The following is a 916,230-nucleotide window of genomic DNA, read 5'->3' as shown; positions in this document are numbered from 1 at the left end:
GTCAGCGGCCCCGCACCAGGCGTTGCGACCGCGGTTTCGAAGATCAGCGCCCGCACGGCCATGAGCTGCGCCCGGACGTGCACCGGCAAGCGGCGCATGGCGGCCGCGACTTCGGCGGGCATGGGGGGCGGGCTCATGTCTCCCTCACCGGTAGATGGATGTCGGTCAGGAGCTCCGGCGGCGGCACGTCGGGGGGCGCGTTGAGGTAGGCTTCGAACGCCGGCGCATCGGCCGCCTCCAGGCCCGATTGCGGCAGCCAGACACCGTACAGCCAGCGATATGCCCCCTTCATGTCGGCGTAGGGGCCCTTGTAGCGCAGCCTGGCGTAGCGTCCGCCGGGCACGACGAAACGCTCGACCGGCGGCGCCAGCGCAACGTCCTCGGCGACCGGCGTGCAGGCCTTGGCGCGCAAGGCGTCGGCCGGGACGAGGTCGGGGTCGTCGAAGAAGACGGCCAGCATCGGCTGGCCCGGCGCCAGCAGGTTCCGCGCGCCGAGCGCTCCGAACAGCTGGCCCATGGCCCGGTCGATCTGCATGTAGGGGCCGGTGTGAGCCACCGCCGCGCAGGTGCGCGGCGGCAACGTGTCCACGGTTACGGCGAAGCCGGCTGCATCATCTGCGAGGCTCGCCGCCTTGAAGGCGGCGTGGCTGCCGTGGGCACGGTAGTCCGCCGGCGGCATCCCGTACGCCTCTCGGAAGGCACGGGCGAAGGCGTCGGGCGAGCCGTAGCGCGCCCGTTCGGCAATCTCCCTGATGGCCATCTGCGAATTGGCCAGGCGATCGGCGGCGCGGGTGAGGCGCAGGCGGCGGACGGTGGCGGCGATCGTCTCGCCGCGCATGGCCGTGTAGATGCGGTGCCAGTGGTAGGCGGACAGGCAGGCGACATCGGCAAGCGTGTCGACGCGGATGTCCTCCTCAAGGTGGGCGTGGATGAAGTCGACCACCCGGTCGATGCGAGCTTCGTAGCTCGCCCGCGTCCGCGATCGTTCCATGGCTCCGGCCCCGTCGATTTGCCAACGGAGCGATCCTGGCACGGGTCGACCCGACAAATCCTGCGCAATGCGGGAGGGCCGGCGCCCGCAGCCTCATGGCCGGGCCAAGATGCTATGGGAGCCCGGCCATGACGACGTGGGGGACGAAAAGAACCTTACAGCGACACAGGCTTGGCGGAGGCCTCCCAGTCCGAGCCGTTGAAGGTGGCGATGAACAGCTCCGCGAAGGTGTTGTAGTCGTCGGGCGTGATCGCGTAGGTCAGGCCCGGCAGCAGGGCCGGCGCCGACATGCCCTTGAGGTTGGTCGCCTGCTTCAGCAGGTTCTCGCGCGTCAGCTCGTCGCCGCACTTCTCCAGGATGCGCCCCATCAGCACGCCCAGCGAGTAGCCCTGAAAGGCGATGTCGTTGTCGGCGTCGACGTTGGGCAGGGATTTTTCGCGCAGCGCCTGGAAGGCCTTCACGTCCGCGTCGTCGGCCCAGTGCGAGCTGCCGACGTGCTTGATGTAGAGCGTGCTGACCACGCCCTTCGCCGTCTCCGGCCCCGCCGCGTTGATGATCGAGCGGCCGGTCGAGGTGCTGACCAGAAGGTGGAGCGGCTGCCAGCCGAGCTCGTGCACCTTCTTGAGCGATTGCGACGTCGCCTTGCCGGTGCTGACGTTGTAGAGCACGTCGGCGCCGGACTGCTTCAGCTTGATGATCTGGGAATCGATGGTCGGATCGGTCAGATCGTAGGGCGCCTCGGCGACGATCATGGTGGCGGCCTTGTCGCCCAGCACCTCGCGGAACGCCTTGATGTACTCGCGGCCGAACTCGTCGTTCTGGTAGAGGATGCCGACCTTGCCGTCAGGCTTGCTCTGCAAGAGCCAGCGGCCGAGGATGCGCCCCTCGGTATTGTAGAGCGGCAGGCTCGACGTCGTCCACGGGAACTCTTTCGGGTTGTTCCAGCGCGGCGCTCCGGTATTGAGCAGGAGCTGCGGCACCTTCTTGCTGTTCAGATACTTCTGCACCGCCGATTGCGGCGCAGTGCCGAGCGAGCCGAACAGGCCCAGAACTTCATCCTGCTCCACCAGGCGGCGCGTCGCCTCGACCGCCTTGGGGGCGCTGTAGGCGTCATCGAGCGAGATGAAGTTGATCTTGCGGCCGTTGATGCCGCCCTTGGCGTTCAGCTGCTCGAAGTAGGCGGTCTGCGCCCGGCCGATGACGCTGTAGGGCGAGCCTGCGCCGCTGTAGGGGATGGTCTGGCCCAGCCGGATCTCGGTGTCGCTGGCGCCCGGATCGTAGCGCTTGCCGGCAGCGCGGGCGCGCGACACGAAGGGGGCGGCGAGCGCCAGGCCTGCGGCGGCCGTGAGGAGGTCACGCCTGTTCATATGTCTCGGTCTCCTTGGAAGTGCTTTGTCGTTGTCGACAGGCTCCTGATCGGCAGGGCTGCGCAACGTGCCGGGGACAAGCGGCGGTTTTGGCGGCAATCGCGCGGCCCGTCAAACGTGGACTGGTCCGCTGATCAGGCCAGCTGCGCCGATGCGCGTCAGGTGATCACGCTTTAGGCGACGCTGGCCTCGAGGATGGAGATCGGCGCCGGGGTCGGGATCACGCGCTCCAGCCGCAGCCCGGCTGCGGCAAGCAGGGCCGCATATTGCTCTTCGGTCCGCTCGAGGCCGCCGGTCACGGCGAGCATGGTGACGTCGATCATCTTGATCTGGGCCGGTTCATTGCCGGCGGGCACGATCGTCTCGGCGAGCAGGACCTTGCCCTCCGGCCGCATCGCCTCGCGGCAGTTGCGCAGGATCGTCATGGCACGCTCGTCATCCCAGTCGTGGATCACCTTCTTCAAGATGCAGACGTCGGCGTCCGGCGGCACGGCATCGAAGAAATCGCCGGCTATCAGTTCGGTGCGTGGCAGGCTGCCGCCGATGCCCGCGCGTGCGGCGGCGATGCCGGCGGGCCGATCGAGCAGCATACCCGACAGATGCGGGTTACGGGCCAGGATGGCCGCGAGCAGCTGGCCGTGGCCGCCGCCGACGTCGACGACGCGCGAGAACGGCCCGAAATCATAGGCGCCGGCGACCGCCTCGTTGGCGCCCTGGCTCAGCGCCACCATGGCGCGCTGGAACAGCTGCGCCTCGTCGGGATGGACGGCCAGCCAGTCGAACCTGGCCTTGCCGAACACCTTGTCGAAGGCGGGCTCGCCCGTGCGAACCGAATGCAGGAGCTGCTCGAAGGCGAGGTAAGGCTCGCTGTTGATCATTCGCACGAAGTCCCGCGGACCCGAGCCCGTCCCGACGCACAGCGCCGCCCCGATGTCGGTCAGAGCGAAGCGACGCGGCGACACCTCCCGAAACACGCCCTCCGCGGCCAGTAGGCGCATCACCCGGTAGAGGGCATCGGCATTGGCGCCGGCCGCATCCGCCAAGTCCTCGACGGAGCGCTCGCCGGACTCGAGGAGATCGGGGATGTCGAGCTCGGCGACGACGCGTAGCGCCTGGGAGACCGCGAAGCCGAAGCCAAGCCGCATGATCTGCTGCGATGGGCTGGGCATTTGAATGACCTCCTCGCCCTGTTGAAGCTAACACGAGCGCAAGCTCGACGCACGTCACGGGCGGGCTCGAGCCTCCACTCTCCCGGAGGCGGCCGGCCCGACGGCGCCACGGGTTTGCCAGCCCACGGCGGTCGCGCCACCATCGGCCCTTTGGAATCTCCTGCGGAGCCGGCGATGACAGGATTGGAGTCTCGTGACGAGGTGCTGCTACGGCGGGCGATCGGACTGGCCGAGGAGGCGGTGCGCCAGGGATGCCGGCCCTTCGGCGCCGTCCTCGCCGACGCCGACGGCCGTATCGTCGCCGAGGGGTATTCCACCCAGCAGCGCGATCGTGACTGGACCGCGCATGCGGAGCTCAAGGTGCTGCGGGCCGCCGGCCGAAGCCTCACCTGGGACGATCTCGGCCGCTCGACACTCTACGCGAGTAGCGATCCGTGCCCCATGTGTGCGGGCGCCCTGCATTGGTCCAACGTGCGGCGCCTGGTGTTCGGCCTGGGCGAGGCGGGCATGCGGCCGCTCAGGGCCGGAAACGCCCAGGGCCGCGGCCTCGCCCTGTCCTGCCGCGAGGTGCTGGCGCGTTCCCCGCAGCCGATCGAGATCATCGGCCCGGTGCTGGAGGAGGAGGCGGCAAGGGCCCATGCCGCCTATTGGTCCGTGCCACGTCCGGCGGAGGAATGGGCTGTCCGGGCCGCGGCCGCGCAAGATCCTGAAGGGGCTCGTCCGGAATAGGGCAGTGAGGGCCGTGTCGACCGTCCTCGACCGGTGTCTTTGTGTTCTCGATGAACCCTGTTAGAGTATCGCTAGATCTCAAACGAAAGCGAGTTTTTTGCCCCGCGTCTCCGAGGGTATTCGTAACCGCTTCCAACTCGTTTTGATCAAGCCGTCGCATTACGATGATGAGGGCTATGTCATTCGTTGGTGGCGGGCGATGATCCCGTCCAATTCGCTTGCAGCGCTCTACGGCATTGCCGCCGATTGTGCGGATCGCAACGTGCTGGGCGCCGGCGTAGCCATCGACATCACCGTTATCGACGAGACGAACACGCGCGTCGATATTCCGGCGCTGCTCGGTCGGCTTCGTCGGTACGGCGATTTCGGCATGATCGCCCTCGTCGGCGTGCAATCCAATCAGTACCCGCGCGCGCTCGACATCGCCCGGCCGTTTCGTGAGGCCGGGCTTCCGGTCGTCATGGGGGGCTTCCACGTCTCGGGCTGCTTGGCGATGCTGGACGGACAGGCCGTCGAGCTCGACGCCTGCCGCGCCATGGGCGTGTCCATGTTCGCCGGCGAAGCGGAAGGACGGCTCGACCGCGTCCTGCGCGACGCTGCCGTCGGCGAGCTGGAGCCGATCTACAACTTCATGGACGACCTGCCCGGCATCGGTGGCACCCCCGTGCCATTCCTGCCGAAGGACAATATCGAGCGGACGCTCGGCCTGTGCGCTAGCTTCGACGCGGGCCGCGGCTGCCCCTACCAGTGCTCGTTCTGCACCATTATCAATGTCCAGGGCCGCAAATCGCGCTTCCGATCCGCCGACGATGTCGAGCAGCTTGTGCGGATGAACTGGGCGCAGGGCATCCACAAATTCTTCATCACCGACGACAACTTCGCCCGCAACCGGGACTGGGAGGCGATTTTCGACCGCTTGATCGAGCTGCGGGAAAACGATGGCATTCCGCTCGGCCTGATGATCCAGGTCGATACGCTATGCCACAAGATCCCGAATTTCATCGAGAAAGCCAGGCGCGCCGGTGTGACCCGCGTCTTCATCGGGCTCGAAAACATCAATCCCGACAACCTTACGGCCGCCAAGAAGAACCAGAACAAGATCACCGAGTATCGCAAGATGCTGCTCGCCTGGAAAGCGCAAGGCATCATGACGCTGGCGGGCTACATCCTTGGCTTTCCCGCCGATACGCCGGCCTCGATCCGGCGCGACATCGCCATCATCCAGGACGAGCTGCCGCTCGATGTGATCGAGTTCTTCGTCCTGACGCCGCTTCCCGGCTCCGAGGATCATCAGACGCTCTGGCGCATGGGCGTCGAGATGGATCCCGACCTCAACATCTATGATGTCGAGCACGTCTGCACATCGCATGCGAAGATGAGCCGACGGGAATGGGAAGGCATCTATCGCGAGGCGTGGTCGCTCTACTACACGCCCAAGCATATGAAGACGCTGCTCAGGCGCGCGGTCGCCACCGGTGTGCCGCTAGCCAGCCTCGTCAAAGTGCTGATTTCGTTTGCAACCACGGTCCCGCTGGACAATGTGCATCCGCTGCAGAGCGGCTTTCTGCGCCTCAAGCACCCGTCGGAGCGGCGGCCAGGGCTGGCGCGCGAAAATGCTCTCAGCTTCTGGCCACGCTTCGCCTGGGCGACGGTCGGCAAGCACGCGGTGCTGGCAGGCGTGACGGCGCGCTTGGCGCTCGCGGCCTTTCTGATCTCGAAGGACAAGGCGTCCGGGACCTATATGGACCGGGCGATTACGCCGGTCGAAGCGGACGAGGACCAGAAGCTGGACCTTTTCACCAAGACGACCGGGGGCCGCGCAGCGGTGAGGCACGTCAAGAAGATCGCCCGGCTCACCGCGTCTTAGGACACTCCGCTGGCATCGGAACTGCGGCTCAATCGCCCAGGCGGGGGGATGAGCCAAGTGGCATCGCCGCGCGCCGAGCGCTGCCATCGACATCGCTTACGGACTTGAGCGCGACGAGCAGCGGGGTGGCGAGACCGGGCGCTGGGCCACGCCGACAATGCAGCCTACTTGTTCGCGGCAGGCTTCGTGTCCGAAGGCTTCGGCCGCTCCGCTCTCATCCGGTTGGTCGCTGCCGAGCGCGTGGCGCCTGCCGCGAGGTCGCCCATCTTGGAGGAGAGGTCCTTGGTCCGCTTATTGAACTCTTCTGCTGAAACAGCTTCCGACCGACCCGTCAGTTGTGGCCTGCTCATGGGAAACTCCATCGCCGTAACGATTCATCTGCACATGGAAAAAAGGTCGGGACTCGCCCGACCTTCCCCTCGTCACCGTCTCGCCATTGCCAGTACATCCGTGGTCAACGACCAGCGGCGACGCATCACGCGGCCTGAAGATTCTCGGCCGCGCTCTTGCCGGAGCGGTTGTCCTTGACGATGTCGAAGCTGAGCTTTTGACCTTCGCGGATCTCCCGCAGGCCCGCCCGCTCCACCGCCGAGATGTGGACGAACACGTCCGAGCCGCCGCCGTCGGGCTGAATAAAGCCGAAGCCTCTGTTGGCGTTGAAGAACTTCACAATTCCAGTGTTCATGACGATTCCCTTCAATCGACACGTGGGTTTGCAGCCGGACAATGCGCCACGCTGCATCTAATCGATTGAGTCAGGAACATCCGCCATAACGTGAAGCACGTCTGGACAAAGCTCTTCACGCAGTCTCGACTATCGACAAATAGGGCTTTATTTTCGTAAATTCAAGGCAGGGCCGCAGGTATTTTTAGCGGATGCCGCGTTTCACTTCCGGCCGGGGACGCCGCGAAGATGGCCCTCCGCCGGCGAGCGTGCTCGGGCTCGCTAACAAGGCCGGAGCATGTCCTAGAGCATTTCTCTGCGATCGGGGCGAGCATCATCCAATTGCGGAGACATGCTCCAACTCTGTGAGCCTGGAGCGCTTCTTTTGCGATTGGGTGAGTCCACCCAATCGCAAACAGCTCTAGTCGGACGACGCCATCCGATGGTTGATGCGGGAGCCATTGTCGGGGTGAGCGGCGGCGCCGGGGCGCGTACCAACCGCACGCGCTCACCCTGCGCCCGCTGCTCAAAGCGCATCGACGTAACCTGCGCGGCGGCTACGATTGGCTCGCGGCGCCGGGACGGAAGGGACGCGGTCCACCTGTCGAGCCAGGCCTGCCACGCGCGTCGTTGGCCGGTCGTTTCGGGCCTGCGATCAACCCTTCGCGGATGGCCTGCTTGCGGGCCAGCTTACGCATGCGGCGCACCGCCTCGGCCTTTTCCCGGACCCTGCGCTCGGACGGCTTCTCGTAGGCCTTGCGCATCTTCATCTCTCGAAAGATGCCTTCGCGCTGCATTTTCTTCTTCAGCACGCGCAGCGCTTGATCGACGTTGTTTTCTCTCACCAAAACTTGCAATGAGTTTCCGATCGATTGGCGGCCGAAGCCGCAGTGCATGCGCCGCCCAGGATGAGCGGCTCGATCCGACGATATTTGATTTCGGCGCTCAGCACAAATTGGCGTCCGGACGGGGCCTCGCAGCCCATGCCGGGCCGTCACGCGGGACGACGCGGCGCATCGCGTCGGTCGTCGTCGATCGCCGGTCCGCGAAGCCCCCTACATATGGCTTTGTTAGGCCAGTTCGCAAGGCGGCTTGGGCCTCGGACGTCGCTGACGAAACCTGCGGCAGGACATCACCCCCACCACACCGTGCGGCGGGCGATGACGGCGAAGGCGCGGTCGGCGAGCGCGGAGATGACGCCGAGCATGATCAGGCCGCCCATCATCTGGCCGATCTGCATGTTCTGATGCGCGATGTCGATGCGGTAGGCGAGCCCGGCGAAGGTACCGGCCAGCTCCGCCGCCACCAGCGTGTAGAACGAGACGCCGATGGCGGTGCGCAGGCCCACCATGATGGTGGGCAGCGCCGCGGGCAGGATCACCGTGGTCATGAGCTTGCGCTCGGGCGCACCGAGCGAGCGCGCCGCCCGCAGCAGCCCGACGTCGACGCGCCGGACCCCCATGTCAGCGGCCACCCAGACGGTGAAGAACACGCCCCAGAACACCAGGAACCACTTGCCGAGCTCGGAGAGCCCGAACCACAGGATGACGATGGGCACGAAGGCGATCGGCGGGATCGGCCGCAGCATCTGGAACACCGGCGCCAGCAGCCGGTCGATGATGCGGATGCGGCCGGTGAGCAGGCCGAGGAGAATGCCGGCCGCGGCACCGGCGGCATAGCCGATGGCGACGCGGCTGGCGCTCATGGCCAGGTCGATGAACAGCGGGCCGGATGTGGCCGACTGCCAGAGGTCCGCCGCCACCCGCGTCGGCGGGGGAAACAGCCGGGCGTTGACGAGGCCGGCCATCGACACGGCGTACCAGAGCCCGAAGAACAGCGGGATCGAGAGATAGCCGATCCAGCGCTCGGCTGCGGCGAGGCGCATCGCGCTCAATAGTCGGCCGAGAGGCTGACCAGGCCGGGCGCCACGGCCTTGAGCGGCCCGGCGACGATGACCTCGCTCCACGTCGGCATGGTGGCGCCGGGTGGATGGTTACCGCTCTCCAGCCGCCACTTGGCGTGGGCGTTCAGGATGTCGAGGGTGCGCTGGTCGAGCGCCACCTGGTAGTGGAAATCGCCCCAGATCGGTTCCAGCTCGGCGCGCGGCATGTTGATGGCCTGGGCGACGACGTCGATGGCCGCGTCGCGGTTGGCCTTCATCCACGCCTCCGCCTCGACGAGGGCGGCGAGAAAGGCATCGATCACCTTGGGCTTCGCCTCGAGGTAGGCGCGCAGGGTCACGATGTTGAACGTTTCGGAATAGATCCCGGTCGTCGGCAGCTGCTTGACGTCGTCGCCCAGCGCCCGCTTGCCGTTGATGATGTGCGGCTCCCACGTGTTGTAGGCGTCGATGCTGCCGCTCGCCATGGCGGCGGCCATGTCCTGCGGACGCAGGTTGACCAGGCTGACGTCGGCCTTGCCGAGGCCGGCCGCCGCGAGCAGCAGGTTGGTGTAGACCTCGCCGCCGGTACCGGCGGTGAAGGCAATGCGCTTGCCCTTGAGGTCGGCGAGGGCGCCGATCTTGGCGGCGGTCGCGGTCAGCGTCTTCAGGTCGGAGTATTCCGTGCGGGCCAGGAAGGCGATCGGCTGCCTGGCCATGGCGGCCGCGGTGGTGGGCGCCTCGGCCGTGGTGGCGATGTCGGCGCCGCCGCCGATCACCGTATCCAGGCACTGCTTGCCGGTGGTGAAGTTCGATACCTGGACGTCGAGGCCGTGCTTGTCGAAGAAGCCCTTGGCCTTGGCGACGATGGTCACGCCCGAGATGGGTGAGAGATTCTGCGCCAGCCGCACGGTCTCGGCGGCTCGCACCTGCGGGGCGACTGCGGCGCCTGCGACCAGCAGGCCGGCCAGCAGCAGCCGGCGCCGCGTCCGATGCAGCATCATGATGGGATCCCTCCGGGCCGCTTGCCGCGGCGATGTGGCAGCGCAACAGAGCTTGGCGGCGGGCAAAAGCAATTAGTTGCCTCGGCGCACGGCCGTCGAAGGCGTGGGCGCGAGCCGCGAGGCGATTATTCTCCTCCGGCGTGGCCGAACGACGTCTCTCGTCTCTGGCGCGGCGGCCGATCCGCGCTAATCTGGCGGCATGCGGCAGACCGGGGGCGCCGACGCGGACGCGGCCATCTTCCTCACCGAAAGCGAGGTGCTGCTGGAGCGCCAGGCGAGCCTGGTCGAGCGGCTGTCGGCCGTGGATCAGGCACGGGTGCGCGGCCACGGCCGGCTCATGCACCTGCGCGCCCACGAGCCGCTGTTTCGCCAGGGCGAGCGCCACGACGGCATCGTCGTCATCGAGAGCGGCCAGATCCGCAGCTTCTATACGGCGCCGTCCGGGCGCGAGATCACGCTGGCGTATTGGTCGAGCGGTCATTTCGTCGGCGGTCCGGATGTGTTCGGCGGCGGCGTCCATATGTGGTCCGCGGTGGCGGCGCGGCCGAGCACGCTGATCTTCCTGCCGGGCGAAGGCCTGCGCGCGCTGGCCCGGCAGGTGCCGGACCTGGCGCTGGGCCTGATCGATGCCCTGGTGTTCAAGGCGCGCTGCTATTCCGCCTTCGCCCAGATGCTCGGCACCCGCTCGATCACCCAGCGCCTGATGCAGCTCCTGCAGCACCTGGGTGCGACCTACGGCGTGCCGGACGACCGCGGCATCCTGGTGGCGGCGGCGTTCACCCACGCTGACCTCGCGGCGCTGATCGGCGCGACGCGGCAGTGGGTGACGGTGCAGCTCGGCCGCCTGCAGGCCGAGGGGGTTCTCACGCATCACCGCGGTCTGATGGTGATCCTGCGCCCGGACGCGCTCGCGGCCCAGGCCGCGGCGGAGAAGGAGGGGTAATTCGCTCGGCCGACGTGACGTGTGGAAGTGACGCGCTTTTGATGAAATGGATGGTCGGGTCAAGCCCGACCATGACGTTGGAATGTCTGCACGTTCATCGCACCCTCGTCATGGTCGGGCTTGACCCGACCATCCATCTACTGAGTAAATACTTGCGTTAGACGTCCGTCTACGCCGCCTCGCCCGTCACCGCCGCTCCGGCAACCCCCGGTGCCACGCCCAGGGCCGCGTGGAAGGCGGCGCCGAGCTCGGCCACCCGGGCGTCCTGCCAGGCCGGGGCGATGAAGGTGACGCCCATGGCCACGCCGCTGTCGGCGAGGAAGCCGTTGGGCACCGCCATGGCGCAGAGGTCGAGCAGGTTGACGAAATAGGAGAAGTGGCCGAAGCGGGCGTTGAGGGGCAGCGGATCGGCTAGCAGGTCGGCGATGCGGCACGGCGCGCCTGCGGTCGGCACCATCAGCGCATCGATGCGCTCCCAGACCGGCTCGGTCTGTCGCCGCAGGGCGGCCAGCCGGTAGATTTGACTGAACGTTTCCGCGGCGCTGATGTCCTTGGCGCCCAACACGATGTCGCGGGTGATCGGCAGCACCTCGTCCTGATGCGCCGCGATGAAGTCGCCGAAGGCGGCAAAGCGCTCGGCCACCCAGGCGCCGCCGAACATGAGCCGGCCGGCCTCGACGAAGGGCGTGAAGTCCACCTCCTCGATCTGCCAGCCCAGGCTCTTGGCCCGCTGCTGCGCCGCCTCGAACAGCGCGAGCCCAGCAAGGCCTGGAAAAGCGTCCAGGTCCTGCTGCCGGGGCACGCCGATGACGTGTGGTCCGGCGCCCCGCTCCGGCGGCGTCGCCGGGGGGCGGCGCGAGAACGGATTGTCCGCGTCGAAGCCCTCCATGGCGGCGAGGGCCGCCCGCGCGTCGGCGACGGTGAGGGCGAACACGGAGACGCAATCGATGGTGCGGCAGTTGGGCACCAGGCCGCGCGTCGACACCAGCCCGATCGTGGGCTTCAGCCCGACGATGTTGTTGAAGCCTGCCGGCACGCGTCCCGAGCCGCCGGTGTCGGTGCCGAGCGCGAACGTCACGAGGCCTTGTGCCACCACCACGGCGGAGCCGGAGCTGGAGCCGCCGGAGGCGTAATCGGCGTTGAACACGCTGACGCAGGCGCCGTGGGGCGAGCGGGTGCCGGAGAGGCCGGTGGCGAACTGGTCGAGGTTGGTCTTGCCGATCATGACGGCGCCGGCCGCGATCAGCCGGTCCACCGCGCGGGCGGAGTCCTCCGGCCGATAGGCGAATGCGGGGCAGGCGGCCGTCGTGGGCAGGCCGGCAAAATCGATATTGTCCTTGGCGGCGAAGGGCACGCCGAAGAGCGGCAGCTCCTCGCCGGCCGCCCGCCGCGCGGCCACCTGGCGGGCAGCCGCGAGGGCCTCCGCGCGCGGCACCACGCTGATCCAGTCCGGCTCGAGGGGGCCGGACTCGATGCGGTCGTAGATGGCCGCGACGACACTCTCGGGGGCCACGCCGGCCGCATAGGCGTCGTGCAGGTCGGCGATGGCGAGGGACTTGGGACTTGGGGATAATTTGGGACTCGGGGACAACTTGGGACTCGGGGACAAGATGTTGCTCCGCTGCGCCGCAGGTGGGTCGCAGCTATCCGACGGGAGCGGGCAGCCGACCGGCAAGCAATTAATGGCGCAATTCCGGCTGATCGTCGCCCGCGGTGTCAGGAGCGGCTGCGGGACCGCAAGCGTTCGGTTGGATGTCCTTGCCGCTCGGCAAGCAATTAATAGCGCTTTTGGATCGACGTCGGCCGTCGCTCAAAATCCCGGCCCCAAGATCACCCAGCAGACCGACGTTGACCGCCTGTTGATCGCTTGCCGCCCAAATGCAATTCCTTTGCAAAGGGAAAAATCTTTTAAATTCAACCATTCTTTTGGAATGGCGCGGGTGGCACCGGCCTTGCAATTTGCCGCGGCGTGGAGCGAGGACCCATGACGCGCGCAGCTGCTTTCAAAACCGATGCCACCCTGAGCGCCCGCGAGCGGGTGCTGGCGCATATCACCGAAGAGGCGTGGCTCACGCTGGCCTGCGAGCTGATACCGGCTGGCCAACCGGAGGCGGAGAACCCGCTCGACCCGGATCTGCCGGGCGGCCGCGAGGAGGGGATTGCCCGGCTCGTCGCCGGGAAGCTCGATGTCCTGGGCTTTGCCGTCGAGCTGGCGGCCAAGGTGCCGGGGCGGCCCAATGTCATCGGCGAGCTCGCCGGCCGCGCCAGCGGCCCGTCCCTCATCCTCAACGATCACCTGGACACCTACCCGGCCGGCGATTGGGCGGCCTGGACCATGACCGGCGGCCATCCGTTCCGGCCGACTCGCCACGGCGACCTGCTGTATGCCCGCGGCACCTCCGACACGCGCGGCAATCTCGCCTGCACGCTGTTGGCCGTGGAGGCGATCCGGGCCGCCGGCGTCGCGCTCAACGGCACGCTGAAGTGCATCTATACGGTGGACGAGGAGAAGAACGGCCCCGACGGCTCGATCTGGCTGCTCGACGAGCATGGCGTGAGCGCCGACTACACCATCGTCTGCGAGCCGACCGCATGGACCGCGCCGGACGGCACCTGGGGCATGGGCATCGCCGTCGCCAATTGCGGCAACTTCCTCGTCGAGGTGGAGACGCGGGGCGTCAAGACGCACCTCTGGCGCCCCGACACCGGCGTCAACGCGGTGAGCGCCATGGCGCGCCTGCTCGCGGCGCTGGAGGGCATGAGCTTCACCCACCAGCCGGCGCCGCGCCCGGGCGGTACGCCCCCCATGGTGACGGTGCTGCGCATCGCCGGCGGCGAGCCGCGCGAGATGCAGTTCACGCCGGATCGGTGCACCGCCGTGCTCGGCGTTGTCGGCATCGTGCCCGGCATGACCCGCGACAGCGTCATGGCCGATATCGCCGCGGCCTTGGCGCGAGCCGCGGCGGTCGACCCGAGCCTTCAGGCGACGGCACGGCCGTTTCCCGGCGCCCTGTTCGTCGACGGCACCGGCGAGCAGGACGGCGACGGTGAGCCGACGGCAGCGCTGCGGCGGGCCTACGGCGAGGTGCTGGGCGGCGAGCCGAAGCTCTACCGCAAGAACGCCTTCAACGACACCATCCGCTTCTCGGAGCGCGGCATGAAGGCCATCACCTTCGGCCCCGGCGAGGACGGCTGGTCGCCCGTCAACGAAAGCATCCACATCGGCAAGGCGGTCGCCGCCACGCGCATCCTGGCGCTCACGGTCATGGACCTGCTCGGGGTCGAGCCATGAGCGCGGTGCAGGGTCTCGAGCCTGCCGCGCCGCGGGCAGCCCCAGTGTGGCGCAGCCTGGCGCCCCGCCGCGACCGGGTGCTGACCGGGCTGACCGCCGCGAGCCTGTTCCTGGTTTGGTTGCTGGTGACGCGCTACGGCCTCGTCAACCCGCTGTTCCTGCCATCGCCGGGCGCGGTGTGGAGCGCTTTCGTCAAGACGGCGATGGAGGGCTACCAGGGCAGCCTGCTGCACGAGCACCTCGCCGCCAGCCTGTGGCGGGTGCTCGCGGGTTACACGCTCGCCTGCCTGATCGGCATTCCGCTCGGCCTCGTCATGGGGCTCAGCCGCGACGCGAAGGCGGTGTTCGATCCGATCATCGAGTTCTATAGGCCGCTGCCGCCGCTGGCGCTCTACACGCTCATCGTCATGTGGCTCGGCATCGGCGATGCCTCGAAGATCGCGCTGCTGTTTCTCGCAGCGCTGCCGCCGCTGACCATCAGCGCCATGCAGGCGGCGGCCGGCGTCGATGCCGGCTACGTCAAGGCGGCCCGCAGCCTGGGCGCCAATCGCCGACAGCTCATCCGCCATGTTGTCCTGCCCGCCTGCCTGCCGGGCATCGTCACCGGCATGCGCATCGCTCTCGGCTTCACCTACACCGTGCTGGTCGCCGCCGAGATCGTCGCCGCCACGGCCGGCGTCGGCTGGATGATCTGGGACGCCAGCAAATTCCTGCTCGGCGACATCGTCATCATGGGGCTGATCGTGCTGGCACTCACCGGCCTCGCCCTCGACTGGGCGATCCGCCGTTTCGAGCGGGCGCTGACGCCCTGGCGGTTCAAATAATGCATGGCCCGAATGCCCTGGAGATCGAGATGACGCCCGCCCGACGCCCGTCCCATCGCCGCATGGCGGCCGCCGCCTTCGGCCTCGCGCTCGCCGCCGTGGCAGGCGCACCCGGCGCCGTGGCGCAGGAGAAGCCTCAGGCCATCACCATCGGCTACCTCAACCTGGTCAACGCCCAGCTCGTCACCAAGGCGCTGGGCCTGCACGAGAAGGAAGCCGGGGGCGTGCCCATCAAATGGGTGAAGTTCGGCTCCGGCGGCGACGTCAACCGGGCCGTCGCAGCGAGCCAGGTCGACTTCGGTGGCGTCGGCAACCCGCCCTTCACCATCGGCGTCACCCGCGACCTGCCGTACAAGGGCATCTTCGTCCTCAACATGCTGGGACCGGTGGAGGCGCTGGTGGTGCGCCAGGACAAGGGCATCAAGAGCCTGAAGGATCTGGTGGGCAGGCAGGCCGCGGCGCCCTTCGGCTCGACCACCCACTACCTCTTCATCGCCGCGCTCAAGGAGGCCGGCGTCAAGCCGACCGACGTCAAGCTTCTCGACCTGGCGCCGTCGGATGCGGTGGCAGCCTGGCTGCGCAAGGACATCGACGCCGCCTGGGTGTGGGAGCCCAACCTCGACAAGATGGCCAAGGCCGGCGGCGAGATCCTGCTCGACAGCGGCGAGATGGCGAAGCGCGGCTTCCCCACCTGGGACGTCGGCGTTGTCATGAACGATTTCGCCAAAAAATATCCGGGCTTCGTGGAGAGCTACGTGCGGGCCGAATGCGCCGGCATCGACTATTGGCTCAAGCATCCCGACGAGACGGTGGAGATCGTCGCCAAGGAGCTGAGCCTGCCCAAGGAGGACGCGGCGCGCATGATCAAGGGCACCCGCGTCGTGCCCTGCGCCGAGCAGGTGACGGCGGGCTACCTCGGCACGGCGGGCAAGCCCGGCGCTTTCGCCGACACCATGCTGGCCACGGCGACCTTCCTCAAGGACCAGGGCCGCTTGCCCGCGGTGAAGGATATCGCCGGATACGCCGCCTTCATCGACCCGAGCTATCTGGAGAAGGCGGTGGGCAAATGAAATGGATGCCGTTCGGCCATGGCGGCGCTGCGGCGCCGCGCTCGGCGGCCCCTGCGACGGTGGCGGCACGCGCGCACCCGGCTCCGGCCCGCGACCGCGGCCATATCGCCATCGACAACCTGTCCGTACGCTACGGCGAGGGCGCCGGCGCCCGCACCGTGGTCGACCGCTTCTCGCTCGACATCGAGCCGGGTGAATTCGTCTGCGTGCTCGGCCCCTCCGGCTGCGGCAAGTCCACGGTGCTCAACGTGGTCGCGGGCTTCGTCGCGCCGGCGAGCGGGCGAGTGACGGTGGACGGCGACGTCATCGGCGCCCCCGGCGCCGACCGCGGCATGGTGTTCCAGCAGGCGACATTGTTTCCCTGGAAGAGCGTGCTCGACAACGTCGCCTTCGGCCCGCTGATGACCACGGGCAGCGCCAGCGTCGCCGAGGAGACGGCGCGCACGTTCCTCTCCCTGGTCGGCCTCGCCGCCTTCGAGAAGAGCTATCCGACGGAGCTCTCCGGCGGCATGCAGCAGCGCGTCGGCATTGCCCGGGCGCTCGCCAACTATCCGCGCGTGCTGCTCATGGACGAGCCGTTCGGCGCGCTCGACGCCCAGACCCGCGCGATGATGCAGGAGGCGCTGCTGAGCATCTGGGCCGAGTTCCGCACCACGGTCATGTTCATCACCCACGACATCGACGAAGCGATCTTCCTCGGCGACCGCGTGGTGGTGATGAGCGCAAGCCCCGGCCGCATCGTCGCCGACATCAAGGTCGACATCCCGCGTCCGCGTACGCCCGAGGACCAGTTCGGCGAGACGTTCGTGGCGGCCAAGCGCCAGTGCTTCGAGCTGATCCGCGCCGAGACGCTCAAGGCATTCGAGCAGCAGGCGGCCGCAGCCCGGGGGTAGGGGGCGCATTGGAACGTGGGCTCAGCGCTCCAGGGAACCAGCTGAGGGCAGGTCTGCGGCGGGGTACTCCGCATGCGCCGTCGATGACATCAAGCTTCAGCTGCTCCATTGGCTCCGTGGGCCCTTGTCAAGCCCGCCTAGATCGGCCCGATTCCTCTTCGTGTCATCACTCCGCTCCAGGCACTTGTATTGAGCGTAGGCGCCCCGAAAAGCGCATGTCTATCTTGGGGAGGGCGGTACTTTAGCCGGGCCCGATCCAGTAAGATCAGGCAAAGGGTCCGGCGGGGGGCGCCGCGCTCGCCGATCATCGAGCACGGGCTGCGCCATCTTAGTCTTTAGTATACATGGTTCGCCGTGCACCTCGATGTGACGCGTGGTCTCAACACAACGGGCTTCATGTTCGGCCGTCGCTTACATCGCTCCGGACCTATGATCGCCATCTCTTCAGGCTAAGTGCCCGCTTGACAAGATGCACATGATCTTCAAGCTCACGATCAATGAGGATCCCGGGGCCACCGCGGTACGAGGTTAGTCAGCAGACGGGCCGGGTCTTTGTGCGCGCGTGTCGAAGCTCGAGACGACGCGGCCGCACCGGCGCGCCCGCATGACCCGGCGACGAGACCAAATTGAAGGTGGCGATGGGCCGGCACGATGTCGGAGCCCGTTCAAATTGAGTTGAACAGGACGGCGGAGCTCGCACGACACGTCCGGCGCATCCGCAGCAAACGGCCGACGAAGCAGGCTGAACAAAAGAATTGGGAGGAGCCGGAATGGCGTCGGTCGGGATCGTCAATGTCCGAAAGTCCTTCGGCGCTCATCCCGTCATCCACGGTGTGAGCGTCGACATCGCGGACGGCGAGTTCGTGGTGCTGGTGGGCCCGTCGGGGTGTGGAAAATCGACACTGCTCCGGATGATCGCCGGCCTTGAAAATATCTCCGGCGGGCAGATCCTAATCGGCAACCGCGTCATCAACGATGTGCCGCCGAAGGAACGGGACATCGCCATGGTGTTCCAGAACTACGCGCTCTACCCTCATATGACGGTCGCGGCGAACATGGGCTTCTCGCTCAAGCTGCGCCATGCGCCGAAGGACGAGATCGAAGCGCGGGTCGAGCGGGCGGCGACGATCCTCGGCCTGTCCCACCTCCTCGACCGATATCCGCGCCAGCTCTCCGGAGGTCAGCGCCAGCGCGTCGCCATGGGCCGCGCCATCGTGCGCGATCCCCAGGTGTTCCTGTTCGACGAGCCGCTCTCCAACCTCGATGCCAAGCTGCGCGTGCAGATGCGCACGGAGATCAAGGAGCTGCATCAGCGGCTGAAGACCACGACGGTCTACGTCACCCATGACCAGATCGAGGCGATGACGATGGCCGACAAGATCGTCGTCATGCACGACGGCCTCGTGGAGCAGATCGGCGCGCCGCTCGACCTCTACGACAGGCCGGCCAACCAGTTCGTCGCAGGCTTCATCGGCTCCCCCGCCATGAACTTCATCAAGGGCACGGTGCGCGTCGACGACAAGCCGCGTGTGGAGACCGATAGCGGCGTGTCGATGCCCCTCCCCGAGACGGCCGGTGTCCAGGACGGCCAGCCGGTCGTCTACGGTCTGCGGCCCGAGCACATCAGGCTCGACGGGGCCGGCGTGCCGGCGCAAGTGGTGGTGACCGAGCCCACGGGCTCGGAGATCCATGTGGTGGCGCGCCTCGGCGAAGCGGCGCAGGGCCGAAACGGGCCGGGGCAGGAGATCAACTGCCTGTTCCGCGAGCGCTTGTCGTTCACCCCGGGCGAAACCATCCGCATCGCAGCACAGCCGGCCCTGGCGCATTTGTTCGAGGAGGCCACCGGACGACGCATCTGAGACATTGCAAGATGAGCTAGACGGTGCCGACGACAGCAAGGCGGCGCCCCGCAGCATCAATAAGCATGGGAGGAAACGATAAATGACCATTTCGAGACGTGATCTGTTGGCGGGCGGCGCCGGCCTCGCGGCTGGAAGCCTGGCCCTGCCGTTCATGGGAGGCGCTCCCGCGCTCGCTCAGGTGCCGAAGTTCGAGCCCGAAGCCGGCGCCAGCCTCCGCCTGCTGCGGTGGGCGCCCTTCGTCAAGGGCGAGGAGGATGCCTGGCTCGCCAACACCAAGAAATTCACCGAGGCCACCGGTATCGACGTGCGCATCGACAAGGAGAGCTGGGAGGACATCCGCCCCAAGGCGGCCGTGGCGTCGAGCGTGGGCTCCGGCCCGGACATCGTCTGGGTGTGGTTCGACGACGCCCAGCAATATCCCGACAAGCTGCTCGACGTGACCGACCTCGCGAAGGGCCTCAGCGCGACCTACGGCGGCTACTATCCGGGCAACGAGGGCTACGCCAAGGTGAAGGACCGCTTCGTCGGCCTGCCGCTTGCCACCATCGGCAATGCCGTGGTCTATCGCGACAGCTGGGTGAAGCAGGCGGGGTTCAGCGAATTCCCCAAGGATGCCAAGGGCCTGCTCGAGCTCGGCAAGGCGCTCAAGGCGATCAACCATCCCATGGGCTTCACGCTCGGCCACGGCGTCGGCGACGGCAACAACTTCTGCCACTGGGTGCTCTGGAGCCACGGCGGCAGGATGGTGGACGAGAACGGAAAGGTCGTCATCAACTCGCCTGAGACCGTCGCGGGCCTGCGCTACGTGGCCGAGCTGTACAAGACCTTCATTCCGGGCACGGAAAGCTGGCTGGACGTGAACAACAACCGCGCTTTTCTCGCCGGCGACCTGTCGGTGACCGCGAACGGCGTCTCCATCTACTACGCCGCGGCGAACGACCCCAAGCTCGCGGACATGGCGGCGGACATGAAGTCTACGAACTTCCCCATCGGCCCGGTCGGCCAATCGGTGGAAATGCATCAGACGACGACGGCGTGCATCTTCAAGTACACGAAGTTTCCGAAGGCGGCGCAGGCGTATCTGTCCTTCATGTTCGACGCGCCGCAGTACAACGCCTGGCTCACCGGCTCCAGCGCCTATTGCTGCCAGACGCTCAAAGCCTTCGCCAACAATCCGGTATGGACGTCGAAGCCCATCCACGCCGCCTATGCCAAGGCCTCCGACACGCTCCGCCCGAACGGCTATGCCGGGCCGCTCGGGCCACAATCGGCCGCGGCCATGGCGGATTGGATCGTGGTGGACATGGCGGCGGAAGCCGCCACCGGCCAACGCACGCCGGAGGAGGCGGCCAAGCGCGCCCAGCTGCGGGCGGAGCGGGTGTACCGCTGAGATGAAGGGTCGGCGGGGGTGCCCCGCCGACCCTGAACCTGTCCTTGCGCCGGGCGTTCGCTCCAAATGGGGCGTGACTGGCCCAGGCGGGCACCGGAGCCGTCGCGCGGGATGGCGAGGCGCGAGCCGGTGCAGCCCGGCCCATGGGCGGCGAGGGCAGCAACGAGCGACTTGCGGAGACCTAGTCCATGGCCAACGTCGCAGTGGTTGAGCCGACCGCACCGCGGTCCTTCTGGGCCGGCATCGGCCAGGGGCGCCATGTGCTCGGCATCGTCTTCATGCTGCCGGCCGCGATCTTTCTTCTCTTCTTCCTCACCTATCCGCTCGGGCTCGGTGTCTGGCTCGGCTTCACCGACACGCGGATCGGGCGGCCGGGCGTCTTCATCGGCCTTGAAAACTACGAGCTTCTCTGGGGCGACAGCCTGTTCTGGCTGGTCGTGTTCAATACGATCCTCTACACCACCGTCGCCTCGGTGCTGAAATTCGGCCTCGGCCTGTGGCTTGCGCTGCTGCTGAACCAGAACCTGCCGTTCAAGTCCTTCTTCCGCGCGATCGTGCTCCTGCCCTGGGTCGTGCCCACCGTGCTCTCCGCCATCGCCTTCTGGTGGATCTTCGACAGCCAGTACTCGATCATCTCCTGGGCGCTGATCAAGCTGGGGCTGATCTCGGCGCCCATCAATTTCCTCGGCGACGTGACCAATGCGCGGGCCTCGGTCATTGCCGCCAACGTATGGCGGGGTATTCCCTTCGTGGCCATCTCGCTGCTGGCCGGCCTGCAGACCATCTCGCCCTCGCTGCACGAGGCGGCGACGCTGGACGGCGCCACCTCCTGGCAGCGCTTCCGCTTCATCACCTTGCCCTTGCTGTCGCCGATCATCGCGGTGGTGATGACCTTCTCGGTGCTGTTCACCTTCACCGACTTCCAGCTCATCTACGTGCTCACCCGCGGCGGGCCGCTCAACTCCACCCACCTCATGGCCACGCTGTCGTTCCAGCGCGCCATTCCCGGCGGCCAGCTGGGGGAGGGCGCGGCCATCGCGGTGGCGATGATCCCGTTCCTGCTCGCGGCGATCCTGTTCAGCTATTTCGGCCTGCAACGCCGCAAGTGGCAGCAGGGCGGCGCAGACTGATGGCCGCGCGCCGTTCCTCCGATGCCAGCCTCATGATGGCGAGGACCCGCTGATGACCCAGGCTTCCGATGAGATGAGCGACCATTCCTCCGGCATGAGCTATCTCGAAAGCCTGCCGAGACGGCTCGTTACCACCATCCTGCCGCTGCTGGTGTTCGTCTTCGTGCTGCTGTTCCCGTTCTACTGGATGGCGATCACCGCGGTTAAACCGAATTTCCAGCTGACGGACTACAACAATTACTCGCCACTGTGGGTGGTGCAGCCGACGCTCGACCACATCAAGTATCTCTTGTTTCAGACGTCGTATCCCAACTGGCTGTGGAACACGATCTACATCTCGGTGGCCGCCACTTTCATCTCGCTCGTCACCTCCGTGCTCGCCGCCTATGCCATCGAGCGCCTGCGCTTTACCGGCTCGCGCTGGGTAGGGCTCGGCATCTTCCTCGCCTATCTGGTGCCGCCGTCGATCCTGTTCATCCCGCTCGCGATCATGGTCTTCGGGCTCGGCGTCTACGACACCAAGCTCGCCCTCATTCTCACCTACCCCACCTTCCTGGTGCCCTTCGCCACCTGGCTGCTGATGGGGTATTTCCGCTCCATCCCCTTCGAGCTCGAGGAATGCGCGCTCGTGGACGGCGCCTCCCGCTGGCAGATCCTCGTCAAGGTGCTGCTGCCGCTCTCGGTGCCGGGGCTGATCTCGGCCGGCATCTTCTGCTTCACCCTGTCCTGGAACGAGTTCATCTACGCGCTGACCTTCATCCAGTCCTCGGAGAACAAGACGGTGCCGGTCGGCGTGCTCACCGAGCTCGTGCGCTCGGACGTTTATGAGTGGGGCGCGCTGATGGCGGGCGCCCTGATCGGTACGCTGCCGGTGGTGATTCTCTATTCGTTCTTCGTGGACTACTACGTCTCGTCCATGACCGGCGCAGTGAAAGAGTGATGGCCGAGAGAGGCGCACCTGGCGGATCAGGTGCGCCCCCCGAATCGAAGCTCGGCTCAGGCCTTGACTGCGAGCCGTCCCAGGTAGTCGCGTTTGCCGATCGGCACGCCACGGTGGCGCAGGATGTCGTAGGCCGTCGTCGAGTGGAAATAGAAGTTGGGCAGCGAGAACGACAGGATGAAATCCCTCGCGACGAAGGGGATCTGGCGGCCGCCGACAGTGAAGACGAGGTCGCCGGTCTCGAGCTTGTCGAGCTCGTCCGGGCTCACCTCGCCCAGGACCTTCCGAGTCTCCGCCACCATCTGCTGCAGGCCGGCGTAATCGTGCGGCGCCGTGTCGGGCGGCGGGGCGAACTCGCCCTTGCGCAGCCCCTGGATGGCGCCGAGCGAGTGGTGCACCACCGAGATGAGCTGGAAGCGCAGCGGCAGCATGTCGTTGCAGAGGCGCGTGGTGACGAACTCCTGCGGGTCGATGCCCTTCTCGGCGCAGTAGGCGGCCCCCTTCGCCAGGCAGGCGTCGACGCTGGCGATGGTCTGCAAATAGCGCCCGACGCTGACGTCGTAGAACGAAATGCTCATGTCCGATCCTCCCGAGGCCTCTCTTGCTGCTGGCCCTGCTCAAGCTTATGCGCGGGCGGCGCGTTCGGCAAAGTCGCGCCTTCAGTCGACCGGGGTGTGACGGAGTCGGCCCGTCGCCGGCGCTGCCGTGGTCGCGCGGCGCTTCGGCTCGGCACTGGCTCGAGCGCGGCCAGCGCAGGCCGTACCATGCCCTCGAGCAACTCGCGCTCCGGCCGCGCCCGCGCCAAGACCCGGATGCCGAGCTGGACACCGAGCAACAGGCGCGCCAGGTCGTTGGCAGTCTGCGCCGTCGAGATGCTGCCGTCCCGCTGGCCTGCGGCGATGCAGCGACGGAAGAACGCCTCGATCTCCGAGAGCACATCGGCGATGAGGCGCTGGAATTCGCCATCGTGCGGCGCGACTTCGAGCGCCGAGTTGATCAGCAGGCAGCCCTTGCGGTCGCGGTCGGCCAGCGACAGGGCGATGATCTCGTCGAAGAAGGCAGTGATGGCGGCCCGCGGCTGCAGGCGGTGCTCGAAGCGCGCTACGCGGTCGCCGAAGCTGCCGGCGACGTAGGTCTCCAGCGCCCGGCGAAACAGCGCGCGCTTGTCGCCGAAGGCATTGTAGAGGCTGGCGCCGGTCAGGCCCATGCGGGCCGCCAGATCGCGCACCGACGTGGCCTCGTAGCCGTGTGACCAGAAGCACTGGATCGCGGCATCGATCGCCGCCGCTTCGTCGAATTCTCTCGGCCGCGCCATCGTCCGTCGTGTCGGGCTTTGCTTCTTGCAAGTTTTATATCGATCGATCTAAAACGCAAGTGGGGAAGCGACCTGGCGGAAGGGATGAGCGAACCATGACCGATCGAGCTGCCGGCGCGCCCGCACCGGCATCCGTCCCGGCGCGAGCCGATGCATCTTCGCGCCGCCGGGGGCTCGCTTGGGCGGCGATCGCCCTGGCGATCTTCTCCGGCTGGTTCGTGGTGACGCGCCTGGGACTGGCCCGGCAGGTGCAGGTCTGGGACGTCATCGCGCTCCGCTTCGGCGGCGGCGCGCTGCTACTGGGTCCGCTGCTGTTCAGGCGCTCTTATCGGCTGCCGCCGCACGCCTGGCGCCAGGGGCTAGTGCTGTCGCTGTTCTGGGGCGTGCCGTTCGCGCTGATGGTCAGCGTCGGGCTGAAGCTCACGTCGGCGGCGACGGCCGCGTCGATCACGCCGACGATGACCGCCTTGTTCACCGGCCTCGTCGCCTGGCTCGTGCTCGGCGAGGTGCCGAGCCGCTGGCGCCTGCTCGGCTACGCCTGCATCGTCGCCGGTGTCGTGGGCCTCGTCGTCAGCGAGGCGCCGGCGGGCGGCCGCATCGATCCACTGGGCGTGGCGGCCCTTGTCGGCGCCTCAGCCCTATGGGCGATCTACACGGCGCGGTTTCGAGCCGGGACGCTCAGCGGCGTGCAGGCCGTGGCCCTCGTCTCGATCATCTCCTGCGCCGCCTTCCTGCCGATCTACATCGGTCTCGGGCTGAGCGGCCTGAGTTCGCTTTCACCCGGCGAACTCGCGATGCACGCGTTCTATCAGGGCGCCCTCATGAGCGTGGTGGCGATGGTGGCCTACAATCGCGCCGTGGCGCTGCTGGGTGCGGGGGGCGCTGCGGCCGTCATGGCCCTGGTGCCGGTCATGGCGACCGCGGCAGCCGTGCCGGTGCTGGGCGAGGTGCCGACCCTTGGCGCAGCGCTGGCGATCTGCGTCATTGCCCCGGGCGTCGTTCTGGCACTCGCCGCTCCGGCCCGGCGCGCTGTCGGCGAGCTGCCGCGCCCGCGCGGGTCCTAGAGCATTTCGCCATTGGATGGTCTCATCCAATGGCGAAATGCTCTGGAGCACAGGCGCCCGTTCGCCAGCAAGCTGGGGCCGGAGCGTCGACAGGACGTCTTCATGTTGACTAGGCCTGAAGTCCTACCTACGGTACTTATCGGGTGAGGGAGGCCGAGGCATGAGGGCAGCAGTTTTCCAGGGGCCGGGCCAGCCATTGGCGATCCAGGATGTCCCCGAGCCCGTTCCCGCTGCCGGCCAGATGGTGCTGAAGGTCCGCCATTGCGGCATCTGCGGCACCGACCTGCATTCGACGGAATCAGGTCCCGAGTGCCTCCCGGCGGGCAAGATCCTCGGCCACGAGTTCTGCGGCGAGGTCGTTCGGCTGGGGACCGGCGCCGAAACCCGGTGGCGGGAGGGCGATCGCGTCGCCTCGCTCCCGACGATCGGCTGCGGAACATGTGCCGCATGCCTTGCGGGCACGCCGATCTGGTGCCGCCAGATGAAGGATCACTTCTTCGGCACGATCAACGGCGGCTTCGCCGAATACGTGCTCGTTGGTGCGAAGGAGAGCGTTCGGCTGCCGGACGCAGTGTCATGGCGCGAGGCGGCGCTCGTCGAGCCGTTGGCCGTCGGTCTTCACGGGGTCCGGCTGGCGAAGCTCGAACCGGGCGCGGATGTCCTTGTCGTGGGCGCCGGGCCGGTCGGCCTGGCCGTCGTCGTCTGGGCCCGGGCGCTCGGCGCGCGCACCATCGTGGTGACCGCCCGCTCCGATCGGCGCGCCGATATGGCGCTGAAGCTCGGCGCGACGGAGTTCGTCGCCGGCGACCAGGACCTGCGTAAGGCCTTTCGCCGGATTGCCGGCGGCCCGCCGGCGGCCGTGTTCGAGTGCGTCGGCGCGCCCGGGATGATCGAATACTGCGCCAGCCTGGCGGCCCCGCGCACCGAGGTGATCGTGCTCGGCTCCTGCACGAAGCCCGATACGATCAACCCGTCGACCGCCATGAACAAGGAGCTGACCTTCCGCTTCGCGCTCGCCTACAGCGTGAAGGAGTTCGAGACGGCGGTCGACATGATCGCCCGAGGGCGGATCGAGCCGGAGATCATGGTCACCGACGTCGTCGGCTTCGATGCGTTCCCGGCGGCCTTCGAGGCACTGCGCGAGCGGACCACCCAGTGCAAAGTGCTGTTCGAGCCGACGTGAGGGAGGCGGTGATGACGCGCGTAGCCATCGCGATCGAAGGCGGCGTCGCCGATGTGCGGCTGAGCCGGCCGGACAAGATGAACGCGCTTGACGAGGCGGCGTTCGAGGAGCTCATCGCGGCTGGGGAGGCGCTGAAGCGCGACACCACCGTGCGCGCCATCGTCCTCTCGGGGGAGGGCCGCGCCTTCTGTGCCGGCCTGGACACCAGCAATTTTGCGGCCATGGCGGGTGCCGAGGGGGTCTCCGGGCCGCCGCCGAACACGCCGCGCACCCATGGCATCTCCAATCGAGGGCAGCACGCCGCCATGATCTGGCGCGAGGTGCCGGCGCCGGTGATCGCGGCCGTGCACGGGACGGCGCTCGGCGCCGGCCTGCAACTGGCGCTGGGCGCGGACATCCGATACGTCGCGCCGGACGCCAGGCTGGGGTTGCTGGAGATCCGCTGGGGCCTGATTCCCGACATGGCCGGCATCCCCCTGTTGCGGGCCCTGGCACGCCAGGACGTGGTGCGGGAACTGGCCTATTCGGGGCGCATCTTCTCCGGCACCGAGGCGCTGGCCTATGGCTTCGCCACCCGTGTGGTCGATGATCCGCGGGCCGAAGCCCTGGCCCTTGCGCGCGAGATCGCCGACAGGAATCCCGACGCGATCCGTGCCGCCAAGCGCGTCTTCAACGAGGCCGAAGACAGCGATGCTGCCAGCCTGCTCCAGCGCGAGAGCATCGAGCAGGATGCATTGGTCGGCACGCCCAACCAGGTGGAGGCGGTCAACGCCGCCATGGAGAAGCGCTCGCCGCGCTTTGCCGATCCCGCCGCGCCGCGGTGAGATCGGCCGTGCCATGATGGCGAGAGCGGCGCCTCAGGCCCACTCGCCCTTGCGGAACACCGGCACGCGGCGGCCGTCGGCATGGACGCCGTCGATGTCGATCTCGCCCGAGCCGATCATCCAGTCGATGTGGATCAGGCTCTTGTTGCCGCCCTGCGCCGCGATCTGATCCGGCGTCAGCTCGGCGCCGCCGACGAAGCACTTGGAGTAGCACTGGCCGAGCGCGATGTGGCAGGCCGCGTTCTCGTCGAACAGCGTGTTGAAGAACAGCAGCCCGCCTTTCGAGATCGGCGAGGAATGGGGCACCAGCGCCACCTCGCCGAGCCGCCGGGCGCCCTCGTCAGTATCGAGCACCTTGTTCAGCACCTCCTCGCCGCGGGCCGCCTTGGCCTCGACGATGCGGCCACCCTCGAAGCGCACGGCGATCTTGTCGATCAGCGTGCCCTGGTACGACAGCGGCTTGGTGCTGGCGACATGGCCCTCGATGCGGTGGGCGTGCGGCGTGGTGAAGACCTCTTCGGTCGGGATGTTGGGGTTGCAGGTGATGCCGTTCTTCGCCGTCGAGGCGCCGCCGTGCCATTCGTGGCCGTCGGCCAGGCCGACGGTCAGCTCGGTGCCCGGTCCGGAGAAGTGCAGGGCGCCGAAGCGCTGGCCGTTGAGCCAGGCGCTGCGCCGGGCGAGCGCGGCATTGTGCTCGGCCCAGGCCGTCACCGGATCGTCGCCGTCGACGCGCGAGGCCGAGAAGATGGCGTCGGCGAGCTTGGCCACCGCGACGTCCTCCGCCTCGCCCGGAAACACCTGCCTGGCCCAGGACGCGCCGGGGAAGGCGACGATGTTCCAGTTGATGTCGAAGCCGGCGATCTTCTCCAGCGCCGGCTGGTAGGCGACCGAATTGGCCTTGTTGGCCCGTGCGACCTTGGCCGGGTCCTCGCCGGCGAGCAGCATCGGGTTGTCGCCGACGACGGCTAGCCGCGCGGTATTGGCCGAGAAGGCCTTGGCGATGCCGTCGTAGAGCCAGCCGGCAGCGCGGTCGAAGCTCAGGTCCGGGGCGGCGCGGTAGCGCGCCAGGGTGACCTCCTCGTCGGAGAGGAGCGGCGTGACCAGGCCGGCGCCGGCCTTATAGGCGTGCGCGGCGATGCGCCGCACCAGGGGCAGCGCCGCCACTGGCGCCGTCAGGAACAGATCCTGGCCGGGCTCGAGCCGAAGGCCGACGCGGATGGCGACCTCGGCCAGCCGGTCGAGCTTCACCGGGTCGATCGCTGCGGGAAGGGGGCGCTGTATGGTCATGGGGCTTCGCCTGAACGCGTTGGAAAAGCGATTCATAACGCGCGGACGCGGCGATCGCCATGGCGCGCCCGATCTCCGTCCATACCAGCCCTGCGCGCCCACTACCGAACGATCAGATCGGAACGCTTCTACAGCAGAACGTAGCTCGGTAACTGGCTGTCCTCAGTATGACACCCAAATCGCTCATTCAGCACTCAACAATTTTCGATAATCTTCAGATCTTGAGCCATCAGAGCTGATCACGCCGACAACCGCTTCTCACGGTTGTCTTATGGATTGCACCTCGTGGGCGCCCCATTGCCGACGGATTAGATCGAGCGAATTGCGGAGTGCCGGCAACTGCGCTGCGTCCGTACCGGTCGCGGTCCAATAGAGCGTATGCGTGAAGAAGCGCGGCGGAAGGACACCCCCGTCTCGCCGGATGTGCACCGGGACGTCGTCGATGCCCGGCCCGAACAAGGGGGCGACCGGACCCGCGATCGGGTCGCCGAAGACGATGCCGAAGGCCGGATCGTAGAGGTTCGTCCAGCGGACGGCGGCGAAGAGCGCGGCATGGTGAGCCCGCCATAGCGCCGGCTCGGTCGTCCGGCGTGGGCGATAGAGGAACCCTCCGCCTACCTCGGTGACGGGTGGGCTGACGGGGAAACGTCGATCGCGGATGCCGTCGTTCAGTTCGGCCTGGTTCGGCGCCAGGAGAAATGCCGCGTCGGTGAGCGGGCTGCCGATCGTCACGAAGTCCGAGATCAGCCAGGGACCTTGCTCTCGGGGTCGGTCTTGCATGGCCGCGAATACCCCCTGTTGGGCCGTGCGAAAGCGGGCCAGCCTTTCGGCCGAGCCGTCCCCTGCTTGCGCGAGCGCGGCGGCGACGTCGGCACAGGCACCATACGCGCGATGGAGCCTATCTCCCTCGACCATCGTGCGTGCGGCTTCGCGCTCGGCCCAGAACAGCTTGAGCAGATCATAGGCTATGATGCTGCCGAGACTATGCCCCACGAGAACCAGGCGATCGTAGTCGTGGCTGTCGCTGAGGGTGCGCAGCAACGCCAGCCCCCGTTCGCGGATAGCCCGCCGTGCCGCGATATTCGGCGGCTTCGCGCGGACGTAGCGCGCCACGTCGCCGAACGTGCGCAGCGCCGCGCCGATCGAGAGGCCGTAGAGCGTCGTGATGAGCGTGAAGGCCGCATTGACCCAGCCGGGCACGGTGACCCGGGAGATGCCAGCCAGGCCGTGCCACAAGGCCAGGCCGGCGAACGCGATCGTCAGCGTCCACAGCACGATCCAGGACGCCACCACCTTGGGCGGGACCTGGTGGGGCCGGCGCCAGAGCAGGGCCATGAACCAGTCTCGCAACTGCTCAATGGTGTTGGCCGCGGTCAGATCCGCCCAATAGAGCTCATAGAAATCGGTGCGGGGACCTTCGTATGGGCCGGCCGCACCGTGTCCCGCACGGGTGGTGATGCGTGCAAGCTCGAAGGATCCGGTTCGAGGGTCGGGCTTCCACCAGATCGGATTTCCGTCTTCCGGCCGGTCATCCCAGCGACGCGCGTCGATATCGGGATTGCGCACCCACATCGTTTCGACGAAGCCGCGCAGAGTTTCCATGGGGGTCTGCTCGCCCATGCCGTGCACAAGCACCACCGCCTGTTTCATGCGTGCAGCTGGCAATGGCGGGGCCGCAGTCATGACGCGACAATAATCCGTCGACCCCAGGTTTCAGGAAGGCCGCGCGCCCGCCTGCGGCCATCAGCGACGATCGCCATTGTCCCCCCTGTCACGCGTCGGCCAGCAGGGCTGCGTCAGCACGGACCGAGGCAGCGGCGCGCGACGGCAGGACGCGTTACGTGCGCGGGAGCTTCGTGGCCTCATGCTCGGCACAGTTCTAATTGTGATTAAAGCTCTGGCGGCCTGCAAGCCTCAACCGCCGTCCGGCAATCCGTCAACTCCCCGCGGGGATGTAGAGGCAGATGGTGCCGGCCGATGGCATGCCGCCGAGGGAGCAGCGGTGGAAGCGTCCGTCGCCGGACGGCTTGATCCGGCGGTCGCTGGCCGGGATGGTTTCGCCCGACGCCTTGATGCGCCAGCCGCCGGGGACGACTTCGATGTCGTCGGAGCTGATCTGATAGCAATCGGTGCCCGAGCAGCACTCGTATCCGTAGGTCCAGCCGGACGGAGCCTCATGGGCTCGGGCTGGCAACACGGCGCTCAGCGCCAAGACCGCCATGATCAGGCGTCGCACCATGACAGTAACGTAGGGAGGAAGACAGCCCGAGCCTAGAGCGGTCGAGTGCAAAATCTGTGCAGCAGCTGTGCGCGCCCGCCCCTTGTCGGGTCAGCAGGGGGATCGGGCGGATCTCGGCGATCAACCGGGTCGCCCGAGTACTGCGATGCAACGGTTGAAATTGACGCTACGTCAGCAGCCGGCTGCGCGCGATGCGAGAGCGATGGCATCGCAACGGACGACGAGACTGCCTAATCAATGGGCAGGGCCCACGTCAAATGTTCGTGCGCGCCGGCGGCGCGCTCCCGGCTGCACCCGCCAAGTAACGTGACGGTCAAGCTTGATCCTGCCGTCCAGCTCACGCCTCACTCTCCTACGCGCGCCTGGTAGATCGCCAGATGCGTGTAAGCAGCGGCAAGCAGCGGCGTGGTAATGCCGGCGCGGCTGCCGCGGGCGAGAAGGTCGCCGACGATCTGGTCGGCCTCGATCGGGCTGCCATTCACGAGGTCGCGGTACATGGAGGAGGTGAGGGGCGAGCCCTTGGCGGTGAGCTGGGTACGCACCTGGGCCAGAAAGGCGTCGCTCGGGGCGACGCCGACGGCGCCGACGATGGCGACCACCTCGTCGATCAGGTGCTCGGCGAAGGCACGGCCGCCGGGCGCGGCCTCCACCTCGCCGACGGTGCCCCGCATCAGGCAGGTGATGGCCCCGAGCGAGGAGAGGAACACCCACTTCTCCCACATCTCGCGCTCGATCGCCGTCGACAGGCGGGCGTCGAAGCCGGCGCCCTGCATGAAGGTGTCGAGCGCCTGGAGGCGCGGCGAGAGGCTGCCGTCCATCTCGCCGTAGCTGACATCGTGAAAAGGTGCGAGGTGCAGGATGCGGCCCTGCGGATCGAGCGTCGAGGCGATGCGGGCGACGCCGCCGACCACCGCTCCGGCGCCGAAACGCTCCCTCAGCAGGTCGACGTGGCGCATGCCGTTCAGCACCGGCACGATCATCGTCTCCGGTCCGACCGCCGGTGCGAAGTCATCCAGAGCCGCTTCGAGCGCATAGGCCTTGACCGTCAGCAGCACCACGTCGAACGGCGCCTCGATCCCGTCGGCGAGCGCCAGCTTCGGCTTGAACGTGAGGTTGCCGCGCGGGCTGACGACCTCCAGCCCCTCCGTGGCGAGCCGCGCCGCCCGCTGCGGGCGGACCAGGAAGGTGACGTCGCGCCCGGCAGCGGCGAGCCGGCCACCAAAGTACCCACCGGTCGATCCGGCACCCACGACCAGCATGCGCATGGCGCTCTCCTTGGCGCGTTTCGTGTATCCACACTCTTACATGGCCGACGCGGGCCTTGAAAGCGCGCGGACGCGTCGTCGTCATTCTCAGACCGCGACCCTGGCTTTCCCTCCGGTCAGGCGTGCGCGCCAGGCCTCCGTCTCGACCATGCCGGCGATGACCTCGGCCATGACCTCGGCGACGGCTGCGGCGCCGCGCGGGTTCAGGGTCCGCTGCGAGACGACCACGGACAGCCGCCACGACGGTGTCGGCTCGACGATGGGGACGGCGACCATCAGCCCCCGTTCCAGTTCCTCGGTGAACGCGAAGTGCGGCATGATCGTCGCTAAGCCCGAACGGCACACCAGCTTGACGATGGCCGGCAGGCTGTCGCAGTCGAGCGCCGCGAGCTCCACGTCGCCACGGCGCACGGCGTACTGCTCGATCACCGTGCGCAGCACGTTGGGCCGTCCCGGCAGGGCCAGCCGCAGCTCGGCGAGACGGGCGAAGCCGATGGCCGGCAGATCGGCCAGAGGATGGGCCGGGGCGACGAACAGCATGAGGTCCTCGACCATCATCTCGGTCCAGGCCACGTGCGCGAACGCCTTGTGGTCGTAGAGCAATGCCACGTCGAGCCGGCCGGCCTGGATGTAATCGTCGAGATAACCGGTCATCGCCTCCACCAGGTGGAGCGTGATGTTGGGCTGGCGCGCGGCCAGCGCCTCGACCAACGGCAGCGACAGGCCTCGGCATGCCGACGTCGGCAGCCCCACCGAGACCCGTCCGGACGGGGTGAGAGACCCCGTGCGGATCAACTCCTTGGCGCGGTCCGCCTCGGCCAGGATGCGGCGGGCGTGGTCGTAGAGCTGCTGGCCGAGCTCGGTCGTGGTGACGCCGCGGGGGTGCCGGCGCAACAGGGCGACGCCAAGCTCCTCCTCCAGGTTCTTCATCTGCTGGCTGAGCGACGGCTGGGCGACGTGCAGCACCTCGGCGGCGTGTGACACGTTTCCGCTTTCGGCGACCTGCACGAAATATTTGAGCTGTCGCAGGTCCATGCCACGAAATCTTACAACGGGCGGCAACGAAGGGCATCGGCCGATGTCCGGCGGCGCTGCCTGGATTGTCGCCATCTGCCCAAGCTATCGCCAGACAAACCTTGAAAATCCTTTGAAAGACAACTGATGAGGCCGCAGCAGAGGCGGGCCACCTGTTGCCGTGCAGATTGGCATAGGATTCCCCTATGGTGCCATTGGAAATCCCTCTTTGCCAGCCGCGGCGATCCGGCCGAGCGTGACGTCGTTCGACGCCAGAACAGGCCTGCGTCGGGCAAGTATCCGCGAGACGACGTCGAGGCGCCGGAGCGTTTGGCCTGACCACCGGAAGGAGCTGCCATGGCGCGCCAAGTGATCGACCTCAGCCTGCTTATCGAGGACAACATGCCGGCCCACAAGCTGTTTCAGCGGCCGGTGATCACCACGCACATGAGCCACCAGAGCACCCAATCGCTCGGGCTCGGCGTGCCCGGCGATGCCATGACCTTCCAGACCAACTTCATCGCCATGCTCGACCACGTCGGCACCCACGTGGACGCCTACCGCCACGTCAATCCGGCGGGCGCGCCCGTGGACGAGATGCCGCTCGAGCTGTTCATGGGCAAGGCCGTGTGCTTCGACCTGCGCCACATCCCCGATCTCGGCGACATCGGCGTCGCCGACATGGAGGCGGCGGAGGACAAGGCCGGGGTCAAGGTCGACGGCCACATCGTGCTGCTGTGCACGGGCTTCCATGAGCGCAACTATCCGAGTCTCGACAGCGTCTGGAAGAACCCGCTGCTCACCGTGGAGGCCACCCGCTGGCTCCACGATCGCGGCTCCCGGATGCACGGTGTCGAAGGTCCCTCCACCGACAAGCCGACCGACAACATCTTTGCCCAGCACCGCCTCTGCCGCGAGCTCAAGATGAGCCATTGGGAATGGCTGGTGAACCTGGAGCAGCTCGTCGGCAAGGGCGAGTTCGAGTTCTTCGGCGTGCCGCTCAAGTTCAAGGGCGGCTCGGGCTCGCCGGTGCGCGCCTTCGCCATCCTCGACGCGTGAAGGGGTTCGCTCTGCGGATGGATGGCCGGGCTTGACTCCACCATCCATCGCCCGAAGAGAAGCTGCCATGTCCGCCGACTTCGATACCATGAGCGCGCACGAGCTGCGCCGGCTGGTTGCCACCAGAGCGGTCTCGCCGGTCGAGCTCACGCGGCGGGCGCTCGACAAGGCCGAGGCGACGCAGGCGAGCCTCAACGCCTTCTTCGTGCTGCTGCCGGACGAGGCCATGGCCGCCGCCCGCGTCGCCGAAGAGGCGGTGATGCGGGACGCGCCGCTCGGCCTGCTGCACGGCCTGCCGTTTTCCGCCAAGGACCTGATGGCGGTGAAGGGCGTGCGCTACGCCTCGGGTTCGCGCGCCATGGCTGACAACGTGGCGGCCGTCGATGCGCCCGCGGTGGAGCGCGCCAAGGCCGCCGGCGCCATCCTCATCGGCAAGACCACCACCAGCGAGTTCGGCTGCAAGCCGGTCGGCGACAGCCCGCTCACCGGCATCACCCGCCACCCCTGGAACCTCGCCAAGACGCCGGGCGGCTCCAGCGCCGGCGCTGCCGCGTCGGTCGCGGCCGGCATCACGCCCTTCGCGCTCGGCACCGACGGTGGCGGCTCGATCCGCATCCCTGCGTCGTTCACCGGCCTGGCGGGCCTCAAGGGCCAGTTCGGCCGCGTGCCGGTGTGGCCTACGTCGGCAACTCCGACGCTCGCCCATGTGGGCCCCATCGCCCGTTCCGTCGCCGACGCGGCTCTCCTGTTTGCGGCTATTGCCGGCCACGATCCGCGTGACCCGGCCGGCGTCGCCGGGCCCGTGCCGGACGTGCTCGGCGCGGCGCAGGCCTCGGCCGTCGGCCTGCGCGTCGCCTACAGCGCGACGCTCGGCTATGCCCGCCCTGATCCCGAGGTGGTGGCCATCACCCGCGCCGCGGCGCGCCGCTTCGAGGAGCTCGGCTGTGCGGTCGAGGAGGTCGAGGCGGTGTTCGACGCCGATCCGGCCGACCTGTGGACGGCGGAGTTCTATGCCGGCGTCGGCACCCGCCTGCGCGGCGTACTGGAGCACGAGCGGCATCTGCTCGATCCGGCCGTGGCCGACGTGCTCGAGCCCGCGCTGTCGCAGGAGATGAAGGGCTACTACGCCAGCGTCTTCGCCCGCTACGCCCTGCGCGACAAGGTGAGGGCCTTCTTCGCGCGCTACGACATCCTGCTTGCGCCGGTGCTGCCGGTGACGTCGCTCGATGTGGGCGTGAACATCCCGCCGCAGCTCGCCGACCGCAATCTGGTGTCCTGGGTGTTCTACACCTATCCGTTCAACCTCACCGGCCAGCCGGCCGCTTCCGTGTGCGCCGGGGTCGCCGCCGACGGCATGCCGGTCGGCTTGCAGATCGTGGGTCGCAGCCACCGCGAGGACGACGTCGTGCGCGCCGCCGCCGCCTTCGAGCGCACCCAGCCGCCGGGCTACAACGTGCGGGTGTTTGCAGTGTAGGAGGCGTCGAGCATCATGCCGCCGCGAGCCAGCCGTTTTTGCGCAGCGTCTCGTAGGCGATGCCGATCTGGCCGGGCGAGAAGCGCTTCTTGCGATCGTTCCAGGCATAGACTTTAGCGGTCGCGGCCTCGGCATCGGCCGCATGCTCGCGTGTGGCGACCCAATGGACGGTCGCGAGCAGCTCGAGTCCAAACGGCGTCTCGAACCCCTCTACCAGCTTGCCGACGCGATCGAAGCGGTCTCTCGCGGCCACATCCTCGGCCAGGAAGGTTTCGGCATCCTTGACGGCGCCAGGCACCAGCTCGAGCCGCTTGTCGGGGGCGTCACCGCCGTCATGATATCCCGACACGAGATGCCCCTCGATCTTCGTCAGGACGTGGCGCAAGTTATCCGCATAGGGGCCGTAGTGATGCCTGACGTAGTTCAAGCTGAGCGGCTCGCCCGCCTCCTGCATGAAGTACATGAGCTTTTGAAGCTCGATCAGGGTCACGAACGGATCCATCAGCCCGCCGAGATAGCGGTTCATCAGTACGACCACCGCAGCGCGGCCCGCTGTCATCCGCGGCACGTCACGCGACTTCGTCGCCATCGGAGCGCCAACGGGCTCGTAGACGACGACGTGGAGGTCGTCGATCCCGCTTAGGGCCGCCTCGATGCGGGGGCGCACGTCGGCCCAGTTCAGGCCGCCCAAGCCGCTGCCGAGCGGAGGGATGGCGATGGAGCGGATGCCACGGGTGCGGATTTCCGCCACCAGCGCCCTCAGGCCGGATTCGATATCCTCCATCCGGCTCTTCCCCTTCCAGTGGCGTTTGGTCGGGAAGTTGATGACGAACTTGGGGTTGATGAGCGTGTGCGTCTCGAACACGAACATCTGGCCCGGACGTACCTCGTCACGCTTGCAAGCCGCCTCGTACGCCTTGAAGTTTCCGGGGAACTCGTTCTTGAACTGAAGGGCGATGCCCCGGCCCATGATGCCGACGCAATTCACCGTGTTGACCAGCGCTTCCGCGTCCGCCTTCAGGATGTCTCCGGTCGCGAATTCGATCACCGCCATTTCCCCTTCAGTAATACCACTCGCGTTTGATCTCGACCTTCGGCCGGTATGCAGCGCCCCGCATGGCGTCTGCCACCTTCGCCGCCGTGCCTCGGGAATACACGCCGACGCCCTCGATCAAGCTCCAAGGCAACGACCGCTGGACGAGAAACTCCGCCTGCTTAGCCTCCTTCACATCCGCTGGACGGAAATCGGTTGCTGCCACGGCATTCCAGTCGATATCGCCCAGTTGATCCAACCGAGCCCGGAACTGGGCATAGGCAGCTCCCGCATTCGACAGCGAGAATGCCCAGCGCCGCTCGTTGACCTCTGCCCATCGGACAACCTGATGCAGGTCGGCCGCCAGATGCACAATCGGTTGCTGACCGCCCCGATAGGCCAGTTCGGCGTGGTCCGCACAATGGATAACATACAGCATGATTGATCGAGAACAAAAATAGAACGGAACGCAGTCGCCCACCATCAGGCCGTCGTGGCAGGAGACGGGCAGGCGAAGCCGCCGCTGCTTGATCTTCGTCATGCCGATGACGATGCCACCCTGGCGTTGAACCATCGCCGCATCGGACCATAGGCAACCCGCCGCAATAATCGAGGCAAGGTTGTCGACGTGGACGATATGGTAGATCTTCGGCGCGGCGGGCACGGTCATACAGCGACTTTCTCATGCCCATCCTGCTGCCGCGACAGGTGCGCTGGCGTTTTGCAGTCGCGAGCCCGAATCGCGTGGCGTTCGACCGTGCCATTAAGTCAAAAAGGTCGGCTTTCAACAACGCTGGAAAGGGGCGGACTGCGAGCATTGGCGCCGGACCCGCACGGCGGCGAGCAGCACTCCGCGCAGAAGCAGTCGTTGGGTGCAGGACCAGGACGCCCTATCGCCTAAGCCGTCGTCGCCCCTCGGATCAGCTGGAGCATGGCCGATCTGAACGCTACCGGATCGCCTCCCGCCTCGATGGCCATGGCGGCGCGATCGAACGCCGCCGACAGCAGCACGGCCAGGGCCTGGAGCGGCAAGGCGGTGGCGCCCGACTCGGCCGCGGCAGCCGCCAGACCCTCGCGCAGGGTCCGCGCGGCGTTGGCGCTGTCCAGATCGTCGATCTCGGCGGCGCCGAGCACCGCCGGGCCGTCGATGAGCAGCAGGCGCGTCCGGCCGGGCACGGTCATGGCGTCGAGGTAGGCCTCGCTGCCGGCCAGCATGGCGGCGCCCGCCGACGAGGCGGCCGCGGCGGCCTCGATGGCGTCGGCGACGGCCTGGGCCTCGTGGTCGACCACGGCGCGGAACAGATCCCGCTTGTCCTGGAAGTGATGGTAGAGCGCGCCGCGCGTGACGCTGGCGGCGGCGGCGATCTCCGGCGTCGACGTCTCGGCATAGCCCTTCTCGACGAAGAGCGAGCGAGCCGCCGTGGTGAGCGCCGCGCGCGTGGCGTCGCTGCGCTCACGGTTGGGCCGCGGTCGTCGGGCTTCTTGCATACATTCAGCCTGTATGTTTGATTGATTCATACATGCAGCCTGTATGCTGAATCGAGGAGGAGCGCCATGAAAATCACCAGCTACTACCCCGTCGTCATGACGAGCGATGTGGCCGGCACGGCCGGCTTCTACGGGGCGCATTTCGGCTTCGTGCCCCTGTTCACCAGCGACTGGTACGTCCATCTCCAGGCGCGGGACGACGCCAGCGTCAATCTTGCCATCCTCGACGGCGCTCACGAGACCGTTCCGGAACAGGCCCGCGGCCGGGTGACAGGGCTCATCCTCAACTTCGAGGTCGAGGATCCGGACGCCGTCTACCACGAGCTGCGGGCGGCGGGGCTTCCCATTCTCGTCCCCCTGCGCGACGAGCCGTTCGGCCAGCGCCACTTCATCACGGCGGATCCGAACGGCGTCCTCATCGACGTGATCAAGCCGATTCCGCCCAGTGCGGAGTTCGCGGCGCAGTACGAGGCGTCCGCCCTGCAGGCGGACGTGGTGGCCGGGTGATGCCGCTGCCGATCGCCCGGCCGAAGCACCTCACGCTGCATCCCGTTGCACGTCCTGCCTTTCGCGCTGGTCGCGCTCGAGGAAGAAGCTCAGGAACGTGCGGATGACGGCGATCGCGGCGAGCTGTCCGATGTCGTCCCAATCCGGCGCTGTGGACGTGGCGATGATATCGGCTGCGAGCTGGAAGGTGAGGCCGGCGACCAGCCAGCGGGAATAGCGCAGCCACACCGCACGCGCCGCGTCCGGCCGCTCGGGCCGGGTGAGCATGACGCGAAGGCCGCTGGCGAAGGCCTCGATCGTTCCGCCGGCGATCACGACCAGAGCCATGAGCTCGATCACCGGCACGACCAGCCCGGCGAGGACTGTCGGCCATTCATGCAGCATCACGGGCGTCCGAGTGCATCGGCCGGCCGCCGGATGCAGCGGAAGCCGAGGTGGGAGATGGAGGTATCGACGGGCTGCGCCATGCGCGCCGCGGGCCGGTAGCGCCGGCAGTAGTTCGGCGCACACAGGTGCGAGCCGCCCTTCGTCACCTTGCGCGGGATCGCCAGCTCGGGCCGCTCCGGATCGGCGCTGGCCTCGCGCGCCGCTCCGCGCGGATTGGCCGCCGTGCAGCACGGGCTGTCGATCTTGCCGTGCTGTTGATACCAGTCGGCCGTCCACTGCCAGACGTTGCCGGCCATGTCGTAGAGGCCATAGCCGTTGGGCGGAAAGGACCCGACGGGTGCGGTGTATTCGTAGCCGTCGTCCATGGTGTTCCTGAGCGGGAACTCCCCTTGCCAGGTGTTGGCCATATGGCGGCCGCCCGGCGTGAGCTCATCGCCCCAGACGTATTCGGCGCCGTCCAGGCCGCCGCGGGCGGCGAACTCCCATTCGGCCTCGGTCGGCAGCTCCTTGCCGGCCCATGTCGCGTAGGCCTCGACATCCTCGTACGCCACATGCACGACCGGATGGTCCATCAGCTTGCGGATCGAGCTGGCCGGCCCGCGCGGATGGCGCCAATTGGCGCCGCGCACATAAACCCACCAATTGTAGTGGTTGCGCATGTCGACCGGCGCCGATGGCTTCCTGAACATGACTGAGGAGGGCGCCAGCATCTCCGGCCGGGCGCCGGGATAGTGCTCGGGATCGGCGGGCCGCTCCGCCAGCGTGAGATAGCCGGTTTCGTCCACGAAGCGCGCGAAGTCCCGGTTGGTGACGACGAAGCTGTCGATCCAGAAGCCGTCGACGCGCACGCGATGGGCGGGCGCCTCCTCGGGATAGTGATGGTCCGACCCCATCAGGAACGTCCCACCGTCGATCCAGACCATCCTGAGCGGGGTCGCGGCGCCGCGCTGCCGTTCGGCGCGGGCAAGAGCGGTGCTGTCGTCAGCGGACATCGTTCTCAGCCGGGGCAAATGCGGCGCGCTCGCGCCGCCAACGTACATAGGGAATGGCCACGAGCGTGCCGACGACAAGATGGTACAGCACGACGGCCGTCGCCGCCCTCTCACCGGGGAAGTTGATGCTGGCGATCGCGATGGCGATGCCTGGATGACGCGTGCCGGTTGCGAGCGCCAGCACGGCGCGATCGCGCGCATCGGGGCCGCCGAGCAGGTGGCCGACAAGGAGGCCGATCAGGGTGAAGGCGACCAGCACGATCGCCACGCCGTTGCCCACCAGCGCCCACACGGCCGGCCAGGCCGTGACGAGCGCCGGTAGGCAACCGGCAACGAGCAGTCCCGTCGCGACGGCGGATACGGGGCGGGCGATCCGCATCGCCGTGCCGGGCGCGAAGCGGCGGACCGCGATGCCGAGCGTGAGCGGCGCAATGATCGACAACAGCACGATCGAGGCGACCTTGCCGGGCGGGATGCTCGCCTGGAGACCGAAGGCTCTGCCGACGACACCGACGGCGAGCGGCGCCAGAACGATCGCGATGACGGAGGCGGCCACGAGCAGGCCGATGGCATAGGACGCCGAGCCGCCCGCCTTCTGCTGCTTGGTGGGCAGGATGGGCGGCACCGGCGAAATGGCGAGCGCCAGCAGCGCGATCTTGACCACGGGGGCAGATCGAAGAGCCCGGCGATCGCTGCGGCGACCGCGACCATGATCACGTTCATGGCGAGGATCGAGCGCAGCAGGACCGCAGGGCGGCGGAAGAGAGAGAGCGCGTCCTGCCGTTCGGCATCGAGACCGAGCGCGAAGACGAGAAGGATGACGCTGACGTTGATCGTCAGCGGGATCAGCTGCGCGAGCGTCATGACTCTCCCGTCGATCGGGTAGATCGGCATGGGCCGACGTGGGCGGTTCCCGCTTCGAGGAGGCCCACGCCGGCCTGGATGGATCGATTGTGGCCGCGAGCGGCGTCGCTGCAAACCTCGCCCCGCCTGGCGCGAACTGAAGCGCCGCGCCAGGCGGGTGAGGGCGGGCGCTCGGGGAGGTGCACGAGGCCCGTCCCCGCGGCCGTTCCCTCACCCCGCCCTCCTCGCGAGCGGGGTGAGAGCGCGCCGCGGCAACGTCGATGCCGACCGATCGAGGTCCCTGTGTAGTGCTGCTAGTTGTTGGAGGTCCGGCTGGTCTCGAGCCGATCCATGGCCGCCTCCAGCGCCTTGTGGAGGCTGAGCGTGTCGGCGCCCTGGCGCGGCGGATAGGCCTGCAGGCTCTGCAAGTGCTCCGCGACGAACGGCGTTGCCGCGGTGGGCGCCCACATCTTCTTGGCGAAGAACTTGCGGCCGATATAGCCCCACTCGTGCGACTCGATATCCATCTTCTCCAGTGGATCCATCAGCAGATTAAAGAGAACGGGTATGCTGGGATAATATTTTTCGTTGACCCAGCTGCCTTCCTTCTTGATGCCGATATGCATCTTCCAGCCGTCGACGCGGACGGCCATCAGATCGGTTTCATCGTAGTAGAAGAACGACCGGCGCGCCGACTTCGCCGATTGCCCGGTCCAGTGGGCCAGATTGTCGTAACCGTCGAGATGGACCCTATAGGTCGTGCCGTTCATTTCGTGGCCCTTGAGGAGATCGGCCTTCAGGCTCGGCAGGCCGGCTGCGGCCGCGAGCGTGACGAACAGGTCCTCGTGGGACTGGATGCCGTTCGACGTCGAGTGGGCGGGGATCCGCGCCGGCCACCGCACCAGGCAGGGAACGCGCAGGCCGCCCTCCCAGCTCGTGCCCTTCTCGCCGCGGAACGGGGCGTAGCCGCCGTCGGGCCAGAACATCAGCTCGTTGCCGTTGTCCGTGGTGTAGACGACGATGGTGTTGTCATCGACGCCAAGCTGCTTGAGCTTGTCGAGCAGGGCGCCGACGTGCTCGTCGTGCTCCAGCATCTTGGCGCGCGCCACGTCCTCCTCGGCGCGCCCTTCGTCGACCGCCATCTGGATGTACTTCTGCGGCGCATGGGACCAGATGTGAATGGCCGTGCTGTTGAACCAGCAGAAGAACGGCTTATCGGTCGTGCCGGCGCGGTCGAGGAAGTCGAGCGTCTTCTCCAGCACCTCGCCGTCGAAGGTCTCCATGCGCTTGCGGGTCAGCTTGCCCGTATTCTCGATCTTCTGCTTGCCGACGCGGCCGAAGGTGGGATCCTCTGTCTGATCGTCGACGTCCGTCGCCCAGGCATGCAGCACGCCGCGCGGGCCGTACTTTTTCAGGTATTCCGGGTTCTTCTGTCCGGGATAGTCGAGCTGCTCGGGCTCCTCTTCCGCATTCAGATGGTAGAGGTTGCCGAACCACTCGTCGAAGCCGTGGACGGTGGGCAGGAATTCGTTGCGGTCTCCGAGGTGGTTCTTGCCGAACTGCCCGGTCGTGTAGCCCTGCGACTTCAGCACCTCGGCAAGCGTCGGATCCTCCTTCTGAATGCCGCGCTTCGAGCCGGGAATGCCGATGGTGGTCATGCCGGTGCGCAGCGGGATCTGGCCGGTGATGAACGCCGCACGGCCCGCCGTGCAGCTGGCCTGGCCATAGTGGTCGGTGAAGAGAATGCCCTCCTGGCCGATGCGGTCGATGTTGGGCGTCCTGCCCATCATGCCATGGGTGTAGACACCGAGATTCCACATGCCGATGTCGTCGCCGAAGATCACCAGGATATTCGGCTTGTCCGTCTTCGCCATCTTCCCCTCCTTGACGTTGTGGGATCGCTGGATGTTGCTGTTGGGCGGCGCGGCTCAGAGCGAGCGCGTGAGCACCGCGAAGAACGCGAACAGGCCGATGAAGATCAGCGCGATCGACACGGCGTAGAGCGGCGTCTGCATGGGCGCGTCGTCCATGCCGGCGAGCGTCGTGAAGCTGCCGCCCCGGAGGTAGTTGATCACCTGACGGTACTGCCAGACCGAGATCAGCAGCGCCGCAACGCCCGCCGCAATCAGCGCGAGCCCCAGATAGCGGGGAGCCTGCGGTCCGAGCGCCGGAGCGACGCCTGCCATGCCGCCGAGCCGCTCGAAAAACTGCACGATGGTGAAGCCGAAGCCGATCAGCGACACGGAGGTGCGCACCCACGACATCAGCGTCCGCTCGAGACTGAGGCGCGTGCGCAGCCACGAGAAATGGCTGTCTGCGGTAGCTTTGACCGCGAATCTGCTGTCGACGCCGTCGATCTGTTCCATTGCCATCGGCGCACCCGTCATTGAGCATCTGGCCAATATTGTCGGGAACGAACTCCCGGCGGATCCTCGGGCCTCTCAGCGGTGGCACGTGGCGGACGCAGCCGACCGGTCGCACGAGCTGTACGTTCAGGTGGCGGCGCCAGCATATCGACACGGCAGATGGCCGCCGCCCGAGGGCAGGAAGGCGTTGGCCGGATTCTGCTAAAATGTGGCGGGCTTGCGAACGTGACTGTAAGGAAGGGACCGACTCGGACTCTGAAGCCTGGGCGCTTGGTACCGCTCCCAAGGTGCTGGCGAAGAGAAGCGGCGGCCAACTTGGAGGAGCGCATTGACAACGACCGCGACCGCGCTGCTTCGCCGCTTTCCGGCCATCCGCACGCGCAGCCCGGAAGAGCTCGGGCAGTGGCTGGCGCCCGTTTTCTCTGTGCGGGGCCTCGATATGCCGGATGGCGGAAGGGCGTTCGACAGCGTGCTGAACCACTGCGAGCTGCCGTCCTTCGGCCTGACCTATGCTCGCTACGGCGCTCCGTTCACGGCCCGCCTGTCGCAGAACGACTACTTTGTTCACGGCTTTCCGTTGTCGGGCTCGGGCGAAATCCGATGGAACGGACGCGCCGCCGTCGTCGACCGGGCGGTGGGCGGCGTCGTGGGGGGGCCCGGTGCAGAGGCGAAGCTCTCCTATGACGAGAGCTTTTCGCATCTGATGGTCAAGTTCTCGCCTGCGGCGCTCACGCGGAAGCTGTCGGCCCTCATCGGCCAGCCCATCGATCCGCCGCTGCGGTTCACCGGCGGCCCGGCCAGCGACCCCACCTATCTCGCCGGCCAATTCCGCTTGATCAGATTTCTGACCGAGGAGCTCGATCAGAGCGATGGCCCGCTGCCGCCGATCGCGCTCGCCGAGATCGAGCAGAGCGTCATCGTCGCCTACCTGATGGCGAACGGGCACAACTACAGTCACTGGCTGTCGGGAACCCCGCGCGCTGCGGCGCCTTGGCAGATACGCCTCGCCGCCGACTACATCGAGCAGCATTGGGATCAGCCGATCACGATCGAGGATCTCACCCGCGTGACAGCGACGAGCGCCAGGAGCTTGTTTCACCTGTTCAGGCGGACCTACAGCGTCTCGCCGATGGTGTTCGTGCGACGGATCCGTCTGCGACGGGCGAGGCTGATGTTGAGCAACCCGACGTCGGAAACGAGCGTGACGACGGTCGGCTTCCTATGCGGCTTCAGCAACATGGGCAACTTTGCCAAGATATATTATGACGCGTTCGGAGAGCGCCCGTCCGAAACCCTCAAGAGCCATCGCTAGAGCATTTCGCCATCGGGTGGACACTACCCAATCGCAAGAGCAGCGCTCCAGATCCAAAGGGATGGAGCATTTCTCCGCCATCGGAGGATGCTCATCCAATTGCGGAAGACTTTAGAGTGGTGGGTCCGAAGTTCCTGCCCGCCCATGACATCGATGTTCAGGATCTTCAGATCGATCGAACCACACTCGAAGCATAGAGTTGCTGGTGTGGCTTGGGTATTCGAAATTCGCTCCTAGAACGTCGAGAGCCCCGACGGCGCGAAGCCGTCGGGGCCGACCTATCGGCGCAATCAGCGCTGGGCTCAGGCGGCTGCCTGTTCGTCAACGAAACCGAGCGCCACCGCCCGCGCGGCCAGACGCGCCCGGAGCGTCTGCGGTAGCTGACGCGCGGACTTGATCCGCGGCACCTCCAGCTCCGCGATATGCGCCTCGCGGTCGCCGAACAGGGCCTCGTATTCGGCGTAGTTGTCGAACCGCCGCCGCGTGACGTTGTCGACGAACGTTTCCGCCGCGGCACCTTCGGCCAGCACCAGCGCGTGGTCTTCGAGCTCGATGTGGTAATAGGTGAAGGCTGCCTCGGGCTTCGCTACCCGCGTGATGCTGGTGCCGTTGACCAGCGCGCTGGCCTGGATCAGCAGGCCGTCGACGACCATGGCGTGGTCCGGCGAAACGTAGAGGTCGCGGGCCGGCGTGGCCTCGCCGAGGGCGCCTGCGCTGATGCGAATGGGGTAGCTGCGCAGCGGCTCGGCGAAGATGGCGGCCATCGTCTGGCGGCCGATCCACAGCACCGGACGGGCTTCGCCGGCGGCGGTCAGCACCTCGTCGCCGGGGACGAGGTCTTCGACCCGGCGGTCGCCCATCGGCGTGGCGATCAGCGTGCCGGCGAGGAAGCAGACGGCGAACGATCCGCCCGGATCGACCACCACGGGGTCCGTCGGCGCGTCGTCGAAGGAGACGTAGTAGTATTGGCCGTCCTGGGCGCCACCCTGGATCTGGATGACGAAGCCTGCTCCCGAGGTGCCGACGAAGATGGAGGAGATGGTCGCCGGGCCGGCGGTTCCCGTAATCGTTTCGCCGAGCGAGAAAGAATCGTCAGACGTCCCGTCGGAGTAGCTGACCGGCGAGGTTGATGGGAAGAAACCTGGAGTAAATGTGCCGTCACCGTTAGGCGTGCATTGCACCTGGTAGTTGGAGACGAAAGTTGCCATTCCTGCTCTCCTGCGATCTAGACTGTCTTCTGTGCCAGAGAAGCCTAGAGCGACGTCGAGCATCCCCCACAACGCCGTCGCCAAGCCCCTAGTGCGAGCGTTACCGCGGCGCAACGAACGGAACTATCCGAATAGCGCAGGATTTGGCTTGATTCTGCTAATTAGTACCTATTTTTTGGTATATCGATCCTTGTGTTGGTGTTGGAAATGTGCTGGCAGGGCGGCTGCCCGTGGCCCTGCCAAAAAGCGTTCCCTGGTGGTGGCTCCGTCACACGCCGAATGGTCGTCAGATTGCCGGCGAGATCGACCGCCTGGGATTGCAGGCTCTCGACCGGGCCGCCCACGCGGCCGTCATTGCCTTGAACCGGCAGCCAAGCCTTCCATCTGCTGGCGTCCAAGCGGCCTGGATTCGAAGACTTTGGAGCACGTGTACGCGATCAGATGAGTCCATCTGATCGGGACATGCTCATAACCTTTTGAATCTGGAGCGCTTCTCTTGCGATTGGGTGAGTCCACCCGATCGCGCAGCGCTCTATCCGATGCCGGCCAGCAACTCCGCGGCCGCCGCGATCGAGGCCTGCTGATGCGGCTGCAGCAACTGCCCGTAGTAATCCTGGAAGATCGGCAGGAACGGGTCGTCGATGGGGCTCTTGATGCCCGACAGCTGCTCCATCACCGCAAGGCCGCAATAGGGGACGTAGGAGGCGGAATAGCCGCCCTCGTGCGACATCATCAGCCGGCCGCCGCAGAGTGCCGTCGCGGCCTCCATCAGCAGCCGGGTCATCTCGCGATAGGTGCCGCTGTGCAGCATCATGCGGCCCAGCGGGTCCGCCACGGACCCGTCGAAGCCGGACGGCACGACGATGAGGTCGGGCTTGTAGCGGGCAAGCGCCGGCAGCACCACCTGCTCGAAGGCGCCGATATAGGCGCAGTGCCCGCTGCCCGCGGGGAGCGGGATATTGATGTTGTAGCCCTCGCCAGCGCCAGCGCCGCGCTCGCCACGGTCGCCGCTGTCGGGTGGATAGAGCCACTCCTGATGCAGCGAGATCGTGAGCACGCCCGGATCGCTCCAGAAAGCCGCCTGGGTACCGTTGCCGTGGTGGACGTCCCAGTCGACCGTGGCGATGCGTCCGACCTGATGCGTCTTGCGGTTCTTGAGGATGGCGACGGGGACGTTGCCGAACAGGCAGAAGCCCAGGCCCTTGTCGCTTTCGGCGTGGTGCCCGGGCGGGCGCACCAGCGCGTAGCCGTTGTCGATCTCGCCGGCGAGCACCTTGTCCATCAGAGTGGCAGTGCCGCCGGCGGCCAGGCAGGCGATCTCGTAGCTGCCGCGCCCGAAGGGCGTGAGGTAGCTCGCGTCGCCGCCGCGCGCATCACTGTCGGCCTTGATGCGCCGGATGTAGTCGCGCGTGTGGAACAGCGCCAGGTCGTCCTCGTCGACCGGCACGGCGTCGACCTTGACGAGCTTGTCGGTCAGGCCGGAGACCTCCATGAGATTCCGGAAGCGCCGCTTGGTGGCGGCGTTCTCTGCATGCTCGCCGGGCTCGATGGTCAGCCCCGCGGGGAAGAACAGCGCGGATGCCCCCGTGTCGTGCCAAAGGTAGAGCTCATGGAAGTTCCAGCCTGTTCTCACCGCGCCAAGCTCCCTGTTCGCCCGTTCAATTGCCGATGGTCATCCACACGCCCTTGCTCTGCGTGTAGGCGAGCAGGGCATCCATGCACTTGTCGCGGCCGTTGCCGGATTCCTTCCAGCCGCCGAAGGGCAGCTGCATGTCGCCGTTCATGTAGCTGTTGACGTAGACCATGCCGGCCTCGACATCGCGGGCGAAGCGGTGGGCCTTGCCCAGGTCGCTGGTCCAGATGCCGGCGGCGAGGCCGAACCTGGTGTCGTTGGCGACCGCCACCGCCTCGTCATAGCCCGACACCGGGATGACGCTGGCCACCGGGCCGAAGATCTCCTCGCGGGCGATGGTCATCGCATTGTCGACACCGGTGAAGATGGTGGGCGCCACATACGCTCCGTGCTCCAGCCCGGCTGGGATGCCGCCGCCGAGCACACATTCGGCTCCTGCCTGCTTGCCGATGTCGATGTAGTTCAGCACCCGCTTCTGCTGCTCGCGGGTGACGAGCGGGCCCATCGTCGTCCTCTCGTCGAGCGGATCGCCGGGGACATAGCCGGTTCTGGCCTGGGCGCTGAAGGCGTCGAGGAAATCGGGCACGATCGACTGCTCGACGATGATGCGGGAGCCGGCGCAGCACACCTCGCCCTGGTTGCCGAAGATGCCCATGGCCGCCCACCAGGCCGCGGTCTCCAGGTTCTCCACGTCGGCCATCACCACATGGGGCGACTTGCCGCCACATTCGGTGGCGACCTTCTTCATGTTCGACTGGCCTGCATAGATCAGCATCAGCTTGCCGACCTCGGCGGAGCCGGTGAAGGCGATCTTGTCGACGTCGTCGTGCAGGGCGAGGGCCTTGCCGGCCTCCGGCCCGAAGCCGTTGACGACGTTCAGCACGCCGGGCGGCCCGCCGGCCTCGGCGAACAGGCGGGCGAGCAGCAGGGCGCTCAGCGGCGACTGCTCGGCGGGCTTCAGCACCACGGAATTGCCGGCGGCCAGCGCCGGGGCGATCTTCCAGGCGGTCATCAGCAGCGGATAGTTCCACGGCACGATGCAGCCGACGACGCCGAGCGGCTGGCGCAGCACGTAGCTCAGCACGTCGCCCGTCGTCGATCCGACGGTGCCCTCGATCTTGTCGATGCATTCGGCGGTGAAGCGCAGGCAGGTGAGCGCCAGCGGGATGTCGACCGTCAGCATCTCCTGGATCGGCTTGCCCATGTCGATGGTGTCGAGCAGCGCGAACTCGTGGGCGTGCGCCTCGATGAGCCCGGCAAACCGCAGCAGCACCTCCATGCGCGCCCGTGGCGCGAGCCGGGACCAGGCGCCCGACTTGAAGGACTTGCGGGCGGCGGCCACGGCGCGGTCGATGTCGGCCGCATCGCCGCGCGAGACCGCGGCGATGACGCTGTCATCGGCCGGGTTGATGCTCTCGAACTTGGCGCCGGAGAGGGCTTCGCGGAACTCGCCGTCGATGAAGAGGCGGCCTTCGAACGCGAGCCTGGTGGCCTTGTCGCGCCATTGGCCCGCGGCGGGGGTGACGTTCATCTCGATATGACCTTAGCTGGCGAGGATCATCTTGGCGGCGCGCTCGGCGACCATGATCGTCGGCGCGTTCAGGTTGCCGGAGACCATCTTGGGGATAACGGACGCGTCGGCGACACGGATGCCCTCGAGCCCACGCACCTTGAGCGTCGCCGGGTCGGTCACCGCCATGGCGTCGGTCCCCATCCGGCAGGTGCTGGACGGATGATAGAGCGTCGTCATGTGGCCGCGCACGTAGTCGGCGATCTCGGCGTCGGTCTTGCACTCGGCGCTGGGGCTCACCTCGTAGTCGACGAGCTCCCTGACGGGCGACTGCTGCATGATCCGCCGGTTGATCTTGATGCCCTCGACCATGGTGGCGAGATCGAGGCCGTCGGGGTCGCTGACGAAGTATTTCGGATCGATGGACGGGTATTCGACCGGATTGGCGGAGCGCAGCTTGATCTCGCCGCGGCTGTTCGGCCGTTGCAGCGTCGCGTGCGCCGTAATGCCCGACTGGCCGCCGAGGAAGCGGGCGTAGTCGCGGTGGGGGCTGATGGCACCGTAGAGCTGGATGTCCGGCTCGACGCCGGGCCGGCTGCACACATGCCCGCCCGAGGCGACCCACGGCGAGGTGCGGATGCCCGTCCGCTGGTCCCGCCACTCGTCGAAGCTCGCCGCCAGGATCTCGTCGGTCCAGGCTCCGATACCCATCGGCTCCTTGGTGTAGAAGGTGATCGGAATGTTGAGGTGGTCCTGCAGATCCTTGCCGACGCCCGGCAGATCGTGCACCGGCGCGACGCCCGCCGCTTCGAGCTCCGCTGCGGGCCCGACGCCGGAGAGCATCAGGAGCTGGCAGGAGCCGACGGCGCCTGACGACAGCACCACCTCGCTCGCCGCGTACGCCGTCTCCGGCACTCCGTCGACGAGGTATTTGACGCCTTTGACGCGGCCCCCTTCGATGATCAGGCCGGTGACCAGCACGCCCGCCTTGAGCGTCAGGTTCGGCCGTTCGAGCGCCGGCCGGAGGTAGGCCTTGCCGGTGCCCCAGCGCTCGCCGTTCCTGATCGTGAACTGGAAGAAGCCGACACCTTCCTGCGTCTCGCCGTTGTAGTCGGGGTTGTAGGCGTAGCCGGCGGCCTGGGCGGCCTCGACCCACAGCTTCTCGTAGTGGTCGACATAGGGCACGTTGCCGATGTGCAGCGGCCCGTCATTGCCGTGGTAGAAGCTGTCCTTGATGTCCGCGTTGCCCTCGGACGCGAGAAAGACGGGAAACACGTCGTTCCAGCCCCAGCCCGGACAGCCCATCGCCTCCCACGCCTCGTAGTCGGACGGCAGGCCGCGGATGTAGATCATGGCGTTGAGGGCGCCGGAGCCGCCGATCATCTTGCCGCGCGGCCAGAAGATGCGGCGGCCGCGGCAACCCGCCTGCGGCTCGGTGTAGTAGCCCCAATCGGCGCCGGTGTTGAACATCGTCACCCAGTCGGACGGGATATCGGACGCCAAGGGGGCGGCGCGACCGGCCTCCAGCACCAGGACCTTGCGGCCCGGGTCGGCGCTCAGCCGGTTGGCGAGCACACAACCCGCGGAGCCGGCGCCGATGATGATGGTGTCGAACATGGGTTCCCCTATTCCCCGGCTTCGGCCGGGCTCTCCAGAAGCTTGGCGCCGCGCGGCGCGGCGCTGCGGCGGCCCAGCCACCGCACGAGGTCGCCCAGGCGCCCGACGAGGCCGCGCGGCATCAGCACGATGGCGAAGGCGATGATCAGGCCGAGACCCAGCGTCCGGAACTCGCCCGCCTCGCGCATCAGCTCGTCGGCCGCGACCAGCACGACGGTTCCCAGCAGCGGGCCCCAAAAGGTGCCGACCCCGCCGACGACGGTGATGGCAATGATGAACATCAGCTGGGACATGGACAGGATGCCGGGGCCGATGGCCTGGAAGTGCCCGGCATAGAGGCCGCCGGCGAGACCGGTGAAGAACGCCGATATGCCGAACACCAGCAACTGCGCCTGGAAGCGGTTGACGCCGCGGGCGACGGCGTAGCCGGGATTGTCGCGCAGCCCGCGGAAGGCGAGCCCGATGGGGCTCTTGATGACCGCGTAGGTGAAGATCATGGTGACGGCGAACAGCACCGCCGCGATGGCGTAGTTGGCGACCAGCCACTGGCCCTTGAACAGCGCCCGCGTGCCGAAGTCGCCGAAGCGGGCGAAGCCGACGGCGCCGCCGGTGAACTGGCGGCAGATCGACCCCACCATCTTGAAGCATTCGGTGTCGGTGACGATCAGCAGATACATGGTCTGCGCGATGGCCAGCGTCAGCAGCGCCACATAGACGCCGGACAGGCGCAGGCAGGCGAGCCCGACGATCAGCGAGAAGCCGACGGCGGCCAGCGCGCCGGGCAGCAGCGCGGCCCAGATGTTCCAGCCGAAGTAGAAGCAGATCATCGCCGTGGCGTAGCCGCCGAAGGCGAAGATCGCCATTTGCGCCAGCGAGAAGATCCCGGCGAAGCCGAACAGCAGGTTCCACTGCGAGGCGATCGTCGCGTAGAACAGCGCCAGCACCACCTGGCCCATGATGTAGCGGCTGTCGACGATGAACGGCAGCGCGACGGCCGCCGCCACCAGGAGCAGGCTGATGGCCAGATCGCCTTTGGCGGCGCGGGAGATGCCGGCGGAGGAGGAGCGGGTGGTCATGGCCATCCTCACATGCGGCGGATCAGGGCGCGCCCGAAGAGGCCCGACGGGCGCCAGATCAGCACGGCCACGACGACGAAGAGCAGCGCGGGAAAGCCCCAGCGGGCGCCGGCGGCGTATTGGACGAAGGCCTCGAACAGGGCGAGGCCGAAGGCGGCGGCAACGGCGCCGGGCAGATTGCCGAGGCCTGCCACCACGCACATGATGAAGGCCTTCAGCATCGGGTCGTTGCCGAGCGGCGGCGACAGCTGCGTCATGGAGCTCACCATGACGCCGCAGGCGCCGGCCAGGCCGCCGGAGAGCACGAGGACCTGGAAGTAGACGCGGTTGACGGGCACCCCCAACAGCTGGGCCGCGTCGCGGTTCTGCGCCGTCGCCCGGATGGCCCGGCCCATGCGGGTGCGGCCGAGCAGCAGGGCGACGAGCGCCATGACCGCGATGACCACGGCGATGATGAGCAGGTTCTGATAGGGCAGGGTCAGCCAGCCGAGATCGAGCGACCCCGTGGCGGAGATGGGCTGCTTCAGGGGCTGGCCGCCATAGGTCAGCAGGATGGCGTTCTCAAGCGCGATGCCGATGCCGACGGTCGCGATCATCACGTTGTACTCGAAGACCGTCTTGTCGCTCTTGAGCAGGTTGCGGACGATGAGGACATAGAGGAGGCCGCCGGCGACGGCGCCGGCGAGGATCGCGGCCAGGAAGCCGATGGCGGGCGGCAGGCCGAGCGCGGTCGTGGCGGTGAAGGCCGCATAGCCGCCCAAGGTCAGCATGGCGGCGTGCGCCATGTTGAGCATCCCCATGGAGCCCCAGACCAGGGAGAGGCCGACGGTCGCCAGCGCATAGAGCGCGCCCGTGGTGAGGCCGGCGACGACGATCGATGTCAGGATGTCAAGCAAGGTCCGTCAGCCTCCGAGATAGGTGGCGAGAAGCTCGTCGCGGGCCAGCAGCTCGGCCGCCGGGCCGGACCAGAAGATCTCGCCGTCGTCGAGCAGGTGGATGCGGTCCGCCAGATCGGCGACGCGGGCGGGGTTCTCCTCCACCAGCAGGATCGTGCGCCCGCTCTTGGAGAGCTCGGCGATGACGCCGTAGATCTGCTCGATGATGAGCGGGGCGAGGCCGAGAGATGGCTCGTCGATGAGCAGGATGCGGCCGCCCATCATCAGCCCGCGACCGATGCCGGCCATGCGCCGCTCGCCGCCCGAGAGGGAGGAGGCGATCTGATGGCGGCGCTCCGACAATTTGGGCAGCAGCCAGTAGACTTCCTCGAGGCGGCGCCCGACCTCGGCCTTGTTGGGCACCAGATAGGCCCCCATCAGCAGGTTATCGAGCACGCTCATCTCGGGAAACAACAGGTCGCCCTGCGGCACGTGCGCGACGCCAAGGGCAGCCACCGCGTGCGGCTTGGCCGGGAGCGTCTGGCCGTCGATGGCGATCGAGCCCTGCTTGAGCGGCACGAGGCCGGAGATCGTCTTCAGCAGCGTCGACTTGCCATGGCCGTTGGGGCCGACCACGGTGACGCACTCGCCGGCGGCTACGTCGAAGGAGACGCCCTTGAGGACATCCAGCTCCTTGTAGCCGGAGACGACGTGGGACAGGCTCAGGACGGGTGGGGGCGCGGAACCGGTCACGCGTGGACCTCGTCTTTGACGGCACCTTCCGCGAAGAAGGTCTTGAGCCGCTTCTGCGTGCCTTCGCCGAGATACGTCTCGACCACGATCGGATCTTCCGCGACCTTGCTCGGCAGCCCTTCGAAAATCTTCTTGCCGTGGTGCATGATCAGCACGCGGCTCGACAGCGCCAGCAGGAAGCGCATGACGTGCTCGATGAGTACGACGGTGAGCCCGTCGTCCTTGAGCCGCGAGACCAGATCCATCACCTGGCCGATCTCGGTGGTGTTGAGGCCGCCGACGGGCTCGTCGAGGAACAGGATCCTGGGCTTGGTGGCGATGGCGCCGGCGATCATCAAGAGTTTTCGATCGAGCACCGGAAGCTGGGCGACGGTCTCATCCGCCTTGTCGGCCAGGCCGACGAAGGCCAGCGCCTCCTCGGTATGCTCGCGGACGGCCTTGCCGAGGCGGAAGCCGGGCAGCGGGCGCCGCTGCCGTCCGAAGTAGGCGGCGATGTCGATGTTCTCGCGAACCGTCAGGCTCTCGAAGGCGGCGTTGAGCTGGAAGGTGCGCGCCATGCCGAGCTGGCAGATGCGGTCGGCGCCGAGCCCGGTGATGTCCTGGCCGTCGAAGCGCATGCGCCCCTCGGTCGTCGGCGTGATGCCGGTCACGACATCGAAGAAGGTGGTCTTGCCGGCGCCGTTGGGACCGCCGATGCCGACGATCTCGCCCGGCCTGACCGTCAGCGACATGCCGTCCACGGCGGCGAGCGAGCCGAACCGCTTCACCACGTTCTCGCAATCGAGCAAGGGGCCCGCGTCCATCATGATCCCGCTCCCTGTTGCCACGGCGCCGGTGGAGGCTGCGGCCGGCGCCGCGGCAGGCATGGCTCGCCCTGCGCGCTCACTTGATCCAGGGCGGCAGCACGAAGGCGTCGGTGGCATAGAGCGCCGGCGCGATCAGCTTGGGATCGGTCTTGTAGTCCTGGTGCTGCAGGAACTGGTGCGGCATGCCGAGCGAGGGATCGGCCACCTGGGTGGGGTAGCAATAGGCCGACTGGCCGGCCGGGTCGGCGCGGTAGGTGCCGTTGACGCCGCGATAGACGTTGCGGCGCATGACGGCGGCGACCTTGCTCACCTGCTCCTTCTTGAAGGGCTCGCCGGGGCCGCCCGCGATCGCGGCCGCGATGGCCCACATCCAGAGGCCATCATAGGTCTGCGAGCCCGTGATATAGGCCGAGGTCGGGCCGAACTTGGCGCGATAGGCCTCCCGGTACGACTTGGAGAACGCATCCGGCAGGCAGCCGATCACCGTCGAGTACAGCACGCCGTTGATGTTGGCGCCGCCGATCTCGCGGAAGGCCGGCAGCGACGGCCCGTACTGCATGTAGACCAGGCTGTTCGTCGGCTTCTGCAGGAATTGCACCATGAACTGGGCAAGGTCCTGGGGCAGGAAGTGCGTCACCAGGATCGCCGCCGGCGGATCCTGGCGCAGCTTGGCCAGCGTCGGTCCCCACTGGTTGGTCGGGAACGGCACCGTCTCGAACAGGCTGACCTCGAAGCCGTAGTCCTTGGCCTTGTCGCGGATGGCGTTGGCGATGACGATCGAATATTCGTTGGCCGATGGGATGATCGCGATCTTCTTGTTGGGCGCCTTCCACTGGCCGCCCTCGGAGAGGTTCTTGAGGAAGTTCAGACAGCCTGGGCCATACCAGTATTCCGGCGGATCGCCCTGGAACGATCCGTAGTAGCGGGCCGGATCGGTCTTGAACTTCTCGTTGTGCGAGATCAGCGTGTTGTAGTGCATCATGATGATGTCGTTGTCGGCTGCGACATCCATCTCGGCCATGTTGGTGCCGAGGTTGTAGCCGTTGATGATCGCCGGCGTGGCGTGGCGGTCGACGAGGCGCTGCATGGACTGGGTGACGAGGTCGGCGCCCATTTCCTTCGTATCTTCGATGTGCAGCTCGATCGGCCGGCCGAGAATGCCGCCGGCCGCGTTGATCTCCTGAGCGGCCAGCTCCAGGCCGTTCTTGAACTCGATGCCGTCGGCGGCGGCGATGCCCGACATCGGCAAGGCGGAGCCGACCGGGATCGGCTTGGCGCTTTGCGCCTGCGCCGTGCTGTTCAGCTCCGCGAGGAGCAGCCCGCCGGCGGCACCGGCTCCCACTGCTCCTTTGAATATGTCTCGTCGGTTCATCATCGTGGTTACCCCTCTTGTCGCCGGTTATACTTGCCGTAGATCGATCTATGCTGAGCTGGCGAGGATGCTTTCGATCGCTGCGGCCGCGGACAGGACGCGGGCGTCCTCGCCACGTGCGCCAACGATCTGGAGGCCGACCGGCAATCCGTCGGCCGTCACGCCGCATGGGATCACACAAGCCGGCTGCTGGCTGAGGTTGATGGGAAAGCTGAAGCCGGCCCATTCCGTCCAGTGCCGGTAGGCGCTGCCCGCCGGCACGTCCAATCCCGCGTCGAAGGCCGGCAGGGCGGTGCCCGGGGATACGATGTAGTCGAACTTGGTCATCAGCCGATCCATGGCCGATCCGAATTCGCCGCGGCGACCCTGTGCCGCCACGAGCTGGGGCGCGGTATAGGCCGCGCCGATCCGGGCGATCTCCAGAAAGCCGGGATCGATGCCGCCGCGCTCGGCCTCCGGGACCACGGCGAGCCGCGCTGCCGCGCCGGAGAACCAGTGGTGGTTGAAGACGTGGAGCAGATCGTCCGCAGGCAGCTCGATGGGCTCGACAACAGCACCGGACGCTTCAAGCTTCGCCGCCGCCGCGCCGACATGCGATGCGACCTCCGGCGCCACCGTCCCGGAGGCGGGCGTCGACCAGTAGCCGATACGCTTGCCGCGCAAGTCTTCCGCATCTCCGCCGAGCGGCGGCAGCACCCCGGGGCCTTGCGCCCAGTCACGCAGGTCGCGGCCCGCCATGGCCGCCAGCATGGCAGCAGCATCCGCGACACAGCGCGTCATGGGGCCGATATGGGCCACGGTCCCGAACGAGCTCGCCGGATGCGCCGCCACGCGGCCGTAGGTCGGCTTGTGGCCGACGATGCCGGTGAAGGAGGCCGGAACGCGGATCGAGCCGCCCCCGTCGGTGCCGAGATGCAGGACGCCTGCGCCGACCGCGGCGGCGACGGCGGCACCGCCGGAGGAGCCGCCCGGCGTCTTGGCAGGGTTCCAGGGGTTGCGGGTGATGCCGAACAGAGCGCTGTCGGTGATGGCTTTCCAGCCGAACTCCGGCGTCGTGGTCTGGCCGATGAAGACGGCGCCCGCCGCGCGCAGCCGCTGGACCGCCGGCGCGTCGTCGCCGTAAGGAGCCGCCGGCGTCGTGGCGCTGCCGTAGCGCACGCTCCAGCCCTTGACCCAGACGATGTCCTTCAGCGTCGTCGGCACGCCGTCGATGGCCGACAGCGGCGTGCCGGCGCGCCAGCGAGCCTCCGAAGCGGCCGCGGCGGCGAGCGCGCCCTCACGATCGACGAACGTAAAGGCGTTGAAGCGAGGGTTGGTCTCCTCGGCGCGGTCCATCGTGGCGGTTGCGATCTCCACCGGCGAGAGCGAGCCCATGCGGTAGGCATCCGTGAGCTCGGCTGCGCCCAAGCGGCACAGCTCAGTGGCCCCTGCAAGGGGCGTGCTGAAGGGCATTTCTGCGCTTTTCCTATTTTTGTTCCCAGCTTCGACTATCGGCAGGGGGCCGGGATCAGTTGCGAGTTTGATGCTTCCGGTCGCGCTTAAAAAATGTATTGTTTCACAGAACTTCATACATCTAATGTAAGAACAGGGTTGCTATGAACCTCACCGTCCGGCAGCTGCGCTATGTGTGTGAGGTCGCCCGGCAGGGCAGCGTGCAGGCGGCATCCAAGACCCTGCACATTTCCCAGTCGTCCATTCTCGCCGCCATCACCCTGGCCGAGGGCGAGATGGGCACGCGGATCTTCGAGCGGCGCCCGGCGCGCGGCGCGCGGATCACGCCTGCGGGCGAGCGCTTCGTCGGCGCGGCCCGGGTCATGTTGTCGGCGGCGACCGAGTTCAACCGGGCGATCGGGGATCTGACGGAGCGTGTGCCGAAGGTGCTGCGGATCGGCTGCTTCGAGCCTTTCGGGGCTCTGTTCATGCCCGAGATGCTGCGCAGGTTCGTCGACGATGTCGGCGATGTCGAGATCGATCTTCTGGAGGGCGACCAGGTTCAATTGCAGGCCTGGCTTGCCGAAGGGAAGATCGACCTCGCCATTCTCTACGATATCGGGCTCACCCACACCGGCAGCATCACGCGGGTCTGCAAGGTGCCCGCCCACGCGCTTCTGCACATGGACGACCCCCTGGCGAAGAAGGACGCCCTATGGCTGTCTGAACTCACCAGCCGCCCCTTCGTCCTGCTCGATATGCCGCGGACGTCGACCTACCTCGTCACCTTGTTCGACGTGGCGGCGGAGAGCCCCGAGGTGCGGTTCCATACCCGCTCCTACGAGACCGTCCGTTCGGCGGTGGCGTCGGGCTTCGGCATGTCCATCCTCAACATGCGGCCGGTCGGACGGGCGACGACGGATGGAGAGGCGATCGTGCGCCGGCCTCTGCTCGATGATCTACAGCCGCCGACGCTGCTGGTCGCCGATCTTTACGGAAACGCCAAGCCGCTGTTCGTGCGTCAGTTCATCGACACCTTCAAACGCTTCTTCAACGACATCGGCCCGTCAGGCTTCGCGGTCAGCGTCAAGGAGCGCGAGCCGACGCTGCTGTGGTCGTGAGCGGAGACCGCGCTTGCGGCTGGTTCAGAGCTTCCATGCGCCGGGTCGCTATCCCGGCCGCCGCGCCACGAGGTCGATCTCGATCCGCGCGTCGTAGGCGAGGCCGGTGACGCCGACGCAGGTGCGCGCGGGCAGGCGGCCATCGGCGAAATAGCTTCGGTAGGTTTCGTTCATGGCGGCATAGTCGTCCTTGAAGCGGGTCAGGTAGATCCGCGCCATCACCACATGCTCGAAGCCGAGGTCGAGGCCGGCGAGCACCAGGCGCAGGTTGGCCATCACCGCGCGGGTCTGGCCGACGATCCCCTCCGGCAGCACGCCCGGCGCGTGCGGAGAGTCGGGCATCTGGCCGGTCACGAAGACGAAGCCGTCGGTCTCGACCGCGTGGCTGAACGGCGCCACCGGCCGGGGCCCGCCGGCGATCATGTGAAACTGCAACAGGTTCTCCTATCTGGCGGCTCAAGCCTTTGTGCTGTTCCAAGTCTTTGTGCGGCTCCAAGTCTTTGTCTCGAGCACGATCTTGCCCAAGAACCGGTGTCCACTCTTGGGGATCATGCGCTAAACAGGCGCTTGCTCAGGATGGCGTGCACGCCCCAATTGCCGTCGACCACCTGGGTGATGCCGAAGTCGACGGCCGCCGACATCAGCGCGATCGCTTCGTCCTCGCTCAGGCCCCGGGTGCTCATCAGGAAGCGGCGCACCTTGCGGAAGGCATCCTTCATGGCGAGATCGAGCGACGACTTGGCGTAGACCTCGCTCTGTCCCTTGGCGCCGAACTCGGCGAGGTAGTTGGGGTGGCTGAATCCGGTCAGCACCCAATCCGTCTCGGTCTCGATCAGCGGATAGGTGAGGTCGGCGAAGGGGCGCCCGGCGAGGTCGGCCTTCTTGTGCAGCGTCACCTGGAACGTGCCGGTCATCGAGCACTCGATCGCCGTGCCGCCGAGCTCGCCGTCGCCCTGGGCGGCGTGCGGATCGCCGACCGAGAGCAGAGCGCCGGGCACCGACACCGGCAGATAGACGGTGGCGCCCTTGCCGAGGCGCCAGTTGTCCAGGTTGCCGCCGAAGTAGGACGGTGGCACCGAGTCGACCAGCTCCGCCTCCCTGGGGGCCACGCCGATAACGCCGAAGTGCAGGCGAAGCGGAATGCGGACGCCCTCGAGCACGGCCTGCCGGCGGGCCACGCTACCAGGCATGACGGGCACGCCGGGATAGTCGTAGGTGGCGTGGACGACACCGAACGGATCGGTCTGCGGCTCCCAGAGGAAGGCGTAGGCGGCGCGGGCGTGCGGCGCGGGGTCGTCGGCGAAGATTTCGTAGACGGTCACCGTCTCGCGCGGCCGGGGCTCGCTCAGCAGTTCGCCATAGTGGTAGCCCCACCAGGCCGCCGCGCTGCTGCCGAAGACGCGCCCCGCGAAGGCCGGGCTGCGGCTCGGGCGGGGCACGATATCGAGGATGCGCACCTCCAGCACGTCGCCGGGCTGCGCGTCCTTGATCGCGATGGGGCCGGTGCAGATGTGCACGCCGAAGCCCTCGCCGGCGCCCCGACCGTAGACCGACGCGTCCATGGGGCCGGCGCCGCGGCGGTCGACGGCCTTGGCCTCGGACGTCCAGCGGAACACGCTCTCGGCGCCGGGGTCGCCGGCGATCATCCGCTCGGGGTCGTCGGAGGCGTGCTGCGTCAACGTCTCGATGGTGACGGTGTCGCCGGAGGCGATCTCCATGAGCGGCTCGAGCGAGCGGCTGAAGAAGCCCCAATGCACGTGGGCGGCGTCGGCCGGCACGTGATGATGGACGGGGGCCGCGCCGGGCACCGGAGCCGGCTGCCGGCGGGCGCCCTCCGCCACGTCGGCGGCGACGCCGATCGGGCCGCGCAGAGCGCGAAGCTGCGTCAGGGCTTCCTGCGGCCAGCCGCGCTGGCCCAGCGGGCCGGAACTCGCGGCGAGCCGTTCGGCCTCCTGCTGGCGAAAGGCGCGCGGCGACAGCCCGAAGCGCTCGCGGAAGGCGCGGCTGAAGTTGGCAGCATCGGTGAAGCCGCAGCGGAAGGCGATCTCCGACACCGAATGATGCGCCTCGGCCGGGTCCGCCAGCTCGGCCCGGGTCCGGGTGAGCCGGCGCTCGCGCAGGTAGCTGGTGAAGTTGTCCCCTGTGCCCTCGAACAGCTTCTGCAGGTAGCGCTCGGAGATGCCCTCCATCTGGGCCACGCGGACCGGCGTCAGATCGGGGTCGTCGAGCCGGCGCTCGATGGTCTGGCAGATGCGGTGCAGCAGGGCCGCCCGGGCGGCGGTGCTCGCCGCGCCGGCGCCGTCCGGCGGCGGCAAGCGATGGGCCAGCGTCAGCAGCAGCTCGGCCAGGCTCTGGTCGACGGCGGCCCAGTCCGCCGGGGGCATCGTCTCCAGGTCCTGTGCGGCGGCTTCCAGCGCTCGGGCCAATACCGCCGCGAGCGCCTCCGCCGCGACGACGCGGGCACCGCCGAGCTGCAGCGGGCCGAGCTTGCGGCCGCGGAAGGCCAAAGCCGTCACCGACAGGGCTGCCACCCGCACGTCCTGGCGAATGACGATCCGCCAGGCCGCGCGGCGCGGCAGCACGACGACATCGCCCGTGGGAATGGCCGCCAGACCGTCGTCCTGCGCCAGGAGCGCGCCGTCGTCGGCGAAGACGAGCACGAGCGGCAGCTCGCCGCGCAGCGGCAGCGGCGACAGCATCTGCGCGCCCGCCGAGAGCCGCGCCACGGCGATGCCGTCGGCCGAGCCGCGCAGCACGGCGGTGGCGTGGGCGCCGTCCTGCGGCGGCGCCGGCGTGGAGCGCAGGCCCAGCGTGGCGAGCACGTCCTGCCAGGCATCGTGGCGCGTCTGCGCTGGATAGGATTCGCTGGTGAACTGGCGAAGGCTCATGCGGCGACCTGCAAAACTCGCCCGACGCGAGGCAATCGCCGTGCCACGCGGTGCCCGTGCAGGCAGGCGCCGCCGCCCGGCAGCCGGCGCGCTCACGCCGGCGTGCAAGTGAAGACGCTCTTGCGGATCGAGCCGTGCACGCCCCAATTGGCGTCGACCACCTGCGTCACGCCGAAATCCGCCGCCACGGACATCAGCGCGATGGCCTCGTCCTCGCTCAGCCCGTGCACCGTCATCAGGAAGCGGCGCAGCTTGCGGAAGGCGTCGCGCATGGCCTTGTCGAGGCTGGCGTGGTTCGCCACCTCCGTCTGTGCCTCGGCGCCGAGCTCGGCCAGGTAGTTGGGGAAGGTGAAGCCGTAGACCGACCATTGCTGGTCCGTCTCCAGCAGCGGATGGGTCAGCCCCTCCAGGATGGTGCCGCCGAGGTCGCGGTGCTTGTGCAGGACGAACGCGAAGTCGCCGGTCAGCGAGGTCTCGATGGCGGTGCCGCCGAGCTCGCTGTCGCCCTGGGCGGCGTGGGGGTCGCCCACCGAGAAGAAGCCGCCGGCCACTGCGACCGGGTAATACATCCGCGCCCCCTTGCCGATGCGCCAGTCGTCGATGTTGCCGCCGGTGTAGCCGGGCGGGATGGAGCTGACGAAGTCGGCCTCCGCCGGTGCCAGGCCCATGGTGCCGAAGTGCAGGCGCGCCGGCACCCTGACGTTGGCCAGGATGTTCTCGCGCTTGCGCACCAGGGCGTGGTTCACCGGCACGCCGGGATAGTCGATGGTGGAATGGACGACGCCGTCCGGGTCGGCCTGCGGCGTCCAGACGTAGTTGTAGACCGCGCGCGCGAAGGGCTCGCCCGAGGCGTCGAGCTCGAAGATGGTGATCACCTCGCGCGGCTTCGGCTCCTCGATCAGATCGTGGTAGTGGAAGCCCCAGTTGGCTGCGGCGTTGGAGCCGAAGCAGCGCCCGGCGTGGCAGGCGTGGCAGCTCGGGCGCGGACGGATGTCGAGGATGCGCACCTCGAGGACGTCGCCCGGCTCGGCGCCTTCGATGGCGACGGGGCCGGTCAGCAGGTGGACGCCGAGGCCCTCGCCGGCGCCGCGCAGGAACGGTCCCTCGGTCGGGCCGGCGCCGCGGCGGGCCACCGCCTTGTGCTCGCGGGTCCAGCGGAACACGCTCTCGGCGCCCGGGTCGCCGGAGACCATGCGCTCGTAGTCGTCGCCGGCGTGATGGGTCAGCGTCTCGATGGTGACGCGGTCGCCCGAGCGCACGGTGAGTGCCGGCGCCACCACCTTGCTGAAATAGCCCCAGTGGACGGTCGCCGGCGACACGGGAAGGGTGTGGTGCCTCATGGAGTGCCTCGTCGGGCGGGCGCGCCGCCTCAAGGAAGGATCGGGAACGACCGGAACGGGCTCAGGCTGACGATTGCAGCGGGCGCTCGGCGGCCATGGTGCTGAGGAAGCGGGCGGTGAGGGGGTGCTTGGGCCGGGTCAGCACCTCGTGCGCGGGCCCTTCCTCGCGGATGACGCCCTCGGCCAGAAAGACGACGCGGTCCGCCACCTCGTCGGCGAAGCGCAACTGGTGGGTGGAGATGATCATGGTGAGCCCGTCCTCGACGGCGAGGCGGCGGATCACCTCGAGCACCTCGCCGACGAGCTCCGGGTCGAGCGCCGAGGTCGGCTCGTCGAGCAGCAGCACGCTCGGGTTCGGGGCCAGCGCCCGGGCGATGGCGACGCGCTGTTGCTGGCCGCCCGACAGGTGGCGCGGCAGCGCGTCGGCCCGGTGGCTCAGGCCGACGCGGTCGATGAGCTCGCGCGCCCGCCGCTCCGCGTCGAGCCGCGACAGGTGATGCACCCAGCGCAGGGGGCCGGCGACGTTCTCGACTGCGGTGAGATGGCCGAACAGGTTGAACTGCTGGAACACCATGCCGACGCCGACGTCGGCGCGCTGCTGCGCCACCGCCCGCGGGCTCAGCAGCCGGCCGTCGTCGCGGTAGCCGAGCCGTTGCCCGCCCACCCGCACCAGCCCCGCATCCGGGGCCTCCAGGTGATTGATGCAGCGCAGCAGCGTGCTCTTGCCGGAGCCGCTGGGGCCGAGCAGCGCCACCACCTCGCCGATGGGCACGGCGAGATCGACGCCGTCGAGCACGGTCTGCTGGCCGTAGGTCTTGCGCAGGCCGGCGACCTCGACCGCCACGTTGTTGCCGGCAAGCATGGCGGCGCGCTTGCCGCGATCGGCGGGGGCCGTCTTGGCGGCTCGTGACGCGGCTGCGTCGTAGGCTACCCGGAGCGGCGCCGGCTCCGGCGCGGGTTGCGGCACCGCTGCCGGCGCGACGGCCTCGCGGTGCCAGGGCAACAGGCGGGCGAGACCGCCGCGCCGCGGCGCGCGGTCGAGATCGAGCAGCCGCTCCGCGATGAGCTGGATGGCGGCGATGCCGCCGGTGAGCACCAGGTACATCAGGCCGGAGGCGAAGAAGATCGAAAAGAAATCGAAGGTGGAGGAGGCGAGCTGGGTGCTGCGCAGCGTCAGTTCCTGCACCGAGATGACCGAGGCGAGCGACGAGTTCTTCAGCGTGCTCACCGCCTCGTTGCCGAACGCCGGCACCATGGCGCGGATGGCCTGCGGGGCGATGATCCGGCGCATCAGCACGCCGGGCGTCATGCCCAGCGCCTGGCCGGCGGCGATCTGGCCGCGGTCGACGCCGAGCACGCCGGAGCGCAGGATCTCGGCGATGAACGGCGCCTCGTTGGCGGCCAGCGCCAGACCCGCCGCGGCCATGGCGCTGAGCTTCAGCCCGATGTGGGGCAGCGCGTCGTAGGCGAAGACGAGCTGGAGGATGAGCGGCGTGCCGCGGAAGATGACCGTATAGGCCCGGGCGAGCGCCGCCAGCGGCCAGAAGCGGCTGAGCTGCATGGCGGCCAGCACGAGCCCCCCGATCAGCCCGCCGGCCAGACCGAGCGCGGTCACGGCGAGCGTGAACCAGATGCCCTGGATCAGGTACGGCAGGCTGAGGTAGTGGACGAACAGATCCATTAGCGCATGATCCCAAAAAGTGGACGCCGGTTTTTGGACAAGATCATGCTCAAGACAAAGACTTAGAGCCGGATGATGATTCGAAGAAAACCATCCAGATCTAGTTCGTGGTGAGGATACGGGGCTCTTCGAGGGTGCCGGCATCGAGCGACCACTTCTTCAGCAGCTCGGTCTCGATGCCCGCCTTCTGGATCTCGATCAGCGCCGCGAGGATGGCATCGCGAAACTCGGTCTTGCCCTTGGGCACGGCGATGCCGACCGAATAGGGCAGGGTGACCGCAACCGCCTTCTCCAGCTTGTCCGGGTAGGCCTTCACCGCCTGGTCGACGGTATTGACGTCGTTGATGTACGTATCGGCACGTCCGGCCAGGATCGCCTGGATGCAATTGGCGTTGTTGTCGTAGAGCTGGATCGTCGGCGCCGGCTTGCCCTCGGCCTTGCACTGCTCGGCCAGGGCCTGGATCAGGGGCACCTCCACATAGCCGGTATTCTCGGCGGCGGCGGTGCCGCACAGGGAGGTATTGATGCCGGTGATCTTCTTGGGGTTGCCCTTGGCCACCAGGACGCCGTCGAACACCTTGGAGTAGGTGATGAAGTCGGCCGCCTTGGCGCGCTCCTCGGTGGCGTAGATGTCGGAGATGACGATGTCGGCCTGGCCGCTGGCCAACGTCGTCAGCAGGGCTGCGAAGGTCACCGGCTTGTAGGTCATGGTGAAGCCCAGGCACTTGCCGATGGTCTCACCCAGGTCGATGTCGAAGCCGATGTATTTGCTGGGATCTTTCGGATCGAGCGCTTCGTAGCCGGGGGTGTGCGGGTTGATGGCGTTGACCAGCGTCTTGCCCTTGAGCGACGGATATTTCGCCTGCAATTGCTGGCATGAGGGCGGCGCCTCGGAGGCCTCCGCCCGGGCCTGCCGGGGCGCCGCCAGCGCCAGCGCGCAGACGGCGCCGAGCATCAGGAGGCCGCGGCCGGCCCAGCCACCGCGCCCGCACCGGACCTTGTCGAGATCGTCCCTCGCCATCGCACTCTCCCTCATGTTTGACCGCCGACGGACGCGCCGCGGGCCGCATCACAGGGGAGGAAGCCTAGGAGGGGAGATTGCGAGGCGACTTGTCGCCAGACGCACTATAACTTGCGACGGCCCCTGTTTGCTCGCACGGAGGCAGCATGCACATAAAATAACTCGATGTGCTTATGGTTTGATCAAGAATCGCCGCAGTTGTCGCAGCAGGTCAGCCGCGGGGTAGAGCCCCGTTCAGGAACAGGCTGACCGCCTTGACGAGGCGCTCGTCCTGGGCTGCGGCCGGCAGCTCCGCGCAATGGCCGTGATGGCGTGTCACCGGACCCAAGACGAGGCTCAGGAACAGGTCGGCGACCATCGCGGGGTCGTCGATGCGGACCAGGCCCCGGGAGGCGACGCTGTCCAGCATCCGCGCTGTCGCCGCCACCGCCTTCTGCCATCCTTCCTCGAAGGCGAGTTGCGCCAGCTCGGGAAAATGCGGCGCCTGGGCCGACAGGATACGGCTGAGCGCGATGGATCCGGGCGTCGAGGACAGCGCCACCATCTGCCGGGCGACATCCACCAGCATGGCTTCCAGGGCCGCTTTGTCGTGCACGTCGACCTGGGTGTGGGCGGCGGCGGACAGGGGCACCAGCCAACGTTCGATCTGCCGCTTGAGCACGGCGGCGAACAGCTCGCGCTTGTCACGGTAGCGCGCGTAGACGGTCGGCTTGCTGACGCGGGCGGCGTCCGCCAGCGCGTCGATCGACGTGGCCTCGAAGCCGCGCTCCATAAACAGGCTCGTGGCGATCTCGATGAGCCGCTCATCGCGCTCGGCCGCCTCGGCGCGGGTCGGCCGTCCGCCCTTGCGACAGGCGGGCTCGGCGGCCGCCGCTGCTTCGCTTCCCGACATCTCCGGCTCCTTGCCAAATCGCGTCGACGCCATTATTAAACCATACCGTATCGTTTAATAAAGCCCGGGACCCATTCCCGGGGCGTTCCCACCGCCGCGGCGGACCCGGGAACGTTGCCCGTTTCTATTTCGCGCTTCGGGGGCCCCGCTTGTCCAGCCGTCTGATCGCCATCCTGTTGATCGCCGCCGCGGGGGCGGGTGCGGGCTATTACTGGCTGCGGGGCGGCGCGCATCCGCCGCCGGCCCAGGCCTCCGTCGCCATGCCGCCGCCGGAGGTGAGCGTGCTGGCGGCGCGCGCCGAGGCCATCCCGCTGATCACCGTCTACGCCGGCCGGGTCGCCGGCTTCCGCGACGTGGAGATCAGGGCGCAGGTCGGCGGCCTGCTGCTCAAGCGCGAGTTCGTCGAGGGCGCGCCCGTCAAGCAGGGGCAGGTGCTCTTCCAGATCGATCCCAAGCCGTACCAGGCCGCGCTCGACCGGGCGAATGCGCAGGTCGCGCAGGCGCAGGCGGCGCTTCGCCAGGCTGCGGACACGCTGCGGCGAAACGAGGAGCTGCTGCGCCGGCAGGTGGCGTCCGACAAGCAGCGCGACGACGCGCTGGCGGCTCGCGATCAGGCGCAGGCCAGCGTGCAGCTGGCCCAGGCCGAGGCCGATACGGCCAGGTTGAACCTGGGCTATACGACCATCCGCTCGCCCGTGTCGGGCAACACGCGGCTGCTGTCGCCGCCCGAGGGCACGCTGGTGCAGGCCCAGCAGACGTTGCTGACCACCGTCACCGTGCTGGATCCGGCCTACGTGAACTTTTCCTTCACCGACGCCGAAAACCAGGCTTTTCAGAAGCTGAACGCGCGCCTGGCCAAGCCGATCACGGTGAACGACGTCACCGTCGAGCTCCGCTTCGGCGACGGCACGGTCTATCCGCGAGCGGGACGGATCGACGTGTCCGCCAGCCTGGTCAGCGAGCAGACCGGTACGATCCAGGTGCGCGCCCTCTTTCCCAATCCCGACGGACGTCTTCTGCCCGGCCAGTTCGTGCGCGTCGCCGTGAAGGGCGTGTCGCTGCCCGATGCCATCGCCATCCCCAAGCAGGCCGTGTCCCAGGGCCCGCAGGGACCGTTCGTCTATGTCGTGAACGACGCCAACAACACGGTGCCGCAGCCCATCCGGCTCGCCAACGATCTCGGCGAGCGCTGGGTGGTCGAGGATGGCCTGAAGCCGGGCGACCGCGTCGTCGTCGACGGGATCATGCGCGTTCGCCCCGGCAAGCCCGTCAATCCCGTCGCGCCGAACGCGCCGCCGCGGCAGGCCGCGTCCGCCGGCCCAGGCGCGGAGCGGGTGGCCGACCGCGGCTCCGACAAGGCACCGGCGACCACGGGCGCGCGCTGATGTTCTCGAAGTTCTTCATCGACCGCCCCATCTTCGCGTCGGTGCTGTCGATCGTCATCGTGCTGGCCGGCCTGGTCGCCATGCGGTCGCTGCCGATCGCGCAGTACCCGGAGATCGTGCCGCCAGAGGTCACCATCTCGGCCACCTATCCGGGCGCCACGGCCCAGACGATCGCGGAGACCGTCGCTGCCCCTATCGAGCAGCAGGTCAACGGCGTCGAGGACATGATCTACATGCGCTCGACGGCGACCGGCACCGGCTCCATGAACATGTCGGTGTATTTTCAGATCGGGACGAATCCGGACCAGGCGACGATCAACGTCAACAACCGGGTGCAGCGCGCCGTGGCGCTGCTGCCGCAGGAGGTGCAGCGGCAGGGCGTGACCGTCACCAAGCGGTCGAGCTCGATCCTCGAAGTGCTGGCGCTCTCGTCGAAGAGCGGGCGCTACGACGCGATCTTCATGTCCAACTACGCCCTCATCAACATCATCGACGACCTGCGCCGCACGCCGGGCGTCGGCGATGCGACGCTGTTCGGCCAGTCGGACTACTCCATGCGGGTCTGGCTACGCCCGGACAAGGTGGCCCAGTACAACCTGACGCCCAGCGACATCTCGGTGGCGATCCGCGAGCAGAACTCCCAGTTCGCTGCCGGCCGCTTCGGCGAAGAGCCGATGAGCGCAGGCCAGCCCTTCACCTATTCCGTGACGACGCCCGGCCGCCTCGCGGACCCGCGCGAATTCGAGAACATCATCATCCGCTCCGACGAGAGCGGCGGGGCGTTGCGGCTGAAGGATGTCGCGCGTATCGAGCTCGGCGCGCTCACCTACGGCCTGAAGGCGACGCTGAACGGCGCGCCCACGGTTCCGATCGCCATCTACCTCCAGCCCGGTGCCAACGCCCTGCAGGTCTCGGCCGCCGTCGAGGCGACCATGGAGCGGCTGGCCAAGCGCTTTCCCGAGGGCCTGGAATACTCGGTGCCGTTCAATCCGACGCGGTTCATCGAGGTCTCGATCGACGAGGTGGTGCACACCTTCATCGAGGCGATCGTGCTGGTCGTCGTGGTGGTGTTCGTGTTCCTGCAGAACTGGCGCGCCACCCTGATCCCGGTCGTGGCGGTGCCGGTGTCGCTGATCGGCACCTTCGCCGGCATGTATCTGCTCGGCTTCTCGATCAACCTGCTGACGCTGTTCGGCATGGTGCTGGCTATCGGCATCGTCGTCGACGACGCCATCGTCGTGCTCGAGAACGTCGAGCGCATCATGTCGAGCGAGCACAAGAGCCCGCGCGAGGCGGCCATCCAGGCGATGGGCGAGGTCAGCGGCCCGGTCGTAGCCATCGTGCTCGTGCTCTGCGCAGTGTTCATTCCGGTGTCGTTCCTGGGCGGGCTGGCCGGCCAGCTCTACCGGCAGTTCGCGGTGACCATCGCCGTCTCCGTGGTGATCTCGGGGCTGGTGGCGCTGACCCTGACGCCCGCTTTGTGCGCGCTGCTCCTCAAGCCCGGCCACAGCGAGCCGTGGCTGCCGTTTCGCTGGTTCAACCGCGGCTTCGACGCGCTGACGCGCGGCTATACGAGCGGCGTGCGCTTCATCCTGAGGAACGTGGCGCTCGCGCTGGTCCTCATCGCGGCGATGCTCGGCGTCACCTGGACGCTGTTCCAGCGCGTGCCCGGCAGCCTCGTGCCAAACGAGGACCAGGGCTACGTCTTCCTGGTCACCATCCTGCCGCCTGCGGCCTCGCTCGACCGCACGGTGGCGACCAACACCGTCATCAGCGACGCGGTCGGCGCCAACCCGGCGGTCAAGGACCTGCTCATGCTGTCGGGCTACGACTTCCTGTCCGGCGCCCTCAAGACCAACGGCGGCGTCGCCTTCTTGAACCTGAAGGACTGGTCCGAGCGCAAGGCCCCCGACCAGGATGCCCGCGTCCTCGCCAACACGCTCGGCGCCGTGAACGGCAAGTTCAAGGACGGCGTCATGCTCGGCTTCAACCCGCCGCCGATCCAGGGCATCAGCACGACGGGCGGCTTCGAGTTCTATCTGCAGGACCGCACCGGCGGCACGCTCGACCAGCTGGCGGCTGCCGCGCAGAAGGTGATCGCCGCGGCGAACGAACGCCCCGAGCTGCGCGGCGTCAGCACCACCTTCAGCACCGCCGTTCCGCAGTACCGGATCGATGTCGACAAGGAGAAGGCGAAGGCGCTCGGCGTCCCGATCTCATCCATATTCGAGACGATGCAGAGCACGTTCGGCAGTCTCTACGTCAACGACTTCACGTTGTTCGGCCGGACCTACCGCGTCAGCCTCTCGTCGGAAGCCAATTTCCGCGAGAAGCCGGACGACCTGCAATACGTCTATGTGCGGTCGTCGGGCGGCGCCATGGTGCCGCTGAGCGCGCTCGTCTCGGTGGTCCGCACGCTCGGCCCCGACGTGGTCGACCGCTTCAATATCTTCCCCTCCGCCAAGATCCTGGGCAATCCGGCTCCTGGCTACTCGTCCGGACAAGCCATCGCCGCCATTCAGGACGTCGTCGCCAAGACGTTGGGCAACGACTACACCATCGGCTGGACCGGCTCCGCCTATCAGGAGCTGGCGACCGCCGGCAGCGGCAACCTGGGCTTCATCTTCGGCCTGGTCATGGTCTTCCTGATCCTGGCCGCCCAATACGAACGCTGGACGCTGCCGCTGGCGGTGGTTCTGGCGGTGCCCTTCGCCCTGTTCGGAGCCATCCTGGCGATCGCCCTGCGCGGCATCGAGAACGACGTCTACTTTCAGATCGGCCTCGTCACGCTGATCGGCCTCGCCGCCAAGAACGCCATCCTGATCGTCGAGTTCGCCTCGGAGCAGCAGCGGGCCGGGCTGTCGGCCTTCGACGCGGCGCTCAAGGCGGCGAGCCTGCGCTTCCGGCCCATCGTCATGACGTCGCTCGCCTTCATCCTTGGCGTCGTGCCGCTGGCCATCAGCAGCGGCGCCGGCTCGGCGAGCCGCCATTCGATCGGCACCGGCGTGATCGGGGGCATGCTGGCGGCGACCTTCATCGCCATCTTCTTCATTCCGTTGTTCTTCCGTCTCCTGTCGAGGCGGCAGGCGGGGGCCGAGGCACCTACGGCCGACTCGTCTCCGTCGGTCGTCGTCGGCGCCGACGGACACGCGGCTCCAAGCCGTTCCTAAGCAGAAATTCGCGGACCAGAACTCCTGCTTCGACGAGCCCGCGATGTCGCTTGAGATCGTCCAGCCTTCGGGCTGGCGATGCGGCCGGTTCGAGGGTTAAACGCCCCCCAACCCTCGGACCGGCCGCTCACTGCGCGGCCGTTCGCCTGACACGGGCCAGGCATGCGCAAGGTGAGGGCCGCGGGGCCAACATGCGGCGGCTTCGGCCGCTATGCTGGCGCAACCGCAGCGATCACCGAAGGAGGCCCCTATGGCCGACCAAAGCAAACCCACGTGGTTCATCACGGGCTGCTCCACCGGCTTCGGGCGTGAGCTCGCCAAGCTGGTGCTGGCCCGCGGCTGGAATGCCGTGGTGACGGCGCGCAGCGTCGACCGCGTCGCCGACATTGCCGCCGGCGCCGGCGACCGGGCGCTGCCGCTCGCGCTCGATGTGACCGTGCCCGATCAGATCGGCGGCGCCGTCGCCGCCGCCGAGGCGCGCTTCGGCGCCATCGACGTGCTCGTCAACAATGCCGGCTACGGCTACCAGGCGGCCGCCGAGGAGGGCGTGGAGGCCGAGATTCGGGCGCTGTTCGAGGCCAACGTCTTCGGCCTGTTCGCCATGACGCGGGCCGTGCTGCCGGGCATGCGCGCCCGGCGCAAGGGCCACATCCTCAACATCAGCTCCATCGGCGGCCTCATCGGCTTCCCGGCCTCCGCCTATTATTCGGCCACGAAGCACGCGGTCGAGGGCTTCTCGGAGGCGCTCGCCGCCGAGGTTGCCCCGCTCGGCATCAAGGTCATCGTCGTCGAGCCCGGTCCGTTCCGTACCGATTGGGCCGGCCGCTCGCTCAAGCAGACGCCGCTCAAAAGCCCCGACTACGCCGAGACGGCGGGTGCGCGCATGCAGCAGATCAGCGGCCGCAGCGGCACCCAGATCGGTGATCCGATCCGCGCCGGGGAGGCCATGATCAAGGCGGTGGAGGCGGAGGTGGCGCCCCGCCACCTGGTGCTCGGCGCCTTCGGCTACGATGTGGTGACCAAGAAGCTCGCCGAGCGCCTCGAGCAGATCGAGGCCTGGCGCGAGGTGGCGCTGTCGGCCGACTTTCCACCCGGGCAAGGGTGAACGTCGCTGCGGGCGGGCGGCTTCCCCGGTCTCGAGAGGCCCGCCCCGCCCGCAAAGTCCTCTTCGCATGCCTATGGCGTGCCCGGCGCTCCGGCGGCGGGCTCTCGGTAGGCAAGCAGCTTGTCGATCCGCCGGCCGTCCATGTCGACGATCTCGAACCGCCACCCCTCGTAGCTGAAATGCTCGCCGACCTCGGGAAGGTACCCGAGTTGCGCCAAGGCGAACCCGGCGATGGTGTGGAAATCGCCGTCTGCCGACCGTAGCCGGAAGCCCAGCCGCGAGAAGGCGTCGTGCGCCGGCATCAAGCCGTCGATCAGCAACGAGCCGTCCTCGCGCTCGACGATGTCGGGATCTTCGCCCTCCGCGTCCGTCAGATCGCCGGCTATGGCTTCGAGCAGGTCGGTCTGGGTGACGATGCCGTCCAGGCTGCCGTATTCGTCGATGACGATCGCCAGACGCACCGGCGCCTTCTTGAAGTGATCGAGCACCCGGAAGATCGGGGTCGCCTCGTGAACGATCAGCGGGTCGCGGATGGCGGCCATCGGGTCGAGGGGCTTCCCGTCGAGAACCTGGTCGAGGAGGTCCTTCTTCAGGATCATGCCGAGCGGCTCGTCGATGCCGCCGCGACCGACGAGAAGCTGTTCGTGGCGGCAGTCGCGCACGGTGCGCAGGATCTCTTCCGGGCTGTCGTCGGCGTCGATCCAGTCGATATCGCGTCGCGGCGTCATGATGTCGGCGATACGCCGGTCGCCGATGTTGAACACGCGCTCCACCACCTCCTGCTGGGCCTGATGCAGGAGGCCCGCCTCCTGGCTCGCCGCAACGAGCAGCTTCAGCTCCTCGGGCGAGTGCAACGATTCCTCGCCGGCGCCCGGCCGCAGCCCGCACAGCCGCAGCACGAGGTTGCCGAGACCGTTGAGCGCGAAGATCGCCGGTCGCAGCAGAAACAGGAAAATCCCGAGTGGCCGCACGACCCAGAGCGCCGTCCCTTCGCTGCGCTGCAAGGCCAGGCTCTTCGGCGCCAGTTCGCCGAGCACGATGTGCAACGCGGTGATGATGACGAAGGAGATCACGACGGCGATCGTGTGCGAGCCGGCGGTCGCGAGCGATCCCGGCAAGCCGCTCAACAGAGGCTCGACCAGGTGCGCCAGCGCCGGTTCGCCGATCCAGCCGAGTGCAAGGGACGAGATGGTGATGCCGAGCTGCGTCGCCGCGAGGTTGGCGTCGAGATTATCGACGGCGCGCTTGAGCACGGAGGCGTTCATCCGGCCTGCTGCGACGAGCTCCGTGACACGGCTGCGGCGGACGGCCACGAGGGAAAACTCAGCCGCAACGAAAAAGCCGTTTGCGGCAACGAGAACTAGAACGGCGAGTATCCCGATCAGATCGGCGATACTACTGCCATCGGTACTAGGCATGGTCTCCTCTCGGGCGACTCCTGTCGCCGCGGCTGTTGATCGGCGATACCCTTCTACCATTGCCGCGTGACGACAGGGCAGGGCGTCGGCGCGAGAAACAGGCCGTGAACGATTTGCCCGATGACATGAGATTGCCGAGGAGACTCGTCCAGGCGGCTGCGCTGCGCGGAACGCCTTCGGCGATCCCGTCCGGCCGCACCGGCGGCGGCGGGCTCGCGACCGGGACGGGCCGCACCCGGCGGGCGCGCGGGCATTGCGGGGCTCGGGCGTAGCGGCCGCTTCCCTCGGATGGCGTCGGCTACCCGGTCCTGGTCGCCGACGATAGCGGTCGGCCGGGTATCGATCTCGTCGCCGACGGCGACCGCGGCCGGTTGCGAGGCTCTGCGCTCGGCTCAGGCCGTGTCGCGCAATGATGCCAAGGCTCGCGCCGTCTCGGTGCGGACGAGATGCTGCCGGTAGCCGGCAGAGGCGTAGTGATCCGCCAGGCATTCGGCCGCGGCAGCGACGAGGGCCGACGCCTGGTCGATGATGTCCGCCGAGAGCGGCTTGCCTGTGAGCCAGTCGGTGGCTGCGTCGGCCGCGAACGCCCGGCTCGCGGCGCCGGTGACGGCGATGGCGGCGCTCGATACCACGCCGTCGGTCATCCGCACCGCGACGGCGACGCCGACCACGGCGTAGCCGCTCGCCGGGTGGCGGATCTTGCGATACCTGAACTGCGTTCCGGATGCCGGATGCGGCACATGGATCGCCACCAGCACCTCATCGACGGCGAGCGCGGTGGTCATGATGTCGATGAAGAAGTCCGCGGCGGCGACGCGCCGACGGCCTCTCGGGCCTGCCAGCTCCAGCTCCGCCTTCAGCGCGACGACGACGGCCGGCCAGTCCGCGGCCGGGTCGGCATTGGCCAGCGAGCCGCCGATGGTGCCGCGATTGCGCACCTGCGGATCGGCGATCTGCTCCGCAGCCTGGCGAAAGATCGGCAGTATCTCGTGCAGGGGCTCGGAGGCGAGAAGCTCGGCATGGGTCGTCATCGCGCCGATCCTGATGCCGTCGCCGAACGCAATCCCCTTCAGCTCGTCGATACGCCCGATATCGACCAGCAGGGCGGGCGAGGCCAGCCGCAGCTTCAACGTCGGGATCAGCGTATGGCCGCCGGCGACAAGCTTGCTGCCGTCTGGATCGTGCGCGATGAGGCCGATGGCCTGCTCGAGCGAATGGGCGCGGACATAGTCGAACGAGGCCGGGATCATCGGCTTGCTCCGGCGCGGGCCTGCTGCACCGCGGCCCAGATGCGCGGCGGCGTCATGGGCATGTCGAGATGCGATATGCCGAACGGCGACAAGGCATCGAGCACGGCGTGCACCATGCAGGGGGGCGCCGCGATCGAGCCGCTCTCGCCGATGCCCTTGACGCCGATCGGATTGGTCGGGGAGGGCGTCTCCTGAAACGATGACCGGATGTTGGGCACGTGCTCGGCGCGCGGCACGGCATAGTCGAGCAGCGACCCGGTCATCATCTGTCCGCTGTCGGAATCGTAGCTGACCTCCTCGTAGAGAGCCTGGGCTATGCCCTGCACGACACCGCCGTGAATCTGGCCCGCGGCCAGGAGCGGGTTGATCAGCGTGCCGACGTCGTCGACGGCGACGTAGTCGAGGATGGCGACGATTCCCGTCTCGATATCGACGTCGACATAGGCCATGTGGACCCCCGACGGCGCGCCCATTCCGGTCGGGTCGTAGAACACCGTCTCGTCGAGGCCGGGCTCGAGGCCCGGCGGCAGCCTGTGCCCGACATAGGCCATGCGCGCCACGGTGGCGAAACTGACGGGCGCGATGTCGGTGCCGACGACGCCGAACCGGCCCGCGCGGTAGGAAACATCCTTGTCGTCGACCTCGAGCAGGCCCGCGGCGATTCTCCTGGCCTTGGCCACGATGCGCTCGGCCGAGACGTGGACGCTCGAGCCGCCGACCGCCATCGACCGCGAATTGAAGGTGCCGTGCCCGGCCTGGACCTGGCGCGTATCGCCCTGCACCACGTCGATGTTCTCGATGGGGATCTGGAGCACGTCGGCGGCGACCTGGGCGAGCGACGTGGCGTGCCCATGGCCCTGGCTCATGGAGCCGGAGTAGAGCGTGACGCGCCCGCTCGAATCGACGCTCACCCGCGCACTTTCCCAGCCGCCGCGGTCGAAACCGCTCGACGAGAGGCGACGCGACGGCGCCATGCCGCACATGTGCGTATAGGCGGCAACGCCGACGCCGCGGTAGCGGCTCTCCCGCCGCAGCGCATCGCGCTCGCCGCAACGGCCGGCATAGTCGAAGGCCGTGAGCGCCTTGTCCATCAAGCCCTGGTAATTGCCGCTGTCGAACATCACGCCCATGCTGCCGTAGGGCCGGTAGGGGAAATCCGCCGGTTGAATGAAGTTCCTGCGGCGCACCTCGACCTGGTCGAGGCCGAGGTGGCGCGCCACGGCGTCGATGGTGCGCTCGGCGATATAGGCGCCTTCCGGCCGCCCGTAGCCGCGGTAGGCGTCGACCGGCACGGTGTTGGTGACGACGACCTTGGAAATCGCTTCGTAGTGATCGATCTTGTAGGTGCCTGTGCCGTAATTCACAGTATTCACGGTCGGGCCGCCGCTCGCCATGTTGGACAGGTAGGCGCCGACGTTGCCTAGGGTCTCGACCTTCATGCCCAGGATGGTGCCGTCGTTGCGGATGGCCGCCTCGATCACCTCGGTGTGGGCGCGGCCGTGGCTCGTGGACTGGTGGCTCTCGGACCGCGATTCCCACCACTTGACCGGCGCGCCGAGCTCGCGGGCCAGATAGGCGCACAGCAGCTCTTCCGGATAGAGGTGCATCTTGGCGCCGAAGCCGCCGCCGATGTCCGGCGCGACGATTCTCAGCTGGTGCTCGGGAATGCCGACCGTCTCGGCGATCCAGCGCCGGTGCATGTGCGGCACCTGGCTCGGCAGGTAGACGGTCATGGCGCCGTCGGCGTCGGGATCGGCGACGATCGCCCGCGTCTCCATGCAGGTCGGGATGAGCCGGTTGTTGACGATGCGCAGGCGGATGACCTGATCGGCGTCGCGCGCCGCCTGGGCGTAGTCGCCGCCTTTGACCTTGTAGAGCGTGGTGACGTTGTTCGGCACGTTGTCGTGCAGTTGCGGCGCGCCATCACGGATCGCGGCGTCCTCGTCGACCACCGCCGGCAGAGGCTCGTACTCGGTCTCGATCAGCCCGACGGCGTCCTGAGCCAGGGCCTGGGTCTCAGCCACCACCAGCGCGACGCACTCGCCGACGAAGCGGGCTCGGTCGACGGCGACGACGGGGCGGTCGGGCACCTTGGTTCCGGGAATGATCCAGTTCGGCACGATCGAGCCGATCCGCCCGACAAGGTCGGCGCCAGCGAGCACCAGGCGTACGCCGGGAGCCGCCCGGGCCGCCGTGAGGTCGACGCCGTGGACGAGGGCATGAGCGTGGGGCGATCGCTGCACCGCCATGTGCAGCATCCCCGGCAGCCTGATGTCGTCGACGTAGCGGCCACGGCCGGTGATGAACTTGATGTCCTCCCGCCGCCGCAGCGGCTGGCCGACGTACCTGACGGTTGGCGCCTCACTCATGGCCGCGGGTCTCCTCCGCGAGGGACTGAACGGCGCGCACGATGTTGTGGTAGCCGGTGCAGCGACAGATGTTGCCGCCGAGGTTGCGGCGGATCTCGCCTTCCGTCGGGCTCGGATGCTGCCGCAGCAGCTGGCGCACGCTCATGATCATGCCCGGCGTGCAGAAGCCGCATTGCAGGGCGTGATGCTCGTGGAACGCCGCTTGGATGGGATGAAGCTCGCCGCGACCGGGGGCCAGGCCCTCGATCGTGGTGATCGACGAGCCGTCCGCCATCACCGCGAGGACGGTGCAGGATTTGACGGCTTGTCCGTCGATCTCGACGGTGCAGGCGCCGCATTGAGAGGTGTCGCAGCCGATATGCGTCCCGGTGAGGCCGAGGTCGTCGCGCAACAGGTGCACGAGGAGCGTCCGCGGCTCGACGGCAACGGTCTGCCGCGTGCCGTTGACCTCCATCGTCACCAGATGGCGGCGGTTGTCGGTGGCGATCATTCGTTTCCTCCGCTCGGCTCGCGCGCCGCGTCATGGCCCGGTTTGGACCCATCCGTCCGCTGGCGAACATCGCGTCCCGCCGGCCGTGCCGGGCTGACGTCGTCTCCGATCGAGGCCCGCGTCCGAGCCCGGCCATGACGCGGGCGACGAGGCGCAGCGTGGCGACGGATTGCGCTCGATCGTCAGTCACTCTAATTATAAGAGTAACTAGGAGGCAAGCGTTTTATGCGATCGAAAGGCTTCGACGGAATGGCGTGCTCGATCGCCGGCGCCCTGGCGGCGATCGGCGACCGGTGGGCGGTGCTGATCTTGAGGGATCTGTCGCTCGGACTTGCCCGCTACGAGGACCTGCGCCGGTCGACAGGCGTGACCCATGCGACGCTGTCCGATCGCCTGAAGCACCTGGAGAGCAGCGGGCTGATCGAGCGGCGGCGCTACCAGGCCAATCCGGAGCGCCATGAGTACCTGCTGACCCGGAGCGGCTGGGACACCGTCCTGCTGACGCAGGCGCTGGCGCAGATCGGCGACAAATGGGCGGTGACCGGCGCCGCCGGACCGCCGCTGCGCTTCGTGGATCGGCGCAACGGGCGGACGGTGAAGCTCGCCCTGGTCGATGCGGAGACGGGCGAGCGCGTCAGCGCCCGGGACGTGCGGCCGCAGGAGGGTCCTGGTGCCGATGACCTCATTCGTTGGCGCCTGAGGCACCTGCCGCCGCACGAGCCGTGACCGTCGCGGCCGCGCGCGTCGACGCTTGATCCGGCGGCACCTGCGCCCCATCTGCGCCGGGCGCAGTCCGGATTCGGGGAGACCAGCAGATGTCGACCATGTACGAACTGTCCGTTCCCGTGCTGATCCGGGGGCTTGCCGTCCTGTCCCGCTATATGGACCGGGCCGTCGCCTTCGCCGAGGCGCGCGGCATCGACCCGGCGGAGCTGGTCGATGCACGTCTGGCGACGGACATGCTGCCGCTGTCCGGGCAGATTCAGCGCGCCAGCGATACCGCCAAGAACGGCGTGGCGCGCCTGACCGGCACCGAGGCGCCGAGCTTTCCGGACACCGAGACGACGCTCGCCGAACTGAAGGCCCGGCTCGGCAAGACCATCGCCTATCTTGAGACGTTGACGCCGGAGCAGTTCAGCGGCGCCGACGAGAGGAGCATCGCGCTGCCGTTCCGCAATGTCAGCGCCGCCATGCCGGGGCGCGCCTATCTCACCCAGTTCATGCTGCCCAACTTCTTCTTCCACGTGGCGACGGCGCACGGCATCCTGCGCCAGCGCGGCCTCGACATCGGCAAGACGGATTATCTGGGCGGGTTCTAAGAACAGGTCGACTCGCCGCAGCGCGTCGGAAGTTGGACGCCGGCCGCCGCTGTCCCGATAATGGTGTCGGACAGGGCGGGTGAGCCGAGGACGAGATGACGTTTGCGCCGCAGGACCCGCCTGACGAAGCCGGCCTCGAGATCCCGCCGGCGGCGGCGATCCGCGGCCAGCTCGAGCGGCTGGCGCGCAGCCGCACCTTCGCCGGGTCGGACCGTCTCCTCGAGCTGCTGCGCTTCATCGTCGAGGAGACCCTGGCGGGCCGCGCCGCGGCCTTGAAGGAAGCCGTCATCGGCAACGCCGTCTACGGCCGCGAGCCGGCCTACGATCCGCGCATCGATTCCACCGTGCGGGTCGAAGCGCGGCGGCTGCGGCGCAAGCTGACCGCCTATTATGCCGACGAGGGCCGGCACGACCCGGTGCATGCGGACATGCCGACCGGAGGTTATGCCATCATGTTCCGCTGGGTCGGCGCCGCGGGCGCTCCGCCGGCGGGTGCTGCTGGCCCCATGTTCCGCAAGGGCGCGGGTGCTGCGCTCGCGGTCCTGCCGTTCCGGGCGCTGTCGCGCGAGCGGCTCGACGAGGACTTTGCCGATGGCCTGACCGACGAGCTGATCTTCGCGCTGGGGCAGGGGCCGGGCCTCCACGTCACCTCGCGCAATGCCGCTTTCCCCTACAAGGACAAGGCGATGCCGCCCGCCGCGCTGGCGGCGGAGCTCGGCGTCGACGCGGTGATGCAGGGCACGATACGGCGCGACGGCAAGCTCCTGCGTGTGACGGTGGAAGTCTCCGATCCGCGGGGCTTCGTCGTCTGGGCGGACCGCTTCGACGCGCCGGACGATGCGCTCATGCAGCTGCAGGAGAAGATCGCCGCGACGATGCTCAGCCGCATGCGGCTGGACAGCTCCAAGATGCGTGCCGACGAGATCGGGCCCGGCCCGGTGGCGCTCGATGCGCTGGCGCGTGTCATCAGGGCGCGGCAACTCGTTGACCGGCAGACGCCGACCGACCTCAGGCAGGCCATGCAGATCTTCGAGCGCGTGGCTCAGTCGGTCCCCGACTACGCCCGCGGTCACGTCGGCATCGCCGACTGCGCCTGTGATCTCCACCGGCTGGGCGTGCTCGCCCATGACGCTGCGTCGGCGCTGGCGCGTGGCGCCGCCCAACGGGCCCTTGATGTCGACCCGTCGTCGGTGGAGGCCCACGCGGCACTGGGCACCGTGGCGGCCTGGCTGGACGTCGACCGGGCCGCCGCCATGGCGGCCTTCGAGACGGCCCTGAGCCTGGGCGAAAGCGCCCGGGCGGCCCGCGTCTATGGCGTGTTCCTGACCATCGTCGAGCGCCACGACGAGGCGGCGAAGCTGTTCCGCGCGGCCCGCGCCATCGAGCCGTTCTCGTCGCAGCAGGACATCGCCGAGGCCATCAGCCACTATCAGTCGCGGCGGTTCCCGCTCGCGGTCCACGCCAGCCTGGAGCGCACCGGCACGACACCCGGCGAAGCGCGCTGTTACGAAGCGTTCGCCGATATCTTCGCCGGCGGCGGTGAACTGGCGCGCACGCTCGCCTTCGAAATCGGCGACGACGTGGCTTCGCTTCCCGATCTCGTCTTCGCGCGGGCGGAGATCGAGGCGCTCCTGGGCGAGCCCGGCCGCGCCGTCCAGCTCATCGGTGTCGCCGGCGGTATCGCCTCGCACTTCGCCAGGGCCACGCTGGCGGCGGCGCTGGGCGAGGACGAAAAGGCGCTGGCGGCGTTGGCGGCGTCGATCGAGCGCCGCGAGCTGTCGCGCTTCTGGATCCGCACGGACGCCCGTTTCGACCGCCTGCGCGGCTCGGCTGCGTTCGAGCGATTGCTCCAGCAGGTGAGCCCGGCGGCGACCGGCTAACTGTGAGTCCGGCATCGCTCACTGCCGCAATCGGCGCCTCGCCTATAAGCAGACTTGCGTCGGCAAGCCAACGCTTCGTCCGCTTAAGTTTTGGGCGTGGCGCAGGTTTATGCCGGAAAACCGCGGGGCACTTTTCCGAAACCTGCTCAGGGTCGGCGCGGTCCGGCAAGCAAGCTCGGCAAGTTCGGCGCAGCGGATGATGATCCCGCGGCGGCGGCTGGTTTCCACGACGCTCCGCACGACGTATGAACGGAGGCCGCAGTGTCGGATACGCGCCGCATGCCGGAGTCACAGGCCGGCTTCGACGTGAGGTCCGGGGCACGCTGGGGCACGGGAGCGAGATCGTGAGCGCTCAGACACCCCACCCGGATGACGACCGTTCGCCGGCGGCGCCTTCGGAGCCGCCGCCGGCGCCCCGCGACACGCTTGGCAAAGACACGCTTGGCAAACCGGCCTCGCCGCCGACGGCGAGGGCGGCCTTGCCGGCGACGCTGGTCGTCGCCGTCGCTGTCGCGGCCATCGTCGGCCTGTCGCTCTGGTATCTGGTGCAGCCCCAGCCGCTGCTGGTGCAGGGCGAGGCGAACGCGACACGCATCGATATCGCGGCGCGCGTGGACGGGCGGGTGAGCCGCAGGCCGGCAGCGCGCGGCGACGACGTCGCGACGGGCCAGGTGCTGGTCGAGATCGACAATCCGGAGCTGCTCACCAAGCTCAAGGAAGCAGAGGCAGCCAAGGCCGTCGCCGCGGCGGACCTGGCCCGTATCGAGGTGGGCACCCGCGCCGAGGTGGTGCGGGCACGACGGGCGGCGGTCGCCTCGGGCGAGGCCAATCTCAAGCTCCAGCAGCAGACCTACGACCGCACCAAGCAGCTGACCGAGCGAGGTTATGCGTCGGTGCAGAAGCTCGACGAGACCACGGCCTCCCTCGACGTCGCACAGCGCAGCCTCGAGCAGGCCAAGCTCGCCCTGCAGGAGGCGGTGGCCGGAGCCACGGCCGAGGAGCGCGGGGTGGCCAAGGCCGCCGTCGCCAAGGCCTCCGCCGCCATCGTCACCCTGCAGGCGCAGGTGGCGGAGTTGACCATCAAGGCCCCGGCTGCGGCCCAGGTCTACCAGGTCGGGGTCGAGCCCGGCGAATACGTCTCGCCGGGCGTGCCGCTGCTGTCGCTGGTCGATTTGGGCGACGTCTGGCTCCGCTTCGATCTGCGTGAGGATCTGGTCAAGGGCCTGAAGGTCGGCGACCGCTTCCAGGTGCGCATCCCGGGCCTCGGCGATCGCCAAATCACCGTCGAGGTCCGCACCATCGCCACCCGCGGCGAGTACGCCGGCTGGCGGGCGACGCGGGCCACCGGCGATTTCGACCTCCGGACGTTCGAGGTCCGGGCCTATCCGGTCGAGGCGATGCCCGCGATCCGGCCAGGCATGAGCGCCTATGCCGAGCTCGCCGGGCGGCGGCCATGACGCGGCCGCTTCGCCCGGGGATTGCGGCGGTCGCCGCCCGGGAGGTGGCGTGGATCCGGCGTGACCGGGTCGCCTTGCTGCTCGTCATCGGCCTGCCGCTCATCGCCTTCGGCCTGCTGGCGGGCACCTTCGCCAATGCCGTCATTCGCGACCTGCGGGTGGATGTGGTCGACCAGGATCGCACGCCCACCTCGCTGACCTTCGTGCAGGCGGTGCACGCGGCGCCCGGCGTCAGCGTGGCCCGACGCTCGTCGGATCTGGCCGGCGCCATGCACGCGGTGCGTTCGGGCGAGGCGATCGCGGCCATCTACCTGCCGCGCGACCTCGAGCGCGATATCGCCGCCGGCCGGCGGCCGCAGATCGTCACGTTCTACAACAAGCAGTTCTTCACGCCGGGCAACGTCGCCTCCAGCGCCATCCAGGCGGCCATCAACGCGGCCGTCGCCGAATTGCCCCGGCCGGCCGACAGCGCCGCCTACAGACCGGGCAGCCTCGTGGTCGAGCAATACGTGCTGACCAATCCGGCGCTCAACTATGCCCAGTTCCTGCTGCGCGCGATCCTGCCGACCGTGCTGCACGTGGTCGTCGCCATCGCCGGCGCCCTTGCGGTCGGCTCGGAGTTCTCGGCCGCACGCGGCGTGGGCGAGTGGCTGGCCACGGCCGGCGGCAGCCCGCTGGCGGCCCTCGTCGGCAAGCTTGCTCCGTACGCCGCCATCTTCGCCGTGATGATGGCGCTCGGGCTCGGCATCATCCATGGCGTCTATCAGGTCCCGTTCCGTGGCGACCCGGTGCTCGTCGGCGCCGCTGCCTGCCAGCTGATCGTCGCCTACCTGTCGATGGGGGCCCTGTTCGTCCTCCTCGCCCGCAACCTCGCCGTGGGCCTGACGTTGACCGGCATCGTCTGTTCGCCCGCCTTCGGCTTTGCGGGCGTCGGCTTTCCCGTGCTTGCGATGGGCAGCTTCGGCAAGGCCTGGGGCTCCCTGCTGCCGCTGCGCTGGTACATCCAGATCCTGTTCGATCAGGCCGCCCGCGGGGTGCCGGTCCAGGATACGCGCGAGCCGTACCTGTGGCTGTCCGGGCTGATGCTCGCGCTGTTCGCCCTGGCCTGGTGGCGGCTGCGCGTCGTCGTTCGCAGCCCGCCGGCACCGCCGGAGCCGGTTGTCCCGTCCGTCGAAGCCGGGCGCATCGGCGTGGGGGGCGCCTTCGCTGCAGAATACGGCCGCGTCCTGCGCGACAAGGGCGCCTTCGGCCTGATCGTCCTGGGGCCGCTCATCTACGCCGCGCTCTACCCGCAGCCCTATGTCGGCCAGCTTATCCGCGGCATCCCCGTCGCCATCGTCGACGACGACAACACGGATCTGAGCCGCGACATCGTCCAGGCCATCGACGCCGATGAGGCTACGCGCGTGGCGCTCAGGCCCGCCAACCTCGCCGACGCCCAGGCCGCCCTGGCGCGGCGCGAGGTGTTCGGCATCCTCAGCATTCCGCAGGGCAGCGAGCGCGATATGCTGAAGGGCCAGCCGGCGCGGCTGCCGGTGTTCGTGGATTCGGCCTATTTCCTGCTCTACAATCGCACATTGCAGGGCTTCCTGGAGGCCGCGGGCGCCGTCAACGTCGACCAGCAGGCCCGCTCGGCGCGCAGCGACGGCAGCCTCTACCGCGCCACGCTCGCGCGCAGCTCACCGGTCGAGCTGCTCAACCAGCCGCTGTTCAATCCCACGGGCGGCTATGCCAGCTACGTGGTGCCGGCGGCGCTATGCCTGATCCTCCAGCAGACGCTGCTGATGGGGGTGGCGACCCTCGGCGGGGTCGCCTTCGAGCAGGGCGGGGCCGCCGGCCGGCGGCGGCGCGGTGCGCCGGCGGCCGTGGCCGGCCAGACGCTGGCGCACCTCGTCCTGGTGCTGCCGGCCTTCATGCTCTACCTCGTCGTGCTGCCGCGGATCTACGGCTTCACCTCCAGCGCGCGCGTGCTCGACCTCCTGGCGCTGGCCATTCCCTTCGTCCTGTCGGTCAGCCTGCTCGGCCAGTTCGCGGGCTCGCTGTTCAAGCGCCGTGAAACCGCGGTGCTGCTGTTCATGGCGCTCGGCCTGCCGCTGTTCTTTCTCGTCGGCGTCGCCTGGCCGCCGGAGGCGATTCCGCCCGTGCTGCGCACCTTGAGCGCCGCCATCCCGTCGACGTTCGGCATCGATGGCCTGGTGCGGATCAACCAGACCGGGGCGTCGCTCGCCGACGTCGCGCACGATTGGTCGTCCCTGTGGCTGCTCACCGCGGTCTATGCCGCGCTGGCACTGCTGACGCCCAGGCTCGCATGGCGGAGGAGCGGCACTGATGGATAAGCTCTGCCGCGTCGCTCTTGCGGCCGCCGCGGCCGTCGTCGGCGGCTTCGCCATTGGTCGGCCCGCAGACGGGGCGCCGGCGCCCGCCGCGCGCCCGGGCATGGTGCGGCAGACCGAGATCCGCGTCGCGCCGGAAATCGGCGGACGCTTGGCGTCGGTTGTGGTCGCGCCCGGCCAGTCGGTGCGCAAGGGCGACCTCCTGGCCGTCGTCGACAATCCGGATCTGGCCGCGGCCCTGGGCGAGGCGCGCGCCGCCGCCGCCAGTGCCCGGGCGGAGCGCGATCACGTCTACGCGGGCGTGCGCGCCGAGGAGGTGGCCATCGCCGCCCGCGAGGTCAGCACCGCGGAGGCCAACCTGGTGCTGGCCCGCCAGCAGTACGAGCGCGCCGCCGCGCTCTCGACCAGGGACTTCGCCAGCCGTGCCGCGCTCGACGAGAGCGTCGCGTCCCTGGCCAAAGCGACGGCTGACGTCGATCTGAAGCGGGCGCAATGGGAGGCCGCGAAGGCCGGGCCCGTCGTGGAGGAGCGCCGCCTCGCCGACGCAAAGGTCGCGCTCGCGGATGCGACGGTCGCCGACGTGGAGGCCAAGGTCGCCAAGGCCCGGCTGACGGCGCCGGTCGACGGCACGATCGGCATCCGCGTCGCCGAGCCCGGCGAGATCATGGCGCCGGGCAAGCCGGTGCTGACCCTGAACGCCGGTGCCGGCCGCTGGTTCGCGTTCACCATTCGCGAGGACGAGCTGCGCGGCCTGGCCGTCGGCGCCAAGGTGACGTTGGTCGGCGACGGCGACCGCCGCGTCGAGACCGTGCTCACGGAGCTGCGGCCGCTCGGCGAGTTCGCGACCTGGCGCGCGGCCCGCGCCGTCGGCGACCACGACCTCAACAGCTTCCGGCTGCGCTTCGACCCGATCGCCCCGGTCGCGGGGCTGGAGCCGGGCATGACCGTCTGGCTGCCGCCGCCGCGCTGACCGGGCTCGTGCGTTTGGCCGCGACTGGCTGCCGTCAGGCCGGCGCGCCCTTCCCGCCGTCGGTGCGGAACTGAGCGGGAGTGGTGCCCGTAGCCTTGCGGAAGGCGCGGGTGAAGTTGGCCTGGGAGGAGAAGCCGACCGCGGCGGCAATCTCGGCGATCTGGCCGTCATCCGCGAGCAGGCGCCGCTTGGCGAGATCGAGGCGCAGGCCGCTCACATATCCGTGCGGCGTGTGGCCCGTCGCGGCCCTGAAGCTCCGCGCGAAATGGGCCACGCTCATGCAGGCGACCGAGGCGAGGTCGGCGATGGTGAAGTCCCGGTCCAGATTGCCGTCGATGTAATCGACGACGCGCGCGAGCCGCCGCCGGTCGAGCGGCTTGTCCATCGCATGGGCGGCCTTGGGACGCAGATCCAGCGCGGAGTATTTGTGGACGAGATGCGCTGACAGGGCGACGCCGAGGGCATCCACGAGCAACCGGCCCGCCGCGCTCTCCTCGCTGATCTCGCGCACGATCTGGGTGGCCACGTGGTCGATGAAGGGATCGTGGGCGATCGCTTCGTAGCGGAGCTCGACCCGGTCGGGATCGACGTCGAGGTCGCGCAGCATGCTCTCGTCGAACGGCCGGCCGGGCAGAAAGATGTGGAGGCAGTCGGCCATCGGGTCGGAGATGCGGATGAACTCCTCCTCGATGCCGGCCGGGCAGAGCCAGACCGTACCCGGCCGGCCGTGGGTCAGCTGCCGCATGCCGGAGCCGATACGGTCGACGACCGAGCGACCGTTGAGGAGGACCGCGATCTCGGTGTCGCGCGGGGTGAGGGAAGGAAGCTCGCCGGGCGCATGGCTCCAACGCTCGGCCAGGATGTTGTGCCAACGCCTGGCGTTCGACGTCTCGAGCATCGTCCCGGTGACGTATTTGTCGACCGAATGTCCAAGCATGGCGCGCATGGCACCTCCCGCCGCGCGGTACGGCAACGGCCGCCCGCTGCGTTGCGCGGAGCCCCAATCTCCTCTTGTTCTAATGTAAGCACGTTCTGTGCCAGGGGGCCAGGCGACGGTCGTTCCCGCCTTCGGCGCCGCGCCTTAGCAGAACAGGAATAGCAATTCGCAGCAATCGATAACGCCAGGCGCCGGGCCGCGCGGCAAGCTGCGCGAGGATTGGATCGCCTCGTTCGCCGGCCGCAGCGCGCCGGCACCCGCGGCGAAAGCCATCACCAGATCCTGCATTGGCCGGTGTGGTCCGGAGGCGAGCGCCAGCGCGCCGTGGCCGCCGGCCCGCCCGATCGAGGAGAGCGCACATGACCCGCACCGTCGTCGTCGGCGCATGCCCCCACGATTGTCCCGACACCTGCTCGATCCTGACCACGGTCGAGGACGGCAAGGTGATCGCCGTGCGCGGCAACCCCGAGCACCCCTTCACCAAGGGGCGGCTCTGCGTGAAGGTGAACAACTACCAGGATCGGGTCTACAGCGAGCAGCGCCTGCTCTATCCCATGCGGCGCGTCGGACCGAAGGGCAGCGGCCAGTTCGTCCGCATCTCCTGGGATGAAGCGATGACCGAGATCGCCGGACGCTGGCGCAACCTCATTGCCGACGAGGGCGCGCAGACGATCCTCCCCTACAGCTATCTCGGCACCCAGGGCATCATCAACGGCCTCAACGTCGGCGATCCGCTGTTCAACAAGCTCGGCGCCACCGTCTGCGAGCGCACCTTCTGCGACTCCGCCTCCTGTACCGCCTACATGATGACGATCGGCCATACGCCCGGTGTCGATCCGGAGGCCTTCGTCCACTCGAAGTACATCATCCTCTGGGCCTGCAACACGCTCAGCACAAATTCGCACCACTGGCCCTTCATCGAGCAGGCGAAGAAGAACGGCGCCAAGCTGGTGGTCATCGACCCAGTGCGGACACGGACGGCCCGCCTGGCCGATTGGCACGTTCCGATCCGGCCCGGCACCGACGGGGCGCTGGCGATGGCGATGATCAACGTCATCATCGGCGAAGGCCTGATCGACCGCGACTACGTCGACAACCACACCATCGGCTTCGACGAGCTGGCGGCACGCGCCGCGTCCTACACGCCCGAGTTTGCCGAAGCCGAGACGGGCATCCCCGCCGACGATATCCGCCGGCTGGCGCGTGAATACGCCACCACGCCGCCGGCCGTCGTACGCATCGGCGTGGCGGTCGAGCGCCATGCCGGCGGCGGCCAGACGGTGCGCGCCGTGGCCTGCCTGCCGGGCCTGATCGGCGCCTGGAAGCATGTGGGCGGCGGGCTGCTGCAGCTGCCGATCTGGGCCTTCCCGGTCAATTGGGAGGGGCTGATGCGCCCGGATCTGCAGCCCCCGGATATGCGCGTCATCAACGCCTGGCGCTTGGGCCCGGCGCTTACCGGCGAGCTCGGGCTCGACCCGCCGATCCGCTCCCTGTTCGTCTACAACGCCAATCCGATGGCCATGGTCTCCGAGCAGGCCAAGCTGGAGCAGGGGCTGGCGCGCGAGGACCTCTTCACCGTCGTCAGCGAGCACTTCATCACCGACACGGCGCGCTATGCCGACATCCTTTTGCCCGCCACGACGCAGCTCGAGCAAAAGGACATCATGTTCTCGTGGGGGCACCTCTATCTGTCGTACAACAACCCGGCGATCGAGCCGCTGGGCGAGGCCGTGCCCAATACCGAGCTGTTCCGCCGCCTTGCCGCCGCGCTCGGGGTCAACGATCCGTTCTTCGTCCGGTCGGACGATGCGATGATCGAGGCGTCGCTGGATTGGACCAACCCGGTGCTGGAGGGGATCTCGCTGGAGGTCCTGAAGCAGACGGGATACGCGCGTCTCAACCTGCCGCAGGCAGCCGATTGGGCGCCCCACCGCGACGGCAACTTCCCGACGCCGTCGGGCAAATGCGAGTTCAAGTCGAGCCTGTCGGAAGGAGGCAATTTCGTCGCGCCGCTGTTCCGGCAGGGCTACGGCGGCGCCCAGGACGGCCAGCCGGTCGATCCGCTGCCCCACTACATCGCCCCCAACGAGAGCCCGCGGACGGCACCGGAGCGCGCTGCCCATTATCCGCTGAGCCTGATCTCCCCCAAGAGCCACGCGTTCCTGAACTCCAACTACGGCAACCTGCCGGCGCAGCTCGCTCAGGCGGGCGAGCAGCAGGCGGTCATCCTGCATCCCGACGATGCGGGCGACCGCGGCATCGTCGCGGGCGCGCCGATCCGGGTGTTCAACGACCGCGGCACGTTCGAGGCCTTCGCCACCCTGTCGGCGGACGTCATGCGCGGCGTCGTCGTGGCGCCCGCCGGCTATTGGCAGCGCTCGAACCGCAAGGGCGCCACCGTCCATGCCGTGACGCCGGCGGCCTTCGCCGATCTCGGCCGCGCGCCGACCTTCTCCGACATCCTGGTGCAGGTCGCGACGGCGTGAGCGCCGTCTGCTGGAATGAAATCATGACCTATGTAGTGACGGATATTTGCTCCGGCTGTCGCTTTACCGAGTGCGCGACGGTCTGTCCTGTCGAATGCTTCCACATCGACGAGCAGATGGCCTACATCGACCCCGACAATTGCATCGACTGCGGCGGCTGCGTGCCGGTCTGCCCGGTGGGCGCGATCGAGGCCGGCTACCTGCTGCCGTCGGACAAGGCGCAGTGGATCGAGATCAATCGCCGGCGCGCGGCGGAGACACCTGTCCTGACCGGACGCCTGCCGCCGTTGCCCGGCGCGGACGAGCGGCGGCAGGCACTGCGGCCGTGAGCGTCGCGCGCGCGCTCGCCCCGGCGTCGGCGCCGGCTATGCCCGCATTCCGCGTCGCCGTGGTCGGCAGCGGCCCCAGCGGCTTCTACGCGGCCGAGGCGCTGCTGCGTTCGCAGCTGCCGGTTGCCGTCGACATGTTAGAGAGGCTGCCGGTGCCGTACGGGCTCGTCCGCTTCGGCGTCGCGCCCGACCATCCGAAGCTCAAGCTGGTGTCGGCCGTCTTCCACCGCATCGCCGGGATGGCGGGCTTCCGCTTCGTCGGAGGCGTCGAGGTCGGCGCCGATCTGCCCGTCGAGGCCCTGCTGCGCTGCTATCACGCCGTCATCCTCGCAACGGGGGCGGCGGTCGAGCGGCGCCTGGACATCCCCGGCGAGGCGCTGGCCGGAAGCCACCGGGCCGGCGACTTTGTCGCCTGGTACAACGGCCATCCGGACGCGCGCGACCATAACTTCGACCTTTCCGGCGAACGCGCGGTCATCGTCGGCCACGGCAACGTGGCGCTCGATGTCGCGAGACTCCTGACCAAGACGGCTGACGAGCTCAGACACACCGACATCGCCGCGCATGCGCTGGAGGTGCTGGCGGCCAGCCGGATCCGGGAGGTCCACGTGGTGGGGCGGCGCGGGCCGGACCGGACGCGCTTTGCCGCCAAGGAACTGCACGAGTTTCGCGAGCTCGAGGATTGTGACCCGGCGCTCGACATGAGTGACCTTGCGGGCGGCGCCGTTGCGGCGGCGGACGATGCCGATCCCGAGACGCGCGCCGCTGTCGCGCTGCTCGACACGTTCAGCCGCCGCGCCGGCGCCAAGCGCCGCCGCTGCGTCTTCCGCTTCAACCTCGAGCCGCTGGCGATCGACGGGGCCGCCCATGTCGAGCGCACGGTCTTTCGCCGAACGGGCGCCGCCGCGCCGCCCGTTGCGATCGATTGCGACCTGGTCTTCACCAGCATCGGCCGCCATGCGGCGCCTATCGCCGGGATCCCCCACGATCCGGCGCGCGGTGTCCATGCCAACGACGCCGGCCGCGTCGTAGCGCAGGGGAGGGTGCTTCCCGGCCTCTACGCCTGCGGGTGGAGCAAGCGCGGCTCGCAGGGCACGATCGGCACGAACCGCGCCTGCAGCGTCGAGACCGCCGACCACGTCATCGCCGACCTCGTCCGTGGCGGGTACGAGCCGCCCGATCATCCGGATGGGCTGATCGCGCGGATCATGCAGCGAGTCGGGCGGAGCATCGACTTTGCCGCCTGGGAGCGGATCGACGCCGCGGAGGTGGAGCGCGGCCGGCTCGCCGGCAAGCCGCGCGAGAAGTTCGTGACGATCGCACAGCTGATGGCCGCCGCCGGCGCGTGATCGCCGGTCACGTGCAGCAGCTTTCTGCCTTGGGAGATGCGGCATCGTCCGCATGAAAGGAGCGCCTCATGCCGTGCGCCTTGACGGATACGTTCGGGCGTCAGGTCCGATACCTGCGCCTGTCGGTGACGGATCGATGCGATCTGCGCTGCGTCTACTGTATGTCGGAGGACATGACCTTCCTGCCCAAGCGCGACGTGCTGTCGCTCGAGGAGCTCGAACGGCTCGCCGGCGCGTTCATCCGCAGCGGCGTCACCAAGATCCGCATCACCGGCGGTGAGCCGCTGGTGCGCAAGGGCGTCCTCGACCTGTTCCGGGCGCTGTCCGTCCATCTCCGCGACGGCTCGCTGCGCGAGCTCACACTGACCACCAACGGGTCGCGCCTGGCCCACTTTGCAGAGGATCTGGCACGGGCCGGCGTGCGGCGCGTCAATGTCTCCCTCGACACTCTCGACCCCGTCCGCTACCGGGCCATCACCCGGGGCGGGTCGCTGGCCCAGGTGCTCGACGGCATCGAGGCCGCTCGGGAGGCGGGCCTCGCGGTGAAGCTCAACGCCGTGGCGCTGCGCGGCGATACCGAGCACGAGATCGACGATCTGATCCGCTTCGCCCACGGCCGCGGCATGACGCTGACGCTGATCGAGACGATGCCGCTCGGCGATGTGGGCGCCGACCGCACCGGCCAGTACCTGCCGCTCGACCGGCTTCGGCGGATCATCGAGCGCCGCTGGACGCTGGCGGATCTGTCCGTGCGGAGCGGCGGACCGGCCCGCTATGCTGCCGTGGCGGAGACGGGCGGCCGCATCGGCTTCATCACGCCGCTGACCCACAATTTCTGTGAGGACTGCAATCGCGTCCGCGTTACCGCGTCCGGCGTGCTGCATACCTGCCTCGGCCAGGAGGATGCGGCCGACCTCAAGGCCGTCATGCGCAGCTCGGAAGGGGATGAGGAACTGCTGCGCGTCATCGACGCGACAGTCCGGCGCAAGCCGCGCGGCCACGACTTCGTCATCGGCCGCGAGGGAGCCCCGGCCGTGATCGCTCGCCACATGTCGGCGACGGGCGGCTGAGGATCACCGTCACGCCCGGAGCAAAGACATTCTGTCTGATCCGCGAGAGATCAAAGACTTGTTTGCATAAGGTCTACAATAGAAATTTTTATTCCGTTGTGCGGAATTGACAGTTCGCGTAGTCAGTATTCACCTCTTTGGTGAAGGTGAAGATGATACTCTCCAGGTTGACTGGCGTCCGTCGGGCGCCCCATTCGGACGTAGCAGCAGCGGGCCGCGCGCGGCCGCCTTTCGCGGCATGGCTGCGGATTGCCGTTGTCGCCTTCGGCAGTGGGCTCGCCACGGCGGCCACGGCTGCGCCGCTGAAGGTCGGCGTCGCCACGATGCCGACCAACGGCGTGCTCGAGACCGTGGTGGCGGAGGCCAAGAGCCAGGGCCTGGAGGTGCAGATCGTCGAGTTCAGCGACTGGAGCACACCCAATATCGCCGTCGCCAACGGCGATCTGGATCTCAACTATTTCCAGCATCTGCCGTTCCTCGAAAATTCCAACAAGAACCTTGGCAATAATCTGGTGCCGGTGGGCCTCGGGTATTCGACGACGAATGGAATCTATTCGAAGAAGATCACGTCGCTCGCCGAATTGAAGGACGGCGCGACGGTGGCCATCGCCAGCGACGCCATCAACACCGGCCGGGCGTTGCTGCTGTTGCAGGAGGCCGGGCTGATCAAGCTCAAGCCGGGCGCGGGCCACCGCGCGACCGTGCTCGACATTGCGGAGAATCCCAGGAGCTTGAAGATCGTCCAGGTGGATGGCCCGCAGATATCCCGCGCCCTCGACGATCTCGATGCCGCCGTGACCTATCCGGCCTTCGCCAAGCTGGGCGGGCTCGACCCGAACAAACCGGTCTTCCTCGAAAAGCCCAACAACCTCTATGCGCTCAGGTTCGTGACCAAGCCTGAGCGCGCCGACGATCCACGCATCAAGCAGTTCATTGCGATCTACCAGAATTCCCCGCAGGTGAAAGCGATCCTCAAAAAGTATTACGGGGACGTCATCTCCTTCCCCTGGGAGAAGGGGGCCGCGCCGGCGTCGGCCAGCAACTGACGGAACCGCCTGTCCCGAACGTGGTCCGGTGGGACAGGTCCTGATCGAAGGCGGCCGCGAATGATCGTCAACCGCCGCGCTGCTGCGCGGCGGTTGATTGCGTGCGTGAGCGATGCAACGTGCGTCTCGATCGGGCGGGCTCGCGGCTGATCCGGCTCAGGCGGAAGCCTCCAGCGAGATCCCCCTTCGCCTAGAGCATTTCGCCATTGGATGGACCCATCCAATGGCAGGAGATACTCCCTAACTTTTTGAATCTGGAACGCTTCGCGATTGGGTGCTTCCACCCAATCGCGAAGCGCTCTAGCGGAGGCCTGATCGGGGTCTTGCGAATCAGATAAGTAAGTGCTTATCTGTTGGCATGATCGAGAACGACGTATTCAGGGCCCTGGCCGATCCGACCCGGCGCGCGATCTTCGAGAAGCTGGCGACCGGCGGCATGAATGCCAGCGCTTTGCGGGATGGCATGGACATCAGCCAGCCGGCCATGTCCCAGCATCTTGCCGTGCTGCGCAATGCGCGACTGGTGCGAGAGGAGCGGCAGGGGCGTTTCGTGAACTACGAGGTCGATCCGGAAGGGCTGGGGCTCATCGGCGGATGGCTCGCGAAGTACCGTGCCTATTGGCCGGCACGGATCGATGCTCTGAAAGCCTTGCTGAAGGACATGGACCAATGAACGACATGGAGGTCGAGGAACAGAGCAAGGATCTGGTGCTCGAATACGACATCGACGCGCCGCCCGAGAAGGTCTGGCGCGCCATCAGCATCCCTGCCTTCCGCGAAAAATGGCTGCCGAACGAGGCGCTGGCTGACGCCGATCCCGTCGCGGCGGCGCCCGGCGAGGAGATCCGCTACAGAATGCGGGACGACGAGCCGCCCTTCCGCGAAAGCGTGGTGACGTTTTGCGTCAGCCCCAACACCCGCGGCGGCACCAGACTTCGCATTATTCACGGGCTCGTCGGCTCGACGCCGGCACAGCTGATGTCGTCGGCAGCGAACAGCAACCGGCCTCGGCTCGTGCGCGCTGCCTGACGCCTCGGTCTGGAGGCTTAAAGAGGGATGATGATCCGAATAAAAATCATCCCGACCTATTAGATTTGCTAAGTCATTTTAGGAAGTCGGTTCGCCGCAAAGCGTCGCGTTTCCACGTCGATGGATGGCGGGGTTCGACCCGGCCATGATGTTGAGAGTAAAGCCCTTTCCATCCCAGCCGCGTCATGGCCGGACTGGACCCGGCCATCCATCCCACTCAAAGAAGCAGGAGTTCGCCCATGCGCGAAGCGATGCAGCTCGTCCCGATGGTCATCGAACAATCCAGCCGGGGAGAACGGTCTTTCGACATCTATTCACGGCTGCTGCGAGAGCGGATCGTGTTCCTCAACGGTGAGGTCAACGACACCGTAGCCGCGTTGGTCTGCGCGCAGCTGCTCTTCCTGGAAGCCGAGAACCCCAAGAGGCCGATCAACCTCTACATCAACTCGCCGGGCGGCGTGGTGACCAGCGGTCTCGCCATGTACGACACCATGCAATTCATCAAGGCGCCGGTGCATACGTTGTGCATGGGGACGGCCCGCTCGATGGGGTCGTTCCTGCTGATGGCGGGGGAGCCGGGCGCGCGCGCAGCGCTCCCCAACGCGAGCCTGCATGTCCACCAGCCGCTCGGCGGCTTCCAGGGGCAGGCGTCGGACATCCTTATCCATGCCGAGGAAACGCAGCGGACCAAGCAGCAGCTCACCCAGCTCTATGCCAAGCACTGCGGACGTACCTATGAGGAGGTGGAGCGCACCCTCGACCGCGACCGCTTCATGACGCCGGAGCAGGCGTTGGAGTGGGGCCTGATCGACCGCATTCTCACCGAGCGCGAAATTCACACCGAGCGCGAGAACGGCGTCTGAGCCAACGCGAGAACGCCTCTGCTATCCTCAACCTGTGAACCGCACCTGCAGCTTGCCGGCGTGGGGCGTGCGGTAGAGGTCGACGATGGCGGCCGGCAACTGGTCGAAGCCCTCGACCACGTGGTTGATCGGCTTCAGCTGGCCGCTGCGCATCAACGCGGCGAGGCCGTCCTCGGCCGTGAGCCGCTCGGCGTAGAAGGCATCGACGATCCACGCCTCGGCGCGGAGCTCTCGGGCGGCGATGGTCGCCTCCACGGTCTCGGAGATGCCGAACATGCGGCGCAGCGACGGCCGCTGCTGCGGGCGATCGAGCCGGTCGGCGTAGTAGCCGCCGGCGCCACCATAGGCGAGCAGGCGGCCGCCTCGGTTCATCTGGGCGGTCACGGTCTCGGTGAGCTGACCGCCGATGCCGTCGGAGAAGACGTCGACGCCGTCGGGAAGCGCTGTTTTCAGCCGCTCGGCGAAGTCATCGCCGCGGTAGTCGATGCAGCCGTCGATGCCGAGGGTCTCGGTCACCCAGCGGCAGCGGTCGGCGCCGCCGGCGAAGCCGATCACCCGACAGCCGGCGATGCGGGCCAACTGGGCGACGATGGAGCCGACCGAGCCGGAGGCGCCGGCCACCGCCACCTGCTCGCCGGGCGTCAGCGGCCCGCATTGGCGCATGCCGAAATAGGCCGTCATGCCCGAGGTGCCGAACATATCCATCAGCACCTCCGGCGGCCATTCCCGCACCATCTCCGGCCTGAAGGCGTAGCACCATTGCGAGTTGGTGCGGTTCAGCGCCTTCACCCCGTCGTTCGGTGTGCCGTAGCCGACCGAGGCGTCGAGGCTGCTGATTACCTGATGGTCCTGCCAGCCGGCCTGGCAGGCGATGGTGTCGCCCTCGCGGAAGGCGGGATCGCGCGAGCGGATCACCTCGGCGCAGCCATAGTTGCTGAGGTCGGTCGCGCCGAGCCTGGTCATGCCGGTCGCCATGCGCGAGCGGGTGGCGGAGTGAATGTTGATCAGCTTGACCCGCACCAGCGCCTGGTTGGGCTCCAGGTCGGGGATCGGCAGCTCGCGCAGCTCGAACTGCTCGGGGCCGAGCACGTCGTTCACCATCGGCTTGGCGAAGATCCACTGGCGATAGGTCTCGGGCATGGCGGGCTCCGCGGGTGAGCGCTTCAGTTAATTTGCTAGTAGCACTGCATCGAGGCTTTGACTCTTTGAGCGGATGGATGGTCGGGTCAAGCCCGACCATGACGGGGTGGAGACGGAAAGCCTTTGTTCTCAACATCATGGTCGGGCTTGGCCCGGCCATCCATCCGCTTGAAAACCCAGGCCGTCGGCGACGGGGACAGGCCCGCTACGCCACCTCTTCGTCCCACGGCGCCGCCGGGCTGTAGAGCGCCTGGAGATGCCGGACGAAGGCGCTGACAGAGGCCGGCACCAGCGGGCCGCGCGGATGGACCGCATAGATGCCGACGTCGGCGGAGCCCTCGAAGGCCGGCAGGATCCGTTCCAGGCGGCCCGCGGCGATGTCCCGGCTCACGTCCCACAGCGAGCGCAGCGCGATCCCCGCGCCGGTCAGCGCCAGCTCGCGTACGACCTCGCTGGAGTTGGTGCGCACACGACTCTCGCCGCCGAGCAGGGCAGGGCCGTCGGGTCCGTCCAGCCGCCACGGCAGCTGTCCGGTGGCGGCCAGCAGGTGGTGGCCGGCGAGATCGGTGAGGCTCGTGGGCACGCCCCGGTCGGCCAGGTAGTCCGGCGCCGCGCAGAGCACGCGCCGGCTGGTGCCCAGTCGGTAGGCGGCGAGGCCGGCGTCGATCGCCGGCGCGATGCGGACCGCGAGATCGAACTTCTCGGCCAGGAGATCGACGAAGCCGTCCGACAGGTCGAGCTCGACATTCACCTTGGGGTGCTGCTCGAGAAAGGTCAGCAAGTACGGCGCCACATGCAGCCGCCCGAACGAGGTGGGAGCGGAGACCCTGAGGCCTCCCGCCAGCGTGCCCTCCTGGCCGGCGATGCGGGCCTCCGCCGCGTGGATGGCCGCCAGGATCGCCACGACGTCGGCGTGAAACACCTGGCCGGCGTCGGTCAACAGCAGCCGGCGCGTGGTGCGGTGCACGAGCCGTGTGGCGAGGCGCTGCTCCAGCCGCGCCAGCCGCTTGGACACCATGGCGGGCGAAATCTTCAGCCGACGGCCGGCGGCGGACAGGCTGCCCGACGCCACCACCTCGGCGAACAGCTCGTAGTCCGGATCCATGGCCTTGCTCTGAACGATCTGTTCTCAGGAGGAACAGGTGCCTTCGATATCGATCGTCTACCGAGGGGAAACCGGATCGTCTACAGTGAGGAGCGAGAGGGATGCGCCATGTCGCTCAAGATGCCGGAACCGGATGCTTCGGTCATCGCCCGCCGCGGCGAGATCGCAGCCGCCCTGCGCGCCATCGTGCCTGGCGAAGGCGTGATCGATGATGCGGCTCTGCTGCGCCCCTACGAGTCGGACGGGCTCACCGCCTATCGTCAGCCGCCAATGCTGGTCGTCCTGCCCGAGACGACGGAGCAGGTTTCCGCCATCTTGCGCTGGTGCCAGGCCGAAGGCGTGAAGGTGGTGCCGCGCGGCTCCGGCACCTCGTTGTCGGGCGGCGCACTGCCGCTGGCTGACGCCGTGCTGCTCGGCATGGCCAAGTTCAACCAGGTGCTCTCGGTCGACTACGAGGACCGGGTCGCGGTGGTGCAGCCCGGCGTCACCAACCTCGCCGTCACCCGCGCCGTGGAGGATGCGGGCTTCTATTACGCGCCCGATCCGTCGAGCCAGATCGCCTGTTCCATCGGCGGCAACGTGGCCGAGAATTCCGGCGGCGTGCACTGCCTCAAGTACGGGCTGACGACCAACAACGTGCTCGGCGTCGAGCTGGTGATGATGGACGGCGAGATCGTCCGCCTCGGCGGCCATGCGCTCGATCCGGCGGGGCTCGACCTGCTCGGCATCATCGTGGGCTCGGAAGGGCTGCTCGGCGTGGTGACCGAAGTCACGGTCCGCATCCTCGTCAGGCCGGAGACGGCACGCGCCGTGCTGATCGGCTTTGCCAGCGTCGAGAGCGCCGGCCAGTGCGTCGCCGACGTCATTGCCGCCGGCATCATCCCGGCCGGCATGGAGATGATGGACCGGCCGGCCATCCACGCCGCCGAGGCGTTCGTCAATGTCGGCTATCCCCTCGACGTCGAGGCGCTGCTGATCGTCGAGCTCGACGGGCCGGCGGCCGAATGCAACCATCTGATCGACGAGGTGGAGCGCATCGCGCGCGCCGACGGTGCCGTCTCCTGCCGTGTCTCGCAGGACGAGGCGGAGCGGCTGGCGTTCTGGGCCGGGCGCAAGGCCGCCTTTCCGGCTGTCGGTCGCATCTCGCCCGACTATTACTGCATGGACGGGACGATCCCGCGTCGCCGGCTGCCGGAGGTGCTGCAGCGGATGGAGCAGCTCTCGGCGCAGCATGGGCTCGGCGTCGCCAACGTCTTCCACGCCGGCGACGGCAATCTGCATCCGCTGATCCTCTACGACGCCAATGTGCCGGGGCAGCTGGAGCGGGCCGAGGCCTTCGGCGCCGACATCCTGCGCCTGTGCGTGGAGGTGGGCGGCGTGCTCACCGGCGAGCACGGCGTCGGTGTCGAGAAGCGCGACCTGATGCCCGAGATGTTCACCGAGGTCGACCTGGCGCACCAGCAGCGGCTCAAGTGCGCCTTCGATCCGGGCCTGCTGCTCAACCCGGGCAAGGTGTTCCCGACCTTGCATCGCTGCGCCGAGCTCGGCCGCATGCACGTGCACGGCGGCCAGGTGGCGTTCCCGGAGCTGCCGCGCTTCTGATGTCGACGCTCGCGCCCACCACGTCGGCGGAGCTCGCCGAGGCGATCGCCGGTGCCGCCGCCGACGGCACCAAGCTCGAGATCCGCGGCGGCGGCAGCAAGGCCGATGTCGGTGTCGGCGGCCGCCAGACGGCGATCCTCGACATGCGCGGCTTCGCCGGCGTCGTCGATTACGATCCGGCCGAGCTGGTGCTCACGGTCGGCGCGGGCACGCTGCTCGCCGAAGTGGAGGTCCTTGTCGCCGCCCAGGGCCAGATGCTCGCTTTCGAGCCGTTCGACCACGGGCCGCTGTTCGGTCGGCCGGCGGGCGCCGCCACCGTCGGTGGCATCGTCGCCGCCGGCGTAGCGGGCTCGCGGCGGCCGGTCATGGGCAGCGCGCGCGATCATCTGCTGCGGTTCGAGGCGGTGTCAGGCCGCGGCGAGCCGTTCATGGCCGGCGCCAAGGTGGTGAAGAACGTCACCGGCTACGACCTGCCGAAGCTGATGTGCGGCAGCTGGGGGCGGCTCGCGGCGCTGACGCAGGTGACGCTCAAGGTGCTGCCGGCGCCGCGCGAGACGGCGCTGCGCATCGTCCGCGGTCTGGGCCCGGCCGAGGCCCAGGCGGCCATGGCGCGGGCCATGGGCTCCCAGGCGGAGCCGTCGGCGGCCTTCCACTTTCCCGGCCCGTGGCGCGACGGACCCGCGCTCACGGCAGTGCGCCTGCAAGGCTTCGGCCCGTCGGTGGCGGCGCGCGCCGCGCTGCTGGAGCGCCTGCTCGGCGAGCATGGGGTGGAGACCCCCGACGCTGCGCTGGCGGAGGCGATCTGGTACGATGTCCGCGCGCTCGCGCCGCTGGCCGACGGCCGGCCGCTCTGGCGGCTCAGCCTGTCGGCCCGGGCCGCGCCTGCCGCGATCGCGAGGCTCGAGCCAGCGGGCGCCCGCTGGCTGATGGACTGGGCCGGCGGCCTGGTCTGGGTGAGCTTCGACGGCGATGCGGCGCTGGTGCGGCGGGTGGCGGCGGAAGCCGGCGGGCACGCCATGCTGGTGCGTGACGAGCGGGGCGTCTACGCGGGCGTGCCCACCTTCCAGCCGCCGGTCCCGGGGCTGGCGGCGCTGGAGGCGCGTGTTCGCCGCGCCTTCGATCCGGCCGGGGTGTTCGAGACCGGGCGGTTCGGGGACCAGACCCATGCAGACTAGCTTCTCGCCCGCGCAGCTGGCCGATCCGGCGATGGCGGCGTCGGAGGCGGTGATCCGCAAGTGCGTGCATTGCGGCTTCTGCACGGCCACCTGCCCGACCTACGTGCTCTTGGGCGACGAGCTCGATTCACCCCGCGGCCGCATCTACCTGATGAAGGAGATGCTGGAGACCGAGGCGCAGCCCACGGCCGAGGTGGTCAAGCACATCGACCGTTGCCTCTCCTGCCTCTCCTGCATGACCACGTGCCCCTCGGGCGTGAACTACATGCACCTGGTCGACCATGCCCGCGCCTATATCGAGGAGCGCTATCGCCGGCCCTGGCGCGAGCGGCTGATGCGCACGCTGCTGGCGGCGGTGCTGCCTTATCCCGGACGCTTCCGGCTGGCGCTGGCGCTGGCGCGGCTCGCCCGGCCGGCGCAGCCGCTCGTCGCCCGGCTGCCGGCCCTGAAGCCGATCGCAGCCATGCTGGCGCTCGCGCCCCCGCGCGCCGCGCCGCGGGCGCCGGCCGCCGCCGCACCCGTGGTCGGGGCCAGGGGCCGGGTCGCCTTGCTGCAGGGATGCGCGGAGCCGGTGCTGCGGCCCGAGATCCGCGCGGCGACGCTGCGCCTGCTCAACCGGGTGGGCTATGAGGCCGTGCTCGCCTCGGGCGAAGCCTGCTGCGGGGCGCTCGTCCACCACATGGGCCGCGAGGCGGCGAGCCTGGAGGCGGCGCGCCGCAACGTCGACGCCTGGACCCGAGAAATCGAGGGCAGGGGGCTCGACGCGATCCTCGTCACCGCCTCCGGCTGCGGCACCACGATCAAGGACTACGGCTTCATGCTGCGCGGCGAGCCCGCTTATGCAGCGAAGGCGGAGCGCGTCTCCGGCCTGGCGAAGGACATCAGCGAGTTCCTGGCCGGCATCGATCTGCCGGCAGCGGCCGGAGCGGCTCCTGGCCTCACGGTCGCCTACCACGCGGCCTGTTCGCTCCAGCACGGCCAGAAGGTGACGGAGGCGCCCAAGCGCCTGCTCAGCGCCGCGGGCTTTACCGTTCGGGCGCCGGCAGAAGCCCACCTCTGCTGCGGCTCGGCGGGCACCTACAACATCCTCCAGCCCGACATCGCCGGCCGGCTCGGCGCCCGCAAGGTCGCCAACCTGGAGCGGCTCGGCGCCGACGTCATCGCCACCGGCAACATCGGCTGTGCCATGCAGATCGGCCAGCGGACGGCGCTGCCGGTCGTCCACACGGTCGAGCTCATCGACTGGGCGACCGGCGGCCCGCCGCCAGTGGCGCTCAGCAACCAAACGACGAGGGCGTATTCATGAGCGAGATGATCGACAAAGCGGGCCTCAAGGTCGCCGCGCCCCTGGTCCGCCTGATCGAGGATCGCGCCCTGCCGGGCACGGGGATTGCGCCGGAGGCGTTCTGGCGCGGCACGGCGGACATCTTCGCCCGCTTCACGCCGGAGAATCGAGCGCTGCTGGCCAAGCGCGACGACCTGCAGGCGCGCATCGACGCCTGGCACGTCGCCCGGCGCGGCCAGCCGCACGACGGGCCCGCCTACCAGGCCTTTCTCCGCGAGATCGGCTATCTCGTGTCCGAGCCCGCGCCCTTCGCCATCGCGACCGAGAACGTCGACGAGGAGGTGGCGCGCCTGGCCGGGCCGCAGCTCGTCGTGCCCGTGCTCAACACCCGCTTCCTGCTCAACGCCGCCAACGCCCGCTGGGGCAGCCTCTACGACGCCCTCTACGGTACCGATGCGCTGCCGGGCGAGCCGGCACCCGGCGGCTACGATCCGGTCCGCGGCGCCCAGGTGATCGCCCGTGCCAAGGCCTTCCTCGACGAGGCCGTGCCGCTGGCCGAAGGCCGCTGGGCCGCGTTCACTGGCGGCACGCCGAAGCTCGCCGACCCGGCCCAGTTCGCCGGCACCCGCGGCGCGTCGCTGCTGCTGCGCAACCATGGCCTGCACATCGAGGTGGTGATCGATCATGCCCACCCGATCGGGCGCGACGATCCGGCCGGCATCGCCGACGTGGTCCTGGAATCGGCGCTCACCACCATCGTCGACTTCGAGGATTCGATTGCCGCCGTCGACGCGGAGGACAAGGTCGCGGCCTACGCCAACTGGCTCGGGCTGACCACGGGCGACCTTGCCGCCAGCTTCGACAAGGGCGGGCGGAGCACGACGCGCACGCTCTCGGCCGACCGCGACTACGTGGCGCCGGATGGCTCGGCCTTCACGCTGCCTGGCCGCACCCTGCTGTTCGTCCGCAACGTCGGGCATCTGATGACGACGCCGGCCGTGCGCCTGGCCGACGGCGGCGAGGCGCCGGAGGGCATTCTGGACGGCATCGTCACCAGCCTCATCGCCCTGCACGATCTCAAAGGCCGCGGCCGCTTCCGCAACAGCCGGGCGGGGTCGATCTATATCGTCAAGCCGAAGATGCACGGCCCGGAGGAGGCCGGCTTCACCAACCGACTGTTCGACGCGATCGAGGACCTGCTGGGGCTCCCCCGTCACACCGTGAAGGTCGGCGTGATGGACGAGGAACGGCGCACCTCGGCCAACCTGGCGGCGTGCATCGCCGCGGTGAAGGATCGCATCGTCTTCATCAACACCGGCTTCCTCGACCGCACCGGCGACGAGATCCACACCTCGATGCAGGCCGGCGCCATGGTGCCCAAGGGCGAGATGAAGGCGAGCGCCTGGATCGCCGCCTACGAAAGCCGCAACGTGCAGATCGGCCTGGCCTGCGGGCTGTCGGGGCACGCCCAGATCGGCAAGGGCATGTGGGCGGCGCCCGACCGCATGGCCGATATGATCGCGCAGAAGATCGGCCACCCCAGGGCCGGCGCCAGCACCGCCTGGGTGCCGAGCCCGACGGCGGCGACCCTGCACGCGCTGCATTACCACCAGGTCGACGTGTTCGCCCGCCAGCGCGAGCTCGCCGGCGAGCCGACGCCCGGGCTCGACGCGCTGCTCACCATCCCGCTCGCCGCCGGCACCAACTGGTCGCCGGAGGCGATCGCCCGCGAGCTCGACAACAATGCCCAGGGCATCCTCGGCTACGTCGTGCGCTGGATCGACCAGGGCATCGGCTGCTCCAAGGTGCCGGACATCAACGACGTCGGCCTCATGGAGGACCGGGCGACCCTGCGCATCTCGTCCCAGCACATGGCCAACTGGCTGCTGCACGGTGTCTGCACGGCGGCCGAGGCCGACGCGGCGCTCCGGCGCATGGCGGCGAAGGTCGATGCGCAGAACGCGGACGATCCGCTCTACCGGCCCATGGCCGGGCACGAGGACGAGAGCCTCGCCTTCCAGGCCGCCCGCGCGCTGGTGTTCGAAGGGGTCGCGCAGCCGAGCGGCTACACCGAGCCGCTGCTGCACGCGCTGCGCCTCAAGGCCAAGGCCCGGGCCTGACCCATCATCATCATCGATCGACGGAGAGCACAGTGAGCCGGATTTCGCTCGAACAGGCCAACACCATCGTCGCGGCGGCCTTGGCCAAGGCCAGGGAGCTGGGGCTGAAGCCGCTGAGCGTCGCCGTGCTCGACGCCGGCAGCCACCTGATCGCCTTCCAGCGCCAGGACGGCTCCTCGACGCTGCGGCCGCAGATCGCCGTGGGCAAGGCCGCGAGCGCGCTGGCGCTCGGCGTGTCGTCGCGCAAGATCGCCGACATGGCGGCGGAGCGGCCGAGCTTCGTCGCCTCGCTCGGGCCCGTCGCCGTGCACGGCATCATTCCGGCCGCGGGCGGCGTGATCGTCGTAGCGGACGGCATGCCGATCGGCGCGGTCGGCATCACCGGCGACACTTCGGACAACGACGAGGCCTGCGCCCTGGCGGGGATCGCGGCGGCCGGGCTCACGGCGCAGGCGTAAGGGGCGGTTCCCTCACCGCCGCAGCAGGAACCGCAGCATCGCGGCCTGCCGTTTGCCGAAGGGCGGACCCATCAGGTCGAGCGGGCTCAGGAACCCGACCTTGTGCACCGCCCGGGCGTGACTGAAGCGCTTGAAGCCGTCGCGGCCGTGGTAGGCGCCGATGCCGCTGGCGCCGACGCCGCCGAAGGGCAGGTCGTCCTGGGCCACGTGCAGCATGGTGCCGTTGAGGGTGACGCCGCCGGAGATGGTCCGGCGTAGCACGTCGGCCTGCTCGGCGCCGTCGTCGGAGAAGCAATAGAGCGCCAGCGGCCGCTCGCCGGCGGCCACGTGGGCGACGGCGTCGTCGAGCGTATCGAAGGGCAGGATCGGCAGCACCGGGCCGAAGATCTCTTCGCGCAGCAGGGCGCTGTCGCGCGGCGGATCGATGACGACGGTCGGGGGGATGATGCGGGCCTGGGTGCCGCCCGCGTCGCCCGCGGCGAGGATGCGGGCGCCGCCCGCCCGGGCCTCCTCGATCATGGCGGTCAGCCTGCCGTAGTGGCGGTCGCTGATGATCGAGCTGTAGTCCGTGTTGCCGGCGATGGTGGGATAGAGCCGCCGCGCCGCGGCGACGACCGCCTCGCCCAGGGTGTCGACTTGGGCGGCCGGGGCGAGCACGTAGTCGGGCGCCACGCAGGTCTGACCGGCGTTGAGAAATTTCCCCACGGCGACGGCGCGGGCGGCCTTGGCCGGGTCATAGCCGGGACAGAGGATCACCGGCGACTTGCCGCCGAGCTCCAGCGTCACCGGTGTCAGGTTCTCCGCCGCGGCCGCCATGACCTTGCGGCCGATGTGGGTGGAGCCGGTGAACAGCAGGTGGTCGAACGGCAGCCGGCTGAAGGCGTCGGCGACCTCGGGCCCGCCGGTCACCACCGCCACCTGGTCGGGGTCGAAGGTGTCCGCCACCATGCGGCGCAGCAGCTCGGAAAAGCCCGGCGTCAGCTCCGACGGCTTGATCATCACGCGGTTGCCGGCCGCCAGGGCATCGACCAGCGGCGAGATGGCCAGGTAGAGCGGGTAGTTCCATGGCGAGATGACGCCGACGACGCCGAGCGGCTGGTACTGCACCCAGGCCCGGGCCGGCTGAAAGGTCAGCGCCACGCGCCGGCGCTCCGGCTTCATCCACCGCTTCAGGTGGCCCCTGGCGTAGCGGATCGCGGCGAGGCTCGGCGCCAGCTCCAGGATCTCCGTCTCCGGCACGGCGCGGTGGCCGAAGTCGTCGGCGATGGCCCGCGCGATGGCGTCGCGGTTGCCGATCAGCATGCCGGCCACGGCATCGAGCGCGACGATGCGGGCCGCATAGCTCGGATAGGGATCACGCTCGGCGGCTTCCCGTTGCCGCGCCAGCATCTACGGCAGGGCCTCGGGGGAGGCGGGCGTGTCCGAGTAGACGAGGGTGGGCGCTATCGTTGCCATGGCACGTGCTCCCCGGGCTTGCAGCCGGTCGCTCAGTTGTGAACAGCAAGATGGCTCGGTAACCTGCCAACATCTTTCAAGTAGATGGATGGTCGGGTCAAGCCCGACCATGACGACTGAAAAAGCTAGGCCTCCAAGCTTGCAACGTCATGGTCGGGCTTGACCCGACCATCCATCCTCCAAAATAAACCTTGCCGCGTCGCGCTCCACTTGCGTTGCTGTGCGTATGGGCGGCTGGATCTACATGATGGCCAATAAGCCGCATGGCACGCTGTATGTCGGCGTGACGAACGGTTTGTGCCGCCGCGCGTTCGAGCATCGAGAAGGCCGATACGACAGCTTCACACGGCGGTATGGCTTGAAGCTCCTCGTCTACTACGAATGTTATCCTGATATCCGCGACGCCATACAGCGCGAGCACAATATCAAGCGCTGGCTTCGAGATTGGAAGATTGATCTGGTGAATAGGTTCAATCCCGATTGGGCCGATCTAGACGAGACACTTGCTCAGTAGATGGATGGTCGGGTCAGCCCGACCATGACGAGGTGGGACCGTCACGGTGGAGCCGACCATCCATCGCACTTGAAGACTCCGCCTACGGCTCGACAATGGCGAAATCGGGCGTGAAGTCGTCGAACAGGCCGTTGAGCTCCGCCAGCTTGGCCAGATTTCCCTCCATCTTGAGGCGGCCGGCCTGGGCTTCGGCGAGGAACGTCGTCTGGCGTGAGATCACCGTGTCGAGGGTGGCGCGGGTCAGCGTCAGCGTTGCGTCCGCATCCGGCCGCGTCCTGCCTTTGATGTAGCTGAGCGCGCTGTTCTCCAGCGTCAGCGCGTAGGCTGCAGCGGGCTCGGTGAACACCCAGTTGATGGTGAAGGCCTTGCCCTGCGCCTTGTCGCCGTTGAGACGCACGCCCAGGAAGTCGAACACCATGTCGATGGTCAGCGCCTTCAGCGGGTCGCCGCCGAGCGTCCGCCTGGCCGTGGTCGGCCCCTGCCTCAGCTCCTGGGCGGCGAACAGATAGGCATTGCGCCAGGTCGCCGCTTCCGCGAGGTAGCCGAGCTGCTCGAAGGCATCGGCGTTGAGCGCGCGGGCCTCCGCGTTGTCGGGCTCGGCGAAGACCACCTGGTTCATCACCTGCGCCACCCAGCGATAGCGGCCCGCGGCGTAGTCTTCGCGCGCCCGGTGGATCACCGCCGCCGCGCCGCCCATGTATTCGATCGTCTTGAGCGCTGTCTCTACGGGCGGCAGAGGATCGAGGTTGGCCGGATTGCCGTCGAACCAGCCCAGGTATTTCTGGTAGATCGCCTTGGCGTTGTGGCGGACGGTGCCGTAATAACCGCGGTTATGCCAGGGGAGGGCGAGTTCCGGCGGCAGGGTCAGCGCCTCGGCGATCTCGGCCGCGGTGAGGCCGTGGTTCATCAGCCGAAGCGTCTGGTCGTGCACGTATTTGTAGAGGTCGCGGGCCTGGCGCAGGAACGTCTCGAGGCGCGCCTGGCCCCACACCGGCCAGTGGTGCTGGCCCATCAGCACGTCGGAGCGTCCCGCGAAGAGCTCGATGGCCTCGTTGATGTACTTGGACCAGGCGAGCGGATCGCGCACCTCCGCGCCGCGGAACGGCAGCAGGTTGTGGAACAGGTGCGTGGCGTTCTCCGCCAGGTTGAGGGCGCGGAACGCCGGAAAGTAGATGTGGAATTCCGCCGGCGCCTCGCTGTTGGGGGCCATCTGGAACACCATCTCGACGCCGTCGACGGTGCGCGTCTCACCCGTTTCGCGCACCAGGTCGGTCGGGGCGATGAGGGTCACGGTGCCGCGCGAGATCGACTTGCCGAGCGCCGCGTCGACCTGACCTTGTGTGCCGACGTCGAGAAACATGCCGAACTGGTAGTGCGCCCGCCGCAGCATGGCGTTGCCGGCGATGACGTTTTCGGAGACCGCGTGCTCCATGAAGCCGTCCGGGGCGATGACGGCGACCGCGCCGCTCGCGACCGCATCCTCGTCGACGACGCCCTTCACCCCGCCCCAGTGGTCGGAATGGGTGTGGGTGTAGATGACCGTCTTTACCGGTCGCCGGCCGCGGTGCGCGCGATAGAGCTCGAGCGCGGCGTGCGCCGTCTCCGCCGTGGTCAGCGTATCGATGACGATGAGGCCGGTGTCGCCCTCGACGATGGTCATGTTGGCGATGTCGAAGCCGCGCACCTGGTAGATGCGCGGCGCCACCTCGAACAGGCCGTGGCGGCAGTTGAGCTGCGCCAGCCGCCACAGGCTCGGATGGACGGTGTCGGGAGCGCTGTCCGCCTCGAGGAAGCGGTAGGGCGCGAGCGACCAGATCACCCGGCCGTCGGCGGCGGTGACGGCAGCGTCGGGGATCGTGCCGACGAAGCCGCGCGCCGCGTCCTCGAAATCCTGCCGGTCGTCGAAGGGGAGCTCGGCGAGCGCAGCCCGGTGGGCGACGGCGATCGGCGGTTCGGCGCCCTTGCGGGCGTAGGCTTCGGCCATGAGTGTCCTCCGTTCAGGCGCGCGCCCGGATCATGTCGGCGGCCTTCTCGGCGATCATGATGGTGGGCGCGTTGGTGTTGGCGCCGACCAGGGTCGGCATGATCGAGGCGTCGACGACGCGCAGGCCCGCGACACCGCGCACCCGCAACTCGGGATCGACCACCGCGGCGGCATCGATGCCCATGCGGCAGGTGCCGACCGGGTGGTAGACCGTGTCGGAACGCCGGCGCAGCTCCGCCCGGATCTCATCGTCGGTCTCGACGTGCGCGGTAAAGACGTCCTCGGTGCGGTGCCGCGCCAGGGCCGGCGCATCCATGATCTGCCGGGTCACCTTGAAGCCTTTCATCATGGTCTCGAGGTCGACCGGATCCCCATAGAAGTGCGGGTCGATCAGCGGCGCGCTGCGCGGATCGGCATCGGCCAGGCGCACGCTGCCGCGGCTCCTGGGCCTGAGCAGGCAGACGTGGCAGGAGAAGCCGTGGCCGCCGAGGCGGTTGCGCGAATGATCGTCGATCATGCCGACGACGAAGTGCAGCTGGATGTCCGGTATCGGCTCGCCCGGATCGCTTTTCAGGAAGCCGCCGCATTCGGCGAAATTGGAGGTGATCATGCCCCGCCGCGAGGCCTTGTAGCGGACGGCTTCCCTGATCAGGCGGACGGCGCCGCCGAGCGTCAGGCCGAAGAGATCGCGCGAGCGGGCCCGGTACACGAAGATGTAGTCGATGTGGTCCTGCAGGTTCGCGCCCACGCCGGGTGCGTGGTGGGCCACCTCGATGCCGTGCTGCCCGAGCGCCGCGCCGTCGCCGATGCCGGACAGCATCAGCAGCTGCGGTGTCTGCAGGGCGCCGCAGCTGACGATGACCTCGGCCGCCGCCGACACCCACTCGTCCTCGCCGCCGCGCTTGAAGGCGACCGCGCGGGCACGCTGCTCCTGCACGATGATCTGGGTGACGAGGGCGTCGGTCACCACATGCAGATTGGGCCGCGACAGGTTGGGCTGGATATAGGCGCGAGCGGCGCTGCAGCGCTCGCCGTTGCGCTGCGTCACCTGGTAGATGCCGACGCCCTCCTGGCGCGCGCCGTTGAAATCCGCGGTCTCGCCGACCTGCACCTCGCGCGCCGCGTCGAGGAAATGGCGCTGGAAGGGGTTGTCGGTGCGCGGCAGCGAGACGGGGAGGGGGCCGTCGGTGCCGTGGAAGCCATCGTGGAAATCGGCGTTGCACTCGGCCTTCTTGAAGAAGGGCAGGACGTCCGCATAGGCCCAGCCGGCGTTGCCCAGCGAGGCCCAGTGGTCATAGTCCCAGGCATGGCCGCGGGTGTAGATCATGGCGTTGATGGCACTCGAGCCGCCGAGCGCGCGCCCGCGTGGCTGGTAGCCTCGCCGGCCGCCGAGGCCGGCCTGGGGCACCGTCTCGAAGCCCCAATTGTTGATCTTGGTCGGCAGCATCAAAGCCGTTGCGGCCGGCGTGTTGACGATCCAGCTGTCGCCGCGTCCGCCCGCTTCGATGAGGCAGACGCTGACCGACGGGTCTTCGCTCAACCGGCTTGCCAGCACGCATCCGGCGGAACCGCCGCCGATCACCACGTAATCGAATTCCGCCATCGGTGGCCGGCCCTCTCGCCGCTGTTGGGTATCGGGGGATGTCATGGCAGCACCTCGCTTGCCGGGGTCGGATCCGCCGCGGGCTCGGCGGCGAGCCGCGCCCGGTCCCGTTCCGGGCGCATGAACAGCGCGCCGACGAGGCCGCCGGCGATCATGACGAGGCCGCAGGTGACGAAGCCGCGGTTGAAGCCGTCGAGCGGGGTCGCCGCCCCTTCGATCATGTTGCCCATGACCACCGGCGCGATGACGCCGGCGGTGGTGCCGACCGCATTGCCGATGGCCAGCATGGCGCCGCGCTGCGAGGTCGGTGTGAGCTCGCTGACGACGGCGTGCGCCACGACGTAGATCACCGCGGGCACGGCGCCGCCGAGCACCGCCGCGGCGACCTTGAGCCCCGCCGTCGGCAGGAACGGCATGGTCACCAGGAAGACGCCGCCCGTGGCGACGGCAACGCCGCCGAGCAGACCGCGGGCGACCCGGCTCGAGACTCCCTTCAGCATCAGCCGCTGCGACAGCCAGCCGAGGAAGATGACGGTGAAGACGCTGAGGCCCCAGGGCAGGGCGGCGATCCAGCCGACCTCGCGCTGCGCGAACCCGAGTCCGTTGATGAGGTAGGGCGTCTGCCAGGCGATGCCGATGGAGAGCGCCCAATAGGCGCCGAAATAGGCGCACCAGCTGGCCAGCACGCTCGGCGTGGCCAGCAGGCGGGCGTAGGGAATGGTGGCGCCGGGCCGGCCGTCGGCGCTCGGCTCGTCGACCAGCGTGCCCTCGCGGCCCCAGATCAGCCACGCCAGCGTCCAGGCCAGGCCGAGGAGGCCGAGGACGCCGAAGGCCCAGCGCCAGGAATGGTTGACGATCACCCAGTTGAGCAGCGGCAGCGCCGCCATGACGCCGATGCTGGCGCCCTGGGCGATGACCGCCGTGGGCAGCACGCGCCGCTCGTTGGGGAACCATTTGTAGGCGGAATGCAGTGCCACCGGATAGGCCGGGCCTTCGCCGGCGCCCAGCACGATGCGGCAGGCGATGAGCGTGGCGAAGCCGATGTTGCCGAGCATCGGAAACTGCGTCAGCGCCCAGACCAGCCCCATGACGAGGAGGGCCCAACGGGTCTGGATCCGGTTCACGAGAAAGCCGGTGACGATGGCCGAGATCGAGAACAGGAAAAAGAAGCTCGAGCCGACCAGGCCGAACTGGCTGGGCGTCAGCCCCAGCTCGCGCATGATCGGCACGCCGGCGAGCCCGATGACCGCCTTGTCGACGAAGTTGATCAGCATGAACAGGAACAGCAGGGCCACGATGCCCCAAGCGCCGGGCTGGGCTGTGCGCGTCGTCATCGATGTCGGCCCTCGCTCGTCTCTGCGGGTCAAAAGCTCGGCCATGACGTCCTGGCTCTACTGTCGCGCCATCTCGGCCTTGCCGACGCCGTCGCCGTCGAGCTGCTGGCCGTCGTGCATCTCGACGACGACGCGGATCAGCTTGCCGGTGAAGGTGAACGGCGCGGCGTAGTCGGCGACCGGGCTGCCGCGGTCGCGGCCGATGTCGAGGCCCGACCACGAGATGAAGTTGACGAAGTTCAGGTTGCTCTCGGCGCTACCGGCGGCCTCGCCGTCGATGGTGAGGGTGCAGATCCTGAGCTGCGGCTGGCGCGGGTTCACCGGCACCGGCCTGGCCACGCGCACGCCCAGCCGGCAGGGGCCGGCCGGCACCGCCCGGTCCGACACCACCGTGCGGTGCTCGCCGCCCACGTTCACGTCGTAGACCAGGCGGCCGTCGCGCACGAACAGACTGTAGCCGGAGGTGGCATCGCCGTGAGCGATGAGCACGCCCTCGGTGCCCGCACGAGAGGTCTCCACCTCCGCCTCGATGCTGTAGTCACGGCTGCGCACGTCGGGTGCTACGTCGGTCGGCACGTGCCCCATCCCGGCATGGAAGACGAAGCGGCGGCGCGGCCCATGGAAGCGGGCGGCGTTCTCGGCGAAGCGGGGTGCGAAGCGGTCGTCGAGCGGCAGCACCTTGTGGCGTTCGGCCTCGTGCCACCACAGGTCGATCAGGGCCGCCAGGCGCTCGGGCTCGCGTGCCGCGAGGTCCTCGGTTTCCGAAAAATCCCGATCGAGGTGAAACAGTTCCCACCTGTCCTTGTCGAACGGGAAGCCGGACGGGTGATAGGCCACCGCCTTCCAGCCGGCCTCCCAGATGCCGCGGTGGCCGAACATCTCGAAGTACTGGGGCTTGGGCCGCTGCGGGGCGTCGGCGTCGGCGAGGCTCGCAGCAAAGCTCACGCCCTCCAGCGGCTGCTGGGCGATGCCGCCGATCTCGGTCGGCGGCTCGACGCCGACGAGCTCGAGCAGGGTCGGCACCAGATCGCAGGCGTGCACGAACGGGTGGCGCAGCTCGCCCCGCGCCTCGATGCGCGCCGGCCAGGAGATGACGAACGGGTCGCGGATGCCGCCGCCGTGGGTGTTCTGCTTGTAGCGGCGCAGCGGCGTATTGGCCGCCATGGCCCAGCCGTGCGGGAAGTTGGAGTGGGTGTCGGGGCCGCCGATGTCGTCGATGCGGGCGAGCTTCTCGGCCATCGGCTCAGGGCGGAAATTGTAGGGGCCCATGGCGTTGACGAAGCCGAGCGGGCCGCCTTCCTGGCTGGCGCCGTTGTCGGAGAGCACGAGGACCAGGGTGTCGTCCCTCAGGCCCGCCCGGTCGAGAAAGGCGAACAGCCGCGCCAGGTGTTGGTCGGCGTGGTCGAGCATGGCGGCGTAGGCGCTCTGCAGGCGTGTGAACAGGCGGCGCTCGTCCGCGCCCTGCTCCGCCCAGGGGCCGACACCGTCGTTGCGCGGTGGCAGGCGCGTGCCCTCGGGCACCACGCCCATGGCGATCTGCCGGGCGAGCCGCTGCTCCCGCTCCACGTCCCAGCCGTGGGCGAACAGGGCGTCATAGCCCTTGATCAGCTCGAACGGCGCCTGGTGCGGGGCGTGGCAGGCGCCGAAGGCGAGCCAGGTCAGCCAGGGCAGGTCCGGTCGGTCGGCCTCGTGGTCGGCGATGAAGCGGATGGCGCGGTCCACCAGGTCGGCGGTGAGGTGGTAGCCGCTGGCGAAGCTGCCGGGAGGATCGACATGGGAATTGTCGAGGATGAGCTCCGGCGCGTACTGGTCGGTCTCGGCGTCGAGGAAGCCGTAGAAGCGGTCGAAGCCGCGGCCGAGCGGCCAGCCGTCGAAGGGACCGGTGGCGCCGCTCTCGGTCAGCGGCGTGACGTGCCATTTACCCACCATGTAGCTGCGGTAGCCGTTGGGCTTCAGCATCTCCGCGATGGTGCCGGCCTCGCGGGCGATCTTGCCGCGGTAGCCGGGATAGCCGCTGTCGAAATTGGCGAGGCAGCCGACGCCGACGGAATGGTGGTTGCGGCCGGTCAGCAGCGCCGCCCGCGTGGTCGAGCACATGGCGGTGGTGTGGAAGCCGGTGTAGCGCAGCCCTGCCGCCGCGAGCCCGTCGATGGTCGGCGTGCGGATCGGCGAGCCGTAGCAGCCGAAGTCGGAGAAGCCGACATCGTCGAAGAGAACGATCAGAATATTGGGCGCGCCCGCAGGCCCCCGTTCGCCTTTGGGCCACCACGGCGTCGATTCGCCGATGGTCCGGCCGATGCGGCCGCCGAAGGGGGGCTGCTCATCCTGTGGCATGCGGTATCCTCCCGGGCGATGACGATGCTCTTTTATAGAATTCGAATTATGATTATCATATCTCGGCGCCCGCGGACAAGAGCCAGGCCATGACCGACGACCTGTTCAGCTTCGACCTGCCGGGGGTGACGCCGTCGCGACAGAGCCGCAGCCGCGAGACGACGGAGGCGCTGCTCAAGGCGGGCGAGCGGCTGCTGCGCACGCGGCACCTGGAGGACCTCTCGATCGCCGACCTGACCGCCGCCGTCGGAGTGACGGTCGGCTCGTTCTACGGCCGCTTCGAGAGCAAGGATGCGTATTTCAATGCGTTGCAGGTGCTCGCCATCCGGCGCGGGCAGGCGCGCTACGCAGCGCTGCGGGCCTCGGGCGCGCTCGAGGGGACGGATCTCACCGAGCTCTGCCGGCTGCTGGCAGACCACGCCGCGGCGTGGTTCCGGGAGCACGAGGGCGTGGCCCGGGCCGCCTTGCGGCACGGCTCGCATCCGGAGGGGTGGAGCGCCTTCAAGGAGCTCGGCCGTGTCTTCGTCGTGGTCAGCACGCCCGACATGCTGGCGCGACTCGGGCCGGGCCGACGGCTCGCCAAGACGCGCACCGTCGCCTTCGCCTTTCAGGCGATGTACGGCATCCTCGTCAACATCGTGCTCAACAATCCCGGCCCATGCGGCCTCGACGATGCCGACCTGGTGCCGCGCCTCGCCGCCCTGGTCGAGGCGGTCGTCCGCGCCGAGGCCGACGGTGGGGCGTCCAAGGGGCAGAGGCGCCCGCCGCGTGTCGGTTCGCCCAAGCCGTGACGGCGGGAGGGGGCTCGCCTGTTGCTAGAGCGGGATGATTTTTCCTTGAATCATCATCCCGCTCTCAGTCTTTGTTTTGAGCACGATCTTGTCGAAGAACCGGCGTCCACTTTTTGGGATCATGCTCTAACGTCTGCGGGGGCTGTTCTGCAGCTCGACCCGCATCGGGCAGAGGTCGCTCTGGGCGCCGGCGTAGACCTGGTGGTAGTTGGTGAGGTGCACGCCGTCCGGCTCGAGCGTGACGGCGGCAGCCGAGCGATCGGCGGCGGCGCCGAACAGGCGGATGAAGCGGCAGCCCGCGACGGTGCAGGCCGTCGCCAGGGCGCGATCGTAGTCCTGGATCGAGGCGTCGGAAACGAGCGGGTCCGTCGGCTTCATCGGCGGCAGATCGGTCACCAGGACGTCGCTCGACAGCGCGCTCAGCCGCTGCACCAGGTCCAGGGCTTGCGTCGCGAAGGGCGTGCCGCCAGCAGGCTGGCCGGCGGTTGCCAGCATGTTGTTGGTGCCGAAGCTGGCGATGACGGCCACCGGGGGCCGGATGTCCGCCAGGGCCGCGGCCAGGGCCGACAGCTCATTGGTGCCCGCGCCGCTGAGGCCGGCGTTCACCACCGGAACCCCGCAGAGCGACGGCAGGAACAGCCGCTCCACATGAGAGTCGCCGATGACCAGAATGTAGTCGCCGAAGATCTGGCCGATCTGGGCCTTGACCGCTGCCGCGCGGATCTTCACCAGGCGCGTGAACGTCCGCTCGGCAGCGGGGCGTGCCAACATCGCCCATCCGGCCAGGCCCGCGCCCGCCAACACCGCCAGCGCCAATGCCAGGCGCGCCAGGGTCCGCGGCACCCGCAGCTGCCGCCATCGCGGGCTCGCCGCCTCCAGGATCGTTTCGGCCATGTGCGGAGCTCACCTGTTCACTGGATGCGCTCGCGCCGCGCCGCGAGCTGCCGAAGCCATGTGTGCTCGCGAAAGAATTCACGGATCGGACGGGCGGGAAGCCCGCCCCAGCGCGCGCCGTCCGGCACGTCATGCATGACGCCGCTGGCGGCGGCGATCTGAGCGCCGGCGCCGAGGCGCAGATGTCCGGCGATGGCGCTCTGGCCGCCGATGGCGACAAAGTCGCCGATCGTGGTGGACCCGGCAATGCCGACCTGGGCCACCACCATGCAGTGCTTGCCGATGACGACGTTGTGGGCGATGTGGACGAGGTTATCGATCTTGGTTCCGTCGCCGACGATCGTGTCGCGGCCGCTGCCCCGGTCGATGCAGGAGTTTGCGCCGACTTCCACGTCGTCGCCCAGGATGACCAGGCCGACCTGGGCGACTTTGGCGTGGCCCCGGCGGGAGCTGGCATAGCCGAAGCCGTCCTGGCCGAGACGAGCGCCCGAGTGGATGATCACCCGCGCTCCGAGAACGGCATGAACGATCGTGGCTCCAGCCGCGATGGCGCAGTCGTCGCCGATGACCACCCCGGGACCGATGATGGCTCCGGCGCCGATGGTGACGCCTGATCCGAGCGACGCGTCGGCGCCGATGATCGCCCCGGATTCCACCGTGCTCCGGGGGCCGATCCTGGCCGTCGGGTGGATGGTGGCGCCGGCCGACAGGCCGCGCTCGCCCAGGATCAGCGAGGGTCGCGATGCTTCCGGATAGAGCCGCGCCAGCACGTCGGCGAATGAGCCGTACGGGTCGTCACAGACGAGAGCGATCGTTGCGCCGGGCACCAGACTGGCGAACCGCGCCGCCACCAGGCAGGCAGAGGCGCGCGTGACCGCCAGCGCCGGCGCATATAAATGGCTGCTGACATAGGCGATGTCGTTGGGCCCGGCGCGCTCCACGGCAGCCGCGCCGGTGATCTCGAGCGCCGCGTCGGCGCCGGCCGGCACCGGCGCGCGGGCGATGCGAGCGACCTCCTGCAGCGACAGGGACATGCCGGGGAAATGGGAGGTTCGCATGGATGGCCTTTTGCCCATGGGCTGGGAGGGCCGGATCAGTCCGGCACACGGTTGAATGCAGGCGTCGAAGGCAGACGTTGGAGCTAACCGACGGAGAGCATCCGGAAGCGCTCCGCCTCCACACCGCTATGACCCGAGCCAGCTAGAGCATTTCGGAATCGGGTGCGTCAACCCGACCGCGGAGCGCTCCAGGGTTGCCGCGAGACGTGGCGTTTGCCGACGGCGATATCGACGCGTGCGAAGCGCCGGCCTTCGACGACCTCGTCGTGAAGCTGTGAACCGCGTAGCCGTGACGCTCTGACGTCCATGTGCAACCTCTCCAGTCGAGATCGCGTTTATCGCCCATCCGCCGAGCCTTAAGATGGCCGGATGTTGTCTGGATGTTGCTGAAGTGCGGATTTTTCCGTGCGGTAGTTTAGAATAAGACAAAGTCCGATTCTTGCGGACGACGGATGTCCTGGGCGGGCCTGGTCGTGGTGTTGTCGATGAAACTATTTTCGCTTTCGCGACAGGATGAATAGACCTCGGCGTGTCTCTCATCAATTCGGGAATAGAGCTTTCGCCAGTCGACTCACCTATGAAAAGTACGTGCTCAGCAGACGGGCTGGCCGCCGACCGCGACCGCATTGACCGCACCGCGTGCGCGTTCAGCATTGCGGAATCATCAAGCGCGCCTCGAGCCCGCGCGGCCGGCGGGCGAGCAGGGTCAGCGTGCCGCCGTGGCTTTCGGCGATCGCTTTGGCGATGGGCAGGCCCAGGCCGAAGCCGGTGGGCTCGTCCTGCGATCTGGCCTCGTCGCCGCGCGCGAACGGCTCCATCAGCCGCTCCACCTCGTCGGCGGCGATGCCCGGCCCGTCGTCGACGACCGCGATGGTGACCCGGGTGCCGTCGGCCACGAGATCCACGCGCGTGTGATCGGCGAAGCGGACGGCATTCTGGACCAGGTTGGTGACGGCCCGGTGCAGCGCGTCCGGATCGGCGACGGCCACGACCTGGCCGGGCCCGCCGAAGCCGACCGTGTAGCCCATATCGGCGAACTGGTCGGTAACGGTTTCGATCAGATTGGAGATGTCGACCCGGGTGCGCGCCGGCGAACGCCCCTCGCGCAGGTAAGACAGCGCCGCGTGGACCATGGCGTCCATCTGCGTCAGGTCGCGCTCCATGGCGTCGCGCACGTCCTGCTCGGCGATGAACTCGAGCCGGAGGCGCAGCCGGGTGATGGGCGTGCGCAGGTCATGGCTCACGGCGGCCAGCATGCGCGTGCGCTCATTCACCATGGTGCGGATGCGATCCTGCATCTTGTTGAGGGCGCGGGCGGCGCTGCGGATCTCCAGGGGGCCGCGTTCGGGCAGCGGCGGCTGATCGCCGTTGATCGAGAAGCTCTCCGCCGCGTCGGCGAAGCGGCGCAGCGGCTGCGCCAGCAGGCGCCAGGCCCAGAGGGACAGAAATGCGAGATTGATCGCCAGGAACATCAGCGTGCCGATGACGGCGCCGGACCACGGCCGGTTGGGCGGCCCGTCGGGAGCGCCGGCAGTCGTGACGGTGATGGCGCTGCCGTCCCGAAGGGTGATGGCGAACTGCGGCGGGCGGGGCGGCCGTTGGCCGGGCGGCGGCGCCATCGCCGTCACCTTGAAGCCGGGGCCGAGCATCTCACGCAGCGCGCGCTGGTGCGGCGGCGCCCCTTCGGCCTCTTGCGCCGGCGGAGCCTCTGGCTTGGTGATGCTGTAGAGGCCGTTCCGAGCGTTGACGGCCGCGATCATGGCCGCGCGCTCCTGCGGCGGGGCCGCATCGATGAGCTGGGCGGCCGTGGCGACGGCCGCGACCTCCGGCGGCATGCGCATCTCCCGGCGCGAGGCCGTGATCCAGAGCAACATCGCGACGGACACGTGGAAAACGATGATGGCGGCCACCAGCAGCAGGGCGATCTGGCCGCCGATGCGCTTGGGCCAGCCGAGCGTGAGCCTCATGGCCGCTCGACGGTCGGCGTGAACAGATAGCCGCCGGACCGAATGGTCTTGATGAAGTCCGGGTCGCGCGGGTTGGCTTCGATCTTGCGGCGCAGCCGGCTGATGAGCACGTCGATGCTACGCTCGTAGGCTTCGATGGCGCGTCCCTGGGTAAGTTCCAGAAGCCGCTCGCGCGACAGCACGCGGCCGGGCTGCTCGCACAGCGCTTGCAGCAGGTCGAACTCGGCCCCGGTCACCGGGGTTCTGACACCCTGCGGGCTGGTGAGATGGCGGGCCGCGAGGTCGAGCCGCCAGCCGGCGAAGATGCGCACGTTGGACACGGGCGTCGCCGGGTGGTCCAGCCGCCGCCGCAGCACGGCGCGGATGCGCGCCAGCAGCTCGCGAGGGTTGAACGGCTTGGTCACATAGTCGTCGGCGCCCATTTCCAGGCCGATGATGCGGTCGATGTCTTCGCCCTTCGCCGTCAGCATGATGATCGGCACGTCGGAATGCGAGCGCAGGCGGCGGCAAATGCTCAGGCCGTCTTCGCCGGGCAGGTTGATGTCCATGATGATCAGGTCCGGCGGGGCGCCGGCCGCGAGCCTGTCGAGGTCCTTGCCGTTGGAGGCGGTCGTCACGTGGTAGTCGTTGTCGCCCAGGTAGCGTGCGACGAGCGTGCGGATCTCGCGGTCGTCCTCCACCACCAGGATATGAGCTGGCTTCAATCGCCGGACCTCTGACCTGTGCAAGGCCTCCCGCAAGAGGAGCTGCTGAATTTGGCCCTGGCACGGCCGCGGAATGACCGATGGCCGGTGGCGGCGCGAACGGAGCGGATCGCAAGCAGGGACAACGAGCAGCCTCCTGATGTGCTGCTGTCCGTATGTCGTTTGGTTTGAGGCGGAAATCTGGCTCAACTTGGGTGTTTTCAGCCGAGTTTGTGAGCGTTTGTGAACGTGTTCGCGCCAGGTGTGCCCGGATAACGGCTGGCTTGCCGGCCGCCATCCAACTGCGACGCCTCCGCTGTTGCCTGGATGGGGTGCCGACGGCATAAGGCCGGCAACGACGAGAGCGAGGACCGATGCCGCACCAAACGCATGCCTCCAACCCGGCCTGGTCTTGGGTTGCGCCGGTTGCTGCAAGCGCTCTCCTCGCCGCGAAATACGCCGGCGTCATCGACGTGACGTCGGGGCTGGCGCTGACCGTCGCCGCCATCTTGCTCGGCGGGGCGGTGTTCGCGGCGGTCCACCATGCCGAGGTGCTGGCGCTGAAGCTCGGTGAGCCGTTCGGCTCGATCCTGCTGGCGATCGCCGTCACCGTCATCGAGGTGGCGCTGATCGTCTCGATCATGGTGTCGGGGGCCGCCGGCTCCGATCAGGTGGCGCGCGATACGGTATTCTCGGCCGTCATGATCGTGCTGAACGGGGTCGTCGGCCTGTGCCTCGTCCTCGGCGCCCGGCGCCATTACGAGCAGTCGTTCCAGCTGCATGGCGCCTCCGCCGCGCTTGGCGTGCTGGGCACGCTGGCGACGATGGTGATGGTGCTGCCGAACTTCACGCTGGCGACGCCCGGCCCCGAGTTCTCCCTGACCCAGCTGCTGTTCGTCGCCGCGGTATCACTCGCCCTCTATGTCGTGTTCGTCTTCGTCCAGACCATCCGGCACCGCGACTACTTCCTCGATGCCGAGTCCGACGCCGTCGACGATCCCGACGTGATCAAGCCGACGGCGGGTGTGACGGCCGTCAGCGCCGCGCTGCTGCTGGTCTCGCTGACCGCCGTGGTGCTGCTGGCCAAGCTGCTGTCGTACCCGCTCGACGCGGCCATCACCTCGGCCGGCCTGCCGCAGGCCTTCGTCGGCGTGGTGATTGCCGCGGTGGTGCTGCTGCCGGAAGGCATCGCCTCGGTCCGGGCGGCGCTGCTCAACCGGCTGCAGAACAGCATCAATCTGGCGCTCGGGTCGGCCATCGCCAGCATCGGGCTGACCATCCCCGCGGTCGCCGTCGTCTCGTGGCTAATGGCGTCGAAGCTCACGCTGGGTCTCATCCCCGAGAACGTCGCCCTGCTGATGCTGACCCTCTTCGTCAGCACGCTGACCCTCGGGACCGGACGCACGACCGTGCTGCAGGGCGCCATCCACCTGGTGATCTTCGCCGTGTTCATCCTGCTGTCGGCCATCCCGTGAGAACCGTGGACGAACGTGCACCACGCGTCTTCACCGCGCAGCGTCATTTCCGCGCGAAAGTGCCGAGACCGTTCTCGTCCAGATAATCGATCGTCAGCGAGCGGAAGCCGGCGCGGCCGCCGTCCTTGAAGGTGGCCAGCGCCACCGAGCCGTCGGGCTGGTTCTCGCTGGACGGCACGAAGGTGAACGCGTTGCCGTCCCAATGGCTCAGCGGGTATTCCGTGCCGGCCGGCCCGAGCTTCAGCACCAGGCCGTCGCCGCGTGCCACGACCTGCGCCGGGCCGTAGTAGCTGCTGGCGTAGGCGCCCACATACCTGGCCGAAGCCGCGGCCAGCGCCGGATTGCCCGGCCGCGGCTTGCCCACGACACTGCCCACGGGGGCATAGAGCGGTTGCATCCGCGGCTGATAGGCGGTGAACCAGTCGCGCTCGATCCGGCCGACCTGCACCAGATCGGCGAAGTCCGCGGCCAGGGCCTCGGCAACGCCGATGGGCTGGGCGTTGGTGAGCACCACGATGCCGACGCCGAGCGAGGGGATCAGCGCAACGTGCGTGCCGGCGCCCATGGCGAAGCCGCCGGAATGGCTGACCACCACGCGTCCGGCCGGCGACGTGCCGACGTTGAAGCCGAAGCCGTAGAGCCCCGGACGGGCGTCGGCGGCCAAGGAATGCGATGAGATCACCTGCGCCGTGACGGCGGGCAGCAGCGCCTTGGTCGGGATGATCTCACGGCCCTCGAAGGTGCCGTTCGCCAGCAGCATCGCCATCCAGCGCGCCAAGTCGTTGACCGAGGAGCTGACGCCGCCGGCGGGCGTCTGCGCGTCCGGGCGGCGCTGGTACTTGGCCTGCCAGCCGTCGCCGACCCGCACATGGCCCATCGCCCGGTTCGGTCGCGTCTCGAAGTCGGCGAAGCGCGAGCTGGTCGAGCTCATGCCGAGCGGCTCGTAGAGGGAGGTTTCGGCGAGCGTCGGCCAGTCGGTCTTGGCGGCGGCAGCCACGGCCTCGGCGCCCGCGGTGAAGCCGAAATTGGTGTAGGCGTAGCTGATGCGGAAGGGCGTCAACGGCAGCAGCCGCAGCCGCTCCAGCACCTGCCGCTGGCCGAAGCCCAGATCCTCCAGCGCATCGCCGGCGTGGTCGGGCAAGCCAGAGCGGTGGCTCAGGAGATCGCCGACGGTGAGGTGGGCGGTGACCCACGGATCCTTCAGGCGGAACCAGGGCAGGTATTGCGTGACCGGCGTGTCCCAGGCCACGCGGCCGGCGCCCGCCTCCCGGGCAACGATGGTGCCGGTGATGGCCTTCGACAGCGACGCGATCTGGAACACCGTATCGGCATCGACCGCCGCCGGCTCACCCGCTTTGCGCACGCCGAAGCCCTTGGCATAGACGGTGCGCCCGTCGCGGACCACGGCCACCGCCAGGCCGGGAATGCCGGTCCTTGCCATCAGCTCGGCAGCCAGCCCATCGAGCTGGCCGATGGCCTTGTCGATCTGCCCGTCCGGCACCGGTACGGCGGACGTCTGTGGCGGCGTCGTCTCCGCCGCGCGGACCGGGGCGGCGAGCGCCAGGACCGCGACGATGGCGAGAGCGGCACCGCGGCGACGGGGGCAGCGCAGGAGGTGACGCATGACGAGGCTGGCTCCGATGGCAGCTGCCATCAAGGCGGTGGCCGCTGCCGCACGTCAAGCGTGCGCCGGCCGACCGATCGACGCCCGCAGAACGCGGGCGCGTGGGCTGCCGGCTTGCGCCCGCACCGGAAAGCGGACATTCAACCTCCGGATGCTGCGCCGACAGAGAGGAAGCACCGATGAAGCCCAGGATGCCCGGCCGGGCCGGACCGATCGCCCTTGCGGCCGTTCTCGGCTGCATCGTTGCCGCCATGCCTGCCCAGGCCGAGGTGCGCTTCGGCCGCAACGTCTACGTCGGCGGCCATGATTTCTCGCACCAGACCTACAACAAGAACCGCCGCGCCGTCATTCACCTCTACGATCGCACGCCGCGCAACGCCGGCTGCACCTGGCGTGCCGACGGCCGCGGCGGGAGGGTGAAGGTGTGCCACCTGCGGCGGCGGTGAACGTTCACCGCAATCGTGTGGACCAGATAGCTGGTTGAGTGAAAGCAACCGCCCGGCGGGCGACAGTGGGACTACGGAAGTCGCTATGAGTAGAATATACCCGTATCCAAGGTGGATGCGTCTCGGCCGCACGTCGATATTCGATCGTCCGCGCATCATGAGAGCGCGCGTCGTTTCGTCGTGGCGGCGATTCAGAGACAGAGTTTGGGATAAGTACTTCTATGTCCATACCCTGCCCGTTGTGCCAATTGGAACCGAGCGTCCTGGACGGTGGGTTCCGACCCCGGAGGGGGACGGCAGACAGCGTTTTGAGGAGCTGCAGGTCTGGCGGACCAAGCACGGGCCAGCGACGCTGATATGGCACTGGTTGGGCAAGTGGGATTTTGGCTCTGCGCGCAATGTGCGGTTGCCTAATGGGCGACGTGGCGAGGTCAAGAATTGTTTTGGGTTCCGGCGGCGCGGCGACGCCCCTCGGCTTTGGACGTATGGCGATCTGGATATTCGAGGCGATGACGTCGTGTTCCATGACAGGACTGAGCAGCCCACATACCGCCCCACCGCGGAAGATGCGTCCGAGCTCGAGCTCTCGCTCGCGGCGGACCAGGAGTTCGTCGCCGCACTTAAGGACGATGTCTTCGCCTATGTGGCGTTCGGATGCCTCGCACGCCTCGATTGGTTCAAAGTTGGCGACCGGGAAGCGACCGCTTTTCACAGCCTTGGCAGCATAGCCGCTATGGTCGCCGGACTTCGAGACAAAGGTGAGATCTACCTCGACTATAAACATGGCCCTGAACGTCCGCGTTCGTTCAGCGCGCGAAGGGCAAATCAATGCCGGTGGCGACTCGAGCAAATTCTCCGTGCGCATGGATGGCGCACCTACACGCCCGACGAGTTGCACGCCATGGCTAAAGCCGACTTCGATGAGCGCGTCGCGGGACGAGTCGCGCTGTTTCGAGATGTCCGCCGGTTGGAGCAACGTCCGGCGGGCCTGCACGTCTCGTCGAAGCTCTTCTTGCAGCGGGGGCCGCGGGCTTTGGATGCCTACGATACAGACGATCCAGCGTGGATGGGAGAGCTCTCCGCTGAGCAGCGCGAGGCCGCAGCGGGCGGGCTGGGTGAGCGCGTGCACGACCTGGCGGAGACCGGTCGCGTTTCGCCGCGGGAGGCCTACGACCTCGAGGGTCGGTTGGCCCCGTGGCTGAAGCTGCGGCCCCCGCCGCCGCAAGACGATTTCGATCGAGAAGAGGCGTGAGCGCTTGTCGCCATCCGGCCCGGCGGCTGGCGACGCCCAGCCATCAGAAATGGCCGCCGATGCGCAGCCGCACCTGGTGGCGATCGAAGCTGGTGAGGTCGAGCCGCTCGGCCGTGCCGGCCTCGCCGCCGGCGACCTGGGCGCTCCAGGCCACCGACACCCATGCGCCCGCGGGGAGGGAGGCGTAGAGCGTCGGCCCGACGTAGAGGGCCTGTCCGGCGAAGCGGTCGAGCCCCAGGCCCTCGTACGCGCGCAGATAGCGCGCTTCCGCCCCGACGAAGACGCCGGGCACCGGCTGGTAGGCCAGCGCGGCCGAGATGTCGGTGCCGGAGCCGCGCGTCGTCGGCTCCAGCGCGTGCAGGCGCGTGCTGCCCATGTCGTAGGTGAGGTTGAGCGCCGCCACCAGCTTGCCGGGGATGATCTCGCGGTCGAGGAACACGCCGAAGTCGGCACCGTAGCTCCTGGCGCGGCGTCCTGATGCGCCGTCGACGCCGCCGAAGCCGGGGGCCAGGCTGAGCGTCAGCCCGAACGGGGCGGTGGCGCGGTCGAGGAGGCGCAAACGCGTTTCCAGCGACGCGCCGTCGATGTGGCCGGCACGGAGGTCCGATAGCCCCGGCACGCCCTGGATATCGTAGCGGGAGAACGACACGGCGGGCGCCACCCGCAACTGGCTGCTCAGCGGCACCTTGAGCGCCAGCCCGCTGTCGATCGCCCGGAACCGGCCGCCGCGTTTGCCGAAGCGCCCGGTGGTCTCCGATTCGACCTCCGTCTCGCCGGGCTCGCCGATATCGGTGCCCTCCGTGAAGCCGAAGATGTGCTCGGTATCGATCGCCTCTGGCGGCGGCTCGGCGTCCGCCACGGCGCCACTGCGGCCCGCGGCCGCGACCTTCGGCTCCGATGCTTCTGCTCCGTCCAGCATCGCGCCGGAAATCAGCGCCGCTCTCAAGAAACCTCGTCCTCGCATCACCCCTCCAGCCGACCAGCACCGCAGCGCGGTCACGGTAATGTAGATGCAACTCATTGTCACTTGCATTTGCAGCTGGGCGGCGTCCGGGCGGGGCGCTGGCGATCATGACCACTGCGGAAGGGTGGAGGTTGGCATCGGCGCCGGTATGGCCGACACTTCGTTCCACGGGAGCCCGCTCCATCCACGAGAGCGGGGACCGACGGGAGGATGCACGTGTCGATGCGAACCGGATTACTGGCCGGGCTGCTGCTGGCTGCCCTGAGCTCGATTGGCCCTGCGCGGGCGCAGGCCACCTACGACACCGGCGCCAGCGCAACAGAGATCAAGCTCGGCAACACCATGGCCTACAGCGGGCCGGCATCGGCCTACGGCACGCTCGGCCGCGCCGATGCGGCGTACTTCGCCATGGTCAACGCCAAGGGTGGCGTCAACGGCCGCAAGATCAGCTTCATCACGCTCGACGACGGCTTCAGCCCGCCCAAGACGGTGGAGCAGACGCGGCGGCTGGTGGAGCAGGACGGCGTGCTGGTGATGTTCAACTCGCTCGGCACCGCCACCAACACGGCGGTGCAGAAGTATCTGAACAACGCCAAGGTGCCGCAGCTCTTCATCGGCGCCGGCGGCCGTAAATTCACCGACCCCAAGACTTTCCCATGGACGATGGCGTTCCAGCCCAACTTCAACATCGAGGCGCGGATCTACGCCAACTACATCCTCAAAAACTATCCAAATGCCAGGATCGCCGTGCTCTACCAGGCCGACGATCTCGGCAAGGACTACGTGGAGGGGCTGAAGGAGGGCCTCGGCGACAAGGCGAAGACAATGATCGTGGGCGAGGCGGCCTATCAGCTCTCCGACCCGACCATCGACTCGCAGATGGTGGCGCTGAAGGCGAGCGGCGCCGACGTGTTCTTCCACGCCTCGACTCCCAAGTTCGCCGCCCAGGCCATCCGCAAGGCCGCCGACATGGGCTGGAAGCCGGTGCACATCCTCAACGTCGGCGTGAGCTCGGTGGGGGCGGTGCTGAAGCCGGCGGGGCTCGACAACGCTGCCGGCGTGGTCAGCGCCACCTACTACAAGGATCCCACGGATCCCAAGTGGGCCGGCGATCCGGGCTACCGCGCCTGGCTCGACTGGATGCAGACCTATTACCCCGAGGGCGACAGGACCGACGTGCTCAATGCGCTCTCCTACAACTTCTCCGAGACGATGGTGCAGGTGTTGAAGCAGGCTGGCGACGACCTGACCCGGGCCAACGTGATGAAGCAGGCGCTGAGCCTGGACTTTCAGCCGTCGATGGTGCTGCCGGGCATCCGCGTCAAGACCGGCCCTGGGCAGTACGCGCCGATCCGGGCCATGCAGATGCAGCGCTTCGACGGCAAGAGCTGGCAGCTGTTCGGGGACATCATCGAGGCGGAGTAGGGGGCGTCAGCCCCCTCAATGCTCCAGCGGTCCGTTCGCCTTCTTCCAGGCGTCGATGCCCCTTGCAGGTGGCAGGACGACACGAGGCCCGCGTCCTGCGCCGCCTGCACCGCCATGGCCGAGCGCTCGCCGAAGGCGCAGTAGAACAGCAGCCGCTTGCCGGTCGAGCGGGCGAGCTCGTGCAGCATGCCGCCGGCGGCGAGGTCTTCCTGCAGCGCCGGGTAGGGCACATGCAGCGCGCCGGGGATGACGCCGTGCCGCTCCCGCTCGGCGCGCTCGCGCAGGTCGATCAGCGCAATGTCGGGCTGTCCTACGAGCGCCTGCGCCTGCTGCGCCATGACCGCCCAGCCGCGCCGCGCCACCTCCTCCTGGTGCAGCCCGACCTTCATGTTGGCCGGCACGGCGACATCCATCATCTTGGGATTGGCGAGCTTGAGGTTGTTCATCAGCTCGACGTATTCGTCGGCGGACTTCACCTGCAGGCGCGGATTGTAGGCCTTTTCCTCGCCGATGGTGGAGACGGTGTCGCCCTTATAGTCGTGCGCGGGAAAGACCAGTGTCTCGTTCGGCAGTTTGAGCAGGCGGCCGAAGATCGACTCGTACTGCTGCCGTGGATCGCCGTTCTGGAAGTCGGTCCGCCCGGTGCCGCGGATGAGCAGCGTGTCCCCGGTGAAGACGCGGTCGGCCATGACGAAGCTGTAGGAATCGTCGGTGTGGCCGGGCGTGTAGATCGCATCGAGGGCCAGCCCTTCGATGGTCAGGCTGTCGCCGTCCGCAAGCCGCATGGAGACCACGTCGGCCTTGGTCTGCTCGCCCATCACGGTGATGCAGTGGGTCCTGTCGCGGAGCGCGCCGAGGCCGGTGATATGATCGGCGTGCAGGTGGGTGTCCACCGCCTTGACCAGCTTGAGGTCGAGCTCGCGTACCAGCTGGAGGTAGCGGTCGACCTTCTCGATGACGGGATCGATGATCAGGGCTTCGCCGCCGCGCCGGCTCGCCAGCAGGTACGAGTAGGTGCCCGACGCCTGATCGAAGAGCTGGCGGAAGATCATGCCTCCACCTCTCGGCCCCGAGTGCCGGCGCGCCGGCCTCCGCCGCCTATCCGCGCGGCTGCGGCACGATCCGGATGTAGGGCTTGGGCGCCTGCCAGCCCTGCGGATACTGCTTCCTGGCGTCCTCGTCCGACACCGAGCCCGCGATGATGACGTCCTCGCCGGCCTTCCAGTTCACCGGTGTCGCCACCTTGTGCTTGGCGGTGAGCTGCAGCGAGTCGATGACGCGCAGCACCTCGTCGAAGTTGCGGCCGGTTGTCATCGGGTACACGAGGATCAGCTTGACCTTCTTGTCCGGCCCGATGACGAACACGTTGCGAACGGTCTGATTGTCGGCCGGGGTGCGCTTGGTGGGGTCGCCCGACACCGGCGCCGGCAGCATGCCGTAGAGCTTGGAGACGTTGTAATCGACGTCGGCGATCATCGGGTAGTTCGGGGCATGGCCCTGCGTCTCCTCGATGTCGCTCACCCAGCCGGCATGGCGGTCGAGCGGATCGACGGAGAGGCCGATGATCTTCACGCCGCGCCGGTCGAACTCCGGCTTGATCTTGGCCATGTAGCCCAGCTCGGTGGTGCACACCGGCGTGAAGTCCTTGGGGTGGGAGAACAGCACGGCCCAGCTGTTGCCGATCCAGTCATGGAAGCGGATCTTGCCCTCGGTGGTCTCCGCCTCGAAATCGGGGGCCGTGTCGTTGAGCGAGAGAGCCATGCGAACCTCCGTATCCTCTGGTCGAAGGGCAGCTTTTGGATACCCCTTATTGCCCGGATTCATGTGGCGCCAATCCGGCCGAATGGCAAGGCGCGCCTCGCGTCGAAGGCCTGGGCAATTGGCCCAGGCTCCTTGGGAGCGGCGTCGGCACATGGCGGCAGGCCGGCTGCCGCCCCGGCCGCAGCGCGGTTCAGGCGGCAGGCAATCCCGGCATGAGGCGGGGCAGGTCCTGCCGCAGGTCCTTGGCCACCGCCTTCTGCCGGTCGAAATCGGCCCGCCGCCGTGCGATCTCCTCCGGCGACAGGCGGGCGGCGTTCTGGTAGTCGCGCTTCCAGTCGATGTTCTGGCTCCACACCTGCGGTGACTGGACCGTGGTGCGCGCGGCCGGCGCCCGCTCCAGCAGGGCGAGCGCGAGGTCGAGCGTGGCCGCCTGGGACGCGGCGTCCTTCGGCCGGCCGGCGGCATTGCCCAGCGGGAAGTCCGAGAACAGCAGGCGCGGCACGCCCACGTATTCCACGATGTCCTTGGCGCAGCCCATCACCACGGTAGCAATGCCGGCGGCCTCCAGCTGGCGCGCGGCGAGGCTGACGCTCTGGTGGCAGACGGGACAGTTGGGCACGAGGATCGCCGCGTCGACCGCATCGGCCAGGCAGCGCGCGACGATGTCCGGACAGTCGACGTCGAGCGTGGTGGCGTGGCTGCGGTTGGTCGGCAGGCCGTGGAAGCGCGGCGCCAGCTCGCCGATCCGCCCGCGCGCGGCCGCCCGGCGCAGGGCCGCCAGCGGGAAGTAGCTGCCGCAGTCCTCCGCCGTCGTGTGGTCGCGGTCGATGGCCACGTGGGAAATGCGCAGATCGTGATCGGCCGAGGCGTCGCCTGAATAGACCGTGTAGAACTTCGCCGCCGCGTTGTAGGGCGCCCCGGGGCCCTGGTCGCCCTTGTCGGGTTGATAGGGCGCCGCGGTGGTGATCAGGGCGACCCGGCAGGCGGCCAGCGGCCTGGCGAGCGGCGTGAATGGCACGTGGGCGTAGTGCGCCCATTGGTACGGAGCGCCGTAGCCGAGCGCCTGGTAATAGTCGCGGGCCCTTTGCAGGTACGGGATGGGTGCGTCGTCAGCCGCCGCGAACCCGAACCGTGCGTCTCGATCGGTCATGGTCCGTCCGCCTCGTCAGGCCGAGTTGCTTAGACCCTCGGGTTCACTGCAGATGCGGCTTCCTGAAGAAAGCCGTCCGGTCGGCCGATTTGACCCGGAGCCAGGTCTCACGGCCCTCGCGCACCACCCGCATGGGGACCTCGGCGCCGGCAGGGCCGATCGCCCACACCTTGCGGTAGAAGTCGGCGAGGCCTTCGACCTCCCGGTCCCGGATGTCCGAGATGACGTCGCCCTCGCGCAGGCCGGCTTCGGCGGCAGGGCCGCCTTCGGTCACGCTCATGACCACGATCTTGCCGTTGCTCTCGGCGGCGAAGGCGCCGAGCCAGGGGCGCGGCGGCTTGTTGACCCGGCCGCGCGTGAGCAGATCGTCCAGGATCGGCGGCAACAGGTCGATCGGCACGGCCATGTTGATATCGACGACCTCGCCATCCTGGCTCATCTGCAGCCGCAGCGAGCCGATGCCCAGCAGCTTGCCGTTGGCGCCGACGAGCGCGGCTCCGCCCCAGGACGGATGGGCGGGCGCCGTGAAGATGGCATCGTCCAGCACGTATTCCCAATAGCCGGCAAACTCCTGCCTGGCCACGATGTTCGCCTGCACGGCCCGGCCCAGCCCGTCGGCAATGACGACGGCGTCGCCCGGCCTGGCGGCTGCGGCGTCGCCGAATGCCAGGCTCGGCAGGCCGAGCGGGCCGAGCGCCTGGACCAGCCCGAAGCCGGTCTCCTGGTCGAAAGCCAGCGCATGCGCCGGCACCACCTTGCCGCCGCTCGTCGTCAGCCAGACCTCCTCGGCCTCGGTGATGAGGTAGCCGATGGTGAGCACCAGCCCATCGTCGCGAATGACGACGCCGCTGCCTTCCCGGCGCGTGCCGAGGGTCTCGGCGGTGAAGGCGTCATCCGGGATCGAGGCTCGTACGGCAACGATGGATCGGAGGAAGGGGTAGGTACTCATATCGTCATCCAGGTCAGGCGATGTCGAGGCGCGACAGGCCGTCGGCGAAGAGGCCGCTGCCTATTGCGGCAGATATTGACGTGGTCGACCGGTCACAAGGCCTTCGGCAGCCACACCACCGTGATCCACCTTTCGTGAGCGCACCGCGTCCGGACGTCGGCGTGCCGACGGACACGCTTCCGCCTCTGCGGCGAGGCCGCGGCCGGCCACCGCACCCATACAATATAGGGAGCGCGGAGGACGAGCGGGATGCGCTACCCTACCGCTTGCTCGGAGGGGGCACCGCCAATGACCCATCATCAGCAGCTCGACAACCCGGTCACGGCGCAGGAGCACGACGCCTTCAACCGCTGGACGTTCAGCAAGCGGTTGGCCGATACAGTGGCCCGGTTCGATGCGCGGGAGGGCAGCCCGGTCATCGGCATCTACGGCAAGTGGGGCTCGGGCCAGAGCTCGGTGCTCAACTTCATCAAGAGCGAGCTCAGGCACTCCTATGCGGACGTGGCCGTGCTCGTCGAGTTCAACCCCTGGCTGTTCAAGGACACCGAGAGCCTGCTGCAGGGGTTCTTCGCCAGCCTGAGCCTGGCGATGACGAAATCGCAGGATGGGCTCGGCCGGAGCATCGGCGATCGGCTCAAGCGGTACAGCGGCGTCTTCGGGCTGATCCCGGTGGTGGGCACCGGGGCCTCCAAGCTGGCGGAGCAGATCGGCAAGGAGCTCACGGAGCAAGGCGTCGACAAGAGCCGCGATGAGGTGCGGGCGATGATGAAGACGGCGCCACGCAAGATCGTCGTGCTCATCGACGACCTCGATCGCCTCGACCGCGACGAGATCCTGCTCATGCTGAAGATCGTCCGGCTCGCTGGCAGCTTCCCCAATGTCATCTACCTGCTGGCCTTCGACGACGAGATGGTCGGCCGCGCCGTCGGCGAAAAATACGGTGGCGGCGACGGAGGCCGACAGTTCCTGGAGAAGATCGTCCAATATCCGTTCACCCTGCCGGCCGTGCCGCGCGAGCGGCTGCTGGCGTTCGTCGAGCAGCAGGCGCGCCTGGCCTGCGCCGAGGCCGGGCTCGACCTCGCCGACGACGGCTGGCAGACGTTCCGCGAGCTGGTGCGCGACTGCCTGGCCCGCCGGCTGGCGACGCCGCGGCAGGCCATTCGCTACGGCAATGCGCTGCGCTTCAGCCTGGCGATGATGCGGGGCGAGGTCGACGTGCTCGATCAGCTCGCGGCGGAGGCTCTGCGTATCCTCTACCCCGATCTTCACGCCATGGTGCGCGACAACAAGGAGCTGTTCACGCTCGGTGATTGGGGCGACCACCCGGTCTTCGACGCGACGGCGGACAGGCTGCGGGCCCACACCCGGATGAAGTCCGTCGACGACCTCGACGCCCGCATCAGGAGCGCCATGGCAGGTGCCAGCGAGGACGAGATCGCCGATGGCCGCCGCCTGCTCGAGCGCCTGTTCTGGCCCCGCAGGCCGCGCCCGCAGGGCATCGGGCTGACGCGCTATTTCGATCGCTACCTGACGCTGGCGGTGCCGGCGAACCAGATCGGCGATGGCGAGGTGGCGCGCCTGCTCGCCGCGGCCACGCCGCGTGCGCCGCGGGACAGGCTGCTGCGGGAGCTGGTGGAGCGCAACCCGCGCGAGCTCATCGACCTGCTGCTGAGGCAGGTGGCGCAGCTCGATCTGCCGCAAACGATCGCACTGGCGACCTTGCTGATCCGCAGCGCCGAGCGTCTTGACGCGGACGGTGCCGTCGAGGGGCCCAGGCTGGCGCACCTCTTGGCCCACCTCGCGCTCCACGCCGCCGACCAGAGCGAAGCCGTCGCCGGCACGGATGCCGAGGACGTGCTGAGGCTCGCCGTCGAACAGCTCGCGCCGGTCGAGCTGGCGCTCGCCTTCGCTGACGAGCTGGATCGGGCCGCCGGCCAGCGCAGGCGCCGTAGCGAAGGGAACCCCGGCCTGCAGGCCGCGCCGCTCGACGAGGCCGACTGGGCCACCATCCGGGACAGCCTGGCCACCCGCCTCGAGGCGGAGGCCGAGCGCGATTGGCGCGCCATGCTCGCCGATCGACCGGGGCGCTTGACCTGGCTGCGCGAATGGCAGCGGCTCGCGCCGGCCGATCAGCGCCGATGGCTGGCCGAGACGCTCGCCGCGCACCCGGAGGCGATCCCGGTGCTGCTGCGCTCCTATGTCAAGGACGTCAGCGAGCTCGGCTTCACGGTCAACCAGGAGGCGATCCGCGACACGACTGATGTGGACGCGCTCGCCAGTGCAGCCCGAGCCGCCGCCGCCGCGACGCCCGAGGACCGGCAGACGATTGCGACGTTCCTGGCCTGGTACGACGGGCTGGCGCGGCAGAGCGCCGCCGAGGCGTAAGCCCGCCGAGACACCCGCCCTCGGCCGCGAGCCGATCCTGCCATTCGCGGGCAGTGCGAGGGTCGATTCCCATCGCCCGAGCGACTGCGATCACCGTCGAGCCGCCGTGAAGGCCCTCAATGATGAGCATGCGACTATGAGGCGTCGTTCGGGCACGCGCGTGAGCGTCCATCCGGGGCTCCGGGAAGGAGGCTACAGGTCTGCCAACCACAGCTTCCCTCCCCAGCCTCGGGCAGACAATCTTCCTTAGCGCCGATATCTAGGGCGGAATGATTTATCTTCGAATCATCGGCCTGCTCTAAGTCTTTGTTTTGAGCATGATCTTATCCAAAAACCGGGTCCACTTTCTGGGATCATGCTCTAGAAGCGCCACGACACGCGGGCCGATCCTCCTTGGGACGTGTAGTCCTTGCCGAGCTGCGACTGGTATTCGGCGGTGAACTCGAAGCCCATTCCCGATGAGATCTGCAGGCCGAGGCTCAGGTCGAGCAGCTTGTCGGGGATGCGCGCAGCGGCGGAGAAGGCGCCCAACGTCGTCGGCGCCCCTGGAACGAGGCCTGGCTGACGAAGGCGTTGTCGGAAAGCCAGGTGAAGCCCGCCGAGCCGTAGGGCCTGAGCCAATAGCCGTTGGCCAGGTTGATACGGCCGCCGATCTCCACGTGCGGGCTCACGGAGAAGACCGTCTGCTTCTCGCCGTAGATGTTCAGGTTGAAGGCTCCGGCCCCGTGCTCGGCCATGAAGGGCGTGCGGACGTGCAGGGCATCGAGATCGACGTAGGGGCGCACGTACCAATCGGCGAATGCCAGTTCATAGGCCGTGCGAAAGCGCGCTCCAGCAGTGAAGACCCGGGCCTTGCTCATCGCCTGGCCGGTGTAGCTGCCGATCGAGAGGGAGCGGACGTTGTTCTCGAAGGCGTTGCCGATCGTTCCGGACAGCGCGAACAGCCAGGGGCCGACCTGGTGCTTGAGGGCGATCGAGCCGTCGTATTGATCGCTGCTGAAGCCGGTGAGGCCGTCATGATCCTTGGTGTTGCCCTGGCCATAGCCAAGCGAGCCACCGATGAACCAGCCGGGCATGAGCTCCTTCTGGCCGCCGACGCGGTAGGTGACGACGTCCTGCCTGAAGCCGCCTTCGTCGGCGGTCGTGCCCATGCGGGTGAGCGCCCCCCCGACGCGGCCCCATACGCACTCGCCCTCCTGAATCAGCATGCTCGCCCCCTCGAACGCCGGGCAGCTGAGAGCCGCCTTGAGGCTGGCGCGACTATTGGCGACTTTGACGGCGGCCGTGTAGCCGACGGACTCGTGGTTGCCTTCGTCGAGGGCCGCGGCATAGGCCATCCCGGAGGCGATGCCGAGGTATTTCTCGAACTGGGTCGCCATGGCTTGCGACCCGGCGTCCCATCCGTTCTGGAGCTGACTTGCCATCGACAGCTGATCGGTCGTCAGCGTGACCCCCGTCGGGTGCGCGAAGTCGGCCTGCGGCTTGACGGACATGGCATTGACCGCACCGGTCGGGCCCGTCGTGATCTGCCAGGAGACCGGTACCGCGACCTGGGGAACGTCGGTTACCGCCGGGGTTCCGCTGATCGAGCCGCTCGCCGTCAGGAACGTGTACGTCCCGGGGTGCAGCCAGACCACCGGGTTGAGATGCAGCTGCGATCCTGCCTTGAAGTCCACATCCCCGGTGACGTAGACCCAGTCCGCGGTCCGGCCTTGCGCATTTGGCAGGGCCGAGACGTCGACGAGCAGGCGGCCGCCGGCCTCGTTGCTCAGGTGGCCGTAGATGTCGGCGGTGCCGACGACCCCGACGCCTCCCGGATCGACGGCGCCGTGGTTGACGAAAGACCCGGCTGCGCCGCCGTGCGCGGCGAGCACGACGGCAGAGCCCCCGGCCCCCGAGCGGAAGGTCCCGGATGGCATGTTCACGAACTGGTTGACCTCGCCCGGGCGCTGTCCCGCGAGGACGTCGCTGCCGAGCTTCACGTCGCCGATGATGGTGCCGTAGTTGTTGACCGTGTCGCTCCCGAAGGTCGCGCTGATCGCCGTCCCCGATCGCGCCGAGATCGTGGAGCTCTCGGCAATCGTGATCGTATTGTTGGCGCCGCCGTCGACGCGAATGGCGGCACCGTTGCCCGACCCGCCGGTGATGGTGCCGGAGTGCTTGATGGTGATATCGCCGCCGATCCGCGCCATGTCGAGCGTTGCGTCGGCCGCCTGCACACCGCTCTGGGCGAAGATGCCGAAGGAGTCCTTGCCCTTGGTGTCGATCGTGCCGGCGGTATCGATGGCAATCGCCCCGCCGCTGCCGACGGCGCGCGTGCGCCCCTCGATGTTCGTCGGATCCGTCACCAGCCCGATACCCTTGTCGTTGAGAACGAGGCCGCCGCCGCCGCCGAGGCTCTGAGCGAAGATGCCGTGCGCGCCGACGCCTCGGGTGGTGATCTTCATCCGCGCGCCCGGATCGTCCGGATCCATCCGGACGGTGACCAGGCTGCCGTTGCCGCTCGAGCCGCCGTCGCGGATCGGCCTGAACAGCGGCCCGGTCATCAGCGCGATCTCGCCCTTGCCGCCATACCCGCCGCCGCCGCCGACCGATTGAGCAAGGATCGCCATGGAGCGATCGCCCTTGGTGTCGATCGATGCCTCGTTGCCGAGGTTGACGGTTACGGTTCCGCCGCCGCCGGCAGAGCCGCCGGCGCCGCCCAGCGCGAAGCCCAGTTGCCCCAGGCCGTTGCCGCCGCTGCTGCCGCCAAGCCCGCCGCCGCCGCCGAGAGACTGGGCGAAGATGCCGAAGGATGCCGCGCCTTCCGTCGTAATGGCCCCCCTGTGAAGAACGTTGACGCTGCCGCCATCGCCACCCGCCCCACCGTCGCCGCCGATGTTGACGTTCAGCGCCGCCTTGGGCAGCAAGGTCGCATCCTTGTTGTAGAACGCGTCCCCGGACGAGATGAGGTCGAGGCCGAGCCGTTTCAGGATCGCCGCCAGTTCGGCCGCGGCCTCCTTGTTCTCCGGCGTCGGCGGCTCGTAGAACTCGGCCTTCTTGTTGGGATCGGCCTGGTGGACGTAGACGACGCCGCCACCGCCGCCGATGCTTTGCGCCACGATGGCGTGCGCCTCTTCGCCCTTGGTGAGAATGGAGTGGGTATTCTCGACGGAGACGATACCGCCCTTCGAACTCGTTCCTGAGCTGCCGCCGATGGTGAGGTTGGCGGAGATCGAGAGGGTGTCACCGTTCGACGACGCGCCGCCGATCCCGCCGCCGCCGCCGACGCTCTGCGCGAGGATGCCGTAGGCCAGCGCGCCGCCGGTCTCGATGCTGCCGTAGTTGATCGCCGTCACATTGCCGCCGACACCGGCGTCGTTGCCGCCGCCCCCGATCGTTATCTTCAGGTTCATGGCGTTGTCGCCGGACGCATAGGCAGCGCCTCCGGCGCCGCCGCCGCCGCCGACCGACTGAACGAACATGCCGAACGAGCTCTCGCCTTTGGTCTTGATCGTGCCGGCGTTCTCGCCCCAGACGTCGCCGCCGCTGCCGCCCTTGCCGCCCTTGCCGCCGATGCTTACGTCGACGGAGGCACTGGGGATCGATACGGGTCGCTTCGTCTCGACGCTCGTCTTCCAGTCGTTGATCTGTTTCTTGTACTTGCCCTGGATCACGGCCAGGCCATAGACGAACGCGGAGCGGGCGAGGCGTTCCTCAATGCTCTTGTCGTCGTCCATCATCGTCTCGAGCAGCTTCGTGCCGGTCTTGATTCCCGACAGGAGCTCTTGAAGCCCGGCGTTTTCGGTGAAGAACACCTTCCGCCACTCTGTGACTTGCTTTTTCTTGGCTTCGTCCTTCAGGTCGGCGGTCGTCTTGTTGACGAACATCTTGTCGACGTCGAGCAATTCCTTCACGATCTGGAAGGCGCTTTTCATATCGTCGCCCGAGAAGCTCTTCTGCTTGCCCGTGAAGCCGCCGCCGACGCCGCCGCCGCCGCCGACGCTCTGGGCGTAGATGCCATGAGAGCCCGCCTGATCCGTCTCGATCAGCGCTCCGGCGAGGTTCTTCACGGTCACGCTGCCGCCGGCGCCCCCGTCGCCGCCGCGCGCGCCGACATTGACCTCTACCTTGGCCGTGACGTCATTGCTGCCGATGAAGCCGCCGCCAAGGCCCCCGCCGCCGCCGATGCTCTGCGCGAAGATGGCGGTCGCGTTGGTAGCCTTGGTGTGGATGGTCTTCTCGTTGACGACCTCGACGGCGCCGCCTTTGCCGCCTTTGCCGCCTTTGCCGCCGACACCGATGGCGGCGGCGACGGAATCCGCCGTCGGCAGGATGCCGATGAGGTCGTTGACGGACTCTCCCACCGACGAATCCCACGACAAGCCCACCTTGGCGGATGTCTGAATGGCGCCACCGGAGCCGCCGCCACCGCCGATGCTCGCCGCCGCGATGCCGAAAGCGAACTGCCCGCCAGTGGTGATGACGGCGCGGTTGGTGACCGAGACATCGCCGCCATTGCCGCCGCCGCCGCCGGTGCCGCCGATGGCGACCGGCACCGCCGTGTTCGACTGCAGGCCGATCATGTCGGAGGTGCTCACCGCGCTGCCGGCGGCACCGCCGCCGCCGCCCACGCTCTGCGCCTGGATGCCGAAGGCGCTCGTGCCCCTCGTCGTGATTGCCGCACCGTTGACCACCGTCACGGCGTCACCGGAGCCGCCGTCGCCGCCGCTGCCGCCGATGGTCGTCGTGACGGAAAAGGCGGGATAGTCGGGCGGCGCGACCGCCAGCGCATAGGCGCTGGAATTGCCGGCCCGGCCGCCGCCGCCGCCGACGCTCTGCGCGAAGATGCCGATCGCGTCGGACCCCTCGGTCGTCAGCACAGACGTGTTGCCGACATCGACCTTGCCGCCGTCGCCCCCCTTGCCGCCGCTGCCGCCGATCGCGACGGACACCGACGCGACCAGGCCTGCGGAATTGGCGGACGCGCTGCCGCCGACGCCGCCCGATCCGCCCACGCTCTGGGCGAAAATGGCGATCGCGTCGCTGCCGAATGTGGTGATGCTGGGAGCCGGCGCGCCGTCGGGCGCCGTGACGGCCCCATTCACCTTGACAGCTCCGCCGTGGCCGCCGCCGCCGCCGCCACCACCGAGAGCGACACTGCCGAAGCTGCCGAAGCTGCGTGCTACGCCCCCGTCACCGCCGCCGCCACCGATGCTCTGCGCCAGGATGCCGTAGGCGAACGGCTGCATCGTCGTGATGGTGCCGCCGTTGCGGACCTCGACGAGCCCGCCGTCGCCACCCCCGCCGCCTTGGCCGCCCGACCCGAAGAACAGGAAGCCGCCGCTGCCCCCGGCTCCCCCTCCGCCTCCGCCGCTTCCGCCCGAGGGCGTCGGCAGTTTGGCGTGGAATGCATCCAGCGCCTTGCCGCCGCCGATGCTCTGGGCCACGATCGCGGTCGATCCCTCCCACTCGGTCTCGATCGTCCCGGTGTTGGTCACCAGGACGCTCCCGCCCTTGCCGGCGCGCCCGCCATCGGCGCCCCAGACGCCGCCATTGCCGCCCCTGCCGCCGCTGCCACCGACCGACTGGGCGACGATGCCGTAGGAATAGTCGTAGAGCGTCGAGATCTTGCCGCGCTGCTCGACGACGACCGCCCCACCATTGCCGCCGTCGCCACCATGACTGGCGGCGCCCGTCGCGCCGGTCGAGTTTCCGGCGCCGCCATCGCCCCCGACCGACTGGGCGAGGACCGCGCTCGCCTGCGATCCGTTGGTCGATATCTCACCGTCGTTGGTCACGCGGACCGAGGGGTTCTGTGGCGTGTCCAGGAAGCCGCCGCCGTCGGTGCCGCGCACGTCGTTGGCGACGCCGGCCTTGCCGCCGCTGCCGCCGCGGGCCTCGGCGACGATGGCCGCGGAGTGGTCGCCGACCGTCGACACTTTCCCCGCCCGCCCGATCGTGACCCCGGCCGTGCCGCCATCGCCGCCGCGCGCGATGGCCCGCCCGCTGCTCCTGTCCGCGCCGTTGGCGCCGGAGGCGCCGCCCGTGGAGCTGACGCGGAGGGCGACGAGGTTCTTGCCCTGCGCGGCGATCGCGGAGTTGACCGTCGCAGACGCATTCCCGCCGGCGCCTCCGGCGCCTGCCGTGGCGACGAGGTACGAATAGGATGTCCCCTCGGTGGCCTGGGTTCGCGTCAGGCCGTCAGCGCCGGCGCCCCCCGCCGACTGGACCCACACGAGGGCGGTTCCCGTCTCCTGCGGAGCGTTCGCCGCGATGGTCCCCGAGCTGTGAACGAACGACGCCGCGCCCGCTGCACCGCCGTCGCCGGCCCGGGACGATCCGCCGTGCACGCCGCCGGAACCGCCGTGCGAGATCAACCAGATCAGTGGCACGCTCGGCAAGGCTCCGGCCGCGATTGTTCCGGCCTGCGTGAACTTGACGTTGCCGCCGTCGCCGCCGTTCGACGGTGGCAAGGTGCCGCGCGCGCCGCTGTCGCCGTCGCCGCCGTGTCCACCGGTCGAGCCGATCTGAACGGCCGAGCCGCCGGTCGCCGCAGACCCGATCGCGCCGCGGTTCGTGTAGTCCCGATCCGGACCAGCCTTGCCCGGGGTCGAGGCGGTGTCGTCTTCCCAGGGCCAGAAGGTCTTGCGCGCGCCCCGGCCGGGATCGCCCACAGGGGTGTCGACGAAACGATCGCGAACGCCAATCAGGTCCTGCGCGACGGCGGCCGGCAGCGCGCCGCCAAGGGCCGCGGTGAGGGTAAGCGTGCTGATGCTGCCCTTGAGAAGGCGCGATCGCTGAAGAAGCTCCCAGGTCCCGGCTGTGCCTACCAGGCGATCGACTGCCATCTCTGCCCCCCTTTGCAGACATACTGCGCGGCGGGGAAAACCGATGATCTTCGATCGAGCTAGATCAGGTATCTCGCCGCGCGAGGCTGCCGTAAAAGAGGCCAGATGCTAAGTAAACGAACATTTCGAAACGAAATGAAACACAATGGAACGTCGCGGGCCCGTGTTCGTTGAATTGCTCCTTCATGCTGTCTTTTGGTAACAGTCCGTCTGCGGCCAGTCATCGCGACGTTGCCGATGCCGGGCGGCGATGTCGTGGTCTGCGCGAGCGGTCGCCGACCTCACCGCGTCGTCGGCGCACACGTGTCGACGCTCCAGCTCCCGGCACGGAGCTTCTGAACCGTTGAGCGGACGAATGGCCGGCCAGCATGGCGCGGCCATCCGTCGGCTTGAAGGCGCCGGACCGTTGCCGTGGTCAACCGCCGTATCCTCCGTACAGCGCTGCTACTCGCCCTCGAACAGCCCCTTGAGCGCCCGCGGCTCGGAGCGCAGGTATTGGCTGGGCGCACGCACCCGGGCGCCGAGAGCCGCGGCGGCGTGCCAGGGCCAGCGCGGGTCGTAGAGCACGGCGCGGGCCAGCGCGATCAGGTCGGCGTCGCCCGTGGCGACGATCGCGTCGGCCTGCTCGAAGCCGGTGATGAGCCCGACGGCGACGACAGGCAGTTGCACAGCGCCCTTGACGGCCCGCGCCAGCGGCACCTGATAGCTCGGCGCCACCGGGATCCGCTGGGCCGGATGCAGGCCGCCGCTGGAGACGTGGATCGCGTCGCAGCCGCGGGCCTCGAGCTCCCGGGCGAAAGCGATGGTCTGCGCGATGTCCCAGCCCCCGTCGACCCAGTCCGTGCCGGAGACCCGCATGGTGACGGCGCGCTCGGCCGGGACAGCGGCGCGCACCGCATCGAACACCTCGAGCGGAAAGCGCATGCGGTTCTCCAGCGAGCCGCCGTAGTCGTCGTCGCGCCGGTTGGAGAGGGGCGACAGGAACTGGTGCAGCAGATAGCCGTGGGCGGCGTGCAGCTGGACCGCGTCGAGGCCGAGCCGGGCGGCGCGCGCCGCGGCCGCGGAGAAGGCATCGCGCACGCGCTTCAGCTCCTCCCGGTCGAGCGCCGTCGGCGCGGCCTGTCCGTCGGCGAACGCCACGGCCGAGGGCGCGTTCGTCTGCCACCCGTGCGGATCGCTCACCGGGATCTGCCCGCCGCCGCGCCACGGCACCTCGGTCGAGGCCTTGCGGCCGGCATGGGAGAGTTGGACGGCGATCGGGATGTCGGACCAGCGCCGGATGGCCGCGAGGGTGCGGCCCATGGCGGCCTCGGTCGCGTCGTCGTACAGCCCGACATCCGCCCAGCTGATGCGGCCCTCCGGCAGCACCGCCGTCGCCTCGATGGTCAGCAGCGCCGCCCCCGAGATGGCGAGCTGGCCGAGGTGGATCAGGTGCCAGTCGTTCATGCACCCGTCCTCGGCCGAGTATTGGCACATGGGCGCGATGACGATGCGGTTGGCGAGATCGAGGTTGCGGACGCGGAACGGCGTGAACAGAGCGGGTTGGGCCACGGGAGCCTCCTCATGCAAGGGACGGCCGGCGGTGAAGCCGGGCTCGGCATCCCGTCAGAGCATGCCTAGCCGATGCGATGGAACCATCCATTGGGATGGTATGCGCCGGCTTGTCGACGACTGATACATGTCGCTCCGCCGAGCGCCTGGGCCTGCCGGGCGCTCGGAGCACGCCGCGAGGCGCCGTGGCTCCGCCATGCAGAGGGCGGCCATGGCGCCCGCGCCGGGCGCCGACCGCCCGGGCTGGCCAAGCCCGCGCCGGGCTCCTACTTCAGCGGGGCGCATGCGCCCCGAGATGACTGGAGCTCTCCGTATGACCGACTCGTCCGCCTACACGCCCCCCAAGGTCTGGCATTGGAACAAGGAGAATGGTGGCCGCTTCGCCAACATCAACCGGCCGATCGCTGGGCCGACGCACGAGAAGGAGCTGCCGGTCGGCCGCCATCCGCTCCAGCTTTACTCGCTCGCCACGCCGAACGGCGTGAAGGCGACGGTGATGCTGGAGGAACTGCTGGCGCTCGGCCACGAAGGGGCCGAGTACGACGCCTGGCTGATCAACATCGGTGAGGGCGACCAGTTCGGCAGCGGCTTCGTGGCGATCAACCCCAATTCCAAGATTCCCGCGCTGCTCGACCGCAGCGAGCCGACCCCGGTGCGGGTGTTCGAGTCCGGCTCGATCCTGGTCTATCTGGCGGAGAAGTTCGGCGCCTTCCTGCCGACCGACCGGGCGAAGCGGGCCGAGTGCCTGTCGTGGCTGTTCTGGCAGATGGGCAGCGCGCCTTATCTCGGTGGCGGCTTCGGCCATTTCTATGCCTACGCGCCGGTCAAGATCGAATACGCCATCGATCGCTTCGCCATGGAGGTGAAGCGGCAGCTCGACGTTCTCGACCGGCAGCTGGCCGAGAGCACCTACATCGCCGGCGACGATTACACCATCGCCGACATGGCGATCTGGCCTTGGTACGGGGGCCTGGCCAAGGGCATCCTCTACGAATCCGGCGAGTTCCTGTCGGTGCAGGATTACAAGCACGTGCAGCGCTGGGCCGATCTCCTCGCCGCCCGCCCGGCGGTGCAGCGCGGCCGTATGGTCAACCGTGTCTTCGGCGACCCCGCAAGCCAGCTGCGCGAGCGCCACGAGGCGAGCGACTTCGAGACCAAGACCGCCGACAAGCTCGCCGCATCGAGCTGACGGCCATGCGGGCGGGCGGCTTGCAGACCGCCCGCCACGGCAGACGCGGCTGAGCGAGAGGCGCCCAGTCGACCTCAGGCTGTCGCGGCCTGCCGCATCCAGCGCAGGAAGGTGACGCTCGCGGCGATCGCCAGCGCCACCCCAGCGAGGGCTGCGTAGATCGCGGCGTGATCCGCGCCGTGGCCGTGGAAGGCGAAGTAGACCGCCCCGATCACCGCCACGCCCGCGGCATTGGCGATCTGTGTCGTGGTGCCGTAGAGGCCCGAGCCCGAGCCGGCGCTGGCCTTTGGCACGGTCGACAGCACCACGCCGGACAGGGGCGCCATGACCAGGCCCTGGCCGTAGCCGAAGACGGCCAGCGGCAGCATGATCAGCCACGGGCTGGGCGTGGCGACGAGGGCGATCGTCGCCGCGACGGCGGCGAGGCCGACGAGCTGGAGGGTGCAGCCTTCGATCAGCACCAGAGTGCCGCGACGCGTGGCACGGGCCGCCGCATGGCGGGAGGCGACGACGAAGGCCAGCGCCAGCGGCAGCACCGCGGCGCCCGACTGCAGCGGCGTGTAGGCGAGGGCCTGCTGCATGAACAAGGTCATCACGAAGTAGAACGACAGATTGGCGCAGAAGAAGCAGAACACCGCGCCGAGCCCGCGCATGAAGGTCTTGTCGTCGAGCAGGGCGAGGTCGACGAGCGGCAGCCCGCCGCGGCCTGCGACCCGGCGCTCGAAGCCGAGGAAGCCGAGCAGGATGGCAATGCCTGCCGCCATGGTGAGCCATACCCAGGCGCTCCAGCCGAGGTCGCGCCCGAACAGCAGCGGGCCGATGATGCAGAGCAGCGCGACGAACAGGATGGCGGCGCCGGGCAGATCGAGCCGCGTTCCCTCCTTGCGGGCGAGGGACGGCACCAGGACGGCTGCGGCGGCGATGATGGCGATGCCGCAGGGCACGTTGACGAAGAACACGGCCCGCCAGCCGAAACCGCCGAGGTCGAGCGTCACCAGCAGGCCGCCGAGCAGGAAGCCGGCGGCGCCGGCGAGCCCCAGTACGACGCCGTAGACGGCGAAGGCGCGCCCGCGAGCTTCGTCTGAGAACAGCACGTGCAGCGTCGCCAAGACCTGCGGCACCATCAGCGCCGCGGTGGCGCCTTGGGCGAGCCGCGCCACGATGAGCTCGGGCCCCGACTGCGCCAGGCCGCACCACAGGGAGGTGAGGGTGAAGCCCACCACACCGGTGATGAAGGTGGCCCTGGTGCCGAAGATGTCGCCGAGGCGGCCGCCGGTCACCACCAGGGTGGCGTAGCCGATCAGGTAGATGGCGACGACGGCCTCGATCTGGGCGGTGCTCGCTTGCAGCTCGGTGGCAATGGTCGGCAGCGCCACGTTGACGATGAAGGCGTCGACGCCGAACATGAACTGCGCGGCGACGACGGTCGCCAGCACCCACCAGCGCCGATCGGTGGTTGCGGCTTGGGCTAGGGCGAGCTGTTGCATGGGTTGGCCTCGGCGAAAGAGAATGCCGAGCCTTTGTCCCAGGTCGACGCGCCAGCGTCGATTACCTCGCAGGTGAACTTAGCCGCAGACCGACGTCACCATAACTGATGTACCAAGGCTGCCTGTGACGCGACCGGAAGGGGCGCCGACGATGGACGAGGCGAGCAGAGTCGAGATCTTCGACGGGCACAACGACGCCGTCCAATTTATGATGGAGTACCGCGACGGCGGGCGCGATTTTCTGGCGCGTTCGGATGCCGGGCACCTCGATCTGCCGCGGGCGCGCGAGGGCGGCCTGGTCGGCGGGCTGTTTGCCATGTTCGCACGAGCGGAGCGCCCGCCGCGGGGCGATTTTGCCAGAACTCAAAGCGGCTATGAGGTGCGCCTGGCGGAGCCGGTCGATTTCGCCCATGCGCGGACGCAGATCGACGCCCAGCTGAATGCGCTGTCCCGTCTGGAAACGCGCGCCGCGGGGCAGCTCCGTCGCGTATCAAGCGCAGATGAGATCGAAACCGCCGTGCGCGACGGTGTCTTTGCCCTTGTCCTGCACATGGAAGGGGCGGAGGCGATTGCTCCCGATCTCGACGGCCTCGAGCGTCTGCATGCATCGGGCCTGCGCTCGCTCGGTCTCGTCTGGAGCCGCCCGAATGCTTTCGGCTGTGGGGTGCCGTTCGCGTACCCGCGCTCGCCGGACATCGGGCCCGGTCTCACGCCGGCCGGACAAGCGCTCGTCGAGGCCTGCAACGGCCTCGGGATCATGATCGATGTCTCGCACCTCAACGAGCGCGGCTTCTGGGATGTGGCAGCGGCGACCACCGCACCGCTTGTGGCGACGCATGCCTGTGCCCACGCAATCTGTCCGTCGACGCGCAATCTGACCGACCGGCAGCTCGACGCGATCCGTGAATCCGATGGGGTGGTCGGCTTCAATCTTTGCGTGAACGACGTGCGTCCCGACGGCCATCGCGACGCGGACACGCCGCTCGACACGGTCGTGCGTCATCTCGACTATCTGGTGAGCCGCATCGGCGAAAGCCGGGTGGCGCTCGGATCTGACTTCGACGGCGCGATGATCCCCCGTCCGATCAAGGACGCAAGCGGCCTCCAACACCTGGTCGCGGCACTCGGTCGCCACGGGTTTGGGCCCGACACGATGCGAAAGATCATGCTCGAGAACTGGCTTCGGGTCTTTCGGCTCACCTGGCGGTAGATCTCCTCGTCAGGCTGCAGCTTCGTCCCGCAGCCGCTCCATTGCCATGTCGCGCAGCTTGGCCTTCTGGATCTTGGTGCCGTTGGCGCTCGGGGTGCTCGGGAATTCCTCGACGAACCACACCCGCGCCGGGACCTTGAAAGCCGCCATCGTGGCCTTGGCCGCGGCGATGATGCCGGCCTCGGTCGGCGCCCGGCCCGGAGCTCCGATGGCGAAGGCGACAGCGCGCATCTGCCCGGCGATCTCGACGGCGACGACCTGCACGTCGGCGACGCCCGGCACCTGCTTCAGCACGTCCTCGATCTCCGTCGGGCTGACGAGGAAACCGCCGAGCCGGATGGCATCGCCGCGCCGCGCCTCGTAGACGAAGGTGCCGTCGGGCCGCAGCCGGCCCACGTCGCCGCTGCGGAAGAAGCCGTCGGGACGTATGGCCTCGGTCGTCGCCTCCGCATTGTTCAGGTAGCCGCTGAAGTTCGTGGGCGCGCGGATCTCGATCTCACCGCTCTCTCCGGGCGGCAGCAACTCGCCGCTGTCGATGTCGCGGATGCGCACTTCGGCGTCGTCCGAGGCCGGCCGGCCGCCGCCCTCGATACGCTCGGCCACGGTCAGGTCGAGCGGCTGCATGGCAAACAGCGCCAGCACCTCGCTCGAGCCGTAGAGCCCCAGCATCGGAATGCGACGCGCCCATGCCGCTGTGGCCAGCTCCGCCGCGCCCGGCCCGAAGGCGGCAAAGCCGAAGATGCGGGCGGAGGGGAATGGATCGTGGCCGGGCACGATCTCACCGATGCGGCGGAACATCTCGTCGCTGCCGAAGGCGTGGGTGATGGCGTGGCGGCGGAGGAGGTCGGCCGCCACGCCGGCGTCGACCGCGTCGAGCAGGACGGAGGGGATGCCGCCGGCGAAGGCGGCCATCAGCGCCGCCATGCCGAAGACGCCGCAGAACGGCATGGCCGCCAGGAGCCTGGCGTCCGGCGCATCGAGCCCGAACGCCGCAGCGCAGCGATAGCCGTGCAGCGTCAGCGTCCGCTGCGGATGCACGACGAGCTTCGGCCCCTTGGTCGTGCCCGAGGTGGTGAACAGGATGAGTGGTGCGTCGGGCGTGGACGCGTCCGCCGGTGCCTCGGCCGGCCTAGCGAAGGCGTCGAAGGCCACCGCCGGCTTGCCGAGGATGGTCTGCGGGGCGCCGTCGGCGGCATCGACCACGGCGATGCGCTCCAGGGCCGGCAGCTTGGCGCTGTCGACCCCCGCGAGCACGGCCGGGAAGTCGATGCTGCGGAAGTTGAGCTGCAGCACGAGGAGGCGCGCACCGCTGAGGCCCAGGATGTGCTCGAGCTCGGCCGCGCGGTAGCGGGTGTTGACCGCGACGAGCGTGGCGCCCAGCCGGCCGAGGGCGAAGAACAGGGCGAGCCACTCGATCCGGTTCACCAGCCAGACGCCGACGCGGTCGCCGGGCCCGATTCCCTGTTGCTCGAGCCACGCCGCCGTGCGGTGAACGAGCTGGTCGAAGGCGGCGAAGCTCGTCGTGCGCTCGCCCTCGATGAAGGCCGGGGCGTCGGGGTGCGCGTCGACATGCTGCGCGAGCAGGGCGGAAAGGGTGAGATCCTGGGTCATCGTGGGTGTCGATCGTTCACCATCAATGCTTGACCAGCGGACATTTGGACTGGTCGAGCGGCAGGAAGGCCTGGTCGGCCGGAATCGTCGCGAGCTGCTTATAATAGTCCCACGCGCCCTTCGACTCGGCCGGCGTCTTGACCTCGAAGAGATACATGTCGTGCACCATGCGGCCGTCGTCGCGGATGCGCCCGTTCTTGGCGAAGACGTCGTTGACCGGCGTCGCCTTCATGATCTTCATGACGGCCGCTGCATCCGTCGTTCCGGCCGCCGCGACGGCCTTGAGGTAGTGCAGGGTCGACGAATAGACGCCCGCATGCGCCATGCCCGGCATCTGCCCGACACGCTTGGAGAAGCGCTGCGCGAAGGCCCGCGTCTCGTCGTTCGTATCCCAGTAGAACGCGTCGGTCAGCAGCATGCCCTGCGCCACCTTGAGACCGAGGCTGTGGACGTCGGAGACGAACACGAGCAGGCCAGCGAGCCGCTGGCCTGACCCCTGAATGCCGAACTCGGCCGCCTGCTTGATGGCGTTGATCATGTCGGCGCCGGCGTTGGCGAGGCCGATGACCTTGGCTTTCGACGCCTGGGCCTGGAGCAGGTAGGAGGAGAAGTCCGCCGTGTTCAGCGGATGGCGGATCTGGCCGACGACCTTGCCGTTCCCGGCCGTGACGACGGCGGCGGTATCCTTCTCCAGATCGTGGCCGAAGGCGTAGTCCGCCGTCAGGAAGAACCAGGTGTCATAGCCCTGCTTGACGGTGGCGAGGCCGGTGCCGTGGGCCAGCGCGTAGGTGTCATAGGCCCAGTGCACGGAATAGGGGCCGCAGGCCTCGTTGGTCAGGCGCAGGGCGCCGGGGCCGTTGAAGATGATGATCTTGCCGCGCGCCTTGGCGATCTCGTTGGCGGCGAGTGCGGTGGCGGAAGCGGCGACGTCCATGATCGCCTCGACGCCCTGGCTGTCGAACCATTCGCGGGCCGTGGCGCCGGCGATGTCCGCCTTGTTCTGATGGTCGGCGCCCAGCACCTCGATCGGTCGCCCCAGGACCTTGCCGCCGAAATCCTCCACCGCCATCTGGACGGCCGCCACGCTGCCCTTGCCGGTGATGTCGGCGTAGGGCCCCGACATGTCGACGATGAGCCCGAGCTTGAGCGGCGCCTGGCCCGTCTGCGCCAGCGCCGGCGCGAATGAGGCCGCCAGACAGAGGGCGGCGGCAATGAGGCGCCTCATCGGGGTTCCTTCCTCGGCGTTGTAGGCCCGGCTGTCGGCGCAGCCGGTGGGACGTGCGATGGTATTGGCCGCGACACGCGGGTGCAATCAGTGCAGCGCGGCGGCCGGGCCGGCGATCCGGCCGTCCTCTCCGGATTGATGCCCCTTTCTCCCCGCCGAGAGAGCGGGGCTGGATGCGTATGTGGGCGGGCCTTCCAGTGATACGTGTGGGTTGCGGAAACGCGATCGTGGGTGCTCGGTTGGGCCGGCCGGCTGACTCCGCGCGATCGTGGAAGCAGGAGGGATACGCCATGCCGAGCCCGACAATTGGCTTCGGCCTGCCGCGCACCTGCGTCGTGACGATCCAGGGCGGTGGGGCGCTCGGCGTGGAATTGATCGGCCAGCTGCAAGGCGTCGTCGGCAAAGCCGAGCTCGGCGACCGGCAAATGGATGTGCAGGGGATTGCCGGCACGTCTGCCGGCGCCATCATCGCCGTGCTCGCCTGGGTCGGCTATTCGCCGTTCCGGATCCTGGAAATCGTCCAGACGACGTTCTCCAAGAGCGAGCGCGACAAGTTCTTCGGCCATTTCGATCCGCGCGAGATCAAGGATTTCTCCGCGCTGCTGCGCTATCTCGCGTGGGCACAGCGGGTTCTCGGCGAGAGTGGGCCGCAGGCCGGGACGAGCTGGCTGTTGCGTCGATGCTGGTGGGTGGGCAAGTGGCTGGAGCGTCTGGGCCTGGCGTGGTCGGTTCTCTTCCGCCACCGTTGGGTCTGGCGCGAGAGGGGCATACTTGCAGCCGATCTCTTCGAGGCAAAGATCGACGATCTGCTGCGCGCCTCGCCGAAGCTCGAGGGTCGATTCCGGCACAACCGGGATCGGCATCTGACCTTCGGCGATCTGCGCGATGCCGGCGATCTCGGGCTGGTGCCGTTCTTTCTGATGGTCACGGATGTCGCCAGCCGTCAGCTCGTGTCCATATCGTCGAGCGATCCCAGCTGTCGCGATTTCGCGATTGCGCGCGCGGTCCGCGCCTCGGCGGGCTTTCCCATCTTCTTCCGGCCGGTTCAGCTCGGCCCTTACGCGGTCTGCATCGACGGCGGCGTGATCTCGAACGCCCCCAGCTGGGTCTTCGCCCGCGCCTTTCGCGCGCAGCTCCGGCGGGCGGGCCGCCAGGGCGACGCCTCGGCGGCGAGGCTTGCGGCCGCGCCTTGGCATCACGTCACCCTGCGCCTGTCGGCGGAGGGCCGGGCCGTCCCGCCGCAGACCGGCCGTGAGTTCCTGATGGCGCTCTGGTCGCTCCTGAGCGGCATCGGGCGGCGGACCTTGGAGGAGACGATATTCAAGCTCGTGGCCAGCAAGGGATTCATCGTCCAGCCACCGCACAGCTCAGATGCGGGGCCGACGGGCGTGCTCGATTTCGACGCCCTGTCCAACGCGGTGGTCGTCGACAAGAGCTTCGATCGTGGTCGGCAGGCGGCGCAGGCGGCGATCGACATCACGCGCTTCGATCCGCCGGACCCTGCTGCGGTCGGCCCGATCCTCGTCGACCTCGTGCTCCTGGCGACCGAGGTGCTCGAGCCCTACCTCAACGAAGGGACGTTGGTGCGGGCCAACATCTTCCTGCCCGTCTCCGCAACCCACATGCGCATCGCCTACGCCGTCAACATGGAGCACCATGCCGATCTCACGCTGGAGGTCGGCGCGCGCCGTTCCGTGACCTCGTTATGTTTCGAGACATGTGAGCCGTTGCTCGCCAATCTCGCTGACAGGCTGCTGGCGCCGCGCAGCGAAATCGAGGGCGCGGATCCTTTTGCGCCGATGCCGGAGCGAGACCGGACGTGGCTCCTCAGTGTTCCGATCCTCGATGCCTTCGACTTGAGCCCCCGGGTGCCGCGCGACGACGACGGCCCCCTTACCCTCGACTTCGAAGGGCCCATATTGGGGGTGCTGAACATCGACGCGAGCGTGGTATACGGTGAGGACGGCTTCGACCGTGATCCACGCCTCCAAACGACACACCCGGCGGTGCGCGCCACGTTCGATGCGGCCAAGGTCGCGACAACGCGTATCGGGATGCTGATGAACAAGGCTTGGTGGGAGACATAGGATGAACCGGACAGCGCGCTCGCGGGCACCGACGCCGACCTTTGGCTATTTCCGCGACGGCCAATACGAGAAGGTCGCGGTGAAGCCGACCGATCCCGCTCCCGATCGCGTCCTCCCCAACCCACCGGCGAAAAGCCCGCTGGAGATCGCGGCCGAATTCAGCGCCCTGCTGCGGGTGGATCCGCCCACCAAGTGAGTGAGCTTGCCGCAGCGGCGCGCGCGGCCGCTCTGCGCGCACACGCGCCATATTCGCGGTTCCGCGTCGGCGCCGCAGTGCGTGCCGGAGGCCAGGTCTACAGCGGCTGCAACGTCGAGAACGCGTCCTACGGCCTGACCATCTGCGCCGAGCGCGTGGCCATCTTCAAGGCGGTCGCGGCAGGCGCGCGTCGGCTCGAGGCGGTTGCGGTGGCCTGTATCGACGCGCCGCCCGACGGGCCGGCATCGACATTGATGCCGTGCGGCGCCTGCCGTCAGGTGATGGCCGAGTTCGCCGATCCAAGCCTGCCGGTCGAGGTCGTCGGGGTCGGAACGTTCGCGCTCGGCGAGCTGTTGCCGCAACCCTTCGCCCTGGGCGATGTCGCCGGCGCCGACAAGGATCCGGATTAGGCCCGCCGGATGCCGCGGGGCCGGGCGCTTCAGTCGATGCCGGGCCGGAATTCGACGCCGCCGCCCTCGCCAGCAGGGTAGGGGCTCCCCAGGGGTGAGATTCCATAGCGGACGAAGCGTTTCGTTGCGGAAGCGGTCTCCACCGGGTCTCCGCTCCGGTGGCCCAGGAGCTTGCCGGAACCGCTGTAAAGAGCTGAGGAGTCGCGGGGTGGGTCGGTGGGGCAGGCGCCGGCGGCACCAGGCAGCAGCAACGCCAGCGGGATTAGGACGCAGATGGTGGATCGGATCATCGCTTCTTGCTCCAGGGAGGCCGGGGCGCGCCACCCCACCCTCCCTCCTTGAAGAACGGTCGGGGCCTTCGCATGGGGGCGCCTACGTCTGCGCGCCGCCGACAAAGGCCGAGACGTCGAGGCTGGCGAGCCCTCGGACGGTCGCACCCGGCGTCTGCTCCACCGTCGTGATCAGCTGCGTGCCGCTGGGAAACCATTTAGCGTGGTTGGCATTCCAGCAGGTGTCCAGCACCTGCATTGCCGGGCAGGCGCCGGCCGAATCCTGGATGTAGATGGCATAGGGCCCTCCGGGATTGGCCCGATCCGATTCGAACGCCACCCATTGCCCGTCCGGCGACCACCACGGGGCACGGCCCTGGAAGGCCGGGTCGAACGGCCCGCTCGGCGGCGCATTCTGGTCGAGGGGGCGGATGGTCACCGGATCGGTCGTGGCGTCGACGAGCCAGATGTAGTTCAGGTCCTGATCGTAGGCGGATTGGCCCTGGATGAGCTGGCCGGCGAACACATAGCGGGCGCCGTTGATGGGATCGACCGCCGGCATGCCGCCCCACAGCGTATCGTTCGCCATCACCGGGGTGATGATGACTCCTGCGGTGGAAATCTGGCTGGTGCAGGGCCGCGGGCTTGCCGTGCTCTGCTCGTTCATCACCAGAAGGGCCGACCCGTCGGCGCACCAGGCGGGGTAGATCATCCCGGCGGTGTCCGGCAGCAGACTGGCGCCGGGGGTGAGCGGGTGGGGATTGATCCAGATCCCCTGCCCATTGTTGAAGGCCACCTCGCCGGTGGGCCAGCACCAGTCGGGCCGGGTCGACTCCTGCAGTTTCGGCGCGAACGGCGAAGGTTGTCCCGAACTGCCCAGCTCGTAGAGCTGCAGGGTGAAGGCCGAGCTGCCGGCCGGGGCACGCTCGAACACCACGTACTGTCCGCTCGCGTCCAAGGCGGAGCGGTAGTCGGTCACCGTACCGTCGTAGCTCATCAGGAATTCGGGGGCGACCAACGGTGGGCTTGCCATGATGCGCGTCTCCCTATGCCGGGCGGGAAAGATAGGGGCGGTTGGAAGCTCGGTCAGGCCGCGCAGCCGTCGTTGTCCGACCCGAGGAGCCTCGGAAGGGCTCCCGGAGCTCGGTGCCGAGCACGGGCCCCGGAAGCCGTCGTCGATCGAGGAGGGCATCCTGCCGGGTTCAAGCGGGCGGAGCCCCCCGATACAGGCCGCTCGGCCGGCTCAGCTGCCCTTCTTCTCGCTGCTCATGATCGGGCCGAACATCTCCCAGTGATCGCCCTTGAAACGCATCATCTGCATCTGCTCCAGCGGATAGAAGTCCGTCGCGCTGGTGTTGATGGTGACCCCCGGCAGCAGCAGGCCCGGGTCGAAATTATTGAGATTGGCCGCCTGACGCATGATATTCGCACGGCTCAGGTCCTCTCCGGCCTGGGACAAGACCTGAACCAGCGTCCGCGCCACGCCGTAGGCGTAGGCGTAACTGTTGTTCGTCTTGTCGACGCCTGGCAGGTACTTGTCGAGAAAGGCCTCCCATTCCTTGACATCAGGGGAATCTTTCCACTGCGGATCGGTTGGATCCTTCCCGTAGATGGCGCTCAGGATGCCTTGCGCGTTGTCGAACCCCGCGGGCTTCATGACGGCACCGACGGACGAGGACACATTGGCCAGAATGTGCACCGGCTTCCAGCCGATCTCGGCCATCTTGCGGATGCTCTGGGCGGCGAACTTCGGCGTGCTGATGTTGAAGAAAACATCGGCGCCGCTCGCCTTGAGCTTGAGGATTTCGTTGTCGATGGTGGGGGAGGCGATCTCGTAGGGCACTTCGGCGACGATCATGCTGGCGGCCTTGTCGCCGAGGCCGTCGCGCATGCCCTGCAGGTAGTCTTTCCCGAAGTCGTCGTTCTGATAGAGGATGGCTATCTTGGCGTCGGGCTTGTTCTTGAGGATGTAGGCTGCGTAGATGCGTGCCTCGCCTTGATAGGTCGTCTGGAAGCCCATAGTCCAAGGATTGTTCTTGGGATCGCCCCACTTGGTGGCGCCGGTGGCGACGAAGAGCTGTGGAATACCTTTGCCGTTCAAATATTTCTGGATCGCGGTGTTGGACGGTGTGCCGAGAGGGTTGAAGACGAGCAGCACGTTGTCGTTCTCGACGAGCTTGCGTACCTGCTCGACGGCCTTGGGCGGGCTGTAGCCGTCGTCATAGCTGATGAATTCGATCTTGCGGCCGTTGATGCCGCCTTCGTCGTTCACCTTCTTGAAGTAGGCCGCCTCGGTGGTGCCGATCACGCCGTAGGCCGAGGCGGGCCCGCTGTAGGGAATGATGTTGCCGATCTTGATCGTCGTGTCGCTGGCGCCGGGATCGTATTTCTTCTGCGCGACCGCCGTCGCGGAGGCGAGACATGGAAGCGAGGCGGCCAGGGCCGCAGTGAGCCATCGGCTGAGCATTTCGGTCTCCCTAGTATATTTTTTGCGGAGACCGGGGCGCGCCTAGCCTCCCACTCCGATCCTCACGCGTCCACCCGCTGGGCGCAAGATCGATTGCGGGTGTAACTAACGGATGTGGGAATGCGCTCGGGCTGCGGGGCGCTCAGCGTCGCGTGTGACCACGCTGCGGCGCCGGCCGGCGACGACGCGCGGGACGCTCCTCGCCGTTCGCAAGCCGGGGATCGTCGATCCATTCGCGATGCGCCCGGCTGAACGGGCGCGGCGCTACCGCACGCCGAGCCCTTCCGACGGGGGAGGGGCGGTGCTGCCGGCGGCGAGCGGCCGCTGGACCATGACGCTGTCGGCCCAGCGGCCGTACTTGTAGCCCACGCCCCTGAGCAGCCCGACGCGGTCGAAGCCGAATTTTTCGTGCAGGCTGAGCGACGCGGTGTTGTCGGCGTCGATGTAGCCGATCATCTGGCGGAAGCCCGCCGCCGCGCAAGCGTCGATCAGCGCCTGCATCAGCAAGCGGCCGACGCCGTGGCCCTGCTCCTCGTGGTGCACGTAGATCGAGTGCTTCACGGTGAAGCGATAGGCCGGCCGCTTGCGGAACAGCACGACATAGGCGTAGCCCACGACACGCTCGCCGCGCGTCGCCACCAGATGCGGGAAGCGGCGGTTGCGCAGGTTCTTGCGCCGGTTGCGCAGATCGTCCGGCTCCGGCGTGCCGCTGTCGTCCACCCCCTCCTCGATGCCCCGGCGAATATGGCGCCGGTAGATCGCCAGCATCGCCTCCACGTCGCCGTCGCGCGACGGCCGGACCACCACCGGCAATTCCTCGTCCATGTTTCTCCTGACCCGCGCGTGAGCGTCGTCCTACTCGGCGACCACGTAAGTATGCAGCCGAACACGCCCCGACGCATCCACCTCCCGGTAGATGCCCTGGACCTCCACCTCGAAGCCCGGGAAGGCGTTGAAGCTCGCCTCGAACATCTTCAGGTAGTCGATCATCGGCTGCGCCCGTTCGGTCAGGCGTTCGCCCGGCACGATCGTGGCGATGCCGGGTGGGTAGACCACGAACGGTGTCGTCGCAATCCGCCCCGCGATGGCGTCGATGGGCAGGTAGTCCACGTCGTTACGCACCAGCGCGCGGGCGGCATCGCGCGGTGTGAGCGCCATCTCCGGCAGATGCTCGGGCGCGAACTGCCTGGCCTGCAGCGCGCTCACGTCGGCGGCCCGGAAGAAGCCGTGCATCTCGGCGCAGAGGTCGCGCAGACGCACGCCGGCGTAGCGGCCGGGGCGACGGCGGACGAACTCGGGGATGGCCTCCTCCAGCAGCACGTTGTCGTCGTGCAGCTTCTTGAAGGCGGTGAGCGCGCTGATCAGGGTGCCGGCCTTGCTCGCCTCGACCCCCGGCGTGAGCAGGAACAGCAGCGAGTTCAGGTCGTTCTTTTCCGCGACGACGCGGTTCTCGCGCAGGTACTGCGCGACGACCGGGGCGGGGATGCCGTGCTCGGCGTAGCCGCCGGTGGCCCGGTTGAAGCCCGGCGTCAGCAGGGTGAGCTTGTTGGGATCGGTCATGGCGAAGCCGGGCGTCAGCTCGGCGAAGCCGTGCCAGGCCGCTCCCGGCCTGAGCTCCCAATAGGACGGGTCGGCGGCGAGCTGGTCGGTGCCGACCGCCTCCCAGGCGACGTCGTGCACCGCGCCGGGCCGCGCCGAGTCGGGGATCTGGACGCGGTCGGGCACGAACGGCTCGAAGAACCAGCGCCGCTCGGGCCTCGTCTCCTTCTCTTCGAACTCGCGGGCAACGGCGCGGAGCTTCTTGCGCAGCTCGATGCCGAGCCGGATGGTGTCGTCCCACAGCACTTCGCCGGAGCGGCCCTTCATCATCTGCGCGCCCACGTCGAGGGAGGCGAACAGCGGATAGAAGGGCGAGGTCGAGGCGTGCTGCATGAAGCTTTCGTTGAAGCGCCGGTGCTCCACGCGGCGCTTCTGGCCGCGGATGTGGCTGTCCTTGATGTGGATCTGCGAGGCCTGCGAGAAGCTGGCCAGCTGCTTGTGGGTGGATTGGGTGGCGATGATGCCGGGGGCGTCGGGGCCGAGCCCGGTGAGCCCCATGGCGAAGCGCCCGGCATAGAGCGGGTGGAACTTCATGAAGCCGGCCCAGGCCTCGTCGAAGACGATGTAGTCGCAGAGGTGGCCGATCTTGGCCAGGATCATCTGCGCGCTGTGGATGGTGCCGTCATACGTGCACTGCTCGACCACGGCCACGCGGAAGGGCCGCTCCCGGCGCCAGGCCTCCGGATCCTTGACCAGGGGGTGGGTGCGGATGCGCTGCCTGAGCGCCTCCTCGTCGAAGGCGTCCCAGCGCATGGGGCCGATCAGGCCCCAGGCGTTGCGCACGGTCGGCAGGTAGACCGGAATGCCACCGCCGAGCAGCAGCGCGCCGTGGTGGGCGGCCTTGTGGTTGTTGCGGTCGAACAGCACCAGGTCGCCATCGGTGACCAGCGCGCCGAGCGCCACCTTGTTGGAGGTGGAGGTGCCGTTGAGCACGAAATAGGTCTTCTCCGCTCCAAAAATCTTGGCGGCTTCCTTCTGGGCCGCGAGGGCCGGGCCCTCGTGGGTCAGGAGGTCGCCGAGGTCGAGCACGGAATTGTCGAGGTCGTCGCGGAACACTGCTTCGCCCAGATGCTCCATGAAGACGCGGCCGATGGGGCTGCGGCTATAGAACATGCCGCCGTTGTGGCCGGGGCAGGTCCACAGCTGGTTGCCCTCCTCGGCGTAGTCGACGAGGGCGCCGAAGAACGGCGTCTTCAGGGTCTCGGCATATTGCTTGAGGCGGCTGATCAGGTTCTTGGCGATGAAGGCCGGCGTCTCCTCGGAGAGGAAGATGTAGCCGTCGATGAAGTCCAGCACCTCGACCGGCACCTCCTCGAAACGCTTGCGCCGGATCAGCAGGATGATGGGGAAGTCGAGGCCGCGCCGGCGCATCAGGTTGATCAGCGCCGCCGTCTTGCCCTCCAGGCCTTTCTTGCCCCAGTCGACCACCATGCAGCCGATCGCGGCATCGGTCTGCACCGCAATCTCGGCATCCTCCAGCTTGCGTGCCTTCACCGTCTCGAAGCCGGAGCGCTCGATCTCGGCGATGATCTGGTTGAAGCGCACGCCCTCGAGATCGTCCTCGTCGAACGAGGGGGTCGAGAACAAGAAGGTGAACCGCCTGAAGTAATCCATGGAATCCCCGCCTTCATGACTGCCGCAAGGCCTCGACGGGTTCCATGACGCTAGCGTGACAAAAGGCCGATCCGCGCGCTGCCGCAGGCGTCCTCATGCGTGCGGACACGGCTTATCACCGCAGGCCCGCTCGGGCATCGCCTTCAGTCGTCGGACGCCTGCGCCGCCCGCACGCGGGCCGCCAGACGCTCGAGCTTGAGGTCTGGAACGCCGTGGCCGCGCAGCCCCTCGCAGGTCTGGAAGAGGTAGTCGGCGGCGCTGCCGAGCGCGCCGGAGGCCGTGGCGAGCCGGCGGACGATGACATCGAGCGCCAGCCCACCGGCATAGTGGTGTCCGCCCTGGTCGATGGTGAAGGCGATGGCGCTGCCGAAGCGCGTGCCATGCCGGTCGTGCACGTCGAGCCAACGGGGGACGTAGGCCCCGGCCAGCATCTCCCGCTTCCACAGCAGGGCGAGCTCGCTCTCCAGCACGTCGTCGGCGATGCGGAAGGCGACGCCGGTGCACTCGCCTCCCTTGTCCAGGCCGAGCACCAGGCCCGGATTGGCCGGCGAGCCCCGGCCGACCATGGTGGACAGGCAGAAGGCGCGGTGCCAGCCGTCGATGCGGGCGGTCCGTCGCTCGACGGTGTGAATCATCGGATTCCAGATCAGCGAGCCATAGCCGAACAGCCAGGCGTCGCCCGGTGGCCGGGCGTCGAGCATGTGGCGCAACGATGCCGCTCGCTCCGCCGCGCTCAGCAGCCGCAGCGCCGGCGCATCGCGGGCGACGATTTCGTCGATGCGGCCGGTCTCGATCAGTTCCCGGGTGAGAGCGTGCTTGTCCATGATGCGCCCCTGCGGCCCCGCATCATTGCATAAGGGGTTTTTCTTGCCATGCCAGCCCGTCCTCAGAGCATATCCATCCCCTCCGGGATGCCTACGCCCGTCCGGCATGGCGCGTGAGCCGTGGGGGAGAGAGACCGAGCGAGGGCTCGACCGCGGATCGCGGGGAGGGTGCTCCGGCCGCAGTCGCAAAGCGCTCGTCGGGCCCGGGTTGACGCCCTCCTCAGGCCCGGCTTTGATCAGGCGGGCAAGGCGTGACCTGGACGCGATACGGCCAGCGACAAAAATCGCCACGATTCATGGGCAGTTAACCGAATTGGGCCCAAATGGAAGCTCGAGCGCGGCTCCAGCCACCGGCGACTGGCATGTGAGACGCTCCGGCTTCGGGCCATGGCCAAAGGGCTATCGCGCGGGGGTCGAGTAGCGGGGATCGTGGGGCAGGAAGCGGGCAGTATGTTTCTTTTCCGAAAGCGCAGCCAATGACTTACGCGATCGGTGCGGATTACGAATACGACTTTATCCCTCTCCGCAGCCGACGCCGGCAGCGGAGTCTTTTCCTTCCGTGTTTCCTCGGCGGCATCGCGCTCGGCTGCGCCGGCCTGTTCGGCGTCTGGCAGTCGGGCCTCCTTCCCGACATGACGCCCAGGGCCATCATCGCCTCGGCGATGACCATGCCACCCCGAATCGGAACGCCGGCGCAGGTTCCGGCGCCGCAGGTCGCAAACGCACCTGCGGCTGCCTCGTCCGTCGACGCGGCGCCCGTCCTGAGGGGGGAAACGCCCCCGGGCCTGACAAGTTCCAATCCCGCGCTGGCAGCGCCCGCCCAGGACCAGCGCGTGCGCGCGTCGCTCGCCCCCCCGTCGAGCGCCCCGGCGTCCAATCGCGTCGCGATGGCCTACGCGGCCACGCCGAGCATCATGGCGCAGGCGGATCCCAACAGCCCGCTGTTCGACTCCGGCTTCTCCCTCGGCGCGGCGCCGACCACGCTCGGCCGGAGCGCGCCGCTGGCGCCGAACTTCAGTCCGGCGGCGCAATCACCTGTGGTGGTTGCAAGCGCGCCTGCCGACGCTCCGCCGGACGTGGCGGAGCTGCGCCCCGGCCTGGCCGACAGCGCGCCGCTGCCGGTGCCGCGCCCGCGCGGGCTTCGGATGCCGGAGGTTGCGGAGACACCCGTCCCGCCGGCGGGACAGCGGACGGTCCATCGCAGGCTGCCGCGGCGCACGCAGGTGGCGGTGGCGCCTCCCAGCCCTGCGCCCGACAACCGCAACTTCTTCCAGCGCCTGTTCGGCGTCGGCGAAGCGCAGCAGCAGCAACAGACGCGTGGGCCGCAACTCGCTTACGCGGCGCCGAACGATGGCGGCCTTGGCGGCTCCAGCACGGTGAGCAAGCTCATCCCGGAAACGCCGCGCTCGGCCGGCGGCGGCACCGCCATCTACGACATCTCGGCCAAGACGGTGTACATGCCCAACGGCGAGCGGCTGGAAGCGCATTCGGGGCTGGGCGACAAGATGGATGACCCCCGTCACGTCCACGTCCGCATGAGCGGCGCCACGCCGCCGCACACCTACGACCTGACCTTGCGCGAGTCGTTGTTCCACGGCGTGCAGGCGATCCGCCTTACGCCGACCGGTGGCTCGGGTGCCATTTACGGTCGCGCCGGCCTGTTGGCGCACAGCTACATGCTGGGGCCGAACGGTCAGTCCAACGGCTGCGTGTCGTTCCGCGACTACAACAAGTTCCTGCAAGCCTACCAGCGCGGCGAGGTCCGGCGGCTGGTGGTGGTGGCCCGTTCCAACTGAGCCTCAGCCGCCGGCTGCGGCGATGCGGAAGGCGCGCATCTCCCGTCCGTGGGCGGCATAGAGCCGCCCACCGCCGCGGCGCCGTCCACAGCTCGACGCCGTCCGGGGGCGAGCGCGTGGACGCTGCCGGAGAAGCTGCACAGATAGCTCCCGATCAACGGAGCCCCGAGCTGGCGGGAATTCCAATCCACCGCGCCTAGCCCGCGTCAGAGATCACCGGGCCGAACAGCTGCCAGCGCTCGCCGTCGAAGCGGATCAGCTGAAGCTGCCGCAGCGGCGAATGGTTGGTCGGCGACGTGTTGATGGTGACGCCCGGCAGGATGAGGGCGGGCGCGTAATTGCTGAGCGTCGTCGCCTGGCGCAGCACGTTCTCGCGCGAGAGGTCGCTGCCGCACCGGCGCAGCACCTCCGCCATGGCCTGGGCGGCGACGTAGCCATACACGGCATTGTTGTTGTTGGCGTCGCCATCGGGGTAGTAGCGGGCCATGAAGGCGCGGAAGGCCGCCACGTCGGCATCATCCTTCCAGGTCGGATCGGTGACGTCCTTCATCGACGTCGACGAGATGACGCCCCTGGCGTTGTCGAGGCCGGCCGGGACCAGCACGGAGGCCATGCTCGACTGCGGGTTGCCGACGAAGAACAGCGGCTTCCAGCCGAGCTCGGCCACCTTGCGGATGGTCTGAGAACCGGCACGCGGCGTGCCCAGCGACACCAGGACGTCAGCCCCTGAGGCCTTCAGCGACAGAATCTGAGAGTCGATCACCGGATCGGTCGGCTCATAGGACGCCTTGGCGACGATCATTGTGGCGGCTCTCGCGCCAAGACCCCGCTCCAGTCCCCTGACCTGGTCGCGGCCGGAATCGTCGTTCTGATAGATGACGGCGATCCTGGCCTGCGGCCGGGCCTCGAGGATGTATTTCCCATAAACTTCGGTTTCGGTCTCGTAGGTCGCATTGAAGCCCACGGTCCACGGAAAATTCTTGGGATCGTTGAAGCGGGAGGCGCCCGAGCCGACGAAGAGCTGCGGCACCTTCCTCACGTTCATGTACTTCTGAATGGCCGCATTGGACGGCGTGCCGATGGACTGGAAGATGGCGAGCACTTCGTCGCTCTCCACCAGCCGGCGTGCCTGCTCGATCGCCTTGGGCGGGCTGTAGCTGTCGTCGTAGGAGATGAACCTGATCTTGCGGCCGTTGATGCCGCCCTGGTCGTTGAGCATGGCGAAATAGGCGGCCTCGGTCCTGCCGATGACGCTGTAGCTGGAGGCGGGGCCGCTGTAGGGCATCAGGTTGCCGAGGCGAATCTCCTGCGCCGCGTCGCCGTCGGCAGCCCGGACGGATAGTGTCGATGCGCCGATCAGGCAGAAGGCCAGGCACAGGCGTCTGAAGGTCGTCGTCACGTTCGCTCTCCCATCGCGGGAATGAAGATGGGCGATGAGGAGCCGATCGACAGCGGTTAGATCAAGCTGGCCGATCAGATATCATATGCTTGATTGCAAGCTCATGCTGAAAAACGAAACGGCACGCGCGATGTTGACCATCGGCGCATGCTATGTATCGCTCTCTCGATTCTAGCTATTCTTGACCTAACCTCCGAGACGCCGAAGAAATTCGCCGACCGCGGCGTTGAAGGCGCACGGCTCCTCGGCATTGATCGAATGGCCGCCCTCGATGTCGACGACCTGGAGCGCGGGCAGAATCTGCACGGCCTCCCGGCGCAGCGGCTGAAAGCCCTTTTCCCAGGTGCCGTTGACGAGCAACGTCGGCACGCGCGTCTCCCCGAGGCGCTGAATGACGGATAGCTCCGCCGTGGTGATGCGGACCGACCGCTCGATGCCGACGGGCGAGATGAGGGCGGCGTCGGCGATCAGCTCGTCACGCACGGCCGGCGCGAAGCGCTTGGCGCGGCTGGGGTGGATCCTCAGTGCCTCGATCGCCGCCATGCCGTTCTGGCGGATCGCCTCGGCACGGAGGCGACGGTCCTCGGCGCGGCCGAGCGCGTCCGGGGCAGAGAGCGCCGACATGGAATTGGTGAAGATCTGGCCATCGAGACGCTGGGGATGGGCGAGCGCATATTGCAGAGTGAGACCAGCCCCGAACGACTGGCCGCCGATCACCCAGCGATCGGCCCCCAGCGTCGATCGCACGATCTCGAAAGCGTCGATATAGCCGCCGACCGTGTAGGCCTCGGGATCGTCGGGCGCGGGCGAGCGGCCGTGCCCCCACAGCTCGAGCAGAACAGGGCGGCAGACCTCGCGGAGCGCGGCGAGGTTGGAGCGCCATTGCGCCCGGCTTGACAGGAACCCGTGCACCAGGAGCAAGTAGGGGCCGCGCCCGTCGTGCACCTCCACGTACGGCATGACGAGACCAGGCCAGCTGAGCGGTTGGGCCGCCTGCGTCCGTGCCGCGCTCTCGTCGCTCGCCGCTGCGTCCATGCGTCCCTCTTAAGCGAGCGCCATCAGCTCGCCGATCCCGTCGTCGCCGCCGAGCGCCGCGATGCGGGCGCGCAGGCGTTCGCTGCGCGCCTGGCCGATCACCGGTGCCGCCAGGCTGCGGAACTTCGCCGTCAGCCGTTCACCTTGCCGCGCCAGGTCCGTGTCGGCAACGCCGACATCGACCTGGCTGACGTGGGCGGCACCGGCGCGCGTGGTGATGTGCGCCTCGGCGACGGCGTGTGCCGGCAGGTCGCCGTGCACGGTGATGCGCTCGCGCAGCGCCACCAGCGCCGGGTCGCGGGCGCACCGGTCGGTGTAGGTGGCGATTGCCGCGGTGTCGCCGCCGCTCGCCGCCAGCGCCGCCGTGTGGCGCAGGCTGAACTTCACCTCCAGGCCGGTTTCGGGGGAGGGGATGTTGCACACGCCCAGGTGCCCCGCCGGCACGTGGAGATCGATGGCGGCGATGTCGTCGGGCGCAAGCCCCTGCGTACGCCGGATGCCGTTGACCGCCTCGATGGTCGAATGAGTGAGGAAGCAGGCCGCGTGGAACTTGAACAGCGTGCCGGTGATCCGGCTGCCCGGCGGCGGAATGTCCACCGGCGCGGGCCCGACGCCGTCGCTCTGGGTGGCGACGAAGCCCTGGCCGACGTCGAGCACGCCGGGATGGGCGGTGAAGCCGCGGGCGGCGAGCCTGGCGGCGAGCACGCCGTTGGCTGCTGCCTTGCCGGCATGCAGCGGCTTGGCCATGGTGCCGAACATGCTCTTCAAGCCCGCCGCCTGGGTGCCGGCGAGGCCGAGCGCGATCGCCATCTGGGCTTCGTCGAGACCGAGCAGCAGACCGGCAGCGGCGGCCGCGCCGAAGGTGCCGACGGTGCCGGTGGAGTGGAAGCCGCGGGCGTAGTGGGAGGGCATGACCAGCGCCCCGACGGCCGCCGCCGCCTCGTAGCCGGCGACGAAGGCGCGCAGCAGCTCGGCCCCCGTCCGGCCTTCGGTCTCGGCGACGGCGAGTGCCGCCGGCAGCACGGCGACCGTGGGATGGCCGACCAGCGGGTGCACGTCGTCGTAGTCGAGCGCGTGCGAGGCCGTGCCGTTGATCAGGGCAGCATCTGCAGGGGCACAGCGGGCCGCGGTGCCGACGATCGTGCTGGTGCCCATGGAGCCTGCCGACACCTCGTCGCGCAGCAGGCACGCCACCGGCTCCTCGAGGCCCGCCAGGATCACGGCGAACCAGTCGAGGATGCACTGGCGGGCGACGGTCAGCGCGGCGGCCGGCAGCTCGGCATCCCGGTAGGACAAGATGTGGCGGGCCAGGCGCTGCGTATGCTGGCTCGGCTGATGTGCCGACATGGTGTGAGCCCTCCCTGTCTCGTTTTGCAGATGCGTGGCCGGGCTCGACCCGGCCTTCAGACATACGCCACGTCAGAACATGAACTCTCCGCCGTTGACGTGAATGACCTGGCCGGTCACGTACTTGCCGCTGTCGCCGGCGAGGTAGAGGCAGGCTTCGGCGATGTCGTCGACGTCGCCTGCGTGCTTGATCGCCAGCCGCGCCATCACCAGCTCGATGTTGACATGCGTGTACTGGCTGCGGTCGCGCACAGTGTCGATGGCGCCGGGCGCCACCGTGTTGCTGGTGACGCCATGGACGCCGTATTCGCGGGCGATGGCCTTGGTCAGGCCGTGCATGCCGGCCTTGGCGGTGACGTTGTGCGCGCGCTGGTCCATGTGGCCGGTGAAGCCGTCGTAGCCGGAGATATTGACGACTCGGCCCCAGCCGCGCTCGCGCATCTTCGGCAGCACATAGTGCGCCATGTAGAAGACCGAGCTCAGGTTATGGTTGATGGTATTGCGCCAGTCGTCGATGGTGATCTCCTCGAAGCTCTGGCGCAGGCGCCGGCCGACGTTGCTCACGGCGATGTCGACGGCGCCGAAGGCGGTCTCCGCCTCGGCCACCAAGCGCTTCACCTGGTCCGGATCGGACACGTCGGCCATGACGCCGATGGCCCGGCCGCCGGCTGCGGTGATCTCGCCGACGACGGCGTCGACCTTGCCCTTGTCCGCGTGGCCGTTGACGACCACTGCGGCGCCTTCGCGGGCGAACAGGTGGGCAATGGCGCGGCCGATGTTCTGGCCGGAGCCGGTGACGATGGCGGTGCAGCCCGCAAGCCGTCCTTCGGACATGATGCCTCTCCCTGCGGTGGTCAGGTGCGCGTGGCGCGGACCGGCTTGCCGAGCAGGCGGTCGGAGATGATGCGCTGCTGGATCTCAGACGTGCCTTCGAAGATCTTGGTGAGACGGGCGTCACGCCAGAAGCGCTCCACCGGATGCAGTGTCGTGTAGCCGGCCCCGCCGAGGATCTGCAGCGCCTCGCTGGTGACGCGCTCGGCCATTTCCGAGGCGAAGTACTTCACCATCGAGGTCTGCACCGTGGCGGGCCGGCCGGCGTCGATCTCGTGGCACGTGTGGTACATGAGCTGGCGCGCCGCCTCGATCTCGGTGGCCATGGTGGCGATCTTGAAGCGAATGGCCTGGAAGTTGGCGATCGGCTCGCCGAACTGCACGCGCTCCTGGGCGTAGCCGATGGCGTGGTCGAGGGCGGCCTGAGCCAGGCCGATGGAGCGGGCGGCGGTGTGGGCGCGAGCCACTTCGAGACTGGCCGCCGTCGCCTGGAAGGCGCGTCCATCGCTCTCGCGCGGGTCGACGGGGGCACGCACGCCGTCGAAGTAGAGCTCCCAGGTCTTCCAGCCGAAATAGCCGATCTTGGGGATGGGCGAGCCGGTGACCCCCTTGGGCAGCTCGCCCCTGGGCTTCTCCACCACGACGCTGACCGTGCGCGGCCGGCCCGAGGCGGGCACCGGCTCGTCGATGCGGCACAGCACCCGGATGAAGTCGGCGCCGTCGGCGAAGGTGCACCAGTACTTGTTGCCGGTAATGACCCATTCGTCGCCGTCGCGGCGCGCCCGGCAGGCGACGCTGGAGAGGTCGGAGCCGGTCTGCGGCTCCGACAAAGCGGCGGCGCCGAGGTAGCGCCCCTTGGCCATGGCCGCGATCTTGGCGCGACGCTCCTGCTCCGGCCCGCCCACCGCATGGTAGAAGCTGTTGCCGCGGGCGATGATGCTCGCCACGCTCATCCAGCCGCGGGCCAGCTCTTCCGCCACCAGGCAATATTCGAAGGCGCCGAGCCCGAGGCCGCCGAGCTCCTCCGGGATGAGGATGCCGAAGAAGCCGAGGTCCCCCATGCGCTCCACCAGTTCGCGCGGGATGTCGCCCTTCTCCGGATCGAGCTTGTTGGCGACGGGCAGCACCTCCTCGCGGGTGAACGTCCGCGCGAGGTCGCGGATCATCACCCGTTCATCGGTGAGGTAGCCGGGATGGCTGCTGCTGGCTGTCTGTTCGGTCATGGGCTTTGTCCTTGGCGCATGGCCGCCGCAGATGGCGGGCCATGGCGGTGATGATGGTGTCGCGGGCGCCGGCGATGCGCTCGGCCGGGCCGCCGACGCCGATGGCCATCGGCGGCCCATCCCCCTCCGTCGGCGCCAGCATGGCGATGACGTTGGCGCCGGGCGTCATTCGGCCCAGGCTTTCGGCATAGCCGCGCGTGCGGACCAGCCGGATCTCGGCCATGAACTCGCTCTCGCGGACCCGCTGGGCTTCGGCCACCTCGGCGTTGTTGCGGCGCGCGATGGCCCGGATCTCGGCGTCCGGCTTGGCGCTCAGCAGCACCTGGCCGATGGCCGACAGCGTCATTGGCCGAACCGTGCCCACGGCGACGGCGAGCTGCACGGCGTAGCTCGCCCCCAGGATGTGGACGTAGCGCATCGAGGCGTCGTGCTGCATGCCCAGCATCACCGTCTCGCCGGTGTCGCGCCGGATCGCCTCCATCAGGTCGGTGATGGCCTGGTGCTCGTCGTCCATCACCTTGATCCAGCTGCCGAGGAGGGTCACCCGGTAGGTCGGCACGAAGCGGCGCGTGGTCGGCCGGTAGTCGAGATAGTTCAGCGACACCAGGCTCCTGAGCAGCATCGACGTGCTCGACTGCGGCAGTCCGAGCGCCGTCGCGATCTCGCCCACAGTGGCGGGCCGCTGCCGGGCGCTGAAGAACTCCAGCACCTCCAGCGTGCGCGCCGCCGACTTGATGGCGGGGCCGGTCAAAGGCTCGTTCGGCCGCGGCATGCTACATCCCGATCAGGTCGGCGCGCCGGATGGTGTTGTTGAGGATGCGGATCGAGGCAGCGTCGACCATGTTGCCGCCGACGTTGACCGAGCCGACGCCCTCCGCGGTGGCCTTGGCGTAGGCGGCCGCCATCTCGCGGGCACGGGCGACGTCTTGAGCCTTGGGCGAGAACGTCTCGATGGCCGGCTCGATCTGGGCCGGATGAATCGCCCACTTGCCGACGAAGCCGAGCGCCAGCGCGCGCTTGCATTCGCGCCGGTAGCCGTCGTCGTCCTTGAAGTTGCCGAACGGCCCGTCGACCGGATCGACCCGCGCTGCCCGCGCCGCCATGCAGATGCGGAAGCGCGGGTAGTGCCAGATGTCGCCCGGATAACCCGCGTCGCCGCCGATCTCGCGCATGTCGATCTGCTGGGAGGCGGAATAGTCGCCCATGCCGAAGATGATGCATTCCACCCGCGGCGATGCCTTGGCGATCTCCTCGACGCAGGCCAGGGCCTCCACCTCCTCGATCAGGATCTCGATGCCGATGCGCTTGTTGAGCTTCAGCTTGGTCTCCAGCTGCGTCAGCAGCAGGTCGACGAAGTGCACGTCGGAGGGCCGCAGGGGCTTCGGCAGCATGATGGTGTCGAGGTTCTCGCGCGCCCCCTCGACCACGGTGATGATGTCCTCGTGGCACCATTCGGTGCCGACGTCGTTGATGCGCACGCAGCGCGTCTTGCGGCCCCAGTCGAGGCCGTTCAGCGCCTCCACGATGGTGTGACGGGCGCCGGGCTTGGCGGACGGCGCCACCGCATCCTCCAGGTCGCAGAAGACGTGGTCTGCGGCTGATTGCGCGGCTTTGGCCAGCATCTTCTCGCTGCTGCCGGGCACGGCGAGCTGGGAACGGCGCAGGCGCATGGGTTGTCTGGTCATGGATTGATCCCGAAGGTTACTTGATGATGCCGGCGTGCCGCCATGCGGCGAGGTCGCCCGGGGCGAAGCCCGCCTGCTGCAGCACGGCGTCGGTGTGCTCGCCCTGGCCCGGGCCGCGGTGTACGACCCGGCCCGGCGTCGCCGTGAGCTTGATGGGAATGCCGGCGATCTGCATCGTCTCGGGGATGCCCGGGCAATCGATGTCTTGCAGCATGCCGCGCACGGCGAAGTGCTGGTCGCCGGCGATCTCGTCCATGTTGTAGACCGGGCCGAACGGCACGCGGCCGCCCAGGCGCTCGGTCAGCTCCGCCTTGGTGAAGCGCGCCGTACGCGTGCCGACGGCGTCGATGACACGGCGCCGGTCGGCCCGGCGCCCGGCCAGGGTGGCGAGCCCGGCATCGTCGAGCAGGTCGGGCGCGTCGAGCTGGCGGCAGAGGTCGTGGAAGAAGTGATCGCTCGGACAGGCGATCGCCACGTGGCCGTCGCGCGCTGGAAAGATGCCGAACGGGGCGATGAACGGATGGTGGTTGCCCTCCGGCTCCGCCACCACCTTGGCGAACGAGCGCTGGTGGACGATGCGCTCGCTGACGCCGAGGATGGCGTCGAGCATGGCGACGTCGACGAACTGACCTTCGCCGGTGGCACGCGCCCGCAGCACCGCCGCGAGGATGCCGACGGCGAGGTAGAGCGCCGGCACCGTGTCGCCGACGCCGGGGCCGACCTTTACCGGGTGGTCGGCGTCGGCGCCGGTCACCCCCATCATGCCGCCCATGGCCTGCGCCACCACGTCGTAGGCGGGCCAGTCGGCGTAGGGGCTCGCGCCGGTGCGCCGGTCGCCGAAGCCGCGGATGACGGCGTAGACCAGGCGCGGGTTGCGCTCGCGCAGCAGCTCGTAGGGGAGGCCGAGCTTGTCCATGACGCCGGCCCGGAAGTTCTCGACCACCACCTCGAAGCCCTGCACCAGATCAAGGAAGATCTCGCGGCCGGCCTCCTGCTTCAGGTCGATGACGATGCTCTTCTTGTTGCGGTTGATGCTGTGGAAATAGCCGGACTGCCGGTGCTCCGTGTCGGCGGCGTGGAACGGCCCGGAGAGCCGTGCCATGTCGCCGGTCTCCGGCGGCTCGAGCTTGATCACCTCGGCGCCGTGATCGGCCAGGATCTGCGTGCAGAACGGGCCGGCGAGCGCCTGGGTGAGGTCGAGCACCCGCAGGCCCTGCAGCGCGCCGAAGGGCTGGTCGAGGCCGCTCACCGCTCGCCCCAGTGGCTGCGCCGCTTCAGCAGCACGCGGCGATCACCCTGAAAGATCTGCTCGTCGCGCTGGTTGACGCCATAGTGACGGAAGGTGACCTCGCCGGCGTCCTCGCGGTCGACGTCCTTCACCTCCAGCACTTCAGAATAGGCGTAGAGCGTGTCGCCATGGAAGACGGGCTGCATCAGCCGGATATTGTCGAGGCCGAGCTCGGCCAGCGCATTCTCGCAGGTGTCCTGGCTGGCCAGGCCCATGACGAGTGAGAAGTTGACGCCGCCGTAGGAGATGCGCTGCTTGAACGGAGACGCCTTCATGGCGTCCTCGTTGAAGTGCCCCTGGGCGGTGTTCATCACCAGATTGGTGATCAGCACGTTCTCCAGCGGCTCCATGGTCTTGCCGCGGGCATGGCGGATCACCAGGCCGACGGTGAAGTCCTCGAAGTAGTTGTTGCGGCCGGTGAGGGCGGACAGCTTCGTCGTCATGCGGATTGACCATCGGGGTGGCGGCGCCGCACCAGGTTGGAGCGCTCGAAATCGATGACGCGGCGGCCATCCTGGTTGAACCCTTCGGTGTGCCAGGTGACGATGCCGCTCGTCGGATTGCTCTGCGACAGGCGGCAGGCCACCGTCGTGCTGCGCGAGGTGAGCGTATCGCCGGGATAGACCGGCTCATGGTAGGTGAGCTTACCGACGCCGACGAACGGGCCGCCGATCTCGCTGCAATCCTCCACGCTCAAGCCCAGGATGGTATTGAAGACGAACAGCGGATTGACCACGATGTCGCGATGGCCGTGCGCTTTCGCGAACTCGCGATTGAAATAGATCGGATTGAAGCTCAGGGTCAGCGTGGTGAAGAGAGCGGTATCGCTCTCCAGGATCGTCCGGCCCCAATGGTGGTTCATCACCTGGCCGACGCTGAAATCCTCGTAAAGATGGCCTTTCGGCCAAAGAACTGCTTTGGATCTGAAGTCGTCTGCCATGCCGTGCTCGCGCGTTTCCTCGGCGCCAAGTTCGATCCGGGCGGCCGCGAGCGCAAGCCCAGGGTGGGCCTAAAGGGCTACAAATCACACATGTGATAACAGAACCGAGCGCCTGCTGGAGAACTAAGACAGTCGCGGCTCCGGGAGGGTCACTGCGCTGCGGCGGCGACAACACCAGCTGCCGCCCCTTTGTCCGTCCATTCGGGCGGTAGTCCAACCGCGCCGCCCACGAGCCCCGCCACCCCGGGTCCTCGCCCGAAGGGCTCGCACGCGGCATGTTTTGGCGCCCCTCCCGCCCAGGACTGGAGCCGCGCCATCGACGGCGGCCCAGGCAACGTCTTGAACGGGCTCTCTCCCGTTACGAGGAGCTTGCTGAAGTCATCGCCGAAGGCGCTCGCAAGCTCATACGCGTCACCGGAGGTCGAGACTCGCGCCGAGCCAAAAAGGGCGTTCGCTCCACGTGCCCAGATCATCGCCGCCTGTTGCTTGCCGTCCGGTCCATGGGCCTCTGCCTCCATCGACAGGCTGCCCAAGCCGATCGGTATGCGCGGCGTGGGAACCGGTATCCCTGGCAGGAGGACGGATTTGGCAACCGACGCAACTTTCGTCACCGCCACCGCCTTTTCGTCTGTCGGGGCCATATGGACGACGACGGCGTGCACCCTGAGATCCGCGGCCTCTGATGGTGAGACTACCCGGAAGCGCTCGCTGAGCCCTGCGCAGAGCGATCTGTCCACAGCGTTGGCAATAAGCTTGCGCTGATCATCTGAAATTGTGTCCTGCCGCGCCGACTGGGCAAAGACTGTGGGCACCAAGCGTACCGTTCTTGCCGCAAGGACGGCATCTTTACTGACGCGCATCTTTGATTTGGCCAGCAGGCCGTCGGCTTGGGCGAGATCATCATATGAGGTGAGAGATCCGGCTTCGTTCAGCGGTGCCGTTGCGCAACCTGCAAGTAGAATCGGCACGACGACAACATGGAGCGCCCCGCCGATTCTCTTCCGCGCCGTCATCACACCGCCCCCGATCGTTTCGCGCGCATTGGCAACCCTGCGGCAAGCGGGCTCAAGGCGGGCGACAGCGGACATGCGCGGCGGAATCGGGCTTATATGTGCAGCAAAGCAGCCATTTGTGCGGATAGAGCCCATGCATTATGTCGATTTGTTTCTGCACGCCACGCTCGGTCCAAGCGGAAGCGGTGCGGAGGTTCGGGGCCAGCACGGAGCCGGTCTCGATCACCGCCATCGCACACCGCGCGCACCAGGCTAAGCGCGGCCGGCGCGCCCATCGTCGATCAGCGCCGGCGCCATGGGCGAGGCGCTGCCTCCTTGTTCGCGGAGCAAAAGGCCTGGTCCGCGGGTTTTAGACGCAAGCTCGGGAGGAGGACGACCATGCCGACATTTCTGTGCAAAGCTTGCGGCGTCCAATACGCCGAGAGCGACGGGCCGCCCGCCCATTGCCTCATCTGCGAGGACGACCGGCAGTTCGTGCCGAGGGCCGGCCAGGCCTGGGTGACGCCGGAGCAACTGGCCGTCGACCACTTCAACGCCTTCCGCAAGGTCGCGCCGGGGCTCTACGGCCTCTGGACCATGCCGCAGGTCGGCATCGGCCAGCGGGCCTTCCTGGTCACCACGCCGGCGGGCAACATGCTGTGGGACTGCATCAGCTTCCTCGACGCCGCCACCTGCGACGTCATCCACGCCCTTGGCGGCATCAAGGCCGTGGCGATCTCGCATCCGCACTTCTACGGCGCCATGGCCAACTGGGGGCGGGCCTTCGATTGCCCGGTGCTGCTGCACGAGGCCGATCGGCGGTGGGTCGTCGATGCCGGCCCCCACCTGCGCTTCTGGGGCGGCGAGGCGCACGAGGTGCTGCCCGGGCTCACGCTGCATCGCATCGGCGGCCATTTCCCCGGCAACACCGTGCTGCACCTGGCCGAACGGCGCACGCTGCTCACCGGTGACACGGTACTCGTCACCTGGGACCGCCGGCACGTCGCCTTCATGTGGTCCTACCCCAACTACGTGCCGCTGCCGGTGGCCGAGGTGGAGCGCATCGGCGCGCGCCTCGCGGCGCTCGACGTCGACGCCCTCTATTCCGCCTTCTGGGACCGCGGCGCCATCGAGAGCGGTGCCCAGGCGGCCATCGAGCGCTCCGTGCGCCGCCACGTCGACGGGCCGGGGGTGGCTATGGATGTCCGGGCGAGCCACTGACGGGCGCGGACACGGCGCGCGCGGTGGGACAGCGGGCCGGGCTGGTGAATCGATGATCGATTATCTGAGCGGGGATGAACTGCGGCCCGGCGCCTCCGCCGAGCGGCTGGCGCAGCTGGAGCAGGACCTGGGCGTCCACTTGCCGGACGACTACCGAGGATTCCTCGGCCTGTCCGACGGGTACAACGGCGACGTCGGCGCCAAGGGATATGCTCAGCTCTGGTCCGCCGACGAACTGATCTCGGCTCACAGGGGTTACGAGGTGACGTCCCTAGTGCCGGACTTGGTGCTCATCGCCTCGAACGGCGGCCCGACGGCCTACGGCATCGACTGGCATCGGGGCGGGCTCGTCTTCGTGGCGATCCCGTTCCTGCCGATGCAACGCGAGGAGGTCAGGGTGTTGGGCGCCACCTTCGCGGCGTTCCTTGCCTCGCTGGCCGCGGGCGAAGGCTGGTGACGAGGGCCAGCCGTCGGGACCGCTTACCTTCAGCACCTCGAGGTGCAGCCGCCTCAGTTCTTGAAGGAGGCGCTCACCGGCGATCTGGGATGCTTGGCTTGCCTGGCCTCGAGGCACTCGGCGAAGAACTGTCGCAAACCGTCCTCCGCGGCCTCGGCGGCCAGCTGCGTCAGGTCGTCGGGAAGCCGGAACGCCTCGGCGCTTTCGCTGATATGCCCGATGACACCTGCTTCGATAGCCGCAATCTCATCGTTGGTAAGAGGTCCTCGCAAGGCCGCGGCAGCAAGCTCGCCATAGGCCTGGAGCAGCCCTGCGTTGACCATGGTGCCGATAGCTTCTGCCAAGCTCTGCTGTCTACTGTCCCGACGCAATATCGTATGCCTCGCTGCCCGCCATCCGTGCGCAGGTCGATTGGCCCGAGCGGAAGCGGGTGGCGATACACCTAAGCAGGCTATCGGCAAAGGGTCTGAGCGCTGCCGGCGTCGCAGATGTGCTCAGCGTCAGCCGCAGCGCTGTCTCTCCAACGACCGGGAGCGCGACCGTGCGCGACCTGTCCGACCATGAGAGGATCGCTGCGCTCACGGCGTTGGTCTCCCTCGTCGGCGAAGGCTGGCGGTGCGGGTCACCCATCGCGATCGCTCCGCCGGCGTCCGACCTCGATCCACCGTTCCACGCCGACCGCGTCCAAAAAATCCTCGTCGTGGCTGACGAGGAGCAGGGCGCCGTCGTAGCCAGCCAGGGCCGCCTCCACGCCTTCGATCGACTCGAGGTCGAGGTGGTTGGTGGGCTCGTCGAGGATGACGAGCTGGGGCGGGGCCGGGCCCATCAGCACGCAAGCGAGAGCCGCACGCAGGCGCTCGCCGCCCGACAGGGCTCCGGCGCGCTTGAGCGCCGCCGTGTTGCGAAACAGGAACCGCGCCAGTGCCGCGTGTGCGGCGTTGTCATCTGCCGCCGGGTTCAGGCGGCGGAAGTTGTCGAGCAGCGTCCGGTCGTCATCGAGGATGGCGGCGTGCTGGTCGAGCAGGGCGGCGCGTACGCCGCGCACGACGCGGCCGCCCGTAGGCTGGAGCTCGCCGGCGGCCAGGCGGATGAGCGTGCTCTTGCCGGCGCCGTTCGGGCCGGTCAGCGCCACACGCTCCGGGCCGAACAGGCTGAACGTGCATCCGGAGTGCAATGTTGGCCCGCCCGGCCAGGCGAAATCCACGGCCTCGAACGTCAGCACCTGCCGACCCGCCGCGAGGCCGGAGGGCGGCAGGCCGAAAGCGAGACGCCGCACCCGCTCCACCCGCGCGCGGGCTTCCTCCAGATCGCGCTGGGCGGCGTCGCGCTGTCGCTCGGCCAGCCGATCCTGCCGGGCGCCGGTCGCCTCCGCCCGGTTGGCCCGGGCGTCGAGCAGGATTTTTGGCGCGCCGCCCTTGGCCCTCGCCCGCCGCCCGGCCGCGTCGCTGCGCTCCTGGCGCTGGCGTGCGGCCTGACTGGCGCGTTCCACCTCGACGGCCTTGCGTTCGGCTGTCGCCAGCCCGCGCGCCGCGGCCGCCTGCTCCTCAGTCCGGCGCTCCACGTAGACGTCCCAGTTGCCGCCGTAGAGCTGTGCGCCGAGCCCCGACAGCTCGACGATCCGATCCATGCTTCGCAGCAGCGTCCGATCGTGACTGACCACCAGCGCGCCCGCGGTCCAGCCGTCCAGGAGCTCGACCACGGCGGCGCGCGCCTCGCGGTCGAGATTGTTTGTGGGCTCGTCCAGGAGGATCAGGTCGGGCTCCGCCACGAGGAGGGCGGCGAGCGAGGCGCGCGTGATCTGCCCGCCGCTCAGCGCCTCGGCTGGCCGGTCCAGCGCCAGGCCCGGCAGGCCGACGCGTGCCAGCGCCATGTCGACGCGCTGAGGCAAGGTCCAGTCCGCTGCGTCGAGGTCGCCGGCGCGCGCGTTGCCTTGCGTGATGCGCTCGAGCCGCTCCAGTTCCGCGGCGGCGCCGATCAGCCCGGCGACGGTGGCGCCCGACGGCGGTTTCGTCGTCTGGCGCAGCATGGCCACGCAGCCCGCCACCTGGACGGATCCGGCCGCGGGCGCGGCCTCGCCCAAAATGACGCGCAGCAGCGTCGACTTGCCGATGCCGTTGCGGCCGACGAGCCCGACCCGCTCGCGGCCGAGCGCCAAGGAGAGGTTGTCGACGAGGGGATGACCGTCAGGCGTGCGGAGGGCGACGGAATCCAGGGTGAGGAGAGCGGACATGAGGCGCCAAAGCTGCGAGGGCGAACGGGGCGACAGGCTGGTCGTTCGCGCGGCGCTTCATGGGAGCCTCCTGAGGGAAACGGCGTTTATAGCCGCCATGGGCGGCTGCGGTCCAGTCAGGGACGCTGTTTGGGCGGCCTGCCCAGCACCTTGCCGAGATACGCGCCCAGGCCCGCGTCCTGCCAGGAGCCGCCGCGCCAGCCGATATGGCCGTCGGGCCGGATCAGGACGGCGGCGGCTTCGCCATAGGCCGCCGCAAATGCACCGGCCGTGTCGTGCAGGATGACCAGGCCGGGGCGCTCTGCCAGTTCGACCGGCGCGATGGCGGCGACGCGCACCGCCGCGCCGCAGCTTGCGCGAAGCTCGCCAGCGAAGGCGGCGAGCGCCGTCGCGGCCGTGTCCGCGTCCTCGGTCGCAAGGCGTACGAGCAGCACGTGCTCGGTGCCCTTGAGCACGTCGAACAGCCGCAGCGGAAAGCCCAGCCCGGTGCGGCGCAGGCCGGGCACGTCGGGCGCGCGATCACCGGCCACGGGGCCTGCGGCGCCGGCGGCATCGTCGCGCACGAAGGGCGTGCCGCGGTAGGAGACGAGGACCTGCGCATCGACGAGGCGGCTGTCGGCGGCGCTGCCATGCTCGCGGCCGTAGCTCATGCTCGCCGCCTGGGTGCGCGCCACCACGTCGGCGCCCACCGGCCGGCGCTCCGCCTCGTAGCTCGCCAGCAGCGCCTCGGGGCGGCGCCGGCTGCGACCAGCGCCAGCTTCCAGGCCAGATTGTAGGCGTCCTGAATGCCCGTGTTCATGCCTTGCCCGCCGGTGGGCGGGTGGATGTGGGCCGCATCGCCGGCAATGAAGACGCGGCCTTCGCGGTAATGGGCCGCAAGCCGCATGCTGATGCGGAAGATCGACGACCAGCGCAGGTCGGTGAGCGTCGGGCGGCTAGGCAGCAGGTCGTTGGCCACCGCTTGCAGATCGGCCAGGCCCGGGCCCTTCAGCTCGGCCTGGATGCCGTGGTCGGTGCCGCCGGGTGGCGCCAGGGCCGCTGGCGCCAGCATGGAGACGCGGTAGCGGCCTGCCTCGGGCAGGGGGATGGCGATGAACATGTCGGGCGGCGCGTCCTCGTGCAGGCGCATCGCCCGCAACGCCATGCCATACGGCAGGTCCCAGCCGATATGCACGTCTCCTAGCATGAACGGCCACGGATAGGCGTCGCCCTCGAAAGCGATGCCGAGGGCCTTGCGCACCGCGCTGTGGGCGCCGTCGCAGCCCACCACGTAGCGGCAGCGGACGTCTTCCGTCGTGCCGTCGGCGCGGGCGAGGCCGACCGTGACGCCCGCTTCGTCCTGGGCCAGCGCCGCCAGCGCGACGCCGCGCTCCACCGCGATGCCGAACCCGGCCAGGTGCCGGGTCAGCACGCGCTCGGTGGTGTATTGCGGCAGGCCGAGCTGCGCATAGGGCAGCCCGAGGGGAGGGGCGGCGGCATCCTGCGGCGGCTGGCCGGCGATGACCGAGCGCAGGCCGGTGAGCCAGAGGCCCGCGTCGATCATAGCGGGGGCGACGCCCATGTCCTCCCAGACCTCGAGGGTCCGGGGCGTCACCCCGATGGCGCGGCAATAGGGCAGGGGTTTTGGCGCCTGGTCGACGATGCGGCAGCGCGCGCCGTGGCGCGCCAGCTCGCCGGCCAGGGTGAGGCCGACGGGCCCCGCTCCGACCACCAGGATGTCAATCATGAGGTATTCTCCCCTCCCGCTCGCGGTGATCTTGGCCGATCCCGTTTGCCGAGTCTCCCGCCTCCTCGCCTCGGCGCACGCAATGTAGCCGCAATGCTGGTGCGTTAGCGGGGCCGTTTATCCTCAGTCGTGCGAAGGACTCGTCCGCTTGCGCATCCTCCTGGTCGAAGACGAGCCCGAGATGGCAGAAGCGCTTCGCGCCGTGCTGCAACGGCACGACATCGTGCTCGACCACGTGGCGACGCTGGCCGAGGCGGAGGAGGCGCTAGCCGATCCGCTGCACGACGCCGTGCTGCTCGACCGGCAGCTGCCTGACGGCGACGGCCTGGCGCTGCTGCCCAAGCTGCGCGGCCAAGGCGGTGTCGGGAGCGCGCCGGTGATCGTGCTGACCGCCCGCGGCGACACGCCGGACCGGGTCGCCGGGCTCGATGCCGGCGCCGACGACTACATCGCCAAGCCGTTCGCGGTGGAGGAGCTGCTGGCCCGGCTGCGCGCGGTGCTGCGCCGGCCGGGCGCCGTCGCGGCGCGCGTTGTCCAGGTCGGGCAGCTGTCGTTCGACCAGGACAGCCGCGAGGCGAGCGTCGACGGGCAGCGCCTGGATCTGCCGCGGCGCGAGCTCCTGGTGCTGGAGACGCTGGTGCGGCGCGCAGGCCGCACGGTCATGCGCTCGGCCCTGGAGGATGGCGTCTACGGCTTCAGCGACGAAGTGCAATCGAACGCGCTCGATGCCCACGTCTCGCGGCTGCGACGCAAGCTGGCGGAGGCCGACGCCGGCGTGGAGATCCACGGCATCCGCGGCGTCGGCTACCTGTTGCGCGCCGCATGAGCCACGAGGCCACCTGCTCGCTCAAGTGGCGCCTCGTGTCGCGCCTGACGGCGCTGCAGGCCGCCATCCTCGTTGCTTTCATGGCGACGATCCTGGCCGCCCTATGGGCCTGCGGCTACCTCGTTCACCTGGAATCGGAGGATGCGGTCATCGCCGCGGTCGGCCGTGCCGTGGCGCGCGGCGACGACGGCGGCCTCGTCCTGCGCCCCACGCCGGAGCTGATGCAGTTGCGGCGCGATGCCCCTGGTCTGTGGTTCGCCGTCCGCGACCACAGCGGCCGATCGATCAGCGAAGGCGCCGTGCCGCCGGAATTCGCCGACGTCGGCGCGGCGCTCGACGGCATCGGCCAGGCGCGGCTCGGCTGGAACCTCGGCGATCCGGCCCGGCCGACCGGGCGACTCAAATGGATCAGGACGGCGGCTGCGGGCGACGTCCAGGTGCTGACCGGTCCAGGCGGGGAGGTCACTCTCAGGCAGATCGCCTGGGCCGCCTTCGTGATCTTCATCACCGTCATCCTGCCGACGCTGGCGCTGATGACGGCGGCGACGGTGATCGCCACGCCCTTCGTGGTGCGACGGGCGTTTGCCGGGCTGGACCAGGTTGCGGCGGGGGCGGCGCGCATCGATGCCGACGAGCGTGGCGCGCGCCTGCCCCTGCGCGACGTGCCGGCCGAGGTGATCACCCTGGTGAATGCGGTCAACGACGCCCTCGGCCGCCTCGACGAAGGCTACGAGCGGCGCCAGCGCTTCCTCGCCGATGCGGCGCACGAGCTGCGCACGCCCATCGCCATCCTGAGCACCCGCCTGGAGGCGCTGCCCGACGGCCCCGAGCGGACGCGGCTGCTCACCGACGTGGCCCGGCTGTCGACGCTGGCCGACCAACTGCTCGACCTCCAGCGGGTCGAGCCGCATCCCTCGCGCTTCGCCGCCGTCGACCTGGTCGAGCTTGGCCGGCAGGTGGCGGCGGACCTGGCGCCGCTCGCCATCGCGGCGGGCTTCGACATGTCCTTCGAGGCCGAGGCGGCGCCAGCCCGGGTGCTCGGCGACCGGCACTCGCTGGAGCGGGTGCTGACCAATCTCGTACAGAACGCCATCGAGCATGCCGGCCGGCGCGGCACCATCACCGTGCGGGTGGCGGGCAACGGCGTCATGGAGGTGGCGGACGAGGGAACCGGCATCCCCGAGCCTGACCGGGCCCGCATCTTCGAGCCGTTCCAGCGGCTCAAGCCGCGCCAGCGCGGCGCCGGCCTGGGGCTGCATCTCGTGCGCGAGATCGTGCGGCTGCATCGCGGCTCGATCGACGTGCTCGACGGGCTGAACGGCGGTGCCCGGTTCAGGATCACGCTGCCGGTGGCCGCCGCATAGACCGACACGGCGGCGCAATGCTCGCGCAATCCGCGCGCCGCAGAGATGGAACAAGCCGCGATCGGCAGCGCGTCATCCTTCCCGTGGGAGAGGGCACGCGATCGCGGCGATGCAAGGAACCTCCCCTCGACATGGCCCACAGCACCACACCCGATTCGTTCAACTTTCTGCGCGCCTGGACCGCCGATCCGCTTCGCATCGGCGCCATCGCGCCCTCCGGCTCCGCACTTGCCGATCTGATCACGCGTGACATAGGCCCCCATTCCGGCCCGGTGCTGGAACTCGGCCCTGGCACCGGCGTGTTCACCCGTGCCATCCTCGCCCGCGGCGTCCGCGAGGACCAGTTGACGCTGGTCGAGTACGGCTCCGACTTCGCGCGCATGCTGGAACAGCGCTTCCCGGCGGCCCGGGTGCTGTGGATGGACGCAGGCCGCCTCGCGCAACCGGCGCTCTATGCCGGTGCCCCCGTGGGCGCCGTCGTCAGCGGCCTGCCGCTGCTCAACCTGGGCCTCCGCAAGATCGTCGCGATCCTCACCGGCGCATTCGGCTATATCAGGCCGCGCGGCGCGTTCTATCAGTTCACCTACGGGCCGCGCTGCCCGGTGCCCCGGCCGGTGCTCGACCGGCTCGGCCTCAAGGCCACCTTCGTCGGCCGGGCCATGCTGAACATGCCGCCGGCAGCGGTCTATCGCATCACCGCCCGCGGCCGCCCGGCCGCCGCCCTTTCGACGGCGCCGGCCGAGCGTGCGCGCGAGGACGATAGCGGGCCGCTCAGTTGACGAGCCGCTCCTGCCCTTCCCAATAGGGCTTGCGCAGCTCGTTCTTCTGGACCTTGCCGGCGCCCGAGAGCGGCAGGGGCTCGGTGCGGATCTCGACCGAGCGTGGGCATTTGTACCCCGCGATGAGCCCGCGGCAGTGCGCGATGAGCTCGTCCTGGTCCGCGGCGGCTCCGTCCTTGAGCACGACGATGGCGTGAACGCGCTCGCCCCACTTGGGATCGGGCACGCCGATCACGGCGCACTGGGACATGGCGGCGTGGGCCGCGAGCGCGTTCTCCACCTCGGCCGAGAAGACGTTCTCGCCGCCCGAGACGATCATGTCCTTCAGTCGATCGACCAGATAGACGAAGCCCTCCTCGTCCATGTAGCCGGCATCGCCGGTGCGGACCCAGCCATCGATCAGGGTCTGGCGCGTGAGCTCCGGCTGGTTCCAATAACCGAGCATGGAGCCCGGGCCGCGCGCGGCGATCTCGCCGACCTCGCCCAGCGGCAGCTCCGCCATGTCGGGGCCGACGATGCGCACGTCGACATCGTAGAGCGCCCGGCCGGCCGAGCGCAGATAGGACTTGCCGTTCTTGGCCGGCCGGTGAAACCGCGGCTCGAGCATGGTCGCGGCGGGCGACAGCTCGGTCTGGCCGTAGCCCTGGTAGAAACTGGCGTTGGGAAACATCTCCATGGCCTGGCGCAGCAGCGTCTCGGAGATCGGCGAGGCGCCGTAGACGACGCGCCGGACCGAGGACAGGTCCGCCGGATGCAGGGCGACATGGTCGCGCAGCATGGCGATCATGGTCGGGACCAGCACGACCGCCGTCACGCGCTCCCTCTCGATCGCCTGCACCACGCTCTCCGGCGTGAAGAAAGGCACGACGGCGTGGGTGCCGCCCGTCATGGTGACGGAGATGATGCAGGCGGCGTCCGCCAGATGGAACATGGGCGGCGAGTGCAGGAAGACGGGATCGTCGTGATAGGGCGCCATGGCGGCGGCGCTGATCGCGTTGGAGATGAGGTTGCGGTGCGACAGCATCACGCCCTTCGGGCGGCCGGTGGTGCCGCCCGTGTAGAACAGGCCTGCAAGCTCGTCGTCCGTGCCGCAGGCGTCGGCCATCGGCGCCGTCCGGGCGATGAGCGCCTCGGCGCCGACGAGACCGTCCGGCACCGGATCATCGTCGAGGAAGAGGGTCGCCGCGAGCGGGCAGGCGGCGGCGAGGGGGGCGGCAAGGTCGGCAAAGGTCCGGTCGACCAGCAACAGGCGGGCGCCGCTGTCCTGCAAGGAATAGATATGTTCCTGCAACGCCCAGCGGGTGTTGCCCGGCACGACGACGCCGCCGGCCCAGGCAACGGCATAGTAGGTCTCGATGTAGCGGTCGCTGTTGAGGGCGATCACCGCCACCCGGTCGCCGCGTCGGAGCCCCAGCGATACGAGGCTGGCGCCAAGGCGCGCCACCCGGTCCTTGAGCTCCCCCCAGCTGCGCCGCCGCTCGCCGAAGACGGTGGCGACGCCATTGCGGTTGACCTGCACCGAGCGGTGCAGCCCCTGCGTCAGATACATGGAAGCGCCCCTCCCCGGGCAGGATGTTGTTTGTATTTGGAAGTTGTACCGACGTACTTGTCCGCGTCTTACGCGCAGGCAAGTAAGCGCCGCGTCCACCGCGCGTCATGGCCGGGTCAAGCCCGGTCATGACGCCGTAGATATTGCGTCAACTAAACGCTGATGCCACCGCCGACGAGCAAGACCTCACCGCTGACGTAGTTGCTCTCGGGAATGCAGAACAGGTACACGGCGCCCGCCGCTTCCTCCGGCGTGCCGGCGCGGCCGAGCGGGACCAGGCGCGGCAACGCCTGCCGCGTCGCCTCGGGCACGCCCACCTGCAGCTTGCGGCCTTCGATGGTGACCCGGGTTCCGTCGTTCTCCATCGCTTGCGTCAGCCGCGTGTCGATGAAGCCGTAGGCCACGCAATTGACGTTGACCTTATAGCGGCCCCATTCCTTGGCGAGCGTCTTGGTGAGGCCCACCAGGGCCGCCTTGGCCGACGAATAGTTGGCCTGGCCGGCGTTGCCGTTGGTGCCGGCCATGGACGAGATGTTCACGACCTTGCGGAACACCTCCTTGCCCTCCTGGGCCTCTTTCTTCGACAGGAGGCGGATCGGCTCGGCCGCAGCGCGCAGGATGCGGAAGGGCGCGGCCAGATGCACGTCGACCATTGCCTGGAATTGTTCGTCGGTCATCTTCTGGATGACGCTGTCCCAAGTATAGCCGGCGTTGTTGACGATGATGTCGAGGCCGCCGAACTTGTCCATCGCCGTCCCCACGAAGGTGTCGGCAAAGCCCGGCGCCACGACGCTGCCGACGCAGGCGACGGCCTCGCCCCCCGCCCGCTTGATGGTGTCGACGACTTCGGCCGCCGGCTCCGCATCGAGATCATTGACGACGACGCTCGCCCCTTCGGAAGCGAGCTTCAGCGCCAGCGCCCGCCCGATGCCGCGGCCGGAGCCGGAGATAATGGCAACCTTGCCTTTGAGCTTGGACATGTTTTCCCCTGTTTCCTTCTATCGAAGTATTTGTCGATCCGACGAGACAGCGCCCACCTCGCCCCGCTACGACGCAAGTCGGATCTATCCGACTTGCGCACTTTGAGGGCTGAAGAATGCGGCAAGCCGCATCCTTCTTGGAGAGGTGGGCTTGCGCGTCAGCGCAAGCCGGGTGAGGGGGCTTCAGGAGAAGACTCGAGGCCGATCGCGCTAGGCGGCGAGGCCCCCTCACCCTGCCCTCTCCCCGCAAGCGGGGCGCGGGTACGCAGCGGCACCGCCGACGCTAACGCCGTTACGGCAGCGCCACGATGGCGTCGCCTGCCAGCGTCTGCTGGCCCTTGTCGGTGACAGCCGAGATCGCGAGGCGGACGCGCTTCTCGCCGTCTTCCTCGAATTTCTCGACGACCTTGCCCGTGCATTGCACCTTGACGTGGATCGGCGTGATCGAGGTGAACCGCACGCCCCAGTGCCGGATCTGCTCCTGGGGCACCCACTTGGTCAGCAACTGCGCCAGGAACGCCATGGAGAGCATGCCGTGGGCGAAGACGTCGGGCATGCCGAACGACTTGGCGAAGTCGCTATCCACATGGATCGGGTTGTGGTCGCCGGAGGCGCCGCCATACAAGGCCAGCGTGTGGCGGGTAATCGGGGCGCTCGTGTGCACGGGCAGTGCGTCGCCGACGTTCACGCTGTCAAACATGATGGTCATGGCGGGCCTCACCCGTTCCTGACGACGATGACGCCGCGCATGCTGCCGACGCTTTCGCCGTTCTGGTTGGTGGCGTCGGTGTCCTGGACGATGAAGTCAAGTGCGCCGCCCTTCTTGTCGTACATGTCGACCACCCGCGTCGTCAGCGTGATGGTGTCGCCCGCATAGATCGCCTTCCCGGGCGTGAACCACTGCTCGCCGTGCAGGATCCGGCCGATGTTGATGCCGAGCTTGCCCAGGATGTTCTCCGTGTCAGGCGCGAGGCTCGCGAGGCAGAACAGGAAGGTGGGCGGCGCCGGCAGCGTCGGGTGGCCGGCGGCCGTGGCCGCCGCCTCGTCGAAGTAGACCGGATTGCTCTCGCCGGTCGCCTTGGCGAAGAACCGGAGCTGGCCCTTCTCCACCTCGACCGAGCGCGGCTTCGTGGTGGTGCCGATGAAGGATGGGTCGAGCATGGCGTCAGGCCCGCCCGTAGAGGGTGACGACGCAGGCGCCGCCGAGGCCGAGGTTGTGCTGCAGGGCGTGCGTCACACCCTCGACCTGGCGCTTGTCGGCCTGTCCGCGGAGTTGCCAGACCAGTTCCGCGCATTGGGCAAGCCCGGTGGCGCCGAGCGGGTGGCCCTTGGAGAGCAGGCCGCCGGACGGATTGGTCACGTACTTGCCGCCGTAGGTGTTGTCACCGTCCCAGATGAACTTTTCCGCCGTGCCTTCCGGCGTCAGACCGAGGGCCTCGTAGGTCAGCAGTTCGTTGGCGGTGAAGCAGTCGTGCAGCTCGACCACCTGCACGTCGTCGGGGCCGACGCCCGCCTTCTCGTAGACGCGGCGGGCCGCCTCCTTAGCCATGTCGTAGCCGATGAGCTTGATCATGGAATGATCGCCGAAGGTGCTCGGGCCGTCGGTGGTCATCGCCTGCCCCTTGATGACGATGCCGGCATCGATGCCGTGCCGCTTGGCGAAGGCGGGCGTGCAGACGATCGCTGCAGCGGCGCCGCAGGTGGGGGGGCAGCACTGGTAGCGCGTCAGCGGGCCAAAGATGTGCGGCGAGCCGAGCACCTCTTCGACCGACAGCGGATCCTTGAAGATGGCGAAGGGATTATGCGCGGCGTGGGCACGTGCCTTGGACGAGATTTTGGCGAAGGTCTCACGCCGTGTGTCATATTTCTTGGCGTATTCCTGGCCGGCGCCGCCGAAGAACTGAGCCGCACCCGGGGCCTGCTTGTCGAAGCCTTGCAGCTCCACCATCTCGCTGGAGAAACGCTCCATCGGGTTCGGCCGGTCGGTGAAGATCGAGCCGAGAGCGCCCGGCCGCATCTCCTCGAAGCCCAACGCCAGCGCGCATTCCACGGCGCCGGTTTCGACCGCCTGGCGGGCGAGGAACAGCGCCGAGGAGCCGGTCGAGCAATTGTTGTTGACGTTGATGATCGGCACGCCCGACAGGCCGAGCCGATAGACGGCGGATTGACCGGCGGTCGAGTCGCCGTAGACGTAGCCGACGTAGACCTGCTCGACCGCGTCATAGGGCAGGCCCGCGTCCTTGAAGGCGGCCGCGGCGGCCTTCTCGCCCATGATGTTGTAGGCCTCGCTGGCACCGGGCTTGGTGAAGGGAATCATCCCGACGCCGGCAACTCTGACTTCGTTCGACATGCTCTGCTCCTGTCTGGTTGAGATGATCGGTTACGCTGCTACAGTGTGCGCGCGATCAGAAGCTTCATCACTTCGTTGGTTCCAGCGTAGATCTTCTGGACGCGGGCATCGGCGTACAGGCGCGCGATCGGATATTCGGTCATGTAGCCGTAGCCGCCGAAGAGCTGCAGGCATTCGTCGACGACACGGCATTGCGTATCCGTGGTCCACCACTTCGCCATGGCCGCCACCGTCGGATCGAGCCCGCCGGCGAGCAGGCGGACCATCAGCTCATCGACGAAGGTTCGCGCGATCACCGCCTGCGTCTTGGCTTCGGCGAGCTTGAGCTGCGTGTTCTGGAAGCTCATCAGTGGCTGGCCGAAGGCCTGGCGCTCCTTCACGTAGGCGGAGGTGAGCTCGACCGCGCGCTCCATGGCGACGACGGCGCCGAAGGCGCAGGACAGCCGCTCCCAGGCGAGCTGCACCATGAGCTGCTTGAAGCCCTCTCCCTCGACCTCGCCGAGCAGGTTGTCCGCCGGCACGCGCACGTCGTCGAAGAACAGCTCGGACGTATCCTGCGCGTGCATGCCGATCTTCTCGAGGTTACGGCCACGACGGAACCCCGGCGCGCGATCCGCTTCGACGGCGACCAGCGATACGCCTCTGGCGCCGGCCGAGGGATCGGTCTTGGCGACGACGAGGATGAGGTCAGCATTCTGCCCGTTGCTGATGAAGGTCTTCTGCCCGTTGACGACATAGGCGTCGCCGTCGCGGCGGGCCGTCGTGCGCACGGCCTGGAGGTCGGAGCCGGTGCCCGGCTCGGTCATGGCGATGGCACCGATGAGCTCGCCCGTCGCCATGCCGGGCAGCCACCGGCACTTCTGCGCCTCGGTGCCGTAGGCAAAGATGTAATGAGCCACGATGTTGGAATGAACGCCATTGCCGGTGCCGAAGCCGCCGGCGAGGCCGGCCCGGCCGAGCTCCTCCAGGATGACGACGTCATGGGCGCGGGTGCCACCGCCGCCGCCGTAGGCTTCCGGGATGCTGGCGCAGAGCACGCCGGCCGCCCCGGCCCGCCGCCAGGCACTGCGGTCGACGACGCCCTCACGCTCCCAGCGCTCGCTGTGCGGCACGAGCTCGCGTTCGACGAACCGCCGCACCTGCTCGCGCAGAATGCGCAGCTCCTCCGTCATCCAAGGTGACTCGGTCTCTGCCACAGGGCGTTTCCCATATTTCTACTTTCTGGTAAGTAGAATAAAATCCCGGTGTGCGCGAGAGTCAAGCGCTTTCGCGGCGGGCTCCGGCCGCACTATGAGGGGCGCGGGCACGCGTGTTGGAGGCGCAATGGCAGGACGACCGAGAGGGAAGGCGGCGGCGAGCCCGCGCTACGAGCAGCGCAAGCTCGAGGTGCTGCGCGCCGCCGCCCGGACCTTCAGCAGGCTCGGCTACCACGCCGCGACGCTCGACCACGTGGCCGAGGAGCTCGGCGTGACCAAGCCGGCGCTCTACTACTACGCCGAGAGCAAGGAGGAGCTGCTGTTCACCTGCGGCCAGATGGCGGCCGATGCCCTGCAGGGCGTGCTCGACGGCGCCGACGATGCAGAGCTCAGCGGTCTCGATCGGCTCGTTCGCTTCTTCCGGATCTACGCCGATGTCATCTGCCAGGACTTCGGTCGGTGCCTGGTGCTGACCGAGCCGCGCGATCTTGCCCCGCCACTGCGCGAGGCGCACCTTTCCGGACGGCGCGCGCTCAATCTCGCGGTGCGCGGGATGATCAGGGACGGTATCGGCGACGGGTCGGTCCGGCCGTGCGATGCGCGCGCCGCGTCGATCGCCATGTTCGACGCGTTCAACGGGCTCGGGCGCTGGTTCGACGCGGAGGGGGCAGCGCCGCTGGCGCAGGTGGTCGATCAGTACCTGGCGATCGTCCTGCGCGGCATCGCTGGAACATCTGCCGATCGGATGTGATCATCGGATCCGATGGCCGCGTGAGCCATGGAGTGGACAATGATCAAGGCCTTCGTCTTCGATGCCTACGGGACGCTCTACGACGTGCAGTCGGTCGCCGCGCTGACCGACGCGGCGTTCCCCGGCCATGGCGACACCATCACCCAGGTCTGGCGCATGAAGCAGCTCGAATACAGCTGGCTGCGCTCGATGATGGGCCGCTACGAGGATTTCTGGACGGTGACGCGTGAGGCACTGTCCTACACCCTTGCCGCCCTCGGGCTCGATCCGCAGGAGCGCCTGCTCGATGACGTCGCCGAGGCCTACAACAACTTGCGTCCCTACGCGGACGCCGAGGCGGCGCTGCTCGGCCTCGCCGGCTATCGCCGCGCCATCCTGTCCAACGGCAGCCCGGCCATGCTGGCGGCGCTGACACGCAACTCCGGCCTCGACCGGCACCTGGACGCGACGTTGAGCGTCGACGCCAAGCGGGTATTCAAGCCGGACCCGCGCGCCTACGAGGTCGTACAGGAGCAACTGGGCGTGCAGCCGGGCGAGGTGGTGTTCGTGTCGTCCAACGGCTTCGACGTCTGCGGCGCCAAGAGCTTCGGCTTCCGCGTGGCGCGCATCGAGCGGGTCAGCCCGGAGGCGCTGCGGCAGGCGCTCGCCGACGATCCCGCTATCGGGCCGGCAACGCTGTTCAAGGCGCTACGCACCCAGGAGGAGGCCTGCGGCGAGGCGGCCGATACCGTTATCGCTTCGCTGGCCGAACTGCCTGCCCTGGCCGCGCGCTGGACCGCGGGCGGCGTTTAAGCTCCGTTCGGATCCGGTGGCCCGATCATGGCCGCCGGCACTGTGCCAATTTCGCATGATAGGCATCATGCGAAATTGACATGATGAGCATCATGCGGCTCAATGGCTGAGCCAATACGTCAGCCTGGGGACCGCGGGGCATGCGCAGACGAGACGCCAAAGCGAGCGCCCACGCCCGCATCCTCGAGGTGGCGGCGGCGCGGCTGCGCGATGACGGCGTCGAAGGCGCGTCCATCGCCGAGATCATGGCGGCTGCCGGGCTCACCCACGGCGCCTTCTACGCGCACTTCGCCAGCAAGCAGGACCTGCTCGTGGCGGCATTTCACGCGGCCCTGACCGAGGGGCGGCCCCTGTGGTTCCGGACGTCGCGCAAAGAGACGTGGCCCGAGCGCATCGAGCGGCTGGCGCGGCGCTATCTCAACCCCACCCATCGCGACGATCGGGCCACGAGCTGCGGTTTTTCGGCGCTCGCCAGCGAGATCCCACGCAGCGAGCAGCCGTTGCGGGCGGCCTACGAGGCCGAGCTGCTCAAGACGCTCGCCAGGCTCGCCGAGCCGTGCGAGCCGCCCGAGGCGGACGGTGCAGCACGCCAGGACGACGCCATCGCCTTCCTGGCGCTGTGCATCGGCGGGCTCACGATGGCGCGGGGCGTGACCGATCCCACTCTCTCGGACGCCATTCTCGGGGCCTGCCGCGCCGCCGCGGCGCGGCTGTCGTCAGGCCCAACACAGGGTGTCGCCTGAACACCTGAACCAAGAGCAGGAGGAGAGCATGCCCATCTCGGCTGAACGCTTCGGCGAGACCAAATACGCGACGGTGCTGGGCCGGCGCATGGCCTATATCGACGAGGGGGAGGGCGATGCCATCGTCTTCCAGCACGGCAATCCCACCTCGTCCTACCTCTGGCGCAACGTCATGCCCCATTGCGCGGGGCTCGGGCGCCTGGTGGCGTGCGACCTGATCGGCATGGGCGGCTCCGACAAGCTGCCGGACTCCGGGCCAGGGCGTTACACCTACGAGGAGCAGCGCGAGCATCTCTTCGCGCTCTGGGACCAGCTCGATCTCGGCGACAAGGTCGTGCTGGTGCTGCACGACTGGGGATCGGCGCTGGGCTTCGACTGGGCCCGGCAGCACCCGGATCGGGTGCGAGGGATCGTCTATATGGAGGCGATCGTGCAGCCGGTCACCTGGGCGGACTGGCCCGAGAACGCCCGCCGCGTCTTCCAGGGCTTCCGCGGCGACGGCGGCGAGGACATGATCCTGCAAAAGAACATCTTCGTCGAACGCGTCCTGCCCGGCTCGGTGCTGCGGCCCTTGAGCGAGGCGGAAATGGCGGTCTATCGCGCCCCGTTCGCGACTGCCGGCGAGGATCGGCGCCCGACGCTGACTTGGCCACGGCAAATTCCGATCGAGGGTGAGCCGGCGGCGGTCGCACAGGTGGTCGAGGCCTACGGCCGCTTCCTCGCGCAAAGCCCGATCCCCAAGCTCTTCATCAACGCCGAGCCGGGCTCGATCCTGGCCGGCCGGCCGCGGGAGTTCTGCCGCACCTGGCGCAATCAGACCGAGGTGACGGTGAAGGGCATCCACTTCATCCAGGAGGACAGCCCGGACGAAATCGGCCAGGCGACGGCGGCGTTCGTGCGCGGGTTGCCCGGCGCCTGAATCCGGGAGCCGCGCCGACAGCGGCCGCGGGGCGCGGCGCTTCACCGCTCCAGGAACAGCGCGAACATGTCTTCGGTGACGCGCTCGACGTGACGCCGGTAGGCGTCGTGACAGGGCGCGTCGGCGGCGACGCGGCCGAAGGCGGGGGTGCCGGTCAGCCGCGCCAGGGGCACCAGGGCGAGCGGCACCGCCACCGGCGTCAACTGCGAGCCGCGGCCGGCCTGCAGCGTCGTCAGGATGCCGTACATGGCGCCCTCGATGGTCGGCCGGCCGAGGATGGCGAGCCGGTGCTGGCCGTGCCGGTTGGTCACCAGGTAGATGTGGCCGGACTGGTGCGGGATCGAGACGAAGCCCACCTGGGTGAAGGCGGAATCGAGCCGCTCCGCCTCGCGGAAGGTGAGGCACGACGATCTGTCGTCCCAGGAGATCTGGGTGAGGTAGGCGTAGATGGCGCCGCGTAGCCCGAACGACGGTCTGAGCGTCAGGTAGCTGCCCTCGATCCACGACACCGCGGCGCGCGCATAGGCGCCGAGTTCATCCGCCGCCAGGCTGATGGTGGCGGGTTTGTCCGGCTGGGTGCGGTCGAGACCGTCGCGCAGGCGCATGCCCAAGGCCTCCTCCAGCCGGATCACCGTGGCGAGCGTGAACGGCCGGCGGCCCGACAGCACCTTCTCCAGGGTGGAGATACTGATCTTGGCCTGGTCGGCCAGGGTCTGGCGGGAGATCCGGCGCCGCGCCAGCGCCTCGCGCACCGCATCCGCCAGGGCGCGCCCCTGTGCTTCCGGATAGTCGCCGTCGGAAGAAGACATGCCCGCCTCGAACCGCACAAAACCTCACATAACCGGACGTAACGTGCACCGACAAGGCTGACTGCGGCGGTGCGCTGCCGAACAAGGCCGAACATGATCGTCGCGCCGATCGGGCTGCGGGCGGACCATTCCGGGAGAGCAGGCCCAGGCCCGCTCATCCTGGAGAAAGACCATGTTCGTCACCCCCACCAGCCCGAAAGCGCGCCCGGAGGCCGCCCGGTCTGTCGTGTATCAGGCCCTCCGCTTTGCAAGCTTCGCCTCCGCCGCCGCGGCCGCCGGTCTTGCCGTCGTCGCCTTCTTCGCCGCAAGCCATGGCGCGCAAGCCGCCAATCCGCCGCCGGCAGCCCCGTCGGCCAGCCCCGACACGGTCGGCAGCGGCTCACTGTTGATCAAGACCAGCAAGGGCTACATTGAGGCCGTCCGCGTCGACACCGACGTGGACATCAGCGTCAGCGGCCCGACGGCACGCGCTCGCGTCACGCAGGTGTTCCGCAATCCGACCGACGGCTGGATCGAAGGCGTCTACGTCTATCCGCTGCCCGAAGGCGGCGCCGTCGATACCATGAAGATGGTCGTCGGCAAGCGCGTCATCGTCGCCGACATCGCCGAGCGCACCAAGGCGCGCGAGGTCTACGAGGCGGCCCGTGCCGCCGGCCGCAAGGCCGCGCTGACCGAGCAGGAGCGGCCCAACATCTTCACCAACTCGGTCGCCAACATCGGCCCGGGCGAGAGCGTCGTCGTGCAGATCGAGTATCAGGAGCCGGTGCGCCAGGCCGACAGCCGCTTCTCGCTGCGGGTGCCTCTCGTCGTTGCGCCGCGTTACAATCCGGCCCCGGTCGCCCAGCAGGTCCGCTTCGACGACGGCGGCAGCGGCTGGGGCGCCGATCCGGTGCCCGACCGCGCCCGCATCGAGCCGCCGGTCGCCGACCCGCGTGACAACCCGCCCGGCAACCCCGTTACCCTGACGGTGCGTCTCGCCGCGGGCTTTCCCCTCGCCGACGTGGCGAGCGCCACGCACCAGGTGAAGGTCGACCAGCCTTCGGCCGACGCGCGCACCATCACCCTGGCGGGCCCGGTGCCGGCCGACCGCGACTTCGAGCTGACCTGGACGCCGGCCGCCAGCAAGGCGCCCTCGGTGGGCCTGTTCCGCGAGCGCGTCGGCGCTGACGACTACCTGCTCGCCTTCGTCACGCCGCCGGCGGTGGCCGCGGCGCCCAAGCCGCGCGACGTCACCTTCGTCATCGACAATTCCGGCTCCATGAGCGGGCCCTCGATGCAGCAGGCCAAGGCCAGCCTGATCTACGCGCTCGACCGCCTGCGGCCGGCCGACCGCTTCAACGTCATCCGCTTCGACGACACCATGACCCGGCTGTTCGACGATACGGTGCCGGCGGACGCCGATCACCTGGATCAGGCCAAGGCGTTCGTTGCGCGCCTGGATGCCGCTGGCGGCACCGAGATGCTGGCGCCGATGAAGGCGGCATTGACCGATACGCGCCCGGGCGAGACCAACTATCTGCGCCAGGTGGTCTTTCTCACCGACGGCGAGATCGGCAACGAGCAGCAGATCTTCGATGCCATCGCCCAGATGCGCGGCCGCTCGCGGCTGTTCATGGTCGGTATCGGCTCGGCCCCGAACGGCTACCTGATGCGGCGCGCCGCCGAGCTCGGCCGCGGCACCTTCACGGCGATCAGCACCGGCGGCCAGGTGCAGGAGCGCATGCAGGCGCTGGTGCAGAAGCTGGAGAACCCGACGGTGACCGACATCGAGGCGCGCGTCTCGACGGCGGGGGCCGACCTCACCCCCGGCGACGTGCCGGACCTCTATCGCGGCGAGCCGCTGGTGCTGGCGGCGAAGCTCGGCAAGGGCGGTGCTGCGGGCACGCTGGCCATCGCCGGCCGCATCGGCGACGCCCCCTGGAGCGTCAGCCTGCCGATCGACAAGGCGGCGGCCGGCCACGGCCTCTCCAAGGTGTGGGCGCGGCGCAAGATCGACGACGCCGAAGTCGCCCGCACCATGAACCGCATGACCAAGGACGAGGCGGACAAGGCGGTGCTGAGGCTGGCGCTCGACCATCACCTGGTGACGCGCCTGACCAGCCTGGTCGCCGTCGACAAGACGCCGAGCCGCGCGCTCGACGTGCCGCTGACCCGCGCCGACGTGCCGCTGGAGCTGCCCGCCGGCTGGGACTTCGACAAGGTGTTCGGAATCGATGGCGAACAACCCGAGCCGGCGCGGAAGCAGCCCGTCGAGCGTCGGGCGGAGCACGGTGATCCGGACGGCATCTTCGATGCACGCCGGCCGGCCCGGCCCAGCAAGGCGCTGCCGCCTCGCGCCACCGTCATGGCAGCCGTGGCCTCACCGTCCCAGGGCGTGGCGCTGCCGACGACGGCCACCGACGCGGAGCGCAAGCTCATTGCCGGCCTTGTTCTGCTGGCCCTGGGTCTTGCGGCTCTGGCCAGCGGCGGCTGGCGGCGGTGGCTGGCGTGACCGCCGTGGCAGCCCTAAAGCGCTTCGCGATTGGGTGGAAACACCCAATCGCGAGAGAAGCGCTTCAGATTCAAAAAGTTGAAGCATTTCTGCGGCATTGGATGATGTTCATCCGAAGGCGGAATGCTCTTGCGTCTCCGCGCCGCATCAGCCTGAGGGTGGCGCTTGCCGCCACCCTCATCCTGGCGGGGCTGGCGCTTGCCGGGCAGGGCCTGTGGATCCACGCCAAGGCGGCGCTGGCCCAGGTGTTGCTCAAGCGGGCCTTCGCTCAATCCCTCGCCAGCGGCCAGCCGGTGAAGCCGTGGCGCTGGATGGACACCTGGCCGGTGGCGCGCATCGAGGTGCCGCGGCTCGGCCAGAGCGCCATCGCGCTGGAGAGCGTCAGCGGCCAGGCGCTCGCCTTCGGCCCGGGCCATGTCAGCGGCACGCCCGCGGCGGGCGAAGCCGGCACTGCCGTCTACGCCGCCCACCGCGACACGCAGTTCGCCTTCCTCGGCCAGCTGGCGGCCGGTGACGAGATCCGCGTGACGCGCCGCGACGGCGCCGTCGTGCGCTTCCGCGTCACCCGCATGCGTGTCGTGATGTGGGACGCCTCCGGCATCGATGCCGCGGCGCCGGGCCACCACCTCGTGCTGTCGACGTGCTGGCCGCTCGACGCCGTCACCCCCGGGCCGCTGCGCTATCTGGTGGAGGCGGAGCGGGTGGGGGAGGCGCAGGGATGAACGATCAATTCCGATACGTCGAGAGGGGCGAATTTGCCTCAATGAGCGAAGCTTTGCGCGTATGGCAACGCGAGCGCAAAGAATATGCGAAGCGCATTGCTTCCATTCGCAGCCGGATCCCCCGTTCCGTCAATGACGGTGGGCCCGTTCTGACGAGCGACGAGGTCAGGAAGCGGCCCGCGGCTCCTCGCTTTTCGGTCCGATGCTCTAACGCGCGTGCGCAGCAGTTGGCATGAGTGCTTTCAAGGCCCTGCGCGCGCAGCGGTCGAGATCGTCCATCAGGGTGAAGACCGCAGGAACGTAGATGAGACTGAGGGCCGTCGAGCTCAGAAGGCCGCCGATCACCGCGATCGCCATCGGCGCCCGGAATTCGGCGTCGGCGCCGATTCCAAACGCCAGGGGCAGCATTCCTGCGCCCATCGCGACCGTGGTCATGACGATAGGCCGAGCTCGCTTGCGCGCCGCATCGAGCAGTGCCGCGTTTCGGTCGAGCTTCTGCGCGCTCCGGGCCGTGATGGCGTATTCGACGAGCAGGATCGAGTTCTTGGCAGCGATCCCCATCAGCATGAGCACGCCGATGAGGGCGGGCATGGACAGCGCTGTGCCGGTTGCGACCATCAGCCCGAATGCACCGCCGAGCGACAACGGCAGCGCGGTCAGAATCGTGACCGGTTGAATGAAGTTGTTGAACAAGAGGGCGATCACGAAGAACAGCAGAACAATGCCGGAGACGATCGCGAGGAAGAAGCCGCTGAACAGCTCCTGCATGTGTTCCGCATCACCCGTGGCCTGGCGCGTCACGCCAGCTGGAAGATTCTTGATCGAGGGCAGATTGGCAACAAGCGTCTCGGCTTGCCCCGTGGTCAGGCCGACGAGCTCCGCCTCGACCGTCGCGCTACGGCTGCGGTCGACGCGGTCGATCTGGTTGGGACCTGCGCCGAGCATGACGTCAGCGACGGAGGACAGCGGCACGGTACCTGTCGATGCCGGCACCTGCAGGCTGAGGATCCGCGAGAGGTCGGACCTTGCCCGCTCGTCGAGCATGACGCGGATGGAGATCTGGCGGTCCTTGAGGTTGAACTTCGGCAGGTTGTGATCGGCCTCGCCGAGGGTCGCGATCTTGACCGTTTGAGCTATGGCCTCGGATGAGATGCCAAGCGTGGCCGCCTTGTCGGCTTTGGGTACGATCTGCATTTCGGGACGTGCAAGACTGGCCGTCGATCCGGCGTTCTGAAAGCCCGGTGTCGCCTGCATCTCGCGCGTGAGAGACGACACCGTCCGCGACAGCAGATCCGCGTCGTCGCTTCTGAGCGTGACCTGAACCTTTGCTCCCGACCGGCCATCGGCGCCGAAACGCAGCCGCGCGCCCGGCACCGCAGCCAGCTGAGCGGCGACCGATGCCTCGAACTCCTGCTGCGTGATCGCCCGTTCGCCGCGCGGCCTCAGGTTCACCGTCAGGGTTGCCTTGCGAACTTCATCGGAGGAGGCCGTGGCGTCCATGGGGCCTGCCGAGGCTTGCGTTCCCAGAGCCGCGTAGACGGACTTGACCTCCGGCCGCGCTCTGAGAATGGCGATGGCCCTTCTTGCGGCAGCATCCGTGTCCGCGAGGCTGGCGCCGGGCGCAAGCTCAAGAGCGAGAACGGAGCGCCCCCGGTCGGTCGCGGGCATGAAGTCGGCCGGCATCAGACGGGTCAGGTTCACGGACCCGACGAAGACGGCGATGCCGGCCAAGACCGTCAGCCATCGCCACCGCAGTGTCCAGCCGAGAAGCCGAAGATAGGCCGGAATCCAGAACGCTTCATCGTCCCCCATCCGGTGCGGTTTCATCAAATATGCGCCCATGAGGGGCGTGAGCATGCGTGCGACGACGAGCGAGAAGAACACGGACACGCAGACCGCAATGGCGAACGCCTTGAAGATCTGACCGGGAATACCTCCCATGAAGCCGACCGGCATGAACACGGCGATGATTGAAAACGTCGTCGCGACAACGGCAAGGCCGATCTCGTCTGCGGCTTCCATCGCGGCCTCGTAGGCATTCTTTCCTGATTGCCGCATGTGGCGAACGATGTTCTCGATCTCGACGATGGCATCGTCGACCAGAATGCCGACCACGAGAGCGATGCCGAGCAGCGTGACGTTGTTCAGCGACTGGTTGAGAACATGCATGACGCCGAACGTGGGCAGCAGGGAGAGCGGCAGAGCCACGCTGGACACGAGGGTGGCGCGCATGTCGCGTAGGAAGAGCCAGATCACGAGGATGGCGAGCGCCGCACCGATCAGGAGGGCCTCGATGGCGGCGGCATATCCCTCGAGGACATCATCGGTCGAAGAGGTCACCTCGCGGATCGCGATGTGGGGGTGCTCGCGCGCGAACGACGCCACCTTCGCTCTTGCGGCTTTGGCTACGGCGACCTCGCCGGTGCCCACCGAGCGGTAGATGCTGAAGCCGATCACCTCCCGCTGGTCGAGACGCGCGCGTTGGCGGGGCTCCGCCCACGACCTCTCTATGACGCCGAGCTCCGACAGCCTCACCGTCTGTCCGCCTCGCAGGATCAGCCGCGTTTGCGCAAGCGTCTTGACATCGTCGGCACTCCCAAGAGTTCTGATCGCCTGCTCGGCGTGGCCGAGCGTCATGCGTCCGCCGAGCCGGTTGACGTTCTGCGTCTTCAGTTGCTCGGAGACGTCGGACGCCGTCACGCCGAGCGCCATCAGCCGATCGGGATCGAGCCGCACGCGGATGTCCTGATCCACGCCGCCCGCCCGCTCGATCTTGGAGACGCCGCCGACCGACAGCACGGCTTTCGCCACATCGTTGTCGATGAACCAGCTCAGGTCATCGGGGGCCATCCGGGGGGCATCGACGATGAAGGTCAGAATCGGCTGGCCGGTGGCGTCGACCCGCTGCACCGTCGGCTCCAGCACGTCCACCGGGAGGTTGGGGCGGATCGATTGTACGGCGTTGCGAACATCACCCGTGGCACGATCGATGTCGGTTCCCACGGCGAATTCGATGCTGGTCGTAGAGATGCCTTCGTTGATCGTGGAGCCGATGTGCAGGACGTTGCCGAGGCCGGAGACGCTGTCCTCGATGAGGCGCGTGATCTGGGTCTCCATCTCGGCGGGCGCGGCGCCCCTCCTGCTGACATTGACGGTCACGATTGGGATGTCGATGTCCGGCATGTCGTTGATACGCAGCTTCGACAGGCTCACAGCTCCCGACAGTGACAGCAGCAGAAACAAGACGATGGTGGGCACCGGATGGCGAATGGCCCAGGCCGACATCTGGTTCACGGCATGGCCCCGAGCGGTCGGGCGGAGGCCACCTCGACGCGGACCCGCTCGCCGTCGTTCAAGAGCCCCGCCCCATCGACGACAATGCGTTCGCCGGCAGCCAAGCCCTGCACGACCTCGACGGCGGAGCTCGTCGTGCGTCCGACGGTGATGGCCTTGAGGACCGCGGCTCCCTCGTTGCTCACGGTGAAGACGGCCGCCCTGCCGCCGCGCCAGACGAGCGCTCTGAACGGAATCGTCAGCGCTGCCGTGCCGCCGTCGTCGATTTCGACGCGGACAAACATCCCGGGCTTCAGTTCCGTGTTCGCGGACAGTGCAACGCGCACCGTCCCCAAGCGGGTCTTGGTGTCGACGACCGGAGCCACGAGCCGCACCGACGCGTGCGACACTCGTCCGATCGGATCGACGATGCGCGCGGACTGCTGCGGCAGGATCTTGAAGAGGTCCGCTTCAGGCACCAGCGCATTCACCTCGATGCGCCCGTCCTGAATGAGACGGAACAACTCGGTTCCCGTTTGCACGACCTGGCCGAGGGTGGCGCTGCGCGTCGCCACAATGGCGTTCGCGGGCGCCACGATCTCGGTCTGGGCCAACTTGGCTTTTGTTTCCTCCAGAATCGCCCGCGCGGACGCGAGCTTCGCCGTAGTGGTCTTGACGAGCGTTTCACGTTGCTCGATCGTTTGGCGGCTGATGACGCCGCTGGCGACGGTATAAGCTCGTCTCTGGTCGGACAGCGCGTTGGTGAGCCCAGCTTCGGCCTCGGCAACGGCTGCTTTATTCTGCTCGATCTGCGCCAGCAGCAGGCTTCGATTGAGGCGCACCAGGACTTGGCCTTTCTGCACCCTGTCGCCTTCCTCGGCGCGGATGTCGACGATCGCGAGCCCGTTCGCCTCGGAGCTGATCGGCATGTCGCGCCATGCGGCGACCGTGCCGGTTCCGACGATCGCGCGATCGATCCGGCTCTCGCGCACGGTGTCGACGGTAACTGTCAGAGCAAGGCGGCGGTCATCTTGGCGATCTGCTGTGAAAGCTGTGGCCAGCCCGGGAACAAGCAACGCAAAGGAAATTGACAGTCGTGCTCCTGCACGTAGCGGTGCTATCATGGTATTACTCTTAGCGGTTCGGTACATCTAGCGCCGGTCGAACCCTGCGATTTCGATGCGACGCCAGTGCATCGTCGGTGAGTTCTAGCGCGCCGCTTGTCGAGCCCCCCTGTCGGTCCATTCAGGTGGCAGTCCGAGCTGGCCTCCGACCATCCCGACAATTCCCGGGGCGCGGCCGTAGCTTTCGCATGCAGCGTGTTTCGGAGGGAGGCCCACGGTCGAGTTGATCTTTTGCAAGGACGGGAGGTCGATGCCCGAGTTGTCGAAAGGGCTGCGACCCTTGACGAGCAGCTGGCCGAAATCCTCACCGGCTGCGTCCGCCAGATCATAGGCGTCGCTCACCTTCGAGATCCTCGGCGAACTGAAGAGCGCGTTCGCTCCCCTGGCCCAAAGCATGGCCGCCTGTTGCTGGCCTGACCGGTCTATTGCCTCGGCTTCGATCGAGAGGTTGCCCAATCCGATCGGAATGCGGGGTGTGGGAATCGGGACGCCCACATCTACGAAATTCATGCCTATCGAAGCGGCGACCGATACCCCTGCCGCAAGCTCGTCGGTCTCTGTCGCCTGGGTGACGGAGGCACGTACCGTCAAATCCGCAGGCTCGTCCGGCGTTACCACCTTGAAGCGGTCGCTGAGGCTGACACACAGCGCGCGACTGACGGCGTTCGCCACAAGCTCGCGCTGTTGGTTCGAGAGCTTCGGCGCGACGGTGGCAGGGAACACGATCGATGCGATCTTGACCGTCTTGGCCGCCAGCACCTGCTCCTTCTTTATATGGATGCGCGACTTGGTGAGCAGCCCGTCGGAGGGAGCCATCGCGCGGTATGACGACAATCCGCCGCCTGGCACGAGCGGGGAGGGGGCGCAGGCGGACAAAAGGCCGGCGGTGGCCAGCACGACGATGGGCGCGGGACTAGACGGGGCTCGCATCGGACGCCTCCCGCTCAGCTGCTTTCACGGAAGCCTCGTCGGGCCTGCAGGCTGGCGCGACATCCGAGGGCGAGCCCTGCGGCGAAGACGTTCTTTCGGCGCCGTACGCGGCTGGCGCGCCAAGGAGCGTCGCCGTGAGGAGCGCTGCCCTCAGGACCAGAGATTGCCAGTGGAAGAACGCGCATCTGGCGTGCCGAGAGAACGCGCCGGGTGAGCTACGTCTGCGCAGACCGCCTTGCCGACTGAATGCAACGCTGTCGCCAGCCGCGAGTCGGCTGGGCCTTGTTGGAACGCGCATCGGAACCCTCGATCATTGACGCTGGGCTACCGATAGGGTGAGCTCGTTGCTCGAAATGCCACCCTGGATGTCCGAGCCTGTCTGACGAGCGGATTTTTATGTCTAAACATGTCTTGTCGGGGTTCAGAAAAACACTGACACAAAAAAGTCGGCCTTCCCCCCTACGGCCGAGCTACATCTATTCCGGTAAACATAGGTCATTCACAGCTGGCCATGACCACGAACGCGCAAGTTCTCGTAGTCGACGACGATGCCGAAATCCGTAAGCTCATCGCCCGCTACATGCGGGAGCAAGGTTTTCGCGTTTTGCTCGCGTCGAAATGCGCGGAGGTGCGCGAGAGGATCATCACAAATCAGATTGATCTCATCATCCTCGACGTGATGTTGCCGGATGGGTCGGGGCTGGACCTTTGCCGCGATCTGCGGGCATCGCGATCGCACATTCCGATCATCCTGCTCACGGCGCTGAAGGAGGACGTCGATCGGATCATCGGTCTCGAGATCGGTGCGGATGACTACCTGGGCAAGCCGTTCAATCCGAGAGAGCTTGTGGCCCGCATCCGCGCGGTTCTCCGCCGCGGCCAGATGGTCGGCTCCGAGGCTCGGACGACGGGAGTCTATCACTTCGAGGGCTTCCTGGCCGATCCGTCCACACGCTCCGTGACGGACCCGAACGGTGCCCATGTTCCGCTCACCGGTGCCGAATTCGACCTTCTTTTGACATTCCTGGACCGACCGGGCCGCGTGCTCAACCGCGATCAGCTCCTTGATCTGACCCGGGGAGGCGACGGCGACATTCTGGATCGCTCGATCGATGTCCTGATCAGCCGACTGCGGCGGAAGCTGTCGGACAGCACATCTCAGATCTTCAAGACCATTCGGAATGGCGGCTACCAGCTCTCCGTCAAAGTCCGCGTGCTGGACGAGTAGACATGAATACGCTTCGGGCGAAAATGGCCCTGCTGCTCGTGCTGTCGATCGTCTCGGTCGTCGCGTTGATCACGCTCACGATGATGTACGCGTTCAAGACGCCGACGGATGTCGTCGTCGACATGTTTGCCAAGCAGCTCATCCTCATGGAGCGGCTTGCAGAGCAAAGCCCCGAGCCGGACGTCCTGTCGCCACACGCCGCCGCGGGCGTGCCGGACCAGGATCAAACGGAGCTGCTTCGCGCTGCCGCAGCGCGGCTTGGAACGCCGCTCGACGTCTCCGTGACCTACAATGCAGCCGACAGCCGTATTCGCACCGTGTCGGTGCGTGTCGGGGCTCACGGCTGGCTGGTGGCGGACTTTGATCCCCCCTCGGATCCGGAATTATGGGGGTGGTTTGCACTCATCACCATCGGTGTCGGATCGATCGCGGTGTTCGTCGCCAATCGCATGAGCAAGCCTCTGGCGCTCCTCGAAAGCGCGGCAGAGTCGGTGAGCCCGGACGGCGTTCTCCCGGCGCTTGCTGAACGTGGGCCGGCGGAGGTACGCGCTACGGCGGCTGCCATCAACTCTCTTTCGGCTCGCCTGAAGCACGCCGTCGAAAGCCGGATGCGGCTCGTCGCGGCTGCCGGTCACGACTTCCGCACCCCGCTCACTCGCATGCGGCTTCGCGCGGAGTTCGTCACCGACGATGAGGACCGGGAGCTGTGGCTCAAGGACATCGACGAGTTGGACCGGATTGCCGACAGTGCCATCCAGCTTGTCCGCGAAGAAACCACGAAGACGTCGCCGGAAGTCATTCGCGTGGATGACCTGGTCAGGCGCGTCGTAGCGGAGCTGCAGGAACAGGATTTTGGGATCGAGGTGACCGATGCCGGCGAAGCGTACGCTAAGGCCAGTCGGCTGGCTCTGAGCCGCGCCTTGCGCAATCTCTTCATCAACGCCGCGACCCACGGCGTGCGTGGCCATGTGAACGTATCTGGTGGCGCGGTGACGCGGATCACCATCTCTGATCAGGGGCCGGGTATCGCGCCGGCCGTACTGGATCAAGTGTTCGAGCCGTTCTTCCGGGCCGACGGGGCACGTGGCCAGAGAGTTCCCGGTGCCGGGCTGGGCCTCACGATCGCCCACGAGATCATTCGGAGGGAGGGCGGTGATATTCGGATCACCAATCGGCCGGGCGGCGGCTTGATTCAGGTCGTCGAGTTGCCCACCGTTCCACTCTGATCCCCGGCGGCCAGGGTCACATGCCGAGATAGGCCCGCTGCACGTCCGCGCTGGCGAGCAGGTCCTGGCCACGGCCGCTCATGGTGATCGAGCCGGTTTCCAGCACATAGCCCCGGTCGGCGATGGCGAGCGCCGCCTGGGCGTTCTGCTCCACCAGCAGGATGCTCATGCCGCCGTCGCGCAAGCCCGCAATGACGCGCAGGATCTCCTCGACGAGGAGCGGCGCGAGCCCCATGGACGGCTCGTCGAGCAGCAGCAGCTCCGGCCGGCCCATCAATGCGCGGCCGATGGCCAGCATCTGCTGCTGGCCGCCGGACAACCCGCCCGCGGGCAGATCACGCTTGTCGCGCAGCACCGGAAAGAGGTCGTAGGCAAGGTCCAGGTCCGCCGGCGCGCGGCTGCCGTAGGCGCCGAGCCGCAGATTGTCGGCGACGCTCATGGGGCCGAACACCTGCCGGCCCTCCGGCACCTGGCAGATGCCGCGGCGCACGCGCTTGTCGGGGGCGAGCCGGCCGATGTCGTCGCCGCGGAAGCGGATGCTGCCGGCGGCGAGCGGCAGCAGGCCCGAGATGGCGCGCAGCAGCGTCGTCTTGCCGGCGCCGTTGGCTCCCACCAGGGCGACGAGCTCGCCCGGTGCCAGCTCCAGATCGACGCCGTGCAGGGCCTCGATGCGGCCGTAGCGGCAGCGCAGGCCGTGCACGGCCAGGATCGGCGTCGTCCGGCCGCAGCTCGCGGATGGCGTGACGAGGGAGGCGACGGCGCTCATCGGGCGTCGCTTCCGGCCAGCTGCGCTCGTGCCGGTTCGGCCGCCTTGCCGAGATAGGCCTCGATGACGGCGCGGTCGGCGCGCACGTCCTCGGGTGTGCCCTCGGCGATCTTCTGGCCGTGGTCGAGCACCACGACGCGGTCGGAGACGCCCATGACCAGCTTCATGTCGTGCTCGACGATGACCACGGTGACGCCACGCTCGGCGACGCGGCGGATCAGCTTGGCCATCTCCGCCTTCTCCGTCGGATTGAGCCCCGCGGCGGGCTCGTCGAGCAGCAGCACCGAGGGCTCCGCCGCGAGCGCACGGGCGATCTCCAGGCGTTTCAGGTCGCCGTAGGCGAGCTGTCCGGCCTCGGCTGCCGGATCGACGGCGAGACCGGCGAAGCGCATGTGCGCCAGCGCCTCCTCGGAACAGGCGCGCTCGCGCCGGCGCAGGGCGGGCAGGCGCAACATGCCGGCGAGGAAGCGCGTATCGAGACGCACGTGGGCGCCCACCATCACGTTCTCGAGCGCGGTCATGTTCATGAACACCTGCAGGTTCTGGAAGGTGCGGCTCAGGCCCAGCCGCGCCAGCTGCTCCGGTGCGAGCCCGGCGATGCGGTGCCCGGCCAGCAGGATCTCGCCGGCGTCGGGCCGGTAGAGCCCGGAGACGAGGTTGAGCACCGTGGTCTTGCCGGCGCCGTTGGGGCCGATCACCGCCTGCACGGTGCCGGCCTCGACGGTGAAGGAGACGTCGCGCACGGCGCTGACGCCGCCAAAGCGCTTGTCGAGTCCGCTGACCACTAGAGCGGGATGATTTTTCCTTGAATCATCATCCCGCTCTAAGTCTTTGTTTTGAGCATGATCTTGTCCAAGAGCCGGTGCCCACTTCTTGGGATCATGCTCTGGCGCCGGGGTCACGGGCGCACCCGCTTGAGCTGCTGCGCCAGGGTCGGCACGATGCCATCCGGCAACAGGATCATGGTGAGGACCAGGATCAGGCCGAACACGGCGGTCTCCCAATCCTCCACGGCCACAAGCAACTGCGGCAACGCCGTGAGCAGCGCCGCGCCGACGATCGAGCCGCCGATCGAGGCCATGCCGCCGACCACGACCATGGCGAGCAGCAGCACCGAGCGGCCGAAGCCGGCGTTGTCGGGGGTGAGGAACTCCAGGTAATGCCCCTCCAGGCTGCCCATCAGGCTCGCCATGACGGCCGACAGCACGAACACCTTCACCTTGAAGGCGATGACGTCGATGCCGGCGACGCGGGCGGCAGTCTCCGAGCCGTGGATTGCCTTGAGCGCCCGGCCGGCGGGCGAGCGCATCAGATTGCCGGCCGCGACGACGGCGAGCACCAGCAGGACGGCGAACACGGAGAACCAGGCGCGGTCGCCGGCGAGCGTGAGGCCGCCCACCGTGAACGGCGGCACCACGAGGCCGTCGGAGCCGCCGGTCCATCGCCGCTCGTTGCCGATCACGATAGTGATGATGATGCCGATGCCGAGCGTCGCCATGGCCAGGTGATGGCCCTTGAGCGACAGCACCGGCCGGGCCAGGGCGAAGGCGACGATCGCGGTGCCCGCCGCGCCGGCGACCAGCGCCGCCAGCGGCGGCCAGCCGAGCTGCGTGGTGAGGATGGCGGAGGCATAGGCGCCGAGGCCGAGGAAGGCGGCGTGGCCGAGGCTGATCTGGCCGGCGTAGCCGAACAGCAGGTTGAGGCCGAGCACGATGACGGCGCTGATCAGCGTGCGGATGGCGACGTCGAAGAGGTAAGGCCCCGGCGAGGCCAATGCGAAGCCGGCGAGCAGCAGCGCCAGCGCGACGGCGAAGCCGTGATTCACAACGACGCCCTTGATCGGATTGAGATCCTTGATCGGGTTCTTGACCATCACACGCGCTCCGTCACGCGGGCGCCGAAGAGGCCGCGCGGCAGCACCAGGAAGACGGCAATGATGACGACGAGGGCGAGCGCATCCTTGTAGGCGGAGGAGACGAAGCCCGCGGTCATCGCTTCCAGCACGCCAAGGATCAGGCCGCCGACGACGGCGCCGGCGCCGCTGCCTAGGCCGCCCAGGGCCGCCGCGGCGAAGCCCTTGAGGCCGAGCATGGTGCCGGTGTCGTAGCTGGCGAAGGTGAGCGGCGCGACGATGACCCCGCCCGCGGCCCCGAGCCCGGCCGACAGGGCGAAGGACAGGGCGAGCACGCGCCGGGTGTCGATACCGACGAGCTGCGCCGCCAGGCGATTGTGCGACGTGGCCAGGAAGGCCTTGCCCTCCAGCGTGCGGCCGAAGAAGACGGCCAATGCCGCGACGATAGCCAGGGTGATGCCGGCGATCCACAGGCTCTGGGGCAGCAGGGTGGCGCCGCCGACGGTGATCGGCGTCGCCCCGGAGAACGGCGGCAGGGCATGGCTCTCCTTGCCCAGCGTCACCTGCACGAGGCCGCGGATCAGCTGGCCGCAGCCCAGGGTGATGATGATCAGGGTGACCAGCGAGGTGCGCCGGGCCGGCTCGATGGCGAGCTTCTCCATGGCGAGGCCGGCGACGACACCCAGGACGACGGCGCCGGGCAGCGCCAGTGGCGGTGGCAGGCCGGCGCCGATGAGGCCGACGGCGGCCATGGCGCCCAGCATGATGAATTCGCCCTGGGCGAAGTTGATGACGCCGCTGGCGCTGTAGACGAGCGTGTAACCGACCGCCGCGAGCGCGTAGATGGCGCCGACCGTGAGCCCGGAGATGAGAAATTGAAGTAAGTCGGACATGGGGCGTGGGCCTCCCGTCGGCTGGTCGTCAGTCGGCGCGCACGAAGCGGCCGTCCTTGACCTGGAACATGTGCAGCGAATCGAGCGGTAGGCCGAGATGATCGGTCGGGCTCAGGGTGAACACGCCGTTCAGCGCCGGCAGCGCCCGCGTCTGCTCGATGGCGTCGCGCAGCCTGGCTTTGTCGGCGGAGCCGGCGCGCTTCAGCGCATCGGCCAGGATGATGGCCGCGTCGTAGGTGTTGGAGGCGAACGGTGGGGCCGGGGCCTTGTAGGCCTCCTGGTAGCCTCCGTAGAAGGCATCGATCACCGGCTTCTGCAGGCTGTCGGCCGGCACGGCGTCGGGCACGACGAAGATCGCCGAGGGCAGCCGCGCGCCTTCGGCGGCCGCGCCGGCGAGGCGGATGAACTCCGGGTTGACGGCGGCATGGGGCAGCCACAGCGGCAGCCCGATGTTCATCTGCGCATAGTTCTTGGCGGCGACGGCGGGGGCTGCTCCGGCGCCGGCGAAGATCAGCACGCCCTGCAGGCCGGCAGCGCCGCGCATCTTGGTGAATTGCGGGGTCATGTCGGTGTCCTTGGGGGCGAACTGCTCGTCGACCACCACGGCGATGCCGTACTTGGGCGCCAGCTCCAGCGTCTCCTTGCGACCGGACTGGCCGAAGCCGGCGCTTTCCGAGATCAGGCCGATGCGGCTGACGCCCCGCTTGTGCATGTCCGCGAGGATGCGCTCCGCGACCATGCGGTCGGTGTGGGGCACCTTGAACACCCATTTCTTCACCGGCTCGATGATCGACAGTCCGCCGGCGGCGGAGACGTAGGGCACGCCGGCCCGCTCCGCGACGGCGACCATGGCCATGCCCTGCGCCGTGGTGGTGCCGCCGACCAGCGCGTCGACCTTGTCGGATTCGATCAGCCGCTTGGTGAAGGTGTTGGTCCGGGCCGGATCGGAGGCGTCGTCGTAGACGACCAGCTCGACCTTGCGCTCGCCGATGCCGCCGGCGGCGTTGAGCTTGCCGATGAACAGCTCGAGCGCCTTCTGCTCGGGATCGCCGAGGAAGCCGAGCGGGCCGCTGGTCGACAGTACGGCGCCGATCTTGATGGCGGGTTCGGCGGCAGGGGCCGGGCCGATGGTCAGCGCCATCAGCGCGGCGACGGCAAGTGCCTTTGAGGTCGTGGTCATGCATGGTCCTCCCGAAGAATGGTCGTTGTCGTCCCCGGTCTGGTGCCGGGGTGCTGCTGCCGTGATCAGGCGGCGACGGCGAACTGCACCTTGACGTGCGCGGCCTCGCCGCGGCCGGCGACCAGGTCGGCGAATGCGGCGGCGCTCTCGCTGAACGGCGTGGTGCGGACCCAGCCGGTGTCGAGCCCGCGCACCAGGCCGATCGCGTCGACGAAGTCCTGCGGGGTGTAGGCGAAGGAGCCGCGGATGCTGCGCTCGCCGGCGACGATGGCGCCGCCCGGCACGACCAGCTCCTCCGCGTGCAGGCCGACGAGCACGGCCGTACCGCCCGGGCGGACGCGCAGGCAGGCGTCGCGCCGCGTCTCGACCGAGCCGACGCTGTCGATCACCGCGGCATAGTCGGCGGACGGCGCCGTTTCGGTGACGTCGGCGCCGAGCGCCGCGGCGATGGCAAGGCGCGCCGGCGCGATGTCGGTCGCGGTGATGCGGCCGATGCCGTGTGCCTTGAGCACGATGACCGTGCACAGGCCGATGGCGCCGGCGCCGAGGACCGCGACGTCGCCGGCCGGCTGCGGCGTGAGGCGCCAGGCGTGCAGCGCGGTCGCCACCGGCTCCGCCAGCGCAGCCTGAGTGAGGTCGAGGTCGGCCACGTCGACGACGTTGGAGGCGGGCACGGCGACGCGTTCGGCGAAGGCTCCGGGCCGGTGTACGCCCAGCACCTGGCGGCGGGCACAGATTTGCGGCCGGCCGGCGGCGCAGGCCGAGCAGGCGCCGCAGCTCAGGATCGGATTGACCACGGCGAGGGCGCCCGTGTCGGCGCGCCGACCAACGAACTCATGGCCGAGGGCGACCCCGGCGGTGAGCTGTGGCCGCCCGTTCCGCACCGCGCCGAGATCGGTGCCGCAGACGCCGACCCGCAGCACGTCGAGCACAATGTCGCCTGGCCCGGCCTGCGGCTCCGGCACCTCGGCCAGACGCACGTCCTGGCCGCCGGCGTAGACCAGGGCTCTCATGGCGCGGTCGCCGCTGGCACAGGGGAGGGTGCACGGGCGGCGAGGCTCGGGTAGCGCTGGGTCAGCGCACCGCCGTCCACGTAGATGGTGTCGCCGTTGATATAGGCGGCGTCGTCCGAGGCGAGGAAGGCGACGACGGCGGCGATGTCTTCCGGCTTCGCCGGCCGGCCCGCCGGGATGTTGGCCAGAAACTCCTGGCGGGCTTCCGGCCGCGCCAGCAGCCGCGCCACCAGCGGCGTCTCGGTGAGGCCGGGGCCGACGCCGACGACGCGGATGCCGTGCGGCGCGAGCTCCATGGCGGCGACGCGGGTGAGCATGGCGACGCCTGCCTTGGAGGCGCAGTAGGCAGCGAGGCCTTCGCCCGGTTGCAGCGCGTTGGTCGACGCGATGTTGACGATGACGCCGCCGCCCTGGCGCAACATCTGCCGCGCCTCATGCTTGCAGCAGACGAAGGCGCCGGTGAGGTTGACGTCCTGCACACGCTGCCAATCGGCCAGCGACTGGTCGACGAGGGCGGCGCTGAAGCCGACACCGGCGGCATTCACGGCGATGTCGAGCCTGCCGCGCACGGCGGCGGCGCGGGCCACGGCGGCTTCGATGGCCGCCTCGTCTGCGACATCGGCGGCGAGCGCCAGGCTCGATGGGCCGAGCTCGGCCACGGTGCGTTCCGCTGCGGCAAGATCGCGGTCGAGCCCGACCACGATCGCGCCCTCGTGCGCCAGGCGGCGGGCTACGGCGGCGCCGATGCCGGAGCCGGCGCCCGTCACCAGGGCGGTGCGTCCGTCGAGAGGCCGTTCGGCCATGGCTCAGACCTCCAGGATGTCGGCGTAGGGCACGCGCGCCTTGCCGCTGGGACCGCGCAGCCCTTCGGCGGCGAGACCCATGAAGCGCTGCGTGATCGGGTTCATCACCGGCCTGGTCATGACGTTGACGCAGGCCGGGCCGCCGGCGGCGAACGCCCGCGCCAGTGCCGGCGCGAGGTCCGCCAGATCCTCCACATGCTCGGCATGGACGCCGAAGCCGGAGGCGGCGATGTCGTAGCGGGTGGCGGCGAGGTCCGTGACGATGCGCCGGCCCGGGCCGTAGACCAGGTCCTGCCCATGCGCCGACATGGCCCATTGCTGGTCGTTGTTGACCACCACAACGACCGGCAGGCGGTGGCGGACCAGGGTGTCGAACTCGGCGAAATTGAAGCCGACGGCGCCGTCGCCGGTGAGGCAGACGACACGGGCCGACGGTGCGGCGAGCTGGGCGCCGACGGCGAGCGGCAACCCCTCGCCCATGATGCCCATGTAGCCGTGGCCGAGCCAGCGGTTGGGGGCGAGGCTCGCCGTGACGCCATCCGCCCACGCCGGCGTCTCGCCGCCGTCGAGCACGAAGATGGCGTCGTGCGGCGCCGCCTCGGCCACCGCCGCCGCCAGGCGGCCCGGCGTCAGCGCCACATCGGCGTCGCTCGCCGCGGCGGCCGGTGCGGGCGGGCCGACGAGGCCGGCGGCCCACGCCTGCCGGTCGGGCCACGGCCCGTTGCCGGCGGCGGTGACGAGGGCCTCGAGCATCTCGCGGCAGTCGGCGGTGATGCCGAGGTCGACGTCGCGCATGCGGCCGATCTCCTCCGGCCGGATGTCCACCTGGATGACCGTGGCACCGTCGGGGATGAACGACTTGCGCCGGCCGCCGGTGTAGAGGCCGAGGCGGGCACCGAGCAGCACCACCACGTCGGGGCTGCCGGCGCCGCGGCCGGCCGCGGCGGCGAGCGTGCCGAAGCCGCGGCCCCACAGCGGATGATCGGTGGGCAGGGTGCCGCGCGACTTGTTGTTGGTCAGCACCGGGATGCCCGAGAGCTCGGCGAAGCGCCGCAGCGGCTCGGCCGCGCCGGCGTAGGCGACGCCGCCTCCGGCCAGGATCACCGGCCGTTCGGCCCGCTGCAGCAGGCGCAGTGCCTCGGCCACCCCTGCCGGCGACGGCGCCGGGCGGGCGAGGGCGAGGGGCCCACGCGGATAGGTGATCTGCTCCTCGTCGAGGAGGGCGTAGAGCACGTCGCTCGGCAGGTCGAGGTAGACCGGGCCGGGGCGGCCCTCGCGGGCGATGTGGAAGGCGCGGCCGACCAGGTCGGGCAGACGCTCCACGTGGGTGATACGGTGCGCCCACTTGGTGATGCCGGCCATGACGGCGAGCTGGTCGTAGCCGCTGTTGACCGGCAGCGCGTCGTAGTCGCGCAGCGGCGGCGCGCCGCCGAAGAAGACGCTGGCGACGCAATCGGCATAGGCGTTGGCGACCGCGGTGACGACGTTGGTGACGCCGCCGCCCGCCGTCACCATGGCGACGCCGACCTCGCCGCTGACGCGAGCATAGCCGGTCGCGGCGATGCCGGCGGCCTGCTCGTGCCGGGTGTCGACGAGGCGGATGCCGGCGTCGACCGCCGCCCGGTAGATGCAGTCGAGATGGCCGCCGTGAAGCGTGAAGATGGTGCTGACGCCGAAGCGCTGCAGCGTCGCCACCAGCGCCTGGCCTCCGTCGATGCGCGCCATGGGTCCTCCCGATCCGCGTCTTGTCCAGTCGGCGCACCAATCGTGCGTCCGTTGTTAGCGACCATAAATGAACGCGTTCAAATAGCAACTGCAAATGAACACGTTCATTAAAATTGCTGGCCGTGAGCGTGGTCGTGCGATAGAGCGGCGCCAACCAGGAGGTGCTGCACGTGCCCAATCGCAGGGCTGATCCGGAGGCGCCGGAGCGTCGGGCGCCGCGCGCCATGCGCGGCCCCAAGACGCGCGCTCATTCAGCCGAGGACAAGGAGCAGGTGCGGGCCGCCTTCATCGCAGTCGGCCGGCAGCTGTTCGCTTCGGAGGATCCGACACGGGTGTCGCTGCGGCGGATCGCGGCCGCCGCCGGCTATTCACCGGGCACGATCTATCAGTATTTCCGCGATCAGCGGGGGCTCTACCTCGCCATCCGCGAGCAGGACATGACCGCTGCCGTGGAGCACTTCGAACGGCTCGCCGACGGCACCGCCGACCCCGAGCAGCGGGTGCGCGACGTCTTCCTCGGCGCCGTCGCCCACTGGCGGCAGCACTTCGACCACTTCCAGACGCTGTTCTCGATGCCGCCGCACCAGCCGCCGATCAGCGACCCGGAGGGGGTGCCGTTCGGCCGTTCGTCGATCGTCGTGCGCTCCTACGGCCTCTACGAGCGCGTGGTCGGCGAGCTCTTCGCCAGCTGGCCGCGCGCGCCGTTGCCGCTCAAGCTGGCGACCGACAGCCTGATCGCCGCCACCCATGGCATCGTGTCGTTCCCCGTCTACACACGGACGATGGACTGGTCCGATACGGGGACCATGGCCGCCTGCGTGCTCGACGCAATGTTGGCCGACTGGCGCCGGCAGGCGTATGCGTGAAGGGCGCGGCGTTTGCCGCTATCCTCCTGAGTCGGATCGGAAAAAGCGTGCCAGCTCGAAGAGATATTGAAGCATTCATCGAAAATTGGACGATCTGCTCTGCTTGGACAGCTCTTCAGCCAAATTGAGTAATTGCTCCGAGTTCTGTGGCGTATTACCCATGCCGTATCTTGGAGAGCTTCTATCCGATCGGATAGAAGCTTTCCAGCCATGCCCTATCCGGAAACGTCATGCCGAACGACGTCTATGCCGGCTATCAGGACTGGAAGGGCTGGTCGGAGGCCGACTTTTTCCGCGTTGGCGACTTCGAGCGGCACTACCTTCAGGGCGATTTCGAGGGAATCGATCTCGCCGGTAAGAACTTTCTCGAGATCGGCTTCGGCAATGGTGCGCTACTGGCCTGGGCGCGGGAGAATGGAGCACATCTATTTGGCGTGGAGATCATCGACGCGCTCGTCGAGCTTGCTCGTCAGAATGGCGTGACGACGATTCCATCGGATCTGAGCAGGAGCGTCGATACGTACGCGGAGTTCTTCGACGTCGCCGCCGCCTACGACGTTCTCGAGCACATGACGTTCGACCAGATCGATCAGACGCTGAACGGCATCGCCGCTATCCTGAAGCCCGGTGGCCACCTCGTCGTCCGCTTTCCCAACGGACGGAGCCCCTTCGGCCGCATCCCCCAGCACAGCGACTATACGCACCTGGTGACGCTGTCGGCGCCGATCATCGCCCAGCTCCTGCGCGGCAAGCCGTTCGCCATCACGAGAATCGGCAGCAGGACGAAGCGCGCCTACGGCCGCTCGTTCCGATGGATCGCCAGCGAGACCAAGCGCGGCGTTCGAGATCTCACCGAGCTCTTCCTGAGCAAGATCTTCGACCTCGACCGCGACTTGAGCGCCAATCTGGTCATGGTGCTGCAGCGGCAGCCGACGACGTCCATGGCGAGGGCCTGAGGGCCTGGAGTATTTCTGCGCCATTGGATGATCCCGTCCAATCGCCGAGAATCGCCCGTGCCCGGGGGGCCCTCGTTGGGAAACAGGGCCATGCGTCCTGCCTGATCGGCCGCGACCATGGACCGGCGCGTTCTCACCGGCGCCGCGCGATCAGCCACATGAAGTACGGGGCGCCGACCAGTGTCGCGACGATGCCGACCGGCAGCTGGTTTGGAAAATGCGCGACGCGCCCGACCCAGTCGGCGACCGCCATCAGGATGGCGCCGACGAGCGCGGATCCGATCAGCTGCGGCGTCGCGCGGGCGAGGCCCATGGTGCGGGCCATGTGCGGCACCATCAGGCCGACGAAGCTCAGCGGCCCCACCAGCAGCGTCCCCATGGCAGCCGCGACGGCGGCGAGAAGCAGGAGCGTGCGCCGGCTGGCGGCAACGTCGAGGCCCAGCCCCCGTGCTGCGGCCTCGCCCAACGGCAGCACGTCGAGCCAGCGCGCGGCGAGCGGGGCAACGGCGATGGCGAGCGCGGCACTGGCGAGCGCGGTCATCGCCTGGCCGGGCGTGGCCAGGAAGGTCGAGCCGGCCATCCAGCGCAGCAGGCCGAACATGCGCGGGTCGCCCATGCCGAGCAGGAGGCTGACGAGCGCGGCGAAGATCGTGTTGAGCGCGACGCCGGCCAGCAGCACCTGCTCCGGCCGGAAGGACGAGCGGCGCGCCACCAGCATGATGAGGCCGAGCGCCAGGACGGCGCCGAGCGCCGCCGACGCCAGCATCGCCGCCGTGCCGGGCGCAGCATCCAGGCAGAGCACGAGCAGCATGATGCCGCAAGCCGCGCCCGAGCTGACGCCGAGCAGCTCCGGCCCCGCCATCGGGTTTGCCGTCATGCGCTGCAGGATCGTGCCGGAGACGGCGAGCAGCACGCCGGCCCCCACGGCCACGCCCAGCCGCGGCCAGCGCCAGATCAGCAGTGGATCGGCCGGGTCGACGACGACGAACCTCCAGCCATGGACACCGGGGCCGACCGCCAGCGACATCCAGCAGAGGGCGACAAGGGCGGCCGCGCCGACGGCCAGCCATGCCAGCGGCCGGCCGAGGCGTCGCTGCGCGGTCGCCGCCGGCCCGGTGTGCGTCGGCCGCAGCCGTCGCAGCAGCACCAGCAGCAGCGGCGCTCCGAGCAGGGCGGTCGCTGCGCCGGTCGGGACCTCGGGCATGATGCGTGCGGCCTGCTGCACCGCCTCGTCGGCGACCAGCAGCAAGGCTGCGCCGATCAGCGCCGCCCATGCCAGGCGCCCGGCGAAGGACCGCGCGCCGGCGAGCCCCGCGAGGGCCGGCGCGGCGAGGCCGATGAAGCCGATGACGCCGACGGCGCTGACCGTGAAGGCCGCCAGCGCCACCGCGGCGCTCACCGCCAGCAGGCGCAGGCGAACCGGCGCCAGGCCGAGCGCACGGGCGCCGTCGTCGCCCAGCCCGAGCAGGGTCAGCGGCCTGATCAGCACGATCGCCAGCAACATGGGCGCCACCAGCCGAGGCAGCAGATAGGTGACCGCGGTCCAATCGTTCTGCACCAAGGAGCCGCTGCCCCAGATGAACAGGTACCGGGCACCGCTGTCGTCGAACAGGCTGATGGCGGCGCCGGCGGCGCTGCACATCAGCGTGACGACGAAGCCGGCGAGAATCAGCGCGAGCGGCGCCAGGCGCTGCGACCAGGCCATGGCGGCGACGAGCCCGGCGGCACCGACGGCGCCGGCGAGGCAGACCACGTCGCGGTGAGCTTCGGCCAGCCCGGGCGCCCACAGCGAGGCGGCGCCCAACGCCAGGAAGGCCCCGGCCGAGACGCCCAGCGTAGCCGGCTCGGCCAGCTCGGTGCGCAGAACCTGCTGGAAGATGGCGCCCGCCATGGCCAAGGCCGCTCCGCACAGCGGCGCGACGACGAGACGGGGCAGCAGGCTTTCATGGACCAGGAGCTGGGGGAAATCGCCGATCGCCGGCGCGGTGGCGGCCTGCCACCATTGCGCCGCGGGCAGCAAGGTCTGAAGGCGCAGCAGCAGCGAGGCGGCGGCGACGGCGACCAGCGCGGCGACAAGGGCCCGCGGGCCGGCCGCGGAGCGAGCCGGATCAACCACGGCGGCTCGGCACAGGGAGGGCATGCAGCGCTTCGCCCATCAGGAACGCGAAGCGCATGGCCGCCGGCAATCCTGCCGAGCCCAATACCGGTGCGATGCAGTGGATCCGCTCTTCGCGGACGAAGGCGAAGGCGCTCCACAGGCGGCTGCTCTGGATCCGCGCGGCCAGGCCTGGAGCTGTCGGCGAGTCGATGAGGAACAGCCGGCAGTCGGAGAACTGACGGAGCGCGTCGATGCCGACGACGATGGATTCGGCGACGGTCGCCGCCGGCAGCGCGCTGGTCAGCCCCAGGCTGAGCAGGACGTCGTGGTAGAGGCTGCCGGCGGTGAACAGCGCCATATGCCTGGTGTCGACGGGGCTGACGACGGCGATCGGCCTGTCGGACAGAAGGGTCAGGGTTGTGCGGGCCGCCGCCAGCGCTGCCGCTGCCTCCGCGACCAGGCGCTCGCCGCGTGCCTCCGCGCCGACGGCAGCAGCCAGCCGGACGGTCCCGCGGTTGGCCCGCGCCAGGGCGTTCGGGCCGGGCTGGAACAGATCGATCTCGACCACGGGCCCGGTGCGCGCCAGCATCGCAGCGGCTCGGTGCAGCCCCGGCGTGATGGCGATGAGGCTCGGCGCGAGCTCGGCGAGCACCTCGATATTGGGCGTGAACAGCAGGCCGACGTTGGCGACGCTCTCCGGCATCGTCGGCTCGACCACGCTGCGCCGATACCAGCGCGGCACCGGTGTGCCGAGCGGCGTCACGCCGAGCGCCAGCAGGGTCGCCGCCAGGCCCCAGTCGAGGGCGACGACGCGGCTGCCGTCCGGCGCCGGCGCCACGGCGCCGGCGGCCGCCCATGCCTGGCCGCCGGCGAGCGGGAACAGGGCGAGGCCGGCGAGGCACTGCCGGCGGGTCGCGCCGGTGCCCGGACCTGGATGATCGTCCTCGAAGCCATCCATCGCGATGTGAACCACGGCGCCGAGCCCGATCTACGCGCCGCCGCGGACCTGCGGTTCCGAGAGCCGCCGCCGATGCCCTGCGATCATGCCGCGCCTCACCATTGGTACTTGAGGCCGGCGACCACGGTGCGGCCGGGACCGTAGAGGCAGTTCAGCCCGTTCGAGCATTCGGAGACGTAGCGCTGGTCGAGCAGGTTGGTTGCGTTCAGCGTGAACGTCAGGCCCTTGAGCTCGGGCACGCGCTCGCCGATGTCATAGCGCACGGCGACGTCGACGAGCGTATTGCTGGGCACGAAGAACGTATTCGCTTGGTCTCCGGGTGTATTTCCGACGTAGCGGATGCCGGCGCCGAGGCCGAGGCCGAGGAACGGCCCGCTCTGCACCGTCTTGAACAGCCACAACGAGGCCATCTGGTTGGGAATGTTGACGGGTCGCTTGCCGAGGTCGGTCGAATTGCTCTTGGTAACCTCGACATGGGCGTAGCTGTAGGTGGCGATCAGATCGAGGCCATCGGCGAGGCTGGCCCGGGCCTCCGCCTCGACGCCGCGTGAGCGGATCTCGCCCGTCTGGATGCGGAAGGCGGTGTTGTTCGGATTGATCGTCAGTACGTTCTGCTGGGTGAGATCGAAGGCGGCGAAGGTGAAGAGGGCATTGACGCCCACCGGCTGGTACTTGATGCCGGCCTCGTACTGCTGCCCCGTCGTCGGCTTGAACGGGTTGCCCGAGACGTCGGTGCCGACGGTCGGCGCGAACGAGGTGGCATAGGCGACGTAGGGGGCGATGCCGTTGTCGAACACGTAGTTGAGCCCGGCGCGCCAGGTGAAGGCATCGTCGTTGGTGGTGACGGTGGTGCCCTTGAGATCGTTGGCGGTGTCGGTGGAGACCCAGTCCTTGCGGCCGCTCAGGGTCAGCACGAAGCGGTCGAACTTGATCTGGTCCTGCACGTAGGCGCCGAGCTGCCACATCGCCTGATTGGTGTTCGAGACGATCGGCGGCATCGGGATGATCTTGCCGTAAGCCGGGGCGAAGACGTCGATCGACGGCGCCACGGCCTGGCCCAGCGTATCGCTTTCGGACAGCCGCTGGAGGTCGAAGCCCAGCAGCAGGGTGTGGCTGAGCGGGCCGGTGGCGAAGACCGCCTGCGCCTGGTTGTCGAGCGTCAGGCCATTGATGTTGTTGGCGTCGTAGAGCGCATAGCGGTTGAGCGTGCGCCCGTTGACCAGCGAGGTCCCCAGCGGCAGCAACTGCTCGGTGATGCCCTCGGTATGCATGAAGCGGAAGTTCTGCTTGATGGTCCAGACGTCGTCGAACCTGTGCTCGAAGGCGTAGGAGATCGACTGCTGGTCGCGCCTGTAGACGTTGTAGTTGGGGTCGCCCAGGTAGCGGCTGACCGGTATGCGGCCGTACGGGTTCGGCAGGACCGTGCCGGAGGCGGGGACGAGGCTGTAGAGACCGACGTGGGGGTCGTGCTGGATGTTCGCCATCACCGTCAGGCTGGTGCTGTCGTCGGGCCGCCAGGTGAGCGCCGGCGCGAAGTAGAAGCGCTGCTCCTTGGTGAAGTCGACCTGCGAGTCCACATCCCGCACGAGGCCGGTGAACCGGTAGAGCAGCGTCTTGCTGGCGTCGGTCGGGCCGCCGATGTCGAAGGCCCCTTGCAGCCGTCCGAAATTGCCGGTCTGCAGCTCGACCTCGCGGAAGGCGGTGTCACGCGGCCGCTTGGTGACCGCATTGACCAGGCCTCCGGGGGAGGACTGTCCATAGAGGACGGAGGCCGGGCCGCGCAGCACCTCCAGGCGTTCGACGCCGTAGGGCTCGATCTGCGGCACCGTGTAGCCGCTGACGCCGCCGAGAAGCTTGGTGCCGTCGACATAGCGGTCGAGGATGAAGCCGCGCGAATACATGATGTCGAAGCCGCTGAAGGCGGTGCGCGTGTTGGAGGCGACGCCGGTCGTGTAGCCGAGCGCCTGCTTCAGGTTCTGCGCGCCTTGCTGGGCGATTTGGTCCTGCGTGATGACGGAGATCGATTGCGGGATCTGGATCAGCGGGGTGTCGCTCTTGGAGCCCGTCACCGTCCTGGTGGCGACGAAGCCGACGCCGGGGCCGTACGGCGACTGGCTTCCACCCTGCACGTCGATGGTATCGAGCACGATATCGCTGCCCGCGGCGGCGCCGGTCACCAGCGGCGGCGCGGCGCCGCCGGCACGCTGGATGGTGACGGTGTTGGCGTTGGTGAAGCGGAAGGTCAGCCCCGAGCCGGCCAGCAGCCGGTCGAGCGCTTCCGTCCGGCTAAGCGCGCCCTGCGCTCCGGGCGACTGGAGGCCGCGCACCAGATCGGCGTTGAAGAAGAGCTGCACGCCGGTGGCGTTGGAGAACTGCATCAGCGCCTGCGCCAGTGGCTGCGGCCGGATGTCGAACGAGGCTGAGGCTGCCAGCACGGGGCTCATCAGGCCGGGGATTGCCACCAGCCCGCTGGTGGCCAGGAGCGCCAGCGCCAGGGCCCGCCCTCGCTGCCGCGCGCTCCCGATGGTCGATCCGGACCTGTCCTGCCCCGCACGCACAACCTGCATCGCTTCAACCCGCTCTCTGGCCCGGCCCCCCGGGGGGTGGGATCGTCGATCCGCGAGGACGTCTGCATGAGGCCCTCAGGAGATCTGACACCGGAGCGGACCGGGCCAATGATCGCCGCGATGATTTTTTTTCGGCGTCGTCAGCCGCGGTAGACGATGGCGACGTAGTTGGTGGCATGGAGCACCCGGATCGCCAGCGTGTCGGCGATGGTCTGCAGCGCGCTCTCCGCTTCCCGGGTGTCGAACACGGCGGTCACCGGGATGTCGCCGATGCTGCGATCCATCAGGATGATGCGGCCGCGCCGATAGCGCTCCAGCTCGGCCAGCACCTGGCGCAACGGCGCGTCCTGGAACACGATGCGATCGCGCCGCCAGGCCTCGACCGCCTCCAGGTTCGCCTTCGAGGGCTCGCCCAGGCCGGCGCGGCCATAGCTGATCTGCCAGCCTTGCTCGAGACGGACCTCCGGGGCGGTGCCGGCGCGGACGCCCACCGCGTGGGCCTCGACGGCGACGGTCACGAGGTCGTCGACGTACTTCACGTCGAAGCGCGTCCCGAGCGCGCGCGTCGTGCCGCCACCAGCGTCGACGCAGAACGGGCGGCTCGCGTCCGCGGCGACGCCGAAGAAGCCTTCGCCGCGATGCAGCTCCACCCGCCGGCGTTCGGCGGTGAATGCCGTCGACAGGGCCGAATAGCTACCGAGCTCCACCATGCTGCCGTCGGCGAGGGTGAAGGTGCGGCGCTCACCCACGGCCGTGACGTAGTCGGCGAACAGATCCGAGCGGGCGATGGCGTAGAGGCCGCTCGCGCCCGCCGTGACCGCCAGGCCGCCGATGACAAGGTTGCGGCGCGTGCGGCCCTTGCCGGGGCGCTGCAGGCGCTCGAGCTCCGGCCGCACGATGTCGAAGCGGTTCCACAGGGCCTCGGCGCGCGCCCACGCGGCGGCGTGGCGAGGATCGTCGGCGAGCCACGCCTGGAACGCCTCGCGGTCCGCCTCGCTCACCTTGTCGTCGCGCATGCGGACGAACCATTCGAGCGCCTTGGCAACGACCGGGTCGGTCGCGTCGTCCGTCATAATCCCCCGCGCCGCACGTGCCTGGAGCATGTCTCCATCGTCTATGACACCCGGCGCGGCGGAGGTAACGATCGGGCTGCGCTATTTCGGCGCCAGCTGCCGGTCAAGGTCGACCAGGGCGCTGACGATCTGCGAGATGACGGTATTGCGCGAAATGCCTTGGCGGGCCGCGATCTCGTCGTAGCTCAGGCCCTCGAACTTGTGCAGCACGAACGCCTCGCGGCGGCGAGGGGGGAGGGCGGCGACCGCTGTAAGGACGCGGCGCAGCTCGCAGCGGTAGATGGCCTCGGTCTCGGGCGAGGGGCGCCCATCGGCGATGGCCTCGAGCTCCCCATCGGGCAGGCCCACTTCGGCCCGCCGCGCCGCATCGCGCAGATGGTTGAGCGCCAAGTTGCGCGCCGTGCGCGTGAGGTAGGCAGGGCAGTTGGCGAGATCGCCGTGGCCGGCGGCCGCCATCAGCTTGACGAATGCCTGCTGGACGAGGTCCTCCGCCGTCGCCCTGTTGCCTACCATGCGCTTGACAAGCCGCTTCAGCCGCCCCTGCTCGGACGAGTACAGGCCTGTCAGATCGATGGCGTGGACACTCATGCGAAGGGCTCGGGCCAGCCCGCGGCTGACAAGAGCGGCCCGCGGCCGCAGGGATAATCGTCGAGCAGCTAGAGGATTGCCGGTCGTCGTGCAAAGCCCATGGTTTAGAGCCCGTCTAAGTTGGCATCTCTCAGCTTAGAGTGCTTCGAGAGCATGGCGCTAAGTAACTGATATCAATTTATTGCTTCGAAATGCTCGAAACGCCGGCGGTCGCTCAATCGGCAGCTCCGTGACATTTTGGCAACTGCCGCGCCCTCCGGCGGAGGCGTCCGGACCGTCGAAGCCGTCGTAGGATGTGTTTCCAGGCGCATGGGAGCGGGTCGAGCCCGCCAGCCTCCGCTCGGGAGCCCGTGACGATCGCGTCCCCAGGCGAGCGGCTCAGGCGCTCTTGCGCGCGGCGACGACCAAGGTGGGCGCCGGCACGGCATAGGCGCCGTCCTGGGCGAACTCGCCGACGCGCCGGCGCAGGTGGTCCTTGATCCGCTCGAGGTTCTCGGGCGTCTGGCGACCGAGCGTCGCCGCCGCGCGGACCGTGCCGCCGACGATGCCGTCGATGAAGGCGTCGGGCGAGCTGGCGCGCCACGCCAACGGCACCTCGCGTATGCTGATCGCGCCGAAGCCGGCCTTGTCGAGCATGGCCCGGGCGTAGGCGGGCCGTCCGCAGTTGAAGAAGTCGGGGCCTGGCGGCAGTCCGACGTCGAGCGACCCGTGGGCACGGATGGCGTCATAGACGATGGAGAAGGCCAGGCACTGCTCCGGCGCGCACCATGACGCATAGGCGAAGCGTCCGCCCGGAGCCAGGACCCGATGGGCCTCCGCTGCGGCCCGGTCGGGATCGGGCACGTGCGGCATGCCGAAGGCATTGACGACGGCGGTGAAGGCGCCCTCGTCGAACGGCAGCGCCTCGGCATCTCCCTCGACGAAGCGGAGGCCCGGATACGTCGCTTCCGCGAGGCGGACCTGGGCGGCGGAAAAATCGAGGCCCACGGCAGCGGCGCCGCGGTCGCGGGCGGCAGCGGCGACGTACCCCGCCCCGCACGCCACATCGAGCACCCGGTCGCCGGGCCCGACGCCGGCAGCGTCCAGCAACGGCGGGATGCAGCCGGTCGTCACGTCGCCGAGATGGCGATGATAGGCCTGGGCGCGGGCTTCGTCGCCCCAGCCGGCCTGCTCGAATTCATGAAAGGTGTCTGCGGTCGCCATGACGCACTCCTTTCCTGAACGACGGAAGATGCCGGCGTTGGAGGCGCGATGCTCAAGCTGGAGAGCATCATAACGTGGCGGGCTTGTCCATCGTCACGTGGGTCAGCCGGGCTCGGCGGCGAAGCGGTCACGTCGCCACGATCGCCTCGGCCCTGGTGAAGAGCTCGGGCGGCACGACGAGGTCCGAGGCGGCGGCGTTCTCGTCGAGCTGCTCGGGGCGGCTGGCGCCGACGATGGCGGAGGCGACATTGGGCTGGCGCAGCACCCAGGCGAGCGCAAACTGGCTCATGGTGCAGCCGGCCTCCGCCGCGAGTGGCCGCAACCGCTGCACCTTCTCCAGGATCTCGGGCTTCAGCCAGGTCTGCATGGCGTTGCCCATGGTCTCGCTGGTCGCCCGTGTCGCCTCGGGCAGCCGCGCGCCGGGCACGTACTTGCCCGACAGCACCCCTTGCGCCAGCGGCGACCAGACGATCTGCGAGACGCCATGGGTGGCCGAGAGCGGGATCACCTCGGCCTCGATGCGGCGATGCAGAAGCGAGTATTGCGGCTGGCTGGAGACGAAGCGCGCGACGCCGGGCAGGGCGAAGGCGGCTGCGATCTGCTCCGGCTTCCACTCGCTGAAGCCGATATAGCGCGCCTTGCCCTGGCGCACGACCTCGGTCAACGCCGCCATGGTCTCCTCCAGCGGCACCTCCGGATCGTAGCGGTGGCATTGATAGAGATCGACGTAGTCCAGCTTGAGGCGCGTCAGAGACGCGTCGATCTGCTTGAGGATCTGCGCCCGCGACAGGCCGCTGTCCGTCTCGCTCATGGGAAAGAAGACCTTGGTGGCGAGCACGTAGGCGTGGCGCGGCCGCCCGGCCAGGATCTCGCCAAGCACCGTCTCGGCGGCGCCGCGGCCATAGACGTTGGCGGTGTCGATGAAGTTGATGCCGAGGTCGAAGGCGCGGTCGACGCAGGCACGCGCCAGATCCCGTTCGACGCCGACACCGTAGGTGAGCCACGAGCCCAGAGAGATCTCCGACACCTCGAGGTCGCTCGAACCGAGCTTGCGGTATTTCACGGTGGGGCTCCTCAGGGACGGGGGGCGGTCAGGCGGACGAGCTCGAAGCTGAGCTCGCGCAGGCGTTTGCGTGCCGTGGCGTCGTAGGCCTGGGCATCGGCCTTGGCCTCGGTGAGGACGTTGAAATAGAGGCCGCTGCGGCCTTCGAGCGCCGACCCGACGGCGAGGTTGAGGATGGCCGCGGCGCCGTCCTCGACCTTGCTCCAGGGCTCGACGCCGGCGAGGCGCACCATGGTGGTGTTCATGTAGCTCGACGGGTGCAACGCGTTGACGGTCACACCGGAGCCGGCGAGCTCGTCGGCCAGGTCGATGGTGGAGAGGATCTGGGCCAGCTTGCTCTGGCAGTAGGCGCGCACGCCGCTATAGCCGCGCGTCAGCATCACATCGTCGAAATCGATGGCCTGCTGGCCGGCGGAGGCCACGTTGACGATGCGCGCCGGCGTGCTCGATTTGAGCAGCGGCAGCAGCAGGCGCGTCAACAGGAAGCCGGCAAGGTAGTTGACGGCGAAGGTGAGCTCATGGCCGTCGGCGCTCAATCGCCGGTCTGGCCGGCCGCCGGTGCCGATGCCGGCATTGCTGACCAGGAGGTCGAGCCGGTCCGTCGCCGCGCCGACCGCGTCGGCGAGGGCACGCACGCCGACCAGCGACGAGAGGTCGGCCGCGAGGAATTCGGCGCTGCCGCCGGCCTGGCGGATCTTGGCGACGACCGCCGCGCCGCGCTCATGGTCGCGTCCGTGCACCAGGACGCGCCAGCCCCCGGCCGCCAATTCCTCTGCCACCAGCCGCCCGACGCCGTCAGTGCTGCCGGTAACGAGCGCGGTCCGCATCGTGTCCGCCATGGCGGCCTCCCTGTCCGTACGGCAGTAGTCTATGCGCTCGTCGCACGTGTGCCAGAGCATTTCGCCATTGGGTGAGCCCAAGCGCTTCAGTCGGGGGGGTCTCGGCGATCCACGCCCACGCGTCGTGTATGACGCTATATAGCGAGTGATGCGCTACAGGGGGCGACAGGACCATGGTCCGTGAAGACGAGATCCGCAGGGCTGAGCGGGCGGTCGAATGGCCGGACGCCACCGACGCCGGGTTGATCTACATCGGCGCTATCCATACGCCATGGACCTCGCGTCTCGATTGCCCGCGCCAGGGCCGGGCCGACGGCCCGCTGTGCCGCATCGAGGTGTTCGAGCCCTGGCGCGAGGCGCTCGCCGGCATCGCCGACTACACGCGGCTGGAGGTGCTCTACTGGCTGCACCGGTCGCGGCGCGATCTTGTGCTGCAGAGCCCGCGCGACGATGGCGCGGTGCGCGGCACCTTCGCGCTGCGCTCGCCGGTGCGGCCCAACCCGATCGGCACCTCGATCGCCACCCTCGTCGGCATCGAGGAGGGTGCGTTGCTCGTGCGCGGGCTCGATTGCCTCGACGGCACGCCGCTCCTCGACCTCAAGCCTGACCGCACGCTGTTCGTGCCGCTGGCGCCGCCGACGCCCGGCGACGGCCAAACCGGCGATCCCGCCGGCGGCCTTTGACGCGCCGCACATCGATTCCGCACCGAACGAGCGCTCCGGTGGCATGCCGCGGACGATCCGTGGCCGGACGGCGCTCGCCTGTCCTGCAATCCACTGGAAACGGACCGGCCTCGCCCCGCGGCGGTGGGCGGGCTTGTGGCCGCGGCGTCTAAGCTATTGATAAGTTGGGTGAAAGGCGAGGATAGGCAACTGCCGTGGCTGGTTCCGCCGGATCCGCACGTAACCAAAAAGTGTAGGGAGCGTTAATGACGAGCATGCGTCATTTGCTCGCTGAGGTAGACTGGTGCGGTAAAAGCGCGCAAGCTCCCTAAGGGAAGGTGTGGCAGAGGGGAGCCGGGGATGCCGATTTCGACCCGCGTGACGGAGCTGTTGCGCATCAAGCACCCGGTGCTGCTCGCCCCCATGGACGTGATCGCCGACGGCAAGCTCGCGGCAGCGGTGAGCAATGCCGGCGGCTTCGGCATCATCGGTGGCGGCTACGGCGACGAGGCCTGGCTCGAGCGGGAGATGGACGCGGCGGGCGACGCTCGCGTCGGTGTCGGCTTCATCACCTGGAGCCTCGCCAAGCAGCCGCATCTGCTCGACCTGGTGCTGAAGCGCCGCCCGCCCGCCATCATGCTGTCCTTCGGCGACGTCGGCCCGCACGCGCCCAAGGTGAAGGCGGCCGGTGCGCTGCTGATCTGCCAGGTGCAGACGCTGGAACAGGCCCTGCACGCTGCGGTGCACGGCGCCGATATCCTGGTGGCGCAAGGGGCGGAGGCCGGCGGCCACGGCATCTCGCGCAGCACCCTGCCGTTCGTGCCCGCCGTCGTCGACACCGTCCCCAGCGTGCCGGTGGTGGCCGCGGGCGGCATCGCCGACGGGCGGGGCCTCGCCGCGGCGCTGATGCTGGGCGCCGACGGCGTGCTGCTCGGCACCCGCTTCTATGCCACCCAGGAGGCGGCGGCGTCGGGCGCCGCCAAGGGCTGCATCGTGGCGGCGAGCGGCGACGACACCACGCGCGGCATCCTGTTCGACATCGTCCGCGACCGGGTGTGGCCGGCGCCCTACACCGGGCGCGTGCTGCGCAACGGCTTCTCCGAGACCTGGCGTGGCCGCGAGGCCGAGCTGATGCAGCGCCGGGAGGAGATCGGCCCCCGCTACGCCCAGGCGCGCGAGCACAGCGATTTCAGCATCGCCGCGTTGATCGTCGGCGAGGCGGTCGACCTGGTCAACGACGTGCCGCCGGCGGCCGAGGTGGTGCGGCGGATGGTGGCCGAAGCGGAGGCGCGGCTCACCAACCGCGCCGAGCGCTTCCGCATCACCCGCGAGCCGCGTCTCCCCATTGCCCACACCCTGGCCGCTGCCGAATGACGGCGCGGTCGGGCTCGACCCGGCGATCCGTCGGGGATGGACGGCCAGGTCAAGCGCTCGCCTGACGGAGATCGACAATTGCGACCAGGCGGGGCCGCGCTGGGCTCGTCGTCGAGCTTGTGATCTGAAGGTCGCAGCGCTCCTCGTCCGAGTGATGATGCGGCCGGTGAGTTGGCGGACGGCGTCCGCTGCTTTTCGCGCGGCATCGGGATCGTCAACGGCCGCAAGCGGGCGCCGAGCGCCCGGCGGCGAGCTCCGGGGCTGCCCGTCAGTTGCGCATCATGGCCTGACAGCGGGATAGGCGCTTCTCAAGCCGAGTAAATTCATCGCCTTGAAGCTCGCAACGGTATCGCCATTCTGATTGATCGCCTCGAGCAGCGAATGCACCATCCCGCGGTCGGGCTTGGACCGCGACGGCGTGGCATCGAGAACGGAAACACGGAGCAGCAGCGCGTCGTCGGGTCGAACGGGCTTGTACCAGCGAACCTCGTCGACACCGGGAGACGCGAGGCTCGCCACAGCGGAGAGATAGTTGTCGACGAAAAGGCGCATCATCAGGCCGATGGTGTGCCACCCGCTCGCGATCAATCCTTTGAACGGTCCATGCTCAGCCGCTTGCGGATCGATGTGCATCGTCTGCGGATCGAACCGCTCCGCAAAGGCAATGATCTCCGCTTCGCTTACGGATATCGGACCGTATTCGAACACTGCGCCTTTGACGTAATCTTCGAAATAGCGCTGCCCTATAGGGCCGGAGAACTCAGACAGACTCATCGACTCGCCTCCTTGCGTTCACGGTTGCCAAACATGAAAGCGCGCTTGGCTCCAAGCCTTGCCGAACCCCAGGTCGCCACGACCGCGCCGATCAGGAAGCCGACGCCGCTGGCAGTGTTCATCGCCCCTGCCTCGGTATAGCTCCAATTTAGCTCGGTCCGCATTTTCAGAAGCGGCCGCGCATACGTGAAACGCCCGAGCGCCATGCTCACGGCCGGCGCCATGGCCGCGCCGGCGGCGACCCATAGGGGCGTAACGGCATTGGCCGGCGCCCTGCCAATTCGGCCACCGTTCACGACGGGCGCCCCCTTCCGCGGTTCAATAGCCGTCCAGCCTTTGGCAAGTCCGCATGCCGAGGGCTGACGGATACGGCCCAGGCATCTTGGGCAGCATTGTCAAACTAGGCATCGCTGTCAAGAATGAACCGACCAGGGCAGGGAGAATGGCCACGCCACGACGCCGGCTATCTGGTCGTGGTCCCTCGGCTTTCGTCGTGGACGAGGACGCGAACGAGGGCTTTGGCGGCCGTTCGCAAGCTCGTCCAGTCCTGGTGAACGCGCTCCATCACCGCGAGCCCCCGCGAAAACGTCACGGCGATGTGGGCCGTCATCGCCGGGTCCAGGACAAGGCGCTCGCGTGCAGGCTTCGACGACAGCGCCGCCGTGGCAATCGCTTCCATCTCGTTCAGAAGCGCCTGCAATCTCTGTTGCACGGCGGAATTGAGCACGTCCGGCTCGGTGGCCGTCTTCGTTGTGAGGCATCCTCTCGGCGGAACGCCGTTGGCCATATTGACGATGCCAACCTCCAGAAAGGCCAGCAGAGAGCGGCGCGGATCACGGTTGGAAAATGCTTTGCGCACGGCCTGAAGCACGCGCTCCGCATAGCTCTCGAAGGCCAGCAGGAAAAGCGCCTCCTTGCTGCCGTAGGCGTTGTAGAGCGAGTTGCGCTGAACCCCGGTTACCTTGGCAAGGTCCAACATGGACGTGCCGCGCAGACCCTTCTGCCAGAAGAGGTCCAGTGCCTGCGTCAAGACCGCCTGTTCATCGAACTGTCGAACCCCGACCATCGTTGTCGTTAGCTCCAGCCTGCATGGGCCGTGCGGCCAAGATTGGCATGGCTGACAACGATAGTCTCCGAACCCGCTTCTGACGAGCCCGGCCGTCGGCTTTCGGAAGCGACGGCCGGATGCGGGACATCATCCTGGGGGCAATGCTCGTCATCGGCAGGCGTCGCCTTGCCCGAAGCCCGCGCGGCCAGGGTCAGGTGGAGGCGTCCGGCATCCAGTTGCCGTGGAAGCCTTGCGGCACGCGGCCGGGTAGCCGGACGCGGGCGACCGGCTTGGCCGCGATGGCCTGGGCGTCGAGGATGAGGAAATCGCTGGCGTTGCGGGCGCGGTCGTAGACGAAGCCCATCAGCCAGCCGTCATCCTCCGCGGCACCGTCGCGCGCGCCGACGTGTACGAATTCGCTCGGCACGCCGCCGGGGAAGACGTGCTGCTGGTAGCCGCCGTTCACCGTGTCGTACTTGCGCAAGCTGTCGAAGGCGCCGGCCACAAGTCCGCCTCCGTCCGCCCGCCCGGCGTCGATCGCGTAGACGTAGCGGTGGGGGGCGCCGGCGATGCGGTCGTCGACGCGCGGAAACTCGACCGCACGGTCGTCGAGGAACTGCTCGCTGGCCCTGGTCGCCCCGGGGGCGATGGTCCAGCGCTTCAGCCTGGCCGGCTCGAAGCTCACGTCCGATGGCCCGCCGCGCCACAGCTCCGCATACCAGGCGACGTCGATGACGATGCTGCCGTCTACCGCTTCGAAGGCATTGGCGACGTGGAAGACGTAGCACGGCTCGATCTCGACCCAGCGCAGGGCCTCGATGCCGGCGCCGCGCGGCAGGATGCCGAGCCGGGCGCCGTAGCTGTCGCTCCAGGCGAACGGCATGGTGCCTCGCATGGCCGAGGCCGGATCGAAGACGACCGGCAGGTCCATGAAGATCAGATGGTCGCGGGTGAGCGCGAAATCATGCACCATGGTCGCGCCCCTGACCGGGATCTCGACGCTGCGGCGCAGGACGCCGTCGGCATCGACCACGTGGTAGGTGAGGAAGGGCGGCCGCAGCGCGTAGCCGAAGAAGTGCATCTCGCCCGTCGCCGGGCAGATCTTCGGATGGGCGGTGAACGAGGTGGCGAGCTTGCCGCCGTAGTCCTCGAAGCCGAGCGTTTCGAGCTCACGGCCCATGAGCATCGGGAGCGCGTTCTCGACCAGCGCCAGGATGCGCCCGGCGTGGGAGATGACGCTGGTGTTGGCGAGGCTGTTGCGGATGTCGAAGGGTGACTCCGTCGTGCGTGGCGCGCCCTCGAAGCGCGGCGTTCGCACCCAGCGGTTGCGGTACCACTCGGCCTTGCCGCCGCGCAGCGAGACGCCATGTAGCATGCCGTCGCCCAGGAACCAGTGACCCGAGTGGCCCTCCCGGGGGTTGGCGCCGTTGCGGGCGTAAAGTCCGGTCAGCTCGTCGGGGATGGTGCCCTCCACCTCCAGGTCGAAGCTGGTGAGCTCCGCCGTCACGGGGCGAGGGTGTCCTTGAGCCAGTATGGCGCCGGTGACGGCGCGGCGGGGGCGGTTGCAGTCTGCATCGTCGGTCCTCCCACGGGGGCGGTGCGGGCGACATTTCGGGACGTGGTCGGCACCGCTACCGATCGGAACGCTAGGCCTGCTAAATCTGTTCGTCAACAAGATTGAATCGTTCTTATTTCACATTCAGTCAGAACGAGTTCGATAAAAAATATGTGTGTCGTGCAGATTTGGTCGAACGGGGGCTCAGGCGTCGCGGCCGCCGATGCCATGCACCAGAAGATCGAAGACGAGGGCGACCACGTCGTCCAGGCTGTCGGGCACCTGTTCGCCTGGGGGAATGCGCGAGCTGGTCAGGATGCCGGACAAGCCGTGCGCCACCGACCACGCGGTGAGCGCACCCAGGCGCACCGGCCGGCCCGTATAGTCGGCGACCGCCCGCCGCAGCAGATCGTAGCAATCCAGGCTGGCATTGGCGGAGGCCGGGTGGCGCTCGTCATCGAGGAAGCGCGCCTCGAACATGAACTGGAATCTGAGCGGCCGATGGCAGGCGAAGCCCACGTAGGCGCCGAGCAGGGCGCGCAGCCGTGCTTCTGCTCCATCGGCGCGGCGCGCCGCCTGCTTGAGCTCGCTCTCGAGCTCGCGGAAGGCGCTGGCGGCGATCGCTGCCAGCATGCCTTCCTTGTCCTTGAACGGATGCTGTACGGCGCTGGCGGTGACGCCGGCCCGCTCGGCCACGCGCTTGAGCGTCAGCGCGCCCGGGCCCTCGGCGTCGATCAGCTCGGTGCCGATGGCGAGGAGGGCCGTCTCCAGGCTGCCGTGATGGTAGGCCGCCTTCTTCAGGCGGGGGCGGGGCTTGCGGGAGGACACCGGCATGGACCGAACGGACTCGCTTCAATCAACGAGCCGTTCTGCCCCGAGCCGGGCCGCGCTCCAACCGGTTTGTGTCCGGCCTCACGCGCCAGCGGCGCGCGCCGGGCAGACTCGGCGCCGTGATGGCGCGAGAGCCTCAGGTGGCCTTGCGATAGCGGGCCGCCGCATGGGGCTGGCCGAGGTTCGGCAGCATGGCCTTGCGGGCGGCGTCGAAGGCCTCGAACTGGCCGGCGTCCGGCAGCGGCGGGATGGTGACGGCCTCGCGCCGGTCGAAGCCGACCAGGGCGGCGTCGACCAGCTCGTTCACATCCATCAGGTTCGCCACGGTGTTGATGTCGCGGCCCGAGCGCTCCCAGATCTCGGTGCGGGTGGCGGCCGGCAGCACCGCCTGCACGTAGACGCCCTTGGGCCCAAGCTCGAGCTGAAGCCCCTGGCTCAGGTAGAGGACGAAGGCCTTGGTGGCGCCATAGACGGTCAGGCCGAGCTCTGGCGCCAGCCCGACGACGGAGCCGATGTTGACGATGGCGCCGGTGCCTGCCGCGGCGAAGCGGGGGGCGACGGCGGCGGCGAGCCGCGTCGGCGCCGTCACGTTCAGGGCGATCAGATCGGCGACGGCGGCAGCGCCCTGGGTGGCAAAGGTGCCGGGAATGCTGGTGCCGGCGTTGTTGAGGAGGATGCCGATACGGGCATCGTCAGCGAGCCGCGCCTCCAGTCCCGCCAAGTCCGCCGTGGCCGTGAGGTCGGCCTTGATCACCTCGACGCCGACGCCCGCCTCACTGCGCAGACGCTCGGCCAGCGCATCCAGGCGCCCCTTGTCGCGTGCCGCCAGCACGAGGTCATGGCCGCGCCTGGCGAAGCGGTCGGCGTAGACGGCGCCGATGCCGGAGGAGGCACCGGTGATCAGCACGGCGGGACGGTCGCTCATGGAAAGCTCCTTGCACCCGGCGGTCGCGCTTATTCATGACCGCCATCATGTTTACCGCGACGATAGATGATGGATGTCAGGATTGGAGTCAAGATTGCACCGTTTGCCGGATCTCAGCGCCTTGAAATGGCGGACGGATCGATAGGGGGCCTGCGCACGGGAGAAGCAAGCGCGACGCCACTGACAGACATACCCTCGCCTGATAGGATTGATACATGCGTCGCGATGAAGCCCTGAAACGTCTGCGTGCACACCGCGAGAACCTTCTCTCGCTCGGGGTGGTGCATGCCTATCTGTTCGGCTCGGTCGCGCGAGATGTGGCCACCCCTGAAAGCGACATCGATGTGATGGTCGATCTCGATGAGGGGCCGACCGGCCGGAAGCCGCTGTTCAGCGCCTTCGACGTGGGCGGAATCCAAAGCGAACTGACCAGCATCCTCGGCCAGCGGGTCGATCTGGTCGTGCGCGCCGACGCACTCAGACCCGGCCGCCGCCTCAAGGCAGCGGCGGAAGACCAATTGGTCGATGCCTTCTGAACGGCGGGAGCGGATCGAGCGCGCCGTCGCCGAGGCGCGCGAGAACGTTCGGCTGATCCGCGAGTGGGCGGAAGGTCGCGACCTCGACGCCATCAGGGCCGATCGGAAGACGCGCTATGCGATCGAGCGTGCCTTCATGGCGATCGATGCCGCCATTCGCGACATTCCTGCCGATATGCTCGATGCCCACGGGATTCCGGCGAAGATGATCGCCGGGTTCCGCAATGTGCTGGCGCATACCTATGACGACGTCCTCGACGAGCGCGTTATGCTCACGATCCGGGACGACCTGCCGGCGCTCGACACGGCGCTCGCTAGGATGATCGCGCCGACATGAACGGTCTCATGAAGCTCTACGTCTGCGACGCGCCGCACCGTCTCGACCCGACGCCCGTTCGACGTCGACGTTTACGCCAATATCCGCAATTGGCCGGACAGGTTCATGGGCGATGCCTCCATGAGACCGCGGAAGCCGAGCTGGTAGGCCTGCGACGGATGCCGGCCGCCGAATGAGCCGTTGCGACGGTCTGGAGCATGGGCCCGACCGAATGCCGTCTTACCCTCTGAAGCAGTTCGCATTGTGCCAGTTAAAGGCTTCGCCGTCGGAACGATATCCCTCTGCCGGGGCGGTGATCACTTGGCCGTGCAGGTTATGACGCTCGCCATCAGGTAAGGATCCGACCGTCCGGCGGCCCATCGGTCTGTCGTCACCATGTCCGCTGAGCGCCGGAGCGCCTCAGAGATTGGCGATGCCCGGGAAGAAAAGATAGCAGGCGACGCTGATCACGATGAGATAGCCCAGCACCACCAGGCACCAGAAGAAGTTGTGCCGGATGACGTCGCCTTCGTTGCGCACGAAGCGCGTCGTCGAGACGCCGACGCTGGCCGTCTGCGGCGCGATCGGCTTTCCGATCTCGGCGCCGACCGAGTTCACGGTCGGCAGCAGCAGCGGTGGAAAGTTGAGGAGCTGCCCGACCAACGCCTGGAACTTGCCGAACATGGCGTTGGTGGACGTGTTGCTGCCCGACAGTGCCACCCCGATGAAGCCGAGCAGCGGCGCGACGACGATGAAGGCGGGACCGAGCGATGCGAACGCCTTCGCCAGCGACGACGCCATGCCGGAAAAGTTGTAAACGAAGGCCAGGCCGAAGATAAACACGCCGACGAGGCAGGCGCCCCACATCTGCGACCAGGTCTTGTTCCAGATGTCGGTCAGTTGCTGCCGGTTCACCCGTAGCAACAGGGCGACGATGATCCATGATGCCAAGATGGCCGAGCCGCCGACAAAGGGGGTCCAGTTGAAGACGGCCGGGATCGTCGCGCCCTCCGCGATCGAGGACGCCGCGGTGACCTGCATATGCAGCAGCACGATGCTGGGCAGCGTGGACCACGGTCCGGTCCAGGCGACGACGACGACGATCAAGATGGCGATCGGCAGCCAAGCCTGGACGATGTCGCGGGTGGACAGGCCATGATCGCTCGCCGTGGCAGGACCGGTCAGCGGCACGCCGCCATAACCGCGCACCTGGCGGGGCTGCCAGACTTTGAGGAGCAGCAGCAGGCAAGCAAAGCACACGATCGAGCCCGCCACATCCGGCAGATAGGGGCCGAGATAGATGCCGACCGGCAGTTGGCCGGCGATATAGGCGAGCGACCCCACCACCGCCAGCGGCCAAGCCTCGCGCATGCCGTCCTTGCCCGAGACGAGATAGAGCAGGATCCACGGCGGCAATAGGGCCAGGATCGCAACGATCTTGCTGATCGAACCCGACAGCGCCAGCAGCGGAAGACCGGTGACGGCGGCGAGCGCGATGATCGGTGCGCCGAGCGCTCCGTAGGAGACCGGCGCGTTGTTGGCGATCGCCGCGACCCGGATGGCGTCGAGGTCCGGAATTCCGATAGCGATCAGAATCGGCGCGACGAAGGCCCACGGGTAGCCGAAGCCGACCAGTCCCTCCAGAAGCGCTCCGAACGCCCAGGCAAAGAGGATGGTCTGGACGCGGACATCCTGCGTCGCCTGCGCCACCAGCCAGCGTCGCAACTTGTCGAATGTGCCGGAGATCACCAGCGTGTTGAACAGCATCACGCCCCAGAACGTGATCCAGTCGACATTCCAGATGCCCGTCGCAGAGCCGTAGAGATAGGCCCGGAGGCCGTCGCCAAGCGGCATGCGCCAGACCCACAGGGCGAGCGCAAGGGTGATCAAAGAGCCGACAAGCGTTGCAACCCAAGCCGACCAGCGCAGCGCAGCGAGCATGAACAGCAATGCCGCAACCGGAATGAGGGCCACGAGCCAGGTGATGAACAGGTTGCCGGTGGGATTGAGAATTTGGCTGAACATGTGAAAGCCGCCCATCTGAACGTCGGCGCAGGCCCGCGCGCAGACATTTCAGGTTCTCGCCAAGGCGAACAATCGACGGGGCCGAGGACCAGGGTGTCCAGTTGTCCCAAGGGGCACTGGTCTCGATCACAGGGCCTTCAGGGGCCTCCTGCACCGCCCACGTTTGTCTCCGGCAGATCAACCGATGCTTCAGGCAGATCAGCCAAGCTCCAAGATTAGCAGATCTTTGCCTGCAACGCTAACACGATACCGTGCGCGACGCTCACGACCTATACATGGGGCCCGGATTTCGCCGCGCCCCTGATGTGTGCTTTTCGCGTGCGCTGGGCGTTGGAGGAGGCGGGGTCTGCCCTACAACGTTCGCACATTGCCGTTGGCGGCCTGAATAAGCGCTAGGCGAGCGCATTCTTGTCGTTTCTTGTTAAAGCGGAAGCCTGCGAAACCAGAGTCTGGTACAGGGATGTCGTTCTCTGCTGGCCGTCCAGCAGCCGCTTCGTTGGTTCGACGTCGGCGACGTAGAGTGCGCGGTGGCCGAGCGTGCGGACCGGCACGGGGACAGTATAGCCGATGAACCGGCAAGACGTCGTCAGCCCACGATGTTGCGCGATTTCTTAGAACGCCGCGAAGAGCTTGCTTGAACGATGCATGCTTGAGGGATGCATGGCCGGGCGGAGCCCGGCCATGCCGGTGGTGAGACGGTGAAGCACTCGTCGGCAACGCCGCAACCGGCTTTGCCGGCCGCGGCGCCGACGGTCGTGCGCCGGCGGCTCAGGCCGCTTCGGCTCGCTCCGGCACGGGCAGGCCCAGCCAGTCCTTGTAGAAGGTGTCGACGTCCGGCTCGAAGTCGCGCAGCACCGGGTACCACGGGGTCGGCGCTTCGACGTCGTGCAGGGTGCCGCAGGCCGGGCAGTAGTATTCGCGCAGCACCTGCCAGGTGGCGGTCGGCGCCATCAGGCGAGGATAGATCTGCTCGAGCTGGTCCTGGGTGTCGCGCACGCGCACACGCGCATGCAGCTTCCAATTGTCCTTCCAGTCGCAGAAGTCGTGGCCGCAGGAGCAGCGGATGGTCCATTGCTTGGTCGCGGCGAGCTGCACGATGTAGAGCTTCGGGCCGAGCGGCAGGACGATGCGGTCGTCCCACGGCACGCGCTGCTGGAGGATGTCCACGTAGATCTGGAAGCGCTCCGGATCCTTGGGCGTCGACAGCATCTGGTGCAGCGTGTCGTGGTCGATCTTGCCGTCGATCAGGTCGGCAATCTTGGTGCGGGTGTAGGCCATGGTCGTGTCCTCGAATGGTGTGTCGTTGCAGGCGGGGAGGGGCGCCGGGCGCGCGCGGCCCGGCGCCCGCCGTCTCATTCCTCGACGAACTGGACGGTCTTGACGTCAGGCAGCTCGGACAGGTCCATGGAGTAGGTCGAGCCGTAGTGGGGGATGTCGAGCTCGTCCTCGGTCAGGATCCAGTCCTGGGGCAGGTCCCAGAACGCCTTGAAGTCGGCCAGGAAGCGCGGGCCGAGCTTGAAGGAGGCGGCGAACATCTGCTTGACGTGATCGCCGGCGCCCTGCTTGGCCAGGATCTTGGCGCGCTCGCCCCGCATCCACTCGCGGGTCGGCACGGAGGAGGCGATGCGCTCGTCGCGGATCGCCTGGCGCCGGGCCTCGGTCGCGGCCGTGTCCACCGTGTAGACCCCGTCCGCCTTGGCGACGACGACGCCGTAGACGCTGAGAGCGAAGCGCTCCAGCAGGTAGCCGCCGTTGAGGTCGTCGGCCACGGCCTGGGGCTCGCGGTCGAGGGGATCACCGAAGCCGGGGCCGCCGCGCATGTAGTTCAAGTAGAGGTCGTAGTCGGAGAACATCTCCTCGGTGGTGATCGCCTGCTTGTCGCGCTTGATCACCGCGCCCTCGATGAGGCTGTCCCAGACCGGGTGCTCGGGATCGGTGTCGCCGCCGAGCGGGATCGGCTTGCCGTCGGCGATGAGCTGCTTCAGCCCGGTGTTGTGGGCAGCGAAGCGGTAGCCGGAGGCGGCCGGATAGCCGCCCATCAGCCCCCAGTCGGAGGAGATGTGGCCGTTGCCCATGAAGAACATGGTCCAGTCCTTGGCGTTCCAGACCAGGCGAAGGCTCTCGAAGCCGCAGCCGCCGCGGTATTTGCCGGCGCCGCCCGAGCTCGCCTTGATCTGGCGGCCCAGGTAGACGAGCGGCTCGGCTAGCTCCCAGATCTCCATGTCGCCCATGTCGCCTTCCGGATTCCAGATGGCGGCGGCATGGCTCAGGCCGTCGCCCACGGCGGTGGCCCCGGTGCCGTTGGCGGCGCATTCGAACGAGTTGACCGCGTGGATCTCGTCGTACTGGTTGAAGCCGCCGCCCTGGAGCCAGTTGGAGGTGTTGGCGTTGCCGGCGTTCACCTCCTCCAGGTAGCCGCGCCCGAAGTAGGAACGCGACAGGCCGCGCCACAGCGCCGTCCAGGCGGAGACCAGGAAGTGCCACGAGTAGGAGAAGGCGACGCGGCGGTCGTCCGGGTTCATCCAGGTGCCCTTGGGCAGGCGGAACTCGGTGCCGTAGGCCGCGCCGTCGTTGATCATCTCGGACGGGATCAGCGTCTGCGTCATCATCACCCAGATGCCCGAGGTGAAGCTCACCTGATGGGCGTTGTAGGTGTGCCAGCCCCAGCGGCTGGAGCCCTCGAAATCCAGCCGCCAGGTGCCGTCGCCGCGGATGGTGATCTCCGAGGGGGCGTGCATGATGGTGTCGACCTTGGCGAAGTCGGAGGGCACGCGGACGTCGTCGTGGTTGTAGGGCACGTCGACGAAGCCCACCTGCCGGTAGGTGCCGGGGATGGTCATCGCCCGGATGCGGTTCTGCAGGCCGAGCCGGCCGTGCTCCACCGCCTCGTAGGCGAAGCGCCAGTAGGCATCGATGCCTTCCTCGGCGATCACCTCCTCCACCAGCTTGCGGATCATGTGGCAGCCGGCGATGCGGGTGCGCTCGTCGAGCATCCAGTAGCGGGTGGTGCGCACCATGCGCTGGCTTTCGTGCAGCCAGTCGCGGAACAGCGTGTCGTTCTGGCCCACCTTGCGGCAGGTGATCGAATAGCCGTCGCCGAAGCGCTGCACCTGGCCCGTCGCCATCGAGCCCGGCCCGACGGCGCCGGTGTCGATGACGTGGGTCACGCCGCCGACCCAGCCGATCAGCTCGCCCTCCCAGAAGATCGGCACGATGGTGTGGATGTCGCAGGGGTGGACGTTGCCGATCAGGGAATCGTTGTTGCAGAAGATGTCCTTGTCGCGCACGCCGGGGTTGGACTCCCAGTCGTTCTCGATCATGTACTTGATCGCCGCGCCCATGGTGCCGACGTGGATGATGATGCCGGTGGAGGTGAGGATGGAGTCACCCGCCGCGTTGTAGAGGGTGAAGCAGAGCTCGCCCTCCTGCTCGACGATCGGTGACGCCGCGATCTTCTTGGCGGTCTCGCGGGCGTCCACCACGCCGGCGCGCAGGCGCGAGAACAGCTTGTTGTAGAGGATCGGCTCCTTGTCGCGCAGCTCCATGCGCGTGAGCCCGGCGTAGTGCTTGGTGCGCTTGGTCGCCTCCATGAGGCGGTCGCGATGCTGCTTCAGCGTCTCGCCGCCACGGACGATGCCGCGCGTCGCCGAGCCCAGCTCTTTCTCTCGAACGTTGATGTTCATAAGTATTCTCCTGATGTTTCGGGTGCCAGCCGCGGCTCAGACTTCCTTGAGGTGGAAGAGCCGGTGGCCGTCGAGGAAGGTCTCGAAGCCGTCGGGGACGACGAAGGTGGTGGCGTCGGATTCGATGATGGCCGGGCCGCTCACGCGGTTGCCCGGGCGCAACGCCTCCATCCGGTAGAGCTGCGCGTCGACCCAGCGCTTCTTGCGGTAGAACTTGCGCGTGCCGAGGAAGGCTGTCTGCGGCGGCGTCTCGCCTTCCAGAGGCTCCTTGGGGATCTTCGGCTTCGGGATCGGCACCGTGCCGCGCATGATCGCCCCGGTGACGGAATAGCCCAGCTCGGGCGAGCGGGCCGACGCGGCGTAGACGCGGCCGTAGGTGGCGTTGAAGGCCTCGACCAACTGCTCCCAATCCTCCGCCGTGGCGGCGGACGGCAGCGGCGAGTCGATCTCCAAGTCATTGAGCTGGCCGCGATACTGCATGCGGTAGCCCGGCTGCAGCTTCACCTGCGCCGCCTCGTAGCCGTTGAGCTTGAACTCCTCCAGCACGTTGTGGGTGAGCTCCGCCCAGGCCGCTTGCAGCGTATTCGCCGCGGCCTCCCGCTGCTCCGCGGGCGCATCGGGGGCGAGGTTGATGTCGAGCGACTTGTCGTAGCGATACTCGAAGTCCGCCGCCGCGCAGCCGAAGGCCGAGAAGCCCGCAGCCCACGCCGGCACGATCACGTCCTCGAAGCCGAGCCCCTCGGTGTAGCCGTAGGTGTGCACCGGCCCGGCGCCGCCGTAGGAGAAGCAGACGAAGCTTTGCGGCGAGTAGCCCTTGCCCGAGATCATCGAGCGCAGGTAGTCGCGCAGATCGGAATCGAGCAGCTCGATCACGCCGGCCGCCGCGTCCTCGACCGAGAGCCCGAGCGGGTCGGCGAGCTGTGTCTTGATGGCATCGACCGACCGCTGCCGGTCGAGCTTCACCGCTCCGCCGAGGAAGTTGTCGGGGTTCAGATAGCCCAGCACCATGTGGCAGTCGGATACGGTGACCGTCTCGATACCGCTCTCCTTCCAGCACACGCCGACGCGGTAGCCGGCCGAGTCCGGTCCGAGCTTGATCGCCTTGGTGTAGGGATCGAGGCGGATGAAGGAGCCGGCGCCGGCGCCGACCGAATCCATCGCCACCAGCGGCAGCGACAGCACCAGCCGGGCCATGTCCGGATCGTTCTTGATGGTGAGCTCGCCCTGGGTGATCAGCGCCACGTCGAAGGAGGTGCCGCCGATGTCGGAGCAGGCGATGTTGCCGTAGCCCAGCACCTCGCCCAGATACTTGGCGCCGATGACGCCACCGATCGGGCCGGAGACGATAGTGCGGGCGAGCTCCTTGGCCTTCCACGAGATGGTGCCGCCGTGGGTCGCCATGACGCGGAAGTCGAACTTGGTGCCGTGCTCCTTGAAGGCGTCGGAGATCTTCTTCAGCGTCTGCCGCGACGGCTCGGCCGCGTAGCCCTCGAGAATAGTGGTGTTGGTGCGGTGGGTTTCCTTGCGCACCGGATAGTAATCGGCGGAGGCGAAGACCGGGATCGTCTTGCCGCTCTTGGCCACCTCGGCGAGCACGATGTCACGCACGCGGCGCTCGTGGTCCGGGTTCCGGTAGGAATGCAGCAGGCTGATGACGATGCCTTCGACGTCGGCGGCGATCAGCTCGCGCGCCGCCTCGCGGGCGCTCTCCTCGCGCAGCGGGATGACCACCTTGCCGGCCATGTCGATGCGCTCGACGACGCCGCGCGTCAGGCTCCGCGGCACCAGCGGCGGGTCGTAGCGGTGGGTGTTGAGGTGGATGCGATCCTCGTAGGCATAGCCGAGGTAGCACTGGATCGCGCGGCCCATGCGGTGGAAGTCTTCCATGCCGCGATTGACGATGAGGCCGCATCTGAGCCCCTTGCGCTGCACGACGCGGTTCAGCATCGCCGTGCCGGAATAGACGCCGGTCTGCAGCTGCTGGAGCGCCTCGTCGAGGCCGATGCCCCAGTTGCCGAGGCCGTCCTGGCTCGAGGCGATCAGCCCCAGCGCTTCGTTCTGCGGGGTCGACTGCGCCTTGCCGACGACGAAGTCGCCGTCGGAATCGACGAAGAACGTGTCGGTCATGGTGCCGCCGGCATCGATGCCGAGCACCTGCACGCTTCTCTGGTTCGGTGCGTGGATGTTCACTAGGCGTCCTCCTGGTGCGTGAGCCGGCTTGAACCAAGCCAGGCGAGCAGAGGAGGGCAGGGGCTATGCCAACGGCAGGGCCGCCAGGCGGATGTAAGTGTTGCCAATGACTTACCGCAGCGGCGAACGGCTACGTTCGCGTCCGCAACCGTCCGGAAACCGGTCGCTTCGACCGCTCGGGGCGTTCGATGGACGGACGGAGCGGCCGCTCAGGCGTCCCCGTCGCTGCGGTACTTGTCGCTGCGGTACTTGGCGAGCTTGAGGTAGAGGGTGGAGCGGGCGATGCCGAGGCGCCGGGCCGCTTCGGTGAGGTTGCCGCCGACGGCGTCGACCTGGGCGAGGATCGCGGCGCGCTCCGCCGCCTGCAGGCCGTCCTTGGAGGCCGGCATGGCCGCGATATCGGCGAGCACGGGCCCGGCGGCGACGGTCGAGGCTGCGTGGCGGATCTCGTCCGGCGCGTCGCCCACGTCGAGCCGATCGGTCTCGGCGAGGGCCACCATGGCCTCGACCACGTTGCGCAACTCGCGCACGTTGCCAGGCCAGCGATAGGCGTGGAAGAGCTCGAGCAGCGCTGACGAGACGGCCGGCGCCGGCCGGCCGTGCCGCTCGGCGGCGTGGGCGATCAGCTGGCGGGCGAGCAGGGCGACGTCGTCGCCGCGCTCGCGCAGGGGCGGCACGCGCAGCCGGACGGCGGCGATGCGGTAGTAGAGATCGCGCCGGAAGCGGCCGGCCTCGACCTCGGCGCCGAGGTCGCGATTGGTCATGGAGACGATGCGGATATCGACGCGCCGCGGCTCGTGTTCGCCGATGCGGTAGACGACGCCGTCCTCCAGCACGCGCAGCAGATACGACTGCAGGTCGAGCGGCATTTCACCGATCTCGTCGAGGCAGAGCACGCCACCGTCGGCCCGCTCGATCCGGCCGGCCCGGCCCTGCTCGTCGGCGCCGGTGAAGGCGCCCTTGGCATAGCCGAACAGCTCGCTGGCGATCAGCTCTCGCGGCATGCCGCCGCAATTGAGCGGCACGAAGGGCCCGTTGGCGCGTGGGCCGGCGCCCTTGATGGCGCGGGCGAACAGCTCCTTGCCGACGCCAGTCTCGCCCTCGATCAGCACGGCGAGGCCGTTGGCGGCGAGCTTGCGCGCCTTCTCGCGCGCCTCGCGCATGCCGGCGCTCTCGCCCACGATCTGGTCGAAGCCGACGGCGGCCTCGGCCGCCGCCGTTGCCGACGAAGGCGCGGCAGGCGCCCGCGACCGGCTCTTGTGCATGACGATGATGCAGCCGACGGCCTCGTCGTCGACCTTCACCACCTCCAGGCTGGCGTTGGGAAAACGCTCGCGGCAGTTCTGTTCCCAGGCGTCCTGGGCGGCATTGCCGATGAGGGCGCGCATGTCGCGCGCCAGCGCCTCCGCCGAGGGCGCGCTGAGCTTCTGGCGCGCGTGCTGGGTGCCATGGACCAGAGCGCCGCGCCGGTCCACGACCAGCATCTCCTCGCTGAGCCAGACCGATCGCTTGGACACGAACCTGCGCAGCAGCTCCTCATGTTCGGCCTTCGCCGCCCGGCCGAGCATGGCCTCGATCTCCTGGCCGATGGTGACGGCGAAGGCGAGGCTCTGCGGGTTGAAGGAGGCGACCGGGCCGGAGACGTCGACGACGCCCAGCAACTCGCCGTCGAGGGGATGGCGGACGGGCGTGGCGGCGCAGGTCCAGCGCTGCACGTCCTCGCAATAGTGTTCGGTGCCGCGGATCTGGATCGGCCGGCCTTCGACCAGCGCGGTGCCGATGGCGTTGGTGCCGATGGCGGCCTCCTCCCATTTGCCGCCGGTCTCCAGATGATTGCGTCGCCCGATGTCGACGATACGCGGATCGCCCGCCGTCTCGACGATGAAGCCGGTGGCGTCGGCCAGGATCATCATCGACGAGGCTTCGGCCAGGAACAGATGCGAGCGCTGGAGCGCCGGCCGGGCCGCGCCGATCAGCGCGCCGTTCTGCAGGCGCCGACGATGGATCTCGGGCTCGCCGGCGAGCGGCGCCTCGGTCTGGAAGCTGCCCACGCCCCACGTGCGCGAACGCTCCCACGACTGCACGAGCGCGGCTGGAATCTCTTGCGGCGGGCGTCCCTCGTTGAGAAACGCTTCCCACGCCATGCGAATTGCGTGCTGGCTCACGGGCGTCCTCCGGCAGGGCCGCCCCGTTCGGAGCCTGCCCTCACGACGGCGAAGGGCTCAGCCCTCGCTTCGGCCGGCGGACTCTTCGGTCCGTCCGGCCCGGCAGATTAGGTCGCCGCGCGCCCATCGGGCAAGCCACCCTGACGACCGTCTACACGCCGAGGTAGATCTGCCGGATGTAGTCGTCGTCGTTGAGAGCGCTCGCGGTCCGCTCACGCACGATGCGGGCTGGCTCCTCGTCGTGGCCCCTCACGTGACTTCGATCAGCGTCTCGCCGCGTTCCAGCGCGGCAAGTACATCCGGCAGGACGGCCTCGAACCAAACCAGCAGATGCCGCCGACGGGAATTCGGCAGCCTGACCCAGACCACGATCGGCCCCCGCTCAGTCAATACCTTCCGCTGCGCGAAGTCCTCGTCCTTGGTGACGATCACGGCCCGCTCCCGTAGCGCGTAGTCCCAGATCGCCGTGTCCGACGACGCCTGCATGCCGATATCGGCGACGTGCTCGGCCATATGCCCCATTGTGGCGAGCCACCGTGCGAGGGCCGGCGGCAGCTGTGCGTCGACCAGGAAGCGCATCAGGCGACGCGCAACACCGTATGGTCGCTTTGCCGCGCCGCGTATTCAAGGGCAGCGGTGATGTCTTCGGTTTCGAGCAGCGGATAATCGTCGAGGATTTCCTCGCGGCTGGCGCCAGCCGCCAGCAGGTCGAGCACATCGCGCACGCGGATGCGGAGCCCTCGCAGGCATGGCCGTCCCCCGCATTGGGCGGGATCCACGGTGATCCGGTGCAGTTCGCTCATTGCTTGTCTCAGGGAGCCTGACTTCGTTCTCGTTTGCTCAGTATAGCAGCTCGGACGCATGTCTGCTCGCAGTCGGCCGTGCCTGGCTGGCCATGCTGCGCCATACTCGCCCCGCCCCTCATACTCCTAGGTAAATCTGCCGGATGTAATCGTCGTCCTTGAGCACGCTCGCAGTTCCCTCGCGCACGATGCGGCCGTGCTCCAGCACGTAGACGCGATCGACGATGCCGAGCGTTGAGACGGCGTCCTGCTCCACCACCAGGACCGCGGTGCCGTCGCGGCGGATCTGCTCGATGGCGCCGAAGATCAGCATCTTGAGCTTGTGGGCGATGCCGACGGACGGCTCGTCGAGCAGCAGCAGGTCCGGCCGGCCCATCAGGGCCCGGCCGATCGCCACCATCTGCTGCTCGCCGCCGGAGAGCGTGCTGGCTTGCTGGCTGCCGCGCTCCCTGAGCACCGGAAACAGGGCGTAGACGCGTTCAAGGTCGGCCGCGATCTCGGCGCGGTCACGGCGCAGGTACGCTCCGAGGTCGAGGTTCTTGCGCACCGTGAGCTCCGGGAAGAGGCGACGGCCTTCCGGACAATGGCAGATGCCGCGCCCCACCAGCTCGTGGGTGGGCACGGCATGGACGTCCTCGCCCTTGAACACCAGGTCGCCGCGCGCGGGGACGGCGCGCGAGATCGCCTTGAGCAGGGTAGTCTTGCCGGCGCCGTTGGGGCCGAGCACGCCGACGATCTCGCCCGCCTCCACCCGGAGCGACACCGCCTCGATGGCCAGCGCCTTGCCGTAGCGCACCTCCAGATCGCGGACCTCAAGCAGCGACACCGTCGGACTCCGTGCGGCCGATATAGGCTTCGATGACGCGGGGATGGCGCACGATCTCGCCGGGCGTGCCCATGGCGATGATCTCGCCGAAATCCATGGCGATGACCCGGGAGACCAGGGCCATGAACTCGCGCAATTTATGCTCGATGATGAGGATGGTGAGGTTCTCCTCGCGGTGCAGGCGCCGGATCAGCTTGGCCAGCGGCTCGATCTCGCTCGAGCCCAGGCCCGCGAAAGGCTCGTCCAGCAGCAGCAGGCGTGGATCGGTGGCCAGCGCCCGGGCGATCTCGAGCCGGCGCAGATCGCCGTAGGGCAGCACCTCGACCGGTGTGCCGGCCTTTTCGCCGAGCCCGACCTGATCGAGGATGCGCCTGGCATGCTCCTCGCTCGCCATGCGATGGCGTACGCGCGGCGCCAGGCAGGCCACCAGCACGTTCTCCAGCACGCTCATGCCGAGGAACGGCCGGGTGAGCTGGAAGGTGCGGGCGAGGCCGCGGTTGACGATGCGATAGGGCGCCAGGCCCCTGAGCTCCTGCCCGTCCAGCCGCACGGATCCCGCGTCGGGCGTGATGAAGCCGGTGAGAAGGTTGAACAGGGTGGTCTTGCCGGCGCCGTTGGGGCCGAGGATGCCGACGATCTCGCCCGGCGCCAGGGTGAAGCTGGCGCTCTTCACCGCCACCAGTCCGCCGAAGCGCTTGCGCACCTCGTTCACCTCGAGCAGGGGGGCGCCAGCCGGGCCGGGCTCGCCTCTCGCCTGTCCCCGTTGCCTCATGGCCTCGCTCCGGTCAGCCGCCGCCAGAGGGGCGCAACCAGCCCGCCGGGCAGGAAGAACAGGATCAGCATCAGCACCAGCGTGTAGATCCAGAGACGGTACTCGCCGAAGCCGCGCAGCATCTCCGTGAGCAGCGTCAACAGGATGGCGCCGAGGGCGGGGCCCCAGATCGAGCCCATGCCGCCCACGTAGACCATGATGATGACGGTGATCGAGGTGATGACGGAGAACAGCGGCGGGCTGACCTGCAGCTGGTAGTGGGCGTAGAGCGCGCCGCCGAGGCCGGCGAAGGCGGCGCTGATCATCAGCGAGGCGATCTTGTAGAACGTCACGTTGATGCCGGCCGCCTGGCAGGTCGCCTCGTCGCCCTTGATGGCGCGCAGGATCAGTCCCCAATGGGAGCGGGCGAGCAGCATCAGCACGCCCGCGGTGACGACCAGCACCGCGAGCGCGAACCAGTAATAGTGCAGCGGCGAGTTGATCAGCGGCTCGAGCCCATAGAGCCCCTCCTCGCCGCCGGTCTGCTCCCAGAAGATCAGCATCAGCCGCTGCATGATGGCGGCGGCCGAGAGCATGGCCAGGGCGAAGTAGGGGCCGCGCAGGCGCAAGGTGGGGAAGCCGACGATGACCGCGAAGGCCACCGCCACCAGCACCGAGGTGGGCAGGCTCCACCACGGGTTGGCAAAATAGACGGTGGCGAGGAAGCCGGCCGTATAGGCGCCCGCGCCGATGAACAGCGAGTGGCCAAAATTCTCCCGGCCGGTCAGGCCGGACATGAAGTCCCAGCTCGCCGCCCAGATGGCGTAGATGACGCAGAGGGTCAGCACGCCGGTGAGGTAGCCGGAGTTGCCGAGCACGGGGGCGAGCGCGAGGAGCGCCACGGCGCCGACGGCGCCGGCGATGTCGATGGCCCGGATCGTCACGTCAGAACGCCGCCCGTCGGCCGAACAGGCCTGCCGGCCGGATGATCAGCGTCACCACGATGGCGACCAGGGAGACGAGCTCCGTCCACGACGTGGAGATGAGATAGGCCACGATGGTCTCCGAATAGCCGAGCATGAGGGAGGCGACGATGCTGCCGGGGATGGAGCCCAATCCGCCGACGATGACGATGGCGAAGGCCTTCACCATGGGCAGCAGGCCCATGCCGGGCTGCACCGTGAGGAAGGGAGCGACGAGCACGCCGGCGAGGGCGGCGGTGCCGGCGGAGATCGCCATCACGGTGGAGAAGATGCGGTCGGTCGGGATGCCCATGTAGCGGGCCGCCTCCGGATCCTGCGAGATGGCGAGGATGGCGGCGCCCAGGCGCGTCCGCTGGATGAACAGCCACAGGCCGAGCAGCACCAGCACGCCGACGACGAGGGCGAGCAGCCGCTGGCCCGAGATGTCGACGCCGGCGATCGTGACCTTGTCGGCGACGAACGAGGGCACGTTGCGGTATTCGGAGCCGAAGGTGATGAGCAGCGCCTGCTCCACGGCCAGCGACACGGCGAGCGTGATCATCAGCACGGCGAGCTGCGAGCTGCGCAGCGGCCGCACCAGATAGCGCTCCATGGCCACGCCGAAGGCAGCGACGAACAGCACGGCGAGGACGGCGGCCGGCAGCAGCGGCAGCCCGACCACGGCGGTCAGGAAAAAGGCGGCGTAGGCGCCCAAGGCGTAGAACGAGCCGTGCGCGAGGTTGAGAATGCGGGCGACGCCGAAGATCAGCGTGAAGCCGACCGACAGCATCGCGTAGATGGCGCTGATGACGGCGCCATAGACGAGGATTTGCAGCATCGAGGACCGGCGTGGCTGGCGGGATGGGGCAGCCCGCCCGCAGGATCAGGCGGGCTGCGGTGTCGGAGCGGGGCGTCGGTCCGGCCTACTGCACCTGCATCCACGGCGGCGGGATCATCTTGCCGGTGGCGATCTGCTTGGGCCACACGACCTCACGCTTGCCGTCGGCCTGCCACTGGGCGAACAGCAGGTTGACGAAGCCCGGCCCTGCCTTGACGTCGTGAGTGTCGTCGAAGACCACCTTGCCGGCGACGCCGGTGTAGTCGGTCTTCTCCAGCTCCTTGATGACCGCGTCGGGCTCAAGGCTTTTGGCCCGCTCCACCGCTTCGGCAAAGATGTGGACCGCGTCGTAGCCGCCGACGCCGGTGTAGACCGGGGCCGTACCGGCCTGCTTCACGAACCCGTCCCAGAACGGGAGGGTCTTGGGCGTCAGCGGCGCGCGCACGGCGAAGTTGCCGACCGTCTCGCTGATCGCCTTGCCGCCGACGCGGCTGAAGAAGTCCTGGTCCTGGCCCTTCACGTCGATGCCGCCGATCGGGATCGGAAAGCGCGCGTCGTACCATTGCTTGACGAAGATGTCGGACGAGGCGTGCGACAGGATGACGATCAGGTATTGCGCGCCGCTTTCCTTCACCTTGGCGAGCAGCGGCGAGAAATCCGACGTGGATGTATCGAAGAATTCGGCCAGCTTGACGTTGGCGCCCGCTTCGGTCGCGCCCTTCTTCAGGATCGGCACGAGATCCTGCACCCATTTGGCGTTCTCGCCGACGATGGCGATGTTCTGGATCTTCATCTCGTCCTTCAGCATGCCGCTGATGAAGTCGACGAGGCCGCGCGCCTGGTGGGCGGCGTTGATCGGAAAATTGCGAAAGATGTACTTGTAGTTGTCGTAATCAGCCTTGACGCGCTGGGTAATGGCGGGCGAGGCAGCGCCGACTTCCATGTAGATCGTCTTGGAGCGGGCGATGTGCGGCAGTTGTGCCAGCGTCACGCCGCTGGTGTAACCGCCGATCATCACGTCCACCTTCTCGTCGGCGGTCAGCTTCTTGATGGCGGCGATGCCCTGTTCCGGGTTCTCGGTCTCGTCGGCGACCACCATCTCCAGTTTGCGGCCGAGCAGGCCGCCCTTGGCATTGATCTCGTCGATGGCCATGCGCACGCCCGTCTGGGTGTCGCGGCCGATCTGCAACTGGATCGCCGTCGGCACGCCGATGCGGATCGGCCCCTTGTCCTGCGCCGATGCCGGCAGGGCGGCGGCCAAGCCCGTCAGCGCGACGGCAGGCACGACGATGCGTTTGATGAAACTCCTCATCATTTCTCTCCCATCTGCTGCCAGCCACAGCTGCGTGTGGTTTGGTATTTGTTATATTAAGTGGGAGAGTGTGCTCTGCGCGGTTGAGCTGTCAAGCGCCTGCCCGCTCCGCTGGCGCCGCCGCCTCGGCCCGGCCGCGCCGCGTTCCGGGAGGCGGCGTTCAGCGGTGTCCATGGGGTCGGCGGCAGCGTTGGCGAGCACGCCACCCCACCGAAAGTCTTAGCCTACGCCGGAAATATCCGACGACGCGTCAAATGGCGGCCGACGTGTCCGCGCCCGACGCAATCCCCACGCGACGGGAGGTCGACGCTGCGCCCTCCCATTTCGGGTAGCTTTGCACACCCCGCGCGCCTTCTAAGCTCAAGGCCATGCACCCGCTTTGCGAGCGGGGCCGCCGGCCTTCGGCCAGAGGGAATGACCATGATCACGAGCCTACACCGGTTGAAACGCGCGGGGGCGGCGCTCGCTTGCGCCCTGGGACTCGTCGGCGGACTGGCGGCCACGCCGGCAGCAGCGGCCAAATCGGACATCGTGGTGTGCACGATCGACGACCTGTCGGGCGACTTCTCGCTGATGTCGACGCCCAAGACCTACGGCTACAAGCTCGCCGTGAAGGAGATCAACGATGCCGGCGGCATCAAGGTCGACGGCGCGGTGAAGAAGATCAAGCTCGTCTCCTACGACGGTCAGTCGGACGTGAAGCGCTACCAGGAGCTGGCCCAGCGCTGCGTCTTCAACGACGAAGCGGACGTGGTGATGGCCGGCTACACCGGCGCCGAGCGTGAGGCCGCCCGCAAGGAGGTGGTGCGCAACAAGGTGATCTACTGGCACAACAACCAGGGCGAGGGCGGCATCGCCGACAAATACTCATTCTTCTCGGGGCCGACGCCAGAGCAGCAGGTGCTGCCGGCGCTCAAGTACATGATCAAGGAGATGGGCCCGCGCATGACCTTCATCGGCGCGGACTACAACTTCTGCCGCGCCATCGGCCAATGGGTGCGTGTCGCCGCCGGCCTCTACGGCGGCAAGATCGAGATGGAGGAATATTTCCCCTTCGGCGTCTCGCAGTGGCAATCGACCATCGACAAGATCAAGCGGGTCAAGCCCGACTTCCAGGTGCACTGCCTGGTCGGCGCCGAGCACGCGCAGTTCTACCCGCAAGCCCAGGCGGCGGGGCTGGTCACGCCCATGTGGTCGAACGTCACCATCTCCGACGGCTACGAGCACAAGCGCTTCGCGCCGCCCTCGCTCGCCAACATGTACGTGCCGCCGGGCTACATCGAGGACGTGCCGGGCGAGGCGAGCAAGGCCTTCGCCGCCAAGATCCGCGCCATGTTCCCCGATGTCGTCTACGTCAACGAGCACGCCGCCTTCGGCTACGTGGCGGTGAAGGCCATGGCCGAGGCCTGGAAGAAGGCCGGCACCACCGCGCCGGACGCCGTCATCAAGGCGCTGGAAAGCGACGTCTCGCTGCCCGACGCGCCCGGCGGCCCCTGGACCCTGCGCGGCTCGCAGCACCACGCGGCCATGCCGACCTACCTGTTCAAGGTCGACGACAAGCATCAGCTGCAGCTGATCACCGCGCTCGGCGTCAACGAGCCGACTTTCCTGACCGACGTCGGGGTCGACATGACCAAGAAGGCGCCGGGCCGGCAGTTCCTGCCCTCCGACAATCCGAAGTGGCAGATCTACTTCAAGGCGCCCTGAGGCCTGGACCGCTCCTTGCTTCCGCTGATGGATGGCCGGGTCGAGCCCGGCCATGACGCGGGGAGGGAGCGGCTCACGCTGCAACGTCATGGCCGGGCTCGTCCGGCCATCCATCAGAGAAACTGAGTACCGGAAACAGGCATGGAAACGGCAGGCCAGATCGTCAGCTGGATCTACCAATACTTCGACAATTTCGGCTTCCTGCTGCTCGCCGGCGTCGGCCTCATCCTGATCTACAGCATGATGGGCGTCATCAACATGGCGCACGGCGAGCTGATGATGATCGGTGCCTATGTCGCCGTCTCGGCTTTTCATGCGGGCGCGCCGGTGCCGGTGGCCGTCGTGCTGGCGGGGCTCGGCGCCGGGCTCGCCGGGGTGATCATCGAACAGCTCGTCATCCGCCATTTCTATAACCAGCTGCTGTCGTCCCTGGTGGTCACCTGGGGGATCAGCCTGATCATCAGCCAGGGCACGCTGCTGCTGCTCGGCCCGTCGGTGATGAACATGCCGACGCCGCTCGGCAGCTTCAGCGTCGGCCCTTTCGCCTTCGGGGTCTATCGCCTGGTCATGTTCGCCACCGCGCTGGCGCTGATCGGCGGCGTCTGGGCCATCTTCCGGTGGACCCGCCTCGGCGAGCGGGCCCAGGCTACGATGGAGAACCCGGCCATGGCGCGGGCGCTCGGCATCGACACCCGCCGCGTCTACATGCTGACCTTCGGCCTCGGCGCCGCGCTCGGCGGCATCGCCGGGGCCATGTTCGCCATGACGGCGACCATCTCGCCCTTCTTCGGCCAGAACTATACGCCGATGGCCTTCATCACCGTCGTGGTCGGCGGCGGCGCCAGCCCGATCCTGGGGCTCGCCTATGCCGGGCTCTACCTCGCCGGCGTGCAGACCATCTCGTCGAACGTCTTCAACGAATACGTGGGCTACGTGTCGGTGATGGCGGCCGCGCTCCTGGCCCTGCTCGTCATGCCCTCGGGCATCTCCGATTTTCTCGAGCGGCGCCGCACGCGCGCGACGCAGAGGTGAGCGATGCCTGAACCCGCCAAGCCGCTCATGCGCGTCCTCGCCCCCTTCAATGGCCAGCAGACGCTCGGCAACAGCCGCTTCTTCTGGGCCTGCTGGCTCATCGTCGTGGTGGCCCTGGTGGTGCTGCCGTTCGTCGGCACGCGCTATCAGGTGATCACGGCGAGCAACTTCATCATCTCCGCCATCCTGGCGCTCAGCCTGTGCCTGATCTGGGGCTTCTGCGGCATTCTCAGTCTGGGCCAGGCCGCATTCTATTGCGTCGGCGGCTACGCCTACGGCATCGTGGCGATGAACCTCATCGAGCGCCACGGCAACACCGACGTCGCCATCCTGGCCGGCATCGCCGCGCCGGCGCTGCTCGCCGCGGTCATCGGCGGATTGATGTTCTTCAGCCGCCTGAAGGGCGTCTACGTCGCCATCCTGATGCTGGTGACGTCGCTGCTGCTCGGCCTGTTCATGCGCCAGACCGCCGATCCCAGCTACACCATCGGCGCCGCCTATCTCGGCGGCATGAACGGCCTGAGCCCGGCGACGGCCAACGATCCCTCGCTGCCCAGCATCATCCTCGGCTTCGGCGAGGCGGTCACCGAGTTCGACGGCCGCGGCGCGAGCTTCTACTGGCTGGTGCTCGGCATCGGCATCGCCGTCTACCTGGCGCTCAGATGGGTCGTGAACTCCAGCTTCGGCTACGTGCTGGTCGCCGTGCGCGAGGATCCGGAGCGGGCCGAGACCTTCGGCTACGACGTGCGCCTGGTGCAGCTCGGCGTGTTCTGCCTGTCGGCGGCGATCGCCGGCCTCGCCGGCACGCTCTACACCGCCTGGGGCACCTACATCCATCCGGACGGCTTCAGCGTCGGCGCCAACATCCTGGTGGTGATCTGGGTCGCCGTCGGCGGCCGCAAGGACCTGACGGCCGTGGTGGTCGCCACCATGGTGCTCAGCTGGCTCTCGATCGAGCTCGCCACCTGGGGCGAGATCTCCCTTCTGGTGCTGGGCTTCGTCCTCGTGGGCGCCATGCTGGCGGCGCCGGAGGGCGTGTTCATCGCGCTCGGCACCGCCATCGGCCGGCTGCGGCTGCGCCTAAGCGGCGCCGTGGGGAAGAGGCCCCCGGTCTATGGCGTGCCGGAGATGAAGCCATGAACGCGATGCCGAAAACTGACAGCCTGGCGGCGGCGCGCCCGTCCGCGGCTGCCCTGCCGATCCTCGACGTGCGCGACGTGCACAAGGTGTTCGGCGGCATCCGCGCCTTGAACGGCCTGTCCATCGCTGTCGCCGATGGCGAGATCCACTGCGTGCTCGGGCCCAACGGCGCCGGCAAGAGCACCTTCTTCAAGATCCTGATGGGCACCGATCGGCCGACGTCGGGCACGATCCACTACCGGGGCAGCGACATCACGCGGCTGCCGGCGTTTCGCCGGGCGCGGCTCGGCCTCTCCGTCAAGTTCCAGAACATCCGCGCCTTCTCCGATCTCACCGTCTACCAGAACCTGTTCGTGCCGCTGCGGCGCCACCACGGGGTCGGCGAGATCCCGGGCCGCGTCGCCGCGCTGCTCGCCCGCATCGGCCTCACCGGCACGGAGGCGCGCCTGGTGCGAGAGCTGTCGCACGGCCAGCAGCAATGGCTCGCCATCGCCATGGCCATGGCCTCGGATCCGACCGTGCTATTGCTCGACGAGCCGACCGCCGGCATGTCGGTGGAGGAGACCGACAAGACCGCGGCCATCATCCGTGATCTCAACGCGCACGGGGTGACCATCGTCGTCATTGAGCACGACATGACGTTCATCCGGGCGCTGGCGGCGCGCACCAGCGTGCTCCACTACGGCCGGCTCTTCGCCCAGGGCAGCTTCGACGAGATCGCCGCCGATGCGGACGTGCGCCGCATCTACCTCGGCAGCCTGTAAGGGGGAGCCCTCGTGGAGCTCAACATCGCATCGCTGACCTCGGGCTACGGCCGCGTGCAGATCGTCAACAACGTCTCGCTGGCCGTGCGCCCGGCGGAGATCACGGCCGTCATCGGCCGCAACGGCGTCGGCAAGACCACGCTGATCAAGACCATCATCGGAGCGCTGCCCGCGGCATCCGGCAGCATCAGCTTCGGCGGCGCCGACGTCACCCGCCTCGGCCCGACCGAGCGCGCCCGCCTCGGCATTGGCTACGTGCCGCAGGGGCGGGGCATCTTCACGCGCATGACGGTCGCCGCCAACCTGGCACTGGGCGCCGGCGTCGGCCGTGCCGCCAGCCCCGACCTGGAGCGGGCGCTGACCTTCTTCCCCATCCTCGGCAAGCGGCTGTCGCAGCTCGCGGGCTCCATGAGCGGCGGCGAGCAGCAGCAGCTCGCCATCGGCCGCATCCTGGCCGGGCGCCCCGGCATCATGCTGCTCGACGAGCCGTCCGAGGGCATCCAGCCGAGCATCGTGCAGGAGATCGGCGTCATCGTCCGCCGCCTGCGCGACGAGGTGGGGCTCGCCATCATGATCGTCGAGCAGAACCTGTCGCTGATCCAGGCTGTCGCCGACACCTGCCTGGTCATGGACAAGGGGGCCATCATCGCGCGCATCGCCCCGGGCGAGCTGTCCGACCCGGAGGTGGCCCAGCGTTACCTGGCGATCTGATCCTCAGATCAGCCCGAGATGCACGGCCTTGGCGATGGCCTGGCTGCGGTTGGTGGCATCGAGCTTGGCGATGGCGTTCTTGATGTGCAGCCGCACCGTCTCGAGCGAGCGGTCGAGGATGATCGAGATGTCGCCGGAGGTCTTGCCGGCCGAGGCCCAGCGCAGGCACTCGATCTCGCGCGGCGTCAGCCTCGTGCAGCGGACGGTCTCGATCTGGTCCTCGAAGTGCATATCGTGGATGACTTTGGTGAACACGTGCATGAGGCGGAACAGCGGCTCGCGCGTGGCGTCGCGGATGTCGTCCCAATTGGCGGTCGAGCGGTCGACGATGGCGCTCATCACCGCGAAGCGTCCGAACGGCAGGTGCACGGGCACGGTGATGCCGCGCGACAGCCCGAAATCGCCGAGATAGCCGCAGGCCTCGCGCTGGGCCGGGCTCAGCCCGTCGCTCGCCTGCACGTCGGCCCAGTCGATCGGCAACGTCCCTTCGAAGCAGGCGCGATAATAGGGGTCGATGGTCATGAACCGGCTCCACCCCTCATCGAAACCGTCCGGAAAATTGCGGACATTGAGTTTCAGGGGCAGCCATTCGCCGTTCGGCAGCCGCGGCCGCAGCGGCAGGTAGGCATAGAGCACCTGGGTGAACCCCAGGTCGCCGGTCAGGTCCCTCAGCGTATCCAGCGCCTCATTGAAACACGTCGACGCGGCGATGCGATCCCTGAGGTTATCCGGCAGGCAGGCTGCATTGATCCTGAGCATGACGGCAGACTCCGGCTCCCTGGAAGCCATTCATCGAGCAAGATCCATCGGCTCGGTGGTGACGGGGGGCTGGATAAGAAGCCAGATCTTGGCACTCATTGCCGTCTTCTATCCGCCCGTCGACATCTACCGGTTGCATGCGGCAAACCGGCTCGCCGTGGACAGCCGTGAACATGCAAATCCGGTGCCATTCACTTGCAAATGAGGCGGTGGACGCCGCTCAACACTTGCGGATGGGGCGGGCCGGTTTGCCGGCCAGGTGCGGGCGCAGCACGCCCCAGCAGCGATAGACCGCCTCGTGGCAAACCCAGGCCTCTGATGCGAGGATGCGGCAGACGATGACGCTGCCCATGCGGCTGGCGCCGGATGTGGCGACGGAGCAGGTCGCGAGCGCCTGATCCAGCGCTCGTTCGATGCCATCCGGCAGGACGGGGCCGACTGCGACCACGGTCGCGAGATGGGAGGCGCCGCCCCACAGGCGCTGCAACGCGTCGACATCCTCGCCGTCCTCGGCGATGAGGCGGTCCAGCACGACGGGTCGACCGGCCACGCGAACCTCGAATTCAGAGCGCAGCGCCCTGAACTTGAACGCCTCGCCCGCGCCGTAGTGGACACGGCCGGCCGCGATCATGTCGGTGGCGAACAGGCGCGAGCTCGGCTCGAGGTCGATGACGGTGCGCCGTTCGACGCGCGAGTCGGCGAACAGGATCGCCTCGTCCGGATGGTACTCGAGCAGAGCCTGCGCGCCGACCTCGAGCCGGATCGTCTCGCGCGAGGTCGCCCCCTGCGGGCACTTGTAGAACTTGCTCGCTGCCGTCGTGGTGATCAGCGCGCGCGTGCCGGCTTCCATCGTGGCGTAGAGATCGGCCGCATCTCCTTCCACGAAACCGCCGCCGCTGTTGATGGTCAGCAGGAACGGCTGGTCGTCGTGATCCTGATAGTGGCAGCCCTGCCACTGATAGGGGATGCGCCAGCTCTTCGGATCGATCTCCGTGCGACCGTTGCGTTGCACGACATGCAGGTTGAGCAGCGCGTGCTTGCCGATGATCCAGTCGCGATCGGGAAGGACGACGTCCATGCCGGCCTCACGCCGCGTCCGACATGAGCACGCTGTGCTCGATCCAGGTGGTGACCGCCTCGAGGCCCGCCCCGGTCTTCATGTTGGTGAAGATATAGGGCTTGCCGGCGCGCATGCGCTTGGCGTCCCGGTCCATGACGGCGAGGTCGGCGCCGACGTGCGGCGCGATGTCCATCTTGTTGATCAGGAGCAGCGGCGAGCGGGTGATGCCGGGCCCGCCCTTGCGCGGGATCTTCTCGCCCTCGCCGACGTCGATGACGTAGATGTGGCTGTCGGCGAGCTCCGGGCTGAACGTCGCAGCCAGATTGTCGCCGCCGCTCTCGATGAGGATCAGGTCGAGGTCGGGGTAGCGCCGCGTCAGCTCATTGACGGCGAAGATGTTCATCGACACGTCCTCGCGGATCGCCGTGTGCGGGCAGCCGCCGGTCTCCACGCCGATGACCCGGTCCGGATCGATGGCACCGCTGCGCACGACGATATCGGCATCCTCCTGGGTGAAGATGTCGTTGGTGATGACGGCGATCGAGCACCGGCTGCCGAATTCGCGGCAGAGCTGGATGAGGAGCGTCGTCTTGCCCGAGCCGACGGGGCCGGCGATGCCGAGGCGGACGGGTTTACGCATGCTCTGCTCCTCTTTCGATTGGCTGCCGGGGACCCGACTCTCCGGTCATGAGATGCACAGCCGGGTCGGCAGCCGCTCGTGCCGCATCGATGCGGCATCCAACGCCGCATAGGCCGCCGCCATGGTGGTGAGGTTGCGCGTGCGGGCGATCTCGGCGCAGCGCTCGATCAGCGGGCCGGCGTCGGCGATGATGCGCTGCGCCTCCGCCTGGCCCAGCGGCAGCAGGCGCTGGACGACGCCCACCAGGCTCGACAGCCCCGACCAGAGATAGCTTACCACAGCCTGGTCCTCGGTCAGCCGCAGCTCGCTGGCGAGCACCCCGTAGACCATGGCGTGATGGCCAGCGCAGGCGCCGTCGGCGATCATACGCTCCACCTCGCTCATCCCTGGCAGCGCGAACACGGCGCGGCCGCCGGCGGCGAGCGCGGCACCGGTCATGGCCGACGCCTGGCGTGCCTCGCGGCTGAGCTTGAGGGCGCCGAGCTGGCTGTCGACGGCGGCGAGGCCTGCCCGGTCGTCCAAGGCGGCGCAACGGTAGGCGAGGGCGGTGCCGGCAGCGTCGCAGGTGGCCAGGTTGAAGCGCAGCCAGTCGCGGCAGCGCACCTCGGCCTCCGCCGCGGAGGCGACGGCACCGTCTTCGATCCAGGTCTCGAAGCCGAGGCTGTGGGTGAAGGCGCCGGTCGGAAATGCGGAGTTGGTGATCTGCAGCAGGGCCAGGAGGCCGTCACCGCCATTGCTGTTGCGGGGCGCGATCACCTGCGCCTCTCAGTCGTGCCGATGGGCGGCGTGGCCATGATCATGGGAATGGCCGTGGCCGTGATCGTGCGGCGCGGCGTCGTCGCCGTGGTGATGATGGGCGCCGGCGGCGCCGAAGCGGCGGCCGACGAAGGGCGCGAGCACGCGTTCGGCGGTGATGCCCAGGCCGCGCAGCATCTGGGCCGCCAGCGGGTCGTCGGGGGTGAGGATGCCGTCCGCCCGGAAGCGCGCCGGCCGGTGGAAGTTGCCGAGCTGATAGCAGGCCGCCCACCACAGGATCGGGTCCGGCCCCGGCCGCACCAGCAGCAGGTGCTCCGCCTTGGCGCGCACCGCGATGGCGGTGTCGCCGTCGAGGGCGAGCACGTCGCCGTCCTGCAGCTCGCTGCCGCGCGGCAGCGACACGCGCAGCGGCCGCCCCGCTTCGGTCTCGGCGACGAAATGGGCGCTGGCGCGCTCCTCGGAGGTGAGCTCGAGCCAGTCGACGCCGGCGCTCCAGTTCATCTCCGACAGACGGCCGACGATGGCGGTGATGATGGCCATGCCGTCACCGGAAGTAGAACAGCTGGGTCAGCGGCAAGGTTTTTGCCGGCTTCACCGTGATGCGCTCGCCGTCGATGTAGACGTTGTAGGTCTCCGGATCGATCTCGATGTTGGGCATGACGTCGTTGTGGACCATGTCGCGCTTGGAGATGGTGCGTGTGCGCTTGACCGGCATCAGCGTCTGGTGGGTGCGCAGCCGGCCGGCGAGCCCGGCGTCGAGCGCCGCCTGGGTGACGAAGGAATAGCTAGTGCGCGACGCGTTGGCGCCGAGCGAGCCGTACTGCGGCCGGTACTTCAGCGGCTGGCAGGTCATCAGCGAGCCCGCCGGATCGCCCATCACCGCATGCGAAATGAAGCCGCCTTTGACCGAGGTCTCCGGCTTGGCGATGAAGAACTTCGGCCGCCACAACACGAGGTCGGCGAGCTTGCCCGGCGCGATCGAGCCGACATAGCTGTCGACACCGAAGGTGATGGCCGGGTTGATCGTCACCTTGGCGAGGTAGCGCTTGATGCGGAAGTTGTCGTTGCCGCTGCCGTCCTGGGCGAGCCGGCCGAAGCGCACCTTATTGACAGCGGCCAGCTGGAAGGCGCGCTGGGCGCTTTCGGCGGCGCGGCCGACGCCCTGGCTGTCGGAGCCGATCATGCTGATCGCGCCGAGATCGTGCAGCACGTCCTCGGCCCGCATGGTCTCCGCCCGCGCCCGGCCCTGGATGAAGGCCATGTCGGTCGGCACCTGCTTGTTCAGGTTGTGGCAGGTGATCAACATGTCGATCTCTTCATCGTACGTGTTGATCGAGAACGGATTGGTCGGGTTGGTCGAGCTCGGCAGGCAGTTCGGCTCCATCACGCAGCGCATGATGTCGGGCGCGTTGCCGCCGCCGGCGCCCTCCGCGTGGTAGATGTGCATGACCCGGCCGTTGATGGCGGCGAGCGTATCCTCGTAATAGCCGGTCTCGTTCAGCGTATCGGCATGCACCTGCACCTGGAAATCGAGCTCGTCGGCCAGATCCATGCAGGTCTCGATGGCGGCGGGCGACGACGACCAGTCCTCGTGGATCTTCAGCCCGGTGGCGCCGCCGATGACGACCTGCTCGATCAGCGAGCCCTTGGTCGCGGCATTGCCCTTGCCGAAATTGCCGAAGTTCAGCGGGATCTCGGACATCGCCTCGAGCATGCGGTGCAGGTTGAAGACGCCGGGGCACTCGATGCCCACGGTCTTCGGTCCCGAGCCGCCGCCGATCACCGTGGTGAAGCCGGCCGACTGGTATTCGTAGAGCTGTTGGACGCTGTCGAAATGGGGATGGATATCGACGAAGCCCGGCGTCACGATCATGCCTTCCACCGACAGAATGTCGGTGTTGGGCGAGACGATGAGGCCCGGCGTGATGTTCATGGTGTCGGGGTTGCCCGACTTGCCGATGCCGACGATCAGGCCGTCCTTGATGCCGATGTCGGCCTTGATGACACCGAGCACGGGATCGATGATGACAGCATTGGTCACGACCAGATCGAGGGCGCCGTCGCTCGCCTTCCACTTGGAGGCTTGGCCCATGCCGTCGCGGATGGTCTTGCCGCCGCCGAACACCAGTTCGTCGCCGTAGGTGGTGTAATCATGCTCGATCTCGGCGACGAGGCCGGTATCGGCCAGATGAATCTTGTCGCCGGTGGTCGGCCCGTATTGCACGGCATATTCGGGCCGCGACAGCTTCATGCTCATGATATCGTCTCCGGGCGGTCCGCTGCGGGCCTCTAGGATTTCGAGGGGTCGGCCTTGGGCGTGCCGTAGCGCGTGTCCGGCGGCGTTCGGACGGGAAAGCGCTCGCCCTCGAAGCAGAAGCCGTTGGCCTTGAGCCGCTGGATCGCCTGCTGCTTGATCAATTCGGAGCGCACGGTGCCGTTGGTCATGTTGTTCATGCCGTAGGCGACCTGCCGGCCGACGTAGGTGGTGAGCTGCACCTTGCGGCTCTGGCCCGGCTCGAAGCGCACGGCCGTGCCGCTGGGGATGTCGAGGTGCATGCCGAAGGCGGCGGCGCGGTCGAAGGCCATGGCCCGGTTGCACTCGGCGATGTGGTAGTGGGCGCCGATCTGGATCGGCCGGTCGCCGGTGTTGACCATCACCAGCTCGAGCGTCGGGCGGCCGGCGTTGATCTCGATCTCGTCCGGGGCGAAATCGATGAAGCCGCACTTGCCGGGCTCGCCGACATCGAAGGCTTCCGCCGCAATCACCGACGTGGGCAGCGGCGGGCGGGTCCACTTGGCGGGCATGTCCGGGCTCCAGGATGCATGAGCGGAGGCTGATCGCGGGGCGCGATCGTCAGCCGCGGATCGGGTTCATGACGGTGACGAGCTTGGTGCCGTCGGGAAACAGCGCCTCGACCTGCAGGATGGTCAGCATGTCGGCCACCCCGTCCATGACGTGCTCGCGCTTGAGCAGGGTGGCGCCGTACTCCATCATGTCGGTCAGCATCGGGATGCTGCCTTCGCGGGCCCGTTCCAGGATCTCGTCGGAGATCAGCGCGACGGTCTCCGGGTAGTTGAGCCGGATGCCGCGGTCCAGGCGGCGGCGTGCCATTTCGGCGGCGGCCCAGATCTGGATCCGTTCCTCTTCGCGGATGGTCAAATGCATGGTCGGTGGTCCCTCGCGACGTCTGGCGGATGCCTGGCCGGCGGTGGCGTCGGGCGATGCTGCGTTGTGCTGCATGATTAAGGCCCTGCCGCCCCGCGCTGTGTACCTACCTGTCCGGGTAGGATGACCCTGCCGACGCCATCTGCTGTGCTCGCGTCGCCGGCTCGGGCTCGTCCCGTGCCCTGCCCACAGCCCTGCCGATTCCGACCCTGGAGAGCCGCCGATGCGCCGCCTCACCCTTCTCGCCCTCTGCGGCGCCCTGGTGCTCGCCCCCGGGGCCGCGTTCGCCCACGTCGGACCACACACGCCGGCGGACTTCATGACCGGGCTGACGCATCCGCTCTCCGGCCTCGATCACGCGCTGGCCATGGTGCTTGTCGGACTATTCGCCTGGCAGCTCGGCGGCCGGGCGCTGTGGCTGGTGCCCGCCAGCTTCGTGCTCGCCATGGCGCTGGGCGGCGCCCTCGGCATCGCCGGCATCGGCCTGCCGTTCATCGAGGTCGGCATTGCGCTGTCCGTCGTCGCGCTCGGTGCCGCGGTCGCCTTCGGGCTCAGGGTATCGGTCTCGCTGGCGATGGCCGTGGTCGGCCTCTTCGCCGTGTTCCATGGTCACGCCCATGGCGCCGAAATGCCGGCCGGCGCCGGTGCGCTCTCCTTCGCCCTCGGCTTCATGGCAGCCACGGCGGCGCTGCATCTCGCCGGTATCGGGCTCGGTTTCGGGCTGGGCCGCGCCGGCGAGGGGCGTGCCTCGGTTGTGACGCGGCTCGCGGGAGGGCTCGGCAGCGTGGCCGGGCTGCTGCTGCTGGCCACCGCATAGAGCGGCTGCGTCGGAGCTGTCGCTCACCGTTTCGCCGCCACATCGGGCTCATCCCCGGATCATCCCGTGCGCCGGCCGCCGCAGCTCTCTTGCTGCGGCGGCCGATGTCCTGGGCGCCCGGCGGGGAATCACGCTACAAGGGAAATCTCTGGACGCCGGTCTTGTTCTTGATATGTTCCAGATGCGGAGTCGCAAGACGCGGCGATCGGAGCAGGGTGGCGGCATGGGGGAACGGGCCAGCGTCGAGCGCGGGGCGGAACAGCGGTCCGTCCATGCCGCGACCATTCCCCGGACGATCGATCACGACATCGCCAGGGCACTGTCCAATCAGATCGCCGAGAGCCACCGTCTTGCCTTTGCCCGCAGCTTCACCTTGGCGGCGATGCGAGCCTGCCACGGGCTCGCCGGGCTGCCGCAGCCGGTGGCCCGCCCCCGAGGCGTCGAACTGCTGACGCTTACGCCGGAGGCCTTGGCCGCAGCCATCGCCTACGGCCACTCGCTGGCCGCGGCGGAGCCGCTTCAGGCCGGCTACCTCGCCGGCATTGTCTACACGACGGCTCTGCCGGCGCCCTACCGCGCCGAGCACGGCATCTTCTACACGCCGCCGCAACTGGTGGACCGTCTGCTGGCCATGGCGGAGGACGCATCGGTCGATTGGGGCTCGTCACGCGTGCTCGACCCGGCGTGCGGCGGCGGCGCCTTTCTGGCGGCAGCCGCCCTGCGCATGGCGGCGGCGCTCAAGGGCTCCGATCCCGCTTTCGTGCTTCAGCAGATCGGCGCGCGCCTGCACGGCTTCGAGCTGGACCCGTTCGGCGCCTGGCTGGCGCAGGCGGCGGTGGAGCTGGCGCTCGGGGATGTGATCCGGTCGGCAGGACGGCCGGCGCCGCAGATCGTCGAGGTCAGGGACAGCCTGGCCATCGCGCAGGCGGACGTCGGCCGCTTCGATCTGGTCATCGGCAACCCGCCCTACGGGCGTGTGACGCCGGCGCCCGAGCGGCGGGCGTTCTTCAGCCGCAGCGTCTACGGCCACGCCAACCTCTACGGCCTGTTCACGGATGCCGCGCTGCACTGGACGAAGCCGGGCGGGGTCGTCGCCTATGTGACGCCGACATCCATGCTGTCCGGCCTCTATTACAAGTCCCTGCGCGGACTGCTGGCCGCGGCGGCGCCGCCAATTGCGGTGGCGTTCGTCCATGAGCGCACCGGCGTGTTCGCGGACGTGCTGCAGGAAACCATCCTCGCCACTTATCGCCGCGGCGGGGCAGGGCGGTCGGGCAAAGTCGGCTTCATCGAGAACGGCGGGACGGCCTTCCACAAGGCCGGACGCTTCACCTTGCCGGCGCAGCCGCAGGCGCCTTGGCTGCTTCCGCGCCGGCCCGACCAGGTCGCGCTGACGCGGCGCCTGCGGGCCATGCGGCACCGGCTCGCCGATTACGGCTACGGCGTGTCGACCGGGCCGCTGGTCTGGAACCGCTTCAAGGATCAGCTCCAGCAATCGCGCAAGGCTGCCTGCCATCCGGTGGTCTGGGCCGAATCGGTGACCAGCGCGGGCCAGTTCGTGTGGCGGAGCGAGAAGCGCAACCATGCGCCCTGGTTCGCCGCACGGCTGCCTAAGGACAAGTGGCTGATCGTGACCCAGCCCTGCGTGCTGCTCCAGCGCACGACGGCCAAGGAGCAGGCGCGCCGCCTGATCGCCGCGGAGATGCCGGAGACGTTCATTCGCCAGCACGGGGGCGTCGTCGTCGAGAACCACTTGAACATGGTGCGGGCGCTCGGGCCGGATCCCCGCGTGCCGGCCGCGGTCATCGCGGCGCTGCTCAACAGCGCCGTGGTCGACGCCGCGTTCCGCTGCATCAACGGCTCGGTCGCGGTCTCGGCCTTCGAGCTGGAGGAGCTGCCGCTGCCGTCGCCCGCCGTGATGACCAGCTTGGCGAAGCTGGTTGCAGCCGGCGCATCGGCGAAGACACTCGACAGCCTGATCGCGGCTGCCTACGCACGGGACGATGCTGCCGTCGCTTCCTGATATCGGCGAGATCCATCGGCGCCTCCTGGCGATCTTCCCGGAGGGGACGCCGCAGCGCGGCTATTGCACCCGCGAGATGGCGGCGCGGACCGTGTTCGTGATGCTGTACGTGGGGGCGGTCGAGGGCGCCGGCCGTTGGATCGGCCCCAAGCACGTCTATCGCATGGGCGACGCGCAGGCGGCCCGGCACGACGGCACCGAGCGGCTGGCTTACATGGTTGCCGTCGAGAAGCCGGGCTTCGTGGCGCCGGCCGACCGCTGGTTCCAGGACAACACGCGCGAGCCCATCCGCGACGAGACGCTGCGCGACGGCCTGGTGCGCATCGGCGCCGTGGTGACCCGCCCGGGCCTCGCCACCACCTCCTCCAAGGGCCGCTACGCCTTGCAGGCCGGCTTCGCCGCGCTCTTGGATCCAGCCCTGGCGGACGAGCCGCTGGCGGTGGCGATCACTGCCTGGCAGGACCGATCTCTCTCCGCGGGCGCGCTGGCGCGCGTGCGCCTTCAGCAGCGCTCGCTCACCGCCGCACAGTCAAGGGTGCTGGTGACGCTGCCCAACGGCGAGTCGCGGCAGATGGAGGCCGGCCCGTCCTCCGTCATCACCAAGGCGGTGGTGGAGGTCTTCGCCCCCCGCTTCCTGCGCGATCCGGCGGTGCTGTGGATCTCGGAGAGCGGCAACAAGGTCATTCAGCGCGACGACGAGCTGGCGCAATCCCTGGGCCTCAACATCCGGACGGACAAGCTGCTGCCCGACACCATCCTGGTGGACCTGGCGCCGGCGGAGCCCCTGCTGACGTTCGTCGAGGCGGTGGCGACCGACGGGCCGATCACCGAGGCGAGGCGCAGCGCCTTCATCGAGCTGATGACGGTGGCAGGCTTCAAGGACCACCAGATCGCCTTCGTCACCGCCTTTCAGGACCGCAACGCGGCGGCGTTCAAGAAGGCCGTTCCGAATTTGGCCTGGGGCTCGTTCGCATGGTTCGTGAGCGAGCCGGAACATCTGATCGCGCTCGACGGCAGGCTGTCGGGCGGCGCCGGGCTGCTGAGCGATTTCGGCGGGGCGGGTTGAAGCAGCGCGAAGGAGGCCTGGCTAGATGGGTTCGTTCGTAGCGCTCCTGCGCGCCGTCAACCTGGGTGGCAGCACCACCCTCGCCATGGCCGATCTAAAGGCGATCTGCGAGGCGGCGGGCTTTGCGCGCGTGCGGACCTATATCGCCAGCGGCAACGTGGTGTTCGCAAGCGCGCTACCGGAGCGGCAGGTGAAGGCCGCCCTCGAAGCGGGCCTGAAAGCGCATGCCGGGAGGGCGATCGGCGTCGCCGTGCGCAGCTCAGCCGAGATGGCGGCGGTCGTCGCCGACAACCCGTTCCCGGACGCGCCGGGCAACCGCGTCGCCACCATCTTCCTCGACGAAGCCGTGACACCGGCGACGCTGGACGGTGTCAGCGGCCGCGCCGAAGACGAGGAGCTGTCGCTCGGCCGCCGCGAGATCTACGTGCGCTACGGCGCCGCCGGCATGGGCCGCTCGAAGCTGAAGATCCCCGCCGCCAAGGGCGGCACGGCGCGCAACATGAACACCGTGGCCAAGCTCGCCGCCATGGCGGCGGAGTAGGCTGGGCCTCACGCGGCCGGCGGCGTGAACCCGTCGACCAGGATGACGCGGTAGTCGGCGCCGCGCTTGCGGTGCTTCACTGCCTCCTGGTAGGCGGGCGAGTGGTACCAGGCCTTCGCCGCCGCCATGTCCGGGAATTCGAGGAGCACGACCCCGTCCGCCGCGAGGCCCTCGAGTGTCTCATGCGGCCCGTAGAAGGCGAGCGGCTTGGGAGGATTATCGCCGCGGGCCTTGCGGGCGAGCCCGGCGTAGGTCGCCATCTCATCCGGGTCGATCATACGGTCGCGGATGAAGATCACATAGGCGGACATGGCTTGCTTCCTCCCTTCATGAGGCGGTCTTGACGTTGGTTGTCTCCTTCATGGCATTCGCGCCCGGGAACTTCAAATCCATCGGGTTCATCCGATAGCCTATGTTGACGCCACGGTTCGGGCTGACGGAGACGTGGTCATGGACGCACGACGCATCTGGACCGCCGCCGTCGCGGCTTTCGCTCTAGGCGCAGCATTCGTCTGGTGGGCGCCGGCCGCCCGGGCCGAGGGCCTGAAGCCGGTGGCGGGGCCGCTCGAGGCCGAAGGCAGCTTCGCCTTCGAGGGGCGGCGGCGGGACGTGCGGGAACGGCGGCTGGCGCTCAGCGGCATCGCCTGCCCGAGGGAGAGGCGCGGCCCGCTGGGCTGCATCGTGGTCTTCGACGAAGGCATCGAAGCGCGCGCCGTCACGCTGAGCGAGCACAGCTACACGGCCGAGCCGACGCCCATCGTGCTGCTCGCCGCCGGTGTGGAGCTCGACGCCGAGGCGGCGGCGAGCGATGGGCGCTACGTCTACGTCACGGGCTCGCATGCGGCGAAGCGCGAGAGCTGTGACCGCAACCCCGACAGCGGCCACGTCATCCGCTTCCGCGTCGACCCCGTGACCTTCCTGCCGCTGCGCAGCCCGGCCGAGGAGAAGCCGACGCGGCGGCTCGGCGAGATCATGGCCGGCCTGCCGGCGCTTGCGCCGCACGTCGGCCAGTGCCTGGGCCGCGGCGGCGTCGACATCGAAGGGCTGGCCGTCAAGGACGGGCGGCTGTTCTTCGGCTTTCGTGGGCCCACGGCCGGTGACGCCGCCTACGTCCTGTCGGTCGACGCGCAGCAGTTCTTCGACGGCGGCGACGTGCGCCCCGCCTTGGCGTCGGTTCGTGTCGGCCAGGGACGCGGCATCCGCGACCTCGTCGCGGTGAAGGACGGCGTCCTCATCCTGGCGGGGCCTGACGACGACAAGGCGAACGAGGACGTCGGCTGGACCATCTCGCTCTGGGACGGCGCGGCGCCCGCCGGCGAAGTGGCAACGTCGAAGCTGCTCGCCGCTCTCGACCTCGACGGGATCGAGCGCCGCCGTTGCGACAAGCGGCCGAAGCCGGAGGCCATGGCCGTGCTCGAGGATGCGCCCGACCGCTACCGCGTCGCCGTCCTGTCCGACGGCCTCTGCGACGGCGGGCCGATGATCTTCGACCTTCCCCGCTGAGGCAGCCGGAGCGACGCCGCTTCCCACCGCTGCATAACGTGTTCTAGAAACGACTCCGACGAGCCGCGCGGAACAGACGGCAGGCGGAGGACCCATGGACACCATCGAGGGCAAGGTTGCGGTCATCACCGGCGGTGCCAGCGGCATCGGCCTGGCGACGGCCCGGTCGCTGGCCAGGGAAGGGGCCAAGCTGGTGCTGGCCGACATCGAGGCGCCGGCGCTGGACAAGGCGGTGGCCGAGCTGAAGGCGGCCGGTGCCGAGGTCGTCGGCGTCATCGCCGACGTCGGTGACCGCGCTTCCGTCGCCGCGCTGGCCGACGCGGCGTGGAGCCGCTTCGGTGCCGTGCACATCGTCTTCAACAACGCCGGCGTCGCCGTCTTCGGCCCCATGCAGGACATGACCCATGCGGACTGGGAATGGACCATGCGGGTCAACGTCTGGGGACCGATCCACGGTGTCGAGGTGTTCGTGCCGCGCATGATCGCGCAGGGGCAGGGCGGCCACGTGCTGTTCACCGCCTCGTTCGCCGGCCTCGTCAGCAATCGCGACCTCGGGCCCTACTCGGTGTCGAAGGCCGCCGTGGTGGCCATGGCCGAGTGCCTGGCCAAGGACGTCAAGCGCCACGACATCGGCGTGTCCGTGCTGTGTCCCATGCGCGTGGAGACCCGCATCGACGAGAGCTTCCGCAACCGGCCTGCCGAGCTCGGCGGTGCCGCGCCGATGGTCTATCCGGACAAGGAGAGCGGTTCCCTCGAAGGCCGGACCTTGCCGGTGGCCGGGGTGGGGGACTTGGTGGTCGACTCGATCAAGCGCAACGACCTCTACATCATCACCCACAAGGAGACGGAAACCTTTCTGGAGCGCCGTTTCGACCGGCTCAAGGCGGCCGTGGCGCACGCCCTGTAGGAGCTGGCCGTGGACGCAGACGAAGTCGCGGCGCTGGTCGACCAGAGCGCGCTGGTCGCCTGGCTCGATGCCGAGGGCCTGGGCGAAGGGCCGCTCACCGACGTGCGCCGCATCGCCGGCGGCACACAGAACCTCCTGCTGTTCTTCCGGCGGAGCGGACGCCCCTATGTGCTGCGGCGGCCGCCGCGTCATTCGGTGATGAACGGCAACGACATCTCGCGCCGCGAGGCACGCGTGCTGGCAGCACTCGCCGCTACCGACGTGCCGCATCCCCGCCTCATTGCCGCCTGTCCCAATGACGACGTGCTGGGCTGCGCCTTCTACGTCATGGAGCCGGTGGACGGCATCAACGCCGCCGGCACGCTGCCGGAGCCGCACGCATCGAACGCGGCCATGCGCCACCGCATGGGGCTGGAACTGGCCGGCGGCATCGCCACGCTCGGCGCGGTCGACCTGTTCGCGGTCGGTCTCGGCGATCTCGGCAAGCTCGACGGCTTCCTCGAGCGGCAGGTCGGCCGTTGGCGCCGGCAGCTGGAGAGCTACGCGAGCTACGAGGGTTGGCCGGGCTACGGCGACATCCCGGGCGTCGACGACGTCGGCCGCTGGCTGGAGGAGCGCCGGCCGGCGTCGTTCGATCCCGGCATCATCCACGGCGACTACCACCTCTCAAACGTCATGTTCCGCCCCGATGGGCCTGAGCTTGCGGCGATCGTCGACTGGGAGCTCGCCACCATCGGCGACCCGCTGACGGACCTGGGCTGGATGCTGGCCACCTGGCCCGACCCTTCAGGGCCGACGGCGGGGACGGTGGGAACCCAGCCATGGGACGGCTTTCCCACGGCCCGTGAGCTGGTGGCCCACTACGCCGCAAGCAGCCGCCGCGACACGTCCGGCATCGTCTGGCACGCGGTGCTCGGCTGCTACAAGCTAGGCATCCTACAGGAAGGCACCCATGCGCGCGCCTTCGCCGGCAAGGCCGGGATGGACGTGGGCTTGCGCCTGCACACGGCCACCATCGGCCTGTTCGAGCGGGCGCTGAGCTTCATCGACGGCGGTCTGAGGCTTTGAGGCAAGCGCGCGTCACGCCGACGAGGTTGCCGATGCTCCCCGTCGTGCCGGTTATGGCGCTTGCGATGGCCGCCCCGACTGCCAATCCTGACTGTGGCGCGGCTTGCCTTTGCTAGTCTAGCGCGCTGAGCGTGCATCAGCCGCGAACAGGTCGGCGGCCCAGTCGACGAACACCCGGAGCTTGTTGGAGAGGTGGCGGTTGGGCGGATAGACCACGTGGATGGGCGTGGGCTCGGTGGTCCAGTCGCTCAGCACGGGCACGAGCTCACCTGCCGCGATCAGCTTCTCGGCCATGAATGCCGGCGCCTGGGCGATGCCGTAGCCATGCACGGCCGCGGCGACGAAGGCGTTGCCGTCGTTAGTGGCGAAACGGTGGCGGCCGTTCACCGTGATGGGTTCACCGTCGCGGACGAACTCCAGGGGGTACGGCCGGCCCGTGCGGGCGCCAAAGTAGTTCACGACGAGGTGGTCGCGCTCGAGATCGAGCGGGTGGGTCGGCTCACCATGGCGGGCGAGATAGGCCGGTGAGGTGCAGGTCAGGAAGCCGAGCTGGCCGATACGGCGCGCGATCAGCGATTGGTCGGTGATCTCGCCGGCGCGCAGCACGCAATCGACGTTCTCGCTGATCAGGTCCACGGCGCGGTCGGTGACACCCAGATCGACCTGGATGTCGGGATAGCGGGCGTGGAAGTCCGGCAGCGCCGGGATGAGGATGTGGACGGCCACCAGAGCGCTGGTGTCGACCCGCAGGCGCCCGCTGGGCTTTGCCTGCTGCGAGGACATGGTGCTGTCGAGCTCATCGAGCTCGGCGAGGAGACGGATCACCCGCTCGTAATAGGCGGCGCCGTCGGGCGTGACCGTCACACGCCGTGTGGTGCGCGCCAGGAGACGTGTGCGCACGTGGGCCTCCAGGCTCTGGACCAGCTTGGTCAGCGTGGCTTTGGGCATCGCGAGCGAGGAAGCGGCCCGCGTGAAGTTGCCCGCTTCGACGACGCGTACGAAGGCGCGAAGCGCCGCCATCTGGTCCATTCAGCTCATCCCACGCACGTGAAGGCGATATTATTCCCGAACAGAAACAGTGTGGTCAAGAAAGGACCCTTTATTCAGCTGTGAGCGCAAATTAGCTCTGGCATCGTTATTCCGCACCGCACAATGGTTGGCGGTGGGCGGCGAGTACCCGGCCATGATCAAGTCCACCGACGAAGAGCTGATTGTCGACGGCATCCCCCTCGGCGCGCGCCTGCACCAGCCCAGCGACAATCGGGGCGCCGCGCCGGTCGTGCTGCACATACACGGCGGCTGCTTCGTCGGCGGATCCGCTGCGCAGGGCGACGGCGTCGCCCGGCTCATCGCCGAAGCCGGTGCCCACGTCCTCTCGGCCGACTATCCGCTGGCGCCGCACCACCCGTTTCCGCAGGCCCTGGAGCAGCTGTTCCTGGTGTTGAAGATGCTCGATCGCCTGCGCGGGCGCTTCGGCCGCCGCTCGTCGCGGCTCGTGGTCGCCGGTGAGGAGGCCGGTGGCAACCTTGCCGCAGCCCTCGCGCTGGTCACGCGCGACCGCCAGGGCCCCAAGCTCGCCGGCCAGATCCTCATCGGGCCCATGCTCGATCCCTGCCTGGGCACGCGCTCCCTGCGTATGGCCGATGCCGGCCCGGTGGGTTGCTGCTGGGCCGACGGCTGGGATGCCTATCTCGGCGCGCCCGAGCGGGCGGCCCACCCTTACGCGGCGCCCGGCAACGCCTCCCGCCTCGGCGGCGTTGCGCCGGCGCTGGTGGTCACCGCGGCCGACGACCCCATGCGGGACGAATGCTTGGCCTATGCCGAGCGCCTCCGCCAGGCCGGCGTCACGGCCGGGCAGGAGGAGATTGCCGGCCCAACCGGCTGGCCCGAATCCCTGCGCGCGCCCTCGCTGGCAGCGGCGCCGTTCGCGGCGCGGCTACGCGACAGTTTCGTTGAGTTCTTCAAGAGCATAGCCCCTGCGCCCGGCCGCTCCGCGGCGGCCGCTGGAGCCTGACCGATCGGAGCACCATCCATGGCCACCAATTCCCGTTTCCGAAGCCGCGCCGCACTCGCCGCCATGGTGGCGGCGAGCTTCGGCGCAGCCCAACTCACCTCTTGGCCGGTGGCGGTCGCGACCGCTGAGGAGCCCGCCAAGACCGAGCCGGCGACGCCGGTGTCGGTCGCAGCCGTCGAGCAGCGCGACGCCGTGACCTGGAGCGAGTTCTCCGGCCGGCTGGAGGCGATCGACCGGGTCGAGATCCGACCGCGCGTCGCCGGCGCCGTGCAATCGGTGCACTTCCGCGAAGGCGCTCTGGTCAAGCAGGGCGACCTGCTGTTCACCATCGATCCCGCCCCCTTCGCCGCCGAGGTCGACCGGGCCGAGGCGCAGCTCGCTGCCGCCAAAGCGCGGGTGACGTTGACCAAGAGCGACCTCGACCGCGGCCAGCAACTGCTCGGCGCCCGCATCGTCACGCAGCGCGAGCTGGACCAGCGCGAGAACGCCGCGCGCGAGGCCACCGCCAACGTGCGGGCTGCGGAGGCCGCTCTGCAGACGACCCGGCTCAACCTGGGCTACACCCAGGTGAGGGCTCCGGTCTCGGGGCGCGTCGGCCGCATCGAGGTGACCGTCGGCAACCTCGTCGACGCGGGCGCCAGCGCGCCGGTGCTGACGACGCTGGTCTCGCTCAACCCGATCTATGCCAGCTTCAGTGCCGATGAGGACGTGGTGGCGCGGGCCCTGAAGACGCTCGGCACGCAGAGCGCCGCGCAACTGGCCGATCCGCACCTGAACGTGGCCCGCATTCCGGTCGAGATGGGCACGGCCGCCACCGACGGCACGCCGTATCGCGGCAAGCTGCAGCTCATCGACAACCAGGTCGACGTCCGCAATGGGACCGTCCGGGTCCGCGCCGTCTTCGACAATGCCGGTGGGCAGCTGATCCCGGGCCAGTTCGCGCGGCTGCGCATGGGCCAGCCCAAGACCGAGCCGATGCTTCTGGTCGACGAGCGCGCGGTCGGCACCGACCAGAACAAGAAGTTCGTGCTCGTCGTCGGCAACGACCACAAGGCGGTCTACCGCGAGGTCTCCCTCGGCGCGTCCATCGACGGGCTGCGCGCGGTGACCGCCGGGCTCAAGGCAGGCGAACGCATCGTCGTCAATGGCCTGCAGCGTATCCGCCCCGGCGCGCTGGTGAACCCGCAGATGGTGGCGATGGACGCTCGCTTCGCAGCAGCGCCCAGGCCCACCACCGTCGCCCAAAGATAGCTTCCTAGAACCGGTCCGGGTCAACCGGACCGCAACAAATCCCCATCCGCGTCGAGCAGCCGCCGACGCGGGCCGGATCACCTCTGGCCCGCGATCGGGGAGGCTCTGCTCCGCGCCACCTTCGGCAGTGTGAGGCCGCGCCATGAACCTCTCGAAGTTCTTCATCGACCGGCCGATCTTCGCCGGTGTCCTCTCCGTTCTCATCTTCCTCGGCGGCCTCCTGGCGCTCCGGGTCATGCCGATCTCGGAGTATCCCGAGGTCGTGCCGCCCCAGGTGGTGGTGCGCGCGCAATATCCCGGCGCCAACCCCAAGGTGATCGCCGAGACGGTGGCGACGCCGATCGAGGAGCAGATCAACGGCGTCGAGGGCATGCTCTACATGTCGAGCCAGGCCACCACCGACGGGCTGATGAGCCTGACGGTGACGTTCAGGCTCGGCACCGACCCGGACAAGGCTCAGCAGCTGGTGCAGAACCGCGTCAGCCAGGCCGAGCCGCGGCTGCCGGCCGTGGTGCGCCAGCTCGGCATCACCACCATCAAGAGCGCGCCGGACCTCACCATGGTCGTGCACCTGCTGTCGCCCAACGACCGCTACGACATGACCTATCTGCGCAACTACGCCGTGCTCAACGTCAAGGACCGGCTGGCGCGCCTCGACGGCGTCGGCCAGGTGCAGCTGTTCGGCTCCGGCGACTATTCCATGCGCGTCTGGCTCGATCCGCAGCGCGTCGCCGAGCACGGGCTGTCGGCCGGCGACATCGTCAAGGAGATCCAGGCCCAGAACGTGGAGGCGGCCGCCGGTGTCGTCGGCGCCTCACCGAGCGTGCCGGGGATCGACCTGCAATTGTCGATCAACGCGCAGGGGCGCCTCGCCAGCGAGGAGGAGTTCGGCGATATCGTCGTCAAGACCGGCGCGGGCGGCGAGATCACCCGCCTGCGCGACGTCGCCCGCATCGAGCTGGGCGCGGCCGAGTACGCGCTGCGCTCGCTGCTCGACAACAAGTCGGCGGTGGCGGTGCCGATCTTCCAGGCGCCCGGCTCCAACGCCATCCAGATCTCCAACGACGTCCGCCGGACCATGGCGGAGCTCAAGAAGAACATGCCGGAGGGCGTCGACTACTCGATCGTCTACGACCCGACCCAGTTCGTGCGGGCGTCGATCGAGGCGGTCATCCACACGCTGCTGGAGGCGGTGGCCCTGGTGGTGCTCGTCGTCATCCTGTTCCTGCAGACGTGGCGCGCCTCCATCATCCCGCTGCTGGCGGTGCCGGTGTCGATCGTCGGCACCTTCGCAGTGATGCACGTCTTCGGTTTCTCCATCAACGCGCTGACCCTGTTCGGCCTGGTGCTCGCCATCGGTATCGTCGTCGACGACGCCATCGTCGTGGTGGAGAACGTCGAGCGCAACATCGAGGCAGGGCTGGCGCCGCGCGAGGCGACCTACCAGGCCATGCGCGAGGTGTCTGGCCCGATCATCGCCATCGCCCTGGTGCTGGTCGCCGTGTTCGTGCCGCTCGCCTTCATCAGCGGCCTGACCGGGCAGTTCTACAAGCAGTTCGCGCTCACCATCGCCATCTCAACGGTGATCTCCGCGATCAACTCGCTCACCCTGTCGCCGGCGCTGGCGGCCCTGCTGCTCAAGGGACATGACGACCCCAAGGACGGGCTGACGCGCCTGCTCGACAGGCTGCTTGGCTGGTTCTTCCGCCGCTTCAACCGGGCCTTCGCCCGCGCTTCGGACGGCTACGGCGCCGGCGTGCGAGGGGCGATCTCCCGCAAGGCCGTGGTCATGGGGATCTACGTCGTGCTCGTCGGGCTCACCGTGGTGTTGTTCAAGCAGGTGCCCGGCGGCTTCGTGCCGGCGCAGGACAAGCAGTACCTCGTCGGCTTCGCGCAACTGCCGGACGGGGCCACCCTCGATCGCACCGAGGAGGTGATCCGCCGCATGAGCGACATCGCGCTCGCCCAGCCCGGCGTCGAGAACGCCATCGCCTTCCCGGGCCTGTCGATCAACGGCTTCACCAACAGTTCCAACTCCGGCATCGTCTTCGCCGGCCTGAAGCCGTTCGCGGAGCGCACGACACCGGAGCTCAGCGGCGGCGCCATCGCCCAGCAGCTGAACCAGAAGTTCGGCGCGATCCAGGAGGCCTTTATCGCCATGTTCCCGCCGCCGCCGGTGCAGGGGCTCGGCACCATCGGCGGCTTCAAGTTGCAGATCGAGGACCGGGCGGGCCTGGGCTACGACGCGCTCGATCAGGCCACCAAGGCGTTCCTGGCCAAGGCGAGCCAGGCGCCGGAGCTCGCCGGCCTGTTCTCCAGCTTCCAGGTGAACGTGCCGCAGCTCACAGCCGACATCGACCGCACCAAGGCGCGCCAGCTCGGCATTCCCGTGACCGACGTGTTCGACACCCTCCAGATCTATCTGGGTTCTTACTACGTCAACGATTTCAACAAGTTCGGCCGCACCTATTCGGTGCGTGTGCAGGCCGACGCCAAGTTCCGGGCGCGTTCCGACGACGTCGGCCAGCTCAAGGTGCGCTCAGCGTCGGGCGAGATGGTGCCGCTCGCGGCGCTGCTGAAGGTGCGCTCCGGCGCCGGGCCCGAGCGCGCCATGCGTTACAACGGCTTCCTCTCGGCCGATATCAACGCCAACGCCGCGCCGGGCTTCTCGTCCGGCCAGGCGCAGGACGCGGCCGCGCGCATCGCCGCCGAGACGCTGCCCAAGGGTTTCGACTTCGAATGGACCGAGCTCACTTACCAGGAGTTCATCGCCGGCAATTCGGCGGTCTGGGTGTTCCCGCTGGCGCTGCTGCTCGTCTTCCTGGTGCTGGCGGCGCAGTACGAAAGCCTGACCCTGCCCATCGCCATCATCCTGATCGTGCCCATGGGCCTGCTCGCGGCCATGACCGGCGTGTGGCTGAGCAAGGGCGACAACAACGTCTTCACCCAGATCGGCCTGATCGTCCTGGTCGGGCTGTCGGCCAAGAACGCTATCCTGATCGTCGAGTTCGCCCGCGAGCTGGAGTTCGCCGGGCGCGCCCCGGTCGCCGCGGCGATCGAGGCTAGCCGCCTGCGGCTGCGGCCGATTCTGATGACGTCGCTCGCCTTCGTCATGGGCGTGCTGCCGCTGGTGCTGTCGACCGGGGCCGGTGCCGAGATGCGCCATGCCATGGGCGTCGCGGTGTTCTTCGGCATGATCGGCGTCACCGCCTTCGGCCTGATCCTGACGCCGGTGTTCTACGTGCTGCTGCGGCGGCTGACCGGCAACCGGCCGCTGACGCAGCACGGTGATGTCAGCCATCCTCCCGTTGTGGCGCCGGTCGTGCCGCACACGGCTGCGCGGGAGCTGGAGCACGCCTGACGCTACAAAAGTTGGGCTCGAGCGGCGATCCGCTCACGGCTGCACCTCGTCGTTGCCTGCGCCGGCGAGTGGCGCTGTCATGGCATCGTAGCCGAAGAACCAGTCGGTGTCGGCGTCACGATGCATCCAGCTGTTTTCCAGCGAGATGCGCTGCACCTCGGCGACGCGCGGGACGCGGGTCGCGGCATAGCAGCGGAATGCGTCGGCCGGCTCGGCGAACGCCGCGAGGCAGCGGCTGAGCACAGCCGCGTCCTCGATGGCCGAGGCGCCGCCCGCGGCCATGTAGGGCCGCACCGGATGGCAGGCATCGCCCATCAGCACGACGCGGCCCTCGCTCCAGCGATCGTTGCGCGGCCGGTCGCAGATCGGCCAGACCATGATGCCGGGTGCCGCCTCCACGGCGCGCCGCAGATCCGGATGGAAGTCGCAGAACGCGTCGAGCAGCGCCTCGCGCGTGCCGGGCACCGACAGCTCGTCGAAATCCCACGACGGCGCGGGGACGGCGCCCATCAGATAGAGCTCGTCGCGCCGGCCGGTCATGAAATAGGCAAGCATGTGCCTGTCCTCGCCCCACCACTTCGTACAGTCGCGCGGAACGGGGCCAGCAATCCGCTCCGGCGCGAAGATGGCGCGCTGGGCGATGCGGCCGGTGTAGCGGGGCGCCTCCACCCCGAACAGGGCTTCGCGCACCTTGGAGTGCAGGCCGTCGGCGCCGACGACGACATCGGCCCGGGCGGTGCGGCCGTCGGCGAAGGCGAGCGCCACACCGTCGCCGACCGGCTCCAGCCCGACCAACTGGTGATCGAAGGCGATGGTGCCCGGCGCCAGGGCCTCCTCCAGCACCGCGTGCAGGTCGGCGCGGTGGACGTTGAGGAAGGGGCCACCGAAGCGTTGCTCCGTCTCGGCATCGAAGGTGAGCTCGTAGAGGGTCTCGCCGGTGTCCCATGCACGGCTGACGAAGGCATCCGGCGCAATGGCCGCCGCGCGCAGTCTGGCCTCGAGGCTCAAATGCCTGTGGACCTTGACCGCATTGGCGCTGAGGATGATGCCGGCGCCGATGCGGGCGAACGCCGGCGCCCGCTCGTAGATGCGGACGGAAAAACCGTCCCGCTGCAAGAGGCCGGCAAGCGTCATGCCGGCAAGGCCGGCTCCGACCACGGCGATCGTCATCGGGCGTTGCTGCATCGTGCGACCGATCCCCCCTGACTATCCTCGTTCTGATGCTCGTGCATCCGCGCTGGGAAGCAAGCCGCGGGCCGAGCCCCCCTGCGCCATGCTCGACGGCGCCGAGCATGGTGGAGCGTGCTGGCGCTTGCTGGGCACGTCAGAGTTGTGTATGTGAACATACAGCGAACGGAAGCCCGCATCACGGCCATAAGATCGCTGACGGTGGGGGCACATGCGAATACATGCATTGCTGTCTATTATTCTGGCGGTCGTAAATTTCAGCAGTCCGGCCAAAGCTGGTCTCGAGTATCGAAATTTGCCGCTGCTCGCCTTCGGCGTGGAGAATTCGACCCTCGATCTGTTCGTCGAGGAGGATATGATCGCGTCATCGTTGGCGCAAAAGCGATTGACCCAGGCCGACGCGTCATCCGTGTTGTTTTACGAGGGCGCCGACCGGGCATCCGAGATTGACGCGGTTCTCAAGGGGCAGCCCGGTCTCAGCCTCGGTCACGCCATGCCGTACGTCTATGTCGCCGTCAATCACGCCGTGGACAGTATGATGCGCAGCGTGATGGCGGTGCCTCACTCGCGGGAGGAGGCACGGGCGGCGAGCTTCGGCGTCGACCCCGACGGGGACGGCTTCAAGAACCTGCGCGATCTGATCCCTGCCAAGGCCATCCGCGGCCAGCGCTTGCGCGTCGAGGCGTACTTCACGCGCAAAGCCTTCGAGGCCGCCGCCGGCGGCGGCCGACGCGACAGCGGCGCTCACGCCTTCTGGGATCCCGGCAGAACGAGGATCGGATTTTTTGTCGACGGCTCTGTGTTTCGCTGGCTTCCGTACAGGGCCGCTCAAGACCAGCAATCGTCAGAACGCGCTGCAATCCAGATCAGGGACTATGTGAACGGCCGCACCATCGAAGCGGCTGGACGCGATCTCTTCGGCTTTGTTCAAAGCATCATCGGCGCTCCCGTCTACGCGCACCCGTTCCTGGCGGCGGCGACGGCGCGCTTTGTTCAGGAGAGCTCGCTATCGCGGGAGGAAATGCGCCAGCTGGAGGAAGCGCAGAGCGTTCGGGGCCTGCCGCGCACGCTGCCCTCTACGTCCCTCTGCGGCACTCTTGTCGAGACAGCGCCGCCGTTGGGGCTGGAGGCCATGTACCGGCTCTCTCGTACTGCGCCGCGCGTGAGTGCCGGGCTCGACATCGAGAGCTTGCTGCTGGCGACCGCCGCTTCCGCCGATCGAGGGCGTGTACCTGGCTCGGACGATGCGGATGCCTTGGGGCCTGCGGTGCTCCTGTTCGTCTCGACTCTGCCGCGCGAGCGCTTTCTGGCGCATTTCGGGCCGCTCGCAACAGGTGCCGGGGCGGACGAGGCCCGTGCTGCCATCCGCGGCGTGAACCAGCTGTTCGGAACCTGGTGGTCAGCTTTCGCCGGACGATGGTGGGGCGATCCGCGCGGCGCGCAGATCTATGAGCTTGTGGCGAACAGCGCCACCAACTGCCTCAACAACAGGTATTACACGGCGGCACTGGCGGGAGCGCGGCTGATGGGCGCCATGCGGCCGGAATCGCCCACGCCCCTCGTCTACGCCGGCGACGCATTCTGGCGCGTACAATATCCGATCTTTGCCCTTGACGATTACACCAGGGCGCTCAGGCGAGCCGAGACGTATGGCTACGCGGACGAGCCGCGGAGCCGTCCGGCGTCTCGGTTGGGGGATGTCTACGAAACCCTTGGGGATCTTCCGGCGGCGATCGAGGTGTTTTCGCGGTTCGATCGCCCTTCCACAGATGAGCAAGATCCCGGAGCGCTGATAATCCTCCTCCGGTCGCGACTGAAGGGCGCGTTCTACAAGCGTTTGCTTCAATTTCATCGTGAGCAGAGCGCGGATGCGCTTTCATTCGTGAACGACTATGTTGCGTTGCTCCAGTTCGGCGGTTGCCCGGACGCTGCCGAGCGAGCGCGCATCGAAGAGCTTCGAGCCCTCGTTCAATCGGATCAACCCGCCTTCCTGATCGCATTTGCGAAGCACTTCGAGGCGCTGAAAACCAGGATGACGGACTTCGATGCGAGCGCTGATTTCGCACTGTTGCTGGAGGCGCGGCGATCCTACTGCAGATAGTCATCTAGACTGGCCGCGCTGCTCCAGCAACTGCCGCAGCGCGGTCTTGAGGATCTTGCCGTTGGCGTTGCGCGGCAGGGGCTCGTCGAGGCTCGTCACGGTGTCGGGAACCTTGTAGTCGGACAGGCGCTCGGCGCAGAAGCGCTTGATGTCGGCAGCGTCGAACGGCCGGCCGTCGGCAAAGACGAAGGCATGTGCGCGCTCGCCCAGCACCGGGTCGGGGGCGCCGACGACGGCGGCTTCGACCACCGACGGGTGGTGCGTCATCACGCTCTCCACCTCGATGCAATAGATCTTGAAGCCGGCGCGGTTGATCATGTCCTTCTTGCGGTCGAAGACGTGCAGGTAGCCGTCGGCGTCGATCGAGCCGATGTCGCCGGAGATCCAGTAGCCGCCGACGAAGCCCGTCCGGTCGCCGTCCGGGTTGTTCCAGTAGCCGGGCACCACCATGGCGCCGCCGATGAGGATCTCGCCGGTCTCGCCCGGCGCCACCTCCCGTCCCTCGTCGTCGACGATGACCACGTCAGCGCAGGGCAGCACCTTGCCGACCGAGGCCGGCTTGCGGGCGATGTCGCCCAGCGGCAGCAGGGTGACCGGCGATGAGGTCTCGGTCGAGCCGTAGATGTTGCTGAGCGCCAGATTGGGCAGCGTCTCGGCCAGCCGTTCGATGGTGGCGCTCGGCATCGGCGCGCCGCCGAAGCCGGCCACGCGCCAGGCCTCGAGGTCGAAGGTGGTGAATTCTGGATCGAGCAGGCAGAGGTTGTACATGGCCGGCACCATGAGCGAGAATGTCATCCGCTCCTTCGCCGCCAGCTCGAGGAAGGTGCGGGCCTTGAACGCCGGCATGATGACGGTCGTGCCGCCGACGGCAAGCAGCGCCAGGAAGACGGCGACAAGGCCGGTGACGTGCGAGACCGGAACCGCCAGCACCGAGACATCCGACGAGGTGAGGCCCAGGCCCTGCTCGAAGTGGATGAGGGAGTGGATGGTGCTGACGTGCGTCAGCATCGCCCCCTTGGGCTTGCCGGTGGTGCCCGACGTATAGAGCAGGCAGAGCGTGTCTTCCTCGACCACCGCCGGAAAGGCCACCCGGGCGCCGGGGGTGAGCAGCCCCGCGAACGGCGTCGCCCTGCCGTCGCCAACCACGTAGGCTTGGCGCAGCGACGGCACGGTGGCGCGCTCGGGCAGGTTGGCCTCGTGCGCCGCGTCATAGATCAGCGCCGCCGCTTCGCACTGGTTGAGCACGAACTCGATCTCAGGCCGCCGCTGGCGGATGTTCATGGGGACCGCGATCAGGCCGGCCCGCGCCGCTGCCAGGAAGGCGTAGAAGAACTCCAGCCCGTTGCCGAGCAGCAGGGCGACGCGCGCGCCGGGCTCGAGCCCTTGACGGACCAGGTTGGCGGCGACGCGCTCCACCGTCTCGTCGAGGGCGCGGTAGGTGACGCGGGTGCCGTCCAGAACGAGGGCGTCGCGATCGCCGAAGCGCGCCACGGCGGCGCGGAACAGGGCGTCGAGCGAGCCGGGGCGATCGGCGAAGCAGCGCACCACGCGGCTGCCGTAGCGGATCTCGTGCCGGATCGCATGACGCATCGTCGTCGGGCCGCTCATCTCAAGGTCTCCCCCGGGCCAGTGTCGGATAGGTCCATAGCCCCTGCCGGGGAGACCGCAAACCCGCTTTGATGCCGGCAACGGATCAGCAGGCCAGGTAGCCGCCGTCGACACTGAGTTCGGCGCCGGTGATGTAGGAGGCTTCGTCCGAGGCCAGGAACAAAGCGGCGGCGGCGACTTCCTCGGCCCGGCCGGGCCGTCCGAGCGGGATGCGCTCGAGCAGCCTGGTGCGGAAAGCTGGGTCCGCTGAGCTGACAGAGGTGCGCATCGGCGGCAGCATGCCGGGGTGAATGGAATTGCAGCGGATATTGTCGGCGCCGAACTCGACCGCCGTGGACTTGGTCAGCAGCCGCACCGCTGCCTTGGAGGCGTTGTAGCCCATGTGGACGCCACGCTGGCCGATGTGCGAGGAGATCGATGAAACATTGACGATGGCGCCGCCGCCTGCAGCCCGCATCACGCGGGTGGCGTGCTTGGTGCCAAGGAAGGCGCCGCGGGCATTGATGTCGATCAGCCGCTGCCAGCCATCCGTGTCGAACACGTCGGTGAACGACGTGCCGCTGATGCCGGCGTTGTTGACGAGGATATGGAGCGCCTCGAAGGCCGCCCGGGTCGCCGCGACGGCCGCCTCCCAGTCGGCCTCGCGGGCCACGTCGAGGTGACAGAAAATCGCCGTGCCGCCACCTGCCGCAATCTCCGCCGCAACCGCTCGGCCGTCGTCGTCGACCACATCGGCGACGACGATCTTGGCGCCTTCCTGGGCAAAGCGCCGGGCGATCGCGGCGCCAACGCCGGACGAGGCGCCGGTGACCAGCGCCACTTTGTTCGCGAGCCGCATCGTGCGTCAGAGCCTCGCCGCAGCCCGATCGTCGGGAGCGTAGGTTGCGTGGAGCACCGCCTCGTTCTCGGCCATGAACGCGTCGAAGTCGGCGATCGGCGACAGCTTGGCGATGGCGCGAACGCCGTAGGTGTCGGCCCGTCGTGTCGCCTCGGGCACGGTGCCCGTCTGCAGGTCGCGCGCCATCTTGATCAGGCGGCGGCGTGCCGCGACCGTGGGGGCGTCCGAAGCCACCAGATGCTCTCCCGACCGGTCGACGATGCCCGGCGGCTCGCCCGGTGCCGCCGGCATCGACTCCTGAAGCCCGCGGTCCTGCTCGTTGATGCCGAAGATGCCGGTGAAGCTGTGCATGCGCTGGATGTCGCGGTCGATCAGGTAGTCGTTGCCCTTGTTGGCGGTGGGCACGAAGGTGTCGATCACGTAGCCATGCGGCAGCTGTACCGCCCCCCGCGTCATGCGCGGCGGGAACGAGACGCCGTCACGGATCTCCGCCATGTCCTCTTCGCCGAGCGGCCGGTCGACCCGGTAGCGGTAGGCGAAGGTGGTCGTCATGTAGTCGTCGATCGGCGTCCAGCCGCGCCCCTGCCCGAAGTAGAACTCCGGTGTCGCAGGAATGGCGCTCCACATGGGCAGCATCCAATGGCTGACGCGCCAGTAATACTGATCCTCAAAGCGGCGGCGGGCGCCGTAATAGAAGCCGTACGGCGTTTCCTTGATATAGATCAGCGGCGCGCCATCGTCGGCGATCGACGCGCCGCGCGCCAGGCTGTCGCTCATGTCCTCGGATTTGTGCAGGAAGCTGATGTGCGAGGTGTCGATCTCGCCTTCCATGCCCTGCACCCAGTTGGAGCGCTGGATCCAGCGCGAGACGTGCACGTACTCCGGCGGCAGGTCCATCCATTCCATATGCGGCAGATCGGGGATGGCGTCCTTCGGCCCCATGTAGATCCAGATGATGCCGCCGGCTTCGCGGGTCTCGTAGGCGGTGATGCGCATGCGGCGCACCAGGCTTTCGAAGTTGTCGGGCGGGATGATGTTGGGAATGTCGACGCAATGGCCGTCGACATCGAATTTCCAGCCGTGATAGACGCAACGCAGTCCGCACTCTTCGTTGCGGCCGAAGAACAGCGGCGCCCGTTTGTGTGGACAATAGGCGTCGACGATGCCGACGCGGCCCTTGCTGTCGCGGAAGGCGACCAGGTCCTCGCCGAGAACGCGTAGACGCACCGGTGGGCTGTCGGGCCTGGCGATTTCCTCCACCAGCAGCGCCGGCAGCCAGAAGCGCCGCAGCGCGGCGCCCATCGCGGTGCCGGGGCCGACCCGCGTCAGGATCTCGTTGTTCTCGCGCGCCAGATCACGCACGCTGTTCGACTGCGATGGCTGCAATCCAACCTCCCATTGTTTGACCGCGCGGCGCCGTCGAGGGCTCCGATTGAAGCTGGAACGAGTGTAGTAAAAAAATATATTACGTCAACGAAAGTAAATCACTTTGACGTGCTGGATGGGCGTTCGCCTCAGGGGCGCCGCACACCCGATCGAGCAGGCCATCCACGTCCGCTGGCAGCCGGTCGCCGCGCCACGCGATATGCTGATCGGGACGCACCAGCACGTGGTCGACGCCATAGAGCGCATGCGCTTCAGGGTGGGCGACCTGCAGGCGGGCGAGGGGGATCCCCTTGCGTTCGGCCGCCACCTGCATCCGGGCCGCCGCTGCGCCACCATCGACGAAGGTCAGCAGCGTGAAGCCGGGACCGAGGCGGTCGAAGAGCGACGAGCTGCGTCCGCGCCCGGAGTCGAGCCAGACATGCGGGGAGCGTCCCCCGGGGATGCTGCTCGGCGTATAGGCGAGCAGATCGTCCGGCGGCGGGGCGGCGTCGCGCACGACGATCGGGGAATCGTCGTAGCGGGCACCGAGCTGCGTGCCCAGCGAGGCGTATTCCTCGCCAAAGCTGTCGAGGAGGGCCCCCAGCTCGCGCCGTGCGTCCGCGCCGTCCGGCGTGTCGTCCTCGACGCCGGCAGGGAGGTCGACTGCGCCGACGCTCTTGGCGAGCTCGCGGGCGGCGTGGGTGTTGCGCAGCGCGACCGGCCGACGCTCCTGCTCATAGGTGGCCAGCAGCCCAGCGCCGCCCCAGCCGTTGACCGCAGCGGCGAGCTTCCACGACAGGTTGGCCGCATCATCGATGCCGGTGTTCATGCCGAAGCCGCCCGTGGGCGTGAACAGGTGCACCGCATCGCCCGCGAGCAAGACGCGGCCGCGCCCAAAACTCTCGGCGACGAGCGCGGCGCCGGCGGTCCATGGCTCCTGGGAGATGATCTCGACCGGCAGGGCCGGGTCCCCGGTCGCCGCCCGGATCTGGGCGATGACCTGCTCGGGGCCGACATCGGCGGGGCTGCCGGTCGCCTTGGTCATCACCAGGAACTCGTCGGCCCCGTTCAGCGCCGTGAGGATGCTGCGCACATCCGGGTTCAGCGCCCAGGAGTGCCACGCCCTCCGTGAGCCGAGATAGTCCCGGTAGAGGGTGGGCGCCCGCACGTAGCTCGACATCATGGCGCCGCCCAGGAAGGCCTGCTCGAGGCGGTCGAAGCCGCCGTAGCGGATGCCGAGCACCTTACGCACGAAGCTGCGGCCGCCGTCGCAGCCGACGGCATACCGGGCCCGATAGGTGACCTCGTCGCCATCGGCGCCCGTGGTTGCGAGGGTAACGTGGCTGCCTTCGTCTGCCATGGCGGTCACCGTGCGTCCGAACGCCAGCGCGATGTGCGGCCGGGTCGCGGCATGATCGAACAGGAAGCGTTCGACATACATCTGGTTGCCGCGGTGGATCGGCTCCGGCACCTGGTCGGTGGCCGCCGATGCGGCCATCGTCCGCAGCTTCTCGGCGCTCGTCGGCATGCGGCAACGCGCCAGCTCGAAGCTGCCGTAGCGGGTAAAGTAGGCGACGTCGGTCGGGTGATCCTGTGGCAGGCCGATCTGCCGGATCGCCTCCGACAGGCCGAGCCGCCGGTAGTGCTCCATGGTGCGAGCGTTGTGGGTGCTGCCCTTCGGGTGCCACCGGGTCGTCGGCGCGGCGTTGAGGACGACGCAGTCGATGCCGTAGAGGTCGAGCAGCAGCGCCAGCACCAGCCCGACCGGGCCGCCGCCGACGATGGCCACCGGGACCTCCCGGACGGGCTGATCAGACATGTCCAAGCTCCGGCCGGCAGCTCATCGGGCGGGAGCCGGGGCGGGGAAGTGGAGCCCGGCTTCGAAGAAGGCAGGAGCGGGCGGACCGCCCCAGAGGTTGATCCAGCGGCCGGACAGCCCCTCGCTGACATCCCAGCTGCGCGGCTCATAGGTGTTGTCGTTCTCGATGCGGTCCATCTCGACCGAGCTTTCGACGACGCAGCCGTTGCGATCGAGAAAATACGTGAAGATGTTGCCGCCGGCGCCGTGGCGTCCGGGCCCCCACAGCAGCGACCGCTCGCTGCCGGCGAGATTGTCGGCGATCGACGAGAGATCGCTCAGGGCGTGCATGTCGAAAGCGTAGTGATGCAGCCGGCCGTCGCCGGGACCGATGGCGACGGTGTGATGATAGCCGTCATGGCCGCGATACCAGCGGAATTGCCCGTCGTTGGTGCGGTCCGACAGCTTCATGCCGAGCACGTCAACGAGGAGCACATGGGTGCCCTCGGGGTCGTCGACGTGGATGTTGATGTGCTCGATCCGCCGCGGCCGTGGCCGCGCTCCGGCCGGAGTCGGCCGGCCGATCCGCGGCACCGCCGTGTGCACCTCGAAGATCGGCCCGCTGGGCAGCCGGAACGTGACCGACCGCTCGATTTCGGGGCAGGACGGCTGGTCGGCGACGATCTCGATTCCCGCATTGGCGAGCCGTCGGGCGGCTTCCGTGACCGCGGCGGCGTCCATGGCCTCGAGGCCGATCGACAGCGCCGCGGGCCGCGGGCCGCGGCGGATACGGACATCGTGGTGCCGGTCCAGGCACGACAGGAAGGTCGTGTCCTGGCGTTGCTCGGTGACACGGAGGCCGACGATATCCGTCAGGTCCCGCGCCAGCGCCTCGGGATCCGGCGACTCGACGGCGACGTAGCCCAATTGGCGAATGAGATGGCTCAACTTTGCTTCCTCCCGACAGGCCGCTCGGCGGCGCGGCCTCACCAAACGCGACGGTCTGCCCTCATGCCCGGCTCAGGCTGCTGCCTTGGGCGTCGCCCGCACCTCGGCGCGGATCGGGTTGCTCAGGACCCCGATGCCGTCGACCTCGACCTCGCAGACGTCGCCATCCTTCATGAACAGCGGCGGCTTGCGGGCGAGCCCGACACCCGCGGGCGTGCCGGTGACGATCAGGTCGCCTGGCTCCAGAGTGACGGCATCGCTGATCTGGGACACCAAAGTGGCGACGTCGAAGATCAGATCGTCGGTCGAGGCGCTCTGCACCACCGCCCCGTTCAGCCGCGTCGTCAGGCGCAGGCCGCGCGCCCCGGCCGGCAGGCTGTCCGCCGTGACGAACACCGGGCCGAAGGCCCCGGTTGCGTCGTAGTTCTTGCCGAGCGTCCACTGCGGCGTCCGCAACTGCACGTCCCGAATCGAGCCGTCGTTGAACAGGGAATAACCGGCCACATGGTCGAGCGCGCGGTCGCGCGAAATGCGCCGGCCGGCCCTGCCGATCACGGCGACCAGCTCGCCTTCATAGTCCAGCTGCTCGGAATCGATCGGCAGGATCATCGGCGCGCCGGCCCCGATCAGGCTGGAGGCAAAGCGGGCGAAGATGGTCGGATGGCTGGGCGGCTGGGTGTTGGTCTCGCTGGCGTGATCGCGATAGTTCAGGCCGACGCAGATGATCTTGCCGGGCCGCGAGATCGGCGGCAGCGTCTCGACCGTCGCTAGATCGATCTCCGGCGCACGCTCTAAGGTGGCGCCCGCGTCGGCGAGCCGGGAGGCACCGGCGGCGATGAGCGCCAGCAGCGAGCCGGGGTAGCCGGGCTCGCCCTCCCGCAGCCCGAAGGCGCGGCCGCCCGATTGCACGATGGCCAGGCCCTGACGTCCGGCGTCGGCGAACTCAAGAAAATGCATGCTGTTTCCTGATGTTGGACGGCGCCTCGACAGCGCGGCAGCCTTGACAGGGCTGGACCTCTACTGCCTTTAAATGTATGATGTCAATTAAAATATATTTATTTGGCCAATGCGCGTGTGATGCTCGCGCCAGACGAGAGACGAGGAATGGTCGGAGACGCCATGACCGGGGATCTGCCGAAGAGCCTGACCGAGCGCACGTATCGGACGCTGCGGTCCGACATCCTATCCTGCAAGTACCCGCCCGGCGCGCGCCTGCGCATCGCCAACCTGTGCGGCGAGCTCGACGCCAGCCTGGGCGCCGTGCGCGAGGCGCTGTCACGGCTGGCGGCCGAGGGCCTCGTCGTCTCCGAGGCACAGAAGGGGTTCAGCGTCAGCGTGGTGTCGCGGAAAGACCTGCTGGACCTGACCGTCGCGCGCTCCACCGTCGAGGGGATCTGCCTCACGCGGGCCATGCTGCACGGCGGCGTGGAGTGGGAGGCCGCGATCGTCGCGGCGCTGCACCGGCTCTCACGCCTTGAGCGAGTGTCGGGAGACCTGGCACCGCGCATGTCCGAGGATTGGGCCGCAGCCCATGCCATCTTCCACGCGGCGCTCGTCTCCGCCTGCGACAGCGAGTGGCTGCTGCGTATTCGCGCCATGCTGTTCGAACAGTCCGATCGCTACCGGCGGCTGACGGCGGCCTTGGTCAAGGAGGAGCGTGACGTCGATGCCGAGCACCAGGCCATCGCCGACGCGGCGCTGGCGCGCGACGCCCAGCGCGCGACGGCTCTGCTGGAAGATCACTTCCGCCGTACCGCCGAGGCCGCCAGCGAAATCGTCGACACCCTCATGGTCAGGCCGGCAGCCCGACGCAAGCCGGCGAGCGCTGATCCAGCCACAGCTCGATCCCGGCTGATCGTCCCCTAACAACAGCGTCAGGCACGTGCGAGTTACAAAGCTGGCCCGTTTGCGTCCCGCCATGATAATACATTTTAATTGACAATATACATTTTATGACTTAATCGTGGGAGAATGATGAGCAGGCTGCGGTCCCGGACTCATCGGCGGCAGGTCGGGAGTGATCTCTGGTGCTAGGGTGCGCGCAGGGCGAGGCGGGATGGGAACCGGAGCACGGTGTGACCGCCGATGTGATGCCGGCTCGGTTGATCGCCGAGCGCTATGCCGCGCGAGACATCAATCTCTACGAGTTCGCCCCCGTCGGCGGCGGGGTTCTGCCGGAGGCAGTGCCGGGCGCGCACATCGACGTGCATCTGCCCGGCGCCGTGGTCCGGCAATTCTCCGTGGTGGTGCCCGAGGCCCGGCCGTTGAGCTACGTGGTCGGCGTCAAGCGCGACCCGGAGGGGCGCGGTGGCTCCCTCTACATGCACGATCAGCTCCGGGTCGGCACGGTGCTCAACATCAGCCCCCCTCGCTGCCATTTCGCCCTCGACGAGGCGGCACCCCATAGCGTGCTCATCGCCGGCGGCATCGGCATCACTCCGATCTGGAGCATGGTGCAGCGGCTGGAGCGCCTCGGGGCCTCCTGGTCCTTGTCCTACGCGAGCCGCTCACGCGCCGATGCGGCATTCCTGGCGGAGCTGGAGCGCCGGTCCGGCGTCGCGTTCCATTTCGACGACGAGGCAGGCGGGCGCGTCCTGGACGTCGCTGCCGTCGTCGCCGCGGCGCCGTCGGGCGCGCACCTCTACTGCTGCGGGCCCAAGCCGATGCTGGGCGCCTTCGAGCGCGCGACCGCCGGCCTGCCGGCCGGCCGCGTCCATGTCGAGTACTTCACGGCCAAGCAGGAGGCCGCGACCGCCGGCGGCTTCCGGCTGAAGCTGGCCCGCAGCGGCCTCGAGCTTGCCGTCGCGCCTGGCCAGTCGATCCTGGAGGCGGTACGTGCCGCCGGCATCGACGTGCCGTCGTCGTGCGAGGAGGGCATCTGCGGCTCGTGCGAGACGCGGATCATAGCCGGGCTGGCCGACCACCGCGACAGCATTCTCAGCGAAGCGGAGCGGGCCGCCGGCGAGACCATGATGATCTGCTGCTCCGGCGCCAAGGGCGACGAGCTCGTCCTCGATCTCTGAGCACGCGTCGCCGTCTACGCGGCGCGGGGGAAGTCCTCGAATCCTGAGGGCAGCAAGACTTCATAATCCAGGGGAGGAACGCCATGCCTTTCGACATTTCTCGCCGTGCGCTGGTCGGCGCTGCCGCAGGCCTCGCCGTCGGCTCGCTGACCGGCGCACGCGCGGCGGACGCGCCGGTGATCCGCATCGGCCTGCTGACCGACATGAGTGGCCCGTCGGCCAACATCACCGGCGCCGGCTCCGCTGCCGCCATCAGGCTGGCTATCGAAGACTTCCACAAGGCGCATCCGAACTTCGGCAGCAAGGTCGAGCTCATCGTCGGCGACTTCCAGTCCAAGCCGGATCTGGCGCTGGGCCTGGCGCGGTCGTGGCTGGAACAGAACGGCGTCGATGTGATCATCGGCCTGCCACTGTCGGCGGCGGCGATCGGCACCATTCCGCTGCTCGAAAAATTCGACAAGGTCGGCTTGCTGACAGAATCGGGCGCGTCCGACCTGACGGGTAAGTATTGCAGCCCCAACCACGTGCAGTGGACTTACGACACTTACGGCATCGTCTCGCCGACTGTGAACGCCCTGGTGCCTGACGGCGGCGACAGCTGGTATTTCATCACGGCGGATTTCAAGCTCGGCCACCAACTGGTCGAAGACACCACCGGCTTCGTCCAGAAGGCAGGCGGCAAGGTCGTCGGCAAAGTGAGCTTTCCTTACGACACCAGCGAGTTCTCGAGCTACCTGCTGCAGGCGCAGACCAGCGGCGCCAAGGTCATCGCCCTGGCCACGCCCGGCAACGCGGCGACCAATTGCATCAAGCAAGTGGCCGAATTCGGCATCGCCAAGGACGGCCGGCGCATCGCGTTGCTGATCTCGCTGATCAACAACATCCATGACGTCGGCCTGCCGGCGGCGCAGGGCCTCTATATTGCCGAAACCTTCTATTGGGACCGGGACGAGGGCACGCGCGCCGTCTCCAAGCGCTTCGGCGCCCAGATGGGCGGGGCGATGCCCAACATGTGCCAGGCGGGCGACTACTCGGCTGTCACCCACTACCTCAAAGTCGCGGCCGCCATGGGCGTTGCCGAGGCCAAGCGCAGCGGCCGCGCCACGATCGCAGCCATGAAGGCGACGCCGACCGACGATCCGCTGTTCGGCAAGGGCTCGATCCGCCGGGATGGGCACAAGATGCACGACGTCTTCCTGTTCAAGGTCAAGTCGCCGCAGGCATCGAGGTATCCTTGGGATTACTACGAGCTGGTCAAGACGTTCTCGGGCGAGCAGGCGTTCCGTCCGCTCGACTCCGGGGGCTGCACCATGTGAGCGGTCGGCTGCTCAGCGCAGAGCGGCGAACTCGGCGAAGCATCGGAACCAAGACATCGCGCCGCGAGCAGATCGCGACGATCACGTAGAGCTGGCGCGAGGCGAAGCTGAACGGTTTCGCTCCAACGCCCTCTTCGGTGGAGACGTTCGTATGGATGGGCCCTATAGTGACGAACTGGAAGCTTTTCGCCGTACCGTGCGGGCTTTCTTTGCCAAGGAGCTCACGCCGCGGCTGCCGGAGTTCGAAGCTCACGGCCTTGACCGGTCGTTCTGGCGGGCCGCAGGCCGGGCCGGCATCCTGGGCACGGTCATCCCCGAGGCGTTCGGCGGCGCCGGGGTGAGCGGCCTGGCCGCGATGATCATCTCGGAGGAGCTCGGCCGTTCGCCCGAAGCTGCCATGACCGGCTCCTCTCTCAACAGCGACGTGCTGACGAGCACCCTGGTCGAGCATGGCACGGCCGAGCAGAAGCGACGCTGGTTCCCGGGGATCCTTTCCGGGGATCTGATCCAGGCGCTGGCTGTGACGGAGCCCCAGGCCGGGAGCGACGTCACCCTGCTGCGCGCGACGGCGGTGCGGGACGGCAGCGCGTACGTCATCAACGGCAGCAAGAGCATGATCACCAACGGCGCCAAGGCCGATCTGATCTATGCCGTCGTGCGGGTTCCCACGGACACCGGTTCGGCGCTGACCATGATCGCGGTTCCGGGCGATGCCGCGGGCGTGACGCGGCGGCGAACCCGCACCGCGGCCTTCAAGGCGTGCGACACCGGCGAGATCTTCTTCGACGATGTGCGGGTGCCGCTGGAGAACCGCATCGGCGCCGAAGGGCAGGCGCTGCGGATCTTTCGCAGCATCATGTCCACCGATCGGCTGCAGATGGCGGCGCGCTCGCTCGGCGCCGCCGAGTCCGCCTTCGACATGACACTCGACTATGCGCGAGCGCGCAAGATCTTCGGGCAGCGTCTGATCGACCTTCAGAATACGCAGTTCGTCCTGGCCGAGGTCGAGACGGAGCTGGCGGTGGGACGGGCTTTCCTGCACGGCATGATCCATCGGCTCGAGCAAGGCACGCTCACCGGTGACGATGGTGCCGCGGCGAAAATCTGGCTGCCGGAGATGGAGAGTCGCGTCGTCGACAAGTGCCTTCAGCTGTGGGGCGGCAGCGGCATGATGGAGGATATGCCGATTGCGCGGCTCTATGCGGCTTCCCGCGTGCAGCGGATCTACGCCGGCGCGACGGAGCTGATGAAGGCGCAGCTGGCGCGAAAGTACCTGTCGGCCTGAGCGCGCGCTGCCGGCGCGGAGGGGGCGTCCGCGGCGGGCGGCAGCTCGGCGTTCCCGGTCCGAGGCCGGTCGCGCCGGGCGCGAGGCTGCATTCCTCCTGGTCTGTTGATCGACGTCCGGGAAGCCATCGCTGGGGAGTATTGACATGAACGCAAAGGCGCGGATGCCCCTGGGCGGGATACGGGTGGTGGATCTCACTCAGGTCGGCCTTGGTCCTTGGGCGACGCAGATCCTCGGTGACTTCGGGGCCGACGTGATCAAGCTGGAAGTGCCCGGCCGCGGCGACCTGAGCCGCACCTTCGATCCCTACTTGACCGAGCCGAACGGCCAGAGCGCCTACTTCATGGCGTCGAACCGCAACAAGCGTAGCGTTACCATCGATCTCGACCGGCCTGAGGGGCGCGATCTCGGCCGACAGCTGGCGCAGCAGGCCGACGTCGTCGTGCACAATTTCCGTCCCGGTGTGGCGGAGCGGCTCGGGCTCGGCTACGAGGCCTTGAAGGACGCCAACCCTCGGCTGATCTACGCCTGGGGCTCCGGTTTCGGCTCGGGAGGGCCGTTGGTCGACAGGCCCGGCCAGGATTTCTTGGCGCAGTCGGTCTCGGGCATCGCCGCGCGCAACAGCGATCTGAACGGAACGCCGAAGATCCTGCCGGCCACGGTGTCCGACTACGCCGGCGCGATGCTGATCGCACAGGGGATCTTCCTTGCCCTCTACGACCGTGAACGTACGGGCGAAGGCCAATGCGTATATGTGTCATTGCTCGACACGCTGCTGTCCATGCAGCAGATGGAGGCGGTGCAGCTGATGCTGCGCGACAAGGACACGGACTGGATCCGGGACACTTTGGTGGGGATCGTCAAGACGCGCGACGGCGCCCTGACGCTCGCCGGCGTGTTCCGCCCCAATCCGCTGGCGGACATCTGTCGCGCGCTGGAGCTAGAGGATCTTTCGCAGCGGCCCGAGTTCGCCAGCCTGGCGCTCCAGCGCAAGAACAAGCCGCTGCTCTGGCCGCTGATCGAGGCGGCGGTGGTGGCTCTCACGACAGAGGAGGCGCTGCGGCGCTTCGAGGCGAACAACGTGCTGTGCTCGCCTGTCTACGACCTGCGACAGGCGCTTCAGCACCCGCAAGTGGCCTACAACAAAACCATCGTCAGCCTGGAGGATGCCGTGCATGGCACGGTGCGGGCGATCGGCTCGCCGCTGACGCTGTCGTCCGTCGCTGAACCACCCTTGCGGACGCCGCCTCGCCTGGGCGAGCACACCGATGACGTGCTTGCCGAGTTTGGCGTCCGGCCCCAGGAGATCGTGGGCTTGCGCAACTCCGGCGTCCTTGGATAGTGGGCACTGCCGATGCCGGGCACGATCGATGGCGGCATCTCATACCACCGGCGCCGACTCTTGATCGACGCCGAGAGGGTTTCGCGAGGCTTATCCAAGGGCGGAACGAGTAAACCCGTCCGCCCTCCTTTCAGATCAGGTAGATCTGGTCCATGACCTGGGCCGCTGTCGCGCCGACGATGATGACCCCGGTCATGTAGCCGGAGTCGATCGTGGTCAGCACAGTGTTGCCGTCCACGTCGACGGCAGCCGGCTTGGCCGGGCTCCAGCCTTGCAGGTAGATCAGATCCTCGCCGTCCTGGAAGTCGGTGATGACGTCGAAGACGCCAGCCGTGTTGTCGGCGACGGCGAAGTAGAAGATGTCCGCACCGGCGCCGCCGACGAGAGTGTCGGCATCGGCCCCGCCGGCCAGCACGTCGTTACCGAGGTCGCCGAGCAGCAGGTCGCTGCCGGCGCCGCCGCTCAGCAGGTCGTTGCCGGCAAGGCCCGCCAGGACATCGTCGCCGTCGCCGCCCAGCAACTGGTTGTCGCCATCGTTGCCGAGCAGCGCATCGGCGAAGCCCGATCCGACCACGCCTTCGATGCCCGTGAAGAGGTCACCGGTGGCGTCGCCGCCGAGGCCGGCACCGATGTCGAGGCGGACGGCGACGCCCGCCGCCGAGGTGTCGTAGAGGACGAAGTCGAGGCCGGCGCCGCCATCGATCCAGTCGCCGTCGCTGCCGCCGCGGAGAAAATCGTCGCCGGCGCCGCCGAGCAGCGTGTCGTTGCCGCTGTCGCCGGAGATGAAATCATTGCCGTCGCCGCCGTCCATGGCGTCGCCGCCGTCGTTGCCCAGGAGGACGTCGTCGCCGGCACCGCCCGCCATCGCATCGGCACCGCCGAGGCCCATGAGCGTGTCGGCCCCGTCATTGCCGATCAGGACATCGTCGCCGTTGCTGCCGATCAGCGTATCGGCGAAGGCCGAGCCGATCAGCCCTTCGATGTTGACGAGGGTGTCGCCGGCGGCATCGGCGCCTGCGCCCGTGCCGAGATCGAGGCGGACGACGACGCCGGCCGGAGAGGTGTCGTAGAGGGCGTAGTCGACGTCGGCGCGGCCATCCAATTCGTCGGGACCGGCTCCGCCCCGCAGCAAATCGCCGCCGGCTCCGCCGAGCAGCGTGTCGCGGCCGTCGTCGCCGCTCAGCAGGTCGTTGCCGGCGCCGCCGCCGAGGGTGTCCGGACCGTCGCCTCCCATCAGGAGGTCGTCTCCGTCCCCGCCCGACAGGCCATCGATGCCGGAGCCGCCGTACAGCGCGTCGTTGCCGCCGCGACCGACGAGTGCATCGTTGCCGTCATTGCCGAACAGCTGATTGCCGGCATCGTCGCCATACAGCTCGTCCGTGAAGCTTGACCCGATAACCCCCTCAATGCTGTCGAGAAAGTCGATGCTGGTCGGCCCGGATATGCCAAAACCCTCAGCGAGGTCGACCACGACGCCCATCTGGGCGAGGTCGTAGGAGACGAGATCGAAGCCACCGCCGCCGGAAAGCGCGCCGCTGGACCCGCCGGGCAGGACGTCGTCCCCGTCGGTACTTGCCGGCGCGTCATCGTTGATGAGCGTGCCAGTGGCCGCGAGCGTGGCGGCTCCGCCGGCGAAGGTGGCTCCCTTCGGCGCGGAAAGGACAAGCGCAAAGGTTTCGTTGGGCTCGGCGACGCCGTCCCCGAAGACGCGGACGGAGATGGTGCCGCTCGTGCTGCCGGCCGGGATGATCAAGGTGCCCGAGGTGGCCTCGTAGTCGGATCCGGCTACGGCGGTGCCGTCAGCCGTTGCGTAACTGATCTTGACCGCCGTCGAGGACGTCGCATTCAGGGTCACCGTGAATCGGGCGTCCGTGACGCCGGCGTCCTGCTCAACGATGTCGACGCCCCCGACGGAGACCACTGGCGCCAGGTGGTCGCTGACCCCCACGACAAAGACGTCCGGCTGGCCGTTGGTGTCGTCCGCAACCAAATTGCTCGCTTCCGACAGGAACGCGACATTGCTTCCGTCAGCTGAGAACGACGGCCGGTAGCTGGCGCCGTTGGCTTGGCCGCCGTCCCCGTCAACGGACAGGCGTGTGATGGCGCCGGTGGTCAGGTCCTTGATGAAGATATCGCCTTTGTTGTTCGTATCATCGGCGACCAGATTGCTCGCTTCCGAGTAGAACGCGATCTTTGTGCCATCTTCCAAGAACACAGGGTCGACACTGAACGAGTTCGCCTGAACTCCCAAGCTGCTCGTCGATACCCGCGTGACCGCGCCAGTAACGAGATCCTTGACGAAGACGTCGGACGCCTTGTTGGTATCGCCGGTGACGAGCGTGCTGTCGATGGCATAGAAGGCGATCTTGGTGCCATCCGGCGAGAAAACTTGCCAACCGCCCACATCCATGGCCGCGGTTCCGGCCGCGTTGGATGACGCGAGCGTGACGACGCCGGTCGTCAAATCCTTGACGAAGATCTGACCTCGGGACGTTGAAATCCCGTCCACGAGATTGGTGGCGACGGACCAGAAGGCGATCTTCGTTCCGTCCGGCGAAAGTACCGGATTGTGGCTCTCTGCGTTCGCCTGCAGCCCCGCTGCACCGGTTGATGCGCGCGTGACTGCCCCCGTGACCAAGTCCTTGACGAACACGTCGGTCCAGCCGTTGGTGTCGCCTGCTACCAGATCCGCGGCGGTGGAGCTGAAAGCGATCTTGGTTCCGTCCGGAGAGAACACCGGTCGGCCGAAGTTGGCCTTGATCTGACCACCGAACTGGTCCGTCGAGACGCGGGTGACGACACCTGAGCTCAGATCCTTGACAAAAATGTCGGTGTCGTCGTTGGTATCGCCGGCCACGAGATTGCTGGCGTCCGATAGGAACGCGATCTTGGTGCCGTCCGGAGAGAACACCGGATTGTAGGCGCCGCCGTTTGCCTGCTCGCCTGTGCTGCTGGTGGAAATCCGCGTGACGGCACCGTTCGCGAGGTCCTTGACGAAGATGTCCGGCCGACCGTTCGTATCGCCGTCCACCAGATTGGTGGCATAAGATAGGAAGGCAACCTTGGACCCGTCCGGCGACAATGTCGGGGCATAGCTGCCGTCGTTCCCCTGGCCGCCGGCGGAATCGGTGGACACGCGCACGATTGTGCCGGGCGCGTTCTCAGGCATTGACATGACATGACCTCCCGCCGTCGCGAGGTCGGCGATGTTGCGAGATGCAGCGAAAGCGGAGAACTGGCGTGATTAGGCCGCTAGGCGGCGAGCATGCGGGCCGTATTGCGCAGGATCAAATTATCTTTCGTCGAACATGATCCGGCGAAGCTCCGCATAAGGTCGTTCGTTCCAATCGCATGCCACCCGACGGTTTCCGGACGGCCTAAGCGAGACAGTAGCGGCCGCCCGATTGCCGTCAAGCCGGAATTCGCGCGCGGATTGTCCTCGCTCTCCTCGTGAGGCGCCGCAGTCACACGTGAGGAACGAGGGGGCCTCCGTGCAGGTGTGTGCCCCGTCGGCCCGTCGGCCAGCCGGATCTCAGACGAGATGGACCTGGTCCATGACCTGGGCAGCCGTCGCGCCGACGATGATGACCCCGGTCATGTAGCCGGAGTCGGTCGTGGTCAGCACGGCGTTGCCGTCCACGTCGACGGCGGCCAGCGTGGCCGGGTTCCAGCCGATCAGGTAGATCTGGTCCTGGCCGTCCTGGAAATCGGCGATGACATCGAAGACGCCCGCGGCGTTGTCGGCTGCGGCGAAGTAGAATTGGTCGGCCCCAGCGTCACCGTAGAGCGTATCGGCTCCTGCGCCTCCGAGCAGCAGGTCGTTGCCGTCGCCGCCGAGCAGCAGATCGTCACCCCCGAGGCCCGAGAGCGCATCGGCGCCGCCGTTCCCGATCAGTTGGTTGCTCGCGTCGTTGCCGAGCAGTGTATCGGCATACCGTGATCCGACGAGGCCTTCGACATTGGTCAGAATGTCGATGCTGTAACCGCCCTCCAACGCTACGCCAATGTCGAGACGGGCAACAACGGCGGAATCGTAAAGGGCGAAGTCAAAGCCCGCTCCTCCGTCGAGCAAATCGCTGCCGAGACCCCCACGTAGAAAATCATCGCCATCGCCGCCGAAAAGAGCATCGCTGCCGGCATCACCGGAGATGTAATCTTGGCCTGCACCGCCATCGATCGCGTCATCACCACCTTGGCCGAAGATCTGATTGTCGAAATTGTCGCCCGCCAGTTGATCGCCGAGGCGCGATCCAACGAGCCCTTCGATACCGGTCAGCACGTCGCCGGTGGCATCGCCGCCGAGCCCGGCGCCGATATCAAGCCTGACGGCGACGGCCGAGTCAGAGCTGGTGTAAGTCGCGAAGTCAAAGCCTGCGCCGCCGTCAATTCTGTCGCCGTCGGCGCCGCCGCTCAGCGTATCGCTGCCATCGCCGCCGTAAAGGATGTCAACTCCAGCGCCTCCGAACAGAATATCGCTGCCCTTGTCGCCAGACATAAAGTCGTTGCCATCGCCTCCATACAACCCGTCGTCGCCGTCATTGCCGAACAGCTGATTGTCGGCTGAATTGCCAATCAGCTCGTCATTGAATTTCGAGCCGACTACACCCTCGATTCCGTCGAGCCTCTGCACGAACGTGAGGCTTGCTCGGTCACCGATTATACCGTAGCGATCAAGTTCAAGTGCGACGCTCGCGGCGGCGAAGTCGTAGGTGACGAAGTCGAACCCGTCTCCGCCGTCGAAGTTACCTTGGGTGCCCCAGAGAACATCGTCGCCAGCGCCGCCGTAGATGCTGTCAATGCCGCCGCTGCCGCCGTAGAGAATGTCATTGCCTCCCCCGCCGGTGATCGTGTCGTCCCAGGCGCTGCCGTAGATCGTGTCATCGCCATCGCCCCCGACAAGTCTGTCGTCGTCGCGGATCGTGACCGTGGCCGTCAGCGTCGTGGCTCCGTCGGGGAACAAGGCGCCGCTCGGGTCCGACAGAATGACCCCGAACGTCTCGTCGTCTTCCTTGAGTTGATCATCGACGATTGGGATGAACACCTCAGCGCTCGTCGTACCCGCGGGAATGGTCAAGATGCCCGATGCTGCCTCGTAGTCCACGCCGGCCTTCGCCGTGCCGTCGACCGTCGTGTAGGCGATGGTCGTTGCAACAGGTGCAACCTTATCCAGCCAGGCGATAAGACGGGCGAAACGGGATATCTCTTGGCCGACCCCGTCAACAGCCGTGACGACCGGTGCGGCGGAGGGGACGCGTTCATCCATCGTGGGCAAATTTCTGACTCCTGGCAGATCAAGCATCTGCCGGCTCTATGCTGGCGAGAGTGCGTGCGAATTTTCAGGTGAGCGTGGCTTCGGCCGACCTCGAGAGGTCGAAGACAACTACGAACGACATCGATGGAAGTTCAAAGCTAAAAGTAGACTATGAATCTTTCCATCTCTCCAGCATTCGCCAGTCTCCAATATAGGTCCGCTCGCTTGTCGCCGTCTGCAGCCGCCATGTTGCATTCCGACAAGGATCAGGACCATACCGGCCCAGCGGTTGCCGTCAAGCCATGGCTCGCGTGGCGATTGTCGTGATCGCCTCTGTGCGGCAGCACAGTCACAGTCGGAGCAATAGGGGGTCCGATGGCCGCGGCGGGATGATCGGCACGCTGTCCGCCACCGCCCTCACGGCGGCGAGCCGCGGCGGACCCAGGCGGCGATGAACAGCGACAGGGCGATGACAGCGCCGGTCTCGGCCCAGAAGAAGACGAGCACGTCGGCGCGGATGCCCAGCGGCGGCGTGCCGGGCAGGGCGTTGCGCAGCGCCGGCAGGGCGAACACGATGGCGCCCATGGCGCCGACCAGGGTGGCCTCGATCTTCCGGACGCCGGCGAAGACCAGGCCGCCGATGGCGAGCGCGCACAGCGTGAGCACCACCATCGCGCCGTAGATGGTGATGCTGAAGAATTTCACCGCTCCGGTGCGGCGGATGCTGAAGCTGAGCTTCCGCTCCCGCGGATCGGCCGGCGCCAGCTCGTGGCCACGAACGGTGAAGCCGAGGATGCCCTCCCACATCCTGACGCGGATCGGCAACGCCGCCTCGTTGCCGTCGGCGGCTTTGCCGACGACGCTCAGATGCACCGACGAGGTGAAGCGGTCGAGGGGGTAATACCGGATGCTGCCGTTACTGAGATCGAAGTTGCGGGTGACCTCGGGGAGGGGCTGGCTGGCTTGGATTGGGATGTGCTCGACGAAGGCGTCGCGGTGGATGCGCAACACCAGGTCGCGTTCGGCAACGGCCGCACGTGGCTGGCCGCCGGCCGGAGCAGGCAGCACGCTGATGCGCAGCTGCATCGTCTCTTGCGGAGAATCGACTGCCACGGCCTGCAGGTAGAGCACGAGCGCGGCCTCGCCGGGCGGCGCGCCGAACTGCGCCTCAACCGGCTCTTCCGAGATGTCGAAGCGCTGCAGCACCACGCCGTAGCCGATGGCGCAGACCACCAGGAGGGCGGCCAGCAGCAGGACGCGCCGCAGCTTCGCCCCCGCCGACCGATCCGTTCCCGGGGGCTGAGCCTCGCGCCCGGCCTCGCCCGAAGCTGCTTCCCTGACGGCCCCGCCCATCGCCTCACGCTCATCGCCGGATCGTTCGGCGCCGCTTACCACGTCCGGCTGGCGTTTGCATGGCGCGCAGGGCCAGCCGCGGGCCACCGCAGGCGCGACGCCACCGCCAGTGCCAGGCTCACTCGCGCGCCTTTCGGCGCCTCGCCGCGCTCGCCCGCGGCGGAGCAATGGCCAGCCGATCGTCGCGGGCCGCATCGCCGTCGGCGACGTGCCGGGCCAGGTAGCTGCCGATGATCTCCCGCCACACCCCGTAGAGATGCGCAAATCGCTCCGGATCGTTGTCGATGAAGGTGCGGACGGCAAAGCCGCGGACGACGCTGAGCGTCAGCGTCAGCACGTCACGGGCGACATCGCGGGGGATGCCGCGCGCCACGAGGGTGTCGAGCCATGCCGCCTCCACGGCAAAGCGGCTGGCGCGCGATGTCTCATAGGCCTCGCGGCGCACATCCTGAACGTCCGCATCGCCCATGGCCACGGCCAGCTCGACGAAAAAGAAGTCGCTGAAGAAGAAGTAATGGGCATCGTCGATGACCCGGGCGATGGGGTCGTCGGAGGCCTCCGCCTGCTTGGCGCGATGCTTGCTGTGGAGCGCGAAATTCTCGTTCAGGTGGCCCAGCGCCGCCACGAACAGGTCCCGCTTGGTCGGGAAATGATGGAGCTGCGCGCCCTCGGACACACCGGCGAGCTCGGCCACCTTGCTCGTGCGCAGCCCGCTGAACCCGCTCTTGCGCAGGATCTGGATCGCGGCGTCGAGCAGCTTCTTCTGCGTGGCCTCGCTCCGCTCGGCCTGCGTGCGGCGGGGGCGGGCGGTCGCGGCGCGCACCGTCGCCGTGTCGGCGCTCTTTACTTTGGATTTGGAAGCGTTCTCGATACGGGTGGCGGCGGCGGCCGATCGTGACTTGGAGGCAGGCTTCGCCGACACGGTATCAGACTTCGACATAGACATTCCCGTTGACCGCTCCGGGTGGCGAGCGGCCAAGCATGATACACCGCGTCGCCGCGGCTCCGGCACGTCATGCCAAATCGCGGGAAGTCCCGCAAACTGCACGTCGGCGTCCGCCCGAGAGCCTCTCGGTCGGCGCAAACGGCGCTTGCGGGCCATCCGAACGAGCGGAAATATCCTAACGGCTGCGGTCGCTTAGCCCTTCTCCGGTGGAAGCGGCCGGACGGGCCCCGCCGCAGCCGGCGGCCGGGCCGGGATCACCGGCGCGGCATATGTCAGATTGTCGCACGAATTTCATGCGCGGTGCACAGGTTTGAGCGATTCTCGAATAGTGGACCTCAAGCCGCCTCGCGCTCGAGCTGCTGGACGATCTCCTCCCGTTGCTGTGCCGGCGGTCCGAGCAACTCCGCGTTGCAACGAGCCCGCTTGTAGTAGAGGTGGTTCTTCATTTCCCAGGTGAAGCCGATCGCCCCGAACACCTGGATGTTCCGGTAGGTCGCGTCGCGATAAGCCTCGCTGGCGTAGCTCTGGGCCATGGCTGCCGCGAGCGGCGCCCGGGGATCGCTTTCGGTCAGCGCCCACGCGGCGTAGTGCACGGCGGCGGCGGCACACTCCGCCTGGCCGGCGATCTCGGCCAATTGATGCTTGATCGCCTGGAAGGCGCCGAGCGGCCGGCCGAAGGCCAAGCGTTCCTTGGCGTAGCCCACCGCGTCGTCCAGAGCCGCCCGCGTGCCGGCCGCGCTCTCCGCCGCGAGCACGAGGTAGAGACGGTCCCGCACCCAGGGCCAGGTGTGATCGTCGCTGCCGGTAAGCAACTCGCCGGGCACGTCGGCGAGGGTCACGGTGCCGACCTGGCGCGTGACGTCGCGCCAGTCGAGCAAGGTGACGGAGACGCCGGCCGCCTTGGCGTCGACGACGAAGAAGCGCGTCGCTCCGCCGACACGGGCCGCGACGATGATCTGGTCGGCGGCGGCGGCATCTACGACGTACCAGGCCGTCCCGGTCAGCCGGTGGCCGCCGCCGGCGGCTGTCGCCGTCACACCGTCGCCGATACCGCCGTCCTGGCCGGCCACCGCCAGGGCGAGCTTGATCTCGCCGCCGGCGACGCGGCCCAGTAGCCGCGAGCGCTGGTCCTCGGAGCCGGCCTTCAGCACCGCCCAGGTACCGGCGAGCGTGCCGAAGAAGGGGGAGGGGGCCAGCGTGCGCCCCATCTCGCCGACGACCATGGCGAGGTCGATATAGCTCATGCCGAGCCCGCCGTAGGCCTCGGGCACGATGAGCGAGGGCCAGCCGAGCTCGGCGATCTTGCGCCAGAGCGGCTCGTAGGCGGCCTGCGCGACCGTCGCCCCCGGAACGAGGAGGGGCTTCAGGTCGACTTCCTTGTCGAGAAACACCTGGGCTGCGTCCCGCAGCGCCAGATGGTCGTCGCTGAGCGTGAAGTTCATGGGCGTCTCCTTGCGATGGCAACGGGGCCGGTCGAGCGGGGTCGCTCGCCGTCCGCTGGAGCATTTCGCCATTGGATGGGATCATCCAATGGCAGAGAAATGCTCATAACCTTTTGAATCTGGAGCGCTTCCTCCGCGATTGGGTGAGCCCACCCAATCGCGAAGCGCTCTAGCGTTCGGCCGCGGCGCGAGGGCCGGTGGCCTGCTGCCTGTTGATCTGGTTGAAGGGGGTGGCGGCGGTGGGATCCAGATCCCGCGGCAAGCCCAGGATCCGTTCGGCGACGGTGTTCTTGAGGATTTCCTGGGTGCCGACGCCGAGCGTCGCCGCCGGGCTGAACCAGTAGGCATAATCCCAGTTGTCGAACAGTCCGTACGGCTTGTCGGGCAGCGGCAGCACGTCCCTGTCCTTGATCATGCCCGCGGTGCCCTGGCTGCGCTTGGCCAGATCGCTCAGGCGCTGGCCGTGCGGCGAGGCGATCATCTTGCCGAGATTGCCCTCGACGCCGGCGGGCTTGCCGTTGATCTTGTTGCTCAGGTGCCGGTAGGTGAGCAGGCGCAACAGCTCGCCCTCGACGAACAGCTTGGCCGCCTCGTCGCGGATCAGCGGGTTCTTGATGCGACCGGTCTTGATCAATCCGTCCATGAGCTCGCGCGCGGTCGGGCCCGACCCCCACACCGCCCCCGGCATGGTCATGCCCTGGCGCTCGGTCTGCAGCTGCTCGACCACGATGCGCCAGCCGTCGCCCTCCTGGCCGAGCCTGTTGGCCGCAGGCACCCGCACGTCCTCGAGAAAGACCTCGTTGTACTCGTTCACCTCGCCGCTCATGTCGACGATCGGACGTACGGTGACGCCGGGGGTCTTCATGTCGATGAGGAAGACGGACAGGCCCTTGTGCTTGGGCACCGAGCTGTCGGTGCGCACGACGATGACACCGATCTGGGACAGATCGGCGTGAGAGTTCCAGATCTTCTGGCCGTTGATGATGTAGTCGTCGCCGACCCGCCGCGCGGTGGTGCGGAGATTGCCGAGATCGGAGCCGCCGGAGGGCTCGCTGAACAGCATGCACCACCGCTCCTCGCAGGCGAGCGCCGGCGGCAGGAAGCGCTGCCGCTGCTCGTCCGTGCCCCAGGTCAGCAGCGACTGGCCGCACTGGTTGAGCCCGATCGGATTGACCCGATGCGGATGGGTGATGCCGGCGCGCTCAAGCTCCTCGTCGAGAATGAGCACCAGCTCCGGCCCCGCCGACAGCCCCCACGGGGGCGGCCAGTTCGCGGCTGTCCAGCCGCGCTCGGCGAGCTGGCGGTAGGTGGGCTTCGGATTGGCCTCGAGCCAGGCGCGGATGTCGATGCGGCGCGGGTCGTCTTCGCCGGGAAGGTTGAAGTCCATGATGGCCTCTCGTTGTTTCAAGCTGACGTTGTTTCAAGTTGACAAGGTCTGCACGCGCTCGAGAGCTACGGCGTAGTCTTCCATGAATTCCTGCACGACACTGCGGGCGGACTTGATGCCGTCGAGCATCCCGACGCCCTGGCCGACGTAGTAGTTGACGAGCTGCCGGGCGCTGTCGTTGCCGGCTTCCGCCGCCTTCGTGGCCCGCTGCATGACGGCCGCCGTCAGCATCGGCTGGAACGGCATCTGCAGGTAGCCGGGGCTGTCCGGCTGCTCCCAGGCCTCCGTCCAGGCCGAGCGGAGCTGCCGTGCCAGTTTGCCGGAGCTCGCGCGCGAGCGCACCGTGTCGCGGGATCTCGCCGCGACGAACTTCTCGCGCATGACTTGGGAAATCTCGGATTCCACCGTCGGCAACCAGACCGAGCCGGTCCAGACACCGTCGGCGCCCATGGTCATGGCCGCCGCCATCTGGCGGCCGGTGACGATGCCGCCCGCCGCCAGCACCGGCGTGTGCTTGCCGCCGACGCCGGCGAGCGCCTGGATGACCTCGGGCACCAGCACCATGGTCGAGACCTCGCCGCAATGGCCGCCCGCTTCGGTGCCCTGCGCGACGATGACGTCGACGCCCATCTCCACCTGGCGCACCGCATGCTCGGCGGAGCCGACCAGCGCCCCGACCGGAACGCCCGCCGCCCGCCCGCGGTCGATCATCGACTGCGGCGGCAGGCCGAGCGCCTGGACGATGAAGCGGATCGGGTGGCGGAACGCCACGTCCATGCATCGCTCGGCGGTATCGTGCATGAGGCCCACGGCGCGGTCCTCGTCCGACGGCACGGTCGAGTGGGGATCTATGCCGTGCTTGACGAGAAGGCTGTCGACGAAGGCGTGATGCTGCGGCGGAATGCGCTGCTTGAGCCTGCCGCTGGTGAGTCCCTGCTCGTGCTTGATGGACATGTTCTCGGGAATGGCGAGATCGACGCCGTAGGGCTGGCCGCCGATCCGGTCGTCGATCCACCGCAGCTCGGCCTCCAGCTCGTCCGGGCTGTAGCCCACGGCGCCGAGCACGCCGAAGCCGCCGGCCTTGCTGACGGCGACGACGACGTCGCGGCAGTGGCTGAAGGCGAAGAGCGGGAAGTCGACGCCCAGCAGGTCGCAGACGGGTGTCTTCATGGTGGTTTCCTCCCTCGATCAGGACCGGCGGCGCGGACCGGGCCGACCGCGCGCGGCGCAACCGTCGCGGCTCAGGCCTGTGTGCGGTTTCTCGTGCTGGCGGCGGCCTTGCCGTGCGCGAAGTGCTGCGGCCCGAGCTGGGCCATGTGCGCCGCGGCGCGGCGGCGTTCGAGGGCCAGCGCATCGGCCAGATCCATGCCGTAGCCCTCGTCGATGAGCTGCTTGTAGGCCAGCATCACCTGCCGATCGGCGTCGGCGAAATCGCGGGCGAGCCCGAGGGCTGCGGGCATCAGCTCGGCGGGCGCCACCACGCGGTTGACCAGGCCGAGCTCGAAGGCGCGCTCCGCCGTGATGAAGTTGCCGGAGAGCGAGATCTCCTTGGCGCGCTGCGGCCCGATCTGCCGCGCCAGGCGCTGCGAGATGCCCCAGCCCGGCAGCAGCCCGACGCGCACGTGCGTGTCGGCGAAGCGTGCCGTGCGCGCAGCGATCACGACGTCGCAGGCGAGCATGATCTCCATGCCGCCTGTAATGCACAGGCCGTTGACCGCGACGATGATCGGCTTGCGGCAGCGCTCGATGGCGACGGCCGGGTTCTCGTCGGCCGCGGCGGGCCCCTCGCTCAGCCGTTCCGCCTCGGTCAGGTCGAGCCCCGCCGTGAAGGCCCGCTCACCGGCGCCGGTGAGCACGATGGCGCCGACGTCGTCGTCAGCGTCCAGCGTCGCGAGAGCCGCGTGCAGCTTGCGGCGAAGCTCGACCGACAGCGCGTTGAGCTTCTCGGGCCGATTGAGCGTGAGCACGGCCACACCGGCGTCGCGCTCGACCAACAGAATCTCGGCCATCGTTCGCTCCTCCTTCCCCGGCTGGCTATGCGCTCGAGCGGGGATCGCGCAGGCGCGCAGCGCCGCAGCTGTGGCCGCCCGCATGGTGGGGCGATCGCTTCCTCCCGCTGCTCGTCGGCAGCATGCGCAACGCTATAAACTTATTTATCGGAAAGCAAGTTAATGATTTGGTGGAGGGCGAGGCGAATGCTACCTTCGCGCCTATGACCAGCATCACTGCGCCGTCCCCCAAGCGCCGTACCCAAGCCGCCCGCCGCGAGCAGTCCGACCGGCGCATGCTGCGGGCGGCCGCCTACCTGATCGGGCGCCGGGGCCTGCATGTGACCACCCTGGCGGAGATCGGTGTGAGAGCCGGCTACAGCAGCGGCCTGCCGGTGGTTCGCTACGGCAGCAAGCTCGGGCTCGTCGACGCGCTGCTGGAAGCGATGGACCGCTGGTGCGAGACGACGGTCGCCTCCATGACGGAGGGGCGGCAGGGGCTCGATTCGCTGAAGGCGCGGGCGGAAGCGTACATCGTGGGCGCGCGCACCATTCCGGACGGTGCCGCTGCCTTGCAGACCATCATCGTCGAGGCGCGCTATGCCTTTCCCGAACTGCAGCCGCGTATCGAGGCGTTCCTGGAGCGCTGGCGCCTCGGCTTCCGCGACGACCTTCTCGATGCCCGGCGCCTCGGCGAGGTTCGCGGCGACCTCGACTGCGAGGCCTACGCCAATCTGATCCTGGGCGCCATGCGCGGCATGACCATCGGCCGGTTCGGCGAAGAGCTGCGGGAGGTGCAGCGCGAGCTGCCGCCGCTGCTGTGCGAGATGGTGCGCCAGCCGGCCGGAGCCGGGCCCGACACGCCGCCGAAGCGGGCCGGTTGAGCCCCACGGCGTCGGCAGGCGGCGATGCGTGGACGGACGCGCGAGAGCCGAGATCATCGTCATGCGTCGAAATCGATGCATATCTTGCCGAAATGGCTGCCCGAGCGCATCGCTGCGAATGCGGCCGGCACGTCGATGAACGGGAACACCTGATCGACAACCGGCCTCATGCCATGGTGCTCGATGGCCCTCACCATGTCGTCGAAATGGCTTCGACTGCCGACCGAGATGCCGAGGAGCCGCAGGTTCTTGCCGAAGATCGCGGGCATCAGGAGCTCCTGTGATCGTCCGCCGAGCACGCCGATAATGAGGATGTTGCCGCCGGTGCTGGCGGCGACCAGCGATTGGTTGATCGTGCCCGCGCCACCGACCTCGACGATATGGTCGACGCCCTTTCCGCCGGTCAGCTCGAGGGCCGCCTTGCCCCACTCCGGCGTCTCCCGGTAGTTGATGGTGTGATCGGCGCCGAGCCGCCTGGCGCGCTCCAGCTTGGTGTCGCTGCTGGACGTCGCAATCACCGTGGCGCCGTGCATCTTGGCGAACTGCAGCGCAAAGATGGAGACGCCACCGGTTCCCTGCACCAGCACGGTGTCGCCGGCCTTGAGCTGGCCTTCCGCCATCAGCGCCCGCCATGCCGTCAGGGCCGCGCACGGCAGCGTGGCTGCTTCCAGCGGCGAGAAGCCGGCGGGAGCGCGGCTGACGGTCTCTTCGCCGGCGACAAGGACCTCCTGCAGCACGCCCGGTGCGGCCGCCGCCCCGCGCGCCCGGATGCGGTTCTCGGCGGTGGGCGGGCCCTCCACCCAGTCGAGGAAGAAGTTCGGGCAAACGCGATCTCCGACCTGGAAGCGCTTCACGCCTTCACCGATCGCGACCACGTCGCCGGCGCCGTCCGACAGGGGGATCTGCGGCAGCCGGCCGAACGGCGTTTGATTGGTGACGATCACGTAGTCGCGGTAATTGATGGCGCCGGCGCGCATGCGTATCGCGATCTCGCCTGCCGCGGGCGGGGCCGGGTCGGGTTGCGCGACCAAGCGCAGGTGATCGATACCCCAGCCATCCTGGACTTGCCAAAGCCTCATGCCGCTCTTCCATTTCGCTGGTGAAAGGCATCCGTCGATGTGGTGCGGATATCAGCTGGACCTGATGAGCCCGTCGGCGCGCAGGCGCTGGAGGTCCTCCTTCGATGTGCCGATCTCGGCCAGGACCTCGTCGGTATGCTCGCCGAGCTTCGGCGCCCGCCGCTGCAAATCGAGCGGCGTGCCGCCGAAGGCGGCGAAGAAGTTCAGTAGCCGGATCGGACCGAACTCGGCATCGTCGATATCGAAGTAGGTCTTGTTGAGCTTGACCTGCGGATCCTCGAAGAACGACGCGAGGTCGTTGACCGGGGCAAAGGGCACCTCGTGTGCCCGGGTTGCCGCGATGAACTCGGCGGTGGTGAGCCGCTCGATATCCTTGGCCAGTTCCCCGTTGAACTCGCCGACGTTCACGACGCGATCGGCCGGCCGCGCGAAGCGCGGATCGTCGAGCAAGTCCGTCCGGCCGAGCGCGCGGCAGATGCCTTTGAACTGGTTGTCGAGCAGCACGATGCCGATCACATGGCCGTCCCGCGTGGCGAAGACGCGGTACATGTCGCGCGGTGGAGTGACGGGCGCGTCGGGGTTCAGGAAGGTATTGTTGTGAATTTGCTCCTGGAGGACGAAAGCAGCCCAGGCATCGAGCATTTTCACGTTGACCCGCTGTCCGACACCGCTGCGTTCTCGCGCCAGGAGGGCGGCGAGCGTCGCCATCGCGGCCGACATCGCGGCGATCTTGTCGACGAGCGGGGCGCGGACTGCGGCCGGAGGCCCGTCGCCGCCCTGGGCCGGCATGAATCCGGTCAGCCCCTGGATCACCATGTCGTAGGCCGGTTGATCCCGATAGGGACCATCGTCGCCGAAGCCGTTGATCGAGACGTAGATCAGCTTGGGGTTCAGCGTCTTCAGGGCCTCGTAGCCGAGGCCCAGCCGATCGGCGACGCCAGGACGGAAGTTCTCGATGAGCACATCGACCTCAGCCGCCACCGCCTTGACCAGGTCGCGGCCCCGTTCGTCCTTCATGTCGACGGCGGCGCTGCGCTTGTTCCGGTTGAAATGCTGAAAATACGCGGCGACGCCTCGGTAGACAGGCGCAACCGTGCGCAGCATGTCGCCGCTCGGCGGCTCCAGCTTGATGACGTCCGCGCCGAGGTCCGCCAGGATCTGCCCGGCCATCGGGCCGGACACCATGGTGGACAGATCGAGCGCTCTGATGCCGACACATGGGCCTGAACGGGCCCGCTCGCGCGTTTCCGTCACGTCGTCCTCCCCGATTAGGCTGTCGTTCTTGGCTCCGGAGCCGGGCCCGGCCGTGGCGGCAATGGCCATGGTCAGGACCTGCCGCCGCCGATGGCGATGGGCGCGCCGAGGGGGCTCCAGCCCGTCCCGTTGAACTGGGCCAGCTGGAGGGCGTGGTAGGCGAGGTAGTCGGTGGGCGAGTTGTAGACGGAGATGCCGTCGAGCACCATGGGCGGCTTCATGATCTTGAGGCTCGTCGCCTGCTTGAGCAGGTTCTCGCGGCTCAGATCGTCGCCGCACTGCTTGAGGACCTGCGTGATCATATAGGCGTTGATGTAGCCCGGCACGGTCGTATTGTCCTCGATATTGTGCTTCGGCAGGTAACGGTCGAGGAAAGCTTTGTAGTCCTTCACATCCGGGTCGTTGGCCGTGATCGGATCGGTGGGGATCTTCTCCCAGCGGCAGGTGATGACGCCCTTGGAGTTCTCGAGGCCGGCCGGAACGAGGGTTGCGCCGATCGCCGAGGCGACGCTTGCCAGCACGTACATCGGCTTCCAGCCGATCTCGCCGGCCTTGCGGATGCCTTGGGCGGCAAACTTCGCGGTGGTGAACTGGCAGAACACGTCGGCGCCGGCGGCGCGAAGCTCGACGATCTGGTGCTCGATCGTCGGCTCGGTCAGCTCATGGCTGATTTCCTTGATGATCATCGTCGCGGCCGAGGCACCGAGGCCCTTCTTCAGGCCGCGCACGAAGTCCCGCCCCAGATCGTCGTTGATGAACTGCACGGCGATCTTGGCGTTGGGCCGGTTTTGCAGGATGTACTTGCCGTAGATCTCGCTCTGGTCCACGTAGGTCGGATAGAAGGGAACGATCCACGGGAAGTTCTTCGGGTCGTTGAAGCGTTCCGCTCCCGACGTGAGGAACAGGCTCGGCACGGCCTTGGAGTTGAGGTATTTCTGCACCGAGGTGTTCGGCGCCGTGCCGAGGAAGCCGGCGATGGCGAAGACGTTGTCGGATTCGACCAGCCGGCGCGTCTGTTCCAGCGCCTTGGGAGGATTGTAGGCGTTGTCGAGCGAGATCAGGTTGATCTTGCGGCCATTGATGCCGCCATTGGCATTGACCATCTCGAAATAGGCGCTCTGGGCCAATCCGTAGACGCCGAAGCCCGACGCCGGCCCGCTGTAGGGCGAAGTGGTGCCGAGCTTGATCTCCGTATCGGTGACCCCGGGGCCGTAGCTCTTCGCCTCCGCCTTGCGCGGGCCGAGTCCGTAGAGCGCCGCAGCGCCGGCGCCGAGAAGAAGCTTACGTCTGTCGAATCTCGCGGTCATCTGGTCTTTCCTCCCTCCGCAGGACGTTTCGTCCTTGTCGAGCCGAGCTCAGTCTTCGATGTCGATAAATCTGATCAGGTTTCCCGCCGGGTCGGCGACCGCGACCTCGTCTCCGTGGGACGAGCGCGCCGGCACTGCCTCGCCGGGCAGGAAGCCGCCTGCGACCAGGTGGGCGAGCAGCGGCCGCAGGCCATGGACGTGGAAGGCGAGGCCGGTCGCCCGCGCGGCGCCGTCGGCGCGCCCCGGCACGATCGCCAGGGTGTGGCCGCCGACGGCGAACACGTCGTCCGCATCCGGGGCCAGCGCCAGGAACTCGCGATAGAAGCGCACCGTGGCGGCGATGCGGTCCGGCGGCGCGAACAGGTGCAGCGCGTCCGCCGTCATGGCTCTGCCCCGGCTGGCGCCTCCGTCTGCCGGGCGAGATCGAGGGCGACGTCGACGATCATGTCCTCCTGGCCGCCGACCATGCGCCGCCGGCCGAGCTCACCCAGGATGGTGCGGGCGTCGATGCCGAAGCGGCTGCTCGCCGTCTCGGCGTGGCGCAGGAACGAGGAGTAGACGCCGGCGTAGCCGAGCGAGAGCGTCTCCCGGTCGACACGCACAGGCCGATCCTGCAAGGGCCGCACGAGATCGTCGGCGGCGTCCATGAGGCGAAACAGGTCGCAGCCGTGGGCGAGGCCGGAGCGGTCGGCGGCGGCGACGAACGCCTCGAGCGGCGTATTGCCGGCGCCGGCCCCCATGCCGGCGAGCGAGCCGTCGACGCGCACTGCGCCCTCGTCGACGGCGACCAGCGAGATGGCGACGGCGAGCGACAGGTTCTGGTGGGCGTGAATGCCCACCTGGGTCTCCGGCCGCAACGCCTGCCGGAGCGCGCGGACCCGCTCGGCGGCACCGGTCAGCGTCAGGGCGCCCGCCGAGTCGGTAACGTACACGCAGTGCGCGCCATAGGCCTCCATCTGCTGCGCCTGGCGGGCCAGCCCGGCCGGATCGTTCATGTGCGCCATCATCAGGAAGCCGGCGACGTCCAGGCCCAGATCGCGCGCTGCCGCGATGTGCTGCCGGGCGATATCGGCTTCCGTGCAATGGGTGGCGATGCGGACGGAGCGAACGCCGGCGGCGGCCGCCTCGCGCAGGTCGTGGATGGTGCCGATGCCCGGCAGCAGCAGCGTGGTGAGCCGGGCCTGGCGGAGCACGGAGGCGGCGGCCTCGATCCATTCGAGGTCGGTGTGGCGCCCGAAGCCGTAGTTGAAGGAGCTGCCCTGGAGCCCGTCACCGTGGGCCACCTCGATCGCATCGACGCCGGCCCGATCGAGCGCCTCGGCGATCCTGCGGACATCGTCGAGGCCGTAACGATGGCGGATGGCGTGCATGCCGTCCCGGAGCGTCACATCCTGGATGTAGAGGCGCGCGCTCATGCGGCCGCTCCCAGCGTAGGAGCCGCGGCGAGGCGCTCGGCGGTCGCGAGCGCGGCCGAGGTCATGATGTCGAGGTTGCCGGCATAGGTCGGCAGGTAGTGCCCGGCACCTTCCACCTCGAGGAAGACACTGACCTTGAGGCCGTCGGAGACGAGCCCGACCCCGGGGATGCGCAGCGGGTCGTTGTGGCCGATGGGCTCGAACTGCACCTCCTGCTTGAGGCGGTAGCCCGGCACATAGCCTTGCACGCGCGCCACCATCTCCGTGATCGACCGGCTGAGCGCTGCCGTGTCCGAGGTGCGGGCCAGGCAGAACACGGTATCGCGCATGATCAGCGGCGGCTCGGCCGGATTGAGCACGATGATGGCCTTGCCGCGGGCGGCGCCGCCGACCGACTCGATGGCCCGCGCCGTGGTTTCGGTGAACTCGTCGATGTTCTCGCGCGTGCCGGGGCCGGCCGATTTCGAGGCGATGGAGGCGACGATCTCCGCATAGGGCACCGGGGCGACGCGGCTGACCGCGGCGACGATGGGAATCGTCGCCTGGCCGCCGCAGGTGACCATGTTGAGGTTCGGCGCGTCCGCCAGCGCATCGAGATTGACCGGCGGCACGACGTAGGGGCCGACGGCGGCCGGCGTGAGGTCGAGCACGCGCTTGCCGTCGGCGGCGAGGATGGGGGCGTGCCGGGCGTGCGCACCGGCCGAGGTGGCGTCGAAGACGAGCGCGATGTCGGCGTAGACCGGCGCGCGCCGCAGGCCCTCCAGGCCCTCGTGCGTGGTGAACACGCCCAGGCGTCGGGCCCGCTGCAGTCCGTCCGAGCCGGGGTCGACCCCCACCATGGCGGCCATCTCGAGGGCCGTGCCGTGGCGCAGGATCTTGATCATCAGGTCGGTCCCGATGTTGCCCGACCCGATGATGGCGACTTTGATCTTGCTCATCCCCGTCCTCGTCAGCTGAAGCGCACGCCGACCGGCCCGAAGCCGGAGATGCGCGCTTCGTAGGTCTCGCCCGCTGCTGCCGGCGCGACGGGGCCCAGCGCTCCGCTCAGCACCACGTCGCCGGCCGCGAGAGGGGCCCCCGCGCTGGCCATGGCGCGGGCGAGCCAGACCGCGGCCAGCAAGGGGTGGCCGAGGCAGGCGGCGCCGGAGCCGATCGAGACCACGGTGCCGTTGCGGGTCATGGCCATGCCGCAGGCTTCCAGGTCGACGTCGGTGATGCGGCGCGGCGTGGTGCCGAGCACGAAGCGGGCGCTGGAGCCGTTGTCGGCGATGGTGTCGAGTATGCTGATCTTCCAATCGGCGATCCGGCTGTCGACGATCTCCAGCGCCGGCAGCGCGAAGGCGACGGCGCGCATCAGCTCCGCCATGGTGGTGTCGGGCCGCGGCAGGTCGCGGTCGAGGACGAGGGCGATCTCGGCCTCGATGCGCGGCTGGATCAGTGTGGCCGCCGGGAGCTCGCCACCGTGCGGGATTTCCATGTCGGCGAACAGCGCCCCATAGTCCGGCTGATCGACGCCGAGCTGCTGCTGCACGGCCTTGGAGGTCAGGCCGATCTTGCGGCCCACCAGCCGGCGCCCCGCGGCGAGGCCGCGGCGCGTGGTCTCCGCCTGCACGGCGTAGGCGGCCGCGAGATCGCCGGCCGGCAATTCCGGCGCGATCGGCGGGATCGGCCGCCGCCCGGCTTCCGCCGCGAGCAGCCGGTCGGCAAGAGCCGGTGCGAGGTGCACGTTCATGCCCGCCCCAGGAAATCGGCGACGAGGGCGTTGAACTCGTCCGCCTTCTCCCATTGCGCCCAGTGCCCGCACTTGGGGAACACGTGCAACTGGGCGTTCGGGATGCTCTTCAGCAGCAGGAAGCTCGAATCCAGGGGCACGACGCGGTCTTCCCGGCCCCAGACGAGCAGGGTCGGATGCTTCAGGCTAGCCAGATCCTCGCGCCACAGGTCGCCCCAGACCGGCCGGTGGAACACGGAGTTCGACTGCAGGTCGGGTCGGCTCGCCGCCTTGAGCCGCTCTTCGAGCAGGGCAGGGGTGATGCTCGAGGGATCGAAGACCAGATGGTCGATGACCGCCTTGAGCTTCTCCATGCTGGGGCCGCTGCCCAGGAAGAAGCTGCGCATGCGTTTCAGCCCCTCGGTCGGCATCGGCGTGAAGACCGCCTGGCTGCCGCCGGTGCCCATCAGGATGAGCTTGCGGGCGCGCTCGGGCGCACGCAGCGCGACGTTGAGAGCGGTGCCGCCGCCCATGGAATTGCCGACGAAATCCGCGCTCTGGACGCCGATCGCGTCCATGAAGCCGCGCACGAACTGGCCCATGGCGTCGAAGACGGCGCCCGGCGCGAGCTTGTTCTCGGTCTCGCCGAAGCCGGGCAGGTCGGGCACGATTGCCCGATACCCCTTGGACAGGGGGCCGACGTTTCTGCGATAGTTGCTCAGGCCGGAGGCGCCGGGGCCGCCGCCATGCAGGAAGATGACCGGGTCGCCTTCGCCGATATCGTAGTAATGGGCCTTGATGCCGTCGAATTCGACGAATTTGCCTTCGTAATCCACCTGAGCTCTCTCCACTGTCAGTCTCCGCTGTGATGTCTCGTGTCGACGCGGCGCTAGCCGGCGGCGGCAATTCTGTTGAGGTAGGCTTCGCGGACTTTCCGCTTGATCAGCTTGCCGCTGACCTCGCGCGGCAGCTCCGCGTAGAACTCGAAGATCCTGGGAAGCTTGTAGCGGGCCAGCCGTTTGCCCATGTGGGCGAGCATGCCGTCGATCGTTGGCGGCGCGCTCGCATCGGGCTCGACCGCAGCGACGAGCGCTTCGCCGAACTCCGCGTCCGGCACGCCGAACACCGCGCAGTCCCGCACGCCCGGGCAGGTCACCAGGACGTTCTCGATCTCGGCGGGGTAGATGTTGACGCCGCCGGAGATCACCATGTCGCGCCTGCGGTCGCAGATGTAGAGAAACCCGTCGTCGTCGACGTAGCCGACGTCCCCGCAGGTGATCAGGCCGTCGCGCTCGACCTGCCGGCGCTGATCCGGCAGGCGATGATAGGTGAAATCGGCGTAGGCCTCGGTGCGCAGATAGATCTCGCCGACCTCGCCCGGCGGCAGACGGCGGCCCTCGTCGTCGTAGATGCGAACGGTCGTCCCGGGCATGGGGCGGCCGACGCAGCCGCGGTGATCGAGCCATTCGGCCGAGTCGCAGCCGACCGCGGGGCCGGTCTCGGTAGCCCCATAGGTCTCGTGGAGGACCGGCCCCCACCAGGCGATCATCGCTTCCTTGACGTCGACGGGGCAGGCGGCACCCGTGTGCGTCACCCAGCGGATCGACGACAGATCGTAGCTGTTGCGGGTGGCCTCGGGCAGCCGCAACAAGCGGACGAACATGGTCGGAACCATGGTGAGATGGCTGATGCGGTGCCGCTCGATCGTCCGGAGAAGGTCTTCGGCGTCGAATTTCGTCTGCAGCACCGTCAGCGCCGCATGCTGAAAGGCCTGGCGGGCGAACGCGCCCGGCGAAGCGTGGTAGAGCGGGCCGCAGACCAGCGCCCGCATGCCCGGCGTCACGCCGTAGATCTCTTGCAGCAGGCGCGCGTTCGCTTGCACCTGCTCAGGTGCCATCGGGCCGCGGCGCACGCCCTTGGGCCGTCCGGTCGTGCCCGAGGTGTAGATCATGGTGCCGCGCGGCGCCCGCGGCGGCGCCGACCACTGAGCATGCCCGTCGCGGAACACGGCCCAGGATGGTGCGGCGCCGTCCTGCGTACCGTGCGTCGCGGGCTCCGCGGGGACGGTGAAGGCGGGCAGGCCGTCGCCGATCGCGGATCGCGCCCGTGCGATGAGGTCATCGTCGCCGACAAGGGCGCGCGGCGCCGCATCTGCTAGAATATAGGCGATCTCGTCCGCAGTATTGTGCCAGTTCAGCGGCACGACGTAGGCGCCGAGCGCGTTCGCCGCCTGGAAGATCTCGAAGTAGACGGGGTCGTTGCGGATGAGCAGCGCGATGCTGTCGCCCTCCCGCACGCCGATGCCGTCGAGCGCCGTCGCGGCGCGCCGGCCCTGCTCCACCAGGGTCTGCCGCGGCACCGTGCGATCACCGGCGATGACGAGCTGAGCAGTGGCATCCATCGGATTGTCCTGCGGTCACCTCCAACGCGTCCCATTCGGGACGCGCTGCGGATACAAGAAAGCGGAGCATGTCTGTCCGATCGGACGAACCCGTCCGATCGGGGCATGGCCCGGTCGTGCTGTCCGACGCCCGGGCCGGACGTCAGTCGAAGGCGATGTGCGATGTCGCCCGCGCTGCGGGCAGCGAGACGCTGTCGATGGCCTCGAAGGCCTCGGCCGAGAGGTCGATCTCGGCCGTGAAAGTCATCGGATCCATGTGGCCGCTGAGGACATCGGGGAACAGCCAGCCGACCTGCGCCAGCACGCGCGGGCCGGCGCGCAACTCGACCAGCAGGGGATCGGCGCCGCACGACCCCCGGCCGCTCTGGTAGCCGTCGCCGATGCAGTAGAGCTCGAGCCGGCTCTGGCCCGACGACGCGCGTTGCACCGCGATCTCGATGTCGAGCAGGCCGAAGGCCGGGTTATCGCGGCCGCCGGTCTCGTAGAAATACACATGCGGGATGCGGCCGTAGCGGCTGCGCCCGGCGTCGAGGTCGATCGGCACCTGAGCATCGGGCCGCCCCGGCGTGCGCGGCGGAATCGGGCCGAGCAGGCACAGCTGAGGATAGGATCGGCACTCAACTATATTCACTGCAACGGCATGCGCGTGCAGATCGAAAGCCGGTCGCAAGGCGCTCTGCAACAGCTTATCCTCCCAAGATATCAGTCGAAATCGACTTCGGCGGCTATCCGTTCGAGCGGGGCTCGAGCACCCCACATCCCGCTTTACAAACAAGGTGCATTGTTTTTAATGTGGCTGTCAAGACGTCAGCGAGCGCGCCGTCGCCGGTCCTCGCCAGTGGGAGAAACGCCGATCTGGTCGCCCGCATGCGCCGTTCGTTTCCGGGCTGGGAGAGCCCGCCCGACGATCCGCGGCCCGGGTTCACGGCCTGAAGAAGCTGAGGGAGGACATCATGGAACGCGGTGAGCAGCCTGCCATCTGGGTCGACGAGCGCCAGCAATTCTTCAAGGTGGCGCGGCGCAACTTCGTCGATCAGGAGATCTGGCAGGCGGAGAAGGAGCGTATCTTCGAGCGCTGTTGGCTCTACCTCGGCCATGAGTCGGAGCTGCCCAAGCCCGGCGATTTCCTGACCCGGGTCGTTGCCGGTCGCAGCATCCTGTTCACCCGCGACAGCAAGGGTGAGCTCCGGGCGCTGCTCAACACCTGTCCGCACCGCGGTGCCCAGGTCTGCCGCGAGCGCAAGGGCAGCGCCAAGTCGTTCCAGTGCTTCTACCATGGCTGGGTGTTCGGCGCCGACGGCAAGCTGCGCAGCCAGCCAGGCGAGGCCTCCTACGCGGAGGGCTTCAAGAACCGCGAATCGTCGAACATGACGCCGGTGCCGCGCTTCGAGAGCTACCGCGGCTTCAACTTCGTCTGCTTCGATCGCAACGTCGCGCCGCTCGACGCGTACCTCGCCGGCGCCAAGGAATATCTGGATATCGTCTGCGACCAATCCGAAGCCGGTATGGTCATCGTTTCGGGAAGCCAGGAATATTCGATCCGGGCGAACTGGAAGCTGCTCACGGAGAACAGCATCGACGGCTACCATGCGTCCACGACGCACGCGACCTACTTCGACTACCTGATGAATTCGACCGGGAGCACGACACAGGTGCCGGTCGCCGGCGTCGGCCGCGATCTCGGCAACGGCCATGCCGTCGTCGAGGGGACGGCGCCGTGGGGCCGTCCGATCGCGCAATGGATTCCGGCCTGGGGCGAGGAGGGGCGCAAGGAGGTCGATGCGGTCTACAGCCGGCTGGTGGCGCTCTACGGCGAAGCGCGCGCCAACCGCATCGCCCGGATGAACCGCAACCTGTTCATCTTTCCCAACCTGGTCATCAACGACATCATGGCGATTACGGTGCGCACCTACTATCCGCAGGCGCCCGATTACATGCTGATCAACGCCTGGGCCCTGGCGCCGAGGGACGAAAGCGCCCGCGCGCGCAAGGACCGGCTGCTCAACTTCCTCGAGTTCCTGGGGCCCGGCGGCTTTGCCACGCCGGATGACGTCGAGGCGCTGGAGCACTGCCAGCGCGGCTTCGCCAACAACAAGGAGGCGGAGTGGAACGACATCTCCAAGGGCATGGGCAAGGATCAGCCCGCCGCCGATGACGAGCTGCAGATGCGGGCGTTCTGGACACAGTGGAACAAGCAGATGTTCCCGGCGCCGGTTCCCGCCAGACGCGTCGCCGCAGCGTAGGCGATGAGCCAAACGCTTACAGAGTGCGCGTTTCAATTATTGACGTAGAGAGGACGGACGATGGAACGAGGCGAACAGCCTGCAATCCTGGTCGACGAACGGCAGCAGACCTTCAAGGTGGCGCGGCGCAACTTCGTCGATCCCGAGATCTGGAGGGCGGAGAAGGAGCGTATCTTCGAACGCTGCTGGCTCTACCTGGGGCATGAGTCGGAATTGCCCAAGCCGGGGGATTTCGTGACCCGTCTCGTCGCCGGCCGCAGCATCCTGTTCACCCGCGACAGCAAGGGCCAGCTGCACGCCCTGCTCAACACCTGCCCGCATCGCGGCGCCCAGGTCTGCCGCGAGCGCAAGGGCAGCGCCAAGTCGTTCCAGTGCTTCTACCACGGCTGGGTGTTCGGCGCCGACGGCAAGCTGCGCAGCCAGCCCGGCGAGGCCTCGTATGCGGAGGGCTTCAAGAACCGCGAATCGTCCAACATGACACCGGTGCCGCGCTTCGAGAGCTACCGCGGCTTCAATTTCGTCTGCTTCGACCGCAACATCGAGCCGCTGGTCGACTATCTGGCCGGCGCCAAGGAGTTCCTCGATCTGGTTTGCGACCAGTCGGAGTCCGGCATGTCGATCGTCGCCGGAACGCAGGAGTATTCGATCCGGGCGAACTGGAAGCTGCTCACCGAGAACAGCATCGACGGCTACCACGCCACCACCACCCACGCGACCTACTTCGATTACCTCATGAACACCACGGACGGCATGAGTGCCGGTGGCCGCGGCGGCGTGGGCCTCGATCTCGGCAACGGCCACGCGGTGCTCGAGTACGGGGCGCCGTGGGGTCGTCCGGTAGCACAGTGGATCCCGGCCTGGGGGGAAGAGGGGCGGGCGGAGATCGACCGGCTCTATGCCCGGCTGGTCGCCGATTTCGGTGAGGAGCGGGCCAAGCGCATCGCGCACAAGAACCGCAATTTGTTCATCTTCCCCAACCTGGTGGTCAACGACATCATGGCCACCACCGTGCGCACCTATTATCCGGTGGCGCCCGACTACATGACGATCAACGCCTGGGCGCTGGCGCCCAACCAGGAGAGCGCCTGGGCCCGCAAGTTCCGCCTCTACAACTTCCTCGAGTTCCTCGGCCCCGGCGGCTTCGCTACGCCCGACGACGCCGAGGCGCTGGAGCATTGCCAGCGCGGCTTCGCCAACAACAGGGAAGCCGCGTGGAACGACATCTCCAAGGGCATGGGCAAGGCGCGACCGTCCCACGACGACGAGCTGCAGATGCGGGCGTTCTGGACGCAGTGGAACAACCGCATGTTCCCGCCGCCGCTCGTGAACAAGACCCAGGCCGCGGCGTGAGGAGGGCGACATGACTGTAACCGCAACCACAACCCGTGTGACCCGGGCCGAGGTCGAGGACTTCCTGTTCGCCGAGGCCGACCTGCTCGACCAGTGGCGGCTGCCCGAGTGGCTCGGCCTGTTCACCGACGACGCCACCTACGAGGTGCCCTGCACCGACCTGCCGGCCGACGCCCGCTCGGACGAGAGCCTGTTCTACATCGCCGACGACCGCTTCCGCCTGGGCGAGCGCGTCAAGCGGCTGATGAAGCGCACGGCTCACGCCGAGTTCCCGCATTCCAAGACGCGGCGCCTGATCGGCAACGTGCGGGTCCTGGCCCAGCAGGGTGAGCAGGTCGACGCCAAGGCGGTGTTCGCCACCTACCGCAGCAAGGACGGCGTCACCGATCTCTATGTCGGCACGGCCTATTACGAACTGGTCGCCACCGACGACGGCCTGCGCATCCGCTCCAGGCGCTGCGTGCTCGACAGCGACAGCCTGCGGCCGAGCGGCCGCATCTCGATCGTGCTGTGAGGCCGGCCATGGCAGACGCACAGCGCAGTGAAGCAGCGCCGGCGCGGGGCCGGCCGCTCGAGGGGCGCATCGCGCTGGTCACCGGCGCGGCCGGCGGCATCGGCGCGGCCATCGCGCGGCGGCTGGCGGCGGACGGGGCGCGGCTGGTGCTGGCCGACGTGCCCGGCTCGGCCGTGACCGATGTGGCGGCGGCCATCGCCGACGCCGGCCACGGCCACGGCCGCCCGGTGGTGGAGACCGGCGACCTGGCGCAGGAGGAGGCGGCGGGCCGCCTCGTCGCCGCCGCGGTCGCGGCGCACGGCGGCCTCGACATCCTGGTGAACAACGCCGGCGGCGGCATCATCAAGCCGTTCCTGAGCCATACGCCGGAGACGCTGCGGACGACCATCGACCGCAATCTGTGGACGACGCTGTGGTGCACCTGGCACGCCATCCCGGTGATGAAGGCCCGGGGCTACGGCCGCATCGTCAACATCGGGGCCGACTCGGTGCGCAACGGGCTGTGGGACCATGCCGCCTACAACGCCGCCAAGGGCGGGGTGCACGCGCTGGCCTCGGGGCTGGCGCGGGAGTTCGCGGCCGACGGCATCACGGTGAACGTGGTGGCGCCGTGCATCGTGGAGACGCCGCAGGTGACGGCGGCGCGCCAGACCGCGCCGGAATTCGTCGACAAGTTCGTGAGCGTGGTGCCGCTGGGGCGGCCCGGGTCGCTGGCGGAGGTGGCGTCGATGGTGGCGTACCTGGCGTCCGAGGAGGCGTCGTTCGTGACCGGGCAGGTGATCAGCGTCAACGGCGGCAGCACGATGCAATGACGATCGCGGCGATGGACAGAGTGCATATCGGCAAGGTGTCGGACTATCCGGCCGGCGAGATCCGTCCGGCGGAGCTGTCCGACGGGACGGCGCTCGCGGTCTACAACGTGGACGGCCGCCTCTACGCGACGGCGGACCTGTGCACGCACGGCGAGGCGTCGCTGTCGGAGGAGGGGATTCTCACCGGGTGCACGGTGGAATGCCCGTGGCACTTCGGCACCTTCGATGTCACCAATGGCCGTGCCACGGCCATGCCGTGTACCATCCCGTTGAAGACCTACGCGGTCGAAATCGTCGACGAGGATGTGTATGTCCAGGCCTAGGGTGCCGCGGCCCGAAGCCTGGCCCATGGCCGAGCCCGTCGTCCCGGCGGCGCGCGCCGTGCTGCCCGCGGGAGCAGACGGCGACCGGGGCGGGCGGCCGCGGCGCACCCAGGCGGAGCGCCGCGAGACGACGCAGAAGAAGGTGCTGGACGCGACCATCCAGCTGCTGCGGCGGCGCGGCTACGGCGGCCTGCGCACCAGCGAGGTGGCGGAGCTGGCCGGCGTCTCGCGCGGCGCCCAGCTGCACCACTTTCCGACCAAGCATGACTTGGTCGTCGCCGCGCTCCGGCACCTGAACGAGACGGCGGCGGCTCGGAGCCGCAAGCGTGCCCGGACGGCGCAGACCGGCGGCGACGTCGTCGGCGCGATCATCGCCGACGCGCACGACTTCTTCTTCAGCGATTCCTTCTTCATCCAGCTTGCCGTCACCTTGGGTGACGAGGCGGAAAGCTTGCGCGAGGAGACGCTGCACCTGTCCCGGGCGAACCGCTTCGCCGTCGAGGTGGCGTGGTGCGAGGCGCTGGTCGCGGCCGGCGTGCCACCCAGGCTCGCCGGCGACGTGGTGGCGCTGACCATCAGTATCGTCAGGGGCTTTGCCATCCGCGCCCTCATCGAGGACGACCCGGAGCGCTTCAGTCACCTCTACGAGGTCTGGCGCAAGATCATCGGTCAGCATCTGGCAGCTTATCTCCGGCCGAAGCCGGCCGCCGACAGACAAGCACAAGACAAGGAGATGAATGTTGGGCACGATCAGGATCGTCCAGCTGTGCTACGTTCGCCTGGGCACCGACGACCTCGAAGCGAGCGCCCGCTTCGCGACTGAGATCCTCGGCCTCGAGCGCGTCGCCGGCCGTGCCGGCGACATCGTCTTCCGCTCCGACCAGCGCGCCCACACGCTGGCCCTCTCCGGCGACGGGGGCTCCGCCATCGGCGTCGAGCTCGACGACGAGGCCGCCCTCGACGCCGCCGCCGCCGCCCTGGAGCGGGCCGGTCATGCCTGCCGCGAGGCCTCGGCGGAGGAGTGCGAGCGCCGTTTCGTGCGCCGCGCCCTGATCTGCGCCACCGGCCAGGGCACCGCCGTGGACCTCGTGCTGCGCCCCGCCGTCAGCGGCCGCCGCTACTTCGGCAGCCGCGACGCCGGCATCACCGGCCTGCAATGCGTCGGCCTGCGCAGCACCGACCTCGCCCGCGATACCGCCTTCTGGACCGCCATCCTCGGCGCCACGGTCAGCGACCGGGCCGGCGACGTCACCTACCTGCAGCTCGACGACGCCCATCACCGCATCGCCCTCTATCCCGCCGCCCGGCCCGGCATCCTCTACGTCACCTACGGCGTCGAGAGCTTCGATGCGGTGATGCAGAGCCACTACTTCCTCCAGGAGCACCAGGTGCGCGTCGTGCACGGCCCGGGGCGCGAGGCCGCCTCGGGCCAGGTGTTCGTGCGCTTCACCGCGCCCGACGGCCAGATGTTCGCCTACGGCTACGGCATGACCGACATCGACCCGCGCCGGCACCGGGCGCGCCAGTTCGCCGCCGAGCCGACCTCGCTCTGCGCCTGGGGCAGCACCAGCGACCTGCCCGAGCTGGCGCTCGCCGGCGCCTGACCCGACACCAAGGAGATCCCCCATGATCGAGCTCAAGGACGTCAGCTACGCCCGCCTGGGCGCGCCGGACCTGGAGCAGGCCGAGGCGTTCGCGACGCGCTGCCTCGGCCTGCAGGTGGCGGAGCGGACGGGCAAGGCGCTCTACCTGCGCTCCGACGACCGCGCCCACACGCTGTGCTACTTCGAGGGCGATCCCCAGGACCAGACCGTGGCCTTCGAGATCGAGGACCAGGGCCAGCTCGACGCGGCCGCCGGCACGCTGGAGGCGCTCGGCCACCCCGTGCACCTGGGCACCGACGGCGAGTGCGCGGCGCGCAAGGTCAAGGCCTTCATCGCCTTCAAGGACCCGACCGGCAACCAGATCGAGCTGGTGGTGCGGCCCGACCGCAGCGGCCGGCGCTACTTCCCGACGCGCGATGCCGGCATCACCGGCTTCAGCCACATCGGGCTGAACACCACCGACCCCAGGCGCGACGAGCGCTTCTGGACCCAGGTGTGCAACGCCCGCGTCAGCGACCGCATCGGCGACATCGCCTTGATGCGGGTGAATGCGATCCACCACACCATGGCGCTGGCGCCGGGGTCCGGCCCCGGCATCCAGCACATCAACCACCAGGTGACCAGCAACGACGACGTGCTGCGCTCGTTCTACCATCTGTCGGAGCAGAACGTGCCGATCGTGTTCGGGCCAGGCCGGCATCCGACCTCGGGCGCCCGCTTCCTCTACTTCCTCGGCCCCAACAACATGGTGTTCGAATACTCCGTCGGCGTCGACGAGATCGAGGACGAGGCCACCCACCGCCCCCGCCAGTTCGGCTTCGAGCCCTCAAGCCTCTGCATGTGGGGCTCCAAATCGAGCATGCCGCGGCGCTGAGCGGCCGGTCGAGCCCGAATTGACAGCGGCGACGGCCGCTCCCTATTGTTTCGGTTAAGTAACGGCCGGGCGCTCCCGCTCCCGAGTCCCGAAACAGGGGGAGCATCATGCCGGCAGCCGGGCTCAGCGGCTCCGTCCTCAGCGCGGGTGTCGACTACCGGGCCGGGGACTGGGCGGCGGTCGCCGCCGGCGGTTCGCTCGACTTCGATCTTTCGGCTGAGCTCAACCGCGGCTTCGACCTGGCGCTCGGCGCCGAGGCTCTGGTCTCGATCGACGCCGCCCTGAGCCGCTTCCTCGCCGCCGACCTGACCGGCGAAGCGCATGCGGCGGCGCGCGTGCGCGCCCAGGTGCAGATGCCGCTCGACCTGTTCGGTGAGTTCGGCCTCGCCGTGCGGCTGCAGGCGATCGCCGAAGCGGCGGCTGCCGTCGATCTCGCCATCGGCCTTTCGGTCCGCGATTTCATCGCCCTCGCCGAGCAGGACCCGCGATTGCAGGGACTGGGCGCCCGCGTGCTGCGGGTACTGCTCGAGGAGGCCGTCGTCCAAGGCGGTGTCAAGGCCAAGGTCGCGGCCTCCGCTATGGCCTACGCGGGGCTGTCGCTCACCGGCACCCTGGTCGCTGCCGGCGGCGCGGCGCCTGGCTTCACCGTCGCGGCGGAGGCCGGTCTGGGGCTCAAAGCCGGGGCGGGCTATCGAGTCTATGCGCAGTTCGCCGTCGCCGAGCCGCGGCGGCTGGTGCGGCGCGCCGTCGACCTGACCGTGGACGAGGCGCTGGACGAGCTGCTGCGGGCTGCCCCGGCAGCCGACCAGGCGCTGCTGCGTAACCTGGGCGTCCCCACCAAGATCGCCTTCCGGGCCTGCCTGGAGACCGGCTTCGCTTTGGCCCAGACCAGCGTCTTCGACGCCGCGTCGGCTGCCATCCTGGCGCAGCGCTGCGTGCAGGTGTCGCTGGAGGAGGCGCAGCGCGGCGTGCTCGCGGCCATCCACGACGCCGCCGACGCAGCCATGCGGGCGAGTTTTGCCGCCGCGGCGCTGCCGCAGCAGGTCTGGCGGGCGCTGCGGCCGCAGCGGCTGGCGCTCGCCGCGCGCCTGCGCGCGCTGCCGGACAACCCCTTCGACGTCGACGCCGCGGGTACCGTCCGCGCCGCCTGGGCCGATGCCTTCGACGCGGGCGCCGCCCTCGTCGCCGCGGCCGCGGCCCGCCACCCGCCGGCAGCGCGGCTGGCGGAGCCGGTGGCCCAGCTCTGGGCCGCGACCGAGCTGCTGCTGGCGCTGGTCGAGCGCATATCGGTGGCTTCGGCGCGCGCCTCGGTCATCGGTCTGGCGCCGACGGCGGTGGCGCAGGCCTTCACCGGCCCGGTGCCGCAGCCGCCGCCCCTCATCGCCGACGCGATCCGCGCCGCGCTCGGCAGCGGCGCGTCCGGGCAGCTGGCGCGGGAGCACCTGGTCGCCTTCCTGCTGCGGCCGGCGATCGTCGATCCGCTGCTCGCGGCTCGGCCCGAGCTGCGCGCCGTCATCGCCCTGTTCCGCGCGGCCGGCGTCGGCGAGGCGCAGACGCTGCAGCTGATCTTCGCCAATGCCAACGCCATCGGCCTGGGCGGCCAGCCCGACCCCGAGGCGGCGCTGGTGGTCATCCTGGACGGCTTGCGCCGGCTGCTCGACCAGACCATCGGCCGCGACCTGCGGCCGGCGCTCGAGCGCGCGCTGGCACGCGCACCGGAGTGGGTGCGGCCGTATGTCGACGAGGTCATGCTGCCCGGCCTGACGTTCGCCGTAAACACCATCCTGGTCGCGGTGGGCGACGGGGTGCGGCGGGGCGCCGTGGCGCCCAAGCCGCTGCGCGAGGCCTGCTCGTGCGTGGTCTTCCAGCTCCTCGGCCGGTCGCTGGTGGTGTCGGCCGATGCGCTCTCCAACTATGCGCTCGATCGGGTCGGCGGGGCGCTCAGGGATCTCGCGGCCCATGCCAACGATGGGGGCGGCCCGGTGCAGGTGCTGGCGCGGCTCACCGGCATCGATCGGGCGGCGCTGGCCGAGCTTGCCGCCGAGATGCTGGACATCGCCGCCGACGTCTTCGCGCCCCTGCCGGGCGATCAGCGCGCGCACCTGCGTGGGCTCTGCTTCGAGGCGCTCGATGTCGCGCCTGGGGCGGCCGGTACGGATCTGCTGGCGTCGCTCGCCAACAGCGCCTTCGTGCCCAACGCCGAAGCGGCGACGGCCCTGGCGCTGGAGTTCGGCGGGTTGGTCGCCGGCCGCGTCGGCCACGCCGTGGCGCTGCTCCTGGAGCGAGCCGCGCGCGCTGCGCTCGACGCGCTGCAGGCGGCCATTGCGGCGGTCGAGGCCGAAGCCCGCGCCTGGCTGGCGGAGCTCGATGGGCTCGTCGATGCGCTGGCGGAGCAACTGCGAGCGCTCGAGCGCGAGCTCGCCCAGCGCCTCGCCGAAGCGGAGGCGGCGTGGAACCGCTGCCTCGACTCTGCGCTCGACCTGCTCGGCCGCCTCGATCGGCGCAGCGGCCGGGACGATCTGCGGGCGGCGCTGGTGAACATGGCCTACGAGGCCGGCAAGCGGGTCCTCAGCGGCATCGGCGTCTATCAGCACCTGCCGAGCGGCGCCCGCCGTGCCGCCCGCGCCGCGCTGAACCAGGCGGTCGAGGCCTTGATCGACAACGCCATCGCCGACGACGTGCTCGACGCGGTCGCCGCCGTCGCCCAGGGCGTGGAAGGGCTGGTCGCCGATCTGCGCGCCATCGACCCGGCGGACGATGTGGCCGAGGCAGTGATGGAGCTGCTGCTCGACCGCCTCGATGACGCGGTGCGCGACCGGCTCGGTCCGCGGCCCGGCCTCGATCTGGAGCTGCGCATCCATGTCGGCGTCGACATTCGCATCCCGCTCGGGCGCATCGATCTGCCCGCCGACGACATCGTCGATGCCCTGCGCGCGGCGGTGCGCAATATCGGCGCCGTCCGTAACGCGGTCGACGGGTTGGCCCACGACGTGGCCGAGCTGCTGGGCCTGGACGCGTTGCTGGACGAGACGGCGGACGAGCGTGACGGCGTCGCAGCCGCCCACGGCCGCGCCAAGGCAACCGCTGGCGAGGCGCGGCTCGTCGCTCCGGCCATCACGATCGTGGCCCCCGGTCCCGGCGCCACGGCGCGCCGCGAAGGCTCTCAGGAACCCGTCGTGGCCGAATTCAGCCTGAGCGGGGTGCCGCGCTCCTATCTCGGCCTCGACGCCGGAGACTTGCCGCGCGTGCTCGTCTTCGTCAACGAGGCGCCGGTCACCATTGCCGCTGCCGCCGTCAGCGAGGCGCCGGTCGGCATCGCCGCGGCCGTCGCCCCGCTCCTAGGCGGGCGAAGCACGGCGGTGCGTGCGGCCACCATCAGCCGCGGCGCCAGTGCGGCGAGCGCCGTCGCCGGTCGCGGCGCCAAAGGCTCGGTCGGCAGCCCTCGCTCCGGTGCGGCAGCCCTGCGCGGCGCCGGCCTCGTCGGAGGGATCGGCGCCCAGCTTGCGACGTTGTCGCACGAGGGCCGCATCGGCCAACTGCCGGGGCTCGTCGGGCGCGAGCCGGCCGCTACGGAGCCCATGGCGGCCTTGCGGGTTCGCCTGGCGCTGCCGCCTGAGGCGCTCCTGACCGGGCCCAATACGCTGACCATCGCTGTCGTCGACGGCGACGCGACGCGGCGCTGCACCGCCTCCGTCTGTTTCCTCGTCCCGGAGGCCGGCAACCTGCGCCAGCGGGCGCCTGGCGGTAACGCCATCGCCGCGCCCGGCCGGCCACGGCCGGATTTCGTCCGCGATTTCAGCGGGCTCGGCCCACTTGCCGCGTCGCCGGTCCGTCCCGCAGCGGCGGCAGGGGGCGCCCCCCTTGGTGCCGACAGGCCGGTCCCGGCGCGATTGCCGCGGCTCGCTCCGGCGATCACGGCAGACATCGTCCGCAAGCCGACCAAGCCGGCCGTCCGACGACCACCGAGCGCTCCCACGCAGGCGATCGCCGGCGTGCGGCTCGAGCGCGAGCGGCTGGCGACGGCGGCCAGAGGGCAGGCGGCGCTCGCCGGGCGGAATGGCGAGGTGCTGCTGCTGTTGCGCCGGGCCCGTGACGATGCGGCGCTGCTCGGCGCCCGCCGCAAGGCGCGCGACGCGCGTGCCGCAGCCTTGCGCCAGGCGGCCGTCGTCCGTGGGGGAGGGGCGTGATGGCGGTTCTGCTGGCCCTGGCGCAGTTCCTGGAAGCGGAGACGCTGGGCGTGCCGTCGCCGGTGCCGGCCGGCATGATGAGCGCGACCGCCCGGAGCCCGCAGGCGGTCGGGCTGCTGCTCATCGCCAACGGCTACCAGAGCTGGAAACTGCCGGCGCTGCTCGGCCTCGGCAACGGCGTCGCCATCCTGCGGCCCGACGGCAGCGTGCGCCATGGCGCCCCTGCCGTCGACACCGGCATCGAGCCCGACGAGCTCCTGGTGTTTCCGCCGCCGGACCGAGCCAATGCGGCAACGCGGCAGGAATGGCAGCGGCTGGCCAACGCGGAGGCGCGCGACTACGTCCTGATCTCGGGCACCGATGCCTTCGGCCGGCGGGCCGCCGGCTTCTACGGCGTCATGCCCGCGACGGTCGCCATCAACGAACCGGCGACGACGGTGCAATGGCTCATCGCCGGGCTCAACGCCCGGGTCGCGACCGCGCAAGCCGCGACCCGGCTCGACGTCGCCGCGCCGGTGCGCAATGTCGTCCTGGTCGCACATGGCAGCTACGGCGGCCGCCTGCAGCTCAGCACGGACGACAGTGTTGTCCTCGACTATGCCCGGCTGAAGCAGCAGCTCGGCTCGCCCGCCGGCGATGCCTGGCGGCTCGACGCCGCGGCCTTCGACCCGCGCCCGGTGGTCGCCGGCGGCCGCGCCCCGGCACGCGTGGTCATCGTCGGCTGCAACATCGGCCGGGCCGATGGCTTCACCGCCGCGCTGCGCCAACTGCTGAACGTCGACGAGCTCGCGGCCATGCGCCATTTCGTGGGGATGTGGCCGGGACCGGACGGCAAGACCTTCACGCTCTTCGTCATGCTCGACCTGCGGGTGGCGCGGCCGCAGCGGCTCGCCAATGCAGCTGCTGTCATTGCCGCCCTCAACGGCGCCGGGCTCCAGGACCTCGACGGCCGGCCCGTCGCGCTGGGCGCAGCCGACCTGACGCTCGCCGATGGGCTGCTGCATCGCAAGGCGCTCCCCGACGGCCGCCCGGCCCCTCGGGAGCCCGGCTTCGACGAGCGGGTCGAGCACGTCGATGCCGGCGCGGTCGCGAGCTATGACGTGCCGCTGGTCGGGGCCGCCGGCTTCGGCAACGCCCCGCTCGGGCCACGCTATCGCTACGTCAAGCAGCGCCTGCTGGCGGCGCCGCGCCGGCTCGGAGGCGATCCCGGCAGCGACGCGGGGCGGTTGGCCGCGGCGCTCGCCGATCTCAAGTCCATGGACCTGCACGACGCGGCGTTCCCGATCTGGACGCGCTGGTCGGAGCCGGACGAGGCGCGCTTCGCCGCGACCTGGGACTGGCAGTTCAAAGCGGTGCGCGGCGGCTTCACCTACCAGCCGATCCGCCACGAATACCGGCTGCTGTACCCGGCGACGTGGCGCCGGCCCGGCGACGGCCATCGCCTGCTGGTGGCGCAAGTGGCGACGTCCAGGCAAGGCCTCGGCCCCGACATGCGCATGACCGAGCTCGGCCAGCTCGCCGCCGACGGTTTCCCGCCGCCCGGCAGCGCCGTCTACGATCGGTTGTTCAGCACCGTGAAGCGGTAGGCCGATGGCTCAGCGCGCCCGCCACAGCGCTGCCACCAGTCCGACATTGGCGAGGGCGAGCACGGCGAGCAGGCCGAACAGGGTGTCGGCGCCGCCGTGCGTGAGAACGAAGGCGCCGAGCAGCGGCGCGAGGGCCGCCGCGACCAGGTTGGGCCGGGCGAGGCGGCCGAGGAGCGGCGCGTAGCGCTCGGGGCCGAACAGCGCCAGCGGCACGGTCCCACGCGCGATCGAATAGATGCCGTTGCCGGCGCCGTAGAGGATCAGCGCCAAGGCGACGGCGGGGAGGCCGAACGCCAGCATCAGCACGCCGATGGCGACCAGCGCCATGGCCGCCGTCAACGTCCACAGCGGATGATGACGCCCGCCGCCGGCCATCTCGATCAGGCGCGCGCCGACCTGCGACGGGCCGATGAGGGCGCCGAAGCTGACCGCCGATGCCAGGGGGACGCCTCGCGCCTGCAGCAGCGTGAGCAGGTGGACGGAGACCAGGGTCATGACGGTGCTGCCCAACGTCAGGACGCCGGCCATCAGCACGAACGCCCGCCGTTCGCCCGGCCGCAGCGCCGTGCTGGCGGCGGCGGCCGCAGACGTTTCGGCCTGACGGGCCGGCTCCGGCGGGATGAGGACGGCGATCAGCGGCAGTGATACGCCGATCTGCAGAGCCGCATAGGCGAGGCACGCCCCGCGCCAGCCCACGTGCTCGACAAGTATGGCCGACAGGGGCCAACTGACCGTGCTGGCGAATCCGCCCCACAGGGTCAGCGTCGTGATCGCCGGCCGCGCCGCCGCGCCGTAGAGCCGGCCGAGGGTGGCGAAGGCCGCGTCATAGAGGCCCGTCCCCATGCCGAGGCCGAGCAGCACCCAGCCCGCCACATAGATCGGGAGCGACGGCGCCGAGCCGAGCACGACGAGGCCGATCGCCAGGAAAATGGCCGACGCGGCCAGCACGGGCCGGCCACCGTAGCGGCCGATGAGAATGCCGACCTTGGGCGACACCACGCCGGCAGCCAGCAGGCCGACCGACAGGCCGCCGACGATCCAGGCAAGCGGCCAGCCGGTGTCCGCCGCGATCGGCTTGGCCAGCACCGCCAGCAGGTAGAATGACGAGCCCCAGGCGAGGATCTGCACCACGCCGAGGGCGCTGACCACAGCGAGGCGATGGTGGCGCGCGATGGCGTCGGCCGGGGACGCGTCAGGCTTCACGCGACGCCGGGCGCGCGCGGCCTTTCGTTCGCATGGCGCCGCGCTCGTACCAGCCGCGGCTGTGATTGACGATCCAGACCACGCTCAGCATCACCGGCACCTCGATCAGCACACCGACGACCGTCGCCAGCGCCGCCCCGAGTTGAAGCCGAACAGGCTGATGGCCGCCGCCACGGCCAGCTCGAAGAAGTTGGAGGCGCCGATCAGGGCCGACGGCCCGGCCACGCAGTGCTCCTCGCCGGCCATGCGGTTCAACAAATAGGCCAACCCCGCGTTGGCATAAACCTGGATCAGGATCGGCACGGCGAGCAGCGCGATCACCAGCGGCTGTGCCAGGATCTGCTCGCCCTGGAAGCCGAACAGCAGCACCAGCGTGGCCAGCAGCGCCACGAGAGATACCGGTCCGAGGGTCTTGAGCAACCGATCGAGGGCCTGCTGGCCGCCCGCGGCCAGCAATTGCCGGCGCAGGAGTTGCGCCACGATGACCGGAATGACGATGTACAGCACCACCGAGAGCACCAGCGTGCCCCAGGGGACCGTGATGGCCGATAGGCCGAGCAGCAGCCCGACGATCGGCGCGAACGCCACCACCATGATGGCATCGTTGAGCGCCACCTGGCTCAGCGTGAAGTGCGGCTCGCCGCGCGTCAGGTTGGACCAGACGAACACCATGGCCGTGCACGGCGCCGCGGCGAGGATGATGAGGCCGGCGATGTAGCTGCCCACCTGATCGGCTGGCAGGTAGGGCCGGAACAGCCAGCCGATGAACAGCCAGCCGAGCAGGGCCATGGAGAACGGCTTCACGGCCCAATTGATCAGCAGCGTCACACCGATGCCGCGCCAGTGGCGGCCGACCTGGCCGAGCGCGGCGAAGTCGATCTTGAGCAGCATCGGGATGACCATCAGCCAGATCAGCACGGCGACGGGCAGATTGACCTTGGCGATCTCGGCCGCGCCGACGGCATGGAAGACACCCGGCATCAGATGGCCGAGCGCCACGCCGGCGACGATGCACAGCGCGACCCACAGGGTCAGGTAGCGTTCGAAGCTGGACATGCGGGCTTATCCGATCGCGACGCGGCGGCCGTGCTCGTCGACCACGCGCTCGCCGTCTTCCTTGACGAGCTCGCCCTGCTGCGGCGGCAGCAGATCGAGCACCAGCTCGGACGGACGGCAGAGCCGCACGCCCATGGGCGTCACCACGAGCGGCCGGTTGACGAGGATCGGGTGCGCCATCATCGCGTCGAGCAATTGATCGTCGCTCAGCGACGGATCGGCGAGGCCAAGCTCGGCAAAGGGCGTGCCCTTTTCGCGCAGCACCTGGCATACGCTCAGGCCGGCGCGCTGGATCAACTGGCGCAGCAGCAGGCGCGTCGGGGGATCCTTGAGGTAGTGGATGATGTGCGGCTCGATGCCGGCATTGCGGATCATCGCCAGCGTGTTGCGCGAGGTGCCGCAGTCTGGGTTGTGATAGATGATGACGTCCACGGCCGGCCTCATGCCACATTGGGCCGCGGGGACGAGGCCCCCGGCAATTGGCCGATTTCGCGAAGCTTGGCGTTCAGGGCCAGGCCGTCGAGTGACCGCAGGGGCAGGTTCGCGAAGGCGTTGATGCGGTTCTTGAGGTAACGAAGCGCCGTGACGAAGGCCGTTTCCCTCTCAAGGTCCGTGCCCTCGACCGCTGCGGGATCTTCGATGCCCCAATGCGCCGTCACCGGCTGACCGGGCCAAAGGGGGCAGGCCTCTCCGGCGGCGTTGTCGCAGACGGTGAAGACGAAATCCATCACCGGGGCGCCGGGCGCGGCGAACACCTCCCAGGACTTCGATGCAAGTCCTTCGGTCGGATACCCGGCCCGTTCGAGCACCTTGAGGGCGAATGGGTTGACCTGTCCCTTCGGCTGGCTGCCGGCCGAATAGACGCGGAAGCGGCCGGCTCCGTCCTTGCTCAGAACGGCCTCGGCAATGATCGATCGGGCCGAATTGCCCGTGCAGAGGAACAGCACGTTGAAGACGTGATCAGGCATGGGTGCGCTCCGGATCGGGGGTGCAGTTGCAGGCCGACAGCGCGGCGACGGCCGGGGCGCAGACCTCCGGGTGGCCCTGGCAGCAATCGCGCATCAGGAACTCCACCAGGCCGGACAGCGCCGTGAACACCACGCTGTAGATGATCGAACGGGATTGCCGGCGCGAGCGGATGAGACCGGCGTGCTCCAGCTCCTTCAGATGAAACGACAGGTTGGAGGTCGACACGCCGAGCGCGTCGGCGATGGCACCGGCCGCCAGACCCTCGGGTCCCGCCATCACCAGGATGCGAACCAGGCGCAGGCGCGTCTCCTGAGAGAGGGCTGCGAAGGCGGCGAGAGCTTGCTGTTCGTCGATCATCGATTTAATATCTCAATTGATTTTGAATCATTAAATGAAAGTATGCCCATGAGCAAGCCCCTTCCGAGCGTGGCCGACGGTCTGCCCAACGTGGTCGACGCCGTGTTCCAGGTGCCGACGCGCGAAGGTGTGCACGCTGCGGTGCCGTTCGCGCATCCGCCGCGGTTCCTGATCCTCTACGGCTCGCTGCGGTCGCGCTCGTTCAGTCGCTTCCTGGCCCACGAGGCGGCGCGGCTGTTGGAGCGCATGGGCGGCGAGGTCCGCATCTACGATGCCCACGGCCTGCCGCTGCCCGACGACAGCACTGCCGATCATCCCAAGGTGCAGGAGCTGCGCACCCTCTCGCTCTGGTCGGAAGGGCAGGTCTGGGTCAGCCCTGAGCGCCACGGCAACCTGACCGGAGTCATGAAAAGCCAGATCGACTGGCTGCCGCTGAGCGAGGGCTCGGTGCGGCCGACCCAGGGGCGCACGCTCGCAGTCATGCAGGTGTCCGGCGGTTCGCAGTCGTTCAACGCGGTGAACTCCCTGCGCGTGCTCGGCCGCTGGATGCGCATGCTCACCATCCCCAACCAATCCTCGGTGCCGATGGCGTTCAAGGAGTTCGACGAGGCCGGACGGATGAAGCTGGGGCCACTCTACGATCGCGTCGTCGATGTCTGCGAGGAACTGATCAAGTTCACGCTGCTGACGCGCGAGCGGGCGGGCTACCTGGTCGACCGCTACAGCGAGCGCAAGGAGCGCGCGCCGGAGGGCTGGAGCTCGATCGGCGCCACCATGGAGATCGTTCCGGCCGAGCCGAAGGATCGGCCGGACAGCTCCGGAGGTTCGGCGCCGGCATCGGGGCCGCGGTGAACCAGTAGATCCGCCGGCGTCCCAGCATCCGGACCTATTCGCCGTCCTCCGCGAAATATGCTAGGCCTTCGGCCGATGGCATTCCACCGGCCTTTCCTGCGGCTCTTGGCGCTGGCAATCGTGATGATTGCCGCGAGCCTTGTGCCGACGCTGGCCGAAGCGCATGCCGGACATGGCGAACCGGGTCACGCAGTCCGCGTGACGCCAGCGTCACCTGTTGCAGCAGTAGCCGGTGATTCGCTGTCCTCAACCGTGCCGCCGGCACAGGTCGAGGGCGTCTTCGTACGGTCGGCCGCCGGCGCCCCGTCCGACGCAACGGGTTGCAGCGGCCTCTGCTGCGGCATCGGCGCGGCCTGCTGTTCGCTCGCCACGCTTCCCGTTGCCACCGGCATGTGGCTGCCGGCGAGCAGAAGGTGCGTCGTCGCTTGGATGGCGGACCCCCCGCACCCCGGCGTCACTCCCGAAGCCCTCCCCGAACCTCCTCGATCCTTCGCCTGACACCGGCGTTCCGAGGGCCCGCACTGGCGGTGTCCTGACGGAACGCCTTTGTTCAACGGCAAGGGATTCCAGACATGCATGCGAGATTTGCCGCGGCGCTGCGCGCCGTGGCGTTGGGCGCCGCCCTGTTCGCGGGGGCGGCGGCGGCCCACGAGGGGCATGATCACGCCGAGACCGCTGCACCCGGCCCGCTCGTCGCAACGCCGCGCGGCGAGGCCGCCAGCGCGACAGCCGAGCTGGTCGCGGCGGTGCGCGACGGTGTGCTGTCGGTCTACCTGGATCGGTTCGCCAGCAACGAGCCGATCGAAGGGGCGAGCGTCACCCTCGAGGCACCCGATGGGCCGGTGACGCTCAAGACCGACGCCGGCGGCAGCTATACAGCTCCGGTCCCCTGGCTCGCAGCGCCCGGCCGGCACGACCTGCTGTTCACCCTTGCCATCGACGGGGCGGCCGACGTGCTGCCGGTCACGATCATCGTTCCGGGGGCGCCCGGCGAGGTGTCGGCGGCGCCAGCGACGGCACCACGTTGGCGCGAGCGTCTCACCCACCCCGACCCGACGCTGCTCGGCGTTGCCGCGCTCGCCTTCGCGTTCGGTGTCGCCGCGACCGTCCTGGCCCGCCGGCGGCGCGCTGCGCCCGCCGTCGCGATGCTGGCGCTGGTCGCCCTGCTCGTGGCGACGACCGCGTTCGCGCACGAGGGAGACGATCACGGCAACGGTCGCAGCGCACCGCCGTCGACGGCGATGGACAGCGATCTACCTCAGCGCCAGCCGGACGGCGGCGTGTTCGTGCCGAAGCCGGTCCAGCGCATTCTCGCCATCCGCACCGTCGTCACCGAGGCGGCGAGCTACGGCCGCATCACCGAGCTGCCAGGACGCATCGTCCCCGACCCTAACGCGAGCGGCGTGGTGCAGTCGTCGGTCGGTGGCCGCCTCTCGGCACCGAGCGGCGGGTTTCCGCGGCTCGGCACGGCGGTCAGGACAGGCGCCGTGCTCGCCTACGTGACGCCGCCGGTGCAGCGGGTCGACGTGTCGGACATGCGCCAGCGTCAGGGTGAGCTGGATCAGCAGATCGCTACGGTGGAGCGGCGGGTCGAGCGCTATCGACGGCTGGTCGGCTCCGGCGCGGTCGCTCAGGTCCAGCTCGACGACGCCATGGACGAGCTGCGGGGCCTGCGCGATCGACGGGCGGCGCTCGACACGGCGCGGCAAGAGCCGGAGCCGCTGGTTGCGCCCGTCGACGGCGTCATCGCGGAGTCGACCGCGGTGGCCGGCCAGATGGCGGCGCCCGGCGCCGTGGTGTTCCAGATCATCGATCCGAAGCGCCTTTGGGTCGAAGCCCTCAGCTTCGACGCAGTGGCCGGCACCGGCGCGGCGACGGCCCGCCTGGCGGATGGCCGTACGCTTCAGCTCGTCTATCAGGGGGCCGGGCTGGCCGACCGCAATCAGGCTGTCCCGATCCAGTTCGCCGTCCGTGGCGAGACGTCCGGGCTGCGCATCGGCCAGTTCGTCACCGTGCAGATCGCCTCGCCCGTGCAGGCGCAGGGGCTGGCGCTGCCCCGCGCCAGCGTCGTCCGCAGCAGCGGCGGCCAGGAGGTCGTCTACGAGCATGTCGCGGCGGAGCGCTTCGCGGCTCGCCCGGTGCGGACGACACCGATCGACGGCAACCGGGTGCTGATCGAGGCCGGGCTGCCGCCCGGCAAGCGGATCGTGACCCAGGGGGCCGAGCTCCTCGACCAGGTGCGCTGAGGAGGGCGGCCATGTTCACGTTTCTGGTCACCCAATCGCTTCGCAACCGGATGCTCGTGCTGGCGGCTGCGGCCGCGCTCGTCGTCTTCGGCGCTTTGACGGCGGCGCGGCTGCCCGTCGACGTCTTTCCCGACCTGAACCGGCCGACGGTCACCATCATGACCGAGGCCGAAGGCTATGCGCCACCGGAGGTGGAGCAATTGGTCACCTTTCCCATCGAGACCCAGATGAACGGCGTTCCGGGCGTGACCCGGGTGAGGTCGGTGTCCGGTGTCGGCCTCTCGGTCATCTACGTCGAGTTCGACTGGGATACCGACATCTACCGCAACCGCCAGCAGGTCGCGGAGCGCCTGGCGCAGGTGCGCAGCCAGTTGCCGCCGAACGCGGTGCCGCAGATGGGGCCGATCAGCTCGATCATGGGCCAGATCGTCATGGTCGCCGTCACCAGCGACCGGGCCTCTCCCATGGAGGTGCGTGAGATCGCCGATTTCGTCATCCGTCCTCGCCTGCTGACGATCCCCGGTGTCGCCCAGGTGATCCCCATGGGGGGCGAGGTGCGCCAGTACCGGGTGAGCCCGGACCCGACGGCGGTGCGCGCGCTGGGGCTGACCTACGACCAGATCGAGAAGGCCCTGGGCCAGTTCGGCGTGAACGCAGGCGGCGGCTTCACCGACCAGAATGCGCGCGAATACCTGATCCGCAACATCGGCCGCACGACGCGCCTCGACGACCTGCGCAACATCGTGGTGGCCGCCACGGCCAAGGGGCCGGTCTACCTGCGCCAGGTGGCCGACGTCGCCTTCGCCGCCAAGAGCAAGCGGGGCGACGCCGGCTACAACGGTGCTCCCGCCGTCATCGTGTCGGTCGAGAAGCAGCCGGACGTCGACACCGTCAAGCTGACGGGCGAGGTCGAACGCGCCCTGCGGGAGATCACCGCCGGAACGCCGGGCCTGGACGCCGATCAGATCGTGTTCAGGCAGGCGGACTTCATCGAGACCTCGATCCGCAACCTGGAACGCGTGCTGGTCGAGGCGGTGCTCGTCGTCGCGGTCGTGCTGTTCGCGTTTCTGCTCAACGTGCGCACCACGGCGATCTCGCTGACGGCAATCCCGGTCTCGGTGCTCGCGACGGCGGTGGTGTTCCACATCGCCGGGCTCTCCATCAACACGATGACGCTCGGCGGCCTCGCCATCGCCATCGGCGAGCTGGTCGACGACGCGGTCGTCGACGTGGAGAACATCTTCCGCCGGCTGCGCGAGAACCGCGAGCAGGGCCATCCGCGCTCCGTCTTCGCCGTGGTGGTCGGCGCCTCGCAGGAGGTGCGCTCCGGCATCGTCTACGCCACCGTCATCATCGTGCTGGTGTTCGTGCCGCTGTTCGCCCTCTCGGGCATTGAGGGCCGCCTCTTCGCCCCCTTGGGCAAGCCTACATCATCTCGATCCTGTGCAGCCTGCTGGTGTCGATCACGCTGACGCCGGTCATGGCCTACTACCTGTTGCCGTCGCTCAAGCGGCTGGACGAGCATGACAGCGGCCTGGTGCGCTGGCTGAAAGCGCGCAACGCGAGCCTGCTCCAGCGCGCCTTTCGACATCAGGGCCTGCTGTTCGGAGCCGTCGGGCTCGCCGTCGCGGCCGCGGCGACGGCAGCGCTCCAGCTGCCGCGCGCGTTCCTGCCCCCTTCAACGAGGGCTCGTTCACCATCAACATGACGTTCAACCCGGGGATCTCGCTCGCCGAGTCGAACCGGGTCGGGCTCATCGCCGAGCGACTGCTCGCCGCCGTCCCCGAAGTGGCGGCCGTCGGGCGCCGCACGGGCAGGGCGGAGCTCGACGAGCACGCCGAGGGCGTCCACTCGTCGGATCTCGAGGTGGCGCTCAAGCCCGGCGGGCGCCCCAAGCCGGAGGTCGTCGCGGACCTGCGCCGCCGCCTGGCCGTGCTGCCCGTGTCGGTGAACGTGGGGCAGCCCATCTCGCACCGACTCGACCACATGCTGTCGGGCGTGCGCGCCGAGATCGCGCTCAAGATCTTCGGCGACGACCTCGACACACTGCGGACGCTCGCCGAAGACCTGCGCGGCCGCCTGGCCCGCATCCCGGGCCTCGTCGACCTTCAGGTCGAAAAGCAGGTCCGCATCCCGCAGCTGGACATCCAGGTGGACTATGGGCGGGCTGCCCTCTACGGCGTCCCGCCCGCGACCATCGTCGAGCAGCTGAGCAGCCTCTCCAACGGCCGCGCCGTCTCCACGGTCGTCGACGGCAACCGCCGCTTCGACGTCACCATCCGCCTGCCCGAACGGCTGCGGACGACGCAAGGCCTCGGCGACCTCCTGATCGAAACCCCGTCCGGATGGGTGCCCGCCCGCCGGCTCGCCGACATCCGCGAGACCAGCGGCCCCAACCAGATCCTGCGGGAGAATGCCCGCCGCCGTCTGGTCGTGCAGGCCAATACCGACGGCCGCAGCGACATGGCGGAGATCGCCGCGCAGATCCGCCGGCAGATCGCCGCCGCGCAACTGCCGCCGGGCTATTCGGCGAGCCTGGAGGGGACCTTCCAGGCGCAGGAGGACGCGAGCCGGACCATCGGCGCGCTCTCGGCGCTGTCGCTCGTGCTCATCTTCGCCATCCTCTACAGCCGCTATCGTTCGGCGGCGCTCGCCCTGATCATCATGGGCAACGTGCCGCTGGCGCTGATCGGCAGCGTCGCCGCCCTCTGGCTGGCGGGGCAGCCGCTGTCGGTAGCCTCGATGATCGGGTTCATCACGCTGACCGGCATCGCCACCCGCAACGGCATCCTCAAGATCAGCCACACGCTCAACCTGGCGCTGCACGAAGGCGTGCCGTTCGGCCGCGACCTCGTCGTGCGCGGCAGCCTCGAACGGCTGACGCCGGTGCTCATGACGGCGCTGTCGGCGGGCGTCGCCTTGGTGCCGCTGCTCGTCGGCGCCGACGCGCCGGGGAAGGAGATCCTGCACCCGGTGGCGGTCACGATCTTCGGCGGCCTGATCTCCGCCACGCTGCTCGACGCGTTCCTGACGCCCGTCCTGTTCTTCCGGTTCGGCCGCAAGCCGCTCGAGCGCCTTCGTTCCACCCAACCCCCAGCCTCGGCCGGAGAGAGCGCCGCGACGGCTCCGGCCGAGGCATTTTGAACAGGAGAAGCCTTCCATGAAGATCGCACCGATCGCGCTTGCCATCATGATCGCCGCGGGCCCGGCGGCCGCCCACGACATCGCCCATGGCCCGAACGGCGGCCGTGTGGCGGAGGCCGGGGCGTATCACGTCGAGCTGGTGGCGAAGGGGCCTTCGCTCGAAGCCTTCGTCACCGACGCTGACGCGAAGCCTGTTGCACCACGGGGATTCAAGGGTGTCGCCCTGCTGGTGGTGGACGGCAAGGCCCAGCGCATTCCGCTCGCGCCGGAGGGGGGGCGGCTTGCGGGGCAGGCGCAAATCCCGCTCCCGCCAGCTCCGAAGGGCGCCGTGCAGCTCATTGCTCCGGACGGACAGACAGCCAGCGCCCGCTACGATTAAGCGCAGCGGGGCGGCCTCTGACGGAACCGGAGCCGTCCTCCCATTTGTCTGGCTGTCGCGAGTCCGCGGGGCTCGCTCTTGCCGGAGAGGTACAGTCATGGGCGCGGTGCTGGTCACTGGAGGCTCCGGGTTCATCGGCAGCCACGCCATCCTGGCGCTGCTCGCCGCCGGACACGAGGTGCGCGCCACGGTCCGCAGCCTTGCCCGCGAGGGCGAGGTGCGGGCCATGATCCGCCAGGGCGGTGCCGATCCGGGCGACCGGCTATCCTTCGTCGCCGCGGACCTGGCGGCGGATGCGGGCTGGCCGCAGGCCGTCGCGGGCTGCGAGTACGTGCTGCACGTGGCGTCCCCCTTTCCGGTGGCAATTCCGGACGACGAAAACGAGCTGATCGGCCCCGCCCGCGACGGCACGCTGCGCGTGCTGAGGGCGGCGCGCGACGCGGGCGTCAAGCGCGTGGTGGTGACGTCCTCGTTCGCGGCGATCGGCTACGGGCATGAGCCGCAGACGGCGCCGTTCGACGAACGCGACTGGACCGATCCGAGCGGCAGCGACGTGCAGCCCTACATGAAATCCAAGACCCTGGCCGAACGCGCCGCCTGGGACTTCGTCGCCAGGGAGGGCGGGGCGCTCGAGCTCGCCGTGATCAACCCGGTCGGCGTGTTCGGTCCGGCGCTGGGGCCGGACCTGTCGACCTCGATCGCCCTGGTCAAGGCGATGATGAACGGCGCCATGCCGGCGACGCCGCGGCTCCACTTCGGTGTCGTCGACGTGCGCGACGTCGCCGACCTGCACGTCGCGGCGATGACGCATCCGGATGCCAGGGGGGAACGGTTCATCGCCACGGCCGGGCCGAGCATGTCGCTGCATGCGGTCGCCCAGGTGCTGCGGGCGAGGCTGGGCGCGCAGGCGCGCCGCGTGCCGCGCCTGGAGCTGCCGGACTGGCTGGTGCGCCTGCTCGCCACCTGGGTGGCCCCGGCGCGTGCCGCGGTGCCCCACCTCGGCTTCATCAGGAGCGCGACGGGCGACAAGGCCAGGCGTATGCTCGGCTGGGCGCCGCGCTCGCGCGAGGAGGCTATCGTCGCCACCGCCGAGAGTCTGATCCGGCTCAAGCTGCTGAAAGGCCAGCCGCCTGCAGCTTGAGCCGATGCCTGCTAAGCCGCCGGAATGACGGGTAGCAGCAGAGAGGGGCGGTGGCCCTCGCCGAAATGCAGGGTCGTGCGGCCGCCGAAGACCGACGGCGGCCGGTCGGCTTCCTCGTCGTGTACGAACGGCCCGCAGCCCTTCATCGGGTTCTTCATGTTCGAGAGCGTGGCGGCGTCGCCCTCATGCTCGTAGTCGCGCCCCAGAACCGTCAGCGCCAGCCGGTGGCCCTTCGGCACGACGATGCATGTCGGCCAGATCTCCACATCGAGCTCGACCGGCACGTTGGGCGTGAGCGGCTGGATCTCGTCGTGGGTGTGATAGGGCCGATAGGGCGTGCTCAAGGCCGGATCGAGCTTGCGGTGCGACGCCCGCAGCCAGCCCTGGGCGATCGGCGTGCGCGGATCGAGCGCTCCGTTGAAGGTCACCTCGGTGCCGTCGGGCGCGAAGACGCGAACGACGAGGAACAGGTCCGCGTCGCTCGTCGACGACGAGACGAACAGCTTGGTCATGCTCGGCCCGGTGATCTCGGTATCGTGCTCGACCGGCGGCGCGGTGAAGGTGAGGCCGCGGCCGAGCGCGTCGAAGGTCAGTTGCGCCGGCTGTTCCGCGGGAGCCGCGGCGCCGAGTGTCAGGTTCGCAGCGTGGAGATAGAGCCGGGTCCACTGCGTGCGGGCGAGCGGCCATTCCGACTCGTCACGCTGCGTGAAGTGCTCGCCCGGGCGCCGGACCTGCAGCTGAACGCGCGGCTGCTGGTCCCAGCCGTTGGCCTCACCCTTGAGGAAATGGCCGAAGAACCGCTTCTGCAGGGCGACGCCACGGTCCGTATAATAGCTCGTCCAATGTTCGCCGCCGTGCATCTCGAGCCACTTCTGCTCGGAACCTGCGCGCACGAAGCCCTCGATGTTGCCGCGAAGATGAAGCCCCTGACCGCCCCAGTTGCCGGCGGACAGCAGCGGCGTCCGGATCCGGGCGAGATCGCCGGTGCGGGCCTGGTAGAACGCGTCCGCGAGCACGCGGCCCGACAGGTCCGTCCACTGCTGAGCCCGGTTTTCGGCGAGCTGTTGGTCGGTCAGCGTCTCCGGTCCGCAGACAAGCTCGCCGTTCATCGAGCTGACCGGGCCGTTGCTGCCGCGCCCGTGCTGGACGGTCATCACCTGGATCTCGCTCCAATGCTTGGCGAAGGTGCACAGGATGCCGCCGTGGTGGAAGGCCTCCCGATAGGAGTCGGAGTACCCTTCCCAGATGCAGAGCGCCGCCAGGTGCGGTGGCTCGAGCGCTGCGACCCGCCATTGGTTCGCGGCGTAGTAGGAGATGCCGCTGAGGCCGACCTTTCCGTTCGACCAGGGCTGGACGGCCGCCCACTCGATGCAGTCGAACAGGTCCTGGGTCTCGCGCGGCGAGCTCATGTCGAGGTAGCCCGGCGAGCGCCCGGCGCCGCGCGAATCCACCCGCACGCAGACGTAGCCGTCCGGCACCCACTTCTCCGGGTCGACCACCTCCCAGTTCTGGTACTTGTTGGAGGTGCCACTGACCGTGTCGGGATATTTGGCGGCCATGATGTCCCACGCGGTTCTGTATCCGGCCTCGAAGGACAGCCACTTGCCGTACGGGCCGTAGCTCAGGAGCACTGGATAGCTGCCGTCGTCCACCGGACAAAACACGTCGGCGCGGAGCACCAGTCCGTCGTCCATGGTGATCGGCACGTCCCAATCAATGCGCATGCCATCGGCGATCTCGGACCGGAGCGCTCCGGTCCCCCGCGCCGGCATTTCGGCTTTCGCTGACATAGTCATGGCTGGCTTCCTCTCGTGATGCGTGACAGAGGGCGGAGACGCCCGCGCCCGGTCAGACCGTTTGCTTGGCCGGCTCGATCGCCGGCGCGCCGGCGGCCGGGTCATCCATGACGAGGTCGAGCGTCCGCCCATGGGTCTCGATCGCGATCAAGGTGAAGACCAGGCCGATCGCCAGCCCGCAGGCGGCGAGAAAGAAGAAGGCGGGGCGAACGGCGCTCGCCGTGGCCTGCGGCGTGACGTAGTTGTCAGTGCCGGCGATCACAGCCAGGATCAGAGGCCCCAGGATCTTGCCCACGCCGTTTGCGGCCTGGGCCAGCCCGACGGCGCGTGCCGCGAGGTTGACCGGAAACAGCTCCGCCGTATAGGGCGTGATATTCGAGTAGATGCCGTCGAAGAAGATGGCGCCGATCACCAGCATGATGATGAAGACGGGCACGCCAGCGTAGACCTGATCGCTCAGCAGGCCGGCGGCCGCCAGGGTGACGGCGATGCCGAAGCCGCCGATCTGCCCCGTGCGGCGACGCCCGAGCCACTGCGGCAGGAACGAGAACAGCACCTTGCCGCTGACACCGGCCAAGGCCACGACGACGAAGGCCTTGGCGGCATCCTTGACCGGCACCTGGAGCAGCACCGCGACGATCGTCGGCCCCCACAGGTAGACCCCGTAGTTCGCGATGCTCGCCGCCAGCATGGTGACCACGGTGATCCAGAAGCGTCTCGGGTCGGCGAGCAGATCGCGAAAGCGGCCGCCGTCGCCAACGCCCGACGTTCCGGCGATGGCGGGCACGGGTCGGCGCAGGATCTCCGATGCCAACACCCGGGCGCGCTCGTGCCGGCCGGACGCCAACAGCCAGCGGATGGACTCCGGCACCGCGAAGGCGGAGACGATGCCGAGCAGGACGGGCGTGAAGCCGATCGCGGCTACACCGCGCCAGCCGAGCGCATTGAGCAGGCCCGCCGCCGACGCGGATGCGACGAGGACGCCGATGGTGGCGAAGACGACGACCAGGCCGGAGATGACGGTGCGATAGCGCAGCGGGCTGTGCTCGACCATGAGCGCGATGGATGGCGTCGCCGCGCCGGCAAGGCCGAAGCCGACGCCGAAGCGCAACAGGGTGAAGGTCAACCAGTCGCCCTCATGAACGAGCGACACGCCGCCGGCGCAGAACCCGCAGACGAGCGCACCGAGCACCAGCGCGACCTTGCGACCATACCTGTCGGAGAGCAGGCCCCACAGCAGTGCGCCGGCGATCGACCCGAGGCCGGCGCTCATCAGCATCAAGGAGGACTGCCCGAACGTCAGCTTCCATTGCGGGCCGAGCACGGCCACCAGGAAGCCGACGATGTAGAAGTCGAAGTAGTCGATCGCGCCCGTCAGGCACAGCAGGGCGATCATGACCCAATACCTGCGCCCCGCAGGGGCATCGTCGAGCAGGCGCGCCAATTGGTTGGGCGAGATGTGATTCATGTTCCGCTCCCTCGATCGCCTCCGGTGCCGCCCCGGGGTCGCTTGTCGAGCGCCGTTCAGCGCGACATTGATTATCGATCGATAAATTAAAAGTCGCGTTCACGCCGGTGTCAACCTTAATTATCGGCCGATCATCGACGTCGAAGGGCTCGGCCGAGCGACAACGGCAGACCGCCTGTGGACGCCGGCCCCTGGTCCCCCGAAACGTCGGCGTTGCCGATTGGAGCGTTGACCGACTGGCGTGAATGGCGATATTTATCGATCGATAATTATTGTCCAGGGACGGACGTACGGGGCAGGGCGTGCGGGCCATCTTCGCCAGCCCGCCTGCCTCTCATCAGGCGTTGAGGGAGACGGACAGCGTGACGGCAGTCATTGAATACGAATGGCCTGCGGCGCCGGCGCACTGGCCCGAGGCGTTGCGCGCGGAGTTTGCGACGAACGCCGGCGACGGCCGGGTCGGCAGCCGCCTCGTGTCACAATCCGACCGGGTGCGCGTGTGGCACCTCCATCTGAAGCCCGGCGAACGCATCGGCTTCCACACGCACGTGCTCGACTATTTCTGGACGGCCCTGACCGACGGGCGCGGACGATCCCATTACGCCGATGGCCGTACCGCGGACGTGACCTATCGGGCGGGCGACACCAGGCACCAAGCCTACGCGCGCGGCGCGTTCATGATCCACGACCTCGAGAACGTGGGCGACACGGAGCTCGTCTTCACCACGGTCGAGTTCCTGGACAGCGCCAATCCGCCGCTGGCGCTGCCGGCCGACGCCGTAGAGGCCGCGCGGGCCTGATGGCCTCTTCGGCCCCGCATCGGCCGTCCTACGGGCGCCCGCTGTCCCCCGTGGGCGTGCTCCGCCGGTCGAGGAGCGCGGCGACGTTGCCGCTTTCGATGGCGGCGAATTGCGTGGCCGCATCACCGCCGTCGAGCGCGAGGTCGGGATCGAGCCCGTCCCCGAGGCGCTGTATCTGGATGTTGCTCCAGGGCAGCACGTGCAGCGGGCTCAGCGACTGCACGATGCCCGGCGCGGCGTCGACTGCTCCCGACAGGAGGCGTTTCGGCAGCTCCGGATCGGCGATCATCGGCCGGCCCAGGCCGACAAGGTCGAGGTCGCCATTGTCGAGCGCCTCGCGCATCGCGGCCATCGTGCGGAAGCCGCCGGTGACCATGACCGGCATGCGGGCCGCTGCGCGCACGGCACCGGCGAGTGCGACGAAATAGGCCTCTCGCTTCGCGGTGCTTTCACGCGGCGCGTCTTCGCCTTCGTCCTTCACCGTGACGCCGACCAGCTTGGGCTGCTCGAGCGACCCGCCGGACAGCTCGATCAGGTCGAGGCTGGTGCCGTTGAGCATCCCGACCAGCTCGACGCACTCGGCGTTGGTGAAGCCACCCTTGAGGAAATCGGACGCGTTGAGCTTGATGCCGATCGGGAACGTAGGCCCCACCGCCTCACGCACCGCGGCGAGCACCTCCAGCAGAAACCGCGCGCGGTGCTCCAGAGAGCCGCCCCAGCGGTCCGTCCGCCGGTTCGTGCGTGGGCTCAGGAACTGGGAGATCAGGTAGCCGTGCGCCCCGTGGAGCTCGATGCCGGTGAAGCCGGCCGTGTGCACGCGGCGGGCGGTGGTGGCGAATTGCGCGATGGCATGCGTGATGTCGGCCTCGGTCATGGCGCGGGGCCGCGCAAAGGTGGCGCCGATGCTACGCATGACCTCCAATCTCGACGATGGAGGGCGCCAGCGGCGCCCCGTTGATGGCCGCGATCACCTGCCGGCCGGTGTGGCTGAGCTGGGCCCAGAAATGGGCACCCTGTGACGTGCCCGCCGCGGCCAGGCGTGAGAGCTCGGCCACGCCGCTGTCGTCGTCGACGACGAGGTTGAGCGGACGCTCCAGATGCCAGCGATCGACCTGGATATTGCCCGACAACAGCAGACCCGCGCCCGAGCCCGCCCAGCGGCGATAGAGCCGCTCGAGCTTCGGGGTTGCATGGTTGGCGGCGTCGGCCAGGCCCTCGCTCATGGCCGCCTTGCACAGGCGATTGGCGAGGACGGCTCCGCACGGGAGCTTCAGCGGCGTCGACAGCGTGATGGTCATCGGCTCACCTTGAATTTGACGCGCGCAAGGGCAGCCTCCGTGCCGGCTTGCGGCCCCGGAGCTCTCAGCTTACGCTGCACACGACAGCGATGACTGTCGTTTGAAATGACAGTGATCGCTGTCGTATTGATTGTCAAGGCGAGGACACGGGGACGCGGGATGATCAGGACGTGGTCCGAGGACGATCCGAAGGCGGGGCTGATGGCGCGCAAGCGCGCCAAGATCGTCGATGCCGCGCTGCAGGCGTTTCTCGACGAGGGGTACGCCGAGAGCTCGGTGAACCGCATCGCCGAGGCGGCCGGCGTCTCGATCAAGACGCTCTATCGACACTTCCAGACCAAGGACGAGCTGTTCAGCGCCGTGATGCAGGCCGCCTGTTCACCTGCCGGAGAGACCGAGGGAGACGGGGAGGCGGCGGCGCAGGATCCGCCCTGGTTTTCCGAGCCCCCTAGCACCGCGTTGGTCTTGGCCGGCGAGGACTATCTGCGACACGTGCTGTCGCCCGAGCAACTGGCGCTCTACCGCGTGGTGACGCGCGACGCAGCGCGCTTTCCGGAGCTCGGGCGTCGCTACCGCGACGAGGTTGTCGGTCGAAGCAAGGCGATCTTTGCCGCATACCTCGACCGGTGGCTGCCACGTACGGGATGGGCGGTGGCCGACAAGCAGGCGGCGGCAGCGGCCTTTGCCGGCTTGCTGAAGGCCGGCCTGTTCGACGAGGCGCTGCACGGCATCCGCCGGCCGGACGATGAGGAGATCTCCTGCCAGGCTCGCCGGGTCGCCGCGCGCACGGTGGCGTTGCTGGAAGCCGGGCTACTTTGACGGCGCCCGCCGTGGGCGAGGCTTGGTCGCCTGGCGCGCCTCGGCGAGCACGAGCTCGATGCCGCCGAGGAAGCCGTCGATCTTGGTGGCGATGGCGTTGCCGAGATCGGACGGCACCGGCAGGTGGTAGATGTGCTCGCGGACCCCGAGGTAGAAAATCGACGCGTGCAGCCCCCACACGATCTCCAGCTCGTCTTCCGTGGCCGGCAGTGTGTCGATCGGCGGGCGGCCGTAGGTGCGCCGCAACTGGTCGATGACGGGCAGGAAGATGCGCTCGCGCAAGACGCCCAGATAGCGGGCATTGAAGTCGAGGCCCTTGAGGCCGGCGAACATGAACAGCCTCACCCACTCGTAGGAGAGGATAATCTTCGCGTAATCCTGGTAGAAGGCAGTCAGTCTCTGCTTCAGGGGCGTCTTCTCATCGTCGATCCACTGTGTCCATTGCGTATTCCAATGGCCAAGGAAGACTTCCTGATAGACCCTTTCGATGAGCGCCTCTTTATTGGGAAAGTAGCGGTACAGGAGCGGCTGCGTGATCCCCATCTGCTTGGCGAGGTCGCGCGTATGCCCCTCGAAGCCGTGCTTGGCGAAGAAGGCGACGGCCTGCGCCACGATCTGCTGCTCGCGCTCGTCCGGCGCCAGCCGCTTGCGTCCCTCGGGGCTCGGCCGCGGCTTGCGCACGCGTTCGGCCGCCTGCCTGGACTGCGCGCGAACCCGCCGCGGCTCGCCGATCTCGCTCATAGGATGCCAGTCTCTCCGCCGGTGCCGGTGCCCATGCGCGATGGCACCGGCTGTCGCCGACATTCATTGATCAGTCGATAAATATCAAGGCGGCCAGCCGTAACGGCAGGGTATCATCCGGCGCCGGCGGGAAGACTATCCCGCGCGAGAGGCATAGAACAGGCTGCCGATTCAAGCCGGGCTAGATCCAGAGGCACGCCATGACCACCGTCGACACGGACCGCTTCATCGCCGATCTGCAGGATCTCCGGCGCATCGGCACCTTCAAGACGGGCGTCGACCGGCCGACCTACGGCGAGGCCGACATGGAGGCGCGCCGGTGGTTGATGGCGCGTCTAACCGAAGTCGGCCTGGCGCCGGAGATCGACGGCATCGGCACGGTGATCGGCCGCAATCCGGCCCCGGGGCCAAAGCTTCTGGTCGGCTCCCATATCGAAAGCCAGACCGAGGCGGGCTGGCTCGACGGCGCCTATGGCGTCGTCGCCGGGCTCGCCTTGGCCCGGGCCGGCCTGCCGGTCGACGTCATCGCCTTTGCCGACGAGGAGGGGCACTACGGCCCGTTCCTGGGCTCGCGCTCGTTCACCGGCCTGCTCGCGGACGAGGAGATCGACCGGCTGGCCAACCGCACCCACGGCAAGCCGCTGCGCCAGGCGCTCGCCGACGCCGGCCTTGCCGGCAAGCCGCGCATTCGTCTCGAGGAGGGACGTTACCGTGCGTTCCTGGAGGCCCACATCGAGCAGGGGACGACGCTCGAGGCGGCCGATCACCAGATCGGCGTCGTCACCGGCATCGTCGCCATCTGGCAGTACCGGATCCGCTTCCAGGGCCAGCAGGATCACGCCGGCGGCACCACCATGGTCGAGCGCCGCGACGCCGGCCTCGCCGCAGTGCGGACGCTCGCCTGGATCGACGCGGAGTTTCCCAAGCAGTGTGGCGAGCGCACGGTGTGGACCTGCGGCCGTATCACGCTGAAGCCGGGCGACCCGCACATCATCCCCGGCGAGGCGGAGGTGATCTTCCAGTTCCGCGACATCTCGGAGGAGGTGCTGGCACGGCTGGACACCTTGCTCAGGCGCGCCGTGCAGGAGAGCAACCGCCGCGACCGCACGGTCGCCGTGCTCGAGGTGGTGGGCCAGTCGAGGCCGGCGCCCTGCGACGTGGAGGTGCAGCGGGCCTTCGCCACCGCGGCCGAGGCGCTGACGCCGGGGCGCTGGATGAGCCTGCCCTCCGGCGCCGGGCACGATGCCCAGTACATGGCGCCGCACCTGCCGACGGGCATGCTGTTCGTGCCGTCGATCGGCGGCATCAGCCACCATTGGAGCGAGGACACCAAGCCGGAGGACCTGGCCATGGGCCTGCGCGTCCTGGCCGGCGCCGCCGCGGATCTGCTGCGCGAGCCGAGCCGCGAGGTGTGAGCAAGGGAGAAGGGGGACAAGAGCTCCCTTCCTGATTCCGCCGATGGATGTAGGTCGTTGTTTTAAATTGATATTTTCCGATAGCGGCGCCCGCGTCCTGATGTTGTGCTTTAAGCGATGCCCTCGATGCGACGCAGCGCCGGGACGGCGAAGTCGATGAAGGCGCGAACGGCCGGGCGCAGGAACTTCGACGACGGATACGTCATGTAGAGCTCGGTCGACGCGATCTCGTAGGCGGGAAGGACGCGGGTGAGCCGGCCGGCCGCCAAATCGTCGGCCACAAGCAAAGCCTGGGTCGTGCCGATGCCCCGTCCGGCCTTCATCGCGTCGACGAGAACCTGGGCGTTATTCGTCGTCAGCACCGGGCGGACCGGGATCTCGACCGGAGCATCTGCTGCGCACAGGAGGAGCGTCTTGCGGTCGGAGAGGACGGCGTTCGTGACGATCAACCGGTGATCGCCGAGGTCGGCGGGGCCGAGCGGCGTGCCGTAACGGCTGAGATAGTCGGACGAGGCGACCAGGATGCGCTCGATCAGGCCGACCTTCCTGGCCACCAGGTCCTGACCGGTAGGCCGGCCCATGCGGACCGCGAGATCGATATTCTCGTCCACCAGATCGACCGGCCGATTGTCGAGGGTCAGGCCGACGGCCACCCCCGGGTGGAGATCCTGAAACGCCATGACGATGCGGTGAAGATGCCGCTCGCCCAGGCACACCGGCGCGTGCAGGCGCAACTCGCCGCCGATCGCACCGGCGGCCCCGCGGATCTGCTCCAACGCCGTGTCGAGGGCGGACAGCGCCTGCTGCGAATCCTCGTAGAGGCGCAGGCCCTCAGCGGTGGTGCGCAGGCCGCGCGAGTTCCGCTCGAGCAGCTTGACGCCGACGTGCGCCTCCAGCTTGCGGACAAGCTTGCTCACGGCCGGCTGCGAGATGCCGAGATCGCGCGCGGCGAGCGTCATCGACCTCCTCTCGACGGTTCGAACGAAGGCCTTCAGCGCTGTCGTGACGTCCATGAATAACCGACGGTTATGAGAACGATGTCGGCACGACCGTAGATGTACGGCGGCCGCTCGACAATGATCCGCTCCGGACAACCCGGTGGGACGAGATGGATATCAGGCGCCGCGCATTGTGTTTCGGGGCCGTTTCGGCGGCGATGGTCGGATCCGCATGGTCCGTGGCGGGCCACGAAGGCGGCACGGTTCGGGCGACGCCCTCGCCGCTGCCGGCCGGGGCGGCGAGCCGTTTCGCGCGGATCAACGGCATGGATGGCCACTACGTGATCGCTGGATCGGGGCCGCTGGTGATCCTGCTCCACGGCTGGCCGCAGACCTGGTTTGCCTGGTCAGACACCATCGTTCGGCTGTCGAAGGCTTACACCGTCGTCGCGCCGGATCTCAGAGGAACGGGCCTCTCCGAACGGACACCCGGAGGGTACGACAAGCGCACGATCGCCGAGGATGTGAGGGCTCTGATGGCGCATCTCGGGGCGGCGCAAGCCCATGTCGTGGCGCATGACATGGGCGGCAAGGCGGCCTACGTGCTGGCTCATGTGGAGCCCGCCTGCGTCGCCAAGCTCGTCCTCGTCGACTGTCTCATTCCCGGGACGGAGAACACCGACTCATTGCGCGGCGGCGCCTGGCACTACGGCTTCCATATGGCGCCCGACGTCCCCGAGATGCTCACGAAGGGTCGGGAGCGCGACTACATCCGCGCCCAGATCCGCAACTGGTCGTACCGGAAGGACGCGATCTCGGAGGACGCAATCACCGAATACGCTCGCTTCTATGCTCTGCCCGGAGGAATGACGGCGGGGTTCAACTACTATCGTGCCTTGCCGCAGGACGCGGCGCTGGTGGCGAGCTTCGGTGACAAGGCGCTGCCGATGCCGGTCCTCACCATCGGCGGGCAATATAGCGCCGGCTCCAGACTGTTTGACGCGCTCGACGGACGGGCTGTGCGGTTGACGGGAGCCATCGCGCCCGACAGCGGGCACTTCGTGGCGGAGGAGGTGCCTGACGTGTTCAACGATCTCGTGCAGCGTTTCCTCGCCGGGTGAACCTCCCGTCCTCCTCGGCGCGAGCGATCGCGCCGGGCCGCCCGTCCCGATCAATCGATGTCGAACGAGACGCCCTGGGCCAGCGGCAGCGCCTTGGAATAATTGATCGTGTTGGTGGCCCGCCGCATGTAGGCCTTCCACGCGTCCGAGCCGGATTCGCGGCCGCCGCCGGTCTCCTTCTCGCCGCCGAACGCTCCCCCGATCTCCGCGCCGGAGGTGCCGATGTTGACGTTGGCGATGCCGCAGTCGGAGCCCTCGCTCGAGAGGAAGCGCTCGGCCTCGGCGAGATCGCGCGTGAAGATCGACGACGACAGGCCTGCGGCCACGGCATTGTGCTTGCGCACGGCGTCGTCGAAATCGGCGTAGGGCATGACGTAGAGGATCGGCGCGAAGGTCTCCTCCGGCACCGGCCCCTGCTGATCCGGCATCTCGACCAGCGCCGGCCTGACGTAATAGGCCTCCGGCCGCCCGAGATCGACGCGTTCGCCGCCGGTGACGGCGCCGCCGGCCGCCCTGGCGGCGGCGAGCGCCGTCTGCATGCCCTCGTACGCCTGCCCGTCGATCAGCGGCCCGACCAGGGCTGACGTCTCCAGCGGGTTGCCGACGGCGACGCTGCCGTAGGCCGCCTTCAGGCGCGGCACGAACTCGCCATAGATGCTCTCGTGCACGAAGAGGCGCCGCAGCGTGGTGCAGCGCTGGCCGGCCGTGCCCATGGCGGCGAAGGCCACTGCCCGCACGGCCATCTCCTGATCGGCGGATGGACAGATGATGGCGCCGTTGTTGCCGCCGAGCTCGAGGATGGCGCGCGCGAAGCGCCTGGCGAGGCGCGGGCCGACGTCGCGGCCCATGCGGGTCGAGCCGGTGGCCGAGACGAGCGGCACCTTGGGATGGTCGACGAGGACTTCGCCGACAGCCCGATCGCCGATGAGCACCTCCGCCAGACCGGCCGGGGCGTCGCCGAACCGCGCCACCGCGCGCGTCAGGATCGCCTGGGTGGCGAGCGCCGTGAGCGGCGCCTTCTCCGAGGGCTTCCACACCACCGTGTTGCCGCAGACGAGCGCCAGCGCCGCGTTCCATGACCAGACGGCCACCGGAAAGTTGAAGGCCGAGATGACGCCGACCACGCCCAGCGGATGCCAAGTTTCCATCATGCGATGGCCAGGCCGTTCGGTCGCGATGGTGAGGCCGTAGAGCTGGCGCGACAGGCCGACGGCGAAGTCGCAGATGTCGATCATCTCCTGGACCTCGCCCAGGCCCTCCGACGGGATCTTGCCGACCTCGATCGAGACCAGGCGCCCGAGATCGGCCTTGGCGGCGCGAAGCTCCTCGCCAAGCAGACGCACGAGCTCGCCGCGCCGTGGGGCGGCCACGGTGCGCCAGACCTGGAACGCCCCGTGCGCCGCCTCGATCTTGCGGGCGGCGTCGATGGCGCTGTCGATACGAACGTCTCCGATGCGGCTGCCGTCGATCGGGCTCACCGCCGCCAGCTCGCCGCCTTCGTAGGCGGCCTCGGGTACGCCTAGCCTGTGCAGGATCTCGCGCGCACGCCCGGCAAGGCTAGCCTGGTCTGTTGCGGCTGGCATCGGCAGCTCCTGGTCATCGACACGGCTGCAGATCGTCCGGCGCAGCCGCTTTGACGATAGCACGTTGCCAGGGCCTGGAGCTGCTTGGTCAGCTAATGGTGGCTCGCCATGTGCTCGCCGATGACGTGGACGTCGGCCTGGGCGATCGGCGTCTCGTAGACGAGGGCGCCGCCGGCCATCACCAGGATGCGGTCCGACAGCTCCAGGAGCTCGTCCAGGTCCTCCGACATCAGCAGCACCGCCGTGCCGCCGTTGCGCGCCTTCATGATGCGGGCGCGGATCTCGGCGACGGCGGCGAAATCGAGCCCGAAGCAGGGGTTCGACACGATCAGCAGGTCGACCTCGCCGGTGAGCTCGCGGGCCAGCACCGCCCGCTGCACGTTGCCGCCCGACAGCGCCTCGATGGGCGAGGCGAGCGAGGCGGTCTTGACCTTGAATTGCTCGACCAGTCTCGCCGCATAAGCCTTGAGCGCGCCGGCATCGATCCAGGCGACCGGCTGGCCTTTGGGCCCGAGGTCGAAGGTGCGCAGCCCGATGTTCTCCGCCACCGTCATGCGGGGCACGCAGGCGTTGCGCAGCGGCTCCTCGGGGATGAAGCGCACGTGGCGCTCGCGCGACTGGGCTCGGGTGGCCGCGTACGGCGCGCCCTTGACCATGACCACACCGGCCTCCCGCGCCCGCTGGCCCGCCAGCACCTCCAGGAACTCCTTCTGGCCGTTGCCGGAAATGCCGGCGATGCCGACGATCTCGCCCGCCCTGACGGTGAGGCCCTCGATGCGGATCGACTTGAGGCCCGACCGGTCCTTGGCCCTGAGCCCGGTCACGGTCAGCACCTCCGCGGCCTCAGCGGCGGTGGGGCGGCGTGTATCGATCGCGGCGATCGGCTGGTCGCCGATCATCATGGCGGCCATGGCCTTGCGGTCGAGATCGGCCACCCGGCCCGAGCCCACGAGCCTGCCCTTGCGCAGCACGCTGACGTCGTCGGCGAACCGGGTGACCTCGTGGAACTTGTGGCTGATCATCAGCACGGTCAGCTCGCCGCGCTCGGTCATGCCGCGCACCAGGCCGAGCAGTTCCTCCGCTTCGCCCGGCGTCAGCACCGACGTGGGCTCGTCGAGCACGAGGAAGCGGCGGCCCAGGTAGAGCTGCTTGACGATCTCGAGCTTCTGCTTCTCGCCGGCGGCGAGCTCGCGCACGGCCGCATCGAGCGGGATCTTGAACGGCATGCGCTCCATGAAGGCCGTGAGCGCCTTGCGCTCCCTGGCCCAGTCGATGATCCGCGGCACGTCGGGCCGGGAGATCACCAGGTTCTCGGCGCCCGTGAGCGAGGGCACCAGGGTGAAATGCTGGTAGACCATGCCGAGCCCGAGGCGGTCGGCATCCCTGGGGCTGGCGATCGTCGCCTCGCGGCCGCCGACCAGCATCTGGCCGTCCGTGGGCTGGTAGAAGCCCATCATGCACTTGACCAGCGTCGACTTGCCCGCGCCGTTCTCGCCGAGCAGCGCATGGAAGGTGCCGGCGGCGACCTTGATCGACACGTCGTCGAGGGCCGTGAAGGCGCCGAAGCGCATGGTCATGCCGACGGTCTCGACGCCGACGGCCGCGGAGGGCTGCATCTCCATAGCCGGTCAGGGCAGCTGCGCGACGAGGGCCTTGGAGCTCGACACCGCGCCGAACACGCCGCCCTGCATCTTGATCATGGCGATCGCAGCAAGGTGGTTGGCGTAGTCGGTGGCGCCGCAGCAATCCTCCAGCATGACGCATTCGAAGCCGCGGTCGTTGGCCTCCCGCATGGTCGTGTGCACGCAGACGTCGGTGGTGATGCCGGTGAGCACGATGTTGTCGATGCGCCGCTGCCGCAGGATCATTTCCAGGTCGGTGGCGCAGAACGAGCCTTTGCCGGGCTTGTCGATGATCGGCTCGCCCTCGTGCGGATAGAGCTCGGGAATGATGTCCCATCCCGGCTCGCCTCGCACCAGGATGCGCCCGCACGGCCCGGCGTCGCCGATGCCCGCGCCGATGCGGCGCGAGCGCCAGCGCTTGTTGTCGGGCAGGTCGGCCAGGTCGGGACGATGGCCCTCGCGCGTGTGCAGGATGTGGTAGCCCTTGGTCCGCATGGCGGCGAGCACCGCCTTGATCGGCTCGATCGGTGCGCGGGTGAGTGACAGGTCGTAGCCCATGCTGTCGACGTAGCCGCCCGGGCCGCAGAAATCGGTCTGCATGTCGATGATGATCAGCGCGGTATTGTCGGGCCTGAGATCGCCGTTGTAGGGCCAAGGGTAGGGATCGGCCTCGATATAGTGCTCGGCGACGCGGGCGGGGCCATTCATGGCGAAGCTCCGGCTTTGCGAAAAATCATCGGGTGATGGAGAGCTCGCCAGGCGCGCCGGCGAGGGAGCGGCCCGGCGAGGAGGTCGCGATCATGATGGCCAGGGTGAGCACGTAGGGCGCGGCGTAGAACAGATAGTAGCCCTGCGTGACGCCCGCCGATTGCAGCGCCGGGCCGAGCGCGCCGGCGCCGCCGAACAGTAACGCGGCGGCCAGGCAACCGAGCGGATTCCAGCGGGCGAAGATCACCAGCGCCACCGCCATCAGGCCCTGGCCGGAGGAGAGCCGCTCGTTCCAGCTGCCGGGGTAGTAGAGCGACAGATAAGCGCCACCGACGGCGGCGAGGGCGCCGCCGGCCGCCGTCGCCAGCAGGCGTATGGTCGTCGGGTTGAGGCCCATGGCGCGGGCGGCATCGGCGCTGTCGCCGACCACTCGTACGATCAGGCCGGCGCGGGTGGTCCTGAAGCCCCACCAGAGGGCGATGGCCAGGGCGACACCGGCCAGGAACAGCACGTTGATGCTGAGGGCCGCCTGCACCTGCGGGATGTCCGACCAGGCCCCGAACGGGATCGACGGCAGGTGCGGGGCGGTGGGCTGGATGTAGGGCTTGCCGAAGAAGAAGGCGAGGCCGATGCCGAACAGCATCAGGGCGATGCCCACGGCGATGTCGTTCACCTTGGGGAATGAACAGATCCAGCCGTGCAGCAGGCCGAAGCCCACCCCTGCCACCATGGCTGCGAGCACGCCGACCCAGGCCGAGCCGGTCTCCACCGCGACGGCATAGGCGGCCATCGCGCCGAACACGAGCGTGCCCTCGAGCCCCAGATTGATGCGGCCGGAGCGCTCGGTGATGGATTCGCCGAGACTGACGAAGATGAAGGGCGTGGAGACGCGGATGGCGCCGCCGAGCATGGCGAGCGGCACGCTCCACAAGCCGATGTCGATCGTGGTCATGGCGTGCGCCTCCAACGGTCGGGATCGAAGACCTTGAAGCGGCCGTAGAGCGTCTCGCTCAGCAGCACGACGATGAACAGCATGCCCTGCAAGACCAGGATGGTGGCGTCGGGCAGGCCCATGCGCCGCTGCACCAGGCCGCCGGCGGCGGCGATGCCGCCGAGCAGCACGGACACCGGGATGACGCCGAGCGGGCTCTGGCGGGCCAGGAAGGCCACGAGAATGCCGGTATAGCCATAGCCGGCTGCGAGCGACGCGTTGGCATTGCCCTGCACTGCCGCGACCTCGATCATGCCGGCAAGCCCCGCCAAGGCGCCGGCCAGGGCACAGAAGCCGACGATCAGCGGCCCGACCGCGAGCCCCTGGATCTGCGCCGCTCGGACATTGCCGCCGGCGACACGGGCGGCAAAGCCCCAGCGCGTTCGCTCGATCAGGAGCCAGCAGGCGAGGCAGGCGACGATGCCGACGACGATGCCCCAGTGCACGTCCGTGCCGGGCACCGGGCCGATACGGTCGGCTGCGGCGAGCGGAAAGGTCGACGGCTTGTTGAGGGAGGCAGGATCGCGCAGCGGCCCCTCGACGAGGTGGTTCATCAACGCGATGGCGATATAGGCCATCAGCAGGCTCGAAATGGTCTCGTTGACGGCGCGATAGTGGCGCAAGGCGCCGATGCTGCCGATCCACAGGCCGCCGACGATGGCGGCAGCGAGCGCCATGGCGGCGATGACGGCGGCGGCCGGCAAGCCCGCGCCCCAGTGCCCGACCGCAGCTGCAGCGACGCCGCCGAGCACGATGGCGCCCTCGCCGCCGATGACGACAAGGCCGAGGCGGGCCGGCAGGACCACGCACAGTGCGGCCAGCAGCAAGGGCGCGGCTCGCAGCAGCGTGTTCTGGATCGAGAACCAGCTGCCGAAGCCGCCGCGCCACATGAGCTCGACGAACTGCGCCGGAGACTTGCCGAGCACCAGTAGGAACAGGCTGAACAGGGCGAGGCCGGCGACGAGCGCGCCCAGGGGGATGAGGAGGCCCTCGGCGCGCCGAGCCAGGGTCTCCAGGGCGCCCCCCGCGGCGGGGGCGGCGAGGGTGGGCGCCGCCGTTGTCGAGGCGTCGGTCATGGCGGCGTCGACTCCGCGCCCGGCCTCAGCCCTGAACGCCTTCGACCAGGTAGTTCATGCTTTCAAGCTCGATGGCGGTTTCCGGGAAGGCCTGTCCGGCGGCCGCGACCTGATCGCCCTTGTTGCTCTTGAGCGGGCCCTTGATGACAGCGAAGCCGCCCTTCTTCATCTCGGCCAGGGTGGCGTCGAACTGCTTGCGGGCGGCGTCGCCGACGGCAGGCCCGAGAGGGCTCATCTTGACGAAGCCTTCGGCGATGCCGCCGCGGACGAAGTTGTCGAGCGGCTCGCCGGCAAGCATTTTCTTGGCGAAGCCGGTATAGACCGTCGACCAGTTCCACTCGGCGCCGGTGAGATATTTATCCGGCGCCAGCGGGCTCTGGTTGGCGTGGTAGCCGCAGACGTAGGCGCCACGCCCGGCCGCGGTCTGCACAACCACCTTCGGCCCGTCTACGTGGCAGGTGACGACATCGACGCCGCCGTCGACGAGGGCGTTGGTAGCCTCCGCCTCCTTGACGGCGAGCGACCACTCGCCGGTGAAGATAACCTGGCAGACGATGGTGGGATCGACGGCGCGGGCGCCGAGCAGGAACGAGTTGATGTTCATCAGCACCTGCGGGATCGGTTTGGCGGCGACGAAGCCGATCTTCTTCGACTTGGTGCTATGGCCGGCCACGATACCGTTCAGGTATTGCCCCATGCCGATGTAGCCGAAGTACGAGCCGGTGTTTGCCGGATGCTTGGCCTTGTCCCACAGGCCGCCGCAATGGCGGAACTGGACGTTGGGGAACTTCTTGGCCATGGCCAGCATGTGCGGGTCGAAATAGCCGAACGACGTCGGGAAGACGAGCGACGCGCCGTCGAGATTGATCATCGATTCCATGGTCTTCTGGACGTCGATGGTCTCCGGCACGTTCTCCTCTTCGACGATCGTCAGCCCCGACAAGCCCTTCAGCGCGGCGGCGCCCTCGGCGTGGGCCTGGTTGTAGCCGTAGTCGTCCTTGGGCCCGACGTAGATGAAGCCGACCGTGGCCGCCGCCGCTCGCGCCGGGCGGGCGCCGAACGGCAGGCCAACGGCCCCGAGCGCGGCACCGGCAGCCGTGCTCTTCAGCAGCGTGCGGCGGGTGATCGTCTGTGGTGCCTTGATCATCGCAAGCCCTCATCGCGTTCAAACGGTGCCGGTCGCCGACCACCGGATCGCCGGCGCGAACGGTCCGCCGCCCGCGCCTGCGCGCCGCGCATTCGCGCCGTTTCGGCACAAGCGCATTCTCGAAGAATTCCGGCCACCTCGTGCGACCAGATCCGCAGCAGCTCTTCGCGCTGCCGCCGCCCGATCGGCCGCATCCAAAGATTTGCATACAATTTAAATGATTTGCATGCTTAAATAGGAGACATGAATGCACAAAGATTGGGAGGCAATCGACCAAGCTTCGGGCGGCCGAGGCAGATGGCACGTCGCGAAGCGGATCATTGCCAACGGCATGAAGGCGAATTTCAGCGCGCTGAACGTCAGGAGCGCGTCGGTCGATTCCAAGTTCAGCACAGTGCCGGAGGAGGCGAGGCTCGCCGAAACCATCGAGCGTGCGCGCGAATGCGGATCCCGGAGCAAGTTGATGGGAACGCAGGAGTTCGACGACGACCGCCGCGACATGTCGACGGCGCTCGTGAGCGAACTTGAAGATCTTTCCAGGTCGCCGTTGCGACAGGAGATTACCTGATCAACGGTGACGTTGCTTCTGTCATCTCCAGGGATCGCAACGCCATTTCACGTTGACCACGAATGCAACTTCGGTTTTTGCACCGGTGCGGCGCTTGCAGTCGCCTCTCGCGCTGGCGATCAGCCCTGTCGTCAGGTGCCGTCCCGGGCAGCCTGGAGCCGCTTGATCAGCGCCAGGACGGCCTGGTGGTCGTAGGGCTTGGTCAGATCGGGGCCATCCCGGCAGAGCTCTCCGGCCTTCTCCGCCGCGCGCGCCGCGCTGCCGGCCATCACGATGTCGAGCCTTGGGAAGCTGCGGCGCGCCCAGCCGGCCAGTTCGAAGCCGGCGCCGCCGAGCTGAGCGAGGTCGAGCAGCACGGCCGAGACCGAACCGCCTCGTTCGGTCAGCAGTTGCCGCGCTTCGTCGGCGTCGGCGGCCTCGAGCACGCGATAGCCGCAGTCGCGCAGGAACTCACCGAGCGGATGGCGCACCAGCACGTCCGTTTCGACGATGACGATCAGCGGTGCGTTCACGGACGGCCTGACCGCAGGGCGAGGGTCCGCCGCGCCAGCGCGACGATTGTGTGGAAGGCATAAGGCTTTGATATGAATGTGAACTCGCCGTCGACGAGGTCGGCACGCATGACCCCCGAGGTGAGGATGATGGGGAGGGTAGGCTGCCCCTGACGCACCTGGCGAGCCAAGTCGATGCCATCCAATCGGCCACCCATGTGCACGTCGGAAATCACCAGGTCCACGGGTGCGACGACCATGAGCAGCGCCAGCGCCTCCTCCGCGGAGGCCGCTTCGACCACGACCAGCTCCGCCGCCCGCAGTTCGTCGGCCAGCGCTGCCCGCACCAGGACGTCGTCCTCGACGACCAGAACCCGCGCGGCGCCGGGCTCGACCGCTACCCGCGCCACAGAAACAAAGCGCACGGCCTCCATACCGAATCCCCAGCTGGCTTGCTTGCTGGCTCGACAACCGGGCGCCTTGGATAAAGTTCCGCGCGAAGCGGGCCGGCCGATGCGGCCCCGATCAGACGCCGTCGGCGTAGAGAGCGCTGGTCACCGCGTAGCGCGCCCAAAAGTCGTCGGGCGTCAGCCCCGCTACGCGCTCGACCAGCATGTCGAGATGGGCATGCCAGCCGCCAGCCACCTCACGCATCGCGGCGGAGTCGACGAGACCGTTGTGGGTCATGAGCAGCCGCGTGCCCCCGTCGACGGCCTCCAGCGTGAAGCACACCTCACCGTGGCCGCCCCAGGTGAACGCAAGCAGCCGGGGCGGATCGTAGGCGGTAACCGTGCCGTTCAGCCGATGCAGGCCGTCACCCTGATAGCGCAGCGCCGCCGCGTCCGGCGGTAGCGACAGCGCTGCATGATCGAAGGCGAGCGCCACCCGGCCGCCGACGCGCGGCTCGATCTCGCCCGCCGCGAGCCAGAGTGCCCGCAGCTCCGGCCGCACCAGGTAGTCCCAGACCCGGTCCGGCGCAGCGGCGAAGCGGCGCTCGGTTCGCACGTCATGGGCGCCGACGCGGATGATGCGGCCGCCGCTCACGCCGGCCGCTCGTAGATCATGATCCAGTTGCCGCAGCCGTCGTCGAAGGTCGCCATTAGCGGCATGGCGGCGTCACCACCGGCCGGCTCACCGCGAAACGTCACGCCGAGGCCCTTGAGGCGCGCGTATTCGGCACGCACATCGGCGGTCGCGAAGGCGGTCAGCGGCACCCCGTTCGCCTTCAACGCCGCCTGATAGGTCGCCACGAAGGGAAAGCCGTTGGGTTCCAGCGAGATCTGCGCGCCGTCGGGGTCCTCGGGCGAGGCGAGGGTGATCCAGCGCGCTCCGCCCGCAGGCATGTCGGTCTTGACCACGAGCCCTAGCGTATCCCGGTAGAACGCGACCGCCTTGGCCTGATCGTCGACGATGATGCTCGACAGCGTGATCCTCATGTCCTCCCCTCCGCTTCGTCGTTCAGCAGCATGTCGAGCCGCTCCAGCCGCCCGTCCCAGAACCGCTGCCACTGGCCGAGCCAGGCCTGGGCTTCGGCGAGGGGCTCAGGCCGTAGGCGGCAGAGCTGCGTGCGGCCCACCTTGCGCCGCGCGACGAGACCCGCGCCCTCGAGCACCTTCACGTGCTTGGCGGCGCCGGCGAAGCTCATGGCGAACGGCCGGGCCAGCTCGCCGATGGAGCGCTCGCCCAGCGCCAAGCTCGCCAGCATCGACCGTCGGGTCGGATCGGCCAGGGCTTGAAACGTAGCGTCGAGTTGCTCAACCATGAGGTTGAATATTGCCCCGAGGCCCAATTGTCAACCGATCGGTTTAATGATCGGGCCTCGCGGTCCGATCCGGCCGACGGCACATGAGCTCAGGCGCCGGCCTCGGCTCCGCTGCGCCATAGCCGTTCCAGCCGGTCCCACTCGCCCAGGACATGGGTGTCGAAGCCGTAGGCCAGGCCCAGGCTGGCATCGGACGACACGGCCTCGGGCGTGACGAGCACATCGAGGAGCACGGGGCCCGCGGTTGCGAACGCGATGTCCAGCGCCTTGTCCAGGTCTGCCGCCCGTTCGACGCGGATGGCGGCGACGCCGAGGGCGCGCGCCATCGTCGCATAGTCGGAATGGGCCAGGCGGGTACCGACGACGCGATGGTAGTTCTCGATCTGGTCGTGCACTTCGATCTGCCAGGCGCCGTTGTTGGCGACGACGAACTTGACCGGCGCGTTGAAGCGGGCAGCGGTATCGAGCTCCATGGCATTGAAGCCGAACGAGCCGTCGCCGGACACCACCACCACCTGCTCGTGGCGGCCGGTCAGCGCCGCGGCGATGCCAAAGGGGACGCCCACGCCGAGGCAGCCGAACGAGCCGGGATCCAGATAGTACCGGCTCGTCAGTGCCACACGGGCGAAGCTCAGGATGTCGCCGCCGTCCGCGATCACCAGCGCGTCGGGCGCCAAGCGCTGCTGGAGGGCGCCGAGCATGCGGTTGGGGTGCATGAGGCCGTCGCTTCCGTCGGCCGCCGTCGCCAATTTCGTCGCCAGCGCTCGGCTGCGCTCCTGATGCTTGCGTCGCAGCCCGGCGACCCACTCCGAGCCTTGGGCCGGTGCGTGGGCCACGCCGAGCATGGCTTCCAGCACGGCTCCGGCATCGGCCAGGATCTCGACCGCGCCGCGCCGGTTGTCGCGCAGCTCGCCGGGGCTGTCGGCAATGCGGATCCATTGCGCCGACGGAAACACCGCCGGCGAGCCGTAGGCCAATTGGAAGTCCAGCTTGCGCCCCAGGGTGACGATCACGTCGGCCTCGCGCATGGCGGTGCTGCGCATGGCGGCCACGACCGCGGGATGGTCGGGCGAGATCAGCCCCTTGCTCTCGCCGGTATCGAGGTAGGCGGCGCCGAAGCGCTCCAGGAACAGCGGCAGTGCGGCGGCCGCCCGCCTGGCGCCCCGGCCGGCGATCACGAGGGGGCGCTCCGCCGAGCGCAAGAGGTCGACGGCGCGCGCCACGTCCGCCGTGGCCGGGTATTGCAGCGGCCGGCTGCGCACGGCCAGCCGCTCCGGCAGCAGCAGGGCGGGGGGCACCTCGGCGCGCAGGGTGTCGAGAGGAAAGTCGAGAAAAGCCGGCCCGGGCTCGTTGCCCTCGCCCAGCGCCCGGCACACGGCCTCGTCGAGCTCCTGCAGCACCAGCGTGGGCTCGCGTACGGTGCGGGCGTAGCGCGTGACCGAGCGCAGCAGGTCGGGATGGTCCAGATCCTGGATACAGCCTCGATTCTCCTGCTGGCGTGGGGCCGTGCCCGAGAGAACGAGCACCGGCGCCCGGCTGACCGAGGCATTGACGATGCCGGTCATGGCGTTGGTCACGCCGGGGCCGGCCGTGACCAGCGCGACGCCGATCTCGCCCGTCAGCTCGGCGTGCGCGTGCGCCATGTGTACCGCCGCCCGCTCGTCGCGCACGTCCACGATCGGGATGCCGGCGAGGTCGCACCGCATCATGATCGGCATGATGTGGCCGCCGCAGAGCGTGAACAGCCGGGTGATCCCTTTTGCCTTCAGATAACGGGCAATGACGGCTGCGACGGACTGGTCCGACAGAGCTTGCGCGGCCATGGCGCTCCTCCGCTCGAATGATTTGCGTTCGAATGATTTCGGCTTCGCCGGCGCGAAGTGGGCAGCGCGGCTCCCGTGGCGCCCTGGGAGCCGCGGACGGTCAGACCAGCGTGCGCTCGCGCCCCTGCCAGAAGCGCGCCCGCACGTCGCGCCGGAGCACCTTGCCGACCGGCGAGCGGGGCAGATCCGGCCAGAACTCGACACTCTTGGGCGTCTGCACCCCGCCCAGCTGATCGCGGCAGATGCGGATGATCTCGTCGGCGCTCGCCTGGCCGCCGGGGCGCAGCATCACCACCGCCTTGACGGCCTCGCCCCATTTCTCGTCCGGCACGCCGACGACGGCGCAATCCTGTACCGCCGGATGGGTGAAGATCGCCTGCTCGATCGGCCCTGGGAAGACATTGAAGCCGCCGGTCACGATCATCTCCCGCTTGCGGTCGACGATGTAGACGAAGCCCTCGTCGTCCTTGCGCCCGATATCGCCGGTCAGGACCCAGCCGTCGCGGCGGGCCTGCACGGTGGCCTCGGCGTTCTCATAGTAGCCGATCATCTGGAAGTCGCCGCCGATGGCGATCTCGCCCGGCTCGTCGGGACCGAGCTCGTTGCCCTCGCCGTCGACGATCTTGAGCGAGGTGAAGGGCGTCGGGCGGCCGCAGCTCGCCAGGCGCTCGGGCCGCTCCCGGAGCGCCCGCGCATGCTCCTGCTTGGAGAAATACGTGCCGATGAAGTGGCCCGCCTCGGCCTGGCCGTAGGTCTGCACCATGACCGGGCCGAACACCTCCATCGCCTGCCTGAGCTTGGTGACCGACATGGGCGCTGCCGCATACACGAAGTATTCCAGAGACGAATAGTCGTGCTCGCGCACGCTGGGCTCCGCCAGCAGCATGTAGACGGCGGTCGGCGGCAGGAAGAGATGGGTGACGCGATGCCGGCCGATCGCCTCCAGCACGGCCCGCGCGTCGAAGCCGTGCATGATGACCTGCGTGGCGCCCACGGCCAGCAGGGGAAACGCGAGCGCCCCTGCCGCGTGCGTCATCGGTGAGACAATGAGGTGGACCGGCGGCGTCGCCGTCGGCATCGACGCCAGCACGTTCGCCGCGCACATGGTCCAGGTCAGGTGCGAATGAACCACGCCCTTGGGCTTGCCTGTGGTGCCGCCCGACCCAAAAATCGCCGCGGCCCCCAGCGGGTCGTGCACCAGGGGCGGAGCCTTCCGCGGCGGCGCGGCGAGCCAGTCCGCGACGGATAGATCCATGCCGGCGTCCGGCTGGCCGTCGATCAAGACGAAGTGGCGCAGCTTCGGGCATTCGCTGCGAATCGCCGCGATGTGGCCGGTTTCGTCCGAGTGATAAAGCAGGACTTCGACATCACTCTGGTTCAGCTGATAGATGATTTCGGCAATGGCGTTGCGTGCATTCATCGGCGCCCAGACGGCGCCGCTGCGCCACACCCCCATGATGACCTCAAACGTCGGCGCGGCGTTCGGGCTGAGGGTGGAGACCTTGGTGTCGGGGCCGACGCCGAGGTCGAGCAGGCCGCAGGCGATCTGATGCGAGGCGGACTGCACCTGGGCGTAGGTGCGGCGCAGCTCGCCATCCAGGAGGCAGGTGCGGCCCGGCCAGAGCGCGGTTCCGCGATCGAGAAAGTCAATCAGGCGCATCGCATCCTCCATCCGATGTGCGCGACAATTGTAGACTAAAATGTCCTACATTTATGCCCTTCATAAATGTCTTTAGGCTTGAGTCAAGGCGGGCTGCCGCCTATGGTCGGGCCAGCTCGACCGACGCCGAGCACGCATCCGCGCAACGAAAATTCGCACAGAGAGGGAGGACGCCAGATGTCCGAGCAGATCAGCCGGCGGCAGTTCGGCCGCACCGCAATCGCCGCCGCGGCCGGCGCGCTCGCCGCCCCTGCGGTCTGGAGCCGGCCGGCTCGAGCCGCCGAGTTCACCATCCGCTACGCCAACAACGCGCCGATCAACTTCCCGACCAATGTTCGGGCTCGCGAGGCGGCAGCCAAGATCAAGGCGGCGACGGACGGACAGGTCAACATTCTGATCTTTCCCAACAACCAGCTCGGCGGCGACCCCGAGATGCTGTCGCAGGTACGCAACGGGGCAATCCAGATGTATGCGGTGCCCGGCCTTCTGGCGCAGAGCATCGTGCCCGATGCCGGCATCCATTGCCTGGCCTTCGCCTTCAGGAGCTACGACGAGCTCTGGCCGGCCATCGACGGCGACCTCGGGAAGTTCATCTGTGCGTCGATGGACAAGATGGGCATCAAGACGATGACCACGGCCATGGACAACGGCTTCCGGCAGGTGACGTCCCGCGACCGCACCATCACCGTTCCCTCCGACCTCGCCGGCTTCAAGATCCGCACCGCCGCCTTTCCCATGATGATTTCGCTGTTCGAGCACCTTGGTGCGGCGACGACGACCGTGAGCATCAAGGAGACCTACGCGGCGCTGCAGACGAAGCTCGTCGACGGCCAGGAAAACCCGCTGCCTGCCATCGACGTGCTCAAGTTCTACGAAGTCCAGAAGCGCTGCGCCCTGACAAATCATACCTGGGACGGCTTCTGGTACGGCATCAACGCCGAGTACTGGGACAAGCTGCCGAGCAACGTTCAGAGTGTCGTCGAGGCGCGGCTGAACGAGGCGGCGAAGCTGCAGCGGCAAGACATCGCCGCGCAGAACGACAAGGTCCGCAAAGATCTCACGGCGCGCGGCATGGTGTTCAACGATGCCAAGGTCGACGATTTCCGCGCCAAGCTGCGCGCCGCGGGTTTCTACGAGAAATGGCGCGGCTCCTACAGCCAGGAGGCCTGGAGCAAGCTCGAGCAGGCTGTCGGCAAGCTGACCTGAGGCGGATGCCATGGACACACGCGTCGACGTGAACGCGGGCCACATCGGCCCGCAGCGGCGGGCCGACGAGCTCGCCGGCGCCGTCGAAACCGGCCTGTTTCGATGCGTCGAAGCCGCTGCCGCAATCCTGCTCGCGTGCGAGGTCGTGCTGCTCTTCGGCGGCGTGCTGGCGCGCTACGTGTTCAAGGCGCCGCTGCTCTGGTCCGACGAACTGGCGGTGCTGCTGCTGCTGTGGATCGGTATGCTCGGCGCAGTGATCGCCGTGCACAGAAACCAGCACATGCGTCTCACAGTGCTGATCGACAAGGCCGGCCCACGCTGGCAACGACGCCTGGAGGCGATCGCGGGCGTCTTCTCCATCGCCCTGCTGGCCATCCTGTTCGTGCCGTCGCTGACGCTGATCCACGAGCATTGGGATGTCATGACGCCGACCTTGCGCATCCGCGACGGCACGCGGCTCGTGGCGCTCACCGTCGGCATTGTGCTGCTCGCCGCGGCGTTCGCGCTGCGGCTGCTGCGCCAGTCGAGCGTACCGGACATCGGCGTGGCGTGCCTGGCCGTCGCCGCCGTCGCCGGCGGCGTCTGGCTGGCGCAGCCGGCGCTGGCGCTCATCGGCAATTGGAACCTCATGGTGTTCTTCGTCGTCGGCGTCTGCGCGCTGATCCTGATCGGGGTGCCGATCGCCTTCGCCTTCGGGCTGGCGACGGTGGCCTATCTGGCGAGCACCAGCGCGGTGCCCCTGACCATCGTTGCCGCCCGCATGGATGCCGGGATTTCGGATCTGCTGCTGCTGGCCATCCCCCTGTTCGTGGTGCTGGGGCTGCTGATCGACCTGACGGGCATGTCGCGGGTGCTGGTCAATCTGCTGGCCAGCGTGCTCGGCCATATCCGCGGGGGCCTTTCGTTCAGCCTGATCGGCGCGGTCTTCCTGGTGTCCGGCATCTCCGGATCGAAAGCCGCCGACATCGCCGCGATCGCGCCGGTGATGGTTCCGGAAATGCGCAAACGCGGCTACCAGCCGGGCGAGTTGATCGCCTTGATGAGCTCGTCGGCGGCGGCGTCGGAGACGATTCCACCGAGCCTGGTGCTGATCGCGCTCGGCGCCGTCGCCGGCGTGTCGATCGCCTCGCTGTTTGCCGCCGGCCTGTTCCCTGCCGCCATCGCCGGCCTGTTCCTGGCGGTGGTCGCCTATCTGCGCGCCCGCCGCATGGATACCGACCTGCCGCAGCGAGCGTCGCTGCGGGCGATCGGCGACGCCTTCCTCAAGGCGCTGCCGGCGCTCATCCTGCCGTTCGTCATCCGCGCCGCCGTCGTGGAGGGGATCGCCACGGCGACGGAGGTGGCCACCGTCGGCATCGTCTACGCACTGGCCGTCGGCTTGCTCGTCTACCGGGTGCGCGAATGGCGCCGCATCGTCGAGCTCCTGGTGCTCAGCGCCAGTCTCAGCGGCTCGATCCTGATCATCCTCGGCATGGCGACGGCGATGGCGTGGGCCCTGACCCAGTCCGGCTTCGGCCAGGAGATGATCGACCTGGTCGCGGCCGTGCCGGGCGGGCGATTCGGCTTCCTGCTCATATCGATCATCATCTTCATGCTGCTCGGCAGCCTGCTGGAGGGCTTGCCGGCGCTCGTCCTGCTCGCCCCCCTGATGTTTCCCGCGGCACAGGCGATGGGCATCGACGACGTCAACTATGCGATGGTGATCATCCTGGCGATGGGATTGGGGCTGTTCGCCCCGCCGTTCGGCGTCGGCTATTACATGACCTGCGCCATCGCGGGCCTGCCGGCCGACGCGGGCGTCAAGGCGGTGTGGCCGTACCTCGGAACCTTGCTGCTTGCGATCGTCGCGGTGGGGCTGCTATGCTAGGGTATCTATCTGATTTACGAGCATTTTCTTGTCCCGGTCCGTTCGTACGATTGCACCTGGAGCCCCATCGCGCGCGCTCCGTTCCGACGCTGCATCGCAATCCGCCAAGCCGCTTCGTAAGAAGACGGACGGTGCGGCCAATGCCGGGCAGAACGGCTCAGGCTCTGAAGGCGAACCGAGCAGTGCGCCGGATATCGTCTACGAGCATATCCTGGAAGGGCTCTATCGCGGCCAGTATGCCCCGGGACAACGGCTGATCGAGGCCGACATTTCGAGGCGCTGCGGGGTCAGCCGGGGGCCCATACGGGAGGCCTTCCGACGCCTGGCCGGAGAGGGGCTGCTGTCGCTCACGCTCAACCGTGGCGCCTATGTGCGATCGCTGACGGTGGCCGAGGCGCTGGACACGCTGATCGTGGTCGAGGCGCTGCTGCGCACCACGGCGCGGCTCGCCGCCGCGCGGATCGATGAAGGCAACAACCGGGAGATCTACACACGATCGGCCCGCGCTTTCCTCAACTTCCAGCGGACCGGGGACCTGAGGGCCTATATCGAGGCGCGCGCGACGTTGACGACGAGCATGCTGGAGGTCGCCGGCAATGCCGAGCTCACGCGCGTCATGTCCGTCATCAACATGACCTTGCTGCGCGTACACTTCATTCCGTTCGGCGGGGAGTTCGAACAGCGGCGCGCCGGACAGTACCAGGCGATCGTCGAGGCCGTGCTGGCCGGCGATCCCGCGGCGGCGGAACGGGCTGTCAGCCGGCACGTGCGAAGCGTATCGGCGGATATCGTCAAGATGTTCGGCTCAGGCACCGGCAACTAGGTTCCGGCCGTCTCGCCGGATGGCCGGGCCAAAGCCCGGCCACCATGGGTGCCAGCGGCTCAGGCGCGCTCGAACACCGCGGCGATGCCCTGGCCGCCGCCGATGCACATGGTCTCGAGGCCGTAACGGCCGTCGCGGCGCTTCAGCTCGCGCAACAGATTGGCCAGGATGCGGCCGCCGGTGGCGCCGATCGGATGACCCAGGGAGATGCCGGAGCCGTTGACGTTCAGCCGCTCGTGCAGGGGCGACTGCTCGGGCCAGTGCCAGCCCTTGAGCACGGCCAGCACCTGCGAGGCGAAGGCCTCGTTCAGCTCCACCAGGTCGATATCGTCCCAGGTCAGGCCCGTGCGCGCGAACAGGCGCTCCACCGCCGGCACCGGGCCGATGCCCATCCGCGAGGGCTCGCAGCCTGCCGCTGCCCAGGCTACGAACCAGCCCATGGGATCGAGGTTCAACTCGGCGAGCTTGTCTTCGGCGACCACCAGGCAGGCGGCCGCCGCGTCGTTCTGCTGACTGGCGTTGCCGGCGGTGACGACGCCGCCCTTCTCGATCGCCTTCAACTGGCCGAGGCTCTCCGGCGTGGCGTCGGCACGGATACCCTCGTCGCGATCGAACACGATCGGGTCGCCGCGGCGCTGCGGCACGCTGACCGGCACCAGCTCGTCATTGAACTTGCCCTCCGTCCAGGCCGCAGCGGCGCGCCTGTGGCTCGCCGCGGCGTAGACATCGCATTCCTCGCGGGAAATGCCGTAGTCCTTGGCTAGGTTCTCGGCCGTCTCGATCATGCCGGTGATGACGCCGAAACGGCTGACCGGCTGGCTCATCACCCGGCCGCGCGTCAACCGGTCATGCAGCGTGACCGATCCCGAACGGGCGCCGCCGCGCATGTCGGTCGAGTAGTACTCGACGTTGCTCATGCTCTCGACGCCGCCGGCGACGACCACGTCGGCGGCGCCGGTCTGCACCATCATGGCGGCGTCGATGATGGCCTGCAGGCCCGAGCCGCAGCGGCGGTCGAGCTGATAACCGGGGACGGAGATCGGCAGGCCCGCGGCCAGCAGCGACCAGCGCGCGATGCAGGGCGCCTCGCCGCTGCCGTAGCCCTGGGCGAAGACGACGTCGTCGATCCGCTCCGGATCGATCTTGGTGCGCTCGACCAGCGCCTTGAGGATCACGGCGCCAAGGTCGCCCGCGGGCATGCTGGCGAGACCGCCTTGAAACTTGCCGACGGCGGTGCGCAGCGGCGTCACGATCGCGGCACGACGAAGACCATTGGGCTGAGGACTCATGATGGCTGTTCCCATGCGGGCTCGCCGGAACGCAGCGCCGGCGGCGAAGGACATGCTGGAATCTGCCCCGTTTCGTCTCGGGGTCAAGGCGACGGCGTCGATCCGGCAGGCTCGGCGCGTACTGCCCGACGGCACCGGGGAGGTCAAGCGGCAGCCCGGCCTGGCAGCGGCCGGGCTGCTGCTGTCGGCGGAAAGTCGCCACCTTCGCGCCGTATCTCCGACGGCAGCCGTCCCTGCCGGAGTGCGACATGAAGAACCCCTGGATGAGTGCGTGGCTGAGCGGCGCCAATGCGATCGCCGGCCGAGCCCGTGGCGTCTGGATGAGAGAGGCACGCAAGCAGCAATCGAAGGCTGCCGCCGACGCTCGCAAGCGCATCGCGGCATTCTGGGGCCTCGCGCCCAAGAAGAGGCGGCGCAGCTGATCGAGCGAATGCGCCCCTCCATCGCACCCGTCGGAGGCGCGCGCAGGGCGTAATTCGGCCGAGGGCCGCCATGTCCGGACGGTCGACGTTGCAGTCCGGAGACCGGTCAGACCGCGGGGCGGCCGCGGCATGACACGCCCTCGATGTTCTGAAAGCCGCTCTGGGCGTTGCGGAAATGCCGCACCGTATCGCCCAAGCTGCACGTCCGGCTCCAACCATGTTGACGACGGTCCTTTGATTGCAACGTAATAACATTGCATTTGGAGGTATCGATGTCGTTCAGCAGGTTTCACCGTCTCGGTCTGGTCGCGTCGCTTGGCGCACCGTTCAGCTGCGCCGCCGGCGTGGCACTGGGCCAGGACGTTTCGCTGCCGGAGATCACGGTGAGCGCCCCGAGCCCGGTCGTGGCGCCGTCTGCAGCGCTGACGTCTCCGGTCGAGGTGCCGGCGGGCCTGCTCGTAGTGCCGAGCCGCACGTTCGCGCCGGTGACGGTGGTTGAGCAGGACGAGATCGCGCGTAACCAGTATTCGACTCTGGGCGACGTGACCTTCAGCAAGCCGGGGACGACGTCGACCACCTTCGCCCCCGGCGCGAGCCGGCCGGTCATCCGCGGCCTCGACAATTTTCGCGTCCGGCTACAGGAGAACGGGCTCAACGCCTTCGACGTGTCGAGCTTCGGCGAGGACCACGGTGTCCCGATCAATCCGCTGACCGCCGACCGGATCGAGATCATCCGCGGGCCGGCGACGCTGCGCTTCGGGTCGCAGGCGATCGGCGGCGTCGTCGACGTCGCCAATAACCGGGTGCCGAGCGCGCTGCCGCCGGGCGGCATCACCGCGCGCGCCACCGGCGGCGTCAACTCGGTCAACCGCGGCTACGATACGGCCGGCACGATCGATGCCGGCGCGGGCAACGTCGCCGTTCACGCCGACTATTTCGCCCAGAAGGGCGGCGACTACCGCATCCCCGGCGGCACCCAGGCGAACTCGGCCTACGACACGCGGGGGGCGGCCATCGGCGGCTCGGTGATCCTCGACAGCGGCTTCGCCGGCGTGGCCTATTCGCACGTGAACAGCATCTACGAGGTCCCGGGCGGTGAAGCGGCGGCCAATCGCACGCGCATCGACATGGTCCAGGACAAGGTGGTGGCGAAGGGCGAGATCCGGCCGCCCAGCGAGTATATCGACGCCATCCGCTTCTGGGCCGGCGCCTCCAACTATAGGCACTACGAGATCGGCGCGGCGCACGGGGGGGAGGGCGGCCACGACCACGATCACGACCACGACCACGAGGAGGGACCGCTGGCGGCCCTCGGCGACCAGATCCACAGCACGTTCAAAAACCAGGAGCAGGAGGCGCGGGTCGAGGTCCAGCATAAGACCTTCACTACGCCGTTGGGCGCACTCAGCGGCTCTGTCGGCGTACAGATGGCGCACCAGAGCCTCGGCACCTCGGGCGAGGCGGGCGGGCTGATCGCGCCGGCCCAGACCAAGACCGGAGCCCTCTACCTGTTCGAGGAGCTGGCGCTGACCGATACCTTGAAGCTGCAGGCAGCCGGCCGCATCGAACGGGCGAGCATCAGCGGCACCGCCGACATCTTCCCCGGCGACTACCTGCCGACGGGCGACGATCCGCTGCCGACGCAGCACCGCAACCGCGAGTTCGCGCCCAAGAGCGTCAGTGCCGGCATCCTCAAGGTGCTGCCGTGGTGGAACATCGTGGCGACGCTGAACGCCCAGTACGTGGAGCGGGCGCCCGCCGCGCCCGAATTGTTCTCCAAGGGGCCGCACGAGGCCTCGGGCACCTTCGAGATCGGCAATCCCAACCTGAATATCGAGCGGGCCCGAACCGTGGAGTTCAGCCTGAAGAAGGGTGACGGCCCGTTCCGTTTCGAGGCGAGCGTTTACTACACGAAATTTTCGGGCTTCATCTACAAGCGCCTGACCGGCATCAGCTGCGGCGAGACCTTTTCGAGCTGCGGCATCGAGGACGAGTTCACCCAGGTCGCCTACTCGCAGCAGAACGCCACCTTCAAGGGCGCCGAATTCATCGGTCAGTACGACGTGATGCCGCTCGGCGCCGGTGTCGTCGGCGTCGAAGGGCAGTACGACATCGTGCACGCCAAGTTCGCCGACGGCACCTATGTGCCGCGGCTGCCGCCGCAGCGGCTGGGCGGGGCGGTCTATTTCCGCAGCGAGGAGTGGTTCGCCAAGGTCGGCCTGCTGCACGCCTACGCCCAGAACGACGTGGCGCCCTACGAGACACGGACGCCGGGCTACAATCTGCTGAAGGCCGAGATCAACTATACGCGCAAGCTCGCCGCCAATCAGCTCGGCCTTACCGAGGTCAGCTTCGGCGTCGTCGGCGACAACCTGCTCAACGACGACATCCGCAACAGCGTCTCCTTCAAGAAGGACGAGGTGCTGCTGCCCGGCCGCGGTGTGAAGGCCTACGCGTCGGTGCGGTTCTAGAGCATTTCGCACTTGGATGAGATCATCCAAGTGCAGAGAAATGCTCATAACTTTTTGAATCTGAAGCGCTTTTCTGCGATCGGGCGGAGCCGCCCGATCGCAAGGCGCTCGCGGGGCCGCTGCGGCCGCCGGCTCAGAGGCGTGCCTCGAGCACCATGTTGAACGGCGTGCTGGCGGCGGTGCGGACCTTGCCGAAGCCGCCGCTCGCCATCACCTGTCCCAGGCGCGCGGGGCCGGCCTGGGCGCCGAGCGCCAGCCCGACCTCCTGGGCCATGGAGGCGGGCGTGCACACCATGGTGGACGCGGCGTAATACACCCGGCCGATGGGGTTGAGGTTATCCTCGACACGGTCGCCGGCCTGGGGCTCGACGATCATCCAGGTTCCGTCGCCCTTCAACTGCGAGCGGACGTGGGAGGCGACGCCCACGGGGTCACCCATGTCGTGCAAGCAGTCGAAGCAGCAGACGAGGTCGTAGCCGCCGCCGTCGAAATCCTTGGCGGACGCTTGCTGGAACTCGACCCGATCGGCGAGGCCAGTCCGCGCGGCGGTTCCCCGCGCGACCTCCACGGAGGGGAGATGGTAGTCGAAGCCGCGGAACCGCGACTTGGGGAAGGCGGCCGCCATGATCATGGTCGACGCCCCGTGACCGCAGCCGACGTCGGCGACGAGCGCGCCGGCCGCAAGCTTGTCCACCACGCCGTCGAGGCTCGGCAGCCACTCCTGGACCAGAAAGGCCCGGTAGGTCGTCTTGAAGAAGCGCTCAGTGCCCCGGAACAGGCATTCGTGGTGCTCGTGCCAGCCAAGGCCGCGGCCCGACCGGAAGGCCTGGGCGACCTTGGGCTGATCGCGATAGGCGGCGGCCACGACATCGTAGGCGGCCGCCAGGAACGCCGGTCCGCCCTCGTCGGCCAGCACCATCGCTTCCTCCGGGCCCAGCAGATAGGTGCCGTCGACCGGATTGAACCCGACGTACCCCGACGCGGCCTGGGCGGCGAGCCACTCCTGCACCATTCTCGCGTTGGTTCCGGTACGGCGGGCGAGCTCGACAGGGCCGATGGGGCCCGACCGGGCCATCTCGCGATAGAGCCCGAGCTCGTCGCCCAGCATCACCAGCGCCCCCGTCATGCTGGCGCCGACGTCACCCAGCATCTTGCCGAGGAAGGCTTGCAGTTTGGCGTCGTCCACCGGTGCCGTTGCCGTGGCGGTCTGTTCCGTTGCCATGGTGTCCTCCCCTTTGTCGGGCCGATCGTGCGGCGACCGGCCTGGATGCGAGAGTGGAACGGGAAAGCGGCGCCCGTCGGGCCGCGGACGGCGGCGGAACGCACCTTCGAGGTTCAGCTCAAGCGGCTGAGTGATGGTTTCGCGCCGAATGCTCCCGGGCGGAATATCGTTGCGGCATTGATCAGCGTGCCGCTTCGATGCAATTCGCAGGAGCAAAGTCGTCATTCACAGTCGGTGCATGTGCCGAAGAGCGAGCGTCCAGCTCGTCATTAGAGGGCATCTGCCCTCCGCTGCGGCGCCTGGTTCACCGCGACGGGCGGACGTCCGAGATGACGACCCCGGCGGTTTGCGCCGTGGCGCGCGGGGCTGGCGTCCAACTGCTGAGCGCCTCGCAAGGCAGGCAGAGCACAGCTGTAACTAAAATGGCTCAGTCGACCAAAACCCCAGGCCGCAAACCGGCCGACAATTCCAAACCCATGCGGCTCATGGCAAATACTTGCATCGGATGATCCTGAAGGCTGCCGCGTCGTGACAAACTCCTGGAACGAGGCCCGTCAGAGGCCGAGCAGACTGCTCAATTTGTCTCGACTGATATGTGCTGTGGTTGCGGGCGTCGTGATGGCGGCCGCCCTGGCGCCGGGCGCCGGGCGTGCGGCCGACCTGCCCGCCGTGCAGGAGCCCGCACCGCTGGCGCCCGCAGCTCTGGGCACGGGCTGGGTGTTCTCCGTATCCGCCTACGGCTGGGCGTCGGGGATCGACGGCCGGATGCGCACGCTGCCGCCGCTGCCGACCGCCAACGTCCATATCACGTTCGATCAGGTGCTGAAGAACTTCGGCGGCGCGCTCATGGGCGTCGCGGAGTTGCGCAACGGCCGGTTCATCCTGTTCACGGACCTGATCTTCGCTCGCATCCATCCTGATGGCAATTTCAGGTTCCGCGGCTTCCCCGGTGAGGCCAAGCTCGACAGCGTCACCTTCTCCGCTCTCGGTGCGGCTGGATATCGGGTGTTTGACGATCCCCGGTTCTTTTTTGATGTTTTTGCCGGTGTCAGGGGATTTTACGCGGACAACGAGCTGAAGCTTCGGGTCGGCCCGTTGCCGAACATCGGCTACGGCAAGGACGAAACCTGGGCGGTGCCTGCGGTGGGCGCCCGGCTGCGCGTCAACTTCGACGAGCACTGGTTCATGAACGCGATCGGCTTCGTGGGCGCGGCCGACGTCAAGTCTAATTACTACTGGGACGCCTACGCCGGGCTTGGCTATGCCTTCAACGAGCGCTATTCGGCGTTTGCCGGCTATCGCGTGATGAAGGTCAACTATGAGCACGGCAACTTCATCTACGACGTCGTGCAGAGCGGCCCGCTCCTGGGTGTCAATATCCGTTTCTAGCACCGCGGCGGGGGGCCTCGTCAGGCGGCCTCTGCCGTCGCGAGCGTTCGCGCCAGCAGGGCAATGCCGCGCTCGATCTCGGCTTCGTCGAGGGCTGCGTAGCCGAGCACGAGCCCGGCCCTGGGCGGCGGCTCGACATAGTAGGATGTGACCGGGTAGACACCGACGTCGCTCGCCTCGGCACGGGCGACCAGAGCCGGCAAGTCGGCGCTGGTGATGCCGTTCAGCCAGAGCACCAGGTGCAGCCCGGCGTTGGCGCCCTGCATCTCGACGCGGTCGCCGAACTCGCGTTGCACCGCGGCGATCAGGGCGGCGCGCCGGCGGCCGTTGCGCGTGCGAGCCCGCCGCAGGTGGCGCTCGAAATGGCCTTCGGCGATGAAGTCGGTGAGCACATCCTGCTGGAGGGTCGAGGTGTGCCGGTCGGCGAGCAGCTTGATCGCGCGCAGCGCCCCCACGAGCGGCGGCGGCACCACGAGATAGCCGAGCCGCAGCGCCGGATACAGCGTCTTCGACAGGGTGCCGAGGTAGATCACCTGGCCCGAGCGGTCGAGCGCCTGGACGGCCTCGATCGGACGGCCGTCGTAGCGGAATTCGCTGTCGTAGTCGTCCTCCACCACGTAGCAGCCCGCCGCCTTCGCCCAGGCGAGCAGCGCCAGCCGGCGCGCCAGCGGCATCACCGCGCCGCTGGGGAACTGGTGCGAGGGCGTGACGTGGACCAGCCGGGCGCGCCTGGCCATGGGCGGCAGCCCGTCGGGCCTCAGGCCATCGGCATCGACGTCGGCGAGAACGAGGCGGGCGCCGGCCGCGCGGAACACCTCCCGCGCCCCGGGGTAGCTCGGCTCCTCGAGCACCACCACGTCGCCAGGGTCGAGCAACGCCCGTGCCACCAAGTCGAGCCCCTGCTGGGAGCCGTTGACGATGATGACCTGCTCGGGGCTGCAGCGCACGCCGCGCGCGCGGCCGAGGTAGTCGGCAATGGCGGACCGCAGCGCGACGCGGCCTTCCGGCGCGCCGTAGGCAAAGGTGTCGGCGGGAGCATCGCGAGCCCGCCGCGTCAGCAGGCGGCGCCAGATCGCGAAGGGGAACTCGTGGATGCCGGGCAGCCCGTAACGGAAATCGTAGCGTAGGGGCCGGGGGCGCGGAACGAGCGGCGATTGCCACATCTGCGCGCGCTGGGCGTAGGCGGAGAGCCCGAAGGCGGTCTGGTCGGCCGGCGCTCCGCCGGCGTCGGGCGTTGGCCCGCGCAGCTCGATCGGCCGATCGGGCAGTTCGTCGGCGACGAAGGTGCCCGCGCCGACATGGCCGACGACGTAGCCTTCCGCCTGCAACTGCTCGTAGGCCTGCAGCACCGTGTTGCGCGCCACGCTGAGCTCGCGCGCCGAGGCGCGCGTGGACGCGAGCCGCATGCCGGCTGGCAGCGTGCCGCTCAGGATCATCTGGCGCACGGCGCGGTAGATCTGCTGATAGGTGGGACCGACCCCGTCGAGCGCCACGAGCACCGGAATGGCTCCATTGTTTGGCCGGTAATCGGCTCTTTCCTGGGGCCGCTCCAGCCGGCACTGTCGCTGCATCGAAAACCGCGCCAACGGCGCGCCTTGATCCGCGAATGGTGAACCATGGACCGCAGCACGTACAAGAGGGATGGCGAGCTGAGGACGGACAGAGTCACCGTTCGACGCAGACCGCAGCGGGGCTTCTACGACTACGAGACGGTGGCGGCGATCCTCGACGAGACCTTCCTCTGCCATCTCGGCTTCGTCGCAGACGGACAGCCCTACGTCATTCCGACGAGCTTCGGACGGGATGGAAAGCGGCTCTACATTCACGGCTCGGCAGCCAGCCGCACGCTGCGCCACCTGAGTCGCGCCGTGCCGGTGTGCGTGACCGTGACCCTGCTCGACGGCCTGGTGCTCGCTCGCTCGGCCTTCAATCATTCCATGAACTACCGGTCGGTCGTCATCCTCGGTCAGGCGGACCTGGTCGAGGGCGAGGAGAAGCTGCGGGCCCTGGAGATCATGTCCGATCACATCATCCCGGGACGCTGGGCAGAGGTGCGCGGGCCGACCGAGCCGGAGATGCGGGCGACGAGCGTCCTCAAGGTCGACGTCGCGGAGGCCTCCGCCAAAGTCCGCAGCGGGCCGCCGCTCGACGACGAGGAGGATCTCGCTTGGCCATGCTGGGCCGGCGAGCTGCCCTTCACGGTCGAAAGCCGTCCGCCGATCCCGGACCCGAAGCTGTCCTCCGCTGTGTCGGCGCCGGCCTACGTGACCCGCTACGCTCGCGTCGCGCGGTCGGATAGTGCCGGGTAGCCGCTGCCCCGCACCGGCGGTCAAGCCGTCGCTTGCCGCCCCGACAGGCTCGGTGACGAGGCGAGCCGACTGCATCCGCAGAGGTAACGGTGCTGTCCCACTACGTCTTTTTGGCGATATTAAATAACTGTTGTGCGGCTATGCCTTATCGAAGGTGCTGAATTATTACTTCACAATGCAGGTTTCGCTGGATCTAATTCCCGCGCAAATTCCACAAACCACGTTTCAGGGGAGGCGGCGATGCGGATGAACGCCGGCGCATCCGGATGACGGTGCGCAGCAATTCAAGAATCGTGCTGAAATGCCCCAGATGCGGGCGTGAAGGCGTCGCGCGTCTCTCTCGCGCGGACGCCTTGGCGTATCTGGAAGGCGACACGGAAGCGAGCATCGGTCACGTGCCGCAGGGTTTCATGATCGTGCTTCGCGAGAGCTGGCACGCCGAGATCGATGTCGTCTGCGCCGCGGACGATGTGTCGGCCATCGTGACGCCGCTCCGGCCGGTCGCTCTCGCCGGCGAGGCGCCGGGCAGCCTGCGGCGCGGCTAGAGCGCTTTGTGATTGGGTGGAATCACCCAATCACAAGAGAAGCGCTCCAGATTCAAAAGTTTAGGGGCATTTCTCTGCCATTGGATGGGCCCGTCTAATGGCAGAGAAATGCTCTAGTGGGGCTCGGGCAATTCGCTTCTGCGGCGCCCCGCGGTGGTACGCATCTCGGGCCGCTCCATGCCCATCCCGGCGGCAACCTGCCGTATGGCTGCGTCGGCGTGGGCGCCCTGTGCGGCGGTGCCGATGAAGACCGCCTCGTCATGAACACGGACATCACCGCCGGCCAGAGCGGCCGCCACGGCTGAGCCGGCCCCGTCACGCCCGCTGATCGGGCGGCCTTGCGACCCTATCTTCGAATTGGGGCATGCCGAAGCCGCGGCGCGGCCGGCCGAGGCGGGCTCCCTCGGACCAGCGCTGCCGCGGGGTTGCGGCCTCGTCGGAACAGCTCAGTCCGGTCATGCCTGGCTTTCGGTAGCGAACGATCGCGATCGGCGATAAGAGCGGGGCATGAAGAAGCCCGATCCTGCCCGCCTCGACCCGGCGATCTACCCCCACGCCGTCGAAATCAGCACGCGTTTCGGCGACATGGACGCCAACCGCCACCTGAACAACGTTGCCTATGCGCGGTTCTTCGAGGAGGCGCGGGTGCGGTTCAACGCCGACCTACTCAACGGCCCGGACGGCGAGCGGCTGCCGGAGCTCGGACAGCAGCGGATCATGGTCGCCGCGGTCCAGATCGCCTATCTGCACGAGGGCCGCTACGGACCGCTGGTGAGGATCGGTATCGGTGTCAGCCGAATCGGCAACAGCTCGTTCGAGATGGGCGCGGCTGCCTTCCAGGACGGGCGATGCATCGCAACCCACGATGTCATTATCGCCGCTAGCGGCCGGGATGGCGGCTTGCCGCAGGTGCTGAAGGCAAGGCTCGAGGAGCGGATGCTGCGGCTCTAGCTGCCGTATCGGCTGCAGGCGCGGGGCGACCGACCTTCGCCCGCACACCGACGTGACCGCGGTTGCCGGCCTATGCGGGCATTGGTGTCCGACGGGGCGACAGCTGTGACGCTGCTTGTGGCGCGCCTGCCGGGCGAGGCGCGGTGCAGGACGAGGGCCGAACGACACGGCCCGCCGGCAGACGCGAGGCGTTCTTCCCGACCGACGGCCGATTGTTGGCGCGGCAAAATAACGCGTGGAAAACTAGGTCCGTCGCCTTATGTCCATTGTTTCGTGTTGAAGGCGGGCGTGCTGCTGCCTACGACCACACCCGTGTTGTCCTCATGGATTGTCGAATCGAGTAACGCAAAATGTGATTTGAGTTGTGATTTTTGTTGAGTATAATATACACTGGGGTGAACTTTTAATCGTTTTGAGTGTTGCTGGATGGCCACTTTTTTCAGAGCGCGCCTCTCGACGCTCGGCTTGACTAACGATGCCAATCCGCCGGGAACGTGCACGGCTCTGATCGAGGATCGGACTTTTTTTCGCGAGTGCGTGCTGGCCTCACTTCGGGCCAATGAACCGGAGCGCGAGTTCGTCGCCTTCGAGAGTGTGGCCGAATGGGTGCGGAGCGCCGACGCCGCGAGGACATCGCTGCTGATCCTGTGGACGTCGGCGCGATCGGCGACCGCGGATGCGGTCTTCAGCGAGCGGCTGCGCCAAGTGGTGGAGCGGCCGGGGTCTCCGCCGGTCGCCGTCATGTCGGATTGCGAAGATGCAGAGCTGATCGCCCACGTCATTAACGGCGGAGCGCGTGCCTTCCTGCCCACGGCCAGCATGGGCCTCGAGATCGCCGCCAAGGTGCTGGAGCTCGTACGCTCAGGCGGAACCTTCATCCCGGCGAGCACGCTCGTCGCGGCGCCGGCGACCGGCAACGGCGACACGGCCGCCAGTTCCTCCGAGGCGACCCAGCTTCTCTCCCCGCGCCAGCTCGCGGTGGCGAAGGCCATGAGCCGAGGGCTCTCGAACAAGCTGATCGCCCATGAGCTGGCCATGTCGGAGGGCACGGTCAAGGTGCACGTCAAGCACATCATGCGGAAGCTCAACGCCAGGAACCGGACGGAAGTCGCCATCCGGATACGTGAGGCGGATGACGGTCTTGCCGAACGGGCCGTGGGCTAACTGCCGGGGGCCAGCGTGCAGAGACGGCCTGAGCTGATCGGGTCCACCCGATCAGGACGCGCTCGAGCCGCAGAAGTGGATCTGGTCGCTCACCCGCGCGGCGCTCACACCGCTGAACCGGATGCGCCAGGAGCTGTTGCGGAAGTCGTAGGCAGCAGGTCGTCGCTGCCGGCATTGCTGCGCGGCGCGTCGGCGCTCTGGGCGCCCTCTTTGATGTAGTCGCTGCCGCAGCCGTTGATCATGTCGTTGCCGACCTCACCGCAGAGGCAGGAAACAGCGACATAGCCGTCGGGCAGGATCCAGTCATCGCCGTCGCCGCCCAAGGCGTCCATGTAGCGGGTATCAGCCTGCTACAGATGTCGTCGCCGCCGCCGTAGGCGACGAAGCCGGCGTTGTTCTTGTCCAGACGGTCGCTGGCCGGACGCTGTACTGGTCGAAGTTGGCATTGCTATGCTGGTCGCCGTTTTCGGCGCCACCATAGCAGGTCATAGGCTCCTGCTCCGCAGAGAGCATCCGGTCGCACGGCTGCATCAGGCGCCGCTAACACTTCTGCCGGCAGATATCGTTAGCCACGCACGGGCGCAATTGATCTGGCGCAATGTCCGGATCGATCGGAAATGTACATGTGCGTACTTGCGTGTGGCCAGGAGGCTTTCGCTGGGACAGCTTGGGCACGCGCCGATCGGAGGCTGCCGTCGCGAGGGTAGGGGTAGTGACTGAAGCTTCGGACGGCGACCATGGCGTGCAAACAGGGCCAGCCGTGGAGAATAGCGGAGCGCGTCCGGCGATTCTCGGACGGCCGTGCACGGTTCTCATCGAAGGCCGGCCCCTCATTCGCGAATGTGTCCTGGCCTCGCTGCGTGCGCTGGAACCGGATCACGACTTTCTGGCCTTCGACGGGGTCGATGCGTGGGCCCGAAGCGCAGATGCGTCCAGGACCTCACTGGTCATTCTATGCATGCTCGCGCCGCCCACCCAGCCGGCCGCGGACGTCGTGCTCAGTGGCTGGCTGCGGCAGGTCCTGGAGCGGCCCAACCATCCGCCGGTCGCGGTCATATCCGACTATGAAAGCGCTGATTTGGCTGCCTTCGCTCTGACGAGCGGGGCATGTGCCTTCCTGTCCGCCGCCATGCTCCCGCAAGTGATGGTCAAGGTCCTGGCCATCCTGCGAGCCGGCGGAACCTTCGTCCCGACCAGCGTGCTCTCGGCTATGGCGCCGGATGGCCGCGGTCGCTCGCGCGCCCAAGACTTGGCCGAGCTGCTGTCTCCGCGAGAGCTCGCCGTCGCGAGCGCCCTCAGCAAGGGACGGCCGAACAAGGCCATCGCTCATGAGCTCGGTCTCACCGAGAGCTCCGTCAGAGGACACGTGAGAACCGTGCTGCGCAAGCTCAAGGCAAGGAACCGCACGGAAGCAGCCTTTCTCCTGCGGGACCAGGCAGGGCGCTCGCGGCCGCACTGACGCTGGCAGCCGCCGGCTGATCTCGCGCAGGAGAAAGCTGACATCATCGCCAGGACGATGCCGGCGCCCCAAACTCGCCGGGTCCACCGGCCGCTTCGGAAGCGGCCGCGCAGGCAATTGACTGCATGTGCGCCGGTGCGTCAGAGGCCCACATTGATCCATTCATTCATCCATACGATATGGTGCAATGTCGTTAGCTTGAATGGAACGTGCGCAAGGTGAGCCTTGCAGGAGGCATCGATGCAGGTGGCAAGATCCGCTTTTCAGGCAGATTGGCCCGTCCTGTCCCCACTCCGGACGGGTTTGCGCGGGCGGTGTCCGCGGTGTGGAGAGGGGCGTCTGTTCCGCGGGTTCCTGAAGCTGCGCGACAAATGTGAGGTCTGCGGCCTGGACTACGGGTTCGCCGACCCGGCCGACGGCCCTGCATTCTTCGTCATGATGTTCGCCTGCATTCCTTCGGTCGTGTTCGCGCTCTGGATCGAGACGCAATACGAGCCACCGCTGTGGGTGCACCTCGTGACCAGCCTGCCCGTGCTGCTACTCACCTGTATCCCGCCGCTGCGGCCATTGAAGGGTTGGCTTGTTGCAAGTCAGTTCTTCTACAAGGCGGAGGAGGGGCGCCTGGCCGTGCCGGTGCGCAAGGCGACGGCAACAGAGTAAGGGGCTCACGACGTCGGCGGTCATGCTGGGCAGCCAGCCGGCGACGGCGCGCCCACGGCCAGCGTCAGCGCGTGATGCTCGAACTCGATGGGGCGACAAGTGAAGCGCAGTTCGGCTAGGCAAGACGGGAGATGGCGGCGCCGTTGACCAGCGCGCCGGCCCGCCCGATCGCGCTTTCGGCCGCCGTGACGTGATGGGGCGAGACGGAGAGATCCTGGGTCTGGCCCCCCGCGACCTGAGCGCTGGCTGGCGTGGCGGCTACTTCCCGCTCATCAGTTCCAGCGCGCCTGACATGCGCGTCGCAAGGTCACCGAACGTCGCCTCAATCGTCTTCCTGGACAGGCCGCCTGCCTCGGCCTCGGCCAGGCACGCGGATACGAGCCGCTGCGTGTCCGGCGTGCCGGGCCGGGGCTCGTGGAACAGTGGGTGAACATTATCGGAGATCCAAGTCTCCACGAATTCGGCTGCCTTGTCGCTCATCGGTTCCCCCGTTGCTTTGCTGGCTCGCCGCCCGGCGTACGAGCCCCCCTCGCAAAGTCTGCTCCCAACCTGGGAGCGGATCGACAGGGTACCCGCGTAACGGACGTTCGCAGGCCCCAAGATCAAGTGTACCGCCAACGCTGCGATGCACAATCGTTTTGATGCGTTGCGAAGCGAATTTCGTGGTCGTCGCCAGCGCCTGGGGTTGTGCAGCCGGGCCCGCCGCCGCGCTCCATAGCTGGGCATGGGCCGCGCGGTAAGGCGCGGAGCGCGATCGGGCGCCGGCGGCCACCTCCAGCTCTGCCGGTCGCGGCTCCCCTGCCGGTCTCGCGATCAGCCGCGCTGCGGAGACTCTCGGCCCACCGTCGCATGCAGCCGGCGGCAGCCGAGCGCCGCGAGCGGCCGAGTACAAGCTAGTCGTTTAACCATCGTCAATAGCCAACGAAGAGTTGCATTCGGCTTGATCGATGCGTTATTGTTACAAATCTCAGCAAGAAGGCCATAGAGAGGAGGTGCAGAATGCAGCGCGTGTCCTATGCGCAGACCGGCCAGGACGTTTTGACCGAATATCTCCTTAGGAAGCATCGCAGGATTCCTCAAGAAAAGGACTATAAGGGTACTTACGTCGATGTCGGCGCTTGTTATCCGGTTCGTGTATCAAATACATATTACTTTTACGAGCGGGGATGGAACGGGGTTTGCGTGGACGCCAATCCGGACGCGGCAGACGAATTCACGGCAAAGCGGCCCCGAGATTACTTCGATACTGTTGCCATCAGCGATCGGGAAGCCGACCTGCCGTTTTATATCTTTCGCAACCCGCAGCTCAATTGCTTCGACGCGAACCGGAAGCGAAGGATGTCCGATCATTTCGTGCGAGAAGTTACTGTCCGATCGCGCCCCTTGTCGGCCGTCATTGCCGATAGCCCTCTGTCTGACAGAGAGATCGATTTCATGTCCATCGATACCGAGGGCCACGAGCTGAACGTGTTGCGGTCGTTGGACTTCGAGCGGCACGCCCCGACCCTCATCCTGCTCGAGTGCATTGCGGACGTGGGACAGGCGCCGTCGTTGCCGCAGATCAAGTATCTTATCGACAAGGGCTACAAGCTGATCGCCCATACGGGGCATGATGCCTTCATGCTGCGCAATCTGGACGGATGATCGGGCAACCGTGCGGCCTTGGATCTTGGGCGGCGCGTGGCCGTTCTGAGGTCGCTCGCGTCGTCAAAGGGCGGTAAGGTCGCTTGTTTGCGAAGAGCCTGGACTCAGTGCCGGCTGGCGTTTCTCGACGGCTGACAGCGCCTGCCGCGCGACCAGCACGGGGTCATAGACCCCGTTGGCAATCTGCATGAGGGCCGCGTGGCAGAGCGCGAGGTTGGCCGCCTGCGGTTCGATGTTGTTTGGTGTGTCGCTTGCTGGCTCGGTCAAGCTTGGGCCGTTGGTGCGGTAGATGGTCATGTTGGGTTCCCCGCGCTCGTGCCGGTGCAACACGGCCATGCGCTTGTCTCAACCCGGCCGTCGTCAGCTTGTTCCTAGGTTTAGAATACGGCTGACGGTTCGACGTAAGCGGACCCCGCGCGGGTGGCTCCGCGCCCGGTTGGTAAAGCACAAGCCCCACCATCGGTGACGAGGCCGGTCGGGCCTCTGCCTCGTCGTTTTTTGCCACAGCTCGGGAGTTGCGCAGCCGGCTCCACCGAAAAGCCGGTCGCCGCCCGCATCGCCCTTCGCTCGCGCGCGACAGCTGGCCGGCCGACTTGGCGCCCGGCGGCTCCAGTTCCCGATGCGGCCGTCGCGCCCTCCGAACAGGGCCTCATCCGCGGCTCAGGTGTCGCAGCGGCTGCGGGTGACATTCGATGGCGGGCGGTCTTGCGAGGCCCTTGACAGTCCGGACCGAATCTGCGTATTCTAACCACGATGAAGATTTGCGCCCGGGACTGAATGTCGCCGGGCGTTTTGATTCTGACGCCTGAGGCGGCGGCGGAGGCAAGCGTGAGCCATGCCGCCGGCGCTCGTGCGGCCATCGTCTCACGCCGAAGCGTGCGCCTCTGGAATATGCTCTTGTCGGCCCCATCTCATGGCATAGAGGAGGAGAGTCCCATGCGCATTTTCGGAACCACGGCCGCTGCTCTGGCCCTTGCCTTGTCCACCTCGGCTGTCATGGCGCAGTCGGTCGCGTGGCGCGCACAGCAGCCGACGTGGTCTTACGACAGCTATCAGCGGGTCTACCCCAACGGCCAAGTTTGCGAGCGGATCTGCCCCGGCGACACCCAGCCGTGCGATCCTATCAACTTCAAGATCGCCGACGGGCGTTGCAACCCCAACATCCCCAGCAGGTAAGCTCGATCGGGTCGCGGGCCCGGCCGCTCGCGACTGTTGAGGTGTTGAACGAAGGGGCTGCCATCTCCCGGTGCCGGCCCCCGTTCATGTGGAGGCCGGGGCTGCACGCAGTCCCTCGGCGCCACGACGATGCCATGACCGCCCGCTGACTGGATCCCGCTGCGCCATCATGCCCCCACTCCCGAATCGCCGTCATGAGGGCTTCGCTCAGGCGCTGGCTCGGGGACGGAACGCCGCCGAGGCTTACTCCGAAGCGGGCTACAAGACTCGTGACGAGACCATGGCGGCCAAGCGCGGCGCATGCCTCGTCGGTGACGCCACCGTCGCGCGGCGCGTCGCCGAGATCAAGGACGGGGCGGCCACCAGCGCGGACACAGCAGCCGCACCCGACATGTCCGCCCCAGTCACCGTCGATACTCTGATTGCAGAGGCCGAACACGTGCGCCGCCTGGCGCTCGAGGCGGGCCGCTTCGCTGATGCGATCGCCGCCATCAAGGAGAAGGGGGTGCTCGCCGGGGTCCGCGTCGAAAAGCGCGACGCCGGGGCTCCGGTCGATCCGAAGTCGCTGAGCGACGAGGAGCTTGCGCTCATCGCCCGTGGCGGCTCCGACAATGCTACTCCGCCTGCGACGGCGAAGGAGATCCCGGACTGACGGGCATACCTGTCGCTTTTGCGACCGCGCAGGCGAGCCGCAGGTCGTCAGGCTCCGTCGTCTGGGCCTCGTCGCTGAACGGCGCGGCGCCTACGCTGCTTGTTCTGCGACGAAGCCCAGAGCGGGATGATTTATCTTCGAATCATCATCCCGCGCTAAGTCTTTATTTTGAGCATGATCTTGTCCAAAAACCGGTGCCCACTTTTTGGTATCATGCTCTAGTGCCGCGGCGCGGACCGCGAGGCGCTCGCGGATGGCGCGGGACAGCTGACGCGCCGATTTCACGCGCGGCAACTCCATCTCGTCGATGTGAGCCTCGTGCTCGCCGAACAAGGCCGCGTACTCGGCATAGTTGTCGAACCTCCGCCGGGTGACGTTGTCGACGAAGGTTTCTGCCACGGCGCCCTCGGCGAGCACCAGGGCATGGTCCTCAAGCTCGATATGGTAGTAGGCGAAGTGGGCGTCGGGCGCGCTCACGCGCGTGATACTGGTGCCGTTGACGAGGGCGGCGGCCTGCACCAGGACGCCGTCGACCAGCAGCGCGTGATCGGGCGAAAGGTAGAGGTCGCGGGTCGGCACGGCTTCGTCCAGCGCGCCGGCGGCGATGCGGACGGGGTAGCTGCGCAGAGGCTCGGCGAACAGCGCGGCGATGGTCTGCCGGCCGATCCAGCGCACCGGCCGGGTCTCGCCGCCTGCGGTCAGCACCAGGTCGCCGGCGACGAGGTCCTCGACTCGCCGATCGCCGATCGGCGTGGCAACCAGAGTGCCCGCCAGGAAGCAGACCACGAACGGATCGCTTTGGACTGGAAAATCCCCCGACGCCTGGCTGTTGGAGAAGTAGAAATACTGGCCGTTGCTCGCGTGGGCAACAAAGCCGTCGGCGGTGTGCCCGACATACGTCATATTGTCGAAGCTCGGGCCCATGCTGAGCGCCGTGGCGTCGATGCTGTCACTCGCCGCGAACGTATTGCTGCTGCTATCGCCGTCGGTCGATGAATAGCCGCGCGCGAAGTTGGCGTTCGTCACGTGAAAGGTGCCGTCACCGTTCAGGGTGACGCGCGCGATATAGTCGCTGCTGAATGTAGCCATCTCGTACCCCCTGAACGTGGTGACAACGCAAGCAGACGAACCCCCTCGCTGCTTGCCGGGTAGACTTGGTTGGAAGATTTCGTGAAAGATTTCGCCCGGGCTGGGTCACGCGACCCTTGCGCACAAGCAACGTGTGTTCGCCGATGACGTATCGTGACCTATCTCAGGTCGCATACGTCCTGCAAAATTCATTCAAGCTCAGGCAGTGTTGCCGGACATCGAGGATTAGAATTCTTCGAAGCAATATAGCTGCCGGATAGGATCTCGCCTTCTCCCGAAATGGGGGTATGACCTGGGCTTTGTTTGGTACCTCGGAGGAGATCATCGGCAGCGGATTGGCTGCCTCGAAGGTGGTAGCCGATGCTGACATGCCGGGCCTCCCACCGGCACCAACCCCAACGTGGCAGGGCTTCGTCGCCCGGGCCATGTCGCGCGAAGCCACGGGCGCAGGTCACGGGACCTGAGGCGGGCGCCGCGCCACAAGAAACGAGCGACGATGAATTCACCCCTGTCGCCCGCGGCGGCGGCAACAGAACTGCTGTCTCGGCGCCGGGCCAGGGGCTCGCTGACCGAGTGGTGCCGCGCCTGCGGCTTCGCACCGGCGCTGCATCACCGGCTGATCATCGGCGAACTGGAGCGGATCGCCCGCGGCGAGATCGATCGGTTGGCGCTGTTCCTGCCGCCCGGATCGGCCAAGAGCACCTACGCCAGCGTGCTATTCCCGCCGTGGTACCTCGCCCACGATCCAGCACGCGCCGTCATCGTCGGCTCGCACACAGCCGAGCTTGCCGAACGCTGGGGGCGCAAGGTGCGCAATCTGGTGGTGCGGCATGCCCCGCTGCTGGGCTATGGCGTGGCGCGCGACAACAAGGCCGCCGGCCGCTGGGAGACCACGGCGGGCGGTGAGTACTATGCAGCCGGCGTCGGCGGCGCCATTACCGGCCGGCGGGCCGACCTCGCCATCATCGACGATCCCATCCGCTCGCATGAGGATGCCGATAGCCGCGCCGTTCGCGACGCCCAGTGGGACTGGTACAGGTTCGACCTGACCACCCGCCTCAAGCCCGGCGCGGCGGTCGTGCTGATACAGACGCGCTGGCACGAGGACGATCTCGCCGGCCGCATCGTGGCGGAGGAGGGCGGCCGCTGGCGGGTGCTCTCGCTGGCCATGGAGGCGCTTGCGGGCGATCCCCTCGGCCGGCCCGTCGGCGCGCCGCTGTGGCCCGAGTGGTTTACCAGCGAGATGCGGACCGATGCCAAGCGCGAGCCGCGGCTGTGGTCGGCGCTCTACCAGCAGCAGCCGACGCCCGACGAGGGCGCCTTCTTCAAGCGCGACATGTTCCGCACCATGGTGCCGCCGTCGAGGGCCGAGATGCGCGTCTACGGCGCATCCGACTACGCCGTGACGGCGGGCGGCGGCGACTACACGGTACACCTGGTCGTCGGGCTCGACGCCGCCGGCCGCATGCATCTGCTCGACGTCTGGCGGCGCCAGGCGGCGTCGGACGAGTGGGTCGAGGCCTGGTGTGATCTCGTGCTCAAGTGGAAGCCCATGGCCTGGGCGGAGGAGACCGGCCAGATCAAGGCCGGCGTCGGGCCATTCCTCGAGCAGCGCGCCCGCGAGCGGAAAGCGTACTGCTACCGCCAGCAGTTCCCGACGCGCGGCGACAAGGCGGTGAGGGCCCAATCGATCCGCGGCCGCATGGCGATGGACGGGCTGTTCATCGATGCAGCGGCGCCCTGGCGGGCGGAGCTGATCGGCGAGTGCCTGCGCTTCCCGGCCGGCGTCAACGACGATCAGGTCGATGCGCTCGGCCTCGTCGGGCAACTGCTCGACCAAATGACGAATGGGCCGCCGGCCAAACGCGACGCGACGAAGCGGTCGGACCCGGGCTACGGGCCGCGGCCGTCCACCGGATCCACCGATATCGGAATTGTCTGATGAACGCAGCAGAGGTTTCCCCCACGGACGCGGCCGGAGCGCCGCGGCCCGATGACCGCGCGCTGCAAGACGATGCCGCGCCGCTGGAGCGCCTGCGCACGCAGTTCCAGGACTACCTTGGGCTGAAGACCGGCGAGACCAAGGAACAACGCCAAGCCCGGCTCTACTACCATGGCTCGCAGTGGAGCGCCGAGCAGCTGAAGGAGCTGAAGAAGCGCAAGCAGCCGCCGACCACGACGCCGGCCTTCGCCCGCAAGATCAATGGCTTCGTCGGCCTGGTCGAGCGCCTGCGCCAGGACCCGAAGGCCTATCCGCGCACGCCCAAGCACGACCAGGGCGCAGAGCTGAGCACGGCGGCGCTGCGCTACGCGCTCGACGAACAGGAATGGCCCGCGCGCTCACCCCTCATCTCCTATAACGGCGCCGTCGACGGCATCGGCGGCCTCGAGCTCAGTCTCGTCGAGGGCGATAGCGGCGTTCCCGGCGATTTCGATATCGAGATCGAGGTGGTCGACCCCGAGACCTTCTTCTACGACCCGCGCTCGTTCCGCCACGATTTCTCCGATGCGCGCTATATGGGCGTGTCGAAATGGATGGACGTGGGGGAGGCGGCCGAGCTGTTTCCCGAGCACGAGGAGGCGCTTCGGGCGCTCTCCGCCGCGTCCGGATCGGAGCTCACCATCGAGTCCGAGCGCGAGACCAAATGGGTGAATACCCGAGAGCGCCAAGTCCGTATCGTCGAGCATTGGTATAGGCGCGGCGGTGGACGCTGGCTCTACTGCTTCTATACCGGCAACCTGAAGCTCTCCGAAGGCCGTTCGTTCCTGCAGGACGAGAAGGGCCGGGACATCTGCCGCTTCATCATGTGGAGCGCCTTCGTCGACCAGGACGGTGACCGCTACGGCTTCTTCCGCCACATGAAGTCGCTGGTGGACGAGATCAACCATCGCAACTCCAAGGCCCTGCACCTGCTCAACATGCGCCGCATCAAGGCGCCGCGCGGGGCCTTCGACGACATCGAGCTGGCCCGCCGCGAGAGCGTGCGGCCGGACGGCGTCATCGAATACAACCCGGGCGTCGGCCCGGTGGAGTTCGACGACGCCAAGACGATGGCGGACATGCGCGGCCAGCTGGAGATGCAGGAGCGCGCCAGGACCGAGCTGGAGAACTTCGGCCCCAACCCGGCGCTGGTGGGGCAGGGGGTGGAGGCGAGATCCGGCCGCGCCATCGCCCTGCTGCAGCAGGCCGGGATGGCCGAGCTCGGGCCGTTCATCATCGCCTACCGCGGCTGGAAGATCCGCGTCTACCGGGCGCTATGGAATGCCATCCGGCAGCACTGGACGGCCGAGCGCTGGATCCGCGTCACCGACGACGACGGCCTGATGCAGCAGGTGCAGATCAACGGCCGGCAGGTCGACCCGCTGACGGGACAGATGCAGATCGTCAACAGCCTCGGCGCCCTCGATGTGGACATCATCATCGACGAGGGCCCCGATGCGGTGAACATGCAGGCCGATGCGCTCGATGTGCTCCAGGCCGCGGCGGCGCAAGGCCAGCAAATCCCGCCGCAGATCATGATCGAGCTGCTGCCGTTGCCCGACAGCTTGAAGAAGAAGCTGCTGGGGCTGCTCCAGCAGGCCCAGCAGCCGGCGCCGGCAGCGGAGCAGGCGCAGCAGATCCAGCTGGCCGGGGCCGCGGCCCAGGTCGAGGAGCGGCGGGCGGGCGCGGAGCTGAAGCGGGCGCAGGCGGCAAAGGCCATGCAGCCCGAGGCGCAGCCGGCACAGGCGGCGCCGCAGGGCCCATCGTGGGTCGACCAAGCGGCGACGATCGCCAAGGCCCGCAGCGATGCCGCCGCCGCGGAGCTGAAGCAAGCGCAGGCGCGGAGGACGATGACAGAGGCCGCGCTCGCGCCGCAGGAGCTACGGCACGAGATGGAGCTGGCCCGCGTCGGAGCGCCGGCGCGGCTGCAAGACACCTACGAATAGAGGGGCCGAGCCCCTGCGTGGACCAGCCCCGGTTGGAAGCGCGTTTGGGGGCCTCATGCGCCTAGGCTGTGGTCTCCGCCCATCCCTGCATACAGCCGATCCAATGACCAGGAATGCGACAGGGCCCGCATCGCCCCAAGCCGCCCTCAAGGACGAGGATGAAAGATCCATGGCCTCGATCAATAATCTCCTGACCACGGCAGGGATGGCACAGCAGCCGCAGACCATCGCGGCATTGGGTCAGTTCGATCCGCGCCGCTTCGACATGGCGCCGGCTGCCAATATGGGCACGGACCGGCTCTATGCGGCATCGCGCGGTTTGCCGCAGGGTGTGAGCATGGGCGGCATCGACGAGATGCGTGCACTCGAAGCAGCCGCTGGCCGTGGGCTGCCCGGCCCCAACGGCCAGATGTGGCCGAGCCCGCTACCCAATCCGGTCGATATGGGGGCTGGAGCGATCAGGCTCGGGATGGAGGCCGCCGCGCCCTCGATCGTCGGGACGGAAGCCGGACAGCGCTACGATCGGACGATTGGCTCGGAGCGCCTGAAGGACGCCATCGCGGCGAGCGACAGCCCGTGGACGTATTACGGCTCGGCAATGGGCGGTGGTGCGGCGGTTCCGATGGGCACGGCCCGGACGGCCGGCCAGGGCCTGCGGCAGGGTGCTATCATCGGGGGGCATCGGCGGTTTTCTGAGCGGGCAGGGCAGCCCCTCTGAGCGCGCCACGAGCGCCGTAATCGGGGCTGGTGTTGGCGGCGCCGTCGGCGGCGGCCTTGGTGCGATGATGCCTTCGGCACCTGCTGCGGGGCCCGCCGCTAACTCTGTTGTTGAGGCGGCAGATCGCCTTGGCGTTGACATCCCGCGCGGTATCGCGAGCGACAATCGAGCCGTCCAGTCGACCACGCAGGCGCTGCGGGCATCTCCGCTCGGCGGCCCGGCGATCGAGAATGCGGCAGATCAGTTTTTCAAGGGTGTCGAAGGGGCAGCCCAGCGCACCGCTACAGAAGCCGCCGGTCGCGCGCCGGGATCAGCCGCACCGGCGCTAAACGAAGCCGGTGCGGTCGTGCGGCAGGGCTTGGACGACGTCGTCAGCGGCAACCAGGCGCTGCGTGACGCCGAGGTGCAGGCTGCGCAGAGCTGGGCAGCCCGCGCCGCGTCGGACGCGGGTGGCGAGCTGAATGCCGCAAGAGGGGGGCTTGACACGCTGGCGCCAGGTGCGCCGACCACGCGCACTGCTGTTGGCGATGATGTGGCTGCGTCTCTGCAAGCGAGGATCGCGCAGAACCGGCAGGCGCAGGAGGCCGGATACACGGATCTGAGGCGCGTGATCAACGCTGATCAGCCTGTTGACGTGTTCGACCAACTGGCGCCGACGCTGTCGCGCATTGTGCAGGAGCGGACGGCGTCGGGATCCGGCGGCTTGCCGAACGATCTGCGTGCCGCGCTCAATCTCGCCACCAACCCGCAGGGCGCGACCTTCAATGGTCTCCAGCGAGCTCGCACCACGCTTGCCGAAAGGATCGATTTCGAGCAGTCACAGGGCTTCGGCGCCCGTGACCTTACGGCGGGCTATGGGGCTCTGACACGGGCCATGCAGCAGGCAGCAGAGCAGTCGTCGCCTAACCCGGCGTCGGCGCGAGCCCTGCTCGATCGGGCCGAGACGCAGTTTGGCCGGCTCGCCGAGACCAACAACATCCTTCGGCAGGCCGGCCAGGGCAGCCGCGAAGGGCTTGTTGACCGCCTCATCGGGGCTGCGAGCGACCGCAGCGGCGGCAACATGCAGCGGTTGTCGCTGTTCCAGCGCGAGTTGCCGCCCGATGTCATGGGACAGGTGGCGCGACAGGCATTCGACCGGTTGGCACAGGGGCCCGATGGCGCGTTCAATGTGAGCTCGCTGGCGCGCAACTGGGGGCAGCTGAGCCCACAGGGCCGAGCCGCTCTATTCGGCGACCGCGTGCCGATGGTCGAAGCCGCGATCCAGCGCGTTATTCGCGCGGATGAGCGCGCCGGGCAGGTGGGACAGATCGGCGATGCAGCCGTCAGGAGCGCGACCGGTGCCGCAGAAAAGCGCCTCGCCGCCGCGAACCGTGAAAGCTTGTCCCTGCTCGGGAAGAGCGATGAGCAGATCGCCGGCACCCTGGCTGCGTGGGCTCAGAACAAGGGCGACCTCGGCAGCCTCGCCCACATGAGCAACATGCTCGGACCCGACGCCATGAAGAACCTTGGCGGCGCCATGCTCCAGAGGATGTGGCAGAATAACAAGGGCGATTTCTCCGCTCCCTATCTGGTCAGCCGGTAGGAGCAGATTCAGCCCGGGGCGAAGCAACTTCTCTTCCCCGATGCGACGGTGCGGCAATCGATCGACGATCTGGTGACGGTGTCGCGCCGCGTCGCAGAGGTGGAGCGGCGCTTCAACAACAGCTCCGGCACCGCACGATCCGGTCGCCTACTGGCGGCGGCCGCCGGCATGATGACTGCTCCCACCACGACGCTGGCGAGCGTCTTCGGAACCTACGGGTTGGCGAAGATTCTGTCGGCGCCGGCTACGGCTTCTAGCGCGGCGAAATGGGCGCGAGCGTATGAGGCCTGGGTCCGTGCACCGACGGCGGCGACGGTTGCATCACTCAGCCGGTCGACGCGCAACCTCTCTGCGACGATCGGCGACAAGCTTGGCGCGGCGATAAGCCCGGAGCAGATCCTTAGCGGCTTGGGCCGTTCCGTCCCAAGTTATGGCGGAGACGATAGCAGGAGCCAGCCATAGCGGGGGAAGAATCGCCCACGCCATACGACGCATCAACGGCCGCCGGCCTCGTTGATGAGCTTTTGCTTGAATCTGATCTTTACGGCTGAGAGATACATGACCGCACTTCGTTGGTCGTCAAGCATGCTCAGCATCAGGGCTTCTTCTGATTGGCATTGGGCATAGGCAATGTTTGCTGACGTGCTCCCGTCAGCGCCTCTGCTGCGTGCCTTAGCTGCCTCGGCCTTTACGCAGTTGATCCAGAGTTGGGTTGCTGTCTCGATCGGCGAGGGACCAGTGCGCGCTGGCTGCGCAGGTGCGGCGGGGGTGGAGGCGGGGGCGGCTCTGCCCGTACACACGCACCCAAGCAGCTTGCCAACGCAACCACGACGTACCGCATCATCAGACCCCCTTGCGGGCGCGGACCATACCACAGCCGGGCCGGATGCCGAGAGGCGGGGCCGAGACAGGAGAGCACCATGGCATTTCCGTTCCCGAAGTCGTCGGCTCGGGTCGAGAGATCCTTCGCTCAAATCGGCAATGGCCCCGACCGCTTTGCTCTAAGCAGAGACCCAGATGGAGTTTATCGCATCGAGGGGCGGGTGATCCCAGTTCGTGACGATGGCGCCAAGCGCTTCCGCGCAGTTGATCACAGCGAGGCGGTCGTTCCGATCGAGCGTCGCTTGAACAAGGTGGAACGCCTCGACTGGGGTATGCTGGGTGTGAACGTAAATAGCGAGTACTGAAACTGGTACCACACACCGAGCGACTTTATGGCGTCTCTGACAGCGTCGTAGTTCTGACCTGGTGACATCAGGTCGTATGCGATGAACAGATTGTAGGCCATCCCCAGCCCTCCCCATGGACGGGCAATCGAAACACGGCCGCAACCGTGAGTCCATGGGCTCGGCGCGGCGCTGACTTATGTCGGGAGTTTCATTCGTGGCAGCGTCCGCCCAGGCTCCGCAAACCATCGCCAACCTGACGGGCTCGACCCTCGATCCGCTTGATGAGATGTTGGCAGCGGCGCGGCGCGCCAACGGCCAGTTGCCAACGCAATACACATCGCCCATCGGCCGATCGGTCGACAACACCAAGCCGGTCAGCAACCGCACGCCCTACATCCTCGAGCCGACGTTGCAGGAGCAGGTGCTCGGCATGCAGCTGCCGGGAGATGTGGTGGTCGACGATGCCGGCTGGCCGCGGTACCGCGACAATGGCGAGAAAGTCCCGGTCGTCGAGCGCCCAAACGTCTTTCCCATCGCGAGAGCGCCGGATGGTGAGAGATTCCTGGCTTGGCCGCACATCCTCGACTACATCCCCAGCGCTGGAGCTATTAATGGGCTGCGCGTGGGCGGCCAGGTGGCGCGGACGGCACAAACGATCGAGGCCCTGGGTGGCGCCGGGCGGGATGCGCGCCCCGTTGCGCAGACGCTGGAGCAACTGGCGAAGGCTGCGCCAAGCAGGCCAGTTGAAATGCCTCAAACCATTGCCGCGCTTGGTGAAACGGCACCGAATGTGCTGGCATCGCGTTCGAGCTCGATTTATAATCCGACACCGAGGCCGGTGCGGGATTTCTCGCAGGATTATAAGGAGGTGGGCACCGATGTCGCCGACGAAACCGGACGTCTCCTGCGAAACATTGACGGCAAGCACTTCGACTTCAGCAAGCCAATCGTTGGAAGGCAGACCGTCGGCGGCGTGGACGTACCGTTCGACCCAGCCGGGTTTGACGCCCTTGCAGAGGCAGCAATTGGCTCAAAACCTCAGGGCGTTGCGAAAAGTAGCGTCCCTGGAAAGGGAGCTGGGGCGTATGTCCACACCCGAGGAAAGGACGGCCCTGTTAGGTCCATATACTACGATAAACAGCTAGCGGGGCAGACCAAGGAAATGGTTGTAGGGCACGAGATTGCCCACATGAGCGACAAGGGCTCGACCGGCCGCGGTATCGGCGCCTGGGATCATCCAAAGAAGGTCGAGGGCCAGCTCAAGGACATCTACCACGAGCTCAACAAGGGCGCGCCTCGCGCTAAGGGCGAGCGGGCGTTTGGCCCAGCGGATGCTGGATACCGGGGTACGGATATCCAGGACGAGTATTGGGCCGAGGCGATCCGCGCCTATAACGCTGACCCCAATTTCATGAAGACGGTCGCCCCGGACGTGGCGAAAATCATCCGTCAGAACGCCAATTACATCCAGTTCAACTCATCTGCGCCACCAGGCTCCATTGCCGGTCTGCTCAGAGATGAGCAGGGGCAGTAGCCGGAGGCGGAGGGGCTCATGTCCCCGGCATCAATGCAACTCGCCCGGGTTCTCCGGCGGCTCGTAGTGCGCCGGCAGATCCAGCTGGCCGGGGCTGCGGCCCAGGTCGAGGAGCGGCGGGCGGGCGCGGAGCTGAAGCGGGCGCAGGCGGCAAAGGCCATGCAGCCCGAGGCGCAGCCGGCACAGGCGGCGCCGCAGGGCCCATCGTGGGTCGACCAAGCGGCGACGATCGCCAAGGCCCGCAGCGATGCCGCCGCCGCGGAGCTGAAGCAAGCGCAGGCGCGGAGGACGATGACAGAGGCCGCGCTCGCGCCGCAGGAGCTACGGCACGAGATGGAGCTGGCCCGCGTCGGAGCGCCGGCGCGGCTGCAAGACACCTACGAATAGAGGGGCCGAGCCCCTGCGTGGACCAGCCCCGGTTGGAAGCGCGTTTGGGGGCCTCATGCGCCTAGGCTGTGGTCTCCGCCCATCCCTGCATACAGCCGATCCAATGACCAGGAATGCGACAGGGCCCGCATCGCCCCAAGCCGCCCTCAAGGACGAGGATGAAAGATCCATGGCCTCGATCAATAATCTCCTGACCACGGCAGGGATGGCACAGCAGCCGCAGACCATCGCGGCATTGGGTCAGTTCGATCCGCGCCGCTTCGACATGGCGCCGGCTGCCAATATGGGCACGGACCGGCTCTATGCGGCATCGCGCGGTTTGCCGCAGGGTGTGAGCATGGGCGGCATCGACGAGATGCGTGCACTCGAAGCAGCCGCTGGCCGTGGGCTGCCCGGCCCCAACGGCCAGATGTGGCCGAGCCCGCTACCCAATCCGGTCGATATGGGGGCTGGAGCGATCAGGCTCGGGATGGAGGCCGCTGCTCCGGGGTTGGTCGGCACCGATGCGGGGCAGCGGTACGACCAGACCATCCAGTCGGAGCGCCTGAAGAACGCCATCGCGGCGAACGATAGCCCATGGACGTATTACGGTACGGCAATGGGCGGCGGTGCCGCGATCCCGATGGGCACGGCGCGCACCGCCGGCGAAGGGCTTCGGCTGGGCGCCATCCTCGGCGGCATCGGCGGCTTTCTGAGCGGCCAAGGAGGTCCTAGCGAGCGCGCCACGAGCGCTGTGATCGGCGCCGGCGTCGGCGGCGCTGTCGGCGGCGGCCTTGGCGCGCTAGCCGGCCTGTCGCGGTCGGCGCGACCGATGTCACAGACAATCGAGGCACTAGACGCGCAGCGGGGTACCCAGCCGGCGGGGCAGCCGCTGGAGGAGCTGGCTCTGGCGGCGCCAACGACGTCCGTCAAGATGCCACAAACCATTGCAAATATTGCTGAAATGTCTAATGTGAGGTCTGCGGGCATGCACGACCCGCTCCCGCGCGACGTCCGCAGTTTCGCGACGGACTACGCGAAGACGGAGCCTCTCGCAGATGAAGCCGGACGCCTCCTCGTCAACATCGATGGAAAGCCCCTTAGGCCAGACCTCCCCATCGTCGGACGGCAAACCGTCAACGGCCCAGATGTCCCGATGGGCGGCCCGGGGCTTGACGCCCTTGCAGAGGCAGCAACAGGCAAGGCAGCTCAAGGCGTTGCGAAAAGTAGTGTGCCTGGAAAGGGAGTTGGGGCGTATGTCAACGAGCGAGGAGAGGGAGGCTCTATTAGGTCCATCTATTATGATCGTAACGTAAGCGAGGCTGATCGTTATCGCATTATTGCCCATGAACTTGGGCATGCCATCGACAAATGGTTCCTCGGAATTCGCGAGTTGTCCGGAACGGACCTGAAGCCCAAGGCGCTCAATCAACTCAAGGACGTTTATCACGAGTTGAACCGCGGGAAGCCGCGAGGGAAGGGCGAGCGTGCCTATGGCCCCGCCGATCGCGGGTACAAAGGTAAGGAAATAGACGAAGAGTATTGGGCGGAGGCTATCCGCGCCTATTTTCAAGATCCAAACTATATTAAGACAGTAGCTCCGGATGCCGCACGCGCCATCCGCGAAGTTTCCCCGCGCTTCGTTCAGTTCAACTCTTTGACGCCAATAGCCATAGGGGGCGGGGCTGCTGGAAGCGCCGCCAGATCTAACGACATCGGAGACGAATAGGGCTCAATGCAACTCGCCCGGGTCCCCCGGCGGCTCGTAGTGCGCCGGCAGATCCAGCTGGCCGGGGCCGCGGCCCAGGTCGAGGAGCGGCGAGCCGGCGCGGAGCTGAAGCGGGCGCAGGCGGCAAAGGCCATGCAGCCCGAGGCGCCGCCGGCACAGGCGGCGCCGCAGGGCCCATCGTGGGTCGACCAGGCGGCGACGATCGCCAAGGCCCGCAGCGATGCCGCCGCCGCGCAGCTGAAGCAAGCGCAGGCGCGGAGGACCTCGGCGGAGGCCGCGCTCGCGCCGCAGGAATTCGGACACGAGATGGAGCCGGCCCGCGCCGGAGCGCCGGCGCGGCCGCAACGCGCGCGCGAATAGAGAGGCCGAGCCCCTGCGGGGACGAGCCCCGGTTGGAGGCGCGTTTGGGGGCCTCATGCGCCTTGGCCTTGGTCTCCGCCCGCCCCTGCATGCAGCCGATCCAATGACCAGGAATGCGACAGGGCACGGCATCGCCCCAAGCCGTCCTCAAGGACGAGGATGAAAGATCCATGGCCTCGATCAATAGTCTCCCGACCACGGCAGGCATGGCACAGCAGCCGCAGACCATCGCGGCATTGGGTCAGTTCGATCCGTGGCGCTTCGCCCCGGACAACGCGGCAAGCCCGCAGACCATCGCCAACTTGGCGCCCGGCATGGAACTCGCGGCGCGCAAGACGCGGACGCCTTACATCGTCGAGCCGACGCTCTCGGACCAGATAGCGTCGTCGATTGCTGCCTCGATCCCAGGTGGCGTGTTCGGGATGGGCATAAGCTTGCCTGACGATGCCGAGTTGAAGATGTACGATTTCGGAAACCAAATCGTGTATAAGGGCACGGACACGCCCGTTCCGATCGCCCCGCGCAACGGCGTGGTTCCGATATCGCGGGCGCCGAACGGAGATCTGGCAGCGACGCTCCCCGCTGGCCTCGACGTCATCGGCAACTTGATGCCAGGCCCGAAGGGGGCCGTTATGGCGGCCAAGACAGCCGGGCCGGCTGTGTCGCAGACGATCAGCACTCTCGGGCGCCTGGCGCAGGACGCGCGCCCAGCTGGCCGGACGCTTGAGGATCTGGCGAGGGCGGCGCCAACGACGGCCGTCAAGATGCCTCAGACCATTGCAAATCTTGCAGAAATGACCCATCCGTCGCAGACGATCGAGGAATTGACACGCGCCAGTCGCTCAATTGGCGGAGTGGGGACAAGCAGCAAAGCATTGCCGCCCAAACCACAAAGGCCCTTCGCGGATGACTACAAAAATGGTACTGTCGGGCTCGCGGACGAAACGGGGAAACTGACGCATGACATCGACGGGAAGCCGCTCGGAGCCGAGTTCGTCGCCGGACGACGCGTCGTCGGCGGGCCCGATGTTTCCGTCAGCCCAGACGCTTTCGACCCTATCACCCGAGGAGCAATCGGCACTCCTCCTCTCCCAGTTGCGAAAGCTGAACTCCCTTCAGGAGCGTCTGGGGCGTACGTTGACAAAGCAGGAGCAGATGGCCGAATTCGGCGCATACTTTACGATCAGAACCTGACCGGCGCGAAGAAGGACAACACGATCTCGCATGAGGTCGCGCACATGGTCGACGAATTGTCGGGGAAGATCCCGACAAAGGGGATCGCGAACGACCTCAAGCAATTGTATTCGACCCGTCTCGACGGGCGAGAGCGGACAAGGCACCTGACCGGGCCGGAAGCTCTGAAATACAAGGGCGACGACATCCCACGTGAGTACATGGCAGAGGCCATACAAACCTACATCGACAACCCGAACTACATCAAGACGATGTATCCAAAGGTTGCCGAGCGGATTCGCGCCTACGCCAACCGCAACCCCAAGATCAATCGATATATCCAGTTCAACGCCAACGTCCCAGCCGGCCCCCTCGCCGGCCTGCTGCGAGACAATCAGAGCCCCTAGTTCAGCTCGCCCTGATCCCCCGGCGGCTCGGGTGCACCAGCAGATCCAGCTGGCCGGGGCCGCGGCCCAGGTCGAGGAGCGGCGGGCCGGCGCGGAGCTGAAGCGAGCGCAAAAAGGCCATGCAGCCTGAAGCGCCGGCCTCCGTCAGCGTCTTGGCTGCGGTCTCCAGCCGTTTCCCCATGCAGCCGATCCAATGACCAGGAATGCGACAGGGCACGGCATCGCCCCAAGCCGCCCTCAAGGACGAGGATGAAAGATCCATGGCCTCGATCAATGATCTTTACTCCATTGCCGGTACGGCGCAGGAGCCGCAGGATACCAGCCGATCGTTCACAGCGTGGCAGCCGTCGCAGTTCGATGTGATGGCCCTTGGCGACAAGAGGCCGCCACCTCAGACGGCCGCGTCCCTTGGCTGGCCGGCATTCGCCGCTTGGCGCTTTGCCCCGGACAATGCCGCGAGTGAGCAGACCATCGCCAATTTGGCGCGTGGCATGGATCTGGCGGCGCGCAAGATGCGGACGCCGTACATCGTCGAGCCGACGCTGTCGGACCGCATTGCGGACTCGATGCCCTATCCCATGTGGCGTATGGGCACGGTGCTGCCGGACGACGTGGTGCAAGATGATGGCGGAGGCATTTTCTACAAGGGAGTTTCCAAGGGGCGGGCAACGTCCGTGCCGGTGCCGATCGCCCGCCGCAATGGTGCCCTGCCGTTCTCGTGGACGCCGGACGGTGGCGCTCCCCCAACCATGCCCGGCCTGCTGGACGCCCCGGGTAACGCGATGCCGGGCGGGAAGGGGCGACCATTGGTCCGGCTGTGGTGCGGACCCTCAGGGCGCCGCAGGTGAGACAGGCCGGCCAGACGCTGGCGGAGCTGGCGAGGGCGGCGCCGACGACAGCCGTCGAAATGCCTCAAACGGTTGAGTTAATTGATAAAAATCGAAATCTGACATATTATACTTCGATCAGGCCGCGGGTTCCTACGCCGGCCAGACACGTGGGGATTGAAGATGGAATGCCACTCCTCAAGACCATCGACGGTGCTCCGCTTAACGATCGGTACGTCGCCGGCCGTATGGTGGCGGGCGCCCAGGACAATACCCTCGGTAAGGACGCGCTCCGATCAGCTATCGAGGCGGTCACAGGTAAGAGAGTGGAGGCTGTTCCGCGTGCGTACGTCAACAACGATCCGCTCAATCTGACTGATCCGTCGGGGCTGGCGCCGGATCGTCCGAGCGGAGGTGGAGCGGGATGGACAGGAGCCTTTCTGGCGTCGGTGCCTTCAGCTTCGGAAATAGGCAGCATTGCCGCCAGCGCTTCGCTAAGGGCTGGAGCCGTGGCCGCGGCCATTCCATCTGCCCTTGCCGCCGGAATTCTTGCGGTTACATCCACGCCGACTGCGGACAGGTCTAAGGACGAAGTTCAGTTTGTTGTAAGGGGTGGAGCTGGCGCGGCACGTTATTTCGAAGAGGGTACGAAACTCTCGCCAAACGGCTATGGCTTCTCGGTGCAAACTGCTCCGGGCGTTCCCATAGATGAGCTGGCTCGAGGTGGGTACTTTCGTAACCCCCAAATTAGCGTGAGTACCGCACAGCGATTGCGAGCGCTTTCCGGCGTGTCAGTCAATTCCCCCACTCCTGGGAGAGGCGACTATCACGGGACTGTAAATGTTCCAAATCCTCCACCACAGGGGTTTTTCGATACTATCAGTCGTTCATTTGCTCCACGGCCGAATCCATTTCCTGTCAGTCGGTAGATAGATACCAATCACAAGGAGGCGATCATGCTTAGAATATTTACCGACTTTAACACTAGAACTCAGGATGATGAGTACGTCGTCTTAATTTATAAAGATAAAGATATAGCAGATATTGCTTCTGATCTCAATCTGGTTAAGGGGCAGCGTGTTATTCTTTATCAGGACGAAGATGATTTTGACGTGACGGCGACCTTGGATTTTCGGTACATCGAATACTTGCAACAGAGCTGCTGGGTTGCAATCCCGGATTGGGATACGCTTGTAAGAAAATAGCCAGGAGGCGAGGATCAGGATTGTCGACAGCCGATCCAACAAGATGTTGGTTTGGAGTACATGCGCCTTGCGATCGACGACGATCCGCTTTTGAGCCTTTGGATTCAGTTCAACGCGGCCGTGCCCCCGGGCGCGGCGGCGCGTGCAATCTTCGGCGATCCGTGGCACTCTTCACGTGAAGAAGCGCGTTGATCCGTTCCCATTGCGCAGGGCCCGCCATGCTTAGAATATTTACCGACTTTAACGCTATGACTCCGGATGATGAGTGTTGGATTTTAGTTTATCAAGGTAAAGATATAGAAGACATTGCTTCTGATCTCAATCTGGCTAAAGGGCAGCGTGTTATTCTTTATCAGGACGATGATTTTGACGTGACGGCGAATTTGGATTTTCGTTACGTCGAATTCTTGCAACGGAACTGCTGGGTTGCAATGCCGGATTGGGATACTATTGTATACAGATAGCCAGGAGGCGAGGACCAGGATTGTTGAGAGCCGATCCAACAAGATTTTGATTTGGAGTACATGCGCCTTGCCGTCAACGACGATCCGCTTTTGAGCCCTTGGATTCAGTTCAACGCGGCTGTGCCCCCGGGGCGCGGCGGCGCATGCAATTCTCGGCGAGCCATGGCACTCTTGGCGTGAAGAAGCGCGTTGATCCGTTCCTATTGGGCAGGGCCGCGCCATCGCACGGCACGTGGACGTGGACCAAGCGAGAGTTCGAAGGGGGCGCCGCCGCCGAGAAGAGGGCTGCATAAGAAAGACCACCGACGGACGGCGAGACCGCCTGTCGTCGTAGCCGCATAGCCTGTCAGCTTGGCGCGGCAGGTATCCCAGGGGGTGCCGCATGCGTCGCGCGAAGAAGCGATTGAAGGTGAGGCGGACGATGCCGTCCGTTCGTACGCCAGCGGAGCAACCGCGCAGGGACGACGAGGCGAGGAGGCTGCGGCACAAGCGGGCGCTGGCCCAGGAGATAAGACGCTCTGGAGGCACCCTTTCAGCCAAGAAAGCCCGCGAGATCAACGAACGATTTGGGTTTATGGCTTTCCGGGATCCGCCACTCAAGGATGACGAATAACGTCCGAGCAATGGCTCGTAGTTTCCGCTGGTGATCCCGCAACGGTATCGAGGGTGAGCCGGGGACCGTTCGCGGATCAACACGCGAGCGGCCGTCGGGACACAGCGCGGTCGACATCTGATCGTCGCGACTCTCTGATGGTCGCGACCCTTGGACGAGGAGGCCGCTATAAGCTTGCGTCCAAACATACGCGCCAAGTGTTGCTGTTCGTATCGGCGCGTCCGTCAACTCCAGTTCGAAGCCGCGAGATACAACCCAGCTCAACGCCGCTGCCCCAGCGTCTTGAACGGCGAGCAATAGCTTTCGTCCGCGCCACGACACGGCGCCACGCGCATCGCCCCGGCGAGACAGGGGCTCACGTCGCCGCACGACACGCGGAAAGGACCCAGCATGAGCATTGAAACCGCCGACGTCGGCATGACCGACGCCGACCTGATGGCGCATGCCATGGCCGACGATCCGGCCACACAGCTCGCCGACGCCACGATGCCCGACACGGGCGCCCCGCTGCGCGAGCCGGGTCAACCGATCGGAGAGCCGTCCGAACCCTTCGCCGCCGAGCCGCGCGAGCCGCCGCCGTATCGGTTCCGCGAGGTCTCGGAGGCCCGCCGCCAGGCGGAGGAGCGAGCCTATCACCTGGAGGTGCAGAACCGCGCCCTCATGGACATGATGCAGCGGCTCCAGCCGCCGGCCGACGCCTCGCAGCGCGATCCTCGAGCCCAGCCCGAGGCGGACGACCCGGTGACGGCCCTGCTGAACGACCCGGAGGCGTTCGTCGGCAGCAAGCTGGGCGGCGTCGTCGAGGCGCTGCTCGAGCAGCGCGAGTTCTACTCGCGCCGCGACGCCGAGCGTGAGCACGGCGGCGAGAAGGTCTCCCAGGCCTACACCGCCTTGCAGCAGATGATCGGCGCCGGCGCCATGGACGGGCCGGCGGTGATCTCCGCGCTCCGCCAATCCATGGATCCGTATACGGAGATCATGGACTGGTACGAGCAGCACCTGGAGCAAAGCAACCCGGACCTGGCCGAGCAGCGGGCCATGGAACGGCTGCTCGCCGACCCGGGCCGGCGCGAGCGCCTGATGGCGATGCTCGCCGGGTCGAACTCCGGGGCGGCGCCGGGCGGCGCCCGCTCGGTCGTCAAACTGCCGCCGTCGCTCAACCGCGCCACCGCCGCCTCGTCCGACCGGGCCGGCGGCGGCGACATGAGCGACGCGGCGCTCTTCGCCTACGCCACCCAGGGCTGACCGCATCACGGCCGGGTTCGCGCTGCGCTAAAGCGCTACAGATTCAAAATGTTATGAGCATTTCTCTGTCATTGGATGATCCCATCCAATGACGAAATGCTCTCGCAACGCCAGCCCGGCCCGGTGGCGGTTCCCACCACCATAGAGGATGAACAGACATGGCCGTCACTGCGGTTCAGGACAACAACAAGCTTATCCAGTATACCAAGCAGATCAATCGCGAATACGTGCGCGAGAACCTGTTCTCGCCCTACATGTCCGCGGACCTCAACGCCATCATCCGGCTGCGCATGGAGCTGAAGAACGGCGGCGAGCAGATGAACATTCCGTTCGTCACCCGCCTCAACGGCAAGGGCCGCGGCACCGGCACCCTCGTCGGCAACGAGGAGAAGATCGATAACTACGGCATGCGCGTCTGGCTCGACTGGGCCCGGCATGCGGTGGTGACCAACAAGGCCGAGAAGCACAAGGACTCGGCCGACATCTTCGGCGAGGCCCGCCCGCTGCTCAGCGACTGGGGCAAGGAGCTGCAGCGCGACGAGCTGATCGAGGCGCTGCTGGCCTTGCCGAACGAGGCCTCGCCCACCAACCTGGGCAGCGACGACGGCGACCGGGTGAACGGCCTGCGCTACGATCTGGCCACGACGACGCAGCGCAATGTCTGGAATGCCGCGAACAGCGACCGCGTGCTCTACGGCAACGCCGTCGGCAATTACAACGCCACGCATGCGACAGCGCTGGGCAACATCACCACATCCACCGGCAAGCTCGGATCAGCATCCCTCTCGCTGATGAAGCGCATCGCCAAGAACGCTTCGCCCAAGATCCGGCCGTACAAGCTGACCGACGGGCGTGAATACTTCGTGGCCTTCGCCGGCTCGTTCACCTTCCGCGATCTCAAGATCAACCTGGACAGCATCAACCGCGATGCCCGGCCGCGCGAGGGCAACGGCATGGAGAAGAACCCGCTCTTCCAGGACGGCGATCTGCTCTACGATGGCGTGATCGTGCGCGAGGTGCCGGAGATCGGGGTGATGGTCACGGACAAGTGGACCTCGCTGCTGACGGCGGGCGGCAGCTCGAGCCGTGTCGAGCCGGTGTTCTTCTGCGGCCAGCAGGCGGCGGTGTTCGCTTGGGGGCAGATGGCCAAGCCGACCTTCCGCAAGGAGGACGATTACGGCTTCATCGACGGCGTCGGCACCGAAATGGCCTACGGCGTGTCGAAGATGTTCAAGAAGCCGCAGGGCGGCAGCAACCTCGTTCAGTGGGGCGTGCTGACCGGCTTCTTCAGCGGCGCCGCCGACGCGTAAGCGCACATCGACCCGGCTGGGCGGCCGCCGGCCGCCCGCTTCCCTGTTCACGAACCCGCCTCTTCACAAACCTGAAAGGATCCTGGCCATGGCCGCAAGGACCGTGCCGGCGCGCGACGTCGGCTACAACGTCAAGCAGTTCCTGACCAAGCGCATCGGTTTCGCCGATGGCGCCTCGGGCAGCGTCACCGTCGGCGTGCTGCCGCCCAAGGCGCTGGTCACCGCCGTCACCGTGGCCGTGACCACGGCGTTCAACGCCGGCACGAGCAACACCGTGAACGTCGGCACCGCGGGTGCCGCGACGGCCTATGGCAGCGCGATCGCAACCGGCACCGCCGGCCTGATCGCGGCCGGCGGCATGGCGACGTCGACGGCGCTGTACTCGCCCGGCGAGGTGACGGTGACGGCGACGCACGCCCAGACCGGCACGGCGGCGACCGCCGGCGCCGGCATCGTCTGCGTCGAATACGTCGTCGTCCCCTAAGGGCTCGGCACGATGTCCTTCACCCTCGCGGACGCCACGACCGTAGCTCTGCGCGAGCTGCGCAAGCTCGGTATCGCGGAGATGCCGACGGCTGCGGATGCAGCCGCCGCCGGCGTGCGCGCGGCGGCCCTCTTCAATGAGCTGAACGCCCGCCGCATCTGGACGGTGGTGGACGGCAATGCGATCCCTGACCAGTATTACGAACCGTTCATTGTGGTGCTTGCCGAGCACCTCAGACCAGGGTTCACGAACGATAGCCAGCCGGCCGATATCCAGCGCCGGCAGGACGCGGAAGGCCGCCTCGCCTCCATACACCGACTGCTCCGGGGCTCTGTCTATACGGCCGTCGTCAAGGAGGTCCTGGAGCGGCTGGAGAGCATCGGCCTCTCCACGGAGGCGATCGACAACGTCGCGGTCACGGATGCCATTCAGAGCGCACTCGACGATCTGGCGCAGCGCCGCATCATCGTGATCGGCGATGAGGGCGATATCCCCACGTGGGCCGTCCCCCATATCGTCACGCTGACCGCCGCGCGTGTCCAGCCGAAGGCCTATGATCAGACGGCCAAGGACAACGCCGAGCGGCAGTTGGCATCAGGTGCCAGGCTCGATCGTACGTCGACGGGCTTGGCGCAAGCCGTTCTCGAGCGGCTGGACGCTCTCGGCGCAACCACAGCCGCGATCGACTTGACGGCTGTCGTCGGCGCCATCCAGGGCGTGCTGGACGACCTGGCGGCGCGCCGTGTCGTCGTGATCGCCAACGAGGCGGCGGTGACCAGCGCGCAGACGCCGGCTCTGGTGACGCTCATCGCCGCGCGCGTGCTTCCCCGGGCCGTCGATTCGACCGCAGTGCAGGCCGCCGAGCAATCGCTCGCAGAGCTCGCCCGGCTCGATCGCGCCGCATCGACTGCGCTCGTGCGGGCGGTGCTCGAGCGGCTCGACGCGCTCGGCGCCACGACTTCCGCCATCGATGCGACGGCCGTCGCGGGCGCGGTGCAATCGCTGCTGGATGATCTGGCGGCCCGGCGCGTGATCAGCATCGCCGATGAGGCCTCGATCACCCAGGCGCAGTTGCCGAGCATCGTCACGCTGCTGGCGGCGCGGGTGCAGCCGAAGGCCGTTCCGCCCGACGCCGCTGCGGCTGCGCAACAGGCCCTGGCGGATATCGCCAGGCTCGACCGCACGGCGTCGACGGCGCTGGTGCGCAGTATCCTTGGGCGGTTGCGGCTGAGCTATCCCCAGGCCGGCACCGTCGCTGACGCGCAATTCGTCGCCGACGAGCTGCCGGGCATCCTGGCCGACCTGAATGCCCGGGTGAACGTCTACATCCCTGATGTGGACAGCGTCGAGGCCGGCATGGTGGCCGAGCTGACGCGGTTCGCGGCGGCCTCGATCGCCGGTGATCGAGACGGGATGGCGGCGAGCGAGCGAGCCTTCAAGGTGATCATCGGCACGCGGCCCTCGTTCCTCACGCTGGCCGATCCCGACGGCACCTGGCCGCACCTGGGCGGCCACTTTCCGGACTACCGCTGATGGTTGCGCTGCCCATTCCCCGCTCGTCGACGCCCGGCAGCCGCGCCGGCGAGGGCGAAGGCCGGCTCGTCAATTGCTACAGCGTGCGCGAGGGCGACCGCGACTATGTGCGCCGCTGCCCGGGGCTCGCCAATGTCTTCACGACACCCGGCAGCGGCTTCCGCGGCATGATCGAGGCGAACTTCGCCTTCTACTTCGTGTTCGCCGACATGGTCGTCTACGTCAGCTACCCCGGGCCGACGGTGACGGTGCTGGCGGGCGCGATCCCGGGCAGCGATCCGGTGACGTTGGCGATCAACAACCGCACCACCGCGGGCGTGCCGACGCCGGATGTCGTCGCGGTGCGGCGCAACGGCGGTGCCTACGTGCTCACCCCCACCGCGGTCGGCGCCTATCCCGACGCGGACCTGCCGGCGAACGTCAATTCCGTGGCCTTCCTGGACGGCTACTTCCTGTTCACCGTGCCGGACGGCCGCATCTTCGCCAGCGAGCTGAACTCGACCGACATCAGCGCGCTGTCGTTTGCGACGGCGGAATCCCGCCCCGACGGCCTGCTGCGCGGCATCGTCTCGGGCGCGCTGTTCTATGCCATGGGCGGCTCGACCATCGAGCCGTGGCAGAACGTCGGCACGAGCCCGTTCCCGTTGCAGCGGGCGCAGACCATCTTGCCAACCGGTGTGCGCGGCACCATGGCCGCCGCCGGCGATGGCGCGGGCTGGGACCACGGGCTCTTCTTCGTCGCCTCCGACGGCAGCGTGCGGGCGCTCGACGGCTACACCGACGCGGTGATCTCCACGCCGGACGTGGAACGGTTCATCGCCGCCTCGGCGCCGAGCGAGCTCGACATGATGGTGCACATCGCGCGCGGCCGGCCGTTCGTGACGGTGTCGAGCTCCGTCGGCAGCTGGTCGTATGATGTCCGTGGCCAGGCCTGGCACGAGCGGCTGAGCGCCGGCCTGACGCGGTGGCGTGCCGGCGGCTCGATGTTCACGGCGTCGGGCGCCTGGCTCTTCGGCGATCGGCTGAGCGGCAACCTGCTGACGCCATCCTCCGACTTCCTCGAGGTCGGCGCCGGCGTGCTGTGGATGGTGGAGAGCGGGGCGCTCAGGCAGTTCCCGGCGGGCACTACGAGCCCGGACCTGTTCGTCGATGTGTCCGAAGTCGATGGCGCCTTCCTCGGCATTTCCTGGAGCATCAACGGCGGCAAGACATGGTCGACGCCGGCCGCGCAATCGATGGCAGAGAGCGACCTCTATCCGGTGCGCGTCAACGGGTTGGGGCAGACCACGCACCACGGCCTGCGGGCGCGCTTCACGTGCACGGATAACGTCGACTTCTCGTTCATGGGCGCATCGGTGCCCGACCCGCAGATCCGAGCGCAGGCAGCAACCTGATGGCCGACCTGACCCCGTACATCGACCCGGCCGCCTCGCCGGTGGTGATGCCCGTGAGCGTGGCCCGGGTGGACCCGGCGACGGGCAAGCCGACGCAGGCGCTGCTGAACTGGGAGCAGGCGCTCCGCAGCTACACGATCAAGACCGTCGTCGACCTTCAGACGAAGATTACGGACGTCAGCTCGGAGAGCGGAGACAGCGCGGCGAAGGTGACCGAGCTGATCAAGGCCGTAACCGGCGTGGACGGCGCCTATTCCGCTTACCTTCTGGATCTGCGCTCGGACACCAACGACAACACGGCGACGGCCAGCACCATCATCGAGTCGATCACGACGCCTGGAGGCGCCTATTCGGGGCGGATCGACAACATCGCCGCGACGGCCAACGGCGGCACAGCCAACGGCGAGGTCTATTTCGTCGCCGCGGCGACGCCGGCGGGCTGGACCTCAGCCTATTCGATCCGGCTCAACGTGCCGGGCTACACCGTCGGCATGACGATGCTGGCCGACACGGCGAGCGGCACGTCGGCCATCGCCTTCGAGGCCAACCGCTTCATGCTGACGGACCCGTCGTACAACGGCGGCGACCCCGGCAACGTGTTCGCCTACACCTCCGGCGCCTTCCAGTTCAACGTGCCGGTGCGGGTGCTGAACCAGGACATCGGCGCCAACGCGGTTACGAATTCAGACAGCAACACGGGCGCGCCGGCGGTCATCAATATTGATCTGCGCGCCAATTCGCGAGTGGCCATCTGGGGCACCTATGATGGCGATCCGCTGCCACGCGCTTCGGTGAGCCTGTTCAACGTGCGGCTCCGCGAGGTGACCTCAGGCACGACGCTGAAGGTCATTCCCATGGTGGTGAGCCCGAATGGAACGGGCACCAGCACGCAGACCACCTACAACGCCACGCCGATCATCACGCAGTACGTGGCCCCGACAGCCGGCACCTACCAGTTCGTGTGCGAGGCCGTGGTGAGCGCCGGCGTCGACCCCGGCATCTCCAAGACGTGCTCGATCATCGTCATCGAGCTCGCGGACAACGCGTAAGGCATTTGCATGGCTCGAATTTTCGGTAGCTCGTCGGCGCGCAACGCCGCCATCGCCAATGCGCAGACGGCGACAATCCAACATGATCGGATTCTGCTCTAGATCACGGCAGCCGATAGCGATCGATGATCTGTCGCGGCATGTCAAAGTATATTTGAAGTAAACGAGCGCGTCCGCATTTTCCGGATCGTCGTCTCGCAATGCCGGCGTCGTCAAATTCCTAGAGCGTCGAACCCGAAAGTGGGGGGGCGGCTCTCTGGCCGATACTCACTGTACAACTACGCTACAGTTATCTTCACATACCTTTTCAGAACTCGGAAATACTTGAATTCGATCGGGCCACTGATGTGGACATATTCGAGGTAGATCATGGCATCTCCATTCTCGGGCTCCGGTAGCCGCAAGGCCGCCGTCTGGGGCGCGCAACAGGCTGTGCAGAATGCGCAGCTGATCCAGAATCTGCTCGGCGATGCAAAGGCCTCCGCGCTCGATACCGTCGCGAGCGCGCAGCCGCAGACCATCGCGGCGCTCGATCAAGGCTACGCTGCGGGCCGCAACGCCTATCAGGGCGCGATCGACCGCTACCAGCCCTGGACCGACGCCGGCACCCGGGCGCTCGGCCTCTACGGCGACAGCCTGGGGCTCAACGGCGCCGGCGGCAATGCCAACGCCGTCTCGGCGTTCCAGGCCTCGCCGGGCTACCGCTACCAGGTGGACCAGGCCACCGACGCCGTGGCGCGCAAGAACAGCGCCCTGGGCATCCTGGGCTCCGGCAACACCCAGCAGGCTATCGGCGACCGCGCCCAACAATTGGCCAACCAGGACTACGGCAGCTGGCAGAGCCAGCTGAACGGCCTGTCCAACGCCGGGTATCAGGCCGCCGGCGCCCAGGCCGGCCTGCAGAAGGGCATCGGCGATCTCGACGTCGGGCGCGGTCGCGACGTCGCCGGCATCTATTCGACGGACGCGGAGCGCCGCGTCAACACCATCAACAACTACGCCAAGCTCGGCGCCGACAACCTGTCGAGCATGGGCCAGACCATCCAGGGACTCGGCACCAAGGCTTTGACCGCAGGCGACGACGCCGCCGCCAACCGCCTCAACTTCGGGCTGAACAGTGCGGGCACGCTGATCAACGCGCTGAAGCTGATCCCCGGTGTCGGCAACCCGGGAGGCAAATGAGCCATGACGGTCTACGATTTCGCGCCGGCGTTCCAAACCCTGAACAAGGGGATCGATTCCCTGGCCACGGCCCTCGAGGAGAGGCGGAAGGCGCAGGCGCGCCCCGCAGCTGCGGCGGTGACGGCCGCGGCGCCCAGGCCCCAGCCGTCTGTGCCGCCTATGGCCGCGTCCGGAACAGGGGCGGCTGCCCCAGGCCCGACGACGCCGTCGTGGCCGCCGGTGACGCCGCGATCGCCGCCGACTCAGGCGACCCCATCCGAGATGGCGGGCCCCCAAGCGCCGGCTCCGCAAGTGGGCTCACCCCGCGCGGTCCCGCGCCAAGATGCGCCGCTCCCCGGGCGCCCAGAGACGCGCGGCCCCGCGGCCGTGCCCCAGGCCGCGCCGGGCGCGCGCGCCGACAGCGCGCCCCCTTACGCTGCCGCCATGCGGAGTATCGAGAGCGGCGGCAATTACGGCGCCGTCGGCCCGACCCACCCACGCTACGGGCGGGCGCTGGGCGCCTACCAGGTGATGGAGGCCAACATCGGCCCCTGGACCCGGGAGGTGCTGGGCCGGCAGCTGACGCCGGAGCAGTTCCTCGCGTCGCCGGAGGCGCAGGACGCGGTGTTCGAGGCCAAGTTCGGGCAGTCGCTGGCGAGGTACGGCAACCCCTATGATGCGGCCTCCATCTGGTTCACGGGCCGACCTGTGGCGCGGGCCGCCAACGCGCGGGATGCGCTCGGCACGACCACCCCAGTCTACCTCCGCCGATTCGGTGCGGCTCTCGCGCGTGCGAGGCGAAGCCCGGTTGCCGCGACGCGGCCGGCGACGCCGCAGGCTCCTCCGCCGCGCCCCGGCGCCGCGGACATCCTCGGGCAGGTGCTCGCCGCCAATCCCTCCATGCCCCCAGCGCTGCGGCAGAACGTGGAGACCTATCTTCAGCAGTTGCAAGATGCGGAAGGCCAGGCGCGGGATGTGGAACGGCTGCAGCGCCAGCTCCCGACCTATGCGGTCGCGCAGCCGCCGGGCCGGCCGATGCAACTCTCCGCGCCCTACGATGATATTCTACCGAACCCCGCTGCTGGGCCGCTCTTCAGCCGTTACATGCCCTTCGCGCCTGACGTTCGGCCTGACGCGTACGAGCTACGGGGCATCGCGCCTGCCGCGCCCTCTCCGGTGAACCCAGGATCGCCCGCGGCTCCGCCGCCGGAGGTGCAGGGCGACGCCGAAGCTCCCCCCATTCCAGGCGCACAGCGCGCCCCCGACGGCCGCTTCTACGTCCTGGATCCATCCCGCCCCGGCAAATACCTGATGGTGCAAGAGCCATGGCCTTCCGCACGCCCTATCTGATCGAGCGCGGCCCGGCCAACCCGGACTTCAGCTACGAGCTCCCCCCGGACGTCCTGCCCGGCGACACCGGCGGTCCGCGTTATCGCGACACCAATGCGCGGACCCGGATGCCGCGATACATGACCGCCGATCGGCAGTACACCGGCGCCATCGACCCGAGGGACCGGCAGTGGCTCGCGGCGCCGCTGGCGCCACCCGTTGCAAGCGACGCCTGGGGCCTCGAACCGGCGCAGCGGGCGGATGTTGCGAGGGGCCACCGCGTCTCGGATCCCTGGGGCATCGAGGCTGCTCGGCACGCAGACGCCACCGCGGGAGACCGTATCATCGGCGCCTGGGACACCGAGACCGCCCGGCAGAGGGAGGCCCAGTGGGCCGCTGAGAGCCGCCTTGCGGACCCCTGGCGCCTCGAGGCCGCCCGCCAGGCGGACGTGGCGCGCCGCCACGTCGCCGATGCCTGGCGCACTGAAGCCGCACGGCGGGCCGCGCTCGTCCCCGTCGATCATGATCCGTTCGAGCCCGTGGATCCCACTGATCGCCGTTGGCTCTCGGTGCCTCGCGATCGGCCGCCGAAGCCGGCGGGTTGGCCGTTGCTGCCGAAGGAGCAGCCGCTCGGCGCGTGGGGCGTGGCGGAGGATCTCGTGCGGTCGGCCGGGGCCGGAGTGCAGAGCGGTCTCGCCGCCCTTCCCGGGTTTCCTGGCGATGCGATCCTCGCCGGTCGCGGCGCCTGGGACTATGGTCAGTCCTGGCTACAAGGGCGCCCGCTGGAGGAGGTTCAGGCCGAACACGAAAAGATCATTTCGACGGCGTGGGCGAAGCGAAATAACTCCGAGGCGTGGGACGAATACCTGCCGCTTCATTATACGCCCAAGACGGCAGCTGGAGACTACGTCAGGCGAGCCACCGAATTTGGCACTGGCGCTGCCATAGGAGGCGCTGGCGGCGCAGCGGGCAAGGCCATCTGGGCGGGCGGGCGGGAGCTGATGAGACAGGGCGGCCGCGGGCTGATGAAACAGGGCGGCCGCAAAGCGTTGCAGCAGGCCGGACGGGCCGGACAGGCCGCGTTGGCCGAGACGCCGCGCCAGGCGTTCTGGCTCGGCGTCATGCCCGGTGTGGCGAGCGAAGCGGCCGGCCAGCTCACCGCCGGAACTCCATGGGAGCCGTACGCTCGCGCCGGCGCTGCGGCCGGCACCGGTCGCTTCGCGGGCGCGAGTCCCCTTGGGGTCGTCTCGTTGGCGAAGAAGGGCTGGGGCGGTGCGGCAGACGACGAGGAGGATCGCGTCCCGCGATGGAGGTCTATCGTCGTGCAGGGTCGCCCGCGGCCGGGCCTCGACGTGGGCTTCGAGCCTTAGCCGAGCGGCCTCTGGAGCGGGCGCCTCCCTGCGGCGGGTCTGGCGGACAAGATCGCGGCTCGACGTTCCTTGTCCGACTGGCTCGGGAGAGCCATGATCGACAGCCCTTGGCTGGTCTTTCACGGCGCCATCCACGGCGAGGCGATCAGCACCGAGATCGGCGGGCCGCCGCGCACGCCCGAGCAGATGCTCGGGCTCGTCGACCGCAAACCCGGCGGCGCGCGCGAGGCACCGGCCCGCATCCGCCGCATCGAGCCGGACGGCCCGGTGCAGACCTGCCACTACTTCGTCGAGACGGCGCTGGAGGAGTTGGCGCTGCCCTCTACGGCATCGTGGTGGTGAGCTTGCCCGCCGGCGAGATCGCCGTGGCTCACGCCAGGGTTATGCGCTGGCCAGCCTGTTCCCGACCAGCGACCACGATTTCGCCTCCCGCTTCAACCGGGAGCGGCGACGCATCGCCGATGCCGAAGCCCTTGTGCTCGCCCGTCGCCAGGTAACTCTCGCGGCCTATGCCAAGCGGGCCATCAAGGGCGAGAGCGACGCGCGAGACCTGGGGATAAAGCCCGTCGGCGAGGAGATCCTCAGGGTGCGCAACGGCCGGCCGCAGGCCCGGCTGAAAGCGCGCCTCGACGAGATGATCGCGGCCCTGGAGCGCTGAGCGCAGGCTCACGGGCGCCGGCGGCCACCGCGCCGGTCGGATGGAACTAACTGCCAGCTCGCGCGGCCGGCATCCCGCCTGCAAGGCCAAACGGCGGATGCCGGACAGCGAGCCTGCGGCCCAGCTTCGGATCAACCAAAGGCGCGCGCCGTGACGGGAGCAGGCCAATGGAACGCCACCAGCTACGCATACTACACTGGAGACAGCCATGAGTGCAGCGCCATTCGGCGCCGATTTCGCCTTCAGCGTCGGCGCCACCGTGCAATTCACCGGCGACTTCGCCCAGGCCGACGGCTCGGCGTGGCCGGCCGGCGACTACGACCACGAATGGGCCGTCTGGGACGCCAACGGCTGCAAGATCTACACGGGCACGCTCGACAACGGCGGCATCATCATCTCGCCAACGGCACCGCCGCCCGAAGACAACTGGATCACCTTCAACATGGGCGATCAGCAGCCCTGCGCCGGCACCTACACGCACGCCTACCGGATGCAGCACCGGGCGACCGGCGAATACGTCGTGTCGCTCGATGGCGTTATCACGATTTCGGGGAACACCTTCTGATGGCCATCACCTCGAGGGCGCCTGCATCCTTCAAAGTGCGGGCTCAGGTAGGCTTGCGCGGGCCTCGCGGGCCGATCGGCGACGTCACGCCCGAAGCACAGGCGGCGGCATCCAAGGCGCAGCAGTGGGCGACGCAGACCAACGCCGAGGTTGAGCCGGGCCAAGGCTACGGCGCTTTGAAATATGCCGATGACGCAGCCCTTGACGCCGACAGCGCCAGAACCGAGCGGCTGGCCGCCGAGGCCGCGCGTGATGCTGCCCTGGCCGGCGGCGAGACCTATCCTAACGTCGCCACCGGCCGGGCGGCTGTGGCGGACGGCGAATACTTCAAGGTCATCGGCTCCGGCGACGTATCGTTCTACCTCTACCGGCGCCTCAGCTCTTCGACCGAGACGCTGATCCTGACGCAGCCGTCGAGCCAGGCCATCAACAAAATCGACCAGAAGGTCAACCTGATCGGCGCTAACTTTCTCTACGCCGATCCGCCCGAGGCGCTGGTGATCGGCGGGTTCGCCGATGCCGCCAACAAGGTGCTGGCCTACATTTTCGCGGACGCCACCTTGGCGTGGCTCCGCGGCATGCGCATCGATCCGAACTTTGACCCGGATCTTGGCTTCGGCGCGCTCGTCCAGTTCAGCAATGGCGGCATCGTCATCGGCGTCGGCAAGGACGGGAAAATCCGGGCCAGGCTCGATCGCGACAGCGCGCAGCGCGCGATGAACATCATCTCCTATACGACCGATCAGGCCCGTGCGCTCCTGCCGGACAATGCCTGGGGCTCGACCGACCTCAGCGGCTTCATGGACATCAGCCCGACGCTTACACGCGGGCAGGTCTACTATCGTGGCCGCACCGTCAATGTTCTGATCAATCGGCTGTATCGCAGCGCCGCGATCGACGAAAGTTGCTTGTTCCTCGAATATGCGCCGAGCGACGGTCAGTCTCTGAACCAAGGCGTAACAGACGGGGTGCAGCTACCGAGCCTCCCGGCCCCGGTCGCCCACCACAATGCCTTCTGCTTCAACACCGGCACTTTGGGATCGTTCGCACTCCCGGGCGACGGATCGTTGCAGGGCGATGAGCTCGACCCGAACTCGATCACGAGCTTCATCCCTTGCCGCGAGCAGATGACCCTGCGCGGCTTGTCTGAAACCATGGGCACGGCCTTCACGGGATCGCTATTCGAACGGGAGGTAGCGGCCGGCGCTCCCCGCGGTGTCCGCTTCTACATCGCTCACGGCAAGGGCGGCCAGTACATCGCGCAGCTGAGCAAAGGAACGGGATGGTGGGACAATGCCCTGATCTACGCCAACAAGTTCAAGGCCATCGCCACTGCCCAGTACCCGAAGGCGGTCGTGCATCGCTCGCTGCATTGGGAGCATGGACAGGCTGATCGCGGCCTCGTGGCCGCGGGAACCCAGACGCGCGCGGGCTATCGAGACGCTCTGCGCCAGCTGCGCGCTGACTACGACATCGACATTCGTGTGGGCGTTTTCAACGGCTCGCGGCCCATCCTGCTCACGATCGGCCAGTTGACGGCGAATGGCAAGATCAGCGGCGATGGCGACAATCTCGGCGCCTCCGATATCTCCCTCGCTCAGCTCGACCTTGTTGAGGAAGACGAGGCAGCAGGACAGACGACGGCAGCGACGCAGCAGGTCTCCATCACGACCGCGGACTACATGCTTAAGGGAGACGGAACCGGCTACCTTCCAGGCGGCGGCCCGCACCTCTTCCCGAAGGCCTACGATACCAAGGCCGAGTACAAGGCCAAGGTGCACGATTGGGTGTTCCGCCAAGGCAAGTGGTGGACCGGCCTGCGCCCATCTGGCGCGCCGACGCTCGCCAGCAACGTGGTCACGCAGCCGTTCCGCGTTCCAGTGGCTCCAATCGTGCTGGATACGACATGGTTGCCGGAGTTCACCGCCTTCAGCGGACGCATGGGGTTCGTCGTGCGCGACAAGGCCACCGGCACCCCGATCGCCATCACCAGCGTCACCATCGCCGACGACGGGACAGGGAGCACACCAGGATCGACCAAGGACATCGGCAAGGTCGACATCACGCTCGCGTCCACGCCGACCGGCCCGATCACCCTTGAGTACGCTTACATCGGCAACACCAACATGACGGGGCAGTTCAGGGCGAGTGCCTGGGGAAACCTGCGCGACAGCGACAACGACCCGTCCAGGTACGTGGCCGGCGTCACGCTCTGGAATTGGTCCGTGATCTTCAAAAAGGAAGTCGTCTAAAATGGTCTCGTTCCTCACTATGTCCGGCGTCAGCACGGACAACACGCTACCGGTGCTCGCCAACTATGATCAGAGCATCGGCGAGGATCCTCGCCTGATAGGCTGGTGGAATTTCGAGCTCGAGCGCACCAGCGTCATCAATGGGCAAGCGAGCGCGGTCATTCAGCGTGCGCCTGTCGGCGTTGCCAATCGACGGCTCGTTCAGGCGACGGCGGCTAAGCAGCCGCAGTACGTCTCGGCGCATGCGAGCTTTAACAGCCGGCCGGCGCTCTATTTCGACCAGCTGGCTTCGGTCGACACGCTCGTGTGCGAGTCCAGCATCATCCCGGTCGATCCGAGCAACGCCCTGCCAGGCGGCATCGGTGGCGTCCCTGTCGCGACCGCCGAGTGGACGAAGGTCATCATCGGGATGGCCAATCTCCAGAGCAACACGGCCTGGATGGCGGGCAGCAACCCGCAGGCAGCGGGCACGCACCAGATGACCGCCGGCATCGCTTCCGGCACGCCAAACCTTGGCATCCGCGTGGGGAGTTCGGGGGCGCAGGCCTCAACTGGCACGCCGTTCCCGGCCGATACGCCGTTCATCGACGTTGCCTGCTGGGAAGGCGACACGGGCACCGTCGCACTCAGCATCAACGGAGGCACTTGGGCCACCGCCACGAACGCCAACGCGGTCTGCATGGAGCCGACATTCGGGCTGATCTTCCCCGGCGGAAGCGGCACGGCGGTCAAGCTGACGGCGGTCGATGTCTTCATCTTCAACGTGTCGCTGCGTCGGGCGCAGCATGCCGACGTGCTCGGCCTGGTCAAGCAGTACGCCCGGGACACGTCTAAGCTGACGGTTATTTAATCGTCCGTGAAGAATCCTGATCAGGGGATCTGAGTGAGGGCGTTGCGCGTGTTGGCTCGGTCAGCGGTTGCTAGCATGAGAGCGCAAAGGCATCGCCGAGGGATCCGGCGAGGCGGTTACGCGTCATGAGGTGCTCGTTCTTGAGATGGCCGATGACGGGCTCGACGGCGACGCGGCGCCCGAGCTGGCGTTTGATGGCTTGGGGGACCCGCCGCTTCTGGCCCTGGATATAGACCTTGAAGCGGCAAGGTTCGGGGGCATTGTGGCCCTTGTAGCCGCGATCGACGAGGATGCGCTGGATCGGCGCGCCGGTGCTCGCCTCGATCGCTGGAATGACGGTGGCGAGCGTGCGGTCGTCGTAAGGGGCTCCCGGCATGGCCTTCACATGGGCGACTAACTGACCGCCCTTGCAGCGCAGGAGCGGTGTCGCCACCGAGACCTTGACGCCGAACTCGTAGGGCTTGTGGGCCTTGCCCCTGTCTCGCGCGCATGCAGCGAGTAGATCTTCTTGCCCCGCTGGCGCCGGTTCTGGGCGTGGACCTGACGGGCGAGCGACAGCGGCAGGGCGAAGGCGTCCGGCCAGCTCCGGCTCGCTGCGGATCTGCCGGCCGATGTCGCGGATGACACGGCCGAGCATGGTGCGGATCGCCTTGAGCGCCCGGTTGGCCCGGTTGAATTGCTTGGCGGGGCGTAGCGCTGCCGGGCGATCAGGGCATGCTTGCCGGCCCGCGCGTAGCTTTGGCGCAGATCGACGCCGACCTTCTTGGCCAGGCGCACCGGCCGCTCGCGCGCCCGGTGCATCGGCCGGGCATCGGTCGGGAAGCTGATCGCCTTCTCCTGCACGGTGGTGTCGATGATGACGCGAGAGAAGTCGGCCGGCTTGGCCGCGCCGGTCTTGACGGCGACCGCCAAGCTCTCCTGGACGAGCGCGGTCAATCGTTCCTCGCCCATGCGTTGGCGCCAGCGCGTCAGCGACGAGCGATCGAAGGTCCGCTCATGACGCAAGAACGCCTCGCCGCAGAAGAACTGGAAATAGGGGTTCTCGACCCAACGCTCGCCCAGCGCCTCGTCCGACAGATTGTGCATGTGCTTGAGGATGGCGAGCCCCTGCCATCAGCCGAGTCGACAGCGGCGGCCGACCGGGGCGTCGGTGTAGACCGTGCCCAAGCTGCGCTCCAGGAAGCCCCCAATCGATCGTCCACGCCAGCCTCACCAGAGCATGATGCAGCGCGACGATCTGGTCCAGCCGCGCCCGGAACAGATCGTTTTGACCATCTTCGGCAGTCTCTCTCGGCCGCATCCAAGCCTCCCCATCGCCCCTTCGACGGCGATAGAATCACGACAACGCGGCAAGCGCGAATTGCAAGAAAGCTGCGGGTCGTCAACACTCCAAAACCGGCAAACTTCATCACCTGCCGGCGCCGCTTCCGACTATTTTGCCGGCGACGCACTCCCTACGGATTAGCATAAAGAGCTCGCTACCCAAGCGGCATTGCGAATTGCTGGCGCAGGACGCTATACGCGCGGTGTCTCGTCGTCTTGGTATAATGGCCGGCGAAAAACGGCCAAGTAATTCCGAAGCGGCTCTTCGGGCCTCACGATGGATGGCGTCTCATCGCTGTCGCAAATATTGCCCCACGCACGGGGGCGACCGGCCCCCGGCGCACCGCCGCCAAATGCATAGTCAAGCGCCGCGTGCCGTTCCGGAACGCGATCTAAACAAATTTCGATGTGCTGCGGGCCGACTACGGCGACGCTCTCGATCTTTTCGCCGCCCACGCGGAATCCCAAGTTCCTAGCTCTCGCTAGCTTCGATAGCTCGGGTGCAATCGGAGGCTCTGGCACGTAAAGTTCAAGTTGTATCGTTCGGCCGATCAAGGTCAAGGACTTCGGACGCAAGCCAGTCCAGGTATGCTTGTCAACGAATAGCGCTTTCCACGCTTTCGCTTGATACTCGCCTAATAGCGCAGTCGCCTTTGGCCGGAGGTGAACGGTGTCCACCAAGCCAAATACATCTCCGGAAAATATATACTTTGGTGTGCTGAGAAAAAAGTGTGCATCATTCTCAATCAAATCTAGTTGCGCAAGCGCAATCTCGGAAGCGTCGTATCTATAACTCGCTGCGAGCTGATCTATCAACAGTGCGACCGGCCGCGCCGATCCAAGCGCACGCTGTATAACCGCCTCGTAGGCCCACCGAAGGCTGCGAAGCGCTTCAGCGTACTCTAGGCGCCCCGTATTGTTACGATCAGCCTCGCCTTGCGTCCATAGAACTGCTGGAATACTGATGTCCTGCGATCTCTCCTTAGCTATCTGTACCGCGGCCTCAACCTCCCTCTCAAAGTTGGCGAAGGGCGGGTTGCCTTGCGATAGTCGCGCTATAGGGCGGCCACCCTTGGCGTGAGTTCTATATAGAGCATTATCCCATGTGTTACCGGCACGCTCGAGCTCGGCAATCAGCCAAGCCATGAGGGCAGTCCCCGGCGTTTCTCCGTTGAACGCCGAATAGCGTTCGTAGGCTGGCTCTATGCTAGACAGCGCCGATTGACTCACAGCTTCGTCTCCCGCGCCACGTGTTCCGCTCACAAACATCAGCCCTCGATTTGTTGGCGGCGACTTCGAATAGATTCGATCTTCCACGGGAAGCCCTTTCGCGCCTGCTCCCGCTGCCAACGATTGACCGCCATGAGGGATAAAGTGGAGTGTGGTGCGCCGAAATTTCTCGGGAACGCTGCGAAACGTCTCTCCGCGGCTCCAAGCGATGTTACTCCGCACTTTGCGTGCCGGAGCTCCTGCATAAATGCTTCGCCCGTGAAGGCGGCCAGAAGCGATAGAATTCTGACCGACAACAGATCCTCCGCCGATTACGCAGCCCTTAGACACGCGAGCCGAATTGCCAAGCCAAACATGCTCATGGATAACGACCGAATCGGGCTTGTTAATTCGCTCTCCAGTTGAGAGATCGAAGATGCCATGCCCATCTGAGGTTCGAATCATAACTTTATCGGCAAACATGCATTCATTTCCAACTAAAACATGAACGTCGTTGCCAGTACAGAAGAGCATGCCGCCGCGCCATGCGAGCTTCTTTCCAAGTACAACTGTGCAGTTGCTATATCTAATACCTAAACGAGCATTTCTAATGGTTGAATCATCGCCGATTATAACGAGACCTGAGTTACCGTCGATTCCGATCTGCGCCTTCTGAAGGAAAACATTCCTGCCAACGACGACAACATTTCCCGTACCTTTGATCGAGATGTGCCCAGGCTCTACGTTCGCTCCTTCTCCGACCAACAGCAGGTTATCGCCGGGAATCTCAACAGCGCTATGGGGAACATCTGGCAGCTCTGCAGCTACGCCGCGCTCGGCGATCAACGACCGAGCCCGGTCAAGCATCCCTAGAACATCTGGAACTGTCATAAACTGCCTCAAAGTTTGCAAGATAATCGGCGTAGCCGAGCGGTAAGCGAATTCATTGGTGCTTTGTCAGTCGTCCCAGAGCGTGGCCGCTAGCCAACGGCCACGTCCGGCCCCGTTGACGACAGCTAGAGCCCATGTTTGGGCCGCCAATTATTTCGGCGGGGTCGTCGACGGCGCTGCATGCCGTCACTCCGCGGCAGCTCTCGGCAGCGCCGAAGGAAGCCCGAGTCCGCGCGCTAATTCGAGGAGATTTTTGAACAGTGCGTGGTAAACGGACCTGTCTAGATGATCGCCGGCCGGCCGAGGCAAGCCTAATTCAAACAGCGATTCAATCTCAACAATAGTTACATTTGGAAAGTCCCTGCAAATCTCCTTGGTCCATTTGTTGTTATGAATCATGCTGTTTCGCGGAGTCGGTTCGCCGGCATTGTTGCGCCCAGACTCGTTGCCGAGGATCACAAACATATGCCCATCTGCTGGGACAGATTCGAATATTTTGCGCCGCACGGCTTTGAAGCGCTCACCGCGTAGGGGGCCCCTAAACTCGAACTCGGCCCGGAGGTGCTGAACGGCTCGCTCGATGGCTTCTACGCGGTCCTGCGATAGACGAAGGGGCGCGACAAGAGTTGCTAGCTTGTCGGCGTCGATGGTTGCGAAATTTGCCGGAATGCCGGGAACGTTGAAGGGAACTTCGATTCCTGTTTCCCTATGGCGGTACACACTTAGCTTCGCATCGCCCCAACCGCTGAAGACCCAGATTGTACCAGGAGGGGCATCTTTGAACATGGCCGTTTTGAAATCCTCGGGTTCGAAGCCAATTGGCTCGACGGCCTTCTGTTGAGCATGCGATGCGCCGCGGAGGGCGTGATAAAAGAGCAACGAGTGATCCAGTCTGACGGACATGCCATTGCGGGCGAACATTAACTCGGAGAGATGCTCGTTCGCGTGAAGCCTGAAGTAGTGGGCAACACTGTCGAGATCACAGCCGCCCCGTAGGCGAACTGAGGGCAGCTTTGTCTGTGGGCCATCAGCGACTCTCCCGGCGTCATTGGCATCCTGAGCTGTGATCCAATCGACGCCGTGTTCGACGGAGAGATCGGTAAGTACTTCGCCGACGACGTTCAGCTCAGGTCGACCTAGCCAGTCATAAACCCAGGATTCGACGTACATGCCAAGCGTGCGGCACGAAAAGCAAAAATGTTCGAGCTTGTTCCGCCTCACTAGGAAGAAGCCGATGAAACCGTAGTCGCCGTAGTTGTCGATGACGCGTATCAGGCCGGCGCGAATGTTGAATTGGTCGAGCTCTGCCACGATGGCGGCTTTAGCTGCCTCGGCATCTTCGGGTAGCCGCCTCTTGGTGTAGTTGAGCTGATTGGTTCGATTGATCAGTTCGATGACACGGTCTAGGTGATTGTGCACGTCGAATTCGAATATGACGCGAATGTTGCTATTCTTTAGAAATTCCCTGTTGTCTCCCGAGGAATTTTTCTGGTCGAGCCACCGTTGCTCCAGGAGCTTGTATTGCTTCAACCGGGTCTGTGCGCGATCGTCTTTTCCCTTGAAGAGTGGGCTGGCAAGTATCTTAGATGGAAAGGTTTCGTCGGCTGTCTGAATACCCGGAACGAGAGCTTCAACCTCTCCGCGATTGCCGGGATTGTCATCGATGAACATGACCGTGGGCGCCCGGAGTTGCGCGGCCTCAACGATTTCGCGCACGCGGTGAGATTTTGGTGTCCAGTCGATGCTGGGGAATATAAAGTAATCCCAAATGCCTTTTTCGACAAGGATAGCCTTTACAGTCTCAAAATCGTTCTTGGAGCAGATGGAGCTCATGATACCGCGTGCTGCGAGCTCCTTGACTATGTCATGATTTTCTTGGATATACTCAAGAATTCCGCCTTCTGTTAGGGTGCCGCGCCAGAAGGTCTCATCCAGATCCCAGATAATCAAACGAACGGCTTCCTGCATGGCGTCGTCTCTCTCTAGCGTCGATCGTGCGACCGTCGGCAGACAATGCCTTCTCGGCTGCCCTTGACGGATCGGATGGCGGTCGTATTCTTACAACGAATTGCTACCCTGGGATAGCCGTGAGACAGACTGCAAGGCACTTTGGGCGCTACGTCGCTGCATTTGTGGGCGCGTTGGCGGCGCTGGCTATCGCGTCGTCCGCGTCGGTGGGCCAGCCCAATACGGCTGCCCGGCCGCAAGTGGCGGCTACTCAGCCGGCAAATCTTGAGTTTGGGATTGCCCTGTTTAATCCCGCGGTCAACGCGGCGCTGGGGCCAACTCCGCGGGTGCCAGATCACTTCACTGGTGCGTTCGCCCTAAACCACGATTTCGAAGAAGGGAAGAGGACTGAACCGCTCTTTTATCAACAGCGCGTAGGCGGTCGATGGGTGCAGATGGGTTTGGTGCGGAACGATCCATCCTTGCGTCATGCCGGCTGGAAAGCCCTGGAATGGGGTTTCAATTTGCAGAGGCCAGACGGCAGCTTTGACGACATTCCCGGCTCGGTTCTCGGGATTGTTGCGATCGTCGAGAACGGCGCATCGGGTTTGCTGGCAGAGCGGCAGCTCGGGCTCAAGAGCGAGGGAGAGGCGCTGCTCGGCAAGATGAGCAAGAGCGCGCAATATGTCGCAGGGCTCGATTTCAGAACGCATAAGGGGGTTCGGGCTTTTGCGCGCTACGTACACCGCTACTGGGTTGCCGCCTCAGCGCTTGGAATGATAGCCGAGCTGACAGGAGACGAGGCGCTACGATCAAAAGCGTATTTTTACGCGCGTGAGGGCTTCTCGAAGCAAACGGCAGAAGGCATTAACCCGGAGGGCGGCGGGTATGATGTTGGCTATCATGCGGCCGGTCTGATAAACGCTGCGCATTTCTATACTGTGTGTCACGATCCAGCGACGCGGGACATGGTCAGCACGATGCTGCTGAAGGGTGCAACGTGGCTAGCGGGCTTCGTTAGAGAAGATGGGTCCATCGATGCCGGGCGCAGCACGCGCGTACTCGTAGAATCGACTCGTAGAGGTGGAATAAAGCGACTGCCGCCGCTTCAGGTGGCGTCGGCATTAGCGTGGTCGGCGCTGATAACTGGCCGGAGCGAGTTTCGCGACGCATCTGAGCGTATTGTAGCGGCGGAAAAGGTCCGCGAAGCCTCAAAAAAGTTGGAGGATGTGCGGCGGCGACCGTAGTATTTTGCAGCGAGCAGTGAATTGGTCGTCGTCATCCATAGTTGACTGGCCCCTTACATATACGAAGAAAATATAAAGCAGTGCGGCCACGAAGAGTGCCGCGCCCATATAATAAAACTTAAGCACTAATTGGCTCCGCTATTTCCTGATGCAGATAGACGGCCGGCGAATAGCACGGATCGGAGTGAATTGCGATCTAGTGCACTGCGGTCAGCGATCCTTATGCTCTCTTGCCGAGGGCGATCGAGGGTGGGCCCGGTTCCGTCGTTCAGTCAGTGCGTCGAGACCGCGCTGGACGTGGCCCATAGCGACCATATGGCAGCTCGACAATCAAATCCGTTGCCAAGTGGTGGACTTCGTCGCCAACGGCGTCGAGGCCTTCAAGTTCAGGGCCCAGCGCCGATCTGATCCCCGCTTCATTCGCGAGCGCCGCGAGAATAAGGTCGCCAGTGGCTATGCTGCCGAGCGGTCCACCTCGATGTTCCGTGACGCGGCAAAGTAGGATCTTCAGGCCCGCCGCTGATTTCGAGCAGTTCGGCTCTGAGCGCATTGAGGAGCTTAGGCGGCGTCGCATTGTAGCGCTCAAACGGACCGAGCTTGCGCCGCGCCGTGAACGGCCAGCCTACTGCTTGGGCCCACCGACGAGCACGGTTAGAAGGATGAGGAAGGCGAAGTACAGGCAGCTTCCAATGATATCGGCGGCGAAATTCAACAGCGTCGTGTCACCGTTGCCGATGTTTCGCCAGATCTCTTGCATCGGACGACCCGCCGCGCTCCGGGCGCGGCTTTGGTGAAGCCGGCCTTTATGAGATCTTTACACCGCGTCGGCCTCGTTGCCAACGTCGGCTGCGGTCCAAGGCGGAGCCTTGGCTCACTCCTTGTGGTTGCTAAATGGCTTGGCTAATCATCCCAGGCCACGAGGGACGCCACGGCGAGATCGGAGTAGATGCCCAGGGCGAGAATGGCGAGCACAGCGACCACCGCAACAGCCAACGCGAACGCTTTCATGACGCTCTCCACGATCTGCGGTGGCTCAGGTTAGCCTATCGGGGCCGCTTCGGCCAACCGGCGCGCTGTGGCAGCTCCGTTGTCGCTCGAGAGAATGCCGGCTTGAAGCGGCGCTTGGATACGAGGTGATCTCTTTGCGCAGCGCTACCGCCCTGTAACGAGGCTTAGGGTTGAACTTTATCAGGCTATCGCAGACAAAGCCAGTTGGGCCGAGCTGCGGCCGCTACGCGGCGGCCGGGCGAGCTGGCTCGGTTCCCAATTGGCGCTCTGGTCATCTTTGCCGACCCGCTTGGTGGCCAACTCTTTCCTGGAGACGGCAAGAGCTGCCGGAGAGAGGCAGCGTATCGGTCAGTCGTCATCATGCATTTGACGGGTGTAGAAGCGGACCAACAGGAAAAGCAAAAGCGCTACCACGGCAACGAAGCCAGGCAATATCAGAGTGTTTACAACCATCTCCCGCTCTCTGAGATCCGCCTGGGCCTCGCACAGGCGACTGTACGCCTAGTTGGTTCTGCTGCTCATCGCAATACCGTCTCTCGGCCGGACGTCGTCGGGCGCATTAGGAGAGCCGTCCGCGCCCGCCTGATGCCCTGGCCTGTCCAGCCCGGCTGTCGCTGCATCTGTTCTCGGCCCAAGCCATGAGGCTTGAGCTTCAAGGAAGGCCTCTCGAGTCATCAATCGCGGGCGTTCGCGGGTGGGCTCGCCAGCTGGCTCTCGGGCGGTGGGGATCGTCGAGGGGGACATCTTTTCGCGCGACCGTCGGCGTAGGCGATGGCGCCCGACCGTTAGTTCGGAAACTTCCGACTGAAGTAGGCGGTCACGCCAAATATCAGGATGACGACGAGCAGGGCGCCGACGCCGAGGCCACCAAAGACGTACATGTAGCCTTCGCCGCGCACGCCAAAGATATGGTTGAAGAAGTCCAACACGCCTTGCCCTTCGGTCGCCGTTGCCGGGCACGGGATAAGCCTGCTGCGCTTTGCTCGCAAGCCCCGTTGGCCGGGGCCGCTGACCGGCGCAGGCTTTGGTCAAAGCGGGCGCCCCAGCGCAGCGAACGCTCCGGTCGAGCCGGAGCCTAACCCGGAGCCACGCGGACGTACGCGGCAGTTCGCCGCGGGGCCCGCGATTGCGCGCTGAGCCGAACGGCAGCGCGCTGAGTAAGGCTAAAGCCCGGCAGCCAGAACCAGTGTGATCGCGATGATCACGAGCCAGACGATGCGATCGTTCATCGCTTTCGTCCTGGTGCCTTCCGGCGACCGGATAAGACCTCCCGATCGGAGCGCTCGCATGGGCGAGCCCTAGCGGGGCCGCAGCATGCGTTCCTCACAAGACTAGCTTCGGCGATGCCCCGCCATCGGCGGGCGCACCCTCATGGAGAACCTGCATGCAAGAGAACCAGGCCAAGGCCCTGGCGCGCGTCCTCGTCTACGAGGGCGGCAAGGTCGACGATCCGCGTGATCCGGGCGGGCGCACCAACCAGGGCGTGACCCAGCGGGTCTACGACGCCTATCGCCGACGCGCGGGGCTAAAGACTCAGGACGTCTACAGGATTACGGCCGGCGAGGTCGCGGCAATCTACGACGGCCAGTACTGGGACAAGATCAGGGGGGACGAACTGCCCGGCGGGATCGATTTCGTCGTCTTCGACGGCGCCGTGAACTCGGGCCCGGTGCAGGCGGTCAAATGGCTCCAGCGCGCGCTCGGCGTCAAGGCCGACGGCATGCCGGGCTCCATCACCTTGCAGGCGACCCGCGACCATCCGGATCACGACCGGCTGGTTGCCGACATCTGCGCCCGCCGCATGGCTTTCCTGAAGGCGCTGAACACATGGCGTACCTTCGGCGCCGGCTGGACGAAGCGCGTCGTCAATGTCAGGGCGGCCGGCCAGGCCATGGCGTCGGGCTCGGTCGGTCCGCAGCCAGTCTATTCCGCGGCAGGCAGCACCAAGGCACCGATCGAGGCGGCGAAGAGCGGGCCGCCCAAGGGCGTCGCCGATGCGCTCTCCGGCGGCGGCATCGTCACCACCACGCTGTCCCAGGTCACCGACGCGGTGACGCCTCTCGCCGACCGGCTGCCGGGGATGGGCGTCATCGTCACCTTGCTGACGGTGCTCGGCACGCTCGCCGTGGTCGGCGGCATCGCCTACCGCCTGTGGGCGACGCGCCGCCAGAACGAGCTCGCCGACGCGCTCGACCTGCCGACGACGGCGGAGGCGCCTGGGCCGGCGGCGGCCCCCGTGTCCGACATCGTGGGAGCACCCGCATGATCGCCTTCCTCATCGACTACTGGCACTGGCTCGCCATCGGTGCGCCGATCGTCGCCGCGCTCGCCATCGTGGCCTGGACGACGCGGGACTGGCGTCTGGCGGCCGCCGCAGGGGCCATCGTAGCGGCGCTGCTGCAGCTGGCCCGGGTGTTCCAGGCCGGCCGCGATGCCCAGCGCCGGGAACTCGAGCAGGCTAACCGCGCCGCGGTGCAGACACGCGACGAGGTGGACCTGACCGCGGCCGGCAAGACGCGGGCGGACATGGAGCGGGACTTCGAGCGCTGGGGCAAGCTCGTGCTGGCCTTCGCCGTGTTGGCGCCGGCCGTCGCGCTGCTCTGCGGCTGCGTCACTGTCTCCGGGGGCGGCGCCGGCGGCGCCTTCTGCGAGACGGCGCGGCCGATCCGGCTCTCGGCTGCGGCGCGTGCGAGCCTGTCCGATGCCGAGCTGCGCCGTGTGTGGGCCCACAACGATTTCGGCGAACGCCAATGTGGGACGCGCTGGACCGGGAGGGCAGGCGAGTGATGGCCGACGACCTGGGAGACCGCGCCACCCGCGAGCGCGTCGCTGTGCTCGAGGTTGAGCTCGATCATCTCGAAAGGAGGCTGGAGTCGATCGACAAGAAGGTGACCGAGATGCACGCGCTATTGCTCCAGGCGCGGGGTATGCGCTGGCTGGTGCTCGGGCTCATCGCCGTCGGCGGGTTCCTCGCCGGCAAGCTCGGTTGGCTGCTATCATTCTTGCCACCGGGAAAGCCATGATGGCTCGCTTGGCCGCGGTCATCCTAATACCAGCCGCCGCACCACGCGAGGTAGAGCGGGCGGTGGAGGGGGCGGCCGGCTGACGCTCCATTCGCGCTGCGCCGACCGGTTCGTGACGTATCCGATTCGGCGCGCCGGGCCGCGACCTCTTCGTTTCGCCGGAGCAAACGATGCTCGTCGATGGGCCTCATCGGGGGGCGCTGCGTGTGACGGCTATGCGTGCCGCCGTCAGCCCGTGCGGAACCAGTCGGTCAACTGCTTGGCCGTCGAGGGGGGGAGCTCGAACGCCATCCAGCCGTAGCCCGGGTGGCGGATGTTGAGCACAATTGCTCCTGTCGGGGTGCGCTGGACTTGGATGGCCGGGTCGTTGACCGGCGCTGGCAACGTGCCCGGCCGGTTCGGAATGGGCTCCAGCAGCTGCGATCGCAGAGCCGCGAAGACCCCGACGAGCTGGGATACCTGGTCGGGCTCAAGCTTCGCCGTGGCCACCGCTCCGTCGTCGACCAGCGTTTCAAGCGAGGCGGAGCGGCGGTCGTCGGCAAGCTTGGCGCGGTATTCGACTTTTGGCATACGCAACCTCCCGTCTCCGGAACCTCAGCATGCCTTGCCGGGTTCAGTCGAGCCTCTTCTTGCATAGCCGGCATCACCACGCCGCTTCACCCGGTGGCATCCAGGTCGCGCGTCAGGAAGGCGAGCTCCGTCCGATTCCTCGCCTTAAGCTTGCGCATGATGGTCTTTACGTTGACCTTCAGGGTGCTTTCGCTCATGGCGAGCTCGTAGGCGATCGCCTTGTTCGACAACCCCCTGCGTATGGCCCTCGCGATGGCGAGCTGCCGAGGCGACAGGAGCCTGGCCAGTTCGGCAGAGCGCTGCATGGCGCTGTTACCGGGCGTAGCCAGTGCCGCGAGCGCGCTCGCCGGGATGAAGCTTCCGCCCGACCGCACGATGGCCAGCACCTTGGCAGCCACGTCCACGCTCATGCTGGTGGGCAGAAAGGCGCGTGCACCGCTGTTGATCGCATGAGCGACACAGTCGGCGCTTTCGAGGTCGGACATCACGGCGACGGGCGGCGGCGCCGGCACCTGCAGCACTTGCGTCAGGCGGTCGGCAAAGACGCCGTCGGGTATCGACGGCGTGGCCGGGGCCGACATCCACAGAATGAGCAGCGAGGTCCTACGGACCTCGGAGCTCTGCGCCCAGGCCGCCACGCTCTCGAAAACCTGGAAGCGATGGCCGGGGTCCATGGCCTGCAGCGAGGCCGCGACGCATTCCCGGTAGAGCGCTCTATCCTCGATCAGGACCGTGCATGGCCCCATCGTGTCGGCGGCGGTCCGCGGCGCATCGAGCACCGTGGATCGCGCCTCGCTCGAAACTGAGGCCTCCGACCTCCTGCGATGATCGCTTACGGACGTTTCGGTATCCATGGTTGTCCTCCCATCGAGCCGTGCGCCGGAGGAACGACGCGATACCGATGCAACAGGAGCTTGCGGCAGGCCGATGTGCGCGGGCGCGCGCTACGCAAAGGGGTTGCCGCGAATCCGACGTCGACGGGAGGCGGGCGAGGGCGGCCGCTCGAGCCAGATGGTGCCCTGGCGGACAGCCTGAGGCCGTCGGCACCGCCCGGTAGCTGCATTCGCCGCCCGGCAGGCCCGAATTGTCGCCCACAGACACCTGCACGCCCGGACGAAACGGCAGCGGCGAACCGGATGTGCTGGTTTGCACATCGCGTCTTTGCATGCCGCGTCACGGCCCCGCCTCCTCATCGGTGGCGGGGCCCTTTGCGTTCCGGCGGCCGCTGTGCGCAGCCAGCGCCGGCAGCAGCTCCGGCCGGTCCGCCGCCACCATCACGCCACCCGGATCTCGGCGGAAGCGCGCATGGCCTCGAGTGAGCGCATGAGCCAGCTGCGGACAAACTCGATCCGTGTCGCGAGCAGGCAGGCCTTGGATGAGGACCAGCCCCAGACGATTCCGGTGACCTTGGCGTCCTCGGGGGTCCAGATCTGCCCCCGCGTGCGCGCCTCGGTGTAGCCGGTGTTCCACACCAGCGAGCCGCTGAAGCCCTTGGGCGCCGGGAGGCCCTGATCCGTGTTCGGCTCCGCATCCAGATCGCCCCAGTACTGAAGCGCAAAGTGAAAGCGCTCGTCGCCATATTCGGGAGGGACGGGGGCTTCCTGCGTGACATGGGCAGCCATCCTGTCGGGCAGCGTGGCGTACGCCAAAACCTGCCCCTCTCCCATGTAGCCCCCGAAGAACAGGAGCTCGTTTTCCACCGGGTCGTGGGCCAAGGCCAGCTTGGCTTCGGCGATCGAGGCATTGGCATGGACATGCCGCCCCGCCTGCGTCCACACGGCCGGCGCGATGCGCGACAGGGCGCAATCGATGGGATAGCCGACCGAGTAGAGGGAGTTGTGGACGTGGTAGAATAACGAGTTGCCGGAGAACATGATGGCCAGGTCTTCCGGAGCGCGCGATTTGCCCTGGAAGTCGAAATTGTGGTCGTTGGTGACGAGCATGGTCTGGCCGAGCGCGGACATGTAGGCCCCCGTGCCGTGCAACGCGCCTTCCGTCTCATTGATGTTGCGGCAGATCGGCGTCACGCAAGCTTTGGTATAGTTGCGCATCTCATCTGTGACGCGCCGGCATTCTTCTTTCCAGTCGACGACGTCCGGCAGCTTCATCATCCAGTCTCCAGCTCTACCATGTTGACGGCTGTCAATGCGGTCAAGACCGCGGTTGGCCGCGGTCCGGCTCCTCGGGGTCGAGGCGACGACGGCTTCGTGTACCACGCGGGTCGTGCATTTTCCGGGGGGAATCGACCGACCTGGACGCATTTCCGATCCAAATCCGGACACCACGCTCAAGCCACGCATTTCGCCGCAGCTTGGGCCTTCGCTCCGGCGGCTCGACGGGCGCGGCTGATCGGAGATGCGCTGCGCGCGAAGTTCCGTGCCAGTAGCATGATGCGTGCCGGAGGCAACTGTCAGATATTGGTTCTGATCCACGCCAGAGTCGCCGTCCAGCGCCCGCCTTCGGCAGCCGCGTCGCGTCCGGCGTCGACATCGGGACGCCTCCCCGTCGGGCGGCCGGGCACCATCGCCGCCGCCGCGTGAAATCGATGCTTCGCCCGATCCAGCGGCAATACGGTGAACGAATTTCAGCCGCCAAGAGCGGTATCTGAGCGGCATATGAGCGATATCCGAGCGGCGCCCACGCGGCGCGCCGGGCCATCGAGAACCAATGCCACGAGCGGAACCTTTGCATCGCAGCGGCGTTCGGCTGCCGCAGGGCCACAGCGGCCCGTCGCCGGCTGCGGCAGCTTCATGGGAGCGCTCCTTGACCCATGCATCGTGGTTCGACGCGACGTTTGCGAAGTTCGCGAGCGTGACGGCCCGGATCGCCGGCAGCCCGGCCACCTTCCTCGTCTGCGTGGTCATCGTCGTCGGTTGGGCCCTATCCGGTCCCTTCTTCGGCTACTCGGAAACCTGGCAGCTGATCATCAACACCGGTACCACGATCGTAACGTTCCTGATGGTGTTCCTCATCCAGAACACCCAGAACAGGGACGGCGCGGCCCTGCAGACCAAGCTCGATGAGCTGATCCGCTCGTCCGAGGCGGAGAACGAGTTCATGGGCATCGAGAAGCTCACCGACGCAGAGCTCGAGGAGCTGCACGCCCGCTGCGAGAGCACGGCAAGGCGGTCGCATGCGGCGCTGGAGCAGACGCGTGCCGAGCGAGAGGCCCGCCGCAGCCGCGGCTGATCGCGCGAGGCATTCGATCCGAAGGAATGACGCCATCACGGTTTCGCCGCGGCGGCCGGCCCACGTCGGCACCACACGTGGTGGGTGTTGCATCCAGGACCTTGCCTGGAGGGCGATGGGTCGAGTCTAATGTCGGCCTATCGGTTCTTCGTCGGGCGGGGGATTGTTTGGCATCGCGCGAGCGCTTTGTGGCTCTGGATGGCCTGCGGGGAGCAGCGGCCGTCTACGTCGTCCTCTTCCACGTCAACTGGCAGACGCATCTCTCCTGGACCGTGTTCATCGGCAACGGCTTTCTGGCCGTCGACCTGTTCTTCGTGCTGTCCGGCTTCGTGATCGCGACGGTCTACGGCAGCCGGGTCGCCAATGGGTTGGACTTCGCGCGGTTCCTACTGCGCCGGTTCTTCCGGCTCTATCCGCTGCATCTGTTCGTCCTGGCCTGCTTCCTGGCGCTGGAAACGGCGCGGGCGGTGTGGGTCGCGATGGGCCACCCCGCCAATGGGCCGCTGCCGTTCGCCGACGAGCGTGGGCTCGACCTCGTCGTGGCGCACCTGTTCCTGGTGCAGGGGCTGGGCTTCAACGGCACCGTCGGTTGGAATGCGCCGAGCTGGAGCATCTCGTGCGAGTTCGCCGCCTACATCGTGTTCGGCCTGCTCATGCTCAGCCCCCTATGGAGCGGCAACGGGCGGGCGGCAACGCCCCAAAGATCCGGGCGCAGTTCATGGCCCACAGCCGGCCGCCGGCCCTCGCATACGGGCTCGGTCGAGGCACGGCGCGGGCCGATGCCGCAACTGGCCGCGCTGGCGGCGGTGACCCTCTATTGGCCGATCGCCGTGGGTGCCTTCGGTACGTTCAGCGGCTCGGCGCGGTGCGCCGCGGGGTTCACGCTCGGCGTCTGCATCGCGAGCTTCATCCGGCAGCCATCGTGGCGCAGGTTTGCGGACGGGATCGGCCGCGGCGGGCTCGCCGCAGCGCAGCTCGCCGTTGCCGCAGCGGTGCTTGCGGTGCTTGCGCTCGTGAGCGGCCCCTGGGCTTTTGCGGTGGTTCCCCTGTTCGGCGTAGCCCTCGCCCTCCTGGTCGGCGACGTCGGCCCGCTGGCTACGCCCTTGACCTCGGCGACGGCACAGTTTCTCGGCCGCATCTCCTACTCCGTTTACATGGTGCACGTATTCCTGATCATCCCGATCACCTTCTCGCTGAAGCGGCTATCCAGCGGAGCGGGCTTCTCGCCGATGCCGGACGGCCGCCTGCTGATGATGTCCGATCCCTACCTCGGCGATGTCCTCGTAGTGGTCTTCGTGGCGCTGGTGCTGCTCGTCGCTACCGTTACCTATCGCTACGTCGAAGCGCCCGGGCGAGAACTGGGGCAGCGGCTCGCTGCCGAGCTGGGCTCGCGGCGGGCCGACGCCACGGCGCGAGATGCAAACGGAGCGATGGCATCGAAACCCTCGCTGTCGCCGTCACGACACGACATGTAGGGCAGGTTTAGTCGACGAGCACCGGCTGCGGTCGGTGGACCATGTCGTCGTCAGCTCTGTCGTCGCGTCCGATATTGTCGTTGCTCGCCTCGGGCGGCGACATGCTCTTGCCGCGCTTCTTGGTGCGGCGCCTGCCGCGCCGCTCGCCCGACTTGGCCTGCTTGCCACCGAGCTGGCGCGCAAAGCTCTCGATCAGGACGGCGAGGCCCGGCTCGTCGACGATCAGCGCTGCGTCGGCCGCCGACAGCCAGCGGGATTGGCGCTGCTGCTTTTCCGGCCAGCTCTTGCGCTGGCGGGTGACGCGCAGGGGGTAAACCGACACGTCGACCAACCGGAAATGATCGTCGAGCCGCTTCCAATATTCGTAGGTGCCGAACGGCCGCTTGTCGATCTTGCCGGTCAGACCGGCTTCCTCCAGTGCCTCCCGGGCGGCCGCGGCGAAGTCTTTCATGCCCTTGATCGGCCAGCCCTTGGGGATCACGGCCCGCCGCGTGCTGCGCGAGGTGAGGATCAGGATCTCGATCCCTTTGCCGGTGCGATAGGGCAGCGCCGCGACCTGCTTACGCTTCAATGCTCACCTCCGGTTCCCGCACCTGAAGTTGACGACGACGCGGATCGGCGGCGCGGCCGCGCCCACGCCCGATCATGTGGCCCACTGCGCACTGCAGCAAATCCGTTTCGGTAACGGGTAAAGGCGTTGATAGGTCCGCCGTCAAGGGCGATCGCTTGAATCATTCGGCTCAGACTCGATGCGTTCCTGCGGTTACCTGCGGGCGCGCATGCGGCCCGCGCGCCTGGCTCGGGCGCTCGACGTCACGGTAAACGGACAACGCTCGGGTTGGTTCGATTCATGTGGCTGCGGCCGCAGCCGCAGGCGGACCAATCGCATCGGATGGTGCCGGCCGGCTGGCGGTGGTAAGCAGGTGCCCATTGCCGCGCACCGGATCCGGGGAGCGCAGGATATGCTCGCAGCACGACATAACTCTCGCCTTTCCAAGGCGGCCGTATTCGGTGTGCTGGTCACATGCATGGCGACGGCGGGGCCGGCTCGGTCCTGCGGCTACGATGGCGCTGCCATGGATGGGCCGGGCGAGCCCTGGCGATCGACGCCGGTGGGCGCCGCGGTGCTGGTGGCGGTGGAGGACGATCTGGTCGACCCGCGCGACGTCGAAGTGCGTCCCGGCGACATGTTCGCCTACCATCGCGTCGTCGCCGAGCTCGGGCACCTGCGCCGGGTCCTGGCCCGCGCCGTCGAGACGGAGCCTGGCCTGCCGCTCACGTTCTCCGTGCTGCTGGTCGAATCGGGACTGCGCAGCCGCTTCGTGATCGATGGCGGCAGCGTCGCCATGACCCCTCACGTCGCTGCCGACCCGGCCGAGGCGCTCGTCAGCACGGCCCACGCGGTGATCGCCGCCATCGCCGCCGGCCGCCTCTCGGCTGACGACGCAATCCGCCAGGGCCTCATCGAGGTGAGCGCCCCCCACGACGTTTCGCCTCGTCTCGGGCGCCTGCTCGATGCGGCGCTCCGCGGCCTCGCGGGCAAGGCTGGCCTGTAGTCGGGGGCAGAAGCGCCTTGCGATCACTCCAGCCGTGCGTTCGCGCGTCGCAGCGGGTCCCCATTGTCAGCGCCGCGAAGCCCTGCGATTTTCAGCGCGGCCGAAGCCGTGGGGCGCCTCAGGGAGACTCTCCACGCTTCGGGTCGATGTGGAGGTGAACGGTCCGCCCGAGAGGGGCGGCACCCGCCGCGACCACGCAGGCGCAAGCGAGCAGGGCAGGCCGTGAACAAATATCTCATAGGCGCGCTGTTCACCGTGCCGTTCGTCGGTGTCATCGTCGTCGCCTACTTCAGTGTCAAATCCACATGTGACAACGTTCCCCAGATCAAGTCGGCGGCTCTGGGGGCCGTCAAGGCGCACGCGATCTTTCCGGAAATGGCCAAGTTCAACGACGATCTGAAAATCACCGGCGTCGGCTCTCTCGACATCGAGGTCACGGGAAGCGTCGACATTCGCGACAAGCCCGGCGCCGTCGTGCAGAAGGATTTCGTCGTCAAGCTCAGGTGCAATCCCGGCGCGCACACGATCGACTTCATCGACGACCTGCTGTCGGATCGCTCGGCCCCGGGGCCGGCACAGAGCAAGGCCGGGCAGGCTGCGACGCCCGATTAGCCGCCAGCTCTTGCCTGCGCGAGGCTTTGCTGCGATCATTTCCCGCCCAAGCAGACGGTGCCATCGTGGATGCATTCATCAAGTCGACGCTGTTCGGCGGCCTTATTCTAGCCATCGCGGCAGTGGTCTACTTCCGGATACCATCCGTTTGCACGAGCTATGACATGGCCCACAGATCGGCGCGCGGGGCCGTCATGGCGTTGCTGCGCTCGCCGGGGCTCGCCAAGTTCCATGAAGGCCCGGACGTGTCCGGGCTCGGCTCCGAGCACGTCCACGTCTCGGGCGTGGTGGACACCAATGAGCCGTCGCGCGCGACCGAGAGAAAGCGCTACTATGTGAAGATGTCCTGCGCCTCTCAGCAGTATATGCACATCCTGGAGGCGCATGTGTCGGATCACCCGCCGGGACCGCGCGAGCTGCCGGTCAGCGACGGCTGAGTGCCGCTATCCGCGGGGACTGGCGCCGCTGCCCCGTTGGGGTGGCGAAATGGGGCTTGCGCTCAGCCGTGCCCGCGGAGCAGCTAGAGCATTTCGCAATTGGATGAGATCATCCAATTGCGAAATGCTCATAACTTTTTGAATCTGGAGCGCTTTTCTACGATTGGGTGGTTCCACCCAATCGCAAAGCGCTCTAGGCGCGGTCGGGTGCGACCGTTATCCAGTGCATTCCCGATCTGCTATGGTCGGTGCGCGTAGGCACCGCGGGTTTCCGCGGCCCGGGCGAGGATCCGGCTACCGATTGATGCGCCTTGTTTTCGCTCTCATTAACCCATGTGAGCGACAAGAAGGCTGGCTAACCGGGGCGCGCACTTGGGGAATCGTCCCCGAGCACGGGCGCCGGTCGAGGCAGGAGAACACGATGCGAGTGCTGAGAGCTTGGGTTGCCGCCGGAGCGCTGGCCGCAGTGGCCGCATCGTCCGGGAGTGGCCTGGCCGCCAAACTGGAGAAGGCCGAGAAGCCGACGCAGGCCGCGGCGGGGCAGGCAGGCGAGCGCGATCTCGAGGCTTTCATCGCTCGCAACAAGTCGCGCCAGGACGTGGAGGAGCGCAACTTCGTCAAGCGGGACGCGGAGCTGAAGCGCAAGGTCAACGGCATCTGCTCGAATTGCTAGAGCAACGGCAGCTCCGATCGAATCGGCGCTGCCACTCCAGCTCTTTATCTTGGCATCGGCCTCGTCCCCGACCGGCCTCATGCCCCTGCTAGGTGGAGCGTGAGGACGGCCCTGGTGCACGCCCCAGTCGGCCCATCGCCTTCACAGCGCGCGAGTTCGGGGCGCTCTTAGCCGAGCCGCCGGACCCGCACGAGACGGCGTCGCGTTGATCAGGGCGGCCGGAGCCGGTTGCGGCGGACAGGGCCCTATGGCTCGCCGGTTGCCGAATCGCGAAAAAGACGCCTTGTCGGAGAGGGCAGCGGCGGACTACCTTGCCGCTGGCTGATCTCAAGTGGCGGGCGTCATGAGTATTGCGACCAGAGTAGCATCGGGCGATCTCTCGCTCTTTTCGGTGGAGACGCAGACCTCACCGAACGACCGGCGGTCCCTGCTGCTGCTGCAGGATATCGTTGCGTCGTACTACGGCGAGCGAGGCTACAAGTACTTCGAAATCGGGTCCTACAGGGGCGGCAGCATCTTGCCCCATCTGCTGGACGAGCGCTGCCGGGGCATCGTGTCCCTCGACTCTCGTACGCCGATGCAGCCGGACGAGCGCGGTGTCGCATTTCGCTACAATGAAAATACCACCGCGGCGATGATGGCCACCCTGGAGAAGGCTGCACCAGGAGCCGCCTTTGCCAAGATGAAGACCATCGACGGCACCTCGGCTCAGCTTACGCCTGCTGCGGTCGGGACGGACATCAGGCTGGCGCTGATCGACGGCGAGCATACGAATCGGGCGGCGTTCACCGATTTCCTCAACGTCCTCAAGCTGGTCGAGAAGGACGCCATCATCGTCTTCCACGACGCGAACCTCCTGGTCGACGCGCTTTGGAATATCCCGCCTTTCCTGTCGTTCATCGGGCGTCCCGGCGAGATCATGCTGCTGCCCGACGTCGTGGGATTGGTTGTGCTCGGGGATCTGATCGCGCCGACGAGGGCTGCGACACGCAACACACGCCTGCATGCGGAGAATTTCTACCAGAATTCCAAGCGCTGGCTGGTGGACTTCCACCAGACTTTGCCGAAGCGCGCTCCGGCGCAGGGGCTCGGCACACCGTTGGTGATGAAGCAGCCAGTCGACAAGCCGGCGCCCGATCGGCCGGCATCGGAGCAGCCTGCGGCTGAGCCAGCCGCGCCGCAGCGGCCGTCAGCGGTTGGGCCGTCGGCCCAATCCGCGCGGGCCGACAGGCCGTTGCTCGACAAGGGCGTGCCGGAGAGTCCGTCCGAACGGCCGCGTCCGGCGCGCCCGGCGGCGCCGGCGAGACCCGGAGCAGCCGCTTCGATGGCGGAGCGCCCAGCGCCCGAGCGACAGCCGGCAGGAGCGCAGACGCCCGACAGGGGCCAGCCCGAGCGACGGCGACCTGCGGGGCCCGCGGCGCCGGCGAGGCCCGCGCCCGCCAAGCCGGTGTCGGCGCAGCCGGTGGCAGAGCGCGCAGCGCCCGAGCCACAGCCGGCGGGCGGCCCCACGCATGATAGGCCGGCGCTCGACAAGGGCACGCCCGAGCGACCGGTGTCAGCTGCGCCGACGGCGGCGCCGAGGCCGAGGCCTGAGCGGCCGGCGGTGGAGCGCGGGGCGCCCGAGCGGCAACCGACCCTTGAGAAGGGCGCGCCCGAGCCGGCGTCGCCGGAGAGACCAAGCCCCGGCAGGCCGGTATCCGACCAGGCGGTTGCTGCGAGGCCGACGCCTGCGCAGCCAAGGCCGGAGCGGCCAGCTGCCGACAGGGCCGCGGTGGCAGGGCCCGCATCTGCGGCGCCAGTCGCCGAGCGTACGACGCCCTCGGCGCCAGAGGTCGAATTGACGAGCCCGGCTCCCTTGGCCGAATCAGCCGCGTCGACACCATAGTTCTCGGGAATCCAGTCAATCTCAGATTGATTGTAAGCCGTCGCCGAAGTTGCTAGGCTTGCCGGCGTGAGGGCGCTTATGGCAAGCATGGCGGACGAAAGCGACGAAGCTGAGCGCCTATGCCGATGGCGCGTCGAGCGTCGTCTGCCGCGCGAGGCCGAGGCTCTGTCGCTCTATCTGATCGACGAGACGGGCAGAGGCCACGCGCTGCAGCTGTCCGGCGAGCAGGCCGAGCAATTGGCCAAGGACCTGATCGCCGGCGTCTACGCGCAACGGGAAGCGTATCGCCGGTCGCGCGCCCATTGACACGTCGCATCGAGCTCGGTGGGACCGGATCGATCCGAGCCTGCGACTATGCCCGTCCCCAATAGTGCGCAAGTGCATCTGGCCGGATGCCAAGGTCAGTAACGGCGGTCTCTCGCCGAGCGCGCTTTAATTCCATGAGCCGCCAGTCGTCGACCCACACTCGACTAAAGAATGGGGGTATATCGCGGCGTTCGAGCATTCTCCCGCCGGATTGGGACGTATAATCTGAGAATCAGTTCGGTATCGGGACGAAGCACCCGGTGCCGGTGCGTACGGGCGGCGAGGGGCGCCCGGAGCGTGAGTCCCGCGGCAGTGACAGCGGGACGGCGTGTGGGCCTGGCGGCCCGCTCCAACTCTTTGGTTGAGCACGATCCATTCGCTTGCGCGGTCGCTCCGCAAGGACGGGCGCTGAGTCGCGCGCGAATCAGCGCGGGCCAAGCCCTCTTCCCCAGCGAGAGCCGATGCTCGCTTGGAGATGACGATGGAAGAACCATCGAACGACCACGTGACGGTCACCATCAAAAGCCTCGTCAACATGATCCGCCTGTTGGCAGCCGAGCTCGTCGTCGGCCGTCACGACGACGATATCGGGCTGCTCGCGCAAGCCATGCGGCTCAAGCTGGGCGCTATCGACCGGACGGACTTTACGCCCGCTGTTTACGACAGGGGGCTTGCGGAGGCGCGCGCCTACATCGAGCAGGTGCTCGTGCATGTGCGGGCGCAGCTGAACGCGAAGCTCCAGGAGATGCAGCCCGAGCCCGTGCAGACCGAGCCGACGCCCAAGCCGCGGAAGACGGTCACGATGCACTGATCGCAGCCACCATAAACCCGGCGATGCCACGATCGTGCCGGTCAAGCCATCCGGCGTCTCGGGACCGGATGCGCTGAGTACTGGTCGGAGTGGCAGGATTTGAACCTGCGACCCCCTCGTCCCGAACGAGGTGCGCTACCAGGCTGCGCTACACTCCGACAGCGCCGGGCGTGGCCCGGCGGAGGCGGACTTATAGCGACGTCGCCTCGGCATCGCAAGCCGCTTTACGGGCAAGCCGAAGCTCCTGTGGATAGGATGGGTTCGGCGGCCCGGTTTGCGACATGCCGGAGGAGCCCCGGGCGCGGGGACGGACGACGATGGGTGGCCGGCGCGAGGCGCTGCAGACGCGGAGACCTCGAGCTTGTCCGTGTGGTCGGAAGACGGCCTCCGACGGACGGTGGTCGTGAGGCGGCCACCCGATCGGACGGGCGCGTCGAACCAAATAAATATATACAGTTCAAATGGTTATGTAGACTTAGCAACTTGCGGATAGCGACCGATCGGCAAGCCATGGTCTAGCCGGCCAGCCCGGCGGCTCTAGATATCTGCGCAGGGACCCGTGCGCCGATTGCGACGGATGCGCGAGGGCCAAGGTAACCGCGGAGGCCGAAAGCTTGACCATCACCGTGCTGACCCATGCGCTCGTGACCATCCTCATCGCTGGCCTGATCATCTGGCTCATCAGCTTCCTGCCTTTCGACGGGCGCATCAGGATGATCCTGCGGGTGGTGGTCATCGTGCTGGCGCTGGTGTCGATCATCCGCTCCCTGGATCTGCTGGCGATCTCGTCGTCGACGCCGCCCGCACCGTCGACGAAGATCACCGAATAGGTCGGGCCGCGCCGTCGCCGCAGCCGGCTTCCCCAGGGATATGCACAGCCTGGTCCCGTTGCTTGCGCCGCGCATTGCATGCGGCCGTCCACGCCATTATGGTCCGCGACGCTTTGGGGCGTCGCCAAGTGGTAAGGCAACGGTTTTTGGTACCGTCATTCCCAGGTTCGAATCCTGGCGCCCCAGCCATTCTTTAGTTATTCAATTGAATCAATAGGTTAAGTGATGGACGAGATCCATCGCCAGAGACCAAATGCAACAGTTTGGCGTGTGCCACGGGTGGGCAGGGCGCTTTTGCGACTGCCCGCGACGGTCTGTCGCAAAGCCTGATTCGAGCCGCGCATCGAAAAAAACATCGCCAGAACGGAAGCTTGATTCTGGCTAAAGACACCCGGCACTCGCCCGCCGCTCTACCCAGACCTCATCTTGATCGCCGATGGCCTGGGCCGCGCCTAGCTTGCGACGGGACGGCGCGCGCGAGATCTTGGCAAGTGGCTAGCGTTAAGGCTAGGCTTTTCCCGTTGGGGGATGCTATGCGAACCACAGCCTCCGCCTGCGTAGCGGCACTTATTTCATTTTTCGTGTTCTAGCGAAACACAGAACCGCTGCCGGGCGGGATCTTGAACTGGTGACATGGCAAGGCGGCGCCGCCCAATGAAGGCCAGTGCTTAGTTTGGGCAATTCTTCTGCTGCCAATCTTCACCATAAGCCCCAGTAATGCAGGGGCCCCAAGGCCCCTTATAGCCGTCCTCACTCGGGGGGCCAGTGTAGATGCCTCCGCCAGGGCCACTGTAGAGACCCCCGCCTGGCCCTGTGTATAGCCCGCCGCCGGGGCCCGAATACATCTCACCTCCCGGGCCACTGTAGAGCCCCCCGCCCGGCCCAGCGTACAGCCCGCCGCCCGGCCCAGTGTACAGCCCCCCGCCTGGCCCGGCGTACAGCCCGCCACCTGGTCCAGTATACAATCCACCACCCGGTCCCGCGTATAACCCACCACCAGGGCCTGAATAACAAGGACCGCCGGGGCCTGAGTAGCCCCGGCATTCTGCAAAAGCAGGCGAAGGGGAAGTCACGATAAACAAAATAACAAGCCATTTCCGAAACATGGCGCCGTCCTCGGTTCGATCATCGTTGACAGCGTCAAGCGCCTGGGGCGGCCGACGGTTGACCATGCGCAGTCTACGGCCGCCGCTTCGATCTACGCCCAACGTAAATCGTCGAGGAGGTCTTGAACAGTCGCGCTCCCGCTCCAACCCGTCGCCCGGGTCGCGCTCGTTGGCGCGCTGCAAGGCCTCGATTTCGGCGCGCATGAAGCCCGAGGCCATAGCCTTGTATGGAGCGCTACCGCGCTCAACCTCACGCCCCTTCGCCTCAGCCGCTCGCATCACCTCGGCACGGGCTGTTGATGTATCGCCGTGGCCAAGATCGAGCTTGAGCTTCTCCAGCCGGGGCGCCCGCTCTTGCCGCTCCATCGCGTGCCGATCGCGGACGTATTCATAGAAGCGATAGGCCTCTAGGTCGTCGTCCCCGAACTCGGCTCACAGCACGGCCCACACGTCGCCGAGGTCATCCTTATCGGGCAAGCCGGCGCGGAACTGCTCACCAGCGCTGGTCAGCTCGACATAGCGGGTCCACAGCGCTTCGCGGATTTCCTGCTCACTTATCTGCCGACGCTGGCGGAACTCGGCGAACTCGTTCTCCCACGACGCCAGGACGGGGCGGGCGCGTGTCTTCTCCTCTCGCGGGTCGCTCGTGCCCAGCGAGCGCCAAAGCTCACGCTTCGGCTTCCCATCGAGGCCTAGATGGTGCTGCCGAACGTCGAGCGGGATGCCGATACGCGCGTAATAGCGGCTGCTCCTGGAGCGCCGTGTGATATTGGTTTGCGAGTGCCATTAGAGACTGTCCGTCGAGACCCAAGGCGTAACAGTTTTCGGTGAAAACAAAGTAATACCAATTATTTACGAGTTTTCACAAGACCCTGGCGCCCCAGCCATAACCTCACCAGCAGCGGCGTCGGAAGCCACGCTCCGTGCCCCATGATCGGCCGGCGGTGGCCGTCATGGTGCGTCGGCGCTGACCAGCGTCATCGAAAATATGGCGCCACCGCCTGGCCGCGGCTCATGGCGCAGTTCCCCGCCCATGGCGGCGGCGAGCTTGCTGGAGATGTACAGCCCCAGGCCTGAGCCGCGCCCGCCCCGCTGCGGTTCGTTCGAGCCGCGGCGGAACTTGCCGAACAGATGCCCTTGCTCGTCCGCCGGCACCCCTGCGCCTGTATCCATCACCGATATGACCGCGTGGTCATCTTCAGTGCCGCACGCAACGACGACGACCGCGTCTGCCGGCGAAAACCGGACGGCGTTAGAGAGCAGGTTGTCGAGGATCTGGGCCAATGCGTCCTGCTCCGCGAGCGCCCAGATGGGGGTGGACGGCAGGTGCGGCTCGATGGTGATGCGAGCGCTTCGGGCGAGCACGGCGTTGCGGCGCGTGGCGGCCAGCGTGGCGCTGCGCAAGTCTTCGGCGCGGACGGCGATGCGAGGCAGACCCTCGACCTCGTGCGCCTTGAGCAGGCGGCCGACCAGCGCCAGCATGGTTTCGATGCTCCGGCTGCCTTCGTCGAGCACGCTCCGGTAGAATTCGGGCGACGCGGCTTCGCGGCTGCGCGCCAGGTCCAGCAGGTTGCGCAGCCCGAACAGCGGGCTGCGCAGGTCGTGCGCGGCGACGGCCATCAACTCGTTGAGCTCGCTGTTGTGCGTGGCAAGGACCGTGTTGGCGCGCAGCAGCGCCTCGTTCTGCTCGGCGATGATGCCCAGCTGCCGTCGCTCCCGCTGTCGGAGCTGGTAGAGGATGATGCGGATCACGACCGCGCCGAAGACAGCGAGCCCGGTATTGAAAGCGGCGACGATGCGCTCGAAGACGTCGTGGTCGAGCGCCAGGAGCAGCGCGAGGTAGAAGACGAAGGTCAGCCCGGCGATGGCTGCGAAGCGCCGCGGCGGCACCATGAAGATGGCGGAGATCGCCAGGATCAGCATGGCGTAGCCGGCGGGCAGCCGACCGCCCAGCGCGATGAAGTAGCCAGCCATCGCCGACATGGGGAGAAGGAACAGGATGTAGGCGGTGGTGAGACGGGGCTCGACGGTCGGCGCGACACCGCCCGTGCGGACAGCGCGGGCGACGGCGATGAAGCCGGCCAGCCCGATCAGGGCGACCGTCCACAGGACGACCAGGGGCGCGCTGGAGCGAACGACGGCGAAGACGAGCTCGACTGTGGCATCGACCAGGCCGATGTACCCGGTCAGCTCGATGCGCACCGGATTGAGACGACCGGCCGTGTCGTCCGCCGGCGCCCCGGCGGAGCTCTCCAGGCCATCCACGAGAGCAGCCCTGGCCCACTGGACCTGCCGGCGGAGCCAGATCATGCGGTGGGATCGGACCGGGCGAAGGTGGTGGCGATCTGCTCCAGCGCTCTGGCCCGGTCCAGACCGAGCTTGACCTTGATGCGCTCCCGGTAGGTGCCGATCGTCTTGATCGACAGGTTGAGCTCCGCTGCGATGTCCTGCGAGGAGAAGCCCGCGCCGATCATCCTGAGCACCTGCAGCTCGCGGTTCGAGAGGGAGTCGTAGGGCGACACGGACGGGGACGCGTTGCGCGCAAAATCATGCAGCAGCATCTGCTGGACGGCGGCGCTGACGAACAGCTCGCCCGCCGCCACCGCATTCACCGCCGTGGCGACCACGGACAAGCTCTCGGACTTGGCGACATAGCCGCGGGCGCCCGCCTGGAGCGCGCGGCGGGCGAAGTGGCGCTCGTCCTGGCTCGAATAGACGATAATGCGGGCCGCGGGGTGGATCTTCAGCAACTCGCTGATCAGTTCGATGCCGTCGCGGCCGCCGAGCACGAGATCCAGGACGATGAAATCGGGCCTATGGACTTCGGTGAGCTGGCGCGCCGCGGCCACGTCCTGCGCTTCGCCTTGGATCTCCACGCCCGGGTTGTCGGAAAACAGCAGCCGCAGGCCGAACAGCACCACCGGATGGTCGTCGATGATCAGGAGGCGGAAGGGTTGGGGCACGGGCGACATCGTCCGGGTTCGGGCAGGCTCGCAGCGATACGCCGATTATGGGCCAGTCCGCCCGCAAATATGTAGGTGCGCGACCTACACGATTATCAGCTTTGCCGCCTGACAAGCCACGCGCCGGCTTCGGCTAAAAATCGCAAGACCGGGGTGATCTCCGTCATATCGTGCCGAGGGGGGCGTCATGATATCCAGCACATCAGGCCGGCGCCGGCCACGCGTGCCGTCGCTGCTGCTCGCGACGACCGCCCTGAGCTCCGTAGTCGTGGCCGCTGCGGCGACACCGAGCCTGGCGCAGGCCGTCGCTCCCTGCGGCACGACGAACGGCCAGAACTGCTTCGTCTATTTCTACCCGGGCGTTGCCGATCATACCACCGGCGCCAGCAATCCCGACATCACCACGCCCTTTCCCGCTAGCGCGAGCTACGTCGGCACGGACGCCAACGGGGCGATCGGGATCACCATGCTCGGCGGCACGGGTGGAGATGCCAGGGGCGACGGCGACGCGGGCAGCCCTGGCGGCTATGCCGGCGGCATCTATGGCATCAACGTCGGTTCCGGCGTGACTGCGACCGGGATCGCCCCTGGCAGCGCGCTGGTCTCGTTCTTCAGCCAGGGCGGCACCGGCGGCTCAGGCTCGCAGAGCTCGTATGGCTCGGACAATACGGGCAATCCCGGGACCGGCGGCAACGCCGGCAATGTCATCGTGCAGAGCTTCAACGGCACGGTGGCAACGGCCCAAGGCGACACGTCCACGGTCGTTGCGCTGCGGCTGTGGAGCTGGGGCGGCACGGGTGGTCCGGGGACCGACGGCGGCTACGGCCACTATGCCTCCAACGGCGGCAACGGCGGCAACGGCGGCAACACCAGCCTGACCCTGGGCGGCAGCGTCACCAGCGCCAGCAACTGGTGGGGCGTGCAGGTATCGAGCTGGGGCGGCCAGGGGAGCAACGGGGCAAACGACATCACCGGCGCGGTCCAGATCATGGGCGGAGATGGTGGTACCGGCGGCAATGCCGGCAATGTCAGCATGACCCTGGCGAGCGGCGCAACGATCACGGCGGGCGCCGGCTACGGCCTGCTGCTGGAATCCTTCGGCGGCAATGGCGGCAACGGCGGCAATGCCTACAAGTGCAGCCCGACCAATCATGACTGCGGCACGGCCGACAGTGGCAGCGGCGGCAACGGCGGCAACGGCGGCACGGCCGGCACGATCACGGCCACGCTCAACGGCGCGATCACCATAGGCGGGGGCCCTGGCGTTATGGCCGTGTCCGCAGGCGGCAGTGGCGGTGCAGGCGGCACGGCCGACGGCTTTACCGGCGGCGGCGGCGGCGGCGGCACGGCAGCTCCCGGCGGTGCCGTCACGATCACCGGCAGCGGTGGGTCGATTTCAACCGCAGGTGCGGATTCGATCGCTGTCCTGGCGCAATCGCTCGGTGGCGGCGGCGGCGGCGGCGGCTCGGACAGCGGTGGCGGCTTCGCCGTGGGCGGCAACGGCAACAGCGGCGCCAGCGGCTCGACGGTGTCGGTCACGTTGGGCAACGCGATCAGGACGCTTGGCGACCGCTCCGCTGGCATCGTCGCGCAATCGATCGGCGGTGGCGGCGGCAACGGCGGCAATGCAACCGGCAGCACTGCGATCGTCAATTATCTGGTCGGCGGCTCCGGCGCCGGCGCCGGCAGCGGCGGTTCGGTGCTCGGCGGCAGTTCAGGCACCATCCAGACCAGCGGCCAGCACTCGTCCGGCATGGTGTACCAGAGCATTGGCGGTGGCGGCGGCGTCGGCGGATCGGCGATCGGCTACACCACGTCGGTCTTGTGGGGATCGGCCGTCACCATCGGCGGTACGGGCGGCGGCGGCGGCGACGGCAGCAATGTCGGCGATACCGCCGCCAACCGGATCGTCAACAGCGGCACGATCTTCACCACGGGCGCTGATTCCCACGGGATCCTGGCCCAGTCGATCGGCGGCGGCGGCGGTGTCGGCGGCGCCTCGGTCGCGCAAGCCTATACGATCGCGGTGAACTCAGACGACGATCCGCCGCTGGTCAACTTCTCGCTCGCCGCCGCTATTGGCGGCGCGGGCGGCACCGGCGGGGCGGGCGGCAACGTGTGGGCCGGCAACAGCGGCCTGATCGCCGTCTCGGGCGCCGGCTCGTCGGGCCTCGTTGCCCAGAGCATCTCCGGCGGCGGCGGCGCCGGCGGCGATTCCAAGGCGAGCTCGACGATCAACGGCCAGGGCTATTCCATCAACACGAGCCTCTCCATCGGCGGCAGTGGTGGCGGCTCGGACGCGGCGCAGACAGCGGACGCGGAGAATTCCGGCGTGATCATCGCTACCGGCGAGAGCGGCAGCGGCATTGTGGCTCAGTCGATCGGCGGCGGCGGCGGCGCCGGCGGCAGCGGCGACGGCAATGCGGTGTCGAAGGGAGGCAGCACCACCGGCAACACCTCCATCGGGCTCGGCGGCACCGGTGGTGGCGGCGGCAACGGTGGCACCGCCAACGCCACGAATACCGGCGGCATCCTGACCCTCGGCGACGCCGGCTACGGCCTGCTGGCGCAGTCGATCGGCGGCGGCGGCGGGGCTGGCGGAGGCGCTGCGGCCACCCAGTCGGGCGGCACCCTGGGCCTCGCCGTCAAGACCGGCGGCAGCGGTGGCAGCGGGGGCGCCGGGGGCAGCGTGACCGCGACCAACAGCGGTTCGATCGTCACCTTCGGCGCCGATGCGACGGCCATCTACGCTCAGTCCATTGGCGGCGGCGGCGGCGCCGGCGGCAAGGCGGGAAGCTCGCTCGGCGGCAAGACAACCGACAACGCCGGCGGCAACGGCAACGCCATCACAGGTCTCCAGAGCGGACTCAACCTCGGCGTCGGCGCCCTCGTGGATCAGAACGGCAACGTCAACTCCAACGCCGCCGCGCAGGTCGCCGGCAAGACCGACATCAACAGCCTGATCAGCATGGCCAATTCGCTCGTCGGCAGCGGTGGCACATCGACCGGCAACGTGGCGAACGACCTGGACAGCCTGTCGGAGGACGGCGGCGGTGCCACCGACGGCAGCGCCATCGGCAGCTTCAAGCTCACGATCGGGGTCGGTGGCAGCGGCGGAAGCGGCGGCAACGGCAACACTGTCACCGTGGCCAACAGCGGCCCGATCGGCACCGTCGGCCAGATGTCGGACGGTATCTGGGCGCAGTCGATCGGCGGCGGGGGCGGTTCTGCGGGCGCTGCCTCGGCCTCCACCGGTGGCCTCGATCCAACGTCGTCCTTCGGCGTCGGCGGAACCGGAGGAAGCGGCGGCAGCGGCGGCGTCGTCGATGTATCCAATACCGGCGGCAGCATCACCACCACCGGCGGGCTCGCCAACGGCATCGTCGCCCAATCGATCGGCGGCGGCGGCGGCAAGGGCGGCCTTTCCGGCGCGAAGACCGGGCTGCTGGGCGTGGCGATCTCGATCGGTGGTGACGGCGGTGCCACCGGCGCCGGTAATACCGTGACGGTCGACAACGGCGGCGGCACCATCCTGACCCAGAGCCATCGTTCGATCGGCATCGTGGCGCAGTCGATCGGTGGCGGCGGCGGCTTCGTCAAGACGCTGTCGACCGACACCAACACCGGCGGCGGCGCAGACCTCACCGGCGACACCTACCAGATCGGGCTCACCTTCGGCGGCTCGGCCGGCACCTGCCAGACGAGCGGCTGCGCCGACGGCGGCATGGTGAACGTGTTCAACGGCAGCACGCAGGGAGCCGCGAGCACGCAACCTGGCACCATCGCCACGGCAGGACGCGACGCCTATGGCATCGTCGCGCAGTCCATCGGCGGCGGCGGCGGCCTGCTCACCGGCGGAACGCCCACGGGAACCTCGTTCTTCGGCTCGGGCACGTTCGTGGGCAATGGCGGATCGGTCAACGTCGAGACGCTGGGCAGCATCACCACCAGTGGCGATGGCGCCATCGGCATCGTGGCGCAGTCGATCGGTGGCGGCGGCGGCTTCGGCGGCGACCCGGCGGCGGCCTCCAACCTCGTCGGCTTTACCGGTGGCGGCACCCGCATCGGCAACGGCGGGCCGGTCACGGTCACGGTGGACCAGGGCGGGTCGGTGGCGACGAGCGGCGTCAATGCTCCGGCGATCCTTGCCCAGAGCGTCGGCGGCGGCGGCGGCCGTGTCACCACGGCAGCGGGCGCCGTCAACGGCTGGTCGGGAGCGGGCGGCAGCGGCACCGGCGGCTTGGTCGACGTCAACGTCGATGGCACGGTGACGGCGACCGGGAGCGGCTCGCACGGAGTCTACGCCCAGAGCACCGGCACCAACGGCGCGGGCTCGGTGATCACGATCAACGTGGGCTCGGCGAACAACACAGCTGCCTCGGTCACGGGCGGCTCGGGCACCGCCGCCGGCATCTTCATCGACAGCGGCGCCGCCGGCACGACCGCCGGCTCCATCAATCTCGTCACCAACTACGGGACGATCTCGGCGGCCAGCGGCATCAGCGTCGCGAACACCGTGGGCAACGTCGACGTGGAGAACTACGGCACGATGGCCGGCGGCACCTCTCTCACCGCAGGCAGCATCGTCCACAACTACCCCCAGGGCACGTTCAACGCCACGAAGGCCGTCCATCTCGGCGGCAGCGGCCAGTTCGTCAACGACGGCAAGCTGATCGTCGGCGGCATCGGCCGGACGGCGACGGTGCAGCTCGACGGCAAGCTCACGCAGACCTCGACCGGCACCCTGGTGCTCGACGTCGATCATGTGGGCCGCACCGCCGACCTGCTGCACGTCACTCAGGCCGCCGTGATCGACGGCACCATCAAGGTCAACCCGCTGAGCCTGAGCAAGACGCCGGCGACGGTGCTGCAGGCGGACGGCGGACTGACGCTGGGTCCGAGCCTTGGCGCCAGCCCGCAGCTCGCCGGCAGCCATCTGTTCAGCTATGCGGCGAGCGTCGTCGGCTCGACCCTCCAGGTGGCGGCAAAGCCGCACCTGCAGGACGACAACGCCGTTCTTGGCGTGTCCCAGCAGGCGGCGGCGAACTATCTGCAGCGGGTTTGGGATACGGACGACGCCGGCCGCATGAGCGGCGCGTTCCTCAAGCTCGCCAATGCGGTGGGCGATACGGCGAGCTACGCCGGCGTGCTCGGTGGGTTGGCCGGCACCGCAGCCACGCGGGTCGGCGCGCTGCAGCCGCAGGCGAGCGTGGACTTCGTCGCCAACATGAACAACTGCCCGACGCTCGAGGGGCAGGGACCGGCCTGGCGCGAGCGCGATTGCGTGTGGGGCCGGGCGGGTGCGAGCCGCGCCAGCGTGGCCTCATCCGGCGGGCTCGCCGGCTTCGGCCAGAACCGTGCGGTGCTTCAGGTCGGCGGCCAGAAGGAGATCGCCGACGGCTGGTTCCTCGGCGGCTCGTTGGCCTACGGGTCGACCACGCAGTCGGCGGGCGGCGCCATCACCGACCTCGACGGCAACACAGGCGCCGCCGGCCTGGTGTTGAAGCGTGAGTGGGATCGCTGGCAGTTCGCGGTAGCGGTGGACGGCGGCTTCGGCCGCTACGACAGCTCGCGCTACCTCGGCGTCAACGGCGCGGCGGACATCACCAGCGCATCGTTCGGCGCGCAGTACGCCGGTCTGCATGGCCGCGTGGCCTATGCACTGCCGTTCGGCGATTGGTACCTCAAGCCCTCCATCGATGCTCACGCCATCTACGGCCATACTGACGGCTACACGGAGGTCGGCACGGCCCTGAACATGCGCGTCAAGGGCGAGGGTGCCGTCCGCTTCATGGTCGCGCCGATGCTGGAGGCCGGCACCCGGATCGCTCTCGGCACGGGCTCGACAGTGCGCCTCTATGCAGCGGCAGGCGCGCTGCTGGCCAGCGACAACGGGTGGACCGCGGATGCGAGCTTCGTCAACGCGCCCATCGGCGCCGGCAGCTTCCGGACGCAGACGGTCCTGCCCAGGCAGATGGCTCTGGTCAATGTCGGCGCCCAGGTGATGGACAGCGGCCCCTGGAGCGCGAAGCTCGAATACACGGGGGCCTACGGCGACGGTTACCAGTCGAACGCCGGCTCGCTGAAGGTCGAATACCGATTCTGAGCGATGCGACGGCCACAAGGCCGCTCGCCGCCCAATGTGGGCGCGTGGCCCCTGGCCCGATCAGCTCACCTCTCAGACGCCATACGATCAATCCATCAAAGGAGCACTCTCGTGAACATCGGTGACACGTCCCGGCGCGACTTCATCCGCCTTGCCGCTGTCGGCGCAGTGGCGACTTCCGCGCTCGCGGCGAGCGCGCCCGAAGCGGTCGCCTACCAAGGCAACATGGAGCGCGCCCTGGCTTCCCTCAGCGATGCGCTTGTCTCACTGCGCGAGGCCACGCCCGACAAGGGGGGACACCGGGTCAACGCCATGCAGCTGATCCAGCAGGCCATGGGCGAGGTTCAAGCCGGCATCGACTATGCCGCCCGGAAATTCGGCGATTGACCTGCGTCAGCCCCAGCAGTGCTGCGACGCAGTCCCCGTCGATCACGGCTTGCGAAGCGTCTAATTCGCCCGGACCGCCGGTTGCGGCTCGGGCGGTGCGGCGAATGCCTCGCTCAGCGCCTCGGTCTCCGACCTGGGCACGGCGAAACAGACGCTGAAGCCGTCCGGCGTGCGCAGTGTGATCATGCAGATGCCGGGGTCGGCCGACTGTTCGAGGTCCCACGAGCCCAAGGGAAATGTGTAGCGCAGGCTGGCATCGCGATAGCGCAGGCGCAGCGCCTTCTCGATCAGGCGGGGCAGCGTCATCGCCAGCGCGCCGATCTGGTCGACCGGCATGCGCAGATGGCTGGCGACGCCGGCACCGTCGATCAGCCCGAGCAGGATGTCGCGGCCGTCGTTGGTGACCTCGCAGGTGGTCAGGGCTCGGCTCTCGATCTCCAACGCACGCCTCACTCGCTATATTCGATCGTATATAACGATAGGACGCTTTCCCGCGCTTGTCACCTGCCGCATGCAATGCAGCCCATCATCCGCCTGCGAGCTGCACACGCGGTTGGGGCCTGCCGCGCACGCCGATGTCGAGGAGGAAGGTCTGGCCGTGATGCGGGTCAGCAGCGCGGGCCTCTTCGTCCATATCCTGCCAGGCGGAGGTGACGAGCACGAGGTCGAAGTCCGGACCGACGAAGATCGGGCAACTCGTCTGCCGGGCCGACGCGCGGACCGAGCGGATGAGCTGCCCTCCGGGCGAATAGGCGTTCAGCCGCGTGCCGCCCCAGACGGCGCACCAGATCACACCTTCGGCGTCGGTCACGGCACCGTCGATGCCGCCCTCGCCCATATGTGTGTGGAGAACGCTGGGCGCTTCGAGCGGCAAGCCCGTGGCGGGATCGAGCCTCACGCGGTTGAGCCGGTTCGTCGGCGTGTCGGCGAAGTAACCCCAGGCGCCGTCGGGGGAGAAGCAGATGGCATTGGGAATGGTGACGCCGGTGAAGAGCGTCGTCACGGTCCCGGCGTGAAAGGCGTAGATCGTTCCCGCACCGGGCTCCGCTCCGCGGCCCATCGTGCTGATCCAGAAGGTCCCGCTCGGATGCACCCGCGCATCGTTGGAGCGCGTTCGTGGATTATCCGCCTCCACGTCCGCGATCGGGTCGAGGTGTCCGGTGACGACGTCGCGGAGCACCAGGCCGCGCTCGGTCCACAGCAGCTGGCGGCGGTCGCCGCACGGCGCGAGCGCGCTCGCCATGACGGGCAGCACATGGACCTCGGGCGTCCCGCTGGCGAGCCGGCACTCGTAGAGCCGGCGCTCGACGATATCGAACCACCAGGCGGTGTCGGTCGCCGGGTCATAGCTCGGACCTTCGCCGAGATGACAACGCTCCTCGCATAGCAACGAGACCGGAACCGTCTCCGGGGTGGGAGACGCCGCGCCGGGAGCGCGACCGCTAGTGGTTGTCACGGGGTATCCCCTTGGTCTCGGCGATGCGCTGATAGCGCACGGCCGGCTCCAGCACCGCGCCCGTCTCGAGCTGACCCACGAGGCCGCGCTGGATCTCCTGCCAGGGCGTCTGGTGCGCCGGGTAGGCGTAGCCGCCCGCCGCCTCGAGGGCGCGCCGGCGCTCGGCCAGCTCGTCCTCGGGCACCAGCATGTCGGCCGTGCCGCGCGCGAGGTCGATGCGCACGCGATCGCCTGTGCGCAGCAGGGCGAGGCCGCCGCCGGCGGCGGCCTCCGGCGAGGCGTTGAGGATCGACGGTGAGCCCGACGTGCCGGACTGACGGCCGTCGCCGATGCAGGGCAGGGCGTGGATACCCGCCTTGATGAGGTGGGCCGGCGCGCGCATGTTCACCACCTCGGCCGCGCCGGGGTAGCCGACCGGCCCGGCGCCGCGCATGAACAGGATGGTGGTTTCGTCGACGGCGAGCGCAGGATCGTCAATGCGGGCGTGATAGTCCTCCGGGCCGTCGAACACCACGGCGCGGCCTTCGAACGCATCGGGATCGTCGGGGTTCGAGAGGTAGCGGGCGCGGAACTCCGGTGAGATCACGCTCGTCTTCATGACGGCGGACGAAAACAGGTTGCCGCGCAGCACACGGAAGCCGGCTTTCTCCTTGAGCGGGCGATCGTAGGGCCGGATGACCGCCTCGTCGGCGATGGCGGCGCCGCGGCAATTGTCGCCGATCGAACGGCCGTTGACGGTGAGGGCGCCCTCGCCGATGAGGCCCGCTCCCATGAGCTGGTTGACGACGGCCGGCACGCCGCCCGCGTGATAATAGTCCTCACCGAGATAGTCTCCGGCCGGCTGCAGGTTGACCAGCAGCGGGACGTCCTCGCCGTAGGTCTGCCAGTCGTCGATGGTGAGCTCGACGTCCATATGCCGGGCGAGCGCATTGAGATGGATCGGCGCATTGGTCGAGCCGCCAATGGCGGAGTTGACCCGGATGGCGTTGAGGAAGGCCTCGCGCGTGAGGATGTCGGAGGGCTTCAGGTCCTCGCGCACCATGTCGACGATGCGCAGCCCGGTGCGGTAGGCGATCTCCTGCCGGTCGCGGTAGGGGGCGGGGATCGCGGCCGACCCCGGGAGCTGCATGCCGAGCGCCTCCGCGAGCGAGTTCATCGTCGTGGCCGTGCCCATGGTGTTGCAGTAGCCGGTCGAGGGCGCCGACGAGGCGACCAGTCTGACGAAGCCCGCATAGTCGATCTCGCCGGTCGCCAGCAGCTCGCGCGCCTTCCACACGATGGTGCCGGATCCCGTCCGCTCGCCTTTGAACCAGCCGTTCAGCATCGGTCCGACCGACAGCGCGATGGCCGGGATGTTCACGGTCGCCGCGGCCATGAGGCAGGCCGGGGTGGTCTTGTCGCAGCCGATGGTGAGCACGACGCCGTCGAGCGGATAGCCGTAGAGCACCTCGACGAGACCGAGATAGGCGAGGTTGCGGTCGAGCCCCGCAGTCGGGCGCTTGCCGGTCTCCTGGATCGGGTGGACCGGGAATTCGATGGCGATGCCTCCGGCCTGACGGATCCCTTCGCGCACCCGCTTCGCCAGCTCGAGATGGTGGCGGTTGCAGGGCGACAGGTCGGACCCCGTCTGCGCGATGCCGATGATGGGCCGGCCGCTCTGCAGCTCCTCCTGGCTGAGCCCGAAATTGAGATAGCGCTCGAGATAGAGCGCCGTCATGTCGGCATTGGTCGGATTGTCGAACCAGGCCTTCGAGCGGAGCTGGCGACCTGTCTTCTGTACATTGTCGGGCATGGCGGCGCTCCCTGCGGTTCAGGCGACGGAGAAGCGATAGATGGAGACGTGCCGGTAAGTCCGACCGGGGTCGAGCCGGGCCGAGGGGAAGTCGGGCCGGTTTGGCGCATCGGGCCACGCCTGCGGTTCGAGGCAGAAGGCGTCCGACTGGCGATACAGCCGGCCGAACTTGCCCGCTGCCGAGCCGTCGAGAAAATTGCCGGAATAGAACTGGATGCCGGGCTGGTTGGTGAACAGCTCCATCACCCGGCCGGACAAGGTGTGCTCGACCCGGGCGGCGACGCGCGGCTTGGCGGTGTCGCCGTCGGCAAGGCAGAAGGTGTGGTCGTAGCCGCGCCCGAGCCGAAGCTGGTCGTGCGCCTCCCGGATGCGGGCCCCGATCAGTTCGCCGCTGCGGAAATCGAACGGCGTGCCGGCGACCGGCGCGGGCGGCCCGAGCGGAATGGCGTCCGCGTCGACCGGCAGGAACCGGTCGGCATGGAGCGTCAGGCGATGGCCGAGCGCGTCCACGTTCGTCTCGACGCCGGCAAGATTGAAGAAGCCGTGATGGGTCAGATTGACGATGGTCGGGCGGTCGGTCGTCGCCTCGAAGGTGATCGACAGCTCGCGCGGGCCGCTGAGCGCGTAGGTCACGCGGTTGTCGAGCGCCCCCGGATAGCCTTGCTCGCCGTCGGGGCTCGCGTAGGCCAGCCTGACCCAGGGCAGCGGGGCCTCGCCCATCGTCTCGATGCTCCACAGCTTCCGGTCGAAGCCTTCAGTCCCGCCGTGGAGGGAGTTCGGCCCGTCGTTGACGGGTACGTTATAGGCATTGCCGTCGAGAGCGAAGGTTCCGCCGGCGATGCGGTTGGCATAGCGCCCGATCGTTGCACCGAAGAAGCGGCGATCGCTGGCATAGGGCGCCAGCGTGTCGTGGCCGAGCACGACGTCCGCCAGCCTCCCGCCCCGGTCGGGCACGTAGAGCGCCTGCACCGCGGCGCCGTAGGTGATCAGCGCGACCTCGAAGCCATCCGCGCCGAGAAGCCGGACACGCTCGACCTGTCGTCCGTCGGGCAGGGTGCCGAAGATCTCGCGCAGAAGGCCGGCCGGCATGGCGGAGCTCATGGCCAGGACTCGAAAGGCTCGACGTCGCGGCGTCGGCCGAGCAGGAACGCGTCGGCCACCAGGGCCAGAGGCGCGAGGTCGACATCCGAGGCGCCGCATCCGATCAGCTCGACGAAGCGCCTGTAGATGCCCTCGTACTCCGTCTCCTTCTCGTCGATGAGCGTCTGGCCGTCGTGAACCAGCTTGGCGCCACCGGAGGAGAGGGTGAGACGTCCGGAGTCCGTCTCGACGTGGATGTCCCACGTCTGCGGGCCGGTTTGCAGGAAGTCGAACTCCGCCCGGATGGGCACGCCCGCCGTGTCGGCGAGGTCGAGCTTGGCGGCGATCGGCGCATCACGGTTCGCAGGGAAGGCGAGGCGCGCCCGGACGACGAAGACCGGGCGGGGAAGGATGCGCGTCAGGATCGACAAGGCGTTGATGCCGGGATCGAAGACGCCGAGCCCGCCCGGCTCCCAGATCCATTGCTGACCGGGATGCCAGACACGCACGTCCTCCTTCCAGGCGATCGTCACCGATCTCGCCGCATGCCGCGCCAGGAAGGCCCGCGCTGGCTCGACGGCCGGTGCGAAGCGCGAATGCCAGGTGGCGAAGAGCGTCTTGCCGTTCGCTTCGGCGGCGGCGACGAGCGGGGCAAGCTCGCTTACGGTCGCGCCGGGCGGCTTCTCCAGCAGCACGTGCAGGCCGGCATCCAGGGCGGCGGCGGCTTGGGCGCGGCGCGCCTGCGGCGGGGTGCAGAGCGCCACCGCGTCGATCTCAGGTTCGCGCGCGATGAGTTCGTCGAGGGTCGCCGCATGCACGATGCCATCGAGGGCCGCGTTGCGGCTGGCGACTGCTGCGAGCACGATGCCAGGCGTTGCTGCGACGGCGGGGATGTGCTGGTCGCGGGCGATCTTGCCGAGGCCGACGATGGCGAGGCGGATCGGGCTCATTCTTACCACCCCCAGTGCAGCACGAGCGGATCGAGACGGCGCGCGATCTCGACCAGCCCGGCGCGTGTGGCGGGATGCAGGGCCGGCAGTGGGGCTCGAAGGGTCTCGTGGGCGATGACCCCGCCCTCCTTCATCAGCGCCTTGCAGGCGGCGAGCCCGCATTGCCGGTTCTCGTAATTGATGAGGGGCAGCCAGCGCTGATAGGCGTCCATCGCGGCCTCGCGCTTCCCGGCGACATACGGGTCGATGATCTGCCGGATGCCGTCAGGATAGCCGCCTCCGGTCATGGCGCCGGTGGCACCCGCGTCGAGGTCGGCCATGAGGGTGATGGCCTCCTCCCCGTCCCACGGCCCTTCGATGGCGCCGCCGCCCTGCTCGATCAGGGCGCGCAGCTTGGCGGCGGCCTGCGGCACCTCGATCTTGAAATAGGCGAGGTTGTCGATCTCCTGCGCCATGCGCGCGAGGAAGGGCACCGAGAGCGGGGTGCCGGCCACCGGCGCGTCCTGCACCATGATCGGGATCGAGATGGCCTCGGAGACGGCCCGGTAGAAATCGTAGATGGCGCTCTCCGGCACCCGGAAGGTGGCGCCGTGGTAGGGCGGCATGACCATGACCATGGCTGCGCCCAGGCCTTGTGCCCGACGCGAGCGCTCCACGCACACATGGGTGGCGAAATGCGTGGTGGTGACGATCACCGGCACCCGCCCGGCGACGTATTCCAGCACGGTGGTCATGACGAGGTCGCGCTCCTCGTCGGTGAGCACGAACTGTTCCGAGAAATTGGCGAGGATGCACAGCCCGTGCGAGCCGGCGTCGATCATGAAGTCGACGGCACGTCTCTGGCCCTCGAGGTCGAGCCGGCCGTCCGCGTCGAATACCGTCGGCACGACCGGAAAGACCCCTCTGTAAGGTCGGGCAGTGAGCGAGCTCGGCATCGGATCTCCCTCCTCAGCCCGCCGCGCCGTGCCGGCGCAGGCCGTTGTGGATCACGTCGATCATCGCCGCGCTCGCGGCCTCGTCGTCTCCGGCGGCGATGGCCTCGACGATGCGGCCATGGGCGTTGACGGTGATGGCATGCTCGCGCGCGTCGGATGGGGCGCTGAGCAGGAACGAGGCGCGCAGCGCGGCCTCGATGACCGCGCCGATCGAGCGCATGAAGGGGTTGCCCGAGGCCGCCGCCACCGCGACGTGCAGGGCGAGATCGGCTGTGGCGAACGCGTCGGAGGCGCCGGGCTCGTCCTTCATGCGAGCGACCGCCTTGCGCATGACCCCGAGGTCGGCCTCGCTCCGCCGTGCGGCCGCGAGCGCGGCGGCCCGCGGCTCCACCGCGAGGCGGATTTCAGCGAGATCGCGCAGGAAGCGCGTGTCGATGCCTGCATCGAGGTGCCAGGCGAGCACGTCCGGATCGAACATGTTCCAGGCGGCGCGCTCGCGCACCACGGTACCGACGCGCGCCTTGGTGCTGAGCAGGCCCTTGGCGACCAGCGTCTTCACGCTCTCGCGCAGCACCGGGCGGGAGACGCCGAAGAGCAGCGTGAGCTCCGCGTCGCCCGGCAGCTTGGCGCCTTCCGGGTAGCGTCCGGCGATGATGTCGATGCCGATGGTGCGCGCCACCTCCGCGTGGTTGGAATGCGCGCGGCGTGCGGGAATGACGATGACCTGCGGTGTCATGGCAGCGCAACTCCTGCGGGACGCAGGCGCGGGCGGCGCGCCACGTGGAGCGTGATCTGCTGGAAGGCGATGAAGGCCAACAGCAGGAGGCCGGTGGCGATCTTGGCCCACCAGCTCGACAGTGAGCCGTCGAAGCTGATGTAGGTCTGGATCAGCCCTTGGATCAGCACGCCGAGGAACGAGCCGATGACGAAGCCGTAGCCGCCCGAGAGCAGCGTGCCGCCGATCACCACCGCCGCGATGGCGTCGAGCTCGACGCCCACGGCCGACAGCGAATAGCCGCTGGACGTGTAGAGCGAGAAGACGATGCCGGAGAGCCCGGCCAGCACGCTGGAGAGCGTGTAGATCAATACGGTGGTCCGCGCGACGTTGATCCCCATGAGCGCCGTCGCGGCGCGGCTGCCGCCGAGCGCGTAGACATTGGCGCCGAAGCGGGTGAGGTGCAGCAGCACCATGCCGGCCGCGACGACGGCCAGCATGATCATCGCCGGCACCGTGAGACGGGCGCCTCCCGCGAGGCGGATCGCATGATCGGAGAGGTGGGCATAGAGATCGGCCGTGATCGGGATCGACTCCGTGGAGAGCAGGAAGCTCGCCCCGCGCGCCAGGAACATGCCGGCCAGCGTAACGATGAAGGGCGGCAGGTCGAAGTACTGGATGACCGCGCCCATCAGCGCGCCGAAGGCGGCGCACAGGGCGAGGATAGCCACGAAGGCGACGAGCGGCGGCACGCCCCAGCGCTCCATGGCCAGGGCGAGAAACACCGTCGTGAAGCCGATCACCGAGCCCACCGACAAGTCGATGCCGCCGGAGATGATGACGAAGGTCATGCCGACCGTGACGATGCCGAGGAAGGCGTTGTCGGTCAGCAGGTTCATCACCACCCTGAGCGAGGCGAAGTTCGGGTAGGCGAGCGTGCAGAACAGAAAGCCGAGGAGGAATACGGCGGCCGTGGCAAAGACCGGCATCAGCCGGCCGGACTGGCGTGTCATGGGCGGCTCCTGCGGAAGAAGATGCCGAGGCCGGACAGACGTGGCGATTGCGCGAGCAGCACGGCGAGCACCACGACGGCCTTGACGACGAGATTGGTCTCGGGGCGGAAGCCGGAGAGCAGGATTCCGGTGTTGACGGCCTGGATGATGAGGGCCCCGACGACGGCCAGAACCACGCTGAAGCGTCCGCCGAACAACGAGGTTCCGCCGATCACCACCGCGAGGATCGCGTCGAGCTCGAGCCACAGGCCGGCGTTGTTGGCGTCCGCGCCGAGAATGTCGGCAGCCGCGACCACGCCGGCCAGCGCAGCGCACAGCCCGCTCCACATGTAGACGGCGACTGTGATGAGCCGCGTGCCGATCCCGGCCAGCGCGCTGGCGCGCGGATTGCCGCCGGTCGCCTCGATCATCAGGCCGAGCGCAGTGCCGCGGACGATGAGAAGCGTGAGCGCCAGCATGGCGAACGTCAGCACGACCGGCGTCGGCAGACCGAGCACCGAGCCCCCGCCGAGGAAGGCGAGGCCGGGGGAGGTGAAGGTGACGATGCGTCCCTCGGTGATGAGCTGGGCGATGCCGCGGCCCGCCACCATGAGAATCAGCGTCGCCACGATCGGCTGGATGCCGAAGGCTGCGACGAGCAGGCCGTTCCACAATCCGCACAGAAGACCCGTGCCGAGCGCCGCGGCGAGCACGACAGGCAAAGCGTGGCCATCGGCCAGGCTGGCTGCGATGGCGCCGCAGATGGCCATGACCGCTCCGACCGACAGGTCGATGCCACGCATGGCGATGACGAGAACCATGCCGATCGACAGCAGCGCCACCGGCGCGCCGCGATTGAGCACGTCGATGAGGCTGCCGAACAGCCGGCCGTCCTGCAGGCGGATGTCGAAGAACTGCGCCGACACCAGCCAGTTGGCGGACAGGATCAGCAGCAGCGCGACGATCTGCGAGGTCCCGGCGCGGGGCAGGCGGAGCAGCATCCCGTTCCCCCTTACGCGTGTCCGGTCGCGGCGGCGCCGGCGAGTGACCCGTCGGCGGCAATGGCGGCGAGGATGGCTTGCACGTTGACCTGCTCGCCCGTCAGGTGAGCCACATGGGCGCGGTCGCGCAGCACCACCACCTCGTCGGCGTAGGCGATGATCTCCTCCAGTTCGGACGAGACGACGAGCAGCGCCATGCCCTCTGCGCACAGGGAGCGGATCAGCGCGATGATCTCGGCGTGCGCGCCGACGTCGATGCCGCGGGTCGGCTCGTCGAGGATGAGCAGGCGCGGCGCCGTGGCGAGCCAGCGGGCGAGCAGGGCTTTCTGCTGGTTGCCGCCGGACATGAGCCTGATCGGCCGTTCCGGGTCCGGCGGGCGGATGTCGAGCAGCCGGATGAAGCGGCGAGCGATCTCGTCCTGCTCGCGGCGCGACATCGGATTGGTCACGCCACGCCTGGCCTGCAGCGCCAGGACGATGTTCTCCCGCACGGTCAAATCGGCGACGATGCCCTCGGTCTTGCGCTCCTCCGGGCAATAGCCGAAGCCGAGCCGCATGGCTTCGCGGGGCGAGCCGATGGCGACCTCCGTCCCGCCCACGGCGGCGGTGCCGCAGTCGGCGCGCTCCGCGCCGAAGACGAGGCGGACCGTCTCGGTGCGGCCGGAGCCGAGCAGGCCGGCGAGGCCGACGACGTGGCCTGGCCGCAGCGCGAGATCGAAGGGCGCGACGAGGCCCGCTTTGCCGTAGCCCTCGAAGGCGGCGATGGGCGCAACCCTGGCCGTCGGGGGCAGCTGTGGTCCCTGTGCGGTCGCCGCGCTCAGTTCGCGCCCGAGCATCAGGCGCACGAGATCGAGGCGGGGCAGGTCGGCAACGCGCGCCGTGCCCGCGAGGCGGCCGTTGCGCAGCACCGTGATGCGGTCGCAGATCGCGTAGACCTGGTCGAGGAAATGGGTGACGAAGACGATACCGATCCGGCGCATAGCGAGCTGGCGCATGACGCTGAAGAGGATCTCGACCTCGTGGGCGTCGAGGCTGGCCGTCGGCTCGTCGAGAATGAGCACACGGGCGGACTGATCGACGGCACGGGCGATGGCGACGATATGCTGGATCGCGACCGAATAGCTCTCGAGCGGTGCCGCGACGTCGATGGACAGGCCGAACTCTGTGAGCAGCACTTCGGCGCGCCGTCGCATCTCGCGCTCGCGCACCAGCCCAAGGCGGGTCGGCTGGCGGCCGAGGAACAGGTTCTGGGCGACCGACAGGTTCGGCGCCAGATTGACCTCCTGATAGACCGTGGCAATGCCGGCCTTCGTCGCCCCCGCGGCCGAACGGGGCGCGATCTCCTCGCCTTCCAGACGCATGGTGCCGGCATCGCGGGTGACGACGCCCGTCATGGCCTTGATGAGGGTGGACTTGCCCGCGCCGTTCTCGCCGAGCAGGGCGTGGATCTCCCCGTGCCACAGCGTGAAATCGACGTGGTCGAGCGCGACGACGCCTGCGAACGACTTGGAGAAGCCGCGCACGTCGAGCAGCGCGGCCGCGTCGGCCGACGAATGGGCCGGTGTCTCAACTGGGCTCATGGCGATCTCGGCGTTGGCATGCGGACCACCGGGGGAGCGGGCGCCGGGGGCGCCCGCAGCTCCGGCCTCAATAACCGAGGTCCTTCTTGCCGTTGTAGATCGCCTGGGGGTTGTCCGCTGCCGTATAGAGCTTGGAGTCCGTCTGGATCCACTTTGGCGGCACCGTGCCCTTCGTCTTGTAGGCGACGATGGCATCGAAGGCGGGGCCGGCCATGTTCGGGGTCAGCTCGACGGTGGCGTTGGCTTCGCCGGCCACCATGGCCTTGAAGATATCCGGCACCGCGTCGATGGAGACGGTGAGGATGTCCGACCCCGGCTTGAGGCCGGCTTCCTTCATCGCCTGGATCGCGCCGACCATCATGTCGTCGTTGTGGGCGTAGACGGCGCAGATGTCCTTGCCGCCGCCTTCGGCCTTGATGAAGCTCTCCATCACCTCCTTGCCCTTGGCGCGGGTGAAGTCGCCGGTCTGGCTGCGCACGATCTTGATGTTCGCGGCGTGGGCGATGCCGTCTTCGAAGCCTTTCTTGCGATTGGTCGCGACGCTGGCGCCGACGGTTCCCTGCAGCTCGACGACCTTGCACGGCTTGGAGCCGACGCTCTTGACCAGCCATTCGCCGGCGACGCGACCTTCTTGGACGCTGTCGGACGTCACCGCCGTCAGATAGAGGTCCTTGCCGGAGGGATCGATGTCGCGATCGAGGAGCACGACCGGGATCTGCGCCTCCTTGGCCTCCTTGAGCACGGCATCCCAGCCGGCGGCGACGACGGGAGCGAGGAAGATCGCGTCCACGCCCTGAGCGATGAAAGAGCGGATCGCCTTGATCTGGTTCTCCTGCTTCTGCTGAGCATCGGCGATCTTGAAGTTGATTTTGCGCTTCCCGGCCTCCGCCTTCGACACGGTGGTCTCCGCCGCGCGCCAGCCCGACTCCGAGCCGATTTGCGAGAAGCCGATGGTGAGGTCGGCCGCCCGTGCGCCAGCCGGGCCGAGCGCGCCCGACAAGGCGATCGCAAGCAACAAGGCCTTGAGATTCATTGGCGTTTCTCCCTTGGGATCCTGCCGCCGCGCCGCTCGCGGGCGCTTGCCGGCAAGCCCTTTATGCCACAGGGAGATGCGGCTTAATAGTCATACTATTTGACTTTTTGTGGAGTCGTATAGCCATCCCGGGAACCTCCATCGGTCCCGGACGACGCGCGTCGGCAGCCCGCAGGGCGCCTCAGCTGCCGAGGCTGCGATAGGTACAGATGGTACCCCGGTCTTCGTAGCCTGCCGGGCACGACTGGACGCATGCGCCAGCCGCGAACTTCAACCCGCGGGGACAGTAGGACGAGATCGGGCTGGCATAGGCCGATCCATCGGCCAGCGCCAATAGCATCAAGGCCGCACCGGAAGCTTTCGCCGAACCGGCGATGCTCCGGCGGAATATCCGTCGCCGCACGAGCGTGTCTCCAAGGTAAACAGTCATGGCGCCAGCCTCATCTATTGGTCGATCGATAGGGTCCGCGATCGGCGCAACATGCGGCCGCTCGATCGACTTGTGATGACATACGTGGGTATTATCCGCGGCCGCGAACGATCGCACACGAGAACGTGTCAGCGTCGGCGCCCATTCCGCGCCCACGATCAGCGATCTGCGCAACCCGCGTACAGCCATTGAGGAGGCCGCATGAGCGCATTCCTGGGTGGGGAGATCGAGCGGCAGATCGCGGATCTGGTGGCCGTGGTGCGCACCGCAGCGCCGGAGGTCGATGCCGAGCGGCTGGCCCGGCGGGTGCGCGACGGATACGACGCCGCCTACCGCGGCAACCTGCATCGGCAGCGGACCGAGCAGGATGCCTTCCTGCTGTCGCTCTGCTCTGCCGTGCTCGCCTGCTGGCGGGCGCTGCGCGAGGACGTGGGCTCGGACGAGCGAGCGCTGGCTATCCTGCGGCAGAGCTTCGTCGAGCCGCGGCGCCCGCACGTGCGGGAGTGGCTGGCCAGCCGCATGAAGATTACCCGCGAGGACGCCGGGCACGCCTTCGAGCGCGCCGCCGAGAATTTCAAGTCCGGCGGCGAAGTCGTGTTTGGCGAGAGCTTCGTCTACACCCAGGAGGTGCAGGACGACGAGCGCAGCTTCATCAATGTGGAGCGCTGCTTCTTCAACGACTTCTTCCGCGGCAATGGCGCGCCGCAGGTGACGCCGGTGTTCTGCGCGCTGGATACGGTGTGGGCCGACGAACTCAACGACGGTCCCTACAACGTCAGCTTCGAGCGGCCGTCGGTGCTCTCCGGCGGTGCCGACAAGTGCCGCTTCCAGTTCCGCCGGAGGGCGTGAGCGGAGGCTAGAGCATCTCCGCGTTTCCCTGAATCGCGGAAATGCTCTAGCTGTTTGTTTTATCGCATTTTCTTCACGCGAACCCGTGTCCACTTCGCTTGAAAATGCTCTAGTCCCCCGCCCAGGTCACCACCTCGGGTAGCTTGGCCCGGGTGGTGCGGAAGCTGTTGGCGGGGTGCTCCTCGTCGGGGTAGCCGAACGAGATGCCGCACACCACCTGGCGATCGTCCGGCAGCGCGAAGTACGACCGGATGAAGGGCGAGTGGGAAGCAAGCGCCGCCTGGGGGATCGTCGCCACGCCGACGCTGGTGGCCGCCAGGCAGAAGTTGCTGACGTAGGCGCCGCAGTCGACCGCGCCGTAGGGGCCGAGCGCCTCGTCGGACGTGACGATGGCCACATGCGGCGCCCCGAACAGGCGAAAGTTCTCCATGGCCTGCGCCGCCGAAGCGACGCGGTCACCGCGGGCGATGCCGACGCTCTCATACAGGGCGAAGCCGCATTCGCGCCGGCGGTCGAGGTAGACGCCGCGATACTCGCGCGGCGCCGGGATGTCCGACCGCGGCGGGTTGGACGAGGCATAGTCGAACAGGGCCGTGCGGAAACGGTCGGTCTCCGCGCCGGAGGTGATGATCAGCTTCCAGGGCTGGGCATTGCACCACGACGCCGTTCGCTGGGACAGGGTGAGGATGCGCTCGATGACCTCGCGCGCCACCGGCTCGGTGCGATAGCCGCGGCAGCTGTACCGGCGGTTGAGCAGGCCCTCGAGGGCTTCCGTCTCGCCGGATCCGGTCCGCGCGTTACCCCAAGCAGCATCCATTCCTCGTCTCCCGTGTCGCCGCTACAAACGCAGCGTTCAGCTGTTGGTGTAAACCGGCTTCCGCTTCTCGATAAAGGCCTTCAGCCCCTCGGCGAAGTCGTTGGAGCGCGCGCACATGACTTGGTTGCGGTTCTCGATCGCCATGGCCGCCTCCAGGCTCGCCGCGTCGACCGCCATGGTGAGGCCTTCCTTGGTCATCCGCAGCCCCATGGGAGACGTGGCCAGCATCTCGTCGAGATAGGGCTGGGCCGCCGCCTCCAGTTGATCGTCGGGGACGACCTCGGACACGAGGCCGGTGGCCAGCGCCCGCTGGGCATTGATGAAGCGGCCGGTCAGCATCAGCTCGGAGGCCACCGACACGCCCACCAGCCGCGGCAGGAAGTAGCTCACGCCCATGTCGCAGGACGACAGGCCGAGCTTGATGAAGGCGGCGTTCATGCGCGCGCTCTCGCCGGCGATGCGGATGTCCGAGGCCAGCACGAAGGCGAAGCCGCCGCCGGAAGCGGGGCCATGGACCAGCGAGACGATCGGCTGCGGGGCGCGGCGCATCTTGATGTAGACGTCGGCGAGAAAGCCCTGGAAGCCGAAGCCGCCCCCGAACGGCACCTCTTCGTTGCCGCGCTGGCTGCGCTCCTTGATATCGAGGCCGGCGCAGAAGGCGCGGCCGGCTCCCTTCAGCACCACGATGCGGGTGTTTGCGTCATCGTAGAGCGCGCCGAAATAGGCGCCGAGCTCGCGCACCATGCCGGTGGTGATGGCGTTGAGCGAATCCGGCCGATTGAGCGTCACCCAGTCAACCTGGCCGCGCTTCTCGACCCGGATCGTCTCGAATTGGGCATGGGCCGTCATGGGCGCGCTCCTCTCGCGTTCGGCTTGAAATTTGTAACGCGTTCATGGCACCGGCGCCCGCGGACTGCAAATGCGAAAACCGCCGCATCGGGCCCGCGCTCCCGAAGGTGCTGCGGCCGCCGCGCGGGGCGCGGGCGACCGTCAGCGTCGCTAATCGCCCATGTTGCGCAGGCGGCAGTAGCTGCCCTGGTCCGAATAGCCGGCCGGGCAGGAGGTGACGCAGGCGCCCGCGGCGAACTTCTGCCCGCGCGGACATGAGCCGGAGTAGTATTGCGCCATGGCCGGCCCCGCGCCCGACAGCGTGAGCAACATCAGGATGATTGCCATGTACGCACAGCCACGCCAGGTCATGCGATACATGACGACTGGCGTGGATGTACGGCCGATCGAAACGGACATGCTTGGAACCTCGTCTGAAGGTTCCGATAGATTGCGCTATCCGAGCCGGAAACGGAACCGGCCCATCGATCAATTTGCGTATGCGGGGAGGGCAGGCGCCATAATCCGTGCCTGCCGCTCCGCTCCATGCGGGTTGAACGACGTCCGGACCGCTCGGAACCTATGCTCCCAGGCCGGTGCCGAGGTTGCGGCGCGAGGCGTCGCCCAGCTGCGAGCCGCCGTCGCAATCGAGGATCGTGCCGCTGATGTAGGAGGCTGAGGGGCTCGACAGGAAGACGGCGCACTCGGCGACCTCCTCGACCTCGCCCCACCGGCCCATGGCGATACGCGCGTAGTGAGCATCGCGCGTCGCCGGGTCGGGCGCCAGCCGGGCCATGCCCTCGGTGTTGGCGATCGGGCCGGGCGAGATGCCGTTCACGCGCACGTCAGGGCCCCATTCCATGGCGAGCACACGGATCACCTGATTGATGCCGGCCTTGGCCGCGCAGGCGTGGATCTGGAGGGGGACGGCATTGACGGCCTGGCCCGCGGTGATGGCGATCAGCGAGGCGCCGGGGCGCCGCAGCAGATCGTAGCTGCCGCGGAAGACGTTGAAGGTGCCGTTCAGGTCGATGTCGACCACAGTGCGGAAGGCGTTGGCCGACATGCCGTTGGCCGGCGCCAGGAAATTGCCCGCAGCGCCGGAGACCACGATGTCGAGCGGTCCGAAGGTCTGGGCGACCTGCTCCATGGCGCCGCGGATGGCGCCGTACTCGCGCACGTCGGCAGACAGGCCGAGCGCACCGCCGCCGATCTCGCGGGCGGCGTTCTGGGCCTTCTCCGGATTGCGGCCGACGACCGCGACCTTGGCGCCGAGTGTGGCGAAACGCTTGGCGATGCCGAGGTTGATGCCGCTGGTGCCGCCGGCGACGAAAGCGGTCTTGCCGGCGAGAAGGTCGTCCTTGAAGGCGCTGGTCATGGGTTCCATCCTGCTGAACACTGTTCAGCACTTGCCTACTGAACACCGTTCGGTATGACAAGGGGGTGCCACCGCTGCTGACAGACGATCAGGTTCGCGATGCCCGCGAGCGCATCCGCGCCGTCGCCGAGCGGCAGTTCGCCGAGCGCGGCTTCGCCAAGACCTCGCTGCGCTCGATTGCCGGCGAGCTCGGCTGGAGCGCCGCCTCGCTCTACCGCTACTTCCGCGACAAGGACGAGTTGCTCGCCGCCACCCGCACCGCGGCGCTCGATCGCTTCTCCGATCGGATCGAGGGAGCCTATGCCGGGCCGGGTGACCTGTGGGAGCGCTCGCGCGCGTTGGGCCAGGCCTACGTGGATTTCGCCTTCGCCGAGCCGGCCGCCTACAAGCTGATGTTTGCGCTCGAGCAGCCGTCCGATGCGACGTTCCCCGATCTGGCGCGGGCGGAGATCCGTTCGCGGCGTACGCTCACCAGCTATGTGGAGGATATGGTCGCCGCCGGCATGCTGGAGGGCGAGCCCGAGGTCCTGAGCCGGGTCTACTGGGCCGCCCTGCACGGGCTGATCGTGCTGCAGATGGCGGGCAAGCTGAAGGGCTCGCCGCCGTTCGACCTGCTGCGCCACGAGGCGGCGCGGCTGATCACCCGCGGCGCCCGGCCCGACGACGGCCCCCGCTGAGCCGCCGCGACGGCCGCCGCGGGCGTGCGGCGTCACGGCGCCGTAAAAGTTGCGCCTCGCTTGCGCCAGATCAAGGGATGATCGCCGCACAGTGACAAGCTCCTCCAAACAGGAGGAACGGTCATGCCGCTGATCAATATCGCCTTTCTCACGATCGTCGTCGGTGCGTTCGTCGTCTTCGGGCTCGCGCTGGGCTGGGGATCGCGGGCGACCGAGCGCTTGGCCGAGACCCGCAAGCCGCTGGCGCATTAGGGCTGCTGGACGTGCGGCCGGGAGGGCGTAGCCTGCCGCGTGTGCGGTCACCGGAGGCCATGCCATGCGTGCGATGATGCTGCGTAGTCCCGGCGAGCGCTTGTCGGAGGTCGAGCTGCCCGATCCTGTCCCAGGACCGGGGGAGATCCGCATTCGTGTCGGCGCCTGTGGCGTCTGCCGCACCGATCTGCACGTGGTCGACGGCGAGCTGCCGGACCCGGTGCTGCCGATCGTGCCCGGCCATGAGATCGTCGGCGTCGTCGACGCCTTGGGCCCCGGCGTCTCGGCGCCGGCGCTCGGGCAGCGGGTCGGCGTCGGCTGGCTCGGCCATGTCTGCGAGCAGTGCAGCTACTGCCGCAGTGGCCATGAGAACCTCTGCGACGCGCCGCTGTTCACCGGCTACACCCGCAACGGGGGCTTCGCCACCCATGTGGTCGCCGAGGCGCGCTTCGCCTATCCGCTCGAGGGCACCGGCGACGATGTGGCGTCGGCCCCGCTGCTGTGCGCCGGGTTGATCGGCTGGCGCTCGCTGGTCATGGCGGGGAGCGGCAGCAGGCTCGGCATCTACGGCTTCGGTGCCGCCGGCCACATCATCCTGCAGGTGGCGCTCTGGCAGCAGCGTGAGGTCTACGTCTTCACGCGTCCCGGCGACATGGCCTCCCAGGACTTCGCGCGGTCGCTCGGGGCCGCCTGGGCGGGCGCTTCGGGCGAGCCGCCCCCCGAACCGCTCGACGCGGCGATCATCTATGCACCGGCGGGCGAGCTGGTGCCGATGGCGCTCAAGGCGGTGCGCAAGGGCGGCCGTGTGGTGTGCGCCGGCATCCACATGACCGACATTCCGTCGTTTCCCTACCGCTGGCTGTGGGAGGAGCGGCAGATCCTGTCGGTCGCCAACCTGACTCGCGCCGATGCCGCGGAGTTCCTGCGGATTGCGCCCCAAGTCGGCATACAGACCCACGTCACGCGCTATCCGCTCGTCCGGGCCAACGAGGCGCTCGACGACCTGAGGGCCGGCCGCCTGCAGGGCGCGGCCGTGCTCTGCCCTTGAGGCGTTCGGCGCGGCACTCATCCAAAACCTGGAGAAGCAACATGAAACTCAGAATTCCGCACGACGCGTGGGTCGTCGTCTGCGACGGCCGCAAGGCGCTGTTCCTGCGCAACGAGGGCGATGCGACCTACCCGAACCTCAAGGTCGAGTGCGTGCGTGCAGCGCCCGAAAGCGAGCGCACCGCCGCGCTGGGCACCGACCGGCCCGGGCGCCTGCAGAACGAGCGCGGCCCGACCAGCGCCATCGAGGGGACGGACTGGCACGCCCTGGCCGAGCAGGCCTTCGCCGAGCAGACGGCGCGCGAGATCGAGGCGCGGCACCTGGCCGACCGCCACCGGGGCTTCATTCTCGCGGCGCCGCCGAAAACCCTGGCCACGCTCCGCGCTGCCATCGGCTCCCGGCTCGGCTCCGCCCTGCTGGCCGAAGTGGACAAGGACCTGACGCGGCATCCGACCCACGAGATCGAGCGGCTGCTGACGGCCGCCTGACCGCGTCGGGCTTGCCGTGGCGGCCCGGGGGCACCCCGGCCGCCACCGTCAGCCCAGTGCCGCGACCGTGCTGCGGAAGCGGGTGAGGGCGATGGCGAAGAGCAAGGCGCCGATCGCAAAGATAGCGAGCAACTGCGGCCAGACCACGTCGATCCCCGCTCCGCGGAACAGGATAGCCTGGGCGAGCGTGACGAAGTGCGTGGTCGGTGCCGCCAGCATGATCGTCTGCACGAAGTCGGGCATGCTCTCGCGCGGCGTCATGCCACCGGACAGCATCTGCAGGGGCAGCAGCACCAGCACCAGCAGCAGCCCGAACTGCGGCATGGACCGCGCCATGGTCGCGAGAAAGATGCCGAGCGACGTGGCAGCGAAGAGGTGCAGTGCGGCGCCGACCAGGAACAAGGCGATCGATCCCTCGATCGGCACGGCGAGCAGGCCTTGCACAACGATGAGCAGGGCGGCCGCGCAGGCGGCCAGCACCACCAGCCCATCGCCCAGATCTTGCTGGTCATGATCTGGAACGGGGTCACGGGCATGACCATCAGGTGCTCCAGCGTGCCGTGCTCGCGCTCGCGGATCAGCGCGGCCCCGGTCAGCACGATCGCGAGCATGGTGACGTTGTTGATCACCTGATTGATGGCGCCGAACCAGGTACGGTTCAGCTCCGGATTGAAGCGCGAGCGCTGGACCAGCCCCACCGGCAGATCCTGGACGGAGCGGTAGCGCTTGGTGAACTCGCGCACCTCGTCGGAAATGATGGTCTGGATGTAGCCGCTGCCGGTGAAGGCCTGCGACATGCGCGTGGCGTCGACGTTGAGCTGCACCGCCGGGCTTCGGCCCGCGAGCACGTCGCGTTGGAAGTCGGGCGGGATCACCACGGCGAAGGTGTCGCTGCCGGCATCCATGCGCTGGTCCATGCCCGCGAAGGTGATCAGCTCAGGCGGCTTGAAGTAGGGCTCGTGAAAGGCGCGCACGATGCGCTCGGACAGCTGCGAGCGGTCCTCGTCGACGATGGCGATGGGCGCGCGGTTGAGCGTCTCCGGCATCGCCTTGGCCCCGGAGTAGACGGCGATGGTGAAGGCATAGGCGATGAGCAGCAGCATGGCCGGATCGCGCCAGAGGCTGCGCAGCTCCTTGATGCCGAGATGGAAGATGTTGGCCATCTCAACGCTCCTGCTTCGGGAGGAGGGCGGCGGCCAGCCCGAGCAGCACGGGAATGGCAATCAGCAGCGGTACGAAGTAGATGGCGAGATCGCCGAGGCCGAGCGCTTTGGAAAAGGTGCCGCGAGCGATGATGAGGAAGTAGGTGGCAGGGTAGAGCTCGCCGACGAGCCGGCCCGCGCCCTCCAGCGACGTCACCGGGTCGATCAGGCCGGAGAAGTTCACCGCCGGCAGGATGGTGAGCACCGCCGTGCCGAAGATGGCGGCGATCTGGCTCTTGAGGAACGTCGACATCAAGAGGCCGACGGCTGTCGCCGCGGTCAGGTAGCACAGCGCCGCGAGCGCCAGCGTGAGAAAGCTGCCTTTGAGCGGCACCTGCAGGACGATCACTGCGAACAGCACCAGGGTGAGAAAGCTCAGGAACGACAGCGCAATGTACGGCAGCTGCTTGCCGAGCAGGAACTCCAACCGCGTCGTCGGGGTGACGTAGAGGTTCACGATCGAGCCCAGCTCTTTCTCGCGCGCCACGCTGAGCGCTGCCAGCATGGCGGGGATCAGCATCAGCAGAACGGGAATGACGCCTGGCACGATGGCCACCAGGCTCTTGACGTCCGGATTGTAGCGGAACCGCGTCTCGATCGTCGCCAGCGGCTGCAGCAGTTTGTCCTGGCCGCGCGCCGTGGCTTGCGCCGAGAGCCATTGCGCATGCATGCCCTGCACGTAGCCGTTGATCGTCTCGGCGCGCGTCGGCATGGCGCCGTCGACCCAGGCACCGATCGACGGCTTGCGGCCATGCGCGGCGTCACGCGCGAAGCCCGGCGGGATCTCGATGGCAAGGCTGATCTCACCCCGCCGCATGCGCCGGTCCATGTCCTGGTAGCTGGTGATCGGCGGCCGCTCGACGAAATAGCGCGAGCCGGCGATGTTGAGCGCGTAGTCGCGGCTGGCCGTGGTCTGGTCCCGGTCGAGCACGGCGAAGGTCAGGTCCTCCACGTCGAGGCTGATGCCGAAGCCCATGACGAACATGAGGATGACGCTGCCGAGCAGGGCGAGGGTGAGCCGCACCGGGTCGCGCCGCAGCTCCAGCCCCTCGCGGTTGGCATAGCTGGCGATCCGGCGCGGATCGAAGCGCCGCCGCATCGCGGCGTGCGCCGGCACGGTGGCCGCCGCCGGCGTGGGCGTCGTGGCAGCCGCTTCACCCGGCGCTTGGGGCGGGTCGCCGGCGCCTGCATCCTCGAGATAGAGAATGAAGGCGTCCTCGAGGGACTTGGCGTCGCGCCGCGCCACCAGCGCATGCGGCTGGTCGGTGACCAGGACGCGGCCGGCGTGCATGAGCGAGATGCGGTCGCAGCGCTCGGCCTCGTTCATGAAGTGGGTGGCGATGAAGATGGTCACCCCGCCGCTGCGCGACAGCTCGATCAGGATGCGCCAGAAGGCATCGCGGGCCACCGGATCGACCCCGGAGGTCGGCTCGTCCAGGATCAGGATCTCCGGGCGGTGCACGAGCGCGACCGCGAGCGACAGGCGCTGGCGGTGGCCGAGGGGAAGAGCTTCGGGAAACTGGTCGGCGAGGGAGGCGAGATCGAAGCGGTCGAGCATCTCCTCGACACGTCCGGGCATCTCGTCGACGGGCAGCTGGAACAGGCGGGCGTGCAGTTCGAGGTTCTGGCGGACGGTCAGCTCGCTGTAGAGCGAGAAGGCCTGCGACATGTAGCCGACCCGGCGCCGGCTGTTCAGGTCGGCGGAATCCACCGGCTGCCCGAAGATCCAGGCCTGGCCTTCGCTCGCCGGCAGCAGGCCCGTCAGCATTTTCATCGTCGTCGACTTGCCGCAGCCGTTGGAGCCGAGAAAGCCGAAGATCTCGCCGCGCGTCACACGGAAGTCGACATGGTCGACGGCCGTGAAATCGCCGAAGCGCATGGTCAGGCCACGGGCTTCGATGGCGGCTTCTTCGTTGCCGTCCGGGGCGAGCGGCGGGATCACCAGCGGCCCGTAGCCGCCGCGCTTCTGCTCCGGCAGGAGGGCGGCAAAGGCCGCCTCCAGCGTGTCGGCGCCGGTGCGCGCAAGCAGATCCTGGGGCGAGCCGCTTGCCAGCGGCCGGCCTGCATCCATGGCCACGAGCCAGTCGAAGCGCGCCGCCTCCTCCATGTAGGCGGTGGCGACGATCACGCTCATGCCGGGCCGCTCCGCCCGGATGGTGTCGACCAGCTCCCAGAATTGGCGGCGCGACAGCGGGTCGACGCCCGTGGTCGGCTCGTCGAGGATCAGCAGGTCCGGGTCGTGAATCAGCGCGCAGCACAGGCCGAGCTTCTGCTTCATGCCGCCGCTGAGCTTGCCGGCGGGGCGATCGCGGAAGGGCGACAGCCGCGTGCTGGCGGTCAGCGCCGCGATGCGCCGCTCGCGCTCGGCCCTGTCGTGGCCGAACAAGCGGCCGAAGAAGTCGATGTTTTCCGCGACCGACAGCACGGGATAGAGGTTCTTGCCGAGGCCTTGAGGCATGTAGGCGATGCGGGGGCAGACGTCGGCGCGGAAGGCGGCGTTCGCCATGTCGCCGCCCAGCACCTCGACGGTGCCCGTCTGGATCATCCGTGCGCCGGCGATCAGCGACAGCAGGCTCGACTTGCCGACGCCGTCCGGACCGATGAGGCCCACGGTGCAGCCCTGCGGCAGCTCCAGGCTGACACGGTCGAGCGCCGTCACCTTGCCGTAGCCCAAGGTGACGTCGACGAAGCGCGCGACCGGGCGCTGCCGCGCCTGGCCCTCGTCGCCGGCCGTGCCGGTCACTTGGGCAGGCTCACGTTCAGCTGCGCCGGCCAAGCGGCCGTCTGGTCCAGGCGCACATAGGCGGTGCCGGGCAGCCCGGTCTTGACGTACTTCATGTATTCCCTGAGCAGCTCGGGCTTGATGCGCGCCTTGATGCGGAACATCAGCTTCTCGCGCTCCTCCTCGGTCTCGACCGTCTTTGGGGTGAACTGGGCGACGTCGGCGACGAAGGAGATCTCGGCCGGGATCACATACTGTGGCACGGCATCGAGGACGATGCGACCGTCGGTCCCGAGCGCGATTCGGCCGGCCTGCCGCGTCGGCAGGAAGAAGGTCATGTAGACGTCGCTCAGGTCCACCAGGTCGAGCACGACACCGCCGGCGCTCACCACCTCGCCGGGATGGGCGACGATGTACTGGACGCGCCCGTCGCGCGGCGCGCGCAGCGTGCTGTCGTCGATGTCGGCCTTGATGCGCTCGATCGTGGCCTTGGATGCCTCGACGGCGGCGCGGGCCGAGACCACTTCTGCGCGCGCGTTGCTGATGGCGGCGTTGGCCGCGGCCACCTGGGCCTGGGCGGCGGCGAGCGCCGCCTTGCCGCCCTGGAACGCCGCCGTGGTGTCGTCCAGGCGCTGAATCGAGCCCGAGCCGCTGCTGGCCAGCTCCTTGGCCCGCGACAGGTTCTTCTCCGCTGAGTCGAGCTCGGCCTGGCGCTGGGCCACGAGCGCCGTGGCCGCCTGCTGCTGCGCCTCCTGCTGCTTGACGGCGAACGTCGCGGTCTCGACGCTGATCTGGGCTCGCTGCCAGTTGGCCGTGGCCTCGGCGAGCTGGGCCGTCAGCACGGCGGTGTCCATCTTGGCCAGCACCTGGCCGGTGGTGACGAACTCGCCCTCGCGGGCCATGAGCTCCGCCACCCGGCCGGCGATCTTGGCGGCAACGTTGATTTCCGTGGCCTCGATGCGCCCGTTGCCGCGGGCAAAGCCATCGGGCAGATCGGCGGGGCGCAACCGATCCCAGAGGCCGTAGCCGATTGCGGCCAGGATGGCGACGATCGCCAGCAGCCGAAGCGCCCTCGATGCAGTCATGGGTTAATCTATCCTCTGCTGGGAGCACCCGGCGGGACGGAGTGCGGCCGACTTCGCGCCGACCGACGCCATAGCTCGCCGATCAGCGTCCGCCAAGGCGGGCGATCAGCCGAGATGAGCAATCAAAAGGCGAGCAATCAAAAGGCGAGCGGTCAACTGCGCCGTCGTGGCGGCGAGACCTGAATCCGCACCGGGACCCGGGCCGCTGCGTTCTCGGCGGTCATCGATCGCGTGAGCGCAGCCAGAAGAAGGACGGCCGGGATGCTCAGGAGCCCCGATATCAGCATGTAGTCCATGGTGTCCTCCGCGTCGCGATCGACGCTCCACTTGGCCGCCCACCGCCGTTGGCGCGTTGAGCTGAATCAAAGGAGCTGCGAGACTGCCGCCGGAGCTTGACCTCGGTCAATGCTCGTCGCAGCCGGACATGCAACCTGCTCCGAGAATGGGAGCGCTCCGATGTCATACCGAAGCGTCATGGTCGCGGTGGACCTGGGCTTGAGCGCGGCGGATCGCGTGCAGCTTGCGGCCGAGCTCGCCGAGCGCTTCGGCGCGGTCCTGATCGGCGTCGCCGGTCGGCAGAGGGATTTCTTCACTGTCGACCCGGAGGGCTGCCGCGAGAATTCGGCCCGCCTGGAAGAGCACAATATCGCCGCCGACCTGGAGAAGGTGGAGCACATCTTTCGCGATCGGGCGGGGCAAGCCAGGAGCGAGTGGCGCGCCGGCGTCGACGTTCCCGTGAGCTTCGTCGCCAGGCAGGCGCGGTGCGCCGATCTGGTCGTGCTCGGTCAGAACGGTATCTACGACGATCCGGGCCGGGCCTTCCGGATCGACCCGGGCGAGGCGGCGCTGACGATCGGCCGGCCGGCGCTCATCGTTCCCGCCAGCACCCGCTACGTCTCCGGCCGGCGCATCGTCGTCGCGTGGAAGGACACCCGCGAGGCGAGGCGGGCGGTCCTCGAGGCCTTGCCGCTGCTGAAGGCGGCCCACGCCGTCTCGGTGCTCTCGGTCGGCGACCCCGGCGATATCGAGAGCGCAAAGGACGTCGCCGCCTACTTGCAGAAGCACGACGCCAAGGCGACGGCCGTGATGCGCCAGGGCAACGACGCGGACGCGGCAGCGCTGATCATCTCGGAGGCCGAGAATTTCGATGCGGACCTGGTGGTCATGGGCGCCTATGGCCACAGCCGTGCGCGCGAGTGGATCTTCGGCGGCGTCACGTGGGACCTGCTGCGCAACGTGCCCTTCTGCTATCTCGTGGCCCATTAGCGCGGCGCGGCCGACGCCCCGCGCTATTTGACGCGCATCAATTCAGCCGGCGCCACAAGGGGGATAATCAGTAGGCAACGAAGGCCCATCAACTCAGGCGGCGAGGGGACGAAAATGTTCAGTCATGTCCTGATCCCGACCGACGGCTCTCCGCTCTCGACTGCCGCATTGGACAAGAGCATGGAGCTCGCCAGAGACGCGGGTGCGAAGGTGACCGTCTTGACGGCCGTGGAACCGTTCTACCTCCTCTCCGCGGACCCCGAACAGCTGCGATGGACGCGCCCCGAGTACGAACGCCATGCCCATGACCAGGCTGCGGCTATTCTCGCGGATGCCGAGCGCAAGGCTAAGGAGCTGGGTCTCGATTGCGAGACGGTGCAGGTCGAGCGGGACGAGCCCTACCGAGCCATCGTCGAGACGGCCGAGCAGCGCGGTTGCGATCTGATCGCCATGGCATCCCATGGGCGGCGGGGCGTGGCCGCTGTCGTCCTCGGCAGCGAGACCACGAAGGTGCTGACGCATTCGAAAATCCCGGTCCTGGTCTATCGTTGAGCCCAGGTAGCTTCATTCCCGTCAAGCGCACTGTCGCCTCGGCCGAACGAACCGACGGTGATACCAAGGAGGCGACACCATGCAGGTGAGCGACGTCATGACCCTGGGGGCGGCGACGGTCCGCTTCGAGGCCACCGTGCTGGAAGCAGCACAGCTCATGCTGCGCAACCGCATCAGCGGGCTACCGGTCCTCGACAAGGACGAGCGGCTCGTCGGCATCGTCACCGAAGGCGATCTGATCCGGCGGGTCGAGCTCGGCACCGAGCGCAAGCGCGCGCGGTGGCTCGAGTTCCTGACCGATCCGGGCCTGCGCGCCGACGAGTACGCGCACGCGCATGGCCGCACGGTCGGGGACGTGATGACGCGCGCGCCCGAAGCCGTCGGCAGCGAAACACCGCTCCACGAGGTCGCGGACCTGATGGAGAGCCGCGGTTTCAAGCGGCTGCCCGTGGTCCGCGACGGCAAGGTCATCGGCATCGTCAGTCGGGCCAATCTGCTGGCGGCGCTGGTGCGGCGGCTCGAAGCCATGCCGACGCCCGTCGAGGACGACGCGGGCATCCGCGGCCGCATCGTCGAGGAGGTCGACCGGAGTGGATGGGCTGCGAGCGATGCGATCGACGTCGTCGTCCGCAACGGCAACGTGGAGCTGACCGGCACCGTCGGCGACGACCGTGTGCGCAGTGCCGTCCAGGTGGTGGCCGAAAACGTGGCGGGGATCGGACGGGTGACGAACCGGATCGAGGTCATTCCCATCGTTTTCGCCTGGGCTTGAGCGCGGTGGGGGCGCCTGCGCGGCGCCGTCGGTTCTTGGTTGGGCTCGCGCGGCGTCCGAGCGACGCCCGCTCGGCGCCGTAGGCATTAGACAGCGGTTTGGCCGGACTGCGCTGCTTCGGCGGCAGGGCTGACCCCGACGTCGTCGCCGGGGACGAAGATCGGCGGCGGCGTGCCGTTCAAATGAAAATCCCCAATGCGCCGAGCCTTGTAGAGATGGGGATTGTGAGACGATACGGCGCGCGCGTTGCGCCAATATCGATCCAGCCCCGCTTTCGCGTCGATGGCCGAAGCACCGAGCGCATCGAAGAGCTGCGACGTCGCGCCGAGGACCAGGGGAATCAGAACCACCTGCGCCGAGGAAATGGCGATATCCGATTTGATGTAGGCCTCGTCCGTCGTGGCGGCGTGTTCACCGTCTTCATTCCACCGATGCCAGGCGTCTTCGAGAGACGCCGCGGCGCCCAGCACTATGGAACGCGCGGCGCCGGCCACGGCGACGATCTTGCCGACTTCGGCCTGAATGATCGGATCATTGCGTGCCAGGTCGCCCGATCCGGTCGAATAGATACGCCGGCGTGCCGCGACCCTTTCTGTAACGTCGCGCGCCGCCGCGGCCGCGATGCCCGCAAGTGTCGCGAGATGGACCAGTTGCGGGAAGTTGCTTCCCGCCCTCGTGATCCCCTTGTCCCGTCTCAAGATTTCGTCGGTGTGAACGACGACGTCCTCGAAGATCGACGTGCCTGTGGCGGTCAGGCGCTGACCAAAGCCACCCCAGTCATCGACGAGCGTGACCCCCGTCCTGTCCGCGGGAACAATCACCGTGACACGCCTGCCATCATGATCGACCGCCGCCACGGGAATCCATTGGGCATATAGACTGCCGGTCCCGTACGCCTTGCGGCCGTTCAGCCGGTAGGTTCCGTCGACATGGGGCACGACCTTCGTCCGGATCTCCCCGATCGGAGCGTCCGGCGGCTCGGTCGTCGCATTGCCGAACAGATCGCCGCGCGACACATGCTCGAGCCAGATCTTCTGCTTCGCCCCCTCCGAATTGAGAACCAGATGCTCGACATGATGAAAATGAAGCCGCAACGACTGCGGCAAGTTGGAATCCGCGGCACCCAGCTCGATCAGCAACTGAAACAGTTGCACGAGCGAGGCACCATAGCCGCCTCGATCTACGGGAATGCGCAGCGCACCAAATCTATGGTCTCGCAACCATCCCATCTGCTCGAAGAGCAGGGTTCGCTCAAGCTCTCGCGAGACCGCCTTCCGCCGTATTTCTTCAAATACCGGCTTGAATTTATCAAGTAGTTCAGCGTCGCTTGGCCGATGATGATTTAATGTCACTCACTGTCTCCACGGTTGGCTCGCAGAGTGCATTCTTGAAGGCCGACCTGTGCTCGAATGGCCGATCTCGCCCAACCGAGCGGGCGCGCCCAACCGACTGTTGCTTCTCACGACAACCCGCTTGCACGGAGACCATCACCCAGCCTGCCGGGAGCAGCCTCCTCGACCGATCGGGGCGAGTAGCGGAACCGCTTGCCATAGTGGCGCGCCGACAGCAGCGGGCCCTGGCCGGCGAACAGCTTGTTCCGGAGGGTGCCTTCGGCATAGTCCTCCTTGTAGACACCGCGCTGCTGCAGCTCGGGAACCACCAGGTCGACGAAATCCTCGTAGCTTTCCGGTGTCACGACCCGCATCAGATTGAAGCCGTCGACGTCGGTCGCGCGCACGAAATCCGTCAGCTGATCGGCAACTTGAGAGGGCGAGCCGACGATGGGCGTATTGCGCGCGCCGAGCTTCATCAGCTCGAGCAGGCGCCGCACCGTCCAGGGCCGGCCTGGATTGTATCGCGTGATGGATTCCAACGCGGCCACCATGGCCTGGGTGCCCTGCATTTCGATGGGCTCATCGAGACCGTAGCGGGACAGGTCGACGCCGATCGAGGCGCAGAAATGCGTCAAGCCGGCCGCTGGGCTTGCATGGCGCTGGTACTCGAGGAATTTCTCCTGCGCGGCCTTTTCGCTCCTGTCGACGATGACGATGGCGCCGGAGAAGATCTTGATGTCGTCCGCGGCCCGGCCGTTGGCCACGGCGCGCTCGCGCAGATCGGCGACGATGGCCTTGGTCAAGTCAACGGTCAGCGAGTTGGTGAAGACGCATTCCGCATGCCGAGCGGCGAATGCCCGGCCGCGCGGCGATCCGCCGGCCTGATACAGGACGGGCGTGCGCTGAGGCGACGGCTCGCTCAGATGGATGGCATCGAGCTGATAGAAGGGGCCATCGTGCCGGATCCGATGCACCTTGGCCGGATCGGTAAAGCGCCTGTCGTTCCTGTCCCTCACGACGGCGTCGTCTTCCCAGCTTCCCTCCCAGAGCTTGTAGGCGAGATCGAGATAGTCATCCGCCATATCGTAGCGGTCGTCATGACGGATCTGCTCCGTCAGTCCCATTGCGCGCGCGGCGCTGTCCAGATAACCGGTCACGACGTTCCATCCGATACGGCCGCCGGTCAGGTGATCCAACGTGGAAAAGCGCCTCGCCAGGAGATACGGGCGCTCATAGGTGAGGTTGGCCGTCACGCCGAAGCCGAGGTGTCGCGTGGCATGGGCCATGGCCGAGATCAGAACGATCGGATCGTTGATCGGCACCTGAACGGAATCGCGCAAGGCCGCGTCCGGCGACGCGCCATAGACATCGTTGGCGCCGATCACGTCCGCCAGGAACAGCCCGTCGAATTTGCCGCGCTCCAGCGTCTGCGCCAGCTTCACCCAGTAATCCAGCCGGGTATAGTCCGGCGACTGGTCTCGCGGATGGGTCCACATGCCGTGGCAGATGTGCCCGACACTGTTCATGTTGAACGCGTTCAGAAGGATTTTCTTGTCGGATCCCATGGGGGCCTTTTGACCGTGTGACGGCGCCGTGCGGCTACCAGGCAAAGCCGATTTGTCCGCTGTAGAGCTTGGTCAGGATGGCCTTCACCTCCGGGTCGCCGTTGTAGATCTTGATGAACTGCGCGACCCGTGGATCGTTGGCATCTTCGGTGCGCGTCACCCAGTGAATCGCATAGGTGTTGCTCGGCTTCTCGAACACCAGCGCGCCGGCCGGATCCTGGCCGGCGAGCTTGACGAAGGACGGAAACGTCAATCCGAGATCGACGTCCGGCAGCGAGCGCACCACCTGCTGAGCCTCGACCTGGACAATCTTGATGTTCTTCGGGTTCTCCACGATGTCGTGCAAGGTCGCGTTGACATCGGCGCCGTTCTTCAGCTTGATGATGCCGAGGGCCTGCAGGAACAGCAGCGCTCGGCCGGTGTTGACCGGATCGTTGGCGATCGAAACCTTGGCTCCGTTCGGCAGATCGTTGAGCGACTTCAGCTTGGTCGAGTAAGCACCGAGCCAGGAGATGTACCCCGGAGCGACGGGAGTAAAGTTCCAATTGTTGGCTTTCTTGGCGTTCTCCAGAAAGGGAATGTGCTGGAAGTAATTCACGTCGGCATCTTTGTTCGCCAGTATCGTATTGGGGGCGACCCAATCCGTCAGTTCGATGATCTTCACGTTCAGCCCCTGCTGCTCCGCCAGTCGCGCGGCGTGGCGGACTGCTTCGTTGGCTGGACTGGAGGCCAGCGCGATGCGCAGCGGCTGGTCGGCTGCGGCCGCACCGGAGGAGAGGCCGAGCAGCAAGGCCAGGCCGAGGGGCAGACCGAGGAAGCGCCGACGAGAATGCATGGTCAGAAGCCCGATTGGTTATAGGCGGTTTACGGGGACGCGACGCCGAGCTGCCTAGCCGGCCGGCCATCGAAACTGGACGGTATCGTCCTGCGGCACGCTGTGACCCAGCCCACGCTCCCACCTGAGATAGTCGCGGAATGGCTGTTCGCGCTGCGCCTTGACGCGCATGGGCGAGCCCCAATCGTCATCGAAGGGCGAGAGCAGCTGCTCAGGCTCGTAACCGGCCTCTACCGGGAGGCCCGCCGCGCGCCATGCCTCCGTTCCGCCTTCCAACGCATAGGCGTCGATGCCGAACAGGCGACGACTCTCGGATGCCGCATAAGCCGCGTTGATTCCGTCGGGCGATGTAAAGAGCGCGGCCTTCGGGGCGGTGTGCGCTTCAAGCCAGGTGGGCAACGCGGATCGCAAGACGAAGCGCGCTCCCGGAACATGTCCCTGCTCGAAGGCCAGGCTCGGTCCCACGTCGAACGCCTGTAAGCCGCTCCCGATACGAGCCGCGGCCTCGGTCGGCGTCAGCCACCGGACGTCGTCGGGGAGGGCGGGCGTCGGCGCGCCGGCCACCGCCGCATCCGCATCCAGGGGCAGGATGTGGACCTCCGCATCGTCGAAATGAGACAGCCAGTATGCCGTTACCGCCGCGCGCTTCAGATGACCGTCATCGACGAGAACGACGCGGGCCTGTCGCACGGCGACCTGCACGTCGTACGTCATCACCAACTGTCCTCCAGGCGCCGACAAGGCGTCCGGAAGATGCCCCTGCACGTACGCGGCTTCCGGCCGCACATCGAAGACGTAGAGCGCGCGCTCCTCTCGTTCGGCCAGGAAGGCGAGGTATTGCGCTTGGCCTATGATGGCCAGCCCATGGCCGCGCACAATGCTTTCAGCTTGCCGTCGGAGCGTATCGTCCGAGGCCAAGGGGGCTAGCGGCTCGTGATGGTCTCCCGGACCGGTCGGCAGTCCATGCAGGACGGCGGCCATGATGCCGTCTTCGAGGAAGGCGACGTTGGCCTGCCCATCCAGACGGGCCAGGGTCGTCGTACCGACGATGCCGCGCGTACGACTGAAGCAGCTCACGACCCAAAGGTGATCGGGGTCGGTGTTGCTGTCCAAGTCGTAGAGCGCGAGCTCCACGCCGGGCGCGTTGCGGGCGCCGGCGAGGGAGAGGTTCCGGTGCTCGTGCGCCGGGCGGCAATCGATGAGCGTGGTCGCCCGGCCATCGTCCAAGCGGGCCTGAAGCTGCTCCGGCGTGATCGTGGGCGTTTCATAGCGCGCGTGCGCCAAGTCGGCGAACGTCTTCACCAGGGTGTTGTATCCCGTGCCGAGCGCATAGCCGCCGGCCGCCCACGCCGCGATCCCGCCGGCAAGGACGCGCACATCGCGATAGCCCAGGTTGATCAACTTGGTTCGCGCCTCATCGGCCAAGTTCTTGCCGTCATCGTCGATGACGACGATCGGCACGGACCTGCGCGGAACGGTCCGCGATATCTGAGCTTCGAGGCTGCTCAACGCCTGATGCGACGAGAGGTTGATGTGGCCTTGCGCAAACGCCTTCGCCTCGCGGACATCAAGAAGCGCGATTTCATGACGCTGAACTAATTCCTGATGGAGGCGAGTTGCGTCGATCTGTATGTTCGAGGCGAAAATAGAAGGCGTGTGCTGCACTCGCTGTATCTCCATGGTATCTTATGCGTACCATTGGAAAAACAGCGCCTTCAATAGAATAGCATTTCATTTTTGCAGCTAGCGGGAACTGCAATTTCTCAAATCGTGTGCCGCGTGCGGGTCATCTGTCGGGAAACATCATCCCCCGTAGCGTAGCCGTCGCGGCAGTAGCGGCCTAGCTCAAGGGCGTGGTCTGGTCGCGCAGCAGCAGGGTGCCCGCTGGGAAGTCGACCCAGTCCGCCTTGCTCTCGCACCACGCGACGACCTGCGGGCGCTGGAACGTCGGATCCGCGAAGGCCCCGACGGGAATGCCGATCATGCCGGGCATCGCTTCCAATTCCGTCGTGATGGTCGAGCCGCATGCCGGACAGAAGGTAAATTTGACGCGTCCTCCTGAGCTGCCCGTTCGGACGAACGTGGCGGACGATCCCTGACGTGCCCTCACCTGATCGTGTGCCCAGCGCGAGGCCACCGCGAAGACGCTGCCGGACCGCCGTTGGCAGCAGGTGCAGTTGCAAGCGGATACCAGAGAGGGTTCTCCCGCCACGGTGACGGTCAGCTCTCCGCACTGACACTTGGCCGTCCGCTCCATGGTCCGCTCCCCGTGTCTTGCGCGCCTGCCATGGTGAAGCCCAGGGGAGATCAGTCAAGCCCCGCCCGCCGACGGCGCAACGGTGGCGACGACCGAGCGGCTCTACGAGACCGGCCCGGCCCGGCGCGCGTCCGGTGCAATCCGCGGCAGCGACAACAGCAACTGCTCCCAGTAGCGCTCTAGCCCCAGGTTGCCGAGGCCGAGCGCAATAAACTGCGCGATGCAGTGGAACCGCCAATCGTAGAGCTCGACCATGTAGGCGGAATGGTCGTCGGCCCCGAAGCGCGTGACCCAGGCCTCTTCGATCTCGCTATGGTCGAAGGACAGGGTGCAGCCGCCGGAGCTCACCAGGATGAGCGCGTCCGAACGCCGAACCGTTTCCAGCGCGGCCTGGTGGATCTGGATGGCGCCCGCGTTGCCGACCGACTGCGCCAGCGGCATCCGGACGTCCGCCGCCAGGGTGAGCATCTCGAAGACCATCTCGGGCGGCACCCGCCAGGCCCAGTTCCGGCCCCAGTCGGGGAGGGCGGCCCGCCGGGCGAGGCCGTGGTCGCCGAACACGCTGTCGATCTGCCGCGCGCAATCGCCGGTCGGCTCCGGGGCCGTCGTGGACAGAAGCCGCGCGTCCGTGATCGGCTGCTCTTCCGCTTCCCATCTGTGGATCAACCGCATGAACGCGAGATCGTCGGGGCATTCCGTCAGGAACGATTTGTGCAGAACCGCGCCCGTATCGCTGAAGAATTGCACCGAACAGGGCAAGCGGTTCGATTTCGTGCGCTCGACCGCGAGCATCGTCTCTACGGCCGGTCCATAGAGCCGAACGCAGGTGGCGCCCTCCTGCGACAGCAGCGGCCCCCCGGCGAATTGCGGCGCGGCATATCGGCCGATGCGCGTCATCACCGCCGCCGTATTCATGGTGACAGCGAGAGCCATGCCGAGCTGCTGGAGATCGTCGGCGATGCGCTCCACCGGCGCGAACAGGCGGGTTCCGCAGAAACCGGGCTCCGTCGTCAGCGCGTCCAGTTCGCTCACGACAGGGCGAAGGCAGCCTCCTCGCCCGCAGGCTGACGGCATGATGTCTCGATCCTCGCGATGGGCCAGGGCGGTCCGCGATTGGGCGGGCTCGCCCGATCGCCGAGAAACGCCCAGATTCAGAGAGTTGGAGCTTCTCGCGATCGGATGGTCACATCCGATTGCGAAAAGCTCCAGGTCAGTAGACGTCCCGTTGGTAGCGCTTCTCGCGCCGCAACGTCGCGACGTAGTCGGCGGCCGCCTCGGCGGACAGGCTGCCATGGGCAGCGACGATCTCGTGGAGCGCGTCATCGACGTCGCGCGCCATACGGCTGGCATCGCCGCAGACATAGAAGTGGCCGCCATCCTCCAGCCAGGCGAAGAGGTCGCGGCCGTTCTCGTGCATGCGTGTCTGCACGTAGATCTTCTCGGCCTGATCGCGGGAGAAGGCGAGGTCGAGGCGGGTCAACAGCCCGTCGCGGCTCATGGTGGCGAGCTCGTCGGCATAGATGAAATCGCTGTCGCGGTGCTGGTCGCCGAAGAACAGCCAGTTGCGCCCGCCGGAGCCCTGGACGCGGCGCTGGTGCAGGAAGGCGCGGAACGGCGCGATGCCGGTGCCCGGCCCGACCATGATCATCGGCGCCTGAGGATCGGACGGCGGACGGAAGGCCTTGTTCGGCGAGACGAAGATGCCGGCGCTGGCGCCTTCGCCCAGCCGATCCGCGAGAAAGGTCGAGCACACCCCGCCATGGGCGCGTCCGTTGTCGTGCCAGCGAACGGCGGCGACGGTCAGATGCACGGCGCCCGGATGGGCGAGCGGGCTCGACGAGATCGAATAGGCCCGGTGCTGCAACGGCTTCAACCAGCCCAGGACCTCGGCGGCATCGAACCGAAGCGCGGGATTGAGATCGAGCAGGTCGAGCACGTCCTTGCCCCAGAGCCAGGCGTCGAGCGCCTCGCGGTCGCCGTGGCGCAGCACGTGGGTCAGGCTTTCGTCGCCGGCGCGAGCCGCGATCGCCGCGATCAGCTCGCGCGACGGCGTCACGATCTCGCGGGCGCCGGTCAACACCTCGCCGAGCAGCGCCTCGGTGCCGGGCGCCGGATCGTCGAAGGCAGCGCCGAGGCGGGCGAGCAGCGCCGCGACGAGGGCGGGATCGTTGCGCGGCACGACGCCGAGCGCATCGCCGGCCTCATAGCTAAGGCCACTGTCGCCAAGGGCGAATTCATAGTGGCGGATGTCCTTGGCCGAATGCTCGCCGGAAAGCCGCCGGTGAGCCGTAAGGGGGGCGGGGTAGGGGGCCTTGCGGGTCCATTCGGACCGGGACGGCGACAAGGGAGCCGGCGTCGGCTGGGTGGCCGTTGCGGTCGCCGCGCCGCTCTCGCCCCTCGGGAACAGCGGCAGGGTGCAGGCGATCCAGTCGGCCGCTGGCTGGTCGTAGTCGACGTCGCAGTCGAGGCGGGCGGCGACGCGCCTGGCGCCGAGCTGCTCGAGGCGGGTATCGATCAGCTTCCCCGCCTGGCAGAAGCCGTCATAGGCGGTGTCGCCCAGCGCCAGCACGGCGTAGCTCGTCGCCTCCAGGCGCGGCGCGTCGCCGGCCGAGAGCGCGGTCCAGAAGAGTTCAGCATTGTCCGGCATCTCGCCGTCGCCATAGGTGGAGGTGACGATGGTGACGCGCTCCATGGCCGCGAGGCGTGCCATGTCGACCTCGTCGAGGCCGAGCACCATCGGCTCCAGTCCCTGGGCGCTGGCAGCGGCGGCGGCCTCCTGCGCGAGAAGCTCGGCATTGCCGGTCTGCGTGCCGTAGAGGATGTGCACGACCGGCCGGGCGGCTTGGTCCGGCGACGCCGCTGTTGCCGCAGCCGCGGCAGGCGCGCCGGCGAGCCGCGAATGCAGGCCGGCGAGAAAGCCCGCGAGCCAAACGCGCTGCTCGCCACTGAACGGCGCATCGTCGGGAATGGCAGGGATCTTCATGGCATGGCTCGGGAGAAGGCGACGAGATCGGGCACGGCGGCCCGCGCGAACAGCTCCTCGTAGCTCGGCACCCGCCCGAGGATGTCCCGGTTCTTGGCGCTCTGGCGGAGGATCCAGCCGTAGGTGCCGGGGCTGTCCATCGACAGCACGTTGCGTTGGCTGAGGGCGCTCTTGTAGTCGCCGAGCCGCTTGTCGGCGACGAGGGCCGCCAAGTCCTCGTCCGGGTAGTGCTGCAACGCCTCGCGTGCGTGACGCTGGATCTTCTGCATCAGCGCGAAATCTTCGGTCATGACGAGCTTGCGCACGCCGCTGACGACGGCCGGGTCGGCCACATCGGTCGTGCCCGGCCGCCGCGCGAGCGCGAGCTGCTGGGCCATAGCCAGCACGGTGTAATTGTTGAGCAGGAGGAGCATGTCGGCGTTGTCCGCCGCGCCGTCGGGCGGGACGGCACCGCCGAGGATCGGGCGGCCGTCACGATAGGCGAGCTTGAACTTGCGGAGCTGGTGACCCGCGACCGCCACCGCCAGCTCCTCCAGCAGATCCTTGCGTGTCTTCGCCGTCAGGATCGCCCCGCTGTCCTGGTACTGCAGCAGCGCCACGGGCAGGCCGTAGACGAAGTTATGGCGCTCGGCCTCCCAGTTCTCCAGCAGCCAGGCCGCCTTGCGCGAGCCGGCCGCGGCGAGGTGCCATTCCAGCAGGAGGCGTATCGCGCCGGCATGGATGGCGGCCTCCTCCGCTTCGCCTTCGCCCTGGCGCTGGCCCGTCACCGGGAAGAGCAGGATGGAATCGTGGCTGGCCTTGGCGGCGAGGTCGCCATAGGGATCGTATTGATAGACGAAGCCCCCGCTCATGCCGTTGCCGAAGCCCTTGCCGAAGGCGCCGAGATTGAGCACCGCGCCGTTCGTCATGTATTCGCAGCAGAAATCGCCGACGCCCTCGACCACGGCCGTGGCGCCTGAGTTGCGCACGGCGAAGCGGTCGCCGGCCTGCCCCTCCACGAACAGCCGTCCACCGGTCGCGCCGAACAGCGCGAAATTGCCGATCAGCACATTGCCGCCGGCCTCGTCGGCGCCGCCGCCGGGCGAGCGCACGGCGATCGAGCCGCCGCACTGGCTCTTGCCGACGCCGTCGTTGCAGGTGCCGATGTGGCGCATGACCATGCCGTCATTGCAGAAGGCGCCGTAGGACTGGCCGGCCGAGCCCGTGGTGGAGACGACGACGCTGTCGGGCCGCAGATAACGTCGGCCGCGATCGTCCTCGCACACCGCGGGCAGGGCGCGTGCCGTCGCCGCCGGCAGCTCGTGGTTCAGCAGCCGCTCGATGTCGATCGCGAGCCGGGCGCCGACGCTCTTGTTGCGGTTGCCGAGCCGCGTGTCGGCGAGCGCGACGCCCTCCTGCGCGCCATCGATCAACGCCGCCCTGACCTGGGCGCCGAAGCCGTCGTCTAGCAGGTAGTCGGCTTCCATGTAGACCGGCTCGTCGACGCGGATCGCGTCGATCACGGCCAGCATGGCGGTCAGATCGAGCTGGCCCACGCTCGCCGGATGGTCGAGCAGGTGCAGGAGGTCGCAGCGCCCCCGTGCCTCCGCCAGCGAGCGCAGGCCGAGCGAAGCCAGAATCTCGCGCGTCTCGTGCGCGATGTTCATCAGGTACTGTGCCAGCGCTCGCGGATCACCGTCGAACAGCTCGGAATTGGTGGTGAGGCCGGCGGGGCACTTGATGTTGCAGTTCTTGGCCATGACGCATTTCAGCATCATCAGCGCCGTGGTGCCGAACTCGAAGGAATCGCCGCCGAGCAGCGCCGATTTGACCACGTCGCTTGCCGTTTGATGCGCACCCGAGCAGCGCAGCGTCACCTTCTGCCTGAGCCCGTTGGCGCAGAGCGCCTGGTGCACCTCGGCGACGCCGATCTCGGCGGCCCGGCCCGTGTACTTCAGGCTGGTGACGGCTGCGGCACCGGTGCCGCCGGTGTTGCCCGCGACATTGACGACATCGGCGCCGGCCTTGGCAACGCCGACCGCGATGGTGCCGATGCCCTCCGACGAGACCAGCTTGACGATGACGCGCACCCGCGCCGCCTTGCAGTCGTGGATGAGCTGGGCGAGATCCTCGATCGAGTAGGTGTCGTGATGCGGCGGCGGCGAGACCAGTTCGACGCCCGGCGTGCCGCCGCGGGCGGCGGCGATCTCGACGGTGACCTTCTGGGCTGGAAGCTGTCCGCCTTCGCCCGGCTTGGCGCCCTGGCCGATCTTGATCTCGATCTCCTCCAGCGCCGGGTCGGCGAGATAGCCGGCCCAGACGCCGAAGCGGCCGGAGGCGAGCTGCTTGATGCGGGAGGCGCGGATGCTGCCGTAGCGCGAGATGTGCTCGCCGCCCTCGCCCGAATTCGACAGGCCGCCGACCATGTTGGTGCCGTGCGCCACCGCCTCGTGCGCCGGAGCGTTGAGCGCGCCGTGGCTCATCGCGCCGGCGGTCAGGAGCCGCGTGATCGCGCTCGCCGGCTGCACCTCCTCGAGCGTGATCGAGTCGGGGGCGCTGCGCAGCAGCGCCAGCCAGTCCTGCGCCTGCCCCGTCACACGCACCGCCAGGCCGCCAGCCTCGAGCCAGTGGCCGAGGATGTCCGCCCTGAAGCGCGTCAGCAGCGATTGGCCGAGCGCGGCGAGCCGGCCGGGATCGCCACCGAGCGGGCCGGTCAGCCCGAGCAGGAACGTGTCCGGCGCCATGCGCTCGCAGGTCAGCCCGCGCACGAGGAAGCCGGTGTTGCCCCGGCGCGAGAACCTGCCCATCTCGCGCCTGAAGTCGTCGGCGTGGCTGACGAAGGTGACGTCAGCCGGCAGCGCCAACACGTCGCGCAGCGCGGCGGGGCGGCGCATGCGCTCCTCCGCCATCAGGCGGCTGAAGGCGCGATAGCCGGGTGTGATCCGGAAGCCATCGATGGCCTCGGCCGTCAGCGCTTCGAAGCTGGTGGCCCGGTAGGCCGTCGCATCGAGCCCGAAGGCATCGGTCAGCCGATTGAGCGGCAGGAGGCGCAGCGGCCCGGCATCGTCCTCCTCACGCCCCGTCGCCACCCCGAAGGCGAGCGTCTCCTCGGTCATGTCGACGAAGCCGCGCACCGCGGCGGTGCCGAAGGAATGGCCGGCGCCTTGGGCCCGCTCCTTGAACAGGCCGAGCAGGGGGATGTCCGCCTCTCCCTGGACCGAGAGGGCCTTGGCGTGCCAGTCGGCGACGGCCTGCGCGATCACGGCGAAGGTCACCCCGCCGACCGGCGTGCGCATGCTCGGGAAATAGCGCTTGAGCACCGGATCGTTGGTGTCGAGGAAGTTGGGCTCGAAGAACTCGCCGCCGATATAGCTTTCCGCCGTGCAGAGCCCGACCTTGCCCATGGTCTTCATGAGCGATTTTTCGGCCGCCTTGGCGAAACGCTTGAACGCCTTGTCGGCGTTCGTGCCGTGCTTTTCCTCGGCGCGGAACTGCACGCAGAGTGGATAGACCGCCGATGCGCCGAAGCCGAGCGCGGTGGCGATATGGTGCGAGGAGGCGATCTGTCCGCTCTCGGCGATGAGCGAGACCCGCAGCCTGAGCCCCTCGGCGATCAGCCGCTGATTGACCGCCGAGATCGCCAGGATCAGCGGCAGAGCCGCCCGCTCTCGCGCCACATGCCGGTCGGTGAGCACGGCGATGCCGCCGTGCTCCCGGGCGAACGCCGCGACGGCATCGCAGAGCGTCTCGATGGCCTCGACGAGCGCCTCGGCGTTGGCCGGGGCGTCGCCGAAGACGGGCTGATAGAGCATGTCGAAGCGTTGAAACGGCGTCGCCCGCTGCTCGCGGATCTTCAGCATCTCCAGGTGCGTGAGGATCGGCGAGCGGACGACGATCTGCGGTGCCGTGGCCGCGCTGGTGTTGGGCTTGGCGCCGAGCGCCACGCGCAAGGTCATGCCGTCGGCCTCGCGCAGCGAGTCCAGCGGCGGATTCGTCACCTGCGCGAAGCGCTGCGAGAAATATTTGGCGACGCCGCCCTCCTGGTCGGAGAGGGCGTTGATGGCGTTGCCGTAACCCATCGCCGAGATCTTCTCGGCGCCGTTCTCCAGCATCGGGTCCATCAGGAACCGGAAGCTTTCCTGATTGTGCGAATAGGCGACATAGCGTTGGTGGCGCTCGAGATCGCCGCTATAGCGCAGCGGCGACCCCTGCGCCTCGGCCGGGATGTCGGGCAGCGCTTCCAGGGTCACGCGCGTGGCTTCGACCAGCGCGGCGTAGTCGCGCTGCGCCGCCAGCATCTCCAGCGCCTCGACGGTGCCGCGAGCGCGCTTGGCACGGTGGTCCCAATAAAGCATGCCACCGGCCTCGATGCGGCCGCGCCGCAGCACGCTCTCGGGCGGGAAGTCGATCTGACCCGCTTCCGACATGACGCACAGGTAGTCGGCGGTCTCGACCGTGCGCAGCGGACGCAGGCCCAGCCGGTCGAGCCGTGCGCCGACGATCTCGCCGTCGCCGAAGATCAGCGCCGCCGGACCATCGTTCTTCTCCTCGTAGAGCGAGAAATATTCGAGCATGGCCCGCACGGGAGGCGACAGGGTCTCGTCGTTCTCCCACGCCGGCGGCATCATCGAGACCACGGCGGTGACGAGGTCGAGGTCGTCCTGCATCATGCGGCTCTGCAGCGTCTGGTCGAGCCGGCAGGAATCGGACTGGCCCCTCGGGGCTACGATGCGCCCGTTGCGGGCCCTGGCGACCGCGGCCTCCGAGAGGCGGTTCTTCTTGTCGGTATTGAGCTCGCCATTGTGGGCCATCAGCCGGAACGGCTGGGCCATGGAGGGGTGCGGGTCGGTGTTGGTCGAGAAGCGGGTGTGGAAGAACAGCGTGTGGACGGCATGGTCGGGATCGGCCAGGTCGCGGAAATAGGGGATGACCTCGTTGGAGTTCAGCCGCCCCTTGAGCACCTGCGTGCGCGCCGAGACCGAGAGCGGATAGAAGCCGTCCAGCGCTGGATCGGTGAACGCTTCCGCCTCGATCACCAAGAGCGCCCGGTGGATCGCTCGGTCGAAGGCGTCGAGCGTCCGGCACGAATCAGGGGCGGTGAAGACCCATTGCCGGATGGCGAGCTGGTACCGGGACGCCGCCGGCCGGAGCGCCGCCAAGTCGACCGGCATCTCGCGCTCGAGCAAGATCGCCAGCCCTTCGTCGGCAAGAGCCGCCATGATGATGCGCCGTGCCGGCTCATGCTGGGCGCCGTCGCGCGGCATGAAGAAATTGCCGACGCCGAAACGGCCGGCCTTCAGCTCAGGGCGCCCCGTCAGCCTGCGGAAGAAGGACAGCGAGAGGTCGATGCAGACGCCGGCACCGTCTCCGACGCCCTCCGACGACATCCCGCCGCGATGCGGCACGGCGCAGAGCGCCTCGTGTGCCTTGCGCAGCACGTCCGCGGTCTGGTTGCCGTCCTTGCGCGTGATGAAGCCCACCCCGCAGCTGCTCTTGTCGAGCTCCGCATCGTAGAGCCCAAGGCTGGTGTCGGGCGTGCTCAAGGACGATGGGCCTCACAAACGCATGACTGCGGGAGCCCGGTTGTTCGCTGGCCACGGCGATGGGCGGCATCAACTATCCGAGCATTCGAAGTCTCTCCATAAGTGGCGATCGCGCACGGCGCAAGTTATTGATCGTAAAGTATAAATAGAACTATTTTAATTCAAGTTCAGCTTGGGATGTTTCGGGCTGGATGCCCCGCCCATAGATTGCGGACGTGGAGCCGTGTTGCTGCGACGGAGCGCGTGCCGATGGCGCGGCGGAGCACCCTCACTGCGGGGGCCGGGGCGGACAGATGCTGGAATGTCGAAGCCGCGACGCGAAGACGCTCCCTGCAAGCGGGTAGGCGAGGCCTTGCTCTGAGCCACGGGCGGCGGGCGATTGCGCCGTCCCGGCTGCCGCGCCTTCCGCTACCGGGGTTCCGTCAGGCGATTGACCAGCCCGTCGCGGGCCGTTTTGCCCTTGCGCACCGCTCCGAGCTTCACGAGCTCGATGGCGTCGGCGTGGAAGGTCCAGTGCGGAATGCGGCGCTGGCGGCAGAATTCGCCCTTGGCGAGACGAATGGCCTCGTCCTCGTCGCCGGCGTCGATGTCGACGTCGCCCTGGTAGGCGACGCAGCCGTGTCCCGTATCGTTGCACACGGCTTTGGTGAAGCGGACGTTGTAGCGCGGCATGATCGGACCTCCGTCGTTCGGTGATCTCCCCAAGCCCCCCGTTTGTGTGCGGCCGCTCAGTCCTCGACGGCCTGCTGCATCAGCGGCCTGTTCAGGACGAGGCGGCGGGCACCGGCAAGCGTCACGGCGCGCCGGCTTTGCAACTGCGACATGGAGCGGGACACGGTCTCGAGCGTGAGGCCGAGGTAGTCGGCGATGTCGCGGCGCGTCATCGGCAGCTCGATGCGGCCGGAGCCGCCGAGCCGAGCGTCCATCTCCAGCAGGAACGCGGCCACCCGCTCGAGCGCCGTCCGCCGTCCGAGCAGCAGCATGTGGTGCTCGGCGTGCTGGAGGTTCTTGGAGGCCGTGGCCCACAGCTGGCAGGCGACGGCGACGTTGTGGGTGGCGATGCGTTCGAGCTGGCGGCGCTTGAACATCAGCACGTGGGTGTCGACGATCGCCTCGGCCGTGAGCCGGTGGGTCTCGCCGGTCTCCAGGCCCAGAAGGTCGCCCGCCACGTGGAAGCCGTTGATCTGCCGGCGTCCGTCGCTCAGGATCTTGCAGGTGCGCACCGCACCGCTGACGATCTTGTAGACGTACTCGGCGTCCTCCAGCTCCCCGTAGATCTCCTCGTCGCGGGCATAGGCGAAAGGCGAGCCGATCAACTCCGGGCACCCCTCGAACAGGCTGGTCTCACCGTGGCCCGGCGCGCGTGCCGGAGCCGCGCGGGACGGGTTGAGGATGATGGCCTGGGTCGTCATCGGTGCTCTCCTCGCATCGCGTTCGATGACCAAGGGATACCGAGCCGCTGCCGCCGCCGAAATTCGGTGGCATCTCTTAAGGGCATTCCCCTAGGGGAAACTACGTAGCCGTCGCTATGCTCGCGCGCCGCGCCGGAGGCTTGACTTCCATCAAGCGCATCCCGCATCGGCCACGCTATCGTGGCGCCAGCCTGGGAGAGCGTAATGATCGCCAATCTGAAGAACGTGCTGATCGGCTTCAGCGCCGACGACAAGAAGCGGAGCTCGGCCGTGCCCTACGGCCTTGGGCTCGCCCAGGAAGCCGGGGCGCATGCCAGCATCCAGGTTCTGTCGTGCGAGCTGCCGGTTCCCCATTCCGTCTTCAGCAGCTTCGGCTCAGGCCTCATCCGCGAGGAGAACACCAACAGGATCAATGCGGCCCAGGCGGCCTGCGAGGCGGCGCGCCAGGACGCCGGGGCGCAAGGCGTTCCGTGCACTGCCCAAGCCGTGCAGCGGCCGTTCCCGGATGCGGTGAGCGCCTTCGGCGCGCAGGCCCGCGTGCATGGGCTCGTCGTCCTCGACAGCCGGCCCGACCCGCTCTCGCTGGAGCGCGCGCTGGCGGAAGAAGTGCTGTTCAACTGCGGGCGTCCAGCCCTCATCGTGCCTGACGGCCGGCAGGCCTTCCGCCTCGACCATGTGATGGTGGCGTGGGACGGCAGCGCCCGCGCGGCGCGGGCGTTGAACGACGCGCTGCCGCTCCTCGCCGCCGCGAAGACGGTCAACGTGGTCAGCATTGCCGAGGACGGCAAGGGCGACGCGCTGCCGGGCGCCGAGATTGCGCTCCACCTGGCTAGGTACGGCATCAAGGCCAAGCTGCTCGCGCTCGAGGCCGGGCCCGACGGTGCGCTCGGCACGCTGCGCGAGCAGTCGCATGCGCATCGGACCGACCTGATCGTGATGGGCGCCTTCGTTCATTCCTGGTGGCGGCAGGTCACGCTGGGCGGCGTCACGCAGTCCTTCCTGGCGGAGCCTCCGGCGCCGCTGTTCCTCGCTCATTGATGCGCACCATGTCAGCAAGAAACGAGCTTCAGGTCGAGCCGTCGGCCGCGCGGGCCCCGGCGTTGCCGCGGACTGCCGAGAACCGCGCTATCGGCGCGGTCGGTACGGCTGTCGTGCCGGCCGCCGCTGGCGGCGACGGCCGCCCATCGGCCAATCCGCCGCCACCGCCCGCCGCGCCCGTTGCCGGCGGCGACGCATCGGAGCGGGAGCTGCCCGGCTTCAGCGAGGCCCTCGACCAGATCGCCCACGCCCTGATGGCGCGAGCCACGGGCGGACTGTCACCGGCCGGATTGGCCGGCGCGTTGTTCGACTGGGCGGCGCACCTGGCCATGTCCCCCGGCAAGCAGGTCGAGCTCGCCACCAAGGCCAACCGCAAATGGGCCAGGCTCGCGACGTACACGCTGGGCCGTCTCGGCGGCCGCGAGCCGGAACCGTGTATTCAGCCGCTGCCGCAGGATCGCCGCTTCGTCGCTCCGGAATGGCACCGCTGGCCCTACGATGTGCTCTACCAGGCGTTCCTGCTGAACCAGCAATGGTGGCACAACGCGACCACGGGCGTGCCGGGCGTCACCAAGGCGCACGAGCGCGCAGTCGAGTTCGCGGCGCGGCAGGTGCTCGACATGGTCTCGCCGGCCAATTTCGCCGCCACCAACCCGGTGGTGCAGGCACGGACGTTCGCGACGGGGGGCGCCAACCTGCTGCAAGGGCTCGATAACCTGCGGGAGGACGCATGGCGCGAGATCGCCAACCTCAAGCCGGTCGGCGCCGAGCGCTTCGAGGTGGGGCGCGACGTCGCCGTCACGCCCGGAAAGGTGGTCTACCGCAACCACCTGATCGAGTTGATCCAGTACGCGCCGGCGACCGCGCAGGTGAGGCCCGAGCCCATCCTCATCGTGCCCGCCTGGATCATGAAGTACTATATCCTTGATGCCCTGCCGTCGAACTCGCTGGTCCGGTATCTGACCGAGCAGGGGTTCACGGTGTTCATGATTTCGTGGCGCAATCCGACTGCCGAGGATCGGGACACAGGGCTGGACGACTACCGCACCCAGGGGCTGGGCGCGGCGCTCGATGCCGTATGCGAGATCACCGGGGCGCAGAAGGTGCACAGCGTCGGCTATTGCCTGGGCGGCACATTGCTCGCCATCGCCGCCGCCACCATGGCGCGTGACGGCGACGACCGCCTCGCCTCCATGAGCCTGTTCGCCGCGCAAACCGACTTCACCGATGCGGGCGAGCTCACCCTGTTCGTCAACGAGAGCGAGGTGAGCTTCCTCGAAAGCCTGATGCGCAGCCAAGGCACGCTCGGCTCCAAGCAGATGGCCGGCGCCTTCCAGCTGCTGCGCTCGAACGACCTGATCTGGTCTCGCGTCGTCAACAGCTACCTGATGGGCGAGCGGCCGCCGATGAACGACCTGATGGCCTGGAACGCCGACGCGACGCGCATGCCCTACCGGATGCACTCGGACTATCTGCGCGGCCTGTTCCTCGACGACGACCTGGCGGAGGGCCACTTCGTCGTCGGCGACCGGCCGATCGCCCTGCGGGATATCCGCGTCCCGATCTTCGCCGTGGCCACCGAGCGGGACCACGTGGCGCCGTGGCGGTCGGTGTTCAAGATCCATCTCTTCGTCAATGCCGACGTGACCTTCCTGCTCACCACGGGGGGCCACAACGCCGGCATCGTATCGCCGCCGAGCCGGACCGACAGACGCTATCGGGTGCGCACGGAAAGCGGGCGCAGCCGGTATATCGATCCGGACGCCTGGCTCGCCGCAGCCTCGGCGAAGCAGGGGTCGTGGTGGCCGGAGTGGACGGCATGGCTCGCCACGCAGTCCGGCCCGCCGATCGCCCCTCCGGCGATGGGGGCGCCGCACCTGCCGCCGCTGACGGACGCGCCGGGAACCTACGTGCGCCAGACCTGAGCCCTGCGGCCGCATGCCGAAGGGCCACCCAAGAGCGTGAGAGGAGTTCAGAATGGACGTGCGGGTCGGCCAGGGGGGAGCGCGTGCCGGAGCCGCGCCTGCCGCGGCGAATGAGACGGGACCGATCGACGGCGCGGCATTCTACGATCGCCTCGTCCATATGGCGCAAGCCCTCGCGCCGGCGCGGACGGCGGTCGTGCATCCCTGTGACGTGCCTTCGTTTCAGGCGGCGCTCGAGGCCCAGGCCTGCGGCCTCATCGAACCCGTGCTGGTCGGGCCGCGGTCGCGGATCGAAGCGGTGGCACGCAGCCTGGGGCACGATCCCGCGGGGCTCGACATCGTCGACGCACCGCACAGCCACGCGGCCGCCGAGACTGCCGTGGCGCTGGCGCGCGCGGGCAAGGTCGCGGCCCTGATGAAAGGTGCCTTGCATACGGACGAGATCATCGAAGCGGCCGTGCGGCGGGATGCGGGCCTGCGCACGGAGCGGCGGATGAGCCATGTCTTCGCGCTCGATGTGCCGCACCACGGCAAGCCGCTGTTCATCACCGATGCGGCGATCAACATCGAGCCGACGCTCGAGGAGAAGCGCGACATCGTACAGAACGCGATCGATCTCTGCCGGGCCCTCGGTATCGCCGAGCCCAAGGTCGCCATCTTGTCCGCCGTCGAGACCGTGTCGTCGAAGCTGGCGTCGACCGTGGAGGCGGCGGCGCTGTGCAAGATGGCGGAGCGCGGCCAGATCGTCGGTGGGCGGCTCGACGGCCCGCTCGCCTTCGACAACGCCGTGTCGAAGGAGGCGGCGGCGACCAAGCACATCGTCTCGCCGGTGGCGGGCGATGCGGACGTGCTCGTCGTGCCCAACCTGGAGGCCGGCAACATGCTGGCCAAGCAGCTCATCTGGCTCGCCGGGGCGGACGCGGCCGGCCTCGTCCTAGGCGCCCGCGTGCCTATCGTGCTGACCAGCCGCTCCGACGATCTGAGGACCAGGCTGGCCTCGTGCGCGCTGGCGCAGATCTTTGCCCACAGCCGTAGCGCGCCGCGCTGACCGGATGGCGGCAAGCCTGACGAGAGCGCTTCGCGATTGAGTGGGCTCACCCGATCGCTGAAGAAGCGCTCCAAATCCGAAAGGTTATGAGCATTTCTCATCCATTGGATGGTAATCATCCAATGGCGAAAGGGTTGGCATCGGCGTAGCTGCCTCACTAATCGTCGTGGCCGAATCAGGCCCGGCCACGGCGTAGAAGATGTGAGGTATTGTGCTAATTCGATTGCCGACAACCTGCCAGGTCGCCGTGAAATACGCCAAAAGCGTCGACAACCTCAGTGCGACATCAGCACCGGCACGGTCATGCTCTCCAGGATGGTGCGGCTGGCGCCACCCAGGAGCGCTTCCATGAAGCGAGAGTGGCCGTAGGCGCCCATGACCAGGAGATCGCTCTCGTGGTCGGAGACGTGTGACAACAAGGCATCGGCCACCGGCATGGGGCTCGGCAGAACGTAGAACGTGGACTCGATGCCATGCCGGCCGAGGTAGCGGATCAGCCGCTTATGCGGCTCGTCGGCGACAGTGTGCTCGGGCGCGACGTGGACGATCTGCACCTGGCTCGCGCGCTGCAGCAGGGGGATGGCGTCCCGCATGGCGCGCGCCGCGGTCGCGCTGCCGTCCCAGGCGACCGTGACTTTGCCGAACGCGACCTCCCTGACGCCGATGTAGGGCACGATGAGCGTGGGGCGGGCCGAGTGGAGCAGGAGCGTTTCCAGGTGCTCGTCGGACGGCTTGATCCGGTCGGGCTGGCGCTGCTCGATGACGACGAGGTCGCAGGCGCGTGTCACCCCGAGCAGGCGCCGGCGCACGAATTCGCTCGAATCGCAGATGACGTGGCTGTCGATCTCCACGTCCGCCCGCGTGGCCTGGTGGGCGAAGGCCGCCACGGTCGCGCGCGCCTCGTCGTTGGCCTTCTCGCGTGCCGCGGCGATCATGTCGTAGCGCACTTCGGCGTTGGCGAATGTCGCGAACGGGGTGTCGGGCGCCACGCATACGGCGGTCAGATAGGATCTGAGCTCCTTCGCCAGCGTCAACGCGTACGGGGCCGCCTTTTCGCCGACGTCGTCGATGATGACGACAATATCCTTGAACATCGGTTGGCTCCGTTCATTGCAAGCCACGAACGACCGTGGGCGAACGTCTCGCTGGACGGCCGCTCGTCTGCATTGTGCCGGAGACGCCGAAACGATCCTTGATCTGCCGCAAGCGCCGAACCATCCGCTTGACTTCCATCAATGAAGCGCCCGTTCCAATATCTCATACTCAGTCGAGCGACGTGGAGCAGACGCGATGACGATCAGGACCATCATGGTTTCGCTGGACCTCGGCCCGAACGCCGGCGACCGGGTGAAGCTGGCGGCGGACCTGGCCGACCGTTTCGATGCGACGCTGATCGGCGCCGCCGCCCGCAAGATCGACTACTTTTCGATCGATCCCGCCGGCCTCCGAACCAACTCGCCGGTGATCGCGGAAGAGGAGCGGAGAATTGCCGCCGATCTCGACAAGGCCGAGCAACTCTTTCGCAGCGGGGCCGGCTCGTACGGCCGCCTCGAATGGCGTTCGGGCGTCGGCCTGCCTGGGCGGTTCCTGGCGGAGCACGCCCGCGCTGCCGACCTCGTCGTGGTTGCGCAGAACTGCGACCATGAGCGGTGGGGGCTCACTTTTTCATCGATGCGGGCGAAGCGGCGCTGGTGACGGGCAGGCCCGTGCTGGTCGTGCCGCCCGGCATTCGGCACGTGTCGGCGCGTCGCGTCGTCGTGGCCTGGAAAGACGTCCCGGAGGCGCGGCGCGCGGTGAAGGATGCGCTGCCCCTGCTGAGGAAAGCCGAAGAGGTCGTCGTGCTCACGGTCGGCGAGGGGGCGGACGGGGAGGGCGCACGCGACGTCGCACGCTACCTGCAGCGGGCCAATGTCGCGGCCGGCCCCGTGATCCGGCAGGGCAGCGAGACGGCGGCTGCGGCGCACATTCTCGAGGAGGCGGCGAAGTGCCGCGCCGATCTGATCGTCGCCGGCGCCTACGGCCACAGCCGGATGCGCGAGCTGCTCTTCGGCGGGGTGACGCACGAACTGCTTCACAAGGCTCCATTGTGCTGCCTGATGGCGCACTGATCGTGAACGAGGCGCATGCGATGCTGAAACATATTGTCCTCCATCTGGCACGATGCCCGGATTACCCTGCTGGCAGCGATCAGCACGGCTATGACATCGTCGCGCCGCTCGACGAGGATGGACATCTCGATGCGCAGGAGTGGGCGCACCAGCGAGCCCGGTGCCGGGTGCGCCGCTTCCGGGTGGGCGAGCCCGATCAGGTCGGGCAGCTCGTGCACCGCGCCGGCGGCGCCGGCGGCGCCACGTGGCTGATCGACTACGATGTCGATCGGGCCGACGACGATGAGGCCGGATATCGGCTGGACCGGCATCGTCTGATCGAGGGGGAGTACGTGTCGATTCGTGACGAGGACGACGACCGCACCTATCGTGTCGCTCGCGTCCAGGCGGAGTAAGCCAACCTGACGGCCTTCCCGGCGGCTCGGGCGCCGTCCGCGGCACCTTTACCCCCGGCGGGGCGGCCGGCTTGACCGCCTCGCCTTACGGCTCAAGGATGGGGCGCGCCGCGGCCGGGTTGATTTTTCCGAGACTTTTGCCCGATACACGGAGGGTCGGCTCAATCCGGGCGACGACGGTGGAGAGCAGAGCCTCGTTTTGCCTCGGACGATCAATCCCACGGCCATGAGCGAGCGATCGGACGTCGGGCCCGGGGCCAATCCGGGCAAGGTGTCCGACGATCTGCGGATGACCCTCGACGGGGCGGGGATCGGCACCTGGTCGCTGAATCCCGCGACGGGCGAGATCGTCCTGTCCGCCACGTGTGCCGAGCTCCTCGGCGTGGCGGACGGGCAGTGCCACACCTTCGACAGCACCCAGGCGACCGTGCACCCGTCGGACCGGGACACGAGGGCCACCGTGATCCGTCGGGCGCTCGTCCAAGGCGGGCACTACGAAGTCGACTATCGCGTCATCCGCGCCAACGGCGAGACCTGCTGGCTGCGCGCCAGGGGGCAGGCCCGGTCCGACGCGGACGGCCGTCCTGTCGAGCTGCGCGGCGTCATCTTCAGCATCGACGAGCAGAAGAGGGCCGAAGAGGACCTGCGGGCCCAGCGCGAGCACCTGCGGTCGATCCTCGACACGGTGCCCGAGGCCATGATCGTCATCGACGAACGTGGCATCATGCAGTCGTTCAGCGCGGCCGCCGAGCAGCTGTTCGGGTACCGGGCGGACGATATGGTCGGCCAGAACGTGAGCGTGCTGATGCCGGCGCCAGACCGCCAGCGCCACGACGGCTACCTCGAGCACTACCTGGCGACGGGGGAGCGGAAGATTATCGGTATCGGCCGGATCGTCACCGGGCGGCGGCACGACGGCTCGCATTTTCCGATGGAGCTCACCGTGGGCGAGATGCGCTCGGGCGAGCGGGTCTTCTTCACCGGCTTCATCAACGACCTCACCGAGCGCCAGCAGACCCAGGCCCGGCTTCAGGAGCTGCAGTCGGAGCTCGTCCATGTCTCCCGCCTCACGGCGATGGGCGAGATGGCGTCCGCCCTGGCCCATGAGCTCAATCAGCCGCTCGCGGCGATCAGCAACTACCTGAAGGGCAGCCGGAGGCTGCTGGATCAGGCCGAGCCCGAGGCCCTGCCGCGGGTGAAGGAGGCGCTGTCGAAGGCCGCCGACCAGGCCGTGCGCGCCGGTCAGATCATTCGCCGGCTGCGCGAGTTCGTCTCTCGCGGTGACACCGAGCGCCACCCGGAAATCGTGTCGCGCCTGATCGACGAGGCCAGCGCGCTTGCGCTCGTGGGTGCACGGGAGCATAGCGTGACGACGCGTTTCGACTTGGATCCGGCCGCCCAGCAGATCATGGCCGACCGTGTCCAGATCCAGCAGGTGCTCGTCAACCTGCTGCGTAACGCCCTCGACGCCATGCAGGATTCGACTCATCGGGAGCTGACGGTCTCGTCGCGGGCCGCCGGCGGCCAGGTCGAGATCACCGTTGCGGATACGGGCCCCGGCATCGCACCGGAAATCGCCGACAAGCTGTTCCAGCCGTTCATGACGACGAAGGCGAACGGCATGGGCGTCGGGCTGTCGATCAGCCGGACCATCGTCGAGGCGCATGGCGGCCGGCTGTGGGCCGAGCCCAATCCGCGGGGCGGCGCCTCGTTCCGGCTGACCCTGCCGGCCGTGGAGCAGGACCAGGACCAACGCGGCGATGTCGACTAAGCCGCTCATACATGTGGTGGACGACGATTCCGCGGTGCGGGAATCCGTCGAGTTCCTGCTCGATTCGGCAGGCTTCGCCGTCCAGCTCTTCGACGGTGCACAGCCGCTGCTCGACGCGCTCGATCACGTCACGAGCGGTTGCGTCCTGTCCGATATCCGCATGCCCGGGATCGACGGACTGGAGCTGCTGCGCCGCATCAGGGCCAGCGGCAAGCCGTTGCCGGTGGTGTTGATGACCGCGCACGGCGACGTGGCGCTTGCGGTGGAGGCCATGAAGCTCGGCGCCACCGACTTCATCGAGAAGCCGTTCGACGACGAAGACCTGCTGAGGGCCGTCCGCTCCGCGCTCGAGCCGCCGGCTGCCGCGCCGGCCGACCCCGCGCTCCAGGACTTCGTTCTGCGCCTCGATCGGCTGAGCCAGCGCGAGCGCCAAGTGTTCGAGCGCCTTGTCGCCGGAGACCCGAACAAGGTCATCGCGCGGCGCCTGGAGATCAGTCCGCGAACGGTCGAGATCTACCGCGCCAACGTCATGACCAAGATGCAGGCGAGCAGCATCTCCGAGCTGGTCCGCTCGGCGGTGCGAGCGGGCCTCGCCTGATATTGAGGGAGATCAAGCCGACGGGGCCGCGTCAGCGTAACATTCGTGGAACAGGCCCGCGTCTCGATCATCGAGCACGTCCTGGTCGGGCGGCGGCCGATCGGAGAGAAATGCCCCAGACTCAACGAGTTGGAGCATTCCTGTGCGACCGGATATGGCGATCCGATCGAGACATGCTGGCGCGCGCGGGGCGCGGAACCGCTTCATGACAACAGTCCCCGGCCCCCGGCCCATCTTCATCGTCGATGACGATCCCGGCGTTCTCAGCTCGCTTCGCTTCCTGCTGGAGAGCGAGGGCTACGACGTCGTGTCGTTTCACGACGGGGGCGAACTGCTGTCGACCGTGCCGCGATCGAACCCCGGCTGCCTGATCATCGACGTCAAGATGCCGGGCATGGACGGCATCGACGTGGTGCAGCGGCTGCGCGCCCTCGGCGTCGACGCGCCCGTCGTGTTGATCACCGGGCACCCGGATCCGGGCATCCGGACGCGGGCGCAGGCGGCGGGGATCGACTTGATCGAGAAGCCGTTGTCGCAGGATGCGCTGTTGTCCGTCATCGAAAGAGCCCGCCACCCGCCGCACATGGCGAGTTGACAACAGGGGGCGGAGGGGCCGGCCGCGGGCCGCATCAGAAGGCTTGCGACCCGAGCATGGCGAGCCCCCCGGCGCAGAAGGCGCCGAGGGTGGTGCCGGCGAGCCGCAGCGCCAGAGGCCCACGCTCGACGAAGCCGGCGTAGCAGGCGCGCGCCAAGGCGTTGGAGGCGAGCGCCACGAGGATGGTGCCAGCCGCTATGGGAACGCCGATGCTCCCGCCCGCTAGGCGGGCCGCCGACACCGACACCGCATCGACATCGATGAGCCCCGAGATCGCGGCCACCGGATAGAGGCCGGCCGCGCCGAAGCGGCTGTTGACCCAGGCCGCAGCCAGGCTCACGCCCGCCAGCAGCAGCGCGAAGACGAGGACCGGCGCCAGATCGAACGGGTTGCCCAGCTTCATGTCGACCGCCTCGCCCTTGGCGGAGCGCACGACGGTGAACACCGCCGGCGCCAAGAGAACCGCTGCGGCGGCCAGGACCGGGGCGGCGATGGCGACGGCCACGGCCGGCTTCAGCACAGCGACGACGACGAGCACCCGCACCAGGGACACCGCACCCGCGCTAGCCGCGCCGGCAAACAGGATCCGCGCATCCTCCCCTGTCGCAGCCCGGCGCGCGAAGGCGAAGGTCACGGCCGTCGACGACACCAGCCCGCCGGTCAGGCCGGTGACGATCACGCCCGTCGACGGCCCGAGCACCCGCATGGCGACGTAGCCGGCATAGGAGAGGCCGGCGACCATGATCGTGAAGAGACAGATCTCCCGCGGATTGACGACCCCGAGAGGGTCGATCGCGCGGTTCGGGAGAAACGGCAGCACGATCGCCGTCATGGCGAGCAGCAGCAGGGCGGAGCGGAGTTCCGCCCAGGTGATCCGCTCCAGAAGCGCATGGAGCCGCTCCCGGCTGGCGAGCAGCGCTGCGGCGGCAATCGCGACCATGGCCGCGAGCTGCATGTCACCGACCACGGCGCAGGCGCCCAGGCCATAGACGAGCATGGCCGCAATGGTGCCGGTGACGCTGTAGTCGCGGTCGCGCTCTGCTTCCGCACGGCTGAACCAGGCAAAGACGGCGCTAAAGCCGATGAAGCCGACGCCGATGAGCACGGGAGCGCCGGTCGCGCTGCCGAGGGCGCCGAAGACGCCCCCGAGCAGCCCGATGAGGCTGTAGGTGCGGATGCCCGCGGTGCGACTGCCGGCTGCTTCGTCCCGTTGCTGCCAGCCGCGCTCCAGGCCGATCACCAGCCCGATGGCCAGTGCGAGGGCGAGCCTGAGTGCCAGATCGGTGTTCATGATCCCTCGCGCCCGAGAAACGCTTCGAGCCGGTCGAGCAACGGCTGCTGGCTTGCCAGGATCTTCTCCCGCGCGGCGGCGAGCGTGAACCAGCCGGCGCGGTCGACCTCGGAAAAGGCCTGCCGCCGCCCGCTGTGCGGCGGCCATTCGATCTCGAAGGTGTTGCTGCGCAATCGCTCGACGTCGACATCGCCTTCGAGCGCGAAGGCCTCGACCTCCTTGCCGCCCCGCTGGCGCACCGAACCGAGTGGCCGCAGGGGCCCATCGGCGGCGACCCCGAGCTCTTCCGCGAACTCGCGCCGCGCCGCAGTTTCGGCATCCTCATCGGCGCCGCGCAGTCCCTTGGGGATCGACCACGCGCCGAGATCCTTCCGCTGCCAATAGGGGCCGCCCGGATGGACGAGAAGGACGAGGGTCTGGCCCTGGTCGCGCTTGTACATGAGGATGCCAGCGCTCTTCATCGTCCCCGTCGCCCGATCGCACCTCGCCTGAGGAGGTCACGACCGGCGGCTCGACGCAAGCGGCTGGAGTGACGGGACGATCACGGCCGCTACCGCCGGCGCCGATACATGAGGACCATGGTCCAGGGCACGCCGACGGCCGCCGCCAGCAGCCCCGCTGGCGCTTGGCGCGGAAACAGCAGGTTGCGGCCGAGCCAGTCCGCCAGCACCATGATCAGCGCGCCGAGGAGCGCCGATGCGAGCAGGTGCGGCAGGGCGCGCCGGATGCCCATCAGGCGCGCCGCGTGCGGCGCCATCAGGCCGACGAAGCTGAGGGGGCCGACGATCGTCGTCGCGGCCGCTGTCGTCACCGCGGCCAGCAGCAGGATCAGTCGTCGGCTGGCGAAGAGGTCGAGGCCGAGCGCCCGTGCGGCGGCGTCGCCCAGCGACAGGATCTCGAGCCGGCGCGTGCAGAGCGGGACGGCCGTTGCCGCCGCTGTGGCCAGGGTGCAGGCGACGACGGCGTCGGACGCCGTGACGCGATAGGTCGATCCGGACACCCAGCTCAGCAGCGTGCCCAAGCGCGGATCGCCAACCGCGATCAGCATGGTGACTAATGCGCCGAACGCCGTGCCGAGCGCGACGCCGCCGAGCAGCATGCTGTCGGCGGCGAACGAGGCACGGCGGCCGAGCACCAGTACGAGTGCCAGCGCGGCGGCCGCCCCGCCCGCAGCCGCCACTGTTTGCGCGAGGCGATCGGCTTCCGGGGCGACGACGGCGAGCAGGATGACGCCCAGCGATGCTCCGGCGCCGACCCCCAGCAGTTCCGGGCTGGCCATGTCGTTGCCCGTCATCCTTTGCATGAGGCCGCCCGCGATCGCCAGCATGGAGCCGGCGGCGAGTGCCGCCGCCAGACGCGGCGCGCGCAACTCCAGCAGCCGCGCGTCGGTCAGGCCCCAGCTCCAGCCGGTCAGGCCGGCGCCGAGGTGCAGGGCGACGATGACGGCGACGGGCAGCGCGACGAGGCCGGCGCCGATGACGGCCCATGGCCGACGAAGTCTCCACTCCCGGTCGCCCGAGGGCGCGGCGCGAGGCGGCGCGCCCTTCAGCCGCGGCACCAGCCACAGCATGAACGGCGCGCCGAGCAGCGCGACGAAACTGCCGGTCGGCCAATCCCTGAGCGGCGAGTTGACGAATTGGACCATCTGATCGGCGAGCCACAACGATGCGGCTCCGAGCAGCGGCGACCAGACGACGCGCTGCCGAAACGTTCGGGCGCCCGCCGTCCGCACCAGCGCCGGGGCAGCCAGTCCGACAAAGCCGAGCACGCCGACGGCACTGACCACGACGGCCGCGAGCGCCACGGCGACGAGCAGGCCCGCCAGCCGGACGGCATCGACCGGGAGGCCGAGGCTGCGGCCACCGTCGTCGTCCAGCGTCAGCAGCGACAGCGGACGCAGCAACGGCACCAGCATAGCGACCGCCGCAGCAAAGCGCGGCGCGAGGCCGGCTGCGACGTTCCAGCCGTTCTGGGTCAGCGACCCCGATCCCCAGATGAACACGCTGGTCAGCGCCTCGTGGTGGAACAGCGCGAGAAGGGAGGTCGCCGTGCCGCACGACAGCGTCACGATCAACCCGGCCATGATCAATGTGGCGGGCGACAGGCCCCGACCCACGGCTAGGCAGAAGACCAGTCCGATGGCGGTGGCGGCACCCGTGAGGGCGACCAGGTCGGGCGCTGCTGCGAGCAGGCCGGGCGACCAGAGGGCGGTGAGGGTGAGGGCGAGAAGGGCGCCCGAGGACACGCCGAGCGTCGTCGGCTCCGCCAGCGGGTTGCGGAGGGCCTGCTGGAAGATGACCCCTGCGAGCGCCAGCATGGCTCCGGCCAGCCAGCTCACCACGATCCGCGGCAGGTAGCTGGCGTGGAAGATGACCTGGCGGATGCTCGAACCATCAGGCCCCCACGAGGCCTGCCACCACTCGCCGGCCGGCAAGCGTGCACAGGCTCCCGCTACCGTCATCACCGCTGCCACGAAGGCCACGGCGCTTACGGCGAGCAGGAGCGTGGATGGGCGGGAGCGGGCCATGCCGCTACCGGCCGTCATCGGAGCGGCGCTCCATCGCGACGACCAGGCCGCTGGCAAACCGCGCCACCGACGGCAGGCCGCCGAACATCCAGGTGGTGGGCAATGCGACGACGTTGCCGCGACGCACGAACGGCAGAGCGCGCCAGATCGGGCCGGCCGCGGCGCGAGGGGAGATCTCGCCGATGTGAACGAACACCGCGGCTTGATGGTCGGCGAGCGATTCCACGGCGATATCGACCGAGCCCCACACATTGCCCGGCACGTCGACGGCGTTGTCGATGCCGAGCGCGGCGAGCACGCCGCCGAGGAGGCTCCGCTTCGTGTAGAGCCTGGCCCGCCGCTCGGTCAGGAACGTGAAGAGGCAGAAGGTCTCGTCCCGGCAGGCCGAGAGTCGCGTGCGCGCGCCCTCGATGATCGTGGTGACCGCGTCGACATAGTCGTCCGCACGCCGTGCGGCCCCGATCGCCTTGCCGATCATGCGCGTCGCGTCGACGGCACAGTCGAGGACGGACAGTGCGCCGGGCGCGTAGATCGGCACGGCGAGTGTCGGCGCGGCAATCGTGATGGCCGTGGGCGGGCGGCCGAACTCGGGGCAATACAGGATGCGGTCGGGACCGAGTTCGCACAGCGCCTCGATGTTCGGCTCCGCCCGCGAGCCGATCTCGATGACATCGGCCGGCAGGGGCGGCTCGATCACGAAACGGACGTAGAAGTCGCGGTCGGCGATCGCCACCGGAACCGTGCCCAGCGCGAGCACCGTCTGGGTCAAGGCCGCGTCCAGCGTCACGAACCGCCCGGACGCCGCGCGGAGCGCCGATGTCCCGAGGAGAGGACAGGAGGTAGCCGCGCCGGCCAATAACAGCCTGCGCGAGATCCGAGGCGGGTTCGCGGCCAATTGCCGGGTCTCAGAAGGTCGCTCTCAGCGAGAACGTTACGTTGCGCGGCGCGCCGAAGTCGTTGAACCAGGTGGTCCAACCCACGCGCTCGAAGTATCGCTCGTCGAAGATGTTGTTCACCGTCAAGGTCGCCTTGATGGTGTCGTTGAACTTGTATCCGATTTGCGCGTCGGCGACGGCGTAGCCGGCCTGCCTGATGATGGGGGCGCTGTCGCTGCGCATGCCGCTGGCGAGGCGGACCCCGCCGCCGATGCTCCAACCGGACAGGGCCGCGTTCTGGAACGCGTAGGTGGTCCACAGCTTGCCCATCTGTTCGGGCTGGCGAGGGTCGTAGCGCTGCCCGACGAGCTTCGGATCCTTCGAATACTCCGCGTGGGTGTAGGAATACCCGGCGTAAAGGTTCCAACCTTCGGTGACGGTGCCGCTGATCTCGACTTCCAGGCCATTGCTCTCGACCTCGCCGGCGGCGACGTAGTAGCCTGGGTTGAACTGATCGACGAGCGGCCGGTTGCGGTCCTTGATGTTGAAGACGGCGAACGAGGCGTTCAGCCGGCCGTCGAGGAACTGCCCCTTGATGCCGGTCTCGAGCTGGCGGCCTTCCTCCGGCGGCAGGGCCGCTCCGCCGACCGTCAGCTGCGTCTGCGGGATGAAGATGTCGGAATAGCTGGCGTAGACGGTGATCTCCTTCGTGACGTCATAGACGATACCTGCATAGGGCGTGAACTTGCCATTCGTCTTGGACGTCTCCTTCCACGCCGTCGTGGTCGGCAGGTAGTTCCGCGTCTCACCTTCATAGTTCGTGACCCGGCCGCCCAGCACCAGCGTCAGCGGGTCGAACAGCTTGATGCGCGCCTGGCCGTAGGCGCCGTATTGCACCGTGCGCGTGTCGGTGCCGTCGGTGACGGCCAGCTGCGGGTCGGCCAGGCTCGGACCGTAGATGTTCCAGTCCGGCAGCGTCGTGAAGGGCGACGTGCCCACATGGGCGAGATAGTAGCTGTAGTTGGCGCCGAGGACGAGCTGGTGCATCCGGCCGAAGAGCTCGATCGGACCGCCGACGTGGGCGTCGGCGATGTTCCAGTCGTAGCGTTGATCCATCGTTTGCGTGGCGATGGTGGTGGTGTTGGTCACCGGATCCAGCGTGCCGAAGACATAGGCCTGCTTGCCGGTGACCTCCAGGTCGCGATGGAGGAAGCTGCTCTCGAGCACCCAGCCGTTGTCGAAGCGATGCTTCAGGTCGACGTAGGCTTCCGTCGTCGGGTACTTGGAAATTCCCCAATCGGCGCCCGGGAATACGCTGCGGCGGACGTTCACCATCCGCCCGTCCGGATAGGTGCCCCAGCCGTACACGGGAATCGAGCGGCTATCCTGATGGGCCGCCGAGAGCGTCAGGGTCGTGGCGGGGCCGAGGTCGGCCTCGACGATGCCGTATCCCATCCAGCGCTGGCTGAAGGCCGTCTTGTAGAAGTAATCCTGATCGGTGCCGGCGACGATCGCGCGGCCGCGGATGGCGCCGGACTCCACCAGCGGACCGGTCACGTCGACCTGGCCGTGGTAGTTGTTCCAGGAACCGACGTCGACGCCGCCGCCGATCTTGAAGACGTCCAGAGGCCGGCGCCGCGCCAGGTTGACGATGCCGCCCATGTCGCCGGCGCCGTTGAACAGGGCTGCCGGGCCGCGCAGCACCTCGATGCGGTCGTACATGGCGAGGTCGAACTGCGGCATGCCGCGGATGCCGGTCGATACCGCCATGCCGTCGTACTGCGTGCCGAGGCTGAACCCGCGGGCGTAGTAATGCCCATCCATGTTGCCGCTGTAGGGCAACGCGACGACCCCGGTCGTCTGCTTCAGCGCATCCTGGATGGTGACCATGTTCTGGTCGTCCATCCGCTGGCGCGTCACGACCGATATCGAATTCGGCACCTCCTTGACGTTGGCCGGCAGCTTGCCCGCCACGGTCACCGTGTCGCTGGTGTACGAGCCGGTTCCGTCCGTGCTCGCCGACATGGGGCGTCCACGAACGTCGATCGTATCGAGGACGACGGCGCCGGGCGCCGCCGCCGCCACCTCCGGGGCGGGCGGCGCGACGATGGTCACGGCGTTGGCACCGACCGCGCGGACGGCGAGGCCGGTGCCGTCCAGCAGCGCGGCCAGCGCGTGCTGCGCCGACATGCTGCCGCGGACGCCGCGGGTCGTCTTGCCGTTGGCCAGATGGGCATCGAAGAGGATCTGCAGCCCGGTCTGGGCGGCCAGGCGGTTCAGGGCCGGTGTCAGCGGGCCGGCGGGCACCGAGATCGACCGCGCCGCGGTGCGGGCCTGAGGGGGATCCTGCGCCATGACCGGTGCCCCAGCTTGCAGAGCCATCATCGCGCCGGCCAGCATGGCCGGACGGGAGACGGCCGCCGCTGGCCGTCCCTTGCACAGTCGCCGTCCGTTCGTCGTCATCAAGCCCCCGCTTCCGCGACGCGCGAAGCCGCCGCGATTCCCCATCCGTCGCGGCTCCCAGGAGGCCGCTCACTGTGGTGACGAATGGGGCTCGGCGTTCGGGACTGTCCGTCTCAAAGAAAATATCGGCGCCGCCCGCGGTGAACCCGAAATCCACATCGCGTCGGATGCCCGGTGAATCTCGGAGTCGGCGTGGCCGCCTCACCCCCGGATGATGATCAGGGGGCCGAGCCGCATTGCGGTGATGCCCAGGCTCCGCTCCAGCAGTGCCAGGGCGGCCTCGGGCTCGCCGATGGCGAAGGTGCCGCTCACCCGCCGGTCGGCGACACCGCTGCCGACGATCAGGATGCGGCCGGAGAAGTGGCGGCCGATCTCGGTCACGACATCGGCCAGGGGGGCATTGTCGACGACGAGTTGGCCGCGCCGCCACGCCAGCGCCACGGCCGGGTCGAACGGCCGAACGCTCTTGACCCGGCCGTCGCGGCCATAGGCCGCCTGCTGGCCCTCGCGCACCCGGTCGGCGGCGCCCCCGGTGGCGAGCGGTGTCACGGCAACGGCGTGCTCAGTCACCGCGACATCCGTTTCCGTGTCGCCGAGGCGCACGTTGAACGCCGTTCCGAGGGCCGTCGTGCGACCGCCCTGCGCCTCCACAGAGAACGGTCGTTGCGGGTCGGGCGCGACCTGGAAGAAGGCCTCGCCGCGCAGCAGCCGCACGGTGCGAGCTGTGGCGGAGACGTCGTAGGCGACCGCGGAGGACGCATTGAGCTGAATGGTCGAGCCATCGGCGAGGTTGATGACCGGCATTTCGCCGGGGCCGGACACGGCGTCGGCCTGCATCCGCACGAGGCCATCGGACAGGACGAACCAGGCGCCGAGCAGGCCGGCGGCGCCGACCACAGCTAGGGTCGGCTTGACGGCACGCCGGCGGCTCGGCCCGAGCTCGCGCAGGGACGGGTCGGTCAGAATGGCGCGGCGCGCCTCGCCCATCAGCCGCTCGGCCGCTTCGTAAGCCGCCCGGTTGGCGGGGTCGCGCTCCAGCCAGGCCTCGAACGCCCGCTTGTCGGTCGGAGACAGCTGCCCATCCCGGTTCCGCAGGAGCCAGTCCGCCGCCTCCGCGTGGCGTCGGCGTTTGCTTCGCGCCGCTTGCTTCACCGCCATCACGGCTCCCGACCGCTCGCGGGCAGATTGGAAGGCCCCGTCGCTGCCGCGGCGAGGCAGCCTCGAAGGCCCGATGCGAAGAACCCCATCCCCGGACGGGGACGGCGATTCCGCGCGAATCCCGTCCCGCTTTATTCGATATCGAGGAGGCGATCCAGGCAATGGGCGAGGGCCCGCCGCAGGTGGCGATCGACCATGTTGCGCGAGATGCCGAGTTTGCAGGCGATAGTCTCCGGCTCCATTCGATGCAGCCGGTGAAGCACGAACACGGCGCGTCGGCGCGCCGGCAGCTCCGCGATCGCTTGACGCAGCACCGTCAGCCTCGCCTCGACCTCCAGTCCGTGGTCCGGTGCCGCGGTGGCCGCATGCACCGCCAGGGCCTCGCTCGCCGTGCCCGAGAACAGCCGCTCCTCGAACCGGGTGCGGCGCAGGCGATCGATGCCCATGTTGATCGCCGCGCGGCAGAGGAAGGCGCCGATCGACCGCTTCCCGCGCAGAGCGTCGGGCTGCTCGGCCAGCTTGATGTAGAGGTCGTGAACGATCTCCGAGGCGACGGACTTGGAATGTCCGCGCCGGCGAACGGCCGCCTTGATGTCCGCATAGTGCGCTTCGATCGCCCGGTTGAGCAGATCGTCGTTATCGAGAGTGATCGCCTCGGACACGTTCCGAACCCAGGTCGTTGCCGTGTCCGCTTTACCGCGATCGTCATAAGTCCTGCAAGTTCAATAGCTTGGAGGGATTCAAAAGTAGCCGTCCAGGGTCTGGACCGCGCCGTCCCAGGCCCCGCGATATCAGACACATAGCGGCTGATGGCGGCCGTGCGGAGGCCCGCGTCAGACGATCCGGCTGGTGCGGTTGCCCCAGTAGCGGTCGCGCAGCAGGCGCTTGTACAGCTTGCCGGTGGGCAGGCGCGGCATCTCCTCGATGAAGTCGACGGACCGCGGGCATTTCTGCCGCGCCAGGTGCTCGGCACAGAACGCCATCAGCTCGCGGGCCAACTCGTCGTCGGCCTCGATCCCCGGCATGACCTGCACGACGGCTTTGACTTCCTCGCCCAGGTCCTCGTTGGGCACGCCGAAGACGGCGGCGTCGGCGACCTTGGGGTGGGTGATCAGCAGGTTCTCGCACTCCTGCGGATAGATGTTCACCCCGCCGGAGATGATCATGAACGTCGCCCGGTCGGTCAGGTAGAGGTAGTTGTCGTCGTCCACATACCCGACGTCGCCGACGGTGGTCATCGTGCCGTCGGGCGAGCGGGTTTCGGTCGTCTTGTCCGGATCGTTGAAGTATTCGAACGGGCTCGCCGTCTTGAACCAGATGGTGCCGGGCGTACCCTTCGGCAGCGGCTTCATGTCCTCGTCGAGGATGTGGACGTCACCGAAGACGATCTGGCCGACGGTGCCGTGATGGGCGAGCCATTGGTGGCTGTCGCAGATGGCGAGGCCATTGGCTTCCGTCGCGCCGTAGTACTCCTGCAGGACGGGACCCCACCATTTGATCATCTGTTCCTTGACCTGGGGCGGGCAGGGGGCGGCCCCATGGATGGCAATCTTGTACGACGACACGTCGTATTTCAGGCGGACCGCCTCGGGCAGCTTGAGCATGCGCGAGAACATGGTCGGCACCATCTGGGTGTGCGTCGGCCTGTATTTGTCCGTCAGCGCGAGGAACTGCTCGGCATCGAACTTCTCCATGATGATCGTGGTGCCGCCGCTGCGGATGCACAGCGCCAACGCCCCAAGGGGCGCGGAGTGGTAGAGCGGGGCGGGCGACAGATAGATCGGGCTGTCGTGAAACTGCCACGTCGCCTGCAGGAAGTCGAAGACCGGGAGCTGCTGGCCCGGCGGCTGTTCCGGCAGGGGGCGCAGGATGCCCTTGGGCCGGCCGGTCGTTCCGGACGAGTAGAGCATCGCCGTGCCGAGCGACTCGTCGGCGACCGGCGTGTCCGGCAGGCCGGCCGTCGCCTCGTCCAGGTTGAGGATGCGGTCGCCATCCCCCGGCCCGTCGACGACGATGGCGAACTCCACCCGGGGGCATTGGCGCAGCGCCGCAATGGCCGTCTCGCGCTTCGCCTGCGAGAAGATCAGCGCCCGCGACTCGCTGTTGTTGACGATATAGGCCACCTCGTCGGCCGTCAGAAACGAGTTGATGCACGTATAATAGAGCCCGGTGCGCTCGCCGGCGACACAGCATTCGGCGTAGCGCACGTGGTTTTCCATGAAGATCGAATAGTGGTCGAGCCGCTTCAGGCCGCGGCTGCGCAGCAGGTGCGCCAGGCGATTGCTGCGGTTCTCCAGCTCCCCATAGGTCACCGTCTCGCCGGAGGAGGCCATGATGATGGCCGGCTGGTCGGCACGGGTGGTCGCATAGCTGCCAGGGTACATGCGAGCGGTTCCTCCGATGTGGTCGATCCGCGTTGGGCGGTATCGCGTTCTGCCGTCAGCACAGCGCAGAATAGCGGCCGTTGGCAACAGGTTTTCGCCAGGACGTCCCGCGGCGTTGCGGCGACGGCCCCGATGTCCGGACGGCACGGACGCGTCGCCGGACCGGCTACACGATCCGGCTGGTCCGCTCGCCCCAGTAGCGGTCGCGCAGCAGGCGCTTGTAGAGCTTGCCGGTGGGCAGGCGCGGCAGCTCTTCCTCGAAGTCGATGGAGCGGGGGCACTTCTGCCGCGACAGGTGCTCGGCGCAGAACGCCATCAGCTCGCGCGCCAGCTCTTCGCCGGCCTCGATGCCCGGCACGACCTGCACGACCGCCTTCACCTCCTCGCCCAGATCCTCGTTGGGCACGCCGAAGACGGCGGCGTCCGCCACCTTGGGGTGGGTGATCAGCAGGTTCTCGCACTCCTGCGGATAGATGTTCACCCCGCCGGAAATGATCATGAAGGTGGAGCGATCGGTCAGATAGAGATAGCCGTCGTCGTCGGCGTAGCCGACGTCGCCGACGGTGCTCATGGACCCATCCGCCGAGCGCGACTCGGCAGTCCTCGCCGGGTCGTTGAAATACTCGAACGGCGTCGCCGTCTTGAACCACAGGGTGCCGGGCTCGCCCTTGGGCAGGGGCCTCATCTCCTCGTCGAGCACGTGCAGGTCCCCGAGCACGATCTTGCCGACGGTGCCGCGATGGGCGAGCCACTGCTCGCTGTTGCAGGTCGCGAAACCCATGCCTTCGGTAGCGCCGTAGTACTCGTGGATGATCGGACCCCACCACTCGATCATCTGCTCCTTGACCTGCGGGGGACAGGGGGCGGCGGCGTGGATGACCACCTCGAGCGAGGATACGTCGTAGGTCGTTCGCACGGCGTCCGGCAGCTTGAGCATGCGCGAGAACATGGTCGGCACCAGCTGGCTGTGCGTCGGCCGGTAGCGCTCGACCAGCTGGAGATAGTGCTCAGGGTCGAAACGCTCCATGATGATCGCCGTCCCGCCCTGGCGGATGGTGAGGTTCACCGCCCCCTGCGGGGCCGAATGATAGAGCGGCGCCGGCGAGAGATAGGTCATGCCCTCCCGGTAGAGCCATGCCTTGACGAGGAAGTCGAACAAGGGAAGCTGCTGCGAGGGCGGCTGGTCCGGCAGCGGCCGCACGATGCCCTTGGGCCGGCCGGTGGTTCCGGATGAATACAGCATGGCCGTGCCGAGCGCCTCGTCGGCGACCGGCGTGTCCGGCAAGCCTGCCGTCGCCTCGTCCAGGTTGAGGATGCGGCCGCCGTCGCCCGGGCCGTCGACGACGATGGCGAACTCGACCTTGGGGCATTGGCGCAGCGCCGCGACGGCCGTCTCGCGCTTCGCCTGGGAGAAGATCAGCGCTCGGGACTCGCTGTTGTTGACGATGTAGGCGAGCTCGTCCGGCGTCAGAAACGAGTTGATGCAGGTGTAATAGAGGCCGGTGCGCTCGCCGGCCGTACAGCATTCGATGTAGTGGACGTTATTCTCCATGAAGATGGAGTAGTGATCGAGCCGCTTCAGGCCGCGGTCGCGCAGCAGGTGCGCCAAGCGGTTGCTGCGCTTCTCGAGCTCCCCATAGGTCACCGTCTCGCCGGAGGAGGCCATGATGATGGCTGGCTGGCCGGCTCGACTGGCGGCGTAGGCTCCCGGGTACATGTCCACCCCCTTATGTCTTGCTTGTTCTATTCGACGCCCCTCGGGGCCGCGCAATCAGCATATCATGACGGCTGCTGAAGTCGGCTTTCGCATTTGGTGCAACCCCTCACGACAGCCACCGGCGCCGCTGGCGGTAGTGCTTGACCGCGGCGTAGTCGACCTGGTGGGCGCTGCCGAGGTAGGCCGCCTGCACGTCGGGATTGGCCTTCACGGTCTCGGCGGTGCCCCCCATGACGACGCGGCCGTTGTCGACCAGGTAGGCATGGTCGACGAAATCGAGAGCCGCGGCGGCGTTCTGCTCCACCAGCAGCACGGCGACGCCGGCCTCCGCGTTGACCTTGCGCAGGATGTCGAAGATTTCGTCCACAAGCAGCGGCGACAGGCCCAGGCTCGGCTCGTCGAGCATGATGAGCGCGGGCTCGGTCATCAGGGCGCGGCCGATGGCCAGCATCTGCTGCTCGCCGCCGGAGAGGTAGCCCGCCTTGGCCTTGGCGCGCTCGGCGAGGCGCGGGAACCAAGTGAAGGTGCGGTCGATCAGGGCGTTCACGTTGCGCCGGCCGCCGTGCATGGAGGTGGCGGCGATCAGGTTCTCCCGCGGCGTCAGGTGCTCGAACACGCGGCGCCCCTCCAGCACGTGCACCAGCCCCAGGCGCACCCGGTCTGGCGGATCGAGGCCGAGGATGCCGGCGCCGCGAAAGGCGACGCCGCCGCGGGTGACGAGGCCGCGCTCCGGCTTCAGCAGGCCGCTGATCGCCTTCAGCGTCGTGCTCTTGCCGGCGCCGTTGGCGCCGAGGAGGGCGACGAGGCCGCCCTCCGCCACCTCGAGCGACACGCCCTTCACCGCCAGGAAGACGTTGTCGTAGACCACCTCGATGTTGTTCACCACCAGGATCGGGGGCGGCTCGGCGGTGGGGGCAGGCGTGTCGCTCATCGCTGCCGCGCCTACTTGCCCGTGGCCTTGAACTCGGCCGATTGCTTGCGGATCATCTCCCAGATGATGTCCTGGTCGGCCGCGCCCCAGTCGGTGATGGTGACCCATTTGCCGCCGTCCCAGCGGGCGATCTTGCCCTGGCCGCCGCCCTGATGGTCCTCGGGCGTGATGGTCACCGGCGGCAGGAAGCCGCCGAGGTCGAACTTGGAGATGCTGGTCAGCCCGGCGTTGAGCCACTCGCCGGTGAAGGGCCCGGCCGGGTTCTTCTCCAGCGCCTTGCGCGCGCCCTCGGTCGCAAGTGCGGCGGCCATGACGCCGACGTTGTAATAGGAGGTGCCGACCTTCTCCTTGGGGCCGGCGCCCTTGCCCTTGTCGATGACCTCGGCGACGATGTCCTTGATCACCTTGCTGTCGGCGCCCTGCTCGGTGGCGGCGAACTTCAGCACCCCTTTGGCCTCGGCGCGGCCGACCACGTCCATGTCCGATTCCGACAGCCACACCCAGGAGGCGATGCGGTCGACGCGGATGCCGTTGCGGATCGCCTCCTTGATCGAGACCGGCTGGCCGACACCGCCGCCACCGATGAACACCCAGTCGGGCCGGAAGCGGCGCACCTGCGTCCACACCGCCGACTGCTCGTTGCCGGGCGGCGCGTAGGGGAAGGTCTGCAGCTCGAAGCCGTCCTTCTTGGCCAGCGCCTCCCACAGCGGCAGCGACTCGCGCCCGAACGGCGTGTCGATATAGACGTAGGCCAGCTTCTTGCCCTTCAGGTCCTTCTCCTCCTGCCGGATGTAGTCGACGACGCGGGCGACCTGGGACCAGTAGCTCGGCGACATCGGCAGGATGTAGGGGAAGACGGTGCCGTCGGCGGCGTCGCTGCGGCCCGACACGGTGGTGATCAGGTTGATCTTGTCCTGCAAGGCGCGCGTCACCAGCGCGCGGCTCACCGGGGTCGACAGCGGATCGACCAGGACGGCGCCGTCGCGGACGAAGCGCTCGTAGGCCTCCATGCCGCGCTGGATGGCGTTGCCGTGGTCGGACACCAGCACGTCGATCCTGACGCCGCCCAGGCCGCCGCGCTCGTTGATCATGGTGATGTAGTCGCGGTAGCCCTGGTTGTACTCGGCCGTCACGAACGTATAGACGACGGTGAAATCTTGCGGCGTGGCGAACTTGATGACTTTATCCTGTGCTGATGCGGCCGATGACAGCAGGGATACGCCGGCGAGCACGGCCCATGCGGCCGCGCGGATGCTTCTGTGCATGACCTTCCTCCTCGATGAGCCCCACGCTTCTTGGCGACGCGGGTGCGGTTAGCTGCGGGCGTGGCGGAACGGCCAGACCAGCAGGTAGTTGCGGGCGTTGTCGTAGAGCTTGGCGAGCCCCAGCGGCTCGGCGATGAGAAAGCCGACGATGAGCGCGCCGTAGAGCACCAGCGGGATGTGGGCGCGCAGGTCGGCGCCGATGGGCAGTCCGCTGTCGGCAAGGCTGGTCACCAGCGTGTTGAGCACCAGCGGCGCGAGCAGGATCAGCGCTGCGCCCAGGAAGGTGCCGAGCACGCTGCCCAGGCCGCCGACGATGACCATGGCGACGAGCTGGATCGACGTCTCCAGGTGGAACTGCTCGGGCGAGACGCTGCGGTAGTAGCAGAACACCAGCACCGCACCGGCGACGCCGCCGATGAACGAGCTGGTCCAGAACGCCGTCAGCTTGTAGCGGAAGGCGCTGATGCCGAGGATCTCGGCAGCGTAGTCCTTCTCACGGATGGCGGCGAGCGCCCGCCCCAGGCTGGTGCGCCTGATGTTGAGCATGAACAGCGTCACCACGATCGCCACCGCGAGCGCGATGTAGTAGCCGCCGATCGGTCCCTCGACCGGCAGCCCGAGGACGCGCGGCACCGGCGTCGCCAGCGTCGCCTGGGTGCCGCCGCTGATCGCCGGGATGTGGCCGATGGCGAAATCGACGATGTACTGCATGGCGAGCGTGGCGATGGCGAGGTAGAGGCCGCGGATGCGCAGCGCTGCGGCGCCGAAGATGACGCCGATGACGGCGCTGGCGAAGCCGGCGACCAGCAGGCTGAGCTCGAACGGCAGACCGGCGCGAGCCGCGTGGGTGGCGCTGTAGGCGCCGATCGCCATGACGGCGGCGTAGCCCAGGTGGATCTGGCCGGCGCCGCCCATCAGCAGGTTGAGGCCGAGCGCCGCCGTCGACCAGATCACCCACGGCAGCAGATAGCTGGAGAGCAGCAGCGGGCTGAGCAGCACCGGCGCCAGCAGCGCCAGCGCCAGGATCAGGCCCATCAGCACGCGCTCGACCGTGAGCGGCCACAGCTGGCGCTCGGCGGGGTAGCTGGTGTAGCGGATGCCAGCCTGGCGATAGAGCATGACTACACTCGCTCGATGTGTTCGCGGCCGAACAGGCCCTCGGGCTTCACCAGCAGCGTCGCCAGGATGATGATGCAGGCGACGATGTCGCGGGTGCCGCCGCCGACCAGCGGGTCGAACAAGCCCGAGGCGATGGCTTCGGCGATGCCCACGATCAGGCCGGCGACGACGACGCCGACGATGCTGTCCAGGCCGCCGAGGATGGCGATGGCCAGCGCCTTGATCAGCAGCAGCGACAGCGTCCAGTCGACGCCCTGGGAACCGCCCCACAGGATGCCGGCCGCGGTGCCGGTGACGGCGGCGAGGCCCCAGGCGAAGGCGATGGCCCATTCGACGCGGATGCCGACCGACCACGCCGCCGTCTGGTCGTCGGAGACGGCGCGCAGCATGATGCCGAGCCGCGAGTTGAACAGTGCCAGCGTCGCCAGGATGATCGCCAGCGCGATCCCGGCGGAGATCAGGTAGGTACGGTTGACCAGCATGTCGCCGAGGAACAGCGGTGCGTCGGAGATGCCGAGGTCGAGCCGCTTGACGCCGGAGCCGAGGAGGCCAGGCACCAGGCCGCGCAGCAGGATCTCCAGGCCGATCGTCAGCATGATGATCATGATCACCGGCTGGCCGATGAGCGGCCGCAGGGTGGTCCGCTCGATGCCGAGCCCGACGGCGAACATGACGACCATGGCGACGAGCGCCCCCAGCAGCGGGTTGAGCCCGAGCCAGGCGATGGCGATCCAGCCGAGATAGCCGCCGAGCATGGCGATGGCGCCCTGGGCCAGGTTGGCCAGGCCCGACGTGCGGTAGACCAGCACGATGCCGAGCGCAGCGAGCGCATACATCAGCCCGACCAGGGCGCCGTTGATGATCAGCTCGCCGAACAGCACGAGGTCCATCAGCGCTCCTCCTTCGGCAGCGGCGCATCGCCGACGTCGGCCAGCGCGAGCCGGCGGGCGAACACGCCGGTCGTGCCGTTCTCGTAGGTGATGGTGATCTCGACGTCGGCGTGTCCGGCGCCCGCGTAGAGGGTCTCGATCAGCGGCGCGTAGCGCTCCTCGACGACGGTGCGGCGCAGCTTGCGAGTGCGCGTGATCTCGCCGTCGTCGGCGTCGAAGTCCTTGTGCAGGTTGACGAAGCGGCGGATGCGCAGCGGCTCCGGCAGGTGCCGGTTGACCTCCGCCAGGCTGTCGCCGACGAGGCGGCAGACCTCCGGCCGCTGCGCCAGCTCGGCGTAGGAGCCATAGGCCAGGCCGCGCTGCTCGGCCCAATGACCGACAGCCTCGTGATCGATGCAGACGATGGCCGCGAGCCACGGCTTGCCGGCGCCCAGCACGGCCACGTTGCGGATGTAGGGGCTGAACTTGAGCCGGTTCTCGATGTAGTTGGGGATGTAGCGATCGCCCGCCGCCGTGTGCACGACCTCGCTCACCCGGCCGTAGACGACCAGGTGGCCGTCCGGCTCGATGGCGCCGGCATCGCCGGTGCGCAGCCAGCCGTCCGCGGTGAAGGCCTTCGCGGTCGCTGCCGCATCGTCGAAGTAGCCGTCGACGGTGGACTGCGAGCGCGCGAGGATCTCACCGTCCTCGCCGAGCTTGATCTCGACCCCGGGCAGCGGGCGGCCGACCGTGTCCAGGCGGACGTCGTCGGCGAACTGAATCGCCGTCATGGCGCAGGTCTCGGTCTGGCCGTAGAGCTGGGTCAGCTTGATGCCGAGGGCCCGGAAGAACAGGAAGGTGTCCTCGCCCAGCGCCTCGCCGCCGGTGAACGCGTGCTGGGCCCGGGACAGGCCGAGATAGTCCTTCAGCGGCCCGAAAATGACGACCTCGCCGAGCCTGCGCATGATGAGATCGCTGGCCGATGGCGTCTCGCCCGCCAGGCGCTTGCGCTCCATGGCGATGGCCCGCGGCATGAACAGGTTGAACAGCGCGCGCTTGAAGCGGGTGGAGTCGGCGACGCCGACCTGCACCCGGGTCAGCATGGCGTCCCAGGCGCGGGGCGCGGCGAGGTAGAGGGTCGGCGCCACGGCGCGCAGGTCGTGCAGCGCCGTCTCCTGGCGTTCGGGGATATTGACGGTGAAGCGCAGCACCAGCGCCGCGGCGACGCTCAGCAGGTAGTCGCCGACCCAGGCAATCGGCAGGTAGGCGAAGGTCTCCTCGCCGATGGCGAAGGCGCCGGCGCGGCCGCCACTCCACGCGGCCGCGACCGCGTTCCGCTGGCGGACGGCGATGCCCTTGGGCGTCCCCGTGGTGCCGGAGGAGTGCAGCAGGATGGCGATGTCGTCGGGGCGGCTGCGGCCTTCCAGGTCCGCCGCCAGCCCGGGCGTCGCCGCCAGCCGCGCGCGCCCCTGCTCGACCAGTGCGGTGTAGGCGACGAGGCCGTCCGCCGCGGATTGCGCCAGGCCGCGTGGGTCGTCGTAGACGATGAGGCGGGGGCGGCCGCCGGCGGCCCGCAGGTCGAGCAGCTTGTCGACCTGCTCCTGGTCCTCGGCGAAGGCGACCGTCGGCGCGCCGTGCCGCGTGTAGAGGGCCAGCTCGTTCGGCGGCACGTCGGCAAACACCGGCGAGGGGAAGGCGCGCAACACGTTCGCCGCCAACATGGCGGCGTAGAGGCTGGCGCGGTTGTCGCCGATGACGGTGACAGCGGCATCGGCACCGACGCCCAACTCCTCCAGGCCCGCCGCCAGCGCCAGCACCTCGCCGTGGAGCTCGCGCCAGCTGCGCTCGCGCCAGAGCCCGAGCTTGCGCTCGCGGACGGCGATGGCGTCGCCGTGGTCGTGGGCATTGCGCGCCAGCGCAGCGATCAGCGTCGCGGGCCGTCCGTCCGCCGCCGCCTCGGGCGTCATGGCGGTGGGAGCGGCGGGGGCGTTCATGACGCTGCCCGCAGCTGCCGCTGGGCGGCGCTGCGGCCGAGATAGGCCTCGACCACCTTGGGCGACGCCATGGCCTCGGCCGGCGGCCCCGAGGCGATGGCCTCGCCGTAGTTGAGCACCAGCACGCGGTCGCAGATCGCCATCACCACGTCCATGTGGTGCTCGATGACGAGGACGCTGACGCCCCGTTCATCGCGCGCGTCCAGGATGAAGCGGGCGATGTACTCCTTCTCCTCCTGGTTCATGCCGGCCATGGGCTCGTCCAGGATGAGGCAGCGCGGTTCGGCGGCGAGCGCGCGGGCGAGCTCGACGCGCTTCTGCAGGCCGAGCGGCACGACCTCCACGGGCTCGTTCCGGATCTCCTGCAATTGCATGAACTCGATGATCTCTTCGACGGCGGCCCGGTGCGCCGTCTCCTCGCGCACCGCCGCGACCCAGTAGAACAGGGTGCCGAGCACGCTCGGGCGCATGTGGATATGGCGGCCGACCAGGATGTTCTCGAGCACGCTCATGCCCTTGAACAGGGCCAGGTTCTGGAACGTGCGGGCGATGCCGTGGCGGGTGATGGCGTGCGGCTTGCGGCCGGTGATGTCGTCGCCGAACAGCGCCACGCGGCCCGCGTCCGGCGGATAGAAGCCGGTGATGACGTTGACCATGGTGGTCTTGCCGCTGCCGTTCGGCCCGACGAGCCCGACGATTTCCCCAGCCGGCACCTCGAGGTCGACGCCCTTGAGCGCCTTCAGGCCGCCGAACGAGCGTTCCACCCCGTGGCAGGAGAGGGCCGGAACGTCCGATGGGGCGAGGCGCGGCATCTGCTTCCCTCACATTCGGAAGACGCCGTAGTGCGGCGGCGGGATCGGCGCGTTGAGGGCGGCGCTCAGCGCCACGGCGAGCGCGTTGCGGGTATCGACGGGATCGAGAATGCCGTCGTCCCAGAGCTCCGAGGTGGCATAGTAGGCGCTCGACTGGCGCTTGTAGTCGGCCAGGATCGGGTCGCGGATCGCCGCGATCTCGTCGGGACTCAGGCTGCGCCCGTCGCGGGCGATCTGGCGCAGCTTGACGTCGGTCAGCACGCCGGCCGCCTGTTCGGCCCCCATCACCGACACCTGGGACTGCGGCCAGGAGAACATGAAGCGCGGATCGAAGGCGCGGCCGGACATGCCGTAGGTGCCCGCGCCGTAGGAGCCGTTCACCACCACGGTGAACTTCGGCACCGAGGCGCCGGCGACCGCCATGATCATCTTGGCGCCGTCCTTGGTGATGCCGGCGCGCTCATAGTCTCGCCCGACCATGAAGCCGGTGATGTTCTGCAGGAAGAGGAGCGGCGTGCGGTTCTTGTCGCACAGCTGGATGAAGTGCGAGCCCTTGAGCGCGCTGTCGTTGAACAGCACGCCGTTGTTGGCCAGGATGCCCACGGGATAGCCGTGCAGGTTGGCGAAGCCGCAGACCAGCGTCCTCCCATAGCCCGGCTGGTACTCGTGGAAACGGCTGCCGTCGACGATGCGGGCGATGATCTCGCGCATGTCGAACTGCACGCGCGTGTCGCGCGGCAGGATGCCGTAGAGCTCGTCCGGGTCGTAGGCCGGCGGCTCCGACGTGCCCCGTGCGATCGCCTTGGCCGGGCGTTCGAAGCGCCCGATGATCTCGCGCGCCATGGCCAGCGCCTCGAGCTCCGAGGCGGCGGCGTAGTCGGCGGTGCCCGACACCGTGGTGTGCATGTCGGCGCCGCCCAGCTCCTCGGCCGAGACCTCCTCGCCGGTCGCCGCCTTCACCAGCGACGGACCGCCGAGGAAGATGGCGCCGGTGCCGCGGGCCATGACGCTGTAGTCGCTGAGCGCGGGCACGTAGGCGCCGCCGGCGGTGCAATGGCCGAGCACGATCGCGACCTGGGGCACGCCCAGCTTCGACAGGGTCGCCTGGTTGCGGAAGATGCGGCCGCCATAGTAGCGGTCGGCGAAGAGCTCGGCCTGCAGCGGCAGGAAGCCGCCGGCGCTGTCGCACAGGTGCACCACCGGCAGGCGGTTCTCGATGGCGATGTCGAGGGTGCGGACGATCTTCTTGACCGACAGCGGGTACCAGGCGCCACCCTTCACGCTCGCGTCGTCGGCATGGATGATCACCTCGCGGCCGGCAACGATGCCGATGCCCGAGACCTGGGCGGCGCCGGGCACCTCGCCGTCGTAGGCCATGTTGGCGGCGAGCGTGGAGAGCTCCAGGAACGGCGTCTCCGGATCGAGCAGCGCCTCCAGGCGCTCGCGCACCAGAAGCTTGTTCTGTCGCCGCAGGCGCTCGACGTCGCGTTGCGGGCGATCGTGGCGGGCGACACGCTGGCGCTGCCTGAGCTCGTCGGCCAGCGCGCGGTTGTGGTCGCGGTTGGCGCGGAACTCGGCGCTCGCGGTATCGAGGAGGCTCTTGATGCGCCGCATCTCAGGGCTCCCCCTCGGTGAGGGCCAGCGTGACGAGCACGGCGTCGCGATCGAAGCTCTGGCCCTGGCTTACGTGCACCGCGGCCACCTCGCCGGCGGCGGTGGCGCGGATGGTGGTCTCCAGCTTCATGCTCTCGATGACGATCAGCCGGTCGCCGGGCGTGACCGCCATGCCGGGCTCCGCCGGGATCTCCAGCACCGTGCCCGGCATCGGCGCCCGCACCAGCGCCTGGCCGTCGACCTCGGTCTGGCCGCCGGCCTGCACCGGATCGTGGTAGCGAACCGCATAGGTCGTGCCGTCGACGAAGACGTGCACGGTATCGCCGACGGCGGCGAGCAGCACCGGCCGGCGGACGCCGTCGATCTCGAGGGCATAGCGATGGCCGCCGAGCGGCTCGAGGTGGACGGGGTGGCTGCTGTCACCGAGGAGCAGCCGGTAGCTGCCGGGCTTGGCGTCGGTGCCGCGCGCAAGCCAGAGGCGGTGGTCGGCGCCGTCGATGTCGAAGCGGTGGCGCATCAGTTCCTCCACCCGCCGATCGCGGCATGGAGCGCCGGCACCGCATCCGCTGCGTCGACAACCGCGCGGCTGGAGAGCGCTGCCGCGGCCAGCACGACGGCGAGGCGCTCGCCGTCGAGCGGTGGCTCGGCGGCGAGTGCGGCATTGCCGTCGAGGTAGCCGGTGTGGACGGCGCCCGCCCGGAAATCCGGGTCGGCGAGCACGCGGCCGAGGAAGGCGGCATTGGTCTCGCAACCGAGCAGCGCCAGCTCCCTCAGCGCTGCGGTGGCGGTGGCGATGGCCGCGTCGCGGTCGCCGCCGTGGGCGATCACCTTGGCCAGCATCGGGTCGAAGGCCGTGGTCACCGCCTGGCCCTCCCGGACGCCACAGTCGATGCGCAGGCCGGGGGCCTCCGGCAGGTCGAGCACGTGCACGCGGCCGGTGGTCGGCGCGAAGCCGCGCGCCGGCGCTTCCGCATAGAGCCTGAGCTCGATGGCATGGCCGCGCGTCGTCACCTCTCCTTGCGTAAACGGCAGCGGCTCGCCGGCGGCAATGCGCAGTTGCAGCTCCACCAGATCCAGGCCGGTGATCATCTCGGTGACCGGATGCTCGACCTGGAGCCGGGTGTTCATCTCCAGGAAGTAAAAGTCGCCGTTGCCCCAGATGAATTCGATAGTGCCGGCGTTGACGTAGCCGGCGGCCGCGGCGATGCCGCGCGCCACGTCGCAGATGCCGCGGCGCTGGTCGGCGGTGAGGGCCGGGGAGGGGCTTTCCTCGATCACCTTCTGGAAGCGGCGCTGCACCGAGCATTCGCGCTCGAAGAGGTGCACGACGGAGCCGTGGGCGTCGCCCAGCACCTGCACCTCGATGTGGCGGGGCCGCTCGACGTAGCGCTCCACGTAGAGGCGGCCGTCGCCGAAGAAGCGCTGCCCTTCGCTGCGGGCGCGCGTCGCCTCCTCGGCGAGGTCCGCCATGTCGCGGACGATGCGCATGCCCTTGCCGCCGCCGCCGGCGGAGGGCTTGATCAGCAGCGGCGCACCGAGCGCCCGCGCCCGGTCGAGGAACGTCGCGGGATCATCGTCCTCGACCGCCGACGGAGCGACGGGAAAGCCGTGCTCGGCGACGAAGCGGCGGGCGCGGACCTTATCGCCCATCAGCTCCATGGTCTGCGGCGTCGGGCCGACGAAGGTGAGCCCGGCCTCGGCGCAGGCGCGGGCGAAGCCGGCATTCTCCGACACGAAGCCATAGCCCGGGTGCACGGCGCCGGCGCCGATGCGCTGCGCGGCGGCGATGATCTGGGCGCCGTCGAGATAGGCGGCGACCGGCGTCGGGCCGTGGATCTCGACAGCCACGTCGGCGGCGGCGACGGCCGGCGCATCGGCGTCGAGGGCATGGTAGACGACGCCGCTGCGCAGGCCGAGCGCCTTCACCGTGCGCAGAATGCGCAGCGCGATCTCGCCGCGGTTGGCAATCAGCACGGTGTCGAAAGGGAAAGCCGGCGCGCCCATGTCAGCCGGCCCTAGCGCTGGCACGGCGCTTCACGGGCGGCACCAGCAGGCCGCGGGTGAGGAGCGACGTGAGCTCGTCGGTGGTCTCCTCCACGTCGAGCGCGCCGCGGCTGTTGACGAAGCGCCAGGCGCGGTGCTCGATGGCGCCGAAGATGATGTCGCGCAGCAGCCGCGGGTTGATGTCGCCGCGCACCGTGCCGGCTGCCACGGCCTGGTCGACGATCTTGATCAGCACCGAGGTGTAGGCGCGGTTCAGCTCCTGGATGGCGGAGCCGTGGTAGTCACTGGCGACGCGGACCTCGGAGATGAACAGCCGGCACAGGTCCGTGTCGGCGACGAACACCGCGAGGTGTCGGCGGATGAGCTCGCGCAGCTGGGCTTCAAACGTGGTTTCGGCCATCACGTGCCGCTCGAGATCGACGAGGATGCGCTCGTAGAAGACGCGCAGAACGTGGTAAAGCAGGTCTCGTTTATTCCTGAAGTAGCGGTAGACGAGACCGTCCGAAACGTCGGCGGCGCGCGCGATATCCGCAATGGATGACCCCTCGTAGCCTTTTTCGGAGAAGACAGTCTTGGCGGCGCGCAGGATCGAGTCGGACCGATCCTGCATCCGCTTTGCGCTGATTACAGGCATAGTTACCGTCAGTTGTAAGGATTGACCTGCGTGGCTCGGCTCCCGGCATCCCTCCCGCCGCGCGTTGTTTCGACCGCGCTTGCGACAGCCATAGTGAATATTATTCATTTAAGCTTGTCAACACGCCGCGATCCGCTCTCCGCGCGTGCTCGGCCCACGTACGAGGGCAAGAGCGGGTTCGCACGCTCGATCGATGCGCAGGACGATCGTCGTGACCTCGCGCCAATCGGTCCCTCGCCCTCCAGGCGATCGCTCCATCAGCGGATGTCCGACGGGACGTCGATGGTCACGGTCTCCGGTCCGGTGTCCCCTGCCTGGCTGTAGACCAGACTAGGAGGGTCCGCTGCCCGGTTGTCGCGAATGTAGGTCAGCTTCAAACGAAACTGGCGGGCCTGAGCACCCGGCTCGGAACCTTTGGGCAGCAGGAGGAAGAATCCTGTGCCGTCGGCCTTACGCAGCAGGCGTGCGGCAATCGGGGCGTAATCGCCATCCGGCAGGAACCAACGGGTGTGTTCTTCCTCTCCCCGTGGCGGCGCCAGCCGCAGGCCGGCGCCGGCGGCTGGCAGTCTGAGGTGTCCGGACGCGTCGGGCGGCGCGGCGAAGCGCTGAATAACGTGTGGCTCGACGGCGGCCGCTGCCGCCGGGTTCCCCGCGAATACCCGCACCCGCGTCCCGGCCGGCAGTAGATCCTCCGTCGCGAAACGATAGTACGGGGTCCACATGGGTGCGACGACGCGCACTTCGCGGAAGCGCGCGGCCTCGTTCGCCCAGCAGTAGAGCCCGATCCGGCCGGCCATAAGACTCGCATCGTCGAGGGAGAAGAGCTCCACGCCGTCCAGATAGCCGGTGAGGCGCTGGCCCAGGCAATCCACCGTGAACACGTATTCGCGTCCCGCGGTGTAAAGCACCGCGTCCTCCCAGAGAGTTGTGACCGTACCGGATGCTCTCTTGACGAGTCTGCGGAAGCTGCGGGCCCGGTCCATGGAGAACCGATAGTAGTTGTCGTCGTCCTGGTATCGGAAGAGCACGCCGATGCCCCCATCGGCGTCGGAGAGCAGTCGAACGCTCAGGCGATAGTCGTCCCAGGTCGCCTCGCCCGTCGTGATGTGGGTCCCAGGCTTGTCCGGCACCGCCGCGTCCGGATCACCACCCTCGATCTTGCTGGTTTGCCGGAGCTCGCCCGCGGTCACGGCCCATTGCGATGGACCGTCCCGGTCGCCGTCGTCCACGGTTTGCCAACGACCCTTCGGCAATAGGGCGAAGCGGTCATCCAGCAGCCATGTCTGGTTTGCTTGCGTGGCCGGATACACACTGACGTCGGAGAACCGGGCATCGGTATCCGCCCAGCAGTAAAGCCCGATGCGACCGTTTCCTTGATCGCTGTCTTGTACAACGAACAGCGGCACGCCATCGAGGAAGCCGCGCAGAACCGAGCTGCTAGCGGTCACGGTCAACTGGTAGGCCCGACCGACTTCGGTGGGGATCGAGTCCTCCCAGAGCAAGGTGAACACCCCGCCGACGTTCTTGACGAGCCGTCGGTAGCCCCGCTGACGGTCCATCGAGAAGCGATAGTAGTTTGCCGCATCCCGGTATCGGAAGATCAGGCCGACGGCCCCGGCGCCAAACGACTGCACGCGGACATCGACGACAACGTCGGACCAGCTCGGATCGCCGGCGACGCTCTGGGTTCCCAGTTTAGCCAAAGTGTCGCGGTCGTCGGGCGGCGAGAAGATGCCGCTTGTCTGGCGCAGCGCACCCTGGTCCGTCGCCCAGCTCGACGGGGCAGACGTCGTCCCCTCGTCCACGACGCTCCAGCCCACCGTGTCCCCGACGACGAAGCGATCGCGCAGAAGCGCATACGCCTCCAGCGGTGGCCGCAGCACCTCCACCTGCTCGAATCGCGCGCCCGCATTGCCCCAGGCATAGAGGCCCACCTGACCGCCCGGCAGGTCGACGTCGTCGACGGAGAACAGCCGCGCGTCGTCCTGATACCCGGTCAGCCGCCCACCGACGGCGTCGATCATCAGGGCCGTGCTCCGTCCGACGACGTAGCTGCCTGTATCCTCCCACAGCGTGGTGACGGTTCCCGCTACCTTCTTGATCAAGCGGCGGTAGCTTGGCGACCGAGCCATGGAGAAGCGGTAGTAGTTGTCGTCGTCCCGGTACCGGAAGACCAGGCCCAGCGCCTGGTCTGTATCGGAGCGGAGCAGGGCGGTGAGCCGGTAGTCCGTCCAGGCCGGGTCGCCTGCAGTGGCCATCGTGCCCGGATAGGCCGGTCCTGCGCCACCCTGGATGCCGCTCGTCTGCGTGAGCGCGCCGCCGGAGCTCCGCCAGACCGACGGGCCCGCGACGGCGCCCTCATCGTGCACCAGCCATTGGCCGACGCTGCGGCTCGCATCTGCGACCACGATCCGCTCGAATCGGGCGCTGGGGTTCGCTGCGCAATAGAGCCCGACGCGCCCCCAGCGCAGGTCGTCATCGTCGACCGCAAACAGGATCTCGCCATCCATGCTGCCGGTGAGGTGGCCGCCGACGGCGCGCAAGGTGACCTCATGGCTGCGGTCCGTGGCGTAGGCCATCCCGTCTTGCCAGATCACCGACACGGCGCCCGCGACCTTCTTCACCAGCCGCCGGTAGCTCGCGGTCGAATCCATGGAGAAGCGGACGTAGTTGTCGGCGTCCTGGTAGCGCAAAATGATGCCGATGGCTTGGCCGGTCTCCGAGCTCAGCCCGACGGAAATCTGGATGTCGCGCCAGCTCGGGCTGCCGCCGACGATGTAGGTCCCCGGCTGATCCGGGGAGATGCCCACGGCGTGAATGGTCGACGACTGCGTGAACGTCCCTGCCGCCACGGCCCACCGGGATGGTCCCTCCACCGTGCCCGGCTCGTCGACGACGTCGATATCGTCGAGGCTGTCCGACGTCGGCTGCGACAGCACGATCGGCGCCGCGACGGTTTCGACGGTCAGCGCTTCGAAATGGGCGCCATGATTTCCCCAGCAGTAGAGCCCCACGCGGCCTGCTTGCACACCCGGCTCCGCGACGCTGAACAGCAGGTCGCCATCGAGGTAGCCGAGGAGCTGGGTGCCTGCTGCGACGATCTCCAGGCGGTAGGAGTGGCCGACGTCATAGGCGGTCGCATCGTCCCACAGCACGTCCACCTTCCCGTTGACGCGCTTGGCGAGCCGGCGATAGCCGCCGTGCCGGTCCATGGAGAAGCGGTAGTAGTTGTTGGCGTCCTGGTAGCCGAAGACGATGCCGATGGCCCGGTCTGTCGTCGAGCGCATCCCGGCCCGGATGCGGACGCCATTCCACGCTGCTGAGCCGGTGACGGCCAGCGTGCCTGGCTTGTCCGGGTCCTTCGGCGAGACGCTCCCGCCATAGATATTTGTGGTCTGGATAATCTGACCGCCCGTGACCGACCAGGAGGACGGCCCGAGCTGCTTGCCCTCGTCCACGATCTCATAGTGGTCGAGGGCGTTGGGCCCGAACGTCTCCTGGAAGAGCAATCCCGCGTCGGGGCCGGCAAAGTCGTCGACAAGCAAGGTCGGATCGCCGGCGCGTTCGGCAAGGGGATCCGGAACGTGCAGGTGCTCCACCCTGTAGCCCGTCAGGTCCACTGCGTCCCGCAGCAGGAGCGTGACCGATTCATCGTTCGGCTGTGCGTTGCCGAAGGTGACGTCGGTGAGCTTGACGGTCTGGGGCCTCTTCGGCGTGGGCACCCAGCGGTCGACCGCGAACACGTCGAGCAGCGTCCGCGTCCAGTCGATGGGCTCCGGGCTCTGCACCAGCAGCGCAAGGAGGCCGCCGGCCCGCCCGACCTGCGTCACCTGGACCTCCGGCGGGACAGCGGTAGCCGCCTGTCCGAGGGTCTTGCTGGCGAGGGAGTCGAAGGCGCGCACTTCGGCCTCGGTCGGCGGTGCGTCAGGAGCGACGGCCTGCGCCACGTCGGCCGCGACGTCGGTGCCGTCCGGCAGGCTCAACGGCCAGACTTCGTCCTGATAGCTGTGCACATGATGGAAGAAGTTCACGAATTCTGACGTGGTAAACTTGAACTGGTACACCACCGGCGCGGTCGCACTGTAATCATCGACGCGCACGTCGCTGAAGCGGGCGCCCTCGTTGGCCCAGCAATAGAGACCGATCCGGCCGTGGTCCATGGAGCTGTCGGTGGCCGAGCACAGGGGCGTGCCGTCCAGGTCGACACGAAGCGAGGCGCCGATGGCCTCGACGGTGATGCGGTAATCGGTGTTTTGCTGATAGACGAAGACGTCGTCCGCCAGAACGGTCGTGATGCCGCCGACAACGCGGACCAGGCGCCAGTACCGGCGCTCCCGATCCATCGAGAAACGGTAGTAATGGCTGGCGTCGAGATAGCGAAACACGACGCCGACCGCGTCGTCGTCAGCGGAGCGGACATAGACGCTGAACCGATAGTCGCTCCAGTTGCCGGGTTGCTGCGGGTCGGTCGAGGCGAGCGCCGGGCTGTCGCCGTAGAGCAAAAGGCTTCCCGGCTTCACCGGGTCGGCGCCATCGACGGTTCCGCCCCAGATATTGGTGGTTTGCGAGATGAACTGGCTCGGCGGCACGCCGTCCGCGCCGACCTCCCACCGGGAGGGGCCCTGGTTGGTCCCCTCGTCGCGCACCTGCCAGCGTCCCATTTGCCCGGCCGGACCGGCCGCGACAGCCCCGACGGCGTAGCCGGCGAACGCTTCATGCAGGAGGAGTGGGACGAGGCGTCCTTCATAGACGATATCGGGATCCAGCACGTCTCCGTCGGTCCCGTTCAACGTGGAGGCGTGCGGGATGACGGTCGTATCCAGGGCGGCACAATCGCTGCCGTTGATCACGCTGATCCACAGCTTGTCGCTCTCGGTGAGCGTCAAATCCTCCGTCTGGCCCCAACGGTTCTCAAGAACGACCAGCCGCCCCAGAGCATCGCGGATCGGCTCGTTGTTACTGTTGTAAAGATAAAGCCCGAGGTCCCGCCCGGCTTGCCGATACATGAGGTCGACGTAATCCTCATTGAACGCAACGCCGACGTCGTACCCGCGGTACACGGGACGTGGAAGCGCCGGCGGCTCGCCGGGCGGCGCTACGGTCGCGGGGACCGTTTGTCCCACATAACGGCTGAGGTCATCCAGGCCGCTCCTGAACTGGTCGGGATTGGGCGAGCCGGTCGGCACCGAGAGGGCCGCCAAGCCGGGCGGCCCCTTGGTGCGGAAATAGGCGAATTCGGTCACCTCGACGTCGCCGATCGGCGCATCCGCGGTCTCGACCGTCGTCACCATCCTCAGGCGATACTGCGTATCCGGCTCGAGCACGGCTCCGACCTGCGACCAGCGCGCCAGCTCGTCGCGCAGATGCTGGAGCATCTCTGTATAGGCGATGACCTCGGCCGGGTCGGGGCCGATCGTGACGCACACCTTGGCCATGCAGAAGCCGCGCGCGCCGTGCAGCTGCACCTGCACCATGTCGTTGCCAACCACATCGATGACGCCGTTTTGTGGAGAGAAGGGCCCGAAGGGCTGGTTGCTGGCCGAAAACCCGACCGCCTGCACATCCAAGCCGGCGCCGGTCGCCGTGAGGGCAAGAACGACGCGGACCCGCTTGGCCGGTTCCGGCGGCACGATGGTGACGATGTTGGGCGTGACGGGCGAGAACACGCCTTTCGCCGTAGCCGGGAAGCAGAGAGCGTGGCTCAGGCCGCTCTCGGGTGTCGGCAGCACGACCACCGACTGCGCGACCGGCGCGAGCCAGGCGATATTGAAATCCGGGTCTTTGGAACAGGACCAGGGCGACGGGAACTGCTCATCCGGGTCGATGGCCTCGAAGTCGCAGCAGATCTCGCGGTCGGTCGGCAGCGTCACACAGGGGTAGCTGCCGAAGCGATCGGTGAACCATTCGTCCCAGCTGCCGCTGGTGTGCCGCGTATAGTCGAAGGCGGACTTGGACCAGAGCCAGAGCTTGACCTGGCCGGTGTTTGCGCCACCGCCGTCCGGCATCGCCGGGACCGGCGCCCATGAGCCGAAGAGGTCCGGCACGCCCGTGGGGTTGGCCGACGTCGCCTTCCGCGCCGCGAGCTGCCAGGCACTCCCGTCGTACGTGTGCAGCGCGACCTCGGTCAGCGAGTATTTGACTTGAACGGGCCCCTCGTTCTTGGCTGGGTCCCCGATGCGCTCCCACTCGGGAACGACCGGCTGGGCGTTCACCCCGACCAGCGCGGCATCGTGGACCGAACGGCCGAAGGTGAGGTGCGGACGGGCATCGAGCGGCACGACCGGGGCGCCGCCTGGCGGTGGCGCGAGCTCCTGGACGGCGACGGGAATATCCGGCGTCTGGAGGAAGCCGTCCGCGTCACTGTCGAAGTTCGGCAGGAGAAGCGGCTGGGCGCCGCCACGCGGCAGCGGCCAACTCGTCGTCACCTTGAAATGCTCGATCGCAACGTCTTTGAGCGGCAGGGGCAAAGGCGGATTCGTCGGCTCCGGACCCCACTCCAGCGTGATGTCCTCGTCGAAATCGGGCAGCGGCCAGGGCAGGCCGATGCCGACCGTGAACTCGGCCAGGATATGATAGGGATGGAAGACGTCGGCGGCGAAGCGCGCGTCCACGGTGAGGCCGGCGCCGAACCCGAAGACCTTTAGGTCCGCCTTGCCGTGGAGCCAGAGATCGCCGTGCAGTTGGACCGGCTTTCGGCTCAAGACCGCATTGCCCTCGATCCAGGCTTCGACGGTCACGCTCAGTGGCCCGAATGACCAGTGCTTAGAGTAGCCGACCCAGGCGCCGAGCGCGAGCTGGTGGCTATCGAGCATGAGATAGCTGTCGGCCTCGAACAGCTTGAAGATCTTGGCACGGATCCGCTTTTCCTTGGGATCCTTCAGGCCGAGATAAAGGTGCCAGGCGTCGGCATCGTTGAGATTGTAGAAGGCCTCGACGCCGCCACGGATGTCGATCAACTCGCCGCCGCTGCCCTGCTTGTATTGGGCGTCCAGCCCGACCAGGATGGTGCCTGCAACCGAATCCAGCACGGCCAAAGCGCGGAAGATCGGTTCCTGGTCGAGCTTCGAGCGCTCTCTGAGGAGGTTCGCAGCGCCCTGCAGCAGCAGCACCGGCCCTGGAAAGCTGATCACCAGCAGCACCCGGCCCGAGAACGTATAGCCGTTGTCGGCGAGCGTCCCGATGGTGACGCCGGCGCCCAGCGCCCGGGCCGACGGCTCGTTCGTCCACTTGTGCTGGAGATCGGTCACGCCGACAGGAGCGCGATGGTACCAATCGGTCGTGCCCGCGATCTCGTACCAGGCATCGGCGGGCGCCTTGTCGGGCTTCATATTGAGGGCGAAGAGGCCCGACATGCCGTAGAGGGCGAGGCCGCTGCTCCAAAGCGGGAGGCCGGCCGGGAGCTCGGTGTCGAGGTAGATGGCGAAGAAGTTGCCGCTCGGCGCGGTGCCGATGACCAGCGTGCCGTCGATCTCGAGGTTGAGAGCGAGCAGGTTCAGCTTGATGCTGCCGTCGAAGCGATGCACGTCGTCAGGCAGCTCGCGATAGGCGACCGAGCCTTTGAACGTGAGGACTTTGGGTATAGCGAACTCGACGCCGACGCCGTTGAGCGTGATGTCGACCGGCCGTCCATCGTCGTACCAGGTGAGCCGCAGCCCTTCCACCGACGCGCCCGCGGAGATGCCGTCCACTAGCTTCAGGCCGCCGGAGAAGCCGATCCATTTGCCGCCGTCATCGCTTTTGCCAAATCCGAGCTTGGTGATCTCGAGCTTGAAGCCATGAAAGTCGAGGCTGTACTGGCTCGGCAGGTTGAGCCAGCCGCCGTCCAGATGGACGTTGCCATCGGAGTCGATGGCCAGCGCTTTGATGTCGAAGGTCGGCCAGTCCAGCCCGGCGACGTCCGGCCGGACCTTGCCAGCGACGACCGCCGTGAAGACGCTGGAATCGAACTGGAAGCCGAGGCTGTCCACCGTCAGGGTGAGGATGCCTGGCTTGGCCAGGGTCAACAGACCGTTGCTGGCCGTCAGCTTGGCGGTGAAGCCGCCGCCGAGGCTGAAGCCGAGCTCGACGTCGACCTTCTCGTCGAAATAGGGCAGGACCAGGCTGCCGGTGATCTGCGATTGGCGGAAGGCGTTCTGGTGAATATCGAGGACGACGTCGGCCAGCGCGAAGGCCATGCCGAACAGCGTCCCCGACCCGTGGCCCGAGAACGTCTTGCTCGTCGGGTCGTAGACCGGGGTGTAGTGGAACTCGAGTTGTCCGCTGACGCCGCCGGTGCCGATGGCGCAGTTGCGCAGCACCAGGTCTTCCGGTGCCGCATCGGGCAGCCCCTCAGGAAGCTTGACCTTGGCTTCGCCGATGAAGATGCCCATGAAGCTTTCGTCGAAGCCGGCGGCCGCGATCTCCGGCAGCGTCTCGGTGCGCGAGAAGTCGAGCTTGACGTCATCAGCGGAGATGATCACGCCACTGTCGCCGATCATGGCGGGCTTCAGTGACAGCGCATCGAACCCCTGCAACGAAAGGTCGCCGTTCTCGAAGACGAGCGAGCCGTGCACTTCGATTTGGACGTAGGGGGGTGGCGTGGCCCCGGGGGTCTCGGGCACCGGCTTCAGGATGGTGGGCGGAAAACGCAGAGCGACGGTGATATTGTCGAGGCGCGCGCTGAATCCGTCGGACGTGACGAAGATGGTGGCGTCGATCAGCGTCGCGCCGTCGCCGTCGCTACCGACGACGAAGGCGAACCCGTCGAGCCCAGGGAGACTGACGGCCGCTTCGCCGGCCACGACCAGTTGGATTGCTATGCCGGCCCCGTCCGGGCTCAGGATGGGCGCAAAGCTGGTGAAGAAGAGCTTGTCCAGGACGGGCGCCAGCGCGCCGTCGGGCGAGGCCAGGAAATCCAGAGGGAGGTCCGACTCGCTGATCAGTTTTCGAATGGGCGTGGCATAGCTGATCATGGTGTTGCTGCCCCGCTTGAGCGCTGTGCGAATGGGTGGCATCACCCATTCGCCAAGAAACGCTCTAGATTCAAAAAGATATGAGCATTTCTCTGCCTTTGGATGGGGACCATCCAAAGGCAGAGAAATGCTCTGGGCTCAACGTCCGTCGGGATCGACGACGTTGTTCCAGGACGTGTCCGTGTGAATCAGTTCCAGGTCCGCGTTCTCGTCGTATGGCGTGATGTGGGCACCGGAGCCGGGGTGCAGCCAGAACTGGAGGGCGTAGGTCGGGTCGTCGAGGAGGCGTCGGTTTGGCCCGGTCAGGTCCAGGTGCTCGGCCCACAGGTCCATGCGGTAGTTCCTGGCGAAGGCGCGAGCGCCATTCAGGATGCTGCCGTCGATGACGTGGAAGTCAGCCTCGGTATCGTGGGTGTAGCCCCGGCGATTGCTGTTGCAGGAGCCGATCTTCACGTACACGTCGTCAATGATCCATGACTTGGTGTGTACATAGATCTCTTTTGGACGGCTCGGTCCGCCCGAGGAGCCCTGGATGTCGTCGGCGCCGCTCGAGGCGTAAACGAGGTCCTCGTCAGGATCGACCTCGGGCTCGTCAGGATCGGGAAGCGTCGTCGCCGCGGATGCGCACGCCTGTTGTCGCTGCAGGTAGAAGACGTGGACCTTGTCCGGAAAGGCGTCCCGCAGGGGGCGGATGAAATTGCGGCGCCGGTACCGGCCCTGCGGCTGGCCACTCTTGTTGGTGATGACGATGATCAAATACTCGAAGGACGGTTGAGCCAGTACCGCCAGCAGATCGGTCAGGACGCCCACCGTGTCCTGGCTGGCGTCATAGGGATAGTCGCCGGGGTAAGGCGTTGCATATTGATCTTCGAGGTAGATGAATCGCCGCGCGCGCTGGAGGGCGCGTCTCACCGCGTTGAGCGTGCCGAGGTCGCCGGACGGGGCGAAGGGGTAGCCGTGGATCGGCGCGTAGGTGCGCGAGACCTGCACGAAATGAGTTCCCGGGCTGGCCGCGAAGGGAGGTGGAGACGTTGGCAGCGGCGGCGGCGCCGAGGGATGGGTGTTCCAACGCTGCACGAAGGTCGTGTGCAGGTCTGCGACCGCGGGACCTTCGATCTTGGCATGGATATCGTGGTACGGTTTCTTGGCGCAGTGCCGCGGATCATCGCGGCGATTCTTGTTGATGTCGATGCCACCACAGAACGCGACGGCGCCGTTGCTGCCGTTGACCACCAGCAGCTTCTGGTGATGCGAGCCGAACGTGGGCACATTGTCGTCCAGTATGGCCTTGCCGTTGCCTCCGGGCAGGCCGTTGATGTGCCACACGGTCGGATTGTTGAAGGGGCCGGGCTGATCCCAGAGCATCGCCCGGACCTGTCCGCCAGCCTGTGCCATCGCGATCGTCAGCGCCTCCACGGTGGTGGTGGGATCGCCCGGCACTAGCTGGAAGGATTTGAGGATTCTCCAGCCGAGCAACAGCCAGTAATGGTCCGATGCGGTGACGGTGCGTGATGCCGCCACCATCTCGGCAAAAGTCGGGAAACCGTCAATCAGTGGGGTGACCTTGTTGTCGCTGGTGAACCGCGGGAGCGTCGGCGTATTGGAGACGAACCAGTTGGCGGCGTCGTCCACGTCCGCCATGAAGACCGTGCTGAGCGACCAATGCACGGGTGCGGTGATCGTCGCGCTCGGCTGGGCGCTGAAGGTCTGCCCCGTCGGCAGCGCGCTGAAGATGGTGTTCAAGAGAGTCAGGTCGTAGGTCGACGTCGGCGGCGTGCCGCCCTGGGGCGTGACAGCCAGCTCGACGGTGCCCTGGTTGGCCGCCGTGAAGTTGAATGGCGTGGTCGTCCCCGCGCTGCTGTCCCCGACCGTGATGGTGCCGACGAAAGGCTGGTCGTATTCGTCCCGCAACGAGAGCAGCGTGCGGCGCGTGGGCTCCGTCAAGAGCGGGTGACCGGCGTGCAGGGGTGTGAGGGTCACGCCCGGCCCACCTGCGGCGACGGCGGTGTAGAAGCTCATCGGGTCGAGCCGCCGGGTTGCAGCGTTGCTCGGCTTGATCAGGTCGAGCAGCCGCAGGAAACCGTTGGCCCCGGCCAGCGCGCTCGAGACGTAGGCGATCTCGAAACCGATCCTGGCAAATCCTCCGTGGCCGCCGACCGTGCTGGCCTGCCCGAGCTCATCGCCCTCGTCGACCCAGACACCAAACCCCCGTTCATGTATTCGTCGACGCGCGCTTCCAACGGCTCGTTCTGGAGGAACGGCTTGTCGCCGAAATCCTCGATCAACGGCGTCATGGCCGTGCGGACGCTCGTGAGGTCCATGTTGCGATAGATAAAAACGACGACGCTCTGGCCGACGACGAAGCCCAGGTCCGTGATCGCCGTCGGACTCGGGATGAGCAGCATCGATGCCGTCAGCGGCACGGTCGGGTTCGGTATCAGGTAGATCAGGCCGGGCACCACCGCCAGCGCCGGGCAGTTGGCGATCTCCGCCGGATTGATCTCGATGCCGAGGTCGGTCTGAAAGCCGGTCGCATCGGGCCCGAAAGGGTAAGCCTCGCGGTACACGCCGGAGGCGTTCGGAGGGGGCAGGAACAGGAAAACCTCGGTTGCCATGTTCCGCTCCGTCAGACGGTCAGCTCGATGTACGTATTGTTGCTTCGTCCAGCCGTATCCAACACCCTCAGCCGGTAGACGTACTGGAGGCCGAGCTGTCGGCTCTGGTCGCTGTAGCTGTAGACCCCGCGCGGCAGCCAGCTGCTTGCGTTCTCCCAGGTGGTCGCGCCGGCGATGTGGCGCTGCACGAGGCAGCGCAGATCGGCGATCGGCGACGTCCACTGCAGTTCGACTGTGGCGCCCGGTCCGGGCACCGCAGCGCTCCAGGTCGGGTGCGCAGGTCGCGAGTCGTCGAAGGCCCGCGCGACCACCAGCTGCGACGGATCCGAAGCGTTCCCTGCATCGTCGAGCGCCACCAGTCGGTAGTAAAGCGTCACGCGGCCCGGCACCGGCGCATCGACCCAGCTGACCTCGGCCGGCCTCGCCAGGGGATCGCCCGGCGAAACAGCCTCGGTGTGGAGAAGCGTCATCGCCCGCAGATCGCGTGCGCCCTCCGGGCTGTCGGCCCGATAGACCCGGTACGCGACGAGATCCGGCTCCCGGTTGGATGTCCACCGCAGCGTGATCTCGCGGTCGCCGCCCAGGGCCTTGGAGAGGATTGGCGCGCGTGGCGGCACCACATTGGGCAGCCAGATCGGCGGACTGGAAACGCTCAGCGCGCCACGATTGTGCGCGCGGTCCACGTAAGCGCAGCGGTAGAAGTACCGGTTGGTAGATCGTCCATCGAGCGTGTCGATAGTGGCGCGCAGTGCCGGGTCGATGGGGAAGTCGGGCGGGTTGTCCGGCCCCAGGCGGTTGACGTTGGCAGGATCGTCCGGATCGAGGGGCTGGATCGTGATCTGGGTGAAAGCCCGGTCGTTGCCTGCAAGTCCGGCCAGCACCCGCAGGCCGTCGTTCGAGAGCCCGCGATAGAAGGCGGCTGCCTGCGTCGCTCCGTTCGCATCGTGGCCGAAGCCGTTCACTTGGTTCAGCTCGGCGGCCACCGCCTGCCGCTTGGCGGCAGTCCAGCGTGGCTCCGCGGCCTCGTCCGGGAAGAACTGGAGCTGCGACGCGTCGAGGACGGCGCGCGGGCGCTGGTCCCAGTCCGTCTTGAAGACTGCGTCGTCGAGCGCCCGGAAGATGTGCGCGTCGAGATGAGCCACCGCTTTCCATCTGTAGGTGTAGAAGGAGCGAGCGTGGTAGTCGGCCGGCGTCGCGAAGACGCGCTCGGCGTCCGGCGGAACCGTGGGAGCCGGCGGCGGCTCACGCTGCACCCGGAAGATCGTGGCCCGCGGACCGACCGGCCCTTCGTTGCCGGGCCGGCCGCCCCAGCGGCCCGCCGTCCATTTGGGGTCGTCGGCCGTATGCAGCTTGTCGTCGGCCGCGCTGATGACAATTTGGGCGTAGACGATCGGCTCGGCGGGCGACGTCACCAGCGGCACGCCGCCGCGGAAGACGTCGCCGGGCGCCGGAAGCAGGACCTCGTACACGCGCAGAGGCCGACCCGCCGCATCGGTCGTGACCGTGACGTGGTCGTCAAAGCCGACGACGTCATACCGCTCGTCCCAATTTGTCGCCGAGCTCAAATCGGCGAAGAGCGGGTGAGAGATCGTGTAGGCGATGCCCGAACCGGAATCGTCTGTGTAGTTCCGGTCGAGAACAAGCTCCGTCGGCGACGTGACGGCCTGGATGACGTATCGCCCCAGGGCACCATCTGCCCGGAAGGTCTGCCCGACGAGGCTCGCGTTCCAGCCGGCGCCGATGCCGCTCACGACCGGCGAGCCCTGGGTCAGGGTCACCGTGCCGGCGCCGTAGGTCGGGGGAATCACGACCGTGCACGGCGTGCCGGGGCTCGGGCGGATATCGAAAATGGCGTAGCTGTTGCCCGCGCCGGACGTCCCGGCGTAAGGACGGCTCAACCTCAATTGCGTCGGAGATTGTACGCTCTGGATCGCATAGACGGCCGGGTCCCCGGTGACCTGGAAGGATTCGCCTATCATTCCTGCGTGCCAGGTCCCTGTTCCGGTCACGGCGGCGGAGCCGGCCGTCACAGTGACCGTGCCTGCGGCATACGTTGGTCCGAGGTTTCTGACCCGAAGGCGCAAGGGGCTGCCGGCTTGGCTGCCGATGATCGGGAAGCCGTGTCCGCCGACCTGCAGCCAAGCGCCGGCGCCGGCGTCGGCCGCATAGTTGGCGACGATGTCGGTCGTGACCTCGCTCTCTGTTGCGCCCGCCGGCGCCACAGTCTCGATCTGACCGACGAGAGCGTTGGGCCGCCCAGGCGAATAGTAGACGCGGAACTCGCGGGTGTCGGGCGCCTGACGCTGATGGGAGTCCGGCCACTGCCAGCGTAGGCGCAGACCGATGAGGGAGCTTTGCTCCGTGGGATCGAGGCTGCTCCACCAGGCGTCGTAGCTCGCATCCTTGACCACCGTGGGATCAGCGGGGTCGAGCGCAAAGGCCTCGACCCCCGTTGGCGGCGGTGGAGGCACCTTGTCCAGCAGTCGAACCGCGGACGGATGGATCGCCCGATCGTCCGGTGGATCCTGGTAGTACCAGGGGCGCGGATCGGGGACCGGCGCCCACTCGTACCAGGGCGCAGCGGTGCTGTTGGCGCTGTGCCGGCCAAAAATGTCGACGCCGCTGACCTGGTAGCCGTACCAACCCTCGCTCAGCCGAGAATCGATGTAATGCAGTGGAAATGGCGGCCAATCTTCGGCTCGCTGTGGCACGGCGCCCGGCGGCAGGTGGGGCTTGGCGACGAGCACCGCCCCGTCCTTCGTCAGCAGATCGTAGCCGCCCGGCGTGGCCGGCGTGTCGGCATCGCCGAGCTGAGCGCGCCAGATGTTGTACATGATCGCGCGGCCGGGATGGAGGATGCCGAGCGTGGCACCTAGGTCCCATCGCAGTCCCGCATTGTTGGTGGCGTCCTCGATGCCGCCACCTTGCGTCTCCCGCGCGCTCCCCGGCAGGGCATACGCGCGCGCTTCGTCCGGCGGCGAGAGGGGAGCCGCTGTCTCCTCCTTGACGTTGAAGACGATGTATCCGTCGATGTCGGCGAAGCCGTTTTTCTCGATCAACGACAGCAGCCGTCCGGGCTCCCGTCCGCCGCGCCCGGCGTAGTCGGCCACGATCAGGTAGTCGAACGCCACACCGGGCGGCGCTTTCCGGTCGACCCAGTACAGCCCGACCATCTGTGCGAGAGCCGGATGCAGCGCACTCAGCAGGACCAGGTCGAGGGGCGCCAGACCTGGGATTTTCGGCGCGTCGGCGTCAGGGTTCGGCGGCGCGGGCGTGCCCATGATGGCGGGAAGGCGCCGACTGGCCATCGGCAGGCTGCCGGGGCCGCCCACCACGAGGCGGACGAGCTCCTGATGCAGCTCCGCGAAAGGGGAGCCCGCGAAGGCAGCGGGTGGGCCGTAGACGATCCGGGAGAGCGCCCGCACCTCCGCTGCCGCTTCGTTCACCGGCTGCCCCCCACTGCAGGGATAGTCGGGATGGGTAACGGGCAGGCAAAGCGGGTACGAGAACTCGGGAATGAGCGCCCAGCCGGACGCCGCATTCTGCGAGACCGGGACGTAGCAGACATCGATCAGCGCCGCCGCTCCCGATGTCAGCTCGATGGCGGAGATGGCGTCGAACGCGATGCTGGCCGTCGTGGTTTGCCCCGCCTCGGCGTGCATGACGACCTCCCCGACCGGCTGGTCGCCCAGGAGTGCCGTGACGGTGATCGAGGTCGGACGGCGGGGGCCCGCTTGGTCCCTTCGCATGCCGACGCGGATCTCAACCAGGTTTGCGACCTGTCCGGCAGGCAGCGTGAAACGGAGGTACCGGCGGCCTCCCAGATCCAGCTCGGGGGCGCCGCTTGGTGAAAAATCGTTCGTCAGAACGAGTTGCTGGTCGCTGCTGATCTCTCCCAGGGGGGTGGAGAGATGGTTCGACGTAGGGGGCACCGCCAGACTTTGAAGGATCGGCGACAGGCAAACCGGCTTGCCGCGCTGGTGCCGGCGCCGGAAGAGGTAGAAGCCATACCAGGGAAATCCGAGGTCTTGCCTGAACGCCCAGCGCAGATGGACCCCGTCCACCAAAGGCGGCTGCACGTCGTTGGGCGGATTGTCGCCCAGGACGCCGAGGCCGATCATCACCAGGTTCTGCGTCTGTAGCGGCATTGCTGTCACTTCGCGACCGGCCTGGCTGCGGCGACTGGCGAAGCTGCCCACACATGCATCAGCGGCGACGCCAGCCACGAGAGGCGCCGGCGGCGATCATGCGATGACGCGCATGACTACTGGCTGCTGTGGGAATTGCCTCGCGTGAGCTCGCTCACAACGTCCTCCAGCCGCGCGTTATTCGATCGCGCTTGCAACGTTCATAGTCAGTATCATTCATCTAAACTTGTCGATACGCAAGCAGCCACTATCGCGTGCAGGGACGGGCTGACCGGGGGTGCCAGGCGTCGTGGTCGCCACCCCTTCCGCGTTGCGGCGACGACCGCCTGCGCCCTCCAATCCATTTGACATCCGGCCGGCGACACGCGCAGCCTGGAAGGGCCGCTCCGAGAAGCGGCTTGGCCTGCGATTTGCAGTAGCGGACATCCGTGGCCGCTCGCGTCGTCGGTCGATCCAAAAGAACGAGCAGCCGCGCCTTCGGCGAGGTTCTCCTGGGGTGGACGTTCACATGCAGGCCAACCTGACGCGCTCCCTGCCCGCGTTCGATGCGAAGACCATCGTGCCGGCGCAGCGGCTGTCCGCCTGGACGGACAAGCTCAACGAGTTCTACTACCCGCTGGATACGGAAAATCCCGGGACCGACTTCTCCGTCGGCTATCTGTTCAGCACCGATGTCGGGGGCTTGCGGGTCGGCACCGTCGATTCGGATCCGGTGCTGATCCACCGCAGGCGAACGCACGTGTGCACGCATGCGAGCGACTACTACCTGATCCCCATGCCGGCCGACGCGCCGCTGCGGTTGCATCAGCGGGGCCGCGAGGCGCTGGTGGTGCCCGCGAGCCTCGGCATCGTCGGCACCGCCGACGTCTACACCTACGAGCAGCGGACCCGCAGCGGCTCCAGCACGCTGCGGATTCCCGGCGCGCTGTTGCGTGACCGGGTTCTCGGCATCGACGACTGGACCGCACGGAGCTTTTCGGCCCGGCAGCCCTCCGTCGCCATGTTCCTCGATTTCGCCCGCTCGTTCTGCCGCCATGGCCCGAAACTCGGCGGCGAGGAGGGGATGTCGATGGCGCATCACCTCATGGACCTGCTGACGTTGGCGTTGACCAGCTCGAGCGAGATGGGGGAGGGGCAGGAGACGGCGGTGCGCGAGGCGCACAGGCAGCGCGCCTTGCGGGCCATTGAGAACCATCTGGCCGAGTACGACCTCACGCCGTCGCGGGTGGCGGACGTGGTGGGCGTGTCGGAGCGGCATCTGCAGCGGATCTTCGCCGAGCGCGGCGATACCTTGAGCGCCATCATCCGCCGCCGCCGCATCGAGGAGGCTCGCCGGCTGCTGGGCAGCACCAAGGCGCGCGGGCGCTCCATCGCCGCGATCGGCTATCAGGTCGGTTTTGCCGATCCGGCCTATTTCAGCCGCGTCTTCCTCAAGGAGACCGGGCAGAGCCCGGCGTCGTTCCGCAACGAGGCGGCTGCAACCGAGGATTGAGAAGGCGCGGGCCGCGGGCTCCGCCCTTCGAGGTCAAATGGCGGGAGTGCGATCGTGAAATCAATCGAAGAGCGGCTGGCGGATCTGGAGGCGGTTCAAGCCATCCGAACGCTGAAGCATCGCTACATGCTGGAGTGCGACCACGGCTATCCGCCGGCCAACCTGGGACCGATGTTCGCCGACGACGCCGTCTGGGAAAACGCCCAGCTGTTCGGTCGCCATGAAGGGCGGCCGGCCATCGAGGCCTTCTTCGCCGGCGTCTCGGCGCAGATCGTGTTCGCAGCCCATCTGGCGCTCAACGACGTCATCGAGGTCGACGGCGATACCGCGACGGGCAAGTGGCGCATGCTGATGCCGTGCACGATGGACGAGGGCGGCAAGAAGGTCAGCCGGTTGATCCTCGGCGACTATGAGGAGGCCTATGTCCGGAAGAACCAGATCTGGCTCTTCCAGCACCTCAATTTCTTCATCAACTTCAATACGCCGATTGCCGAAGGCTGGGCCGGCACGGAGGCCGTGCGGGCCCGCTGACACATCGAGCCGGAGACGCAGTCGCCGCTATCCGGCGGCGATCGACCGGCGCAGGTCCTGGCGACGCCGCCGCGTCGCTTCGCGGTCGACGGCGAGCGTCTCGTCGGCGACGTCGCCGGTGAAGACGACGCCGTAGATCGTTTCAGCGGCCGTGCGGCTGACCCAGCGCTCGATCACGTCCTCGCGCACCCGGTCCACATCGCGCTCGAGGGGGTCGCCGTAGCCGCCGCCGCCGTTGTCGACGCCGATGACATGCTCGCCGGGCGCGATCTCGAACATGGCCACGTTCGGCATCCGCTCGCGGCGACCGTCGGCGTGGACCTTGTAGGTGCGCGCCGCAGCGCCGTCGTGGCCGCCGCGCACGCCGCGCGGCGGGTTGTGCTGGCCGTCCGACGGCACGACGATGGTCATCGGCAGGCGCTTGGTGCCGTACATGACCTCGCTGCCCGGCGCGCCGCGCAGCCGTCCGGCGCCGCCGGAATCGGGCACCAGCCGCTGATAGCGGATGTCGAGCGGATGCTTGATCTCGTCGAGCTCGATGGAGTCCCGGTAGATGAGGCCGCTGCAGCACGGCAGCAGATAGGTGACCCAGCCGTCCGCCTGCGGGCTCGCCGGGCCGCCGTTGGTGCCGAGGAAGAGCTGGTTGATGTAGGGCGCATCGCCCCGGCGGGCGTCGAGGCCCGACACCACGGCATTGGGCGCGCCGATGGCGTTGCCGCCCTGGGCAAGCCCAAAACCTTCACCGAACTCGGCGAAGGCCGATTGCGTCACGTTGATGATGCGGTCGGCCAGGTTGGTCGTCGCCATCGAGCACGAATGGGGGAACTCGGGAATACCGACGACGCAGTTCTCCCGCAGCTTGATGTCAATCCGCCGGATGCTGCCGGAGTTCTTGGGCACGTCCCAGTCGACGCAGTTGAAGACGCCGGTGAGCGTGTTGTTGACGGCGCAGGCTTCCGACTGGTTCAGCCCGCAGTCGAGGCAATCCGGGTTGTCGCGCAGGTCGATCTCGACGCGGCCCGCCTCCGGGTCGGTGGTGACCGTCACCTTGATCGGGATGCCCGCGGGCACCGCCGGGGTCGGATCGTGCGCCGTGGTGTTGACGACGCGGCCCTTGGGCAGCTTCGCCAACGCCATGCTCATGCGGCGCTCGGAGTAGTCGAACCATTGCTCGATGAACGCCTCGACCGCGCGCCGCCCGTAGGCCGCCACGAACTCCTTCAGGCGTCGCTCGCCCGTCCGCGCCGCGCCGACGCCGGCCAGATAGTCACCGAACCACTGGTCCGGGATGCGGATGCGCGACCGGCACATGCGGATCACATCGGCGATATCCTCGTAATTCTCCTGCACCTTGACGCAGGGGAAGATCAGCGAGCCTTCCTGATAGACGTCCTTCGCCTCGGCGAAATAGGTCGTCGGGATCGAGTTGCCGATGTCGGCCTGGTGGGCCTTGGCCGAGGTCGTGAACAAGTGGACGCCGTCCACGAAGACCGGCACCAGGATGGTGTGGTCGGCCGGATGGGTGTTGCCGAGATAGACGTCGTTGTGGAGGTAGGCGTCGCCGTCCCTGGGCACGTGGAACTGCTGGATCGAGGCGGCCTGCAGGTGGGCGCCGAAGATGTGCACGGGGAGCCCCTCGGCGACCGAGAGCAGCCGGTTGTCCGCCGTCACGATGGCGTTGGAGAAGTCGCGGGCCTGGTTGATGACGGCCGAGCGGCCGGCCTTCAGCAGCGTGTTGGACATTTCGCGCACGATGCCGTCGAGGCGGTTCGCCATCACCGCCAATGTGATGGCGTCGAGCTCGGGCGAGACCACCGCGGGCGCTCCGAGCGTCGCGACGGCCGCGGGCGAGGGTGCTTCCCCGAAGACGTCGATGACGTAGCTGCCCGACGGCGAGACTCGGGCGACGGCGCCCGGGTAGACGACGAGCGTGGTCGTCGGCTCCTCGATGATGGCGGGCCCCGCGACGACGGCGCCGCGCGGCAGCTCCGCTCCCAGGTGGACCGGCGCCGACGTCAGGCCGCTGCCGGCGAAATAGACGTCGCGGCGCTGACGGGCCTCGGGACGGCTTGGGCTCGCGGTTTCGACCCGCTCCGGCGGCGGGGTCTCCAGTTCGCCGCTGTAGCGCGCCTTCCAGTTGAGGCATTCGACCGGCTGGCCGACCTGCTTGACGGCGAAGGCCCGCTCATGGACCAGATGGAACGCCTCCTCCAGGGCGGCGACGTCGGCCGGGCCGTCGAAGCGCCCCTTGGCCAGGGGCACCTCGAGCTCCCACACCTGGAACAGATAACGCGCTTCGACGAAGAACGAGACCTTGGAGCGGCTGACGCCGCGTTGGGCCGCCCCGGCCGCAAAGCGCGCAACCTCCGCCTCGATCGCAGCCAGCGTGCCGTTGACCTTGTCGTAGTCGAAGGCATCGCTGCGCGTGACGGCGCTGCCGCCGTGCTCGAAGGCGATGTTGGAGTAGTGGGCGCCGCAGGCGCTGAGTGCCGCGGCGGTGCGGGGCAGGATCACGCGTTCGCAGCCGAGCTTGCGGGCGATCTCGACGGCGTTGAAGCCGCTGGAGCCGCCGCCGGCGACGATGACGCTGCGCTTGGGGTCATGCCCCTCGTTGACGGTCAGCTCCTGGATGGCTTTCACCATGTGCTCGCTGGCGAGCGACAGGATGCCGGCCGCGGTCTCTTCGACGCTCTTGCCGAGCGCCTGCGCCACTTTGCCGACGGCCGCCGTGGCCGCAGCGACGTCGAGCTGCATGCGGCCGCCGAGGAAGTAGCTCGGGTCGATGTAGCCCAGCACCAGCGCCGCATCGGTCACCGTCGGCTCGGTGCCGCCGCGGCCGTAGCAGGCCGGCCCGGGCACCGAGCCGGCGGAGTGGGGCCCGACGCGCAGCAGCCCGCCGGAATCGATCCAGGCGATCGAGCCGCCGCCGGCGCCGATCGAGCGCACGTCCACCGACGACAGTCCGAGGCAATCGCCGGTGAACTGGCCGCCGAGCCACGTCTCGCGAGTGTATTTCACGTCGCCGTCGCGCACCAGCGACACGTCGAAGGTGGTGCCGCCCGCATCGCAGACGATCACGCTCTCCCCGAGGCCTTCGGCCGCCGCGTAGGTGTAGCCGGCCACCGGCGCCATCGCCGGTCCCGATTTCGTCATGTAGACGGTGCGCTCGATGATGTCGTCGAGGTGCATGACGCCGCCGAACGAGGTCGACACCAGCAATTCGCCCCGGTAGCCGTCGCCGCGCAGGTCGGCTTCCAGATCCCGCAGGTGCCGGCGCATGATCGGCGCCAACGAGGCGTCGATGGCGGTCGCCGACGCCCGCCGGTATTCGCGCAGGATCGGGTTGACCTGGTGCGACAGGGAGAACGGCACCCCCGGCAGCAGCTCGGCCAGAAGCTCGCCGACCCGGCGCTCGTGCCGCGGCTCGACGATGGACCACAGGAAACAGACGGCGACCGCCTCGAACCTGTCCTGGCGCAGACGATCGATGATCGCGCGCACGGCCGCCTCGTCGAGCGGGGTGTCGACCGTGCCTTCGGAGGTGATGCGTTCGGGGACCTCGAACGTGTAGCGACGGGGGACGTAGGGCTTGGGATAGTCCATATCCCATTTGTGCGGGTCGAAGCGGCCGCCCTCCTTGAGCACCAGGATCTCTGGAAATCCTTCGGTCACCAGCAGCGCCGTCTTGGCGGCCTTGCGCTCGACGATGGCGTTGGTCGCCCGCGTGGTGCCGTAGGTGAAGAGGGAGGTGCGGGCCAGCAGCTCCGGCCGCGTCAATCCGAGCGCCCGGGCGGCATCGTCCAGCGAGGCCGACAGGCCTTCGTAGGCGCGCTGCGGCGTGGTCAGGGCCTTGCCGATGTGCAGACGCCCGGCGGGGTCGGCGACGACGACGTCCGTGAAGGTACCGCCGGTATCGACGGAGATCCGGTAGCTCATGAAGCAACTCGCGTGTGACTGTGCGGAAGGCGACCGCAGGTGCGTCGCGCGGCCTGCACGGCTGATGAAGGACGGGGCAGTCTTCGTGCGACTAGTAGCTCTGCACGGAGATCTTGAAGCTTCGGCGTCAACGGAGCCGCTGGACACCCCTCTCCCCGCTTGCGGGGAGAGGGCAGGGTGAGGGGGGCTCGCCGAGTGCCGTGATCGGCATCGAGCACGCTTCTAATCTGCGATGCTCATCTCGGATACTTTGTAATACTGGGTGGTGAACCACTTCCAGCCGGACAGCTTCGCCGACATGGCATTGACGTAGTAGGGCTCGGCGATCCAGCCGATGGCCGCATCCTTGCTGATCTGTTCCTCGGCCGGCGCATGGAAGGCGTTGCGCTGCGCCGTGTCGACGATGCTGGCGCCCTCCGCCAGGATGCGGTCGACCTCGGCGTTGTGGTAGTTCTGGTAGTTCACGGCATTGCCGCTGCCGTAGATCAGCCCCAGCGAGTAGTTCGGATCGGGCTGGATGGGAAAGTCGATCCACAAGGCGAAGTCGGCCTTCTTGGACTGCACCAGATCGGACTGGGCCGCGACCGGCATCTTTTGCAGGCTGACGTCGATGTTCAGCGGGGCGAGCACCGACTTGAGCAGGATGGCGACGTTCTCCTGGACGGGATCGCCGGCGCTGAACGCCAGTGTCGTCTTGAAGCCGCCCGGTGATTTGGATTGCGCCAGGATCTGCTTCGCCTTGCCGACGTCGAAGCCGTAGCGGTTCATGGGCACATAGCCGGGATAGGTGCTCGGCATCACCCCCTGCCACGGCTCCGCCAGGCCGCGGTAGATCTCCTTCACGATCTGTTCGCGCGGGATGGCCGTATCGATGGCCTGGCGGACCAGCGGATCGTCGAAGGGCGGCTTGGCGTTGTTCATGACCGCGTAGATCGACTGGTTGCCGCGCACGGCCGCCACCCGCAGCGATGCGTCCGAGGCGAGTGCCATGGCCTCGTCCGGCGACAGGCCCTCGACCAGGTCGACCTTGCCCTGGCGCAGCAGCGCCAGTCGGTTGGTGGATTCGGGCACGACCAGGTAGATGATCCGCTTGATCGCCGGCGCTCCCTTCCAGTAGTTCGGGTTCGCCTTCATGACGACGCGCTTGCCGGCCTCCCAGCTGTCGATGACGTAGGGGCCAAACCCGACGCCGGCGGTCGGGACCCACTTCGTTGCCCAAGGATCATCCGCCGTTGCGTGCTTCTTGGCTTCGCGCGAGTCGAACCAATACCAATAGAGATTGGTCAGGATCTTACAGACGAGCGGCATCGGCTTGCTGGCTGAGATCTTGACCATGTGGTCGTCGACCTTCGCCCACTGCTTGGGATCGTTGGCGTTGGCGGCGTTCTGCAGGAAGGCGCCGATGGCCTTGAGCGCCTGGGCGCGCTCGACCCGCCAGAGCACGTCGTCGGCGGTGAACTCGTTGCCGGCCGCCGACTTGACGCCTTTGCGCAGCCGATATGTCGCCGACAAGCCGTCCGGTGCCAGCTCGCAGCTCTCGACGATGCCCGGCGTCATCGCCTGCTGGGCGAAATTGGGGTAGCTGAAGCCGGGGATCTTGGTGGGATCGGCGCCTTCGACACCTTTGTAGGGATAGGGAACCGGCGCCCATTCTGCCCCCAGCTCGATGACCTGGCCGGCCATGCTCCAGCTCTGCGGCCCGGCCTGGCGATCGAGATCGATGCCCTGCGGCGTGCCCGGGATGGCGATCACGATGGTGTCCTTGGCGCAGGCGGCGCCCGCACCGGCGGCAAGCCCTGCCAGAAGGCCGAGGGCGACAGCAGCGGATCGCTTGGTCATTGGCTTGGCGTCCTTTCCCATCTCGCATCGACACGTCCGGGCGAGCGACGCGGCGAGGCGTCGCTGACGCTCCAGGCTCCGGCGGCGCCCGCTATGTGACGGCATGGATGGGATTATAGGCATTCCGGCGCGACGGACCCGACCAAAACATTGGACTGGAGCGTCAGGGTGCGCCGCCGGACGCAATCGGTGCCATACATTTGCCGTGGGGCTTGCGCGCGACGGATGCCGCGGCGGCTCCATGCCTGGGCACACGAGCGAGGTCGCCATTGCGCAGCCTTATCTATATCGGCCGACGCCTGCTGCTGCTGGTGCCGCAGCTCCTCCTGATCTCCATTGCCACCTTCGTGCTGATCCGCGCGCTCCCCGGCGATCCGGCGCGCCTGGAGCTCGGGCCGCTGGCGCCTCAGGAGGGGGTCGAGCAACTGCGCCGGCAGTTGCGTCTCGACCAGCCGCTGCCGCAGCAATACCTCGCCTATGTCGAACGGCTGGCGCAGGGCAACCTGGGGCGCTCGTGGGTCGGCTCCACCGAGGTGTCGGCCGATCTGGCGGCCCGGCTGCCCGCCACCCTGGAGCTGATCATCGGCGGCATGCTGCTCGTCGCCGTAGTCCTCGTGCCGCTCGCCATGGTCTCGGCCATGCCGGGGGGCGGCATCGCCGGCGCGGTCGCCCGCAAGCTGTCGTTCGGCTATGGGCTGCTCGCCGGCGCCCTGCCGGATTTCTGGCTCGGGCTGGTGCTGATCTTCGTCTTCTTCAGCCTGCTCGGCTGGGCTCCCGGTCCGGAGGGCCGGCTCGGCATCCTCGATGTCTCACCCGACACCGTGACCGGCATGTACACGGTCGACGCGCTGATCGCGGGTGACCTGCCGACGTTCTGGTCGGCGCTCTCACATCTGGCGCTGCCCTGTATCACGCTGGCCTTCGTCTACGGCGCGCCGATCTTCAAGATGGTCCGCTCCAGCCTCGAGGGCGCGCTGAAGGCCGACTACACCCTCTATGCGCGGGCCGTCGGGCTGCGCCCCGGCACGGTGCTGCGCTATGCCATGCGCAACGCGGCGCCACCGTCCATCGTGATGGCCGGCGTCGTCTCGGGCTATCTGCTCGGCGGCGCCGTCCTGATCGAATCCGTCTTCAACCTCAACGGCCTCGGCCAGTACGCCGTGCAGGCGGTGACGACCGCCGACTATGCGCCGATCCAGGCCTTCGTCCTGATCTCGGCGGTGTTCACCATGCTGGTCTACCTCCTGGTCGACCTGGCCTATTTCGCACTCGATCCGCGCGTGTCGCGCGGGGCGACGCGGTGATGGCGTTCGTGGCGTCGAAGGGGACCGCCCGCCGGCTTCACCGCCTGCGGCGCTTCTGGGCGGGCCTGTCCGCGGCCGACAGGGTCGTGGTCCTCATGTTTGCGCTGATCGTCGCCGTCGCTGTCGCCGGCCCCTGGCTTGCTCCCTATCCGACGATGACGGCGGATCCGGCCCAGCGGCTGCTGCCGCCGAGCCTGGCGCACTGGCTCGGCACCGATGACAACGGCATCGACGTGTTCTCGCGGCTGCTGGCCGCGCCGCGCACCGACGTCACCATCGCCCTCGTCGCCACGCTCCTGTCGGTGCTGATCGGCGCGCCGCTGGGCGTGCTGGCCGGCCTGTTCGAATCCCATCCCCGCCGCGTGCTCTCGCTCACCGGCGAGGGCATGCTGCGGCTGCTCGACGTGCTGCAGGCGTTTCCGGTGTTCATCCTGGCGATGGTGCTGGTGGCGATCCGCGGCACCGGCACCGAGAACGTCATTCTGGCAGTCGCCTTCGTGAACTTCCCGGTCTTCCTGAGACTGGTGCGCTCCGAGCTGCTGTCGCTCCGGCAGCAGCCGTTCGCCGAGGCGGCGCGGGCGATCGGCCGGTCCGATCTCGCTGCGGCGTTCGTACATCTGCTGCCGAACGCTCTGCCGACGGTGGTCGTACAGCTGTCCGTGACGGTCGGTTTCGCCGTGCTGCTGACCGCCGGGCTGAGCTTCGTCGGCGCCGGCATCCGGCCGCCGACGCCGGAGCTCGGCGCCATGATCGCCGGCGGCGCCAAGTTCATGGCGCTCGGGCAGTGGTGGGTGTCGCTGTTTCCGGGCCTTGCCCTGGGCAGCATCGTCTTCGTCTGCGGCCTGCTCGGCGAGGTGATCGGCCGTGCGCTGGTGCCGGGGGCGGCGCCGCAGCCCGGCCGGCGGAGAGGGCGCCCAGCCGCCACGGCCGCGCCGGCTAAGGCCGCGGTCGCCGATGCGCAGGCGTTGCTCCGCGTCGATCGGTTGTCGCTTGTGGGCGACCAGGCGCCCAGCCCGCTCCTCGATGACATCTCGCTTGCGGTGCGGCCCGGCGAGAGGCTCGGCATCGTCGGCGTCGCCGGCGCCGGCAAGTCGCTGCTGCTGAGGACGATCCTGGCGCTGCCGCCGGCCGGCACCATGGTGCGGGGCCGGGTGTGGTTCGAGGGCCGCGACCTGGAGGCGATGGCGCCGGCGGAGGTTCGGCGCCTGCGCGGCGCGACGCTCGCCGCCATCCTGCCGAACGCCAAGGCGCAGCTGAACCCGCTGGTCCGCATCGGCGACTTCATGGCGGCGCAGATCCGGGCGCACGTCCGCTGCTCCGACGCCGAGGCGCGCGGCCGCGCCGCTGCCATGCTCGCCGCCGTGGGGCTGAGCGATCCGGAGCGGCGCCTCGAGGCCTATCCCCACGAGCTCAGCGGCGGCATGGCGCAGCGCATCTGCATCGCCATCGCGCTGCTGCACCGGCCGCGCCTGGTGGTCGCCGACGAGCCGACGGCGGGCCTCGACGTCACGGTGCAGCGCCAGGTGCTGGACCTGATGCTGAAGCTGTCCAGGGAGCAGAACGTGGCGCAGATCATCGCCACGCGCGACCTCGGCATCGTCGCCCACTATTGCGATACGGTCGCCGTGCTGGAGCAGGGTCGCATCGTCGAGATGGGCCCGGTGGCCTCGGTGCTGACCGCGCCGTCGAGCGTGGTGACACGCCGCCTCATCGCCGCCAGCAGGGGAGCCGCCGCATGACCTTCGCGCCGCTCGTCCAGGTGGCCCATCTGAGCAAGCGCTTCCAGCTCGACCGCCACCATTACGTGGGCGCGGTCAACGATGTCAGCTTCACCATTGGCAAGGGCGAGACCCTGGGCCTGGTGGGAGAGAGCGGATCGGGCAAAACCACCGTCGGTCGTTGCCTGCTGCGCCTGATCGAGCCGAGCGCCGGCACCATCACGTTCGCCGGCCTCGACCTGAGCGGCGCCTCCGCCGCGGAGCTGCGGGCGTTGCGCCCCCGGCTGCAGCTCGTCTTCCAGGATCCGCTCGCATCGCTCAATCCGCGCCGCACCGTCGGCCAGACCGTGGAAGAGCCGCTCAGGCTGCACACGCGGCAGGGCGCTACGTCCCGCCGTGCCGCCGTGATGGAGATGGTCACGCACGTCGGCCTCGACGCGCACCACCTCGACCGTTATCCGGTCGAGCTCACGGCGAGCGAGCAGCAGCGCGTCGGCATCGCGCGCGCCTTGGTGACGCGGCCGGATCTGGTCGTGCTGGACGAGCCGACGTCGACCCTCGATCCGATCATGCGCGCCGAGATCCTCGACGTGCTGGCCCGCATGCAGACGGCGCTCGGCGTGTCCTACCTGTTCATCTCCCACGATCTCACGGCCGTGGAACGGCTGAGCCACCGGATCGCGGTGATGTACCTGGGGCGGCTCGTGGAGGTGGGCACCACCCGCGCCCTGCTGGGCCAGCAGGATCATCCCTATACGCGCGCGCTGCTATCGGCGGTGCTCGATCCCGACCCGACGAAGCCCACCTCGCCGCATGTGGTGGAGGGCGAGATCCCCAGCGCCGTCAATCCGCGTGACGAATGCCCCTTCGTCGGGCGATGCCCCATCCACGTGCCCGTGTGCCGCGAGGCCATGCCGGCGATGGTCGACATGGGCGCGGCGCATTTCGCCGCATGCGTGCGGGCCCGGGAGCTTGCGGGGGGCGCCTTGTGACCGGAGCCGCGGACGCTCTTCTACGCGACGCCGTCGCGGCCCATCGCGCCGGGCGCGCGGCGGAGGCGGAGCGGGGCTACGCGCTGGTGCTGGCCGCCGATCCGGGCAATGCCTGGGCCAACTACTTCGTCTCCGTCCTGGCCGACGAGCGCGGCGACGGGGGGCGCGCGCTCGACCATCTTCGGCGCAGCGCCGAGGCGGCGGCTCCGCCGGTCGCAGCGCTGGTTGCGCTCGGCAACAGGGAGCTGGCGGAGCAGCGCTTCGAGGCGGCGCTGGCGGCCTACGGGCGCGCCGAAGCCCAGCGCCCGGCCATGGTCGCGGCCGTGACGGGGAGGGCGCTGGCGCTGAAGCGGCTGGGGCGGCTGGAGGAGGCCGTGGTGGCATCGCGCCGGGCGCTCATGCTGCGTCGGTCGTGGCGGCCGGGCCTGGCGCAGCCGCCCGGCGAGCTCGATCCCGCGGATGCGCGCGAGATGCGTCGCAGCAACCGCGTCAAGCTCGAGCACGATGCCGCGCAGCTGCGATACCTGCACGCCAACGGCCGGGTCGGCGCCGACTATCTTGCCATCGCCGCGGCCTACGAGCGGCTCGCCGCCGACCTGGGGCGCCGTCAGAGCGAGACCGCGATCACCGTGCTCGACGATGCGGCCCTCGCCGCCACGTCGTTCGCCTACAACCGCCTGCTCCATCTTCCCGAGGCAGAGGCGGTGCCGGAGGCGGTGCTGTCGCCGGGCACGGACTTTGCCCACGCCGACGCGGCCTTCGTCGACACCCATCCGCTGCCCGTCGTCATCGACGACGTGCTCCAGCCGGATGTCCTCGCTCATCTGCAGCGCTTCTGCCGGGAGGCGACGATCTGGTTCGAGGTCAAGGACCACGGCGGCCACCTCGGCGCCTATTTCGAGGAAGGGCTCGGCTGCGAGCTGCTGGTCGAGGTCTCGCGGGCCTTGTCCCGGGCTCTGCCGCGCAGCCTTGCCGGCCTCTCGCTGGCGCAGCTCTGGGCCTACAAGCATGTGCAGGGCGGCAGCGGCACGGACTATCACGCTGACATCGGCCGGGTGAGCGCTAATCTGTGGATCACTGCTGACGAGGACTGCCTGGATCCGGACGGCGGCGGATTGGAGATCTGGCCGGTCGAGATGCCGGCGGGCTGGGATTTCCACAAAGCCAATGTGGATCGGGCCGGCATCCGCGCCATGCTGGCGGCGTCGTCGGCGCAGCCGATCCACATTCCACATCGCTGCAACCGGCTGGTCCTGTTCGACGCGAACCTGTTCCACCGCACCGGCGAGGGGCGGTTCGCGCCGGGCTACGGGCGCCAGCGCATCAACATCACCTTCCTGTTCGACGCGGCGCCCCGCGGAGCTATCCGCCCGTCTTGAAGGCGGCCGGCCGCCGCTCGATGAAGGCGCTGATGCCCTCGCGAAAGTCCGCCGTTCCCGCGAGCGCGACGAAGCTCTCCTTTTCCAGGTCGAGCTGTCGTTCGAAGCTGCCCTCCATCGCCTGCTGCACGAGGCGCTTCACGGCCGCGTCGGCGCCGGCGGCGGTCCGCGTCAGCCGCTCGGCGAGCGCCGCCGCCGTGGCCAGCAGGTCGGCCTTGGCGACGATGCGGTTGACCAGGCCGAGGCGCAGGGCCGCCTCGGCGTCGAGCGGCTCGTTCAGGAGCATGAGCTCCACCGCGCGCCGCGGGCCCAGCAGGCGCGTCAGCGACCATGTGGTGCCGCCGTCGGGGCTCGTGCCGAGCTTGGTGTAGGCCGAGAGCAGGGTGGTGTCGTCCGCCGCGATGACGAGGTCGCAGGCGAGCGCCAGCCCGACGCCGCCGCCGGCGACCGGCCCGTGGATGGCGGCGATGACCGGCTTGGGCATGCTCTTGATGCAGCTCATCACTGCGTGGAACTGGTCGATCAGCCGGGCCGCCGTGGCCGGCGCGGCCCCCAGGTCGGCGTGGAAGCGGGTGAGGTCACCGCCCGCCATGAACGAGCGGCCAGCTCCGGCCAGGACGACGGCCCGTACCTCGGGGTCGTCGGCGATGCCGCGAAACGCAGCGGCCATGGCGTCGGCCAGCGTCTCGTCGAGCACGTTCAGCATGCGGGGCCGGTTCATCGTCAGATACGCCACGCCCTGGCGCCGCTCGATCAGCAGGGCATCGCTCGAGGTTGCTTGTGTCATGCGTGCGTCCTCCTGCCGGGCGCTACTTGGGTTCGAGGGGGCAGCCGGTCTCGCCGACAGGGCGGAAGGCCTGTTCGGCGGGGATGGTGGCCCGCCGCTCGTAATAGTCCCAGGGGCCCTTCGACTCCTCGGGCTTCTTCACCCTGAAGAGGTACATGTCGTGGATGGTGCGGCCGTTGGGCCGGATACGGCCTTGGCCGAACAGCGGATCGTCGGTGGGATTGGCCTTCATCCAGGCGAGGACCTTCGAGGTGTCCTTGTCCTTCAGCGCATCGACCGCCTTCAGGTAGTGCAGGACGCCGGCATAGACGCCCGCGTGGATCATCGTCGGCATGCGCCCGCCGCGCCGTTCGGCGAAGCGTTTGGCGAAGGCCCGCGTGCCGTCGTTCAGGTCCCAGTAGAAGGGCGAGGTCAGCACCAGGCCCTGCGCCGCCTTGAGGCCGAGCGCGTGGACGTCGCTGATGAAGATCAGCATGCCGGCCAGGTTCTGCCCGCCCTGGGCGATGCCGAACTCGCCCGCCTGCTTGATGGCGTTGATGGTGTCGCCGCCGCCGTTGGCGAGGGCGACGACCTTGGCCTTGGAGCTCTGCGCCGTCAGCAGGTAGGAGGAGAAATCCGCCGTCCCCAGCGGGTGCTTGACCGCGCCGATGACGCGCCCGCCGGCCTTCTGCACGAAGCTGGTGACGTCGCGCTCGAGCGAGTGGCCGAAGGCATAATCGGCGGTGATGAAGAACCAGGTGTCGCCCCCGGCCTTCGCCAGCGCCGTCGCCGTGCCGTTGGCCAGCGCGTAGGTGTCGTAGGTGAACTGGATCGTGTTCGGCGTGCATTGCGTGCCGGTGAGCTCGGCCGCACCGGCGCCGGAGTTGATCTGGATCTTGTTCTTCTCACGGGCGATCTGGTTGACCGCGAGCGCCACCGACGAGACCGGGACGTCGAGGACCACGTCGACGTTGTCCTGGTCGAACCACTTGCGCACGACGGCGGCGCCGATGTCCGCCTTGTTCTGATGATCGGCCGAGACGATCTCGACCTTGATGCCCTTCGCCGCGGCCTTGAAGTCCTCCGCCGCCATCTCGGCGGCGATGACGGAGCCGTCACCGGCCAGATCGACGAACTGGCCGGAGCGATCGTTCAGCACGCCGAGCTTGACCGACACCTGCGCTGCGGCGCCGGTCGTGAAGGCCGCCAGGACAGCGGCGCACAAGACTACGCTCTTCACCATGATGATCCCCCCTGTGTTGGTCGACGGCCATCGCACGAGGACGATGGGCGTCGTCTGCTTGCGGTTCTCCGGGCGCCGCCTTCGACGGTCTTCTCGCAGGTCTCGTGATCAGCGCGGCTCGGCCGCCGCGCCGGACCGCTCCAGATGGCTCGGCCGAACCACCCGCACGTCGTCGACGGTGCGGGCCAGAACCGTCTCCACGACGGCCGCGAACCGATCGTCGAGCCGCCCCGCGCGGATCGCGGCGCAGAGCTCTCGCGTCGTCGGCTCAGGCTCGTCGGCGTCTCGGCCGAGCAGCTCCGTCCAGGCCGTGCGGTCGGCCTCCGGATGGCTTTGCCCGATGGTCAGCTCGCGCTCGCAGATGCCGACCACATAGGAGGCGACCTGCGCCTTGTAGCGTGCCTCCCCCTCGAGCTGGGGCACGAGCTGGTCCAGGGCCTCCCGCACGCTGGCGAGCAGGTTGTCGATCGCCGGACGATACTGGCTCATGACCGCCTCATTGGTAGGAGTTGCGCAGCGTCATCAGCAGATCATGTTCGATCAGGCTGGTGTTGCGGCCGCAGGCCGCGAAAATGACGTCCCGCCGGCCGCCGAAGACGTGGCCGTGCGCTTGCATGATGTTGAGAATGGCCCAGCGGACCAGGCCGAAGATTTGCCAATAGCGCACCTCGTCCGGTTCGATGCGCCGGCCGCCGTGGGCCGCGTAGCTGTCGAGCAGGTCCCGGAGGTCGCCGAAGCCGCCGACTACGAGGTCGGGGCGGTTGAAGCGCCACGATCGCGTACAGAGCCAGCCGAGATCCTCGGCCGGGTTGCCGAGGTGCGAGCACTCCCAATCGAGCACCGCCGTGATGCCTCCCGCGCCGACCATCAGGTTGCCGGTGCGGAAGTCGCCGTGCAGCAGCGCCCGGGGCTGCGGATCCGGGCGGTTGAGCTCCAGCCAGCGCAGGCCGAGCTCGATCGCCGGGTGCGGCTCGTCGTAGAGGTCGTAGCGCCTGACCTGGGCGGCGAGGGGATCGATGCTGTCCCGGGTGGCAGCGAGCTCCGGCGCCTGCGCCGGATCGATGCGGTGGAGCAGGGCCAGCAGCTCGCCGACCTGGGCGGCAAGGCGCGGCCGCACGGCCTCGAGCTGCCGTCCCCCAATGATCCGCGACGGCATCGTCTCGCCGTCGACGAACGCGGTGACGAAGCCCTCGCCCAGGCCGTCGCCAGGTTCGAACAGGAGGATGGGCTCCGGCACCGGAAAGCCATGCGTGTAGGCGAGCCGCATGACCCGGAACTGCGCGGCAGCCGGCAGGAAGGGATTGTCGTCGCCGTCGTAGGTCGCCTGGCGCGAGACCATGCGCCGGCGGCTCGCGCCATCCACGAGATCGAAGATGATCGTCCGGTTGCTGCCTCCCAAGGTCGGCACGACGACGTTCTCGATCGATGCGGACGCGCCGACCTGGCGCGCCAGCGCGTGCGCGAGCTTGTCGCGCACCTCGTCGGCTGGAGCGCTCATCGCCATGGCGAGCCCGGAGCGGCCGGACCGCTATGACGGCCGGCCTCGGTACCGATCCGCAAATCAGGATCAATCATGCTGGTTCCCATGTATTTTGCAGGCACGTCGAGGTGCGCCCTTTTACTTGACCAGGTAACAACCGCCTTCGCTCATCGGGCGGAAGGCTTTGTCGGCGGGGATGGTGCCGACGAGCTTGTAGTAGTCGTAGGGGGCAACGGATTCCGACGGCTTCTTCACCTGGAAGAGATACATCGGGTGGATGTGGCGCCCGTCGGGGCGGACCTTGCCCTCGCCGAAGAGCGGGTCCTTGCTCGGCATGGACTTCATCATCTCGACGACGGTGGTGCCGTCGTCGGTCTTCGCCGCCTCGATCGCCTTGAGATAGTGCAGGACGGCCGCGTACACCCCGGCCTGCACCATGGTCGGATACTTGCCGCCGCTGCGCGCGACGAACCGCTTGCTCCAGGCGCGGGTGTCGTCGTTGAGATCCCAGTAGAATGCCTCGGTCAGGAGCAGCCCCTGGGCCGCCTTCAGCCCGAGCGCGTGCACGTCGGTGATGAAGGCGACGAGCGCGGCGAGCCGCTGCCCCTTCTGCTCGATGCCGAACTCGCTTGCCTGCTTGACCGCATTGCCCATGTCGGCGCCGGCGTTGGCGAGCGCGATCACCTGGGCGCCGGTGCCTTGCGCGCGCAAGAGAAAGGAGGCGAAGTCCGGCGTGTTGAGCGGATGGCGGATCGTGGCCAGCACTTGGCCGCCGCCGTCCTGCACCACGCGGGAGGTGTCGCGCTCCAGCTGATGGCCGAAGGCGTAGTCGGCGGTGACGAACGCCCACGTCTTGCCGCCGGCCTCCATCAGCGCGCGCCCGGTCCCGTTCGCCAGCGACCAGGTGTCGAAGGTCCAGATGACGCTGTTGGGCGAGCACTTGGCGCCGGTGAGATCGGTCAGCGACGTGCCGGAGCCGAGCAGGACCTTCTTCTTCTCGCGGGTGATTTCGTGAACGGCGATGCCGACGCCGGAGTTGGGCACGTCGGCGATGGCATCGACCTGCTCGGTGTCGTACCAGGCCCGGGCGATGGCCGAGCCGATATCCGGCTTGTTCTGGTGATCGCCGGCGACGATGACGATCGGCTTGCCGAGCACGCTGCCGCCGAAATCCTCCGCCGCCATGCGCGCGGCGATGACCGAGCCCGGCCCGGCGATGTCGGCATAGAACGACGTCATGTCGCCCATGACGCCGATCTTGACCACGTCATCGCTGATCTGGGCGTCTGCGGCCCCCGCCCAGGCCGTCAAAGCGGCTGCGGCGAGCAGCCTCAGTATGGATCTCGTCATCATCTTCCTCCCCCGGCTGGTCGTCAGCCTGCGCTCTTGTGTTGTTGCAGGCGCTCACTTTTCAGGACGAGGCCCGCGGCCTCGCGGTCCCAGAGCTCCGCCTGGGAGGCCTGGGCGCGAAGCACGGCCTTCTGCACCTTCTGCGTCGGCGTCCGCGGCAGCTCGGGCACGATCCAGACGAAGCGCGGCACCATGTAGGTGGCCATTCTGGGCACCAGAAACCGGATCAGCTCGAGCGGATCGAGGCTCGCGCCCTCGCGCAGGGTCACCACGGCCAGGACTTCGTCCTCGCCGTGCTCGCTCGGATAGGCGACGGCCGCGGCCTCCTGGACGGCGGGATGTGCGGCGAGCTCCGTCTCGACCTCGAACGACGAGATGTTCTCGCCGCGGCGACGGATGGCGTCCTTCAGGCGGTCGACGAAGTAATAATTGCCGTCGGCATCGACACGAAATCCGTCGCCGGTATGGAACCAGCCGTTGCGCCAGGCGGCCGCCGTGGCCTCCGGCGCGTTGGCATAGCCGTGGTTCATCGCCCAGGGACAATCCGTCCGGACGATGAGCTCGCCCGTCTGGCCGACCGGAACTTCGCAATCGTTCTCGTCCACGATGCGCAGATCGACCCCCGGGCGCTTGCGGCCGGCGACGCCCGGGAGGCCGGGGTTGGGGCCCGAGCGGATCGGCATCGAGATCTCGGTCATGTTGAAATGGGTGTGCACCGCGCAGCCGAAGCGCTCGGCGAACGCGAAGGACGGCTGGCCGTAGGGCACCATCAGGACGGTCCGCAGCGGATGGCGTCGCTCGTCGGCAGCGACCGGCTGGCCGAGCAGGAAGCTCGCCATGGAGCCGAGCACGATGCAGGTCGTGACCTCGCGCTCCCTGACGATCGTCCAGAAGCTCGACGTATCGAAGCGCTCCGCGACGACGATCGATCCGCCCCTGATCAGCATGGCGTAGGTCGGAAAGAGACCGCCCACATGGAAATACGGCAGATTGACAAGAAAACGATCGCTCTCGGCCAGGTAGTCCGAGCCCGAGGCCATGGCGTGGAGATGCGTATAGGACGACAGTACCGCTTTCGACGGCCCGGATGTGCCCGACGTGTAGACGATGGTCTGCGTGTCCCAGGGCGTGATCGGGCGGGCGAGGGGCGGCGGAGCCCCGTCGTCCGAGCTGAGGGCGGCCGGGCCCAGGACCGTGAGGCCTGGCACGGCCTCGTCGGCCGCGCCGATCGCCACGACCACCGTCGTCAGCCGGGAGGGCGCGATATCGGCCAGGCGCTCCAGCAACTGGCCGTGGATGACCATGAGCTTGGCGTCGGATATGCGGACGACGTGCTCGAGCAATGTGCCCCGATAGGCAAGATTGATCGGAACGTAGACGGCGCCGAGCATGTTCAGGCCGAACCAGAGGCGCAGCGCCTCGGGGCCGTTCGGCAGCCACGACAGCACGGTGTCGCCCTGGGCCACGCCGAGCCCCCGCAGCGCGTTGGCGGTCCGGATGGCGGCGTCGAGCGTCTCACCATAGGTCCAGCGCGTCCCGTCCGCGAATACTGCGAAGGTCTTGTCGGGACTGGCGGCAGCGCGCCGCTCGAGCAGGGGCCGCAGGACGCAGTCCTCGACGGCGGGCATGCGCGGATCCGTGTGCAACGGCGTCTGCGCCATCTGAGGGCTGTCGACCACCGGTCCCATCCTTGGTCGTGACATGAGGGGTGTTCTCGCCGGCTCGCGCAGGGCTAGGCGAGGATGGACGGGCGGCCGGGCGTCGCGCAGATCATTTGTTTCCTCCATATTGAATATCATTCAGTTTGGACGTAACGTAGTCCAGTGCGAGCTATGGAGCAAGCGTGAACTGGATCGCGGTGCGTGAATTTTGAGGCATGGCGGCCGCCGCGCTGTCCATCGCCTTGACGTCGACAGCAACGGAAGCGGCGGGCACGCCGGTCATCCAAACAATGGAGGAGCAAGGTGGGGTATAAGCTCGGTCGCGACGACGAATACATGCATCAGCCGACGGCTGAGCCGCACTTCAACGAGAGTGTCTATGGCAACGGCTTCGACTTCGACACCGGCGTCGGCGGCTGGATGCGGCTCGGCAACCGCGTCAACGAGGGGTATGCGGAGCTCTCGGTCTGCCTCTATTTGCCGGACGGGCGCATCGCCTGCCAATTCCAGCGCCCGTCGATCACCGCCAACGACCGCTTCGACGCCGGCGGGCTGCGCTATCAGGTGGAGGAGCCGCTCCGGCGGGTCAGCATGACCTATGAGGGCGAGCTGCTGCTCCTCGACGACCGCGACCTGTTGCGCGACCCCAAGCGCATGTTCGCCGCAGCCCAGCGCGTGCCCGGCTTCGTGCGGCTTACGCAGGAGGCGGATTCACCGGTTCACGGCGGCGTGCCGGTATCGGCCGACCACGAGCCCATGTACGGCTGGGACTTCTCGCTCGGCCACTTCAACCAGCACACGCGCGTGACCGGCGAGATCCGCTGTGGCGCGGAGACCTTCCCGCTGGCAGGCGCCGGCTGGCGCGACCACTCCTGGGGGCCGCGGCTGTGGCAGAACATCTATTACTACCGCCTGTTCATCGCCAATCTCGGGCAGGGACGGGGCTTCATGCTGCTGAAGATCACCGATGCCAAGGGGCGGACCCGCCGGCTCGGCGTGCTGCTGGTCGACGGGCAGTACGAGGAGGTCGAGGAGTTCGATCTGATCACCGACTGGGATGCGCGCCAGGACCCCAAGGTGGTCCGGCTCGCGGTGCGGACGGCGCAGCGCGCGGTGCTGATTTCCGGCGAGATCGTGTCGCTGGCGCCGCTGCGCAACCGGCGTGAGATCGACGGCCGCACGGTGACCTCGCGCATCGCCGAGGGCCACACGCGCTTCACCTGGGACGGCGTCACCGGCTACGGCATGACCGAATACATCGAGCGGCTCGACGGCGAGCGCTTGGTCGGCTACCCGCTCTGAGCGGCGGGGCTTTGCGGGCGGCGCTCAGGCGGGGCGGCCGTCCGCGCCATGTTCGTCCATCCAGCGCACGATGTTGCCGACCGTATCGCTGTAGAAGGTCCGGTAGACCTCGCGCGAGACGTAGCCGATGTGCGGCGTCGCCAGCAGGTTCTCCTGCGTGCGGAACGGGTGGTCGGCCGGCAGCGGCTCGATATCGAAGACGTCGATCGCGGCACCCGCGAGCCGGCGCGCGCGAAGCGCGCCGAGCAGCGCTGCCTCGTCCACGATCGGTCCGCGCGAGGTGTTGATGAGATGCGCGGTCGGCCGCATCAGCGCCAGCGTGCCGGCGTCGACGAGGCCGCGCGTGTGTGCGCTCAACACTAGGTGGATGGTGAGGAAGTCGGCCTGCGTGAACAGCTCCTCCTTCTCCACGCGGGTGACGCCGCGCGCCAGTGCTGCCTCCGACGTGAGGTTCTGGCTCCAGGCGATCACCCGCATTCCGAACGCCTGGGCAATACGCGCCACCTCGGCGCCGATGTTGCCGAGGCCCAGCACACCGAGCGTCTTGCCCTTGAGCCCGGTGCCGACCGTGCGCTGCCAGCCGCCGTTGCGGACCGCCATCGCCTCCTCGACCAGGGAGCGGGCGCTGGCCAGCAGCAGGGCCCAGGTCAGCTCGACCGTGGAGGACGACGATCCGCCGGTGTTCGTGACCGTGATACCCAGTTCGGTCGCTGCCGCGACATCGATCGCGGCGTTGCGCCGGCCGGTGGAGGCGATGAGCCGCAGCCGGGGTAGCCGCTCCAGAACCGCTCGCGTGAGAGGCGTGCGCTCACGCATGACGCAGATCACGTCGAACGGCGCCAGCCGATCGACCGCCGCGTCGGCGTCACCGAGGTGATCGCGAAACACGGTGATCTCGGCGCGGGCGGAGACGGGCGACCAGTCCGCCATCTCCAGGGCCACGCCCTGGTAATCGTCGAGGATGGCGACACGCATGGGAAGCTCCGCTGCGTTGGCCGGCGGCGGCACCGCCAGGTCGATGGGACGTCGGCCATCGTCAAAGCACCCGATTTGCGGCGCTTCGGCGGCGTCGCCGCGGTGAGCGGGCAGGGAGCGCTGCCGCCTACCTCTCACTCGATGGCGGCGATGGGCTCGCGCGGTTTGGCAGTGCCGCCGTGCGCCGGAGCCGTCTCCGCCTCGCCGACCAGGAGGAACGTGGCGAGCCCGGCTGCGGCGGCGACCAGCGCCGCCAGCAGGCTCGCGGCGGCGAAGCCGTCGCTGAAGGCAGCCTGGCCCGCGGCCCGGATCCCTTCCCGCAGCGCATCCGGCATCTCGGCCAGCACGCCGACCGTGTCGCCGGAGGTGACGCGCCGCGCCGCCAAAGAGGCGAGGGTGGGCGTCAGGCCCGACCGGCCGGCAGCCACGACGAAGTGGCTGACGGCCACGTGGCTCAGCACCGCGCCGAGGCCCGCGACGCCGAGCAGCAGCCCGACGAAGCGCAGGGTGGCGCCGAGGCCGGAGGCCATGCCCGCCCGCTGCGGCGGCACGGCGTTCATCATCACCTTCGCCGTCTCGCTGTTGAGCAGGCCGGCGCCGCTGCCGGCGACGAGCATGGCCGCGATCAGGGCGGGGTAGGCTGCTCCGCCGCGGGCCAGCGCCCAGAACAGCCCATTGCCGACGACCGTGATGGCAAGCCCGAAGGTGAGCAGCGCGCGGCCCGAGTAGCGGTCCGCCAGCGCCGCCCCGACACGGGGCGCCAGGAACATGGGCAGCGCGAACGGGATCATCGCCAGTCCGGCCGTCATGGGGGCGAAGCCGTAGGCGTTCTGGAGGAACAGCGGCAGATAGAAGATCATCACCTGGGCGCCGGCGGCATAGCCCACCATGGCGACGGACGCGCCGACGACGGTCGGCCGTGCGAACAGGGCCAGATCCACCATCGGGCGGTGCTGGTTCAGTTCGGCGACGGCGAAGGCCGCGAACAGGATCGCTGCGCCGGCGAGCCGCAGCAGGATGGCCGGGCTCGACCAGCCCGCGCCGTTGCCGTCGATCAGCGCCCAGATCAGCAGGAAGAGGGCGAGGCTGAAGGTGACGATGCCGGCGATGTCGAGCCGCTTGGCCTCTGGATCCGAGGATTCGGCGATATCCCGATAGGTCGCGACGAGCAGGACGGCACAGACCGGCACGTTGACCAGGAACACCCAGCGCCAGCCGAATGTATCGGTGATGACGCCGCCGATGATCGGGCCGGCGGTGATCGCGATACCCAGGCAGGAGCCCCAGAAGGCATAGGCGCGGGCTCGCGCAGCGCCGGTGAAGGCATGGCCGATGACGGCCAGCGACGCCGTCAGCAGCAGGGCGCCGCCGACGCCCTGGGCGGCGCGGGCGAGATTGAGCGTCAGCGACGAGGCGGCGAGGCCGCAGGCGCCCGATGCTGCACCGAAAACCGCGAGCCCGATCAGCATGCCGAGCTTGCGGCCATGGCGGTCGGCAAAGGAGCCGGCGGCCAGGAGCAGCGCCGCGAAGCTCAAGATGTAGGCGCTCACCACCCATTCGATCTCGGCGAAGGTCGCGCTCAGGGAGCGCGCGATCGCCGGCAGGGAGACGGCGACGATGTTGGAATCGAGCATGATCAGCGACGAGACCAGCGAGGCGATGAGCAGCACGCGGAACGTTGCCGGCGCGCTGCGGCCGTCGGTCGGAGGCGTCGCCATGTCGGGTCTCCATGGGTAATTATCGGTATATGCCGATATTATTCATTAGGGGCATATGCTAGTATCCGTCAAGCGACAAGAAGCGGAGGGTGGGAATGGCGACGCGCGGATCCAGGGCGGACAGGCAATTGGACAAGGCATCGCAGGCCGGGGAGAGCCGGCGGCCGCTGGCGGCGGTCGGCGCGTGCAACGCCTCGGCCCTGCGTAAGGCCACGCGGCGGGTGTCGCAGATCTATGACGCGTTGCTGGCGCCCAGCGGCTTGCGCGTGACCCAGCGCTCGATCCTGGTGCAGATCGCCCGTCTCGGCACGCCGACGATCGGCGACCTGGCCGACGCGCTGGTGCTCGACCGCTCCGCCTTGGCGCACAACCTGAAGCCGCTCGAGCGGGACGGCTACGTGGCCGTCAGGGTCGACCCCGTGGACCGGCGCAACCGGTTGGTCGAGCTGACGGACGCCGGCCATGTCAAGCTCGACGAAACGTTCGCGCTCTGGTGCGCGGCCCAGCGGCGCTTCGAGGCGGCGTTCGGTCCGGCGGAGGCGGCGGCCCTGCGCGCGGCGCTCGGGGTGATCGTGTCGCCGGACTTCGCCGCCCGGTTCGGCGAGGTCCCTGAGGACTGAGCGCCGCGCCGCGCCGCGCCGCGCCGCGGCGGACGGCCAGGACGGCCGTCGGCCCGTCGTGACCGTGTTCGACGCGGCCCGCCCATTCCTCAACCCAGCGATGTCCTGAGAAAAAGCCTGCTCGGGCGGCGCCCGGCGGCGACGGACTCCGTCTGCGTCCGCGGCGCAATACGGAATAATCATCCCTTGATGGGGAAAGTTCTTATTCATAAGCTCCGCGCCGAATATAAGACTTAGGTGCCGATTTGGGATCTAAATAAGTTCCAAATCGAATGGATAAGAGATCTCAGATATGCTTTCCAGGACGACCGTGGCCGCCGTGGGCTCGGCGGCGCTCGGGCTGCTGCTCGTCGCCGGGTTGGTGGATCGGCCGCGGGCCGTGGCGCAGGACGGGCCGCCGCTCACCGTGGTGCGGATCGCCGCCGTGTCCGGCTCGGTCATGCCGCAGGACTTCCGGGCCGGGATCCAGAAGGGCTTCTTCAAGAAGCACGGGCTCGACATCAAGATCACCGAGCTCGCCACCGGCGCCAACAACATCACGGCGGCGGTCCAGGGCAGCGCCGACATCGCCTATGCGGACATCTTCGCCGGCCTCTCCTCCATCAAGAACGGCTTCGACATCGGGCTCGTCGCGCCCCACAACGGCGCCGGGCCCTACCAGTTCCTGCTCGTCCGCGAGGACAGCGAGCGCAAGGCGTTCAAGGACCTTGCAGGCGCCACCATCGCGCTCGGTGCGCCGCCGCAGTTCAAGGCCATCACCTCGGCCGTGCTGGTGTCGCAGGGCGTCGACCCCAAGGCGGTGAAATTCACCATCGTGCCCGACCAGACGACGTTCGGGGCGGTCCTGCAGAGCCGGCAGGCGGACGTCATCTCGACGTCGAGCGCGGTCAACGCCTACCAGTGGCTCAACCAGTACAAGTTCCACGCCATCGGCGATTCCGACAAGACCAAGTTCGAGCTGGCGAAGGACAGCCCGATCGCCGGCTGGTGGTCGACGAGCGCCTGGTTCGGCGCCAACAAGCAAGTCGCCACCCGCTTCCGTGACGCCCTGCGCGAGACGATCGCCTGGTACGCGACATTGAGCAGCGAGGAGCGCGCCGCCTTCGTCAAGGAGCAGACGAAGATCGACCTGATCGCGCTCGACAAGCAGACGCCCGGCGTGCTCGCCGCCGCCACCGTCTACTTCGGCTTCGGCAAGCCCGTCGATCTGGCGCGGCTGCGGGACTGGATCCGCACCGGCAACGAGTACGCCAACGTGCCGACCGGCGTCGACCTCGACAGGCACATCTTCGAGACGTCCCTGAAATAGGCGCCGGCCGCGCGAGGGCAGGGAGCGGCGCCCGCGCCTGCCGTCGAGCGCCACGAGCAGCATCGGAACCATGTCATGAGCAGCAGGAAGCGCAGCCTCAAGATCGCCTATTCGGCCTGGCCGACCGGCCGCCATGCGAGCGCGTGGCGGCTGCCCGAGGCCTTCAACGGTGGCACGGTCGACCCGGTCTACCTGGCCGATACCGTGCGGACGGCCGAGCGCGGGCTGTTCGACTACTACTTTGCCGGCAACGCCATATCGAGCACCGCCGATGCCCAGCGCAGCTGGCACAACGACGTGTTCAAGATCGAGGGCTTCACGCTGGCGTCCTATGCGGCGGCGATCACCCGCCACATCGGGCTGGTGGTCACCGTCAACAGCACCTATGCCGAGCCCTACGACACCGCCCGCGCCATCGTGTCGCTCGATCATCTGAGCGGCGGCCGGGCCGGCCTCAACATCGTCACCGGCGTCGAGGGCATCGACGCGCCGGCGCAGAACTACGGCCAGGCCAAGCATCTCGGCCGGGCCGACAAGTACGGCCGCGCCGAAGAGTTCCTCGAGATCATCCAGAGCCTGTCCGACAGCTGGGAATCCGACTATTTCGTCGACGACCGCGACGGCGGCGTCTTCATCGATGCGACGAAGGGCCATCCGATCGGCTTCGAGGGCGTTCACTACTCGGTCAAGGGCGCCCTCAACGTGCCGCGCCCGCCGCAGGGCCAGGTGCCGATCGTCCACGCCGGGAGCTCGGAGCAGTCGTTCGCCTACGGCGCCAAGCACGCCGACATCCGCTTCAGCCCGTTCGTGTCGACGGACTGGAACCGGGACTACTACAAGCGGATCAAGAGCCTGCTGCCGCAGTACGGCCGCGATCCGGACGACCAGTTCATCATTCCGGGCATCACCTTCTTCGTCGCCGGCACCTCGGCGGAGGCGCACGCCAAGTTCCGCGAGGTGCAGAACCTCGTCGTCAACCAGTACGCGCCGGCACAGATCGGCGAGCTCGTCGGCCAGGACGTGCGCTCGATCTCGCCCAAGGAGAAGATCGTCAGCGTCTTCGACGAGGCGGTCTTCGCCAGGCATCCGTGGCTCGGGACGGCGCTCGCCGCCTTCGGCGACGAGAACGTGACGCTCCAGGACCTGTTCCACTACATCTCCAACAAGGGCCACCTCAATCAGCCACCCGTCGTCGGCAGCGGCAAGCAGGTGGCGCGCTGGATCGCCGATAATTTCGAGGCGCGGGCATTCGACGGCGTGAAGCTGTTTCCGCCCTATGCGCGCACGCCGCTCGACGCTTTCGTCGACCTTGTCGTGCCCGAGCTGCAGCGTCTCGGCGTCTACAAGACCGCCTACGAGGCCTCCACCCTGCGCGGCCATCTCGACCTGCCCGTGCCGCCGAACCGATATGCGGCGCGCCGCGAGGCCTCCGTGCGCGTCAAGGTTCCGGCCTGACCGACGGCGGAGTGAGCATGACCGCCGTTCGCGCCACCCGGGTCGGCAAGCACTACCTGTCCGCCAGCCGCGAGACCGTGACGGGCCTGTCGCCGGTCGACCTCGCGGTCGAGGAGGGCGATTTCGTCTCGATCGTCGGGCGGTCCGGTTGCGGCAAGTCGACCCTGCTGCGCCTGATCGCCGGCCTCGAGCAGCCCTCCGTGGGCTCCGTGGAGGTGGACGGCACGCGCGTCACTCGGCCGCCGGACAGCGTGCGCTATGTCTTTCAGGACTACAGCCAGTCGCTGCTGCCCTGGAAGACGGTGGGCGACAATATCCGCTTCGGCCTTCGCCACGCCTATGCGCTGACGGAGCGTGAGGCGCGTCGACGCGACTGGGATGTCCTGATCGAGACGAAGCTCCGCGAGGTCGGGCTCGCCGGCGTCGCCGACCGCTATCCGTCGGAGCTGTCGGGCGGCATGCAGCAGCGGGTGGCGATCGCCCGGGCGCTCGCCGCCAGGCCGAAGATCCTGCTGCTCGACGAGCCGTTCTCCGCGGTCGACGCCCTCAGCCGGGCCATGCTGCAGGACCTCATCCTGGAGATCTGGCACAGCCACCGGCTGACCGTGCTATTCGTCACCCACGACATCGACGAGGCCATCTACCTCTCCGATCGGGTCATCGTGCTCGGGCCCCATGGCCGGGGCATCGACGAGGACGCCGCCGTGCGCCTGGCGCGTCCGCGCCACCAGGTCGCCACCAGGTCGAACGGCGACTACCTGAGGATGCGCGGCGAGATCTTCGATCTCGTCATGCGCGACCAGCGCCCGGCGCGCCGGGCGGGGGCCCTGCAATGACGGCCAACGTCTCCTACCTGGAGCCCGCCGCGGCCGGCGAAGCCGAGCCTGGCGATGCGGCTCCTGCCGCACCCCGCAAGGCGGGGGCGTTCTGGCGCTCGTTCGTCCGCAGCCGCGCCCTGGGCTGGAGCGCCGTGCTGGCGCTGCTGGTCGCCTGGCAGGTCGTCGCCACCCTGTACACCATGCCCGAATTGCCGCCGCTCGATGCCATCGCCGTGGAGTGGCTGGATCAGGTCGAGAACGGCGACCTGTTGCAGGCGCTGCTCGAAACCTTGCGCATCACCGCCATCGGCTTCGTCGTCGCGACGCTGGTCGGCGTGTCCCTGGGCTTTCTGATGGGACGGGTGCGGGTGGTCTGGGCGCTGGCCGAGCCGGTGGTCGAGCTGCTCAGGCAGATCCCGGTCTCCGCCCTGCTGCCGCTGCTGATCCTGTATCTCGGCATCGAGGACCGGCTGCGGGTCACCGTCGTGGTCATCGTGGCGACATTCCCGATCCTGCTCAACGCCTTTGCCGGGGCCCGCAGCATCTCGCGCACCATGCGGCTGACGGCGCAGACCTTTCGTCTGAGCTGGTGGCAGACGCAGGTGGAGATCGGCATTCCGGCGGCGCTGCCGTTCATCCTGATCGGCATGCGCCAGGCGCTCGGCATGACGCTGGTCATGGCCGTCGTCACCGGCATGCTCGCCGGCAACAGCGGCGTCGGCTACTTCATCCTGCAGGCGCAGCAGGTGCTCAACGTGCGCGCGCTGTTTGCCGGCATCCTGACCATCGCCGTCGTCGGCTATGCGCTCAACGCGCTGTTCCTGCTGCTCGACCGGCGCCTGACCCGATGGCGGACGCTCGGTGCCGCCGACGATTGAGCGCTCCCGCTTCCCCGTAAACGTCTCGACGAGGCCGGCATGACCGCGCGTGACCGCAGCCCCTTCATCGGCGCCGACGAGCTGGCGGCGGAGCTCGCCGGCGGCAGCCGGCCCGTGCTGCTCGACGTGCGCTTCGACCCGGGCCAGCCGGGGGCCAGGCAACGCTACCTGGCCGGCCATGTGCCGGGCGCCATCTACGTCGATCTGCCGACCGAGCTGGCCGACGGCGCCGCCGAGGGGCGCGGTAGCAACCCGCTGCCGGACCCGGCCAAGCTCGAGGCGGACGCGCGGCGCTGGGGGCTGTCCAATGCCAGCCGCGTCGTCGTCTACGACGACACCACCGGCGCGCCGGCGGCGCGGGCCTGGTGGACGCTGACCTGGGCAGGGCTGCCGAACGTGCGCGTTCTCGACGGCGGCCTGGCCGCCTGGAGGCGCCGCAAGGGGGCGCTGGCGAGAGTCGACGAGCAAGCCCCCGACGGCGGCGACGTCACCGTGCGGCCAGGCCGCAAGGCCTCCGTCGATGCCGACGGCGTGCTGCCGTTCGTGGCGCAGGGCGCGCTCGTCGATGCGCGTCCCGCCGCGGCCTATGCGGGGGACGGCATCCGCACCGGCCACATCCCCGGCGCCAAGAGCGTGCCCATCGGCTGGCTCGTCGATGCCGACGGGCTGCTGCTGTCAGCAACTGAGCTGAAGAAGCGGCTCGCCGACAGCAGCGTCGACCTCGGCGCGCCGATCGCCGCCTATTGCGGTGGCGGCGTCGCCTCGGCGTTCTTCGCCCTGGCGCTGAGCACCCTCGGCATCGGCGTCACTCTCTATCCGGGCTCGTGGTCGGACTGGATCACGGACCTGCGCCGGCCGATCGAGGCCTGACCATCCGTCGCGAGGGCTCATCATGACCATTCAGGACATCTTTTCGGTTCGCGGCAAGCGCGCCATCGTGACCGGCGGGGCCAGCGGCATCGGCCTCGCCATCGCGGAGGGGCTGGCGGAGAACGGCGCTCACGTCGCCATCATCGATCGCGACGAGGCGAGCCTGGCAGAGCAGAGCCAGGCGCTGCGGGATCGCGGCCTGGCCATCCACGCGCTGAAAGCGGACGTGGCCGACGCGGGTGACATCACCCAGGCGGTCGCCGCCGCCGTGCAGCAGCTCGGCGCCCTGGATATCGTGTTCGCCAACGCCGGCGTCACCGGCGGCTACGGGCCGATCTCGGGCCAGGGTGGCGCGGGCCGGCTCGAAAGCCTTGATCTCGCCCTCTGGCAGCGGACCATCGACATCAACCTGACAGGCGTCGTCCATACCCTCAGGGCGGCTGTGCCGGCGCTGAAGGCGAGGAAGGCGGGCAAGATCATCGTGACGTCGTCGATCGCCGGCCTGCGCGCCAACCCGGCGATCGGCTATCCCTACACGGCGTCGAAGACCGCGCTGGTCAACCTTATCAAGGAGCTGGCGCTGGAGCTCGCCGAGTTCGACATCCAGGTGAACGGCCTGGCGCCGGGCCCGTTCAAGACCAACATCAACGACCGCCGCTTCCACGATCCGGTCAACGCCGCGGTGGAAACGGCGACCGTGCCCCTGCGCCGGCTGGCGGAGCCGGCGGAGATCAAGGGCCTTGCCATCCTGCTCGCCTCCGGCGCGTCGAGCTTCATCACCGGGGCGGTCATTCCGATCGACGGCGGCAAGACCGCGGGTAGCTGAGTAGCGGTGGTCCGGCTCTGTACCGGCGACGCACAGATGTTTTCAGCATATGCCGGATCAAGCCGAGTGCAATTGCGTGCCGACGAGTGTTGCATTGCAGTAAAGATACCATTTGATAGCATAATTATCTATTTTGACGGGCAATTTGGTATGTTTTGCTGGGTTAGGCGCATGACAGAGGCCGTCTTCTCGCGGTAGTATGACACGGCAGACGGGCGCACCCGTGCGAGTTTTGCCATGATCGAATTGTCGGAACTGAAAGCGTTCGACTCGGACAAGGTCAACGTTTTCTACAAATTTGTTGCCGAGTATCGATTTTATTTGAAATGGCAACAGGAAATTCAGCAGATCAGGATACGCATCGACGAGGACGCTACCGGATATTTCGTATTCTCTCAGAGCCATTACATCCAGACGCCGCTGCACCGCGCCCCGATCGTCGCCGGCCGGGCGCACGACAGCTCGGCCGAAGAGGCGCTGAAGCGGGCAACCGAGACGATCGTGCCCCATTTCGAGGAAGCCGTGGCCAGGGGGTTCGCGCCGTCGCGCGGGTGGTTCGTGCTCAACGAAGCCTATTAGCCTTTACGTCGTCGCGTGGGGATGAATGGACCGGTCAAGCCGGGCCATGGCGCTGAAATGTAACGCACTTTCGTCATGGCCGGCCTTGATTGCGGTCATCCTTCGGCAAAGAAAGAATGCCGCATGCGTAGTATGTGTTCCTACATTTTGCGAATAATGAGAAATAAAAATCTAATAACATCAATACAATAACGAGTTGTTGTCATTGACGGTCAGGGCAGGGATTGGGAATGATCGCCGCCAATTCCTGTCGAGCGGCTGAGGAGGGGTAGTATGGCCGATGCGTCCGATCTGAATGCATATCTGGTGCAGAAGCGCGCGGCGCTCGGCGAGCGGGCGGCGCGGATCGCCGATGGCTCGCTGACGGTCACGCCTCTGGCTGCGTCCGTGCGGGCCGAGGGGCGTTCCGGCGTGCGGCGCATCCGGGTGCGCGATTTCCAGGTCATCACCGACAGCCCGCCCGACTTCGCCGGCTACGACCTAGGCCCGAGCTCGCCCGAGCTTCAGCTCGGCATCCTCGGCAGCTGCCTGACGCACAGCTTCCTGATCCAGGCCGCCCTGCTGCACGTGCCGATCGAGGCGATCGAGGTCGAGGTGTCCGGGCAGATCGACGCGCGCGGCGCGCACCCGGACCATCCGGACGTGCCGGTCTACCCGCATGACATTTCCTATGTGGTCCATATCACCTCGCCCGTCTCGCGGGAGGAGATCGCCGCGCTGGAAGACCGGGTCGACCGCACCTGTCCGATCCTCAACCTGCTGCGTAGCCCGCAGAGCATCGCCGGCTCGGTCGCGCATCGCGTCCCCGGCGCCCCGCGGGCCGAGACCTCCGCATCAGCCGCGCCGCGCGCCGCCTGAGCGGCCGGCACCCATCATCCAGGATTTGCAGGACACGCCATGACCACCGTAGCGACCACGCAACGCCCCGAGACCATCGTCCTCCACGCCGGCTGGCGCGCCGACCCCGCGACCGGCGCGGTGGCCGTGCCCGTCTACCAGACGACCTCCTACCAGTTCCGCGACACCGAGCACGCGGCGAACCTGTTCGGCCTCAAGGAGCTCGGCAACATCTACACCCGCGTCACCAACCCGACGACGGCGGTGCTGGAGGAACGGCTGGCAGCGCTGGAAGGGGGGGCGGCAGCGCTCGCCGTGGCCTCCGGCCAGGCGGCTTCCGCCTTCGCCGTTCTCGCCCTGGCGCGGGCCGGCGACAATATCGTCAGCGCCACCGACCTCTACGGCGGCACCTGGGCCCTGTTCGCCAACACGCTGAGGGAGCAGGGCGTCGAGGTGCGCTTCGTCGACCCCATCGACCCGCAGAATTTCGCCCGCGCCACCGACGAGCGCACGCGCGCCTATTACGCCGAGACGCTGCCGAACCCGAAGCTCGCGGTCTTCCCCATCGCCGAGGTCGCCGAGATCGGCCGGCCGCTGGGCATTCCGCTGATCGTCGACAACACGGCGGCGCCGATCCTGGCGCGGCCGCTGGACCACGGCGCCGCCGTGGTGGTCTATTCCACCACCAAATATATCGGCGGCCACGGCACCTCGATCGGTGGCGTCATCATCGACGGTGGCAATTTCGATTGGGAATCGTTCCCCGAGCGGCAGCCGACGCTCAACACGCCGGACCCGAGCTACCACGGCGCCGTCTGGGTGCAGGAAGCCAAGGCGCTGGGGCCGATCGCCTTCCTGCTGCGCGCGCGCCTGCGCCTGCAGCGTGACTTCGGCGCGCCACTGTCGCCCTTCAACGCGTTCCAGATCCTGCAGGGGTTGGAGACGCTGCCGCTGCGCATCGAGCGCCACACTGAGAATGCCCGGGCCGTAGCCGAGTTCCTGAGCGGCCGCCCCGAGGTGAGCCGGGTGATCTACCCTGGCCTGCAGACGGGCGTGACGCGGGCCCGCGCCGACGCCTACCTCAAGGGCGGCTATGGTGGCCTCGTCGGCTTCGAGCTCGCCGCCGGCCATGCAGCCGGCCGGCGCTTCATCGACAGCCTCGAGTTGTTCTACCACGTCGCCAACATCGGCGACGCGCGCAGCCTGGCCATCCATCCGGCCAGCACCACCCACTCGCAGCTGTCGGTGGACGACCAGCTCTCGACCGGCGTCTCGGAGGGCTATGTCCGCCTGTCGGTCGGCATCGAGCACATCACCGACATCCTCGCCGACATCGAGCGCGGCCTCGACGCGGCCGGCCGCCTCGCCGAAGCGGCCTGACGCCGCGCGGCCGCAGCACCCGATCCGAGCCGGCGCCACGGCGCCGGCTTCGATGTTTCGAAGACAAGGACAAGCTTCCATGAACCTGCGTGTCGTCACGCTGAACGGACTGCCGCTGCTCGACCTGTCGAGGCTGGAGCAGAGCAAGGCCGAGCGCGACAGCTTCCTGGCCGATCTCAGGCGGGCGGCCCGTGACGTCGGCTTCTTCTACGTCGCCGGGCACGGCATTCCCGACGAGCAGATCGAGCGGGTGCTGGAGCTGTCGCGCCGCTTCTTCGCGCTGCCGGAGGCGGACAAGCTCGCCATCGAGATGGTCCATTCTCCCCATTTCCGCGGCTACACCCGCGCGGGACTGGAGATCACCCGTGGCCAGGCGGACTGGCGCGAGCAACTCGACATCGGCGCCGAGCGGCCGGCGCTGCCGCGCGACCTCGAGGCGCCGCCGTGGACCCGCCTGCAAGGCCCGAACCAATGGCCGACGGCGTTGCCGGAGCTGAAGCCCGCCCTGCTGGCCTGGCAGACGGCGGTCACGGGCGTCGCGGTGCGCCTGCTGCGCGCCTTCGCCGAGGCGCTCGAGCAGCCGGCCGACGTCTTCGAGCCGATCTATGCGGACGCGCCCAACCAGCACATCAAGCTGATCCGCTACCCCGGCCGCGACCAGACCGCCTCCGACCAGGGCGTCGGCGCCCACAAGGACAGCGGCTTCCTGACGTTGCTGCTGCAGGACACGCAAGGTGGGCTCGAGGTCGAGAGCGAGACCGGCTGGATCCCGGCCGAGCCGCTGGCGTCCACCTTCGTCGTCAACATCGGCGAGCTGCTGGAGCTCGCGTCGAACGGCTATCTGAAGGCCACGGTCCACCGCGTCGTGACACCGCCGGCGGGTACCGAGCGGCTCTCCGTCGCCTTCTTCCTCGGCGCGCGCCACGACGCGGAGGTGCCGCTGCTCGCGCTGCCGGCGGCTCTGGCGGCCGAGGCGCACGGGCCGGAGAGCGACCCGGCCAACCCGTTGTTCCACCAGGTCGGCACCAACTACCTGAAGGGGCGCCTGCGCTCCCATCCGGACGTGGCCCGGCGCCACTACGCCGATCTGCTGGAGAGGCCCGTCGGCTGACGCTGACCGGAACGGCCTTCATTGAGGATGATGCCATGAACCAGATCACGCCGCGTCCGAAGCAGTACTCCCTGGTCGAACGGCCGCCGGCTGCGAGCTTTGCGGAGGAGAGGCTGCATCGCAAGCAGCGCCTGGCGGCGACGTTCCGCCTGTTCGCGCGCTACGGCTTCGATCAGGGCCTGGCCGGACACGTGACGGTGCGCGACCCCGAGTTCTCCGATCGCTTCTGGATCAATCCGCTCGGGCAATTCTTCGGCCAGATCAAGGTCTCCGATCTCCAGCTCGTCGATCACGACGGCCAGATCCTGGTGGGCAACCGGCCGATCAACCAGGCGGGCTTCGTCATTCATTCGGCCATCCACGCCGCACGTCCCGACGTGACGGCTGCGGCCCACACCCACTCGACCTATGGCAAGGCCTGGTCGACGCTCGGCCGCAGGCTCGATCCGATCACCCAGGACGCCTGCGCCTTCTACGAGGACCACGAGGTCTTCGATCCCTTCAGCGGCGTGGTGCTCGATGCCGACGAAGGCAAGCGCATCGGCGAGACCATCGGCAGCAGGAAGGCGCTGATCCTCCAGAACCATGGCCTGCTGACCGTCGGCCCGACCATCGAGGCGGCGGCGTGGTGGTTCATCAGCATGGACAACGCCGCCCATGCGCAGCTGCTGGCCGAAGCCGCCGGCACGCCCAAGCCGATCGCCCCCGACATCGCGCGGCTTACCGCCTCCCAGGTCGGCACCCACAAGGGCGGCTATTTCAGCTTCCAGCCGCTGTGGGACTGGATCGTGGCGGCCGAGCCCGACCTGCTCGACTGACGGCGGAGGAGCAAGAATCCATGGCGCGTCTTCCCATCCGCACCATCGAGGATGCCCCGGAGGCGGCGCAGCCGTTGCTGACGGCGGCGCAGAAAGCCAACGGCTTCCTGCCCAATCTGCTCGGCATCCTGGCCAACGCGCCGGCGGCGCTGGAGGCGTATCTCACCCTGTCGGGCATCAATGGGCGTGCGTCCCTGACGCTCGCCCAGCGCGAGGCGGTGCAGATCACGGCAGCGGCGACCCACGGCTGCGGCTTCTGCGTCGCCGGGCACACGGCCGTGGCGTTCAAGAAGGCGGGCCTCGACGCACCGGTCGTCGAGGCGCTGCGCGGCCGCTCGCCGACCGGAGACGCGGCTCTCGACGCGGTGGTCACCTTCACCCGCGCGGTGATCGCCGGCCGCGGCGCGGTGACGGACGACGAGCTGGCCGCCTTCCGCCGCGCCGGATTGGGCGATGAAGCGGCGCTGGAGGTGGTGCTCGGCGTCAGCCTGGCGACCCTGTGCAACTTCGCCAACAACCTGGGCCAGCCACCGCTCAACCCGGAGCTCGAGGCCTACCGCTGGAACGGCCCGGCGGCCATCGCCGCCGAATGACACACGTCGCCGACTCGTTGCCAGCGCAGCGGCTCGGCGCCGCCACGGCCGCATGGCTCGACGCCGCGGCCGACTCCCTGGATCGCGGTGCCGACCTTGCGTCCGCACTGCTGCCCGAGCTGGCCGCCGCCGGCCTGCCGCGGGTCGGCGTCCCCGCGGACCTGGGTGGCGAGGGCGGCGACGTCGTCGATGCCGTGGCGGCGATTGCCGATGTGTCGGAGCGCTCGCTGGCGGCAGGCTTCGTGCTGTGGGGGCACCGCACCTATATCGAGTACCTGCTGCAGAGCCCGAACGCCGCGCTGCGCGAGGCGCTGCTGGGTGAGCTCCTGCACGGGCGCCTCGCCGGCGCGACCGGCCTGTCCAACGCCATGAAGTTCCTGGCGGGGCTGGAGGAGCTGCAGGTCGAGGCCACGCCCGCGGCGGAGGGCGGCCTACATTTCGCCGGCAAGTTGCCGTGGGTCACCAATCTTCGCCCCGCCGGCTTTCACGTGGCCGCGGCGGTGGCACGCCCCGGCGGCCGCGCGCTCGTCGTCTCGTTCGCGGCAGCCGATGCGGGCGTCGCGCGCTCGCCTGACCTCGACCTGATGGCGTTGCGCGGCACCAACACGGCGGCCGTTGCCATCGACGGCGTGCGTCTCGGGCCGGAGCGGATTATCCATCCCGACGCCCAGGCGTGGCTGCCGCAGGTCCGGCCGGCCTTCCTCGGCCTGCAGTGCGGCATGGCGATCGGCCTTGCGCGCCAGGCGCTGCGCGAGGCGGCGGAGGCCGCAGGCCCCGGCCGCGGCGTGCTGCGGACGCCGATCGCCACGCTCAAGGCCGCGCTGGACGCCGAGCAGGACCGTCTGTTCGTGGGCTTGCGCGGGCCCGCGTTCCAGCAGGATGCGCGGCCTCTGTTCGCCCTGCGGATCACGCTGTCGGACATCGTCGCCGAAGCCGTGGCGCTGGAGCTCAAGGCGTCCGGCGGCAAGGCCTATCTCACCGGGCCCGGTCGCGGCTTTGCGCGCCGCTGGCGCGAGGCGGCGTTCATCCCGGTGATCACGCCGAGCGTCGTGCAGCTGACGTCGGCCCTCGCCGACGCTGGCCGGAGCGCGGCATGAACGCCGCCGCGCCGCCGGCGCTGGCCGCCCAGGGCATCACCCTGCGCTATCCGCGCGCCGCGGGCCCGGTTCTCGCGGGCTTCGACCTGGCGGTGGGGCAGGGCGAGGTCGTCACCATCGTCGGCCCGAGCGGCGTCGGCAAATCGAGCCTGCTGCGGGTGCTCGGCGGCCTCGAGAGGCCCACGGCGGGTGAAGTCGCCGTCGCCGGCGAGCCGATCCGCGACGTGCACCCGCGCGTCGCCGTCGCCTTCCAAAACCCGTGTCTGCTGCCGTGGCTGACGCTGGAGCGCAATGTCGCCTTCGGGCTCGATTTCAAGCGGCAGGCGCGGCTGACGCGCACGGAGGCGCGGCGCCGCGTCGATGCGGCCATTGCCGAAGTCGGCCTCTCCCACGCCCGCCGCCTGCATCCGTCGGCCCTGTCCGGCGGCATGGCGCAGCGCGCGGCCCTGGCGCGCTGCCTTGCGCGCACCCCGCACGTGCTGCTGCTCGACGAGCCCTTCGGCGCGCTCGACGAGGTGACGCGCGCGGGTATGCAGCAGCTGCTGCTGAAGGTGGTCGCGGACTTCGGCACGGCGGTCGTCCTGATCACCCACGATCTCGACGAGGCGCTGCTGGTGTCCGACCGCATCGTCCTGATCGGCGGCGCTCCGGCCGGCGAGGTCGGCCAATGGCGCGTGGATTTGCCCAAGCCGCGGGACGACGAGGTCGCAGCTCTGGGCGGCCTGCGCGTCGAGATCCTGCGGGCTCTCCGCCAAGCCGTTCCTCATCAAGCCGTTCCTCACCAAACCATCCCCCGTCACTGATCGGAACCTCCGGCATGCCCGTCGACGCCTTCTCCCGCCGCGACATCATGAAACTGTCGGCGCTGCTGACTGCCGGCGGCGCGGCGCCGTTCCTGCGCGCCTACGAGGCCCGTGCCCAGGAGGCGGACGCGCCGGTGCGGATCGGCTACCTGCCGATCACCGACGCCACGCCGCTCCTCGTCGCCCACGGCAAGGGCTTCTTCGAGGCCGAAGGGCTTAAGGTCGACAAGCCCGTGCTGTTCCGCAGCTGGGCGCAGATCCTGGAAGCGTTCATCGCCGGGCAGGTCAACGTCGTCCACCTGCTGTCGCCGATCACCGTGTGGGCCCGCTTCTCCAGCAAGGTCCCGGCCAAGGTCGTTGCCTGGAACCACACCGGCGGCTCCGGCCTGACCGTGGGGCCGGGCATCGGCGACGTGAAGCAATTGGGCGGCAAGACGGTCGCCATTCCGTTCTGGTACTCGATCCACAACGTCGTGCTGCAGGTGCTGCTGCGCGAGAACGGCCTCAAGCCGGTGACCAAGAAGGCCGAGGCGGCGCCGGACGAAGTCAATCTCGTCATCATGGCGCCGTCGGACATGGTGCCGGCGCTCGCGGCCAGGCAGATCGCCGGCTACATCGTCGCCGAGCCGTTCAATGCCGCCGCCGAGGCGCTGGGCGTCGGCAAGGTTCTGCGCTTCACCGGCGACGTCTGGAAGGACCACGCCTGCTGCGTCGTGTTCATGCACGAGCGCGACCTGGAGCAGCGTCCGGAATGGGCGCAGAAGGTGGTCGACGCCCAGGTCAAGGCGCAGCTGTGGACGCGGGGTAATCACGCCGAGACCGCGGCGCTGCTGTCCAAGGACGGGGCCAACAAGTACACGCCGCACACGGTCGAGGTGCTGCGCAAGGTGCTGGCCCCACCCGCCACCGACGAGGCGCTCTACGTGGCCTCCGGCGCCATCCGCAATCCCGCCTGGCGCGAGCGCCGCATCGATTTCCAGCCGTATCCGTTCCCGAGCTACACCGAGGAGCTGGTGCGGCGGCTGCAAGGCACGCTGATCGACGGCGATCATCGCTTCCTCGATACGCTGGATCCGTCCGTGGCTGCGCGCGAGCTCGTCGACGATCGCTTCGTCAAACGAGCCGTCACCGCCGCCGGTGGGCTGACGGCCTTCGGCCTGACGGACGACAGCTTCGCGCGCCAAGAGCTGATCGCCGCGTGAGCGCCGCCGCGGGCGAGCGGTCGGCGCCGCCGCCGGGCACCGAGGCCGTCGCGCCCGCCGAGCGGCTGCCGGATGCGGCCGCGGTGCGCCGTTGGCGACGCGGCGTGCGCGTCGCGCTCGGTGTGGCGGGCCTTGCCGTCACCGCGGTGCTGTGGTGGCTGGGGACCGAGGTGGCGCCTGCGCCGGGCAGCTTCCTGCGCCGCTTCGCGCCCGATGCGGCCGTGGCCGCGCTGGCGGAGCTGCTGCTCCACTCCGATCTTCCCGTGCATGCGCTGGTCAGCCTGCGCCGCGTGCTGGTCGGGCTGGCACTGGCGGTCGCGGTAGGTGTGCCGCTGGGGCTCGCCGTCGGCAGCGTCAGCTTGCTGGAGGCGGCGACGACGCCGGCGTTCCAGTTCCTGCGCATGATCTCGCCCCTGTCGTGGATGCCGATCGCGGTCATGCTGTTCGGCGTCGGCGACCGGCCGATCTATGTCCTGCTGGCCTTCGCTGCCGTCTGGCCGATCCTGCTCAACACGGCGGCCGGCGTACGCCAGCTCGATCCGCAATGGCTGCTGCTGGCGCGGAGCGTGGCCGCCACCCGGTGGGAAACGCTGTCGCGCGTCATCCTGCCGGGCGTCGTCGCGCCTATGCTCACCGGGTTCCGCCTCGCCATCGGCATCGTCTGGATCGTGCTCGTGCCCTGCGAGATGCTGGGCGTCTCGGCCGGGCTCGGCTACTTCATCCTCGATACGCGCGACCGCCTGGCCTATTCGGAGCTCGCCGCCACAGTGCTGCTCGTCGGCGCCCTCGGCTTCGCGCTGGATGCCGCGGCCCGCGGGCTGTCGCGGCTGTGGTCGGGCACGGGCGAGGGCGCGTGAGAGGGCGTTTGCAATCGGAGCGGGCGCAAGCGAATAACAATCTTTCGTGGCCGGCCAACGAGAATAATTATTTCTGCGAATCCGCAGTATTCGAAAATAACGTTCTATTGCAGACAGCCTGACGTGGACGTAATTTACGCCGCGGTCGATAAAGTCGACGCATAATCATCCATAGAGCGGATTTAGCTGGACCGATGATCGTCGTTCGGGCCGTTCAGCACTGAGAGTGTGCCGTCATGAGTTTCGTCGTAGGGGCGCACCCGCAGAACCTGTCGCTGTCGATTCTCTACAGGCGCCCGCGAGCGGTGGCCGAGCTGCGCGAGCAAGGAATCGAGTTCTTCAACTATGATGCCGGCTCGCAGACCATCCCGCTGCTGAAGGCGGGGGTCCTCGATCTTGCCGGAACCGGCGCCACGCCGCCGATCCTCGCCGAAGCGGAGGGGCTGGCGACGGCGGTGTTCGGCATGTCGGGCTCCCGGCCGGAGCGGGGCGGCCTGCTCGTGCGCGCCGACTCCGACATCCAGTCCATCGCCGATCTCAGGGAGCGCGGCATCGGACTGATGCCGATCTCCTGGCACACGCAGTTTCTCGCCGCCGAGCTCGATGCCGCCGGCATCGGCTGGCGCGAGGTGCGCGCCGTCGAGATCGTCCCGGTGACGGCCGCCGATGCCTTCGTCCGCGGCCTGCTCGACGCCATCGTCGCCACCGATCCGCTCTATGCCAAGATCGCCGCACGCGTCCCGGTCCGCATTCTGGCGTCGCCCGGCCAGGCCTTTTCCAACCGCTCGGTCTACTGGGCGCGGCGGCAGTTCCTGCGCGACCAACCCGACGCCGTGCGGGCGTTGCTGGACGCGCTGATCGCCTCGGACCGCGCGACGGCCCAGGACCCGCGCGAGGCGGCGTCCCTGCTCGACGGCGTGAACGGCAACACGGCGGATGCATGGCTGCCGGCGCTGACCTCCCGGCCCTGGGGCGTCGAGGCGCCGGACGCCGGCTTCCTCGCGGAGCAGCAGGCGCACGCCGATATTTTCGCACGCTTCGGCCTCATCCCGGCACGGATCGACGCGCGGCCCACGGTCGACGCATCGTTCCTCGCCGCGCTGCGCCACTGATCGACGAAGGACGTTTGTCATGGAGGTTCTCTGGTATCTCACCGGGCCCGACGGCCATTATCCCTGGCGGCCGGACGGAGCGCGCGAGCTCAGCTACGCGTATTTCCAGCAGCTGGCCCGGGCGGTCGACCATCTCGGCTTCACCGGCGCCCTGCTGGCGACCGGCTCGCACGATGCCTGGGTGCAGGGCTCGTCCCTGATCCCCTATACGGAGAACTTCCAGCATCTGATCGCCGCCCATCCGCCGATGCTGTCGCCGACCTTGCTCGCCAAGATGATGACGACCTTCGATCAGTTCTCGAAGGGGCGGCTGCGCGTCAACATCGTCAACGGCGATGCCAAGCTGATGGCGCAGAGCGGCGTGCATCTCAGCCATGACGAGCGCTACGCCTATACGGACGAATACCTGACGGTTCTGACGGCGCTGCTGCGCGGCGAGACCGTCAACTTCAAAGGCAAGTACATCCATATCGTCGATGGCGGCCTGCCGCTGCCGCCGACGCAGAAGCCGAGCATCCCGCTGTGGTTCGGCGGCTCGTCGGACGCGGCCCACGAGGTGGCGGCCAAGCACATCGACACCTACCTGTCGTGGGGCGAGACGCCGGCGCAGGCGGAGCAGAAGATCAGGCACGTCAAGGCGCTGGCCGCCCGCTACGGCCGGGCGGACAAGATGCGCTTCGGCATCCGCCTCTACGCCATCGTGCGCCGGACCGAAGCCGAAGCATGGGCTGCGGCGCAGGATCTCTACGACCACATGGACGAGAAGGCCGTGGCCGGGGCGCAGGCCTACGTGGCCGGCATCGATTCCATCGGCCAGCAGCGCATGTCGGCCCTGCACGGCGGCCGCAAGCCGGCCGACCTGCGCGAGCTCGAGATCGCCCCTAATCTGTGGTCCGGCATCGGGCTGGTGCGGCACGGGCCGGGCACCGCCCTGGTCGGCAGCCCGGAGCAGGTGATCGACCGCATCCACGACTACCGCGCCGCCGGCATCGACGTGCTCATCGTCTCGGGGATGCCGCTGCTCGAGGAGGCCTATCGCTTCGCCGAGCTGGTGCTGCCCCGCATCACCGATAAGCGCGGCGCCGACAAGTCCATCACGTCGGCGTGGACCAAGGACCGGGACGCGGCCTGGAAGAGCGTCGCCTGAACCGCGGCGCTGCCGCCGCCGGCGCCGCGAGCGCCTGAGCAAGGATCGAGGACCAGCAATGTCGGCCGATACCGCACCATACATCGACTTGACGCCGGTGCAGGACGCGACGGGAGACCTCAAGCGTCTCTACGACGACCTCGAACGGGTCCGGGGCAAGGGGCGCGTCTCGAACCTGTTCAAGGCCTACGGCAAATTCCCGGCGCTCGGCGAGGCGAACTTCCGGCGCCTCAACATCCTTCTCGGCCAGGGCCAGCTCTCCAACAAGCTGAAGGAGGCCGTCATGGTCGCCTTGGCCGAGATCAACCATTGCACCTACTGCGTCGCCTTCCACGCCACGGCCATGCACGCCCACGGTGCCTCGCTCGACGAGATCTCGGCGGCGCGGACGTTCGATCCCGCCGGGTTGGGCCTGTCCGAGAAGGAGACGGCACTGTTCGAGTTCGCGCTCAAGGCCAACGGTGATCCGCACGGCATCACCCGGGCCGACGTCGACGCCGTGCGCGCCGTGGGTGCCAGCGACGCCGACCTGGTCGAGGTGCTGGAGACGGTCAACACCGGCAACAGCTTCAACCTGTTCGCCGGGGCGCTCAACGTCGGCGCCGACGACTTCCTCGATTATTCGCTCGAGGAGCGGCGCTTCCTGTCCGACACCGGATCGGCTGCGGCATGAGCATCCCCATCGTCGCGTCGGAGGCCGAGTTCGCGCGGGCGGTGGCTGCGCCGGGACCGACGATCGTCGAGTTCACCGGGCCGAACTGCATCATCTGCCGCAAGCTGAAGCCGATGCTGGAGGCCGTCGCGGCGCAGGCGCCGGTGTCGATCGTCGAAGCGGACGCCTCGCGTCTGCCGGCGCTGGCCGAGCGCTTCGCCATCCGCAGCGTGCCGACGCTGGTGCTGTTCCGCGCCGGCGAAGCGGCAGGGCGCAAGGTCGGCTTTTCGACTGCGGCGGAGCTGCGGCGCTGGGTCGAGGCTGACGGCGCGGCGTCCGGTGGCCACGCCGCCGAAGAGAGCAGGGCGTCATGACCATCAAGCTGATCGACGTCGCGGAAGCGCCGCGGCCGCCCGGCCCGTTTTCCCATGCCACGACGGTCGGGCCGTTCGTCTTCACGTCCGGCATGGGCGGCCTCGATCCGGAGACCGGCCAGGTGGTGTCGGACGACGTGATCGCCCAGTCCGAGCAGGCGATCCGCAATGTCGAAGCCATTCTCGCCGGCGCCGGCTGCAGCCTCCAGGACGTGGTGAAGGCGACCGTCTACCTCACGGACATGGCCGACTATGAGCGTGTGAACCGTGTCTACGACGCGGCTTTCGCGCCGCACAGGCCGGCCAGGACCTGCGTGGCCGTCTCCAGCCTGCCGGTCCGCGAGCGCATGAAGATCGAAACCATCGCCGTCAAGCCGACGGTGGGATGAACCCGCGCGGAAGGCCGGCGCGCCGTCCGTCCTACGTTGACGAAACCGGAGCATTGACATGTCGCCCCTAGAGCATGATCCCAAAAAGTGGAGACCGGTTTTTGGAGAAGATTATGCTCAAAACAATGACTTAGAGCGGGATGATGACTCGAAGAGAAATCATCCCGCTCTAAATCACCGCCTCGCAGGCATCCTTCTGGCGAGCGCGCTCGCGTTCGGCGCATCGGCGGCCGCGGCGGACACGGTGACGATCGGCCTGGCGCAGTCGGTCACCGGCGGCTCGCCGGCGCTCTACGGCATCGAGCAGAAGAACGCCGCCGAGCTCGCCGTCGACGAGGCCAATGCCGCCAAGGTGCTCGGCGACCGCAAGATCGAGCTGGTGCACCTGGACGACGGCGCCGATCGCGGCCAGACGGTCAACGTCTTCCAGCGTCTGATCGGACGCGACAAGGTGGTGGCGATCATCGGGCCGACGCTGTCGACGGGCGCCTTCGCCGCCGATCCGATCGCCCAGAAGGCCGGCGTGCCGGTCGTTGCGGCGTCCAACACGGCGTCGGGCGTCACCGACATCGGCGACTACATCTTCCGCGTCAGCCCGCCGGAGGATCGGGTCACCCCCGGAGTCCTCAAGACCGTGGTCGATCGCTTCAAGGTCAAGCGCGTGGCGCAGATCTACGGCATCGACGACCAGCTGACCAAGTCCGCCTACAACACGCAGAAGAAGGCGCTCGAAGCGCTGGGCGTCGAGATCGTCGCCACCGAGACATTCCAGCGGGGCGACGTCGAGTTCTCGGCGCAGCTCACCAAGATCAAGGCGGCCCAGCCCGATCTCATCGTTCTCGGCAGCCTGGCGGAGGAATCGGCCGGCATCCTGCGTCAGGCACGGCAGCTCGGCATCCCGAAGGAGGTGGCCTTCGTCGGCACGCAATCCTCCATATCGAGCAAGTTCTTCGAGCTGGCAGGCCCCGCGGCCGAAGGCCTGATCGCCGGAACCGCCTGGTACATCGATTCACCCGAGCCGAAGAACCAGGAATTCGTCAAGAAGTACGAGGCCCGCTTCGGCCGCAAGCCGGACATCTATTCCGCCTATGGCTACGACGCGGCGTCGCTCGTCATTCAAGCCATCAAGGAGGCGGGTTCCGACGACCGCAAGGCGGTCCGCGATAACCTGGCCAAGATCAAGAACTTTCCCGGCGTGCTCGGGCCGATCGGCTTCGACGCAGGTCGCGAGCCGCTGATCGATCCGAAGATCCTCGTCGCCACCGGCGGCCGCTTCGTCATCTTCAAGTAGCCGGAGCCGGACCGCCGATGCCGCGATCAGCACACAGGGATCCTGCGATCGTCTTGCAGCGGCCGGGAGACGGGGCACTCCTCTCCCCGCAAGCGGGGCGAGGTGCGCGGCTGCGCAGTCGGCTGCGACGGCCCAGCCTGTCAGCATCGCGGGGCGCGGATACCAGATGAGCGTCTTCCTTCAGCAGACCTTCAACGGCCTGTCGCTCGGCAGCGCCTATGCGGTCTTCGCCGTGGGCTTCACGCTGCTGTTCGGTGTCCTGAACGTGCTGAACCTGGCCCAGGGGGCGGTGTTCATGGTGGGCGCGTTCACCGGCCTCGAGCTCGTGCGCCTCGTCGCCCTGCCGCTGCCGCTCGCCTTCCTCGTCGCCATGGTCGTGGCCGGGGCGGTGTCGGTGCTGACGCAGGTCGCCGTGTTCGGCCCGCTGGAGCGGCGCGGCGGCAACCGGTGGATGGGGCTGATCGCCAGCCTCGCCGTGGCCCGGCTCCTTGTCGCCATCGCCCAGGAGGTGTTCGGCACCCAGGTGCTGCGCTACCCCTCCGAGCCCTGGATGGAGGCGAGCTGGACCATCGCGGGGGTCCGGATCCAGGGCCTGCAGGTGATCGTGCTGATCACGGCGCTGGTGGTCATGGCGGCGTTGGCGGTGCTGCTGCGCGGCACGCAGACCGGCCGCGCCATCCGTACCATGGCGTTCAATCCCAACGTCGCACGCCTGGTCGGCGTCCCCGTCCAGCGCATGACGCTGCTCACCTATTTCATCGCCGGGGCGTTGGCAGGGGCCGCGGGCGTGCAGCTCGGCGTGCTCTACAACGCCGTGTCGCCGTTCATGGGCGAGACCATCCTGCTCAAGGGCCTGACGGTGCTGATCCTGGGCGGCCTCGGCCATGTGCCCGGTGCCGCCCTGGCCGGCCTGCTGCTGGGCCTGACCGAGGTCTACAGCGTCGCCTATCTCAGCTCGTCCTTGCGTGACGCCGTCGGCTTCGGCCTGGTCTTCGCCATCCTGCTGATCCGTCCCCACGGCCTTTTCGGCCTGACGACGAGGCAGCGCGCATGAGCGATTGGCTGGCCTCCTACGAGAACGTCATCGCACTGGTGCTGCTGAACGGTATCGTCGGCATCGCCGCCTACCTGATGCTCATCGTCAACCGGTTCTCGCTGGCAACCGGCGGGCTCATGGCGATCGGCGCCTACGTCAGCGTGCTCGCCACCATGAATCTGGGGCTGCCGTTCGCGCTGACGCTCGTCCTCGGCGGCGTCGCCGCGGCGCTGATGGCGCTGCTCCTGGGCGCTCCGGTGCTGCGCATCGAAGGCGACTACTTTGCATTGGCGACGCTGGCCTTCACCGAAATCGTCCGCATCATTGCGCTCAACTGGGAGAGCGTCACCGGCGGCGCGCTCGGCATCGTCGGCATTCCCACCGAGACCCGGATCTGGCAGCTCGCCCTCGCCCTCGCGGTGCTGGTCGTGGCGGTGCTCGCCGTCCACCGCTCCGCGGCCGGCCGTGTCCTGGCCGCCGTCCGCGGCGACGAGATGGCGGCGGCCGCGATCGGCATCGACGTGGCGCGCGCCCGGCTCGTGACCTTCGTCGCCAGCGGCGCCATCTGCGGCGTCGCCGGCGCCTTCGCCGGGCACCTGAACTTCTTCATCGGTCCGTCCGACTTCGGCATGATCCGCAGCATCGACGCCATCGTCTACGCCGTGTTCGGCGGCCTCGGCGGCGTGTTGGGCCCCGTCGTCGGCGCGCTGGTCTACACCGTGCTGCCGGAGACGCTGCGCTTCTCGGCGCAGGCGCGCGAGATCCTGCTGTCGCTGGTGATCATCCTGGCGGTGTTGTTCATGCCGCGCGGCCTGATCTCGATCAACCTGCCGCTGCGGCGATGGCTGCCGCGGCCCCGTGGGCGACAGGAGAAGCTCGCGGCCGGGCAGGGGGTGGCGGCGGAATGAGCGCGCTGCTCGAGATCAGTCACGTGGCCAAGCGCTTCAACGGCGTGGTCGCCCTGGACGGCGTATCCGCCCGCGTCGGTCGTGCGACGATCACCGCGGTCATCGGCCCGAACGGCTCGGGCAAGACCAGCCTGCTCAACGTCATCACCGGCTTCTACGAGGCCGACCGCGGCAGTGTCCGCTTCGACGGTACCGAGATTGCCGGCCGGCCGCCGCACTGGATCGCCCGCCTCGGGCTGGCGCGCACCTTCCAGCACATCCGCCTGTTCGAGGGCTTCTCCGTCTTCGACAACGTGCACGTGGCCGCCGAGCGGCGCGGCGCAGGGCAGGCGCGCCGGCGTGCCGAGCAGGCGCTGGAGGTGGTCGGGCTCGCAGCCGTGGGGCAGCAGCCGGCCGATGCCTTGCCCTATGGGCACAAGCGGCGGCTCGAGATCGCGCGGGCCCTGGCGACGGAGCCCAAGATCCTGATCCTCGACGAGCCGGCCGCCGGCATGAACGCCACCGAGAAGATCGAGCTGCGCGAGCTGTTGTTCACCATCCGCGGCATGGGCAAGACCATCCTGCTCGTGGAGCACGACATGGATCTCGTGATGGGCATCAGTGACTATGTCATCGCCCTCAACTTCGGCTGCACGCTGGCCGCCGGGGTCCCCGCGGTCGTGCGCGAGGACCCGCAGGTGATCGAGGCCTATCTGGGCCGCCCCGAGGCTGCCGATGCCTGAGCCCGCCCATGAACGCTCCGCCGTGCCGTTGCTGGCGCTCACCGGGCTCGAGGTCAGCTACGGGCAGGTGGCGGCCGTCCGCGGCGTCGATCTCACGGTGCACGAGGGCGAGATCGTCGCGCTGATCGGCAGCAACGGCGCCGGCAAGACCACGACCTTGTCGGCCATCGCCGGCCTGCTCAAGCCCAAGGGCGGGTCGATCATGCTGCGCGGCCACGCCGTCACCGGGCAACCGCCGGAACGGCTCGTCGGCCTCGGCGTGAGCCTGGTGCAGGAGGGGCGCCAGGTGGTGCCGCAACTGACCGTGCAGGAGAACCTGCGCATCGGCGCCTATCTGCGGCGGGACGACGTCGACGCCGACATGGAGCGGATCTACGGCATCTTCCCGCGGCTCAAGGAGCGGCATCGCCAGCCCGCAGGCTCCCTGTCCGGCGGCGAGCAGCAGATGCTGGCCATCGGCCGCGCGCTGATGGCGCGGCCGAGCCTGCTGCTCCTGGACGAGCCGTCGATGGGCCTTGCTCCGCTGGTGATCGAGCGCATCTTCGAGGTCATCCGCCAGATCAACCGCGAAGACGTGACGATCGTCCTGGTGGAGCAGCAGGCCGTGCAGGCGCTGCGCGTCGCCCATCGCGCCTATGTGCTGGAGAACGGCAGCATCCGCCTGTCGGGCCCCGCGGCGGAGATCCGCGCCAACCCGGAGGTGATCGATGCTTATCTGGGCGGCCGCCGGCAAGCGGTTTAGCGCGCGAGTTCTAGACGTAGGGCATCGGGCCAGGGGTATTATTTCTAGTAGCCCGTAGAACATTGGAATTTATTCGCGCCGCGCCCGGGTATCATTGTCATGTTGACACGCGGATCTCGGCCGCAAGGCGCGAACGAATGACGATGGACTTCAACCCCTCCGACGTGGGTGGCCATGGGGGCCTGGGCGAGCTCGCCAGAGCCGTGCCCCTGCGCGACACGAGCCGCAGCACGGACGAGGCCGAGGTCTGGCGCGAGCTGCGGGCCGAAGCGGAAGCCGCCCTGATCGAGGAGCCGCTCTACGCCGGCCTCGTGCAGGCGACCATCCTCGATCAGAAGAGCCTCGCCCACGCCTTCGCCTACCGGCTGGCCCATCGCCTGGGCGACGGCGACCTGTCGCGTCTCGCCATGCGTGACCTCTGCCTGTCGGCCTTCGAGGCGGACCCGCTGGCGGGCGCCCACGCGGTCCGCGACCTGGTCGCTATTCGTGAGCGGGACCCGACCTGCCGGCGCTATCTCGACCCGTTCCTGTTCTACAAGGGCCTGGCGGCGCTGGAGGGCTACCGGGTCGCTCACTGGCTGTGGCAGCAGGGCCGGGTGACGCTCAGCCTGCACGTGCAAAGCCGGATCTCCGAGGTGTTCGGCGCCGATATCCATCCGGCGGCGCGGATCGGCTCGGGGGTGTTCATCGATCATGCGACCGGCGTCGTGATCGGCGAGACCACGGTGATCGCCGACGATGTGTCGATCCTGCAATCGGTGACGCTGGGCGGCAACGGCAAGGAGAGCGGCGACCGCCATCCCAAGATCGAGCGCGGCGTGCTGCTGAGCGTGGGCGCCAAGGTGCTCGGCAACGTGCGCATCGGGGAGGGCGCCAAGATCGCGGCAGCCGCGGTGGTCCTGCACGACGTGCCGGCGCACGCCACCGTCGCCGGGGTGCCCGCCAAGGTCGTCTCCCGCGCGCTCAACGGCGAGGATCCTGCGCTCAGCATGGACCAGTTCTTCGGCGACGGCATTTGAGAGGCGTCGACGTCCGGGCGGTGCAGTCCGCGGCGGCCCGTCAACAGGGAGTGTGCGATGAAAAGTTTATTCCGCAGCCTGCTGGTGGCGGCTGCGCTCGCCGGCGGCGCCGCGCCCGCCGCGGCCGAGGGCGTCATCCGCATCTCCGAGCAGTTCGGCACGCTCTATGTCCCGTTCCATATCCTGCGCGACCAGAAGCTCATCGAGAAGCACGGCAAGGAGCTGGGCCTGGACATCCGGGTCCTGTGGCACAAGCTCTCGGGGGGCAGCGCCGTCAACGATGCCCTGCTGTCCGGCACCGTCGACATCGCCTCCGCCGGCATCGGGCCGTTCTTGACGATTTGGGATCGGACCAGGGGGGCGGTGAAGATCATCGGCGCCTTTGGCGCACAGCCGAGCTATCTCCTCACCAACAAGCCGAACATCAACAGCCTGAAGGACTTCGGCCCCGACGACCGGATCGCCACGCCGGCCGCCGGTGTGTCGGTGCAGGCGCGGACGCTGCAGATTGCCGCGGAACGGGACTTTGGCGAGGGCAACCAGGGCAAGCTGGACGCCATCCAGGTGTCGCTGCCGCATCCGGATGCGACGGCGGCGCTGCTCTCGGGTTCCACGGAGATCACGGCGCACCTGTCGAACTCGCCCTACCAGGAGCGGGCGCTGAAGGACCCCAAGATCCACAAGATCTGGTCGTCGTACGATGTGCTGGGCGGACCGTTCACCCCGACGCTCGCCTATACGACGGTCAAGTTCCGCGCCGAGAACCCAAAGACGTATGAGGCCTTCTACCGCGCCTTCGCCGAGGCGACGGAGATCGCTGGCCGGGACCGGAAGCTGGCGGCTGAAACCTACGTGAAGATCGAGAAGTCGAAGCTGGATCCGGTCTTCGTCCAGGAGGTCATCTCCAGTCCGGAGGTCCAGTTCACGCTGACACCGCTGCGGACGGAAAAGTTCGCCAACTTTCTCTTCAAGACGGGAGCCATCAAGACCAAGCCCGATAGCTGGAAGGACTACACCTTCCCCGAGCTGCACGGCCAACCGGGCAGCTGAGCCGATGGGCGTCGCCGCTTCGCCGCTTGATCGGGTGGGGCCCGTCTCCTCGCCCCCGGTGCTGGAAGCGGACGGACTGACGCTCGACTACGACAACAGCGGCGCAACGGTTCGGGCGGTCGACAACGTCAGCTTCTCCATCGGCGAGGCGGAGCGGCTCGTGCTGCTCGGCCCTTCCGGCTGCGGCAAGTCGTCGATCCTGAAGGCTGCGGCCGGCTTCCTCAAACCGGCGGCTGGCATGCTGACGGGCCGGCCGGTGACCGGCCCCGGACCGGACCGCATCGTGGTGTTCCAGGAATTCGATCAGCTGCTGCCCTGGAAGACGGTGATCGACAATGTCGCGTTTCCGCTGCGTCTGGCGCGCAAGCTGCCCCGGGATGAAGCGCGCGAGCGCGCGGCGACGGCGCTCAGGCGGGTCGGACTCGAGCGCGTGCTCGAGCAATTTCCGCATGCGCTGTCCGGCGGCATGAAGCAGCGCGCCGCGATCGCCCGCGCGCTCGCCACCAATCCCGACATCCTGTTGATGGACGAGCCGTTCGCGGCGCTCGACGCCCTGACACGGCTGCAGATGCAGCGCGATCTCGTGGAGATCGCCGACGAGATCGGCATCACCGTGCTGTTCGTCACCCACGCCATCGACGAAGCCGTCATCCTCGGCACCCGCCTCCACCTGCTGAGTGCCCATCCGGGACGGACGATCGGCATCTTCGATACGGCCGGCTTCGGCGCCGCCGACATGGGCTCCGCTCCGTTCCAGCGGGTGCTGCGCGACGTGCATGCGGCCCTTTTCGACCGGGACGCGTCGCCATGAGCGACGTGACGGTCGAGGCCGAGCGCGAGGGCCACGCCGGCGCGGCCGCACCGCCGGCCTCCGGTCGGCAGTGGTGGCCGCGTCTGCTGCAGTCGCTGGCGTTTCGGCGGCTCGTGGTCCTGGCCGCGCTCGCCGCGATGTGGGAGATCGCCGCGCGGCTCCAGGGCAACCCCATCCTCTTCCCCAGCTTCGTGGAGGCGGCGCGGGCCTTTGTCGATGCCAGCCTGAACGACGGCCTCCTGTGGTCGGCGGCGGGCTCGCTCGTCCTGCTGCTGAAAGGCTACCTCGTGGCGCTCGCCATTGCCGCGGTGCTGGTGTCCCTGGCCGTCGCCAACGGCTTCTTGCGGGATGCGCTGCAGACGGTGGCGGCCATGCTGAGCCCCTTGCCCGCCATCGCGCTCCTGCCGCTCGCCATGCTGTGGTTCGGCTTGGGCGAAAAAAGCCTGCTGTTCGTGCTGGTCAACGCGGTGTTGTGGCCGTTCGCCGCCGCCGCCTTGCAGGGCTTCGAGGGCGTGCCCGAGACGCACCGCCTCGTTGGGCGCAACTATGGGCTCAAGGGGCCGGCTTACGTCTGGCATATCCTCGTGCCGAGCGCATTGCCGTCCCTGATCTCCGGCATGCGGGTCGGCTGGGCGTTCGCCTGGCGTACGCTGATCGCGGCCGAGCTCGTCTTCGGCGTCAGCTCAAGCTCCGGCGGGCTCGGCTGGTTCATCTTCCGGGCGCGCAACGAGTTGTTGACCGACCGCGTCTTCGCCGGTCTCGCCACGGTGATCCTGATCGGCCTCCTGGTCGAGGCCGTGGTGTTCCGCGGCCTCGAGAGCATGACCGTGCGGCGGTGGAAGATGCTGCGGTGAGGCCGACCGCGGCGCTCCAACATGATCCCCAAAAAGTTGGCCCCACACGTGCGCGCCGGATGCAACGTAGCGGTAGGGGGCGCTATTAAAATAGAAATTCGCGGCGCCCCGTAGATATAGACGTATTTGCCGCGTGCCGATGAAATATAGAAGATTAAACTGTACCGAACAGGGTGGTCGCAATGCTAATGCGGACCAGGAGCTACGACTGGCGTAGCCTCCCTTCATCGATCGCGCCTGGGCACAGCCCGCGTGTCATCACCTGCCGGAGTGCCTGTCTTGAAGAGCCGAGTCGTTTCCGCCCTGTCCGTCCTGCTGCGCGGCCTGACTCGGCGCCGCGGAGAGCACCGCCGGCCATCCGGCGCCGGACCGCTCGCGCTTGCATTCGCGGTGGCGCTGGCCGGGGCAGCCTCGGCCGAGGAAGCGCGGCCACAGGCGGCTGTGACGGGGCAGCCGGCGGTGCTGCGGGTGGGCGTCTCCGCCGGGCCCTACGGCGATATCCTGCGGGAGGCGGCCAAGCTCGCCGCCGCGCAGGGGCTGAAGGTCGAGGTCGTCGAATTCTCCGACTGGAACCTGCCGAACGCGGCGCTCCAGTCGGGCGACATCGATCTCAACAATTTCCAGCACCGGCCGTATCTGGCCAACCAGGTCAAGGCGCGCGGCTACCGGATCGTGGCGCTGGATCCCTCGATCGTCGTGCCGGCCGGCATCTATTCGTCGAAGTACGCCAAGGCGTCCGAGATCCCTGCCGGCGCCGCCGTGGCGATCCCGAACGACCCGTCCAATGCGGCGCGGGCGCTGTTCCTGTTTCAGCAGGCGGGTCTGATCAAGCTGAAGGCCGGCGCCGGCGCCGATGCTACGGTCGCAGACATCGCCGACAACCCCAAGGGGCTGAAGTTCACCGAGATCGATGCGGCTCAGCTCGCCCGCTCGCTCGACGACGTGGCGGCCGCGTTCGTGTCGAACAACTACGCCTTCCTGGCCGGCCTCGACCAGAAGAAGGCGCTGGCGCTGGAGACTGCCAGCTCGGAGTGGTCGCTGGTGTTCGCCGCGCGCGACGATCGCAAGGACGACCCGCGCGTGAAGCAGTACATCGCCCTGTATCGCTCCGAGCCGGTCAAGCTCTTCATCGCCGACAAGTTCAAGGGCACCATCCTGCCCACGTGGTAACGGCGGGCCGAACGACCCGTTTCATCCTGCGGCGCCGGCTGCCACGGACGCCCCAGTCCGCGGCGAGCGCCTGATGGAGGGCAGGCGGCTCATCGCGCTCAGCAGATCGGTCTGCGAGATCAGCCCGAGCACGCGGCCGTCCGGAGCGGTGATGATGACCGCATGGGTTCGGCCGTCCGTGAGCACCGGCAGGAGGTCGACCGCCGGTGACCCAGGGGACGCCATTGCCGGTGCGGAGAGCGCATCGGCCAGGCGGTCGCCAGCGCCGACCAGCTCGCGCAGGCCGACCGTGCCGAGGAGATGGCCGCCATCGTCCGTCACCGGCAGGACGCGGACATTGTGTCGGATCAGCAGCGACACCGCTTCGTCCCGCGTCGCGTCGGACCGGATGGCGATGACGTCCCGCGACATGATGTCGGCGCAGGCGAGATCGCCGTGCGAGCGGGCGACGGCCTGCAGCTCCACCTCGCGCAACAGGCGCTCGATGTCGCCGCGATCGATGTCGAAGCTCTCGTCGAGCTTGGCGAGCGCTGCGTCGATGTCCTCCCCATGGACGCCGACCCGCAGCGGGGGCGGCAGGTCGGCGGTCCCGTGCGTATTGACGGGGTGCGGCGGCGCGGCATGCGGATAGCTGCGCCGTGACAGCCGATGAAACAGCAGGCCGAGCCCGACCAGCATGCAGGAGTTCAGCGCGACCGGCACGAGCGGAAAGAGCACGCCCCAGCTCGCCACCGCCGGTCCGCCGAGAACCGCCGTCAAGGCGGCCGCGCCGCCCGGCGGATGCAGGCAGCGCGTGAAGGACATCACGGCGATGGCAAGCGCGACCGCCGCACCCGCCGCCGCGACCGGATCGTGCACCGCGCGCCCGACCAGAAAGCCGCTGAGCGCGGACAACGTGTTGCCGCCGATGATCGACCATGGCTGGGCGAGCGGGCTCGACGGCACTGCGAACAGCAGCACGGCGGATGCGCCCATGGGGGCCACCAGGAGCGGGACATGGGGACCGTTGCCGAGGATGAGGCCACACAGCAGCCCGGTCAGGCCGATGCCGATCAGCGCGCCCAGGCAGGCGATCATGCGCTCGCGCAGCGTCGCGCCCGCAAGGATGGGTGCAAAAAGGCGCAGGCGGGCCTTTGAGGAGGCGGAGGGAGGCCGATCGGGCACTTTGGACATGGGAAACCTCTCCCGCGGTCCACGGCCGGACGGCAGGTCACGAATAGGGCGGTCGAACGGGCGTGCCGCGCCGAGCCGGTTGGAGGCAGGCCGGGATGCGATCCGTTACGGCGGTGCGGTCAGGGCATCCAGAAAGGCATCGAAGGCCGGCGGACGGTTGCTCCGCCGGCGGATGAACAGCGTGTCGACGTCGCCGAGGCTGTACGTCTTGAGCGGCGCCGGCTGGGGCATGAGGTCGAGGACCGAGCGCGGCATGACGCCGACCGCCTCCCGCGCCGCGACGCTCGCCAGGATGGCGTGGTAGGAGGCCACTTCGGCGGTGTGCAGCCCGGGCGATTGACGCCCCCAGGTCTCGGCGATGCGCCGGTAGGTGCACCCCGGCTCCAGCGCGACCAGCGTGTCGACCTGCAGATCTGTGGCGTTGCTGATGTCGGGGTGGTCGCCGGGCATGACGATCAGCAACTCCTCGGTGAAGACGCGCTCGGCGTCGACGTCGCCGAAGCCCGCCATCTCGTCGGCCGGTCTGGCGATGAGCGCGCAGTCGAGCTGGTCGTCCAGCACGTCGCGGACGAGCTCGCGGGTCGCGCCCATGGCGAGCTTGACCGACACCGATGGCCAGCGCGCATGAAACCGTTCCAGAGCACCGGGCAAGCGGCTTGCGGCGGTGCTTTCCATGCTGCCGACACGCAGGTTGCCGGCCGGCACGAGCGGCCTGACAGCCTCGCGGGCCTGCTGCGCCAGGGCCAGCAGACGATTGGCGTAGGTGAGGAAGGTCTCGCCCTCCCGGGTCAACGTCATCCGCTTGCCGTCGCGGCTGAACAGCGACACGCCGAGGTCGCGCTCGAGCTGCTGCACACGGATGGTCACGTTGGAGGGCGCGCGCGCCAGCACCTTGGCCGCGCGTGTGACGCTGCGTTCGGCCGCGACCACACGCATGATCTCAAGTGACGGAAGGTCCATGAATTCCAAATCAGAAATGATGCACGCATCTCATTTCCCGATTTGAAATTAAAATCAAGCTGGATCCGCCAAAATTGGCGAAAAAGTAGGCTTATGGCCGAAATATGCGCCACTGGCGACCTGCGGGGCGCGGCGACCGGCCGCCGCGGGCTTTAGCCGGGACGGACGTGAGCTGATGGTGGCGTCCGACGCTATTTGCCGCGCGCCGCAAACGGCGACCGAGCCCGGCACAATAATCGCTCTTGGATGAAATCGAGACGCCCGCCATCGCACCACCGGAGGCGTTATCGGTATCGAGACGGACGGGGCGGCAGAAGGGCCGGGATTGGCGGACGATCTACACCGGATGTTCTTGGGCGAGGCACATTGGCTTGTTGCTCGACTTGCGATGCTCGCGAAACGCGGCCGTGATCGCGCGCAGGGTCTCCTTTGTCCTCGGATCGGAGAGGGAGGAGTGAAGCACCAGCGACAACGAGGGAAGCGGCGGCAGTCCCAGCGCGTCGCCGACGTCGACCACATCGACAGGGGCGAGGCGGCGCGGAAAGGGAGCGACTGCCAGGCCCGCCGAAAGCGCAGCCGCTATGGCGGTGGTTCCGCCAATGAACACCTCCGTCCAGGGAATCGCAGCACGAGCGAGCAGCGGGGTCGCCAGGTTACGAACCAGGCAGCAGGGCGACAGCCCCGCCATGGGCAGCGGTTCGTCGGCGCGGTGCACGAAATCCGGAGACGCGAACCAGCCGAAATGTTCCGGCCCCAGCACTTCGCCGTCACGCCGGTCGTCGTCGCTGCGGATGATGACGGCATCGAGCCGGCCTGCCTCGAAAGAGTCGAGCAGCGCGCGGGAGGTGTCGAGCAGAACTTCGATCGTCAGCGCCGGGTCGAGTGACTTCAGCCGTGCCAGCAGCGTGGGGACTTCCGGTCCCATGACATGGCTGGCGATTCCAAGCCTGAAGCGGCGCCGGGCCGTCGTCAGACCAGCGATGGCCCGCTCATGGGCCGCCAGAAACTCGCGTGCCGACGGGAAGAAGATCTCGCCCTGAGCCGACAGGCGAACCTGCCGTGGCGTGCGTTCGATCAGCTTCTGGCCGAGGCGCTCTTCGAGCCTTTTCAGCTTCACGCTCACTGCAGCCTGAGTGATGCCCAGAGCTTCGGCCGCGCGGGTGAAACTGCGATGATCCGCAACCATCAGAAAGGCGCGAACGCAGTCGACCTCGAGCGTCGTCATGATCGTCATCCGGATCCATTATCACTGAAATAGCCTGCCATAGAATTGCATTATAATCAACGCGACGGCACTTTGGCCAAGATAATCGCGGCCGCTCAAACGGTGTCATCACAATAAAATAAGTAAGTATGAAACTTATAGACCACCTTGCGGCGGCCGAGTGAAGCAAGGTTAAGGCATGATTCTGAATAAATCCTCAGCGAATAAAGTTGCTCTGGCCGCGGTGTGCCTTTCGGCGCTGATGTTCGGTCTCGAGATATCGAGCATCCCGGCCATCCTGCCGACTCTGGAACAGGTCTTTTCCGCGGATTTCCAGCAGCTCCAATGGATCATGAATGCCTACACCATAGCGATGACCGCGTGCTTGATGGCCTCGGGCGCCTTGGCGGACCGCTTCGGACGCAAGCGTGTGTTCATGGCGGGAATTGCCGTCTTCGGTGTCTCTTCGCTGGCCTGCGGACTGGCGGCCAACGCTCCCATCCTGATCGCCGCGCGGTTCGTCCAGGGAGCCGGGGCGGCCGCCATGCTGGCCTGCCAGATCGCGGTGCTCTCCCATCAGTTCCGGGACGGGCGGGAACGCAGCGTGGCATTCAGCTGGTGGGGAATCGTCTTCGGCAGCGGCCTGGGATTCGGCCCGCTCGTCGGTGGCCTGACGGTCGTCGCCTTGAGCTGGGAATGGGTGTTTCTCGTCCACGTGGTGGCGGCGATCATCGCTCTTGCCCTTGCCCGCGCTGGTGTCACGGAGTCGTCCGATCCCCACGCCGTTCGCATGGATCTTGCCGGTATGCTCACGTTGTCGCTGGCCGTCTTCTGCCTGGTCTATCTGATCACGCGCGGACAGGCGCTTCGCTCCGATGATCCGATCGGGCTCGGTGTCGCCACGCTGGGCACGGTCAGCTCCCTCGCCTTCGTCGTCGTGGAGATGAAGGTGACGCGGCCAATGTTCGACTTCGGCGCTTTCCGCTCCCCGAGCTTCTCGGGCGCGCTGCTCGGCTCGACTGGCATGAACTTCAGCTTCTGGCCCTTCGTCGTCTATCTGCCGATCTATTTCCAGGCCGTCCTCGGCTACGACAGCGTGGTCGCAGGGCTCACCTTGCTTGCCTACACGCTGCCGACGCTGATCGCCCCGCCGTTCGGCGAACGACTTCTCCTGCGCTATGGTCCGCGGTTCGTCATTCCTTTCGGCCTCTTCGTCATCGGGACCGGCTTCGTGCTCATGCGGCTTGCCGCGACCAGCAACCATGCGGGCTGGGCGACGATGCTACCGGGCTGCATCATGGCCGGGACGGGGATCGGACTGATGAACACGCCCGTCACGAATACCGCGACAGCTTCGGTTCCGATTGAACGGGGCGGGATGGCGTCAGGCATGGACATGAGCGCGCGCATGATCTCGCTCGCCATCAACATCGCACTGATGGGCTTCATCCTTCTTCAGGGCATTCGCGCCGATCTCGGGCCGGCTGCTCCACGAGGCGGGGTCGGAACGACGATCGACGGGCTTGTCGAGACGATTGCAGCCGGCAATCTGCAAGCGGCCGAGGCCGGCGGCATCTCCCGCTTGCTGGCCGGGCAGGCACTCGCGCATGGCTTCAGCTGGGTGATGCTCTACGCCGCGCTGTGCGCGTGGGCGCTCTCGGCGTTGAGCTTCGTCGTCCTCGGTCGGAGGCAGCTTGCGCCGGCGCAGTGAACAAGCGGACCGGCGAGCGCTCTACGCTTCGCCCGTGCGCCACTGGTACGGCGGCGGGGTGCCGTTGACCGAGAAGTCGCCGACGATGCGATCCTTGTAGATGCGCGGGTTGTGGGACGCGAGCGTCCGCGCGTTGCGCCAGTGGCGGTCGAGGCCTGCCGATTTCTTCGTCGCCGAGGCGCCCAGCGCGTCGAAGGCGATGGTTGCGGCCTCCAGGACCAGGTCGGAGACGACGGTCTGGGCCTGCGCCACCTCGAGCTCCGCCGTCGCGTTGGCCTCCTCGATCTCGTCCGCGTCGTCGGAGATGCGCACGGCAAAGGCGCGGTCCAGGGCGCGCGCCGTGTGGAACACGATGGCGCCGGCGGCGTAGGCCGCGCTCCGGACGCGGCCGACGACCTGCAGCACCTGCGGATCCTCGCTGGAGCGCGCGGCCGCCGCGTGCGTATAGGTGCGGCGCCGCGCCGCCACCGCCAGCGACAGGTCGCGGGTCAGGGCGCGGCCGACGCCGGCCAGGGTCGCCAGGTGATAAAATTGAAAGAACGCCGACGCGTAGCGGAAGCGCTGGTCGGCGGCCACGATATCGTCGGGCGAGACCGGCACGTTGGCGAACACCGTCGTGCCGCTGGCGGTCAGCGTTTGCCCGAAACCGTCCCAGTCGTCCTCGATGGTGACGCCGTCGGCGTGCCGCGAGACCGCGACGGCGATGCGCTCGCCGGCGGGGCTGGTGGCGCCCACGTCGATCCAGTCGGCGAAGAGCGAGCCCGTGGTGTAGTATTTCGTCCCGTCGAGAAAGAAATGCCCGTCGCGTTCGGTGATGCGGGTCAGGAACGCGGCAATGCGGGCGTCGCCGATCTCGGTCCAGGCGTTGCCGGTGATCTCGCCGCGCGCGAAGCGCTCGGCCCACCGCCGCCGCACAGCGCCCGGCCGGCGGTTGATCACGTCCTCGACGAAGCCGAAATGGCCGCGTAGCGCCTGGGCGACGTTGGAATCCGCTTCGGCCAGCTCGATAATCAACGCCGCCAGCTCGGCGAAGCCGACACCCTGGCCGCCCTCGTCCTCGGCGAGCCGCAGGGCGCCGAACCGCGCCTGCTTCAGCAGCGCCAGCGGTTCGTGCGGCAGCGTGTGGGCAAGCTCGCGCGCCAGCGCGCCCTCCGCGATGTGCGCGAAGACCGGCCGGAAGGGCGCGGCCAGACGATCATACCGCGGGGTCGGATCCTGACCCCATAGTCCCTGCAACCCCATCGTGACCTCGCTCGTCGATTACATGGCGAATCCGCATTTCGGATGCCGCAGCCACAACGGAAACTCTTTGATTCTAGCGTGGTTCAATGGATCTGAAGTTCCTGAGCGCGGATGTCGTGCGAACGGCGGGAACGTCGGATCCACCACACGAGGCCCTTACCACACCGGCACGAGGTAGCGGCCGTATGTCTTGACGATGTAGTCCTTGACCTCGGGCGATCTGTAGATGTCGATGAACCGCTTCAGCCGCGGATCGTCGGCGTTGGCGGTCTTGGTGACGAACTGCAGCGCATAGCGGGCCTCGCCGAAGCCGTCGGTGATCAGCGCCGCGTCCGGGTCGCCGCCGGCGGCGATGAGATAGCTGATGCTGACCTGGGCGAGCTCCACGTCGTCGAGCACCCGCGGCAGCTGTGGCGCTTCCACCTCGATGAACTTCAGCTTCTTCGGGTTGGCGACGATGTCGGTCACCGTCGCCTTCTCGCCGGCGCCGGCGCGCAGCCTGATCAGGCCGGCCTTCTCGAACAGCAGCAGGCCGCGCGCGCCGTTCACCGGATCGCTGGCGATGGCCACGGTGGAGCCGTCCTTGGCGTCCGCAAGCTTCTTGATCTTCTTGGAATAGAGGCCCACGGCCAGCACGTAGGTCGGCGCCACGGCCTTGAAATCGTAGCCGCGGGCAGCGATGGCGGCGTTGAGAAAGGGCACGTGCTGGAACAGATTGGCGTCGATATCACCGTTGCGCAGGGCCTCGTTCGGCGTCACCCAGTCCGAGAATTCGATGATCTTGACGTCGACACCCTTGTCCTTGGCCCGGGCGGCCGCATGCTGGATGATGTCGGCGATCGGGCCGCTCGTGGTGCCGACCTTGAGCGGCTCGGCGGCATGCGTCGCCGCGGCGCTGACCAGCTGAAGCCCGAGGGCGGCGAGGACGGCGAGGGCGGCGACCGGCAGGATCCGGGTCGCGCGCTCGATCACGGCGGTCATGGGCGTTGGTCCTTTGCGTCTGGATCCATTTCGGCGGCGTGCGCGGCGCGAACTCACGCGGCAGCCGGCTGCGCGGAGATCGTGCCGATGCCGAGGTGCTCGCGCAGGGTCGAGCCGGCGTAGGCGGTGCGGAAGATGCCGCGTCGTTGCAGCAGGGGCACCACCGTGTCGACGAACGCTGGCAGGCCGTCGGCCTGGACGTCCGGCATGATGTTGAAGCCGTCGGCGGCGCCCGCCTCGAACCATTCCGCGATCGACGCGGCGATCTGCTCGGGTGTGCCGCAGATGACGCGGTGGCCGTTGCCGCGCCCCTGGGCGGCGCTGGCGATCTCGCGCACGGTCCGCCGTTCGCGGATGAGGTGCTCGATGGTCTGGAAGAAGCCGTGCGGCACCTTCACGTCGTCCCGCGACGGCAGCAGTTCCTCGGGCACCGGCCGGTCGAGGGCCAGCGCGTCCGCAGGTACGCCCAGCTTGGCGGCAAGCGAACGGATCGTGGTCTCGCCGTCGATGAGCGCGTCGAGCGCCTGGCGCCGCTGGTGGGCCTCCGCTTCCGTGCCGCCGATGATGGTGACGAGACCCGGCATGATCAGCGGCACCTGCGCGCGGCCGAGCCGCCGGGCCGCGACGCGGACCTTCTCGGCCTCCCGCAGCGCCAGCGGCAGCTCCACCGCGGCGGCGAACACCACGTCGGCGCTCTTCGCCGCGAGCCGCTGGCCGGCCGCCGATCCGCCGGCCTGCACGATGACCGGATAGCCCTGCCGCGAGCCGGGCAGGGTCAGGGGACCGCGGACGGAGAAGTGCTCGCCAGGCCGCTCCACCGGGCGGAGCCGTGTGGTGTCCACATAGCGGCCCGATGCCTTGTCGGCGACGATCGCGCCATCGCCCCAGCTGCGCCAGAGGGCGCGGACCAGCTCGACGAACTCCTCGGCGCGCCGATAGCGTGCCTCGCGCTCCAGCTCGTAGCCGCCGAAGTTGGCCGTGGCGCCCGGATTGTAGGTGGTGACCGCGTTCCACGCCGCCCGCCCGTCGCTGATGACGTCGAGGGACAGGAGCCGCCGGGCCAGGTTGTAGGGATCGTTGTAGGTGGTCGAGGCGGTGGCGATGAGGCCGATCGACGAGGTGGCCGTCGCCACCGCCGTGAGCAGCACCGTCGGCTCGAACCCGGTGGTCGGTGGCTGCACCGCCAGGTCAAGCTGCACCGCCGGCGAGTCGCCGACGAAGACCACGTCGAACAGGCCGCTCTCGGCGATCTGCGTGCCGGCGATATACTGCTTGATGTTGATGAATGCGTTCGGATCGGACGACGGCCAGCGCCAGGCGCCCTCGTGGCCGCCGGGCCCGTGCAGATTGGCCCCCAGGTGCAACTGCCTTGCAATCATCCTCGGCCTGACCCTTTGTGTGAACATCGCGCGAGACCGGGGCCCGGCTGTCGGAAGACAAGCCCTGCGGCGTCGAAGCGACGACAGTTATCGGCAAAGGATGCTGGTCACAAGAAAATCAACTACTTTATTGAAGGCTGGAATAGAAAATATAATTCTCAGATCAGCTGGTCATGTGGACTCTGTTTCTGTGGGATGCGCCTGCACAAACACAACGTCCGATACCCCGGCGGCGATTGAGCCAGATCAACGAGAGGAGCCCCGATCCGTGCTGGTCTGCTGCCGTAAATCCGAGGGGGCGAGCAGGCGGGCTCATGTCTGAGCAGTATCGTTACGGAACGGTGGCGATCATTCTCCATTGGTCGATCGCCCTGCTGATCGTGATCGCCTTCGGGCTTGGCCTGGCAGTTGACAGCTTTCCGCAAGCGTGGACCGGCGCGGCCGTGAACCTTCACGTCCTCGTCGGCCTGTCGGTGCTGCTCCTCAGTATCGTCAGGCTCGTCTGGCGGCTCGCGCACAGGCCGCCGGCGCTTCCCGCTACGCTCGGAACGCTGACGCGGCGGGCCGCCCTCGCCGTCCATGGTCTCCTCTACGTGCTGATGATCCTCATCCCCGCGATCGGCCTTCCGACGCTCTTCTTCCGTGGGCGCGGCATCGACTTCGGGCTGTTCCATGTGAGTTCGCCTTTCGCACGCACGCCCGAGCTCTTTCGTCCCCTGACGGCGGCCCATGAGCTCGCCTCATACGCGCTGATCGCGCTGGCCGTCGGCCACATGCTCGCGGCGATCTATCACCAGTTCGCGCATCGTGACGGCATCGTGCAGCGCATGCTGCCGGCTCCGCCGCGGCGGGCGTAGGGCCTTGCCGAAGCAGGACCCCGCACACGCGCCGTGGCAGGGATGGCGGGCGGGCAAGCGCCTTCTCCTGCCGGCGGTGGCGGCAGCGCTCCTGGCGGGCGGGGTCGCCTGGCTCGCCGGGCGGGCGGATCTCGCCGCGGACGTCTGGTCGGCCGGCACCGGAGCCGCCCTCGCGGTCCTCGTCATCGATATCGGGATCAGCCTTCGTCGCGGCGAATTCGGCCTCGATCTCCTTGCCGTCCTGGCGATGGGCGGGGCGCTCGCGTTCGGTGAGCACCTTGCCGGCATCATCGTCGCACTGATGTTCACGGGCGGCCAGGCACTGGAAGACTTTGCACAGCAACGGGCCCGGCGCGAGATGACGGCGCTGCTGAGCCGCATGCCGCGCAGTGCCGCCCGCTACGCGGCCGCGGGCCTCGAGGAGGTCGCGCTGGCCGATCTGGCGCCCGGCGACCGCCTTCTCGTGCGCCGCGGCGAGGTCGTCCCCGTCGACGGCACTATCGTGGCGGGGGTCGGCATACTCGACGAATCCGCGTTGACCGGCGAGGCGCTGCCGGTGCGGCGCAAGGCCGACGAGCCCGTACTGAGCGGCTCCACGAATGCTGGCGACGCCTTCGATCTCCAGGCGACGAGCGCGGCGGCCGATAGCACCTATGCGGGCATCGTCAGGCTGGTCGAGGCGGCGCAGGACGCCAAGGCGCCGATGGCGCGGCTGGCCGATCGCTTCGCCCTGCTGTTCCTGGTCCTCACGCTGGCCATAGCAGGCGCCGCCTGGGCACTGAGCGGGGAGGCTGTGCGCGCCTTGGCGGTCATCGTCGTGGCGACGCCGTGTCCGCTGATCCTCGCCGTGCCGGTGGCGATCATCGCGGGCATGTCGCGCTGCGCGAAGCGGGGCGTGGTCGTGAAAGGCGGGGGCGCGCTCGAGCGGCTCGCCGGCGCCAGGACGGTTCTCCTGGACAAGACGGGCACGGTCACCGACGGCCACGCCCGCCTCGTCGAGACCAAGACGTGCGCGCCGTGGGACAGCCTCGAGCTGCTCAGGCTGGCCGCGTCGTTGGACCAGAGCTCGCCCCACGTGGTGGCGCAGGCCCTCGTCGCCGCTGCGCGCGAGCGCGGCCTGGCGCTCGCCGCGCCGACTGATGTGCGCGAGGTGCCGGGATCGGGCGTCGTCGGGCGGGTGGGGGACCAGGAGGTGCGCGTCGGCGGCTGGGATTTCGTGGCGGCAAAGGCCGACCTCTCGCCGTTCGCCCGCGAGGTGGGCCAATGGATCCGCCGCGACGGCACGGTCGCCGTGGCGGTTGCCGTCGACGGAGCGATCGCCGGTGCCCTGCTGTTGGCGGATCAGGTCAGGCCAGAAGCCGGCGCGGTGTTGCGGCATCTGCGCGATGCCGGTGTCCGGCGCATCGTCCTCGTGACCGGCGACCGCGCCGATCTGGCTGCCGGCGTCGCCGCATTTCTCGGGGTCGACGGCGTCATCAGCGATATGAAGCCGCAGGACAAGGCCGTTGCGGTGGCGGCCGAGCGGGCCAACGGCCCGGTCCTGATGGTGGGCGACGGCGTCAACGATGCCCCGGCCCTGGCGGCCGCCGATGTCGGTGTGGCCATGGGGGCTCAGGGAGCCGCGGCGTCCTCCGAAGCCGCGGACGTGGTGATCCTGGTCGATCGGCTGGACCGGCTGGTCAGCGCCATCCGCATCGCCCGCCGTTCGCGCGGCATCGCGCTGCAAAGCGTCTATGTCGGCATGGCCTTGTCGCTCGTGGGGATGATCGCGGCCGCATTCGGCTATCTGGCGCCCGTCGAGGGCGCGCTATTGCAGGAGGCTATCGACGTCGCCGCCATCATGAATGCGTTGCGTGCCTTGGGAGGACCGGTCCGGTTCGGCGCGCGGCATCGACTCGGCCAGGAGGACCTGCTGACGCTCGAAGCCGAGCATCGCGCTCTGGCCGATGTCGTCGACGACATCCGCATGACGGGCGAACGGATCCGCCATTTGCCGCGGCTCGAGGTCCAGAGCCAGCTCGCGCAGCTCGAGGTGGCGTTGCGGGAGCGGCTCCTGCCGCATGAGACGCACGACGAGCAGATTTACGCCCGCCTTCGCCGCACGGACGGTGGGCCGGACGCCTTGGCAGGCATGAGCCGAACCCATATGGAGATCCAGCGTCAGGTCCACAATTTGCGCGCCCTCCGCGAGGCCGTCGCCGAAGCCGGGCCGGACGACGCGCAGCGCTACGAGATCCAGCGCCTGCTCCACGGCCTCGAAGCGATCACCCGGCTGCATTTCGCCCAGGAGGACGAGATCTACCGGTCGTTGGAGGCGGATTGACGTCGTCTTGCCATAGCTCCGGCCGCCAGCCGCAGCCTCAATTGTAGAGCGGGTTCGGCGCGATGGTCCCGGTGAAGGCGTATTCGGCGACCTCCCGGGCCTTGTAGGCGACGGGATCGTGCAGCGTATGAGTCCTGACGTTGCGCCAGAACCTGTCGAAGCCGTAGGCGGCGCCGGTGGAACGGGCGCCCATCAGGTCGAAGATGCGGGAGGTCACGTCGAGCGCCACCCGGGTGCTGTGCACTTTGGCGGCGTAGACGGTGGCCGCCGCCGCGTCGCGTTCGGCTCGGGTCAGCGCCGCGCCCCTGTCGTGGGCCTCCTGCAGGGTCACGGCTGCTTCGTCGGCGAGCGCCAGGCCGGCGCGGACGTCGGCGTAGAGCAGCCCGTAGTGCTCGCGCACGTACGGGTCCTCATGCGCAGCCCGCACGCCGGAGGTCTGCCACGGCCGGGCGTGGGCCGTGACATAGGCCTTGGCCTCGGCCAGCGCCCCTTCCGCGGTACCCAGGTAGAAGTTGACGAAGTAGAGCTGGTGGGTCGGCACCACCAGCGTGGCCGACGGCGGCACGTCCTTGGCCTGAGGCGGCGGCAGCGGCCCGAGCACCTCGCTGCGGGCGATGGCGACGTCGCGGAATTCGACGCTGCCGCTTTCGGTGAGGCGCTGGCCGAAGGCGTCCCAGTCGTGCACATGGGTGATGCCGGGCGCTCGGCCCGGCGCGGCGATGAACACGACGTCGTTTCCGAGCTGGGCGCGCAGCGTAATCCGGTCGGCGACCGCGGCGTTGGAGGCGAAGGTCTTGCGGCCGTTCAGGCGGAAGCCGTCACCGTCCGGCGTCAGGACGGGCGTCGCGTCGCGCGGGTTGGAGGCGCCGCCCCAGAACCACTGGTCGGCGACGGAGCGTCGGATCAGGGCGTCGCGCTGCTGGGGCAGGGCGCGGGTGAAGGCGCTGGCCGACAGCAGGTAGTGATAGCTGAGCAGCTGGCCGACGTTGGCGTCGGCCCGCGAGAGGGCGCGGACGACGCGGAAGGAATCGATGAACCGGCCGCCACCGCCGCCGTGCTCGGCCGGATTGAGCAGCGTGAGCAGGCCCGCACGCCGCAGCAGCTCGATCTCCGCCACCGGCGCAGCGCCGGCGCGCTCGCGCGCCACCGCGCTGGCGTGCAGCTCGGCCGCGACCTCCTCGGCGATCGCCGTCCATACCGCCGCCGGGCGATGGCTCGCAATGGTCACAGCCTCGGCACGATCGGACACGGCTCACCTTCGGCATTGTCGGCGCGACCGCGCCGCGGGCAGGGCAGTACCGCGGTCGGTGCGGCTCCACCTGCCTGTATATCACCGCCGCAGCGGGCCGTTATACAGATGCCGTTTTCATATTTTGTTGCTGTCGGAGGACTGATATCTTAATTTATAGGATTATCCGAAAATTATTTCTCGGGACGGCGGTCGCGACGGGCGTGGCGGCCTCTCCTCGGAGGCTGTGACATCCGCCCGAGGGAGGAGGCCGCCCGTCCGGCCTCGGCTCTGGAGGGGCCTTGGATGTGCCTGTTCCGGTGCGCACGCGGGGAGAGGCACCTCGCGGAGCGCGCCGCGGCTGCCCCGCCTCCCTGCTAGGCCCTGGAGCGAGCCGACGACGATCGCGTCACGCAGCTTCGGCGATAAGAAAAAGATTTATGCCGGTCTCGTCGGCAATAACGCGCGCCTTCGATCGCTCGAACCCTGCATGAGCCGCGAGGCGCATGAGATCTGCTGGTCCGCGGTGAATCAAGAACCAGTCGCCGACGACTTCCATGTAAGACCGTGAGGGGTTGTCGTGGGCGAAGTTGCCGACAGCGATCGTTCCGCCTTGCCGGAGACTTTCGCGCAAGCGCTTCAGCAGGACCGCGGCCGCCTTATCGCTCAGGTAATCGAACAAGCCCGACGACCAAATCAGATCGTAGTTCGCTCCAGCGCGAAAGCGAAGTGCGTTCTTATGTATAAAATGTGCTTCTATGTCCGGGCTGCATAGAAGATTGAAATTCAGCCTGGCGCGGGAAATTGCCTTTTCGTCATTGTCGAGAAAAGCGATCGATTGTAAGTAGTCTGCTTGCTGAGCGGCCATGCAGACGTCCAAGGCGGGCCCACAGCCGACGGAGAGTAACGTCTTCGGGCGCATTTCTTTCAGTATCGAGGAAAGAACGTTGGATCTGTCGCGTACGGCTTTTGATCCTGCGCTTTCATGAAAGAAGGTGTCCCATTTGACCAGGTCGCTCCTCTGGGATGCGATCTTCGCGTAGATGCGTTCAATGAGCTCGAAGTCGCCGGCGTAGCCGTGGGGCTTGGCGTGGACGAAGCCCTGCATCGTCCATGTCGTCCTGAATACGTCGCGGTGCTTGCTGAAGAAGGACGGCACGGCCGAGTCGCATTCGGCGCGATTGGATATCCCGTGCTCCACGACGAAGAGAGTCCGATGGATTCGGTCGAACGCCGCCATCAGGTCGGCATAGTCGCCGGGCCCTGGACCTTGGCCTTCCACGACGCTCGCGATGTACCCCAGTTCAGCGCCAACCATTGCCTTACCCTCTTGCTGTCGTGGCACGAGTGGCCAAGCTCGCCTTGCCCTTAAGTGTAATGATATAATTTATAAGTCAAGATGGTGAATTGTGACAATCATGTTATTGATGTGCGAATTGTTTCATTAATATATCGATTTTCGTTGATCTTATATCGATGATATCGTGAGTTAGGCGACAAATTATTTCATGATTTTATGATCGGATTCTTATAGAACGCCTGAACTGATCCGCGTTGGGCGGGGCATCGACCTGCGCGACGCGAGTGTTTTGCTCCCGCTTTGCTGTCGATGGAGCGCGCGGTGACGGGTCGACCTCCAAGCCGGTGAAGCGCTTCGGCAGCGCCCCATGGGGCGGCCTCCGTCGAAGTCCCGCGGGCGGTGATTTTCCGATACGTCACACTAGCCCTGTTCCGTGCGATCGCTGATATTGCGGCTTCCTCGCAGGGGGCGTGAGGCGATCGGGGGAGGCGAGTGGCGCAGGACGAGCTTCTGCTGACGACGGATCTGGTGGAGCCGGGCCTGCGCAACGAGGTCTGGCGCGAGATCACCCGGCCCGTCTTCGAGACCACGCTGCCCCCTGACGATCGGGATAGCGTGCTCCGGGGCTCGGTGCGGTCACGGGGGATCGGCTCGCTGCTGATCGGCCCGACCAGCTTCAACGCACAGCGCTACCGTCGCGACCGGCGCGTGATCGCGCAAGGCGGCCTCGACCACTATCTGGTTCAATTGCTCGCCGCCGGCTCCCTCAGCGGTGACTGCGACGGCCGGACGGTTGCCGCGGCGCCCGGGGACATCTTCGTCCTGGATCTCGCCCGCCCGCTCGTGACCCACGTCAGCTCGGGCTCGCGCATCTCCGTCGTGCTGCCGCGCCAGCGGGTCGACAGGGCGGCCGGCGGGCGCAGTCTGCATGGGCTCGTGCTCGAGGCGGGGGCTCCCATGACGCAGGTGCTCGCCGATTTCATCGTCAGCCTGTCCCACATGACGCCGGGCCTCGACCGGGAGGACGCCCTCGCCATCGAGGAGGCGGCGATCGACCTGATCGCTTCCGGGCTCGCGCGGCGCGCTCCTCTGGGCTCAAACGCCGACCCGGTGCTGGCGCCGGTGCTGCGGCGGCACGTGCTGGCCTTCGTCGACGCCCATCTTGCCGATCCGGACCTTGGTCCCGTCGTGCTCATGCGCCGCTTCCGCATCTCTCGCGCGCATCTCTACCGGATGTTCGCCGCCGATGGCGGGGTGGCCAGGCTTGTGCGTGAACGGCGGCTGGATGCGGCCTGCCGGGAGCTCCTGCGCGGCCAGCGCTCGATAACCGACATCGCCCTCAGCCTCGGGTTCTCGAGCAGCAGCCAGCTTCTGCGGGCCTTTCGCGCCCGCTTTGCCATGACGCCGACCGAAGCGCGCCGGGAGGGGATGGCGCTCGCGCTGGCATGTCAGCCGCTGGGCCACCTGCAAGAGCATTTTGCGGCCTACGCGGAGCGGCTGCGCGACCGCTGACGGCGTCACCCGCCAGCGCCGGCGTGGCGGGGGCGCCATGCGCGCGGAGACGGCGCGACGAGCCAAATGAGACGGAATGAGGATCGCGGGACCGGCGCCCGTGCTAGGCGGCGCATGGGCCGTCACGCGTTGGCGGAAGGGGGGCTTGCGACTGCGTCCCAGTGCGGCGGGGACGTGGATCGGCACGAGAGGGGGACGATGATCCATGCGATTGAAGCCAAAAGCGCCGTGGCACGCCGCCTTGCGGAGCAAGCCGCCCCTCCCGAAGCCGTGATCGACAGGAGCGGATCATGACATGGGTCAGACTCTGCGCCGTCGCCCTGACCGGGTGCTTGACGGCGGCCGGCGCGGCCGCCGCTGCCGATGCGGTATCGGTCGCGATGCCGCCGCAGGTCCAGGCGGCTCAATCCGATTGGGCCATCGTCGTCAGCCCCTATCTCTGGGCCTCGTCCCTGAACGGCGACGCGGCGGTCTTCGGCATTCCCAGGCACGTCGACGTGCCGTTCGCGGATACCCTGAAGAACCTCGACTTCGGGTTCATGGGCGCGGTCGAGGTGACCAACGGGCGGTTTGGCGCCTACGTGAACGGTCAGTACGCCGACGTGTCGTCGGACGAGCAGGTCAGGTCGTTCGATGCCGGTGTCGGCATGACGTCGACGATCGTCAGCGCCGGCGCGTTCTACCGCATCTACGAGGCCGACCTCGGCGGCAACACCGTGTTCGGCGCGCCGCGGACCTTTGCCATCGAGCCGACGGCCGGCGTCCGCTGGACGCGGCTGACCGGTCGCGTCCGCGTCGCCGGCTTGGACGTCTCCGAGAGCGAGCATTGGGTCGACCCGTTCGTCGGCGCGCGGATCAACATCGATCTCACGGACCGCTGGAACCTGCTGCTCGAGGGCGATGCCGGTGGCTTCGGCGCCGGCTCCCGGCTGAGCCTCAACGGTCAGGCCTACCTCGGCTATCGCACCATGCTGCTCGGCTACCAGACCCTCGTTCGCGCAGGCTACCGGGCGCTTTACCAGGACTACGAGAAAGGCGGCTTTCGCTGGGACGTCATCCAGCACGGGCCGGTGGTGGGCGCGTCGATCCGCTTCTAGGGGCGGCAGCGCGTTCGCCCGTCAGCGGGGCAGCAATACCCGCCTAAAGGAGACGACGATAGAGATGGATCTGAGCGATTTTACCGTGTCGGACACCCCGACGGCCGCCATCGTGGAAGCAATCGGCAAGGTCATCGATCATGCCGACCAAGTCGACCCCGTCGTCCTCGCTGACCTGCTCAGCCGATGCGAAACGCTGAACGAGTTTCAGCTGTTGCAGGCGGCGAGCTCGCTTCTGCAGGCGGCGATCGCGCAGGGCGAAGGCATGGGACCTGAGCGTGAAAAGCGGCTCGGGGATAGCAAAGGCTGGCGCCGGAGCCGAGCCGGATAGCGCCCCGCATCAGGCGCCCGCGGCGGCCAGGCCCATCTGCCAGAAATCGGCCTCCAGTCGTGACGCCTGGCCGAACAGCGCGGCAAGCGCGGGGAAACGTCGCTCGGTCATGGCTCTCGCCGCCAGATCGTCGAGGTGACGGCGCGCCGCGACGGCCACGTCCTGATAGGTCTCGCCGGCATACTCGCCGATCCATTCGCGATAGGGATGGTCGCCGAGCGCATCGACGCCGCGCGGGGCAAGGTTGCGGCCGATCTCGGCATAGCCGACGACGCAAGGCGCCAGCGCAACATGCAGATCGAGGAGGTCTCCAGCCGCACCGCAATCCAGCACGAAACGCGTATAAGCGATCGTCGCTCGATGCTCGGGGGCAGCCTCGATCTGGTCCGGCGAGAGCCCCCAACGGCCACACAGCCGGATATGGAGCTCCATCTCGCTGAGGATGGCGGCAAGCCCCCCGTGCGCCGCCTGGATGTCGGCCAGCGCGCGGCCCTTGTAGGCGGCGAGCGCGTAGGCGCGGGCGAACTGGATCAGGAACAGGTAGTCCTGCACGAGGTAAGCGCGAAACGCCGCCTGCGGCAGCGTGCCCGCGCCCAGTTGGCGCACGAACGGGTGGTCGACATAGTTCTGCCAATCGGCGGCGGCCGCCGCCTTCAGCCGGTCGAAGACGTCCATCCCAAAAACGTGCCTTTTCCGTGATTGTCCTGTCAACAGTAGACGAGATGTCGCTTGCCAATGAGCCGGGGGGCTGTAGTGCGATGAAGCAGCCGGCATGCGCCGTCACTCGGCCGCTTGATCGGAGTTGGTGATGAGAGTTGCGTCCAACGGATCAGTGTCGATCGTGAAGCACGCGCGAGCCAGGTGATGGAAGCGTCCCGCCATTGGGCGTCGCGCCTGCCGTTCTATTACGGCTGGCTGATCATCGGCATCGCGTTCGTGACGATGGCCGTCAGCGTGACCGCGCGCACGGCTTTCTCGCTGCTGCTGCCGCCGCTCATCGACGAGTTCGGGTGGGACCGTGGCCTTGCCGCCGGAGCGTTCTCCTTCGGCTTTCTCGTCTCTGCTGCCCTGAGCCCGATCGTCGGCCGGCTCATGGACCGCCATGGCCCGCGCGTCGTCATCGAGAGCGGCGTGGTCCTGTTGACCGTCGGGCTGCTCATGGCGCCGGCGATCGAGAAGCCGTGGCAGCTCTATGCGACGCTGGGCGTCCTGGTCGGCGGCGGCGCCAACCTCATGAGCTTCACGGCGCAGTCGCTGTTCCTGCCGCATTGGTTCGTGCGCCGCCGAGGGCTGGCCATGAGCCTTGCGTTCTCCGGCGTCGGCGTCGGCGCCATCGTGCTGTTGCCCTGGCTGCAGTCGATCATCGGCCGCGACGGCTGGCGGGCATCGTGCTGGGCCATGGGGCTCCTCGTGTTGCTCATCGTCGGCCCCTTGAATCTGCTGGTGCGGCGGCGGCCGGAGGACATCGGCTTGCTGCCCGACGGGGCGTCGCGCTCGGCCGCGGCCGATGCGGGCCGCAGGATGTCGAACGTCGTCGATCCGGCCTGGGCCGCCGTCGACTGGACCCTCGCACGGGCCATGCGCACCAGCCGCTTCTGGTGGATCGTGCTCGGCTACTTCTGCGCTCTCTTCGCCTGGTATGCGGTCCAGGTTCACCAGACGCAGTACCTCATCGAAGTCGGCTTCACGCCGCTCGTCGCGGCCTGGGGCCTGGGGATCGTCAGCGCCATCGCCATACCCGGGCAGATCGGGCTCGGGGCCTTGTCCGACCGTATCGGGCGCGAGTGGGTGTGGACCGTGGGATGCTGCGGCTTCGCCATCTGCTATGCGGCCCTGATCGGCCTCGAGCGTGCGCCGTCACCCGCATTGCTGTACCTGATGGTGGTCTCGCAAGGCTTTCTGGGGTACGCGCTGACGTCGGTCATGGGCCCCATCGTCGCGGAAATCTTCGAGGGCCCGCACTACGGCTCCATCTTCGGCGTCATCACGGTCGCCTTGATCGGTGGCGGTGCCGCCGGCCCGTGGGTCGCCGGCGTCATCCGCGACGTGACCGGCAGCTATAGCCTTGCCTTCATGCTGGCCATCGCCTGCTGCGTCATATCGGCGGCGGCGATCTGGATCGCGGCGCCACGCAAGGTGCGGCTCGTCCCCGGCCGCCTGCCGCGCGCGTGAGCGGGCTTGACTAGAACGTCTCCACCCAGGGCCTGACCTCGACCTCGAGGGACCAGGCGCTGCGCGGTTGCCGGAGCACGTCCAGGTAGGTCTGGGCGATGGCATCCGGGTCGAGCGTGCTGTCGGGGCGGTCGGTCGGATCCGCGCGCGCGGCGCTGCGGACGCCTCCGTCGATGACGAAATGCGCCACGTGGATGCCCTTCGGCCCCAGCTCCCGCGCCGCACTTTGTGCCAGGCCGCGCAGGGCGAACTTGCCCATGGCGAATGGTGCCGACAGGGCGAAGCCCTTGACGCTCGCCGACGCGCCGGTGAGCAGGATGGCGCCGACGCCACGGGGCAGCATGCGCCGTGCCGCATGCTGCACGACGAGGAAGCCGCCAAACGCCGAGACCGCGATCGCCTGGGCCACCTGACCGGGATCCAGCTCGGCGATGGGCCCGCGCAGGCGGCCCGAGGCGTTGTAGAGCACCACGTCGGGTTCGCCGAGCTGCGCATCGGCCTGATCGAACAGCCGGGCGACGGCCGCCGGATCGGCGGCGTCCACGGCGAAGGTCGCAGCACCGATGTCGGCCGCGAGCGGCGCCAGCTTGCCTGGGCTGCGCGCCGCCAGGCCGACCTTGACGCCAGCTGCCGCCAGTTGCCGGGCGACCGAAGCGCTGATGCCGGCGCCGGCACCGACAATGAGGGCCGTCTTGTAGGGAATGTGGGGCATGATCCTCGGTCCGTTGCTGGCTGCGGCCGCACCGCTACGACCTGCGCAGACGCAGGCCGCGGCGGTCGGCGCCCCGCGAGCGGGCTGCGATCACGCGCCAACGCGGGGGGGCTCTAACACTGGGCATGGCGATGCCGTTTACCAAGGGGCGGGATCATGCGCGTGCAGGGCAGGGCGACCGCGGCGACGTCTCAGCGATTGCCCGATGCGCCCTGCGGCAAGCCGTCCGGTTAGCGCGTCTCCAGGGGCCCCCGTCTGGCCTGTATGCGCGCAATCGCGTATACCACGCGATCGTGTGCTCGGCTTTCAGCATGCCCGAAGAGGCGGCCGGCCCCCCGTGAGCCGACTGTGCCGGATGGCGCGGCATGTGAGACAGGAGGCTTGCCATGGTTGGTTCGATGATTGCTGAGGCGGGCGAGGCTCGCCAATCCCGCGAGGCCTACTTCGAAGCCGGCAAGAGGCTTCGCGCGGAGGTGCCGCGCGAGAGCCACGCCGACTACAAGGTGACCGAGAAGCGCGACCCGGTCGCCATCCTGGAAGAGACGGGCCGCACACGCATCGCCAGCCTCCTGCCGATCCGCTACGAGCGCATGGCGGCGTCTGCATTCGCGTTCCTGCGCGGCGCCGCGGCGATCATGGCGACGGACCTGGCTGGGGCGCCGCGGGCGGGCATCTCGGTGCAGGCCTGCGGCGACTGCCATCTGATGAATTTTGGTGCCTTCGATACACCGGAAGGCAAGATTATTTTCGATATCAACGACTTCGACGAAACGCACCCAGGCGTCGACTTTACCGTCGATATCAAGCGGCTGGCTGCCAGCGTCGCCGTGGCGGCGCTGGATGCCGGCCTGTCCGACAAGAAGGCCAGGGCCACCGCCCAGGCTACGGTCCAGGCCTACCGCGAGTATATCGCCGAGCTCGCCGCGATGTCGCCGCTCGAGATCTGGCACACGAGCATCGAGCTCGATCGCGAGCTCAAGCGGATCGACGACCCGAAGCTTGTCGCCAAGATCGTCGAGACGTTGGACAAAGCCGAGCGGAACCTGGCCAAGGATGGCAATTTCCCGCATCTGGCGACCACCGAGGGCGGCGTGACCCATATCGCCGACCGGCCGCCGCTCATCTACCATCTCGACGAGATGGCCGATGCGCACGCGCGCGCCACCCTGGCCGCCTATCATAGTGCGCTTCGGCCTGACGTGCGCCTCCTCGTCGACCGCTATGCGCTCGACGACGTCGCCTTCAAGGTGGTCGGTGTGGGCAGCGTCGGGACCTTCTGCGCCATCGGCCTGTACATGACCCCCGATGGGGAGCCGCTGTTCCTGCAGATCAAGGAGGCTCAAGCGTCGGTGCTCGAGAGGCTCGGCAACCTGCGGGCGTTCGACGGCCAGCAGGGCGAGCGGGTTGTCGAGGGCCAGCGCATCATGCAGGCGGCGAGCGATCTGTTCCTCGGATGGTGCGAGGACGAGAACGCCGCCCGCTTCTTCTATGTCCGTCACCTCAAGAACCCGCGCATCGGATCGCTCGGCGAGCTGATCGAGGGGAGCGCGCTGCCGGCCTACGCGACGCTGTGCGGACGCTGCCTTGCACGTGCCCACGCGCGCTCCGGCGATGTGGCGGCCCTCGCCGGCTACATGGGCAAGGCCGACGTCTTCGACGACGCTCTCGCCAGTTTCGCCATGCTCTACGCCGAGCAGACGAAGCGCGATTATGCGCGCCTGGTCGCCTGGCAGCGCAGCAAGACCAAAGCGACCAAACGCGCGTCGTGAGGCGCCGGCGCAGCTCGGCCGTCCATATAGGGGTAGGTATCAGATGGCCGATGGCACCTTGGTTGGTCAGGTTTCCCTCGCGGAAGCCGCGCAGTACGCGCGCCGAAAGATCGAGGAACGTGAGAGCGAGCGCCTGACGATCGCGCTCGTCGGACGCGGCGGCGCCGGCAAGAGCTCCCTGATCAATCGGCTCGTCGGCCGGAAGGTCTGCGACGTCGGCGTGTCGACCGACAAGACGCGCACGGCGCAGCGGCATGAATGGGGCCAGGTGATCTTCATCGACCTGCCGGGCTACGGTACCCGGGAGTTCACGCTCGACCGGGTGATGACCGAGTTCGGCGTCGAGACATTCGACATGTTCCTCTGGTGCGCCAGCGGCAAGTTCCTGGAAGAAGACCTGATCATCTATGAGACGATCGCCAAGACCGGGAAGCCCATCATCTTCGTGCGCACCCAGTGCGACACCCTCTACGACGACGAGAAGACGGACGAGGAGCTCGAAGCGGAGATAGCGGAGGACTTGCAGCGCCTCCTGAAACGCCGTGTCGATCTTTTGTTCGTCAGCTCGAACAGTCGCTACGGCAAGTTCCGGGAGCGGCTGGCGAAGCTGACCGAGGCCATCGTCCATCACGCCCGGGACGCCGGAAAGGCCAAGGCCGAAATCGTCTACCGCGACTTCCAGGCCTTCACCGAGGGCTTCCTGAAGAAGAAGCGGGACGCCGTCGAGGAGATGGTGACCATGCATTCCCTCATCGCCGCCGCCAACGGCATCAATCCGGTGCCCGGCATGAACGTGGCGGTCGACGTCGCCAACGTCACGGCGATGCTCAATCGGGTGTCGACGGCCTACGACATCGACCAGATCGCCAGAATCAAGGTGCTGGGCGACCCGCCGACCTGGCTGCTCGGCGCGCGCGGCATCGTCCATACGTTGGCGTCAGGCGGTGTCATGGCGCTGCTGAAGGCCGCCGGCGGCCCGGCGCTGATCCAGCAGGTGGGCCGCTATGTCCCGATGTTCGGGATGGCCGTGTCCGCCGGCCTCGGGTTCCTCATCGTGCGCCGCGCCGGCCTGAACTTCGTCGAGGAGTGCCACAAGACGGCCGAGGAATACCTCAACGCCTCCGGTGGCACTCAGTCGTGACGCCGTCGAGCGGCTGCCGACATCAGGCGTCGGCGCCAACCCGCTCGAAGAGAAGCGCGATCAGGGCCTCTTGCGCAGCGCCCGGTTGGGCGAGGAACTCGTCAACCGTGAACTCGTGCTTGCCGCTGTCGCGCGTCGTCTGCCATTCGTGGCGCACCACGAGGTGCAGGCGGCGCGGATCGAACACGAGGCGCCAGGCATCTTCGTCGGCCGGCGCCGGGCCCCTGGCGCTGCGGTAAAATTCGCGTTCAAGGATTGCCATGATCGCTGTCCTATCCTCTCCTCCCTGCGAGTGTAGCAGCGACGTTGGGGAACGCCGAGCAAAGCCTGCGGCAAGCCGTCCAGGACCATGATCGTCCAGTCCTGCCGCATCGGGCCGGTTGGGGAGGCGAAGCCGCGATGGTCATCAAGCAGCTGATCTATCTCGACGCGCTGGCGCGCGAAAAGCACTTCCGCCGCGCCGCCGATGCCTGCCACATCTCCCAGCCGACGCTGTCGACCGCCATCGTGCAGCTCGAGGAGGAGCTGGGCGTGCTCATCGTCGAACGCGGTCGGCAGTTCAAGGGGCTGACCAAGGAGGGCGAGGTGGTCGTCGCCCACGCTCGCCGCATCCTGGCCGAGGCCGAGCTGCTGCGCCAGTCGATCGCCGAGCTGCGTCAGGGGGTCAGCGGGCGCCTGCGGCTCGGCGCCATCCCGACGGCGCTGCCCATGGTCGCGCACATCACCGCGCCGTTCTCGGAGAGCTTCCCCGCGGTGTCGCTCACCGTGCTGTCCCTGACCTCGCAGGAGATCCAGAGCCGCATCGACCATTTCGAGCTCGACGTCGGCCTGACCTACCTCGACAACGAGCCGCTCGACGGCGTCATCTCCAAGCCGATCTACCAGGAATCCTACGTGCTGCTGATGCGCGAGGACAGCCCGCTCGCCGGGCGCAGCGAGATCACCTGGGAGGAGGCGGCGCGGCAGAAGCTGTGCCTGCTGACCTCGGACATGCAGAACCGGCGCATCATCGACGGCATCTTCCGCTCCGTCGGCCAGGCACCGGTGCCGGCGATGGAGACCAATTCGATCTTCAATCTGTGCTCGCACGCCGGCCTGCTGGGCATCTCCAGCATCGTCTCGCGCCAGCTGCTGGAGTTCTTCGGCATTCCGATCGGGACGCGCGCGGTCAAGCTGGTCCGGCCGGAGGCGCAGCGCACCATCGGCCTGATCGTCGCCGACCGCCAGCCGATCGCTCCGCTGGCGCGCAACCTGCTGATGATGACCGGTCCGATCGGCGCCCTCGGCCCGGTGCGGTGACCGGTTGCAAACGGACGCCCGGCCGGACCGGTTAGACGCCTGAGGGGCAGCCGCGTGTCGGTGCTCCTGGCGGCTGACCGCGGCCCTCGCGTGATCACATGTGAAGGCCCCGCCGGCGCGGGCCGGCGGGGCCAAGTTTCGGCAGGGAGCTGTCGGAGAGGCCCCCGAGGCGGCTCGGGGGGGTGGGAGAGGCGATGTGGTCGCCCCTCCCGAAGGCCTCAGACGAAGTGGAAGTCGCTTGCGCTCAGGCTGCTCGCCTTCACGCCCATGAGCGTCAGCGTCGAGCCGTCGGCATAAGAGATCTGGGCTCCCAGGTAGCCGTTGTGAAGGCCAGTCGCCTGGAGAGCGGCGAAGTCGGAGAAGCCCTTCGCCGACAGCTCGATGACATCGTCGCCGGTCTGGAAGTCCAGAATGGTGTCGAAACCGTCGCCGAGCCGGAACACAAACGTGTCGTCGCCCAGATCGCCGTAAAGGGTGTCGTTGCCGGCGCCGCCGACCAGCCTGTCGTCGCCCGCGCCGCCCAGCAGCCTGTCGGTACCTGCACCGCCGAAGATGGTGTCGTTCCCGTCGCCTCCGAGGAGAACGTCGTTGCCGTCCCCGCCGTAGATCCCGTCGTTGCCGGCGAGCCCCTGGACGACGTCCCCGCCGCCCTTGGCATCGATCCGGTCGTCACCGTTCGACCCGATCAGCAGATCGTTCTTCTCGGTACCGGAGATCTGGTTCAGGCCGCCTTCCCCAATGCCGTCGAGCACCGTGTCCTCGCGGAAGTCGAGGTTCTGGATGCGCGTGTCGTCGGCCGGGGTCGTGTCCGTCTGGGCGTAGGGCGTCTCGGAGTAGAACTCGTGCATGTACTCGGCGAAGGCGTCCTGCTCCGTCCCTTCGGCCGCGAAGTTCGCGACCTGGCCCGCATCCGGCACGATGTCCGGCGTCAGGTTGACGACATTCGCAAAGCTCGGATCCGCATTGATGAAGTCCTGGAACGGATAGCCGTCGCCGCCTTGCAGGAGGAAGCTGAGGGTCACCATGCGGATCGCCTCCGGCGCATCGTCGGTCACTTCGCCGTCGCGCACGATGACGGTCGTCGGACGGCCGTTCTCGTCGATGAGCGCGGCCGACACGACGCGGTCCCCGGCCGGCAGGTCCTTGTCGAAGCTGAACGAGATGCCGCCGATCTGGGCGAACTGGCCGGGCGTCGCGCCCGGCGTGGTCGCCTCGACCGCATGCTCGAGCACTTCGAGCAGCTGCTCCGGCGTCACCGTGACCAGCGACAGGGCGTTGTTGAAGCGCAGCGAGTTCGCGATGTCGAGCTGCGAGATCTCGCCGGCGTCCTTGCCGACATCCGGGTTCGCCGTCGGGGGCAGCTCCTGCGGGTTGTTCGGGTCGGGATTGATCGTGCCGATCGAGTCGCGGATGCCGCCGCCGTTCTTGATCGAGATGAGGACGGCCTGATCGACCTGCTGCGCGTACCAGAGATTGGCGTCGGCGGAGAGGTTGCCGAGATTGGTCTCCTCGGTCCGCACCTCGCCGCGCCGGCCCTCGAGATAGACGTCCGTGCGGCCGAAGATGTTCGCGTCCTGCTGCTCGATGATCGCGCCGACGCCCTGGGCGATGTCGCGGACGAGGTCGCCGCGGCTGCCGTCCTTGAACGGATCGGTGTCCACCTGGCCGTCGCCATCGATGTCGATCGGGTTGGCGTACAGCGCTGCTACCCCGGCGTCGGTGGTGGCGAAGGCGCCGCTCACGTTCGCGTCGATGCTGTCGGCGATGACGTCGCCGTTCTGGTCGAAGTCGACCACCAGCCGTCCGACATAGGAATACTCGTTGTCGGTGTTGACGATGACGGTGGTCTTGCCGTCGGCGTTGGCGGTGACGATCGGATAGGTGCCGCCGGGGGTGTCACCCGGATGAAGCCCGCGCGACACATCCTCGTCATCGGCGAGGAGGGTGTGCGAGCCACCCGCCACGATGATGTCGACACCATGCAGGAGCGGCGCCAGCGCCTTCTCGAGGCTCAGCTGCTGGAGGTGAGAGACGACGATGATCTTGTTGATGCCCTGCGCCAGGAGCGCGTCGATGGTGGGCTGCAGGACGGCCGCGAGCGCGGCCATGTCGTCCTCCTTCGGCCCGATCACCTCCACGCCGCCGGTCGAGGAGATGCTCTCGACGATCTGGGTCGTCGCGCCGACGACGCCGATCTTCTCGCCGTTCTCGGTGATGATCGTGGCCGGGGCGATCTTGGCGCCGATGCCCCCGAAGGTCTCCGCGCCCCTGATCTCGCTCGTGTAGAGCGGGTTCAGGTTGGCATCCCCCGAGAAATTGAGATTGGAGGCCAAGTAGGGGAACTGGGCGCCCGGATATCCGGCCGTCTGCCGGATGATCGCGGCCAGCGGGTTGGTGCCGGCGTCGAATTCGTGGTTGCCGATCGCCGAGGCCTGCACCCCGATGATGTTGAGCATCGAGATGTCGGCGGTGCCGAAGCCGGGCGAGATGTTCAGCGTGCCGGGCGCCAGGTGGTAGTAGCTCTCGAGCGCCGTCTCGTAGACTTCCTTCAGCGCCGGATCACCGCCGGCACTGAAGAACGGGCTCGGCAGGAAGTTGTCGCCCGAGGAGAGCGTGATCGAGTTCGTCTGCGTGTCCTCGAGGTAATCGACGATCGCGGCGAAGTTGCCGGCGCGGTCGACTGCGTCGAGGCCGGCCTCGAAATCGGAGCCGTGCAGGACTTGCAGCCGGTAGATCTGGGGCTCCGGCGGGGGCAGGTCGACCAGGTAGGCGGTCACGGTGCCGCTATACTCATTGGCCGTGAACAACATGCCTTGGCCCGTCGGGCTGTCCTGGCCCGACACGTACTTGATGATCTCCGGCCCCCGGTCGCCCGCGGCGGGCGCCAGGTACTTCACATAGGTGGGGTTCTCGGCATCCGTGACGTTGTAGATCATCACGCCGCCCTGGCGCTCCAGGCCGATGAAGGCGTAGACCTGATCGCCGATCTGGGCGACGTCGATGCCCTCGGGCTCGCCCGCCTTGTTGTCGGACCGCGTGTCGAAGCTCGGGGTCTCGCTCTCGCCGTTGTTGTTGAAGATGATGCCCGAGCTCGGATCCTGCGCCAGCTGGGCGATGATCTTCTCGAACTCGCCGCCCGTCTCGGACACCTTGGTGATCGTTCCGTCGTCGTTCTGCCGGAAGATCGACATGCCGCGGCCGCCGAAGGTGTAGATGTCCTCGTAGCCGGGCGCGTTCGGATCGGTGTCGCCGTCGATGGCGGAAACCGTGAGGCGACCGGCGTAGTCCTCGCTCTTCAGCAGGGCTTCGTTGGCGCCGAAGACCTCGTCGTTGAGGTCGAGGCTGCTCAGCCGCGCCTCGTCGCTGCCGTCGACGCGGGAATCGCCCTCGTTGGCGGTCGCGAAGTAGGTGATGCCGCCGACGGTCCAGGTTGCGATGCCGTCGGGCATCAGAAGGCCCTTGATCGGCGCCGTGACGATGTTGATCGCGCCCGCGCTGTTGCCCCCGGTCCCGGGGCCGTCCCGGTCGGAGAAGTCGCCCTCGTTGCCGGCGAGCGCATGATCGACGTAGCCGAGCGGCAGGATCGACTTCAGCACCGGGGCTGAGCCCGAGATGTCGAAGGCGGCGACGGCGTTGTTTTCTTGCAGCGTGACGTAGGCCGTCGTGCCGTCGGCCGAGACGTCGATATACTCAGGCTCGAAGGCCATCGACGCCGAGAGCCCCTCGAAGATGCGCACGCCGGCCTCGCGCAGGCCGTTCTCATAGCCGTCGAGCGCGTTGAAGCCGACCGTCGTTACGGTCGCCGCCGCGGCGCCGGCCGACAGGTCGATCATGGAGATGGATCCGGGCGACTCGACCTCGCCCTCGTCCGGGTTCTCGCCCTCGTTGGCGACGAGCAGCTTCATCCCGTCCGGCGTGAACGTCAGCATGTCGGGCAGGGAGCCGACGGTGAGCGTCTTGATGAGGCTGCCGTCCGCCGTCGAGAACAGGGCGACGGTGCCCGGGTCCGACTTGGTCGGCGCCTCGATCGCGACGGCGAGGATGCCGTTCGCGACCGCGATCGAGTTCATGCCGCTGCCGTTCTCGGACGCGTCATAGCCGGCCACCAGAGCCGCCACGTCGATCTCGCCGATCTTGGTCGGGCTGGCCGGATCGGCCAGGCTCACGATCTCGATACGGTCCGTCACGTTGTTCATGACGAACAGCCGGTCGGTGGCGGCCTCGAAGGCGATCACCTCGGCCGAGCCGGAGCCGCTGCCGGTGACGTAGGTGCCGAGGACAGCCGTCGCCAGCTCACTCGTTCCCCCGAGGGGACCGGTCGACCCGGCCAGCGTCGGGTCGGCCTGTTCCAGGATGTCGATTCCGTCGATTTCGGAAGGCATGATGGTAAAGCTCGCAAGAAGAGGGTCGTGGTCGCTCGTCTGGTTGGCAAACTCAGCGTTGATGTGCACGACATCAAACTGCGCGCCGGTGAGGCCCTGAGTTGCCAGGATATGATCGAGGGTCTCGGAGTTGCCCTCGAAGACGTAGTCGTAGCGCTCGTCCGTCGGCAGCAGATCCATGAGATCCCACAGGACCTGGGTGCCGCCCGGTACGTAGTCGGCCATGGCGGCGTACGGGTCGTCGCCGGGGACGTCGTAGTTGGAGACGCTGCCGAGGCCCTTGACGACCTGCATCGGCTCCTCGGAGGGGAACTCGTTGAGGTCGCCCGCCACGATGACCTTCGCCTGGGCATCCTGCCCCAGCAGATTGTCGATGAAGTTGTTCACGGCCTGGGCTTGGGCCGCGCGCTGCACCTCGCCGCCGTTGAGCGGCGGCTGATCGGAGCCGAGCAGCGGCCCGCTGCCGCCCTTGGAGGTGAAGTGGTTGTTGACGACCGTCACGTCCTCGCCGTTGAACGTGAAGGTCGCGACGAGCGGCGGGCGCGAGTCGAAGAAGGGGTTGTCGGGGTTGGTCTGCTGGTCGACGTAGGAGGTCGCAAGCGCGCTGCCGTCGGCCGCGATCGTGGCGAGCGAGCCCTCGACGAAATCGACGCGGTCCGTGCGATACAGGAAGGCGTTGCGGATGTTGCCGCCGCCTTCGCCGCCGTTCGTGTCGTCACCGATGAAGGGATTGTCGACCCAGGCGTAGGTGACGCCGCTCGGCGCCACCTTGTTGAGCGCATCGACCAGCATCTGCAGCGTGGTGGAGGCGGAGGTCACGGACGAGCCGGCCGCATTGCCCGGCCCATCGTTGTCCTGGACCTCCTGAAGCGACACGATGTCGGGCGCGTTCAGCGCGCCGAGGATCTCGCTCGCGATCAGATCGAAGCGCGCCGCGCCGTCCTTGGGATCGAGGTTCTCGGCATTGTAGCTCGCGACCAGAAGCTGGTCGGCGCTGCCGTGCAGCTCGCCCTTCTCCTTCTCGATCGGGCTCGCCTGGGCAACCGAAAAAGCTTGCGTGGGGGTGATCTGGTAGTTGCCGAAGTCATAATTGACGACGCCGGTCACGTCGCCCAGCCGCGCGCCGACATCGACCTTCGGGCTCGCGAATCCCGCCAACACCCCCGAATCATCGTCGATCTGGATGCGTTCGGGATTGAAGTCGCCACCGGAGGTGTTCTGGTCGCCGAAGTCGCCGAACCCCGGCGTCAGCAGGAGGTTGCCGCGATCCGTGTCGCCGGTCGCGCTGGTGCCGTTGGTCGCGTCGCCATCGTCGACCACCGTGAAGATCTCGCCGAAGTTGTTCGTCGGACCGACCACGACTGCGTCCTTGACGGTCACCAGCATGCCCTCGAGGCTCTCGAAGAACTTCGCCCCGGCGATCAGGCTCTCGGTCGGGGGCAGGAGGCCGCCGGCACCGCCGATCTGGACCGGCGTGATGGTGGGCGCGGTGCCCGCATCCTGAAGGACCTGGACCGCGCTGCCGCCCGTGGCCACGATCTCGGTCGTGGACAGGCTGCCCGCGGCGGCGCCGTTCGGAATGAACTCGTCCACCCGGCCCGCGACCTGCACGAGCTGCCCGACCGAGACGGTCGGCGCGGAGCTCGTGAACACGAAAAGTCCATCCGAGGTCGCGGCGTCGCCGTCGCCCGTCGGATCCTGGATGTAGAAGCCGTTGGTATCGACGGCGGTGACGACACCACGGGTGGTCACCGTCGAGCCGGTCAGCTCGGAGCGATGGCCGCTGCCCTGGATCGTATAGATCCGGGTGAAGTCGTCGCCCGCCATGGCGTGCACTTCGTCCCCGGCGCCGCTCGCCGCGATCAGGCCTTTCTGGGACCCATTCTGGCCGAGAGAGCCTCCCGTGAGGTCGAAGTACACGTCAGACATTGCATCCTCTCTATCGATCTATGAGACAAGCGTTGCCGACTTGCCCCACAATGCGCGAGGCAAGCTGTAATCGTTTCAGCGAACGCAATTGAACTGTCCTTTCAAGAGCGCAGAGGCATCTTGCTCAGGCAGAACCATCTGTGTCTTAGGACTGATCGGGACCGATGGTTAACCAGCCGGGATGACAGGTATGTGAACATCGCCGGCTTTCAAAATTGATGACACCGGGCCGAAGGGCGGCCGATGACTTCGGTGACTTGCGAATGCGTCGGTGCCGTCCGGCGGCCGACACGCTGTCTGATAGCTTCGCTATATCGCGGCTGGCCGACCGCCAGCGAATCGAAGAGCTCGAGCGAGGCGGCAAGACGGGGCGCTGCTGCGTCGGCATTGCGGGACGAGCACGAATTACCTGCTCCTCGATGATAGACAAATCCTATCAAACATTCGTAACAATCAATTTGAATTCGTTCCAAGGACAGGCACGATCCCGCAAGCACCGGTCGTACGGCTCGGCTTCGGACCGACGATTTGAAACAGGGGCGTCGTCCGCCCAGATAGGAAGGGGTGGACGCGTCGACGGAGGAACAATGGGCGGCTACGCGCCTTGGGATACGGACGTCGCGCAAGAGTTGGTCGGGCAGCTCGCGGGCCTCGAAGGCGCCATGCTGCCGATCCTGCATGCGCTGCAGGAGGAGTTCGGCTACATTGATCCGGCCGCCGTGCCGTTGATCGCCGAGGCGCTGAACGTCTCGCGCGCCGAGGTCCACGGCGCCATCACCTTCTACGACGATTTTCATGACAGCCCGCGGCCCGGTCGCGTCATCAAGCTCTGTCGGGCCGAGGCGTGCCAGGCGCTGGGCTGCGAAGGCCTGGTGGCCGAGCTCGCCCGCAGCCGCGGCATCGTCGCCGATCAGCACGGGGCGGCGGACGTGGTCGTCGAGACCGTCTATTGCCTGGGTAATTGCGCGCTGGGGCCTGCGGCGCTGGTGGACGGCGAACTGATTGGCCGGCTCGACGCCCAGCGTCTGGCGGCTCTGTGCGATGGCGCCGCGCCGACGCGCGTGCAGGAGCTGGCACTCGCCACCGGCGGGAGGGCGGCGCCATGAGCACCGCGGCCACGCGCATTTTCGTTCCCATCGATGCGGCAGCCCTCTCGGTCGGGGCCGAGGCCGTGGCCCGCGCCATCGCGGCCGAGGCGGAAGCCCGTGGCCTCGCCGTCGAGATCGTCCGCAACGGCAGCCGCGGCATGCTGTGGCTGGAGCCCTTGGTCGAGGTGGAGGTCGCCGGCCGGCGCATCGCCTACGGGCCGGTTGCCGCTGGCGACGTGCCGGGGCTCTTCGACGCCGGGCTGCTCGCCGGCGGCGCACATCGGCTGCACCTGGGGCCGACCGAGGCTCTCGGCTGGATGCCGCGCCAGGAGCGGTTCACCTTTGCCCGCGTCGGCATCACCGATCCGCTGTCGTTGGCCGATTACCGCGCTCACGGCGGCTTGGCCGGCCTGACCAGGGCGCTCGCCATGGCGCCGGCCGACATCGTCGAGGCTGTGCGCGCCTCCGGCCTGCGCGGTCGGGGCGGCGCCGGCTTTCCTACCGGCATCAAATGGAAGACGGTGCTCGAGGCCGAGGCCGAGCGCAAGTACATCGTCTGCAACGCCGACGAAGGCGACAGCGGCACCTTCGCCGATCGCATGCTGGCGGAGGGTGATCCCTTCGTGCTGATCGAGGGCATGGCGATCGCCGCCGTCGCCGTCGGTGCCTGCCAGGGGTACATCTACATCCGCTCCGAATATCCTCACGCCGCGCTTGCGCTTCGCCGCGCCATCGCCGCGGCGGAGCGGGGCGGCGTGCTGGGCGCCTCCGTGCTGGGCTCGCCCCACGCCTTCCGGCTGGAGGTGCGGGTCGGGGCCGGCGCCTACATCTGCGGCGAGGAGACGTCGCTGCTGGAGAGTCTGGAAGGCAAGCGCGCCATCGTGCGGGCCAAGCCGCCGCTGCCGGCGGTCGCCGGCCTGTTCGGCAAGCCCACGGTGGTCAACAACATGCTGTCGTTGGCGAGCGTGCCGTGGATCCTGGCCCATGGCGCCGAAGCTTATGCCGGTGTCGGCATGGGACGCTCGCGCGGCACCATGCCGATCCAGCTCGCCGGCAATATCAAGCGCGGCGGCCTGATCGAGCTCGCCTTCGGCGTGAGCCTCAGGACGCTGATCGAGGACTTCGGCGGCGGCACGCTCACCGGCCGGCCTATTCGCGCCGTCCAGGTCGGCGGCCCGCTGGGTGCCTATCTGCCTGAGCACCTGCTCGACACCCCGCTCGACTACGAGGCGCTCGCCGCCGTCGGCGGCATGCTCGGCCACGGCGGCATCGTCGTCTTCGACGACAGCGTCGATCTCGCCCGCCAGGCGCGCTTCGCCTTCGCCTTCTGCGCCAAGGAGAGCTGCGGCAAGTGCACCCCCTGCCGCATCGGCGCGGTGCGCGGCGTGGAAACCATGGACCGCATCATCGCCGGCCAGGACCGACCGGCGAACATCGACGTGCTGCGAGACCTTGGCCAGCTGATGACCGACGCGTCGCTCTGTGCCATGGGCGGCCTGACGCCCATGCCGGTGATGAGCGCACTCAAGCATTTTCCCGAAGATTTCGACCCGCCGGCCGTGCCGATGGCGGCCGAGTGAGGAGCGCCGCATGACCCTGATGAAGGAGATCGATTTCGGCACGCCGATCCGGGTGTCGGAGCAGCAGGTGACGCTCACCATCGACGGCGAAAGCGTCACGGTGCCTGCCGGCACCTCGGTCATGGCCGCGGCCATGAGCCTCGGCACCAAGATTCCCAAGCTGTGTGCCACCGATTCGCTGGAGCCGTTCGGCTCCTGCCGCCTCTGCCTGGTGGAGATCGAGGGGCGGCGCGGCACGCCGGCCTCCTGCACCACGCCCGCCGAAGAGGGCATGGTGGTGCGCACCCAGACCGACCGGGTGCGGGGCCTGCGCAAGGGGGTGATGGAGCTCTACATCTCCGACCACCCGCTCGATTGCCTGACCTGCTCGGCCAACGGTGATTGCGAGCTGCAGGACATGGCCGGCGCCGTCGGGCTGCGCGAGGTGCGCTATGGCTACGACGGCGCCAACCACGTCTTCCCCGGCGAGACGCCGGCCGCGGCGGCGGGGGCAGCCAACCCGCTGTTCCTGGGCAAGGACACGTCCAACCCGTACTTCACCTACGATCCCGCCAAGTGCATCGTCTGCAATCGCTGCGTGCGGGCGTGCGAGGAGGTGCAGGGCACTTTCGCGCTGACCATCGCCGGCCGCGGCTTCGACAGCCGCGTCTCCGCCGGCGGCACGGATTTCCTGGGCTCGGAATGCGTCTCCTGCGGCGCCTGCGTGCAGGCTTGCCCGACCGCGACGCTGATGGAGAAATCGGTCATCGAGCTTGGCCAGCCGGAGCACTCCAAGGTCACCACCTGCGCCTATTGCGGCGTCGGCTGCTCGTTCAAGGCCGAGATGCAGGGTGACCGTGTGGTGCGCATGGTGCCCTACAAGGACGGCAAGGCCAACGAGGGCCATTCCTGCGTCAAGGGCCGCTTCGCCTGGGGCTATGCCACCCACGAGGACCGTATCACCAGGCCGATGATCCGCGAGCGGATCACCGATCCGTGGCGCGAGGTCTCATGGGAGGAGGCGATCGGCCACGCCGCCAGCGAGTTCAAGCGGATCCAGGCCAAGCACGGCAAGGATTCCGTCGGCGCCATCACCTCCTCGCGCTGCACCAACGAAGAAGTGTTCCTGGTGCAGAAGCTGGTGCGCGCGGCCTTCCGCAACAACAACGTGGACACCTGCGCGCGTGTCTGCCATTCGCCCACCGGCTACGGGCTCAAGACCACGTTCGGGACCTCGGCCGGCACCCAGGACTTCAAGTCCGTCGCCAAGGCCGATGTGATCCTGGTCATCGGCGCCAACCCGACCGATGGGCACCCGGTGTTCGGCTCGCGCATGAAGAAGCGCTTACGCGAGGGCGCCCGCCTCATCGTCGCCGACCCCCGCCGCATCGACCTCGTCAAGTCTCCGCACGTCGCCGCCGAGCATCACCTGCAGCTCAGGCCCGGCACCAACGTCGCCCTGGTGAATGCCATGGCTCATGTGGTGGTGACCGAGGGCCTGGTCGCCGAGGACTACGTGCGCGAGCGCTGCGACCTGGCGGACTTCGAGGTGTGGGCCCGCTTCATTGCCGACGAGCGCAACTCGCCCGAGGCGACGGAGGGCTTCACCGGCGTCCCGGCCGCCGACGTGCGTGCCGCCGCGCGCCTCTTCGCCACCGGTGGCAACGGCGCGATCTACTACGGCCTCGGCGTCACCGAGCACAGCCAGGGCTCGACCACGGTCATGGCCATGGCCAACCTCGCCATGGCGACCGGCAACATCGGCCGCGACGGCGTCGGCGTGAACCCGCTGCGCGGCCAGAACAACGTGCAGGGCTCGTGCGACATGGGCTCGTTCCCGCACGAGTTCTCAGGCTACCGCCACGTGTCGGACGACGCGACGCGCCAGGTGTTCGAGCTGATGTGGGGGGTGCCGCTCGACGTCGAGCCCGGCCTGCGCATCCCCAACATGCTGGACGAGGCGGTCGGCGGCACCTTCAAGGGCCTCTACGTGCAGGGCGAGGACATCGCCCAGTCGGACCCCAACACCAAGCACGTGACGGCGGGCCTCGCCGCCATGGAGTGCGTCGTCATCCAGGACCTGTTCCTGAACGAGACGGCGAAGTACGCCCACGTCTTCCTGCCGGGCTCGTCGTTCCTGGAGAAGGACGGCACCTTCACCAACGCCGAGCGCCGTATCAACCGCGTGCGGCAGGTGATGGCGCCGCTGTCGGGCAAATCGGAATGGCAGGCGACGATCGACCTCGCCCGGGCGCTGGGCTACGAGATGGGCTACACCCACCCCAGCCAGATCATGGACGAGATCGCGCGCCTGACGCCGAGCTTCGCCGGGGTGTCCTATGAGAAGCTCGAGCGGCTGGGCTCGGTGCAATGGCCTTGCAACGACAAGGCTCCGACCGGCACGCCGCTGATGCACGTCGACCGCTTCGTGCGCGGCAAGGGCCGCTTCATGATCACCGAGTTCGTGCCGACCGAGGAGCGCGCCGGCCCGCGCTTCCCGCTGCTGCTGACCACCGGCCGCATCCTGTCGCAGTACAACGTCGGCGCCCAGACCCGGCGCACCATGAACAACGTCTGGCACGGGGAGGACGTGCTCGAGATCCACCCGTTCGATGCGGAGAACCGCGGCATCCGCACCGGCGATCTCGTGGCCCTGGCCAGTCGCTCCGGCGACATCTCGCTGCGCGCCGAGGTGTCCGAGCGGGTGCAGCCGGGCGTCGTCTACACCACGTTCCATCACGCAGCGACCGGCGCCAACGTCATCACCACCGACTTTTCGGACTGGGCGACCAATTGCCCGGAATACAAGGTGACGGCGGTCGAGGTGCGGCGCACCAACCACTATTCCCCGTGGCAGGAGCGCAACCGTGAAGAGGACGTCACGCTCCGGCGCATCGCAAGGCCCTTGGCGGATGCGGCAGAGTAGCTCGCCGGCCCAGCCGCCCGCCTCCATCGCCGTCTCGGCCGAGCCGATCGGCTTTGCCGGCGTGAGCGCGGCCGCGGCGTGTGCTGAGCCGCGCCACGCGGCGGACGTGGCGGTCGAGACGCCGGTCAGCGTCGTCTACGGCACTGTGCCCTACGCGGTGATGATGGCGAGCCCCACGGATCTCGACGATTTCGTCACCGGCTTCAGCCTCACCGAAGGTATCATCCAGGCGGCCGCGGAGATCCGGCAGATCGCGGTCGAGCCCCAGCGCGACGGCGTCGTGGTGACGGTGGACCTGGCGCCCGACCGGTTCCGCCAGCACTTGGCGCGTCGGCGCAACCTGACCGGGCGCACCTCGTGCGGGCTATGCGGCGTCGAGGACCGGTCCGAACTGCCCATGGCGGAGCAACGGCCGGTCGGCGGCGCCGCTATCGCTCCGGCCGCCATTTCGACGGCGCTCGATGTGTTGTCGCGCTACCAGCCGCTCAATGCGCTGACCCGCGCCGTCCACGCGGCGGCTTGGTGCGACCCGGACGGCGCCATCTTGGCGGCGCGCGAGGATGTCGGCCGTCACAATGCCCTCGACAAGCTGATCGGCGCCTGCCTCGGCGCAGGCGTCGACCCGACCACTGGCTTTGTGCTGGTCACCAGCCGCGCGTCGTTCGAGATGGTGGAGAAGACGGCGATCTTCGGCGCCGCCACACTGGTCGCCATCTCGGCCCCGACCTCGCTCGCCATCGAGCGGGCGGAGCGTCTCGGCCTCACCCTGGTGGCCATCGCTCGCAACGACGGCGCCGTGGTGTTCGCCGGCGCTCTGGCGGAGCCCGGCGACGGGGGCAGGGCGCCTACGGGACAAAGGAGCGGACACGAGGTGATGCAGCGATGAGCGACGGGACCGCGGCTACGGCAGGGACGGGCGGGGCGCTCCACGCCAACGACAGCGCCAAGCTGGCGCGCATGGCCGGCCAGATCGCCGATTTCTTCAAGTCCTATCCGGAGGAACAGGCGGCTTCGTCCATCGCCGACCACATCAACCAGTTCTGGAACTGGCGCATGCGGGAAGACTTCCTTGTCGCGTTCGGGCCGGACGACACCAGCCTGCCGCCGTTGGTGCGCAAGGCGCTGCCCCATATCCGAGGACGACAAAAGCAGGGCGCGAGCTCCTAAGCGAGCCGAACTACAAAGGGGGAAACCATCATGACTGCTGCGCAAGGTGTGGGGCAGGCTGCCCCGCAGCCGGGGATGCTTGACCGCGAGCGCATCATCGCCAAGGCCGGCTTCAACCGCTGGCTGGTGCCGCCGGCGGCGCTCGCCATCCATCTCTGCATCGGCATGGCCTACGGCTTCAGCGTGTTCTGGCTGCCGCTGAGCCAGGCCATCGGCATCACCAAGCCGGTCGCCTGCCCGGCCGACATGGGCCTCATCGCGGCCCTGTTCACCACCGCCTGCGACTGGAAGGTGGCGGACCTGGGCTGGATGTACACGCTGTTCTTCGTGCTGCTCGGCTCGTCCGCCGCCATCTGGGGCGGCTGGCTGGAGCGGGTGGGGCCGCGCAAGGCGGCCTTCGTCTCGGCGCTGTGCTGGTGCGGCGGCCTGCTGATCTCGGCCGTCGGCGTCTATATCCACCAGCTCTGGCTGATGTGGCTGGGCTCCGGCGTCATCGGCGGCATCGGCCTGGGGCTGGGCTACATCTCGCCGGTGTCGACGCTGGTCAAATGGTTTCCCGACCGGCGCGGCATGGCGACCGGCATGGCCATCATGGGCTTCGGCGGCGGCGCCATGATCGGCTCGCCCCTGGCCGACATGCTGATGAACGCCTTCAAGACGCCCACCTCGGTCGGCGTCTGGGAGACGTTCGTCGTCATGGCGGCGATCTACTTCGTCTTCATGCTGGCCGGCGCCTTCGGCTACCGCGTGCCGCCGACCGGCTGGAAGCCCGACGGCTGGACGCCGCCGGCGACGCAGAAGGCGATGATCACCGCCGGCAACGTGCACCTCAGGAACGCGCACAAGACGCCGCAGTTCTGGCTGATCTGGGCCGTGCTCTGCCTCAACGTCTCGGCCGGCATCGGCGTTATCGGCATGGCCTCGCCCATGCTGCAGGAGATCTTCGCCGGCTCGCTGATCGGCAAGCCCGAGGTGACCTTCGGCGCACTCGATCCCGAGCAGCGTAAGGCGGTGGCGACGATTGCCGCGGCCTTCGTCGGCCTGCTGTCGCTGTTCAACATCGCCGGACGGTTCTTCTGGGCGTCGCTGTCCGACAAGATCGGCCGCAAGATGACCTACGCCACCTTCTTCGGCCTGGGCATCCTGCTCTACGCGCTGTCGCCGTGGGCGGCGCACGCGGGCTCGCTGGCGCTGTTCGTGGCCTTCTTCTGCATCATCCTGTCCATGTACGGCGGCGGCTTCGCCACGGTGCCGGCCTACCTGGCCGACATGTTCGGCACCCAGTTCGTGGGCGCCATCCACGGCCGGCTGCTCACCGCCTGGTCGACGGCGGGTATCATCGGCCCGGTGGTGGTGAACTACATCCGCGAGGCGCAGATCGCCGCCGGGGTGCCGCGGGCGCAGGTATATGACCGCACCATGTACATCCTGGCCGGCATGCTGGTCGTGGGCTTCATCTGCAACCTGCTGGTCCGGCCCGTGGCCGCGCGCTGGTTCATGAAGGATGCGGAGATGGCGGCGCTGCAGGCCCAGGGGGTGAGCGCAGCCAGCGCCGGGCCGTCGGGCTCGTTCGGCATCGGCCGGGGTGGCTTCGACGCGACGGCGGCGCTGGCCTGGGCGGCCGTGGGCATCCCGATCGCGTGGGGCGTGTGGATCACGTTGTCGAAGTCGCTGTTGCTGTTCCGCTGACGCGGATCGCTGGATGGCCGGAGCAGACGGCCCGGCCATCCAGCGGGGTCATTTCGCAATCCCCGATATGACGATGCCGCGCATGGCGCGGACGAGCTTGAAGCCGTCGAGCTCGTGGCCGCGGCGGTACCACTCGAGGAACACGCCGTCGTGGTTGGCGACGATGACCGAGACCAGCTCCCGGGCCGGCACGTCGACGCGAAACTCGCCGCCCCGCTGACCGTCCCCGACGACCGCTTCGAGCCCGTCGTACAGCTTCCTGTAGAGGGACCGGACCTTTTCGGCGACGGGCCCGTCCTCGAACTCGAGCGACATCAGGATGATGAGCAGCATGTTCTCGCGGTCGGTCACGCCCAGCTGCGACTGATGGTGCAGGAAGGCGACGATCTTGTCGGTCGCCGGTCCGCTCGATGTGCTGATCGACGCTAGGACCGGGTCGATGACGACCTGCTCGGCTCGCTTGAGCAGCTCGATCAGCACGGCTTCCTTGCTGCCGAAATGGAAATAGACGGATCCCTTGGTCATGCCGACCGAGGCGGTGATCTCGTCCAGCGTGGTCGAGGCATAGCCCTTCGACACGAAGAGATGCCGGGCAGCCGAGAGAAGCTTCTCGATGCTCTCCTCGCGCTGCTCCAGCTTCGTCCTCTTCCGCGTCGTGCGTTCCACCTGCGCCACCAGGGCCTCCACCTGCGATTCAGCCGTTTGTATCACGCGCCCGGGCGGGAGCATGTAAACGCGTCGCCGCGGCGCGCTGCCGAAGGGCGGCGGCAGACTTGTTGACATACTATACGGATAGTATTATTCGTCGGCATCGATCGGAACGGTGCGAGAGCAGCCGGCATCGTTCGCCGAAGGCTTGTTCGTGTGGGTGGCACGGCCCGCGCCTGGATATCGGGCATCATTAAGATACTATCTGGATAGTACGTATCAAGAACTGAACGATGGGAGGCGAGATGGACCTGCACCTGAAAGACAAATCCGTCGTGGTCACCGGCGGCGCCTCCAACATCGGGCGCGGCATCGCCTTGGCGTTCGCGGAGGAGGGGGCGGCAGTCGCCATCGCCGACCTCGACGAGGCCCGGGCACGGCAGGTTGCCGACGAGGCTCTGGCCCGCGGCGCGCGCGGCGCCCTGGTGACGCGGACCGACGTGTCGCGGTGGGACGACGTGGAGGCCATGGCGAAGCAGGTCGAAGACGCCTTCGGCGGCATCGACATCCTCGTCAACAACGCCGGCTGGACTGTGGACCGCCTGTTCGTCGAGAAGCCGCGCGCCGAGTGGGAGAAAGAAATCCAGATCAACCTCTGGGGGATGATCAACTGCACGCGGGCGGTGCTCGACGGCATGATCGCCCGCGCCCAGGGCGCGGTCGTGAGCATCGCGTCGGATGCCGGGCGCGTCGGCGAGTTCCGCGAGGGCGTCTACGGCGCCTGTAAGGCTGGCGTCATCGCGCTGAGCAAGACGCTGGCGCGCGAGAACGGCAAGCACAACCTGCGCTTCAACGTGGTCTGCCCGGGCACGACATTGCCCGCTCCCGGCGCCGACGTCGGCCCCAGCAGCCTGTGGGCCAGCGATGAGATGAAGCCCTGGCTCACGGACGAGATGCGCGGCCGCATCAGCAAGGCCTATCCGCTCCGCCGTCTCGGCACGCCAGAGGATGTCGCCAAGGCGGTCTTGTTCCTCGGGTCGGATGCTGCATCCTTCGTCACCGGCCAGACGCTGAGCGTCAGCGGCGGCTACTCGATGGTCTGACGGCCGCACCTGCAGGAGGAAACGACAGTGGACAATACCGCACAGCACGACCGTTACGGCCGCTACCAGCGGCTGGTCATCGACCGCCCGGGCGATCGGGTTCTCCGTATCACCATGTCGAACGGCCGTATGAACTCGGCCGACTCCATCATGCATGCGGAGCTCGGCACCATCTGGCGCGACATCGACGCCGATCCCGACGTCTCCGCCGTCATCCTGACCGGCGCCGGCGAGGTGTTCTCGGCCGGCGGCGATTTCGGCATGATCCGGCAGATCATCGACGATCACGAGACGCGCCTGCGCAATTGGAAGGAGGCGCGGGACATCGTCTACAACGTCATCAACTGCTCCAAGCCCATCGTCAGCGCCATCCGCGGCCCTGCCGTCGGTGCCGGCCTCGTGTGCGGGCTGCTCGCCGACATCTCCATCGCGGCCCGGCAGGCGCGGATCATCGACGGCCACACGCGCCTCGGCGTCGCCGCCGGCGATCACGCGGCAATCGTCTGGCCGCTGCTCTGCGGCATGGCCAAGGCCAAGTATTATCTGCTGCTCTGCGACACCCTGAGCGGCGAGGAGGCCGAGCGTATCGGCGTGGTGTCCCTCTGCGTCGACGATCACGAGCTCGACGCCAAGGCGCTGGAGATCGCCGGCCGCCTGGCCGCGGGTCCGCCGAGCGCCATCCGTTGGACCAAGTACGCGCTGAACAACTGGCTACGTCAGGCCGGCCCGACCTTCGATACGTCGCTCGCACTGGAGTTCCTTGGCTTCACCGGGCCGGAAGTGAAGGAGGGCCTCAAGGCGCATCTGGAGAAGCGCCCGCCCTCCTTCTCCCAGGACTGTCCGCTGTGACGGCGCTGGCCGGTCCCGTCGCGCTGACCAAGCAGCTCGCCCGTGCGGGCTGTGACCTGGGCCTCGCCGACGGCCTGCGCCGAGAGCGCGAGGACGGACTGAAGGTGCTCGCCGGCGACGACGTGGCGGAGGGCCTCGCGGCCTTCCGTGGTCGGCGCAAGCCCGCATTCGGGGGATGACATGCCTGTTGCAGTCCAAGCTCAAGAAAACGCGTTGCCGCCCCGCTCGACCGCCTACCCGACGCTGTTGTCGCCCATGCGCGTCGGTGCGCACCGGCTGCGCAACCGGGTCATCATGGGGTCCATGCACACGCGCCTGGAGCATGCCGATCAGCCGATACGGCGGCAGGCCGCCTTCTATGGCGCCCGCGCGGCCGGCGGCGCGGCCCTCATCATCACCGGCGGCTTCGCCCCCAACGAGGCAGGGCGGCTCGAGCCCGGTGGCCCGATCCTGACCGAAGCCGACGATCTCGTGCCGCACCGCGTGGTGACCGACGAGGTTCACAAGCATGGCGCCAAGATCCTGCCGCAGATCCTGCATTCCGGCCGCTACGCCAAGCACGACCTGATCGTCGGCGTGTCCGACATCCGCTCGCCGATCAACCCGCTGGTGCCCAAGCCACTCGGCGATGACGAGATCGAGCGGACCATCGACGATTTCGTCAGCTGCGCGCTCCTCGCCGCCGCCGCCGGCTACGACGGCGTCGAGGTCATGGGCTCGGAAGGCTATCTGATCAACCAGTTCACGGCGCCGCGGACCAACACGCGCATCGACCGTTGGGGCGGCTCGCCGGAGAACCGCATGCGGTTTCCCGTCGAGGTGGTGCGCCGTGTCCGCGCGGCACTCGGACCCTCGTTCCTCATCATGTATCGGATCTCCGCCATCGATCTCATCGAGGACGGATCGACGGCAGCGGAGATCGACGCGCTGGCCCGGGCGGTCGAGATGGCCGGGGCCGACATCTTCAACACCGGTGTCGGCTGGCACGAGGCGCCGGTGCCGACCATCGCCTTCAGCGTGCCGCGCGCCGCCTTCGGCTTCGCCGTCGAGCGCCTGCGCAAGTCGATCTCGATTCCGGTCGTCGCCTCGAACCGCATCAACATGCCCGATGTCGCGGAGCAGATGCTGGCGGAAGGGCGCTGCGATTTCGTCTCGATGGCGCGGCCGATGCTGGCCGATCCGGATTTCGTGGTGAAGGCGCAGGAGAACCGCGCCGACGAGATCAATACTTGCATCGCCTGCAATCAGGCCTGTCTCGACTTCATCTTCTCCGATCGGATCGCCACCTGCCTCGTCAATCCCAAGGCCGGGCGTGAGATCGAGTTCGAATCGCCGCCCGTGCACGGATCCCGGCGCGTTGCCGTCATCGGCTCCGGGCCTGCGGGGCTGGCCGCCGCGGCGGCGGCCGCCAGCCGCGGCCACGAGGTCGTGCTGTTCGAAGAGCAGAAGGAGCTCGGCGGCCAGATTCATCTGGCGCGCCGCATTCCCGGCAAGACCGAGTTCAACGAGATGCTCAGGTATTTCACGCGTCAGCTCGATCTGACCGGGGTCGAGGTCCGCCTCGGCGTTCGCGCCACCGCTGACGGCCTGGCGCGTGAGGGCTTCGACGAGATCATTGTCGCGGCGGGCATCACGCCGCGCAGGCCGGCGATCGACGGCATCGATCATCGAAGCGTGCTCGCCTACGCCGACGTCATCCTCGGTCGCGCCCAGGTGGGGCGGCGGGTCGCCATCATCGGCACCGGGGGCATCGGCTACGACGTCGCGGAGCTGCTGACCCACGGCGGCTCCGACGGCGATCCGATCCGCCGCTTCCTCGACGAGTATGGCGTCGATCCGACCATCACCTCGCCCGGCGGTCTGAAGCGGCCGCAGCCGACGCCGTCGCCTCGCCAGGTGACGCTGTTTCAGCGCCGCCACGACCGACCCGGCGGCCGGCTCGGCGTCTCCACCGGCTGGATCCTGCGCAATCGCCTGCGGACGCGCGGCGTGACGGCGGTTGCCGGCGCGTCGTACGAGCGCATCGACGATCACGGCCTGCACTACGTCGCCGCCGGCGAGCGGCGCTTGCTGCCGGTCGACAACGTCGTGATCTGCGCCGGGCAGCTGCCGAACACGGGGCTTGCGAACGAATTGGCGGCACGCGGGCTGAAGGCGACCACGATCGGCGGGGCGCGGCATGCCGATGAGCTCGATGCCTTGCGCGCCATTCAGGAGGGCGTGCGGCTCGCCTACGATCTCTGACGACGGGCAGCAGGTCCGAGCGGTTAGCGGCGCGCTGTGTCTCAGCGGGTCATCGTCCGGCTCCAAGTTATTGTCTTGAAGGCGATCTTCTCGAAGTTTCGGTGTCTGCTTCGAGGGATCTGTGCTGCCCGTACGGCGGCGGTGCTCGTTCAACGCACCGGCCAGCGATCAGAATCGCCAAAGCGCCGCCCAGCCGGCCCGACTCGGCCAACGCCTTCAAGGGTGGGACCGCAGCCGGGATTGTCGCGTATTCGTTTTTGCTTATATTGAAGACAAGAGCAGGAGCTTCGCAGGGAACACGCTATGTCCCGAACCACGACGATGACGGTCCGCCTCAGTGGCGCGCTCAGTGACTTCGTGGCAGCGAATGTCGGCGAGAGCGGGTCTTACGAGAACGTCAGCGAGTACATTCGGGACCTGATCCGCCGCGACAAGGAGCGGGTCGAGAAGGAAGCATTCGAGCGGCTGAAGGCTGAGCTTGCCCACGCGTTCGCGGCGCCCGAGGGGAGCTACAAACCGTTGACCGCTGCCGAGGTGATCGCGCGGAACAGGCGTTGACTACATGGCGGCTGTCCGCGTCCAGGAGGCCGCCTCCTTCCGTCTCGACGAGATCTACCGCTACACCCGCGATCGCTGGGGCGCAGAACAGGCGGATCGCTATATTGCGGGCCTTTTCGAAGCCTTCGACAAGATCGACGGCCACGGCGTGATATCGAAGCCCGTCCCGGCGGAGTTCGGGGTGGAGGGATATTTCTTTCGGCACGAACGCCATGTCGTCTATTGGCGGCGGCTGTCGAACGGTGACATCGGCATTGTGACGATCTTGCATGAACGGATGCATCGGATCGACCGCCTTCGCGACGATGTTGGACTATGAGCGTCGACCCCAGAGCATTCCCGACCGGATGGACTCATCCGATCGGCGAGAAGCGCTCCGGGGTCGGCACGTCGTGGCGGTTGCCGTCACCGTCCCGAGATCAGGTCGCCCATCATCTCCCAGGACTGGCCATTGAAGCGCATCATCTGCATGGCTTTGAGCGGGCCGTGGTCGTCCTTGGTGATGGTGGCCTTCACGCCTGGCAGCAGCATCGGCACCTCCAGGTCGCGGATGCTGTCCACCGCCGCCATCAGTGACTCGCGCGTCAGGTTGGGGCCGGCCTTCTCCAGCGCCTGGTGCATGGCGAAGGCCATGCCGTAGGCATACGGGTTGAGCCAGTCGCTCTTGGCTCCGGCGGGATAGTACTTGTCCATGAAGGCCGACCACGTCTTGAAGTCCGGCGCGGCCTGCCATTGCGGGTCGGTCGGCTGCTTGACGTACGACGACGAGATGATGCCCACGGACTTGTCGAGGCCGGCGCCCGTCAGCACCGGGTCGACGGAGTTGCTGACGCTCGGCAGGATGAACAGCGGCTTCCAGCCGAGCGCATCGACGGCGCGGATCGATTGCGCCGCGAACTTCGGCGTCGTGGCGCTGATGAACACGTTGGCGCCGCTGCTCCGCAGCTTCGAGATGGGCGAGTCCACGGTCGCGTCGGAGAGCTCGTAGGTCGCCACATCGACGATCGCCTTGGCCTGCTCGCCGAGGCCTTCCTTCAGGCCGGCGAGGATATCCTTGCCGTAGTCGTCGTTCTGGTAAAGGACGGCGATCTTCGGGTCCTTGACGTTGGCCAGGATATACTTGGCGTAGATGCGCCCTTCGGTCGGGTAATCGACGTTCCAGCCGACAGTCCAGGGGAACTTCTGCGGCTGGTTCCATTTCGAGGCGCCCGACGACACGAACAGCTGAGGCACCTTCTTGGCGTTCAGATAGGCCTGGGTGGCCGAGGAGGTCGGCGTCCCGATGGGCAGGAAGATGGCGAGGACGTCGTCGCGCTCCACCAGCTTGCGGGTCTGCTCGACCGCCTTGGGCGGCGTGAAGCCATCGTCGAGGCTGATGATCTCGACCTTGCGGCCGTGAATGCCGCCCTTCTCGTTCACCATGTCGAAATAGGCGATCGCGGCCTTGGCGATGGTGCCGTAGGCCGAGGCGGGACCGCTGTAGGGTGCGGTGTTCCCGAGTCGGATGTGGCTCGCGCTCACACCGGGAACGGGTTCCTGCGCCATAGCCGGCGCGGCAATCGTCAGTCCGGCCAGGCCGGCCACGACCATCAGTGCTCGCTTCATTCGGTTCCTCCCCCTGTTGTGGTCTGCTGTCGCATCGCCGCATCACAGATGCCGCGCGATGATCTCCTTCATGATCTCGTTGGTACCGGCATAGATGCGCTGGCCGCGGGCGTCGGCGAAGGCGCGTGCGATCTTGTATTCGCGCATGTAGCCGTAGCCGCCATGCATCTGGACGCATTGGTCGACGACGCGGCCCTCGAGCTCCGTCAGCCAGTACTTGCACATGGCGGCTTGGTCGGCGGGCAGGGCGCCCCCCTGAAAGCGCGCGATGCACTGCTCGAGGAAGGCGCGGCCGATGGCGATCTCGGTCTTGAGCTCGGCCAGGCGGAAGCGCAGGTGCTGGAACTGCGCGATCGGCTGGCCGAAGGCTGAACGACCGTTGGCGTAGGCCAGGGTTTCGGCGAAGGCGGCCTCGGCGCCGGCGACGGCGGCCATGCCGACCATCAGGCGCTCGCGCGGCAGCTGCGCCATGAGGTAGCGCAGGCCCTGGCCCTCCTCGCCGAGGCGGTTGGCGGCGGGAATGCGGACATCGTCGAAGAACAGCTCGACCGTGTCCTGGGCCTTCTGGCCGACCTTGTCGAGCAGGCGGCCGCGAGAAAAGCCCGGCCGGTCGGTCTCGACGAGAAACAGCGTCTTGGCGCCCGGATTGTCCGGGTCCGTGGCCGCCAGAACGACCACGAGGTCCGCATGCAGGCCGTTGGTGATGAAGATCTTCTGGCCGGTGACGAGAAAGTCGCCGCCGTCCCGCCGCGCCACCGTGCGCGTGCCCTTGAGGTCGCTGCCGGCTCCCGGCTCGGTCATGGCAATGGAGAGCACGGTCTCGCCGCTGACGCAGCGCGGCAGCCAATGGGCCTTCTGCTCCTCGGTGCCGTAGTGGAGGATGTAGGGCGCGATGATCTCGGAGTGGGTGTAGAACCCGGGCAGGGCGACGAAGGCGCGGGCGAACTCCTCGATGACGACGAGCGCGTGCCCGATGCCGGCACCCGGGCCGCCGTAGGCCTCCGGCATCGACGGGCAGAGCAGGCCGGCGTCGCCCATCCGGCGCCAGAGGTCGCGAGGAACGGCGCCGGCGCGCTCCCATTCGTCGTAGTGAGGCAGGATCTCACGCGAAATGAAGCGCTGCGCGGTGTTCCGCAGCGCCGCCAGCTCGGCGTCAGTCGTCAGGGTGTCGGCTGTCATCGGGTCACCTCAGGGGCCGCCGTAGGCGCACCAGCCGCCGTCGACCGGCAGGGTGACGCCGGTGATGTAGGCGGCGGCATCGGATGCGAGGAAGGCGACCGCATTCGCGATCTCGCCGGCTTCGCCCAGCCTGTGCATGGGCAGCCGGCGCTCGATGGCGGCGCGGTCGACGCGGATGTCGGCGAACATTTCGTGGGCCATCGGCGCATCGATGTAGCCGGGGGCCACGCAGTTCACGCGCAGGCCGCGGGCAGCCCACTCGCACGCCAGGTTCTTCGTCAGGTGGACCACCGCCGCCTTCGAGACGCCGTAGCCGTTGGAGCTGGGGATGCCGCCCAGGCCTGCCACCGAGGCGATATTGACGATGGCGCCCGGCACCTTCCGGGCCAGGATGTGGCGGGCCACGGCGCGGCACATGAGGAGGGTGCCGCGCAGGTTCACGTCGATGACGCGCTGCCAGTCCTCCAGCCGCTGGTCGATGGTGCGGGCAATCGGCTCGGCGATGCCGGCGTTGTTCACCAGGATGTCGATGGCGCCGAGCGCCTCCGCGGCGCGGGCCGCGAGCGCTTCCGCGCCCGCCTCGGTGCCGATGTCACCGGCCACGCCGACGGCCGCTCCGCCGAGGCTCTCGACCGCCCGGGCGAGCCTGGCTTCGTCCCGGTCGGCGAGCGCCACCTGCGCGCCGAGGCTCACCAGCCGGCTCGCGATGGCGAGGCCGATGCCGCCTGCGGCCCCGGTCACCAGCGCGGCACGGCCCTCCAGATTGACGAGCGGGGCGGTCATGACCGCCTCCGTGCCGACGCCTCACGGAACTCCTCGACGAGCCGCTGGTGGTCGGCGCTGACGTTGGTCAGCGCCTCGTATGCGAGGCCGGTGTCCATCATCGCTGTCGCGAGCTGCTTGAGCGCGATGTTGGTGGTCACCTTGGTCCAGCGGATCGCCTTGGTGGCGCCCCCGGCCAGGCGGTCGGCGAAGGCGTCCACGGCGCCGTCGAGCTGATCGGCCGGCACCGCGTGGTTGATGAGGCCGATGTCGGCCGCCTTCCGCGCATCGATGCGATCGCCCGTGAACAGGAGCTCCTTGGCGCGGGCGAAGCCGATGAGCTGCGGCCAGATCACCGCGCCGCCGTCGCCGGCGACCATGCCGATGGAGACGTGCGGGTCGGCGATATAAGTGGTCTCGGCGGCGAAGCTCACGTCGCAGAACAGGGCAAGCGTGGCGCCGAGCCCGACGGCCGGCCCGTTGATGCGCGCGATGGTCGGCTTCTCGCAGTCGATGAGCGAGAAGACGATGGCCTTGGCTTCGGCGACCGTCGTCTCGAAGCTCGCCGGATTGTCGATGGCATCCTGCATCCAGTCCACGTCGCCGCCGGCGCAGAAGGCGCGGCCGGCGCCCGTCAGCACCACGATGTCGGATTGCGGATCCTTGGCGGCGTCGACGAAGACGCGCGAGAGCTCCTCGTGCAGCTCGGCGTTGACCGCGTTGAGGCTCGCGGGCCGGTTCATGGTGAGCGTGAGGATGCGGCCGCGCCGCGTGATCTCGATGCTCCGATAGTCGTTCGGGTTCATGGGGCTGCTCGCTTTTCGCTAGGGGGTGGTCGCCTGCCGGCGCAGATCTGCTTTCAGCACCTTGCCCATGGGGCCGCGGGGCAGGGTGGGGGTGAAGGTGATGCGGCGCGGAACCTTGTAGTCGGCGAGCTTGTCCGCCAGGAACACGCGCAGCTCCTCGGTGGTGGTGGTCTCGCCCGGGTGCAGCACCACGAAGGCGTGGATGTCCTCGCCGAGCTTCGGATGGGGCACGGCGACGACGGCCGCCTCCTGCACCGCCGGATGCCTGAACAGGTTTTCCTCGATCTCGAGCGAGCCGATGTTGTGCCCGCCCCGGATGATCATGTCCTTCTTGCGGTCCACATGATAGAGGAAGCCGTCCTCGTCCAGGTAACCGATGTCGCCCGTGTAGAGCCAGCCGTCGCGCAGCGTGCCCTTTGTCAGTTCGGGCTCGTCGAAATACTCGCGCATGACGCTCGGGCTGCGGATCAGGATCTCGCCCGGCGTACCCGCGGCGGCAGGGCGATCCTCGTCATCGACCACCCGCACCTCGGTCAGCGGCCACGGGCGGCCCACCGAGCCGAGCTTGGCGGGCGGGTCGTCGCCGTGGGCGACGGTGCCGGCGGGGCCGCTCTCGGTCATGCCGAAGGTCTGGCGCAGCTCCACATGGGGGAAGACGGTCGCGAGGCGCCGGATGACCTCGACCGCCATCGGCGCTCCGCCGTAGTCGAACAGCCTCATGCGCGAGAGATCGTTCGATGCCGCGTCGTAGGCTTCGAGCAGGAAGATGTAGAACGACGGCGCGCCGATGTATTTGGTCGTGCGTTCCCGCTCCATCCGCCGCATCACATCGTGGATGTTCAGTTCGGGATCGAGCACCGCGGCGGCGCCGGCCCACCACGACGGCAGCAGGACGCAATGGAGCGACGCCGTGGTGAAGAACGGAAAGAAGCTCTGGTAGACGTCGTCGTCCGCGAGCGACAGCGCGGCGGCGAAGCCGTAGGCCGAGACCAGGCTGCGCGTGTGGGTCATGACGGCGCCTTTGGGGTGCGCCGTGGTGCCCGAGGTGAAGAGGATCTCGGAGATCGCGTCGGCCGAGATCGACGGCCAGCCGCCGTTCGAGGCGCGGCCTCGGGCGAACAGTTCGCGCCAGTCCACGGCGTCAGTCGCCCCAGAACCTCCGACCGCTACGATCTCGGTCACGCCGGGGAGACGCGGGCGCAGCGCGGCCACCCGCTCCAGCAGGTCGGCCATGACGAACAGAGCCCGACAGCGCGCCTTGTTCACCACGTAGACGATCTCTTCCGGCGCGAAGCGGGTGTTGACGGGAACGACCACGACGCCGAGGCGGTGCAGGGCAAGCATGGTCACCACCGCCTCGAGCCCCGCCTCGTTGTTGAGCATCAGCCCTGCGTGGTCACCGGGGCCGAGGCCGCGGCCGCGCAAGGCATCGGCGAGCGTGGCGGCCTGCCAGCGCAACTGCTCATAGGTCAGGCGATGTTCGCGGCCGTAGCCCGAGGTGGCGGTGAGAGCGTGGGCGTTGGGCCGCCGGGCCGCCCGCTCCTCCACCATGTCGATGATGGTTCGTCCCGCGACCTCGTCAGGCAACGTGAATTCCGCCACTCCCATCCCCTCCCTGCGCCCCGCCGTCCGCGTGGGTCGACATGTGACCCACCGGTCAAATTCGATTTTCGACTCGATAGTCATTTTTGTTGACGTCGCCAAGCCCCCCTCGTATCGATTTCGCGAAGCACCGCTCACGGGTGCGGGCTCAGGGAGGGGAGCAATGAAGTTTTCAGGTCTCGCATTGGCGCTCGCGGCAGGGTTGCTCGCCGCATCGCCCGCGCTGGCGCAGTCCGACACCAAGCCACTGAAGGTCGGCGTGCTGACCGACATGACGGGCATCCTGTCGTCCGGGCTGGGCGCGGGCTCGGTAGACGGCGCGCGCATGGCCATCGAGGATTTCGGCGGCCAGATGTTCGGCAAGCCGATCGAGCTCGTCTTCGCCGATCACCAGAACAAGCCGGACATCGGCTCGGCCATCGCGCGGCGCTGGTTCGATCAGGACGGCGTGGACGTGGTGGCCGACGTGGGCAATTCGGCCGTCGCGCTCGCCATCCGCGAGCTGGTGCAGAGCCAGGGCAAGGTCGCGCTGTTCGTCGGCACGTCGAGCTCCGACCTCACGGGCAAGGCGTGCTCGCCCAATACGGTGCAGTGGAGCCAGGACAGCTATCTGTGGGCCAACCCTCTGCCCGCCCAGCTGCTCCGCGACGGCAAGAAGAAATGGTTCCTGATCGTGCAGGACTGGGCCTTCGGCCACGCCCTGCAGCGGGATCTCACGAAGGTGATCGGCGATGGCGGTGGCCAGATCGTGGGTAGCGTCCGGCATCCTCCTGGAACGGTCGACTATTCGTCCATCCTGGTGCAGGCGCAGAACTCCGGCGCCGACGTGGTCGCCTTCCTGAATGCGGTCCAGGACTTGTCCAACTCGGTCAAGCAGGCCCACGAGTTCGGCCTCGGCGCCGACGGCAAGCAGCAGCTGGTGGCGCTCGCCTTCCTGCTCACCGATGCGCATGGGCTCGGCACCGCGACGGCGGGCGGCATCACCTTCAGCACGGTCTGGTACTGGAATCTCAACCCCCAGGCGCGGGCCTGGTCGCAGCGCTTCTTCGCCCGCAACAAGGTGATGCCGGCGGAGGCCCACGCCGGTACCTACAGCTCCGTCATGCACTATCTGAAGGCGGTACAGGCAGCCGGCACCACCAAGGCCGACGTCGTCATGGCCAAGATGCGCGAGTTGCCGGTCACGGATTTCTACACCGACGGCGCCAGGCTGCGCGAGGACGGGCGGCTGATGCGCAAGGCCTATGTGGCGCGCATGAAGACGCCGGAGCAGTCGAAGGAGCCTTGGGACTACTATGAGATCCTCTCCGAGATCCCGGCGGAGCAGGCGTTCCGGCCGGCCAGCGAGAGGGCATGTCCCCTGCTGCCTTGAAAGATGGTGCGGGCGGCCCTTTGACCGGCACGGCGGTCTGTCATAAGCCGCTCGCGGCTCTTCCTGCCGACGCGGACGACTCGCGACCGCGTCGGTCAAACCGGGTGGCGAAGCCCGCCGAGGACCACTGCACTTGGACAGCAAGACACGAACGAAGCGTCGCTCCATCCCGCCCGCGAGCCTGGACGCCGAAGGTGCGGCCACCATGCACGGGAGCGGTCACGTCCAAGAGCCCACATCCGCACCGGCTGGCCTTCGGCGACCCCGGCGCAAGCTGACGCGGGTGGAGAAATCGGAGCTGACCCGCAAGGCGATCTTCGAAGCGGCGGCCGAGATCATCGGCGAATACGGCTACGTCGAAGCCTCGATCTCCCGTATCATGGAACGTGCGGGGCTCGGCCACGGCACCTTCTATGCGTATTTCGAGAGCCGCGCCGAGCTCTTTGACCAGCTCCTGCCGATGAAGGGGCTCGAGGTGCTCGATTTTCTGCACGACCGCGTGACGGGTTCGGCCGACTTCGTCGACATGGAATACCGCGGGTTCATGGGCTTTCTCGAATACGCCAACGCCCACCCCTGGTTCTTCCGTCTGCTGCACGAGGCCGAGGTGGCGGCGCCGCGCGCCCATCGGGAGCACATGGACAACATCATGGCGCGCTTCCGCAAGGCGCTCCGGCGCAGCTGGGAACGCGGCGAGCTGCCGGGCTACGCCGAGACGGAGCTGGACACGCTGGCCTACCTGCTGATCTCGGCGCGTGACTACGTCTACTCGCAGCACGTGGGCCGCAGCAGCGACATCCCCGCTGCCCTTCAGGATGCGGTCAAGACCTACCGCAAGTTCATTTCCTACGGCCTGCGCGGGACTGCCGACGACCAGTCGGCGCCGCGCGCGCGGCCGGGCGGCGTCCGCGGCCGGGCTGGAGCCGACGTGTTCGCCAAGGCGGCTCCCCCGGCGCGGCGTCGTGCGCGCTCCGCCGATTGAGCGCGCCGTGGCACCGTCGCCGATCTCGGCGGCAACGGGGATGACCACCTGGACAAGCGGGCGACCGCCTGTCCATCGAGCTGCGATGTCGCCGCCGGCGTGAATCGTCGGACGCGGTCGGGATCGCCATGAGCGAGCCGCGGCCGGGAGGCCCGATCCGAGGGGTGGACAGCGGTCGCCAGAGGTATCTAGCTTTGCGGAGCCATCGAGAGCGGGGCGACGCTTCGACGAAGGATCATCCCGCCGTAGCACCGGGGAGTTCAGCCATGGCCACCGATCCGAACGACGATCTGCCCGACGTCCTCAAGAGCGTAAGAACCCGGCCGCTGTTCGTTGTCCGCTTCGACGTCCGCCAAATCTTCCCCGTGGGCGGGGCGCCTGGAGCGGAGCGCCGCGTCGCCGTGGTCGCCGGCGGCTCGTTCAAGGGGGAGCGACTCGCCGGCGAGGTTCTGGACGGCGGCAGCGACTGGCTGACGGTCCGCGGCGATGGCGCCACCGTGCTGGACGTCCGTGTCGTCCTCAAGACCGACGACCAGGCCCTGATCAGCATGGCCTATCGCGGCCTGCGCCATGGGCCGGCCGACGTCATGGCGAGGATCGCCGCCGGCGAGGTCGTCGACCCGGCGAGCTACTATTTCCGCATGACGCCGACGTTCGAGACGGGGTCGCCGCGCTACGACTGGCTGAACCGCGTGGTCGCCGTCGGCGTCGGTCATCGCCGCGCCGACGGGCCGGTCTACAGCGTCTTCGAGGTCCTGTAGGCGGAGAAGGCAGCCGCGCCTCAGGCGGCAGGCGTCACCACCTGGCGCTGCCGGCCCAGTCCGGCGATGCCGAGCTCGACCACGTCGCCGGGCTTGAGCCACACCGGCTCCGGCTTGATGCCCATGCCGACGCCGGGCGGTGTTCCCGTGGCGATGATGTCGCCCGGAAGCAGCGTCATATAGCGGCTGCAGTATGAGATCAGCGTGCGGACGCCGAAGATCATGGTGCGCGTGTTGCCGGCCTGCATGCGCACGCCGTTCACGTCGAGCCACATGTCGAGATCCTGCGGGTCGGCGACCTCATCCGGCGTCACCAGCCAGGGGCCGACCGGGCCGAAGCTGTCGCAGCCCTTGCCCTTGTCCCACTGCGACGACTGCATCTGGAAGGCGCGCTCGGAGACGTCGTTGACGACGCAGTAGCCCGCCACGTGGTCGAGCGCCTCGTCCTCCGACACGTACGATGCCTTGCGGCCGATGACGACGCCGAGCTCCACCTCCCAGTCCAGCTTGGTCGAATGGCGTGGCTGGATGATGGGATCGGCGGGGCCGGTGAGCGCGCTCGGCGCCTTCAGGAAGATGATCGGCTCCGTCGGCACGGCCATGCCGGCCTCCGCCGCATGGTCGGAGTAGTTGAGGCCGATACAGACGAATTTCGACAGGCCGGTATAGGGAACGCCGAGGCGCGGATCGCCGGCCACGCGGGGCAGCCCGGCCGGGTCGACGGCGGCGAGCTTCGCCAGGTTGTCGGCCGACAGCGTGGCGGCGTCGATGTCGGCGCAGACGCCGGACAGGTCACGCAGACCGCCATCGCGATCGAGGAGGGCAGGCTTCTCCTGTCCGGCGGCACCAAAGCGGCAGAGTTTCATGGGTCACGTCCGGTTGGTCTGGGGTGGATGCCGGGTCGTTCGGCGGCGTAGCGATTAGAGCATGATCCCAAAAAGTGGACACCGGTTTTTGGAAAAGATCATGCTTGAGTAATGGCTTAGAAAGGGATGATGATTCGAAGAAAAATCATCCCTCTCTATGCGATGGTCGAGCCGGCGTCGACCGTCCAGGCGGCGCCGTTCACATGGCGGGCATCGGCTGACAGCAGGAAGGCGACGACGGCCGCCACGTCCTCGGGCCGGCCGTAGGCGGTGCCGGCCCCCGCCCGCCGGATGCCGCCGGCCGCCTGGGCCTGGGTGTCCAGGGCATGGATCATGCGCGTGTCGACCGGTCCGGGCAGCACCGCGTTGACGCGGATGGCGGTGCCGGCCACGTCGAGCGCCGCGACGCGGGTGAGGCCGAGCACCGCGTGCTTGGTGGCCACGTAGCCGGCGAGCCCGGGGCGGCCGCGGATGGCCGACGTCGACGCCGTGTTGACGATCGCCCCGGCGTTGCGCCGGCGCATGCGCGCCAGCACGTGCTTGAGGCCGAGGAATACGCCGCGCGCGTTCACGGCCAGCAGCCGGTCGAAGACGTCGTCCGGATACTCGTCGATCGGCGCGATCACCCCTTCGATGCCGGCATTGTTGGCGAAGGCGTCGATCGGCCCCAGCCGGTCCTCCGCCGCCGCCACGAACGCCTCGACCTCGGCGCCGACGGAGACGTCGGCCTTGAGGAACAGCGCCTTGCGGCCGGCCGCCTCGACCTGCCGGGCGGTCTCCGCGCCAAGGGCCTCGTCCATGTCCACGACGGCGACGTCCGCACCGGCCGTGGCGAGCCGCAGCGCGATGGCGCGGCCGATGCCGCCGCCACCACCGGTGACCAGGGCGACGCTCACAGCTTCACGAACGGGCAGCCGCCCTCGGCCAGGGGGCGCCAGACCTGCTCGGCCGGAATGGTCTTGAGCACCGTGTAGTAATCCCAGGGATACTTCGATTCCGCCGGCGTCTTGACCTGGAACAGGTACATGGGGTGGATCTTGCGGCCGTCGGCGCGGACGCTGCCCTTGCCGAACAGCGGGTCGTCGGTCGGCAGCTCCTTCATCTTGTCGACCACGGCCTTGCCGTCGGCGGCGCTGCCCACGGCCGCCGCGGCGCGCAGGTAGTGCAGCACCGAGGCATAGGCGCCGGCGTGCAGCGCACTGGGATAGCGGCCGTCGTTGCGCGGCGCGAAGCGCTTGGTCCAGGCGCGGGTGTCGTCGTTGAGGTCCCAGTAGAAGGCCTCGGTGAACTGCAAGCCCTGGGCGATGGGAAGCCCGAGCGAGTGCACGTCGGTGATGTACAGCACCGTCGCGACCAGCCGCTGGCCGCCGGTCGGGATGCCGAACTCAACCGCCTGCTTGATCGAGTTGATGGTGTCGCCGCCGGCGTTGATCAGGCCGATCACCTGCGCCTTGGAGACCTGTGCCTGCAAGAGGAAGGAGGAGAAGTCCTGGGTGTTGAGCGGCGTGCGCACGCCGCCGATCACCTGGCCGCCGGTGCGCGCGACCACGTTCTTGACGTCCTGCTCCATGGCATGGCCGAAGGCGTAGTCGGCCGTCAGCGTGAACCACGACTTTCCGCCGGATTCGACGACCGCGGTCGCCGCACCGGTCGCCAGCGCATAGGTGTCGTAGGTCCAGTGGATGGTGTTGGGCGAGCAGGCCTTGCCCGTGAGGTCCGAGGACGACGGGCCCGAGGCCAGCATCACCTTGTTCTTCTCGCGCACGATGTTGCCGACGGCGAGCGCCACCGCCGAGTTGGGCACGTCGACGATCACGTCGACGCCGTCCTGGTCGACCCACTTGCGCGCGATCGCCGCCGCGACGTCGGCCTTGTTCTGGTGATCGGCGCTGACGACCTCGATCTTCAGCCCCTTGTTCGCGGCGCTGAAGTCCTCGACCGCCATCTGGGCGGCGAGCACCGAGCCCTTGCCGGTGACGTCGGAATAGAGGCTCGACATGTCCGTCAGCACGCCGACGCGGATCGCCCTGCCGTCCTCGGCCAAGGCCATGGCCGGCGCGCCGGCGGCGAGCGTCGCCAGCGCCGTCAGCATCAAGCTCCGCCGCGACAGTCCGCTGCCGGCCGTGAGTCGATCCATTGTCATGTGAACGATCCTCCCTGGATGTCTTGGTCTAAGCTCTTGTTCTGACAGCGTTGCGGTTCACCCCCACCCCTCCTCACAAGCGGAAGGGAGGCGCCGCTCTCTTGAAGCGCGGAGAAATTGGGGCGAGGCGGCCTAACCAACGGCCTCCCCCTTGTGGGGAGGCTGTCCCGTGCGAAGCGAAGCGGAAGGGACTGGTGGGGGTGAAACTCGACGCCCGCAGAGCCTGCCGTCCGCTTAGCTACGGGATGAGCCGCTTCAGCAGGCGCCGGTCCTCCACCGCGAAGCCACCGCCGTAGACGTCCGACACCATGAACTGGGCTGACAGGATCTCCGGCTCCAGCTCGGTGAGCGGGTCGAATGCGCTGGGGTGGAGCGTCATTGCCGCGCGGCCGGCTACCGGTGCGGAATAGGCGAGGGGCGTGCGCCGGTAGACGATGTCGGCGTAGGCGGTCTCCAGCCGCTCCGGGTGGGGCAGGCGCCGCACGTGGATCTCGCCGCCCGGCTGCTCGGCGCCGTCGACGAGGCGCACCACCGGCGCCGACGGATCCGGCGTGAAGGAGAAGTCCGCGAGCTGGACGCCGCGGCGGTTGACCCAGCCCGCGATCGCACCGTCCGCCGCCTCGTCGAAGCGGTAGGTGCAGTCCTTCTTGGTGTAGCCGAACAGCTCGCGGCCGGCGGCGATGCCCATGGGATCGCTGCAATACATGTAGATGTGCGTCTGGGTGAACAGGTCCTCGTAGCGCACGGCGACCGTCACCATCAGGTCGAACATCCGCCCCTGGTGCACCGCGAGCGTATGGCCGGGTGAGGCCATGAAGCGGAAGGCGACGCGGTCGTTGACCAGCTCGAACGGCGTGTCGGCGAGCAGCGCGGCAACCTTCCGCTGGTCGACCCGCGTCATCACCTCCAGGGTGCGCAGCGCGCATTCCCATTCCACCGGATAGGCCGGCGAATAGGGCGGGTTCACCCCGCTGTTGGGATGCATCTTGTAGTCACCGAACATCGCGTTCACTCCCTTGATCGATAGCCCCGGGCCGCCGCGTGCGTCACGCCGGCCGGGCGAGACGGCGCTCCGGCGTCGGACGGTCCGCGTTGGCGAGAAGCGCACGCTCGGCGTCGGCGACATCGGTGATGCCGCAGAGCGCCATGGTCACGTCGAGCTCCTTGCGCAGGATGTCGAGGCAGCAGGTGACCCCGTCCTCGCCCAAGGCGCCGAGGCCGTAAAGGAAGGCGCGCCCGATCATCGCGCCACGGGCGCCGAGGCCGAGCGCCCTCAGCACGTCCTGTCCCGAGCGGATGCCGCCGTCGAACAGCACCTCGATGCGGTCGCCGACCGCGGCGGCGATCTGGGGCAGCGCCGAGATGCTGGACGGCGCGCCGTCGAGCTGCCGTCCGCCGTGGTTGGAGACGACGATCGCGTCCGCGCCCGTCGTCGCGGCGAGGCGCGCATCCTCCACGTCGAGGATGCCCTTCAGGACGAGCTTGCGGTCCCAGAGCCGGCGCACCCAGCGCACGTCGTCCCAGCTCAGCGTCTGGTCGAACTGGCCGCTGATCCATTGCGCCAGCGACGACACGTCGTCGATGCCGTCCACGTGGCCGACGATGTTGCGGAAGGTGTGGCGCCTGGTGCCCAGCATGCCCAGGCACCAGCGTGGCTTGGTGGCGAGGTTGACGAGGTTGCGCAGCGTCGGCTTGGGCGGCGTCGACAGGCCGTTCTTGATGTCCTTGTGGCGCTGCCCCTGGATCTGCAGGTCGAGGGTCAGCACCAGTGCCGAGCAGTTGGCGTCGCGTGCGCGGGCGATCAGGCGCTCGATGAAGGCCCGGTCCCTCATCACGTAGAGCTGAAACCAGAACGGACGGCTGGTGTGGGCCGCCACGTCCTCGATGGAGCAGATGCTGACCGTCGACAGCGTGAACGGCACGCCGAACCGCTCCGCCGCGCGCGCCGCGAGGATCTCGCCGTCGGCCCACTGCATGCCGGCGAGTCCGGTGGGCGCCAGGGCCACCGGCATGGTCACCGGCTCACCCAGCATGCGGGAGCTCAGGTTGCGGGCGGCAATGTTCACGCCGACACGCTGGCGCAGCGGGATCCTGGCGAGATCGTCGGTGTTGGCGCGATACGTCGCCTCGCTCCAGGAGCCGCCATCGACGTAGTCGTAGAACATGCGCGGCACGCGCCGTTCGGCAAGCCGGCGCAGGTCCTCGATGTTGGTGATGGCGCTGCCTGACACGGGGCGAAAACCTCTGTTACGTACATTGCATCCAAAGTACGTAATGGGGTTAAATGACATCCGTCGGCCGGAGTCAAGGCGGTCGTCGCTGCGGCGGGCGCTCTTGCCGGCGCGGCGCCGTGTCGGATAGGCGTCACGATCCGCGGCAACGTCGGACGTCAGGGGACAGAGCAAGCAGGATCGATGACAGAGGCCGAAATTCCCGTTCTGACCGAAGGCGGTGAGCCCGCCGCCTCGCTGCAGGAGCAGATCTACCTGATGCTGAAGGGCATGATCGAAGCGGGGCAGATCAAGTCGGGCGAGCGCCTCCTGGAGGCGGAGCTGGTCCGCGCCTTCGGCATCAGCCGCTCGCCGGCGCGCCGGGCCCTGAGCCGGCTCAGCGAAGACGGCCTGGTCGAGGAGCTCGCCGGGCGCGGTTACCGGGTTGCCGGCGCCGGCGACGACGAGGACGGCGGCCTCGCGGCGCTCGAACCGGTCGCCATCTCGGCGCCGCGGCAGTGGGAGCGCATGTACAAGGAGGTGGAGCAGGAGCTGTTCGTGCGCACGCTGTTCGGCTCCATGCGCGTCAACGAGATGCGGCTCGCCCAGCACTTCAACGTCAGCCGCACCGTGACGCGCGATCTGCTGGCGCGCATGCACGGCGTCGGCATCATCGCCAAGGACAGCGCCGGCCATTGGATTGCCGAGCGCGTGACGCCGGACCGCATCCGCCATCTCTACGAGATGCGCTGCCTGCTGGAGCCGACGGCCCTGCTGCAGGCGGCAGCGGCCGTGCCGCGGCCCGTGCTCGAGCGCATGCGTGACCACATCGTGGCGGCGCGGCGGACGACGCCCATGGACAGCGCGCTGTTCGACCGGGCCGAGGCCGACATGCACATCGACCTCTTGGGCCATTGCCCCAACGACGAGATCCTCCGTGCCCTGAAGCGCACGCACCTGCTGTTCGGCCCGACGCGCTACCTGTTCGATCCGTTCCTCGGCATTCCGATCGAGCTGATCGAGGCGGCCTTGCGCGAGCATCTGGCGATCGTCGACCGCCTGCTCGCGGGGGAGGCCGAGCGCGCGGCGGAGGCGCTGCGGGCCCACCTGGAGGACGCCGTCAGCCGCTGGCTCCGCCGCTTCGACGTCACCGCCCGCATCAAGCCGCAACCGCTGCCGCCGTATCTGGCCGCGGTGTGAGGCGCGGCGTCACCGACGCGGAGCGAGCGCCGCCGGGCAGGGCGAAGGGCGCAAGGGCGGCGTTTTGCGGATCAGGCCGTGCGGGCGCGATCGGGATCACGAAGAGCGGCGGGTTCGAATCCCGCATGGCCCGCCACTTCAGCCAAAACAGCCAGTTTTGCGAACGACTTACCGCCGATCGCCACCGTTCTCCCTCCACCCGAAGGGCCAGACTGCGGGGGGCGTCTATTGAGTGACGTCGATGACGATCTTGCCAAATGCTCCTCGATCCAAGTGGTCGAAGGCTGCGGGAAGATCGGCCAGTGAATAGCGAGAATCGACAACGGGGACGATACGGGTCTGATCGATAGCTCTGACGAACCGCTCCAGCGCCTTTCTGCTGCCGGTTCCGATGCCATGGATTGTGATGTCTTTGAGCATTAGCGGCATAGCGGGCGCTGTGATGTCCCATCCGTCAAGCGCGCCGATCTGACAAACACTGCCGCCTACGGCAGTGACTTCAACAGATTGTCCGAGATGCCTACCGCCAATGACGTCCAAGACGACGTCTGCACCTCGTTCGGACGTGAGCTGGTAGACGGTTTCCATCCAGTCGCTATTGGCGTCGATAAAGTGGTCCGCACCGAGTGCCCTCGCGCGTTCCTCATGTTCAGGCTGGCTGCAGACAATTACCTTAGCACCATTGGCTTTGGCAATTTGCACCCCGAACAGGGCGACCCCGCCTGTGCTGGGAATGAGAACTGTATCGCCAGCACGAATTCCCGCCCTTTCGACGAGAGCAAACCAAGCCGTTAGCCCTGCAATTGAAAGCGTGCTGGCCTGCCAGGCCTCCAGCGACGTCGGTGCAAGGACAAACCAGTCTTCCGGCATCGCGACATACTCTGCGAGCACACCCGGATAGAAGCCTCCCAGTGTCTGATAAGCCGGTGTGCGTGCGGTACCTGCGCGCAGGCCGTCGATCCAGTCTGGTGTCGCCGTCGAGATTACGTTCATGCCCAACTCGAAGCGGGCAGCGCCTTCCCCAAGAGCGACCACCTCTCCGGCGAGGTCGGAGCCAGGCGTGAACGGGAACTTGAGAGGAAGTCCCCGGCCGGTCTCGACGACCATCTTGTCGCGGTAATTCAGCGCGACTGCGTTCACTTTTACCAAAACCTCTCCCGTAGCAGGTCTTGGGACCTCGACATCATTCAGCGTGAGGTGCTGCCTGCCTATTGCATCAATTTCCCAGCGTCTCATCGTCGCCATTCTCCGCTTGTTGCTGAACGACGAGTGCGTTCCCGATATCGCACCGGATGCTTCCCACGCGTCTTCCGGCATAATATGCAGTATGGCGATTATGTCTGAGTATGGTATAAATTCGGCATGAAGTATTGCATTTAGGGATCACAATGGACGGGGCGGAGTTTACCCGGTTGAAGGCCTTCGTCGCAGTCTGCGACGAGCGGGCATTCGGGCGCGCTGCAAAACGGCTGGCGATATCGCCGTCGGCGCTGAGCCGCACCGTCCGCTCGTTGGAGAGCCGTCTCGGGATACGCCTCCTCAATCGAACAACTCGCAGTGTCGGTCTGACGGAAGCGGGAAGTGTCCTCTATGATCGCATCAAGCCAATGATGATGGGTATGGACGAGGCTGTGATGGCGGTCGGGGCCTATCAGGACAAGCCGAAAGGCGTGGTTCGCGTCAATTTACCAAGCATTGCTGCGCAGATCGCGATCCTGCCGAGATTGCAGCAGTTTCGTCTTGCCTATCCGGAGGTCCGCCTCGATCTCGTGATAGACAATGACATCACGGATGTTGTTGCCCAAGGTTTCGATGCGGGTGTTCGGATTGGGGGGCAAATCAGCCGTGATATGGTCGCCGTGCGCATTACACATGATCTTCGAATGGCGGTTGTCGGAGCACCCTCCTATTTTGCGGACCGGCGGCTGCCTCAAGCTCCGGCCGATCTGAATGACCACTTCTGCCTTACCTACAAATGGAAAAGCACGGGAGCCTTGTATCCGTGGCGGTTCGAAGGTGTAGATGGTGCGATCGATGTTGATGTCGAGAACGTACTCACCGTAAACGACACGGATCTGCTGCTTTCAGCGGCGCGTCAGGGGCTTGGATTGGCTTACCTCATCGAAGACCTGGTCGGGCCCTTCGTGGAAAACAAGGAACTCATCCGGGTCCTGGAACCTTGGTGTAAGGTTTTTCCGGGGTTCTACCTCTATTACTCGGAGCGCACGCACATGGCCGCATCCGTGCGGGCGTTTATCGACTTCATGAAAGTGGTGGGCGTCTAAGAGCCCAAGGCGCGACGCAACGCCGCCGTCGAGGACATCTGGAAACGCGTTTCCGGCGTCGAACCGTCGCGCTTGTCGCCTGAGTGACCGCAGGATCAAGGAGAGCCCATGCACGCAGAACGACTGAAGGTCTTGGAAGCGGCGATTTCGACGCTATCTCCGGGGGAGTTTCATTTTCCCGAAATCTACGGGTCGGACTGGAACGAGCTTTATGTCGGCGACAAGGTCAAGCTCGGTCGCGAATTCATGAACCTCGTCCAAAAGGGGAGGTTCGCCAATGTCGCCGACACCGGGAAAAAGAAGGCGGGCGGACGCGTCTACCTCAAGGCTTAGTGAGGCTTGCCAAACGTGGCCACGGCGCCGACCGAATGCCGGTGGTGTGCGAACAACCTGCGCGTCGCCTGATCGCCGTCGTGCAATCGGCATAAGCGCGTATACAGGGCGGGTCATTGGCAGTGTATCCGCCCGGAGGTGGAAATCTCTAATGCCCCCCGTACTCCCAGGCGGCGTTAGAGGGCTATAGCGTAGGCGTAGTTCTCATCTGGTTCCCGCGCGGCCCGCCACGCCGTTTTACGCCAAACTACAACAAAACCCTATCTCATCGCAAATAATCGTGTCAATTAAGTTGATTAGACTGATCGCTAACTCTTCTTCGATGTCGCACACATGCCGCGAGATAATGGATTGATTGATGCGTGGCCGCGGTGCCGCACGGCGGAAAGTCGGCTCTTCCGCCGCTACGACGAAGTGCGCAGGGCGCGGAGGTCCATAGCTCCATTTAGGAATGCAGTTGTCGTGATACACTCAGCTCCCAGCCTTACCGGCAGGCGCGGAAGCTGCTGCCGGTTCGCCTGGCAACGTGAGGGATCGCCGCTGCGTGATGGCTACGCCCGCGATGCAGATGGTTGCTCCCGCGACGAGATTTGCAGTCAGTGGCTCGTTCCGCAAGATCACCCCGGCGGTGACTGCGAAGGCCCCCTGCAACAGCGTGTAGGGCGCGACCCGCGCCATAGAGCAGCGCGCGACCAGCCAGAACCACAAGCCAAAGCCGACGATGCCGCCGAGAATCACCGTGTAGGCAAACGACAGCCATGCCGAGAGACCCGCAGTTGAAAGTGCGGTCATCTGTCCCGCCTCGGTGATCACCGACACGACCAGAACCTGCGGAACCGTGAATAGCGACATCCACGCCATTAGTTTCAGCGGATCAAATGGACCGTATAGCTTGGTCAGAACGCTTCCGGTGGCAAGCGCCAGGGCCGATCCGACGACAAAAAGTGTCGGGACGACCGGTATAGCGACCTCGGGATTGGCAATAGCCAAGATCACCCCGGCGAGGGCGATCAGGACCCCGAGAACAACGCGCAGCGGCGGTCTTTCACCGAGGAGAGGCCAGGCGAGAACCAACGTGAATGGAGACCACAGCTGATTCGCTATGCCGGTCACGCTAGCGGGTGCCTGTGTGAGGCCAACGAACACGAGGCCGAAGTTGAGGCCACCGATGAAGATCGAAATGACGAAGAATGCGCCCAGCTCACGTTTCGTTGGTCGTCCAACGAACGGTATTAAAACCGCAGATACAACTGCGAAGCGCAAGCCTACGAAGAACAATGGCGGGAAGGCTGCCAATCCAACCTTGATGACTGCGTATTGCACGCCCCAGATCAGCGGCACAAGCACGGCGCAGAAGACTTGAATCGGCGGCATAGCATCCTCTTTTTGGACCTTTTGGTCCATAAATCGACATGACGCGGGCGCGCTCGGCTGCGTGGCAGTTTACTTTGCGAGGCGCTCGACGAATGTCAGCACGGAAGCCGCCGACCTGCTCGGCTCTTGGCCTGTTTTGCCCACAACACGCAGGCCTTCGAGCAAGCAGAGCAGGAGGTGGGCCGCGGACGCCGGTTCAATGCCCTCAGCCAGTTCGCCCTCGACCCGCGCGCGCGCCAAGGCCGCGGTCATGCGCGCCTCCATAGCCTCGAAGAAGCGTCGGACGCGCTGGGCCGCCTCCACGTCGTGCGCCGCCAACTCCATGGCTGTCGCTACAACCAGGCATCCACGCCTGCCGGCTGTACCACTGGTGCGCGCGACATAGCCCGCCAGGCAGTCTCGAAGACCCGCGAGTGCCGGCTTTCCTGGATCAAGTTCCCGCTCGATCCGCTCCAGTGCATCGTCGATGTAGCGGTCGAGGGCGCAAAGGAAGAGCCCGTGCTTGTCGCCAAAGGCTGAATAGAGGCTTCCACGCGAAAGGCGCGTCGCTTCCAGAAGGTCTGGGAGCGACGTACCATGATAGCCGCGCGACCAGAAAACATTCATGGCGCATTCGACGGCCACATCGGCATCGAATTCGCGGGGGCGGCCACGCGGCATCCGCGATAAAGTTTGTGCCCGCATTTCACATTTATGGACCTTTCGGTCGTGAAATGCAAGCCGCACCAATCCCAGGATACGTCGGCGTACTGGGTCGCGAAATGCGGGTCACGCTCGACCTGAAGGCCGAGCTTATTCAACCTGTCGGATGCAATCGCGTCCTTCGTAGAGCGCGCGGTCGACACGATCCATCAACGCCGGAAGGCCCTCGTCTTCGCGTGCAACCGTGATCCCGAAGCTCGCCGTCGGGCTGAATTCGTCCGAAACGATACTGGGCGCCACGTCCTTGAATGCGGACCGAGCAGCTTCGGCCAAGAGGTGCGCAGCGAGGGCCTGTCCCGATGGAAGCAGCACCGCAAATTCCTCGCCGCCAAGGCGGGCGATGATCGCATCACGAGGAGCGTTGTCCTTGAGAGTTTTTGCGAAGGTTCGGATGATTCTGTCGCCGCTGATATGTCCGAAGCGGTCGTCGATCGACTTGAAGTGATCGAGGTCGCTCAGGATCATGGCGACCTGTGCGTCGGTCGTTTGCCGCGCCAGCGTATCGCGCGCGCGCTTCGAAACCGCGGCGATTGAGCAGTCCAGACAACACATCGGTCTGCGCTTCCGACTTGCTGCCCTCCATGACATCCTCGGGGAAGCGCACCATCGCGTAGACTTCGTCGCCCACGCTGAAGCCCTCCACGCCGTCTGCGACCGCCTCGACCACGCCGGACACGTCCGATCCCAGGATGAGCGGAAACGAAGGCTGCGGTTGCCACTCGGGAGGAAGCGAGCGGTAGCCATCCCGCAGATACCAATCCGGCGGGTTGAGACCGACCGCATGGACCCCGACCAGCACATCGCCCGCCGCCAGTGAACCTCCGCTATCAAAGCAACGGCCAGATGTTGCGCTGGCCGTTCCGTGTCGGGGATCGCGAAATCGTGCCCCCATCCGGCATTGTCATGGACGCCAGCGAAGCGTTGATGGCAGCGCTGGTGGCCGGTGGCGGCATCGGCATCAGCGCGGACTTCGTCGCGGCGCCCCATGTGGTGCGCGGCGACCTGGTGCCGGTTCTCTCCGACTATGCGGTCGAGCGGCACAACATCACGGCCGTTTGGCCAGAAAGTCGCCGGGCCAATCCTGCCGTGCGTGCCTTCCTGACCCAATTGCAGAACGTCCTTCCGGGCCGAGTGGCGACGACGAGCAGACTATCTTCGCCGATCGCATAGAGGTCGCGGTGGTGCGAGCGGCCGAGGCGTCACTTGCCGATATAGGCGGCCAGTTCGTCAGGCGTTCCCATGGGAAAGGCTTGCTTGAGATAATCGAGAAATGTCGAGACGCGAGCGCTCAGCAGGCGCCTGGATGGGTAGAGAGTCCATAGGGCTATGTCGGGCTCGTCGATCTCTCCCCATTGCACCAGGGTGCCGTCCGCCAAATCGTGGCTCACCAGGGACACGGGGAGACGGCCGGCGCCGACACCCGCGCGTACGGCATCCCGCACCATGACGAGCGAGGACAGAGCGAGGACCGGCGTGACCGCGATTTTTCCGGGGCCGTCCGGCGTCTTCACGTCCCACGTCGGTCTGTCGCCCGCCGAGCGCACGACCGCACGAGCGGGTTCACCCGCGATCGGTCGAGGCAGGCCGGGACTTGCCACGACCACCAGCCGATCGCGCAGGAAAGCTCGTCCAACCAGGCTTTCGTCCGGATCCGGATTGACCCGTATCACCAGATCGAATCCCTCCTCGATCATATCGACGGCCCGGTCTTCCGTGGTGACCTCGAGCCGCACCTCCGGGTATTTCAGGGAGAACTCTGCGGCGATCTTGCCCATCGCGGTCTGTGCAAACAGTAGCGGAGCGCTTATCCGCAACCGCCCCCGTGGCCGTTCTCCGCCCGAGGCGATCGATGCGGCTGTCTCCTCCAGCTCAGTGAGCAGCAGGCCAGCGCGCTCGAACAACGCCCTTCCTTCCTCGGTCAGCTTCAGAGCCCGCGCGCTGCGCTCGAACAGGCGTATGCCGAGGCTCGCCTCCAGTTCTCCCACGCGTCGGGACAAGGTGGCTTTTGGGCGCCCGGATGCGCGAGCCGCCTTGCCGAAGCCCTCGTGTCGCGCGACCAGGTTGAAATCAGCGAGAGCGAGCAGGTCCATGCGTGTTCCATCGGTGAGACGGTCTGTCCAAATATAGCGTCTATTTGCGCAACCATGGATCACTACCTTGGCCAATGCCTCTGTTGGCCCAAACAAGGAGTGACCCCCATGACCATTCTCGTGACAGGTGCCACCGGCCGCGTCGGCCGCCATGTCGTCGACCAGCTCGTTCAGCGCGGCGCCAATGTGCGCGTGCTCACCCGCGACCCCTCGAAGGCCAAGTTCCCGGCCGGCGTCGAAATCGCGCAGGGCGAGCTGCTCGACATTGATGCGCTGCGCAGCGCGTTCAACGGCGTCAGCACCCTGTTCCTGCTCAATGCGGTCACCGGCGACGAATTCACCCAGGCGATCATCACCCTCAACATCGCCCGCGAGGCGGGCGTCGAGCGGGTCGTCTATCTGTCGGTGATCCGCGCCGATCGCTTCACAAACGTGCCGCACTTCGCGGTGAAGTCCGGCGCTGAGCGGATGCTCGAGCAGATGGACTTCAGCGCCACGATCCTGCGCCCGTCCTACTTCATCGACAATGAGGTCATGATCAAGGACGTCATCTTCAACCATGGCGTCTATCCGATGCCGATCGGCGGCAAGGGGGTCGCCATGGTCGACGCCCACGACATCGCCGAGGTCGCAGCGATCGAGCTGATCCGTCGTGACCGGGCCCCGGGCAAGCTGCCGCTCGAGACCATCAACCTGGTCGGCCCCGATACCCTGACGGGTTCGGACGTGGCCGCGATCTGGTCGGACGTCCTGGGCCGCCCCGTGGCCTATGGCGGCGATGATCCCAGCGGGTTCGAACAGAACATGGCGAGCTTCATGCCGAAGTGGATGGCCTATGAAATGCGCCTGATGGCCGAGCGCTATGTCAGCGATGGCATGATCCCGGAAGCCGGCGACGTCGAGCGTCTGACCAGGATCCTGGGCCGTCCGCTGCGCTCCTATCGCGACTTCGCGGCGGGGCTCGTCTCGCAGCAGAACACGACGGCCTGAGCGCCAGATCTGAAGGTCCCGAACATTGATGCCATGCGGGGAGCAGGAACTTCAGATCCACCACACTAGTTTCCCTTGGCTCGCTTTTTCCTGAACGCGCGCCAGGTCATTGCGCGGCTGGCGGGGTCGTCGGTCGCCCCGGGCTTCAGGCGGTGGATTGCCTGGTTGTGCGGCGAGGTCTTGACGATCTGCGGGTTGGAATAGGCTTCGTCCGAGATCCGAGCGAGCACGGCGATCCACCGGTCGAGCGCTTCTTTCCCATACATTTCGCCCGCTTCAGGGGTGAAGGGTTCGGGCAGCAGCCACGGTTCGTGGCTGGACCACATGGCGTCTATGCCGAAATCAGTCATCCGGTTCTGGACGTCGTGAACGTCGACGCCGGTTTCCTCCTTCATGGTCTGGAGACTGTAGCGCGTCATCTCGAGCCGCGGCGTTCCGGCGTCGGGGTGCGAGCGCGTGACGCCGCGGATCGCGAGGAGCCCCTTTTCCATATAGTTGTTGGCGAGCACCGAGATGTCGGACGCTTGCCCGATCCCTTCGACGCCCATGGCGCGCGCCCAGCCATAGGCCTTTACGATGACCGGCACATTGCCCCAGAACTCGCGGATCTTGCCCACGCTCTGCGGCCGATCATGGTCGAGGCGGTAGTGGCCGTCATTCAGCGTCACGAGTGGCGAGGGAAGGAAAGGCGCGAGCTCAGCGGCGCAGCCATATGCGCCCGTCGCCGGGCCGCCGACGCCGCTCTTGGGGGCGCCGAAGGTCTTGTGCAGCATGAACATGCAAGCGTCGAAGCCGATCTCGCGCGCGCGGATCTTGGACATGACGCCGTTGAAGTTCGCATGGTCGTAGAAGCACAGGCCACCGGCCTCGTGGACGATGCGGGTCCACTCCTTGATCTCGGGATTGTAGACGCCCATGTCGTCAGGATTATTGACCATCAGCGCAGCCGTGCGATCCGAAACGGCCGCCTTCAGCGCGTCGAGCGACGGATAGCCGTTCTCGTCGAGCATCAGCGTGATGACCTTGAACCCGGCGGCGGCGGCGGTCGCTGCGTTGCACGGGTGGGTCTGGATCGTCGTGATGATCTCGTCGCGCTGGGCCAGTTCGCCGCGCGAGGCGTGGTAGGCGCGCGTCACCGCGCAGTGCGTAAAGGCCGCCTCGGCACCGCCGCCGGCCTGAAACACGAACTGGTCCATGCCCGATAGCTCGCGCAGGATCAGGTCCATACCGTGCACGATCTCCAGCGCGCCCTGCATCGTATTCTCATGCTGATGCGGGTGGAGCTGGGTGAGCTCCGGGCGCCATGCCATCTGCTCGTTGATCTGCGGATTGTATTTCATCGTGCAGGTGCCGAAGAGGCTGATGCCCATCATGCCGAGTGTCTGCTGCGACAGCCGCAGGTAATGGTAAAGGACTTCCGGCTCCGACATCTCCGGCAGTGCGGGCTTGTCGTGGCGGCGCAGCGCGGCGGGGATCAGATCGGTGGCGTCCCCGATCTGCTCCCGGATCGCCGGTTCAGCCTGCGGGTGCAGCAGGCCGCGGCGACCGGGATGGCCCATCTCCATGATGATCGGCTCGTTCCAGACCGGCGCATGATATTCCTTCAGCTCGACGGTCATCGCGCAATCGCCTTCTTCAGGGCGCCGGCCAGGCGCTCGATGTCGGAAAGGGTGTGGATCTCGGTCACGCAATAGAGCGCGCTCTGGCCCAGCTCGGGGAAGTCACTCGATAGATCTTTGCCGCCGAAGATCCCTTCATCGCGCAAGGCGTCGTTGATCTCGGCGACGCGTTTGCCGGTGCCGTCGAAACTGACGACGAACTCCTTGAAGAAGCCCGAGGGGAAGGTCACGCGGACGCCGTCGATCGCGGAGAGCAGTCGCGCGGCATGATGGGCGCGCTGGAGGATCAGCTTGCCGACCTCCGCGAAGCCATGTGGTCCCATCATCGCCATGTAGGCGGTGGCGGCAATCGCCCACATGTAGACGGAATGTCCGGTCCAATCGTTGCCCTTGTCGCGCAAGCCGTAGGAAGACTGATGGAACAACCCGAGGCCAAAGCCATGCTCACCCGGCTTCAGCGTCTCCGAAATGCTGATGAACAGCGTCGGATATTCTTCGGCGTAGCGTGGTTCATCGCGCGAGGCGATGAAGCCGCCGACGCCGCCGCCTGCGTGGAGATGGACGCCCAGCGGCTGGATGGTGCCGACCACGAGGTCGGCGCCATATTCGGCCGGTGCAGCGAGCACGCCAAGCGAGATCGGATCGACGCCCACGACCGTCTCGGCACCCGCCGCGCGGGCGATAGCGGCGATTTCGGCCGCTTGATGCTCGATCACTCCAAGATAGGAAGGCACTTCGAAATAGACCGCGGCGGTCCGTTCGCTCACGGCGGCGCGCAGGTCGTCCATGTCGATCAGGCCGGTGGCCGGATCATAGTCGACGAGACGGATGGCGATGTGGTTCGCCATCTCGGGAGGCTCGCAATAGTTGCGGATCACCGACAGTCGTTCGGGGTCGATCGCACGGACGATCGCCACTTCGTCACGGGCCGTCAGGCGCGACGCCATGCGCATCGCGTGACCGGCAGCAGTGCCCCAGCTGCGCACGGGCAGGCCGACGAGGTCGAGGTTCAGCAACTCGCCGAGCTGGCTGCAGAATTCGAACCATGCCTGGTTACGGCCATGGTCGGAACTGGGCTCGCCGAAGATCGATGTCAGCCATTCGTTGCGACGAACGATCTCATCGACAGCAGCGGGGACGTGATGCTGCCAGATGCCGGCGCCAAGGAAACTCAGGTTTTGCTCGGTGGTGCGATTCTTGGCCAGGGTCTCGACAAGATGGCGCCGCAGCTCGCGTTCGCTGAGCGCCGGCGGTAGGTCGAGCGGACGCGCCAGGCGATGATCTGGGGGGATCTGGACGAATAGTTCCTCGATGCTGCCGACGCCGACGGCGTCCAGCATCTTCTGCTGGATCGCGGGCACCGAGTTGGCCATGTAAGGGTGGGCTGTCGGCGGTCTCATGGAAGGTCTCCTGGATTGAATTGACGATGGCGTGCGGTCAGGCCGCGACCCTGAAGCGCGTGCTTCGACCGGGGGCGGTCTCGACGCGGATGTGGCCCGCGAGCATGGCGTCGATCTCGTCATCGCCGGTGTCGACGCGCAGCGGTGCGCCGTCGAGTGCGATGAGCTTTTCCAGGGTAGCGATCACGGTGATCCGTTCGCGACCGGTCCGACGTATGACGTCCGCGCTGATCTGTTGATTGCCGCGGCCGAACAGGCTTCCTTGCCCGCCCAGAACGCCCACGATGATGTGAGCCTCACGGCCGTCCATGTGCTGCAGCAACGCCCGTTCATCGAGGTCCAGGCCGACCGGTGTGCCGTCCAGCACGGCGTCCACGCCGAGCAAAGTGGAGGGGATGCCCAGCGCTTCGGAGACGCGGCGGGAGGTGGTGCCCGGTCCCAAGATGTAGAGACATCCCGGTCGCATTGCGGCGGCGATCTGCCGGGCGATCGCGTCGAGCGTCGCGTCTTCGCCTGGGCGCGCTCCAGCCTTGGCGTTCTGTGCCAGTTGGCGCTCAAACGGGCTGCTCGCATAGCCGAACAGGCGCGCCGACACGCGGTCTTCGCGGATGGCGGCTTCGTCCAGGTCCATCACCTCGGCTTCGCGCAACGCTGCGGCCGGGCTACCGGCGAGGAATAATTCCGCAAGCAGGCCGGCGTTGTTCGGGCTCGTCCCGAATACGGCCGAATGCATCTTCACGCCGGCCGGGACGCCGAGGAGGGGAACGCAATTGCCGACAGCGCCAAGAATGTCTCGCGCGGTACCGTCGCCCCCAACGAACAGAAGCAGGTCAACACCACGATCCGCCATCGCCGCGGCCGCTGCTCGTGTATCGGCGCTGGTGGATGACGCAGCTTCTGGTCGATGCAATACGACGGGTGCAAAGCCGGCGTCGCGCGCGACGTCCTCACCCATGGCACCCGCGGCGGTCAGGATCCGAAGCACCGGAAACGATGCTGCCACGCGGGAGAGTGCACGAGCCGCTTTCTGTGCGGCAAGCGGGCGTGCTCCGCGACGCAGCGCCTCCCTGACGATGCCGTCACCGTCGGTGCCCTTCAGGCCAACGCGTCCGCCCATCCCCGCGAACGGATTGATGACGAGACCCAGAAGCGGGTCCTCGCGGTCACGGGCGGTCAGATTGAAATCGGCCATGCTGCCCCGACGAACTTGTCCTGGTACAAGGGTTCACATACATTATGTACGTGAAAGGCGTATCGACATACATTGTGTATGTCAAGTCAGATGCGCTTTGTATGTGAAATGGAGATCGTATGGGGCGTACCCGCGCTGAGACGATGGCAGAGACGCGCGAGAAGCTGATCGCTGCCGCCCGCAAGGCATTTGCGGTGAAGGGCTATGCCGAGAGCGCGATGGAGGATCTGACCGCCGAGGCGGGTCTGACCCGCGGGGCGCTCTATCATCAGTTCGGAGGTAAGAAGGGGCTCTTGGAGGCCGTGATCGAGCAACTCGACGCGGAGATGACCGAGCGCTTGTCCGTTATCTCGAAGCGGGCCACATCGACATGGGGCGCATTGATCGACGAGCTGGTGGCCTATGTGGCGATGGCGGCCGAGCCGGAAATCCAGCGCATTGTCCTCCTTGATGGTCCCGCCGTGCTGGGCGAGCCGTCGAGTTGGCCAACGCAGATCGCCTGCGTCCGCAATACGAGGAAACAGATCGAGCTTCTCATCGAAGAGGGTGTCGTTCAGCCGGTCGATGCCGAGGCAACCGCACGTCTGGTAAGCGCCGCCGCCCTCGGAGCGTCGCTCTGGGTTGCGAATGCCGAAGATCCGCACGAGGCGTCACGCAAGGTGGCCGAGAGCCTTCCTGTCCTCCTGTCCGGTCTGCTGACAACACATCCGTCTGCGCTTCCGACTTGATGCCGTCCATGACGTCGACGGCGATGATCGCAACAATCGCCACCGCCAGCGTCGAGCAAATGAGAGCATCCGGGATCGAGACAATCAGCCAATAAGCTCCTTCGATCTGGCCGATGCGGGCCGGCCTCGAAGCGGTCGCTATCGGGACGCTCCTTGCGGCAGCGTGTCGAGGAGCGGACGTGACAGATGGGCAATCTGGTAGGCGACACCGCGCGCGTTTGCGTCGGGCTGCTCCTCCGACACCAGCACACGCGCGAACTTCCAGTTGTGCGAGTCCAGACCGATCACGGCCGAGACGGCATCCGGCCGGGTGGCGCGCTCTCGGGCTTGCTCGATTTCTCGCGCGATGGCTGCCGTCAGGTCCGCATCGAGCGGGATGTCCACATCCTCCCGATAGAGGAAGCGAGGCTCACGTCCCTTGCCTCTGAAGGCATCGAGCGCGAGGAAGGTCTCGATCGCGGCGCGCCCAAACGAATCCGTGACGATCTCGTAGCCGCCACGCACCAGCCAATCGCGAAGAGCTTCGTCGCGACGCCACAGGTAGAGCGAGGAGAAACTGTTCGCGGACGCCCCGAACCGGCCGGTCTCGCGCAGCAGAAAGCCCTTGAAGTAGAGCTCCGGCGCGGTGTCCCAGACAGGACCGCGTTCCCGCACGCGGGTGCGGATCAGACCGACATCGTAGTCGGCGGGCAGATGATGGGCGTAGTGGACGATGATCATGTCGGGGCTCCTGGTCCGCGTGGTCCGCGCTCACGGCTTTTCACGTCAGAGTAGGTGCTGTCCGGTCATTGGAAAGCGGTATGATATGCTATTTCAGTGATGCTGATCTGTAATGGATGTCCGATGAGGGCCTCCATGTCGAAGCGGTGCAGAGGCCGTTGAGCGCTCGCCATCGCCTTCTGCGATGGTCGCATCGAGGCAGTCACCTCGGTGGCCGGATACGATCGCGATCGCAAGGCCACGACCTATTCGTGATTGCGGCCGGCGTCACGGAAAGCCCGTTCGATCCGGCGACGGCGCCGACGCGTGAGCACCTGGAGGCCGCCCGGCGCCTCGGCGTGCACGCGCTCGTGATGCGAGGGCGCGCTAGTGTGGCGAATCCGAAATTCGCACCACCCTGGGGCAGCGCTGGGAGCGAAATTCGGATTCCTAAGCCACACTAGCAACTCTATGATTCTAGTGTGGTTTAATGGATCTGAAGGTCCTGAACGCTGATGCCGTGTGGGGGGCAGGAACTTCAGATCCACCACACTAGAGGCTGCTGGTGAGCTCGTGTACAAGCCTCTTGTTGCTCCCGAGTTCGGCGAGCGGGAGCCTGGATGCGGGCCTGCCGGGCCCGCTCGTGTGGAGCTGGTACGGACCGTGGACGCTCAGGCGATGGGAAAGCTGCTGCACCATCATGAACGATCCCGGCACGGCGGCAATTCGAGCCGATCCCAACCCCGGACAAGACGCTGATCCGGGAAAACGGGACCAAGCATCTCCAGTATTACGATCAGCCCGACGTGGTCGACCGCAGCATCGGCCATGTGGCGGGCTGGTTCCGCGTTTCACGAGACCCGACAACAAGGAGCAATCTGCACATGTCAGCATCGGACCTGAAAGTCGAAACCCGGAGCGGCATGAAGCGCAAGCCGCGTCGCATCCTGTCGATCGCCTCCAACACGACGCAGCTCAAGGGCTTTCCGGTCGGCTTCTTCGCCGAGGAAATGACGCGCGCCTTCCTGATGTTCACCGAGGCGGGACATCGGGTGGATCTGGCCTCGCCGAACGGCGGCGAGGTGATGTTCGACACCCATAGCGATCCTCGCACGCCCGGTGGAGCCTATGCCGACGATCTCATCAGCCTGGGCTTCGTCCATCATCACACATTCGGAGCGATGCTGAAGGACACCCTTCCCATCAGCGCGGTGGCGGTGAACGACTATGACGCGGTCTGGGTCGCCGGCGGCGGCGGTCCGCTCCTGACGTTCAAGGACGACACGGCGCTGCATGCGCTGATCGCGTCGTTCTATGAGAAGCAGAAAATCGTCGCGCTCATCTGCCACGGTTCGTCGCTCCTGCTTTGGACCCGCCTGTCCAACGGCAAGCTGTTGGCCGAAGGCAAGAAATGGACGGGATTCACCGACGAGGAGGAAGAGGAGGTCAATGTCGCCTTCGGCATGACGCTGAATGAATACACCATTCAGAGCGAGGCCGTCGGCATCGACGGCACGAGCTTCCTCTGTCGCGGCGCCAATGAGCCGTTCGCCATCCGGGACGGTCGCCTGATCACCGGCCAACAGCAATACAGCAGCGGGATCACGGCGGATCTCGTGCTGGAGGCCCTTGACGAATACTGATGGTGTCTCGGTTCTCGTCGCTGCATCGCAGTATCTCGCACAGCCGCGACGGTCTCGAACCAGTCGAAGGGCCGGAACATGAAAACGGAACAGGGCGTCCTTCGGATTTCGATCGCCGTGACCGCTGTGCTGGCCGGTCTCGGCATCCTGTTCGGCCTGCTGTCGGGTTCGTCCGCAATCGTCTTCGACGGCGTGTACTCCCTGACGGATGCCACCATGACCGTGGTGGCCCTGCTGGTGTCGAGCCTGATCGCCGCTTCGACCAGTGGCAATCCCACCGGGAGCAAGCTGGTCGAGCGATTCACCATGGGCTTCTGGCATCTGGAGCCCATGGTTCTCGGGTTGAATGGTGTCTTGTTGATGGGTGCGGCAACCTATGCGCTCATCAATGCCGTCGGAAGTCTTCTGGCGGGCGGGCGTCAACTCGCCTTCGATCAAGCCATCATCTATGCGGCGGTCACGCTTCTCGCGGCAATCGGCATGGCGATACTCGATTTCAAGGCGAACCGGACGCTGCGATCGAATTTCCTCGCGCTGGATGCAAAGGCGTGGCTGATGTCGGCTGCGCTGACCGGGGCGCTCCTCGTCGCCTTCGTCTTCGGCTACCTGATCCAGGGCACCGGCCTCGCATGGATGTCGCCCTATATCGACCCCGCCGCACTGGCGCTCGTGTGTCTTGCGGTGATCCCGGTGCCCATCGGCACGGTGCGCCAGGCGCTGGCCGACATCCTGCTGGTCACGCCCTCGGACCTGAAGCGCCATGTGGATCAGATCGCGCAGACGATCGTGCATCGCCACGGGTTTGCCTCCTACCGGGCCTACGTCGCCAGGGTCGGCCGAGGCCGTCAGATCGAGCTTTATTTCATTGTTCCTGTCGGCTGGCCTGCCAAAAGGCTGGAGGAGTGGGATCATCTTCGCGACGAGATCGGCGAGGCAATCGGCGGGGATAGTCCGGACCGATGGCTGACGATCGTCTTCACGACGGACCCGGAATGGGCGGACTGAACAAGGCCACAGAATTCTTGCGCCAGGGGAAGGCGATAGTCTGGTGCTCGTCCCTTCTGCGCGAAGGCCTCGGCGGCGACGGTCTCGTCGGCGACCGCCTCGAGGCCGCGCCCGGCCGACGCCCGGAATTTGGAAAGGAAGCGCAATGACAAAGCAGGAGCCGCGGCCAGGGAGCGCCACGCTGGCACTGCATGCCGGCGAGAACCGGCGCGGCACCGGCGAGCCCGTCGCCGCACCGCCGATCCTGTCCACCAGCTTTCATACCCACCCCGACGCGGTGGGGTTCTCGGCGAATGACCTCGCCGAGGACGCGCCGCATTTCTATACGCGCTGGAGCAACCCGACCCTCCAGCTTCTCGAGACGCGCCTCGCCGCCCTCGACGGCGGCGAGGCGGCGCTGACCTTTGCCAGCGGCATGGCCGCCCTGTCGGCCCTGCTGCTCGATCGGCTCAATGCCGGCGATCACCTGGTGCTGTCGAACGTCTGCTACGCCGGCGTCGCCGAGCTGGCGCACGATAGCCTTCCCCCCAAGGGCATCGCCGTCACCACGGTCGACAGCTCCGATCCGCAGGCGGTGGCGGCCGCCATCCGGCCGCAGACACGGCTGATCCATATCGAGACCCCGGCCAATCCGATCCTGCGGCTTGCCGACATCGAGGCGATCGCCGCCGTCGCCCGCTCCCATCCCGGCGTCGCCCTTTCGGTCGACTCCACCATCGCCACGCCGCTCGGCATCAAGCCGCTGGCGCTCGGCGCCGACTATGTCGTCCACTCGCTGACGAAATACGCGTGCGGCCACGGCGACGCGCTCGGCGGCGCCATCATCGGTCGCCGCGAGGCGATCGACGCCCTGCGCAAGACGGCTCTCATCCATCTCGGCGGCGTCCTGTCACCCTTCTCCGCCTGGCTCATCCTGCGCGGGCTGGAGACGCTGGCACCTCGCATGCTGCTGCACGAGGCCAACGCGCGGCAGGTGGAGGCTTTTCTCGCCGATCACCCTCGCGTTGCCGCGGTCTATTGGCCGGGCTCCGCGCGGCATCCGCAGCACGACCTCGCCTGGCGGCAGATGCGGAACTTCTCGGGCCTCCTGTCCTTCACCGTCCGCGGCGACGGGCGGGAGCGTGCCCGCCAGATGGCCGAGCGGCTGCGGGTGATCGCCTACGCCGTCTCGCTCGGCAAGACCAAGAGCCTGATCTTCCACATTCCGACCGACGACATCCTCCGCTCGTCTTTCCATCTGGAAGGGGCGGCTGCGGCGGCCTATCGCGCGTGGGCGAGCGACGGCGTCTTCCGTCTCTCCGTCGGGCTGGAGGATGCAGGCGACCTGATTGCCGATCTCGACGAGGCGCTGGCCTAGAGCCGTTCGCAATTGGATGAGATCATCCAATTGCAGAGAAATGCTCGTAATTTTTTGAATCTGGAGCGCTTCAGCTTATTTGCCGGGAGCACTGCACCGAGGCTTTAAGTCTTTGAGTGGATGGATGACCGGGTCAAGCCCGGCCATGACGGCATCAAGGTCAGCCGCAAGCCTTCCAGCGCCCTGGCCGAGCTCGACCCGGCCATCCATCCACTTGAAAATCAAGCATTCGTCGTGGACTATATTTGAAGATGCAGATGGTCTTGCGCAATCGTAGGGCACGCGCTGCTCGGCTGAACCTGGCTTCGCTCCGTCCGGCCTCCGGGGAGGCTAGAGCAGCGACCCTCGCCACACGACACGGCCGACGATGTCCATCTCGTCCGCATCGACGGAAAAGTGCTGATGCCGCTCGTTGTCGGCCAGCGCCCGGACCACGTTGCCGTTTTCGAGGTACAGGCGCCTCACCAGCAGATTGCCGGAGTCCCTTAGAACGTAGATGCGGCCATCCTCGATGTCGCGCCCGAGGGTGTCGATCAGGATCGTGTCGCCTCCTTGCAAGGTCGGCGACATGCCGTCGCCCTGCACCAGCATGACGGCGAGGTTGCTGCTGTCCAGACCGTGGTCGTTGAGCCACTTGTAGCAGAACGCCTGGGCGGTGAAGTCGGGCACGTCCGACGCAGCGGCTCGGCTCGATAGCGCCTGCGGCCGCGTGAGCAGCGGCAACAGGCGCAGGGTGCTGCCGGGCAATTGCGCGGCCTCGCTGTCCCGCATGGGGCCCGTGCCGCTCGCCAGCCAGTCGACGCGCACGCCGGCGGCGTCGGCCAGAGCCACAAGCACGCGACGCGAGGGATCGCTGCCGGCCAGATAGCGGCTGAGGCCGCTGTGCGAGATGCCGGCCTTGCGCGCCAGCGTGCTCCCTCCGCCCACGATGCGCACGAGCTCATGCAGACGCGCGATGAAGCTGGCGTCGGCCTGTCCGGCGCCGGCGTCCAGGCTCTTGTCGGCGCCTGATCCGTCCGCACTCTCGATCTGCGTTCGTTCGATGGCTTGCTTTGCCCGTCTCATGAAACTTTCGTCCCTGGACTCTGCGCTAAAAAGAAAATTTCATCCCTGGAAGTTTCGTATTGTCTCGATAGAAGATGGGCGCGTTCGCTATCGCGAAGTCAATATGCTGGATAGCGAAAAATCATCGCGCTTTCAAACGTCGCATGAGCAGGGGCGAACTTGCGAAACGATCCTCTCGCCATCGGCCTGCGCCTGACGGTGCCGGCGCTGCTGCTGGCCTTCTGGTCGGCCGGGGCGGCGCTGGGCTTTATTCCGGAGGGCGTCATGGCTTCGCCTTGGCAGACGGCCGACACCGCCTGGACGCTCGCGGCCGACGGGACGCTGCTGGAGGCGCTGTCCGCATCGTTGCGCCGTGCCGTGCTCGGCTTTGCCGTCGGCGGCGGCCTCGGCCTCATCGCGGGCGTGGTGTCCGGCGCCTGGCGGCTCGGTGAGGACCTGCTCGACGGCACGTTGCAGATGCTGCGGACGATTCCGTTCGTGGCGCTGGCGCCGCTCTTCATCGCCTGGTTCGGCATCGCCGAAACGTCGAAGATCGCGCTCGTGGCCTTCGCGTCGTTCTTCCCGCTCTACCTCAACACCTTCAGCGGCATCCGCGACATCGACGCCCGGCTGATCGAGGCCGGCCGCGTCGCGGGCCTCGGCCGGTTGGGGCTCATACGGGACGTGCTCGTGCCGGGTGCGCTGCCGTCGATCCTCGTCGGCCTGCGCTATTCGCTGGTGATGTCGGTGATCGCCCTCGTCATCGCCGAGCAGATCAACCTGACCAACGGGATCGGCGCTCTGCTCGGCGATGCCCGCCGCTTCGTGCAGACCGACGTCATGGCGTTGTGCATCGCCATCTACGCCGTTCTCGGCTGGGCGGCGAACCAGGCCGCCTATCGCCTGGAGCAATGGCAGCTGGCCTGGCGGAACGGGGTGCGCGCGGCATGAAGGCGCTGGCTCTCGGCCTGCCGGAGGCACGGTCCCGGCGCGCCTTCGCGCTGCGTGCCGCCATCCGCTGGCCGACGTCGGGCTGGCGGCGCGCCGTCGTCCCGCTCGTGCTGCTCGGTCTGTGGGAGGTCGGGGGGCGGGCAGGGCTGGTGTCGCCGGCGGTGTTGCCGCCGCCTTCGGCGATCGCGCGCGCCGCCGTGCGGCTCGCCCTCGACGGAACGCTGGCGCCGGCGGTCGCCATCTCGCTGGTCCGTCTGCTGCTCGGCTTTGCCCTCGGGGCGATCGCCGGGCTCGGTCTTGGTGTCGCGGTCGGCCTGTCGGCGCGCGGCGAGCAGTTGTTCGACGGCACGATGCAGGCGCTGCGCGCCATTCCATTTCTGGCGCTGGCGCCGATGTTCAGCCTCTGGTTCGGGGCGGACGAGGCGGCAAAGATTGCGCTCGTCGCCTTCGGCGCCATGTTTCCGCTCTATCTGAACACGGCCGCGGGCATCCGCGCGGTGGACGCGCGGCTTGCGGAGGCGGCACGCACGTTCGGTGTGGGCCGTGTCGGCATCGTCCGCGACGTGGTGCTGCCGGGGGCAACGCCCTCGATCATGGTCGGTGCGCGCCTGTCGTTTTCCTGGGCGCTGGCCGCGCTGGTGTCGTCCGAGATCGCGGGCGCGGCAACCGGGATCGGCGCCTTGATCGCGCAGTCGCGCGAGTTCGTGCAGACCGACGTCGTCATCCTGTGCGTGCTGATCTACGCGCTGCTCGGCCTTGCGGCCGACGGCCTCGTGCGCTTCGCAGAATGGAGATTGCTGACATGGCGTCGGTCGTTCGCGGGGAACTAGAGCATGATCCGGCGAAGCCGCTCGTGGCGGTTCGCGCGGCGACGCGGCGCTTTGGTGGCCGCGACGTGCTGCGGCAGGTCGAGCTCGCCATCGCGCCCGGCGAGTTCGTGGCGCTGCTCGGCGCCAGCGGCTGCGGCAAGACGACTCTGCTGCGGCTGCTCGCGGGGCTCGATCGGCCGGACGAGGGGCAGATCGAGGTGCCGTCACGCCGCGGCGTCGTCTTCCAGGACGCCCGCCTGCTGCCGTGGCGCCGGGTCTGGCGCAACGTGGTGCTCGGCCTGCCGCGGGATCGCGGCCGGGCGGAGGCCGCGCTCGCGGAAACCGGGCTGAAGGCGCGCGCCGACGACTGGCCGGGAACGCTGTCCGGCGGCGAAGCGCAGCGTGCCGCTCTGGCGCGCGCGCTGGTGCGGCAGCCGGACCTGCTGCTGCTGGACGAACCGTTCGCGGCGCTGGATGCGCTGACGCGGCTCAAGATGCAGCAGCTGGTGCTGGATCTGTGGCAGGCGCACCGCCCAGCCGTTCTGCTCGTCACCCACGACGTCGACGAGGCGCTGGTCCTCGCCGATCGGATTCTGGTGATGCGCGAGGGGCGCATCGCTGTCGACATGCCGATCCGCTTCGAGCGTCCGCGCACGCGCGCCGCCCGAGATTTCGAGAAGTTGCGACAGACATTCTTGCGTGAGCTCGGCGTTGAAACGGCTCAGCCGCAAGGCGAGATCAATCTTATGGCTGAGGCGTCCTAGTGCTGGAGAAATTTTATCTGGGTCGCCCCTCATGTCAGTTATCCCGTGACCGCGACCTTTGAAAATAGATCGTAATTTCCTGGAATAGTTCCCGATCCTTCAACTTCGAGGGCATCCTCATGCACGACGCGGCGGCGACCGTCCGTTCCGATGAAGACGTCTGGTATTCCCGGTGCCCGGTGCCGACACCCTTCGCGGTGGCGCTGAAGCTCGGCTGGCTGCACGAGGCCCTTGCGGGGCACGACGGCGGCGCGCCGTTCGCCTGGCGATCGCTCGGAGACTCGCGCGACGACGCCATCCGCAACGCGCATTTCACCCACGCCAAGGCGGACGTCTTCCGCCACGGCGGCAACATCCCGCCGCTCTGGGCGCGCAGCGAAGGTGCAGAGACCCGGCTGCTCGGAGTCTCCTGGGTCACCATGCGCCAGCAGGTGCAGGCGCTGCCGGAGAGCGGCATCCGCTCGCCGAAGGATCTGGCGGGTCGGCGGTTGCTGATCCAGCGCAACCCGACCGCATCGATCGACTATTGGCGCGCCTCGACCCTGCGCACCTACGAGGCCGCTCTCGCGTCCGCCGGCCTCGGCTTGGCCGATGTGACGTTCGTGGAGCAGATCTCACATGTGGGCAGTCAGCCGGGCGCGACGGCGAAGCTGTCACCGGACGGCTCGCTGTGGACCGCCGACCGCAGCCTCGCCCGGCGACGCGAATTGCTGCTCCCCCTGGTGCGCGGTGAGGTCGACGCGATCGCCACGCAGGCGCACTACGGCGTCGAGTTCGAGGGGCTGATTGGTGCGCTGACGATTTTCGATCGATCGGCGGCCACAAGCCGCCTCGACCGGGTCAACAACGACACGCCGGACGTGCTGACGGTGAGCGCGAGCCTGGTCGAGCAGCGCCCCGAGATCGTGACGCGGGTCCTGCTCCAGCTTCTGCGCGCACGCGACTGGGCGCGCGATCGCCGAGCCGACATCGCGCGGCTGATGGCGCAGGAGTTCAAGACCTCCGAGGCCCTGGTGGACCAGAGCTGGGGGCCGGACCTCGTCGACGGGCTCGATATCGATCTGTCGGACGAGAGCCGCGCGGCGCTGCAATCGCAGCACGACTTCCTGCTGCGGCACGGCTTCATCCGCAAGCCGGTCGATATCGAGGCATGGATCGACCCGCGCCCCTTGCGCGCGGCGCGCGCCCGCTACGCCGAACAGCAAGCAACCAACAGCTGATCACTCCGCGAGAGACGACGATGGAAGTCTATTGGTACGTATTCTATGTCGACGGCCAGTATCCCTGGAACGTGGCGAAGACGCGGCACGTCGATCGCCGCTATCTGAAGGCGCTCGGCACGGCGATCGACGCGTCGGGGTTCCACGGGGCGCTGGTCGCGACCGGGGCCGGAGGCGGATGGGATCCGTGGGTGATCTCCTCGACCCTCGCCGCGCACACCGAGCGGATGCGCTTCCTGATCGCCGTGCACCCGTCGCTCCTGTCGCCGACGCTGCTGGCGAAGCAGGCGACGACCTTTGACCACCTGTCCGGGGGACGGCTGGACATCAACATCGTCAACGGTCATGCGGGGCTCGGCGCAGCGGGCGTCCACCTCCAGCACGATGAACGCTACGCTTACGGCGAGGAGTATCTCGACGTGTACCGGCGCATCATCGGCGGTGCTCCGGGGCCGATCGATTTCAAGGGCAAGCATCTCGACATTCGCGGTGGCCAGCCGGTCGGCGCGCCGATTCAGTCGCCATACCCGCCGATCTGGATCGGCGGCTCGTCCGACGTGGCGATCGACCTCGCGGCCAGGCACGGCGACGTCTACGCCAGTTGGGCGGAGCCGCTGGACAAGCACGCCGCCCATATCGCGGCGTTCCGCGCGGTGGCGGCCAGGCACGGCCGCCACGTGGAGACGGCGATGACGGTGCACGTTGTCGTGCGCGATACCGAGGCGCAGGCCTGGGCGGAAGTGGACACGATGCTCAGGTACGCCGACCAGGGCGCGGTCGATGCCCTGCAGCGGGGCCTGCGCGCCGGCCAATCGGTGGGCCAGGAGCGTGCCTCGTCCCTGCACGGCGGCAACCTGCCCAAGCACGCTCGCGACCTGGAGATCGCCCCGAACGTCTGGGCCGGCTACGGCCTGCTGCGCGTCGGATCCAGCATCACCCTGGTCGGCACGCCGCAGCAGGTCGCGGCGCGGCTGATCGAGTACCACGACATCGGCGTCGACAAGTTCATCCTGTCGCATCATCCGCTGCCGGAGGAAGCCTTGCGCGTCGCGGACGAGCTGTTGCCGTTGCTGCCGCTCAGCCCGGTGCCCTCGCAGCGAGAGCCGGTGGGACGGACCGTGCGCACCTTCAACAATCAGCTGAACGGCGTGGGGGCGAAGTGATGGCCGTGCGTGTCGGCATTCATCCGCAATCGCCGGCCGGGCCGGTGCTGCTGCGAGCGCCGGCGTTCGCCGATGTTCGCGAGGAGCTGAGAAGCGAGGTCGAGTGGGTCCCCTACGGCCACGGCACCGAGACGCCGCGGCGGTTCGCGGCCGGTGAGATCGACGTCGGGCTCACCGGCGCGACGCCGCCGATCACGATCCAGTCCGCCGGCGGCGACATCGTCTATCTGGCGGTCGGACAGCCGCGCCCGGATTCCGGCGCGATCGTGGTGCCCGAGGCATCGCCCGTGCGCGCCGTAGGCGACCTCGTCGGGCGCCGGGTCGGCTTTGCCGTCGGCTCATGGCACACCGCGTTCGTCGCGCTGGCGCTGGCCAAAGCCGGCCGCTCCTATGGCGACATCGTTCCGGTGAGTTTCGTGGACACGCAGGGCCGCGTCGAGACGACGCTCGTGGACGCCTGGGTCGCGCGACCGGAGGAGATCGACGCGCCGGGCCTGCGCGTTCTCGTCCGGGCCGGGGAGGTCTGGAGCAACCGGAGCGTCACCTTCGTCCGGCGGGAGGTCGCGGAGCAGGCGCAGGCAACGCTGGCGCGCGTGGTCGCCGCCCTCGACGCCGCCGGCCGCTGGCTCGGCGCCCATCCGGCGGAGGCCGCCGCGCTGCTCGAGGACGGCAGCCCCGTCCCGCGCGACGCGCTGGAGCGCGGCATCCGCCGCCAGGCCGGAGCCGAAGGCCTTTCGCCTGCGGATGCCGCCTTTGCGGCCGAGCAGCAGGACGTTGTCGATGCGCTCGCGGCGGCCGGCATCGTGCGCGCGGTCAGTATCGGAGACACCGTCGACGATCTCAGCCGCGCGATCTGGGCCCGCGCGCAATCGCGCCCGCTGCAGCTCGATCTGTCCTCTGTCGTGCAGCCGGCCTGAGCCTCACCTCCATCCAGCTCCCAGAACCAGGAACAACCCGATGGCCCGCATCCTCCTCCGCGCCCGCGCGCGACTGTCATTCGCCGTCCTTGCCGGGGCCCTGTCGGCTGTGGCGATCCAGCCTGCCGCAGCGCAGAGCGAAGCGTCCTACGACCTGCAATACGGCGTCATCCGCGGCCTGACGACCTCGAACCTGGCCAAGGAGAACGGCACGTTCGAGCGCAAGCTGACGGAGGCCGGCTCCAAGCTGGTCTGGCGCGGCCCGTATCCCGGCACGCCCTACGAGGCGTTGAGCGCGGGGCAGGTCGACGTCACCTTCACCACGTCCACCAACGCCGCGCCGGCGCTTCTCGGCAACGCGAAGTTCAAGATCTTCGCCTACCAGGAGCCCGATCTCGATGGCGAAGGCATCTGGGTCAAGAAGGATTCGGGCATCAAATCGCTCGCCGATCTCAAGGGACGCAAGGTCGCGAGCGACAAGGGCGGGTCGGGACACCACGTTCTGCTGAAGGCGCTGGACAAGGCCGGCATCAGCCCCAAGGACGTGCAGATCAGCTATTTCGATCCCGCCGATGCGCTGGCCGCTTTCAACGGCGGACAGGTCGAAGCGCTGGCGACCTGGCGCACCTTCGGCGCATCGGCCGAAGCCAAGGGCAACGGCGAGAAGCTGGTGAGCGGCCGCGACGTCGGCTCGGAGAACCTGCTGATCTACATCGCCCGCGAGCCGTTCGCGAAGGACCACCCAAAGGCGCTCAAGGCGATCTTCGAGGCGCTGCGCGAGTCCGCCGCCGAATCGGCCAAGGATCCCGGCGCCACCGCGCGCCTGTGGGAGAAGCTCGGCAACCTCGATCCGAAGATCGCGCCGCTCTTCGTGCCACCGGCCTCCCGGGTGGTCCACGCGGTCACGCCCGATATCCTGCCGACCCTGCAGAGTGCCGCCACCCTGTTCGTCAAATACGGCGTCATCCCGCGGGCTCCCGACTATTCCAAGACGCTTCTGGATGTCCGCGACAGCCGGAGTTGAAGGAGGCGCGGCCGGGCGGTCTCAGAACAGGCTGAACTGCTGCGGCTGCCGCGGCCGCCGCTGAGTTCGCGCCCGCGTCGTGGTCAGGTCCGCAGCGATGGCGCCGAGGAACGGGGAGGGCGGCAGCGATCGCGTCGCACCACGCCAGAACCGCTCGGCCGCGCGGGTGAGGAACAGCCGGTCCCTGGCCCGGGTCACGGCGACGTAGAACAGGCGCCGCTCCTCGGCCAGCCGTTCCTCGTCCGGCGGGTCGGCCGAGCCCCACGAGAACGGCAGCAGCCCGTCCTCCAGGCCGACGACGAAGACGACCGCGAACTCCAGCCCCTTGGCCGCGTGCATGGTCATGAGCGAGACGCGGTCGGCGCGGGCGTCGCGAAAGTCGGCCTCGGAGGCGAGCGCCGCCTGTTCGCGCAACGCGGCGATGTCGCCCGCCACCGTCTCGGACGCTGCGAGGGCGATGAGCCAGCCCCGCGCCTCGGCCAGTGCCGCCGTCTCGGCCTTGTCCTGCCGCCGGGCCGTTTCGGCTGCCGCGGCGAGACGGCTGGGCAGATCGAGCGCCGCAGTCTCGTCGCCCTGATCCGCGAGCGCGGCGAGGATCGCCTCCACGCCCGCATGGCCGGCGATCGGGGCGGGTGAGCTCTTCTTGAACGGAATGCCGGCCCGGTCGAAGGCGTCCCTGAGCGCCGCCGACTGCGCATCGGTGCGGTAGAGAACGGCGAAATCGGCGAAGCCGAGCGCCGCATCGCTGGCCGTCCGGCGGGAGCCGTCCCCGTTGGCGGCGAGCAGGTCGTGTCCGCCCAGAAGCTCTTCGATCGTCGCGGCGACGAACTCCGCCTCCGCCTGCTCGGTCGCGGCGGCGTGCAGCACGATCGGCTGCCCGGCCGGCCGGACGATGCCGTCCGTGCCGGTGCCGGCGAGCTGGGCGGCCGCTGTGACGATGGTGCCGGTCGAGCGGTAGTTGCGCGTCAGCCGCGCCATGCGCGCCGACGGATAGTCGCCCGCGAAACGCTCGAAGCAGGTCGCATCGGCCCCACGGAAGCCATAGATCGCCTGGTTCGGGTCGCCGATCACGCAGAGCTTGCCGGCAGGGCCGGCGATGAGCCGCAGCAGGCGGTACTGCTGCTCGTCCACGTCCTGGAACTCGTCGGCGGTGATGTGGGCGAAGCGCCCCTGCCACAGCGCCGCGATATCACCATCCCGTTCCAGTAGGTCCACGGCCCGCGTGACGAGGTCGTCGAAGTCGACCCAGTTCTGCTCCCGGCCCAGCCGCTCGAGCGTCGCCAGCGCTTGGGCCTCCTCGCCCTCGGCTGGCTTGCCGGTCCGCTTCAGCACGGAGACGGCTCTGACCAGTCGCGTGGCGCGGCTGTCGGTGACGGCGAGCGCGGCGGCCAGCGCCGCCCGTCGCTCCGCTTCGCCGGCGATGCGGAAATCGGCGTCCAGGCCGAGCGCGGCGCCGTGGGCGCGCAGGATCGCCAGCCCCAGCGAATGGAAGCTGTGCACCACCACCGCGCGCGCCTGGTCGGGCAGCAGTGCCGCCAGGCGGCTCCGCAGCTCCTCCGTTGCCTTGCGCGTGAAGGTGACGGCAAGGCATGAGGACGCTGGCACGCCGCGCTCGCGCACCAGGTGCGCGATGCGGTGGATCAGCATGCGCGTCTTGCCGGAACCGGGGCCGGCGATGACCATCAGGGGATCGCCGGTCATCGCCGCGGCGTGCGCCTGATCGGGGTCGAGCGCTGCGAGCAGTCCGGCCTGGCCGGACGGCAGGGTCGCGGGCGGCACGGGGTCGGCCGCGGCATCGCCCGGCGCTGGCGCTGCCGCCTGTCGCTTCTGCGCTCGCGTCCGCCGGTGCAACGGCGCCTCGAACAGCAGCGCGCCCCGCGTGAGCCGGTCGAGCTCACCCTCCTCGAACAGCCGGATCACGCCGTATTCGCCATCGTAGCCGGCCTGGCGGACCACTGTGCCGGCGCGCAGCCGCGTGATCGCTTCCGCCAGCAGCCCATCGGTCCGCCTGACGTCTTCGACCGGCACCTCGCCCAGCAGCGACAGCTCGGCGCCGAAGGTCGCGGTTGCCCGGTCGTAGGCCTGGCCGACGGCTTTCGAGGCGACGCCGCTGCCGATGATCTCGGCGAGGATCTCGGGCAGGGGCACGAAGCTCGATATCTCGCCGGCGGTCGACGGCGGCACGGCCTCGTCCTCGCTGCGGTCGGCCAGCATCTCGATGCGGTGGGCGACGCCGACGGTGACGCGGTTGCCGCACACCGGGCAATGGCCGTCGAGCGCCAGTGTCTCCTTGGGCGCCAGCCGCACGCCGCAGGCGCGGTGCCCGTCCATGTGGTACTTGCCTTCCTCCGGGAAGAACTCGACCGTGCCGCGATAGCCTTCGCCGGTCTCCAGCGCGCGGCGGATGGCGAAATAGTCCGGATCGCAGGAGAAGCGGGTGGCCTCGCGCCCGAGCTTGCCCGGAGAATGGGCGTCCGAATTGGACGTGAGGCGATAGCGGTCGAGGAACGACACGCGCCAGTTCATTTCCGGGTCGGAGGACAGCCCGGTTTCCACGGCGAAGATGTGGTGCGCGAGGTCGCCGTAGCAGTCCGCGATCGAATCGAAGCCCGACTGCGAGCCGAGTGCTGCGAACCACGGCGTCCAGATGTGCGCCGGCACCAGGTAGGAGTGGGGCCCGGAAGCGAGCGCGACCTCGAGCAGATCGCGCGAATCGAGCCCGAGGATCGGCCGCCCGTCGGACGCGATGTTGCCGATGCGCCCCAGGCTCGCCGCCAGCCGGTCGGCGGCGTCGAGGTCGGGCACGTAAATCAGGTGATGGATTTTCCGCGTCTTCTCGCCCTTCTTGTAGATGGTCGAGATCTCGGTCGAGAGCATGAAGCGGACGGGCGTGCGGCAGGCCGGCGGCAAGGTCCGCTCGACCTCCGCCGCGATCTCGGGCCGCAGGCGGAACAGGCCGGCGGAGGTGGGATCGGGCTCGAGCTTGTCCTTGATTTCGGCAAGCCAGCCCGGGTGCACGCAGTCCCCCGTGCCGACCACCGCGATGCCCTTGCGCGCCGCCCACCAGGCGAGATGTTCCAGGTCGAGGTCCCGGCTGGTGGCGCGGGAATACTTCGAGTGGACGTGCAGGTCGGCGTGAAAGGTCATGGTGCGCGTGGGCGCCCTCAGGCCGCTTCGGAGAGTCCGTCGCACGGCAGGATAGAGAGCCGCCAATCGAGGCGCTACGGCGCGGGACGTCTTACCCACCGCTATTGATCGCGGCCGGTTCGGGCCGGTGACGCCGTCGGAGGTTTGCTCAGGGTTGCGTCGGCGTGGGCATCTGACTAGTTATATAACTAGGTATCTTTCGCAGAGAAGGACAAGACCGTGAAGAGCTGGTCAGTTCAGGACGCGAAAGCCCGCTTCAGCGAGCTGCTCGATACCTGCCTGAGGGAAGGGCCGCAGGTGGTGAGCAAGCGGGGGGCCGATGCGGCCATCCTCGTTCCCTTGGAGGATTGGCGGAGGCTGCAGCGCGCCGCACGGCCCACGTTGAAGCAGCTGCTGCTGGCGGAAACGGGACGAGGGGAGTTGAACGTCCCTGACCGGGGCGGACGACGGCGGCGTGAGCCGCAAGAGCTCACCTGACACCGATGTATCTGCTCGACACCAACGTCGTGTCGGAGCTGCGCCGCGTCCGCCCCCACGGCGCCGTCGTCGCCTGGCTGCGAAGCGTGGCTGACACGGACCTGCACGTGTCTGCCGTGACGATTGGCGAGATCCAGGCCGGCGTCGAGATCACGCGGGAGCAAGACGGAGACAAGGCGGCCGAGATCGAAGCCTGGCTGGAGCAGGTTGTGCAGACCCACAACGTCCTGGTCATGGATGCGCGCGCCTTTCGGTGCTGGGCACGTCTGATGCACCGCAGGCCGAATGAATTGATCGAGGACGCGATGATTGCGGCGACCGCAATCGCTCACAATCTCACGGTTGTTACGCGCAACGTCCGAGACTTCGAGCGGCTTGGCGTTCGGACCTTGAACCCCTTCGACAACAATGCACGATGAGACGTGCTGTCGTGGCCGGCGCTGCCCGCTTTTTCGAGCAGGGTGCCTATGGCCGTGCGGCCGTGTCGTTCCACCCCGCTGCGGCCTGCGCCTGCAGCGCGCGCCAGTCGACCTTGTGCGACGCGCTCAGGGGCAGGCTGTCGACGAAGGCGACCTGGCGCGGCACCTTGAAGACGGCGAGGCGCTCGCGCGTCCAGGCGATGATGTCGGCCTCGCTCACCTTGCCCCTGGCCTCGGGCTTAAGGACGATCACCGCTTTCACCGTCTCGCCGCGGTAGGCGTCGGGTGCAGCGATCACGCAGCATTGCGCCACCGCCTCGTGGCCGAACAGCAGGCCTTCGACCTCGGCCGGCCAGACCTTGAAGCCGCTGGCGTTGATCATGCGCTTCAGGCGGTCGACGATGTGGAAATAGCCGTCCGCCGTGCGATAGCCGAGGTCTCCGGTGCGCAGCATGCGCAAGCCGTCGACGACGGCGAACGACTGCCGGTCGGCGTCCGGGTTGTTCCAGTAGCCCGCGATCACCTGCGGGCCGGCGACGAGGATCTCGCCGACCTCGCCGTCGGGCAGCGGTGCCAGGGTCTCCGGGTCGACGATGCAGGAGATGGTCTGCGGGACGGTCACCCCGACGCTGCCGGCGCGCGGCGCGTCGATCGGGTTGATGTGGGTGGGCGACATGGTCTCGCTCATGCCGTAGCCCTCCACGTAGACGAGGCCGAAGCGGCGCTCCAGCTGCTCGGCCACGGCGACCGGCATCGCCGTGCCGCCGCCCGAGACGACCTTGACGCTTGCGAGCGCGCTCTCTGAGAACGAAGGCTGCGACAGCAGGTCCACGACCATGGTCGGCGGCGCGTTGAAGAAGGTCGGCCGGTAGCGGCTGAACAGCTCGACGGCGGCCGCAGCGTCCCAGCGGGCCATGATCAGCAGGGTCGCGCCGGCGTAGATGCCGCCGTTCAGGGTCGCCTGCATGCCGGCCACGTGGAACAGCGGCTGCACGGCGGTGGCGACGCTCGCCGCCGACAGCCCGTACCATTCCGCCTGCAGTGCAGCCGTGTGCATGACGCTGGCGTGGGTGTGCGGACAACCCTTCGGCTGGCCGGTGCTGCCCGACGTGTAGGGCATCACGCAGAGCGAGCCGGGCTGGTTGAGCGGCACCGTCCGGCAGTCCGTCGCGATGGCGTCGGCCCAGGCGACGAGGCGCGGATCGGCCGCGAGGTCGGGGGCGGGGAGGTGCATGAAGGCCGGCGTCGGCGCCGCCGGCCGGGCGGGCAGGGCGTCGGCGTAGCGGCCAACGATGAGGCGCAGCCGCTCGGCCCCGGGCCACCCCGAGAAGCGGTCGACGAGGTCGCCGGCCACTATGGCGATGGTGACGCCGCTGTCGGCGAGGATCTTCGCGACCTCGTCGGCCCGGTACATCGGGTTGAGCGGCACCACCACGGCACCGGCGCGCAGAATGGCGTAGTAGGCGGTGACGTACTGCGGGCTGTTCTGGAGGTCGACGGCCACCCGGTCGCCGGGCCGCACGCCCAGCGCGCGCATGAGGAAGCCCGCCAGGGCCTCCACGTCGCGCCACAGCGCTGCATAGCTCAGCTCCCGCCCATAGAAGACGATGGCCGTATGGTCCGGGCGAGCGTGGGCCTGGAGCTCCAGGTTCTCGTCGATGCCCCGCTGCGGATAGGGCGATAGGAGGGCGGGCGGCATCTGACCTCGCGGACGAGCGTGACGGCGTGGTGGCAGGTTAACGCCCCCTGGCGCGCCACGATAGCGATTTTCGGAATAAGATTGCAAAAAGCTGAATTTCGTGGTCTGAACAGCCCTGTCAGCCGCCGGGCCTCGTGTGGGCCGGCCCTTGCAATTTGCGGTCCAGGGAGCACCGGCCCGATGAAGCGTCTGCTCAGCACCGGCCTCAACGCGGGCTCGGAAACCGTCGTCTCGGTCCTCGGCGGCAAGGGGTCGTATTTCGAGCTGGACGATGGCCGTCGCGTTCTCGACGGCAGCAATTCCGCCGGCGCCCTCGGCCACGGCCATCCGGAGATCGTCGCGGCCATCCGCGAGGCTGCCGCCTATCCCGCCATCAGCGAGGGCTGGTCGTGGCGCGAGCGCGAGAAGGCGGCCGAGGACCTGATCGACGTGGCCTTCGCCGGCGAGCACGGTTGGGTCGGCGCCGTGCGCTTCGGCCTGAGCGGCAGCGAGGTCAACGACCTGGCGCTCTCCCTCGGCCAGGCGCTCACCGGCCGCGCCGCGATCGCCACGCGCGAGCGCGCCTATCACGGCCTCACCGGGCTCGCCCGCGACGTGACGGTGCAGCCGCAGTGGCACGGCGGGCTGTCGCACATGGACGGCGGCGTCAGCCGCGCCGCCGCGGGAGCGCCGGTCCGCGTGCTGTCGGCGCCGATGGGCTCGCTCTACGGGGAGCGCGTCGTCGAGCTGCCGGAGGACTCGCCCGAGGCCATGCGGGCCAAGCTGGCGGACGTGTCGTCCGTCATCATCGACTATACCCAGGGCGGCATCTACCACGACGGCGCCTACCAGGACCGGGTGGCCGCCGCCGCCCGTGAGGCCGGCGCACTTTGGATCGCCGACGAGGTGGTGACGGGCGCGGGCCGCAGCGGCCGCTGGTTCGCCTTCCAGGGTGGCGAAAGCCGGCCCGACATGGTGACCATGGGCAAGGCGCTGGCCGGCGGCGGCGCGCCGATCGGCGCCGTGATCCTGTCCAAGGAGCTGGTGGAACGGCTGGACCGGACCAGTTGGCAGGCCTACAGCACCTTCCGCGGCCATCCCATCGCCATGGCCGCGGTGCGCACCTACCTCCGGATCATTGCCCGCGACAAGCTCCTCGAGCGGGTCGCCCGCCTCGGCGCGCGCGTCGGCGAACGCCTGGTCGCCATCGCCCAGGCCCATCCGAGCGTGGCGCGGGTCGACGGCCGCGGCCTGCATTGGACCATCGAGCTGCACGGCCCGCACTGGAAGGACTGGAAGGCGGACACGGCCGCGGAGCCGGTCGCCAGCAAGGTGGCGGCCCGGGCGCTTGCCCAGGACGTGGTCATCGGCACCAGCGGCGAGGAAACCTCGCTGTTCCTGGCCCCGTCGCTGCTGATGGAGGAGGCGGAGCTGGAGCTGCTACTCGATGTTCTCGACGACGCGCTCGGCGTCGCCGATGAAGAGTTCGCCCGCCGCGCCGTCTGACGGCGCCGACCGATCCGGAGAGGGGAGCATCATGCCCGACATCACGTCCGACGAGGCTGCCGTCAGGCAGGTCGTGCAAGACTATTTCGACGCGCTCTACGAGGGCGACGTCGCCAAGTTCCGCGAGGTGTTCCACCCCGCCTGCCGGCTGTTCACGCTGAGCGAAGGCAAGCTCCTGACCCTCGACTACGAGCCCTACATGGCTCGCGTCGCAGGACGGGCATCGTCCGCCTCGCAGGGCGATACGCGCGACGACGAGATCGTCCTGCTCAGCGTGGCGAGCCCGACGACGGCGTTCGTCCGCGTGCGCGACTGCTATCTGCCGATGCACTTCGTCACCGACTTGTCGCTCCTCAAGGTCGACGGCCGCTGGCGGATCGTATCGAAGCTCTGGCACACGCTGGATTGACGATTCGTGATGGTCGGGCTTTCGACCCGGCCATCCGCGCAGAACAGCGCCGGGCCCGGAGCACGATGTCCGCATGACCGATGAAGCCGACGACTCGCCGATCGGCCGCTCGTTCCGCATCCTGGAGGTGTTGGCCGGGGCGCCCGAGGGGCTGAGCCTGAGCGAGATCGCCACGGCAACCGAGCTCGTCGTCGCCACGGTCCACCGGCAGCTCGCGACCCTCACCGGGGTGGGGCTGGTGCGCAAGGTCAATGCGCGCTCCTTTGCGCTCGGCGAGCGCATGTGGCGGATCGCGGCGGTGATGACCGGCGATGCGGACGTCACCTCGGCCGCCAAGCCGGTGCTGAAGGAACTGGCCGACACCTTCGGCGAGACCGCCTTCCTGGCCCGGCTGGTCGGCAGCCAGGTGGAGATCCTGGCCATCGGCATACCCGAATCCCAGGGCCAGTCCTACGTGCAGCCGGGGCGCGGCATGCCGCTGCACGCCGCCGCCTCCGGCAAGATCCTGCTGGCGTTGCAGAGCGACGAGTTCGTCGACCGCTATCTGAAGCTGCCGCGGCAGGCCTACACGCCGAACACCAAGATCGACGAGGCGGAGATCCGGGCCGACATCGCGCTCGCCCGCAAGCGCCACATGGCCATCTGCGACAACGAGTTCGACCCAGGCATCCTGAGCTATTCCGGCGCCGTGCACGACCGGCGCACGGGGCTGTCCTACGCGCTGACCATCTTCGGCCTCGCCGATCGCTTCTCGCAGATCAAGCCAGCGACTGTCGAGACGCGCCTGCTCAGCGCCTGCCAGCGCCTGAGCCGCGCCCTGCGCGACCGGGGCTGACGGCTCCTTTTCCTCTCCTTCCTTCAGCTGCGGCGTGGCCCCGATCGCCTGAGACATGGGCGGTTGGCGGCCCTGCATGCTCAAAAACGCGCCACGGCCGGGCTTGACCCTGTCACCCGGATTTCCGTAAAAAGAGATTAGTTTTCGTTTTTCGAAATCGAGTGGAGAAATCCGGTTGGCTGGCTGGCGTCTGGGAATCGATATCGGCGGCACCTTCACCGACGTCATCGCGGTGGCGGGCGACGGCTCCGCGCGCCGCTCCGCCAAGGTGCCGAGCCGCCCGGCCGAGCCGGTGCGGGCCATCGTCGACGCCATTGCCGCGGTGGATCTCGCCTGGGACGAGGTGGAGGAGATCGTCCACGGCACCACCATCGTCACCAACGACATCGTCGAGCAGCGCTTCCGCCCGTGCGGCCTGATCGCCACCCGCGGCTTCAGCGACACCATCGAGATCGGCCGCGGCTCCCGCCGCCATCTCTACCGGCTCGACCTCATGCCGCGCGCCGCGCCGCTGGTGGCGCCGGCCCACCGCTTCGAGGTGAGCGAGAGGATGGCGCATGACGGCCGCGTCGTCGCGAAGCTCACGGAAGCGGAGATCGAGCGCGTGGTCGCCGAGGTGCGGGCCGCCGGCCTCGACACCGTCGCGGTCTGCCTGCTGCACGCCTTCACCAATCCCGAGCACGAGCTGCGCCTCGGCGCTGCGCTGCGCCGGCGGATCCCGAACGTCAGCCTGTCGCATGAGCTGAGCCCGGAGTTCCGGGAGTTCGAGCGCATGAGCACCACCGTGCTGAACGCCATGATGATGGCCAAGATCAAGCAGCACCTGGCCCGCATCGCCGAGCGCAAGCCGGAGGCCAGCCGCGTTCACCTGATGCACTCGGCGAGCGGCATGGCCTCGCCCGAGCTGATTGCCGAGCGGCCGCTGATGCTGGCCATGTCCGGTCCCGCCGCAGGCGTCTCGGCCAGCTGCCGCACCGCCCGCGAGCTCGGTATCACCCATGCGCTCACCTTCGACATGGGCGGCACCACCACCGACGTCTGCCTGATCGTCGAGGGCAAGGCCCAGATTGCGGCCAACCGCGACCTCGGCGGCCAGCGCATCCGCATGCCCATGGTGGCGGTGGATTCGATCGGCGCTGGCGGCGGCTCCATCGCGCGGCTGGTGAGCGGTGCCCTCGTGGTCGGGCCGCAGAGCGCCGGCGCGAGCCCCGGGCCGGCGTGCTATGGCCAGGGCGGCGAGCAGCCGACCGTCGCCGATGCGGATCTCCTGCTCGGCTACCTCAACCCCGACCGCACGCTCGGCAAGTCGGTGACGCTGTCCAGCGCGCTCGCGGCCGAGGTCGTCGGCCGGCTGGCTGCCGACATGGGCTTCACGCTCGTCGATGCCGCGGTAGGCATCGCACGCGTGGTCAGCGCCAACATGGCGCGCGCGCTGCGCCGGGCGACGGTGGAGCGCGGGCTCGACATCCGCCAGTTCGACATGATCGCCTTCGGCGGCGCCGGTCCCATGCACGCGGCCGAGGTGGCGCGCCTGTGCGGCATCGGCCGGGTCGTCATCCCGGCCTTCTCCGGCGGCTTCTCCGCGCTTGGTTGTGTCGATGCGACAATGTCTTATGCGCGCCAGCTTACGATCAACATGAGATCGACGGCGTGGGATCGGGCGCGCCTCGACGGTCTGCTCGCCGGGCAGATCGAGGCACTCGCCGCATCGCTCACCGCCGCCGGCCACGCCCGCGAGACCCTCGTGGTGCTGCACACGGCCGGTGTCCGCTACAGCGGCCAGAGCTACGAGACGCCGATCGCCGCGGCTGCCCTCGACGACCCGCAGGCGCTGGGGCGCCAGTTCGACGAGGCCCACCGCGCCCTCTACGGTTACGCCACCGGCGAGCCGTGGGAGCTCGTCTCGGTGCGCACCGAGGTGTCGGCGCCGGAACGGCAGAGCCAGCCGCACAGCATCGCCGGCGCGGGCACTGCACCAACGGCAGCGGGCACGCCGCGTATCGTGACCTTCGAAGATGGCAGCAGCGCCAGCGTGCCGGTGCTCGACCGCGACAGCCTGCCCGTCGACGTCCGCATGCCGGGCCCGCTGGTGATCGAGGACGAGTGGTCGACGGTCATCGTGCCCCCCCGCGACACCGCCTGGATGGACGGGCGCGGCAACCTCCACATCACCGTGAGCCTTGCCCGATGAGCCTCGACCCGGTCTCGCTCGAAGTCATCCGCAACGGCCTCGCAGCCATCGCCGAGGAAATGTCGATGGTGGTGATGCGGGCCGCCCGCTCGCCGCTGCTGCGCGAGGCGGGCGACCACTCCTCGGCGCTCACCGACCGTCACGGCTACCTGGTGGCGCAGGGCCAGGACGTGCCCGTGCATCTGGGCGTGCTGAGCTTCACCGTGCGCGAGTTTCTCCGCGTCGTGCCGCCTGAGCGGCTGGCGCCCGGCGACGTCTGGATCGTCAACACGCCGGAGGTTGGCGGCAACCACCTGCCGGACGTCAAGCTGATCCGGCCAGTGTTCTCGGGCGCAACCCTCTACGCCTTTGCCATCAGCCTGGCGCACTGGGCCGACATCGGCGGCGCCATGCCCGGCAGCTATTACGCGGCGGCGCGCGATGCCTGGCAGGAGGGGCTGCGTATCCCGCCGGTCCGCCTGGTCGCGGCGGACGCGATCGACGAGGAGAAGATCGGCTTCATCCTGGCCAACGTGCGCGGCCCGGACGAGCGGCGCGGCGACATCCTCGCCCAGATCGCCGCCACGCGGGTGGCTGCGCGGCGGCTCGACGAGCTCGACGGCCAGTACGGCGTCGATTTCCTGATCGCCGCCTTCGATGCCATCCACGACCGTGCCGAACGCCAGATGCGCGAGGCGATCACGGCCATTCCCGACGGCACCTACACCGGTGTCGACTACATGGACGACGACTGCAACGGCGGCGCCCCGGTGCCGATCCGCGTCACGGTGACCATCGCCGGCGACGCGGCGACCTTCGATTTCACCGAGAGCGCCGACGCGGTGCCCGGGCCGCTCAATACCACGCGCTTCATTGCCGGGGCGGCGGTGTTCTACGTCATGCGGGCGCTGTTCGGGCCGGAGATCCAGGCGAGCGCCGGCTGCTATCGGCCGCTCAACGTGGTCACGCGGCCGGGCTCGATCCTCGACGCCGGGGCCATGGCGCCGGTGGTCGGTGGCAACCACGAGACCTGCCAGCGCGTGGCGGACGCCGTCTTCGACAGCCTGATCCCGGTTGCGGTGGATCGCATGAGCGCGGGCGGCCCCACAACCGCCGGTCTGCTCATCTTCGGCATGCAGCGGCCGGATGGCGCCTGGTCGACGTTCTACGAGGTGCACTCGGGGGCGAGGGCGCCCGTATCGATCGGGACGGCATGGCCGCGACCCGCGTGCACCTGGCCAACGTGATGAATACGCCGGCGGAGGTGATCGAGATGGAATATCCGATCACCGTCGAGTTCCAGGCCATCCGCCGCGCTTCCGGCGGCCGCGGTGCGCACCGCGGCGGCGACGGCATCCGCCGCGGCTACCGCATGCGCGCCGACGACGTCTCGCTCACCACCATGTTCGAGCGCGCCGTGGTGCCGCCCTACGGCCTGGCCGGCGGCGAGCCCGGGCTGCCGTTCGCCGTCAAGCTGCTCACCGCGTCGGGCCACGAACAGGTGCTCAGCGGCAAGCAGAACATCCGGATCAACGCCGGCGATCTGGTCGTCGCCGAGACCTGCGGCGGTGGCGGCTACGGGCCGCCGCCGGGAGATTGAGACGCAGCAGCAGTCCGTCCAATAAGAGGGGAGCACAACATGCAGAGACGTGAGTTCCTGGGCGGCACCATCGCCGCAAGTGCGGCGCTGTTCGGGTTGCGCCTCGGCGCCGGCCCAGCCTGGGCACAGCAGAGCCGCAGCGACGTCATCCGTGTGCTGCTGGAGGACGGGCCGAACACCTTCGATCCGGCGGGCACCGGCTACAATACCGCTGCGGTCAACATCACCTGGAACGTCTACGACCGGCTGGTGACCTTCGCCAGCAAGCCGATCGAGGGCGAGCCGGGCGCCTTCACCTACGATTACGACACCATCGTCGGCCAGGCGGCCGAGAGCTACACGGTGTCGCCGGACGGCCGCTCGATCACCTTCAAGCTGCGCCCCGGCGCCGTCTTCCACGACGGCAGCCCGGTGACGGCGGCGGACGTCAAATGGTCGCTCGACCGCTGCATGGCGGTGCCGACCGCCAAGGCGCAGTTGGGCACCGGCTCGCTCCGCGATCCGGCACAGTTCGTCGTCGTCGACGACATGACCATCCGCGTCGACACCGAGAAGGCCGACCGCTTCACGCTGCCGAACCTGGCCATCGTCTTCCCGGCCATCTTCAATTCCAAGGTTGCCAAGGCGCACGCCACCGAGAGCGATCCGTGGGCGCAGGAATGGCTCAAGGCCAACACCGCCGGCGGCGGCCCATTCAAGCTGGCGAGCTACCAGGCCGGCCAGCAGTTCGTGCTGGAGCGCTTCGCCGATTGGAAGAATGGCGCCATCGAGAGCAAGGCGCGCATCCTCTGCCAGGTCGTGCCCATCGCCTCCAGCCGCCGTGCGGCAGCCCAACGCGGCGAAGCGGACCTGGTGCGCGGCCTCGCCGGCCGCGACATCGAGAGCCTGCTGACCGGCGGGCAGACCCGTGTGCTCGGCATCCCCAATCCCAACGGCATCACCTTCATCGCCATGAACAACCAGATGGCGCCGTTCGACAACGTCAAGGTGCGCCAGGCCGTCGCCTACGCCACGCCCTACCAGCAGATGTTCGAGTCGGTGCTCTACAAGCGCGGCCGGCCCCTGTTCGGCGGCTCCTCCGCGACTGACGGCACCGCCTGGCCGACGCCGCTGCCTTACGCCACCGATCTCGACAAGGCCAAGGCGCTGCTCGCTGAAGCCGGCCTCGGCAGCGGCTTCGAGACGGTGTTCTCCATCGATGCGGGCGACGCCACGCTGTCGGAGCCGATCGGCATCCTGATGCAGGAGGCGCTGGGCAAGATCGGCGTCAAGGTGACGATCAACAAGGTGCCCGCCGGCCAGATCGGTACCCTGCAGACCGAGAAGAAGCTCGCCATGTTCATCGGCGTGGGCAACGCCTGGCTGCGTAACCCGGATTACTTCTTCCGCATCTTCTACAACGGCACCACCCGCTGGAACTACGGCAACTTCAAGAATCCCGAGATGGAAAAGCTGGTGGCCGAGACCCGCTTCGAGGCCGACCCCGCGGTCTACGCCGCCAAGGTCAAGCGCATGATCGAGATCGCCAAGGCGGAGGTGCCGATGATCACGCTGTGGTCGCCGTTCCAGGACACGGCGCTGAGCAAGGCCGTCGGCGGCTACACCTACATGTTCCACAATGCGCTCGAGCTCAGGCATCTGACCAAGGCATGACGCAGGCCGCACCGCTCCGGATCGTTCCATGCGCCACAAGGGACTGAGAGTCCTCATCGCGCGGATCGCGACCACGATCCCCATCCTGTTCGGGGTGATCGTGGTCACCTTCGCGCTGATCCGGTCGCTGCCGGGCGATCCGGCGGTCTACTATGCCAGCGGCCCCAATGCCGGACCGGCGGAGATCGAGGCGGTGCGCCGCCAGCTCGGTCTCGACAGGAGCCTCCTCGAGCAGTTCTGGCGCTACCTCGTGGAGCTCGGCTCCGGCCATTTCGGCAATTCGCTGCTGACCGGCCAGCCGGTGCTCGCCGACTTTGCCCAGCGGCTCCCGGCGACGCTCGAGCTCGCCATTCTGGCCTTCGTCATGGGGGTCGGGCTCGCCATCCCGCTGGGCATCCTTGCCGCCGTCCATCGCGATGGCTGGATCGACCAGCTCTGCCGCGTGCTGTCGTCGACGGCAGCCGCGATGCCCGGCTTCTTCTTCGGCCTGATCCTCATCTACCTCTTCTACTTCCTGGCCGGGGTGGCGCCCGAGCCGATCGGCCGGTTGCCCGGATGGGCCTTGCCGCCGCCAACGGTCACCGGCTTCATGACCGTCGACTGCCTGCTGGCGGGCGACGTCGAGCTGTTCTGGGCGGCGCTCGGCAAGATGGTGCTGCCGGCCGCGTCCATGGCCATCTTCGCCATCGCGCCACTGCTGCGCATGATGCGCGGCGGCATGATCGACGCGCTCGACAGCGACTACGTCACCGCCTCGCGCGCCTTCGGCCTGTCCAGGACGCGGGTGCTGCTGGGCTACGCGCTGCCCAACGCGCTGCTGCCGGTGCTCGCCACCATGGGCATGGTGCTCTCCACGATGATCGGCGCCAACATCATGATCGAGAAACTGTTCGCCTGGCCGGGCATCGGCGCCTACGCCATCAATGCGCTGATCGGGCTGGACTATGCGCCGGTGCAGGCGTTCGTGCTGATCGTCGCCATCCTGTTCGTGGTCATGACGCTCGCCATCGATCTCATCTCGTCCGCGGTCGACCCGCGCTACGGCCAGGGCTGAGCGATGCGCGCCGCGGCCTTGACCTTCATCGTCCGGCGCAACCTGGTGACGGCGGTTGCCGCGGTGCTGATCGTGCTGCTGGTCCTCGTCGCCATCGTCGGCCCGGCGCTGGTGCCGTACGACCCGCTGGCCACGAGCGCCACCGAGGTGCTGATGCCGCCATCGGCCCGGCATTGGTTCGGCACCGACGGCCTCGGGCGCGACATCTTCAGCCGCGTCATCGTCGCCGCGCGCCTCGACATCGCCATCGCCGTCTCCGCGGTGGCGATCTCGGCGGTGGTCGGAGTCTCGATCGGCGCCGTCAGCGGCTATGTCGGCGGCGCGCTCGATCGCATCCTCAGCAGGGTCGTCGACGTCATGATGGCCTTTCCACTGTTCGTGGCCGCCATGGCGCTGGTCGCCGTCTTCGGCAACTCGGTAAAGAGCATCGTGCTGGCGACGGCCATCATCAACCTGCCGTTCTATTTCCGGTTGATCCGCGCCGAGATCATGGCGCGCCGATCGATCGGCTACGTGGAGGCAGCTGTCATCACGGGCAACAGCGCCACCAACGTCATCTTCCGCTTCCTGGTGCCGAATTCGCTGCCGCCCGTCATCGTGCAGATCTCGCTCAATCTGGGTTGGGCGATCCTCAATGCCTCCGGGCTCGCCTTCATCGGGCTCGGCGTGGCGCCGCCCACGCCCGAGTGGGGCATCATGATCCAGGAGGGGGCGGCGCTGATGCTGTCGGGCGAGTGGTGGGTGGTGGTCTTTCCGGGCCTCGCGCTGGTGTTGTCGGTGTTCTGCTTCAGCCTGCTCGGCGACGGCATCCGCGACGTCATCGATCCGAGGCGCCGCAGCTGATGGCCGCGCAGACCGCAACGCCGCAGCCTTCGAGCCCGCAGCCTTCGACCCCGCTCTTGGCCATCGAGCACCTGACGGTGGGGTTCGAGACAGCGGCGGGGACGGTGCATGCCCTCGACGATGTCTCGTTCGCCATCGGCCGGGGCGAATGCGTGGCCCTCGTCGGCGAGAGCGGCTCGGGCAAGTCGATCACCGGCCTGTCCGTGATGCGCCTGCTTGGCCGCCGCGCGCTCATTCAGGCCGGGCGCATCGTCTTCGACGGCGCCGATCTGCTGACGCTCTCCGACAAGGCCATGCAGGCGACGCGCGGCAAGCGCATCGCCATGATCTTCCAGAACGCCAAGGCGAGCCTCAACCCGATCAAGACCGTCGGCGACATCCTCGTCGACATCGTGCGCACCCACCACGGTGGCCTTTCGCGCGCCGCCGCCAGGGCGCGCATCGTCGCACTGCTCGACCGCATCGGCATCAACGAGCCGGCCGAGCGGCTCAGGGCCTATCCCTCCGAGCTGTCGGGCGGCATGTGCCAGCGCATCATGATCGCGGCGGCCTTCGCCTGCGAGCCGGACCTGATCATCGCCGACGAGCCGACCAGCGCGCTCGACGTCACCACCCAGCAGCTGGTCATGGACCTGCTCATGACGCTGTGCCGCGAACGCGGCGTGGCCGCGATCTTCATCACCCACGACCTGGCGCTGGCGAGCGAGTATTGCGATCGCGCCGTCGTGCTGCACGCCGGCCAGGTGCTGGAGCAGGGCCCGGTGAGCGAGGTGCTGGCCAGCCCGCGCCATCCCTACACGCGGATGCTGCTCGACAGCCTGCCCTACGGCAAGGAGGACATCGGCGAGCTCAAGGCCATGGGCGGTGGCCTGCCCGACCTCAGGCGCAACGACCTGCCGCGTTGTCGTTTCGCCGAGCGCTGTCCGCGGGCCGCGGCCGCCTGCCGTGACCAGCCGCTGCCGGAGCGCAGGTTCGGGCGGGCACATGTCGTGCGTTGCCAATGTCCGCTGGAGCCGTCGTTCGCCACGGCGCCGCGAGCCTCAGCCGCGAGGGTCATGTGATGGCAGCCAAGCTGCTCGAGCTCTGCGCCGTGAGCAAGGTTTTCGACTTTGGCGGCGGCGCCCGGCTCACCGCCGTCGATGCGGTGAGCCTCGACGTGCTGCCGGGCGAGATCGTCGGCATCGTCGGCGAGTCCGGCAGCGGCAAGTCGACGCTCGCCCGCATCGCTGCGCGGTTGATGCCTCAGACCAGCGGCAATGTGATCTTCCGCGACGAGGATGTGAGCGACCTCACCGGCGTGCGCTTCAGCCGCCAACCGGCCCGACGCCGGATGCAGATGGTGTTCCAGGATCCGCTGGCGAGCCTCAACCCGCGCTTCACGGCCTTTGCGGCCATCGCCGATCCGGTGCGGCAGCTCGGCACCGCCGACGAACGGGCCAACACCCGCACCCTGGTCGAACGCGCAGCGCAGCGGGCGGGCCTGCCGGCGGCGCTGCTGGCGAGCTACCCGCACCAGCTCTCCGGCGGTCAGCGGGCGCGCGTCGACATCGCCCGCGCCATCGTGCTCGAACCCGAGCTGCTGATCCTCGACGAGCCCACCTCGGCCCTCGACGCCTCGTTGCAGGCCCACGTGGTGCAGACCCTGATGCAGCTCCGGCAGACGATGGGCATGACCTATATCTTCGTCAGCCACGACCTCAACCTGGTGCGGCTGATGAGCGACCGCATCCTCGTCATGCTGAAGGGCAAGGTGGTGGAGAGCGGCTCGACCGCCGCCGTGTTCGGCGATCCCCAGCACGCCTACACACGCACGCTGATCGCCGCGATTCCGGTGCTGGGCCGGCGGCGCGCGGCACCTGGCGACCTGCGGGCCTGATTCCGCCGACTACTGTAAGCCGTTGGAACGGCTTATCTTACGCTATTCCGTCCCGCCGCCTTACGCCGACGCCGGCCCGGCCGGCAGAGGCGGGTGCATGGCGGTGGCGACGGCGCGGATAGTGCGCGCGGCGGCGTCGGGCTGGGTGACCAGCAGCATATGGCCGCCGGGCACGAGCTCGAGCGCAAGACCGGGGATCTGCTCCTTGGCCTTCAGGCCGTGGACCCGGTGGTCGAGCAGATTGTCCTCGGTGCCATAGATCATGCCGACGGGGCCGCTCAGCGTGGGGTAGCGCTCGACCAGGGCAGGCAGGTCGTCGCCGGCGACCACCATATCGGCGGAGGAGTTCCAATAGCTCTTGGGGCGCAGCGACAGCACGCCGCCACCCCTGCTCGCAAAGTCGTCGGGCGGGCGTTCGGGCGCAAAGGCGGCGTCGGCGACCTCCTTGCCGCGCAGCACCCCCATGGGCACGGCGGCCGTCCAGGCGATCAGCGTGCGCAGGAGCGGCGAGCGCACGTCGAGCGCCCGGAACATCGGCGGCACGTCCTGCTGCGGCTGGGTGAACGGCGCGATCAACGCCAGCCCGCCCACCGCCTGCGGATGGTCGACGGCCATGGCGAGCGCGATGGCGCCGCCGAGCGAGTGGCCCACGACGAGCGGCCGCTCGAGCCCGAGCGCCGCGGCCACGCCGGCCATGGTCGCCGCCTGGGCCCGCACGTTGCAGCGGGCGTCTGCGGGACGCGTCGAGTAGCCGGATCCGGGGCGGTCGACGATGATCAGGCGGAAGTCGTCGGCGAGGCGGCCGGCCAGGCTGTAGGTGAAGTTGCCCATCTGGCCGCCGAGGCCGTGGATCATCAGGATCGGCGGGCCGCTGCCGACATCCAGGTAGTGGATGCGCTGGCCGCTCACCTCGAGGAAGCGGCCGCGCGGCGGTACCGCCCTCTCGACGCCGCGCTCGACCACCCAGGAGAACAGCGCCAGCCCGCCGCCGACGACTGCGATCACGACCACAATGCCGACGAGCCAGGACATCATCTGGGCCCCAGTTTGGACAGCAGCTTCCAATAGCTCACGGGAACCAGCCGCTCCACCGCTGCGACGATCCTGGCGTCGGTGCCGATCAGCACGCGGGCCTGGCGCCGCTCGATGGCGTTGACGATGGTTTCGCCGGCAATCTCGGGCGGCAGCCGCAACATCTTTGCTGCGCGCTCCTGCCCGACGGCGATCTCCTCGGGGGTCAGCGACTGGGCCGAGCGGGCGCTTTTGGCGATGGCGGTGGCGATGCCGCCGGGATGCACCACGGTGACGCCGACGGAGGTGCCGGCGAGCTCATGGGCGAGCGACTGGCTGAAGCCGCGCACGGCGAACTTGCTCGCGGCATAGGCGGTCTGGCCTGGCGGCGCCACGATGCCGTAGATGCTCGAGAGGTTGACGATGCGGGCGTCGTCGCTGGCCTTCAAGGTGGGCAGGAAGGCGCGCGTCATGCGCACCACGCCCCAGAAGTTGATGGCGAACAGCCATTCGAAATCGGCTTCGCTGACCTGCTCGAAGGAGCCGCCGAGGGCGACGCCGGCGTTGTTGACGAGCACGTCGACGCCGCGGTGCTCGGCCAGCACCTCGCCTGGAAAGGCGATGATCGCCTCGCGGTCGGCCACGTCGAGCCGATGTCGGCTGACCTTGACGGCGCCGTCCGGCCCCGGGGGGAGCAGACGCTCCGTTTCGGCCAGCCCCGCAGCGTCCAGATCGGCGAGGGCGAGGTCGGTGCCGCGTCTGGCGAGCGACACCGCGACGGCGCGGCCGATGCCGCTCGCCGCGCCGGTGATCACCGCGGTGCGGCCCTTCAGTGTCATCAGCCCGGCCATCAGGCGGCCCGCACCTGGGCCGGAGCGCGCGTGAACTCCATGGCACCGTCGTCGATGGCGCCGAAGCGCATCGCCACGAGGTCGCGGGCGTAGCTCTGGTGGACCTGCCACGGCGCCGCGTCACCTTGCTTGGGCAGAAGCCTCGCCGCGCGCTGGATGTAGCCCGAGGTCAGCGCCAGGGCGGAAGGACCGTCGACTGGCGCACCGCGCCAGCGCGGCGTCGCCGCAACGTACCCCTTGGCGTCCATGTGCGCGAGCAGCCGGCAGACGTAGCGGGCCGACAGCTCGGCCTTCAGTGTCCACGACGCGTTGACGTAGCCCATGGCGAGCGCGAAGTTCGGCACGCCGCTGAACATCATGCCCTTGTAGGCCATGGTCTGGCCGAAGTCGACGCGCGCGCCGTCCACCGTCACCTCCGTGCCGCCCATCAGCGCCACCTTGAGGCCGGTCGCCGTGACGATCACGTCGGCCTCCAGCGTGCGGCCCGACCGTAGCGCAAGGCCGGTCGGGATAAAACGCTCGATTTCATCGGTGGCGATCGAAGCCTTGCCGGTGCGGATGGCGGCGAACAGATCCCCGTCCGGCACCAGGCAGAGCCGCTGGTCCCACGGCGCGTAGCGTGGCGTCAGGTGGGTCGCGGCGTCGAAGTCGGGTCCGATCTGCTGGCGCGCCAGCGCGATGAGCCCCGCCTTGGTTCGCTCCGGGTGACGTCGGGCGTAGTTGTAGAAGTACATGCCGAACAGCACGTTCTTCCAGCGAACCAGCCGGTGGGCGAGCCGTTTCGGCAGCCGCCGATAAAGCCGCGCTGCTGCCGGATCGCGGGCCGGCCGCGCCACGATGTAGGTGGGCGAGCGCTGCAGCATGGTGACGTGAGCAGCCGTCTCGGCGAGCGCCGGCACCAGGGTGACGGCCGTGGCGCCGCTGCCGATCACCACGACGCGCTTGCCGGCATAGTCGAGATCCGCCGGCCAGTGCTGGGGATGCACCCGCGTGCCGGCGAAGCGGTCCATGTCGGGCCAATGGGGCAGGTAGCCCGCGTCGTAATCGTAGTAGCCGCTGCACATGAACAGGAAGCGGCAGGTGAAGCGCACGGGCACCCCCTGCGGCCCGCGCAGCGCGTCGACGGTCCACAGCGCCCGGCTCGACGACCAGGCGGCGCGCACCACCTTGTGGCGGAAGCGGATGTGCCGGTCGATGCCGGAGGTCGCAGCGGTGTCGGCGACGTAGGCAGCGATCGAGGCGCCGTCGCTGATGGACACCTCGTTCGGCCATGGCCGGAAGCTGTAGCCGAGGGTGTGCATGTCGGAATCGGAGCGGACGCCGGGGTAGCGGAACAGATCCCAGGTGCCACCGATGGCGTCGCGCCGTTCCAGGATCGCGTAGGTCTTGCGCTTGTGGCGGGCCTTGAGATGCCATGCCGCCGCGATGCCCGAGAGCCCGGCGCCGACGATGAGCACGTCGACGTGCTCGTCCGGGATCGCCGTCCGTGCTGGACCCGGCGGGGCCGCCCCGATGCCGTCGGTCATGGCCGATCCTGCTTTCTGACAACAGCCATTGTCATGGTTGTCTCTGACAATGCGCCATGTCAAGCATGCAGGCATGGGCGAACATCGGGTGGCGCGGCGCAGCAATGCGGGTGGTGGCGTGGCCGGGGCGGAGCGGGCCGACGGCGGCGGCGCGCGGCTCTATCGCGGTGTGCCGCTCGGGGCGCGACGTGCCCGGCGCCGCGAGGCGCTGATCGGCGCTGCGATCGAGGTCTACGGCGCCCGTGGCTATCGTAATGCCACGGTGAAGGCGATCTGCGACGCGGCCGGGCTGACCGAGCGCTATTTCTATGAATCGTTCGAGAACGGCGAGGCGCTGCTGGTGGCCGCTTTCCGGGTGGTGACGCGGCAGACCCTGGCCGACATCGAGCAGGCCGGGGCGGCGCTGGAGGCGCCCCACGACCGCATGGACGCCGTCCTGCGGGCCTATTTCAGCTTGTTGCAGGAACGTCCGCAGGGCGCGCGGGTGTTTCTCGTCGAGATCGTCGGCATCAGCGCCGAGGTCGACGCCATGCTGGCCTGGGCCGTGACCAGCTTCGGCGACCTGTTCGAGCGGACCCTGAACCCGGACGCCGCCGCCGACGACGGCGCCGGGCGCACGCTGCTGCGGGCCGGCGTGGTCGGTGGCGTGTTCAAGATCGCGCTGAGCTGGATCGGCCGCGGCTACCGCGACGACGTCGACCTCGTCGTCGCCCAGGCGCTGTGCCTGACCGAGCTGTTGCAGCGGCGCTGACGCCACGAAAAACGCGTCACCCCTTCTTCAAGGCCTTGGCGGCTTGGTCGAGCTTGGCCCAGTCACTGCCGTGCTCGCTGACGAGGCCGCGGGCCTGCGACAGGGTGATGCCGTGGCGCTTGGCGAGATAGCTGATCTCGTAGCCCTCGCGACGGATCGGAGTGGCGTGGCGGTCGGCCTGTCTGGCGTTGGGGTCGTCGGGCATAACGTCCCTCCCTTTGCTTGTTGCCGCAGCGCTTTCCGACGGGGTGGACCTGCCCGATCGGGGAGAAGCGCTCCAGATTCAAAAAGCTTGGAGCGTCTCCCGAGCACATGGCCTCATCTGATTGGGGGACGCCTTAGAGAGATAGGATGAGCCGGGTCTCAAGCAAGGATGCTCACGTGCCGCAGAACGTCCGTAGCACCCGTTCGTCCGGCGCCGGTGGATCGGCGTAGGCGGCGAAGCGCGGTTGCTCGTCGAAGGGGGTGGCGAGCACCGTGAGCAGTTCCTCGAAGGGCCCGAAGTCGTCGCTGCCGACGGCCGCGGCGATCGCCGCTTCGATGCGGTGGTTGCGCGGGATATAGGCTGGGTTGACGGCGAGCATGGCCGTCCGGCGCGCGCCCTCGTCCTGCGTTTCGTCGGCTAGCCGCTTGCGCCATGGCTCCGCCCAGCGGTCGAATAGGGTGGGGTCGATGAACAGGTCACGTACCGCCGCATCGCCCTCCGGCGCGCCGGCTGCGTGGCTCAACGCGCGGAAGGTCTGTGTGAAGTCGGCCTTGTTCTCGGCCATGGCCGTCAGCAGCTGGTTGAGCAAATCGAGGTCGCCCTCCTGCGCCGTGGCGAGGCCGATCTTGCGGCGGAAGCCGGCCAGGTAGTTGGCCTGGAAGCGGCCGGCGAAGGCGTCCAGCGCGCCTTCTGCGATGGTGACCGCGGCCTTGTCGTCGTCGGCCAGCAGCGGCAGCAACGTCTCGGCGAGCCGCGCCAGGTTCCACAGGGCGATCGACGGCTGATTGGCGTAGGCGTAGCGGCCCTGTTCGTCGATCGAGCTGAATACCGTGGCCGGGTCATAAGCGTCCAGGAAGGCACACGGCCCGTAGTCGATGGTCTCGCCGGCGATCGACGTATTGTCGGTGTTCATCACGCCGTGGATGAAGCCCACCATGAGCCAGCGCGGCACCAGGTCGGCCTGGGCCGCGATCACTGCCTCCAGGAGCGCGAGGTAGGGCGCCGACGCCTCCGCGGCGTGCGGGTAGTGGCGGGCGATGACGTGGTCGGCAAGCAGCCGCAGGCCGTCGACGTCACCGCGGGCGGCGAAATACTGGAAGGTGCCGACGCGGATGTGGCTCGCGGCGACGCGCGTCAGCACCGCGCCGGGCAGGAAGGTCTCGCGGGCCACCATCTCGCCAGTCGCCACCGCGGCAAGCGAGCGGGTGGTGGGGATGCTCATTGCCGCCATCGCCTCGCTGACGATGTATTCGCGCAGCACGGGCCCCAGCGCGGCGCGGCCGTCGCCGCGGCGCGAGAAGGCGGTGGGGCCGGAGCCCTTGAGCTGGATGTCGCGGCGGCGGCCCTTCGTGTCGATGACCTCGCCCAGCAGGTGGGCGCGACCGTCGCCGAGCTGCGGCACGAAATGGCCGAACTGGTGGCCTGCGTAGGCCATGGCGATCGGCTCGGAGCCGCCCGCGACGCGCTTGCCGGCCAGCACCTCCACCCACTCCGGGCTCGCCAGCAGGTCGGGATCGAGGCCAAGCTCGCGCGCCAGGGGGCGGTTGAGGCGGATGAGCCGCGGCGCCTTCACCGGCGTCGGCGCCACCCGCTCGTAGAAGCGCGGCGGAAGGCGCACATAGCTGTTGTCGAAGAGCACGTCCTGCATGAGCCCGCCTTCTTGCAAAGGGTTGTCGGCAAACCCTATCGCGTCGGCACGAAGCGATCCGAGCGTGCCGTGACGTCGTTGGCGTCATCGCGCAGCACGAAGACGACGGGGCCGGCCAGCCAGTCGGGCAGACGGACGGTTTCATCGATCGTGCCGGTGGCCGAGGTGCGCGCGGCGGTCAGCACCGCGTAAGCCCCTTGCGGCGGACCGGCGCCGATGACGATCTCGCTGTCCTTGGGCAGCCCCTTGGCCGCGATCCTGACAGCGCCGGCAACGGCTCCCGCGGCAGCCGTGGCCGTCACTTCGGCAGGGGGCACGTCCGGCGCCGCGGTGCCCACCCCAAGCTGGCCGGCAAAGCGGTCGAGGCGTGATTTGAGATCCGGGTTCCTGTCGACCAGGTCCTGCATGGACGTGTCCACCGCGCCGGCGACGCGGCCCAGGGCCGTCGCCGTATCGCTGGCCAGGTCGTTGAACCGCTTGGCGAGCTTGAGCGTCACTGCCGCCGGCCCGCTGACGCGGACCGTCGCGCCGATCTGCAGGTCGCCGGAGCCGAGGATGGCCGGATTGGCGGCGATGATCACCGCCTCCGCCACGTTGCAGCGGGCCGCGATGCTGCTCAGGGTGTCGCCGCGCGCGACGGTGGTGCTACCGCCCGGACAGTCGGTCGTGGCGGCGTGCGCCGGCAGCGCCGCGAAAGCCACGGCCACGAGTGCGGCCGCTGCACCGCCGCTCCGTGCCCGCCTCGCCGTGTCGGTTCGATCGCTCACGCTCATTGGCCTCGTTTCACCGGTGTCTCCATGCCCTTAATCTATGGCCGCTATGCCGTCGGCGGAAGGGCCTCCAGGCCGCCGTCGACCTGCGCCAGGCGCGCCCTGAGGCGCGGGGCGGCGAAATCCAGGAAGGCACGCAGCTTCACCGGCAGCAGCCCCTGGCCGACGTGGATCAGATGGACGGGCCACGGCGCCAGCTCGAACGGCTCCAGCACCAGGGAGATGAGGCCGACCCGGCGCGCTGCGGCGACCTGGTAGGAGAGCACGCGGGTCAGCCCGATGCCGGCGATGGCCGCGTCGATGGCGGCCTCCGCGGTGTTGACGGTGAGGCGCGAGCGGATCGGCACGGCGACGTCGCTCTTGCCCGCGGTAAAGCGCCAGGCCCGTGGCGAGCTCAGCCCCTCGTAGGTGATGCAATCGTGCCCGACGAGGTCCTGCGGCCGCTCGGGCGCGCCGCGGGCGGCCAGATAGGCCGGGCTCGCCGCTACGACCCGGCGGATCTGGCCGACGCGCGCGGCGATCAGCCCGCTGTCCGGCAGCGGGCCGATGCGGACGGCCACGTCGATATGATCCTCCGCGAGGTCCACGAGGCCGTCGGAGAGGCTGAGCCGCAGGGCGATCTCCGGATAGGCCTCGAGAAAGGCCACGGCGATCGGCAGGACGTGCAGGCGGCCGAACACCACCGGCGCGGTCACGGCGAGGTCGCCCCTGGGCGCGATGTACTCGCCGGCCGCGGCCCGCTCGGCCTCCTGCACCTGCTCCAGGATCCGGCCGGCGGCGGCGGCGTAGGAGCGTCCGGCGTCGGTGAGCGTCACGGCGCGGCTGGAGCGGACCAGGAGCCGGGTGCCGAGGTGCGCCTCCAGCTCCGAGACCTTGCGGCTCACGGTGGCGAGCGGCATGCGCAGCCGGCGGGAGGCGGCCGACAGGCTGCCACCCTCCACGACGGCGAGCAGCACGGACATGGCATCGAGGCGGTCCATTCGGGTTCCGATTTATGGAAGGCCCACGCCGACAAGCGGCTGGGCACCACAAATTCCGGGTGATCGCGTCGCTGGTCAAGGTATCGGCGCGAGCCCGAAGGATCATTGGCGAAGCCCCCCGTTTGAAAGCTATAATCCGGCCTGTGAGGGGAGAGGTTATGGCCGTCGGCTCAATGAGCGATCCGATCTTGTCGCGTTTCCGCGCCGAGCTTGATGAGATCTACGGTGATCGGATCGAGCGCGTCGTGCTCTTTGGCTCGCGCGCGCGCGGCGAGGCGCAATCGGATTCAGACTATGACGTCGCCGTGTTCTTGCGGGAGCTGCCCGACCGCTGGTCGGAGTTGCATCGCCTGGCCGACCTCCGCGTCAAGCTGATCGACGAGACAGGTGCATTCTTCGACATCTTGCCGTATCCCGCCGCCGCCTACGCGGAGCGCTCTCCGCTCATGCGCGAAATCCGCAGCGACGGCCGCGACCTATGACGCCGGAAAGTGCGCAGTTTCTCAGCAAGGCACAGCGCCTGCTTCAGGAGGCTGAAGCCATGTTGAGCATCAACCTCAATGAGGCGGCGGGACGCACCGCCTATCTCGCCGGGTTCCATGCGGCGCAAGCGCTTATATCCGAGAAAACCGGCAGATCCGCGAAAACCCATAAAGGCGTGCACACCGAATTCCAGCGCTTGACCATGGATGATCGAGATCTGACGCCGGAGCTGCGGGCTTTTCTATCCCACGCCTATAATTTGAAAGCCATCGCCGACTATCTAACCGGCGCAGGATCGGACGTGTCGGCGGAGCAAGCCGCGCAAGCTGTCGCCGCGGCAAAGCGGTTCGTCGGGTATTTCGCGCGGCTGCTCGCCGCCGACGATTAAGTCGGGAGCGGAGCGACACCGCAGCTAGTTTGTCGCAGCGTCCCCTTCTTCCAGTTTTCGAAAGGCCGGTTTCAAGTATCGGACTATGCTCCTTGCGGGTGGAAGGATCTACATTGCGGCTGGTCCACCAGCATCCAGCGAGCCAAAGCCATGCACCGCCCGCCGCCACAGTCGTCTGCCGACACCCCGGCGCGCACCTACGCGAGCGACGTCGCCTTCACACCTACGGTCAAGGCCGTGCAGGCCCGCAAGGGGTCGCGCGCCGGCTATGCCCGCATGGAGGAGAACGGCTCCTGGCAGACGCGCATCGGGCCGGACCTGGCGCAGTTCATCGAAAGCCAGATCAGCGTCTTCCTGGCCACCACCAACACGGACGGGCAACCCTACATCCAGCACCGCGGCGGCCCGCCCGGCTTCCTCAAGGTGCTCGACCCGTCGACCATCGGCTTTGCCGATTTTTCCGGCAACCGCCAGTACATCACCCTGGGCAACCTTGCCGACAATCCCAAGGCGTTCCTGTTCCTGATCGACTACGTCAACCGGCGGCGGGTGAAGATCTGGGGTGAGGCGAGGGTGGTCGAGGGCGACGCCGAGCTGATGGCGCGGCTGATGCCCGAGGGCTACAAGGCCCGGCCGGAGCAGGTGATCCTGTTCACGGTGGCGGCCTACGACATGAACTGCCCGCAGCACATCCCGCAGCGCTTCGATGCCGCGGACGTGGCGGCGGCGCTGACCGAGCGTGAGCGGCGCATCATCGTCTTGGAAGCGGAGGTCGAGCGTTTGCGGGCGGAGGTGGACGGCTTGCGGCCGGATGCGACGCCGGTCGGCTCTACGTAGGCTGCGGCGCGAAACGCTTCCGATACGCCGCGGGCGGCACGCCGGCGTGCCGCCTGAAGTGGTGGCGCATTGCGGCCAGGGAGCCGAAGCCGCAGATCGCGGCCACGTCATCGAGCCCGGTACGGCCGCCGCGCTCGAGATGGTCCTGCGCGAGCCGCACGCGCTCGGCGATCAGCCACTCGCCCGGCGCAAGTCCCGTCGCCTCCTGGAACCGGCGCTGGAAGGTTCGCGCGCTCATGCCTGCCCGGCGGGCCAGCGAGGCGATTGTCTGGGGCTCGCTCAGATGGCCGCGCATCCAGTCGATCACGGGCCCGAGCCGTGAATTGTCGCGAGCAGGCAGCACCGGCCGTTCGATGAACTGGGCCTGGCCGCCCTCGCGGTGAGGTGGAACGACAAGGCGGCGCGCGACCGTGTTGGCGGCCTCGGCGCCAAAGTCCTTGCGCACCACGTGCAGGCAGAGGTCGATGCCTGCGGCGCTCCCCGCTGCCGTGAGGACGTCGCCCTCGTCGACGTAGAGCTTGTCCGTTTCGAGCCGAATGTCCGGAAAGCGCGCAGCGATGGCGGGCGCGTAGCGCCAATGGGTCGTCGCCCGCCGCCCGTCGAGCAGGCCGGCCGCGGCGAGCACGGTGATGCCTGAGCAGAGCGACATCAGCCGCGCGCCGCGGCGGTGCGCGCGGATGAGCGCCCTGATCAAGGGTTGCGGCACCGGCGCAGCGATGCCGCGCCAGCCGGGCACCACGACCAGATCGGCTCGGCCGAGCCCGCGCAGCCCGACCGGTGCGGTCACCGTGAGGCCGCCGCCGGCGCGCAACGGCCCGGCTTCGATGGCGCAGACCGTGTAGCGGTACCAGGCGTCTCCCATCTCGGGCCGGCACAAGCCGAACACCTCGTAGGCGATGCCGAACTCGAAGGTGCACAGCCCGTCGTAGGCGAGCACGGCGACGAGCGGACCGGACGTCGAATGAAGGCGAGCGTCTGACATGATCTTCAAAGACCATGGCATTCGTGCCAACGCAGCACAACGGCCGCGTTTGGCACGATATCGACGTACATTGGCTGTTGCGCCACTAGGCGGCCATGCCGTCATGCCTCAGCTTGAACCGGCCGAACAATGGAGCCCGCTGATGAGCTTGGTCACCGATATCCCGTGCGCCGCGCCCGAGCAGGTCGAGGCGCGCTACGCCGAACGCCTCCGCTTTGAGACCGATTGCTGGGATGTCCAGGACGCGCTGCGCGCCGGCCGGCCGGACTTCGTGCTCCTCGACGTGCGGGGGCCGAAGCTCTACGAGGCCGCGCACGTTCCTGGCGCCGCCAATGTGCCCCATGGCAAGATGACCGCGGCGCGGATGAGCGAATGGCCTGACGATACGGTATTCGTCGTCTATTGCGCAGGCCCGCACTGCAACGGCGCGGACCGCGCAGCTCTTCGGCTGGGCAAGCTCGGCCGCTCGGTCAAGGTGATGATCGGCGGCGTCACCGGCTGGGCCGATGAAGGCTTTGCCTTTGCCACGGGCGCCGGCGGGCAGGGGACGGCGGCGGATTGACGATCCGGCGATCGGGCCGAGCTCACGGAGCGCGCCGACGAGGAGCACGCTGCACAGCGACCGTCGGCCGTGGACATCGGCGGTGGCGGGAGTGCGGCTGCGACGTTCGGCTGGGTCACCCCCGCGGCTTGAACGGCTTGAGGTTGAGCTTGGTCTGGTGCCGGTCGAAGGCCGCGTCGCCGGCGACGTCGCGGCCGGCGAAATAATCGCGCTGCCAGGGCGCGTCGGTGCGTCCGCCGAGCGCGTCGTTGAAGCTGCGCCGCGATTCCGCCCAGGCGCCGTGCTGGGCGGCGAGCTGCGGCTCGTCGGTGAGTGGCACGATCGTCGGCGCAAAGCTTTCCAGCTCGCCGCGCCGCATCGGCGCGATGAAGGCGATCGGCTCGCCCGCCGGGAACACGATGCGCTCCAGCGGCCGCGTCACCTTCCAGTTCATGGTGAACGTCGCCGTCGCCCAATCGGTCTCGACGATGCCGTCGAGTGCGGTCACGCCATCCTTGGGCCAGTTCGGCGGCCCCCGGACCAGCAGGTTGTAGCCGGGCGGCGTGCGGAACAGGTAGGGAATCGAGAACGTCAGGATGCCCGAGCCGAAATGGCTCATGGCCATGGGCGGCCCGGTGCCGACACGCTGGCGCACCAGGAGGTCCTCCGGCGCGATGCCTCCGGTCCACCAGACCTCGAACTCCTGCTGCACGATGATGAACCAGCCGGCCTGGTTGGCGATGAGCAGCGGCAGGCAGCGCTGGGCGAACTGGTGCGGCGTCGCCTTCATCCAGGCGCGTTCGACGCTGGCCGGCACCAGCGTCAGATGCTCGACCGGACCTGTCGCGTAAGCGATCAGCTCCAGCGTCGGATGCCGCTCATGGGGCACGGCGGCGGTCGCGGCCGCATCGGTTGACGGGGTGTTCAATCGGGCGCGTCCGCTATGGTGGCTTCGTCCGGCGAATCTACATGCAGCCGGATACGTGTGGCGAATCCGAAACGCGTGCGGAGACGATCGGTCCTGTGTTCAGATTGCCGCGACGTCAAAGCTCGGGGCGGCCCCGGGCCCTGCTGGCCTGGGAGCTCGGCGAGGGCCGCAACGCCGTCGCCGCGCTCCTCGGCGTCGCCGCGCACCTGCGCGCGGCCGGCGTGGAGTGCCTGGCTGCGCTGGCGGACACCCGCTACGACCAGGCGTTCCTGCCCCTCGGCATCCGCACCGTGCAGACCATCACCTGGCCCGCAGGCGACTTCGCCGACGCCGCCTGGGGGCGGCGCCCCGTGCTCGGCCTGGCCGACCTCATCGCCAACCGCGGCTTTGCCGACCCGGCGAGCCTCGCCGGCGCGGTCGGCCATTACGAGGCGCTGTTCGGGCTGTTCAAGCCTGATGTCGTGGTCTGCGAGAGCGCCTTCGGCGCCGTGCTGGCCGCGCAGGGCCGGGTGCCCGCCGTGGCCTTCGGCACCTCCCTGCTGCTGCCGCCGGTCGTCAGCGGGGTTCCTGCCCCCATCCACGGTCCAGGTTCCGTTCCGAGCTGGCCGTTTGCAGAGGTCCTCGACGGCATCAACCTGGGCCTTGCCCGCGCCGGGCGCCTGCCGTTGGAGCACCTCGGCGACGTGCTCGCGGCGGAGGCGGTGATGCCCTTCGGCCCCGAGGCCTTCGACGTGTTTGCCCGTTGGCGCAGCGCGCCGTGCCTGCCCGCCTACGCGCCGGGCGGCCTGGCGAGCGCCGACGCCGACGCGCAGGAGACCTTCGTCGCGCTCGACGGGGGCATCGCCGCGACGCCGCAGGTGGTGGCCGGGCTGATGCGGATGGACGGCCCGGTGCGGGCCCATGTGCCGGACCTGCCCGCCCGCGAGCACCGCCTGCTGGCCGAGTGCGGCGCCGAGGTGAGCGCCGGCCCAGTGCCGCTGCCGGAGCTGCTGCGGCGCTCGCGGGTGGTCGTTCACCACGGCGGCTCGGTCCTCGCCGGCGCCTGCCTGGCCGCCGGGATACCGCAGGTGATCCTGGCGCAGGCGGATGACGACCATGTCAGCGGCGCCTATGTCCGCGACCGCGGCCTCGGCGCCTACCAGGACGTGGCGCTGGCCACGACCACCTGGCTGGTCGACGCGGTGTGCCGTTGCCGCACCAATGAAATCGCTGCGGCCTGCCGCGCCTTCGCGCCGACGGCACGGGGCTGGTACGGCGAGGATCCGACCGAACTGGTGGCGCGGGCCGCGGCTCGCCTGGCAGGAGTCGCGGCGGAGCGGGCCGGCCGGTGAGCCGCCGCGGAACACCAGGCAAATGACCGTATAATCGGCCGCGGCGGACGGCCCGAACGTTGCTTTGGAGCCGAGGCAGCGCGCGCCGCCGCCCTTCCGCGATCAGGGCGGATGGTCGCGCGCTGCGGCCCCCGGCCGGCGAGGCGGGGCCTGGTCCACGCCGCGCACCGGGATGTGTCGATGTCCGCTCAAAGGTTTACCGCCGCTGCAGTCCAGTTCGAGCCGACGCAGTTCGAGAAGGAGCGCAACATCGCGCGCCTGCTCGAGCTCGTCGAACAGGCGGCCGTGGGCGGTGCCAGGCTGATCGTGACGCCGGAGATGGGCACGACCGGCTATTGCTGGTTCGACCGGACCGAGGTGGCGCCGTTCGTGGAGCCGATCCCCGGGCCGACGACCGAGCGGTTCGCCGCGGCGGCGCAGCGGCTCGGCTGCCACATCGTGGTCGGCATGCCCGAGGTCGATCCGGCCACCAACCTCTACTACAATTCGGCGGTGCTGATCGGGCCCGCCGGCGTCATCGGCCGCCACCGCAAGTCGCACCCCTACATTTCCGAGCCCAAATGGGCGGCGTCGGGCGACGTCGGCCATCAGGTGTTCGACACCGAGATCGGCCGCATCGCGCTGCTGATCTGCATGGACATCCATTTCATCGAGACCGCACGGATCGTGGCGCTGGCCGGTGCGGACGTGATCTGCCACATCAGCAACTGGCTGGCCGAGCGCACGCCGGCGCCGTACTGGATCAGCCGCGCCTTCGAGAACGGCTGCTATCTCGTCGAGGCCAACCGCTGGGGGCTGGAGCGCACGGTCCAGTTCAGCGGCGGCAGTTGCGTCATCGGGCCGGACGGCAAGCTGCTCGCCGTCATCGACCGCGGCGACGGCATCGCCGCAGCCGAGATCGACCTCGGCCGCACGGCCGTGAAGCAGATGTTCGGACAGCCGATCGCCCAGCGCCGTCGGCCGGAGATGTACCTCAACCTGGCCACCAACACCTACAGCTGGAACCCGCGGGACTTCTTCACGCTCTACGGCCATACCCCGTTGCCGCCGGGACGCGTCTCCAGGGTCGCCGTCGGCCAGTTCCGACCGGGCGAGGACGTCGCGGCGAACCTGGAGGTCATCGCCGGCCTGGCCCGGGAGGCGGCGAAGGAGCAGCAGGCCGACATCCTGGTGCTGCCGGAGCTGTGCGTGACGGGCCCGTTGGCCGGCGGCCGCAATGCCGAGCCCGTTCCGGGCCCGGCCACCGCTCGGCTGGCGTCGATAGCGCTCAAGTCCGGCCTCTATCTCGTCGCGGGCCTGGCCGAGCAGGATGGAGCCGCCAGGTACAACACCGCCGTGCTGGTAGGGCCTGAAGGGCTCGTGGGCTCGTACCGGAAGGTGCACCTGGGCGATGACGACCTGGGCTGGGCCAGCGCCGGCGACGAATGGAAGGTGTTCGACCTGCCGCTCGGCCGCGTCGGCCTGCTGATCGGTTACGATGCGGCGTTTCCGGAGGCCGCGCGCAGCCTGAGCCTGCTCGGCTGCGATCTCGTGGCCTGCCCGGCGGCGCAGGGCGGCGAGTTCGTCTGCGGCCACGGCGGAACCGCGGTGGCGCAGAACTATCCCATTCCCACGGGCGCCGATCCGTACCACTGGCACCATTATCGGGTGAGGGCCGGGGAGAACAATGTGTATTTCGCCTTCGCCAACGTGAAGGACGACGCCCGCGGCCTCGCCGGCCAGAGCGGCGTGTTCGGGCCGGACAGCTTCGCCTTTCCGCGCAGCAACGCGATCCTGGCCGAGGACAGCGGCGTCGTCACCCTGGCCATGGACACCACCAACCTCGACACGGTCTACCCGACCAACGTGGTGCGGCGGAAGGACCTCGTGTCGATGCGCCTGCCGCATCACTATACGTCGCTGATCCTGCCTCTGCCCGGTCAGGAGCGGCGTTCGGGGGCAGGCTGAGGGTTGGTATGGCAGCCCGCAGGCGCGCCTCTCATCGAGACAACAGGCGCTTCGTCCACGGCGTCATGGCGGGCTCGACCGAGCCATTCGTGCAGCGACCTGCGCGGCCAGTTGGTGGGACGCCTGGAGGCGTCCCACCGTTCGCGCTGCTACGCGTGATTGCTCACGTGTGAGGGGTGCTGTGGCCGTCCGGACCGTCGAAAAGCTTGCCCAGGTCGCCGAGAGCGCCGCCCAGCAGGCCGTCCGGTCCGGAGCTGACGCCCACCGGGTCCGGAACTGAGTCCACGACGTCTGGAATGGTACCGGCGACCTCCGAGGTGGCATCCGACACGTGGTCGGCAATGCGTGCAGCGTCGTCGGTGATCCCGCTCGCGAAGTCGTCCCAATGATTGGTCACTTGGTCGATCAAGTCGAAGACATGCTGAGCATTGCTGGCAAAAATGGCGCCGAGATCCCCGCCCGGAACGTCGTCCGCTCCGGAGTTGACGCCCGCCAGGTCCGGAATTGAGTTGGCGATGTCGGAGATGGAACCGGCGGTCTGCGGAACGGGGTCCGATACGTTGTCATCGGCGTCAGCAGCGTCGTGGGTGATGCTGCTCACGAAGTCGCTCCGATGATTGGTCACCTGGTCGACCAAGTCGAAAACATGCTGAGCGTTACTGGCAAAAATGGCGCCGAGATCGCCGCTCGGAAGCCCGTCCGGTCCGGACTTGCTAACGATGTTCTCACGGGTTTGGTTATCAATTCCAGTCATCTCAGTCTCCAGCGCGCGGGTTCGCACATTGGCGGGAGCGCGCGCCCAACTCCCGCCATGTCGCTGCGCCCCGCTGCAGCTTGTGCAGCGCTCTGACAACAGGGCGCCGTCGATCATCCTCGATCGCGTCGAGGTTGCAATTGTTCAAAGATTACGGAAAGCTAAACCGCAACCGTATAGGGAATCATGGCTTAAATTCCATCATATTATGTGGAATGTGTCTACGATAACAATGTAACGAGATAATGTCGACCGCGACGGAGACGCTGCGAGGAGGAGATATAATCTTCTGAGTGCTGAGGTTACGCTTGCGGATTCGCCCTGATTATAAGGATTTTTGCCATTTGATGGGCTCATAAAATGGCTGAGACACGCTCATAATTCTTTGGATCTGGAGCGCGTCTCTTGCGCTTTCGCCTCAGCCTAGGCGGCGTTTTTCCCCATCTGGTGGAAACGCCGGACTGGATAGAAATGCTCCACGGTTATTGAGCCCGGAGGCGTTTCTTTACCATTGGGCGGTTCCACCCTATGGGATGCGCTCTAGACACGAGCGGACGTCGGCCCGTAGCCGGCAGGTGAGGGTGCGTCGGTCCGCGGCGCTCAGCTGAAGCGCTCCCAGGCGGTTTGGCGGGAGACACCGAGCCGTTTGGCGATCACCGCCCAGCTCACCTCCTGGGCGTCAGGGCCACGCTTGGGCGCCGTCGAGAGGCTCATCCAGCTCAGCCGAGCGAGTCGATGCCTGTCGTCCGCAGTTCGTCGGCGGAGGTCGCCTCTTTGCTTCGGCCGAATCCGTCGGTGCCGGAGTTGCGAATCCGCTACTTACGCGTGTAAAATTGCGTATATCCAGCTTTTGATAATAGTACAATCTGTGTGAATCGTCGGTATATATGAAATATGTTTCTATTGTGCGTCGTCAAAAATTCTTGTTTTAATTCGATTAAATTATCGACCGTGGCGTCTGATCGATGAATAATGGTGCGTACTTTAGCTTATATCTCTGCGAGAGACGGGTTTTGGCAAACTAGGCCTACGTTTCGCCAGCACTCAGGGTGGTGTTCGTTCTTCATGCGCGTTGCAGGGTATGTCGGGGTCTTTCACGGACGACCACTGTGGCGCGCGTTCGCGCCATGGATGAGCGTGATCGCCATCGTCGCCGTGTGGTTCGCCGCGTCGCGGCTCGGCTATCTGGATGAGCAGATTTTGCCCGGACCTGGTGCGGTCCTGCTGGCCGGATGGGAAGCTGCCGATGACGGGACGCTCGGCGATGCGCTCGCGGCGAGCGCGTTCAGGGCCGTCACCGGCTCCGTGCTCGGCCTGCTGCTGGCGCTGCTGGTCGGCATGACCGCCGGCTTCTGGAAGGCCGGTGAGCTCGTCTTCGACAAGCCCGTGCAGATGCTGAAGGCGATACCGTTTACCGCGCTTGTTCCTCTTTTCATCCTCTGGTTCGGTATCGGTGAGGAAGCCAAGATCATTCTGGTCGTCTGGGCAGTGTTTGTGCCATTGTATCTGAATATGTTCAGCGGAATACGAAACGTCGACCGCCGGTTGGTCGAGGTGGCGAAGATCTACAAGCTTTCTCCCTTCGAGATTTCGACGCGCGTGCTGCTGCGCGGCGCGCTTCCGTCGGTGCTGGTCGGACTGCGCTATGCCCTGGGACTGGGCTGGGCGGTTCTGATCGTCGCGGAGTCGGTCAACGCCAAGAGCGGGATTGGCGCCATGCTGTCGGCCGCACGCCAATACGCCAGAACCGACGTCGTCCTGCTGTGCATTTCACTGTACGCCCTGCTCGGTCTGCTGACGGACGGCCTGGTGCGGCTCCTCGAGCACAGGCTCCTGCGTTGGCGGCAGGGCTTCATCGCACAATAGTTCTCCCCCTAGCCAATCGGAAAGACTGAAGGGATGTTGCCGAGCAACCGTACGTATCTCAGGATAGCCCATCGGATTCTATCGTCGGCTGTGGCGCTGATCCTCGCCGGCGCGGTTCACGCCGCCGATGAGAAATCCACGTTCGATGTCCGGATCGGCCAGCTTCCCGCCGCAAATGCGCTGACCATACAGTCGCTTGGCGGCGACGACGGCACGTTGCGCGAACCGGTATCGAAGGTCGGTGGCAAGGTCGTATGGAGCGGTCCCTTCGCCAGCTATCCCGCAGCATCGGAGGCTGCCAAGGCCGGCAAGATCGACATCACGTCGAGCGGCTTCGCCAGCCTCATCAACGAGGCCAAGGCGAAGAGCGACATTCTGCTGTTCGCCATCGAACGGAACCATCTCGGCGAGGGGATCGTCGTTCGTGGCGACTCCGGAATCAAGACGATCGAGGATTTGAAGGGAAAGAAGATCGCCGTCAATTTCGTCGGTGGCACCGGGGAATACATACTGTTCCGCACGCTTGAGGAGAACGGCATAAGCCGGGACGGTATCACGCGGATCAACATCAACAACCCGGAGGACGGCGTCGCCGCCTTCGTCAGCGGCAACGTCGATGCCATCGCCACGTGGGATCAGTATCTTGCCGCGGCCATCAACGTGCCGGGCGCGCGGCTGCTCGTCGACGGCAAGCAGATACGGTCGCTGAACAGCTGGGTGCACTTCGTGACCCGCGATTTCGCGACGAAGCACCCGGAAGCCGTCAAGGCGGTGTACGAGGGACTGCAATCGGCGGCCGCGAAGATCGGGGAAGATCCTTCGATCACCTCGGCGGCATACAAGAGGCAGGGCGCGCCGGCGAAGGTGATCGAGACGATCGCCAGCTGGAAGCTCAAGCCCGTGATCGTGCCGATCGATGCCGAGGGCTTGAAGCTCGTCCAGGAGATGGCGCGGCAGACCCATAGCTATGGCTTCCATGACCGCGTGGTCGACGTGCAGAACAACGTGTTCGACGTGACGAAGGTCAAATAGATGCCATTGGTCGCGAGGATGACGTCGGTCCGGCGGGCCTTCGGCGGCGCTGCCGTGCTGGAGGGGATCGACCTCAGTCTTCGTGCCGGGGAGTTCGTGTCTTTGCTCGGACGCTCCGGGTCCGGCAAGAGCACTCTGCTGCGGATCCTGGCCGGTCTGGATCGGCCGGACGAGGGTCAGGTGAGCGTCGCCGGACACCCGGCGATCGCGTTCCAGGAGGCGCGCCTGCTGCCTTGGGAAACGGTTGCCCGCAACGTTGCGATGGGATTGCGCTCGAGAGAGGCGCGGGGGCGGGTCAAGGACGCTCTCGCCGAGGTCGGCCTCCAACACCGGGGCGATGCCTGGCCGGGGACCCTCAGCGGTGGAGAGGCACAGCGCGCCTCGCTGGCGCGGGCCCTCGTGCGCGAGCCGGACCTGCTGCTGCTCGACGAGCCGTTCGGCGCGCTCGATGCGCTGACACGCATCGCCATGCATGATCTCGTTCTTGACCTCTGGGCGCGGCATCGGCCTGCCGTGTTCATGGTGACCCATGACATCGACGAGGCGATCAAGCTCTCCGATCGTGTCCTCGTCATCGACCGCGGCCGCATTGCTCTCGAACTGTCGATCGCGCGGCGCGACGACGGATCGATCGCGCACGATTTCAGTGCCGCAGTCCGCGCGCGTCTGCTCGAGGCGCTAGGCGTCTCGCGCGAGTCGACCGGCCAGGGCCGCACGACCTCCCGGCCGCTCCGCGCATCGGCGTAGGCAGGCACGACATCGCGTGCATTTCCGATCCATCGACGACACACCGCATGAGTTCATTGCCATGACTGCCGAACGTATCAAACAAGCACTCGCGCGCCGGGCATCCTTACGCCATTCGGTGAGCACCGAGGAGTGGGAGGCGCGCGTCGATCTGGCCGCCTGCTATCGTCTGGCTGTCCACTATGGATTGACCGATCTGATCTACAATCATATCTCGCTTCGTATACCCGGCACGGACCACTTCCTCATCAATGCCTTCGGCCTTCTGTACGAAGAGGTGAGCGCGTCGAACCTCGTGAAGATCGACATCGACGGCAATGCGCTCGACGACGAGCCGCTCGACGTCAATCCCACCGGCTTCGTGATTCACGCCGCGCTGCACAAGGCGCGGCCGGACGCGGCCTGCATCTTCCACACCCACACACGGGCCGGCGTTGCGGTGTCGACGCAGCGGCGGGGGCTGCTGCCGATCTCGCAGCACGCGCTCAGATTCTACAATCGCGTCGGTTACCACGCGTTCGAAGGCCTGGCGCTCGACCTGGCGGAGCAGAGCAGGCTCGCCGCGGATCTCGGCTCGAACAACGCGTTGATCCTCACCAACCACGGTCTCCTGACCTGCGGCCGCTCGGTGCGGGAGGCCTTCGAGCACATGTATTACCTGGAGATGGCCTGCCGGATTCAGATCGACGCGCTGTCGGGAGGTACCGATATCGTCGTTCCGCCGGGCGACGTCTGCGAGCGCACCGCGCAGCAGTTCGAAGGCTTCGCCGGCTTTATCGACAACCGAGATTGGTATGCGTTGCGTCGGCTGCTCGATCGCCGCGATCCGGGATATCGGGAGTGAGGCCCGCCGGGCGACCGTTCACCTTGACCTCGAAGAGAGGCCTTTCAAGCTCAAGATAGTGGCGCACCGCCCTGATCGGGCGGTCGTAACCGATCGGGGCGGTGCGCGATCGACGCCCGCGCCTATATGTCGGCGCCCTCGATGATGTTGCCGAAGCGCTTCCAACCGGTGCCGTCGAAGCGCTGCAGCTGCACCTGGCGCAGCGGGTGATAGTTGGTCGGGCTGGTGTTGACCTTGATGCCCGGCAGCATGGTAGGCACTTGCAGGTCCTTGAGGTTGGTCGCCTGCTTCATGATGTTCTCGCGCGAGAACTGGCCGTCGCATTGGGTCAGCACCTGCATCAGCACCTTGGCGACGGTGTAGGCGTAGGTGTTGTAGGACTCTTGCGGATTGCCGTCCGGGAAGTACTTCTTCATGAAGGCGAGGTAGTCGGCGATCCCCGGGTCTGACGCCCAGGTCGGATCGCTGGCGTCCTTGACGTAGGCCGAGGAGATCACGCCCGTGGCGCGCTCGGCGCCGGCGGGGATGAGGACGCCGGTGATCGAAGCGCCGCCGCTGGCGATGAAGTGCGTCGCCTTCCATTGCAGGTCGTAGGCCTTGCGGATCGACTGGGCCACGAACTTCGCCGTCGTTCCCGACAGCAGCATGTCGGCGCCGCTGGCGCGCAGCGACACGAGTTGGGAATCCACGGTCGGGTCGGCGGCCTCGTGGGCGATCGCGGTGACGCGCTTGTCGAAGTCGGCGCCCAGCACGTCGCGCACGCCGCCGACGTAGTCCTTGCCGAGATCGTCGTTCTGGTAGAGGATCGCGATCTTGGCGTCAGGCTTCTGCTGCAGCATATACTTGGTATAAATCTGCGACTCGATGCGCGCACTCGGCGCAAAGCCCATGGTCCACGGGTTTTCCTTGTAGTTCCCCCACTTGTCACCGTTCACCGACAGGAACAGGTGCGGCACCTTCTTGGCGTTGACGTATTTGACCACGGCCGAGTTCGGCGCCGTGCCCAGCATGTTGAACAGGAACGACACCTGATCCTGCTCCAGCAGGCGGCGCACCTGCTCCAGGGTCTTGGGCGGGCTGAAGCCGTCGTCGTAGTAGATGTAGGTGATCTTGCGCCCGGCGATGCCGCCGTTGTCGTTGATCATGCGGAAAAAGGCTTCCTGGCAGCGGGCCTGGACGCCGAGCGCCGAGACCGGGCCACTGAGCGACGTGGTCGAGCCGATCTTGATCTCGGTTGCGGTGACGCCGGTCATGTCGTCGGCGCGGGCGCCTCGCGCCGCGAGCAGCGCCACCGCGGACGATGCCGATCCCGTGAGCAGTGTGCGGCGATCCATCGTGACCATGAGTTCCTCCCATTCTGGATTCAATACAGGTGTTTTGTTTGTCCCCTTGTACACGATCCGGCCCAGGCTCCGCTAGCTGACAGGCGGACAATCGCCGCGCCGCTCAAAGGTCCTCCCGCACGCCCTTGAACGCGGCATGCCGAAGCTGGCCGTCTGGCGACCGGTCGCGAAAGGTCACCTCGACGCGCATGTCAGGCCGGACCCATACGGTGGTCGTCGAGCTCAGCCCGGCGATCGGGGGATCCGGGGTGACGATGGCGTCGAGGCGCTGCTTGACGGCGGCGGCGCTGGTGATCGTGAACCCGGTTCCCACGCGGCCCGCCGGCATGAGCTTGTCACCAATCTCCTCGGCCACGCGCAGGCTGCCGAGCGCGCGCCCGGACGGCTCGTAGCCGATAACGGTGAAGGTGCCGGAGGGGATCCGCTCGGTCTTCAGCCAGTCCTCGCTGCGGCCCGAGCGGTAGGGCGCCAGCCGCCGCTTCGAGACGATGCCGGCGAGCCGATGGGCGCAGGCCATGCGGTAGACGTCAGGCCCGTCGCCGGCGATCTCTTCGCTGAACATCAGTGTTGCATTGCCGGGCGCAATGACGGCGGCGAGCGCGTCGCGCCGCTGGGCCAACGACCAGCTCCGCAGGTCGAGGCCGTCGAGGAACAGCAGGTCGAAGGCGACCAGGGTGACACCGCCCGTGGCGCGGCGTCCGAAGGCCAGCGCCGCCTGCAGGGCCGCGAACTGGGAGATGCCCCGGGCGTCGAGGACGACCGCTTCGCCGTCGATGACGGCGTTGCGGACGGGCAGCCGGGCGAGCTCGGCGGCCATGCCGGGAAAGCGCGCGGTCCAGTCGGCGCCACGGCCGGTGCGGATGGCGACTTGTGCGCCGTCCACCTGGACGTAGACACGATAGCCGTCCCACTCGACCTCATGGCTCCAGTCCGGCCCGCTCGGCGGCTGGTCGACCGGTACCGGCCGGCATGGCGCGATCCATCCGGGCAGCGGCTGGGCGAAGAGGTCCGGCTGGTTCGGATCGCCCCGGCGCGGCGTGACGGCGCGGCTGCGCAGCGGCTCCGCCGCCGGCATCGCGCGCTGCGCCGATCGTGGCTTCCGAGGCTGCCTTGCCATTCCGTCAGCCTATCAGGACCGTATGAAATCGCGATTGCAGCCGGCTGGCGTCTGCCGGCCCGCGTCCCACATCTTATGGGCGACCTGCGCATTCGAGCAGCGGCTTTCCGCTCGGCGGTCGCCAGGATGCGCGCAGCAAGACGTGGGCATGATCATGGCCGAACCATCCACCCCTCGACCGAGCGCCGGCGACTATGTCGTCGTTCCGGGCTCGCAAGGCCCGCGCCGCGATTTTCGCATCAGTGTCGGCCTGCGCGAGGGCTGGGACCCGGAGGGGCGCGTCTTCGATGTGTCGGAGGCGGTCCGCACAGCCCGTGCCTGAATGAAGCGGCGCGTCGAAGCGGGTCAGCCGGCCCTGTCCGGCATGTTCACACGGGCTGAGGTGACCTATGCGTGGCCGCGCCCCGACGGCACCGTCGGCTCCGACCGCGAGCCGGTGGCGCTGTTCACCGGCGAAGCCGTGCATGCCTACCTCGGCCACCTGCCTGATGCGGATATCGAGGCCATGCTGAACGAGCTCGCGATGGAGCTCGGGACGGCACTGGGGCAGGAGCGCATCTATGTGGCGTTTGCTGACAGGACGTGGATTCTCGACGCTGGGGAGCGGTAGCCCCGACGCGTATCGATCGTCCGGGGGCCAGGACGATGCGGTCGATACCTTTGCGATCTCCTATGGCGGCCAGAGGCTTGAATACCTGCTCGACGGACAGCCGCGCCGCGAGTGAAACGCGCCGGCGCGGCCTACTGGTCAGAGCGGCTGGCCGACGTCGATGCGGTTGCCGTCCGGGTCCTCGAAGACGAAGGCGCGCAGGCCGTAGTCCTTGTTCTGCAGCCGCTTGATGATGCGCAGGCCGTGGCGCTCGCACAGCGCATAGAGCGCGTCCACGTCGTGCACCATCATGTGGGCAACGTTGAACGGCGGGCTCTTGTGCTGCGGCTGTAAGGTGAGGTGCAGCTCGGCCTGGTCGCGCTTCAGGATCATGAAGCCGACGGGGTCGCCGTTCTGGAAGGTCTTGGTGAAGCCGAGCACGCCCGCATAGAAATCGTGCGCCTTCTGCATGTCCTTGACGGGCAGCATCGCCGCGATCCGCCCGAAGCGGATGCCGTGGTCGCCACTGTCGCTCATCTCATAACCTCACGCTGGGAGGATGCCGGCGACGATACGGGCGGTGCCGATACGCTGCTGCGCTCCGATGTCGGGGAAGGCGAGGCGGTGCTCGTCTTGTCATGTTAGCGCCGGCGCCGCGATCGGGGAAGGCGCAGCCGATAATGGTATGTCGCCCTTCAGGATCGTCGTGTGTCCGTCTTCCGGCAGCCGGCCCAGGGGACGTTCGCGCTCTTGGCGGCGGGCCTTATCGCTCCGGGTGCGCCGGCGGCTGTGGCTGGTCGCCGGCCTCGTCCAACCCGGGCTCTTCCGCGCGGTCCCAGTCGAGGATCAGCGTGTAGGCGACGGCGATCAGGGCTGGCCCCAGGAAGACGCCGACGAGCCCGAACGTCAGGATTCCGCCGAGCACACCGAGGAAGATCATCACCATCGGCATGTGGGTGCCACGGCTGATCAGATAGGGGCGCAGGACGTTGTCGAGGCTTCCGACCACGAGCGCGTTCCACGCCACGATGAACAGGGCCCATGCCGGGTGTCCCGCGGACATCAGCCACAGGGCGGCCGGCAGCCACAGCGCCGCCAGGCCGAGCGGCAGCAGGCTCAGCACCACGGCGATGGCGCCGAGGACGACGGCGCCGGGCACGCCGGCGAGCCAGAAGCTGGAACCGAGCAGCAGGCCCTGGATCAGCGCGGTGCCGAGCACCCCGTTGACCACACTCTTGATCGTCGCCGCGGCGGCTTCCAGAACGTGGCGGCCGCGCCAGCCGCCGAGGCGCGACATCGCCGCCTCGAGCCGGCTTCGCGCTTGCACGCCTTGGCGATAGAGGAAGAAGGCCAGCACGATACCGAGGGCGACCTGCAGCGTGCCCGAGAGCAGCGTGGCGCCCTGGCGCAGCGCCCAGTCCCGCAGCGGCCCGAGATAGGGCGCCACGATGGGCGCCAGTCCCTTCCCCTGCGCCCAGGCATCCTGCCATGCGCGCTCGGCGTCCCGCCCGACGAGCGGGATCCGGCCGAGCCAGTCGGGAGGCGGCAGTCCCTGGTCGACGACGGTGCGGACGCTGGCGCTCAGGCGGGCGACATCGTCGGCGAGGTTGGCGCCGAGCGCAACGAGGGGCAGCACCACCAGTGCGGCGACGCCCAGCGTCATGATCAGTGCGGCGGCGCCCGAGCGTCCGCCGAGAGCCCGCTCGAGCCGCTGGAACAGCGGCCATGTCGACACGCTCAGGATGACCGCCGTGAAGATAGCCGTCAGGAAGGGTTTGAGCACCAGGAAGCAGGCGACGGCCAGCAACAGGAGCAGAACGAGGCCAAGCGCCCTCTCCACGTAGGCGGCGCCATCCGGGGCGGGTTGTTGCAGGGGCTCGCGCGGTTGCATCGAACAATCGCCTCCCTCCCGGGCGGCAGGGGCTCCATCCGGTCAGGCCATGATGCTGAGCCCGCCGTCGACGTAGGTGGTCGTGCCGGTCAGCCGCCGGGCGAACGGCGTGGTGAGATAGGCCGCGGTCAGGCCGACGTCGTCGATGTCAACCAGTTCGCCGATCGGGGCCCGGTCGATCGCTTCCGACAATAGCACGTCGAAGTCCTTCAAGCCCGAAGCCGCCCGGGTCTTCAAGGGGCCGGGCGAGACCGCGTGCACGCGAATTTGCTTGTCGCCCAGCTCGTAGGCGAGATAGCGAACGGCGCTCTCCAGCGCCGCCTTCACCGGTCCCATCAGGTTGTAGTTCGGGACGACCTTGTTGGCACCATGATAGCTCATGGCCAGCAGCGTTCCGCCGTCCGGCATCAGCGGCTCGGCGAGCCGCGCCATGCGGATGAAGGAATGGCACGAGATGTCCATCGCCAGCTTGAAACCCTCCGCCGAGCTGTCGGCAAGCCGGCCCTGCAGGTCCTGCTTGGGCGCAAAGGCGATGGAATGCAGCGCGATGTCGAGGCCACCCCAGCTGTCCCCGATCTGCTGGAAGACGGCTTCGAGCTGGCCGGGCTGGGCCACATCGCAGGGAGCGAAAATCGAAGCTTCGAGCTCCTGGGCAAGCGGCTCCACATAGCGCCGGGCGGTCTCGTTGAGATAGGTCACCGCCAGCTCCGCCCCGAGCTGACGGAACACCCGGGCGCAGCCGAAGGCGATCGAGTGCTCGTTGGCGATGCCGATCACCACGGCCCGCTTGCCGCGCAGCACGTCGGAGCGAAGCGCGGCGTTGGTCGGTTCGGTCGCTGGTCGGTTCATGCGCTCGTCCTCGCCTGTCGGTTGCCGCGGCCGGTGGCTCCCCTTGCCGCGACCGGCCGCGCGGCAACAGGAGCCGGCTCGCCCCCCATGGCCGCCGTATCGGGCTCTCCCGCCGATGGCGGCGCAGCCGGGGCCAGGATCTGCCGGATCTGGGCCGCCAGGGCGATCTGCTCCGCATTGGCCTCCATACGGGCTTCCAGGCGGTCGAGCATGTCGATCAGCTGACGCCGATCGTCCGGCGTCGGCAGCAGCTTGGGCAGCGCGGCGAGCGCCTTCGCGGGCTCCAGCTCGACGATGTAGGACTGCTCACGGATGATCGCGCGCGCCGTCTCCACCGGCATGTCGAGAAGGCCAAGATCCTTGCCGCCGATCTCGCGGGCGCGCTTCATGGCCGACAGCCGGCGCCGTCCGGTGCCAGCCTTCATCAGCAGCAGCACGGCCCGAACCATGGCGTTGGTGCGATCGCCCGCTTCGACCCGCGCCAGCGCGGCTTTGATCACGGGGAGATCGCGTACGTCCCCGGTTGGCTCGGCGCTGCCGGCGTCGGGCGCGCCGAGGCTCGCCGGTGTGTAAGCGCGGAAAAAGATGGTCTCGACCGTCCCGTCGCGCAAGTCGCGGTAGAGATCCCATGTGGCGGACACCGCTGCCGCGGACCCGTGCTCCAGCGTGGCCATCGGCCCATCGTCGTCGCGGGGCGCGCGGCTGGCCCTCACCATGTCCGCCCAGCTTTGGAGCGGCCACAGCAATGGATTGAGGTCCGACACCGCCCAGCGTTGGGCCCGCTGCGGATGGAGCGCTCGGGCCGCGCTCGCCGCGGGGGGGCTGATCCACGGAGCGATCCACGGATGCACGAAGGCCTCGTAGCCGGCAGCGAGCGCCCGCGACGTGGCCTCCACGGCCTGGAAGGGGATCTCGTCCCTCCGGCCGTGCTTCTGGAGAGCCTGCAGCGTTTCCACGGGCAGCTCGTTCAGCACGACGTCATAGACGACCTTGCCGTCGGCCTCCCGCTCGTCGACCTGCATGCCGTAGAGGCCGGGAGGCAGATGCTCGATATACTCCATCAGATCGGTGATCTGGGTGTATTCGCGCTTGGCGATCTGCCCCGATACGAAGATGCCGAGGTGGCCGACGCTCTTGTGCATCAGGCCGACGATGACCTGGCCGTTGGCCTTGAGCGCCTCGGTGGTCGGATAGACGTCGGCGATCCAATTGAACGCCTGCTGCGGCGGCGTGATGTTGTCCCCCAGCGATGCGAACAGCACGATCGGCGACTTGATCGCCCGCAGATCGAAGGCCCGTCCCTCCGACCATTCCGCCTCGCCGTCAGCGAGGTTGTTGCCGACGAACAGGTTCTCGACGATCCACTTGATCTCCTGCCGGTTCATCAGGAAGAAGCCGCCCCACCAGCGCTCGAACTCGAGGAAGCGGGGCGGCTCGGTGTCGATCCTGGAGAACAGCGTATAGTATTTGTCGAAGTAGGTGTTGGCCGGGTTGAGATACTCGAAGTTCTCGACCAGATAGGCCCCGTCGAACTTGCCGGCGCCGAGATCGCTGGCCAGCAGCGCCGGCCACAGGCCGCCGAGGATGCCGCCGGCGTAGCGCATCGGGTTCTCGCCGTCGTTGCCCGCCCAATAGGACATCGGCGCCCCGTTGATGACGATGGGGCCGACGACATCCGGTTCCAGCGCGCCGACGAGCATGGAGGCCCACCCGCCCTGGCAATTGCCGAAGACGACCGGCTTGCGCGTCGCGGGGTGCCGTTGACCCACGATGCGGAGGAACTCCGCCTCGGCCTGGGAGACGTCGGCCAGGGTCTGCCCCGGCATCGGCTCCGGGAAGAAGATCACGACATAGACGGGATGCCCCGCCCGCAATGCCACGCCGACCTGCGAATCCGGCTTGAAGCCGCCGATGCCCGGCCCATGGCCCGCCCGCGGGTCGATGATGACGAAGGGGCGGCGCGCCGGGTCGGTCGTGATCCCGTCGGGCGGAATGACACGCACGAGCGCATAGTTCGCCGGCCGCTCGAAGGTACGGGCGTCTGCGATCATCTCCCACTGGAACGCCAGCAGCGGCGGCTTGCCGGCCTTCTCGTGCGCGATCCAGTTGTTGCCGCGCTGGCGCAGCGTGTCCCAGAAGAGTATCGAGCGCTGCGCAAAGTCGAGCCAATAGGAGCTGGCGTCTCTCCAGTAGTCCAGCGGCGTGCACTGGCGCTTCATCTGCTCCATCAGCGGCTCGCGGGCCGCCGTCATGGCGTCCGCATAGCGCTGGCACGCGTTCGTCCACCGCTCCCCGTACACGCCCGCCAGCTTGACCTGAGCGCGGGCAAGCTGCGGAAATCCGATCGGGGGGCCATCGGTGTGCGCCATCGGGTCCGGTGTGGGCCCAGGACGAGGCGCCTGTTCGGGGGTGCTCTCCAACGCTCCCATGAGTCGACCTCCAGGCTCAGGATGCCGGCGGCGGAACGGCCAGCGCGCTCTGCGTCTGCCGTGCGATCACCAGTTCCTCATTGGTGGGAATGACCCAGGCGGAAGGCCCCGATCCGGTGGAGATCAGAGGGCCGCCGCTCTGGTTGGCGGCGTCGTCGAGGGCAAGTCCCGTCCAGGCGAGCCCGCGGATGACCTCGGCCCGGGTCGCCACGTCGTTCTCCCCGATGCCGGCGCTGAACACGAGCCCGTCGATCCCGCCCAGCGCGGCGACGAGAGACCCGATCTCGCGGGTGATGCGGTACACGAAGAGGTCTATGGCCCGCCGGGCATCGGCGTTGGTGGCCGCATTCGCCCGCAGCGTGCGCATGTCGTTCGAGAGTCCCGATACGCCGAGCAGGCCGGACTTCGTGTAAAGGATGCGCTCGGCCTCGTCCGGTGGCAGCTTCATCTCGCGCAGCATGTAGAAGACCACCGCGGCGTCGATGGTGCCGCAGCGCGTGCCCATCGGCAGGCCGTCGAGCGCAGAGAACCCCATGGTGCTGGCCACGCTCGCCCCCTGGGCCAGGGCGCACAGGCTCGCGCCGTTGCCGAGATGGGCCACGATCACCCGCCCGGCCGCCAAACCCGGGTCATAGCTCTTGAGCACCGACGAAACGTAGTCGTAGGACAGCCCGTGAAAGCCGTAGCGGCGCACACCGCGGGCGCGCATGCCGGCCGGAAGCGCGAACAAGGTCGCCAGCTCGGGCTGTGTGCGGTGGAAGGCGGTATCGAAGCAGGCCACCTGTGGGATCTGCGGCAGGTGCCGGCGAGCAATCCTGATCGGCTCCAGGTTATGGGGCTGATGCAGGGGGGCCAGGGGAGCAAGCTTGTCCAGCGCCGCGATCACCCCGTCGTCGACGCACACCGGCCCGGTGAAGGCCTCCCCGCCGTGGACGACGCGGTGCCCGATGGCCACGAGCTCGCGGCCCTCCCGATGCTGGCGCAACCACGCCACGAGATGGAGTAGGGCCCCCTCGTGGTCGAGCCCGTCGCCGGCTGGCCAAGTCGTCTCGCCGAGACAGCTCCCGGCGGCATCATTGACGACGAAATGCGTGGCTCCCCCGAGCCCTTCGAACTGTCCCTTGAGCGCGACGTGCGGCTCTTCGGGTTCGGCCACCGCGAAAACCTGGAACTTGAGGCTGGACGAGCCCGCGTTGAGAACGAGGAGGACCGGAATCATGGTCACACTCCCGGCACCGCGAGCGCGCGGCGTTGCGCCTCGGCGATGAGGGAGGCGACCGCGCACGAGGCCAGCCGGGTCAGCCGCGAGTCCGCCCGGCTCGTCAGGACGATCGGCACCCGCGCGCCCAGCACGATGCCGGCGGCGTCGGCGTCGGCCAGGAAGGTCAAGCTCTTGGCCAGCATGTTGCCGGCCTCCAGATCCGGCACCACGAGCACGTTGGCCTGCCCGGCCACCGCCGAGTGAATCTGCTTGATCTTCGCCGCGCCCAGATCGATGGCGTTGTCGAGGGCGAGCGGCCCGTCGACGATGCCGCCGGTGATCTGGCCACGCTCCGCCATCTTGCACAGCGCCGCCGCCTCGATGGTGGACGGCACCTTGGAGTTGACCGTCTCCATGGCCGACAGGATGGCCACGCGGACCGGATCACTGCCGAGCGCCCGGGCGAGATCGATGGCGTTCTGCACGATGTCCACTTTATCCTCGAGCGTCGGCGCGATGTTGACCGCCGCATCGGTGATGATGAGCGCGGTGTCGTGCCCGGGAACGTCCATGACAAAGCAGTGGCTGATGCGCCGCGCGGTGCGCAGCCCGCCCTCGCGGCTGACCACGGCGCCCATCAGCTCGTCCGTGTGCAGGCTGCCCTTCATCAGCGCCTCGGCCTCGCCGGCCTTCACCAGCGCAACGGCCTGCTCGGCCGACGCATGGCTGTGCGGGGCGTCGACGACGCGCAGCGTGGAGAGATCCTTGCCGAGCACCTCGGCCACGGCCCCGATCTTGCCCTGGGGGCCGACGACCACCGGGTCGGTGAGACCGAGCTCCGCCGCTTCGAAGACCGCCCCCAGCGAGGATTGATCGCACGGATGCGCCACGGCGACCTTGAGCTTCGGCAGGGCCTGGGCCGCCGCGACGAGCCGGTCGTACTTCTCGTGGCGCCTCCGCCTCTCGTTGGGGGCATCCTGGACCGATATCACGGACGTCATGACTGCCTCCACGCTCGCCTTGCACACGCTCGCCTTGTGCTTGGCTAAGATCGGCCGCAGTAGAGCTTAAGGCTCGCGTGCTTCATTGGTGGTACGCCCGCCGGCCGCGGATGATCTGGCTCCACCAAAGATCATATGCTTTGCTTAAACTATGATCGAGATCAATGACGGGCGCAAGACGACGAGACTTGCAGGCCTTCGTCAACTTGTGATGTTTCCGGACGGCGCCCAATCTTTCCGGGTGCCTGCGCGGTCAGAATCAGAATATTGGCAGCATTAAGCGTAAAATTTGCCGGCTTTCCAACTGCTATGGCTGTAAAACTGCTTCAGAGTGGGGTGCCCGTGGCCGGCGTTTCAGTGGGCTTGATCTTCTTGGGCTTGCCCTTGAGCCGCTCGCGCAGGCCCTGGAAGGTCACATAGAGCGCCGGAATGACGAAGATGCCGATGAAGGAGGCGGCGATCATGCCGCCGAACACCGGCGTGCTGACGTTGCGCCGCGCCAGCATGGCCGCACCAGTCCCGAGGACCAGCGGCAGCAGGCCGAGGATGAAGGCGAACGAGGTCATCATCACCGGTCGGAAGCGCAGCCGCGCGCCTTCCGTCGCCGCCTCGAGCAGCGGCACCCCGTGCTCGCGCCGCTCCTTGGCGAACTCGACGATCAGGATGCCGTTCTTGGCTGCCAGCCCGATGAGCACCACCATGCCGATCTGGGCATAGAGGTCGAGCGTCAGCCCGGCGAGCACGATCGACGCGAAGGCACCGACGATGCCGACGGCGACGGAGAGCAGGACCGGCACGGGTATGGTCCAGCTCTCGTAGAGAGCGACGAGGAACAGATAGGCGAAGAGCAGGGCGAAGCCGAGGATGACGGTGGTCTGCCCCTCGGCCCGCTTCTCCTGGAAGGACACGTCCGTCCAGGCACCCCGGTAGCCGGCCGGAAGCGCCTTGGCCGCCACCTCGTCCATAGCCCGCAAGGCCTGGCCGGACGAGACGCCGGGGGCAGGGCTGCCCTGCACCGTCACCGCGAGCCGGTTGTTGTAGCGGATGAGCGCCTGCGGCCCGACGACGACGCGGGCCTCGGCGAGGCTGCGCATCGGCACCATCTCGCCCGCGGCGTTGCGCACGTTGATGCGGTTGATGTCGTCGACGGTCTTGCGGTCCTGCGCCTCCGCCTGCACCTGCACCTGCCAGGTGCGGCCGTACAGGTTGACGTCGTTCACGTAGATGCCGCCGAGCGAGGCCTGTAGGGCCTGGAAGATGCTGCTCGTGGAGACGCCCAGGATCTGGGCCTTGTCGCGGTCGATGTCGAGGAACACCGAGGGCGTCGTCGCGGAAAACGTGCTGAACACCCGCGTCAGTCGCGGATCCTGGTTGGCGGCGATCAACAGCCCGCGCAACGCCTGGGCCATCGCCTTGGGGTCGCCGCCGGCGACGTCCTGCACCACGTAGCTGAAGCCGCCGCCGGTGCCGAGGCCGATGATCGGCGGCGGCGCCAAGGGCAAGGCGCGCGCGCCGCGCACCGCTGCGAACTTCTGGCCGAGCCGCGCGATCACCGCCGGAGCGGCCATGGAGGGATCTTCCCGTTCGTCGAACGGCTTCAGCGTCACGATGATGAAGCCGGCATTGGGCTGCGAGTAGTTGTCGACGAAGTTGAGGCCGATGATCGAGGAGTAGTCGGCGATGGCGTCCTCCTGCTTGAGGATCGCCTCGACCTGCTGGATCGCCTCGCTGGACCGGCCGATGGAGGCGCCGTCCGGCAGTTGCACGACAACGAAGAAGGCGCCCTGGTCCTCTTCCGGCAGGAAGCCGGTTGGCGTGATGCGGGCGAGCGCATAGGTGCCGCCGAGGGCAGCTGCCACCAGCACGAGGCCGATGACGGCGACGCGCACGAGGCGGGCGACGATGGCGCCGTAGCGGTCCCGCACCCAGTCGATGCCGCGCATCAGGGCGCCGATCGGTCCCCGCCGTGGTCCGTGATGCGGCTTGAGCAGGATGGCGCAGAGCGCCGGAGACAGCGTCAGCGCGTTGATCGCCGACAGGAACATGGAGACGGCGACGGTGACGGCGAACTGGCGGAACAGCTCGCCGGAAATGCCGGGAATGAAGGCGACCGGCACGAACACCGACAGCAGCACCAGGGTGATGGCGATGATCGGGGCGGTGATGGTCTTCATCGCCTCCTTGGTGGCTTCGGCCGGCGTGAGGTCCGGCCGCTCCTCCATCTTCGCTTCGACGGCCTCCACCACCACGATCGCGTCGTCGACGACGATGCCGATGGCGAGCACCAGAGCGAGCAGCGACACGGTGTTGGCGGAGTAGCCGATGGCGTTGAGGACGACGAAGGTGCCGATCAGGCTGACCGGCACCGCGATGGTCGGGATCAGCGTGGCGCGGAAGCTGCCGAGGAACAGGAAGACGACGAGCACGACGAGCACGAACGCTTCCACGAGGGTGTGCTCGACCACCTCGATCGTGGCCTTGACGAAGGTGGTCGGGTCGTAGGTCACCTTCCAGGCGAGCCCGTCCGGGAACGACTTGGCCGCTTCGTCCATGCGCTTCTTGACGGCGTCGAGGGTCTTCAGGGCGTTGGCGCCGGGGCTCTGATAGATGCCGATGAGGGTCGCCGCCTGGCCGTTGAGCCGCGTCGACCGGTCGAGGTTGGACGCGCCGAGCTCGACGCGCGCCACGTCCGACAGCCGCAGCACCGAGCCATCCGGATTGGTGCGCACCACGATCTTCTCGAACTCGGGGATCGAGGTCAGCCGCCCCTTGGTCTGGATGTTGAGCTGCAGCTGCTGGTCATCGGAAATCGGGCGGGCGCCGATGCGGCCGACCGCGGCCTGCACGTTCTGGCCACTGACGGCGTTGATGATGTCGCCGCTGGTGAGGCCGAGGCCGGTCAGGCGGTCCGTCTGCACCCAGACGCGGATGGCGTAGTCCTGCGGTCCGAAGAGCTTGGCGTCGCCGATGCCGGGTGTGCTCTTGATATCGTCGAGCAGGTTGATGGTGGCGTAGTTGGAGATGAACAGCTCGTCGTAGTTGCCTTTGGGCGAATAGAGCGCAATCACGCCGAGCAGCGCCGACGATTGCTTCTTGACGCGCACGCCCTGGCGCCGCACGTCCTCCGGCAGCTTGGACAGGGCGACCTGGACGCGGTTGTTGACGTTGACGGTGTTGATGTCGGGGTCGGTGCCGAGCTCGAACGACACGAGCAGCGAATAGCTGCCGTCGTTGCCGTTGACGCTCTTCATGTAGATCATCTTGTCGACACCGACGACCTCGCTTTCCAGCGGCTGGCCGATGGTCGACTCGACGACGGCCGCCGAGGCACCGGGATATGTCGTCGTCACGGATACCTGGGGCGGCACGATGTCCGGGTACTGGGCGATCGGGATCGACAGCAGCGAGATAATACCCGCGATCACCGTGACGAGCGCGATGACGACGGCGAGCCGCGGCCGGTCGACGAAGACGGAGGAGATCAAGGCGTCAGCTCCGCGAGGCGAGGGGCGTGACAGGGCTTGCCGTCACCGACGCGCCCGGACGTAAGCCCTCCATGCCCTCGACGACGACCTGCTCGCCGCCCGTCAGCCCCGACTGGATGACGGAGTTAGCGCCTCGTTCGCCTCCGAGCGTGACCCGGCGCACCGCCGCCTTGCCATCCTCGACGACGAAGACATAGACACCCTGCTGGTCGGCGATCAACGCGGACTGTGGGACGAGAACCGCCTCTTCCGCTTTGCCGCCGGCGATCTGCGCTCGCACGAGCTGGCCATCGATGAGGACGCCGGTCGGATTCGGCACGCTGGCGCGGACGGCGACCGTGTCGGTTCCCCGATCGACGCTGGTATCGACGAAGTTGATCTGGCCGGGCTGATCGTAGGTCGCGCCGTTGGGGAACGAGATCGTGACGGCAAGCGCCTTGCCCGCAGCCTTCCGCTCGTCCGCCTGGATATCGAGAAATTCCCGCTGGCTCACGGGAATGATCACGTACATGGGGTCCTGGCTGACGATGGTGGCGAGGGCGCCGCTGTCCGGTCCGACGACGTTGCCCTTCGTGACCTTGGTCCGGCCGATCACCCCATTGATCGGCGCGGTGATGTCGGTGTAGCCGAGGTTGATGTTCGCCGTGTCAAGCGAAGCCTGGGCGATCGCGGCATCGCCTTTGGCCGTTTCCTCCTCGGCGACCCGCTGATCGCGGACCGCAGCAGACCCCGACTGGCTGCGCAACAACTCCTCGGCGCGCTTGCGCTGGGCGCTGGCGTTCAGCACCTGTCCCTTGGTCTTGGTCAGCGCGCCTTCCGCCTGCGCCACGGCCGCCTCGAACGGAGCTTTCTCCAGGCGATACAAAGGCGCGCCGGCCTTCACCTTGTCGCCCTCCTTGAACAGCACCGCATCGATGAAGCCGGTGACCCGGGCCCTCACTTCGACCCGCTCCACCGCCTCCACGCGGGCGACGAAGTCCAAAGCTCTGGTGACCGGCTGCTTGGCCGCGATCACCGTGCCCACGCGCGCGCTGGCCGGGGCTTGGGCCAGGGCAGGCCCGACACCGGTGACCGAGATGAGGAGAACCGTCAGCAGCGCTGCGGGCCGTGCCGTCCATGCGTAGGACATTGCATTCCCTCGTTGCTCTCCGGCGAAAGCCGGTCGTCGACTTTGACTTGACCGTAAGCACCACCCGTCCGCCTCCGTCAAGCGGCATCGGCGCTCAATACAATTCCGGCACTTTGTGCTTAGCGTAATCCGCCTGCTTATAGCCTCCCGCCCTTTGACGTTTAGGTAGTTTGATCTCGTCGCGCGGCACCTCCTTGTAGGGGATCTGGCTCAGCAGGTGGGAGATGATGTTGAGCCGGGCGCGCTTCTTGTCATCGGAGCGTGCGACGAACCACGGCGCCCACTCAGTATCCGTGGCAGCGAACATCTCATCGCGGGCGCGCGAATAGTCGAACCAGCGCGAATAGGATTCGAGGTCCATCGGCGAGAGCTTCCACACTTTGCGAGGGTCGTCGATGCGACTCTTCATTCGCCGGGTCTGCTCTTCTTCAGATACTTCGAGCCAATACTTGAGCATGATAATGCCCGATTCCACGGCGGCGCGCTCGACCAGGGGCGTGCCGACAAGAAATTTCCGGACCTGCTCGTCGCTGCAGAAGCCCATGACCCGCTCCACGCCGGCACGATTGTACCATGACCGGTCGAAGATCATGATTTCGCCCGCGGCCGGGAAGAGCGGCAGGTAGCGCTGGATGAACATCTGGGATTTCTCGCGCTCCGTGGGGGGCGGCAATGCCACCACCCGGAAGACGCGCGGGCTCACCCGTTCCATGATCGCCTTGATCACGCCGCCCTTGCCGGCGCCGTCGCGCCCCTCGAAGACGACGCAGACCTTGGCGCCCGCGTGCTTCGCCCAGAGTTGCAGCTTCACCAGTTCGACGTGGAGCTCCTTGAGCTTCCGCTCGTAGGCCTTGCGCGTCAGTTGCGCCGGCATGTCCATGGCGCTCCTCCCTTGGCCAAGATTTCGTGTGATGGGATTGCGGTTTCGCTTCGCACCCGGCAGCGGCAACTCCCATGAGGCGCGCGGGGTCGTATGAGCTTCATGGCAATCGAGCCCCAGCTCGCCTGCGGCGCGAAATGATCCGCAACCTGAACCTGGCGTCAGTCCCAGTTCAGGAAGAAACCGACATCGCCCGGCAGGCCGCCCGGCCAGTCGATGATCGTCGCCTTCAGCCTGAAGTGCGCCGGTTGAAGCTGGTCGCGCCAAAGCTCGTAAGCTTGACGGGGACGGCCGGTGAGCGTGTCCGGCCAGCCGGCTTCTGCATTGTTGATGGCGCGGCCTTTGTCGCTGCACAGCGCATTGGGGAAACGCATCACCATGAGCTCCGTCTCCCCCCGTTCTGCGGCACGGCGGAGGCGGCCCATCAGATTGTGGACGATCTCGCCAAGCCGCTCCGGCGTCGCGTCGATGGGTTGCGTCAACGTCTTGACGAGCTCGGCCCGGGCTCGATCGGCGCGCTCCATCGCCGACACGGTTTGCGCCGCCTTGGCCATCTGCATTTCTTGCATGTAGCTGCGAAGGTCGTCGGCGGACATGAACGTTTCGTCGCCAAGGACCGCGGATTCAGGCGCTTGCGATGCCATTGTTCTCCCTCCGTTTGGCTCCCGGTGTGTCGACCGTCAAAGATCGCCCCGTGTGCACCTTTTGTAGATGCTGCCTGCGGTGTCCGCGAGGCTCGTGTAGCGGCGCAGTTCTGCGGCGGACCGTGGCGCGAGGATGGCCTTCATATCCTCGCTCGCGACAGCATTGGTGCAGGCGAGCTGCAGCACCCGACGGTCGCCCGCCCGGTTCGCGCCCTTGATGGTGCAGGACGCCAGCGGTGTCCTGAGCTGCTTGCCGGCTACGATGAAGGCGGGGGTGAACGCATTGGTGCCCGCGCTGAACGAGAGCCCTTTGCCAGCCGCGACGAATACATCGCGACAGGAGCCGCCTTGCTCCATCCAGGCGCCCTGGAACTCGCCAGCCTGGGCCATCGCGGCCGTGGGCAAGCTCACGGCGATCAGCATTTGAGCGAGCAGCCGAATACTGCTCCGCGTCGGTCCGTTCACGGCGTCGCTCCCCTCTCCGCTTCGCGTCCGGCCGCCTGACCCCGGTGCCCGAGAACAGCCCCGATCCACAGGGTCCCGGGGCGGGCTTGCCGGATAGCGATCGGCGCTCTTACAGTTGTGAGCTTGTCAAATTTTCAAGCTTGCCAACATGCCAAATCGGTCAATGATGGCCAATAGTTCGAACGACTAATGGGCGTCGCAACTTGCACGGGTAGCATCGCCTCAGGGGGGCTTACGAAGCGGCGTTGAACTGCATCAAGGACAGGCGGGTGGAGTCCTGTCGCTCCGGTCGGGCTGGGGCCGGGGACGCGCGTCCGACGGCCTCCGCCGGGCTTGCCGCTGACGGGGCACGCAGGCCGGGCGGCTGGCGACCGCTGCCCGGCGGTCAAGCGCGCCAGCCGTCGCCGCGCCTTCGCCGGCCTTGCATGGCGGCCACTCGCATGGCATTCACGGCACGTGACCAACGCGACGACATCCGCTCGAGCCTATTGGTGGCGCTCCGTCTAAGGAGCGGCACGTCGTCATGTCTTTTCACCTGACCGCTGCCGCCGTGACACGGTAGGCAGCATTTCCTTCAAGCGACACGTCTCCCGTCCGCGGCGGCTCCCAACCGGAGAAGCCGAATGCTTGCACATCATCCTGAAAAGCCGATCATTCTGACCGGCGACCGGACAACCGGGCCGCTTCACCTCGGCCACTACGTCGGCTCGTTGAAGAGCCGGGTGGCGCTGCAGAGTACGCACCGCCAGTTCCTGCTGCTGGCCGACATGCAGGCGCTGACCGACAACGCCCATGACCCGGACAAGGTGCGCCGCAACGTGCTCGAGGTGGCGCTGGACTACCTTGCCGTCGGCATCGACCCGGAGAAGACGACGATTTGCGTGCAGTCCGGTCTGCCTGCCCTGGCCGAGCTCACTACGCTCTATCTCAACTTCGTGACCGTCGCCCGCCTCGAGCGCAATCCGACGATCAAGGACGAGATCCGCGCGCGCGGCTTCGGTCGCGACATCCCGGCAGGGTTCCTCTGCTACCCCGTCTCCCAGGCCGCGGACATCACGGCGTTCAAGGCCACCGTGGTGCCCGTCGGCGAGGACCAGGCACCCCTCATCGAGCAGACCAACGAGATCGTGCGTCGCATCAACACGCAGACCGGACGGGAGGTGCTCGTGGAGGCGAGGGCGGTGATCCCCCGCGTCGGCCGGCTGCCGGGCGTCGACGGCAGGGCGAAGATGAGCAAATCGCAGGGCAACGCCATCGCGCTGTCAGCCAGCCCCGACGACATCCGGCAGGCCGTGCATCGGATGTACACCGATCCCAACCATGTGCGCGCGAGCGATCCCGGCCAAGTCGAGGGCAACGTGGTCTTCACCTATCTCGATGCGTTCGACGAGGACGAGCAAGCCGTCGCCGAACTGAAGGCGCATTATCGCCGCGGCGGGCTGGGGGACATGGCGCTGAAGCAAAGGCTCGCATCGATCCTGCAAGACGTGCTCGCGCCGATCCGGGAGCGCCGGGCCGCCTATGCACGCCATCCCGACGAGGTCCTCGATCTCCTGCGGGAAGGAACCGCGCGGGCGAGAGCCGTCACACAGGCGACCCTCGACGAGGTGCGCTCCGCCCTCGGGCTGTTCCGGCTCGCGGGATGAGGCGAGGCCCGGCCGTCGATCATGGGCGCCTCGGAGGCATGCCCGGCTCCAACGGCTACGGGGCGCCCGAGGCCACTGACCAGGACCATGGCGTGCAAGTGGGCGCCAAGGGCAGACGGCCGGGTCAAGCCCCGGCCATCCATCCGCTCAAAGGATCAAGATCTTTGTGCAGAGCTGGCGGACGGCGAACCGAGGCCATCGGATGGGGCGGTTTGCTGAATGGAGTTCAAGAGTATCGCGATCGACGTCTCCGTCAGCTCCGGCCTCCATTTCAAGCCGATCGACCGGGCTACGTCGAGATCAACGATCGGCCTGACGACAACGTCCGTTGTCGCCAGGCTCCGCGGCGCGATGGCGATGCCGAGCCCCGCGGCAACGAGCCGGAGCGCCAGTTCATCCCGTTCGGCCCGCGCCGCCACGTGCATCCGCACGCTGCTGGGCCACAGCTGGCCTCGCGGCACTTCGCATGCGCCGCGTAGGACGATCCGTTCTCCGTCCAGATCCGAGAGCGAGATGCTGGATCGGAAACCGACACCGAAGCGATGGGTCGGGCCGACAAACGCAACGAATTGCTCTCGCCACACGATACGGGCGTGATCGCTATCGCTCTCGACGTTGGTCCAGGCGGCATCAATGCGCCCCTGCCTGAGCCATTCCTGAAGGCGCAGCGAGCTGCCCTCCCACAGCTGCAGCTGGGCGTCGGGCCTGTGAAGCGTCAATGTCGCTGCGAATGCGCTCACCTTGCTGCCGGAGATCGTCGGCAGAACGCCGACGCGAAGCTTCGCTGGCTTCGAGCCCGCGCCGTGGAACTGCGCGCTTGCCGCATCGCATTGCCGCAGAATCTCGACGGCGTTGCGATGAAAGGCGACGGCGTTCGGTGTCGGCCGCAAGCGCTTGCCGCCCGATCGGGTGAACAGCGCTTGCCCCAATTCCAGTTCGAGAGCTTTGAGGCCCGCGGAAATCGTCGGCTGCGAGAGGCGAAGGCGCTCGGCAGCTTTGACCACGCCGCCACAATCCACCACCGCAACGAAGAAGCGTAGGTGCTGAATCTTCATCGTCGGCCATCGACCTTTCCTATGATGCGACATCATCATAATCTATTATTTCTATGACGTCCTGCGAAGCTACATTGCTGCCGGTCGCTAGGCGATGCGCCGTTTTTTGGAGGAACCGTCATGGACTACCAATATCTGCTGAGTGAGATTCACGGTGGAGTTGGATTAATTCGGTTTAATCGGCCCGATGTTCGCAATGCACTGTCTGCCGCGATGATCGCAGAGCTTGGCGTTGCGCTGAATGCATTCGAGCAGGATCGTGAAATTCGCGTCATTGTGCTGGCAGGCGATGATCGCGCTTTTGCTGCCGGAGCCGACATCGGGGAGATGGCCGCGCTGGAATCCTTCGCCCAGGTCTATCATGACGATTTCAATGCCGGCGATTGGATACGCCTCGCCGCATGCCGCAAGCCGACGATCGCCGCCGTCGCAGGCTATGCGCTCGGCGGCGGCTGCGAGCTCGCCATGATGTGCGATTTCATTCTGGCCGCCGACACCGCGAAGTTCGGCCAGCTCGAGGTGACGGTGGGTATTCCGCCGGGTGGCGGTGGAACCCAACGTTTGATTCGATCGGTCGGGAAGTCGAAGGCGATGGAAATGTGCTTGTCCGGCCGCCTGATGGACGCGTCCGAGGCGCAGCAAGCCGGTCTGGTGAGCCGTGTCGTGCCGGCGGGCGAGCTCATGGCCGAGACGTTGCGAACGGCGCAGAAAATTGCGACCCTCTCGCAGCCCGTCGTCATGATGATCAAGGAATGCGTCAACCGGGCCTACGAAACGCCGCTGTCCGAAGGGCTGCTGTTTGAACGGCGAAGCCTTCATGCCGCCTTTGCGCTGGCTGACCGGAAGGAGGGCATGACGGCGTTTCTCGACAAGCGGGCACCGACGTATCAGGACCGCTGACGGGCGGGAGCTCCTTGCGCCTGCGGCGCGGGGGGCGCGCTGCGAGGTCGAACGGCTCGGACGAGCGAAAGCTGCTCACATCCGATGACTTCGGGCCATCGAAAGATCAGCGATCAATGCGCCTTGGAAGGCGTAGAGGGGAGGCGAATTGGCAGAGAACACCGATCGCTTTGTGGTTGTCACCGGCGGCCCAGGGGCGGGCAAGAGCACGCTGCTCGCCGCGCTGGCGATGGATGGCGTCGCGGTCATGCCCGAGGCGGGGCGCGCCATCATCCGCGATCAGGTGGCCATCGGCGGGGCTGCGTTGCCGTGGGCCGACCGCGCGGCCTTCGCCGAGCTGATGCTCGCCTGGGAGATGCGCTCGTGGCGTGAGGCGGAGCGCTGCGCCGGGCCGGTGCTGTTCGACCGCGGCGTCCCCGACGTGATCGGCTACTTCGAGCTATGTGGCCTCGCCGTGCCGGCTCACGCGGTGCGCGCCGCCCAGCTCTATCGCTACAACGTCCGGGTGTTCATCGCGCCGCCGTGGCCGGAGATCTACGCGCAGGACGGCGAGCGCAAGCAGTCGCTCGACGAGGCTGCGCGCACTCACGACGCGATGGTCGCCGTCTACGGCCGCCTGGGCTACGAGCTGGTGGCGCTGCCGCGCGCCTCGGTCGAGGAGCGGGTCAGCTTCGTGCGGGCCTCGCTGGGCCCGGGCGGGGGCCACGCAGCGATGTCGGCCTAGCGACCCCCGGCGACGCGCAGGATGGCGCCTGTCACGTAGCTCGCCGCGTCCGACAACAGGAACAGGATGGTGCTCGCCACTTCGTCGGCACTGCCTTCGCGGCCGATGGGGACGTTGCCCTTGAGCCGCTCCAGCCGGTCCGGCGCGCCGGCCGTGGCATGGATCTCCGTATCGATCAGCCCGGGCGCCACGGCGTTGACGCGGATGCCGTCGGGGCCGAGCTCCTTGCTCAGCCCGATGGTGAAGGAGTCGATCGCCCCCTTGCTCGCCGCGTACCAGACGAAATCGCCGGGGCCGCCCAGCGTGGCAGCGGCGGAGCTCAGATTGACGATGGCGCCGCCGGCGCCGCCCTGGCGCGTCGACAGGCGCGGAATCGCTTCGCGCGCCACCAGGATGGCGCCGGTGACGTTCACCTGGATGCAGTCCGCGATCATGTCCGGCGAGGCCGCTGCCAGCGGCCCGACGCGGCCGGTGACACCAGCGTTGTTGACCAGCGCCGTGATGCGGCCGAGGCCCGCGTCCACCTCGGCGAACATGCGGAGGATATCGCCCGGGCGGCCGGTGTCCGCCTGCACCGCCAGTGCCCGCCGGCCTTTGGCGCGGATCGCGTCGGCCACCCGGGCGGCGGCCGCCGCGTCGTGGCGATAGGACACGGCCACGTCGAACCCGTGAGCCGCTGCCTGGAGCGCCGTCGCGGCGCCGATGCCGCGCGAGCCGCCGGTGATCAGTACAATCCTGCTCGTCGCCTCGGTCATCGTCTGCGCCTTCTCTCGACGGCTCGGCCACCGAGGCCGGAACCTTATGCCCGGATCGCGGATTTCTACTCTGGGAACATTATAAACTGCGCCGCAACCCGGACGCAGCCCCTTACCATACCCGCAGGATCGTCCCCATGCTGCAGCGAACCGATGCCTCGCAGCGAGGCGAATTGCACCGGGTCAAGCTCGCCATCAACGGCAGCGCTCAGGAGATCGAGGTCGCGCCGTGGGTCACGCTGCTCGATCTGCTGCGCGAGGGCCTCGGCCTCACCGGCAGCAAGAAGGGCTGTGACCACGGCCAGTGCGGCGCCTGCACGGTCCTCATCGACGGCAAGCGGGTCAACTCCTGCCTGCTGCTGGCCGTCACCTGCGACGACAGGGCGGTGACGACGATCGAGGGCGTGGCCGGCCTCGACCTGGCGGGAGCAGGGCCGGACGCTCTGCATCCGCTGCAGGAGGCCTTCGTCGAGCACGACGCCTTCCAGTGCGGCTACTGCACCCCCGGCCAGATCTGCTCGGCCGTCGGTCTGATCGCCGAAGGCCACGCTCACAGCCGCGACGAGGTGCGAGAACTGATGAGCGGTAACCTCTGCCGCTGCGGCGCCTACAGCAACATTGCCGATGCCGTCTGGGAGGTCGTCCAGCAGCGCGGCGCGGCCGGGGAGGGTGGGCGATGATCCGCTTCGACTACGTGCGGCCCGCCAGTGTGCCCGACGCGGTGAAGGCACTGGCGGCCAACCCCACGGCGCAGGTCATCGCTGGCGGGACCAATCTCGTGGACCTGCTGAAATACGACGTGGCGAAGCCCTCGCGGCTCGTCGACATCAATCGCCTCCCTTTGAACGCGATCGAGGACACACCCGGCGGCGGCCTCAAGCTCGGCGCCCTGGTGACCAACGCCGATGCCGCCTACGATCCGCGAGTGGTGCAGCGCTTTCCGCTGCTCGCCAGCGCCATCCTGGCGGGGGCTTCGGCGCAGCTGCGCAATGCCGCGACCACCGGCGGCAACCTGCTGCAGCGCACTCGCTGCCTGTATTTCTATGACCCCCAGGTGCCCTGCAACAAGCGCGAGCCGGGGAGCGGCTGCCCGGCGAGGACCGGGGCCAACCGCAACCTGGCGATCCTCGGCACTTGCGAGCATTGCATCGCGACACACCCGTCCGACATGTGCGTGGCGCTCGCGGTCCTCGACGCGGTCGTGCACGTGACCGGCCCGGCCGGCGACCGGCAGATCGCCTTCGCCGACTTCCATCGCGTACCCGGCGACCGGCCTGACCTCGACAATACTCTGCAGCACGGCGAGATCATCACCGCGGTGGAAGTGCCGTTCACCGATTTCGGCCGGCATCACACCTATCTCAAGCTGCGCGATCGCCTGTCCTACGCCTTCGCGCTCGTGTCGGTCGCAGCCGCCGTGCGGCTCGACGGCGGCCGCATCGGCGAGCTGCGCGTGGCGCTCGGCGGCGTGGCCCCGAAGCCCTGGCGCAGCCTGGACGCCGAGGGGCTGCTGGCCGGTGCGGCGCCTGGGCGAGCGGCCTATGCGGCCTTCGCCGACCGGCTGCTCGCCGGCGCGCAGGGCTTTGGCGACAACGATTTCAAGATCGAGCTGGCGCGGCGCGCCATCGTCAGGGCCCTCACGCAGGCCGTCGCCGGCACGCCGCAATCGCAAAGCGACAAGCGCGTCGCCTGAGACGCTCCCGCACAGCACGGAGGAACGGTCATGCCGCCAACGGCGATCAGCCAGGCCCCCGGTTTCGTCGGCCGGCCGACGCGGCGCGTCGACGGGCCGCTCAAAGTCACCGGCCGGGCCAGGTACGCGGCGGAGTACGATGCGCCGGGCCTGGCGTACGGCTATGTCGTGTCGAGCGCCGTCGCCGCCGGCCGGGTGCTGGCGATCGACACCGACGCCGCACTCCAGGTGCCGGGCGTCGTCCGGATCTTCTCCCATGCCGACCGGCCGGCTACGGCCCGGTCGGACGAGGCCTGGCAGGACGAGGTGGCGCCGCCCGGCCACCCGTTCCGTCCCTTCGGCAGCGATGAGATCTACTTTGCGCTCCAGCCGATTGCTTTGGTCGTGGCCGAGACCTACGAAGCGGCGCGCGATGCGGCGTCGCTGGTGACCGTGCGCTACGAGGTGGCGCAGCACCGCACGGACCTGCAGCGCGAGCGCGGGAGCTCATACGACCCGCCGGAGAAGCGCGCCGGTATCCCGCCGCCGCCGGCCCCACGGGGCGACTTCGCGGCGGCCTACGCCGCCGCACCGGTCAAGATCAGCGCCGACTATGTGATGGCGGCGGAGTACCACAATCGCATGGAGATGTTCGGCACCACCGTCGTCCGCAACGATGACGGCAAGCTCATGGTCTTCGACAAGACGCAGGGCTCGCAGAACGTCAAATCCTACATCACCGGCGTATTCGGCCTGGCCGACGACGACGTGCGCGTGGTGAATTCCTATGTGGGCGGCGCGTTCGGCACCGGGCTGCGGCCGAACATGAGCGCCGTCCTCGCGGTCATGGCGAGCCTCGCCCTGGAGCGGTCCGTGCGCGTCACCCTCACGCGCGAGCAGATGTTCGCCCTCGGCTACCGGGCGCACATGATGCAGACCGTGTCGCTCGCGTGCGATCGCGACGGCAGGCTGCTCGCCGTGCGCCACGACGCCGTCTCCGGCACTTCGCCGTTCGAGGACTACCAGGAACCGGTCGTCAACTGGTCGGGGATGCTCTATGCCTGCGACAATACCAGGCTGAGCTACGAGCTCGCCAAGCTCAACACCAACACGCCCTGCGATATGCGCGCGCCGGGGGCGACCAGCGGCGTCTATGCGCTCGAGGCCGCCATGGACGAGCTTGCCCACGCGGCCGGCATCGATCCGCTGGAGCTGCGCATCCGCAACTTCTCGGACCGCGACCGCAACACCGACAAGCCCTATTCCAGCAAGGCGCTGATGGCCTGCTACCGGGAGGGCGCGGCGCGCTTCGGCTGGTCGCGGCGGCAGGCGGCGCCCCGGTCCATGCGTGAGGGCCACGAACTCGTCGGCTTCGGTATGGCAACCGGCGTGTGGGAGGCCATGGTGGTTCCGGTGACGGCCAAGGCGGCGCTGTCGGCGGACGGCGCGCTGGAGGTCTCCACGGCATCGTCGGATATCGGCACGGGCACCTACACCATCCTGGCCCAGATCGCCGCGGACGCCTTCGGCCTGCCGCTCGATCGCGTGACGGTGCGGATCGGCGACTCCGCGCTCTCCACCCACCCAGTCGAGGGTGGCTCGTGGACGGCGGCGTCGGCCGGTGCGTCCGTCAGCCTGGCCTGCGAGAAGCTGAAGCAGCAGTTGCTCGGCCGGGCGCGGCGGATGACCAATTCGCCTCTGGCGCAGGCTGAGATGGACGAGGTCACATTCACCGGCGGGCGGATTGCGCTTGCCGGCGACGCCGGCCGCGGCGTCGGCCTTGTCGACATCATGGGCGCGAACGGCCTCGGCCATCTTGAGGAGGAGGCCACCTTCACGCCCGATCAGGACATGGCCGAGCGCTATGCGAGCTATTCACACGCCGCGGTGTTCGCCGAGGTTCGTGTGGATGAGGAGCTCGGCGTGCTGCGCGTCCCGCGCCTGGTCAGCGCGGTCGCTGGCGGCAGGATCCTCAATCCCAAGACGGCGCGCAGCCAGATCCTCGGCGGCGTCGTCATGGGCCTCGGCATGGCGCTGCACGAGGAGGGCCTCTTCGACCACGACCTCGGCCGCCTCATGAACCACAACTACGCCGAGTACCATGTGCCGGTGAACGCCGACATCGGCGATATCGACGTGCTGTTCGTGGACGAGCGCGAGGACAAGCTCGGCCATCTCGGCGCGAAGGGCCTGGGCGAGATCGGCATCGTCGGCGGCGCCGCCGCCATCGCCAACGCGATCTTTCATGCGACCGGCAAGCGCGTGCGCGATCTGCCGATCACCCTGGACAAGCTGCTCGGCTGAGCCGGCAGGCGTGCTTTAGACGAAGCCCGCGAACAGGTCGTTCAGCCGCTTGCCGGGTGCTCCGGCTGCCAGGCCGGCGAAGGATCCGGCCTTCATCTGTTCCGCCGCGGCGATGGCGCCGGCCCATGCGACCCGAGCCAGGCCGCCGCCGATGCTGAGGCGGCGCACGCCGAGCTCGGCCAGTTCGGCCATGCCGAGCTCGGGCCCCATGATCAGGACGTTGAGCGGCTTGGGCGCCACGGCGCGGACCATGGCGGCGATGTCCGCCTTGTCGCGCACGCCCGGCGCGTACAGGCAGTCGGCGCCGGCTTCGGCGAAGGCGACGAGCTTGTCGATGGCGGGCGTCATCGCCTTGGGATCGCGCAGCAGGCCTTCGGTGCGTGCCACCAGGATCACGTCGGCGCCCGACGCGTCGATGGCGGCCCGGGCGGCGCGGATGCGCTCCACGGCCAAGCCCTTGTCGTAAAGCTCGAATGGGGCGTCCACGTTACGATCCTCGATCGACAGGCCGGCCACCCCCGTCTCGATGGCCAGCGCGACGCTCGCCGCCACGCCTGCGGGCGCGCTGGCGAAACCCGACTCGAAGTCGGCGTTCACCGGCAGATCGACCGCCGCACAGAGCGCGGTCAGATGTTGCAGCACGTCGGCGCGGGTCACCGCATAGTCCGGGCGGCCCGTAGTCCAGGCGAAGCCCGAGCTGGTCGAAGCGAGTGCTGCAAAGCCCAGGTGCTGCAGCATGCGGGCGCTGCCCACGTCCCACGGGTTGGGCAGGACGAAGCAGCCTTCGGCGTGGAGGGCGCGGAAGGCGGCTCGTGTCTCGGCGGCGGGTCGGGTCATCGGAGCCTCGTCTCGTCTGGGGCGGCCGCAGGGCAGGCGTCGCGGTGGGCACAGGATAGCGCATCACGGCGGCGATCGCCGCGGGCCGTCGTCGTCCACGGCGACACGCAATTGCGAAGCAAGAGGCGGAGCGCGCGCCCGACGATCATGGTGATATCTGATGGGACGAGCATCGCCGCAGTCGACAAGGAGCCATGCCATGAACATCAAGCCCGCGCTCGTCGCCCCAGCGTCGTCCTTGAACGAGATCGAAGCGCGGGTCGGGCGCTACGACTGGGATACGCTCACGACCGAGCTGCACAGCTACGGCTGCGCCGTCATCACCAAGCTGCTGAGCCCGGCCGAGTGTGTGGGGATCGCTTCGCTCTATCCGCACGAGGAGCACTTCCGCAGCCACATTCATATGGCCCGGCACGGCTTCGGCAAGGGCGAGTACCGCTATTTCAGGTACCCGCTGCCCGATCTGCTAGGCGGCTTGCGCACCGCGCTCTATCCGCGCCTGGCGCTGATCGCCAACGACTGGAATGAGCGCATGGGTCGTGGCGAGCGCTACCCCGACGTGCACGCCGATTTCCTCAAGCAGTGCCACGATGCCGGGCAGACCCGGCCGACGCCCCTGCTGCTGCAATACACGGCCGGGGACTTCAACGCCTTGCACCAGGATCTCTACGGCGATCTGGCGTTCCCGTTGCAGGTGGCGATTCTGCTGTCCGAGCCGGGGAGGGACTTCACCGGCGGCGAGTTCGTGCTGACCGAGCAGCGGCCTCGCATGCAGAGCCGCGCCGAGGTCGTGCCCCTGACGCAAGGCGACGCGGTGGCCTTCACCGTGCACGACCGGCCGGTGCAGGGCACCAAGGGCACCTATCGCGTCAATCTGCGCCACGGCGTCAGCCGCGTGCGGTCAGGCCTGCGGCACACCGTCGGCATCATCTTCCATGACGCCAGATGAGCTGCGCAAGAGCGCGTCGCAGACAGCAATGCGCCGCCGGCATTTGCCGGCGGCGCATCGGCGCCCTGCGCGCTCCGTACGGCGGGACCGAGGCTCCCGCCGTACGGGCGTCAGATCGGCACGCCGTAGTAGTCGTTGACGCGGCGGCTCCAGCCGGGATCACGCGCATAGTCCCGCGTGATGGTCGGCGCCTTCTTCAGCCGGTCGGCGCTCTCGTCGACCACGTAGCCGCCGAGACCGATGTCGTAGTGCAGCTTCTGCCAGGGCAATGGGTGATAATGCCCGCCCATTCCCAGGACGCCGCCGAACGACATGATCGCGTAGGTGACCTGGCCGGAGCGCTTGTCGAGCATGACATCGTAGATCGATCCCATGCTGTCGCCGTCGCTGTTGTAGACGCCGGTGCCCTCCACCTTGCTCGCCGGGATCAGGTTGGCGGTTTCGTCCATGACGACGTGGCCGCCCATGTGGGCGTGGGCCATAGCTATCTCCCTGTTGAACCTCTGGGAGAATCAACGCGCCAGCATCAGGCTCTGTTTCAGCTTGGCCGCAAAAAGCGTGGGGTCGGCTGGTCCGGCGGCGCCGTCCGGACCAAGATCGGCCCTTCGCCCTCCCATCGGTCGGGCGGCGTCCACGGCGTGATGCCCGATGGCGCTACTCCGCCGCCTCGGCCGTATAGGTTGCATAGTCCGTGTAGCCGGCCACATCGCCGCCGTAGAACGTCGGCCGGTGATAGGGCGTGAGCGGCGCGCCGATGCGCAGGCGCTCCGGCAGGTCCGGGTTGGAGATGAAATAGCGGCCGAAGGCGATCGCGTCGGCGTGGCCTTCGGCGACGGTCGTCTCCGCGCCGTCGCCGGTGAAATTGCCGGCGGTGATCAGCACGCCCGGCCACAGCGGCCGGAAGGTCTCGGCCCCCGGCGGCACATTCTCGTGGTTCACCTCGCGCTGGCCGGCGCCGCTGGCGCGGGGCTCGATCAGGTGCAGGTAGGCGAGCCCCAGCGGCGCCAGCTGGCTGACGACGTGGTCGTAGAGCGGCATCGGCTCGGCCTCGCCGCTGTCGTTGGCGACGCCGAACGGCGACAGCCGGATGCCGACGCGGTCGGCGCCCCAGACATCGCAGACGGCGCGGGCCACCTCGAGCGGCAGGCGGGCCCGGTTCTCGATCGAGCCGCCGTAGGCGTCGGTGCGCTGGTTGGTGCGCGCCTGCAGGAACTGCTCCAGCAGATAGCCGTTGGCGTTGTGGATCTCGACGCCGTCGAAGCCGGCCGCCATGGCGTTCTGGGCGGCGGCTCGATAGGCCGCGACGATGCCGGGGATCTCGTCGGTCTCCAGCGCGCGGGGCGTCTCGAACGGCTGTGGCGTCCAATCGGCGGTCATCGCCTTGCCCTCCGGACGCACGGCAGAAGGGGCGATCGGCAGGCCGCCGCCCGGCTGGTGCGAGCGGTGCGAGATGCGCCCGACATGCCAGAGCTGCAGGAAGATGACGCCGCCCTTGGCGTGCACGGCATCGACGACGCCCTTCCATCCGTCCGTCTGCTCGCCGGAATGGATGCCCGGCGTCGCCGGCGCGCCCTGACCGTGCGCCGCCACCTGCGAGGCTTCGGCGATGATCAGGCCGCCCGGGGTCGCGCGCTGGCCGTAGTACTCGGCATTGAGCGGACGCGGCACGTTGCCGGGGCCGGCGCGCATGCGCGTCAGCGGCGCCATGATGACGCGATGGGCGAGATCGTACGGGCCGATGCGAAGCGGCGTGAACAGCGACGGCCGGACCGTGTCGACCATGTGTTGCTCCCTCATGTAGCGAACGGCTTCTGCCGTCATTGCTGCCGTGTGACTGCTCGTGCGGCTCCGATCGCCATGATAACGCAGGTGGCTGCTTCGAAAAGCAGGCCGGGCGGGGTGGGCGCATGCAGTCGCTGCGGTGCTCGTGCTGCCGTGTGCTTTACGAGGGCCGCATGCCCGCCTCTTGAGATGCGAAGCACACGGGAGAGCCGATGACCCAGCAACCGATCACCATCTACGTCGATGCCGACGCCTGCCCAGTGAAATCAGAAGTCTACCGCGTGGCCGAGCGCTACCGGCTCAAGGTCTTTGTCGTCGCCAACAGTTTTATCAATGTGCCGCGCGACCCGCTGATCGAGCGCGTGACTGTGTCGAGCGGCTTCGATGCCGCCGACGATTGGATCGCCGAGCGGGCGACGCGCGGCGCCATCGTCATCACTGCCGATATTCCGCTGGCCAGCCGCTGCCTCAAGGCGGGCGCCGACGTCATCGGGCCCACCGGCAGGCCGTTCACCGAGGCCTCGATCGGCATGGCGCTCGCCACCCGCAACCTGATGGAGGATTTGCGCGCGGGCGGCGATGTCATCGGCGGCCCCAAGCCGTTCTCCACCCGCGACCGCTCAGCCTTCCTGTCGGCGCTCGACCTCGCTATCGTGCGCCTGAAGCGCGCCGGGTAAGTGCGAAGCTTCCAGCGGTGCATGCAACACGCGCGGCCGCAACCTGATCGGCCGGCAGTGCGAGAGGGCCGACGTTGCGTCGCGGCAGGCTTTCAGCTAGTCCAGCCTCGCGTTCTATTGCCGACCGGGCGGCTGTGGCCTTACGGCAGCGGCCATTCCGCGTCGAACGAGGAAAATGATGTCGAAGCGTTTTCTGGTGACGGGGGGAGCCGGCTTCATCGGGTCGGCGGTGGTGCGGCGGCTGCTTGGCGCCACCGATCACCATGTTCTCGTCGTCGACAAGCTGACCTACGCCGGCAATCTGGATTCGCTGAAGCCGGTGGCCGACCAGCCGCGCTATGAGTTCCTCAAGGCCGACATCTGCGATGCGGCGGCCATGCGGGCGGCGCTGGAGCGCTTCAAGCCCGACGTGGTCATGCACCTGGCGGCGGAGAGCCACGTCGACCGCTCCATCGACGGCCCGGCGGCCTTCGTCGAGACCAACGTCGTCGGCACCTTCACCCTCTTGCAGGCGGCGCTGGACTACTGGCGCACGCTGGTCGGGGCCAAGCGCGACGGCTTCCGCTTCCACCACGTGTCGACCGACGAGGTCTACGGCACGCTGGGCGCCGACGGCCTGTTCCACGAGGACTGGCCCTATCAGCCCAACTCGCCCTATTCGGCCTCCAAGGCGGCCTCCGACCACTTCGTGCGGGCCTGGCACCACACCTACGGCCTGCCGACGGTGGTCACCAACTGCTCCAACAACTACGGGCCGTATCACTTCCCCGAGAAGCTGATCCCGCTGATGATCCTCAACGGCATCGAGGGCAAGCCGCTGCCGGTCTACGGCAAGGGCGAGAACGTGCGCGACTGGCTGTTCGTCGACGACCACGCCGATGCGCTGATCCTGGTGGCCGAGCGCGGGCGGCTGGGCGAGAGCTACAACATCGGCGGCTGCAACGAGCGCCGCAACATCGACGTGGTGACGGCGATCTGCGGGCTGCTGGACGAGCTGGCGCCCGACCGCAGCAACGAGAGCCGCGAGCGGCTGATCACCTACGTGACGGATCGGCCGGGCCACGACCTGCGCTATGCCATCGACGCCGGCAAGATCGAACGCGAGCTCGGCTGGCGGCCGGCCGAGACCTTCGAGACCGGCCTGCGCAAGACGGTGCAGTGGTATCTCGACAACCGCACCTGGTGGGAGCGGGTGCGCTCCGGGACGTACCGGGGCGAGCGCCTGGGCATCGCCGTCTGAGCGAACGCCGGCGCCGGCCCCGCATCGGGCTGAGCGGCCCCCGGCAACTGCGATAGCGCCGTATGGAGAGGAGCTGATGGTAAGCATTGAGGCGACGGCCATCGCGGACGTCAAGATCGTGACCCCGAAGCGCCACGGCGACCATCGCGGCTTCTTCAGCGAGACCTTCAACCTGCGCGACTTCGCCGAGGGCGGGATTGCCGGCAGCTTCGTGCAGGACAACCATTCGCTGTCGGGGCCGGTGGGAACGGTGCGGGGGCTGCATTTCCAGTCGGCGCCGTTCGCGCAGGACAAGCTGGTGCGGGTGGTGCGTGGCGCCGTGCTCGACGTGGCCGTCGACCTCCGGCGCTCGTCGCCGACCTATGGCCGGCATGTGGCGGTGGAGCTGTCGGCGGCGAACTGGCGCCAGCTGTGGGTGCCGGTGGGGTTCGCCCACGGCTTCTGCACGCTCGAGCCGGACACCGAGGTGGTCTACAAGGTGACCGGCTACTATTCGGGCGAGCACGACCACGGCGTGCGCTGGGACGATCCGGAGCTGGGCATCGCCTGGCCGGTGGCCGGCGAGGCGGCGCTGCTCTCGGCCAAGGACGCGGCGCAGCCGCGCTTTGCCGAGCTGCCGCCCTACTTCGCCTGAGCGGCGGGGCAGGCGGCATGCGCATTCTCGTCACCGGCACCGAGGGGCAGGTGGTGCGCTCGCTCGTCGAGCGGGCCGGGCCCCTGGCCGACGTGGAGATCATCACCGTCGGCCGGCCGAGGCTCGACCTGGCGCAGCCCGCGACGGTCGCGGCGGCGCTCGATGGCGTGGCGGCGGACGTGATCGTCAATGCGGCGGCCTATACCGCCGTCGACCAGGCGGAGAGCGAGCCGGAGCTGGCGGAGGCGGTCAACGGTGCCGGTGCTGGCGCCGTGGCGGCGGTCGCGGCGCGGCGCGGCCTGCCGGTGATCCAGATCTCCACCGACTACGTCTTCGATGGCACGTCCGAGCGCCCCTATGGCGAGGACGATGCGACCGGGCCGGTGTCGGCCTACGGCCGCTCCAAGCTCGCCGGCGAGCGGGCGGTTCGGACGGCGAACCCGAACAGCGTCGTGCTGCGCACCGCCTGGGTGTATAGCCCGTTCGGCAAGAACTTCGTCAAGACCATGCTGCGCCTGGCGGCGACGCGGGACGAGGTGTCGGTGGTGGACGACCAGATCGGCGCACCGACCTCCGCACTCGACATCGCCGACGGCATCCTGGCGGTGGCCGGGCAGCTGGTGGCGCGGCCGGCCGAGGACGCGTTGCGCGGCGTCTTCCACATGAGCGCCGGCGGCCGCGCCTCGTGGGCCGACTTCGCCGAGGCCATCTTCGCGGCGTCGCGGGCGGTGGGAGGCGCCACCGCCCAGGTCAAGCGCATCACCACGGCCGAGTTCCCGACGCCGGCCCGGCGGCCGGCCTATTCACGCCTGGATGGCGCCAAGCTGGCGGCGACCCACGGCGTGGCGCTGCCCGACTGGCACGCCCCCGTGCCCGCGGTCGTCGCGCGTTTGATGGCCGAGGCCGGCTGAGACGCAGCAGGCCGCGAAGCCCGCGCGCATAGATGAGGAGCACATGAAGGGGATCATTCTCGCGGGTGGCAGCGGCACCCGGCTGCATCCGATGACCAGCGTCATCTCCAAGCAGCTGCTGCCGGTCTACGACAAACCGATGATCTATTATCCGCTGTCGACGCTGATGCTGGCGGGCATCCGCGACATCCTGATCATCTCGACGCCGCACGACCTGCCGCGCTTCCGCGAGCTGCTCGGCGACGGCGCGCGCTGGGGGATCAAGCTGAGCTATGCCGAGCAGCCGCGGCCGGAGGGGCTGGCGCAGGCCTACCTCATCGGCGCCGACTTCGTGAACGGCGAGCCCTCGGCGCTGATCCTGGGCGACAACCTGTTCTACGGCCACGGCCTGACCGACGTGCTCAAGAGCGCGGCGACGCGCAGCGGCGGGGCGACGCTGTTCGCCTACCGGGTCAACGACCCCGAGCGCTACGGGGTGGTGGAGTTCGCCGACGGCAAGGCGATCTCGCTGGAGGAGAAGCCGGCCAAGCCGCGCTCGAGCTGGGCGGTGACGGGGCTGTACTTCTACGACGCGCAGGTGGTGGACATCGCCGCCCGGCTGAAGCCGTCGGCGCGCGGCGAGCTGGAGATCACCGACGTCAACCGCGTCTATCTGGAGCGCGGCGCGGTCGACGTCGAGCTGCTCGGCCGGGGCTTCGCCTGGCTCGACACCGGCACGCCCGACAGCCTGCTGGAGGCCGGCGAGTTCGTGCGGGCGCTGGAGAAGCGCCAGGGCTTCCGCATCGCCTGTCCCGAGGAGGTCGCCTTCGAGCAGGGCTGGATCTCGCGCGAGGAGCTCATCGCCCTCGGCACCGCCCTCGGCAAGAGCACCTACGGCCAGTATCTGCTCGGCATCGCCGGATCGTAGCTCAGCAGAGCGATCTCGACGGCTTCGTTGGGCAGCCAGCGGTGCAGCCGCGCACCGCTCCCCTCACGCGCCCGATGATCTCGCTGTCGAAGTGATCCCGGCTGTCGCGGCGCCGCATCCGTCCCTGAGTCGGTGACGACACGAAACAGCGGGCGCAGCCGCGTTCCGCCGGCCTTGCGCGGCACGGTGGGGCGCCGCGATCAGTCGTCGCCCGCCGGCGCGGCACGTTAACCGCCGATTTCTGTTAGTCTTTTTGATGACTGGAGCATTCTCCGATCAGATGCGGTCATCTGATCGGATAGAAGTGTTCCAGCGAAGCGCCTCGGCCAGAGGCTCTTTGCTGCTAAAGGTTGCTGTGTGGGCCGTCAGCGCGGCTCGAGGGAGCAAACGCGAGGCCGTCGGATGCGGCTGCGGCTGAGCCGCCGGCCAGCAGCATCACCGGCGCGACCGGAGCGCTGCAGCGGGGAGAGGGAGAGGCGGAATGGGGCGAATCCTTGTGACCGGCGCCGCCGGATTCATCGGATCCCACGTTGTTCGCGGCCTGGTCGAGCGGGGTGAGCGCGTCGTCGGCATCGATAATCTGAACGCATACTATGACCCCCGTCTCAAGCAGGATCGGCTCGACGCCATCCGGACGCTCCCGCAAGGCGAATATTTCGAGTTCATCAAGGCAGACCTGAGCCACGCGGACGAGGTCATTGCGCTGATCGCGGGCAGCGACATCGATCGGATCGTCCATCTTGGGGCCCAGGCCGGCGTGAGGTGGTCCCTGGAGGCCCCCTTTGCCTACACCGCGGCCAACGTCACCGGCCATCTCGCCGTGCTGGAAGGCGCGCGGGCGGCAGGCGAGCGGATCAGGCACCTGGTGTATGCGTCCACGAGCTCCGTCTACGGCTCGCGCTCGGATGGGCCGTTCCGCGAGAGCGACCGCACGGACGATCCGGAGTCGCTCTATGCGGCGACCAAGCTCGCCGACGAGCTGATGAGCTCCGTCTATGCCAAGCTGTACGATATGCCGATCACCGGCCTGCGCTTCTTCACCGTCTATGGCCCCTGGGGCCGGCCGGACATGGCCTACTGGATGTTTACCGAAGCCATGCAGAACCAGGCTCCCATCCGCCTCTTCAACAGCGGCCGCATGGAGCGTGACTTCACGTACGTGGACGACGTGGTGGCCGGCGTCCTGGCGGTGCTTGCGTCACCGCCGAGCGCCGGGACGCATCGGCTCTACAACATCGGCAACAGCCGGCCGGTCGCCCTGTTGGAGATGGTCCGAATCCTCGAGAACCTGGTCGGCGTCGAGGCGGAGAAGATACTGGAGCCGATGCAGCCCGGGGACGTCCCGGTGACCTACGCGGATGTTTCGGCGATCGAGAGAGACTTCGGCTGGCGGCCGACCACCGACCTGGCCACCGGGCTCGGGCGCTTTTTCGAATGGTGGCAGTGGTACGCCCGCGTGCGGTCCGCACGGCAGACGTGAAACGAGACGGCTGCGGGCCGTGAGACGGGAGGGCAGGCCTAGAGCATTTCGCCATTGGATGGACGCATCCAATGGCAGAGAAATGCTCATAGTGTTTTGAATCTGGAACGCTTTTTCGCGATTGGGTGAGTTCACCCAATCGCAAAGCGCTCTAGGCCTGTCCTCCCCCTCATTGTCAGCTCACCGGCGAACGGCCGCCGCCGCGGCGGAGCCGGCGGCTTGCCGAGTGGAATCGCGCGCTTCAGCTCGCCGGGGCCGGCGGCACCGAGGTCGTCGGCGTGGCGGCCGGGGCGCTGTCGGCCGGGGCCGCGGCGGGAGTCTCGGTTGCAGCATGCGCGGCGAGCGCATCGCGGAGCGCGTTCTCCTTGGTGTGGTCGAGCGAGGTCTTGAGCACGACGCCGCCGGTGCCCTTGAGCTCCTCCAGCACCTTGTCGGCCGTCATCTTCTTGATCAGGACGAAGAGGGCCGCATTGCCCGGCTGGATGCTGGCCGCCAGGTCCTTCATGAACTTGTCGTTGATGCCGAAGTCGCTGAGCGCGCCGCCCAGCGCGCCAGATGCCGCGCCGATCGCGGCGCCGACCACCGGCACCAGGAACAGGGTGCCGATCAGCGTGCCCCAAAAGGTGCCGGTCAGGGCACCGGCGGCGGTGGCGTTGAACAGCTGGTTGAGCTTCACGTGCCCTTCCGCCGACTTGGTGGCGATGACGGCGTCGCCCAGCTCGATGAGATACTCCTTCTGCATCTCGAACAGGCGCTTGCGCACGGCTTCGGCCTGGCTCTCGGACGGATAGACGATGACGACGAGGTCTGACATGGCTCTCTCTCCCCTGGGGCACGATGCCGGCGATGGTGACGCGAAGCGCTGACGCCTCACGCCGTCATCGATAGGCCAGAGCGCCGCCCCCGCGCAACGCACAGTCGCACGGCGGAGGAGGCTCTGCGGCCAACACACGAAAGTCGCGTGACGAGGTGATGACCGGCCGCACGATCGCCGGGCCGCCGGCGGGGCTTGCCAAGGCCACGCGGATCACAGCACTGTGCGGCGGCCGCAGCGGCGAGGGCCGCCAGAAGCAGGATCATTGTCGATGAGCATCTATCGCCTCGACAAGCTGTTTGCACCGGCGAGCGTCGCCGTCGTCGGCGCGAGCGGCCGGGAGGGCTCGCTCGGCCGCATCGTGCTCGGCAACCTGCAAGCCGGAGGCTTCGCCGGCCCCCTCTATGCGGTCAACCCGAAATTCGCCGATCCGGCCCGGCATCTGGAGCAGCAGGGTGTCGTCTGCGTGCCGGCGCTGGCGGCCATCGGCTCCGCGCCGGAGCTGGTCGTGGTGGTGTCGCCGCCGGAGACCATCGTCGATATCGTCGGCACGGCCGGACAGGCGGGCACTGCGGCCGCCGTGCTGATGACCCCGGGCCTCGGCGCCGGCGACGGCTCCATCGCCGAGGCGGCGCGCCGGCAGGCCCGGCGCTACGGCCTGCGCCTGGTCGGCCCCAATTGCATGGGCGTGATCACGCCCCATGCCCATCTGCACGCCTCCCTCGGTGCCCGCCAGGCGCGGGCCGGCGACCTGGCGCTGATCTCGCAATCCGGGCCGATCGCGGCCGGCATCGTGGAGTGGGCCGCGCGCCGGCAGATCGGGTTTTCCGGGGTGGTGGCGCTGGGCGACCAGGTCGACGTGGATATCGCCGATTGCCTCGACTATTTCGCCCGCGACGAGCACACGCGCGCCCTGCTCATGTATGTGGAGACGGTGGCGGATGCGGCGAAGTTCGTGTCTGCGGCCCGCGCCGCGGCGCGGGCCAAGCCCATCGTCGTCATCAAGTCCGGCCGCCACACCCAGACTGCTGAGCTCGCCGCCACCCACACCGGCGCGTTGGCCGCCGTCGATGCCGTCTACGATGCGGCCTTCAGGCGCTCCGGCCTGCTCAGGGCGCTCGATCTCGACGAGCTGTTCGCGGCGGCGGAAACCCTCAGCCGGCAGCGGCCATTCCATGGCCGGCGGCTGGCCGTGATGGCCAACGACCACGGCGTCGGCCTCCTTGCCGTCGACCGGCTGGTCGATCTCGGCGGCACGCTGGCCGAGCTATCGGAGGTGACCCGGGCCAAGCTGGCCGCGCTGATGCCGGGGGCGAGGGGGCCCGGCAACCCGGTCGACATCACCGGCTTCACCGACGCCGGGAGCAACGCCGCGGTGCTCACGGCGCTCCTCGACGACAAGGGCACCGACGCGCTGCTGGTCGTCAACATTCCGACCGCCTTCTCCGATCCGGTCGCGCTTGCCCGTTCCACGGTCGACGCGGTGGCGGCGCAGCGTCGGGGGCGGGCGCTGCACAAGCCGGTGTTCGTCGTCTGGCTCGGCCAGAACGATGCGGCCGAGCAGATCTTCGATACGGCTGGCATCCCGCACTATGCGACCGAGGCCGAGGCGCTCGCCGGCTTCATGCACCTGGTGCGCTACCGCGAGGGCCAGGCGCTGCTGATGGAGACGCCGGACGCGCTGCCGCGCGACTTCGTCCCGGATACGGCGGCGGCCCAGCGCATCGTGCGGCGGGCGCTCGCCGAGGGCCGCGTGTGGCTCGACATGGCCGAGGCGCAGGAGCTGCTCGCCGCCTACGACATCCCCGCGCCCCAGGCGGCGATCGCACACACGGCCGACGCCGCGGCGGCGGCGGCGCGCCCGATCCTCGCCGCCGGCGGCACGGTGGCCGTCAAGCTGCTGGCGCCGCAGGTGCTGCAAAAGTCCGATGTAGGCGGCGTCCGGCTGGACCTCGCCGGCGAGGCGGCGGTGCGGCAGGCCGCTTCGGCGCTGCTCGCCTATCGGGGCACGCCGGAGGCGCCGGTGGAGGCGCCGGCGGTGATGGTGCAGGCCATGGTCCGCCGGCACGGCGCCCGCGAGCTGATCGCCGGCCTCGCCGACGACCCGACCTTCGGCCCCGTCGTCGTCTTCGGCCGCGGCGGCACGGCGGCGGAGCTGATCAACGACAAGGCGCTGGCGCTGCCGCCGCTCGACATGAAGCTCGCCGAGACGCTGATCGCTCGCACCCGGGTGGTCCGCATCCTCGGCGCCTTCCGCGACACCGCGGCCGCCGACCAGCACGCCATTCGCCTGGTGCTGGTGAAGCTGTCGCAACTGGCGACCGATCTGCCCGAAGTGCGCGAGCTCGATATCAATCCGCTGCTGGCGGACGCCGACGGGGTGATGGCGCTGGATGTCCGGGTGCGTGTCGCGCCGGTCGAGCGAATCCGTCCGGGCGCTCGCCACCCGCGCATGGCCATACGGCCTTATCCCAAGGCCTGGGAGCGCACCATCACCGGCCGCAGCGGGCGGGCGTTCTTCGTGCGTCCGGTGCGTCCGGAGGACGAGGGGCTGTTCATCGATTTCGTGCGACGCGTCAGCGAGGCCGACGTGCGGCTGCGCTTCTTCGCGCCGATCCGCGATTTCAACCATGCGTTCATGGCGCGCCTGGTCCAGGTCGACTACGCCCGCGCCATCGCCTTCGTCGCCATCGATCCGGCGAGCCGCGAGATGGCCGGCGTCGTGCGCCTGCACGCGGACGCCAACCACGAGCGTGGCGAATACGCCGTGCTGATCCGCTCCGACCTCAAGGGCGTGGGCCTCGGCTGGGAGCTGATGCGCCTGATCATCGACTGGGCGCAGGCCGAGGGCATCCGCGTCGTCGAAGGCCAGGTGCTGCGCGAGAATGCGGCCATGCTTGCCATGTGCCGCAAGCTCGGCTTTTCGGTCAGGCCCGATCCGGTCGACCCCTCGGTCATGATCGTCGAGCTGCCGTTGCAAGCGGCCGAGGCGGCGACGCCCGGCTGATCAGCTGACGAACAGCGAGATCACCACGGCATTGATGATGTCGATAAAGAAGCCGGCGACCAGCGGCACGATGATGAACGCCCGGTGAGCCGGGCCATATTGCTGGGCGACGGCGGTCATATTGGCGATGGCCGTTGCCGTCGACCCCAGCGTGATGCCGCCGAACCCGGCCGCGACGACGACGGCTTCATAGTCCCGTCCCATGGCCGGAAAGACGACGAACAGGGTGTAGAGGACGGTCATCACGATCTGGAGGGTCAGGACGGTGATGATGAAGGCGAAGATGCCGCCGAGCTCCCACAGCTGCATCCCCATCAGCGCCATGGTCAGGAACAGGCCCAGCGACAGATCCGAGATCAGCGACAAGCCGCGGCCCACGCCAGGCCATAGCCGCCGGATGGCTTCCCCGGCGGCCAGCGGGGTGAGGTTGCGGATCAATATGCCGGCCATCAGGCAGCTGACGAAGGTCGGCATCTTGAGCGGCGTCAGTGCGATCAAGGAGGCGAGGCCGGTGCCGATGACCACCGTGACGTTGAGGATCAGGATGGCCCAGAGCACGCAGAAATAGTCCAACGCCGGCTCCGCCTCGTCGTGGGGAGCGCCGATGTCGAGATCCGCGCCGGCTGCGGTGACGATCCGGTTCCGCCGGATGAGAAAGGCGGCCATGGGGCCGCCGATCACGCACGCCGCGATCAGCCCCACGGTGTTGCTGGCGATGCCGAGCTCCATGGCATTGGAGATGCCGAGCCTGTCGACGAAGACCGGGACCCAGGCGACAGTGGTCCCAATTCCGCCGGTCAGCGCGATGGACCCCGCCAGCAGGCCGGCCCTGGGGTCGAGGCCGAACAGCGAAGCGACGCCCATCCCGGCGAGGTTCTGAAAGATCATGAACAGGCTGGCGAGCACGATCAGGATGACCAGTGGCCTGCCGCCTTGCAGCAGCGTCCTGACATCCGATTTGAGGCCTATGCCGGCGAAGAACAAGAGCAGCAGGAAATCACGCGCACCGAGATCGAACTGCACCTTTCGACCGAACAGACCGTAAATCATGCCGACCGTGGCAGCGCATAGAAAGCCGCCGACGACCGGCTCGGGTATGGAATACTTGCGCAGCGCCGCTGCGTTCATGGTCAAGGCCTTGCCCATGATCAGCAGGATGACGGCGATATTGAATGAGTGAAACGCGTTGATGGAGATCATTGGAGACATTGACGCTCTTGTTTCGACGCGCGGCGCGACGCAGCGCATTCCAATAGACGATCCGGCTCCGCCTGCAATTGCGGCGCCGCACGGAGGGCCTCCCGGTCCTGCCAACCTCTCCGGCGAGATCATTGCGGGCCGGCATTATCCGATTGAAGGGCGCCCCCTCGGCGATTGGGCGACTCGCCGGCCATTGCGAAGCGCTCTAGAGCATTTCGCCATCGGATGAGATCATCCAATTGCGGAGAAATGCTCCAACTCTTTGAATCTGGAGCGCTTCCTTGCGATTGGGTGATTCCACCCAATCGCGAAGCGCTCTAGGCTCCACGACTCGGTCGAGGGAGCCTCGACGGCGCCAGCGACCGACGTTGCATCAAGGGTTTAGCCAAAATGTTCGATTCGACGGCGCTGGAGCACACGCTCGATAAGGAGCAGTACCGGGAACTGGTCGGGCCGCTGCGGGACGACCTGTTGCGCCTTCAGACCGAGCTCGCCGAGCGCAAGTCCCACCTGGTCCTGGTGCTGATCAACGGCGCCGACGGCGCCGGCAAGGGCGAGGTGCTGAACCGCCTGTACGAGTGGCTGGACGATCATTTCCTCGACACGCTGAGCTACGATCCGGGCGAGGAGGACAATCCCAAGCATCCGTCCGCCTGGCGCTATTGGCGCGACATGCCGGCCAAAGGGCGCATCGGCCTGGTGCTGGGCTCGTGGTACCACGGCCCGATCCGCGCCCGCGTGACCGGCGCCAGCAGCCGGGCCGAGTTCGAGCAGGAGCTCGCCCGGATCAGGAGCTTCGAGACCATGCTGCACGCGGAAGGCGTGCGCTTCGTCAAGCTGTGGCTGAACGTGGACGAGAAGGAAGGCCGCCGCCGGCTGAAGCAGGCCCGCCACGACAGTGGCTTCGGCCGTCCGCTCGTCGAGGAATGGCCCAACATCGACACCACCAAGGAGCGCAAGTCGCTGACGGCGACGGCCTTCGAGGCGATTGAAGCGACCTCGTTCGGCAGCGCGCCGTGGACCGTCGTTTCGGCCGGCGACGGGCGCTACCGCGACGTCGCCGCGGCCAGCGCGCTCGCCCATGTGCTGGAGAGGGCGCTGGAGGAGCCGGCGCCGGAGACGGCGCGGCCGCCGGTGGCGGCCGCCGCCAGCGCCGACGCGGCGGCGTTGCCCTACCGCTCCATCCTGTCGACGGTCGATCTGAGCCAGACGCTGGGTTCGGACGCCTATCGCGAAGGGCTGGCGCAGGAGCAGCGACGCATCTTCGAGCTGACATCGTCGGACGACTTTAGGGATCGCGGGCTGATCTGTGCCTTCGAGGGCAATGATGCGGCGGGCAAGGGGGGCTGCATCCGCCGCCTGCGCGCCGCCCTCGACCCGCGCGATTTCCGGGTGCACGGCATTGCCGCGCCCACCGAGGAGGAGCGGGCGCACCCCTATCTCTGGCGCTTCTGGCGCCACGTCCCGCGCAAGGGCAGGACGGAGATCTTCGATCGCAGCTGGTACGGCCGCGTGCTGGTCGAGCGGGTGGAAGGCTATTGCTCGGAGGACGACTGGCTGCGCGCCTACGACGAGATCAACGAGTTCGAGCGCCAGCTCGTCGAGGACGGCTATGTCGTCGTCAAGTTCTGGCTGGCCATCAGCCAGGAGGAGCAGCTCAGACGCTTCCAGGCGCGCGAGGACACCTCGTTCAAGCGCTTCAAGATCACACCGGACGACTGGCGCAACCGCGACAAGTGGAGCCTCTACGACCGGGCCGTGACCGACATGGTCGACCGCACCTCCACCGAGCGTGCGCCGTGGACGCTGGTCTCGGCCGAGGACAAGAAGTTCGCCCGGGTCGAGGTGCTGCGCACCGTTGCCGACCGGCTGGAGGAGGCGCTCTGAACCGGTCGCCGCCGGCGTTGCGTCGTGTGGACGTCACGGTCGCACGCGACGGTCGCCGCCACGCGAGTCGACGGGTGCCCGCCGCGGTGGCATGAGGGGCGCCGAGAGCGCCTGCGAACCAGGGGAGTCCGTCCATGACCGCCAGCCCGTCCGCCCGGCACCCGCAACGCTGGTCGCTGCCCACCGAGGAGGGGCTGGGCCTGAAGCGCGTCCAATCGGCGAGCGGGCTGCGCGCCGCGGTGCTGCCCAACGGTGCCCTGTTCGCGCTGGAGCACGAGACGGCGGCCGGCCGCACCATGATCAGCCAGATCCTGGGCTCGCCGCTCGACGGCCCCATCGGCCGCATCCTGCTGCGTCTGGGCGCCGAGGGCACGCAACCGGTGGAGATCGTCGGCCCCGGCGCCACCGTGGAGCTCGGCACCGGCAGCAGCGCCATCGTCTGGGCCGGCGAGACGGCGGGCGTGCGCCACCGCGTCACGCTCGGCCTCGACGAGGCCCAGCCGCTCTGGCACTGGCGTGTCGAGCTCGTCAACACCGGCGCGGCGCCCGTCGGCCTCGACGTGGTGCTGCTGCAGGACCTCGGGCTCGGCGACCGCGGCTTCCTGATGAACAACGAGGCCTATGCCTCGCAGTACATCGACCATTGCATCGTGCAGCACCCGCGCTTCGGCCCGGTGATCCTCAACCGGCAGAACCTAGACCAGGGCGGGCGCCACCCTTGGGTCGCGCACGGCTGCCTCGACCGCGCCGTCGCCTATGCGACTGACGCGGCGCAGGTGTTCGGCCCCGGCTATCGGGATGCCGCGGCGGTCGCGCTGCCCGTGGGCACCGCGCTGCCCAGCGTGCGCCTGCAGCGCGAGGCCGCCTGTCCGGCGCTGCAATCGGCGCCGCTGACGCTGGCGCCGGGCGCGTCCGCCGCCGTCACCTTCTTCGGTCTCTACATGCCGGATCACCCGGCGGCATCGGGCACAGCCGATCTCGCCGCCGTCGACGCGGCGGTCGCGGCCCTGCGTCCCGCGGCGGCGGTGACCGCCACGGCGCCCGCCGCGCGCAGCGTCGTCCAAGGCGTGGCGCCGCTCGTGGTCCGGCCGCTGGCCACCGCGGCGCTCGACACGCTCTATCCCGCGCGCACGGCGGAGGAGATCGTCGACGGCCGCTTGCTCTCGTTCTTCGTCCGCGACGGCAGCCTCAACCGGCACGTCGTGCTCAAGGCCAAGGAAGAGCTGGTCGAGCGCCGCCATGGCCTCATCCTGCGCACCGGCCAGGGCGTCCTGCCCGACGACGACATCCTCTGCGCCACCTGCTGGATGCACGGCGTCTTCGCCGCGCAGCTGACGTTGGGCAACACTTCGTTCCACAAGCTGTTCTCGGTCTCGCGCGATCCGTTCAACATCACCCGCTCCAGCGGGCTCAGGATCTACGTGGACCAGGGGGCGGGCTGGCGCCTGCTCACCGTGCCGTCGGCGTTCGAGATGAGCCTCAGCGCCTGCCGCTGGATCTACGAGACCGAGGCCGGCCGCATCACCATCGGCGTCTTCGCCTCGGTGGACGGGCCCGGCATGCGCTGGCGCATCGAGGCCGAGGCGGCCTGTCGCTTCCTGCTGGTCGGCGCCCTGGTGATGGGGGAGCGTGACCTCGGCCAGACGGCCGAGATCACCTTCGACGCCGCCGGCGGCCGCATCGGCTTCCACCCCGATCCCGGCTCGCTCTGGGGCAATCACTACCCGCACGCCGCCTATGTGCTGGCCGCCGACGCTCCGGAGGCCGTCGCGGCAATGGGCGCCACCGATCTGCTGTTCGGCGGCGCCGGCGGCTTCGAGGCGCCCTTCATCGCCGTCGAGACCGTGCCGGTGAAGGCCTTCGCCGTCGCCATCACCGGCGACCTGGGCGACGCCGCGGCCGCCGAGCACGCGGCCGATCTGTTCACCGGTGGCTTCGACGAGGCGGCCGAGCAGGCCGCGGCGGCGAGCCACTGGTCGCGCTTCACCCGGGCCGCCAGGCTCGCGGGCGTGCCTGCCTACGACGACCTCGGCCTGGTCCTGCCGTGGCTGGTGCAGGATGCCATCATCCATGTGTCGGTGCCGCATGGGCTGGAGCAGTACACCGGCGCCGCCTGGGGCACGCGCGACGTCTGCCAGGGCCCGATCGAGATGCTGCTGGCGCTCGGTCACGACGCGGCCGCCCGTGCCGTCATGCTCACGGTGTTCGCCGAGCAGTACGAAGGCCGCGGGGACTGGTCGCAATGGTTCATGCTGCCGCCCTATTCCTTCATCCGCGACCGCTCCAGCCACGGCGACGTCATCGTGTGGCCGCTCAAGATGGTCTGCGACTACATCGAGGCCACCGGCGACGTGGAGTGCCTCGACGAGGCGGTGCCGTGGCGCCGCTATGACGACGCAGCCGCGTCCGAGACCACCGACACGCTCGCCGGCCACATCGACGTGCTGCTGGCCACGGTCAAGGCACGCTTCCTGCCCGGCACGCACCTGATCCGGCTGGGCGAGGGCGACTGGAACGACTCGCTGCAGCCCGCCGACGCGACGCTCAAGGAGCGCATGGTGTCGAGCTGGACGGTGGCGCTGCTGTTCCAGCAGGTGACCCGCTATGCCGCGATCCTCGACCGTCTCGGCGATCCCAAGGCGGTGGAGCTGGCTGCGATGGCGCAGACCATGCGCCGCGAGTTCAACGACCTCCTGATGCGCGACGGCGTCGTCGCCGGCTACGGCATCTTCGAGGACGACGGCAGCCCGCCGCGGCTGATCCTCCACCCCAGCGACGACCACACCGGCGTGCACTATTCGCTGCTGCCCATGGTGCGCGCCATCGCCGCCGGCCTGTTCACGCCGGACCAGACCGAGGGCCACCTCGACCTCATCGCGGCGCACCTTACCTTCCCGGACGGCGTGCGGCTCATGGACAAGCCGCTGCCCTACCACGGCGGGCTCGAGACCATCTTCCGCCGGGCCGAGTCCTCGGCCTATTTCGGCCGCGAGATCGGCCTCATGTACGTGCACGCCCACCTGCAATACGCCCAGGCGCTGGCCGCGCTGATGGAGGCGAGCGCTCCCGGCAGCCCGACCGCGGAACAGGCCGCCGCCTCGCTGCTGACGGCTCTGGCCCAGGTCAATCCGGTGGGGGTGACTGACGTGGTGCCGAACGCGTCGCTGCGCCAGCGCAACACCTACTTCAGCAGCAGCGATGCGGCCTTCCGCGACCGGGCCGAGGCCAGCGCCGAATGGTACCGCGTGCGGACCGGCGCGGTCGCCGCCGACGGCGGCTGGCGCATCTATTCGAGCGGCCCGGGCCTCTACCTCAACCTGGTGATCGGCGACCTGCTCGGCCTGCGCCGCCGCAACGGCGCGTGGCAGACGGCGCCGCGCCCGACGGCGCTGGCCGGCGCCGAGGTCGCCATGGTGGTCGACGGCACGCCGCGCCAGTGGCGGGTGGGGTAGGGCTGGGACGGGAAGCGCTGGCGCGACAACGTCAGTTTCCTCAAGGCAAAAGCTCTTTCGTTCCGCCACCGACATGGCCGGGTCAAGTCCGACCATGACGTTGACGATAAAGACTTTTCGCCCCCACCCGTCATGGCCGGGCTTGGCCCGGCCATCTCCCGACGACGATTGGGAAAGCTCAGGCGGCTCGTCGTGGTCCAGGCAAAGCCAGCCAGCGTGGCCGCCCTACGCCTTTGGAGCCGCCGCGGATGAAGTCTTCTCGTCGCGGGATAGAGCTGTACCTCTTCTCGCCCTCGTGCCGCGAGGAGACATTCTCGGCGCTGACCGCGGACCTTCAACCGCACGAGGCCCAGGCGGAATACCCTGGCCGCAGACGATCGCCGCGCTCGGCCGGAGCGGCGCAAAGCGCCAGCAGGAGCAGCCGGCCATCTTGGATAGAACCGCGTTTGCCCGCTCGGTGCAGGACGACCGGTTCTCCGATCTCTTGCCGCAAGATGATCCTAGTGGGATGGCCTCGTCGCCATCAGCCGCTCCTTCGCCGGAGGAGCGCGTCTGGCGGAGCCCGGACCATCACGCAGCGGGTATCAACGCTCGCTTGCCGGATTCTCTGACCTGGCTGGACGAGAGCCCCGTGGCGAAGGTGATCGGCGGCTATGCAGCACGGCGCGTCGGCAATGCCGCCGGCGCTGCACGGGGGGCGTGGAACACGGCGAAGGGGACTGTCGACGGCGTGCAATTCTTGCGTCGCCTTATGGACCCCGAAGACAAGCTGAAGAGCGCGCCTGGAGAAGCCGCGAGGGACCAACTCAAAAATGCGGGGAGGAGTATCGTTGCGTATGCGCGAAGAGGTTGGGCAGATCCTCAAATCGTGGTCCGTGATCTCAAGGACACGGCGCGCCAACTGAACATCGACCTGAGTCCTGCGGCCACGCCTCAAGCGGCCAGCTTCTTGGACGAGCTTGGTCGCAACTTGAATATTGGACAGAACCAGGGAGAGCTTGCGTTTGAAGTGGGAACGCTCGCTGCTGGCGGGCCTCTCGTAAAGGGCGTCTCCAGGCTGGGTCGACTGTCCACGGCATCCACGATCGAGAAATATCTGGCGCAAGGCTTTACGCCGAGGCAGGCTGCGTATTTAGCCACTCCTTATGAGGGAAAGGGGCACCACTTCTTGCCTCAGCGCGATATTAAGAAGCGCGGCATACCTTGGCTATACGGCGATGGAATTCTCAACGTCCTAAAACCAGGCGGCATTACCCGAGGTGATTTCTATGAGCTTCACTACAAGGTGGACCCAAGTTTTCATGCCGCTAATATAGGATGGAAAAACGGCGGCGGCGCATGGGACGGAGCAGTTCTCGGGCTGCAGAAGTACGACAGGTTGGGTCGCCTCTGGCATGGTGCCCCGACAAAGCTCAGGGGGTTGCTGGGGAGCGCAGCGGCGAGCACGTCTCCTGGCGCGGGCGGCGCGGCCTACGATTTCTGGAATCGGGAGAGAACAAGTGAAGGTGAGACCCTGGGCCGAATTCCGTTCGGATCTCCCTACGGACGCTATTGAGGACGAACACGACTTCATTCAGCACGGTGGGCGTCCGGTGGCGGAGGCGATCGCCGAGATCCTGCGGCGGATGGGCTCCGAGGTCGACCCGCCGGACGACAATGGCGAGCAGGGATGGAATCTCTACGTTACCTTTCGTCGACGCAGCTTCTGGTGCCAGATTCAGAACTGTGGTCGTGACCATCGACGTGACGACGGGTACAACTTGCTGTGCGAGCCGGTCGTGCTCATTCCCAACCCATTCCGGAAATATCATCCGGTCTATATGGATCTATTGAGGGAATTGGCGTTCGAGCTGAATCGCGATGCCAGGTTTAGCGATGTGCTATGGTACGAGGAGCCGTTCGTGAAGGCTCCCGGATCGACAACGCCCGTCAGCGACGACGCGTGACCGCGATCGACTGGCAGGACTGTGACGCGGAAGGCGATGGTGGAAGGCGTCGGTTGCGCCGCTCGCTAAGATATCAGCGAGACATAGTTGTCGCTGCGGCATTAAGGCAGGGTAAAGGGCCGAGGAGAGCAGGGGCATCGTGATGCAGGTCGGACCCCGGGCCAAGTTCCGGGCGGACTTTCCCTTCGACGAGATCGAGGAGGATGGCGATGTCGTCCAGTTCGGCGGGCGGTCCGTGGCCGATGCGATTGCGCAGATGTTGAGCGAGCTGGGATGTGAGGTCGAACCTCCCAACGACGTCTCCGTGGCGGGATGGGAGCTTTATGTCTATGTCAAGAACCGGTCTCTCCGATGTCGGGTCGCACAGCAGTCCGACTGTGACTATCACTTCTTGTTCAAGAAGAACGAGCTATTTCGGAACCCCTTTCGATCCTATCACCCTATATATACCGGTATGCTGAAGCGGCTGGCTGATGCGCTGAAACCAGACCCCCGCTTCCACGATATCGAATGGTATGCGGCGTGCTCAAGCCGAGAGGGGGTTGGCACGGAAAGCCCCGTTGCCGAGGCTTGATCACCAGTTCGTCGGCCAGTCCGGCGCCCGGTAGTCCACCGGATAGGCGTAGGCATAGTCGAGCGGCGGCTTGATCACGTACTTGCGGTCGAAGGGCACGAGTTCGACGGGATGGCCGCCGCGCACCATGGCCGGCCAGTCCGGATTGGCAAACATCGGCCGGCCGATGGCGACGAAGTCGCCGGCTCCCGAAGCGAGCGCCTCCTCCGCGTCGGCGCCCTGGGCGATGCCGCCGTTGACGATGACGGGCAGCCCGCTCGCCTGGCGCAGGGCCACCGGCATGGGCACGGCGGAGCTCGGGTCGCGGTTGTCTCTCCAGCCGAAGCTCGACCAGTGCAGGGCGTCGACCGGCGCGCCCTTCAGCGCCGCACCGATGGCACGGGCCGTCTCGACGCCTCCCGCCCAGACACCGCCGAAATCGTCGACGCCGTCCTGGGACAGCCGCAGCGTCACGATCTTGTCCGACCCAACGGCCTGGCGGACCCGCTCCATCACCATCAGCGGGAAGCGCACGCGGTTCTCGGGCGCGCCGCCGTAGGCGTCGGCGCGGTGATTGGTGCGGTCGTGGATGAACTGGTAGAGCAAATAGCCGTTGGCGCCGTGGATCTCGACGCCGTCGAAGCCGGCTTCCATGGCGCGCGCGGCGCCGGCCGCGAAGCCGTCGGCGACGGCGCCGAGCTCGGAGGCGCCGAGCGCCCGCGCCGGACCGAACGTCACCTTGGGCCACGGGCCGGCGATGCCGCGGATCTCGGCCTCGTCGCGGCTATCGGTATAGAGCACCCAGCCCTCGCTGCGCGTGGCGCTGGCGCTGACCGGCGGCACGCCGGCGGCGAGGCAGCGCGGATCGGTCACGCGGCCGCCGTGCATCAGCTGCAGGATGATCGGCGCCCCCTGGGCGTGGACGGCATCGGTCACCTTGCGCCAGGCGGCGATGTGCTTGGCCGTGGCGATGCCGGGCTGCGACAGGTAGGCCCGGCACCCCGCGCCGTCGTCCGGGTAGGTGCCTTCGCTGATCAGCAGCCCGGCGCCGCCGCGGGCCCGGCGCGCATAATAGGCGACCATCTCATCGGTGGGCGTGCCGTCCGGCTCGGCCATCTGCCGGGTCAGCGGCGCCAGCGCAATGCGATTGCGAAGTGGGACGCCCGCGAGCCTCGCCGGCGAGAACAGCTTTGGAAACGCTTCGCCCACGGTCGTCTTCCTCCACGTCAGCGGTTCAGCCACGCGAGCTCATCGGAGCTCGGCCGATGGCCATGAGCAAGAAGAGGGCCATTCGGATCCCAAGAGCGCGAGCACATCCTCAGCAGATTTGCTGATGCGTTGGCGGCCGACCCGCGGTTTCATGACGTCGGCTGGCATGACGAAGCGCAGACGCGCGATGCCGGCACGCAGCGGCCGATCCTGTTTTACGAATAGCGCGAGCTCCCTTGCCAACCGGCGCCTCGATGCGCTCACAGTGGGCACGGGCCGGCGGCCGGCGGGATGTCGCGGACGCAAGCGGCGCCGGCCGCGCTGCCGGTGCCGTCGAGATGTTCGGCATCGTCAACTGCGATTGCGGCTGAATCGACTGGAACTTGGCCTCAGCGCGTCGCCATGGCATGCTCCTTCGACTTGAGACGTCCGGGACGTTGAGCGAATGGGACTGTTCAAGGCGAGCATCATCGCCACGGGCATCTTCGCCGCTTCCTTGTGCCACGCGTCCGCCGAGGAGCAGCGGCCCGCGCGGATCGGCATCATGGTCAACGGCGGCCCGGGGCCAGCGGTCGACGGGCTTCGCCGCGATTTCGCCAGGCTCGGCTACGTCGAGAACCAGACCGTCGTGTTCGAGGCGCGCTACGCACGTGGCGACCTGAGCCGGCACAAAGAAGCCGCCGCCGACCTGGCGCAACGGCAGGTGGACGTCATCCTCACCCTGGGTGGGCCGGCCTCGCGGGCTGCCAAGGATGCGACTGCGACAATCCCGATCGTCTTCTCGATCGTCACCGATCCGGTCGCGCTGGGGCTCGCCGCAACCATGGACCGGCCGGGCGGCAATGCGACGGGCGTGACCAATCTCGATCCCGATCAAGCCAGACTGCAGTTCGAGTTGCTCAAGGAGCTTCTTCCCAAGCTGGCGCAGGTTGCCATCCTGAGTGATGCGGGCATTCCGGGCGCCGATGCGAGCGGCCTGGCGCCGATCGATCGCGCCAATGACGCGGCGGCGCGGTCTGTCGGGTTGACGCCTCACATCATCAAGATCAGGGGACCCGATCCCGACTTCGAAGCCGCCTTCGGGGCGGCCGCGAGCGCGGGCGCAGGGGCGCTCGTGGTGCTCGAGGTGCCCGTGGCCCTGGCCCATCGCGGTCGGATTGCGGAAATGGCGGCGGCCCGGCGACTTCCCACGATGTTTCCGGGCGGGACGGGCGATGCCGGCGGGCTGGTCACCTTCGGAACCACCGTTGCCGACACCTGGCCGCGGCTACCTGTCATCGCCGACAAAGTGCTCAAGGGCGCCAAGCCGGGCGAGATTCCGATCGAGGTGATCTCCCGGCGCGAGCTGGTCCTGAACCTGAAGACCGGCAGGGAGATCGGCGTCGAGATTCCAGCTGAGCTAAAAGCCAGGGCGACGCAGCTGATCGACTGATGCGAGGCCCGCGTCCGCTGCCATCGGCACACCGGAGCAACAGTGGGCTTGTCCCTGCTTGTGGGCGCAGCCAGGTGCACGCGCGACTGCGGGAACCGCGTCCGAGAGTAGATGTGGACGGGATCGAAACATCGCGTTCCGCTCGAGTTCCTGCGGATCAACTGACCGGCTCCTCCACGAGCGCTCGCAGTTGCCCCTCCGGCGCAGCCGAGGGTTAGGGCGGCTGGGCCTGACGTATGGCTCGTTCGAGCCGTAGCCGGCGAGCGCTCGCCCGCCAGTGCGGAACGAGCTGGCGGCCGACGCGCCAGCCGCCAGCTCCGCCCCGGCGAAATCCGGAGCGCGAGCAGCGGCCGGGCGGCGCTGTGCATGCGCATTTGAGAGGAGAGCAGCGCGGTCTCCCGCACCGGGCGTTCGCCCTCGTCGCTCACGGTCACCTCGACCTCCACCGTGTCGTCGTGGCCGTGCGCCGCCACGCTGAGCCCGTGATAGCGCATGTGCCCGTAGGAGATCACAGTTTCGCACCGCGCCGGCGAGCTCACGAAGGTTTTCGTTCGCGTTGAGCTGAGAAGTCCTGTTTTGTCCACATAATGTTCTTCTTATGTTCTTGATTTTTCGGTGTCTGCAAGGCATAGTTGTATCCGTGTATCGGAGCAAAGGGCCGGCGCCGGCGAACGCGGGAGCGAGCAAGCTTATGGCGGGACTACAGTCGAAACGTGATCGCGCGGGTGCAATCCCGATCGGCGGTTCAGGAGGCCGGCGCGGCGGACTGACGCCGCTGGCATCCCCCTGGGAACGCGGCCAGCGCCTGAGCACGCTGGCGGAGCCGGCACAGACGCTCGATGCATTGGCCGGACCAGCACCGTTAGATCCGCCGGAAGCGACGGAGTCGCCCACACGGGTGCGGCCCGTTCCTCAAGCGATCGACGCGCCCCCTACTCAAAACATCGCTGATCTGGCCGGCGAAAAGGAGCCGGCTTACTTCGACGTGTTCCTCAGGCCGAACGCGCCGAGCCGAACCGAAGGGCATCCTTGGCCGGGCGAACCGGCGGCCGGCGCGCCAGCCGGCCAAGCCGGATTACTGCGATGGCTGGATCAACACCCGACAGCCAAGGCGTGGGCGCCTTCTGCCGCACGACGGGCAGGGAATGTCGCCGGGCTCGGCAGAGGGCTGGTACACAACGTTTTGGGAGTCGGCGAAGCGGGACTCTTCCTGGCCAGGCTTCAGAATCCTGTGCTGGATCGTCTGCTGCCTGGCGAATCTGCTCGCACGACGCTCTATAACACCGGCGAGCAGGTCGGGCGTTACGTTGCTGCCGGCCTTCGTGATCCACAAAGAGTCATTGATGGTGGCAAGAAGATATACCACCAGATGCTGGTGGACTTGGATCCAGGTGCAAGCCCCGCCGCTGACACCCTCGGTGGTGAGCTGCGACGTAACTTTGATATTGGGATGAACCAGGGCGAGGTCGGCTTCGACATTGGAACGCTATTTGCTGGTGGGGGCTTAAAGCGGCCGGTCTGATGAGCAGGACGGTCCGGCCGTATAGCGCCGCCCATTTCATGGATCAGGGTTTCTCCCGGTGGTTGGCAGATTATTTGGCTCAGCCTTACACCGGCTGGGGGCATCACTACATTCCTCGACGCTGGGCAAATTGGATCAATCCCGTTACCCAACGGTGGCTCGGATTCTCTATTTTGCCGAAAAGCTATATGGATGGCCCCTTCAACGTCTGGAAGCCGCGAAATATAGCGCGCGGGCAATTCTATGAGGGGCACTTCGCAATCGATCCGATGTTCTTTGGAACCAGGCTGCCGGGTGCGGGACGCGGCCAGGGTTGGAGCGGCAAGAAGCTGGATCTCGACAAGTTCGGTTGGTTGGAGCGCGCGTGGTCCGGCGCTCCGGCGCCTCTAAAGGAGGCAGTGGGCACGGGTTTGGGCGTCGGGACGGGTGTGGGAGGTGCGTCGCACGGGCTGCGGAATTCGGGGCCGCCTGAAGATGATGAGGCAATCGAGGTGGCGCCCTGGCGCAAGCCCACCGGTTGGCCGCTCGCCCCGTCGTGGGTCACGCCGCCTTTGCGCGGCATGCCGTAGAGCTCCGTAGGCGCAAGAGCGGAGGTCATCGTGCCTAAACTCAAGCCGTGGGTCGAATGCCGTTCGAGCCCCCCTTTGGACACGAAGAGCCCTTCTTGGCACTTCCCGGATCGCAAGCGTCGGCCGGCGACGACGCGTGACAGTGACCGCATGGCGGGGGCGACATAGAGGGGCAGCACCGGATCGCCGCCTTCGACAGCCGTGCTAGGCGTGCGTGCTCATCAAATGTTCCTTCTATGTTCTTGACGGCGCTGACTCGGCAATTCATGGTTGCGAGGGTCGGCTAACCGGCTAGCAGGGCAGGAGATCTCGACGTGAAGGTCAGGCCGTGGGCGGAGTTCCGTTCGGATCTCCCCACCGATGTCATCGACGATGGGGAGGGCATCCTCCAATATGGTGGCCGGTCCGTTGCAGACGCCATCGCCCAGGTGCTGCGGGAGCTGGGCTGCGACGTCAGCCCGCCGGATCCCCAGGGCGAACAGGGCTGGAACCTCTATGTCACGTTCGAGCGCCGGAGCCTCTGGTGTCAGATCTCCCATTTCGGCCGCAATGAGGATCGCGACGACGAATATCTGTTTCTGTTCGACCAGAACAAATTTATCGGCAACCCGTTCCGCCGCTACCATCCGGCCTACCTCGACATCCTGAGCAAGCTCGCCGTCGCGTTGGCCAACGATCCGCGCTTCCATGATGTCCTGTGGTTCGAGCAAGGTATGGAGGAGGCTCCCGGGGCTAAGACGCCGGTCGACCCCTAGTGTGGTGGATCTGAAGTGTCCGTCCCCCCACATGGCATCCATGTTCAGGACCTTCAGATCCATTAACCCGCACTCGAATCGCAGAGTTGCTAGTGTGCCTTGAGAACCCGAAATTTGCTCCCAGCGTCGCCACGAGGTGGCGCGAAGTTCGGATTCTTAAGCCACACTAGAGCAGGATGATTATATTCGAAGAATTCTGTGCTAGGACTTTGTTTTGACTATGATTTTGTCCAGAAACCGGTACCTCCTTGTTGGGGTCGTGTTGGAGGACAAAGCTCTCTGCTGCCGAAACGTGATAGCCGGACTTGTCCGGCGCTTCCTCAGCAAGAAAGCAGGGTGTCGAACGCGGGCTGTTCGTTCGCCTCCCGCAGATTTGAGCGTCAGCCGTCTCCGAGCGTCCCGCCGCCAAGCGGCGGCGGGACGCTGGTCTCTGCTCCGTTCGGTGCAGGGTGATCAGTTGTAGATCTCGAACAGCCCCGCGCCGCCCTGACCGCCGCCGATGCACATGGTGACGACGCCCCACTTCGCCTTGCGCCGACGGCCTTCCTGCAGAAGGTGGCCGGTACAACGCGCGCCTGTCATGCCGAACGGATGGCCGATGGCGATCGAGCCGCCATTGACGTTGTACTTGGCCGGATCGATGCCGAGCTTGTCGCGGCTGTACAGGCACTGGCTGGCGAAAGCTTCGTTCAGCTCCCAGATGTCGATGTCGTCGACCTTCAGGCCCTGGCGCTGCAGCAGCTTCGGCACGGCGAACACCGGGCCAATGCCCATTTCGTCGGGCTCGCAGCCCGCCACCGCCCAGGAGACGAAACGTCCGAGGGGCTGCAGGCCGCGGCGTTCGGCCTCCTTCGCTTCCATCAGCACGACGGCGGCAGCGCCGTCGGACAGCTGGCTGGCGTTGCCGGCCGTGATGTACTTGCCGGGACCCTTCACCGGCTCAAGCTTGGCCAATCCGTCCAGCGTCGTCTCCGGACGATTGCACTCGTCCCTGTTCACGACATAATCGACGATCGTCTCTGCCTTGGTGGCCTTGTCGACCTGCTTCATGCGGGTCGCCATCGGCACGATCTCGTCCTTGAACAGTCCGGCCGCCTGCGCCGCGGCCATGCGGCGCTGCGATTCCAGCGAATACTCGTCCTGATATTCGCGGCTGACCCCATAGCGCTCGGCCACGATGTCGGCCGTATCGATCATCGCCATGAAAATGGCCGGCGCGATTTTTGTAAGCTCCGGATCGATCGACTCCGTCGGCACGCCGCCGCCGGGAACGGAGATGCTCTCCACGCCGCCGGCCACGACACAATCGGCGCCGTCGCCGCGGATATGATTGGCTGCCATGGCGATGGCCTGGAGGCCGGCCGAGCAGAAGCGGTTGATCGATACGCCGCCGGTCGTTATGGGCAACCCGGCGAGCAGCGCCGCCTGGCGGCCGATGTTCGGCGCGCCGTGCGCGTTGTTCCCGAGATAGCAATCCTCGACGAACTCAGGCGCGACGCCGGAGCGCTCGACCGCATGCTTGATCGCATGCGCCGCCATCGACATCGGCGGGGTGATGTTGAAGCCGCCGCGGCCGGCTTTGGCCAATCCGGTGCGGGCATACGATACGATGACGGCTTCTCTCATTGTGCGCTCCTTGGGCTGCTGTTGAATGTTGCGTGGCGATCCGGTCATGTCGAGACGAAAACGACCGAACTGCCCCGGGGAATCGGACGTGTTCGAAGCACGCGTCGGATACGACCGTCTTGCCGCCGACGCGAGCCTCGACGAGGACGCACCCTGCGCTCTCGCTCCAGGCCTGCAGGGTCGGGATCCGCGCATTCGCGACGTCCGATGGCACGGCGCGGCCGCGACGCGCGATGCCGGCACGCAGCGGCCGATCCTCCACTACGAGTAGCGCCTGTGCCCGTCAGCCGACCGGCACCTCGACGCGCGCCCGCAACTGACCTTCCGGCGCGGCCGAGGGGCCGACGACGACCTCCAGACGGCTGGGGCTGACGTAGGGCTCGTCCGAGGTGCAGCTCGCGAGCGCCCGCCGGCTCGTACGGAAGGCAACGACGGTCGACGCGCCGGCCGCCAGCTCGGCCCCGGCGAACTCCCGGAGCGCCAGCAGCGGCCGGCTGATGCCGTGCGTGCGCACGTGGGCGAACACGAGCACGGTCTCCCGCGCCGGGCGGTCGCCGTCGTTGCTGACGGTGACCTCGATCTCGACTGCATCGTCCGGGCCGTCGCCACGCGCGGCGACGCGAAGCCCATGATAGCGGAAGCGTCCGTAGGAGAGGCCGTGGCCGAATGCGAACTGCGGCTCGATCGCCAGGTCCGCGTACCCCACCGTGTAGCGGTTGCCGGCCTCGTGCGGCCGGCCGGTGGCGGTCACGGCGTAATGTACCGGGATCTGCCCGACGGCCCGAGGCCACGATACCGGCAGCTTGCCGCTGGGGCTTACGGCGCCCGAGAGCAGGTCGGCCACGGCATGGCCGGCCTCGCTGCCGAGGAACCAGGTGGCGAGCACGGCGCAGGGCGCCGCGAACAGGGCAGGCGCCACCAGCGGCCGGCCGCACGACAGCAGCACCACGGTCGGTGTTCCGGTGGCGAGCACGGCGTCCAGCAAGGCCTGCTGGCCCGCCGGCAGGGACGGATCGGAGCGGGCCGCCGCCTCACCGCTCATGGCCGCGGTCTCGCCCAGGCACAGGATGACCACGTCGGCGTGGCGGGCGGCTTCAACCGCCTCCGCCTCCAGCCGCGCCGGGTCGCCGACGCCGACGATCTCCACCTGCGCCTCCGGCCAGGCCGCTAGGATCCCTTCGGCGAAGGTCACCACGGTGGACGTGTCACCGGTTCCGGCCCACGGCCCGAACATGTCGGCCTTCGAGACGGCCAGGGGGCCGACGACGGCGATGCGGCCGAGATCGGCCCGCAGCGGCAGCAGATCGCCGGGATTGGTCAGCAGCACCGCCGAGCCGCGCGCTGCCTCCCGCGCGATCCGGCGGCGCCGGGCGACCTCGTCGGCGGCGGAGGGCGGACAGGCGCGGACCGGGTCGTCGAACAGGCCGAGCCGCTCCTTCAGCCGCAGCAGGCGCAGCACGGCCTCGTCCAGATCCTCCAGGGCGGCCGCGCCGGCGTCCAGCGCTCCGGGAAGCCCCGACACGTAGAGGCCGGAGACCATGTCGATATCGTTGCCGCTGCCCAGCGCCAGCGCGGCCGCCTCCGGCCCGCTCTCGGCGGCGCCGTGGGCGATCAGCTCGGCCACGGCGTTGTAGTCGCTGACGGTGACGCCCTCGAAGCCCCAGCGGTCGCGCAGCTCGCCGCGCAGCAGCGCCATGTGAGCGGTCATCGGGATGCCGGCCACCGTGATGAAGGCCGGCATCACGGCCGCGACGCCGGCCTCCACCGCAGCCCGGAACGGCGGCAGGTAGACGGCGCGCATGGCGGCGTCGGAGATGTCGGCGGCATCATAGTCGCGGCCGCCGGCCACCGCGCCGTAGCCCGCGAAGTGCTTGGCCGTGGCCGCAACCGTGCGCGGATCGGCGAGGTCGTCGCCCTGGTAGCCGCGCACCTTGGCGCGGGCGACGCGCTCGGTGACGAGGGGATCCTCGCCGCAGCTCTCGCTGATGCGCCCCCAGCGCGGATCGCGGGACACGTCGAGCATCGGCGCGAAGGTCATGGTGACGGCATCCTCCGCTGCCTCGCGGGCTGCCTCCGCCGCCGTTTGCCGCCAGATTCCGTCGTCGAAGCACGCCGCCTCCGCCAGTGGAATGGGGAACACGGTGCGGTGGCCGTGCAACACGTCGAGGCCGAAGATCAGGGGGATGCCGAGGCGCGTCGTCTCGGTCGCAATCCTTTGTAGGGCGCGGGCATCGTCACCCCAGATGTTGAGAACGCTGCCGACGCCGCCGTGCGCGAGGCCCTTGAGCCCGTCCGGTGCGCCGGCCGGCCCGGTTATCACCGCGTCGGCGCTCACCATATTGAGCTGCCCGATCTTCTCGTCGACCGTCATGGCCGCCAACAGGGCGAGTGACCGGTCCACGGGCCGGCCGCTCGCCGTGTCGGCGGCGGGCGGGATCTGGGCGAGGAAGGACGTGAGTTTGGACACACGAGGCTCCGGCGGCTCTGGACAGAAGGCGACAGCCCCACGCATGAATGCGTTCGACGCCGGAGTCTATCGTACCCGCTCGGATGAAACGATCGTTTGGCTCCTGACCGAATTGGCCTTAGACGCCGGTTCAAACGTTGGGGAGAGACGGCAGGTGGCGGGCCAGGGCGCGACGACCGGGATCGGTATGAACATGGTGTTCCTCGACGGTGGCGCGCTGGCAGCTGCCGTTGCGGCTGTACGCGGCCAGCGGATGAGGGCAGGATGAGCGGTGCGACCGGGCCCGAAGGCACCGACCAGGAGTATTCGAACCGTCGGCTCGCCGCCGACGTCAACATGCTGGTGAAAGCGGCGATCGCGTCGCCGGAGCGCAACCAGCTCGGCCTGCTGTTGATCGGCGTCGTCATCGTCGTCGGTGCGGTCGCCTACATGCAGATCGTGCTCAACGCCTGGAACCAGCCGTTCTACGACGCCCTGTCGGGCCGCAACTTCTCCGCCTTCATGCGCCAGCTCGGCGTCTTCGCCGTCATCGCCGGCGTGCTGCTGTGCCTGGTCGTGGCGCAGACCTGGCTGCAGGAGATGCTCAAGCTGGTGCTGCGCAAGCAGGCGACGCGCGACCTGCTGGACCAGTGGCTGGCGCCGGGCCGGGCCTTCCGCATCAGCCGAGCCGGCAACATCGGCGTCAATCCGGATCAGCGCATGGCCGAGGACACGCGCCACCTGACCGAGCTCTCGGCCCAGCTTGCCATCGGCCTGTTCCAGTCGACGCTGCTCCTGATCAGCTTCGTCGGCGTGCTGTGGGGCCTGTCGAAGAGCGTGGTGTTCAACTACAAGGGCACCGAGTTCGCCATCCCGGGCTACATGGTGTGGTCGGCGCTGTTCTACGCCGGCACCGCGTCCTGGCTCAGCTGGCTGTTCGGCCGCCGCCTCATCGCCTACAACGGCCAGCGCTATGCGCGCGAGGCGGATCTGCGCGTCGCCATGGTGCGCGTCAACCAGCACGTGGATGCGGTGGCGCTCTATGGCGGCGAGGCGGACGAGCGCCGCCGGCTGGACGCGCCGCTCAACAACGTGCTCGGCGCCATGCGCCGGCTGGTCTCGGCGTTGGCGCGGCTGACCTGGGTGACCTCGGGCTACGGCTGGTTCGCCCTGGTGGCGCCGATCATCGTCGCCGCGCCCGCCTATTTCAGCGGCAAGCTCACGTTCGGCGCGCTGATGATGGCGGTCGGCGCCTTCAATCAGGTGCAGCAGGCGTTGCGCTGGTTCGTCGACAATTTCGCCGTCATCGCCGACTGGCAGGCGACGCTGTTCCGCGTCGTGTCCTTCCGCCAGGCGCTGCTGCGCATGGACGAGGCGCCGCCGACCAAGGGCGAGGAGCAGATCCAGCGCGAGCGGAGCACTGACGACACCCTGTCGTTCGCCGACCTGGAGATCGACTGCAACAATCACCGGGCCACGCTGAGCAAGCCCGACATCACCCTGCATCCCGGCGACCATGTGCTCATCGCGGGAGAGCAGGGGGTCGGCAAGACCAGCCTGTTCCGGGCCATCGCCGGCCTGTGGGAGATCGGGCGCGGCACCATCCACCTGCCGCCGCGCAGCGAGATCATGTTCATGCCGACGCTGCCCTACCTGCCGCCGGGCACGTTGCGCGACACGCTGCTCTATCTCGCGCAGGATCCGGCCAGTGACGATGCCCTGCGCAAGGCGCTGGCCCGCGTCAAGCTCGACCATTTCGCCGCCAACCTCGACCGCTATGCCGAATGGGACCGCGAGCTGTCGCACGACGAGCAGCAGCGCCTCGCCTTCGCCCGGGCGCTGATCCAGCAGCCGCGCTGGATCATCATCGACGAGGCGATCGAGCAGATCGACATCCGCTACCGCAACGACGTGGTCTCGATCTTCGAGGACGAGCTCAACGATTCCGCCATCGTCAACATCACCACCCACGCCGAGCATCAGGACTTCTACGACCGCAAGTACCGGCTGGAGCGGGTGAAGGCGGAGGCCGAGGAGCCGGTCGCCGTGGCGTGAGCTGCCGCGCAGTCGAGCGCGCGGGCGATGCGGATGCCCGTGTCCGTCGGCGTTGTCGATGCCCCAGCCGACGGTCACATGGTGGGCGATGGCCCCTCAGCCCGCCGCCTCTTCCAGCACGGGATAGTCGTTGTAGCCCGTCTCGTCCGCCGTGTAGATCGTCTTGGCATCGACGGCGTTGAGCGGCGCGCCGCGGCGAAAGCGCTCGACGAGGTCGGGATTGGCGATGAAGAGCCGGCCGAAGGCGGCTGCGTCCGCTTCGCCGTGGGCGATGGCCTGCTCCGCCGTCTCCTGCGTCAGGCCCTCGTTGACGATGAACGCGCCCTTGAACAGGCGACGCACGAGCGGGCCGATCTGCTGCTCGCCGCGCCCAAACTCCTCGCGGGCGAAAATGAAGGCGAGGTGGCGCGCGCTGAGCTGCTCGGCGACGTAGGAGAACAGGGCGCTGGGATCGGAATCGTGCATCGCGTGCGAGCTCGACGCCAGGTTCAAGTGGACGCCGATCCGGTCCGCCGGCCAGACGGTAAGGAGCGCATCGACGGCCTCGAGCAGGAAGCGCGCCCGGTTCTCGATAGCGCCGCCGTAGCGATCGGTCCGCTTGTTCGATCCGTCGTGCAGGAACTGGTCGAACAGGTAGCCGTTGGCCGCGTGCAGCTCGACGCCGTCGAAGCCGGCACGGAGCGCGTGGGCCGCTCCGACGCGGAAATCCTCGACAATGCCCGGGATCTCGTCCGTGTCGAGCGCACGCGGCACGGTATAGGGACGCTGGGGCCGCAGGACGCTGACGTTGCCGTCGAGCGCAATGGCGCTGGGAGCTACGGGCGGCTTGCCGTCATGAAAGATCGGGTCCGACACACGCCCCACGTGCCAGAGTTGCGACACGATCCGTCCGCCCGCGGCGTGAACGGCGGCGGTGACCTCCGCCCAGCCGCTCACCTGCCGGTCGGACCACAGACCCGGCGTGTTGGGATAGCCGACGCCTTGCGGGCTGACGGAGGTGGCCTCCGACAGGATGAGACCGGCACCTGCCCGCTGGACATAGTGCTTCACGTTCATCGGGCCGGGACTGCGCTCGTCGAAGGCGCGCATCCGGGTCAGCGGCGCCATGACGATGCGGTTGGGCAAGCTCAAAGCGCCGATCTGGACCGGGTCGAACAGCGTGGGCATCGGTCTACCTTTTTGCGGAGGGTGGTCTTTTCGCGGAGGGTGGTCTTGGGCGGGGGCGATCTGCCGCGGGCCGGCCGATCGAGTGGAAAGTTGCGGCCGCGCCGTCGTGCGGTGCTGCCTCGGTCGGGGGCGCATGCAGCTTGCCCCACGCGATGAAAGCCTCCAGGACGGATTGGAAGTCGCGGCCCGATGCGGTCAGCACATATTCGCGCCGGTTCTGATGGCCCGCACATTCGCGGCGCTCCAGCAGGCCCTGAGCGACCAGCCAGTTGAGGCGGCGCGTCAGTGTGTTGGAGCCGATCCCGAGACTCTTCTGAAATTCGTCGAAGCGCGTCGTGCCGCGCCATGCATCGCGCAGGATCAGAATGCTCCACCACTCGCCCACCTTCTCCAGGCTGCGCGCGATCGGGCAGGGCATGGACTTGAAGCATTTGCGTTGCATCGCATCGCACCCGATGAAGCCGTTTAACTTCCATGATGGAAGTCACGAGTCAATAGCTTCCATGATGGAAGCTATCTTGTGGCCGAAGATCCTGGATTTTCGGGGCGGTGGCTTGAGCGGCCGTTCAATCGAGCGAGCAGGCGACGCGGAAGCCGGTGTAGATGAACCGATGTCCGGCCGGCAGGCTGCTGCGGTAGGCGCTGCGGAGGTACTTGGGGGCGCTTCCCCAAGAGCCGCCGCGGACCATACGGCGGCGGCAGTCGCCGGTGTCACGCGCGCTGCCGTCGCCGGAATTGCCGGCATTGCTGTCCGTCCAGCAGTCGGCGCACCACTGCCAGACGTTCCCGTGCACGTTGTGAAGCCCCCACGCGTTGGGCGGGAAGGCGTCCGCCGGCACGGTCCCGGGCTCGCGGCTGTCGCGATAGACGGCTGCAGCCGGCGAGATCGACGGCCCCCACCAGAACGCGGTGACCGTGCCGGCACGGGCGGCGTACTCCCACTCCGTCTCGCTCGGCAACCGATAGGGACGCTCGGTCTCCGCCGCGAGCCAGGTGACATAGGCCATGGCATCGTGCCAGTTGACGGCCACCACCGGGTGGTCGTCGTCCTGCGGATAGCCCGGGTCGGCCCATGACGCGTCCGGGTCGACCTGCCAGCCGTCGTCGACCCAGCGGCGTGCGCCGGGCTCGACGACATAACCGGCGCTCTCGACGAACGCGGCGAATTCGCCGCGTGTCACGGCGAGCCGGCCAATGGCGAAGGGGCGGGCGATGGCGACCTCGATCCGCGGGCTTTCGGTACCCGCCTTCCAGGGCTCCCGCTCGGCTTCATCGGGCGGAGATCCCATGGTGAAGCGTCCGGCGGGCACGACCACCATCTGCGGGCCAAAGGCTGCGTCCTGGAACCACTCGGTCCCGCCGGTGCAGGGCCGAGGAGGGCGGTCGGTCGCGTGCATCGCGCTACTGGTTGGTGAGCACGGCCGTCGCCGCCGCGCCGAACATGCCGCCGACCCCGTGCACCACGGAGATCTGCGCGTCGGGCACCTGGGCCGCGGCGGTGCCGCGCAGCTGCCGCACCCCTTCCTGCAGCGCGTACATGCCGTAGCGGCCGGAGTGCATGTAACAGAGGCCGCCGCCGTTGGTGTTGGTCGGCAGCTCGCCGCCGGGCGCGGTGCGCCCCTCGGCGATGAAGGCGCCGGCCTCGCCGGGCGCGACGAAGCCCAGATCCTCCAGGCCATAGATCGGCAGGTGGGCAAAGGCGTCGTAGATCATCAGGTGATCGACGTCGCCGTGGCTGATGCCGGCGCGCTCGAACGCCCGGCTGCCGGACACGCGAAAAGCCTTGCTGGAGGTAAAATCCTCCATCTGGCTGATCATCGGCATCTCGAGCGCCTCGGCGCTGCCGAGCAGGTGGACGGGCCGACCGGGCCTGTCCTTGGCGCGCTCCGCCGACGTCACCACGAGCGCGCCGCCGCCGTCGGTGACGAGGCAGCACATCAGCTTGCGAAAGGGGTAGCAGACCATGCGCGAGCTCAGCACGCCGTCCACGTCGATGGGGTCGCGCAGGGTGGCGCGTGGATTGAGCGCTGCCCATTGCCGCTGCACCACGTGCACCATGGCGAGCTGCTCCTCGGTCAGCCCGTAGGTCTGCATGTAACGAAGCACCGGAATCGTGAACAGGCTCGGCGGACCCCAGACGCCATAGGGCAGCTCGAACTGCCGGTGCATGTCGGTCCACTTCATGTCGAGCGGGCCGACGCCCACCTGCGAGCGTCCGCTCTCGCCGTGGGTGATGAGCACCGTCGTGCACAGGCCCGCCTCGATCGCCGCAGCCGCATGGCTCAGGTGCATGATGTAGGAGCAGCCGCCCACGTCGGTGCCGTCCACCCAGACGGGCGTGATGCCCAGGTGCTTGGCGATGAGCCAGGGCATTTCTTCGGCGCAGGCGATGCCGTCGATGTCGGCGGGCGTCAGTCCCGCGTCCGCGATGGCGTTCAGTGCCGCGTCGCAGTGCAGCTGCAGCTGCGACATGGTCGGGACGGTGCCGAGAAGCGTGGTCTCGGCTGCGCCGACGATGGCTGCGCGGGGCTTGCTCATGGCCGCGCCTCCGCCGGCCGGAACTGCGGCAGCCAGATCGTGTCGCTGATCTGGCGGAAGGTCGCCTCCAGCGGCATGTCGAGCCGCAGCGCTTCCGGCGTCTGCGGACAATCGACGATGTTGCTCATCATCCGTGGGCCCTCGTCCAGCTCGACGACGGCGATGGCATAGGGCGCTTTGTAGCCCGGCACGTCGCGATGGCTGATGGTGTAGCTCAGCAGGCGGCCGCGGCCGCTGGCCCTGCACACCGAGACCTGACGGCTGGCGCAGGCCGGGCAGAACGGCCGTGGTGGGAAATACACTGAAGCGCAGGCGTCGCAGCGCTGCAGCAGCAGCTCGCCGCGCGCCGCTCCTTCCCAGAAATGGCTGGTTTCCGGCGTCGGCACCGGTACCGCTCGTCCGTCCATGTGAACTCCATCGCTTGTCGGCAAGCCTCGGCCGTTCGCCCGCTTGGCACGGGGCGCGGCACAATCGTCGGTCATGGGTGGCGCGGGCGCGCAGCCCTGCGCTGCTTGGGCGCCCGGTCAGGGATCGGGCGGCTTATCCGGCGCCGGGCTGAGCGCCGGCGCTTTGGCCGCCGGTGTTTCCGCCAGCGCCCGCACGATCTTGAGGTAGGTGCGCAGCACCCACTTCGGCACCTCGCCCCGCTGGTTGTAGTGCTCGTAGATCAGCGTGCGCGCTGCGATCAGGATCAGGGCCAGCACCTCGAGCTCGCGCGCGCTGAAATCGGCGAACTCGCCGTTCTCCTTGTTGGCGCGCAGCGAGTCCGTGTAGTGGCCCAGCACGTTGGCCATGTGCTGCTCGTAGGCGTCGGGTGCGAACACCTGCGCCTCGGTGAACACCCGCAGCGTCGACGGATTGGCCTTGGCGTAGTCGAAGTAGGCGCGCGTGCCGCGCTCCTCCACTTCCACGGCGGAGCTGGCGCCGCGGATCTCCTGGCCGAGGGCACCGAGCATGCGCCCGCCCACCTCGGGCAGCAGCTTGTCGAACAGGTCCTGGCGGCTTTCGAAATACTGGTAGAACGTGCCGAGTGCGAGCCCGGCGCGAGCGGTGACGCGCGCGATGTTGGCGCCCCCGTAGCCATCCTCGCCGACGATCTCGGCGGCGGCGTTGATGAGGGCATCCCAGTTCTGGCGCGCCCGCTCCTCGCGGCTCACGCGCTGGCGACGGGGCTTCTGGATGGGCTGGGCGGGGATGGCGGCGTCCTCTCAGGTTCGGGTCTTGTCAAAATCGGGTCTTGTCAGAAACGGGCTTTTTCATAAACGGGTCTTGGCGATGATATCGGGCAGTGCCCTGGCGATGATCTGCTTCATGATCTCGTTCGTCCCGCCGGCGATGCGCTGCACGCGGGCGTCGGCATAGGCCCGGGCGATCGGCGTGTCCCACACGAAGCCGTAGCCGCCGTAGAGCTGCAGGCAACCGTCGACGACGCGGCCTTGCAAGTCCGTGCACCAGTATTTGGCCATGGCCGCGGTCACCGGGTCGAGGCCGCCGCGCACGACGAGCTCCAGGCAATGATCGACGAAGACGCGGCCGACCTTGGTCTCGGTGGCGAGCTCGGCCAGCCGGAACTGGGTGACCTGGAAGTCGGCCACCGCCTTGCCGAAGACGCGCCGATCGCTGGTGTAGGCGTAGGCGTCGTCGATCGCCTTCTCGCAGACGGCGAGGCCGAGGGTCGCCATCTGCATGCGCTCCCAGGCCAGCTCCTTCATCAGATAGCCGAAGCCCTTGCCCTCCTCGCCCAGCAGGTTGCTCGCCGGCACCCGCAGGTCGTCGAAGTAGAGCTCGGCCGTATCCTGCGCCCGCAGCCCGAGCTTCTTCAGCAGCTTGCCGCGCCGGAAGCCGGGCCGGTCGGTCTCCACCAGGACGAGCGAGATACCCTTGGCGCCGGCCGCCGGGTCGGTCTTGCACACCAGGATGACGAGGTCGGCGTTCCAGCCGTTGGAGATGAAGGTCTTGGAGCCGTTGATGACGTAGTCGCAGCCGTCGCGGACGGCAGTGGTGCGGATGGCCTGCAGGTCCGAGCCCGCCCCCGGCTCGCTCATGGCGATGCCGAGGATGGCCTCGCCGGTGGCGAGGCGCGGCAGCCACGTGCGCTTCTGCTCCTCCGAACCGTAGGCGAGGATGTAGGGCGCGGCGATGTCGGAATGGACCCAGAAGCCTGGGCCGCTATCGCCGGCGCGGCCCTGCTCCTCCAGCATGACGGCGGGGTAGAGCCGGTCGGCGCCGGCGCCGCCGTAGGCTTCGGGGATCGCCATGCAGAGGAAGCCGAGTTCGCCGGCCTGGCGCCAGACCTCGCGGTCGACGTAGCCCTGCTCCTCGAAGCGGTCGCGGTGGGGCGTCACGTGCTCCGCGTAGAAGCGGCGGACGGAAGCGCGGAAGGCGTGGTGCTCCTCGGCGAAGATCGGTCGTGTCATGTCGCCCCCCGCCTCAATGGATATGCTTGTCGTGGGCGCGCCAATAGGGCTCGCGCAGCATGGTCTTGAGGATCTTGCCGGCCGCCGACAGGGGCACCTCCCGATCGGTGACGTCGACGCTGCGCGGACACTTGTAGCCGGCAATGTGGCGGCGGCAGTGAGCGATGATGTCGTCGCCCGTCACGTTCGCGTCCGCCACCGGCCAGACCACCGCGTGCACGGCCTCGCCCCAGCGCTGGTCCGGGATGCCGATCACCGCGCACAGGCGCACGGCCGGGTGCTGGGCGATGGCGTTCTCGACCTCGGCCGAATAGACGTTCTCGCCGCCCGAGATGATCATGTCCTTGAGCCGGTCGACCACATAGAGGAAGCCGTCCTCCGCCAGATAGCCCACGTCGCCGGTGTGCATCCAGCCGTTGCGCAGGGTCGACGCGCTGAGTTCCGGCTGGTTCCAGTAGCCCGCGGTGATGTTGGGGCCGCGCACGACGATCTCGCCGACCTCGCCGGGTGGCAGCGGCCGATCCTCCGCGTCGACGATCTTGAGCGCCACGTGCGAAGCCGGGCGACCGGCGGAGCGCAGCTTGCCGGCGTTGGGGCCGCTCGTGACGTGAAAATCCGGCTCCAGAATGGTGGCGATGGCCGACGTCTCGGTCATGCCGTAGGCCTGCACGAAGCGCACCCGGGGCAGGGCCGCGATGGCGCGCTCGAGCAGCGCTTCCGCCATGGGCGAACCGCCGTAGAAGATGGTCTCGACCGAGGCCGCCTTCCCGGGCGAAAAGCCCGGGTGCTCGATCAGCATCTGGATCATGGTGGGCACCAGGAGGAGGTGCGTGGCGCCGCTGTCGGCGATGGCGCGCAGCACCTCGGCCGGATCGAAGGCCTCGACGAAGACGTGCGTGCCGGCGACCGCCGTTAGGGCGAAGCCCGCCGCGGCGTCGGCCAGGTGGAAGCTCGGCGCCGCGTGCAGGTAGGACGAGCGCTGGCGCATGTTGAGCCAGATGGCCTCCGCCATGCCGTTGGTGACCAGGTTGCCGTGGCTCAGCATGACGCCTTTGGACCGCCCGGTGGTGCCGCCGGTGTAGAAGATGCCGGCGGTATCGTTCCAACCGCGGACGGCGTCGCGCACCGGCTCCGCAGCGGCGATCAGGCTCTCCCAATGCAGCGCGCCGTCAGGCGCCGAGCCCGCGCCACAGAAGATCAGTGTCCGAACGTCCGGCGCGGCCGCCAGCAGATCGGGCGCGAGCGCGGCGAAGTGATCGTCGAGGATCAGGATCCGGGCACCTGAATCGGTCAGCGCGAAGGTGATCTCGGGAACGGCCCAGCGGGTATTGAGGGGTACCGCGATGCCGCCGGCCCAGAACGTCGCGTAGTAGTATTCGAGGTAGCGGCTGCCGTTCTTGGCCAGCATCGCGACGCGGCCGCCGGGCTCGATCCCCGAATTCAGAAAAGCTGCGGCGAGCCGTTCCACCCGCGCGACGAATTCGCGCCAGGTGAGGGACTTGCCGTGATCGATGGTTGCTATGCCGGTGGCGTTGACCTGCAAGGCTCGCTCCAAGGAGCTCGTCAGATTCATATCCTCCCATCCATCTTTATCTTGTCTTGCCGGGAAGTATGAGCGGCCGCCGGGTCGAGTCAATCATATTTTGAAAATTGAACCGATTTTCATTTTGTTGACTCGGGTCGGCTTTTGACGGAGGCTTCGGGCAAGCGGGACCCGGCGCAGACCGACGCCCGCATCAAGCAATGCGATCGGGAGGAACGGGATGCGAAGCTCTGGACGGGCCGGATGGGGCGCGGCCCTGGCCGCGATGCTGCTGGCAGCCGGGCAGGCGGGCGCCGAGCCGGCAGCGATGCCGGACGAGATCCGCATCGGCGTCCTGACCGACATGGCGAGCGCCTACGCGGATCTGGTCGGGCCAGGCTCGGTCATCGCCGCGCAGATGGCGATCGAGGATTTTCAGGCGCAGGACAAGCCGTCGTTCAAGGTCCGGCTTTACTCGGCCGATCACCAGAACAAGCCCGACATCGCGTCCAACATCGCTCGCCGCTGGTTCGACGAGGACAAGGTCGACATGGTCACCGACGTGACCGGCGCCTCGGCCGCGCTCGCCGTCTCGAAGCTGGCGCCGGTCTACAACAAGGTCATCTTGATGACCTCGTCGGGCCAGCCCAGCCTCACCAGCGAGGACTGCCAGCCAACGGTGCTGCACTGGACCTACAACACCTATGCCATCGGCCGCTCGACCGCCGAGATCGTCACGCGCGCCGGTAAGGATACCTGGTTCTTCATCACCGCCGACTACGCTGGCGGCCGCTCCATGCAGGACGGCGCCACAGCCGGCGTGCTGGCCGGCGGCGGCAAGGTGATCGGCGCGGCGAAGCACCCGCCCGCCTCCGGCACGGACTTCTCGTCACAGCTGCTGACGGCGCAGGCCTCCGGCGCCAACGTCATCGGCATCGCCAATGCTGGCGCCGATGCCATCAACACCATCAAGCAGGCCCACGAGTTCGGGATGAGCAAGACGCAGACGCTGGCCGCGGCGCTGCTGTTCATCACCGACATCCATAGCCTCGGCCTGCCGGTGGCGCAGGGCATGTACCTGACCTCGGCCTTCGACTGGGACCTGAACGACGCCAGCCGTGCCTGGTCGCGCCGCTTCTTCGCCCGCCACGGCAAGATGCCCACCATGGTGCAGGCCGGCCTCTACTCCGCCACGCTGCACTACCTGAAGGGGGTTCAGGCGGCGAAGACCGCCGAGGCCAAGGCCGTCGTCGCCGCCATGAAGGCGGCGCCGGTGCGGGACATGTTCACGCCCGACGGCCGCATCCGCGAGGACGGGCTGATGGTGCACGACCTCTACGTCTTCAGGGTCAAGACGCCCGCCGAGTCGCGGGAACCCTGGGACCTGCTGAAGCTCGAGGCGACGATCCCCGGCGACAAGGCGTTCGCGCCTCTGTCGGAGAGCAAGTGCCCCTACGTGACCACGCGGTAGCGGGGACGATTCCCGCGAGCGCTGCCGCCCGCCCGACCCCTCGCACATGGAGCTCGGCATGACAGCCAGCGCCCCCTCGATCGATACCTCGGCGCTCTGGTCGGCCTATGTCGACCAAGCCTACGTCGACCGACTCCGAGCCTACGCCCGCGAGGTCGTGGCGCCGGAAGGCGAGCGCATCGACCGCGAGGACATCTATCCCGTCGCCATCATGAAGGACCTGGCTCGCCACGGCTACAGCACCGTGGTGCTGGAGCCGGAGCTGGGCGGCGCGGGCCTCAGCTATGCGCACGCGGTCGCGGTCTGCGAGGAGCTGGCGGTGGCGAGCGCGGCCGTCGGCATTTCGCTGATCACCATCTTCCAGGCGCAGACGATGATCCGCAGTTTTGGCGCCGACAGCCTGAAGCGGCGCTACCTGCCGGCCTTCGCCGAGGGCCTGCTGTCGTCCTACGCATTGACCGAGGCGAGCCACGGCAGCGACATCCGCAGCCTGGACACCAAGGCCCGGCCGCAGGGCAGCGAGTGGATCCTGCACGGCGAGAAGCACTTCATCACGTCGGGCTCGGCGGCCGAGTTCTTCATCATCCTGGCCGAGACGGAGAACGGCGTCTCGGTGTTCGCGGTGCCGCGTGATGCAGCCGGGCTGTCCATTTACAAGGGCGCCAACTCAGCCACCTGGGGCCTGCGCAACGGCCCGCACATGAACGTCGTGCTCGACGACGTGCGCCTGCCGGCCGACCACCTGATCGGCGTAGAGGGCAAGGGGGTGCGCCAGGCGGTGACCGTGCTCAACCACTCGCGCACGCTCGCCGGCGCCATCAGCCTCGGCGTGGCGCGGGCGGCTTTCGAGGGCGCGCTCAGCTTTGCCCGTGACCGCGTCGCGTTCGACCAGCGTGTGCTCGAGTTCCAGGGCATCCAATGGTACTTCGCCGACATGCTCACCGAGATCGACGCCGCGCGGCTGTTGATCTACCGGGCCGCCGGGGCATTGGGCGATGGCGAGCAGATCGCCCGCTGGGGCAGCGAGGCCAAGTACAAGGCCTGCGCCGTGGCGACCGAGGTAGCCGCCCGCTCCGCCCAGATCTGCGGTGCGTACGGCATCATGGAATCGAGCCCGTTCGGCCGCTTCCTGCGCGACGCCAAGGCCTATGAGGTCGCCGGCGGCTCGGCCGAGATCCTCAAGAACACCATCGCCAAGTTCCTGCTGCCGGTGGCCGGGCTGGGCGGGGCCCCGGGCCGTCCATGAGCGCGACGCTGCCCGGCCGGCTCATCCACCAGGCGCAGGCGCGGCCGGATGCCCCGGCGCTAGTCTTCGACGACGGTACGATCACCTGGGCCGAGTTCGCCGACCTGGTCCTGCGCACCTCGACCCTGCTGCGGAGCCGCGGCGTCGGCCCAGGCGATCACGTCGCCTTGCTGTGCGGTAACCGGCCGGCGTTCGTCGTCGCGTTCTACGCCCTCGCTAACATCGGCGCGGTCACGGTCTCCGTGAACACCGGGCTCGTGGGCGAGGGCTTGCGCCATTCCATCGCGCAGTCGGGCGCGTGCACGGTGCTCGCTGAGCAGGTGATCCTAGACCGCGCGGCGGCGGACATCGCATCCCTGCTCGCCGATCGCCTTGTCGTTGCGTTCGCCGGTGAGGCCGATCTCTTCACGGCCGCCTGCACGTGCGAGCCGGACGTCCTGTTCGACGGGCGGGGCTCCGATCCGCTCAGCATCATCTACACGTCGGGCACGACGGGCCTGCCCAAGGGCGTGCTCAACTGCCACGAAGCCTATCTGGCGAGTGGCCGGTGGATGGTGAAATCGCTCGCCATCACGGCCGACGACCGCATCATGGTCTGCCTGCCGCTGTTCCACGCCAACCCGCAGATGTACGCACTGATGTCGGCGCTGGAGACCGGCTGCGCCGTCGTGATCCGGCCCAAGTTCTCGGTCGGCAGCTTCTTCGACGACGCGCGAACATTCGGCTGTACCCTGTTCACCTATGTGGGCACGCTGCTCGCGATGCTGACCAGCCGCGTCCGCGAGCCCGACACGGCTCACCGGCTGACACGCTGCGTCGGCGGCGGCTGCCCGCCCGAGGTCTGGCGGGCCATGCAGGACCGCTTCGGCATCAAGCCCTATGAGCTCTACGGCATGACCGAGGTCGGCGGCTGGGTCACTGGCAACAGCACCGAGGCCTACCGCTTCGACACCTGCGGGCACGTCCGGCCGGACATGGAGGTGCTCGTCGTCGATGCGCAGGACGAGCCGGTGCCGCCGGGAACGCCGGGCGAGATCGTCGTGCGCCCCAAACGGCCGTTCACGCTGCTGCTCGGCTATTGGGACAATGCGGAGGCGTCCTGGCAGGCCGCCCGCAACTTCCTGTTCCACACCGGCGACCTCGGCATCTTCGATGCGGACGGCTTCCTGTCGTTCCGCGGCCGGCTGAAGGACACCATCCGACGCGGCGGCGAGAACATTGCGCCGGCCGAGATCGAAGCGGCGCTGCTGGCCCACCCGGATATCGACGAGGCCGCGGTCGTCGGCGTCGCCGATCCGATCTTCGGCGAGGAGATCAAGGCGGTGGTTGTGGCGCGGCAGCGCCTTGAGCCCCGCGATGTCAGGCGGTTCCTCGAGGGGCGCGTCGCCCGCTTCATGCTGCCCCGTTACGTGCAGTTCGCCGCCAGGCTGCCCAAGACCGAGACGGCCAAGGTCATCCGGCGCGAGTTGCTGACCTTGCCGGACGAGATCTTCGATCTCGCCGAAGCGGGCAGCGACCGCTAGTGCATCGGACCCAAAAGTGGATGCCGGCTTTAGGACAAATCGGATGCTGAAACAAAGAGTTAGAGCGACAGCTCCGATTCCATCGGAGCGTCCGTCGCTCCAGCGAGGGCTTGACGTTCTAGGACGATTTGGTCGAGCAACGATGGGTGGCCGGGTCAAGCTTGGCCATGACGAAAGTGCGTTACATTTCAGCGTCGTGGCCGGACTTGACCCGACCACCCATCGGATAGGGCAAAGGGCAGGTCCACATGCGCACCATCGGTTCGGGTTTCCATTTCGAGGACTTCACACCCGGCGACGTGTTCCGGACCGTGGCCCGCACCATCACCGAGACGGATCTGGTCAACTTCATCACCTGCGCCGGCATGCTGGAGGCCCTCTTCATCGACGCCCAGTACAGGGCTTCGCAGGCAGCGACGAGCGGCCGGCTTGTTCCTGCGGCCCTCGTCTACGCTGTTGCGGAGGGCCTGGTGCTCAACGCGACGGCACAAGCCACCGGGCTCGCCTTCCTGCACATGGAGCTCAACGTGCTGAAGCCGACCGTCGCCGGCGACACCATCCACGTGGAGGTCGAGGTCATCTCAGCCGAGCCGGCTTCCCGTCCCGGCCGCGGCAAGGTCCGGACGCTGAACCGGGTGGTCAACCAGCGCGGCGACGTGGTGATCGAGTACAACCCGCTGCGGCTGATGGCCGGGCGCAGCGGCTGATGCGCGCCACGGCCCCGGGCCTCAGAGCGGCGGCGCGCTGGCCGGCGGGCGGCGGTGCGACGTGGCCTGCTCGAAGGCGTAGCCCAGCTTGAACAGCTCCGGCTCATGGTAGGGCAGCACCACCATCTCGATGCCGACCGGCACGCCCGCAGGCGTGAACCCGGCCGGCAGGCAGATCGACGGCAGCCAGGTCTGCGCCGCGATCAGCGTGTTGGTCGGAAAGGCGAGCACGGGCCATTTGCCGGCGCGCAGCTCTTCGCGCTTGGGCGGCAGCACCTGGGACGGCGGGAAGCAGATCGACACCAGGCCGTTGTCAGCCATGATCTTGACCACGGCGCGCTGGAAGGCGTCGCGGGCCGCGAGCTTCCGGTAGTACTCCGGGTCGTCGGCCGGGTGCAGCGGCCCCGTCATGATGTCGTCGATGAGGTCCATGCCCTTGTGGTACTGGCCGTCCTTGTAGATGGCGTCGAGCGACGAATAGGGCAGGGCCGGGCGCGAGGCCAGGAAGGCGTTGATGTCGTGGCGCGAGTGGGTGATGTAGAGCGAGGTCTCGACCACGAAGTCCATGAGGTTGGGCAGGCTCACCTCGACGATCTCGGCGCCGGCTGACTTGATCTCGCCGATGGCCGCGCGCACCACGGCGTTCACCTGGGCGCAGTCGGGATCCTCGTCGCTGCCGAACGCCTCCTTCAGCACGCCGACGCGTGCGCCCTTCAGCCCGCCGACGTCGAGGTTCTGGGTGTAGCTGCCCGTGTGCCCGGCGATGACGTAGGCGGTGGTGTAGGGGTCCTTGCCGTCGTAGCCGACGATGGCGTCGAGCAGGATCGCCGCGTCGGTGACGGTGCGGGCCATCGGCCCGGCCGTATCCTGGAACACCACCAGGGGCGACAGACCGCTGCGGCTGATCAACCCCGGCGTCACGCGCACGCCGACCAAATTGTCGAAGCTCGACGGCAGGCGGATCGAGCCGCCGGTGTCCTCGCCGATGCCGACGGTGGCGAGATTGGCGGCGATCGCGGCGCCCGTGCCGGCGCTCGAGCCGCCAGGGTCGCGGTCCAGGTCGTAGGGGTTCTTGGTCTCGCCGTTGACCGAGGAATAGCCGAACCAGGAGGTGGCGAAGTCCGGCATCGCCGTCTTGCCGAGGATGATGGCACCGGCCTGCTTCAGCTTGGCGACCACGGTCGCGTCCTCCTCCGGCACGTAGCCGGAGAGCCCGACGCAGCCGAAGCGCGTCTCGATGCCCTTGGTCTCGGCCTGGTCCTTCACCGCCACGGGGATGCCATGCAGCGGGCCGCTCAGCGTCCCGCTCGCGGCGAAGGCCTTGTCGAGGGCGGCGGCCTCCGCCAGGGCGTTCGGATTGAGCTTGACGAAGGAATTGAGCGCCGGGCCGCCCTGGTCGTAGGCGGCGATGCGGTCGAGATAACCCTGCACCAGCTCGACGCAGGTCAGCGTTCCCGCCAGGTAAGCGGCGTGGATATCGCGGATGGTGGTCTCTTCCAGGGAGAAGCTCATGGGGTCACCTGATGCTGGTCACGGGAACAGGACGCTCGCTGGCCGCTCACTGGGTGATCGCTCAGCCGGTCATTTGGCGCGCACGAGGCGGGTCAGGCCGGTGTCCAGGGCGAGCGCCGCGACGATGATGGAGCCCTTGATGATCGATTGATAGTAGGGGCTGATATCGAGCAGCACGAAGCCGTTCGAGATGGTGGCGATGATGGCGAGGCCGACGGCGGTGCGCCACATGGCGCCGGAGCCGCCGGACAGTGAGGTGCCGCCGACGACGACGATGGTCAGCACGTCGAAGATGATGCCGGGGTCGAGGTTGGCCTGCGCCGAGCTCAGCTGCGAGGCGGCGATGCTGCCCGCCAGCCCGACACAGCCGCCGAGCAGCACGTAGGTGCTCGCCACCACGGCGCGGACGCGGATGCCGGACAAGCGGCTCGCCTCGTAATTGCCGCCCACCGCATAGACGGCCTCGCCGTAGACCGTGCGGGCGAGGATCAGCCCGAAGACGACAAGGAAGGCCACGAGCAGCATGCCGGAGTAGGGGATGCCGTGCCAGCGGCCGGCGCCGAGCACCCCGAAGCCCTCGTTGTCGACCAGGAAGGCGGCGTTCTGGGTCATCACCAGGGCGACGCCGTTGATGATGAAGCCGCTGCCCACCGTGGTGATGAACGGGTTGATGCGCACCACGGCGACGAGGATGCCGTTCACCAGCCCGAACAGCAGGCCGACGGCAATGGCCGCGGCGAAGGCGATCCCGGGCGCCTGGCTCTGCCCCACGTAGGCGGCGACGACGGCACACAGCGAATAGGCCGAGGCGACGGAGAGGTCGAAGCCGCCGGTCAGGATGACGAAGGTCATGCCGACGGCCATGATCCCGGCCGGCGCCCACTGCGATGCCATGTTGAAGATGTTCTGCTGGGATAGGAAGGCGGGATTGCCGATGGTCACGACCGCCAGCAGCAGCACGAGCGTCAGGATGATGCCGTAGACGCGGATCAGCGTCGGCAGCTGCGCCCGCCAGGCGGGCACGGCCGGCGGTGCGCTGGTGGTGGCAAGGGCGTCGGCGTTGCTCATCAATCGGCCCCGGTCGCGGTTGCACGGTCTTCGACCGCGAAGATCAGGTTCAAGATCCGTTCCACCGTGGCGTCGTCTCCGTCGAGCAGGCCGATCTGGCGGCCGCGAGCCATCACCAGCACCCGGTCGGCATGCTCGACGACCTCCTCCAGGTCGGACGAGACCAGGATGACGCCCATGCCTTCGGCGCTGAGCCGCCGGATGGTCTGAAAAATCTCCTGCTTGGCGCCCAGGTCGATGCCGCGGGTCGGCTCGTCGAGCAGCAGCACGCGCGGCTTGCGGTTGAGCCATTTGCCGAGGACGAGCTTCTGCTGGTTGCCGCCGGAGAGCGTCAGGGCCTCGACATCGAGGCGCCCGGGGTCGAAGCCCAGCTGGCGCGCGAGGGCCTCGCCACGGGCGCGCGTCGCGGCCCGGTCGATCACCGGCCCGACGGCGACGCCGCCGAGGTCGGCGAGCATGAGGTTCGACAGCGCCGGCCGCGACAGCACCAGCCCTTGGCGCTTGCGGTCCTCGGGCGCCAGCACGATGCCCTGCCGGATCGCCTCGCGGACCGTCCACGGCAGGGCTCGTTCGACGCCGGCGAGGCGCAGGGTGCCCTGGGCGCCGGCCTCCGCGCCGGCGATGGCGCGCAGCAGCTCGGTGCGGCCGGCGCCGACCAGCCCGGCGATGCCCAGCACCTCGCCGGCGCCGAGCGTGAAAGAGATGTCGGCGACGCTGCCGGGCAGGGTGATGCCGCTGACCCGCAGCAGCTCGTCGCGGCCGCCGGCCCGCGCCAGCTTCGGCGCAGCAGTGATCTCGATGTCACCCAGCATGGCCTGGACCAGCGTGTCCTTGCTCCAGCCGGCGGCCGTCCTGGTGGCCACGAGCAGCCCCTCACGCATCACCGAGACCCGGTCGCAGAGGCGCAGGACCTCGTCGAGGTCATGCGAGATGAAGATAATCGAGACGCCGCTCGCCTTGAGGCGGCCGATCAGGTCGTAGAGCCGGGAGCGCTCGTAGGGGCCGAGCGGCGCCGTCGGCTCGTCCATGATGAGCACGCTCTGCTCGGCCTGCACCGCCCGCATGATCTCGAGCATCTGCTGCTGGGCGACCGACAGCGTGCCGGCCTTGGCATGGGGCGCAGCCTTGAGGCCCATCCACGCCGCGAGCTCCTTGAAGCGCCTCTCCATCCGCCGCCGGTCGGTGAAGAAGAAGCGCGACGGCACCTCGCCGAGAAAGGCGTTCGACAGCGCCGACATCTCAGGGATGATCGTCAGTTCCTGGTAGATCGCCGCGATGCCGGCGCTGCGCTGCTGGCGCGGGTTGTCGAAGAACAGCGGCGAGCCCTGCACCTCGATCTCGCCGGTGTCCGGCCGGCTCGCCCCCGAGAGCATGCGGATGAAGGTCGATTTGCCGGCGCCGTTGGCGCCGACCAGGCCGTGCACCTCGCCGGTGAGCAGCTCGAAGTTGACGCCGCGCAGCGCCTGGACGCCCGGGAACGCCTTGGAGACGTTGCGCACGCGGATGGCGACGGTCGACTTCAGGTCGCGCCGAAGGGCCGGCGCCGGCTGGCCGGCAGGCGCCTCGGGTCCTAGCGTGGATTCTCGCATCGCTTCAGTGCCTCAGCCGACGCTCGGGCGCGGGCGCCCGAGGCATCCGGCGGCTCCCGCGGCTGTTCAATAGTTCGGCGTGTACTTGTCGGCATTCTCTTTGGTGATGATCACGGTGCCGGTCGTGTTGACGATCTCCGGCAGCAGCGCCTCGTCGATGTAGGCGTTGATCGGCTTGCCCTCGAGCGCCATCATCAGCGCAGCGGCGCCGTAGTAGGCCTCCTGGTAGGGCAGGTAGGCGTAGGTCGCCGCCCATTTGCCGGACTTCACCTTGTCGACGCCGACCTTGGTCGCCCCGCCGGAGAACACCATGATGTCCTTGCCGGGCACCTTGCCGGCGGCGACGATGGCCTGCTCGACGCCGCGGGACATGTCGTCCCACGAGGACACGATCAGGTTGATCTTCGGGTGGGCGAGCAGGGCGTCCTGGATCTTCTTGAGCGCGATGCGCGGGTCGAAGTTCGCCGGCTCGTCGACGACGACCTTGACGTTCGGGTACTTGGCCGCGGCCTTCTTGATGGCCGCTTCCCAATAGGTGAACAGGTCGGAGCCGACGAAGCCGCCGACGGCCGCAGCCTCGCACGTGCCCTTGCAGGACTTGAAGGCGTTGTCGAGGAAGGCGTCGAAGTGAGCAGGTCCCTGCATGGTCAGGGTGGCGGCAAGGCCCGGCGTGTAGTCCGGATCGCCACACATGGCGATGTCGATGGAGACCACCGGCTTGCCCGTCGGCTTCAGCAGGCGGTTGTAGAGCCCGCAGCCGGGCTGGGCGGCGGCCGGCCCGAACAGATAGCCGTCGAAGCCTTCGGTGACGGCGTTCTCGACCACCTTGGCCTGGGTCGCCGGGCTGAAGTTCGCGTCGAAGATCTTGAACTCGAAACCGTACTTGGCCGCTGCCGCCTTCAGGCCGGCGAGCCGCGCCAGGCAATAGGGGTTGTCGACGCACTCGGTGAGATAGGCGATGCGGAATTTCTTGGCAGGCGCCTTGAACGCTTTGTCGTAATCCACCACCGCTTTCGCCGCCGCCGACATCTCCGCGTGCGCCGCCGACGCGAGGCCGGAGAATCCGATCATCACACCGAACACCGCCGCGAGCATGCGCCGGCTCGACAGGCGGTGTTTGGCTTTCGCAGGCGACCCGAACATTCAGCTACCTCTCTGCGGCCCACGCCGCTACGGCCGGCCCTGGTTCAGGCCCGGCTCTCTGACATTGTCCGGTGCACCACTGCGCTCCGTCTCTGCCGTATCGCCTCTGTCCTGCAATCCAAGACGACGCATCAGTAAAGATGGCCGATCGATGCAATCGGTTTTCGATGTGGCGTGTATTGCAACCGTGACGTACGAAGCGAGGCCGGTATCATCTCAATGACAAGCTTGGAGGAGCCAAAAAATATTGTAAACTTGCATTTTATGAATTATGATATCGGAAATTCCGAATACACATCGACTAATAATTATGCAGATGTGCAGAAATTTGCTGCATCAATAGGCCGATGACGAAGAGAATGTCCCCCGCCACGCTACAGCTCGGCTCCGACCGCTTCCTTACCGCGGTCACCTTTCGGCAAATCCGCTACTTCGTCGCCGTGGCCGAGACGGGCAAGATCAGCACGGCCGCCACCATGGTCGGTATCTCCGCCTCGGCGGTCACCGAGGCGGTCGGGGAGCTCGCCGCCGTCTCCGGCATCAAGCTGTTCGAGCGGCATCCGCGCGGGCTCACCCTCACCTACGAAGGGCACCGCTTCCTCGCCCATTGCCGCAACATCCTGTCGGCGGTCGAGAGCGCCGGATATGCGCTGACGCGGCCGAACAACGATCTCGCCGGCACGATCACACTGGCGGTGTCGATCACCGTCGGCGGCTATTTCCTGGCGCCGCTGCTGTCGCGCTTCCGCCAGCGCTTTCCCAACGTCGAGGTGGTGATCCGCGAGGCCAAGCGGGTCGATATCGAAGCGGGCCTGCTCAGGGGCGAGTTCGATATCGGCCTGCTGCTCGTGTCCAACCTCGCCGACCGGGTCAATCTCGCCAGCCACACCCTGGTGCGGTCCATGCGCCGCCTCTGGCTGCCGCCGAAGCACCCCCTCCTGAAGGAGGACATCATCACGCTCGCCGACGTGGCGCGCGAGCCCTACGTTCAGCTTCTGATCGACGATGCGGAGGCCTCCACCAGCTCCTACTGGCAGGCCCACAAGCTCAAGCCCAACATCGTCGTGCGCACGGAATCCGTCGAGGCTGTCCGCAGCCTGATCGCCTTCCGCAACGGCGTCACCATCCTCTCCGACATGATGTACCGGCCGTGGTCGCTGGAGGGGGACCGCATCGAGGTGCGCGAGGTGGTGGCCAACATCCCCACGCTCAACACCGGCGTCGCGTGGGCACGCGACCGGCCGCTGAGCGTTGCCGCCCACACCTTCTCCGAATTCTGCCGGATCGAATACGAGAGCGGCCGCCTCGATGGCCGCCGGCACATGCCCATCGAGCGGGAGTGAGTGCCCACAATGGCACGCGGTTTGCTCAAAGCTGCGGCAGCAGTTTCAGGAGGATCGCGACATGTCGACAACCGCCATGGCCAAGGCCGCGCCGCTACCGGATGTGGATCGCACCCGGCTCGGCACCGGCGCCTATGCCTGGAAGGTCAGCCCCACGCACGTGGACCTGTCGACGCCGCCGCCACCGCCCGTGCTGGCGACGATCGCCGCCGAGCCGCAGACGATCACCGTCGATCTGGCGCGCTCGGCCATGATCGTCGTCGACATGCAGAACGACTTCTGCGCGCCGGGCGGCTGGGTCGACTGGCTGGGCGCCGATCTCAGCCCCGAGCGTGCGCCGATCAAGCCGCTGCAGCGGCTGCTGCCGGCGCTGCGCGCCTGCGGCGTGCCCATCGTCTGGCTGAACTGGGGCAACCGGCCCGACCGCAAGAACCTGCCGCCCACCACGCTCTACGTCTTCAATCCCGACGGCAACGGCATCGGCCTCGGCCAGCCGCTGCCCAACGGCGCCCATCTGCTGGAGAAGGACAGCTGGTCGGCCGCCGTCGTCGACGAACTCGAGCAACTGCCCGGCGATATCAAGGTCGACAAGTATCGCATCAGCGGCTTCTGGGACACGCCCCTCGACAGCATCCTCAAGAACCTCGAGGTGAAGACGCTGTTCTTCTCGGGCGTCAACACCGACCAATGCGTGCTGCACTCGCTGACCGACGCCCACTTCCTCGGCTACAATTGCGTGCTGGTCGAGGATTGCTGCGGCACCACCTCGCCGGACTACTGCCGGGAGGCGACGATCTGGAACGTGAAGAAGTGCTTCGGCTTCGTCACCGACACGGAGAAGGCGGTCGAGGGCCTGCCCAAGTAGGACGACAGCCCGGCGTGAAGGAATGGCCGCGGCGAGGCGGCCGTTCCATCCGCGCGCCGGAGCCGCCGGCGCTGGCATCCGGATTCAACAAAACGCGCCAAGCCCATGACGACGGACTCCATTCTCGCCGCTGGCACGCCGGACCGCGGCCGTGCCTTGCCCGTCGTTCCTCACCTTTTGAATCAGGTCCACGTTGATTCAGGCCCATGGCGCCCGACCTGATTCAGATAAATCGCGCAAGTTACTGCCGAGGCACATGATTTCGCGGTTCGCTCCGGCGCACCTAGCTATCCCCTGAAGCAGGCGCTATGCACGGCCGGCGTTGCGGCCGCCAACGGGCCGCCGTCCGGCCTTGGCTCTGTCACCAATCCGACGTGGTCGACGGCCTATTGGGCTTGGCGATAGAAGGGGGAGCCATGGCCGCCATCAAGACGACGCCGAACCTGTCCGACAGCGCACTGCTCGACGAGGTGCAGCGGCAGACCTTCCGCTACTTCTGGGATTTCGCCCACCCGGTGAGCGGCCTGATCCGGGAGCGCACGGACTTCTTGGCGACGCGGCCTGATCTCGTCACGATCGGCGGCTCCGGCATGGGCGTGATGGCCATCATCGTGGCGGCCGAGCGCGGCTTCATCACGCGCGATGAGGCGGCGGAGCGCGTGCTGCGGATGGTGCGCTTCCTCATCGCCGCGCCGACCTACCACGGCGTCTTTCCGCACTGGATGAACGGCGCGACCGGCGCCACCATCCCGTTCAGCCGCAAGGACGACGGCGGCGATCTGGTCGAGACCTCCTACCTGATGATGGGCCTGCTCACCGCCCGCCAGTACTTTTCGCGGTCCACTCCGGCGGAAAGCGAGATCCGCTCGACGGTCGACATCCTGTGGGGCGAGGCCGAGTGGGACTGGTACGCCAAGGGTGGCCACGCGGTGCTGTTCTGGCACTGGAGCCCGAACCAGGGCTTCGTGCTCGATCACGAGATCCGCGGCTGGAACGAATGCCTGATCACCTACGTGCTGGCCGCCTCGGCGCCGCGCTATCCGGCCGATCCGCGCACCTACCATCGCGGCTGGGCGGAGGCACGGGTGTTCGAGAACCGCCGCAGCTACGAGGGCATCGAGGTGCCGCTCGGCCCCGACTACGGCGGGCCGCTGTTCTTCGCCCACTATTCCTTCATGGGCATCGATCCCCGCGGCCTCACGGACAAGTATGCCGACTACTGGCGCCAGAACGTGGCCCATTCGCAGGCCAACCGCGCCTACTGCATCCGCAACCCGAAGGGCTACGCCGGCTACGGGCCCAACTGCTGGGGCCTGACCGCCAACGAGACGGACGACGGCTACCGCGAGATGTCGCCGACCTCCGACCTCGGCGTCATCGCGCCGACGGCGGCGATCGGCAGCTACCCCTACGTGCCGGACGAGTCGCTCGCGGCGATGCGCTATTTCTACGAGGAGCGCGGCCGGGACCTGTGGACCGAGTACGGCTTCGTCTCGTCGTTCAGCGATGCACGCCAATGGGTCTCGCCGACCCATATCGCCATCGACCAGGGCCCCATCGTCTGCATGATCGAGAATGGCCGCTCCGGCCTGCTCTGGGACCTGTTCATGAGCTGCCCGGAAGTCCGGCAGGGGCTCGGGCTGCTCGGCTTCTCGACCAAGGTTGCGTGAGGGCGGAATGGCGGAGGGACCAGCGGCATCCGGCGCCGGCGAGCTGACCGACGGCGGGCTCTCGGCCTGGATCGACGGTCAGTACGCCCATGCGTCGGCGAAGATCTTCGGGGCCATTTCGGCCACCCACCTGCTCAAGGACCGCCCGGGCTTCGGCCGCACGATGCGGCCGGTGAAGGGCTCCGTGCTCGCGTCGCCGGAGCTCTCCTCCTACGATCCGGACCCCGACTATTTCTTCCACTGGCTGCGCGACTCGTCGCTGACCATGGACGCGCTGCGCCACCTCGTCGGCGATCCCGTGCACGGGGAGAGGGCGCAAACGGCCTTTGCCGAGTATATCCGTTTCAGCCTGGGGCTGACGCGGCTGAGCGGCGCAGCCAGGCTGGCCCAGGGCGACCCCCGTGAGGGCGTCAGGCCCGACTTCCTGCAATTCGTGCGGGCCGCCGAGGACATCGCCAGGGCGGAGGGCGACTATGTCCTCGGCGACACGCGCTACAACCCGGACGGCACGCTCGACACCATCTCCTGGCCGCGGCCGCAGTTCGACGGCACCGCGATGCGGCCGCTCGGCCTGCTGCGCTACCGCGCGCTGCCCTGCGCCGCGGCGAGCCATGCCGAGATCGACCAACTCGTGACGATCGACCTCGACTGCACGGCGCGGCGCTCGGCGGAGCCGTGCTTCGACCTCTGGGAAGAGGAGGTCGGCCACCATTTCTACACGCGCCTGATCCAGTTCGCGGCGCTCGACGCCGGTGTCGGCTGGGCCCGCGCCCGCGGCGACGGCGGGCGCGCCGAGCGCTATGCGGCGGCGGCCGAGGTGCTGTCCACGAGCCTGCAGGCTTACTGGTCGGAGCGCGACGGCTTCTACCTGAGCCGTCTGCCGGGGCCGGACACCAGTGCCGACAAGGCGCTCGACGCCGCGGTGATCCTCGGCGTGGTGCATGCCGAGCGGATGGCGGCGGATGGCAGCGTCCTCGACGTGCGCGCCCAGGCGACGCTGCTGAAGCTCGAGGCGCTGTTCGCCGAGGACTACGCGATTAACCGTGATCGCCCGGCCGGATGCGGCCTGCTGCTCGGCCGCTACAAGAACGACCGCTACTATGCGGGCGGCGCCTATCTGATGACCACGCTCGCCGCGGCGGAGTTCTATTACCGGCTGGGGGAGGCGGTGGTGACCGCCGGCCCGTCCGCCGCGGGCGGCCTGCATCCCCAGCTTGCGGCTGCCGTCGGGACGGCGGGCGGGCCGCCTGCGGTGGTGCAGGGGCTGATCGCCCGCGGTGACGCCATCCTTAACGCCGTACGCCGCTTCACGCCCGCGGATGGCTCCATGGCCGAGCAGATCGACCAGACCACCGGGGCGCCGGCCTCGGCCAAGAACCTGACCTGGAGCTACGGCGGCTTCATCACCGCCGTCGCGGCGCGCCGGTCGGCCGAGGCTGTACTGGCCACAGCGTAAAGCGCCAGAGCGCTTCGCGATTGGGTGGACTCACCCAATCGCAAAAGAAGCGCTCCAGACTCAAAGAGTCAGAGCATTTCGCAATTGGATGGATTCATCCAATTGCGAAATGCTCTGACGCGACCGGGTTCGTCGGGCTCACTCCATCCGACACTGGCGATGCTGCAGCATCGCCATCGAGCCGCCGCCGCATTAGCGCTACCGCGCTCGCGCCGACGATCGAATCGCCCGGCCGGCGGGCGCTCTGCCGATTCAACGAGTTGGAGCATGGCCTTTCGATGGGACGAGGCCAGCCGACGGCTCATGCTCCGCCTGCCCGCGAGGGGTAGGCGATTTTCGCTGCGCGCGGCGATTGCCCGCCGGGTTCATTTAGATTAAAACGATGATCAATGTGATTTTGTATAAATCACGCGTACGAAATGTTTAATCTCTGACCCGAGGCGGTCCCCCATGACTGCGAATACCCTGGAGCGGCTCAAGCCCGGCACGGGCGACCGGTCGGTCAAGCTCGACGCCATCGATCGCAAGATCCTGCGCGGCCTGCAGCGCGATGCGACCGTGACCATCGCGGCGCTCGCCGACGACGTCGGCCTGTCGCCGACGCCGTGCTGGAAGCGCATCCAGCGGTTGGAGGCAGCGGGCGTCATCCGCAAGCGCGTGGCGCTGCTCGACCAGGACATGCTGGGTATCGGCATCACGGTGTTCGTCTCGATCCAGCTCGGCGAGCATTCCGAGGCGGAGATCAACCGCTTCGCGACGATGATCAGCGCCTTGCCCGAGGTGACCGGCTTCTTCCGCATGGCCGGCGACATCGACTATATGGCGATCGTCGTCGTGCCCGACATGGCCGCCTACGACGACGTCTACCGGCGCATCATTACCGCCGGCAACCTCAAGAACGTTGTGGCGCGTTTCGCCCTGGAGCGGCTCAAGTCGGAGACGGCAATTCCGATTCCGTGAGGCCGCCATAGGCACCTATGCCTCGGCGAGGTGCTCCAGGAGCCAGCGTGTCGCCGGGCCTCTGGGCCGATCGGGCCGATGCACCAGCTGCGCCGGAAGGCGTGGCAATCCCTCGGCGCCGTCCCAGGTGGCGAAGCGGAGCTCGTGAAGCCGGCCCTCGGCGATATCCGCCGCCACCATATGGCGGGGCATGCTGCCCCAGCCGAGGCCGGCGCGCAGCATCGCATGCTTGGCGCCGAGGTCCGCGAGCCGCCACGTGCGTAGAGCGATCACCCCGTGGTCGCGCCCCTCGGTCAGCGTCGAGCGGTCGGTCAGGACGAGCTGCAGGTGGTCGCGCACGTCGTCGGCCGTCAGCGGCGGCGGAACGGCGGCGAGCGGATGCCCGGGGGCCGCGACGACGACCAGCTCGAACTCGCCGAGCGGTGTCTGCACGAGCCCCTCGGCGCGAACGGCGAAGGTGACGACGATGCCGATGTCGACCGTGCCGTCCAGCACCCGCGCGGTTGCGGCGCCCAGCGCCTCGACGAAGAGCTTGGTCGCGACCGTCGGAAACTCCTTCTGAAAGTGCTGCAGCACGGCGACCAGGCGCGCCATGGGGAACATGGCGTCGACGACGATTGCGATCTCGGGCTCGAGCCCTCCGGCGATGCCCCGCGACTCGGTGCACAGCGCGGCCGCCTCTTTCAGAATGCGTTCGATGCGTGGCAGCAGGGCGCGTCCGGCGTCGTTCAGGACCGGCCGATAGCCGCTGCGGTCGAACAGGGTGAGGCCGAGCTGGTTCTCCAGTGTCTGCACCGCATAGGTGATCGCCGATTGCGCCCGGCCGAGCCGCTTTGCAGCTGCCGAGAAGCCGCCATGCTCGACGACGGCGGCAAGGACGCGGAGCTGATCGAGTGAGGGGCCGTCGAAGTTCATCAGATTATCCGATCGTGATGATCAAGACATAGCCTATTTCTTCGATCGAAAACAGCGGGCATAGAGTCCGGCGCTCGAGCCTGGATGGGGATCTTTCCGCGCCGAGCGCGCCCACCGCATTGGCGCCGCCGCTTTGCTGCGAGACCACGCCCTTCTCTGCTTCCGTTGGCGGACGCCGCCGTTCTCAGGAGCTTGCAATGACGACACCCGCCCGGCCGCGCCTTCTCGGCCTCTCCGGCAGCCTGCGAAAAGGCTCCTTCACCAGCACTGTCCTCGCGACCCTTGCCGAGGCGGTCGCCGATCGCGCCACCATCCAGCTCTTTCCGCTCAACGACGTGCCGCCCTATGACCAGGACGCCGATACGGCGACGCCGCCTGCCGCTGTCGCGGGGCTGCGCGCCGCGATCGCTGCGGCCGACGGGATCGTCGTCGGCACGCCGGAGTACAATTACGGCATCTCGGGTGTGCTCAAGAACGCTCTCGATTGGGCATCGCGGCCCTACGGCAAGTCGACGTTGACCGGCAAGCCGGTGCTCACCTTCACCGCCTCGCCTGCCGTCACCGGCGGCGTCCGGGCGCAGGCGCAGCTGAATGAATTGCTGCTGGCCATCGCGACCCAGCTCGTGCTGCGGCCGCAGGCCGTGATCGGCGCGGTCCACGAAAAAATCACGGATGGACGACTCACGGACGAGGCCACGCTCGGCTTCCTGAAGGCCGGTGTCGACGATCTTCTCCGCGATATCGCCCGCAACGCTTCGGTGATCCGGCAGGAGGCCTGATCGTGCCGTCGGAGGTCCACATGTCTATTGCTTTGGTCGGCGCGACCGGACATGCCGGTTCGCGCATCCTCGATGAATTGGTCCGCCGCGGCCATACGGTCACGGCTATCGTCCGTAATCCGGACAAGGTGCCGGGTCGCCCCGGCGTCACCGCAAGAGCGGGTGATGTCGCCGATGTGGACGGACTCGCTGCGCTCATCGCCGGCCACGAAGCGGTGATCAGCAGCGTCCATTTCACCGCCAGCGATCCGGACAAGCTGATTGCCGCCGTCCGCAAGGCGGCGGCGCCGCGCTATCTGGTGGTCGGCGGCGCCGGCAGCCTGGAGGTCGCGCCGGGCACGCGGCTGATCGATACGCCGGCTTTTCCAGAAGCCTATCGCAAGGAGGCCGGCGCCGGAGCCGTGTTCCTCGACCGGCTGCGCGGCACGACGGACGTCGATTGGACGTTTCTGTCGCCCTCGGCCGAGTTCGTGCCCGGCGAGCGGACCGGCTCGTTCCGCCTGGGGGAGGACACTCTGCTGAGCGACGGCAAGGGCCGCAGCTGGATCTCGTTCGAGGACTATGCCGTGGCGCTGGTCGACGAGATCGAGAAGCCCGCTCATCGCCGCCGGCGGTTCACGGTCGGGTACTGACGGCCCGAGCCTGCGCAGCCATTTGGGAGCATGAGATGATCGATACCCGCACCGCGCCGTGGGCGGCGCTGCTTTTGCGCGTCAGCCTGGGCGTGCTGTTCCTGGCCCACTGGGCGCTCAAGGTGTTCGTGTTCACCCCCTCCGGCACGGCCGCCTTCTTCGGCAACCTCGGCCTGCCGGCCGCTGCGGCCTATCTCGTGATGGCGGTCGAGCTGGTCGGCGGTGTCGCGCTGATCCTGGGGATCTGGACCCGTCTGGCGGCGCTGGTGCTGTTGCCGGTGCTGCTGGGCGCGATCATCACCGTGCACGGGGCGGCCGGCTGGCTGTTCACCAACCCGCATGGTGGCTGGGAGTACCTGGCGTTCTGGTCTGTGGCGCTGGTGGTGCAGGCGCTGCTCGGCGATGGCGCGCTGGCCGTGGCGCCGACGCCGACGCCGGCCCGCGGCACCGCACACCGGCTCGATCTGGCGCGGTAGGTTAAGTCGCTCGCTCCTGTCGATGGACGCCGGGCTTGACCCGGCGTCCATCAAACCCGGAAACGCCGGAGCGTCCTTACGACTTGGCGCGCTCCACGTAGGAGCCGTCGGCGGTCATGATGACGATCTTCGTGCCGACCTCGATGTGGGGCGGCACCATGGTACGGGCGCCGTTGGTCAGGATCGCCGGCTTGTACGACGAGGAGGCGGTCTGCCCCTTGGTGGTCGGCTCGGTTTCGGCGATCTCGACGACGATGCGTGCCGGCAGCTCGATGGCGACGGCCTGGCCCTCGAACACCGACACCTGGCAGGCCATGCCCTCCTGCAGGTAGATCGCCTGGTCCCCGATCACGTCGGGCGGCACCGGGATCTGCTCGTAGTTCTCGGTGTTCATGAAGATGTAGGACTCGCCCTCCTTGTAGAGGTAGCTGTGCTCGCGGTCCTCGACGAAGGCGCGCTCCACCTGCTCGGTGGTCTTGTAGCGCTGGCTCGTCTTCACGCCGTCCGAGAGGCGGCGCATGTCGATCTGCGTGGTCGGGGTGCCCTTGCCGGGAAAGAAGCTTTCCGCCGAGAGCACGTTGTAGAGCTGTCCGTCGACCTCGAGGATGTTCCCCTTACGGACCGAGCTCGCGATAACCTTCACGTTCCAAACCTCGTCTAGCCTTGAGCGCTCCGTCCTGCCGGATCGGACGGCGCTCCGTCAATATGGGATGTCGAGCCTTTGCGGTCCGGAGCGTCTGGCGCCCCAGGAATCGAGGTTCGTACGTCGTCCGGCGGCGATCCCGCGGTTGCGCCGAATGCGTGGGCACCATAGTGGACTTGGCGAGAATGAGAACCCCCGACCCATCCTGCACGCGGCCGGTTCCCACGACACCGGGACGCGCCGCATGAACGAGCCCCGCTGGTGGCAGCCGGAGCGGCATGCGGCGCGGCGACCGCGGCTGCTGGCGCGCGCCCGCGTCGTCGCGGCGCTGCGCCGCTATTTCGAGGCGGAGCGATTCCTGGAGGTCGATCCCGCCGCTTTGCAGGTTTCGCCCGGCAACGAGACGCATCTGCATGCGTTCCGCATCGACCGGGCGGACGGCGGCCCGGCCTATCTGCATACCTCCCCCGAGTTCGCCATGAAGAAGCTCGTGGCTGCCGGGGAGGAGCGCATCGTCGCCTTCGCCCACGTCTTCCGCGACCGCGAGGTCAGCCCGCTGCACCACGCCGAGTTCACCATGCTCGAGTGGTACCGGGCGCGGCAGCCCTACGAGGCCCTGATGGCCGACTGCGCGGCGATCCTGGCCCTGGCGGCGGACGCGACGGGGCATGAGCCCTGGCAATACCGAGGCCGCAACGCTGATCCGCGGCGCGCGCCGGAGCGGCTCAGCGTCGTCGAAGCCTTCGCCCGCCACGCCGGCATCGACCTCCAGCCGCTGCTGCCGGCGCCGGACGAGCCGCTCGCGGCGGGGCAGGGGGCGACGCCCCGCTTCGCCGCCGCCGCCCGCGCGGCCGGGATCAGGACCGCTGCCGACGACAGCTGGTCCGATCTGTTCAGCCGGGTGCTGTCGGAGCGCGTCGAGCCGCGTCTCGGTGAGGGGCGCGCGACCATCCTCCTCGACTATCCCGCCTCGGAAGCCGCCTTGGCGCGCACCAAGGAGGCCGACCCGCGTTTCGCCGAGCGCTTCGAGCTCTATGTCTGTGGCATCGAGCTCGCCAACGCCTTCGGCGAGCTGACCGATCCGGCGGAGCAGCGCCGCCGCTTCGAGGCGGACATGGACGAGAAGATGCGCATCTACGGCGAGCACTATCCCCTCGACGAGGACTTTTTGGCGGCGCTGGCGCTCATGCCGCCGGCGAGCGGCGCGGCGCTGGGCCTCGATCGGCTGGTCATGCTGGCCGCCGGCGCCGAGCGGGTTGCCGACGTGATCTGGACCCCGCTGGCGGAGGGAGCGGCGCCATGACGAGGCCGCAGCGCTCCATGACGTCGCCGGCGGACCTGGCGGCAGCCGGGCTCGTGCCGCCGGAGCGGGTTGCGGCGCTCACCGCCGTCGCCGCCCGCTACGCCGTGGCGGTGACGCCGGCCATGGCCGAGCTGATCGATCCGGCCGATGCGGCCGACCCCATCGCCCGGCAATTCGTGCCGGACCCGGCCGAACTCATGACGACGCCAGAGGAGCGGGCCGACCCCATCGGCGACGAGCCGATGAGCCCGGTCAAGGGGCTGGTGCACCGCTATCCGGACCGGGTGCTGCTCAAGCTCGTCGCCGTCTGCCCGGTCTACTGCCGCTTCTGCTTTCGCCGCGAGATGGTGGGGCCGGGCGGCGCCGGGATGCTGTCCGAGGCGGAGCTCGACGCGGCCATCGGTTACATCGCCGGCCACCCGGAGATCTGGGAGGTCGTGGTCAGCGGCGGCGACCCGCTGATCGCCAGCCCCCGGCGCCTCGTGGTGGTGATGGCGCGCTTGCGCGCGATCGTGCATGTCAAGGTCGTCCGCTTCCACACCCGCGTGCCGGTGGTGGCGCCGGAGCGGGTCGGTGTCGAGCTGATCGACGCGCTCAAGGCCTCGGGCAAGACCACCTACGTGGTGCTGCACACCAACCACGCCCGCGAGTTCTCACCCGCCGCGCGGTCGGCGCTCGCGGCCCTGGCCGACGCCGGCATCCCGCTGCTCGGCCAGACGGTGCTACTCAAGGGCATCAACGATGAGCCGGCGGCGCTCGAGGCCCTGCTGCGGACCTGCGTCGAGAATCGGGTGAAGCCCTACTACCTGCACCACGCTGACCTGGCGCCCGGCACCTCGCACCTGCGCACGTCAATCGCCACGGGCCAGGACCTGATGCGCGCCTTGCGCGCCCGGCTGTCCGGCATCGCCCAGCCGGTCTATGTGCTCGACATTCCCGGCGGCTACGGCAAGGTACCGATCGGGCCGTCCTACCTGTGCGATGCGTCCGACAATGCCGACGGCCCGGTCGACGTGATCGATCCCTCCGGCATCCGCCACCGATACCCGCCGGCGTGAGCTGCAACAGCCAAGAAGCCCTGCTTAAAGCAAGCCCTACCCCAAGAAACCTCGAGGAGACCCCATGGCCCGCATTCCCTATTTCGATCCCGCCACCGCCACCGGCCGGCTGGCCGAGACCTACAAGAAGCTGCCGCCGCTCAACATCTTCCGGATGATGGGCCATGCCGGGCCGATGATGGACAAGTTCGTCAAGCTCGGGAACCAGATCCTGATCTTCTCGGATCTGGACCCGGTGCTGCGCGAGATCGCCATCGTGCGCGTCGGCGTGTTGTCGAAGGCCTCCTACGAGGTCTACCAGCACGAGGCGATCTGCCGGGAATACGGGATGTCCGAGGACAAGATCCGGGCCATCCACGAGGGGCCGGACGCGGCCGCCTTCAACGATCTGGAGCGTCTGGTGATGCGCTTCACCGACGACGTGGTGGCCAACGTGCGCGCCTCGGACGCCACGTTCAAGCCGTTGGTCGACAAGCTCGGCTTCCAGCAGACCCAGCACCTGGTGCTGGCCATCGGCTACTACATGATGGTGAGCCGCTTCCTGGAGACCTTCGACGTGGACATTGAGGATGACGGCCGCCCTGCCGGCCTGAAGCTGCCCGGCATGGGCTGAAGCAGCTCGTCGATCGGGGGTTCGAACGCGCTGAAAGACAGGAGCCGATGCCTACCCGTCTTCGGCGAACTCGTTCGCAAAGTCCCGGCCGCCATAGAAAATGCCTATGATCTCCACCACGCCGGGGAGCGGACGGAAGACAATCGACACCCGACGCTCGAAGCCGATCACACGCACGTTCTGCCCCATCGTGGGGCGGAGCGTGCCGCGCTCGGGAAAGGAGGCGAGGCCTTCACATGTGACCCGGATACGACGGACGTAGCCGATGGCGATATCCGGGCTGCCGGTCTTGTCGAGGATATAGGCGAACAGCTGCTCCAGCGCGGCGTCGGCCGAAGGCCGGAAAACGACCTTATGCGCCACGCTTGCGGGCCTTCACCTCCTCCGCGTAGCGGCGTTCGATCCGGGCAAACACCTCTTCGGCCGGAATGCTTGGGCGGGGATCGGCGAGGGAGCGCCGCACTTCCTCGTGCATGTAGGCATCGAGGGCCGCCTCCTCGCGGTCGAGCGCACGCAGACCAGCGCGGATGACCTCGCTGGCGGAGCTGTAGGTGCCGGATTTGACGCGCTCTTCCACCCGCTTGAGATACTTCTCCCCAAGGGTCACGCTGGTGGGCTTGGACGTTCTCATGGTCTATCCGTCGGCTCAGCACCTTCTCATGGCATAGTGTACTACATCGTCATACCGGCTGGCGATGATCTTCCGGCGCTGCGCCTCACCCCTCCTTCAGCATCTGCCGGGCGATGACGATCTGCTGCACTTGGCTGGTGCCCTCGTAGAGGCGGAACAGCCGCACGTCGCGGTAGAAGCGCTCTACCGGGTAATCGGCGACGTAACCCGAGCCGCCGTAGATCTGCACGGCACGGTCGGCGACGCGGCCCACCATCTCGCTGGCGAACAGCTTGCAGCACGAGGCTTCCATGGAGATCACCTCGCCCGCGTCGCGGCGGCGCGCCGCGTCCTTCACCATGGAGCGGGCGGCATAGGTCTCGGTGCGGCTGTCGGCCAGCATGGCCTGGATCAGCTGGAACTCGCCGATCGGCTGGCCGAACTGCTTGCGCTCGCGCGCGTACCTGACGCTCTCCTCGATCAGCCGCTCGGCGACGCCGACGCAGATGGCGGCGATGTGCAGGCGGCCCTTGTCGAGGGTCTTCATCGCCGTCTTGAAGCCCTGGCCCTCCTTGCCGCCGATGATGGTGGATGCCGGGATGCGGCAGTCCTCGAAGATCACGTCGGCGGTGTGGGCGCCGCGCTGGCCCATCTTGCGGTCACGCTTGCCGATGCGGATGCCGGGGGTGTCGGCCGGCACCAGGAAGGCGGAGATGCCGCCCGCACCCGCTCCGCCGGTGCGCGCCATCAGGGTGAAGACGCCGGCGTGCGGCGAGTTGGTGATGAAGCGCTTGGTGCCGTTCACCACATAGTGGTCGCCGTCCTTGCGGGCGGCGGTGCGCAGCGAGGCGGCGTCGGAGCCCGCCTCCGGCTCGGTGAGCGCGAAGGAGGCGATGGTCTCGCCGCTGGCAATTTTGGGGAGCCAATAGGCCTTCTGCTCCTCGGTGCCGTCGATGACGATGCCCTGGGAGCCGATGCCCACGTTGGTGCCGATGGCCGAGCGGAAGGCGGGCGACGTCAGCCCGAGGCGGAAGCAGACCTCCACCTCTTCGCTCATGTTGAGGCCGAGACCGCCGTAGGCCTCCGGCACCGACAGCCCGTAGAGGCCGAGCTCGCGCATCTCGGCGAGGATCTCCGGTGGGATCTCGTCAGTCTCGGCCACCTGCTCCTCGGCCGGGATCAGCCGCTCGCGCACGAAGCGCTCGACCGTGTCGAGCAACTGGCTGAAGGTATCGGGCTCGAGCGCCATGGAAAGTCTCCTCCGGATTCGGATGGGCGGGCGGCCGCCGCTGCGAAAGCCAATTTCGCATTTGCCCATACGCCATCAGCCGGCGCAGGCAAAGACCGCGCACGCGTTCGGCGCACGCCGACTGTGAACACGGCTGATGGACCGACTCAAGAGCGGCGGCCTCAAGAGCGGCGGCGCCCGCGCCACCGCTTCAGCGGGAGGGTGGCCGACTCGTCCGGCGAACGGTTGGCAGCGAAGCTGGGCGCCGGATCAGCCATCCAGGCGGTAGACCCGTCGCGCGGTGTCGCGATAGAGGGCCGCCTTCTCCGCGGCGCTCGCGCCCTTGGTCACGCGCTTGAAGGCGTTCCAGAGCGTCGCATAGGTGCAGGAGACACCGTCGACCGGAAAGTTGCTCTCCAGCATGCCGCGGTCCGGCCCGAATGCCTCGATGCAGGTCTCCAGGTACGGCCGCCAGGCGTTGGCGAGCTCCTCGGAGCCGGGCAGCACATCGCGCTTGTGAAATTCGAAGCCGCAGATCGCCATGCCGAGCCCGCCAAGCTTGACGACCACGTTCGGGCAGGTCGCCAGCTCCCTGATGTCCCGTGCCCACGTCGCAAAGATCGCGTCGCGTCGTCCTGCATAAGGGCCGATGCCGAGCGGCCCGCCGACGTGGTTGAGCACGATATCGGCCTCGGGCACGGCCCGCGCCAGCGCGATCAGGTCAGGCAGCTGGGGGTGATACTGCCACGCCTCGAACGACAGCTTGCGCTTCGCCAGCTCTCTCAGCCCGTCCCGAAAGCCTGGCTCGGCATAGAGATGCTGAGGCGGGCTGGTGTGGCTGTCGCGGACCTCGGGGCTCGCGTCCCAGCCGGCGGCGTGGCGTATGCCGCGGAAGCGACCATTGCCGGCCGCGATGTGTGCGTCCAGCACACGGCCGACCGCGGCGCCCGTCGTGAGATCGGCGCGGGAGACGATGCCCTCGCAGGCCATAACCTTGCCGTAGCGTCCGCTCGCGGCCATGGCGGCCTGGCCGTTGACGAACTCCGTCTCGCCGATGAAGCGCAACTCCTCGGGACCAGCGGCGCGGTAGAACGCCCCGCATTCCACGAAGACCGTGCTTTCGACAGCGTGGCCTGACTGCACGTCGGCCAGCAGCTCAGGCAGGAGATAACGCCCGGCTGGAAAATCCCATAGGTGATGGTGCGGATCACAGATCGGCAGATCCGGCTCAAGGATGTCTTCCATCAGGCTCGCCGCGGTCATTTTCGTTCTCTCCCTAGGGTTCACGAAGCCACGGTGCCAGCTGCGCAGGGCAACCGGCAAGGCCTGGGCGCAGAGACACCTGGCGCGCCTGACGCGGATGCCATGCAAGGGGGAGGAGCAGGACCTAGCGACGATGCCGAGGGCATCTAGGCACGCTCGAAGGGACCTCCGAGGGCTTCGATAGCGTCTGCCGCGGCGGGAGCGCCTCCGGCCTCGGCGAAGGCTCTGGCGATGCGTTCGGCTCCTTGCCGGCAGTCGATGGTCCGCTCGATAGCCGCGCGCAGGTGTTCCTCATCCAGGGTGTCGGCCGGAAGGCGGACGCCCGCACCTGCGACCTCGACCCGGCAGGCGACCTCGAGCTGGTCTCGCCCGAACGGCACGGCGCAGACGGGAACGCCGGCAGCAAGCGCCTTCTGCGTGATGCCCATGCCGGCGTGGCATACGACGGCGAGGGCTCGCGGAAGCACCTGACCGTGCGGAACGAACTGTTCGATGCGGGCATTGGAAGCGCTTCCGTAGGCGGCCGGATCCCCCGCAGGCACGGTGGCCAGCACAAGGAGGTCGTTCCGGTCGCGCAGCGCGGCCAAGGTCGTGCTGACCAACCTGCCGTCGTCCTGAAACTCGGTGCTGGTCGATACGAGAACGATTGGCCGGTGCTCCTCGCTCAGCCACTGGGGTGGGGCGGCTGGTGGCTCCCAGGGACATGGCCCGACGAGCAGGAAGGAGGATGGCCATGACGGGCGCCGGTACTCGAACGGTTCCGCTGTCAGACACAGCAGGAGTGACGGCCGCAGCAGGAGATCCTCGGGTTTCTCGATTGGCGCAAGCCGTGCGGCGGCGCGCCCGATGTTCGCCGCTGCGGTGAAGTTGCGCGCCGGCTCCGCAGCGAGATGAGCGATCGCGGCGTCTCGGGCGCGGCCTTCGGCCCCGTGCAGCGGGGGGAGACCAGGCCCGAAGGGCGCCAGCCCTGGGCCGCCGAGCCACGCGGGCGAAGGCAGCCAACTGCCCCAGGGCAGGGGCGACGCCTCAGCCACGGCCATGGCTCCGAACGCCATGATGTCGACGAGCAAGGCGTCCGGCTGTTCCTCCTCCATGGCGGAACGCAGATCGGCTGCGTCGAGCGGGGCTCGCCGGCCAAATATCTGCATGGCGCGGGCCTGGGCGTCATGGGGCGTCGTCGCCTGCCAGTCATCATGGGCCAGGGAGGCGATGCCCGCCATCAGCGCCGTCGCGTGCAGTCCCAGCGCGCGTAGGTCGCCCACGCACTCGGCCAGCGTGCGCACTGCGACGCGGTGGCCGCGAGCGTGCAACTCCAGCAGGGTGGGGACGATGGGGAAGAGCTCGCCCCGCGATGGACCGGTGTAGGCGAGGATTCTCATCGAACCGCCTCCAGCAACTCGAGCACCACATCTTGATAGTCGAGCTGGCTCAGGCCCTGCTCCAGCCGCAGCACTTTCCAGGTCAGGACATCGGTCACCGCAACCAGGAGCGCTACGCGTCGGTGGCGCGCGTGGCCGGCATACGGTTCGAGCAGCGGCGCCAGCACCCGCTCGACCCAGGCCCGATGCATGTCCCGCCCACGCTGGGCGATGGGCGCGACCTGGAGCGCCGTGTCTTCGGCGGCGAGCATGCGCAGCACCATCGGCCCGGCCTCCTCATAGTGTCGGCCGAGATAGGCGGCGATAGCGGGCAAATCGCCGGCGGGGACCTGATCACGATCGTCCGTCACCCGCTTCAGACCGCGGCGTGCTGCCGCCTCCAAGAGGCCGGCCTTGCTGCCGAAATGCCGGAGAACAGTCTGGACTGTCGTGCGCGCCCGCTCGGCCACGGCGTCGAGCAGCAGTTCGACCCCCGGCCGGCTGAGGAAGAGCGCGTCAACCGCATCCAGAATCGCCGTCCGGGTCTCTTCCGTCGACACGGCCCTCGCTTGCTGGCGATAGACCCTCGAATTCATATTAATTAAATTAACGCCAATATTCCCCAGCGTCAATCTCGCTGTTCGAACGGTATAGACGCCGGCGCCGGATCCCTCGGGGCAGGTCGTGATGATGGCATCCGGACCGGCGCGCCAGCCGACGGGGGCTGGGCTCGTGTCGGCTCGCTGCGGAGGCGGAGGCCGGCCGGGCTTTGGTCCGCCTTTAGCCGCGAGTCGCGCTCGTCCCTGGGTCATGAGTCCCGCCCCACTGCCGCCAATGGGTCGGGTGGACCGGAACACGTTTGTTGGTCAGGCCGTGCAACCATCCTTCTTTGGTGCGACGGCAGGGAAAAACGAGCGAGTGAACCTCACCATCTTTGATGACGCTGAGTTGCAGGTCTTGTCCAAAGGGAGCAGAGTCGATCGGCTGCCAATTCATCGCAAATGGTCCTCCCTCTAGAAGGCAGCCGGACTATCGCGGAGTTTCACTACGTGCCTGTCTGCGCATCGTGTGCATGACTGCCTCCGCAAAAGCCGTTGCCAGCCAGCTGCCTGCGCGGCCGCAATCAGCTCAATCAGCGAAAGCAGCTTTAGTCGACCCGCGCAGCCGGATGTTGAGGAAGGTCAAGCTCATGGGATCGCAATGCTGGCCGGCGGCAACGTTTCATGTTCCATCGGGCCCGATGGCGCCGCTCGATGGACAGCCGGACACAAGATTTTGCTGCTTGATAAGTTTAGCCAGCTTGATCTTCTCCTCGGCTAGTAGTCTTTCGACAATCGTGCGTGTCTGTTCATCGAGCGAAGTCCGTAGCAATTTACTGTAATGCTCGACGTTGAGCTCGGCAATCTCACGTGGACTTGTGAACTTGTCAGCCATGATCGAACCCCTGGGGACCGGAGCGACCATGGGGACTTGAGCCGCCGGTTGCCACCTTCCAAACCGGCCAAAATTTGACCGCGATCAATTTTTCGCCTGTTTAAAGGGGTGTACCTGCCTCGCCGAAGATAGGATCATGACACGTGTCAATTGAAGCGACGCGCTTTTCGGGGCCGGCAATCTACGCCGTGCACCCGTGGGCTTCTGGCAATTCCGGAAAAACCGTGCGGCATCAATTGCTCAGTGAAGAGGAGCGTGCCCGCCTCGCAAAAGTCGCCTTGATCGTGCGCTTCGGCAAGGGCGACCAGATCTATAGGGAGGGCGACGCCGCCGACGCGGTGTTCAACATCATAAGCGGTGTCGTCACGGCTTACCGAGCGCTGGCATGCGGAGAGCACATCGCTTCGTTTCTTTCTCCCGGCGATCTCTTCGGATTGTCCGAGGAGGGGCGTTATACCAATGCAACCAGGGCGGCGACGCCCGTCGTTGCTTACAAGATGCCATTGCCGGCGGTGCGTCGCATCTTGGAGACGAGCGCCCATCTGGATGTCGACGTCATCGTCAAGCTCTGCGAAGAGCTCCGCGGGACGCAGCGGCACGCGGTTCTTCTGGCTCAAAAGCGCGCCGCAACGCGGCTTGCGATGTTCTTAGATCTTCAGGAGCACTTGCAGGTCAGCCGAGGCGAGCCGGCTTCGGAGATATATCTCCCGATGGATCGTTCGAGTATTGCTGCCTATCTCGGGGTGACGCTCGCCGCCCTCGGCCGCGCCTTTCGAACGTTGATATCGGCCAAAGTGATCGCCTTCCGTGACCGCCGCCACGTGAAGATCCTCGATAGGGATGCCTTCAACAGGCTTGCCGATATGACGCCGGTTGAAGCGATCAAGACCGCAGGCGGCTGAGGTTACGGCTGGGTTACGGCGATAGTTTACGTGTCGGCGAGCGCGAGTTGGTCGTCGTGGCTGCACCCGGTGATGTCATCATCGCGGTGCTTGCCGTAATTCAATAAACTGTCCCATAATTCCTTTGGGTCCTGCACATTCCGCTGGCGAGGCTTCCATGCTGCCCGAGCGCGCGGACGGGTGTCTGCCTGCTGGCGGGCCCGGGTGGCTGCTGACCGGGGACGACGGCGGTGAGAGGTGAGCCGTCGGTGCGACGAGGAGCCAGAGAAAAGACTCAAATCCCGCATAGGTTGCGATATCTGGCCAGGGCTCGGCGCCGACGACGAGGCAGCTCGCCGGCGCGCCGGGCCAGCGTGGAAGGGTACGCCCATGGAGACCTTCGTGTCACGGAAGCCGTTTTCGGCCAGGGCGATCACGGCATTTCCCCACGCGTGCCGGGGGATCGCCAATGAAGCGGTGCGCGAGTTGGCGCCGTTCGTGGATGACAGCCTCCGGAAGCGGATGATCTGTCTGGCCGTACGGGGAGAGAGGGTCTGTGTTCCTGCCCGCATCCACGTGCTCGACAACCTCGGATCGACCGAGGGGTTGTCGCTCGGCGCCCAGTGCCTCCTCACCCGAAGCACCGATGGCTATCTGAGACAGAGGGCGCTGAGGGCGATCCTGGGCTCGCCGGCGGTATGGGTGGTTCCGTTCGTGGTGCTGCTCGCGGGCGAATATGTCGTCGAGATCGCGCGAGACATACAGTCGGCGGTGCCGACCTTTGACCGCTCCGCTTACGCCATGTTCGCGCTCGAGAACCGGCCGGCCATGCGCGCATTGCGGGAGAAGGCGGCGCGCTATCGGAAGGAGCGCGACCGGGAGAGCTACCCGCAGCGGATGTCGTACCCTGGCTTGGCGGTTCTCTATGAGCTGGAAGCGTGGGCGAGCTGATCGAGGCCGCCGGCTCGCACAAGCACGCGCGGCGAGACGGCAAGGGCGTCACCACCGTCCTACTTGCCCGCCGCGGCCCGCTCGTAGGGCGCGAAGTCGAACAGCCCATCCGTGTCCGGCGCCTTTGGAAAGTCGCCCAGCTCGGCCTGGAAGGCCAGCATCTGCCGCGTCGCCGGCACGATGACGCGCGGGTCGACGAGGAAGCTGACAGCCGGCGAGGCGAGCGCCTTGGCCATGACGGAGACGTCGACGAGGCCGCCGCCCAGCGCCTGCTGCACGTAGGGCGCGGCCTCGGCCGGCGTGCTGCGGATGAGGTCGGTGGCGCGGATCGCCAGCCTCAGCAGGGTATCGAGCGCTTCCGGGTGGCTGCGGGCGAAGGCGCCGGTGGCGGCCAGCACCACGCCGGGGATGTCGGGGAACATCTGCGGGGCGGTGAGGAGCGGCTTGAAGCGGGGATCGCGGCTTTGCACGATGGTGGCGGCCGGCTCCAGCACCTGGCCGCCGTCGACGGCGCCGGCGAGCATGGCCTGCTGCGTGGCCTCGATGCCCATGGTGACGATCTCGAGGTCGTCGGCGGCGACGGCGTGCTGCTTGAGCCAGTACTTGAAGGCGGTCGTCGGCACCGCGCCGGGCGGCAGCGTGGCGATCTTGGGCTTGCGGCGCTGGCCGGCGCGGAAGGCGGCGAAGGCCTTGGCCGGGTCGCCGTGCTCGGCGAACGCCTTGGCCAGGGGCTCGCCGGCGACGAACACCGAGCCGCCGATGCCGGCGGCGGAGACCACCTTGACGTCGAGGCCCTTGGCGTAGGCGACGGCGACCGGGGCGACGCCGATGGCGAGGACGTCGAGCGTGCCCGAGGCCAGGGCCGAGATGGCGGCGGGCCCCGAATCGAACTTCGTCGTGGCGATGGCGAGCCCGGCGTCCGCGGCCCAGCCCGCCTTGTCGAGCACGTAGAGGGCGCTGGCGCCGATCACCGGCACGAAGCCGACGCGGACCGGCGTGCGCGCGCCCTGCGCCCGCGCCGCCCTGGATGCGGCCGATGGCGCGGCGAGCGTGGCGAGGATGGTGGCGGCGAACGAACGGCGGCTCAGCATGGATGAAATCCCCCTACAGCGCGGCCGATCCGGCGGCCAAGTCGGCGCGCAGCCGCTGCACCAGCGCTCCGAGCCGGGCATCGCCCCGCTCGCGCGGCCGCGGCACGTCGACGACGATGGACGAGCGCACCTCGCCGGGCGCGCCGACGATGGCGATGACCCGGTCGGCGAGATAGACGGCCTCGTCCATGTCGTGCGTGACGAACAGGATGGTCCGGCCGGTCGCCTGCCAGACGCGCAGCAACTCGTTCTGCAGGTTCTCGCGCGTGATCGCGTCGAGGGCGCCGAACGGCTCGTCCATCAGTAGAATGTCGGAGCCGACAGCCAGCGCACGGGCGAGGGCGACGCGCTGGCGCTGGCCGCCCGAGAGCTGGTGGGGCCAGCGGTCCGCCAGGTTGCCGAGGCCGACGAAGTCGAGCGCCTCGCGTGCGCGGCGCTTGCGCTCGGCGGCCGAGATGCCGCCATGCTCCAGCCCGAACGCGACGTTCGACAGGACGCGCCGCCACGGCAGCATGCGCGCATCCTGGAACACCAGAGCCGCCGGCACCGGTGCGTTGCCGCGGCTCGCCAGCCTGACGGTGCCGCTGCTCGCCTTGGCGAGGCCGATCAGCACGCGCAGCAGGGTCGACTTGCCGACGCCCGAAGGGCCGACGATGGCGACGAACTCGCCGCGCGCGACGGTGAGGTCGAGCCCGCGCAGCACCTCTGTGGTGCGCCCGTCCTGCCCGAAGGCCAGGCCGAGGCCGGAGATCTCGATTATGCTTTCCATCGCAGCAGCCAGTCCTGCAGGCGCACGAAGCCGGTGTCGATGAGCCCGTAGAGGGCCGCGATGGTCAGCATGTAGACGACGACGATGTCGGTGGCGAGCAGGCTCGAGGCCTGCATCATGCGCTGGCCGAGGCCGAACACGCCGAAAATCTCGGCCGCCACCACCGCCATCCAGGCCTGGCCGAGCGCCGTGCGCAGGCCCACGAGGATGCCCGGCGTCGCCGCCGGCAGCACGATCTTGGCGAGCCGTGCCGGGCCGGAGCGGAAGCCGAACGCCTCGGCGACCTCGAGCAGGTCGCGGTCGACGGCGCGCACGGCGCCCAAGGTGGCGAAGTAGACGATCCAGAACACGCCGATGGCGATGATGAAGATCGCCGCCGGCGCATTGACGCCGAACCAGATGATGGCGAAGGGCACCCAGGCGAGCCCCGGGATCGGCCGCAGCAGCCGTACCACCCAGGCGATGGCTTCCTCGGCCGGCGGCGACATGCCCGTGAGGATGCCGAGCGCGACGCCGCAGCCGGCGCCGATGGCGAGGCCCAGGAGGTAGTGCGACAGGCTGCTCACCAGGGCGCTGAACCAGAGGCCCGAGGCCAGCTCCCGGCCGAAGGCGGCCGGTAGCGCGCTCGGCGGCGGCAGCAGCATCGGGTTGATCACGCCGATCAGCGGCACCAGCTCCCAGAGCGCCAGGAAGGCGACGAGGCCGGCGGCGCCGAGCAGCAGCGGCCGCGACCGCTTCATGTTCATGCCGGCGCTCCGCCGGGGGACCCCGACAGACCCATCGAGGCGGCCATGTCAGCGCGCCTTGGCCGCGGTCTCGTAGAAGGTGGTGTCGAACAGCCCGTCGAGCGGCAGCTCCTTGTCGAGGGTGCCGATCGAGAGCTGGAACGCCTGCATCTGGCGCGTCGGCTCGATGATGATGCGCGGATCGGCCTCGAGCTTGGTGGCCGGGGAGGCCAGCGCCTTCTTGATCGTCTCGTCGGTGACGATGCCCTTGCCCAGCACGGTGCCGATCAGCGGCGCGGCGGCGGCCGGGTCCTTCTTGATGAAGTCGATGGCGCGGATGTTGGCGTCGACCAGGGCCTGCACCGCCTTGGGGTTCTTGGCCAGGAAGGCGCCGGAGACGCCGATCACCGTGCCGGGCTGCGTGGGGAACATGGCGCCGCCCAGCGCGATCAGCTTGATGGCGGGGTTGCGCTCCATGACGATGGTGTCGGCCGGCTCGCGGATGGTGGCGCCGTCGACCGCACCCGCCAGCAGCGCCTGCTGCGTGGCGTCGATGCCCATGGGCACGATCTCGACGTCGGCCTTGTCGGTCTTGGTGACGCGCTCCAGCCAGTGCCGCAGCGTCGTTTCCGGCACGGACCCCGGCGGCTGGGTGGCGAGCCGCGCCGGCTTGCCGTTGGCGGCCTTGAAGGCCTTGAACGCCTCGGCGGCGGGCTTGCCGCCCTCGAAGAAGGGGGCGAGCTTGGGCGATGCCACGAAGGTCATTTCCTCGATGGCGGTCGCCGCCACCACCTTGACGTCGATGCCCTTGGAGCGTGCCACGGCCAGCGGCGCCACGCCCGCCACGTAGATGTCGATGGTACCCGAAGCCAGCGCCTGGATCATGTTGGGGCCGGACTCGAACACTGTGAATGTCGGCGCGAGACCTGCGTCCTTGAGCCAGCCCTGCTTGTCGGCGACCACCACGGGGGCCGCCCCGATGATCGGGATATAGCCGATGCGCACCGGCACGGTCTGGGCCCGAGCCGGCGCGGCCAGCGCCGTCGCCACGAGCAGGGCTGCCGCGGCGCCCGCGGCGCGGCGGGTCAATCGGGCGGCGAGCGACGTGAAACGGGACACGCGGTGATCCTCCATGGGTTGCGCGCTGCGGACCTATCAGCTTTTTCGGCGCGCGACAGTGAAAAACGAGAAATCCGGGAGGCGAATGTGGAAATCGCGTCGGCGCCGCCCCCTTGTTCCGGCCGCGATCAGGACCTATGCCGCCTGCGCGAGAGATCAAGAAGGAGGCTTGGGACATGGGACGCCTGGAAGGCAAGCGCGCCATCGTGACCGGAGCGGGCAGCGGCATCGGCCGCGCCAGCGCCATCCTGTTTGCCAAGGAGGGCGCCCGCGTCTTTGCCGTCGACAAGAACCCGGCTGGCGTCGAGGAGACTGTCGCGGCCATCACGCAGGCGGGCGGCACGGCCTACGCCAGGGCTGCGGACGGCGGCTCCGAGCCCGACGTCAAGGCGTTCATCGCCGCCGCGGTCGAGACCCTCGGCGGCCTCGACGTGCTCTTCGCCAATGCCGGCATCAGCGGCGGCGTGGTGCCGCTGTTCGAGCAGACGGTCGAGCACTGGCAGGAGATCCTGCGCATCAACCTGATCGGGCCGTTCCTGGCGATCCGTCACGGCGCTCCGCACATGGTGGCGCAGAAGCACGGCTCGATCATCTGCACGGCCTCGGTGGCCGGGATCAGGGCCAACGCGGGCGGCAATCCCTACAGCGCCAGCAAGGCGGGCGTGATCTCGCTGGTGCAGACCAGCGCCTATTCGCTCACCGGCACGGGCGTGCGCGTCAACGCCATCTGCCCAGGCCTGATCGAGACGGGCATGACCAAGCCGATCTTCGAGAGCGCCCGTGAGCGCGGCACCGATCACAAGATCGGCCAGATCAACCCGTTGCAGCGGGCCGGCGCACCGCCGGAGATCGCCGCCATGGCGCTGTTCCTGGCGAGCGACGAGGCGTCCTACGTCAACGGTCAGGCGTTCGCCGTCGACGGCGGCCTCTCCGCGTCGCACCCCTATACTGGGCGGATGCGCCTGTCATAGGCGCGCTCGGCCGCAGCGAGCAATCTGAAGACGACCACGACGGCCGGCGGGCGCAGCCGGCCTGGGAGGAGGCGAAGCCTTGAGCATCGCCTTAACCTGCGATGTCGCGGGAATGCGCGGCCGTCACCCCCGCATTGTTCAGTGACATCTTCCGCGCATCGCGCGGGGACATGCCGAACTCGTTCCGGAAGATGCGGCTGAAGTGGGCGCCGTCATTGAAGCCCCAATCCAGCGCGATGTCCGTGACCGAACGGCCCCCGTTGGGGTTGGCCAGCAGCTTGCGGCACTGGTCCAGGCGCTGCTGCCGGATCCAGCGGGAAACCGACAGTCCGCGCTCGGCGAAGAGCTTGTGCAGATAGCGCAGGGACATGCCGTTCGCATCCGCGATTTTTCGCGGCGCAAGCCCGGGGTCCGGGAGGTTGGCGAGGATGTAGCTCGTGGCCCTCCCGAACGCGGCGTCGGCCGCGCCGGACGTGCCCTCCGTTGGGCCGATCCCGGCCGAAATCAGCTCCAGCAGCGCGTCGAGAGCCGCTTGCAGCGATGTGTCGTCCAGCCGTGTCACCTCCCGTGCGAGTTGGCCGAGGTAGACGTTGATCAGCGGGCCCAGCTGCCCGTCGCGTCCGACGTGCAGGCTCGTGAGCCGCTCGAGGTTGGGCTGGAAACGCCGGATCACCGACTTCGGCACGAAGACGGTGAGCTTGTGCAAGGGCTCCAGCACGCGGAACTCGACGTCCCAGGCGCTGTCCCAGATCACGAAGTCGCCGGGGTGCAGTGTCACCTCGCTCTCGCGCCTGCGCAGCACCTCCCGCCCGGAGATCCCGAACAGGATGCCGATGCAGTCCGGATCGTGCCCGTCGATCTGATGCGGCCCGCGGATACCCAGGCAGGGGTCGCAGCGGCATTCGACCAGGCTGAGCCGGCCCACGTCGCGCCTGGTGACGACCGCGTCGAAGCATGCGCCGCCGCCCACCAGCTCCCACCCGAGATGCGTCGCGTTCAGCACGTCACGCCACGCGCCGAAACGCTCCTGCGGCGGCAGATCCGCGGTGTTCCAGGACTGAACGTGCATGGCGTGTTTCGGCGCCCGGCCGGCCCGATCTGCGACGGGGTTTCCCGCACGCGCGCCGCCTCCCTCTGGAAACGGTAGTTCGCCATGCACGCAGCGTCAATTTCGATGCGCGGGCCGGCAAGACGCACCTCGGCCCGCGTGGAACACTGGCGAACAGAAGCACGGGCCGCGGCGGCGGTCCGAACGGTCGGCCAGTCCGGCCGGACAAGAAGAGGGAGAGAAACATGCGCAAGGACATCGCGTTCAAGACGGACGACGGCGTCACGCTTCGCGGCTGGCATTACGTGCCGGACGGGGCCTCCGGCCGGTGTCCGACCGTCGTGCTGGCCCACGGCTTCTCCGCGGTGAAGGAGATGTATCTCGATGTATATGCCGAAGCCTTTGCCGCGGCCGGGCTCGCCTCCATCGTGTACGACAACCGGAACTTCGGGGCCAGCGACGGCACGCCCCGCCAGGAAATCGACCCGTGGGCGCAGGTGCGCGACTATCGCGACGCCATCACCTATGCCGAGACGCTGCCGGAGACCGACGCGGGGCGGATCGGCATCTTCGGGTCGAGCTATTCGGGCGGCCATGTCCTGACCGTCGGGGCCATCGACCGGCGGGTGAAGGCCGTCGTCTCGCAGGTGCCGCTGGCCAGTGGCCACGCCAACGTCCGCCGCCTGATCCGCGCCGACAAGCTCGCGGCCGTGCGCGCTGCGCTCGACGAGGATCGCCGCGCCCGCTACCGGGGCGAGCCACCGGCCATGATCCCCGTCGTGGCGGAGGATCCGGACGCGCCGAGCGCGCTGCCGACGCCCGATTCGTGGCAGTGGTTCACCGCCACCCACAAGGCGCGCGCGCCCTCATGGAAGAACGAGGTGACGTTGCGGTCGGTCGAGATGTTCACCGAATACGAGCCGGCATCCTATGTGCCCTTCATCTCGCCGACGCCGCTCTTGATGATCGTCGCGCGCGGAGACCATCTGACCGTCGTGGACGAGGCCCTGAAAGCCTACGAGACGGCCTTGCATCCCAAGAAGCTGGTCGTGCTCAAAGGCGGCCACTTCGACGCCTACGTGAACGACTTCTCGCAGTCGTCGGGCGCAGCCGCGGACTGGTTCGCCGAGCACCTCGGCGGCGCGTGACCCGCGCCCTGCACCGCAGCCGGCCCTCGGCTGATCTCCGCGGCGGCCTGCGGGATGCGGCGCGTGCCTCTCCGCCGCGCACCCCTGTACTGGACGGATGCGCCTGTCATAATCGTCCGGCGGAAGCCGGACGATATCGGCGCGAGCGATCCAGCGCCGCGGACGGGAACGAGCTCGCCTGCGGTCGAAGAGGGAGCTGAAGCCTTGAGCATCGCCATCGCCGAGCATGTGACGAAGAGCGCGCGCCACACGACCTTCTACCTGTCGTGCGGTGCGCCGGCCGCGACCCCGATCATCTTCGTCCATGGCTGGCCGGAGCTGTCGATCTCGTGGCGGCACCAGCTGCCCGTCTTCGGCGGGCTCGGCTTCCATGCGATCGCGCCCGACATGCGCGGCTACGGCCGCTCCAGCGTCTATGCTCGGCATGAGGACTATGCGCTGGAGGAGATCGTCGCCGACATGATCGAGCTGCTCGACTCGCTCGGCGCGCCGAAGGCGATCTGGGTCGGCCACGACTGGGGCTCGCCGGTGGTCTGGTCGATCGCCCAGCACCATCCCGACCGCTGTCACGGCGTCGCCAACCTCTGCGTGCCCTACATGCCGGACGGCTTCGCGCCGGAAACGATCATTCAGCTGGCCGACCGTTCGATCTACCCGCAAGAGCAGTATCCGGCCGCGCAATGGGACTACCAGCTGTTCTACCGCGAGAATTTTCCCGCTGCCTGTGCAGCTTTCGAAGGCAATGTGCGGGCAACCGTCAAGGCGCTGTTCCGCGCCGGCCGCCCCGAAGACAAGGGCAAGCCCGCGCGGTTCGCGTCGGTGCGCGCCAACGGCGGATTCTTCGGCCCGGGCCGGACGGCACCCGAGCTGCCCCGCGACGAGCGCGTGATCACCGAGGAGGACGAGAACCGCTACACCGCCGCCCTGCAGCGGAACGGCTTCTTCGGCCCCGATAGCTGGTACATGAACGGCGACGCCAATGTCGCGTACGCCGCCCGCGCCAAGGACGGCTGGCACCTCCCCATGCCCGTGCTCTTCCTGCACGCGGCGCACGACTACGTCTGCGAGACGATCGATTCGCGCTTGGCCGAGCCGATGCGCGCGCATTGCACCAACCTCATCGAGGGCACCGTCGCATCCGGCCATTGGATGGCGCAGGAGAAGCCGATGGAGGTGAACGCGGTGTTCGCCAGGTGGATCGCGACACAGCTGCCGGGGGCTTGGCCGTCTGCGTGAGAAATTCAGAGTAAAGCCGGCGAGCGGCCGGCCTATGCGCGCGTCCGGTCGGCGTGAGCTCGGTGAGAGCGCCGACGAATACCCCCGCGCCCGGTATCCGTTGCAGGAGTTGCGGTTTGATGTCGATGCTGCTTGCGGTGGTGACAAGCGATGGTGTACGCATGAACATGGTGACGCGGGGGCGGCGACATGGAGAACTCGTATAGTGGGGACCGCGCCGTCGCGGTTCTGGTGCCCTGCTATAACGAAGAGGCGGCGATCGGGCAGGTGATCTCCGATTTCCGCCGCGCTCTTCCCGATGCTGTCATCTACGTCTACGACAACAATTCGTCCGACAGGACTGTCGATGTCGCGCGGGCCGCGGGGGCGATCGTTCGCGGCGAGACCCTTCAAGGCAAGGGCCACGTGGTGAGGCGCATGTTCGCCGACGTCGAGGCGGACATCTACCTGCTGGTCGACGGCGACGCGACCTATGACGCGGCCAGCGCGCCGGCCATGATCGCCAGGTTGCTGGACGGCAATCTCGACATGGTGACCGGTCGGCGGGTCAGCACCGAACAGGCGGCCTATCGGCGCGGCCACCGCCTCGGCAACCGCCTTCTCACCGGACTTGTATCCTACGTATTTGGAAGCCGCATCGGCGACATGCTCTCAGGCTATCGCGTCCTGTCGCGGCGCTTCGTCAAATCCTTCCCGGCGATGGCGAGAGGCTTCGAAACCGAAACCGAGCTCACGGTCCATGCGCTCGAGCTGCGGATGCCGACCGTGGATGTGAAGACGCCTTACTTCCCCCGGCCGGAAGGGTCCCAGAGCAAGCTGTCGACCTACAGGGACGGAGCCCGCATCCTTCGTATGGTCGGACTGCTCGTGAAGGAGGAGCGTCCACTGGCCTTTTTCAGCAGCGTCGCCGGCGTCCTGTTCGTTCTGGCCCTGGCGCTTGGCATTCCGCTCGTATTCGAATTTCTCGAGACGGGGCTCGTGCCAAGGCTGCCGACCGCAATTTTGGCAACCGGCTGTGTGCTCCTGTCGTCGCTGTCCTTGTCCTGCGGCATCGTGCTCGACTCGCTTGTGTTGAGCCGCAGGGAGGCGCGCCGCTTCATCTACCTCGGCCATCCCGCGCCTCAGTGCATCGCCCGGACGCCCGGGCCGGCGCTGCGCGACGGTGGCGCGCAGCGGATTGCCGCGTGACGGCTCCCCTCGAATAGAGGAGGCCTGGCACCGCAAATCCCAGACACCTACGGGGCGGCGCAGTCGCACACCGCCCGCAGACGTCACCTGGGCTATTTCCGGTCTTTCAGTAGTATGTTTGTGTGCAATCATTCCGACGCAGCGATCGATGTCGACCTGGCGCAATATCAAAATGAACTTCCGCGAAGTTGGTCCTTTCGCGCCGACGCCGTATGATCGAGGAGCCACCTCTGCGCCCGGCCGCGCCATTTCGCTCCGCGAAATAGGTGTTGTTTCTCTCGTCGCATTGGCAGCATGCGCAGTCTATGCCTTCAGAGCTGGCCTCGACTTCAACTTCGACCTTAGAAACTATCACCTTTATTCCGTATATGCCGTTCTCCATGGACGGCATTCGATCGATGTCGCGCCGGGGCAGATGCAGACCTGGTTCAATCCCGCTGGGCAAATTATCAGCTACGTCTTGATCAGCTATATGCGGCCATGGTTGGCGACGTTTGTGCTGGCCGCGCTTGCTGCTCTCAATATCGTCGTCGTCTATGCGATCACCAAGCTCTCGCTGCATGCCAAAGTGAGGGAGACTGCGACGGCCGTCGTGATCGCGGCCCTCGCGGCGACGCTGGCCTTCGTGGCGCCCCTGTTCCTGTCGGAAATCGGCACGACGTTCAACGACGTCAATATCGCCTTTCTCGTCCTGGCCGGCATCCTGTTGCTTTTCGCGTCGGATTTTTCTCAGAAGGGATTGTTCTGGTGCGGATTGCTCGTGGGCGTGGCCACGGGTCTGAAGCTGACGAGCATCCTGTTCGATATCGGCGTCGTCGCGGCCCTTCTCACCCAAAGGCAGACAAGAACGATCCGCGCGATGTTGTTTCTCGGCCTCGGCATGGTGGCCGGTTACATGCCGACTGGCGGAATTTGGAATATATACTTGTGGGTACGCTACGATAATCCTGTGTTTCCACTCTTCAACAATATCTTCAAATCTGATCTATACTTTGCGCAATCCATGGCGGATCTGCGATTCAGGCTGAACGGCATTTCCGACTTTCTGGCTCTCGCTCCGAAATTCGCGCTCCAGATGTATTCGACCGCCGAGTCGCCGTTCCGGGATACGCGGTTCTTGATCCTGCTCGTGTTGGCCGGGGTCCTGCTGCCGGTTCTCATTGGAAAAGGGCAGTCGACGGACGTCCTGTTCGATCATTCGCGCGTGCGCTTCCTGGCCGTGTTTTCGATCATGACGGTGCTGATATGGAGCGTCAGCTATGGAATACAGCGCTATATCATCGTCATCGAGCAACTGGCGCCGCTGCTCATTTTCGCCGTCATCGACCGTGCGATCGGCCATCGGCCGTACAAGCTTGTCTCCTATGCCCTGGTGACGGCATTCATCGTTGCCACGACGTCGCCGGCCGACTGGGGGCGGCTGCCGCTCAACCAGCGGATTTGGAAGAAGAACCGGGTCTGGATGCAGGCGAGATTTCCCGACAGCCTGATCGATCGCGACGTGATGTATTTCATGCTGGGATACCATCCGATGTCTTACGTGATCGCCAGCGCGCCGCCCGGCCACTCATTCATGCGCACCGAGGGAAACATGCCGATCGGTGGCGCAACTGGCCTTGCAGGGACGATTCGCGATCGAATTGCTGAGCACAAGGGCGAGTTCAGGACCATTGGGTCCGCCCCGCTGGTCGAGGACGAAGTCGTGGCGCTCGGGGCCTATGGGCTGAGGCCCGGCGCGGGGGAGTGCCTCCCGATCGAGGCGCTTTTTGAGCGGCTGCTGACATGCAGGCTCGAAAGGCTGGAGGGTCCGCTGCCCAGCGCGAGCGAGCCGCCGAAGAGCCAAGAGGTCCCCCAGGCGGCGCAGCCATAGAGCAAGGGCTCACCTCTTGCGGAAAACGACCGAGCTCGCGCCCGCATAGTTGACCGCGAGGGCAACGGCCGAAGCGACCGTCAGCGCCACGGCCGGCATGGCGAACGGGCCTGAGCCGTAAGCGATCAGCGCGGCGTAGATGGCCAGGTTGACCAGAAGGCCGACGATCTGGACCGAAAGGTACGAGACGAATTCACGCAGGGTCGGCGTCGTCGTCGTGCGGAACGTCATCGTGCGGTTCAGCAGCCACGTCACGAGAACGGCCGCGCTGAACGAGGCGGCCCGGCCGCTGAGAGCGCCTGCGCCTAACGCCATGACGGCGAGGAGCACGCCGAGGTCGGTCAGGAAGCCGAGGCCACCGACGACGCAGAAGCGCAGGAACCGTCGGATTCCCGCGGCGTGCGCGGGGGCGGTGGTGTCAAAGCCCGTCATCGAAGACCGGAATGGCGAGGTAGGCGAGCCGCATCATGTTGTGCCGGGTCTTGGTGACCATATCCAGGATGAGCCCGGCGACGATGCTCAGCACGCCGATCATGACGAGGCTGGCCGCGAGGACCGCCGTGGGTAGCCGCGGGACGAGGTGGCTCTCGAGGAACTCGTAGATGACGGGGACGCCCAGGACGAGGCCGATGAGGATGGCGAGCAGCCCGACCGCGCCGAAGAACATCAGCGGCCGCTCGTCCTTCACCAGGCGGGCGATGAGCCACAGGATGCGCATGCCGTCCCTGACGGTGCGCAGCTTGCTCTCGGAGTTTTCCGGCCGTTCCTTGTAGCGCGCCCGCAGCTCCAGCGACGGCATGCGCAGCTCGAGGCAGTGGATGGCGAGCTCGGTTTCGGTCTCGAAGCCGCCGGAGGTCGCCGGAAAGGATTTGACGAAACGCCGCGACAGCACCTTGTAGCCGGACAGCATGTCCTCGAACTGCCGCCCGAACACGGTCTGCACGATGCCGCTCAGGACCTGGTTGCCCCAGCGATGGCCGGGCCGGTAGGCGGCCCCGTCGGCCGCGTCCCGCGCCGCGTTGACGAAGTCCGCCCGCTCGGCCAACAGCTTGGCGACGAGGTCGGGCGCGGCTGCCGCATCGTAGGTGTCGTCGCCGTCGACCAGGATGTAGATGTCCGCCTCGACGTCGGCGAACATGCGCCGGACCACGTAGCCCTTGCCCTGCCGCGGCTCACGGCGAACGACGGCCCCCGCCGCCCTGGCGATGGCCGCGGTGTCGTCGGTGGAGTTGTTGTCGTAGACGTAGATGACCGCGTCCGGCAGGTGCGTGCTGAAATCCCGCACCACCTTGCCGATGGCCGCGGCCTCGTTGAAGCAGGGGACGAGCACGGCGATCCGCGGATGCCCTGTCCTTCCTGCGCCGGTCATGCCGTCTGAGGCGAGAGGCCGATTCATCGGCAAGCCCTTCCGATCGCAACACAACGGAACTCAGCCGGGAGCGCCTGCATCCGGCGCCGGGTTCCGGCATGAGCCCGGCTCTAAGGACAGGGTCTCCAAGGCAAAATCAAGCTGTCTCGGATCGCGCCCGCGGCCCAGCTCACGAGGCGAATAGGAGCGATCGGCCTGGAATGTCAGACGAATGACGCCGTCGGCCGGGATCTCGGCAGCGGGAATGCAGATCGCCTGCTCGCCGCGCGTGCCCCCCAGCGCGAGCTCGACCAGCGGCCGGCCTGCCAGCGATACGCGCACCGGCTTGCTCGTCACCGTGTCCGGCAGGACGGACCACATGGAGAGGCGTAGGCGGGCATCATGGCCTACGAGCGAGGCGGCATCGAGCCGGAGGGTGAGCTCCGACCGGGTGCCGAGGGCCCAGGTGCCCCAGTCGTCCGGTTGCCACCAGCCGGTCGACAGCATGGCGGGGCCGCGCGCGCCGGAGCCGAAGCCGACGGTCTCGCCCGCGCTCAACGGCTGCGCCGGGGCGTCGGGCAGTGGCCGCGCGGTGATGCGCCGCCACGTCGACGAGGCGAGGTCGAGGGCGCACAGGCCATCGGCAAGCCCGTGGCGCTGGGCGTAGTCGTACACGCGAGTCTCGTAGCCGCCGTCCAGCGGATCGTAGAGGTCCCAGCCGGGAGGCAGGAAGCTGTCGACCCCGAGCACCGTCGGCAGCCCGGAGGATGTGGCGTACAGCATCGCTTCCACCGCGTGGACGTAGTAGCGGCGCTGCATCTCGCTGTTCGTCGGCTCCACCTTGGGATTGACCGTGTAGAAGACGCGGCACTCACGCGGGGGCGGTGCCGGCGGTCGCCGCAATACGGCGAGGTCGGCCGGTCGGAGGCCGGCGGTGGACCACAGATTGTGCTGCTCGACCAGGACGACGCCGCCGACGAGCGCTGCGGCGAGCGGCCGCCAGCCCGCGCGCTCTGCGGTTCGGCGGCCGGCCAGCCGCTCCAGGGCAACCGCGACCAGGATCGAGCCGAACGTCACCAGGACGAGCTGCAGGCGGGCGACGACGCGCAAGCCGCGGGCACCCGGCACCGTGTGGTAGACGAACGCCCACAGCGTCATGCCGCCGACCTGTACCTCCAGCAGCACGCCGACAAAGATCGCCATCAGCAGGCTCTTGTAGACCAGCGTGGGCTGGTCATGCGGCCGCCCGGACCGGCGGAACGCGACCATCAGCGCGACCGTGAGCGTCGCCAGCATGATCGGCGTGAAGCCGCGGGCGAGCTCGCCGACGCTCCAGCTGGCGAGGCCCCCCCACACCAGATTGCCGGCCCCGACATTGATGAGATCGATCGGCCGCGGCAGGTATTGGTAGACATCGGCCAGGCGATGCATGCCGGTCGACCGGGCCGTCGGCCCGTAGGTCAGCGCGAAAGGAACGAGGCCGAGCGCAAAGACGGCCGCCCCCGGCAGCAACGCTCGCCAGCGGCGGTCGCGCATGAAATCGCCCGCGAGTCCAGCGAACGCGGTTCGGTCGATCACCGCGGCGCACGCCAGCGCGATCAGCGCGAACAGGCCGGTGAACCAGAACGTATAGAAAGCCGTCATCGCCCACGCTGCGAGCATCAGGCCGAGGGCGGCGCCCCAGGCGGCGGCCGCGCCGCGCCGCTCAGCTGCCAGCAATTCGTGGATGCGGGCGATGAGGCAGCCGAGGAGCGGCGCGAAGGCGACCGCCGCGAGCTGGGTGTGGCCGGTGACGTAGAAGGCGTTGGCGCACGTGACCAGCGTCGCGCCGAGGGCGGTGGCCCATAGCGACAGCCGGAAATAGTGCCGTATCAGGATCCAGGCGGCGAAGAAGCCCACCGCACGGACGACGGCCACGGTGAGCTCCATGGCGGCGAGCTGGCTGGCACCGAGGTGGCGAAAGCCGGAGTAGATCAGCCCGTAGAGGACGTATCCGTCGTTGTAACCAAGGGCGTGCGGATGCGGGTAGAAGAAGATCGGATCGCGCCAGCGATACCACCCTCGCAGGACGCCGTACCAATGCTCGAGCCGGGCGGCCTGGATGACGGGGTCGAACCGGTCCCCCGTGTATATGTCGGGACCATACCAGAGGTGGGCGCGGTAGAAGTAGAGCAGCGCCAGCGCGCAGACGAGCACGCTGACGAGGACATCGGTGCCGGGAAAGCGTCGCGGCGGGCGCGCCGCTTCTGAGCCCTGCATCCTGTCGCCCTCCCAGCCGCGCTTCTTGTCGTCCTCGGATGGGGGACGTGACGCGATTCGTGTGCCCACACCGTGGCCATCGGCCGCCCTGCGCGGGCGCTTGCGGACCTCGGAGGCTCTGCGAGCGAGGGGAGCTAGCCGTCGAGCAGCCGGTTCATGGCAGCGGCGAAGCCATCCGCTTCGTTGCCCTCCGCCATCACCATGTCGGCGGCGGCCTTGGCCGCTTCGCTGCCATTGCCCACCGCAATGGCGTAGCCGGCCCGGCGGAACATGGGGATGTCGTTGTCCATGTCACCGATGGCGACGATCTCGCTCGCCGGGATGTTCAGGGTGCGGCTGATGAACGCGACTGCCGTGCCCTTGTCCACGCCGGGCGGGGTCACATCGAGGTAGTAGAGCTGCGAGCGGCCGGAATGGGTGAGGCCGTGCAGCTCCTCCGCCATGGTCCGCTCGACGGCGGCGAGATGGTCGTGATCGTCGCTGGCGCCCACGATCTTGCCACCCTGTGCCAGATAGGGGGTGAAGTCGGACACCACCGTCGGCTCGGTCAGGATGGTCCGCCGCTCGTGCTCCACGTGGGGGCCGTGCGGGTCGGTGATCAGCCATTGGCTCGCGGTGAAGAACCAGGTGCTGATCTTCTCCCGGCGGAACAGGTCGATGGCGACGCGGGCGGCCTCCTCCGGGATGAGGGTCTGTTCGATCACGCTCATGTCCGGGCGGACCATGGTGCCGCCGTTGAAGCCGCCGACCGGGTCGGTGATGCCGAGCGCGTCCACGATATAGCGCATGCCGAACGGCGGCCGGCTGCTGGTCACGCTGAAGCCGATGCCGCGCTGCTTGAGCCGGGCCACCGCCGCCTGGCTCGCCCGGGTGACCCGCTTGTCGTCGGTGACGAGGGTGCCGTCGACGTCGGAGAGGACGAAGGAGATGCGCTTCGGAAGGGGGCGTCTCACGTCAGGGGCGCGCGCGGCGGCGTTCATGACGGGCTCCTCGCGGCTTCGCCGGCCGGCGCCCGCAGCCGCAGGCGCCGGATCACATCGGTCGCGATGTCGTCGGGCGTTGCCTCGATTGAGATGGCGACGGCGCGCTCGGCGGGACCGGGTGGCTGCAAGGTGTCGAGCTGGTCCTGAAGCAGGCTTGCGGGCATGAAATGGCCGGTCCTGTGGCCCATGCGTGCGGCGATCAGGGCTGCCGGGCCGGTGAGATACACCACCCAGATGTCGGATGCGCCGCGGACGAGGGTGTCACGGTAGGCGCGCTTCAGCGCCGAGCAGGCCAGCACGGATCGCAAGCCGGCGGCGCGCTGCCCGTCGATCCACGCGACCAGCGCCGCAAGCCATGGAGCGCGGTCGGCGTCGGTCAGGGGGAGGCCGGCATGCATCTTCGCGACGTTGGCGGCCGGATGCAGTGCGTCGGCGTCGAGGAAGGCCCACCCGAGCCGCTCGGCCAGCAGCGTGCCGATCGTGGTCTTGCCGGAGCCGGAGACGCCCATGACGATGATGATCGCCGGTGCGTCGTCGGGCGCCGCGCCGGTCAATCGACGTCGTCCGGGTGGGCGGCGCGATCGACCAGCCAGGTGAGCTGCTCCTGGGCGGTGATGTGCGCGGCCGGCAGATCTTCGCCGGCGAGCACGCGCGCCAGGATCGCCTGCTTGTCGGCGCCGGCGACGAGGAAGGCCGTCGATCGGCACGCGTTCAGGGCCGGGAAGGTCAAGGTGACGCGGGGCACGTACGGCGATTGGCCGGCCTCGGGCACGCCCACGACCCAGCGCGTTGTCTCGGCCAGGGCGGGCTTGCCGGGGAACAGCGATGCCGTATGGCCGTCGAGGCCGATGCCGCAGATCATGACGTGGAACAGGGGCCGATGCGGATCGAGGGTCTGCGCGCCGTAGAGGCGCTGCAAGGTCTCCTCGTAGGCGCGGGCACTGGCTTCCGGCGTGTCGAGGCAGGGGATCGGATGGATGTGGTCCGGCGGAATCGGCGCGTGGTCGAAGAGGGCGAGACGCGCCATGCGGGCGTTGCTGCGCTCGTCACTGGGCGGCACGAAGCGATCGTCGCCGAAGAACCAGTGGATACGCCCCCACGGCAGGTCCTCGAGGAACGGCGGCTTGGCCAGGGATTCGTACAGCTTCTGAGGCGTTGAGCCACCGGAGAGGCAGACGAAGACCTCGCCCGGCGTCGACTCGATCTCCTCCTGCAGCCAGCAGGCGGCGGTGTGCCGGAGCGTCTCGGCATCCTTGGAAACGATGGTTTCGATCGTCGTCATCGCCGCCTCGCGTGTTCAGCCGATTGAGCCGGTCGCCAGCCCACTCCGGCTACAGGTGCCGCCAGCTACGCCCGTCGCGGTCGATCAGCGCATCGGCCTCGGTGGGGCCGGTCGTGCCGGCAGGGTAGGTGAAAAGGCCGTTGCCCTTGGCATCACGCCACGCCCGCTGGAACGGCTCGACCGCCCGCCACCCGGCCTCGACCGCATCGGCGCGCTGGAACAGCATGGCATCGCCGATCATGCAGTCGTAGATCAGCGTCTCGTAGCCCGTGGACGGGGCCGCCTCGAAGAAGTCGGCGTATTTGAACCGCATGTCGACGCCGCCGATGCGGATGGCGGGGCCGGGGACCTTGGCGTTGAAGTGCAGCCGGATCCCCTCGTCCGGCTGGATGCCGAGCACCATGAAGTTCTGCGACAGGCGCTCGACCGGCGTCTCCCGGAACATGCTGAACGGGGCGGCCTTGAATTTGATCGCCACCTCGGACTTGCGGGCCGAGAGCGCCTTGCCGGTGCGCAGGTAGAACGGCACGCCGGCCCAGCGCCAGTTGTCGATATGCAGTTTCAGGGCGACGTAGGTCTCGGTGGTGCTGGTCGGCGAGACGTTGGGCGCCTGGCGGTAGCCGACGACCGATTCGCCGTTGACGGTTCCCGGCCCATAGCTGGCGCGGACGGAGTTCGCGAGCGCCTGCTCCTCCGTGTAGTGGGAGATGGCATCCAGCGCCTCGGCCTTCTCGGCCCGCACCGCGCCCGCCTCGAAGCGGGACGGCGGCTCCATGGCGACCAGCGACAACAGTTGGAACAGGTGGTTGGGCACCATGTCGCGCAGCGTGCCGGTGGCGTCGAAGAAGGCGCCGCGCCGCTCCACATTCACCGTTTCGGCCACCGTGATCTGCACGTGGTCGATGTGGTTGCGGTTCCACAACGGCTCGAACATGCCGTTGGCGAAGCGCAGCATCATGATGTTCTGGACCGTTTCCTTGCCCAGGTAATGGTCCATCCGGTAGATCTGGTCCTCGTGCAGGACGCTCACCAACTCGCCGTTCAGCGCGCGAGCCGAAGCGAGGTCGGTGCCGAACGGCTTCTCGACGACCACCCGACGCCAGGGGCCGCCATCCTCCTCCCGCACCAGCTTGGCGGCGCCGAGCGCCTTGACGATCGGCGCAAACCCGGTGGGCGGCGTGGCCAGGTAGAAGATGCGGTTGCCCTGCGTTCCGTAGCGGTCCTCGACGTCGAGCACACGGGCGCACAAGGTGTCGAAGCTGCCCTCCAGGCTCGGGTCGGCCTGGACGTAGCTCAGGTTGGTGAACAGCTTCCTGGCGAGCTCATCGTCGACGGGCCGCGTCGCGAACGTCTTCAGGCCGTCGATGAGGCCCTTGCGGAAACTGTCGGCCGTCTCGTCGGCCCGGCCGACGCCGATGACGGCGAAGTGGTCCGGCAGCAGGTTGGTCGCCGCCAGGTTGTACAGCGCCGGCACGAGCAGCCGCCGCGTCAGATCGCCGGTGGCGCCGAAGATGACGAAGCAGCAGGGGTCGGGCCGTCTGACGCTTGAGGTCTCCGTCTGGATCATCGTGCCCCCTTGCTCGAGGCCGCAGCAGGCGATGGTGCGCCGTGCCCGGGCTCGACGTGGCCGCCGAAGCCCTTACGCATGGCCGACAGGATCTTCTCGGCGAAGGTATGCTCCTGGCGCGAGCGGAAGCGGGCGTAGAGCGCCGCCGACAGCACGTCCGCCGGCACCGCCTCTTCGATGGCGGCCTGGATGGTCCAGCGGCCTTCGCCGGAATCCTCGACGAAGCCGGAATAGCTCGCCAGCGTCGGCTCTTCCGCCAGCGCGTCCGCCGTCAGGTCGAGCAGCCAGGAGCTGACGACGCTGCCGCGGCGCCAGACCTCGGCGATGTCGGCGATATCGAGGTCGTACTGCTCGGCCGCCGGGCGATCTTTGCCGCCGGCGTTCTTCAGGATGTCGAAGCCCTCGGCGTAGGCCTGCATCAGGCCGTACTCGATGCCGTTGTGCACCATCTTGACGAAGTGGCCGGCACCGTTCGGCCCCGCGTGGATATAGCCGCGCTCGGCGCGCGGGTCGCGGCCTTCGCGGCCGGGCGTGCGCGGCACGTCGCCGAGGCCGGGCGCCAAGGTCGAAAAGATCGGATCGAGCCGGTCGACGATCTCCTTGTCGCCGCCGATCATCATGCAATAGCCGCGCTCCAGGCCCCAGACGCCGCCGCTGGTGCCGACGTCGACGTAGGAGATGCCCTTGGGGGCGAGCGCCTGGGCCCGGCGGATGTCGTCCCGCCACATGCTGTTGCCGCCGTCGATGATGGTGTCGCCCGGCGACAGCAGGTTGGCGAGCTCCATCACCGTCTGCTCGGTCGCGGCGCCCGCCGGCAGCATCACCCAGACGTGGCGCGGCGCATCGAGCTTGGCGACCAGGGCGGCGAGATCGGCCGCGCCGGCGGCCCCTTCGCCGACCAGCGCATCGATGGCGGCCTGGGCGCGGTCGTTGACGACCGCCTGATGGCCGTTCTGGAGCAACCGCCGGACGATGTTGCCGCCCATGCGTCCGAGGCCGATCATGCCGAGCTGCATTGTGCTCCCTTTCTAGTCGTTAAGATCGCCTTGTCGTGAAGACCGCTGCCGGCGGCGCACGCCGCCGGCCGGCCGATGGAACGGCTGTTCCTGTCGCCTGCGCCGCCTGCCGCCGGCTTCACGCCCGCGCCAGGGCCTGCTCGACGGCGGCGGCGATGGCGGCGAGCCCCTGGGCCACGTCGCCTGCGATGTGCAGGCGCAGGTAGCGCCGGCCGCGCTCGGCGAGCACGCCGAGGTCACCCGCGGCCTGCGCTGCCTCGACCTGCCCGAAGCTCAGGTTGCGGCCGGGGATGGCGATGTCGTGGGCGGCATCCGCGGTGATCTGCACGAAGACGCCGGTGTTCGGTCCGCCCTTGTAGGCCTGGCCCGTGGAGTGCAGGAAGCGCGGGCCGAAGCCGAGGCAGGTCGCCACATGGCGGTCGAGCAGCACCGCCTTGCGGGCCCGCTGCAGCACCGCATGGTGCGCTTCGTTGCGGGCGACGTAAGCCAGGATGGCGACGTAGTCGCCGGCCTTGATGTGGCCGAAGTGGGCGTGCAGCACCTCGGCCAGGCCCCCGGCTTCGGCAGCGAGGCCCAGCCTCTCGCGATTGGCCGCGCTGCTGAAGACGCTGACGGCGCCGATGGTGGCGGCCGGCGTCTCCTGCGGCAGACGGCCGGTCTGCTCGATGGTGGCGCTGAGCTCGCGGGTCTTGATCTTGCTCGCTTCCACGTCGGGCTGGTCGAAGGCATTGATGCCGATGACGGCGCCGGCAACGGCGGTGGCGATCTCGAAGCGGAAGAACTCCTCCGCCAGCCGGTCGCGCGAGGCGAGGTCGATGCGCACCACCGGGTGGCCGGCGGCCTGCAGCGCCTCGGCGAAGGCGTCCTGGGTCCCGTTCGAGCCGTCGGTCAGCCGCAGGTAGATGAAGACGCGGTCGCTGCCGTAGGCGTCGATCGGCGCCTCGGGCTCGCCGTCCACCGGGATCAGGCCCTTGCCCTGCTTGCCGGTGGACTCGGCGATCAGCTGCTCGGCCCAGGCGCCGAAGGTCGAGATGCCGGGCGACGCGATCAGGGTCACCTTATCGCGGCCGGCATTGGCCGCGCTGCCGAGGATCAGGCCGAGCGTAGCGCCCGGATTGTCCGCCGGCGGCACGTCGGGTCCGCAGGCGTAGACCATTTCGAGCGCGGTCTTGAGGAAGGCCTCGAGGTCGATGCCGATGGCGGCGGCCGGAACCAGGCCGAAGCGCGAAAGGATGGAGTAGCGGCCGCCGACGCCGGGCAGGCCGTAGAAGATGCGCCAGAAGCCATCCGCCTTGGCGGTCTTCTCCATGGACGAGCCGGGATCGGTGACGGCGACGAAGCGGCTGCCGGCCTCGTCGCGGCCGAGCGCCTTGCCGACCTTGTCGAAGAAGTAGTCCTTCAGGATGTTCGGCTCGAGCGTGCTGCCCGACTTGCTGGAGACGATGAACAGCGTCCGCCGCAGGTCGAGCTTGGCCTCGGTGGCGGCGATCTGCTCGGGGTCGGTCGAATCGATGATGGTGAGGGCGGGATAGCCGTCGGCGGCGCCGAAGGTCTCGGCCAGCACCTCCGGGCCCAGGCTCGAGCCGCCCATGCCGATCAGCAGCACGTGGTCGAAGTCAGCCTCCGCCACCTCCCGCTGAAAGGCCACGAGCTCGTCGACACGCTTGAGCTCTTCCGGCACCAGGGTCAGCCAGTCGAGCCACTTGGCCTCGTCCTTGCCGGTCCAGATCGCTGCATCGCGATGCCACAGGCGGCGCAGCGACCCTTGTGTGCGCCAGGCCTCGCTGGCGTGAGCGACGCTGTCCTCGAGCGTCTTGGGCAGCGCTGTCGTCTGGGCGTTGAGCTGCGCACCGAGCACCGCCGTGCGGCGACGGGCGACAGCGCCGAGCAGCTTGTCGGCGGCATCGGCGAACAGGCGGACACCGTCGGCGACGAGCTCGTCGGCGACCTCGTCGATGGAAATGCCGGTCTTGGCCAGCGCCGCCATGATCTCTTCGGCCTGGCCGACGTTCTCCTCCAGCGCGTTGCGCAGCTTACCGTGGTCGCGGAAAGCGTTCATGGTGGCGGGCGGCATGGTGTTGACGGTGTTGGGCCCGATCAGCTCGTCGACATACAGCACGTCGCTGTAGGCCTTGTTCTTGGTGCCGGTGGAGGCCCAGAGCAGGCGCTGCGCCCGGGCGCCCTTGGCCCTCAGCTGCTCGAAGCCGCCGTTGAACAGACGCTTGTAGCGCTGGTAGGCGAGCTTGCCGTTGGCGATGGCGACCTTGCCCTTGAGGCCTTCCAGACGTGCCTTCTCGTCCGGGTCGTTGGCCTTGGCGATGGCCTGGTCGAGCAGCTTGTCGACGGCGACGTCGATGCGGCTGATGAAGAAGCTCGCCACGCTCGCCACCTTGGAGACGTCGCCGCCCTTGGCGGCCAGCGCCTCGAGGCCGGCGATGTAAGCCTTCGCCACCTCCTCGTAGACCTCCTGGGAGAACAGCAGCGTCACGTTGATGTTGATGCCGTCGCCGATGAGGGTGCGGATGGCGGGGATGCCGGCCTGGGTGGCAGGCACCTTGACCATCAGGTTGGGCCGGTCGACGTCCTTCCAGAACCGACGGGCCTCCTCGATGGTGGGCTCGGTCTCGAGCGCGAGGTAGGGCGACACCTCGAGGCTGACGTAGCCGTCGGCACCGCCCGTGGCGTCGTAGACCGGGCGCAGCACGTCGGCGGCCTTGCGGATGTCGGCCATCGCCAGGTGCTCATAGAGCGACATGACGGAAAGGTCGGTCTGGCCGAGGAGGTCGGCAGTCGCCTGGGAATATTCGTCCGTGTCGGCGATCGCCTTCTCGAAGATGGAGGGATTGGAGGTGACGCCGCGCAACCCGTCCTCGACGACCAGGTGGGCCAGGTCACCCTTCTCGATGAAACCGCGGGCCAGAAAGTCGAGCCAGGCGGCCTGGCCATAGTCGGGAAGGGATTTCAACGGGTTCATGGCGGTCTCCTGGCGGACTTCTATCCCGGTGCCCAAAGGGCGAGCGTCGTTGCGCGACGGCTGCCGCTTCGTCTGCGTGCCGCTCGCGCGGCCGGCGGATCGGGCCGCAGCTCGCAGGCTCTAGCAGGCGATTGTGACAGGTCGCAGCCATTCATGACGTCCTTACGTCACTCGCGTCTACAACGATTGGCGACGTTGACCGAGGAAACTGAACCGATCAATCTCAAATGCAATCGTTGCAGCCCGGATCTGCGCCTGCCGCAGCGGGTCGGCGCCCTGAGCACGTGCCGCTCGGATGAGCTCATCCGAGCGGACGGAAATGCTCCAACTCTTTGAATCTGAAACGTTTGATCCCGGGCGGCCGAATCCGGCCGCCCGGGACGTGCTTCGATGCAGACAACCGACGTCCACTGGAGGAACGCCCTTGCACATGAAACAGTTCATGCTCGGAGCCGCGCTTGGCCTCGTTCTGGCCTCGGCGGCCCAGGCCCAATCGCCTATTCAGGTCAAGATCGGCGTGCTGAACGACCGCGCCGGGCTCTATGCGGACATCACCGGCGAAGGCTCGGCCGTCGCGGCGCGCATGGCGGTGGAAGACGCCAAGGTCGCCGACAAGGGCGTCAAGGTCGAGGTTCTCACCGGTGACCATCAGAACAAGCCGGACGTCGGCTCCTCCATCGCCCGCCAGTGGATCGACCAGGACGGCGTCGACGTCATCGCCGACGTGCCGACCTCCTCGGTGGCGCTGGCCGTCAACCAGGTCGTGCGCGAGAAGAACAAGGTCTTCCTCAATTCGGGGGCGGGATCGTCGGACCTGACCGGCAAGCAGTGCTCGCCCAACACCGTGCACTGGACCTACGACACCTGGGCGCTGGCCAACGGCACCGGCGGGGCCATGGTCAAGCGCGGCGGCGACACCTGGTTCTTCGTCACCGCCGACTACGCGTTCGGCCAGGCCCTGGAGCGCGACACCAGTGCGGTCATCACCCACGCCGGCGGCAAGGTGCTGGGCTCGGTCAGGCACCCGATCAACACCAGCGACTTCTCGTCCTACCTGCTGCAGGCACAGTCCTCGAAGGCCAAGGTGATCGGCCTCGCCAACGCCGGCGGCGATACCATCAACGCCATCAAGCAGGCGGGCGAGTTCGGCATCACCCAGGGCGGCCAGGCGCTGGCGGGCCTGCTGATCTTCTCCAGCGACATCTATTCGCTGGGGGTCAAGACGGCGCAGGGCCTGGTGCTGACCGAAGCGTTCTATTGGGACCTGAACGACAAGACCCGGGCGTTCTCCAAGCGCTTCGCCGAGAAGAACGGCGGCAAGATGCCCACGAGCGTGCACGCGGGCGTCTACAGCTCAGTCCTGCAATATCTGAAGGCCGTGGCCGAGCTGAAGAGCAAGGACCCGGAGAAGGTGCTGGCCAAGCTGCGGAGCGCGCCCATCGAGGACGAGCTGTTCGGCAAGGTGGTGGTGCGCGAGGACGGCCGTGCCGTGCACGACATGTATCTGTTCGAGGTGAAGAAGCCCGACGAATCCAAGGGGCCGTGGGACCTTTACAAGACGCTGACCGTCATCCCCGCCGACCAGGCCTTCCGGCCGCTGAAGGAGGGGGGCTGCCCGCTGGTCAAGAGCTGAGCGGCGACAGCGCGCTGGCCGGTGGCGGGAGCTGACGGCTCCCGCCCTTCGACTGCCCCGCCGGCGCGCGCCGGCGTCTGCCGCCGCAAGCGAGAGCGACCGTTTTGCCGCGTGGAGGCCGGCGCGTGCGGCCTCGCCGACGGCCGATGCGAGCGCCTTGGTCCCCGCTGGACCTCCCGTCTTGTATAGAATATCAAATCCCGGCTATGGCCTTGGGGCCAAGATGCATATACACATTGATGGAGCCTGGGCGGGCGCGGCCGTCGCGTGCGGGGCGGGGGCCCCGAAGCGGGCGAGGCTGGCGGCAACCATCGGGCCGTCGAGGGAGCGAACACATGAGCAGTGCTGCGGCTGAACGCGTCGACAATTCCAAGGCCAAGGTCGAGCTGACGGTGGACGAGCTGAAGGCCAAGGTCGGCCAGGAGGTCGGCGTGTCCCGTTGGTTCGAGGTGGACCAGAAGCGCATCGACGCCTTCGCCGACGTGACCGAGGACTGGCAGTTCATCCACGTCGATCCGGCGGCGGCGGCCAAGACCCCGTTCGCCTCGACGATCGCGCACGGCTTCCTGACCACGTCGCTGCTCGCTCCCATGGCCTACGATGCGCTGCCAGGCATCACGGGGCGCGCCATGGGCGTCAACTACGGCTTCGACAAGCTGCGCTTCATCGCCCCGGTGCGCTCCGGCAAGCGGATCCGCGGACGCTTCACGCTGAAGGAATTCACGCAGAAGGGCCCGAAGGAGCTGCTGCTGAAGCACGAGGTGGCCGTGGAGATCGAGGGGGAGGCCAAGCCGGCCCTCGTTGCCGAATGGCTCGGCATGTCTTTCCTGGCCTGATCGTTCGGCTATGACGTGGGTGCGTCGGCCTGCTGCGGCCGACGCGTAACCTGTTAGAGACGCCGACGGCGCCGCCTAGAACTTCAAGGACAACAAGATGAGCATACGTTTCGACGATCGCGTCGCCATCGTGACCGGAGCCGGCAACGGGTTGGGGCGCGAGCACGCGCTCGGCCTGGCGGCCCGCGGCGCCAAGGTGGTGATCAATGACTTCGGCGGCGCGCGCGACGGCAGCGGCGGCAGCTCCGAGGCGGCCGAGAAGGTCGTGGCCGAGATCAAGGCGGCCGGCGGCGAGGCGATCGCGGACGGAGCCGACGTCTCCAACGCCGAGCAGGTCAAGGCGATGGTCGAGCGCGCCAAGGGGCAGTGGGGCCGCGTCGACATCCTCATCAACAACGCCGGCATCCTGCGCGACAAGACCTTCGCCAAGCTCGAGATCGCCGACTTCTGGAAGGTGGTGGACGTGCACCTGATGGGCACCGTCAACTGCACCAAGGCGGTGTGGGACACCATGCGCGAGCAGAACTACGGCCGCATCGTGCTGACCTCGTCGTCGTCGGGCATCTACGGCAACTTCGGCCAGGCCAACTACGCCGCCGCCAAGGCCGCCATGGTCGGCCTGATGAACGTGCTGCACATCGAGGGCCAGAAGAACAACATCCACGTCAACACCCTGGCGCCCGCCGCGGCGACCCGCATGACCGAGGAGCTGATGCCGCCGGAGGTGCTGGCGCTGATGCAGCCCGGCATGATCTCGCCCGGCGTGCTGTTCCTGGTGAGCGAGAACGGCCCCTCGCGCGTCATCCTCGGCGCCGGTGCCGGCGTCTACGCGCAGACCCATATCTATGAGACCGAGGGCGTCTACCTGCCGCCGGCGGAGAACACGCCGGAGGGTGTCGCCGCCAATTTCGCGCGCATCTCGGATCCGGCCGGCCAGCGGGAGCTGCAGGGCGCCTTCGAGCAGACCGGCCACTTCGTCGCCAAGGCGGCCGCGGCCCAGGGCGTCAAGCTGCCCGCGCGCTGACGATCCGATATCCGACCACCAGGAGGCCGGCGGCTCGGCGCCGGCCTCGCAGCAGATCCACGGGAGGACCCCATGAGAGAAGCGGTCATCGTCTCCACGGCCCGCACGCCCATCGGCAAGGCCTATCGCGGCGCCTTCAACGACACCCAGGCCCAGGCGCTCGGCGGGCACGTGATCAAGCATGCCGTGCAGCGTGCCAAGATCGACCCGAGCGAGATCCAGGACGTCGTCTTCGGCGCCGCCATGCAGCAGGGCTCGAGCGGCCTCAACATCGCCCGCCAGTCGGCCATGCGCGCCGGCCTGCCGACCTCGGTCGCCGGCATGTCGCTCGACCGCCAGTGCGCCTCGGGCATGATGGCCATCGCCACCGCCGCCAAGGAGATCATCTCCGACGGCATGGACGTGACCGTCGGCGGCGGCCTCGATTCGATCTCGCTGGTGCAGAACGACAAGCAGAACAACTACCGCGCCCGCGATCCCTGGCTGGTCGAGCACCTGCCGGCCATCTACATGTCGATGCTGGAGACGGCCGAGACGGTGGGCGCGCGCTACAACATCTCGCGCGAGCTGCAGGACCAATACTCGGTGCAATCGCAGGCCCGCACCGCCGCCGCCCAGCAGGCCGGCCGCTTCGCCGACGAGATCGTGCCGCTGCCAACGACCATGAAGGTGCAGGACAAGGCGACCGGCGAGGTCAAGGACGTGGCGATCACCCTCGACAAGGATGAGGGCAACCGTCCCGGCACCAGCTACGAGAACCTCGCGGCCCTCCAGCCCGTCTTCAAGGACGGCTTGACCATCAAGGAGGGCAAGTACATCACCGCCGGCAATGCCTCGCAGCTGTCGGACGGCGCCTCCGCCGCGGTGCTGATGGAGGGCAAGCTCGCCGAGAAGCGCGGCTTCCAGCCGCTCGGCATCTACCGCGGCATCGCGGTGGCCGGCTGCGAGCCGGACGAGATGGGCATCGGCCCGGTGTTCGCCGTGCCGAAGCTGCTCAAGGCCCATGGCCTCAAGGTCGAGGACATCGGGTTGTGGGAGCTCAACGAGGCGTTTGCCGTGCAGGTGCTCTACTGCCGTGACAAGCTCGGTATCCCGGATGAGCTGCTCAACGTCGACGGCGGCGCCATCTCCGTCGGCCATCCCTACGGCATGTCGGGCGCCCGCATGGTCGGCCACGCGCTGATCGAGGGCAAGCGTCGCGGCGCCAAGTACGTCGTCTGCACCATGTGCGTCGGCGGCGGCATGGGCGCGGCGGGCCTGTTCGAAGTGGCCTGACCGGGTTCGTCCGGTCTATCGGGAAAGCCCGTCGCTCGGCCGAGCGACGGGCTTTTTTTCGCGCGGCGAACGTGGTCTACGGGAAACGTTCCAGCCGGGGCGCATCCGTGATGCGCCGGGGCGTCAACGTGGTGGGCAAGGCGGGGCCGGCGATGAGCGACGTCAGTGACCAATCCGGCACCAGCCGCAGCCGGTTCTGGCTGGCGCAAGCCCCCTATATCGCCATGCTGCTGCTGGTCTTCGGCGGCATCGCACTCACCAGCCTGCTGCCGTCGCTGACCGCCGTGTACTGGCAGATCATCGCCATCGCCTTCGCCATCATGTGCATTCTGAGCGAATGGCGCCGCCACCCGCCCGGCCGCGCGCGCTGGCGGATGGCGGTCGCGCAGATCTTGCATTGGGCGGTGATCCTGATCGCCATGCGCATGCTGTTCGTGCACGACGTCGCCAACATGCTGAACTCCGACGCCATCGGGCTTTCGGTACTCGCCATACTGGCGCTCGGCACGCTGCTCGCCGGTATTCATATCGGCGCCTGGCAGATCGGCCTGGTCGGCGTGCTGCTGGCGCTCGGCATCCCGGCGATCGCCTGGCTCGAGCAGGCGGCTCTCCTGCTCACGGCCGGCGCCATTTCGATCATCGCCATCGCCGCCGTCTACCTGTGGCAGCGGCATCGCGGCGCGGCGGCGGATGTCTAGACAGGTTCCAGAGTTGCGGGTGCCGCTCCCAATATTGTGAGCTGGTTAAGCAATCGAACGTCTTGAAGAGCGCCTTGGCGATCGAACATCTTGGCGAAAACTTGCCTCTTGTGCCAATGAGGGGCTGCCTTTCGCGTGAATTCGCGGTAGGTGAGATCGTCGGGACGCAGCTCTATAGCCGGCTCGGTTGCCGGCGTCGTCTGCTTCCATGTCGGCGAAGGGGGAAATTGCCAATGAAGCACACTTGGTCCCTGTTGGCCGCGGCTGCGATGGGCACCGCGCTGGTCACCGGCTCGGCTTGGGCGCAGCAGCCCGCCGCAGCCCCATCGGCGGGGCAGAGCACGGCCGCCCCGACGGCCGGACAGCCCGATACTGGCGCAGCCGCCGGTCAGGCGATGCCGCCGGCCTACAGCGCCGACGATGCGCGCGCCATCCTGAACGCGCGCCTCGCCGCGCTGAAGGCGGTGATCGACCTCACGCCCGAGCAGGAGAAGCTCTGGCCGCCCCTGGAGACGGCCATCCGCGACATCGTCAAGGATGCCGCCCAGCGCCGGGCGCAGCGCAGCCAGCAGCAACCGCCGGCGACGTTCCTCGACGTGCTCAGCCGCGTCGCCGACGCCGAGGAGACGAGGGGCAAGGACCTGCGCCGCTTCGTCGACGCGGCCAAGCCCTTCGTCGCGTCGCTGAGCGATGCCCAGAAGCGCCGCGTGCCGGCCTTCCTGGGCATGACGGATCACCCCGGCGGCCAGCAGCCGAGCGCCCAGATCTGGCTGTTCGAGGAGGAGGACGACCAGTCCTGACGGGCGGCGACCGAGGGAGGTGAATACGATGCGAAAGACATTGTTGCTGACATGGGCGGCCACGGCGGGGCTGCTCGCCGGCGCCGCCGGAGCGAGCGCCATGCCGGTCGACCGGGGGCCGTCCTTGGCTGCCCCGGTGGAGCGGGTGGCCGGGGGCTGCGGCTGGGGCTGGCACCGCGGACCATGGGGCGGCTGCCGCCCCAACGGCGTCTACGGCCCCGGTCCCGCCTTCGCCTGGGGCGGGCCTGCGCCCTATTGGGGCGGGCCGGTCGTCGTTGGCCCGCGCTGCTGGTGGCGGCCCGGGCCCTGGGGGCCGGTGCGGGTCTGCAACTAAAACGCAGCTCGGCCGTTCTCCCAGGCTGATCGTTCTAGATCGGCGTCAGTCAGGGAGAATGTCCGATGCGTAGCACACTTGCGGTCGTCGCCGTCGCCGCGGCATGCGGCCTCTTCGGTGCCGTCGAAGCCCAGGCGTTGCCGGGGGCGCCGCCGCCCGCGAGCGACGATGCGATGGTGCAGCAGGTGCGAGGGGGCTGCGGCGCCGGTTGGCACCGCGGCCCTTACGGCGGTTGCCGCCGCAACACCGCGCCCTATGGGCCCCGAGGTGCAAACGCCTGCTGGTTCCGCGGCGGCGTCAAGGTCTGCCGGTAACTCACACGAGCCGATGGCAGAACGGTTGCCGACCGGGGCGCCCGGCCGGCTGCCTTCTGCGCGCGGCTTCGGTCGCCGTCTGATGCCAACCTCAGCCCGCGGCTTGAGGATGGCTCGTCTCGGCGAAGAAGCGATTGCGCGGACGCGGCAGCCCGAGATTCTCGCGCAGGGTCCGGCCCTCGTACTCGCGGCGGAACAGCCCGCGCCGCTGCAGCTCCGGCACGACCTTGTCGACGAAGTCGTCGAGCCCCTCGGGCAGGTAGGGGAACATGATGTTGAAGCCGTCGCAGGCGTCCGTCATCAGCCACTCCTCCATGCCGTCGGCGATGGTCTGCGGCGTGCCGACGAAGGCCGAGCCGGCATAGCCGCCGAGCCGCTGCGCCAGCTGCCGTACAGTCAGATTGTCGCGGCGCGCCACCTCGACCACGCGCTCCTGAGCGCTCTTGCTGGCATTGCTGGGCGGAACGTCCGGCAGTGGTGCATCGGGATCGAAGGCCGAAGCATCGTGGCCCAGCGCGATCGACAGCGCGGCGATGGCGCTGTCGTAGTGCACCAGGCTGTCGAGCTTGAGCCGCTTGGCGCGGGCTTCCTCCACCGTATCGCCCACCACGACGAAGGCGCCGGGCAGGATCTTCAGGTGATCACGGTCGCGGCCAAGCTTGGCCATGCGGCCCTTGACGTCGGCGTAGAAGCGCTGCCCGTCGGCCAGGCTGCCGCCGGCGCCGAAGATCACCTCTGCCGTTTCGGCCGCGAGCTGCTTGCCTGCTTCCGAGGCGCCGGCCTGGACGATGACCGGCCAGCCCTGGATCGGCCGCGCCACGTTGAGCGGGCCGCGGACCGAGTAGTAGGGGCCCTTGTGGTTCAGCACGTGCAGCTTGGTGGGGTCGAAATAGATGCCGCTATCCACGTCGCGGATGAAGGCGTCGTCGGCGAAGCTGTCCCACAGGCCGGTCACCACGTCGTAGAACTCGCGGGCCCGGCGGTAGCGTTCGTCGTGCTCGACATGGTCGTCGAGGCCGAAATTGAGCGCGGCATCCGGGTTGGAGGTGGTGACGATGTTCCAGCCGGCCCGGCCGCCGCTGAGATGGTCGAGGGAGGCGAAGCGGCGCGCCAGGTGATAGGGCTGCTCGAAGGTGGTCGATCCCGTGGCGATGAGCCCGATCCGCTCGGTCACCGCCGCCAGCGCCGGCAGCAGCGTCGGCGGGTCGAACGAGGTGACCGTGTGGCTGCGCTTGAGCGCATCCATGGGCATGTTCAGCACGGCCAGGTGGTCGGCCATGAAGAAGGCGTCGAACTTGCCGCGCTCGAGCTTCTGCGTGAACGCCTTGAGATGCCCGAAGTTGAAGTTCGCGTCCGGGTAGGCGCCCGGATAGCGCCAGGCGGCGGTGTGGATGGTCGTGGGCCGCATGAAGGCGCCGAGGCGAAGTTGACGGGCTGGGGCCATGGGATCACCTGAAGAGCTCTGCCGAACGGCCGCGTCGCCGTTCGAGCTGGAGGCCGCCGACCCGCCGGCACGGCGCCGCCGGTGACGGAAGCTGCGGCGGATGTAAGCACGCCGCGGGCCATTGGAAGGGAGGCGCGGACCGGCGTCGTCATGGCCGCCGCGCCCCGGCTGGAGCGCTTCGCGACCGGGTGGACTCACCCAATCGCAAAGCGCTCCAGATTCAAAAGGGTTATGAGCATTTCTCGGCAATTGGATGATGCTCATCCAATTGCGAAATGCTCTAGCTCGGCGGCTGCCAGATGCGGGCGGCGGACGTGTCGAGCTGCTTGGGAATGAGCCCGTCCTTGGTGAAGGCGTCGGCGATCGTCTGTTGCTCGGCCAGGCCCGCCCTGGTCACCGGCGCCACCGCGTAGGAGCGATGGCTGTTGGCCTCCTCGATGGTGGCGGCATCGATGCCCCAGAGACCGGCCAGCAGCTTGGCCGCCTCGGCCGGGCGCTGCTTCACCCAGAGGCCGGTCTCCTTGAGCTTGGCGAAGAGCACGGCGAGCACGGGTCCGCGCGCGTCCTGCGTCGCCGCCGAGGTCAGGTAGTAGCGCTTGTAGCTCGCCAGCCCCTGGCCGTCGGCGAGCACCTTGGCGTCGGTCTGCCGCCGGGCGCTGGTCAGGAACGGGTCCCACGCCACCCAGGCGTCCACGTGGCCGGCGACGAACGCCGCCCGGCCGTCGGCCGGCGGCAGGTAGGCCGGCCGGATGTCGGCGAAGCCGAGGCCTTTGCTGGCCAGCGCCGCGAGCAGCAGGAAGTGGCTGCCGGCGCCCTTGGTGACGGCGACGCGCTTGCCCTTCAGATCGGCGATCGTGGCGATGGGCGAATCCTTCGCCACCAGGATGGCCTGCGCCGCGGGGGAGGGGCCTTCCTCGGCGACGAAGACGAGGTTGGCGCCGGCCGCCTGGGCGAAGATGGGCACGGTGTCGGCCACGTCGGCGCTGAAGTCCACGTTCCCCAGGTTGAGCGCCTCCAGCAGCGGCAGGCCGCTGGTGAACTCGTGCCAGCTGACCTTGGCGCCGAGCGGTGCCAGCGCCTTCTCCAGCTCGCCGTTGGCCTTCAGGATGGCGATCAGGGTCGACGATTTCTGAAAGCCGATGCGGAGCGTATCCGTCGACTGCGCCGCGGCGCTGGTCACCAGCCCGACAGCCAGAGCCAGCGTGCCCACGATCGCCCACAGGCCGCTGCGCGCCCGCGCGACCACTGTCGATCGGGGCGTACTCATGTGCTGAAACGTCAACGTGCTGCTCCTGGAGCAAGGCCGGACGCTCGCTCCAGCCGCTTCGCAGCAAAGCATCCTCCACGGCCCGACACGTGTCGATGAGACAGACTTCCGTTCTTCAGCGCGTATGGAGAATGAAATTCTCAGTGGCGCCTTGACGGAGATCGGGCGACCGCAACTGGCCATGGCCGGGCTTGACCACGTCCCTTCGTCCGCTCAAGGAATTCGGAGACGCTGGCGAGCGCTCTCAGATCCGGTGCCTGGTCGGGCGGTCTACCCCGCGAATGGAGTGGCCGCGAATGGAGTGGCTATGATCGATAGGGCGATATCGGCGGCGGCCGCCGTCTGCCTCAGCGTGCTCGTGGTTGGCGCGGTCCAGGCCCAAACCGCAACCAACCTCGCCGTTCTCAAAGGATTGGCGCCGCTCACGGTTCTTCCGCGATCGGACGCGGGCAAAGCAGCTCTTGCGGCGAATTTCACGGTCACCGGCGGCATCCAGACGGGAAGCGTCCGGCAGCCGACGCTTCTACCCTTCGCCGAGCAGCAGCAGCAGGCGTTGAAGGACGCCTTCATCACCGACGGGAATCTCGCGGCCCTTGCCGATGGCCTGGGCACGACCCTCGGAGCCGCCTACGTGGCGCGCGCCCACTACAGGGACCGCGAGCATTTTACGAGCATCTCTCCAACGGTCGCCGAACTGATCGTCTACACGAACGCCACCACCCGCGACGACTCCAATTCCGGAAAGTTTTTCTTCGCCAACGGAACGACGAACGGCAAGACGCCGGTGTCCGACGCCGCCGCAGCCATCCTGAAGGCGACCGGCGGCACGCTTGATGTGTTCGGGAAAGACTATGGTCGCCCGGCGGGCAGTGCCGGGGCCGACGCGTTCGGCGACTCGCGTCCGTTTCAAACGGAACCCCGTACCGTGCCGATCGTGGGACCCGACTACTTCAACATGCCGGCCGACAATACGGTCTACAACCGCGGTCCGATCATGAATTTGATCGACAGCCCGTCGTTCCGAGCGGCCACACGACCTATGGCTACATGGGCTCCCTGCTGCTCGCCGCGTTGGTGCCGGAGCGCTATCAGCAGATGGTCGCGCGCGCGTCAGAATACGGGAACGACCGCATCCTGATGGGCGCCCACTATGCGATGGACGTTCTCGCCGGACGGACGCTCGCCACCTACGATCTGGCTCATCTGCTGGCCAACGACGCCGCTTATGTGGGGCGTGTCTTGAAGGGCGCGCCTGCCATCAAGGACTACCAGGCCGCGGTGAAAGCCGCGCGTGCGGACCTGACCGCGGCGCTGCAAACGGGCTGCGCCGACACGATCCAATCCTGCGCCAAGGATGATATCGGCCGGTTCAGCAATCCGATCATGAATGAAGCGTTCTGCGAGACCACCCAGACTTATGGGCTGCCGGTTGTGTATCCCCAAAACGCCGGCAGGCTTGAAGACGTGGGCAAGCTGGCGCCCGAGGCCGGATATCTGCTGACGACAGCCTTTCCGTCTCTCACGCTCGAGGAGGCGAACCAAATCCTCACGGATACGCAAGGGCCGGGGGGCGGCTTCCTCGACGACGGCTCGTCCTTCGGCGTCTATTCGCGCCTCAACCTCTACGCCGCTGCTGGCCGGGCGGCGCAGTTCGCCGCTCGCAAATAGGACGGCGCGGCCTCGGCCATCAAAAGCGAAGCGGATCCAGGCGATGACTGCGACCAGGATGTATCGTTACGGGGTGGCGAGCGAAGACGAGACCGGTGGCAAGAGCGGCCGTGAGGCGCTGCAGGCGATCGTCGACGGCACGCCGCCGCAGCCGCCGATCTGCGAGACCCTATCGTTTCACCTGGTCGAGGTGGGCGACGGTTTCGCCGCGTTCGAGGGCGCCCCAGGGCCGCAGCTCGCAAACCCTTTGGGCGGGGTGCACGGGGGCTGGGCGCCGACCCTGATCGACAGCGCCGCCGGCTGTACGGCCCATTCGGTGCTCGGGCCGGGGCAGGGCTTCACGACGATCGAGACCAAGGGCATCTTCTCTCGCCCGATTACCGCGGCGACCGGTCTCGTCCGCGCCGAGGGCCGCATCGTCGCGCGCGCCGCACCATCATCTCGACCGAATGCCGCGTGCCGGGGCCGGATGGCCGGCTGCTTGCCCACGGCACGTCGATGCTCCTTGTGCTCGGGGGGTGAACGCCGCAGCCCACGGTTCGCGCGCGGCGACGGGGCGGAGCGGGCCCAATGCAGAAACAGTCTTCGGCTAAGATGGGGGCGAACTGTGGGAGATCAGCGTCTCCACCTTTGCGACGAAATGAGAGGCTATCTTGAGCCTCTCGCGCCTCGTGGCCGCCTGTATCACAGGTCGGCGCCGTCAACGCCGCAGTTCCATCATGAGGCCTGTTTCACGGTTGTAAGAGCCTGCCTTGAGCGCCATGGCGTCGATGACGGCGCAGGTTTCGTTCAGGATTTCGGTTTCGATGACGCCTAGTCGGCGTGCCTCCCGGCCGAAACTGTCTTTCAGAAAGACCGCGACGTCGTAGTCGGAGTCCGGCCGCGCGTCACCGCGCGCCCGGGAGCCGAACAGCACCCCCGCTCGGGCCGGGCGCCGTAGGCTTCATCCAGCGCTGAACGAAAATCGGCTCAGGAATTAGGTGACTTTGGGGGTGATGGCAGGCGCGTGTTAGGCGCCTGCCATCACCCCCAAAGTCACCGTAATTCATTTGGACGACAGCCAAGCGCACCCGAATGCCGCCGACGCCAGGTTTGTTCCCTACGTGGCCGCTCTAGCCTAAGCTGCGGCCCGGACTGCGACGAAGCCCAGCATCGCGGCTCGCGTGGCAAGGCGTTCGCGTATGCGTCTCGGAATTTGGCGCGGCGACTTCGCGCGAGGAAAGGCAAGCTCAGTGATGTGCGCCTTGCGTGCGCCGAACAGAGCCTCGTATTCCTCGTAGTTGTCGAAGCGCCGTCGGGTCACGTTGTCGACAAATGTTTCGGCCGGAGCCCCGTTGGCCAACACCAAAGCATGGTCCTCAAGCTCTAGGTGGTAGTAGCTGAAGATCGGCTCCGGCTCCGTCATGCGCCTGATGCTCGTGCCGTTCACGAGAGCCCCTGCTTGGATGAGAATGCCGTCAACCAACATGGCATGGTCAGGCGAGACGAACAGGTCTCGCGCGGGAATGCCTGCTGCCAGAGCACCGGCGGAGATGTGGACAGGATACGTGGCGACGGGGTCCGCGTTGCCAGCGAAAACGGTCTGCCGGCCGATCCAGAGCACGGGGCGGGTATCGCCGTCCGCAGTCAATACGACATCGTCGATCGCAAGGTCCTCAACCGCGCATTGGCCCCCTGGCGTCGCGATCAGTGTGCCGACGCAATAGCAGGTAACCGCGATGTTGGTCCCGCCGGCTCCGTCGTCGCTCAAGCTAAATTGGTAGCCCTCGAAATTCTCAGCCGGATTGAGCCTGAAGGTGTAGACGCCACCCTCAATCTCGGTGACCTGCAGCAGGTTGCCTGCCGTGAGCGCTACCGTGTCGCCGACGTCGTAGTGGACGCCGATCAGGTTCAACAAATCGCTTAGATCGTTAAAGTCGTTGATCTGCCCATCGAAGGCGGCCGGCTCGCTCAGGCGCAGCTCTCCATCGATCAATGCTACGACCTGCTCTTCCGCGGTCCCAGCGTTGAGAGTGACGCTGCCACCGGTGCCGATCTCCAATATACCGTCGCCGCTAAGCGCTTTCTGCACGATCAGATCGCCGCCTTGGACCTTGATCGAACCCTCGTTGGCCAGCCCCTCCAACGCCTCGAAGGAGCCTTTCGAGGTGATGGTCAGGGAGCCGTGATTGTCGAGCGCATGTCCGGAATTCTGAACAGCGCCCATGATGTCGATGGTACCCCTGTTCTCGAAGGCACCGACCAAGGATCCCGAGTCGAAGCGCAGAGCCATCTTGGAGCCCAGGATGACCTTTCCATCCAAGGTTGAGAGCGAGCTTTTGTCTATATTCACTATGGCGTTGTTGAAGGTTGATTCACCTTTATTAACGAACGTAAGAGAACTTCCGTTCGTCATATTGATTACGCTTCGAGTGGAATGCTCAAGCGGAGCGCTATCGCCCTTGACTGTAAATTCGCCACTAACTAATATCGAATCGCCGTCTAGATTGATATTCCCGATATAAGTTATGTTTTGGAATTCGACATTTTTGTACTCAACCCTGCTCGTGACCGGCGTAGAGTAGCGATAATCTGATATCGTCCCATTTTTGATCGTCGCTCCCTCAAAGACGAGAGGCCTGACTATGTACCCTGGTATTAGATATATATCGAGCGCTTGTTCTCCGCTAAGATCTACCGATGTGTTCGATCCGAAACGCATCGCAGCTCCGTAAAATAGGGCATTGTCAATGTCGGTTCCCGTGATGTCTATCTGATCAAAGTTAATGTTAGCCAAATTTTGCGCAAAGATGGGATATATGGTATTAAGCTGTCCAGAAATATTCAGCGTAGCGCCGTCAGAAACGTTCACGTAGTCAGTTGTAATTCCGCTTCCGGAAACATTTAGCGTTGCGCCTTCGGCTACCCCAACAAACCAGTAGGCCTTGATTCCGTTTAGAGCAGTAAATTTGAGGCCGGCGGTCACCGTAAAGGGGGAAGCGCTCTCCAGTGAATTCACCGTAGCGTCAACGTCGAGCCCGACGAATGCGGACGCTGGCAGAACGACGTCATCATTGGCCGTCGGCACCCCAGGAGGCGACCACCTGTTTGCGTTACTCCAGTTCCCGAAGCCAGCGCCCGTCCACGTCTTCGTTACCATGCGATCCTCTGGCTCTCTGGCCCGCTCTTTGACCCGGCGGAAGCTTGACTCGACTTGCGGTACAACCGCTGCGACATAGAGCAATGAGCTACGACCCGGCGTCAACGGCGACCAAGCGCGAGCGCTTCAGTGAGGGTCTCTGTGTAGCGGTTCAGCCACATACGGCGGCGCCGCAGTCCGACGCTTTCGTCATCGGCGGCCGGGGAAGTTGTAGCCGGCTGTAACTTCGGATGGCGAGACATGAAGCCGATAGCTCGAGCGTTGCGGCTGCGCCAAAGCGGTCACAAAGCGGGTATCGCAGACGGCTGAAGGTCAATCAGCGCTTGATGGCCAAGACGCGCTCGGGCAGCGTGCGCCAACGAAGCCGCGAAGCTTGAGTTCGCCGGAACTGCGTGGCGAGCGACGGTGGCGCGAAACAGGTGCCGCTCGCAAGGCGCGGGCTGCAGCGGGGAGGGCGTTGGAGGAGCGCGACGATCGCGCAGTTTAGTAAACTGTCGCCATAGTTCGGCGAGACGCTCATGCTGGTGGTGCCCAAGGCCGATGCGCTCACCATCGAGGCCAAAGTGCAGCCGCAGGACATCGACCAGGTGAGCATCGGCCAGCGCGCGACGGTGCGCCTGTCCGCCTTCAGCCAGCGCACCACCCCGGAGCTCGCCGGCACGGTGACGGTCGTCTCCGCCGATCTCACCAAGGAGCCGCAGCAGCCGCAGGCTGCCGCGACGGCCGCCGCCTCCTACTACACCGTCCGCGTCGAGCTGCCGCCGGCCGAACTCTCCCGCCTCGGCAGCCTCAAGCTGGTGCCGGGCATGCCGGCCGAGGTGCACATCCAGACCGGCGAGCGCACCGCCATGAGCTACCTGCTCAAGCCCCTCACCGACCAGATCGCCCGGGCGTTCAAGGAGGATTGAGCGCCCCTCCGCGCCATGTCGGAGCGGGGCGCGGCCCCGCCCGCCGCGCAGTCCTCTTCACCCCTCCCGAGCAAACATCACCGTGGCCAGCGGCGGCAGGGTCAGCGCCAGGGATTGGTGCTGGCCGTGGCTTGCGATGGTGTCGGTGGTGAGGCCGCCCTGGTTGCCGATGTTGCTGCCGCCGTAGACGGCGGCGTCGGTGTTGAGGATCTCACGGTAGAAGCCCGGCAGCGGCACGCCGAAGCGGTAGCCCTCGCGCGGCACCGGCGTGAAGTTCGACACCACGAGGATGATCCGTTTGGGGTCCAACCCCTTGCGCGCCCAGATGATCACCGAATTGTCGCGGTCGTCGGAGACCAGCCATTGGAAGCCGGCGGGCTCGGTGTCGCGTTCGTGCAGGGCCGGGTAACCGCGGTAGATGCGGTTGAGATCGCGCACGAGCGTCTGCACGCCGCGGTGCTCGGGCTGCTCGAGCAGATGCCAGTCGAGGCTGGCGTCGTGGTTCCACTCGCGCTCCTGGCCGAACTCGCAGCCCATGAACAGCAGCTTCTTGCCGGGGTGGCCCCACATGAAGCCCAGGTAGGCGCGCAGGTTGGCGAAGCGTTGCCAGGCGTCGCCCGGCATGCGGCCGATGAGCGAGCCTTTGCCGTGCACGACCTCGTCGTGGGAGATCGGCAGGATGAAGTTCTCGGAAAAGGCGTAGAGCAGGCCGAAGGTCAGGTCGTCGTGGTGGTAGCGGCGGTGCACCGGGTCGTAGCCGATGTAGCGCAGGGTGTCGTGCATCCACCCCATGTTCCACTTGAAGCCGAAGCCGAGGCCGCCGGTGTAGGTCGGGTGTGAGACGCCGGGCCAGGCCGTCGATTCCTCGGCCACGGTGACGACGCCCGGGCTGTTGCCGTAGGCGACCTCGTTCATGCGGCGCAGGAAAGCGATGGCGTCCAGGTTCTCGTTGCCGCCATAGCGGTTCGGCACCCATTCGCCGGGCCGGCGCGAATAATCGAGGTAGAGCATGGACGCGACCGCGTCGACGCGCAGCCCGTCCAGATGGTAGCGCTCCAGCCAGAAGCGGGCGTTGGCGATGAGGAAGCTCGCCACCTCCTGGCGGCCGTAGTTGTAGATGTAGGTGCCCCAGTCCTGGTGGAAGCCCTGGCGCGGGTCGGCGTGCTCGTAGAGGTGCGTGCCGTCGAACAGGGCGAGGCCGTGCGGATCGTTGGGGAAGTGGCCGGGCACCCAGTCGAGCAGGATGCCGATGCCCTCCCGGTGCGCCACCTCGACGAAGTGCGCGAAGTCTTCGGGCGTGCCGAAGCGGCTGGTCGGAGCGTAGAGCGATACCGGCTGGTAGCCCCACGAGCCGTCGAACGGGTATTCGGTGATCGGCAGCAGCTCGATATGGGTGAAGCCCAGGTCCTTCACATAGGGGATCAGCCGGTCGGCCAGCTCCCGGTAGCTCAGGTAGCGGTAGCCCTCCTCGGGCACGCGCGCCCACGAGCCGAGGTGGCATTCGTAGATGGCCATGGGCGAGCGCCGCGGCTCGACGCGGGCGCGCGCGGCCATCCACTCGCTGTCGTGCCAGGCGACGGTGGGTGGCTCGCCGAGCATGGAGGCGGTGGCCGGCGGCCGCTCGGCGGCGAAGGCCACCGGGTCGGCCTTGAGGTGCAGGCCGCCGTCGGCTCCCTTGATCTCGAACTTGTAGCGTTGCGCTCCGGCGAGGTCCGGGATGAACAGTTCCCAGGCGCCGGCGCCGTGGCGCAGGCGCATGGGATGGACGCGGCCGTCCCAGCCGTTGAAATCCCCCACGACGCTGATCCGTCGCGCATTCGGCGCCCAGACCGCGAAGACGAATCCGGAGACACCGTCGACGGTGCGCGCATGGGCGCCGAAGACGGCGGGAACCGCATCGCCGCCGACATCGCGGGCGCTCGCCAGCTCGGCGTCGCTCCACATCGGCCCGAAGCGGTAGGGATCGTGGCGGACGAGGCTGCCGTGATCGCTTTCCACGCGCAGGCGGTAGGTGGGCGCCTCGCGCGCCGACAGGCGCACGACGAAGAAGCCGGCATCGTGACGGCGCTCCATCGGCTTGATCTCGGCGTCCCGGTCCGGCTCGATCAAGGTGATGGAGCGCGCGCCAGGGAGCAGCACGCGGATCTCCCAAAGCCCCGGGGCGACGCGGTGCGGGCCCAGAACGGAGAACGGATCGCCATGCTCCGCCCGCACCATGGCGTCGACGACCGCCTGCGGCAGCGCCGCCTTCTGCGCCGACGGCCATGCTGGTTCGCTGTGGGGCGGAAGCTCGTCCGTCTTCATGGGGCGCTCATTTCCTGATCGAGAATGGAAAGAACGCCCTGGACCGGGATTTCGATCCAGTCCGGCCGGTTGTTGGCTTCGTAGTTGATCTCGTAGAGCGCCTTGCCGATCAGCGCGAGCGCCAGCAGGCGCTGCTGCGTCGCAGCGTCGTCGGTCCACACCGCGCTGCCGCGGCAGCCCGCCTCGTAGGCGTCGAGGAACGATCGGCTGCCGAGCTGCTCCCATTCCGCGGCGATGGCGCGCGCCCGCGCGCCGGTTTCGGGCAGGGTCGTGGCCAGCTGCCGCACCGCGGTCTCGGCCATGTAGGAGAACGAGCGGAGCATGCCGGCGACGTCACGCAGCGGCGTCGTCTTGGCGCGCCGCTCATGCGCGGGCCGCGACGGCTCGCCCTCGAAGTCGACGATCATCACGTCGTCGGCGACGATGAGCACCTGGCCGAGGTGGTAGTCGCCGTGAATGCGCGTCTTGATCGCGCCCACCGGCGCCACTTCCAGCCGGTCGATCAGCACGAAGCAGTCGGCCTCGCGCTGCACCAGCGCCTCGATCAGGGCGCGGGCCGCATCGCCCATGGGGGCGGCGGCGTCATCGTCGGCGGCCTCGCTCAGCGTGCGCTTGAGGGCGGCAAAGGCATGGGCGGCCTGGGCGCGGGCGTCGGCGGCCATCGCCTTGACGTCGTCGCCGGACAGTGGCTCTGCCGCGAAGGCGGGATCGTTGGTCGGCGTGGCGAAGGCCAGATGCATCTCCGCCGTGCGCTGACCGATGATGACCGCATAATGGGCGATGATGCCGAAGGCTTCGGTGACCGACGGCATCTCGTCGGGGGGGAGGATGACGAGCTGGTCGATCTCGCGCTTGGTGGCCTCGACCGCCAGCCGCCAGGCGTCGCCCTGATTGCGCACGAAGCGCTGCAGCACCGCGAGCGCCGTCGTCGTGCCTTCGCTGTCGATGTGCTCCATCCAGCCGAGCAGGGCCGGGGTGTTCTTGAACCCCGCGACATCGGTCAGGAAGTGGCCGACCTCGATCTCCGGATGCGGCCCGTCCTGCAGCCGCCGGTACAGCTTGAGCACCATGCGCGAGCCGAGCGCGACGGAGGTGTTGCTTTGCTCGGCCCCGAGCCGCGCCACGTCGTGCGGATCGATCTCCCCGTAGACGTCCAGCAGCTTGGTCCCGATGAAGCGGATCTCGCCGCCGTGCTGGGTCGCCACGGTTTCGCCACGCTTCATGGCGGCCACCACGGTCAGCGCGAACTCGGCCGAGGAGGCGGCGCCGAAGAGCAGGCCCATGCGGGGCCCGCGCCGCAGCCGCGCCACCGCGTAGGGCAGCAGCGCCTCGTCCTCCTCGTCCTCGTCGATCGCCAGCGGGGTGAAATAGTCCTGGGTCTGGCCATCGCGCAGTTTCACGTCGAGGCGCGGCAGCAGGAACTTGTCCTTGCCGTCGCGGCTGACAATCACTGCGGTATCGGCGATGGTGACCGAGACGATCCGCGTGGTCTTGCCGCCGAACCATCGCCGGCTGGCAACATAGGGCGGCATGACGTTGCGCTCGAAGGCGATCCGTTCCCGCCCGGTGAGCACGTCCTCCGGCGGCCCGGCCAGCACCAGCGTGAACAGCTCCGGCGCCGCGCGCGGGCCGAAGCGGTCCTCATCCGTGCTCGGCGCGTCCAGCTTGAACCAGTAGAAGCCGTAGCCGGGCAGGGTCAGCAGGTAGGACAGGTCGCCGATGCGGGGGAACACCGAGCCCGCCGTCATCTCCACCGGGCGCACCCCCTTGTACTCGGACAGGTCGAGCTCGACCGCCTGCGGGCCGCGCGACAGATTGGCGACGCAGAGCACGCGGTCGCCGTCCAGCTCGCGGATATAGGCGAGGATCTTGCGGTTCTCCGGATAGAGGAAGCGCAAGGCGCCGCGGCCGAAGGCGCGGCTGTTGTGGCGCACGGCGATCAGCCGCTTCAGCCAGTTGAGCAGGCTCGACGGGCTGCGGCGCTGGCTTTCGACATTGACCGCGTCGAAGCCGTAGATCGGATCCTGGATGGCGGGCAGGAACAGCCGCGCCGGATCGGCCCGGCTGAAGCCGCCGTCGCGATCCGGCGACCATTGCATGGGCGTGCGCACGCCGTCGCGGTCGCCCAGGTAGATGTTGTCGCCCATGCCGATCTCGTCGCCGTAGTAGAGCACCGGCGTCCCCGGCATGGAAAGCAGCAGGCTCACCAGCAGCTCGGTCTTGCGCCGGTCGTTCTCCAGCAGCGGCGCCAGGCGGCGGCGGATGCCCAGGTTGATGCGCGCGCGGTTGTCGGCGGCGTAGAACTTCCAGAGATAGTCGCGCTCCTTCTCGGTCACCATTTCGAGGGTCAGCTCGTCGTGGTTGCGGAGGAAGATCGCCCATTGGCAGTTGGCCGGAATGTCCGGCGTCTGCCGCATGATGTCGGTGATCGGGTTCCGCTCCTCCTGCGCCACCGCCATGTACATGCGCGGCATCAGCGGGAAGTGGAACGCCATGTGGCACTCGTCGCCGTCACCGAAGTACGGCGCCGTGTCCTCGGGCCACTGATTGGCCTCGGCCAACAGCATGCGGTCGGGATAGCGCTCGTCGAGGGCGGCGCGGATCTTCTTGATGACCGCGTGCGTCTCCGGCAGGTTCTCGCAATTGGTGCCCTCGCGCTCGATGATGTAGGGGATGGCGTCGAGGCGCATGCCGTCGACCCCCATGTCGAGCCAGAAGTGCATGGTGTCGATCACCGCCTCCAGCACGCGCGGATTGTCGAAGTTGAGGTCCGGCTGGTGCGCGTAGAAGCGGTGCCAGTAGTAGGCCTGGGCCACGGGATCCCACGACCAGTTCGATTTCTCCGTGTCGAGGAAGATGATGCGCGTGCCGCTGTACTTCTGGTCGGTGTCCGACCAGACGTAGAAGTTGCGGGCGACGGATCCGGGGCGGGCGCGGCGGGCGCGCTGAAACCAGGGATGCTGGTCCGACGTGTGGTTGATGACCAGCTCGATGATGACGCGGATACCGCGGTCGTGCGCCTCGCGCACGAACTTGCGGAAGTCGCGCATGCTCCCGTAGCTCGGGTTCACGCTGCGGTAGTCGGCGATGTCATAGCCGTCGTCCCGCAGCGGCGACGGGTAGAACGGCATCAGCCAGATCGCGGTGGCGCCGAGCTCCTTGATATAGTCGAGCTTCTGCGTGAGGCCGATGAAGTCGCCCATGCCGTCGTCGTCGGAATCGAAGAACGACTTGACGTGGACCTGATAGATGATGGCGTCGCGGTACCACTGGGTGTCGCTGCGGTCGATCATGGAGACCTCGTCGGATGAAGGGCGGCGGCTCCGGTTCGCGGGCGGGTCCACACCCGGTGATCCCCGGACGAGCCCGCTCTGTATCGGATAAGAAGGGCAGGACGATGCAGAAGCTGACTGATCTTACCGCTTTTGCACGCTCGGGACGGTTGTTGAAGCGCAGGTGGCCCCGGTCATGATCAAAATCGCTTGACGCGCGCGGCCGGCGGGCCCGCGCCTCAGCCGCCCGCGTCCGGCGGCTTGAGGCGCCAGACCACGACGGGTTGAGTGTCGGGCTCCAGCGCGATGCGATGGGTCTTGCCATAGAGGGTGAAGCTGCCGCCGGCCAGCAGGTCGTCCGCGCCGATCGAGGCGTCGTCGGGCAGGCCGAAATGCCACAGCGGCACCTCGTAGTCGCACTCCTGGCGATTGTGCGGGTCGAGGTTGATCAGCACCAGCACGCAATTGTCCCGCTCCGGCGTGATGCGGGCAAAGGCCAGGATGTTGTCGTTCCAGGCGTTCAGGAACAGCACGTTGCGGAAGTCGTGCAGCGCCCGGTTGTCGCGGCGGATGACGTTGAGCTTCGTGATGAAGTCGCGGATGTGGCCGGGCCGGTCCAGGTCCCACGCCTTGATCTCGTACTTCTCGCTGTTCAGGTACTCCTCGCGGCCGGGCAGCGGCTCGGCCTCGCAGATCTCGAAGCTCGAGTAGACGCCCCACACCGACGACAGCAGCGCGCCGAGCGCGGCCCGCACCATGAAGCCGGCCCGCCCGCTGGTCTGCAGATAGAAGGGATTGATGTCGGGCGTGTTGACGAAGAAGTTCGGCCGGTAATACTCGGCCATCTCGCTGGTCGACAGCTCGACGATGTAGTCGATGATCTCCTGCTTGCCGGTGCGCCAGGTGAAGTAGGTGTACGACTGCTGGAAGCCGGCCTTGGCCAGGGCCCGCATCATCTTGGGCCGCGTGAACGCCTCGGCCAGGAAGATCACGTCCGGATGGCGCTCGTTGACCGAGCTGATCAGCCAGCGCCAGAACGGCAGCGGCTTGGTGTGCGGATTGTCGACGCGGAAGATGCGCACGCCTTGATCGCACCAGAACAGCACGACGTCGCGCAGCGCGTACCACAGCGACGGCAGGCCGGCGCGGTAGAAGTCGACGTTGACGATGTCCTCGTACTTCTTCGGCGGGTTCTCGGCGTATTTCAGCGTGCCGTCGGGGCGCCAGTCGAACCACTCCGGATGCTGCGCGATCCACGGATGGTCGGGCGAGCACTGGATGGCGAAATCGAGGGCAATCTCCAGCCCCTGGCCGAGGGCCGCCGCGACGAGGGCGCGAAAATCCTCGAGGGTGCCGAGATCCGGGTGCACCGCGTCGTGGCCGCCGGCGGGCGAGCCGATGGCGTAGACGCTGCCGACGTCGCCGTCGGCCGCCGTCAGCGAATTGTTCCTGCCCTTGCGATGGCTCGTGCCGATCGGATGGATCGGCGGGAAATAGAGCACATCGAAGCCCATTTCCCGCACGTAGGGCAGGCTGCGCACGACGTCGCGGAAGGTGCCGTGGCGGTTGGGGTCACCCGACTGCGAGCGGGGAAACAGCTCGTACCAGGCGCTGAACTGCGCCGCGAGCCGGTCGCCGATCAGCTCCAGGATGGGATGGGTCGACACCTGGGCCCGCTCCGCGTGGCGGGCGATCAGGGCGGCATTCTGCGGGTCCATCAGGGCGTCGAGCTGCGCCGGCGCTCCGTCCTGGTGCTGCTTCAGCTGGGCGAGCAGGGCGGCGAGCGCCGGCGCGTCGGCGGCGTCTGCTGCCGCCGCGGCGGCGTGCTCGGCCATGTGCAGCCCCTCGATCGCTTCCAGCCGCACGTCCTGGCCGGCGGCGCGCTTGCGCTCCACCTCCCACAGCCACGAGGCGAACGGATCGCGCCAAGCCTGGACGGTATAGAGATAGCGAGTGTTCTCCTCGACCGGGAAGCGGCCGGCCCAGCGGTCGTTGTCGACGAAGTGCATGGGCGCGCGGCGCCAGCCCGGCTCGGCCTCGGTTCGATACAGCACCTCGGCGGCGATCTTGTCGTGGCCGTCGCTGAAGATGTCGGCGCTCACCTCGACGACCTCGCCGACGATCCGCTTGATGGGCGTCGCGCCGCCGTCCACCTGCGGCGCGACGCGCTCGATGATGACGCGGCCGTCGCCGGCCGGTGCTGCTTCGGCATCCGCCGCGTCGCGGCCATCGGCTGCCCGCGCCGGCTTGGCGGCGCTGAGCAGTACGACGTCGCCCGGCGCCAGGGCGAGCTGCTGCGCCGCATCGACGGGCTCTGGGGTTGCGGCCTGCCCTCCGATCCGCAGCGCGGAGAAAGCGCCGAAGACGCCGCCGGCGGCGCTCATCAGCGGGCCGACGCCGGTGTGCACATCCCGGCCACCCAGATTGGCGACGACGACGGCGACGCTGGGCGCCACCAGCGGGTGCGCGCCCTCGTAGCGCGCCAGCACCAGCAGCGGCTCGTCCGGGGCGGACAGACGCACCAGCGCGCCCTCCACGTTGAGCGCCGGCACGGTCGCGCGCAGCCGGTTGAAGGCGCCGATGAAGGCGGAAATGTCGATCCCGGTGGTCTCCGCGTCGCTCGGCCGGGTCTCGACCACGTGCAGCGGCCGCCGATAGCCCCACTCGTAGCCGATCGGCATCAGCACGCCGGTCGAGAAGCAGCCGGCCAACGCGTAGCGGAGCTCGAGGTGACGCGCGACGCCGGCGGTATCGCTCGGGTCGTGCTCACTCGCCAGCCGCGCCATGTCGTGGTTCTCGGGGAAGGCGATGGACGGCGCGAGCGTCCGCAGCGCCTGGTACTGCTCGAGCGCCCAGGGCTCGCGCAGGTCCCACCAGGCGAACGAGTTGAAGAGGTAGTCGAAGCCGGCGCCGGCGACCCGCTTCGTCTCGTCGAACGTGCAGCCCAGCGTCTCGGCGGCGAAGGTCGCGGCGGGATCGCGCGCCTTGGCGTCAGCGATCAGCTCGGCCCAGACCTCGGGCGGCACCTTGTAGGCGGCGTCGCAGCGGAAGCCGCTGACGCCGAGGCCCTGCATGTGGGCGACATAGCGCTTCCAATAGGCCAGGAGGTCGGCGCGGGCGGCGTCGCTGTCGTAGTCGAGCTCGGCCAGATCCGTCCACTCGGTGCGCACGCTCGGATCGACCGGATCCACGGCGAAGGGGCTGACCAGCTCGCCGGTTGCCGTCCGCCTGAAGGCGTGGGGCAATTCCTGGACGAGCAGCGCGTCCTTGGACGTATGATTGATGACCAGGTCGATCATCACCCGGACGGACCGGCCGGCCGCATCGGCGACGAAGCCTGCGATCTGCGCGTCGTCATCCGCCTCGTCCGGATCGCGGAAACGCTCGTCCAGGCGCCACGGGTCCCGGATGGCATAGAGGCTGCCGGAGAACCCGGACTGGTGGAACGGGTTGAGGTAGACCCAGTCGAAGCCCATTGCGGCAATGCGCGGCAGCTCGTCGCGCCAGGCCCGCACCGGGCCGACCAGCAGAGGAAACAGGTTGTAGATGCGCGGCCCGACCGGTGCCCGGCCGGCCGTGCTTGCGGCCGCGGCCCGGCCGTTGCCGGGGGAGGTGGCTGCGGCGGCCGAACCGCGGCGGTCGCCGGGACGGATGTCGCTGCGGATGTTCATGGCAGGCTCAGCCCTCATCGATCGTCCTCAGCACAGCAATCGGCAGAGTCTGGACAAGTTCCCCGACGGCGATGCCGCCGTCCGGGCCTGGCGCGGCCTCGCGCCCGGTGAGCACGTCGCGCCAGCGGCCAGGCGGCAGCACGAGCCGCGTGCCGGTCCAGACGTCGGTGCCGACGGGCAGGGGGCCGTCGCCCGCCAATGTGGCGACCAGCCGTGGCACCACGACGACACGGTGATGGCCGCCGGCCGAGCGGCGGAAGGCGAGACAGTGGCGGGCCTTGGGGCCCGTTGCCGGCAACGGGTGATAGTCGCCGTCGGCGTAGAGCTGCGGCGCGGCGGCGCGGTCGGCCAGCAGACGGGCCAGCACGAACTGCTTGATGCGTCCGTCCGGCCAGCGGGCGAGCAAGGCCGCCGCGTCAGGCTCCTGCTCCGCCGTATCGAGCGCACGCAGGCGGGCTGGATAATCGACCGGCCGCCGGTTGTCCGGATCGACCAGCGACAGGTCCCAGAATTCCGTCCCCTGGTAGATGTCCGGGACACCCGGCACCGTGCACTTGAGCACTGTCCGCGTCAGGCCATTGATCATGCCGAGGGCCGCGAGGCGGGTCAGCAGGGGCGCGAAGACACGAACGAACGGGCTGTCGGCGACGACGACGCCGTGGACCAGGTCGAGGGCGGCGCGCTCGTAATCCTCGTCCGGGTTGACCCAGCTGGTGTAGCGCTTGGCTTCGCGCAGCGCCTTGACGACGAAGGCCTCGAGACGGTCCCGGAAGCTGTCCCAGGCTTCGGCGTCGCCGCCGGCGGGCGCCAGCAGCTCCGTCGGCCAGGCGCCCAGCAGCGCCTGCAGCAGCATCAGCTGATCGTTGTCGTCCGGCTGCGGGCCCTCGTCGGCCTCGGCGACGAAGGGCCGCGCAATCTCCTGCCAGTCGGCGACCGCCCGCTCCCAGGCCCCGGGCATCTCCGACAGCGCCAGCAGGCGGGAGCGCGCGTCCTCGCCGCGCTTGGTGTCGTGGGTCGCGGTGGCGACCATGGCATCGGGCCACGACCGGGCGCGCGCCCGGTTCTGCTCGTGGAAGGCCGCTACGGTGATGCCGAAATGGCCGGGATCGCCGCCCACCTCGTTCAGCGCCAGCAGCCGCACGTAGCGGTAGAACAGCGTGTCTTCCAGGCTCTTGGCCATGACCGGGCCGGTGAGTTGCTGGAAGCGGCGACGGAAACGGCGGATCAGATCCGGATCGGGCCGGCCCGGTCCTTCGGCGTCGATCTCGTCGAGCAGGGCCGAGCGGATGAAATCGTGCACCGTGCGGTCCGGAAGCGCGCTGCGCCGCTTGGCGCTGTCGACGCTGCCGTCGATCAAGGCCCGGTCGTCGGGCGCCGGCTCGTCGTCGGTCAGGTAGCTGCGATAGACTGGAAAGCGGGTGATGATCTCCGTGAGCGCCAGGCGCAGGGCCGTCACGGGGTAGTCCCGCGTGCGGCGGTCGGCGTCGGCCGTGCGCTTCAGGTCGGACACCAGGCCCTCGAGCTCGCTGGCAAACGAGTTCTGGATGACCTCGCGCTTGGCGCGGCGCAGCAGGCGGTCATAGGGCCCCTCCAGGTCGGAATGGGCCCGGTAGATCCGGCTGAAGCGTTCGCCGTCGGCCGCGGCGACCAGCACGCCGTCGAGCGCATTCAGCGCGTCGTAGCCGGTCGTGCCGGCGATCGGCCATGGCCGCAGGCTTTCGCCCGGCTCCAGGATCTTCTCCACGACGATGTAGAAGCCGGGGCCGACGGCCCGCTGGAGCGCGCGCGCATAGCCTTCCGGGTCGGCGAGCCCGTCGATGTGGTCGATGCGCAGGCCCTGGATGCGGCCCTCGCGAATGTAGCGGAAGACGGTCGCGTGCATCGCGTCGAAGATGTCCGGCTTCTCGATCCTCAGTCCCGCCAGGCCGTTGATGTCGAAGAAGCGGCGGTAGTTGATGTCGCTCGCCGCCACCCGCCAATGGGCGAGGCGGTAGGACTGGCTTTCCAGCAGCCGGTGCAGGGTGCCGAAGCTCTCCGGCACCCCGGGGACGCCGTTGATCAGCGTCACGGCGCGGCCGATGGCCTGGGCGAGCGCCGGCGAGGCGGCCACGGCCGCAGCGAGACGCTGCTTCAGCTCCTCCGCCTCGGCGAGGAATGCCTGGCGCCGCTCGGCAACGGTCTCCTCGCCCATGGCCCGCAGGCGCTCGCTGATGGCGAGCACGTCCGGCGGCACCTCGCCGGCGGCGGCCGCCAGCGCCCGGTCCAGGACGACCGGATAGTCGAGGGGGCGGATCGGGAAACGGTGCTCGACGTGCCAGACGCTGAAGCTGCCCTCGCCGGCGTCGAAGGCGAGCCTGAGGTCGCCCTTCTCCAGGGCCTCGCCGTAGCGGTCGCCGAGGAACGGCACCACGACGCGGCCGCCGGCGCCCAGGCGCTGCCAGTCGATATCGAAGCTGTCGGCGTGCGGCGACAGCTCGCCCCACTCCAGCACCGAGAGCCACCAGCCGTTATCGGCACCGCCGACGCCCATGTGGTTGGGCACGATGTCGAGCACGAGCCCCATGCCGTGCGCGGCCAGGGCGTCGGTGAGGCGGACGAACCCGTCTTCGCCGCCGAGCTCGGGATTGATGGCCGCATGATCGACGATGTCGTAGCCGTGCGTCGAGCCCGGCCGTGCCGTGTGGATCGGCGAGGCATAGACATGGCTGATGCCGAGGCGGGTGAGGTAGGGGACGACGCGGACGGCGTCGTCGAAGGTGAAATCCTTGTGGAACTGGAGGCGATAGGTGGCGCGCGGCGGCGGTGCCGCCAGCACGCCCGGCCGCGGCTTGGGCCCGCGCCCCTCGGCGGCGATGGCCGAGGCCAGCTTGGCGAGCTCGCCGCCGGGGCCGGTGAGCGTTTCGATGTCGACGGCGAGCCGGCGGCGCCAGTTGGGGTGTCCCTGATCGAGGCCGGGCAGGTTGGCCTGGTTGAGCTCGAGCGCCGCGTCCTCCAGCTGCAGGCCCATCAACGACGATTGCGTGCGCGCCAGGTAGCGCACCGCCGCTTCGATCGGCGGCTCGCCGGGAGGCTCGGCATCGGGCAGCAGCTTCGCCTCGGCCAGCGCCTGCGCGAAGGCCGCGATCTCGCCGGTCCGTTCCGTCCGAGCCCGGTCGGCGGTCTCGCGATCGTAGAGCGCCAGCGTCTGGCGCAGGTCGATGTCGAGCCCGCGCCACCAGCCGGCGAAGGTCGGCAGGTCGTGGGTGGTGAGCACCGAGAGCGCCCGCGGCGGGTAGTCCTCGGGCCGGCGGAAGCGGCCGTCGCCCTCGCGCTCGAACCACAGCACGCGATAGCTGAAGACGCCGGCGTCCATGATGGCATCGGAAAAGCCCGGCGGGCCGTTGCCCAGGTCCTCGGCGATGACGAGGCAGCGGTGGCGATGGCTCTCCAGACGCAGCACCGCCATCATCGCGTCGAACGGGAAGTCGACGTAGGTGCCGGCCGAGGACGGCGCGCCTTGGGGGATGAGGAACAGCCGCCGGAGCTGGAAGGCGTGGTCGATGCGGATGGCGCCCGCATGGCGCATGTTGGCGGCGACCAGGGCGCGGAAGGCGGCGAGCCCCTGGGACGCCAGGGCGATCGGGTCGAACGGCGGCAAGCCCCAGTTCTGGCCGCCGACCGCGATCGGATCGGGCGGCGCGCCGATCGACAGCGTCGGCCCGAAGCGCTCGGGGGCGCTCCACACCTCCGAGCCGCCGCGGTCGGCGCCGACAGCCAGGTCCCGGTAGAGCCCGATGCCCATGCCGGCCGCCTGGGCCCGCTCGGTTGCGTCGGCGAGCTGCAGGTCGGCCTGCCATTGCAGCCAGGCGTGGTAGGCGACCTCCTCCGCATGATCACGGCGGAAGGCGGCGACGTCCGGCGACCTGGCGCTGCGCAGACCCTGCGGCCACTCGCCCGACCATAGCTCGCCGGCCGCGAGACGGGCGGCGAAGATGGCCTCGAAGGTGGCGTGGGCCTCCAACAGCTCGCCCTGGCCCCGCTGGAAGGTGGCGAAGGCGCGGCCGGCGCGGCGGCCGGTCTCGCGCCACAGTGCTGCCAGCAGCGGCGCCTTGACGGCCCAGACCGCCGCATGATCGATCAGCGGGGCAGCGCGCTGGGCGGCGATCGCCGCGGCAACGTCGGGCTCCGCCGCCAGCCGCGCCGCCTCCGAGCCGGCGAAGCCCTCGATCGCGGTCGGATCGATGAAGAGCGGATCGACGAACAGCCGCGACGACGGCGCGTACGGCGAGATCTTGCTGCGGTCGGCGGCGAACAGCGCGTGCAGCGGGCTGAGGCCGAGGAAGGAGGCGCCGAGCTTGCCGGCGGCGGCACCGGCGTCCCCGACATCGGTGAAGTCGCCAATGCCGAGGTCGTGCTCCGAGCGCAGGCCGTAGACCTGGGCCGTGATGCCCCAGAGCTTGGCGCCTTCGGCCAGGTCGGGCGCTTCGAAGCAGCGGCGCGGCGCGGAGATGACGGTGGCCTCGTGGTGCCCGTCCACGGCGTCGACCGCAAGATGCCAATAACCGGTGACGAGCGCCGGCAAGGCGAGGGTGGCGCCCTCGGTGCCGCCGCCGATGACGGTGCGGGCCTCGTGCACGGCGCCGCGCTCGTCGGTCAACCGGCAGGTCACCGTGCTGCCGGCGGGGTAGCGCACGGGCACCACCGTCGGCCTGGCCGCCACGGTCGGGATCAGCGCGGGCAGGGGGCCGCGCAGCAGCCGCTCAGCGCGTTCGAGGCTGTGGTGCGCCTCCGCTTCGGTCGCTGTCGGCAGGCCGAAATCGGCCAGGATGGCGCGCTGGGTGTCGATCGGCGCGGTGTTGGACTTGCCGAAGGCGTCGACATACTGCGGCCAGATGCCGACGAGCTGCGCCAGCTGCGCGACGATGGCGTCGCTCATGCGGTCGTTCCGATCAGCGCGAGCCCACCCCACGGCGCCAGCGTGGCGCCTGTTCCTCCGTCGCCGCCCTCTGCGGCCGTCTCCACCCGGCGCGACCAGATCGGTCGCGCGCCATCAATGGCGATGGTGACCGGACCCTGGCCGACATTGGCGAGGAACCGCAGCACGCCGGCCTCGAAGCGCCAGGTCACGTCGAGCAGGCCCGGCACGGCGAGGCCCTGATGGGAGCCATGGAAGCGCGATTCGATGAGCGGCTGCACGTCGCGTCGCCGCAGCGCCAGCAATTGCCGCACCTCCTCGCGCACCGTCCGGTGGCCGGGCTCGTCCGCCTCGCCCCAGTTCAGCACCGAGCGGCGGAAGGTCGCGTCGCTGGTCGGATCGGGCAGGCGCCCGCGCGCTTCGGGATCGCTGAAGGCCCTGAATTTGGCGAACTCGGCGCGTCGGCCCTCGCGCACCGCATCGGACAAGGCGGGGTCGTCGGCGAAATCGACGAAGAACTGGAACGGCGAGGATGCCGACCAGTCCTCGCCCATGAACAGCAGAGGCACCTGTGGGCAGAGCAGCAGCCCGGCCCGCGCCAGCGTCAGCTTCTCCTCCGGGACCAGTTGCGCGAGCCGCTCGCCGAAGGCCCGGTTGCCGATCTGGTCGTGGTTCTGCAGGAACGACACGAACGCCGTGGGCGGCAGATGGGCGGACGGCTCGCCGCGCGGCGCTCCGCCTTTGTGCGCGGCCGGCTCGCCCTGGTAGGCGAAGCCCTCGGCCAGCCCCCGCGACAGCCGCTCGAGCGGCCGGTCGGCGTAGTCCGCGTAGTAGCCTTCGGCCTCGCCCGTCAGCAGCGCATGCCAGCTGTTGTGGATGTCGTCGGCCCACTGTGCCGTATGCAGCACCGGCCGGGTGCGGGCGTCCCGTTCGAGCCAGCGGGCCTGGTTGGCGTCGTTCTCCAGCACCAGATGTACGTGCCGGCCGTGGATGGTATCGCGGATGCGGCGCGCCAGCTCGTCGATGAAGTGGGGGCGGCTGTCGTCCAGGATGGCATGCACGGCGTCGAAGCGAAGCCCGTCGAAATGGTACTCTTCCAGCCAGTACAGGGCGTTGTGGATGAAGAAGTCGCGCACGATGCCGCCGGACGCCCCGTCGAAGTTGATGGCGGCGCCCCACGGCGTGCGGTGCCGGTCGGTGAAGAAGGCCTCGGCATAGGTGTGCAGGTAGTTTCCGCTCGGCCCGAAGTGATTGTAGACCACGTCGAGAACCATCATCAGCCCGAGCCCATGGGCGTGGTCGACGAGGCGCTTCAGGTCCTCCGGGCTGCCGTAGACGCTGTCCGGGGCGAACGGCAGCACGCCGTCATAGCCCCAGTTGCGGCGGCCGGCGAAATCGCCGACGGGAAGCAGCTCGACGGCGGTGATGCCGAGGTCCTTGAGCTCGGCGAGCTTGGGCATGAGCGCCGCATAGGTGCCCTCGGGCGTCGCCGTGCCGACATGCACTTCGTAGAGGACGGCTTCGTTCCAGGGGCGGCCGCTCCAGCCGGTGTCGGTCCAGGTGTAGGCGCGGGGATCGACGACGAGGCTCGGCGCGTGCACGTCGTCCGGCTGGAAGCGCGAGGCTGGGTCGGGCACCTCGAGCCGGTCGTCGATGCGGAAGGCATAGCGGCTGCCGGCCGCTGCCCGCGAGGCCGCCAGACGATGCCAGCCTTGCTCGGCCGTCATCATCTCCTGGGCCTCGCCGTCGACGACGAGCTCGACCTTGCCGGCGTTCGGCGCCCACAGGGCGAAGCGCACGCCCTCGTCGGACAATTCCGCCCCGAAGGGCATGGCATGGGTGCGGTACATCAGTGCGTCTCGCCCGCCGCGTGCTGCATCAGGAGAAGCGAGCGCGGCGGCAGTTTGATGGTCTCGCCGGCGGCCAGGACCTTGGGGTCCTTGACCAGGCCGGCGGCGACCATGGTGTCGAAGATACCGACCCAACGCTCACCCGGCAGCTTCTCATCCAGCTTGAAGGGGATTTCGCGCTCGTCGGCGTTGAGCAGCAGGAGGAAGCGCTTGCCGTCGTCGGCGTCGTTGCCGAGCTGGACGCCCAGGGTGCGGCGCAGACCGTCGTTCCAATCGTCGATCGTCATCTCGCGGCCGTCCGGCGCCAGCCAGTAGACGTCGCGCAGGCCGTGGTTGCGGGCGACCGGCTCGCCGGTCAGGAACCGGCGGCGGCGGAAGGCGTCATTCTGCCGGCGCAGGCGGATCACCGCCTGGGTGAAGGCCAGCAGCTCCGGATCGAGCTTGCCGGCGCCGCGCCAATCCAGCCAGCTGATGTCGTTGTCCTGGCAGTAGGCGTTGTTGTTGCCGTCCTGGCTGCGCGAGACCTCATCGCCCATCAGCAGCATCGGCACGCCTTGCGACAGCATCACCGTGGCCAGCATGTTGCGCTTCTGGCGGGCGCGCAGGGCGTTGATCTCGGGATCGTCGGTCGGCCCCTCGACGCCGCAGTTCCAGGACAGGTTGTGGGAATGGCCGTCCTTGTTGTCCTCGCCGTTCGCCTCGTTGTGCCGCTCGTTGTAGCTCACCAGATCGTGCAACGTGTAGCCGTCGTGGGCGCAGATGAAGTTGACCGACGCCCACGGCTGCCGGCCGGTGTGCTCGAACAGCTCGCGCGAGCCGGCCATGACGCGGGCGAGCGCCGGCAGTTGCCCGGTGTCGCTCTTCCAGAAGCTGCGGAGGACGTCGCGGAATTGGTCGTTCCACTCGCTCCAGCCGGGCGGGAAACCGCCGAGCCGGTAGCCGCCGGCGCCCACGTCCCATGGCTCGGCGATGAGCTTGACCTTGGACAGCACCGGGTCCTGGCCGATGGCGCGCAGGAAACCGGCGCGCTCGGAAAACTCGTTGGGGTCGCGGCCCAGCACCGGCGCAAGGTCGAAGCGGAACCCGTCCACGTGGTAGGTCTCGACCCAGTGGCGCAGCGAATCCATGACCATTTGCAGCACGCGCGGATGGCTGATGTCGAGCGTGTTGCCCGTCCCCGTGCAGTCCCAGTAGAAGCGCGGGTTGTCCGGCGCCAGCTTGTAGTAGCTGGCGTTGTCGATGCCCCGGAACGACAGCGTGGGCCCCAGGTGATTGCCCTCGGCCGTATGGTTGTAGACCACGTCGAGGATCACCTCGATGCCGGCGTCGTGCAGGGTGCGGATCGCCGTCTTGAGGCCGACCACGCCGTCGATGCCCAGGTAGCGGGCGTCTGGAGCGAAGTAGCCGTAGGTGGAATAGCCCCAGTAGTTCTTGAGCCCCTTCTCCACCAGGAACCGGTCGTCGGCGAAGGCGTGGACCGGCAGCAGCTCCAGGCCGGTCACGCCGAGCTTCACCAGGTGCTCGACCACCGCCGGATGTCCCAGCGCCGCGTAGGTGCCGCGCTGCATCTCCGGCACGCGCGGGTGGCACTCCGTCAAGCCCTTGACGTGGGCTTCGTAGATCAGCGTGTCGCGCCAGGGGTGGCGAGGCGCGCGATCATCACCCCACTCGTGGGAGGGATCCTCCACGACGCACTTGGGCATCATCGGCGCGCTGTCGCGCCGGTCCGGGGTCAGATCGCCGCGCTGCGCGCCCGTCCGGTAACCGAACACGGCGTCATGCCAGCGGATCGAGCCCTGGAACTGCCGGGCATAGGGATCGAGCACGAGCTTGTTGGGGTTGAAGCGGTGCCCCTGGGCCGGATCATACGGGCCGTGCACGCGATAGCCGTAGAGCTGCCCCGGCCGGACGCCGTCGAGGTAGCCGTGCCAGACCTGGTCGGTGCAGCAGTTGAGCCTGATGCGCCGGATCTCGCGGCGCCCCTGGGAATCGAACAGGCACAATTCGACGGCCGTCGCATGGGCGGAGAACAAGGCGAAGTTGACGCCACGGCCGTCCCATGTCGCGCCGAGCGGCTGCGGCGCGCCGTCTTCCAGTTCATGCATGGCAATGGGTCTCAGCGAGGTGAACCGGCCGTCCGGAGGATCGGTGCGGGGCGGGATGCGCCGTGGGGATACGGCGCGGGTGGACCGCTTTCGGCGCTGTGGGCGCAGGGCCGACGAGCGTGGCGGCGGCATCCGGTCGGCGCGTCGCCACGGCATAGCGGTCGCGCCGCGACCACCGGCCGGCGTGCGCGTTCCTCTCTTGCCATGAGCAGCCCCCACTTGCCCGCATGCGAACGGAAACCATTGCGCTTCTGAAATGTTCCCCGACAGGCCCAACCGTAGCTAAGCCAAACCATTATCACGAGAGGTTGACGATGCGCTGCGCACGACGGCCGGCGTGGGGGTGGATCGCCGGCGCGGCGCTGGTGCTGGTGCTCGCGGCATCGCGAGTCCACGCGGTCGAGCTCGGCCCACGGGCGCGGGCGCTGTTCGAGCGCATGACGATCGCCGAGAAGGTCGGCCAGCTGACGCTGGTCTCGGCCGGGCCCACCTACGACGGCGTGATGCTGCCGGCCGGCCGCGTCGGGGCCGTCATCAACTTCGACGGCGCCGATGCCATCGCCGAGGTGCAGCGGGCAGCCCGCAGCTCGCGGCTCGGCATCCCCGTGCTGGCCGGCCTCGACATCCTGCACGGCTTTCGCACCATGTTTCCGGTGCCGCTCGGCGAGGCGGCGGCCTTCGATCCGGGCCTGGCCGAGCGGGTGGCCGCCTTTGCCGCGCGTGAGGCCCGTGAGGTGGGCATCCGCTGGACCTTCGCGCCCATGGCCGACCTGGCACGGGATGCGCGCTGGGGCCGCATCGTCGAGGGCTTCGGCGAAGACCCTTGGCTCGGCGCGACGCTGACGGCGGCGCGTGTGCGCGGCCTGCACGCCGGGGGGCTTGCCACGACGGTCAAGCACTTTGCCGGCTATGGAGCGAGTGTCGGCGGCCGCGACTACGACGTGGCCGAGATCCCGCCGGCGGTGCTGTGGGACGTCTACCTGCCGCCCTTCGAGGCGGCCGTAGCCGCCGGCAGCGAGACGGTGATGGCGAGCCTCAACGCGCTGAACGGCGTGCCGGCCACCGCCAATCCGCTGCTGCTCGATACGATCCTGCGCCGGCGCTGGGGCTTCGACGGCTTCGTCGTCTCCGACTGGGGCTCGATCGCGGAGCTGATCGCCCATGGGGTCGCCGCCGACGGCGCCGAGGCGGCGCGCAAGGCGATCCTTGCCGGCGTCGACATGGATCTGGCCAGTGGCCTCTACGATCGTCATCTTGCCGGCGAAGTCGAGGCCGGGCGCGTGCCGCTGGCGGTGCTGGACGAGAGCGTGCAGCGGGTGCTCCGCGTCAAGGAGCGGCTGGGCCTGCTCGATGAGCACCCGGTTGCGGTCCACGACGCGCCCCGGCAGCCGGCGCCGCTGACCGCGGAGGGGCGCGCGCTGGCGCGGGAGGCGGCGCGGGACGCGGTCGTCCTGCTCGCCAACCGCGGCGAGACGCTGCCGCTGGATGGCAACGGCAGGCTCGCCGGGCGTCGCGTTGCGGTGATCGGCGGGTTGGCGGCGAGCGCCGTCGACCAGATCGGGCCGCATGGTGCCGACGGACGGGAAGCGGACGTGGTGACGCCGCTCGAGGGCCTGCGCCAACGGGCCGAAGCGGCCGGAGCCGTCCTCGCCTATGCGCCGGGCTGCGATCCCCTATGCCGCTCGACGGACGGCTTCGCCGCAGCCGTCGCCGTGGCTGCGTCCGCCGATGTGGTCGTCGCCATGCTGGGTGAGCCGCAGGAAATGACGGGGGAGGCGGCCTCGCGCACGACCCTGACCCTGCCGGGCGACCAGGCCGAGCTGCTCGACCGCCTGATCGCCACCGGCCGGCCGGTGGTGCTGCTCCTGGCCGGAGGCCGGCCGCTCGAGCTCGGCCCGGCTGCCGACCGGGTCGCGGCCATCCTGATGACCTGGTTTCTCGGCTCCGAGGCGGGTCACGCCATTGCCGACATCCTGTTCGGCGACGCCGCCCCCGGCGCCAAGCTGCCGCTCACCTGGCCGCGCCGGGTCGGGCAGGTGCCGATCTACTATAACGCCCTGCCGAGCGGCCGGCCCCACCAAGCGGACAACCGTTTCACCATGCAGTATGTCGACGGCGACCGCACGCCGCTGTTTCCGTTCGGCTGGGGCCTCAGCTACGGCGCCATCCACTACGCCGACCTGCGCGTCGCCCGGACCTCGCTGTCGCCGCAGGACACGCTGCGCGCCACCGTGACCGTCACCAATACGGGGCGGCGGGCCGCTCGCGAGGTCGTCCAGCTCTACGTGCACGACCTGGTGGCGAGCCGGAGCCGCCCGGTGCGCGAGCTCAAGGCCTTCGCCAAGGTGCTGCTGGCGCCAGGCGAGAGCCGCGACGTGGCGCTGTCGACGCCGGTGGCGGCGCTCGGCTTCCACGACGACGCCGGCGCATATCGGGTCGAGCCGGGCGAATTCGACGTCTTCGTCGGCGGCAATTCGCTCGCCGATCTGGCCACCCGCTTCGTTGTGACGCCGGCACCGTGAGCAGGCTCCAGGCGCTCGCCGGCAAGCTGCCGGCGCAGGGCGGCCAGTTCGGCCATGACGTCGGCTCGAGGACGACAGATGAAAAGACCAGGAGCATGTCCCGATCAGATGCGTCCATCTGATCGGGACATGCTTGCCGGGTCTTGCCATGGATCAAAAACCGCCATGGACGCTTCTGAAAGAATGACTGCTCCGAAATGCACTTGGGGTTGCAGCAATGCCGCTCAAGCTGAGGACACCGCTGGGGCCTGCGCCAGCCGATTTCCAAATGACCGACGCCACGTCCGGTCGGATGGTCCACGTCGTTCTGGAAGCGGGCGCAGCCGCCAAAGCCCGCCAGCGGGGGCTCGACGAATGCGACATCGTCCATATCGCGAGTGGCAAATACGACCGCGGGCATCCCGCGGATGATCGCCTCGTGATCACCGCAGACGACATTCCCGGTTAAAGCATTTTCGCCATTGGACGAGATCATCCAATGGCGGAGACATGCGCCAACTCTCCAGATCTGGAGCGGTGCCTGCGCCCGAGACCAAATCCGGCCCGAAAGCAAGCTCCCGGGCAAGGGTCGCTGCGTCCGTCGGCACCGGTATCACTTTCTGAGTAGCTCTCTCACTACAGCGCTAAGCCTTTGTGAGAATTGCGTCATTTAGGTAGCGGCAACACCCTCTCACTGCTTCGCATGCAGTCCTGGGGGGAGAACCACATGCCGCTCGAGCCGACAGCGAACTCGATGGAGATCGGGCTGGATGGCCCATTCCTGATGAGGGATACCGAGAGCGACCGGTCGTATGTCGTGACCTTCAGCCGGGACGCCTGCGCACGCATGCGGGAGCTGAACTACACCAGCGAGGACGACATCGTCCGTATCGCCAGCGACAAATTCGACCACGTGCCTACGAACTGGAGCGCACTGGAAATCCTGCCCAACGACATACCTGGTCGGGTCATCACCCTGGAGCTGCCGTTGCCCGGCGCCGCGTCGACCCCCGACACGCGCCGGTGACGATGGAGCGGACTCGCTCATTCAACGCGCAGATCTCTTTCCAAGGCATCGGTCGGTCCTCCCGGCCGCCGACTCCAAGAGAACTGTCGACCATCTAACCGGTCTCGTCTGGGTTCGGTCCGGCTGGGACGCACCGGAACCGCGTTCCTCCGCTCGCCGTTGGTTCCCACAACGGAGACCGCGATGAGCCCACAGCCCAACTCGCCCTACGATCCCCAGCCTTCGCCGCCGCAGCCGGCGCCGCCGCAGCCCCCGCCCGGGCATACGCCCGAGGAGATCCCGGCGCCGCAGCCGATCGAGGTACCGGTTACCGATCCTGACCAGCCGCCGGCGGTTCCGGAGCCCCCGGACCCGGGTCCACGGGCGAGGTCGTTCGATTGAAAAGAGTGATTACAATTATTTGAGCCTGAAGCGCTTCTCTTGTGCGCTTCTGGCGTGATTGTGTGGTTGCAGCGCCGGCCACAATAGAGATGATCTAGTATGGTGGATCTGAAGCTCCTGCTCCCGCATGGCATCAGTGTTCAAGATCTTCAGATCGATTAAGCCACACTCGAATCATAGAGTTGCTAATGCGGCTTGCCGCGGCCCCGGCCGGCACTCCCGGGCGGGGAAGTGGGGGCGGCCCCTCGCCGCAGCACATCGGCGGGGTCGAGCGGGTCTCGCGAGGGCTCGATGTCCTCGATCTCGCCGAACAGCGTCTCGTCGCCGCGCACCTCGCAGCCGTAGCGGAGCAGCGTGACCAGCAGGCCCTGTTCCCGCGGCTCGAGTAGCACGACGCGCTCGCGGCCGTGCAGCATCGTCCGGCCGACGGCCGCGACATTGCGCCGGCGCATGGCCTCGCACAGGATGGCGAAGGTCTCGGCGGCGGCGGGCCCATCCGGTGCCGCGTGGTAGGTGCCGCCGAGGTAGGCCTCATCGACCTCGCCGCGTGGCACGAAGCTTTCGATGACGAGCACCTCGTCGCCGTCGAACGTCGTCTCGGACAATTCGATGGTGCGGCCGCGCCGAGCATTGTCGCCGCGGATCCGCCTGACGACCTCGGCCAAGTCGCCGCAGTCGCCCTCGGCTCCCTCGCGGCGCAGATGGTGACTGGTCTGCTCGTCGCGCATTCGAAGGGCGATACGCTCGCTCCACGTCGACGTGGGATAGAGCGCGACAGCGCAGCTCACCTGGGACAGTCTGAGGTAGCCCTTCCAGCTTGCACGCAACATGGCGCGTCCCTTCCACCGGTAGCGAGACCTTGGCGGCGGCCTCGCCAAGGGAGCGCTCGAACCCGTTCCGGCGCAAGGAACATAAACGTGTGCAGCCGCTTTAGCTGGTGCAGGATCGCACGCCTTCGGGCCGCGCCGCGCCAACTTCATCGATTGCTGCTGACACCTCCGGCGGTCACCCGTCGTTGCCGTCGCGCGCCCGGCGCTCGGACGATCCTGCGCCCATCGCACGAGGAGGCCGTCTTGAAAGATCTGAACGAGCTGTTTCTGCATACCCTCAAGGACGTCTACCATGCCGAGAAGCAGATCCTGCGCGCGTTGCCCAAGATGGCGCGCGCGGCGTCGTCGCCCGAGCTGAGGGCGGCGCTGGAGCACCACAAGGAGGAGACCCAGGGTCAGGTCGAGCGCCTGGAACAGGTCTTCGAGCGCCTCGACAAGCGGGCGCGCGGTGTGCCCTGTGAGGCCATCCAGGGTATCATCGAGGAGGCCAAGAGCCTCATGGAAGAGGCCGACGAGCCGGAGGTCCGAGATGCCGGCATCATCGCCGCGGCTCAGGCTGTGGAGCACTACGAGATCGCCCGCTACGGCACGCTGTGCGAATGGGCGGCCCAGCTCGACCACAACGACGCCAAGACCCTCCTCGGGCAGACCCTCCAGGAGGAGAAGAACGCCGACGCGGCGCTGACCAAGCTCGCCACCGCAAAGGTCAACAGGAAGGCAGCCTGACCCGTCGCATCACCGCGGGCGGAGCATTGTGCGATCGACGGTGATCGGCGATGCTCCGCCCCTCTCCGTTCCGGACGGGCTCGCGAGGGGGTAGTCCCCGGCCCGCCGCGGCGGTGCCTTGCGTGAGACGGTGAAGAGGCTGCATGACGCAGATTGTCTACGACCTGGATGCGGTCGGGCTGTTCCTGGATATCGACGGCACCCTCCTGGATATCGCGGCCAAGCCGAACGAGGTGATCGTTCCCGACGATCTCGTCGGCGATCTGGCGACCCTGTCCAAGCAGCTGGATGGGGCGCTGGCGCTCGTGAGCGGCCGCACCATCGCCGACATCGATTCTCTCTTCGGCGACCTCAAGCCCCGGGCCTCCGGCGCCCATGGCGCCGAGCTGCGCATCAATCCCGGCGGCCGCGTCGAGGTTGCGACTCGGCCGGTCCCCGACGCCCTGCGCGAGGACCTGGACGACCTGGCCTCGCGCAACAAGGGGGTGATGATCGAGGACAAGGGCGTGTGCATTGCGGTGCACTATCGCGAAGCGCCGACGCTGGGCACCGCGCTGCACCAGGCGCTCGCGGCCATCCTCGATGGCCTCGGCGATCCGGGCCTCGGCATCCTGCCCGGACGGCTCGTCTACGAGGTCAAGCACGTCGGCCACGACAAGGGCACGGCCGTTCGCGCCTTCATGGCGACGTCGCCGTTTCACGGCCGACGTCCGATGTTCATCGGCGACGACGTCACCGATCAGGCCGGTTTCTCCGCAGCCCAGGCCTGCGGGGGCTTCGCCTATTCGGTCGGGCGCGACTATCCGGGCGTGAAGCGCGGCTTCGACACCCCGGCCGACGTGCGGGCCTGGATCGGCGCCACCGTCGGAAAGGCCCGGGCGGCCTGAAGACAATGCGGCAGGATGACGTCCCGGGAAGGAAGCCCGTGACAAAGGCGGCATAACCGAGGCATCATCGCGTCACTCCGATGTTGCGTTGCGGTGGAACTTTGGTCGCGAGAGCACGTTTGTGTCGTGGAGGGGTGGACGGCGCACAGGCTCGATGAGCGTCAGGCGGCAGGTCCGATCCGGGGCAATCGAAGGCTGGCCACCCCCCGTCGCAAGACAGGAGAGTGGCATTGTCGCGCCTCATTGTGGTGTCCAATCGCGTCGCGATTCCGTCCCGGGGCAAGCCCCAGGCGGGCGGTCTCGCCGTCGCGGTGAACGCAGCCCTTAAGCATCGGTCCGGCGTATGGTTCGGCTGGAGCGGCGATGTCGTCGACCCGCCGGAGGCGCGTCCGCGGCTGTCGACGCGGGGACAGATCACCTACGCAGTTACCGACCTTTCGACCGCCGATTTCCAGGAATATTATAGCGGCTTCGCCAACCGGGTGCTGTGGCCGATCCTGCACTATCGGGTGGATCTGGCGGAGTTCACACGCTCGGATCTCTCGGGCTACATCCGCGTCAACGAGACGTTCGCCAACCAGGTCTCGACCATCCTGGAGCCCGACGACGTCGTCTGGGTGCATGACTACCATCTGATGCCGCTGGCCCGGTATCTGCGGGCGCGGGGGCACACCAACAAGATCGGCTTCTTCCTGCACATTCCGCTGCCGCCGCCCGACATCCTGCGCGCGCTGCCGCATCACGCCGAGATCGTCGGCGCCATGGCCGACTACGACCTCGTCGGCTTCCAGACCGAGAACGACCGCGACAATTTCGCCCGTTACCTCATGGTCAACGGCGGCACGGTCGGGCCCGACGGCAACACCTACGACGTCCATGGCCGCAGCGTCTCGCTGGGCGCGTTCCCCGTCGCCATCGATACGGCCGGCTATGCCAAGACGGCCCGGCGGGCCAGTCGGTCACAGTTCATCGCCACCATGAAGGCAAGCCTGGGCCACTCGCAGCTGATCATGGGCGTCGACCGGCTGGATTATTCCAAGGGCATCGGCAACCGGCTCGAAGCGTTCGAGACGTTTCTCGACGATAATCCGGATTGGCTGGGGCGGGTCAGCTATCTGCAGATCACGCCCAAGAGCCGCTCGGATATTCCCGAGTACATCGAGATGGACCGGATGGTCAGCACCCGGGTCGGGCAGATCAACGGCACTTACGGCAACGTCTCCTGGACGCCGATCCGCTACATCAACCAGACCTATTCGCGCACGGCGCTGGCCGGCCTCTACCGGCTCGCCCGCGTGGCGCTGGTGACGCCGCTGCGGGACGGGATGAACCTGGTGGCCAAGGAGTTCGTCGCCTCCCAGGACCCGGAGGATCCCGGCGCGCTGATCTTGTCGCATTTCGCCGGGGCGGTGTCCGAGCTGAGGGACGGCGCACTGGTCGTCAACCCGCACGAGACGGAAGGCATGGCCGCCGCCATCCGCCGGGCCCTGGAGATGCCGCTGGAGGAGCGCAAGGTCCGCCATGCGCGCATGATGCGGGCGCTGGCCGCCAACGATATCGACAGCTGGGCGCAGGGCTTCCTGAAGGCGCTCGAGGATGCGCGCCCGCGCAGCAACCCGGTGAACAACATCCGCAGCCTGTTCGCGCTGTAGAGACTTGCTTCAGCCAATCCCAGTTGGCTGCTTCATCTCATTTGCGAGGAGCTCCGCACTGAGGTTTGAGTCCTTGAGTCGATGGATGGTCGGGTCAAGCCCGACCATGACGTTGAGAATAAAGGCTTTCCGTCTCCACTCGTCATAGTCGGGCTTGACCCGACTATCCATCGACTCAAAGACCCGGGCCTTCGGCACCGCCTGACGTCTACAGCGCGCCGTGGCGAGGCGGCTCGACGTCGTTCAGGAAGAAATTGCCGACGTGATGGTACTTCCAGCGCACCGGATCGTGCAGGGTGTGGGTGCGTGCGTTGCGCCAATGGCGGTCGAGCCCGAGCTCCTGCAAGGTCGAGCGCGAGCCGGCCAACTCGAACAGCTTGGTGCCCACATGGAGTGAGACCTCGGTGGCGTAGGCCTTCGCTTCCGCCACCGCGATCGACGCCTCGGCGACCGTGCGCTCGGTCGGGTCGGCGGTGGCGGCATCGGTGAAGCGGCCCGCCCTGGCGAGCAGTGCATTTGCGGCATCGACACGGATGGCGAGCTCGCCGACGGCATGAATGACGTGCGGGTCCTCGTAGCCGTGCTGATAGCTCGTTTCGAACCACGGCCGCGCGAACTGGCGCACGTAGGCGATCGTGTCGTCGAAGGCCGCGCGGGCGATGCCGACATCCACGGCGGCGTGGATGAGCTGCGCGACCGGCCCCTGCGGGGTCGGCACTTCGAACACCGGTTCGTGCGGAACGACCTGGAAGGCCGACACCTGGATATCATCGAAATAGGTGGAGCCCGACCCGGTCGTGCGCTGGCCGAACCCCGACCAGTCGTCGATCAGCGTCAGCCCCGGCATGTTGCGCTCCAGGAAGACGATGTGCTGGCGCTTGGCGTCGTCGATCGCCACGACGACGATCAGGTGGGCGAAGAGCGCGCCGGTCGAATAGAATTTCTGGCCGTTCAGCACGAAGCCGTCGCCGGCCTTGACGATCTTGGTCTGGTAGTCGACCGGCGTTCGCGTCCCGATCTCGACGAAGGCGTTGCCGAGGCGGTCGCCGTCGAGCACGCGCTGAAAATAGTGGCGCTTCTGCTCCGGCGAGCCGCCGAGCCGCAGCGCCTCCACCATGTAGAAATGGTTCTGGGGGATCTGGCCGATGCTGGCGTCCGCCGCGGCGATGGTGGCGACGACCTCGGCGAGCGTGACATTGGAGACGCCGACGCCGCCGAACTCCTTCGGCACGGTGATGGCCCAGAGCCCACTCTGGGAGAAGCGGTCGAGCTCGGCGATCGGCAGGCGGCGCTCGCCGTCGCGCTCCACGGCCCCCTCGCGGAACACGGCGGCGAGCGCCCGGGCCGCGTCGATGGCCGCCGCGTCGGACTCGATCCGGCTGGCGGGCTCGCGGCGCGGCGAAATGTGCGGCGCCGGCCGGCCCCGCTTGGGGGCTGCGGCCTGGTGCCGCTCGCGGTCGAGGTTCGCCATCGCCGTCAGAGCCAGGGGTGGCGCGCGGGCTTGACCCCGTTCAGATAGTAGTTGCCCACGTGAAAATACTTCCAGCGCACCGGGTCGTGCAGCGTATGGGTGCGGGCATTGCGCCAGTGGCGATCCAGGCCGTGGGCGGCCAGGGTCGAGCGCGTGCCGCCGAGCTCGAACAGCTTGTTGGTGGCCTGGATGGCGACCTCGGTGGACAGCACCTTGGCTTCGGCCGTCGCGACGGCCGCCTCGGCCACGGTCTCCTCGTCCGGCGCGACGAGGGCGGCGTCGATCAGCCGGGCGGCCTTTTCGAGGATCGCCTCTGCGGCGTGCAGGCGGATCTCCAGGTCGCCGATGGCGGCTATGGTGAAATGGTCCTCGGAGGCCTTGCTCTGCCCCGAGTCCACCCAGGGCCTCGCTGTCGTGCGCACGAAGGCGATGGTGTCGGCGATGGCGCCTTTGGCGATCCCCGTGTCGACGGCCGCCTGGATGATCTGCGAGATCGGCCCGGCCGCGGTCGGCCGGTCGAAGGCGCGGTGGGCCGGGAGCAGGCGCTCGGCCGGCACGCGGACGTTGTCGACGATGACCGTGCCGGATGCGGTGGTGCGCTGGCCGAAGCTCGACCAGTCGTTGACGATGGTCAGCCCAGGAGCGTCGCGATCGGCGAAGGCGAGGTGGGGTTGACCCTGCGCGTCGACGGCCACGATCGGCACGATATGAGCGAGCAGGGCGCCCGTCGCGTAGAACTTCCTGCCGTTGACCACGTAGTTGTCGCCGTCCTTCGTCAGCTTGGTCTCGAACTCCGTGACGACGCGGCTGGCCGCCTCGGAAAAGGCGTTGCCGAAGCGCACGCCCCTCAGCACCTCGCCGAACAGGAAGCGCTTCTGCTCGTCGGTGCCGTCGGCCGCAATGTGCTCGATGATGGCCAGGTGGTTCTGCGGGATCTGGCCGAGCGACGGGTCCGCCGCGGAGATGATCTTGATCACCTCGGTCACGGTCACGTAGGAGACGCCCGCGCCGCCGTAGGCCTTGGGCACGGTGATGCCCCAGAGCCCGCTCTGCGAGAAGGCGTCGAGCTCGGCGAGCGGCAGCAGGCTCTCGCGGTCGCGCAACGCCGCGTCCTTGGCGAACTCGTCGGCGAGCTGATGGGCGATGCGGATCGCCTCGGCATCGGTCTCGATCACATGGGCGGGGCTGGCGGGTCGCGGCCGGGCCGGAAAGGCCACGTCGGGCGTGTTGACACGCGGCGCCTTGTGCAGATCGTGAACGGTCATGGGAGCTCCCGCTGGATCGTTATGATCGGACAGCTCGGGCGCACGGTCTCGCGTGGACGGCCGCCGCCGCCGACCGAGGTATGGCGCGCTCGTGCAAATATTATAGGTGTGAAATGAATGATATGATTCATATATTCTGTCTATTTCGATTAGAGTATTGAATATAGAATAATATTGTCTATTCGCCTGCTTGCCGGCCGATTGGGCTGGGCCCTGCCGCGGCGCCGAGATAGAGCGCCTCGACGCCCTGGGCGGCCAGGTCGGGAGCCGTGCCGGCGGCGGCGACACGGCCGGTCTCCAGCACGTAGGCATGGTCGGCATAGCGCAGCACCAGGGCGGCGTTCTGTTCGGCCAGGAGGAAGCTCACTCCTTCGTCCTCGTTCAGCGTGCGGATGATCTCGAAGATCTCCTGCACGATGATCGGCGCCAGGCCCATGGACGGCTCGTCGAGCAGCACAAGCGTGGGCCGCGTCATCAGCGCCCGGCCGATGGCGATCATCTGCTGCTCGCCGCCGGAGGTGAGGCCCGCCCGGGTCTTGCGCTTGTCCTTGAGACGCGGAAACCACCTGTAGATCCGCGCCAGATCGTCGCCGATCTGCGCCCGGCTGGGGCGGCGCAGATAGCCGCCGGTCAGCAGGTTCTCCTCCACCGTCAGCTGCGGGAACACGCGCCGCCCCTCGAGCACCTGCACGATGCCGCGGGCGACGAGCTCGGCCGGGTCGAGCCGCGCAGTCGGCTCGCCCTTCCAGGAGATGGAGCCGCGGGTGAGGGCGCCGCGCTCCGACGCGAGCAGGTTGGAGATCGCCTTCAGCGTCGTCGTCTTGCCGGCGCCGTTGGCGCCGAGCAGGGCGACGATCGCCCCTTCCTCGACCTGGAGCGACACGCCGCGCAGCGCCAGGATCGCGTCCTCGTAGAAGGCCTCGATGTCGTTGACCTCGAGAAAGGCCGCGGCGGCCATGGCGATCTCCCGTGCGCGCTCAGTTCGACGTCGGGTCGGGGCGGGGCGTGATGCCCTTCTCCTTGGCGTAGGCGGCCGCGCGTTCGTAGATCAGCGGCAGCAGCAGCTCGCGGTCCGACTTGACCCAGCCGTTGCTGACGATGGTCCACGCCTCGCCGTCCCATTGCAGCACCTTGCCGGCGCCACCGCCTTCATGGTCCTTGATCGACAGCTTGAGCGGCTGCTGCAGGCCGTAGGCGCCGATCTCCTTCAGCCGCGCGTCGTCCAGGTTGAGGTTCTCGAGCCCCCACTGGCCCTCCTCGCCGTTGATCGGCCGCACGCCGAACTTCTTCTGTGCGGTACGGATGGCTTCGACCGCGATGATCGCCTCGTTGACGCCGGAGTTGTAGTAGACCGAGCCGAAGCTCTTGAGGTCCTTCAGGTCGCTCTTGCCCTTGTCGACGATGTGCTCCTTGATCTTCTTCAGGATCTCGAAGTCGGCTCCGGCGGGGAACGGTGTGATGGCGAGATAGCCCTTGCCCACCTTGCCGGCCGGCCGCACGTCCTCCTCGGACCCGGACCAGACGCCGCCGATGATGTGGTCCACGGGGAAGCCCACCTTGGCGGCGGTCTTGATCGCCACCGGCGTCATCACGCCCCAGCCGCGCAGGAACACCCAGTCCGGCTTGAGCTGGCGGATGCGCGCCCATTGCGCCGACTGGTCGTTGCCCGGATGCGGCACCGGGATCTGGATATCCTCGAAGCCGTAGGTCTTGGCGAGCAGCGCCAGCGGCGTCTGCGTCTCCTTGCCGTAAGGGCTGTCGTGATAGACCGTGGCGATCTTCAGGCCCTTGAGCTTGTCCTTGCCACCCTCGCGCTCGGCGATGAAGTTGATGGCGGAGGAGGCCTCGCTCCAGAAGGTGAACACGGCTGGGAAGCTGTAGGGGAAGACGCGGCCGTCGATGGCTTCCGTGCGGCCATGGGCGATGGTGACGAGCGGGATCTTGTCCGCCACCGACTTCTCCGTCAGCGCCTTGGTGATCGGGTCGCCGTGCGGCAGGAAGATCGGCACCGGCGAGCCGTTCTTGCCGCCCTTGACGCGCTCGTAGCACTCGACGCCCTTCTCGACCGCCCATTCGGTCTCGCATTCGTCCCAGAACAGCTTGATGCCGTTGATGCCGCCTTCGACCTCGTTGATGTAGCGGAGGTAGTCGATGGTGCCGGCCCACACCGGGATGCCGCTCGACGCATAGGCGCCGACGCGGAACGTCGCGAGCGGGAAGTACTGCTGCTTGGCATCGTCCGCGGAGGCCGGAAGGGCTGCGCCGATGCCGGCGGCGACAGCGACCAGTGCCGCCGCTCGTCGGATGCGGTGTCTAAGAATGCTCATGGATGTTTCCCCTCGATAGAGCCGTGGACGGGCGAGGTGCAGGGCCTAAGCAGAATTTCCGAGCTCGCCCAACGGGCGGGCTCCGAAATTCCGCAGCGTCTAAAAACTCTTAGCTGAAACTCCCGAACCGGAACCGTGTTCCGGTTCGCGAATTTCTGCTTAGGCGCCGCCAGGCGCGTTCGGCCAGCGCTGCAAGGCCGTTCGGCTCCTTGATCAGGAACCAGATGATCAGCGCGCCGAAGACGACACGCTGGAGGTTGGCGAGCTGGCCCGCGTCAACCGCGCTGCCGAAGAGGCGGTCCGAGACCTGGGAAAGCAGGATCGGCAGCAGCACGATGAAGGCTGAGCCGATGAAGTTGCCGACGATGCTGCCCATGCCGCCGACGATGATGATGAACATCACCTGGAAGGAGCGATCGAGGCCGAAGCTGCGCGCATCGACGGTGCCGAGGTAGGCGAAGGCCCACAGCGCGCCGGCGACACCGCACACGAAGGCGCCGACGAAGAAGGCGCTGAGCTTGCTGCGCGCGACCGGCACGCCGATCACGGCCGCCGCCGTGTCCATGTCGCGGACCGCGCTCCAGGCACGGCCCGTCTGGCTGCGCACCAGCCGTGCCGCCACGGCGGTGACCGCAACGACCGCGGTCAGCGTCAGTAGGTAGCGGCCGACCGGCGACGTGAGGTCGTGGCCCAGGATGGCAAGCCGCGGCGCCGAGATGGAGCTCGAGGTCGAATAGTTCGAGAACCAGCCGTACTGGTTGAAGATCCACTCCAGCAGGAACTGCGCCGCCAGCGTGGATGCCAGCAGGTAGAAGCCTTTGATGCGCAGGCTCGGCAGGCCGACGACGACGCCGATGGCGCCTGCGATCAGGCCGCCGAGGACGAGGCTGATCGGCAGCGGGATGTCCGGCAGCCGCAGCAGCAGGTTATAGGTGGCGTAGGCGCCCGTTGCCATGAAGGCGCCGGTGCCGAGCGACGCCTGGCCGGCATAGCCCATGAGCAGGTTCAGTCCGAGCCCCGCCAGCGCCATGATCAGGAACGGAATCAGAATGGCGTTGAGCCAGTAGTCGGTTCCGGTCAGCGGGATGGCGACGAAGGCCACCGCCAGCAGCAGGCCGAGCGGCAGCGCCCGCGTGAGCCCGCGCCAGTCGCGCGCCGCCCGCGGCGCAACGAAATCCGCGGCGGCTTCCGATTCGGCCGACGACATCGGTCACACCCTCTCGATGGCGCGTTCGCCGAACAGTCCGGCGGGGCGGATGAGCAGGAAGGCGACGGCGAGCACGTAGACGAACCACGTGGAGACGCTGCCGCCGAGCAGCGGGCCGACATAGATCTCGGCGAGGGCGTCGGCGGCGCCGACGATCAGCCCGCCGACGATGGCGCCGGCGATGGAGGTGAAGCCGCCGATGATCAGCACCGGCAGGGCCTTCAGCACGACGAAGGTGAGCGAGAACTGGACGCCCTGCCGGGAGCCCCAGAGCAGGCCTGCGACCAGCGCGACGAAGCCGGCGACGCCCCAGACGATGCGCCACAGCCGCTGGAGCCGGATCCCGACCGACAGCGCCGCCTGTGGATCGTCGGCGATGGCCCGCAGCGAGACGCCGATGCGGGTCAGGTTGAAGAAGACCGAGAGCGCCACGACCAGTACGCCCGCCGTCGCGGCAGCGACGAGATCGAACTGGCTGACCAGGATCGGGCCGATCTCGACCGGCGTGTCGACGATGCCCAGGTCGAGCTCGTGGACGCTCGCCCCCATCAGGAGCTGCGCCATGCCTTCGATGACGAAGCTCAGGCCCAAGGTCGCCATGAACAGCGTGATCTGCGACTGGTTCATCAGCGGGCGCAGCACCACCCGCTCGACCGCGATGGCCAGCACCACCATGATGGCGAGGGTGACGAGGCCGGCGAGCCAGAAGGCGAGGCCTTGGTCGCGCAGGGTGACGAAGGTCAGCGCCGCGCACAGGACCATGGCACCCTGGGCGAAGTTGAAGACGCCGGACGCCTTGTAGATCAGCACGAAGCCGATGGCGACGAGCGCGTACATCACGCCCGACAAGAGCCCGCCGACCAGCGTTTCGATCAGGAAGGCCATGGCCGGCTCAATGGACCGTGCCGAGGTAGGCCGCGATGACGCTGGGATCGTTGCGCACCGCCTGGGGCGTGCCGTCGCCGACCTTGCGGCCGTAGTCGAGCACGACGACGTGGTGCGACAGGTCCATGACCACGCCGATGTCGTGCTCGATCAGCACCACGGTGGCGTCGAGCGTCGTGTTTGCTTCGGTGATGAAGCGGCTCATCTCGCGTTTCTCGTCATGGTTCATGCCGGCCATCGGCTCATCGAGCAGCAGCAGCGCCGGGCGGCCGACGAGCGCGCGGGCCAGGTCGACGCGCTTCTGCACGCCGTAGGGCAGGGTCGACACCACCGTGTCGCGATGGGGCGAGAGCTCGAGGTGCTCGATGATGGCCTCGGCCCGCGCCCGGAACGTCCGCGCCTCGGCCAGGTCGCGCGGTAGGCCGAAGGCGTGCTCGATAAGGGTCGTGCGGCTGTGGCGCGTCAGCCCGGCGAGCACGTTGTCGATGACGCTCAGCCGCTTGAACAGCGCATTGTGCTGGAAGGTGCGGCCGACGCCCCGGCGTGCGGCCTCGAGCGGGCGGATGCGGCGGAACGGGGCGCCGTCGAACACCACCTCGCCCGCATCGGCGCGATAGACCCCGTTGATGATGTTGAGTAGCGAACTCTTGCCGGCGCCGTTGGGCCCGATCAACGCGCAGATCTCGCCGCGTGTGACGGTGAGGCTCAGGCTGTTGAGCGCTTTGACGCCCTTGAAGGACAGCGAGACGTCGCGCAGCTCGAGGATCGGCCCGGCCACTGGGGCGCTCACTCGCCGACCGCTTCGAGCCGGCGCGGCTCCGCCTGGCGCGCAGCCGCTTCAGCGCGCTTGACCGCCTCGATGTCGCGGAAGCCGGCCGCCGGATGGCTCGCGGGCAGATAGGGGCCGTCGCCGAACAGCTTCTCGCGCAGCGTGCCGGGGCGATAGGCCGTCGGGTAGACGCCGCGCTTCTGAAGCTCGGGGACCACGAGGCCGACGATGCTTTCGAAGGTCTCCGGCGTGACCGCGTAGGCCAGGTTGAAGCCGTCCACGTCGGTGTCGTCGACCCACTCCTGCAGGATGTCGGCGATGGTCGCGGGCGAGCCCACGAACACCGGCCCGAGGCCGCCGATGCCGCCGAACTGCGCCAGCTCCTCGATGGTCCACGCCTTGCCGCCGCCCGCCAGATGCTCGACGGCCGAGACGATGGCGTTGGTCTCGACGCGGCGCACCAGGTCGGTCGGTGCGTACTGGCCGAAATCGATGCCGGTCCAGCCGGACATGAAGACCAGGGCGCCGTCGTAGGAGGCGTAGGACTTGTACTCCTCGAACCGCGCCTGGGCCTTGGCGTCGGTCTCGTCGACGATGATGGTGACGAGGTTGTAGGTCAGGATCTTGCGCGGGTCCCGGCCCGCGGCCTCTGCCAGCCGCCGCACGTCGGCGACGTAGCTCTTCAGCACCGGCTTGATCGGCGCCGCCACGAACACGCATTCCGCATGGCCGGCGGCGAACGCCTTGCCCGGCCCGGAGGCGCCGGCCTGGTAGAGCAGGGGGGTGCGCTGCGGCGACGGCTCGCACAGGTGATAGCCCGGCACCTCGAAGTAGCGGCCCTTGTGGCCGATCTCGTGCACCTTGCCGGGGTTGGTGAAGATGCGCCGCTCGCGGTCGCGCACGACGGCACCGTCCTCCCAGCTGCCCTCGAACAGCTTGTAGAGCACCTCCACGTATTCGGCGGCGACGTCGTAGCGGTTGTCGTGCCGCTTGAGGCCGCCTTGGCCGATGTTCTTGGCGCCGCTCTCCAGGTAGGAGGTGACGATGTTCCAGCCGACGCGGCCTTTGGTGTGATGGTCGGCGGTCGAGAGCCGGCGGGCAAAGGTATAGGGGTGCTCGAACGAGGTCGAGGCGGTGATGCCGATGCCAAGATGCTCGGTGGCGAGCGCGATCGGGGCGGCGAGCTGCAGCGGGTCGTTGACCGGAATCTGCGCCGCCTGGTGGATGGCGTGGTAGTTCGAGTCCTTGTAGACGTCGTAATAGCCGATCACGTCGGCGATGAAGATCCCGTCGAAGATGCCGCGCTCGAGCGTCCGCGCCAGGCCCTGCCAGTAGTCCAGGTCCTTGTAGGTCCACGAGCGGTCGCGCGGATGGGCCCACAGGCCTGGCGACTGGTGGCCGACGCAATTCATGTCGAAGGCGTTGAAGTGGATCTGCCGGGCCATTCGCGTCTCACCTCAAGTTGTTCGGCTGTTCGCTGTGCTCGTCAATGATGCGGCGCTTTGGTGTCGTGCATATTTGGCAATTAGAGCGTGTTTAGGTAAAATATAACGCTATCCGAGACAATAATGTTCGATCGCGGCGGCCGGTGCGATTGCCGGCGCTGCCGTCGTTTCGTTACATTGTGTGTTGAGGGCCGCAATCATCACATATCGGTGATAAATGACTACGATGTTGGCCTTGATTTTGTCAATGCGCCCGCAGTTGAAAGAAATAAATGACTATGTTGCTTGTGCAGCGGGTGCTGATGTCGCTCGTTTTCGTTCGCGACAGAGAAAAACATCCTGTATTCGCCGGCCTGCCGTGGATTGCTTTGTCATCCGCGAAGACCGCCCATCGCGGACGCCGGTGAATCAGGCTGTGAACGCGCTGAGAGAGGCGCCCGTCAGCGGCGCCAGAGGCGGTCCAGCAGGGACGGCCGCTTCGGCGGGAGGGGCTCGCCGGCGATGAGCCGCTCGATGCGGGCGATGCGCTCGCGTGCCGGGCTTGCATAGGTCTCGAGCCGGTCCGCGAGCGGCCATGCGAGGTTCATCAGCGCCCACGTGGTGACCGCCTCGGCGGAACGGAGCGAGGCCAACTGCTCCAGCTCGAACGAGGCGTGCCGCAACCGCTCGCGGACGGCGGCGTTGTCATGGACGTAACGCGTCAGCTTGTCCTTGAGCGCGTCGACCAGGTCCGGCGGGCACGTCATGTCCGGCTTGGCGAGGGGGGCGATCGCGACGGCCTCGAGCGGCTGCGGCGTGCCACCCTGCACGATGCGCACGACATGCTTGCCCTGCAGGCCCAGCGTCGGCTTGTCGTGCATCCGGGACAGGCCGTTGGCCCAGCTCAGGGCAGCGAGGCCGTTGCTGCGGAACGAGGGCGCTGCGACGAACATCTCGCTACGGTCGCGCCGGTCCTGCCGGTCGGATGGGAAGGCCGCCTCCGCCACCGCCTCGCTGACCGGCAGCCTCGCCTGCTGGCGCGGCAGCAGGGCGACGGTCTCGTCGACGATGAGGGCCGGCAGCGAGGCCGGCTCGGGCGCCGCGACTGGCCATTCGAAGGCACGGTCCCCGTCCACGCCGGGCGTGGTCCTGGCGGTCCAGTCGCGCAGGCCGCGCAGGTCCGGCGGCATGTCGGCCGCGGCTATGCCCGAGATGTCCGGCACCGGCGTGAAGACGACCACATAATTTGGCAGCGGCTCGGACGGCGCCTTGCCGTCGCGGTCGACGCCGGGCTGGGCATCCCAGGCGATGGGATGGACGGTGACGCGATAGGCGCCGTTGGCGAGCTCATACCAGTCGTCCGACGAGTCCGGGTCGGTCATCTGCTCCTCGCCCGGCAGCGCATCGGTGTTGTCGAGGAGGACGCGTCCGTGCCGCACGATCAGAGGAAAGTCCCACGGCGGGCAGGCAGACGCCTGCTCACGCGGCGTGAGCCCCTCGGTGGTCAGCCGCACGGAGTAGCCTCCGTCGGAGCCGGTGCCGAAGGCAACGAGCCGGCCTGCAGCGGACTCCCTGCGATAGACGAAGTCGTAGCTGTACCAGGCAATGGGATCCTCGTGGCGGTGGGCGAGGTCATCCGGGTGGAATAGGACGAGCGTGGCGACGTCGGTGCCGAGCCTCATCGTCTGGCTGCTCATGGGGATCCTCTCATCAGCACACACGGGGTGCGCATGGTCGCACCACCGCATACATCGACCGTGACAGCGCCATTGTTCCGTCCAGGCTGCAGCCACGCACGGTTGCAGCCCGCGCGGGTCGCCGTCTCGTCAGCCGGTTTCGGCCGCCGAAACGGTGTGTCACGATCGTTTGTATGGGAGCGCCAGAGCGGTTTCCGGTCGGATGAGCGCCGTCCGATCGGATCAAGAATGCTCAGCTGCGAAATGAGGAGCGTCGCAATGCTGGACCACGTCACCATCGGCGTCGGCGACGTCGAGCGCGCGAAAGCCTTTTACGACATGGCGCTGCGGCCGCTCGGAATCGAGCGGCTCGCCGGTGACGAGACGTTCGCCGGCTACGGCATCGGCCCGCGCGCCTTTTTTTGGATCGGCCACCGAGAGGCGCGGCAGACGGGCGCGCATGTCGCCTTCGCCGCGCGCGACAGGGCCACGGTCGACGCCTTCCATGCGGCCGCGCTGCGGGCTGGAGGCGTCGACAACGGCCCGCCGGGCCTGCGGCCAAAGTACCATCCGGACTACTACGGTGCCTTCGTGCTCGACCCGGACGGGCACAATATCGAGGCCGTCTGCCGCGCCAAGCCAGAGTGACGACGGGCGGGTCGACCGAGCCGATGCGACCGCCGCCGGAACGATCGTCTAGAGGGCGCGCCGTTCTCGCCTACCGCGACCGGTCAACGCATGAGGGACATGCCTGACGGTCAAGATAATGTATTAATATCAAATATTTAAGTCGCTGTTTGACGAACGGTTCATGTGGCTTGCTTGTCGGCCGAGAGGTCCGTCGCAAGCTGCGAGGCCAAAGTGACGAAGCGGCGGCGTACGTCCGCCGCGAAGGGGTTCGAGCGCTCGATGGCTTGGAACACTTCTGGCGCATCGTGTCGGACCATGCTGACTGCCTGCATGATGAGGTCAAAGCTCCGCGTGGTCATGTTCGTCGGTAGCGGCTCCATCGCCACGAGGACCTTGGCGATGAGGTGGGTCAACCCCTGCGCCGTCGCGGCCTCGCGGTCATGGGTGTCCGGGGTCGTGAGAATAGTCTCCAGGCCAAGCACTTTCCGGAGGAATGCGGCGGCACGCATGCCGCGCCGACCGCGGATCGGGCAAACCGCGATCTTTAGGCCGCGAATGCCGCCACGGACACTCTGCGGCCCGAAAAGCGGGTGCGTCGCGAGGATCTCGACGTGAGGCGGCAGCCCATTGCGCATGATCTCCACCGGGATCGTCTTCACCGACCCGACGTCGACGACCAAAGTGTCCTGCCGCAGATGGGGAGCAATCGCATCAACGACCTGGGCGAGGCTGGACACCGGCGTCGCGAGGATCACGACCGAGCACCGGGCCGTCTCCGGGAGGTCGGATTTCACCGCATGGCGTCGGTCGAAGGCGCCCGCAGCCGGCGCCGGATCGTAGGCCTGTAGCGGAAAGTACGGCGAAAGGTGCTCGGCGATCAGACGGCCGAACGCGCCGAAACCGATGATTCCGACTGATGGGCGCAGGTCGAAGGGGCTGGAAGATGACACGCGAGGACCTCTAGCGAAGCGAGGCCGACGGTCCAGACAATCTCCAACCGCCGGCGAGGCAGCGGCTGGGCATGACAAGCACTCCGCCGCTAAGGGAGCGGCGCGTAATACAGTCCGGAGGCGAAGATGGTGCTCGTCATGATGACGGGTCTGTAGGCGGAACGGATGTCGCGGTCAACCAATCGAGAAGGCACCCGTCATCGTCCGAACGACCACAGTGCCTTCGTCCTCGATCCGGACGGCCACAATATCGAGGCCGTGTGCCGTTCAAGGCCGGGCTGACGGTCCTCACGCCGCCGTGGTGGCCGCACCGACGGGACGATGATCATCGCGACGAGCGCGGCCGAGACGGCGTGATCCGCGACGGGCGCGGATCACGCATCCATCTACCGTGACCGCGGCGGTCGGCCGCGACCGGCGCGCATGAACGACATCTGCGACAGGTCCGCGCTGCCGGCCTCGGCCGGAGCGCTGCCGTGCGGGCGGGGGGCGGGCCGGCGCCCCTGCGGGCGGGCGCGGCCGCGGGCCTGCTCGCCCTCGTGCGGCCGGGCCGGGTGGGCGCCCCGCGGCGCCGGGCGGCGCTGTTGCTGCTGGGGCTGGCGCGGCGGCTCGGCCGGCGCGTCCGGCCCCGACGATTGGCGCGGCACGACGTCGATCTTCTGCCGGATCAGCCGCTCGATGCCGGCCAGCAACGAGCGTTCCTCGCTGGCGCAGAACGAGATGGCGGCGCCGCTGGCGCCGGCCCGCGCCGTGCGGCCGATACGGTGAACATAGGTCTCCGGCACGTTCGGCAGGTCGAAGTTGACCACGTGGGTGACGCCGTCCACATCGATGCCGCGGGCCGCGATATCGGTCGCCACCAGAATGCGGGTCGAGCCGTCACGAAAGCCGTCGAGGGCGCGCTGGCGCTGCGACTGGCTCTTGTTGCCGTGGATGGCGGCGGCGGTGAGGCCCACTTGGTCCAGGTGCTTCACCACCCGGTCGGCGCCGTGCTTGGTGCGGGTGAACACCAGCGTGCGGCCGTCGGTCTCGTGGGCGAGCACGTGGGCGAGCTCGTTGCGCTTCTGCGCCGTCTCGACGAACACCACGCGCTGGGCGACCTTTTCGGCCGTCGTCGCCACCGGCGTCACGGCGACGCGCTCGGGATTGTCGAGCATCTCGCCCGCCAGCGCCGCGATCTCCTTGGGCATGGTGGCCGAGAAGAACAGCGTCTGCCGCGCGCGCGGCAGCGCCCGCACGATGCGCCGGATGGCGTGGATGAAGCCCAGATCGAGCATCTGGTCGGCTTCGTCGAGTACCAGGATGCGGACGCCGTCGAGGCGCAGCGCACCCGTGGACATGTGGTCGAGCAGGCGGCCGGGGGTGGCCACCAGCACGTCGACGCCGCGATGCAGCTGCTGCGCCTGTGGCCCGGCGGAGACACCGCCGAAGACGACGCAAACCGAGAGCTTCACGTGCCGCGCATAGGCGCGGAACGAGTCGGCGATCTGGCTGGCGAGCTCGCGGGTGGGCGACAGGATCAGCGTACGACAGGTCCGCGGCTGCGCCCGGACGTTCTCCTCGGCCAGCCGATGGATGATCGGCAGCGCGAACGCCGCCGTCTTGCCGGTGCCGGTCTGGGCGATGCCCATGAGGTCGCGGCCCGCGAGCACGAACGGGATCGCCTGACCCTGGATCGGCGTGGGCGTCGTGTAGCCCTCTTCGGCCAGCGCCGCAAGGATGGGCGCCGACAGGCCGAGTTCGGTAAACTGTGTCAAAATGGATACTTTCGCCGCCGGCTCGGGAGGTTGAGGCCGGCCTTTGCGGAGTGCCCTGCGTGTCGGGGCCCCCAGGTCCTATTGGGCGTCGGCGGGGTGGAGCCTTGTCGCTCCGCACGCGCGGCACGCACGCCGTCGGCATGTCCGAACGCTCGGGCCGGAGTTACCGATTCCCAAGCGGTCCATCGACCGCCGTGGCGGCATGTGCGCGTTCGATGCGGCGAAGTCAAGGCTGATGTTGCATCGCACCGGGATCGCGCGCCGAAGCCCGGGGACCGCGCGCCGACGATTCCGTTGGCGTTCACGGCGATCCGGCGGCCCCGCACTCGACGGCGACCAACGCCGGAGCCCAGGCGGCGGCGATGGCGCCGGTGGTGAGCTCATCGGCTGCGGGCCCCGTGGCGGGCCCGGGAGGCACGCCCGCGTCACCGAGGAAGGCTGCGACGGTCACCGCCGGCACCACGGCGTAGCTCATCTGCGGCACCACGCCGGCGACGCGGCGCGGCGGCGCCGTTGCCGCGGCGACGATGCCGACGAATTGCCCCGAGCGGTCGACGACCGGGCTGCCGCCCGCCTGCGCCTGCAGGGGCGCGACGATGCGAAGCGCGGGGTGGGGCGCGGCCACCGTGGCGCTGACGATGCCCAGCGTGGGCGCCGAGGCGCCGGCGTTCGGCGACGCCTCGGTGAACCCCGGCACCGCAAAGCTGTCGCCCGCCGCCGCACCGCTGGCCGGGTTGAACGGCGCGGGCTTGGCCGCGTTCGCCTCCAGCAGGGCGAGGCCGCTCTCGTTGTCGCTCTTGATGACCTGCGCCTTGGCGCGTCCGACCAGCGGGGCCGGGCAGGCGGCCGCCGCCGCGGCCGTGGTGAGCACGCGCCCCGGCGCCACCGTGAGAGCGGTGCCGACGAGACGAGGGCCGGCCGGGGGCGGCGGGGCCGGTGGCTGGGGTGCCGGGGTGACGGCCGTGGCGGTCACCGCGGCGCCGCCCGGCTTGGCCGGGAACGGGTCGAAGCTGTTGGCTATGGCAATGGTCAGCCGGTCGAACGCCGCGCCTGCGTCCTCCGGGTAGGTGAAGGTGAACCCGCGCAGGCCGGGCTCGCCCGTCTTGGCTTCGCCCTTGGCAACGCGCGTGAAGAAGCGGCGGTTGTTGTCGGTCCCGGTCACGACGAGGAAATCCGGCCGGAGCACCTTGTAGCTGACGCGTCGCGTCGGCGGCCCGTCGCCCGTGAGCTTGTCGAAGAGCCCGGAAAGGGTCGCCGCAGGCTCCGGAACGAACAGCGCCAGCGACATGCGATCTCGGCTGCTGGCATAGATAGTGCCGGATTTGGCCTGGGAGGACTTGTCCAGGAAGCGGGTCGGCACACCGATGCGGATGCCGCTCGCCGGGTCGGTGACCGCCTTGAAGGCGACGGCGTCCCGCGCCCGCTTGGCGGCGTCGGTCAGATAGGCCCGCTCGCTGGGCTCGAGGATGCCGTCGGCCGTCAGCTTTGCCCGGGTCTCGAAGGCGGAGATCGCGTCGTAGGTGCGCTTGCCGAACGAGCCGTCGGTCGCGCCGTTGTAGGTGCCGACCCACACCAGCGCGTCCTGGATCGCCTTGCGCTCGGCCTCGGGCAGGGCCTCGAACGCCTTGCGCGATGCCTCCAGCCTCGGGTCCGCGGCCGGCGTCTGGGCAGAGTGCGGGCTCTGCGCGCCGGCTTCGCCGCCGGCGAGCAGAAGCATGGTGCAGGCGAGAGTCGCCCGGGCGAAGGCGCGGATCGGCAGGGCGGGGCCAGCTTGCGCGGCAGGCACCATCGTCATGCGAGCATCGTCATGCAAGGGACCCCCGAAGGCGCTTCCTCTCCACGCCCGTTCCGGCGCGATGGTAGGCAGGTTATCGCCGAACTTCCAGAATCCATGATCCGTGCCGGGTTTTCGCACGGCGCGGCAGGCCCTAAACAATCGGCCATGCCGCACGTCCCACCCGCCACGAACGCAGCCGGCCCGGACGCGCTGGGCGTGATTCTTGCCCAGCTTCGTGCCGCCCCGTCGCGCACCTGGTCGATCATCATCACCGTCTACGGCGACGCCATCGTGCCGCGCGGCGGCAGCGTGTGGCTCGGCACGCTGCTCAGCTTCTTCAAGGCGCTCGACGTGGGCGAGGGGGTGGTGCGGACGGCCATGTCGCGCCTCGCCTCGGACGGCTGGCTGGAGCGGCGGAAGGTGGGCCGCAACAGCTTCTATCGCCTGGCCGACAAAGGCCGCGCCACCTTCGCCGAGGCGACGCGGCACATCTATTCCGACCGTCCCCGGGCGTTCTCCGGCCATTTCGATCTGGCGCTGCTCGGCAACGGCACCGAGCGCCCGGCGAGAGCGGCGCTGGAGGAGGCCGGGTTCGGGACCCCGGCGCCCGGCGTCTGGTTGGCGCTCGCCGGGCAGCCTCTGCCCGCGCCTGTGAGCGATGCGCTTCGGCTCGAGGCGCACGGGGACCTGGACACGCTGCGGAGGCTGGCCGCCCGCAGCTGGCCGCTGACGGCGACGGCGGACGGCTACCGCCGGTTCATCGCCACGTTCGCGCCCATGCGCGCTGCGCTCGGCCGTGACCAGGTCCTCGGCGACGTCGATGCCCTGGTGGCGCGCGTGCTGCTCATTCACGAATACCGCCGCGTCGTGCTGCGCGATCCGCTGCTGCCCGCCGAGGTGCTGCCGGACGACTGGCCCGGCGAGACTGCCCGCAGCTTGTGCGCCAGCCTCTACCGGGACCTCGTCGGCCCATCGGAGCGCTGGCTCGACGCCCATGCGATCGACGAGGCAGGGGCGCCGTTGCCCCCGGCTCCCGAGGTGTTCCGGCGGTTTCAGGGCGACGCCTGAAGCGGCAGGCGGGGTTCGCAGCGATTGATGCGGTGCAATATGTTACAGAATTTTATTGCCGACTGATTTTATGTAACATATAATGATTCAAAATCGGGAGGAGCCCATGTACACACAGGCTCTCAATGCGGGTGCGGTCGGGGCGGGGCAGGGCGTCGAGGACGCGGCTTTGCTGGCGCGCTTCCAGGAGCGGGTCGACGCGGATGAGCGCATCGAGCCCAACGATGCGATGCCCGAGGCCTACCGCCGCACGCTGATTCGGCAGATATCCCAGCACGCCCATTCCGAGATCATCGGCATGCAGCCGGAGGGCAACTGGATCACCCGCGCGCCGTCATTGCGGCGCAAGGCGGCACTGCTGGCCAAGGTGCAGGACGAGTGCGGGCATGGCCTCTATCTTTACGCGGCGGCCGAGACGCTCGGCATCTCGCGCGAGGAGATGGTCGAGCAGTTGCTCACGGGCAAGGCGAAGTATTCGTCCATCTTCAACTACCCGACGCTGAGCTGGGCCGACATCGGCGCCATCGGCTGGCTGGTGGACGGGGCGGCGATCATGAACCAGATCCCGCTCTGCCGTTGCTCCTACGGGCCCTACGCCCGCGCCATGACCCGGGTGTGCAAGGAGGAGTCGTTCCACCAGCGCCAGGGCTACGAGATCATGCTGACGCTGGCGCGCGGCACGGCGGCGCAGAAGGACATGGCGCAGGATGCGCTCGATCGATGGTGGTGGCCGTGCCTGATGATGTTCGGTCCGCCGGATACCGCCAGCCAGCACTCGGACACCTCCACCCGCTGGAAGATCAAGCGCTTCTCCAACGACGAGCTCCGGCAGAAGTTCGTCGACGCTACGGTCCCGCAGGCCCATTTTCTAGGGCTTGCGGTGCCAGACCCGGACCTTCGCTTCAACGACGAGACCGGTCATTGGGAGTTCGGCGCCATCGATTGGGATGAGCTACGCCGCGTCATTGCCGGCGACGGGCCGTGCAATGCCGACCGCATGGCGGCCCGCCGCCAGGCCCACGACGAGGGCGCCTGGGTGCGCGAGGCAGCCCTCGCTTATGCAGCGAAACGGCGCGCCAGGATGGCCGCCTGAGCTAAGCAGAAATTCGAGGAGCGGAACACGGTTCCGGTCCGCGAATGTCAGCCAAGGTCTTTCTGGCGCAGCAGGATTTTCGAGTCCACCCGTCGGGCGGATTCGGACATCCTGCTTAGGAGGTGCCCGTGGGAGAACCCAATAGTCCGCTCTGGGAGGTGTTCGTCCGCTCGCGCAACGGTCTCGCCCACAAGCACGTGGGCTCGCTGCACGCGACCGACGTCACGCTGGCGCTGCAAGCGGCGCGCGATCTCTTCACGCGGCGCGGCGAAGGCCTGTCGATCTGGGTTGTGCCGTCGCACGCGATCACGGCATCCGATCCGGCCGACAAAGGCATGATGTTCGAGCCAGCGGCCTCGAAGATCTACCGCCACCCGACCTTCTACGACGTGCCCGACGAGGTCGGACACATGTGAACGTGCCGCTCACGCACGAGGGGTGAACGCCATGGCCACAGGTTCTATCCGCGTGAGCGAGACGCCGCTCGTTGCCTATGTGCTGCGCCGCGCCGACGACGCGCTGGTGCTCGGCCACCGCCTGTCGGAGTGGGCGGCCCGCGCGCCGACGATGGAGGAGGAGATGGCGCTGGCCAACATGGGCCTCGATCTCCTCGGCCAGGCGCGTGCGCTCTATGCCTACGCCGGCGAAGCCGAAGGCCAGGGTCACGACGAGGACGCGTTCGCCTATTGGCGAGACGAGCGTGGCTACCGCAACGTGCTGCTGGTCGAGCAGCCGAACGGCGATTTCGCCGTCACCATCATGCGCCAGTTCCTCTATGCGGCGTTCGCCGAGCCGTACTGGCGGGCCATGATGGCCTCGCGCGACACGACGCTGGCCGCCATCGCCGCCAAGGCCGAGAAGGAAATGGCCTACCACGTGCGCCACTGCGGCGAATGGGTGGTGCGCCTCGGCGACGGCACCGCCGAGAGCCGGGCCCGGGCGGCGTCGGCCCTCGCAGGGCTGTGGCCCTTCACCCACGAGCTGTTCGAGGTGGGCGACACCGACCGGCAGATGATCGCCGCCGGCATCGCGGTCGACCCCGAGACGTTGCGCGAGCCGTGGCGGCGCACGGTCATGCAGGTCCTGGCGGAGGCGACCTTGGAGCCGCCGCCGACGGGCTTCATGCGCCGCGGCGGGCGCAGCGGGCGCCACAGCGAGCACCTCGGCCATCTGCTCGCCGAGATGCAATACCTGCAGCGCGCCAACCCGGGAGCGAGCTGGTGACGGGCCGTCACGCCCCGGCGCCGAAGCAGCGCGCCTCATCCGCTGCGCCGGCGACGCGCGTGGCGGACGCTTGGCGCGCCGCGGCAGCGGTCGTCGATCCGGAGATCCCGGTGCTGACCATCGCCGACCTCGGCGTGCTGCGCGACGTGCGGCTGAGCGACGAAGGGGTCGAGGTCGACATCACGCCGACCTATTCGGGCTGCCCGGCCGTGAACATGATCGCGTTCGAGCTGGAGGTCGCGCTCCTCCAGGCGGGGTTCGCTCACGTCAAGATCAATACCGTTCTGGCGCCGGCCTGGACGACCGACTGGATGAGCGAGGAGGGGCGGCGCAAGCTCCGTGACTACGGCATCGCTCCGCCGCGGCAGGGAGCTGGCCGCCGCGCTCTGTTCGGCGTGGACGAGGTCGCCTGCCCGCGCTGCGGATCGATCGACACGGACGAGATCGCGGCCTTCGGCTCGACCTCATGCAAGTCGCTCTGGCGCTGCCGCGCGTGTCGCGAGCCGTTCGACTACTTCAAATGCCACTGACCGGCGCATCGACAGGTGAGGCCATGGTTCCCCAGATCATCACCGCCGCGCCGGACCTTCCCTTGCAGCCGCCGCACGCCCCGGCGAATGCGGCTCCGCGCTTCCACCGTCTCGTCGTCGCCGACGTCCGGCGTGAGACGCGGGATGCCGTGTCCATCGCGTTCACCGTGCCGGCGCATCTGGCCGAGGCGTTTCGCTTCTCCTCCGGCCAGTACCTGACGTTGCGCACCATGCTCGACGGCGAAGAGGTGAGGCGGTCCTACTCGATCTGCTCCGGCCCCGATGACGGCGAACTGCGCATCGCCGTGAAGCGGGTCGACAGCGGCCTGTTCTCGGCCTGGGCGAACGCCGAGCTCAACGTCGGCGACGCGGTCGAGGTGATGAGCCCGGCCGGCCGCTTCGGCCTCGCCGCAACACCGGGCGACGGCCGTATCCACGTCGCCTTCGCGGCGGGCTCCGGCATCACGCCGGTGCTGTCGATCATGCGCGGCGTGCTGGCGTCCGAGCCGTCGAGCCGCTTCTTCCTGTTCTACGGCAACCGCTCCACTGCGGACATGCTGTTCCGGCGCGAGCTGGAGGAGCTGAAGGACCGCTTCCTCGGTCGCCTGTCGGTGTTCCACGTCCTGAGCCAGGAGGAACAGGACCTGCCGATCCTCAACGGCCGGCTCGACGCGGAGAAGGCGCGCCGCCTGCTCACGTCGCTGGTGCCGGCCGCCGCGGTCGACCATGCCTTCCTCTGCGGCCCCGAGACGATGATCGAGGATCTGACCTCGACGCTGGCCGAGCTCGGCATTTCGCCCGAGGCTGTTCACGTCGAGCGCTTCGTCTCCGCCTATGGCGGGCGCCCGCGGGTCCAGGCGCCCGTGCAGTCCGACGCGCCGGCGAAGTGCCGTGCCGAGCTGATCATCGACGGCAAGCGCCGCGGCGTGCCGGTCGCCGACGGAGAGACGATCCTCGACGCCGCCCTGCGGGCCGGACTGGACCTGCCCTTCGCCTGCAAGGGCGGCATGTGCTCGACGTGCCGCGCCAAGCTGGTGGAGGGGGAGGTCGAGATGGAGGTCAACTATTCGCTGGAGCCATGGGAGCTCGCGGCCAATTTCGTGCTGACCTGCCAGTCGCGGCCGAGAAGCGCACGTGTGCTCGTCGATTTCGACCAGGTCTGAGCTTTGGATGGCCCTTTCGAAGGAGGTGCCCTGATGCGATCGCACTGTTTGCGCCGTGAGCCAGGCGCCGGGCCGACGGCACCGATGGCCGGGAGCGCGGCGCGATGACCGATGCGCCCGAGCCGCAGGCGGTACCCGAGGGTATCGCCGAGCGCAGCGCCCGGTCGATGTGGGCGACGGACCGGGCCAGCCAGGCCCTCGGCATGACGCTGGAACGGGTCGGACCCGGCGAGGCGGTGATCTCGATGCGCGTGCGCGAGGACATGACCAACGGCCACGGCATCTGTCACGGCGGCTTCATCTTCACGTTGGCCGACTCGACGTTCGCTTTTGCCTGCAACTCCCGTGGCCAGCGCACCGTCGCGCAGCACTGCGCGATCACCTTCGTCTCGCCTGTGATGGGCGGCGAGCTGCTCCGGGCCCATGGAGTCGAACGGTCGCTACAGGGCCGCAGCGGTATTTACGATGTCACGGTGCGCGACGGTCGCGGCGAGGTCGTCGCCGAATTCCGCGGCCATTCCCGCACGATTGCTGGCCGATTGGCCGGGGAGGGCTGACGACAAGCCCAAGCCAAAGAGCCAAACCAAGCCAAAGAAAAGAACAACAAAACCAAGCGGGAGGATGAGATGTTGGAGATTCCTCTACGAAAGCTCGAGCAGCTGGCGCCGCAGGCGGTGGACCTCGACCCGTTCGAGATCTCGTCCGTCGACCGCCTGCGGGCCCACCAGTACGAGCGCCTGCTGTGGACGTTGCGGCACGCCTATCGCAACGTTCCTCACTACCGGGCGGCGTTCGATGCCGCCGGCGTCCACCCGGACGACTTCAAGTCGCTGGATGACCTCAAAAGGTTTCCGTTTACGGGCAAGGCGGACCTGCGCGACAACTACCCCTTCGGCATGTTCGCCGTGCCGCGCGCGCAGGTGGTGCGTATCCACGCCTCGTCCGGCACCACCGGCAAGCCCACCGTCGTCGGCTACACCAAGGCGGATATCGATGCCTGGAGCGACGTCGTGGCGCGATCCATCCGCGCCGCCGGCGGCCGGCCGGGCATGATCGTGCACGTGGCCTACGGCTACGGGCTGTTCACGGGCGGGCTCGGTGCCCACTACGGGGCCGAGCGGCTCGGCTGCACGGTCGTCCCGGTCTCCGGCGGCATGACCGAGCGGCAGGTGCAGCTGATCGACGACTTCAAGCCCGACATCATCATGGTGACGCCGTCGTACATGCTGGCCATCCTCGACGAATTCCGGCGGCAGGGGCTCGACCCGCGCAAGTCGTCGCTCCGCATCGGCATCTTCGGCGCCGAGCCGTGGACCAATGCGATGCGCGAGGAGATCGAGGAGGCCTTCGATCTGCATGCGGTCGACATCTACGGCCTGTCCGAGGTCATGGGCCCCGGCGTCGCCAGCGAATGCGTGGAGACGAAGGACGGCCTGCACGTGTGGGAGGACCATTTCTATCCCGAGGTGATCGACCCGATCAGCGGCGAGGTGCTCCCGGACGGCGAGCAGGGCGAGCTGGTGTTCACCTCCCTGACCAAGGAGGCGATGCCGGTGATCCGCTACCGCACGCGCGATCTGACCCGGCTGCTGCCCGGCACCGCGCGCCGGCTGCGGCGCGTGGAGAAGATCACCGGCCGCTCGGACGACATGATCATCGTCCGCGGCGTCAACGTCTTTCCGACCCAGATCGAGGAGAAGCTTCTGGGCATACCCGAGCTGTCGATGCACTATCAGATCGTGCTGACGCGGGCCGGGCGCCTCGACGAGATGGAGGTCCACGTCGAAGCCCGGCCGGAGGTCGTCGAGCTCGCGGCACGCGAGGCGGCGGCCCACCGGCTGGAGCGCATGGTGAAGGACACGATCGGCATCACGGCGAGCGTGCGCGTGCTCGATCCCGAGAGCATCGAGCGCTCGCTGGGCAAGGCCAAGCGGATCATCGACCGCCGGCCGAGGGCGTGACGAGGCGGCATCAGCGAGTCGAACATAATCAGCACGGGAAGCTGGTGGAGGAGGAAGCGATGATTCAAGTGATGGTGATGTATCCGGCGGACGAGAAGACCAAGTTCGACCTCGACTATTATCTGAAGACACATATTCCGTTGCTCAAGGAGCGTTGGACCGAGTTCGGGTTAAGCAACGTGCAGGTGCTGCGAGGGGCGGGCAAGCCCGACGGCAGCCCGCCGGACTATCGCATGATCGCGCTGCTGACCTTCGGGTCGGTCGATGATTTCAAGAAGGCCGGCAAAGCCCACGGCCGCGAGATCTTCGCCGACGTCGCCAAGTTCACCGACGGCCCGGCCGTGGTCCAGATCAACGACGTGGTCGGGTAGCTCCAGCCGTCATGGCCGGGCTTGACCCGGCCATCCATCCGCTCAGGACACGACATCCGGCCAGCCCTGTCGGGCTGACGTTTTCTTCGGCCGACGGATGGCCGGGTCAAGCCCGGCCATGACGGCGGGGATGCGGAGGCCGATTGCGTCGCATCGGCAGACCGAGGCAAAGGCTCATGATCGCGCAGCCTGAATCCGTTACGGAAGCATTCCCGGGCGCAGCCGCCGTCGCGGCCTTTTCCCTGCAGAACCTGCCGGCGTCGTTCTACGACGATCCCTATCCCACCTACCGCGCCCTGCAGGAGGACGACCCGGTCCATCGCATGCCGGACGGAACGCTGTTCCTCACCCGCTACCGGGACCTCGAGGCGATCTACAAGGACACGACCCGGTTCAGCTCGGACAAGAGGGTCGAATTCGCGCCCAAGTACGGTGTGGGCTCGGCGCTGTTCGAGCACCACACCACCTCGCTCGTGTTCAACGACCCGCCGCTGCATACGCGCGTGCGCCATCTGATCGCCGGCGCGCTCAACCCGCGCGCCATCGCCGAGATGGAGCCGGCCCTGATCGCCCTCGTCGATCGGCTGCTCGATCGCATGCAGGCTCTGGGCGATGTGGACCTCGTCGACGATTTCGCGGCCGCCATCCCCGTGGAGGCGATCGGCAACCTGCTCGGCGTGCCCCACGACGAGCGGGCCCCGCTGCGCGGCTGGTCGTTGGCGATCCTCGGCGCGCTGGAGCCGGTCCTCACCGCCGAGGCGCAGCAGGCCGGCGAGCGGGCCGTGGCGGACTTTCTGGATTACCTGCGCCGGCTCGTGGCCGACCGCCGGCAGCGGCCGGGCGATCCGGAGCACGACGTGCTGACGCGCCTCATCGCCGGCGAGAGCGATGGGGGCCTGCGCCTGAGCGAGGTCGAGCTCCTGCAGAACTGCATCTTCATCCTGAACGCGGGCCACGAGACGACGACGAACCTGATCGGCAATGGCCTGGAGCTGCTCCTGCGCTATCCCGACGAGCGGCAGCGCCTGATCGACGATCCGGGGCTGATCCGCACCGCCGTCGAGGAGTTCCTGCGCTTTGAGAGCTCCAATCAGCTCGGCAACCGGCGTGTCGTGGAAGCGGCCGAGATCGGTGGCATCCCCGTGGCGGAAGGAACGCTGGTGACGCTCTGCATCGGTGCCGCCAATCGCGATCCCGAGCAGTTCGCGGCAGCGGATCGCCTGGACCTGGGCCGCAATCCTAACCGGCACCTGGCTTTTGCCTCGGGGCCTCACATCTGCGCGGGGCTGAACCTGGCGCGGCTCGAGGGGCGGGTGGCGATCGGCCGGTTTCTGGCGCGCTTCCCGCTCTTTGTCGCGAGAGGCCCGGCGCAGCGGGCGCGGCGCGCGCGGTTTCGCGGCTTCACGTCACTGCCGGCGCGGCTGGCGTGATCGAGGTTCATGACGATTCACTTGGGGGATTCATGAGTTCGTTTGACGAAGCGGCCGGCAAGGACCTGCTGGCGACGGTGTTCGCCGGCTGGGTGCAGGATCTCGGCCTCACGGTCGAGGAGATCCGGTCGGACGGCGCCGTGCTGCGCCTGCCGTTCTCCGAGCGGTTATGCCGCGACAACGGCGTCGTCTGCGGGCAGACGCTGATGAGCGTCGCCGACACGGCCATGGTCCTGGCAGTGTCCGCGGCCGCGGGCGGCTATCTGCCGATGACGACAGTCGACCAGACCATCCACTTCCTGCGGCCGGCCGCCCGGATCGACCTCCTCGCCGACGCGCAGATCGTCCGCCTCGGCCGCACCATGGCGTTCGGCAGCGTATCGATCAGCGCTGCCGACGGCGACCGCAAGCCGGTCGCGCTGGCGCAGACGGCCTATGCGCTGATGCGCGAAGGCAAGTAGCAACGTGCACTCGGCGCCGCGTCGGGCTGCGGCGCCGCGTGCCATGACAATCGCTATAACATGTTATAGGTTGCTCCCAACCGTTCGCCGCCGGGCAGGACGGAACAATCGGGAGGAACACGAATATGCGCGTACACGCTCTTGCCGCGATCGCCGTTGCGCTGGCGCTCGGTGCGGCTGGCCCCGCCCGGGCCGCCGAGAAGACGTACGACCAGGGCGCCAGCGACACGGAGATCAAGCTGGGCCAGACCATGCCGTACAGCGGCCCTGCCTCCTACGTCGGCATGGTCGGCCGCACCCAGCTCGCCTATTTCCGCATGATCAACGAGAAGGGCGGCATCAACGGGCGCAAGGTCACGCTGATCTCCCTGGACGACGCCTACAATCCGGCGAAGACGGTGGAGGCGACGCGCCGCCTGGTGGAGGGCGACGGCATCCTCGCCACGGTCTCCGCAAACGGCAGCGTGACCCAGGCGGCGGTGCAGAAATACCTGAACAGCAAAGGTATTCCGCAGCTGCTGATCGGTTCGGGCTCCGCGCGCTGGAACCTGCCGAAGGAGTTCCCGTGGTCGACCGGAGCCATATCGCTCTACGTCACCGAGGGGCGGATCTTCGGCCGCTGGTTGCTGAAGAACAAGCCCGACGCCAAGCTCGGCATCCTGAGCCAGAACGACGACCTCGGCCGCGACTTCCTGCGCGGATTGAAGGAGGGCCTCGGCGACAAGGCCGCGACGGTGATCGTCTCCGAGCAGACGTATGACCTGACGGAGCCCACGGTCGATTCCCAGATTGTCACGCTGTCGAAGTCGGGCGCGAACGTCTTCTTCAACGTCACCACCGGCAAGTTCGTCACCCAGTCGATCCGCAAGGTGAAGGAGCTCAACTGGCCGGTGCTGCACTATCTGATGAGCGCTTCGGCCACCTACTCGCTGCTCTCGGCGGCAGGGCTCGAAAACGCCAAGGGCATGATCACCGTCCAGTCGGTCAAGCACCTCGCGAGCCCGCAGTGGAAGGACGATCCGGACGTGAAGGCGTACGAGGAGTTTCGCGCCAAGTGGGCGCCCGATATCCCCCCGGAGGAGGAGGTGGGCTTCTACGCCTACTCGAGCGCCGTGATCATGACCCGCATCCTCGAGGCCTGCGGCGACGACCTGACACGCGCCAACATCCTCAAGCACGCCACCAACCTCAACGGCCAGAAGAGCCCGATGCTGCTGCCAGGCATCACCCTCGCCACCTCGCCGGACGATTATGAGCCGATCAAGGTGTTCTATATGGGCGTCTTCGACGGAAAGGACTGGCAGCTCTCGAAGGACCCGATCCAGTAGTCGCGTGCTTCGGCTCATTCGCCGGGAGCTCTGCGTCGGAGTATCTGGCTTCTTGAGCGGATGGATGGCCCGGCTCGACCCGGCTATCCATCAACTTGGAAATTCAAGCCGTCGCCTTCCACGCACACTTCATCGCACGTGAGCTGAAGCGCGGCGAGGCGCCTGCCGGCGCTCCGTGTGGCCGCTGGCCGCCGATTCGCGTATGATCCTGCGAAGACCTCGGGCGCCTCTCGTCGTCCGATGGCCGGCGGGAGGATTCGATGAACGGCGTGCGACTCTCATCTCTCCTCCGCCCGAGGATGCGTGCCTGTCTGCTGGCCGCGGCCCTGGCCATGGCCAGCCTGCTCGGCCAGCCGGCGCTGGCCGAGAAGAGCTTCGTGCGCGACGATCTGGCGAGCGGCGCGGTGCGCCTCGAGACCACCCTGAAGAGCGAGAACGGCCGTGCCGCGCAGGCCGCGCTCGCCGCCGGCCGCGACGCCGACCTGCTCAAGCGCGAGTCCGCCGCGCAGCTCGGGCGCGATCCGCGCGTCGCCCTGGCCCGGGCCGCCGAGGCGATCGCGCTGACCGGCAAGGATCCCGGCGCCTGGCTCGCCTACGCCAAGGCTGCGCTGCTCGTCCAGCGCGACGGGGTGCGCGACCGCTACCTGCTGCGCGAGCGGGCAACGATCGCCGCTTATGCCGCCTACGAGGCGGCGGCGACCAAGGCGGACGAGGCCGCAGCCCTCGCCCAGCTTGGCGCTGCCTTTGCGGAGCGGGAGATCTGGCGCCCGTCGCTCGACGCTTATGCCGCCTCGCTCGCCCTCGCCGACAATGCCCCGGTGCGCACGACCTATGAGGAGCTGCGCTCCAAGTATGGTTTCCGCATCACCGACTACAAGGTCGATTCCGACTCGGCGAGCCCACGCGTCTGCTTCGAGTTCTCGGACCCGCTGGCACGCAAGACCGATTTCACGCCCTTCGTCGCCCTCTCGGGCGCCGCCAACGCGGCCGTCTCCGGCGAAGACCGGCAGCTGTGCGTCGATGGCCTGAAGCACGGCGAGCGCTACGCCATCGTGGTGCGCCAGGGCCTGCCGTCGGCCGTCGGCGAGAACCTGCTCAAGAGCGCCGACTACGAGATCTATGTCCGTGACCGCTCCCCGCAGGTGCGCTTCACCGGCCGCAACTACGTGCTGCCACGCACCGGGCAGGAGGGCATCCCGGTCGTCTCCGTCAACACCGCGACGGTGAAGGTGGACATCGCCCGCATCGGCGACCGCAGCCTGTTGCCTACCGTGCGCTCGGAGGACTTTCTCTCCCAGCTCAGCCAGCAGGGCATCGACGCCATCCTCACCGAGAAGGGCTTCAAGGTCTGGAGCGGCCGGCTCGACGTGAAGAACGAGCTGAACAAGGACGTCGTCACCGCCTTTCCGATCCTGGACGCGGTCAACGGCAAGCTCGACCCGGGCGTCTACGTGATGACGGCGTTGCCGGCGAGCGCCGAGGGAACGGCCGACGGCAACGACGACTACAGCCAGCGTGCCACGCAATGGTTCGTGGTCTCCGACATCGGGCTGACCGCGATGACCGGCAACGAGGGCGTCGACGTCGTCGTGCGGTCGCTGGCGAGCGCCGCGCCGCTGGCGGGCATCGAGATCAAGCTGGTGGCGCGCAACAACGAGGTGCTGGCGACCAGGAGCACCGACGCGACCGGCGTGGTGCGGTTCGATCCGGGGCTGGCGCGCGGCGACGGCGGCCTGGCGCCGGGCCTCGTCGTCGCCAGCGGGCCCGACAACGACTACGGCTTCCTCGACCTGCAGCAGAACGCCTTCGACCTGACCGACCGCGGCGTACGTGGCCGCGCCGCGCCGGCGGCGCTCGACGCCTATGTGTTCGCCGAGCGCGGCGTCTACCGCTCCGGCGAGACCGTCTATCTCACCAGTCTGCTGCGCGACAGCAAGGGTGTGGCGGTGCCGCGGGTGCCGCTGACGCTCGTCGTCAAGCGCCCGGACGGCGTCGAATACAAGCGCGCCCAGGTCGAGGACCAGGGGCTCGGCGGCCGGGCGCTCGCCATCCCGCTGCTGTCGGGCGCGCAGACGGGAACGTGGCGCGTGCAGGCCTATACGGACCCCAAGGGCAAGCCGGTCGGCGAAACCAGCTTCCTGGTGGATGACTACGTGCCCGAGCGGCTGGAGGTGAAGCTGACGCCGAAGGCGGCGGTGCTGCGCCCGGGCGAGCCGGCGACCATCGACGTCGACGCCCGCTACCTGTTTGGCGCGCCCGGGGCGGACCTGGCGGTGAGCGGCGAGGTGGCGGTCTCGGAGGCTGACGAGACGGCGGTGCCCGGTCTCCAGGGCTATGAGGTCGGCGTCGCCGACGAAGAGTACGAGGACGGCAGCTCGGAGATCGAGGCGGACGTCAAGACCGACGCCAAGGGGCATGTCAGCATCGACGTGCCCATGGACGAGCTGCCCCAGGATCGGCCGTTCCAGGCGACCATCACGCTGCGCGTGGGTGAAGAGGGCGGCCGGGCGGTGGCCCGCTCGGTGACGCTGCCGATCCTGCCGCGCGACCCGGTCATCGGCGTCAAGAAGCTGTTCTCGCAGCTCGCCGAGGGCGGCACGGCGAATTTCGACGTGGTGGTGGCGGACCCGGACGGCAAGCGCCTGGCCAAGCCGCTGCAGTGGAGCCTCTACCGCATCGACCGTCGTTACCAGTGGTACAGCAACGACGGCCGCTGGACCTCCGAGCCGGCCGAGCAGCGCCGCCGCGTCGCCGACGGCACCATCGACGCGACGGCCGACGCACCGGCCCGTATCAGCAGTCCGGTGGAATGGGGATCCTACCGCCTGGACGTGGCCATGGCTGGGCCGCAGCCGACGCTGACCAGCGTGTCATTCACCGTCGGTTATTCCGGCGAGGTCTCGGCCGATGCGCCCGACGTGCTCGATGTGAAGCTCGACAAGGCCGCCTACCGGGCGGGCGAGGATCTCACGCTTCACATCAATTCGCGCTTCGCCGGCAGCGCCACGGTCGCCATCGTCGGCGACCGGGTTTACCAGGAACGCACCGTCGCGCTCGCCGCCGGCGGCACGACGGTGAGCCTGCCCGTCGACGCGGGCTGGGGAGCGGGCGCCTATGCCATGGCGTTCGCCTACCGGCCGCTCGACCGGGCCGCCAACCGCATGCCCGGCCGGGCCATGGGCCTGTCGTGGTTCTCCATCGACCGGGAGGCGCACGAGCTCAAGGTGGCGCTCGATGCGCCCGCCACCATGCGTCCGCGCGGCAAGCTCACGATCCCCGTCAGCGTGACGGGGCTGGCGTCGGAGGAGGAGGCCTTCGTCACGGTCGCTGCCGTCGACGTCGGCATCCTCAACCTGACCCGCTACGAGGCGCCGCAGCCGCAGCAGTTCTATTTCGGCCAGCGCCAGCTCGCGACCGAGATCCGCGACCTCTACGGCTTCCTCATCGACGGCATGCAGGGCACTCGCGGCGCCATCCGCTCCGGCGGCGATTCCGGCATGAGCCTGGCCGGCGATGCGCCGACCCAGCCGCCGCTCTCCCGCTACTCCGGCGTGGTCAAGGTCGGTGCCGACGGCAAGGCTACCGTCACCTTCGACATCCCCGACTTCAACGGCACCGTCCGCGTCATGGCCACGGCTTGGGCCGGCGGCAAGGTCGGCAGCGGCACCCAGGACGTGACGGTGCGCGACCCCGTGGTGCTGACGCCCACGGCGCCGCGCTTCATGGCCATCGGCGATCGCTCGCGCGTCTTCGTGCAGGTCGACAATGTCGAGGGGCCGGCGGGCGACTACACCTTCGACCTCGACGTGCGCGGCCCGGTGGTGGTGCCGGCCGACGTGGCGCACAAGCCGCTCAAGCTGGCCGCCGGCGGCCGTGCCGCGGTGGCCATTCCAGTGACGGCGGCCGGCACGGGGACGGCGAGCTTCGAGGCGCGCCTCACCGGCAACGGCGTCGATGCCCGCCAAGCCGTGCAGTTCCGCGTCCAGCCCGGTACGCCGGCCCTGGTGCGGCGCACGGTGCGGCCGCTGCCGCCGGGCGCCAGCGTCAGCCTGTCCAACGACCTGTTCGCCGACATGATCCCCGGCTCCGGCAGAGTCTCGGTCACGGTCGCATCCAACGCCGCCTTCGACGTGCCGGCGCTGCTGGCCGCGCTCGACCGCTACCCGTACGGCTGCACCGAGCAGACCGTCAGCCGGGCCCTGCCGCTGCTCTATGTCAACCAGCTGGCCCAGGCCCAGCAGCTGGCTGTCGATCCCGACGTCAACCCGCGCATCGCCGAGGCCGTCGCCCGCGTGCTGTCGCGGCAGGACAGCAACGGCTCGTTCGGGCTCTGGTCGGTCGGCGGCGACGACATCTGGCTCGATGCCTTCGTCAGCGATTTCCTGACGCGGGCGCGTGAGCGCGGCTTCGCCGTGCCGCAGCGGCCGCTCGACCTGGCGCTGGAGCGGCTGCGCAACACCGTTGCCAACGCCGGCGACTTCAACGCCGCGCAGTCCGACGGCCTCGCCTATGCGGTCTACGTGCTGGCGCGCAACCGCCGCCCGGTCATGGGCGACTTGCGCTATTTCGCCGACACCAAGCTCGGCGACTTCGCCACACCGCTGGCGCGAGCCCAGATCGGCGCTGCGCTCGCCTTGCTGGGCGACCGCGGCCGTGCGCAGACGGCGTTTGCCGCGGCGGCCGACGCCCTCGCGCAGGCACGCGACCAGGGCGTCTCGCGCCCCGACTACGGCTCGCGCCTGCGTGACGGGGCGGCGCTGATCGCGCTCGGCTCCGAGGCCGGCGTCGCGCGCGATGCCATCCAGAAGGCGAGTGTCGTCGTCGACCAGGCGCGCGCCGCGGTGCAGTACACCAGCACCCAGGAGAATGCCTGGATGGTGCTCGCGGCCGAGGCCGCCGGCCGGGATGCCAGTGCGCTGTCCGTCGCCGTCGACGGCCAGGCGAAGAGCGGACCGCTGTTCCGCAGCTTCAGCGAAGCCGAGCTCGCCCAGCCGGTGACGATCGCCAACGCCGGGCAGGAGCCCGGACAGCTGGTGATGTCGGTCGGCGGCAACCCCGCCACGCCCGAGGGGCCCGCCGCCCAGGGCTACACGGTGGAGCGCAGCTACTACCGGCTCGACGGCAGCAAGGTCGATCCGGCCAAGGTGCGGCAGAACGATCGCCTCGTCGTGGCGCTGAAGATCACCGAGGCAACGGCCGACTATGCCCGGCTGCTCGTCGTCGATCACCTGCCGGCTGGCTTCGAGATCGACAACCCCAACCTGGTCGACGGCACGTCCATGGAGGCGTTCGCGTGGCTCAAGCAGGACGGCGTCGCGCCGGTCGCCACCGAATGCCGCGATGACCGCTTCGTCGCCGCCTACAATCGCGACAAGGGCCAGCCGGCCTTCATCAACGTCGCCTATATCGTGCGCGTGGTGTCGCCCGGCCGCTTCCTGCATCCGCCGGCGACCGCCGAGGACATGTACCGGCCAGACCGCTACGGCCGGACCGGCTTTGGCGTCGTCGAGGTGGCGAACGCGCCGTGAGCGGGCCGCGGCCCGCCGCACCGGAGCCGGCCCCGCGGCCGCGGAGAAGGTGGCGGCGGCGCCTCGCCTGGGGTGCCGGTGCGCTGCTGGCGCTCGGCGTCGTCGCCTGCGCGGCGCTCGCCCGCTTCGTCGACGCGCTCGGCCCGCTCGACCTCACCCCGCTCGAGCAGCGCTCCACCGTGGTACTCGACAAGGAAGGGCGGCTGCTACGGCCGTTCACCACCGCCGACGGGCGCTGGCGGCTGCCGGTGGCGGCGGCCGACGTCGACCCGCGCTACCTCGCCGTGCTCGAAGCCTTCGAGGATGGCCGCTTCCGGCGCCATCCCGGCGTCGATCCGCTGGCGCTCCTGAGGGCCGCCGGACAATGGCTGAGCCACGGCCGCGTCGTCTCCGGCGCTTCGACGCTCACCATGCAGGTGGCCCGGCTGCTCGAGCCGCGGGAGGACCGCTCGCTGGGCGCCAAGCTGCGCCAGATGGTGCGCGCCATCGAGCTCGAACGGCGGCTGTCGAAGGTCGAGATCCTCTCCGCCTATCTGACGCTGGCCCCCTACGGCGGCAACATCGAGGGGGTGCGGGCCGCGAGCTTCGTCTATTTCGGCAAGGAGCCGCGGCGGCTCTCGGCCGCGGAGGCGGCGCTCCTGGTGGCGCTGCCGCAATCGCCGGAGACGCGCCGGCCCGATCGGGCACCTCGCCTGGCCCGCGCCGCGCGCGACCGGGTGCTGGCGCGCGCCGTGCGCGCCGGCGTGCTGACCGAGGCCGAGGCTGCGGCGGCGCGGCTGGAGCCGGTGCCGAGCGCCCGCCGGCCGCTGCCGATGCTGGCGCCTCACATCAGCGAGCAGGTGGTTGCCGCCGATGCGCGGAGCCGGGTGATCCGCCTGACGCTCGACGCCCGGCTGCAAGCGAGCCTCGAGGCGCTGCTCGCCGACCGCGCCGCCGCCGCCGGGCCGCGGCTCTCCGGCGCGATCGTCGCCGTCGACAACGCCACGGGCGAGGTGCGCGCGCATGTGGGGTCCCCCGATTATTTTGCCGCCGAACGGGCCGGGGCGGTCGATGCTGCCCGGGCGCTGCGCTCGCCGGGGTCGGCGCTGAAGCCGTTCATCTACGCGCTCGCCTTCGAGAACGGCATCGCCCATCCGGAGACGATGATGGACGACCGGCCATCGCGTTACGGCAGTTATATGCCCGAAAACTTCGACATGGCGTTCCAGGGTTCGGTGACGGCGCGCAAGGCGTTGCAGCAGTCGCTCAACCTGCCTGCGGTGGAACTGCTGTCCGAGCTCGGGCCGGCGCGGCTGCTCGCGCGCCTGCGTGGCACCGGCGCCGACATCGTCGTGCCCAAGGAGACGCCGCCCGGGCTCGCCATCGGGCTCGGCGGCCTGGGGATTCGCCTGGTCGACCTGGCCCGCCTCTACGTGGCCTTCGCCCATGGAGGAGCAGTGCTGCCGCTGCGCTGGCGCGCCGACCGGCCGGGCGAGGAGGGGGCCGAGGCACGCCTGTGCGATCCGGTGTCCGCCTGGTACATTGCCGATATCCTGCGCGGCGCGCCGCCGCCGCTCAATGCCGCGCCTGGGCGAATCGCCTACAAGACCGGCACTTCCTACGGCTATCGCGACGCCTGGGCGGTGGGCTTCGACCGCCGCCATACGGTCGCCGTCTGGATCGGCCGGCCGGACAATGCCGCCGTGCCCGGCCTGGTCGGGCGCCTGGTGGCCGCGCCCATCCTGTTCGACGCCTTCTCCCGGATCGGCAGCGACCCGGAGCCCATCCCCGCGCCGAAGGGCGTGCTCATCGCCACCAACGCCAATCTGCCGCCGCCGTTGCGCAGTCTGCGCCGGGACGAGCCGAAGAGCGCAGCCGCCTCGCTGGTGGGGCCGCTGCACATTTCCTTTCCACCGGACGGCGCGCGCGTGGATCTGGGGGCATCGCGACCGGCGGACGGGCTATCGCCGCTGGCGCTCAAGGCGACCGGTGGCGTACCGCCGCTGACCTGGCTGGTGAACGGCGTGCCGATCGGAGCCCCCCAGGCCCGGCGCCAGTCGGAGTGGACGCCGGACGGCGCCGGCTTCGCCCGTGTCTCGGTTATCGATGCTCGCGGCACCACCGACAGCGTCTCGGTACGCATCGATTGATACGGCGCGACGCGTGGCGGGCTTGCTGCGCCCGGCATAGTCAAGCTCATGGGCTATAAATTCGCTCTGCACAGCTTGGGCTGACGCCTTGTCTCCGCCCGCGACGATGTATTTCCTCGCGAAGGTGTTGCTTAATGCGCGTTCTTTGATCAATTGCCTAGATCGGCGAATTGTTCGCGCGGCGTTGTGAATTTCGTGTTCGGCAGAGCCTATGCGGCCAATTAGGCCGCGGTTTATGACCGGCCGCCTCTGTGGCTCACCTGATGCTCGACAAGATCGCCCGGCGCAATGCTTCGCGGGGGCGATCCGTCATATGCCGTGCGCGACGAGACACCTAGACCTCTCTTCAATACAGGCGCGCTTCCATCCGATTCGTTGACATCATACTGGCGCGCGCTAAGCTTGGAATCTTGTAACAACGGGGCTCGCGATGAATGTGCTCCTCGTGGTCGTGGGCGGAAACGCGCGCAGACGGGCAGTTGTTGCAGCTTCGGCACTGTTGGCCTTCGTCTCGCTGGGCGCCTCGGCATGGGCGCAGAGCCAACGCGATTTGGTCGGAACTTGGAGGCTCGTTTCATCCGTCACGGACAAGGACGGAACCAAGACTGATCAGTTCGGGCCTGGCGCCAAGGGCATGTTGACCTTGGATGCGGACGGTCACTTCATGTTGACGATCCTCGGAGCCGATCTGCCAAAGTTCGCGTCAAATAATCGGGCCACAGGCACGCAGGAAGAAGACAAGGCCGTCGTGTCGAAGAGCATTGCCATGATCGGCACCTACTCGTTCAATGCCTTGGACAATACTTTGGCATTCAAGGTCGAGAGTTCCACATTTCCCAACTGGAACGCGACAGAGCAAAAACGACTGGTCTCCTTTCTCGACAAGGACGAGCTGAAGTACGTCACACCATCCGCATCGAGCGGCGGCGTTGGGACGGTGACCTGGAGGCGTGCGAAATAGGTCACGCGACGGCTAGAGCATTTCGTAATTGGGTGAGATCACCCAATTACGAAATGCTCATAGTCTTTTTAATCTGGAGCGATTTGCGATTGAGTGATTCCACCCAATCGCAAAGCGCCCTAGTGTGGTGGATCTGAAGTTCCTGCCCCCACATGGCATCCACGTTCAGGACCTTCAGATCCATTAAACCACAATCGAATCATAGAGTTGCTAGTGTGGCTTGAGAATCCGAAATTCGCTCCCAGCGATGCCCCGAGGTGGTGCGAATTTCGGATTCGCTACACTAGCCAATCGTCGGCAGGATACGCCTGACTTCGTCGAGGAATTCGGGGATCGCCGTCTCGTCGTTGGCGAGATGCCTCAGCAGCGCATTCTGGAACAGGCCATCGAACAGCGCGTACAGTGCGGCCGGTGATGTCGCCAGCCGCTTGCCGTCCAGTTCGGCATAGCGCGACGCGATCCGCCAGATCATCGCTTCCAGGCTCTTGTCGATCTCGAGCACGTCCTTGCGAAACGCGGCCTCGAACATCGCCTGCGAGCGCAGATCGTACCACAACCGGTGCATGCGGGCGTTCTCTCGCAGCGTCGTCGCAAGCTTGGCGAGAAAGCCTTCCGTCAGCTCCTTGCGAGTCTTCGCCGTCGCGACGACCTCGTCGTAACGCGTCACGCATTGCGCCTTGTAGTGACGCACGCAGCAGCAGATCAGGTCGAGCTTGTCGTTGAAGTAGTAGTGAAACACGCCGTGCGTGAACGCGGAGTTCTGCGCGATCTCGCGCAGGCTGGTGCGCGCGAAGCCGAGCTCGCCGAGCGTTTCCAGCGCGGCTTCCGCAAGCTCGATTCGCCGCGCGTTGAATTTCTCGTCGCGCAGCGCTTCGGCCGCTACCGCCACCCGCTGGGCCGTTGCTTGACGCGCCATCTCCTGCCCTGCCTCTATCCCGTCTCTTCAACGTCTTATAGCGCGCCGGCAGCGGCGCGCTCCATCTCCTCACAATCATTCTCTTGGACACTTGTCAAATTTCATCTTGACAAGTGTCAAGTTTCTGACGGAGGCTCGGCGCAACGATTTGGACAGTCGTCAAGACGCCAAACGGGGGAGGAGATGCGTCGCCGGAGCGCCTACGCTGCGCTCGGCCGATAGCCGGACCTGACTGCCACGCCCGAAGGCGCCCAGTCCGCCGGTATGTGCTGCCCACCGCCGCAGCGCCGATCAATCACCAACAAGGGAGGAGCACACCATGAGTGGCAAGAGCCTTGACGGCAGGAAAGCCCTGGTCACGGGAGGCGCCCGGGGTATCGGTGCCGCCATCGCGAAGGCATTGGCGCGGTCCGGCGCCGCGATCATGATCGCGGACATACTCGATGACACCGGAAAGGCCAGCGCTGCCGAGATCGGCAAGGCCGGCGTGAAGACCGGCTTCGTGCAGCTCGATGTCACCGACGATGCGCAATGGGAAAAAGCCATCGCGTCCACCATCGCAACGCTTGGCGGCTACGACATCCTCATCAACAACGCCGGCATCGAGATCACTTCGCTGGTCAGCGAGATCAAGGCCGAGGACGCGCGGCGGATGTGCGACGTCAATATTGTCGGCACCGTGCTCGGCATGAAGCACGCCTTCCGCGCGATGCGGCCGGGCGGGCCGGCCGGCAAAGGCGGTGCGATCGTCAACATCGCCTCCGTCGCGGCGACGATCGCTTTCCCGAGCATCGCAGTCTACTCCGGCACCAAATCCGCGGTCGATCGCATGACGCGGGTCGCGGCGATGGAAGCCGGCAAGCTTGGCTACGGCGTGCGCGTCAACTGCATCTATCCCGGCCTGATCCCGACCGACATGGGGATGCAGCTCGCTAACGACATCATCGAGGTCGGGCTCGCGCCCGACGTCAATGCGGCCGTGGGTTCGGTGGTGGAGCAGACGCCGCTCGGCCGGCTCGCCGAGGTCGGCGACATCGGCGACGCTGCAGTGTTCCTGTGCTCGAACGATGCGCGCTTCATCACCGGCATCGGACTGCCTGTCGATGGCGGCATGGGCATGTAGCAACACACGCAACAGCAATCATTTCGGAGGATCGCCATGAGCGAGAAGAAGCCTGTCGTCGTCTACGGTGTATCAGGCTATACCGGGCGCCTGGTCTGCGAATATCTGCGTGAGTACAATGTCCCCTTCATCGCGGCCGGCCGCGACGCCGCAAAAGTGAAGGCGGTGGTGGAAAAAATCCCCGGCATCGAGACTGCCGACTACGAGGTTGTCGGCGTCGAGCACAATGTCGAGGCGCTGGCGAACCTGTTCCGCGGCTCGCGCGTCGTCAGCAACATGGTCGGCCCGTTCATCAAGCATGGATCGGAAGTCGTGGAGGCCGCGCTGCAAGCCGGCTGTCACTACACCGACACAACGGGCGAACAGGACTGGGTGCTGCTCGCGCAGGAGAAGTGGGGCAGGCAGTTTGCCGAGAAAGGCCTGCTGCTGTCGCCGAATCTCGCGCAGATGTATACGACCGGTGAGATCGCCGCCAACATCTGCCTGGAGACGCCGGGCCTCGACACGCTCGACATCCTGGTGTTCTGGAAAGGCTTTCCGACCTACGCCTCGACGCAGACGATCTTCACCATCCTCAAGGCGAGCTGGTACTACCTGGAGCAGAACAAGTTCGTCGAATGGGACGTCACCACGCGCGCCGACGTCGTCGTGCCCGGCCAGCACGAGACCGCGATCGCGGTGCCGTGGGGCGGCACCGCGCATCCGGTGTGGTTCAGAAACGATCCGCGCGTCAGCAATTGCCGCGTGCTCGGCGGCGTGCTCTCCCGCCCGGTGATGGAAGGCGTGGTGCAGACCACGCAGATGGTGAAGGAGAAGATCAAGCCGTTGCCGCCGGCAGAGCAGGAAAAGGCGCTGGCCGACATCGCCGCAACCCTGCAGGCCTCGATGCCGCCGCGCGAAAATCCACGCATCAACACCTCGATCGACTCGGTCCACGCGTCGGGGCCGCTCGGCCGCGCGCATTGCGTGATCCACGGCAACTGCAACTACAAGCAAACCGGCATGCTGCAGGCCTATGCGGCGTTCGCTCTGCTGCAACAGCCGCCAAAGCGCTCTGGCTTTGCCTCGGGATGCCAAGCGTTCGGCCACCGCGAGCTGCTCGGGCAGCTGCGCAGCTTCGGGCTCGTCAGCAAGCCCATTTTGACGGTGTACGACTGAGCCACTCGCCGCCTGCTTCGGGATCGACCATGCGCTTGCTCGATTATCTCGACAAGGGCGCCTCGCTTGGTGCCGACGCGCCGCGCCTCACCATGGACGGACGCGACCTGAGCTACGGCGAGGTGCAGCGGCTGAGCTACCGGATCGCGCGCGGCGTCGACCGATCGGGCATCGCTCCTGGCAAAAAGGTCGCGATCCTCTCGGGCAACGATCCGCGCGCCTTCGCCTGCGTGTTCGGCATCTCGCGCGCTGCTGCTGTGTGGTGCCCGATCAATCCGCGCAACGAGGCGGCCGAGAACAAGTTCATCCTCGACCAGTTCGATTGCAGTCTGTTGCTGTTTCATTCGAGCTTTGCGCCGGTGGTCGAGGCTGTCAGGCAGGACCTGCCGAAGCTGGGTTCCCCTCGACATTCTCAGCCATGAGCTTGCCGGGGGGAAGGCGACTGCGCTCGGGCGAATGAGGCGTGCGCAGGAGCAGGCCCTCGCCAAGCTGCGGGAGTTCGATGCAACTCGCCCGCGCTCGGACGCGGCAGCGTCAACCCAGCAGGTTCGGCGCATCCTGGTCAGGGAAGCCGGCCACGCGCTCTGGATGCTCGTGGTGCAGCGGGGCCTCGACCCGAGACCGAAGCTTGGCTGGACCGGCCCGTGCGCACCGCGACGTTGAGCTCCTGGTTGACGCCCGCAGCACCATCGACCATGTCTCGCCACGCACCAGCTGATGCGGTGTGGAGCGTGCTGCCGAGTTTCGGATCTCAGTGTAGTCAAGCTTATCGGCGGTATAATCGATTTTATTTGCCCAAGCTGTAGCTTGATTTTTGCTGTATATAATATGTTTTTATTATGATGGCATCGATATGCGCATTTATGGCTCAAATGCGGCGGAACAATTACGCATATTCGCGAATTGTTCTGGAAGCGCATCTATGCGCTTAAGATTTTGCATTCGACGGAGCATGAATATGCGTAAACATCTGATCCTGGCGACGACGATGCTGACGCTGGCGGGTGCTCCCGCTTTCGCTCAGGCGACGATGACGCCCCCTCCCGCGGAGCCCAAGGCGGTGGAACCAGGCGCCGCCCCCGCGGCGCCGGCCCCGAGGGCGGGCCATCTGTCGGAGCAGGGCGCCAGCCAGTGGATGGCGTCCGACATCATCGGCGCGTCGGTGGTGGGTACGGACGGCAAGACCGTCGGCGCCATCAACGACATCGTGCTCGAGCAGAGCGGTTCCGCCCAGGCGGCGGTGATCGGTGTCGGCGGCTTCCTGGGGGTCGGCGAGAAGCGGGTCGCGGTGCCGTTCTCGCAGCTCCAGGTCGCCCGTGACGGCAATGGCGCGATCGACAAGATCACGCTCGGCATGTCGAAGGACGAGCTGAGCAACGCCCCGACCTTCCAGACGATGGCCGAGAAGAGCGCCGCGAGCCGCTCAGCCGCCAAGCCGGACACGTCCGGCATGACCACCGGTTCGACCCGCCCGGCGCAGTAAGACGCCCGGCGATGAGGAAGGCCCGCTTCGGCGGGCCTTTTTCATGGGGGGCGTCAGATGCTTCACGGGGCACGAGCCGGCGAGAGCGGGCGCGCGACGGTCGCCGCGAAAGCCTGCGCGATCACCCGAGAGCGGCGGCGCGCACCACGCTGAGCAACAGCCGCTCGCGCCGGGGCGAGAACGGCTTGGCCTTCATGCGCGCCCTGAGCCGCATCAGGCGGCCCGCTTCGAACGCATCGATGACGCTGGCGTGGATGTAGCTCTCCCGGGCGACGGCCGGGGTGTTGGACAACTCTTCGGCGACCTGACGAACAGCGTCCAGGATCTGCGATTTGCGGCGTCGTTCGCTCGGCGCCGGTGCCATCTCGGAGAGCGCCTCGACCGCCTCGGCCGAGGCGATCAGAGTGCGGAAGTCCTTGAGCGAGATCACGCGGCCGGCCGCACGCCGCAGGTAGGCGTTGACGTCGCGCGGATCCAGCGAACGCACCCGCCCGTTGTCGTCGCGATACTGGAACAGCCGCTCGCCGTCGAGCTGCATCAGGCCGCGCAGCGATGCTGCGAGCACCTCGTCCTCGAAGCTCCGCTTCGTCGCCTTGCCGCCCTTGGCGCTGAAATCGAGGCTGATAAGGTCCTTGCGCAGCCTTACGTTGGACTTGCATAGGGTGATGGCCCCACGGCTGCCGCTGAGCCGCTCGTAGCTCTGGTGACCGGCGCGGATGGCGCTGCGTTCCACCAGGCGGACCACGCTCGCCAGTGCGCGCTCGCGGCTCGGTTGCTCGTCGGCGATATCGCGCTGGGCCTGGCGGCGAATGGCCGGGAGGGCCTCGACCAGGTGGACCAGGCGCCGCGCCTTGAGGGCCTCGCGCACGTCGGTCCAATCCGGATGGTAGCGGTATTGCAGGCGGCCGGCGGCGTCGGTGCCGATGGCCTGGATGTGGGCGCGCGCATCGGCGGCGTAGAACACGTTGGCGTAGGCGGGCGGAACGGCGAGCTCGTCCAGGCGCCGGCAGGTGGCGCGATCGCGCGCGGCGGCGGCGTCCAGACGACGCCCGGACTTCAGGAGGTAGACGAAACGATCGCCCTCGCGCACGCGCTCGATGGTCAGCTCGCCGGGCGTGACGAGGTTGAGGCGCGCCGCCGCCGCCAGGCGGGCGATCAGGTTCTTGCGCGCGCGACCGGGCTTGGCCGTCGTCGATGGCCGGGCGGGGCTTGACCGGCCGATCGGGCGGATGTTGCCGAGGTGGCGGGGCGTCCCGTCCGTGTCGCTTGCAGGTGCGCTCGTGTCGGACATGTCGCGACCTCGATCCTGCGCCGGGCCGGGCATGGCGCCGGGCAGGGGACAACGCGGCAGCGCCCGTTCGGTTCAGGCCCGCCCGTCCATGCACGTTGGCCGGTGGGCGGACCGCTGCCGGCCCCTGCTGGCTGTCACGTGCCGGCCAGCGCGTCGGAGAGGTGAGGCTCCCGCTCGATCAGCACCCGGCGCAGCGCCTCGCCGACCGGCACCGTCTTGTGAGTGCGCTGGTCCGTATAGACCCAGACGATCTCGCCCGTCGTATAGAGGTCGTCGGTGCCCTTGCCGAAAATGGCGAGATCGAAGCTCAGGCTGGAGCGGCCGATACGGCCCGTGCGCACCGCCACGTCGATCTCCTGGTCGAAGACGACGGGCGCCTTGTATTCCACCAGCGACTTGACCGTATGGAAGTCGATCCCGGTTTCCCGCGCTTCGGCGGTGATGTCGTGATCGAGCTCGCGAAAGTATTCGGTGATGGCCGTGTCGAAGAATGTCAGATAGTGGGCGTTGAAGACGACCATCTGGCCGTCGATCTCCGAATAGCGGATGCGAAACGGGTACCAAAATGTAAAATCGGAACGCTTCATAATTCCTCCCGGCGTGCGGCGATCAACCCGCATTATCCAACCAGATCCCAATTGTGGGTCGACCGCGGTCAGAATCAAGGGAGCGGCGCAACGACGGTCGCCGCGGCGACATTGTTCTCATGGTCGCGGTCACCTCTGGCCGGCGGCCTGACGGACTGCCGCGCGGCCGGGTCGAGCCGGGGCTATGACCCGTGTCCCGGCACGGCGGCCGCCGGCGGTGCTACATCGCGGTCGAGCGTATGGCGGCGGACAGGGTTCGCAGCGAGCTGCGGGCCTGGCGATCGGTGAGGCCGGTGTAGAGGATCACGTCGCGTGCGGGCAGCGGCGGCAAGCCGAGCCGCGGGCCGATGTCGACGGTGCCTCGCGGCGCCACGCGGCGGCCGAGCGCCGCCACCGCGAGACCGGCCGAAACGGCCGCGCCGATCGTCGTGATGCCGCCGCCGACGAACACCTCCGTCCATGGGATCGCCGCCGCGTCCAGCGCGGCGATGGCCATGCTGCGGACGCTGCAGGGCTCCGCCTGCGTCGCCAGGCGCAGGGGCTCGCCGGGCCGGTGCTCGAAATCGGGGTCCGCCATCCACCCGAACGCCTCTTCGAGGATGACCTCCCCATCGCGGCGCTGATGGTCGTGCCGCAGCACGATGGCCGCGTCCAGGCTGCCGCGGTCGAAATCCGCCAGGATGTCACGCGAGGCGGCGACGTGGAGCTCCACCACGAGGCCGGGCTCCGCGCGGTTCATGCGCTTCAGCAGAAGAGGCAACTCGGCTCCGACGATGTGGTGGCTGATACCCACGATGAGCCGGCGGCGCTCTGCCTCGAATGCGGTCATGGCGCCCTGATGCGCAGCCACCAGCGCCCGTGCCGCGTCGAGGAATACGGCGCCGTCCGCCGACAGCCGCACCAGCCGCGGGGTCCGCTCGAGCAGGCGGCGGCCCAGCCCCTCTTCCAGACGCTTGATCTTGAGGCTCACGGCCGACTGCGTGGTGGCCATCGCCTCGGCGGTGCGGGTGAAGCTCTTCAGGTCGGCGACCAGCACGAACGCCTGCACCGCCTCGACGTCGAGCGCTTTCATGGAGCTACCATTCAAGATCATGATCGCTGAAATATTCTGGCATGCGATTTTTCCATGATCAACGGCACGCTACGTTCCCCGGCGCAGCATGAAGGGGAAAGCCATGATCGTCGCCGACGACGGCCAGCATTTGGCGCAGGAGCCCGAGCCGTGGCGCCGGGGTCCGGACGGGCGAAGCTGCGCCGCGGGCGCTCCTGCCGCAGGCGTCGGCATGGATGCGGAGCGCGTCTTGGGCGCCTACCTCCTCGGCATGGCCTTCGCCGCCACGCTGATCCTCGGCCTTACCGGCGCCGTCGCCGTTGCGCTGCGGCTGTTGCTCTGACGGGCCCAGGCATGCGGTTCCCCGATCCGCGCCGGTCCGCTCGTGGCAGGGGCGATGTCGTGGTTCTCAGGACTCATCGGCATGCAACATCGCCAGGGTCTCCGCCGAGGGCGGGCAGGTCATGGTCCCTTCCAAGGTATCGAGAATGTTCTCGACCGTGAAACGCTGGTCCCAAAGCCTATTGCGCCTGACCGTGCGCGATTCCAGCGCCGCGTCCTGGGCCGAGAGGATGGCATTGGCGTAGATCGAAACGATCGACAGCCGCTGCTCGACCAGCGGTGCCGGCAGCGGCAGCATCCGCTTCAGATGGGCGAAGCAGGCGATGTATCCCGCGTTCCAGCGGCCTCCGAGCGCCTCGCGCAGCGCCTCCCGGTTGGACGCCTGCAGGTTTGAGATGAAGCGGATATAGCCGCGCCATCGTTCGTCGTTGCTGAGCTCGACGACGGGCATCACCAGCACGAGCAGCACCTCGCGAACGGTCGTCGGGCCACCCCGCGCGTCGATGGCGCGCAGCATCTCCTGTCGCCGCTCGTCGAGCACGGCGGCGCCGTCGACGACCAACTGCCGGATCAGCTCCTCCTTCGAGCCGAAATGATAGTGCAGCGCCGCGTTGTTCCGCTGGCCGGCCGCCGCGACGATCTGCTGGATGGTCACCCCATCGACGCCGTGCCGCGCGAACAGCAGCCGCGCGGCCGTCTTGATCTGGCCTTTCGTGTCCGTCGGTGCTGCACCCGCGGCCGACCGCATTCTGGTTGACATGGTTTCGACGTCCGTCCAATTTAAGCGAAATCACTTAATCGAGGAGGAGACAGGTCATGCGCGTTCTCGTCGTCGGCGGCGGCATTGGTGGACTGACCGCTGCGATTGCACTGCGTCACCACGGTATCGACGTGCTCGTGCTGGAACAAGCCGAGGTCATGACGGAGGTCGGCGCCGGAATCCAGATCGGCGCCAATGCAGCGATCGTGCTGCGGGAGATCGGTGTCGAGGACGCGATTCGGGCCGTCGGCGTGAAGCCCCTGTCTTATGACTATCGCGATCTGCATACGGGCCGCCTGCTGTTCCAGGCGCCGCTCGGCGACGAGGCGGCCGTGCGCTACGGCGCCCCGATGTACAATGTTCATCGCGCCGATCTCGTCGACATCCTGCGCGAGGCGCTGCCCGCGGAGGCGATCCGGCTCGGCGCGCGATGCGTCGCCGTATCCCAGACCGCCGACGGC

At 68.1% G+C, this 916,230-nt stretch carries 789 protein-coding genes, 2 tRNA genes and 10 pseudogenes (2 of these 801 running past the window's edge); 392 read left to right on the top strand and 409 right to left on the bottom strand.

The features are described from left to right. The 4 genes from ACZ5PO_RS33835 to ACZ5PO_RS33820 form a co-directional block, all read right to left on the bottom strand. Positions 1-137 carry the 5' portion of a DUF1801 domain-containing protein gene (locus ACZ5PO_RS33835; RefSeq protein WP_464187085.1) on the bottom strand. 319 nt of this gene lie to the left of the window's left edge, so only the first 137 of its 456 coding nucleotides appear in the window; the start codon lies at positions 135-137; its stop codon lies beyond the left edge, outside the window. After that, positions 134-991 (bottom strand): AraC family transcriptional regulator, encoded by an 858-nt coding sequence (locus ACZ5PO_RS33830; protein WP_464187084.1) that lies wholly within the window; start codon positions 989-991, stop codon positions 134-136. Before ACZ5PO_RS33830 ends, ACZ5PO_RS33835 begins: the two co-directional genes overlap by 4 nt. A 155-nt stretch (positions 992-1,146) precedes the next feature. Then, complete coding sequence (locus ACZ5PO_RS33825; RefSeq protein ID WP_464187082.1) at positions 1,147-2,358, bottom strand: ABC transporter substrate-binding protein; 1,212 nt, start codon at positions 2,356-2,358, stop codon at positions 1,147-1,149. 173 nt (positions 2,359-2,531) lie between these two features. Continuing rightward, positions 2,532-3,527 carry a methyltransferase gene (locus ACZ5PO_RS33820; protein ID WP_464187081.1) on the bottom strand — a complete coding sequence of 332 codons (996 nt, stop codon included), beginning with the start codon at positions 3,525-3,527 and terminating at the stop codon, positions 2,532-2,534. 174 nt (positions 3,528-3,701) lie between these two features. Here ACZ5PO_RS33820 and ACZ5PO_RS33815 point away from each other — a divergent pair, with 174 nt between their 5' ends. Then, positions 3,702-4,256, top strand: coding sequence for a nucleoside deaminase (locus ACZ5PO_RS33815; RefSeq protein ID WP_464187080.1), 555 nt, complete (start codon positions 3,702-3,704; stop codon positions 4,254-4,256). A 97-nt stretch (positions 4,257-4,353) separates the two neighbouring features. After that, complete coding sequence (locus tag ACZ5PO_RS33810; protein WP_464187079.1) at positions 4,354-6,123, top strand: B12-binding domain-containing radical SAM protein; 1,770 nt, start codon at positions 4,354-4,356, stop codon at positions 6,121-6,123. Positions 6,124-6,598: 475 nt separating this feature from the next. Here the strand turns inward: ACZ5PO_RS33810 and ACZ5PO_RS33805 are convergent, their stop codons facing one another. The 4 genes from ACZ5PO_RS33805 to ACZ5PO_RS33790 all read right to left on the bottom strand — a co-directional run bounded on the left by ACZ5PO_RS33805 (position 6,599) and on the right by ACZ5PO_RS33790 (position 9,670). After that, entirely contained in the window at positions 6,599-6,808 is a 210-nt protein-coding gene (locus ACZ5PO_RS33805) for a cold-shock protein (protein ID WP_464187078.1), read from the bottom strand. A 536-nt stretch (positions 6,809-7,344) separates the two neighbouring features. Beyond that, the gene (gene rpsU, locus ACZ5PO_RS33800) at positions 7,345-7,644 is read right to left on the bottom strand and encodes a 30S ribosomal protein S21 (protein WP_464197144.1); all 300 of its coding nucleotides are present in this window, start codon (positions 7,642-7,644) and stop codon (positions 7,345-7,347) included. Between the two features lie 275 nt (positions 7,645-7,919). Continuing rightward, positions 7,920-8,672 carry an ABC transporter permease gene (locus ACZ5PO_RS33795; protein WP_464187077.1) on the bottom strand — a complete coding sequence of 251 codons (753 nt, stop codon included), beginning with the start codon at positions 8,670-8,672 and terminating at the stop codon, positions 7,920-7,922. Positions 8,673-8,677: 5 nt separating this feature from the next. Continuing rightward, positions 8,678-9,670, bottom strand: a complete 993-nt coding sequence (locus ACZ5PO_RS33790) for an NrtA/SsuA/CpmA family ABC transporter substrate-binding protein (protein ID WP_464187075.1) — start codon at positions 9,668-9,670, stop codon at positions 8,678-8,680. Positions 9,671-9,869: 199 nt separating this feature from the next. On the opposite strand from ACZ5PO_RS33790, the gene ACZ5PO_RS33785 reads away from it, so the two are divergent. Further along, a complete protein-coding gene (locus ACZ5PO_RS33785; RefSeq protein ID WP_464187074.1) occupies positions 9,870-10,613 on the top strand; it encodes a Crp/Fnr family transcriptional regulator in 744 nt (247 codons plus the stop codon). Between the two features lie 169 nt (positions 10,614-10,782). Here ACZ5PO_RS33785 and atzF read toward each other — a convergent pair whose 3' ends face one another. Continuing rightward, the gene (atzF, locus tag ACZ5PO_RS33780) at positions 10,783-12,204 is read right to left on the bottom strand and encodes an allophanate hydrolase (RefSeq protein ID WP_464187073.1); all 1,422 of its coding nucleotides are present in this window, start codon (positions 12,202-12,204) and stop codon (positions 10,783-10,785) included. 91 nt (positions 12,205-12,295) lie between these two features. Here atzF and ACZ5PO_RS33775 point away from each other — a divergent pair, with 91 nt between their 5' ends. The 9 genes from ACZ5PO_RS33775 (at position 12,296) to ACZ5PO_RS33735 (ending at position 22,014) form a co-directional block, all read left to right on the top strand. Beyond that, entirely contained in the window at positions 12,296-12,601 is a 306-nt protein-coding gene (locus ACZ5PO_RS33775) for a hypothetical protein (RefSeq protein WP_464187072.1), read from the top strand. Continuing rightward, positions 12,598-13,905 (top strand): M20 family metallopeptidase, encoded by a 1,308-nt coding sequence (locus ACZ5PO_RS33770; RefSeq protein WP_464187071.1) that lies wholly within the window; start codon positions 12,598-12,600, stop codon positions 13,903-13,905. The genes ACZ5PO_RS33775 and ACZ5PO_RS33770 overlap by 4 nt, the downstream gene beginning before the upstream one ends. Further along, the gene (locus ACZ5PO_RS33765; RefSeq protein WP_464187070.1) at positions 13,902-14,729 is read left to right on the top strand and encodes an ABC transporter permease; all 828 of its coding nucleotides are present in this window, start codon (positions 13,902-13,904) and stop codon (positions 14,727-14,729) included. The genes ACZ5PO_RS33770 and ACZ5PO_RS33765 overlap by 4 nt, the downstream gene beginning before the upstream one ends. Positions 14,730-14,758: 29 nt before the next feature. Beyond that, entirely contained in the window at positions 14,759-15,799 is a 1,041-nt protein-coding gene (locus ACZ5PO_RS33760) for a taurine ABC transporter substrate-binding protein (RefSeq protein ID WP_464187069.1), read from the top strand. After that, positions 15,796-16,692: an ABC transporter ATP-binding protein gene (locus tag ACZ5PO_RS33755; protein WP_464187067.1), complete on the top strand. Its 897-nt coding sequence runs from the start codon at positions 15,796-15,798 to the stop codon at positions 16,690-16,692. The genes ACZ5PO_RS33760 and ACZ5PO_RS33755 overlap by 4 nt, the downstream gene beginning before the upstream one ends. A 770-nt stretch (positions 16,693-17,462) precedes the next feature. Continuing rightward, on the top strand, positions 17,463-18,551 hold the full coding sequence (locus ACZ5PO_RS33750; RefSeq protein ID WP_464187066.1) for an ABC transporter ATP-binding protein: 1,089 nt from the start codon (positions 17,463-17,465) through the stop codon (positions 18,549-18,551). 82 nt (positions 18,552-18,633) lie between these two features. Continuing rightward, the gene (locus ACZ5PO_RS33745) at positions 18,634-19,944 is read left to right on the top strand and encodes an ABC transporter substrate-binding protein (RefSeq protein WP_464187065.1); all 1,311 of its coding nucleotides are present in this window, start codon (positions 18,634-18,636) and stop codon (positions 19,942-19,944) included. 278 nt (positions 19,945-20,222) lie between these two features. Beyond that, positions 20,223-21,074 carry a carbohydrate ABC transporter permease gene (locus ACZ5PO_RS33740; protein WP_464197142.1) on the top strand — a complete coding sequence of 284 codons (852 nt, stop codon included), beginning with the start codon at positions 20,223-20,225 and terminating at the stop codon, positions 21,072-21,074. 52 nt (positions 21,075-21,126) lie between these two features. Next, on the top strand, positions 21,127-22,014 hold the full coding sequence (locus tag ACZ5PO_RS33735) for a carbohydrate ABC transporter permease (protein ID WP_464187064.1): 888 nt from the start codon (positions 21,127-21,129) through the stop codon (positions 22,012-22,014). Between the two features lie 56 nt (positions 22,015-22,070). Here the strand turns inward: ACZ5PO_RS33735 and ACZ5PO_RS33730 are convergent, their stop codons facing one another. Further along, a complete protein-coding gene (locus ACZ5PO_RS33730) occupies positions 22,071-22,592 on the bottom strand; it encodes a DUF1993 domain-containing protein (RefSeq protein ID WP_464187063.1) in 522 nt (173 codons plus the stop codon). After that, a complete protein-coding gene (locus ACZ5PO_RS33725; protein ID WP_464187062.1) occupies positions 22,589-23,329 on the bottom strand; it encodes a TetR/AcrR family transcriptional regulator in 741 nt (246 codons plus the stop codon). The genes ACZ5PO_RS33730 and ACZ5PO_RS33725 overlap by 4 nt, the downstream gene beginning before the upstream one ends. Positions 23,330-23,424: 95 nt before the next feature. Here ACZ5PO_RS33725 and ACZ5PO_RS33720 point away from each other — a divergent pair, with 95 nt between their 5' ends. The 3 genes from ACZ5PO_RS33720 (at position 23,425) to ACZ5PO_RS33710 (ending at position 26,400) form a co-directional block, all read left to right on the top strand. Beyond that, the gene (locus ACZ5PO_RS33720; RefSeq protein WP_464187061.1) at positions 23,425-24,393 is read left to right on the top strand and encodes a DMT family transporter; all 969 of its coding nucleotides are present in this window, start codon (positions 23,425-23,427) and stop codon (positions 24,391-24,393) included. Positions 24,394-24,553: 160 nt separating this feature from the next. Then, positions 24,554-25,576: a zinc-binding dehydrogenase gene (locus ACZ5PO_RS33715; protein WP_464187060.1), complete on the top strand. Its 1,023-nt coding sequence runs from the start codon at positions 24,554-24,556 to the stop codon at positions 25,574-25,576. An 8-nt stretch (positions 25,577-25,584) separates the two neighbouring features. Then, positions 25,585-26,400, top strand: a complete 816-nt coding sequence (locus ACZ5PO_RS33710; protein WP_464187059.1) for a crotonase/enoyl-CoA hydratase family protein — start codon at positions 25,585-25,587, stop codon at positions 26,398-26,400. Positions 26,401-26,433: 33 nt separating this feature from the next. On the opposite strand, the gene ACZ5PO_RS33705 is transcribed toward ACZ5PO_RS33710, so the two are convergent. The 5 genes from ACZ5PO_RS33705 to ACZ5PO_RS33685 form a co-directional block, all read right to left on the bottom strand. Further along, entirely contained in the window at positions 26,434-27,687 is a 1,254-nt protein-coding gene (locus ACZ5PO_RS33705; RefSeq protein WP_464187058.1) for an aminopeptidase, read from the bottom strand. A 258-nt stretch (positions 27,688-27,945) separates the two neighbouring features. Next, entirely contained in the window at positions 27,946-29,337 is a 1,392-nt protein-coding gene (locus ACZ5PO_RS33700; RefSeq protein ID WP_464187057.1) for a hypothetical protein, read from the bottom strand. 286 nt (positions 29,338-29,623) lie between these two features. Then, on the bottom strand, positions 29,624-29,926 hold the full coding sequence (locus tag ACZ5PO_RS33695; protein WP_464187056.1) for a hypothetical protein: 303 nt from the start codon (positions 29,924-29,926) through the stop codon (positions 29,624-29,626). Positions 29,927-30,270: 344 nt separating this feature from the next. Then, positions 30,271-31,191 (bottom strand): 2-dehydropantoate 2-reductase, encoded by a 921-nt coding sequence (gene panE, locus ACZ5PO_RS33690; RefSeq protein WP_464187055.1) that lies wholly within the window; start codon positions 31,189-31,191, stop codon positions 30,271-30,273. An 87-nt stretch (positions 31,192-31,278) separates the two neighbouring features. Further along, positions 31,279-32,226: a LysR family transcriptional regulator gene (locus tag ACZ5PO_RS33685; RefSeq protein WP_464187054.1), complete on the bottom strand. Its 948-nt coding sequence runs from the start codon at positions 32,224-32,226 to the stop codon at positions 31,279-31,281. 336 nt (positions 32,227-32,562) lie between these two features. On the opposite strand from ACZ5PO_RS33685, the gene ACZ5PO_RS33680 reads away from it, so the two are divergent. Both ACZ5PO_RS33680 and ACZ5PO_RS33675 read left to right on the top strand, forming a co-directional pair. Beyond that, positions 32,563-33,264: a cyclase family protein gene (locus ACZ5PO_RS33680; RefSeq protein ID WP_464187053.1), complete on the top strand. Its 702-nt coding sequence runs from the start codon at positions 32,563-32,565 to the stop codon at positions 33,262-33,264. A gap of 67 nt (positions 33,265-33,331) precedes the next feature. Continuing rightward, entirely contained in the window at positions 33,332-34,738 is a 1,407-nt protein-coding gene (locus ACZ5PO_RS33675) for an amidase family protein (RefSeq protein WP_464187052.1), read from the top strand. A gap of 13 nt (positions 34,739-34,751) precedes the next feature. Here the strand turns inward: ACZ5PO_RS33675 and darG are convergent, their stop codons facing one another. The 3 genes from darG to ACZ5PO_RS33660 form a co-directional block, all read right to left on the bottom strand. Further along, positions 34,752-35,792 carry a type II toxin-antitoxin system antitoxin DNA ADP-ribosyl glycohydrolase DarG gene (gene darG, locus ACZ5PO_RS33670; protein ID WP_464187051.1) on the bottom strand — a complete coding sequence of 347 codons (1,041 nt, stop codon included), beginning with the start codon at positions 35,790-35,792 and terminating at the stop codon, positions 34,752-34,754. Between the two features lie 7 nt (positions 35,793-35,799). Further along, complete coding sequence (darT, locus tag ACZ5PO_RS33665; RefSeq protein WP_464187050.1) at positions 35,800-36,441, bottom strand: type II toxin-antitoxin system toxin DNA ADP-ribosyl transferase DarT; 642 nt, start codon at positions 36,439-36,441, stop codon at positions 35,800-35,802. 227 nt (positions 36,442-36,668) lie between these two features. Continuing rightward, complete coding sequence (locus ACZ5PO_RS33660) at positions 36,669-37,259, bottom strand: TetR/AcrR family transcriptional regulator (RefSeq protein WP_464187049.1); 591 nt, start codon at positions 37,257-37,259, stop codon at positions 36,669-36,671. 66 nt (positions 37,260-37,325) lie between these two features. Between ACZ5PO_RS33660 and ACZ5PO_RS33655 the strand changes: the two genes are divergently transcribed. Further along, positions 37,326-37,766 (top strand): VOC family protein, encoded by a 441-nt coding sequence (locus ACZ5PO_RS33655; RefSeq protein ID WP_464187048.1) that lies wholly within the window; start codon positions 37,326-37,328, stop codon positions 37,764-37,766. Positions 37,767-37,796: 30 nt separating this feature from the next. On the opposite strand, the gene ACZ5PO_RS33650 is transcribed toward ACZ5PO_RS33655, so the two are convergent. The 5 genes from ACZ5PO_RS33650 to ACZ5PO_RS33630 form a co-directional block, all read right to left on the bottom strand. Then, positions 37,797-38,150 carry a DUF1622 domain-containing protein gene (locus ACZ5PO_RS33650; RefSeq protein WP_464187047.1) on the bottom strand — a complete coding sequence of 118 codons (354 nt, stop codon included), beginning with the start codon at positions 38,148-38,150 and terminating at the stop codon, positions 37,797-37,799. After that, complete coding sequence (locus ACZ5PO_RS33645; protein WP_464197140.1) at positions 38,150-39,076, bottom strand: formylglycine-generating enzyme family protein; 927 nt, start codon at positions 39,074-39,076, stop codon at positions 38,150-38,152. Before ACZ5PO_RS33645 ends, ACZ5PO_RS33650 begins: the two co-directional genes overlap by 1 nt. Positions 39,077-39,134: 58 nt before the next feature. After that, positions 39,135-39,809: a Na+-dependent transporter gene (locus ACZ5PO_RS33640; RefSeq protein ID WP_464187046.1), complete on the bottom strand. Its 675-nt coding sequence runs from the start codon at positions 39,807-39,809 to the stop codon at positions 39,135-39,137. Positions 39,810-40,302: 493 nt separating this feature from the next. Beyond that, the gene (locus ACZ5PO_RS33635; protein WP_464187045.1) at positions 40,303-41,862 is read right to left on the bottom strand and encodes an arylsulfatase; all 1,560 of its coding nucleotides are present in this window, start codon (positions 41,860-41,862) and stop codon (positions 40,303-40,305) included. A 54-nt stretch (positions 41,863-41,916) separates the two neighbouring features. Then, a complete protein-coding gene (locus ACZ5PO_RS33630) occupies positions 41,917-42,360 on the bottom strand; it encodes a YidH family protein (RefSeq protein ID WP_464187044.1) in 444 nt (147 codons plus the stop codon). A gap of 322 nt (positions 42,361-42,682) precedes the next feature. On the opposite strand from ACZ5PO_RS33630, the gene ACZ5PO_RS33625 reads away from it, so the two are divergent. After that, complete coding sequence (locus tag ACZ5PO_RS33625; protein ID WP_464187042.1) at positions 42,683-43,666, top strand: AraC family transcriptional regulator; 984 nt, start codon at positions 42,683-42,685, stop codon at positions 43,664-43,666. A 302-nt stretch (positions 43,667-43,968) separates the two neighbouring features. Here the strand turns inward: ACZ5PO_RS33625 and ACZ5PO_RS33620 are convergent, their stop codons facing one another. The 10 genes from ACZ5PO_RS33620 to ACZ5PO_RS33575 all read right to left on the bottom strand — a co-directional run bounded on the left by ACZ5PO_RS33620 (position 43,969) and on the right by ACZ5PO_RS33575 (position 55,968). Further along, the gene (locus ACZ5PO_RS33620) at positions 43,969-44,874 is read right to left on the bottom strand and encodes a Hint domain-containing protein (RefSeq protein ID WP_464187041.1); all 906 of its coding nucleotides are present in this window, start codon (positions 44,872-44,874) and stop codon (positions 43,969-43,971) included. 532 nt (positions 44,875-45,406) lie between these two features. Beyond that, a complete protein-coding gene (locus ACZ5PO_RS33615) occupies positions 45,407-46,507 on the bottom strand; it encodes a class II histone deacetylase (protein ID WP_464187040.1) in 1,101 nt (366 codons plus the stop codon). Between the two features lie 25 nt (positions 46,508-46,532). After that, entirely contained in the window at positions 46,533-48,038 is a 1,506-nt protein-coding gene (locus ACZ5PO_RS33610) for an aldehyde dehydrogenase (RefSeq protein ID WP_464187039.1), read from the bottom strand. Between the two features lie 12 nt (positions 48,039-48,050). Further along, positions 48,051-49,634, bottom strand: a complete 1,584-nt coding sequence (locus ACZ5PO_RS33605) for a GMC family oxidoreductase (RefSeq protein WP_464187038.1) — start codon at positions 49,632-49,634, stop codon at positions 48,051-48,053. A gap of 8 nt (positions 49,635-49,642) precedes the next feature. Continuing rightward, positions 49,643-50,710, bottom strand: coding sequence for a branched-chain amino acid ABC transporter permease (locus ACZ5PO_RS33600; protein ID WP_464187036.1), 1,068 nt, complete (start codon positions 50,708-50,710; stop codon positions 49,643-49,645). A gap of 8 nt (positions 50,711-50,718) precedes the next feature. Further along, the gene (locus ACZ5PO_RS33595) at positions 50,719-51,606 is read right to left on the bottom strand and encodes a branched-chain amino acid ABC transporter permease (RefSeq protein WP_464187035.1); all 888 of its coding nucleotides are present in this window, start codon (positions 51,604-51,606) and stop codon (positions 50,719-50,721) included. Between the two features lie 6 nt (positions 51,607-51,612). Beyond that, entirely contained in the window at positions 51,613-52,338 is a 726-nt protein-coding gene (locus ACZ5PO_RS33590; RefSeq protein WP_464187034.1) for an ABC transporter ATP-binding protein, read from the bottom strand. Then, on the bottom strand, positions 52,335-53,144 hold the full coding sequence (locus ACZ5PO_RS33585; protein ID WP_464187033.1) for an ABC transporter ATP-binding protein: 810 nt from the start codon (positions 53,142-53,144) through the stop codon (positions 52,335-52,337). Before ACZ5PO_RS33585 ends, ACZ5PO_RS33590 begins: the two co-directional genes overlap by 4 nt. 76 nt (positions 53,145-53,220) lie before the next feature. After that, positions 53,221-54,519, bottom strand: a complete 1,299-nt coding sequence (locus ACZ5PO_RS33580; RefSeq protein WP_464187032.1) for an ABC transporter substrate-binding protein — start codon at positions 54,517-54,519, stop codon at positions 53,221-53,223. 45 nt (positions 54,520-54,564) lie between these two features. Further along, positions 54,565-55,968 (bottom strand): amidase, encoded by a 1,404-nt coding sequence (locus tag ACZ5PO_RS33575; protein WP_464187031.1) that lies wholly within the window; start codon positions 55,966-55,968, stop codon positions 54,565-54,567. 143 nt (positions 55,969-56,111) lie between these two features. Between ACZ5PO_RS33575 and ACZ5PO_RS33570 the strand changes: the two genes are divergently transcribed. Then, positions 56,112-57,068: a LysR family transcriptional regulator gene (locus ACZ5PO_RS33570; RefSeq protein ID WP_464187030.1), complete on the top strand. Its 957-nt coding sequence runs from the start codon at positions 56,112-56,114 to the stop codon at positions 57,066-57,068. 48 nt (positions 57,069-57,116) lie between these two features. Here ACZ5PO_RS33570 and ACZ5PO_RS33565 read toward each other — a convergent pair whose 3' ends face one another. From ACZ5PO_RS33565 to ACZ5PO_RS33540, 6 genes are all read right to left on the bottom strand, one after another. Continuing rightward, positions 57,117-57,503: a RidA family protein gene (locus tag ACZ5PO_RS33565; protein ID WP_464187029.1), complete on the bottom strand. Its 387-nt coding sequence runs from the start codon at positions 57,501-57,503 to the stop codon at positions 57,117-57,119. A 113-nt stretch (positions 57,504-57,616) separates the two neighbouring features. Further along, positions 57,617-59,956, bottom strand: a complete 2,340-nt coding sequence (locus ACZ5PO_RS33560; protein ID WP_464187027.1) for an acetamidase/formamidase family protein — start codon at positions 59,954-59,956, stop codon at positions 57,617-57,619. Positions 59,957-60,048: 92 nt separating this feature from the next. Further along, positions 60,049-61,296, bottom strand: a complete 1,248-nt coding sequence (locus ACZ5PO_RS33555; protein ID WP_464187026.1) for an acetamidase/formamidase family protein — start codon at positions 61,294-61,296, stop codon at positions 60,049-60,051. Between the two features lie 61 nt (positions 61,297-61,357). Further along, positions 61,358-62,977: an amino acid ABC transporter permease/ATP-binding protein gene (locus tag ACZ5PO_RS33550; RefSeq protein ID WP_464187025.1), complete on the bottom strand. Its 1,620-nt coding sequence runs from the start codon at positions 62,975-62,977 to the stop codon at positions 61,358-61,360. Positions 62,978-63,077: 100 nt separating this feature from the next. Beyond that, the gene (locus ACZ5PO_RS33545; RefSeq protein WP_464197138.1) at positions 63,078-63,932 is read right to left on the bottom strand and encodes an ABC transporter substrate-binding protein; all 855 of its coding nucleotides are present in this window, start codon (positions 63,930-63,932) and stop codon (positions 63,078-63,080) included. Positions 63,933-64,209: 277 nt separating this feature from the next. After that, the gene (locus tag ACZ5PO_RS33540; protein WP_464187024.1) at positions 64,210-64,890 is read right to left on the bottom strand and encodes a TetR/AcrR family transcriptional regulator; all 681 of its coding nucleotides are present in this window, start codon (positions 64,888-64,890) and stop codon (positions 64,210-64,212) included. Between the two features lie 149 nt (positions 64,891-65,039). On the opposite strand from ACZ5PO_RS33540, the gene ACZ5PO_RS33535 reads away from it, so the two are divergent. The 3 genes from ACZ5PO_RS33535 to ACZ5PO_RS33525 all read left to right on the top strand — a co-directional run bounded on the left by ACZ5PO_RS33535 (position 65,040) and on the right by ACZ5PO_RS33525 (position 70,550). Continuing rightward, positions 65,040-66,275 (top strand): efflux RND transporter periplasmic adaptor subunit, encoded by a 1,236-nt coding sequence (locus tag ACZ5PO_RS33535; RefSeq protein WP_464187023.1) that lies wholly within the window; start codon positions 65,040-65,042, stop codon positions 66,273-66,275. After that, positions 66,275-69,445 carry an efflux RND transporter permease subunit gene (locus ACZ5PO_RS33530; RefSeq protein ID WP_464187022.1) on the top strand — a complete coding sequence of 1,057 codons (3,171 nt, stop codon included), beginning with the start codon at positions 66,275-66,277 and terminating at the stop codon, positions 69,443-69,445. Before ACZ5PO_RS33535 ends, ACZ5PO_RS33530 begins: the two co-directional genes overlap by 1 nt. Positions 69,446-69,695: 250 nt before the next feature. Continuing rightward, a complete protein-coding gene (locus ACZ5PO_RS33525) occupies positions 69,696-70,550 on the top strand; it encodes an oxidoreductase (protein ID WP_464187021.1) in 855 nt (284 codons plus the stop codon). A 71-nt stretch (positions 70,551-70,621) separates the two neighbouring features. Here the strand turns inward: ACZ5PO_RS33525 and ACZ5PO_RS33520 are convergent, their stop codons facing one another. From ACZ5PO_RS33520 to ACZ5PO_RS33505, 4 genes are all read right to left on the bottom strand, one after another. Next, the gene (locus ACZ5PO_RS33520; protein ID WP_464187020.1) at positions 70,622-71,968 is read right to left on the bottom strand and encodes a hemolysin family protein; all 1,347 of its coding nucleotides are present in this window, start codon (positions 71,966-71,968) and stop codon (positions 70,622-70,624) included. Positions 71,969-72,360: 392 nt separating this feature from the next. After that, the gene (locus ACZ5PO_RS33515; protein WP_464187019.1) at positions 72,361-73,218 is read right to left on the bottom strand and encodes an FAD binding domain-containing protein; all 858 of its coding nucleotides are present in this window, start codon (positions 73,216-73,218) and stop codon (positions 72,361-72,363) included. Then, positions 73,215-75,587, bottom strand: a complete 2,373-nt coding sequence (locus tag ACZ5PO_RS33510; RefSeq protein ID WP_464187018.1) for a xanthine dehydrogenase family protein molybdopterin-binding subunit — start codon at positions 75,585-75,587, stop codon at positions 73,215-73,217. The genes ACZ5PO_RS33515 and ACZ5PO_RS33510 overlap by 4 nt, the downstream gene beginning before the upstream one ends. After that, positions 75,580-76,077: a (2Fe-2S)-binding protein gene (locus ACZ5PO_RS33505; protein ID WP_464187017.1), complete on the bottom strand. Its 498-nt coding sequence runs from the start codon at positions 76,075-76,077 to the stop codon at positions 75,580-75,582. The genes ACZ5PO_RS33510 and ACZ5PO_RS33505 overlap by 8 nt, the downstream gene beginning before the upstream one ends. A 225-nt stretch (positions 76,078-76,302) precedes the next feature. Here ACZ5PO_RS33505 and ACZ5PO_RS33500 point away from each other — a divergent pair, with 225 nt between their 5' ends. The 6 genes from ACZ5PO_RS33500 (at position 76,303) to ACZ5PO_RS33475 (ending at position 84,036) form a co-directional block, all read left to right on the top strand. After that, positions 76,303-76,803, top strand: coding sequence for a winged helix-turn-helix transcriptional regulator (locus ACZ5PO_RS33500; RefSeq protein ID WP_464187016.1), 501 nt, complete (start codon positions 76,303-76,305; stop codon positions 76,801-76,803). Positions 76,804-76,892: 89 nt separating this feature from the next. Then, on the top strand, positions 76,893-77,396 hold the full coding sequence (locus tag ACZ5PO_RS33495; protein WP_464187015.1) for a DUF1993 domain-containing protein: 504 nt from the start codon (positions 76,893-76,895) through the stop codon (positions 77,394-77,396). 95 nt (positions 77,397-77,491) lie between these two features. After that, positions 77,492-79,276, top strand: coding sequence for a TPR end-of-group domain-containing protein (locus ACZ5PO_RS33490; RefSeq protein ID WP_464187014.1), 1,785 nt, complete (start codon positions 77,492-77,494; stop codon positions 79,274-79,276). 344 nt (positions 79,277-79,620) lie between these two features. Beyond that, positions 79,621-80,733 (top strand): HlyD family secretion protein, encoded by a 1,113-nt coding sequence (locus tag ACZ5PO_RS33485; protein ID WP_464187013.1) that lies wholly within the window; start codon positions 79,621-79,623, stop codon positions 80,731-80,733. Next, positions 80,730-83,069, top strand: a complete 2,340-nt coding sequence (locus tag ACZ5PO_RS33480; RefSeq protein ID WP_464187012.1) for an ABC transporter permease — start codon at positions 80,730-80,732, stop codon at positions 83,067-83,069. The genes ACZ5PO_RS33485 and ACZ5PO_RS33480 overlap by 4 nt, the downstream gene beginning before the upstream one ends. Next, positions 83,062-84,036 (top strand): HlyD family secretion protein, encoded by a 975-nt coding sequence (locus ACZ5PO_RS33475; RefSeq protein WP_464187011.1) that lies wholly within the window; start codon positions 83,062-83,064, stop codon positions 84,034-84,036. Before ACZ5PO_RS33480 ends, ACZ5PO_RS33475 begins: the two co-directional genes overlap by 8 nt. Before the next feature lie 34 nt (positions 84,037-84,070). Here the strand turns inward: ACZ5PO_RS33475 and ACZ5PO_RS33470 are convergent, their stop codons facing one another. Together ACZ5PO_RS33470 and ACZ5PO_RS33465 are read right to left on the bottom strand one after the other, a co-directional pair. After that, positions 84,071-84,982, bottom strand: coding sequence for a helix-turn-helix domain-containing protein (locus ACZ5PO_RS33470; protein ID WP_464187010.1), 912 nt, complete (start codon positions 84,980-84,982; stop codon positions 84,071-84,073). Positions 84,983-85,117: 135 nt separating this feature from the next. Next, positions 85,118-85,261 (bottom strand): hypothetical protein, encoded by a 144-nt coding sequence (locus ACZ5PO_RS33465; RefSeq protein ID WP_464187009.1) that lies wholly within the window; start codon positions 85,259-85,261, stop codon positions 85,118-85,120. Between the two features lie 71 nt (positions 85,262-85,332). Here ACZ5PO_RS33465 and ACZ5PO_RS33460 point away from each other — a divergent pair, with 71 nt between their 5' ends. The 8 genes from ACZ5PO_RS33460 to ACZ5PO_RS33425 all read left to right on the top strand — a co-directional run bounded on the left by ACZ5PO_RS33460 (position 85,333) and on the right by ACZ5PO_RS33425 (position 93,145). Further along, positions 85,333-87,459, top strand: coding sequence for a molybdopterin-containing oxidoreductase family protein (locus ACZ5PO_RS33460; protein WP_464187008.1), 2,127 nt, complete (start codon positions 85,333-85,335; stop codon positions 87,457-87,459). Beyond that, complete coding sequence (locus tag ACZ5PO_RS33455) at positions 87,456-87,788, top strand: 4Fe-4S dicluster domain-containing protein (protein WP_464187007.1); 333 nt, start codon at positions 87,456-87,458, stop codon at positions 87,786-87,788. The genes ACZ5PO_RS33460 and ACZ5PO_RS33455 overlap by 4 nt, the downstream gene beginning before the upstream one ends. Before the next feature lie 38 nt (positions 87,789-87,826). Beyond that, positions 87,827-89,137 (top strand): FAD-dependent oxidoreductase, encoded by a 1,311-nt coding sequence (locus ACZ5PO_RS33450; protein WP_464187006.1) that lies wholly within the window; start codon positions 87,827-87,829, stop codon positions 89,135-89,137. Between the two features lie 68 nt (positions 89,138-89,205). Next, positions 89,206-90,207 carry a GTP 3',8-cyclase MoaA gene (gene moaA, locus ACZ5PO_RS33445; RefSeq protein WP_464187005.1) on the top strand — a complete coding sequence of 334 codons (1,002 nt, stop codon included), beginning with the start codon at positions 89,206-89,208 and terminating at the stop codon, positions 90,205-90,207. A gap of 167 nt (positions 90,208-90,374) precedes the next feature. Beyond that, positions 90,375-91,253: a MetQ/NlpA family ABC transporter substrate-binding protein gene (locus ACZ5PO_RS33440; RefSeq protein WP_464187004.1), complete on the top strand. Its 879-nt coding sequence runs from the start codon at positions 90,375-90,377 to the stop codon at positions 91,251-91,253. Positions 91,254-91,611: 358 nt separating this feature from the next. Continuing rightward, the gene (locus ACZ5PO_RS33435) at positions 91,612-91,926 is read left to right on the top strand and encodes an ArsR/SmtB family transcription factor (protein WP_464187003.1); all 315 of its coding nucleotides are present in this window, start codon (positions 91,612-91,614) and stop codon (positions 91,924-91,926) included. Then, positions 91,923-92,282, top strand: coding sequence for an SRPBCC family protein (locus tag ACZ5PO_RS33430; protein ID WP_464187002.1), 360 nt, complete (start codon positions 91,923-91,925; stop codon positions 92,280-92,282). The genes ACZ5PO_RS33435 and ACZ5PO_RS33430 overlap by 4 nt, the downstream gene beginning before the upstream one ends. Positions 92,283-92,521: 239 nt before the next feature. Next, the gene (locus tag ACZ5PO_RS33425) at positions 92,522-93,145 is read left to right on the top strand and encodes an ATP-dependent Clp protease proteolytic subunit (protein WP_464187000.1); all 624 of its coding nucleotides are present in this window, start codon (positions 92,522-92,524) and stop codon (positions 93,143-93,145) included. Between the two features lie 27 nt (positions 93,146-93,172). Here ACZ5PO_RS33425 and ACZ5PO_RS33420 read toward each other — a convergent pair whose 3' ends face one another. Together ACZ5PO_RS33420 and ACZ5PO_RS33415 are read right to left on the bottom strand one after the other, a co-directional pair. Further along, positions 93,173-94,285, bottom strand: a complete 1,113-nt coding sequence (locus tag ACZ5PO_RS33420) for a zinc-binding dehydrogenase (RefSeq protein ID WP_464186999.1) — start codon at positions 94,283-94,285, stop codon at positions 93,173-93,175. 205 nt (positions 94,286-94,490) lie between these two features. Beyond that, positions 94,491-95,390 (bottom strand): LysR family transcriptional regulator, encoded by a 900-nt coding sequence (locus ACZ5PO_RS33415; protein ID WP_464186998.1) that lies wholly within the window; start codon positions 95,388-95,390, stop codon positions 94,491-94,493. Between the two features lie 108 nt (positions 95,391-95,498). Between ACZ5PO_RS33415 and ACZ5PO_RS33410 the strand changes: the two genes are divergently transcribed. Genes ACZ5PO_RS33410 through ACZ5PO_RS33390 form a run of 5 tightly spaced genes read left to right on the top strand, consistent with a single transcriptional unit; the run spans position 95,499 to position 102,030 of the window. After that, positions 95,499-96,992 (top strand): FAD-linked oxidase C-terminal domain-containing protein, encoded by a 1,494-nt coding sequence (locus tag ACZ5PO_RS33410; protein WP_464186997.1) that lies wholly within the window; start codon positions 95,499-95,501, stop codon positions 96,990-96,992. Next, positions 96,992-98,167 (top strand): FAD-binding protein, encoded by a 1,176-nt coding sequence (locus tag ACZ5PO_RS33405; RefSeq protein ID WP_464186996.1) that lies wholly within the window; start codon positions 96,992-96,994, stop codon positions 98,165-98,167. The genes ACZ5PO_RS33410 and ACZ5PO_RS33405 overlap by 1 nt, the downstream gene beginning before the upstream one ends. After that, positions 98,157-99,473, top strand: coding sequence for a glycolate oxidase subunit GlcF (glcF, locus tag ACZ5PO_RS33400; RefSeq protein WP_464186995.1), 1,317 nt, complete (start codon positions 98,157-98,159; stop codon positions 99,471-99,473). Before ACZ5PO_RS33405 ends, glcF begins: the two co-directional genes overlap by 11 nt. Further along, entirely contained in the window at positions 99,470-101,572 is a 2,103-nt protein-coding gene (locus ACZ5PO_RS33395) for a malate synthase G (protein WP_464186994.1), read from the top strand. The genes glcF and ACZ5PO_RS33395 overlap by 4 nt, the downstream gene beginning before the upstream one ends. Before the next feature lie 32 nt (positions 101,573-101,604). Continuing rightward, complete coding sequence (locus ACZ5PO_RS33390) at positions 101,605-102,030, top strand: GlcG/HbpS family heme-binding protein (RefSeq protein ID WP_464186991.1); 426 nt, start codon at positions 101,605-101,607, stop codon at positions 102,028-102,030. Positions 102,031-102,042: 12 nt separating this feature from the next. On the opposite strand, the gene ACZ5PO_RS33385 is transcribed toward ACZ5PO_RS33390, so the two are convergent. Then, positions 102,043-103,419: a coniferyl aldehyde dehydrogenase gene (locus ACZ5PO_RS33385; RefSeq protein WP_464186989.1), complete on the bottom strand. Its 1,377-nt coding sequence runs from the start codon at positions 103,417-103,419 to the stop codon at positions 102,043-102,045. Between the two features lie 292 nt (positions 103,420-103,711). On the opposite strand from ACZ5PO_RS33385, the gene ACZ5PO_RS33380 reads away from it, so the two are divergent. After that, positions 103,712-103,999 (top strand): GIY-YIG nuclease family protein, encoded by a 288-nt coding sequence (locus tag ACZ5PO_RS33380; protein ID WP_464186988.1) that lies wholly within the window; start codon positions 103,712-103,714, stop codon positions 103,997-103,999. 82 nt (positions 104,000-104,081) lie between these two features. Here the strand turns inward: ACZ5PO_RS33380 and ACZ5PO_RS33375 are convergent, their stop codons facing one another. From ACZ5PO_RS33375 to ACZ5PO_RS33360, 4 genes are read right to left on the bottom strand one after another with little or no spacing between them, the layout of a single operon-like run. Beyond that, positions 104,082-105,983, bottom strand: coding sequence for an alkyl/aryl-sulfatase (locus ACZ5PO_RS33375; protein WP_464186986.1), 1,902 nt, complete (start codon positions 105,981-105,983; stop codon positions 104,082-104,084). Positions 105,984-105,996: 13 nt separating this feature from the next. Next, on the bottom strand, positions 105,997-107,586 hold the full coding sequence (locus ACZ5PO_RS33370; protein WP_464186984.1) for a GMC family oxidoreductase: 1,590 nt from the start codon (positions 107,584-107,586) through the stop codon (positions 105,997-105,999). A 41-nt stretch (positions 107,587-107,627) separates the two neighbouring features. Continuing rightward, positions 107,628-108,920, bottom strand: a complete 1,293-nt coding sequence (locus tag ACZ5PO_RS33365) for an MFS transporter (RefSeq protein ID WP_464186983.1) — start codon at positions 108,918-108,920, stop codon at positions 107,628-107,630. 57 nt (positions 108,921-108,977) lie between these two features. Next, entirely contained in the window at positions 108,978-111,254 is a 2,277-nt protein-coding gene (locus tag ACZ5PO_RS33360) for an arylsulfatase (protein ID WP_464186981.1), read from the bottom strand. Between the two features lie 89 nt (positions 111,255-111,343). Here ACZ5PO_RS33360 and ACZ5PO_RS33355 point away from each other — a divergent pair, with 89 nt between their 5' ends. Beyond that, a complete protein-coding gene (locus tag ACZ5PO_RS33355) occupies positions 111,344-112,045 on the top strand; it encodes a TetR/AcrR family transcriptional regulator (protein ID WP_464186980.1) in 702 nt (233 codons plus the stop codon). A 126-nt stretch (positions 112,046-112,171) separates the two neighbouring features. Here the strand turns inward: ACZ5PO_RS33355 and ACZ5PO_RS33350 are convergent, their stop codons facing one another. From ACZ5PO_RS33350 to ACZ5PO_RS33335, 4 genes are all read right to left on the bottom strand, one after another. Next, positions 112,172-112,939: an SGNH/GDSL hydrolase family protein gene (locus tag ACZ5PO_RS33350; protein ID WP_464186979.1), complete on the bottom strand. Its 768-nt coding sequence runs from the start codon at positions 112,937-112,939 to the stop codon at positions 112,172-112,174. 17 nt (positions 112,940-112,956) lie between these two features. Then, positions 112,957-113,997 (bottom strand): UDP-3-O-(3-hydroxymyristoyl)glucosamine N-acyltransferase, encoded by a 1,041-nt coding sequence (gene lpxD / locus ACZ5PO_RS33345; RefSeq protein ID WP_464186978.1) that lies wholly within the window; start codon positions 113,995-113,997, stop codon positions 112,957-112,959. A 647-nt stretch (positions 113,998-114,644) separates the two neighbouring features. After that, a complete protein-coding gene (locus ACZ5PO_RS33340) occupies positions 114,645-115,964 on the bottom strand; it encodes an ATP-binding protein (RefSeq protein ID WP_464186975.1) in 1,320 nt (439 codons plus the stop codon). Continuing rightward, entirely contained in the window at positions 115,961-116,668 is a 708-nt protein-coding gene (locus ACZ5PO_RS33335) for a response regulator (RefSeq protein WP_464186973.1), read from the bottom strand. Before ACZ5PO_RS33335 ends, ACZ5PO_RS33340 begins: the two co-directional genes overlap by 4 nt. Before the next feature lie 353 nt (positions 116,669-117,021). Here ACZ5PO_RS33335 and ACZ5PO_RS33330 point away from each other — a divergent pair, with 353 nt between their 5' ends. Further along, positions 117,022-118,122 (top strand): calcium:cation antiporter, encoded by a 1,101-nt coding sequence (locus ACZ5PO_RS33330; RefSeq protein WP_464186972.1) that lies wholly within the window; start codon positions 117,022-117,024, stop codon positions 118,120-118,122. A gap of 43 nt (positions 118,123-118,165) precedes the next feature. Here the strand turns inward: ACZ5PO_RS33330 and ACZ5PO_RS33325 are convergent, their stop codons facing one another. After that, on the bottom strand, positions 118,166-119,746 hold the full coding sequence (locus tag ACZ5PO_RS33325) for a serine hydrolase (RefSeq protein ID WP_464186970.1): 1,581 nt from the start codon (positions 119,744-119,746) through the stop codon (positions 118,166-118,168). A gap of 179 nt (positions 119,747-119,925) precedes the next feature. On the opposite strand from ACZ5PO_RS33325, the gene ACZ5PO_RS33320 reads away from it, so the two are divergent. Continuing rightward, the gene (locus ACZ5PO_RS33320) at positions 119,926-120,192 is read left to right on the top strand and encodes a hypothetical protein (protein WP_464186968.1); all 267 of its coding nucleotides are present in this window, start codon (positions 119,926-119,928) and stop codon (positions 120,190-120,192) included. Positions 120,193-120,559: 367 nt separating this feature from the next. Continuing rightward, the gene (locus ACZ5PO_RS33315; RefSeq protein WP_464186967.1) at positions 120,560-121,444 is read left to right on the top strand and encodes a hypothetical protein; all 885 of its coding nucleotides are present in this window, start codon (positions 120,560-120,562) and stop codon (positions 121,442-121,444) included. A 43-nt stretch (positions 121,445-121,487) separates the two neighbouring features. On the opposite strand, the gene ACZ5PO_RS33310 is transcribed toward ACZ5PO_RS33315, so the two are convergent. Then, a complete protein-coding gene (locus tag ACZ5PO_RS33310; RefSeq protein WP_464186966.1) occupies positions 121,488-122,390 on the bottom strand; it encodes a hypothetical protein in 903 nt (300 codons plus the stop codon). 234 nt (positions 122,391-122,624) lie between these two features. Between ACZ5PO_RS33310 and ACZ5PO_RS33305 the strand changes: the two genes are divergently transcribed. Then, positions 122,625-123,833, top strand: coding sequence for an ABC transporter substrate-binding protein (locus ACZ5PO_RS33305; RefSeq protein WP_464186965.1), 1,209 nt, complete (start codon positions 122,625-122,627; stop codon positions 123,831-123,833). A gap of 15 nt (positions 123,834-123,848) precedes the next feature. On the opposite strand, the pseudogene ACZ5PO_RS33300 reads toward ACZ5PO_RS33305, so the two are convergent. The 4 genes and pseudogenes from ACZ5PO_RS33300 to ACZ5PO_RS33285 all read right to left on the bottom strand — a co-directional run bounded on the left by ACZ5PO_RS33300 (position 123,849) and on the right by ACZ5PO_RS33285 (position 127,693). Continuing rightward, positions 123,849-124,885: pseudogene (locus tag ACZ5PO_RS33300) on the bottom strand (MBL fold metallo-hydrolase). Between the two features lie 46 nt (positions 124,886-124,931). Next, positions 124,932-125,594, bottom strand: coding sequence for a peroxiredoxin (locus ACZ5PO_RS33295; protein ID WP_464186963.1), 663 nt, complete (start codon positions 125,592-125,594; stop codon positions 124,932-124,934). Positions 125,595-125,784: 190 nt separating this feature from the next. Next, entirely contained in the window at positions 125,785-126,744 is a 960-nt protein-coding gene (locus ACZ5PO_RS33290) for a glycine reductase (protein WP_464186962.1), read from the bottom strand. A 43-nt stretch (positions 126,745-126,787) separates the two neighbouring features. After that, positions 126,788-127,693 (bottom strand): S1C family serine protease, encoded by a 906-nt coding sequence (locus tag ACZ5PO_RS33285; RefSeq protein WP_464186960.1) that lies wholly within the window; start codon positions 127,691-127,693, stop codon positions 126,788-126,790. A 288-nt stretch (positions 127,694-127,981) separates the two neighbouring features. Here ACZ5PO_RS33285 and ACZ5PO_RS33280 point away from each other — a divergent pair, with 288 nt between their 5' ends. Then, a complete protein-coding gene (locus ACZ5PO_RS33280; RefSeq protein ID WP_464186959.1) occupies positions 127,982-130,078 on the top strand; it encodes a P-loop NTPase fold protein in 2,097 nt (698 codons plus the stop codon). Positions 130,079-130,088: 10 nt separating this feature from the next. On the opposite strand, the pseudogene ACZ5PO_RS33275 reads toward ACZ5PO_RS33280, so the two are convergent. From ACZ5PO_RS33275 to ACZ5PO_RS33260, 4 genes and pseudogenes are all read right to left on the bottom strand, one after another. Continuing rightward, positions 130,089-130,151: pseudogene (locus tag ACZ5PO_RS33275) on the bottom strand (hypothetical protein); the annotation flags it as partial. A 287-nt stretch (positions 130,152-130,438) separates the two neighbouring features. Further along, positions 130,439-130,609 (bottom strand): hypothetical protein, encoded by a 171-nt coding sequence (locus ACZ5PO_RS33270; RefSeq protein WP_464186958.1) that lies wholly within the window; start codon positions 130,607-130,609, stop codon positions 130,439-130,441. Next, positions 130,558-136,908: a hypothetical protein gene (locus tag ACZ5PO_RS33265; RefSeq protein WP_464186956.1), complete on the bottom strand. Its 6,351-nt coding sequence runs from the start codon at positions 136,906-136,908 to the stop codon at positions 130,558-130,560. The genes ACZ5PO_RS33270 and ACZ5PO_RS33265 overlap by 52 nt, the downstream gene beginning before the upstream one ends. A 444-nt stretch (positions 136,909-137,352) precedes the next feature. Next, on the bottom strand, positions 137,353-138,459 hold the full coding sequence (locus ACZ5PO_RS33260) for an NADH:flavin oxidoreductase/NADH oxidase (RefSeq protein WP_464186955.1): 1,107 nt from the start codon (positions 138,457-138,459) through the stop codon (positions 137,353-137,355). 313 nt (positions 138,460-138,772) lie between these two features. Here ACZ5PO_RS33260 and yghU point away from each other — a divergent pair, with 313 nt between their 5' ends. Further along, entirely contained in the window at positions 138,773-139,648 is an 876-nt protein-coding gene (gene yghU, locus ACZ5PO_RS33255; RefSeq protein WP_464186954.1) for a glutathione-dependent disulfide-bond oxidoreductase, read from the top strand. A 74-nt stretch (positions 139,649-139,722) separates the two neighbouring features. On the opposite strand, the gene ACZ5PO_RS33250 is transcribed toward yghU, so the two are convergent. Next, positions 139,723-141,135 (bottom strand): MFS transporter, encoded by a 1,413-nt coding sequence (locus ACZ5PO_RS33250; RefSeq protein ID WP_464186953.1) that lies wholly within the window; start codon positions 141,133-141,135, stop codon positions 139,723-139,725. A gap of 151 nt (positions 141,136-141,286) precedes the next feature. Here ACZ5PO_RS33250 and ACZ5PO_RS33245 point away from each other — a divergent pair, with 151 nt between their 5' ends. Next, a complete protein-coding gene (locus tag ACZ5PO_RS33245) occupies positions 141,287-142,345 on the top strand; it encodes a dipeptidase (protein WP_464186952.1) in 1,059 nt (352 codons plus the stop codon). A gap of 9 nt (positions 142,346-142,354) precedes the next feature. On the opposite strand, the gene ACZ5PO_RS33240 is transcribed toward ACZ5PO_RS33245, so the two are convergent. Together ACZ5PO_RS33240 and ACZ5PO_RS33235 are read right to left on the bottom strand one after the other, a co-directional pair. Then, entirely contained in the window at positions 142,355-143,956 is a 1,602-nt protein-coding gene (locus ACZ5PO_RS33240; protein WP_464186950.1) for an AMP-binding protein, read from the bottom strand. Positions 143,957-143,978: 22 nt separating this feature from the next. After that, a complete protein-coding gene (locus ACZ5PO_RS33235) occupies positions 143,979-145,181 on the bottom strand; it encodes an ABC transporter substrate-binding protein (RefSeq protein WP_464186949.1) in 1,203 nt (400 codons plus the stop codon). 290 nt (positions 145,182-145,471) lie between these two features. On the opposite strand from ACZ5PO_RS33235, the gene ACZ5PO_RS33230 reads away from it, so the two are divergent. Genes ACZ5PO_RS33230 through ACZ5PO_RS33220 form a run of 3 tightly spaced genes read left to right on the top strand, consistent with a single transcriptional unit; the run spans position 145,472 to position 147,874 of the window. Further along, the gene (locus tag ACZ5PO_RS33230) at positions 145,472-147,268 is read left to right on the top strand and encodes a patatin-like phospholipase family protein (protein ID WP_464186948.1); all 1,797 of its coding nucleotides are present in this window, start codon (positions 145,472-145,474) and stop codon (positions 147,266-147,268) included. A 1-nt stretch (position 147,269) separates the two neighbouring features. After that, positions 147,270-147,464: a hypothetical protein gene (locus ACZ5PO_RS33225; RefSeq protein ID WP_464186946.1), complete on the top strand. Its 195-nt coding sequence runs from the start codon at positions 147,270-147,272 to the stop codon at positions 147,462-147,464. Beyond that, positions 147,461-147,874 (top strand): cytidine deaminase, encoded by a 414-nt coding sequence (locus ACZ5PO_RS33220; RefSeq protein ID WP_464186944.1) that lies wholly within the window; start codon positions 147,461-147,463, stop codon positions 147,872-147,874. Before ACZ5PO_RS33225 ends, ACZ5PO_RS33220 begins: the two co-directional genes overlap by 4 nt. Before the next feature lie 372 nt (positions 147,875-148,246). Here ACZ5PO_RS33220 and ACZ5PO_RS33215 read toward each other — a convergent pair whose 3' ends face one another. The 5 genes from ACZ5PO_RS33215 to ACZ5PO_RS33195 form a co-directional block, all read right to left on the bottom strand. Next, positions 148,247-149,176, bottom strand: a complete 930-nt coding sequence (locus ACZ5PO_RS33215; RefSeq protein ID WP_464186943.1) for a TolB family protein — start codon at positions 149,174-149,176, stop codon at positions 148,247-148,249. A 210-nt stretch (positions 149,177-149,386) separates the two neighbouring features. Next, positions 149,387-150,610: an ABC transporter substrate-binding protein gene (locus ACZ5PO_RS33210; protein ID WP_464186942.1), complete on the bottom strand. Its 1,224-nt coding sequence runs from the start codon at positions 150,608-150,610 to the stop codon at positions 149,387-149,389. A gap of 264 nt (positions 150,611-150,874) precedes the next feature. Then, positions 150,875-151,435, bottom strand: coding sequence for an N-acetyltransferase family protein (locus tag ACZ5PO_RS33205; protein ID WP_464186941.1), 561 nt, complete (start codon positions 151,433-151,435; stop codon positions 150,875-150,877). Between the two features lie 30 nt (positions 151,436-151,465). Beyond that, complete coding sequence (locus tag ACZ5PO_RS33200) at positions 151,466-153,823, bottom strand: Orn/Lys/Arg family decarboxylase (RefSeq protein WP_464186939.1); 2,358 nt, start codon at positions 153,821-153,823, stop codon at positions 151,466-151,468. A gap of 143 nt (positions 153,824-153,966) precedes the next feature. Next, positions 153,967-154,647: a gamma-glutamylcyclotransferase gene (locus ACZ5PO_RS33195; protein ID WP_464186937.1), complete on the bottom strand. Its 681-nt coding sequence runs from the start codon at positions 154,645-154,647 to the stop codon at positions 153,967-153,969. Positions 154,648-155,123: 476 nt separating this feature from the next. On the opposite strand from ACZ5PO_RS33195, the gene ACZ5PO_RS33190 reads away from it, so the two are divergent. Further along, positions 155,124-156,443: a DUF2778 domain-containing protein gene (locus ACZ5PO_RS33190; protein WP_464186935.1), complete on the top strand. Its 1,320-nt coding sequence runs from the start codon at positions 155,124-155,126 to the stop codon at positions 156,441-156,443. A gap of 196 nt (positions 156,444-156,639) precedes the next feature. On the opposite strand, the gene ACZ5PO_RS33185 is transcribed toward ACZ5PO_RS33190, so the two are convergent. From ACZ5PO_RS33185 to ACZ5PO_RS33135, 11 genes are all read right to left on the bottom strand, one after another. Then, positions 156,640-157,842: an ABC transporter substrate-binding protein gene (locus ACZ5PO_RS33185; RefSeq protein ID WP_464186933.1), complete on the bottom strand. Its 1,203-nt coding sequence runs from the start codon at positions 157,840-157,842 to the stop codon at positions 156,640-156,642. A 186-nt stretch (positions 157,843-158,028) separates the two neighbouring features. Continuing rightward, entirely contained in the window at positions 158,029-158,877 is an 849-nt protein-coding gene (locus ACZ5PO_RS33180) for an alpha/beta fold hydrolase (protein WP_464186931.1), read from the bottom strand. A 9-nt stretch (positions 158,878-158,886) separates the two neighbouring features. Next, positions 158,887-160,224, bottom strand: coding sequence for an MmgE/PrpD family protein (locus ACZ5PO_RS33175; RefSeq protein ID WP_464186929.1), 1,338 nt, complete (start codon positions 160,222-160,224; stop codon positions 158,887-158,889). Between the two features lie 72 nt (positions 160,225-160,296). After that, the gene (locus tag ACZ5PO_RS33170) at positions 160,297-161,058 is read right to left on the bottom strand and encodes an SDR family NAD(P)-dependent oxidoreductase (protein WP_464186927.1); all 762 of its coding nucleotides are present in this window, start codon (positions 161,056-161,058) and stop codon (positions 160,297-160,299) included. 20 nt (positions 161,059-161,078) lie between these two features. After that, entirely contained in the window at positions 161,079-162,278 is a 1,200-nt protein-coding gene (locus tag ACZ5PO_RS33165) for an acyl-CoA dehydrogenase family protein (protein ID WP_464186926.1), read from the bottom strand. Then, a complete protein-coding gene (locus ACZ5PO_RS33160) occupies positions 162,229-163,050 on the bottom strand; it encodes an IclR family transcriptional regulator (RefSeq protein WP_464186925.1) in 822 nt (273 codons plus the stop codon). Before ACZ5PO_RS33160 ends, ACZ5PO_RS33165 begins: the two co-directional genes overlap by 50 nt. Position 163,051: 1 nt before the next feature. Then, a complete protein-coding gene (locus tag ACZ5PO_RS33155) occupies positions 163,052-163,963 on the bottom strand; it encodes an HpcH/HpaI aldolase/citrate lyase family protein (RefSeq protein ID WP_464186924.1) in 912 nt (303 codons plus the stop codon). 16 nt (positions 163,964-163,979) lie between these two features. Then, positions 163,980-165,212, bottom strand: coding sequence for a CaiB/BaiF CoA transferase family protein (locus tag ACZ5PO_RS33150; protein WP_464186923.1), 1,233 nt, complete (start codon positions 165,210-165,212; stop codon positions 163,980-163,982). Further along, entirely contained in the window at positions 165,209-165,694 is a 486-nt protein-coding gene (locus ACZ5PO_RS33145; protein WP_464186921.1) for a MaoC family dehydratase, read from the bottom strand. The genes ACZ5PO_RS33150 and ACZ5PO_RS33145 overlap by 4 nt, the downstream gene beginning before the upstream one ends. Continuing rightward, positions 165,691-166,191, bottom strand: a complete 501-nt coding sequence (locus ACZ5PO_RS33140; RefSeq protein WP_464186919.1) for a MaoC family dehydratase — start codon at positions 166,189-166,191, stop codon at positions 165,691-165,693. Before ACZ5PO_RS33140 ends, ACZ5PO_RS33145 begins: the two co-directional genes overlap by 4 nt. Positions 166,192-166,340: 149 nt before the next feature. Next, on the bottom strand, positions 166,341-167,204 hold the full coding sequence (locus tag ACZ5PO_RS33135) for a DUF3313 domain-containing protein (protein WP_464186918.1): 864 nt from the start codon (positions 167,202-167,204) through the stop codon (positions 166,341-166,343). Positions 167,205-167,582: 378 nt separating this feature from the next. Between ACZ5PO_RS33135 and ACZ5PO_RS33130 the strand changes: the two genes are divergently transcribed. Next, positions 167,583-168,404, top strand: coding sequence for an MBL fold metallo-hydrolase (locus tag ACZ5PO_RS33130; RefSeq protein WP_464186916.1), 822 nt, complete (start codon positions 167,583-167,585; stop codon positions 168,402-168,404). 52 nt (positions 168,405-168,456) lie between these two features. Continuing rightward, positions 168,457-168,861, top strand: coding sequence for an SMI1/KNR4 family protein (locus ACZ5PO_RS33125; protein ID WP_464186915.1), 405 nt, complete (start codon positions 168,457-168,459; stop codon positions 168,859-168,861). Between the two features lie 53 nt (positions 168,862-168,914). Here ACZ5PO_RS33125 and ACZ5PO_RS33120 read toward each other — a convergent pair whose 3' ends face one another. The 4 genes from ACZ5PO_RS33120 to ACZ5PO_RS33105 form a co-directional block, all read right to left on the bottom strand. After that, entirely contained in the window at positions 168,915-169,205 is a 291-nt protein-coding gene (locus ACZ5PO_RS33120) for a hypothetical protein (RefSeq protein WP_464186913.1), read from the bottom strand. Positions 169,206-169,483: 278 nt separating this feature from the next. Continuing rightward, entirely contained in the window at positions 169,484-171,091 is a 1,608-nt protein-coding gene (locus tag ACZ5PO_RS33115; RefSeq protein ID WP_464186911.1) for an ABC-F family ATP-binding cassette domain-containing protein, read from the bottom strand. 116 nt (positions 171,092-171,207) lie between these two features. Next, positions 171,208-171,780 carry an aromatic-ring hydroxylase C-terminal domain-containing protein gene (locus tag ACZ5PO_RS33110; protein WP_464186909.1) on the bottom strand — a complete coding sequence of 191 codons (573 nt, stop codon included), beginning with the start codon at positions 171,778-171,780 and terminating at the stop codon, positions 171,208-171,210. Next, positions 171,738-172,817 carry an FAD-dependent monooxygenase gene (locus ACZ5PO_RS33105; RefSeq protein WP_464186907.1) on the bottom strand — a complete coding sequence of 360 codons (1,080 nt, stop codon included), beginning with the start codon at positions 172,815-172,817 and terminating at the stop codon, positions 171,738-171,740. Before ACZ5PO_RS33105 ends, ACZ5PO_RS33110 begins: the two co-directional genes overlap by 43 nt. Before the next feature lie 148 nt (positions 172,818-172,965). Between ACZ5PO_RS33105 and ACZ5PO_RS33100 the strand changes: the two genes are divergently transcribed. The 3 genes from ACZ5PO_RS33100 to ACZ5PO_RS33090 all read left to right on the top strand — a co-directional run bounded on the left by ACZ5PO_RS33100 (position 172,966) and on the right by ACZ5PO_RS33090 (position 175,786). Next, the gene (locus tag ACZ5PO_RS33100) at positions 172,966-173,643 is read left to right on the top strand and encodes a response regulator transcription factor (RefSeq protein ID WP_464186906.1); all 678 of its coding nucleotides are present in this window, start codon (positions 172,966-172,968) and stop codon (positions 173,641-173,643) included. After that, the gene (locus ACZ5PO_RS33095) at positions 173,640-175,007 is read left to right on the top strand and encodes a sensor histidine kinase (RefSeq protein WP_464186905.1); all 1,368 of its coding nucleotides are present in this window, start codon (positions 173,640-173,642) and stop codon (positions 175,005-175,007) included. The genes ACZ5PO_RS33100 and ACZ5PO_RS33095 overlap by 4 nt, the downstream gene beginning before the upstream one ends. A 131-nt stretch (positions 175,008-175,138) precedes the next feature. Then, a complete protein-coding gene (locus ACZ5PO_RS33090; RefSeq protein ID WP_464186904.1) occupies positions 175,139-175,786 on the top strand; it encodes a class I SAM-dependent methyltransferase in 648 nt (215 codons plus the stop codon). Here ACZ5PO_RS33090 and ACZ5PO_RS33085 read toward each other — a convergent pair. The 6 genes from ACZ5PO_RS33085 to ACZ5PO_RS33060 all read right to left on the bottom strand — a co-directional run bounded on the left by ACZ5PO_RS33085 (position 175,779) and on the right by ACZ5PO_RS33060 (position 181,837). Beyond that, the gene (locus tag ACZ5PO_RS33085; protein WP_464186903.1) at positions 175,779-177,335 is read right to left on the bottom strand and encodes a class I adenylate-forming enzyme family protein; all 1,557 of its coding nucleotides are present in this window, start codon (positions 177,333-177,335) and stop codon (positions 175,779-175,781) included. The two genes, ACZ5PO_RS33090 and ACZ5PO_RS33085, sit on opposite strands and share 8 nt — an antisense overlap. A 152-nt stretch (positions 177,336-177,487) precedes the next feature. Further along, positions 177,488-178,315, bottom strand: coding sequence for an SDR family NAD(P)-dependent oxidoreductase (locus ACZ5PO_RS33080; RefSeq protein WP_464186901.1), 828 nt, complete (start codon positions 178,313-178,315; stop codon positions 177,488-177,490). 292 nt (positions 178,316-178,607) lie between these two features. Next, positions 178,608-179,024, bottom strand: a complete 417-nt coding sequence (locus tag ACZ5PO_RS33075; RefSeq protein ID WP_464186899.1) for a MaoC family dehydratase — start codon at positions 179,022-179,024, stop codon at positions 178,608-178,610. An 8-nt stretch (positions 179,025-179,032) separates the two neighbouring features. After that, positions 179,033-179,476 carry a MaoC family dehydratase N-terminal domain-containing protein gene (locus ACZ5PO_RS33070; RefSeq protein WP_464186898.1) on the bottom strand — a complete coding sequence of 148 codons (444 nt, stop codon included), beginning with the start codon at positions 179,474-179,476 and terminating at the stop codon, positions 179,033-179,035. 4 nt (positions 179,477-179,480) lie between these two features. Further along, positions 179,481-180,665, bottom strand: coding sequence for a lipid-transfer protein (locus ACZ5PO_RS33065; RefSeq protein ID WP_464186896.1), 1,185 nt, complete (start codon positions 180,663-180,665; stop codon positions 179,481-179,483). A gap of 38 nt (positions 180,666-180,703) precedes the next feature. Next, a complete protein-coding gene (locus ACZ5PO_RS33060; protein WP_464186894.1) occupies positions 180,704-181,837 on the bottom strand; it encodes an acyl-CoA dehydrogenase family protein in 1,134 nt (377 codons plus the stop codon). A gap of 151 nt (positions 181,838-181,988) precedes the next feature. Here ACZ5PO_RS33060 and ACZ5PO_RS33055 point away from each other — a divergent pair, with 151 nt between their 5' ends. The 4 genes from ACZ5PO_RS33055 to ACZ5PO_RS33040 all read left to right on the top strand — a co-directional run bounded on the left by ACZ5PO_RS33055 (position 181,989) and on the right by ACZ5PO_RS33040 (position 185,066). Further along, positions 181,989-182,612 carry a TetR/AcrR family transcriptional regulator gene (locus ACZ5PO_RS33055; RefSeq protein ID WP_464186893.1) on the top strand — a complete coding sequence of 208 codons (624 nt, stop codon included), beginning with the start codon at positions 181,989-181,991 and terminating at the stop codon, positions 182,610-182,612. 39 nt (positions 182,613-182,651) lie between these two features. Further along, complete coding sequence (locus ACZ5PO_RS33050; RefSeq protein ID WP_464186892.1) at positions 182,652-183,404, top strand: haloacid dehalogenase type II; 753 nt, start codon at positions 182,652-182,654, stop codon at positions 183,402-183,404. Between the two features lie 140 nt (positions 183,405-183,544). Beyond that, positions 183,545-184,147 carry a TetR/AcrR family transcriptional regulator gene (locus ACZ5PO_RS33045; protein ID WP_464186891.1) on the top strand — a complete coding sequence of 201 codons (603 nt, stop codon included), beginning with the start codon at positions 183,545-183,547 and terminating at the stop codon, positions 184,145-184,147. A 28-nt stretch (positions 184,148-184,175) separates the two neighbouring features. Next, positions 184,176-185,066 (top strand): haloalkane dehalogenase, encoded by an 891-nt coding sequence (locus tag ACZ5PO_RS33040; RefSeq protein ID WP_464186889.1) that lies wholly within the window; start codon positions 184,176-184,178, stop codon positions 185,064-185,066. A 41-nt stretch (positions 185,067-185,107) separates the two neighbouring features. On the opposite strand, the gene ACZ5PO_RS33035 is transcribed toward ACZ5PO_RS33040, so the two are convergent. Next, positions 185,108-185,875, bottom strand: a complete 768-nt coding sequence (locus ACZ5PO_RS33035) for a helix-turn-helix domain-containing protein (protein ID WP_464186887.1) — start codon at positions 185,873-185,875, stop codon at positions 185,108-185,110. Between the two features lie 172 nt (positions 185,876-186,047). On the opposite strand from ACZ5PO_RS33035, the gene ACZ5PO_RS33030 reads away from it, so the two are divergent. Both ACZ5PO_RS33030 and ACZ5PO_RS33025 read left to right on the top strand, forming a co-directional pair. Beyond that, positions 186,048-188,366: a marine proteobacterial sortase target protein gene (locus tag ACZ5PO_RS33030; protein ID WP_464186886.1), complete on the top strand. Its 2,319-nt coding sequence runs from the start codon at positions 186,048-186,050 to the stop codon at positions 188,364-188,366. A gap of 101 nt (positions 188,367-188,467) precedes the next feature. Continuing rightward, positions 188,468-189,088 (top strand): class GN sortase, encoded by a 621-nt coding sequence (locus tag ACZ5PO_RS33025; protein WP_464186885.1) that lies wholly within the window; start codon positions 188,468-188,470, stop codon positions 189,086-189,088. Positions 189,089-189,295: 207 nt separating this feature from the next. Here the strand turns inward: ACZ5PO_RS33025 and ACZ5PO_RS33020 are convergent, their stop codons facing one another. The 3 genes from ACZ5PO_RS33020 to ACZ5PO_RS33010 all read right to left on the bottom strand — a co-directional run bounded on the left by ACZ5PO_RS33020 (position 189,296) and on the right by ACZ5PO_RS33010 (position 194,382). Then, the gene (locus ACZ5PO_RS33020; RefSeq protein ID WP_464197136.1) at positions 189,296-192,373 is read right to left on the bottom strand and encodes an efflux RND transporter permease subunit; all 3,078 of its coding nucleotides are present in this window, start codon (positions 192,371-192,373) and stop codon (positions 189,296-189,298) included. Between the two features lie 5 nt (positions 192,374-192,378). Then, entirely contained in the window at positions 192,379-193,485 is a 1,107-nt protein-coding gene (locus ACZ5PO_RS33015) for an efflux RND transporter periplasmic adaptor subunit (protein ID WP_464186883.1), read from the bottom strand. Between the two features lie 84 nt (positions 193,486-193,569). Then, entirely contained in the window at positions 193,570-194,382 is an 813-nt protein-coding gene (locus ACZ5PO_RS33010; protein WP_464186881.1) for a DUF3313 domain-containing protein, read from the bottom strand. Positions 194,383-194,926: 544 nt separating this feature from the next. Between ACZ5PO_RS33010 and ACZ5PO_RS33005 the strand changes: the two genes are divergently transcribed. Together ACZ5PO_RS33005 and ACZ5PO_RS33000 are read left to right on the top strand one after the other, a co-directional pair. Next, on the top strand, positions 194,927-195,643 hold the full coding sequence (locus ACZ5PO_RS33005) for a response regulator (protein WP_464186879.1): 717 nt from the start codon (positions 194,927-194,929) through the stop codon (positions 195,641-195,643). Positions 195,644-195,645: 2 nt separating this feature from the next. Then, entirely contained in the window at positions 195,646-196,869 is a 1,224-nt protein-coding gene (locus tag ACZ5PO_RS33000) for an ATP-binding protein (RefSeq protein ID WP_464186878.1), read from the top strand. Between the two features lie 16 nt (positions 196,870-196,885). Here the strand turns inward: ACZ5PO_RS33000 and ACZ5PO_RS32995 are convergent, their stop codons facing one another. From ACZ5PO_RS32995 to ACZ5PO_RS32960, 8 genes are all read right to left on the bottom strand, one after another. Next, complete coding sequence (locus tag ACZ5PO_RS32995) at positions 196,886-197,578, bottom strand: ABC transporter ATP-binding protein (RefSeq protein ID WP_464197134.1); 693 nt, start codon at positions 197,576-197,578, stop codon at positions 196,886-196,888. 53 nt (positions 197,579-197,631) lie between these two features. Then, positions 197,632-198,420 (bottom strand): ABC transporter ATP-binding protein, encoded by a 789-nt coding sequence (locus ACZ5PO_RS32990; RefSeq protein ID WP_464186877.1) that lies wholly within the window; start codon positions 198,418-198,420, stop codon positions 197,632-197,634. Positions 198,421-198,533: 113 nt separating this feature from the next. Beyond that, positions 198,534-199,508 carry a branched-chain amino acid ABC transporter permease gene (locus ACZ5PO_RS32985; protein ID WP_464186876.1) on the bottom strand — a complete coding sequence of 325 codons (975 nt, stop codon included), beginning with the start codon at positions 199,506-199,508 and terminating at the stop codon, positions 198,534-198,536. After that, entirely contained in the window at positions 199,508-200,380 is an 873-nt protein-coding gene (locus ACZ5PO_RS32980) for a branched-chain amino acid ABC transporter permease (protein WP_464186874.1), read from the bottom strand. Before ACZ5PO_RS32980 ends, ACZ5PO_RS32985 begins: the two co-directional genes overlap by 1 nt. Before the next feature lie 28 nt (positions 200,381-200,408). Beyond that, positions 200,409-201,560: an ABC transporter substrate-binding protein gene (locus ACZ5PO_RS32975; protein WP_464186872.1), complete on the bottom strand. Its 1,152-nt coding sequence runs from the start codon at positions 201,558-201,560 to the stop codon at positions 200,409-200,411. Between the two features lie 65 nt (positions 201,561-201,625). Further along, positions 201,626-202,573 carry a zinc-dependent alcohol dehydrogenase gene (locus ACZ5PO_RS32970; RefSeq protein WP_464186870.1) on the bottom strand — a complete coding sequence of 316 codons (948 nt, stop codon included), beginning with the start codon at positions 202,571-202,573 and terminating at the stop codon, positions 201,626-201,628. After that, complete coding sequence (locus ACZ5PO_RS32965) at positions 202,570-203,376, bottom strand: SDR family NAD(P)-dependent oxidoreductase (RefSeq protein ID WP_464186869.1); 807 nt, start codon at positions 203,374-203,376, stop codon at positions 202,570-202,572. Before ACZ5PO_RS32965 ends, ACZ5PO_RS32970 begins: the two co-directional genes overlap by 4 nt. 3 nt (positions 203,377-203,379) lie before the next feature. After that, on the bottom strand, positions 203,380-205,101 hold the full coding sequence (locus tag ACZ5PO_RS32960; protein ID WP_464186867.1) for a thiamine pyrophosphate-binding protein: 1,722 nt from the start codon (positions 205,099-205,101) through the stop codon (positions 203,380-203,382). Between the two features lie 170 nt (positions 205,102-205,271). Between ACZ5PO_RS32960 and ACZ5PO_RS32955 the strand changes: the two genes are divergently transcribed. Further along, positions 205,272-205,967: a TetR/AcrR family transcriptional regulator gene (locus tag ACZ5PO_RS32955; protein WP_464186866.1), complete on the top strand. Its 696-nt coding sequence runs from the start codon at positions 205,272-205,274 to the stop codon at positions 205,965-205,967. Between the two features lie 230 nt (positions 205,968-206,197). Further along, positions 206,198-206,923, top strand: coding sequence for a class I SAM-dependent methyltransferase (locus tag ACZ5PO_RS32950; protein WP_464186865.1), 726 nt, complete (start codon positions 206,198-206,200; stop codon positions 206,921-206,923). Between the two features lie 133 nt (positions 206,924-207,056). Here ACZ5PO_RS32950 and fhuB (ACZ5PO_RS32945) read toward each other — a convergent pair whose 3' ends face one another. The 8 genes from fhuB (ACZ5PO_RS32945) to ACZ5PO_RS32910 form a co-directional block, all read right to left on the bottom strand. After that, positions 207,057-209,039, bottom strand: a complete 1,983-nt coding sequence (gene fhuB, locus ACZ5PO_RS32945; RefSeq protein ID WP_464186863.1) for a Fe(3+)-hydroxamate ABC transporter permease FhuB — start codon at positions 209,037-209,039, stop codon at positions 207,057-207,059. Further along, positions 209,032-209,994: an ABC transporter substrate-binding protein gene (locus tag ACZ5PO_RS32940; RefSeq protein WP_464186862.1), complete on the bottom strand. Its 963-nt coding sequence runs from the start codon at positions 209,992-209,994 to the stop codon at positions 209,032-209,034. The genes fhuB (ACZ5PO_RS32945) and ACZ5PO_RS32940 overlap by 8 nt, the downstream gene beginning before the upstream one ends. Before the next feature lie 80 nt (positions 209,995-210,074). Further along, the gene (locus ACZ5PO_RS32935) at positions 210,075-212,546 is read right to left on the bottom strand and encodes a TonB-dependent siderophore receptor (RefSeq protein ID WP_464186861.1); all 2,472 of its coding nucleotides are present in this window, start codon (positions 212,544-212,546) and stop codon (positions 210,075-210,077) included. A gap of 140 nt (positions 212,547-212,686) precedes the next feature. Next, the gene (locus ACZ5PO_RS32930; protein WP_464186860.1) at positions 212,687-213,649 is read right to left on the bottom strand and encodes a FecR family protein; all 963 of its coding nucleotides are present in this window, start codon (positions 213,647-213,649) and stop codon (positions 212,687-212,689) included. 51 nt (positions 213,650-213,700) lie between these two features. Further along, positions 213,701-214,207, bottom strand: coding sequence for an RNA polymerase sigma factor (locus ACZ5PO_RS32925; RefSeq protein ID WP_464186859.1), 507 nt, complete (start codon positions 214,205-214,207; stop codon positions 213,701-213,703). A gap of 378 nt (positions 214,208-214,585) precedes the next feature. Next, positions 214,586-215,410, bottom strand: coding sequence for a class I SAM-dependent methyltransferase (locus ACZ5PO_RS32920; protein WP_464186857.1), 825 nt, complete (start codon positions 215,408-215,410; stop codon positions 214,586-214,588). A gap of 127 nt (positions 215,411-215,537) precedes the next feature. Further along, complete coding sequence (locus tag ACZ5PO_RS32915; RefSeq protein ID WP_464186855.1) at positions 215,538-216,473, bottom strand: aldo/keto reductase family protein; 936 nt, start codon at positions 216,471-216,473, stop codon at positions 215,538-215,540. 11 nt (positions 216,474-216,484) lie between these two features. Next, entirely contained in the window at positions 216,485-217,312 is an 828-nt protein-coding gene (locus ACZ5PO_RS32910) for an SDR family NAD(P)-dependent oxidoreductase (RefSeq protein WP_464186854.1), read from the bottom strand. A 173-nt stretch (positions 217,313-217,485) separates the two neighbouring features. Between ACZ5PO_RS32910 and tsaA the strand changes: the two genes are divergently transcribed. Together tsaA and ACZ5PO_RS32900 are read left to right on the top strand one after the other, a co-directional pair. After that, positions 217,486-217,995, top strand: coding sequence for a tRNA (N6-threonylcarbamoyladenosine(37)-N6)-methyltransferase TrmO (tsaA, locus tag ACZ5PO_RS32905; RefSeq protein WP_464186853.1), 510 nt, complete (start codon positions 217,486-217,488; stop codon positions 217,993-217,995). A 339-nt stretch (positions 217,996-218,334) separates the two neighbouring features. Continuing rightward, positions 218,335-219,348: an NAD(P)H-dependent flavin oxidoreductase gene (locus tag ACZ5PO_RS32900; RefSeq protein WP_464186851.1), complete on the top strand. Its 1,014-nt coding sequence runs from the start codon at positions 218,335-218,337 to the stop codon at positions 219,346-219,348. Positions 219,349-219,627: 279 nt separating this feature from the next. Here the strand turns inward: ACZ5PO_RS32900 and ACZ5PO_RS32895 are convergent, their stop codons facing one another. From ACZ5PO_RS32895 to ACZ5PO_RS32870, 6 genes are all read right to left on the bottom strand, one after another. Then, positions 219,628-220,122 (bottom strand): MaoC family dehydratase, encoded by a 495-nt coding sequence (locus ACZ5PO_RS32895; RefSeq protein ID WP_464186850.1) that lies wholly within the window; start codon positions 220,120-220,122, stop codon positions 219,628-219,630. Continuing rightward, entirely contained in the window at positions 220,119-220,418 is a 300-nt protein-coding gene (locus tag ACZ5PO_RS32890; protein ID WP_464186848.1) for a YbfB/YjiJ family MFS transporter, read from the bottom strand. The genes ACZ5PO_RS32895 and ACZ5PO_RS32890 overlap by 4 nt, the downstream gene beginning before the upstream one ends. A 167-nt stretch (positions 220,419-220,585) precedes the next feature. Next, complete coding sequence (locus tag ACZ5PO_RS32885) at positions 220,586-221,188, bottom strand: TetR/AcrR family transcriptional regulator (RefSeq protein ID WP_464186846.1); 603 nt, start codon at positions 221,186-221,188, stop codon at positions 220,586-220,588. Between the two features lie 193 nt (positions 221,189-221,381). Then, the gene (locus ACZ5PO_RS32880) at positions 221,382-222,677 is read right to left on the bottom strand and encodes a carotenoid oxygenase family protein (protein ID WP_464186845.1); all 1,296 of its coding nucleotides are present in this window, start codon (positions 222,675-222,677) and stop codon (positions 221,382-221,384) included. Between the two features lie 252 nt (positions 222,678-222,929). Next, a complete protein-coding gene (locus ACZ5PO_RS32875) occupies positions 222,930-223,559 on the bottom strand; it encodes a TetR/AcrR family transcriptional regulator (RefSeq protein WP_464186843.1) in 630 nt (209 codons plus the stop codon). A gap of 133 nt (positions 223,560-223,692) precedes the next feature. Further along, a complete protein-coding gene (locus ACZ5PO_RS32870; protein ID WP_464186841.1) occupies positions 223,693-224,481 on the bottom strand; it encodes an SDR family NAD(P)-dependent oxidoreductase in 789 nt (262 codons plus the stop codon). A 215-nt stretch (positions 224,482-224,696) separates the two neighbouring features. Here ACZ5PO_RS32870 and ACZ5PO_RS32865 point away from each other — a divergent pair, with 215 nt between their 5' ends. Continuing rightward, positions 224,697-225,017: a nucleotidyltransferase family protein gene (locus tag ACZ5PO_RS32865; RefSeq protein WP_464186838.1), complete on the top strand. Its 321-nt coding sequence runs from the start codon at positions 224,697-224,699 to the stop codon at positions 225,015-225,017. Then, positions 225,007-225,354, top strand: a complete 348-nt coding sequence (locus ACZ5PO_RS32860) for a HepT-like ribonuclease domain-containing protein (RefSeq protein ID WP_464186836.1) — start codon at positions 225,007-225,009, stop codon at positions 225,352-225,354. Before ACZ5PO_RS32865 ends, ACZ5PO_RS32860 begins: the two co-directional genes overlap by 11 nt. Positions 225,355-225,753: 399 nt before the next feature. On the opposite strand, the gene ACZ5PO_RS32855 is transcribed toward ACZ5PO_RS32860, so the two are convergent. The 12 genes from ACZ5PO_RS32855 to ACZ5PO_RS32800 all read right to left on the bottom strand — a co-directional run bounded on the left by ACZ5PO_RS32855 (position 225,754) and on the right by ACZ5PO_RS32800 (position 240,888). Then, entirely contained in the window at positions 225,754-227,358 is a 1,605-nt protein-coding gene (locus tag ACZ5PO_RS32855; protein ID WP_464186835.1) for an L-lactate permease, read from the bottom strand. 768 nt (positions 227,359-228,126) lie between these two features. Then, on the bottom strand, positions 228,127-228,636 hold the full coding sequence (locus ACZ5PO_RS32850) for an acetone carboxylase subunit gamma (protein WP_464186833.1): 510 nt from the start codon (positions 228,634-228,636) through the stop codon (positions 228,127-228,129). A gap of 74 nt (positions 228,637-228,710) precedes the next feature. Next, complete coding sequence (locus tag ACZ5PO_RS32845) at positions 228,711-231,041, bottom strand: hydantoinase B/oxoprolinase family protein (protein WP_464186832.1); 2,331 nt, start codon at positions 231,039-231,041, stop codon at positions 228,711-228,713. A gap of 36 nt (positions 231,042-231,077) precedes the next feature. Continuing rightward, positions 231,078-233,231, bottom strand: a complete 2,154-nt coding sequence (locus ACZ5PO_RS32840) for a hydantoinase/oxoprolinase family protein (protein WP_464186830.1) — start codon at positions 233,229-233,231, stop codon at positions 231,078-231,080. Between the two features lie 209 nt (positions 233,232-233,440). Beyond that, positions 233,441-235,396, bottom strand: coding sequence for a sigma-54-dependent Fis family transcriptional regulator (locus ACZ5PO_RS32835; RefSeq protein WP_464186829.1), 1,956 nt, complete (start codon positions 235,394-235,396; stop codon positions 233,441-233,443). 249 nt (positions 235,397-235,645) lie between these two features. After that, entirely contained in the window at positions 235,646-235,975 is a 330-nt protein-coding gene (locus tag ACZ5PO_RS32830; protein WP_464186827.1) for a DUF5615 family PIN-like protein, read from the bottom strand. Beyond that, complete coding sequence (locus ACZ5PO_RS32825; protein ID WP_464186825.1) at positions 235,975-236,199, bottom strand: DUF433 domain-containing protein; 225 nt, start codon at positions 236,197-236,199, stop codon at positions 235,975-235,977. The genes ACZ5PO_RS32830 and ACZ5PO_RS32825 overlap by 1 nt, the downstream gene beginning before the upstream one ends. A gap of 118 nt (positions 236,200-236,317) precedes the next feature. After that, positions 236,318-237,025: an ABC transporter ATP-binding protein gene (locus ACZ5PO_RS32820; RefSeq protein ID WP_464186823.1), complete on the bottom strand. Its 708-nt coding sequence runs from the start codon at positions 237,023-237,025 to the stop codon at positions 236,318-236,320. After that, entirely contained in the window at positions 237,012-237,797 is a 786-nt protein-coding gene (locus tag ACZ5PO_RS32815) for an ABC transporter ATP-binding protein (protein WP_464186821.1), read from the bottom strand. The genes ACZ5PO_RS32820 and ACZ5PO_RS32815 overlap by 14 nt, the downstream gene beginning before the upstream one ends. Beyond that, positions 237,794-238,720 carry a branched-chain amino acid ABC transporter permease gene (locus ACZ5PO_RS32810; protein ID WP_464186819.1) on the bottom strand — a complete coding sequence of 309 codons (927 nt, stop codon included), beginning with the start codon at positions 238,718-238,720 and terminating at the stop codon, positions 237,794-237,796. Before ACZ5PO_RS32810 ends, ACZ5PO_RS32815 begins: the two co-directional genes overlap by 4 nt. A gap of 1 nt (position 238,721) precedes the next feature. Further along, complete coding sequence (locus tag ACZ5PO_RS32805) at positions 238,722-239,576, bottom strand: branched-chain amino acid ABC transporter permease (protein ID WP_464186817.1); 855 nt, start codon at positions 239,574-239,576, stop codon at positions 238,722-238,724. Between the two features lie 85 nt (positions 239,577-239,661). After that, on the bottom strand, positions 239,662-240,888 hold the full coding sequence (locus tag ACZ5PO_RS32800; RefSeq protein WP_464186816.1) for an ABC transporter substrate-binding protein: 1,227 nt from the start codon (positions 240,886-240,888) through the stop codon (positions 239,662-239,664). Positions 240,889-241,308: 420 nt separating this feature from the next. On the opposite strand from ACZ5PO_RS32800, the gene ACZ5PO_RS32795 reads away from it, so the two are divergent. The 5 genes from ACZ5PO_RS32795 (at position 241,309) to ACZ5PO_RS32775 (ending at position 246,242) form a co-directional block, all read left to right on the top strand. Further along, a complete protein-coding gene (locus ACZ5PO_RS32795; RefSeq protein WP_464186815.1) occupies positions 241,309-242,595 on the top strand; it encodes an ABC transporter substrate-binding protein in 1,287 nt (428 codons plus the stop codon). A 141-nt stretch (positions 242,596-242,736) separates the two neighbouring features. Further along, complete coding sequence (locus tag ACZ5PO_RS32790; RefSeq protein WP_464186814.1) at positions 242,737-243,627, top strand: ABC transporter permease subunit; 891 nt, start codon at positions 242,737-242,739, stop codon at positions 243,625-243,627. Positions 243,628-243,630: 3 nt separating this feature from the next. Next, positions 243,631-244,767, top strand: a complete 1,137-nt coding sequence (locus ACZ5PO_RS32785; RefSeq protein WP_464186812.1) for a branched-chain amino acid ABC transporter permease — start codon at positions 243,631-243,633, stop codon at positions 244,765-244,767. Beyond that, positions 244,764-245,531 (top strand): ABC transporter ATP-binding protein, encoded by a 768-nt coding sequence (locus ACZ5PO_RS32780; RefSeq protein WP_464186810.1) that lies wholly within the window; start codon positions 244,764-244,766, stop codon positions 245,529-245,531. Before ACZ5PO_RS32785 ends, ACZ5PO_RS32780 begins: the two co-directional genes overlap by 4 nt. Before the next feature lie 12 nt (positions 245,532-245,543). Continuing rightward, a complete protein-coding gene (locus ACZ5PO_RS32775) occupies positions 245,544-246,242 on the top strand; it encodes an ABC transporter ATP-binding protein (protein ID WP_464186809.1) in 699 nt (232 codons plus the stop codon). A 3-nt stretch (positions 246,243-246,245) separates the two neighbouring features. Here the strand turns inward: ACZ5PO_RS32775 and ACZ5PO_RS32770 are convergent, their stop codons facing one another. Next, positions 246,246-247,001 carry a helix-turn-helix transcriptional regulator gene (locus ACZ5PO_RS32770; protein WP_464186807.1) on the bottom strand — a complete coding sequence of 252 codons (756 nt, stop codon included), beginning with the start codon at positions 246,999-247,001 and terminating at the stop codon, positions 246,246-246,248. Between ACZ5PO_RS32770 and ACZ5PO_RS32765 the strand changes: the two genes are divergently transcribed. Beyond that, positions 247,000-247,206: a hypothetical protein gene (locus ACZ5PO_RS32765; protein ID WP_464186806.1), complete on the top strand. Its 207-nt coding sequence runs from the start codon at positions 247,000-247,002 to the stop codon at positions 247,204-247,206. The two genes, ACZ5PO_RS32770 and ACZ5PO_RS32765, sit on opposite strands and share 2 nt — an antisense overlap. A gap of 15 nt (positions 247,207-247,221) precedes the next feature. Here the strand turns inward: ACZ5PO_RS32765 and ACZ5PO_RS32760 are convergent, their stop codons facing one another. The 7 genes from ACZ5PO_RS32760 to ACZ5PO_RS32730 are packed head-to-tail and all read right to left on the bottom strand — an operon-like array spanning position 247,222 to position 252,623. Next, complete coding sequence (locus ACZ5PO_RS32760) at positions 247,222-248,079, bottom strand: urease accessory protein UreD (protein WP_464186804.1); 858 nt, start codon at positions 248,077-248,079, stop codon at positions 247,222-247,224. Between the two features lie 7 nt (positions 248,080-248,086). Further along, positions 248,087-248,701 carry an urease accessory protein UreG gene (gene ureG / locus ACZ5PO_RS32755; RefSeq protein WP_464186802.1) on the bottom strand — a complete coding sequence of 205 codons (615 nt, stop codon included), beginning with the start codon at positions 248,699-248,701 and terminating at the stop codon, positions 248,087-248,089. Positions 248,702-248,746: 45 nt separating this feature from the next. After that, positions 248,747-249,457, bottom strand: coding sequence for an urease accessory protein UreF (locus ACZ5PO_RS32750; protein ID WP_464186800.1), 711 nt, complete (start codon positions 249,455-249,457; stop codon positions 248,747-248,749). 9 nt (positions 249,458-249,466) lie between these two features. Next, positions 249,467-249,997 (bottom strand): urease accessory protein UreE, encoded by a 531-nt coding sequence (locus ACZ5PO_RS32745; RefSeq protein WP_464186798.1) that lies wholly within the window; start codon positions 249,995-249,997, stop codon positions 249,467-249,469. Between the two features lie 4 nt (positions 249,998-250,001). Next, positions 250,002-251,714 carry an urease subunit alpha gene (gene ureC / locus ACZ5PO_RS32740; RefSeq protein ID WP_464186797.1) on the bottom strand — a complete coding sequence of 571 codons (1,713 nt, stop codon included), beginning with the start codon at positions 251,712-251,714 and terminating at the stop codon, positions 250,002-250,004. A gap of 32 nt (positions 251,715-251,746) precedes the next feature. After that, positions 251,747-252,262 (bottom strand): urease subunit beta, encoded by a 516-nt coding sequence (ureB, locus tag ACZ5PO_RS32735; protein ID WP_464186796.1) that lies wholly within the window; start codon positions 252,260-252,262, stop codon positions 251,747-251,749. Positions 252,263-252,311: 49 nt separating this feature from the next. After that, positions 252,312-252,623 carry an urease subunit gamma gene (locus ACZ5PO_RS32730; protein ID WP_464186794.1) on the bottom strand — a complete coding sequence of 104 codons (312 nt, stop codon included), beginning with the start codon at positions 252,621-252,623 and terminating at the stop codon, positions 252,312-252,314. 223 nt (positions 252,624-252,846) lie between these two features. Between ACZ5PO_RS32730 and ACZ5PO_RS32725 the strand changes: the two genes are divergently transcribed. The 4 genes from ACZ5PO_RS32725 to ACZ5PO_RS32710 all read left to right on the top strand — a co-directional run bounded on the left by ACZ5PO_RS32725 (position 252,847) and on the right by ACZ5PO_RS32710 (position 257,070). Then, positions 252,847-253,440 (top strand): HupE/UreJ family protein, encoded by a 594-nt coding sequence (locus tag ACZ5PO_RS32725; RefSeq protein WP_464186792.1) that lies wholly within the window; start codon positions 252,847-252,849, stop codon positions 253,438-253,440. 181 nt (positions 253,441-253,621) lie between these two features. Continuing rightward, positions 253,622-255,463: an Eco57I restriction-modification methylase domain-containing protein gene (locus tag ACZ5PO_RS32720; protein WP_464186790.1), complete on the top strand. Its 1,842-nt coding sequence runs from the start codon at positions 253,622-253,624 to the stop codon at positions 255,461-255,463. Beyond that, positions 255,444-256,529, top strand: coding sequence for a BsuBI/PstI family type II restriction endonuclease (locus ACZ5PO_RS32715; RefSeq protein WP_464186788.1), 1,086 nt, complete (start codon positions 255,444-255,446; stop codon positions 256,527-256,529). Before ACZ5PO_RS32720 ends, ACZ5PO_RS32715 begins: the two co-directional genes overlap by 20 nt. 25 nt (positions 256,530-256,554) lie before the next feature. Further along, entirely contained in the window at positions 256,555-257,070 is a 516-nt protein-coding gene (locus ACZ5PO_RS32710) for a DUF1697 domain-containing protein (protein ID WP_464186787.1), read from the top strand. Between the two features lie 8 nt (positions 257,071-257,078). Here the strand turns inward: ACZ5PO_RS32710 and ACZ5PO_RS32705 are convergent, their stop codons facing one another. Then, on the bottom strand, positions 257,079-257,381 hold the full coding sequence (locus tag ACZ5PO_RS32705; protein WP_464186786.1) for a DUF1330 domain-containing protein: 303 nt from the start codon (positions 257,379-257,381) through the stop codon (positions 257,079-257,081). Positions 257,382-257,520: 139 nt separating this feature from the next. Between ACZ5PO_RS32705 and ACZ5PO_RS32700 the strand changes: the two genes are divergently transcribed. From ACZ5PO_RS32700 to ACZ5PO_RS32690, 3 genes are all read left to right on the top strand, one after another. Further along, positions 257,521-258,573, top strand: coding sequence for a DUF3616 domain-containing protein (locus tag ACZ5PO_RS32700; protein ID WP_464186784.1), 1,053 nt, complete (start codon positions 257,521-257,523; stop codon positions 258,571-258,573). Between the two features lie 94 nt (positions 258,574-258,667). Beyond that, a complete protein-coding gene (locus tag ACZ5PO_RS32695) occupies positions 258,668-259,480 on the top strand; it encodes an SDR family NAD(P)-dependent oxidoreductase (RefSeq protein ID WP_464186782.1) in 813 nt (270 codons plus the stop codon). Positions 259,481-259,489: 9 nt separating this feature from the next. Beyond that, on the top strand, positions 259,490-260,548 hold the full coding sequence (locus tag ACZ5PO_RS32690; protein WP_464186781.1) for a phosphotransferase family protein: 1,059 nt from the start codon (positions 259,490-259,492) through the stop codon (positions 260,546-260,548). Positions 260,549-260,665: 117 nt separating this feature from the next. Here ACZ5PO_RS32690 and ACZ5PO_RS32685 read toward each other — a convergent pair whose 3' ends face one another. Next, a complete protein-coding gene (locus ACZ5PO_RS32685; RefSeq protein WP_464186780.1) occupies positions 260,666-261,577 on the bottom strand; it encodes a LysR family transcriptional regulator in 912 nt (303 codons plus the stop codon). Between the two features lie 154 nt (positions 261,578-261,731). Here ACZ5PO_RS32685 and ACZ5PO_RS32680 point away from each other — a divergent pair, with 154 nt between their 5' ends. The 3 genes from ACZ5PO_RS32680 (at position 261,732) to ACZ5PO_RS32670 (ending at position 267,174) form a co-directional block, all read left to right on the top strand. Next, positions 261,732-262,562, top strand: coding sequence for an alpha/beta hydrolase fold domain-containing protein (locus ACZ5PO_RS32680; protein ID WP_464186779.1), 831 nt, complete (start codon positions 261,732-261,734; stop codon positions 262,560-262,562). Between the two features lie 18 nt (positions 262,563-262,580). Continuing rightward, a complete protein-coding gene (locus ACZ5PO_RS32675) occupies positions 262,581-263,813 on the top strand; it encodes an efflux RND transporter periplasmic adaptor subunit (protein WP_464186777.1) in 1,233 nt (410 codons plus the stop codon). Between the two features lie 142 nt (positions 263,814-263,955). Continuing rightward, complete coding sequence (locus tag ACZ5PO_RS32670; RefSeq protein ID WP_464186776.1) at positions 263,956-267,174, top strand: efflux RND transporter permease subunit; 3,219 nt, start codon at positions 263,956-263,958, stop codon at positions 267,172-267,174. 33 nt (positions 267,175-267,207) lie between these two features. Here ACZ5PO_RS32670 and ACZ5PO_RS32665 read toward each other — a convergent pair whose 3' ends face one another. Continuing rightward, the gene (locus ACZ5PO_RS32665; RefSeq protein ID WP_464186773.1) at positions 267,208-268,359 is read right to left on the bottom strand and encodes an FAD-dependent oxidoreductase; all 1,152 of its coding nucleotides are present in this window, start codon (positions 268,357-268,359) and stop codon (positions 267,208-267,210) included. Positions 268,360-268,573: 214 nt separating this feature from the next. Here ACZ5PO_RS32665 and ACZ5PO_RS32660 point away from each other — a divergent pair, with 214 nt between their 5' ends. Further along, positions 268,574-270,463 carry a hypothetical protein gene (locus ACZ5PO_RS32660; RefSeq protein ID WP_464186772.1) on the top strand — a complete coding sequence of 630 codons (1,890 nt, stop codon included), beginning with the start codon at positions 268,574-268,576 and terminating at the stop codon, positions 270,461-270,463. Here ACZ5PO_RS32660 and ACZ5PO_RS32655 read toward each other — a convergent pair whose 3' ends face one another. The 6 genes from ACZ5PO_RS32655 to ACZ5PO_RS32630 form a co-directional block, all read right to left on the bottom strand. Continuing rightward, a complete protein-coding gene (locus tag ACZ5PO_RS32655) occupies positions 270,464-272,071 on the bottom strand; it encodes a class I adenylate-forming enzyme family protein (RefSeq protein ID WP_464186771.1) in 1,608 nt (535 codons plus the stop codon). Between the two features lie 85 nt (positions 272,072-272,156). Continuing rightward, complete coding sequence (locus ACZ5PO_RS32650) at positions 272,157-272,909, bottom strand: SDR family NAD(P)-dependent oxidoreductase (protein WP_464186770.1); 753 nt, start codon at positions 272,907-272,909, stop codon at positions 272,157-272,159. Positions 272,910-272,915: 6 nt separating this feature from the next. After that, positions 272,916-274,295 (bottom strand): Rieske 2Fe-2S domain-containing protein, encoded by a 1,380-nt coding sequence (locus ACZ5PO_RS32645; RefSeq protein ID WP_464186768.1) that lies wholly within the window; start codon positions 274,293-274,295, stop codon positions 272,916-272,918. 79 nt (positions 274,296-274,374) lie between these two features. Then, entirely contained in the window at positions 274,375-276,093 is a 1,719-nt protein-coding gene (locus ACZ5PO_RS32640) for an FAD-dependent monooxygenase (protein ID WP_464186766.1), read from the bottom strand. A 21-nt stretch (positions 276,094-276,114) separates the two neighbouring features. Next, positions 276,115-277,020 (bottom strand): VOC family protein, encoded by a 906-nt coding sequence (locus ACZ5PO_RS32635; protein ID WP_464186764.1) that lies wholly within the window; start codon positions 277,018-277,020, stop codon positions 276,115-276,117. Positions 277,021-277,092: 72 nt separating this feature from the next. Further along, positions 277,093-277,977: a fumarylacetoacetate hydrolase family protein gene (locus ACZ5PO_RS32630; RefSeq protein ID WP_464186763.1), complete on the bottom strand. Its 885-nt coding sequence runs from the start codon at positions 277,975-277,977 to the stop codon at positions 277,093-277,095. A gap of 162 nt (positions 277,978-278,139) precedes the next feature. On the opposite strand from ACZ5PO_RS32630, the gene ACZ5PO_RS32625 reads away from it, so the two are divergent. From ACZ5PO_RS32625 to ACZ5PO_RS32605, 5 genes are all read left to right on the top strand, one after another. Beyond that, complete coding sequence (locus tag ACZ5PO_RS32625) at positions 278,140-278,886, top strand: GntR family transcriptional regulator (protein WP_464186761.1); 747 nt, start codon at positions 278,140-278,142, stop codon at positions 278,884-278,886. Positions 278,887-279,095: 209 nt separating this feature from the next. Next, positions 279,096-280,043 (top strand): PDR/VanB family oxidoreductase, encoded by a 948-nt coding sequence (locus ACZ5PO_RS32620; RefSeq protein WP_464186760.1) that lies wholly within the window; start codon positions 279,096-279,098, stop codon positions 280,041-280,043. Between the two features lie 83 nt (positions 280,044-280,126). After that, positions 280,127-281,359 (top strand): ABC transporter substrate-binding protein, encoded by a 1,233-nt coding sequence (locus tag ACZ5PO_RS32615; RefSeq protein ID WP_464186757.1) that lies wholly within the window; start codon positions 280,127-280,129, stop codon positions 281,357-281,359. A gap of 151 nt (positions 281,360-281,510) precedes the next feature. Then, complete coding sequence (locus ACZ5PO_RS32610; RefSeq protein ID WP_464186756.1) at positions 281,511-282,644, top strand: acyl-CoA dehydrogenase family protein; 1,134 nt, start codon at positions 281,511-281,513, stop codon at positions 282,642-282,644. A gap of 145 nt (positions 282,645-282,789) precedes the next feature. Further along, positions 282,790-283,986 carry a CaiB/BaiF CoA transferase family protein gene (locus ACZ5PO_RS32605; RefSeq protein ID WP_464186754.1) on the top strand — a complete coding sequence of 399 codons (1,197 nt, stop codon included), beginning with the start codon at positions 282,790-282,792 and terminating at the stop codon, positions 283,984-283,986. 130 nt (positions 283,987-284,116) lie between these two features. Here ACZ5PO_RS32605 and ACZ5PO_RS32600 read toward each other — a convergent pair whose 3' ends face one another. The 8 genes from ACZ5PO_RS32600 to ACZ5PO_RS32565 form a co-directional block, all read right to left on the bottom strand. Next, positions 284,117-287,161, bottom strand: coding sequence for a Calx-beta domain-containing protein (locus ACZ5PO_RS32600; protein ID WP_464186752.1), 3,045 nt, complete (start codon positions 287,159-287,161; stop codon positions 284,117-284,119). 357 nt (positions 287,162-287,518) lie between these two features. Continuing rightward, the gene (locus ACZ5PO_RS32595) at positions 287,519-289,249 is read right to left on the bottom strand and encodes a Calx-beta domain-containing protein (protein WP_464186751.1); all 1,731 of its coding nucleotides are present in this window, start codon (positions 289,247-289,249) and stop codon (positions 287,519-287,521) included. Positions 289,250-289,654: 405 nt separating this feature from the next. Next, positions 289,655-290,590 (bottom strand): DUF4436 family protein, encoded by a 936-nt coding sequence (locus ACZ5PO_RS32590; protein WP_464186749.1) that lies wholly within the window; start codon positions 290,588-290,590, stop codon positions 289,655-289,657. Positions 290,591-290,708: 118 nt separating this feature from the next. Beyond that, on the bottom strand, positions 290,709-291,530 hold the full coding sequence (locus tag ACZ5PO_RS32585; RefSeq protein WP_464186747.1) for a TetR/AcrR family transcriptional regulator: 822 nt from the start codon (positions 291,528-291,530) through the stop codon (positions 290,709-290,711). Between the two features lie 341 nt (positions 291,531-291,871). Continuing rightward, positions 291,872-292,978, bottom strand: coding sequence for an acyl-CoA dehydrogenase family protein (locus tag ACZ5PO_RS32580; protein ID WP_464186746.1), 1,107 nt, complete (start codon positions 292,976-292,978; stop codon positions 291,872-291,874). 169 nt (positions 292,979-293,147) lie between these two features. Next, positions 293,148-294,365, bottom strand: coding sequence for an acyl-CoA dehydrogenase family protein (locus ACZ5PO_RS32575; RefSeq protein ID WP_464186745.1), 1,218 nt, complete (start codon positions 294,363-294,365; stop codon positions 293,148-293,150). A gap of 33 nt (positions 294,366-294,398) precedes the next feature. After that, positions 294,399-295,535, bottom strand: coding sequence for an NAD(P)H-dependent flavin oxidoreductase (locus ACZ5PO_RS32570; RefSeq protein WP_464186744.1), 1,137 nt, complete (start codon positions 295,533-295,535; stop codon positions 294,399-294,401). Between the two features lie 71 nt (positions 295,536-295,606). Then, a complete protein-coding gene (locus ACZ5PO_RS32565; RefSeq protein ID WP_464186742.1) occupies positions 295,607-296,374 on the bottom strand; it encodes an enoyl-CoA hydratase in 768 nt (255 codons plus the stop codon). 203 nt (positions 296,375-296,577) lie between these two features. On the opposite strand from ACZ5PO_RS32565, the gene ACZ5PO_RS32560 reads away from it, so the two are divergent. Next, entirely contained in the window at positions 296,578-297,237 is a 660-nt protein-coding gene (locus tag ACZ5PO_RS32560) for a TetR/AcrR family transcriptional regulator (protein ID WP_464186740.1), read from the top strand. A 59-nt stretch (positions 297,238-297,296) separates the two neighbouring features. On the opposite strand, the gene ACZ5PO_RS32555 is transcribed toward ACZ5PO_RS32560, so the two are convergent. The 10 genes from ACZ5PO_RS32555 to ACZ5PO_RS32510 form a co-directional block, all read right to left on the bottom strand. Beyond that, complete coding sequence (locus ACZ5PO_RS32555; protein ID WP_464186738.1) at positions 297,297-298,316, bottom strand: zinc-dependent alcohol dehydrogenase family protein; 1,020 nt, start codon at positions 298,314-298,316, stop codon at positions 297,297-297,299. Between the two features lie 51 nt (positions 298,317-298,367). Then, positions 298,368-299,570, bottom strand: a complete 1,203-nt coding sequence (locus ACZ5PO_RS32550) for a CaiB/BaiF CoA transferase family protein (protein ID WP_464186736.1) — start codon at positions 299,568-299,570, stop codon at positions 298,368-298,370. A 71-nt stretch (positions 299,571-299,641) separates the two neighbouring features. Beyond that, complete coding sequence (locus ACZ5PO_RS32545) at positions 299,642-300,877, bottom strand: ABC transporter substrate-binding protein (RefSeq protein ID WP_464186735.1); 1,236 nt, start codon at positions 300,875-300,877, stop codon at positions 299,642-299,644. Between the two features lie 48 nt (positions 300,878-300,925). After that, a complete protein-coding gene (locus ACZ5PO_RS32540) occupies positions 300,926-301,261 on the bottom strand; it encodes a VOC family protein (RefSeq protein WP_464186734.1) in 336 nt (111 codons plus the stop codon). Further along, positions 301,258-302,292, bottom strand: coding sequence for a 4-hydroxy-2-oxovalerate aldolase (dmpG, locus tag ACZ5PO_RS32535; RefSeq protein WP_464186733.1), 1,035 nt, complete (start codon positions 302,290-302,292; stop codon positions 301,258-301,260). Before dmpG ends, ACZ5PO_RS32540 begins: the two co-directional genes overlap by 4 nt. After that, positions 302,289-303,230, bottom strand: coding sequence for an acetaldehyde dehydrogenase (acetylating) (locus tag ACZ5PO_RS32530; RefSeq protein WP_464186732.1), 942 nt, complete (start codon positions 303,228-303,230; stop codon positions 302,289-302,291). Before ACZ5PO_RS32530 ends, dmpG begins: the two co-directional genes overlap by 4 nt. Before the next feature lie 11 nt (positions 303,231-303,241). Continuing rightward, positions 303,242-304,024, bottom strand: a complete 783-nt coding sequence (locus tag ACZ5PO_RS32525; protein WP_464186730.1) for a 2-keto-4-pentenoate hydratase — start codon at positions 304,022-304,024, stop codon at positions 303,242-303,244. Continuing rightward, on the bottom strand, positions 304,021-304,839 hold the full coding sequence (locus ACZ5PO_RS32520) for an alpha/beta fold hydrolase (RefSeq protein ID WP_464186729.1): 819 nt from the start codon (positions 304,837-304,839) through the stop codon (positions 304,021-304,023). The genes ACZ5PO_RS32525 and ACZ5PO_RS32520 overlap by 4 nt, the downstream gene beginning before the upstream one ends. 53 nt (positions 304,840-304,892) lie before the next feature. After that, positions 304,893-306,404: an AMP-binding protein gene (locus ACZ5PO_RS32515; RefSeq protein WP_464186728.1), complete on the bottom strand. Its 1,512-nt coding sequence runs from the start codon at positions 306,402-306,404 to the stop codon at positions 304,893-304,895. A 142-nt stretch (positions 306,405-306,546) separates the two neighbouring features. Beyond that, entirely contained in the window at positions 306,547-306,948 is a 402-nt protein-coding gene (locus ACZ5PO_RS32510; protein ID WP_464186726.1) for a hypothetical protein, read from the bottom strand. Between the two features lie 409 nt (positions 306,949-307,357). Between ACZ5PO_RS32510 and ACZ5PO_RS32505 the strand changes: the two genes are divergently transcribed. The 10 genes from ACZ5PO_RS32505 (at position 307,358) to ACZ5PO_RS32460 (ending at position 319,897) form a co-directional block, all read left to right on the top strand. Continuing rightward, a complete protein-coding gene (locus ACZ5PO_RS32505) occupies positions 307,358-308,647 on the top strand; it encodes an aromatic ring-hydroxylating oxygenase subunit alpha (RefSeq protein WP_464186724.1) in 1,290 nt (429 codons plus the stop codon). Positions 308,648-308,707: 60 nt separating this feature from the next. Then, a complete protein-coding gene (locus tag ACZ5PO_RS32500; RefSeq protein WP_464186723.1) occupies positions 308,708-309,997 on the top strand; it encodes an aromatic ring-hydroxylating oxygenase subunit alpha in 1,290 nt (429 codons plus the stop codon). Between the two features lie 10 nt (positions 309,998-310,007). After that, positions 310,008-310,511, top strand: coding sequence for an aromatic-ring-hydroxylating dioxygenase subunit beta (locus ACZ5PO_RS32495; protein WP_464186722.1), 504 nt, complete (start codon positions 310,008-310,010; stop codon positions 310,509-310,511). 8 nt (positions 310,512-310,519) lie between these two features. Next, a complete protein-coding gene (locus ACZ5PO_RS32490; RefSeq protein ID WP_464186721.1) occupies positions 310,520-311,323 on the top strand; it encodes an SDR family oxidoreductase in 804 nt (267 codons plus the stop codon). An 11-nt stretch (positions 311,324-311,334) separates the two neighbouring features. After that, the gene (locus tag ACZ5PO_RS32485; RefSeq protein WP_464186720.1) at positions 311,335-311,646 is read left to right on the top strand and encodes a non-heme iron oxygenase ferredoxin subunit; all 312 of its coding nucleotides are present in this window, start codon (positions 311,335-311,337) and stop codon (positions 311,644-311,646) included. A gap of 25 nt (positions 311,647-311,671) precedes the next feature. Continuing rightward, positions 311,672-312,469 carry a TetR/AcrR family transcriptional regulator gene (locus tag ACZ5PO_RS32480; RefSeq protein WP_464186718.1) on the top strand — a complete coding sequence of 266 codons (798 nt, stop codon included), beginning with the start codon at positions 311,672-311,674 and terminating at the stop codon, positions 312,467-312,469. Next, the gene (locus ACZ5PO_RS32475; RefSeq protein WP_464186717.1) at positions 312,387-313,250 is read left to right on the top strand and encodes a VOC family protein; all 864 of its coding nucleotides are present in this window, start codon (positions 312,387-312,389) and stop codon (positions 313,248-313,250) included. Before ACZ5PO_RS32480 ends, ACZ5PO_RS32475 begins: the two co-directional genes overlap by 83 nt. A gap of 22 nt (positions 313,251-313,272) precedes the next feature. After that, positions 313,273-314,124 carry a VOC family protein gene (locus ACZ5PO_RS32470; protein WP_464186715.1) on the top strand — a complete coding sequence of 284 codons (852 nt, stop codon included), beginning with the start codon at positions 313,273-313,275 and terminating at the stop codon, positions 314,122-314,124. Positions 314,125-314,231: 107 nt separating this feature from the next. Continuing rightward, entirely contained in the window at positions 314,232-318,311 is a 4,080-nt protein-coding gene (locus ACZ5PO_RS32465; protein WP_464186714.1) for a hypothetical protein, read from the top strand. Further along, complete coding sequence (locus tag ACZ5PO_RS32460; protein WP_464186713.1) at positions 318,311-319,897, top strand: hypothetical protein; 1,587 nt, start codon at positions 318,311-318,313, stop codon at positions 319,895-319,897. Before ACZ5PO_RS32465 ends, ACZ5PO_RS32460 begins: the two co-directional genes overlap by 1 nt. A gap of 9 nt (positions 319,898-319,906) precedes the next feature. On the opposite strand, the gene ACZ5PO_RS32455 is transcribed toward ACZ5PO_RS32460, so the two are convergent. The 5 genes and pseudogenes from ACZ5PO_RS32455 to ACZ5PO_RS32435 form a co-directional block, all read right to left on the bottom strand. Then, positions 319,907-321,100: an MFS transporter gene (locus ACZ5PO_RS32455; RefSeq protein WP_464186710.1), complete on the bottom strand. Its 1,194-nt coding sequence runs from the start codon at positions 321,098-321,100 to the stop codon at positions 319,907-319,909. Then, positions 321,090-322,156, bottom strand: a pseudogene (arsB, locus tag ACZ5PO_RS32450) (ACR3 family arsenite efflux transporter). Before arsB ends, ACZ5PO_RS32455 begins: the two are co-directional and overlap by 11 nt. 6 nt (positions 322,157-322,162) lie before the next feature. Then, a complete protein-coding gene (gene arsC / locus ACZ5PO_RS32445; protein WP_464186708.1) occupies positions 322,163-322,588 on the bottom strand; it encodes an arsenate reductase (glutaredoxin) in 426 nt (141 codons plus the stop codon). An 8-nt stretch (positions 322,589-322,596) separates the two neighbouring features. Next, entirely contained in the window at positions 322,597-323,124 is a 528-nt protein-coding gene (locus ACZ5PO_RS32440; RefSeq protein WP_464186707.1) for an arsenate reductase ArsC, read from the bottom strand. Beyond that, entirely contained in the window at positions 323,117-323,482 is a 366-nt protein-coding gene (locus tag ACZ5PO_RS32435; protein WP_464186705.1) for an ArsR/SmtB family transcription factor, read from the bottom strand. The genes ACZ5PO_RS32440 and ACZ5PO_RS32435 overlap by 8 nt, the downstream gene beginning before the upstream one ends. A 48-nt stretch (positions 323,483-323,530) precedes the next feature. On the opposite strand from ACZ5PO_RS32435, the gene arsH reads away from it, so the two are divergent. The 5 genes and pseudogenes from arsH (at position 323,531) to ACZ5PO_RS32410 (ending at position 331,244) form a co-directional block, all read left to right on the top strand. Further along, positions 323,531-324,334: an arsenical resistance protein ArsH gene (gene arsH, locus ACZ5PO_RS32430; RefSeq protein WP_464186703.1), complete on the top strand. Its 804-nt coding sequence runs from the start codon at positions 323,531-323,533 to the stop codon at positions 324,332-324,334. Between the two features lie 572 nt (positions 324,335-324,906). Next, positions 324,907-326,580, top strand: coding sequence for an efflux RND transporter periplasmic adaptor subunit (locus ACZ5PO_RS32425; RefSeq protein WP_464186701.1), 1,674 nt, complete (start codon positions 324,907-324,909; stop codon positions 326,578-326,580). An 11-nt stretch (positions 326,581-326,591) separates the two neighbouring features. Beyond that, positions 326,592-329,724 (top strand): annotated as a pseudogene (locus tag ACZ5PO_RS32420) (efflux RND transporter permease subunit). 16 nt (positions 329,725-329,740) lie between these two features. Further along, complete coding sequence (locus ACZ5PO_RS32415) at positions 329,741-330,103, top strand: hypothetical protein (protein WP_464186699.1); 363 nt, start codon at positions 329,741-329,743, stop codon at positions 330,101-330,103. Between the two features lie 97 nt (positions 330,104-330,200). Next, positions 330,201-331,244: an SDR family oxidoreductase gene (locus ACZ5PO_RS32410; protein ID WP_464186697.1), complete on the top strand. Its 1,044-nt coding sequence runs from the start codon at positions 330,201-330,203 to the stop codon at positions 331,242-331,244. Between the two features lie 11 nt (positions 331,245-331,255). Here ACZ5PO_RS32410 and ACZ5PO_RS32405 read toward each other — a convergent pair whose 3' ends face one another. Next, a complete protein-coding gene (locus tag ACZ5PO_RS32405; RefSeq protein WP_464186695.1) occupies positions 331,256-332,968 on the bottom strand; it encodes a CocE/NonD family hydrolase in 1,713 nt (570 codons plus the stop codon). A gap of 124 nt (positions 332,969-333,092) precedes the next feature. Beyond that, the gene (locus tag ACZ5PO_RS32400) at positions 333,093-334,508 is read right to left on the bottom strand and encodes an MFS transporter (RefSeq protein WP_464186694.1); all 1,416 of its coding nucleotides are present in this window, start codon (positions 334,506-334,508) and stop codon (positions 333,093-333,095) included. A 362-nt stretch (positions 334,509-334,870) separates the two neighbouring features. Between ACZ5PO_RS32400 and ACZ5PO_RS32395 the strand changes: the two genes are divergently transcribed. Further along, complete coding sequence (locus ACZ5PO_RS32395; RefSeq protein ID WP_464186693.1) at positions 334,871-335,308, top strand: cupin domain-containing protein; 438 nt, start codon at positions 334,871-334,873, stop codon at positions 335,306-335,308. Positions 335,309-335,336: 28 nt separating this feature from the next. Here ACZ5PO_RS32395 and ACZ5PO_RS32390 read toward each other — a convergent pair whose 3' ends face one another. Both ACZ5PO_RS32390 and ACZ5PO_RS32385 read right to left on the bottom strand, forming a co-directional pair. Continuing rightward, positions 335,337-336,221 (bottom strand): oxidoreductase, encoded by an 885-nt coding sequence (locus tag ACZ5PO_RS32390; protein ID WP_464186691.1) that lies wholly within the window; start codon positions 336,219-336,221, stop codon positions 335,337-335,339. Beyond that, complete coding sequence (locus tag ACZ5PO_RS32385) at positions 336,214-336,606, bottom strand: beta/alpha barrel domain-containing protein (protein WP_464186690.1); 393 nt, start codon at positions 336,604-336,606, stop codon at positions 336,214-336,216. The genes ACZ5PO_RS32390 and ACZ5PO_RS32385 overlap by 8 nt, the downstream gene beginning before the upstream one ends. A 159-nt stretch (positions 336,607-336,765) precedes the next feature. Between ACZ5PO_RS32385 and ACZ5PO_RS32380 the strand changes: the two genes are divergently transcribed. Then, on the top strand, positions 336,766-337,425 hold the full coding sequence (locus tag ACZ5PO_RS32380) for a TetR/AcrR family transcriptional regulator (protein WP_464186688.1): 660 nt from the start codon (positions 336,766-336,768) through the stop codon (positions 337,423-337,425). On the opposite strand, the gene ACZ5PO_RS32375 is transcribed toward ACZ5PO_RS32380, so the two are convergent. Then, entirely contained in the window at positions 337,417-338,166 is a 750-nt protein-coding gene (locus ACZ5PO_RS32375; protein WP_464186687.1) for a TetR/AcrR family transcriptional regulator, read from the bottom strand. The two genes, ACZ5PO_RS32380 and ACZ5PO_RS32375, sit on opposite strands and share 9 nt — an antisense overlap. A gap of 200 nt (positions 338,167-338,366) precedes the next feature. Between ACZ5PO_RS32375 and ACZ5PO_RS32370 the strand changes: the two genes are divergently transcribed. Next, positions 338,367-339,581: a hydantoinase/carbamoylase family amidase gene (locus ACZ5PO_RS32370; RefSeq protein WP_464186685.1), complete on the top strand. Its 1,215-nt coding sequence runs from the start codon at positions 338,367-338,369 to the stop codon at positions 339,579-339,581. 110 nt (positions 339,582-339,691) lie between these two features. Here ACZ5PO_RS32370 and ACZ5PO_RS32365 read toward each other — a convergent pair whose 3' ends face one another. Next, positions 339,692-340,594 (bottom strand): LysR family transcriptional regulator, encoded by a 903-nt coding sequence (locus tag ACZ5PO_RS32365; RefSeq protein ID WP_464186683.1) that lies wholly within the window; start codon positions 340,592-340,594, stop codon positions 339,692-339,694. 95 nt (positions 340,595-340,689) lie between these two features. On the opposite strand from ACZ5PO_RS32365, the gene ACZ5PO_RS32360 reads away from it, so the two are divergent. Then, complete coding sequence (locus ACZ5PO_RS32360; RefSeq protein WP_464186681.1) at positions 340,690-341,640, top strand: alpha/beta fold hydrolase; 951 nt, start codon at positions 340,690-340,692, stop codon at positions 341,638-341,640. Between the two features lie 50 nt (positions 341,641-341,690). Here the strand turns inward: ACZ5PO_RS32360 and amaB are convergent, their stop codons facing one another. From amaB to ACZ5PO_RS32330, 6 genes are all read right to left on the bottom strand, one after another. After that, the gene (amaB, locus tag ACZ5PO_RS32355; RefSeq protein WP_464186679.1) at positions 341,691-343,223 is read right to left on the bottom strand and encodes an L-piperidine-6-carboxylate dehydrogenase; all 1,533 of its coding nucleotides are present in this window, start codon (positions 343,221-343,223) and stop codon (positions 341,691-341,693) included. 92 nt (positions 343,224-343,315) lie between these two features. Continuing rightward, positions 343,316-344,839, bottom strand: coding sequence for an ABC transporter ATP-binding protein (locus ACZ5PO_RS32350; protein ID WP_464186678.1), 1,524 nt, complete (start codon positions 344,837-344,839; stop codon positions 343,316-343,318). A gap of 12 nt (positions 344,840-344,851) precedes the next feature. Beyond that, positions 344,852-345,553, bottom strand: coding sequence for a biuret amidohydrolase (gene biuH, locus ACZ5PO_RS32345; RefSeq protein WP_464186675.1), 702 nt, complete (start codon positions 345,551-345,553; stop codon positions 344,852-344,854). A gap of 25 nt (positions 345,554-345,578) precedes the next feature. Continuing rightward, positions 345,579-346,505, bottom strand: a complete 927-nt coding sequence (locus tag ACZ5PO_RS32340) for an ABC transporter permease (protein ID WP_464186674.1) — start codon at positions 346,503-346,505, stop codon at positions 345,579-345,581. Then, entirely contained in the window at positions 346,502-347,620 is a 1,119-nt protein-coding gene (locus ACZ5PO_RS32335; RefSeq protein ID WP_464186672.1) for an ABC transporter permease, read from the bottom strand. Before ACZ5PO_RS32335 ends, ACZ5PO_RS32340 begins: the two co-directional genes overlap by 4 nt. Before the next feature lie 25 nt (positions 347,621-347,645). Continuing rightward, the gene (locus ACZ5PO_RS32330; RefSeq protein WP_464186670.1) at positions 347,646-348,767 is read right to left on the bottom strand and encodes a BMP family ABC transporter substrate-binding protein; all 1,122 of its coding nucleotides are present in this window, start codon (positions 348,765-348,767) and stop codon (positions 347,646-347,648) included. A gap of 247 nt (positions 348,768-349,014) precedes the next feature. Here ACZ5PO_RS32330 and ACZ5PO_RS32325 point away from each other — a divergent pair, with 247 nt between their 5' ends. Continuing rightward, positions 349,015-349,335: a hypothetical protein gene (locus ACZ5PO_RS32325; protein WP_464186669.1), complete on the top strand. Its 321-nt coding sequence runs from the start codon at positions 349,015-349,017 to the stop codon at positions 349,333-349,335. A gap of 131 nt (positions 349,336-349,466) precedes the next feature. Here ACZ5PO_RS32325 and ACZ5PO_RS32320 read toward each other — a convergent pair whose 3' ends face one another. The 7 genes from ACZ5PO_RS32320 to ACZ5PO_RS32290 form a co-directional block, all read right to left on the bottom strand. Then, positions 349,467-349,847, bottom strand: a complete 381-nt coding sequence (locus ACZ5PO_RS32320; RefSeq protein ID WP_464186668.1) for a response regulator — start codon at positions 349,845-349,847, stop codon at positions 349,467-349,469. Then, on the bottom strand, positions 349,844-350,260 hold the full coding sequence (locus ACZ5PO_RS32315; protein ID WP_464186666.1) for a response regulator: 417 nt from the start codon (positions 350,258-350,260) through the stop codon (positions 349,844-349,846). Before ACZ5PO_RS32315 ends, ACZ5PO_RS32320 begins: the two co-directional genes overlap by 4 nt. A gap of 91 nt (positions 350,261-350,351) precedes the next feature. Further along, on the bottom strand, positions 350,352-350,870 hold the full coding sequence (locus ACZ5PO_RS32310) for an SRPBCC family protein (RefSeq protein WP_464186664.1): 519 nt from the start codon (positions 350,868-350,870) through the stop codon (positions 350,352-350,354). Then, entirely contained in the window at positions 350,867-351,262 is a 396-nt protein-coding gene (locus tag ACZ5PO_RS32305; protein ID WP_464186663.1) for a VOC family protein, read from the bottom strand. Before ACZ5PO_RS32305 ends, ACZ5PO_RS32310 begins: the two co-directional genes overlap by 4 nt. Then, positions 351,259-351,588: an ArsR/SmtB family transcription factor gene (locus ACZ5PO_RS32300; RefSeq protein WP_464186661.1), complete on the bottom strand. Its 330-nt coding sequence runs from the start codon at positions 351,586-351,588 to the stop codon at positions 351,259-351,261. The genes ACZ5PO_RS32305 and ACZ5PO_RS32300 overlap by 4 nt, the downstream gene beginning before the upstream one ends. Before the next feature lie 89 nt (positions 351,589-351,677). Further along, the gene (locus tag ACZ5PO_RS32295) at positions 351,678-353,411 is read right to left on the bottom strand and encodes a thiamine pyrophosphate-binding protein (RefSeq protein WP_464186659.1); all 1,734 of its coding nucleotides are present in this window, start codon (positions 353,409-353,411) and stop codon (positions 351,678-351,680) included. A gap of 100 nt (positions 353,412-353,511) precedes the next feature. After that, positions 353,512-355,071 (bottom strand): class I adenylate-forming enzyme family protein, encoded by a 1,560-nt coding sequence (locus tag ACZ5PO_RS32290; protein ID WP_464186657.1) that lies wholly within the window; start codon positions 355,069-355,071, stop codon positions 353,512-353,514. A 177-nt stretch (positions 355,072-355,248) separates the two neighbouring features. Between ACZ5PO_RS32290 and ACZ5PO_RS32285 the strand changes: the two genes are divergently transcribed. The 3 genes from ACZ5PO_RS32285 to ACZ5PO_RS32275 are packed head-to-tail and all read left to right on the top strand — an operon-like array spanning position 355,249 to position 358,967. After that, complete coding sequence (locus ACZ5PO_RS32285) at positions 355,249-356,277, top strand: TRAP transporter substrate-binding protein (RefSeq protein WP_464186655.1); 1,029 nt, start codon at positions 355,249-355,251, stop codon at positions 356,275-356,277. A gap of 10 nt (positions 356,278-356,287) precedes the next feature. After that, the gene (locus ACZ5PO_RS32280; RefSeq protein ID WP_464186653.1) at positions 356,288-358,144 is read left to right on the top strand and encodes a TRAP transporter large permease; all 1,857 of its coding nucleotides are present in this window, start codon (positions 356,288-356,290) and stop codon (positions 358,142-358,144) included. A 28-nt stretch (positions 358,145-358,172) separates the two neighbouring features. Continuing rightward, complete coding sequence (locus tag ACZ5PO_RS32275; RefSeq protein WP_464186651.1) at positions 358,173-358,967, top strand: GntR family transcriptional regulator; 795 nt, start codon at positions 358,173-358,175, stop codon at positions 358,965-358,967. 59 nt (positions 358,968-359,026) lie between these two features. On the opposite strand, the gene ACZ5PO_RS32270 is transcribed toward ACZ5PO_RS32275, so the two are convergent. Continuing rightward, positions 359,027-360,256 carry an acetyl-CoA C-acetyltransferase gene (locus ACZ5PO_RS32270; RefSeq protein WP_464186649.1) on the bottom strand — a complete coding sequence of 410 codons (1,230 nt, stop codon included), beginning with the start codon at positions 360,254-360,256 and terminating at the stop codon, positions 359,027-359,029. 248 nt (positions 360,257-360,504) lie between these two features. On the opposite strand from ACZ5PO_RS32270, the gene ACZ5PO_RS32265 reads away from it, so the two are divergent. Then, the gene (locus ACZ5PO_RS32265) at positions 360,505-360,678 is read left to right on the top strand and encodes a hypothetical protein (RefSeq protein ID WP_464186647.1); all 174 of its coding nucleotides are present in this window, start codon (positions 360,505-360,507) and stop codon (positions 360,676-360,678) included. A 272-nt stretch (positions 360,679-360,950) separates the two neighbouring features. Further along, positions 360,951-363,149, top strand: coding sequence for a TonB-dependent receptor (locus ACZ5PO_RS32260; protein ID WP_464186645.1), 2,199 nt, complete (start codon positions 360,951-360,953; stop codon positions 363,147-363,149). 133 nt (positions 363,150-363,282) lie between these two features. Here ACZ5PO_RS32260 and ACZ5PO_RS32255 read toward each other — a convergent pair whose 3' ends face one another. Next, on the bottom strand, positions 363,283-364,371 hold the full coding sequence (locus tag ACZ5PO_RS32255; RefSeq protein ID WP_464186644.1) for a class I SAM-dependent methyltransferase: 1,089 nt from the start codon (positions 364,369-364,371) through the stop codon (positions 363,283-363,285). A gap of 618 nt (positions 364,372-364,989) precedes the next feature. Between ACZ5PO_RS32255 and ACZ5PO_RS32250 the strand changes: the two genes are divergently transcribed. After that, positions 364,990-365,760, top strand: coding sequence for a hypothetical protein (locus ACZ5PO_RS32250; protein WP_464186643.1), 771 nt, complete (start codon positions 364,990-364,992; stop codon positions 365,758-365,760). Between the two features lie 20 nt (positions 365,761-365,780). Here the strand turns inward: ACZ5PO_RS32250 and pdxR are convergent, their stop codons facing one another. Continuing rightward, positions 365,781-367,259 (bottom strand): MocR-like pyridoxine biosynthesis transcription factor PdxR, encoded by a 1,479-nt coding sequence (pdxR, locus tag ACZ5PO_RS32245; protein WP_464186642.1) that lies wholly within the window; start codon positions 367,257-367,259, stop codon positions 365,781-365,783. A 117-nt stretch (positions 367,260-367,376) separates the two neighbouring features. Here pdxR and ACZ5PO_RS32240 point away from each other — a divergent pair, with 117 nt between their 5' ends. The 5 genes from ACZ5PO_RS32240 to ACZ5PO_RS32220 all read left to right on the top strand — a co-directional run bounded on the left by ACZ5PO_RS32240 (position 367,377) and on the right by ACZ5PO_RS32220 (position 370,729). Next, positions 367,377-368,069, top strand: coding sequence for a pyridoxamine 5'-phosphate oxidase family protein (locus ACZ5PO_RS32240; RefSeq protein WP_464186641.1), 693 nt, complete (start codon positions 367,377-367,379; stop codon positions 368,067-368,069). Positions 368,070-368,335: 266 nt separating this feature from the next. Next, the gene (locus ACZ5PO_RS32235) at positions 368,336-368,614 is read left to right on the top strand and encodes a hypothetical protein (protein ID WP_464186640.1); all 279 of its coding nucleotides are present in this window, start codon (positions 368,336-368,338) and stop codon (positions 368,612-368,614) included. A 116-nt stretch (positions 368,615-368,730) separates the two neighbouring features. Next, the gene (locus tag ACZ5PO_RS32230; protein ID WP_464186639.1) at positions 368,731-368,919 is read left to right on the top strand and encodes a hypothetical protein; all 189 of its coding nucleotides are present in this window, start codon (positions 368,731-368,733) and stop codon (positions 368,917-368,919) included. 202 nt (positions 368,920-369,121) lie between these two features. Further along, the gene (locus ACZ5PO_RS32225; RefSeq protein WP_464186637.1) at positions 369,122-369,565 is read left to right on the top strand and encodes an acyl-CoA thioesterase; all 444 of its coding nucleotides are present in this window, start codon (positions 369,122-369,124) and stop codon (positions 369,563-369,565) included. Between the two features lie 537 nt (positions 369,566-370,102). After that, positions 370,103-370,729 (top strand): response regulator transcription factor, encoded by a 627-nt coding sequence (locus tag ACZ5PO_RS32220; protein WP_464186635.1) that lies wholly within the window; start codon positions 370,103-370,105, stop codon positions 370,727-370,729. 104 nt (positions 370,730-370,833) lie between these two features. Here ACZ5PO_RS32220 and ACZ5PO_RS32215 read toward each other — a convergent pair whose 3' ends face one another. After that, positions 370,834-371,061 (bottom strand): hypothetical protein, encoded by a 228-nt coding sequence (locus ACZ5PO_RS32215; RefSeq protein WP_464186633.1) that lies wholly within the window; start codon positions 371,059-371,061, stop codon positions 370,834-370,836. Between the two features lie 335 nt (positions 371,062-371,396). On the opposite strand from ACZ5PO_RS32215, the gene ACZ5PO_RS32210 reads away from it, so the two are divergent. Both ACZ5PO_RS32210 and ACZ5PO_RS32205 read left to right on the top strand, forming a co-directional pair. Then, on the top strand, positions 371,397-372,188 hold the full coding sequence (locus tag ACZ5PO_RS32210; protein WP_464186631.1) for a LuxR C-terminal-related transcriptional regulator: 792 nt from the start codon (positions 371,397-371,399) through the stop codon (positions 372,186-372,188). 240 nt (positions 372,189-372,428) lie between these two features. Then, a complete protein-coding gene (locus ACZ5PO_RS32205; protein ID WP_464186629.1) occupies positions 372,429-372,848 on the top strand; it encodes a DUF983 domain-containing protein in 420 nt (139 codons plus the stop codon). A 258-nt stretch (positions 372,849-373,106) separates the two neighbouring features. Here ACZ5PO_RS32205 and ACZ5PO_RS32200 read toward each other — a convergent pair whose 3' ends face one another. Continuing rightward, on the bottom strand, positions 373,107-373,328 hold the full coding sequence (locus ACZ5PO_RS32200) for a hypothetical protein (RefSeq protein ID WP_464186627.1): 222 nt from the start codon (positions 373,326-373,328) through the stop codon (positions 373,107-373,109). Positions 373,329-373,847: 519 nt separating this feature from the next. Between ACZ5PO_RS32200 and ACZ5PO_RS32195 the strand changes: the two genes are divergently transcribed. Further along, a complete protein-coding gene (locus tag ACZ5PO_RS32195) occupies positions 373,848-374,492 on the top strand; it encodes an FkbM family methyltransferase (protein WP_464186626.1) in 645 nt (214 codons plus the stop codon). Between the two features lie 63 nt (positions 374,493-374,555). Here the strand turns inward: ACZ5PO_RS32195 and ACZ5PO_RS32190 are convergent, their stop codons facing one another. Beyond that, the gene (locus ACZ5PO_RS32190; protein WP_464186625.1) at positions 374,556-374,789 is read right to left on the bottom strand and encodes a hypothetical protein; all 234 of its coding nucleotides are present in this window, start codon (positions 374,787-374,789) and stop codon (positions 374,556-374,558) included. A gap of 639 nt (positions 374,790-375,428) precedes the next feature. Here ACZ5PO_RS32190 and ACZ5PO_RS32185 point away from each other — a divergent pair. Together ACZ5PO_RS32185 and ACZ5PO_RS32180 are read left to right on the top strand one after the other, a co-directional pair. Next, a complete protein-coding gene (locus ACZ5PO_RS32185; RefSeq protein ID WP_464186623.1) occupies positions 375,429-375,668 on the top strand; it encodes a hypothetical protein in 240 nt (79 codons plus the stop codon). A 280-nt stretch (positions 375,669-375,948) separates the two neighbouring features. After that, the gene (locus ACZ5PO_RS32180; protein WP_464186621.1) at positions 375,949-376,320 is read left to right on the top strand and encodes a hypothetical protein; all 372 of its coding nucleotides are present in this window, start codon (positions 375,949-375,951) and stop codon (positions 376,318-376,320) included. Positions 376,321-376,410: 90 nt separating this feature from the next. Here the strand turns inward: ACZ5PO_RS32180 and ACZ5PO_RS32175 are convergent, their stop codons facing one another. Further along, entirely contained in the window at positions 376,411-377,409 is a 999-nt protein-coding gene (locus tag ACZ5PO_RS32175; protein WP_464186619.1) for a Hint domain-containing protein, read from the bottom strand. A 496-nt stretch (positions 377,410-377,905) separates the two neighbouring features. Here ACZ5PO_RS32175 and ACZ5PO_RS32170 point away from each other — a divergent pair, with 496 nt between their 5' ends. The 11 genes from ACZ5PO_RS32170 to ACZ5PO_RS32120 all read left to right on the top strand — a co-directional run bounded on the left by ACZ5PO_RS32170 (position 377,906) and on the right by ACZ5PO_RS32120 (position 390,374). Continuing rightward, positions 377,906-379,351: a terminase large subunit domain-containing protein gene (locus ACZ5PO_RS32170; RefSeq protein ID WP_464186618.1), complete on the top strand. Its 1,446-nt coding sequence runs from the start codon at positions 377,906-377,908 to the stop codon at positions 379,349-379,351. Continuing rightward, on the top strand, positions 379,351-381,336 hold the full coding sequence (locus tag ACZ5PO_RS32165) for a portal protein (RefSeq protein ID WP_464186616.1): 1,986 nt from the start codon (positions 379,351-379,353) through the stop codon (positions 381,334-381,336). Before ACZ5PO_RS32170 ends, ACZ5PO_RS32165 begins: the two co-directional genes overlap by 1 nt. 169 nt (positions 381,337-381,505) lie before the next feature. Next, positions 381,506-382,054: a hypothetical protein gene (locus ACZ5PO_RS32160; protein ID WP_464186614.1), complete on the top strand. Its 549-nt coding sequence runs from the start codon at positions 381,506-381,508 to the stop codon at positions 382,052-382,054. Between the two features lie 64 nt (positions 382,055-382,118). Then, complete coding sequence (locus ACZ5PO_RS32155; protein WP_464186612.1) at positions 382,119-383,636, top strand: hypothetical protein; 1,518 nt, start codon at positions 382,119-382,121, stop codon at positions 383,634-383,636. Positions 383,637-383,684: 48 nt separating this feature from the next. Next, the gene (locus ACZ5PO_RS32150) at positions 383,685-384,098 is read left to right on the top strand and encodes a hypothetical protein (RefSeq protein WP_464186610.1); all 414 of its coding nucleotides are present in this window, start codon (positions 383,685-383,687) and stop codon (positions 384,096-384,098) included. A 458-nt stretch (positions 384,099-384,556) separates the two neighbouring features. Beyond that, the gene (locus tag ACZ5PO_RS32145; RefSeq protein WP_464186609.1) at positions 384,557-384,823 is read left to right on the top strand and encodes a hypothetical protein; all 267 of its coding nucleotides are present in this window, start codon (positions 384,557-384,559) and stop codon (positions 384,821-384,823) included. A gap of 196 nt (positions 384,824-385,019) precedes the next feature. Next, positions 385,020-386,339: a hypothetical protein gene (locus ACZ5PO_RS32140; protein ID WP_464186608.1), complete on the top strand. Its 1,320-nt coding sequence runs from the start codon at positions 385,020-385,022 to the stop codon at positions 386,337-386,339. A gap of 18 nt (positions 386,340-386,357) precedes the next feature. Beyond that, the gene (locus ACZ5PO_RS32135; protein WP_464186607.1) at positions 386,358-386,726 is read left to right on the top strand and encodes a hypothetical protein; all 369 of its coding nucleotides are present in this window, start codon (positions 386,358-386,360) and stop codon (positions 386,724-386,726) included. A gap of 169 nt (positions 386,727-386,895) precedes the next feature. After that, a complete protein-coding gene (locus ACZ5PO_RS32130) occupies positions 386,896-388,434 on the top strand; it encodes a hypothetical protein (protein ID WP_464186605.1) in 1,539 nt (512 codons plus the stop codon). A 6-nt stretch (positions 388,435-388,440) separates the two neighbouring features. After that, a complete protein-coding gene (locus tag ACZ5PO_RS32125) occupies positions 388,441-388,794 on the top strand; it encodes a hypothetical protein (protein ID WP_464186604.1) in 354 nt (117 codons plus the stop codon). A 170-nt stretch (positions 388,795-388,964) separates the two neighbouring features. Then, positions 388,965-390,374, top strand: coding sequence for a hypothetical protein (locus ACZ5PO_RS32120; RefSeq protein WP_464186603.1), 1,410 nt, complete (start codon positions 388,965-388,967; stop codon positions 390,372-390,374). 1 nt (position 390,375) lies between these two features. On the opposite strand, the gene ACZ5PO_RS32115 is transcribed toward ACZ5PO_RS32120, so the two are convergent. Then, positions 390,376-390,555 (bottom strand): hypothetical protein, encoded by a 180-nt coding sequence (locus ACZ5PO_RS32115; RefSeq protein WP_464186601.1) that lies wholly within the window; start codon positions 390,553-390,555, stop codon positions 390,376-390,378. Between the two features lie 79 nt (positions 390,556-390,634). On the opposite strand from ACZ5PO_RS32115, the gene ACZ5PO_RS32110 reads away from it, so the two are divergent. From ACZ5PO_RS32110 to ACZ5PO_RS32025, 18 genes are all read left to right on the top strand, one after another. Continuing rightward, positions 390,635-391,222, top strand: a complete 588-nt coding sequence (locus ACZ5PO_RS32110; RefSeq protein WP_464186599.1) for a hypothetical protein — start codon at positions 390,635-390,637, stop codon at positions 391,220-391,222. 935 nt (positions 391,223-392,157) lie between these two features. After that, positions 392,158-392,406, top strand: a complete 249-nt coding sequence (locus tag ACZ5PO_RS32105) for a hypothetical protein (protein ID WP_464186598.1) — start codon at positions 392,158-392,160, stop codon at positions 392,404-392,406. A gap of 60 nt (positions 392,407-392,466) precedes the next feature. Further along, positions 392,467-392,598, top strand: a complete 132-nt coding sequence (locus ACZ5PO_RS32100) for a hypothetical protein (protein ID WP_464186597.1) — start codon at positions 392,467-392,469, stop codon at positions 392,596-392,598. Then, the gene (locus ACZ5PO_RS32095; RefSeq protein ID WP_464186596.1) at positions 392,595-392,870 is read left to right on the top strand and encodes a hypothetical protein; all 276 of its coding nucleotides are present in this window, start codon (positions 392,595-392,597) and stop codon (positions 392,868-392,870) included. The genes ACZ5PO_RS32100 and ACZ5PO_RS32095 overlap by 4 nt, the downstream gene beginning before the upstream one ends. 1,003 nt (positions 392,871-393,873) lie before the next feature. Further along, a complete protein-coding gene (locus ACZ5PO_RS32090; protein WP_464186595.1) occupies positions 393,874-394,728 on the top strand; it encodes a hypothetical protein in 855 nt (284 codons plus the stop codon). Between the two features lie 158 nt (positions 394,729-394,886). Beyond that, complete coding sequence (locus tag ACZ5PO_RS32085) at positions 394,887-396,038, top strand: phage capsid family protein (RefSeq protein ID WP_464186593.1); 1,152 nt, start codon at positions 394,887-394,889, stop codon at positions 396,036-396,038. Positions 396,039-396,126: 88 nt separating this feature from the next. Further along, the gene (locus ACZ5PO_RS32080; RefSeq protein WP_464186592.1) at positions 396,127-396,522 is read left to right on the top strand and encodes a hypothetical protein; all 396 of its coding nucleotides are present in this window, start codon (positions 396,127-396,129) and stop codon (positions 396,520-396,522) included. A 12-nt stretch (positions 396,523-396,534) separates the two neighbouring features. Then, positions 396,535-398,055, top strand: a complete 1,521-nt coding sequence (locus ACZ5PO_RS32075; protein ID WP_464186591.1) for a hypothetical protein — start codon at positions 396,535-396,537, stop codon at positions 398,053-398,055. Then, entirely contained in the window at positions 398,055-399,449 is a 1,395-nt protein-coding gene (locus ACZ5PO_RS32070) for a hypothetical protein (protein WP_464186589.1), read from the top strand. The genes ACZ5PO_RS32075 and ACZ5PO_RS32070 overlap by 1 nt, the downstream gene beginning before the upstream one ends. Continuing rightward, positions 399,449-400,498 (top strand): hypothetical protein, encoded by a 1,050-nt coding sequence (locus tag ACZ5PO_RS32065; protein ID WP_464186587.1) that lies wholly within the window; start codon positions 399,449-399,451, stop codon positions 400,496-400,498. The genes ACZ5PO_RS32070 and ACZ5PO_RS32065 overlap by 1 nt, the downstream gene beginning before the upstream one ends. A 369-nt stretch (positions 400,499-400,867) precedes the next feature. Further along, entirely contained in the window at positions 400,868-401,680 is an 813-nt protein-coding gene (locus ACZ5PO_RS32060) for a hypothetical protein (protein ID WP_464186585.1), read from the top strand. 423 nt (positions 401,681-402,103) lie between these two features. After that, positions 402,104-403,009: a hypothetical protein gene (locus ACZ5PO_RS32055; protein ID WP_464186584.1), complete on the top strand. Its 906-nt coding sequence runs from the start codon at positions 402,104-402,106 to the stop codon at positions 403,007-403,009. Then, positions 402,985-404,358: a hypothetical protein gene (locus ACZ5PO_RS32050; RefSeq protein ID WP_464186583.1), complete on the top strand. Its 1,374-nt coding sequence runs from the start codon at positions 402,985-402,987 to the stop codon at positions 404,356-404,358. The genes ACZ5PO_RS32055 and ACZ5PO_RS32050 overlap by 25 nt, the downstream gene beginning before the upstream one ends. A gap of 93 nt (positions 404,359-404,451) precedes the next feature. After that, positions 404,452-404,700, top strand: coding sequence for a hypothetical protein (locus ACZ5PO_RS32045; protein WP_464186582.1), 249 nt, complete (start codon positions 404,452-404,454; stop codon positions 404,698-404,700). Positions 404,701-404,833: 133 nt separating this feature from the next. Further along, entirely contained in the window at positions 404,834-405,016 is a 183-nt protein-coding gene (locus ACZ5PO_RS32040; protein ID WP_464186581.1) for a hypothetical protein, read from the top strand. 208 nt (positions 405,017-405,224) lie between these two features. Further along, positions 405,225-405,581: a hypothetical protein gene (locus ACZ5PO_RS32035; RefSeq protein WP_464186580.1), complete on the top strand. Its 357-nt coding sequence runs from the start codon at positions 405,225-405,227 to the stop codon at positions 405,579-405,581. Further along, the gene (locus tag ACZ5PO_RS32030) at positions 405,581-407,833 is read left to right on the top strand and encodes a hypothetical protein (RefSeq protein WP_464186579.1); all 2,253 of its coding nucleotides are present in this window, start codon (positions 405,581-405,583) and stop codon (positions 407,831-407,833) included. Before ACZ5PO_RS32035 ends, ACZ5PO_RS32030 begins: the two co-directional genes overlap by 1 nt. A gap of 1 nt (position 407,834) precedes the next feature. Then, positions 407,835-408,683, top strand: coding sequence for a hypothetical protein (locus tag ACZ5PO_RS32025; RefSeq protein WP_464186578.1), 849 nt, complete (start codon positions 407,835-407,837; stop codon positions 408,681-408,683). An 88-nt stretch (positions 408,684-408,771) separates the two neighbouring features. On the opposite strand, the pseudogene ACZ5PO_RS32020 reads toward ACZ5PO_RS32025, so the two are convergent. The 3 genes and pseudogenes from ACZ5PO_RS32020 to ACZ5PO_RS32010 all read right to left on the bottom strand — a co-directional run. After that, positions 408,772-409,983: pseudogene (locus tag ACZ5PO_RS32020) on the bottom strand (IS5 family transposase); the annotation flags it as partial. A 215-nt stretch (positions 409,984-410,198) separates the two neighbouring features. Next, positions 410,199-412,106: an acyltransferase gene (locus ACZ5PO_RS32015; protein WP_464186576.1), complete on the bottom strand. Its 1,908-nt coding sequence runs from the start codon at positions 412,104-412,106 to the stop codon at positions 410,199-410,201. Between the two features lie 186 nt (positions 412,107-412,292). Beyond that, on the bottom strand, positions 412,293-414,074 hold the full coding sequence (locus ACZ5PO_RS32010) for an HAD-IIIC family phosphatase (RefSeq protein WP_464186575.1): 1,782 nt from the start codon (positions 414,072-414,074) through the stop codon (positions 412,293-412,295). 119 nt (positions 414,075-414,193) lie between these two features. Between ACZ5PO_RS32010 and ACZ5PO_RS32005 the strand changes: the two genes are divergently transcribed. Together ACZ5PO_RS32005 and ACZ5PO_RS32000 are read left to right on the top strand one after the other, a co-directional pair. Continuing rightward, positions 414,194-415,300, top strand: a complete 1,107-nt coding sequence (locus ACZ5PO_RS32005) for a hypothetical protein (RefSeq protein WP_464186573.1) — start codon at positions 414,194-414,196, stop codon at positions 415,298-415,300. A gap of 349 nt (positions 415,301-415,649) precedes the next feature. Next, positions 415,650-415,802, top strand: a complete 153-nt coding sequence (locus tag ACZ5PO_RS32000) for a hypothetical protein (protein ID WP_464186571.1) — start codon at positions 415,650-415,652, stop codon at positions 415,800-415,802. A gap of 120 nt (positions 415,803-415,922) precedes the next feature. Here ACZ5PO_RS32000 and ACZ5PO_RS31995 read toward each other — a convergent pair whose 3' ends face one another. Both ACZ5PO_RS31995 and ACZ5PO_RS31990 read right to left on the bottom strand, forming a co-directional pair. Next, positions 415,923-416,057: a hypothetical protein gene (locus ACZ5PO_RS31995; RefSeq protein ID WP_464186570.1), complete on the bottom strand. Its 135-nt coding sequence runs from the start codon at positions 416,055-416,057 to the stop codon at positions 415,923-415,925. A 1,036-nt stretch (positions 416,058-417,093) separates the two neighbouring features. Beyond that, complete coding sequence (locus ACZ5PO_RS31990) at positions 417,094-417,237, bottom strand: hypothetical protein (protein ID WP_464186569.1); 144 nt, start codon at positions 417,235-417,237, stop codon at positions 417,094-417,096. 455 nt (positions 417,238-417,692) lie between these two features. Between ACZ5PO_RS31990 and ACZ5PO_RS31985 the strand changes: the two genes are divergently transcribed. From ACZ5PO_RS31985 to ACZ5PO_RS31975, 3 genes are read left to right on the top strand one after another with little or no spacing between them, the layout of a single operon-like run. Next, positions 417,693-418,574, top strand: coding sequence for a glycoside hydrolase family 108 protein (locus ACZ5PO_RS31985; protein ID WP_464186568.1), 882 nt, complete (start codon positions 417,693-417,695; stop codon positions 418,572-418,574). Next, entirely contained in the window at positions 418,571-419,095 is a 525-nt protein-coding gene (locus tag ACZ5PO_RS31980) for a hypothetical protein (protein WP_464186567.1), read from the top strand. Before ACZ5PO_RS31985 ends, ACZ5PO_RS31980 begins: the two co-directional genes overlap by 4 nt. Then, complete coding sequence (locus ACZ5PO_RS31975; RefSeq protein ID WP_464186565.1) at positions 419,095-419,331, top strand: hypothetical protein; 237 nt, start codon at positions 419,095-419,097, stop codon at positions 419,329-419,331. Before ACZ5PO_RS31980 ends, ACZ5PO_RS31975 begins: the two co-directional genes overlap by 1 nt. 228 nt (positions 419,332-419,559) lie before the next feature. On the opposite strand, the gene ACZ5PO_RS31970 is transcribed toward ACZ5PO_RS31975, so the two are convergent. The 3 genes from ACZ5PO_RS31970 to ACZ5PO_RS31960 form a co-directional block, all read right to left on the bottom strand. Beyond that, positions 419,560-419,901, bottom strand: a complete 342-nt coding sequence (locus ACZ5PO_RS31970; protein ID WP_464186564.1) for a hypothetical protein — start codon at positions 419,899-419,901, stop codon at positions 419,560-419,562. An 86-nt stretch (positions 419,902-419,987) separates the two neighbouring features. After that, positions 419,988-420,755, bottom strand: a complete 768-nt coding sequence (locus ACZ5PO_RS31965; RefSeq protein ID WP_464186563.1) for a response regulator transcription factor — start codon at positions 420,753-420,755, stop codon at positions 419,988-419,990. 420 nt (positions 420,756-421,175) lie between these two features. Beyond that, positions 421,176-422,012 carry a hypothetical protein gene (locus ACZ5PO_RS31960; RefSeq protein ID WP_464186561.1) on the bottom strand — a complete coding sequence of 279 codons (837 nt, stop codon included), beginning with the start codon at positions 422,010-422,012 and terminating at the stop codon, positions 421,176-421,178. A 652-nt stretch (positions 422,013-422,664) separates the two neighbouring features. On the opposite strand from ACZ5PO_RS31960, the gene ACZ5PO_RS31955 reads away from it, so the two are divergent. Together ACZ5PO_RS31955 and ACZ5PO_RS31950 are read left to right on the top strand one after the other, a co-directional pair. Next, the gene (locus tag ACZ5PO_RS31955; RefSeq protein ID WP_464186560.1) at positions 422,665-423,090 is read left to right on the top strand and encodes a low affinity iron permease family protein; all 426 of its coding nucleotides are present in this window, start codon (positions 422,665-422,667) and stop codon (positions 423,088-423,090) included. A gap of 188 nt (positions 423,091-423,278) precedes the next feature. Next, positions 423,279-424,565, top strand: coding sequence for an acyltransferase family protein (locus ACZ5PO_RS31950; protein ID WP_464186559.1), 1,287 nt, complete (start codon positions 423,279-423,281; stop codon positions 424,563-424,565). A 7-nt stretch (positions 424,566-424,572) separates the two neighbouring features. Here the strand turns inward: ACZ5PO_RS31950 and ACZ5PO_RS31945 are convergent, their stop codons facing one another. After that, on the bottom strand, positions 424,573-425,136 hold the full coding sequence (locus ACZ5PO_RS31945; protein ID WP_464186557.1) for an NUDIX hydrolase: 564 nt from the start codon (positions 425,134-425,136) through the stop codon (positions 424,573-424,575). A 505-nt stretch (positions 425,137-425,641) separates the two neighbouring features. Between ACZ5PO_RS31945 and ACZ5PO_RS31940 the strand changes: the two genes are divergently transcribed. From ACZ5PO_RS31940 to ACZ5PO_RS31910, 7 genes are all read left to right on the top strand, one after another. Continuing rightward, the gene (locus ACZ5PO_RS31940; protein ID WP_464186555.1) at positions 425,642-426,121 is read left to right on the top strand and encodes a hypothetical protein; all 480 of its coding nucleotides are present in this window, start codon (positions 425,642-425,644) and stop codon (positions 426,119-426,121) included. A 222-nt stretch (positions 426,122-426,343) separates the two neighbouring features. Then, positions 426,344-426,733, top strand: a complete 390-nt coding sequence (locus ACZ5PO_RS31935; RefSeq protein ID WP_464186554.1) for a hypothetical protein — start codon at positions 426,344-426,346, stop codon at positions 426,731-426,733. A 164-nt stretch (positions 426,734-426,897) separates the two neighbouring features. Next, positions 426,898-427,170: a hypothetical protein gene (locus tag ACZ5PO_RS31930; RefSeq protein ID WP_464186553.1), complete on the top strand. Its 273-nt coding sequence runs from the start codon at positions 426,898-426,900 to the stop codon at positions 427,168-427,170. Between the two features lie 421 nt (positions 427,171-427,591). Then, the gene (locus tag ACZ5PO_RS31925; protein ID WP_464186552.1) at positions 427,592-427,843 is read left to right on the top strand and encodes a hypothetical protein; all 252 of its coding nucleotides are present in this window, start codon (positions 427,592-427,594) and stop codon (positions 427,841-427,843) included. Positions 427,844-428,186: 343 nt separating this feature from the next. After that, positions 428,187-429,728 carry a class I SAM-dependent methyltransferase gene (locus ACZ5PO_RS31920; protein ID WP_464186550.1) on the top strand — a complete coding sequence of 514 codons (1,542 nt, stop codon included), beginning with the start codon at positions 428,187-428,189 and terminating at the stop codon, positions 429,726-429,728. A gap of 78 nt (positions 429,729-429,806) precedes the next feature. After that, complete coding sequence (locus ACZ5PO_RS31915) at positions 429,807-430,034, top strand: hypothetical protein (protein WP_464186547.1); 228 nt, start codon at positions 429,807-429,809, stop codon at positions 430,032-430,034. Between the two features lie 481 nt (positions 430,035-430,515). Further along, a complete protein-coding gene (locus ACZ5PO_RS31910; protein WP_464186545.1) occupies positions 430,516-430,845 on the top strand; it encodes a hypothetical protein in 330 nt (109 codons plus the stop codon). An 81-nt stretch (positions 430,846-430,926) separates the two neighbouring features. Here ACZ5PO_RS31910 and ACZ5PO_RS31905 read toward each other — a convergent pair. After that, positions 430,927-431,003, bottom strand: a tRNA-Pro gene (locus tag ACZ5PO_RS31905). A gap of 456 nt (positions 431,004-431,459) precedes the next feature. On the opposite strand from ACZ5PO_RS31905, the gene ACZ5PO_RS31900 reads away from it, so the two are divergent. Together ACZ5PO_RS31900 and ACZ5PO_RS31895 are read left to right on the top strand one after the other, a co-directional pair. Next, entirely contained in the window at positions 431,460-431,675 is a 216-nt protein-coding gene (locus tag ACZ5PO_RS31900; RefSeq protein WP_464186544.1) for a Thivi_2564 family membrane protein, read from the top strand. A gap of 114 nt (positions 431,676-431,789) precedes the next feature. Then, positions 431,790-431,864 (top strand) — tRNA-Gln (locus ACZ5PO_RS31895). 1,349 nt (positions 431,865-433,213) lie between these two features. On the opposite strand, the gene ACZ5PO_RS31890 is transcribed toward ACZ5PO_RS31895, so the two are convergent. From ACZ5PO_RS31890 to ACZ5PO_RS31880, 3 genes are all read right to left on the bottom strand, one after another. Next, positions 433,214-433,549 carry a DUF6538 domain-containing protein gene (locus tag ACZ5PO_RS31890; protein ID WP_464197132.1) on the bottom strand — a complete coding sequence of 112 codons (336 nt, stop codon included), beginning with the start codon at positions 433,547-433,549 and terminating at the stop codon, positions 433,214-433,216. Between the two features lie 183 nt (positions 433,550-433,732). Next, complete coding sequence (locus ACZ5PO_RS31885) at positions 433,733-435,091, bottom strand: sensor histidine kinase (protein ID WP_464186542.1); 1,359 nt, start codon at positions 435,089-435,091, stop codon at positions 433,733-433,735. Next, positions 435,088-435,744: a response regulator transcription factor gene (locus tag ACZ5PO_RS31880; RefSeq protein ID WP_464186541.1), complete on the bottom strand. Its 657-nt coding sequence runs from the start codon at positions 435,742-435,744 to the stop codon at positions 435,088-435,090. Before ACZ5PO_RS31880 ends, ACZ5PO_RS31885 begins: the two co-directional genes overlap by 4 nt. 187 nt (positions 435,745-435,931) lie before the next feature. On the opposite strand from ACZ5PO_RS31880, the gene ACZ5PO_RS31875 reads away from it, so the two are divergent. Next, positions 435,932-441,850 carry a hypothetical protein gene (locus ACZ5PO_RS31875; RefSeq protein WP_464186540.1) on the top strand — a complete coding sequence of 1,973 codons (5,919 nt, stop codon included), beginning with the start codon at positions 435,932-435,934 and terminating at the stop codon, positions 441,848-441,850. Between the two features lie 111 nt (positions 441,851-441,961). After that, positions 441,962-442,237 carry a twin-arginine translocation signal domain-containing protein gene (locus ACZ5PO_RS31870; protein ID WP_464186539.1) on the top strand — a complete coding sequence of 92 codons (276 nt, stop codon included), beginning with the start codon at positions 441,962-441,964 and terminating at the stop codon, positions 442,235-442,237. A 60-nt stretch (positions 442,238-442,297) separates the two neighbouring features. On the opposite strand, the gene ACZ5PO_RS31865 is transcribed toward ACZ5PO_RS31870, so the two are convergent. From ACZ5PO_RS31865 to ytfQ, 11 genes are all read right to left on the bottom strand, one after another. Next, the gene (locus ACZ5PO_RS31865) at positions 442,298-442,690 is read right to left on the bottom strand and encodes a hypothetical protein (protein WP_464186538.1); all 393 of its coding nucleotides are present in this window, start codon (positions 442,688-442,690) and stop codon (positions 442,298-442,300) included. Positions 442,691-442,763: 73 nt separating this feature from the next. Then, complete coding sequence (locus ACZ5PO_RS31860) at positions 442,764-443,693, bottom strand: SMP-30/gluconolactonase/LRE family protein (protein ID WP_464186537.1); 930 nt, start codon at positions 443,691-443,693, stop codon at positions 442,764-442,766. Beyond that, positions 443,680-445,485, bottom strand: a complete 1,806-nt coding sequence (locus ACZ5PO_RS31855; RefSeq protein ID WP_464186536.1) for an IlvD/Edd family dehydratase — start codon at positions 445,483-445,485, stop codon at positions 443,680-443,682. Before ACZ5PO_RS31855 ends, ACZ5PO_RS31860 begins: the two co-directional genes overlap by 14 nt. Before the next feature lie 18 nt (positions 445,486-445,503). Continuing rightward, positions 445,504-446,574: an aldose epimerase family protein gene (locus tag ACZ5PO_RS31850; RefSeq protein WP_464186534.1), complete on the bottom strand. Its 1,071-nt coding sequence runs from the start codon at positions 446,572-446,574 to the stop codon at positions 445,504-445,506. Between the two features lie 8 nt (positions 446,575-446,582). After that, positions 446,583-447,515 carry a Gfo/Idh/MocA family protein gene (locus ACZ5PO_RS31845; protein WP_464186533.1) on the bottom strand — a complete coding sequence of 311 codons (933 nt, stop codon included), beginning with the start codon at positions 447,513-447,515 and terminating at the stop codon, positions 446,583-446,585. 2 nt (positions 447,516-447,517) lie between these two features. Next, complete coding sequence (locus ACZ5PO_RS31840) at positions 447,518-448,450, bottom strand: dihydrodipicolinate synthase family protein (RefSeq protein WP_464186532.1); 933 nt, start codon at positions 448,448-448,450, stop codon at positions 447,518-447,520. A 13-nt stretch (positions 448,451-448,463) separates the two neighbouring features. After that, on the bottom strand, positions 448,464-449,186 hold the full coding sequence (locus ACZ5PO_RS31835) for a FadR/GntR family transcriptional regulator (RefSeq protein WP_464186531.1): 723 nt from the start codon (positions 449,184-449,186) through the stop codon (positions 448,464-448,466). Continuing rightward, a complete protein-coding gene (gene yjfF / locus ACZ5PO_RS31830) occupies positions 449,183-450,178 on the bottom strand; it encodes a galactofuranose ABC transporter, permease protein YjfF (protein ID WP_464186530.1) in 996 nt (331 codons plus the stop codon). Before yjfF ends, ACZ5PO_RS31835 begins: the two co-directional genes overlap by 4 nt. Next, positions 450,175-451,158 (bottom strand): ABC transporter permease, encoded by a 984-nt coding sequence (locus tag ACZ5PO_RS31825; RefSeq protein ID WP_464186529.1) that lies wholly within the window; start codon positions 451,156-451,158, stop codon positions 450,175-450,177. Before ACZ5PO_RS31825 ends, yjfF begins: the two co-directional genes overlap by 4 nt. An 11-nt stretch (positions 451,159-451,169) precedes the next feature. Next, a complete protein-coding gene (locus ACZ5PO_RS31820; RefSeq protein WP_464186527.1) occupies positions 451,170-452,738 on the bottom strand; it encodes a sugar ABC transporter ATP-binding protein in 1,569 nt (522 codons plus the stop codon). A 67-nt stretch (positions 452,739-452,805) separates the two neighbouring features. Next, positions 452,806-453,771 (bottom strand): galactofuranose ABC transporter, galactofuranose-binding protein YtfQ, encoded by a 966-nt coding sequence (gene ytfQ / locus ACZ5PO_RS31815; RefSeq protein WP_464186525.1) that lies wholly within the window; start codon positions 453,769-453,771, stop codon positions 452,806-452,808. A 631-nt stretch (positions 453,772-454,402) separates the two neighbouring features. On the opposite strand from ytfQ, the gene ACZ5PO_RS31810 reads away from it, so the two are divergent. Beyond that, positions 454,403-455,050, top strand: a complete 648-nt coding sequence (locus ACZ5PO_RS31810; RefSeq protein ID WP_464186524.1) for an L-2-amino-thiazoline-4-carboxylic acid hydrolase — start codon at positions 454,403-454,405, stop codon at positions 455,048-455,050. Positions 455,051-455,159: 109 nt separating this feature from the next. Here the strand turns inward: ACZ5PO_RS31810 and ACZ5PO_RS31805 are convergent, their stop codons facing one another. From ACZ5PO_RS31805 to ACZ5PO_RS31790, 4 genes are all read right to left on the bottom strand, one after another. After that, positions 455,160-455,867 (bottom strand): nitroreductase, encoded by a 708-nt coding sequence (locus tag ACZ5PO_RS31805; RefSeq protein WP_464186522.1) that lies wholly within the window; start codon positions 455,865-455,867, stop codon positions 455,160-455,162. A 36-nt stretch (positions 455,868-455,903) separates the two neighbouring features. Then, positions 455,904-456,716 carry an enoyl-CoA hydratase/isomerase family protein gene (locus ACZ5PO_RS31800; protein ID WP_464186521.1) on the bottom strand — a complete coding sequence of 271 codons (813 nt, stop codon included), beginning with the start codon at positions 456,714-456,716 and terminating at the stop codon, positions 455,904-455,906. 150 nt (positions 456,717-456,866) lie between these two features. Next, positions 456,867-457,043 (bottom strand): hypothetical protein, encoded by a 177-nt coding sequence (locus ACZ5PO_RS31795; RefSeq protein ID WP_464186520.1) that lies wholly within the window; start codon positions 457,041-457,043, stop codon positions 456,867-456,869. Between the two features lie 232 nt (positions 457,044-457,275). Next, positions 457,276-458,073, bottom strand: coding sequence for an SDR family oxidoreductase (locus ACZ5PO_RS31790; RefSeq protein ID WP_464186519.1), 798 nt, complete (start codon positions 458,071-458,073; stop codon positions 457,276-457,278). Between the two features lie 65 nt (positions 458,074-458,138). Between ACZ5PO_RS31790 and ACZ5PO_RS31785 the strand changes: the two genes are divergently transcribed. The 4 genes from ACZ5PO_RS31785 to ACZ5PO_RS31770 all read left to right on the top strand — a co-directional run bounded on the left by ACZ5PO_RS31785 (position 458,139) and on the right by ACZ5PO_RS31770 (position 460,538). Next, a complete protein-coding gene (locus ACZ5PO_RS31785) occupies positions 458,139-458,750 on the top strand; it encodes a TetR/AcrR family transcriptional regulator (RefSeq protein ID WP_464186518.1) in 612 nt (203 codons plus the stop codon). Between the two features lie 123 nt (positions 458,751-458,873). Further along, positions 458,874-459,002, top strand: coding sequence for a hypothetical protein (locus ACZ5PO_RS31780; RefSeq protein ID WP_464186516.1), 129 nt, complete (start codon positions 458,874-458,876; stop codon positions 459,000-459,002). A gap of 64 nt (positions 459,003-459,066) precedes the next feature. Continuing rightward, positions 459,067-460,050, top strand: coding sequence for a zinc-dependent alcohol dehydrogenase family protein (locus ACZ5PO_RS31775; RefSeq protein ID WP_464186514.1), 984 nt, complete (start codon positions 459,067-459,069; stop codon positions 460,048-460,050). A 41-nt stretch (positions 460,051-460,091) separates the two neighbouring features. Next, positions 460,092-460,538 carry a host attachment protein gene (locus ACZ5PO_RS31770; protein WP_464186512.1) on the top strand — a complete coding sequence of 149 codons (447 nt, stop codon included), beginning with the start codon at positions 460,092-460,094 and terminating at the stop codon, positions 460,536-460,538. 48 nt (positions 460,539-460,586) lie between these two features. On the opposite strand, the pseudogene ACZ5PO_RS31765 reads toward ACZ5PO_RS31770, so the two are convergent. From ACZ5PO_RS31765 to ACZ5PO_RS31750, 4 genes and pseudogenes are all read right to left on the bottom strand, one after another. Further along, a pseudogene (locus ACZ5PO_RS31765) lies at positions 460,587-461,701 on the bottom strand (ABC transporter permease). A 1-nt stretch (position 461,702) separates the two neighbouring features. Next, on the bottom strand, positions 461,703-464,483 hold the full coding sequence (rbbA, locus tag ACZ5PO_RS31760) for a ribosome-associated ATPase/putative transporter RbbA (RefSeq protein ID WP_464186511.1): 2,781 nt from the start codon (positions 464,481-464,483) through the stop codon (positions 461,703-461,705). Further along, positions 464,480-465,547: an HlyD family secretion protein gene (locus tag ACZ5PO_RS31755; protein WP_464186508.1), complete on the bottom strand. Its 1,068-nt coding sequence runs from the start codon at positions 465,545-465,547 to the stop codon at positions 464,480-464,482. The genes rbbA and ACZ5PO_RS31755 overlap by 4 nt, the downstream gene beginning before the upstream one ends. 152 nt (positions 465,548-465,699) lie before the next feature. After that, complete coding sequence (locus tag ACZ5PO_RS31750) at positions 465,700-465,843, bottom strand: hypothetical protein (RefSeq protein ID WP_464186506.1); 144 nt, start codon at positions 465,841-465,843, stop codon at positions 465,700-465,702. A 160-nt stretch (positions 465,844-466,003) separates the two neighbouring features. Between ACZ5PO_RS31750 and ACZ5PO_RS31745 the strand changes: the two genes are divergently transcribed. From ACZ5PO_RS31745 to ACZ5PO_RS31735, 3 genes are all read left to right on the top strand, one after another. After that, positions 466,004-466,813: a universal stress protein gene (locus ACZ5PO_RS31745; RefSeq protein ID WP_464186504.1), complete on the top strand. Its 810-nt coding sequence runs from the start codon at positions 466,004-466,006 to the stop codon at positions 466,811-466,813. A 114-nt stretch (positions 466,814-466,927) separates the two neighbouring features. Further along, positions 466,928-467,365, top strand: a complete 438-nt coding sequence (locus ACZ5PO_RS31740) for a universal stress protein (RefSeq protein ID WP_464186503.1) — start codon at positions 466,928-466,930, stop codon at positions 467,363-467,365. Between the two features lie 79 nt (positions 467,366-467,444). Beyond that, positions 467,445-468,137, top strand: coding sequence for a CBS domain-containing protein (locus tag ACZ5PO_RS31735; protein ID WP_464186502.1), 693 nt, complete (start codon positions 467,445-467,447; stop codon positions 468,135-468,137). An 86-nt stretch (positions 468,138-468,223) separates the two neighbouring features. Here ACZ5PO_RS31735 and ACZ5PO_RS31730 read toward each other — a convergent pair whose 3' ends face one another. From ACZ5PO_RS31730 to ACZ5PO_RS31685, 10 genes are all read right to left on the bottom strand, one after another. After that, on the bottom strand, positions 468,224-469,489 hold the full coding sequence (locus ACZ5PO_RS31730) for an acyl-CoA dehydrogenase family protein (protein ID WP_464186501.1): 1,266 nt from the start codon (positions 469,487-469,489) through the stop codon (positions 468,224-468,226). 107 nt (positions 469,490-469,596) lie between these two features. Beyond that, positions 469,597-471,036, bottom strand: a complete 1,440-nt coding sequence (locus ACZ5PO_RS31725) for an LLM class flavin-dependent oxidoreductase (protein WP_464186500.1) — start codon at positions 471,034-471,036, stop codon at positions 469,597-469,599. 34 nt (positions 471,037-471,070) lie between these two features. After that, complete coding sequence (locus ACZ5PO_RS31720) at positions 471,071-471,826, bottom strand: MetQ/NlpA family ABC transporter substrate-binding protein (RefSeq protein WP_464186499.1); 756 nt, start codon at positions 471,824-471,826, stop codon at positions 471,071-471,073. A 99-nt stretch (positions 471,827-471,925) separates the two neighbouring features. Further along, the gene (locus ACZ5PO_RS31715) at positions 471,926-473,536 is read right to left on the bottom strand and encodes a rhodanese-like domain-containing protein (protein ID WP_464186497.1); all 1,611 of its coding nucleotides are present in this window, start codon (positions 473,534-473,536) and stop codon (positions 471,926-471,928) included. 175 nt (positions 473,537-473,711) lie between these two features. Further along, positions 473,712-474,128: a GFA family protein gene (locus ACZ5PO_RS31710; protein WP_464186496.1), complete on the bottom strand. Its 417-nt coding sequence runs from the start codon at positions 474,126-474,128 to the stop codon at positions 473,712-473,714. Between the two features lie 102 nt (positions 474,129-474,230). Continuing rightward, positions 474,231-475,160 carry a ChuX/HutX family heme-like substrate-binding protein gene (locus tag ACZ5PO_RS31705; protein WP_464186495.1) on the bottom strand — a complete coding sequence of 310 codons (930 nt, stop codon included), beginning with the start codon at positions 475,158-475,160 and terminating at the stop codon, positions 474,231-474,233. A 178-nt stretch (positions 475,161-475,338) separates the two neighbouring features. Continuing rightward, on the bottom strand, positions 475,339-477,111 hold the full coding sequence (locus ACZ5PO_RS31700; protein ID WP_464186493.1) for a diflavin oxidoreductase: 1,773 nt from the start codon (positions 477,109-477,111) through the stop codon (positions 475,339-475,341). Next, the gene (locus ACZ5PO_RS31695) at positions 477,108-482,633 is read right to left on the bottom strand and encodes a glutamate synthase-related protein (protein ID WP_464186491.1); all 5,526 of its coding nucleotides are present in this window, start codon (positions 482,631-482,633) and stop codon (positions 477,108-477,110) included. The genes ACZ5PO_RS31700 and ACZ5PO_RS31695 overlap by 4 nt, the downstream gene beginning before the upstream one ends. A gap of 408 nt (positions 482,634-483,041) precedes the next feature. After that, positions 483,042-483,305 carry a hypothetical protein gene (locus ACZ5PO_RS31690; protein WP_464186489.1) on the bottom strand — a complete coding sequence of 88 codons (264 nt, stop codon included), beginning with the start codon at positions 483,303-483,305 and terminating at the stop codon, positions 483,042-483,044. Between the two features lie 56 nt (positions 483,306-483,361). Continuing rightward, positions 483,362-484,045 (bottom strand): helix-turn-helix domain-containing protein, encoded by a 684-nt coding sequence (locus tag ACZ5PO_RS31685; protein WP_464186488.1) that lies wholly within the window; start codon positions 484,043-484,045, stop codon positions 483,362-483,364. 204 nt (positions 484,046-484,249) lie between these two features. Here ACZ5PO_RS31685 and ACZ5PO_RS31680 point away from each other — a divergent pair, with 204 nt between their 5' ends. The 3 genes from ACZ5PO_RS31680 to ACZ5PO_RS31670 are packed head-to-tail and all read left to right on the top strand — an operon-like array spanning position 484,250 to position 488,056. Further along, on the top strand, positions 484,250-485,083 hold the full coding sequence (locus tag ACZ5PO_RS31680) for a universal stress protein (protein ID WP_464186486.1): 834 nt from the start codon (positions 484,250-484,252) through the stop codon (positions 485,081-485,083). 8 nt (positions 485,084-485,091) lie between these two features. Beyond that, a complete protein-coding gene (locus ACZ5PO_RS31675; protein WP_464186485.1) occupies positions 485,092-487,008 on the top strand; it encodes a PHA/PHB synthase family protein in 1,917 nt (638 codons plus the stop codon). 52 nt (positions 487,009-487,060) lie between these two features. Then, complete coding sequence (locus tag ACZ5PO_RS31670) at positions 487,061-488,056, top strand: bifunctional enoyl-CoA hydratase/phosphate acetyltransferase (RefSeq protein WP_464186484.1); 996 nt, start codon at positions 487,061-487,063, stop codon at positions 488,054-488,056. Positions 488,057-488,331: 275 nt separating this feature from the next. Here ACZ5PO_RS31670 and ACZ5PO_RS31665 read toward each other — a convergent pair whose 3' ends face one another. After that, entirely contained in the window at positions 488,332-489,150 is an 819-nt protein-coding gene (locus ACZ5PO_RS31665; RefSeq protein WP_464186482.1) for a universal stress protein, read from the bottom strand. Between the two features lie 196 nt (positions 489,151-489,346). On the opposite strand from ACZ5PO_RS31665, the gene ACZ5PO_RS31660 reads away from it, so the two are divergent. The 6 genes from ACZ5PO_RS31660 to ACZ5PO_RS31635 all read left to right on the top strand — a co-directional run bounded on the left by ACZ5PO_RS31660 (position 489,347) and on the right by ACZ5PO_RS31635 (position 493,523). After that, positions 489,347-489,751 carry a hypothetical protein gene (locus tag ACZ5PO_RS31660; protein WP_464186481.1) on the top strand — a complete coding sequence of 135 codons (405 nt, stop codon included), beginning with the start codon at positions 489,347-489,349 and terminating at the stop codon, positions 489,749-489,751. Between the two features lie 11 nt (positions 489,752-489,762). Beyond that, on the top strand, positions 489,763-490,164 hold the full coding sequence (locus ACZ5PO_RS31655) for a universal stress protein (protein ID WP_464186480.1): 402 nt from the start codon (positions 489,763-489,765) through the stop codon (positions 490,162-490,164). Continuing rightward, positions 490,143-490,559, top strand: coding sequence for a hypothetical protein (locus ACZ5PO_RS31650; protein ID WP_464186479.1), 417 nt, complete (start codon positions 490,143-490,145; stop codon positions 490,557-490,559). Before ACZ5PO_RS31655 ends, ACZ5PO_RS31650 begins: the two co-directional genes overlap by 22 nt. A gap of 226 nt (positions 490,560-490,785) precedes the next feature. Beyond that, positions 490,786-492,330, top strand: a complete 1,545-nt coding sequence (locus ACZ5PO_RS31645; protein ID WP_464186478.1) for a PAS domain S-box protein — start codon at positions 490,786-490,788, stop codon at positions 492,328-492,330. Then, complete coding sequence (gene fixJ / locus ACZ5PO_RS31640) at positions 492,320-492,928, top strand: response regulator FixJ (protein ID WP_464186477.1); 609 nt, start codon at positions 492,320-492,322, stop codon at positions 492,926-492,928. The genes ACZ5PO_RS31645 and fixJ overlap by 11 nt, the downstream gene beginning before the upstream one ends. Before the next feature lie 205 nt (positions 492,929-493,133). Then, positions 493,134-493,523 (top strand): response regulator transcription factor, encoded by a 390-nt coding sequence (locus ACZ5PO_RS31635; RefSeq protein ID WP_464186476.1) that lies wholly within the window; start codon positions 493,134-493,136, stop codon positions 493,521-493,523. Positions 493,524-493,557: 34 nt separating this feature from the next. Here ACZ5PO_RS31635 and ACZ5PO_RS31630 read toward each other — a convergent pair whose 3' ends face one another. The 23 genes from ACZ5PO_RS31630 to ACZ5PO_RS31520 all read right to left on the bottom strand — a co-directional run bounded on the left by ACZ5PO_RS31630 (position 493,558) and on the right by ACZ5PO_RS31520 (position 532,945). Further along, the gene (locus tag ACZ5PO_RS31630; RefSeq protein ID WP_464186475.1) at positions 493,558-494,814 is read right to left on the bottom strand and encodes an MgtC/SapB family protein; all 1,257 of its coding nucleotides are present in this window, start codon (positions 494,812-494,814) and stop codon (positions 493,558-493,560) included. Beyond that, positions 494,811-495,275 carry an NUDIX hydrolase gene (locus ACZ5PO_RS31625; protein ID WP_464186473.1) on the bottom strand — a complete coding sequence of 155 codons (465 nt, stop codon included), beginning with the start codon at positions 495,273-495,275 and terminating at the stop codon, positions 494,811-494,813. Before ACZ5PO_RS31625 ends, ACZ5PO_RS31630 begins: the two co-directional genes overlap by 4 nt. Before the next feature lie 89 nt (positions 495,276-495,364). Beyond that, positions 495,365-497,359 (bottom strand): Fe(3+)-hydroxamate ABC transporter permease FhuB, encoded by a 1,995-nt coding sequence (gene fhuB, locus ACZ5PO_RS31620; protein WP_464186472.1) that lies wholly within the window; start codon positions 497,357-497,359, stop codon positions 495,365-495,367. Then, positions 497,346-498,236, bottom strand: coding sequence for an ABC transporter substrate-binding protein (locus ACZ5PO_RS31615; RefSeq protein WP_464186471.1), 891 nt, complete (start codon positions 498,234-498,236; stop codon positions 497,346-497,348). The genes fhuB (ACZ5PO_RS31620) and ACZ5PO_RS31615 overlap by 14 nt, the downstream gene beginning before the upstream one ends. Before the next feature lie 10 nt (positions 498,237-498,246). Continuing rightward, positions 498,247-500,571 carry a TonB-dependent siderophore receptor gene (locus ACZ5PO_RS31610; protein ID WP_464186469.1) on the bottom strand — a complete coding sequence of 775 codons (2,325 nt, stop codon included), beginning with the start codon at positions 500,569-500,571 and terminating at the stop codon, positions 498,247-498,249. A 309-nt stretch (positions 500,572-500,880) separates the two neighbouring features. Further along, positions 500,881-501,837 carry a FecR family protein gene (locus tag ACZ5PO_RS31605; RefSeq protein ID WP_464186468.1) on the bottom strand — a complete coding sequence of 319 codons (957 nt, stop codon included), beginning with the start codon at positions 501,835-501,837 and terminating at the stop codon, positions 500,881-500,883. Between the two features lie 131 nt (positions 501,838-501,968). Beyond that, positions 501,969-502,499 carry an RNA polymerase sigma factor gene (locus ACZ5PO_RS31600; protein ID WP_464186466.1) on the bottom strand — a complete coding sequence of 177 codons (531 nt, stop codon included), beginning with the start codon at positions 502,497-502,499 and terminating at the stop codon, positions 501,969-501,971. A gap of 171 nt (positions 502,500-502,670) precedes the next feature. Next, entirely contained in the window at positions 502,671-504,221 is a 1,551-nt protein-coding gene (locus ACZ5PO_RS31595) for an AMP-binding protein (RefSeq protein WP_464186464.1), read from the bottom strand. Between the two features lie 166 nt (positions 504,222-504,387). Further along, positions 504,388-505,938, bottom strand: coding sequence for an AMP-binding protein (locus tag ACZ5PO_RS31590; RefSeq protein WP_464186462.1), 1,551 nt, complete (start codon positions 505,936-505,938; stop codon positions 504,388-504,390). 106 nt (positions 505,939-506,044) lie between these two features. Continuing rightward, positions 506,045-506,869: an ABC transporter ATP-binding protein gene (locus ACZ5PO_RS31585; RefSeq protein ID WP_464186460.1), complete on the bottom strand. Its 825-nt coding sequence runs from the start codon at positions 506,867-506,869 to the stop codon at positions 506,045-506,047. Between the two features lie 11 nt (positions 506,870-506,880). After that, a complete protein-coding gene (locus ACZ5PO_RS31580; protein ID WP_464186458.1) occupies positions 506,881-508,134 on the bottom strand; it encodes an ABC transporter substrate-binding protein in 1,254 nt (417 codons plus the stop codon). 48 nt (positions 508,135-508,182) lie between these two features. Beyond that, positions 508,183-509,253, bottom strand: coding sequence for a branched-chain amino acid ABC transporter permease (locus ACZ5PO_RS31575; protein WP_464186455.1), 1,071 nt, complete (start codon positions 509,251-509,253; stop codon positions 508,183-508,185). A 2-nt stretch (positions 509,254-509,255) separates the two neighbouring features. Next, complete coding sequence (locus ACZ5PO_RS31570) at positions 509,256-510,143, bottom strand: branched-chain amino acid ABC transporter permease (protein ID WP_464186453.1); 888 nt, start codon at positions 510,141-510,143, stop codon at positions 509,256-509,258. Further along, a complete protein-coding gene (locus tag ACZ5PO_RS31565; protein ID WP_464186450.1) occupies positions 510,143-512,116 on the bottom strand; it encodes an AMP-binding protein in 1,974 nt (657 codons plus the stop codon). Before ACZ5PO_RS31565 ends, ACZ5PO_RS31570 begins: the two co-directional genes overlap by 1 nt. Next, positions 512,113-512,928, bottom strand: coding sequence for an ABC transporter ATP-binding protein (locus ACZ5PO_RS31560; protein ID WP_464186449.1), 816 nt, complete (start codon positions 512,926-512,928; stop codon positions 512,113-512,115). The genes ACZ5PO_RS31565 and ACZ5PO_RS31560 overlap by 4 nt, the downstream gene beginning before the upstream one ends. A 9-nt stretch (positions 512,929-512,937) precedes the next feature. Next, entirely contained in the window at positions 512,938-514,542 is a 1,605-nt protein-coding gene (locus ACZ5PO_RS31555) for an acyl-CoA carboxylase subunit beta (protein WP_464186446.1), read from the bottom strand. 1 nt (position 514,543) lies between these two features. After that, on the bottom strand, positions 514,544-515,059 hold the full coding sequence (locus tag ACZ5PO_RS31550) for an acyl-CoA carboxylase biotin carboxyl carrier protein subunit (protein WP_464186444.1): 516 nt from the start codon (positions 515,057-515,059) through the stop codon (positions 514,544-514,546). Continuing rightward, complete coding sequence (locus ACZ5PO_RS31545; protein ID WP_464186442.1) at positions 515,059-516,546, bottom strand: acetyl-CoA carboxylase biotin carboxylase subunit; 1,488 nt, start codon at positions 516,544-516,546, stop codon at positions 515,059-515,061. Before ACZ5PO_RS31545 ends, ACZ5PO_RS31550 begins: the two co-directional genes overlap by 1 nt. Position 516,547: 1 nt before the next feature. Next, positions 516,548-517,156, bottom strand: a complete 609-nt coding sequence (locus ACZ5PO_RS31540; protein WP_464186440.1) for a TetR/AcrR family transcriptional regulator — start codon at positions 517,154-517,156, stop codon at positions 516,548-516,550. Between the two features lie 281 nt (positions 517,157-517,437). Continuing rightward, positions 517,438-526,248 (bottom strand): 3-keto-alpha-glucoside-1,2-lyase-like domain-containing protein, encoded by an 8,811-nt coding sequence (locus tag ACZ5PO_RS31535; RefSeq protein ID WP_464186438.1) that lies wholly within the window; start codon positions 526,246-526,248, stop codon positions 517,438-517,440. Positions 526,249-526,269: 21 nt separating this feature from the next. Continuing rightward, the gene (locus ACZ5PO_RS31530) at positions 526,270-528,150 is read right to left on the bottom strand and encodes a phospholipase D-like domain-containing protein (RefSeq protein WP_464186437.1); all 1,881 of its coding nucleotides are present in this window, start codon (positions 528,148-528,150) and stop codon (positions 526,270-526,272) included. A gap of 38 nt (positions 528,151-528,188) precedes the next feature. Next, a complete protein-coding gene (locus ACZ5PO_RS31525) occupies positions 528,189-528,746 on the bottom strand; it encodes a hypothetical protein (RefSeq protein ID WP_464186435.1) in 558 nt (185 codons plus the stop codon). An 11-nt stretch (positions 528,747-528,757) separates the two neighbouring features. Then, a complete protein-coding gene (locus ACZ5PO_RS31520) occupies positions 528,758-532,945 on the bottom strand; it encodes a fibronectin type III domain-containing protein (RefSeq protein WP_464186433.1) in 4,188 nt (1,395 codons plus the stop codon). 457 nt (positions 532,946-533,402) lie between these two features. Between ACZ5PO_RS31520 and ACZ5PO_RS31515 the strand changes: the two genes are divergently transcribed. After that, positions 533,403-534,386 carry a helix-turn-helix domain-containing protein gene (locus tag ACZ5PO_RS31515; protein WP_464186431.1) on the top strand — a complete coding sequence of 328 codons (984 nt, stop codon included), beginning with the start codon at positions 533,403-533,405 and terminating at the stop codon, positions 534,384-534,386. 54 nt (positions 534,387-534,440) lie between these two features. Then, on the top strand, positions 534,441-534,917 hold the full coding sequence (locus ACZ5PO_RS31510) for a nuclear transport factor 2 family protein (protein ID WP_464186430.1): 477 nt from the start codon (positions 534,441-534,443) through the stop codon (positions 534,915-534,917). Between the two features lie 27 nt (positions 534,918-534,944). Here the strand turns inward: ACZ5PO_RS31510 and ACZ5PO_RS31505 are convergent, their stop codons facing one another. Both ACZ5PO_RS31505 and ACZ5PO_RS31500 read right to left on the bottom strand, forming a co-directional pair. Continuing rightward, entirely contained in the window at positions 534,945-538,853 is a 3,909-nt protein-coding gene (locus ACZ5PO_RS31505) for a hydantoinase B/oxoprolinase family protein (RefSeq protein WP_464186429.1), read from the bottom strand. A gap of 222 nt (positions 538,854-539,075) precedes the next feature. Beyond that, positions 539,076-540,692, bottom strand: coding sequence for an ABC transporter substrate-binding protein (locus ACZ5PO_RS31500; protein WP_464186428.1), 1,617 nt, complete (start codon positions 540,690-540,692; stop codon positions 539,076-539,078). A 269-nt stretch (positions 540,693-540,961) separates the two neighbouring features. Between ACZ5PO_RS31500 and ACZ5PO_RS31495 the strand changes: the two genes are divergently transcribed. From ACZ5PO_RS31495 to ACZ5PO_RS31480, 4 genes are read left to right on the top strand one after another with little or no spacing between them, the layout of a single operon-like run. Then, the gene (locus ACZ5PO_RS31495) at positions 540,962-541,996 is read left to right on the top strand and encodes an ABC transporter permease (protein WP_464186426.1); all 1,035 of its coding nucleotides are present in this window, start codon (positions 540,962-540,964) and stop codon (positions 541,994-541,996) included. Further along, on the top strand, positions 541,996-543,735 hold the full coding sequence (locus tag ACZ5PO_RS31490) for a dipeptide/oligopeptide/nickel ABC transporter permease/ATP-binding protein (RefSeq protein WP_464186425.1): 1,740 nt from the start codon (positions 541,996-541,998) through the stop codon (positions 543,733-543,735). Before ACZ5PO_RS31495 ends, ACZ5PO_RS31490 begins: the two co-directional genes overlap by 1 nt. Beyond that, positions 543,732-544,706 carry an oligopeptide/dipeptide ABC transporter ATP-binding protein gene (locus ACZ5PO_RS31485; RefSeq protein WP_464186424.1) on the top strand — a complete coding sequence of 325 codons (975 nt, stop codon included), beginning with the start codon at positions 543,732-543,734 and terminating at the stop codon, positions 544,704-544,706. The genes ACZ5PO_RS31490 and ACZ5PO_RS31485 overlap by 4 nt, the downstream gene beginning before the upstream one ends. After that, on the top strand, positions 544,703-546,085 hold the full coding sequence (locus ACZ5PO_RS31480; RefSeq protein ID WP_464186422.1) for a hypothetical protein: 1,383 nt from the start codon (positions 544,703-544,705) through the stop codon (positions 546,083-546,085). The genes ACZ5PO_RS31485 and ACZ5PO_RS31480 overlap by 4 nt, the downstream gene beginning before the upstream one ends. On the opposite strand, the gene ACZ5PO_RS31475 is transcribed toward ACZ5PO_RS31480, so the two are convergent. The 6 genes from ACZ5PO_RS31475 to ACZ5PO_RS31450 all read right to left on the bottom strand — a co-directional run bounded on the left by ACZ5PO_RS31475 (position 546,069) and on the right by ACZ5PO_RS31450 (position 552,603). After that, positions 546,069-546,872: an enoyl-CoA hydratase/isomerase family protein gene (locus ACZ5PO_RS31475; RefSeq protein WP_464186421.1), complete on the bottom strand. Its 804-nt coding sequence runs from the start codon at positions 546,870-546,872 to the stop codon at positions 546,069-546,071. The two genes, ACZ5PO_RS31480 and ACZ5PO_RS31475, sit on opposite strands and share 17 nt — an antisense overlap. Positions 546,873-546,894: 22 nt before the next feature. After that, positions 546,895-548,094, bottom strand: a complete 1,200-nt coding sequence (locus ACZ5PO_RS31470) for an ABC transporter substrate-binding protein (RefSeq protein WP_464186420.1) — start codon at positions 548,092-548,094, stop codon at positions 546,895-546,897. A gap of 108 nt (positions 548,095-548,202) precedes the next feature. Next, positions 548,203-548,583, bottom strand: coding sequence for a DUF6285 domain-containing protein (locus ACZ5PO_RS31465; RefSeq protein ID WP_464186417.1), 381 nt, complete (start codon positions 548,581-548,583; stop codon positions 548,203-548,205). A 7-nt stretch (positions 548,584-548,590) separates the two neighbouring features. Continuing rightward, positions 548,591-549,598, bottom strand: coding sequence for a phosphotransferase family protein (locus tag ACZ5PO_RS31460; protein WP_464186415.1), 1,008 nt, complete (start codon positions 549,596-549,598; stop codon positions 548,591-548,593). Between the two features lie 114 nt (positions 549,599-549,712). After that, entirely contained in the window at positions 549,713-550,924 is a 1,212-nt protein-coding gene (locus tag ACZ5PO_RS31455; protein WP_464186413.1) for an ABC transporter substrate-binding protein, read from the bottom strand. 23 nt (positions 550,925-550,947) lie between these two features. Beyond that, a complete protein-coding gene (locus ACZ5PO_RS31450) occupies positions 550,948-552,603 on the bottom strand; it encodes an AMP-binding protein (RefSeq protein ID WP_464186412.1) in 1,656 nt (551 codons plus the stop codon). A gap of 285 nt (positions 552,604-552,888) precedes the next feature. Between ACZ5PO_RS31450 and ACZ5PO_RS31445 the strand changes: the two genes are divergently transcribed. Next, entirely contained in the window at positions 552,889-553,887 is a 999-nt protein-coding gene (locus ACZ5PO_RS31445; protein ID WP_464186411.1) for a DUF7064 domain-containing protein, read from the top strand. 24 nt (positions 553,888-553,911) lie between these two features. On the opposite strand, the gene ACZ5PO_RS31440 is transcribed toward ACZ5PO_RS31445, so the two are convergent. After that, positions 553,912-554,862 carry a D-2-hydroxyacid dehydrogenase family protein gene (locus tag ACZ5PO_RS31440; protein WP_464186409.1) on the bottom strand — a complete coding sequence of 317 codons (951 nt, stop codon included), beginning with the start codon at positions 554,860-554,862 and terminating at the stop codon, positions 553,912-553,914. Between the two features lie 134 nt (positions 554,863-554,996). After that, positions 554,997-556,580 (bottom strand): MFS transporter, encoded by a 1,584-nt coding sequence (locus tag ACZ5PO_RS31435; protein ID WP_464186407.1) that lies wholly within the window; start codon positions 556,578-556,580, stop codon positions 554,997-554,999. A gap of 95 nt (positions 556,581-556,675) precedes the next feature. Here ACZ5PO_RS31435 and ACZ5PO_RS31430 point away from each other — a divergent pair, with 95 nt between their 5' ends. The 32 genes from ACZ5PO_RS31430 (at position 556,676) to ACZ5PO_RS31275 (ending at position 585,910) form a co-directional block, all read left to right on the top strand. Further along, on the top strand, positions 556,676-557,200 hold the full coding sequence (locus tag ACZ5PO_RS31430) for a MarR family winged helix-turn-helix transcriptional regulator (RefSeq protein ID WP_464186405.1): 525 nt from the start codon (positions 556,676-556,678) through the stop codon (positions 557,198-557,200). Between the two features lie 292 nt (positions 557,201-557,492). After that, positions 557,493-558,509, top strand: a complete 1,017-nt coding sequence (locus ACZ5PO_RS31425) for an ABC transporter substrate-binding protein (protein WP_464186404.1) — start codon at positions 557,493-557,495, stop codon at positions 558,507-558,509. Positions 558,510-558,584: 75 nt separating this feature from the next. Then, on the top strand, positions 558,585-559,964 hold the full coding sequence (locus ACZ5PO_RS31420; RefSeq protein ID WP_464186403.1) for an NtaA/DmoA family FMN-dependent monooxygenase: 1,380 nt from the start codon (positions 558,585-558,587) through the stop codon (positions 559,962-559,964). Between the two features lie 17 nt (positions 559,965-559,981). Continuing rightward, a complete protein-coding gene (locus ACZ5PO_RS31415; RefSeq protein ID WP_464186401.1) occupies positions 559,982-560,800 on the top strand; it encodes an ABC transporter ATP-binding protein in 819 nt (272 codons plus the stop codon). Beyond that, positions 560,797-561,660, top strand: coding sequence for an ABC transporter permease (locus ACZ5PO_RS31410; protein ID WP_464186400.1), 864 nt, complete (start codon positions 560,797-560,799; stop codon positions 561,658-561,660). The genes ACZ5PO_RS31415 and ACZ5PO_RS31410 overlap by 4 nt, the downstream gene beginning before the upstream one ends. 39 nt (positions 561,661-561,699) lie before the next feature. Further along, positions 561,700-562,530 carry a sulfurtransferase gene (locus ACZ5PO_RS31405; RefSeq protein ID WP_464186399.1) on the top strand — a complete coding sequence of 277 codons (831 nt, stop codon included), beginning with the start codon at positions 561,700-561,702 and terminating at the stop codon, positions 562,528-562,530. A 22-nt stretch (positions 562,531-562,552) separates the two neighbouring features. Continuing rightward, positions 562,553-563,356 (top strand): SDR family NAD(P)-dependent oxidoreductase, encoded by an 804-nt coding sequence (locus ACZ5PO_RS31400; protein ID WP_464186398.1) that lies wholly within the window; start codon positions 562,553-562,555, stop codon positions 563,354-563,356. Between the two features lie 237 nt (positions 563,357-563,593). Next, positions 563,594-563,935, top strand: a complete 342-nt coding sequence (locus tag ACZ5PO_RS31395) for a hypothetical protein (RefSeq protein WP_464186397.1) — start codon at positions 563,594-563,596, stop codon at positions 563,933-563,935. Between the two features lie 273 nt (positions 563,936-564,208). After that, positions 564,209-564,793: an OsmC family protein gene (locus ACZ5PO_RS31390; protein ID WP_464186396.1), complete on the top strand. Its 585-nt coding sequence runs from the start codon at positions 564,209-564,211 to the stop codon at positions 564,791-564,793. Between the two features lie 39 nt (positions 564,794-564,832). After that, positions 564,833-566,152: an O-acetylhomoserine aminocarboxypropyltransferase/cysteine synthase family protein gene (locus tag ACZ5PO_RS31385; RefSeq protein WP_464186395.1), complete on the top strand. Its 1,320-nt coding sequence runs from the start codon at positions 564,833-564,835 to the stop codon at positions 566,150-566,152. Positions 566,153-566,231: 79 nt separating this feature from the next. Then, entirely contained in the window at positions 566,232-567,263 is a 1,032-nt protein-coding gene (locus ACZ5PO_RS31380; protein ID WP_464186392.1) for an isopenicillin N synthase family dioxygenase, read from the top strand. A 35-nt stretch (positions 567,264-567,298) separates the two neighbouring features. Beyond that, on the top strand, positions 567,299-568,081 hold the full coding sequence (locus ACZ5PO_RS31375) for a class II aldolase/adducin family protein (protein ID WP_464186391.1): 783 nt from the start codon (positions 567,299-567,301) through the stop codon (positions 568,079-568,081). A 20-nt stretch (positions 568,082-568,101) separates the two neighbouring features. Beyond that, positions 568,102-568,674 (top strand): carboxymuconolactone decarboxylase family protein, encoded by a 573-nt coding sequence (locus tag ACZ5PO_RS31370; RefSeq protein ID WP_464186389.1) that lies wholly within the window; start codon positions 568,102-568,104, stop codon positions 568,672-568,674. Next, positions 568,671-569,771, top strand: a complete 1,101-nt coding sequence (locus ACZ5PO_RS31365; RefSeq protein ID WP_464186387.1) for an acyl-CoA dehydrogenase family protein — start codon at positions 568,671-568,673, stop codon at positions 569,769-569,771. Before ACZ5PO_RS31370 ends, ACZ5PO_RS31365 begins: the two co-directional genes overlap by 4 nt. After that, a complete protein-coding gene (locus ACZ5PO_RS31360; RefSeq protein ID WP_464186386.1) occupies positions 569,768-570,574 on the top strand; it encodes an ABC transporter ATP-binding protein in 807 nt (268 codons plus the stop codon). The genes ACZ5PO_RS31365 and ACZ5PO_RS31360 overlap by 4 nt, the downstream gene beginning before the upstream one ends. A 14-nt stretch (positions 570,575-570,588) precedes the next feature. After that, positions 570,589-571,776: an ABC transporter substrate-binding protein gene (locus tag ACZ5PO_RS31355; RefSeq protein WP_464186385.1), complete on the top strand. Its 1,188-nt coding sequence runs from the start codon at positions 570,589-570,591 to the stop codon at positions 571,774-571,776. Then, positions 571,773-572,633: an ABC transporter permease gene (locus ACZ5PO_RS31350; RefSeq protein WP_464186384.1), complete on the top strand. Its 861-nt coding sequence runs from the start codon at positions 571,773-571,775 to the stop codon at positions 572,631-572,633. The genes ACZ5PO_RS31355 and ACZ5PO_RS31350 overlap by 4 nt, the downstream gene beginning before the upstream one ends. A 236-nt stretch (positions 572,634-572,869) precedes the next feature. Beyond that, positions 572,870-573,745 (top strand): ABC transporter substrate-binding protein, encoded by an 876-nt coding sequence (locus tag ACZ5PO_RS31345; protein WP_464186383.1) that lies wholly within the window; start codon positions 572,870-572,872, stop codon positions 573,743-573,745. A gap of 19 nt (positions 573,746-573,764) precedes the next feature. Beyond that, entirely contained in the window at positions 573,765-574,892 is a 1,128-nt protein-coding gene (locus tag ACZ5PO_RS31340) for an LLM class flavin-dependent oxidoreductase (protein ID WP_464186382.1), read from the top strand. Between the two features lie 58 nt (positions 574,893-574,950). Next, positions 574,951-575,565 (top strand): carboxymuconolactone decarboxylase family protein, encoded by a 615-nt coding sequence (locus ACZ5PO_RS31335; protein WP_464186381.1) that lies wholly within the window; start codon positions 574,951-574,953, stop codon positions 575,563-575,565. Further along, positions 575,562-575,918, top strand: a complete 357-nt coding sequence (locus tag ACZ5PO_RS31330; RefSeq protein WP_464186380.1) for a thioredoxin family protein — start codon at positions 575,562-575,564, stop codon at positions 575,916-575,918. The genes ACZ5PO_RS31335 and ACZ5PO_RS31330 overlap by 4 nt, the downstream gene beginning before the upstream one ends. Then, entirely contained in the window at positions 575,915-576,307 is a 393-nt protein-coding gene (locus ACZ5PO_RS31325; protein WP_464186379.1) for a RidA family protein, read from the top strand. The genes ACZ5PO_RS31330 and ACZ5PO_RS31325 overlap by 4 nt, the downstream gene beginning before the upstream one ends. A gap of 244 nt (positions 576,308-576,551) precedes the next feature. Continuing rightward, positions 576,552-577,598, top strand: a complete 1,047-nt coding sequence (locus tag ACZ5PO_RS31320; protein ID WP_464186378.1) for an ABC transporter substrate-binding protein — start codon at positions 576,552-576,554, stop codon at positions 577,596-577,598. Between the two features lie 166 nt (positions 577,599-577,764). After that, positions 577,765-578,652 carry a branched-chain amino acid ABC transporter permease gene (locus ACZ5PO_RS31315; protein ID WP_464186376.1) on the top strand — a complete coding sequence of 296 codons (888 nt, stop codon included), beginning with the start codon at positions 577,765-577,767 and terminating at the stop codon, positions 578,650-578,652. Then, the gene (locus tag ACZ5PO_RS31310; protein WP_464186375.1) at positions 578,649-579,542 is read left to right on the top strand and encodes a branched-chain amino acid ABC transporter permease; all 894 of its coding nucleotides are present in this window, start codon (positions 578,649-578,651) and stop codon (positions 579,540-579,542) included. The genes ACZ5PO_RS31315 and ACZ5PO_RS31310 overlap by 4 nt, the downstream gene beginning before the upstream one ends. Next, positions 579,539-580,264 (top strand): ABC transporter ATP-binding protein, encoded by a 726-nt coding sequence (locus tag ACZ5PO_RS31305; RefSeq protein WP_464186374.1) that lies wholly within the window; start codon positions 579,539-579,541, stop codon positions 580,262-580,264. The genes ACZ5PO_RS31310 and ACZ5PO_RS31305 overlap by 4 nt, the downstream gene beginning before the upstream one ends. Positions 580,265-580,292: 28 nt before the next feature. Next, positions 580,293-581,006 carry an ABC transporter ATP-binding protein gene (locus ACZ5PO_RS31300; RefSeq protein ID WP_464197130.1) on the top strand — a complete coding sequence of 238 codons (714 nt, stop codon included), beginning with the start codon at positions 580,293-580,295 and terminating at the stop codon, positions 581,004-581,006. A 143-nt stretch (positions 581,007-581,149) separates the two neighbouring features. Continuing rightward, a complete protein-coding gene (gene cysE / locus ACZ5PO_RS31295; protein WP_464197128.1) occupies positions 581,150-582,025 on the top strand; it encodes a serine O-acetyltransferase in 876 nt (291 codons plus the stop codon). Positions 582,026-582,082: 57 nt separating this feature from the next. Then, the gene (locus ACZ5PO_RS31290) at positions 582,083-583,075 is read left to right on the top strand and encodes an ABC transporter substrate-binding protein (protein ID WP_464186372.1); all 993 of its coding nucleotides are present in this window, start codon (positions 582,083-582,085) and stop codon (positions 583,073-583,075) included. A gap of 4 nt (positions 583,076-583,079) precedes the next feature. Next, positions 583,080-583,886, top strand: a complete 807-nt coding sequence (locus ACZ5PO_RS31285; protein ID WP_464186371.1) for an ABC transporter ATP-binding protein — start codon at positions 583,080-583,082, stop codon at positions 583,884-583,886. Then, positions 583,883-584,740 carry an ABC transporter permease gene (locus ACZ5PO_RS31280; RefSeq protein ID WP_464186370.1) on the top strand — a complete coding sequence of 286 codons (858 nt, stop codon included), beginning with the start codon at positions 583,883-583,885 and terminating at the stop codon, positions 584,738-584,740. Before ACZ5PO_RS31285 ends, ACZ5PO_RS31280 begins: the two co-directional genes overlap by 4 nt. Before the next feature lie 279 nt (positions 584,741-585,019). Beyond that, positions 585,020-585,910, top strand: a complete 891-nt coding sequence (locus ACZ5PO_RS31275) for a MetQ/NlpA family ABC transporter substrate-binding protein (RefSeq protein ID WP_464186369.1) — start codon at positions 585,020-585,022, stop codon at positions 585,908-585,910. Positions 585,911-585,931: 21 nt separating this feature from the next. On the opposite strand, the gene ACZ5PO_RS31270 is transcribed toward ACZ5PO_RS31275, so the two are convergent. The 3 genes from ACZ5PO_RS31270 to ACZ5PO_RS31260 all read right to left on the bottom strand — a co-directional run bounded on the left by ACZ5PO_RS31270 (position 585,932) and on the right by ACZ5PO_RS31260 (position 589,268). Beyond that, positions 585,932-587,083 (bottom strand): HPP family protein, encoded by a 1,152-nt coding sequence (locus ACZ5PO_RS31270; RefSeq protein ID WP_464186368.1) that lies wholly within the window; start codon positions 587,081-587,083, stop codon positions 585,932-585,934. Positions 587,084-587,188: 105 nt separating this feature from the next. Next, positions 587,189-588,043, bottom strand: coding sequence for a LysR substrate-binding domain-containing protein (locus ACZ5PO_RS31265; protein WP_464186366.1), 855 nt, complete (start codon positions 588,041-588,043; stop codon positions 587,189-587,191). Positions 588,044-588,380: 337 nt separating this feature from the next. After that, the gene (locus tag ACZ5PO_RS31260) at positions 588,381-589,268 is read right to left on the bottom strand and encodes a LysR family transcriptional regulator (RefSeq protein WP_464186365.1); all 888 of its coding nucleotides are present in this window, start codon (positions 589,266-589,268) and stop codon (positions 588,381-588,383) included. A 178-nt stretch (positions 589,269-589,446) separates the two neighbouring features. Here ACZ5PO_RS31260 and ACZ5PO_RS31255 point away from each other — a divergent pair, with 178 nt between their 5' ends. Further along, positions 589,447-590,958 (top strand): MFS transporter, encoded by a 1,512-nt coding sequence (locus ACZ5PO_RS31255; RefSeq protein ID WP_464186363.1) that lies wholly within the window; start codon positions 589,447-589,449, stop codon positions 590,956-590,958. A gap of 21 nt (positions 590,959-590,979) precedes the next feature. Here ACZ5PO_RS31255 and ACZ5PO_RS31250 read toward each other — a convergent pair whose 3' ends face one another. The 3 genes from ACZ5PO_RS31250 to ACZ5PO_RS31240 all read right to left on the bottom strand — a co-directional run bounded on the left by ACZ5PO_RS31250 (position 590,980) and on the right by ACZ5PO_RS31240 (position 594,560). Then, positions 590,980-592,200, bottom strand: a complete 1,221-nt coding sequence (locus tag ACZ5PO_RS31250) for an acyl-CoA dehydrogenase family protein (protein ID WP_464186361.1) — start codon at positions 592,198-592,200, stop codon at positions 590,980-590,982. Between the two features lie 156 nt (positions 592,201-592,356). Beyond that, positions 592,357-593,181, bottom strand: a complete 825-nt coding sequence (locus ACZ5PO_RS31245) for a MetQ/NlpA family ABC transporter substrate-binding protein (RefSeq protein ID WP_464186360.1) — start codon at positions 593,179-593,181, stop codon at positions 592,357-592,359. 53 nt (positions 593,182-593,234) lie between these two features. Beyond that, positions 593,235-594,560: an NtaA/DmoA family FMN-dependent monooxygenase gene (locus tag ACZ5PO_RS31240; RefSeq protein WP_464186358.1), complete on the bottom strand. Its 1,326-nt coding sequence runs from the start codon at positions 594,558-594,560 to the stop codon at positions 593,235-593,237. A gap of 314 nt (positions 594,561-594,874) precedes the next feature. On the opposite strand from ACZ5PO_RS31240, the gene ACZ5PO_RS31235 reads away from it, so the two are divergent. Beyond that, positions 594,875-595,417 (top strand): cytochrome b, encoded by a 543-nt coding sequence (locus ACZ5PO_RS31235; protein ID WP_464186357.1) that lies wholly within the window; start codon positions 594,875-594,877, stop codon positions 595,415-595,417. 4 nt (positions 595,418-595,421) lie between these two features. Next, a complete protein-coding gene (locus tag ACZ5PO_RS31230; protein ID WP_464186356.1) occupies positions 595,422-597,740 on the top strand; it encodes a heavy metal translocating P-type ATPase in 2,319 nt (772 codons plus the stop codon). 37 nt (positions 597,741-597,777) lie between these two features. Here ACZ5PO_RS31230 and ACZ5PO_RS31225 read toward each other — a convergent pair whose 3' ends face one another. Next, positions 597,778-598,989, bottom strand: coding sequence for an acyl-CoA dehydrogenase family protein (locus tag ACZ5PO_RS31225; protein ID WP_464186355.1), 1,212 nt, complete (start codon positions 598,987-598,989; stop codon positions 597,778-597,780). 388 nt (positions 598,990-599,377) lie between these two features. Continuing rightward, positions 599,378-600,286 (bottom strand): class I SAM-dependent methyltransferase, encoded by a 909-nt coding sequence (locus ACZ5PO_RS31220; protein WP_464186353.1) that lies wholly within the window; start codon positions 600,284-600,286, stop codon positions 599,378-599,380. Between the two features lie 474 nt (positions 600,287-600,760). On the opposite strand from ACZ5PO_RS31220, the gene ACZ5PO_RS31215 reads away from it, so the two are divergent. The 3 genes from ACZ5PO_RS31215 to ACZ5PO_RS31205 all read left to right on the top strand — a co-directional run bounded on the left by ACZ5PO_RS31215 (position 600,761) and on the right by ACZ5PO_RS31205 (position 603,208). Continuing rightward, positions 600,761-601,780: a helix-turn-helix domain-containing protein gene (locus ACZ5PO_RS31215; protein ID WP_464186351.1), complete on the top strand. Its 1,020-nt coding sequence runs from the start codon at positions 600,761-600,763 to the stop codon at positions 601,778-601,780. Between the two features lie 290 nt (positions 601,781-602,070). Continuing rightward, positions 602,071-602,877: a hypothetical protein gene (locus ACZ5PO_RS31210; RefSeq protein ID WP_464186350.1), complete on the top strand. Its 807-nt coding sequence runs from the start codon at positions 602,071-602,073 to the stop codon at positions 602,875-602,877. A gap of 64 nt (positions 602,878-602,941) precedes the next feature. Next, positions 602,942-603,208, top strand: coding sequence for a hypothetical protein (locus tag ACZ5PO_RS31205; protein ID WP_464186349.1), 267 nt, complete (start codon positions 602,942-602,944; stop codon positions 603,206-603,208). A 9-nt stretch (positions 603,209-603,217) separates the two neighbouring features. Here the strand turns inward: ACZ5PO_RS31205 and ACZ5PO_RS31200 are convergent, their stop codons facing one another. Beyond that, positions 603,218-603,883, bottom strand: coding sequence for a TenA family protein (locus ACZ5PO_RS31200; RefSeq protein ID WP_464186347.1), 666 nt, complete (start codon positions 603,881-603,883; stop codon positions 603,218-603,220). Positions 603,884-604,072: 189 nt separating this feature from the next. On the opposite strand from ACZ5PO_RS31200, the gene ACZ5PO_RS31195 reads away from it, so the two are divergent. Then, a complete protein-coding gene (locus ACZ5PO_RS31195; RefSeq protein ID WP_464186346.1) occupies positions 604,073-605,380 on the top strand; it encodes an MFS transporter in 1,308 nt (435 codons plus the stop codon). Between the two features lie 10 nt (positions 605,381-605,390). On the opposite strand, the gene ACZ5PO_RS31190 is transcribed toward ACZ5PO_RS31195, so the two are convergent. Beyond that, positions 605,391-606,092 carry an SDR family NAD(P)-dependent oxidoreductase gene (locus ACZ5PO_RS31190; protein WP_464186344.1) on the bottom strand — a complete coding sequence of 234 codons (702 nt, stop codon included), beginning with the start codon at positions 606,090-606,092 and terminating at the stop codon, positions 605,391-605,393. Positions 606,093-606,478: 386 nt separating this feature from the next. Between ACZ5PO_RS31190 and ACZ5PO_RS31185 the strand changes: the two genes are divergently transcribed. Both ACZ5PO_RS31185 and ACZ5PO_RS31180 read left to right on the top strand, forming a co-directional pair. Further along, on the top strand, positions 606,479-607,861 hold the full coding sequence (locus tag ACZ5PO_RS31185) for a DUF2252 domain-containing protein (RefSeq protein WP_464186342.1): 1,383 nt from the start codon (positions 606,479-606,481) through the stop codon (positions 607,859-607,861). 58 nt (positions 607,862-607,919) lie between these two features. Further along, the gene (locus ACZ5PO_RS31180) at positions 607,920-609,002 is read left to right on the top strand and encodes a GTPase family protein (protein WP_464186341.1); all 1,083 of its coding nucleotides are present in this window, start codon (positions 607,920-607,922) and stop codon (positions 609,000-609,002) included. A gap of 22 nt (positions 609,003-609,024) precedes the next feature. On the opposite strand, the gene ACZ5PO_RS31175 is transcribed toward ACZ5PO_RS31180, so the two are convergent. Beyond that, positions 609,025-609,264: a hypothetical protein gene (locus tag ACZ5PO_RS31175; protein WP_464186340.1), complete on the bottom strand. Its 240-nt coding sequence runs from the start codon at positions 609,262-609,264 to the stop codon at positions 609,025-609,027. Between the two features lie 137 nt (positions 609,265-609,401). On the opposite strand from ACZ5PO_RS31175, the gene ACZ5PO_RS31170 reads away from it, so the two are divergent. Next, positions 609,402-610,301, top strand: a complete 900-nt coding sequence (locus ACZ5PO_RS31170) for a LysR family transcriptional regulator (RefSeq protein WP_464186338.1) — start codon at positions 609,402-609,404, stop codon at positions 610,299-610,301. 218 nt (positions 610,302-610,519) lie between these two features. Here the strand turns inward: ACZ5PO_RS31170 and ACZ5PO_RS31165 are convergent, their stop codons facing one another. Beyond that, positions 610,520-616,612 carry a choice-of-anchor I family protein gene (locus ACZ5PO_RS31165; protein ID WP_464186337.1) on the bottom strand — a complete coding sequence of 2,031 codons (6,093 nt, stop codon included), beginning with the start codon at positions 616,610-616,612 and terminating at the stop codon, positions 610,520-610,522. A gap of 587 nt (positions 616,613-617,199) precedes the next feature. Here ACZ5PO_RS31165 and ACZ5PO_RS31160 point away from each other — a divergent pair. Genes ACZ5PO_RS31160 through ACZ5PO_RS31135 form a run of 6 tightly spaced genes read left to right on the top strand, consistent with a single transcriptional unit; the run spans position 617,200 to position 625,041 of the window. Then, complete coding sequence (locus ACZ5PO_RS31160) at positions 617,200-617,718, top strand: NAD(P)H-dependent oxidoreductase subunit E (protein ID WP_464186335.1); 519 nt, start codon at positions 617,200-617,202, stop codon at positions 617,716-617,718. Then, the gene (locus ACZ5PO_RS31155; protein ID WP_464186334.1) at positions 617,715-619,280 is read left to right on the top strand and encodes a formate dehydrogenase beta subunit; all 1,566 of its coding nucleotides are present in this window, start codon (positions 617,715-617,717) and stop codon (positions 619,278-619,280) included. The genes ACZ5PO_RS31160 and ACZ5PO_RS31155 overlap by 4 nt, the downstream gene beginning before the upstream one ends. Before the next feature lie 10 nt (positions 619,281-619,290). After that, a complete protein-coding gene (gene fdhF, locus ACZ5PO_RS31150; RefSeq protein ID WP_464186332.1) occupies positions 619,291-622,185 on the top strand; it encodes a formate dehydrogenase subunit alpha in 2,895 nt (964 codons plus the stop codon). Next, the gene (fdhD, locus tag ACZ5PO_RS31145; RefSeq protein ID WP_464186330.1) at positions 622,172-623,071 is read left to right on the top strand and encodes a formate dehydrogenase accessory sulfurtransferase FdhD; all 900 of its coding nucleotides are present in this window, start codon (positions 622,172-622,174) and stop codon (positions 623,069-623,071) included. Before fdhF ends, fdhD begins: the two co-directional genes overlap by 14 nt. After that, positions 623,068-623,352 (top strand): formate dehydrogenase subunit delta, encoded by a 285-nt coding sequence (locus ACZ5PO_RS31140; protein ID WP_464186329.1) that lies wholly within the window; start codon positions 623,068-623,070, stop codon positions 623,350-623,352. Before fdhD ends, ACZ5PO_RS31140 begins: the two co-directional genes overlap by 4 nt. Positions 623,353-623,382: 30 nt before the next feature. Then, the gene (locus ACZ5PO_RS31135; RefSeq protein ID WP_464186327.1) at positions 623,383-625,041 is read left to right on the top strand and encodes an OFA family MFS transporter; all 1,659 of its coding nucleotides are present in this window, start codon (positions 623,383-623,385) and stop codon (positions 625,039-625,041) included. Between the two features lie 48 nt (positions 625,042-625,089). Here ACZ5PO_RS31135 and ACZ5PO_RS31130 read toward each other — a convergent pair whose 3' ends face one another. After that, entirely contained in the window at positions 625,090-625,716 is a 627-nt protein-coding gene (locus ACZ5PO_RS31130) for a TetR/AcrR family transcriptional regulator (RefSeq protein WP_464186326.1), read from the bottom strand. 278 nt (positions 625,717-625,994) lie between these two features. Here ACZ5PO_RS31130 and ACZ5PO_RS31125 point away from each other — a divergent pair, with 278 nt between their 5' ends. The 6 genes from ACZ5PO_RS31125 to ACZ5PO_RS31100 all read left to right on the top strand — a co-directional run bounded on the left by ACZ5PO_RS31125 (position 625,995) and on the right by ACZ5PO_RS31100 (position 630,762). Next, entirely contained in the window at positions 625,995-626,792 is a 798-nt protein-coding gene (locus ACZ5PO_RS31125; RefSeq protein ID WP_464186325.1) for an SDR family NAD(P)-dependent oxidoreductase, read from the top strand. A gap of 27 nt (positions 626,793-626,819) precedes the next feature. Next, positions 626,820-627,641, top strand: a complete 822-nt coding sequence (locus ACZ5PO_RS31120; protein ID WP_464186324.1) for an enoyl-CoA hydratase/isomerase family protein — start codon at positions 626,820-626,822, stop codon at positions 627,639-627,641. Then, positions 627,638-627,820 (top strand): hypothetical protein, encoded by a 183-nt coding sequence (locus ACZ5PO_RS31115; protein WP_464186323.1) that lies wholly within the window; start codon positions 627,638-627,640, stop codon positions 627,818-627,820. Before ACZ5PO_RS31120 ends, ACZ5PO_RS31115 begins: the two co-directional genes overlap by 4 nt. Before the next feature lies 1 nt (position 627,821). Continuing rightward, positions 627,822-629,885 (top strand): NADPH-dependent 2,4-dienoyl-CoA reductase, encoded by a 2,064-nt coding sequence (locus ACZ5PO_RS31110; protein ID WP_464186322.1) that lies wholly within the window; start codon positions 627,822-627,824, stop codon positions 629,883-629,885. Between the two features lie 303 nt (positions 629,886-630,188). Next, a complete protein-coding gene (locus ACZ5PO_RS31105; protein ID WP_464186320.1) occupies positions 630,189-630,443 on the top strand; it encodes a ribbon-helix-helix domain-containing protein in 255 nt (84 codons plus the stop codon). 4 nt (positions 630,444-630,447) lie between these two features. Continuing rightward, on the top strand, positions 630,448-630,762 hold the full coding sequence (locus ACZ5PO_RS31100) for a type II toxin-antitoxin system RelE/ParE family toxin (RefSeq protein ID WP_464186318.1): 315 nt from the start codon (positions 630,448-630,450) through the stop codon (positions 630,760-630,762). 86 nt (positions 630,763-630,848) lie between these two features. Here ACZ5PO_RS31100 and ACZ5PO_RS31095 read toward each other — a convergent pair whose 3' ends face one another. From ACZ5PO_RS31095 to ACZ5PO_RS31075, 5 genes are read right to left on the bottom strand one after another with little or no spacing between them, the layout of a single operon-like run. Continuing rightward, complete coding sequence (locus ACZ5PO_RS31095) at positions 630,849-632,048, bottom strand: ABC transporter substrate-binding protein (protein WP_464186317.1); 1,200 nt, start codon at positions 632,046-632,048, stop codon at positions 630,849-630,851. 42 nt (positions 632,049-632,090) lie between these two features. Continuing rightward, positions 632,091-633,227 carry an acyl-CoA dehydrogenase family protein gene (locus ACZ5PO_RS31090; protein ID WP_464186316.1) on the bottom strand — a complete coding sequence of 379 codons (1,137 nt, stop codon included), beginning with the start codon at positions 633,225-633,227 and terminating at the stop codon, positions 632,091-632,093. A gap of 9 nt (positions 633,228-633,236) precedes the next feature. Then, positions 633,237-634,010: an SDR family NAD(P)-dependent oxidoreductase gene (locus tag ACZ5PO_RS31085; RefSeq protein ID WP_464186314.1), complete on the bottom strand. Its 774-nt coding sequence runs from the start codon at positions 634,008-634,010 to the stop codon at positions 633,237-633,239. Next, positions 634,007-634,795 (bottom strand): enoyl-CoA hydratase/isomerase family protein, encoded by a 789-nt coding sequence (locus tag ACZ5PO_RS31080; RefSeq protein ID WP_464186313.1) that lies wholly within the window; start codon positions 634,793-634,795, stop codon positions 634,007-634,009. The genes ACZ5PO_RS31085 and ACZ5PO_RS31080 overlap by 4 nt, the downstream gene beginning before the upstream one ends. An 18-nt stretch (positions 634,796-634,813) precedes the next feature. After that, positions 634,814-636,397, bottom strand: a complete 1,584-nt coding sequence (locus ACZ5PO_RS31075) for a class I adenylate-forming enzyme family protein (RefSeq protein ID WP_464186311.1) — start codon at positions 636,395-636,397, stop codon at positions 634,814-634,816. 163 nt (positions 636,398-636,560) lie between these two features. On the opposite strand from ACZ5PO_RS31075, the gene ACZ5PO_RS31070 reads away from it, so the two are divergent. The 3 genes from ACZ5PO_RS31070 to ACZ5PO_RS31060 all read left to right on the top strand — a co-directional run bounded on the left by ACZ5PO_RS31070 (position 636,561) and on the right by ACZ5PO_RS31060 (position 639,512). Next, entirely contained in the window at positions 636,561-637,769 is a 1,209-nt protein-coding gene (locus ACZ5PO_RS31070; protein ID WP_464186310.1) for an ABC transporter substrate-binding protein, read from the top strand. A gap of 283 nt (positions 637,770-638,052) precedes the next feature. After that, a complete protein-coding gene (locus ACZ5PO_RS31065; RefSeq protein ID WP_464186309.1) occupies positions 638,053-638,751 on the top strand; it encodes a TetR/AcrR family transcriptional regulator in 699 nt (232 codons plus the stop codon). Positions 638,752-639,017: 266 nt separating this feature from the next. Further along, the gene (locus ACZ5PO_RS31060; RefSeq protein WP_464186307.1) at positions 639,018-639,512 is read left to right on the top strand and encodes a DUF3237 domain-containing protein; all 495 of its coding nucleotides are present in this window, start codon (positions 639,018-639,020) and stop codon (positions 639,510-639,512) included. A 20-nt stretch (positions 639,513-639,532) separates the two neighbouring features. On the opposite strand, the gene ACZ5PO_RS31055 is transcribed toward ACZ5PO_RS31060, so the two are convergent. From ACZ5PO_RS31055 to ACZ5PO_RS31035, 5 genes are all read right to left on the bottom strand, one after another. Continuing rightward, on the bottom strand, positions 639,533-640,378 hold the full coding sequence (locus tag ACZ5PO_RS31055) for a fumarylacetoacetate hydrolase family protein (RefSeq protein WP_464186305.1): 846 nt from the start codon (positions 640,376-640,378) through the stop codon (positions 639,533-639,535). Positions 640,379-640,533: 155 nt separating this feature from the next. Beyond that, positions 640,534-641,274 carry an SDR family NAD(P)-dependent oxidoreductase gene (locus ACZ5PO_RS31050; protein ID WP_464186304.1) on the bottom strand — a complete coding sequence of 247 codons (741 nt, stop codon included), beginning with the start codon at positions 641,272-641,274 and terminating at the stop codon, positions 640,534-640,536. After that, positions 641,271-642,521, bottom strand: coding sequence for an ABC transporter substrate-binding protein (locus ACZ5PO_RS31045; RefSeq protein WP_464186303.1), 1,251 nt, complete (start codon positions 642,519-642,521; stop codon positions 641,271-641,273). The genes ACZ5PO_RS31050 and ACZ5PO_RS31045 overlap by 4 nt, the downstream gene beginning before the upstream one ends. 238 nt (positions 642,522-642,759) lie before the next feature. After that, positions 642,760-643,524, bottom strand: coding sequence for an acetoacetate decarboxylase family protein (locus ACZ5PO_RS31040; RefSeq protein ID WP_464186301.1), 765 nt, complete (start codon positions 643,522-643,524; stop codon positions 642,760-642,762). A 43-nt stretch (positions 643,525-643,567) separates the two neighbouring features. Further along, positions 643,568-644,752 carry an alpha-hydroxy acid oxidase gene (locus ACZ5PO_RS31035; RefSeq protein WP_464186299.1) on the bottom strand — a complete coding sequence of 395 codons (1,185 nt, stop codon included), beginning with the start codon at positions 644,750-644,752 and terminating at the stop codon, positions 643,568-643,570. Between the two features lie 183 nt (positions 644,753-644,935). On the opposite strand from ACZ5PO_RS31035, the gene ACZ5PO_RS31030 reads away from it, so the two are divergent. Next, a complete protein-coding gene (locus tag ACZ5PO_RS31030) occupies positions 644,936-645,931 on the top strand; it encodes a GntR family transcriptional regulator (protein WP_464186298.1) in 996 nt (331 codons plus the stop codon). 225 nt (positions 645,932-646,156) lie between these two features. Here the strand turns inward: ACZ5PO_RS31030 and ACZ5PO_RS31025 are convergent, their stop codons facing one another. Next, positions 646,157-647,167 (bottom strand): zinc-dependent alcohol dehydrogenase family protein, encoded by a 1,011-nt coding sequence (locus ACZ5PO_RS31025; RefSeq protein ID WP_464186297.1) that lies wholly within the window; start codon positions 647,165-647,167, stop codon positions 646,157-646,159. A gap of 176 nt (positions 647,168-647,343) precedes the next feature. On the opposite strand from ACZ5PO_RS31025, the gene ACZ5PO_RS31020 reads away from it, so the two are divergent. After that, entirely contained in the window at positions 647,344-648,216 is an 873-nt protein-coding gene (locus tag ACZ5PO_RS31020; RefSeq protein WP_464186296.1) for a LysR family transcriptional regulator, read from the top strand. 108 nt (positions 648,217-648,324) lie between these two features. Next, positions 648,325-648,549, top strand: coding sequence for a DUF1413 domain-containing protein (locus ACZ5PO_RS31015; RefSeq protein ID WP_464186295.1), 225 nt, complete (start codon positions 648,325-648,327; stop codon positions 648,547-648,549). Between the two features lie 471 nt (positions 648,550-649,020). Here ACZ5PO_RS31015 and ACZ5PO_RS31010 read toward each other — a convergent pair whose 3' ends face one another. The 4 genes and pseudogenes from ACZ5PO_RS31010 to ACZ5PO_RS30995 form a co-directional block, all read right to left on the bottom strand. Beyond that, positions 649,021-649,923 (bottom strand): DMT family transporter, encoded by a 903-nt coding sequence (locus tag ACZ5PO_RS31010; RefSeq protein ID WP_464186294.1) that lies wholly within the window; start codon positions 649,921-649,923, stop codon positions 649,021-649,023. A 69-nt stretch (positions 649,924-649,992) separates the two neighbouring features. Then, complete coding sequence (locus tag ACZ5PO_RS31005) at positions 649,993-650,529, bottom strand: TetR/AcrR family transcriptional regulator (RefSeq protein WP_464186292.1); 537 nt, start codon at positions 650,527-650,529, stop codon at positions 649,993-649,995. 186 nt (positions 650,530-650,715) lie between these two features. Beyond that, entirely contained in the window at positions 650,716-651,177 is a 462-nt protein-coding gene (locus tag ACZ5PO_RS31000; protein WP_464186291.1) for a GGDEF domain-containing protein, read from the bottom strand. Positions 651,178-651,184: 7 nt separating this feature from the next. Next, positions 651,185-651,430: pseudogene (locus tag ACZ5PO_RS30995) on the bottom strand (alcohol dehydrogenase catalytic domain-containing protein); the annotation flags it as partial. A 38-nt stretch (positions 651,431-651,468) separates the two neighbouring features. On the opposite strand from ACZ5PO_RS30995, the gene ACZ5PO_RS30990 reads away from it, so the two are divergent. Further along, a complete protein-coding gene (locus tag ACZ5PO_RS30990) occupies positions 651,469-651,795 on the top strand; it encodes a LysR substrate-binding domain-containing protein (RefSeq protein WP_464186289.1) in 327 nt (108 codons plus the stop codon). A gap of 29 nt (positions 651,796-651,824) precedes the next feature. Here ACZ5PO_RS30990 and ACZ5PO_RS30985 read toward each other — a convergent pair whose 3' ends face one another. Continuing rightward, a complete protein-coding gene (locus ACZ5PO_RS30985; protein WP_464186287.1) occupies positions 651,825-652,715 on the bottom strand; it encodes a LysR family transcriptional regulator in 891 nt (296 codons plus the stop codon). A 108-nt stretch (positions 652,716-652,823) separates the two neighbouring features. Here ACZ5PO_RS30985 and ACZ5PO_RS30980 point away from each other — a divergent pair, with 108 nt between their 5' ends. Beyond that, on the top strand, positions 652,824-653,705 hold the full coding sequence (locus ACZ5PO_RS30980) for an SDR family oxidoreductase (protein WP_464197126.1): 882 nt from the start codon (positions 652,824-652,826) through the stop codon (positions 653,703-653,705). 65 nt (positions 653,706-653,770) lie between these two features. Here ACZ5PO_RS30980 and gcvPB read toward each other — a convergent pair whose 3' ends face one another. From gcvPB to ACZ5PO_RS30965, 3 genes are read right to left on the bottom strand one after another with little or no spacing between them, the layout of a single operon-like run. Continuing rightward, positions 653,771-655,324 (bottom strand): aminomethyl-transferring glycine dehydrogenase subunit GcvPB, encoded by a 1,554-nt coding sequence (gene gcvPB, locus ACZ5PO_RS30975; RefSeq protein WP_464186285.1) that lies wholly within the window; start codon positions 655,322-655,324, stop codon positions 653,771-653,773. Next, positions 655,321-656,724, bottom strand: a complete 1,404-nt coding sequence (gene gcvPA / locus ACZ5PO_RS30970; protein WP_464186284.1) for an aminomethyl-transferring glycine dehydrogenase subunit GcvPA — start codon at positions 656,722-656,724, stop codon at positions 655,321-655,323. Before gcvPA ends, gcvPB begins: the two co-directional genes overlap by 4 nt. 37 nt (positions 656,725-656,761) lie before the next feature. Continuing rightward, entirely contained in the window at positions 656,762-657,916 is a 1,155-nt protein-coding gene (locus tag ACZ5PO_RS30965; RefSeq protein ID WP_464186283.1) for an ATP-NAD kinase family protein, read from the bottom strand. 119 nt (positions 657,917-658,035) lie between these two features. Here ACZ5PO_RS30965 and ACZ5PO_RS30960 point away from each other — a divergent pair, with 119 nt between their 5' ends. Then, a complete protein-coding gene (locus ACZ5PO_RS30960; protein WP_464186282.1) occupies positions 658,036-658,644 on the top strand; it encodes a TetR/AcrR family transcriptional regulator in 609 nt (202 codons plus the stop codon). Between the two features lie 138 nt (positions 658,645-658,782). On the opposite strand, the gene ACZ5PO_RS30955 is transcribed toward ACZ5PO_RS30960, so the two are convergent. After that, positions 658,783-659,364 (bottom strand): DUF4865 family protein, encoded by a 582-nt coding sequence (locus ACZ5PO_RS30955; protein WP_464186281.1) that lies wholly within the window; start codon positions 659,362-659,364, stop codon positions 658,783-658,785. A 785-nt stretch (positions 659,365-660,149) separates the two neighbouring features. On the opposite strand from ACZ5PO_RS30955, the gene ACZ5PO_RS30950 reads away from it, so the two are divergent. The 4 genes from ACZ5PO_RS30950 (at position 660,150) to ACZ5PO_RS30935 (ending at position 663,597) form a co-directional block, all read left to right on the top strand. Continuing rightward, the gene (locus ACZ5PO_RS30950) at positions 660,150-660,986 is read left to right on the top strand and encodes a type 1 glutamine amidotransferase domain-containing protein (protein ID WP_464186279.1); all 837 of its coding nucleotides are present in this window, start codon (positions 660,150-660,152) and stop codon (positions 660,984-660,986) included. 78 nt (positions 660,987-661,064) lie between these two features. Further along, positions 661,065-661,991 (top strand): cation diffusion facilitator family transporter, encoded by a 927-nt coding sequence (locus ACZ5PO_RS30945; protein ID WP_464186278.1) that lies wholly within the window; start codon positions 661,065-661,067, stop codon positions 661,989-661,991. Between the two features lie 145 nt (positions 661,992-662,136). Then, entirely contained in the window at positions 662,137-663,348 is a 1,212-nt protein-coding gene (locus tag ACZ5PO_RS30940; protein ID WP_464186275.1) for a trans-sulfuration enzyme family protein, read from the top strand. A 120-nt stretch (positions 663,349-663,468) separates the two neighbouring features. Then, positions 663,469-663,597: a hypothetical protein gene (locus tag ACZ5PO_RS30935; protein WP_464186273.1), complete on the top strand. Its 129-nt coding sequence runs from the start codon at positions 663,469-663,471 to the stop codon at positions 663,595-663,597. Between the two features lie 81 nt (positions 663,598-663,678). On the opposite strand, the gene ACZ5PO_RS30930 is transcribed toward ACZ5PO_RS30935, so the two are convergent. Next, on the bottom strand, positions 663,679-664,413 hold the full coding sequence (locus tag ACZ5PO_RS30930) for an XRE family transcriptional regulator (RefSeq protein WP_464186272.1): 735 nt from the start codon (positions 664,411-664,413) through the stop codon (positions 663,679-663,681). A gap of 159 nt (positions 664,414-664,572) precedes the next feature. Between ACZ5PO_RS30930 and ACZ5PO_RS30925 the strand changes: the two genes are divergently transcribed. The 7 genes from ACZ5PO_RS30925 to ACZ5PO_RS30895 all read left to right on the top strand — a co-directional run bounded on the left by ACZ5PO_RS30925 (position 664,573) and on the right by ACZ5PO_RS30895 (position 671,240). Further along, complete coding sequence (locus tag ACZ5PO_RS30925; protein ID WP_464186270.1) at positions 664,573-665,343, top strand: ABC transporter permease; 771 nt, start codon at positions 664,573-664,575, stop codon at positions 665,341-665,343. After that, on the top strand, positions 665,340-666,173 hold the full coding sequence (locus ACZ5PO_RS30920) for an ABC transporter permease (protein ID WP_464186269.1): 834 nt from the start codon (positions 665,340-665,342) through the stop codon (positions 666,171-666,173). Before ACZ5PO_RS30925 ends, ACZ5PO_RS30920 begins: the two co-directional genes overlap by 4 nt. Then, positions 666,146-666,916: an ABC transporter ATP-binding protein gene (locus ACZ5PO_RS30915; RefSeq protein WP_464186267.1), complete on the top strand. Its 771-nt coding sequence runs from the start codon at positions 666,146-666,148 to the stop codon at positions 666,914-666,916. Before ACZ5PO_RS30920 ends, ACZ5PO_RS30915 begins: the two co-directional genes overlap by 28 nt. Before the next feature lie 119 nt (positions 666,917-667,035). Continuing rightward, positions 667,036-668,136, top strand: coding sequence for an ABC transporter substrate-binding protein (locus ACZ5PO_RS30910; protein ID WP_464186265.1), 1,101 nt, complete (start codon positions 667,036-667,038; stop codon positions 668,134-668,136). A 20-nt stretch (positions 668,137-668,156) separates the two neighbouring features. Further along, complete coding sequence (locus ACZ5PO_RS30905) at positions 668,157-669,299, top strand: LLM class flavin-dependent oxidoreductase (RefSeq protein WP_464186264.1); 1,143 nt, start codon at positions 668,157-668,159, stop codon at positions 669,297-669,299. Further along, a complete protein-coding gene (locus ACZ5PO_RS30900) occupies positions 669,299-670,216 on the top strand; it encodes an ABC transporter substrate-binding protein (protein WP_464186262.1) in 918 nt (305 codons plus the stop codon). The genes ACZ5PO_RS30905 and ACZ5PO_RS30900 overlap by 1 nt, the downstream gene beginning before the upstream one ends. A gap of 40 nt (positions 670,217-670,256) precedes the next feature. Beyond that, positions 670,257-671,240 carry an ABC transporter substrate-binding protein gene (locus ACZ5PO_RS30895; protein WP_464186261.1) on the top strand — a complete coding sequence of 328 codons (984 nt, stop codon included), beginning with the start codon at positions 670,257-670,259 and terminating at the stop codon, positions 671,238-671,240. Between the two features lie 21 nt (positions 671,241-671,261). Here ACZ5PO_RS30895 and ACZ5PO_RS30890 read toward each other — a convergent pair whose 3' ends face one another. Beyond that, positions 671,262-674,387, bottom strand: a complete 3,126-nt coding sequence (locus ACZ5PO_RS30890; RefSeq protein WP_464186259.1) for a UvrD-helicase domain-containing protein — start codon at positions 674,385-674,387, stop codon at positions 671,262-671,264. Positions 674,388-674,606: 219 nt separating this feature from the next. Here ACZ5PO_RS30890 and ACZ5PO_RS30885 point away from each other — a divergent pair, with 219 nt between their 5' ends. After that, on the top strand, positions 674,607-674,864 hold the full coding sequence (locus ACZ5PO_RS30885) for a type II toxin-antitoxin system Phd/YefM family antitoxin (RefSeq protein ID WP_464186258.1): 258 nt from the start codon (positions 674,607-674,609) through the stop codon (positions 674,862-674,864). Between the two features lie 5 nt (positions 674,865-674,869). Then, positions 674,870-675,283, top strand: coding sequence for a PIN domain-containing protein (locus ACZ5PO_RS30880; protein WP_464186257.1), 414 nt, complete (start codon positions 674,870-674,872; stop codon positions 675,281-675,283). A gap of 46 nt (positions 675,284-675,329) precedes the next feature. Here ACZ5PO_RS30880 and ACZ5PO_RS30875 read toward each other — a convergent pair whose 3' ends face one another. Next, on the bottom strand, positions 675,330-676,982 hold the full coding sequence (locus ACZ5PO_RS30875; RefSeq protein ID WP_464186256.1) for an AMP-binding protein: 1,653 nt from the start codon (positions 676,980-676,982) through the stop codon (positions 675,330-675,332). Positions 676,983-677,162: 180 nt separating this feature from the next. On the opposite strand from ACZ5PO_RS30875, the gene ACZ5PO_RS30870 reads away from it, so the two are divergent. The 10 genes and pseudogenes from ACZ5PO_RS30870 (at position 677,163) to ACZ5PO_RS30825 (ending at position 688,907) form a co-directional block, all read left to right on the top strand. Continuing rightward, positions 677,163-678,467 (top strand): aminotransferase class III-fold pyridoxal phosphate-dependent enzyme, encoded by a 1,305-nt coding sequence (locus ACZ5PO_RS30870; protein WP_464186254.1) that lies wholly within the window; start codon positions 677,163-677,165, stop codon positions 678,465-678,467. Between the two features lie 31 nt (positions 678,468-678,498). After that, positions 678,499-678,876: a nuclear transport factor 2 family protein gene (locus tag ACZ5PO_RS30865; protein ID WP_464186253.1), complete on the top strand. Its 378-nt coding sequence runs from the start codon at positions 678,499-678,501 to the stop codon at positions 678,874-678,876. 73 nt (positions 678,877-678,949) lie between these two features. Then, on the top strand, positions 678,950-679,711 hold the full coding sequence (locus ACZ5PO_RS30860; protein ID WP_464186250.1) for an IclR family transcriptional regulator: 762 nt from the start codon (positions 678,950-678,952) through the stop codon (positions 679,709-679,711). A 175-nt stretch (positions 679,712-679,886) separates the two neighbouring features. Then, entirely contained in the window at positions 679,887-681,902 is a 2,016-nt protein-coding gene (locus tag ACZ5PO_RS30855) for a hydantoinase/oxoprolinase family protein (RefSeq protein WP_464186248.1), read from the top strand. After that, positions 681,899-683,481: pseudogene (locus ACZ5PO_RS30850) on the top strand (hydantoinase B/oxoprolinase family protein). Before ACZ5PO_RS30855 ends, ACZ5PO_RS30850 begins: the two are co-directional and overlap by 4 nt. A gap of 39 nt (positions 683,482-683,520) precedes the next feature. Next, complete coding sequence (locus ACZ5PO_RS30845) at positions 683,521-685,134, top strand: ABC transporter substrate-binding protein (RefSeq protein WP_464186247.1); 1,614 nt, start codon at positions 683,521-683,523, stop codon at positions 685,132-685,134. A gap of 28 nt (positions 685,135-685,162) precedes the next feature. Then, positions 685,163-686,188: an ABC transporter permease gene (locus ACZ5PO_RS30840; protein WP_464186246.1), complete on the top strand. Its 1,026-nt coding sequence runs from the start codon at positions 685,163-685,165 to the stop codon at positions 686,186-686,188. 18 nt (positions 686,189-686,206) lie between these two features. Further along, positions 686,207-687,031, top strand: a complete 825-nt coding sequence (locus ACZ5PO_RS30835) for an ABC transporter permease (RefSeq protein ID WP_464186244.1) — start codon at positions 686,207-686,209, stop codon at positions 687,029-687,031. After that, positions 687,031-688,092 carry an ABC transporter ATP-binding protein gene (locus ACZ5PO_RS30830; protein WP_464186242.1) on the top strand — a complete coding sequence of 354 codons (1,062 nt, stop codon included), beginning with the start codon at positions 687,031-687,033 and terminating at the stop codon, positions 688,090-688,092. The genes ACZ5PO_RS30835 and ACZ5PO_RS30830 overlap by 1 nt, the downstream gene beginning before the upstream one ends. Beyond that, complete coding sequence (locus ACZ5PO_RS30825) at positions 688,092-688,907, top strand: ABC transporter ATP-binding protein (protein WP_464186240.1); 816 nt, start codon at positions 688,092-688,094, stop codon at positions 688,905-688,907. The genes ACZ5PO_RS30830 and ACZ5PO_RS30825 overlap by 1 nt, the downstream gene beginning before the upstream one ends. A gap of 60 nt (positions 688,908-688,967) precedes the next feature. Here the strand turns inward: ACZ5PO_RS30825 and ACZ5PO_RS30820 are convergent, their stop codons facing one another. The 3 genes from ACZ5PO_RS30820 to ACZ5PO_RS30810 are packed head-to-tail and all read right to left on the bottom strand — an operon-like array spanning position 688,968 to position 692,295. Beyond that, a complete protein-coding gene (locus ACZ5PO_RS30820; protein ID WP_464186238.1) occupies positions 688,968-689,942 on the bottom strand; it encodes an alpha/beta fold hydrolase in 975 nt (324 codons plus the stop codon). Continuing rightward, entirely contained in the window at positions 689,939-690,769 is an 831-nt protein-coding gene (locus ACZ5PO_RS30815) for an SDR family NAD(P)-dependent oxidoreductase (RefSeq protein WP_464186237.1), read from the bottom strand. The genes ACZ5PO_RS30820 and ACZ5PO_RS30815 overlap by 4 nt, the downstream gene beginning before the upstream one ends. After that, on the bottom strand, positions 690,769-692,295 hold the full coding sequence (locus ACZ5PO_RS30810) for a flavin-containing monooxygenase (RefSeq protein WP_464186234.1): 1,527 nt from the start codon (positions 692,293-692,295) through the stop codon (positions 690,769-690,771). The genes ACZ5PO_RS30815 and ACZ5PO_RS30810 overlap by 1 nt, the downstream gene beginning before the upstream one ends. 73 nt (positions 692,296-692,368) lie before the next feature. Between ACZ5PO_RS30810 and ACZ5PO_RS30805 the strand changes: the two genes are divergently transcribed. Further along, positions 692,369-693,046 carry a TetR/AcrR family transcriptional regulator gene (locus tag ACZ5PO_RS30805; protein WP_464186233.1) on the top strand — a complete coding sequence of 226 codons (678 nt, stop codon included), beginning with the start codon at positions 692,369-692,371 and terminating at the stop codon, positions 693,044-693,046. Positions 693,047-693,062: 16 nt separating this feature from the next. On the opposite strand, the gene ACZ5PO_RS30800 is transcribed toward ACZ5PO_RS30805, so the two are convergent. The 4 genes from ACZ5PO_RS30800 to ACZ5PO_RS30785 form a co-directional block, all read right to left on the bottom strand. After that, positions 693,063-693,251 (bottom strand): DUF3606 domain-containing protein, encoded by a 189-nt coding sequence (locus tag ACZ5PO_RS30800; protein ID WP_464186231.1) that lies wholly within the window; start codon positions 693,249-693,251, stop codon positions 693,063-693,065. A gap of 172 nt (positions 693,252-693,423) precedes the next feature. After that, positions 693,424-694,899 carry a protein adenylyltransferase SelO gene (locus ACZ5PO_RS30795; protein ID WP_464186229.1) on the bottom strand — a complete coding sequence of 492 codons (1,476 nt, stop codon included), beginning with the start codon at positions 694,897-694,899 and terminating at the stop codon, positions 693,424-693,426. A 35-nt stretch (positions 694,900-694,934) separates the two neighbouring features. Continuing rightward, on the bottom strand, positions 694,935-695,666 hold the full coding sequence (locus tag ACZ5PO_RS30790; RefSeq protein ID WP_464186227.1) for a LysM peptidoglycan-binding domain-containing protein: 732 nt from the start codon (positions 695,664-695,666) through the stop codon (positions 694,935-694,937). 50 nt (positions 695,667-695,716) lie between these two features. Beyond that, positions 695,717-696,649 carry a LysR substrate-binding domain-containing protein gene (locus tag ACZ5PO_RS30785; protein WP_464186225.1) on the bottom strand — a complete coding sequence of 311 codons (933 nt, stop codon included), beginning with the start codon at positions 696,647-696,649 and terminating at the stop codon, positions 695,717-695,719. A 158-nt stretch (positions 696,650-696,807) separates the two neighbouring features. Between ACZ5PO_RS30785 and ACZ5PO_RS30780 the strand changes: the two genes are divergently transcribed. From ACZ5PO_RS30780 to ACZ5PO_RS30770, 3 genes are all read left to right on the top strand, one after another. Then, positions 696,808-697,131 carry a nucleotidyltransferase family protein gene (locus ACZ5PO_RS30780; RefSeq protein WP_464186223.1) on the top strand — a complete coding sequence of 108 codons (324 nt, stop codon included), beginning with the start codon at positions 696,808-696,810 and terminating at the stop codon, positions 697,129-697,131. After that, positions 697,128-697,520 (top strand): HEPN domain-containing protein, encoded by a 393-nt coding sequence (locus ACZ5PO_RS30775; protein WP_464186222.1) that lies wholly within the window; start codon positions 697,128-697,130, stop codon positions 697,518-697,520. The genes ACZ5PO_RS30780 and ACZ5PO_RS30775 overlap by 4 nt, the downstream gene beginning before the upstream one ends. A gap of 150 nt (positions 697,521-697,670) precedes the next feature. Beyond that, positions 697,671-698,357 carry a pyridoxamine 5'-phosphate oxidase family protein gene (locus ACZ5PO_RS30770; RefSeq protein ID WP_464186220.1) on the top strand — a complete coding sequence of 229 codons (687 nt, stop codon included), beginning with the start codon at positions 697,671-697,673 and terminating at the stop codon, positions 698,355-698,357. Here ACZ5PO_RS30770 and ftrA read toward each other — a convergent pair. Next, positions 698,350-699,360, bottom strand: coding sequence for a transcriptional regulator FtrA (ftrA, locus tag ACZ5PO_RS30765; protein WP_464186219.1), 1,011 nt, complete (start codon positions 699,358-699,360; stop codon positions 698,350-698,352). The genes ACZ5PO_RS30770 and ftrA overlap by 8 nt on opposite strands. Positions 699,361-699,478: 118 nt before the next feature. Here ftrA and ACZ5PO_RS30760 point away from each other — a divergent pair, with 118 nt between their 5' ends. Continuing rightward, on the top strand, positions 699,479-699,901 hold the full coding sequence (locus tag ACZ5PO_RS30760) for a rhodanese-like domain-containing protein (protein WP_464197124.1): 423 nt from the start codon (positions 699,479-699,481) through the stop codon (positions 699,899-699,901). A gap of 115 nt (positions 699,902-700,016) precedes the next feature. Here the strand turns inward: ACZ5PO_RS30760 and ACZ5PO_RS30755 are convergent, their stop codons facing one another. Then, positions 700,017-700,808: a DUF6065 family protein gene (locus tag ACZ5PO_RS30755; RefSeq protein WP_464186217.1), complete on the bottom strand. Its 792-nt coding sequence runs from the start codon at positions 700,806-700,808 to the stop codon at positions 700,017-700,019. A gap of 95 nt (positions 700,809-700,903) precedes the next feature. Between ACZ5PO_RS30755 and ACZ5PO_RS30750 the strand changes: the two genes are divergently transcribed. Continuing rightward, positions 700,904-702,139, top strand: coding sequence for a glycosyltransferase (locus ACZ5PO_RS30750; RefSeq protein WP_464186216.1), 1,236 nt, complete (start codon positions 700,904-700,906; stop codon positions 702,137-702,139). A gap of 180 nt (positions 702,140-702,319) precedes the next feature. Beyond that, on the top strand, positions 702,320-704,086 hold the full coding sequence (locus tag ACZ5PO_RS30745; protein ID WP_464186215.1) for a nitrilase-related carbon-nitrogen hydrolase: 1,767 nt from the start codon (positions 702,320-702,322) through the stop codon (positions 704,084-704,086). A gap of 163 nt (positions 704,087-704,249) precedes the next feature. Here ACZ5PO_RS30745 and ACZ5PO_RS30740 read toward each other — a convergent pair whose 3' ends face one another. Further along, the gene (locus ACZ5PO_RS30740) at positions 704,250-704,840 is read right to left on the bottom strand and encodes a hypothetical protein (protein WP_464186213.1); all 591 of its coding nucleotides are present in this window, start codon (positions 704,838-704,840) and stop codon (positions 704,250-704,252) included. Positions 704,841-705,971: 1,131 nt separating this feature from the next. Between ACZ5PO_RS30740 and ACZ5PO_RS30735 the strand changes: the two genes are divergently transcribed. The 4 genes from ACZ5PO_RS30735 (at position 705,972) to ACZ5PO_RS30720 (ending at position 709,329) form a co-directional block, all read left to right on the top strand. Continuing rightward, a complete protein-coding gene (locus ACZ5PO_RS30735) occupies positions 705,972-706,706 on the top strand; it encodes an ABC transporter permease (protein WP_464186211.1) in 735 nt (244 codons plus the stop codon). Positions 706,707-706,796: 90 nt separating this feature from the next. Beyond that, positions 706,797-707,738 carry an NrtA/SsuA/CpmA family ABC transporter substrate-binding protein gene (locus ACZ5PO_RS30730; protein ID WP_464186209.1) on the top strand — a complete coding sequence of 314 codons (942 nt, stop codon included), beginning with the start codon at positions 706,797-706,799 and terminating at the stop codon, positions 707,736-707,738. Between the two features lie 18 nt (positions 707,739-707,756). Then, positions 707,757-708,485, top strand: coding sequence for an ABC transporter ATP-binding protein (locus tag ACZ5PO_RS30725; RefSeq protein ID WP_464186208.1), 729 nt, complete (start codon positions 707,757-707,759; stop codon positions 708,483-708,485). A 61-nt stretch (positions 708,486-708,546) separates the two neighbouring features. Beyond that, positions 708,547-709,329: a class II aldolase/adducin family protein gene (locus tag ACZ5PO_RS30720; protein ID WP_464186206.1), complete on the top strand. Its 783-nt coding sequence runs from the start codon at positions 708,547-708,549 to the stop codon at positions 709,327-709,329. A gap of 122 nt (positions 709,330-709,451) precedes the next feature. On the opposite strand, the gene ACZ5PO_RS30715 is transcribed toward ACZ5PO_RS30720, so the two are convergent. Both ACZ5PO_RS30715 and ligD read right to left on the bottom strand, forming a co-directional pair. Beyond that, complete coding sequence (locus tag ACZ5PO_RS30715; protein ID WP_464186205.1) at positions 709,452-710,672, bottom strand: ABC transporter substrate-binding protein; 1,221 nt, start codon at positions 710,670-710,672, stop codon at positions 709,452-709,454. A 103-nt stretch (positions 710,673-710,775) separates the two neighbouring features. Then, positions 710,776-711,747, bottom strand: coding sequence for a non-homologous end-joining DNA ligase (ligD, locus tag ACZ5PO_RS30710; protein ID WP_464186204.1), 972 nt, complete (start codon positions 711,745-711,747; stop codon positions 710,776-710,778). Positions 711,748-711,943: 196 nt separating this feature from the next. Between ligD and ACZ5PO_RS30705 the strand changes: the two genes are divergently transcribed. Both ACZ5PO_RS30705 and ACZ5PO_RS30700 read left to right on the top strand, forming a co-directional pair. Continuing rightward, on the top strand, positions 711,944-712,111 hold the full coding sequence (locus ACZ5PO_RS30705; RefSeq protein WP_464186202.1) for a hypothetical protein: 168 nt from the start codon (positions 711,944-711,946) through the stop codon (positions 712,109-712,111). Beyond that, a complete protein-coding gene (locus tag ACZ5PO_RS30700; RefSeq protein ID WP_464186201.1) occupies positions 712,112-712,399 on the top strand; it encodes a hypothetical protein in 288 nt (95 codons plus the stop codon). It begins immediately after the preceding gene. 138 nt (positions 712,400-712,537) lie between these two features. Here the strand turns inward: ACZ5PO_RS30700 and ACZ5PO_RS30695 are convergent, their stop codons facing one another. From ACZ5PO_RS30695 to ACZ5PO_RS30645, 11 genes are all read right to left on the bottom strand, one after another. After that, complete coding sequence (locus ACZ5PO_RS30695) at positions 712,538-712,915, bottom strand: VOC family protein (protein WP_464186199.1); 378 nt, start codon at positions 712,913-712,915, stop codon at positions 712,538-712,540. 226 nt (positions 712,916-713,141) lie between these two features. Continuing rightward, positions 713,142-714,269, bottom strand: a complete 1,128-nt coding sequence (locus tag ACZ5PO_RS30690; protein ID WP_464186197.1) for an AI-2E family transporter — start codon at positions 714,267-714,269, stop codon at positions 713,142-713,144. Between the two features lie 42 nt (positions 714,270-714,311). Further along, complete coding sequence (gene fabI / locus ACZ5PO_RS30685; RefSeq protein ID WP_464186196.1) at positions 714,312-715,118, bottom strand: enoyl-ACP reductase FabI; 807 nt, start codon at positions 715,116-715,118, stop codon at positions 714,312-714,314. Further along, on the bottom strand, positions 715,115-717,487 hold the full coding sequence (locus ACZ5PO_RS30680) for a DUF3141 domain-containing protein (protein ID WP_464186194.1): 2,373 nt from the start codon (positions 717,485-717,487) through the stop codon (positions 715,115-715,117). Before ACZ5PO_RS30680 ends, fabI begins: the two co-directional genes overlap by 4 nt. 76 nt (positions 717,488-717,563) lie before the next feature. Further along, on the bottom strand, positions 717,564-718,766 hold the full coding sequence (locus ACZ5PO_RS30675) for an acetate/propionate family kinase (protein WP_464186192.1): 1,203 nt from the start codon (positions 718,764-718,766) through the stop codon (positions 717,564-717,566). Positions 718,767-718,768: 2 nt separating this feature from the next. Next, positions 718,769-719,761 (bottom strand): phosphate acetyltransferase, encoded by a 993-nt coding sequence (locus ACZ5PO_RS30670; protein WP_464186191.1) that lies wholly within the window; start codon positions 719,759-719,761, stop codon positions 718,769-718,771. A 314-nt stretch (positions 719,762-720,075) separates the two neighbouring features. Then, on the bottom strand, positions 720,076-723,234 hold the full coding sequence (locus ACZ5PO_RS30665; protein WP_464186189.1) for an efflux RND transporter permease subunit: 3,159 nt from the start codon (positions 723,232-723,234) through the stop codon (positions 720,076-720,078). Positions 723,235-723,238: 4 nt separating this feature from the next. Then, entirely contained in the window at positions 723,239-724,363 is a 1,125-nt protein-coding gene (locus ACZ5PO_RS30660; protein ID WP_464197122.1) for an efflux RND transporter periplasmic adaptor subunit, read from the bottom strand. Between the two features lie 94 nt (positions 724,364-724,457). Beyond that, a complete protein-coding gene (ppk2, locus tag ACZ5PO_RS30655) occupies positions 724,458-725,243 on the bottom strand; it encodes a polyphosphate kinase 2 (RefSeq protein ID WP_464186187.1) in 786 nt (261 codons plus the stop codon). Between the two features lie 161 nt (positions 725,244-725,404). Continuing rightward, positions 725,405-725,887 (bottom strand): hypothetical protein, encoded by a 483-nt coding sequence (locus ACZ5PO_RS30650; RefSeq protein ID WP_464186186.1) that lies wholly within the window; start codon positions 725,885-725,887, stop codon positions 725,405-725,407. Positions 725,888-725,923: 36 nt separating this feature from the next. Further along, positions 725,924-726,352, bottom strand: a complete 429-nt coding sequence (locus ACZ5PO_RS30645) for a hypothetical protein (protein WP_464186183.1) — start codon at positions 726,350-726,352, stop codon at positions 725,924-725,926. A gap of 623 nt (positions 726,353-726,975) precedes the next feature. Here ACZ5PO_RS30645 and trpS point away from each other — a divergent pair. Continuing rightward, positions 726,976-727,998: a tryptophan--tRNA ligase gene (gene trpS, locus ACZ5PO_RS30640; protein ID WP_464186181.1), complete on the top strand. Its 1,023-nt coding sequence runs from the start codon at positions 726,976-726,978 to the stop codon at positions 727,996-727,998. A gap of 155 nt (positions 727,999-728,153) precedes the next feature. Here trpS and ACZ5PO_RS30635 read toward each other — a convergent pair whose 3' ends face one another. Beyond that, on the bottom strand, positions 728,154-729,053 hold the full coding sequence (locus tag ACZ5PO_RS30635) for a LysR family transcriptional regulator (RefSeq protein WP_464186179.1): 900 nt from the start codon (positions 729,051-729,053) through the stop codon (positions 728,154-728,156). Positions 729,054-729,173: 120 nt separating this feature from the next. Between ACZ5PO_RS30635 and ACZ5PO_RS30630 the strand changes: the two genes are divergently transcribed. Together ACZ5PO_RS30630 and ACZ5PO_RS30625 are read left to right on the top strand one after the other, a co-directional pair. Continuing rightward, the gene (locus ACZ5PO_RS30630; RefSeq protein WP_464186178.1) at positions 729,174-729,953 is read left to right on the top strand and encodes an enoyl-CoA hydratase-related protein; all 780 of its coding nucleotides are present in this window, start codon (positions 729,174-729,176) and stop codon (positions 729,951-729,953) included. Between the two features lie 148 nt (positions 729,954-730,101). Continuing rightward, positions 730,102-730,677 carry an AAA family ATPase gene (locus ACZ5PO_RS30625; RefSeq protein ID WP_464186177.1) on the top strand — a complete coding sequence of 192 codons (576 nt, stop codon included), beginning with the start codon at positions 730,102-730,104 and terminating at the stop codon, positions 730,675-730,677. Here ACZ5PO_RS30625 and ACZ5PO_RS30620 read toward each other — a convergent pair. Then, the gene (locus ACZ5PO_RS30620; RefSeq protein ID WP_464186176.1) at positions 730,674-731,432 is read right to left on the bottom strand and encodes an SDR family oxidoreductase; all 759 of its coding nucleotides are present in this window, start codon (positions 731,430-731,432) and stop codon (positions 730,674-730,676) included. The genes ACZ5PO_RS30625 and ACZ5PO_RS30620 overlap by 4 nt on opposite strands. Before the next feature lie 137 nt (positions 731,433-731,569). On the opposite strand from ACZ5PO_RS30620, the gene ACZ5PO_RS30615 reads away from it, so the two are divergent. The 3 genes from ACZ5PO_RS30615 to ACZ5PO_RS30605 are packed head-to-tail and all read left to right on the top strand — an operon-like array spanning position 731,570 to position 735,408. After that, positions 731,570-732,112: a (2Fe-2S)-binding protein gene (locus ACZ5PO_RS30615; protein WP_464186175.1), complete on the top strand. Its 543-nt coding sequence runs from the start codon at positions 731,570-731,572 to the stop codon at positions 732,110-732,112. Continuing rightward, the gene (locus tag ACZ5PO_RS30610; protein WP_464186173.1) at positions 732,109-733,125 is read left to right on the top strand and encodes an FAD binding domain-containing protein; all 1,017 of its coding nucleotides are present in this window, start codon (positions 732,109-732,111) and stop codon (positions 733,123-733,125) included. Before ACZ5PO_RS30615 ends, ACZ5PO_RS30610 begins: the two co-directional genes overlap by 4 nt. A 30-nt stretch (positions 733,126-733,155) precedes the next feature. After that, the gene (locus tag ACZ5PO_RS30605; protein ID WP_464186172.1) at positions 733,156-735,408 is read left to right on the top strand and encodes a xanthine dehydrogenase family protein molybdopterin-binding subunit; all 2,253 of its coding nucleotides are present in this window, start codon (positions 733,156-733,158) and stop codon (positions 735,406-735,408) included. Between the two features lie 15 nt (positions 735,409-735,423). On the opposite strand, the gene ACZ5PO_RS30600 is transcribed toward ACZ5PO_RS30605, so the two are convergent. Beyond that, positions 735,424-736,245 carry an isocitrate lyase/PEP mutase family protein gene (locus ACZ5PO_RS30600; protein ID WP_464186171.1) on the bottom strand — a complete coding sequence of 274 codons (822 nt, stop codon included), beginning with the start codon at positions 736,243-736,245 and terminating at the stop codon, positions 735,424-735,426. A gap of 199 nt (positions 736,246-736,444) precedes the next feature. On the opposite strand from ACZ5PO_RS30600, the gene ACZ5PO_RS30595 reads away from it, so the two are divergent. Continuing rightward, entirely contained in the window at positions 736,445-737,194 is a 750-nt protein-coding gene (locus ACZ5PO_RS30595; protein WP_464186170.1) for a 2OG-Fe(II) oxygenase, read from the top strand. A 110-nt stretch (positions 737,195-737,304) separates the two neighbouring features. Here ACZ5PO_RS30595 and ACZ5PO_RS30590 read toward each other — a convergent pair whose 3' ends face one another. After that, a complete protein-coding gene (locus ACZ5PO_RS30590) occupies positions 737,305-737,676 on the bottom strand; it encodes a PRC-barrel domain-containing protein (RefSeq protein ID WP_464186169.1) in 372 nt (123 codons plus the stop codon). 172 nt (positions 737,677-737,848) lie between these two features. Further along, positions 737,849-738,976 carry an alkene reductase gene (locus ACZ5PO_RS30585; RefSeq protein WP_464186168.1) on the bottom strand — a complete coding sequence of 376 codons (1,128 nt, stop codon included), beginning with the start codon at positions 738,974-738,976 and terminating at the stop codon, positions 737,849-737,851. A 212-nt stretch (positions 738,977-739,188) separates the two neighbouring features. Between ACZ5PO_RS30585 and ACZ5PO_RS30580 the strand changes: the two genes are divergently transcribed. The 6 genes from ACZ5PO_RS30580 (at position 739,189) to ACZ5PO_RS30555 (ending at position 744,825) form a co-directional block, all read left to right on the top strand. Next, positions 739,189-739,653: a YaiI/YqxD family protein gene (locus ACZ5PO_RS30580; protein ID WP_464186167.1), complete on the top strand. Its 465-nt coding sequence runs from the start codon at positions 739,189-739,191 to the stop codon at positions 739,651-739,653. Positions 739,654-739,831: 178 nt separating this feature from the next. After that, on the top strand, positions 739,832-740,893 hold the full coding sequence (gene rfbB, locus ACZ5PO_RS30575; protein WP_464186166.1) for a dTDP-glucose 4,6-dehydratase: 1,062 nt from the start codon (positions 739,832-739,834) through the stop codon (positions 740,891-740,893). 76 nt (positions 740,894-740,969) lie between these two features. Further along, positions 740,970-741,527: a dTDP-4-dehydrorhamnose 3,5-epimerase gene (rfbC, locus tag ACZ5PO_RS30570; RefSeq protein WP_464186164.1), complete on the top strand. Its 558-nt coding sequence runs from the start codon at positions 740,970-740,972 to the stop codon at positions 741,525-741,527. Between the two features lie 17 nt (positions 741,528-741,544). Next, positions 741,545-742,438, top strand: a complete 894-nt coding sequence (rfbD, locus tag ACZ5PO_RS30565; RefSeq protein WP_464186162.1) for a dTDP-4-dehydrorhamnose reductase — start codon at positions 741,545-741,547, stop codon at positions 742,436-742,438. Between the two features lie 43 nt (positions 742,439-742,481). Further along, complete coding sequence (gene rfbA, locus ACZ5PO_RS30560) at positions 742,482-743,345, top strand: glucose-1-phosphate thymidylyltransferase RfbA (protein WP_464186160.1); 864 nt, start codon at positions 742,482-742,484, stop codon at positions 743,343-743,345. Between the two features lie 481 nt (positions 743,346-743,826). Continuing rightward, positions 743,827-744,825, top strand: coding sequence for an NAD-dependent epimerase/dehydratase family protein (locus ACZ5PO_RS30555; RefSeq protein WP_464186158.1), 999 nt, complete (start codon positions 743,827-743,829; stop codon positions 744,823-744,825). 241 nt (positions 744,826-745,066) lie between these two features. Here ACZ5PO_RS30555 and ACZ5PO_RS30550 read toward each other — a convergent pair whose 3' ends face one another. Next, positions 745,067-745,639, bottom strand: a complete 573-nt coding sequence (locus ACZ5PO_RS30550) for a DUF1269 domain-containing protein (RefSeq protein WP_464186157.1) — start codon at positions 745,637-745,639, stop codon at positions 745,067-745,069. Between the two features lie 271 nt (positions 745,640-745,910). Here ACZ5PO_RS30550 and ACZ5PO_RS30545 point away from each other — a divergent pair, with 271 nt between their 5' ends. Further along, on the top strand, positions 745,911-748,646 hold the full coding sequence (locus tag ACZ5PO_RS30545; RefSeq protein ID WP_464186155.1) for a bifunctional acetate--CoA ligase family protein/GNAT family N-acetyltransferase: 2,736 nt from the start codon (positions 745,911-745,913) through the stop codon (positions 748,644-748,646). Here the strand turns inward: ACZ5PO_RS30545 and gltS are convergent, their stop codons facing one another. Then, a complete protein-coding gene (gltS, locus tag ACZ5PO_RS30540) occupies positions 748,647-749,855 on the bottom strand; it encodes a sodium/glutamate symporter (RefSeq protein ID WP_464186154.1) in 1,209 nt (402 codons plus the stop codon). 381 nt (positions 749,856-750,236) lie between these two features. On the opposite strand from gltS, the gene pap reads away from it, so the two are divergent. The 5 genes from pap to ACZ5PO_RS30515 all read left to right on the top strand — a co-directional run bounded on the left by pap (position 750,237) and on the right by ACZ5PO_RS30515 (position 757,705). Next, positions 750,237-751,733, top strand: a complete 1,497-nt coding sequence (gene pap / locus ACZ5PO_RS30535; protein ID WP_464186151.1) for a polyphosphate:AMP phosphotransferase — start codon at positions 750,237-750,239, stop codon at positions 751,731-751,733. 134 nt (positions 751,734-751,867) lie between these two features. Beyond that, the gene (locus tag ACZ5PO_RS30530) at positions 751,868-755,185 is read left to right on the top strand and encodes a GH36-type glycosyl hydrolase domain-containing protein (protein ID WP_464186149.1); all 3,318 of its coding nucleotides are present in this window, start codon (positions 751,868-751,870) and stop codon (positions 755,183-755,185) included. A gap of 631 nt (positions 755,186-755,816) precedes the next feature. Beyond that, positions 755,817-756,740: a hypothetical protein gene (locus tag ACZ5PO_RS30525; protein WP_464186148.1), complete on the top strand. Its 924-nt coding sequence runs from the start codon at positions 755,817-755,819 to the stop codon at positions 756,738-756,740. Beyond that, positions 756,685-757,131 (top strand): hypothetical protein, encoded by a 447-nt coding sequence (locus tag ACZ5PO_RS30520; RefSeq protein WP_464186147.1) that lies wholly within the window; start codon positions 756,685-756,687, stop codon positions 757,129-757,131. The genes ACZ5PO_RS30525 and ACZ5PO_RS30520 overlap by 56 nt, the downstream gene beginning before the upstream one ends. A gap of 139 nt (positions 757,132-757,270) precedes the next feature. Next, a complete protein-coding gene (locus ACZ5PO_RS30515) occupies positions 757,271-757,705 on the top strand; it encodes a hypothetical protein (protein WP_464186146.1) in 435 nt (144 codons plus the stop codon). Here ACZ5PO_RS30515 and ACZ5PO_RS30510 read toward each other — a convergent pair whose 3' ends face one another. Then, a complete protein-coding gene (locus ACZ5PO_RS30510) occupies positions 757,706-758,926 on the bottom strand; it encodes an oxidoreductase (RefSeq protein WP_464186144.1) in 1,221 nt (406 codons plus the stop codon). A gap of 511 nt (positions 758,927-759,437) precedes the next feature. Between ACZ5PO_RS30510 and ACZ5PO_RS30505 the strand changes: the two genes are divergently transcribed. The 4 genes from ACZ5PO_RS30505 (at position 759,438) to ACZ5PO_RS30490 (ending at position 763,171) form a co-directional block, all read left to right on the top strand. Next, positions 759,438-760,325 carry an ABC transporter substrate-binding protein gene (locus ACZ5PO_RS30505; RefSeq protein ID WP_464186142.1) on the top strand — a complete coding sequence of 296 codons (888 nt, stop codon included), beginning with the start codon at positions 759,438-759,440 and terminating at the stop codon, positions 760,323-760,325. A 691-nt stretch (positions 760,326-761,016) separates the two neighbouring features. Then, positions 761,017-761,847, top strand: a complete 831-nt coding sequence (locus tag ACZ5PO_RS30500) for a hypothetical protein (RefSeq protein WP_464186139.1) — start codon at positions 761,017-761,019, stop codon at positions 761,845-761,847. After that, positions 761,847-762,416 carry a hypothetical protein gene (locus ACZ5PO_RS30495; RefSeq protein ID WP_464186138.1) on the top strand — a complete coding sequence of 190 codons (570 nt, stop codon included), beginning with the start codon at positions 761,847-761,849 and terminating at the stop codon, positions 762,414-762,416. The genes ACZ5PO_RS30500 and ACZ5PO_RS30495 overlap by 1 nt, the downstream gene beginning before the upstream one ends. A gap of 314 nt (positions 762,417-762,730) precedes the next feature. Continuing rightward, the gene (locus ACZ5PO_RS30490) at positions 762,731-763,171 is read left to right on the top strand and encodes a hypothetical protein (protein WP_464186137.1); all 441 of its coding nucleotides are present in this window, start codon (positions 762,731-762,733) and stop codon (positions 763,169-763,171) included. A gap of 453 nt (positions 763,172-763,624) precedes the next feature. Here the strand turns inward: ACZ5PO_RS30490 and ACZ5PO_RS30485 are convergent, their stop codons facing one another. After that, positions 763,625-764,797 carry a thiolase family protein gene (locus ACZ5PO_RS30485; RefSeq protein ID WP_464186135.1) on the bottom strand — a complete coding sequence of 391 codons (1,173 nt, stop codon included), beginning with the start codon at positions 764,795-764,797 and terminating at the stop codon, positions 763,625-763,627. Between the two features lie 88 nt (positions 764,798-764,885). Here ACZ5PO_RS30485 and ACZ5PO_RS30480 point away from each other — a divergent pair, with 88 nt between their 5' ends. Then, complete coding sequence (locus tag ACZ5PO_RS30480) at positions 764,886-765,068, top strand: hypothetical protein (protein ID WP_464186134.1); 183 nt, start codon at positions 764,886-764,888, stop codon at positions 765,066-765,068. 12 nt (positions 765,069-765,080) lie between these two features. On the opposite strand, the gene ACZ5PO_RS30475 is transcribed toward ACZ5PO_RS30480, so the two are convergent. Beyond that, positions 765,081-767,264: a glycoside hydrolase family 3 N-terminal domain-containing protein gene (locus ACZ5PO_RS30475; RefSeq protein ID WP_464186133.1), complete on the bottom strand. Its 2,184-nt coding sequence runs from the start codon at positions 767,262-767,264 to the stop codon at positions 765,081-765,083. Positions 767,265-767,307: 43 nt separating this feature from the next. Here ACZ5PO_RS30475 and ACZ5PO_RS30470 point away from each other — a divergent pair, with 43 nt between their 5' ends. Continuing rightward, complete coding sequence (locus ACZ5PO_RS30470; RefSeq protein WP_464186132.1) at positions 767,308-767,532, top strand: hypothetical protein; 225 nt, start codon at positions 767,308-767,310, stop codon at positions 767,530-767,532. After that, positions 767,529-769,298 carry an ABC transporter ATP-binding protein/permease gene (locus tag ACZ5PO_RS30465; protein ID WP_464186131.1) on the top strand — a complete coding sequence of 590 codons (1,770 nt, stop codon included), beginning with the start codon at positions 767,529-767,531 and terminating at the stop codon, positions 769,296-769,298. Before ACZ5PO_RS30470 ends, ACZ5PO_RS30465 begins: the two co-directional genes overlap by 4 nt. A 96-nt stretch (positions 769,299-769,394) precedes the next feature. Here ACZ5PO_RS30465 and ACZ5PO_RS30460 read toward each other — a convergent pair whose 3' ends face one another. The 8 genes from ACZ5PO_RS30460 to ACZ5PO_RS30425 form a co-directional block, all read right to left on the bottom strand. Beyond that, positions 769,395-770,465 carry an alkene reductase gene (locus tag ACZ5PO_RS30460; RefSeq protein WP_464186130.1) on the bottom strand — a complete coding sequence of 357 codons (1,071 nt, stop codon included), beginning with the start codon at positions 770,463-770,465 and terminating at the stop codon, positions 769,395-769,397. A gap of 4 nt (positions 770,466-770,469) precedes the next feature. Continuing rightward, positions 770,470-770,907, bottom strand: coding sequence for a winged helix-turn-helix transcriptional regulator (locus ACZ5PO_RS30455; RefSeq protein WP_464186129.1), 438 nt, complete (start codon positions 770,905-770,907; stop codon positions 770,470-770,472). A 124-nt stretch (positions 770,908-771,031) separates the two neighbouring features. Further along, positions 771,032-771,862 carry a formylglycine-generating enzyme family protein gene (locus ACZ5PO_RS30450; RefSeq protein ID WP_464186128.1) on the bottom strand — a complete coding sequence of 277 codons (831 nt, stop codon included), beginning with the start codon at positions 771,860-771,862 and terminating at the stop codon, positions 771,032-771,034. A gap of 4 nt (positions 771,863-771,866) precedes the next feature. Further along, positions 771,867-773,003: a thiolase C-terminal domain-containing protein gene (locus ACZ5PO_RS30445; RefSeq protein WP_464186127.1), complete on the bottom strand. Its 1,137-nt coding sequence runs from the start codon at positions 773,001-773,003 to the stop codon at positions 771,867-771,869. Continuing rightward, positions 773,000-773,410, bottom strand: a complete 411-nt coding sequence (locus ACZ5PO_RS30440; RefSeq protein ID WP_464186125.1) for a Zn-ribbon domain-containing OB-fold protein — start codon at positions 773,408-773,410, stop codon at positions 773,000-773,002. The genes ACZ5PO_RS30445 and ACZ5PO_RS30440 overlap by 4 nt, the downstream gene beginning before the upstream one ends. 117 nt (positions 773,411-773,527) lie before the next feature. Continuing rightward, the gene (locus ACZ5PO_RS30435; protein WP_464186122.1) at positions 773,528-774,160 is read right to left on the bottom strand and encodes a TetR/AcrR family transcriptional regulator; all 633 of its coding nucleotides are present in this window, start codon (positions 774,158-774,160) and stop codon (positions 773,528-773,530) included. 99 nt (positions 774,161-774,259) lie between these two features. Further along, positions 774,260-775,420, bottom strand: coding sequence for an acyl-CoA dehydrogenase family protein (locus tag ACZ5PO_RS30430; RefSeq protein ID WP_464186121.1), 1,161 nt, complete (start codon positions 775,418-775,420; stop codon positions 774,260-774,262). Between the two features lie 13 nt (positions 775,421-775,433). Beyond that, positions 775,434-776,993 carry an acyl-CoA synthetase gene (locus ACZ5PO_RS30425; protein WP_464186119.1) on the bottom strand — a complete coding sequence of 520 codons (1,560 nt, stop codon included), beginning with the start codon at positions 776,991-776,993 and terminating at the stop codon, positions 775,434-775,436. A 190-nt stretch (positions 776,994-777,183) separates the two neighbouring features. On the opposite strand from ACZ5PO_RS30425, the gene ACZ5PO_RS30420 reads away from it, so the two are divergent. From ACZ5PO_RS30420 to ACZ5PO_RS30405, 4 genes are all read left to right on the top strand, one after another. Then, positions 777,184-778,413 (top strand): ABC transporter substrate-binding protein, encoded by a 1,230-nt coding sequence (locus ACZ5PO_RS30420; protein WP_464186117.1) that lies wholly within the window; start codon positions 777,184-777,186, stop codon positions 778,411-778,413. Positions 778,414-778,471: 58 nt separating this feature from the next. Next, positions 778,472-779,659 (top strand): acyl-CoA dehydrogenase family protein, encoded by a 1,188-nt coding sequence (locus ACZ5PO_RS30415; protein WP_464186116.1) that lies wholly within the window; start codon positions 778,472-778,474, stop codon positions 779,657-779,659. After that, complete coding sequence (locus ACZ5PO_RS30410; protein ID WP_464186115.1) at positions 779,656-781,182, top strand: class I adenylate-forming enzyme family protein; 1,527 nt, start codon at positions 779,656-779,658, stop codon at positions 781,180-781,182. Before ACZ5PO_RS30415 ends, ACZ5PO_RS30410 begins: the two co-directional genes overlap by 4 nt. A gap of 248 nt (positions 781,183-781,430) precedes the next feature. Beyond that, positions 781,431-781,889 carry a hotdog family protein gene (locus ACZ5PO_RS30405; RefSeq protein ID WP_464186112.1) on the top strand — a complete coding sequence of 153 codons (459 nt, stop codon included), beginning with the start codon at positions 781,431-781,433 and terminating at the stop codon, positions 781,887-781,889. Positions 781,890-781,910: 21 nt separating this feature from the next. Here ACZ5PO_RS30405 and ACZ5PO_RS30400 read toward each other — a convergent pair whose 3' ends face one another. The 4 genes from ACZ5PO_RS30400 to ACZ5PO_RS30385 all read right to left on the bottom strand — a co-directional run bounded on the left by ACZ5PO_RS30400 (position 781,911) and on the right by ACZ5PO_RS30385 (position 787,201). Next, entirely contained in the window at positions 781,911-783,401 is a 1,491-nt protein-coding gene (locus ACZ5PO_RS30400) for an amidase (RefSeq protein ID WP_464186111.1), read from the bottom strand. A gap of 69 nt (positions 783,402-783,470) precedes the next feature. Continuing rightward, positions 783,471-784,469, bottom strand: coding sequence for an ABC transporter permease (locus ACZ5PO_RS30395; RefSeq protein ID WP_464186109.1), 999 nt, complete (start codon positions 784,467-784,469; stop codon positions 783,471-783,473). Further along, entirely contained in the window at positions 784,469-786,058 is a 1,590-nt protein-coding gene (locus ACZ5PO_RS30390; RefSeq protein ID WP_464186106.1) for a sugar ABC transporter ATP-binding protein, read from the bottom strand. The genes ACZ5PO_RS30395 and ACZ5PO_RS30390 overlap by 1 nt, the downstream gene beginning before the upstream one ends. A gap of 66 nt (positions 786,059-786,124) precedes the next feature. Continuing rightward, positions 786,125-787,201: a sugar ABC transporter substrate-binding protein gene (locus ACZ5PO_RS30385; protein ID WP_464186105.1), complete on the bottom strand. Its 1,077-nt coding sequence runs from the start codon at positions 787,199-787,201 to the stop codon at positions 786,125-786,127. 359 nt (positions 787,202-787,560) lie between these two features. Here ACZ5PO_RS30385 and ACZ5PO_RS30380 point away from each other — a divergent pair, with 359 nt between their 5' ends. From ACZ5PO_RS30380 to ACZ5PO_RS30360, 5 genes are all read left to right on the top strand, one after another. Then, positions 787,561-788,544, top strand: coding sequence for a LysR substrate-binding domain-containing protein (locus ACZ5PO_RS30380; RefSeq protein ID WP_464186103.1), 984 nt, complete (start codon positions 787,561-787,563; stop codon positions 788,542-788,544). Positions 788,545-788,605: 61 nt separating this feature from the next. Next, positions 788,606-789,409 (top strand): cysteine hydrolase family protein, encoded by an 804-nt coding sequence (locus ACZ5PO_RS30375; protein ID WP_464186101.1) that lies wholly within the window; start codon positions 788,606-788,608, stop codon positions 789,407-789,409. Positions 789,410-789,825: 416 nt separating this feature from the next. Then, positions 789,826-791,079: a glucoamylase family protein gene (locus tag ACZ5PO_RS30370; RefSeq protein ID WP_464186099.1), complete on the top strand. Its 1,254-nt coding sequence runs from the start codon at positions 789,826-789,828 to the stop codon at positions 791,077-791,079. A gap of 7 nt (positions 791,080-791,086) precedes the next feature. Continuing rightward, the gene (locus tag ACZ5PO_RS30365; protein ID WP_464186097.1) at positions 791,087-792,535 is read left to right on the top strand and encodes a glycoside hydrolase family 15 protein; all 1,449 of its coding nucleotides are present in this window, start codon (positions 791,087-791,089) and stop codon (positions 792,533-792,535) included. Positions 792,536-792,985: 450 nt separating this feature from the next. Continuing rightward, entirely contained in the window at positions 792,986-793,495 is a 510-nt protein-coding gene (locus tag ACZ5PO_RS30360) for an Lrp/AsnC family transcriptional regulator (RefSeq protein ID WP_464186094.1), read from the top strand. Positions 793,496-793,510: 15 nt separating this feature from the next. On the opposite strand, the gene ACZ5PO_RS30355 is transcribed toward ACZ5PO_RS30360, so the two are convergent. After that, positions 793,511-794,410 carry a LysR family transcriptional regulator gene (locus ACZ5PO_RS30355; RefSeq protein ID WP_464186092.1) on the bottom strand — a complete coding sequence of 300 codons (900 nt, stop codon included), beginning with the start codon at positions 794,408-794,410 and terminating at the stop codon, positions 793,511-793,513. 197 nt (positions 794,411-794,607) lie between these two features. On the opposite strand from ACZ5PO_RS30355, the gene ACZ5PO_RS30350 reads away from it, so the two are divergent. Genes ACZ5PO_RS30350 through ACZ5PO_RS30340 form a run of 3 tightly spaced genes read left to right on the top strand, consistent with a single transcriptional unit; the run spans position 794,608 to position 796,297 of the window. Next, positions 794,608-795,189 (top strand): NADPH-dependent FMN reductase, encoded by a 582-nt coding sequence (locus ACZ5PO_RS30350; RefSeq protein WP_464186091.1) that lies wholly within the window; start codon positions 794,608-794,610, stop codon positions 795,187-795,189. A gap of 20 nt (positions 795,190-795,209) precedes the next feature. Then, positions 795,210-795,821, top strand: a complete 612-nt coding sequence (locus tag ACZ5PO_RS30345) for an NAD(P)-dependent oxidoreductase (protein WP_464186090.1) — start codon at positions 795,210-795,212, stop codon at positions 795,819-795,821. Between the two features lie 35 nt (positions 795,822-795,856). Continuing rightward, complete coding sequence (locus tag ACZ5PO_RS30340) at positions 795,857-796,297, top strand: DoxX family protein (protein WP_464186089.1); 441 nt, start codon at positions 795,857-795,859, stop codon at positions 796,295-796,297. A gap of 76 nt (positions 796,298-796,373) precedes the next feature. On the opposite strand, the gene efp is transcribed toward ACZ5PO_RS30340, so the two are convergent. Then, positions 796,374-796,940: an elongation factor P gene (gene efp, locus ACZ5PO_RS30335; protein WP_464186087.1), complete on the bottom strand. Its 567-nt coding sequence runs from the start codon at positions 796,938-796,940 to the stop codon at positions 796,374-796,376. Between the two features lie 244 nt (positions 796,941-797,184). Between efp and epmA the strand changes: the two genes are divergently transcribed. From epmA to ACZ5PO_RS30320, 3 genes are all read left to right on the top strand, one after another. Continuing rightward, the gene (gene epmA, locus ACZ5PO_RS30330) at positions 797,185-798,243 is read left to right on the top strand and encodes an EF-P lysine aminoacylase EpmA (protein ID WP_464186085.1); all 1,059 of its coding nucleotides are present in this window, start codon (positions 797,185-797,187) and stop codon (positions 798,241-798,243) included. Beyond that, positions 798,240-799,301, top strand: coding sequence for a lysine-2,3-aminomutase-like protein (locus ACZ5PO_RS30325; protein WP_464186083.1), 1,062 nt, complete (start codon positions 798,240-798,242; stop codon positions 799,299-799,301). The genes epmA and ACZ5PO_RS30325 overlap by 4 nt, the downstream gene beginning before the upstream one ends. A 64-nt stretch (positions 799,302-799,365) precedes the next feature. Beyond that, entirely contained in the window at positions 799,366-799,914 is a 549-nt protein-coding gene (locus ACZ5PO_RS30320) for a carboxymuconolactone decarboxylase family protein (RefSeq protein ID WP_464186082.1), read from the top strand. Between the two features lie 51 nt (positions 799,915-799,965). Here ACZ5PO_RS30320 and ACZ5PO_RS30315 read toward each other — a convergent pair whose 3' ends face one another. From ACZ5PO_RS30315 to ACZ5PO_RS30285, 7 genes are all read right to left on the bottom strand, one after another. Next, on the bottom strand, positions 799,966-800,277 hold the full coding sequence (locus tag ACZ5PO_RS30315) for a type II toxin-antitoxin system RelE/ParE family toxin (RefSeq protein WP_464186080.1): 312 nt from the start codon (positions 800,275-800,277) through the stop codon (positions 799,966-799,968). Next, complete coding sequence (locus ACZ5PO_RS30310; protein ID WP_464186079.1) at positions 800,267-800,545, bottom strand: type II toxin-antitoxin system ParD family antitoxin; 279 nt, start codon at positions 800,543-800,545, stop codon at positions 800,267-800,269. Before ACZ5PO_RS30310 ends, ACZ5PO_RS30315 begins: the two co-directional genes overlap by 11 nt. Before the next feature lie 85 nt (positions 800,546-800,630). Continuing rightward, positions 800,631-801,773, bottom strand: a complete 1,143-nt coding sequence (locus ACZ5PO_RS30305) for an acyl-CoA dehydrogenase family protein (RefSeq protein WP_464186077.1) — start codon at positions 801,771-801,773, stop codon at positions 800,631-800,633. A 249-nt stretch (positions 801,774-802,022) separates the two neighbouring features. Then, positions 802,023-803,015: an amidohydrolase family protein gene (locus ACZ5PO_RS30300; protein ID WP_464186076.1), complete on the bottom strand. Its 993-nt coding sequence runs from the start codon at positions 803,013-803,015 to the stop codon at positions 802,023-802,025. A gap of 146 nt (positions 803,016-803,161) precedes the next feature. Then, entirely contained in the window at positions 803,162-804,394 is a 1,233-nt protein-coding gene (locus ACZ5PO_RS30295; RefSeq protein ID WP_464186075.1) for a glycosyltransferase, read from the bottom strand. Further along, a complete protein-coding gene (locus tag ACZ5PO_RS30290) occupies positions 804,391-804,933 on the bottom strand; it encodes a TetR/AcrR family transcriptional regulator (RefSeq protein WP_464186074.1) in 543 nt (180 codons plus the stop codon). The genes ACZ5PO_RS30295 and ACZ5PO_RS30290 overlap by 4 nt, the downstream gene beginning before the upstream one ends. A gap of 661 nt (positions 804,934-805,594) precedes the next feature. Next, positions 805,595-805,807 (bottom strand): hypothetical protein, encoded by a 213-nt coding sequence (locus ACZ5PO_RS30285; RefSeq protein ID WP_464186073.1) that lies wholly within the window; start codon positions 805,805-805,807, stop codon positions 805,595-805,597. A 143-nt stretch (positions 805,808-805,950) separates the two neighbouring features. Here ACZ5PO_RS30285 and ACZ5PO_RS30280 point away from each other — a divergent pair, with 143 nt between their 5' ends. Next, positions 805,951-806,709: a Crp/Fnr family transcriptional regulator gene (locus ACZ5PO_RS30280; protein ID WP_464186072.1), complete on the top strand. Its 759-nt coding sequence runs from the start codon at positions 805,951-805,953 to the stop codon at positions 806,707-806,709. A 369-nt stretch (positions 806,710-807,078) separates the two neighbouring features. Further along, a complete protein-coding gene (locus ACZ5PO_RS30275) occupies positions 807,079-807,639 on the top strand; it encodes a hypothetical protein (protein ID WP_464186071.1) in 561 nt (186 codons plus the stop codon). Positions 807,640-807,698: 59 nt separating this feature from the next. On the opposite strand, the gene ACZ5PO_RS30270 is transcribed toward ACZ5PO_RS30275, so the two are convergent. Genes ACZ5PO_RS30270 through ACZ5PO_RS30255 form a run of 4 tightly spaced genes read right to left on the bottom strand, consistent with a single transcriptional unit; the run spans position 807,699 to position 811,343 of the window. Further along, positions 807,699-808,730, bottom strand: a complete 1,032-nt coding sequence (locus ACZ5PO_RS30270; protein ID WP_464186069.1) for an ABC transporter substrate-binding protein — start codon at positions 808,728-808,730, stop codon at positions 807,699-807,701. Positions 808,731-808,743: 13 nt separating this feature from the next. Next, positions 808,744-809,499: an ABC transporter ATP-binding protein gene (locus tag ACZ5PO_RS30265; RefSeq protein ID WP_464186068.1), complete on the bottom strand. Its 756-nt coding sequence runs from the start codon at positions 809,497-809,499 to the stop codon at positions 808,744-808,746. Continuing rightward, positions 809,487-810,239 (bottom strand): ABC transporter permease, encoded by a 753-nt coding sequence (locus tag ACZ5PO_RS30260; protein WP_464197120.1) that lies wholly within the window; start codon positions 810,237-810,239, stop codon positions 809,487-809,489. Before ACZ5PO_RS30260 ends, ACZ5PO_RS30265 begins: the two co-directional genes overlap by 13 nt. Positions 810,240-810,293: 54 nt before the next feature. Continuing rightward, positions 810,294-811,343: an ABC transporter substrate-binding protein gene (locus ACZ5PO_RS30255; RefSeq protein WP_464186065.1), complete on the bottom strand. Its 1,050-nt coding sequence runs from the start codon at positions 811,341-811,343 to the stop codon at positions 810,294-810,296. Between the two features lie 176 nt (positions 811,344-811,519). Here ACZ5PO_RS30255 and ACZ5PO_RS30250 point away from each other — a divergent pair, with 176 nt between their 5' ends. Then, complete coding sequence (locus tag ACZ5PO_RS30250; RefSeq protein WP_464186063.1) at positions 811,520-812,314, top strand: SDR family NAD(P)-dependent oxidoreductase; 795 nt, start codon at positions 811,520-811,522, stop codon at positions 812,312-812,314. A 91-nt stretch (positions 812,315-812,405) separates the two neighbouring features. Here the strand turns inward: ACZ5PO_RS30250 and ACZ5PO_RS30245 are convergent, their stop codons facing one another. Next, the gene (locus ACZ5PO_RS30245) at positions 812,406-813,317 is read right to left on the bottom strand and encodes a helix-turn-helix domain-containing protein (RefSeq protein WP_464186062.1); all 912 of its coding nucleotides are present in this window, start codon (positions 813,315-813,317) and stop codon (positions 812,406-812,408) included. Positions 813,318-813,607: 290 nt separating this feature from the next. Between ACZ5PO_RS30245 and ACZ5PO_RS30240 the strand changes: the two genes are divergently transcribed. From ACZ5PO_RS30240 to ACZ5PO_RS30225, 4 genes are all read left to right on the top strand, one after another. Continuing rightward, entirely contained in the window at positions 813,608-814,510 is a 903-nt protein-coding gene (locus tag ACZ5PO_RS30240) for an alpha/beta hydrolase (protein ID WP_464186060.1), read from the top strand. Positions 814,511-814,714: 204 nt separating this feature from the next. Then, positions 814,715-815,746, top strand: a complete 1,032-nt coding sequence (locus ACZ5PO_RS30235) for an alpha/beta fold hydrolase (protein ID WP_464186058.1) — start codon at positions 814,715-814,717, stop codon at positions 815,744-815,746. Between the two features lie 189 nt (positions 815,747-815,935). Next, complete coding sequence (locus tag ACZ5PO_RS30230; protein WP_464186056.1) at positions 815,936-816,934, top strand: glycosyltransferase family 2 protein; 999 nt, start codon at positions 815,936-815,938, stop codon at positions 816,932-816,934. Between the two features lie 148 nt (positions 816,935-817,082). Continuing rightward, a complete protein-coding gene (locus ACZ5PO_RS30225; RefSeq protein ID WP_464186053.1) occupies positions 817,083-818,804 on the top strand; it encodes a glycosyltransferase family 87 protein in 1,722 nt (573 codons plus the stop codon). Positions 818,805-818,813: 9 nt separating this feature from the next. On the opposite strand, the gene ACZ5PO_RS30220 is transcribed toward ACZ5PO_RS30225, so the two are convergent. The 9 genes from ACZ5PO_RS30220 to ACZ5PO_RS30180 all read right to left on the bottom strand — a co-directional run bounded on the left by ACZ5PO_RS30220 (position 818,814) and on the right by ACZ5PO_RS30180 (position 830,233). Further along, complete coding sequence (locus ACZ5PO_RS30220) at positions 818,814-819,236, bottom strand: GtrA family protein (RefSeq protein ID WP_464186051.1); 423 nt, start codon at positions 819,234-819,236, stop codon at positions 818,814-818,816. Then, positions 819,223-820,200 carry a glycosyltransferase family 2 protein gene (locus tag ACZ5PO_RS30215; RefSeq protein WP_464186050.1) on the bottom strand — a complete coding sequence of 326 codons (978 nt, stop codon included), beginning with the start codon at positions 820,198-820,200 and terminating at the stop codon, positions 819,223-819,225. Before ACZ5PO_RS30215 ends, ACZ5PO_RS30220 begins: the two co-directional genes overlap by 14 nt. A 33-nt stretch (positions 820,201-820,233) precedes the next feature. Beyond that, complete coding sequence (locus ACZ5PO_RS30210) at positions 820,234-822,411, bottom strand: hypothetical protein (protein WP_464186049.1); 2,178 nt, start codon at positions 822,409-822,411, stop codon at positions 820,234-820,236. A gap of 134 nt (positions 822,412-822,545) precedes the next feature. Then, on the bottom strand, positions 822,546-823,391 hold the full coding sequence (locus ACZ5PO_RS30205; protein WP_464186047.1) for an HAD family hydrolase: 846 nt from the start codon (positions 823,389-823,391) through the stop codon (positions 822,546-822,548). Beyond that, on the bottom strand, positions 823,388-823,948 hold the full coding sequence (locus ACZ5PO_RS30200; protein ID WP_464186045.1) for a gluconokinase: 561 nt from the start codon (positions 823,946-823,948) through the stop codon (positions 823,388-823,390). Before ACZ5PO_RS30200 ends, ACZ5PO_RS30205 begins: the two co-directional genes overlap by 4 nt. Further along, a complete protein-coding gene (gene pgl / locus ACZ5PO_RS30195; protein ID WP_464186044.1) occupies positions 823,945-824,676 on the bottom strand; it encodes a 6-phosphogluconolactonase in 732 nt (243 codons plus the stop codon). The genes ACZ5PO_RS30200 and pgl overlap by 4 nt, the downstream gene beginning before the upstream one ends. 49 nt (positions 824,677-824,725) lie before the next feature. Then, positions 824,726-826,243, bottom strand: coding sequence for a glucose-6-phosphate dehydrogenase (gene zwf / locus ACZ5PO_RS30190; RefSeq protein ID WP_464186042.1), 1,518 nt, complete (start codon positions 826,241-826,243; stop codon positions 824,726-824,728). Further along, entirely contained in the window at positions 826,240-827,259 is a 1,020-nt protein-coding gene (gene gnd / locus ACZ5PO_RS30185) for a phosphogluconate dehydrogenase (NAD(+)-dependent, decarboxylating) (RefSeq protein WP_464186040.1), read from the bottom strand. The genes zwf and gnd overlap by 4 nt, the downstream gene beginning before the upstream one ends. A gap of 118 nt (positions 827,260-827,377) precedes the next feature. Next, positions 827,378-830,233 (bottom strand): bifunctional transaldolase/phosoglucose isomerase, encoded by a 2,856-nt coding sequence (locus tag ACZ5PO_RS30180; RefSeq protein WP_464186039.1) that lies wholly within the window; start codon positions 830,231-830,233, stop codon positions 827,378-827,380. 442 nt (positions 830,234-830,675) lie between these two features. Between ACZ5PO_RS30180 and ACZ5PO_RS30175 the strand changes: the two genes are divergently transcribed. The 8 genes from ACZ5PO_RS30175 to ACZ5PO_RS30140 all read left to right on the top strand — a co-directional run bounded on the left by ACZ5PO_RS30175 (position 830,676) and on the right by ACZ5PO_RS30140 (position 837,147). Beyond that, positions 830,676-831,866: an ABC transporter substrate-binding protein gene (locus ACZ5PO_RS30175; RefSeq protein ID WP_464197118.1), complete on the top strand. Its 1,191-nt coding sequence runs from the start codon at positions 830,676-830,678 to the stop codon at positions 831,864-831,866. A gap of 335 nt (positions 831,867-832,201) precedes the next feature. Continuing rightward, positions 832,202-832,702 carry a MaoC family dehydratase gene (locus ACZ5PO_RS30170; protein WP_464186037.1) on the top strand — a complete coding sequence of 167 codons (501 nt, stop codon included), beginning with the start codon at positions 832,202-832,204 and terminating at the stop codon, positions 832,700-832,702. A gap of 97 nt (positions 832,703-832,799) precedes the next feature. After that, entirely contained in the window at positions 832,800-833,726 is a 927-nt protein-coding gene (locus tag ACZ5PO_RS30165; RefSeq protein WP_464186035.1) for an SDR family NAD(P)-dependent oxidoreductase, read from the top strand. A gap of 72 nt (positions 833,727-833,798) precedes the next feature. Next, positions 833,799-835,001 carry an acetyl-CoA C-acyltransferase gene (locus ACZ5PO_RS30160; protein ID WP_464186033.1) on the top strand — a complete coding sequence of 401 codons (1,203 nt, stop codon included), beginning with the start codon at positions 833,799-833,801 and terminating at the stop codon, positions 834,999-835,001. 110 nt (positions 835,002-835,111) lie between these two features. After that, positions 835,112-835,699, top strand: coding sequence for a hypothetical protein (locus ACZ5PO_RS30155; RefSeq protein ID WP_464186032.1), 588 nt, complete (start codon positions 835,112-835,114; stop codon positions 835,697-835,699). A 233-nt stretch (positions 835,700-835,932) separates the two neighbouring features. Then, positions 835,933-836,499 carry a Spy/CpxP family protein refolding chaperone gene (locus tag ACZ5PO_RS30150; protein WP_464186030.1) on the top strand — a complete coding sequence of 189 codons (567 nt, stop codon included), beginning with the start codon at positions 835,933-835,935 and terminating at the stop codon, positions 836,497-836,499. Between the two features lie 28 nt (positions 836,500-836,527). Then, positions 836,528-836,833 carry a GCG_CRPN prefix-to-repeats domain-containing protein gene (locus ACZ5PO_RS30145; protein ID WP_464186029.1) on the top strand — a complete coding sequence of 102 codons (306 nt, stop codon included), beginning with the start codon at positions 836,528-836,530 and terminating at the stop codon, positions 836,831-836,833. Positions 836,834-836,898: 65 nt separating this feature from the next. Then, the gene (locus ACZ5PO_RS30140; protein ID WP_464186028.1) at positions 836,899-837,147 is read left to right on the top strand and encodes a GCG_CRPN prefix-to-repeats domain-containing protein; all 249 of its coding nucleotides are present in this window, start codon (positions 836,899-836,901) and stop codon (positions 837,145-837,147) included. Between the two features lie 91 nt (positions 837,148-837,238). Here the strand turns inward: ACZ5PO_RS30140 and ACZ5PO_RS30135 are convergent, their stop codons facing one another. Beyond that, a complete protein-coding gene (locus ACZ5PO_RS30135; protein ID WP_464186025.1) occupies positions 837,239-838,591 on the bottom strand; it encodes an LLM class flavin-dependent oxidoreductase in 1,353 nt (450 codons plus the stop codon). A 280-nt stretch (positions 838,592-838,871) separates the two neighbouring features. Then, positions 838,872-839,858, bottom strand: a complete 987-nt coding sequence (locus tag ACZ5PO_RS30130; protein ID WP_464186023.1) for an aliphatic sulfonate ABC transporter substrate-binding protein — start codon at positions 839,856-839,858, stop codon at positions 838,872-838,874. Positions 839,859-840,165: 307 nt separating this feature from the next. On the opposite strand from ACZ5PO_RS30130, the gene ACZ5PO_RS30125 reads away from it, so the two are divergent. From ACZ5PO_RS30125 to ACZ5PO_RS30115, 3 genes and pseudogenes are all read left to right on the top strand, one after another. Continuing rightward, positions 840,166-840,996 carry a hypothetical protein gene (locus tag ACZ5PO_RS30125; RefSeq protein ID WP_464186021.1) on the top strand — a complete coding sequence of 277 codons (831 nt, stop codon included), beginning with the start codon at positions 840,166-840,168 and terminating at the stop codon, positions 840,994-840,996. Beyond that, positions 840,897-841,526: pseudogene (locus tag ACZ5PO_RS30120) on the top strand (phosphatase PAP2 family protein); the annotation flags it as partial. The gene ACZ5PO_RS30125 and the pseudogene ACZ5PO_RS30120, both read left to right, overlap by 100 nt. Before the next feature lie 43 nt (positions 841,527-841,569). Beyond that, positions 841,570-842,343 (top strand): PaaI family thioesterase, encoded by a 774-nt coding sequence (locus ACZ5PO_RS30115; protein WP_464186020.1) that lies wholly within the window; start codon positions 841,570-841,572, stop codon positions 842,341-842,343. Positions 842,344-842,370: 27 nt separating this feature from the next. Here the strand turns inward: ACZ5PO_RS30115 and ACZ5PO_RS30110 are convergent. Next, a pseudogene (locus ACZ5PO_RS30110) lies at positions 842,371-842,442 on the bottom strand (nucleotidyltransferase domain-containing protein); the annotation flags it as partial. A 201-nt stretch (positions 842,443-842,643) separates the two neighbouring features. Continuing rightward, the gene (locus tag ACZ5PO_RS30105) at positions 842,644-844,665 is read right to left on the bottom strand and encodes a Hint domain-containing protein (RefSeq protein ID WP_464186018.1); all 2,022 of its coding nucleotides are present in this window, start codon (positions 844,663-844,665) and stop codon (positions 842,644-842,646) included. Positions 844,666-845,183: 518 nt separating this feature from the next. Here ACZ5PO_RS30105 and ACZ5PO_RS30100 point away from each other — a divergent pair. After that, complete coding sequence (locus tag ACZ5PO_RS30100; RefSeq protein WP_464186017.1) at positions 845,184-845,573, top strand: hypothetical protein; 390 nt, start codon at positions 845,184-845,186, stop codon at positions 845,571-845,573. A 57-nt stretch (positions 845,574-845,630) separates the two neighbouring features. Here the strand turns inward: ACZ5PO_RS30100 and glgB are convergent, their stop codons facing one another. From glgB to glgX, 6 genes are all read right to left on the bottom strand, one after another. Then, on the bottom strand, positions 845,631-847,877 hold the full coding sequence (gene glgB / locus ACZ5PO_RS30095) for a 1,4-alpha-glucan branching protein GlgB (protein ID WP_464186015.1): 2,247 nt from the start codon (positions 847,875-847,877) through the stop codon (positions 845,631-845,633). Beyond that, entirely contained in the window at positions 847,874-851,170 is a 3,297-nt protein-coding gene (treS, locus tag ACZ5PO_RS30090) for a maltose alpha-D-glucosyltransferase (RefSeq protein WP_464186014.1), read from the bottom strand. Before treS ends, glgB begins: the two co-directional genes overlap by 4 nt. Before the next feature lie 218 nt (positions 851,171-851,388). Beyond that, positions 851,389-854,820: a maltotransferase domain-containing protein gene (locus tag ACZ5PO_RS30085; protein ID WP_464186013.1), complete on the bottom strand. Its 3,432-nt coding sequence runs from the start codon at positions 854,818-854,820 to the stop codon at positions 851,389-851,391. Positions 854,821-854,827: 7 nt separating this feature from the next. Further along, on the bottom strand, positions 854,828-859,735 hold the full coding sequence (locus ACZ5PO_RS30080; protein WP_464186012.1) for a malto-oligosyltrehalose synthase: 4,908 nt from the start codon (positions 859,733-859,735) through the stop codon (positions 854,828-854,830). Then, the gene (gene treZ, locus ACZ5PO_RS30075) at positions 859,732-861,564 is read right to left on the bottom strand and encodes a malto-oligosyltrehalose trehalohydrolase (RefSeq protein ID WP_464186010.1); all 1,833 of its coding nucleotides are present in this window, start codon (positions 861,562-861,564) and stop codon (positions 859,732-859,734) included. The genes ACZ5PO_RS30080 and treZ overlap by 4 nt, the downstream gene beginning before the upstream one ends. Next, positions 861,564-863,669, bottom strand: coding sequence for a glycogen debranching protein GlgX (glgX, locus tag ACZ5PO_RS30070; protein ID WP_464186009.1), 2,106 nt, complete (start codon positions 863,667-863,669; stop codon positions 861,564-861,566). Before glgX ends, treZ begins: the two co-directional genes overlap by 1 nt. Before the next feature lie 314 nt (positions 863,670-863,983). On the opposite strand from glgX, the gene ACZ5PO_RS30065 reads away from it, so the two are divergent. The 4 genes from ACZ5PO_RS30065 to ACZ5PO_RS30050 all read left to right on the top strand — a co-directional run bounded on the left by ACZ5PO_RS30065 (position 863,984) and on the right by ACZ5PO_RS30050 (position 867,578). After that, positions 863,984-866,191 (top strand): glycoside hydrolase family 3 N-terminal domain-containing protein, encoded by a 2,208-nt coding sequence (locus tag ACZ5PO_RS30065; protein ID WP_464186008.1) that lies wholly within the window; start codon positions 863,984-863,986, stop codon positions 866,189-866,191. Between the two features lie 268 nt (positions 866,192-866,459). Continuing rightward, on the top strand, positions 866,460-866,639 hold the full coding sequence (locus ACZ5PO_RS30060) for a hypothetical protein (RefSeq protein ID WP_464186007.1): 180 nt from the start codon (positions 866,460-866,462) through the stop codon (positions 866,637-866,639). 258 nt (positions 866,640-866,897) lie between these two features. Then, entirely contained in the window at positions 866,898-867,197 is a 300-nt protein-coding gene (locus tag ACZ5PO_RS30055) for a hypothetical protein (protein WP_464186006.1), read from the top strand. A 183-nt stretch (positions 867,198-867,380) separates the two neighbouring features. Continuing rightward, on the top strand, positions 867,381-867,578 hold the full coding sequence (locus ACZ5PO_RS30050) for a hypothetical protein (protein WP_464186004.1): 198 nt from the start codon (positions 867,381-867,383) through the stop codon (positions 867,576-867,578). Positions 867,579-867,763: 185 nt separating this feature from the next. Here the strand turns inward: ACZ5PO_RS30050 and ACZ5PO_RS30045 are convergent, their stop codons facing one another. Next, a complete protein-coding gene (locus ACZ5PO_RS30045) occupies positions 867,764-868,408 on the bottom strand; it encodes a Ku protein (RefSeq protein ID WP_464186003.1) in 645 nt (214 codons plus the stop codon). A gap of 243 nt (positions 868,409-868,651) precedes the next feature. Between ACZ5PO_RS30045 and ACZ5PO_RS30040 the strand changes: the two genes are divergently transcribed. The 3 genes from ACZ5PO_RS30040 (at position 868,652) to otsA (ending at position 871,673) form a co-directional block, all read left to right on the top strand. Beyond that, positions 868,652-869,134, top strand: coding sequence for a YciE/YciF ferroxidase family protein (locus ACZ5PO_RS30040; RefSeq protein ID WP_464186001.1), 483 nt, complete (start codon positions 868,652-868,654; stop codon positions 869,132-869,134). Positions 869,135-869,277: 143 nt separating this feature from the next. Further along, a complete protein-coding gene (otsB, locus tag ACZ5PO_RS30035; protein WP_464185999.1) occupies positions 869,278-870,021 on the top strand; it encodes a trehalose-phosphatase in 744 nt (247 codons plus the stop codon). 230 nt (positions 870,022-870,251) lie between these two features. After that, positions 870,252-871,673 carry an alpha,alpha-trehalose-phosphate synthase (UDP-forming) gene (gene otsA / locus ACZ5PO_RS30030; protein WP_464185997.1) on the top strand — a complete coding sequence of 474 codons (1,422 nt, stop codon included), beginning with the start codon at positions 870,252-870,254 and terminating at the stop codon, positions 871,671-871,673. A gap of 208 nt (positions 871,674-871,881) precedes the next feature. On the opposite strand, the gene ACZ5PO_RS30025 is transcribed toward otsA, so the two are convergent. The 9 genes from ACZ5PO_RS30025 to ACZ5PO_RS29985 all read right to left on the bottom strand — a co-directional run bounded on the left by ACZ5PO_RS30025 (position 871,882) and on the right by ACZ5PO_RS29985 (position 882,718). After that, entirely contained in the window at positions 871,882-873,144 is a 1,263-nt protein-coding gene (locus tag ACZ5PO_RS30025; protein WP_464185995.1) for an SfnB family sulfur acquisition oxidoreductase, read from the bottom strand. 5 nt (positions 873,145-873,149) lie between these two features. Further along, positions 873,150-874,409, bottom strand: coding sequence for an SfnB family sulfur acquisition oxidoreductase (locus ACZ5PO_RS30020; protein WP_464185994.1), 1,260 nt, complete (start codon positions 874,407-874,409; stop codon positions 873,150-873,152). A 178-nt stretch (positions 874,410-874,587) separates the two neighbouring features. Continuing rightward, positions 874,588-875,367: an ABC transporter ATP-binding protein gene (locus ACZ5PO_RS30015; RefSeq protein ID WP_464185992.1), complete on the bottom strand. Its 780-nt coding sequence runs from the start codon at positions 875,365-875,367 to the stop codon at positions 874,588-874,590. Positions 875,368-875,386: 19 nt separating this feature from the next. After that, entirely contained in the window at positions 875,387-876,736 is a 1,350-nt protein-coding gene (locus ACZ5PO_RS30010) for an ABC transporter substrate-binding protein (RefSeq protein WP_464185989.1), read from the bottom strand. Between the two features lie 109 nt (positions 876,737-876,845). Continuing rightward, complete coding sequence (locus tag ACZ5PO_RS30005) at positions 876,846-877,943, bottom strand: branched-chain amino acid ABC transporter permease (RefSeq protein ID WP_464185988.1); 1,098 nt, start codon at positions 877,941-877,943, stop codon at positions 876,846-876,848. 3 nt (positions 877,944-877,946) lie between these two features. Then, positions 877,947-878,828, bottom strand: a complete 882-nt coding sequence (locus ACZ5PO_RS30000; RefSeq protein ID WP_464185987.1) for a branched-chain amino acid ABC transporter permease — start codon at positions 878,826-878,828, stop codon at positions 877,947-877,949. A 7-nt stretch (positions 878,829-878,835) separates the two neighbouring features. After that, entirely contained in the window at positions 878,836-879,606 is a 771-nt protein-coding gene (locus ACZ5PO_RS29995) for an ABC transporter ATP-binding protein (RefSeq protein ID WP_464197116.1), read from the bottom strand. Between the two features lie 8 nt (positions 879,607-879,614). Beyond that, complete coding sequence (locus tag ACZ5PO_RS29990; RefSeq protein WP_464185986.1) at positions 879,615-881,042, bottom strand: LLM class flavin-dependent oxidoreductase; 1,428 nt, start codon at positions 881,040-881,042, stop codon at positions 879,615-879,617. Positions 881,043-881,482: 440 nt separating this feature from the next. Further along, on the bottom strand, positions 881,483-882,718 hold the full coding sequence (locus tag ACZ5PO_RS29985) for a DUF6386 family protein (RefSeq protein ID WP_464185985.1): 1,236 nt from the start codon (positions 882,716-882,718) through the stop codon (positions 881,483-881,485). Positions 882,719-882,976: 258 nt separating this feature from the next. Between ACZ5PO_RS29985 and ACZ5PO_RS29980 the strand changes: the two genes are divergently transcribed. Then, positions 882,977-883,345 carry a VOC family protein gene (locus tag ACZ5PO_RS29980; protein WP_464185984.1) on the top strand — a complete coding sequence of 123 codons (369 nt, stop codon included), beginning with the start codon at positions 882,977-882,979 and terminating at the stop codon, positions 883,343-883,345. Positions 883,346-883,506: 161 nt separating this feature from the next. Here ACZ5PO_RS29980 and ACZ5PO_RS29975 read toward each other — a convergent pair whose 3' ends face one another. The 3 genes from ACZ5PO_RS29975 to ACZ5PO_RS29965 all read right to left on the bottom strand — a co-directional run bounded on the left by ACZ5PO_RS29975 (position 883,507) and on the right by ACZ5PO_RS29965 (position 887,829). Beyond that, positions 883,507-884,277: a prephenate dehydrogenase/arogenate dehydrogenase family protein gene (locus ACZ5PO_RS29975; RefSeq protein ID WP_464185983.1), complete on the bottom strand. Its 771-nt coding sequence runs from the start codon at positions 884,275-884,277 to the stop codon at positions 883,507-883,509. A gap of 386 nt (positions 884,278-884,663) precedes the next feature. After that, a complete protein-coding gene (locus ACZ5PO_RS29970) occupies positions 884,664-886,034 on the bottom strand; it encodes a DEAD/DEAH box helicase (RefSeq protein WP_464185982.1) in 1,371 nt (456 codons plus the stop codon). 301 nt (positions 886,035-886,335) lie between these two features. Continuing rightward, positions 886,336-887,829, bottom strand: coding sequence for a peptidoglycan-binding protein (locus ACZ5PO_RS29965; protein ID WP_464185981.1), 1,494 nt, complete (start codon positions 887,827-887,829; stop codon positions 886,336-886,338). A 147-nt stretch (positions 887,830-887,976) separates the two neighbouring features. Between ACZ5PO_RS29965 and paaX the strand changes: the two genes are divergently transcribed. The 15 genes from paaX (at position 887,977) to ACZ5PO_RS29890 (ending at position 907,058) form a co-directional block, all read left to right on the top strand. Then, positions 887,977-888,879: a phenylacetic acid degradation operon negative regulatory protein PaaX gene (paaX, locus tag ACZ5PO_RS29960; protein ID WP_464185980.1), complete on the top strand. Its 903-nt coding sequence runs from the start codon at positions 887,977-887,979 to the stop codon at positions 888,877-888,879. A 106-nt stretch (positions 888,880-888,985) separates the two neighbouring features. Then, positions 888,986-889,972 (top strand): 1,2-phenylacetyl-CoA epoxidase subunit PaaA, encoded by a 987-nt coding sequence (gene paaA / locus ACZ5PO_RS29955; RefSeq protein ID WP_464185979.1) that lies wholly within the window; start codon positions 888,986-888,988, stop codon positions 889,970-889,972. 128 nt (positions 889,973-890,100) lie between these two features. Further along, a complete protein-coding gene (gene paaB, locus ACZ5PO_RS29950; RefSeq protein WP_464185978.1) occupies positions 890,101-890,388 on the top strand; it encodes a 1,2-phenylacetyl-CoA epoxidase subunit PaaB in 288 nt (95 codons plus the stop codon). A 31-nt stretch (positions 890,389-890,419) separates the two neighbouring features. Continuing rightward, a complete protein-coding gene (gene paaC, locus ACZ5PO_RS29945) occupies positions 890,420-891,196 on the top strand; it encodes a 1,2-phenylacetyl-CoA epoxidase subunit PaaC (RefSeq protein ID WP_464185977.1) in 777 nt (258 codons plus the stop codon). A gap of 59 nt (positions 891,197-891,255) precedes the next feature. Beyond that, complete coding sequence (gene paaD / locus ACZ5PO_RS29940) at positions 891,256-891,726, top strand: 1,2-phenylacetyl-CoA epoxidase subunit PaaD (RefSeq protein WP_464197114.1); 471 nt, start codon at positions 891,256-891,258, stop codon at positions 891,724-891,726. A gap of 23 nt (positions 891,727-891,749) precedes the next feature. After that, complete coding sequence (gene paaE / locus ACZ5PO_RS29935; RefSeq protein WP_464185976.1) at positions 891,750-892,889, top strand: 1,2-phenylacetyl-CoA epoxidase subunit PaaE; 1,140 nt, start codon at positions 891,750-891,752, stop codon at positions 892,887-892,889. Between the two features lie 104 nt (positions 892,890-892,993). After that, on the top strand, positions 892,994-893,446 hold the full coding sequence (gene paaI / locus ACZ5PO_RS29930) for a hydroxyphenylacetyl-CoA thioesterase PaaI (protein ID WP_464185975.1): 453 nt from the start codon (positions 892,994-892,996) through the stop codon (positions 893,444-893,446). A 69-nt stretch (positions 893,447-893,515) separates the two neighbouring features. Further along, positions 893,516-894,850 carry a phenylacetate--CoA ligase PaaK gene (gene paaK / locus ACZ5PO_RS29925; RefSeq protein ID WP_464185973.1) on the top strand — a complete coding sequence of 445 codons (1,335 nt, stop codon included), beginning with the start codon at positions 893,516-893,518 and terminating at the stop codon, positions 894,848-894,850. Between the two features lie 59 nt (positions 894,851-894,909). Beyond that, the gene (locus ACZ5PO_RS29920; protein ID WP_464185970.1) at positions 894,910-895,221 is read left to right on the top strand and encodes an EthD family reductase; all 312 of its coding nucleotides are present in this window, start codon (positions 894,910-894,912) and stop codon (positions 895,219-895,221) included. A 176-nt stretch (positions 895,222-895,397) separates the two neighbouring features. Beyond that, on the top strand, positions 895,398-896,651 hold the full coding sequence (locus ACZ5PO_RS29915) for a cytochrome P450 (RefSeq protein ID WP_464185968.1): 1,254 nt from the start codon (positions 895,398-895,400) through the stop codon (positions 896,649-896,651). A gap of 32 nt (positions 896,652-896,683) precedes the next feature. Then, a complete protein-coding gene (locus ACZ5PO_RS29910) occupies positions 896,684-897,112 on the top strand; it encodes a PaaI family thioesterase (RefSeq protein WP_464185966.1) in 429 nt (142 codons plus the stop codon). A gap of 107 nt (positions 897,113-897,219) precedes the next feature. After that, complete coding sequence (locus tag ACZ5PO_RS29905; protein ID WP_464197112.1) at positions 897,220-898,440, top strand: ABC transporter substrate-binding protein; 1,221 nt, start codon at positions 897,220-897,222, stop codon at positions 898,438-898,440. A gap of 260 nt (positions 898,441-898,700) precedes the next feature. Continuing rightward, positions 898,701-903,968 (top strand): alpha-2-macroglobulin family protein, encoded by a 5,268-nt coding sequence (locus ACZ5PO_RS29900; RefSeq protein WP_464185965.1) that lies wholly within the window; start codon positions 898,701-898,703, stop codon positions 903,966-903,968. Further along, complete coding sequence (pbpC, locus tag ACZ5PO_RS29895) at positions 903,965-906,097, top strand: penicillin-binding protein 1C (protein ID WP_464185963.1); 2,133 nt, start codon at positions 903,965-903,967, stop codon at positions 906,095-906,097. The genes ACZ5PO_RS29900 and pbpC overlap by 4 nt, the downstream gene beginning before the upstream one ends. Positions 906,098-906,527: 430 nt before the next feature. Then, entirely contained in the window at positions 906,528-907,058 is a 531-nt protein-coding gene (locus tag ACZ5PO_RS29890) for a lipocalin-like domain-containing protein (protein WP_464185960.1), read from the top strand. 283 nt (positions 907,059-907,341) lie between these two features. Here the strand turns inward: ACZ5PO_RS29890 and ACZ5PO_RS29885 are convergent, their stop codons facing one another. Beyond that, complete coding sequence (locus ACZ5PO_RS29885) at positions 907,342-907,947, bottom strand: TetR/AcrR family transcriptional regulator (RefSeq protein WP_464185959.1); 606 nt, start codon at positions 907,945-907,947, stop codon at positions 907,342-907,344. A gap of 346 nt (positions 907,948-908,293) precedes the next feature. Here ACZ5PO_RS29885 and ACZ5PO_RS29880 point away from each other — a divergent pair, with 346 nt between their 5' ends. The 4 genes from ACZ5PO_RS29880 (at position 908,294) to ACZ5PO_RS29865 (ending at position 911,738) form a co-directional block, all read left to right on the top strand. Then, positions 908,294-909,097 carry an SDR family NAD(P)-dependent oxidoreductase gene (locus tag ACZ5PO_RS29880; RefSeq protein ID WP_464185957.1) on the top strand — a complete coding sequence of 268 codons (804 nt, stop codon included), beginning with the start codon at positions 908,294-908,296 and terminating at the stop codon, positions 909,095-909,097. Positions 909,098-909,133: 36 nt separating this feature from the next. Next, positions 909,134-910,255, top strand: coding sequence for a DUF5938 domain-containing protein (locus ACZ5PO_RS29875; protein WP_464185954.1), 1,122 nt, complete (start codon positions 909,134-909,136; stop codon positions 910,253-910,255). Positions 910,256-910,284: 29 nt separating this feature from the next. Then, positions 910,285-910,677 (top strand): AMP-binding protein, encoded by a 393-nt coding sequence (locus ACZ5PO_RS29870; protein ID WP_464185953.1) that lies wholly within the window; start codon positions 910,285-910,287, stop codon positions 910,675-910,677. Positions 910,678-911,213: 536 nt separating this feature from the next. Next, positions 911,214-911,738, top strand: a complete 525-nt coding sequence (locus ACZ5PO_RS29865; protein WP_464185952.1) for a PRC-barrel domain-containing protein — start codon at positions 911,214-911,216, stop codon at positions 911,736-911,738. A 121-nt stretch (positions 911,739-911,859) separates the two neighbouring features. On the opposite strand, the gene ACZ5PO_RS29860 is transcribed toward ACZ5PO_RS29865, so the two are convergent. From ACZ5PO_RS29860 to ACZ5PO_RS29850, 3 genes are all read right to left on the bottom strand, one after another. Then, positions 911,860-913,029, bottom strand: coding sequence for a DNA topoisomerase IB (locus tag ACZ5PO_RS29860; RefSeq protein WP_464185951.1), 1,170 nt, complete (start codon positions 913,027-913,029; stop codon positions 911,860-911,862). Between the two features lie 134 nt (positions 913,030-913,163). Further along, on the bottom strand, positions 913,164-913,616 hold the full coding sequence (locus ACZ5PO_RS29855; protein WP_464185949.1) for an acyl-CoA thioesterase: 453 nt from the start codon (positions 913,614-913,616) through the stop codon (positions 913,164-913,166). A 220-nt stretch (positions 913,617-913,836) separates the two neighbouring features. Continuing rightward, entirely contained in the window at positions 913,837-914,688 is an 852-nt protein-coding gene (locus ACZ5PO_RS29850) for a LysR family transcriptional regulator (RefSeq protein WP_464185947.1), read from the bottom strand. A 103-nt stretch (positions 914,689-914,791) separates the two neighbouring features. Between ACZ5PO_RS29850 and ACZ5PO_RS29845 the strand changes: the two genes are divergently transcribed. After that, the gene (locus tag ACZ5PO_RS29845; protein ID WP_464185946.1) at positions 914,792-915,010 is read left to right on the top strand and encodes a hypothetical protein; all 219 of its coding nucleotides are present in this window, start codon (positions 914,792-914,794) and stop codon (positions 915,008-915,010) included. A 66-nt stretch (positions 915,011-915,076) separates the two neighbouring features. On the opposite strand, the gene ACZ5PO_RS29840 is transcribed toward ACZ5PO_RS29845, so the two are convergent. Further along, on the bottom strand, positions 915,077-915,769 hold the full coding sequence (locus ACZ5PO_RS29840) for a TetR family transcriptional regulator (protein ID WP_464185945.1): 693 nt from the start codon (positions 915,767-915,769) through the stop codon (positions 915,077-915,079). A gap of 56 nt (positions 915,770-915,825) precedes the next feature. Between ACZ5PO_RS29840 and ACZ5PO_RS29835 the strand changes: the two genes are divergently transcribed. Next, a protein-coding gene (locus ACZ5PO_RS29835; protein ID WP_464185943.1) for an alpha/beta hydrolase fold domain-containing protein crosses the window boundary here: on the top strand, positions 915,826-916,230 show its start. 1,752 nt of this gene lie beyond the right edge of the window; the window shows 405 of its 2,157 coding nt (coding positions 1-405); the start codon lies at positions 915,826-915,828; the stop codon falls past the right edge of the window.

The sequence above is a fragment of the Chelatococcus sp. KU-N122 genome, assembly GCF_055391085.1.
This window is presented reverse-complemented; position numbering and strand designations above follow the sequence as displayed.

Coding starts and splice junctions, on each gene's coding strand:
- ACZ5PO_RS32265 (WP_464186647.1), top strand. CDS start 360,505: ATGAAGAACCCCTGGATGAGTGCGTGGCTGAGCGGCGCCAATGCGATC.
- rfbC (WP_464186164.1), top strand. CDS start 740,970: ATGGTAAGCATTGAGGCGACGGCCATCGCGGACGTCAAGATCGTGACC.
- ACZ5PO_RS30985 (WP_464186287.1), bottom strand. CDS start 652,715: ATGGACCTGCTCGCTCTCGCTGATTTCAACCTGGTCGCGCGACACGAG.
- ACZ5PO_RS33430 (WP_464187002.1), top strand. CDS start 91,923: ATGAACGACATGGAGGTCGAGGAACAGAGCAAGGATCTGGTGCTCGAA.
- ACZ5PO_RS32900 (WP_464186851.1), top strand. CDS start 218,335: ATGCCGATTTCGACCCGCGTGACGGAGCTGTTGCGCATCAAGCACCCG.
- ACZ5PO_RS31660 (WP_464186481.1), top strand. CDS start 489,347: ATGACGATCAGGACCATCATGGTTTCGCTGGACCTCGGCCCGAACGCC.
- ACZ5PO_RS30495 (WP_464186138.1), top strand. CDS start 761,847: ATGAGCAGGACGGTCCGGCCGTATAGCGCCGCCCATTTCATGGATCAG.
- ACZ5PO_RS30215 (WP_464186050.1), bottom strand. CDS start 820,200: ATGAATCGGCCTCTCGCCTCAGACGGCATGACCGGCGCAGGAAGGACA.
- ACZ5PO_RS32785 (WP_464186812.1), top strand. CDS start 243,631: ATGCCTGAACCCGCCAAGCCGCTCATGCGCGTCCTCGCCCCCTTCAAT.
- ytfQ (WP_464186525.1), bottom strand. CDS start 453,771: ATGAATCTCAAGGCCTTGTTGCTTGCGATCGCCTTGTCGGGCGCGCTC.
- ACZ5PO_RS30305 (WP_464186077.1), bottom strand. CDS start 801,773: ATGGCGCTCGAGCCCGATACCTTCAGCCAGTTGCTCGACACGGTCGAG.
- ACZ5PO_RS29965 (WP_464185981.1), bottom strand. CDS start 887,829: ATGACGATGGTGCCTGCCGCGCAAGCTGGCCCCGCCCTGCCGATCCGC.
- ACZ5PO_RS30920 (WP_464186269.1), top strand. CDS start 665,340: ATGAAGGCGCTGGCTCTCGGCCTGCCGGAGGCACGGTCCCGGCGCGCC.
- ACZ5PO_RS29910 (WP_464185966.1), top strand. CDS start 896,684: ATGAGTTCGTTTGACGAAGCGGCCGGCAAGGACCTGCTGGCGACGGTG.
- fhuB (WP_464186472.1), bottom strand. CDS start 497,359: ATGACGGCCGGTAGCGGCATGGCCCGCTCCCGCCCATCCACGCTCCTG.
- ACZ5PO_RS31825 (WP_464186529.1), bottom strand. CDS start 451,158: ATGCTGCTCCGCCTGCCCCGCGCCGGGACCTCGCAGATCGTCGCGCTG.
- ACZ5PO_RS32050 (WP_464186583.1), top strand. CDS start 402,985: ATGGCCTTCCGCACGCCCTATCTGATCGAGCGCGGCCCGGCCAACCCG.
- ACZ5PO_RS33125 (WP_464186915.1), top strand. CDS start 168,457: ATGATCGATTATCTGAGCGGGGATGAACTGCGGCCCGGCGCCTCCGCC.
- ACZ5PO_RS33205 (WP_464186941.1), bottom strand. CDS start 151,435: ATGGACGAGGAATTGCCGGTGGTGGTCCGGCCGTCGCGCGACGGCGAC.
- ACZ5PO_RS32970 (WP_464186870.1), bottom strand. CDS start 202,573: ATGAGAGCCCTGGTCTACGCCGGCGGCCAGGACGTGCGTCTGGCCGAG.
- ACZ5PO_RS32110 (WP_464186599.1), top strand. CDS start 390,635: ATGGCCTCGATCAATGATCTTTACTCCATTGCCGGTACGGCGCAGGAG.
- ACZ5PO_RS33375 (WP_464186986.1), bottom strand. CDS start 105,983: ATGGCCGAAGCCTACGCCCGCAAGGGCGCCGAACCGCCGATCGCCGTC.
- ACZ5PO_RS31875 (WP_464186540.1), top strand. CDS start 435,932: ATGATATCCAGCACATCAGGCCGGCGCCGGCCACGCGTGCCGTCGCTG.
- ACZ5PO_RS31000 (WP_464186291.1), bottom strand. CDS start 651,177: ATGTGTTGTCTGGACTGCTCAATCGCCGCGGTTTCGAAGCGCGCGCGC.
- ACZ5PO_RS32410 (WP_464186697.1), top strand. CDS start 330,201: ATGGGCGCGGTGCTGGTCACTGGAGGCTCCGGGTTCATCGGCAGCCAC.
- ACZ5PO_RS32065 (WP_464186587.1), top strand. CDS start 399,449: ATGGCCGACCTGACCCCGTACATCGACCCGGCCGCCTCGCCGGTGGTG.
- ACZ5PO_RS30800 (WP_464186231.1), bottom strand. CDS start 693,251: ATGCCCGACGACCCCAACGCCAGACAGGCCGACCGCCACGCCACTCCG.
- ACZ5PO_RS32365 (WP_464186683.1), bottom strand. CDS start 340,594: ATGGACGTCACGACAGCGCTGAAGGCCTTCGTTCGAACCGTCGAGAGG.
- ACZ5PO_RS31680 (WP_464186486.1), top strand. CDS start 484,250: ATGATCGCCAATCTGAAGAACGTGCTGATCGGCTTCAGCGCCGACGAC.
- ACZ5PO_RS30385 (WP_464186105.1), bottom strand. CDS start 787,201: ATGTTCGGGTCGCCTGCGAAAGCCAAACACCGCCTGTCGAGCCGGCGC.
- ACZ5PO_RS30055 (WP_464186006.1), top strand. CDS start 866,898: ATGCCGCTCGAGCCGACAGCGAACTCGATGGAGATCGGGCTGGATGGC.
- ACZ5PO_RS31970 (WP_464186564.1), bottom strand. CDS start 419,901: ATGCCAAAAGTCGAATACCGCGCCAAGCTTGCCGACGACCGCCGCTCC.
- ACZ5PO_RS32650 (WP_464186770.1), bottom strand. CDS start 272,909: ATGCGGCTCGCGAACAAAGTGGCGCTGGTCACCGGCGCCTCGTCCGGC.
- ACZ5PO_RS30900 (WP_464186262.1), top strand. CDS start 669,299: ATGGCCGTGCGTGTCGGCATTCATCCGCAATCGCCGGCCGGGCCGGTG.
- ACZ5PO_RS31070 (WP_464186310.1), top strand. CDS start 636,561: ATGAAGTTTTCAGGTCTCGCATTGGCGCTCGCGGCAGGGTTGCTCGCC.
- ACZ5PO_RS33195 (WP_464186937.1), bottom strand. CDS start 154,647: ATGGACAAGCACGCTCTCACCCGGGAACTGATCGAGACCGGCCGCATC.
- ACZ5PO_RS33325 (WP_464186970.1), bottom strand. CDS start 119,746: ATGCGTCACCTCCTGCGCTGCCCCCGTCGCCGCGGTGCCGCTCTCGCC.
- ACZ5PO_RS31665 (WP_464186482.1), bottom strand. CDS start 489,150: ATGTTCAAGGATATTGTCGTCATCATCGACGACGTCGGCGAAAAGGCG.
- ACZ5PO_RS30000 (WP_464185987.1), bottom strand. CDS start 878,828: ATGGCCTTCCTGATCGAAACGCTGGTCGGCGGGCTCTTGTCGGGCGTG.
- ACZ5PO_RS32540 (WP_464186734.1), bottom strand. CDS start 301,261: ATGACGGCGGACGCGCTGCACCTGTTCGCGCCGCCGGACCGCATCGCC.
- ACZ5PO_RS33085 (WP_464186903.1), bottom strand. CDS start 177,335: ATGTATCTGACGCAGGGGCTGCACCGCTCGGTGCAGGTCAACCGCAAT.
- ppk2 (WP_464186187.1), bottom strand. CDS start 725,243: ATGGACATGCCGGCGCAACTGACGCGCAAGGCCTACGAGCGGAAGCTC.
- ACZ5PO_RS30310 (WP_464186079.1), bottom strand. CDS start 800,545: ATGAGAACGTCCAAGCCCACCAGCGTGACCCTTGGGGAGAAGTATCTC.
- ACZ5PO_RS29845 (WP_464185946.1), top strand. CDS start 914,792: ATGATCGTCGCCGACGACGGCCAGCATTTGGCGCAGGAGCCCGAGCCG.
- ACZ5PO_RS30285 (WP_464186073.1), bottom strand. CDS start 805,807: ATGGCTGACAAGTTCACAAGTCCACGTGAGATTGCCGAGCTCAACGTC.
- ACZ5PO_RS33370 (WP_464186984.1), bottom strand. CDS start 107,586: ATGGCGGAATTCGATTACGTGGTGATCGGCGGCGGTTCCGCCGGATGC.
- ACZ5PO_RS30870 (WP_464186254.1), top strand. CDS start 677,163: ATGAAGCGTCTGCTCAGCACCGGCCTCAACGCGGGCTCGGAAACCGTC.
- ACZ5PO_RS31835 (WP_464186531.1), bottom strand. CDS start 449,186: ATGACACCGCAGGTCATCGTCATTCCCGCACGCCGCGCGCATTCCAAC.
- ACZ5PO_RS31330 (WP_464186380.1), top strand. CDS start 575,562: ATGAGCATCCCCATCGTCGCGTCGGAGGCCGAGTTCGCGCGGGCGGTG.
- ACZ5PO_RS33245 (WP_464186952.1), top strand. CDS start 141,287: ATGGACGAGGCGAGCAGAGTCGAGATCTTCGACGGGCACAACGACGCC.
- ACZ5PO_RS33055 (WP_464186893.1), top strand. CDS start 181,989: ATGGCAGGACGACCGAGAGGGAAGGCGGCGGCGAGCCCGCGCTACGAG.
- ACZ5PO_RS32860 (WP_464186836.1), top strand. CDS start 225,007: ATGCCTTCTGAACGGCGGGAGCGGATCGAGCGCGCCGTCGCCGAGGCG.
- ACZ5PO_RS29990 (WP_464185986.1), bottom strand. CDS start 881,042: ATGGCCCGGCAGATCCACTTCAACGCCTTCGACATGAATTGCGTCGGC.
- ACZ5PO_RS31375 (WP_464186391.1), top strand. CDS start 567,299: ATGAACCAGATCACGCCGCGTCCGAAGCAGTACTCCCTGGTCGAACGG.
- ACZ5PO_RS32680 (WP_464186779.1), top strand. CDS start 261,732: ATGATCAAGTCCACCGACGAAGAGCTGATTGTCGACGGCATCCCCCTC.
- ACZ5PO_RS32470 (WP_464186715.1), top strand. CDS start 313,273: ATGATCGAGCTCAAGGACGTCAGCTACGCCCGCCTGGGCGCGCCGGAC.
- ACZ5PO_RS32010 (WP_464186575.1), bottom strand. CDS start 414,074: ATGCAGGAAGCCGTTCGTTTGATTATCTGGGATCTGGATGAGACCTTC.
- ACZ5PO_RS30425 (WP_464186119.1), bottom strand. CDS start 776,993: ATGAATCTGACGAGCTCCTTGGAGCGAGCCTTGCAGGTCAACGCCACC.
- ACZ5PO_RS30895 (WP_464186261.1), top strand. CDS start 670,257: ATGGCCCGCATCCTCCTCCGCGCCCGCGCGCGACTGTCATTCGCCGTC.
- ACZ5PO_RS33745 (WP_464187065.1), top strand. CDS start 18,634: ATGACCATTTCGAGACGTGATCTGTTGGCGGGCGGCGCCGGCCTCGCG.
- ACZ5PO_RS33450 (WP_464187006.1), top strand. CDS start 87,827: ATGCCCGCATTCCGCGTCGCCGTGGTCGGCAGCGGCCCCAGCGGCTTC.
- ACZ5PO_RS30620 (WP_464186176.1), bottom strand. CDS start 731,432: ATGACCGAGGCGACGAGCAGGATTGTACTGATCACCGGCGGCTCGCGC.
- ACZ5PO_RS33715 (WP_464187060.1), top strand. CDS start 24,554: ATGAGGGCAGCAGTTTTCCAGGGGCCGGGCCAGCCATTGGCGATCCAG.
- ACZ5PO_RS32295 (WP_464186659.1), bottom strand. CDS start 353,411: ATGGCCGCGCAAGCTCTGTCGGACCAGTCCGTCGCAGCCGTCATTGCC.
- ACZ5PO_RS32720 (WP_464186790.1), top strand. CDS start 253,622: ATGCGGAGTCGCAAGACGCGGCGATCGGAGCAGGGTGGCGGCATGGGG.
- ACZ5PO_RS33580 (WP_464187032.1), bottom strand. CDS start 54,519: ATGATGAACCGACGAGACATATTCAAAGGAGCAGTGGGAGCCGGTGCC.
- ACZ5PO_RS33095 (WP_464186905.1), top strand. CDS start 173,640: ATGAGCCACGAGGCCACCTGCTCGCTCAAGTGGCGCCTCGTGTCGCGC.
- ACZ5PO_RS32855 (WP_464186835.1), bottom strand. CDS start 227,358: ATGTTCAGCCAAATTCTCAATCCCACCGGCAACCTGTTCATCACCTGG.
- ACZ5PO_RS32845 (WP_464186832.1), bottom strand. CDS start 231,041: ATGAACATCAACGTTCGAGAGAAAGAGCTGGGCTCGGCGACGCGCGGC.
- ACZ5PO_RS33060 (WP_464186894.1), bottom strand. CDS start 181,837: ATGACGGAGGAGCTGCGCATTCTGCGCGAGCAGGTGCGGCGGTTCGTC.
- ACZ5PO_RS33130 (WP_464186916.1), top strand. CDS start 167,583: ATGCCGACATTTCTGTGCAAAGCTTGCGGCGTCCAATACGCCGAGAGC.
- ACZ5PO_RS33190 (WP_464186935.1), top strand. CDS start 155,124: ATGACTTACGCGATCGGTGCGGATTACGAATACGACTTTATCCCTCTC.
- ACZ5PO_RS30005 (WP_464185988.1), bottom strand. CDS start 877,943: ATGTCGTCGGCCGAATCGGAAGCCGCCGCGGATTTCGTTGCGCCGCGG.
- ACZ5PO_RS32415 (WP_464186699.1), top strand. CDS start 329,741: ATGAAGATCGCACCGATCGCGCTTGCCATCATGATCGCCGCGGGCCCG.
- ACZ5PO_RS33770 (WP_464187071.1), top strand. CDS start 12,598: ATGACGCGCGCAGCTGCTTTCAAAACCGATGCCACCCTGAGCGCCCGC.
- ACZ5PO_RS32390 (WP_464186691.1), bottom strand. CDS start 336,221: ATGCGTAGCATCGGCGCCACCTTTGCGCGGCCCCGCGCCATGACCGAG.
- ACZ5PO_RS33720 (WP_464187061.1), top strand. CDS start 23,425: ATGACCGATCGAGCTGCCGGCGCGCCCGCACCGGCATCCGTCCCGGCG.
- darT (WP_464187050.1), bottom strand. CDS start 36,441: ATGACCGTGCCCGCCGCGCCGAAGATCTACCATATCGTCCACGTCGAC.
- ACZ5PO_RS32425 (WP_464186701.1), top strand. CDS start 324,907: ATGCATGCGAGATTTGCCGCGGCGCTGCGCGCCGTGGCGTTGGGCGCC.
- ACZ5PO_RS32080 (WP_464186592.1), top strand. CDS start 396,127: ATGGCCGCAAGGACCGTGCCGGCGCGCGACGTCGGCTACAACGTCAAG.
- ACZ5PO_RS32045 (WP_464186582.1), top strand. CDS start 404,452: ATGATCGACAGCCCTTGGCTGGTCTTTCACGGCGCCATCCACGGCGAG.
- ACZ5PO_RS31170 (WP_464186338.1), top strand. CDS start 609,402: ATGGTCATCAAGCAGCTGATCTATCTCGACGCGCTGGCGCGCGAAAAG.
- ACZ5PO_RS32115 (WP_464186601.1), bottom strand. CDS start 390,555: ATGGGGAAACGGCTGGAGACCGCAGCCAAGACGCTGACGGAGGCCGGC.
- ACZ5PO_RS31435 (WP_464186407.1), bottom strand. CDS start 556,580: ATGGCGACGCCTCCGACCGACGGCCGCAGCGCGCCGGCAACGTTCCGC.
- ACZ5PO_RS33725 (WP_464187062.1), bottom strand. CDS start 23,329: ATGGCGCGGCCGAGAGAATTCGACGAAGCGGCGGCGATCGATGCCGCG.
- ACZ5PO_RS33750 (WP_464187066.1), top strand. CDS start 17,463: ATGGCGTCGGTCGGGATCGTCAATGTCCGAAAGTCCTTCGGCGCTCAT.
- ACZ5PO_RS32800 (WP_464186816.1), bottom strand. CDS start 240,888: ATGAGGAGTTTCATCAAACGCATCGTCGTGCCTGCCGTCGCGCTGACG.
- ACZ5PO_RS30325 (WP_464186083.1), top strand. CDS start 798,240: ATGACGAGGCCGCAGCGCTCCATGACGTCGCCGGCGGACCTGGCGGCA.
- ACZ5PO_RS29915 (WP_464185968.1), top strand. CDS start 895,398: ATGATCGCGCAGCCTGAATCCGTTACGGAAGCATTCCCGGGCGCAGCC.
- ACZ5PO_RS32130 (WP_464186605.1), top strand. CDS start 386,896: ATGGCCTCGATCAATAATCTCCTGACCACGGCAGGGATGGCACAGCAG.
- ACZ5PO_RS31460 (WP_464186415.1), bottom strand. CDS start 549,598: ATGGCGATGAGCGCTCCAGCCGACGAGGTGCGCGACAAGCTCGCGCAC.
- ACZ5PO_RS33295 (WP_464186963.1), bottom strand. CDS start 125,594: ATGGCTCTCTCGCTCAACGACACGGCCCCCGATTTCGAGGCGGAGACC.
- ACZ5PO_RS29920 (WP_464185970.1), top strand. CDS start 894,910: ATGATTCAAGTGATGGTGATGTATCCGGCGGACGAGAAGACCAAGTTC.
- ACZ5PO_RS30160 (WP_464186033.1), top strand. CDS start 833,799: ATGAGAGAAGCGGTCATCGTCTCCACGGCCCGCACGCCCATCGGCAAG.
- ACZ5PO_RS31250 (WP_464186361.1), bottom strand. CDS start 592,200: ATGGGGTTGCAGGGACTATGGGGTCAGGATCCGACCCCGCGGTATGAT.
- ACZ5PO_RS32460 (WP_464186713.1), top strand. CDS start 318,311: ATGGCGGTTCTGCTGGCCCTGGCGCAGTTCCTGGAAGCGGAGACGCTG.
- ACZ5PO_RS33290 (WP_464186962.1), bottom strand. CDS start 126,744: ATGACCGATCGAGACGCACGGTTCGGGTTCGCGGCGGCTGACGACGCA.
- ACZ5PO_RS32965 (WP_464186869.1), bottom strand. CDS start 203,376: ATGGCCGAACGGCCTCTCGACGGACGCACCGCCCTGGTGACGGGCGCC.
- ACZ5PO_RS31095 (WP_464186317.1), bottom strand. CDS start 632,048: ATGAAGCGAGCACTGATGGTCGTGGCCGGCCTGGCCGGACTGACGATT.
- ACZ5PO_RS30865 (WP_464186253.1), top strand. CDS start 678,499: ATGCCCGACATCACGTCCGACGAGGCTGCCGTCAGGCAGGTCGTGCAA.
- ACZ5PO_RS30355 (WP_464186092.1), bottom strand. CDS start 794,410: ATGAACTTCGACGGCCCCTCACTCGATCAGCTCCGCGTCCTTGCCGCC.
- ACZ5PO_RS33705 (WP_464187058.1), bottom strand. CDS start 27,687: ATGACCATACAGCGCCCCCTTCCCGCAGCGATCGACCCGGTGAAGCTC.
- ACZ5PO_RS30580 (WP_464186167.1), top strand. CDS start 739,189: ATGACCCAGCAACCGATCACCATCTACGTCGATGCCGACGCCTGCCCA.
- ACZ5PO_RS32830 (WP_464186827.1), bottom strand. CDS start 235,975: ATGCGCTTCCTGGTCGACGCACAGCTGCCGCCGGCCCTCGCACGGTGG.
- ACZ5PO_RS32125 (WP_464186604.1), top strand. CDS start 388,441: ATGCAACTCGCCCGGGTCCCCCGGCGGCTCGTAGTGCGCCGGCAGATC.
- ACZ5PO_RS32595 (WP_464186751.1), bottom strand. CDS start 289,249: ATGGATGAACGCGTCCCCTCCGCCGCACCGGTCGTCACGGCTGTTGAC.
- ACZ5PO_RS31790 (WP_464186519.1), bottom strand. CDS start 458,073: ATGACCAGCGCCTTCAAGGACGACCTTCTCGCCGGCAAGACCGCTTTC.
- ACZ5PO_RS33215 (WP_464186943.1), bottom strand. CDS start 149,176: ATGGCAAGCCCACCGTTGGTCGCCCCCGAATTCCTGATGAGCTACGAC.
- ACZ5PO_RS33635 (WP_464187045.1), bottom strand. CDS start 41,862: ATGGCGAAGACGGACAAGCCGAATATCCTGGTGATCTTCGGCGACGAC.
- epmA (WP_464186085.1), top strand. CDS start 797,185: ATGAACGAGCCCCGCTGGTGGCAGCCGGAGCGGCATGCGGCGCGGCGA.
- ACZ5PO_RS32815 (WP_464186821.1), bottom strand. CDS start 237,797: ATGAGGCAACGGGGACAGGCGAGAGGCGAGCCCGGCCCGGCTGGCGCC.
- gnd (WP_464186040.1), bottom strand. CDS start 827,259: ATGCAGCTCGGCATGATCGGCCTCGGACGCATGGGCGGCAACATCGTC.
- ACZ5PO_RS33585 (WP_464187033.1), bottom strand. CDS start 53,144: ATGATGGACGCGGGCCCCTTGCTCGATTGCGAGAACGTGGTGAAGCGG.
- ACZ5PO_RS31045 (WP_464186303.1), bottom strand. CDS start 642,521: ATGACAATGGATCGACTCACGGCCGGCAGCGGACTGTCGCGGCGGAGC.
- ACZ5PO_RS30775 (WP_464186222.1), top strand. CDS start 697,128: ATGACGCCGGAAAGTGCGCAGTTTCTCAGCAAGGCACAGCGCCTGCTT.
- ACZ5PO_RS30050 (WP_464186004.1), top strand. CDS start 867,381: ATGAGCCCACAGCCCAACTCGCCCTACGATCCCCAGCCTTCGCCGCCG.
- ACZ5PO_RS32105 (WP_464186598.1), top strand. CDS start 392,158: ATGCTTAGAATATTTACCGACTTTAACACTAGAACTCAGGATGATGAG.
- ACZ5PO_RS33435 (WP_464187003.1), top strand. CDS start 91,612: ATGATCGAGAACGACGTATTCAGGGCCCTGGCCGATCCGACCCGGCGC.
- ACZ5PO_RS33645 (WP_464197140.1), bottom strand. CDS start 39,076: ATGGTCTGGATCGACGGTGGGACGTTCCTGATGGGGTCGGACCATCAC.
- ACZ5PO_RS30505 (WP_464186142.1), top strand. CDS start 759,438: ATGGTCAACGGCGGCCCGGGGCCAGCGGTCGACGGGCTTCGCCGCGAT.
- zwf (WP_464186042.1), bottom strand. CDS start 826,243: ATGATCCAGACGGAGACCTCAAGCGTCAGACGGCCCGACCCCTGCTGC.
- ACZ5PO_RS30845 (WP_464186247.1), top strand. CDS start 683,521: ATGCAGAGACGTGAGTTCCTGGGCGGCACCATCGCCGCAAGTGCGGCG.
- ACZ5PO_RS33230 (WP_464186948.1), top strand. CDS start 145,472: ATGCCGAGCCCGACAATTGGCTTCGGCCTGCCGCGCACCTGCGTCGTG.
- ACZ5PO_RS30695 (WP_464186199.1), bottom strand. CDS start 712,915: ATGAGCGACAGTGGCGACCACGGCATCCGCTTCGGGCGGATCGCGGCG.
- ACZ5PO_RS30615 (WP_464186175.1), top strand. CDS start 731,570: ATGCTGCAGCGAACCGATGCCTCGCAGCGAGGCGAATTGCACCGGGTC.
- ACZ5PO_RS31735 (WP_464186502.1), top strand. CDS start 467,445: ATGCAGGTGAGCGACGTCATGACCCTGGGGGCGGCGACGGTCCGCTTC.
- ACZ5PO_RS29900 (WP_464185965.1), top strand. CDS start 898,701: ATGAACGGCGTGCGACTCTCATCTCTCCTCCGCCCGAGGATGCGTGCC.
- ACZ5PO_RS33425 (WP_464187000.1), top strand. CDS start 92,522: ATGCGCGAAGCGATGCAGCTCGTCCCGATGGTCATCGAACAATCCAGC.
- ACZ5PO_RS31540 (WP_464186440.1), bottom strand. CDS start 517,156: ATGCAGGATCGGTCCGACTCGATCCTGCGCGCCGCCAAGACTGTCTTC.
- ACZ5PO_RS31425 (WP_464186404.1), top strand. CDS start 557,493: ATGCTTTCCAGGACGACCGTGGCCGCCGTGGGCTCGGCGGCGCTCGGG.
- ACZ5PO_RS32765 (WP_464186806.1), top strand. CDS start 247,000: ATGACGGCAGACTCCGGCTCCCTGGAAGCCATTCATCGAGCAAGATCC.
- ACZ5PO_RS32700 (WP_464186784.1), top strand. CDS start 257,521: ATGGACGCACGACGCATCTGGACCGCCGCCGTCGCGGCTTTCGCTCTA.
- ACZ5PO_RS32270 (WP_464186649.1), bottom strand. CDS start 360,256: ATGAGTCCTCAGCCCAATGGTCTTCGTCGTGCCGCGATCGTGACGCCG.
- ACZ5PO_RS33140 (WP_464186919.1), bottom strand. CDS start 166,191: ATGGCAGACGACTTCAGATCCAAAGCAGTTCTTTGGCCGAAAGGCCAT.
- ACZ5PO_RS30910 (WP_464186265.1), top strand. CDS start 667,036: ATGCACGACGCGGCGGCGACCGTCCGTTCCGATGAAGACGTCTGGTAT.
- ACZ5PO_RS30010 (WP_464185989.1), bottom strand. CDS start 876,736: ATGAGCATTCTTAGACACCGCATCCGACGAGCGGCGGCACTGGTCGCT.
- ACZ5PO_RS33560 (WP_464187027.1), bottom strand. CDS start 59,956: ATGAGCCTTCGCCAGTTCACCAGCGAATCCTATCCAGCGCAGACGCGC.
- ACZ5PO_RS31515 (WP_464186431.1), top strand. CDS start 533,403: ATGCAGGCCAACCTGACGCGCTCCCTGCCCGCGTTCGATGCGAAGACC.
- darG (WP_464187051.1), bottom strand. CDS start 35,792: ATGGCGGTGATCGAATTCGCGACCGGAGACATCCTGAAGGCGGACGCG.
- ACZ5PO_RS30155 (WP_464186032.1), top strand. CDS start 835,112: ATGCGCCGGGGCGTCAACGTGGTGGGCAAGGCGGGGCCGGCGATGAGC.
- ftrA (WP_464186219.1), bottom strand. CDS start 699,360: ATGCCATGGTCTTTGAAGATCATGTCAGACGCTCGCCTTCATTCGACG.
- ACZ5PO_RS32490 (WP_464186721.1), top strand. CDS start 310,520: ATGGCAGACGCACAGCGCAGTGAAGCAGCGCCGGCGCGGGGCCGGCCG.
- ACZ5PO_RS30225 (WP_464186053.1), top strand. CDS start 817,083: ATGTCGACCTGGCGCAATATCAAAATGAACTTCCGCGAAGTTGGTCCT.
- ACZ5PO_RS31030 (WP_464186298.1), top strand. CDS start 644,936: ATGACAGAGGCCGAAATTCCCGTTCTGACCGAAGGCGGTGAGCCCGCC.
- ACZ5PO_RS32865 (WP_464186838.1), top strand. CDS start 224,697: ATGCGTCGCGATGAAGCCCTGAAACGTCTGCGTGCACACCGCGAGAAC.
- ACZ5PO_RS32180 (WP_464186621.1), top strand. CDS start 375,949: ATGGCGGCCAAGCGCGGCGCATGCCTCGTCGGTGACGCCACCGTCGCG.
- ACZ5PO_RS30130 (WP_464186023.1), bottom strand. CDS start 839,858: ATGAGTACGCCCCGATCGACAGTGGTCGCGCGGGCGCGCAGCGGCCTG.
- ACZ5PO_RS32480 (WP_464186718.1), top strand. CDS start 311,672: ATGGCCGAGCCCGTCGTCCCGGCGGCGCGCGCCGTGCTGCCCGCGGGA.
- ACZ5PO_RS32640 (WP_464186766.1), bottom strand. CDS start 276,093: ATGTCTGATCAGCCCGTCCGGGAGGTCCCGGTGGCCATCGTCGGCGGC.
- paaE (WP_464185976.1), top strand. CDS start 891,750: ATGGTTCCCCAGATCATCACCGCCGCGCCGGACCTTCCCTTGCAGCCG.
- ACZ5PO_RS33145 (WP_464186921.1), bottom strand. CDS start 165,694: ATGACGACGAAGCTGTCCGCCCTCACCGGCCGCAACAACTACTTCGAG.
- ACZ5PO_RS33515 (WP_464187019.1), bottom strand. CDS start 73,218: ATGATCCCGGCCTCGTTCGACTATGTCCGCGCCCATTCGCTCGAGCAG.
- ACZ5PO_RS30795 (WP_464186229.1), bottom strand. CDS start 694,899: ATGCAGGACGTGCTCTTCGACAACAGCTATGTGCGCCTTCCGCCGCGC.
- ACZ5PO_RS32240 (WP_464186641.1), top strand. CDS start 367,377: ATGGACCGCAGCACGTACAAGAGGGATGGCGAGCTGAGGACGGACAGA.
- ACZ5PO_RS31025 (WP_464186297.1), bottom strand. CDS start 647,167: ATGAGACGCTGGGAAATTGATGCAATAGGCAGGCAGCACCTCACGCTG.
- ACZ5PO_RS30725 (WP_464186208.1), top strand. CDS start 707,757: ATGACGTCGGTCCGGCGGGCCTTCGGCGGCGCTGCCGTGCTGGAGGGG.
- ACZ5PO_RS30705 (WP_464186202.1), top strand. CDS start 711,944: ATGGCCGAACCATCCACCCCTCGACCGAGCGCCGGCGACTATGTCGTC.
- ACZ5PO_RS31545 (WP_464186442.1), bottom strand. CDS start 516,546: ATGGGCGCGCCGGCTTTCCCTTTCGACACCGTGCTGATTGCCAACCGC.
- ACZ5PO_RS32260 (WP_464186645.1), top strand. CDS start 360,951: ATGTCGTTCAGCAGGTTTCACCGTCTCGGTCTGGTCGCGTCGCTTGGC.
- ACZ5PO_RS31930 (WP_464186553.1), top strand. CDS start 426,898: ATGGCCCACAGATCGGCGCGCGGGGCCGTCATGGCGTTGCTGCGCTCG.
- ACZ5PO_RS30045 (WP_464186003.1), bottom strand. CDS start 868,408: ATGTTGCGTGCAAGCTGGAAGGGCTACCTCAGACTGTCCCAGGTGAGC.
- ACZ5PO_RS33685 (WP_464187054.1), bottom strand. CDS start 32,226: ATGGACCTGCGACAGCTCAAATATTTCGTGCAGGTCGCCGAAAGCGGA.
- ACZ5PO_RS31260 (WP_464186365.1), bottom strand. CDS start 589,268: ATGACGACGCTCGAGGTCGACTGCGTTCGCGCCTTTCTGATGGTTGCG.
- ACZ5PO_RS31200 (WP_464186347.1), bottom strand. CDS start 603,883: ATGGACGTCTTCGACCGGCTGAAGGCGGCGGCCGCCGCCGATTGGCAG.
- ACZ5PO_RS33805 (WP_464187078.1), bottom strand. CDS start 6,808: ATGAACACTGGAATTGTGAAGTTCTTCAACGCCAACAGAGGCTTCGGC.
- ACZ5PO_RS32015 (WP_464186576.1), bottom strand. CDS start 412,106: ATGACAGTTCCAGATGTTCTAGGGATGCTTGACCGGGCTCGGTCGTTG.
- ACZ5PO_RS32505 (WP_464186724.1), top strand. CDS start 307,358: ATGGAACGCGGTGAGCAGCCTGCCATCTGGGTCGACGAGCGCCAGCAA.
- ACZ5PO_RS29980 (WP_464185984.1), top strand. CDS start 882,977: ATGCTGGACCACGTCACCATCGGCGTCGGCGACGTCGAGCGCGCGAAA.
- rfbD (WP_464186162.1), top strand. CDS start 741,545: ATGCGCATTCTCGTCACCGGCACCGAGGGGCAGGTGGTGCGCTCGCTC.
- ACZ5PO_RS33815 (WP_464187080.1), top strand. CDS start 3,702: ATGACAGGATTGGAGTCTCGTGACGAGGTGCTGCTACGGCGGGCGATC.
- ACZ5PO_RS32600 (WP_464186752.1), bottom strand. CDS start 287,161: ATGTCAATGCCTGAGAACGCGCCCGGCACAATCGTGCGCGTGTCCACC.
- ACZ5PO_RS32030 (WP_464186579.1), top strand. CDS start 405,581: ATGGCCATCACCTCGAGGGCGCCTGCATCCTTCAAAGTGCGGGCTCAG.
- ACZ5PO_RS32920 (WP_464186857.1), bottom strand. CDS start 215,410: ATGGCGACCGCAGACACCTTTCATGAATTCGAGCAGGCCGGCTGGGGC.
- ACZ5PO_RS32625 (WP_464186761.1), top strand. CDS start 278,140: ATGACCGGGGATCTGCCGAAGAGCCTGACCGAGCGCACGTATCGGACG.
- ACZ5PO_RS33420 (WP_464186999.1), bottom strand. CDS start 94,285: ATGCCCGAGACCTATCGCCAGTGGATCTTCGCCAAGCCGATGGTGAAC.
- ACZ5PO_RS33660 (WP_464187049.1), bottom strand. CDS start 37,259: ATGCAAGAAGCCCGACGACCGCGGCCCAACCGTGAGCGCAGCGACGCC.
- ACZ5PO_RS32665 (WP_464186773.1), bottom strand. CDS start 268,359: ATGCAGCAACGCCCGATGACGATCGCCGTGGTCGGAGCCGGCCTTGCC.
- ACZ5PO_RS33385 (WP_464186989.1), bottom strand. CDS start 103,419: ATGCTGGCGCGGCAACGGGAAGCCGCCGAGCGTGATCCCTATCCGAGC.
- ACZ5PO_RS30445 (WP_464186127.1), bottom strand. CDS start 773,003: ATGAGCAAGCCCCGCGCAGCCATCGTCGGCGCAGCCGAGACCACGCTT.
- ACZ5PO_RS30700 (WP_464186201.1), top strand. CDS start 712,112: ATGAAGCGGCGCGTCGAAGCGGGTCAGCCGGCCCTGTCCGGCATGTTC.
- fdhF (WP_464186332.1), top strand. CDS start 619,291: ATGACCCTGATGAAGGAGATCGATTTCGGCACGCCGATCCGGGTGTCG.
- ACZ5PO_RS30230 (WP_464186056.1), top strand. CDS start 815,936: ATGGAGAACTCGTATAGTGGGGACCGCGCCGTCGCGGTTCTGGTGCCC.
- ACZ5PO_RS30265 (WP_464186068.1), bottom strand. CDS start 809,499: ATGGAAAGCATAATCGAGATCTCCGGCCTCGGCCTGGCCTTCGGGCAG.
- ACZ5PO_RS33395 (WP_464186994.1), top strand. CDS start 99,470: ATGAGCGAGATGATCGACAAAGCGGGCCTCAAGGTCGCCGCGCCCCTG.
- ACZ5PO_RS31015 (WP_464186295.1), top strand. CDS start 648,325: ATGCACGCAGAACGACTGAAGGTCTTGGAAGCGGCGATTTCGACGCTA.
- ACZ5PO_RS32285 (WP_464186655.1), top strand. CDS start 355,249: ATGTCCGAGCAGATCAGCCGGCGGCAGTTCGGCCGCACCGCAATCGCC.
- ACZ5PO_RS33235 (WP_464186949.1), bottom strand. CDS start 145,181: ATGAGGCGCCTCATTGCCGCCGCCCTCTGTCTGGCGGCCTCATTCGCG.
- ACZ5PO_RS33790 (WP_464187075.1), bottom strand. CDS start 9,670: ATGATGCTGCATCGGACGCGGCGCCGGCTGCTGCTGGCCGGCCTGCTG.
- trpS (WP_464186181.1), top strand. CDS start 726,976: ATGCTTGCACATCATCCTGAAAAGCCGATCATTCTGACCGGCGACCGG.
- ACZ5PO_RS33495 (WP_464187015.1), top strand. CDS start 76,893: ATGTCGACCATGTACGAACTGTCCGTTCCCGTGCTGATCCGGGGGCTT.
- ACZ5PO_RS32930 (WP_464186860.1), bottom strand. CDS start 213,649: ATGCTCCAGGCACGTGCGGCGCGGGGGATTATGACGGACGACGCGACC.
- ACZ5PO_RS31610 (WP_464186469.1), bottom strand. CDS start 500,571: ATGGCGCAGGATCCCCCTCAGGCCCGCACCGCGGCGCGGTCGATCTCG.
- ACZ5PO_RS30965 (WP_464186283.1), bottom strand. CDS start 657,916: ATGGCCGATTTCAATCTGACCGCCCGTGACCGCGAGGACCCGCTTCTG.
- ACZ5PO_RS33540 (WP_464187024.1), bottom strand. CDS start 64,890: ATGTCGGGAAGCGAAGCAGCGGCGGCCGCCGAGCCCGCCTGTCGCAAG.
- paaK (WP_464185973.1), top strand. CDS start 893,516: ATGTTGGAGATTCCTCTACGAAAGCTCGAGCAGCTGGCGCCGCAGGCG.
- ACZ5PO_RS31795 (WP_464186520.1), bottom strand. CDS start 457,043: ATGGCAATCATCCTGATGTTGCTCACGCTGTCGGGCGCGGGGCCGGCC.
- ACZ5PO_RS31635 (WP_464186476.1), top strand. CDS start 493,134: ATGACAACAGTCCCCGGCCCCCGGCCCATCTTCATCGTCGATGACGAT.
- ACZ5PO_RS32985 (WP_464186876.1), bottom strand. CDS start 199,508: ATGGTCAAGAACCCGATCAAGGATCTCAATCCGATCAAGGGCGTCGTT.
- ACZ5PO_RS31325 (WP_464186379.1), top strand. CDS start 575,915: ATGACCATCAAGCTGATCGACGTCGCGGAAGCGCCGCGGCCGCCCGGC.
- ACZ5PO_RS33465 (WP_464187009.1), bottom strand. CDS start 85,261: ATGCAGGATCTGGTGATGGCTTTCGCCGCGGGTGCCGGCGCGCTGCGG.
- biuH (WP_464186675.1), bottom strand. CDS start 345,553: ATGAATGGCCCCGCCCGCGTCGCCGAGCACTATATCGAGGCCGATCCC.
- ACZ5PO_RS30420 (WP_464186117.1), top strand. CDS start 777,184: ATGCGAAGCTCTGGACGGGCCGGATGGGGCGCGGCCCTGGCCGCGATG.
- ACZ5PO_RS31505 (WP_464186429.1), bottom strand. CDS start 538,853: ATGAGCTACCGGATCTCCGTCGATACCGGCGGTACCTTCACGGACGTC.
- ACZ5PO_RS31530 (WP_464186437.1), bottom strand. CDS start 528,150: ATGAGCTTCTACACCGCCGTCGCCGCAGGTGGGCCGGGCGTGACCCTC.
- ACZ5PO_RS30680 (WP_464186194.1), bottom strand. CDS start 717,487: ATGGCGCACACCGATGGCCCCCCGATCGGATTTCCGCAGCTTGCCCGC.
- ACZ5PO_RS32585 (WP_464186747.1), bottom strand. CDS start 291,530: ATGTCGAAGTCTGATACCGTGTCGGCGAAGCCTGCCTCCAAGTCACGA.
- ACZ5PO_RS33760 (WP_464187069.1), top strand. CDS start 14,759: ATGACGCCCGCCCGACGCCCGTCCCATCGCCGCATGGCGGCCGCCGCC.
- ACZ5PO_RS31565 (WP_464186450.1), bottom strand. CDS start 512,116: ATGAACGCCCCCGCCGCTCCCACCGCCATGACGCCCGAGGCGGCGGCG.
- ACZ5PO_RS33730 (WP_464187063.1), bottom strand. CDS start 22,592: ATGAGCATTTCGTTCTACGACGTCAGCGTCGGGCGCTATTTGCAGACC.
- ACZ5PO_RS33015 (WP_464186883.1), bottom strand. CDS start 193,485: ATGATAGCACCGCTACGTGCAGGAGCACGACTGTCAATTTCCTTTGCG.
- ACZ5PO_RS30715 (WP_464186205.1), bottom strand. CDS start 710,672: ATGGTCACGATGGATCGCCGCACACTGCTCACGGGATCGGCATCGTCC.
- ACZ5PO_RS31570 (WP_464186453.1), bottom strand. CDS start 510,143: ATGGACCTCGTGCTGTTCGGCGAGCTGATCATCAACGGCGCCCTGGTC.
- ACZ5PO_RS32745 (WP_464186798.1), bottom strand. CDS start 249,997: ATGGCCATCATCACCGCCATCGTCGGCCGTCTGTCGGAGATGAACTGG.
- ACZ5PO_RS30955 (WP_464186281.1), bottom strand. CDS start 659,364: ATGATCATCGTCCACTACGCCCATCATCTGCCCGCCGACTACGATGTC.
- ACZ5PO_RS30300 (WP_464186076.1), bottom strand. CDS start 803,015: ATGACCGCGGCGAGCCTGATGGAAGACATCCTTGAGCCGGATCTGCCG.
- ACZ5PO_RS30410 (WP_464186115.1), top strand. CDS start 779,656: ATGAGCGCGACGCTGCCCGGCCGGCTCATCCACCAGGCGCAGGCGCGG.
- treZ (WP_464186010.1), bottom strand. CDS start 861,564: ATGTACCGCACCCATGCCATGCCCTTCGGGGCGGAATTGTCCGACGAG.
- ACZ5PO_RS30440 (WP_464186125.1), bottom strand. CDS start 773,410: ATGGACGGACGAGCGGTACCGGTGCCGACGCCGGAAACCAGCCATTTC.
- panE (WP_464187055.1), bottom strand. CDS start 31,191: ATGCGCATGCTGGTCGTGGGTGCCGGATCGACCGGTGGGTACTTTGGT.
- lpxD (WP_464186978.1), bottom strand. CDS start 113,997: ATGCGAACCTCCCATTTCCCCGGCATGTCCCTGTCGCTGCAGGAGGTC.
- ACZ5PO_RS30450 (WP_464186128.1), bottom strand. CDS start 771,862: ATGCACGCGACCGACCGCCCTCCTCGGCCCTGCACCGGCGGGACCGAG.
- ACZ5PO_RS29880 (WP_464185957.1), top strand. CDS start 908,294: ATGAGTGGCAAGAGCCTTGACGGCAGGAAAGCCCTGGTCACGGGAGGC.
- ACZ5PO_RS33740 (WP_464197142.1), top strand. CDS start 20,223: ATGCTGCCGGCCGCGATCTTTCTTCTCTTCTTCCTCACCTATCCGCTC.
- ACZ5PO_RS31725 (WP_464186500.1), bottom strand. CDS start 471,036: ATGGGATCCGACAAGAAAATCCTTCTGAACGCGTTCAACATGAACAGT.
- ACZ5PO_RS32250 (WP_464186643.1), top strand. CDS start 364,990: ATGGCGGCCGCCCTGGCGCCGGGCGCCGGGCGTGCGGCCGACCTGCCC.
- ACZ5PO_RS32085 (WP_464186593.1), top strand. CDS start 394,887: ATGGCCGTCACTGCGGTTCAGGACAACAACAAGCTTATCCAGTATACC.
- rfbB (WP_464186166.1), top strand. CDS start 739,832: ATGTCGAAGCGTTTTCTGGTGACGGGGGGAGCCGGCTTCATCGGGTCG.
- ACZ5PO_RS32935 (WP_464186861.1), bottom strand. CDS start 212,546: ATGCAGGTTGTGCGTGCGGGGCAGGACAGGTCCGGATCGACCATCGGG.
- ACZ5PO_RS33075 (WP_464186899.1), bottom strand. CDS start 179,024: ATGACCATCATGTTTGACAGCGTGAACGTCGGCGACGCACTGCCCGTG.
- ACZ5PO_RS30105 (WP_464186018.1), bottom strand. CDS start 844,665: ATGGTAACGAAGACGTGGACGGGCGCTGGCTTCGGGAACTGGAGTAAC.
- ACZ5PO_RS32875 (WP_464186843.1), bottom strand. CDS start 223,559: ATGCCGGTGTCCTCCCGCAAGCCCCGCCCCCGCCTGAAGAAGGCGGCC.
- ACZ5PO_RS33135 (WP_464186918.1), bottom strand. CDS start 167,204: ATGACGGCGCGGAAGAGAATCGGCGGGGCGCTCCATGTTGTCGTCGTG.
- ACZ5PO_RS31975 (WP_464186565.1), top strand. CDS start 419,095: ATGGCCGACGACCTGGGAGACCGCGCCACCCGCGAGCGCGTCGCTGTG.
- ACZ5PO_RS30375 (WP_464186101.1), top strand. CDS start 788,606: ATGTCGACAACCGCCATGGCCAAGGCCGCGCCGCTACCGGATGTGGAT.
- ACZ5PO_RS30270 (WP_464186069.1), bottom strand. CDS start 808,730: ATGCTGAGCCGCCGTTCGTTCGCCGCCACCATCCTCGCCACGCTCGCC.
- ACZ5PO_RS33040 (WP_464186889.1), top strand. CDS start 184,176: ATGCCCATCTCGGCTGAACGCTTCGGCGAGACCAAATACGCGACGGTG.
- ACZ5PO_RS32235 (WP_464186640.1), top strand. CDS start 368,336: ATGACGGTGCGCAGCAATTCAAGAATCGTGCTGAAATGCCCCAGATGC.
- ACZ5PO_RS30390 (WP_464186106.1), bottom strand. CDS start 786,058: ATGCGAGAATCCACGCTAGGACCCGAGGCGCCTGCCGGCCAGCCGGCG.
- ACZ5PO_RS31885 (WP_464186542.1), bottom strand. CDS start 435,091: ATGATCTGGCTCCGCCGGCAGGTCCAGTGGGCCAGGGCTGCTCTCGTG.
- ACZ5PO_RS32885 (WP_464186846.1), bottom strand. CDS start 221,188: ATGGTCGGGGTTCGACAGTTCGATGAACAGGCGGTCTTGACGCAGGCA.
- ACZ5PO_RS31310 (WP_464186375.1), top strand. CDS start 578,649: ATGAGCGATTGGCTGGCCTCCTACGAGAACGTCATCGCACTGGTGCTG.
- ACZ5PO_RS33020 (WP_464197136.1), bottom strand. CDS start 192,373: ATGTCGGCCTGGGCCATTCGCCATCCGGTGCCCACCATCGTCTTGTTT.
- ACZ5PO_RS30020 (WP_464185994.1), bottom strand. CDS start 874,409: ATGACCGTTCACGATCTGCACAAGGCGCCGCGTGTCAACACGCCCGAC.
- ACZ5PO_RS30690 (WP_464186197.1), bottom strand. CDS start 714,269: ATGCAACCGCGCGAGCCCCTGCAACAACCCGCCCCGGATGGCGCCGCC.
- ACZ5PO_RS30360 (WP_464186094.1), top strand. CDS start 792,986: ATGACTGCGAATACCCTGGAGCGGCTCAAGCCCGGCACGGGCGACCGG.
- ACZ5PO_RS30485 (WP_464186135.1), bottom strand. CDS start 764,797: ATGAGAGAAGCCGTCATCGTATCGTATGCCCGCACCGGATTGGCCAAA.
- ACZ5PO_RS33280 (WP_464186959.1), top strand. CDS start 127,982: ATGACCCATCATCAGCAGCTCGACAACCCGGTCACGGCGCAGGAGCAC.
- ACZ5PO_RS31580 (WP_464186458.1), bottom strand. CDS start 508,134: ATGCACAGAAGCATCCGCGCGGCCGCATGGGCCGTGCTCGCCGGCGTA.
- ACZ5PO_RS32100 (WP_464186597.1), top strand. CDS start 392,467: ATGCGCCTTGCGATCGACGACGATCCGCTTTTGAGCCTTTGGATTCAG.
- ACZ5PO_RS31400 (WP_464186398.1), top strand. CDS start 562,553: ATGACCATTCAGGACATCTTTTCGGTTCGCGGCAAGCGCGCCATCGTG.
- ACZ5PO_RS31940 (WP_464186555.1), top strand. CDS start 425,642: ATGGATGGGCCGGGCGAGCCCTGGCGATCGACGCCGGTGGGCGCCGCG.
- ACZ5PO_RS31555 (WP_464186446.1), bottom strand. CDS start 514,542: ATGCGGCGCATCAAGAGCCTCCTCGATACCGCGAGCGCCGAGTTCCGC.
- ACZ5PO_RS31135 (WP_464186327.1), top strand. CDS start 623,383: ATGACTGCTGCGCAAGGTGTGGGGCAGGCTGCCCCGCAGCCGGGGATG.
- ACZ5PO_RS31060 (WP_464186307.1), top strand. CDS start 639,018: ATGGCCACCGATCCGAACGACGATCTGCCCGACGTCCTCAAGAGCGTA.
- ACZ5PO_RS30180 (WP_464186039.1), bottom strand. CDS start 830,233: ATGAACCCGTTGAAATCCCTTCCCGACTATGGCCAGGCCGCCTGGCTC.
- ACZ5PO_RS32560 (WP_464186740.1), top strand. CDS start 296,578: ATGACCAGCATCACTGCGCCGTCCCCCAAGCGCCGTACCCAAGCCGCC.
- ACZ5PO_RS33240 (WP_464186950.1), bottom strand. CDS start 143,956: ATGACCCAGGATCTCACCCTTTCCGCCCTGCTCGCGCAGCATGTCGAC.
- ACZ5PO_RS30585 (WP_464186168.1), bottom strand. CDS start 738,976: ATGGTCGACACGGTCCGGCCGTCGCTGTTCACGCCGCTTCGCATCGGC.
- ACZ5PO_RS32465 (WP_464186714.1), top strand. CDS start 314,232: ATGCCGGCAGCCGGGCTCAGCGGCTCCGTCCTCAGCGCGGGTGTCGAC.
- ACZ5PO_RS31235 (WP_464186357.1), top strand. CDS start 594,875: ATGTCTGAGCAGTATCGTTACGGAACGGTGGCGATCATTCTCCATTGG.
- ACZ5PO_RS30595 (WP_464186170.1), top strand. CDS start 736,445: ATGAACATCAAGCCCGCGCTCGTCGCCCCAGCGTCGTCCTTGAACGAG.
- ACZ5PO_RS30460 (WP_464186130.1), bottom strand. CDS start 770,465: ATGCCCACGCTGTTCGACCCGGTCCAGATCGGCGCTTTGAGCTTGCCC.
- ACZ5PO_RS30590 (WP_464186169.1), bottom strand. CDS start 737,676: ATGGCCCACGCCCACATGGGCGGCCACGTCGTCATGGACGAAACCGCC.
- ACZ5PO_RS32925 (WP_464186859.1), bottom strand. CDS start 214,207: ATGAGTGTCCACGCCATCGATCTGACAGGCCTGTACTCGTCCGAGCAG.
- ACZ5PO_RS32290 (WP_464186657.1), bottom strand. CDS start 355,071: ATGCGCCTGATTGACTTTCTCGATCGCGGAACCGCGCTCTGGCCGGGC.
- ACZ5PO_RS33025 (WP_464186885.1), top strand. CDS start 188,468: ATGATGTTCATCCGAAGGCGGAATGCTCTTGCGTCTCCGCGCCGCATC.
- ACZ5PO_RS32950 (WP_464186865.1), top strand. CDS start 206,198: ATGCCGAACGACGTCTATGCCGGCTATCAGGACTGGAAGGGCTGGTCG.
- ACZ5PO_RS32655 (WP_464186771.1), bottom strand. CDS start 272,071: ATGAGCGGCCCGACGACGATGCGTCATGCGATCCGGCACGAGATCCGC.
- ACZ5PO_RS31670 (WP_464186484.1), top strand. CDS start 487,061: ATGGACGTGCGGGTCGGCCAGGGGGGAGCGCGTGCCGGAGCCGCGCCT.
- ACZ5PO_RS31910 (WP_464186545.1), top strand. CDS start 430,516: ATGGAAGAACCATCGAACGACCACGTGACGGTCACCATCAAAAGCCTC.
- ACZ5PO_RS33830 (WP_464187084.1), bottom strand. CDS start 991: ATGGAACGATCGCGGACGCGGGCGAGCTACGAAGCTCGCATCGACCGG.
- ACZ5PO_RS32825 (WP_464186825.1), bottom strand. CDS start 236,199: ATGAGCGAACTGCACCGGATCACCGTGGATCCCGCCCAATGCGGGGGA.
- ACZ5PO_RS31355 (WP_464186385.1), top strand. CDS start 570,589: ATGCCCGTCGACGCCTTCTCCCGCCGCGACATCATGAAACTGTCGGCG.
- ACZ5PO_RS31125 (WP_464186325.1), top strand. CDS start 625,995: ATGGACCTGCACCTGAAAGACAAATCCGTCGTGGTCACCGGCGGCGCC.
- ACZ5PO_RS31630 (WP_464186475.1), bottom strand. CDS start 494,814: ATGAACACCGATCTGGCACTCAGGCTCGCCCTCGCACTGGCCATCGGG.
- ACZ5PO_RS33410 (WP_464186997.1), top strand. CDS start 95,499: ATGTCGCTCAAGATGCCGGAACCGGATGCTTCGGTCATCGCCCGCCGC.
- ACZ5PO_RS29860 (WP_464185951.1), bottom strand. CDS start 913,029: ATGTCCGACACGAGCGCACCTGCAAGCGACACGGACGGGACGCCCCGC.
- ACZ5PO_RS32440 (WP_464186707.1), bottom strand. CDS start 323,124: ATGCCTGATCACGTCTTCAACGTGCTGTTCCTCTGCACGGGCAATTCG.
- ACZ5PO_RS31685 (WP_464186488.1), bottom strand. CDS start 484,045: ATGACGACCCAGGCCATCATCCTCAACCCGTCCCGCGCGGCTCCGGCA.
- ACZ5PO_RS33320 (WP_464186968.1), top strand. CDS start 119,926: ATGAAGCCCAGGATGCCCGGCCGGGCCGGACCGATCGCCCTTGCGGCC.
- ACZ5PO_RS30400 (WP_464186111.1), bottom strand. CDS start 783,401: ATGAGCTTCTCCCTGGAAGAGACCACCATCCGCGATATCCACGCCGCT.
- ACZ5PO_RS33080 (WP_464186901.1), bottom strand. CDS start 178,315: ATGTCCAAGCTCAAAGGCAAGGTTGCCATTATCTCCGGCTCCGGCCGC.
- ACZ5PO_RS30405 (WP_464186112.1), top strand. CDS start 781,431: ATGCGCACCATCGGTTCGGGTTTCCATTTCGAGGACTTCACACCCGGC.
- ACZ5PO_RS32370 (WP_464186685.1), top strand. CDS start 338,367: ATGACCACCGTCGACACGGACCGCTTCATCGCCGATCTGCAGGATCTC.
- ACZ5PO_RS31995 (WP_464186570.1), bottom strand. CDS start 416,057: ATGCAAGAGATCTGGCGAAACATCGGCAACGGTGACACGACGCTGTTG.
- fixJ (WP_464186477.1), top strand. CDS start 492,320: ATGTCGACTAAGCCGCTCATACATGTGGTGGACGACGATTCCGCGGTG.
- ACZ5PO_RS32630 (WP_464186763.1), bottom strand. CDS start 277,977: ATGCATTTTCTTGAGTTCGCCGACGCCGGACGTCAGGGCCTGGCCATC.
- ACZ5PO_RS33360 (WP_464186981.1), bottom strand. CDS start 111,254: ATGCCACAGGATGAGCAGCCCCCCTTCGGCGGCCGCATCGGCCGGACC.
- ACZ5PO_RS31415 (WP_464186401.1), top strand. CDS start 559,982: ATGACCGCCGTTCGCGCCACCCGGGTCGGCAAGCACTACCTGTCCGCC.
- ACZ5PO_RS33820 (WP_464187081.1), bottom strand. CDS start 3,527: ATGCCCAGCCCATCGCAGCAGATCATGCGGCTTGGCTTCGGCTTCGCG.
- ACZ5PO_RS31745 (WP_464186504.1), top strand. CDS start 466,004: ATGTCATACCGAAGCGTCATGGTCGCGGTGGACCTGGGCTTGAGCGCG.
- ACZ5PO_RS30890 (WP_464186259.1), bottom strand. CDS start 674,387: ATGACCTTTCACGCCGACCTGCACGTCCACTCGAAGTATTCCCGCGCC.
- ACZ5PO_RS31430 (WP_464186405.1), top strand. CDS start 556,676: ATGGCGACGCGCGGATCCAGGGCGGACAGGCAATTGGACAAGGCATCG.
- ACZ5PO_RS31210 (WP_464186350.1), top strand. CDS start 602,071: ATGACATGGGTCAGACTCTGCGCCGTCGCCCTGACCGGGTGCTTGACG.
- ACZ5PO_RS32960 (WP_464186867.1), bottom strand. CDS start 205,101: ATGGCGCGCATCGACGGAGGCCAGGCGCTGGTGGCGACGCTGCAGCGC.
- ACZ5PO_RS33785 (WP_464187074.1), top strand. CDS start 9,870: ATGCGGCAGACCGGGGGCGCCGACGCGGACGCGGCCATCTTCCTCACC.
- ACZ5PO_RS30115 (WP_464186020.1), top strand. CDS start 841,570: ATGACTGCGACCAGGATGTATCGTTACGGGGTGGCGAGCGAAGACGAG.
- ACZ5PO_RS32565 (WP_464186742.1), bottom strand. CDS start 296,374: ATGGCCGAGATTCTGTTGGTCGAGCGCGACGCCGGTGTGGCCGTGCTC.
- ACZ5PO_RS32545 (WP_464186735.1), bottom strand. CDS start 300,877: ATGACCGCGAGATTCGACAGACGTAAGCTTCTTCTCGGCGCCGGCGCT.
- ACZ5PO_RS33700 (WP_464187057.1), bottom strand. CDS start 29,337: ATGAAACAGGCGGTGGTGCTTGTGCACGGCATGGGCGAGCAGACCCCC.
- paaI (WP_464185975.1), top strand. CDS start 892,994: ATGACCGATGCGCCCGAGCCGCAGGCGGTACCCGAGGGTATCGCCGAG.
- ACZ5PO_RS31420 (WP_464186403.1), top strand. CDS start 558,585: ATGAGCAGCAGGAAGCGCAGCCTCAAGATCGCCTATTCGGCCTGGCCG.
- ACZ5PO_RS33200 (WP_464186939.1), bottom strand. CDS start 153,823: ATGGATTACTTCAGGCGGTTCACCTTCTTGTTCTCGACCCCCTCGTTC.
- ACZ5PO_RS32980 (WP_464186874.1), bottom strand. CDS start 200,380: ATGTCCGACTTACTTCAATTTCTCATCTCCGGGCTCACGGTCGGCGCC.
- ACZ5PO_RS32500 (WP_464186723.1), top strand. CDS start 308,708: ATGGAACGAGGCGAACAGCCTGCAATCCTGGTCGACGAACGGCAGCAG.
- ACZ5PO_RS31040 (WP_464186301.1), bottom strand. CDS start 643,524: ATGTTCGGTGACTACAAGATGCATCCCAACAGCGGGGTGAACCCGCCC.
- ACZ5PO_RS31280 (WP_464186370.1), top strand. CDS start 583,883: ATGAGCGACGTGACGGTCGAGGCCGAGCGCGAGGGCCACGCCGGCGCG.
- ACZ5PO_RS33630 (WP_464187044.1), bottom strand. CDS start 42,360: ATGGCAATGGAACAGATCGACGGCGTCGACAGCAGATTCGCGGTCAAA.
- ACZ5PO_RS30960 (WP_464186282.1), top strand. CDS start 658,036: ATGGGGCGTACCCGCGCTGAGACGATGGCAGAGACGCGCGAGAAGCTG.
- ACZ5PO_RS31595 (WP_464186464.1), bottom strand. CDS start 504,221: ATGTACCCTGGCAGCTATGCGACCACCCGTGCCGACCAGCCGGCCATC.
- ligD (WP_464186204.1), bottom strand. CDS start 711,747: ATGCCGGCGGCGGAGCCGCTGCGCAGCCGCGCCGTCACGCCGCGCCGG.
- ACZ5PO_RS30350 (WP_464186091.1), top strand. CDS start 794,608: ATGACGACACCCGCCCGGCCGCGCCTTCTCGGCCTCTCCGGCAGCCTG.
- ACZ5PO_RS32795 (WP_464186815.1), top strand. CDS start 241,309: ATGATCACGAGCCTACACCGGTTGAAACGCGCGGGGGCGGCGCTCGCT.
- ACZ5PO_RS31315 (WP_464186376.1), top strand. CDS start 577,765: ATGAGCGTCTTCCTTCAGCAGACCTTCAACGGCCTGTCGCTCGGCAGC.
- ACZ5PO_RS32670 (WP_464186776.1), top strand. CDS start 263,956: ATGAACCTCTCGAAGTTCTTCATCGACCGGCCGATCTTCGCCGGTGTC.
- ureB (WP_464186796.1), bottom strand. CDS start 252,262: ATGCCCGCCAAGTGGACCCGCCCGCCGCTGCCCACGTCGGTGATTGCG.
- ACZ5PO_RS31390 (WP_464186396.1), top strand. CDS start 564,209: ATGGCCGATGCGTCCGATCTGAATGCATATCTGGTGCAGAAGCGCGCG.
- ACZ5PO_RS31575 (WP_464186455.1), bottom strand. CDS start 509,253: ATGCTCTATCGCCAGGCTGGCATCCGCTACACCAGCTACCCCGCCGAG.
- ACZ5PO_RS30380 (WP_464186103.1), top strand. CDS start 787,561: ATGTCCCCCGCCACGCTACAGCTCGGCTCCGACCGCTTCCTTACCGCG.
- ACZ5PO_RS32850 (WP_464186833.1), bottom strand. CDS start 228,636: ATGGCCTACACCCGCACCAAGATTGCCGACCTGATCGACGGCAAGATC.
- ACZ5PO_RS32025 (WP_464186578.1), top strand. CDS start 407,835: ATGGTCTCGTTCCTCACTATGTCCGGCGTCAGCACGGACAACACGCTA.
- ACZ5PO_RS30085 (WP_464186013.1), bottom strand. CDS start 854,820: ATGAACATCCGCAGCGACATCCGTCCCGGCGACCGCCGCGGTTCGGCC.
- ACZ5PO_RS33115 (WP_464186911.1), bottom strand. CDS start 171,091: ATGTCCGCTCTCCTCACCCTGGATTCCGTCGCCCTCCGCACGCCTGAC.
- ACZ5PO_RS32225 (WP_464186637.1), top strand. CDS start 369,122: ATGAAGAAGCCCGATCCTGCCCGCCTCGACCCGGCGATCTACCCCCAC.
- ACZ5PO_RS31965 (WP_464186563.1), bottom strand. CDS start 420,755: ATGGATACCGAAACGTCCGTAAGCGATCATCGCAGGAGGTCGGAGGCC.
- ACZ5PO_RS32675 (WP_464186777.1), top strand. CDS start 262,581: ATGGCCACCAATTCCCGTTTCCGAAGCCGCGCCGCACTCGCCGCCATG.
- ACZ5PO_RS30830 (WP_464186242.1), top strand. CDS start 687,031: ATGGCCGCGCAGACCGCAACGCCGCAGCCTTCGAGCCCGCAGCCTTCG.
- ACZ5PO_RS30345 (WP_464186090.1), top strand. CDS start 795,210: ATGTCTATTGCTTTGGTCGGCGCGACCGGACATGCCGGTTCGCGCATC.
- ACZ5PO_RS31800 (WP_464186521.1), bottom strand. CDS start 456,716: ATGACGGCCCATGCCCAATTCGAGACGATCCGGGTCGAGAAGCGCGGC.
- ACZ5PO_RS32495 (WP_464186722.1), top strand. CDS start 310,008: ATGACTGTAACCGCAACCACAACCCGTGTGACCCGGGCCGAGGTCGAG.
- ACZ5PO_RS31590 (WP_464186462.1), bottom strand. CDS start 505,938: ATGTACCCGGGAGCCTACGCCGCCAGTCGAGCCGGCCAGCCAGCCATC.
- gcvPA (WP_464186284.1), bottom strand. CDS start 656,724: ATGAGACCGCCGACAGCCCACCCTTACATGGCCAACTCGGTGCCCGCG.
- ACZ5PO_RS32330 (WP_464186670.1), bottom strand. CDS start 348,767: ATGATCAAGGCACCACAGACGATCACCCGCCGCACGCTGCTGAAGAGC.
- ACZ5PO_RS31305 (WP_464186374.1), top strand. CDS start 579,539: ATGAGCGCGCTGCTCGAGATCAGTCACGTGGCCAAGCGCTTCAACGGC.
- ACZ5PO_RS31710 (WP_464186496.1), bottom strand. CDS start 474,128: ATGGAGCGGACGGCCAAGTGTCAGTGCGGAGAGCTGACCGTCACCGTG.
- ACZ5PO_RS33405 (WP_464186996.1), top strand. CDS start 96,992: ATGTCGACGCTCGCGCCCACCACGTCGGCGGAGCTCGCCGAGGCGATC.
- ACZ5PO_RS30125 (WP_464186021.1), top strand. CDS start 840,166: ATGATCGATAGGGCGATATCGGCGGCGGCCGCCGTCTGCCTCAGCGTG.
- ACZ5PO_RS33500 (WP_464187016.1), top strand. CDS start 76,303: ATGCGATCGAAAGGCTTCGACGGAATGGCGTGCTCGATCGCCGGCGCC.
- treS (WP_464186014.1), bottom strand. CDS start 851,170: ATGATCGACCGCAGCGACACCCAGTGGTACCGCGACGCCATCATCTAT.
- ACZ5PO_RS33470 (WP_464187010.1), bottom strand. CDS start 84,982: ATGCGCGCCATGCTTGGACATTCGGTCGACAAATACGTCACCGGGACG.
- ACZ5PO_RS32685 (WP_464186780.1), bottom strand. CDS start 261,577: ATGGACCAGATGGCGGCGCTTCGCGCCTTCGTACGCGTCGTCGAAGCG.
- ACZ5PO_RS31105 (WP_464186320.1), top strand. CDS start 630,189: ATGTCCCGAACCACGACGATGACGGTCCGCCTCAGTGGCGCGCTCAGT.
- ACZ5PO_RS32555 (WP_464186738.1), bottom strand. CDS start 298,316: ATGAGGCTTTGGCAAGTCCAGGATGGCTGGGGTATCGATCACCTGCGC.
- ACZ5PO_RS32170 (WP_464186618.1), top strand. CDS start 377,906: ATGAATTCACCCCTGTCGCCCGCGGCGGCGGCAACAGAACTGCTGTCT.
- ACZ5PO_RS32790 (WP_464186814.1), top strand. CDS start 242,737: ATGGAAACGGCAGGCCAGATCGTCAGCTGGATCTACCAATACTTCGAC.
- ACZ5PO_RS31855 (WP_464186536.1), bottom strand. CDS start 445,485: ATGCCCGACAATGTACAGAAGACAGGTCGCCAGCTCCGCTCGAAGGCC.
- ACZ5PO_RS31385 (WP_464186395.1), top strand. CDS start 564,833: ATGACCACCGTAGCGACCACGCAACGCCCCGAGACCATCGTCCTCCAC.
- ACZ5PO_RS30320 (WP_464186082.1), top strand. CDS start 799,366: ATGGCCCGCATTCCCTATTTCGATCCCGCCACCGCCACCGGCCGGCTG.
- ACZ5PO_RS31100 (WP_464186318.1), top strand. CDS start 630,448: ATGGCGGCTGTCCGCGTCCAGGAGGCCGCCTCCTTCCGTCTCGACGAG.
- ACZ5PO_RS33520 (WP_464187020.1), bottom strand. CDS start 71,968: ATGCCTAGTACCGATGGCAGTAGTATCGCCGATCTGATCGGGATACTC.
- ACZ5PO_RS33045 (WP_464186891.1), top strand. CDS start 183,545: ATGCGCAGACGAGACGCCAAAGCGAGCGCCCACGCCCGCATCCTCGAG.
- ACZ5PO_RS32705 (WP_464186786.1), bottom strand. CDS start 257,381: ATGTCCGCCTATGTGATCTTCATCCGCGACCGTATGATCGACCCGGAT.
- ACZ5PO_RS32530 (WP_464186732.1), bottom strand. CDS start 303,230: ATGAGCAAGATCAAAGTCGCCATCATCGGGTCGGGCAACATCGGGACC.
- ACZ5PO_RS31190 (WP_464186344.1), bottom strand. CDS start 606,092: ATGCCCCACATTCCCTACAAGACGGCCCTCATTGTCGGTGCCGGCGCC.
- ACZ5PO_RS33030 (WP_464186886.1), top strand. CDS start 186,048: ATGTTCGTCACCCCCACCAGCCCGAAAGCGCGCCCGGAGGCCGCCCGG.
- ACZ5PO_RS29875 (WP_464185954.1), top strand. CDS start 909,134: ATGAGCGAGAAGAAGCCTGTCGTCGTCTACGGTGTATCAGGCTATACC.
- ACZ5PO_RS30915 (WP_464186267.1), top strand. CDS start 666,146: ATGGCGTCGGTCGTTCGCGGGGAACTAGAGCATGATCCGGCGAAGCCG.
- ACZ5PO_RS31700 (WP_464186493.1), bottom strand. CDS start 477,111: ATGAAGATCCCTGCCATTCCCGACGATGCGCCGTTCAGTGGCGAGCAG.
- ACZ5PO_RS30780 (WP_464186223.1), top strand. CDS start 696,808: ATGGCCGTCGGCTCAATGAGCGATCCGATCTTGTCGCGTTTCCGCGCC.
- ACZ5PO_RS30810 (WP_464186234.1), bottom strand. CDS start 692,295: ATGACCGACGGCATCGGGGCGGCCCCGCCGGGTCCAGCACGGACGGCG.
- ACZ5PO_RS32215 (WP_464186633.1), bottom strand. CDS start 371,061: ATGGACGCCTTGGGCGGCGACGGCGATGACTGGATCCTGCCCGACGGC.
- ACZ5PO_RS33065 (WP_464186896.1), bottom strand. CDS start 180,665: ATGTCGAACGAAGTCAGAGTTGCCGGCGTCGGGATGATTCCCTTCACC.
- ACZ5PO_RS33175 (WP_464186929.1), bottom strand. CDS start 160,224: ATGTCGGCACATCAGCCGAGCCAGCATACGCAGCGCCTGGCCCGCCAC.
- ACZ5PO_RS32325 (WP_464186669.1), top strand. CDS start 349,015: ATGCACAAAGATTGGGAGGCAATCGACCAAGCTTCGGGCGGCCGAGGC.
- ACZ5PO_RS32280 (WP_464186653.1), top strand. CDS start 356,288: ATGGACACACGCGTCGACGTGAACGCGGGCCACATCGGCCCGCAGCGG.
- ACZ5PO_RS32035 (WP_464186580.1), top strand. CDS start 405,225: ATGAGTGCAGCGCCATTCGGCGCCGATTTCGCCTTCAGCGTCGGCGCC.
- ACZ5PO_RS32710 (WP_464186787.1), top strand. CDS start 256,555: ATGGGTTCGTTCGTAGCGCTCCTGCGCGCCGTCAACCTGGGTGGCAGC.
- ACZ5PO_RS30945 (WP_464186278.1), top strand. CDS start 661,065: ATGAAAACGGAACAGGGCGTCCTTCGGATTTCGATCGCCGTGACCGCT.
- ACZ5PO_RS30935 (WP_464186273.1), top strand. CDS start 663,469: ATGGATGACCGGGTCAAGCCCGGCCATGACGGCATCAAGGTCAGCCGC.
- ACZ5PO_RS29850 (WP_464185947.1), bottom strand. CDS start 914,688: ATGAAAGCGCTCGACGTCGAGGCGGTGCAGGCGTTCGTGCTGGTCGCC.
- fabI (WP_464186196.1), bottom strand. CDS start 715,118: ATGAACCGACCAGCGACCGAACCGACCAACGCCGCGCTTCGCTCCGAC.
- ACZ5PO_RS32730 (WP_464186794.1), bottom strand. CDS start 252,623: ATGCATTTGACCATCCGCGAAGAGGAACGGATCCAGATCTGGGCCGCC.
- ACZ5PO_RS33550 (WP_464187025.1), bottom strand. CDS start 62,977: ATGGATCTGTTCGTCCACTACCTCAGCCTGCCGTACCTGATCCAGGGC.
- ACZ5PO_RS31690 (WP_464186489.1), bottom strand. CDS start 483,305: ATGCCGCGCTACAACGTCCGCTTCACCAAAGCCGTGTGCAACGATACG.
- ureC (WP_464186797.1), bottom strand. CDS start 251,714: ATGAGCATGAAGCTGTCGCGGCCCGAATATGCCGTGCAATACGGGCCG.
- ACZ5PO_RS30015 (WP_464185992.1), bottom strand. CDS start 875,367: ATGGCCGCCGCGGCCTTTCTCGAGGTCAACGACATCGAGGCCTTCTAC.
- ACZ5PO_RS33675 (WP_464187052.1), top strand. CDS start 33,332: ATGTCCGCCGACTTCGATACCATGAGCGCGCACGAGCTGCGCCGGCTG.
- fdhD (WP_464186330.1), top strand. CDS start 622,172: ATGCGGCAGAGTAGCTCGCCGGCCCAGCCGCCCGCCTCCATCGCCGTC.
- ACZ5PO_RS33050 (WP_464186892.1), top strand. CDS start 182,652: ATGATCAAGGCCTTCGTCTTCGATGCCTACGGGACGCTCTACGACGTG.
- ACZ5PO_RS31985 (WP_464186568.1), top strand. CDS start 417,693: ATGCAAGAGAACCAGGCCAAGGCCCTGGCGCGCGTCCTCGTCTACGAG.
- ACZ5PO_RS32615 (WP_464186757.1), top strand. CDS start 280,127: ATGCCTTTCGACATTTCTCGCCGTGCGCTGGTCGGCGCTGCCGCAGGC.
- ACZ5PO_RS31165 (WP_464186337.1), bottom strand. CDS start 616,612: ATGTCTGACGTGTACTTCGACCTCACGGGAGGCTCTCTCGGCCAGAAT.
- ACZ5PO_RS29865 (WP_464185952.1), top strand. CDS start 911,214: ATGCGTAAACATCTGATCCTGGCGACGACGATGCTGACGCTGGCGGGT.
- ACZ5PO_RS31550 (WP_464186444.1), bottom strand. CDS start 515,059: ATGCGCCACCGCTTCGACATCGACGGCGCCGACCACCGCCTCTGGCTT.
- ACZ5PO_RS32200 (WP_464186627.1), bottom strand. CDS start 373,328: ATGAGCGACAAGGCAGCCGAATTCGTGGAGACTTGGATCTCCGATAAT.
- ACZ5PO_RS31010 (WP_464186294.1), bottom strand. CDS start 649,923: ATGCCGCCGATTCAAGTCTTCTGCGCCGTGCTTGTGCCGCTGATCTGG.
- ACZ5PO_RS31155 (WP_464186334.1), top strand. CDS start 617,715: ATGAGCACCGCGGCCACGCGCATTTTCGTTCCCATCGATGCGGCAGCC.
- ACZ5PO_RS30825 (WP_464186240.1), top strand. CDS start 688,092: ATGGCAGCCAAGCTGCTCGAGCTCTGCGCCGTGAGCAAGGTTTTCGAC.
- ACZ5PO_RS32175 (WP_464186619.1), bottom strand. CDS start 377,409: ATGGCTACATTCAGCAGCGACTATATCGCGCGCGTCACCCTGAACGGT.
- ACZ5PO_RS30990 (WP_464186289.1), top strand. CDS start 651,469: ATGTTGCGCTGGCCGTTCCGTGTCGGGGATCGCGAAATCGTGCCCCCA.
- ACZ5PO_RS31410 (WP_464186400.1), top strand. CDS start 560,797: ATGACGGCCAACGTCTCCTACCTGGAGCCCGCCGCGGCCGGCGAAGCC.
- ACZ5PO_RS31485 (WP_464186424.1), top strand. CDS start 543,732: ATGACCTTCGCGCCGCTCGTCCAGGTGGCCCATCTGAGCAAGCGCTTC.
- ACZ5PO_RS30860 (WP_464186250.1), top strand. CDS start 678,950: ATGACCGATGAAGCCGACGACTCGCCGATCGGCCGCTCGTTCCGCATC.
- ACZ5PO_RS30820 (WP_464186238.1), bottom strand. CDS start 689,942: ATGATGTCCTGGCTCGTCGGCATTGTGGTCGTGATCGCAGTCGTCGGC.
- ACZ5PO_RS30295 (WP_464186075.1), bottom strand. CDS start 804,394: ATGAGAATCCTCGCCTACACCGGTCCATCGCGGGGCGAGCTCTTCCCC.
- ACZ5PO_RS33610 (WP_464187039.1), bottom strand. CDS start 48,038: ATGAACGTCACCCCCGCCGCGGGCCAATGGCGCGACAAGGCCACCAGG.
- ACZ5PO_RS33265 (WP_464186956.1), bottom strand. CDS start 136,908: ATGGCAGTCGATCGCCTGGTAGGCACAGCCGGGACCTGGGAGCTTCTT.
- ACZ5PO_RS30905 (WP_464186264.1), top strand. CDS start 668,157: ATGGAAGTCTATTGGTACGTATTCTATGTCGACGGCCAGTATCCCTGG.
- tsaA (WP_464186853.1), top strand. CDS start 217,486: ATGGTCCGTGAAGACGAGATCCGCAGGGCTGAGCGGGCGGTCGAATGG.
- ACZ5PO_RS30080 (WP_464186012.1), bottom strand. CDS start 859,735: ATGAGCGACGCCATCGTCGCGCAGCTGGCGCAGCTCGTCGGCATCTGG.
- ACZ5PO_RS31175 (WP_464186340.1), bottom strand. CDS start 609,264: ATGGCAATCCTTGAACGCGAATTTTACCGCAGCGCCAGGGGCCCGGCG.
- ACZ5PO_RS29870 (WP_464185953.1), top strand. CDS start 910,285: ATGCGCTTGCTCGATTATCTCGACAAGGGCGCCTCGCTTGGTGCCGAC.
- ACZ5PO_RS30275 (WP_464186071.1), top strand. CDS start 807,079: ATGGAGACCTTCGTGTCACGGAAGCCGTTTTCGGCCAGGGCGATCACG.
- ACZ5PO_RS30605 (WP_464186172.1), top strand. CDS start 733,156: ATGCCGCCAACGGCGATCAGCCAGGCCCCCGGTTTCGTCGGCCGGCCG.
- ACZ5PO_RS32975 (WP_464186872.1), bottom strand. CDS start 201,560: ATGACCACGACCTCAAAGGCACTTGCCGTCGCCGCGCTGATGGCGCTG.
- rfbA (WP_464186160.1), top strand. CDS start 742,482: ATGAAGGGGATCATTCTCGCGGGTGGCAGCGGCACCCGGCTGCATCCG.
- ACZ5PO_RS30170 (WP_464186037.1), top strand. CDS start 832,202: ATGAGCAGTGCTGCGGCTGAACGCGTCGACAATTCCAAGGCCAAGGTC.
- ACZ5PO_RS33070 (WP_464186898.1), bottom strand. CDS start 179,476: ATGCTCGACCCATCCTTCATCGGCACCACCACGAAGCCGCGCTCGGTC.
- ACZ5PO_RS31270 (WP_464186368.1), bottom strand. CDS start 587,083: ATGTCCAAAGTGCCCGATCGGCCTCCCTCCGCCTCCTCAAAGGCCCGC.
- ACZ5PO_RS33225 (WP_464186946.1), top strand. CDS start 147,270: ATGAACCGGACAGCGCGCTCGCGGGCACCGACGCCGACCTTTGGCTAT.
- ACZ5PO_RS30145 (WP_464186029.1), top strand. CDS start 836,528: ATGCGAAAGACATTGTTGCTGACATGGGCGGCCACGGCGGGGCTGCTC.
- ACZ5PO_RS31755 (WP_464186508.1), bottom strand. CDS start 465,547: ATGACTGCATCGAGGGCGCTTCGGCTGCTGGCGATCGTCGCCATCCTG.
- ACZ5PO_RS33105 (WP_464186907.1), bottom strand. CDS start 172,817: ATGATTGACATCCTGGTGGTCGGAGCGGGGCCCGTCGGCCTCACCCTG.
- ACZ5PO_RS31525 (WP_464186435.1), bottom strand. CDS start 528,746: ATGGCAACCGAGGTTTTCCTGTTCCTGCCCCCTCCGAACGCCTCCGGC.
- ACZ5PO_RS31080 (WP_464186313.1), bottom strand. CDS start 634,795: ATGAACCCGAACGACTATCGGAGCATCGAGATCACGCGGCGCGGCCGC.
- ACZ5PO_RS32660 (WP_464186772.1), top strand. CDS start 268,574: ATGCGAATACATGCATTGCTGTCTATTATTCTGGCGGTCGTAAATTTC.
- ACZ5PO_RS32145 (WP_464186609.1), top strand. CDS start 384,557: ATGGCATTTCCGTTCCCGAAGTCGTCGGCTCGGGTCGAGAGATCCTTC.
- ACZ5PO_RS33000 (WP_464186878.1), top strand. CDS start 195,646: ATGAATACGCTTCGGGCGAAAATGGCCCTGCTGCTCGTGCTGTCGATC.
- ACZ5PO_RS33655 (WP_464187048.1), top strand. CDS start 37,326: ATGAAAATCACCAGCTACTACCCCGTCGTCATGACGAGCGATGTGGCC.
- ACZ5PO_RS32300 (WP_464186661.1), bottom strand. CDS start 351,588: ATGGTTGAGCAACTCGACGCTACGTTTCAAGCCCTGGCCGATCCGACC.
- ACZ5PO_RS30150 (WP_464186030.1), top strand. CDS start 835,933: ATGAAGCACACTTGGTCCCTGTTGGCCGCGGCTGCGATGGGCACCGCG.
- ACZ5PO_RS31290 (WP_464186372.1), top strand. CDS start 582,083: ATGAAAAGTTTATTCCGCAGCCTGCTGGTGGCGGCTGCGCTCGCCGGC.
- ACZ5PO_RS31335 (WP_464186381.1), top strand. CDS start 574,951: ATGTCGGCCGATACCGCACCATACATCGACTTGACGCCGGTGCAGGAC.
- ACZ5PO_RS31475 (WP_464186421.1), bottom strand. CDS start 546,872: ATGACACAAGCAACCTCGAGCGATGCCCTGCTGATCGAGCGGCGCCAG.
- ACZ5PO_RS31360 (WP_464186386.1), top strand. CDS start 569,768: ATGAACGCCGCCGCGCCGCCGGCGCTGGCCGCCCAGGGCATCACCCTG.
- ACZ5PO_RS31380 (WP_464186392.1), top strand. CDS start 566,232: ATGAACCTGCGTGTCGTCACGCTGAACGGACTGCCGCTGCTCGACCTG.
- ACZ5PO_RS31395 (WP_464186397.1), top strand. CDS start 563,594: ATGATCGAATTGTCGGAACTGAAAGCGTTCGACTCGGACAAGGTCAAC.
- ACZ5PO_RS31140 (WP_464186329.1), top strand. CDS start 623,068: ATGAGCGACGGGACCGCGGCTACGGCAGGGACGGGCGGGGCGCTCCAC.
- ACZ5PO_RS33155 (WP_464186924.1), bottom strand. CDS start 163,963: ATGACCAGACAACCCATGCGCCTGCGCCGTTCCCAGCTCGCCGTGCCC.
- ACZ5PO_RS33755 (WP_464187067.1), top strand. CDS start 15,796: ATGAAATGGATGCCGTTCGGCCATGGCGGCGCTGCGGCGCCGCGCTCG.
- cysE (WP_464197128.1), top strand. CDS start 581,150: ATGGACTTCAACCCCTCCGACGTGGGTGGCCATGGGGGCCTGGGCGAG.
- gltS (WP_464186154.1), bottom strand. CDS start 749,855: ATGTCTCCAATGATCTCCATCAACGCGTTTCACTCATTCAATATCGCC.
- ACZ5PO_RS32570 (WP_464186744.1), bottom strand. CDS start 295,535: ATGAAGACACCCGTCTGCGACCTGCTGGGCGTCGACTTCCCGCTCTTC.
- ACZ5PO_RS31365 (WP_464186387.1), top strand. CDS start 568,671: ATGACACACGTCGCCGACTCGTTGCCAGCGCAGCGGCTCGGCGCCGCC.
- ACZ5PO_RS32580 (WP_464186746.1), bottom strand. CDS start 292,978: ATGAACTTCACGCTCAGCGACGACCATCTGGCGCTGCGGGACGCAGCC.
- ACZ5PO_RS31370 (WP_464186389.1), top strand. CDS start 568,102: ATGGCGCGTCTTCCCATCCGCACCATCGAGGATGCCCCGGAGGCGGCG.
- ACZ5PO_RS32315 (WP_464186666.1), bottom strand. CDS start 350,260: ATGGAGGCCGTGCGCTTTGTTTCTGTGGCGCGGGTAGCGGTCGAGCCC.
- ACZ5PO_RS33650 (WP_464187047.1), bottom strand. CDS start 38,150: ATGCTGCATGAATGGCCGACAGTCCTCGCCGGGCTGGTCGTGCCGGTG.
- ACZ5PO_RS33555 (WP_464187026.1), bottom strand. CDS start 61,296: ATGAGGCACCACACCCTTCCCGTGTCGCCGGCGACCGTCCACTGGGGC.
- ACZ5PO_RS30430 (WP_464186121.1), bottom strand. CDS start 775,420: ATGACACGACCGATCTTCGCCGAGGAGCACCACGCCTTCCGCGCTTCC.
- ACZ5PO_RS33695 (WP_464187056.1), bottom strand. CDS start 29,926: ATGGTGCGACGCCTGATCATGGCGGTCTTGGCGCTGAGCGCCGTGTTG.
- ACZ5PO_RS31220 (WP_464186353.1), bottom strand. CDS start 600,286: ATGGTTGGCGCTGAACTGGGGTACATCGCGAGCGTCGTGGAAGGCCAA.
- glgB (WP_464186015.1), bottom strand. CDS start 847,877: ATGAAGACGGACGAGCTTCCGCCCCACAGCGAACCAGCATGGCCGTCG.
- ACZ5PO_RS32385 (WP_464186690.1), bottom strand. CDS start 336,606: ATGACCATCACGCTGTCGACGCCGCTGAAGCTCCCGTGCGGAGCCGTC.
- ACZ5PO_RS30260 (WP_464197120.1), bottom strand. CDS start 810,239: ATGAAGCGGTCGCGGCCGCTGCTGCTCGGCGCCGCCGGCCTCGTCGCC.
- ACZ5PO_RS33380 (WP_464186988.1), top strand. CDS start 103,712: ATGGGCGGCTGGATCTACATGATGGCCAATAAGCCGCATGGCACGCTG.
- ACZ5PO_RS30630 (WP_464186178.1), top strand. CDS start 729,174: ATGGACTACCAATATCTGCTGAGTGAGATTCACGGTGGAGTTGGATTA.
- ACZ5PO_RS33530 (WP_464187022.1), top strand. CDS start 66,275: ATGTTCTCGAAGTTCTTCATCGACCGCCCCATCTTCGCGTCGGTGCTG.
- ACZ5PO_RS31560 (WP_464186449.1), bottom strand. CDS start 512,928: ATGCCGCGCCTCGCCCCATCGGACGTTCCGGCCCTCTCCTGCCACGGG.
- ACZ5PO_RS32610 (WP_464186756.1), top strand. CDS start 281,511: ATGGATGGGCCCTATAGTGACGAACTGGAAGCTTTTCGCCGTACCGTG.
- ACZ5PO_RS33505 (WP_464187017.1), bottom strand. CDS start 76,077: ATGATCGCCACCGACAACCGCCGCCATCTGGTGACGATGGAGGTCAAC.
- ACZ5PO_RS33765 (WP_464187070.1), top strand. CDS start 13,902: ATGAGCGCGGTGCAGGGTCTCGAGCCTGCCGCGCCGCGGGCAGCCCCA.
- ACZ5PO_RS29985 (WP_464185985.1), bottom strand. CDS start 882,718: ATGAGCAGCCAGACGATGAGGCTCGGCACCGACGTCGCCACGCTCGTC.
- ACZ5PO_RS33510 (WP_464187018.1), bottom strand. CDS start 75,587: ATGAGTGAGGCGCCAACCGTCAGGTACGTCGGCCAGCCGCTGCGGCGG.
- ACZ5PO_RS29840 (WP_464185945.1), bottom strand. CDS start 915,769: ATGTCAACCAGAATGCGGTCGGCCGCGGGTGCAGCACCGACGGACACG.
- ACZ5PO_RS32185 (WP_464186623.1), top strand. CDS start 375,429: ATGCGCATTTTCGGAACCACGGCCGCTGCTCTGGCCCTTGCCTTGTCC.
- ACZ5PO_RS32155 (WP_464186612.1), top strand. CDS start 382,119: ATGATGCCTTCGGCACCTGCTGCGGGGCCCGCCGCTAACTCTGTTGTT.
- ACZ5PO_RS33035 (WP_464186887.1), bottom strand. CDS start 185,875: ATGTCTTCTTCCGACGGCGACTATCCGGAAGCACAGGGGCGCGCCCTG.
- ACZ5PO_RS30745 (WP_464186215.1), top strand. CDS start 702,320: ATGTCCGCTCAAAGGTTTACCGCCGCTGCAGTCCAGTTCGAGCCGACG.
- moaA (WP_464187005.1), top strand. CDS start 89,206: ATGCCGTGCGCCTTGACGGATACGTTCGGGCGTCAGGTCCGATACCTG.
- ACZ5PO_RS33570 (WP_464187030.1), top strand. CDS start 56,112: ATGAACCTCACCGTCCGGCAGCTGCGCTATGTGTGTGAGGTCGCCCGG.
- ACZ5PO_RS30395 (WP_464186109.1), bottom strand. CDS start 784,469: ATGAGCAACGCCGACGCCCTTGCCACCACCAGCGCACCGCCGGCCGTG.
- ACZ5PO_RS32340 (WP_464186674.1), bottom strand. CDS start 346,505: ATGACCACGATCGACATCGGCTTGTGGAGCGTGCCGCTCGCCATGCTC.
- ACZ5PO_RS31980 (WP_464186567.1), top strand. CDS start 418,571: ATGATCGCCTTCCTCATCGACTACTGGCACTGGCTCGCCATCGGTGCG.
- ACZ5PO_RS31340 (WP_464186382.1), top strand. CDS start 573,765: ATGGAGGTTCTCTGGTATCTCACCGGGCCCGACGGCCATTATCCCTGG.
- ACZ5PO_RS32255 (WP_464186644.1), bottom strand. CDS start 364,371: ATGGCAACGGAACAGACCGCCACGGCAACGGCACCGGTGGACGACGCC.
- paaC (WP_464185977.1), top strand. CDS start 890,420: ATGGCCACAGGTTCTATCCGCGTGAGCGAGACGCCGCTCGTTGCCTAT.
- ACZ5PO_RS30140 (WP_464186028.1), top strand. CDS start 836,899: ATGCGTAGCACACTTGCGGTCGTCGCCGTCGCCGCGGCATGCGGCCTC.
- yghU (WP_464186954.1), top strand. CDS start 138,773: ATGACCGACTCGTCCGCCTACACGCCCCCCAAGGTCTGGCATTGGAAC.
- ACZ5PO_RS30660 (WP_464197122.1), bottom strand. CDS start 724,363: ATGTCCTACGCATGGACGGCACGGCCCGCAGCGCTGCTGACGGTTCTC.
- ACZ5PO_RS30880 (WP_464186257.1), top strand. CDS start 674,870: ATGTATCTGCTCGACACCAACGTCGTGTCGGAGCTGCGCCGCGTCCGC.
- ACZ5PO_RS33575 (WP_464187031.1), bottom strand. CDS start 55,968: ATGCCCTTCAGCACGCCCCTTGCAGGGGCCACTGAGCTGTGCCGCTTG.
- ACZ5PO_RS32760 (WP_464186804.1), bottom strand. CDS start 248,079: ATGGACGTCGTCCTTCCCGATCGCGACTGGATCATCGGCAAGCACGCG.
- ACZ5PO_RS30805 (WP_464186233.1), top strand. CDS start 692,369: ATGGGCGAACATCGGGTGGCGCGGCGCAGCAATGCGGGTGGTGGCGTG.
- ACZ5PO_RS30100 (WP_464186017.1), top strand. CDS start 845,184: ATGCTGGTGGTGCCCAAGGCCGATGCGCTCACCATCGAGGCCAAAGTG.
- ACZ5PO_RS30175 (WP_464197118.1), top strand. CDS start 830,676: ATGCTCGGAGCCGCGCTTGGCCTCGTTCTGGCCTCGGCGGCCCAGGCC.
- ACZ5PO_RS30815 (WP_464186237.1), bottom strand. CDS start 690,769: ATGGCCGGGCTGATGACACTGAAGGGCCGCACCGCGGTGATCACCGGC.
- ACZ5PO_RS32695 (WP_464186782.1), top strand. CDS start 258,668: ATGGACACCATCGAGGGCAAGGTTGCGGTCATCACCGGCGGTGCCAGC.
- ACZ5PO_RS33525 (WP_464187021.1), top strand. CDS start 69,696: ATGGCCGACCAAAGCAAACCCACGTGGTTCATCACGGGCTGCTCCACC.
- ACZ5PO_RS32120 (WP_464186603.1), top strand. CDS start 388,965: ATGGCCTCGATCAATAGTCTCCCGACCACGGCAGGCATGGCACAGCAG.
- ACZ5PO_RS31265 (WP_464186366.1), bottom strand. CDS start 588,043: ATGGACCTTCCGTCACTTGAGATCATGCGTGTGGTCGCGGCCGAACGC.
- ACZ5PO_RS30555 (WP_464186158.1), top strand. CDS start 743,827: ATGGGGCGAATCCTTGTGACCGGCGCCGCCGGATTCATCGGATCCCAC.
- ACZ5PO_RS31245 (WP_464186360.1), bottom strand. CDS start 593,181: ATGACCGCCGTGATCGAGCGCGCGACCCGGATCCTGCCGGTCGCCGCC.
- ACZ5PO_RS30165 (WP_464186035.1), top strand. CDS start 832,800: ATGAGCATACGTTTCGACGATCGCGTCGCCATCGTGACCGGAGCCGGC.
- ACZ5PO_RS32205 (WP_464186629.1), top strand. CDS start 372,429: ATGCAGGTGGCAAGATCCGCTTTTCAGGCAGATTGGCCCGTCCTGTCC.
- ACZ5PO_RS31005 (WP_464186292.1), bottom strand. CDS start 650,529: ATGAATGTTTTCTGGTCGCGCGGCTATCATGGTACGTCGCTCCCAGAC.
- ACZ5PO_RS33825 (WP_464187082.1), bottom strand. CDS start 2,358: ATGAACAGGCGTGACCTCCTCACGGCCGCCGCAGGCCTGGCGCTCGCC.
- ACZ5PO_RS31780 (WP_464186516.1), top strand. CDS start 458,874: ATGCCGCTGATCAATATCGCCTTTCTCACGATCGTCGTCGGTGCGTTC.
- ACZ5PO_RS30220 (WP_464186051.1), bottom strand. CDS start 819,236: ATGACGGGCTTTGACACCACCGCCCCCGCGCACGCCGCGGGAATCCGA.
- ACZ5PO_RS30940 (WP_464186275.1), top strand. CDS start 662,137: ATGACAAAGCAGGAGCCGCGGCCAGGGAGCGCCACGCTGGCACTGCAT.
- ACZ5PO_RS31160 (WP_464186335.1), top strand. CDS start 617,200: ATGGGCGGCTACGCGCCTTGGGATACGGACGTCGCGCAAGAGTTGGTC.
- ACZ5PO_RS30875 (WP_464186256.1), bottom strand. CDS start 676,982: ATGCCGCCCGCCCTCCTATCGCCCTATCCGCAGCGGGGCATCGACGAG.
- ACZ5PO_RS31185 (WP_464186342.1), top strand. CDS start 606,479: ATGGTTGGTTCGATGATTGCTGAGGCGGGCGAGGCTCGCCAATCCCGC.
- ACZ5PO_RS30135 (WP_464186025.1), bottom strand. CDS start 838,591: ATGGCCCCAGCCCGTCAACTTCGCCTCGGCGCCTTCATGCGGCCCACG.
- ACZ5PO_RS33365 (WP_464186983.1), bottom strand. CDS start 108,920: ATGACGACGCGCACAGCCCAGCCCGGCGCTTGGGGCATCGTGGCCCTG.
- ACZ5PO_RS33180 (WP_464186931.1), bottom strand. CDS start 158,877: ATGGACGCAGCGGCGAGCGACGAGAGCGCGGCACGGACGCAGGCGGCC.
- ACZ5PO_RS30465 (WP_464186131.1), top strand. CDS start 767,529: ATGAGCGGTGCGACCGGGCCCGAAGGCACCGACCAGGAGTATTCGAAC.
- ACZ5PO_RS30735 (WP_464186211.1), top strand. CDS start 705,972: ATGAGCGTGATCGCCATCGTCGCCGTGTGGTTCGCCGCGTCGCGGCTC.
- ACZ5PO_RS32160 (WP_464186614.1), top strand. CDS start 381,506: ATGGCCTCGATCAATAATCTCCTGACCACGGCAGGGATGGCACAGCAG.
- ACZ5PO_RS33775 (WP_464187072.1), top strand. CDS start 12,296: ATGGCGCAATTCCGGCTGATCGTCGCCCGCGGTGTCAGGAGCGGCTGC.
- ACZ5PO_RS33090 (WP_464186904.1), top strand. CDS start 175,139: ATGGCCCACAGCACCACACCCGATTCGTTCAACTTTCTGCGCGCCTGG.
- ACZ5PO_RS32195 (WP_464186626.1), top strand. CDS start 373,848: ATGCAGCGCGTGTCCTATGCGCAGACCGGCCAGGACGTTTTGACCGAA.
- ACZ5PO_RS30610 (WP_464186173.1), top strand. CDS start 732,109: ATGATCCGCTTCGACTACGTGCGGCCCGCCAGTGTGCCCGACGCGGTG.
- ACZ5PO_RS30770 (WP_464186220.1), top strand. CDS start 697,671: ATGCACCGCCCGCCGCCACAGTCGTCTGCCGACACCCCGGCGCGCACC.
- ACZ5PO_RS30340 (WP_464186089.1), top strand. CDS start 795,857: ATGATCGATACCCGCACCGCGCCGTGGGCGGCGCTGCTTTTGCGCGTC.
- ACZ5PO_RS30635 (WP_464186179.1), bottom strand. CDS start 729,053: ATGAAGATTCAGCACCTACGCTTCTTCGTTGCGGTGGTGGATTGTGGC.
- ACZ5PO_RS30205 (WP_464186047.1), bottom strand. CDS start 823,391: ATGAACGCCGCCGCGCGCGCCCCTGACGTGAGACGCCCCCTTCCGAAG.
- ACZ5PO_RS30060 (WP_464186007.1), top strand. CDS start 866,460: ATGACCGACGCCACGTCCGGTCGGATGGTCCACGTCGTTCTGGAAGCG.
- paaA (WP_464185979.1), top strand. CDS start 888,986: ATGTACACACAGGCTCTCAATGCGGGTGCGGTCGGGGCGGGGCAGGGC.
- ACZ5PO_RS30370 (WP_464186099.1), top strand. CDS start 789,826: ATGGCCGCCATCAAGACGACGCCGAACCTGTCCGACAGCGCACTGCTC.
- ACZ5PO_RS30740 (WP_464186213.1), bottom strand. CDS start 704,840: ATGACTGGAATTGATAACCAAACCCGTGAGAACATCGTTAGCAAGTCC.
- ACZ5PO_RS31805 (WP_464186522.1), bottom strand. CDS start 455,867: ATGGATGCTGCTTGGGGTAACGCGCGGACCGGATCCGGCGAGACGGAA.
- ACZ5PO_RS32725 (WP_464186792.1), top strand. CDS start 252,847: ATGCGCCGCCTCACCCTTCTCGCCCTCTGCGGCGCCCTGGTGCTCGCC.
- ACZ5PO_RS30675 (WP_464186192.1), bottom strand. CDS start 718,766: ATGATTCCGGTCCTCCTCGTTCTCAACGCGGGCTCGTCCAGCCTCAAG.
- ACZ5PO_RS33735 (WP_464187064.1), top strand. CDS start 21,127: ATGACCCAGGCTTCCGATGAGATGAGCGACCATTCCTCCGGCATGAGC.
- arsH (WP_464186703.1), top strand. CDS start 323,531: ATGAGCAAGCCCCTTCCGAGCGTGGCCGACGGTCTGCCCAACGTGGTC.
- ACZ5PO_RS30500 (WP_464186139.1), top strand. CDS start 761,017: ATGGCGGGACTACAGTCGAAACGTGATCGCGCGGGTGCAATCCCGATC.
- ACZ5PO_RS31195 (WP_464186346.1), top strand. CDS start 604,073: ATGGAAGCGTCCCGCCATTGGGCGTCGCGCCTGCCGTTCTATTACGGC.
- ACZ5PO_RS32070 (WP_464186589.1), top strand. CDS start 398,055: ATGGTTGCGCTGCCCATTCCCCGCTCGTCGACGCCCGGCAGCCGCGCC.
- dmpG (WP_464186733.1), bottom strand. CDS start 302,292: ATGAGCGCGCGCCTCTACATCCAGGATGTGACGCTCCGGGACGGCATG.
- ACZ5PO_RS33680 (WP_464187053.1), top strand. CDS start 32,563: ATGGCGCGCCAAGTGATCGACCTCAGCCTGCTTATCGAGGACAACATG.
- ACZ5PO_RS30840 (WP_464186246.1), top strand. CDS start 685,163: ATGCGCCACAAGGGACTGAGAGTCCTCATCGCGCGGATCGCGACCACG.
- ACZ5PO_RS32780 (WP_464186810.1), top strand. CDS start 244,764: ATGAACGCGATGCCGAAAACTGACAGCCTGGCGGCGGCGCGCCCGTCC.
- ACZ5PO_RS31775 (WP_464186514.1), top strand. CDS start 459,067: ATGCGTGCGATGATGCTGCGTAGTCCCGGCGAGCGCTTGTCGGAGGTC.
- ACZ5PO_RS33475 (WP_464187011.1), top strand. CDS start 83,062: ATGGATAAGCTCTGCCGCGTCGCTCTTGCGGCCGCCGCGGCCGTCGTC.
- ACZ5PO_RS32135 (WP_464186607.1), top strand. CDS start 386,358: ATGTCCCCGGCATCAATGCAACTCGCCCGGGTTCTCCGGCGGCTCGTA.
- ACZ5PO_RS30365 (WP_464186097.1), top strand. CDS start 791,087: ATGGCGGAGGGACCAGCGGCATCCGGCGCCGGCGAGCTGACCGACGGC.
- ACZ5PO_RS31585 (WP_464186460.1), bottom strand. CDS start 506,869: ATGAGCGACACGCCTGCCCCCACCGCCGAGCCGCCCCCGATCCTGGTG.
- ACZ5PO_RS32435 (WP_464186705.1), bottom strand. CDS start 323,482: ATGATCGACGAACAGCAAGCTCTCGCCGCCTTCGCAGCCCTCTCTCAG.
- ACZ5PO_RS31345 (WP_464186383.1), top strand. CDS start 572,870: ATGAGTTTCGTCGTAGGGGCGCACCCGCAGAACCTGTCGCTGTCGATT.
- ACZ5PO_RS33795 (WP_464187077.1), bottom strand. CDS start 8,672: ATGCGCCTCGCCGCAGCCGAGCGCTGGATCGGCTATCTCTCGATCCCG.
- ACZ5PO_RS31645 (WP_464186478.1), top strand. CDS start 490,786: ATGAGCGAGCGATCGGACGTCGGGCCCGGGGCCAATCCGGGCAAGGTG.
- ACZ5PO_RS33350 (WP_464186979.1), bottom strand. CDS start 112,939: ATGGCCGAAACGATCCTGGAGGCGGCGAGCCCGCGATGGCGGCAGCTG.
- ACZ5PO_RS31470 (WP_464186420.1), bottom strand. CDS start 548,094: ATGGTGAAGAGCGTAGTCTTGTGCGCCGCTGTCCTGGCGGCCTTCACG.
- ACZ5PO_RS31850 (WP_464186534.1), bottom strand. CDS start 446,574: ATGCCGGCCGGCCTTCTGCGCGAGATCTTCGGCACCCTGCCCGACGGA.
- ACZ5PO_RS32190 (WP_464186625.1), bottom strand. CDS start 374,789: ATGACCATCTACCGCACCAACGGCCCAAGCTTGACCGAGCCAGCAAGC.
- ACZ5PO_RS31440 (WP_464186409.1), bottom strand. CDS start 554,862: ATGCGTGTCGCCATCCTCGACGATTACCAGGGCGTGGCCCTGGAGATG.
- ACZ5PO_RS30025 (WP_464185995.1), bottom strand. CDS start 873,144: ATGGCGAACCTCGACCGCGAGCGGCACCAGGCCGCAGCCCCCAAGCGG.
- ACZ5PO_RS33165 (WP_464186926.1), bottom strand. CDS start 162,278: ATGACCGAACAGACAGCCAGCAGCAGCCATCCCGGCTACCTCACCGAT.
- ACZ5PO_RS33210 (WP_464186942.1), bottom strand. CDS start 150,610: ATGCTCAGCCGATGGCTCACTGCGGCCCTGGCCGCCTCGCTTCCATGT.
- ACZ5PO_RS32485 (WP_464186720.1), top strand. CDS start 311,335: ATGGACAGAGTGCATATCGGCAAGGTGTCGGACTATCCGGCCGGCGAG.
- ACZ5PO_RS30785 (WP_464186225.1), bottom strand. CDS start 696,649: ATGGACCGCCTCGATGCCATGTCCGTGCTGCTCGCCGTCGTGGAGGGT.
- ACZ5PO_RS31740 (WP_464186503.1), top strand. CDS start 466,928: ATGTTCAGTCATGTCCTGATCCCGACCGACGGCTCTCCGCTCTCGACT.
- ACZ5PO_RS33605 (WP_464187038.1), bottom strand. CDS start 49,634: ATGTTCGACACCATCATCATCGGCGCCGGCTCCGCGGGTTGTGTGCTC.
- paaX (WP_464185980.1), top strand. CDS start 887,977: ATGCCGCACGTCCCACCCGCCACGAACGCAGCCGGCCCGGACGCGCTG.
- ACZ5PO_RS31085 (WP_464186314.1), bottom strand. CDS start 634,010: ATGACCGCCCCGCTCGTCAATCTGGAGGGCCGTGCCGCGCTGGTGACC.
- ACZ5PO_RS32335 (WP_464186672.1), bottom strand. CDS start 347,620: ATGACCGACGCCTCGACAACGGCGGCGCCCACCCTCGCCGCCCCCGCC.
- ACZ5PO_RS31810 (WP_464186524.1), top strand. CDS start 454,403: ATGAGCGCATTCCTGGGTGGGGAGATCGAGCGGCAGATCGCGGATCTG.
- ACZ5PO_RS33460 (WP_464187008.1), top strand. CDS start 85,333: ATGACCCGCACCGTCGTCGTCGGCGCATGCCCCCACGATTGTCCCGAC.
- ACZ5PO_RS30470 (WP_464186132.1), top strand. CDS start 767,308: ATGAATGCGTTCGACGCCGGAGTCTATCGTACCCGCTCGGATGAAACG.
- ACZ5PO_RS30240 (WP_464186060.1), top strand. CDS start 813,608: ATGCGCAAGGACATCGCGTTCAAGACGGACGACGGCGTCACGCTTCGC.
- ACZ5PO_RS30415 (WP_464186116.1), top strand. CDS start 778,472: ATGACAGCCAGCGCCCCCTCGATCGATACCTCGGCGCTCTGGTCGGCC.
- ACZ5PO_RS31405 (WP_464186399.1), top strand. CDS start 561,700: ATGACCGCGCGTGACCGCAGCCCCTTCATCGGCGCCGACGAGCTGGCG.
- ACZ5PO_RS32895 (WP_464186850.1), bottom strand. CDS start 220,122: ATGAGTCTGTCTGAGTTCTCCGGCCCTATAGGGCAGCGCTATTTCGAA.
- ACZ5PO_RS32060 (WP_464186585.1), top strand. CDS start 400,868: ATGGCATCTCCATTCTCGGGCTCCGGTAGCCGCAAGGCCGCCGTCTGG.
- ACZ5PO_RS31240 (WP_464186358.1), bottom strand. CDS start 594,560: ATGATTGCAAGGCAGTTGCACCTGGGGGCCAATCTGCACGGGCCCGGC.
- ACZ5PO_RS33545 (WP_464197138.1), bottom strand. CDS start 63,932: ATGCTCGGCGCCGTCTGCGCGCTGGCGCTGGCGGCGCCCCGGCAGGCC.
- gcvPB (WP_464186285.1), bottom strand. CDS start 655,324: ATGACCGTCGAGCTGAAGGAATATCATGCGCCGGTCTGGAACGAGCCG.
- ACZ5PO_RS32805 (WP_464186817.1), bottom strand. CDS start 239,576: ATGCTGCAAATCCTCGTCTATGGCGCCGTCATCAGCGCCATCTACGCG.
- ACZ5PO_RS31820 (WP_464186527.1), bottom strand. CDS start 452,738: ATGAGCCCAGTTGAGACACCGGCCCATTCGTCGGCCGACGCGGCCGCG.
- ACZ5PO_RS33285 (WP_464186960.1), bottom strand. CDS start 127,693: ATGAGTACCTACCCCTTCCTCCGATCCATCGTTGCCGTACGAGCCTCG.
- ACZ5PO_RS31455 (WP_464186413.1), bottom strand. CDS start 550,924: ATGACGAGATCCATACTGAGGCTGCTCGCCGCAGCCGCTTTGACGGCC.
- ACZ5PO_RS32380 (WP_464186688.1), top strand. CDS start 336,766: ATGATCAGGACGTGGTCCGAGGACGATCCGAAGGCGGGGCTGATGGCG.
- ACZ5PO_RS32055 (WP_464186584.1), top strand. CDS start 402,104: ATGCGGAGTATCGAGAGCGGCGGCAATTACGGCGCCGTCGGCCCGACC.
- ACZ5PO_RS31255 (WP_464186363.1), top strand. CDS start 589,447: ATGATTCTGAATAAATCCTCAGCGAATAAAGTTGCTCTGGCCGCGGTG.
- ACZ5PO_RS31090 (WP_464186316.1), bottom strand. CDS start 633,227: ATGACAGCCGACACCCTGACGACTGACGCCGAGCTGGCGGCGCTGCGG.
- ACZ5PO_RS33340 (WP_464186975.1), bottom strand. CDS start 115,964: ATGAGGCTCACGCTCGGCTGGCCCAAGCGCATCGGCGGCCAGATCGCC.
- ACZ5PO_RS31205 (WP_464186349.1), top strand. CDS start 602,942: ATGGATCTGAGCGATTTTACCGTGTCGGACACCCCGACGGCCGCCATC.
- ACZ5PO_RS30650 (WP_464186186.1), bottom strand. CDS start 725,887: ATGGCATCGCAAGCGCCTGAATCCGCGGTCCTTGGCGACGAAACGTTC.
- ACZ5PO_RS31605 (WP_464186468.1), bottom strand. CDS start 501,837: ATGGCGGTGAAGCAAGCGGCGCGAAGCAAACGCCGACGCCACGCGGAG.
- ACZ5PO_RS32305 (WP_464186663.1), bottom strand. CDS start 351,262: ATGAGGATCACGCTGTCGAGCATCATCGTCGACGATCAGGCCAAGGCG.
- ACZ5PO_RS31925 (WP_464186552.1), top strand. CDS start 427,592: ATGCGAGTGCTGAGAGCTTGGGTTGCCGCCGGAGCGCTGGCCGCAGTG.
- ACZ5PO_RS31845 (WP_464186533.1), bottom strand. CDS start 447,515: ATGAGCCCGATCCGCCTCGCCATCGTCGGCCTCGGCAAGATCGCCCGC.
- ACZ5PO_RS30065 (WP_464186008.1), top strand. CDS start 863,984: ATGCGCTGCGCACGACGGCCGGCGTGGGGGTGGATCGCCGGCGCGGCG.
- ACZ5PO_RS32910 (WP_464186854.1), bottom strand. CDS start 217,312: ATGGCGGACACGATGCGGACCGCGCTCGTTACCGGCAGCACTGACGGC.
- yjfF (WP_464186530.1), bottom strand. CDS start 450,178: ATGACACGCCAGTCCGGCCGGCTGATGCCGGTCTTTGCCACGGCCGCC.
- ACZ5PO_RS32090 (WP_464186595.1), top strand. CDS start 393,874: ATGAGCATTGAAACCGCCGACGTCGGCATGACCGACGCCGACCTGATG.
- ACZ5PO_RS31285 (WP_464186371.1), top strand. CDS start 583,080: ATGGGCGTCGCCGCTTCGCCGCTTGATCGGGTGGGGCCCGTCTCCTCG.
- ACZ5PO_RS30210 (WP_464186049.1), bottom strand. CDS start 822,411: ATGCAGGGCTCAGAAGCGGCGCGCCCGCCGCGACGCTTTCCCGGCACC.
- ACZ5PO_RS32165 (WP_464186616.1), top strand. CDS start 379,351: ATGAACGCAGCAGAGGTTTCCCCCACGGACGCGGCCGGAGCGCCGCGG.
- ACZ5PO_RS33490 (WP_464187014.1), top strand. CDS start 77,492: ATGACGTTTGCGCCGCAGGACCCGCCTGACGAAGCCGGCCTCGAGATC.
- ACZ5PO_RS33620 (WP_464187041.1), bottom strand. CDS start 44,874: ATGGCAACTTTCGTCTCCAACTACCAGGTGCAATGCACGCCTAACGGT.
- ACZ5PO_RS30545 (WP_464186155.1), top strand. CDS start 745,911: ATGAGCATCTATCGCCTCGACAAGCTGTTTGCACCGGCGAGCGTCGCC.
- ACZ5PO_RS30550 (WP_464186157.1), bottom strand. CDS start 745,639: ATGTCAGACCTCGTCGTCATCGTCTATCCGTCCGAGAGCCAGGCCGAA.
- ACZ5PO_RS32375 (WP_464186687.1), bottom strand. CDS start 338,166: ATGAGCGAGATCGGCGAGCCGCGGCGGGTTCGCGCGCAGTCCAGGCAG.
- ACZ5PO_RS33355 (WP_464186980.1), top strand. CDS start 111,344: ATGACCGACGACCTGTTCAGCTTCGACCTGCCGGGGGTGACGCCGTCG.
- ACZ5PO_RS32360 (WP_464186681.1), top strand. CDS start 340,690: ATGGATATCAGGCGCCGCGCATTGTGTTTCGGGGCCGTTTCGGCGGCG.
- ACZ5PO_RS30980 (WP_464197126.1), top strand. CDS start 652,824: ATGACCATTCTCGTGACAGGTGCCACCGGCCGCGTCGGCCGCCATGTC.
- pap (WP_464186151.1), top strand. CDS start 750,237: ATGTTCGATTCGACGGCGCTGGAGCACACGCTCGATAAGGAGCAGTAC.
- ACZ5PO_RS32605 (WP_464186754.1), top strand. CDS start 282,790: ATGAACGCAAAGGCGCGGATGCCCCTGGGCGGGATACGGGTGGTGGAT.
- ACZ5PO_RS33480 (WP_464187012.1), top strand. CDS start 80,730: ATGACGCGGCCGCTTCGCCCGGGGATTGCGGCGGTCGCCGCCCGGGAG.
- amaB (WP_464186679.1), bottom strand. CDS start 343,223: ATGCCAGCCGCAACAGACCAGGCTAGCCTTGCCGGGCGTGCGCGCGAG.
- ACZ5PO_RS32515 (WP_464186728.1), bottom strand. CDS start 306,404: ATGGATGCCACTGCTCAGCTCGTCATCGCCGGTGATCGCACGGTGCCG.
- ACZ5PO_RS31110 (WP_464186322.1), top strand. CDS start 627,822: ATGCCTGTTGCAGTCCAAGCTCAAGAAAACGCGTTGCCGCCCCGCTCG.
- ACZ5PO_RS31915 (WP_464186547.1), top strand. CDS start 429,807: ATGGCAAGCATGGCGGACGAAAGCGACGAAGCTGAGCGCCTATGCCGA.
- ACZ5PO_RS32405 (WP_464186695.1), bottom strand. CDS start 332,968: ATGCGCATTGATTGGGACGTGCCGATCACCATGGACGACGGACTGGTG.
- ACZ5PO_RS33600 (WP_464187036.1), bottom strand. CDS start 50,710: ATGACCACCCGCTCCTCCTCCGCCGGCATCTCCCGCGCCGCCAAAGGC.
- otsB (WP_464185999.1), top strand. CDS start 869,278: ATGACGCAGATTGTCTACGACCTGGATGCGGTCGGGCTGTTCCTGGAT.
- ACZ5PO_RS33005 (WP_464186879.1), top strand. CDS start 194,927: ATGACCACGAACGCGCAAGTTCTCGTAGTCGACGACGATGCCGAAATC.
- ACZ5PO_RS32715 (WP_464186788.1), top strand. CDS start 255,444: ATGCTGCCGTCGCTTCCTGATATCGGCGAGATCCATCGGCGCCTCCTG.
- ACZ5PO_RS32770 (WP_464186807.1), bottom strand. CDS start 247,001: ATGCTCAGGATCAATGCAGCCTGCCTGCCGGATAACCTCAGGGATCGC.
- ACZ5PO_RS31920 (WP_464186550.1), top strand. CDS start 428,187: ATGAGTATTGCGACCAGAGTAGCATCGGGCGATCTCTCGCTCTTTTCG.
- ACZ5PO_RS33170 (WP_464186927.1), bottom strand. CDS start 161,058: ATGTCCGAAGGACGGCTTGCGGGCTGCACCGCCATCGTCACCGGCTCC.
- ACZ5PO_RS33415 (WP_464186998.1), bottom strand. CDS start 95,390: ATGGATCCGGACTACGAGCTGTTCGCCGAGGTGGTGGCGTCGGGCAGC.
- ACZ5PO_RS33250 (WP_464186953.1), bottom strand. CDS start 141,135: ATGCAACAGCTCGCCCTAGCCCAAGCCGCAACCACCGATCGGCGCTGG.
- ACZ5PO_RS31750 (WP_464186506.1), bottom strand. CDS start 465,843: ATGGACTACATGCTGATATCGGGGCTCCTGAGCATCCCGGCCGTCCTT.
- ACZ5PO_RS31770 (WP_464186512.1), top strand. CDS start 460,092: ATGAAACTCAGAATTCCGCACGACGCGTGGGTCGTCGTCTGCGACGGC.
- ACZ5PO_RS30930 (WP_464186272.1), bottom strand. CDS start 664,413: ATGAGACGGGCAAAGCAAGCCATCGAACGAACGCAGATCGAGAGTGCG.
- ACZ5PO_RS32525 (WP_464186730.1), bottom strand. CDS start 304,024: ATGAACGTGCACCTCGCACCGGCTCTTGCCGACCGGCTGCTCGCGGCG.
- ACZ5PO_RS32870 (WP_464186841.1), bottom strand. CDS start 224,481: ATGAGCGACCGTCCCGCCGTGCTGATCACCGGTGCCTCCTCCGGCATC.
- glgX (WP_464186009.1), bottom strand. CDS start 863,669: ATGCATGAACTGGAAGACGGCGCGCCGCAGCCGCTCGGCGCGACATGG.
- ACZ5PO_RS32575 (WP_464186745.1), bottom strand. CDS start 294,365: ATGGACTTCAACCTTCCCGGCGAAGACGACCCGCGCCGCATCGACATC.
- ACZ5PO_RS32075 (WP_464186591.1), top strand. CDS start 396,535: ATGTCCTTCACCCTCGCGGACGCCACGACCGTAGCTCTGCGCGAGCTG.
- glcF (WP_464186995.1), top strand. CDS start 98,157: ATGCAGACTAGCTTCTCGCCCGCGCAGCTGGCCGATCCGGCGATGGCG.
- ACZ5PO_RS31840 (WP_464186532.1), bottom strand. CDS start 448,450: ATGCCGAGCTCGCTCACTGCCCGACCTTACAGAGGGGTCTTTCCGGTC.
- ACZ5PO_RS30720 (WP_464186206.1), top strand. CDS start 708,547: ATGACTGCCGAACGTATCAAACAAGCACTCGCGCGCCGGGCATCCTTA.
- ACZ5PO_RS31500 (WP_464186428.1), bottom strand. CDS start 540,692: ATGACCAAGCGATCCGCTGCTGTCGCCCTCGGCCTTCTGGCAGGGCTT.
- ACZ5PO_RS30250 (WP_464186063.1), top strand. CDS start 811,520: ATGGGACGCCTGGAAGGCAAGCGCGCCATCGTGACCGGAGCGGGCAGC.
- ACZ5PO_RS30600 (WP_464186171.1), bottom strand. CDS start 736,245: ATGACCCGACCCGCCGCCGAGACACGAGCCGCCTTCCGCGCCCTCCAC.
- ACZ5PO_RS31465 (WP_464186417.1), bottom strand. CDS start 548,583: ATGAGCCAGTATCGTCCGGCGATCGACAACCTGCTCGCCAGCGTGCGG.
- ACZ5PO_RS33330 (WP_464186972.1), top strand. CDS start 117,022: ATGCCGCACCAAACGCATGCCTCCAACCCGGCCTGGTCTTGGGTTGCG.
- ACZ5PO_RS31055 (WP_464186305.1), bottom strand. CDS start 640,378: ATGAAACTCTGCCGCTTTGGTGCCGCCGGACAGGAGAAGCCTGCCCTC.
- ACZ5PO_RS29855 (WP_464185949.1), bottom strand. CDS start 913,616: ATGAAGCGTTCCGATTTTACATTTTGGTACCCGTTTCGCATCCGCTAT.
- ACZ5PO_RS31675 (WP_464186485.1), top strand. CDS start 485,092: ATGTCAGCAAGAAACGAGCTTCAGGTCGAGCCGTCGGCCGCGCGGGCC.
- ACZ5PO_RS29890 (WP_464185960.1), top strand. CDS start 906,528: ATGAATGTGCTCCTCGTGGTCGTGGGCGGAAACGCGCGCAGACGGGCA.
- ACZ5PO_RS31960 (WP_464186561.1), bottom strand. CDS start 422,012: ATGATGAAGCTGCCGGACGTCGTCGACTGGAAAGAAGAATGCCGGCGC.
- ACZ5PO_RS33160 (WP_464186925.1), bottom strand. CDS start 163,050: ATGCCGCGGCCGAACGAGCCTTTGACCGGCCCCGCCATCAAGTCGGCG.
- ACZ5PO_RS32350 (WP_464186678.1), bottom strand. CDS start 344,839: ATGCAGCCCTCCGCGGCCGTCGGCGTCGAGACCGTCGGCATGACCATG.
- ACZ5PO_RS30530 (WP_464186149.1), top strand. CDS start 751,868: ATGACCGCCAGCCCGTCCGCCCGGCACCCGCAACGCTGGTCGCTGCCC.
- ureG (WP_464186802.1), bottom strand. CDS start 248,701: ATGCGTAAACCCGTCCGCCTCGGCATCGCCGGCCCCGTCGGCTCGGGC.
- ACZ5PO_RS31625 (WP_464186473.1), bottom strand. CDS start 495,275: ATGAAGAGCGCTGGCATCCTCATGTACAAGCGCGACCAGGGCCAGACC.
- ACZ5PO_RS32590 (WP_464186749.1), bottom strand. CDS start 290,590: ATGGGCGGGGCCGTCAGGGAAGCAGCTTCGGGCGAGGCCGGGCGCGAG.
- ACZ5PO_RS32400 (WP_464186694.1), bottom strand. CDS start 334,508: ATGAATCACATCTCGCCCAACCAATTGGCGCGCCTGCTCGACGATGCC.
- ACZ5PO_RS31490 (WP_464186425.1), top strand. CDS start 541,996: ATGGCGTTCGTGGCGTCGAAGGGGACCGCCCGCCGGCTTCACCGCCTG.
- pgl (WP_464186044.1), bottom strand. CDS start 824,676: ATGACGACGATCGAAACCATCGTTTCCAAGGATGCCGAGACGCTCCGG.
- ACZ5PO_RS30455 (WP_464186129.1), bottom strand. CDS start 770,907: ATGCAACGCAAATGCTTCAAGTCCATGCCCTGCCCGATCGCGCGCAGC.